This window comes from Endozoicomonas sp. ALC020 (assembly GCF_049275935.1).
Classification (GTDB): domain Bacteria; phylum Pseudomonadota; class Gammaproteobacteria; order Pseudomonadales; family Endozoicomonadaceae; genus Endozoicomonas_A.
The window spans coordinates 3,438,014-4,250,000 of record NZ_CP184830.1 but is presented as its reverse complement, the minus strand read 5'-3'; the positions used below and the strand labels follow the sequence as shown (position 1 = coordinate 4,250,000).

Here is an 811,987-nt window from a genome sequence, read left to right as displayed (position 1 = left end):
CGCAGCCAGTTTACTGGCTGCTTACTCCTGAACCTTTAGCTCTGATCACTGAGAAACTGCTGTTCAATAGTTTCCACGGCATGACAAAAGCGGTCTCCCTGCATTTCACCAAGACATTCTTTCTGCAGATAACCCACCATCGCCTCCCCTATCATGGTGATTACCATTTTGCGATTGTAGAGAGGCAGACTGCTTGCATAACCCAGAGCAAACTGCCTGAGCGGATTCACTATGCAGTCATAGGCAACCCCACAATAAAACCCCTTCCTGGTCTGAGCATCAGAGGCCATTTCAGCCAAACTTCCCACCACTTCCTCAAGATCTTCATGCACATAGGCTGGCTCACCAAATTCGCCAATGGTCTCCGCCAGGTCCACCAGGTAGATTCGATCAGATTCCTGGTCATAGATTTCATTATTTCCATTTCGGTCCGGAAGGTGTAACCGAACCATCCGGCTCAACATTTCGGCAATATTTTTGGCGGGCCGTCTTGGATCTAAATGAGCCAGAGCCAATACCTGCCCATAACGGTAAAAAGCTTTTCTCAGCAAAATTTTCTGTTTGGTATTCAGGGCATGATCTGAGGCAAGATACTGCTGATTGAACAGTTGCAGCCATTCCGGGAAGAAATAGGCATAATGTGAAGCAAGATACTGTTGATTGTAAATGTCACTCAAGTTCCTGCCCGGAACCAGAGGATAACTCAGGATGTAATGCTGCTTTTGATTGAGCATGAAAGTAGCAGCACGATCCGGGAGTACCAGTTCAGCATTCACCCTGACCAACCAGGGGTAAAGCGAAAGCTTCTTTTTCAGCAGCCATTCAGACTCAAAGCGTATCAATTCACATCCATAACAATCTTCTCGAAAGATTTTGACAAACCATTCAGTACCATCAAACAAAACGGTGTAAGCCCGATCGAGCTCGCCACCGGCGGTTATGATTTCTTTAAAGTTTTTACCTTTACCCTGAAATAGCTGGTGTATGGCCTCTTCATAGGTTTGCAGTTCAGAGAAGTCCGGCACCTTCGGTAATTCAACAAATTCTGCCCTGGAGGCACGACTGAGGATGAGTAACAGGATCAGAAAGGAAGATCGGAGAGCGGTCATTTGAAAAAAGCCTCTGATAGCTTAATAACCGTTTTATCGACCTTTAGCCCTATCCCTTAATAAATCAGGCAAGCCAGAGTAGCAGAATGACACTACTCAGAATCAGAGCCATACCACAATATTCACGAGGCGAATGTTTTTCCCTGAACAGACGACTGGAGATAATCAGCGTGAAGAAGAATTCAACCTGCCCCAAGGTTTTGACCAGGGCCGGGTTTTGCAGACTGAAAGCTGTAAACCAGCCGATGGACCCCAGCAGACTGAGAAGCCCGACAGCGCCACTTAACTTCCATTGCTGGATGAGCTTTCCCAGAGTCTGAGGCTCTTTTAACCAGATAAAGCCACCCAAAAGCACCGTTTGCATAAGAACTGTGACAGTCAGTGTATAGGCCGAAGCCACGAGCGGATCATCATCCAGCGACAAACTCGCCTGTCTGACCCAAAGGGTGGTCAAAGCCAGAAGGAACCCTGCGCCGAGGCCAAACGCAGCAGATACCGAAAACAGGGATCGCCATCCTTGCTGCCCGGGCGGGTTCAAAAAGATCAACCCAACCGTCCCCAACAAAACACTGATCCAGCCCGCCCAGCTGAGCATCTGGGAAAAAATAATGGCACCCAACACAGCCACCAGAACCGTCTCAGACTTGGAATAAATAACCCCAATCGCAAAGTTTCTCAGGTGAAAGAGCTTGACGATAACAACCGTAGCAGCGATTTGAGCCAATCCGGCGCCGAAACTGTAGAGCAGGAAAGTGGAAGAGATTTCAGGCAGCTCAGAATCCTGCCAGTGCAGTTGCAGATACAAATAAACCCAAACCAGGGGAAGTGAGAAAACATATCGGGAAAATGTGGTCCCCCAGACACTGACTCGCTCAGAAAGTGTTTTTTGACATGCCGTGCGAAATGCCTGAGCAACAGCAGCCATCAAAGTCAGCCAGATCCAGGTAGACACTGTTTCTCCTCCCTGAAAAAGATGAAGCACACCATCTTACCCATTGGACTTGGTGATGTGGGTAGACGACAAACTTGACATGTGTTCCAAAACCCCGGTGTTGAGCAATGAGGTTTCGGAACAGTCAAATAAAATTGCAACAATCGCAAAATCAATTACGCTAGACACAAGATAAATCATTAAAAGGTGAATTTATCTTGTGGGTTTCAGCTACAAAGCTAGCCAAGATTGAAAGCGTAACCAGCCAAACTATAAGGCGCAAGATCGAAAGCGGTCACTACGAAAAAGTGAAGCAAACCAGTGGTGGTCACTTCCGCATATTCATTAGCCAGTAAAGGAAGATATGCTATGCAAGAGTCAGTTCTGGAAAGCAAAAATCCAGCATCGACACGCAAAAGCATATCTTACTCCAAAAACATCCTGACGCAGAATTTATCAGCGATATTGCCAGTGCTTTCAACTTTAAGCGAAAAGGACTGCAAACCATTCTGGAATCAGCGGTGTGCGGAAATCCAACCCATATTGTGGTTGCCACAAAAGATCGCCTTGCCCGATCAGGATTTGAACTTATCAAGTGGCTTGTTGAATTATCGGGAGGACAAATCGAAGTTTTGGATGACCCGGATAACGCCTGTGAGCCATTCGACACCCAAGAGCTTATCGGTTTCATTACCTCATTCTGCAATAGCCACTACGGGAAGCGATCTGCTAAAAGACGCAAAGGACGCGAAGATAGTAGCGTCAAAAAAGATCAGGTTTTACCCAGAGAATAAGCAAGCCTATCACGATGCCCTGATGCTCTATCGCAGGTCGTACAACCTTGCTGTTGAGCGTTTCCGCAACGATGACTATAAAGATGCCAGCGGAAAATTCATCAACATGCGACCTGCCATTAAAGCTCAAGTGAAGCAAGAGCAAAAAGAAAGTGGCAGGGCTTATAACTCGCTTGTTTCTGATAATGGAACACTGGCGGCAGCGGCTACATTCAAAGCGGTCTGCAAGCACAACAAGAAGCTCAAGGGAGCTAAAGAGGGCTTTGCAGAAATCAGTTTCAAAAGCCGCAAAGGTAGCAGGCACTCATTCTCTATTGACCGTTTGCCAAAGGGATTAAATCCCTGCGTAGAGGCTCTTGGCAAGATTCACCTGACAGAAGATCTGCCAACAGAAGCGATTGGCAAGTCTTGTGTCATAACCTACGACAAAGGTCGCTGGTTCATTCAGGTTCAACAACATATTGAGCTAAATCCCGAAATCCAAGGGAAGGTTAGATGCGTTGGAGTTGACCCCGGTGTTCGCACCTTTGCCACTTGCTACAGCGAAAAAGAGGCGTTGATAGCGGGTGATAACGTTGCAAAAACAAAGCTGTTCCCACTGATGAAGCAAGTGGACAGCTTGATCAGTCAAAAGCAAAAAATCCTGAACACTCAGAAGGGCGTTGAGTTCCCCGATATGCCCCAGTGGGCAAGAGATCGGATTATTCATTTCAACAGGGAAATTGACCGGCTGAAATGCAAAAAGGATGACATTGTTCTTGATCTGCATAACCGGCTGGCGTTCGAGTTGGTGTCGAACTACGACATTGTATTTTTGCCAACCTTTGAGACAAGAGGTATGGTCACACGCAAAGATAAGAAGGTTCGCACCATTCGCCGTAACACCTGCCGCCAGATGCTTGACCTCAATCACTACCAATTCAAAAAGCGGCTTAAGTGGTACGCCAAAAAGTATGGAAAGCATGTAGTTGATTGCAACGAAGCCTATACATTCAAGACTCAATCATGGAACGGGACCATTGACGAAAAATTAGGTTCTTCCAAAATTATTAAGGGTGAGGGCTTCACCGTTGATCGTGATATCAACGGTGCCAGAAATGTCTTTCTTAAGTGTTTGACAAGGTAGCTTGAACCTTAGCCATAACAGCGAGTGTTGCGCTCGTTGCAGTTTTAATCAAGAGGATAGACCTCAGTAGCAAAGCTGGTCGAATTGAACCCTTTCTTCCAGCAATTCTGCCAAGGCCTCCAGACCTTTTTGGTCTTCTTCATCAAAACGGGAAGTGATCGGACTGTCGATGTCCAGAACCGCTTTCACCTCACCCCCTTTAGACAACGGAATCACGATCTCGCTCTGACTGGCTGAATCACAGGCAATATGACCAGGAAATGCAGTCACATCAGCCACTAGCTGGGTGGTTTGGTCCCGGGCAGCAGTACCACAGACGCCCCGGCCAAACGGGATGCGAACACAAGCAGGATTACCCATAAACGGCCCCAGTACCAGCTCATTGCCCCGGACGATATAAAACCCGGCCCAATTTACCTCTGCCATGGTCGTAAACAGCAGGCTGGCAACATTGGCGAGATTGGCTAGTGCATCCATTTCACCCTCAGTCAATGCCTTTGCCTGAGCCACCAATATTCGATAAAAGCTGGCTTTATCCTCCGGCATCTCAACAACTTTAAACATACTTGCACTCATTTAGATACAGCTTGATACAGCCCTAAGTTAGTAGCAGTTCGCAGCAGAGTACGTAGCCACTGCCGTTATTATCACCATCAGAGCCAGTTTATATACAAGTTCAGAGACTCCAAGGGGAACTTATGTCTCTAAAGTCACTCTAACTAATTATAAGGCTAACCGTGCACTTTCCCGAAGCCCGTCTAAGCTGGACTAGTGTTAAGAAGGGGGTGTGTGTTCAAAAGCACAATTAACAGAGAGGCTGTAATGTTCAATTTACATCTAATTCTTGAAGAAATGTCGACCACCGGATGGATCATCGTGGCTTTCTGCCTGGTGGCATGGATTGCCGCTACCTACCTGATGGGAGAGATTTCCGACAAACATTGGGGCGACAGGGAATCCGGTGCTTTGGTAGGCTTCTTCGTACCCGGTATTCTCTTTGTAATTGGCCTTTATATGCTCTGACATTTCTGTCTGGTTGATTCAGCCTGCATCAGCCAGACAATTCACTTTCTGGCTGACCGACCTGGACAAACAGACTGATGAAAAGCATTCTGCACATTTAATAATTAAGAAGGGAATCGGTGCCAGGGAAAGGAATTGTATTGCAGCAACGAATGATTGAATTATCTTTTCGATCATCTCAATTTATTCATCACTTCAAAGATAAATGGCATCCCGTAGGGGACTCGAACCCCTGTTACTGCCGTGAAAGGGCAGTGTCCTAGGCCACTAGACGAACGGGACACAATATTTAGCTAACACCAGGAAAGTGTTAAATTGGTGGAGCTAAGCGGGATCGAACCGCTGACCTCAACACTGCCAGTGTTGCGCTCTCCCAGCTGAGCTATAGCCCCAAAATCTGATGAGTATTATGCAGTTATTTTCTCAATGATCAAGTAGTAGATACTACCGAGGTCTGTGACACTCCCCGCCGTGCCGAGGGTTTACGGCGATTTTGTCAAAAAGCAAATTCATTAAGAGCTCAATCGAACTTTATAAAGACATAAAAAAAACAGTCAAATGACTGTTTTTTTTATGAAGCATTATTATGGTGGAGCTAAGCGGGATCGAACCGCTGACCTCAACACTGCCAGTGTTGCGCTCTCCCAGCTGAGCTATAGCCCCAATTGGCATCCCGTAGGGGACTCGAACCCCTGTTACTGCCGTGAAAGGGCAGTGTCCTAGGCCACTAGACGAACGGGACATAATCTTTTGTGTCTATATGCTTGTGCATACAGCCTTTAATTTGGAGCGGGAAACGAGACTCGAACTCGCGACCCCAACCTTGGCAAGGTTGTGCTCTACCAACTGAGCTATTCCCGCATTTTAAATGGCATCCCGTAGGGGACTCGAACCCCTGTTACTGCCGTGAAAGGGCAGTGTCCTAGGCCACTAGACGAACGGGACACAATCTTTTGTGTCTGTATGCTTGTGCATACAGCCTTTAATCTGGAGCGGGAAACGAGACTCGAACTCGCGACCCCAACCTTGGCAAGGTTGTGCTCTACCAACTGAGCTATTCCCGCATTTTAAATGGCATCCCGTAGGGGACTCGAACCCCTGTTACTGCCGTGAAAGGGCAGTGTCCTAGGCCACTAGACGAACGGGACACAATCTTTTGTGTCTGTATGCTTGTGCATACAGCCTTTAATCTGGAGCGGGAAACGAGACTCGAACTCGCGACCCCAACCTTGGCAAGGTTGTGCTCTACCAACTGAGCTATTCCCGCAATGAAGATAATTTAGGACTTCTTCAAAGTCCGGAGCAGGAAACGAGACTCACTCTTTAACTCTGAGGCGACCCCAACCTTGGCAAGGTTGTGCTCTACCAACTGAGCTATTCCCGCAATGAAGATAATTTAGGACTTCTTCAAAGTCCGGAGCAGGAAACGAGACTCACTCTTTAACTCTGAGGCGACCCCAACCTTGGCAAGGTTGTGCTCTACCAACTGAGCTATTCCCGCAATGAAGATAATTTAGGACTTCTTCAAAGTCCGGAGCAGGAAACGAGACTCACTCTTTAACTCTGAGGCGACCCCAACCTTGGCAAGGTTGTGCTCTACCAACTGAGCTATTCCCGCAATGAAGATAATTTAGGACTTCTTCAAAGTCCGGAGCAGGAAACGAGACTCACTCTTTAACTCTGAGGCGACCCCAACCTTGGCAAGGTTGTGCTCTACCAACTGAGCTATTCCCGCAATGAAGATAATTTAGGACTTCTTCAAAGTCCGGAGCAGGAAACGAGACTCACTCTTTAACTCTGAGGCGACCCCAACCTTGGCAAGGTTGTGCTCTACCAACTGAGCTATTCCCGCAATGAAGATTATTTCGGACTTCTTCAAAGTCCGGAGCAGGAAACGAGACTCACTCTTTAACTCTGAGGCGACCCCAACCTTGGCAAGGTTGTGCTCTACCAACTGAGCTATTCCCGCTTAATCAGTGCATTCAACAATGAACTGAGCGACGCAGTCTAATGACTTAGCCGGTCAGAACAATCAGTAAAAATACTATTCACCGACTTTGAAAATGGCATCCCGTAGGGGACTCGAACCCCTGTTACTGCCGTGAAAGGGCAGTGTCCTAGGCCACTAGACGAACGGGACACAATTTTTTATTCAAACGCCTATGACGAACAAAACGTCTGGCTTTGAAAATTTGGTGGAGCTAAGCGGGATCGAACCGCTGACCTCAACACTGCCAGTGTTGCGCTCTCCCAGCTGAGCTATAGCCCCAAAATACTCCTTAACACTCCGGCTCACCCTACCCTTCCTGAAAAGATGTTTGGCTGCCCCGAAACGCAGGGCGAATGATATGGATGCCCCCCTGACCTGTCAAGCTCACTTATGAAAAAATGTTTAATTGAAGCAGATAGTTATATAGTTTTTGATCGCTGGACGCTTTACCGCTCAGGCTTTAAACAAAGCTTCAACCCCTGATAAAGAAAAAGCCGGAAAAATCCAGCCTTTTCTATAGTGAGGGATGAGTCAGGTTTACTCAGACCCAGCTCCCAGTACCCTGAACTCTTTTTCAAAACGCTTGGTTTCTTTCTTGGACAATCCACCCAGAACATCGACCGCATGGCGAAGACGGGCACGAGTCATGTCGGCACCGAGAATGGCCATAGAATCCATTACCGACCAGGAGTTCGGTGTCCCGGCAATGGCGATAAAGATTGGAGGATTAAAATCTCCCAGCTTCAATCCCATCTCCCCGGCAAGGGTTTTCACTTCAGCAAAGATATTTTCTTTGTTCCACTGCCTGAGCTGCTCCAGTCTCCAAAGGGTGAACTGCAGCACTTTCTTTACCTCAGCCGGCGCAAGCTTTTTATGTATAAAGTCTTCTTCTGACAGCTCTAACATGCCAGAGAACATAAAGCTGGCCATGGGAGCAAAGTCAGCCAGAGTTTCAACACGCCCCTGGGCGAAAGGCAGAAACTTCATAATGTAGTCGCTGTTGAGCAACCATTTATGAAGACGATCGGCAAACTGCTCGGTGCTCAGATCCTCACGAATCCAACCGGCGTTCAGCCACGACAGTTTTTCCTGGTCAAAAATCGGACCACCCAGGGAAATACGCTGGATGTCAAAGTTTTCAACCATCTCTTCCAGACTAAACTTCTCGCGCTCATCCGGCATCGACCAACCCATACGAGCCAGGTAATTCAGCAGCGCTTCTGGCAGGTAGCCGGCATCCCGATAATAGGTAATACTGGTTGGATTCTTGCGTTTGGATAGCTTGCTCTTGTCCGGATTTCGCAGCAGTGGCATGTGGCAGAGCTTTGGCATTTCCCACTCAAAGTATTGATAAAGCAGCTGGTGCTTGGGTGCAGAACTGATCCACTCTTCACCCCTGATGACATGAGTAATGCCCATCAGGTGATCGTCGACCACATTAGCCAGATGGTAAGTAGGCATACCGTCTGCTTTAACCAGAACCTGCATATCCACCTGAGACCATTCAATTTCGATGGTGCCACGCAACATATCTTCTACTTTGCTACTGCCTTCAGAAGGTACCTTCATGCGAATAACATGGGGCTCGCCTGCAGCCATCTTGCTCTGCACTTCTTCTTCAGACAAATGCAGACAGTGACCATCATAACCTGAGCCCTGTTTGGTTTCAGCCTGCTCTGCTCTCAGGGCATCCAGACGCTCAGCGCTGCAGAAGCAACGAAAAGCATGCCCTTTATCAAGCAGCGCTTGCGCGTGCTCGTCGTAAATTTCACGTCTTTCACTCTGACGATAAGGGCCATGAGGACCGCCCACATCAGGGCCTTCATCCCAGTTCAGCCCCAGCCAGCGCAAAGAGTCGAGAATCTGCTGTTCAGATTCAGCGGTACTTCGCGCCTGATCAGTGTCTTCTATGCGAAGCAGAAACTGCCCACCCTGACTTTTGGCGAAAGCCATATTAAACAGGGCAATATAGGCCGTTCCCACATGGGGATCGCCGGTAGGTGAGGGAGCTACGCGAGTACGAACAGTCATGATCTACTAATGAGTAAAGTTTTAAGTGGCCGCTAGTCTACACCCTGCAGGGCCGCATCGACAACGAATCAACGACCGGTTAATACTTGAGGCCAACAATCCGTTCATTAGCGTAGCTGCTTATTATTGCTTTCACGATGAATCATTAAAAGGGTTATCCCCCCAGCTTTTTCATAGCTTCTCTAACTATGATGTAGTGTTGATTGACACCCAGCTTTCTCATCAGCCAGTTTACTGTAGTGCCCTGAACCAGAAGAGAGAACAAAATCACAGCCAGAGTCATGTCCATAATCAGTTTTTTCTCGGGAATACTGTCAGGAATCGACAGCATCAGTGCAACAGGCACTACACCTCTCAACCCACCCCAAAACATAATGGCTTTGATTTTGTTATCCACCGGACGCCCCACCGGCAGGCGGTTAGATATGGGCAGGAGCAGATAGACGACGACCAAACGACCAATCAAAACAGAAGCAATGGCGATCAACAGGTAAGGGTAATAGTACTGTAAGTGGTCCAGATTTCTGAATAACAGGTTTTCTTTCATCCCCAAAAGCAGGAAAATCAGACTGTTAGCAATAAAGGCCACAAACTCCCAAAAAGGCGTAATAAAGCTGCGCACCTGTTGAGACAATACTTTTCCTGAATTGGATCGAGTAACGATACCCGCAGCAATAGTTGACATAACACCGGATACTCCCAGAACGTGGTCAGCAACGATAAAGCTGCTATACGCCAGGATAGTGGTATGAGCAATCTGCACAAAGGGCTCGTTTCTGCCCAGCTTCAATAGCCAGTCCATACCGATACCCATGACCAAACCAACCAGTATTCCGCCAAAGAAGATTTCGATAAATGACCAGACTCCGTCGAACAGAACACCGACGCCGAGGCCGCCACCGGCCTGAATAACCGCCAGGACAATCCCGAAGATAACAATTGCTGTGGCATCATTAAACAGACTCTCTGCATCCATCAGCATAGACATTCGAGCCGGCGCTCCTACTTCCTTGAACAGGGCAATAACGGCAACGGGGTCCGTTGCAGAAATCAGCGCCCCGAACAGCATAGCTCCAGCGAGACTGAGAGGAGTCAGCACATTCATGATGACCCCAACCACCAGCATAGAAAGGATTACGCCAAATATGGCCAGATTCAACACCGAAGTCATCTCACGAAACAGATATGGAGGCTTTATGTTGATAGCCGCATCAAATATCAACACCGGAAGCAGGATATACATGATCAGATCATGGGACAGTTCGACCTTTAATAAGGGCCCCAATACGTCAGTGTATTGCGCCAGAATTCCCAGAGCCATGCCGATTACTACCAGACCAATGGTATAAGGAAACCGCAATTTTTTTAGTAATATGGCTGAGCTGGTGGCAAGCAGCAGCAGAGCAGCCAGTATCAGGACCTGTGTAGCAAGGCCGGTTTCATGCATATCAAAACCTCTGAAAACGATTCAATGAGACATCAGGATTATGTCGATTCGGGTAGACCAGGAAGAACAATTGCGCCTGAGGTACCAAGGAAAAATAGCATCCCACAGAGGAATTGACAGCTCAACCAGGAGACTGGTGCAGAGCTTACATCAGCCGTTAACTCCATAGGTTACAAAGACGTAAAGGTGAAGACAATCAGACATCTTAAAATTCAGTATTGTGCTCAACCAGTTTAAAATACAAGCGTTACCCTAATCAGAACCTCAACATGCACATCACACTGAAACAGCTCAAGACATTCCGGGCTGTCGCAAGTCTCGGACAGGTTCGCCTGGCTGCCCAACAGCTTAACCTTTCTCAACCCGCTACCAGCATGGCCCTTGCCGAGCTGGAGAATCAGCTGGGCTGCCAGCTTTTTGACCGCACTGGCAACAAGCTCCTGATCAATCACCAGGGCGAGCTACTCATGCCTCTGGCCTCCGAGTTACTGGATCGGACGTCTGAAATAGAAACTCTGTTTAGAGATCTGCAAAACACCGAATCGGGTCATCTTCGAATCGGTGCAAGTACCACAATTGGCAACTATTTGTTACCCGATATTCTGGCCCGGTTCAGTGCAGACTTTCCCAGGATCAGCTTTAACATGGATATCCGTAATACCGAGACCATCATCAAGCGGGTAACCAGTTTTGACCTGGATATTGGCTGTGTAGAGGGTCCCTGCCAGCATGAAGATATTGACGTCATCCCCTGGAAAGAAGATGAACTGCTGGTCATCTGCAGCCCTGACAACCCTATAGCTAAACGGGGGGAAATCTCACTGGAAGAACTCAATCACCAGCAGTGGATTCTCAGGGAACCGGGCTCTGGCACCCGAAATATTTTTGATCAACATCTGAGCCAAAAGCTGACTGACCTGCCTATCAAGATGGAACTAAACCAGTCAGAAGCCATCAAAAAGCTGGTACAGTATGGTCAGGGTATCGGCTGCCTGTCCCGGCTTTGCGTCAGCCATGAACTGGAGCTGGGCGAACTGGTTGCTGTCAAAATCTCCGGAATCACCATGAAAAGAACCCTCTCTCTGTTGCTTCACAGGAAAAAGTATCAGAGCCAGATCATTCAACTGATACTGAAAGCTCTTCGCTGACAGAAACCGGAATATTGACTATTTTAAGTGAGCTACTGATGAACAGCGTACAGGGATATTATTTTGCAGCTCACGGCAAAGCCTTCACACTCAAAACCGCTTTTTACCAGCAAGACCATCTGGAATATTGTTTTTCTGATTCTGGCATTCTGGTTGGCCAAAGCTAATGCCTCCGAGTCTGAAGAGACCGAGCCTGCATCGAAAATAAGCAATGCAGAGCTGGAAAAGCTGGATGTCAATGAACTGAAAATGACTTTGCTTACGGACATCTCCAGCACAATAATCAGTGACGGAGAGCTTGCCAGCACTATCAAGACCAACATCGCAAGCCTGGTCATCAGCCCCCTCTTGCACACACCTGAAGTTCAGGTTGCCGGCAGTGATGAGTTCACACGCCCAATAGCTGTCAGTTTTCAGAAAACCTTTGAGCAGAGCTTGATGAATATGCTTGATGAAGCCCTCCTCAGTCATGCAATAGCGATTATCCACACCCGCAAACCGACCACCCCGCTATGCAATCCTGTGGGCAAAGCACTCAGACAAACCATGTCAGCTTCCATGCAGGATGACCCGCACCGGGTTAAAACCATTCAGGACAGGACTTTCACCCTGCGCAGAATGGCGCAGAAAGGTTCACCTGTGGAGCTTTATGTGGCGTACACCAAAGGCGGTCTGGATAAACGCTCGCCCGAGGAACAGCAGATTTATAAAAAAGAGGTTAATAACACTGCCAATTCCAGTCTCCGTGACAAAGAGATGACCTGCACTGAAATGCCTGATGAAATAGTAGGCGCCTCCTACTTACTGACCACTAAACGAGGAAACACGCTCTTCTTTAGCACTAATGGTACTCAGGCGGCGGATGCTGCTGGCAGTACTGTCTGGAGATTCTGGTTCGGAAGTTTGAAAGATGCTTCCGTCGAAAAGCGTTACAAAGAAGTGATCAAATACCTTAAAGAAGGTGGTCTGGATATTCCTGTTAAGTAATTGTACCTGAATCGGCCAGTCCCCCCCCTCACTACGATGACAAAGCCCTGACAGGTGATTAGAATCCGCAAATTAAAATTGGTAACCCTCCCCAGATAACTTAAGTATTATGCACAAAGTCATTGAAACCCCGGATGCACCACCTGCCATTGGCCCATACTCCCAGGGGATTCAGTTTGGCAACCTGATTTTCATCTCCGGCCAGCTGCCCATTGAGCCTGAGACCGGAGAAATGTCTGAAGACACCAAAGAACAGGCTCATCAGTGTCTGAAAAATCTAAAATCTGTTCTGGAAGCCGCAGGCAGCAGCCTGAATAAGGTCAAGAAAGCGACGGTGTTCGTAAAAGATATGAATGACTTCACTGACATCAATGAAGTTTACAAGCAGTACTTTACCTTCCCTTTCCCTGCTCGCAGTCTGGTAGAAGTGGCTCGCCTGCCCAAAGATGTGAAGGTAGAAATTGAAGTCATTGCCACCACTGAGTAGTCAGTTGCGTCAGTAAGGGGGCCTGAACGCCCCCAGTGCTTCACCACATCAAATCGTCCGGAATTTCATAATCCGCGTACCACTCCTGCTCTTCTTGGGTCAGCTCGCTCTGACTTTCAGACTGAACAACCACAGCAGCAGGTTGACGCTCTTCAATCTTTCTGGCCACTGTTGCGGGAATCACCCGATACTCTTCCTCGTCTGCCTGACTCAGAATACCGATCGCATAAAGCCCCCGACTCAGTCTGTTTTGCATGTCTTCAGAGACATAGATCTTTTTAACCTTGCCATCCACCACAAAGTTATAACCCACATCACCGACTTCCCGGGGAATAGTGTTCATCTCAATGAGCTGACAAACCTGTGCAGCAAACGCCTTTTTCTGACGTTCTTCCTCCAGTTTGCGATTGAGCTCACGATCACGTTCTATCTGGTCGGCTTTCTGCTTTTCCAGTTCAATACGGCGTTTTTCCTGATCGGTCAGCTCACCAGTCTTGGCAGCCTGTTTCTTCTTTTTCTTATTACTGGATTTGGCTTTCAATGCCTGTTGTTTGGTTGCCAGACCAGCGCCCATCAGCTGGTCTCTTAATGATTTACTCATGGATTGCTCAAAATAGATGGATCGAAGATGGATAAAATCTCAGGAGTGATATCTTAGCAGCCGCGTGATTTCGGAGCCAGCCGAACTCTGGTAGATAAGACACATGCCTTCAACAGAGGACTTGCAGTTGAGCATTCAGGTGTTTGAAAATAGGCCACTAAACTCTGGAAAGCAGTCACGGGTGACGCTAACAATGAAAAACAACATCACACTGATCGGTATGCCAGGCGCTGGAAAAAGTACTATTGGTATTATTCTGGCCAAAGATCTGGCCTTTGGCTTTCTGGATACCGATGTACTGATCCAGATCAGCCAACAGAAAACCCTGCAGGATATTATTGACGGATCAGGCTATATGTCTCTTCGAGACATTGAAGAAGCAGAACTGCTCAAAGTTAATCTTAAACGGCACATCATTGCCACCGGGGGCTCAGCCGTTTACAGCGAAGCCGCCATGAAACATCTTGCTAAAGAATCGGTCATCGTCTTTCTGGATCTGGACCTTGAGCAGATTCGTCAGCGCATTCATAACTTTGATACACGGGGTATCGCTCGTGCAGAAGATCAAACCATTGAGGATCTGTTTGAAGAACGGGTGATGCTTTACAAGAAATACGCAGACGTAACTATCGATTGCCGAACCCTCTGTCAGGACTCGCTGGCACTGGAAATCATTGAGCAGGTTAAACCACTTCTTCAAACAGATTGAGTGATCGCAACTACCCGAGGAAAAACAGCAGATAACAAAAAGCCCATGACAGATATTCCGACATGGGCTTTTTTACGCTAACAGACTGTCAATCAGTGAATATCTTTCCAGTATTCGCGCTTGAGCAGCAGAGCTACGATGAAGAGCAGAACCAGGAACAACAAGACATAGATACCCAGCTGCTGACGCTTCTGCTTCACAGGCTCAGCAGAGTATGACAGGAAGTTGGTCAAGTCATACATCGCCTGATCGTATTCAGCCGGAGTCAGGGAGCCTTTGCGCTCAGGATCCACAATCAGACCACAAATCTTCTCACCGGTCAGAGGATCACGCTCGGTCGGGCTTGTGCCCTGACAGCTGTCAATCTGAACACCTTGAAGCTCCATCAGTACATGAGGCATACCCACGTCAGGGAATACCTTGTTATTCACACCCCAAGGACGCTTTGGATCTTCATAAAAAGTACGCAGGTAGGTGTAGACCCAGTCTTCACCACGTACCCGGGTCACCATGGTCAGATCCGGTGGCGCAGCACCAAACCATACCTTGGCTTCATCCTTGCGCATACCGTTCTTCATAAGATCACCGATCTTGGCAGACTTTGGTACCAGATTTTCCATCATCAGATCGTGTGGAATACCGATATCGTCGGCTACACGCTCGTAGCGCTGGAACTGAGTCGCATGACAGCCCGCACAAAAGTTCTGATAATACATGGCACCACGCTGCAGCGATGCCTTGTCAGAGTGATCAGTCTCAATCGGATCCAGAGGATAACCTGAACCACCCGCCGCAAATCCAAGCACTGGGACCAGCGAAAACAACAGGGTAATTATTGTTTTTTTCATTATCCGGTCACCCTCTCCGGTACAGGTTTGGTTTTTTCCCATCGTGTATAAAACGGCATCAACAGGAAGAATGCGAAGTAATACAGGGTGCAAAGCTGTGCAATCAGTGTGTAGGTTACTGTCGCCGGCTGAGTTCCTAACCAGGTCAGCACCGCAAAGACAATGGCAAACAGGAAAATCCCAACCTTGCTGATAATACCCTTGTAGCGCCAGGATCTGACCCGGCTGCGATCCAGCCATGGCAGGACAAACAAAATAGCAATCGCTGCCCCCATCATGATAACACCACCGAGCTTGGAGTCGATCGGACCTATGTCAAAGGTGATCGCACGCAGGATGGAGTAGAAGGCTCCGAAGTACCATACCGGTGCAATATGCGCTGGAGTCTTCAGTGCATCGGCCTGCTCAAAGTTAGCGTACTCAAGGAAGAAGCCACCCATTTCAGGGAAGAAGAACATGACACTACAGAACACAAACAGGAAGACTGCAACCCCTACCAGGTCTTTCACGGTGTAGTATGGGTGAAATGGAATACCATCCAGAGGTACGCCGTCCTTGTCTTTCAGCTTCTTGATATCAACACCGTCAGGGTTGTTGGAACCCACTTCGTGCAGGGCAATGATATGCAAGACCACCAAACCCAGAATAACGATAGGCAGAGCCACAACGTGCAGAGCAAAGAAACGGTTCAGAGTAATACCCGAGATCAGGAAGTCACCCCGGATCCACTGCTGCAGGTCTGGACCAATAACAGGGATAGCACCGAACAGGGAAATGATAACCTGGGCACCCCAGTATGACATCTGACCCCATGGCAGCAGGTAGCCCATAAAGGCTTCAGCCATCAGCGCCAGATAAATGGCCATACCAAAGATCCACACCAACTCCCTTGGAGCTCGGTAAGAGCCGTAGATCAGACCACGGAACATGTGGAGGTAGACAACGATAAAGAAGAAAGATGCGCCGGTAGAGTGCATGTAGCGAATCAGCCAGCCGTATTCCACATCACGCATGATGTATTCAACAGAAGCAAAAGCCTGCTCTGCACTGGGCACGTAACTCATGGTCAGCCAGATACCGGTCAGCAACTGGTTAACCAGAACCAGCAGCGCCAGAGAGCCGAAGAAATACCAGAAGTTAAAATTCTTTGGTGCGTAGTATTTACTGAGATGATCTTCCCAGACCTGGGTGACAGGTAGCCTGGCATTAAGCCAATCCATGAAGTTGCCCATTACGCATTCTCCTCATCTTGGCCGACAATGATGACTGTGTCGCTCTCAAAGGTATAAGGAGGCACTTCCAGATTGGTGGGCGCAGGCACTCCCTTGAATACACGACCAGCCAGATCGAACTTCGAACCATGACATGGGCAGTGGTAACCACCTTTCCATTCAGGGTCAAATTCCATCGGTTTAACTTCAGGCATGTATTTGGGTGAACACCCGAGGTGGGTGCAAAGACCGACCAGAATCAGGTACTCATCCTTCACGGAACGGTACTCATTTGCTGCGTACGCTGGCTGTTCTGATTTCTCGGACCTGGGGTCTCTCAACTTGTCATCCAGAGACCTTATATTATCCAGCATGGCCTGGGTTCGTCTTACCACAAACACAGGCTTACCGCGCCATTCAACTACAATCTGCTGTCCCGGCTCCAACTTGCTGAGGTTCACCTTCACAGGAGCACCAGCAGCCTTTGCTTTGGCACTGGGATTCCATGACTTGATAAAAGGTGTAGCGACCCCAACGGCCCCGGCAGCCCCCACCACCGAAGTCGCAGCCACGAGAAAGCGGCGCCGGCTGTTATTTACGCCGTTGTCACTCATTTAACCTACTCTCCCCATCCAGGCAAATGCCCAAAAACTTCTTTTAATTCACGGGTGGGATATTAGCAGGGAGTACAAGAGTTACGTCTCTTACTAAGAGAAAAATCTTTAAATGACCTTTCTCTCACCCCCTGTCAAAGCCTTGTCTGATTATTTGTCCCACCTAAGCAGCAGAGCGTAATGATACTGGTTTTAGTTTCTATACAAAAGCCTTACATGAAGTTTTCCTTAACCTCTGAATCAAACCCTTACGCCACAGGAACTCCAGCCCCCCCATTGTCCAAGGGCATATTCTATTACATCCAGCCCAGGCCATATTTGTTAAACATCCAACACTGATTAAGTTTGTTTTTTATACAAACAACCTTCGCCAAGGATACAAAACACCAGCGATCGTACCGTTTTCTTTTTTTCAGCCAAAAAAAACGCCCGCATAAAGCGGGCGTTTTCTGCAGCGCCTGAAAACAGGCGCCAGCGACATCAACGCTTGGAGAACTGTGGACGCTTACGCGCTTTGCGCAGACCCACTTTCTTACGTTCAACTTCACGTGCATCACGAGTCACATAGCCAGCTTTACGCAGAGGAGAACGCAGGCTCTCATCGTACTGGATCAGCGCACGAGTGATACCGTGACGGATAGCGCCGGCCTGACCGGAACCACCACCACCGTTAACGGTGATTTTAATGTCGAATTTTTCCAGCAATTCGGTCAGTTCCAGAGGCTGGCGAACAACCATACGAGCAGTCTCACGACCGAAGTATTCGTCCAGGCTACGGCCATTGACAGAAATACTGCCAGAACCAGATTTCAGGAAAACGCGAGCGGTAGAAGACTTACGACGTCCGGTACCGTAGTATTGAGTCACTGACATGGCTACCCCCGATTAAATGTCCAGTTTCTGTGGCTGTTGAGCAGCATGCGGATGCTCAGTACCGGCGTAAACTTTCAGCTTACGGTACATGTCGCGACCCAGAGGGCCTTTTGGCAGCATACCTTTAACAGCTTTTTCAATGACCATTTCTGGCTTGTGCGCAATCAGCTTTTCAAAACTGGCTGAACGCAGGCCACCAGGGAAGCCAGTGTGACGGTAATACATTTTGTCAGACGCTTTACGACCAGTAACATGGACCTTCTCGGCATTAACAACAACGATGTAATCGCCAGTGTCAACGTGAGGAGTGTATTCTGGCTTATGCTTGCCGCGCAGACGGGTTGCAATTTCGGTAGCCAGTCGCCCCAGGGTCTTGCCTTCAGCGTCGACCACGAACCAGTCACGTTTTACGGTTTCTGGCTTTGCACTAAAAGTTTTCATTAAATTCGCCTCAGTAGTATTGCTCTCGCAATACCTGTTCTTACTTGGCCGCCCTTCTCAGGGAACTGATCAGGGATCGAAGCAAGGCTAACAGCTCCGGCAACGACCTGTTCAAACATGGGCGCTCAATTGGGAAACGGGAGCGGTATTATATCGTCTGTTCACAGGAATGAAACCCCCTTCCGACACATTAGAGGATTCCTACGTATCCGCTGATACAAATAATCTGCAAATACCCTTGTGAACATTGTAAATCCGGAGTTATTCTGCCATCAGGCTGAAACCCTTGGAGCTTGATTTCAATGGAATACAGAAAACTGGGGCGCACCGATATTAATGTCAGCGTCCTTTGTCTCGGCACTATGACCTGGGGCGAGCAAAATACCGAACAGGAAGCATTCGCTCAGCTGGATCGAGCTGTGGACTATGGTGTCAATTTCATTGACACTGCAGAAATGTATCCGGTACCGGCCAGGGAAGAAACTTATTCCCTTACAGAATCTATCATTGGCAACTGGATAAAGCAGCGTGGCAAAAGCAATGATCTGGTCATTGCCACCAAGGTCTGCGGCCCCGGCCTGACATATATAGACGGTGGCCGAATGATGACACCGAATCATATCCATAAAGCCATTGACGGCAGCCTGAAACGACTGGGCGTTGAGGCTATTGACCTTTATCAGCTGCACTGGCCTGATCGTAACACCAACTTCTTCGGAAAGCTCGGTTACGCTCACCAGCACGGCTTCGACGGGACGCCGGTAGAAGAAACACTTTCAGCCCTGGATGAACTGGTTAAGGTCGGCAAGATCAAACACTACGGCCTCTCCAACGAAACCCCCTGGGGCGTCATGGAGCACCTCCGTATCAGCAGCGAAAAGCACCTGCCAAGAGCCGTCAGTATTCAAAACCCCTATAATCTGCTGAACCGTTCTTTCGAGGTAGGTCTTGCTGAAATAGCCCACCGTGAGCAGGTCGGTCTTCTGGCATACTCACCATTGGGGTTTGGCGCTCTTTCGGGCAAATACATTGGCGGTGCGCGACCTGAAAACGCTCGATTAACGTTATTCCCTCACTACCAGCGCTATGACTCACCCCAATCTCGCAGGGCCATCGAGGCCTATGTACAGCTGGCAAAAGATTCAGGTCTGGACCCTGCTCAGATGGCACTGGCATTTGTCACATCCCGCCCTTTCCTGACCAGCAACATCATTGGCGCTACCAACCTGGAGCAACTGGAGAGCAACCTCGCTTCCAGTGAATTGCAGCTGTCAGAACCCCTGCTGGAAGAGATTGAAAGCATTCACACCCTGCAGCCGAACCCCGCCCCCTGATTTATTACACCCTTGTTCATCGGGTGTCAGCCTCAATGACACCCAACACCCCTGAAACAACGAGCCTCTTCCAGTGAGCAAAAGGTCAAAACACCGCAAAGCTTCAGGCACTTTCTGAAAGCACGACTCAATCTAGTCAGTCCACCTACTTGAAGGTGAATACTTTTTTGTTAAGAACTGACATCGGCTGGGCAAAAGTCTAAAATCCCCCACATTTCTGATCGGAACTCACCGGAAACCAAAACATGCGTGACTTTATTATCGCCCCCAGCATACTTTCGGCTGACTTTGCCCGTCTTGGAGAAGAGGTGGACAACGTCATTGCTGCCGGAGCTGACTGGGTACACTTTGATGTCATGGATAACCACTACGTACCCAACCTGACCATTGGCCCCATGGTTTGCAAGGCCCTGAGAAAGCATGGCGTTACTGCTCCCATCGATGTCCACCTGATGGTCAACCCGGTAGACCGCATAATCGGAGATTTTATTGAAGCCGGGGCCAGCATGATCACCTTCCACCCTGAAGCCTCTGATCATATTGATCGCAGCCTGCAGATGATTCGTGAAGGTGGCTGTAAAGCCGGTCTGGTATTGAATCCGGCAACCTCTCCCGACGTGATTGAATATGTGATCGACAAACTGGATATGATTCTGCTTATGTCCGTAAACCCGGGCTTTGGTGGCCAGAAATTCATTCCTTCGACTCTGCGCAAACTGCGCCATGCTCGCAAAATGATTGACGACAGTGGGCTGGACATTCGTCTGGAGGTAGACGGCGGCGTCGGTGTACAGAACATTCGCCAGATCGCTGAAGCCGGTGCAGATGCTTTTGTTGCCGGCTCAGCCATCTTCAATGCTGAGGATTATCATGATGTTATCAGCCAAATGCGGACAGAGCTTTCCAAGGCAGAATCCCTCTGAAGCTGTCCTCAGGGAGTAGAGTCGCCTGCTGACTCTGTTCCTTCTAAAACCTCGGCCTCTATTACTTCTTCCCTCTGGATATTTGAAAACAATGAAGTTGTTTGAATTATTGAGCAGTCCCGTTCGATTAATCATGTACGATCTTGATGGCACACTGGTTGATAGTGTTCCCGATCTGGCTATAGCCCTGGATAAAATGCTGACAGAACTCAACCTGCCTGAAGCTGGTGATGAAAAAGCCAGGCTCTGGGTAGGCAATGGTATTCCATCACTGGTCAAAAGGGCTCTGGCTGATGACATGATGGGTGACCAACCCGGTGTTGTTGAAGAAGGCATCTTTACCAAAGCTATGGAACGGTTCAAACACCACTACGCCATTGAAGTTGGCCAGCACAGCGCTCTTTACCCCGGCGTATTCACCTTCCTCAACCAGATCCACAAGGCGGGCGTCAAACAGGCTGTAGTAACCAACAAATCCGAAATCTTCACCGACTCACTGTTAAAGCATATGGGCATTGACCACTTCTTTGAACTCAGCATAGGTGGTGACAGCCTGAACGAGCAAAAGCCCCACCCGCTGCCCCTTCAGCACACCATGAAGCACTTTGGCTGTACTACGCAGAACAGCCTCATGATCGGGGACTCCAGCAGTGACGTAAAAGCGGCCAGAGCTGCAGATGTAAAAGTGGTGGGCCTTCGCTACGGCTATAACCATGGAGAGCCGATTGAGTCTGCACACCCGGACCTTGTTATCGATAGTCTGACGGATTTGCTATGAAATCTGACCCTGAGCCTGACAGACTGCCAAACTGCAAAGACTCAGGGGAGAGGCAATAAACTACACAATTCAGTAGTCCCAGTGTTTGCATTAACCCTTGCAGTCATATAGTCTTCAACTCTTACTCATACAACTGCGCCCAGAATAATTGCGGAGCCAGCAGTGATAGCAAGTCATTCAGAGACATACATCAATATAAGAGCCACTGAACGGTCAGTGAGACCTTCCACCCCTACCTCAAAGCTTTCCTCCCGGCGATGGCATGGCTGGCCCTGCGCCTGATTAAAAAGCCCCAACTCAGCCAAAACCCTGCGTTTTTTAGTACTTTTTAAACAGCCTGATAATAAAGAGGCCAGTATGACGCCTGAAGCTTTTTCTCGTCTGGCCCGCGAAGGATATAACCGTATTCCTGTAACGCGGGAAATCCTGGCGGATCTGGACACACCCTTGACCACTTACCTGAAGCTGGCCAATGGTCGCTACTCATACCTGCTTGAGTCCGTGGAAGGCGGAGAAAAGTGGGGACGCTACTCAATGATTGGACTACCGTGCAGAACCATACTCCGGGTGTCAGGCTACAACCCCGACTGCAAGGTCACACTGGAAACCGATGGCCAGATTGTTGAAGAGCATAACCCGGAAGATCCTCTGACCTTTATTAAGCAGTTTCAACAGGGCTACAAAGTGGCCGAGCTGCCTGATCTGCCTCGCTTTACCGGCGGACTGGTAGGCTACTTTGCTTACGACACGATCCGTCATATTGAAGAACGGCTGAAACGAACAGCGCCAAAAGATGAGCTAAACAACCCGGACATCATGTTGATGGTTTCTGACGAACTGGTGGTATTTGACAACCTCAGTGGCAAGTTGATTATGGTGACCCATGCTGACCCGGCAGAATCTGCTGCCCTGGAAAAAGCAGAGTTTCGACTGGATGACCTGGTGCGGAGACTGCAAACGACCAATCTACTGCCACCGGCACAGGCTTCACTGAACCCTGCCCGGGAAAATGATTTCAAATCCGGTTTCGGTCAGGATGCCTTTGAAGCTGCAGTAGAAACCATCAAAGAATACATTCTGGCCGGAGACGCTATGCAGGTGGTTCCATCCCAGCGCATGACCATTCCTTTTGACAGCTCACCCCTTAACCTTTACCGGGCTCTGCGCACTACTAACCCATCCCCCTATATGTATTACATGGATCTGGGTGATTTTCATGTCGTAGGCTCATCACCTGAGATTCTTGCCCGTCTTGAAGACGGTGAAGTCACCGTCAGACCTATTGCAGGTACTCGCAAACGCGGTGCCACCGAAGAGCGGGATAAGGCACTGGAACAAGAACTGCTGAATGACCCCAAAGAACTGGCAGAACACCTGATGCTCATCGACCTGGGAAGAAACGACGTTGGGCGTGTAGCTAAAACAGGCAGTGTCAGCCTGACCGACAAGATGATCATTGAACGTTACTCTCACGTTATGCATATCGTATCGAATGTCACCTGTCGTTTAAAAGACGGTATGGATGCCATGGACGTGCTCAAAGCGACACTACCAGCAGGTACACTCAGTGGCGCACCGAAAGTACGTGCCATGGAAATTATTGATGAACTGGAACCTGTCAAGCGCGGGGTTTACGGCGGAGCAGTGGGTTATCTGGCATGGAACGGCAACATGGATACTGCCATTGCCATTCGCACTGCCGTGATCAAAGACCGCAAACTCCACGTTCAGGCTGGTGCGGGCATTGTCGCCGACTCAGTTCCCGAAATGGAATGGAAAGAAACCATGAATAAGGGGCGAGCCCTTTTCAAAGCCGTTGCCATGGCTCAGACAGGTTTGTCTGCTGCTTCCAGCAGCCAGAAGCAGACAGGGGAGCGAAACTAAGATGCTTTTAATGATCGACAACTACGATTCGTTCACCTGGAATCTGGTTCAGTACTTTGGCGAACTGGGTCAGGAAGTGGCAGTGCATCGTAACGACCACATAACTCTGGAACAGATCCAAACCCTAAACCCGGAACGTATAATTATTTCACCCGGCCCCTGCACACCCAATGAGGCCGGTATCTCCATGAAAGCTATTGCTCACTTCAGTGGCAAAAAGCCTATTCTTGGTGTCTGTCTGGGACACCAGAGCATAGGCCAGGTCTTTGGTGGCAAAGTAGTCCGGGCCCGGCAAGTCATGCATGGAAAGGTCTCACCTGTTTATCATAAGGGGCTGGGGGTGTTCACAGGCCTTCCCAACCCGGTCACAACGACCCGCTACCACTCACTGGTTGTTGAAAAAGAGAGCTTGCCAGACTGTTTTGAAATTACCGCCTGGACCCAGCACGAAGATGGCAGCATGGATGAGATCATGGGGATTCGCCACAAGACTCTACCCCTGGAAGGTGTCCAGTTCCATCCGGAATCCATCATGACCGAACGAGGCCACGACATGCTGGAAAATTTTCTGAAGCAATCCTGAAGCAATAAAGCCTTTGGTGACAGAAGCCAGGCCATAGACAACAGACATTCAGACGAACGATTGAGAACACCGACTGGAGCCAGATTACATGAATATTAAAGAGGGCATTTCCCGCGCTGTCAGCCATCTTGACCTGAGCCGTGACGAGATGATGAGCATCATGCGCGACATCATGACAGGCCAGTGCACCAATACCCAGATCGGCTCATTCCTGACCGCCATGCGCATGAAAAGCGAAAGCATTGAAGAAATTACCGGGGCTACCCAGGTACTCAGAGAAATGGTTACTGCGGTTGAAGTTAACGCTGACCACCTGGTGGATATTGTCGGCACCGGTGGAGATGGTGCACACCTGTTCAATGTATCAACAGCTTCCTCGTTTGTCGCCGCCGCCGCCGGTGCCTCTGTTGCCAAGCACGGCAACCGGGGAGTATCCAGTTCCAGCGGCAGTGCTGACCTGCTGGAAAGAGCAGGCATTCAGTTGGACATCAGTCCTGAACAGGTAGCACGCTGTATTGAACATGTGGGCGTAGGCTTCATGTTTGCTCCGGCTCACCACTGTGCCATGAAAAACGTTGTCGGTGTCCGCAGAGAGCTTGGCATAAGAACCTTCTTCAACATCCTGGGACCTATGTCCAACCCCGCCAGTGTAAAAAACCTTGTCATCGGTGTGTTTACCCGTGAACTCTGCCGCCCTATGGCCGAGGTTCTGCGCGAGCTGGGCAACAAGCACATCATGGTCGTACACTCTATGGATGGTCTGGACGAAATCAGTATCGCCAGCGAAACTTTTATAGCTGAGCTGAAAGATGGCGAAATTCATGAATACGTGATCAAGCCAGAGAACTTTGGCATTGAATCCCGGAGCCTGATCGGGTTGAGTGTAGAAGGTTCCGGGGACTCACTGGCGCTAATCAGGGATGCCCTGGGTAAACGGGAAGGCGAATACGCCAGCAAAGCGGCAGACATGATCGCGCTGAACGCTGGTGCGGCCATTTATGTTTCCGGTGTCGCCACCAGTCTGCAGGAAGGGATAGCCATGGCACAGGATGCTATTGCCAGCGGGCTGGGCCTGGAAAAAATGCGTGAGCTGGCCAGCTTCACACAAGTGATTGCGGAGGGGTAACAATGTCTATGCCAACCATCCTCAACACAATTGTTGAGAGAAAACGTGAAGAAGTCGCAGAGCGTCAGGCAACACTGTCCATGCAGGAGGTTATTACCAGAGCCCGTCACACTGAAGAGTCCCGTGGCTTTGCCAAAAGCCTGGAAGCCCGGACAGAAGCCCGGCAGGCAGCGATCATTGCCGAAATCAAAAAAGCGTCTCCCAGCAAGGGGGTGATTCGCGAAAATTTTGATCCGGCCAGCATTGCCCGGAGCTATGAAAAAGCGGGCGCCAGCTGCCTGTCCGTATTGACTGACAGGGACTTTTTCCAGGGTGCTGAAAGCTACCTTCAGGAAGCCCGCTCAGCCTGTGCCCTGCCTGTTTTGCGCAAAGACTTTATGATCGATCCATGGCAGATTTATGAATCCCGCATGATTGGTGCAGACTGCATCCTGCTGATCGCTGCCTGTCTCACAGACGGTGAACTTCAGGAGTTCAGCAGTACTGCCCTGGACCTGGGGATGGATGTTCTGGTAGAGGTCCATGGTGCCGATGAGCTGGAACGTGCTTTACCTCTGGAAGGTACATTGCTGGGCATCAATAACCGAAACCTGCATACTTTTGAAGTCACATTGGACAATACGTTCTCTCTGCTTACTGAGATTCCGGAAGGCAGAAAAGTGATTACAGAAAGCGGCATCCATACAACAGAAGACGTTGATAGTATGTTTTCGAAGGGTGTAAACAGCTTCCTGGTCGGTGAAGCATTTATGCGTCAGGAAGATCCGGGTGACGGGTTGAAAAAACTGTTTAGTCAATACCTTTAACGCCTTAGATTGAGGACCAGCAGCCAAGATCAAACTGTTTTCTACCCAGGCATCAGAGGCTGTCGCAATACTGCCTCCAGCCCCCAGGAGCCTGTCGGACTTAAGACTGTCCTACACGGCAACTGCTCCTGCGTTGCTCTAGCTCCTGCATCCATGCAGTCGTGCGGTTGCGATAAATTGGTCTAAAAATCCTTGTTTCTTCGTCAAATAGCTCGCTACTCCCCTCAGAAACAGAAATTTTTATCCTCAATTTCTTGCAATCCTCGCTACGGACGCTTAAGTCCGACAGGCTCCTGGCCCGGGTTTCGTCTGCTCAAGCAGAAGCTCTCAAAGCCCAACGGATAACTACTTGATGACCCCGCAGGCAATCCTTGAATCGGCGCCTTCTGGCGTGTTATTGCCAATGACAGCAGTGCCGGAGTGGATAACCAGCGAGCGCTCTTTCAGATCAGTCAGTTTCAAATTCTTGGCAACCACCGGAACTGTGGCGAAGCCCTTGTCGTCTACATCAAGCATGGGCAGATCATCAAGAGCACCTCCGGCTGCCAGGGCCGCCTGCATCACGTCATTTTTGGAGCCCGGTTCGCAGCTGGGGTTTTCATGAACACGGAAACCATGCTCTCCGGGCGGCAGGTCATAAAGATTGGGTGTCAACTGCACCCCTCCTCCGGAGGCTTCAGAAACAGTCACTGTTCCCAGTTCTGCTCCTACACCGGAAGGAGAAACCTGATTCACCATGACCGTATAGCTTTCATTGGAGGTACAGGCAGAAAGCATAGCTGCCACGACTACTACACCCGATAGCGCACTGACTTTATTGAACATGATTGCCAACTCCAGGAGAAATGGGATTGTAAAACAGCAATATAGCCATGCTTATTCGGGTTTACTTAATACAGTGCCTTAAAAAACAGGCTTTTTATGGTTTTATTCCAAAAAAACTCATTGACATTCCCGACCGTTATTATGTTGCTTCCGACTCACCAGCATCACGTTTCTTATCAGCCAGAGCCGTTATGGCTCCTGCTCACAGAGCGTACATTAACAGGATGGTTAGCCTGACATCCTGCTGCTGAGGTAAGATAGCGGCTTGATACCCATTGGATTTGGATAAAAGACGATGGGGATATTTTTCTGGCTGCTCTTATGAAGCCTCCACCCCAAGCTCCCGACCTTCAAAGCTTGTGGGTTTGAGACTGAGAGCCCTCTTCAAGAAAGGAAAGACGCTGTAATGAAAGCACAAGTCAAATGGGTGGATCAGGAACGTTTTCTGGGACTGACTGACAGTAATAACTCCGTTGTCATGGACGCAGATAGAGCGGTTAAATCCGCACCCAGCCCAATGGAACTGATCCTGATGGGCCTGGGTGGCTGCTCATCTGTTGATGTGATCGGTATTCTGAAAAAAGCTCGCCAGAAGGTCGTTGACTGCCACGTCGATATTCAGGCTGAACGTGCCGACTCTGTACCTGCTGTCTTCACCAAAATTCACCTCAACTTTGTCGTTAAAGGCACCGCAGTAAAAGAATCCCATGTTGAGCGTGCCATAGAGCTGTCTGCAGATAAGTATTGCTCGGTTGCCAAGATGCTGGGTAAGGGTGATGTAGAAATCACCCACAGCTTTGAGATTATTGAAGCCTGAGTCACAGGCATGGCTCGTCAGCCCGGAGGCCAGCTCATCTGACGACCACCAATCAGGTGGAGATGAATGTGGTAAACCGACTGACAGCCATGACTATTACAGTTCATCACCGTTCTGTAGCCGTCTTCGGCAAAACCTTCATCTTTAGCGATCTGACTGGCCACCAGCGCCATTTTCCCCAAAACTGCCTGATCTTCCGGAGTGGCATCGTTAAGTGTTGCGATATGCTTCCTGGGAATGACCTGAACATGAACGGGGCCCTGGGGATTGATATCCCTGAACGCAAGAACATCGTCGTCTTCGTAGACCTTGTCGACGGGGATCTCCCCTTCGACTATCTTGCAGAAAAGACAGCTCATTAATTGACCTCCGGGCCTTTGAGTCGAAAAACTGAATTAAGCCTATCATCAGATTCCTTAGCCCGAAAGGCTCCTGTTGCACTACTCAATCCTGTCTTCCCAAAGCAGCGTCGATCCTACGACAGCAGCTGGCATGACCAGCAAGTTGACAAAAGGAATCAGCATAACCAGAGTGACGGCTGTACCAAAACCCCAGACGTAATTTCGATCCTGCTTCAGACGTTCCAGCATATCATTAAACGACACCCCCCTGTTGTCCGCAGCATAGTCACAGTATTGGATCGACATCATCCAGCTGTTGAACAGAAACCAGAGCACAGGGGTGACGAGGTTCACCACGGGAATAAAGGATAAAATTAACAGAACCACAGCCTTGGGCAGGTAGTAGATGAGTTTTCTGACCTCCCGGCCTACGGCTCTGGGTAACAGGGTCAGCCAGTCTTTCAACTCGTATTCCGGCAGGTCTGACTTGCCATGAAGGTTCTGAACTTTTTCGGCAAGAAGCCCATTGAAGGGTGCCGCGATAAAGTTCCCAACGATGGTAAAAGTAAAAAAGACCACTCCCAGCATGGCCAGGAATAACAGAGGCCAGAGCAGGAATTCAAGGAAAGACAGCCAGTCAGGCAACCAGTTAAGCAGCTGCTCCATCAGCACGCTCATTTGCTGAAGACCGAAATAGATCAGGAATCCAAACACCAGAATATTAACGGTCAGGGGAATCAAGACAAACAGGCGGATGGCCGGATCGGGAAGATAGGATAGACCCTTGAGGAAATAACCGGGTCCACTTCCCGGTGCAGGCGATGGCATGGCAGAGTTCCTTTTATTGATGTTAAGTACCTAACCAGTTGGTTTCGCATATTCTGGACGGCGGCTTTTTCCATCCTTCTGCGTTCCAACTCTAGTTGCGTAGCTATGGCTACGCGCCCGTCGTTGCGCCTTGAAGGATGAAAAAATCCACCGTCCAGAATATGCGAAACCAACTGGCCAGGTACTTACACAACTGCTGACAATTGGCAGTGAAGTTAATGACGAACAAAGGCCAATCGCTGAAGAGATTCTGGTTCTCGTCAGCACAAGCCGTTATTATTCACACAGTTTAACGAATTATGAAGCCTTTACCGTCAGAGATTTTCTTTGTCTCTGACAGTCATTCCTGAACGAGGAGTAAAATGTGAGTGAAGCCAAGCACGTCCAGCTGCTGATTCTGGGTTCCGGTCCTGCAGGATATACAGCTGCGGTTTACGCTGCCAGGGCAAACCTGAAGCCGGTTATGATCACTGGTATGCAACAGGGCGGGCAGTTGACAACCACTACCGACGTGGACAACTGGCCAGGAGGCCCCGAAGGTCTTCAGGGACCCGGCCTGATGGAAGATATGCGCATCCATGCAGAACGCTTTGGTACCGAAATCATCTTTGATCATATCGAAGAAGTCGATCTGAGCAAGAAGCCATACACCCTGAAAGGTAGCGATACCTACACCTGTGATTCCCTGATTATCAGCACGGGTGCCAGCGCCCGCTACCTGGGCCTGGACAGTGAAGAAGCCTTCAAGGGCAGAGGGGTTTCTGCCTGTGCCACCTGTGATGGATTCTTCTACAAAAACAAGGACGTCGTGGTAGTGGGTGGCGGTAATACTGCTGTCGAGGAGGCCCTCTATCTTTCCAACATTGCAAAGAAAGTGACACTCATTCACCGTCGCAAGGGTTTCCGTGCAGAAAAAATTCTGCAGGACAAGATGATCGACCGGGTAGAAAACGGCAACATGGAGCTGGCCCTTGACGCCACATTGGATGAGGTACTGGGAGATAGCATGGGCGTGACAGGCGTTCGCATCAAGGATGTGAATACTGGCGAGACCCGCGAAATCAACGCTGAAGGCTGCTTCATTGCCATCGGCCATACACCGAATACCGGTATTTTTGAAGGCCAGCTGGAAATGAAAGACGGCTACATTAAAGTCAACAGTGGTTCAGAAGGCAACGCAACACTGACTTCCAAAGAAGGCGTATTCGCTGCGGGTGACGTTATGGATCACGTTTACCGTCAGGCTATTACCTCTGCCGGCACTGGCTGTATGGCTGCCCTGGATGCTGAAAAATACCTTGACTCTCTGTCCTGATCACAGTGCCCCGCCATTGAGGCTGTCGTAAAGCTCTGCCATACTCTCAGGCCGTTTGGGTCGCGGCCCGGGAGCGGAGGGTGGAGTCTTGCGTCGGCTTCTGTTGTCGGCTTGCAGGCTTAAGAGAGATCAGGAGGTTTTCTGGCTACTCACCGCCTCTTGAGCTTCAGTTGTTACCATGAAGTCTTCAGACAGGGTGCCTTTCTCATCCGGAGCTGTCGTCTTGGGTGCATAGTCCAGCGGCTGCTCCAGAGGCTTCGCACGTTCGTTATGACGCTTGGGAATCTGACCCGACAACAGAGCTGTGCTGCTGATCAGAGAATCACTGAGCTTGTTCTTGACTCTGTCATCGTTACACAGTGAATCGGCTCCGTTAGCCATATGCTCATAGACATCTTTATAGCTGTCCGTCAGCTTGTTGATCAGGTGAGCCGTTGTGTTGAAATGATCGGCTACGTTATCCTGATACTGCTTGAAATCAGCTTCCAGTTCGATCAGCTGAGCTTCCATTTTGCCTCGATCCGAACGGGGGCCTGCCAACAGATGATACAAAAGTGCGCCACCGGTCATACCCGCCAGAAATGCCAAACTGCCTAAAAACCAAAGTACATTCACATTTTCCACAGCATCGCCTCATTGGGTGGAACATTTCACGTCCTTTATTGCTGTCAAAGTTATAATCTTTTATGCGCAAAGTATAGAGCGGTTGTGTAACATCGGGATGCCAAAACATACCTTGTCCTGCTGAAGCCGGAAGGATACATTGTGCTCCGTTATTCCAGACTGCGGCAATGATGGCAGCTCGACTTATGCCTGCCGATACAGGAATGGGCCGGAACTGTTTCAACAACCCTGGAAATGACACCCGTAAACAACGGACCTGGTGAAATAACAACTGTATGACTAGCATGACCCCGGAATCTCGTTACCAGCAGGACTTAAAGAAAGACAGCTTCAGCTATGACCCGGCTCAGGAAGCAGCGGTTCAGCATCTTCAGCGTCTTTTTGATCAGCTGACCGCTGAAGCTCCCCGCAACTCCCTGCTCAGGCGCATCAACCCTTTTGTCGGCAAAGAATCCCATACTGTTCGTGGACTCTACTTCTGGGGAGGCGTTGGCCGGGGCAAAACCTATCTGATGGACACCTTTTATGACTGCCTCCCGTTCTCCGAGAAAAAACGCATGCACTTTCACCACTTCATGCGCTGGGTTCACGGTGAACTGAAAAAGCTGTCCGGAGAAAAAAACCCCCTGGATAAAGTGGCAGAAATACTGGCTGCCGAAACCCGGGTCATCTGCTTTGACGAGTTCTTTGTCTCAGACATCACCGACGCTATGCTTCTGGGTGGACTCTTTGAGCAACTTTTTCAAAGAGGCATTACACTGGTAGCCACTTCCAACGTGGTACCCGATCAACTCTATAAAGACGGCTTGCAAAGAGCCCGATTCCTGCCAGCCATTGACCAGATAAAAGAGCATACCCTGGTGATCAATGTTGATGGTGGCACCGACTATCGCCTGCGCCTGCTGGAAAAGGCAGACACTTACTTCAGCCCTCTGGGAGCGGAAGCTGATCTGCACTTGCAGAAAACATTCGATGACCTTGCACCAGACATAAGTCACTGCAGGGAAGCCGACGTCATTGAGATAGCGGGCCGAGCCATCAACAGCGAACGCACCTGCGAAGACATAGGCTGGTTTAGTTTCGGGGCACTCTGTGACGGTCCAAGAAGCCAGAACGACTACATAGAGCTGGCCTGCCTTTACCAAACCGTCATTCTCGAAAATGTACCCCAGATGGGCGAGAAGAAAGACGATCAGGCCAGACGTTTCATCAACATGGTGGACGAATTCTATGACCGCAACGTCAAGCTCATTCTGACCGCTGCAACGCCCTTGCCTGAACTCTATACCTCCGGCAGGCTGAACTTTGAATTCCAGCGCACCATCAGTCGTCTGCAAGAGATGCAATCCAGAGAATACCTGTCGCAACCGCACGACCCGATTTTGTCATAAAACAGAGTATTGGGCTCAAATGAGCATGCCCTCGAGCCATGCATTTTGAGCCTGAAACCAGTCCGGGCATAGCTGTCATGCATAACTGAATATCCTGTCTATACTCCCCTCCCGGAAAGACATCGAAAAGCCACTGAGGCAACAGATAGCAAGCTGCCATCTATGTTGTCTTCTGTCTGGTTTTGAATGCGATCAGGACAGCCATAACGTGAAGGAATGTATTAATTTAATACGCTAAGTACTCAGCCATACGGAATCGAATATTTCTGGCTTATTGGGCAGGTGCTCTGCAAGGCGCAACGACGGGAACATAGCAAGCTATGTGACCAGAGTTGCAACGCATCACGACTGCATGGATGCAGGAGCTAGAGCAACGCAGGAGCAGTTGCCGCGAGTGCCTGAACAATAAGTCAGAAAATATAATTTCGTATGGATGAGTACTTAAAAGTTTTCTTACAAATCCGGTGTGCTGCTCGGAATGGGTCTGTTTGCATTTGGCGCCTTGCTGTTTTACCCAGCCAGCCAGACTATGCAATATTCCCACTTTCTGGCAGCCCTGTTTGTACTGGCTGGCGGGCTTTCCATTCTGGAGACCAGTGCTAACCCTTACATTATTGCCATGGGGCCACAAGAGACCGCTACCCAGAGATTGAACTTCGCCCAGTCCTTCAACCCTTTAGGTTCAATTGTCGGGGTCCTGATCGGGAAATTCTATATCCTGAGCCAGCTCAACCCGGCTTCAGTCGCAGAGCGGGTAGCAATGCCGGTTGCCCAGCTTGAGGCCATCCAGTCCCGGGAATTAATGGCTGTTATGGAGCCATACATAGTGACGGCTGCCATCATTCTGGGAGGCTGTCTGTCTATAGCGCTCTGCAAAATGCCAAAAGCGGCAGATGCTTCCGAAGCATACAGCTATTCAAAATCCTTTAGCCGTCTCTTTAAAAAGAAAATATTTATCCGTGGAGTACTGGGGCAGTTTCTTTACATGGGGGCGCAAATTGGCTGCTGGTCATGGACAATTCGTTATGTCATGAATAATGTCGGAGGCACCGAGGCAGAAGCATCAACCTATTACCTCTATTCAATCCTGTTATTCAGTGGAAGTCGCTTCCTTTGTACCTCTCTGATGCGCTATATCGAACCTGCCAATTTACTGGGGGGGCTTGCCACTGTTGCGGCAGTTATGACTATCGTTGTAATGATGAGAGCTGGCTATGCTGGCATTTACGCTCTGGTGGTTATCTCCGGATGCATGTCACTGATGTTTCCTACCATTTACGGCCTCTCTGTAGCTGGGCTGGGTAAGGACACTCAGCTAGGAGCCTGACCGAGAATAGGCTTATCTGTTATGATAAGCCTTAAACCAACTCTGATTATGCCAAATGTCACCACCACCAAAGTTTAAGGACAGTCCTGTTGAGTTTGATCAGCATCTGCTGTTCCCAACCAACGTTTTCGATTTGCTTCCCAAAGATCATGATTGTTTTATTTATGAAAGCATTTTTCAGAACATTAATACGTCTGAAGTCGAAAAAAAATATCACCACCTTGGTCAGCACGCATACCCTCCAAAGCTCATTGTCGCTATTCTGATCTACGCATACAGCCATGGTGTTTTCAGTTCCCGTGAGATTGAGCGACGGTGTCGACAAGACTTGGCGTTCATGTATATCTCACAAATGAACTGCCCGAATTTCAGGGTTCTTGGTGACTTTCGTAAGGATAATCTGTCGTTTTTCCATGACTGCTTCAAACAGTCAGTCAAACTGGCCATTGAACTCAAAATGGCATCACTGGGTCATATCAGCCTGGACGGCTCCAAGTTCAAAGCCAACAGCTCAAAACACAAGGCCATGAGCTACGGGAGGCTCAAAGCGAAAGAGGCAGAACTCAGTGCCGAAGTGGATGAGCTGATCAAAAAAGCCAGTCAGTGTGATCAGGAAGAAGATGACGCCTACAAAGCAACCAATGGTTACAGCATTCCTGAAGACCTCCAGTTTAAAGAAGAGCGCCTGAAAAAAATCAAAGAGGCCAAGAAAGCACTTGAAGAACGTGAAAAAGCTTTAAATCCAGACAAACCAATAGACGACAAAAAGCAGATCAGTTTTGCAGATCACGATGCCCGCGTGATGAGCAAGAAGGGGTATTGTGAGTACAGCTACAATGCTCAAATTACAGTTGATTCCGATAACCAGATCATTGTTGGCCAGCATGTCAGCCAACACGCCAACGATGTACAGGAAGTGGAGCCGGCGCTGAGGGCATTATCAGGAGCCACTGATGGCGCGGCTGTAGATAAGTGGAGTATGGATAATGGTTACTTTTCAGGGTCAAACTTACATACAGTCGAGCGACATGAGATTGATGCCTATATCGCAACCGACAAGGCGGAGAAGCCTGCCGCTGACGACCTTGAAAGCTCTGACAGGAAGTTTGTCAAAGCGGATTTTGCGTATGATTCCGAAGCTGATGTATTTATCTGTCCGGCAGGGGAAAAGCTGGTAACGAACCCGGCCAGCAAAAGCAAAAGAAAAAGCTACCGGGCAAACAAGACGGTATGCAGGGAATGCCCTTATCGTCGGAATTGCAGTGATTCAAAGAAAGAGGCTGGCAGGGTTATCCGTACCGATAAGTTTGAAAAAGCACGTCAGGCTATGAATAAGAAAATGGAGACAGCCGGTGCGAAAGCCATATATGAGCGTCGTAAAGTTATTGCGGAGCCACCATTTGGACAGATAAAAGAATCTGGTTTCCGAGGGTTCAGTCTCCGCGGCAAAGAAAAAGTTTCAGCGGAATTTTCACTGGTATGCACTGCGCATAATATCAAAAAATTTGTAAAAGCGGCTTCCACGAGGTCAATCCGTCTTGAAGATTTGAAAGAGGCTAAAAAGGCAGCATAGAGGCTGTGAGAAGGCATAAATATGCAAAAATGAGCAAAATCCCACTAATAATTGGATATTTTTTGCTCATTTTAAGATTTGGGAAAACTTCTGTTGGTCTGGTTGCGCTATTCTCGGTCAGGCTCCTAGGAGCCTGACCGAGAATAGACTGCCCTACTGCGGCGGCAGCAAATTGGTCTGAAAATCCGCTTTTGTTCGTCAAATAGCTCGCTATTCTCCTTACAAAACCGAATTTTCATCCTCAATTTTCTGCCGTCCTCGCTACGGGCGCTATTCTCGGTCAGGCTCCTAGGTGGCAGCTGCCTGATTATGGCCATTCTTGGTGGCGCGGTGCTCACCGCGATAATGGGGCGGATTTCAGATATGGCGGGGATTGGCTGGGCCTTTATTATTCCGCTGATCGGATTTACTTACCTCACATGGTTTGGTCTCAAAGGGAGCAAAGCCTGATTTCATGGTGAAAAGTTTCTGGCAGGTTGCAATGGCTGCACCTGCCAGTTTGCTGAAGCTTAGCTCAGAGTGACTCTTCGATCCCATATGGTTTTTGCAAAAGGTTCATAAATCAGACAGCGAATATACCTCACAGAACTCCGTACTTGCTTTACCCGTTTGAGCGGATAAAAGCAGTAGCCTTCATTACGCTCTCTTTTCAAAACAACCCGGGTCGTGGATGGAATGTGCCAGTACATGAATCGTTGTCTGACAATATTCATGGAAGAATCTCCTGAGAGAGAGAAGGCGTCCCTTCCAATGCAACAGGCATTCCGTGTTCTGCGTTTGAAAGAAACATTAGTCTTCTTCTCCCTATTGGGAAAGTTCCTGACAAAATGCTCCCGAATTATTTACTTTTCCGGTGCTCTCGAATCTTCGAGTAGAGCTTACAAGGCAGTCAAAAGGTATCTCATAATATTTCCAAGTTTCTTATCCTGACTTTATACAAAACGGCGCCGGACACCTGAAGTCTGTCGCCGGGGTTTGACCCGCTGCCAACTTATGAAGAAGCGGTTCCAGGTCTTCTCGAAGACTGCGGTATTTTTTTAATAACCTGCTCAGTGAGCGTTCGAATTCTGGTGTGTATTGAAGCTTTATCAATGCTCAAGACCCTGCCACAGGTCCTCTATGGGCTTGAGGTCGTTTTCAGTAATTTCTTTCCAGCCTTTTTCAAACGAATTTTCTGCACTATCGAAGGCAACACTCTCACGGAAACTATGAACAATAGTCAACAGTGCCGGTAGGAATTCAGGAGGTACTTGCTTTATCTCACTCAGCAACCTCCTTTGCACATCAGTTTCATTTTTACTTTCTTTCATGTTTGATCAACTCAGTAATAAGAACGACATACATTACATAAATGGAAGAATCTCCTGAGAGAGATGGCGTCCCTTCCAGGACTACAGGCAATCCATGCTCTGCACTTGAGAGAAACATCAGCCCTCTCCCTCTTAAGGAAGTTCCCTACAAAAATACACCAGAATTACTTACTTTTCCGGTGCTCTCGAATCTGGTCGTAAGCCGCCTGGATTTCCTGGGTTTTCTGCTTGGCGACTTCCATCATCTCTTCGGGCAGACCTTTGGCCACCAGTTTATCAGGATGGTGCTGACTCATCAGCTTACGGTAGGCTCTTTTCACTTCACTGTCTGTTGCAGAAGACTCAACCCCCAGCACTTCATAGGCTTTGGAGAGACTTTTCCCACTGTCTGGACGTGCCCAGCCGCCACCCTGATGCCCCCCGGCATGATAATAAGCTCTCTGAGCCTGAAACCTTTTGTGAAGCAACTCAAAACTGATCTTGCTGACACCCAGTTGATCACATACCTGTTTGAAAACAACCCGCTCAGCCTGAGTCAGGCTGCCATCAGCGTATGCAGCCTGCAGCTGAATTTCAAGAAACAGAGGAAGCAGGGTACTTGAACCTGCGACTCTGCGAAACTCAGCCAGGGCGGCACTGATATCTGCCGAAGGCTGCTTACCCTGGTTAAAAAGATTGATTGCAGCCTCACGCTGATCCGGTGAGAGACGCATCTGATTCATAATGGCCGATGCCATTTCAATCTCATGCTCACTGACTCGCCCGTCAGCCTTGGCCAACTTGCCCATCACCAGAAAAGTGGCCTGAAAAAACGCACTCTGGGCACGCTGACGATTAAAATGCCCCCCGGGACCGCCACCCTGGCGTTGATTGGGATTAATATAATTACGGTTCAACCAGGCGCCCACCAAGCCACCCAAAAACGCCCCGAAAGGTCCTCCAAACACAAAACCGATGAATACACCGATCAGAATTGCCGTCATGTTGCCCTGCTCTGATTTAAATGTCCTTCCAGACTCTGCAAGCGTTCCACTGTGCCGACATCAGTCCAGAGTCCGTGATAATGTTCTCCCGCCACTTTGCCCGAGGCCATTGCATCAATCAACAGGGGTGCGAGTTTAAAGACGCCGGATTTACAATGTGCAAAGAGTTCGGGTGACAATACACTCAGCCCACTGAAAGTCAGCTTGTTCTTACCATCCTTATGAACCCGTCCAAGACTGTCCAGGGCAAAATCACCGACTTTCTTGAAGTCAGGATTATCCACCAACACCAGGTGAGCTAACCCCTTGGGTGTATCTGGTAAAGACTGGAAATCAAAGTCTGTATAAACATCGCCGTTGACCAGCAGGAAAGGATCATCCCCCAGCAACGGTAAAGCCTTGAACACGCCACCACCTGTTTCCAGAGGCTCAGACTCCGCTGAATATTCAATATTCAAGCCCCAGTGGCTGCCTTTGCCCAAAGCCGCAACCAGTTTTTCACCGAGCCAGGCATGATTGATTACTATGTCTGTGAAGCCAGTCTCCGAGAGCTTTTCCAGATGATGTACTATCAGCGGTTTACCACCCACTTCTACCAGTGGCTTGGGTTTTTCCAAAGTCAGTGGCCTGAGTCTTTTTCCCAGGCCGGCAGCCAGAATCATTGCTTTCACTGTTCAGTCTCTTTCCGTGTAGCTGTAATACAATCGTTAAGAATGGGTGCCACAGATTGCCTGAGCCATTTGGCATGAAAATCCAGCTCCTGATAACGTTCACAAACATCCATGACATAAGCGAAGGTTGCTGGTATCTCTGGCAGGTACTGAGGCTTGTTATCCCGGAACCAGAGTCGGGAGAATATTCCGAGACACTTGAGGTGTCGCTGCAATCCAATCCAGTCAAACCATTTAAGGCTGGTTTCAAAATTCACATCTTTCAACTGAGGGTGAGACTTGATAAACATCTTTAACCAACTCTCCACCTTGTCTCTGGGCCAGCTGATATAACAATCTTTCAGCAAAGAAACAGCGTCATACAACACGGGACCATGAAGGGCACCCTGAAAATCAATGACCCCCAGGTTCCCTTGCGAGAGCACCATCAGGTTTCTGGAATGAAAGTCACGGTGAACGACCCCTTTGGGTTGTTGCAAAGCTGTCTCGGTAAGCAGTTCAAACAGCTGGTTGAGTTGCCTGCCGGTAGTGCCTTCAATATCCAACCCCAGCAATTCTTTCAGAAACCATTGGGGATAGATTTCCAGCTCTGTCATCAACAGTTCACGGCTATAAGGGGGGAGTGTGTCAGGCTTACACGTCTGGATTTGCAAAATAATATCCAGCGCTTTTCCATAAAACTCGTCAGCACTGCTATCATTGAGGGCCTGAAGCAACAGGGTGTCGCCAAAGTCATCCACCAGCATAAAGCCTGACTGATAATCAACCGAGTGTACATCTGGCACAGAGACTCCCTGAGCCTTGAGCAAACCCGCAACGGCAACAAAAGCACGGGAGTCTTCAGTCTCTGGTGGAGCGTCTACTGCCAGCAATGAGCCTTCAGGGAGTTGCAATCGATAATAATTTCTGAAGCCGGCATCACCACCCACAGGAATCATTTGGGCAGCCCGGTCGAGTGTAGCCTGGACCGGCGTTAAAGCCTTGTACGCCCAATGCTTTAATTGCTGCAGACGATCGTTTGGAGAGGGTGTCACTTGCTTTACATGTCCTGTGTTGATTGAGAGGCCACCTACAGATTCAGAGGCTCCATTGCTTATGCCTCTTTTACTCTTGAATGTCTATGCAATATTCGGACTGAACAACTGAAGGTTTAACATCAAGGTGTTGAAATGTATTGCACTGAAAGACAGAGTAACACAGACTAGTAATAGTGATATAACTGACCCTACTGATTGTTTACTGCATGAGCAATCGGGCTCAGTCATAAATTGTCAACAAGCCATGGAATGCAAAGTCTTCGGGCAAAATCACTGTCCGCCTGAAACACTCAGCCGGACAATAGCTCATGGTAAAAAGCAGATGTTCGCTCTACGATTTCCAGAGGTCTGCCAGCAATTGACAGAGACTGACCTGAACTTTCATGTTTTCAGAACAGCTGGCGATCATGATAACCACACACAAGACCCGAAACACTGCTTTACAGATGCCCTTATTAATAGGAAATGCTGCTTCCGGCAGCAGGTTGAGTAACAAGGTTCTCTGTACGCATGACAGAGCAGATTTAAACCGCCATCAACCATGGCACGCCGTTTTGTCTCGCTCCGACATAAACCGGAGTTGTGCAAAAAACCTTCAAACCATGGTAACAAGAACGGCACGGGAAAGTTGAGCTCATGGAGAAATACCCTCTACCTTTCAAACCGGCAACATTAACTCTGGCGATTGCTTCCGTGCTGCTTGCCAGCCAACCGACTGTCAGGGTTTATGCCGAATCCACACTATCAGCAGATGATCATTGGAGCTGTAAAGCCAGCCCGGATGGGTCCGGCTGGCACTGTTCTGCCGAGCCGATGGAGCCTGGTGTTATGAATCGGGCGTCTCGCCCCATTGCGCCGGCTGTGACCCAATCCGCTCGAAAGAAAGCCAGCAGTGAAACAGCGACTGTCGTAACCGGCAACAGCCACGCCAACCTCAGGGAAACGCTAGACTGGGTGCCTAAATCCCGGCTCAGCGAGAATGAACGAAAAGCATTGGATCAGGCAACGCCCTGGTGCACAGGTGACTATTCAGAGCCTGCCCGTCCTGGTAAAAACTTCGCGGGCAACTCTGATACAGCACCCATCATTGCCGAATCAGATGAATCCTCTTTTGGTCAAAATGACATAGGAACTCTTACCGGCAACGTCTCTATCAGACAGGGCAATCGTCAGATCCAGAGTGATACGGCCAGAATGAATCGCGCTACCAACTATGCCGAGTTCGAAGGCAACGTGGTCTACCGTGAACCTGGCACCCTGCTGGTAGGTGATTACGCTGATATGCTGCTCGATAGTGGCCGGGCTACCATCAAGAATGCCAGTTACGCCATGCATGGAGCCCATGCCAGAGGGAACTCCGAACAAATCATTCGCAACGAAGACTCTACACTGGTGCTCGAAGATGCCTCTTACACCACCTGCCGCCCCGGTGATGAAAGCTGGCTGCTAACTGGCAGTAATGTCACTCTTGACCCCAATACCGGTTTTGGTTCAGCGCGAAATGCTGTTATTCGGGTCGAAGGGCTACCCATTTTCTATGCCCCCTACATGTACTTCCCCATTGATGATCGTCGTCAATCCGGCTTTCTGTACCCGACAATAGGCTCAGACAGTGAAAACGGCATCGACTTTACCCTGCCCTATTACTGGAATATTGCCCCGAATTACGATGCCACCATCACGCCTCGCATTTTGTCCAGGCGCGGTCTGCTGCTGGAAAACCAATTCCGCTATATGAATGCAAGCGGAGAAGGTGAAGCAGGTATTGCCGGGCTAACCAGTAAGGACAAGCTGGAAAAAGAAAACCCCTATTACGATCAGGAACGCTGGCTGGCCAATGTGCGTTATAAACAGCGTTTTTCTGAGCGTTGGACGGCAGAGCTCGACTATGCCGACGCCAGTGACAAAAATTATATTGAAGACTTTGGTACCAATCTAAACCTGTCCAGTTCTGGTCCGTTGAATCAGAAGATAGGCACCCAATACCTGGGCGGCAGTACTTACAATAACTGGACCTTCAGTCTCAATGCTCACCAGTTCAAGAACATGAGTCAGACGGCTGATGACCCCTATAACAAACTTCCACAGCTGGTCTTCAGTGGTAACTGGCAAGCAGGAGAAACATTGCAGGTCAATTACCTGGCGGATTACACCCAGTTCAGTCGGGATAAAGACTGGCGCTTCGTCAGAGAGATTCAGCATCCGGACTTTGGTGATCCGGATATCAGAGAAAGTGTTTACGACGAAGGCTACGGTATCAAAAAAGCCGAAGGGGGTCGGGCCTTCGGTCAGGCAGGTGTCAGCTACCCAATGAAGACCATTTGGGGCTTCCTGACACCTGAAGTAAAGGTTCGAAGTGTTAACTACAGCCTCAGCAATCTGGTGGCAAGTGAAGTGATCAACGACCTTCAGGGAGCCTATGGTCAATCTGTCATCGACCCGAATGATTTTACCAAATCTCCGAATACCACAGCGGCTTCCTTCAGCCTGGATAGTGGCCTCTACTTTGAGCGTTTTACCAACCTGTTCGGTACTGACTTCACAAACACTCTGGAGCCCAGGGCCAAGTACCTTTATGTGCCTTATGTCGAGAATCAGGAATACAACCCGATTTTCGACACCGCCGCCATGGGCTTCACCTACGGTTCTCTTTGGCTCGATAACCGCTTCAGTGGCTATGATCGTATTGGCGATGCCAACCAGCTCTCTCTGGGCGTTACCACCCGCCTGATTGAAGACGATGGTTTTGAACGGATGCGTTTTGGTATTGGCCAGATTGTCTATTTCCAGGATCGCAAAGTCTACATAGCCAACAATTTAGGCTACGAGAAAGTTCCGGCTGAGGACATTGATGAAAACTTTGTCGCCATGGATGAAAGACTCAAAAGTGAACTGACCGATCCAACCTCTCCCCTGGCATCGGAATTCATCTACAATTTCAATCGCACAATGAGTGTGAGACAGGATTTCTCCTGGAATACCAACGAAAATCGTCTGGACAACTATGGTCTCTACTATCGTTGGCAGCCTGAACAGCGCAAGACTCTGAACCTCGGTTTCCGTTTCAGGGATCAGGTTGATCGCTATGTTCAAGACAAAGATGGACAAAATATTCAGATCGGCACCGACCAGAATGGCAATCCAATCTTTGAAACTGCTGATAACAACGTGAAGCAGACCGACCTGTCCTTTGCCTGGCCGATCCCCGCAACCACTAGTTGGGTTGGTCTGGGTCGCTGGCAATATGATTTAACCAACAAAAGGAACCTGGAGAGCCTTGCGGGCGTCGAATACAACAGTTGCTGTTATCAGGTTCGATTTTTCTGGCGTTCATGGATCGAAACAGACGATAATATCGACCACCCTGATCCGAAGAGCGGTGTTTTCTTCCAGTTCATCTTGCGTGGACTGGGTAATATCACTGGCAGCTCCGGAACGGAATACTTGCAAGGTATCCAAGGTTACGAGATTCACGAGAAGTAATGATGACGGGATTGAAGAGTCTATTCTTTGTCGCCTGCTGCACCCTTGCAGTAGTCGGCGGTACGGCTAACGCCAAGTCGCTACCATTGGATCGCATTGTTGCCGTCGTCGACAAAGACGTGGTGATGGAAAGCGAGCTAAACAACCGTATCGAAGCTGTTCAGCGTCAGTTGAACAGTCGGGATATTCCCATGCCTCCTGACAACATCCTCAAGAAGCAGGTGCTCGACCAGCTGATTCTTGAAAACCTGCAACTGCAGATGGGTCAGCGCGGCGGAATCCGAATTGATGACTGGGCTTTGAATGACGCCATCAGTAAAATCGCCAAGCGAAACGGTATGTCTGTTGAAGCCTTCAAGAAAAATCTTGAATCAGGCGGCCTGTCTTACGCCGCTGCCCGGGAAGAAATTCGTCGCGAGATGATCATCAACCGGGTGCGTCAACGCCAGATTGCCGAGCGCATCCAGATCAGCGAGCAGGAAGTGGACAACTTCCTCAAGTCGCCGGAAGGACAGGCCAGCATGCAAGTTGAATATCGTCTGGGCCATATTCTCATTGCCACACCAGACAATCCGACACCTGATCAGGTTCGGGAAGCTGAAAAGAAAGCCAACAATATTGCTATTCAGCTTGACAGGGGTGCCAACTTTTCCGAAATGGCGCTCAGCTACTCCGGCGGCCAGAACGCCTTAAATGGTGGCGATCTGGGCTGGCGCTCTGCTGATCAGCTGCCAACTCTTTTTGCTGAACAGGCGTTGAAGATGACAGACGGAGAAGTATCTGCACCGATTCGCAGCCCTGGTGGCTTTCATATCTTCAAACTGATCGACACTCGTGGTAACGAGAAGCATATGGAACATCAGATACACGTTCGTCATATTCTGATCAAGCCCAACGAAATTCGCAGCGATCTTGAAGCGCAGATGCTCGCCAAGAGCCTCTATGACCGAATTGAGAAAGGTGAAGATTTTTCTGAGCTGGCCAAGGCTTATTCTGACGACACTGGCTCAGCTCTCAATGGCGGAGACCTGAACTGGGTTTCTCCCAAGACTCTGGTTCCGGAATTCCAGAAAGCCATGAAAGAAACGCCTGAAAAAGTAGTCAGCGACCCCTTCAAGAGTTCATACGGCTGGCACGTTCTGCAGGTATTGGGTAAACGTAATTCAGACATCAGCGACAAGGTCCGCAGAAACAAAGTGCGTGAAATTCTGGGCAACCGCAAGTTTGAAGAAGAGCTTCAGGTGTGGCTACGTGAAATCAGAGATCAGAGTTACATAGACATACGACTCTGAGACATCCCGAGAAGAATAACGCCCCGGTTTTCCGGGGCGTTGTTTTTTTTGTAGACTCTCTTTTGTGGCACACACTCTATTTTTCATGGCTCATGGCTGACTTATGACACGCAACACACTGCCCAGACTGATCATTACCTCCGGCGAGCCTGCAGGCATCGGACCCGACCTCTGCCTGCAACTGGCTTACCAGAATTTGCCGGTGCAAACAGTGGTCGCTGCCGATCCTGAGCTTCTGGCGCAGCGTGCAGACACTCTGGGAATGGATATAACCTTTGAATTATTCAACCCTGATGAAAAAGAACCTGCCAGAGAAGGAACTCTTCTGGTTGCCCCTGTCTCCCTGACCAAACCCTGCTCAGCCGGACAGCTTAATGAAGCCAACAGCCCCTACGTTCTGGAAATGCTGAGCTATGCCATTGAAGGCTGTCAAAATGGTTTGTTCGATGCCATGGTCACCGCTCCTGTCAGCAAGGAAGTGATCAATAACGCAGGTGTTCCTTTCAGTGGCCATACCGAATTTCTAGCCGAAAAAACCAACACTCAAAAAGTCGTTATGATGCTGGCAACCGAAGGCCTCAGGGTCGCTCTGGCCACCACCCACCTGCCACTTAAGGATGTCTCGTCTGCTATCACACAATCTTCTCTGGAAGAAGTCATCAGAATTCTTCACAGGGATATGGTGACAAAATTTACCATCGAGAACCCCAGAATTCTGGTCTGCGGTCTTAACCCTCACGCTGGAGAAGGGGGTCACCTTGGCATGGAAGAAATAGAAACCATTATTCCGGTACTGAATCAGTTAAACCATGAAGGTATGAATCTGGTAGGTCCTCTGCCAGCCGACACGCTCTTTAACCCGAAATATCTTGAAAATGCTGACGCTGTTCTGGCGATGTACCATGATCAGGGTTTGCCGGTTCTGAAATACAAAGGCTTTGGTAATGCCGTCAATATTACCCTGGGGCTTCCCGTTATTCGTACCTCTGTCGATCACGGCACGGCTCTGGATCTGGCCGGGACTGGAAAAGCCGATTCGGGCAGCCTGTTTACCGCTATCCGCTATGCTCTCGATATGGTTCAGTAGCCAAATGGCTTATCTGCCGCTATTATAGCGCCCCCTCTGTTGCTGGTTTAGTTTGTCAAAAGCATGGCTGAAATTCCCTACCACAAGGCCCGTAAACGATTTGGTCAGAACTTTCTGCACGATCACGGTGTCATTCAACGGATTATCCGTTCCATACACCCAAAGGCGGGCGACCGAATTGTGGAAATTGGCCCAGGTCAGGGTGCACTGACCGAATTTCTGCTGGACGCTGCCGGGCAACTGGACGTGGTTGAACTGGACAGAGATCTGATCCCGACTCTGAAGCTCAGGTTTGGCCTGAATCCTGAGTTCAGAATTCACGAAGGAGACGCCCTAAAGTTTGATTTCTCCTCTCTTATTAAAGAGGGTCAAACACTTAGACTGGTGGGCAACCTGCCCTACAACATATCCACCCCCCTGATTTTCCACCTGCTTGAGTTCCAGGGGCTGATCAGCGATATGTACTTTATGTTGCAAAAAGAGGTTGTGGAAAGACTGGCAGCGCAGCCCGGTGAAAAGCACTATGGGCGTTTGGGCATCATGGCCCAGTACTACTGCAAGGTAGACAATCTGTTCGTTGTGGGCCCGGGCTGTTTCAAACCAGCCCCCAAAGTTGACTCAGCCATTGTACGACTTGAGCCTTATAATGAGTTACCTTGCCCGGCGGATGACGTAAACCTTTTGGAAAGGGTTGTTCGGGAAGCTTTCCAGCAACGCCGTAAAACCATGCGAAACACTCTGAAAAAGCTGATCTCTGCCGACGCACTCACTGAACTGGGTGTTGACCCAGCGAGTCGCCCTGAAACGGTGACGCTGCCCGAGTTTGTTGCCATCGCCAACTATCTGCATACATCTGCCATGAACGACTGAAACAATTGTTCATCACCCTCGGGGATGAACAATTTTTCACCGTGAAAAGCTGCTATTAAATGCTAAACAGCAAGACAGCTTGCATGCCCGCTGCTCACTGAGTTACTACTATTAGCAGGGAAATGCATATTAGCAGGGAAATACAGTTTTCAGTAGTGTGGAGAAGAACCTCCATCCGGCCAACGAAGAAAAGGATATTTTTTCGAGTCGGTCAGAAGCTTATCCTGAAACAGACACCTGATCAGGAAAAGCCTTTGGGCATTTCCACCAGGCAATCCTCAATTTGATGTTAAAAATCAGCAACCTTTATAAGTCATGTATTGCTGCTCCACATTGAAAGGTTCAGGAGATTATAGTTAATGACCGTTTACGCCGTAGGTGATATCCAGGGATGTTACGAACCTCTCAGACGCCTGCTTGACAAAGTCCGTTTCAAGCCTGGCCGCGATCAATTGTGGGTGGCGGGAGATATGGTAAACCGTGGCCCCGACTCACTGGCCACGCTTCGCTACCTGAAAAGTCTCGGTAGCCATTGTACTGCTGTTCTGGGGAACCATGACCTGCACCTACTAGCTGTTGCTGCACGCGTTCGCCGATCTAAAAGGAAAGACACATTAGCCCCTCTACTCAGCGCCCCTGACCGGGACTCACTGCTTGATTGGTTAAGGTACCGCCCACTGATTCATCATGATAAAAAACGCAAAGTCACCATGGTGCATGCCGGAATTCCTCCGATCTGGACTCTGAAGCAGGCCTGCCTTTATGCAGGCAAGCTGGAAAAAGCGCTTCAGGGAGAAAACTATCAGGAGTTTCTTCAGTTTTTATTCAAATCAGACTCCATCAGCTCTATGGAAGAGGCCTATACCCGTCGAGCTCGTCTCAAACTGACCGCAGCCTACCTGACACGGATGCGTTTTTGTGACCAATACGGTCGGCTTGACCTCGATAACAAGACAGCATCTGCCTCAGAGACATTCGCCCCCTGGTACAGCTTTCCTGACAGCCCGGTCTACAAGGAACGTATTATTTTTGGTCACTGGGCCGCCCTGGAAGGCAACAGTCAGCGAAAAAAAATCCATGCTCTCGATACCGGTTGCGTCTGGGGACGCTGCCTCACTGCCCTGAACCTGGACGACTACACTACCACCTCAGTAGACTGCTGCTATGAGGATGAATGAAATGGCTAAGAGAAGTTTGTTGAACACTTTGGGCCCTTAAGTACTCAACCATACGAAGTCATATTTTCTGACTTTTTGTTCAGGCACTCGCGGCAACTGCTCCTGCGTTGCTCTAGCTCCTGCATCCATGCAGTCGTGATGCGTTGCAACTCTGGTCACATAGCTTGCTATGTTCCCGTCGTTGCGCCTTGCAGAGCACCTGCCCAATAAGCCAAAAATATTCGATTCCGTATGACTGAGTACTTAGCGCCTTCTTTTGAAATTCTGACTTTGCTCGGAACTCCCGGTATTGTGTTCTCTTTTTTGGTGCTTCAAAAGAGCCTCATGATTCATACAGACTACCCCGCATCCACAGGTTACTGGATCGTAGTCGTCTGCCCCCCAGGCATCACCTGTAAAGATTGCCTCTGGATGCAGCGTGCAGCTGTTTGTTGGGTCATCCATCGTAAACGTAAATTTAAATGTATGGGGTTGCTCAAAGGGTTGTGTTTCTGCCATCTCATTATCATAACAAGTATGGGTCGTCGAATTCTCCAGCGGACCCAGCGACCAATCAGCTGACTCGCTAATATCGATTATTTGAGGGAGTTTACAGACACCTGCGCAGGAATCGACAAAACAATTTAAACCCAAAGTATGCTGGGGTTGTCCAGAGCCTTCGTTACCGCCGCCAGAGCCTGAAGACCAAAAGCTGGAAAAAGCTTGGGGGGTTGCGGTTCCTGAGGCTTGCTGACCGGATGATGATGCTTCTGCTGATGGCGCTTTTTGTTGTTGACTGTGACCAGGAAGCATCATAGTGGTGACCGCAAACGGGTCACCCTGAGTTGCCTCCAGTTGACCCAACGGTTTATAGAACGGTGAATCGGCGTTCCAATAGCTTTTCAAAAGCGCGCCTACAGCAGCAAGTGCTTCTGCAGTCAGACGTGAGTATGGTTTAGAGTCAGGGGTGCCATTGGTGGTCAGAACCAGTTCGTAAGCAACCAGCAGATTAGCAGCGTAAATCAGTTGCCAAGAAATCGACTCAATAAAAGACGTTTTCACTCCGTAACCGCCAAGACTGAATGCTTCGTTATCAGGTGGCAAATTCGATCCTGAATCGGCGTCGACACCGTATGACGGCTTGTCAGACAATCCATGCTCGCCAGACATTATGGAAAAGCTCTCGCCCGGGTAAACGCCACTCTGTTCAAACTCGACAACAAAACTTCCTTTCAATGATCTGGCCTGACAAATCACAGACAGAGAGAGCATCAGCAACAGCAGTCCCAAAGAGAGTGGTTTTTTCAAAATTTTTTCCTTACATCTGTTTTGTGTTTTATGTCTTCTGTCTTGTGTTTTTGATTTATTAGATTGGAAAAGTAGACAAAGAAAGTGATAGTTCAAGAAAGCAAGCGTATTTTTCTGTCAAAAACCAAAGGTTTCACTGGTAAAAAAACCGCTGCGGCAAACCCGCTACAGCAGAATAGTCACCGGCTTTTTACAACCGTTCTGAAGACTTCTGTCATCTTTTTGTGATTTTGTTTTCTACTTCCTATAAAGTTTCCCTAAGGTCTCGTACAATACTCGCCGACAAAGCCATTAGCGCTATAATGAACCCCCTATAGCGAACTCCGTTAACAGCGGTTCAGCGCCATTGCATCGCGGTGGCTCAACAAGAATGATAAAAGAAGCTACGGAACTGGCTAGATATGGCACGAAAACCAACAAAAACAGCCACATTCGTCTGGGAAGGTAAGGACAAGAGTGGACGGAAGGTCAAGGGAGAAATCCAGAGTGGTAGTATTGCCCTGGTCAAGGCCGAACTCCGTAAGCAGGGAATCAGCACCACAAAAGTCAGAAAAAAAGGTATGTCACTGGGCACAAAGGGCGGCAAGATCAAGCCCATGGACATTGCCCTGTTTACCCGCCAGCTCGCTACCATGATGAAAGCAGGTGTACCCCTGCTTCAGGCTTTTGATATTACCTCTGACGGCATCGAAAAGCCTGCCATGAAAGATCTCATTGGCAAAATCAAGAATGATGTTGCCGGTGGTTCCACCTTGGCCGACGCTCTGAGAAACCATCCCATTCATTTTGATGACCTCTATTGCAACCTGGTCGCTTCCGGTGAGCAGTCAGGCTCTCTGGAGTCACTGCTGGACAGAATCGCCACCTACAAAGAGAAGACCGAGGCCCTCAAGGCAAAAATCAAAAAAGCAATGAAATACCCCATCGCAGTCGTGGGTGTTGCGATGATCGTAACCGGTATTCTGCTGGTCTATGTAGTGCCTCAGTTTGAGGAAGTATTCCAGGGGTTTGGAGCCGAGTTGCCTGCCTTTACCCAGCTGGTTATCGGTATCTCTGAAGTGGTTCAGAGTTCATGGCATCTGGCGATAGCCGTTCTTGTCGCCTTCGGATTCCTGTTCAAAAAACTGTTGCAGAAGTCCAAAGCAACCAGAGACAAAATGGATCGAATCACCCTCAAGATCCCGGTGATTGGTGTTATTCTTGATAAATCAGCGGTAGCCCGATTTGCCAGGACTTTATCGACGACGTTTGCCGCCGGTGTCCCCCTGGTGGACGCCCTCGATTCGGTTGCCGGTGCTGCAGGTAACGTCGTCTATTTCGATGCTACCCAACGGATCAAGGAAGACGTATCCAGCGGTCAGCAACTCCAATTTGCCATGAGAAACTCCGGCATATTCCCTGCAATGGCCGTTCAGATGGTGTCGATTGGTGAAGAATCTGGCGCTCTGGATGAAATGCTCGATAAGGTCGCTACCTTTTACGAAGACGAAGTCGACAACATGGTAGATGGACTGACCAGTTTGATGGAACCTTTGATCATGTCGGTTCTTGGTGTGCTGGTTGGTGGTCTTATTATTGCCATGTACTTGCCTATCTTCCAGTTGGGGTCTGTTGTGTAGAAACATTTTGATGATGACCTGAAAAAAGCACTGGAGGCTGGTGATTTAGTGGAGATTAGCTATGAGTGATTTACTGGACGCAATGCATGAAACCTCCAAGGGCTTGTATGACGCTGGCATTATGAATACCACGACCATGCACAAGTTCGATGCACTATGTTTACCACCAGTAAAGGCGTTGGCTCCAACGCAGATTAAGCATTTGCACCCTAAATGCAAAGTCAGCCAGTCTGTCTTTGCAGCATTTTTGAATGTTAGCCCGTCCACCGCCGTGCAGAAATGAGAAACGGTCAGCAGCACACGAGGCCGGAATTCTGTCCAATTGGGCTTCAAATGACTCGGGTGACATGATTGGGCGAGGTGTTACGGCGTTTTTGCTAGGAGCCTGACCGAGAATAGCGCCCGTAGCGAGGACGGCAGAAAATTGAGGATGAAAATTCGGTTTAGTGAGGAGAATAGCGAGCTATTTGACGAACAAAAGCGGATTTTCAGACCAATTTGCTGCCGCCGCAGTAGGGCAGACTATTCTCGGTCAGGCTCCTAGCGTGCTGGCTAATTCTATACATGTTTCGATGAGCAGCCACATATCAAGTTTTGTTTCATCTTCTGGATAGGCTAGACAAAAACCATATTGTTCATAAAATGAAACAACGGTTGCCATCATTGGATCAACAAATAATCCGATAGTTGAAATCTGGTCTGCAACAAGTACCGTTCGATAAATAGCATCAATTAGTAACATTTCCCCTAATCTCTGCCCTTGATATGAGGTAGCTACGGCGAGTCTTGCAAGCTTTACGGCACTCAGAGGATGCGGGTACTTCTGGTAATATTGATGTGCCGGAGGAACTGTTACTGAATATCCAGTCAGAGTGTAATAACCGGTGATAGTCTTTGATGACGATTCCTGGCAAGCCACATAGGTTTTTGAAATGTGTTTTACACTCTTTTGTCGAGCCTGCTGTTGTAAAAATCTATTTAATTCTTCAATACCGCAATCAAAGATCTTGCGATCATGATTGCGTGTGATTTCCTCAATGATTAGTGACATTCACAGTGTCCTTATAATTCCTGGCTGCTTCCAATAATTTCCCATTTGCTTTAGGAGGATTTTCCAGGGCTTCAAATAGTGCATCAGCCCCCTTCATGGAAAGTTGTAATGATTCAGTTTGTGTTATCACAGTGCGAGCCTTCTCCATTGCAGAATCAATTAGAAACTGAGAAAGAGATGCACCGGAATAATCAGCAGCTCGTTGGATAATGTCCTGAATATCCTTGGATGTTCGTGCTACAAGCCGTGTTTCTTTACGATCTGGAATTGAGGCCATAAATCACCTATTAGTTAATTATCGAATAGATGTGTGTCATTATGGCATACAGGAAGATCATTAACCAATAAATTAATTGCCTCACCACATGGTATTCGGCCTGCAAAATTGCTTTCACCCGGTGGCTTATGGATTCGTTCCCGAGCTCCTGTGGTTGCTTCATCTTTGCTCTGGCAGGTCTGAAGCCAATTTCTGCCAGCCTGGTTCTGTTCAACAAGAGAACCAACGGTTAATTCACACAGGTCAATACTGGACCTCGCAGGTTCCTGAGAAATCCATCCTGTACCTCTGCACCGGTCACAGATCCCGGCCAGGCTGAAACTGCCTCACCAATTCGGCAGTTCTGTGCTGACACCATTCCCAACAAAATGAAGTCCCAAGCGAACACATGATATCGAGACTCAATCCTGCGGCTGTAGTACCTTCTGTCTTCGCTTCACAACCAGCGTTATCTCTGGCTGTGCAAGACGCACTTCCGGTCCTGCCCAATTTGGAACGCACTGCGTTCCAGTTTGCAAAAGCCAGATAAAAAGCGCATGTAAAGCAGGTCGCGACATTCGCCTATGCGTAGCCGCTGTGCGAGGAGTTAGCTGTCATCGTCAGCATTTTGGATACGGGGGTAGTTACCTGAAATTTCAAAGAGTGAGTGAGCTATAAGTGCAAGCCTATAAAGAGAAGCCATGCCAGTGTGATGAATATATGCATCATTAATAAGTGCAGCTATGGCTCTTTCATTTTCTGTATCTGAATTGTAATTTGCCTGGCTACCATTGTAAAAATGGTTAAATCTTTTAAATGTATTAAAATCCCAATCTCTAGTCCTGTTTCTAATAAATTTGATAACTGAAGATCCTCGACCGAAATTTCTTTTAAGCTTAGCTAAGGCTTCTTGTTCGTGGAGCGTATATTCTTGAGTGTTTTTTCCCAAATCCGGGTCATCTCCATAATTAAGCCATTGCCCTACAATATCAGAGCAATAACTTGTATTCTTAACCATAATAATGCCTGTATTCGGTAAATGACCACCATCTAAGAAATCTGACTCTTCATAGTACCAGTAGTCCCGAGAAGTTATAATGCAAACTTTCTCATCAACTGAATCTATTATTTTATCAAGATGGCTTTGATCATTCTTGAAATCATTGATCACAATATCATCATCAATCCAGGCAATCCATTTCCCAGGTTTTACCCGACCCTCTTTCAGGAATTTCTTAATTAAAAATATTTTCCCCCAATAAGGCTGCATACCTTGCATCCAATTCATCAAATCTACTGAGTCATCATCCTGACTATTCTGGCTAAACAATACAAACTTATAGTTAGTGCGTCTTGCTTTTGAAAATGCCAAATGATTTTTTGCAACGGCCAGTGAATAGGGTTTCCAGGTTCCTCCCGATAGAATAAAGTCTATATTTTTCAATCCATGTATTGCATTGCCATCAATTTCAGAGGCATTTGGAACAGAAGAAAGAGCTGCTTTAAGAATATTTGGCTTGTTGAAATTTGTCTTGGAATATCTAGAATAATTATCTCGATATGATTTAGATTGTCCTTCAAAATCAGCTTTATTACTGATTTCTAATTCAAGGTTATTTTTAACATTCACATATAAATAACTCTCTTTAGAAAGCTCTGTATAAATATATTTATTTAAATTATGCTTTTTATCCTCATTTTCTATTTCAGTGATACTTTGCTCATATGGGCTTTTCCAGAATCTATTATCACCATCGCTTGGAATTGTGCTGTCAGCTGAAAGCCATAAAGGGATTAATGATAGAGAAATGTATCTATATTTTTTCATAACGCTTAGAATTCCATTTAATATTCATATATTTTCGGCATCATCATGATATTTTAAACAGGATGGGATGCAACTAACAAAACCTCTTAAGGTAGACATTAAGCCCCACCCACAGCACAAAGACCTAATCTTGTACGCCCTGAACAACCATCTCGTGCAGGGTGTTCACGTTTCGCATTATCTGCCCAGAAGTTGAGCAGCTTCCTTGTATGTGAGAGTAGAGACTTTCCTGCATTCATAAGGGATAAAATGACATTACCAAACAGCCGGGTTCCACTTTTCATCGCCTTATGCGTCGAGATTTCTTCAATGGCTCCACTTTCATAGAGGTTCGCCTGCGCAGCATGGGCAAGATACCTTTTCAACGTCACAACCACGAAGGACATCAGAATCAGGCTAAACACCAGTGTTGCTGATTTAGTGTTGAAACGATGCCACCCTGAATAGGACTTGATCTCTTTGAAGATAAGCTCTATTTGCCATCGTAGACGATAGGCCTGAAGTACTTCACTCAGGGTGAACTCAACCCGGTTAAGGTTGCTTACAACGAATACCCATTTCAGTCTCCTGTCATTCCAGCGGACAACCAAACGATATGGCCAGGCTTTGAATCCTGGCCATTCTACATCCAGGTCGAGGCATTGATCTTTAGGGAAGCCAGACAACACCTCCTTAAGTTTTTTCCCTTTGTAGCGATTGAGATTTTTGCCATCCTCTCGTACTGCGCTGAGTATCGTCGGGTTGATACTCTGAGGTGCCTTGCAGATAAAAGACCCCTCCCGATCATCAATGGCAGCAAAGCGTTCCAACTCAAAATAACCGGCATCGATCAGCATCAGGATATTAGCCATGGAGGTTGGCAGTGGTGGCAGACAGTCTCTTTCTGAACGGGTATCTTCAGTGAGCTGCACGCGCACCAGATTGTTGGTAAGAAGATCCATTGTCGTATGAAGTTCTACAGCAGCAGGACTGACCGTTGAGAACCTGCCGGGAAATGTTTCCTTTAGGGCATCGTAGACAGCCTGCGATGAGCCGTCATGAATCAGAATGTGCTCAAACTCTGAAAATGGACTGTCCTCATCAAACGCCATGACTTTGCGGGTAAAGACTTCCAGACACTGCACCCATAGCCAGAGGACAAGAGCAGGCATCGAGTCTTTTTTAGCTTGATTTGCCCAGGAACGATAGGAGACATTCAGCCCCGTCAACTCATTAAATTTACGGTGGAGATCGGCTTGAGTATCGCAGTTTCCGTCACCAGCGAGGGCATCAATCAGTGAAAGGATAAAGTCCAAGGGGCTGATATCTCGCTGTCGTATAGTAAAACCAAGCTGTTCCGCCATGTTGAGGAGTTCAGACCGGTCGAAACACGTCAGCAGTTTTTTTCAACTAGTCTACTATTTGCAGTACTCATCTTGTTCAGCTCTGATAATTTTTTCGAAGCTTTATTGTGGCTGTTCAAGGTGAGTTCTGCCGCTAGAAATGAATCTTTTTTGAGCTTAATGTCTACCCTAAGAACAAAACCTTCCAACCGACGCACCTCAGGCGTGCGGTTGAAGGCGGACCCGCTGTGTCATGATTATTGTCCCGGTTATTAATTAATCTACTAATAAAACCGTCGGCGGTAGACAGTTTATCGTTCCTCGTTATTCTGAAGAACGGAAAGCCGCTATAAGTACCTGGCCAGTTGGTTTCGCATATTCTGGCGAGTGGATTTTTTCATCCTTCAAGGCGCAACGACGGGCGCGTAGCCATAGCTACGCAACCAGAGTTGGAACGCAGAAGGGTGGAAAAAGCCGCCGTCCAGAATATGCGAAACCAACTGGTTAGGTACTTATTATTGAAAAAGCTTTTACCATCCGTTAATCGCTCTGTTCCCTAGCAGCCTGTCGGACTTAAGACTGTCCTACTGCGGTTGCAATAAATTGGTCTAAAAATCTCTGTTTCTTCGTCAAATAGCTCGCTATTCTCCTCAGAAACAGAGATTTTTATCCTCAATTTCTTGCAATCCTCGCTACGGACGCTTAAGTCCGACAGGCTGCTAGGTTGACTAAAAAGAAGGCATTAGTGAGCGACTGGCAGCATTTGAAGCGATTGCTGCAGAACTCTAGACAAATCCACACTGACTATATTGGGTGCCTTGGCTGGTAACAGTTTCCGGCACCTGTCAGTATTTTTAATACATTGTCATTATGGTCTGAGTCGCTGGCAGGCCATAAAGACTTTCAAAGGATAACCCGACAACTCAATTGAGACTGCACCCAAGAATGCACTGACGCCAAAAATCAAGTAGAGTAACCCCAGAAACAGCCATGAGCCATAGTGTCGCTGCTATCGAATTATAATGCGTCTCTGAACCTGAACGAGTGGCACTTTAATACTAAGAAAACCGGATTTATTGACTAATGGCACTCATAGAATTACTGCAATCTTCGCCCACTTACTTCTACCTGACCCTGACTCTGGTCGGCCTTCTGGTCGGTAGTTTTCTCAATGTTGTTATTTTGCGCCTGCCGGTGATGATGGAACGTCAGTGGAAGCTGGATTGTCTGGAAACACTTCATCCGGACAAGGTGCCCACTGAGATGGAGCCTTATAACCTGATCAAGCCCGACTCCACCTGTCCAGGCTGTGGTCACAAGATTCGGGCCTGGGAAAATATTCCGGTTATCAGCTACCTGTTTTTGAAAGGTCGTTGTTCTTCCTGCAAAGCCTCTATTTCTGCCCGCTATCCGATCATTGAGATGATCTCTGCCCTGCTGACCGTTGCTGTTGGTATCTACTTTGGCGCCACTCTCCAGACAGTTTTACTTTGCTTTTTAGTCTGGTCCCTGCTGGCATTGACCATGATTGACCTGGACACCCAACTGCTGCCAGACAGCATTACCCTGCCCTTACTCTGGCTGGGCTTACTGACCAACAGCTTTGAATTATTTATTCCGTTGCAGGACGCAGTGCTGGGTGCTGCTGCCGGTTATCTTTCGCTCTGGTCTGTTTACTGGTTATTCAAACTGCTGACGGGCAAAGAAGGTATGGGCTATGGTGACTTTAAACTACTCGCTGCGCTCGGTGCCTGGATAGGTTGGCAAATGCTGCCACTGATTATTCTGCTGTCTTCACTGGTAGGAACCATTGTCTCAGTGGTACTGATCATTCTCAAAAAACAGGAACGGAGCAAACCTGTTCCTTTTGGACCTTATCTGGCCGCTGCCGGTTTTATTGCCCTGCTTTGGGGGGAAACACTGGTTCAATCTTATCTGCAGATTATGGGGCTGTGAGCTGAGCATGAGTAAGTTGGTTATTGGCGTAACGGGCGGCATCGGCAGTGGTAAAACAGCCGTTACCGACTACTTTTCCAGTCTCGGTATTACCGTGGTGGACGCAGACCAGGCTTCAAGAGAAGTGGTGGAACCCGGTCGGCCAGCTCTGCAAAAAATTGCAGAACGACATGGTCAGGATATTCTTACTGATGAAGGTACACTGGATCGAAGAAAACTCAGGGATATTATTTTCAATGACGACAGCGAACGTGTATGGCTGGAACAGCTGCTGCACCCTTTGATCCGTCATCAAATTATTCAGGAACTGGCAGCGTCTGAGTCTCCTTACACCATCATCGTTTCACCGCTTCTGGTGGAAACCGATCAACATGTGCTCACCGATCGCATTCTGGTTGTCGATGTCCCTGAAGACATTCAGCTTTCAAGAACCATGAGTCGGGACGGCATGGGCAAAGAACAAACCCGGGCCATTATGGCCAGGCAAGCCTCCCGGCAACAGAGGCTGGAGAAAGCCAGCGACGTAGTTGATAACAGCGGCTCTCTGGAGCAGCTGTTTCAACAGCTGGATGAGGTTCACAAGACTTACATGGCTTTGGCAAACGCATGAGCCCTGTTGGGGAAGCCTGGTTTTGCCCGGACCCTCAAATGCCCGGACGCCATCCGTTGGTAATCGGGTATCGGCGGTCTCGCCCAAAACCACGGGGAGTAATGCGAACCCCGACCACCGCCTGCCGACGTTTGAACTCATTAACATCAATCAGGCGCAGTACCCGATAGACAGTATCCCGGTCAAAACCGGATTCGATAATGGCTTCCGCGCTTTTATCTTCTTCCACATACATTTCGATGATTCGATCCAGTTCATCGTAGGGAGGCAGGCTGTCTTCATCCACCTGATCCGGTGCCAGTTCGGCGGAAGGCGGGCGATCGATCACTCGTTGCGGAATCACATAGCCCAAAGAATTTCGGTACTCGGACAATTCAAAAACAAGCGTTTTTGGCACATCTTTCAGGGCATTGTAACCACCGCACATATCACCATAGAGCGTGGCATAGCCTACCGCCATTTCACTCTTGTTACCGGTAGTGAGGACCATGTAACCTTTTTTGTTGGAAATAGCCATCAGCATAACGCCCCGGCAACGGGACTGAAGGTTTTCTTCTGTAGTGTCCTTTTGGGTATTCTCAAACTGGGCACTCAGCGTTTCCATAAACGCATCAAACATCGGTGCAATGGGCATGACGGAGTAATCGACACCCAGAATATCGGCTTCTTCACGGGCATCTTCCAGACTAATGTTTGAGGTATAACGGAATGGCATCATAACCGCCTGCACCCGCTCAGCGCCCAGGGCGTCAGAGGCAATGGCCAGAGTCAGAGCGGAATCAATACCACCAGATAAACCTAAAACAACGCCTTTGAAGCCATTTTTATTCACATAATCACGAACACCTGTAACCAGAGCTTTGTAAACCCTTTCATGAAGGCCTGGCAGCTCTGCGACGTCTTCCTGGTCAAAAGCCTTGTCTACTATGTCGAAACGGGTTGTGTAGAGACCTTCAGCAAAGTAATCGGCCCTGACAGCAACCTGCCCATTGCCGTTCATAGCAAAAGAGCCACCGTCAAACACCAGTTCATCCTGACCACCCAGCAGGTTGACATAAAGCACAGGAAGACCCGTTTCCAGACAACGGCTGCGGATGGTTTGGTAACGGATAGATTGCTTATCTTTGTGAAAGGGAGACGCATTGAGACTCAAAATCAGCTCGGCCCCGGCATCCGCAGCCTGCTGGGCTGAAGAGGGATACCATAGATCTTCACAGACAGTCAGTGCCAGCGTTACCCCTTTACACTCAAAGACACAGGGTTTCTGTCCCGGCATGAAATAGCGTTTTTCATCGAAAACCTGGTAATTCGGCAGATGTTGTTTGGCGTATCGGGCCACCACCTGACCGTCTCTCAACACCACGGCCTGATTTTCCAAACCATGAGCCCCCATGGCGGGCAGTCCAATCACCAGGTCAACGCCTTTAATCACACTGAGCTTGCTGATGGCCTGCTCAATTCTTAACACCATACTGGGCCTGAGTAACAGATCTTCAGGGGGATACCCACAAAGTGTCAATTCAGGAAAAACCACCAGATCGGCCTGATGCTGATCACGGGCTTCTTCAGCCGATTCGATCACCTGTTGGGTGTTGCCGTCGATGTCGCCCACCTTGAGGTTAAGCTGAGCCATGACGATATTGAGCTTTGCTGACATTGAAAAGCCTGATGTCTTAATCTTGAATCTGAGAGCAGGCTATTTTCGACGATGTTGCAGTCGGTGTAAAACTCAAAATGATCCATGATTATGGGGAGGCTAGAAATCACCCTCAAAATCAAAGTCCATATGTTCTGCAGGCTCCTGAAGAAAGTCGCCCTGGATGAAATCAACACCGGTATGCCACAGTGGTGCCATTTCAACAGCACTCTGAACCTGGGGAACAATCACTTTCTGACCTTTTTCCGACAGCGCCTGAACCATTTTCTTGAGCTCTTCGCCCTGATTTTCGCTGGTCAGATCTTTGGTGAAAGACGGATCGACCTTTATATAGTCCAGAGTCATTGAGGCAATGGTTTCCATAGGGTTCAAACTACAGCCAAACTCACTCACTCCAGTACTGCAACCCAACTCCTTGACCGCCTTGAAAAAGTCCGGTGCCTGTCTATTGAAGCGGACAATATTCTGCTCACTGACTTCCACAACCACGGATGAAGCAGGAATACCTGCTGCCTTAAGTGCAACGCCCATCCAGGGCAGGAACTCCTTCTCAAGTATGGCGTTACCGCCGAGGTGCATAAAGAGTCGGATTTTATCCTTTGTGCGGGTTTGGTTCAGAAGCGCTTTTCCTGCTTCTATGACCTGCCAACGATCGACTTTGCTCCAGAGCGCATTTTTATCGAGCTTGTTTCGGAATGCCACTGAGTCATGTTCACGACCTCTGGCATCCACCATATGCAGCTGAACTTCAAAGTGCTTTTCAGAAGAACCTTTCAGACTGACCACAGGCTGGTACTTCAATTTGAAATTGTCATTTTTCAACGCCTGACTGACCATGCCTGCCAGATGCTTCTCCACAGAACTGACCTTATTAATTTTACGTTTCTGGAAGAAACAAATCTTTCCGCCACCTTCTTTTTGAGCCTGTGTGGCAGCATGACGGGCTCTGACCAGCTGAGTATTTAGATCGCTGCTGGAATCGGTCAGTATGACACTCCCCAGACTCAGCTTGACGGGAAGCTCATTTCTTCCCAGTGTAACTCTCTCGTGTGTAACACCCCTGATAACTTGATCGGCCAGCTCCCGCACTACCTTTTCATCACTGGCCTTAACCAGAGCCATAATACAGTCGCCGCTCCAACTGGCAGCCTGATGTTCTATCAACACCAATCCGAGTCGAGAACTAACTTCCTTGTAGTAAGGCTGGCTGACTCTTTTGCCTCCTTTGGCATGAAGTGCCCGCAGTGAATCGAGAGTAATACAGAGCAAGGCAAATTGGTCTTTACCTGCAACCACTCTCTGCATGGCAACATCCAACTGCTCCTTGAAAGCTTCTTTATCATAGAGGTGGGTTTCACTGTCGGGACGTGCGACTTCAACGTCTTTCTGCCCAATTTCCGAAGTTCCTTCGGATTCCTGGGTTCTCACCAAAACGCTCAGTGTATAACGCCCCTCATAGGAAGTAGGACTGACTATAGCCCTCACAGGCACTTCCTTATCCCGATCAGCCAGCAGTGGACATTGAATGGCTGCCAGTGCCCGACCACTGTCTTCGATACTGTTCAGGAAGTCACCCACTTCCCTGCGATCTCTGCCCGCAACCAGATCAGTAAAGGGTTTACCGACAAGACTGGCGTTGCCATCAACCCCTACCAGCTCATTAAATGCCGGGTTTGAGTATTTAATCTGACCTTCACTGATGTAGATGATGGCATCGACCTGATCATCCAACAGGTGACGCCTCTGCTTCTCTGATTCATTCAGGGCAACACTCATGCGTCGGTAGTGACGGCGGGTATTAAGGTCGGCAATTTCCCGATCGGAAGTCAGCAGAAGCAGTTCATCATTGTCCTGGGTAATGACACTTCTTACTCCCAGCTTAAGCCATTCCAGCTGTTCTTCTTCCTGCTCTTCTTCCTGTTCTTCTGACAACACGATGGCAGGAATATCCCTGCCCTGCTGGTCAACCCGATCAAGCACTGAACTGATTGTTAATCCTTCTGGCAAGCCTGCTGATGAGATAATCAGCAAATCCCATTTCTGATGACCGGACAGGGCTTCTTCCAGACTTTCCATAGCGATGACATGATGAGCACGGGTCGGGTATCCGGCATCCCGATAGACATTCAGCAGTGCCTCGGCTTCTTCAGAAGAAGCATCCACTATCAACAGCCGGACAGTATCCCTTTTTTCCTGCTCCATGGCATTGACCTGATTCAACGAGAGTTTAAGGCTTATCTCATTCTTATAACTGCCATACGCCTGAAATCATTAGCCCCTGCCAAAAAAACACCCTGTTTTTATCCGTCTGGCTTCTTTGTAAATAATTCTACAGGTTCTCTGACCCTATACACAGATCACGAAAACGCACTTCTAAACTAATCAGAGAAGCGCTAAAAACCGGTCAGATGTGATGGAGCAGTCAAACAATGATAAAGCCAGAGCAATAAACAGCCCTGAGCCTGGAGAACAAGGATTTTCATTAATTGAACTGATGATCACTCTGTTGATCGCTGCGATTATTGTTGCCATGGGACTGCCACAACTGAGAGAAATGTCTAACTCCATCCGTTTCTCAAACATTCAGCAAAACCTGCTGTCAAACCTGCTTTACACCCGCAGTGAAGCCGTTAAAACCGGCAACGATACCATCGCCTGTGCATCCACTGACGGAGTCACCTGCGCAGCAGACCCAACCCTCTGGAGTCAAGGCTGGATCATTTTCACCGATGAAAACAGTAACGGCCTATTTGATTCAGGAGTCGATACCTTGAGACGTTCCCAGACAACAGATTCCATCGCCTCAATCACCTGGAGTAACAACACTCCAATCGTGTTTGAGGGAGATGGCACTGTCAATAACACCAGTTCAGGCAATTTTCTCATTTGCGACAATCTGACAACATCCAAGGTTGCCAGGGGCATCACCATTAACCTGTCTGGCCGGGTGCGCTCAACGGACTCGGTGGTCTGTCCATGAGTTCAAAGCGCTCTCAGGCAGGAATGACCCTGGTGGAAGTTCTGATCACAGTGGTCATTCTGGCTTCTGGCCTTTTGGGAATGGCTGCTTTACAAACCCGAAGCATCAGTTACAACAATATTGCCTACTTCAACTCTCTGTCCAACATTCTTGCTTACGACATGCTCGACAGGATCAAAGCCAACCCGGTCTATGGCCTGAATGGGCCCGGTTATTCTGCCAGTGTCGGCAATGTGCCCGCAGCCTATCCCGATGATTGCGACACAGCAGATTGCACACCTGCAGAGCTGGCCCGCTATGACGTAGCACAGTGGAAGTTCATTCTCGACACTCAGCTCCCCGATTCAGATGGCTCAATTGTCAAAACCGATACACCAGAGGGTCGGAACTACACCATCACGATTTTCTTTGATGACAGCAAAGGTCAGCAGCCCCGCCGTCAGGTGATTCTGAGGAGCACGCTATAAAACATGAATAGTTCAAAGCAGAAGGGACTCAGCCTGATTGAACTGATGATTTCGATGTTATTGGGTATTTTCATCATTACTTCGGTCACTCAGGCCTTTCTTAGCAGCAATAACTCCAATCGCTTGAACTTTCAGTTGGGGCTAATGCAGGAAGCGGCCAGAATTGCTGTCAGCTCCATATCCAATGACGTCCGTGTCGCTGGCTACACAGGCTGTAATACCGATGCTGCAATCGGTAATGCTCTGCTTCAAAACAGTGCTCCCCATGAATGGCTCACTGCTGAACAACCGACACAGGGAATGAATCTTTCTGACACGCGGTCAAAGATGGACGCTCAGGCCACTTCGGAAAGCCTGTTGATCTTCAAAGCCAATCCCGACACTGTTTTTGCTATAACCAACCATGACACATCCACATCCACCCTGACACTGGACCGCAACATCGGTTCGACCCTGCCGGCCGGCGGTGCTGCAGTGATAACCCGTCAGGACTGCTCTCAGGTAGCCCTGATAGCCCTGAGTTCCATCGGCGGCAGTACCCTAACCCATACCACCAGCGGTGTCGGCGATTTCAAGAATTGTGTCGCTCAACTCAAGGGCAGTTTTCGCTGCTATGACGGCTCGACGCCTTCCGGCGCTCTGTCATTCAATCCCGGTTATTTGAAGCCTCTGGAATCTGTGGGCTATTTTGTGAAACCGGATAACGGCCTGCCTACCCTGTTCCGAAAAGAAGCAGGCAATGCCTCAGCACTGGCCATAGTGGACGGCATTGAGGATATTCGAATTCATTACGGCCTCGACACAGATAACGACGGGGTCACTAATCGCTATATCAGCGCCGGTGATCGCAGTTTTCGCCATGCTGACTGGCTGCAAACCACCGCCATCCGAATTCATCTGCTGACGCGCAGTGAAACCGAAATCCTCCCTGTTCCAGCACCTCCGCCTGCGCCCCCGAGAACCTATCTTTTCGATGGTCAACAAGTCACTCAGTCGGATCGCTTCTTACGCAAGGAATATGTCATGACCATGGCCCTGAGAAACAGTGGATAATCATGAGTCATATCAGACGACGTCGCGATGAAGACGGAACCGCTCTGCTCTACACCATGATTTTTTTTACACTCATGGTGATGGCGACTCTGACGGCGGTTCAATTCTCAAGCCTTGAGCAAAGAATGTCAGCCAGCTACCGGACTCATCAGACCGCTTTTATCGCTGCCGAAACCGCACTGCTGGAGGCCGAACGCTGTATCAAAAGCCAGAGCAGTTGCAACGATATCAACACGTTCGCCAGCGATTGCAGTAATGGCCTCTGCTTCAATGGCTCTGACCGTAACAGCATTATCAGCTGTCGGGCCGGGAATGCCAGCCCCTGGGAAAGTGCCGCCCTCTGGGCCGATGCCAGCAAAACCATTGTTGCCACCAGTGTGCCTTCAGGAACCTCAGCCCGCTATACAGTGGAATTCCTCTGCTACATTCCAAGAGTCTTGTTTGGGGTCACTCCCAACCCCGCCAACCCTTCCGACTGGTCAAAGCTTTACCGTGTAACCGTGCTTTCTTCGGTCGATAACCTCAATAGTCAGGTCATGTTGCAGTCCACCTACAAACGGTGAACCAGAAGAAAAAGGATTTCACAGTGTTCGTGTTAAAAGGGATCAGTCCGTCTGCGCTTTTTGCAGCCAGAAAACAGCCTTTATCTCTGTTTTCGCTAAAAATCTGTTTATTGACATTCCTGCTCCAGCCCCTTTTCCTGCAACAGGCCATCGCAGCCGCCTCGGACTACGCTGCAAAGCCCAACCAGGGCAGCACCTTTTCATCGCCTCTTGTTATGCTGGCGATGCCGGTGGATCAACAGCTCTTTCAAAGAGCTTATTCAGACTACACCGATCTCGATGACGACGGCCTGATCGATTCAACTTATAAGGACGACTTTGATTACATCGGTTACTTTGACAGTAACTGGTGCTACGCATACAGCAGCTCGGACAAGATGTACCAACCCGTATTGCCAGCAACGGGTAGCAATCAACATTTTTGCCAGGACGCCTCAGCCCCATGGAGTGGTAACTTTATGAACTGGGTGTCCATGTCCAGAATGGAAATACTGAGAGTCATTCTCTACGGTGGACATCGGTCAACGGACTCTGCCACACAGACAGTGCTTAGAAGGTCTTCCCTCTCTACAAACCTCAGTGGTGCTTTTGCCAAAGTTTATTCCGGTGCAGACATTGATAAATACACTCCGTATTCATCACCGGTTTCTTTTTGCAGTCTCTGGGCTGGAGCACCGTCACTGAGAATCGCAGCGGGTCAGTTTCCTCGCTGGGCCACTACAGAAATCAACCAATGTCAGTGGGGAAATGCATTCAGTCCTGCCAGAAGTGCTGAACTGGCGACCCACACTGTCCAGGTAGAAGCTTGTGTCTCGGGCAAAGATGGCAATAATGCCGGGCGTTGCAAACAGTACTCCAGCGGTGTTCCCAAGCCCGTTGGCCTGCTCCAAGGCTATGGCGAAGAAAATCAGATTCAATTTGGTCTTATTACCGGAAGTTATGGCCGCAACAGCTCAGGCGGTCTGTTGCGGCGCAATATCAGACAGTTTGCAGGTAATACCGACCCAAATGATGATGAGATCAATCTATCCAATGGCACCTTTAATACCAGCGTTCAGGGTATTATTCACAATATCGATGCCATTGGTTTGACTGCATGGCGTAACCCGATTTCAGAAATTTATCTTGAGGCCATCAGGTATTTCTCGGGAAGCAACGCAGGTTCTTCTGACTTCAGCACCTCAGATGCCGGACGAGGCATGACCAATGAAGCCTGGGTGACACCTATGAGCCAGGCCAATGACTGCGCCAGCTGTGCCATCATTCTTATATCCAGTGGCACCAACGTGTATGACCTGGATGATTTAGACAATAGCATCTCTGATGTCACAGGTCTGAGTAATATCAATGACCTGATTAACCTAACCGACGATCTCGGTGACATTGAATACAATGGCAACCTCTCGGGTAATTATTATTACGGTGGCAGTAACAACCGTTGCACAGCAAAGTCCCTGTCCAATCTTTCAGATGCCGTCGGTATCTGTCCTGAAGCTCCGGACAAAGAAGGGGGTTACGCAGTTGCGGGTCTGGCTTATCACGCTCAAACAACAGACCTGAGAACCGATCTTGATGGTATCCAGAATATTAAAACCTATACCATTCAACTGGCTGACAGCCTTCCCTCCCTGAGCGCCAATGTCAACAACAAGACGGTCAGCTTCCAACCGATCACTTCCAGCGGCTCTTTCCGTGACCTTGTGGTCGATGAGCAGACGGCAGACGGCAAAAAAGGAAAATACACGTTTATCTGGGAAGATTGTCAGGAAGGCTGTGACAATGATTATGACGCCAGCTCCAGTATTGAATATTGCCTTGGCAATGCCTGCTCACCCGCCATCACCGGCAATCAGATTCAGGTCAGTTCCCGCTTCGAAGGGAAGTTTTCTAACGGAAACTACTCTTTTTCCCACAGTATTTTTGGTACCAATAATGATGGTATAGCGTCACCCTACGCGGCGGGCCCCGGTGGTGGAGCAGCCCAGGGTCCCGGAACGCCAGAGACTCAAACCTATGTGGCAACTGGCACTGCGTCCGGTATTTTGCCCAAACCACTGAGGCTGGCAGCAAAGTATGGGGGCTTCAACGATCTGGATAATGATGGTACACCCAATCATGATGCCAATGGTGATGGAGTGCCTGACAATGATTCCAGAGAGTGGGATATCAGAAATAACGCAACAGGTGAACTGGGCGCCGACAATATTCCCGACAATTTTTTTCTGGCGAGCAATCCATCTTTGTTACGAACCCAGCTGGAGCTGGTTTTTAAGGACATCGCCAGCCGTATATCTTCCGGTGCCAGTGCCGCGTTGGTTTCTAACAGTGCCAGCGGTGCAGGCTCGGTCATTCAGGGGCTATTCCGCCCCAAAATAACGGTCAGGAACATTGAAATCAGTTGGGTCGGACTGCTTCACAGTTTATTTGTTGATACCAAAGGTCACTTCCGGGAAGACTCCAATGGTAACCGGACACTGGATGACTATTCGACTGACCAGGTTGTGACCTTGTCTTTTGACCCCGCCAGTAGTTCTACTGTTATTCAACGTTATACCTCTTCCGATAATGGTGTAACACTGACGCCTGATGGCAGTACCGCCGATTTGACCTCACTGGCACCTGTCTGGGACGCTCGTGAACGCTTGACGGAAATCAACAATATTACCAGTCAAAGAAACTATACGGCGCTGACCAACACTGGCCGTCATATCCTGACCTGGCTGGATGCCAATAATAATGGCCGTGTCGATGCCGGTGAGGAACAGCCTTTTGTCTCTGCCACCTTCACAGGCAGCAACGGTGACTATTTAGGTGTGAACGCAGCAGAATCGGATAAGCTGGTTAAATTCATTCGTGGCGAAGACCAGACGGATTATCGCTCCCGTTCTGTGGACATCGACAATGATGGCGACCTGGAAGTATGGCGACTGGGCGACATCATTCACTCCAATCCCGTCGCCGTGTCCAAACCGGAAGGGTATTACTCTGACAGCAAACCCTTCAACGGCAACGACGCAACCTTTATCGATTTTCAGAAACACTACGAAAACCGCCGCCAGGTCGTGTATCTGGGTGCCAACGATGGCATGATCCATGCCTTCAATGCCGGTTTCTGGGACAAAGACAATCAGCGCTTTGACCTGAATCATGATCCCTCAGAAACTCAGCACCCCCTGGGTGGAGAACTCTGGGCGTACACACCGATGAATTTATTGCCCCATCTTCGCTGGCTGTCAGAACCGGATTATCCCCATGTTTATTACATGGATGGCGAACCTTTGATTTTTGATGCCAATATTTTCACCCCGGATGCGGACCACCCAAAGGGCTGGGGAACAGTGCTGCTCATGGGCATGCGGCTGGGTGGAGGACCCATTGGCGTTTCAGTCAACAGTACAACCCGGACAATGCGTTCTGCCTACGTCATGCTGGATATTACTAACCCGGAAAAGCCTCCGAAACTGCTGGCAGAAATTACTCATCCGGAGTTGGGCTTTACCACGGGCCGACCCGTGGTGGTACAACGGCGAAAACCCAATGCTTCCGGAGACTATAATTTCCCCACCGAAAACAACTGGTACCTGGCCTTTGGCTCAGGTCCGACAGGCACAGGGCCCAGCGGTATACGACAAGCTCTGGGCGATGCTACCAGTGACCAGAATATGAAAGTGTTTGTCTATGATCTAAAGAGCAAAAACTTTCTCAGCGCTTTTAACCCAATGGACAGTGGTATCGCACAGGCTTATGCCGGCAACATGGCCACCGTGGACTGGGATCAGGACTACTATGACGATGCCATCTACTTTGGCAGTGTAGAAACCGCAGGCAATCTCAGTGGCGAACTGCTAAGGATCAACCTGGCAGACCCTCTGGCTGCAAACTGGACACTGGGCACCTTAACCCGCCCACAGCGCCCTGTTAGCGCCCGTCCCACGGCAGTGACCAACAGCGATAATGAGCGCTGGGTCTTTGTCGGTACTGGTCGTGAGTTGACCCGGGCAGACAGTCAGAATACTCAGCAGGAGTTCTTTTTTGGTGTTAAAGAACCCAAGCTCAGTGGTGTGTTCTCTTATGGCACGCTGCCCTTCAGCAGCCTGATTGATACGACGGATATTCAAGTGGAAGCCGATGGTGACCTGAAATCCGGCTTTACCGTATCGCCGGGCACGACAGTGAGTAACTTTGAGTCCCTGCGCAACAGCCTGACCACCGAAGCCGGTTGGAAAAACCGACTGATCCATGACGGCAAAAATCCCAGCGGTAAAAGTGTTAGCTCACCGGCTAATGCTTTTGCCCTGCTGCTGTTCACCGAATACCAACCACCTGCTGATCAGTGTCTGGTGGATGGCACCAGCTTTCTGAATGCTCTGCACTATCAGACAGGCACGGCAATACCCGCCAGTATCCAGCAAGTGCTGACTGCGGGTGGTTTTACTGACGATACGGTATCGGAAAAGAAAATCAGCCTGGGAGCAGGCCTGGCACCGGCTCCGGTAGTCCACCAGGGCAGTGACGGCAAAACCAGCATTATTATTCAGGGCGGTGCCGGTAATATTTCCAGCACCAATCTGGAATACACACTGACAGATGATGGCCGACAATCCTGGCGACAGATATTTAATATCCCCAAGTAGGAAGGCTATAGCGTAAACGGCCATGTGCCAGAAGAAATAATTCTAAGGAGCTGAGTTATGGATAACGAGCCAGTGCCTACTATAGGCAATGGATTCAGTCTGATCGAGCTGATGATCGTCGTTGCTATCATCGGCATTATTGTCGCGGTTGCCATTCCATCCTATCAGCAATATGTCTTTGAAAGTCGCAGGACAGACGCCCATATCGCCCTGACGACGGCGGCCGCAGAACAGGAGAAATTCTACACCTACGACAATGCTTATACCACTGATATCAACAATCTTGGTGGAGCTACTTCTCCGGACGGGCACTACACCATCGCCGTAACGGCCACCAATACCACCTATACCCTGACAGCCACAGCAAACAGCAGCAGCAACCAATTTGAAGATGCAGACTGTCGAACCATCACCTTAAATCAACTTGGGGTCAAAGCCGGTTTTGACAGTGCCGGGACAGCGTTTTCAGAATGTTGGTGAACCGGAAAGAGCTATTGCCAGGAACCGAGTGGCGTTCGTGTACCACGACTATTGATAGTCAGGTTACCGTCCGGGGCCTGAACACCCTGAGGGGTCGCAGTCAGTAATACACACTGTGAAATAGTCATAGAAGAACACGCAGCTGCACTGATTAAGTAATGACCATTCTCGGACACCACTTCATTGGCACCATTGATGGCGTAGCCCAATTTTGAGAGATCAGTAGTATAAGCCAGTTGTTCGGTAAAATAGCGTTCCTGCTGCTGCATAATCGTCAAAAGGGACGATATGCCTTCGCTGCGTCGGGAATGCATCACATGTTCGTTATACGACGGGACAATGATTGCGGCGAGAATACCGATGATGGCCACCACGATAATAATTTCCAGTAGTGTAAATCCCTTTACCTTTCTCACTGTTTTTCCCTCCAGAACGTTTTGTGGAAAGGTATCGAACCCGCTTCCCTGAGAATATCCTGAAAACACTCCCCACCCACACAGATATCTGCGCCTTGACTGCTACGGTTAAGAATGACGGGCGCTGGCGTCAGGATATCATATCGTAGCTCTCTCTTGCGGTCGCCTTTAACAACCTGACTATTGCCATCAAGATCAACTACTGCACTGGCATTATCAATGTTCAACACATAGAGAAAGCTGCTACCCCCACTACCAGGCGCGTAGGTAGTCAGGGTCAGGACATTATTGAACACAGTGGGCCTGCCCAGCAGCTTTTCTCCAGACACCTCAAAGCGGATATACCAGCCTTTCAAGCTACCCAAAGAACTGCGGGCCGTTGCCCGCTGAACCCCATTCCCCTGCTGTACAAGGTTGGCCGTGGCATCGTAGAGCGCTGATTCATCAATGACTGAACCATTGTTGTAGTTATAACTGGCAGGAGCGTCGTAAATGTTGGGATCCCTGAATACATAAAGCCGATCATTGACCTGAGTCCCCAGAGGTTTCGCCCTGAAACCACTGCCTACGACAATGTTCAAATGATCAACCGATCTTGACAGCGAAACATCCGGCCTTTCATAAAACCGTCGGGCATCGGCACTGGAGCTGCCAGAGAAGTTGGCAATTCGCCCTCCCGTGGCGAAGTTCGAGGCTCCGCTGTTATTCTGGTTAACATCGAATCGCCAGACCTGACCGCCAATGTCCACCGCAAAAAAGTAATCCGTCAGCCCATCGTTGTCGATGTCAATGACCGCAAGATCAGCAGGAATACTGTAATCCATATCCGACAGGTTCAGGTTGGTACCGCTGTTACCGGCAGACCAGAGCTTCTGGCCTGTTTCGGCATCCACCATATAGATGGCCCGGCCGATGTCATTATTGCCGATCGTCGTCTGTTCATCAGTATCCTGATCGTAGCCAGCACCAAATAACAGCACTTGTCTGTCAGAACCATTAAAACGAACCTTTGCCAGCGTTGGGGCTGACCAGGTCTGGCCCAATTCAGGAAAATCAGGGTTATTTGCAATGCTATCTGCCTGATTGTCCCTGTCCTGGTCCCCTCGAATCACCCATTTCAATACCGGACTGTTCCTTTCAGTAACATCAAGAGCGTAGATATTACTGCCGCCGCGCCTCATGGTGAGATAAAGATAGACATGCTCTCCAGAATCGGGACTGCCATTATTAGTCTGAAGCACATCGCCATCACCGTTGGCATCATTTATCCATACCGTCATAGGGCCATCCATGCCGTAGGGCTTGGCCGGCTTAGTCACAGGGGGAGGCGGTATCTGAGGGGTGCTCCTGAGCCTGCAGCTCTTATCAAGGGGGACATCACCAAACTTATAGCGATACTCACAAAACTCAGGCTCTAAACAGGTTCCCGGGGGCACAGAAAGAGAATAATTATAGTAACAGTCACCGTCCGACTTTGGTGTGCTATTTTTAAGACGGCAACTCTGTGTATGATGAAGATCTAAAAATCGATACTGATAACTGCACCAATACTCGGGAATGCATTTACCGGGTATTCGGTAGTCCCAGACACAACCCGCATCGGAAGATGGGCCGCTATAGTGGTCCCCCCCCCCTACCAGATTATCTTTGTAGAGTTTAAGGTTAACGAGCAACTCTTTAGGAATAAATGAGAACTCGGTGCTGCCATTAGCGGTATTTACACCGTGTAAAAAGCCGTCGTTGGTGGTGAAATAGACAGTTCGATCCACCACTGAGCCAACACTGTTCTTATAATAGGTGATCACTTTTGGCTGGGTATGAAGTGGATCACCAATACTGGTTCGATTGTCCGTAATGGAACCGTCCCTGTCTTCGTCGTCAACATCAACCCCTCTGGCCCACTTGAGAACATTGGTGCGGTTCGTTGCCGACCCACTCCCGGACAAAGCCAGAAGCCCGGTGGTAATCCTTGAATTATTCTCACTGACACGATTACCCGAAGCACTCAGGATGAGATTGTTACCAGTGATAATATTGGAAACCACCAGCCGATTTTGACTCAGATGGGCAGCCATCCCCCCTTCACTAACAGAGCCACCATCATAAGTATTTCCCCAAAAGCTTTTGGAAACGCCGCCAAAAAATCCGGTGGATGAATTGATAGCCAAATTACCATTGGCATCATAAACCTGATTATCCGAACCCAACCGGTAACGCTTGAGGTTGCCGCGCCAGCTGGGGCCATTCTCAGTCCGCAGCACGATATAATAGAGTTCATCAGAGCTTTGGAGAGCGTTTGCAGCATCACTGACCGATCCGGGTGCCGCAAACCCCAGGGTATCGGTCTGGCCATTATTGTATGCATTGGTCAGAAGATCTGTGTCGTCGGACTTTACCTTTGACAGCCAAAACAGACTGAGAAGCAATGTAAGAAGTAGATGATGCATCAAAGGGGAAATCCTCCGTCACGCGCTCTTACTTCTCCATCGGCAGCAAAGCCTTCAGATTGATTCAAAGTGTGGTCACATAGATAAAGCCCAGGGTCTGACTGGATTGTGCGCCTGCCTTGAGCAAAGTAGCGACACTATCAATTTCGAACATCAGCCCCATGTATTTGCCCAGGCTGTAGCCCGGAGGCGGTGGTACCTCACCGATATATCGGAGAGTGGCAGTCTGGCAGATTTGAGTCGAGTTAGGGCAACCTGTCTGGTCCTGTACAATGGTCAGGCTGACATTACTGGCCTTGGCATCCAGTAAAACACTGGGGTTGTCGATAAGGTATTTATATTGTCCATCCAACTCACTGTACGCTACCTGATAGACCTGTAATCCTTTCTGTTCATTGCTGACCGCCATTTCTTCAAAAATAGCCATTTCCATGACAAACAAACTCGAAAATAGCAGCACCAGCATAATGATCATGGTCATAAGCATGATCGCACCCTGTTGCCTGGCTCTGTGAATAGATCTCATACTAGAATCCGGCGTTGTTAAGTTTATAGGCTGTGGTAAAGACATATCGGGGGCGTCCATCGTTAAAGGTCAAAGTATTACTGTCCAGAATGTTGTACGTCCGCGTTCGCTGTTCAAATGAGCGAGCCTGCTGACCAGAATTCACAAGTATGCCCAATCTGATACTTCTGACATCCCGCCAGTCACTGACCGTACTGGCCGACAGATACTGATGTACATTATTCGTATTGTTATGGGTAACGCCATAAAGAGCCTGGAGACGTTCAACACCACTGATCACAGCCCTGGCTGCACCTCTGGCTATAGAGTTTGCCGGGTTGTAGCCCCGGCAGAACAGAGTATCAATATTGTTATTAGCCGGATCAGGAGCCACATAGTAAACATTGGCCGTCAGCTCATTCGCCGGAACGGTGTTACCCGCACAATCTTCACCGTTCTGAGGTAGAAACTGGACAGCCACCTGATCGCTGTTGTTACCGCCACCATCAAATGTACATTGTGCCGCGCTGCCACATCTGCCAGTAAAGAATGGCAGCACCAGACTATTCACTTCATCGCTGTAGCCTGCCTGTCTTAGAGCACGACCCAGCAGATACAGTGTATGCCGCCCATTTTCCTGGGCCAGGGCAAGATCTTCCTGGAAATAGGTAGAACGACTGCTGTTCAACATCAGTTTTAAAAAGGTGCTGCTGACTAACAAACCGATCACAAGCGCCAGCATCAGTTCAATCAGCGACAACCCTTGCTGTCGGAATAAGGATTTTCTGATCATTACCGTAGATATTTCAGAGTCAGTGATTTCTGAGCCAGAAACAAACTACCAATGCCGCCTCTGGCTTCCCATTCAAGGGTTATCGACACCGTTGCACCAGAATTACAGGGGCTGGCTGAACAGCTGACAGTCATCTGCTGGTCGGATAGTCTGGCATTTCGGCACATGAGATCATGAACATCAAAATCAGCCATTTCATCAGCCGTGCAGGTGTTGGCAAGGCATTGTCTGGGAGCAGGCCCGGCACAATAGGATGAGAGATTACTGCTGGCGGTCTGGGCTCTACTCTGGTAACGGCCTGACTGCACCCCCTGAACATTCACCTTCATACGTTCAGACATCTCATTCGCCAGCCAGAGCGCCTGAGAACGTTGCAGGCTGTCTTGAGTTGCTCTGGTGGCCTGAGCCTGCATTCCCGCCATCCCAAGAATGCCTACCATAAAAATCACCACACTTATCAACACTTCTATGAGACCAAAGCCTTTCTCTTTGCTCTGTGGAACCTTTCTGTACGTCTTTGTATGTGCTTTTAAGTGTGCTTCCATCAACAATTACCTGTGGAAGAAGATTTTCGAATTTGTCCAGTCGTTGTGACCGATACGGTTTTAATTGGAGTGCCCAATCCTCCCGTGGGACAAACTCTGATAGTTCGCACCACTGAAGGGCTGCCCCTGGGGGTAAATGTCAATGTGTTACCGGCATTCAGATTAATCGTGACATCACTGTCAATTTCTCCGTATACCCTGATAACGTCCTCACCCGTATCAACCGAACTGTTATTGTTGGGATTAGTGAAAACCATCCAGCCTGCTTTCCAGTTGCTGCCTGAAGTATCGCAACTTGTGCCGTTTTTGCTTCGACAGAGACTGATATTCACGCCTCTTTTTATCGCCTCACTGCGAGCCACCACCACACTACTGAAAATACGTTGATTGTAAAAATCCAATCGAAACGATTGCACAAGCGAATCCAGGGACACCGTTATGGAACTAATGATGCCGACCAAAAGAATGGTGATCATCATCTCGATAAGGGTCAGCCCTTTCACAAGCCCGGGCCGGGTAATTGCGAAGCGATGCCTGAACACAACCTGCTTCCTTTGCTGAATGACACTCCAACTTTAGGAAAAAAAGCAAGACCAGAGATTCAGGGAATGACAGGCGGCTTATCCAGGTGTGAGCCGGATAGCACCTGATAAAAAGGCTTCAAAGAATTGACACGAATCGGGAGATTAAGGGCTTCCCCGGGGAATGCCAAAGATCTGTCGTCATGACATTCTGCCCGAGGTTTGTGAATTCAGTTCGTGATTGCTGATACCGCCTCCGGCTTCCTGATGGATAACGAAAGACGATGTAACCCAGCTCCAGTTTGACTCTTTTTATGAAAAGGTCACGTCCCGGCTTAGAAAGCAGCCGAATACGTCAAACTGACCAGCTCAGAGCCATCACCCTGACCGCTATAGTTATAATTCAGCCCCAACTTGCCATTGCCCAATTCCATAACGGCGCCCAGATTAGCCGTAGCAAAGCCACCTTCATCCACATAAGCTCCAGGCAGGTTGTACTGCCCAAAATTCAGATTGGTATTGGTGACGTTAATGCTCTCAAAGCCACCTTCCTGCTCATCGGTATGATACATCTCGGCGTTGAAGGCAATAGTCTCCGTGAGCTGCATACTACCCATAAAACCGGCACGCAGCTGCATGCTTTCTGTGGATTGATTCCCCCATTTGTAATTGGAAATTTCTCCGCCACTCTCGGTATAACCGTTAACAGAAGCATGAATGGCTTGTAATCCGAGAACGGGACCAAAAACAAACTGAGACGATTCATCGAGCAGGTTATAGCCAGCCAGAAGATCCAGACCAACAGCATGGCCTTCGGTATCCCCTTTGGCAGTATAAGACTGCGAACCTATATTGAAATCACGCGCAAGATCTGCATAGTCCATATTGGTATAACCCAGTGCACCTTCTAAAAACCAGGCACCTTCACGATAACCATAAAGAATATTCAGACCATAATTGTTTGCCTCAAACGATGAACCATCGACGTCCAGCTCATTCTGTCCCAGAGTAACAGCAATACCCAAAAAATGGTTGTCATCCAGGCCTTTGATCAATCCCACAGTGGATGAATAACGATCATCGTCGGGACTTAAGCCGCCATCCAGCTCATTGGCCCCCGAAGCGCCACTGATAAACCAGCCACTTTTTACATCCTTCCAGCGGGACTGACGCATTTCATTGGTAACTGCACTGAATTGACTGCGAGCTGCACTCAAGCCCATCTGCGGTAACAACCCCACTTTTCTGGGGGCTATAATGATATCCGCCATGTAATCTGCAGCCAGAGCATGGGTTTTGCCGGTGGGGTGCAAAAAATCATTAAAAATCAGGCTGTCAGGGTCCGGAGCAGTGCCATCAACCCCATAGACCGGATGCTCGAAGCATGTGCTTGAAGCACCAGTACCCGCCTCACCATTGTCATAACAGGTATACACCTGATCGATTGGAGCGACGGTGACAGCTGCATCGACGCCTGAGGCAAAACCAAATTGATCAGCGTCCCTGATAATAAGATCAATAAAACCCTGAAAATCTACCGGTATGACATTGGCACCGGTTTGGTTGACAAAAATTTCAAGCGCCTGGTTGTAACCAGCAGCAGCAGTACTTGCCCCAGTGGCCTGATTCGGATCAGCCAGAGCAGCCAGTTGAGTAAGGGGAATCCGCCCCATATCAGGCAAATTTGCCAACATAATATAGTTGGCACCAGCAGCACTCAGAGCACCCACCGCTGTAGCCATATTCTGGGCTGATGCCTGAATCGCAGCCGCTTGATCGGGCGCGCTCGACCATGTTCCCCGTAAATCATTCCCCCCACCATCGAGCAAGTAAAGTGCATTTCCAGAGGCCGAAGGGTTATCAATCAAGTAAGAATTAAAATTGCTTCCTCCACTGACCGTAACAGTATTTGCATCATCCTGAAGGGCAACCCCACCAACAATAGAATCCAGAACATCGGCGGTTTGATAGCCCCCGACTGCATAGTTATTACCGCCATTGGCAAGAGTATCAATATCCAATCCCAGGGCCTTAGCCAGCAATTCAGTCGCTATGACTCCGCCATCATTTGTCGCATAAGACAGGTTGCCTGTATCCAGCAAGCTGTCACCAAACACGTAAAAGTCACTGAAGGGCTGCTCGGCCTGAGCACCAAAAGATACGACTGCAGCCACAGCCGCAGATAGAATTTTCCGCTTCATCTTCTTTCCTTATTATTATTGTGATGATTTTTATATGCAGTATTGTGAGGCTATTTTTATCACTGCGACCAGAATTTAGCAATCAGTCATTAATAATCGGCATATGCCGCCGACTCACTTTTCCTGATTTTCTCAAGCAGCTAGCTCATCAGTCTTTATTGTCTTTCTTTGAACTTTTTTTGGATTTAAAGGTCAAAATATACTCAAGGAACACAATACTTCAGGGATTAAGTATATGAATATATCGCAGTCTGGAGCCTTCAATGGCCCCACCATCGGAAATGAGCCCTACTCGCTACAGGACAGCGTTGCCAGACTGCCTGGCAGCAACAACGCGGCAGAGGTTTATTTACCAGCTAATCGCGAACATCACTACACGGGTTCAGAGCAACCTGTTGTACAGCGCAAGGTTTCTAACCTTGCCCTCTTTGACGGGCCTGGCCCAGTATCCGCTTCAGGTCATGATATTCACCTGACGCCACTGTCCACAGCTGTACATCTTCGGGAAACGCTGCAGAACCTTATCAAAACATTGCATTATCAAAAAATAACCATCGAAAAGTCTGACGTTAAAGAACCGGAAAACCAGATTGAAGAAACGAAGGAGGATGATAAAACCGATGAGGCACTCAATATTTTTATCGGTTTTATATTATACAAGGAGGGCCTCCAGGAAGACCGTGGTTTTTTTGCAAGAGAACAAAATCGATATTTGCCAGACCAGACAATCGAAGCCAGACGGGTTACTGAGATCTGTGATGTCCTGAAGAAAATATTTCAAGAGCATTCAGAAGGAGTAAAATCTAACGAGAACTATTTTAAACATGAAGGTCTTAATTATGATCTCTCTGAAATGCTGATTGATTATCTTGCGGAAACCGGTTATATCCCAGTCTGGAAGAATTGCGATAGTATACCCTGGGCTCTTCGCAGGGAACTGTTTGAATTTTTTGAAACTATCCTGTCGCATTACGGCAAGTTTTCCGAGCTAATCGCTATATTTGGTTTTATTTACAAACATGAATCCCATTTTATTGAGATTGCCAAAGCTTCTGCTGACAGTCTCAATAATAATTTGTTGTCGTGTGTTTTACGCATCGATGATGACCTGCGCGAAACATTCAACAAATCGATAATGAAAGAAATATTTGAACGACGCTATATACATGTTATTGACAACCTGTTTGCCAAAAAGTCTGAATTCGTGGGGAGCAGCGAGTACCCATTGATGAGTCCATGCCTTAAATTTGGAGAAGAGTTCGAATACTATATTAACACTTTATCGGGCTCAAAAAGTGAAGCGAGGCGTAAAGCCCTGTATCCTCTTGGAGAGCACCTTGAAGAGCAGGGCTTTAAGTTCCTTGGTTGGATTGAACCATACAAGAGGCGGTATACCCTGAACAGTGATTTTGAGATTACCTCGTTTGTGGATACAGTTGAGTGTCTTGAGATAAACTGCAAGCCATACCACTTAGATGATAAACAAGCCCATGACTGCTTTAAAAAGGTGATTAGTGCGATTAACTTCATGCGCAACAATAGGGTTATCAGTTATAGCTCCGGGCACAAACATGTTGATGTGTTGAGTGCAACGGGCGGTGATCCCGCAATTATCATGGCAATCGAATGTGAATTACAAAACAACCCCTATTTACTCAGATTTTTCGGTAATGAAAAACGGATTGTCTCAGATAGCGAGGCGCAATGGCATAAAACATTCAGTGATTTTGAGAAGCTGAAGGATATCGCGATAGTCAGGATGAATCAAATGATTGCCCATTACAATACGAGACTAATGGATGGGGATTATTGCAGCAGCAATTTGCAAGGAGCAACCGATGAAGAAAAAATGGAAAACCTGAAACAGTTTACTGGTTTTTACAGTCGATTTGTTCAGATGACCGACTTTCAGCATATGACCGGGAAATGGAGGTGTATGCCATGTGAAGAAAATGATGCACTCGCAGGCGCTGCAGAAAAGTACATGGCGATCTCGTTATTACATATCAACGGAACAGCTGCCATCAATGCGCTTCCAACAATGGAATTCCGTTTTTTCCGCTGTCCGAAAACAGCTGAAGAGGTACAACTGGTCAATGAATTCTTGCAGGCCTGGTTTCAATATATCCACCAGTGTCGGCGTGACAATATACCTCTGGAACCCGTTCCTGCTGACATCAAGGCATCCAAAGATTATTCCCCTGAAGAAGTGCGGAGCTGCAGTCTTGCCTATCTCGAGAAAATAGGTCTGGATTCACGACGTTATCTGGTCTTTATGGATGCAGAATAATGGCTTTATCCAATCGAAAAGAAAGGCAAGACCAGAGATCCATGGAATCATTCGCTTCCCCAGGGAATGCTCAAGATCTGTCGCCATGACATTCTGCCAGAAGTCTGGAAACGGTAATTCAGTTCGTGACTACTGATACTGCCCCCGGCGCCCTGGGTTACCGCAGATCGACTGCCACCAGCCCCCTGATGGATAACGGGAGACGATGCATAGCCCAACCCCAGATTGACTCTTTTTATGGAAAGATCAGCGCTGGCTTGATCGCCCTGGTCCTGCTCACCCAGAACGGGGTCGGGTGATGCTGTCCCCGTCTGGTAATGCAAGCCGACCAGAGTACTGGAACCATCCACACGACAACTGTCTGCTGATGGCTTGTATTCAGTGAACAGAATCAGAGAAAACAATCGGGAAGCCGAGGTGATTGACCGCCCGGCGGGAATAACACCATCACCCTCTAAATCAAGCATCCAGCCACTCTTGGCCGCAATCACTGTCTGAAGCGCAGTAAAGCTGCTGACGGTTGAGGAGTCCACTGTAAAGGCCACATTGCCACTGTTGGTTTTTTTATTGACAGTACCATTGGTGTAGACCTGAACATCCGTCGTATTGACCAGACCTGATAAAGACACCGCATTGTAGTTTAAAGCACCGCTGCTATTTTTTGGCTCCTTGAAACCATAAAAAGACTGTGTTTGTGTGGTGCGATTGTCATTATACGTCAGTAGCCTTCCACTCCCTACATAAAGCCAATGATGACGCTTGTCTGAGGCCACAACAGGGGCGGCTGAAATCGGCTTCCCGGTATCAAGAAGTGTTGCCAGTGTTGAGTCGGCCATAGTGTTTTGCAGACGCAATCTCATAAGTTTGCCATCCAAAGTCGAAGCACCTGTTGCAACTGCTCCGAGATAAACGGCATCGTCTTTATAATCCCGATCCCAATCCACAGCTGTAATATTACCTCCGTATGCCTGAGAAACCCCTGAATCCATCGGCGCCATGCCCGACACAAAAGCTTTACTTTTCAGATCATAGACAAAGAGTTTCAGATTCTGATTACTCGACCCGTCATCCAGTGCCGTTCGTATGCCAGACTCCCCTGTACCGATGGGTCCTGATGCAAAAACCAGATACCATTCATTCGTCGTAGGTGTTTGACTCCAATCATCTTCACCCTGGCTGTCTTTGGCAGCCACACGACGTTTTACCAGAGCAGGGCGAGAAGTGGTAAAGCCCAGTTCCGGATGGGTTATTTCCGCCAGCAGTTTAGGGGGCTCCTCTGGATTAGTGATATCCAGCACTACATAGGCAGAGCGAAGTGTTTTGTTATTCCCACCCAAAGTCACCTCGTAATCACCGCCACCAAGACGCATACCCATCACCAGCACGGTTCCCCAGCCGCCGGGATAATCACTGTCATTACTGTCAAAAATGTTGGCATCGAAAGTTACAGGCTCTGCATCCATGTAGTAAACATGGGGATAGTCCGGCTCTCTCAACCACTGCAGATGAGGCAACAGATTCATGGGCGTATAAGCCCAAAGTTCAGAACCCAGTGGATGGCTGACTTCGCTGTTATCCCCCGTTGTGTTATAGCCGTATTGACTGTCATCCCAGAAGCCACCGTTAAAAGCGTGGATCATGCCGTCATTAGCCCCTACGTAAAGCATGTGCCGACGGTTTTTGTATTGGTTGTAGAAGGAGGTATAGGTGGTATCGGAATAGAGGGCATCAAACCGACTTTCCGGAGAAGACACCAGCTGTGGTGTTGAATGAATAATATCACCCAGTCGCCAGACATCATCGTCTCCGTCTTCATCGTAGTCAATGGTTCTAGGACGGGTTCCGGAGATCTCCTCACCGCGAACATAGTTGATGACATTGGCAACCTCAGAAGCTGAAACCCCCAGATAACCCTCGCTTGTGCTGAATGTATCAGGCGTCAGTGGCAGAGTTTCACCGATATCAACAACACCATCATTATCTTCATCCAGCCAGGTCAGAATATGGCGGCCACCTGAAGCGAGGGAACTGAAGGTACGCTGACTGGTGACGTTGGAGAGACTGGATAATTGATCTCTGGCATCCCAGATTGCATCCAGCTGATTCAGGGACTGAAGAGCGCCGTCGGGCGTCAGTGTTACCCCTGAATCTGAAGTGGAATATCTCTGAAGCAGCGTCTGGTTGGAGTTGGGGTCAAAAATCAACTTCACGACTTTATCGACCGTATAATCATCAAGCTTGTCATTACCATTGCTGTCTTCGCGAAGTAAACCCTTACTGTCGACAAAGAGCGCGTGAAGCATACCACCCCAGGAAATGGTCTTACCGTTGTACTCCATAACGGGTTGAAACAGCGCCTGATAGAGAACACCTGCGCCAGTCTGACTGTTCGAAAAAAGTGCCGCGTTGGTGGCGGAGGACACCCTGCTGACGATATCCTGCAACACTTGCCCCAGCTGAGCTTCTAACTGGCTGGGGTTACGAGCGAAATAATAATTGTCAGGTAAACCATCTGCGCCTATTGAGCCTGTAGTATTATTCCGGCTATCCCACTCCCGGTCGTCATCTGAAATCCCATCGCCATTTTCGTCATACCTGGGCGTACCATCGCCATCAAGATCAACAAAGCCACCGTACTTGGCCGCAAACCAGAGCGGTTTTTCAAGTAGACCTGCTGAGTTGCCGCTGGCCGTAAAGTTATTCACTTCATAATCCGTCTGCCCTTTGTAGACAAAATCGTTTTGTAATCCATCGTCGTAAGTACCAGTCATTGTGTAACTGAACCTCAGGTTCAATCCGGCATAAACACCATCTACTTGGACAGCCATTCGCACCTGGTCACTGCCAAAACTACCCACACGCAGGGTTGAATCTGAAGTGGCTGAGCACTGGGCTCCAACACAAAACTTAATGCGTGAGGAAGCGTCATAATCAAAATCATTACCCCAGAGAGAGTCCTCCCAGGTAAACAGCAAGCTGCCTTCCACGACCTCACCATCAGAGTTCAGTACTGTATTCTCTACCACTACATCAGTGAGTGTGCAGTCACTACCACTGCCAGAGAAATTCGTTCCGGAACCAAAGTTGGAGCTGGTATGACAAACCGGTTGGAAAGTGACAGGCTTACCACCCGCATTCAGGGTAAAGCTAGGCATACTCTCTGCCAATTGAACGGCATAGGTTTTGACTTTCTGCACACCATCAAGAGTAGTGTTCAAATCGGTCTGGTTGCCATAGAACGCCAATCCGGACGCCTGATAACTCCCCTCCAGCTGAGGCAACTCAGGACACAGGCCTTTGGCTTCTGACAACCCATTAAGATACTTAGCTGTACACTGTCGTGTGCTACCTGTACCTCCAACCAGATAGTTACCAGCAAAGTTATTGTTATATTCAAGCTCACCCACTTCATCGGTTTTGCTATTCACACTGGCAGTACCCGACAAGCCAGGCAAATCGGCACTACTGGAGAGTTCGTCGGAATCAAAAGAGTTCAGTCCGCTGGACAACAGGATAATTGAACAGTTGGCACAGGCGTTGGCTGAAGTGACGGGGGCAATCCAGGACTCGGTCGACAGTCCTGACACAAATTGATCATCAACACTGGTATCAAAAGCACTGCTGGGTGATGACTGACCGGCAAAGTATCTTAGAGCCTCCAGATACATTTCAGCCAGTGGATTCCCCCAGTTGCTGCAATGACGATTTGAATAAGTTGAACGCCCTGATTTAAAGGTATCAATGGAAATGCCATAAGTGCTGCAGTCGGTATATTTATTCTGACTGTAGCTGTACCTGGCAATTCTGAAGCTGTTGATGTGCTGTATGATGCCATTGACAGAGCCGTTAAAAATACCGGTAGATACATTGACCTCATCATCAGAAGACGACGAGTTACCACCAATTTTGGAGATATTTCTTCGCAGCAAGCCACCAGAAATATTCTTGTCGTAACTGCCGCTGATCAAGCCAAACCGGAGACTGCCATCTTCACCATAGCGTTGCAGCAATCCCACCGGTTTGGCGTTGCCATTAGAATACTCTCTGCAACGAACCGACGTTGATGCATCTTTACCTGCTACACAGGATTCAACCCGAACCGTTTTTTCTGCTAACTCATAGCTGCTGGAAGGACTGTTAGACGCACCCCACTGGCACTGAATCACTTCAGTAGACGCCCAGCGTGGCCATTGACCACTGGCAATACGAACCTTTGGTTCACCAAGTTCACTGGTCGCCAGATTACAAAAACTCACAGAACCACTGTAAGGAGTCAGACTGGCAAGATCACTGCCATTGTATACTTTGACAAAAGCATGAATATCTCTGGGCAAATAGGCTCTTTCCAGAACGGTCAGAGATGAGCTATCAGAAGACCGCTTACCTCCAAAGAGCACCCTTCTCAAAACATCCATTCGACTCATGGTCGCCCAATTCAGAAAATTACCACTCCATGGTGCACTTGCTGTATCACAGAAGTGACTATGGGTACCGGTTGCCAGTGCAACCGGTGAAAATCGCCCATTCGACGAACTGTACGAATAGCACCACTGACTGTCGAAGTACCCCATGTATTCGAAGTTGTCTTTATAGGTCACATCCAACTGACCATCACCATCCAGATCCGAGTAATCCGGGTAGGCTTTTTTAAACAGCTCGTGATCAACCGACATCACCAACATAACCAGAGGTTCCGAGCTTCGACTTAACAGAGGTGGCACCGATGAATAGAGATTCGATGAGGGATCTGCTGATACCAGAGTGGACCAGACTGACAAAACAGACAGGCTGTTTATCAGTATTTGCTTCATCTTCATGGCTGCACTCCTTGAGCTATAGCCTCTGCTAGTCATTTTTTTTATAAGTAGTCTGCAGCATGACCCGGGCATCTGTAGAACCACCCGTTGCCAATACGGTAATCCGGTAAAACTGCGCCCAGTCAGTAAAACTGCCCGGGTCGGGGACAGGGCCATCACTTTCCTTGGGTAGATAGCACCGGAACTCAACGATGTATTTAGCCTGAGCAGATATACCTTCCAGATTAATGACCGTCGTTCGATGTTTTGAAGAGGAAGACCAGACAGACTCATCCTCCCAGGGCCTGTCACTGCCATTTTCACAGGTTCCTGCATCGGTAATTTCAGCGCCACTGAAACAAAGCCCATTGCTGCAGCCTGAATTAAAACTGGAAAGGGAAAAAACGGTATTGGCAATGTAATTTTCAGCTTCGAGCACTGCCACTTCGGCAGAGTGAAAGGCTAATTGTTCATTTCGAAAGTTACCGGTCATTTTCTCTTCCAGACTGGTCATCCTGATCGAAGTAATACCGGCTACTGTGAGAATCAATAGCAGCACCAGACTGACCATTAAAACGCTTCCCTGTTGAGACTTCATTGTGCTTTTCATTGAGCGATCCTCACTGCGGAATTCGATTCCGCAACTCCATAGTGATCACAAAAGATCGACGTAAAAAATTATCCGAGGGTGTTATGCGGTTTCCGGCAAAAAAATAGGACTGAGGGGTGTCTGTCACCTCCTGAAAACTTCTAAACAGCATCTCCATACGCACACTGGTGACATTTTGCCAATCAAGACTGAACAACCCTATCTCTGAAGCGGTTCGATATTGATTGGCAATGCCATCGTCATCGCTGTCATAGCCATAAAGCAGACTTAAACCTTCTACACCTTCAAGAAGCGCTTCAGCTGAATTAATCGCTCCAGAGGAAGTTTCTCCGGCAAACCTGCGATAGAGATTCGGGACACCGTTACTGTCCCGGAGGTAGTAAACGACAGAAGACAGAGGAAAAACCTGTGAACCGGTATGACTCTCAGCTTTGGCGTCCGCAGCGGATGTCAGACAGTTATAGCTTCCACCCAATTGGCTGGTGCAGTTATACAAGTTGCCACTGGAAGCTGATTCGTGAGAGACCATTGAGCCACTGGTATTGGCTCCGGCACGAAAAACGGAGACCCCCTGACAGTCAGAGCGAACCGCAACCAGAAGATCTCCTGAATTAAAACTATGAGGAGCCGACAGCGTCATTCTGGCCGTTCCGGTATTGTGGCTGATGACACTCAACGCGCTTTCCTGATCAACCTTGTGAATGACAACACTCTCTGAAATAGCATTGCTGTCGACTCTGGAATTATTGGCCTGGGGAACACCCAGAATGCCCTTATCAAAGTGTGCCATCCAGATGCGGTCATCCGTGCTGGTAAATAAAGCATTGGCAAGATCCGAAGAGGGAGGGCAACCTGTAGAGCCAGCCATACGAATATCCCGCGCGATCAAATCAATGGCAAAGCGCGCATTTTCCTGAATGCGGGAGAGTTCATCCTGTAACATGTAAGTGCGATTGGCACTCAAAAAAAGGTGCCCAATACCCGCGATAAGAATCAACCCCAACAGCAGGGCGACCATCATCTCTACCAGTGATAACCCTGCCTGCTTCACCCCCTCTCTATTCATAGTGCACTCCTCAACACCACTTCACGTGCTGCCTGGGCACTATGGGAATCATTGAATTTCAGAGTGATGACATAGACACGGCCTGAGGAAGTATCTTCTATGGCAATAGAGCCTGTAGCATCGGGTAGCTGACAGGCCAGCTGGAATTTCCATTGCTGCACATCATAGGTTGCTAACTGTGACTCACTGCAGGTTGCAGATTCACAGCTATTAATAAATTCCTGAGTCGTACAGGCAGCGGCAACATGCTCTGTTTCCAAAGTGATGTAATCACTGCCCGTAGCTGCGACTGTTTTATTCGCACGAATACGATCCATCATATCGTTGACAACAATGACAGCCTGGGAGCGGAGATAAGCCAACTGGTTATGCTGGAGGCTTTTGGTTTGCAGGCCAGCCATGCCCAACACACCGACGGAGATCACCAGCAGAGCCACCATGACCTCGATCAGGCCAATACCCTTCTGATACAGCTGGTTGATCAGGTTGCGTGTACTTCCTTTCATACGCACCTCAGTAGATTTCACAGTCTATTCAGTTGCAGGTTCCCGACTCTGACACCCTTGCTCTCCCGGTGAGACTCAGAACTATCTGCCTGACTTCAAAGCCACTCGAATTGGCTTCGCACAGAGTAAATGTGCCTGCCAGCCGGGCTTGTCCATGAGGGTTAAAACCCAGCGTGTTGCCATTATTCCACTGCATGGAAATCAGATTATCCGTATCTCCAAAGACTCTGATTAACTGATCTTCCGAGTCGAGAGCACCATCAGCATCTTCATCTGCAAACACCAGCCACCCTGAGCTCCAGTTCATCAGTGAGTTATCACACCCAGACCCATTACTGGACTTGCAAATCGAAACAGGACTTCGTCGTTTAATCGCCTCACTTCGGGCCAGCAACATACTGCCGAACAGTGTCTGGGTATTAGCAGCAACACGACGATCTGCCAGTACATCTTTCATTGAGGGAGCTGCAACAGTGATAAGAATCGCAAAAACAGACAGTGTGACCAGCATTTCAGGAAGCGTCATCCCTGCCCCGCTTTTCCATTTTTGGCCCGATCCGAACACCATAATCAGTTCTCTGTTTCGATACTTTGGGAAGAAGGTTTCTCATCGTTTAACTGCACTTTAGTTGTCTCTGATCTCAAACCGTAGAAGCACTGTAAGAAACTCGGATAGCAAGATCGCTTCAACCGACCAATGGCAAAAACCGCTTGGTTTTCAGGGATAAAAGATTTCGGCAGGGGGCAAAGTGGCAGGTACTTATAACAGCTCATCCAGATGAAATACCGCTTATCGGTATCTACTGCCAACCACAAAAACATTGTGTTCAACTCGGCCATGCAGGGATCGGTACACTGCCTGCGGCTTGCGAAAAGAAGAAAAATAAATACAAGAAGAAATGCTTTTTCATGGATGTTCAGAATCCCATCAAATATTCCGGCTTTACATTAATAGAGCTGATGATCACTGTGGCAATACTGGCCATCCTTGCCAGTATTGCCTACCCCAGTTTTGATGCATCCATTCAGGACAGCAGGATTACATCTCAGACGAACCGTATTTTGGGTGCACTTCACTTGGCACGAAGTGAAGCATCTGCAAGAAATATGGCCATAACTGTCTGTGGCTCCAATGATCAAGCTACCTGCAATGACAATGATTGGTCTGATGGTTTTATTGTCCTTGAGGGAGCGAACCTTCTGCAAACCTTCACCCCTCTTGAAGGCGGAAATCAGGTCAACGTCGCCCGAGTTGACTTCGACCAGAACGGGCAACTTATCGCACCTATTCAACTGACTGTATGTGATGCCAGAGGTGCTGCCTTCTGTGGAACGATTCAGCTAAATGGTTCCGGACAAGCGAGGATACAATGACCGGGAATAAACTCACCTCAGAAATGGTACAGGGGTTCACGCTCATTGAAATTCTTGTAGCCGTTTTAGTCTTGTCTATAGGTCTTCTGGGAATGGCCAGCCTTCAATTATTGGGCAGCCAATCATCTCAGGGGGCCGCTTCCAGAACACAAGCTGCTCTTCTGGCCTATGACCTGGCAGAGAGAATGAGAAATAACAGAGACGCTGCTCTCAATGGCAGCTACGGTAATGGTCAGCTCGCCGCACCTAATGACCCTGCTTGTATCTTTCAAGGAGGAGGATGCAATCCAGACCAGCTTGCCGCACACGACATCAGAGAATGGCTGGATCACATTGTTGATGTGAACAATATAGGGCTTGATGGCAATAACTGGCAACCAACAATTGCTGGTGCCACAGCATCTCTGGCCCAGAACAATAATCAATTTACTCTAACAATCAACTGGCAGGAAACTGATAGCGGATCACAACAACTTTTACAGCGAAGCTACGAAATGGGTTTTGAAATATGAAGTCGTACAACTCAAAACAACTCGGTCTTAGCCTTGTAGAACTCATGGTGGCTATTGCCCTCAGTGCCTTATTAATGCTGGGCGTAACCCGGATGTTTGCTGACTCAGTTACCTCCAATGCAACAGAAACTGCACTTTCTCAAATCAGGGAGAGTGCTCGAATAGCTATGGATATGATTAAGCGCGACATTAGAATGGCTGGATATCAGGGAGACTGTGCCCCATCCACTATGACCTCGATGAATAACTCTGTGCTTAATTTTGCAAATCAGGCATTAGGTGGCACTGAAGGAAATGGCACAAACAATGATACTTTAATGATGTTTACAGCATCAGAAGAGTTTTCCGATACCGATGTCAGCAGTTTTTTTTCTGCAGGTAGTATTACTCTGGAGAACTCTGTGACATACGATGCCAATGATATCTTCCTTGTTTCAGACTGCCAGAACGTTGCCATATTTACTCCTAATGCTGGTGCTGCAAACACTACTCAAATTACACCACAACAAAATATCGATACTAGTGACATGGTTCTCCTGTCCACGTGCACTCCTGATAGCACGTGCAATCAGAGTCATCCATTATTCAGAGTAGGGAGTATGGTTGCAGGTGTGCCCCAAGGTCTCATATACGACATCAACGGAACGACACTTCGCCGTGATGGCGTCAATATGGTTGACGGCATCGAGAACATGCAAGTTCTATATGGCGTCATAGATAATGGTGGCCTGAGATACTGTGATATAAGCGACTTTGGTAACACAGCGGGTGACTGCCAATGGCAAAACCTCAGAAAGGTTAGAATCAGTCTAATTGCCGTCTCAAGAGCAGCTGTACTTCCTCAGGCAACTCAACAAACTTTCCCTATTCTGAACACGGCTGCCGCAAACAATCAATTTGTTGCTAATGACCGTTTCCTCAGGAGAGTTTTTACAACAACAATCAACTTAAGAAATCGGGGATAATCAGAAATGAAAACAAGGGCCCCCTATAAATCTGAAAGAGGTGCAATTCTATTCATCTCTTTGATAATTTTGCTATTGGTTACCGTAATTGCAATCGGATCAGTACGTTACTCCACTCTGGATCAGCGCATCTCTCTGACTGTTCAACAAAAAAACTCAACGTTTCAAGCTGCTGAAAGTAGCTTAAGCCAGAATGAAAACGATATGGATCTCAAATTTGCCGTTGATCAGGCTGGAGAAGGTGGATACACACAAACCTTCATATTTACTGACGCCTCTGGCTCCCAGGTTGCAGCTCAGGCAACCACCACCCGGGTAGGTATCGTTCAGGGACAAGGCTTACGTTCTGATGGTCTTAAGCTCTACCGCTTTCGAACTGTCAGCAATGCAAACATGAATAATGCGAATACAGTCACAGAACTTGAGGCTGGTTTTATTAAAGCGATATTGGAGTAACAGGAACAGCCTCCATGAAATTGAAGTCCATTAATATAACTTTACTCACTTCCCTTTTACTCACCACCAGTACTGCAACATGGAGTGACGATACAGACATATTCCTGAGCAATCCAAACTATGATAGTTCAATCAAGCCTAATGTACTTTTTATCCTTGATAACTCAGGTTCGATGGATTGGTCACTCACAGATAACTATGATGCAGGCTATGGAGAAGACTCTCGCCTTGATGTTCTTAAGCAGTCATTTGGTGACATTATGGCAAATGCATCTGACATCAATGCTGGTTTAATGAAACTTCACGCCCGATCAGGAGAGTCAAGCCGACTCACTTTTCCTGTTACGGATATTGATGCCCTTTATGGCTCAGATATTATTCTGGCTGGAACACCTGAGCTTTTAGAATCAACCGATGATGCTACTGAAGATCTCACGACGGGCGCGGTAACTACATCTTCCAACACTCTCACACTAGGTGTTGTGAGCAGTTCAGCTATAAATAGTCAAGAGCGAACTTATCAGCTTCAAAACTATTATGACAGTCCTGAAGGGCTCAGTTCAGATGGTTCAATTTGGTATAACACATCATACTATTCATTTTATAGCACTCAGTTGAATGGGCTGTATTTCAGAAATCTCGAAATACCCTTTAATGCCATTATCGAAGAGGCTCATATTAAATTTCGCAGCACGTATGATACCGATGAGTTTGTGGAAATTAAAATTGATGCAGAGCTGGCGAAAAACCCGCAATCAATGGGACCGGATCAAAGTAATTTTGGAAATAGGCCTCGAACTTCTGCCAGCCATGTTTGGGAACCTGATGACTGGTTAAGTAACACCAACGGAGTAACTGACGATATATCAAGTGTTATACAATCGATTCTGAACGATGCATCGCTCAATTGGACGGCTGGTGAGAAGCTGAACAATCTGGCTCTTTTCATGGAAGTTATTGGTGGAACACCCAATGATCGTCATATATTCAAAGAACAATCCGATGGGAGCTATAAAAGCTACGCCCCCAAACTGTTCATAAAATACTCTGTACCGGAAAGTACTGTTGAAAAATTAACAGGAGTTCGCTTCCAGTCAGTAGGGATCCCCAGCGGCTCAACAATAAACAGTGCAAAAATAGAGTTTACATCCACTGAAAACAGTTCTGAGCCTATATCTTTTAATGTCTTCGCAGGAAAACCAACAGGCAACCACAATAATTCATTTTCTCAAAATAATCAGAACCTCAGCAGCAGGGAAAAATACGGACCTATAACCTGGACTCCCGGAAGCTGGTCCGCAGGAACTTCCGAAGATCCAAGTGTTCATGAGGTTGATGTAGCAAGCCTACTTCAAGAGGTTGTTAATGATAGTAACTGGTGTGGAAATGACAGCAGCACCTTCTATATTAGCAAGGGTTCTGGAAGTGGTAACCGAACTGCCTACAGCATTGACAGGAACAATGCTAAAAAGCCTCGCCTCGTTGTTCAATACACTCCACCCGCAAACGGATCGGGTTGCATAACCTCTATCATTAACACGCGCATTAATGGTTCAGATCAGGATGCTTATGAGTGGAACTCTGATGGAGGTATCTATTTATATAACAATGAGATTCGCATGGGTGGTAATTCAAGCACCTATTCTACAGGCGGTCTTCATTACCCAAGATTACCCCTGAAGAAAAATGCCACCATTTTAGAAGCCTATCTTGAATTGACCTCACATAATAATAATTCAGGGAACATGTCAATCCGTATTCAGGCAGAGGATCGGGATACTTCGTCAGCATTTGTCAGTGGCTACAGAAATATCAGCTATCGCAGCGGCTTAACCTCTGCATCTGTTGACTGGTCAATTCAGGAAAACTGGATTACTGGCATCACTTATCGCTCACCGGACATAAAAGATGTTATCACTGAAGTCATCAGCAGAAATGGCTGGCAGGCTGGCAATAATCTGACACTGATCCTCAAGGCCACCGGGGGTGAGCGTTATGCAAAGAGTTACGATAATAGTCCATCATCTTCCCCTCGACTGATAGTTAAAGTCGCAGACGGTGGTATCGACACAAGTGCAGGCTATAGAGTTAAAGATCATCTCGTATCTCTTGTTGACAATATGTCGGCTGGTGGAGGCACCCCCATTGTTCCGAGTATGTACAATGCAGCCAATTACTACACAAGCATTTTTCGAGGAAACCAAACTCCCATAGTTAACTCTTGCCAATCCAACCATCTTGTATTGTTGACTGATGGACAAGCGAACAGCAATACCTCTACAGCAATAGATGGCATTGCCAGCTTGATCGGCCAGACCTGTTCAGGAGATGCCTACAATGATGGTGAAAAGTGTGGCAGATCCCTTGCAAACTGGATGGCTACAAACGACCTGGTTGATACCGTTGAGTCTGTCAATACAGTAACCACCCACACAATCGCTTTTGCAACACAAGCTGATCAGAATGCCAAACAGTTCATGCAGAATTTGGCCTATCAGGGAAGAGACAGAACGAAGCCCGATAGCGAAGTAGGCTACTATGAGGCAAAAAACGCTCAGGATCTGGCAAATGCTTTCAACGATATTGTTAACGGCATTCTTGACAAGGAAAGTACTTTTGCAGCGCCTGGTGTTGCTGCAAACTCATTCAACCAATCCCGGCACCTGAACAAGATTTTCTACAGCGTCTTCAAGCCCTCTCTCACCGATCGCTGGATAGGAAACCTTAAAAAGTACCAGTTGCTCACTGACAATAATGACTCCACAGAAATTTATGACGGTAGCACCCCCCCTCTACCGGCTATAGATCAGGAAACAGGTTTCTTTAATGATGCCTCCAAGAGTTTTTGGAGTGCCACGCAGGATGGCAAAAATGTTGATGAAGGTGGTGCAGCCAGTCGCTTCAATGGTGCAGACAACCGTAAGATATTTACCTACATTGGTCAAAACCCAGCGGGCAGTTCTGTATCTATTGCGGCTGATAATCAACAATTGAAAATTACAAACTCAAATCTGACACCTGACCTCTTTGGCCTGGATAATGCTGATGTTGCCAGGAAGAATGAATTAATAAATTGGGTAAGAAATCCTAACACCTGGATGGGAGATCCCCTCCACTCTACACCAGCATTAGCAAACTACCGGTGTCGTAACCAAACCGTAGACAACCTCTACAGTTGTAGTGAAGATAACCTGGAGCTTGCCCTGTTTATTGGCAGCAATGATGGAATGTTCCATGCATTCAACACCACCCCTACATCCGGCCAAGAGCAAAACATGGAATACTTCTCGTTTATTCCACAAGAATTATTGCCAATCCTGGACACTCTCGAAGAAAACAACACAACAAGCCGTATACCAGGACAGCAGGGCCGCCCCTATGGTTTGGATGGTGACATTACCTTATGGACCAACGATGTAAATGGTAATGGTGTGATCTATGGTGGTGCAGACACTATGGACTACGACAATGACAGCGATACCCTGTTAATACCCAGTGACACTCTAAACCCGAATGAGTTCGTATATGCCTATGTAGGCATGCGTCGCGGAGGACGAAACTATTATGCATTGGATGTCACAGATTTAAGCACTCCTGAAATGCTTTGGTTCATTCGTGGAGGTGAAGGTAATTTCAGTCGACTTGGACAAACCTGGTCGAAGCCAATTAAAGCAAAAATAAGAATAGGTAAGTCGGTCGACAGCTCAATAGATAACAAAGTAAGCAGCAACCTTACTGAAGCCATTGATGTACTTGTCTTTTCAGGAGGCTACGACAACAGTCAGGATGCCTCTTCAATATACAGGACAGACACCATGGGTAATGCAATATATATTGTTGATGCAAGTACTGGAGAACTCCTTTGGCACGCAAGCCCAGATAATACTGCCTCACTTAAGCTGAATAAGATGCAATACAGCATCCCTGGCGGAGTCAGCCTGGCCGATCTCCAAGGTGATGGATTCCCGGATCAGATTCTGTTCGGAGATACCGGAGGCCAGCTTTGGCGATTATACCTGAATCAGTGTATACCCATTTCAAACGCTAACGGAGAGTACAGCAACGATCACTGTGCTGTTACTTCAAGAAGTGAATTGGGTAATCTAGTCTGGCCAAGTGACTCGGATGGTAATGGAACCTGGGATTCCGACGACGGGGTTATGGCTTACATCGGTTATCCAACAGCTCAAAATACTTCTCAGAGCACACAAGCAGAGAACGCGCGCAAATTCTATACCCGTCCCGACATTACAACCTTCGGAAAAAACGGACGCCTTAATATAGGCATTGCCATAGGTAGTGGAAAACGCTCTGACCCTTTGGGAAGAATTAACCAGCACACCGAAGATCGCTTTTTCTTCATTACCAGTGAGGAGTTATACAACCCAAGTTTTAGCTCTGACAGCAGCGACGACAACTATAAGTCCAAGCGATCCGTACCGAAGCATACAATGTATAACGTGAACAATAACGACCTGATAGAAATCAGTTATTCACAAAACAGTGACGGTGATTACGTAACATCAGTACCAACAGGCTCTGATACCCTTCAGAAAGGCTGGTATCTCAGTATGTCGACGATTCCTGGCTTGCATGAAAAAGTTCTGAGTGATCCGACTATTTATAACAGTGAAATTTATTTCAGCAGTTTTACACCAGAGGCGGATGCAACCAACACTTGTTCAGCAGTTACTGGTCGGAGCTGGGCATGGAAAACAAGCCTGGACGGGCAGGTTATTGATCGCGATCGGATTAATACCAATGGTATTGTCGATGCCAGCGTGTTCATTCGGCTTGCAAAAGACGAGGGTTCTGATTCAGAACCTTCACCTCAGCCGGATGGAGGAACTCCTCCGCCCGGAGGTGGTACAAATCCAACTCCAGATGGCGAAAACCCATCTCCAGATGGCGAAACCCCAGATCCAGATGGTGAAGAAAACCCATCTTCAGGAAACGACTCTACATGCTTGATGTTTAATGGTACAGATGGAGAAGAAGTAGCTTGTCCAAACTTTGAAGGCAGTAGCTACTGGAGACAGGTTCGATAGCCATGAAAGATATAAGAACAACAGAAAAAGGCTTTACACTGATAGAGATGATGATTGTTATAGCAATCATTGGAATACTGGCTGCTGTAGCAATTCCTGCCTATAACCAACAGGTACAGGATACGGCTACAGCGGATGCACGTGCCTCACTCACGGGATTGGCGAATGCGATGGAAAGGCAAAGAGCTCAAACAGGTTCTTATTTAGGAGCTTCTGCAGCTGATGGCGATGGCGATAATGACAACGGTGCACCAAGCATTTTTGCCACCCAAAGCCCGGAAACCGGCAACCCGAACTTCAACCTTACCATTGCTGTTCCAGCGGGTGGAGTGACTTACACTTTAACTGCAACGGCTACCGGTGCTTCAGGTATAACTGCAGGAGATACTATAACCCTGACCTCGCTAGGACAGCGAGGAGGGACAGGTACACTCGTAAACGTCTGGAACTAGCCTCGAACAAGCCCTCTAAACCTGAGGGCTCCATTCCAAAAAAACCAATCACCCCACAAAAATCTCAGCCACCATAACATGACTCCCCCCCGGTTCCAGCCCAACAGAAACCTGGGGCAACGTTATCGTTTCCACACAAACCATAGACTTATAATCAAAAGTAGGCACATCATGCATTTTTTCTGCCCGAACAGGTCCCGGGTTCCAGACGACTGTGCCGTTGCTGCCGGATTTTTTGATGGTGATTTTTCTTCCCAAACCAGGATCGTGAAGGATGCAGGCTTCGCTATCATCAATATAGGTTCTGTCGACTTCACCCTGAATGATCACATCCCCTTCCTGAATGCAGGCTCTGCTGTCGTCGGTCTCATCCAGGTAACGCTTGCCATCCAGTCCTTCAATCCAGATCAGGTCCGTGTTTGATACGGTGAAATAAGTATGCAACGCCTGACTGATTTCAACTTTTCCTGCTCCGGTGTTTCTCGAGGTCAGACTGATTCTTAGTGTTTTGCCAACAATAATCTCTATAGTCAGGCCTGCTTTACCATCCCATTCCGGGATACTGTCAATCGGTAATGACAAAACAACTCGAGTCTCGCCAGTCTCCAGCGTGTCAGTCAACTCAAATTTCCAAAGCTCTGTACGGGCAAAACCGTGATTGGGGCCTCCTTCCTGTCGAGGACCAAACCATGGCCAGCAAATGGGCACGCCACCACGAATCGCTTTTCCCTCAACTATATCCGCTAGCGGGCTCATCCAGAGGACCTTCTCCTGACCTTTTGGCTGATAACTTAAAACCTGCCCTCCCTGCAGGGAGATCATGGCTTTGGCAAAAGGATTGTCGATTTCAAGAACAGGCACAGCGCCTATCATTCTGGGTTTGAAAGCAGAATTCGTTTGAAAAGTCATAGCGAAACTTCCTGAGTTGTAACATCAGAATAACAGACCCACATTTCTGTGACATGATCAGGCACCTCATCGACACATGCATTTACATCTATACCTGCAGATACACTGATAGCAGGGTATGCGGTCAGTCTGGACTTATTGTGGCAACCAAAAATTTACAAGACTATGAAAGAGTATCAAAACTTCAGATAGAGAATTGGGTAAGTAGACGATAAATATCGTATTTTGGACATCCGCTAAGCCGGATTGAATATGGGATCAATAACTATTTTATGAAAGGGAAGCTCAGGCTTCCCTTTTCGTTGTTATCAGAAACTTAAACCCACCCACAACCAGAGTTTATCGGTATCTACCTTACCAGCAGCATCATCGCCTGCAGTATAGGTAGCATATTTCACACCCGCGTTATAGTGCTTCCCAAACTTCTTGCTGTAGACCAGGTCGATCTCTTTACCCAGATCTTCAATAGTGGAGGTCTCTTCATCAGCACTAAAATCGTGATAGGTGACCGACCACTTACCACCAAAAAGCTTGCCACCAACTGTGGCATAAAGATCTTTAAGACCCTGAGCAGGAGTGCTCAGGAACTGATCCGCCCAACCATTGAACTTATGAGCAGTAGCAAGCGGCGTCGAGAAGCCATAATTGCCATCATCGGAGCCCAGTACTTCATAACCCACTTTGGTGGTAATACCGAATATCGCTACTCCACCCTCGACAAAGTAGAAATTGGCGTCGTATTTATCTGAGCCTGATTCGGACTCCTGAGTGGCAAACTCTCCGGTGTAGAGGAGTTTCAGGTCACTGACATCTGCGGAACCTGAGAGTCGCACGCCGTAGGTATCCAGACTGTTGTCGGTATCATCATCCAACTCAAGCAAGTATGCATAGCCGGTCAGTTTTCCTAAGGGTGTGGCATAAGAAGCGTTGAGCAAATGATCCTTGGATCTCAGATCCTTTTCTTCCGCAAAAATCCGGTTGCGTTTGTTGATGTAGGCGTATTTCAGTGACAGTCCTTCAACCGGCATATAATCAGCGCTGAATGCATTAAAGGTTTGTCGATCCTGTCGCCAGCCCACATGCCCAACAAAACGTTGATTATCATAAGCGATAACCTGTCTTCCGAGCTTGGCTGTCAGCCCTTCCATTTTATATTGAATAAATGCCTGATCGACTTCGGTCACTTCCGGATCAGCAATCACGGAATAGTCAGCACCATTGCCAACCGCATCATTGTAATCATCGATACCCGCTATAGACCTTGAATCTTCAAATTCCAAAAGGCCAGAGAAACCGTAGTAATCCCCTGTCTTGTATCCCAGTCGAGAGCGAAGGGTCAGTGCTTTGCCATCTTTCAGGGTATTGTCCTGATCAACCGTTTCGTATCTGAGCCTGAAGTCACCATACGCCTCTCCGCCGGTAAGCGCTTCTATAAATTCGTCAGCCTGAACCTGAGTTGTTGAGACAGCAGCTGCCCCCGCAATAGCCGCTGCCAGTAATGTTACCTTTGTGTGTTTCAAGGACTTAAACTCCGTTTTTTTGTTGTGAAAAGCCTTTTATCGCATGGACGACAAAAAATTATTTTTCTCGCTCATTGCTGATTTATTGTTGTTATTGTTGATTGAGCTGCGTTATATCCCCCCGGATACTACGCGGCCTGAAAGCTTTCCTTACTGCTGGAAGCTTCTTTTTTCTTTTTATGCTTGCTGATGTTTTCCACCTTGCGCTGTTTCTCATAGAGGAACTTCAATACTTCAGAGCGCAGGCGGGTATACTCAAGGTCTTCTGCCAGAGCCAGACGATCTCTGGGACGTTCCAGATTGATGTCAAGAATTTCGCCAATAGTGGCTTCTGGCCCATTGGTCATCATGACGATGCGATCCGAGAGCAGTACGGCTTCATCCACATCATGGGTAATCATGATGACGGTGTTATTCAGCTCCTGCTGGATCTCCATCAAAGAGTCCTGCATATGAGCCCGGGTCAGAGCATCAAGAGCACCGAAAGGTTCATCCATCAACAAAATTTCCGGCTGCATGGAGAGTGCCCTGGCAATGCCGACACGCTGCTTCATACCTCCGGAAATTTCATCAGGTCGCTTGTGCATGGCATGCTCCATGTGCACCAATTCCAGGTTGTGCTCTATCCATTCTTTTGTTTCAGACTTGCTTTTTGAGCGTCCAAATACCTGCTTAACCGCCAGCTCAACGTTCTGATAGGCTGTCAGCCAGGGCAGCAGAGAATGATTCTGGAACACCACGGCTCTTTCCGGTCCCGGTTCCCTGACCTCCTTACCGTTAAGGACTACACCCCCGGTAGTGGCCTGGTAAAGCCCGGCAACAATGTTCAATACGGTTGACTTACCACACCCCGAATGACCAATCAGCGAAACAAATTCTCCTTTACTGATCTTCAGGTCCACGCCTTTGAGTGCCGTGAAAGGTCCTTTTGGTGTATCAAACACCATGTCGATGTGGCTTATATCTAATAGAGTGCCCGCTGCTTTTTGAGAGTTCATGTCCGTCACCTCCGTGAATTAACTGACTATGCCGGCCTTGTCCCAGGAGACAAAGCGCTGCAGCTGAAGCATGGTGCGATCCAGCAGAAAACCGATAAACCCGATGACGATAACGGCCACCATAATCCGGGCCAGAGAGTTGGAGCTGCCATTCTGGAACTCATCCCAGACGAACTTTCCAAGACCGGGGTTCTGAGCCAGCATTTCCGCAGCGATCAGAACCATCCAGGCAACCCCTAACGACAATCTCATGCCGGTGAAAATCATCGGTATGGAAGCGGGCAGAACAATTTTCTGCACATGCTTCAGGGCTGGCAGTCTCAGCACACGGCTGACATTCACCAGATCCTTCTCAATAGAAGAAACGCCCACTGAAGTGTTGATTACCATGGGCCACAGACAACAGAGCGTGACGGTAATCATGGAATTTAAAAAGGACTTGGCTACCAAAGGGTCAGGACTGACATACACAGCACTGACGACCATGGTCACCAAAGGTAGCCAAGCCAGGGGAGAAACCGGTTTAAAAATCTGAATAACAGGATTCACTGCCGCATTCAGGGTTTTATTCAGTCCTATGGCAATCCCCAGGGGTATGGCGATGACTGCTGCCAGGACAAATCCACTCAGCACAGTGATAAGGCTGGTGAAGATCTGGTCCAGAAACGTTTCTTTACCGGTGTAGGCACGAATTTTGGGTACGTAATCCGGGTCCTTGGCCAGTCTGGCTTCGATACGCTTCTCTTGTCGCTCATAGAAGGCCTGCTCTTTGAATCGTTCGGCGCTGTGTTCTTCATAGAGCGACCCCATTTGCTCCCAGACTGCCGAGGGTCCGGGAAATTGGCCCAGTGATGTATCAATTTTGCTGGCGACCCCTGACCAAATCATCAGAAAGACCAGGATGCCGGCAAAAGGAATCAACAGGGTTTTAAAGGTTATTATTATTGTTGTTTTAAGATTTTCAGAAATAATTGGCTTGTTAGTATTGTTATTGGCCAACGCAGTTTCAGTTGTCATGTTGGTTCTCTCCCCCAAACAGCCTTGAGCGGAAAATTCAGCCCATCCCAGAACATAAAACAGTGCACAAATCGTGATGAGGCTGTATTTTCAAAATCATCAGCCCGAGCTTGAATGGATCAACCACAAGGCTGATCCATTCACAACAAAATCAAATCTTGTCGCCCTGCTTCAGACCAATACTGAACTTGTTGATGTACTCATTAGGCTTCTTGCCGTTGTAGACGATGCCGTCAATAAAGTGGGTCTGTGGATTTCTGAACCCGTCTTCTTCTGCAAAGTTCGGGAAGTCGCTAACCTTGGCCAATTTGTCTTCGATCAGGGACCTGGCAGCTGCTTCATAGATATCCGGGCGATAAACTTTCTTGGCAATGTCGACGTACCAGGAATCGGGTTTATCTTCAGAAATCTGTCCCCAGCGACGCATCTGGGTCAGATACCAGATCGCATCAGAGTAGTAGGGATAAGTAGCGTTATAACGGAAGAAGACGTTGAAATCAGGTACTTCACGTTTGTCACCTTTCTCATATTCGAAAGTACCGGTCATGCTGTTGGCAATCACGTCGTAGTCAGCACCTACATAATTGGACTGGGAAAGTATTTTCACAGCCTCAGGACGGTTGGCGTTGTTGTTTTCATCCAGCCATTTGGCAGCACGGATCAGTGCGCGAGTCAGACGAATAGTGGTGTTGGGATATTTTTCGGCAAAGGCTTTGGTAATACCGAACACTTTCTCCGGATTGTCTTTCCAGATCTCGTAATCCGTAACAACAGGAACACCGATGTTTTTGAAGACAGCCTGCTGGTTCCAGGGCTCACCTACACAGTAACCATAGATAGTACCCGCCTCCATAGTGGCTGGCATCTGAGGTGGCGGAGTCACCGATAGCAGTGCGTCAGCATTAATCTGACCTGAGGTATCCCCCTTGTGCGGAGCATAATATCCGGGGTGAATGCCACCCGCTGCCAACCAATATCTTAGTTCATAGTTGTGTGTGGAGACCGGGAAGACCATACCCATGTTGAATGGTTTGCCGTCGTCTTTGTACTTTTCAACAACGGGTTTCAGAGCATCCGCCTTGATGGGATGCTGAGGCTTGCCGTCTGCCCGTTTGGGAATATTCGGTTTCATCTGTTTCCAGATTTCATTGGAAACAGTGATACCGTTACCGTTCAGATCCATGGAAAACGGAGTGATGATTTCCGCTTTTGTACCATAACCCATGGTCGCAGCAATAGGCTGACCGGCCAGCATGTGCGCGCCATCGAGCCGTCCATCGATGACACCATCGAGCAATACTTTCCAGTTTGCCTGAGCTTCTATGGTGACGTACAAGCCTTCATCTTCGAAGTAGCCTTTTTCGTACGCAATGGCTATTGGTGCCATGTCCGTCAGTTTGATAAAACCAAACCTCAGTTCTTCTTTTTCTGGATAACCCAACTCGGCATTTGCCTGCATTGACACAAGACCACTGACGCTAATCAAGGCACTCATTGCCACCGACTTAAAGGGTCTGAACCACTTCATTTGTCACTCCAAATATCTCTACTGATAGCTCACTGCCCTGCTACCTAAAGATTTATTATTCTGCACCGCCCCCTGAAATGCCTTTTCGGCTCTGGCTCATACATCGCTCCATCACCTTGTCATCACGCATTTCAGGGGTTCGGTACATCCATGTAAAAAAAAAGGCGCCCACCGCTACCTGGAAATTTTTCCGGATAGCGATGAGCGCCTTTGCTCTCTTTCACAACGTCTTTGTTGCGAATGCCTGCTCCTGCCGCCCTTGGCAGGAACATTTTTTATTGTTGTAGCTGAGTTAAAGCATTCTTCGTGCCAACTAATTTTGGCCTCTAACTCTGATCTTTTTTCAATTTTGTTTCATTTTTATTTCGGTTTGGTGCATGACACTGAAATTGCGCACCAACAACGAGCAATCTTCCGATCATGACGCTTTTTCTTCCAGCATGTTGAAAACATCAATAACATTTCTGGCCACATCTGCCAGAGTTTTACCGTTATCCATAGCCATCTTTCTTAACTTTTTATAAGCCCGGTCTTCACTGATCCCCTGTCTGGACATCAGCAACCCCTTGGCCTTGTCCAGTAACTTTCGATCTTCCAGACGACTCCGGGTCCGCTCCAGCTCATCTTTCAATGACTGGTATTCCTGAAAACGGGCAACGGCCACATCAATAATGGTTTTGAGGCGCTGAGGCTGCAGATCAGCCACAATATAGGCATTAACGCCGGATCGTGTGGCTTGCTGGACGATGTTGTCAGTGGTTTGCTCTACAAACATTACGACAGGGAGTGGAGAGGTCTTGTTGATCAGAGCCAGCTTTTCCAGAAGTGAGGGGGCAGGCTTATCCAGACCAATCACCAGAATATCGGGCGAGAGGTCGGGCACAAGGGTCAGCAGGTCCTCATTCTGCCCCTGTCGCTTAATGACTTGGTAGCCAAACTCATTCAGTGCCTGGTTTAAAACAGACAGTCGAGCCGAACGGTCTCCAATCAACAACACTGAATCCATAGCCTGTAACACTCTATATCCCTGAAAAGATAACTATTCACAGGCTATTTTTAAGCAAGGGCTGTACCAGAGCAATGAGGAACGGGTTTAGCATTCAGAATCAGCCAGCTGTTCCGGAAACGAAATCGATGCAAATGCCTGATGCCTGGCCAATTGGATGTGTCAGACTTCTACCATCCGGAGCTCTTTGGGCATGCTAAAAACAATATTCTCTTGTTCCCCTTCCAGTTCTTCGGGCTCTTCGGCGCCTAATTCAATCAACCGATTGATGACACCTTTTACCAGCACTTCAGGGGCTGAAGCGCCTGCGGTAATGCCCAGACTCTGTCTGCCTTCCAACCATTCAGGCTGAATATCCTGGGCTCCGTCAACAAGATAAGCTGATGCGCCTGTTCTTTCGGCTAATTCTCTAAGGCGGTTGGAGTTAGAACTGTTCACCGAACCTACCACAAAGACTGCATCGCATTCAGATGCCAGAGCCCTCACGGCATCTTGACGATTTTGAGTGGCGTAGCAGATATCGTCTTTGCGCGGCCCATTAATTTCAGGGAACTTGACCCTCAGTGCATCAATCACCCTGGCGGTATCATCCATAGACAGTGTCGTCTGTGTAACATAAGCAAGATGTTTCGGATCTTTCACTGTCAGTTTCCGAACATCGTCTTCTGTTTCGACGAGGTACATCTTCCCGCCTTTAGAGTCGTCGTACTGGCCCATGGTACCTTCCACCTCAGGGTGACCATCGTGACCAATCAGAATACACTCCATACTATCCCGAGAGTAACGCACAACTTCCATATGGACTTTTTTGACCAGAGGACAAGAGGCATCAAAGACTTTCAAACCACGACGGGCAGCCTCTGCTTCGACTGCTTTGGAAACACCGTGAGCACTGAAAATAACAATAGAATCATCCGGTATCTGATGGAGCTCCTCGACAAATATGGCACCACGCTGTTTGAGGTTTTCTACCACAAACTTGTTGTGAACGACTTCGTGACGCACATAAATAGGAGGCTCAAAAACATCCAGAGCCCGGTTTACGATGTCGATAGCCCGGTCAACGCCTGCACAGAATCCCCGGGGATTTGCCAGCCTGATTTTCATGCCTTTGCGCTCTTGTCTGGTGTATGAGTTTCTGGTGTATGAATCGCTTGAGTGATATTCAGAACCTTCACTTCAAACAACAGTTCTTTACCCGCCAGTGGATGATTAAAGTCCACTTCAACATGGCTCTCTGTCAAACCGGTAATGACGCCAGCCAGCTCAGAGTTGGCGGCATCAGCAAAAGAAACGACTAAACCTACCTGCAACTCCATATCATCAGAGAATGTGTCTCTGGTAAACTCCCTGATGTTCTCGGGATTAGGCATACCAAAAGCACCGACGGGTGGGATTCTGAAGCTGCCCTGGTCACCCTCGGACAAGCCATAAATCACCTGCTCAAAACCCTGAGGCAGGTTCCCATCCCCCACGACAAATGTAGCAGGCTGGCCATCAAAATTACTGTCTACCACCTGCCCGTCTTCCAGTTTCAGGGCAAAGTGCAGTGTTACCTGCCTTCCCGGTCCTACCACAACATCAGACATTGTTTTTCTATACCCGCTTTCGAAAAATCCATTCATACACAGACAACGATTGCCGCCATCTTAAAGACTCCAGGTGCCCCATAGTCCAGCATAATTTCAGCTATGACTGTTATGCTGAGGCCGGAAGATATCCAGAACCAACATGGCTGCACCGGAGGTTATGGCCATATCCGCCAGGTTGAAGGACGGGAAATACCAACCGTCATGATACACCAGCAGAAAATCCACGACGTAACCATTCATGATCCGATCATAAAGATTGCCCAGTGCACCTCCCAGTATCAGAGCCATTGAGCAGGCCTGCCAACTTTCTTCTCTCTTCATTCGGGCAAGCCAGATGACCAACATCAGGCTGACGACGGATGCTACCCCCACAAAAAGCCACCGTTGCCAGCCACCCTGATCACTCAGAAAACTGAATGCGGCGCCAGTATTATAGGCCAGAGTCAGCGAGAAAAAGGAAGGAATGACAGGCACCTGCTCATAAAGGTATAAGCTGTCCACAATGCGATGCTTGACCACCTGATCCAGAATCAGAACCACTCCACTTATCCACAACCAGTGGAGCATTCCCCAGGATTTTTTTCTCATACTGTTGAGGCCCTTTTAATCTGTTTTAGTGAGTCCCAGTTAAATCTTATGCCGAGTCGTATAAATGTCGATATGGTTACAAACCGAAATAGAAGATAAAGCTCTATGTCTATAACCGGAGAAGGTGACTTTTCCTTGTCCGTCTGACTGTTCATGCAGTCAAAAAATAGAGCAACAGTGAATGAAAAAAATGCCCGAACGCTATCGGGCATCTCTGATTCATGACGATCAATCAGGCAAACCTTCTGACCTCACCTTCACCGTCAACATTTTCAACACAACGCCCGCAGAGTGAAGTGTGTGCTTCAATAGTTCCAACGTCTTCACGACGGTGCCAGCAACGATCACACTTCTCATGCACTGACTTGCGAACAGCAACCTTCAAACCCTCAACTTCGGTATCCACAGCCTTCACAGCTTCAGGCAGAGGCTTGAGTTCAGCCTTGGAAGTAATCAGGACAAAGCGCAGTTCATCGCCTAGTTTGCCCAGCTTTTCCAACAGCTCATCACTGGCAAACAAGGTCACTTCTGCTTCCAATCCGCCACCGATCACACTTTCTTTACGAGCATCTTCAAGCGCCTTATTGACGGCGTGTTTTACGGCCATGACAGAGTTCCAGTAATCTGCACCCAATTCATCACCTTCCAGGCTTTTCAGGTCTTCATACCAGGTTTCCAGCAGAACAGACTTGCTGCGCGAGCCAGGAATGGACTGCCAGATCTCATCGGCCGTAAAGCTGGTGATGGGAGCAATCCACCGGGCAAAGGCTTCAACAATATGGAACATAGCCGTCTGACAGCTGCGACGCGCCAGACTATCTGACCGGGTTGTATACTGACGATCCTTGATGATGTCCAGATAGAAACCACCCAAATCCAGAGAGCAGAAATTATGAACTTTCTGGTAAACATTAAGGAAGTTATAGCTGTCATAGGCGTCAATGACTTCCTTCTGCAGACCCATGGCACGGTCAACGGCCCAGCGATCAAGAGACAGCATATCATCCCAGGCTACACTGTCGGTTTCAGGGTTGAAGCCGTTTAGGTTAGACAGCAGGAAACGAGCCGTATTACGAATACGACGATAGCTGTCTGCCGTGCGCTTGAGGATTTCATCAGACACGGTCATTTCTGCGGTGTAGTCTGTTGCAGACACCCAGAGACGTAAAATATCTGCACCCAGTGACTTGAATACCTTCTGGGGGGCGATAACATTGCCCAAAGACTTGGACATCTTGCGACCATTGGCATCCACCGTGAAGCCATGGGTCAGAAGCTGCTTGTAGGGTGGCACACCTTTAGTAGCAATGCCGGTCTTCAGGGAAGACTGAAACCAGCCACGGTGCTGGTCAGATCCTTCTACATAGATATCTGCAGGGGACTGCAAACCTTCGCGACGATCCAACACAGAGTAGTGGGTGACACCGGAGTCAAACCATACATCCAGAGTGTCTGTCACCTTCACATAGTGCTCAGCATCTTCTGCTGATAACAGATCAGCAGGCTCCAGATCAAACCAGGCATCCATACCTTTCTGCTCGACTTTCAAGGCCACTTTTTCAATGAGTGCAGAGGTATCAGGATGCAGCTCTTCGGTTTCCTTGTGAATAAACAGAGCAATGGGCACACCCCAGGTACGCTGACGAGAGATACACCAGTCAGGGCTCTGGCCCAGCATGGACTCCATACGGTTACGACCCCAGTCTGGAGTGAACCTGACATTATCCAGAGATTTCATGGCTGTGTTTAGCAGGCCTTCTTTTTCCATACTGATAAACCATTGCGGTGTAGCACGGAAAATCAGGGGCGTTTTGGTTCTCCAGCAGTGTGGATAGCTGTGCACCATTTTGGCCTGAGCCAAAAGACGACCATTTTCTTCTAACGTTTCAACAACCTTTGGATCAACCTTGTAAACATGCTCTCCGGCAAAACGTTCAACATGACTGCGATAGAGACCGGCATCATCCAGATAGTTCAGTGTGCCAATGCCGTACTTTTTACCAACGTTAAAGTCATCGACACCATGGTCAGGTGCAGTATGTACAGAGCCGGTACCGGCGTCGGTGGTGACATGATCACCCAGAATCAGGGGGATTTCACGATGATAGAATGGATGGGCTACTTTTTTGCCTTCAAGCCGGGCTCCCAGACTACGGGCAATGATAGTGTAGTCTTCAATACCGTAGCGTTGCATGGCAGACTCAACCAACTGTTCGCCCAGAATCAGTCGTGCAGGCTGACCGTTGACCTGACACTGAATCAGTGCATAACCCAATTCTGCACCCAGTGTTACTGCCTGGGAGGATGGCAGAGTCCATGGCGTTGTGGTCCAGATAACAACGGCTACTTCGCCTTCACCCTGCTCATTACCTTTGCCATCATTGTCAAAATCAAAAGCAGACAGTAGATCAGCTTCGTCCAGAGCGGCGTAACGCACATCAACCTGGGTAGAGGTTTTTTCCTGGTATTCCACTTCAGCCTCAGCCAATGCAGACCCCCCAACCACACTCCAATAAACAGGCTTATAACCTTTCACCAGATGACCGTTGTCGGCTATTTTACCCAAGGCCCGGATAATGTCGGCTTCGGTCTGGAAGTCCATGGTCAGGTAAGGCTTATCCCAGCTACCCAGGATGCCCATGCGTTTGAAATCTTCACGCTGACCATTGACCTGCTTGGCGGCATACTCCCGGCACTTGGCACGGAAGGTTTTAAAATCAACCTTATCGCCCGCCTTGCCCAACATGCCTTCCACTTTATGTTCAATCGGCAGGCCGTGGCAGTCCCAGCCCGGCACGTAGGGAGCATCAAAACCGCTCAGGGTTTTGGACTTGATGATCATGTCCTTAATGATTTTATTGACCGCGTGACCGATATGGATGTCGCCATTGGCATAAGGAGGGCCATCATGCAGAATGAACTTGTCACGACCTTCGGACACCTTGCGAATCTCTTCGTAAAGCGCTTCGTCGTACCAGCGCTTGAGCATTTCAGGCTCACGCTTGGCCAGATTTCCACGCATTGGGAAATCAGTCTCCGGCAAGTTCAATGTATGCTTATAGTCGGTCATAGTTGGATCTCATCATCACACGTCTTGCGGGCCAGACAAACAGGCCCAAAGCTCGTCATCCCAAACTGTTTCAAGAAACCCGCCCGGAAGTTCCAGACGATGTTTCTCAGCAATCTTCTCACAAGCTGTTTTTCTGAGTATTCGTGAAACAGCTTTTTTGAATCCGGCTCATTGATGAAAGAAGCTTCTTGCGGCTTCCACATCATCAGCAATCGCTGCCTTGAGAGCATCCAGCGATTCAAACTTTTTCTCACTGCGGATCTTCTTGATAAATTCTACCCGCAGGGTGTGGCCATACAGGTCACCCTGATAGTCCAGAAGGTGCACTTCCAGCATGGCACGGGTGGCATTCACGGTTGGCCTGACACCCAGGTTAGCCACCGCATCATAGCTTCGGCCATCGAACCATGCCCTGACTGCAAACACTCCCTGTATAGGCAGTGTCCGCCTGCAGACACGTATATTCGCAGTTGGAAAGCCCAACTGCCTGCCCAACTGCTGGCCTTTTGTAACACGCCCCATCATGGTGAAGGGACGTCCTAACAATTTCTCTGCCGCATCCAGACTCACACTCGCCAACTGCTCACGAATCCGGGTACTGCTGATACGGTCCATATCCATAGATACCGTTCGGGTGTCGCACACCTCGAACCCGAATTGATCGCCCATCTTTCTCAGGTGCGCAAAATTTCCCTGCCGCTTCAATCCATAACGGAAATCATCTCCCACTATCAGATAGCGTATATCCAGTCCATCCACCAGCACCTTCATAACAAAATCATCCGGTGTCAGGTTTTGCAGTTTCTGATTGAAAGGCAGGCACAGTACCTGATCTACACCGGCTTCTTCCAGAAGTGTCAGTTTCTCTCTCAGGTTAGTCAGTCTTGCCGGTGCCTGATCGCCCTGAAAATATTCCCGGGGCTGAGGTTCAAAAGTGATCACACAAATCCTGACATCCAACTCGAAAGCTTGCTGCCGCAGTGTCTCCAGGATAGTCCGGTGTCCAAGATGAACACCATCAAAATTACCAATAGTCGCAACACAGGCGCGATGCTCCGGTCTGATATTGTGCATTCCGCGAATCAACTGCATTAGGCGGTCTATTCTCTGTTAGGCTGGCAAAGGCAGGGATTATATCTCAGGAGCGTTTTGTACTTAAGAGCCATGTTCATCAAATCACCGCTCTTTTTTCCCGGGTTGAATCTGTCGCCCGGAAAAGTACTGAAAGGAAGCCTGACAGACAGTAAAAAACTGCCCGCCAGACACTGCTCATTAATGCCTGAAGTGAACAGGGCGCAAACCGACAACCAGTAAGGCCGTTGCGTAAACAGCAAGCCCGGCAGCAACCACTTTCGCCATTTCAAACACTCGCTGCCAGAGCGTTGCATCCAGCCACCAGGCAGCGTCACCCGCCATCCAGAGCAGTAGCACCGCCATTGCGAGATTGGCAAAGATCAGTCGCCCGCAGAACAACCACCACCCCGATTCAGGAGTGAATACACCGGAACGCTTTAACCCCCAGAACAATAGTCCGGCATTCAGGAAAGCAGACAGGGTAGTAGCCAGGGCCAGACCCGCATGTTTAAGCCAGAAAACCAACATCAGATTAAAAGCCATATTGGCCACCATCGCAATGATGGCAATCTTGACCGGAGTTTTGGTGTCCTGACGGGCAAAGTAGCCGGGTGCAAGCACCTTGATCAGCATAAAAGCAATCAATCCCAGGGAATAAGCCCGAAGACTCATACCCGCCATAATAACGTCCCGGTTCTGCATCTCACCGTAGTCGAACAATGTTGCCAACAGAGGCTCTGACAGAATGAACAGCGCAATGCCCGCCGGAACGCCAATCAACAGGACAAGACGAATTGCCCAGTCCAGGGTTTTGGAAAACTGATCTCCGTGGTCATCAGCATGCTTGCGAGAGAGGCTTGGAAGAATCACTGTGGCAATAGCAATACCGAAAACACCCAGCGGCAGTTCAGACAAACGGTCTGAGTAATAAAGCCAGGAGACACTCCCGGTTTCCAGAAAAGACGCCAGCACCGTATCCAGTAATAAGTTGACCTGACTGACAGACACCCCAAACAACGCTGGAATCATCAGTTTCATGATACGCCTTACACCCTCATGCTTATGTCCCCACCCGGGAGCTGGCAGCAAGCGAATCTGCAATAAAAAAGGAATTTGCAATAACAACTGTGACACGCCGGCAATCACCACACCCCAGGCCAGAGCCATGACAGGCTCATCAAACCATTGCGACAGCAATACAGTAGAGCCAATCATGCTGAGATTCAGCAGAACCGGGGTAAACGCAGGTACTGCAAAGCGGTTGTAACTATTCAGAATGGAGCCCGCCAGAGCCGTCAGCGAGATCAACAGAAGATAGGGAAAGGTAATCCTCAACATCTCCTGAGCCAACAACAGTTTTTCGGGATAATCCATAAAACCCGGAGCAAACAGGCGGATTAACAGGGGAGAGGCCAACATGCAGACCAGGGTCACCAACAGCAGCAAACCTGCCAGAGTGCCACTGACCCGACTGATCAGATAGCGCACCTCATCAAAGCTGCGTTTAGTACGATACTCTGACAACACCGGCACAAATGCCTGGGAGAAAGCCCCCTCAGCAAACAGTCGACGAAGAAAATTTGGAATCTTGAAGGCAACAAAAAACGCATCTGCTGACGATGTGGAACCAAAATACCCAGCAATAACCACATCTCTGGCCAACCCCAAAATCCGGGAAAGCATGGTCATTATGCCCACGACCAGGCTCGACCTCAGCAAACTGGGTGATTTATCCTCAGCTTCACTCTTCTGAGGACTGTCTGATAAGTTTTCTGTGGACATTCAGGTCGCTCAAACGATCAAAAACCGATAATAGTACTGAGTTGTCAAAGTTATTAACAGCCTCACCATTCGGGTTTGCACGCCATAGCGCCAGGAAGCCTTATTGACAACCCTTGTCCAAATAGGCATGATTCCGCGACTTGACTGTATGGGTATGGCACTGGTGAGACCCTTGCTCGGGGGATTCATTGGTGACGCGGCAAACACCATACTCCCAACAGGGTGCCCGAAGCAGCCCTGTTTAAAAACAGTGCAAATGGTTAATTAAGATTCTTAGGAGCACCACAAATGGCTAACTCTCCATCCGCCAAGAAGCGCGCCCGTCAGGCTGAGAAGCGTCGTACTCACAATGCTTCCCTGCGCTCCATGGTTCGCACTTCCATCAAAAAAGTAGTTCGCGCCATCGAAGCCAAAGACGTTGAACTGGCTAAAACTGAATACACTGCGGCTGTTCCAGTGATCGACCGCATGGCCGACAAAGGCATCATCCACAAAAACAAGGCTGCTCGCCACAAGAGCCGCCTGAATGCACAGATCAAAGCTCTGTCTGCATAATTGCCAGCCCTTGCATAGCAAGGGCATAACAAAAAGGCCGGTTTTCACCGGCTTTTTTTATGCCTTTACAAATTGAAACTTAAAATTCACAACTATACTTCCGCATTATTTCTTCCTACCCCCTCTCAACGAGGACCTTAACCATGCGGCATTTTTATTCGTTAATCTTACTCGCTTTCACCAGTCTGGCAGCAACGTTCTCTTACGCGACGCCAGCCCTACCTCCGGAAATCACTCTGGTGCTCTGTGCCCCCAAAGGCACAACGACCGATTTAATTACCGAGATGGGGATAGCCAGATTTGACTACAAAATAAATCCCGTCAAGGCTGCCGCACTCGTGCAAAAGACGATATCCGACCACCCTTTGCATCCCAAGGTCGTTTGCACCGGCGAAATTTCAAAAATCATGGAGAAAGTCAAAATTGGCAGCCAGCCTGCTGCAAACGACAACGATCAGGAAGCCTTCCGGAAGATCGCGGACGCTGTTGCGAAGACTGAAAAGTCGTCCAACTTGTTCCGCAAAGGGGATCATGAGTTTTATTACCGCACCGTCTCCCCGGAGAATTCAAAAGAGATCCTGATGGAACCCGGAAAGGCTCAGGCTCTCTATCAAAAAGATTCCGGCATACCTAACGCTGGAATCAGTGATTATATGAACAGAAATAGCGGCACGCTTCTCCTGCTTCCACCTCTGGTATTCGCCGCAAGTGGTGCTTCTGAATACACCATTTACTACATCCTGGCACTCGGCCTGGGAATTTCGTTCCAGCAAACAGGCATCTGGAATTCACTCACCATTCTGGCGCTGAATACCGCCGGCATTGCCGCCCAGGCAGGTCTGCTCTTTCAACAAAACAAAGGGGGCGAGTTTCAAGATGAGTGGGACACCAATGGTTATTCCGCAGAGGCAGTTAAAGAAGAGTATGAGAAGCTACGTGCTTCGGAGGCAGATTATAACACGGTGGCAACAACCTCATGGGCTATTCTGACCCAGCAGGTTGCAGCCACTGCATTTACATTCAGCGCTATCAAATTGGCAGCGGCCAAATATCTGAGCATGGGCACAACACAGGCACTGGGCGTTTCATTTGGTCAGGCAGCGTTTAACATCATCTTCGAAAGCATAACAGGCTACCCGCTGGAAGATTGCATCCCTATTTTCAAATACGATAAAAATTACAGCGCCATCAGCGCCAGAAACTGGCCTTACTACGGCAAGAAATTTGTCGCCACTAATTTTTTCATGATTCACTGGGCCGCCAAACATTCAGGATTTATTGCTCGAAAAACCGCTTGGCTTGGTGGGCATCTGGGAAGAGCAGCATCCTTTTTGTGGAAAAAGAAACAGGATTGACAATAATTATACCGGTGTCCATGAAACCGGGATCAGATCATAAAGACGAATACCTCAATGAGTTGCGATCTGATCCCATACCTGACTCAATGCCCAGCAAGCACCATATTATCTCGATGCAAAAGCTCGGGCTCACCTGAATAACCTAACAACTCACCAATCTGGTGACTGGGTTTGCCCATGATCTTCCGGGCATCATCAGCCCCGTAATTGATCAAGCCACGGGCCACTTCCTGACCCGACTCATCAATGCAGGCCACCATCTCGCCCCGAAGGAAGTGACCTTCTACAGCCTTTACCCCCACGGCAAGAAGACTTTTGCCCTGGTTTTTAAGCACATTAACGGCACCCGCATCCAGAACCAGCTTTCCTGAAGTTTGCATGTGCCCCTGCAACCACTGCTTGCGAGCAGCCAATCGCTCATGATCCGGAGTGAGCAAGGTCCCCAAAGCTTCCTGTTCAAAAAGGCGAGTGATGACACTCTCAATCTTGCCGCCCACAATAACCGTTGCCGCACCAGATGCCGCCGCCTGACGAGCCGCCCGAAGCTTGGTTTGCATACCACCGCGCCCCAAACGACCACTGCCACCACCTGCCATAACATCCAGGAACGAATCAAAGGCCCTGGCCTCACTCACCAGTCTCGCCCTGGGGTCTTTACGAGGATCGGCAGTATACAAACCTTCCTGATCCGTCAGAATCACCAGGATATCGGCCTCCACCAGGTTGGCCACCAGAGCACCGAGAGTATCGTTATCACCAAAGCGAATCTCATCGGTCACAACGGTATCGTTCTCATTAACGACGGGAACCACATCCATATCAAGCAGTGTTCTCAAGGCGCTGCGAGCATTCAGATAGCGTTGACGATTGCTGTGGTCCGCATGGGTCAGTAACACCTGAGCCGGCTGGATACCATGCCTCTGAAAGCTGCTCTCCCAGGTTTGAACGAGTCGCGTTTGCCCCACGGCAGCCGCAGCCTGAAGCTCGTTCAGAGCGGTCGGTCGCTCCTTTTGTCCAAGCTTTTCCATGCCAGCCGCGACAGCTCCGGATGACACCAGAACCAGCTCAACACCTTGCTTACGCAGTTCGCACAACTCATCGACCCAACCATCTATCTGATCAATAGCCAGACCACGCCCTTCATCCGTTAACAGGGCGCTACCTATTTTGACCACCCAGCGTCGGGCTGTTTTCAGCCTGCTACGCTCACTCATGTTGCCCTCCTGCACTTTCTCCTGCACTCGCTCCTGAACCTGAGAAGGCTGTCGTGCAGTGCTTCGCTAATACTGAGTTATAAAGTGGTTCAGCTTTGCTCGCCAGTTTTGCCACAGCCTCTAAGGTGCGTAGAAGACTTCAACATCATCATCGTCGTCATGATCATCATCGTCCCGAGCCGCTTTTTCAGCTTTTCTGGCAAGACGCTGCTGCCTCCTCTCTTCCGCCAGCTCACGCATACGCCCTCTGGCTTCGTGCTCCAGCTTCTGACGGGCCTCTGCTTCCTGAGCAGCCAGTTCAGCATCTTCGCTCTCCTGAAGATTACGCTCTTCAATGTAAGACATCAGATCCTGGGCCAACTTTTCTGTACCCCGGGAAGAGATTGCGGAAATCTTGTAAACAGGTCCTTCCCAGCCCAGCTCTGCAATCACCCGATCACAGATCTCCTGCTGTTGCTCTTCGGGCAACAAATCCAGCTTGTTCAGCACCAGCCAGCGCTCACGTTCAGCCAGAGCCGGACTGAAACTTTTCAACTCATCGACAATGGCATTTGCCACATGCACAGGATCGCTCTCGTCGAAGGGAGCCACATCGACCAAATGCAGGAGTACACGACAACGTGAAAGATGCTTAAGGAATCGAATTCCCAGACCCGCACCATCGGCAGCCCCCTCAATCAGACCGGGAATATCAGCGATAACAAAACTGCGATGCTTCTCCACACTCACCACACCGAGATTAGGAACCAGCGTGGTAAAGGGATAGTCTGCTACTTTCGGCCTGGCATGAGAGACTGAGCGAATAAAGGTAGACTTACCCGCATTGGGCATACCCAGAAGCCCCACGTCAGCGATAACCTTGAGCTCCAGTCTGAGCGAACGCTCTTCACCCAGAGAACCCTTGGTTGTCTGCCTCGGAGCACGGTTGACGCTGGATTTAAAGCGGGTGTTACCCAGACCATGCCAGCCACCCTGGGCCACCAGTAATTTCTGACCCTCGTGTGTCAGATCACCAATCACTTCTTCTGTTTCATCATCCACAACCGTAGTACCCACAGGCACTGGCAATTCCAGATCCTGACCCTTGGCACCGGAGCAATTGCGACCACGACCCGACTCACCATTTTCTGCCTGATAGCTGCGCTGATAGCGATAATCCACCAGCGTGTTCAGGTCGTTCCCGGCAACCACATAGATGCTGCCTCCGTCACCACCATCGCCACCGTCCGGCCCCCCTTTGGCAACATACTTTTCTCGCCTGAAACTCAGGCAGCCATTGCCACCTTTGCCAGCCTGAACCCTGATGGTGGCTTCATCGACAAACTTCATTCAAAACCTCCCGCAGCAATGACTTCAGACGGCCAATGCCTGCAGATAAATACTCACCCAAATGCCTGCAGCAAAAGAAAAGCATTGACCTCCAGACACTCAACTTCAGGAGTCTACACCACTCAAATCACTTTACGCATATACAAGAAAGCCCCGCCAAAAAGCAGGGCTTTCCCGTGGCGCCACCCTCAACAGGGGGTAAACACCAGAAAAGTACTGTTACGCAGCTTCGATGCGAACGTACTTACGCTTCTGAGGACCTTTAACCTCAAAAACAACCTTACCGTCAGCCTTGGCAAACAGGGTATGATCCCTGCCAATACCGACGTTTTCACCCGCGTGGAACTTGGTGCCACGTTGACGAACCAGGATATTACCTGCGTTGACTACCTGACCGCCGAAACGCTTAACGCCAAGGCGTTTACTTTCTGAATCGCGACCGTTACGAGTAGAACCACCTGCTTTTTTGTGAGCCATGCTGCTCTCCTTTTAGCCCGGTCAAACAGCCGGCTACCACACCAGATGCAGACCTTGGAAGTATTTAACGAACTGTTTCCAGTCCATCAGCCATGCCCTTTTAATCAGCCTTGAGCGGCTTCAGCAATTAAAAGGCCTGATTATTAGCCAGCAATGCCGGTAATTTTCAGCTCAGTGAACCACTGACGGTGGCCCATCTGCTTGCGGTGATGCTTACGACGCTTGAACTTTATGATCTTGATCTTTGGACCACGACCATGAGCTACAACTTCAGCAGTCACCTTGGCACCTTCAACAACAGGAGCGCCGATCTTGACTTCTTCACCATTAGCTACCAGCAGAACGTCGTTAATATCCAGGCTTTCACCTGCAGCTACGTCCAGTTTTTCAACCTTCAGGGTTGTGCCTTCAGCAACACGGTACTGTTTGCCGCCAGTTTTGATAACTGCGTACATATTTATCTCCGAAAATCCTTAATAGCCTCTTTGTCAAAGGCATCCGGCGAGATCCAGGCTTTGGTTCAAGAAAACAAGACCAGGGTACTCAGACCGGAATTTTCAATGCCATCTACGTCTATCTGATCATCACTTCAAGGTGGGCTGCGCCGCATAAACTTCTGATCAACTCTGAAAACAGAGCTCAAAAGCATGACAAAATGGACCGCCGCCCGGATTCTCAGTCAGATTGTAAGACAGGGGCGCAAATTCTAAGGAATTGCAATCCGACTGGCAACCCCGATTTATCCTTTATGACCCCTGGGGGTGATACCCATGAAATAAGCACCAAAGTCATACAGCTATTGACAGCCGGGTGGTCTCTACCTACGATGCTCGATTTCCCTATCTCTGCAGCAGCCTTATGCCTGAACGCAACAAGCACTCCTTTCAAACCGTTGTCAGCGAAGATTTTGCTCTGGTTAACCAGTACATCGCCGAACAACTGCACTCGGATGTTGTCATGGTCAGCAAAATTGGCCAGTACATAATCCAGTCCGGAGGCAAACGGCTCAGACCCCTTCTGGTTCTGCTGACCGCAGGCGCCACAGGCTTCCGGGGACAGGACCATATCCCACTGGCGGCTATCATCGAGTTTCTCCATACCGCAACGCTGCTGCACGATGATGTCGTGGACCAGTCGGACCTCCGCCGGGGTCGCGATACGGTCAACGCGCTCTGGGGTAATGCTCCCAGTGTTCTGGTGGGCGACTTTCTCTATTCCCGAGCCTTTCAGATGATGGTCAGTCTGGACAACATGAAGCTGCTCAAGATTCTCTCTGATGCCACTAATATCATTGCTGAGGGTGAAGTCATGCAGTTGATGAATATCAACGATGCCAGCGTGACAGAAGAACAGTATATGGATGTTATCCGATGTAAGACCGCCATGCTCTTTGAAGCCTCTACTCATACTGCGGCGATCCTGTCTAATGTGGACAGCAGGGTTGAACAATCCCTGAGAGATTATGGCAATCATCTGGGCATGGCATTCCAGCTGGTAGACGACCTGCTGGACTATGAGGGCAACAGCGAAGACATGGGAAAAAACCTTGGCGATGACCTGGCAGAAGGCAAACCCACTTTGCCCTTGATATTCACTCTCTCCCAGGGCACCCCGGAGCAGAAAGCACTGGTCAGGGAAGCTATTGAACAAGGTGGTCTGGATAAGATTGATCAAATTGTTGAGGCGGTTCGCACCTGTGGAGCGCTGAATTACACATCCCGCATAGCCAGAGAACAGTCTGAGAAGGCCATTGCCTGCCTGCAGGCCTTGCCTGACAGCGAGTATCGTGACGCTATGGAAGACCTGGCACGTTTTGCTGTGGCCAGAACATTCTGAACACTACCGAACAGCTTCTCTCTTCAGGTGGATGCTATCCACCTGCAAGGCACTGAACCTTTATTTCACTCTAAACCATCGGGTGTGAGCAGCTGACAAGCAGATTCACCTTCTGTTGGTTAGCCACCCAAACTCTTATGGGATCAAGCTGCACCTCAGAACCCATCAGCTTGATAAGCCCTTCATTTTATTCATCTATCAGATTTTGATCTACGACTTCTATCATCCGAATCGGAAGGGGGCAAAACACATAATGAGAAAATAACAGAAAAATGTAGGGAACATTTTCATGAAATCACAGTCTAAACCTTCATTATGGTCAGAAATACTGGAAAACAACTGAGAAACCACTTAGCAAGAATTGATTAATCGGCTTATCTCAGCGTCTGTGTCTAACTGACCACTCATGCTCAAATTGGAGATTGCTATGATACATGATTTTTCCTTAACAAAGACTGATACGAGATGGCAATCATCCCAGAATCATGGAGAACAAACCGCTTCTTCAGTATTGCCCCTTGTGAACATCGATTCATCGGTTGTGAACATCGATTCATTGCCCTTAACACCTGAACCACAAAGTACCGGGCTGCAAAGACGCTCCAGAATTGAAGCAATTAATCAATCATGCCTTCGATGCCTGCTACCCAAATTACCCGAATCTTTTCGGTTGGATTTTGACCTTAGTGAAATTGAACGCCAGATTGATAGCTATCGGAATAGCTTTCAAGCTTATGCCGATAAGGATAAGCCTTTGGAAGCTTATGAGCGCAACAAATTGGCATTGAGAACACTGGAGTCTAATATAGATGAGAATCTCAGGTGGCCCGTACGCAGACACGATAACAGAAGATACGTCAGGCTACAGAATAGACTTGATGAACAAATACAGAATGTAGATACACTCTTGAAAGCTAATTTGAAGCGTGCCACCCAATCATTTTCCAGTATCAGCCCCCTACTGAACCTCGTCTACTCAGAGCTACCTGAGTTCATTGAATTCCCCGATACGATCTGTCCGCTAAAGGACTCATTAAAGAGGTTATTTGACGAGGACCAGGCTCAGCACCCTCACTCTGGTAATGCCGAGACGCTCCAGTTGATATACAAGGTTTCTTGTTTGGTCGATCAAAAGATAGAGGAAGAGCAAAAAAGCCTGGATCATTTTCGCATTAAACTGCAGATGAGGAGGCAAGAAAGAACACAAAGAGACTTAGAGCTTCTTAAAAATCTGAATGCAACCCTGCATGACATGGCCGTTGCTAATATGTGCCGTCACCTTGATTCACTCAACACTATGGAGTCGTTAATAGAATTCGTTGAAAATCATGGCGGAAATATAAGAACCCTGTCAGATTCAAACCATAACTCTCTTATTCAGCGTATGATAAAAACAATAGAGCATTTACCTGAAAAGGTATCCGCTGAACCACTGTTTTTACTTGATAAGAAGATGGAAGCTATTCGTGAAGACAGTAAAAAAATAATTCTCAAAAAGGCATCTTCTTTACTAACCAACGAGATCGACTCATTAGATGCCGGGATAAAGGCTTTTATCAGAGCAAGTCTTACTGGACTGGGTGGATTTAGAAAAGATGAGGTTGCCGAGGCATTATTCTATAAGATGTGTACATTTATTAAAGACTTTGATGATGCACTTCTTACATTTGATAAAGTCACTGCCTTAAATCCACATACCTCAAAAAAACATTCTGATATCTTGTATAAAAAAGTGGTATCCCAGGCAGTCAGTTTCGAGCACTTTTACCGGCTCACCAATCATACAGCTTTTGATAAAGACAAGAGCACCCTTTTCCTGAAAGCTTTTGTTGCTCTCTCTGAATGATTGAAACAAATGTACACTTAATTTACAGCTATTATGGAAACACCTTTTCATAGTAGTAACCTGTCATGTCTGCTTCTATTATTGCCCGCCGAGAGAAAACTATTGTCCAGCAGATTGTGGTGCCTATTGATTCTGGGAACATGCTGAATCTTGAAGATGGTTTGCAGAGAGCACTGAATGAAGCAGGGCAACTCGGAACTCAAGAGTTACTGAAGCTATTTGAGCCCCCTAATAAAGAACCTATCGTCGTTAACCAGCAGAAGTGGAGCAGCTATAAGGGAAAAGTGCTGAAGCACTACGAAACCTTATACGGGCGCGTACCCATGGAACGTTCTGTTTATCAGGGGGTCAGGGGTGGAAGTACTTTGGCACCGATTGATCTTCGCACTGGGATTGTTGGCTCTGCTACACCCAAATTTGCCAAAACTCTTGCCTGGAAATACAGTCAGATGCCTGCTCCTGCTGTAAAAGAAGATTTTGAAACCAATCATCAAAGAGTACTGTCAAACTCGTACATCAAGCATTTATCCTACAGATTAGGTGCGTTAGTCGAAGACCAGAAAGACACTCGCTACGACTTGCCATCACTTACCGAGTCCGTGGAAACAATCGCTATCGGTCTGGATGGCACCTGCATGCTGCTGCGAGTATCGTGACGCTACGGAAGACCTGGCACGTTTTGCTGTGGCCAGAACATTCTGAACACTAGGAGCCTGCCGAACAGCTTCTCTCTTCAGGTGGATGCTATCCACCTGCAAGGCACTGAACCTTTATTTCAACCTAAACCATTAAGTGTGAGCAGCTGGCAAGCAGATTCACCTTCTGTTGGTCAGCCACCCAACCTCTTATTGGATCAAGCTGCACCTCAGAACCCATCGGTTTGATAATTACCTGACCTGAATCCACCGTCGCAGGATGTCAGGAGCAGTTTATGCCTTTTTTGAGTGAAGCAACGATGGCTGGATCAGAGGTTGGAAGGACAGTCTTCATCAGCAATGCAGCAAAGATTTCACGTAATGAGAAAATAACAGAAAAATGTATGGAACATTTTCATGAAATCACAGTCTAACCCGCCATTATGGTCAGAAATACTCGAAAACAACTGAGGAACCACTTAGCAAGAATTGATTAATCGGCTTTTCTCAGCGTCTGTTTCTAACTGACTACTCAGGCTCAAATTGGAGATTACTATGATACATGATTTTTCCTTAACAAAAACTGATACGAGATGGCAATCATCCCAGAATCATGGAGAACAAACTACTTCAGTATTGCCCCTTGTGAACATCGATTCATCGGCCTTAACAAGTGGACCACAAAGTACCGGACTACAAAGACGCTCCAGAATTGCAGCACTTGATCAATCATGTTTTCGATGCCTGCTACCCAATTTTGTTTGGTTGCGTTTAGGCCTCAGTGAAATTGAACGCCAGATTGATAGCTATCGGAGTAGCTTTCAAGCTTATGCAAATAAGGATAAGCCTTTGGAAGATTATGAGCGCAACAAATTGGCGTTGGAAACACTGAAATCTAATATAGATGAGAATCTTAAGTGGCCCGTACACAGATACGATAACAGAAGATACGTCAGACTACAGAATAGACTTGATGAACAAATACAGAATATATATACGCTCCTGGAAGATAATCTGAAGCGTGCCACCCAATCATTTTCCAGTATCAGCCCCCTACTGAATCTCGTCTACTCAGAGCTATCTGAGTTCATTGCATTTCCCGATACGCTCTGTCCGCTAAAGGACTCATTAAAGACGTTATTTGACGAGGACCAGGCTCAACACCCTGACTCCGGTAATGCCGAGACTCTCCAGTTGATATACAGGGTTTCTTGTTTGGTCGATGAAAAGATACAGAAAGAGCAAAAAAGTCTGGATCATCTTCGCATTAATCTGCAGACGTGGGGGCAAGAAAGAGTACAAAGAAACTTAGAGCTTCTTAAAAATTTGAATGCAACACTGCATAACATAGCCGTTGCTAATATGTGCCGTCACCTTGATTCACTCAACACTATGGAGTCGTTAATAGAATTCGTTGAAAATCATGAAGGAAATATAAGAACCCTGTCAGATTTAAAGCATAATTTTCTTATTCAGCATATGATAAAAACAATAGAGCATTTACCTGAAGAGGTATCCACTGAATCACTGTTTTTACTTGATAAGAAGATGAAAGCTATTCGTGAAGACAGTAAAAAAATAATTCTCAAAAAGGCATCTTCTTTACTAACCAACGAGGTCGACTCATTAGCTTCCGGGATAAGGGCTTTTATCAGAGTAAGTCTTGCTGGACTGGGCGAATTTACTAGAGATGAGGTTGCCGACAGATTATTCAATAAGATGTGTACATTTATTAAAAACTTTGATGATGCACTCCTTACATTTGATAAAGTCACTGCCTTAAATCCACATTCCTCAAAACAGTTTGATATCTTGTATAAAAAAGTGGTATCCCAGGCAGTCAGTTTCGAGCACTTTTACCGGCTCACCAAACATGCAGGTTTTGATAAAGACAAGAGCACCTTTTGCCTGAAAGCTTTAGCAATAAATCCAGACCATGTTGACCTCAGGAAACTTCATAAAAAAATCATTGAACAGAAAATTAATCAACAGTTTTATAAAACCGTAGACGCATCAAGAAAAGTTTTTATTAAAAACAGTCAGTCACAGATTGAAAAGATTATTGGCTCACACAAAACTAATTATCAAAATCAAATTAGCACTCTAATTAGAGAACCAAGTATTCTCACACGCTACAATGAAAAAATTAAAGAAGCTACCAAGAAATTTAAAAAAGCGGATCTTAGTTTTCGCCACATTAGAAGTCGTCTTGACACAGATAGATTAAAAATACCTTTAAAAGAGGCTATTACGCTTTCCTTGGAAGCTATGATACTAGCACCCACAGACAAAATGAGAAAAAGCGCTGAAGAACTAATCGACAAATTTTTTAATGAAACACATATGAACCCACGGACTTACCAAAAAAAAATACCGAGACCAAAAATAATAAATAAAGAGATTAAAAAGATCAAAGCTTATCCAACCACAGAAAACAAATGTCAGAATTTAAAAGAAACTGCCATCGCTAATCTCAAGCGCAAGCTTGACGCTCAGGTTTTAATTAAATCCCATGAGTTCGATAAACTTGTGAGCCAGAAAAAGCAAGAATTAGACAACTCATTGTCGTTGCACCATCAGAAGCTTGGCAGTTATTACCATAGCTTGGCTCAAATGAGTCCCACTGCCTGGTTTTTTCCAATAGATGGGTTTTTGATGCCCTATGTGTATGCTGCCCTATTAAGCCCTGAATATCCCGTCAATATGGGTAGCAGATATTCATCTGATACCGGTGATGTGCGCGGAGATCTTTCTCCGTCTACTGTCACAGGAAATTTATCAATTTCAGATTCAGTCATTGGAGATGTTCTTGATCAAGGCAGTCTCGATTTAAGCGGTATCGGTGACAGCATCGATTTAAGCGGTCTGGGTAACAGTCTCGACTTAGGCAGTCTCGATTTAGGCAACCTCGAGCTAGGCAACCTCGAGCTAGGTAACCTCGAGCTAGGCAACCTCGAACTAGGCAACCTCGAACTAGGCAACCTCGAGCTAGGCAACCTCGAGATAGGCAACATCGAGCTAGGCAACATCGAGATAGGCAACATCGATTTTAGCGGTCCAGATAACAGTTTCGATTTAGGTTTCTAGTAAAACAACAGACAGCCATGTTCGTAGACAGAGGGTTATTTGCAGACGTCAGAAAAGGACTAATCAACCTATAAGCCTCGTAAGACAGATCCAAAATACTTTCTGTCTATGTCAGACTTGAGGAAGCTTTGAAACCTGGCTTAGCAGTTGGAGGCTCTCATGCTGTTTAGCACCGGGAAAAACAAGGCGGGCAGAGTTCACACCCGCAAGATTTTCGGTGGTTATTTCACTTTAAACCGGGCTTTATGAGCAAGCTTATGAGCAAATTCACCCAGACGCTTTTTGTTCAACTTAGTCTTGAACCCGGGGATGTTGATGTTCATTTGCTGCAATTCAAGATTACCTGAACCAAACTGGAAAGCCTGACTGAGGTTACGATCCTCCCGGCTAACGGGTTTGCGGGGATCCGGGACATAGCCTCTGGCCTCCACTTCGGCAGCAAAGCGCTTGATAGAGGCGTCGGCTTCTCCGGTTCGATCCTTGCCACTTTTACAATTGATATGACCCACTGCGCCTATCTTGAATGCCAGCAACTGAATTCGCTCAACCATCTTATAGGCATCTTCGCCTTCTGTTTGATAGTCGCCTGAAACATGAAGATCCCTGATCTGTTCAACCAGCATACGAACAATCTGCTTGGATTGCTCCGGGGCCGAGCCTGCCAGATAGTCGCCAACCCAACCGCCAACAGGATCGAACTGGTCTAAAGAGCCCATCAGTTCAATAAGTCCCTCATTATTAACCCGCTTGGCCTCACCCCAGGGACGGACAACCGACTTCAGACCACCCAATGACAGTGAATTGACACCATAATTAGTGTTGGCCAGCTTCATATTGACTCTGAGTTGATATTTTTCGCCTTTGGCATCAGAAATAACCAATGGCTTACCATCGTTGAGTTCTTTCTGAACTTCCTTGAGGGCGGCGACCTGCTCTCTCTGCATCTTCAGTTCATCATCATGAATATGCAGATAGTGCCTCAGTTTGTCGGCACTGAGCATAGACGTGGAGAGCATTTTCAAAGGAACAGGCTGCCCCGATGTCAGATAGTCTGGATTATCATCCAGAAACTGTTTTACAGCTGCCGTCACCAACTCCCTGGCCCGGTTTTTGGCTGCGGCAAGTCGAGGCTCTTTTTCTTTTATCCCGTAGGCCGAGAGGGTTCCGGAACGCAACCCTTTGAACAGAACTTTCTTGTTCCCCATTTCTGCAGTGGACAGCTCAGATTGTGCCATATTGACGGCATGAACGCGTTCTCTGGTTTCAGTCGAAGGCCTGCCCATACCCTCATAAGAATGCTCAAAGATATCTTTTGCTCCTTCTCCCCACTTCATTTGCGAAGCAGGGGTCAGCTGACTCTCATAATGCCGGCTTCGCCCCTCAATCCTCACATCCAGATGGGTAGTGATTTTTTCCCATTGAACTGTTGAGAGCACCTCACTGCGTGATTCTTTCAGTTTCTTGCTGGCATTATCCAGACCCACCTCTCCCAGCCGCTTCAATATACAGGCGGTATAAGCCTTTGCATCAACCACGGGAAGAGCGTCAGCCCGGGAAGCTCTTCTGGTTAGCTTCGCTCTGGCTGGAGGAAGATCATTGTCTGTTCCTTCCTGAATACGGTCAAAATGGTCACTCCACGTCTGGTGCAATGCCTCCAGCTTTGCCAGCTTGCTGGTTTTCTTTCTGCTGAGTAGACCTTTCTTACCTGAGTTGTTGATGAGTGCACTTTCATGCTCAATTTCATTCTTGAGAACATTAATTGCGGAAATCAGTTCCTGACCTTTAAACTTTTTCCACTGCTGCGGCCCCAGTGGATTCTCCTGGTCACTGACCTCCAGCTGATCGATAAAATCCAACACACCATCGAGCTGCCCCACCAGATCATGGATTAGAGCCTGCTGCAATTGGGCAGGCAAATTTTGTGAATGCCGTTCCAGTGCATCCAGCGTCTTGATAAGTTGCTTGGCAAGCTCTCTGGCCTCTTCAGCCTGTTCGGCATAACTGGTGTTCTGCAGACGCTCCAATGGGGAACCGGAAAGAAGCCCAGAAACACGGTTGGTGTAATACTCGGCATTACCTATCAGCTCCATCTCGTATTGGCTGATATAGAGATCATCACCTTCTATCGGAGTTCCCGGGACTTTGTCCCTATCAAAGTGCTCTTCGGCCCAGAGCCTGAGCTGACCGGGAAAAAGAGTATGTCCCTCCTCTGTTTCCCCGGTGAGAAAGCGGGCCGTTTCGGGAATATTGGCTGAGAAGATGGATTCATGCTGAGCGACCACTTTTACCGCAAGCTCAAGAGCCTTTGATTGACTCAGATAATCGGTATGACCAGAGAGCTGAAACTGAACGACTTCCTTAAGATGCTCCTGCTCATGTGGAGGAAGAGATCGCCACTTAAAAGGTGTCGCAGTCTCAAAGGCTTTTGCCACCATATCGGAATCCAGCCAGAGCTCTATACTGCTGCAATTCAGCTTTCTGACATCCCTTAGCAGGTCTGTGGCCCGTGTTTCCAGCTTTTTAATGTTTCTTTGGTTCAGCGGCTTGCTTTTGAGATCATTGTGAAGCTGATTTTCCACAAAACTGCCGTACTTGAAAACAAATGCCGTAGTACCTTCACTGGCACTGAGTTTTTCACCTTCCCTCAGCTCTCTGACAGGAAGCGGCAGCAACTCGGCCTCCCGGCCTCGCCACTTGCCTCTGACAGAAATGTCACTGGATTCATCCTGCCCTCTGTCCAGCAGGGGTTGCAAGCATTGCAAAGTCCGTTGCGATGGATTCAAAACACTCACTTCCTTATCATCAATCTCCTCGCAACTTTATCGACCGGTTTCGCCAAAAGTCCTGTGTTATCAAGCACAACATCCGATTTCAATCTTTTATGATGATTCTGGCTTTGCGCAACAGAGCGGATATAATGTCGCCATTTTTTCAAGCTCTGGAATCAGGCAAAACATCAATGAGTGGATTATCCCCCGAAGTGGCAAAGCGTCGAACCTTTGCGATAATCAGTCACCCGGACGCCGGTAAAACCACCATCACAGAAAAGCTGCTGCTTCTGGGTGGTGCTATCCAGATGGCCGGCACTGTAAAAGGTCGTAAAAGCGGTCGTATGGCTACTTCTGACTGGATGAAAATGGAACAGGAAAGAGGTATCTCGATCACCACCTCGGTTATGCAGTTCCCTTACAAAGGTTGCACTGTCAACCTGCTGGACACTCCCGGACACGAAGACTTCTCGGAAGACACCTACCGAACCCTGACAGCAGTGGATAGCTGCCTGATGGTGATTGACGGCGCCAAGGGTGTCGAAGACCGGACCATTAAACTGATGGAGGTCTGTCGTCTGAGAGACACTCCAATCTTTACCTTTGTTAATAAGATGGACCGTGAAGTCCGGGACCAGATTGAAGTGCTGGACGAAGTGGAAAGCATCCTGAAAATTCAGTGTGCTCCCATTACCTGGCCGATCAGCATGGGCAAGAATTTCAAGGGGGTTTATAACCTCTACACCGATACTATTCACGTCTTCACCCCCGGCCAGGGACATACTATACCCGACGATATTCGTATCAAGGGTCTTGAGTCGGACGAAGCCAAAGAGCTGCTGGGTGATATTCATGAAGACTTTGTCGATGAGGTGGAACTGGTTCGCGGCGGCAGTCATGAGTTTGACCTGGAAGCCTATCATGCTGGCAAGATGACGCCTGTTTTCTTTGGTACTGCCCTAGCCAACTTTGGCGTCCGTGAAATGCTGGACGACTTTGCCGAGTGGGCTCCAGCGCCTCTGGCTCGTATAACGGATCAGAGGGCAGTGGAGCCGGACGAAGCCAAATTTTCTGGCTTTGTATTCAAGATCCAGGCCAATATGGACCCTAAACATCGTGACCGCATTGCCTTCCTGCGCATCTGTTCCGGAAAATACACCCGTAATATGAAAATGAAGCATGTGCGAATCGGCAAAGATGTAAAAATTGCCGACGCTGTCACTTTTCTTGCAGGTGATCGCTCCCATGTCGAGGAAGCTATCTCCGGTGACATTATCGGTCTGCACAACCACGGCACTATCCAGATTGGCGATACTTTCAGCCAGGGCGAAGAGATCCGCTTTACCGGGATTCCACACTTCGCCCCCGAACTTTTCAAGCGCGTTCGCCTGAGAGACCCTCTGAAGCTCAAGCAGCTCCAGAAAGGCTTGCAACAACTTTCAGAAGAAGGCGCAACCCAGTTGTTCATGCCTCTGAACAATAATGACCTGATCCTGGGTGCGGTCGGCGTACTCCAGTTTGATGTCGTTATGCGCCGCCTTAAGGATGAGTACAAGGTGGAGGCTATGTACGAGCCGGTCAATGTCAATACTGCCCGCTGGGTGGATTGTACGGACGAACGTAAATTGGAGGAATTCAAGCGCAAATGCGCTGACAATCTGGCGATTGATGGTGGTGGCTACCTGACTTACCTGGCTCCTACCCGTGTCAATCTCTCTCTGGCAGAGGAACGCTACCCGGATATTAGCTTCAGGACCACCCGCGAGCACTGAGCTCTCCTGAATCCTGCCACTTCGCTTTAAAGTGAAGTGACAGGATCAGGCCACGATGACTTCTGAATCAGTGATCCATGGTACTGTGATCCACTGAGCCGTGATCCATCTCGCCATGCTTCGTGGCACTGCCATGGGCCATATCTTTGGTTTCGTGACTAAGATCCTTTACCGGCACTTTTACATCCACAGCGTCCCCGTCAGAGAAATGCAGGGTGACATCAACCTCACTACCGGCTTTCAATGGCCTCTTCAAACCCATCAGCATGATATGATTGCCACCACTTTTGAGATATTCAGTTTTACCTGCCGGTATATCAATATCTTTCAACTCGAACATTTTCATCATATTCCCTTCATGCCTGTGACCGTGCAGCTCAACATGAACCGCGCTATCACTGTCGGCAGAGACCAGCTTGATATCTTCTTTACCTTTGTTGGTAATAGTCAGAAAAGCCGCAGAGTTTGTGGAAACAGCCGGTACCGCTCTTGCGAACTGATCCTTTATCTCAACATCTGCCGCCTGAAGGGCTATAGGTGACATGCCTGCGAAAATGGCCAACGTAGCCATTGCCAATAGCTTCATAATTCAAGTCTCCAGTTCAAAAACAACTGTTGTCACTTCGGAACCTGATTCAATCACCAGTCTGGCCAGCCAGGTCATATCTTTATCAACCGTGCAAAAAGTCAGGTTACCTACGCCACTGAATACCGAAGGCCCAAAAAAAGAGGACTGCTTGTAGAGTGGAAAAGGAGCTAACCCCATCGGCATATCCCGGCCAAAAAACTCCATGGTAACCCTGTCTGCTGACAGGCCTCTCAGGAGAACTTCAACATCCAGCGGCTCCAGCTTCGGCAGACCTGACGGCTTTATTCTCAGCTCAATCTCGCTGTCTGCTGTTGTCAGTCGACAGCCTTCAGCCACCAGACATCTCTTGTGGAAGCTCTGCCCGATCAGCCCTGTTTCAGATTCCGACTTGAAGTAGCGAGGTATAAAAACCAGTACTGCAATCAGCACCAGCGAAACACCCAACCCTATGTACTGCTTTATTTTCATCGGGGTAACATAACAGACTGAAGCCCGATGACCAACTTTATGAACATTATGTCCCCTATACCAGAATTGTTTGACAGCCATTGTCACCTGGACTTTCCCGAGTTCGACCAGGACCGGGATGAAACCCTTGAACAATGCTGGCTCGCAGGTGTCCGCTCAATCTGCATCCCGGCAACGGAAGCGCGTTACTGGCCCAGAGTTCTGAAACAAGTGAATGATTTGCCCGATTCTGTGCGACGCTTTGTCTCACTCGGACTACATCCTTATTTTCTGAAAAGCCACAGACCTCAACACCTTGATGAATTGAAAGTATTCCTGGAACGTCATTCCGAGACGGTTTGTGCTGTGGGTGAGATAGGCCTGGACTACTCGCTGACCAACTCGGACCGTCAGCAACAGCACTACTATTTTATCAGGCAGCTTGAGCTTGCCGATCAATTTAAGCTACCTGTCATTCTGCACTGCAGGAAAGCACACGATGAAATCCTTAAAGAAATCCGGCAAATTAAACCGGAGAAAGGTGGCATCGTACATGCTTTTTCTGGCAGTGAACAACAGGCCCGACAGTATATTGAACTGGGCTTCAAACTGGGGTTTGGCGGTACAATTACCTACCAGAGGGCCAGAAAAACACGCCAGCTGGCCACCTCGTTACCCCTGAGTAGTATTGTTCTGGAAACCGATGCCCCGGACATGCCGATGTCAGGCTATCAGGGTCAAAGGAACACTCCCACCCTATTACCTGTTGTCCTTGAGCATCTGGCACAATTACGTTCCAGCTCTACAAAAGAGATCGCACAGGCTACTACCGAGAATGCATTATCAATCCTGGCGAAATAATATAACTGGACAACGGCTCAGGCTCAGGTTCGGTTAAATTACCCTCAATCACCATGTCATCAATCTGGCGGATAGGACCGCCCGATGAGCTCAAGAGTGATGACAGGGAAGAAGATGAACTGGAACTGGAACTGGAAGAAGAATAGAAGCCTGAGTCATCGTCATGACCTCCATCATCATTAAAAGTAACACCATCAGTGGAGAGCGTCGTTGGAAGCACACCGGGCACATTATTCAGGATATTCTGTTCGGACGTTGCAAACATCCAGCGATTAACACCATCGTAGATCAGCACCGGCTCAACTTCAGGAACAGCATCCAATTCACTGATGGTGCCGTCCAGATTAAGGCTCCAGACCTGTATAACACCGCCCAACCGGATCATAAGATACAAAGGTTTATCAGGTGGATGATCCGACCCCAGCAGGGCTGCCCAGGTCATCAAAATAGTAGGAAGTCCGCCCAGATTCCCTTCTGAGAGAAAATCAGCTTCAGCTTCAATATCTGCAGCAATCCAGCTTAAAAGCCTTCTCTGGGCATCAGTCAGATTATTCTGCTCCCAGGTTTTCCATAACTGTCTCAACAGGACAATGACACGCTCCCGATTCAAATAATCGTTTGGCAGAATAGCGTTCAGTGAAACAAATAAACACTCATTGCCATGATGGACCTCGTGAAGAGTCAGCCTTAATGGTTCCAACAACATTCTAGCAAACGAAAGAAAGCTTTCATGTTCCATCGCCACAAGACTTCTACTGGACATGAAAGGTTGGAAGTGATGACGCATACGACTGCTTAATACTTCCGAATCTAATGAATTCTGTTGAAAAAGACGTGTCAGGGCATAGCCTGAGTTAAAATGATGAAGTCGCAACTGTCGAGCCAGATCTGGCAGCTCTGAATCAATAGTTTCTTCTGTCAGTTCAGGAACTTCGTTATTCGTATGCCAATAAAAATGAATGTCCGATAGGTCAGCATTTCTTCTTCTCCAGGTTTTAAACTGCTCAAACAAAACCTGCAAGATTGCAAATAATTCTTTTTTCGTTCGATTACCCAGAAGATAGTTCCGTTTCCACATATTCCAGGTAATTAAATTATCATCACTGTCGAGAAACAGGGCGTGATCAATGGAAGCCCGAGCCCCCGGATCATTCACATGAGTACCTTCGATAATAAGAATATCGCAGGTGATACGCCGGGCTTCTTCAGGACCCAGCTGACCTTCCAGATGGCGACAATAAGGGGCATACCGAAAAGAATCCCCCCGGGCTATCGCTGCCAGACAGCTATCTCTAAGCTCTGCCCGATACTCCTCACCATTGTTGTTCCCTGACGCGCCATCGCCCAGATGGCTGAACATTTCACGTCGGTCGGCACGGGAATGAAGAAAGGTATCAATCCCCAGTGTCTCCAGACTGCAGACCCTGCCTGACAGCTCCGAATGTGATCGTTGATAAAGTGCCGAAGAAGTTCGAAGCTCCTGAGTAAATTGATCAAGAAAAGTAGACTTACCGGCTCCGGAAGGCCCATCCAGACCAATAGTAAAAGGTCTGGAAGAATCATTTTCTCCTTCCAGATTACCCTGTTGCAGATTATAGAGATAATCAAGAAAAGCGTTTATCGCCAGAGCTTGAACAATCAAGCCGTTTGATCCTTCAGCAGTAGTCCAGGGGATAGAAACAATAAAAGCTATAAATAATGAACGACGTCCCGTTCGAGCAAACTCCTTTATTTTTTTAATGAGCAAAACAGTAACTCCAAGCCAATAAACACGACCTTATCTAAAGTAGACTAAAGCGATTCATTCTGCCGAAAGGAAGTTGCTTTTAGTTTATTAATAAATGCACTCTGAAATGAACAAGGCTCGGTTTACTATGAAAACACTTCTATTTTCCAGCCTACAAACCTTCTATAGGATCAAGAGTCAAAAACATGTTGGATTCAAATCTGTCTGCGGCCTTATTTATTACCTCTTTCATGCTTCTTCAGCGCCTTACGTGCTCTTTGACGTACCATTTTTTGCTTCAGAGCCGAGAGTTTGTCAATAAATAATACACCGTCCAGATGGTCGATTTCATGCTGAAAAGCTTCTGAAAGGATACCCTCACCTTCCATCTCGAAAAATTCACCATGACGATCCTGAGCCCTGACTTTGACCCAGCCTGCCCGCTTAACTGCTGCCCAGCAGCCCGGCAGTGAAAGACAGCCCATCTCCATTTTCTGTTCACCCGACTTTTCAATAATCTCAGGATTTACAATGACCAGAGGCTGACTTTTATCACGCGTGACATCAATTACCGCCACTCTCATCCCCAGACCAACTTGTGTAGCAGCCAGCCCGGCACCGTTAACGGCATACATAGTTTCGAACATATCATCCACGATTTTCTGAAAACCCGGACCAAAGTCAGTAACAGGGGTAGTGGGAGTTCTTAAAGCAGGATTGGATTCCGGAACCAGTTTTAAAATCGCCATGGAGTTTCTTCTGTGAATATTTTGTTGGTTGTTACACAACAACTATAGACAGAAAAAAAGGAGGAAAAAATGGTCGGGGTAGAGAGATTCGAACTCCCGACATCCTGCTCCCAAAGCAGGCGCGCTACCAGACTGCGCTATACCCCGATGCGTTTTGACCAGAAACCGTGAAATTTCTGCAAGAATTTGGTCGGGGTAGAGAGATTCGAACTCCCGACATCCTGCTCCCAAAGCAGGCGCGCTACCAGACTGCGCTATACCCCGTGTTCTGTCCAGAAGTCAGGTTACTTCTGCAAGAAACTGGTCGGGGTAGAGAGATTCGAACTCCCGACATCCTGCTCCCAAAGCAGGCGCGCTACCAGACTGCGCTATACCCCGTCTCTATCTCGTGACAGGCTTTTGAGGCCTCGCCACGGAACGGCGGCTAATCTACCAAAATGATTCGCCTTTGACAAAAGTATTTGCCACAAAACTTCAACCAGCTAAAAAACAGACAACCAAGAACTTGCACAGGAAGGACCTTTTTTTAATGTAAAATGTTTTTTCGCTCATGGTTATTTTTTTAGTCAGACTGGGAAAATTTCCTTCCGAAGCATAGATGCCCTGTAAAGATATTATCAACTCCAATTCCTCAGTGCTGAGTTGAGCAGTAACAATGCCATTCACTACCCCCTCGAAGGATCCTGTCCAACTGCATCATCGTGGTCATCTTTCACGCAGTTTTCGACAGTCTTTCAGAGTGTCGGAAATCATGAAAGCAAGTTCCAGCGCCTGATCAGCATTCAGTCTTGGATCACAGTGAGTATGATAGCGATTACCCAGAGAGTCTTCGGTTACGGCACGGGAACCACCAATGCACTCGGTTACCTTCTGACCGGTCATTTCAAAGTGAACACCACCCGCATAGGTTCCTTCTGCCTGGTGAACCGCAAAGAACTGTTTCACCTCACGCAGAATTCGGCTGACCTCACGCGTCTTATAACCGTTGGAGGCCTTGAATGTGTTGCCGTGCATCGGATCACAGCTCCACAACACCTGACGCCCTTCCCTCTCGACAGCACGAATCAGTTCTGGCAGGTGTTTTTCAACATTGTCTGCGCCCATGCGCACAATCACATTCAGGCGACCAGCTTCGTTGTCCGGGCTGATCAGATCAATCAGGCGAATCAGATCTTCAGGAGGCATGGTTGGACCCGCCTTCAGACCAATCGGGTTGCTAATACCCCGAACGAATTCAACGTGTCCCCCCTCAACCTGACGAGTTCTGTCGCCTACCCAGAGCATGTGTGCCGAGCAGTCGTACCAGTGACCGGAAAGACTGTCCTGACGGGTCATGGCCTGCTCATAAGGCAGCAAAAGAGCTTCATGGGAGGTGTAGAAGTCCGTTTCACTGATCACCCTGGAATGCTCGGAAGAAATACCGCAGGCCCTCATGAAATCAAGTGCTTCATCAATTCGATCAGCCAGATGACTGTACTGCTCAGACTGTGGACTGCTGGCGACAAAATCCAGATTCCAGGCGTGAACCTGCTCCAGAGACGCAAGCCCGCCCTGGGCAAAAGCCCTGAGCAGGTTCAGAGTCGATGACGCCTGATGATAGGCCTTAAGCATTCTCTCGGGGTCAGGAATTCTGGATTCTACTGTGGCGTCCATAGCATTAATGATGTCGCCGCGATAAATCGGCAGCTCAACACCTTCTATGACTTCGGTACCAGACGAACGGGGCTTGGCAAATTGGCCAGCCATCCTGCCTACCTTGATGACAGGACAACTGGCGCCAAATGTCAGCGCGACGGCCATCTGCATCAGGACCTTGAAGGTATCCCGAATATTATCTGCTGAGAACTCCAGAAAGCTCTCGGCACAGTCACCACCCTGCAATAGAAACGCTTTGCCCTCGGTAGCAGCTGTCAACTTCTGTCGCAACGCTCTTACCTCACCGGCAAAGACCAGCGGCGGCATGCGGTGTAACTGTTGCTCCACCTGTTTAAGATGATCTTGATCGGGGTATTCCGGCAGCTGGATGACAGGCATTTCTCTCCAGCTATCAACTTGCCATTGTTTCATTTGCTCCTCTCGGGGCGTCGTATTTCTTCATGAACATAACAGGCCATTTTACATGAAATCACTGGACAAAGCCCAATCTCTATCGAACTTGTATCAAAAAGAATAGCCTGTTTTTTACTTTCAGCCTTTCAACAAAAAGCCTTTACACACAATTGAAAAATTTGGTATACAGTGCACTGAAATTTAGCCTGGTGCATTAGCGACCATGAATTCCACACGATCCATGACCAAAACCATTATGAAACGCGGCATTATTATGTGTCGCGGGGTCTGTCGTGGATAGCTTAAAAGCAGAAAACACAGCCCCCGCACCAAGAGAAGGTCCGGGGGCTTTTTTTTTGCCACTGCGAAATAAAGCGTCACGAAAAAAAGGAGAAGACAGTGAGCGAACTCAAACTCAGACTGGTCACGACAGGTAGCCTCGACAGCCTTGAGAAAGTATTGAACTCCAGTGCAGAAGAGGGCCTCAAGATCAGCAACTTTTCTGCTGAACTGGTTCCGGAGCGAGGCCACTACGAAGTCAAAATGTCTGTCTCAGGCTTTACCAGCCAGAACCAGGTCGTCAGTAAGCTGGCTATGGAAAAAGACATTCGCGAGCTGACGCCGCTGCGCCGGTGATCCTGTAGCCTGTCAATCTGAAGCTGTCTTGAAGCTTGTTTGCGGTTGATGTTTCCTGCCGTCATTGCCTGCTGCAGGAAACGCAGGCTCATAGTCAGAGCTGACCCATTACATAATTGAGACTGCCGACAATAGCCGCCACCTGGGCATCATTGCACTCTTCGTCAGTTACTTTTGGGCTGTCCGGATAAACTTCAGTCGTGGTGCCAAACCTGCAGTCTGTTATACCACCACAAAGACCCAGCTTTTTCATAGGATAGTGGATCACACCTTCCTGAATCACCGGGGAGCCAATAATTTTTCCCTGATCGTCTGCGGGTGCAATGTGCGTCACCTGTCTGACGGAATCAATCACCGCCTTCTGGAATTCGGGAACAGGGTTTTCGGTATCAGCCACTGTGTAGAAACCATCCGGTATTCCCTCTTCCACATAGCCTTTGCCATCCCTTGCTGCCAGAGCAGGACGAAATTCAGTTTCATCCGTATCCGTAGTTTCATGCAGATCAATATGAACCAATACTTCCTGCTCCAAACCTGCCAACAGTTTCATCAAGTTGGTGGACTCTTCTGCCGGGCTGTCTTTGTAGAAGGAACGATTAGGATCAATGGCATTGGGATTCCAGCGATTGATGGTTTCATAACCCCAGGGGCTGATGCAGGGCGCCACCAGGATATTGAAGTGGCTTACAAAGTTTTTAGCCTCAACTTCCAGAAATTTTAACGCACCGTGAACACCACTGGTTTCATAGCCGTGGACTCCACCGGTCACCAGAACAACGGGCTTGTCAGTGTTCCAGTTTCGACTCCTGATGGCATACAAAGGAAAACGCTCAACATCGTAGGAGAGGGCACCATACTGCTCAACATCATAATGCTCTTTCAAAGCCATTATTTTGGGCACGACTTCCCTTTGGTATTCACGCTTGATGGTGGTTTGTTCATACCAGACTTTACGTTCTTCCTTGCCCCATACTTGACCAGGCGTGCCAATCGGGAATCTATAACTGCTGCCCATCTCTCTGCCCTTAACGCATTCACTGAAAAGAGCAGAGTATACAGAGTTCAGTCAATAGCCGCTTGTGATGATAACATCCAGTCCAAAAGACACAGGGTTCAACGCAAACCGGTTGCTACCGGCCTGCTGTCATCAGTAATCCACTCACTCCATGAACCCGGAAAGAGTTTGGCAGCTGGCATACCAGCGTATTCCATAGCCAGAAGGTTATGACAGGCAGTAACACCCGAGCCACAGTAAAACACGGGCTCCAGTCCATCGACCATCAGAACTCCCAACTGTTTTCGTAACTGTTCTATGGAAAGAAAAGAACCTGAATTATCCATATTGGAAGTGAATGGATAACAGATCGCCCCGGGAATATGACCTGCTTTACTGTCAAGAGGCTCTGATTCTCCGGCAAAACGCTCAGGAGCACGGGCATCTATTAAACGAAAAACCGGACTTTGCAACTGCTCCATAACCTCACTGGCAGAGACTGTCATGCCGTGATTAACATCAGCCATAAAGTCAGAGGGGGTGATAGCAGGCGTTTCAGTCGTTACAGGATAACAGCCAGCAGACCATCTTTTGAAACCACCATGCAAAACCTGAACAGGTTCCACGCCAACCCAGCGCAATTGCCACCATGCTCGGGCAGCCATAGCATGATTACCGTCATCATAAACAACCACATGGGTGGTTTTGCTGATACCCAGGGTTCTCAAATGTTCAGCAAACACCTCAGGCTCCGGCAGGGGATGCCTGCCGGTTTTCCCGGGAACCAATGGAGCAGACAGATCTTTCTCGAGATCGATGTATCGAGAACCGGGGAGATGTCCTTGACGGTAAAGAGTCTGTCCCAGTTTGGGGTCGGCAAGACTGAAGCGAGCATCAAGCACGACAACCCCGGGGGCGGTTAGCAGGGCTGCCAGGGTTTCGGGTTCTATGAAGGGTGACATTCTATAAATCCATCCCAACTTTCAGGGAGATGCTCAAACATCTCGGTAAGAAGACTTCACTGAGGTTCTGGATTATTGCTGATCAATTCAGAGGCAGGGGCTGGGTAAAAACCCTGAGGGGAGACTCAGGGTTACTACCCGACTGTCCATGATGGGTTCACATCCGTGTGAATTTGCTGTCCATGCACCTTCAACATATCAAGCTGCTGAAGGGCAGAATGCAGGAAGAAAGCACCAGACTTTGTAAGACATTTCCCACAATCTTGTAATCAATCAATAAGCCTCGGTAAATAATCGTTATATCTCAGTGATCCAGCTCATCCAGTTCGCTCTGGTCTACCACTTCGTCATTGATCAGAACCTTTTCAGACAAAATGTCACCGATATCCCCAGCCTCATCATCAATAATAATCCGTGTTACATCACCATTATTGGACAACGGGAAATCATCGTCGTCTTCAGCTGCCCTGGTTTCTGCCTCAGGCTCAGAGGGAATCTCAACAAGCACATTGTTACTATCTACCTGCCCAGGTTCATCAGCGGGTTGCATCAGATAAAGCCCTGCGGCAACGGCCAGAATCCCAAAGCCAAATACCAGGGCAATCAGATGTTCCTTTCTCATAGCTACTCCGTCACAGGGTCTGTTTATGATCTCAAAATCCGGACTATACCGTATCAGACGACAGGACATTGGTCATGCTTCTGTGCCCCGAACTGACAGAATGCCCCAGCTAAAAGATTCTTCTAATGAGGGCAAGGATTCACGCAATCCTGAGTCAGTCCTTTAAAACTCTGACCGCAACTTGCTTTTTCAGAGACACCATACCACTATGGTGTAGAACTTTGCTCAATTTTTGGTCACAAGCGCGAGTCAGGAATGCTCTGTCAACACCAAGAAAAAAAGCATTTTACTGATGAATAACCTTGTTCTTTTCCTGCAGCTTAGTGAATTGAGCCTCACTGTAAAGAGTGCCAAGCCGATAAATAATAACAATTAAATGTAGCCATGAGTACGATATATCGCTCCCTGTTCAAGGATGGAAAGCGAAACTCATGACCCTATAAATTATCGAGCCGGAGACAAAATGCCCTCTAACAACTTCTTACTTAGCTGTGTGGTGCCGGTTTTCAATGAAAGCCAGGTCATTGGTCGGTTCATGGAAGCACTGATTAAACAGCTTGAAGAGATCACCGAGCATCTTGAAATTATTGTGGTGGATGATGGCAGTACCGACAAAACGGTCGAACTGGTCGAATCCTTCTGTAATGACGAGAGGATCAAGCTGATTGAGTTATCCAGAAACTTCGGCAAGGAGACTGCGCTGACTGCCGGAATTGATGCCACTTCCGGTGACGCTGTGATTTTGATCGACGCAGACTTTCAGCACCCTCTGGAAATGATCCCTGTTTTTGTTGATTACTGGCAACAGGGTTACCAGATGGTCTACGGCGTCCGTCAGGACAGGGAAAATGAATCTTTCCTGAAAAAGAAAGGCGCACAATTTTTCTACCGAATCATGCACTCCAGCACAGGCATTGATGTACCAGCTCACGCAGGCGACTTCCGGCTACTGGACAAGGTAGTGGTCGATGCCCTCAGAGCCATGCCTGAGCGCAGTCGCTTTATGAAAGGTATCTATGCCTGGGTAGGTTACAAGAGCATCGGCCTTCCCTTTCAGGTTAGAAACCGGCTGGCAGGGCAATCCGGCTGGGGCTATGGCAAACTGACCAGCCTGGCTCTTTCGGGCATTACAGCATTCACTACTTTGCCACTCAGGATTGTCGGTGGGCTTGGACTGATTATTTCTTTCATCTCAGTGTTTTACGCACTCTTTATCATCTTTCGAACTCTTGTTCTTGGCGCCCCCTTGCCGGGCTGGCCCACGGTCATTGTCGCCATCACCTTTATTGGCGGCATACAGCTATTGTCTCTCTGGTTACTGGGTGAGTACATTGCCGGTATTTTCTGTGAAGTAAAAAAACGCCCCAGATACTTGATACAGCGACAACTGGGATTCAAGAATCAGAAGGATAGCAATGCAGCCGATTAAGTTTATTATAACTGGCAGTACTGCTGCAGCTGTTCACCTTTTTGTACTCTGGCTTCTGGTAGACCTGACTCAAGTAAACCCGCTACTGGCAAACCCTGCCGCTTTTATTCTGGCCTTTGTCGTCAGTTACCTGGGTCATTCATTGTGGACTTTTAATCACAAGCAACATGTACTTCGCAATACTCTGCTGAAATTCCTGTTGGTTCAATTGCTCTGCAGCTTTGTGCTCAATCAGGGGCTTTATACCCTGCTGTTAACCTACACCGGTTTGAATTATCTAATGGCCAGCTTTATCGTCCTGGCAACGATTCCCCTGGTCACTTATACCCTGAGCAAATACTGGGCCTTTAAATGAAAAGAATAACACTGTGCGCAGATGATTACGGGATTCACCCAGGGGTATCGGAAGCTATTCTGGAGCTGGCCATTCTCGGCAGAATTCAGGCCACCAGTTGTCTGGTCACTGGTCCGGACTGGATAAAGCAGGCAAGCCACCTGACGACCATTCAGGAAAAGGTTGATATTGGCCTGCATCTTAATTTAACTGAAGGCAATGGCCTCAGTTCCGCCTATGTAGACGGGCTCCCCAGCCTGAATGAGGTTTTAATCAAGAGCCATCTTCACTTATTGGACCGGACCGCCCTGCTGGAAGAAGTCACGGCACAATATCAGTATTTTATCGACGCTACCGGCAGAGCCCCCGACTTTGTTGATGGCCATCAGCACGTACACCACCTGCCCATGGTACGTGAAACCCTGTTATCGGTAATACGCACCTTTAGGCCCGAACCTTCTTTCTGGGTGAGAAGCGTTACACCCATCATCCGTCATGGTGGTGGCCTGAAAAGCTACATTATTGAAGGTTCTGGCAGTAAGAGCCTAAACTGCGAATTGCTCAACCAGAGTATCAATACCAATACTTCCTTTGCTGGCGTCTATTCACTGAAACCGCAAGAAAACTATTCCACCCTAATGAAAGCATGGCTCTCTGATTCATACGACAAAGGGCTGATTATGTGTCACCCGGGTAAAACTGCCGACCACATCAATCTGGATCACCCTCAAGCCAGACAGTTAGAGTTTGATTATTTATCGAGCCAACAATTTCTAGCCGACTGTCAACAAACAGGAGTTGATCTGTGCAGAATGAAGCAATGATTGCCGAGTCTTCACCCTCTTCCATGGTCATTAAGCACCCTTTTCGCTGGCTCGGTCTGATCTGCCTTTTTCAGCTGTTTTTCTGGACCCTGGGCCCCTGGTTGGTCAGGAACACGCTGCACTCTGACACACTTGAAGGCATCGCCTGGGGTAATCTCTGGCAGTGGGGGTATGAAAAACACCCACCTCTGGCAGCCTGGACTGCCGCTTTTTTTTCAAACTTAAGTGATACCAGCGACTGGCCTGTCTATCTCTTTGCCCAGGTTACTGTGGTGATTGCTTTTGTTGCTGTCTGGCGTCTGGCCAGAGAATATTTGACCGAGGCTGGTGCCCTGCTGGCAGTCTTTTTGTTACAAGGCATTCTCTTCTACAGTAACCGGGTAGAAAGACTGACACCGGACACGCTTCAGCATCCAATTTGGGCCTTACTTGCCCTGACTTTTTATTTTGCAGTGACTCGTCAATCCCTGGCTTATTGGCTGCTGACCGGAGTCATGTCAGGGCTGGCCATTCTGACTAAATATCAGGTGGCCGTTTTGTTTGCGCCCCTGTTTATTGTTCTTTTAATTACCCACGAAGGCAGACTCGCACTTTCCTCCGTTGGCCCATGGTTGGGTGGGCTTCTCGCACTGGCTATCGCCTCCCCCCATCTTTACTGGCTATGGGACAACAACTTTGCAGCAGTGAGCTATCTGGGAGAAAACTACGTTGAAAGTGAGCGTTATGGAACCGGTACACACTGGGATCATCTGATATTTCCTCTGAACTTTATCAAGAATAATCTGGGCAATGTCCTGGTATTCTTTCTTTTGATGATCCCCCTTTTCAGAGCTCCCAGGCTCCCTATCCTTTATGATCGTTTCAAAAAAGTTTTTCTAATCGCCATAGCGACAGGTCCATTTGCCTGTACACTCTTGTTTGGACTGGTAACCGGCGAGAAGCTCGTACCCCGCTGGGCTACCCCCTACTTTGTCTGGCTGCCGCTGCTGGTGCTGGTCTGGACTCGTCCATTGATCGATTACCCGCGTTTCAAGAAAGTGGTGTTCTGGTGTTTATTCACCGGGGTATTGTTTGTTTTATTGAGATGCAGCTACTTGCTGTTCAAACCTGTCTTTGATGAAGATTACTCGGATTCAGTGGAGTTCGTGCCTCTCAGGGCCCAAATGCTAAAAGCTGAAGAGTTGTGGGCATTTCACCAGGAAGATCGCCCTGAAAACGAAGGTTATATCCCTTATCTGGGCGGGCTTCACTACCACGTTGCTGAGCTGCTGGCGTATAGCCAGAATCACAAAACCATTCCATTTTTTGGTCTTAATCCGACAGAAAGCCTCTGGATGAAAGAAGAAGATTTCCGCAAAAAAGGCGGAATCATTGTCATGACGGATGGCAAGCGATATTCAAAGGAAGTCAGACAAAGGCTTGAAAAGAACTATCCTCAGGCTGAATTTCTAGGGCTCTTTGAATTCGAGCCCGTGACTAAAGTGAATGTGGATAATAAGCCTAAACTGTTTGTGGAGTATTACCTCTTAAGACCGCAAATGACCCCAGGTAATCTGGCGGAGGGCATTGATTAAGCCGATCCGCCTTTTTCTCACTGAACCTTGACAACCCGGCTGGCAGTGCCCTGGGTAAGGATTTTTACTTTATCGCCCGCAGCAAAGCTAACGGCCGGATCAGCCTGTTGAACAACAGAAACATAAGAGCCGTCATCCAGTCTGACTGTTAGTTCAACACCCTGCTTGGAGGTAATTTTCTTCTCGGCCATATTGCCCAAAACGCCACCGGCAACAGCTCCAGCCACTGCTGCAATAGCACTTTCGCGCTGACCACCAATACTGGAAGCTGCGATACCACCCACCGCTGCCCCTGCCAGAGTGCCGACCTCACCCTGGCTGCCTTCGAGTTTGACCAGCCTGGATTCAGCAACGGTGCCAAACCGGACTGTCTGCATTTGACGAGCTTCAGAAGCAGAATAAGTAGTCCCTGTCTGATCGGTCGTACAGCCAACCACAGAGAGAGAAAGCAGCAAGACGGTCCCTGCCTGTTTGATCCTATTGTTCATAAATATGCCTCCTGTTAGGTTTAATTCCAGTTTCCTGTCCAGTTTAGACTGTGCTACGGCGACAAAATTCCCCACTAATCCACTGATTTGGAAAGCCCTCTGATTTCTTCGCGAATGGCAAGATCACCCACTCTCTCGTTGATCGAATCGACCCATTCTGTTTTATAACCGCGAACACCCACGTTCTGCTCCTGGACTTCCAGATTTCCGCTCTCCTGAAGAATCTTCTGGAATAAGGCTCTGTCAGCAGGATCCACAATAGGTCCCGGTTCGGGTACCTCTCCGGTTTCCGGGTTGATCCTGGCCGCCAGAAACTTGATTTCGGCATCCAGCATTCCGGTTCTGTCTTTGCCGCTATTGCAATTGGATAATGGCACAGCACCCACCATGTGAGTCAACAGGGCCACTCTGGTAGCCAGCTTATAGGCATCATGATGATGGTGATAATGGCTACCTTTTTCATAGATTGCTTTAATCTGAGTGGTAAGATCCTTTACTGATCGATCATCCCTGTTTAACTGGTCCAGCCGGGCATTCAGTTCAGACACTTTTTCCCCGTTGCCTACTTCTTCGGCGTCCCTGATCTGCGCCCTGATTTCCTCACATTTCTTTGAAGTGCCATTGAGAAATTCAGCAGCCATACCGCCGGGGATGTCGGCCTTGCCCAGCTTGCCTACCAGCATTTCCATAGCCGGATCGTTCATTTTTTTCTGGAAAGATCTTCCACCTGTTACCAGAGAGGCGCTTCCAACCCCTCCCCAGTTCACAGGAATATTAAAGCGTGCCTGTTTGAAATTAAGTTTGATGGTCCGGGTCTGTCCGTCAGCTCCCGGAAGTTCCATCGTGACAGGCTGTTTAGCAGGGTCAGTAAAGTATTTGAAAGCTTCATTCTGAGCTTTCTGCATTTTTCTCTCTTTTCCGGAACCCAGGCCTGTCGTGACCATGGAAGTGGATGTCATAGCAAGTGTTGGGACTGGCCCTCCCTGTGACGCTATCAGAGCTTGCTCAAAAATATCAGGCCGGGTTGCCAGAGCCGAAAGTAAGATTTCTCTGGCCTTGACTTTTCCACCTTCAGCCTTTAGATCGGGATCCCAGTCAACACCATAAGGATCGGCAATGCCATGTCTTATGCCTGTGTAGACATTACTGTTATTAATAGAAAAATCACTGCGACTCAGGTTAGTAGCATGATACGTGTTGGTCGAATCGATACCGCTGACTCCATACCCTGCATAGTCAGTTTCATAGAGACGGGAAACCTCTCCCCTTAAGGACTCTGGCACTTTGATTTCAGCCGCAGGTTGCTGTCTGGAAGCAAACTCAACTCCAGCCTGAGAGAAAGATTTTTCTATCGTTTTCCAGGGACGAAAATTTAACTGATCGATAAAAGCCTCTTCGAAATCTCTGGCCACAGTTTGCTTATCGACGCCAGCCGAAACCAGGGCGTCCTGCAGAATTTTCGGATATGATTCTTTGGCCTTGCGCATCTCTTCCCTGTTGACAGGTTCATCGCCCTTAAGCTGAACGGTTTGCTGGAGTCTTCTCAACTCATTCAATAGCTGACGATCTAGCTTGGTCAGGCGTTCAACATCCTCTGTACGTCCCTCTCTCTGAGCCGAATGTGATTCATTCTTCAGAACTTCTCTGGCTGAATCAAACTGCAGCTTCTGTAACTTGAACAACTCTTTGTGATCGTGAGTACTTCCGGGAACGACCACTTCAGCATCTGATAGAGGTATCTGGTTGTGATCTGAGACGGTCTGGGACTCCCTGCTTTCATTCAGATGCACCTCTAACACTTCTCTGGCAACCTCCCTGTCTACATTCCTCAGAGATAATTCATTGAGGAGCTTACCTGGAAGTCCCCGCAGATTTTCTACCATCTTTTCTGTCACGGGTTCATAGTCCTGATGAATCTTTTTCTCATGCTGCTCGATGAACTCTTTCATTGCCAGAATAAGCTCACCACCATCAGACTGAAGCCTGGCTTCAATGAGAACATCTTTGGCTACGGAAATAGCTGCATTTTCGAATTGGTTTCTGGCCTGCTGATAGGCCTTCTGAACTTCAGGACTGTCACCCTGCCCCATTTTTACCTTGGCAAAGACATCTTCAACCTCTCTGAAAATATCGTTTGCCTGAGCCTGAGATCGAATATTGCCAGACATCATCTTCGGCACAGGCTGACTGAATGCAGTGATTTGTCTCTGCTTTATGGGGATATTGCGAAGTGCACGGTTACCTCGTCCCGGCAACTTTTTCAGAACATTCTTAATGGCTTTGATGAACCTGTTCTGGCGGCTGCTGTGCCTCGCCTCCTGCATTTCCCCGATATCCGGAGTTGCCGCTTGAGGGCTAACCGATGTGGGCTGGAAGCCCGCTGGAAGTTTGCTGCCATCCATAGCTATGATTCCTCAGTCAGTGATAAATTCCGGGAAGTGAAGAAAGAATCAGTAAATCCCTGAGCACCGCCACAGGGGTTGTCTGATCATATCGGGAGCGAATCTGTGTCCATTCATGTCTGGGGTTAGAGAACAGACCTGGAATTTGATTTAGTAGCATTAACAATAAGCCTTTGACATCCTATTAGAAGAATAGCCAAAGGCAGAACCTGTAACCTGTCATCGGTAGCTATTCACACCCTGAATGATGACATTTGTAATAGTTTGATAGGTAGAATTTCATATTGCCGGAAGCTCTAAGCAGGAACAGACTAACCCTGATATTTTGAGGTGGCACTTAACCAGACTCCCCATCTCTTGTTGCCGATATTCCTTATTAGTGGTGATACATCAATGGCACTGGATAATACTGATCTGAACGAATACCGCATCGAGCATGATCTGCTGGGTGAAGCCCCTGTACCCCAAGAGGCTTACTATGGCATCCAGACTCAGCGAGCCCTGGAAAACTTCAACATTTCCGGTGTCACACTGAACCACTTCTCAAACATTCCGAAAGCCCTGGCCATGGTCAAGAAAGCCTGTGCACTGGCTAACCGCGATCTGGGAATGCTGGATACAGCCAAGGCCGATGCCATTGCAGACGCCTGTGACGAAATTATTGCCGGAAAACTACATGACCAGTTCACCGTTGACATGATTCAGGGCGGGGCCGGAACCTCCACCAATATGAATGCCAACGAAGTGATTGCCAACCGCGCACTGGAGCTGATGGGTTACCGTCGTGGTCAATATGAGCACCTGCACCCAAACACACACGTTAACATGGCACAGTCTACCAATGACGTTTATCCAACGGCTATGCGTCTGTCCATGGTGTTGAAACACAACGAACTGGTTGTAGCCGCCAAGAGCCTGAAGAATGCCTGTGATGTTAAAGCTGAAGAGTTCAAAGACGTACTGAAAATGGGTCGTACCCAGCTGCAGGATGCTGTACCTATGACTCTGGGTCAGGAATTCCGTGCTTTCTCAACCACCATTGGTGAAGACATCGACCGTATCAAGGATATGGCCAAGCTACTGTGCGAAGTCAACCTGGGCGGTACTGCCATCGGAACGGGTATCACTGCAGACAGCCGTTACGCACCCCTGGCGGTTAAATACCTGTCTGAAATTTCCGGCCAGAATATGATCCTGGCGGGTGACCTGGTGGAAGCCACCTCCGACATGGGCGCTTTTGTTATCTTCTCCAGCGCCCTGAAACGAATGGCCGTCAAGCTGTCCAAGATGAGTAATGACCTGCGTCTGCTCTCTTCCGGTCCTCTGTGTGGCTTTAATGACATCAATCTGCCTGAAATGCAGCCAGGTTCCTCCATCATGCCGGGCAAAGTTAACCCGGTTATTCCTGAGGCCATGAGCCAGATCGCTTTCCACGTTATCGGAAACGATCTGGTCGTTACCATGGCTTCAGAAGCAGCCCAGCTGCAGCTTAACTACGCTGAGCCGGTACTGGTTTACAAGATTCTGGAATCCATCCAGCAGCTCACCAACGGTATGTTCATGCTGTCTGATCGCTGCGTTAAAGGCATTACAGCTAACAGGGACGTCTGTATGGATTATGTCTACAACTCTGTTGGCCTGGTAACCGCTCTGAACCCATACCTGGGTTACGAAAATTCCAGCCGCATTGCCAAAACTGCCTTGAAGACCGGTCGTCGTGTAGTAGATCTGGTTAAGGAAGAAGGCTTGCTGACGGACGAGCAACTGGCGGAAATTCTCAAGCCAGAAAACATGATCGCGCCACTGGACCTGAGCAATAAGGTACACTGATCGTTAAAATCAGTCGTATATAGTGACATCCGGTGTATGAAGAACCGCGCTATTGCAGGTGCGGTTCCTTTATCAGCCCTTTGTCCCCGGAATCCGTTGAAAAATCAAGACCAACAAGGATTTTACCGCCCAAAACCTGCCCTTCTGCTTACTTACCCACATTTAATAAACATTTACAGTAGTTATACCACTTGGAATGTATAATTTTTTCATTAACATTGCGCATTCCGTTAGGCGACCAGTAGAAAGCGAAATTATCTGGACCATTCAAACGTAATTACGACTTGGAAATATCGGACATCGAATAACCAAGCTCAGTATACTGGGTTGTAGTTTGCAAAAAGCTGTCCAGCAAAATCCAGGCAGAACAGCCCACTCAGTGTAAGTTGTAAAAGAGACAACAGGCGTTACAAGAAACAGCCTGCGCGGAGCATAGCTACTTCGAGGTGTTGTTACTTCAGTGCATTGTTACAAACCTCTGCTACACTGAGATCGAATTCCACAGCCGTTAAGCATGTAAAAAAATGAATGACGTGGTTCTACCTTCGCAAATTTTCTCCGGCCTGACGGCGTTTGATTATTAAATCCGTTTACGGCAACTTTTATACAGTTACAGTGGAGTCGTTATGCAGCAACAGGATATGAAGCAGGAGCCCACCGTTTTCATCATCGACGATGACGAGGCTGTTCGTGATTCGCTGAAAATGCTGATGAAATCTGTTGGACAGACAGTAGAAGCTTTCTTTTCCCCAGCCGAATTTCTGGAAGTCTACGATGAAAACCGTCCGGGATGTATCGTACTGGACATTCGTATGCCGGGAATGAGTGGGCTTGAGCTACAGAGCAAACTCAACGAAATGCACTGCATTCTGCCTATCATTTTTATTACCGGACACGGCGATGTACCTATGGCCGTTCAGGCTATCAAGGATGGTGCAATGAACTTTATCCAGAAACCGTTCCGCGATCAGGAGCTTCTGGACCTGATTAATGACGCCTTGAAACTTGATGCGCAACAACGTCGTGAGCTGCTCGAGCACAAAGAAATCCTTCGTCGTCTTTCTACGCTGACTGACCGTGAGCGTGAAGTTCTACACCATGTCGTTGAAGGTAAGGCGAACAAGGTGATCGCTGCTGACATCAATCTGAGCCAGAGAACGGTAGAAATCCATCGCTCTCGTGTGATGGAAAAAATGGGCACCAAATCCCTGGCCCATCTGGTTCGCCAGGTTATGCAGGTTAAAGAGCACCTGGAAGGTGAATTTTACTTCAAGGTCTGATCTCTATCCGGGGTGCCTTTATGAATGACGCCCCGGTTCATTAATCTCTCCCTGGTAGTGGTCAGCACACAGTCTTGTCAGTCCATAACACGCCAGCCCTGCTCCTCACAATTATCTCTGGATTCCCTGCGAAGCCTTGCGCCACCTTTTAAGTAGTCCCCGTACAACGTCTAGTACATCCCTCCATTCAGCAATTCTGAGACTAATCCTAAACTCCTAATACGCTATGAGAGAGCTGAGGGCAGAAGTCGATTTTTCTTAAATGAACGAGACTATTTTTGGGACTATTTTTGGCTACCAAGCGGTAACTGAATACTTTATTAATAAAAAAATCGATCATTTCAGAAAAATCATCTACTTTATTGCAACTAAAGTTTTTCTTTCATTGCAGATAACGCTCTGCTGGATGTAGATGCCCTGTGTTAAGAGAGCAGGTCATTCTTTCAGAGCATGAGTACAACAGAGTTCCCATTTTCTGGCAGGATACCCGATTACCCTGCAGAGGCTGGCGGCTCGGCAAAAGACACAAGTATTGTTATTGAATTGACCATCAAGGCTGCCCCTATGAGCTTGGCAACAAAAGCTACTGTGTATCTTCTGGAACAGGATACAAATGTTACCGACACCATCCGCAGCCTGTGTGATGAGAAGTCTATGCTACTCGAATGTTTCAGCAACAGCAGTGAACTGTTGATGGCGATGCAGGCCATAAAGCCTGACTGCATCATTGCTGAGAATGAAAAAGAAAGTAAAGAAGCTATACAGCTGTTGGAGACCCTGAACGAAGCTGAATATGATATTCCTGTGATCGTTCTTGGACACCATAACGATGTCCACACTGCCGTCGCGGCCATCAAGGCAGGCGCAGTCGACTACATCGAAAAGCCCGTTATTTATGGCCGACTGGCTGAACACTTTAACCAGGTGATCGGCGGAGGGGGTGCTGCTGCGGTTTGATTCATTTCAACTCACAGATGATTCCAGCCCCCTGACGTAACCGGCCAGCTCATCAAGCAGAGCCTGCTGTGCGACGGAAGCCATCCCCTGTGCTTCATCCATAGCCTGCCAGAATGAGCCAAAGCCGAGAATCCGGTCGTCACCCTCAGACAGTCTCAGCTTTCGATAAGATTCCCAGGTTTCCAACTCCTCGACATCCAGTGTCTCTGGATAATGTCGTGCCCGGTAACGAAACAACATATCATCCAATCGCGCATCATCGAAAGAAAAGCCCAGTCTGGCCAGAGAATAGGGCTCTGAAGATCTGATCACCTGCATTCGCTCTTTATCTTCATCAGAGAAAAAACCACCGGTATAGAGCATCTGATCCGGATCGCTGGAAGTGTTTTCTGGCGCAGAGTCAAATACCTGCTGAACCTTCTGCATCACTTGTGGATGTTGCAGCAGCCATTCCCTGTTCCTTGAGCACGCATTCAGATCTATCCCCAGTCGCTGCTGGTCCTCTGGCCTGAGTACCTTCAAGGGAGCTACCACCGGGCATTTATTGATATGCACCACTTTCAGAGCAATCCTTTCCTGCCCTTCTCTGGCAGGTGAGAATAATCGCGCCTGTAACTCTTCCACCGACAGGTCCATCAGAACTTCAGGGTCAACAGACAAGTCGTAAACGACCACCCCATTGCGATTAACGGGATGTATGGCAACAGGCATCACGATAGCAAGACAGTGCCTCTGAGCACCAAACATACCTGAGACATGGACAACAGCCTCTTTTTTCATCAGATTCAACTGCCGGGAAACGTCTCTCTTATTGCGAAGGTTCAAGATAAAGTTGAAGACTCGAGGTTGTCGGTCACGTATCAGACGTGCCATCGCTATGGTGGCTCTCACATCAGACAAAGCATCATGAGCATCGCCATGATCAATCCCGTTTGCCTGGGTCAGTTCTTCCAGCCTGTAACTGTTAAAACCATCTTCTCTTTTGGGCCAGACAATACCTTCGGGCCTCAGAGCAGCGGTCAGCCTCACCAGATCAATGAGATCCCAGCGACTGTTTCCGTTCTGCCACTCCCTGGCATAGGGATCATAAAAGTTTCGATAAAGGCTGTTACGAGTCACTTCATCATCAAAGCGAATCGAGTTGTAACCTGCGGCACAGGTTCCGGGCTCCACCAGCTCGGCATGAATCCGACGAATAAACTCCGGCTCAGCCACCCCTCTTTCGTTGACAACCTGAGGTGTCAAACCGGTGACCAGACAGGCCATGGGATGAGCCAGATGATCTGGGGGTAGCTTGCAGAAGATATTGAGAGGCTCCCCGATTTCATTCAACTCGGCATCAGTTCTGATACCCGCGAACTGGCAAGGCCAATCCGTCGCGGGATCGGTGCCAAAGGTTTCGTAATCGTGCCAGTAGAAACTTCTCAGCATGTTCACTCCTGCCAATTTAATGCAATCTTCCCCTTCAGGGATTCAGTAATTCTGGAAGCAAAGTCCATCCGGTTCGCTTCAGGCAATTCAACCTGGATAACAACCTGGTCGGTATAGTCACAATCAATGATCTGTCCTGACAAAGATTCGAGCCAGTGTCGAAAAGCCTGTTCGCTGGCATAATCCAGCACTGCGGTTCCCCGAACCATGGGAACGCATTCAACCACAGGTAACTGTTCGACGGCGGCCTGAACTGATGAGCCATAAGCCCGAACCAATCCTCCGGCTCCCAACCTGGTACCACCAAAGTAGCGTACCACGACGGCAGCGACTTCTCCGATTTGACGATGCTGCAAAACATTTAGCATGGGCTTGCCAGCCGTGCCACCGGGCTCACCGTCATCATCAAATCCCATGACGGTATTCCCCTCGGGAGGGCCCGCTATAAAAGCCAGACAATGATGGGAGGCGTCAGGAAACTGTTTTCTCAGAGATTGCTGGAAGGAGAGTGCTTCGGCTCTTGAGGCCACTCTGGACAGGAAAGTAATAAAACGGCTTCGCTTGACTTCCGTTTCCCGCTCAAAAGAGGTTTCGGGTAAGAGGTCTGGCACCCGATAGCGGCCGGAGGGCTGGCTGGACATTCAATTCTCTTGTTGCAGTCAGGGCGATGTGAATGCACAAGACAAAGCAGATAACAATCAACCCAGTGATCGTTGACCTTATTTTCCGCTAAATCTATGGGCACTCAGTGAAAGAAAAGTACTCCTTGAGCACTTCAACCAGATCAATAATATCATGCCCTGCACTGACAATACTGTAGCCAGAATCAAAAAACTCCGGACCCACGTCGGGCTTGCACCAGTGACACCGGGCATCAAAGTCAATATAATTTTTCTCTTCATCCGGACCAGGCAGCTTAATTCTCATGCTGTAAACCGCACCAATGAGAACCGGTACCGTACTGATGAGCATCAGACCATTGCTGCTGATATTGCCAATACTTCCCATTTCCTTGAGCGTATTCCTGTTGTAAATGGTCAAATAATCATTCAACTGGTGACGCTTGATGCTGCGACGCTCCTTGCCGCGTGGGACCATAGACATAATCTGTATTCCTTTACTGCCCAACCTGTAAAAATTTAAACCAGAACCTTGTACAACTTGCTCTGCCTTAACTCACTCTGTTTCAGCATTAACTCCTGCTCTCGCTCTGTGATCTTTTTCTGTTCCCTGGTAAAAGCATCAAACTGCTGCATTAATGCTCTTTCCACTTCATCCACACAGCCCCTGAACTCGTTTTTGACCGGGTGCTGGCACAACTTGACGGCACGATCCAGCTCAGCCTGCCGCTCACTAAGGGAAGCAGCCTGGGTCTGCAAGCGGTTCAACTGAGCTTTGTTGGAGATATAACCGTCTTTAATCTCGAAATGACCTTCGGCCTTATCGCAATCCATAACGTTCTGACTGCTATTCCCAATCAGCGTCCACTGACCTTGCGGCCCCTTCCTCCGCCACCTGAACTTTTGAGGGTTGGCAGCGAACTCTTTAAGTCGACCGAAACCCATCGCTTTGATTACGTCAGGACCAATGGGATTCCTGTACAGAGACAGCCGCAGGTTGTGATCAAGATCAACACATTGAGTGATCACGTCCATCATCCGCTTTTCTAATGCTTCAAGATCTGCTGGTTTAATTTGATAAACTATGACTTTCATGACAGCCTTCATCATATCGCTGTACGCTCTCCGAATGGTGGCCTCCGTTTGCATCGCCTCCCGCGCCCCCCCTGCACCACTCAGCTTTCGCCTGCTGGCCTGAAGGGAAGCCATAATGTCCTCGAAAAGCTTAGCGCCCAGAGCTTTGTCATTGAAACTCTTCACTACATTGTGAAGTTCAGTGACTCTTGTAAGAGCCTCTTCTAAAGCGACATCGCTCTCACGGATCAATTTTTTATTGGTCTCACTCACCATATCTTTGCCATCAAGCTTAATGCCTTCGCTCTTTAACTCCTTGAAGTAACCACTAAGGCATTCACGTGTGGGTTTTGCATCCGCTGTTTCGACCAGATCCTCCTGATAGGTTCCCGGCAGAACAAAACGCCTCTCAATGGATTTGAGAAAGTCTGTAACTTCTGACTTGAGGTTGCTGGTCACAACAGGAATGGCTTCCGTGGGAATTCCCATCGCCTTCATATCCAGTCCATTCACCAAACTGACCGCTTCATCATTCAACCAGTGATGCTCCGCAGCATACACTTTATCCAGATGACTGTTGGTTCTGGCCTGCATCAACTCTTTCTCGCAATTGAGGGTATGATGACTTTTCTCACGACTGGCAATATCCACAGCCACAAGTTCAAGCCATGCATTCTTACAGACCCACTGGCGGACTTTCAGTTCAATCAGCTCCTGAAATGCTGCCTCAGAAAGACCCAGCTCTGCCCACTCTTTTTTAGCCATCTCAGCCAGTTGGGCTCTTATTTGTGGAAGGTTCTGCAAATAACCACTCTCGCCTTCTTCTGTTTTTTGAACAGGGAGGGTAACTGTTTGCTCAACCACTTTTTTCAATGCGGGAGAGGCGTTATCAATGCCCTCAGGAAACAGATTTTCTTCAGCCTGCATGGACTCATCCAACGCGTTCAAAGCCTGAATAAATGCCTCTTTCTGTACGTCGGCACCTTTGATGTCTTTAACCGCATCCAGATCCACCGCCATGAACACCCTTTGAGCCTTGTGCAAGTCCTTGCTGTCACGGGTAAGACGGCCAAGTTGCTGAACCAGATAGTTCTCATTGGCTTCACCACCGGCCTGACCCACCAGCCCATGAAAAATACCTACACTATCATTCCCCTGGGGCATGTCAGTGCCCACAGACTGGGCTTTACTCAAGTAACCATCGGTACTCTGTCCACCCAAACGGCTGAGCTGGGTAATGGTTTCCCGGGAAGCTGAAGCCCCCTGTCCATAGACCGGATCATCCTGATACTGCATCTGCAGATTCTTGTCATGGTCATAGTAAATAACAGACTTCTGAACGCCCCCCATGGCCAGTCGTTCCAGATTCAAAGTCCGACTCATCTGGTGCGCTTTTGTCGTACATTCATCACCCGACTCAGCGCCATCAAAGAAAATAATCTGGGGCTCCGGGCCTACCCTGTGCAAAACATCCGTCAGCATCTTGTTCCTGCCCTCAGGGTCGGAAGAGCTGAAAAACACCGGTTCTGCCAGAGAAATAAAGTGCCAGAAACGCTGATTGGTGGTCACCGGGTCTGTTCTTGCTTTGTGACGCACTTCTTCAGCACTGCCTGAAGCACTGGCCAAAGCTGCACAGTACAAGGTGCCCAGAGTTGCTGAGAGTAAATGCCGGGCTTTACATCCAAACAGAAATTCAGAATGTTTCAGATTGATACTTCGGGGCCCTACTTCAAAGGCATAGCCAAGCCCTCTGATCACCGCTTGCACAGTCTGAGCCACTGATATCGACTCAGCTTCGGTATGAGGCACCATCTCACTGTCAAACTCGTCGGCAAACACCATAGAGTTTTTGAGCAAGTCCAGACAGTCATCCAATTTTGCCAGTATCGCCTGCTTGTCCTGAATGAAACCTTCAGCGTCCAGCAAGGCCTGCTTCAGATGCATCAGAATCTGCACATCTGTGATTGAGGCGCCCACGGGCACTCGCCCCTGAGCCAGCAGGGATTCTCTGTCATTAATCGAAGTTCCGGCAGGTAACCCCAGCAGGGTATTCTCAACTTCTACCAACCGGGCGACGGATAACTCACAGGGAGGTGCAAAGCAGGTTTCAAGATCCAATCGGCGATAGTCCTGCCCCTTGCGGGCGTAGTACTCACGCAAGCCTTTATCCAGTTCTGCCTGATTGGTCTTTGGAGCCATGACAATAATCGAACGGTCCGTATCAGCACCTAACTGGGCCGAAGCGTGATCCGTCAGCGCCAGCAGCAGTGTACTTTTACCGTAGCCAGTGCCTTTATGAGACATCATGGCAACTTCATGGCCATTGGCCCATTGGCTGACACCGGCCAGTGTAACAGCCAGTTCGTCGGCCTGATCGGGTGACAAGACAATGTGATGCCTTCTTTCAAACGACAAAAGGGCCAGGTTTTTAGTATCCAGCAAGGTATTCTCGTAACTGCTGATTCGGTTATTCAGATTGCTCTGTCTGGATGCCAGCAGAGCCATATCCAGATTCCATTCCTGACAACGCCTGATGTATTCGTGGGGCTCACTCACCTGCTCAAAGGCGGCAAAGTCCAGATCCACCAGCTCACTTTTAAGCGCCTCAAGGCGCTGACCTATCAGGCTGCTCTGCTCAAGGTCAATATCCACCAGCATCAGCTGCGACATGCGTTTGATAAACCCGTCAACATCATTACCACCCGGAGCCAGTCCCTTCTCAAAGTTACGAATGGCATGATCCAGAAGCTCGCCATCAGAAAAACCCTGCACATCATTTTCAGAAGCATTACGAATGTAGCTGACCAGACCTTTTTCCAGAGCTTTTTTTAACTGAAGTGTACGAACACAGTGCTTTCTGTTGTTGACGATGACCTTTTCAAAATGGCTCAAAACCGACTGCCTGTTGGTTTTTAGCGTTTTCGGATCAGGTATCCCACGGGGTCCCTGGGTTTGCAACTCGCAACCAGAGTAGACTGACAGGTTTTTAAATACCTGTTCCTGAAACGCTTTTTGTTCTCCTTCAAGCGTTCTAATAACACTTTCAGTGACACTTTTAGTGACACTATGAGCACTATCAACCAGCAACTCCCTCCTGGCTTTCAGAAACGCTTCACTGACATGGCCGAAACTGGCATTGACGGTAAAGGGCGAAAACTGTTCTGGATGAAACGTTTCCTGATGGGCACCGGTTTCCGGCTTCCTTGATTTTTCCTGAGCCACTTTTCTCACCACCGGAAGCTCAACAGGCAGGCTTCTGACACGTCCATCACAAGGTGTGCAGGTAAAAGGCGGTTTCAGTAATTGATGATCCACTTCCTTAACAACTTTCTTGTAACATTCATCAATTTGCTTGAGGGAAGCACTCGGTAGCCAGGTATTTTTCAGCGATTCAAGCTCAAGGACTTCAGGCGGATAATCTTTGCGTGATCTTGATGGTGAAGTACTGTCTGGCTTCAGTAAGCAAGCTTTACTCAGTAAGTTCGCTTTAATCAGCTCGCTTCTGGGGTTTTCCCCCCGGATTGGCACCGGGATCAGTTGATCATTGGAACCCAGTTCATACATAAAGCACTGCTGATCTGAAGGTGTTTTCTGAGCGACCAGCAGGACGGTTTGCCCCGAAGCACTTTTCAGGGGAATCCAGTCCCGCTTTTTTTCTCTTCCTGCAGTGCTGACCTGAAAGGGAACTTCGAAATTGGGATGCTCATGAAGAAAAGCAGGATCCAGAGACCAGGTTCGTCCATCCAGCTGAATCTGCCAGTGCTGACCCTCTTTGGAGTGAAACACCAGTGAAGGTCGGCATTGAGCACCTTCAGACAATTCAATGTATCGGTCACCGGTAACAAGGCTGGTTTTATGAAGAGCAACCTTATTAAAACCATTCATGAAACTGTTTATCAGACAGTCAGGGTTCTGGGTAAGAGCGCTCACCCTGAAGCCAGCCTGAGTCTGAACATGACCTGAAGCTTCTGCCAGGGGTACCGGTGAATCTGGCTGAAAGCAGGCAATTTCGGCTTGATGAGGATGTTCAACAGCTTGGGTAAAGTCATCATCATGAGTAAGGCCCCTGAACTTCTGCTTCGGCTCGAGCCTGGTTTCCTGAGCCAGCAACTCTGTGCACTGTCTTTCCAGCTTGAGCCTGCGCGTCTCTCGCTCTTTTCGGGTTTCGTAATTCTCTTTGTGCTGCCTGACAGCCATGGTGAGAACCAGTGAGCCGGGTCTTTTCAGCTCCTTTTGAAGGGTTCTGAGCACCTTTGTCATGGTCGGAGTCGCGGGTAATCCAAATTCATCCCTGATCTGACTGAGCCCCACCAAGGAGGCATCGGCATAGCTGAAGTCAACCCATTGCGTTGCCCCTGCTGCTAAATTTGCGGACCCGGGTTGTTTAACAATCCCTTCATGCTGCTCCTGTAAACTGGACAGCAGAGTTAAGAGTCTGTCACAGATCTGCGGATCCCTGACCATTTGCTCTTCCAGAGAATGGCCCGCCTGCGGCTTGAGAGCGACTCCCAGCTGTTGATCCAGTCTGGCTTCAAACTCCGCCTTTTGATATTCAACCAGCTTCGATAAAAATACCCGTCCATGTTCGGGCACACTGCGTCTCAAACGGGGTGGCAGATGCTCTGAAGCCAATCGCTGAAGCGAGTATTCATACTGTTTTAAAAGCCGATGCCCTTCGTCTGGCCCCTCAATCGTTGCAATTTTTTTCTTCCAGGATTCATTCAGACGCTTTGAAGCTGATCTGGCAAGGGCGCACAAGGCATGTGTATAGAACTCCCTGTCCGGATCCCCCGAGCTTTTTGCCAACAGGGTACTCATATTGGTCAGTTCAAAATCGACTATGGCTTCAGGATCTTCCGGGCCAGCCAGAGCATCAGGCTTTAAGGCTTCAAGAGTGGCTTCGAATCTGTCGAGCTGAGTCTGAAAATCATCCTGCTCCCCGGCCATTACTTGTATATTGCCCCGGGTCAGGGATACAGTCCGGTCAATCTGACGGGTAAACTCATCCACTAAAGGGCGATCCGGGGTCGCACCCGGGGCTTTTTGATAGGTCTGATCAATGGACTCCAGCTCCATCAGGAATTGCTCATGGAGTGACATCACTTCCTTTCGGGAGCCGCTCCTGCCCGGAAAATCATCCGGACCGGTGAAATGATAAATTTCCCGTTCTTTTTCTATCACTTCCAGTCTGGAAGCCAGCTCAGACCAGGCTGAACTCATTTTTTGAATCAGGCCCGAAATAACAAAAGTTCCTGGGCCAAGAGAAGCAAACTCTTTGCTTTTGATCTCTGAAACGACTGTCCCCAAATCTGTCCACTGGGGCAATGGAGATTCCTGAGTGAGATCCAAACCTTCATCAGCAGATGAATCGAACCGATCAGGTAACGGATCAGAAGAAGCCTTTGAAGTATAAGACTCCGCCTCGGAAAAGCCGTCCTCGGAAAGAGAATCTGACTCATAACCGGAGTCAACCTGATGACTGTCAACCTGATGACTGTCAGCCTGAAGCGTTAATTGATTGAACCGCTCAGATTCGCGCTCAAGGCTTTCCTTAGCTTCAACTAATTCTTGGTTTTTTAATATCAGGGCGCTCTCTTTCTCAAGAACTTGAGCTTCCAGATTACTTTTCGTTTCAGAGAGTGTTTCAACCCGTTCCCGCTCAACTTCTAACTGGCTTTGTAGAGAGGCCTTGGCCTTAAGAGCTTCTTCTGATTGCTGCTCGACTTCTCTCTTTTTCTCTCTAATCTTGTTCAACTCTTCCTGAGTTATATGCAGTTGGTCTTTTAAATGAATAACTTCAGTGGCAAGCGTCTGGTTTTCAATACCCACAGCCTGAAACTCAGTCAGTTTCGATTGCAAACCCTTTCGCTCCTGCTCCAGGTCACTGACAGCCTTTTCCAGCTTTATCTTTTCCTGATCTCGCTGGCGCTTTTCCTGCTCAAGACTCTCGGCTAATTTTTGATGAGCAAGTTCTTTCTCTTTCAATGCAAGCGTATGATTTGACGCTGCTTCTCTGGATTGACCACTCAGGCTCCTTAATTCAGCTTTCAGGCTTTCAGCCTCGCTCTGAAGACGACTGACTTCTTCTTTTCTCTCCTCAAGGCCCAGAGATTTTTGCTGCAACTCAAGATCTTTCGTCTTACCTTCCAGTTCAAGCTTTGAAACCCGGTTATCAACATCATTTTTCAGATGCTGGAGTTTTTGCAACTGCTCTTTAAGATCAACGACGATCTCTTTGTGCGAGCTGGTAAGACGCTGCCTTTCTTCTTCCCAACCCGAAGCTTCATGCTTATGCCTGCTTTCCTGAAAAGCCAGATCTTTTTCAAGCTGACTGCTGTAAACTTGAGCCTCTTTCAACGCCCTTTCCTGTTTGACACCCAGATCATCAACCATACCCTTTAAGCTGTGAGCCTCTTTTTGGCTATCCCTCAACAGGGCTTCCAGTTCGCTAACCCTTGTATCCTTTATTTTTCTTTGTTCTTCCGCTGTCTCGGAAAGCGATTTAAAGTGGTCCCTGTTTTCTTTAGCCAGACGAATCTCTCTTTTAAGATCAGCAAACTCCAGTGACTTCTCACTTTGCTCATCGTTAAGCTGCTTTTTCAGAGACTCCAGGGTGGTTTCTGCCTCTTCAAGACTGCCTCGCAGAAGGCACAGCTCCTCATTCTGCTTTAAGGAAGCGCTATGAGCCTGATCCCTCTCTTGCGTCAATCTTTTTACTTCCAGCTCCAACCTTCCATATTGTGTGCCCAGTTCGGTAGCCTCACCCTCCAGAGACAACACCCTGGTTTGACTTTCCTCAAGACTGTTTTTCAACGTAATCAACTGGTTATTTACACGCTCAATGTTTTGTTCTTTCTGTTCGAGAGTGGCGTCTTTATGGGATAGCTCAAGCTTTGTCTTCCTGACCTCCTCCTGAGACGCAAGAAGTTGCTGATCAAGTCGTTTTTTTGTTTCAACCAGCTGGTCATGCTGGTTTTTCAAATCAGCAAACAGTTTTTTCCTGGCCTCCTCAATTCTGACTTTTTCTTTATCCCAGTCAGCTGAAGCAACTTCTGCCTTTTGCTCCAGTGCCTCGACCTTTAGCTTAAACTCATCTCGCTCCCGGATGAGCCTTTCCATCTCAAGGGAATGCTGACTTTTCAGACTTTCTGCATTGAGCTGAAGCTCCTGAAGCTGCTTCTTCACCTGATCTCTATCATGAGCAAGAGCATCTGACTCTGATTGAAAGTGGTCTCTTTTCTTTTCGGTCTCTTTAAGACGACTTTCCAGATCAGACACTCTGGATCTTGAATCCCTGAGCTGGTTTTCCCATTGAGCTTTCTCAATCTCTGCGGCATCACTACCGCTTCGTAAATTTTTCTCAGCTTTCAGAAGCATTTGCTTTGCTTCATCTCGCTCCCGGGCAATTAACTGAACTCTCTCTTCCAACTCAATGACTTTATTGTCACTCAATTCTTTCTCAGGGAGCAGTTGTTGAACTCTGTGCGTGAGCTTTTCAATAGCACGAACTTGATCATCGACATTCTGGCTAAGCGCAACCACTTTCTGTTGCTTTTCCTGCGTTCTTTGATTGGCTTTTTCAATCTCGCTCCTGAATTCAACCTCAGCTTCTTCAAGTTCCCGAATCCTGTCGTCCTTTGCCAGGATCGAAGATGACAGCGAGTTTTCCCTGATTTTGGCTTCGGCAAGTTCATCTTCTTTGCCGGTTAGCAGATCTTTTAGTCGATTCACTTCCTGCTGGCTTAACTGAAGCTCTCTGTGATAACGCTCTGACGTCTCCTGCAATTTAGGGATAGACTCGTCAGCTATTGCAGAGCGCTCTCTTGCCTCTCTTTCCTTGCTTTTTGCTTCATCAAGTTTGCTTTGCAGCTTTTCTGCGATGTTTTCAGCAGCTTGAAGCTGTCTTATATATTCGGTGACCTCCTCTTTCGAGGACCGGGTAGCCCTTTGAGCCGTCTCAAGTTCTCCGCGAAGGGCTGCCAGCGATGACTCGAGTTTATCTTTCTCTTCCTCAAGCCCATCGCTCTTAACCGTTAGCTCCTGAACTTTTCTCCTCTCAATCACTAACGCCTGATCTCTCTGTGAAAGATCCTCCTCTTTTGAGCGAAGATCATTCTCAAGACTGACTATTTTTTCCCTGAGTTCACGCTCAGTGCTCTGCAACCTTGACTGCAACTCATTCAGCTCTCTCTCTTTGTCTGTGAGCTGAATCTGTACCTGCTGTTCAGATATTCTGGCGCTTTCGACCTCTGACTCTAAATCAGCTTTTTCTTTTTGATGCTTTTGTTCAGCAACTCTTAACTGCTCTGCAATCTGAGCCATCTCAGCCTCGTGAGATTGACTCTCCTGCGAACCGTTACTCTGTTCAAGCCGGAGACTCTGCAGCTGCTCTTTCAGGGAGGTGATCTCAGCTCTGGCTATATCCAGCTGCTCATTCAGCGCTTCCAGACCTTTTAAGTCCTGCTCATATTCGACTTGCAAGTCTTCCAGTTCGGCCTGTTTAGTCAATAGCGACGCTTCAAGCTTCGCTTTTTCTTCCTGAGCCTGATCCTTATGCTCAACAAGGGTTTGTTGCAGGTCTTTGATTTCATCGTCGTATTTCTGTCGTTCCAGATGAATCTCTTTTAATGATCGGGCTTTTTCCTCAAACTCAGACTGCTGCTGCTCGAGTTCTTCGACCTTTTCTCGCAGTTCTCTTTTGGTATCCGTTAATGCTTTTTTGAGATCTTCTTCACGGGCAAGCACCCCTTTATGATCACCTTCAAGGACAAAAAGTGATTGCTCTGCTGAATGAGCCCTGCTGTCTGCTTCTTCAAATTTTCTTTGCAGCTGATCCAGCTTTTGCTTATGGTTTTCTTCAATAAGATTCAGCTGCTCTTCCAGTTGCTTCGCCTTTTCTTCAACTTGCCTTTTCTTGCCAGTGATATCGACATGGTCCAGAACCCAACGATCACGATACTTGGTAAGCTCTTTCACCTGGGATTCAAGCTGCGCCACTCCTGCAGAATCCGCTTGCTTTTGTGCTTCAAGGTCCTTATTGAGTGCCTTGATATCAAGCTGCAGTAACCCATTTTGCCTGAATAAATCAGCCACTCGCTCTTGAGCATTTTGATAACTCTGCTGAAGCTCTGCCAGCCTGGCTCTTTCCTGATTCAGCTCATTTTCAACGGATTGATAGCTCTCCAGGTACTCCTGCCGCAGTCGCAGTACCAGCTGATCCTTTTGTTCCAGAGCTGAAACAGCCTCCTGACCCATCTGCTGATGGTTCAGATGGGCTGCCTGAAGTTGACTTTGCAGCGCGTCTATTTTTTGACCAGAGTCAACCACCTGTTTCTGGAGTTCTGACAGAGTAACGCCATTGTCAGCCAGCATTCGGGTTTGCTCTTTCATTCGAGCTTGAAGCTGACTGTTCAATGCTTCCAGCTCATCCAGCCTGTCGTCAGAATCGAAGGTTTCTGCACTCAATAATTCGCTGCTGCCAATGGGAGATCCATGGGTACTGACTATCCGATACTGCTCCTCACGTAACTGACGATCCCTCTCGCTGAGTTCGTCTTTTAGTTCGGATTGTTCTTTCTCAAGCTCACTCAGCCTTTCTGAAAAACCTTCAGGCACTCTCTTTTCTTTCTGCTTGAGGACTTCTACTGCTTCCTTCAGTTCAGTCAACTGATTGCGGGTCTGTTGCAGCTCGTTGCCTAATTCTTCTTTCTCTTCTCTGAGACATCTCAGTTCCTGTTGCGCCCTGGATAGTTCAAAACTCCGGGTGGAAAGAACAGGACCATCAGGCGGTCTGGGAGTTGCAAGTGTAGGCACCAACGGTGGCGTGCCGAGACTATTCTCTGCAAAGATGTGACCAAGAAACGGATCATTCTCTGAAGGGCTGGAAATCTCTTCAGGGTTTGTTAGCTCGGGGGAATGCCGACAATAGAACTCAGCGAGCGCCAGAACCTCGCGATTCATTTTATCCAGCTCATACCGTTTCAGCAGTCCCCATGCCCATGCTTCCTTCGATTGACCACTGGCTGTGATTGCATCAGCAACACCGGTCTGCAGAACCTCTATCTGATGAAGCATGGATTGGGCCATGGCCAATGTCATCAAAGGCCCGTTGTTGCCATTGAGGCCAGTTTCCAGCTGTTGGCGGTTAGCTGGCATTTTAAAGCGCCAGCCCAACACATCATGGACCCTGCCCAGCCGTTCAGCCATCTGTAGTCTGGTTTTCCTGTCAGCAGTTTTTACTGTCTCAGACCTTATGCTTTCTCTGAGTCTGAAAAGAGTATGATCAGCAACCTGACTGACAGGACGGGCATAAGCCCTGCAAATCATGTTGTGAGGTTTTGGAATTGAGGGTGTGCCCACATCGACATGGGAGATATCCCTGTCTCCAATGGGGGTTGTAATTGGACGATCGCCTTGTAGAAGCTTATTTGGCAGTTGAACTGAACCCACACCATGACTTGTCTGTTCCTCAGAAGTCTGGGAACCATGCACTGATGTACTGTTCAGGTGTTGGCTATGGGGTATGCCAATGCCACTGCTTCTATGGTCCATGCGGTCTACAACATCCGTTGAAAAACTACACAACTGCCAAGAAACAGCTTACATTCCGGCACCTAAGACGCTAAATTCATACCTGTCGGATGAATTCACAATTTAAGATTAGCAGTGGGTTGCCGAGGAGTTTTGCATTCCGGTGGCTTGAAAGCACAGCTCGTCAAAACGCCAGAGTACTCATCTGGACGGCCTTGAGATGGCTTTGGTCGCGTCGCTCATAAACTCAATAAAATAGGGAAGCAGAACCTGATTGACCTCAACCAGTGACGTCGTTTCTATCCAGCCCGGGCCATGTAAACCTCTCTGTTTCTCAAGCTCTTGCCAGTTCAATGTGCAGGAACCCAGGCTAATAAAAGGTCTTTGCTCGCCATTACCCGGAACGGCCCAGTCAAAACGTACCTTGCCAAGGTAGGGTCTGATGCTTTTTTCTCTCACAGAAATGGGCTGTTCGGAAATCAATCTGGAATTGGCAGAATAACGAGCACTCAGGAGAGCGTCAGAATTAAACAGTTCACTGGAGCCCATGATCAGGTATTTAACAGACGAATGAGATTGGTACCAGCGCTTGAGACGATCTTCATCATAAACAGTGTTTTCTTCCCCTAATCCGGTAAAAGACATCCATTTTTTAAACTGGCAGCTGTCGATCTCCCGGGTCATGTTGGCAGGACAGGTATGTTCAACGCTGGATAACAGGGTCTGATAAAATTCCAGGCTGTCACCTGCCCCAGCCAACGGGAATTGAGATCTGAGTATCTGGTAAAGTCTCACGCTGTTTTCAAAATCTGGCGACAATGTCAGATCACTGGTCACCTTGATGACAGGAACCAGCAAACCCTTTGGTTTTGATTCCAGCAGAGTCAGCATATCGGCAGAAAATGAGCACTGACCTGTCAGGGTCATGTATTCGCCAGGTACCAGAGACTTAAGAGAGGGATTAGTATTCTTGACCTGCCATTGATGATTGAAAGTCCAGCCTGATGGCTTTTTTAGAACTGTATTTGCGGATTGGGAAGAGTCTGGTTTAGTCTCAAACCAGTCAAATAGTGAGCAGGAAGAGGTCATGACTGCCATCGCAACCACCAGACATATGCGCACTGTCATGGGAAAAGAGCCCATCATCGACCCACATCTCCGGAAAAAGTTATTAATTTAAATGTAGCCAGTTTAAAACGGAATCTCGCTTTTCATTAAATGAAAGGTGGTTTTCAGAAGCTGTCGAGATCTTGTTTAGCACTCGGCAGCGCCTGAAACCAATTACGCTATGGGGATTGGATTATTCCAGCCCCAGACCTTCCCTGGGGGGTTGCGTCAGTTCCCTGACAGTATCTTCCAGTTGCTGAAGTTTGCGGTTAACCTGCACCCGGAATGAATCAACCGCTTTAACTGCCTGCTGCTGATCTTCCACTTTCCTGGTGAGCTCAGCCTGAAGTTTTTTCTGATCAGCCACCAGCTTTTTCATTTCAGCAACCTGTTTGTCAAACTTCGCAAGGCTCTCCGTCATCATACCCTGGGCAGCCACCTGTTCAGTGCTAATGGCCTTCATCAACTGATCCATTTCACGAATACGCTTCTGCAAAGCACTCAGCTGGCCAGAAGCTTTGTCCACTGTTTTGCCTGCTTTATCTGCTTCCTTGAGAGCTTTGGCAACATTATCCTTATTGATCAGGATCCACTGACGGTTTCGCTTATTCGAAACATCCCAGAGCTTGCGAATTTCAGAATTCACTACCTCCAGCTCAGATCGCAGCGCTGAGCCGCTCTGATCAAGGTTTTCACCAGTAGCAGTGATCTCTCCGGTCACGGTACTCAGCTTTTCCTGGGTGACCTTCAAGGCCTGGCGGGTATCAGCCAACTCCTTTTGTATCAATTTGAATTGCCAGACGCCACCCGCCCCAAGCACAACAATCATGACCAGTATGAGCCAGGTCAGGCCATTTCCACCTTTAGCCGAAGCAGTCCGCCCCGAGCCCCCTTTCTTGAGAGGAGGCGTTCCTCCGGAAGCCACAGCTTTCCTGCGCCCCGGACGCTCGTCCGCTGCAATTGAGAAATCCGGTATATCATTGATCGCCTTTTTCTCTTCTCTCATGGGTTTCTCATCTGTCTCTTAATCCGCTACGGGCATCTGTTCCGCCATGGGCAGTTGAGGGGCAATACTACTATGAAATAGAGACTGGAATAAGGGCAACAGACTTTATGATCAGCGCCGTAACAGAGAAAATCAGCGGAATTGCCTATCACAGTCTGGAAATATCCGGTTCATGACACTGTTTCAGGTTTTTTCTGTCACCCGGGGGTTGAAGAGATATCGCGCGCCCCCAAACTATCCACCACATAGATTCGTAATCAAACCGATGTTAATATCGTCGCGCGAGACGAATTCAGGTCAAACAAGATCAACCCCCCAAGTGGAGAACGACAACATGGCTTTTGAACTTCCTGCACTGCCCTACGCACGCGATGCACTGGCTCCTCACATTTCTGAAGAAACTCTGGATTACCACTACGGCAAGCATCACAAGACCTACGTTGACAAACTGAACGGTCTGGTTGCGGGTACCGAGCTGGAGAGCAAGAGCCTGGAAGAAATCATCAAGACTTCTGAAGGCGGCATCTTCAACAACGCTGCTCAAATCTGGAACCACACGTTCTACTGGAACTGCCTGAGCCCTAATGGTGGTGGTGCTCCTGCCGGTGAACTGGCTGAAGCTATCAATAATGCTTTCGGTTCTTTTGACGATTTCGTTGCTGCATTCAACGACAAAGCGGTTAACAACTTTGGCTCTTCCTGGACCTGGCTGGTTAAAAACAGCGATGGTTCTGTAGAAATCGTAAACACCAGCAATGCAGGCACTCCTTTGACGACCAATCAGAAACCACTGTTGACCTGCGACCTGTGGGAGCATGCCTACTACATCGACTATCGCAATGTGCGTCCAGAGTATCTGAAACATTTCTGGGCACTGGTTAACTGGGACTTTGCTGCGGCTAATTACGATGGTTAAGATTCTGATTTGATAGATACACAATTAAGTTGGAAATCAGCACAATTTGTTGGAAATTCTAACATTTAAGTTAGCAAACAGGCTTAATTTTTGACCTTCACTGTCTGGCATATAAATGTCAGACGGTGTTTTTCTTTATGCCTTTAAAGAATATAAATGAAGTGGTCTAATGACACCGGACACCTCGTTAAGCACAATAGTGCAACCAGTAACGAGGTTCATAATGGCAACGCGAAAACATTATTCTCAGGAATTCAAACTCAAAGCTGTAAAACTGGTTACTGAACAAGCTCAGTCGCCTACAGCAGTCGCCAGAAGTCTAGGAGCCTGACCGAGAATAGACTGCCCTACTGCGGCGGCAGCAAATTGGTCTGAAAATCCGCTTTTGTTCGTCAAATAGCTCGCTATTCTCCTCACAAAACCGAATTTTCATCCTCAATTTTCTGCCGTCCTCGCTACGGGCGCTATTCTCGGTCAGGCTCCTAGGAATTTGTGCGACTAACCTCCGTCGTTGGGTTCGACTCAGTGAAGAGAAGAAAGAGCTGGCTTTCCCCGGCAAAGGCCATCAGGCCCTGACGACTGAACAGCAGAGAATCAAAGAGCTTGAAGCTGAAAACAAACAGCTGAAAATGGAACAGGAAATCTTAAAAAAAGCCATGGCCTTCTTTGCGAAAGACCAGCTGTAAGATACGCCTTCATACAGCGGGAGAGGAAGGCCTATCCTGTCGTAACGCTATGCAAAGCACTAAAAGTTAGTCGCAGCAGCTTCTACTAATGGAATAAACAACAGGCAAAAAATCAACAGATTGACCCGGAGATGTTTCGCCTGGAGATGGTGTGATGCACCATTCAGATCGTGGCAGCCAGTACGCGTCTCTGGAGTATCAGAATCAACTCAGGGAGTATGGGATGGTCTGTAGTATGGGTCGCAAGGGTAATTGCTGGGATAACTCTGTGATGGAGCAGTTCTTTGGCAGCCTGAAAAGGGAAAGAACGGATCATTATATTTATGATACTCGGGCAGAAGTAGAGGCACATGTTATTGATTACATTTTGTTCTACAACAATAAAAGATTGCATTCCTATCTGGACTATATGAGTCCAGTAGACTTCGAGAAGCAAAAATTGAAAAAAGCAGCTTAATCAGGTGTCCGTTTTTACTTGACCACTACAGATAAACGATTGACCCAGCGGCTGCTGGCGGGATGAATAACGCTGAATCACAAGAGTGCCTGATACATAATTAACAGCTGATCATATTGCTTACACGCCATTAACGCCAGCATGCTTTCAATATGCTAGCATATAAAATGGTAGCGCAATGACTTAGCAAAATGGAGGCCCCCTATGGCAACACTGACCATTAGAAATCTACCCGATGAACTGGTTGAGCGCCTTAAACTGAAAGCCAAAGCAGCCAATCGTTCCATGGAGCAGGAGTTGCGGGAACTGCTGGAAGCCAGCTACCCCAGGAAGCAGGATACAATTGACCGTATCAGAAGCCGCTGGAACCAGCTCCCGGAAACCCATCATGAAGAAATGGACGAGTGGCGCAACGAAGGGCGTCCATGATGGCAAATAAGGGCATAAAAGCAGCTGTCATCGATACCATGGTATTTGCCTATGGCCTTCTTAACGAAACGGACTTTGCAGAAGATTCACTCACAACCATCGCTCGTACAGAAACTATTCACGTACCCGACTCCATCAGGGCCGAGCTGACCAATGTGCTATGGCAGTGGATTACCCAAAAAAGCATTTCCGTGCAAACCGGCCTGGATGTGCTTCAGGATGCCAGCACCCTGTTCAGCCGTGTTCATCCGACCGAACATTACTGGCGGGAGGCCTTGATTCTGGCCTGTGAAGACAAGCACCCTGCTTATGACACCCTTTTCATTGCTGTGGCGAAAGGCCAGAGTATCCCCCTGGTGACTTACGATAAAAAGCTGCTGAAAACATATCCTGACATAGCCATCAGTCCCGATGTGTATATTCGAACCCTCTGAATACAAAGAACCTGCAACCCTGGCCACTCGCTACATATTAGAATGGGCACCGTTGCAGGCCTGTGACTCAATTGATAGCAGCTGAAGCAGGAAACGCAAGCTGCTCGAAAACCGGTAGGTCGTTCAAACCATTTCGCTTTTCACCCTCACTGGCACCATGCCAACAACCAGACTCATCCTGCAGCTCTTTCGCTTTCAGCCCACTGCTCAGGCTTCACTGAAACAACCCTGATAGCGGGCTTTGAGTATGCGCACCAACTGATCCTCAGCCTGATATCCAGCCTCTGTGTTTTGATAGCCAACAGCATTCACAACCGCTGTGACAAACTCATCAGATGCACTGGCAAGGCTCTCAAGCTCATGTCTGAGATAAGTCACCTAGGCGTCTTTCAAGTAACGGCGGTAAGAGGAAAAAAAGAAAGGAAAAAAAAGGAAAAAAGGACATCCAATAAAGGGAACGGAAAAAAAGGACATCCAATTAAGAAAAACGGAAGGAAAAAAAGTACATCCAAGGAAGGAAAAAAAGGACATCCAATTAAAGCAGGAAAAAAAAGACATCCAATTAAAAGAAAAAAATTATCCATTTAAAAGAAAAAAATTAAAGAAAAAACAAGATATCCACGGAAAAAAAACGGAAAAAAAGGACATCCAATTAAGGAACGGAAAAAAAGGACATCCAATTAAAAAAAACGGAAGGAAAAAAAGGAAGGAAAAAAAGGACATCCAATTAAAAGAAAAAAATTATCCATTTAAAAGAAAAAAATTAAAGAAAAAACAAGATATCCACATCAAATATAAAATACAGCCCACAAACTGGGAGCCTGGCAACCCATCAAACCCTGACAGCCACTCAAAATCATCGCTTATCATAACAAACGACAAGCGGATCACTCAAAAAAGGAAAAAGTCAGAAATAGCTAGACGCCCCATATGACAGGAGCAACAAATAACAACGAAAAAGTCGGGCAATCAGCTTAAGCCATGAAATAAACGACTACAGATAAACAACCCCTTCACCCAATGCTGTCCCATTTCCCGAGCAAAAGTTTTCATGGCTTCCAGCCTGCCCACTGCACGATAGAAGCGGTTATTCCATCTCATGGTTTTGAGCCATTCATTTGAATCAATTTCCAGTCGGGTCAGAATGGGTGGAATATCTGAAGGGTTTGAACCTTTCTTATCAGATCGCACTGCACGCCCACTCCAGTCAACCAACTCAAGATAATCATGAAGAATATAAGGCAACGCCTTATCCGGATTTTGCCCCTGTGATCGAAAAGGCATAAGGGTGGCTGGCTGCTTTCGGGTATCAGAACCTGCCAAATTTTCAATTCGTTCCTGGATCGACGTGTAGTCTGATCCTTCTGGAGTTTCCGCCATTTCGGCACGGAGCGGATTCAGGTCAACATAGGCCATGCAGGTCAACAACGCTGCCTCATCCAACAACGCCTGACTTTTAAACCGCCCTTCCCAGAAGCGACCTTTGCAGCCATCTTCCTGGTTAGCCTCACGGGCAAGATATTCGTTGAGGCAACGCATGAACCAGCTGATACTCGTTAGACGATTTCGATACTCTTCAACAAATTCGTCCACGCGAGCCAGTTCCGAATGACTCAGCCGGTCAGCAGCAAGATACTTCTGAACCAGAAGCGGCCCTGTGAAAAGCCTTGTCCATCGACTCAAAACTTCGTCTCTTGTCCACTCTCTGGCAGGTTTTTGATTAATATGCAAAACCACATGATAGTGATTCGACATGACAGCATAGGCGCAGACCTCTATAGAAAAGATTGAAACCATTTCCCTGAGCTTGTCAACAATCCACTGCCGGCGGTGCTCGTAGTTTTTGCCCGTTAAATGATCCTCTCCACACAAATATGCTCTGCGTACGCATCGAGCTATACAGTGATAATATGGCGTGGAGCCTGGGTCGATCAGAGAACTTCGTGCACGGGTCATAATCTCTCCTGCCGGAACTAAATATCAGCAACAGGGAAAAATTAGACGAGCTGGCTTGTTTGTCAAATATAAGGGTGTCCTATTATTTGCCGATGCACTCCTTAATAGTCAAAGTAGCCAGGGAAAAATCCGTGGATATTCCAGGAAAGAAGCGAGGGCCTGCCATTAATGTCTCTAATGTCCCTGAGCAGGCGCAGCCAGAACAGAAGGAACAGGGTAATTGGCAGGGTAAGAAAGTTCAGTCAAATGATGTGCCGGTCGACGATCTGAGGCACAGCTCTTCAAGCTCAGGCTCAGACTCAGACTCAGCTTTTGCTGAAATATCTGACTTGTCTGACTTTTCGGTTTCTTCCCACCCCCCAAGCCCGGGAGAATTCAGTGAAACTGAACTCTTTCCTGAAGATGATGTTTTTACTTATCCCTCTCCTTTGAATGAAACGGCCCATCTGGCAAAAAAACAGTTGGGTAGAGGGCGCTTTGCAACGGTACACCGGGTTATTCAGGAAAAAAGCGGAGGCAAGCAAGAACATTTTGCATTAAAACAGACGCATTTGGGTGACCAGGGAGCAGGTGAAGACAGGATATTAAAGAAATTGGGAGAGCATCCAAATATTGTCAGCAGTTATGGTCTGGTCGAAGTCGACGGGGTCAGAGGGCTCCTGACAGAGTTGATTGAAGGCCCCTCTCAGGATAGCGTGATGATGCTTCTTATTGAGCTTTATGGAAATGGCAGGCTCAGCAGTCAGGCGTTTTTCAATGTTCTGGCGTTTATGGAATACGAGAAGTTCCGGGCACTTGATCACCTGCACAAGAAAGGCATTGTCCACAACGATCTGAAACCCAATAACGTCATGATTGATCTTAAAAGCGGCCGCTTGAAACTGATTGATTTTGGTGGTGCCAAAGAAGAGGGTCAAAAAGCCAGTTACAGTCATGAAGACTACGCTTCTCCGGAATTGTACCGATCGGAGTTAATTAAGAAAGAAGAAGTTAAAGCCAGCTATGCAACGGATGCCTTTGCTCAGGGGCAACATCTCTACCGTTTTTTGAACAGTCCGGATCAACCCCATATTCATTCCTTTACCAATGGCGCGGATCCATGGGGCAAATATACGCCCAATCAACGATCTGAAGCGGCTTTTGAGGTACTTAAGGCATTTCTTGATTATCAGAAGCCCAATTTTGATGGCAGTTACAAACAAGCAATGAAGCCAGTAAGTCCTGAATTAACAGAGGACGATCTGAAGACTGAATCTGAGCGTATGAAGCTGCAAGAATTTAATCTGGATAGTCTGCTGACCTCCAGTGATGAAATTAGCAGCATTATAAAGTTGCTGGATGGGGATTTGAGCGCCAATGATGTAGAAAGAATCAAAAAAATGCTGCATGGAAAATTAAACGCCAAGGACAGCGAGACAGCGCAAAGACTGCTGGACGGGCCGCTCACATTTCATGATATCAAGGCAATCAAACGATTGCTCTATAGCAAGTTAACGACACCTGAAAAAGAGACGGTGGCCGATCTCGGACACCTGATAGCCTCTGCAGAAGAGATGAAGAGAAGTAAAAGTCAGCTGATTAATATGATTAACCGCCTGCTGCACCCGTCGCCCGAGCAGAGAATGACACCAGAGCAAGCTTTGCAGCACACCTGGTTTACTGAGCGTACGATAGACAAAGAGCAGGCCTTAAGAACTCTTCAGATGGCTGCTGATGCCCTGAAGGGAGGTGATGAAGGTGGTGAAAATAAGCGTTTTGTGTGAGTGACTGAGCCCACCTCGGAGCGCCTTTTAAACCCTTCACTTTCTTCTCCCGGATAATAGGCTCCCGTTAATTACCTCTCATTCCTGCCGATTCACTCATTAATAATTAAAGTAGCCGGGAAAAATCCGTGGATATTCCAGGAAAGAAGTCAGAGCCAGCCAATGCTGCATCGCTCCCCGCTGAGCAGGCGCAGCCGGAACCGGAGAAGCAGGGGAAATGGCAGAGTAAGAAAGTTCAGCTCGAAGCGCCGGTGAAAAATTTAGAGCAACACTCTTCGGGCTCAGGCTCTGATTTCAGTGGTATCTCCACTTCTTCGATTTCTTCTTACCCGTCAAGCCCCGGAGTCGTCAGTGATAGCGAAGTATTTCCTGAAGATGATGTTTTCACGCATTCCTCACCATTGAATGAATCGGCCCACCTGGCTAAGAAGCAATTGGGTAGAGGACGCTTTGCATCGGTACATCGTGTTATCCAGGAAAAAAGTAAAGGCGTTAAAGAACATTTTGCATTAAAACATACTCATTTGGGTGACAAGGGAGAACGGGAAGCCAGGTTATTAAAGAAGTTGGGAGAGCACCCAAATATTGTCAGAAGTTATGGAATGGCCGAAGTCGACGGTGTCAGGGGGCTCCTGACGGAGTTGATTGAAGGCCCCTCTCAGGATAGCGTAATGATGCATCTGATTGAGCTCTACGGCAATGGCAGGATCAGCAGTCCGGCGTTTTTCAATGTTCTGGCGTTTATGGAGTACGAGAAGTTCAAGGCGCTTGATCACCTGCATAAAAAAGGCGTTGTCCATAATGATCTGAAACCCAACAACGTCATGATTGATCTTAAAAGCGGCCGCTTGAAACTGATTGACTTTGGTTGTGCCAGAGAAGAAGGCAACAGAGCCAGTTATAGTCATGAAGACTACGCTTCTCCGGAACTATACCGATCAGAGTTTAAAAAAGAATTAGTCAGAGCCAGTTATGCGACGGATGCTTTTGCTCAGGGGCAACATCTGTACCGTTTTTTGAACAGTCCGGGCCAGCTCCATATTCGCTCTTTTACCAATGGTGCAGAGCCATGGGGTAAATATACCCCCGACCAACGATCTGAAGCAGCTTTTGAGGTCCTCAAGGCATTTCTTGAGTATCAGAAGCCCAATCCTGATGGCAGTTACAAAAAGGCAATGAAGCCAGTAAGTCCTGAATTAACAGAGGATGATCTGGAAGCCGAGTCTGAGCGTATGAAGCTGCAAGAATTTAATCTGGACAGCCTGCTGACCTCCAGTGGTGAAATTGGTGTCATCACAAAGATGCTGGATGGAGAGTTGAACGCCAGAGACATAGAAAGAATCAAAAAAATGCTGCATGGAAAATTGAATGCCCGAGACAGTGATACCGCTCTGGCACTGTTGGATGGACCACTTTCATTGGATGATATCCAGGCCATCAAACGACTGCTCTACGGCAAGTTAACGACACCCGAAAGAGAGACGGTAGCCGATCTGGGAAAACTGATAGAGTCTGCAGAAGAGATGAAGAAAAGTAAAAGCCAGCTGACTGACATGATTAACAGTTTGCTGCACCCGGAGCCCCTGGAGAGATTAACGCCAGAGAAAGCTTTGCAGCATCCCTGGTTTACTGATCGGACAATAGACAAAGAGCAAGCCCTGAGAACACTTAACAGGGTTGCTGATGTCCTTAAAAGAGATGAAGGCGATGCAAATAAGAGTTTTGTATGATGGTCTCTGTCCTCTTTGTACGAAAGAGGTCGCACGCTGGCAAAATGCCCGTTTTCGCTGTGAAGTAGAGTGGTTTGATATCACCGGTCAGGAAAAGGTGCTGGAAACCTGGGGGGTTGATCCCGGTAAGGCTCTGCTTGAATTGCACACCATAACCCATGATGGACAGGTTTATACCAGTATTGACAGCTACGCTCTCTTGCTCAATCAGCTACCCGGTTGGGCCTGGCTGGGTTGGCTCATGAGTCTGCCCGGTCTGAAACAGGTCCTGAAATGGACCTACGACTGGATGACCAAAGTCCGCCTGAAAAAAGAGGGACGCTGGCCGGGTCAGTGCAACACAAAACAATGTAAATAGCCTTGCACTTGTTCATTACACATCATCATCCGTGTACTTGGTGTGCGAACGCAAAAATATTGCCGACAAGCAGTGTAAGTCCCTTGACCAGACTGACCAGAGGAAAGACAGCGTTGTTGGCTCCCAGATTGAGTTCGTCATTGACATTATGGAAATCTCTGGGGAATTTTTTTTGCATGTCGAAGATACTCAAACCTTCTGGATACAGTGTGCTATCCAGATTTCCAGTCTCCTTTATATGTTTCGAGAAACACTCAACATAACGATCAAATGTGGCCTCATCAGGTTGCCTGGCCGTCCAGTAAATAATTTCCCGGGCTGTTCGATTCAGCCATGAACGGTATGTGTCTTCGTCTAGCCCCATAAGTTCTTGCAGTCTTGACTTGGACGGCGACTCTTTTTCTTTTGCTAACAGGCCTGACAGGTATTCGTTCAGTAGTTGCTCAATAAAGTTTTCTGTCTCTTCCACTGCCCGTTGATTTTGATAATGATAATCCGGCGAGTCGCGGCGCAGACGTGATCTCAACAACACGGCTGCCAGCAGGTTTTCGCAGAGGGCATTGGCAAAACTTAACCGCTGCATAACTTCTGGCGTATAGCCCGAAGTTTTTGAGTCTCTGGCAGTGAGGCCGCTTTTCATGCTGCCATAGAACTCAACATCGCCCCAATCCCGTAGACCATCCCAGCCAAAATCAGGGCGTTCAATGGCTTTGATCCAACCTCCAAATGTTCCGGGTAATGGCAAGGCATAAAGCATGGATCCCAACAAAGGGGTGAGGAACACCCAGCGACGTCCGGTATCGTGAAACGCCGGGATAGTTGACGTGGGCATAACACCAAAGTTGCCATTAAGTACTCCAATATCATGGATGCCTTTCAATAGACCTCTCTCGGCGACCGCGAAGGGGGCATTGGTTAGATCAGGAGTGTGAGCGTATTGACCATAGTGTTTTGTGGCCTTGAAGAAGTAAACCCTGACAGCTCTTTCACCATCAACATTAATCACTTGTAAGCGATCAGTGAAACCTCGGGTACTCTCGGGAAGATCCTTTTCCAGCACCGTAAGGTATTGGCCAAAAAGGGGTTTCTGGCTTTTGAAGCGGTCACTTTTGGCTATAAGTTGATGCATAACGCCTTCTTGCGCCAGGGTAGTCACGGGCTCCCCGACCCGCTGGAACTTATAGTAATCAACCTCTTCACCGTTGGTTATTGCCAGTGTACGGCCACCAACAATGGTTCCTTCTTTTTCAAACAGTGACAGCCGGTGCTGACCAGGATAAACCGATGGAAATTCTGTTTCACCAGCACGAGCAAATTCTGACTGTAACTGACGACTGGCGTCTTTATTCGCAAACTCAAAACTATATGCGTGGAGAGACGCCAGCAACTTGAATGCCACAGTATTTGGCTGTTGAAATTTGAGCGGGTTAACCGGCTCTGTTAATGCAACAGAGGAGTCCAGTCTGGAGAAAAGCCCAGGATCATTGAGATAAGCCAGAGTATCATCCAGTAACTTTCTGGGTAAGCGATCCTTCCAGAACCTCAACAACAGCGGTTTGTTAGCAAGGATCCTGGCAGCCAGAACATGAACAAGCCTCTGCTGAAGTGCCGGGTCATTGCAACACTGCTCCAGATACCCTGCATCATTAAACTTATGCAAAAAATCCAGATGGAGTTCAATGTAGCTTACTATGAGGTCGCCTTTGTCGGGCCGTAAACCTCTCTTAATAATATGAGTCGCTCCAGACCAAAAGGGTTCAGAGTTTAAAACGATATCGTCTTGTTTCGTCAGTAATTCATCGGAAAACGAATCGAAATATTTTATAGGGAAATACTGACAGACAGTACCCATCACCTGGTTTTTAAAATCATCACCTGCATTAATTTTTTCAAAAAACTTATCAAGAAGACTAAGGGAGAAATTTTCACTTTTCTCAGGTCTGTTGATTAATATTTTCAATAAAGACCATTTTGCTTTTTCGATTAATCCCTGAAGCAACCTATCATCTGTATTTTTAATTGATACAACAATAAAAGGATTGGCAATTACCAGCTTATTTAACAACAAAGCAAGTTTATCTCGATCAGTCTTATATCTTTCTATACAAAGATGATAAATATCAGGTAAGGGCGTGGTATACGAACGAGCGAAATCTCTGTTACCCAGAATGGCTGAAGCAGTTTTGAAAAGGACTTCTTCAAAGAAATCATCATCATTTATCAGCACCTTATATTCATGATTGCCGTTGAAAATTTCGCTAAAATTATCACACAAATTTTCACCGTCAAGGGAGTCCAAAATCGACTTTTTTGTTATGAACCGATCCGGAACCTCTGATAATTGACACCGTCCCTTCGATAATTGTAAAAGGCAGTAGTCTTTTTTTCTGTTAATAATGTGTTGTGGCAGATCTTTAAGTTCTATCCTTCCTGAATTGATAAGCTCATCATACAATTCATCATCTTTAAAGCTGTGTGGAAGAACGCTCAGAGATCTTATTTTTGCTGCGATGTCCAGATAACCATAAATCAGTTGTGCCTGTTTCGGTGGTGTTCCCTTCGGAAGACCATTCACGTTTGAGTACTCTATCAAAAAATCAATATCAGATTTTAATTCTTCAGAAAAGTCTTTGTAGTGAGCGGTTAGGGCCAGGTTCCTGATATCATTTAAAAATATTTTTTTTGTTCGATCAGCTGTTGATAACAATACATCTCTGATTTTATCACCTTCCGTCATTGAAAAAGCACACCAAAGACGGTTCCTTACTATCTCTTCAAGAAGGGTTTCCGATTTGAAATAATCTTCAGGCAAATATTTTTCAGGCGCATAAGGAAGAAAGTCGGCAACATCGATAAACTCATCTTTTGTGAGCCGATCGCTTCTACCATCAATGAGTCCTTGAATAAGCTCGACTTGTCTGTCGCTGATGATCGCACTATTCGCACTCTGAATGGCTTTAAGCTTTCTTAAAGGTCTGGGTGATAATGCTTCGGGCTTCACAACTCTGTCATCAGTAAAGTCCAGTTTTCGTTTGCTTATAGTGGCTTCACGAGTATCTACCTCTAAAGCAACAGCTCTGGAGGAAATTCCGATTTCTTTCTGATCTTGTTGCCCTGTTGCGGGATCTGGTATGAAAACTGTGCGATTGACTCCAAATGGCTCACCGCTGACAGAGCTGAAGGTTCTGCCGGAGACCTTGCCATGATCCGCTGTCTCTTTAATATCCGCTGTAGCACCGCAGGTAGAGGGATTAAATGAGTGTTGAGATAATCGATCCATTGTTTATTTCTGCCTTTAACTGTCCTTAATCTTGACGAGGGTCAAGCCAAAAAATGATTAAAAATTTTGACCCATGAAATAAAGAAAAGTTCCAAAATCGGGTGGGGACGGGCTTTTACTCAACATCCGGCAGCCAACCTTCAGTCATCACTTCCTCATATGTCCATGGGCATTCCCTGGGGAAATCACTGGGTTTACACATCATTTCTCTAGCTACTTGATTTCGAGCTGATTGATAAGCTTTTGGTAAAATCTCGTCCAATTTATTGTTGAGAGAAGGGTTTTCTTCCAATTCTTCTTGTACAGCGTCCCTCTGTTTTCCAATACTGATCAACCAGCTTGTGTGCCATTCTTTAAAGTCGTGCATATCATCTTTTTTAGACTGCATCTGCCATTTAAGCGCATGTAAAAAAAGCCCTTTTAGACAACTTTTTACTGTACGATAACGAGCTTTGCCCATGTCCTCAACTTCCTCGATCAGGTTGTCCAAATCCAGCTCGCTATAACGACCTTGCCTAATCAGCTCGGCTTGCTGAAAAGACCAACTGTAGAAGTCGGTATCGTATAAATCACTCATTGTTAAACCTCTTGTGAAACAATGCAGTATGTACCAATGAACAATGACCATTACCAGTGAACCGTTACGATCCGTGACCTCTTGACAATTATAAAACATGCCTTCACGCACCAAAAAAGAGCCTGTGCAGAGGCAATAAAGAAGGATCGTAGAGCTGCAAAAAAGGCCAATGGCCAAGCCAGTGCCACATCAAACAATGTAAATAGTCTTAAATACTGGCTGCGCTGGGGGAATACGAACCTCATTCCCTATTTTCTTCCTCGGTGTATTGACCTGCGTACGCAAAAATATTGCCAGCTAACAACGTAAGCCCCTTGACCAGGGCGACCAGGGGAAAGACGGCGTTATTGGCTCCCAGATTGAGCTCATCATTGACATTATGGAAGTCTTTGGGGAATTTTTTATGCATGTCGAAGGTTTGCAAACCTTCCGGGTACAATGTGGCATCCAGGTTTCCGGTTTCCTTTATATGTTTTGAGAAACACTCAATAGAAGGATCAAGTGCACTGTCACCTTTCGCCTCATAGGGTTGTTTGGCTGTCCAGTACAAAATTTCCTCGGCTGTTCGCTTCAGCCAGGAGCGGTATGTGGTATCGTCAAGCCCCATCAATTCTTGCAGTCTTGGTCTGGGCGGCGATTCTTTTTCTTTTGCCAACAGGCCAGACAGGTATTCATCCAGTAGTTGCTCAATAAAGTTTTCTGTCTCTTCCACTGCCTGTTGATTTTGATAGTGATAATCCGAAGAGTCCCGGCGCAGGCGAGCTCTTAACAACACTGCTGCCAGCAGGTTTTCGCAGAGGGAGTTGACAAAACTTAATCGCTGAAGAAGCTCGGGAGTATAACCCGACGTTTTTGAGTCTCTGGCAGTGAGGCCGCTTTTCATAGAGCCATAAAACTCAACATCGCCCCAATCCCGCAAACCATCCCAACCAAAATCAGGGCGTTCAATGGCTTTAACCCAGCCCCCAAAGGTTCCCGGTAATGGCCAAGCATAAAAATCAGAGTTACCCAACAATGCGCTAAGGAACACCCAACGACGGCCGGTAGCATGAAACGCCGGGATCGTTGACGTGGGCATAACGCCAACGCTGCCATTAAGTACGCCAATGTCGTGAATGCCATTCAACAAGCCTCGCTCGGCGATCGCGTAAGGGTTGTCGGTTGCATCCGGAGTATGGGCGTATTTAGCGTAATTTTCTGTCGCTTTGAAATGGTAGACCCGGAAGGCTCTTTCACCATTAATTTCGCTCACTTGTAAACGATCAGTGAAACCCGGGATACTTTCGGGAAGATCCTTTTCCAGTACCATGATGTACTCTCCAAAACGGGGTTTCTGGCTTTTAAAGCGGCCACTTTTGGCAATAAATTGATGCATAATGCCTTCCTGTGCCAGAGTGGCTTCGGACTCTCCAATTCGCTGGAATTTATAGAAATCAACTTGCTCACCATTCTGTACTGCCAATGTACGGCCACCGACGATGGTTCCCTCTCCTTCAAATAGCGACAATGAATGTTGATGTTGACCAGGATAAACCAGTTTAAAATTTGTGTGATCCGCACGGTCAAATTCTGATTGCAACTGACAACTTGCGTCTTTATCGGCAATCTGAAGGCTATTTCCCTTAAGAGACGCCACCTGCCTGAGTGCCAAAGTGTTGGGTTGTTGGAGTTTGAGAGGATTCACCGGTTTTGTTAATGCTCTGGAGACATCCAGTTCGGATAAAAGGGCAGGATTATTGAGATAAGCCAGAGTATCATCAATCAAATGCCGGGGGAGATAACGTGGCCACTCCGTCACTAACTGCTGCTTGTTGGCAATGACCTTGTTAGCCAGGACATGAATAAGCCTTTGCCGGATTGCCGGGTCGGCGCAACGCTCCTCAAAATATCCTTTGTCATTGAAGTGGCTCAAAAAAAGTGGATAGGATTCAATGTAGTCTATTATGATGTCGGCTTTGGCGGGCCGTAATTTTCTGGAGATAATGTGAATCGCTCCAGCTTTAAAGGGCTCAGAACCCAGAACCAGAGCGTCTTGCTTACGCTTTATGTCTTCTGAAAAAGGTTCTGAGCAAGTGACAGGAAAATACGGATAAACAACATTTATAACTTGGTTTTTAAAATCATTACTTGCATTAACTTTATTGAAGAAACGAGTAATCATAGGCATAAAAAAAAGGTGACTTACTTCAGGCATACTATCCAATATTTCCAACAATGATTCTTTTGCTTCCTCAATCAACTCCTGAAACAGCTGATCACCGACATCTTTAACAAGTAAAATAAAAAAAGGATTAGTTCTTATCAATCTTTTCAGCAACAAAGCAAGTTTTTCTCTATCATCACTGTATTTTTCAATACAACATTGATAAACCTTGGACAAGGTATTGATTTGTGCAGTGTAGAAATTATATCTTGCTTCCAACACCGATGAAGTCATTTTTAGCAGGAATTCTTCAAAGAAGTCAGGATCATTCTTCAGCGTCTCAAATTCACTATCACTTCTGAGGATATTGATAAAATCAGCATGCAAACTGTCACTATTAAGCGAATCCAGAACAACCTTTTTTGTTATAAACTGAGCCGGAACCTGTGATAACCGGCACAGACCTTTTGATAACTGCAAAAGGCAGTACTCTCTGTTTTTGTCCCGGATTTTGAATGGCAGCTTACTTATCTCTATTCTTCCTGAACGGATAAGCTCATCATAAAAATCATCATCTTTAAAGCTTTCAGGCAGAATATTTATAGACTTTATTTTGGCTGCGATATCCAGTCGCTCATAAATCTGCACAGCCAGTTGCGGCGGTGTAAAACAGGGAATACCGTGAAAACTTGAGCATTCAGTCAGAAAATCTATATCCTTTTTTAATTCTTCAGGAAAGCTGCTGTAGTCAGGCCTGATGCCTTCTTTCCTGATACGGGTCAAACACAACTCTTTTTCCCTTTCAGGTGTTGATGCTAATACCTCCCAAAATTCATCACTCCCCTCCATTGCGAAACGCTTCCAAAGCTGATTTCTTATAATCCCTGACACAAGGGTGGGTGATTTGAAAAAATCTTCAGGCAATTTTTCTTCAGCGTAATAATCAAGAAAGTCGATAACCTCTATAAACTCTTCTATTGTGAATCTACCTTTTTCTTCATCCAGGAGTCTTTGTATCAGCTGGAATTGTTTGTCGCTGAGGATAGCAGTAGATGTCCCCGGAATAGCTTTAAACTTTTTAAATTTTGGTTTTTTTTTAGCGGCTACAAGACTATCTATCTCTAAAGCAGCGACTCTGGAGGCAATCCCCACGTCTTTTCGTTTTTTTCTTGTAATGGGATCTGGCCTGAAATCTGTGGGATTGACACCAAATAGATCATCACCGGCAAGGCTGACGGATCTGCCGAAGACCCTGGCTGCATTTTTTTTATCATCAGCTGTAGCAATGCAGGTAGAAGGGTTTAGCCTTGAATTACATGAGGGTTGATTTAATTGATCCATCATTTTTATCCTTTCTCTGATTGTCCTTAATCTTGACGGAATTCAGCCCGATCAAGGAGTACTTATATATTTTGACTCTTAAATTAGACGAAAGTTCCAAAAAAGAATGATCGCAGAATTGAAGAAAAGGCCGCTGGCTCAGCCAGTGCCAAACCTCTAAATAGCCTGAGATATCGGAGTCAGCGGGGGAATACCCATGTCATTCCCTATTTTCATCTTCAGTGTACTGATTGGCGAACGCAAAAATATTGCCGACTAACAACGTAAGCCCCTTGACCAGACTGACCAGAGGAAAGACGGCGTTATTGGCTCCCAGGTTGAGTTCGTCATTCACATTATGGAAGTCTTTGGGGAATTTTAAATGCTTATCGAAGGGACGCAAACCTTCTGGGTACAATGTGGCATCCAGATTTCCAGTAGCCTTTATATGTTTTGAGAAACACTCGACAGAAGGATCAAGTGGACTACGGTCTTTGGCCTCACTGGGCTGCTTTGCCGTCCAGTACAGGATTTCCTCGGCTGTCCGCTTCAGCCATGAACGGTATGTGTTATAGTCGAGACCAATAAATTCTTGCAGTCTTGGCTTGGGCGGACACTCTTTTTCTTTTGCCAACAAGCCTGACAGGTATTCGTCCAGTAGTTGCTCAATAAAGTTTTCTGTCTCTTCCACTGCCAGTTGATTTTGATAATGATAATCCGCAGAGTCGCGGCGCAGGCGTGCTCTTAACAACACGGCTGCCAGCAGGTTTTCACAGAGGGAATTGACAAAACTTAACCGCTGCAGAACCTCGGGAGTATATCCCGAAGTTTTTGAGTCTCTGGCAGAGAGGCCGCTGCTCATGGAGCCAAAAAACTCAACATCGCCCCAGTCCCGTAAACCATCCCAACCAAAGTCAGGGCGTTCAATGGCTTTAACCCAGCCTCCAAAGGTTCCGGGTAATGGCAAGGCAAAACAAATGGAGTTACCCAACAATGGAGTAAGGAACACCCAACGTCGTCCGGTATCATGAAATGCCGGGATCGTTGAAGTAGGCATAACGCCGAACTTGCCATTAAGTACGCCAATGTCGTGAATGGCGGCAAACAGGCCTCGCTCGGCGTTTGCGTATGGGCTGCTGGTTGTATCGGGAGTATGAGCGTATTTAGCGTAGTTTTTTGTCGCTTTGAAGTGGTAGACCCGGAAGGCTCTTCTCCCATTAATATTGATCACCTGTAAACGGTCACTGAAACCTCGAATACTCTTGGGGAGATCCTTTTCCATTACGATAAGGTACTGACCAAAACGGGGTAGCTGGCTTTTAAAGCGGTTATTGGTCACCCTGGCAATAAATTGATGCATAATACCTTCTTGTGCCAGGGTGGCTACGGACTCTCCAAGTCTCTGGAATTTATAGTAATCAACGTCCTCACCATTCTCTACTGCCAGTGTACGACCACCCACGATGGCTCCCTCGCCTTCAAATAGTGATAATGGATGTTCAATACTATCAACCCACAGCCCAAGCCTTTTCATCGGAAAATACAATGGATGCAGACTGCAATAAACCGGTTCAAAATAAGTGCGATCTGCACGGTCAAATTCTGATTGCAACTGACGACTGGCGTCTTTTTCGTCAAACTCAAAGCTATATGCGTGGAGAGACACCAGCAGCTTAAATGCCGACGTATTGGGTTGTTGAAATTTGAGTGGATTCACCGGCTCTGTTAATGTGCCTGAGACATCCAGTTCTGAGAAAAGGGCAGGATTATTGAGATAAGCCAGAGTATCGTCAATTAATTTTCGGGGTACACAACCTCTCCACTCCGACATGAACAGCTGCTTGTCTGCAATGATTCTGTTAGCCAGAACATGAATAAGTTTTTGCCGGATTGTTGCATCCGTACAACACTTCTCCAAATATTTTTTGCTATTAAAACGACGTAAAAAAGATTGATAATACTCAATGTAATCTATTATGAGTTCGGCTTTATCAGGTTTTATACGTCTATCTAAAATATGCGTTTTTCCAGCATCAAAAGGTTCAGAAGCCAGAACAATAGCATCTTGCTTTAGTAATATATCTTCCGGAAAACTACGGGAATAATCTTCAGGAAAATACGGAAAAACAACATTCATAACATCGCTTTTAAAATTATCGTCTGCTTTAACTTTCTTAAAGAACAAAGATAGAACTTTCGTATCAAAACCCTGACTTATTACAGGTCTAATGCTTAACATCTCTAACAGTGATTCTTTTCCTGTTTTAATCAATCCCTCAAGCAACCTGTCATCCTGACTTTCAACGTTTATAACAAAAAAAGGATTAGCCTTTACCAGTTTTCTTAACAATAAAGCAAGTTTCCCCCTGTCATCCCTGAACCTATCTGTACAACATTGATAAACAGAAGACAATGGATAGGCTCTTGAATCTTCGAATTTCATTTCTCTTTCCAACGCTGTTAAAGCAAACTTGAGAACGACTTCTTCAAAGAAGTCAGAATCATTGCTCAGCATCTTATACTTGGTATCATCTTTAAAAATATTGATAAAATCAACATGCAAACTGTCACTATTGATCGAATCCAAAATAGCCTTCTTTGTTATAAACTGATCCGGAACCTCTGATAACCTGCAGAGACCTTTTGATAATTGCAAAAGGCAGTACTCTTTGTTTTTGTCTCTGATGTAGAATGGCAGATATTTAAGTTCGATTCTTCCTGAATGGACAAGCTCATCATAAAAGCCTTCATCTGTAAAACTGGGCGGCAGAACATTGATAGAATTTATTTTAGCTCCTATGTCCAGGTGCTCATAGATCGACACAGCCAGTTTCGGCGGTGTATCAGGAGGAATACCCTGCAAACTTGAGTATTCAGTCAGAAAGTCCATATCGTTTTTTAGTTCTTCAGGAAGGCTTATGTAGCGAAACCTTAACCCCGTTTTCCTGACATCAGTCAATAATATCTGTTTTTTCCTTTCGGGTGTTGATTGTAATACTTCCCTCATTTTATCACTTCTGTCCAGTTTGAAAACATCCCAAAGATGACTTCTTATTATCCCTGACAAAAGAGTGGGTGATTTGTAATAATCTTCAGGTAATTTTTTTTCAGGACAAAAATCAAGAAAGTCGATAACAGCTATAAATTCATCGACTGTGAATCTACCTTCTTCACCATTCATGAGACTTTTAATCAGCTTGATTTGTTGGTCGCTTATGAGAGCAGTGTTTGCATCCTGAATGACTTTAGGCTTTTCTGAAGGTCCGGGTAATTGTGCTTCGGACTTTATATCTCTGGCATCGGTAAAGTCCATTTTTGATGTGCGTTTAGTGGCTTCACGGTTATCTCCATCTAAAGCAACGGCTCTGGAATAAATTCCGATCTCTTTTTGATCTTTTTGTCCTGTTACTGCCGTGAAATCTGCGTGTTTGATTCCCACCAGCTCAACGCTGACAGGGCTGACGCTTCTGCCGAAAGCATTGCCATCATTTGCTTTATTCTTTTTCGGAACATCGGCTGCAGCAATGTAAGTAGAAGTAGCTGGTCCTTCATTATGTGGGAGTTGAAATAATCGTTCCATCGTTTTTTTCCCTGCCTTTAATTGTCCTTAATCTTGACGAGGATGAGATTTCCCAAAGAATGCTTAGAATTTAGACCCGTTAATTAAACGAAAGTTCCAAGAAAGAAGAATCGCAGAGTTGAAAAAAAATTCGATAAAATTCAAACGTTAATCCGCCTGAAAGAGTGGTTGTGTTATTGCAATTCTTCCAATTGGCTCTCAAGATTTTTAATGCGATTATATGCAGCCCGATTTTCAAGCACGCAGTAACATGGGTCATTGCAAACAGAAACACAATCGGCTTTTAACGGGCCATAATGACAATAATCTATATAGGTAACGATTTCCTCCCAGTCAGGATAGTCTTGGCAATTTGTCAGTTCGATGTTCAACCACTCTTCAATAATCACCCGTTCGTCCTCACTCCAGCCATTACGCAGAGGTAGGCAGTCCTTGAGCAAGAGTTTTTTTAATTCACTGTACTTTTCGTCCGGATTGAACGTCGGGTATTCCGTACCTTTTTCTTCATAAAAAACCCCTTTCAAATAATCGTATTTACCAAAAAAAATAAATGCACCGTGGAACTTCACCAAAGCTTGATACTCCTCGGGGGCAAAACTGTCTCTACCAGACCAGTCTTTATTCAGAAACTCATATAACGCTGTCGGCAACCTCGTTAATATTGAATCTGCCAGTGACTTCACTTCATCCTTGGCAGGCCAATCGTCTCTACGGTTATGATCATAAAGAAAAACCAATCTATCATGGACATGCGATGTAAGAGCATCTTTAAGTTTTCCCGGATTGACATGCAAATCAAAACCGGAGGGGCTGACAGAATTTTGTGGGTAGAGCAGTATTATGTCATTTTCCTGAAACTTTGCCGGTGATTTTTCAGCACCTGTTTTTACAACACCGGGTACTGGCGCAGTCATTTGATGCTCATCCAGCGATTGCTCCGGATGCTCACGGGAAACAGGAAGCCGGGTTACTGGCATCAATGTTTCATCCACTGGCTGCAAAGGTGCAACGAATTTATGGTGTGCGGGTTCTGTAGGCCTGGCAGGATCAAATTCTGGTTTGTTTGTAGCGACAGTGTCTACAGTCAAAGCTACGACTCTGGAGGAAATTCCGATCTCTTTTTGATCTTTTGGTCCGGTTATGTGATCTGCTGTCAAATCGGGGCAATTGGCTCCCACTGGCTCACTGCTGACAGGGCTGACGGTTCTGCCGGAGAGTTTGCCCTGATTCGCTGGAGCATTTTCTACTTTATCATCTGTTCCAACAGTAGAAGCAGAGGGAGTTACCCCATAATCAAATGAGGGTTGTAGTAATCGATCCATTGTTTTATTCCTTACTTTAATTGTCTTTAATCTTGTCGAGGGAGAGCCCATCTAAAGAATGCATACGTATTCTAGACCCGTTTATTTAACAAAAGTTCCAAAAAAAGAAAGATCATAGAGCTGAAAAAAGACCTCTGGCCGGGCCAGTGTCGCAAAAAACAATGTGAATAGCCTGAGGTACAGGATGAACTGTGGATATCCAGGTCATTCCATACTTTCATCTTCAGCGTATTGACCTGCGTAGGCAAAAATATTGCTGACCAACCGCGTAAGCCCCCTGGTCAGAGCGACCAGTGGAAAAACAGCGTTAATGGCTCCAAGGTTGAGCTGACCATTCGCTCTGCAGAAGTCTCTGGGAAATTTTTTCTGTATTTCCAGGGGATGCAGAGGTTTCGGGTACAATGTTTCATCAAGACAGCCCTTCTGCTTTAAGTGTTCCGAGTAACACTCACCAGAGAGGGGAGAGGCACAAGGGTCCGTCACCTCACAGGGTTGCAAGGCAGTCCAGTAAAGGATCTCCTGAGCTGTGCGAGTCAACCATGAACGGTATTTGGAATCGTCTATTAATTCGAGTGCCGAAGTATTGCGCAGCTGAAAGTTAAGAGGATTAACGGGTTCTGACAATTTGTCAGAAGCATCCAGTTTCGAGAAAAGTGCCGGGTCTTTGAGAAAATCCAGAGTATCATCCAATAATTGTCGGGGGAGACAAAATTGCCAAACATACAATACATCTTCTTTATTAGTAACTAACCTTTCTGCAAGTATTGGAATGAGCCTTTTCCGGACTATTGGATCATTGCAAGACTTCTCCAAATATTCTTTATTGTTAAAAAGCCTCAAAAATTCCCGATTCCGTTCAATATAGTCAATTACAGTGCGAGGGTCAGCGGGCAATAACTTTCTGTTCAGAATGTGATGACATCCCATATCAAAGGCTTCAGATTTGAGCACTATTCGATCCAGCTCATTCTGAATTTCATCTGGAAGATACTCGATCCCATGATCAGGAAAATAAGGATAAACAACATTCAAAACATGGGTTTTAAAAGCGCTGTCTGCATTAACTATTTCAAAGAAACCATAAAGAGCCAAAATACTAAAACCTTGGCTTACTTCAGGCCTACTACTTAATATGTCCAATAATGAATACTTTGCTATATCGATTAACTCCTGAAACTGCTCACCCTTAAAACCCCCAATAGAATTCAATACAAAAGGATTAACTTTCACCAGTTTTTTTAATAAAAGACCAAATTTTTTTTTGTCATTTTCATACAGTTTCGAAGCAAGAGAATATACCCTGAACAGGGACCTTCGATAGGCATCATCGACAAGATTATTTGTTTCCAATTCAGCAGTTACCACCTTGAGCATGATTTCTTCAAAAAAGACAGAATCCTTGGTGAACAGGTTGCATTTCTGGTAGTAAATACTCTCAAAATTATGATACCAATTACAGCTACTGAGCGAATCCAAAATAACTTCTTTTGTCAAAAACTGAGCCGGAACCTCTGGCAAATCACACAAACCCTTTGATAGTTGTGACAGACAATAAGCTTCGTTTTTACTTTTAATATATTCTGGAAGGTCTTTAAGCCTTATCATTCCTGAGCGAATAAGTTCATCATAAAAATCATCATCTTTGAAACTGACTGGAAGATTTTCCAGCGATTTCATTTTCGCTGTGGTATTCAAGTGGCTATAAATAAAAACGGCCAGACTGAATGGTGTATCTTGGGGAATACCATACAGATTCGAATACTCAATAAGAAAATTAATATCACATTTCAATTCATCGGTTAGATCATCGAGGCCACATCGGAAAGGTATATACATAGGCTGGGCCAATAGTATACCCTTGGTTAGCTTATTTTTTGGTAGTTCTTGAATCGCAAAAATACCATGTCTTACAAACTCTTTCATAAGAATTGGCGATTGATGATAAGCTCGAGGCAAAAATCGGCTAAGGTCTTGTCGTCTTATAAAGCTGATAATTTTAGTGAATTGACCTTCTGTGAGTTCATGGCCTCGACCATCAATAAGCTTTTGAATCAGCTCGACTTGTTCTTCCGTAAAGATAGCATTGCTCGTGCCCGGGCTCGCTTTAAGCTTTTTTAAAGTTCCGGGTGTTGATGCTTCGGACTTTATCGAAAGACCAATATCTACAGCATCGTTAAAGTTCAGCTTTGTTTTGCGTACACTGGCTTCACAGGTATCTATATCTAAAACAACCACTCTGGAGGACATTCCGGTCTCTTTTTGATCTTTTGTGGGTTCTGATTCGAAATCTTCTCGATTGAAGCCCAACGTTCCATCGCTGACAGGTCTGACGACTCTGCCGGAGATATTGCCCTGATTTTCTCTAGCATTTTCTGGAACATCGGCTTTAGCTCTGTCAGAAGTTCCAAAAAAACACAGAGTCGGAAAAAGACCCCAGCCCGGGCCAGGACGGCACAAAATAATCTAAATAACCCTGGATGCAGGATGCAATGGCGGATATCCACGCTATTCCCAATCAGCACCCTCGGTATATTGGTCTTCGTAGGCAAAAATATTACTGACAAACAGGGTAAGCCCCTTAACCAGACTGATCAGGGGAAAAACAGAGCGCCTGGCCCCAAGAATGGACTGACCAGTAGCCAGGCGGAAATCTCTGGGAAATTTTTTATGCTCATCCAGGGGGTGTAAATGTTTCGGGTACAGTGTTTTATCCAGGCGTCCACTGCGTTTCAGATGTTCTGAATAGCACTCGCCAGAAGGGGTAAAAGCACAAGGGTCTGTGACCTCATCAGGTTGCAGGGCAGTCCAGTATAGAATCTCCTGGGCTGTACGAGTCAACCATGGACGATATTTAGCATCGTCAAGTCGCATCAATTTCTGCAATCTTGACTTGGGCTGTAATTCTTTTTCTTTTGCAAACAAACCCGAAAGGTATTCGTTCAGTAGCTGTTCAATAAAGTTTTCTGTCTCTTTCACTGCCTGTAGATTTTGATAATGATAATCCGGGGAGTTGCGACGCAGGCGCGATCTCAACAACACGGCTGACAGCAATTTTTCGCAAATAGCATTGGCAAAGCTTAGCCGTTGCAAAACCTCCGGAGAATAATCCGTAGTTTTTAAGTCTCTCTTAGTCAGGCCACTTTTCACAGCGCCATAAGACTCCATATTGCCCCAATCCCTTAAACCATTCCAGCCGAATTCAGGACGTTCAATAGCTTCGATCCAGCCCGTAAACTCTCTGGGTAAGGGGAAGACAGAATAAAGTGACTCGTCCAACAACGGACTCAGGAACACCCAGGGACGTTGGCTAGCGTGATAGGACGGTAACCTGGACTTAGGCATAATGCCAAACTGGCCATTAAGTACGCCAATATCATGAATGCCCTTCAGTAGACCCTGCTCAGCTGTCGCATAAGGGGTTCCGGTTACATCAGGAGTGTGAGCGTATTTAGCAAAGTTGTTTGTCGCCTTGAAGTGATAAACCAGACTGGCTCTTTTACCATCAAAATCGCTCGCTTGTAAGCAATCAGTGAAACCTTGGGTACCCTTGGGAAGATCCTTTTCCAGCACCAGAAGGTACTGGCCAAAACGGGGTTTCTGACTTTTAAAGCGGTCACTTTTGGCAGCAAATTGATGCATAATGCCTTCTTTCGCCAGGGCCGTCTTCAACTCTCCGACCCGATGGAATTTATAGTAATCAACCTCTTCACCATTGGCTATTGCCAGTGTACGTCCACCAACGATGGTACCTTCTTTCTCAAACAGTGTTATCGGATGTTGACCAGGATAAACCGGTTGAAACTCTGTTTCAGCGGCACGAACGAACTCTGACTTTAATTGTCGAGTGGAATCTTGATCCGCAAAATGAACACCAAATGCGTGAAGAGCCACCAGTAATTCGAATGCCGAAGTATTGGGCAGTTGAAATTCCAGAGGATTAACGGGTTCTGTGAGTTTTTCAGAAGAATCCAGTTTGAAAAAAAGTGCCGGATCTTTGAGAAAATCAAGAGTATCATCCAGCAATTGTCGGGGCAGATTATCCTTATAATCATGCAATAAATCATGTTTATTGGCAACAAGCCTTTGTGCAAATGTATATATGAGTCTTTGCCGGAGTATCGGGTCAGTGCAGCAACTTTCGAGATATTCTTTGTCTTTAAAAAAGTACACAAACTCCCTGTGTCGTTCAATGTATTCTACTACAATGCTACGATCGACAGGCCGTAACTTTCTGAACAGAAGATGCTCTTTTCCCTTGTGAAAGGGCCTGGATTTGAGCACCATTTTATCTTGCTCCTTGAGGATTTGCTCTGGAAAACGAATACGGGGTTTGAAAGACTCCCCAATATGAGCAAGAACATAAGGAGAAACAATATTCAGGACACGGACTTTAAAACTTTCATCTGCATTCACTTTGTCAAAGAAACCATCAATTAGTCCAGGGTATAAGCCATGACTTACTTTAGGTCTCCTGCTTAATATGTCTAATAATGACTCCTTTGCTATGCCGATTAATTGCTGAAGCAAGGCAGCATCCAGATTTACAGTGTAAAGCAAAATAAAAGGATTTGCTTTTGTCAGTTTTTTTAATAATAAACCAAATTTTTCCCCATCTGCCTCATATCTTTTTAATGCAGAATTATGCACCTCACACAAGCAGGAATCGTTTAAATCAGAGTATAATACAGAATCGAACTTATCCAACATTCCCAATTCGACTGTGACGAACTTGACCAGTAGTTCTTCATAAAAAACAGGATCACTGGTGAACATTTTGTATTCATCGGAACAAATTCTACGAAAATTACGAAGCAAATGTTTACCATTATTAATCGAACTCAGGATGGATTCTTTTGTCATAAAATGAATCGGAACGTCTGATAATTCACAAAAGCCATTTGCCAATTGTGAAAGGCAGAAGGCTTTGTTTTTATTTTTAATGCGTTCTGGAAGGTAATCAAGCTCGATCATTCCTGAACGAATGAGCTCGTCGTATAAGTAGTCACTTTTAAAACTGGCTGGAAGACGATGCAAGGACCCTATTTTTTCCACGGTGTCCAAGTGACAATAAATAAAAATTGCCAATTTTGCTGGTGTGCTGTAGGGAATGCCATAACGCCCTGAAAATTCAATAAGAAAATCAAGATCTTTTTTCAATTCATCAGGTAATTTATCATAGCGGGTAAGGGTACGAATACCATCGCTCTGAGCTAAAAGTATATCTTTAGTTAGTTTATCTACTGGTATTTCGTCAGCGCATAAAACACCATTCCTCACAAAGTCTTTCATAAGGCTGGGTGATTCTAGATAAGCATCAGGTACATATTGCCTGGAATTTATTATTGAAAAATAGTCGATAACGTTCACGAACTCATCTTCTGTGATTTCACTGGCTTTGCCATCAAGGACCTTTTGAATCAACTCGACTTGTTTCCCGGTAAGAAGAGCGGTGTTCACACCCGGACTAACCTTAAACCTTTTTAAAGGTCCGGATGATGAGACTTCGGGCTTTACCATAAAACTTCTAAATAACGCAGGATGCAGCACCCACAGCACCGGTGGAACGTCGGAGAGCTTTCCTGATTTCCAGATACCACCTTCCGGCATCAACGTTTTAACCACTGGCTGCAACGCTTTAGCAAGCTTATCGTGAGGGGGGGTTATGATCGTTTTAAGGCTTCTTTCGTTATGTTGAGAGGAGGCCTGAAAATAAGGCTTGCCAGTATTCTCTGGCTCCTGATTGTTTTGCTGAAAAGAGGCTATGAAAAAGTGTAGAACCGCCTTTTCCAGCAGTTGCAGAATCAGCTCAGCGCGGTTGGCATTCGCCAGCTGTTTAATGGTCGCGTCAACGCTGGTTTTGATGTCCTGCTGCCCCTGCAAAGTCATACCAAAATGCGGGTATGGAAACAGTTTATAGGTCAATTGCAGATGGCTGTTGCATTCGGGTTGCTGCTCGCCACAAAGTGAGAGCTGACCGCTATGACCATCCGCCTCAAATTCAACGTTGCCAGCGACCTGTGACACAGGGAGGCTGGTTGAGGCCGAATCCGGATTTTGGATCAAAGCTATGGTGTTTTTAATGACCGCATCGCTTAGCAGGCTAGCAATGGAAAAACCATTGGCAAAATCTTTCGCCTCATTATGCAACAACGACTCAATACTCACCGGTAAACTTTCTGAGTTTCCAGTGTTGGTCAGGGTGACTAAAGTTGACTCCCTGCTTTTGTCTGAATAGTCAATATCAATGCGAATGGCATTTGCCGCCATGGGTGAAACCCATGAGAGATCAATATGGACGACACCGTGTTGCGAACTGGCCTCGTACAGCTCCAGCCAGGGGGAGTAACCCTCAGCTAATGGAGTCTCGGCCAACCAGGGGCTGATGGATGGGTTCAACGGGAATGGCGTTATTCGCAAAGTCTGCTGGTGACTTTGCTGCTGGTAAATCAGCTCCAGGTAAAATCGCTTGCGAATGTGAGGAGGGTCCACCTGAATTTGTTCTGATCCCAAACGAGTCCCGGTATACCAAGTGTACAAGGCACTTTTTACACCGGGCAAAATGGCCATGGACAAGACTTGAGCGGTGTGCAGCATCAAAGGGTTTTCTGTCCAGCGGCTCAGTACGGAGGCTGTAGTTTTACTCACCATCCAGTAAATCATGGCGTTAAACGCCAGCGTGGGCAGTGTGCGCAAACCGTTCAGTGATAAATAATCGCCATAACGTCGATAAGTAAAATCATCTCCAAGACGGAAAAAGAAGCCCAATGGCGACACACTGTGAAACTCAAAATCAAAAGGTGAAAGTGTATTTAACCCGCTTTCAGCTTCACGATAACCGTGATTATCCGTATCTGAATTGCTGATGCTTGCCCAGGACAACTGCAGGGTAAAAATAAAAAATAATGCGTATCTTCTCATGAGATTGTTTAAATCCAATCATTGATGAACGCACGAAAACAAATAATGGTCTTTATTGTTTTTACCATTGAAACAGGCATCAACAACTCATGGTGACCGCTATCAGTGCAAGAGCCTAGTCAATATTTTTGATTCCGGCAAAAAAATCATACGAATTTCACGCCCTTTCCGGTCTCGGGTCAAGGCTTCACGACAGTTACCCGGTGGTTCATCCAGGATTAGCACAGAATCCAGCTGATCCAGCTTTCTTGCGGCGATTTGCCAAAACGACTGTGGACAGACTTTGCGGGCCAGGCGGGAAGCCTTATCGTTAAAAATATCTGCTGTTGCCTTGTCTTTGGATGAAGCGATCATGGATTGCATGGTAGCACGGATACCATGCCACCATCGGATGAATATTCAGTTCGGCTTATAGCTCTCCGGCGAAGGCTTTTTGGCTGAGGGCATTGAACAGAGCATCAGTCTCAAAGGATGCACTTTGGGCACGAGCTCTAGATTCAGCATCAGTCTGGTTCCCATGTTCCTGCGTTGGAACCCATAGGCTCTCTTCATTTACTGTGCCTGACTTGTTGGGGAGGTGTGCATTCCCACGGTGGACCGTGGGAACGAGTCAAAAAATATCGCTGATTATATCCATTACTGGCTGGCAGAACCCGAATTTTCTACCAGAACCCGGCTGGAAAAAGTTTACACCTGTGTTAACCTATGACCATTCGTGTAATCAGTTTCTATACAACGGAAGACGGCAAAACGCCTGTTGCTGATTTTCTGAATACCCTGAGCAGCCAGCAGGCTCGAAAAGTTACCTGGGTTCTGAAGCTGGTTCAGGAGCAGGAGAAAGTACCAAGCAGTTATTTTAAAAATTTGGTTAGCACTGAGGAAATCTGGGAGGTTAGGGTTCAATCTGGAAGTGATATATTTCGTCTGCTGGGTTTCTTTGACGGAAGCAGCCTGATCGTATTAAATCACGCTTTTCAAAAAAAGACACAGAAGACACCGTCAAAAGCCATCAGGCTGGCAGAAAAGCGTCGCAGGGATTATCTGAACAGGAGGATACCATGAGTGATCTGGATCAATACATTCAAGATAGGAAAGCCCGAGACCCGGAATTTTCCGACGGTTATGATGAGGACTATGAGTCGTTCAAGTTTGGAGTATTGCTCAAGGAGGCCAGAAAAGAAGCAGGGTTGACCCAGCTCCAGCTGGCACAAAAGCTTCAAACCCATAAAAGCGCGATATCCCGTATCGAAAACAATTCTGAGGATGTAAAACTCTCCACACTTGAGCGCTTTGCTGCTGCCCTGGGTAAAAAGCTGGAAATTCGGCTAGTATAACCTGCATCTGGACTTTTATTTCACCCATCAGGGCTGTGGCTTCTTGCGGCGTTTCTAACACTGCTTCAAGTATGAACAGTAACCAGCTTTCCCAGTCTCCTTTTGCTCTCTCAATGCTTGTAATCGTGAGTAATACTGAGCCTTGTTTCGAATGATGCCCTGCCCCCGGATATCCAGCCATTGCATTAGAGGGCCTGTTTCATCCTGAAGTTGCTGCCGGGTTTGTGGTGCGAACTAATTGCCTGGCGATGGTTTTCAGGCTGCCCTGTTCAAACTTTTTCTGAGCGGCTTTGCCCAGTTCAATCCAGGCTTCAAGACGTTTTTGGGCCAATGATTTGCTTTGGCTGACTTCGCCTTCTCCGGGGTCTTCTTCAAAGTATTCAAAGTTGCCCCAGTGGTCGAAGATCCGGAACTTTTCTTTATGCTTACCCAGACCATACAGGTTTTCACAGAACCGGGTTCCCCGCCCAATCATCTGCCAGAATTTCACTTTGGATTTGATGGGTTTGGCAAAGACCAGGTTCACTATTTCCGGTACATCAATTCCGGTATCCAGCATATCCACCGTGATCGCTATGGTCAGCTTATCATTGGTGGACTGATCCCCCCCTTTGAAATCATCAATCAGTTGCTCGGCACGGGAAACATTCTTCAGGGTATCCAGTCATATTCCCATCTGCTGTAGAAAGGTCCTGGTAAATCACCATTTGCTTATCTACAACTTAGACCAGGCCAAATTATCATCCTCGGAGTATTGATCTGAGAATGCAAAAATATTGGCGGCCAACAGCGTAAGCCCCTTGGTCAGACTGACCAGAGGAAAAACACCGTTAACGGCTCCGAGATTGGGCTGACCATTGGCTTTGTAAAAGTCTCCGGGGAATTTTTTCTGCGTGTCCACAGGATGCAATTTCGAGTACAACATTTCATCAAGATGTCCATTTTTCTTTAAGTGTTCCGAGTAACACTCATCAGAAAAGGGAAATGCACTGGGGTCTTTGACCTCATGAGGTTGCAGGGCCGTCCAGTACAGGATCTCCTGAGCTGTCCGAGTCAGCCATGAACGGTATTTGGTATCGTTTAACTGCATGAACTCTTGCAATCTTGCCTTGGGCTGTAATTCTTTTTCTTTTGCAAACAGGCCCGACAGGTATTCGTTCAGTAGCTGTTCAATAAAGTTTTCTGTCTCTTTCAATGCCGATTGTTTTTGATAATGATAATCCGGGGAGTTCCGACGCAAGCGTGATCTTAATAACACAGCCGCCAGCAGGTTTTCGCACAGGGCATTGGCGAAGCTTAATCGTTGCATAACTTCTGGAGTATAACCCGCCGATTTAGAGTCTGCGGCGGCCAGGCCACTTTTCATAGAGCCATAAAACTCCACATCACCCCAATCCCGCAGACCAGCCCAGCCAAAATCAGGACGTTCAATAGCTTCGATCCAGCTTTCAAATTTTCCGGGTAATGGGAGGGCAAAATATTTCGAGTTCCCCAACAACGGACTCAGAAACACCCAACGACGTCCGGTATCGTGAAATGAGGGTATCGTTGACGAAGGCATAATGCCAAACTGGCCATTCAGTAAGCCAATATCATGAATGCCATTCAATAGACCTCGCTCAGCAGTCACATAAGGAGTGTTTTTTTCATCAGGAGTGTAAGCGTATACACCATAGTCGTTTGTCGCTTTGAAGTGATAGACCAGTACGGCTCTTTCACCATCAACATTGATGACTTGCAAGCGGTCAGTGAAACCTCGTGTCTTCTCAGGGAGATCCTTTTCCAGTACAGCAAGATACTGGCCAAAACGGGGTTTCTGGCTTTTAAAGCGGTCACTTTTGGCAATAAATTTATGCATAATGCCTTCTTCTGCCAAAGTAGACATGCACTCTCCGACCCGATGGAACTTATAGTAATCAACCTCTTCACCATTAGGTATTGCCAGTGTACGACCACCAACAATGGTGCCCTCTTTTTCGAACAGTGATAGCGGATCCTGACCAGAATAAACCCATTGAAAGCCTGTTTCACCGGAATGGGCAAACTCTGACTGTAACTGACGACCGGAGGCTGGATCCGCAGGTTTAAAACCAAATGCGTGAGCAGCTACCAGCAATTCGAATGCCGAAGTATTGGGCAGTTGAAATTTAATTTGCGTCTGACTTATATCTTTTTGAGGCGTAATCATATGCTTGCATCATACATAATTCCCCTGAAGAATATTTCAATGAAGCATTATATTTATCAACACTTTCCAAATCAGCTGTTACAGCCCTGACCAGTACTTCTTCAAAAAATACAGAGTCCTTGATAAAAACCTTGTATTCATCAAAAAAAACTCTACTAAAGTTACGCCCGTAATATATACCCTTGATCGAGTCCAGAATGGATTCTTTCGTCAACAAATGAACCGGAACTTCTGATAATTCACACAGGCCTTTTGATAATTGCGAAAGACAGTATTCTTTGTTTTTGCTCTTGACGTGTTCTGGAAGGTCTTCAAGCGCTATCATTCCTGAATGAATGAGCTCATCGTAAAAATCATCATTTTTATTTTTAAAGCTATCTGGAAGTTTATTGAGAGATTTTATTTTCTCCGTGATGCCCAGATGATCATAAATAAGAACAGCCAGTTCCGGTGGTGTACCAAAGGGAATACCTTTACGGGCTGAATATTCAATAAGGAAATCAAAATCTGTTTTCAATTCGTCTGGTAGTTTATCGAAGTCACAACAACCAATACCAAAACTACTCTTGGACAAGAGTATATCTTTAGTCAGTTTATTCTTTGGTATTTCATAAACTTTCAAAATACCATTCCTTAAAAATTCTTTCATCAAGGCGGGTGATTCTAAATAAGCTCGGGGTACGTAATCTCTAAAATTTTTTCGTGAAAAATAGTCGATAACGTTCTTAAATTCCTCTTCTGAGAGTTCATGGCTTCGACCATCAAAGACTTTTTGAATCAGCTCGACTTGTTTTTGGTTTAAGATAGCCGTGTTGCCACCCGGATTGGCTTTAAACTTTGTTAAAGATCTGGGTAATGATGCTTTAGGTTTTACCCTAAGAGCAATATCTCCGGCATCGGTAAAGAGCCGTTTGTGTTTGCGCTGAGAGGCTTCAGAGGTATTCGGATCTAAAGCAACGGCTCTGGAGGAAATTCCGATCTCTTTTTGATCTTTTTGTCCTGTTACAGAATCGGTTGTGAAATCATCGAGACTGACTCTGAATGGCTTACCGCTGAGAGCGCTAACGGCTCTGCCGGCAACAATGCGCTGCGTTGATGTAGCATCTTCTGTTTCTGTAACACTGGCTTTAGCAATGCTAGTAGAGGAACTTTGTACATTAGTACATGATTTTTGAAATGATGCTTCCATTATTTTTTTCCTGCCTTTAATTGTCCTTAATCTTGACGAGGATGAGCCGACGAAGATGAGCCCAACCAGAGAAGGTTTACTAGTAAGACCCGTTTAGTAGACCAAAGTTCAAAAAAAATCGCCGGATTAAAAAAAGCTTGTTGGCCAGACCTATGTTACATAGAGCAGTGCAAACAAGCTGTCATTGCTACTGATTCTGCGTATTTGATTAGCTGAAGCCTGCCAAAGATAAATAACCCTCTGTCTGATGGTCTATCCTGCTATGCAGCATCGAATTTGTTCTGGATTGGGTGCGCCGGACAACCGATTGGACGAAAAGTATGGGATTGGCAAAACGGACAGTCTATCAACAATAATTTTTATACTTGTTCACACAGACCAGACAATTTATTCCTGACTGGCAGGGTGAATGACGGATTTCAGGGTGGCATGAAAAAAACTTATTATTCACTGGGTGCTTACGGACTTCTTTTTTTCTGTCTTGCGATTCAAGTGGCAACAATACCCCAGGCAGTGGCCGAGAATAGTCTCTCTGAGCCCATGTCATTAAGTTCGCTGTTCCCCTTGCTGGCCACTGTTTACCGGAATATGCCCGAAGCAAAGAGCCCATTGCCTGACCTGAATCCGCCACCGCAGCCATCACATCATCCCGGAAACATTTCATGCTCTTTTGATACCACCGTTTCAGTCGTTGCGCCGCAATACCACCAGATAAAGCTACAAATCGCCCTGGCTGAAGGCCATATCTGGCAATCTTCAGGCAATAATGAACCTTTGGATCTGGAGCCCCGTCATCTGCCCAGTGCGGTAAGATACATTGACCCAACGGGACATTGTCACGAGCACTGGGTTATTCAGGGTGTTACCATACAAGACATTCCACCAGACATCGACCCGGAAGACCCTGAAAACAGCCTGCCACCATCACTGAGGAATAATTCTGATTTACCCACACCCTTTAATTTCACCCATCTTTTTGCAGGTAATGGACTGGATAGATCTGATAGCAATGACCTTGACGCAGTACAAAACCCGTTAACCCATCTCCTGCCTGCCCCCTACCCCCTGTCAATCCGTTATGCTGAATCCGGCCTGTCGGTTTTATTCCAGGATTCAATCTGGCTAAGGCTTAATCAGGAAGAATCGCTGGTTCTTGCGCCTTCGGAGTTTCCTGCCGTGGCCAAAGTCAGCGATATGTCCGATGAAAACTGGCCGCAACTCATTGCGGCTGAGTCTGTTCACAGGAATACCGATGGTGTCAGGTCTGTCTTGAGATGGACTAATAGGCTGATACAGAACGCACTGTCCGATGATCCGTTATTAAGATTTCTGGCATTCATTCACGGGACAGCCTTTCTGGTACAGGACAGTAATGGACAACTTTCATACATCATCCAGCGCAACGGCAAGCTGTTATCCATCAGCAGATTCGAAGCCCACTTAAGGTTAAGTCTTTATAGCCAGAGCTTTCTTGAGTCACTGTATCCGGAGATTTTCGGGCCATCGCTCCCCGCAGGTGGCGGCTGGCATGAATGTAACCGCTGGGTTCGCAAGAAGCCTTTTCATCCCTATGAGAGGTCTGAACGTGATGCCAGTAACGGTTCTGGTGCTCAAAGACCTGTAAATCCTGAAGGTGGGAATAATGAAGGAAATGACAGATCGACTCGATCTGAAGCTCATGCAATGCATTACTCAGAACAAACCCGGGAACCCGGAACAGCGTCTACCGAAAGGGATGGGAGGCAAGCACAGATAAACCGGCAGAAAGTTGACGCTATTTACGATTATCAACCTCCGGAAAACCGCGATGAAACGCCCATTCCTTTATACGCTACCGCTTTTCTTAATGGCAACCAGCAACATTTGTATTGTCCGGTTTGCACTGAGTTCATTACCGGAGAAGCGAAAGCCTGCACTTCGAGTGTTCCTCACAGTGTCTGCATTGACTGTTTTGACGAAATGACTAAAGCAAAAGTGAGAAACATCAAAGAATGCATTACTTGCAGTGAGAAAATGCATAATCATTCATTCAACTATGAAGACGCTGCCGCAGTTGTCATGTTCCAATGTCCGTTAGGCTGTGGGCACAGTTGCCCGCTGGCATTCATAAAGAACCATATCAAAGAGCAGCATACCCCCGGTTCATCCGAAGATCGATCAGTGACTATGAACCAAGAAGAGGAAGAGCAGGCGATGCCTCCGGGGAGCGTGTTATTTTATGGTGTGCCTGTAATGGCAGAAGATAAAGACAGGGTCGAGCAATTTCTTCATATCTGCCGGCAGATTAATGATCCCGAACACCTGCAACTGGCAGGCGCATTTACCCGGGTCTTCGAGGCACTTCAAAACAGGCCCGAACAGTCAGCCAGTGTTCATTCTGGACGGAATAACACAGACGTGACCAGTCATCACCCGTCGTATGCTTTTTTCAATTCCAGAGAGAAAAATCTTGATTCGGCATACTTGCAGTGTGTCAGAAGTACTGATGAACAAAGCGCCAAATGCCGTTTTTGTAACGTACGCATAGGGTTGAATCAAAATGTGATGGATATACGGGAACATTTAAGCAAATGCTCTAAAATCGGTTTCTGCCCTAACAGAGATGATGGCTGTTCTTTTCAACATCAGTCTGCCCTGATGCCGACACACTTGTTAAAATGCCGTTATAACAAAGTTAAGTGCCAAATATGCCACCAACAGGTAGCTTTGACGAAAATGAGCAGGCACAGGAAAAACTGCCTTGCCAGTATACGACTGAATCAGGATGATGCCTTATTTTATGACAGAACTGAGCAGAAGCCTGTTAGGCTCTGGGGTCAAGATAAAGAGGAGGCGATTCCAGTGTTTAAGAAGCCAGGAGAAGCTACCTACTATTGCAAAATTTCAAAGCTTTTTTATGAATCAATAACCAAAAAAGGAAATAAACCGGGAAAACACTCTATAAAGTTTATCGGCGATAATCCTGATGATTCCGATGGTTTTTCTGTAGAGTTCAGATTTGATACCTTTGAAGGTAGTCTGTCTCTCCTTATATTTCCGGAAGCAGAACATCGCCGTATGGCACTACCCGTCATTTTTAACGGAAAAGGTGAAAAGCTGGAAGACATACCCTTTGTGATGCGAGGAGATTCCTCATGTGACCTCTGTGGTTACGAGGTTAATGTTAATACGATGACTCATCCCGATCCGTATCCAATATGCTTGACAGACTTACTTTTTAATACCCTGTATAGTCAGGACAAAGGTCGTCACATCAATGGTTTTCCTGAATGTGTTTACGTTCAGATTAAACTTACCCCGGTTGGCCAGTAGCGCATTATTTCCCTGAACATTACGGGCAAAGAGGACACGCTCTAAATAGTCTTTGATTTTTTCATTACCTGTTATCATCCCCGGTGCATTGATCTGAGTATGCAAAAATATTGTCGGCCAGCAGCTTAAGTCCCCTGACCAGAGCGACCAGAGGTAAAACGGCATTATCGGCCCCGAGATTAAGCTGATCATCGCCTTGATCGAAGTCTCTGGGAAATTTTTTCTCCTCGTCCGCTGGGTGCAAAGTTTCAGGGTAGAGTGTTTTATCCAAATGCCCCGTTTGCTTTAAGTGCTCTGAGTAGAACTCACAATCAGGATCAAATGCAAGATTGTCTCTGACCTCATAAGGATCACTTATTGACATCCTCCCCCGCTGATTCAAAGAAATCAGCAGGGGATTCCTTTACAGGTGCTACTCTCTCACGATTTCACACAGGTTTCTGCTTCATGGGTATGGCACAAAGGACTTACATTACCTCCACAGACTTTACTTTCCCTCTGCCCGAGGGTAGGTCTACAAAATGCTTTTCGACAATGACAGACATAACAAAAGAGAAGAATCATTAAATGAAGTCATCAATCAGTTGTGCAGGCTCTTTGTCCAGACGATCCGGATCAAGACTCCAGCGACAGTTTTTAGAAAACTGGCTGCTGAGATAATCCGCCTGCTCCGGCAAAATCCGGTGGCTATTCACTAAAGCCAGATATTCAGCGGCATTCGGTCGATAGGGTAGCGCCACCAGTGTCATATCCAGTTCATCCAGCAAACGATCACTTTTGAATTGATTGCATCGCTTGCAGGCAGCCACCACATTCATCCAGTCGTCTTGTCCGCCCCTTGAGGTAGGCAGAATATGGTCACGGGTCAAAAACCGGCGTGCCAGGAACTTGCCACAATACATGCACTGGTGATTATCACGTTCAAAAAGAGAAGTGTTAGTTAAGGCTGGATTTGTGCGGGCAGGGAAGAGTCGTTTACCACCACAAGCAATGATGCTGGGTAATTCAATGACCGTCTGGGCGCCAAGCCATCGGTTATAGCCACCTCTTACCCGATAAATGATGTCACCAAGGCTCCAGCGGATCAGGTCTCTCGAGTAGAGACAGACTGTCTCCTGCCAGGTCAGCCACTCCACCGGTTGTCCGGCAGCATTCAGTCGCAGAATATACATAATTCAGCTCCCGTTTTTTCATCCATGACCCTCTTTTATTAACTTATCGAAATGAAATGCACTTGCCAATGCCCTATTCCCGACAACTGTTTGTTAACAATTGAACTTTTGTTCAAAAAACACAGGCAGGAACTGCATTTATTTTAAATCAGAATTGACTCCTATACTGACTTTCTGAAACCACAACCCAACCAGAGTTGGAAACGCAGACACGCCGTAACGGATTCTGATAGTCTTTTTTCAAGGGACGGAGCTTGTCTCCCCTGCAACAGAACGACAGCGAAGTAATAATACTGGCAGTAACCATCCTGGATGTAAAACCGGGCCAGGAGGTCGGGTTTGAACGAGCCTTTGCTCAGGCACAGGACACCATTGCCAGCATAAAGGGTTACTTCTACCATCAGCTACAAAAACGTCTGGAGAAGGATAGCCGTTATCTACTTTTGGTAAACTGGGAAACACTGGAAGATCACACTGAAGGCTTCAGAGGGTCAGAAGAGTATCAGGATCGGAAACGGTTACTGCATCACTTTTATGATCCCTTTCCAGAGGTGGATCACTACACCCAAACTTTAATAAGTAGTTTCCCCCCTGAATAAGCTATGAAGCAAACTTCATAATATACGGTCACCCAGCAAGAAGAATCAGGCCAATGTCATCAAAAAGAGAACCTGTGTTTTATCTGGATCTATTACGTGTTGTGGCCGCAGTAGCTGTGATCATTATCCACGTATTGGGACCCTATCGTGACCTTTACGGGCAAATTCCGATGTCGGACTGGCTCACAGCGGTCACTTTTAACAGTTTTTCCCGCTGGTGTGTTCCTATTTTTATCATGATCACCGGCATGTTGTTTTTATCAGACAAACGCCCTTTTGACCTGGATTACTTCCTCAGACGACGGGTGATGAAAGTTCTGGTGCCCTTCCTTTTCTGGGCCGTGTTTTATTCCTTTCTGGCAGGACTCTCACCCACTTTTGATTACCAGTGGACCAGGGCCATTGATACCCTGAAAGAACTTCCCTATAAAAGCACCTGGTACCACCTTGGCTTCTATTACTATTTTATTCCTCTTTATCTTGTTATTCCTTTTCTAAGGCCTGCCGTTCACATCATGCCCGATGATCTGCTTAAATTTATGGCCGGGGTCTGGTTATGGCTGACATTGAGTTATTTGATCAGGATCGAGACTTTCTGGCATATCAATACTCTCCTGTACGGGGGTTATTTAATCTGGGGTTATTGCCTTGCAAAGTATGATACCCGCAAACATCAACCATTGATTATTCTTGGCGGTATTCTTGGACTGGTGCTTACTTTAGGTGGTGTGCTCTGGCTCAGCACCGCAAAGGGAATGTACAGCTTTGGTCGATTTAACTCCTATAAAACCATTAATACCGTTCTTGTGGCGACCATGGTCTTCTGTCTTGCCAAGCACTATGGCGACAGGATTCAGGGTAGAAGCAAAAACATTATTTCCATGTTCAGCCGTTACAGTCTGGGCATCTATCTGGTACATCCTCTTCTGCTCTGGCCCGTCAGAGCCTACGACCTCTACCCAGCCAGCGCCATTATCATGATTCCTTTCTGGACTGTTGTGACCTTACTGGCCAGTACCGCTTTCGTCTGGCTACTCAGTCGAAGTCGTTTAACCCACTGGATGGTTCCCTGATCTAAAGAATGTCGCAAAAGTAGCGGGCAAGAGACCAGATTCTATTCGATAACGGGGAGGTAAAACTCCCCGCTGAAAAGCTATCTGGCTATCTGGCTTTCAAGCACCTTATAATGCCCTTCTAACTGTCCAAACTGATCAGGTAGCATTATGTCTAAAAGCATGATTTGTGACATTGACGGCGTAATTCTGCATGACAACACCCTGATTCCTGGCGCTGATGATTTCATTCATAGCATGCAGGAGCGGGACATCTCTCTGATCATGCTGACCAACTACCCCTCCCAGACCGAAAAAGATCTGCAAAACCGCTTTGCTTCTGCTGGTATCACTATCCCGGAAAGTTGCTTTTTCACTTCCGCCATGGCCACCGCAGAATTCCTTAAACGACAGGAAGGTCAGAAAGCTTATGTTATTGGCGAAGGTGCCCTGATTCACGAACTGTATAAGGCAGGCTTTACCATTACCGATATCAATCCGGACTTTGTCGTCGTGGGTGAAACCAGGAACTATAACTGGAACATGATCCACACCGGTGCCCGATTTGTCTCTGAAGGGGCACGCTTTATTGCCACAAACCCTGATACCCACGGTCCCAATATGTCTCCGGCCTGCGGCGCACTCTGTGCTCCTATTGAGCGGATTACGGGCAAAAAGCCATTCTACGTAGGTAAACCCAGTGCCTGGATTATCCGTGCCGCCCTGAACAGGATGGGGTCACACTCAGACAACACTGTTATTGTGGGTGACAACCTGCGCACTGATATTCTTGCAGGCTTTCAGGCGGGCCTTGAAACCATTCTGGTTTTATCCGGTGTGTCCCGCCTTGCCGATATCGATCAGGTTCCTTACAAGCCCAACCATATTTTCGATTGTGTAGCGGATATTGATATTATCTGAGCCGGTTTAATCTCAGACAGAATTTGAGTGATCTGAATGCCTGCCTCACAGATAACGATCAGTCTTTCTCTTTTTAGTCCTTTTGACGTTGTATCTAACGCCAGAGCCGGCTACCGACATAGCTCTGGCAATGGACTTCTCCAAGGCAGTTCTGAGTTCTGGAAACGACTCCCACCGGTCAAAGCCGTTAATATAATCTCTGGCAATGCCCGCCATCTCTTCCAATCGTTTTGAAGGATTTTTAACACCAATACCTTTGCCAAATCTCACCAGTTTGTCTTGATCTGAAATATTCATATTTAAATAACTCATCAAGATCATCCCATGTGGGTCTTTCAGCATCTTTAACCGTCAGCTCCAGGCCCAGCAACCCAAGATAATTGTTCAGAGCCCACAAAGCTCCCCGATATCGATCGTTTTCTATGGCTGAGATAACACTTCGGGTGGTTTTAGCCTGTTTAGCAGCCTCGGTCTGATTCCAATCCCTGGCTTTTCGGCGATCTCGACATTGCTGTCCAATAGTATTCATTTTCATCAATTATGAATGCATATACATTCACTATGACATAGGTTCACATTATGAACTTATATACATTCATTTTTAGTTTGAAAAATCCTGTTTAACTTCTGAGGAAGCATCTTTCCAAACGGGAAACTCAGAGCCTTGATTTCGGCTCTCTCTGCAGAGCATCCTGATCCATCCCGCCTGCCAGAAACTCAATGAGGAACCGGGTCTGCTGAACAATATGTTCCGGTGTCCAGGTCTCAGGGTCCAGACGGCACTGCTGATCCCAGCGAGCTACCGTGTGAACGACCATGGAACCCAGGAAAGTGAGCCGGGCATGGCGCTCTTTGACACTCAAGTGTGGCAAGGTGGTAGCAAATGCTTCAGTCATACGAACCAGAGAGCTGCTTCTGGGGGTATCCATGGCAACGATCTGTTGATTGCCACGCTGGAACAGCTGACTGACCAGACTGGTATAGGAGCTATCTTCTCTTGAGCCTGTAAGGTTTTCCATGTAGGGAAGCAATAGAACCTTAACTAAATCTCTGGTTGTTGGAGGTTCCTTGCGGTTAAGGAGTTCATCCAGCATCTCGTGACGTTTTTGGTTGAGAGGGATCATCCGGAAATCCAGAATTGCATTAATCAATCCGGCCCGGTCACCAAAATGGTACTGAACAGCAGAGTTATTCTTCTGTCCTGCAGCTCTGGCTATTTCACGATCCGAAACAGCATCGAGCCCTCTTTCGGCTATCAGCTTTTCCGCTGCTCTTATCAGTGCTTCCTTAGCGTCTGTCAGACGTATAATTGCATTCATAGTGTTGCCACAAAGGTTAAGCTATCTAGCTTAATTACTCACTTTAATATCATTCAAAAAGAACGAGCCAACTCAGTTATAAAGGCTGCCCGCTGTCGTAGACCGCCTACGTTGTCTGGCAGAGAAATGCCGATCATAAAACCCTTTTGCCGTTCTCAATGATGAGACACTGGCAGCACTTCCTGTTCAATGCCGTTTAATAGCAGTATTTAAAGCTTCTTAAATTGAACGCAAGCTTAACACCTGTAGTCTTTGAGGGCGAACCCCAGTGAGAGCTGAAGTCTTAATTCCGCTGCACCGGTTAAAAAATGGCTTCCATTCTCCCTGTCCCGAAGAGGGTGTTCCTTGTCAGCCTGTGTTCTCCTGAATGCTATGGGCAGGGTGAAGGACAGCCAAGCCAGCTCCCTGGTTTGGAAGAGATTATTGTAGATTAGAGGGACTTATTCGCAATTTAGTTAGCTTCACTTACCTTAATGTTATGAACTTTCATTCTAAAACCGTTTCCAACCTTCATTAATCAATTTTGAAAAGCCTCTCAAGGAGAGAATACAAACTGACTGCGGAGTAACCAGACATGTTTTCCCCTGTAGAAAGAAATCCCAGCATTAACGATTCACTCTCACATACACTTAAGCAATCCCGATCAGAGGAAGCGCCAAGGGGTATAAGTGCAGGTAGGAACGTCACTGTGTGTGACAAAAATGAATCTTTATTCCTCAGTTTGCCCCGCATACCAACATTGATGATTATTGGCCATTTAAATTTTCGAGAGGTCACCGGTTTAGCAATGGTATGCAAACATTTTCACACATTTATTAAAACAAATAAGACTGTGGAAAGAGCCTGGTATCGCCGGTTTCCTTCACCACACCAATATCAACTCAATACCATTGCTACGACAAAAAAAGATGAGGAAAAACTCCGTCATTGGCTGCAGCCGTTCGCATATGAGGACACCATCAAGTCACTTATAGAACAACGAAATATGACTCATTTTCCTGCCGACCTTCTTTTCACCAACAGTAAACTGATGTCTCAATGTGAAAAATTTGAATTAGTGGAAAAAAACAAATTTAGCCATAGTAATACAATCTGCAAGGCTACCTTCAGCGCCGATGGCTACCATCTGGTGAGCACCGGTATGGATAAAAAGGCGATAATCTATGGCCAGAAGATCAATGGGTCATGGGTACAAGAAGCCAAAATCCCCCATGACTGCTGGCTCAGATTCGCCATCTTCAGTCACGATAGTCGTCATGTGGTGAGCGCCGGTATTCATGATGGCAAAGCGAAAATCTGTGGTCAGGGTGACGATGGATCATGGCAAGAAATAGTCACTATTCGCCATAAAGGTGTTGTCCTCTCTGCCACCTTCAGCGCCGATGATCACCTTGTAATGACCGCCAGTTCGGATGGAGTGGTGAAAATCAATGGACAGGAGACCTATGGATCCTGGGAACAAAAAGCCACTATTAACCATAATGGTTCGATCGTGTCAGCCAGTTTAAGCTTCGATGGCGGACATCTGTTAGTTATCGATTCAGATAACACCATAACAATCTATGGTCAGGAAGAGGATGGATCATGGAAAGTAAAAACCGCCATTCACCATGAGGATAATGTCCGCTCTGCCACCTTCAGCACGGATGGCCACCATCTGGCAACCGCCAGCGTGGATGGTACGGCAAAAATCTATGACCTGCTGGACGATGGATCATGGAAAGCAATAACCACGATTTCTCATCGTGATAAGGTCTACTCAGCCAACTTCAGTAGCGATAGCAACCGTGTGGTGACTGCCAGCGCTGATCGCAAGGCGAAAATCTATGTCCGGAAGGCGCCCGGATCATGGGAAGAAGAAGCCACCATTGAACAACAGGGGGCAGTCACATCAGCTGACTTCAGCGCCGATGGCCGTCATCTAGTGACCGCCAGTGATGATCACACGGCGACAATCTATGGCCAGAAGGCGCCCGGATCATGGGTAAAAAAAACCACCATTACCCACAAGGGCTGGGTCCGATCAGCCACCTTTAGTGCCGATGGTTGCCATGTATTGACGATCGCCAACAAAGACAAAGAGGCTCAAATTTATGGTCTCGGAGGCGATGGGTCCTGGGTCAAAAAAGCCACTATTCGGCGCAAGTCGAGGATCGTGTTAGCCACCATCAGCAGCGATGGCCGACATGTGTTGACCATCAATGCATCTCATCAGCTGAGAATCACTGAACTGCAAAGGAAAGACCAATTACATGTGCCTTAAGGACATTGCAAGCAAAATGGGTGGACATAAGAACGTCTGCTGGAATGGGCAAAAAATCCGGGTCCCACCTTAATCCCTGTATTCAACTTTCAACAATAAGCATTTACGTTGACTCCAAGAAGTGGAACACTAAGATTATATTCTGAAGTTATTTATCCGATAACTGACGTTTAGATGGATGTACAGAAAGATCTTCGGGACTGTAGCCACAAATTGAAATGCTTTAGCCAATCAATGCCTATAGTCTAAGAACAATTTAAACAAAGATGCTTTCAATGAGTTACCTGACATTCAACTTCAATCTGGGTGAAACCAATGATCTGCTGAGAGAGCAGGTCAGGCAGTTTTGCGATCATGAAATTGCTCCGCTTGCACAGGAAATCGACAGGAGCAACCAGTTCCCCATGAACCTCTGGCAGAAGTTCGGAGAGATGGGTTTGCTCGGTATAACAGCAGAAGAAGAGTTTGGCGGTTCTGGCATGGGTTATCTCGCGCATGTCATCGCTATGGAAGAGATCAGCCGCGCTTCCGCCTCCGTTGCACTCAGTTATGGCGCACACTCCAATCTGTGCGTAAACCAGATCAGTTGCAACGGCAACTTAGAACAGAAGCGGAAATACCTTCCCAAGTTGATTAGTGGTGAGCACATCGGCGCGCTGGCCATGAGCGAGCCCAACGCAGGGTCTGATGTTATCAGTATGAAACTGAAAGCCGAAAAAAAAGGCGACAGATATATTCTGAATGGCAATAAAATGTGGATCACCAATGGCCCTGATGCCCACACCTACATCATTTATGCCAAAACCGAACCCGGAAAAGGCTCCCGGGGAATCACCGCATTCATCGTTGAACGAGACTCCAGGGGTTTCTCTCGCGCTCAAAAACTGGACAAACTGGGCATGAGAGGCTCGAACACCTGTGAGCTGGTGTTTGAAGATTGCGAAGTGCCTGCAGAAAATGTACTGGGCAACGTCAATGAAGGGGTAGCTGTACTCATGAGTGGTCTGGACTATGAAAGGGTCGTTCTGTCCGGTGGCCCGACCGGCATTATGCAAGCCTGTATGGATATCGTGATCCCCTACATCCACGATCGTAAACAGTTTGGCAAATCCATTGGTGAATTTCAGTTGATTCAGAGCAAAGTGGCTGACATGTACAGCCAGATGAATGCCAGTAAAGCTTACCTTTATGCGGTTGCAGCAGCCTGCGATCGTGGTGAAAGTACCCGAAAAGACGCAGCCGGTGTCATTCTTTATTGTGCTGAGCGAGCTACTCAGATGGCACTGGACGCCATTCAGATTCTGGGAGGCAATGGCTACATCAATGAATACCCGACAGGTCGCCTGCTCAGAGACGCCAAACTTTATGAGATAGGTGCTGGTACATCAGAAATCCGTCGTATGCTGATTGGCAGGGAGCTGTTCCAGGAGTCATGCTAACAGCGACACGCAGTATTGCCCCTTCAGGGAACCATGCTGCCATAACAAGAATAATAAGCTCTCAAACAGCCATGGCCTTGGCATGCTGGATGTGATCTGACCTCTATCGCAACGCTGCAAGACTATGTGCAAACGAAACGGCTTCATCAGAGGCGATCAATATGCCCGTATTATCTTCAAAAGTGGCACCCGACAGTCCCGAATTCCACAAGAACCGGCGACATATGCAGGCCCTGGTAGACCAGATCAATACACGCTTTGAGACCATTGCCCGGGGCGGCAGTCAAAGATCCAGAGAAAACCATATTGCCCGAGGTAAACTATTAGCCAGGGATCGTATTGCCCAGTTGCTTGATCCCAATTCTCCCTTTCTTGAAATAGGCCGTTTTGCTGCCACAGACATCTATGATAATGACGCTCCCTGCGCCGGTGTTGTTGCAGGTATAGGTTTTGTTGCTGGCATCGAATGTATGATCCTGGCCAACGATGCTACTGTGAAAGGCGGCAGCTACTTCCCGCTTACAGTAAAAAAGCACCTGCGCGCCCAAACCATAGCTGAACAAAATCATCTTCCCTGCATTTACCTGGTGGATTCCGGAGGGGCCAACCTTCCCTATCAGGATGAAGTATTTCCAGACAGAGAACACTTCGGTCGCATCTTCTTTAACCAGGCCAATATGTCTGCCAAAGGAATCCCCCAGATTGCAGCGGTTATGGGCTCCTGTACGGCGGGAGGAGCCTATGTGCCGGCTATGGCAGACGAAACCATTATCGTCAGAAATCAGGGCACCATTTTTCTGGCAGGACCACCGCTGGTCAAAGCCGCTACCGGTGAAGAGGTCACGGCAGAAGAACTGGGTGGAGCCAGAGTTCATTGTGAACAATCCGGGGTGGCTGACCACATGGCCGAAAATGATGCCCATGCGCTTGAACTTGTGAGACACGCCATTGGCAGATTGAACAAAAAGAAAAAACACTCCGTTGCATTAGAAAAGCCTGTTCCTCCAGTCTATGATCCTGGCGAGCTCTATGGCCTTATCCCTTCTGATCTGAAACAGAATTATGACGTTCGAGAAGTCATTGCCCGAATCGTCGATGGCTCCGAATTTGATGAATTCAAGGCCCGCTATGGCAACACTCTGGTCTGCGGCTTTGCCAGAATTCATGGTCACCCGGTCGGTATTTTGGCTAACAACGGTGTTCTTTTCTCGGAATCAGCCCAAAAAGGGGCTCACTTTATTGAATTATGCTGTCAAAGACGTATACCTTTGATTTTCCTGCAAAACATCACAGGCTTTATGGTGGGTTCAAAATATGAAGCTGGAGGCATAGCGAAAGACGGCGCCAAAATGGTGAATGCAGTAGCCTGTGCAACCGTGCCAAAGCTCACCGTCATCATTGGCGGCAGTTTTGGTGCTGGCAACTACGGTATGTGTGGCCGGGCTTATGATCCAAGATTTCTATGGACCTGGCCCAATGCAAGAATTTCGGTCATGGGCGGTGAACAGGCCGCCGAAGTTCTGGCCCAGGTTAAAAAAGACAGCCTGGCCCGAAAAGGAAAAACTCTTTCTGCTGACGAAGAGGCCGCCATAAAAACACCGGTCATCGAAACCTATGACCAAAAGGGCAACCCGATTTATGCCAGTGCCCGGCTCTGGGACGACGGCATTATTGACCCCGTCAATACCCGTGACATTCTGGGACAGAGCCTTTCTGCAACCCTCAATGCGCCCATTGAAGAGACTCGCTTCGGCGTGTTCAGAATGTGAGCCAGGGAAGTAATACCATGAGCAACTCTCTCATTATCGAAACCAGCGGCAATGGTGTTGCCACCATTACCATGAATCGTCCGGAAGTGGGTAATGCCTTTAATGCCGAACTGATCAGCGAACTGATTGATGCCCTGAAACAGCTGTCTGGCGAAGAGACTCGACTCCTGCAACTGAGGGGCTCCGGCAAACATTTTTCTGCCGGAGGTGACCTTAACTGGATGAAGAACGCCATTCATCTCAGTGAGCAGGAAAACTACGACGACGCACGCACACTATCAGAACTGCTCTACACCCTGAATCACTTTCCTGCACCAACTATGGCGGTGGTTCAGGGTGCTGCATTCGGTGGTGCCATAGGACTGATTTGTGCCTGTGATATCGCAGTTGGCGCTGACAACACCCGATTCAGCCTGAGTGAGGTCAGGATTGGCCTGATTCCAGCCGTCATCAGCGCATACGTTGTCCAGGCCATTGGCACCCGTCAAGCTCGTCGTTACTTCCTCAGTGCGGAAGTCTTTTCCGGAGAAAAAGCACTTGAGTTGGAATTGCTGCATGAACTGGCGCCTGAATCAGAACTTGATGCCAAAGCCGATGAACTGACCCAACAGCTTCTGGGGAATGCTCCGGCAGCGACCCGACTGGCAAAAAGCATGCTGCACAGTGTTCATAACAGGCCCATTGATGATGAATTTGTTGAACTGGCTTGCCGGGAGATAGCCCGGATCAGAGTTTCTCCGGAAGGTCAGGAAGGTCTGGCATCATTCCTTGAAAAACGCAAACCTTCATGGAGACAGCCATGAGCAAGAACACAGCCATGAACTCGGACAACAGTCTCCAGAATGTAAAGCATTTCCATAAAATCCTCATTGCCAACCGGGGTGAAATCGCCTGCAGGGTAATAAGAACCGCCAGAAAACTGGGAGTCAGAACAGTCGCAGTCTACTCTGATGCGGATTACCAGGCCCTTCACAAAACCCTGGCCGATGAGGCTTATTATATTGGCCCTTCACCTGCACAGAAAAGCTACCTGTGCAGCGACAAACTGATTGAAGTAGCAAAACAATCCGGTGCCCAGGCAGTACATCCCGGCTATGGGTTTCTGTCTGAGAATGCCGACTTTGCCCTCGCCTGTCATGACGCCGGTATTCACTTCATTGGACCCGGGCACGAAGCCATCAGAGCAATGGGTTCAAAAAGTGAAGCCAAAACCCTGATGGAAAAAGCCGGTGTTCCTATTTGTCCCGGTTACCACGGTTACGATCAGTCTGATGAAACCCTGAACCTGGAGGCGGAGCGCATCGGTTACCCCCTGATGGTCAAAGCCGCCCTGGGTGGCGGCGGCAAGGGCATGAGAATTATTGAGCATCACGACCAGTTACAGGAAGGCCTTCAGGCGGCCCGAAGAGAGGCCCTGAAAAGTTTTGCCGATGACCACTTACTTCTGGAGTCGTATATCACCCAACCTCGCCATGTAGAAGTTCAGATCTTTTTCGATCATAACAATGAAGGTGTTTATCTCTTCGATCGTGACTGCTCCTTGCAGCGACGTCATCAGAAAGTCATCGAAGAAGCCCCCGCACCTGATCTTTCCGATGCCATGCGAAAAAGTATGGGAGAGGCAGCAGTCTCAGCGGGTAAGGCGATACAGTATCGCGGAGCCGGTACGGTTGAGTTCCTGGTCGACGGTGAACGTTTCTACTTTATGGAAATGAATACACGACTTCAGGTCGAGCATCCGGTCACTGAGGCAATTACCGGACAGGATCTGGTTGAATGGCAACTGGCTATTGCCGCAGGTGCATCCTTACCTCTGACTCAGGATCAGCTGCAATGTCATGGTCATGCCTTTGAAGCTCGCATTTATGCCGAAAGCCCCGATCATGATTTTTTACCCTCTTCAGGGAAAATCATGAACTTGCAATGGCCTCAGGCAGTAGATCACGTCCGCATCGATACAGGTATACGACAGGGAGAATATATTTCCAGTCACTATGATCCGATGCTGGCAAAACTGGTAGTCTGGGCTGAAAATCGTGAATCTGCTATTGATAAAATGTCCCGGGCTTTGTCTGACTATCAACAGGCTGGCTTAAGTGATAACCGTGATTTTCTGCTGCATCTGATCAATGAGCCCGCTTTCAGAGAAGCTGGATTATCCACACATTTTATTGATCAACATCCACCTCAGATAGAGCTGGATCATGATCAACTAAGAATGTCGTTGATTGCAGGAGCCCTTTATCAATTCCATCAATCTCAATACGAGGGGTCGTTACCGGCTGCTTCAGCACCGTCTCTAATGACTCTCTTTCTGAACCAACAACCCTATCTGATTTCACTGGAAAAAGTGTCTGAAGGATTCAGGGTGAGTCTGCCTGATGGCTATTGTCAGGCTGATATCCACTGGTATGAGGCAGAGTCTGGTTGTTTGTCGGGACAACTGTTGATTGGCGATCACACAGAGTTCTCTTCGACACAATTAACATCACAATGTCGTGTGCTTCCCCTACCGGAAGCCAGACTGAAAATATTCTTCCCGCACTTCAGTGTCGAGCTGTGTCTTTCAGGACAATGCCTGACCGCTCACGATGATTCTGAAGCCATGTCAGCACCAATGAACGGAACCGTCAGCTCTGTCATGGTCTCAGAGGGACAGCAGGTCAATGCCGGAGCCCCTTTAATGGTTATGGAAGCCATGAAAATGGAACATACCATTCATGCTCCCTGCGGCGGAATGATTGAGTCGATCTTTTACAAGGAAGGCGACCGAGTGGACGCTGGTTCTTCACTCATGAGTTTTCAGGAAGCCTTGAGCAAGGGTACAAAGGAAAACGAAAATGCTGCCTGAATCTGTCCGCATTGTTGAAGTTGGACCCCGTGACGGGCTGCAGAATCTGCCAACGCCAGCGTCTTCAGAAACCCGGGTAGAACTGGTCAACTTACTGTCTCAGTCTGGTCTTGAGCACATTGAAACCGGCAGTTTCGTTTCCTCCAACTATGTTCCCCAGATGGCGGGCTCGGATCAGGTATTCCAGACCATTAAGCGACAAAGTAACGTTGTTTACACGGCTTTGACCCCCAACCTCAGGGGGATGGAAGATGCCCTGAAGGCAGGAGCGGACGAGGCCGCAGTGTTTGCCTCAGCTTCCGAAGGTTTCAGTCAGAAAAATATTAACTGCTCCATTGCCGAGAGCCTTAAACGTTTTGAACCGGTTATGGAGTTGGCCAGAGAGAATAATATGCTTGTCAGAGGCTATGTTTCTTGCATTATCAGTTGTCCTTATGATGGCGCAACCTCACCCCGGCAAGTGGCTGAAGTGACCAAAGCGCTCTATCAAATGGGATGTTACGAAGTATCCCTTGGAGATACCCTGGGTACAGGAACACCTCTTCGGGTTAAAAGAGTTCTGGAAGCCTGTTGTCGTGAAGTGTCTATCAAACACCTTGCTGCTCACTATCACAATACTTATGGACAGGCATTAGCCAATATTTACGCATCCCTTGAGGAAGGTCTGGCGGTTGTGGATTCGGCGGTTGCAGGTCTGGGCGGCTGCCCCTATGCACCGGGGGCCTCTGGCAATGTTGCGACCGAAGATGTGCTCTATCTAATGGAAGGTCTGAACATCAAAACCGGCGTGCGGATGGACAAGCTTTTGGAGGCCGCTGCCTTCATCTGTCATCAACTGGGTATTCGTTCTCACTCGAACACTGGACTGGCTTTAAAAAAAATAAAACAGGATCGCATATGACGCAGCTCTGGACACCTGACGAGAACCGGATTCAAACATCAAATCTTCATACATTCATTCAGTCTGTCAATGACAGTACCGTTCAGCAGCTGACTGACTACCACTCCCTCTATGACTGGAGTGTCAGTGATCGCTATGCTTTCTGGGAAAACCTGGCAAAATTTGTCGATATTCACTTTCACTCCCCACCCTCTGCCATCTGCAACCATGATCAAATGCCGGGAGCAGAGTGGTTCCCGGACTCGACTCTCAACTATGCAGAACACATGCTGCGACATGGCAAAGATGCTGAGAAGGCTACAAAAGATGCGCTGGTTTTCAGACGCGAAGACAGCCACCGTACCACCTTGAGTTGTGGCGAACTGACTAAAGCGGTCGCGGCAGCTCAGGCAGGACTGAAAGCGGCAGGGGTCAGCAAAGGAGACAGAGTTGCAGCTTTTATGCCCAACTGCCCTGAAACCCTGATCATGATGCTGGCTACTACCGCCCTGGGAGCTATCTGGTCGTCCTGTTCGCCAGACTTCGGTATTCAGGGCGTTCTGGACCGTTTTGGGCAAATCACACCAAAAGTACTGCTCAGTATTGATGGCTATTTTTATAATGGTAAGCCGATTCAGTGTCTGGAAAAGGTTCAATCCCTTCAGGCACAGATCCCTTCTATCGAACAAACCGTCATTGTGCCATTCCTGAGCGGTGATGCCGATATCAGTTCCCGAACCTCATCGGTCTTATACGACGATTTTATTATTCAAGACATTGATACACCTGAGTTTGTAGCGGTGGACTTTAATCATCCTCTGTTCATTATGTACTCTTCAGGCACGACCGGAGCACCAAAGTGCATCGTGCATGGACATGGCGGAACCCTTCTGCAACACCTGAAGGAATTGTCTTTACACACGAATTTAAAACCCGAAGACATTATCTTCTACTTCTCTACTTGCGGCTGGATGATGTGGAACTGGCTGGTTTCCTCTCTTGCTTTGGGTGCCACTGTCGTTCTTTATGATGGTTCCCCTTTCTATCCCGAACCGCGAAGTCTTATAGATATGGCGGAAGAAGAAGGCATCACTGTTTTTGGCACCAGTGCAAAATACATTGCGGCATTGGAAAAAGCCGGGGTTAAGCCTGCTGAATCTCACTCTTTACCAAGGCTGAAGACTATTCTGTCTACGGGCTCTCCTCTGCTTCACGAGAGCTTTGATTACGTATACCGGCACATCAAAAAAGATCTGTGCCTGTCTTCTATTTCTGGTGGCACCGATATCATCTCCTGCTTTGCTCTGGGCTGCCCTGCCTTACCAGTTAATAAAGGGGAGATTCAGTGCCGCGGACTGGGAATGGACGTTCAGTTTGTCAGCCCTGAAGGCAAGCCTCTGTTGGAAGAGAAGGGTGAACTGACCTGTCAGAGCAGTTTTCCATCCATGCCCAATGGATTCTGGAATGATCCCGAAAATAAAAACTATCACAAAGCCTATTTCAGCCAGTTCCCGGGTGTCTGGGCCCATGGAGACTTTGGTGAGCTGACAGAAAATAAGGGGGTGATCATTCACGGTCGGGCAGATGCTGTCCTGAATCCGGGTGGCGTAAGAATCGGGACTGCGGAAATTTACCGACAGGTTGAAAGGGTAGAGCAGGTGCTTGAGAGCATTGCCATTGGTCAGGAGTGGAAAGGCGATATCAGGGTTGTTCTGTTTGTTAAGTTACGAGATGGTGCCACACTGGATGACGAACTTATCCACGAAATTAAAAAGGCCATTCGAGACAATACAACGCCCCGTCATGTGCCTGCGGTTGTACTACAGACACCGGATATTCCCAGGACCATCAATGGCAAGATTGTTGAGCTGGCCGTTAGGGATGTTGTCCATGACAAACCAGTTGCCAATGTCGAAGCCCTGGCGAACCCGGAAGCTTTAGAGTATTTCCGAAAGCGACCAGAACTTCAGGATTAAGGGGTTGTCGCCCTTGAGGCAGCAGTTTGTCAATGCGCTTTGGAAACCTCCCGATCGACAGGAGCGCCCACCACAAACTGATACAGATTTTCGTAGGATTCTCAAGTATGGGTTCCAAAAAGAGGATCTGGAGTCTCTTTCAAAGCCTCACTTACCTGCTTAAGGTCTTCCTCCGTCAGAATCGCTTTTATCGCCGGGATTAAAACCCTGTTTTCTTTCTTTATGTGAGCCCTTTGCAACTCAACGTATTTTTGATATTCCGCCAACAGCTGATTGACCGGGATAACCTGATCCATAGCCAGAGCATTGAAGCGCTCTATCAAACTGGTGGTTAACTGACGTATTTCTTTATGTTCAGCCTCTACTTCTGCCATAAGATTGCGCTGGCTGGCATCAGTCAGTCTCGGACGGAGACGGGATAGCAATCGGGATTTCAGTGGGTGATGGAAGCTGTCCGGATAATTATGCAGGTAATCCAGAACATCGAGGATCAGTCAGACTTTGGGTGTACGCTGACTGTCATCTTTGTATCCGGCGTGATCCAAACAATCGAGCAGCCGCAAAAGGTGCTCATGATCCTTCACAAGTCTATTGATCGGCAGCGACATAGCACACTCCCTCCCTTGTTCTTCTTAATTATGAAATGCCAGCTCTGAAAGAAAACTTAAGGGATCTTCAAGACATTCAGACATTTCAGCCCGGGGCTCGAGAATAGACAGCCCTCTATGGAGTCAAGTGAATAAAAACCCTCTCACATTCTGAAAGCTGGATCTATTCTATTTACAGAATATTTCCGAAGGGTTGCTCCAATGCCTTATTTTGCCACTATTCAAGTCAACCTGCTCAACAACCATTTGAGCAGGTTCGCAGAATAACTGCAGTCAGCCGTAATCCAGAAGTTCTTGAGTCAAAGGAGTTGTTGGAGTTTTTGCGACAGCCTCTTCATACGGAGACTGAATTCCCGTAACCTTAAAAAGGTAATGGTTTCACTCTGAACAATAAAAGTAATGAACTGTAAGGAGCCCTGACATGAGTGCTCAAATCAACCATTTCATCGCCGGCTTGCCCTCTGCACCCAGCGCACGACAGTTACCCGTTTTTAACCCTGCTACCGGACAGCAGGAAGCTTCTGTTTCTCTGGCCAGTGCCATGGAGGTCGAGGTTGCTATAGCCACAGCCAAACAGGCTTTTGAGCAATGGCGAAATGTCACCCCACTAAATCGCGCAAGACTTCTCTTCAAATACAGGGAACTGGTTGAAAGACACCGTAATGAGCTGGCTGAAATGCTGACCAGAGAACATGGAAAAGTTCTGGAAGATGCTCATGGCGATATTACCCGTGGATTGGAAGTCGTAGAATTCGCTTGTGGTATTCCTCACCTGCTGAAAGGGGAATACACAGAAAATGTGGGAACTGATGTGGATGCCTGGTCCGTCAGCCAACCCTTGGGCGTAGTGGCCGGAATCACACCTTTTAACTTCCCGGCCATGGTTCCCATGTGGATGTTCCCCCTGGCCATTGCCTGCGGTAACACGTTTATTCTCAAACCTTCAGAAAAAGACCCCTCAGTTCCTTTCCGTCTGGCCGAGTTGATGAAAGAAGCCGGTCTTCCCGATGGTGTTTTGAATGTGGTCAATGGTGATAAGGAAGCTGTTGATACTATCCTCGCCTCAAGGGATGTTCAGGCCGTCAGTTTTGTTGGCTCTACAGCTGTTGCTGAGTATATCTATCAGAAAGGCTGCCACCACGGAAAGCGCGTTCAGGCTCTGGGTGGAGCCAAAAACCACATGGTTATTATGCCAGATGCTGATCTTGATCAGGCCGTTGATGCACTGATAGGTGCTGCCTATGGTTCTGCGGGCGAACGCTGTATGGCTATTTCTGTTGCAGTTGCTGTGGGTGATGTAGCGGATGCACTGATTGAACGCCTGACTCCGAGAGTGAAAGCCTTGAAGGTGGGTAACGGTCTGATGTCTGGTATTGAACTGGGTCCACTCATCAGCCAGGAGCACCGCAGCAAGGTATCAGGTTATGTGGATGCCGGTATTGCCCAGGGTGCCAAACTGGTCGTGGACGGCAGAAATTTTTCCGTTGAGGGCCACGAAGAGGGTTACTTTCTGGGCGGCTGCCTGTTCGACAATGTTACCACCGATATGTCCATTTACCGGGAAGAGATATTCGGACCGGTACTGTCGATAGTACGAGTGCCTGATTATGAGACAGCGGTCACCCTGATCAATGATCATGAATACGGCAACGGTGCTGCCATATTCACTCGTGATGGCAACAGTGCCCGACAGTTTGCCCATGACATCCAGATCGGCATGGTCGGTATTAATGTACCCATTCCAGTCCCAATGTCATTCCACAGCTTTGGCGGCTGGAAGCGGTCTCTGTTTGGTCCACTGCATATGCACGGCATGGAAGGTGTGAAGTTTTATACACGTCGCAAAGCTATTACTTCTCGTTGGCCAATCGGAATCAGACCAGGCGCAGAGTTTGTCATTCCTACCATGAAATGAATAGCCACTGAACATTAGAAGCTGGCACACAGCAGAATCAGTTGTCAGAGACAACAGGAGCGGCCGGTCATCAAGATCTTCTTAAAAACATAGCAATATGGGGGATACCATCTTCCTCATAGATGTCACCTTCAGCTTTAAAGCCATAAGCGCCATAAAATGTTTGAAGGTGAGCCTGACCACTGAGATAAAGATCATACTCAGGAAAGAGTTCGGTGGCTTTTTCTACCGCTCGTTTCATCAACTCTTTGCCCAACCCGCCACCACGGTAAGAGTATGTAGTGATAACACGACCAATAGCCACAACAGATTCGGGGGAGGATGGGGGTATAATCCTCAGATAGGCCGCAAGATTATTTTCACCTTCCCTCCAGCCTGATAAGTGCAGACACCTTTGATCAACCCCATCCGCATCGTGATAAGGGCAATCCTGCTCAACGATAAAGACATCCTGACGGGCTTTAAGAATGCTATATACTTCCTGCCCGGTAAGTTCTTCAAACCTGGACCATTGCCAATTAATCAAACCCGAATCCAACCCAAAATCAATCAACCTGTGTGTGAATATCTATTCACTGTTAAGTAACGAGCTACCCAACAGAGTATCCTGCTCGCCGGACCATCTCTCAAGAATTAAAAACAAAAAACTCTGGCTTCCAAAAGCAAACCAGAGTTTTCGGTTCAGATAACCTTAAATCAGATTTCAGACAGCATTTCAGCAGCAGATCTGTAGGTCAGGTTTTGTACCTGAGCAACGCTCTCACAGGTCACTATGCCTTTGCAGACGTTAAGACCTTCCAGCAGGTGTGAATTATCCTCAAGAGCTTTACGAGTCCCCTTATTGGCAATGTCCAGAACATATGGCAGCGTTGCATTTGTCAGTGCCACTGTAGAAGTTCTTGCCACGGCACCTGGCATGTTGGCCACACAGTAGTGAACAACACCATCCACGATGAAGGTAGGATCATCATGGGTGGTGGGTCTGGACGTTTCAACACAACCACCCTGATCAATAGCAACATCAACAATAACAGAGCCACGCTTCATTCTGCTGACAAGATCTCTGGTCACCAATTTGGGTGCGGCAGCACCTGGCAGCAGAACTCCGCCTACCAGCAGATCAGCTGTCAGTACATGCTCTTCAATAGAATGATGAGTAGAAAACACGGTTTTAATACGGTTGCCATAGCGGGCGTCAAGCTGTCTGAGAGTGTCCACAGAGCGATCCAGAATAACAGCGTCTGCCCCCATGCCAACAGCCATAGCTGCAGCATTTTGACCAACAACACCGCCACCGATAATGACAACCTTCGCAGGATCTACACCCGGAACACCGCCCATGAGTACGCCACGACCTGACTGGGACTTCTCGAGACAGTGGGCGCCAGCCTGAATAGACATACGACCAGCGACTTCTGACATGGGTGCCAGCAAAGGCAGACGACCATTAGCATCTGTTACAGTCTCATAAGCAATGCAGGTAGCTCCTGATTCAATCAGATCCTGAGTTTGAGGAACGTCTGGCGCCAGATGAAGGTAAGTAAAGAGAGTATGGTGAGGACGCAGCCTTGCTCTTTCAATAGCCTGAGGTTCCTTGACCTTAACAATCAGCTCAGCCTTTTTGAAAACTGCCTCGGCACTTTTAACAACAGTAGCTCCGGCATTCTCATAACAATCATCGGTGAAACCAATACCTGCTCCGGCATTCATTTCAACCATAACTTCATGTCCCTGTGCCACGAGTTCCTTAACTGCAGCGGGTGTCAACCCGACTCGATACTCATGATTTTTTATTTCTTTCGGCACACCTACCAGCATATATTCCCCCAGCCCAAGCTTTATCTACGCTTATAAACTAGTATAAGATCCTCGGTTTAGTGAATTATTTTTATTTGAAATTTTTTTCAGAATATTCAACCAAAAAAACTAACACTACAAATAAAATCACCAACTCCAGAAATTTTCAGGCAATCAACTGCCTCACCGCAAGCGAAGAGGAAAAAGACTCCCAGGGGTTAGTCAATAGAAACAATAAAGAGGCTTTAAAGATTGGAGAAAGCACGTACCAAGTCAAAGAAACGAAACATATTGCTGCTATTCTGGTTTCGAATTTCAGTGAGACCTTTGTTCGACCAGAACCTGGAATGGATGATCTGGATAGTAGAGAGTCACTTTATGGAGCCAATAGTTGGAGGCTAACGTGCCCGACACCATTTTTATGCTTGAATATCTCAACCGGGTTGGCGTAGACATCAAGCAGTTTACTGATCAGAAAGCCCTGGCGGCGGAATACTTCAGAAGAATTTACAGAGTCGACCCCAGAGAAAAGATCATTGACCGTGATGGAAAGCCCATTGGTAAAGCCAGCAATCCAAGACATCTGCACTGATTTCTGGTTTATTACTCAGAAAAACGCCACAACTTGTAAAGAAACGCTTGAGACATAGCTTTTCTATCTTGCTTGGCTATAAAATGCCCCTATGAATATTATCATCTGGATGCTACTTGGAGCAGCTTTTGCCTGGTACTGGGCTGATACAACAAAAGCAAGAGAGATCGCGATCATGCATGGCAGACGTGCCTGCAAGGAAATGAACTTACAGCTTCTTGATGGGACAGTGGTTCGTTATTCTACACGTTTCAAGCGCAGTCCAGACGGTCAGATGCGCCTTGCCAGAGATTTCAGTTTTGAATTTACACCCGATGGGATTCAGCGTTACCCGGGTCATATACGCTTGCTCGGTCAATACTTGCAGGTAGTGAATTTGCAATACACTAACCCTGAAGAACAGCAAACTTCGAATCTGATCATGTCTACAGAGTATTCAGAGGATACTCAGCCCAAGAATAACAACCCATCTGATGCAGTTGATCTGACAAACTACCAGGACACGAAGCCCTAGTACATCGTTTTAGCCCAAACATTCATACCCAATATACAAATGATTAACGAGCCGATGGCAATTTCTGTCCTGTGATAGAGTTTGCCCTCCCCCTTTGAACCGAGGTTAAAATAAATGGCCTATGCCAAAGATCTGAAGAAAGGTCAGATTGTTCAAATAGAAAACCAGTATTGCATCGTCCGACAGCAGGAGACCAAGAGTCCATCCGCTCGCGGTGCCTCAACCCTCTACAAGTTTCGTTTCAGCTCCATTCCCGGTGGCCAGAAGCTGGAGATGACCTGCACAGGTGACGATCAGTTTGCTGATGTCGACTCACTCCGCCGAACAGTTTCACTTCTATATCGTGAAGGTGATGAGTTTACCTTTATGGACAGTGAGGACTACAGCCAATATCTGGTTAACTCAAGCACCATTCAAGAGCAACTTCCCTATATGTCTGATGGCATGGAAGGACTGATCGCGCTCCTGGTCGATGGTCAGTTACTGGCTATTGAACTACCGTCATCTATCGCTCTGGAAATTATCGATACCTCTCCCGCTATTAAAGGTGCTTCTGCAGCTGCTCGAACCAAAACAGCACGATTGACTACCGGTCTTGAAGTTCAGGTTCCAGAATACCTGAGTACCGGAGAAATCATCAAGATTAATACAGAGACAGGCAAATTCATGTCCAGAGCATAAAGTCGGATCATACCTTTTTGGCTCTTCAAACCTTCTGCGATTTAAACCTTCAACAGTGCACTTGAGTGCGCTGTTAAAAACGATCGCCATTGGAGTCAATACATTCGCTCGGTCACCTAATGTCAGGGCATTATGACCAGATAGTATTGGTCATTCACAGCCCAGAGCCTGCAAAAGGGTCAAGATAGCAACCCCGTGGCCGATAAGGTCAGATACCAGAGTTTTCTTGTAGATTTCATAGTTCAAGGAAAAAACCAGTAATAAGTGAAATAAATACGAAGGAATATAACTAACTATATGGTCCCAATACACAACGAATGGATAACGAGGTGTTTTTCTCTTTTTGTACCATTCATCACGGCCATCCTGAGAAATTATTTCACAATATAATAACGAAAAAACATATATATTATGTCGCTATATTGAGCAGGAAATTCAAGGCACTTCAGCCTGAACATGCTTAACTGAATAGTAGGGGTTTTTCTATTGCCAGCATGTCGTATAGACTGGCAATATAATTTGGATGGAAGCGCATTCAGCGCTAACTAAGGGTTAGCACCATGGATGGAAGCAAATCTTTAAACAGCTCTAGTGCATGTTGCAAATGGGGGTCGTGCTTTTTCATGACTTTGTTCCCGGTTGTAGCACTGTCGGACTCGGAAGGTCATTATCTTTCAGGGTCCCCTCATTACAGCACTGTCTACTCTCGTGATGTTTCGATGATTGACCCGTTCTCCACCATAACTACTAAGCGATCAAAAAACGTCAATAGAATGCCTGAGTTGTCTATCCGGGAAAAATCCAAAGTAAACCAGAAAAAAGTCAGCTCTTTTGTATACAAAGCTGTTAGCGATCCCAAAAAGCTGGCCGAACAGGCTGCCGCCAGTGCTGCATTTCTCGGGCTTGACTACATTGGTGTTGCCAGACCCATCAAAGAAGGCATGGACTTCATCAAGGAAAAAACACAGTTCGAATTCGGCGACTGTGGTAAGGTCCAATTCAGCAGTAACGTCAAAGCAGAAACCTGCATGTTCGATAATTCTACAATTGAGCTCAATTCTGATTATGATCTGGATTCTTTCACTGTTAACTTCAAATGGCAGATCTAATTAAAGGGTTATGATTTGTAGCCAAAGCTCTAACTGACTCAGGAACTTCTTCCAAGCAGTGCCTTCCCGGTATAATCCCGTTAGAATCCCTGTCCAGATATTCTGGCCTGAGGTTTCACCTTGAACACACATCGACAATACGCTCAGTTCTTGCGTCAACTGCATAAACTTCCAGCCTGGAAGCTCGTAGCAGTCACAACTGCTGTCTGTGAAAGAAGCTGGCCCAACTTTGCCCTGTTTGCCGAACTGACAGAGTTTGGACTTCCCGAAGACGTTCGACACTCTCTTAATATGCTCTGGGATAACGTCGCAGGCTATCAATCAGCCAAAAACTTTGAGCGTCTTCTGGAGAAGCTTGAGCCGAATATACCCGACCTTGATGAGTGGGAGATGTTTGGCGCCATTCCAGCTTACGACAGTGTTATCAGTACGATATGTGCCGTTAACTGTGCTATGGAACCTGATGCTGGAGAGACAGCCAGTGCCTTGACACTCTCACTGAGCACCATTGGTAAATTCGTTAAGTATACAGAAGCTGAAGAGCTTAAAGGGACTGAACTCCAACAGTATGTTGAGCAGCATGAGCTTTATCAGCAACAGATTGCGTTTATTAAAGAACTGCTGGATCAAATCAGCAGAAGCAAGCAAAGCCCCGATGTTATGAAACAGATCAGGGCTTTGGCCAGGAATGAAGGAATCAGCCACATTGGTATCAGTCTTGAGTGATTTATCATTTCGAATTACTGATGATATCTTTCAGCAATGTATATATTTTACTCTGAGAGTTCGACATCGTATCAAAGTTCTGATTGTAAGTAGTCATCGCACGCTGCAACTGGACAGTCTGCAACTGGTTACTCCCCGTCAGATTTTCTTTTGCCGCGTTCAGTGATGTCTTCAGCGAAGCCCATTCCTCTGGTGTGAGCTGGCCTTTTCCACTGGCGTCAGTGTAATTGATCTTCAGCAGATTACTGAGAACATCACGCTCTTCCTGAGTCAATGCTGGCATACCACCAGTCACTTCATTAGTAAAACTATTCTGGAAGGCAACTTTACGGGCTGCATAGCCACTGAGAGTTTGACTGGAATCGTTCGGGTCCTTACGAGACATCTGGTTGGTATTCACTCCGTCAAACTCCCAGGAATGAAGCCCACCCGCCTCAAGTAGAACATAACCATCGTTACTGGCAGCATCCAGGGCGGTGCCATTGAGATTTGGTGTACCTATAACAGGCTTTGCCGTATTCAAGTCAGTTACTGTAAGCCCCTGATTGCCTCTGGTGATGGTGATTCCGGTGATATCCGCGAGACCTCCTGACAAATTGGAAGGATCAAAGGGAGTTCCGGGAGCAGATGTTTGAAAAGTAATCTCAGTACCATCATCCAACACCATAGTCATATCATTCATAACCGGAATGCCCACCTGTTTGGCATCCGATATGGAGCCCTTGGCAACCGGCACCAGTGCCTGGTTTTGATAATTGAGTTGATTGCCTTCAGCATCCACCAGAGTGAAGGTAGTTTTGCCATTAGCATCCGGCTGAATAGCAATACCATAACCATTATCCAGTACAATGTTATTACCGTTAGTGGTCCAGGTCGTCTGCTTGTATTGACTGGTGCCATACTGGGCTATGTTGGATTTGTTGATCAGAGTATTGACGTTACCCAATAGCTTATTAGAAGTTTCTATCTCACTGAGAAGTCTGCGGACTTCTGAGTCCAGCATGTTCCCGCGCTCAAGGTAGACAGCCGAGACAAAGTCCTGCTGACTGAGCTTGGAAGAATCAACAACATTAACATTATTATTACTGTTAACTCCATTAACGGTAGCCATGAAAAACCGCCCCTGTCATCCACATGAATATTCAGTAAAAAAACACTGTTTTCTGCTCGATCCGGCCGTTCCGTTCGGACCATCAGACAAATCCGGTCCGATGCCTTCTGCCGGAGGATCCTGATTTTGTCTTAGGTTTCAGCAGTCGATTAGCCATTCTGAGTTCTTTTCGTTTCAGTGATGCTTCTTGAGAAAGGTCACTCTTCAGCTCATCATTGAACTTGATCAGCTCCTGACGGGCTTTATGCTTGAAATGGGTGGGCCAGGCATCGCTATTGATAAACTCACGGAGTTTCTTTTTATCCATACCAACAGAATCCATAAAGTCTTTCTGTTGGTTAATGCCTGCTTTGGCGGTCTTTACTGCAGCTTCGGATTCCTGCTGAACAAGCCAGGACGATTTCTTAAGCTTGGTGACATCAATCAATCTGATACGGGAGGCCATAGGGTTCTCTCCTTTTAGCGAAGTAAGCGGCCATTTACTCACCAGTCAATGGCCCATTATCGCTTTGGCACTTTGTATTCTTTCCAGCTCAACCTTACTTTCCGATGACATCAGCCAGTTCTTCTTATTTCAGTGTAGACATAGAATTCACCGGCGATAGAATGAGTAGCCCTATTCGCTGGAGTGAAGTATGGATATAGACAGTTTTGAAAGCCTGATGATGAAAGCCCTCCTGACAGCTCTGGTGTTGTTCATGGGTTTCATTGTTTACGATCTGGCTAAAAAGTCGAAAGCGGGAAAGTTTGGTACATTTATTCTTTTTGGCGCTTTATGCCTGGGTGTACTGGGGTTTGTCCTGAAAGGTGTTTTGATGAAAACGATTGGTGGTTAAGGCCTTTTGCCTGACTCTGCGACGATTGAACACGCACTTACCACTCAAAACAGCGTAATCCTGTCGAACGTTTGCAGAGTCTCGCCCATTATTCAGATTAGACTTCAGGGCTTTTGTTCTGTCTCAATCACTTTATAATATCAGCCAAAGCCAATGAGACTGAGCCCGATGTCAGGTCGCCCCCTCCACCCCCCCGGTTCTCCCGAGAAGAAAACAGAAAAGACTCCCGCTCCCCGACTGATTCTGTTTAACAAGCCTTTCAATGTACTGACTCAATTCACCGATTCAGAAGGGCGCCCTACGCTTAAGGATTACCTGCCCATTCCAGGTGTTTATCCTGCTGGTCGCCTGGACAGGGATAGTGAAGGGCTGGTGCTGCTCACTAACAATGGACAGATTCAACATCAGGTCAGTTCTCCCCTTCACAAGATGGATAAAACCTACTGGGTTCAGGTGGAAGGCATACCCAATGAACGGGCATTGGAGAAACTGAGAAAAGGCATAGAGTTCAAAGACGGCAAGACACTTCCTGCAAAAGCCAGAATCATAGAGGCTCCAGCAGTCTGGCCAAGGACACCGCCCATAAGGGAAAGAAAGTTCATCCCTGACTGCTGGTTGGAGCTGACTATTCGAGAGGGACGAAACAGACAAGTTCGACGCATGACCGCAGCAGTTGGCCACCCTACCCTGAGACTAATACGATACCGTATAGGTGATTGGGCACTGGACGAACTCAAACCGGGAAACTGGTGCGAGATAGAGATACCAGATGCTTTAAAGGTACAATTAAAACAAAACAGTATTACCAGAAATCGTTCCAGCGCCAATAAACTGGCTCGAAAAGGTTTTACAAAACGTCATAGAAAATAAATATCTGATCATTTTCAGGAATCGACAGGAAGGACAGCTTGATAGCATTATTCAAGACTCATTACACAAAACTGGCCCGGACTGCCCTCCTGCTGGCCATGGCATCTATTGTGGTTTTGTCCCTATTGCCAATAGAAAAAGTCCCCCTCAGTGCTGTAAACGATAAGCTTCAACATCTTGCAGCTTTTCTGCTGTTAGCTTTTCTGATGGATGCCAGCTTTCCAAACCAGCCATTCAACTTATGGAAAGTCAGTGGTTTAATGGCCTACGGCTTTCTCATTGAATTGCTGCAATTACAAACGGAATATCGCTTTTTTTCACTGGCTGACCTGATGGCTGACCTGGCCGGAACAGGTCTGTACTTTTTCACTATTCCTGTCTGGAAGCGCATACCGCTGATCAACTGGCGCTGGTCTCTAACGTAAATGCTGAGCGAGGAGTCTTCAGCTTTGCCAGCGCTTCAATTCATTGCGGCGTTCTCCCTGATTTCTGGCAGATGCCGGTCATAACTTGCGCTTATTGTCCAGAGGTATCCTGATCGTTACTTCAAGACCAGGGTGGGCATTTCTGGCGCAGATTGACCCATCGTGATTGGCTATAGCACCCATTGCTATGGCAGTCCCCAGTCCAAATCCATCATTCTCCTTGCCTCGGGTTTCATCCACCCTGAAGAAAGGTTCGAACATGGACTCCAGCACCTCTTCAGGAACACCCGGACCTTTGTCCCGTACTTTGATGATCACATTTCGCCGAAATTGTTCCAGTGTCACTTCAACGTTACTGCCTTGCGGAGTAAATCGGATGGCATTACGAATGATGTTTTCAGCGGCGCTGCTCAGCCAGTCACGCACTCCAACAATCTCAACAGGCTGGCTCTTAATCAGATCAACACCTTTATTCTGCGCCTGAGCTTCAAAATTGCCGTCATCCACCAATTCCTTGATAAGCTGCTCCAGATTGACCTGCTCACAGGCCACTTCACTCAGACCATGCTGAATACGGGAGAAACGAATAATCTCACCAATCAGCTCATCAAGGCGCTCAATTTCCCTCTCTATACGCCCATGTTCTGCCTCAGCTTCTGGCGTTTTTCTTCGAGCCAGCGCCAGAGAAATCTGCAACCGGGTTAACGGGGAACGTAACTCATGAGAGACGTTTCTGAGTAAGATTTCCTTGTTATTGATCAGCGTCTCTAACTGCTCTGCCATGTGATCAAAGTCGCGGGCAAATTCTCCCAGCTCGTCGCCTCTTTGTCGAACAGTGGCTTCCACCCGGGCAGAGAGCTCTCCTTTCGCCAACTTTCTGGAGGTTATCTGCAATCGCCTGATGGGGACTACCAGATAGCGCGCCAGCATGATGCAGAGCAGAAAACTGACCGCCAGAGCAATGATGACCAGATGCCATTGCTGAGAAAGTACTTTGGTCACTCGCCAGTGAACCAGTCTGGGCATTTCCTTGGTCAGAAACAGATCATAAGGCACTCGTCCAATCCAGACTTTCCTGGGGCCTACAACTACCACTCCACTTCTGAAAGTAATGGTAGGCTCAGTGCGATCATGGGTTCGATCATAAGCGGACATCAGTTCGTCCGGAATGGCTCTTCTACCCATCACTTCACCGGCAGGATCAAAAAGGTAAAAATAACTTCCGCTGAACTGAGGGAAAGGAGTGTGGGGAGCCCAACCAGAAGCCATGCGTTCGACTTTTCTGGAAACGATCTCCAGTTCACGAAACAGCTCTCTGCGTTCTGACAGAAAATCCGAGGGATTCACCGTTATGGCCACCGCTATAACCATGGCAGCCATCATCGACAACATGGTAAGCCAGAACCACAGGAACAACTTCCAGAACAGACGCTGAAATGGCCAGACCAACATTCTCCGGACTTGTTTAATCATGGTCGTATATAGAAGTAGCCGGCACCACGGACGGTTTTAATTCTGGGTGAGCCATCCGGTCGTGTGCCAATTTTCTTGCGTACATTGCTCACATGCATATCAATCGCGCGATCATAAAGTGTCAGACGACGGTTCAATGCGATTTGGGTCAGTTCATCTCTGGAGATCAATTCGCCAGCTTTTTCAATCAGTGCCTTGAGAACCATAAACTCAGTGGCCGTCAGCTCAAGCAGTGTTTCACCCATCTTGGCTTCACGGTTTGCCAGATTGAGAGTGATATCATCAATAGAAAGGACTTTATTACCGACCTCGGTCCCCGGTGACCTTCCCCTTCTCAGAATGGCCTTGATCCTGGCTACCAGTTCGCGGTGGTTATAGGGCTTGGGCAGATAATCATCCGCTCCGATTTCCAGCCCAATGATGCGATCTACATCATCGCCACGAGCCGTTAACATCAATACCGGGATATCAGACGTCTGACGGATTTTTTTCAGGACTTCGAAACCGTTCAGTTTTGGCAGGGTAACATCGAGCAATACCAGCTGATACTCGCCAGAGAGGGCAGCATGGGCACCTGACTCACCATCATGAACTGCATTGACAGAGTACCCTTCTGTGGCCAGGTACTCAATCAACAATTCACAGAGTTCAATATCATCATCTATCAACAGAAGCTCTAGATTTTCATTACTCATTGGCAGCTCCTCAATAAAAAAAGACCCCGCAGGGGCAAGGCGGGGTTAAAGGTACAGCACAGGGCACAAAATTTACAGAGAGTCTGTCAGCTGACTTATCCAACACGACCCCGGAAAGCGTCACGAAACAACAAATTGTCTTGTTGCAAACAAACAGAGCTCAACATTCCGGAAGACCTTCGTTTCAATCGCCCCCTTCTTTGTTGAAAAACTTCAGCGTTTAAACAATGGCCACAGTGTATTGAAGCCCGTATATACACTGGGGTTAGAGTCAGTAAGCACTCTGTAAAAAGATTTACTCGCATCTGAAGTAAGCGTCCTGTAAACAAATGCTTTATTTTTAATTTAGTGGTAGGAATCAGCCTTTAGCTGAGTACAATACTCACTACTTTTCCAGCACGAGTATGCTCAGCTCTGCAAAATACTGCGCCAACTATAGAAAAACGGGTGACTTTGAGTATAAACGCTCAATAATTAATGTTTATATTCACCTTCTCCGGCACTCAATGGTGGCGGTTGCACAGAATAAAAGACAGGTGAAAACTAACTGTAATCATGCCTGAATAAACTCTTGTGCAAGCAGCTAAGACTATTTACAGACTAGACTTGCCGGTGTATTGCCTGGCGGAGAGATCTCCTGACCGGCACACTCATACCACAAGACTCTGACCGTGGGCTGGAAATCTGAACTTGAGACTCTTTCTCTCGGAGCCATCGATGAAATCAATCATCAGAAATAGACAACGCCCCCTGCTCCCTTTCGGCTTGCTTGTCGCATCTCTGTTAGCCTTGTCAGGCTGTAATCAAGAGCAGGAACAAAGAAAAATGCCTCCCCCTGCTGTTTCAGTTATCAGTGTTACGGAGCAGCCTGTTGGCGATTACAAAGAATATGTCGCTCGTACAGAAGCTGTTAATACTGTCGACCTGAGAGCGAGAGTAGAAGGCTTTCTCGCAAAGAGAGACTTCATTGAAGGGCAAACCGTCGAGAAAGATCAGCTGCTATTCGTTATAGACCCGAAACCGTATATCGCCAACCTTAAAAAGGCCGAAGCTGATCTGGCCAGTGCTAACGCAGAGTTGAACAAGTCGAAAAAAGACCTTCAACGCAGCAAGGATCTTCATAAAAAAGGCTATATCAGTCAGGCTGATCTGGACACCCAGACCAGCAAAGAAGCTCAGGCAGAAGCCTCTGTTCAAGCTGCTGAAGCGCAGCTGGATACTGCCAAACTGGATCTTAGCTACACCAAAATCATAGCCCCCTTTAAAGGTCAGATCGGCCGCACCAATTACAGCGTGGGTAACCTGGTAGGTCCCAATAGTGAACCTCTGGCAACTCTGAATTCGATTGACCCTATCTATGTCAACTTCCAGGTCGACGAACAACTATTCATCAGCCGCTTGCAGGAAAGTTCTGGCAGCCGGACATCCGAAAAGCAGGACTTTGAAATGAGCCTGCGTTTACCCAATGGCAGCGATTACGATCACAAGGGCACCTTCAATTTCGCAGACACCAGAGTCGATGAAACCACGGGAACCCTAACCCTGCGGGCTGAATTCCCGAATCCTCAGGGCATCATAGTTCCGGGCCTTTACGTCACCCTGATCGTGGAAGGCAAGAACAAAACCGAACATCCGATCATCCCGCAGTCTGCCGTTCAGGAAAACCAATCGGGCCGCTTTGTATTGGTCGTAGATGCTAATAACGCAGTTGAAACCCGTCAGGTAGAACTTGGACGTCGCCTGGGGCCAATGTGGGTTGTAGACTCTGGACTTAAAGCCGGTGAAAAAATCATCGTTGAAGGCCTCCAGAAAGTTCGTCCGGGTGTCAAGGTCACTCCCACCAGCGTCACAATTGATCCAGAGACAGGCGGAATTGAAGCCCAGCCAAAGTCTGATCAAGAGCAGGGCAGCCAGGCTAACAAACAAGGGTAACTGCGATGATCAGTCAGTTTTTTATTCACAGGCCCAAGTTTGCCTTTGTTCTATCGATCGTCATAACCCTGGTGGGTATGATTTCCATGCTGACCCTGCCTGTGGCTCAGTTTCCTGAAATCACCCCTCCCCAGGTTAACATCAGTGCGGTATTCCCGGGAGCCGATGCAGAAACCATAGAAGAAGCCGTCATCCGACCGATTGAAGAACAGGTCAACGGTGTAGAGGACATGATCTATATCAACTCTTCTGCTGGTAACGATGGCAGCGCCAGCATCACCGTGACCTTTGATTCCGGTGTCGATCAGGATATGGCTCTGGTAAACGTCCAGAACCGTGTTGCTGTAGCTGAACCATCACTTCCCGAAGACGTCAGAAGAACGGGGGTGACGGTCAGCAAAAAGTCTTCAAGCATGCTGTTGGGCATCAACCTGGTTTCCAACAAGAGTGAGTACGACGGCGTTTACCTCAATAATTACGCCAACAATTACCTGAAAGAACCCATGGCTCGTATTGACGGGGTCGCTTCCGCCGACATTTTGGGTTCACTGGTTTATAGCATGCGTATCTGGCTTGATCCTGAACGCATGGCATCTCTTGATATCACAACCTCAGACGTATCCAACGCACTGAATGAGCAAAACGTTATTGTTGCAGCCGGTAAGCTGGGTCAGGCGCCAAACCAGCCAGACCAGCAGTTCACTTACACCATAAAAACCCAGGGACGTCTGAGCAACCCTGAGGAATTCGGCAACGTCATTATCAAGGCCGACCCTGATGGCTCCTATGTTCGCATCAAGGATATCGCCCGGGTTGAAATGGGTTCCCAGAGTTACGATGGTGTTGCCAAGTTTAACAATGATGACACGGCTTTCCTGGTTATCTATCAGCAGCCTGATGCCAACGCTATGGATGTGGCGAAAGGTGTAAAAATGACCATGGAAGAGCTGTCTGCCCGTATGCCGGAAGGTATCGAGTATGAAATCAAGTTCGATACAACCCAGTTTATTGATCAGTCCATCAAGGAAGTAATCATCACTTTGCTCCAGGCAGTCGCTCTGGTGGTATTGGTTGTATTCCTGTTCCTGCAAAACTGGCGGGCAACACTGATCCCCGCAATCGCAATACCGGTCTCCCTGATTGGTACCTTCGCTATCATGAAAGCTCTCGGGTTTTCCATTAACACTATTACGCTTTTCGGCCTGGTGTTGGCGATAGGGGTGGTCGTGGACGACGCCATTGTTGTTATTGAAAACGTTGAGCGATTAATCACCAGGGAAGGGATGAGCCCGACTGAAGCCACCAGTCAGGCCATGAAGGAAGTATCGGGTCCTATTGTGGCGACCACCCTGGTATTGCTGGCGGTATTTGTACCTGTAGGCTTTATGCCGGGTATTACCGGTGGACTTTATTCACAGTTTGCGGTCACCATATCGGTAGCCGTTGTAATCTCTTCCATCAACGCTCTGACATTAAGTCCGGCCCTGTGTGCCACTTTGCTGAAAAAAGGCAAGATGGGACACATCAACTGGCTGGTTCCTCTTGATAACTTTATCAAGCGACTGACCGGCGGCTACAAGAGCTGGGTTACCCTGTTGATTAGAAGAAGCATTCTGGGAATTGGACTGTTTGCAATCATGATGGCCTCCACCGGCTTCCTGTTCAACAGCACGCCCTCCGGTTTTGTTCCGGATGAGGATCAGGGATTCTTCGTGGTTGATGTTCAGCTTCCTGACGCAGCGTCCCTGAACAGAACCGAAGCCACTATGGAGAACATCACCAACATCATTCGAACCGAACCCGATGTAGACAGTGTTATCAGTGTTTCCGGCTTCAGCATCATGGGTGGATCCAACTCCAACAACGCCATGGCTATCGTTGTCCTCAACGACTGGAAAGATCGCCCGGACCCTCTACAACACCAGCAGGCGGTACTGAGAAAGATACAGGGCAAGCTCTGGACGTTACCGGAAGCCCAGGTCATGGCGTTTGCCTTCCCGCCCATTCCAGGCCTTGGATCTTCAGGTGGTTTTGACTTCAGGCTTCAGGATACGCTTGGCCGCACCCCTCAGGAGCTTGGTCAGGTGTTGAATGGGCTGATCTATCAGGCAAACCAGCGCCCCGAAATGACTCAGGTATTCAGTACTTTCCGTGCTAATGTGCCTCAATACTTCCTCGAAGTAGATCGCAACAAGGCTAAGGCACAGGGTATTCCGCTGTCTGAAATTTTCATGACCCTGCAAACCCAGCTGGGCTCTCTGTATGTCAATGACTTCAGTAAATTCGGTAGAACCTACCAGGTTAAGCTTCAGGCAGAAAGCGAGTATCGCGCCAATCCTTCAGACCTGAGCAAGTTCTTTGTCAGAAACCTGAATAACCAGATGGTGCCTCTGACTACCGTTGCCTCATTGAAACCGATTCTCGGCCCCAGCAGCATTGACCATTACAACCTGTACCGCTCAGCCAGCATAAGTGGCAAGGCTAATCAGGGTTTTAGTTCCGGTGATGCCATCACAGCCATGGAAGATCTGGCCAAAACATTGCCCGATGGCTACACCTTCGAGTGGTCTGGACAGTCACTGCAGGAAATTGAAGCCGGTAGTCTGGCTCCACTGCTATTTGCCCTGGCATTCCTGTTTGTCTACCTGTTCCTGGTGGCACAGTATGAAAGCTGGACCATGCCGCTGGCAATCATCGTGGCAGTGCCCATAGCGGCTTTCGGTGCCATTGTCGGAATCAACCTGTTCCGGTTATTGATACCCTCGATGGCCAATGATATCTACGCCCAGATAGGTATGGTGCTATTGATTGGTATTGCTGCAAAGACGGCGATTCTTATCGTAGAATTTGCCATGGTTCAAAGACAGTCAGGCAAGAGTATCTTCGATGCTGCCATCAACGCTGCCGAACTGCGCTTTCGCGCCGTATTGATGACAGCCCTGTCTTTCGTACTTGGGGTACTACCTCTGGTATTTGCCAGTGGTGCCGGTGCTGCCAGCCGAAGGATAATTGGTACGACAGTAATGTCTGGAATGATCGCTGCCACCCTGTTCGGCACGATAATGATCCCATTGTTCTATTATCTCCTGCAAAAAATGCGTGAGCATTTTGATTCAGATAAAGCGAACAGCTGATCAACATAAAGCCCCTGTCTAAAGGGGCTTTTTTGTGTCCAGCCTGCCTCTCGCTACCGTGCGCCAGCTTGAGAACCAGAGTTTTTTGCTCCCACTTGCATGAGGTAATCTATCCTTCCTCTCTGAATGCCAGAATGCTAGAACAGAATTATTAAACACTCACTCTTTGTAGCGGCGCTGTGGCTGCTGCTGTCGATGTCTATCGTCTGTCAGGCTCAACCGTTGACAGGTTTTTTTGTTGTCGAGCTTGAACCGAATGCAGTTTTTCCAAACCAGAGCCTTTCTATAAAGCGTAACCGGCACACATGGCCTTGCAGCCCATCATACATTTCCGACACAAACGACTGTACAGAACAAGATTCGCCGCCTGATATCAAACAACACATACCTGACATTTACGGGATGCCCCCTACCCTTATTGAGTTGATAGCGCAGCAATGTTTTTTCACCGCTCCTCTGCTGATTGCCTACCAACTGATCCTGACAACCAAAGATTCTCCTTCAGGCTCGAATCCCTATTCATGGCTCCCCTTAAAAGTGGTTATCACTGTCTGTTGGCTTTTAAAAAGCGATTGGACCCCCGATTCACCTCTGTTTAAACCGATTAAACTACAAGAGGTCAGCCAGAAACATTCGTTTGCGACCATCACTATGATGTTTGGCTCTGGAGATAACCAGCAATCACAACAGTCATCAGAATCATCCATTCAGACAGTATCGGAAGCCAGGACCCTCCCTGCAGGCTCTTTCACTAACCCCGTGAACTCTGACTCTGGCGGCGGTAACGGAGATCCTCAACAACACCTGCACACTTTCGGTTTAAATTGTTTCATCCTTCCCTGTCATGGCGTTTGTCAATTCCGAAGATCACCCGACAGCGGATTGCCCAGTGGATGGCCACTGAAATCGGCAGAAAGTTCAGCAGTCCAGAAGGGAGCAGGACAGAGCACATGCCCCGATCCAGTCAATAAACACAACCATAACCGTATAGATCGCTTTAATTTTCTACAGACTCTATATTCCCAGCAAAACTGGCTTTTCCAAATATTGAGTAATCCTGCCATTCAACTCCAATGTACTTCTGTTCAACCTTCTCAGACACAGTTCGATCAGATGCAACCCCGTGGCCTTAACAACAACCGGGCAAGTAGCTGCAAGCTAGCATACTCCATGAGTTCTGGGTCAACAGACAGTCACTCAACCGGGCCAGTCAGAAATGACGCCCAAGTACTTGAGAAATTTCCTGTCTCCAATGATGACTTGATTGTAATCAACGGGTTACTCAATTTAGGTAATCAAATCCTTCTCGAAAAAATCGGGACCTCTTGTGCCTTTACCGACTTCACATCCTCACTGGGAACTTCAGAAACACCACAAAAAACAACAGAATCACCCCAATGGGTTCAAAGCCCAACTCAGCTTATTCAGATAGGTTCAATAAAGGCGCCGACAGCATCTTGTAAAATTATATTCGCGACATCAAACCAAAAAACCTCTCAAGCTGGCGAACCTGAATTGGCTCGGACTTCACCTTCAGGTTATCTTCCCCCCAATGGTTCCACCCGTTGTCAACAAGACTGGCCTAATCCCATAAGGAGAAACGGTGGCGGGCAACAAATCTGCGCAGTGACTTTGGTCGGGAAGGATGGCCAGACACGGCCATGTGGGGTGATCTTCAAGAATGCCCGATCTCTATCCTCGCACAAGAGCAGATACCACAGCGGGCAAAAAACCTGTGACCTGACAGAAGTCGGAAAGGATGGCCAGCTGCTGCCATGCGAAAAGGTCTTTAATCATTCTCAAGCCCTGGCGGCTCACAAAGCCAGAGCCCACATCAGACAACAAACCTGTGGCGTAACCTTAGTCAGAGAAGATGGCCAGCTGCAAAGATGCGGAACAGTCTGCGAGGATGCCAGAGCCCTGATATCTCACAAAAGAAGCGCTCACAAAGGACAACAAAAAATCTGCGATAAGACAGTCATCGGAGAGGATGGCCAGCCGCGACCATGCGGAAAAGTCTGTAATAATTCAATGGCCCTGTCGTATCACAAAAGAAAATACCACACCGGGCTACGAACCTGTGACGTGACCGTGATCGGCGAGGATGGCCGACAGCAGTCATGCGGGAAAGTCTGCAGAAGTACTCAAGACCTGATTGAGCACAAAAACAAAGAACACACCGGCCAACAAATCTGCTACGTGCGCCTGATCGGGGAAGATGGTCAACTGCAGCAATGCGGAAAGGTCTTCAGGAATATTCCATCGCTATCAGTTCATAAAAGCAAAATCCACAGCAAACAAAAAACTTGTGATGAAACCGTGATCACAGAGGATGGTCGGTCCTGGCCATGCAGGGTGATCTGCAAGAATGATCAAATCCTGATGGATCACAAAAGAGGACATCGTAAGCGCAAATCTGTTGATGTGGAGCAAAACAATGACCTCACTCCTGAAAAAGCTAAACGAAGTTTTCAAAGCCATTAAGCTGGTGTAATAATTGACAGATTGATCCGGAAGTTTCTTAAAGCCTCAAGCTCCTCAATCAAGTCAAAACGGCTTTATGATCAATGATCGCAAAGACTCAACGTATTTCACGAAACCGGAACTGCGGGAGCTTCTCTGGAAGAAAGGGAATGCTCCTGGTAAAGAGAACAAGGAGCTTCAGGTTTGAAAAGATCTGATCATTCCAGAACATCTCTTCCCATCGCAGCATGGATACTCCCATCCATTCTGTTGGCTGGCTGTGCCAATCCTCTGGAATCAATCAGCTGTTACTACCAGCCTGTCAGGGGAACGATGCTGATTAATGAAGTGAAGGGAGACCTTGCTGAACTGGACTTCTTTCCCGATACAAAGCAGGATCTGGTATGGTTCAGGAAGCACGATATTGAACCTGAAGGTCTTGTGATGCCTATCAGCAATGTTGGGCGAGCGCCAAAACCTTCTAGCCGTCACAAGGCGATTGTTAATATCCTTACTTCAGGCAGCTGCTCACCCTATATTGTTTATCAGGGAGAACCTGTTCTGGCGCAATGAGAACAGGAATTATCCCCTGCCTTTCACTTCAACCGTTCACCAGGAAGTGGGTTGCAATACTGGCGGCATATCCCAGGGCAATGGCCCAGCTCCACTTCAAATGGCCCAGGAAGGTATATTGGCCTTTGGCCGTTCCCATCAGACCGACGCCGGCAGCGGAGCCTATTGACAGTAAACTGCCGCCTACCCCTGCGGTCAGGGTAATCAGCAGCCACTGGAATGTATCCATTTCAGGGTTCATTCCCAGAATGGCAAACATGACTGGAATGTTATCCAGAATCGCAGAGAAGACTCCGGCTGCAATGTTCGTCCAGGTGGCACCTATACCGGTGTACATGCTTTCGGAAATCAGCTCCAGGTAACCCAGATAACGCAAGCCCCCTACAGAGAAAATGACACCAAAAAAGAACAGCAGGGTGTCCCACTCGGCGTGGGCAATCCGTTTGAAAATATCCAGATCTTCTTTTTTCTCGTCGTCCATCGAAGGCATAATCTGACTGGCGGTCAGCCCTTTCAATCGCAGGAAATAGGTATAGAACATCAACAGCGAAAGTCCGGTCATCATGCCCATAAAAGGGGGCAGTCCGAAGAAGCTCTCAAAACAAACGGCCAGTACAATCGTGATCAGGAACAGCACACAGATAGCCCACCCACCCCGGCGAATACCTGAATGGTCTTCGAGGGCCGCCGGGCGACCATTATCAATAAAGAAATTCATGATGGTCGCCGGGATAATAAAATTCACAACCGAGGGAATAAATAAAGTAAAGAATGTGAAAAACTCAACCTTGTCAGCCTGCCAAACCATCAACGTTGTGATATCACCAAAAGGACTGAAAGCTCCACCGGCATTGGACGCTACAACCACATTGATCATTGCCAGGGTGACAAAAGCAGGGTTTCCCTGTCCGACGGACATAATGACGGCACCCATCAACAGAGCCGTCGTCAGGTTATCGGCAATCGGTGAAATAAAGAAGGCCAGCACTCCGGTTACCCAGAAGAGTTGACGATAACTGAACCCCTTTCGGATCAGCCAACTGCGAAGTGAATCGAATACCTGACGCTCTTCCATGGCATTGATGTAGGTCATCGCCACCAGCAGAAACAAGAACATGGCCGAATATTCTTCCAGGTCATGCATGACCGCTCTGGATAAGCTTTCGTGGGATACTCCCTCTCCGACGGCCAGCCAGGCAATGAGGGCCCAGATGATACCGGCAGCCAGAATGACCGGTTTTGACTTACTGAGATGTAACTTCTCTTCCGCCATCACGGCAATATAAGCCAGAGTAAAAATGACAATACACAACCAGGCGATGGGGTGAGTTGTCATCCTCAACAACTCCTCTGCCGCAAAAGAGTTCTGCGGAAGAGCAAACAAACCTGCCCCGGCAAGCAGGGAAGGCCTTCTCAGTCCAGAGAAATTCACTATGATTTCCTTTAATTTTTAAATGAGTCAGGGTCCAAAAACGCGCAAATGATACTGATTGAATAACGATAAGCCAACCGCCTGTGAGATCCAATTTGAGCCAGCCCAACTCATTTCAGTGGATTCCTGTCTAATAAATCGACACCCTGACTATTTACTTTCGATATAAAATATTTTTTGTGAAATCTGCTCAGACATGCAGGGTATGAAGCGTCGGTTAAAGAGTAGAAACAGATTACAATCGACTTTTATATACAATTTTCATCTTACTATTTAGGCCTGAGGGCACAGCACTCTGAAATAATCCATATACACTTGGGCGTAGTCTCTTTAATTACGACTTTTCTAACCTTCGTGCGGGGACGTGAAGATGAGCATCGCCCGGAAACTGCACATGTTTCTAAACCAACATAATGCGGAATACGAACTTGTTTCCCACCCATACTCAGAAAGAGCGATGAATACGGCACACTCCGCCTGTATTCCAGTCAAGAATATGACGAAAGCTGTCGTTCTCAGGGACAACAGGGGTTATGTCATCGCTGTCATGCCCTCAATGAACAAACTCATGCTGCGCTGGATCAACGCCAAGCTGGATCGACATCTGAATCTGGTTTCAGAACAGGAATTGAAACACCTTTTCCCGGACTGTGAGGATGGTTCGATTCCTGCTATCGGCACTGCTTATGGCATGACCACCTGCTGGGATGACGAATTGAATTCATTACAGGACCTGTATCTGGAGTCTGGTAACCACAGGGAGCTGATTCATATGAACCGTAATCAGTTCAAGGCATTGCTTCAGGGAGAAACCCATGCTGCCATCAGTTGCGACCCAGACGAAATGGAAGCCTATTGCAACTGAAAAAACAGCTGAGGGTCGATAACCGCTGAAGACTCTATAGCCAGTGACGGCTCTCTTCAGCGGGTCATTTTTTTTACAAAAACCACCACAAAGAGTGCCAGCGTGAAGCTGCCAATAAAGGCCTCAATGGCTGCAAACAATCTTGAAAGACCCACGGGAGCCAGATCTCCGTAGCCCAGTGTGGTAAAGGTCACGACACTGAAGTACAGTGCCTCCAGCCAGTTAATCAGATTATTATAAAAAGGCTGGCCCGCCTGGTACTGAACCATTGTCCCACTATCCTCAATACCCAAAAAGAAATAAAAAAGGGAAAAGAAGACAATAAATGACACTGAAAACAGAACCACTCTTTCGGGCTTTTCGCCATAGCCGCTGAGCAGATCGACAATCTTTGAAACCACCCTCTGCCGGGAGATGAGGGGAAACCGGTATCGGTTGAAGGTCCTTTCCCGGTAAAAAAACTCACCAGCATTATGAAACAGTCCCTGCGCTTCACAATGTTTGCGAATATTTCTGGCTACTTCTTCAGCCTCCTCAAATAACTCGCTGGACTGGCGTTTATCGCCTTCCCGGCTGGCCTGATGAGCTTTTTCTTCCTGCAGAAAAGTATCACCAAAATCAACATGCTCAATTCGGGCCGACTTAAAATTAACACCCAGAAGGTTTGCTCCTATTAAACGGGTACGATGTAGATTTGCACCACTTAAGTCCGCTTTCAGTAAATTACAACCGGAAAGGTCTGCTCGATAAAGATGAGCTTTAACAAGGCTGCAACGACTCAAGTCACTACTGATCAAGTGATAGACTTCACCCTCAGGAGAGACAAGATTCAGATTATCGAGATGAGCGCCTTTCAGATAAAACCCCTCCATCATGGTACTTTTATGAGCCCGCTCTTCCAATAATGCTCTGACATCGGCACCGGATTTATCAACGTCCCTGTCATGCCAAAAGCAATAGTCACTGCCTTCTAAAGCCGACTCACTACAGGGGCCGGATCGCTCGCCAATATAACGGCATCGATGGTCATCTTTAATCGGCATGACAAAATAGCCCAACCTTTTTCAATAAGTGCTCCATACTGTGTCGGCAAAATAATCAGAAGTGTTTACCATCTGCTTTTTGAATTTCCTGACCGGCTCATGCAATTCAACACCCAGACGTGTATGCTTAGCCGCTTGAAACTATTACTTGAATATCTTCCATCTCCCGGTGAGACAGAAGATGGTTTTATTGCATACCGCGTACACAGCGGACACACAGGTAGCCTCGTGATCACCCTCTACGGAATCAGCAACTGCGAGCTTTTTATGTGACTTAAACCATATAGATTCTTTTGTATTCTCCGACAGGCTTCTACCTTGTTATAATGGTTTGGTTTAGACAGCTTCTAGAGGGTTTTAGATGATTGCGATTGAAATGTGTGCTGGTGCAGGAGGTCAGGCGCTGGGGTTACATGAAGCAGGCTTTCAACATGCGGCACTTATCGAAATCGATCATCATGCATGTGAAACCTTACGGCTAAATAACAGGCAGCTTGGCCTCGGCTGGGGTGATATTATCCAGGGAGACCTGAAAGATTTTGCCAAATCATCGGCTGAATATGCCAATCGTATCGATCTTGTTGCTGGCGGGGTTCCTTGCCCCCCATTTAGTAAAGCGGGTCAGCAATTAGGCCATGAGGATGAGAGAGACCTGTTTCCCACTGCTTTGCGGGTTGTGAATAAAGTAAAGCCAAGAGCAGTAATGCTTGAGAATGTTCCCGGCTTATTTGAGGAAAAATTCCGCTGGTACCGGGACAAGATATCCGCTGAACTTTCTGCCATGGGATACGAAAGTGAATGGAAGTTACATCAAGCGAGTGATTATGGTGTGCCTCAGCTCAGGCCTAGAGTTATTCTGGTTGCAATGTCTCAGGAAGATTTCAGAAATTTCATCTGGCCTGAGCCAGCAGGAAATACGGCAACTGTCGGTGATACTCTGTATGACCTGATTTCAGAAAGAGGCTGGCAAGGTGCAGCCGAGTGGCGAGAGAGAGCTAATAAGATCGCCCCCACACTGGTTGGAGGTTCCAAAAAGCACGGCGGACCTGATCTCGGCCCTACTCGCGCAAAACGTCAGTGGCGGGAACTGGGAGTTAATGCTCACCGATTGGCCAATGACGACGAAATTCCGGGATTAGACTTCAGGGGTGCAATGAAAAGAGACGGATCTATTCAAGAAGGTTGTGAAAATATGCCTCTTCTCAATGTCAGAATGACTGCACGAATTCAAGGCTTTCCTGATGATTGGAGCTTTTACGGAAGTAAAACACACGCCTATCGACAAGTAGGAAATGCTTTTCCCCCTCCAGTTGCCAAAGCTATCGGGTCTCAGATTATCAAAGCACTACGCGCTGAGCCAAAGGAATGCGCTGCATGAGCATACTATCTGAAGAGAGAACTAATTTTCATCGCTATCTGATTGAGAATGAAATTCTCACTCACGCCCCTTTTTTCAAATTTGATGCCGAATACATATGCAGCAATGCGGATAATGGGCAAAAGCATAGTGTTCTGGTTGCAAATTTGCTTGCCACAAAGGTTGCAAAAAAAGCAGGAGTAATATTAGTTGAGCGCAAAAAGAAAGATGGTCAGACACTTGGCAACGAGTTCGAAGAAGCTTGTGCCCTATATCTGAAGAACACTTTTTTGAGATTAGGAAGCCTCAGGCCGGGAAACTGGGAAGTCCGGAAGATCAGCAGTAGAAAACAATCTGTACTTGGAAAATACGAGCAATACACACATCTTGCTGAGCTGGGACGACTGGCTACTGAGCATTTGGAATTGCGGAACTTTCTGGGCGACGGTTACACCCTTGCACCTGATGTGATTATCTCCCGCATTCCAGAACAAGACGAAGTTATAAACATAAGCTCCAATATCGTAGATAGCGACTCTTGCCATCAGGCAATGCTTAGAGCGACGAACCATAAAAGCGCAATATCTCATATTCTTCACGCAAGCATATCCTGCAAGTTTACTATGCGCTCTGACCGGTCACAGAATACAAGAACTGAAGCCCTGAACCTTATCAGAGCCAGAAAGGGGCGTTCACCACATATTGTATCCCTGACTTCAGAGCCCACGGCCAGCAGAATTGCCTCCCTTGCCCTCGGAACGGGTGATTTAGATTGTGTTTATCACTTCGCTTTATATGAGTTGAGAGAAGCGCTGGTAGAACTTGATGCTGATGATGCGCTTGATCTTCTTGACTCTATGGTTGATGGAAAAAGGCTGAAAGATATCAGCGACCTCCCTCTTGATCTGGCCATTTAATTGACAAGATAAAATAGAATTTTCTTATGATTACTCTTTACGGAATCAACAACTGCGACACCGTTAGAAAGGCCCGTAAGTGGCTTACTGCTGCCGGTATTGAATACCGGTTCCATGACTACCGCAAAGACGGCCTGGACAAGGCTTCTCTGCAAACCTGGTCCAATGAACTAGGCTGGGAAGCACTGCTGAATCGTCGTGGCACAACCTGGCGACAGCTACCAGAGCAGCAAAAAGCGTCTGTCGATGAAGCCTCAGCCATTGAGTTAATGCTGGAGCAACCCGCTATAATCAGGCGACCCTTGCTCGACACAGGCTCCAAAAGAGTTCTGGGCTTTTCAGACAAGCAATATCAAACACTTTTTCAGTGAAACGCCTGACTCTTTTCAAGCAGGCAGAATAACAAAGCCCCTTGCAATCGCTGCAGAGGGCTGTCTCCAATTTGATTTGAATATCAGGGGAAGTAATTTATGAACCAAACTCTTTTCAGTCTTGCGATTGGTGTAGGCAGTAAAAACACGAAAGGCGACTGGCTGGAAGTATTCTATCCTATGCCTCTGCTGAACCCATCGGAAAAGCTGGTTGCAGCGATTATCGAGCTCGTTGATTACACTGGCGGCAACACCTGCGTTGAGCTGGACAGTACAACCTGTCATGCGCTTGAAGAGTCTTTCGTCAATCTGGGTGAGGAAGCTCTGGCGAAAATGATGCTGAGCCTTGAAGAAAGTGATCAGCCCCGTGTCATTACTTTTCTGGAAACGGACGACACCCTGAACAGCACGCCTGAAGCTTACCTGAAGCTGCATCTGCTCTCACATCGTCTGGTTAAGCCCCATGGTGTCAAACTGCAAGGGATCTTCCCTCTGTTGCCCAACGTTGCCTGGACCAGTGAAGGAGCTATCGACCTGACAGAACTGCCTGAGCGCCAGCTGAAAGCTCGTGCTGAAGGCCGCTACATCAGCGTAGACTCAGTGGATAAGTTCCCGAAAATGACCGATTACGTGGTCCCTGCCGGAGTGCGTATCGCCGATGCGGCCAGGGTTCGTCTGGGCGCTTATGTTGGTGAAGGCACCACGATCATGCACGAAGGCTTTATTAACTTTAATGCCGGCACCCAGGGTAAGAGCATGATTGAAGGTCGTATCTCTGCCGGTATTATGATTGGTGAAGGTTCTGACCTGGGCGGTGGTTGCAGCACCATGGGTACCCTCTCGGGTGGTAACGACATCGTCGTTTCCCTGGGCGAAAACTGCCTGATCGGCGCCAATGCAGGAATCAATATTCCACTGGGCGACCGTTGCACCATCGAAGCCGGTCTGTACCTGACGGCTGGCAGCAAAGTCAATGTCCTGGACGATCAGAGAAACGTGGTTGAAACCGTCAAAGCCAGCCAGTTGAGTGGCCAGTCTGACCTGCTGTTCCGTCGCAACTCAATTTCCGGTGCCATTGAATGCCTGACCAATAAGTCGGCTATCGCTCTTAACGAAGACCTGCACGCTCATAATTGATAAGTCAGGGCTTTCAGCGCTCTGAACAATTCGGACTACTAAATGAATAAACCAGTCCATTTCTGGCCAAAGCCTTATAAACTTTATTTGAGGTTCTGGTCAGTCGACTGGTTTCTTCTATCAGGCCTATCGAACGGAATGGCCACTCTGTAAGATAAGCGACTTTGATCGATTAATTTCTACCCCTTATCGGCTAATGACTATCGACAAAATCCGGTAGCTTTCATGACATTTTGAATCTCGAAAAGTGAAACCTCTGAAAAGTGACCACTCTTCCAGCAAATCATCCCTCTGACGCCTCTCTGACGCCAGTTGTTGTCAAAAAAACAGCCTGATCTCAGCCTGCCTCTGACAATAAAACCAAACCACCGGAAAACAGTCATCTGGAGCAGGATTCAACGCTCCCTATAATCAACACAAATGGTCTGCATTCATTCTCTTGCAGACCAGACTCTAAAACCATGGATAGGAGTAGTACCATGTCTGCAAGGATGCTGAGCACGTTAGCTATCGTTTTCCCTCTGCTGTTCACGGCAGGTTGTTCCACCACCTCTTCACAGACTCAACCTCAGAAGCCTCACTGGTCGACCTGTATGGCCCAAGGGGGGGTAGTTATGGGGATCCCCGGAGCGGCTTACAATATGGCAACCGGTGGTGCTGCCCTGGTGGCAGGAGCACTGATCGGTGGCACAGCCTGCGCCATGGCAGACCCTGTTACTGAGCCTGAGGGTCCAATGGTTACTAATGGTGTAGAAGAGATGTCCACCGTTAACTTTGACTTTGACTCTTCCAGACTGAGATCGGGCGATCTGGAAATGCTGAACACGCTGATTGGTCAGCTGGATCATGACAGCCACATCGAAATAGTCGGCCACGCCTGTGAGATAGGTTCCCGCTTATACAACCAGAAGCTTTCTGAAAGAAGAGCTGAGGCCGTTAAAGACTACCTGGTGAGCAAAGGGATTCCAGAAGAAAACATGAACGTCAGAGGCAAAGGTGCAGATCACCCACTACGCGGGAATGATACAGAAGAGATGAGACAGGAAAACCGTCGTGTTGAAATCATGCTGAAATGATACCGGCCTGACAGCTAAAACCCCGGCTTGCCCGGGGTTTACTTTTTTGTCATCAGACCGGGAGCTCTACCTCATTGATCCTCAGCAATTCGACTGGCTACTGCACTCTTCTGTTCCTTGTATTTTGCGTCTTTTCGTTTGTTGTAGGGGCGGTCTGCGGTACCACTCATGGTCTCGAAATTAATGGCTCCTATGCCCATTCCCGGTCTCAAAGCCAGTGGCAGTTTGCCACCGTTGAAAAACTCCAGCACAATCTGACCACTCCAGCCCGGGTCAATCCGGTGAGCGGTGACATGCACCATCAGACCCAGTCTCGCCAGAGAAGATCGACCGTCCAGCCAGCCAACAATATCATCGGGCAAGGTAATGGATTCACGGGTAACTGCCAAAGCCAACTCGCCCGGATGAAGGAAAAAAGCTTCGCCATCATTCAGGGCAATCTCCTTGCTCATGATGGAGTCCAGCACCCGATTAATCTCTTCTCTGGGACCACTGATGTCCACAAAAGGGGCTGCATGATCGTTGAACACCCTGAAACTGTTTCCCAGAGTCAGGTCAACACTGACCCCACTGATCTTGCCAGAGCCGGGACGGGGCTCAATAATGATTTTTCCACTGTCGAGGCAAGCTTCTATATCCCGATCACAAAGTCTCATGGTCTATTTTTCCAGCAGCAAGAAGGGAGTGTCTCAACCACAACCCCCAGGATGTTATTAAACGTCATTATACGTGCCCGACAATCAAAGGCGGTAGCCCTCTCCTCGCTTTCTCTGCTACACCTGTTTTTGTTGCTAAAAGCCTCTAAAATGGCTCTGATTGTTGTCAGCAAATAAGATCAGAATGAATGTTTTAGTCGTTTATGCCCACCCGAACCCGGAAAGCTACAATGGAGCACTGTTCAGAATGACCTGTGAACAGTTGACTCTGGCCGGGCACAATGTACACCCACTGGATCTTTATGAGATTGAATTTGAAGCACGAATGTCCCGTGAAGAGAGACTGAACTACATGACCCGTAACAACACTGACGGGATCGAAAACCAGGTTGCCAAACTGAAATGGGCAGAAGCAGTGGTCTTTATCTACCCCACCTGGTGGATGGGCCCTCCGGCGATTTTAAAGGGCTGGCTTGACCGGGTCTGGCTACCCGGAGTTGTGGCAACCTATGGACCTAAAGGTCTGGAACCGGGCCTGACCCGTATTAAAAAGTTCCTGATCATTACTACCCAGGGGTCATCCCGCTGGCGGATGGCTCTGATAGGCAATCCGCCCAGAAAAATGTTCAGGCTCTCACTGAAAGTGGTATCCCGCTGCAAAGATATAAAGTGGCTGGCGCTTTACGGTATGGACAAAAAAACAGAGGAAGATCGAAAGCAGTTTATGAAAAAAGTCAGTAAGCACCTGCAAGGCTTCTGAAAAACGGGAGAGCAGCCTCTCCCCGTTTTAGTTAGTCGTCACTGAATGAGATGGTTGGCGCTTCGGGCTTCTCAGTATTTTTTAATGCCAGTTCCGCAGCCATCCGTTTAGCCATATCCCTGTAGATCATGGTGATCTGTGAGTCCGGCTCAGAAACCACAGTCGGCTCTCCTGCATCAGACTGTTCACGAATCATCATGGACAAAGGCAGTGCAGCCAGCAGATCAACACCAAACTGGTCAGCAATGCGGGTTCCTCCCCCTTCGCCGAAGAGATGCTCGGTGTGACCGCATTCAGAGCAGACATGCATAGCCATATTTTCAACCACACCCAGCACCGGGATATTGACCTTATTGAACATTTCGATGCCTTTTTTAGCATCGATCAACGCCAGATCCTGCGGTGTAGTCACAATAACACTGCCAGTGACGGGTACTTTCTGAGCCAGTGTCAGCTGGATGTCCCCGGTGCCCGGAGGCATATCGATAAACAGGTAATCAAGATCATTCCACAATGTCTGGGTCAACAGTTGCTGCAGAGCACCACTGACCATGGGACCGCGCCAGACCACCGGAGTATCTTCTGTCACCAGAAACGCCATGGACATGGCCTGAATGCCGTGAGCCTCAATGGGAATAAAGAACTTTTCATTTTTGACTTCCGGACGGGTACCATCAGGCAGGCCCAGCAACATCCCGATACTGGGACCATAAATATCGGCATCCAGAACACCAACTCTGGCACCTTCTGCGGCCATCGCCAATGCCAGATTGACAGTGGTGGTCGACTTACCCACACCGCCTTTTCCGGAAGCCACTGCAATAATGTTTTTGACACCGGACAGAGCTTCCAGCTCACCCTGAACCGGCGCACTGGACACACGCCAGCCGACAGAGACTCTGGCACTTTCAACACCGGGAAGGTTCTCGATCTTGGCAGCCAGTAACTGCTCAATGCCCCCCTTCAAGCCTTCTGCCGGGTAGCCCAGTTCGACCTTCAGGGTGACTTTGCCCGACTCAATGGAAAGCTCTTTGATACAACCTGCCGTGACCAGGTCCTGTTTCAGAAAAGGATCGTGATAGCCTTGAACAGCGGCTTCAACCGCAGCACGATCTGGGACACTCATGGGCGTCAGACTCCAACCGTTTGAATGGCAGATAGACTAATGATTTCGTTGTTATTCTGCCAGTAAAAAACGAATTTACTGACCATTGGACAGCGACTTTTTCAACTTCTCAAAAGCAGAGCGGCCCGAGTCAGGATCAATGCCCTGCTTTGCCATGGTTTTTCGCAGCGCCTGCTCAGCCTGCTCATCGGCAACCCTCACGGCTTCTTTCGAGCGACTGTCTTCAATACCTTTCATGATTGAAGCCTCAAGATCCTCACCATCAAGAACCCGGTTACAGAGTATGTTGTAATTTCGCTCAAAGATGGGAAAGGCGACTCTTTGCTCTTCACTTCGCAGGGTCATCCAGCCCGTTTCCCGTGCTGCCAGATAGACGGCAATGTGAGACCAACGAGAGTCGCGGCTCTGCTCAGGCGCATAGCAGGCTTCGTAATAAGCTTGCAGAGGCTTTTTCAAGCCCATCTCATCATGATGCAGCTTACAATGTTCGCGTATCTCGCTGAGATCAGGAAAAAATTTAGTGGTATCCAGAACTTTTTGACCAGCCCTGACAATCCTGGCAGGCTTGAATTCTCCGAGCCCCTGAATCCAGACTTTCTTCGCTTCTACCAATGAAGCATCGGTTGGGAAGGCTTTTTTAAACTTTAACGGGAAGGCGGCTTCCAGCATGGTAAACAGAGTATTAATGGCATACTTTGTCTGTTGAGCTCTTTGCAAGGTTTCACGACTGGTCGTCTGACTCGTCGAAGTCGAACTGGAGTCCATCTGCCCAGCTGGTGTCTGTAAGTTTTTCGACAGTTGATTTATGAGTTCGTTGCCCTTCTTCACTTTGACCCCGCTTCCACTGGTAGATCACATGGTTCTTGAACTTATTCTGCCAGGCTTTGCGAGCTTCACCGGTCTCCAGCCAGTAGAGCTTGAATTCCGGAAGTTGGGCAAGGGTAAAGTCTGCCGGAATACCGTGGTGCGCCTCAAGAAACTCTATGTAAACTGCATCAGGCGTAAAATCCTCAGGCAGAGGCTGAACCCTGGCGCCCTCCGCAAGCGTCTTCGACTGAGCGGCTGTCGCTCCAGTCGTCTGTCGGGCAAACACAGGATGTTCTTCTCCACGTTCCTGAGCAAAATCCTGAAATGGAGACCTGTCTCCGGAAGCCCACTCTCTTCGCAGTTTTTGCTTCTGGCGTTCTTCGTCAGTCATGAATTTAACAATACCTGCCTTCCCGGCTTCGGTCTACCGGTTGTAATAATGGAACAGCCCTGCGCTGTCAGATAAGGCCAAAGGCGAAGACGCCAGCCAGAGACAGGATCATTCCTCCGTTAAGGAGGCAGAAACCTGTCTTAAGATTTTGTGCTGAGTAAATCCCTTCGGGAGCCTGAAGCCAGGCCGGACAGAACCCATTTACTCCCGGAATTTGTCCCATACCTGTAACGGGAAGCCGGTTATTTTAACGCCAGTAAAGCCGGATTGAATAGCGGTATTTTTACTTTCTTCGGGCGGTTTCACCCAGACCAGACCTGTCATGCGCTGGCGACTTTTCCTTTGTAGCTTTTAAGTGATCTTACTTTTTTCACAGGGACAAAAATTTCATCTGAACACGAGATAAATTTCAGTGGCTATTGATTTAAAGTAAGCTGTGTTGCCAAAATAACCCTCTTCAAGGCCTCTCATAGCAGCACTTTGTTCTGCTTCGCTGAGGTAGCCCCACACATCACCGATTTTTAAATCGGTACCCGATCAAGATTTTTTGGTCGTTCGGTTAACTCCTTGCAAGCACTATTGTCGGTTGCATCGTATGCTACTCGAATTGGAGATAAAAACAGGCACCTATTGACATATCACCCACTAACACCTAGTTTTACCCTAACACGCCCGCCATGCCTCTCGACGAAGCACACTCTGGCGGGTTTTTTTATTGCCAGTTAATAATAGAAAGCACATTTTCGACAATAAAAACAAATGGTTACTTTCAGCAAGCACGCATTAAGCCTCAACGAGCAGATTGAAACTTTGATTGCCAGAGGCTTGGTAGTTGCTGACCCTGTCAGAGCCAAACGCTACTTAAAGAATATTAGTTACTTCCGTTTAAGTGCCTATACCCGCCCGTTCTACATCCCCAGATCGGGTGATGGTCATCAGTTCATTTCAGGCACATCATTTGAAGATGTCCTGGAACTGTATATTTTCGACAGAGAGTTGAGACTTCTCCTTTTAGATGCCATTGAACGAATAGAAGTTGCACTGCGTGCTCAATTAACACAAGTTCTCGCTACACGACACGGTCCTCATGGGTATCTTGACCCAAACATTTTTAATAGCCATTACAATCACCAATGGCTGATTAGTGAACTGAAAAGCAAGTCTGAGAGGAGGAAGATGGAGGTATATCTGGAAAGCTATCAACGGAAGTACCCTGATTCACCAGTACAACCACCGTTATGGATGGCACTGGAACTTTTAAGCTTCAAACAAATTTCAGAACTCTTTGCCAATCTTCGCTCCCCGGAAGATCAGAAGCCTCTTACAAAGCATTTTGGTTTTCAATTTACAGTACTTAAAACCTGGTTTCGTTCACTGTCTGATTTACGTAATCACTGCGCTCATCATTCAAGAATCTGGAATAGAGAGTTTGGTACCAGCCCCGTATGGCCAAGAAAAGCACCAGCAAATTGGATATATATCCCTGAGAAAATTACGGTTCCCTCATCACCTGCACAAACCATTAATCCACGGCGACGGCTTTACTATCAGCTGGTTATTATCGAAACGCTATTGAGCAGAATTAGCCCCGGAAGTGGCTGGGCCACCAGGCTTAACGGGTTGATCTCAAGAAATCCAGCGATTTCAAGAGTACATATGGGGTTTCCGGCTAACTGGGAAAAGGAACCCTTATGGACTCGTGCAGGCATTCAACCTAAGTAAACTTTCAGTAGCTGTTAGTTCGAAGTAAGCTTTGCCGCTGATAAAGGGTTTCCGGGTCGACCAGAATATCTCTGGATATGGAGGAGTTAAAGTACTTCAATAGCGGCCTCTTTACTTAAGTCTTAGCCTTAGCAATAAGAATTATCGTATACTGCCCACCTTTACCCTCTTTCAATTTGCCAGCAACACAGTACTCGAATGAGCCAACGTAAAATACTTGTCACCAGTGCCCTGCCCTATGCCAATGGTCCTCTGCATATGGGACACCTGGTGGAATACATTCAAACCGATATCTGGGTTCGTTTTCAGAAGCTGTTCGGCAACCAATGCACTTACGTCTGCGCCGACGATGCCCATGGCACCGCCATCAGCCTGCATGCTGAAAAGCAGGGCATTTCGCCAGAAGAGTCTGTCGCCCTGATCAACAAAGAGCGCATTCGTGACTTTGGTGATTTCCTGGTGGAGTTTGATAATTACCACTCCACCCACTCTGAAGAAAATCGCAAACTGTCTGAAGCCATTTACCTGAAGCTGAAGGAAAATGGCCATATCGCCAGCTGCAACATCACACAGGCGTATGACCCTGAGAAGCAGATGTTTCTGGCGGATCGTTATATCAAGGGGGAATGTCCAAAGTGCGGGGCAGACGACCAGTACGGTGATAACTGTGAAAAATGTGGCGCCACCTATTCTCCCACCGACCTGAAAAATCCCAGGTCGGCTATTTCCGGTGCGGTTCCGGTAGAAAAAGAGAGTGAGCACTTTTTCTTCAGACTTTCAGATTTTGATGGCTTCCTGAAAGAGTGGACCCGTTCCGGCACCATTTCCGACGAGATTGCCAACAAGTTGGCCGAGTGGCTGGACGCTGGCCTGCAGGACTGGGATATTTCCCGCGACGCGCCTTACTTCGGCTTCGAAATTCCCGGTGAGCCCGGTAAATACTTCTACGTCTGGCTGGACGCTCCCATCGGCTATATGGCGTCTTTCGAGAACCTGTGCCAGAAAAGAGACGACCTGAACTTTGACGATTACTGGAAAAAAGACAGTGACTGTGAAGTGCATCACTTCATCGGCAAGGACATTGTCAACTTCCATTGCCTGTTCTGGCCTGCCATGCTGGAAGGTACGGGTTATCGCACACCGACCTCCGTCAATGTTCATGGTTACCTGACAGTGAACGGCGAAAAAATGTCCAAGTCCCGTGGCACCTTTATTACCGCCCGGACTTATCTGGAGCACCTGGACCCGGAGTATCTGCGTTATTATTACGCCGCCAAACTGTCCAGTCGCATCGATGACCTGGACCTGAACACAGAAGACCTGGTTCAGCGGGTAAACTCTGACCTGGTCGGCAAAGTGGTTAACATTGCCAGTCGTAACGCCGGCTTTATCAAGAAGCGTTTTACTGGAAAATTGTCTACCAACAACATGATCCCGGAGCTGACAGCCGACTTCCAGAAGACCGGAGAGCGCATCGCAGAACTCTATGAAGGCCGTGAATTCGGCAAAGCCATGCGTGAAATCATGGCTCTGGCTGACAAAGCCAATGCCTGGATTGACGAAGTGAAGCCCTGGGTTGTTGCTAAAGAAGAAGGCAAGGATCAGGAACTGCACGACATCTGTTCAGCCGGTATTAACCTGTTCCGTTTGCTGATGATCTACCTGAAGCCGGTTCTGCCTGCTATGGCGACCAGGGCAGAAGCCTTCCTGAACATAGAGCCTCTGCGCTGGACCGACAGCCAGACCCTGCTTCTGGATCACGGGGTGAACAAGTTCAAGCCTCTGATGACCCGTGTCGAGTTGAATAAAGTCGAAGCCATGATTGAAGCCAGCAAAGAGGTACTTGCCAAAATGTCTGAGCAAAAACCTGCTGAAACCTCTGCCTGCAACGAATGGCTGGAAAAAGAGCCTGTGGCTGAGCAGATTACTTTCGATGACTTTGCCAGGGTGGATCTGCGTATTGCCAAAATTGTCAATGCCGAGCTGGTAGAAGGCGCTGGTAAACTACTGCGATTAACTCTGGATATTGGCGAAGCAGAGCCTCGCAACGTATTCGCCGGCATAAAGTCTGCCTATGCCCCGGAAGCCCTGACCGGCAAGTATACGGTTATGGTCGCCAACCTGGCACCTCGTAAAATGAAGTTTGGCGTGAGTGAAGGGATGGTTCTGGCCGCCGGCCCCGGCGGTAAAGATCTCTGGATTCTTGAGCCCCATGAAGGTGCTCAACCCGGAATGCGTGTCATGTAATCCACAATACTCAATCATACCCTGTTAAAACCCTCCCCCTCCCCACCGAGCTGATTCGGTGGGAATTCTCATAAGGAGTATCGCTTGCTTTTTTCTGACCTGGCTCTGCACGAACGGCTGCAAAAAGCCCTGACTGAAAGAAATTTCAGCGAGGCCACCCCCGTCCAGGTGGCAGTGATTCCCAGAGCGCTGGATGGCAAAGATCTGCTGGTCAGCTCCGAAACCGGCAGTGGCAAGACGGCGGCATTCCTGCTGCCTGCCCTGAATCATTTCGAGAACACTCCAGCCCCCCGCTCCAGCACCCGAATGCTGATTCTGGTGCCCACCCGGGAGCTGGCCCGACAGATTCTGAAAGAGACGGAAGCCCTGGCCCGTTTTACCCAGATCAAAGCCGGACTGATTACCGGTGGCGACCCGTTTCGTCACCAGGTCAATACATTGAGAAAGAATCCGGAAATTCTGATCGCCACGCCGGGCCGTCTGCTTGAGCACATGGAGAACAACAATACCGACTTTAATGATCTGGAATACCTGATTCTGGATGAGGCTGACCGCATGCTGGATTTTGGTTTCAGTCCAGACATCCTGAAAATTGCCTCTGAATGTCGTCAGGATCGACAAACCATGCTGTTCTCTGCCACCCTGCAACAAAAAGGGATGGGTGTACTGATTGACTTGGTTTTGCGAGAACCTGAAACCCTGACCTTAAATACGGCCAGAGAAAAGCATGAGAACATCCATCAGCAGGTCGTACTGAGCGATGATCAAAAGCATAAGGAAAAGCTGACTCGCTGGCTGTTGGAAAACGAGCCTTTCGAGAAAGCCATTGTTTTCACCAATACCCGTAACCTGGCTGACCAGCTGTGCGGTTTCCTTCGCTACAGTGACCTGAAAGCCGGTGTTCTGCATGGTGAGATGGATCACCAGGAACGAAAAAAGATGATGGCCATGCTGGCTTCAGGCCAGATCAATATTCTGGTGGCTACCGATGTCGCAGCCAGAGGTCTGGATATCAAAGGGATTGAGCTGGTCATTAATTTCGATATGGCTCGCAATGGCGATGACTATGTTCACCGCGTCGGCCGCACTGGACGAGCCGGTGAAAAAGGTCTGGCCATCTCCCTGATTGGCCCCAACGAATGGAACCTGATGTCAGGCATAGAGCGTTATCTGAAAACACGCTTTGAAAAACGCTCAATCAAGGAGCTGAGAGGCAGCTGGAAAGGCCCTAAAAAGCTGAAGGCTTCGGGAAAAGCCGCCGGCAGCAAGAAAAAGAAGGTCTCCGACAAGACTAATGCTGGAAAAACACGGCAGCGCAACAAAAAGAACCTGGGTAAGCGCCGTAAACCCGCCAGCCAGGACACCACTGAATCGGTTGATGCCGGTTTTGAGCCTTTAAAACGCAAGAAAAACTAATCCTTCCTGAACCGTTATGAGAGCGGGTTTTCTCAGACTTTAGTCTAGAAAAAACCGCTTTAACCTCAACAAATCCCTTCCTACTGAGAACTTAACTGCACATTCCTTGTCCAATAACAATATAAGCCATTAAAAAATTGGAGGAAGGGAATGAAAAATCTAATAAAAATTAAGCTATTCAGCGTGCTTGTTTGCCTGGCCAGCTTCGTCAATGCCGGAAACTTATGTAACCTGCCCTCAGGGAACTACTCGGGCATGTCTAAAGTTACGCTTGATCGCTCGACCGACAAGGTGGAACAGTTTCAAGTGGAACTGAAAATCGGCTCCGACAATAACAGCTTCGGCTATATCAAGCTGTATGAGCTGGATATGGACTCTTCAGGCACACTCCATCATAACCTGATCAAAAATGAGTATTTCACGTTGAGTGGTTGCAGCTCTGGCGCAACTTTCAAGCTGAAAGGCCCTGAGATCGAGGGTTTTCTCAAGGTGATGAACATTAATCAGAGCCTGGGAGAAATCACCATCACAGGGGCTATCAATACTTATGAAGAAGGTCTTTATGGCGTGGCTCAATGGCTCTATGACAGTGCCGGATCAATGATTGGATCCGAAGGTAAGTACGAGATAGATTTTCGCAGACTGCCCTTGCGCCTGCGCAAGCAGATCTGAGTTGCACTCCCGCTCCAGTGAGAGCGGGTAAACCCCAATGCACAACGCCAAAGACTGCTGTACAATCCTCTGCCCATTTCATGTCTTAGAGGTCTGCAGATCAAAATGACTGATTTTTCATCCCTTGGTTTGTGTAAACCTCTCCTTCAGGCAGTCACCGAACAGGGTTATAAAAAAGCCTCCCCGATTCAGGCCAAAGCTATTCCTATGGTTCTGACCGGCCGCGATGTCATGGCATCCGCCCAGACCGGAACGGGCAAAACAGCTGGCTTCACCTTGCCGCTGCTGCACCGTCTGTCAGAAATGCGGACGCTCAAGAACCATCCTGTTCGCGCCCTGATCCTGGTACCTACCCGCGAGCTGGCTATTCAGGTTGGCGAAAGCGTCGTTCGCTATGGTTCAAACCTCTCTCTTCGCTCAGCAGTCGCATACGGCGGTGTTGATATAGAGCCCCAGGTGGCAGCGCTTCAGGCTGGAGTGGATGTGCTGACGGCAACACCGGGGCGACTGCTGGACCTGATCCGAAAACAACATGTGACCCTGGACCACCTGAAAATCCTGGTTCTGGATGAAGCCGACAGAATGTTGGACCTCGGCTTTAAAAATGAGCTGGATCAGATTCTTGAGGTTCTGCCCGCCAAACGTCAGAATCTGCTTTTCTCTGCAACCTTCTCCAAGCAGATCAAGGCGCTGGCCCATGAGTTCCAGCGTCATCCGGTCAAAATTGAAATAGAGAATCCAAACTCTGCTGCCAGCACAGTCAAACAGTCGGTCTATCCTGTGGATCAGCAGGATAAACCGGAAATCCTCAGCTATATCATTGAAGGTGGCAAGTGGGAGCAGGTTCTGGTTTTCGTGCGCACCAAAAAAGCCGCCGAAAAAGTTGCAGACCTGCTCGCTGACGAAGGTATCAGCGCCACGGCACTGCACAGTGACAAGAGCCAGCCTGTTCGCAGCAGAACGCTGGTTGAGTTTCAGGCGGGTGCTTACCGGGTTCTGGTAGCCACTGATGTTGCTTCCAGAGGGCTGGATATGGATCAGTTGCCACTGGTGGTAAACTACGACCTGCCTAAAGTGCCGCAGGATTATGTGCACCGTATTGGTCGAACCGGTCGTGCTGGCAGCCCGGGGCGAGCGATCTCCCTGATGAACCCGGAAGAGAAAAAACTGCTGGAAGCCATTCGTAAGCTCATTAACAAGCCCCTGAACGTTGAGCCAGTGCCTTATTTTGAGGACGGTGTTAAGGTTACTTTGAGTGACGAGGCGCCCTCCAAAAAGTCTGGCAAGCCGCGCTCAACTTCAGCTCATCCGGGAAAAAAGCCTGCTGGTAATAAAAACAGGCCAGCATTCAAATCAGGCTCCGGCAACACTCGAAAAAAACCTTCCCAATCTGGCAGACCGGTCAAAGGTCGCAGATAATCAGGAAAACCGGCTCCATTGAGCCTCATGACAGCCCCTTATCCATGAGGGGCTTTTCTACCGCCACAGCCCCAGTCACAGGTTATCGCTATGGAAGATGTCATTGATGAACTCCGGGAAGGTGCCGTCGAGGTACCTACACCATTGGAGCTTCCTGACGAAGATGAGATTATCGAAGCTGAAGAGCAGCTACTGCTTCCGATTCCTTCCGACTTCCGGGAGTTTCTGCTGCAAGTCAGTGACCTTGTTTTTGGCTCCATGGAACCCGTTACCATTAAAGACCCCTGCTCTCACACCTACCTGCCTGAAGTTGCGGCCATCGCCTGGGACCAGGGAATGCCCAGAGATCTGCTGCCGCTCTGTGAGCATAATGGCGACTTTTATTGCGTGTCTGCGGAAGGTGAAGTAGGCCTTTGGACAGCAGGCGACCTCTCGGAAACCACCTGGCCTTCGGTCTGGCACTGGGCTAAAGATGTCTGGCTGCAAAGCTAGTTTATGTAATAAAACCAGACCAACCAACAGAGTGTGTGTGAGTATTAACTGCACTGGCAGCCGGTGCTTTCTCTTTGCTATCCTTATCGGCTGGTCTGATTCCTGACCAGAAAGTTAGTCGTCTTTCGCCTGAAGGAGGCTGTAACACACCGCACCGGATTTACGCTCCGGCCAGCAACAGGACCCTATATGTCAATCGTCGTTTGTGCGCTCTATAAATTTGTTACTCTGGATAACTTTGAAACCATTAAGCCTGAACTTCTGAAAGTCATGGAGGGCCATGGCGTTCATGGCACTCTGCTGCTTGCCCGGGAAGGTATTAATGGCACCGTTGCCGGTACCCGAAATGCCATAGACCAGCTCCTGGTCTGGCTGAAAAGCGACCCCCGTCTCGCTGAAATTGAGTATAAGTTATCCTACACCGAGGCGATGCCTTTCAAACGAACCAAGGTCAAACTCAAGAAAGAGATCGTCACCATGGGTGTGGAAGGTATTGATCCCAACCATGTTGTCGGAACCTATGTCGATGCCAAGTCATGGAACGATTTGATCAATGATCCGGAGGTTCTGGTGGTTGATACCCGCAACGATTATGAAGTCCAGGTAGGCACCTTCAAAAATGCGATCAATCCCAACACCGAGACCTTCAGGGAGTTTCCTGAATACGTCAGGGATCACCTCAACCCCGGGCAACACAAGAAAATTGCCATGTTCTGCACTGGTGGCATTCGCTGCGAAAAGTCGACGGCCTATCTGAAAGAACAGGGTTTTGAAGAGGTCTACCACCTGAAAGGCGGGATTCTCAAATACCTGGAAGAAATACCCCAGGAAGAATCCACCTGGGAAGGCGAATGCTTTGTTTTTGATGATCGTGTCACCGTCAATCATCAGCTTGAAAAAGGTCAGTACGATCAATGCAACGCTTGTCGTCTTCCTATAACCGTTCAGGACCAGCTCAGCGAACACTTTGAACAGGGCGTCAGTTGCCCTCACTGCTATGACAGGCACACACCGGATCAGAAGCAACGTTTCCGTGAACGTGAACACCAGATTCAGCTGGCAAGACGACGTGGAGAAGCTCACCTCGGAGGTGAGGTCGGCAATACCGTTTTGAATCGAAGAAAAGCCAAACAGGCTTTTCGTGAACAACAACGCGCTCTGGCAGCCACAAAGCAGTAATACCAATCAAACTTTCTAACTCCCAATTGCGCTGAAGATTTGAGCCTTAATCCTGCGTTGGCGATCGTCGCCATAGCCAAGGCTCAAATCTCCATGCTCACAAGAAATACCAGCCACCTCCCAACAGCATCACAAACAGGATGGCCCATCGATCTGCATCATGCCCCTGCGTCAAGGGATGCTCAACGGCCCTTTTAAAAACACACTTATCTTCTTGATCTATCCTTCCTATCGGTAAACCAGAGCAAGGATAGAATTATTAAATACTTACTCTTTACAGCACTGCTATTACTGTCATTGTCTGTCGTCTTTCAGGCCGAGCCGTCGGGAAGAGATTTTATTGTCAGGCCTGCACAGAATACAGATAATCCAAACCCGTGCTTTTCTATAAAACGAGACCGAACGGTCCGGCCAGGCAGCCATTTTTTTTGGGTACCTGACGAAGTGGTTGTCGGATTTGCGATCACTACTGTGCTATTTAACTCTGGGCATGACCCATCACAATACCGGCCATCAACATCATCATCCGGCCAACAAACCTCACCAGCCACCAGCCACTCCGGGGGCTCTTTTACCAGCCCACTGAACACTGATAATGACGACGGTAACGGAAACCCTCAACAACACCTGCATACTTTCGATTTAAACTGTTATACCTCTCCCTGCCATGGCCTTTGTCAACGGCGACCATTACCCGACAGCACCGAGCCAGGGCAATGGCTGCCGAATTTTGAAGAGAGTTGGACAGACCAGACAGAAGCAACACACGAACAAGACTCATACTCCCATTTAGCCGATGACTGTTTTATTTGTATGGGTCATCTTGAGTTTCCAGAGGCCCAACTCCCCCAATACAATGCGCCTATCGAAACACTGGCCGAACCGGGCATTCAGCCCCAGGGTACTTCTGGCCTTTCTGCCACCGCTGATGGTTTTGCTGTCATTAATGACTCGTTCACTGTCCCGGGCCCTCCCGAAGCGGTCGGGATTTCCATTGCTCTTGCCCAGAGAGGCACGTTACAAGCCCGGAAAGAGGATAAAACCAGACAAAAAACCTGCGACGCACCCCTGGTCGGGGCGGATGGCCACACGAAAGCCCTGTCAAATCACAAAAGGAAAGATGACACCGAAGCTCAAACCTGTCCTGAGTGCCAGAAGACCCTGTCAGACGCGAAGGCCCTTTCGAGTCACAAAAGGCAATATCATAGTGGAGAGAAAACCTGTTCTAAGTGTCTAAAGACCTTGCGCAACACTCAAGCCCTGTGGGATCACAGAAAAAAAAATCACAGCGGAGTAAAAACCTGCCCCCAGTGCCAGAAGACCCTGCCAAACACGAAAGCCCTGTGGATTCACAAAAGAAAAGATCACACCGGAGTGCAAACCTGCCCTGACTGCCAGAGGACCCTGTCAAACACTCAATCCCTCGCGGATCACAAAAGTCACTATCACACCGGAGTGCAAACCTGCCCTCTGTGTCAGAAGGCCCTGCCAAACTCGAGAGCCCTGTCGGTTCACAAAAAAAAAGATCACACCGGAGTGCAAACCTGCCCTGAGTGCCAGAAGACTTTGCCAAACGCGAAAGCCCTATCGTACCATAAAAGAAAAGATCACAGCCGAGTGCGAATCTGCCCTGAGTGCCAGAAGCCCCTGCGAAACGCTCAAGCCCTGTTGGATCATAAAAGAAAAGATCACAGCGGAGTGCAAACCTGCCCTGAATGCCAGAAGACCCTGCCAAATGCTCAAGCCTTGTCGTATCACAAAAAATGTCATACTGGAGTGCAAACCTGCCCTGAGTGCCAGAAGACCCTGCCAAATGCAAAAGCCCTGTCGAATCACAAAAGCAAAGTACACACCGGAGTACAAACCTGCCCTGAGTGCCAGAAGACCCTGCCAAACGCGAAAGCTCTGACGTATCACAAAAGTCAACACCGGAAACGAAAGCTTGATGACTCAAAGTCAAGTGATTGATTTGTGCTTGTCATTGGATCACCTAAACACAACCAGAATGACCCATCGGTCTGCATCATGCCCCTGCGTTAAGGTATGCTCAACGGCCTTTTTAAAAACACACTTATCTTCTTGATCTATCCTTCCTATCTGTAAACCAGAGCAAGGATAGAATTATTAAATACTTACTCTTTACAGCACTGCTATTACTGTCATTGTCTGTCTTCTTTCTTGCCGAGCCGTCGGAAAGAGATTTTATTTTCAAGCCTGCACACAATACAGATAATCCAAACCCGTGCTTTTCTATAAAACGAGACCGACCGGCCCGGCCAGGCAGCCATTTTTTTTGGATACCTGTCGAAGTGGTTGTCGGATTTGCGATCACTACTGTGCTATTTAACTCAGGGCATGACCCATCACAATACCGGCCATCAACATCATCATCCGGCCAACAAACCTCATCAGTCACCAGCCACTCCGGGGACTCTTTTACCAGCCCGCTGAACACTGATAATGACGACGGTAACGGAGGCCCTCAACAACACCTGCATACTTTGGATTTAAACTGTTATACCCCTCCCTGCCATGGCCTTTGTCAACTGCGACCATCACCCGACAGCATCGAGCCAGGGCAATGGCTGCTGAATTTTGAAGAGAGTTGGACAGGCAAGACAGAAGCAACACACGAACAAGACTCATACTCCCATTTAGCCGATGGCGACTGTTTTATTTGTATGGGTCATTTTGAGTCTCTGGAGACCCTACTCCCCCAACACAATGTGCCTTTCGAAATACTGGCCGATCCGGGCATTCAGCCCCAGGGTGCTTCTGGCCTGTCTACCACCACTGATGGTTTTGCTGTCATTAATGACTCGTTCACTGTCCCGGGCCCTCCCGAAGCAGTCGGGATTTCCATTGCACTTACCCAGGGAAGCACAGTACAAGCCCGAAAAGACGACAAAACCAGACAAAAAACCTGCAATGCAACCCTGGTCGGAGCGGATGGCCACACGAAACCCCTGTCAAATCACAAAAGGAAAGATGATACCGGAGCTCGAACCTGTCCTGAGAGTCAGAGAGCCCTGTCAGACGCAAAGTCCCTTGCGAGTCACAAAAGGCAATATCATACTGGAGAGAAAACCTGTTCTGAGTGTCTAAAGACCTTGCGCAACAATCAAGCCCTGTGGGATCACAGAAAAAAAAGTCACAGCGGAGTGAAAACCTGCCCCCAGTGCCAGAAGACGCTGCCAAACTCGAAAGCCCTGTCGGATCACAAAAGAAAAGATCACAGCGGAGTGCAAACCTGCCCTGACTGCCAAAGGACCCTGCCAAACGCTCAATCCCTCTCGGAACACAAAAGTCACTATCACACCGGAGTGCAAACCTGCCCTCAGTGTCAGAAGACCCTGCCAAACACGAGAGCCTTGTCGGATCACAAAAGGAAAGATCACACCGGAGTGCAAAGCTGCCCTGAGTGCCAGAAGACCCTGCCAAACACGAAAGCCCTGTCGGATCATAAAAGAAAAGATCACAGCGGTGTGCGAACCTGCCCTAAGTGCCAGAAGACCCTGCGAAACGCTCAAGCCCTGTCGGATCACAAAAGGAAAGATCACAGCGGAGTGCAAACCTGCCCTGAATGCCAGAAGACCTTGCCAAATGCTCAAGCCCTGTCGCATCACAAAAGGCGTTATCACACCGGAGTGCAGACCTGCCCTGAGTGCCAGAAGGCCCTGCCAAATGCAAAAGCCCTGTCGAATCACAAAAGGCGTTATCACACCGGAGTGCAGACCTGCCCTGAGTGCCAGAAGACCCTGCCAAGCTCTCAAGCCCTGTGGGCTGACAAAAGCAAAGATCACACCGGAGTGCAAACCTGCCCTGAGTGCCAGAAGACCCTGCCAAACGCGAAAGCCCTGACGGAACACAAAAGTCAACACCGGAAACGAAAGCTTGGCGACTCAAAGTCAAGCGATTGATTTGTGCTTGTCGTTGGCTCACCCGGGAGGCGAAGTCGGCTGTCTTCAGACAAAATATCGAATCACTATCTCAACATTGAGCCGACCCTTATTATATTGGTGCACCAACAACATACAGAAGGCCAGTGTTATCAACGGAAGAAGCCGCTTTTTCTCTTCACTTAAGAAATACCAGCCACCTCCCAACAGCATCACAGCCAGAATGGCCCAATGGCCAACCTCGTGCTCCTGCGGCATGGTGTGGAACAGCACCACAAAACAACCCACAATATTGAACAGAATCCAGAGTGGCGAGAGCATCCCGATACTGCCCAGTATTGGAAACCTGATCAATGCTCCACCGGTCCATGTTTTTGGCTGGATATCGGACGACAAATGCAGCGCAATCCCCATTGCCAGACCGCCTGCAACGAAGGGCAGATCAAGCATCAAGGGCAATACCGCCAGAAGGCACGAATGAGTAATTCCTGAACGGTGACTCAGCCCTGGTAAAGCCAGATCAATATCCGGCAATCGAATACCGGCAATCAGTCCACTCAGGAACAGCAGTACTGATTCAAACCGGACGATGGCCTGAAAATAATCGGGAAAATAATGCCGCCCTGCCAGAACAGAAGCCGCCAGCAGACAACCCGCTAACGGAGAAGTGATGTGTCGCATACAACCGGAACAACTAAAGATATGAGGGTGAAACCAGTCTAGTACATGATTTCGATGAGTCTCATAGTCAACCCAATGGCAGGTAAGTGGTATTTTTCAGCTTCTCCATAGCAAAGGAAGAGGTCACTTCACTGAGTCCAGTCACACTGTTTACCAGTCGCTTATAGAATACGTCAAAGGCTGCCATATCCCTGACCAGCACTTTCATCATATAGTCGTACTCTCCTGCCATCCGGAAGAACTCAATCACTTCGGCAAAGTCACTGACTTCCGAGACAAAAGCCTCATACCATTCATTGCTGTGATTTTGGGTTTTGATATTCACAAAAGCAGTGAGGTGTAAACCCAGTTTTTCACTGTCCAGCAGCGCCACCCGCTGAGTGATATAGCCCTCTTCTTCCAGCCTTTTCAACCGCTTCCAGCAGGGTGAGACGGTTAACCCTACCCTGTCGGCAATATCAGCCACTGGAATGGATGCATCCCGCTGAAGGCAGTCAAGAATCAGTTTATCCTTTTTATCAAGCATAATAGAGAATTATTTTTCCCAAAACTTTTTAAATCATGACGACTTTGACAACATTTTTCCAGCTTTGTCATTTAAACTTTTCATCATAGGTAATAATTAGCAACAACTGTTTTTCAGCCATTGAACGTATTACGAGGATGTTGGCATGAGCACAAAGACCCGGGTCAGCCTTTTGTTTGTTACTGTCTGCTTCATTTGGGGGACGACATGGCTGGCTATGGAACTGGCTGTTGCTACTATTCCGCCCATTACCGCTACCGGCATTCGTTTTGCTGTTGCAGCACCCCTGATTCTTCTGCTGGCCAGATTGAAAGGCGTTACGATCTGGTTCCCAAAGAATAAAAGTCTGGAGTTTTTCCTGATCAGTCTGTTTTACTTTGCCATCCCCTTTACCCTGATGATTTTTGGCGAACAATATATTTCATCGGGACTGGCGTCTATCATCTTCGCCAATATGCCGGTCGTCGTTCTGATCTTTTCGGTATTACTCCAGCGCCATAAGGTGGCTATGCACCAGCTGGCGGGGCTGGTCATAGCCCTGGGCAGCCTGGTGACTATTATTGGTAACGAAATGTCGGTCAACAGTAACGGCAGCCTGATGGGTGTGATTGCACTGGTCGTTGCCGTGCTCATGCATGCCCTGATTTACACCAGTGTCCAGACTCGTTGTGAGGGTATTCATGTGCTGACCTACAATGCCCTCCCCTGTCTGATGGCAGCGGTATTTCTGATGATTACGGGCTACTTCATGGAAACGCCGGATATAAACAGTTTCTCGGCGCTCTCACTCAGCGCAGTGATCTATCTGGGTTCCGTAGCAGGGATTGGCGGCATTATGGCTTACTTCCAGTTAAACAAACTGGCCAGCCCATTCCAGGCTTCCATCTGTTTTCTGATCTTCCCGGTGATTGCACTCTGTCTGGACAGCCTGTTGAACGGAACAATGCTCAGCCATGAGTCTCTGTTCCTGACTCTGTTCCTGATGCTCGGTGTATTTTTGACCAAATTGCCAGAAAAAACTTTCAGAAAAAACAAGATCTTGTTCAAAAGAAGCTAATGCTTTTTACCGTCATAAAAAAAACCGGGCTATTCACCCGGTTTTTTATGACTGATTCAATGCTCGTGACCACCGGGTCCATGTACATGACCATGATCCAGCTCTTCTTCTGTCGCATCACGAACTTCAACCACCTCAACGGCAAAGTTCAGGTCTTCCCCTGCCAGATGATGGTTGGCATCAATCACAACTTCATCGCCTTCAATGGCCGTAATGGTGACAATGCGTGGGCCGATAGCGGTATCTGCATGGAACTGCATACCTACTTCTACGTCGTGTTCACCAAACTGGGCACGGGGAATGGGCTGCACCAGACTTTCATCGTATTCGCCATAGGCTTGCGCAGCTTCTACAGAGACGTCCAGCTTGTCACCCGCCGTTTTTCCTTCCAGAGCACTTTCCAGACCGGCGATAATATTACCCGCACCGTGCAGATAGGCCAGAGGGTCATGACCTTCGGAACTGTCCAGAACTTCACCCCCGGCATTTTTCAGGGTGTAGTGGATCAGCGCGACTGTTTTGTCGGTAATGTTCATGAATTGAAATTCTCTGGAATGAATGAAAATAAAAGAACAGAATACCTGTCTGTCTGAAAAACGAACAGTTCTTTTTCCGGTTAAAATCACCCTCTATTCAGACATCATCCCGGAACGTGCTGACTCTGCCAACTCAAGGTGAAGCTGTGCCCTGTTTTCTCCCTCTTTGCCTGCCTGTTGCAACAACTCAACCGCTCTGGCCGGATTGGAAACCTTACCTTCAACACCGTAAAGGTAGCGTATACCGAGCTGGTAGAGTTCGTCCGGCCTGACATCGTGTAATCCTTTGTGTTTCATTCGCTTTTCCAGAGCATGAATACTCTTTTCAACCCTGGCAGTAGGATGTATGAAAATCTTCCGACCGTTTTCTATTCTGTTAGCCAGAATAGTTTTTGCTACTCTCCCTTTGACTCCCTCTCCCTGTGCAGCCATTTCCTCAAGCTGGTTCAGGGCTTTGTAGAAGGCAGAAGGTTTATGAACATGGGTCAACAAATCACCTGCTTCAGCCAGCAACGCATAAGGCTCCCGTTCTTCACAGAGTTGCTTCTGAAGCGCTATCGCTGCAGGGTATTTTTTCCTGGCAGCAAGCGATAACCTGCGGGCCGACTCAATACTCCGATGCTCTTTCTCGTCCTCGCTCATCTGATCCGGCCTGATGGCATGGAGCCCGTCTCTTAAAAGGACACTTGCATAGTAATTCAGTCTGGGATCTTCCGGCTTCTTCTTGAGTGCTTCTGCCAACACTTCATAAGCTTCTTTGATCAGCCCTGCCTGCGAAGCGGAAAGAGCCAAAGCTACAGGATCAATCTGTGAGCGGAAGGGCTGTTTCAGTATGGCTTGGGCCAGAGGCGGGGTAACAGGCCACTGAAGGCTCCTGAATAACAGGATGCCCCGACCAGCTGTACCCGGATACTGAAAAAATAATCCAGCTAATGTTTTCAAATAGCTGAAGGACAGTTGATCCCCACCCTTCGACCTCTCTATCCAGGGTTGAAGCTGCAACGTTTTCAGCAGACGCTCAGCCCGATCAGATCCGACCTGTCGACAATAGCTCTCCAGTGTTGAGAGAGCCTGCAGATCGCCCATATTGATCTTATGTATAAAATCTTTGTCGTCTGTTAAAGCATCACCCCAACAGACACCGGTGTAATGATGCAGCAAAACCGGAAGAGAGAGCTTTTCGCCCCGAACAGCCTCTTGCGGTGCTTTCATGATCGGAATGGGGTAACTCAATGGACCAATACCCAGTGAAATACAGAGCTGTTCGTCGGCCACATTCATACCCTTGAACGAAACCCAACCGGCTGCACCGATCAGACCACTTCTGAACCATTGATCCCATGAAGACCATTGTGTCCAGGCGGATTTATCCACATCCTTTTCATCCAGATCGAAAGAGAGAAACTCGGCTGTTTTCAGGTCCACCAGCCCCTTCTCCACCTTTACTTTGACTGACGCCTTCAGCTTTCTGCCCTTAAGAAAACCTGTGGGTATGTTTTGTCGGATAGCTTGGGGAAGCTGCTCGAAATCCTCGATAAGGTCATCACCACTCAAAAAAACATCGTTGAGATAAACGTATCCAGTGCCTTCTTCATCCAGCTTTGTAGTCAGGTTTCCAACCTTGACAGAGCCGGCTCTGACGCCATCGATACTGATATTTCCCGGAGTGACTGCCGTAATCGCTGAAGATTGCCTTAAATCCCCTTCTTTGAACTTCGTATTAGAGACCTCACACTGATCCAAAGCCACATTGCCCCTGACTGGAACAGAAAACTTGCTGGCCTGAGTCTTAACGGTCACCAGCCCCTCACCTGATAAGTGTGTTTTACCGACACTGAACTTGAGTTCAGCATCTCCTTTTTCACTGTCTTTGAGATGAGCAGAGAGCTTCTGTATCTGCCCACCCAGGTTTTGGGGCAGCTCAATGCGGGTATCACGCCAATGAATCGAGGATGGCTGGCCATGGGTATCAACGATCAGCCGGTTTGTTTCAATTTCGGTTTGAACCTGCCCCTGATGCAGAGCCCTTGCAAGCTTTAAATCTTCACCTCTGACATCAGCATGACAATTAACACTGTTACCAGAATCCGCTCCCAGCTTCTGATTGAGCCTCAGCCCGGCTGAAAAGGTTTTTGCACGACCGCTAAAATCTGTTGCACCTCCATCCAGTTTGCCCTCCATATGAACCTTATTCAGATCCAGATGCGCTTGTGCTGCTCCGCTATTTTCCAGCTCCAGATGGCCTGCATCGAGTTCCAGATCGAAATCTCCAGACCCACTTTGAACTTTTTCTTTTGATAACTGCGCCTTCAACTGCAGATTAAGGTCGCTGGCTCTGGCCCTGAGACCGGAGGACTGTTTTTCCAGTTCAGAGACCCAGTCAAAATCTTCCTCTTTATCAGAGGTTATTAAATCCATAGGCTTGAGCTTTTTCTCGCGGGCAATACCATACAGGGCATCCGAAAGCCCTCCTGTATCCACTTCCATGGTTTTCACACTGACGGCCAGCCTTCTCTCCGTCTCACCCTGTGTGCACTCAAAAGGCTTGAGTTCACTAGCCACCTTAAGTCCTTCCATCCTGCTCAGTGGCAGAGGCAGACCTTTTCTGGCTATCTCAAGATCATGAACCATCAGATCAAATGGATGCTCGAGCAGAGAAAACATCTTGCTGATGCTTTCTTTCACCCCGATACTTAACCCCCCTGTAAATGCAAACAGGGCTGCCGGGTCCGGTTCATCCAGAGAAGCCTTTATTTTTCCAATGGTGACCCCTGTCCGGTTAAGCTCGAAGAAGGTGCCTTTCTGCCTGCGAATACGGTGAAGTGCCCTGAAAAAGCCTGCAATGCCCTTTCCACTAATATAGGCATTAATTCCTGCTACCACTCTGCCCTGAATACTGACATCCATATCCTTGATTTTGATATCCATCTTAAGGGGAGGCTGACCGGGCACATCAACATTAACAGAGCCCTTAACATCCAGGGTAATTTTGGGGTAGGTCTGGCCCGTGTCCGAATCCAAGAGCTCCACTTTGTGGACCCTTAACTCAACATGCTTCAAAGTGGCTTTGCCACCTCCCAGTGACAGTTCGTCCAGATGAACAGTATGATCCTTTAACTCTCCTCTATGCATAGCTTTGAAAGATCGCAACAGCCTGAGGTAACTACGAATCTCATTATCCCTGGCCACTCTTGCCTGCTTTTTCTGTTTACGCAACAGCATCTGCTTTTTTTTCAGAATCCGGCGTTCATCAAGCGTTTTCTTTAAAGGCTTGCTGTGTATCGCCTCCCTGACCCTTTTCAACTGTTTGTTCAGTTGTCTGACGACGGCCGCCCTGCGAAAGCTGACTTTTGACCGAACTTTTTTCAAGTCCAGCACCCAGATTATGACCGTAGCCAATAGTCTCTCGAACACGCTTGATCTAATTTTTGGCAGGGCGGGAAAGGCTGCTTCCGAGGTTGCAGGTATATCATCAATCTGAATCAGTGGCTGGGCATCGACCACTCTGGGGTGTCGGGAATCCAGACTTTGAGGAGCAGTGTGCCACCCTTCCTGCGGGAACGTTAATCCTTCCTCTCCATCCGCAACAGAAACATCTCGAAAGCCTGATGAAACGGTGTTTTTTGATGAAGGCTCATCCGGCAAATGAGGAGGTACAGGTGGCAACACAGAACCGGATGATGACACTTTGGATGGCATGACTTCCTTCCATGAAGTTGTTACTGTTTCAGCTTAGCCAAAATCACTGCCAACAGCTCAAGAGTGCCATTGACCTGTTCTCTAATGCTTTACTCTTCACGGCAACCAGTATGGGAGTCATCCTTTTGACAAATCAACGATGTGCCTGGTGCACAGAAGACCCGGACTACATTCGATATCATGATGAAGAGTGGGGCATTCCCTGTCACGACGATCAGAAGCTGTTCGAATTTCTGATTCTGGAAGGGGCCCAGGCTGGTCTCAGCTGGATCACCATACTCAAACGCCGGGAGGGCTACCGCAGAGCCTTTGCAGGCTTTAATCCGACAGCCGTCGCCCAATTCACCGGGCAAGATGTAGAAAGACTGCTCCAGGATGAAGGTATTGTCAGAAACCGGCTGAAAGTAAACAGTGCCATCAACAACGCCCGGGCCTTTCTGAACATTCAGGAAGAGTTTGGCAGCTTTAATCAATATATCTGGTCCTTTGTGAATCACACTCCAATCCGGAACCAGTGGAAAACCATGTCTGAGGTGCCGGTCACCACCCCGGAATCCAATGCCATGAGTAAAGACCTGAAAAAAAGAGGTTTTTCATTCGTAGGCAGCACTATCTGTTATGCCTACATGCAGGCTATGGGGATGGTGAATGATCATTTGGTGGGCTGTCCTTCGTACTCCTCACCACTGTTGGTGTCGGTTGAAGCAAAAGATGCTTCAACCGACAAGAGTGAATATCTGACGTAAGGTTAATATTTCTTTTATAGTCTGCAATTCATTCTTCTGAAATATCCATCATTAAGTACTCAACCATACGAAATCATATTTTCTGACTTATTGTTCAGGCACTCGCGGCAACTGCTCCTGCGTTGCTCTAGCTCCTGCATCCATGCAGTCGTGATGCGTTGCAACTCTGGTCACATAGCTTGCTATGTTCCCGTCGTTGCGCCTTGCAGAGCACCTGCCCAATAAGCCAGAAATATTCGATTCCGTATGGCTGAGTATTTAGTCCCAGTATGAAGAGTTTTTATTTTTTCTTCTGGCAAGGTGACTGAATGGCACCATCCGTTTATGTAATATACCGAACGCGATCAACATACTGTCACGCATGAAATAATAAATCACATGGCTAGCACAGGGAAAACTCAAAACGTTCGTCCCAACCTCCGGCCTCTGTGCGCCGAGAGTAGGACTTTCAGCAAGAAGTTGTATAGTTTTTCGGAGTTCGGAAATGTATTTTTTTGACTGTTCAATTCCCCATTGAGCTATTGTGTAGCGCCGGATTTCGATCAAGTCAGATTGAGCGTCGGGAGTTAAGAGATAGATTGCATCAGTCATGTTGTCCTGATTCCAGCTCATCAAAAAATGCATCTCCATCCGCCAGCTTGCCTGCTGCTATATCAGCTTCAGCCTGAGCTGCCTTTAACTGCAACATTTTCAACTTGAGTTCTTCGATGTCTTTGTAATCATCTGCTGAAATAACCACAGCAACGGGCTTACCATTCTTACTGATTTGGACCGGGCGACTCTGTGCCTTTAGCAACATGTCACCAAAATTTGTTTTCGCTTCATTAGCGGTTAGAGCTTCCATTGTCAATGATTCTCCCAGTTTCGTTCGATTCGTTCAATATAATCGAATCAACCTATTTCCGCAAAAATATGGAAAATTAAATTTCTGCTCGTCATCTTCGAAGGTCAACCCAAAAGCCCGTATCACCTTCGAAAAACCGTAAGCAGAGTCTTGCTTTGGTCGGCTCCATCGGATAAAACAACGTAGTTCATACTGCTGCTTGGGTGTCCCCAGACCTCCACCGGGCATGAATCACACTCCAATCCGGAACCAGTGGAAAACCATGTCTGAGGTGCCTGTCACCACCCCGGAATCCAATGCCATGAGTAAAGACCTGAAAAAAGAGATTTTTCATTCGTAGGCAGCACTATCTGTTATACCTACATGCAAGCTATGGGGATGGTGAATGATCATTTGGTGGGCTGTCCTTCGTACTCCTCATCAGTTTCCTTGTCAGACAAACCATAAAGTGGTTTTTGCGGCAACGGCTCTGCACAAACGGTGACTTTCAAGGATATGCAGGATTAGAGGGATTGCCTGAAACCCGTTCAAATGCCAACTGGTTGATTGCCGCCAGTCGTTTTGTGGCGTTTTTCTTTTGAAAGTCGAGATCGATATCAATCTCCCCAACCAGATCACTGAGCTTCCGAGCAAGCTCCGGGGAAAACGGCTTCAGTGTTCAGGGGTGGTTTTTCATATCCCGCTCAAGAAAATCCAGGAAGCCTGCTATTACAGGGTCTCTTTTGTCACTCTGGCACTTAAAAAGCAGGACGCTGCCATCGGAGCGAATCTCATACTGAAGCTTTTCCTGCTTGTTTAATTCCAGCGCCTTTCTGACCGAGGCCGGAATAATCGTCTGAGAACTATTCAGCTCTGGCATATATTCTGCACATAGCTTTGCAACATAACCTGTTGAACCAAAAACTCATCAGGATGCCCCCGGATAGCGCAGAGAGCGAACAATAACAGTGCAAATTTCCAGAATACTTCCCGACTTCCGCCCACTTTTATTCTGTTATAAATTCCTGGGCTTTATTATGGCGTATTTAATCGCTTACTCAGGAGAAACTTCAGCCGCCCTGAACGATGCCGAAGCGGTCAACACATCCGGTTTGCAACGGATGCTGTCTCAGCGAGTCGCTAAAAGCTACCTGATGATCGGAGCCGACATTAACTCAGAAGACGCCAGAGAGCAGCTCGATAAAAGCATTACGCTGTTTGAAAATAACTTTCAGGCTTTATCAGATTATGCGCCCAACGGTGCAATCAAACATCAGCTGAATGTGGTTGCGAAAGACTGGGAAACTTACAAAAAAATGGCACTGTCAGAACCCGACAGAGAAGCTGCAGCTGACCTCATTCAAAAGGCTCTGAGGGTATTCAACAGCAGCAATGACCTGGTTACATTGATTGAAAAGCACTCTGCCACCAGCAAAGCCAGACTGGTCAATGTTTCAGGTCGACAGCGCGCGCTCAGCCAGAGAATAGCTATGTATTACCAGGCTCTGGCCTGGGGCGTCAGTGGCAGTATCTATGAGAAAGGTTTTGAGGAATCCATGGCTCTGTTTGAAAGCTCACTGAATGAACTCGACCAGTCCCCCGTGAATACCCCTGAAATCAAAAAGCTGCTCTCCAAGGTTAAAGCTCAATGGTTTTTTTCCAAATCAGGGTTTACGCAATATAAACAGGGACGCTATATGCCTACAGCCATCTCTGTGACCACAGAATCCATTCTCAAGAAAATGCAGGTGTTGACCCAAAAGTACGAACAGGTCATGGTCAATGATCAGGGGCTAGCCAGCAGTTAGTCCCCGGCTTCCTCAGCGGTATCACGCTACATACCTGTGAAACGCAAGCTGATCTCGGCAAGACCGTCATTATAAAAACCTCCCCAACTCAACACCGTCCTGGTGGCTGCGGGAGGTTTCTGGCTGCAAGGCTATACCCTCTCGCTTTGTCCTTTTCCTGCTTACAGCACGTGTTTATGAACTTCCCCTGTTTCTTCTTGTCAAATTTAAGTAAGCAATTAACGGAGTGACTTATGATTCCATCTAATTCAACTAAACCACCTTTATTGGTTACTGGTTCTGGCAAACCGACAACAGCGCCGGATCAGCCAGAAACGGCCAGAGCTACGGCTGTTGACGCCCAAAAAACATCTGGCCTTGATAATCCAACATCCCATGGTGCAGCCAGGCCATTGTCTTCATATTCTATTGAGTCTTCAGACGATGAATCTGAAGACAGTGATGAAGATTTTTCAAAACGGCTGGACGAATATCTTGAAGGCAGCAAAAGCGGAATTTTAAAACTGTTTTCGGATGAACGTGAATGGGTTGATATGGACAAAAACGTTCAAGCACTCAGGCTTGTTAATAGTTTATTCCTTGTTCATGTTCCTGATCAGGGTCGGGCCTACAAAGCCTGGTATATTTCCGGGATGGATTTGCATAATATATTCAAGCCAGAGTTACGAGATATACTCGGGGTGAACAGCCGCTTAGAAGCTGAAGCTTCTGACGACAGAGTAAAAACCTGGAAAGAATTCGTGCAAGAAACGCCTGGAACCAGCTATTTGTGTGGCCCTAATGCTGACGATAAAGTACGGAATTTTTTTGATGTTGACCCAGTTAATGTCACTAAAACCAAAAAAGGGCCAGTTACCGTCACATTTGATATTGCTACCAGAAGTTTTCGGTAAATGACATGAAGATCATCGACAATAGAGCCCAGTCAGGGAAAGGCAAAACACCTTTCCCTTCGGCTCTAAGTACTCAGCCATACGGAATCGAATATTTCTGGCTTATTGGGCAGGCGCTCTGCAAGGCGCAACGACGGGAGCATAGTAAGCTATGTGACCAGAGTTGCAACGCATCACGACTGCATGGATGCAGGAGCTAGAGCAACGCAGGAGCAGTTGCCGCGAGTGCCTGAACAATAAGTCAGAAAATATGATTTCGTATGGTTGAGTACTTACATCAGGCTTCAATACCCACAATCAGCCAGGGAGCATCGGGCTCTTTCAAGCTACGTTGCAGATGCCAGATATCGGTAATATCTTCTTCAACACCTTCAACGGTATCGCGATATTTACCGGTGAAGCGCACGCTGATCTCGGCAACAGTGTCGTTGTAATCAGCTCTGCCCAACTCAGCGTCCACAAAGATCACTTCGGTGTGCTGATCGCCACCCAAAGTGGCTCTTTCCGCTTTTAACTGTAAAAACAGTTCAGGGTCCAGATACTCACGTATGATGTCCAGATCGTTTTTATTCCATGCTTCCTGAAGCGTGCGGTAATGGTCTCTGGCACCATTCATGAATGCACTCAGGTTAAAGCCTTCTGGCAGATTCATCGGGACATCACTGGTTCCAAAACCGGTTTGAGGCAAGCTTGTTTGGTCAGCCTGACCGAAGTCATCTTCGCGCTGTTCCCTGTTCTGGCCAAACAGCTGATCTAACGAAGGGGAAGGCTTATTCTGGCCTGACTGTTCCGGGGTGAAGTGAGCATGATTGCCACCATGACCCGCTGCCGTAGCTTTGGCACGGTTCATACTGCGGAACACCTTGAAGAGCACAAAAGCCAGCAAAGCGATAATCAGAATATCCATCATCTGCAGACCAGTGAAAGCACCGCCGAACAGAGAGGCAATCAGCCCACCCGCCAGCAGGCCACCCAACAACCCGCCCAGCATGCCCTTGCGGGAGCCTTGAGCAGCTGTCTGTTTGCTACCCTGCTGAGGTGCTGCAGTCGGCTGTTTGGGAGCGGGAGCCGTGTTATAAGAACGGCCGAAGCTCTTGCCTCCTCCAAACTTTTTAGCATCGGCTACTGGTACGTTGAAGACGAAGCTGAAGGCCATGATGATGGCCATAAAAGAAGCAAATCGTTTTATCATGAATCCGAGAGTCTCTTGTTTCCAATACCCATGGGCCTTAATCCTATGGAGAGCCAGATTTATTGCAAGTCATTCCATAAAAAAACCGCATTAATCAATGAAATAAGTTAGGTACTTAAATCAGGTCTCAATTCATTCAGCCTGAGGAGATCTCTTTGTTTCTCCACAAAGCTCCTCGGAGGACTGTAGAGGGTTCAGTATACCATTGGAGGCACTGATTGTCGGTTTAGTCCGGCGCCCCGTTACCCGAAGGTGGGGGCGCAGATCCATCGGTTGGCGGTATCGGCATCTGGAGTCTCCTGACTCTTTCACTTCCGTTAGCTTTATAGTCCGTGGCAGTGGGACTGTTAATTAATTTTTCTAATAATAACCGAGTTTTGATCACCAGCCCTTGACCTGACCTCTCAGTGCTTTTGTCTGGCCTCGCTGATGCTTTCGATCCATGCGTTTTTTCTGTGAAGAACGGGTGGGTTTGGTGGCCTTTCTTTTTTTAGTCACCGCTGTCGCTTTTTGAATCAGGCCCAGTAACCGATTCAGAGCATCTTCACGATTTTTCTCCTGAGTTCTGAAGGACTGCGCCTTGATAACAATGACGCCCTCAGAAGAAATCCTCTGATCACTGAAAGCCAGCAGCTGTTCTTTATAAAAGTCCGGAAGGGAAGAAGCCCTGATATCAAACCTTAAATGGACCGCCGAAGAGACTTTATTAACGTTCTGCCCCCCAGCCCCCTGAGCACGGATAAAATTAAACTCAATCTCATCCGAAGGAATGGTAACGGCATTGGAAATCTTCAGCATAGAATTCAGTTTCTATCCTGAACAAGCACCCACGGGCGCACAACTACCGCCCATAAATCCGCTTTTTGTTCATGCCAGTTCCTCGCCTGATCATCACTGACCGGTCCCAGTTTCCTGTCATTCAACCAGATTTCTACCGTCGCTTTATCATCAATGGAGATACTGTGAGCGACGGCAACAATATCCAGATCGGGAGCCACCGCCAGCAGGTGGCCGGAAGCAAAGTAGCGCTGGAGATCTTCCCAGGCAATTTTTGCGGTTTCCAGGTTGAGTTTGGCTTTGTTCAGCTCATTGGGGTCTAGAGAGTCACTCATTAACAATCTGTCTGTCTGATAAAGGTTAATAGAGGCAGAGACTAACACATCCATGGTTTTTTCAGCCAGTCAGGTCTCAGGAAGGCTCAAGCCTCTTCAGACCCGAATGTCTAACGATCCGGAGTCTCCCGAACCGGAGATAACTTTCCATTTTTTGAACCAAATCAAACTTTGCTGGTCCATTAATTAAAAGATTTAAAAAAAAATCAGACTATAGATGGAGTAAATCATGTTAACAGGGATAGCCAATACTACCGCCTCAAACTTGTCCAGTTGGACCCTTCCGGAAACAAATGTTTCCGCGCCTGCTTCCACTCCAGATTTGAGCAACACCACAGCCGGGTCTGATGGACCCTCAACTCGCTCTGTACACCTGCGACAGATCACTTCTACTGCTGACCAGCATAGTGAATGGATATCCCATGTTCAGAGTGCAATAAGTAGAATTGATATTCCAATTGATAATAAATTTTTGCGAGAAAAAGTAGAAAATGCCAATCATGATCTTGAAAGGATGAGTCCGATCCATCCCGGGAAGGATGAAAAACTCTATTCGCAGTCATTGCAAGAACTGATCTGCTGCCTTGTCGAGGAGCCTATATATCCTGAAAATATTTCCGTTCTTCAAACGCTGGCTGATTTGGGGCTGGGACTTGAAGGCATGTCGATGAATTGTGAAATAAAGATCCCCCCCCGGTTATTAGAACAGTTCCTGAGTAACACACGCCATAAAGAAGTGCTGAAAATTCTTGACAAACATGCCAGAAAAATAATCTTTATGGCTGATCCGGGCTATATGGAAGTATTGGAAAAATACCTCACCCGCTGGCAGATTCAGGAGACTGCCCGGGAGCTTATGCATCTGCTGGCAAAAAGTTGCAATCTTCTGAGATACATCAATCCATCTCTACGGTTTTCCGATCTTTCAGCAACGTATCTGATAGCAGCTATTTTCGATTCGCTGGGCATCAGGCATGGAAACCCTCAGGCGTCACAGGATTTCTGCCAGAGCATCAACTCTGCACTTGGCTCAGAGTTTTTTATATTTCAGCTTTCTATGCTGGAAGTGAATGTACAAAGGCATGAAAAACTGATCCTGGAAGAACTGAAAAAGCTGGATGATACGGAGCGGGAACAGCTTCTGGTATCCAGCTTTATACTAGGCCAGTGGGAGCTGTTCAGGCGGTTGCTGGCCGACTCTTCTCCGACAATTCTTAATCGGGAGTTTAATAACGGCGGGAATATTCTTCACCTTATGGTGACAGCACTGCAGAGCGTGAACTCTTTCGATGGGATATGCAGCTATTCCTGTCTGGAAGCTTATCCCCCCCGCTATGACCAGTTGTTTCAATATCTGCCCGCCGAGACTCTGGCCAATCAACGGGACAACAGCGGCGCAACTCCGCTGTTGCTTTTATACCGACATCACCGCGAGCAGTTAGCATCAGTGCCCATATCCAAAGTGGAAGACCGACAACTGGCCAAAGCCCGGCGCAGCGCTCTGATCAAGATAACCGCTTCTGCTCACCTCATTGATTGTATGCAGGATCATTTAGACGGAAAATTCCCGTTCAATGTCAACTGGTTTTTTGAGTTCCTGCAACTCTTTAAATCCCTGCCGTCATCTACCTTTAAGGCCGATCGCTTAGGTTCTTCTGACTATTCATACAAAGGACACTTGTTACACAAACCCTTGCCCAGTGCAACCAGGTTACTACAGCCTGTTATCAATTATTTTCACCTTCACCCTGACGTTTTGCGGGATGAGCAGCAGACACTGGAATTAATGAGGTTAATACATCAGAACGGGTTGCCGGTTGAATTTTCTGCGCAGGTGCTCCGGGCTGCCAGCGAGGACATACAAAAAAAACTACTTGAGCACCTGTCAGCAGCACCTGATGATCGCAATTCACTCTTTATTGAACGAAACTACGACGTAGCCCAGAGGAGACGTTTCTACCCATGGCATCTGATTGGCCTTGGGGTTGGCGGCGGGTGTGCGCCTGATCCAGACAGATTTTATTGTCAGGGGTTTCGCCATGCGGTTGCTGAATTTGACAGGGAACACCCAAAAGAGACGGTTCCACGAATTCCCGGGCTTTGGGAAGCAGAGCTACTCAACGTCAACTGCAGGAGTATTATAACTTACGGTCGCAGCCTGGCTTTTCCATCCAAAGAGGTACCTGAGGGGTATCGCCGTTTCAAGTTCCTGAAACAGCAACATTGCTGCACAGAAGACTGGCATGATTTTGTCCGCGAGCAGCCACAGCTGGAATTTTTTCGAACCCATAAGGATAAGCTGGGCCTTGAAAGCGCCCTGCTTAAACCACGGGGCATTTATCGTCTGAACGATGCCCTGGACAAGCTCAAAGCCTGTCGATTAACTGAAGAAACCCTGGCAAGCATTGCCCTGGAGCCCGATGGTTCAGCACTGCTACAGGTCTTTGATGATGAAAAAGATACCTGCCTGTATCACCACTATCCTTATGAAGCTGGAAAGGTGGACGGCCTCTCAGTGCAGGCATCCTTTGATGGCCTGAGACTATTTGCCAGAGATGCGGGTCGTCTCTGGCATCACAATTTTCAGGCACCAGATACACTAACTTCGTTCCATAATACCGCTAATGGCAGACGCTGGGTACCAACACCCTTTTTTGGAACTCAAAGTGTTCCCGGCACGATGGGAGAGTGGAATGCCCAGCATTACCCAAACGTAGCACCTGCCCCGGTGGGGATGAGAGACTGGGCTGATATCCGCTCATTTGCCGAGCAAACCTCCTACAGCTTTGGTTTGCCAAAACTCTACCTTATAACCGATCGTGAGGGGATGGGCGAATTGCGGATCACTGAGCTTGGGAAAGTCTTTTACGGACTGGTGATTAACTGGCTCAGGGTGCGCCATGACACCAACAGTCTCGATTACAAAAACAGGGTGCAGATGAACCAGCTGCAGGATGAGCTGGTGACAATTGCCGCTGACCTGTTTGCTAGTGCTTACCAAATGGACACGGAGGCCATGAAAGCAAGGATATGCCAGAAATTCCCGGCAGAGTCGCTGAGCCGGGCTGCACTTGAGTGTGGTTACTGGTGTGACCCGGAACTCCGCTATGTAAAGGATATCAAATCAGGCCGTTTTCCTGATGAGGTTTATCCGGATCATCCGCGTCAGAGCTTTAGCCCTGGTCGATTAAATCCAGACACAAAGAACCTGACCGATCTGGGAATTCGGCGCTCATCCAGAGCCAAAGGGCCAAATCTGGGTGTTGACACCGGCACCCTGCCAATGCCCCATCTCGACAGTTTGTTCTGGTTTGCACTTTATACGGGGTGGCAACAGCAGGAGCCATCCCGGCAGAGTGTTTCAAGATAACCATCCTGTTGATGGCCTTTTTTATACCCATCGAACATTCCATTTTTTGAACCAAATCAACCTTTGCTGGTCTAAAAATAAAGACGCTACAAAAAATTCAAGTTATTGATGGAGTAAATTATGTTGTCACGGATGACCAACACTACCGCCTCAAACTTGTCCGGTTGGACCGTTCCGGAAACAAATGTTTCTGCCACCGTTTCTGCTGGTTTGAGCAACAAAACAGCGGGGCCTGATGGACCCTCAAGTCGCTCTTTACTCCTGCGACAGATCACTTCTACTGCTGACCAGCGTCGTGAATGGATATCCCGTGTTCAGAGTGCAATAGGCAAAATAGATATTCCAATAGGTAATAAATTATTGCGAGACAAGGTAGAAGATGCCCATCATGATCTTGAGACGATGAGTCCGATTCATCCAGGGGAGGATGAAAAACTCTATCCGCAGTCATTACAAGAACTGATCAACTGCCTTGCCATGGAACCTAAATTTCCTGAAAATATTTCCGTTCTGAAAACGCTGGCGGATTTGGGGTTGGGTCTTGAAGGCATCTCGATGTCTTTTAAAATAAACACCTCCCCCCGATTATTAGAACAACTCCTGAACAACACAGACCATGATGCAGTACTGAAAATTCTTGCCGAAGATGCCAAAAATATAATCTTTATGCCGGATTCGGGCTATATGGAAATATTGGAAAAATACCTGACCCGGACGCAGATAGAGAAGGCTGCCAGAGAGCTTATGCTTAGGCCGAGAATGTTCTGCTTAATAGTCACAAAAATTAATCGATCTCTACAGTTTTCCGATCTTTCAGCAAGCTATCTGATAACAGCTATTTTCGAATCGCTGGGCATCAGGCATGGCAACCCCGGAGCATCAGAGGATTTCTGCCAGAGTATCACCACTGCACTGAATTCAGAGTATTTTATATCTCAGCTTTCTATGCTGGAAGTGAATGTACAAAGGCATGAAAAACTGATCCTGGAAGAACTGAAAAAGCTGGATGATAAGGAGCGGGAACAGCTTCTGGTATCAACCTTTATATTAGGCCAGTGGGAACTGTTCAGGCGATTGCTGGCAGACTCCTCTCCGACAATTCTTATTCGGGAGTTTAATAACGGCGGGAATATTCTTCACCTTATGGTGACAGCACTGCAGAGCGTGGGCTCTTACAAGGAGGTATGCAGATATGACTGTCTGGAAGCTTATCCCCCCCGCTATGACCAGTTGTTTCAATATCTGCCCGCCGAGACTCTGGCCAATCAACGGGACAACAGCGGCGCAACTCCACTGTTGCTTTTATACCGACATCACCGCGAGCAGTTAGCATCAGCGCCCATATCCAAAGCGGAAGACCGTCAACTGGCCAGAGCCCAGCGCAGCGCTCTGATCAAGCTAACTGCTTCTGCTCATCTCATTGGTTGTATGCAGTATCATTTAGACGGAAAATTCCCGTTGAATGTCAACTGGTTTTTTGAGTTCCTGCAACTCTTCAAATCCCTGCCGTCATCTACTTTTAAGGCCGTCCGCTTAAGTTCTTTTAAGTATTCATATAATGGAGAGTTGTCACACAACCCCTTGCCCGGTGCAACCAGGTTACTACAGCCTGTTATCAATTATTTTCAGCATCACCCGGACGTTTTAAGGGATGAGCAGCAGACACTGGAATTAATGAGGTTAATGCATCAGAACGGGTTGCCGGTTGAATTTTCTGCGCAGGTGCTCCGGGCTGCCACTGCGGGCATGCAAAAAAAACTACTTGAGCACCTGTCAGCAACACCTGATGATCGCGATTCACTCTTTATTGAACGAAACTACGACTTAATCCATATAAGGCCACGTTTCTATCCATGGCATCTGATTGGCCTTGGGATTGGTGGCGGGTGTGCACCTGATCCTGACAGATATTATTGTCAGGCTTTTCGCCATGCGGTTGCTGAATTTGACAGGAAACGCCCAAAAGAGACGGTTCCGCGAATACCCGGGCTTTGGGAAGCAGAGTTAGTCAACTGCAGGAGTAGTATTATAACTTACGGTCGCAGTCTGGCTTTTCCATCCAAAGACGTACCTCAGGGGTATCGCCGTTTCAAGTTCCTGAAACAGCAACATTGCTCCACAGAAGACTGGCATGATTTTGTCCGCGAGCAGCCACAGCTGGATTTTTTTCGAACCCATAAAGATAAGCTCGGCCTTGAAAGCGCTCTGCTGAAACCAAGAGGCATCTATCGTCTGTTTGATGCCCTGAATAAGTTCAAAGCCTGTGGATTACGTGAAGAAACCCTGGCAACCATTGCCCTGGAGCCTGATGGTTCGGCACTGCTGCAAGTCTTTGACGATGAAAAAAATACCCAACTGTATCACCACTATCCCTATGAAACCGGAGACGTGACCGGTCTCTCGATGCAGGCATCCTTTGATGGCCTCAGACTCTTTGCCAGAGACGCAGGTCGTCTCTGGCATCACAATTTTCAGGCACCGGATACACTAACTTCATTCCATAATTCTGCTGATGGCAGATGCTGGGTACCAACAGCCTTTTTTGGAGCCCAGGGTGTTCCCGGCACGATGGGAGAGTGGAATGCCCAGCATTACCCAAACGTAGCACCTGCTCCGGTGGGGATGAGGGACTGGGCGGATGTCCGCTCATTTGCTGAGCAAACCTCCTACAATTTTGGTTTGGCAAAGCTCTACTTCATAACTGATCGTGAGAGACAGGGCGAATTGCGGATCACTGAGCTTGGGAAAGCCTTTTACGGGCTGGTGATTAACTGGCTCAGGGTGCGCCATGACACCGACAGTCTGGATTGCAAAAACCCCGTGCAAATGAACCAGTTGCAGGATGAGCTGGTGACCATTGCCGCTGACCTGTTTGCCAGTGCGTACAAAATGGATACGGAGGCCATGAAAGCAAGGATATGCCAGGAATTCCCGGCAGAGTCGCTGAGCCGGGCTGCACTTGAGTGTGGTTACTGGTGTGACCCGAAACTCCGCTATGTAGAGGATATCAAATCAGGCCGTTTTCCTGATGAGGTTTATCCGGATCATCCGGATCAGAGCTTTAACCCAGGCCTATTAGGTCCAAAAACAGAGAACCTGACCGATCTGGGAATTCGGCGCTCATCCAGAGCCAAAGGGCCAAATCTGGGTATTAACAGCGGCACCCTGCCAATGCCCCATCTCGACAGTTTGTTCTGGTTTGCACTTTATACGGGTTGGCAGCAGCAGGAGCCATCCCGGCAGAGTGTTTCAAGATAGTCATCCTGTTAATGGCCTTTTTATATCAATCGAACTTTCTATTTTTTGAACCAAATCAATCTTTGCTGGTCTAGAAACCAAGACGTTACAAAAAAATCAATTTATTGATGGAGTGAATCATGTTGCCACGGGCGACCGATACCACCACCTCAAACTTGTCCAGCTGGACCGTTCCGGGGACAAATACTTCCCCCCCTGTTTTCACTACAGGTTTGAGCAACAAAACAGCCGGGGCTGACGGGCCCTCTTCTGGTCGCTCCATACACTTGCGACAGATCACTTCTACTTCTGGCCAGCGTCATGAATGGGTAACCCATGTTCACAATGCATTAAGAAATATTGATATTCCACTTGATAACAGGTTTTTGCGAGAGCTGGTAGAAAATGCCCAACAGGATTTTGACAGGGTGAGTAAGAACAATTCCACAGAGGATGAAAAATTCTATTCGCCGCACTTGCTAAAACTGATCTTCAACCTTGCTTGCCGACCCACCCTTCCTGAAAATATTTCCGTTCTACAGACGCTGGCTGATTTGGGGTTGGGACTCCCGAATGAGTCGGTGGGTAATGAAATACGGATACCGCCGCAATTATTAAAACAACTCTTTGATAACACACACCGTGAAGCAGTACTGGGAATTCTTGGCGAGCACGCCAAAACAATGATGTTTAGGGCTGATCCGGGCTTTATGGAAATATTGGAACACTACCTGAGCCCGTTACAACTTCGGCGGGCTGCCCGTGAGCTTCTGAATTATCTGGCAAGAGATTGCCATTTTCTGGCGGAACTCAACCAATTTCTTCGACTTTCCGATGGTTCGGCACCGTACCTGATAAAAGCTATTTTCAACTCACCGGGCATCAGGCATGGCAACCCTCAAACGTCGCAGGATTTCTGCCAGACAATCACCACTGCAATGGCTTCAGAGGCTTTTATTTTCCAGCTTTGTTTGCTGGAAGTTAATGCCCAGAGGCATGAAAAACTGATCCTGAAAGCACTGGAAAAGCTGGACGAGAGGGGGCGGGAGCGCATGCTGGCATGTGCTTTTATATTAGGCCAGTGGGAACTGTTCAAGCGCTTGCTGTCGGGCTCATCAGCCGCAATTCTAAACCAGAGGTTTGCTAACGGGAGTAACATTCTACACCTTATGGCGACAGCCATTCCGAGCTTAAAATCTGGCCTCAGCATACGCAGCTATCGCTGTCTGAATACTTATACTCCCCGCTATGACAAGTTGTTTCAATATCTGCCCGCAGAGACTCTGGCCAACCAACTGGACAACAAGGGCGCAACTCCGCTGTTGCTTTTGTACCGTCATCAATGCCCGCAATTAGCGTCGGCGGCCATGTCCGGAGCGGAAGACCGTCAGCTGGCCAGAGCCCGCCGCAGCGCTCTGATCAAGCTAACCCATTCAGGTCATCTCATTGATTGTATGCAGGATCATTTAGACGGAAAATTCCCTTTGAATGTCAACTGGTTTTTTGAGTTCCTTCTGCTTCACAGATACCTGCCAGCATCCACTTATAGGGCAATCAGCTTACGCTCTACTGAGTATTCATTGTACGAACAGCTAATAGACAAACCCCGGCCCCATGCAAGAGAGTTACTTCAGTCAGTTATCAACTATTTTGAACTTCACCCTGACACTTTAAGGGATGAGCAGCAAACACTGGAACTGATAAAGTTAATACACCGGATCGGATTGCCGGTTGAATATTCTGCGCAGGTGCTCCGGTTTACCACTGGGGACATGCAAAAAAAACTCCTTGGGCACCTGTCGGCAACAGCTGATGATCGCAACTCACTGTTTATTGAACGACGCTACGATGTATCTTATAACGGGAAACCTTATTACTATCCATGGCATCTGATTGGCCTTGGTGTGGGTGGTGGGTGTGCACTTGATCCAGACATGTTTTACAGCGAACGTTTCTGCCATGAGGTTGCTGAATTTGGCAGAAAACATCCAAAGGAGTCTGTTCCGGAAATTTCCGGGCTTTGGGAAGCAGAGTTATTAATCAACAGCGGGAATATTGAAACTTACGGTCGCAGTCTGGCTTTTCCTTCTGCAGAGGTACCTCAGGGGTATCGCCGTTTCAAGTTCCTGAAACAACAACCTGGCTCCACAGAAGGCTGGCATGATTTTGTCCGCGAACAGCCGCAACTGGATTTTTTTCGAACCTATAAGGATAAGCTTGGCCTCGAAAGCGCACTGCTGAAACCAAGAGGCATTTATCGTCTGTCCGATGCCCTGAATAAGTTCAAAGCCTGTGGATTACGTGAAGAAACCCTGGCAATCATTGCCCTGGAGCCCGATGGTTCGGCACTGCTACAGGTCTTTGATGATGAAAAAGATACCCACCTGTATCACCACTATCCTTATGAAGCTGGAAGAGTGGACGGCCTCTCAGTGCAGGCATCCTTTGATGGTCTCAGGCTGTTTGCCAGAGACGCGGGTCGTCTCTGGCAACACAATTTTCAGGCACCGGATACATTAAGCTCATTTCATAATGCTGATGATGAAAGATGCTGGACCCCCACACCCTTTTTTGGAAACCAGTGTGTTCCCGGCACTCTGGGAGAGTGGAATGCCCAGGATTACCCGAACATAGCACCTGCCCCGGTGGGGATGAGAGACTGGGCTGATATCCGCTCATTTGCAGAGCAAACCTTCTCCAGCTTTGGTATGAAGAAAATCTATTGTGTCACTGATTGTGAGAGACAGGGCGAATTGCGGATTACTGAGCTTGGGAAAACGTTTTATGGGCTGGTGATCAACTGGCTAAGAGTGCGCCATGACACCGACAATCTGGATTACAAAAACAGCGTGCAGATGAAGCAATTGCAGGGAGAGCTGGTGACGATTGCCGCTGATCTGTTTGGTAGTGCCTATAAGATGAGCACGGAGGCTATGAAAGCAAGGATATCTCAAGAATTCCCGGCAGAATCGCTGCGTCGGGCTGCACATGAGTGTGGTTACTGGTGTGACCCGAAACTCCGCTACGTACAGGATATCAAATCAGGTCGTTTTCCTGTTGAGCTTTACCCGGATCATCCGGATCAAAGCTTTAACCGTGAACATTTGAACCCAGACGAAGAGAACTTTACCGATCAGGGGTTTCTTCGTTCATCCAGAGCCAAAGGACCAAATCTGGGTACTGACTCCGGCACCCTGCCATTGCCCCATCTGGACAGTTTGTTCTGGTTTGCTTTATATACAGGGTGGCGCCTGCAGGAACCATCCCGAGGGAGTGCTTCAAGATAATCACCCTGATAATGGCATTTTGTTGCGAGAGCAGATCAATAAACCGATCCTCTGAGTCTTAAGGCTGCTGACGTGTAGCAGAAACCACAATTTCACGCACACAGACATTTTGAGGCTGGCTGTAAACAAAGTTCACGCAGCTGGCGATGTCTTCTGGATGAATAACGCCACCCATGCTGTCTTTCCAGCTTTCATAACCTTCCCTGATATCACTGGACGTGGTGTGACTCAGCAGCTCGGTCTCTACTGCACCGGGAGCAAGGGTAATCACCCTTACATTGTCGTCTGCAACTTCTTCACGCAGGGTTTCTGACAAGCCATGAACCGCAAATTTGGTGCCACAGTAGGCCATATGATTAGGAAAGCCTTTGATACCAGCAATGGAACTCAGGTTAATAATGGTGCCACCCCTGCGCTTTTTCATTTTGCCAATAACAGCTCCAATACCATTAAGAACACCGTTCACGTTAACGCGGATCATTTGATCCCACTCGGCTGGATCTTGTTCATTCGCATTACCCAGCAACATCACACCTGCATTATTGACCAGACAATCAGTCTCACCGTAAACAGATTCCGCTTCATCCACTGCGGCATAAAAAGCTTCGCGATCAGTCACATCGACTTTTCTGCATAGCGTGTTGGGCAGGCCCAGAGCATCCAGCTTTTCAATTCTTCTTGCCAGCAGTAACAGTGCATGGCCCTGGGCACTGAACTGACGGGCGATGGCTTCACCAATACCGGAACTGGCACCTGTAATTACTACCAATGGTTTTGTCATGGGAGGAATTCCTGTTAATACCAATCGAACTTAAATCGTACCTGGCATGAGTTCGTAACCAATCAGAATTGAGCGATACTCTACCTTCAGACTCACCTCTTGCAGAAATACCTTTTGGTTTGGACATCAATGAGTTTTTATTATCTACAGGCCTACCTGGATGCCCTGCAGCGAATATCAATGCCTGAACAATGTTATGTGAGATCAAAACTTGTAAAAGAGTTTCAATTCCTGGCAAGAACTCCTGTATTATTTTTGTGCCTTGTCCGCCGCCTGAAGAATAGTTTCAGATGACTTAACCTGCCCAGGAACCTCCGTGAACCATAGCAATACACCCATCCTTTATTCTTTTCGTCGATGCCCTTACGCTATGCGTGCCAGACTGGCTCTGACTTACGCAGGTATTACCCTTGAGCACAGAGAGATACTACTGAAAAACAAACCTCAGGCGATGCTTAGTGTCTCACCAAAAGGCACTGTTCCTGTTTTGATACTTCCTGAAGGCAGAGTCATTGATGAAAGTCTGGACATCATGCTCTGGGCGCTGACTGTCAATGATCCACATCACTGGTTACCCGAGAATCCTGATGACAGAGCTGACATCATGGCACTGATCAGCAAAAGTGATGTCTGGTTCAAACCCCGACTGGATCGCTACAAATACGCTGATCGACACCCTGAGCAGCCCATGGAGTTTTACCGTGCTCAGGGTGAAGAGTTTATTCAGCTACTGGACAGCAAACTCAGCAGTCAGAACGGATTAATGGGAGATAAAGTCACCCTCGCGGATATGGCAATTGCTCCTTTTATACGACAATTTGCCCATGTAGACAGAGATTGGTTCTACTCAACGCCTTACCGGCGAGTGCACCAATGGCTGAAGCGCTTTCTTGAATCCGGGCTGTTTTTGCAAATCATGAGCAAACATCCTCCGTGGGAAGATTAACATTCAGAAATCTCCCTCCGAAATCAGAGGCCATCGCAAAACCCCGATTCCCATACCTTTGATACCTGCGTGGGGAACAGGGTTCTGCGACTCCCTCGACTGGGCGAAGGTTTACGGCGGATTTACCAATTATCTGGTAAGTGACTTACAACTCATCTTTATCCTCGGAAGTATCAGTTTTATCCTCGGATGTATCAGTGGCCCGGGCAGCTATAGACTGAAAGGCGTCGCTGAGTTCCTGATATTTTTCCTCTAACTGTTCTGCAGTGGCTTCCGCATTGTCATCAAGCCAGGCAATGGCATCCTGAACGTTATTATCAAGAAGGCTCTTGTCTTCATCAGAGAGTTTACTTACCCAGCCGTTACTGTCATCCGTCAATTGGGCGCGTTGCGAATAAACAATTGATTCCAACTTGTTACGGGCCTCAACTCTTTTTTGTGTCTGCTGATCCTGCTCCGCGAATTTCTCGGCATCCTGAACCATTTTTTCAATTTCCTCTTCGCTCAGTCTGCCAGTATCTTTGTTAATGACGATATTGTTACTGCCACTGGATTTTTCCTCGGCCTTCACCGTCAATATGCTGTTCTCGTCCACAGAGAAAGTCACATCTATTTGAGGAGTGCCCCTGGGAGCAGGTGGAATACCGGTAAGATCAAACTTACCCAACAGGTGATTGTCCTTCGTCATAGGACGCTCCCCCTCGTAGACCTGGATAGTCACTGTGGTCTGGCTATCGCTGGCAGTGCTGAATATCTGGTGTTTCTTGGTGGGGATTACCGTATTGCGGGTCAGTATTTTTGCAAAAACCCCGCCTACTGTCTCAATCCCCAGGGAAAGTGGGATGACATCAAGCAGAAGTATGTCGCTGGTTGACTTATCGCCACTGAGCACCGCTCCCTGAACAGCAGCACCATAGGCGACGGCCTCATCCGGATTGATACTATGATTTAAAACTTTACCTTCAAAGAAATTGCTTAGCAGCTCCCGAACTTTAGGGATTCGGGTGGAGCCACCAACCAGAATAATCTCGTGGATATCCCCGCGCTCAAGTCCGGCATCTTCCAAAGCCTTCTTCACGGAAGTCAGTGTTTTTCGGAACAGGTCAATATTGATCTCTTCAAATTTCGCTCTGGACAGTGGCTCGCTGAAGTCCTTTTCATCTGCCAGTGACTCAACTTCAATCCGGGCCTGATGGGACGCTGACAAAGTGCGCTTGGCCTTCTCCACCTCACGGCGTAATTTTTGCTGAGCGCGTTTGTTATGGGTCAGATCAAGACCGTATTTACGTTTGGCAACTTTACTGAAGTGATTAACCAGTCGCTGGTCAAAGTCCTCCCCCCCAAGGTGAGTGTCGCCAGCAGTAGCCAGTACCTCAAACACACCGCCATCAATCGTCAGTATTGATACATCAAAAGTGCCACCACCAAGGTCAAATACCAGTATGTTTTCTTCACCCTTGAGCCTTGCATCCAAACCATAAGCGAGTGCCGCTGCCGTCGGTTCATTGATGATTCGCTCCACAGTCAACCCTGCTATTGTGCCAGCATCCTTGGTAGCCTGGCGCTGGGCGTCATTGAAATACGCAGGCACTGTGACAACCGCATGGGTGACCTTCTGCCCAAGATATTCTTCCGCAGTTGTTTTCATTTTGCTCAGGACCATCGCACTTAGCTCTTCCGGAGTAAATGAAAAATGTTCCCGCTGGGTTGTCATTTCCACCTTGGGCTGACCATTGACATTGATGACACTGAAAGGGAAGTGCTTGATATCCGCCTGTAATTGCGGGTCATCATAACTTCGACCAATAATGCGCTTGACATCAAACACCGTAAGCTCCGGATTTCTGGAAGCCTGGTTCTTCGCAGCGTCTCCAACAAGACGCTCATTTTCCGGCGTCCATGCGATAAACGATGGCGTTATTCTATTTCCCTGATCATTGGCGATGATTTCCGTTCGCCCATTGCGACGAATACCCACACAGGAGTATGTGGTCCCCAGATCAATACCGATAATAACTCCTTTCTCTTCGCTAGCCTCTGATTGGGCAGAGGCAAAGATTATCAGAGCGCGAAATAGCATAGCCTTAATAAATGACTTTTGAATTAAACCCCACTCCAGCATGATCAGCACCTTTATTAACGGATTTGAAGTTAACAGTTACCCCAGGCAATCAATGGCAGAGCGCTTGCTAATACAAACGCACATCCTAAAAACGCTAATCTGAACTCTATGCCTTCGTCAGAAGAGGAAGGATTGGCAAGCGCAGGCCCCCTTAGACCTCTCATAGTTTCCAAGAGTCGAACGGGAATTACGCTTGAGCATAAAATTCAGTTGCGCAAGTCAAACTTTACACTCAACGTTTTTCAGTCAACTTGCGCTAAAAAGTGAACTGTTTTATCGAATTGACCGGAAAGCTAGGCCATTATTTCTGGATTTTCAACCAATCCACTTACTTTCCAAACAGTCTCTCGAACTGGGTGACTTGGGAAATTTCCACGATGCATCAATGTTCCAATCCCGCTATAATCCCGCAGTTTTCAACATGAAATGTGGTCAGGCGGTGGTGTGAACCGTTTTATATTTATTTCTTTTAGATCTTAAAGTGCATTTAACTGCATTTTTTGGACATATATAATGAGCGGCCGCATTCGGGTATTGACGATGCTGACACCTGGATAAGGCACTCCATGGTCAGCCTGCCCCCAGAACACTCTCGGTAGAGTCAAAATGGAACAGATGAGCGAACTGGTACTGATTATGATCAGTGCCATCCTGGTCAACAACTTTGTACTGGTTCAGTTTCTGGGCCTCTGTCCGTTTATGGGTGTCTCCAACAAGCTGGAGTCAGCCATGGGTATGTCTCTGGCCACCACGTTTGTTCTCACTCTGGCCTCTATCTGCAGCTATCTCACTTATCAGTACCTATTGATTCCCCTGGGTCTGGAATTTCTTAAAACCATTGCTTTCATCCTTGTCATCGCAGTAGTGGTTCAGTTTACCGAGATGGTGGTCAGAAAAGTCAGCCCTCTGCTGCATCGTGTCCTTGGCGTATTCCTGCCTCTGATCACCAGTAACTGTGCTGTTTTGGGTGTGGCTCTGCTGAACAGCAATCGATTAAACAGCTCACTGGTTGATTCTGCGACCTACGGCTTCGGCGCTGCTGCCGGTTTCTCGCTGGTGCTGGTTTTGTTCTCTGCCATGCGCGAACGAATTGCTGCTGCCGATGTCCCAACTCCTTTCAGGGGAGCGGCCATCGGAATGATCAGTGCTGGCCTGATGTCACTGGCCTTTATGGGTTTCACCGGCCTGATCAAACTGTAAGGGAGAGCTGTCAAGGTTTATGGAAATCGTCATTTTCGCCATTATCGCCCTTCTTGCCCTGGCGCTCGTTTTTGGCGCCATACTGGGTTTTGCCAGCGTTCGCTTCAAGGTGGAAGGCAACCCTATTATCGACCAGGTGAATGAACTACTGCCCCAGACCCAGTGCGGTCAATGTGGTTTTCCGGGCTGTCGTCCCTATGCAGAAGCAATTGTCAGCGGTGAATCCATTAATCGTTGCCCTCCCGGTGGTCAGTCCACTATCAATGCACTGGCTGACCTTCTGGATGTAGAGCCAGAGCCACTGGACGAAGAGCACGGCGCCGAAAAACCACCCATGGTCGCTTATATCCGGGAAGATGAGTGTATCGGTTGCACCAAATGTCTACAGGCTTGCCCGGTTGATGCCATTCTCGGCGCTGCCAAGCAGATGCATACGGTTATGAAAGATGAATGCACCGGCTGTGATCTCTGTGTTGAACCCTGTCCTGTTGATTGCATAGACATGGTAACCATCGAAACAACCACCCGTACCTGGAGCTGGAACCTGCCCTCCAGAGCAGAACCCGACCTGATAGCCACTGACATGAGAGGTCAAGCCCTATGAATTTGCCTCTCAGGGATATTACTGAATCCGGGCACTTGTCCAGAGGCAAAGTTTGGCCTCTGACGGGTGGTGTTCATCCTGAAGAAAACAAGCACCAGTCCAACCGCACGCCAATCAGGCCGACTCCCATGCCGGAGAAGTTGATTCTGCCATTGTCACAGCACGCGGGATCTCCTGCCCAACCCATTGTTTCTGTTGGCGACACCGTATTGAAGGGACAGATGATTGCCAAAGCGACCGGCTTTGTCAGTGTGCCCGTTCACGCACCTACCTCAGGCACTGTAACTGCAATAAGTTCGCAAGCTATTCCCCATCCCTCCGGGATGCACGACGAGTGCATTACATTGGTTCCGGATGGAAAAGATCAATGGTGTGAGCTAAAGCCCGTCAACGATTATACTACTGTTGAGCCAGCCACCCTGGTTGAACTTATCCGCCAGTCAGGTATTGCGGGTATGGGCGGAGCAGGCTTCCCAACCGCAGTCAAGCTATCGCCAAGGAGCCCGGTACACACCCTGATCCTGAATGGCTCGGAATGTGAGCCGTATATCACGGCTGATGACATGCTGATGAGAGAACGTGCCGACAGCATTATTGCCGGCGCAGAGATTTTGCAACACCTTCTCAATGCCGAATGCTGCCTGATCGGCATTGAAGACAACAAGCCAGAAGCGATTGAAGCTGTTAAAAAAGCCGTTGCTCTGTGCGACAACGGTCACAGGATGAAAGTGGTCGTCTTCCCAACCAAATACCCTTCCGGTGGTGAAAAGCAGCTGATTCAAATACTGACAGGTCTTGAGATACCCTCCGGGAAACTGCCTTCTGATTTGGGTATTGCTGTTCAGAATATCGGCACGGCGGTGGCTGTCTACGAGGCTGTCCAGTATGGAAAGCCCCTGATTTCCAGAATCACCACCATGACCGGCAAAGCCCTCTCAAGCCCGGGTAATCTCGAAGTTCTTCTGGGCACACCCGCCAGACACCTTCTCTCCTGTGCAGGTATCAATGATCAGGAGCTGGAAACATTGATTATGGGTGGCCCTATGATGGGTTTCACGCTCAATGAGCAGGATGTCCCTGTCACCAAAACCAGCAACTGCCTGATTGCCGGAACCCGGGAAGAATTCCCTCCGGCTATGCCCGCTCAGGCCTGTATTCGCTGCGGTATGTGCGCAGAAGCCTGTCCTTCCTCTTTGCTGCCTCAACAGCTTTACTGGCATGCGAAATCAGAAAATCATGAGCAGCTGAAGCATCATAACCTGTTTGACTGTATCGAATGCGGTGCCTGCTCCTATGTTTGCCCGAGCAGTATTCCACTGGTTCAATATTACCGCGCCTCAAAAGGTGAAATTCGGGCTCAGGAAGCCAGACATGCCAAAGCAGAGCGCTCTAAAGTTCGCTACGAAAATCGCCAGGCCCGTCTGGAAAAAGAGCAGGCTGAAAAAGAAGCCAGGCGTAAGGCTAATGCTGAACGCGCTGCCAGGTTAAAAGCTGAGAAGGCGGCTTCAGGCAATAAAGTTTCATCAGCAGCCCCGGACCCTGTCCAGGCCGCCATTGAAAGGGCCAAAGCCAAAAAAGCAGCCACTGGCACAGCTACCAGCAAGTCGGCAAAAGCGACACTGTCAGGAGATCAGAAAGAGCTCAGGATCCAATTGTCTCTGGCCAACGCCCAGCTGAAGAAAACCCGCAGAGCTCTGATTCAGGCTCAAGAGAAAGCAGAAGGCGACGTTGACAAGCTAAGTGCTGACGTCAGTATGCTGGAGAACCAGGTGGCAAAACTGCAGAAAGATTTTGATGCTGCAGCCGTTTCAGAGCCTTCAGCTATAAAACAGCCTTCAGCTATAAGACAGTCTTCAGCTATAAAACAGCCGCCGAAAACTGAAAAAGCCCTTGATGAAGAAGCCGCCAAAAAGCTGAAAATAGAATCCGCTATGGCTAAAGCGGCCTTGAAAAAAGCAGAAAGAGCTTTGGCCACAGCACTCGAAGAAGGTAGCTCTGAAACAGAAGCCCTCGAGGACACTGTAGAAGAGTGCCGCCAGAAAGCAGAGCGTCTGGCCAAAGAATGTGTTAACGCCGATCTAGAAAAGCCTGCAAAACCCGCAGCGGATGACAAAAAACTGAAAGTTGAGCGTGCAATGGCCAAAGCAGCTTTGAAGAAGGCTGAGCGCGAAATGGCTAAAGCCCGGGAATCGGGCTCCATTGACACAGTACCCCTTCAGGAAAAAATAGACGAATGTCGGCAAAAGCTTGAACAGCTGGAATCTGGAAAAGCATCCGTTGCTGATAGCGAACCGGAGACGACCAGACCATCATCCCCGGCAAAAGTAGAAGCCAGCGACGACCTTAAGAAATTGAAAATTGAGAACGCCATGGCCAGAGCCGCTCTCAAGAAAGCCCAAAGGGCACTGGATAACGCCGAAGGCGATACTCATGCCCTGGAAGCTGCGCTGATGGAAGCACAAGCCAAAGCAGCTGAAGCTGAAAATGCTCTGACCGCAGCAGGTTAAATCTCATTTAATAAACAGTCGGAATTTACGATGACCCTGGTAAGGCAGACATCCCCCCATGCTCGCAGCCCGAACAGCACGCAGCAGGTAATGAAATGGGTCCTACTGGCAGCAATGCCGGGTCTGGCCATGCAGACAGTCTTTTTTGGCTGGGGAACGCTGATCAATCTCGTCTGGTGCGTATTCATTGCACTGGGCTCGGAAGCCTTGGTGCTGAAAATACGACAACGCCCTATCGGCTTTTATCTCTCTGATGGTTCTGCGATTGTCACTGCCGTGCTGCTGGCCCTGGCACTGCCACCTCTGTCTCCATGGTGGCTAACCCTGATAGGGACCTCCTTCGCTATTATCATTGGCAAGCAGCTCTATGGGGGGTTGGGCAACAATCCATTTAACCCGGCCATGTTAGGCTATGTGCTGCTACTGATCTCTTTCCCTCAGGAAATGACACAGTGGTTACCTCCACTGGGTTCAGCAACAGGCGCAGAGGGTCAGGCTGCAGTGAAAAGTTTCAGCGATGCGCTTTTCACCATTTTTCCATTGTTCGGCCAACCCGTTAATGTTGATGCCATCAGTATGGCAACGCCGCTGGATATCGTTCGGGAGAATACATCTCTGACCATGAAAGAACTCTGGTCAGAGAATACAGCCTTGCAATATTTTGCTGGCAGAGGCTGGCTCTGGATCAACCTTGCTTATCTGTTGGGTGGCCTTTTCCTGCTCTACAAAAAAGTTTTCACCTGGCACGCACCAGTGGGAATGCTGGCAGCCCTGCTGGTGATGTCTACCCTGTTCTGGGGTGGCACCGGATCTGGCAGCCACGGCTCACCACTGTTCCATTTATTCAGTGGTGCCACTATGCTCGGCGCCTTTTTCATCATTACCGATCCCGTCAGCAGTGCTACCAGTAACAAGGGCAGGCTGATCTTTGGCGCTGGCATAGGGATTCTTGTTTACGTTATCCGAGTCTGGGGCGGGTATCCTGACGGTGTCGCCTTCGCCACACTGTTAATGAATATGGCTGCACCCATGATTGATTATTACACCCAGCCCAGAACCTATGGTCATAAAAAGCCCAACAAGGGTTTGCCTAAGCAGCCCTGAGTGAATAATGCGAAATGAGTGACTCACGAATACCTGTAGATAAAGAAAGTCAAAATGAGCCAGAGGCGTCTTCTCAACAGAAGACACCTTCTGGCGGTCTGACCAGTAGCATCGTCCACAACAGTCTGACACTGGGTCTGTTCGCCATTCTGACCGTAGGCCTTATCGCTGCGACTTTTGTTTTGACAGAGAAGAAGATTCATGCCCAGGTTCGTGCCTTTGAAGCCAGGGCTCTGAAAGAAATTCTTCCGGGTAAGACACACGACAACAACATTCTGGATGCCCGAATTACCATCCCGGCCAATGATTTGCTGGCAACCTCTACCGAAAAGTATGGCTACGTAGCTTTCAGGAATAACAAGCCTGTGGCAGTTATTCTCCCCGCCGTAGCCCCCGACGGCTATGCCGGAAAAATCGATCTGCTGGTGGGTATTTATACCGACGGAACCCTGGCTGGTGTCAGAGCTACCCAACATAAGGAAACACCCGGACTCGGTGATAAAATAGACACCAAAGTGTCTGACTGGATTTTGCAGTTCCAGGGTAAATCGCTGCTGGACCCTGCCCCTGAAGATTGGGGTGTCAAGAAAGATGGCGGCCAGTTTGACCAGTTCACCGGAGCTACTATAACCCCCAGGGCTGTTGTCGGTTCCGTTTATCGAACCCTGAACTATTTTGACGCTCACAGGCAAGCACTCTTTAAAGAGGGCGAGGCAGCCATGAACGGAGAAACTACTCTAAGCGAAGAGACTGACTTGAAGGGAGAGACAGCCTTGCGCGAAGAAAGAGGTGCAGAAAAATGACCAATGACGTTGCTACTGATTCAGCGCTGCAGAAAAAATCATTATTTGCCGATCAATCTGCCGCCAAGATTGCCTGGGACGGACTCTGGAAAAATAACCCGGCCCTGGTCCAACTGCTGGGTCTTTGCCCCTTGCTGGGTGTATCCAACACTGTAGTTAACGCTCTGGGACTGGGAGTTGCGACCATGCTGGTTGTCATGGGCTCAAACATCGTTGTTTCCCTGATTCGACATCAGGTGACTGACGCAATTCGCCTCCCCGTTTTTGTTATGGTCATCGCCTCCTTTACCACCTGCATAGAGCTTTTGATGCAGGCCTACACCTATGAACTGTACAGGATTCTGGGTATCTTCATTCCCCTGATTGTCACCAACTGCATTATTTTGGGCCGTGCAGATGCCTATGCCTCCAGGCAACCCGTGATTCCTGCCGCTTTTGATGGGTTTATGATGGGAGCAGGCTTTGCTGCCATTCTGGTTCTGCTGGGAGCGCTTCGGGAACTGATCGGTCAGGGAACACTATTCTCAAGTATGGACCTGCTGCTGGGCCCTGTCGCACAAAACTGGACAATTGTCGTTTTTCAGGACTACAAACAGTTTCTGTTCGCCATTCTTCCTCCCGGAGCCTTCGTATTCATGGGCTTTCTTATCGCCATCAAGAATGTCATCGACAAAAAGCTGGAAGAAACCAGAAAGGCTCAGGAACCGTTATCAGAAGTGGGCAGTAAACGTGTTCGAGTAACTGGGAATATCTAATGAATAAGGAAAAAAGGACCCGAATTTTTACCCGGTTACGGGACCAGAACCCTAACCCGACCACAGAACTCAATTACTCCTCATCCTTTGAGCTTTTGATCGCCGTGATTCTTTCAGCTCAGGCAACGGATGTTGGCGTTAATAAAGCAACGGATAAATTATTCCCGGTGGCTAATACACCCCGGGCCATTTTAGATCTGGGTCTTGAAGGTCTGAAGGAGTACATCAAAACCATTGGCCTGTTCAATGCCAAAGCCGAGAATGTCATCAAGACCTGTAGAATGCTGCTCGAACACCATGGCGGCGAAGTCCCAGATACCCGCGAAGCCCTCGAAGCACTCCCCGGTGTGGGTAGAAAAACCGCAAACGTTGTATTAAACACTGCTTTCAGGCAACCTGCCATGGCTGTAGATACTCATATATTCAGGGTTTCCAACCGCACCGGAATCGCTCCGGGCAAGAATGTTCTGGAAGTGGAAAAAAAACTGGTCAGACTGGTTCCCAAAGACTTTCTTCTGGACGCTCACCACTGGCTCATTCTTCATGGTCGCTACGTCTGCAAGGCCAGAAAACCTCAGTGCGGCAGCTGCATTATTGAAGATTTGTGTGAATTCAAGAAAAAGACTTCCTGACCTATTAGTACCTGACCAGGCACCGAGACTCCGTCCGTCCTGAGCTTGTCGAAGAATAATGGCAACACATTTCGACAAGCTCCGGACGAACCTTATGGAGTATAGCGCTTTAGAAACCGCAGTGACCTCTGTTAATCCAGGCGGCAACAGCTGCGGAAGTAACAGCAGACAGAATACCAGCATAAGGAATCGCTGAAAAATAACTGACAGCGGACGAAGTGTTAGCCGGATCGCAAACCTCTTTATAACTTGCAGGGTAGTAACCATGAGTTCCAATATAGGCTTGAGTGGTAGGTGACAGCATAAACGCTGCAAAGGTTTCAGCTGCTTTGATGCTGGTAGAACCCTCTATTATTACCATTTCCTGCCTGAGACGATGAAAATCATTGTCTTTTAACAGGGACACCTCGTCATCTTTGGGATAATTGTGCCTAACATGATGTGAATCCCTGGAGTGATCATCTTCTTCATGAAACACTAATGAGGCCGGGAGCAGAGCAAATAGCTCTGTTTTGTTTATGTTGTTGTTCCAGACATCATGGGTACTGTTTTCGATCTTGATTCTCCTCATTTCATTCAGGGGATAGTACAACCCCGCAGCCTCAAGCAGATCCTCCGCCCTCTTGCCGTAGGGAGAATCCTTAGGATCCGGTATATAGACTGTCTCATTGCGATGCTTGGAGATAAAGTCACCCAACTCCTTCAGTGTTATAGTCTCTTTTCCATGACCGTGACCATGATCTTCGGTCTGGTTACCCATCTTGTGCAAGAACGCAAGCCGACCAAACGCATAGGTTTTCCGTGACTTCGGTTTGGCTTTTTCTAGCCGCACCAGCGTAGCCGGGTGGGTTTCATCTGCACTGAGAAAGACGTCGAAGGGCTCGTCATTAATAATACGATCAAACAAATCATCACTTGCGCCTTTTACCAGCGTAAGCTCAATGTCCGGATGGAGTTTATTAAAGGTTTTTCTCAACTCAACAGCTGTCGGGTAAAAGTTGGATGCAACCGCAATTTTCAGCGTGTCTGATAAAACAACGGGACTGAGGAATATCAGAGCCAGAATAAAACATGCGGATCGATAGACTTTTTTAAAAAAACCATGTCGTGTATTAGACCTGAGAGACTGCCAATACTCTTTGAAACTCCATTTCGGGCAGCTGAATAAAGTCGGCATTAACGTAGTCATAACAACTCTGTGTTTACTGGTAGATAGGGCAAGAAAGTATAGACGGTATTTATGCGATGTATTTTTTTATCGGTTTAGTCTCACTCGTCATTTGGACATTGGTAAGGTCCGCATCTGCTGACGTACATGAAATTAAAGGTATCAATCACCTGTTGTATAGTGATTTCAATGATGCCGGTCCTGGCAGGGCTTCTCTCTGCTGTAGGCTTCGATCTTGCAATATTTAAAGGAATGACGCCCTGCCCTGCAGCCAATGCCTTCGGAAAAGTTTGATTAAGAATAACGGTAATTAGAGACTCTGTCAGGCCTAAGGCGAAACCATAGTCAGGGGAACTGGGATTACTCGCCATGTATTCATATATTACTTTATTTTCTGAAGAAGCAGGTTGAATATGTCTATTAATGGTAAGGAGACTTTCAACCGCATCAGAACGACCATGAGGGTCACGAATATAAACAATCTCTTTTTCTTTGTCATAACCGATCAGACTATAGGCATGCCGGGGTCCGATTCCCTCAAATGGCCTTAGCTTCAAGGGAGCTGACAACACTGAGGTAATAAAAAAAATTGCTGCTTTTTCATCATCCACAAAAGAGTTGAGTAGCATCTTTAAAAGATCCTGAGATTCAAACTGCGGGTTGATGTGCCCGGAAGGTGAATTCATGAGTGCCTCATTGGCTAATGGAGGTTGTACTTGGACCAGCTCAGAATATTGATGATACTCGAATCGCGCCCGATCATTTCGTCCCCGTACATTATAATATTTTTTCGACAGATGCGCATAAGCGGCTTCCAGCATGGCCAGCCAGATACCGCCATCGCGTGTTTCGGCAAAGTGTGAGTAACGCTCAACTTCTCTGAATTGAATCACTTCGCGTTTAGCAATCCCGGGAAAAACAATTTCAAATGTCTGTTCATCGAAGGGATAAAAGTAATTGAATGCGAGCCTTTTTCCCGTTTCTGAGCTGACTATTGAGGCCAGCGTAGCGATCAGAACACAATCTGGAAAATACCCCTGCAGGAGATTATCCGGAGTAATACTCGTCAGACCTTGGGGAAAAAGTCGTCTATAGCCGTCGGCAAATGGTTGCCGCTCAGGTTTTGCAAGCCAAGCTTCCCAGAAGGTGTTGTCCTGCTCGTGGTGATACTTTGCGACTCGCCCCGACAGTTCAGCCAATTCAATGCTTTCTCTGCTTAATGAGGCAGTGACAGGGTTTTGCCATGACTCGAAATTAACAAGATAAAGTCTGATGGTCTGGTAAAGGTCTTTGTTCAGATAGGGTGCATGGTAGCCCTCAATCAGCTCATCGTAGGAGAGCAGGCCATCAAAGTCTTTATCAAGGGCACCTGCCAGCTCAGGGAAGTAGCGGTAGGCCGACGGATAGCCGGGTGAAAATACCCCGCCAAAAACCTGGACAGAAAAAAATAGCAAACTCGTCAGTAATAAAGGGTGTAAGCGGTCCATAGTACTTTTTCTCCAAAAAAACCTTAATCAGCTCGTCAGGTATTGCGATACAACCCTCTATTAATTAGATGACAGAAGGCTCCGAAGAGTTCCTGTATATGGGTTAGTGAAATGGACACTATTGTTAGCAGAATCGCCGTGTGCCTGCTCAGAATCAGCTTGTTTATTCTGCGCTAAAGCGCACCGGATCTGAATTTAAGGCCATAAGGTTCCTGCAACAATTGAAAGAGAAAACAGTGCTGACTCTTTTTTTTGACTCTTCTTTTTGACTCTTCTTTTTGACTGTCTGGAACTAGTTGCACTTTCTGTTGTCCAAATAGATACCGACAATTAAATTTAGAGAGGTAACTTACTATGCAACCATTAAAATCCCCATCATCACTGCCACCAGACAGCTCAATCAGGCAGGAGCAATCTGTCCAGTCAACAGACACCTCAGGAAGGGCTGATAACGGAAGGGCAGTAAACAGCTGGTTTGGCGCTATCTATAACGGTTTCTTCCGCGCTATTGGCTACGGAGAAACCGGTACAGACACTGCTTCAGCTCTTTCCGACAGGACAATCGCTGCTTCTGTCTCCGGCAGCTCTGCACACACAGGCTCCATCCCGGCAGCCGATCCACAACCAGCCACTCCGATGGAACTCACAGAGGTTTTACCTGCTCTGGCAGAGGCCATAAGTGCAAAAGATGCCGCCCGGGTAAAATCACTGCTGGCATCACTGAAACTGACATCCCCGAATCAAGCTGCGCAAGTAGCCGAGGATAACCTTAAAACCATTTTGCAGGATTATTTCCCATCTGCTCGTAAAATACCCCAAAATGATTACATAAAGCTGAAAAAGCTTATCGACTGTTTGCTGGCCAACTGTGGCAATGGTGGTTATGCACTGGCGAATTCAGCTCTGAACCTTTTTGTCGTCCGGGGAGATTTTCCACATGCCCAGTCTGTTAAAGATAAACATCAGGCAATTCTGGAAGCAGATCATCTTCAGGTAGCCCTCGATAAGGATGTCCAGAATTACGCGCCATACGTTAAACATACCGACGACTCTTACCCACGCTTCCTCCATAGCCACAGCAAAGCGCTACTGGCCCTGGTGGATCAGCAAGATCATCAAACCATGGAGATTGCCAGGAAAACGTTCGCTGACGGGCTGGAAAAATGTTTGAGAGACACCCAATGGGTGCGAGGCTTGCCCCCACAAGATTTTACTGAGATAGAGAGGTGTTTTTGGGAATTTTACAAATTCGGCATCAAGGATGAGGAGCTGGCCTACTCCTTCCTGAATCTCTTCTTTATCAGGGGTGATTACGAGTCGGCAAAGAAAGTTGCATCGGACGGTATCCGCATTACCGACGAGGACCTTTGCAAAGCCCTCAGGGATCATTTTCACCAAGATTCTGTCAAGCAACTGTTTGAGCTGGCAAATCCCGGGGCTGCTGGCCAAAAGAGAACTAAAGAAACCGTTCTGGATATTTTGCAACAAGCTCTGGTCGATGTTGATCGCATGCCACCTCATGAGATTGTAAATTTCGAGAGTTTTATCCGGTCTTATATCTGCCTGCTTTCTAAACCGGTCGAAGGCAGATTGTTCTTGCTCAACCCGCTCATTGATTTTTGTGTTCGTGGGGAAAAAATTGAACTGGCACAACGGCTGAAAAGAATTTTTAAGGGGTGTTACCTTGAGCCAAAGGCTTTCGAGAATGCCTGTGAAAAACTGAAGCAGTCTGCAACCGATGAATTAGAGAAATCAGAGACGCTAAAAGCGTTATCGGATCTGACCGAGCCCGCCAAGATCAAGACCGATTAAGCCTTCGGTCTTGATCTTGGGCTGAGTGAATTTCTCATTGCTAGTCGAGGCAACAAGACAGAAAACTCTGGTATTCTGGCGACCTTATTGGCTCGGCTGGCAAGTACATCACGTGGTACAATCACTTTTCAAAGTGAAAAACTGTAAACCATAGAACAGATAAACTGCACATGACCCCTACGATTGAACTTGCCATAGATCTGATTCAGCGTCCCTCAGTCACTCCTGAAGATGAGGGCTGCCAGGACCTGATGATCAGCCGTCTGGAACCCCTGGGCTTCAAAGTAGAGAAACTGCGGTTTGGTGAAGTGGAAAACATCTGGCTTCGCAGGGGAGACTCTGCGCCGGTTCTGGCATTTGCCGGTCATACCGACGTTGTACCCACAGGTCCTGTAGAAAAATGGGATAACCCTCCTTTTTCTCCTTTTGTCGATGAAAACGGTATGCTGCAGGGCCGCGGCGCGGCAGATATGAAAGGCAGTCTGGCTGCCATGGTGACAGCTTGCGAAACCTTTCTGGCCGCGAACCCTGACCATAAAGGCTCCATTGCTTTCCTGATCACCAGCGATGAAGAGGGTCCGGCCCGGCATGGAACCGTTAAAGTCATTGAGCACCTGGAAGCCCGTCACGAAAAGATAGACTGGTGCATCGTAGGCGAGCCATCCAGTACTCACCAGGTAGGCGATATCATCAAGAATGGACGCCGGGGCTCTATGCACGGCCACTTGCTGATTCATGGGATTCAGGGGCACGTCGCCTATCCGCATCTGGCCAGAAATCCGGTTCATGAAGTGGCACTGGCTTTATCAGAGTTGACCGGCGAAGAGTGGGATCAGGGCAATGAGTTCTTCCCACCCACCAGCTTCCAGATCTGGCATATTCATGCCGGAGAAGGTGCCAGCAATGTGATTCCCGGAAACTGCGAAGTCAACTTTAACTTCCGTTTCTCCCCTGAAGTCACTGACAAAGCGCTGCAGGAAAGAGTGCTGGCCATTCTGGATCGACATAACCTTGAATACGATATTGAATGGCATATCAGCGGCCAGCCATTCCTTACCCGCCCTGGTGCGCTGGTCAATGCAGCCCTGGCATCCATCAAGGCTGAAACCGGCATAGATTCAGAGCTGTCGACCTCTGGTGGCACCTCCGATGGCCGGTTTATAGCGCCAACCGGTGCCCAGGTGGTTGAGCTGGGTCCGGTCAACAAAACCATCCATAAAGTGAATGAATGTATCAAAGCCAGCGACCTTGATGATCTGAGCCGGATTTATCAGGGCATCCTGAAGCGACTGTTGACCTAAATTCATCCTCTACTCTCAGACATACAGACCCTATGAACAAGGTTGAAGATCTAGAAATTTATGTCAAAGACCTGAGCCTGGAGATGATCCGGAAATGGCTCACGGTTAATTTTGATAGCGTTGAAGTTCTTAGTAGCGGCAAGAAAGTCCACGACTTTCTGCTGCACAGCGAGAAAGACTCAGCGCCGGTGATGATTGTTGAGTGTGCGGTTGGCAAAGCCTGGACCAGCATCTGGTTCAAAGCCAATAAAACCCCCTGGAGTGATGATATGGCCTGCGCCAGAAGCCTGAACCAGTTTGCCAGGTGCCGGGTGAGGGCCAATGCAGCCCCCTGGTCAGACGGTGAAGATATGGATGAATGGTGGCAGATGACGGAAACAGGCGAAGAAAGCACGGTCTCCTGGCCTAATGCTCTTTGAAAACTTATTGCTGCCAGAGAAGCTATTAAGCGCTTCTGGCTTTTCCCCATTGCTTTTGCTCGCCAGGAAAGAACAAAACCCTTACTGGCGTGCCTTCACTCCGGGAACCTGTTTTCAATCCGGGAAATAGTCACTTTCCTCTTTGCGCCACGGCCTCTATTCAAGCTAGAATCCACCGACAGCCATTCACCCTCTTGATTTCAGGCCGCGACCAATTCCATGCACAAACCCAATACTCTCAGTCGCTTTTTGTTTCATAGCTTGAGAAAGCTGTTATTCATCTGGGTTAGAACAACGGTTCATAACAACACTGCACAAAGCCTTGGGATTCAGCCAGACAAGCCTGTCTGCTACGTACTTCGTAACCGCTCCCTGTCCGATCTGATGGTAGTTGAGCAGGAGTGTCGAAAAGCCGGTCTGCCACGACCCTATGCGTTTATTCACAGTGGTCACAAGAACGGTGATCAGGCCTATTTTTATCTGACTCAGCAGCGAGGCGTTCTGCTTCAAAGAGAGCATCCGGAAACGGCAGATACACTGGCAAATCTTCTCAGGGAAACCGAGGAGCATCCTGACCGCGACGTTCAGCTGGTTCCTGTCAGTATTTTCTGGGGACGGGCCCCGGATAAAGAGCAGTCCGCCCTGAAGCTCCTTTTTGACTGGAACTTCAGCCTGGGAGGACGGTTCAGGAAGTTTATGGCCATTCTGCTCCATGGCAGACAGACCATGGTTCACTTTAATCCAGCCATGTCCCTGAGAGAAATGGTGGATGAAGGCCAGGAACACTGCCGCACTCTCCGAAAGGTGGGTCGTATTCTCAGGGTGCACTTTCGTCAGCTCAGAGAGTCTGTCATTGGTCCTGATCTCTCTCACCGAAGAATACTGGTCAATGGCCTGATCCATACACCACAGATTCGCAAAGCCATAGAAGCTGAAGCCGCTGCCCGGGAAATCACCCTGATCGAGGCCGAGAACAAGGCTCGACAGTACGCCAATGAAATCGCCTCTGACTACTCTTATCCGGTCCTCAGGTTTCTGGACATTGTCTTGACCTGGTTCTGGAACAAGCTCTACGACGGCCTGTCGATCAATAACATCGAACCGATCAAAGCACTTTCCCAGAAGTACAGCGTTGTTTACGTACCCTGTCACCGCAGCCATATTGACTATCTGTTGCTTTCCTATGCTCTTTACAATGAAGGACTGACACCTCCCCATATTGCTGCCGGTATCAACCTGAATATGCCTGTCGTTGGAACCATTCTCCGTAAAGGCGGCGCTTTCTTTATGAGAAGAACCTTCAGAGGCAACCCTCTCTACAGTGCAGTCTTTCATGAATACATGCATACCCTGTCCAGTCGTGGATTCCCCATTGAATATTTTGTTGAGGGTGGCCGCTCCAGAACCGGTCGAACCCTGAACCCGAAAACCGGCATGCTCTCTATCAGCCTGAGAAGCTACCTCAGAGATAACCGACGACCCATACTGTTTGTGCCGGTTTATATCGGTTATGAGAAGTTACTGGAAGTCAGCACTTACATGAGTGAGCTGCGGGGCAAGAGCAAGAAAAAAGAGTCCCCTCTTGACGTTGTGCGCACACTGGCAGCCCTGAGGGATCAGTTTGGCAAAGCCTGGATTAACTTTGGTAACCCGGTCAGCATGGGTGAATTCCTGGATAAGGAAGTACCTCAATGGCAGCAGGATCAGTCTGAAGACTTTAAACAACAGTGGCTAAAGAAAGCTACCAACACACTTGCTTTCAAAATTGCCAGTGGGATTAACTCAGCGGCAGTCATCAACCCGATCAACCTGATTGCCATGGCCCTGCTTTCATCGCCACGTCATGCTCTGGGTGAACAGGAGCTGGTTCTGCTGATTGAGACTTATCAGCAACTCCTCAGGAAATCTCCCTACAGCCAAAAAACAGTTATTACTGATATGGATGGCTATAGCGTTATCCGCTATGCCGAGAAGCTGGATGTACTCAATAAATTCACTGATTCTCTGGGAGATGTTTACAGTCTTGACGAAAAAACGGCGGTAATGATGACTTATTACCGGAATAACGTACTGCATATGTTTGCCGTACCTTCCCTGCTCAGCTGTCTGTTTATCAACAACAATGCCATGACACAAAGAGAAATTCTCCGAGTCTGTTCCATTTTATACCCTTATCTTCAATCCGAGCTCTTTCTCAGATGGAGTAAAAGAGGATTTCTGAAAGTGGTCAACCAGTGGCTGGAAACATTGGCAAGTGAAGGGCTTATCATCAGTGACCATGACGGCTATTACCGCCGACCTGATTACAGCTCAGTGCAGTTTGTCACCCTGACGGTGCTTTCCCGTGCCATTGCCCAGACCCTTGAGCGCTTCTTCATGGTCATCAGCCTGCTGATCAGTAATGACAGCGGCAATATCGAACAGGAAACCCTGGAAAACCAGAGTCGTGTTCTGGCTCAGAGACTGTCCATTATCCACGGGTTGAATGCCCCTGAGTTCTTTGACAAGGCGCTGTTCAAAAACTTTATCGAGCAGTTAAGACTCAATAACGTCGTGGAGATCACCCGGACTAACAAGCTCAACTACGGCGATGAAGTCAAAATGGTCGCGGACGAAGCCTTTAAGGTCCTGACCAGCGAAGTCCGTCATAGCATACTGCAAACCACCAAAACCCAACCTGCTCCTGTCGAAGAGCATTAACTCGCTTTCGGTTCGGGAACCCTCTTTCATCGTCGGATGATTGGATGATGAAAGAGGGAACCGCTAGTCCTGAACCTTTCACTAAAATGCTTTAAGAGCGTGGATATCATACCTGCATGCCTTTCCTTCCAGTTTGTAGGTAGGTGAGGTATTGCCCAACTCCGGTGATAACCGGGGTCTTTTAATCACCACCCGGTATTGGGCCAGTTTCAGGGCAGGCTCAAGCAACTCATCGGCATCGGGATCACCTGATAATAGTGCCTGAAAGATTTTCATTTCCTTTTTGACCTCTGCAGACCTCTCTTTATGCGGAAACATGGGATCGAGATAAACGACATCAAACTGTTTTCCAAGGGACAGACTCGACGCCATAGCATGACGACTGTCTTCTTTGATCAGCTGCATACGTCCGGCAATCTCTGAGACCTCCGGATCTGCTATCGCTCTTCTGATGCCGTCTTCCAACAAAGCGGCGATGACGGGAGAGCGCTCAATGACCGTCACCTTGCAGCCAAGAGAGGCCAGCACGAAGGCATCTCGACCAAGCCCACCTGTGGCATCCAGAACATGAGGTTTGACACCTTTATTCAAACCCACAGCTTTGGCTATGTCCTGACCTTTCCCGCCGCCGAACTTTCTTCTGTGGCCTGCCTTGCCGCCCACAAAATCAACACTGATGGGTTTTTCTTTTCCACAAGCCCGTGTCAGAGAAAGGCGATCATCTTCGAAACCCAGAATAAGTTGATTTTCCCGGCAGCCAGCCGGATTCTCAATGTAAGTGGCTCCATCCATGGAACTCAGCAGCGCCTCAAGATAGGCTTGCTTATCAGGATCCGGATGAATTTGTACTACGACAGAACTGGCCATTCACCTATTGCTCACAACGCGTTTAGTTAGATCGGATTTTATCACCGGAGAGCTGTTTGAAAACCTCGAATCATTTCTAAAGGGGGCCTCCCGGGCTGGTTCCAGACCGCTATTCTGTAACTGTGCACCATAAAAAAACAGCAGACATTTGGCCTGCTGTTTCTGTTAATAGAGGAAGTTTCAGATATTAGTTCGAGCATTAATCAGGCTGAGCAACCACCCTCAGGTAAGGCTTCAGAGTCTTCCAACCCTGCGGGAATTTCTTTTTAGCTTCTTCCTCTGAAACCGCAGGTGGAATAATCACATCCTCACCAGGCTGCCAGTTCACTGGAGTAGCCACGGTGCATCGGCTGGTCAGCTGAATAGAATCCAGAGAACGAAGGATCTCGTCAAAATTCCTGCCGGTGGTCATTGGATAGGTCATCATCAATTTGACCTGTTTGTCAGGGCCGATGATAAATACGGTTCTGACCGTAGCATTGGTGGCAGCTGTTCTCCCTTCTGAGCTATCACCTGCGTCAGCAGGCAGCATGTTATACAGCTTCGCTACGTTGAGGTCCGTGTCACCAATCATGGGGTACAGGGGCAGGTGCCCCTGAGTTTCCTCAATGTCTCTGGCCCAGCGTTCATGATCATCTACAGGGTCCACACTCAAACCAATGAGCTTACAGTTGCGTCGTTCGAACTCTGGTTGCAGCCGGGCCATATAGCCAAGCTCTGTCGTACAGACAGGTGTAAAGTCTTTCGGATGGGAGAATAAAATAGCCCAGGAATCACCTATCCAGTCATGAAACCGAATAGAGCCTTGGGTGGTTTGAGCTGTGAAATCAGGGGCAACGTCATTAATTCTCAGAGTCATGTCAATTCCTCGGGGATCTACCTCGGGTCAAAAGCCAGTATCTCAGTACTATCTATGAAAAACTGTTCTCATTAAGATCAGTCTGAAACAGATAGAGTCTTACCCGACCCGTCCCGAATTACAACCTATGAGAAGTAAAGCCTGTTTATGCAAATGATCAACCGGAATTTACAGTTTGAAGATGAAATTACCCATCCGGACAGGATGGGTAGCGATGCTTTAAGTGTTTACCTGGAACACCATCACAGCGATCAGTAATGCGCCGAGAATAAAGCGATAGATCACAAAAGGCATTAATCCGATTCGATTAATAAACGACAGGAAGAAGTATATGCAAACCCAGGCACTGACGCCTGCCAACAGGGCACCAGAGAAGAGTACGCTCCAGTCCACCGGCTCTGTCGCTTTAACAAGGTCCAGTGTCAGAAGCAGCCCTGCTCCGAGTATGACCGGAATAGAAAGCAAAAACGAAAAGCGGGCTGCTGCCTCCCGGGTCAAACCGAGCATAAGGCCAGCGGTCATGGTTATGCCTGAGCGAGAGGTGCCCGGAATCAAGGCGATAGCCTGGGCAAAACCAATTAACATGGCCTGACGAAAGTTTAACTTTTCGATAGGTTGTATTTTTTTCCCCTTGTAATCTGCCCAACCGAGAAGCGCACCAAATATCATGGTTGTCCCCGCAATGACGGCAATACTGCGCATAGCCTCGTCCAGGCCCAAGGACTTCAGGACAAAACCAAACACAACCGCTGGCAAGGTAGCAAAAATCAGGTACCAACCCAGACGACTGTTGACCGATGAGCCTTTACCCATCAGAGAGCCCAGCCAATCCTGAGTAATTCTGATCAAGTCTTTACGAAAATATCCTACAACCGCGATCAATGTGCCAATATGAACCGCCACATCAAATGCCAGACCCTGATCCTTCCAGCCCAACAATTGCGCAGGCAATATCAAATGAGCAGAACTGGAAATCGGCAGAAACTCTGTCAGGCCCTGAAGCAGAGCAAGAATGATTACCTGAAGGCTATCCACGATAGCTTCCCTCCCCTGATGGATAATATCAGCCCATGCCGACTTCTGTGTCATCTCACAAAGGAAGAAAGCACTTCCCATCAGGCTTTAATTGTTAAAGGAGAAAACGAGTTTTATCGTTCACTTTTCTTGAGAGCCACTTTATCTCTGAGATAGACTGGCCTGGCTTGTTCAGCAGGGACACTGAGTCCTTCGTTGAAATCAGCCGCAGCCAGAATGGCGATATCAGCCGCCCTGGGATACGCCTCGGGAAAACATTTCACCGCTTTTGCTGCCAGCTGATCTTCGAACTGCCAACCCGTCCCCATTCCCAGCCAATTCTCTTTGCCATCGGGCAGGACAACTTTTTCGGGAACGATAACGCGCTCTTCTATCTCTGGCTGCATCAGTCCATTCTCTTCCTTGAAGGCCCCCCAGTAAACTTCTCCCATACGGGCATCAATAGCAGCCAGTACGGCATTTGACTGATGCACTCTGAAGCCTTCCTGCGCCAGTGCTCTAAGAGTTGACACAGCAACAACCGGCTTATCGATGGCAAATGCCAGCCCCTGCACCATGGCAGCCGCTATTCTGAGACCTGTGAAAGCACCTGGCCCGCAACCAAAAGCCAAAGCGTCCAGATCAGACAGGCTGACTGCCTGTTTTTTCAGTAGATTGTCGACCATTCCCAAAAGCTCACGGCTGTGCCTTCTGGGTAACAACTCAAAATGTTCAACAATCTCGCCATCCAGATTCAGTGCCACTGAACAGGCTTCTGTAGCGCTATCTAGAGCCAGAATTTTCATCAGCGTATCTCTAATAGGGGTAACTCATGCGGCTAACGGTGTATTATATCGTTACCAGCTCATGAGAAAGTCTCCTGAAAACGTAAAAAAAGGACGAACAGTCGTCCTTTTTTTACGATCAGCATCATGAGATGCCAGACAGCAGAGCTTATCAGGCAGCCCCAGGCTTCAGGGCACTGATCACTTTAGCCTTGATATCATCAACACTGCCTACACCCTCTACACGGCTATAACGGGTCTGGCCTTCAATAGACTTATAGAAGCTGACCAGAGGGGCCGTCTGGTCATGGTAAACGCCCAGACGCTTGCGAACGGTCTCTTCCGTATCGTCATCACGCTGAATCAGGTCTTCACCCGTCACATCATCTTTACCTTCAATCTTCGGTGGGTTATAGACAACGTGATAGGTTCGGCCACTGTCGGGGTGAACACGTCTTCCTGCCATGCGTTGAACAATCTCTTCATCTTCAACGGCAATTTCGATCACATGGTCAATGTCGACGCCGGCATCACGAAGTGCTTCAGCCTGGGGAATGGTTCTGGGAAAGCCATCAAACAGGAATCCATTGGCGCAGTCATCCCTGGTAATACGTTCTTTAACCAGCTCAATGATGATTTCATCTGAAACCAGGGCGCCGGAATCCATAACCGCTTTGACTTTAAGGCCCAGCTCGGTACCGTCCTTGATCGCTGCGCGCAGCATATCGCCGGTAGAGATCTGGGGGATACCAAACTCTTCCATGATGAACTGGGCTTGCGTACCTTTACCGGCACCCGGGGCACCCAACAGAATCACTCTCATGAACAGGCTCCTGTCTGACAAGACCCAGTGTTTGAGCCTTGCCACGACGATTTTAAAAGGCACAAAGGATATACACAGAGCCACTGGGTTACAAGTTGATACAGGAAAATTCTAACCTCCATGCACCCATCATCAGGGTAAACGAGGTTAACTCACAACGATGAAATTTCTTAATCCCTTGGCCGATAAAGTCTCCAGAACACCCATTCCAGAGAGAAGCAGATATGAGATGGCCATACAATGCAAAAGTACTATCCATAAAGGTACTATCCATAATGGCTGTGTCCCTGATGGCTATGACCCTGCCGGTCACATCTATGGCACTTCCTGACGCTAAAATCATGGGGCATCGCTGGCTACTCTCCGCTATAAAAAGTAACCGCCCCCCTTCTGGCTATCTTGATCTCAACAACTGCAGTATTAGCAAGAACATTGGCGACCTGCCTGCTGACAAGCGCACTTACAGAGTTTCATTTGCCGAAAATTTTTCCTACGATCCCGAAGATGGCAGCATCTCAACCATCATGAACAGGCTTCACCAACAGACCCTTAACCTGGGCGGAACCCCTGTTCTTATCAGTAGACCTGCCACCGTTATCCTGACCAGCAGGCCTCAGAGAGAATCGGTCACTTACCAGATCGTCGTCTCTCACAATGAGAGAACCCTGATGCAGCTCTATGAATGCCCCTGGAGTACAGCAGTCTATTTGTGGAAACCCAGAGGGACACTGTTCAACTAACGATTTAACTGATCATCAGTTTGACAACATCAGCATCGGGCTCCCGGCTTTCACCTGCCTGGTGCAGGTTCTCCAGATAGGCCTCCCAGTACGCTTCCTGGTTGACACAAAGATCGTAGAGATAGCCCCAGTCGTAAATACCACTGTCATGGCCATCACTAAAGTGAATTTTAATGGCATAGTGGCCCACCTTTTCTATATTGGTGACCTGAACCTGCTTTTTCCCAGTTTGCAGCACTGGAGTACCATGTCCCCTGACCTCGGCAGAAGGACTGTGGACACGAAGCATCTCACTGCTGAGCTGATAAGACTCATCGCCGCCGTATTTCAATTCCAGTCGTTGGGATTGCCTGTGGAAGTTCAAAGCTTCGGGGATTTTTTGCTGCATGCTTAAAGTCTCTACTGCATCGTTAAATGACTGGCTCAACGCAGTTTACATCAGAGTGCTGTTTTCTTGTTAGTTACGCTAACGTCAATGTTGTGAACTTTCAATCTGAGAACCACTCTGATTTATTGGAGGACATCGCTGTTGAATGCCCTTCAACCCGATGTCCTTGTAATCAAGGAGAATACTCATTTAATTGAAGGAGCTTAGTATGATTAACTCAAATAACACTACCGGCGCTGTCGGAGGTTCAAACCCAATCACGTCACAACCTGTTCAACCTCAACCGCAAGAGGCTGGAGAAGGTGCTTGTTTCGGTAGGACTGCCAGTACTGCTTTTAGCAGCAAAGGTACGCAATGGGCCGCAGACGAAGCGGATCTGAAAGTCTGGCAAGAAGGCCGTTCAAAGCCACGGAAAATGAAAAAAAAGAAGAAAGGCTCAGGTTCTGCTGACAAGCCTTCTTCAGGCGTTTTTCCCGTTGCATTCCGATACCTTGGCAACCCGAACTACCCTGCCGTTCAGGGTCAGCAGGTCTTGGATCAGGGCCTGGAGTCCCGATATTGCCAGCGCTCAAGCGAGGCCGCCGCATCACCTGATGCGCCTGCCAGGGATGATGAAGCTTCTGGTTTCCAGTTAGCTGCCCGGCCAGAGTCGGGCAAGGTAAATCTGACTCGCCCGAGGTTCAAGCCTCTATACACGACGCCACTGGTTGATATTGGAGCCAATCTCGTTAAAGACTGCTTTGACTTGCCCCAGGTTCTTGCAGAAGCTTCCCGGGCAGGGGTTGGTAGCATCATGATAACGGGCACTTCCATTTCTGCGTCGAAAAAGGCTCAGAAACTGGTAGCTCAATGGCCGAAGCCATCGGCGAAAGCTGCTGAAGCTTGTGGATTTTTAGATTCCTCCCCATGCTCTTTGTACTATACAGTGGGGTGCCATCCACACGATGCCAAGAATTTCCACCGAGAAGGTGGCATACGGGAAATGAGAAAAATACTTAAACAGGGGGATCGTCACTGCATTGCGGTGGGTGAGTGTGGATTGGATTACGATCGCAAATGGTCGTTTCCTGATGTGCAACGAACCGTGTTCACGGAACAATTGGAGCTGGCTGCAGAGCTGAAAAAACCACTGTTTTTGCATGAGCGACTTGCCCATGATGACTTCATCGGCATTCTGAAAGATCACATAAATCAGTTGCCTTCACCAGCCATGGCTTGCGTTCACTGCTTCACGGGTAACAGTGAGCAACTGCAGGCCTATCTTGATCTGGGCTGTTCCATCGGAATTACCGGTTATATCGGCGACAAACGTAACGAAGATCTGGTTAAGGCACTGCGCTCTGTTGGTTGGGAGACTCTGCGTGAGCGCCTGATGGTTGAGACCGATGCACCGTTTTTAGAGCCTTATCTGGTCATGCCAGAGCGGTTAGAAAATCGTCGGGGTGGCAGAAGAAGAAATGATAATGAACCGGCTAATCTGCCCTATGTGGTCCACGCGCTGAGCCAGGTGCTTGGCGTGGATGGCGAAGAGATTGCCGCTGCAACCACCGACAATGCCAGACGTATATTCTCCCTCGGTAACTGACGCAGTACTGTTATCCCACCTGCAATGAATCGGATTATTGACACCCTCCCCGCCGTAAAGAGGGTGTCGCAGATGGCAGCATCTCAACCGGCATGAACAGTCGTTGAGATTGTTTCAGAGTCTCGGGGATTTTTTGCTGCATGCTGAAAGTCTATGCTGCAGTTAAATGACCGACTAAACGCGGTTTACAACAGAGTCCTTTTTTCTTGTTAGTTACGCTTACAACAATGTTATGAACTTTCAGTCTGAAACCCGTTCTAACCCATCGTAGGACATCAATATTGAATGCCCTTCAAACCAAAATCCTTGCAATCAAGGAATACTTATTTAATTCGAGGAACATAATATGAACGTAAATAATGGTAACATTAGCGGCGCTACCGGGTATTCACCCGCGCCACAAGCTCCGGAAAACACACCAGAAGGTACTTGTTTTGGGAAGAGTGTTATTGTCATGGATGCTGAGAGTTTTCATCGCAGTGCGTCAATCTATGATGCTGAAGGTGTAAAACAAGCCACCTTTAGCATGCGTGATCAGATCACTTCAGCCAAGTTAAGTACCGATGACACCCGGGCGGTGGTCAGCACTCGTGATGGAGCGGCGAGTACCTACGTTAAGTCTGCTGATAGCAGCTGGTTCTTTCAGGATCACATCACTCCAGCCGACTTAAGTGCCGATGGCAACCGGGCGGTGATTAACAATCGCGATGGAGTGGCGAAAATCTACATTAAGGACGCTGATGGAGTATGGTTCTTACAGGATTCGATCGCTCCAGCCGACTTAAGGGACGATGGCACCCGAGCGGAGATCACCACTGATGGAGTGGCGAAAACCTACGCTAAGGATGCTGATGGGTTATGGTTCTTACAAGACACTTCTATGGAGAGGTGATCAACTACGCTTCTTCATTGCGGTGACTGCCATCAGTGCACTGCAAGTAGCGACAAAACGTTGAAAATCACTGAACTAAGAAGGGATTGTTCAATAGCCTCCGGCTGAGTCGGAGGCGTATTTTGTCCATAATGGCTGTGACCCTGCAGACGGCAGCATCTCGACCATGATGCAGCTCTTTGGAGCCTTTCGGACTAAAGCCTCCATAGCGAGGATTCATTCAGAGCTTCGGGGGTTATTTGCTGCATACTCAAAATCTCTACTTCAGCAAAATGACAGGCTCAACGCGGTTTATCAGGGTCCTGTTTTCTTGTTAGTCACGCTGCCATCCTTGTTATGAACTTTCAATCTGAAACCCGTTCTAACCTATCATAGGACATCACTATTGAATGTCCTTCAAACCAAAGCCCTTGTAATCAAGGATGATACTTATTTAATTAGAGGAACTTAATATGCATAACGTAAATAATAACACCACTACCGGCGCTTTTGGGTTTGCAGAGTCAACCTCACAACAAGCTCTGCAAAACACACAACAAGGTGCTTTCGGCCCAAGGGCTGTTATCGGTACTGGCATTTATGACAACAGCGTGACAATCTATTGTCCGCGCGCCGATGGATCAGAGGAAGCAAAAGCTACCATTTATCTTAAGGATCGGGTCGTTGCAGCTGCAGTAAAAACCGGTGATAGCGACCACCCGTGGTTAGACACCGATGGCACCCGGGTAAAAGTTGCCACTGCCGATTGGTGGAGAATCTACCTTTTGAGAGACGATGGGACTTGGAGATAGCCGTGACCAACTCTGCTACTTTCAGTGCCGGTGACTGCCATTTGTGCACTGCAAGTAGCCACAAAACGTTGAAAATCGCTTAACTACGAAGGGATTGTTCAATGGCCTACTGGGCAGACGAAATACCCTCGCGACCGGAAGTGCTCACCAGAAAAATTTCGCTACCCATCTTTGAAGCGTCTCGTAACAGCCATTGCGCATTATAAAAACAATCAAATACCGAGCTTTACCTGCAAGTGTCTTTGCCTGATCAACATAAAATCACAGGAGACATTAACCCTTTTATTCTGGATAATGTTGCAGCATTAAATTTACAACGAATAAATACGCTCAAGGATTTTATCCCAGGTATGAATAACCTACAGACCCCAAATCAGTTATACCATGACCCTTATCCTGACGATGAAATTGACCTTTTTGAACTTGCAGAGAAACTGTTTGCCCAGAAATGGCTGATTATAGTGATTACCACGCTGGCAACAGCCATTGCTGTGATTGCTGCCTTTAAGCTTCCTGTAAGCTACACGACCGAGGCTGTCTTAAATGAATCTTCCCCGGCAAATATTGCGGCTTGGAACAGTAACGTTTTCCTGATTGCCTCAAATGGTGAAAGCAAGGACTCCGAGCATCTGACCACTGAAGAAGCCTATCAGCTGTACCTGAAGTATTTAACCAGCCCTGCCGCAAGACGTTACGCATTCCAGAAGTCGTCTCTTGCAAACACTGCTTCCGATAATAGCTCAACGCCTGATCAAAAAATGCTCGCAGCACAATACAAAGCATTTTCTGATAACTTAGCTATCACAACGGGCAAGAATGATAATCGGACGAACATTCGATACAGCTCTTCAAACCCTGAAGAATCAGCATCGATCATTAATGAAGTTCTTTTGCCCTATGCTCAGGAACGGTTCGTAAAGAATATGCATGAGAACTTTCATGCACAGGTTGAAATAACGAAAAAGCAGATAAAAAGTCATATTGATCGTCTGGAATCAAACTTCATCTCTTATAACAGACTGCGCCTGACAGAATTGAAGGAAGCCTTAGCCCAGGCTCAAGCCGCCGGAATTACGGAACTCCAGACCAGTCAAGTGAATGCAACCATTATTGATGGAGCTACTTACTTACTGGGTGAAAAGCTTCTGAAGTCAGGGGTTGATGCGGTCAGCAGCAGAATTGAGAAGTATCGCTTTTACAGCAGGCCCAATGCAGAAGATAGCGCAGAAAAACCCTACATCAGAGGTGTATCCAGTCGTGTTTACCAGCTCGAACAATTAGAAAAACTGGACCCGGACTTTTCTACCATGATTCCTGCCAAAATAGAGCAACCTGCGATCGTGCCAGTTTCACCTTCTAAACCCAATAAAAAGCTTATCGTCGTTTTAGGAGCTATGTTAGGGCTGATGGCTGGCGTCTTTCTTGCCCTGATCAGGATAGCGCTGAAAAACAGAGAAGAGAAAAAGCGAGCTGCCGACCACAACTCTCTGAGCATGGTCGGCTAGAATATCAGAGAATATAGCGACTCAGGTCTTCGTCCTGAACCAGCTCGCCCAGATGCTCGTTAACATAAGCGGCATCGATCAGCAGCGGTGATTCGCTGTGTTTCAGGGAGAGGTCTGCTGCACTGTAGGAGATCTCTTCCAGCAAACGCTCAATCACGGTGTGCAGACGACGGGCACCGATATTTTCGGTGTTCTCGTTGACTGTCCAGGCCACTTCCGCAATACGGGCAATACCATCTTCAGCAAAAGAAATATTGAGTTCTTCTGTTTTCATCAGCGCCTGATATTGCCTCGTCAGGGAAGCATTAGGCTCAGTCAGAATACGAACAAAGTCTTTAGTGGTAAGTGCCTTCAACTCAACACGAATAGGCAGACGACCCTGCAGCTCTGGAATGAGATCAGATGGCTTGGCGAGGTGAAATGCACCGGAAGCCATGAACAGAATGTGATCCGTTTTGATCATGCCGTACTTGGTGGAAACGGTGCAGCCTTCGATCAGTGGCAACAAGTCCCGCTGAACACCTTCACGGGAAACATCCGCGTTAGAGCCGGAAGAACGCCTGGCCACCTTATCAATTTCATCGATGAAGACAATGCCATTCTGTTCAACTGACTCAATCGCTCTGGTTTTCAGTTCGTCTTCATTGACCAGTTTTGCAGCTTCTTCGTCCTGAACCAGTTTCAGAGCGTCCCTGACTTTCAGCTTGCGTTTTTTCTGCTTGCCGGCATTCAGATTCGAGAACATATTCTGCAGTTGGCTGGTCATTTCCTCCATGCCGGGAGGTGCCATTATTTCCACACCCATGGCCGCTTCGCGAACATCGATCTCGATCTCTTTCTCATCCAGCTGGCCTTCACGCAGCTTTTTGCGAAACACCTGACGGGTTGAATTATCCTGAGGCTTTTCGGACTCTTCCGAGAAGGAACGGGGAGGCGGCAGCAGGGCGTCGAGTATCCGCTCTTCTGTGGCATCAAGAGCACGATCTTTTACTCTCTCAACTTCCTGCTCACGCAGCATTTTTATAGCCGCATCCATCAGATCTCTGATGATGGATTCTACGTCACGGCCAACATAACCCACTTCTGTAAACTTGGTTGCCTCAACCTTGATAAAAGGGGCATTAGCCAGTTTGGCCAGACGACGAGCGACTTCAGTCTTACCAACACCGGTAGGACCAATCATCAGAATATTCTTGGGGGTAATTTCATTTCGCAGCTCTTCATCCAGCTGCATGCGACGCCAGCGATTGCGAAGAGCAATGGCTACAGCACGTTTGGCATCATCCTGGCCAATAATATGTTTATTCAGTTCGTGAACGATTTCACGAGGGGTCATATTTGACATGTCACAGACTCTGTTAACGAAAGATCAGTAAATTCACCATTTAAACACTGTCAGCGAGAAGCCGGATTGTAACCGATTTCTGCTTTCGGCCTTCTGGTCAGGACTGCTCAATCTTGATTTCTTCGATAACCCGGTTCTGGTTGGTATAGACGCAGACATCTGCGGCTATTTCCAGACTTTTCTCAACGATATCTTTCGCACCCAGGTCAGTATTCTGGTAGAGCGCTTTGGCAGCAGACTGAGCAAAGAATCCACCCGAGCCAATGGCCAGAATGCCATCGTCAGTGACCATAACGTCACCATTGCCGGTAATGACCAGAGATGCTTTGGCGTCTGCCACAATCAACATGGCCTCCAGACGCTGCAATGTTCTGTCGGTACGCCATTCTTTCGCCAGTTCAACGGCTGCTTTTTCCAGACGCCCATGATGCTTTTCCAACTGGGCTTCAAAACGTTCGAAAAGAGTAAATGCGTCTGCTGTACCACCTGCAAAGCCTGCTATAACCTTGCCTTTGAACAGGCGACGCACCTTATGGGCATTGCCCTTGATGACGGCATTACCCAGTGAAACCTGACCATCACCCCCTACGACCACACTATCGTTTCGACGAACGGACAGAATGGTGGTGCCGCGATACTGTTCCAAGGTGGGCTCCTTTTAGCATTTTGCTTGATTCGTCGATTAATATTGGGGGCGAGACAGAATTATCAAGGGGGCGGCAGGGAAAAACTTTCCATACCGCATAACGCGCTCCTGACCAGTGGGTTATCCGCCTGATTTTTCGCATTAGAAAATTTCGAAATTAACCCCATGGTAACACTTAATAGTGTTTCCGCGCCTGACAGTCCGTTAAGTACTCAGCCATACGGAATCGAATATTTCTGGCTTATTGGGCAGGTGCTCTGCAAGGTGCAACGATGGGAACATAGCAAGCTATGTGACCAGAGTTGCAACGCATCACGACTGTATGGATGCAGGAGCTAGAGCAACGCAGGAGCAGTTGCCGCGAGTGCCTGAACAATGAGTCAGAAAATATGATTTCGTATGGTTGAGTACTTACATCCTATCAAAACATTTCAGGATAAAGGCGTAATCAAATGCAATCTCCTCTATCCATTCGTAACGCTTGCTGGCACCGGCATGACCCGCATGCATTTTCATATTGAGGATCAGGGGGTTATCGTCGGTTTTCAAGGCTCTTAGTTTGGCCACCATTTTGGTGGGTTCCCAATAAGTGACCTGCTCATCGGATATCCCCGAGTTGTAAAGCGTAGGCGGATAGTCCTTTGCTTCTATGTTGTCATAGGGCGAATAACCTGAGATGTAATCAAAGTCTTCTTTGCTGGTGATCGGGTTACCCCACTCTTCCCATTCTGGCGCAGTCAGGGGCAAAGACGCATCACTGATGGTATTGATCACATCGACAAAAGCCACATCGGCAACAACACAACCAAACAGGTCGGGTCTCATATTGGTCACGGCTGCCATCAGCAGACCGCCCGCACTGCCACCATTGATAGCAATATTACCCCGGGCCGTATAGCCACGACGAACCAGGTACTCACAGCAATCAATGAAATCATTAAAGGTATTCATTTTGTGCTGCATTTTGCCATTGAGATACCAGCTATACCCCTTGTCATCCCCGCCCCTGACATGTGCAATGGCATAGACAAAGCCGCGATCAATCAAACTGAATTTAGGCGAAGAAAAACCTGCCGGCATTCCATAGCCATAAGAACCATAGGCATACACCATGGCCTTGTTACTTCCATCCAGCTTCGTTCCTTTTTTGCAGATAATGGTCAGTGGCACCTGTTCACCATCTCGAGCCATGGCAAACTCTCTCTTCACTTCATAAAGCGCGGCATTAAAGTTGGGAACATCCTTGCGATAAACCTCTGTCAAAGCACCATTTTCCAGATTCAACTCAAACACCGTGTTTGGCGATACAGGTGAATCGTAGTCTAACCTGACAACGGTTGCCTGATGATCCCAGTCACCATAAAAATCCAGACAATAAGCCTCATCCGGCATTGAGATGATTGAGAGAGTTCCGGAATCCATATCCATCACAGCCACTTCATCCAGTACTTTCTGGTTATTCTTGCGCTCAACGATCAGAAAGTGGCTATAGAAATGGATACCGCCCAGGCACAGGTTCTTCTGCTCAGGCAGAAACTCCTGCCAGTTTTCCTGGGGCCACATTTCCTGAGCAATCGTCATTTCAGAAGCTGCCGGACACTTCATAACTTTGAAGTCGTTGGCTCCATCCTGATTGGTCAGAATGTAGAAGTCGCCCCTGTAATGTTCCAGAGAGAAAGAGACATCGTTCTCGCCCACAGCAAACTTTTCAAACTGATCTGAATCCCGTCCAGCCAAATACACGACATGCGTCGAACCACTATCCAGATGAATCATGAAATACTCACGATCATTGGTTCGTGATAATGACAAAAACATGCTGTCGTATTCTTCAGGCTTGGAAAAGATTAACTCTTTTTCAGCAACACCTTTATGGATATGGACTTTGTATACATCACGACCACGACCTGACTCATCCCGCTCAACAATGTACAGATGCTCATTGCCGTGCCAGAGAAAAGACCCGGTACTGTTTGCAAACTCCCAATCCAGATCCTGTCCTGTCTCCAGATCTCTAACCCGGATAGTTCTCTCCATTGAACCGGTCAGATTGAAGCTGTAGGCAAAATGAGTCTGCTTAAGGTTGGTGCCTGAAGCACCGAAGATATAAAGCTCTTTACCTTCTGCTTCCCTGTTTATGTCAAAGTAGACTTCTTCAGGCGCTTCTCTTGAGCCCTGCTTGCGACAGAGAATCGAATAATCCTTGCCTTTTTCTTCTCTTGAGTAATAGAAAAAACCACCTTCTTTGACCGGCCAGGATTCATCGTCTTCCCTGATACGGGAAAGAACTTCACCGTAGAGAGTTTCTTCAACATCCTTGTAGCCTTTCATAAACTCATCTTTATAGGCGTTTTCAGACTGGATGTATTCAAGAACCGCCGGATTATCAAAATCCAGATCACCGGCAATAAACTTCTGCCAGTTTTTATCTCTCAGCCAGTGGTAGTCATCAACCCTGCTGGTACCATGTTGAACGATCTCGTGGGCTATTTTTTGGGCTACCGGTGCTTTCATACTTATCACCTGATTCATTTTTCTTCGCTTATGGCACTTTATCATTCGGGAGTATAAGTGGGTGAATCCAGCTATTTCATTCTCAATAACAGACCATCAATGTTGAAATCAGCCAGCACCTGCTTTGCCTGATCAATACTTTCTGATGTATCAAAAGGCCCCAGCTGCACCCTGTGCCACGACTCCCCTGCACCCACGGTTACCTTGACGACCCTGGGTTCCTGACCTGCCAAAAGCAACTGCGCCCTCAGACGATCGGCGTCTTTGGCACTTCGAAATGAACCAGCCTGCAACAAATACTTCACACCGGGCTTAGTAGCTCTTTTCGCTTCAGGCACGGATTTGGAGCCAGTTTTTTCACTGACACTGACTGCAGGTGGCGACTGGCGTTCAATCGGTTCAGGCAGAATCACTTCCTGCTCGGGCAGCACGGTATAAAAATCGAAGACCGGCTCCGGGCGTTCCTTACCCGACTGAGCCGTTTCAGCTGTCTCCATAGAAGCATTAACGGAAACAGGAGCCGGTGTCAGCTTGATCAGGAAAGCCACAAAAAAGCCAGCCGCAAAACCGGTTACCAGCCACATCCAGCCTGGCAGTTTCGACTGTTGATTGGATTTCTTTTTCGAAGCGGCCTTGCTGGCGCCTCTTCTTGTTGGAGTACGGGTGCTCATATGCCTGATGCAAAATCTGTTTCAAGAGAAAAAGCAAGAAACTCATCGTCACTCATGAACCGGATTTTTGCACAATATCCTTTTTAACAAGACGACTTTAACGAACAGGATCATATTACCACGGTTCCCCATAGTTACCACGAAGTCACGACACCTTGTGACTTTACATCCGGTCCTGGTGACCAATCCCGAGCTGAAAAGGGCCATCTCAGACCGGTGATTACATTCCGCCGTAAATCCATGCACTGTACTGTCGCAGAAATGCACTTCATGAACCTCTTTGGTTTCAATCAGTTGTTGTCTTCTATTTCCATCTCCCCAGATTTCTATACGACTGCCTTCCAATTGCCTGGAATGCTCCAAATAGACAGTGCTTTTTGAAGATTGATTGGTTTTGTGTAACTTCAGGTTTTTCAGCATAACCATGTCACCACTGACATGAACACAAGGAATACAAATCAGATAACTCTGGTTTTCCACGCATTGTTTATTTGTTTCTATGACTTAGACGACCACATTTATTCTGTATTTCCTTCTATGTGAGCGGTTGGATACCTTCTCTGAAGGCATTCTGGAACAAAATATTCACTTAACTTGTCCTCCTTATCAGTTTTTTTTGGAAAATAACTGATTTTATCATTGATACACCAAGGAACATTAGAATGAAATATGCCGGTCATTTGTCGGTCAGAAGCGTTATTTTTATAGGTAATGATCGCGTGAACCTCACCATAACGACGTTTTACCCATAATGGGATCTGGATCTCATCAAAAGCGGGGTCATGGGATGCGGATGGTTCAGTTTTTATATTTTCAAAACTCAATTTGGCAGCGAACATTCCGTAATCTTCATAAACGATAAAAATCCCCGGGGTAACTCCAGATTGCCAAGACTGTGAATGTTTAACAGGGTAGGTAAAGTTCGAATACGACACAATACGACTGTTTTCATGCAAAATCAGTGTGCATTCTGATGGGAATCCATGCACAGTACTGTCGCTGAATTGCACTTTAAAAACCTCCCTGGTTGCAACCACTGGATGCTCTTTATTCCCATCATTCCAGATTTCAATCTGGCTGACTTCCAGTTTTTTGGAGTGCTCCACATAAATAGGGCTTTCAATAGACTCACCCGTTTTGTGTAACCTGAGGTTCTTCAGCGTAACCTCGTCACTCTTGGCATGGATAAAGTGATTAAGATTACCGTAAAAATTAGCAAAGCTGCCACCGGCATCCAGTTCAAACCCATCGAGATACAGCAATTGGGTGTCTGAAGCCCGAATAAACTCATCAACACCGTTGGAAAATATTGTCCCCGCTAATGACACAGTTGGATACTTGCCATCAGTGGCAATACCAACAATACCCACATTGACAGCTCTGCCTGACACGGTAATCGGATCATACAGAGCAAAATCACTGGCCACAATATGCAGAGTATTTCGGGATTTCAGATTACCCCTCAGACTTCTGACCGGATTGTCATGGAAAACAACATTAGTAAAAACACCCGGAAATGCTTTTAAAACCTCTTCACAACGAGCCTGAACATCAGCTCTGGGGTGAGTGCAACAATATCCGGCATTTATCCACAAAGCGGACAATATTATTGGAAATCGGTATAACCAGATCTGCAATACTGAAAACATATCTATTTCCGTTAAAAATAGTTAGCATTAGCAAAAGCTGAATCATGTAAGTACCTGGCCAGTTGGTTTCGCATATTCTGGCGAGTGGATTTTTTCATCCTTCAAGGCGCAATGACGGGCGCGTAGCCGTAGCTACGCAACCAGAGTTGGAACGCAGAAGGGTGGAAAAAGCCGCCGTCCAGAATATGTGAAACCAACTGGTTAGGTACTTATAATGGTCAAACAATTCAAAAAATCAATTCAGAAACATTCCGTCAGGTGAACCACCCTCAGGCAAATAAGTCAAATGCTAAGGCGACAAACAGACTTAAATGAAAAATCACAATAAGAGCAGGCATTATCTTAGAGTTCTCGCTCGCTAATATTTAATAGTTTATCTAATGATATTCGCAACTCTATTAATTCTTTATTCCCTTTTATAGAAGCTGATGGATACTTTCTATGAAGGCATTTTGGAACAAAATCTTCTTTTAAAAATGCCTCATATTGAGGTGTTTTCAGGATAGGTATGGCTGCAGCATCTCCCTTCCAATGAACATCAGTAAGAAACATGAGAGTATTTGCCCGGTCAAACGTGTTATTTTTATAGGTAACGCTCGCGTGAACCTGATCAGGACCATTTACCCATAAAGGAACCTGAACCCAGTCAAGATCGGGATCATGATATGAGGGCGGATCGGTTCTTATATTTTCGAAACTCAAATTGGCACTGAATTTTTCAGGATCTTTATAAACGATAGAAATTCCCGGGTAAGCAAACACATACGAAAAACGTTCTTGTTTAATGGGTAAGGCAACATTTAAATACGACACCTGATAACTGTTTTCATGCAAAATCAGTGTGCATTCTGATGGGTAGCCATGCACCGTACTGTCACTCAAGTACACTTCATCAACCTTTCTGGTTTCAAGCAATGGTGGTTCTCTGTACCCATCTGTCCAGATTTCTAAATGGCTGACTTCCAGTATTTTGGAGTGCTCCACATAGATAGCGCTATCAATAGATTCATCAGCTTTGTGTAACTTGAGATTCTTCAGTGTAACTCTATCATTACTGGCATGAATAAAATGGTTAAGATTGCCGTAAAAATTAGCAAAGCTGCCACCGGCATCCAGTTCAAACCCATCGAGATACAATAACCTGAAGTCTGAAACTCGAATGAACGCATCAACGCCATGGGATAACATTGGTCCTGTCAATGACAATGTTGGATATTTGCCATCAGTGGCAACACCAATAATCCCCACATTGACGAAATAACCTGATACGGTAATCGGAGCATCCAGGGCATAATCACTGGTTACAATATGCAGAGTATTTCGGGTTTTCAGAATGCCCCTCAGACTCACAGCCGGATCGTCATGAAAAACAAAACGAGTAAAAATACCCGGATTTGCTTTTAACACCTCTTCACAACGAGCCTGAACTTCAGCTCTGGGGTGAGTACAAGAGTATCCAGAATCTATCCACAAAGCAGCCAATATTACCGGGAATCCGGATAACCAGATCTTCAATACTGAAAACATATCTACTTCCATCAATAATGGTTAATAAGAGCAAGACCTGAGTCAGCTGTAATGTTAGTAGCTCCAGAAATGTCCAGTTGTCAGCCGCTGTGTATGCAACACCCACATAAGTCGCATCAGGATAACGCGCTTTTATCTTATGAACTTCCAATGAAAAACGCTTCATGAACGTTTGCTTGCCACACTCAGGTGCTGCTGCGCAATAAAGATAGCAATTGCAGAACAAGCAAAATATGCTAATTTCGTAAGCAACTTTCATAGATTCAGGAGAGCTGAATCCGTGCATGCAAACAAAAACGCAATCTTAACTCTGTTTTTTTACACCTTTATATTCAAAGATGTTTTTGCCGCATCATTGGATAGAGTTGAACGATATGTGCCATCATCAGTAGTGCCCATTGACACATATCCATGGATTGCCTTCTCATCCTCCCCCTCATCATTATGTACAGCAGTACTAATATCTGACATTCATCTGTTGACTGCAGCCCATTGTGTAAGTTCATTAAGCGAAAATGATAGTCTACGACTTTTTTTCTTTAATAAAGCTCATGCTCCAGTTAGAGAGGCTGTTAGATATATCAAGCACCCTGATTACAGACATCCGAACACAATACACGACATTGCAATCATTGAACTGGAGGATTCAGTGAACATAGCACCTCCAAAAATGCAATTAAATGCAACATGCCCTGATCTCCGGGAAGTTGCGCCCCATCCAATGGCTGCTGGTTATGCAGGTAAAAAAATATTACGATCAGCTTCTTTATATTGGCCCTTTAAATGTCGAACCGACGTCTATCGACTTTGGTATAGGGGTACATCGCAGAATGGCGACTCAGGAGGACCTTTGTTTTATTTTCGGAACAACGAGACTTATGTATTAGGAATACATCATTCTTCTGTCAACATCTCGTTTTTAGCGGGTGCAATCTTTCAGAATAAAGTATCTCTGTCTTTCAATCATGAATTCATCAGTGACTCAATTGCGTTAGAAGAAGTGTATCAGGCGCATTCTGGCACCTGGTTTATTTCTGGTCATTCACTTATTTTAGAAAACTGGAGTAAGTTAGCTACATCCAGTACACCCACTTCATCCAATATATCTACTTCAACCGATACATCTACTTCACCCAATACATCCAGTTCATCCAATACATCGACCAGGTCCACCTCAAATACTTCATCCAGTACATCATCAAACTCACATTTTGTTGCCCTGCCTGCTCTGTTGTATATCGTTCTGCAAGCCCCATAACAAAAAATTCCAGAAGCGCTACCCCCGCTGCCCTCACTCATGTATGCTTCGCAGGTTATACTGAACACCCGTGTTCTTCTCCGCTCTGCAATTAAAAATTTGTACATTTTGCAAATTTTTAATTGCAGAGTTTGAAACCCTTTAAATCCAGATTCTCGCAAAGAGCCATGATGGAAGAGCATTACCAGCCGCACAAGATTGAGACAGAAGCCCAGAAATACTGGGAAGAGAATGACAGTTTTGCTGTCAGTGAAGAGGCCGGCAAGGAAAAGTACTATTGTCTGTCCATGTTCCCTTACCCCAGCGGCCGACTGCATATGGGCCACGTTCGCAACTACACCATTGGCGACGTGGTATCCCGTTATCAACGTATGCAGGGTAAAAACGTCCTGCAACCCATGGGTTGGGACGCCTTCGGCCTACCGGCAGAAAACGCCGCTATCAAACACAAAACCGCTCCAGCCCCATGGACTTACGAAAACATTGACTACATGAAAGGTCAGCTCAAGCGTCTTGGCTTCGGTTATGACTGGAACCGCGAGCTGACCACCTGCAAACCGGACTACTACAAGTGGGAACAGTGGTTCTTCACCCAACTGTACGAAAAGGGTCTGGTCTACAAGAAGATGTCTTCTGTGAACTGGTGCCCTAACGACGCTACCGTACTGGCCAACGAACAGGTAGAAAATGGCCGTTGCTGGCGTTGCGACACTCTGGTGGAGCGTAAAGAGCTGCCCCAGTGGTTTGTGAAAATCACGGCTTACGCTGACGAACTGCTGGCTGATCTGGATCAGCTGGAAGACTGGCCTGATCAGGTTAAAGCCATGCAGCGCAACTGGATTGGTCGCTCCGAAGGTGTTCAGATGACCTTCAAAGTGGCCAATCCCGTTGCCGGATCACCGGAAGCATTCCAGATCTACACCACACGCCCGGACACGCTGATGGGTGTGACTTACGTGGGCGTTGCTACAGAGCATCCTATTGCCAAAGCTGCGGCTGCTAATAATCCGAAACTGGCCGCTTTCATTGCAGAATGTAAGTCCAACGGTGTCACCGAGGCAGAAATGGCCACCATGGAAAAAGTGGGTGTCGATACCGGTATTCGAGCCATTCACCCAATGACGGGTAAAGAAGTACCTGTCTGGGCTGCCAACTTTGTATTGATGGATTACGGCACCGGCGCTGTTATGGCGGTACCCGGTCATGATCAGCGTGACTACGAATTTGCTACCCGCTTTGAACTGGCTATCGAACAAGTCATCGAGCCCGCAAACGGCGAAGAGTGTGACCTGTCCAAAGAAGCGTTCACTGAAAAAGGCAAGCTGATCAACTCCGGGGAATTTGACGGCCTGACTTCTCAGGAAGCATTCAATGCAATTGCCGACAAGCTGATTGCTTTGGGCCAAGGTGAAAAGCAGGTTAACTACCGTCTGCGTGACTGGGGAGTCAGTCGTCAGCGTTACTGGGGAGCTCCGATTCCCATGTGTTATCTGGAAGATGGCACTGAAGTCACAGTCCCTTTGGAAGATCTTCCGGTTCTGCTGCCTGAAAATGTTGAGATGGATGGTGTTCACTCACCCATCAAGGCCGATCCTGAGTGGGCTAAAACCACCCATAACGGCCAGACAGCAACCCGTGAAACCGATACCTTCGATACGTTCATGGAGTCCAGCTGGTACTACGCTCGTTATTGCTCTCCTCAGACTGACGAGCAAATGCTGGACCCGGCGGCTGCCAACTACTGGCTGCCCGTCGATCAATACATTGGTGGTATTGAACATGCCGTTATGCATCTGCTTTACTCCCGCTTTTTCCACAAACTGCTTCGTGATGCCGGCCTGGTTGACAGTGACGAACCCTTTAAAAGGCTGCTCTGTCAGGGCATGGTTCTGGCTGATACCTTCTACAAGCTGGACGATAAGGGCCTGAAGCACTGGATTGCACCAAATGATGTAGACTTTGAACTGGACGACAAAGGTCGATTGATCAAAGCCACCCTGAGGGAAACCGGTGAAACCGTTGAGCATGCGGGCATGAGCAAAATGTCCAAATCCAAAAACAACGGTATTGATCCACAGGAACTGATCGATAAGTATGGTGCCGACACTATCCGTCTGTACACCATGTTTGCTGCACCTCCCGAGCAGACCCTGGAATGGTCCGAAAGCGCTGTTGAAGGCGCTCACCGCTTCCTGCGTCGTTTCTGGAAACAGGTTTCTGAACATCTGGCTTCCGGAGATGTACCTGCTTTGGACAGCAAGGCTTTGAGCAAGGAACAGAAAGACCTGCGTCGTAAAACTCACGAAACCATCAAAAAGGTTTCCGATGATTGCGAACGTCGTCTGACTTTTAACACCGCTATTGCTGCCATCATGGAATTGAACAACGCGATTGCCCGGTTCCGGGACAACAGTGATCAGGCTCGTGCCGTTCTTCGTGAAGCCCTTGAGGCCTCCACTCTGATGTTGGCACCTATTGCTCCTCACGCTATGCACAGCGTCTGGAATGCCCTGGGTCATGCAGAGCCTGTGGTTCAGGCTGGCTGGCCTGCGGTGGATGAGTCCGCCCTGGAGAAAGACGCCATCACCATGGTGGTTCAGGTCAACGGCAAAGTTCGTGCAAAGTTGGAAGTTCCAGCCGACATGGATAAAAGTGCGATTGAAAAGCTGGCGCTTGAGCAGGAAAATGTAACCAAGTTTACTGAAGGAAAGACTGTTCGCAAGGTGATTGTAGTACCCGGCAAACTGGTTAATATCGTTGCCAATTGATCGGTTAACGCCAGCCCCCTGTCAAAAAGGCCAGCATTTTTGCTGGCCTTTTTCCTGAGACGTCATTCAGCCGAGATAATCGACCAGGGTTTGAAATAAATAATCACGCTCAATAGGCTTGGTTAAGTAGTCGTCCATGCCTCTGGATAAGGCTTTATTTTTTAACTCGTCAATAGCATGAGCACTGAGACCAATAATAGTATGCTCTTCTATTCCGGCCTCCTGTTCAAACTCCCGGATTGCTTCGGTGGCAGTGTAACCATCCATGACGGGCATTTCACAGTCCATCAGAATCAGGTCCCAGCTCTCCGGATCACTCTTGCAGTATTCCAGAGCTTCCTGACCGTTTTCTGCGAAAACCGGCTCAATATTGACTTTCTTGAGTAACTTCTTCAGCACCAGTTGATTGGCGGGATTATCTTCAGCCACCAGCACTTTCTTGTTCTCCAGCACACCGGACTCAACGATTTGGTAAACGTCCATGATTTAACCTTCTTATAACAATTGCCCTACTTTCAGATTAGCGGTTAACCCAGAGTTTGCATTAATGCATCTGGTCTTATGCTCTATTAACGAGTCATAATCCCCCACATATATCACGTAAAATTCTTCATTTGTCCCAGGTAATGATATGTCTCAGCCCTTGCAAATCGCCTGCCCCAAATGCAGCACTCCCAACCGGGTCCCTAAAGAGCGCCTGGAAGACGGGGGCTCTTGCGGTAAATGCAGGAACAAACTCTTTTACGGCAAACCCGTAGAACTCAATTCCGGTAATTTCAAACGTTTTCTGGCCCAGACCGATATACCGGTTGTGGTGGATTTCTGGGCTCCCTGGTGCGGTCCCTGTAAAGCCATGGCTCCAGCCTTTTCCGAAGCAGCCCGTGAACTCGAACCCAACATAAGACTGGCAAAACTCGATACTCAAAAGCACCAGCAAATTGCAGCGCAATTGAACATCCGCTCTATCCCAACCCTGATTGTGTTCAAATGCGGGAAAGAAATTGGCCGTATATCCGGTGCCCTGCCCGCCAATCAGCTGAAGAAGTGGATTAAAAATGCGGCCAAAAGCTAATAAAAACCAGAGGCAATAATAAATAGAACAACTAATGCTCTACTATTCTTAAGGAACGGATAGAAAACGGCATACAGGGACAGTATGAGCTTGATCGACAAAACCTCAGGTCAGGGTCCAAAATGGATACAGCCTGAGCAGACCAATCGGGTTTCCAAGGATGGCAAAGTCAAGGCGTTGAGTGATGTCGTCAGCAAGATGCTCTCTCCTGGAGATCAGGTGACTCCTGAAAAAAAGTCCATCTATAAACGGGGCGTCCGGGTTATACCTCCAACGCCTAAAGAAATGTACAAGACATCGTCCCAGCCGCGCAGACAGGCACCGTCGGCGACCGATCTTAAGCCGCAGAAACAACCCTCTGTTGAGCAGAAGACCCGACTCAGACCCAGAAGCCAGGTGCTGACTGAAAGACCCCAGGAAGCTAAATCAGTTGCCAGTCGATCCATTAGCAAGCCTGCGACACCTCCAACGAACACATTGCTTCAGACTGCCGCTATGCAAAAAGCGACCAGCAATCTACTGGACCATCACCTGGCCAAAATATCATGGGCAACGGACAAGCAGGCAGAGTACCGGGAACTGATTGCAACCTTCAAACCCGGCTCCTGTGCTGAGGGAGATGATGCGTTCTCTGACGTACAGGAAGCCCTGAGGGGCGCAGCCCAAAAACTGGGAATCCCGGAACTCGCAGACGATCCCGCTGCGATAAAAGACTTGCAGAAGCATTTTTATCGGCGTCTGGAAACAAAGGGTAAAGAACTTCTGAAGCAAGCTCCCCCGGAAAGAACCGTTAAAAAAGTGCCTCCAAAACCACCAGTCCGCACCAGCTCACTGCCCGATAGTGTAGCTCCGACTGCAAAAAGCAAAGAGCCAGCGAGCATTCAGAAAACGCCTGTCACACCATCAGAGAAGGTTGAGACAGAGCCAGCCGCTCCTATCACTGAAATTTCTCTTCCGGCCAGACGCCAGAGAAAAAGACAAGCGGCACTGGATGCACCGGCAAAATATATGTCCAAAAGTCTCGCTCAGCGCAAGGACACCCCCTGGAAAGAGCAGATGCCGAAATTTTTCACCCGATATCTGAGAGCCATGGCTCTGACGGGGGCATCCGAAAAAGGGGGTGTCGATAAAAAATGGTTCAAGCATGAAGTACCAGGCTCCTCAATCCTCAGTAACAAAAGCAGTGCTTCGGATACCCAGAAAGGACTCAGGAACAGACTGGAAGACATTGCTTTCCAAAAAGGTGAAAGCCTTACCGGCTTCTATCGTTTCTTTGACCAACATCAGCTCGGCAGAAATGTGAGAATGGCGGCAGTCAGTCAGATGATGTTACCCCTGTCCGAGCACGGCCATCTTGACCCCATGAGTCTGCAGGACCTTGAGCCCAACTCGGGTAAAGAAGTATCCCAATGGCTGAATCAACAACTGGACACTATATCCCGGCAGGAATACCAGAATTACACGACGCTGCTGAATGACCTCAAGAACAGGACAGAAGGTAAATACAAAATACGCCTGGATGACACGCCTTTCGGTAAAGTGCCTCTGGAAAGCATTACCGAGAAAACCCATGGTACAGGTGTTTTCAAGGTAGCACGGGTGAACAGTTTTCAATACACCCTCGATCATTGCACACCCTGGCTAAAATCCGCTCACCCCGTCACCGAAAAATTTGCCGAACTGCGCCTGAAGAACACCAAAAAAGATGATGATCAAAATTTAACAGCCGGAGGAAATAAGGGTCAAAATTTAACAGCCGGTCAGCTCGAAGAGCTGAACAACCAAGCAAAAGGACTGTTAAGCGAAATGAGCCAGATAAACATGAACAAGGTCCCAAAGAGTGTTCAGGACATCATGGATACAGAAAAGAAAAGTCTGGAAAATATTGTCACCAAATATAAAGAGCTGTCCAAGCAAAATTAGTGCAGCCAAGAGGTATATTCCATACCACTTGGCTGCACTGGATGGTTGGCCGCCATCAAGCAAGAACAGAGAACTGATCCCGCCATCCTGCTTTCCAGGTAGATCTATTTTATTTGCTGAATACTAATGAAAAATTGACAGGAACGGTGTCAGAAATCGGGATCTGTCCCACTGTTTTTGCCAGTTCTGTCAGATTTTTAGCCGGAATACCAAACTGTGAAGCTCGAACGATAACCGGCTGTGTACTGGCTACCGACAACAGGTTTCCGCTTTTTACCACATTGACGGAAAATTCCAACTCTTGTGTTTGGCCATAGAGGGTTACTTTTGCCGGCACAGTTAGCTGTTGAACCACTGTATCAGGGGCTAATAATGAGTTGGAAATTTGTGCAGAAACCTTAGCACTGGGAAATAAATCCGATTGGAAAAACAGCTTATTCAAGCGCTCATTTCTAATTCCAATGCCAGTGTCAATGCCAGAGATTGGAATATCCAGAGTTAACAGACCGGCTTCATTAATACTGCCCGTTAGAGAGGATATTGAAGCCGACTCAATAACGTACTCTAACTTCACCGTAGCAAATGACACTCTTGATATATCCCGGTTTAGTTCGTATTGCGCCGCTTTACTGAGTCCGCAAGCAGTTAACACTAATAGAAATAAAAGGATTTTTTTCATCTTTTTTCCCTTGGAATTAATCGGGGCAGGTTGAAACCTCATGGCTTCATTCCTCCAACGTAGAGGTATTTACTGGGCGTTTCTGCCAGTTAAGCACTCAATCCAATCAAAAATCAAACCAGACGCACTAACCTCAATGGCACACCGTCTGAAAATGGCAATAATTTTTGATCATAAGTGGCTATTCCAAGATAGTCTGTGACACTCCCTGCCTTGTCAGGCGAGGCTTCTGACTTCACAGGCTACAGCCAGCCTATAGCGACTGGACTTACACAGAAGCCTCCATCAGCAGTAACCGGGTGCCCCTCGGTTATTTATTGGTCTTTTGTTTGATTTGCCGCAGCCTTAACGGGTCACTCAGGTATGGGCTCGTCTGGTTCTTCAAGGGCGGTTGGGCAGTTGTCTCTGCCTTAATTTTTTGTTAACAGTGCTTGGTTTTCGTCACCGTGAGTCTCTGCATAGAGACAGACCGATGGAAAATATAACCAACTACGTACAAATACTCAACCGGAACGCTCTGCGTTCCCGTCTTATATCCCCGCCCGATTGAGGGTGTCGCAAAACTCTCTCCAGCCTGGGAACGAGTTGACTCCCGTCATTCCCGGCTTCATTCTCGTCATTCCCGCGAAGGCGGGAATCCACAATGACTCACCACCAGAACCATACTGCCCGGTGTCCCCCTGGCCTTGTCATCCCCGAGAAGGCAGAGATCCACCGTTGGCGATGGATTCCCGCCTTCGCGGGAATGACGACTTCAGAGCGTGAGAACGAGCTGTTGAAGTTTTACAACACCCTCGATTGGGCGAGGGTTTACGACGATTTTGCTAACCGTTCACCTGCGAGCCTTTTTACTTGGAGGCGGCGACAATAACGATGACGCTGCAGCACGTTTACCTTTTGAATGGGATGTTGGCGCTGCCTCCAGCCCGCAGAGGCGCCAGACTTTAATCCGCTTCCCCTTGCTGCTAATGGTGACGAGATGGCTGCCGTTGGTGCTGAATTCTGATGATTTGAGCGAGTATGGATGGCGGATGAGAGTTTTACGCGACCATTTGCCATCTTTGCCACAGCCAAGGATCTGGGCATCGCCTGAAAAGTCGTTGATGACAACATGGGTACCATCGTGGTTGAACTGACCTGAACAGACCCCGCCCTCTAGCTCAATATTGGCGCCAGGCAGCCACTGCCCTTCGGTACAGAGAGAGTGGATTAAGGCTTTACAATTGTTTTTGGGCTCTGATGTGTCGTTGCTCGATAGTGTCAAAATATGGCGACTATCAGCACTGAACAGGGCAGAATTGATTTTATCTTCATGCATAATGGCCATTTGCTCTGTCCAGCGCCTGTGGTCTGTATCAAACCCGTAAATTTTCGCCGAGTGATCATCACTGCTGGTTATTATCAGCAGACTATTGGGGCTAAAGCTGGCAGAGCTGACCCTCCCTGTATGGTTGATCAGCGCATTTTTCTGCCAGTTGTTGTCGCTATCAAAACTGAAGACGGTACCCGTGTGATCGAGACTGGCCGTCACTGCATGGCAGCTGTCGGGGCTGAAGGTGGCTGAGCAGATCCTGTCGGAGTGGCTAATGTCGGCTTTTTCTGTCCAGCAACCATCAGGGTTAACGCTGTAAATCGTTGCTGTTTGTCCAAACTTACCAGTCTGATTAGTCCAGACAGTGATGATATGCTTGCTATCCGGGCTAAACTCGGCTGAGATGACTTTGTTTTTGTGTTGCAAGGTGGTTATCGGCAACCATTTGCCGTTAGCTGCACGCCTATGGATTTTGGCGGTATGGTCTTCACTGGCGGTCACTAGAAGGCAGCTATCAGGGCTGAAGTTTGCTGAACAAACATCCCCCTCATGGACAATCGTCGCTGTTAATGCCCAGCGGCCATCCTGGTCTACTGAACTGATGTACGCATTTTTATCGCCGCTGACCGTCACCGCATGCCGACTGTCGGGGCTGAAGCTGGCTGATCTGATCTTTTTTTTATGGACAATGCAAAGTTGCTCTGCCCAGCGGTCATCGTCAGAACGGCTGGTGATTTTTACCGTACATTGGGTACAGAAGCTCAGTATATGGCGGTTATCTGCGCTACAGATGACCTGCCTGACCCTGCCAACATGAGGAATGTGGATCTGCTGGCAGTCACTGTTCTTCGCCGCCAGAGCATGAATTTTTGCTCTGCCATCGGCGCCATAACAATCGGTCAACAGGTAGCTGGCATCGTGGCTGAGTATGGCGGTTTCGACTATGTAGGACTTGCACTGAATGTCTGCTACCAGATCCGGCTGCAAAACCGGACTGTCAATCATCAATTGACTCACCTGGTAAAACAGGAGTTGAGGGAACAATGGTATCTTTTCCGGGCTCCGGGCCTCAGAGTTGTCTGTCACCTCCCTGTCTGACTGGCGACAGAGATGATTCACCAGCATTTTATCCCGGGTAAACTGCATCAACCAGGCTCTGACTTGAGGTTCACTGAAATTTTTGGCGATCTGTATGAATATCTGCTGTTGTGATGGCGCGAACTGTTTGAACCATACCCTGCTGCTGGCGATGTTCCTGGCACTCAGAACCGAAGCAGCTATTTCCCTTAAACGCAGACAGCTTTCTTCCATCGCTACTGCATCTCTGTGGGATAAATAACCCAAGATCCGGGATATAACCTCCTCTGGCAGAGCCAGTAATGGAAAGAAGTCCTGATCAGGAACAATGGCAACAGGAGTGCTGGTAACGTTTTCTACCGGATCATTGGTCATGGCAACTGGAGTCGAAGAGCCATGAGCCTTGCCAACAAGATGGGTATCCGGGCTTAAAGGCTTCTGTGGCGTCGCGTAAGAGTGATCCAGGATATGTCCAGGTTTGAGCTCAGGCGCTGGCGTTACATCTTCCGATGTTGAGGGCTGCTGTTTTTCAGGGTGGGCGGCGCTCTCCGGGAGTAATGTTTTATTGTCAACACTGTCAACGGAGGTAGAGCTAATTGTGACAGGAGAATTGTCAGTGCTTGCTGAGTTAGTCTGAGCATCCGGTATAGGAGAAAACAGAGACTTAATATCTGAGACAGGGCGTGCGTGGAACCGTGAGATGCCGTCCTGCGTATGAATGTAACAGGTGTCAGCATTGGAAAAGAAGGCAGAAACCTTTCTGACAGCCTTAACGGATTTGCCAGCAAAGAAGTAATAGCTGTCGTCTTCACGGGCCTGTAACAAAATAACTGGCTTTCTGGACTCATTGCCATAAAACCTCAATTCGAAAGCTGCACCGACAGTATTCTTCGATAGGTTGCGAATGCCCTGCATACTCTTATTCCTTTAAGCTGGTTATTTATCCAGGAGCCTGACCGACATAGCGCCCCCGAAGCGAGACGGACGCTATACCTGGTCAAGCTCATATGGGCTTTGACTGACTTACAAAGAAAAAGTTCATGGGAACAACTGAGATGGCGAATGTTCATAAGCTGGTGCCAAAAACGGCAGGTGGTTATTCTGTCCATGTAAACAGGTCTTGGTACATCACCTGGTTCTGAATGTTTCCAGAGAGCACCTATCCCCCACCTGATTCGTTGGGGCTATTGTGCCGGAGTTCAATAAGAAGAACGTAAACAACACTCAAGCACTTTCAGTAAAAAGCGCTTTTTTGTGCTTTCTCTGCTGGCTATAACCCACGCTTCTTCAGCTCTGTCTCTATCAGCTCCCTGATTTCACCACGACATGCCTCAGGGGCTAAGGCTTCTGAAGATGTTTCAATATCAGCACCTTCTTCAAGAAGACGTTTAACGATTTCAATATGCCCGGCTTTGATCGCAATCTGTATCGGGGTTTCGCCCTCATTCGTTTTGTGATTTATTTGGACATCAGGTCTGACGAGTAACTTTTCCACTATTTCGGCGTGACCATAATGACAGGCACAGTGTAATGGTATTGCACCATCTTGTCTGGGTAGATTGGTACGAATGCCCGGCTGATCTAACAACTTATCCACGACATTTGTATAATTCTGGAGTGCAGCCCAAGTCAGGGCAGTCTGGCCAAAATCATCTTGCTGATTGAAAAAGTCTGGATCTATGTCTGCGACCTCCGTGGCTTTAACCATCACTGTTTCAGCCACTTCACTGGTTCCACATTTAACAGCCAGTAGCAACTGATTGAAATTATGAGGGTTACGATGATTTATGGGTAAAAGCCCGGATTCCGGAATTTCCGCTAACAGGATTTCAAGACGCTTGTACCCTGAGTTGCTGCTGGCTGATGAAAGGTTTGTGAATTCCTTGATGGCAAATACGGTATCCGTTGACTCGTCTGGAATAGCTATGCCTGATGAAAAGATTTGACTGGTGTTTAAAGAGTCGGCCAGGCAGCCAGCGGCAAAGGCGAACAAGTCCCGTTCCTTTTTAAATAACTCCTTATAGTTACGAATATTTTGATCCCTGATTTCAAATCCTTCGGGAGTCAACTTCAGAGATAGGATATGTCTGCCGGTTGCGAGGTGAAAAAGACGGCTTCCCCGGCCTTCCGGAATCGTTTCTGCGATCTCGTTTAATAATAAGCGCAACCCGGATTGGGTAAGCCCAATGGGGTACCAGGGAGTTGAATGTAAGACCGGAGTACTGCCATCAGCCGCTGAGACAATCCATTGTGCAGTCTTCTCTGTATTTTGCACAGGCACTTCTTCCTGCAACGTCGTGGTTGCCGGTGCCTGAAAAGCCAGTAACGATTCACAAAAAGGCCGCAGTTTTAATAAAAAGAGCGTTTGTTGATCCTGCGTGGCAGGATCGGCTTTAAACATCTGCTGGGCATCCAGAATAGCATCCGCCAGATGATCATAGTGGTTATTCCAGAATACCCAGCCCAGTGCCGGATCCTGACTGACAGTGCTCAAAAGTTCATCATATTCCTCTGTACATCCCATCTGCTCGTATAGTACGTAGCTTGAGGCAAGACCATAGCAACAGCCGTCACTGAAATCATAAAGTCTTGCCTTATCTTCATCATCAAACCGGGTTGATAGTGACATCAGATTCATGACCAAAAACGGTAATCTTTGCTGCGGCTCTGATTTCGATTGCTCAATTTTCTGCACTCTGCTTGACAGAAGCTCTCCATGACCAATCAGGTGGAGCAAAGGCAATAATATAATTTGCGTTACCCGACTGAGCAAAGTTGTGGATTGAGTGATTGCTAAAGACAGCGTATGCAGAAAAGTTTGACCGACCGTACTTTTGACTAACCAGTGCTTAAAACGCCCTGAATCCAAGTCCTGTTGCCGAGGCATCTGATCAGATTGAACCTGATCATTCGGCAGGCGTGGTCCTGTTTTCATCGCTATTCCTGAGTCACAATAATGACCGATTTATCGGCTCTGGGTGAAGTAAATCAACAATTTACCCATTCATCAGTTGATTTTTCCGGGTTTATGGGAATACGGCGATGTATATGCATTACACAGAAGTTAGAAAGCACGATGGGTATAAATCACTGAATCAAGAGGCATAAACTGACAAGCTGCTCTCAGATACCGGAAATATGGCCGATATAAGCCACATCGCCTGCAAAACAGAGTGTTTTTTAAGGTGTGACAGACCGGAAGGAACCATGAATAAAGCAGCTGAACCCATTGAAAACGTTATGCCAGAAGAGAGCAACAGCCCTTACCCGGGTCTATCAGAAAAAATGACTCGGGCCGAGCTGAGTCAGAAACTCAAGGATGCCGTTGCCCAGAATCAGATCAAGCTGCTGGAATCTCTTTTCTGTTTCATGCTGGTCAATGAATACTCGCCCGAACAAATTAATCAGGAGTTGGATTATATTCGCGCCAATAATTCGGCCATTCAGGACTCTCTCATTCGCTGGAGTGAGGAGCCCAAAGGGAAAAAGAAGCTAAAGATTGCTGGCAAAGCCGCTTTTATTGCGGTGATGATTCATTATGGTAACGGAAGTTTTGTTCCTGCTATTAAGGCCATAGAGCGTTTCTATGCCCTGGGAGATGCCCCCCATGAATTTACCGAGGCCATTGATGAAATTCAAATAAGCTCCTGGCTGGGCCTGTTGAACCATGAACTTGAAAATCAGGTTCCGCTTAAAAACATCATACGTCAGCTTGAAGCTCTCAGGCTGAAACACATCTGGTCAAAAGATCTGGCTATGTTTGCCATTCCAGTGACCACGGCCTATTTCCGTGAACAAGCCAAAGAAAAACTCCTTGATGGTGATTTTATCGGAACTTATCGTGACCTCGAGCAGGCCCTGAGACTCCCTGAAGAAGACAAGTCAGAGACCTACCAAGCCTACGCTGATTGTATTGTCCGACAGGTAAATGACCCTCTGTTTCGTTCAAGAGCAATCAAACCCGAACTGGAAAAACTAAGCGCCAAGATGGAATACCTGCACGAAGTAGACTTCTGGACACCGGAGCTGGACATCGGACGCTTTCATCTCAAAAATATGCTGGGTGATATTTAGCGTTCTGATTTGAGAAGTCAGAAGGACCCTGAAAAACATTATTTCTTCAGAAACTTGCCTACTGATGTATACCCGCTTAGCATGGCGGTGCCATTTTGATCTGACTTATTCTCAGGGCAGGTAGGGCAGGCTGTGGCTCCGATGGAGGACGGCCAATCGTGATACTTTGCTGACCAATAAAATTTTATTCAGTGTGCCATGTCAGCCAACGCCTGAACATGGTTATCACCGACACCAAAAGCCAATATTCTGCTAAGTTCGGCCAACGATCGACCACTGGTCTCCCTGAGCTGATTGAAGAATAACTGGATGGCTTTCTGGCTTTTCTGACTGGTTGCACTGCCTTCAATGACTTTCATAGCACGAAAATAGCCTTCAACATCCCGTGTCATCAGAAAGGTATCTTTGCCCAATGCCCTCAGGGCATAGGGGCCGGTATTGCCGCCCAGACGACTGCCATGTTTTTTCAGATAGGCCCAAAGCCCAATGATATTATCTTCAGGCCAGAGCGCGACAAACTGTGCAAAGCTACCTTCTCTCTGTCGTACATCATGGATCATCAGGGCATTTTCCCGGATGCTCCAGACCTTCTTGAGATGACGAATAATTTTAGGGTCAGTTGCTTTTCGCTCCAGCATGTCGTCAGGCATCATCAGCAACTTGTCAATATCAAAACCCCAGAATACCTCCTCAAAGTCAGGCCATTTCTGATCCACAACTCTCCAGACAAATCCACTCTGAAAAACCTTGCGGGTAAGTTCTGCAAGATAGCGGTCATCCGGAATACTTCTTAATTGGTCATTGGAAAGGGGTTTTACCAGCAAGGATTCAACGGCTGCTTCTCCCCCCTTGCGTTCACAGGCACGTTCAAAGATGACATCATAGCGTTCTGGCTTCATGGCCACTCCATATTTCTGGCAAAGGTTTGCCGAAAAGTGTATACAGTGCTCAAAAAAAATTGAACATTGATAGTTACTGATAAAATGTGTATTACATACACACCCCTTTGTCATAAACCTGACCAAAAGGTCAACCAACAGCAGAACAAGACATGACCATTCAATCATTTCATCCGCCCAAACGAACACTGATGGGCCCGGGCCCTTCAGATGTATACCCTCGAATTACAGAGGCTCTGTCCCGACCCACTATCGGTCATCTTGATCCTGAGTTTGTCCGTATGATGGATGAGGTCAAGGAGCTGCTTCAGTACGCCTTCAGGACCCGCAATGCCCTGACACTGCCCATCTCCGCACCCGGCTCTGCCGGTATGGAAGCCTGTTTTGTCAACCTGATCGAACCAGGCGACAAGGTAGTGGTATGCATTAACGGCGTCTTTGGTGGCCGTATGAAAGAAAACGTCGAGCGGGCAGGTGGCGAACCCGTTATTGTTCAGGGTGAATGGGGTCGTGCTGTTGATGTGGCTGAAGTTGAAAAAACGCTTCAGGCTCACTCGGACAGCAAAATTCTGGCCTTCGTTCATGCAGAAACCTCTACCGGTGCCTGCTCTGATGCAGAAACACTCTGTCGTCTGGCCAAAGAGCATAACTGCCTTACCATCGTTGATGCGGTCACGTCACTGGGTGGATCTGAGCTGGAAGTAGATGCCTGGGGTATCGATGCTATCTACTCGGGCACACAGAAATGTCTCTCCTGTGTGCCAGGTATATCTCCGGTGAGCTTCAGCGAAAAAGCTGTGGAGAAAATTGCCAGCCGCAAGCACAAAGTCCAGAGCTGGTTCCTGGACATGAATCTGATCATGGGATACTGGGGTAAGGGGGCCAAAAGGGCTTATCACCATACTGCGCCTGTCAACGCCATGTATGCCCTCCACGAAGCTCTGGTTATTTTGCAGGAAGAAGGTATCGAAAACGCCTGGCGCCGCCACAAGCTTCATCATCAGGCCCTGGCAACCGGTCTTGAAGCCATGGGGTTGGAACTGGTTGTTCCTGAAAATGAACGTCTGAGCCAGCTGAATGCGGTCAGGATTCCTGATGGTATCGACGACGCCCGGGTGAGAAGTGAACTCTTATCAAAGTACAACCTGGAAATTGGTGCAGGCCTTGGTGATCTGGCTGGAAAGGTCTGGCGGATAGGGCTGATGGGCTGCAGCGCCGACCAGACCCATGTTCTGTGCTGTCTGGGTGCCCTGCAGGCGGTTCTGGGTTCTGATGAAAACGGAGCGGCCGCTGCACTGGCATTTTATCGCTCACAGAACTAATGCCCTGGGTCTCCTTCATCCGTTGAGGGAGGCCTGAATTTTGTTAAGAGAATTCTCAACAGTACACCGAGCCTGAAAGAATCATTCTGCTAATATCGAAGAAACAGATTCGTTGGGGTAAGAAGTATGTTCAAGCTGCTGGCAATTATTTTACTGACTCTGGTTGCGATCGTCGGCCTCGCACGGAATTTTGAAATGCTCGTTGGACCGGATTATGCCTATGTGAAAGCGGACTATCCCCGCTTTGCCGATAAAGCCTGGTTTGACTTTGAATTCGGTAAAAGAGCCGGACTCGAAGGCGTATACGATGATGTTAAAGAAAAAATAAAGCAGTAATCCTGCGGCATAAATCTATTTGCTGACAGACGGTACTCCAGTTGCGGGCTGCTCGCCTGCCAATGGATTCTAAGTCTGATACCAGCTGATACGGACGGACTCGCTCTATCATACGGCCAGACTGCCAGCGTCGGTGCTGCTTGTCTGAAAAGCAGCTCGGGGACACCCGCTTGTGCGTTTAATGTATCTTCACCAGGTCTTGCAAATATAATTTGTATAAAAGACTGATATTTTTTCCTCCGCATGGAAGCATGAGTATTATGCCGTAGTGTTATCCAACAGACGAGTTATTAACCCAATGATTGCCAGGAAAAAACTGTATGTATTGTTATTTATCGTACTTGGCAATATATCTTTTTCAGAAGCTTCAATATTGAAGTTACATGACAAGATGCTTGTAAACTCCCGGAGATCAGGAATGACACAGCTGGATTTTTGTCAGAACATTAGCAAAGCTTCAGGTTTGATTAAACTCATGGCACACCTAAGATTTTTTCATTCTATATTATTAAGTCGTCGCCAGCCCAATCCCATAACACCAAAAGAATTATTTTTTCGAATTTCACAAAGAACAGCTCCAGCTGAAATGAGTATGGAAATGCAAATTGATATGGCAATTCAAGTTACTGAAATAGCTCACGGTTTTAGTCTCGACTATGCTTTTTCCGAATTTGATGCAATGACTACAAGTGATATAGAAAATGAAGTGAGAACAATACTTATTAAAATACGAACAATAATGAGTGGATACGAACCCTTTTTTAGACGGTGTGAAGAATTAAATTTATCCAAAGAACTACAAGATACAATCGCGCTAATCGACGAGTCTGTTTAAAAACATCCGCACCTCAGCTACCCACCCTGAAGAAAAGGGCTTATAAAGCCTTTGTTGACCAGCCGTTGCTGTCCTCTATGTTTTTACATTGCCTACTGGCTTCGGGGTGGCAAGACTTAAAACAACCGCTATTATTCCCTTACCAGAATTAATATAAGGAATGTATCTAATGACTAACCTGGGACGAGCTGATCCAGAATGTTGGTATAAATCAGTTAATCTTCAATTTTTCATTGCTCAGTGCATGTGCTTTGCAGTCTTTTTCCTGCTCATAATGCCTGCATTTTCTGCTACGCCGACCAATGCAGAGCTGGCATTGCTTGGCACTGCCCTGGGGGATTGCAAGGGGACCGTTCGTTACGGCTATGGAGCAGGGAGGCGTGAGCTATTTACGGATGACACTCACAAAGCGGCTGCAATTTACAAGTTCTTTTTGGATTATTACCGAGGCGCTGATCATGCCAAAAAACAACATCAAAAAAAGGGAAAAGGCGCACAATTTGATGCTGTCAGGCTGGCTAAATGCCAGTGTTTTTTTGCATTTCCCAAAGAGCAGCGTTTTCATTTAAATATGGAAGATTCGATGGATGTCGTGTTAAGCGAATACGGTACTTTTCACTCTCGGTTGTTAAAAACTTTCTTTCAGGGATTCAGAAATGGCACTCTGACAACCAGGGATCAGGTTCTCGACCTTTCCGGTCAGAGTTTTCGTACAAGATCAGGGAAAGCAGAAGGCTCCTCTGGTAATGGCGGCTGTATGGGAATTGCTACGATTGTGGCTATCCTTGATCATGATCCCTATATCAGTGACGAGGATTTTGTCAGCCGCGTTCGACAAACGGTTCAGGTCAGTCATAACCATGAGCAGGCCATGCAGGCTGCTGTCGCTATCGCCCTTGCTGCGAGGGTCATGATTGAAAATCGTGATTCAAGAACTGCGAACAGAGATCTGGCCGAAATCACCTTACAACGCATTTATAGACAGGTAACTGACCCGGAAGTTTTGAAATGCCTGAGGATTATTGAGCAACAAATCCTGCAAAACACGCATGCTCGCAAGCTTGATCATGGGGAGGTTATGGCTGAGTTAAATCTCCTTCTGCCTTCCAGCTCTGGTGCAGAGAGATCCCGAAAAAAGACTGGTGACACAAAGCTTCGAGGAACCTGGGCCCCCAGTTCTGCAGCGGCCGTCCTGTATTTTCTTTTTACCGGTGACAGATCCCAGAATTCATTGCTGCAGCAGGTAGCAAAATTTACCATAGACCAGGATACGATTGGGGCAATGTTAATGGCACTCAGTGCTCTGCGGGAAGGTGGTTTCAGACGAAGCGAGTTTGGTGCAGGGCAGGAGCTGAAACTGTTACAGGAGTTGCTTGACCATTTGCCGGAGTGGGTTGCAATAAACCCCAATGCCTTGGATTATCTGGTCGATGATGATGAGGATGAAGGTGAGGCAGGTGCGAGTAATTGTGCCTGTCGGAGCCAGTCAATGTGAATTAAGAATATTGAGCTAATCGATGAATCAATTAAGTACTTCAGTGCATAAAAACAAAGGCTTATCAGCTTCAATCGCCGTACCTCTATAGCTGGCTATATCTCTCACCCCTTCGCTCCAGAGTCTCAGAGGAAACGGGTTGAGACAGGGAAAAAAGTGTCGAAAAACCGCTAATTACAGAGAGTAAATAAGCATTTTGAGCCACTTGTTAATATCACATCAGCATTTTTCAGCGGCCTCTGAAGCAAGCAAACAAGTCAATGACTGTTATATTTTTACTCAGCAATTAAGTACTCAACCATACGAAATCATATTTTCTGACTTATTGTTCAGGCACTCTAACTGCGTTGCAACTCTGGTCACATAGCTTGCTATGTTCCCGTCGTTGCGCCTTGCAGAGCACCTGCCCAATAAGCCAGAAATATTCGATTCCGTATGGCTGAGTACTTAACGTTAGAATTACTAACTAAAAAGATATTTTTGGAACTTTATAAGACTTAAGAAATCAAACATATTGATAATTTTTTACGATATAAAGTAGACAATATGACTCCACCTCATCCAGATGATCCATTGTACAGAAGTTGGTATTTTGACAAGAAAAACCCTATTCATAAAGGAAATACTGTAAAGTTAAGAATGCGATCTTTTCGATCAATGAAAAGAGCATCCCCTTATCCTCTGAAATTCAAATATATACCTATTCCTGATAAAGCCCAAAGGTCAAAGACTTTAAGACTGGAAAGAGGAAGAAATTTAGTCACACAGAAATTTATAGAAGTACTTTCAGTAGTGAAAGTTAACTGGGCCAGGGCAGTAAAGCTACTGAAAAGTGGTGGAGATCCTTTTGCATATAAAGGGACTGGCTTCACTCCAAATATATTATTTAAGCTTATTGTTGATATTACCAATACTCCAAAAATCGAAGCAAAACACCTTTTAGAGTCAAAAGAACGGGAAGAGTTCATTGCATTACTTCTGGAGAGAGATGAGATTGAATCTGCCCTAATGGAGTTTGACTCGTCACCCTTTCAAAACACACCATTTACCGCAGCCATTGCAGCCAGAGATATAAAGTTATCAAAAGCCCTATTCAATCATCTAACGAAAACAAACCATGAGTTATTAATCACACCAAATCAAAAGACATTAGAAAGGCAATTTGGAAACAATACACCTCTGGTACTGGCCATTAAAACTAACAATGAAGAACTGGCTTTGGATTTAGTACCTTTTTATACCGATGAGTTATTGCGTAAGCGTGTAACCTGGGCAAACAACAACACTCTTGAATTGGCTCATTTAGCGAGATTCAATCATTTACTTCCAATAATGGTGGCAATAGCTCAAGGTCTTACTACAGATGAAGCAACCAAGCTTCAATCATTATATGATGGATGTCCACGTGGGAGTGATATATGGCATGATTTATATGAAACAGATATGTTTCTTAATGACGAAGGAGAATTCATTGAAGATAGAGAAAGAGTCTCAAATCCTGATATTTATCATACCTCAAAATATATTCGAACCAGTGTAATTCCCCTACCCCAAAATCGGTGTTCCCTCCATTAATACATAATAACTGATAGCAGATCGAGAACAGGCTATCGCAAAAGTAGCCTGTAAAACTGACCCAGCTTAACGCTCTATTGGTCAAGCAAAAGACTTTCACAACAGCCGCCTTTTCAGAAAGGAATTACTTCTCAACAAAAGCCCTTTCAATAACATAGTGCCCCGGATTTCCACCACGGGCTTCCTTAAAGCCACGCTCATCCAGAATACGACACAGATCTTTCAACATGGCAGGGCTGCCGCACAGCATGAAGCGATCATTTTCCAGATCGGGCTCAGGAAGATTCAGGTCGGCAAACAGCTTGCCACTTTCCATCAAGTCCGTCAGGCGCCCCTGGTTGCGGAAAGGTTCCCGGGTAACCGTTGGGTAATACTTCAACTGTTTTTTAACCATCTCACCAAAGTATTCATTTTCTGGCAGTTCATTTTCAATCCGGTCCTGATAAGCCAATTCAGAAACATAGCGAACGCCGTGAGTCAGAATTACATTGTCGAACTGCTCATAAATTTCAAAATCCTTGATAATGCTCATAAAAGGAGCCAGACCCGTTCCTGTGCTGAGTAGGTAGAGATTCTTTCCGGGCAGCAGATGATCGGCTACCAGAGTCCCCACAGGCTTGGTGCCCACCAGAATGTCATCTCCCACTTCCAGCTTCTGCAGGTGTTGGGTCAGGGGGCCATCCTGTACCTTGATGGAAAAAAACTCCATCTCTTCTTCATAGTTGGCGCTGGCAATGCTATAGGCTCTCAGCAGAGGTTTGTTATCGATTTCCAGACCGATCATGGTGAAATGGCCGTTCTTGAACCTCAATCCCTGGTTGCGTGTAGTGGTGAAACTGAACAGGGTATCATTCCAGTGATGAACACTGGTCACTGTCTCCCGGATAAGATTACTCATAGTAGGTGTCACTCCTGATGGTCGATTTTTCTTTCTGACACTTTGCTGTACCCTGAAAAGTTACTTATCTTTGTAATAATTCAAAAGGCGGTCAGCTCCCTCGCGATCTTTTCCTGTGACTCGAGCATCCCTGTCAATGAGTTTTCGCAGCGATTCGATGTCCCGAGCTTTGAGAGCGTATTTAAGAAAGCTCCCACCCCGAGAATCTACCGGTGCATTAACATCACCGAAGCCATTGATAGCGGACGGGAGTAACAATTTAATATCTACCGCTCTTTTGGACAGATATCTGATTTTTTTTGAAAGCGTCATTAGCCGAAAGTTCATTTATTCGTACTATTTTTTCTTCCGGGATATCTTAGTCAGGGGTAGGATATTTGTGAAACAGATAATTCTTATAAGATTATTCGATTAAATCGATTACCCCATGAAACTGACTCTCCAACAACTGGAGATTTTCCCGGAGGTTGCCCGCCAGCAGTGCACTGAAAGAACTGTAACAAAAATTCAATACTCAGCGCTTTGATCGCATTGGCAAAAGACTTCAGCTGAATGATCCCGATAAGATTACTCAAGGTTGTTATCACTCCTGATGATCGATGGTTCTGCCTGACACTTTGCTGCATCATGAACAGTCAAATAAAATTGCAACAATCGCAAAATCAATTACGCCAGACACAAGATAAATCGTCAAAAGGTGAATTTATCTTGTGGGGTTCAACTACAAAGCTAGCCAAGATTGAAGGCGTAACCAGCCAAACTATGAGGCGCAAGATCGAAAGCGGTCACTACGAAAAAGTGAAGCAAACCAGTGGTGGTCACTTCCGCATATTCATTAACCAGCAGAGGAAGATATGCTATACAAGAGTGAGTTCTGGAAAGCAAAAATCCAGCATTGACACGCAAAAGCGTATCTTACTCAAAGAGCACCCTGATGCAGAATTTATCAGCGACATTGCCAGTGCTTTCAACTTTAAGCGAAAAGGACTGCAAACCATTCTGGAATCAGCGGTGTGCGGAAATCCAACCTATATTGTGGTTGCCACAAAAGATCGCCTTGCCCGATCAGGGTTTGAACTTATCAAGTGGCTTGTTGAATTATCGGGAGGACACATCGAGGTTTTGGATGACCCGGATAACGCCTGTGAGCCATTCGACACCCAAGAGCTTATCGGTTTCATTACCTCATTCTGCAATAGCCACTACGGGAAGCGATCTGCTAAAAGACGCAAAGGACGCAAAGAGAGTAGCATCAAAAAAGACCAGGTTTTACCCAGAGAATAAGCAAGCCTATCACGATGCCCTGATGCTCTATCGGAGGTCGTACAACCTTGCTGTTGAGCGTTTCCGCAATGATGACTATAAAGATGCCAGCGGAAAATTCATCAACATGCGACCCGCCATTAAAGCTCAAGTGAAGCAAGAGCAAAAAGAAAGTGGCAGGGCTTATAACTCGATTGTTTCTGATAATGGAACACTGGCGGCAGCGACCACATTCAAAGCGGTCTGCAAGCACAACAAGAAGCTCAAGGGAGCTAAAGAGGGCTTTGCAGAAATCAGTTTCAAAAGCCGCAAAGGTAGCAGGCACTCATTCTCTATTGACCGTTTGCCAAAGGGATTAAATCCCTGCGTACAGGCTCTTGGCAAGATTCACCTGACAGAAGACGTGCCAGCAGAAGCGATTGGCAAGTCTTGTGTCGTAACCTACGACAAAGGTCGCTGGTTCATTCAGGTTCAACAACATATTGAGCTAAATCCCGAAATCCAAGGGAAGGTTAGATGCGTTGGAGTTGACCCCGGTGAACACGCGGAAGGGCGTTAAGTTCCCCGACATGCCCCAGTGGGCAAGAGATCGGATTATTCATTTCAACAGGGAAATTGACCGGCTGAAATGCAAAAAGGATGACATTGTTCTTGATCTGCATAACCGGCTGGCGTTCGAGCTGGTGTCGAACTACGACGTTGTATTTTTGCCAACCTTTGAGACAAGAGGTATGGTCACACGCAAAGATAAGAAGGTTCGCACCATTCGCCGTAACACCTGCCGCCAGATGCTTGACCTCAATCACTACCAATTCAAAAAGCGGCTTGAGTGGTACGCAAAAAAGTATGGAAAGCATGTAGTTGATTGCAACGAAGCCTATACATCCAAGACTCAATCATGGAACGGGACCATTGACGAAAAATTAGGTTCTTCCAAAATTATTAAGGGTGAGGGCTTCATCGTTGATCGTGATATCAACGGTGCCAGAAATGTCTTTCTTAAGTGTTTGACAAGGTAGCTTGAAGCTTATCCATAACAGCGAGTGTTGCGCTCGTTGCGGTTTTAATCAAGAGTTACTTATCCTTATGATCATTCAAAATCGAGTCAACTTTGTCCCGGTTGCTGTCTGTGACTTGAGCTCCTCTGTCAATGAGTTGTTGCAATGCTTCCTTGTCCTTGGCAATGAGTGCATATTCAAGAAGGCTGCGACCCGGGTCGTAACCTGAATGACCTGCCGGTGCATTAATATCAGCAAAACCATTGATAGCAGACGAGAGTAACACTTTAATAATTTCCACCCTGTCAGATGAATTTCTTACATAATTGACTCCGTCAAAAGCTGTGTACCCTTGTCCGGTACTAAGCTCAACTTTTGCCCCCGCATTGATCAGCATCCTGACCAGGCCTAAATGGTTTTTCGTTTTAGGGTAATCTTGAGGTAAACCAAATACCATTGCGTAGTGAAGGGCGGTACGTCCATCGCGAGCAGTTGCATTTACATCGGCTCCGTTTTTAATCAGAGTTTCAAGTGCCAACTCATGGCCGGCATCAACAGCTATGTGAATTGCCCTGTGACCGTCGTTATCTGGAATATCGAAACGGACTCCATGCTCCATCAAAAGGGCAAACAAATCAGGACATTCAGGCTTTTCGGCAGCCAGATGCAGAGGTGTTCGGCCACACTCGTCGCGGATGTTCACACCAGCATTGAAGTCCAGTAATGTTCTCACCGTCTCCAGATTATGATTGCTGACTGCGTAGTGTAGTGCTGTTTTGCCCTTTGAGTCCTGAACGTCAATATCTTCGCCAATGTCAAGTTCTTCGGCGACATCAATACCTTCGTCAGGGTCAATATTTTCGTCGATGTCAGGATCCTCGGCCAGTAATCTGGCTATATTTTGATCGCCCTTTATCGCTGCAATGTGGAGGGCTGACATCTTCGCTTCCTGCCATGAGTGTTTCGAGCCCGGGCCTTCATGCTCCATAAGTTCCAGGGCGTGGTCTATCTGGCCAGATACTACAGCATGGGCCACCGATGAAAATTCTAATTCCGGAAGACGGTGATCCTGACAGATAGGGCATATTTTCCGGGAATCAAGACTCTGCTGGTTTTCTTCAAATTCCCTGTGGCAGGAACCATGAAAAAGATGGAGTTTGGGGTTGGTGGACTTAAAAAAATTGTATGTTACGTGTGCAACAACGACGTTGTGAGAGCCAAAAACACCCTTAAAGCAAATGCCACATTCTTGAGAAATATTACCTTCAGTCAAATTGTTGATTTTTCTTGTACTTTCGTCACAGAAACTTCTCGATTCCAGAATCAATTGTTTCAAATTTGCCATTGAGAAGGTGTGTGAACTTATATCCATTAGTCAGTCCCTTATTGTGTTTTTAGATCAATATCGAACCATCATATCAACTGATAGCAGACATTCTTTGGTCGACAACTAGTCGCTCCAAGTGCTGGCACCTGAGCTATCTGAGTGATTGTTTCTTACCCGGAGCGTAAAAAATCCATCACAATCGAACGTTTGAGAGAAAAGTTGGCCAAAAGTTCAATTATTCATACTATTTTTTCTTCCGGAATAGACCAGTCAGGGGTAGGATATTGGCAAAACAGATAATTCTTATAAGATTATTCGATTAAATCGATTAGCTCATGAAACTGACTCTCCGACAACTGGAGGTTTTTCTGGAGGTTGCCCGCCAGCAGAACCTTAGCCGCGCCGCCGAAGCTCTGGTCATGTCCCAGTCTGCCGCCAGCAGTGCACTGAAAGAACTGGAACAAAAGTTCAATACTCAGCTCTTTGATCGCATTGGCAAAAGAATTCAGCTGAATGACCTCGGCCAGCAGATTCGACCGGACGCCGAAGCCCTTCTGGAAAAGGCCCGGCAGCTTGAGCAGAAACTCTTCAGCAAAGCTCTGACAGGACAGATCCGGGTCGGCGCTACTTTGACCATAGGCAATTATCTGGCCGTTAACATCGTAGCCCGAATGATGAGAGACAAACCGGGTACCCATATTGATCTGCAGGTGGCCAATACCGCCAATATTACCGAGAAGGTTCTTAACTTTGATCTGGATATCGGACTGATCGAAGGAGAGTTACACCACCATGACCTGAATGTCATTCCCTGGTGTGATGATGAACTGGTTGCCTTCTGCGCACCGGGCCATGACCTCGAACACAAAACCCAACTGACAGACCAGGATCTTTTGAGTGCTGGCTGGATTCTCCGCGAAGCCGGTTCGGGTACCCGTCAGGCGTTTGATCGAGCTATGCACGGCATTCTGCCCAACCTGAATGTGGTTATTGAGTTGCAACACACTGAAGCCATCAAGCGGGCTGTCGAGGCCGGTCTCGGGATTGGCTGCCTGTCGAGAATTACACTTCAGGATGCTTTCAAAAGGGGCAGTCTGATCCCTTTGTTAATCCCTGACAGAGATTTGAGCCGACAATTCTATTTCATCATGCACCGACAAAAGTACATCAGTCAGGGAACCAGGGAATTAATTGAACTCTGCCGCAGCTGGACCGCCAGCCCTTGAGAACATGAGAGGTCTTTGGGCTTTTAAGTTCTCAGAAAGTTATACAAATCTGAAACCGGGTTTAGTCTTTTAGCCAGTGCAACAGAGGTCTGATTATGATTAAAAGAATCACTATCGTGGGCGGAACCCATGGCAACGAGTTGATTGGGCCTAACCTGATCAGGAAGTTGGAACAGGACGGTAGTTTCAAACAGAGCGTCATTCCAGTAGATTATCTGCTGGCCAATGTTGAAGCCTATAAAGCAGTCAGACGATTTATGGATGCCGATCTGAATCGTTCCTTTACGGATGACATTCTCAACGGCGATGATGATTCGGTCTATGAACACCGCCGAGCCCGGAAAATCAATCAACTGCTCGGCCCCAAAGCCAATAATGACCGTTTTATCATCGATCTGCACAGTACCACCAGCAACATGGGAATGACGCTGATTATCAAAGATCAGGCCGCTTTCAACCTCAAAGCAGCATCCTATGTGCAACAACAGATGCCGGAAGTAAAAATCATTCTGAGTGACCGTGATAACCAATTCAGCCGAACGCTGAATAGCCTTTCCGACTACGCAGTGACCATTGAAGTCGGCCCTATTCCCAACGGCGTTTTGCGACACGATCAGTTTTCAGACACTGAATCAGTGATCCAACATCTGGTCGACTTCACCCAAATGCCAGAAAACGAACGGGACAATATCCTGCCCGCAAGCACCGAAGTTTATAACGTCAGGGATCGTTTTTTTTATCCCAGAGACGACGACGGACAAATATCTGCCATGGTTCACAGTGCTCTGCAGGACAGGGATTTTGAGGAGCTGAAGCCAGGCATGCCGATGTTTCAGAATATGGATGGCACAGTGACTCCCTATCAGGGTGAACCCGGATACCCCATCTTTATCAATGAAGCTGCGTACTATTACGAGAACACGGCTTTTGTCATGACAACCCGGAAAACGGTTGTTCCAGACGGTTAAACTCTTCAAGGCAACGATACACAGGCAGGCATTCCGATGTTAACCTTTAAGGGACGTCATGCTAGCATGCCGTCCCCTGAGATACTGTCCGACTGCTGGCACAATCTCTGGTCGCAGTTCATCAGCCTTGAGCTAAAACAGCCATGAGCTCAATAAAGAGTCCTGAGCCCGGAATGGAGAGATTATGACAAGACGCTTTCATACAGGGGCCATTCTCCCCCTGCTACTGATCACCGGTTTGCTGACAGCCTGCGGCTTTCAGCTGCGAGGCAAGGTCGATATTGCCAGTGAAATTGCCCAGCTGTCTGTCTCAGGAAGTGATCTGCCGTTTGTCAGGGAGTTAAAAAAAGCCCTGACGCTCAATGGTATTGAGATCACAGATAATGCCCACTATCACCTGCAAGTGTTGAGTCTGGAGCGTTCGACAGGCGATGAGATTCAAGCCAGTGTCGGTCAGTACGAACGCCTGCTGACCCTGAAAGCCACCTACCAGCTCAGCACTAATGATGGCCTGAAACTCTTTGACCCCATTGTGCTCTTCAACGAGCGCTACATGTTCCAGGACAAGAACCAGACCAACGCGGCCCTGAGCGAGGAAGCCATCATCTTTGATCAGCTTCGTCAGGAGCTGTTGCTGACCACTGTTCGCAGAGTGGCTGCTATTTCCGGTGAAGTGCTTCGCCAGGAAGAAGTACGAGCCCGCAAAGCCCTCGAAGCCGAGCGAGAGGCGCGTGAAGCGGAACAATGAACATCAGACCCGACCAACTCGGCGCCCAACTCAAGCGACAACTCTGTGCTGTCTACATAGTCAGTGGCGATGAGCCCCTGCAGGTCTCGGAGTGCTGTGACCAAATCCGGCAAGCGGCAAGAAAGCAGGGGTTTACCGAGCGACACGTTTACCATGTCGACAATAACTTTGACTGGGGGGATTTTCTGGAAGCAGCAAACAGTCTCTCACTGTTCGCTGAAAAACAAATTCTTGAAGTCAGGATGCCCAATGGCAAGCCCGGTGATGCAGGCCGAAAAGCTTTTCAGGAATATCTGAAACATCTTTCTCCGGATAACCTGCTACTGATCATTACCGACCGGCTTGATAATGCCAGCCAAAAGGCAAAATGGTTCAAGGCCCTGGAACAGGAAGGACTGTTTATCCCGATCTGGCCTGTTGAACATGACAAGTTGCCGGGCTGGATTGCCCGACGTCTGAAAAGTCAGGGGTTTGAAGCCAGTCAGGATGCTCTTTCGCTACTTTGCGAACGCATTGAAGGAAATCTGCTGGCCGCGTCACAGGAAATTGAAAAGCTGAAGCTCCTGGCGGATGGCAAAAAGATTGAAGTGGAAACCGTCAGGGAAGCGGTTTCTGACAGTGCCCGCTATGACGTTTTCCAACTGGCTGATGCGGCTCTGAATGGTGACCCGAAGTCTGTGGTCAGAATACTCGGCGGTTTGAAAAGCGAAGGCATTGAGCCACCCATTGTGCTCTGGGCTCTGGCCCGTGACGTGCGACTGCTCAGCCACCTCAGCCGATTAAAATCCCGGGGCACACCGCCCAATCTGGCTTATGATCAGGCAGCCAAAACTCACGGCATGTCATCCTTTATTCTCAAGAAGCGTAAAAACCTGCTGGAAAAATGCATGGGTCGTCACAGTGAGCGTGCCTTTCGCCAGATGCTGATTCATACTGGCCATATTGACAAAGGTGTCAAAGGGCTTGAAAAAATCAACTGCTGGGATGAATTATTGACCCTGAGCCTTTTCCTGGCCGGTATGCCTGCTCCTCTTCAAGCCTGAATTTTATACCAATCGGTACGTTTTTAATGACATTAAACAGACAGCTGTGACCGTCAGACCTCTGGCTAAAAATAGTATTCAATCTCAGTCGGTTGACTCATTCTGCCTTTAATTAGTCGCTTATAATTTCCTATTGCACTAAATAAACCCACTTGCTAGACGCATTTGCAACAAGCGAACAACTTCTATAAAGGCTTCTATGGCAGGGCCGATGGTTCGAGAGATCCGAAACCGCGCACAGGAGTGTATGGATATGATTTTTCGAAACCTGCTGGGAGCAGCTGCTGCATTGCTGGTAGCAGGCTGTGCCTTCAACATGTCAAACCATAAAGGGGCCTATAACGAGAAATGGTCCAAAGCCAAGAACCTGACTAATGCAGGCGGCATGCTTGAACAGGTGTATGACCAGCAGTTACCTGCCGGAGCTTACAACAAGGAAGGCAAGCTGGAGGACTACAAACTGGGCAATATTTCTCACCCGGCCTATGGTGCTGCCAGCGGTGTGGTGGGAGTTAATGTCAAACCTTATGGCGCCTTTGAACGCTTTTACTGGGGATGGACGGTACCGGGTGCCAGCCATTATGATCACCACAGGTTATTTGCCTGGATGCCCATCGCCATGGCCGAGGATGAGATCGGAGCCAGGGAAACGATGGAGCTGATGCTGACCCGTTCCGCCCTGACCATCCTCAACGACATGAATTACAAGTACAAGCCGATCAAAACACCTTTCGAGCATAATGGTCTGGCTTTCAAGCAGTGGTACCTGGAACAGACCGGTGCTACCTGCTCTTTTGCCCGAATGAACTGTGTTCTGAGTCTGTATATCCCGGTTCCAACTGCTGTCGACCATGCGCCTTCATTCTCCTATTTCAGTATGGCGGGAGAGCCAGCCTGGTTTTTCTCAGCCCATGATGATAACGCTTTCCCCAGGCTGTCCATCACCCAGGGTGAAGGTTTGGAAAGCATCAGCGAGAATGTCTTTTATCAGAAGCTGAGTGCCCGTCTGCCAGGGTGGGTCTATTTCTACATGGCGCCCAAAGAGGTGGGTATCGGAGACGACAACAAAACCATCGCTTACCCCTATGTACTGGAGAAAGGCAAACCGTTGCTGTTCATTCGCCCCAACAAGTAGGTAAAAACGAAAAGCAAACCTCAAAATCACTGCTATAGTCTTTGGGATTTGCTGTTACAGCGGCGCAGTTGTCGGCCCATAAAGATCAGGCCCGCGCATCAGACAACGAGGAAGCTGTTATCAACAGGCTGTATTAAAAATAAGTCGGCGGACAAACAGTCCCTGAATGGAATGACTGATCAGAGTAAATCCACCTTGCCAGAAATCCAGGCTACACGAGGTCAGTTCAGTAGCAGACTGAGCTTTATTATTGCCGCTGCCGGCTGCGCAGTAGGTGTGGGAAACATCTGGAGCTTTCCAACCCAGACGGCACAAAATGGCGGCGCAGCCTTTGTTCTGGTTTACCTCTGTTTCTCATTCCTTCTTGCCTATCCCACACTGGTGGCCGAACTCACTATCGGCCGATACAGTCAATCCAACTCAGTGACTGCCATGACCGGTCTGGATAACAGGAACTGGGTCAAAAAACTGGGCTTGATCACCAGCATTATGGGATTGGTGACCCTGACTCTGATTTACAGTTTTTACAGCATTATCGGTGGCTGGTTTACTGGTTTCTCTCTGGCCCCGATCTTCGAATTGGGCGGCCTTCACGCGGCGGCCAGCTGGCTGACCGATTTTAATGTCTACTCAACGGCTCTGGTCACCCTGCTTTTCATGGTTCTGACCACGTTGATCGTCATCGGTGGGGTTAAAGAGGGCATAGAGCGCTGGTGTAACAGGCTGATGCCCGCCCTGTTTATTATTTTGTCTGTGCTCATTGCTTTCGCTTTAAGCCGACCCGGTGGTATAGAAGGTTTGAAAGTCTATCTGATTCCGGACTTTTCCAAACTACTGAACCAACAGCTTTTGATTTCAGCCCTGGGGCAGTCTTTCTTCTCTATGTCTCTGGGTGTGGGCTGCATGATGGTTTACGGTTCTTATCTGAGTAAAAAAGCCAACCTTCCACTCACCGCTTTCCAGGTTGCGCTGGTCGACAGCTCAGTGGCGTTCCTGGCTGGTATGCTGATCATTCCCTGTATGTTCGCTGCCATGCAGCAGGGTATCGAGATTTACACCGCTAACGGACAGCTCCACAGTGCTGACACGCTGGTTTTTAACGTACTGCCAACCTTATTTAATCAGCTGGGAATACTCGGGCAGCTGGTTGCGCTGGCTTTCTTCATTCTGCTAACGATTGCCGCGCTGACTTCATCGATTTCTCTGATAGAACCAACCGTAGCCTATATGGTTGAAAAGCTCAGTTTTCGTCGCCATTACGCCAGTTGGTGCATTACGGTGATCTCAGCCTGCCTGTCGGTTTTAATCATTTATCACATTGAGACGCTGCTGGGTCTGGCCGTTAAAGTCGCTACTCAGTATCTGCAACCTGTTTTGTGCTTCATGATTGCCATTTATGGCAGCTGGATCATGCGTCAGAACCGCCTGCTGAAGGAATTGAGTCAGGGCTTTCCTGAAATCCGGAAGAGCCTGTTCTGGAAGATCTGGCCCTGGTATATCAGGACGATTTGCCCGGGCCTGATTCTGATACTCTTCCTGAGCAATCTCTGATCTTCTTTTTAAAAATTTCCCGGAAAGCCTGCTAATAGCAACCGGGCTGAAAGAACAGGAAGAAGATTAAAAATAAACTCCGTCAAAAGCCAAAACTCTCTCTGACGGCATCGATACCCCCGGAATCATAAAGCGCATCCACTCTCTCTATGACGGCCTCGATATTCTCAGAACCACAAAACGTTTCCACTCTCGCTCTGACAGCCTCGATATTCTCAGAACCATAAAGTTCTTCCAGAGAAGAATCAAAGTTAGCATCGAACCATTCAGTGAAATCCTTCAGGTATTTTTCCCGTTTTTCCAGATATTTTATCCTCTCTTCTTCTTTTCTTCTCTCCTTCTCTTTCTCTTCGATGCTAAGCTCTTTTTCTTTATCTCTCTTTTCTGCCTTGTTTTGTATAGCTCCATGAACCTGCTCAGTGACGTTGGTATTAACAGTTGGCGGAAACATCGCCATCACAGCAGTTGACACTGCCACAACATAGTTTATTTGCATTCTGTCAAATATTGTGCCAAGGCTTAACATTGTGCACGTGAATTCACTTCTACCAATAAACGGTTTTTCTAATTGATTTGTTATGAACTTTTCTAAGGCTAGAAGAAATTTTTGAAACAATTCAGGGTTTTCATTTCCAGGGTTTTCATTTGAGGCGTTTAATACCCTTTTGAGTCTTATCTTTAATTCTAATTTTCTGAAAATCGTTACACAATGTTCAACCATGTCTTCATCCGTATCTGATTGGCTAAAACAACTCGGCATATTATCAACATGTGCGCTTACGATTTTTTTAAAGAGAAATTCAAGATTCAGGCTTGTGGCATACAAGAAACTCATGAACTGCATATTCGAGGCAACTGATTCAGGATCTTTCTCACCATATTCTTCTATAAGCATTAACATTTGTTCAGCTGATTCTACACCGTACTGATAAAGCGGTGTTAAATTTTTATTAACTTCAAAATTGAGCAGAGAGTAAGCAGCTAATAACATTGGGTCTGCTGATGCCTCAGAACTTTCAGCTTCTGGGGAACCACCCAATTGTTGCAAAATCTTAAGACGCATTTCTCCCAATAACTTAAGCCCAGAGAAGACGGAAGCAGACTCTTTAACATTTGCTTTTAAAACATCGTGATCGTTTATTGAGGCTAATGTACCTAAAAGGTCACGTTTTCCGGCATGGAGTCTCTCAATACCAGACAAGCCAGTGGCGTGAAACAGGAATGAGTCAAATAAAGCATGAGCCACCTGAGGGAGGCTTTCATTTGAATGGATGATTGTGTAGTAGCTCAACATCAAAATCGCCAGGTTCTGTTGATCTTCTGGCTTAGTCATATCGACAGGAGATTCGGTACCCATGATGTTAGTCAGAACGCCTATCATTGCATTCTGGTTACTGTCAGCCGAAATATGGAGAACTTGTTGTACTTGCTGAATCATGCTTGCAATTGTCAGGCTCTCATCGGGTGGGGTTATCGGGATATAGCTCAACATAGTGTTCAGGGTGTTGTTTTCAATTCCCGTATTCAATCCCAGGATAATGGCAGTAATTTGTGCATGATTCATTGGCGGGAGCGGAATATCCATTAAAGGCTGAGGCTGCTGCGCTCCAGCCCCGTCCGATGCTTCTGAACCCTCAGCTATTATTCCGCCTTGCTCATTTTCATAGTTCAATGCAAAGATAAGATGGGTGCTATTTGGGCTGGGTACAAAAGGAGGGATTTTCCCCGTATAAGCATTATGGTTAATTAAATCGTCCAGGAAGCCAGACCCTTTTGTAGTTTTTCCTCTGACAAATTCCTCCACCACAGGCATTGAAAAAGGACTTCCTGCCAGCAGTTTTGAACAGGGGCAAGCCATTATGATGAGGCCAAGGGAAGCAGCAGTTGGTAATCGAGCCATATAATTACCCATTGTCGTCTTTCTTGCCTAGTTTGAACACTACAGTAACGTAGTCCATCTATTGCAGCAGCGACAGATTTTCTGCACCCGCCAGACTTGACCTGATCACCCTTTTAACTCCGCTTTTAAATAGAAAAGGCGGATAACGAGCTCAACCTCATCTATGAAAATGAAAGTCAGTAAGGATTAGTGCTTGAGCATGGGCTGGAGACCTGAAACTAAAATTCAGTTCCCTGTACGATTTCGAGCACTCGTAGTTTTAAAAGTGGCCAAATTTAAGAACGCTTGTATTAACTTGCTCAGGCGCTATAGTTTATACCTGTGTATGTACTTTTATTCGGAGCCAGTGGCCAGATGATCGTTCAAATTAAAAAATGGGGTAATAGCCTTGCCGTTAGAATACCTGCTAAGGCTCTTTCTATTTCAGGGTTAGGTGAAGGTTCCTGGTTGGAAGTAAATTCTTTAAAGGGTGAAATTCTCCTGAAGGAATCAAAGCCAAAGATGAAATACACCTTGGAGCAAATGTTTGATGGTTATGACGAGAACAGTTTTGAGCCTAATCAGGAAGATAAGAGGCTGGCCCTTTGAGGTCAAAATTGATGGCGGAGATGTTTCAGGAGTTGCCCTTTGTGAACAGATCAAGTCATTGGACTACATTTCGAGAGAACTAGAATTCATAGAGAAAGCTGATCCTGATGCAGTTGAAGAAGCGATAGCCAAAATAGTGGCTATTTTCGACTAAGTCGGCACATCAATGTAAGCTCAGACTCATTGTCCTGGATTTTTTTGTTTGTTTACGACAGATAAAGTACACGACAAGCTCTATATAACATAGAGCTTGTCGTTCATGAGTCACTGTCAATCCAGGAGCGACACATCTCTGACAGCACCTTTATCGGCACTGGTCACCATAGCCGCATAGGCTTTTAATGACGCAGAAACCTTACGAGGCCGCTCTTTCAGAGGTTTCCAGGCTGCCTTGCCTTTCGCTTCCATCCGGGTACGACGCTCGGCCAGCTCTTCATCAGACAACTGTACGTCAATGGTACGATTAGGGATATCAATACGAACGATATCGCCTTTTTCTACCAGAGCAATATTGCCCCCCGCTGCCGCTTCTGGAGAAGCATGACCTATGGAAAGTCCGGAAGTACCACCAGAGAAACGACCATCGGTCAGGAGCGCGCACTCTTTACCCAAACCTTTGGATTTCAGGTAGCTGGTCGGATACAACATCTCCTGCATACCCGGACCACCTTTGGGACCTTCGTAGCGGACGATAACAACATCACCGGCTTCTACCCGACCTTCGAGAATATCACTGACTGCATCTTCCTGACTCTCACAGATATGTGCAGGTCCTTCAAAAACCAGAATACTCTCATCGACACCAGAGGTTTTTACTACGCAACCATCCAGGGCAATATTACCGGTCAGAACCGCGAGACCACCTTCATTGCTGTATGCATGCTCCAGTGTCCGGATACAACCTGATTCACGATCATCGTCCAGCGTTGGCCAGCGAGTTTCCTGACTGAATGCCTGTGTCGTACGTATGCCGGCAGGTCCTGCCTTGAAGAATGTCAGTACCGATTCGTCACTGGTCTGTTTGATATCCCATTTAGCCAGAGCTGCGGCCATGGTTTCACTGTGAACCGTCGGGATCTCATTGTTCAACAACCCTGCCCGATCCAGTTCACCCAGGATGCCAAACACACCACCTGCACGATGGACATCTTCCATATGGTATTTCTGGATGTTAGGTGCCACCTTGCACAGCTGAGGCACCTTGCGAGAAAGGGCATCAATATCTTTCATGGTGAAATCGACACCCGCTTCCTGTGCAGCGGCCAGCAAATGCAGAATGGTATTGGTGGACCCCCCCATGGCTATATCCAGACTCATAGCATTTTCAAAGGCCTTATAGCTGGCAATAGAGCGAGGCAGAACAGACTCGTCATTCTGTTCGTAATAGCGCTTGGTAATATTGACAATCCGTCGACCGGCTTCGAGGAACAGTTGCTCACGATCGGCATGAGTGGCCAGCATGGAACCATTGCCCGGCAGGGACAGACCCAGAGCTTCCGTCAAACAGTTCATGGAGTTGGCGGTAAACATACCGGAGCAGGAGCCACAGGTTGGGCAAGCTGAACGTTCATACTCAGCAACAGTTTCATCGTCGGCATCCGAGGCGGCAATGACCATGGCATCGACCAGGTCCAGTCCATGCTGTGCCAATTTGGTTTTACCGGCCTCCATGGGACCACCGGAGACAAATATCACTGGAATATTCAGTCTCATGGCGGCATTGAGCATTCCGGGAGTAATCTTGTCGCAGTTGGAAATACAGACCAGGGCATCAGCAGTATGGGCATTTACCATGTACTCAACGGAGTCGGCAATGATGTCCCGGCTGGGCAGGGAGTAAAGCATGCCGTCATGGCCCATCGCGATACCATCATCGACGGCGATGGTATTAAACTCTTTGGCTACACCACCATGCTTTTCAATTTCTCTGGCCACCAGCTGTCCCATGTCTTTTAAATGAACATGGCCGGGAACAAACTGGGTAAAAGAGTTGGCTACGGCAATAATAGGCTTTTTGAAGTCATCATCCTTCATACCCGTGGCACGCCAAAGCGAGCGGGCTCCAGCCATATTACGACCGTGGGTCGAGGTTCTTGAACGGTATGCAGGCATGACTCTCTATCCTTTCTCTCTGATTCTTAATCCTGATGTTTGAGAAGCTCTCTGGAAACCAGGCTCTCTGATGTCTTCCATGGCGGATTCGGGATTATAACAGAATGATGGGAGCCTGATAGGCTCCCGACAGCCTCATAATGCAGAAGAATAATTAAGCTGCGTATTCTATCCGGCGACGATTATACTCCTCGACCATACTGTCGACGGCAGGCTGATCATATTCCCGCAGGTTGGCCAGAACCATGGTTTTCTTCCCTTCGCCCACAACTTTGTCACCTTCTTTGAAGACAAAGCCCAGGGTGACATTACCACGTTTGCCATTCACTTCCAGATGAGACGCTGAGGCCTCTATTACGGGGTCTTTCAGATCAATTGTGTCCAGATGCACCGACATGGTTTCGTAGATAACCAGAGGCCGCGCCACATTAATCATGACATTCTTCTCTTTCATCAGTGGCACCAGAACATGTGGGAAGTTTTCACCTGAGAACGCCACATAAGCCTTTACCAGCTTTGCAATCATGTCAGCATTGTTTGTTTGCTTGCCATCATGCTCAACCCGCAGGTATTCCTTCTCACTCTGGTCACAAATAATCTTGTCACCATTGTCGGCATCGGCAATCGACAGGGCAACGCCATCACTGACCATGCCACTGAAACTCACTTTCATATCAGGGTATAGCCCTTCAGAGCAGAGAATTTTGGCAAACAGAAGATCACCCGGAACACAAAACTTCTTGGTGTCGACATCATGCAGCGGGTTGAAGTCATTGGCGATATTCTTGGCAAAATCACTGGACTGCTGACGAGTGAATGAGAACTGGTTATTTTCCAGCTCAGTACAATATTGATCTAAAAACATAATGTTGTTCTGTTGGCCCGGTCTTTCAGATGAGTGACCAGAGCTCAATCCATTTCATATGGACTTGTATTTCCCCAGGGCAGTGAGAATCAAATATTGAAAACGGCCAGAGGGCTCGATCTGTCTCTGGCAACACACAGATATCATACGTCAAATCTGCACAAGACTACTGTTACTAAAACGTAGCCGTTTGTTTCAGCACTTCATATATTAATATAACCAATTGATTAATAAGTCATTTTAATATTAACCCGGAAACTCAATTAAATTTCCGGGTTAGATCATGACTACTGATTGAAAAACTGCATGATCCATTGAGCTATCAGATCACTGTCAGGATCGTCTTTCAGCGAATCCATGCCCTTAAACACTCTGTCCCCGGGAATCGCCTCCCGACGAGAGTTCATCAAGTCCGCAGAGTAAAACTTGCTGAATTCCGGATGTCCCTGAACACTGATAAAAGAATCGCCATATTGCAGCATAAAATTGGGACAGAAATCACTGCGGGCCAGTACTTCAGCCGAAGATGGCAAACCAGTGACCTGATCCCTGTGACTGACCAGTAATTTGAAATCCTCAACCGCAGGCTCCATCCAACGGGTCCTTCGGATGACGTGATTGTACGACATACCAACACCCCAGCCTTTGTCAGCAAGAGCTACTTGCCCGCCAAGACTGTTTGCCATGATCTGATGACCAAAACAGATACCCGCCAACTTGCAACGATCTTCATACAGTCTTCTGATAAAGCCTGCCAATAAAGCTATCCATGGAAAAGGATCATAAGCACTGTGACGACTGCCCGAGATAATCCAGCAATCACACTCATGAGTCGTTTCAGGAATCTCACCATCCACTACCCGGTAGGTGATCATCTGTATATCAGGTTCCTGCTTTCTCAACAGAGCCAGAAACATATCCGGATAATTGTTGTGAACCTTGCGCAGCTCGGGCGAAACATCATCACACAACAGCAAACCGACTTTCATCATAGATTTCCTCGAACCGCATTCTGGCCTATCTGCTGATATTCAGCCGCAGAAAAAGAGATTGGGTTTCCGGCCGCCGAAGGATCGGCAAAGGCCATCCGCCCGACTTTATTCAGCTGGCTTTCGTCGATTCCTATTTCAGCCAGTGTATGGGGGATTTCCAACTGTTCTCTGAGCTCTATCACCCAGTTGAAGAAAGCGTCAAAGCCCGGAGCAGGCAGGTCAAGGTAACGACTGAGGGCCGCCATTTTATGACCGATGGCGGCTCTGTTTGCCTTCAGAACATAGGGCATCAGAATGGCATTCAACAATCCATGATGAGCGTCGTATAAAGCCCCCAGTGGATGCGCCAGAGCATGCATAGCACCCAAACCTTTTTGAAAAGCCGTTGCCCCCATGCTGGAGGCCACCAGCATCTGATGCCGGGCCTCAAGATCACTGCCCTGCGCCACTGCCCTGGGAAGATAGTCTTTTACCAGACGAATGCCTTCCAGTGCGATACCCTGGGCCATAGGATGATGGAAAGGCGAACAATAGGCTTCAAGATTATGGGAGAGTGCATCTATACCAGTCGCTGCGGTGAGTCCGGCAGGTAAACCACAGGTCAGTTCCGCATCAAGAAGCACGATGCCAGGAAGCATACCCGGGTGAAAAATGATCTTTTTCACCTGCTCATCCTGATGGGTGATCACGGAAGAACGCCCCACTTCCGAGCCCGTTCCGGCGGTGGTGGGCACAGCTACAACGGGCAACATTCCCTCTACATTGACTCTCAGGTAGTTATCACCCACATCTTCAAAATCCCAGATTGAACGACTCTGGCCAACCATCAGGGCAATAGCCTTACCCGCATCCAGGGCAGACCCCCCGCCAAAAGCGATCACACCATCATGGTCGCCTTCCTTACAGGCAGCGACGCCGGCTGAGACGTTCTCACCGGTTGGATTACCCTTGATTCCGGAAAACAGTCCACACCCGGTCAGAGCAGAGCTGACCTGTAGCCGGGCTTCCTGAATCATGGGCAACTGTGATAACCCCGGATCGGTAATAATGAGTGGGTTTTTCATCCCCAGTTCAATGCAGGCAGCAGGCAGATCTTTGATGCGGCCAGCGCCCGTTCGGATAGCTGTCGGGAAGTTCCAGTTAGCTGTGTACTGCTCAATGTTCATTAATGTACGTCTCCTTACTGCCTCAGCCGTGCTTGATGTGGAAAGATTTGGGTCGGGTCAGGGCATCAAAACCCAGCACCGACAGGGTGCAGCCCCGACCAGAGTTTTTAATACCTGTCCAGGCCAGAGCAGGGTCAAGATAATCACAGCGATTGACAAAGAAAGTGCCGGTTTGAACCTGACGACCCAACTCAACCGCCCGCTCAATATCCCGTGAGAAAATGGCGGCAGTCAGTCCAAATTCACTGTCGTTCATCAGGCTGAGCGCTTCTTCATCTGAAGAAACTTTTTGAATCCCTAAAACAGGACCGAAACTTTCTTCAGTCATCAGCCGCATAGCGTGATTTACCTGAGTCAGCAGCTGGGGAGCAAGATAGGGAGTGCCAGGCTCATCCTTTGGAAACAGAGCCGGATCGATATGAGCAACTGCACCCTGTGAAACAGCTTCGTCCACCTGCCCCCTGACAAAGTCCGCAGCACTGCTTTTCACCAGAGGACCCAGAGTGGTTTCAGGATCATCAGGTCGCCCGAGACGGTACTGCTGCACCAGAGCGACAGCCTTTTCAACGAATGCATCATAAACATCTTCATGCACGTAGAGCCTTTCTATGCCACAGCAGGATTGACCGGAGTTAAAGAAAGCACCGTCTATCACCGTGTCTGTCGCTGCATCCAGATCAGCATCCGCTCTGATATAGGCAGGATCTTTGCCACCAAGCTCCAGACCCATACCGATGAATCGTCCGGCAGCCGCCTTTTCTACTACGGCTCCCGCAGGAACTGAGCCCGTAAACGCCACATGCTTGATCGCGTCACATTGAATCAGGTACTCAGTGTTCTCATGGGACATGTGCAGATACTGAAAAAGCCCTTCAGGCAGACCCGCTTGAAGAAAGGCTTCGACCATGCGCTCGGCACAGAGCGGGGTTTGAGCAGAATGCTTCAGAAGCACGGCATTACCGGCCAGCAGGGCTGGCATAATGCTGTTGATTGCGGTCAGGTAAGGATAATTCCAGGGCGCTATGACCAACACAACACCCAGAGCTTCCTTGCAGATATAACGGGTAAAGCCTTTTTTTTCAGGAATTGTGACGAGCTTCAGTGCTTCACTTGAAGCTTCAATCATGTAGCGGGCACGCTCTTCAAACCCTGCTACTTCTCCGGCAGAGTATTTGACTGGTCTACCCATCTGCCAGGTAATTTCACTGGCAATGTCGTCTTTCTGAGCGACAAAGTAATCCACAGCTTTGCTGCAGATGTTTTGTCGCTCTTCCAGAGCAGTACTTTGCCACTCAAGCTGAGCTTTCTCAGCCTTTGCCAACGCTTGATTAATGTCTGAAATATCAGACAGTGGACGTTCAGCAACCACCGAACCATCCACTGGTGAAAGGGTAATCTGTGTATTATTCATTGTTTTAAATCCGTTGGAAGTGATCAGATAATTTCGAAATAACGATCCATTTCCCAATCCGTAATATGCTTTCTGAACTCTCGTTCTTCCCACTCTCTGGAAGCAGCGTAGTGTTCGACGAAAGCGCCACCCAACATCGTTCGGGCGGCTTCGGATTGCTTGAATTTTTGGGCTGCATCCCAGAGCGTTGTGGGTAGTGCATATTCAGGTGGGTGCCCCTGGTCGTAGGCATTTCCTTTCACCTGATCCTCGGGCTCCCATTGGTGAATAATGCCCTGAAGACCGGAAGCCAAAGCGGCGGAAAGGGAAAGATAAGGGTTAGCATCTGCAGAGCCCAGCCGGTACTCCACTCTCTGTGACTTCTCTGAACCCGGAATAACACGCAATGCGGTGGTACGGTTTTCAACCCCCCAGGTCGCGTCGGTAGGTGCCCAGAAGCCGGGAATAAGTCGGGTGTAACTATTGACGGTAGGGGCCAGCATCGGCAGGAATTCAGGCATTAATCGCTGCAAACCGGCAATAAAATGCCTCTGTGTCTGACTGATGCTGTGTTTCTGGCTGGGATCAAAGAACGCCGACTGCCCATCCTTTTTGTTGAACAAAGACAAATGAATATGACCGCTCTGCCCCGGATAATCCGGTGACCACTTGGCCATAAAAGTGGCCATCAGCCCATTACGCTGCGCCAGCACTTTCATAAACGTTTTAAACAGTGCGGCTTTATCTGCGGCATTTTCAGCAGAGTCGACAGCAATGGCAGCTTCGACCACGCCAGGCCCGGTTTCTGTATGAATGCCTTCGATGGGAAAATCCATTACTTCGGCCATTTCCAGTATCTGGTGATAAAGATCGGAATGCACTGAGTTTCTTATCATCGAATAACCAAACCAGTCAGGCGTCAATGGTTTGAGGTTTCGAAAACCTTTTTCCCGAACCGATTCCGGTGTCTCCTGGAACATAAAAAATTCATATTCCAGCGCCGCACGGGCATCAAAGCCCATGTCAGCTGCTTTCTCAATTACCCTTCTCAATGTACCCCGGGGACAGAGCGCTTCTGACTGCCCCTTGAATTCGGCAATGAACAACAGCATGCCATTTTCAAATGGGATCTCCCGGCAGGAATGGGGCAGGATTCGTACGGGAGCATCAGGGTATCCGGTATGCCAGCCTGTATATTTTACATTGTCATAAAGCTGGTCTTTACTGTCCCAGCCAAGGATTACATCACAAAAGGCAAAGCCGCTTTCCAGAGCTGAAAAAAACTTGGCCTTGCTCATGTATTTGCCGAGCATGATTCCATCGTTATCGAAAAGACCGACCTTAACGTGAGAGAGTCCCCTCTCTTCAACAATTTTTTTAGCATCTTCAATGGTTTTGACATCTCTGGGGTTGTGCATATTTGATACTCGTTTTTCTTAGGCTTTTCAGGTGTCAGGCACCAGAAAGGTGCCCAAACAATCAGCTCAGCTCAGCTCAGACTCAGCTTCGGCAATGGCTTCGAATTCTTCTTCTGGCGCTTTAGCCACCAGGTGCTGTCGGCTGTATAAACCGAAATAAGCCACCATGACGGCATAGAAAGCCGCAGACCAGAAAGCGGCTTCGCTGCTCACCAGAAAGGTAGAGAGAAAGGCAACAATAGCCAGACCAAAAGCAATGCCTGACGTTATGATGCCACCCGGCGTTTTATAAGGACGTTCCAGCTCTGGCTCTTTAACTCGCAGGATAATATGAGACAGCGTCATCATGGCGTAGGAGAGGGTGGCACCAAAAACGGCCATAGTGATCATCAGATCACCTTCTCCGGTCAATGACAGCAGGAAACCAATGATTCCAGGAATGACCAGGGCCATTGTGGGCACTTTTCGCTCACCGGTTTTTGATAAAAAGCGAGGTAAATAGCCGGCTCTGGACAAGGCGAATACCTGTCGGGAATAAGCGTAAATGATAGAAAAGAAGGACGCGATCAGACCGGCAAGTCCAACAAAGTTTACAAAGGTCGCCATGTAAGAGTCTTTACCATAGACTTCTTGCAGAGCCCCTACCAGTGGAGCAGCATGATCCTTCATGTATTCGGCGCCCACTGCGCCGGGGGCCAGAACCAGTACCAGCCCTCCAAACAACAACAGAACGACCATGGCGGTGATAATCCCTCTGGGCATATCCTTCTTGGGATCGCTGGCTTCTTCAGCCGCCAGGGGAACACCCTCTACCGCCAAAAACAGCCACATGGCAAATGGGATGGCAGCCCAGATACCGACATAACCTTCGGGCAGGAAAGTTGAAGCGCCGGTAGCTTCTGCATTCACGTCGATATCAAACAGGTTGTCGACGTTGAAGACAGGAATCATTCCCAGGATAAACACTACTATGGCTAAACATGCCAGGCCGGTAATCACCATCATGATTTTCAGAGCTTCTCCGGCCCCCAAAAGGTGCAAACCAATAAAGGCAGCATAGAAGGCACCGTAAACCAGGGGTCCGTCCCAACCAAAAAGTTCATTCACATACCCGCCTATAAACACGGCTATCGCTGCAGGCGCGATCGCATATTCAAGAAGTATGGCGGTGCCTGTCAGATACCCTCCCCAGGGACCCATTGCCCGACGGGCGTAGGAGTAGCCGCCACCAGCAGTAGGTAATGAAGAAGACAGCTCAGCCAATGACAACACCATAAAGGTATACATAATAGCCATGACAAGGGTGGCCAGGAGCATGCCACCAAAACCGCCCTGTTCCAGCCCGAAATTCCAACCGGCAAAATCTCCGGAAATCACATAAGAAACCCCGAGTCCAGCCAGAACCAGCCAGCCCGCTGCTCCTTTCTTAAGTTGTCTCTGCTTCAGATAATCATCAGAAACCTGCTCATATTCAACAGAACGGGTTGTTGGAAACGAACTCGTATCGAGCATGTGTAGTACCTTTTTTTAAAGCCATCCTGTTAGCTCATCTATGCTATTAACTCCCCTGATAGCATAGTGAGAAAGTTAAAATATTGTTTAGCAACTATTAAGCCAGAGTTCTTAACGTTTCCCCGGGATGATCCACTTCCTTTTAAAGTCCGTAACAGAGTTATAACTTAAAAATATAACTGAAGGTGCTATTCACACTATGAAAATCCAGCTCAGTCAGAGAGAGTATTTATTTGCCTATTTCGGAGGTGGGCTGGATTTCCAGCCTACATATCTATGAGTCGAACACTGGTCTGGTTCAGAGGCGATCTGAGAGTGAGTGACAACCCTGCTCTATACCACTGCGCAGACAAAAATGAAGTTATAGCTGTTTATTGCCTGTGCCCGGATCAGTGGCAGGAGCACAATGACAGCCCGAACAAGCTCTGGTTCTGGATGCAGAATCTCAAACAACTGGAGCAGTCTCTTAGCAGACTCAACATTCCATTGGTCGTCATCCAGTCTCTCCGGTTTGAACACTGTGCCCAACAACTGTTGCAGATGGCCCGGAAGCTAGAGTGCGATGGCATAAGCTTTAATAACGAACATGGGCTCAATGAAGAAAACAGGGACAAGGCTGTAGAGCAAACATTTATCGGGCAGCAGCTAGAGTGCCAGCGCTTTTCTGACCAGACCCTGATCCCTCCCGGTCAACTGTTGAATGGCAGCGGTGATTATTTCAAAGTCTTCACGCCCTTTAAAAAGGCTCTCTATCGAACCCTTAACCTGCATCAGATTCAGCCACTGCCTGCGCCTGAAAAGCAAAAGCCCTTGAAGTTGCCTGAAGTTGAGACCTTCGACTATCAAAATCTGTTTAAGCCCGTAGAAGGCTTGCAAAAACTCTGGCCCGCTGGTGAGGAGGAAGCAGCAAACCGGCTCAAAGCATTTATTGAGTCTCACGGTGAAGGTTATAAAAAGTTCCGGGATTTTCCGGGTATTGATGCCACCAGCACCCTCTCACCCTACCTGGTTTCAGGAACAGTCTCCCTCAAACAGTGTTTTTATGCTGCCCTTCAAGCCAACAACGGAGAAATGGACTCAGGAAGTGATGGCCTGCAATGCTGGATGAGTGAGTTAATCTGGCGGGAGTTTTACAAACATATTTTGCATGGATTCCCCAGACTCTCCAGAGGCAGAGCATTCATCACGGACACTGAACATCTGCCCTGGAATGATGATAAACAGGCATTCAATGCCTGGTGCAAAGGTGAGACCGGCTTTCCATTAGTCGATGCAGCCATGAAGCAATTGGTGAATACCGGCTGGATGCACAACCGCCTCAGAATGATCACGGCCATGTTCCTGAGCAAAAATCTGATGATTGACTGGCGCCTCGGGGAAACCTTCTTTATGCAGCATCTGATTGATGGTGATCTGTCTGCCAACAACGGTGGCTGGCAGTGGTCTGCCAGCACAGGCACCGATGCGGCCCCCTATTTCAGAATGTTTAACCCTGTCAGTCAGTCCGAGAAATTTGATTCACAAGGTCATTTTATTCGCCACTGGCTACCCCAGCTGGACAAACTCAGTAGTAAGGAGATTCACGCCCCCTGGCAAAAAAATACTCATGAGATTAACTACCCGGCACCGATTGTTGACCTCAAAGCATCCAGAGCAAAAGTACTCTCTGCTTTCAAGGCGCTGAAGCAGTCATAAACAAAATCGGAAGAGCCTGTCTCGCCCCTGAGCCTTCGGAAATGAATTTCAGTGGACGAGGCAGTTTTTTTTGTTGGATTTGTGCGAATGGTTGACCTGTCTGAGCAACCCTTCAGGTCGATTTTGCATCGTAAATCACGCTGTTTATAACGCCTCTGAATTTGCGGGTTATGACGGTCGCCTACTAGACTGGGTGATTATGGTCTTTTGAAGATAATCATGTCTGATGTTAAAACTGCTTCATCCATATTGCCTCTCTGGAAACGTTGCCTGATTGCCCTTGCAGTGATGTTGGTAGCAAGTTTTTTAATCGGTTTATTGTTTCGTAGTATATTCGGTTTTTCTCTGCCCGATTATGTGTCTGGGGCAGTCGGAGGTTTCTCAGCGATATTGATATGGGAGTTTCTCAAGTGAGTGCAACTTGGGCCTTTGTTGTTATCGGTCTTTGTTATTATCAGTGCCGAATCGTTGGACTTATACGTACGCAGTAGTATGTTAGCCTTCCGTGCTGTCGTTTTATTCGGACCTGGCAGGAAGCTTACAAAAGATAAAGATGGCCGCTCTTTCCGGAGCCCGGGTCGAACCTTGGTCCGACAGGCTCCCGGGGGTTTGCCTTAAAATAAGTGACATTGAAAGCAAAGGGATAAGAAAGGAAGAGTTAAATGGCTATCGTCTCGATTCCAGAACCTGAAAAAGACATCAAACTCGGCATCAGCGCCTGCCTGATGGGTCAGAAAGTCCGGTACGATGGTGGGCACAAGCGCTCTTCATTCTGCATGAATACCCTGAGCCAGTACTTCCACTTCGAACCAGTCTGCCCCGAAGTAGCCATCGGACTCGGCACCCCCAGAGAGCCAATTCGTCTGGTTGGGGATATCCAAAAGGTTCGGGTTGTGGGTACAGACCATCCGGATGTCGACGTTACCGATCAGCTAACGGATTATGGCTACAAGAAGGCCAAAGAATTAACCGATATCAGTGGCTACATCCTGATGCAAAAATCCCCCAGCTGCGGTATGGAAAGGGTCAAGGTCTACCATGAAAACGGCTGCCCTTCCGGCGTCAGTTCAGCCGGCGCCTACGCCAAGGCTCTGATGGCAGCACGCCCCTTACTGCCGGTAGAGGAAGAAGGCCGACTCCATGACCCCGTTTTAAGGGAAAATTTCTTCACCCGGGTCTATGCCTATCACCGCTGGAACAACGAAGTGCTGAACAACCCCAGTCATGCCGCTGTGGTTCATTTCCACTCTGCCCACAAATATATGATCATGGCTCACAACCCCAGTGACTACACCGCCTTGGGAAAACTGGTCGCCAAAGGTGGCAAACTGGAACTGGAATCTTTGCTGGCACAATACTTCGAAGAATTCATGAACACCCTGAAAAAAAGGGCTAACCGCAAGTCCCACACCAATACCATGTTGCACATTCTGGGGTATGTAAAAAAAACCGTGGATACCAAAGAGCGAAACCAGTTTCTCAAACTGGTCGAAGAGTACCGTCAGGGTATATTGCCATTAGTGGTTCCAATGACCATGCTACGCCATTTCATTGAAAATCATGGTAACGATTACATTCGGGAACAAACCTATCTAAACCCTCATCCTGATCAATTAGGACTCAGGAATCAGATCTGAATTCTGACGCTCCACACTAAGCGCCGGACACAAGTGTCTGGTGCTGAGCTACAAACTGTGAAACAGAACCTTCTTGAGCGGTCAAGAACCCTCGCCTGATAGAGGGTGTCGCAAAACTCTCTCCAGCGTGAGAACGAGTTTACTCTCGTCATTCACGGCTTCATTCTCGTCATTCCCGCGAAGGCGGGAATCCACACTGACTCACCACCAGAACCATACTGCCCGGTGCCCCCCTTGGCCTTGTCATCCCCGAAAAGGCAGAGACCCAATGTTGGCGCTGGATTCCCGCCTTCGCGGGAATGACGACTTCAGAGCGTGAGAACGAGCTGTTGAAGTTTTGCGACACCCTCAATAGCGCTGACAGTCACAAAGAAAGCGGAATCACTATTCGGATACTTCGCATCTTGCACGCCACACAGCAGTAGCCTCCTTCCAGATAAGCACTTCAAACTACTTCACTGATTATCAGAAAAGAAGGAACTTTTCCGCCCCCCCATACTCTAATATCTAGTCCACTGAAGTGACACACAAAGAAGAATTAAGAAGTAAAAGGAGTTTTGAGTGCGATTTTTTGTATTGGGATTCATTCTGTTATTAATGAATGAAATGGCTTTCTGTTCAGAATTATTACAACCCTCTTATCCTGATCTGGTATCTCACCAGCCTCATCAGATATTGCATAATTCTCAGTGGCTGGTAATGCCTGTCCTGAGCGGTATTGCAGGTGGCATAGCTGCGAGCAATTCGCCTGACCAAACCCCTTATACCGTGAGTGCAGGCGTTATTTCCGGTGTCGCACTATCTGGCCTGGATTTACTTTACAATCACGTCAATACATCTGCCTCCTATTATATGAGTGCCGGTGTCATGGGAGCCGCTACCATGAGCAATACTCCCATGCCCAGCTCTATTAATTACCTTTGTGGTTTTGTCGGTGGCGCACTGATTGCTTCAGGCCAGTTTAACTTTCTTGAAAAGTACCTCAGCGCACCCGCAAAGGGAGCCATCAACGGCGCCATCCTGGGAGGAATGCCGGGAGCGGCTGCAGGAGCGGCTCTCGGTGCAGTCGATGAAGTGATGGCAGCCTGTAATCTTACGGGCACCGAGCCCTTATCCACAACATTATCCGCTGTCACTCAGCTAAAAGTAATGACGCCCTTTTTCTCATCGGCTCTGGGCCGACTGCCACTGATTGGCAGCTCGTACAGCTCTGCGGTGTCTCAACTCAATGTTCCTTATTTAATGGAAAGTGCTGGCACTGTCTGGAGTGGAACCTGCCTGTTTACCTCACTTTCAGAAGACGAGCGCTCCCTTTCTTATCTGTGTATCACTCTGAAACCCTCCAGTCGGGAGAATGACAAATCCAATTTGGAAGTCGTTTCTGAAATGGATCAGATCCTGAATGAAATTATGGATCACCAGACCACCCAGAGACTCTCACACATGCAGGCTCTTGCTATAGCAGGCTCTCAACTGATGAGCTCCAGACTGACCAAAATGCGCTCTTCCCGGGCCCAGTCTCTTCATACAAGTCTGTCAAACTTTAATCCAAGGTTCGGTCTAAAACCTGAAGAGGCTTTATCCGGTTATGTTGAAGCCGGTCTGTCAGTGGGCTATTTCTGCCTGCCATACGTAGGACACTGGTTGATGGATTCGGTGATAGAAAGCTACTACAGAATTCTGATGACGCAAGCTGCAGAAGATGAACTGGAGAGTCTCTTTTTCGATGACCAGAATTTTATAAGACTGAATCTGGATAAAAATCTCGACACCCTGATTGCCGGAATGGATGTCAGTATCCACAACATCGTCAATGCCGGTAGCTCACTGAAGCGTTCGCTGGCCCGCGCTTATATCGGTGGTTTTTATGACCTTTCTTTTATTGTCAAAAGCGGCGCTGCCGATATGCTGGTGTTCATGGATATCTATAGCAAAATGACTGAGTCCGTAACCCTGAGCCTTAACCAGGGAGCCCTGGATCTGGAAACCAAAAGGCATTCCCTGAGCACTAAACTCGACTTGTTGAAAAAAGACTTCAACACCAATGCACGAACCATTGGCAACGGTGCCAAAAAGGATTTTATGGTCGAAAAGTATTCTGAGCTGCTGCTGGCAGTTCGTGAAACAGAAGCCAGCCAGTCTAAAGCAGGGCTGATTTCGGGCAGCTGGAGCATAGCAAAAGGCCTTGTCGACTTCGTCGCCAAAAGCCTTTTTATTGTCAAAAAGATGAGCACTGGGGAAGTTGCATACGACGATTATCAGGCCCTTCTTTTCGCTTCTGACAGTGTTTCCGACGCCTTCTCGTGGCACGCTAATAACGTCGAAAACCTGCTCAGCTTCGATAAAGCACAATATAGCATTTACTCACTGGGAGCAGAAATAAACGATCCCCCGGCGGAACTTTGGAAACAGCCTGACTATCGGGCAAAAAAAGGGGATGAGGTCGCCATTCGTCTGGACGCCTTCTCCATGGGACATCCTGAAGGAGTGCTGATGACCGATCAGGCATTGACCATTCCCAAGGGCTATTATGCGGTTTCCGGTGCTTCTGGCAGCGGCAAGAGCAGCCTGCTTTCAAAGATCAGAAGAGAAGCCGGCAACGGTATCTGGGCAACGGGTAATGTGACCTACACCACTGCCAATGGCGAGTTGCCTGAAGTCTTTCATGCCGAACAGTTAACCTACATTCCTCCGAACACAACCCTGAGAGAACTCGTCACGTTAAGATTGGAAACCGACTCAAACGACCCGCATCCTCAAAAGCCAGAACATAGAGGCGACCTGACAGATAGAGAGTTAATCAACATGTTGCAGGAGATCGATTTCTACCCTGAAGATCAATGGCACCTTCTGGAAGAACAGCTTCGCGACGAACGCAACTGGAAAGATCAGCTCAGTGGTGGCCAGATTAAAAAACTGGCGCTGCTCTCGGTGATTAACCGGCGCCCTGAAGTAGCCATACTGGACGAAATTTTCGCCGGGATGGATCAGGCATCGGTGCAACGGGCACAGGAAATGTTAAAAAGATATCTGCCTGACAGCCTGCTGCTGATCGTCGACCACAATGCAGCCCACAATAACCACCATGGATTTTTTACGGGCAGAATCCACCTTGAAGACAGCCAGGTCAATCTCTGGGAGATGGAAAGTGAACAGTAATGTTCTTTATTTATAAGCAACAATGACCATATCGTATTTTGGAATCGGAATGTCCTCACCGGTCTTTACATCCTTAAGCCACACTTTTCCACGAATCCGGTGCTCTAAAATCCATTCATTATCAAAAAACTTAGCTACATGAACTTTAAAACCAACGTCGTTCAGCATAAAGATAAGTTTGCGGGGATGAATGAATCCGTAATGTTCTTTAATTTCTGCATGCCAGTCTTCCGTATAGTCCTTTCTGAACATGTAATCATAAGCTGATGCCATATCCGTCTCGACGGATTCATAATCTTCGGTACTCTCATACGAACCAATTGGCACATGTCGGCTATGTTGCCAGAAGCCGAGTGCAAATTCAGCGAAACAATGTCGGTCCTTTACATCAGATTTTGCGTGATAAAAACGAACTTGCCTCGTATCATCTTCAGGTCGGGCAAAATCTTTGATAATGATTCTCCCCCCTTTCTTAAGCGTCTGATAGGCAAGCTCTAGAGCATTTTTAACAGCGTCGAGAGAATCTTCGTTGTAGGAATAGATCTCATGAAGGACCGCAGCCATTATCACTGCGTCAGCATTCATGCCATAAGGTTTATTGCCACTGCCCTGCTCAAAATGAAGATTTTCTATTGCGCTGTATCGACTTTGGGCATGGGCTATCATCGGAGGCTGAATATCGATCCCCTGAACCATTAATCCGGGATTTTCCCTGGCAATGGCTGCGGCCACAGCACCAGTGCCAGATCCTACATCAATAATAAATGCCCCGTCGTATAATGGCAGATGGGGTAACAGCCGGGACAGTTTGTGTTGTAAAGCAGCATCCATCTGATTGGTGTAAAGGTCGAAATTACGATGCTCGGCAGCCGCCCCCATTAAACTGGACTCATATTGTCCGGTTAAAAAATTAACTGCCGAAACATTAACTAAAGGTGCTAATGCCAGCCATAGAGTCAGGGCAAAGCAGAAAGTCCTCAAAAACATCGCAAGCTCTCACTGATCTGAAGAATATTCAAGTGTCTGAATTCAAATCCTTATGTTTAGTCGCTTTTTGGAAAAAAGACAGTTATTTTATTTTCCCATTGATGGCGATAAATCCGGTTTATCAGCCTCTGCAGCAGCCGGGGTAGACAAATCAACCAGCTGACCATGGTGATACCCGACTTCACATTTCTCGACAGTGGCAACATTTCTCATGATTGAAGAAGACTGCTATTGTCTCAAAGCCGTTTTATTCGCTATTATTTCCCGCTATGAAATCACTCTCATCAGCCACTTCATCTGCCTCTCAGGCGGCAAGTCCTGAAAGGCTTCAGTCAGCATCTGATATTGCCCTCTGTTGCGGCAACTTTCCGGGCTGCCTGACATTCACATTGCGACGATGCCAAGGCTGAAAGGTTGCTTTTCAGTCACCATCACTTTCGACATCCTGCTTTTTTGCAGAACAAGGCTGCCGCTGACCGGAAAGGTCAACAGGCGCTCTATTAGAGACGCCCAAGCGATAGAAAAATATTTTGAAAAACCATCAACAATGAGACGCAGACAGTGCAAAATATTTTTCCCGATGAGCAGCCAAGAGAGAAAAAAATCATCGCACACAAGTTTCAGACCAAGGAATTTTTTCCATGAATATTCTTAAACTGCTTGAAGACAGAGTCATCAAAGCACTGATCGCCGCCGGAGCCCCGGAAGACACCCCTCCGATGGTTCGTCAGAGCGCACGGGCCAACTTTGGTGACTATCAGTGCAATGCGGTGATGGCAGCAGCCAAGAAAATGGGACTCAAACCTCGAGATCTGGCCCAAAAAGTAGAAGAAAACCTGGATCTGGAAGGCATTGCTGAAAAAACGGAAATTGCCGGACCCGGCTTCATTAATATCTATCTCAAGCCAGAATGGCTCGCTGCCAGACTGAAGGAAGCAGTAAAAGACGATCGTTCCGGTGTAGCCTCTGTCGACAGCCCGAAAACTGTGATTGTCGATTACTCCGCGCCTAATGTTGCCAAAGAAATGCACATTGGCCACATTCGCTCCACCATCATTGGTGATGCCAGCGCTCGCACTCTGGAATTTCTGGGCCACAAGGTCATTCGCCAGAACCACTTGGGAGACTGGGGGACTCAGTTCGGTATGCTGATTGCTCACCTCGAAGAACTGGAGCAAGACAGTCAGGAAGCTCAGGCTATGGAGCTTTCAAATCTGGAAGCCTTCTACAAGGCGGCTAAAAAACGTTTTGACGATGACGAAGTGTTCGCCACAAAAGCCCGTGAATATGTTGTCGAATTACAATCTGGCGATGAGCACTGCCTGAAACTCTGGAAAAAACTGGTTGATATCACTCTGTCTCACAACCAGGAAGTCTACGAGCGATTGAATGTTTCCCTGACGCCATCCGATGTTATGGGTGAGAGCGCCTACAATGACAGCCTGCCTGCCATTATCAATGCACTGGACAGCAGAGGCCTGTTGAGTGAAGACCAGGGGGCAAAAGTGGTCTTTCTGGATGAATTCAAGAACAAAGACGGCGACCCGATGGGTGTCATCGTTGAAAAGTCTGGCGGCGGCTTTCTCTATTCTACAACCGATCTGGCGGCCCTGCGGCACCGGACTCACGCCTTGAACGCCGACCGTGTTCTTTACTATGTTGATGCTCGTCAGGGACAACACTTTGACCAGATCTTCACCATTGCCCGCAAGGCCGGCTTTGTCAATGAAGATACCCGCACAGAACATCATGCATTCGGTATGATGCTGGGCAAGGATGGCAAACCGTTCAAAACCCGTGCCGGTACTACCATCAAACTGGTAGATCTGCTGGACGAAGCTGAAGAGCGTGCAGCCAGACTGATTGCCAGCAAAGCCTCTGATCTCAACGAAGAACAAAAGTTCAAGGTTATCAAAGCCGTTGCCATGGGCTCGGTAAAATACGCTGACCTGTCCAAAAACCGCACCAGCGACTACGTTTTCGACTGGGACACCATGCTGGCCTTCGAAGGCAACACTGCGCCTTACCTGCTCTACGCCTATACCCGTATTAAAAGCATCTTCCGCAGGGCCGGAGTTTCTGAAACCGACCTCACCGGTAACATCCTGATTGAAGAGCCTTCCGAGAGAGACCTGGCTCTGAAGCTTAACCAATTCAGCGAAACCATTGAGCAGGCTGCCCGTGAAGGAACGCCTCACGTACTTTGCGGCTACCTCTACGACTTGTCTGGTGCATTCATGAGCTTCTATGAAAACTGCCCGGTTAACAAAGAAGGCGTCAGCGAACCCGTTAAAAGCAGCCGCCTGCAATTCTGTGCCCTGACTGCCCATATCCTCAAGAAAGGCCTTGACCTGCTGGGCATTGAAACTGTTGAACAGATGTAATCCTGTTTAACCCGGAAAATGCCGACTTTAATGTCGGCGTTTTCTATTTCAGGCGATCAGCCCGGGTAAAAACTCATCAGCCGAAGCCTGGGCCCAGTGGTTGCTGTAGCCAACCATATCATCGCGATTCAACAGGCATCCTGTTTCCAGAACCGGGTATATGGTTGCGTAAGAAGCTTCTGTCTGATCGGCGAGACGTCGGAAGATATGCCTCGCATTCAGCTGTTCCGGGCTGTCCAGCCCCATTGCTCCAACAATATCGAGAAAACTGGCCACCGTCACATGGTGATAATTTGCCACCCTGATCTGTTTTTCAGCAATGTTGACGGCTCTGCCTCTGACCGGGTCCTGAGTGGTCACTCCGGTCGGGCAGTGATTGGTGTTGCACTTCAATGCCTGAATACATCCCACAGCAAACATCATGGCTCTGGCCGAGTTACACAGGTCAGCACCCAAAGCAATCTTTGTCACCATATCAAAACCGGATGCCACCTTGCCGCTGGCAATGATCTTTACCTTCTCTCTCAGACCTGCACCTGTCAGGCAGTTGTGTGCAAAGACCAGTGCTTCGTTCAACGGCATTCCCAGCCGATCCGTATACTCCACCGGGGCTGCACCTGTGCCTCCCTCTGCGCCATCAAGCGTAATAAAGTCCGGAGCCAAACCGGTTTCCAGCATGGCTTTACAGATCCCCATAAACTCCACTTTGTTGCCCAGACAGAGCTTAAAGCCCACCGGCTTAGCGGCAATCCTCCTGAGATGATCAATAAATAAAATCAGCTCTTTAGGCGTTGAAAATGCCGAATGCGCGGGAGGAGAAATGACGGTCTCTCCCTCAGGAACACCTCTGGCTTCAGCAATTTCTTTTGAGACTTTAACGGCGGGTAGCACGCCACCATGGGACGGTTTGGCTCCCTGGGATAATTTGACCTCAACCATCTTCACGGCTTCATGCTTTACTTTTTCAGCAAAACCTTTTTCGTCGAAGCCACCTTCTTGTGTACGACAACCAAAGTAACCTGTGCCGATCTGCCAGACCAGATCCCCTCCTTCTGCCAGATGGTGTCGGCTTAACCCGCCTTCTCCCGTATTGTGAGCAAAGTCACCCCTGCGTGCGCCCGCATTCATTGCTCTAATGGCATTGGCACTCAGGGCGCCAAAGCTCATGCCGGAAATATTCAGCCTTGACGCCAGATAAGGTTGTGAGCAGGAATGTTCACCGATCAGTATTCTTCCATGGCTGGCATCCACCTCTTTGGGGGTCAGGGAATGATTGGCCCGATGGTAGCCGCAATCGGTCAGTTCAAACTGGGTGCCAAAAGGTTGGGTATCAGACACGCCCTTGGCTCTTGAATACACCATATTTCGGATTTCACGATTAAAAGGTTTGCCACTCTGATTTGACTCGATAAAGTATTGATGAATCTCGGGACTGATAAACTCCAGCGCATAGCGCATATGGCCAATGACAGGATAATTTTTCAAAACGTTATGATTGGTGCAGGTCAGATCAAAAATCCCGACCAGAGTGTAAGGCACCAGAAAAACAAACAGCCAAAGTATCCCGGGCCAGAAAAACGACAGAAGCAAGGTGATCAGCATTCCGCCAACGGCAACCCAGAAAAACAGTTTACGAGCCATTTCTCCACCTTTTTCAGCGAGAAAATCCAGATAGCTGGATCTGATGCTCTTGAGTCTTGATGATAAAACGGTCTTTGGCAATGCTCCTTCTTTTGTCCCCCTCCGCAAAGGCATCTAAACCTTGGGAGTTCATTTTGATTCCCTTCTGTTTTTTGCCTACAGTGGTAAGGCAAATGGAGGTATTTTATGGAAAATCTTTACGAAACCGATTACACCCAATGGCTTGGCCAGCAACGGGAACTTCTGGCCCAGGGGCAATTTGATCAGCTTGACGTCCCTAATCTTTTGGAGGCGATAGATATACAGATGGGCAATATTGCCGACGAGTTAGGTTCCCACTTGATCATATTGCTAGTGCATCTTCTCAAATACGACTATCAGAAACAGGTACTGAAAGACCCTTGGGTTAAAGATAAAGTGATCCATACCTGGATGCCAAGTATCAATAATTCAAGAACACAAATTGGACGCCACATACAGAAAAATCCCTGCCTGCAACCCAAAGTTAATGACCTGCTGGCCGAGGTTTATCCGCATGCCAAAAAAGATGCCATCAAACAAATGAACCATTACATTCGCACTGAGGCCAGTCGCCTGAACAAAGACAGCTTCCCCGAACAATGCCCATGGACTTTCGAGCAAATCACCGATGACGACTGGCTGCCGGGAGATTAACCCTTCTGGCGTTTTTCCATCGAATAATACTTCAGACTTCGAGATTGAAAGTAACCGGCCCATCATTCAACAAAGAGACTTTCATGTCGGCACCAAAACGACCCGTTGCGACATCGTGATGAAGAGTTTGGGCACGCTCGACAAAATAATCATACAGCTGTTCACCATGTTCAGGAGAAGCCCCGGAACTGAAGCTGGGACGGAGTCCTTTGCGTGTGTCGGCGACAAGCGTGAACTGTGAGACCACCAGCAACCCACCTCCAGTGTCTTTCAAACCCAGATTCATTTTTCCATCCTGATCACTGAAAACCCTGTATTTGAGCACTTTATCCAGTAACTTATCCGCTTTTGCCTGATCATCGTCCTTTTCTATGCCCAGCAATAGCAAAAGACCTTCTGCAATCTGGCCTACGGTTTCACCGTTCACTTTTACATTGGCAAACTGAACTCGCTGGATTAATCCACGCATGGGTTATCCTACTCCGGAAGTCTGTATAAAAGGTCGCCCAGGCTAGGAGCCTGACCGAGAATAGCGCCCGTAGCGAGGACGGCAGAAAATTGAGGATGAAAATTCGGTTTTGTGAGGAGAATAGCGAGCTATTTGACGAACAAAAGCGGATTTTCAGACCAATTTGCTGCCGCCGCAGTAGGGCAGTCTATTCTCGGTCAGGCTCCTAGTGCCAGGGCTGGGAAGAAAATCACTGGAACCCATGTGAAATTAACCGAATTTTTCCGCCAACTTATCGGTGGCAATCACCAGTGCATCGACAATACCTGGCTCGGAGGACGAATGACCTGCCTCCCTGATCACCTGAAGCTCTGCTTCTGTCCAGTGATCAGCTAACACCTGAGCGTTATCCAAAGGGCAGATCATATCGTATCGACCATGGACAATAATGCCCGGAATCTGGTCAATGTATTTCATGTCACGAATAATCTGATGAGGTTCAATAAAGCTGTCATTCATGAAGTAATGAGCTTCAAGCCGGGATATGGCTTTTGCGTTATGTGGTTCGCTGCAAAATTCTTCAGCATCAGGACAGGGCTTCAATGTGCTGATCCTCCCTTCCCATAATGCCCAGTGCTTGGCGGCATTCATCTGTGCCAGCTCATCATCACCGGTCAGGCGATTGTAATAAGCTTCCAGCATATTACCTCGCTCACTTTCCGGAATAATTTCTTCAAAGTGCTTCCAGTGATCCGGAAACACTCTGCCGGCTCCCTGCTTGGTGTAGAGCCAGTCAAAGTCCTTCTGTCGGGACAGAAAAATCCCCCTGAGCACCATGGCCATAACCCTTTTAGGGTGAGCCTGAGCGTAGAGCAGAGAGAGGGTTGAGCCCCAGGAGCCGCCAAAAAGAAGCCATTTTTCAATACCCAAATGTTTTCGAATCTGCTCCATATCAGCAATCAGATTCTGGGTGGTATTCCCTTCCAGCTCAGCATGGGGCAGCGACCGACCACAGCCTCGCTGATCAAAAAGGATGATTCTATATTTCTCGGGATCAAAGAATCGCCGCGATTTTTCTGAAGTACCCACCCCGGGCCCGCCGTGGACAAACAACACGGGAATACCATCTGGACTCCCGCACTCTTCCACATAAAGTTGATGAACGGTATCTACAGCCAGTTTGAAAACAGAGTATGGCTTTATAGCCGGGTAAAGCGTGCGCATGTTCCTTCCTTCAGAAGTCACTGAATCAAGCGAAGTCAGTCAGCTGAGCAAACAGAGCATCTGATCCACCTCTTGTCTCTGGGACACTGCCGAAAACTTAAATCAGACAGGCTCCCAGCACTCTACAATACTCTTAAAAACCAAGGTTTTCCAAGCATTGTCACGGCTTCTGAGGAACTTTTACGCCTCTTGGCTATCTAAGTTTCATAGCTGATATGAAAGGCAGGGAGTGCCTATGTATAACGTTGAAACAGCGAGCAGTAGTCGATGAACAAGCCATTTTTTCACAGGTCCATTAATCCATTGATCATAGCTTTGGCGTTCTCCACCGCCATGGGTTTTTGCCATGCTGCAGTGGTGGACCCCTTCCCGGTGGATAATTCTGAGGAGCTGAACAGACACCTCTCAAGCCACAATTATCAAATGCCTGAAAAGTGTAACAAAAATGCAGATCAGGGAAGTTGCTGGGCCCGCTCCATCATGAGCCTTCTCAGTGAACAGGAACTTAGCCAACTCTACAGGCAGTCGGCAGAGTACCTTAACTACCCGGACGATCAGTCAATTAATGCGGCTGCCCTGCATCTCTATCTTGAAAGTCACAGCACGGTCATACCTGAAGGTGCGACACCGGGTGTGCCTATCAACCATCTGAACACTCAACTGGCCATTCTTCTTAAGAAAAGAATACTGACAATAACGCCGTTAGCGGATGGATCGATTGCTATTCAATTCTTCTCAGGCTTTGAAGATGGCAGCTATGAAATCGAGGAAAACATCATTTCATTGTCAGAAGAGCCTGAAACTCTTTTCTCAGCCTTAATCACAGCAGATATAAGCCTTTTCCTGAACCCCGGCGTTAATGACACTCCTGGTCATGTGCAGCCCATTGTCTTCAATCTGCAACCCCATCAGACACCCGGGGCAGCTCTTGCTGAAGACTCGCTGAATGCAATGATCAATCGACCTGCCAGAACACTTGAGATCTTCGCTGGTAGCAGCGGTGATATACCACCTTACTTTTTCTCTGCGCTCCAATTTGGCGTCAGAAATGTCCGCCACCAACCCAGTCTGGAGGAGATGGAGCGCGAAATAAAAGAGGCCAGAAAAAGAAAATTCGCCAGAGAAAAAATGAAACAAGATGTCGAGCATTACAGAAACGAAGCCGCAAGCGAATATCGAAAAGGAGCCATGACTCGTTTTTGTGCAAGCTGTGCAAAAGGTGCCTTCAAACTGGGTATTCTTGGTGCTGCCTCTGCAGTCATTTACCAGAAATGGGAAACCATTAACGCTTATTCACAAGACTTCTGGAAAGAAGTTATTGCTCCTAACCTGCCAATGATGGCCCGTCTCGATGGCACAGGGGTGATAGGAAACTCTAAAGATCTGCCTGAGGAACTGGTTGGCTACGTTGATACAATTCCGGAGAAAAGTCGTGAAGCCTGGAAATATCTCACTTTCAAAGTGGACAGCTACCTGAGATCACGTTGGTCTGACTCTCGCTGGACTCATTCTCATTGGTACAACGAGGTCCTGGACCAACCCACCCAGGGCTTTGCAAATCAGGTGCTAACCGCTGTCAATGCTATACGCTCTAAACCGCAGGTCTGTGGCAATACCGTCATGCGTGCAGTCGGACGTTTGCGCTGGAACTACTCTCTTGAAGCAGCGGCCTTCAAACACGCAACGGATATGGCCAATAAAAATTTTATGAGCCATGTAGGTTCAGGTGGCAGTGAAATCAATCAACGAATTGAAGCACAGGGTTATCGCTGGTCAGCTCTTGCCGAAAACGTTGCCGTAGGCCAACACAACCTGGACGCTGTGTTAAAAACCTGGATGAACAGTCCGGGGCATTGTAAAAATATCATGTCGCCTGATGTCACCGAGATGGGAGTCAGCTTTGTAGAGAATCCCTCCGGCCGATCCAGAAAATACTGGGCCCAGGTTTTTGCTTCACCAAAATACTGACCGGGGCGCTGCCCCCGGTCAGAACAGCCACTCAATTATTTACTGCGGCTGGCGCGCTTGCGCTCATGCTCCTTCAGGAATTTCTTGCGCAGACGGATATTGTCAGGTGTAACTTCCACCAGCTCGTCATCGTCGATAAATTCCAGGGCCTGTTCCAGGCTATGTCGGATAGGCGGTGTCAGTTGAATGTTTTCGTCAGAGCCGGAAGCACGAACGTTCGTCAGCTGTTTACCCTTGGTCGGGTTAACCACCAGGTCATTGTCACGATTATGCAGACCAATGATCTGACCTTCATAAACGTCAACGTTCGGGTTCAGGAACAAACGACCACGATCCTGTAAGTTCCAGAGCGCATAGCCCAGCACCTTACCATTCACCATAGAAACCAGAACACCGTTCTTGCGGTGAGTCACTTCGCCATCTTTCACGTCACCGTAGTGATCAAAGACATTGGTCAGAATACCGCTACCAGAAGTCATGGTCAGAAACTGGGAACGAAAACCGATCAGACCACGGGCAGGCATGATGAACTCCAGGCGAATACGGCCCTTGCCGTCTGGTACCATGTTGGTCAGTTCTGCCTTACGGTGTCCCATCTCTTCCATCAGAGAGCCCTGATGTTCTTCCTCAACATCCACAACAACCTGTTCGTAAGGCTCCTGCAAAACGCCGTCAATCTCCTTGATGACAACCTCTGGACGGGAAACCCCCAGCTCAAAACCTTCACGGCGCATGGTTTCGATCAGAACCGACAGATGCAGTTCACCACGACCAGACACCTTGAACTTGTCAGCATCATCACCCTGCTCAACACGCAGCGCTACGTTATGCAGCAGTTCGCGATCCAGACGCTCTTTGATATTACGGGAGGTCACATACTTGCCATCCTGACCTGCAAAAGGAGAATCATTGACCTGGAAGGTCATGCTCACGGTTGGCTCATCCACCGTCAGTGCTGGCAGCGCTTCAACGTGATTTGGATCACACAGGGTGTCTGATATGTTCAGCTTGTCGATACCCGTTACACAAACGATATCGCCAGCACGAGCCTCTTCCACGTCTACACGTTCCAGACCCAGGTGCCCCATAACCTTGAGGATCTTGGCATTGCGCTCATTGCCATCGGCACCAATCAAGCGAATCGGAGTTGAGGGCTTGAGAACACCACGGGTGATACGACCAATACCGATAACTCCCAGAAAGCTGCTGTAGTCCAGGGCAGATATCTGCATCTGGAAAGGCGCATCGACATCCACCTTGGGAGAAGGGACATTATTGACGATCATTTCAAACAGTGGCGTCATATCTTGTGCCATGTTTTCAGGATCATCACCGGCAATACCATTCAGTGCAGAAGCGTAAATAACCGGAAAATCCAGCTGCTCTTCGGTAGCACCGAGACGATCAAACAGATCAAAGACTTCATCCATGACCCAGTCCGGACGAGCACCAGGACGGTCAATCTTGTTGATAACAACGATAGGGCGCAGACCCTGCTCAAAAGCTTTCTGGGTGACAAAGCGGGTCTGAGGCATAGGACCGTCAACCGCATCCACCAGCAGCAGAACCGAATCCACCATGGACATAACACGTTCCACCTCACCACCGAAGTCGGCGTGTCCGGGTGTGTCCACAATATTAATGTGGTAGTCCTGCCAGTTGATGGCGGTGTTCTTGGCCAGGATGGTAATGCCCCGCTCCTTCTCCTGGTCATTGGAATCCATGATCCGTTCGGCACCCTGATCTTTTCGACCCAGAGTTCCGGACTGCTGAAGCAGCTTGTCAACCAGGGTGGTTTTACCATGGTCAACGTGTGCGATGATGGCAATATTGCGTAACTTTTCTATCACTGTCTTTCTCTCTTAAAATCTTTCAGGTGTGCTGCATTACAGCTTCGACCTTGTCCACATCCAAATCCGCCAGCCTGGCGTAGGTGGAACAAAATGTCTGGTCCTTAATCAGATACTGAACATCCTGCTCATAACGAGCCAGATGATGTAAATTCCTCAGCCTTAACGCTTCTTTCAGAGGACTCCGGCTAAAGCGCATATCGGCAATGTCTATCAGCCCAAGAGCACCGTCGGGCAACTTGAGAATATTACCCATGTGCAGGGAGCGAAAATAGACGCCCTGTTTATGCAGCTGCGCAATATATCGGGCTAACTGCTCGGCCAGAACTCGGGTTCCATCTTCATCCAGAGCAGGGAAAACCTGCCTGAGGGTCCGACCCGGCAATGGCCGATAATGGACAGCTGTTTTTTTATATCTTCCAAGACGGTAGCAGCTAATAATATCAACCGTTTGAATGCCACGGGTCACGAGTTCCGAGGCATTTCTGGCGAACCGGACAGAATATGGCTTAAACCACGCCGAGCTGATAGTGCTTTTAACCCGAAACAGTTTGAGAAAAGTCTTATCTTTCAGTTTCAGAACCTTGTCGCCAAAATGGTCCTGCTCTATCACCTCAGCCCCTTCGATCAGGGCCTGATAAGCCGTGGAAGATAATCGCTGCATACCACTCATGTCTGTTGAGTACTCATTATTTCCACAATAAAAAAAGCCGCCAATCATACCCTAGCACGAAACATTCATAAAGCCGCTTTGATCCGGGTAAAGGAGGGCAACGCAAGGTAGAGCTTTACCAAGAACGTCATTTTACGGTAAAAATCATGGTTTTAGAGGCTCTATCCATTGAGCCCACAGCCAGATTCATCCAGAATAGGCCCCTCATTTTTAACTGATTACAGTGGCCATGTCGGAACACGCCAAGTCGGGAAGCCTGCAGATTTACCTGCGCCTTCTCAGCTATGTAAAGCCCTACTCGGGCTTTTTTGCCCTCAGTATACTGGGCTATGTCATGTTTGCGCTCAGCCAGCCAGCTTTTGCCCGTTTGCTGGAATATTTTGTTGAAGCGCTCGAAGGCAGCTTTGCCACTATTGACAGAGACCTTGGGAGTTTTCTTCCTGCTTCTATCATGACTTCGGTGGCCCTGATTCCTATCGTCATGTTGTCTATTGCCATATTCAGGGGGATTGGTTCCTTTCTGGGTAACTACTTCCTGGCCAAGGTGTCCTTATCGGTTGTGCACGACCTGCGCTGCCTGATGTTTAACCGAATGATTCAGTTGCCCAATAACTACTTTGACAACAACAACTCCGGGCACCTGATTGCCAGAATCACCTACAACGTGGGTATGGTGACCTCGGCAGCAACCGATGCCGTCAAGGTTATTGTGCGGGAAGGCCTGACCGTTGTTTTCCTGTTCGGGTATCTGATCCTGACCAACTGGAAGCTTACCCTGGTATTCATCGGCGTTGCTCCCATCATTGCCCTGGTGGTCAGTGCCGCCAGCAAACGTTTCCGTAAGCTGAGTTCGAAGATTCAGACATCCATGGGGGATCTGACCCACGTCAGTTCGGAATCGATCAATGGTTATCGGGTAGTCAGAGGCTTTGGTGGTGAGAGTTATGAAACCAGCCGCTTTTTTGATGCCAGTGATCGCAATACCCGTCAGGGGCTGAAAATGGTCAAGGCTTCCGCTGTCCATACGCCCACCCTGCAATTCCTGGTTAATACAGCCCTCGCTATTCTGTTCTTCCTGGTGCTGTGGCTAAAAGGAGATGCAACCACCGCTTCTCTGGTGAGTTTTGTCACGGCTGCGGCACTGCTGCCAAAGCCTATTCGTCAGCTGAGCGAAGTAAACGCCAACATACAAAAAGGTATTGCCGCAGCAGAGAGCATTTTTGAAATGGCTGACCAGCCTTCCGAACCTGATAACGGCACCTTTGAAAAGGAAACAGTTGCAGGCAAGCTGGAGTTTCGAAACTTGTTTTTCACATATCAGAATACTGACAAACCCGCCCTGAACAATATTAACTTCACTGTTAATCCGGGTGAGACTATTGCTCTGGTGGGCCGCTCGGGATCGGGAAAAACAACACTGGCCAACCTGGTTCCCCGTTTCTACACCTACGGACAGGGTCAAATTCTTCTGGATGATACGCCCATTGATAATTACAGCCTGAAGAACCTTCGCAGTCATATCGCTCTGGTAGATCAGAATGTCACTCTGTTTAATGATACAGTGGCTCGCAACATTGCCTATGGAGACCTGCGCGACAAAGATGATTCTGACATTCACCTGGCTGCTGAAGCCGCCCATGCCAATGAATTCATCAAGAATATGGCTCAGGGCATGAACACGCTGGTTGGTGAAGATGGCGTGCTGCTCTCGGGTGGCCAGCGGCAGCGTTTGGCCATAGCCAGGGCTATTCTGAAGGACGCTCCCATTCTGATTCTTGATGAAGCCACTTCGGCCCTGGATACCGAATCCGAGCGTCATATCCAGGCGGCCCTGGATGAAGTCATGAAGAATCGAACAACGCTGGTCATTGCTCACCGACTTTCCACCATCGAGAATGCTGACCGTATCATTGTGGTGGATAAAGGCGAAATTGTAGAGAGCGGCACTCATTCCGAACTACTGGCCAGAGAAGGTCATTATGCCAAACTGCATCAGATGCAGTTCCAGGAAGAGCAGGAAGAAGTCGTAGAGGTGATACCTTTGGCTTCTTCGCAGCCATTACAACATTGAACGCTTTAAAAAAGCTGAGGTTTTACCATGATTACCCATCAAGACGATTTCGTGGTAAACCTACCGGAAACTGGGCCAACTTACTTGGCAGGCCTCCCAAGATACCGAAGCGGAAGACACTGAATGAAACTGACTCTGCCACGATTTAATGAAGCCAGGGTTCTGGTGATCGGCGATGTCATGCTGGATCGATACTGGCACGGCGGCACCTCCAGAATCTCCCCTGAAGCACCAGTACCTGTTGTTCGCGTCACCAATATAGAAGATCGCCCCGGCGGCGCTGGCAACGTAGCCCTTAACATTGCCTCTCTGGGCGCCCCGACCTGGCTGATAGCTGCTACCGGAGATGATGAAGCAGCCGACTCCCTGCAGACCCGTCTTGAAGCGGCCGGAGTCTATTGCGATTTTGCCCGGCTGAAAGATATGCCTACCATCACCAAACTCAGGGTCATCAGCCAGCATCAGCAACTCATTCGCCTGGATCAGGAAGAACCTTTCTCCGTTCTCAGCAGCGATATTCTCGAAGAAAAAGCAGCCAATTTGCTGAATAACATAGGGGCTGTCATTCTTTCTGATTACAACAAGGGTACCCTGCAGAACCACCAGCAGCTGATCAAACTGGCACGTACAAAAGGCGTTCCGGTCCTTGTTGACCCAAAAGGTACAAACTTTGAGCGTTACCGTGGTGCTACGATCATTACTCCGAACCTGCAAGAATTTGAAGCCGTTGTCGGCCGCTGCGCAGATGAGCAGGAGCTGATCACCAAAGGTCACCAGTTACTGGACGAGCTGGAGCTTGACGCCATGCTGATCACTCGCAGTGAGCACGGCATGACCCTGATTCGCAGAGACGAAAAGGAACTGCACCTGCCAGCCAGAGCCCGTGAAGTCTTTGATGTGACCGGCGCCGGAGACACCGTAATTTCCACTCTGGCCACTGCACTTGCAGCGGGGGCTGAACTGCCCAAAGCAGCCGCTCTGGCCAATATTGCAGCCGGTATTGTGGTTGCCAAGCTGGGGACTGCAACGGTCAGCATGCCAGAGCTGCGCCGTGAGGTGAACAGAGAACTGGGCGCAGAGCGTGGCGTTGTGACCCCGGATCAGCTCAAGATTGCACTGGAAGACTCCCGGGCCCATGGCGAAAAGATCGTCTTCACCAACGGCTGCTTCGACATTGTTCATGCCGGCCACGTGGGTTATCTGGAGCAAGCCCGAAAGCAGGGTGACAGGCTGGTACTGGCTATCAACAGCGATGCTTCTGTAAAAAGATTGAAAGGTGAAGGCCGCCCCATTAACTCGGAAGATCGCAGAATGGCGGTACTGGCAGGCCTTGAAGCTGTGGACTGGGTCGTATGCTTCGAAGAAGATACACCTGAAAACCTGCTCAGAATGGTTAAACCTGACGTTCTGGTAAAAGGCGGTGACTACACCATTGATGAAGTGGTCGGTGCTCCTATCGTCTACGAATACGGCGGCGAGGTGAAGGTTCTGGCGTTCCTGGATAACTGTTCGACAACAGCCATTGTTGAAAAGATCAGGAAGGACAAATCTAAAGAGTCTGCTTGATACTTTTATCACTTGATACTTTTATCATAAAACAACAGTATTGCCGCCAACTTTTCGACAGTTAGCGGCTATCTTCTTCAAAACCCAAGGCTAGCCACTCTCCAGAACTTCGCCCTCTATAATAAGTTGAAAGCACTCAAAGATTCAGGGATAGAGTAATGGGTATTATCAACGGCGGCGAAAAGATTTCTATCAGCCCGACATGGTCTGAACATGCTCAACAGAAAGTTGATAAACCCAGGGGACGCCATAAAGGCTCTTCAGTATATTCCATCGAAAATACCGTCCCTCAAAACGGGAAAGGCAAGAAACTACCGATAAAAAGCCTCTTCTCCCGCTGTGTCAGCAATTCTGATAAAGCCGCAGCGAAAGAAAAGAAAGCCACTGAGAAGAAAGCCGTCAAAGCGTTTATGGTGGCAATGGATGATGTCAAAAAAGCAGTAAACAACAAAAATGGCAGTTCTGAGTCTGTTCAGAAAGTGATTGACAAGCACGCCAAAAACAAGGGTGAATTGGAAGACCTGTTGGCTAACCTGACCAGAAAATCCGGACAAGCAGCCTTGCAACCTCATGTTCAAAAAGCATTCAAGGAGGCCGGTCTTTCTATGATGCTGTCGAAAGCAAGAGATAACGCTCAGCCACTAAAAAATACCACAGATCATGGTCAGTCTTTCAGAGATGCACTGGATAAGTGCATGGCACCGTTAAGGGCTGAGCGGCAAGAACTGAATTACTCCACTTATCCTGACTCTATTCGAGATCAGCTTAAATCTTATCCCGCACTGACTGAATGCCTGGTGGAAGAACTACCCAACTCAAAAGGATATTCTTCTCCCAACAATCGATATTCTGCTATTCAGGCCCAGACTATTCTGACCTGCCAATGCTTTGAACAGGCTCACCAAATTAAGCAAAATCTGAACAGAACTATGAAGAGTCAACAATTACCCCCTGAAACAAAAAGCAAGATCGCGAGTGCTTTAAATGAGGTTCAGGGAATTTTAGAAGCTACGCAAAAAGACCTCAAAAGCCTGCACCGTAACTACGCCATGAAAGGAGAGGGTCATTTCCTGAACACTGAATACCGAGAGAGTATCAAGGAAAGAATTCATTCAGACCCTGTTAGCAAAGATTCATTCAGTAGCAAGCAAACTTCCAGCAAGCGCCAACCGGTCAGTCAATCTATACCGGCTCAGGAAAACAGGGTTCAACCTGAAGCCAAAGCAGCTCATAAGCCACCTGGAAGAGTAGCACCCGCCATTCCTTTCGATGCTTCTCTTGCAGCCCTGAAAAAAGAGAGGCCAGAGCTGTCACGTGAAGCAGGCCTACTAGGTGATTATCTGAAGGAACTGCAGACTTTCTGTAATTCACGAGAGTTAGTTAACCTTCTGGGTAAAGATTTTTCAGCTTACAGAGACGCAGGCTGGAGCTTTGACCAGTACGCATCCCTGTGTCAGCATGCAGCTGGATTCATTGCAGAAAACCGGTCACTGACACCTGCTGAAGCGATGAATGCGGCCTATGAAAACATCACAACCCCGCGCCAATAAAAACCTTTTTTCTCTAACCTGGCCGCCAGAGAATCAGCTCTCAAGAAGTCTGATGACTCTGGCGCACGACTCTGCATTACTCTTGAGGTGTAACGGATTAATAGTGCCAATCACTGCCGCCGAGGTCGCAGGATGTGAGAAAACCAACTCCATGCTTTTCTCCACCGGATCTTCACCTTCCAGACAAACATGCCCACTGGCCAGAGCTTTCTTGATCAGAATGCCCTTATCGTTCCGGAGAGCGTAATCAAGTACCGGTTTCTCAGCCTGCTCCTTCAAGTTATAAGTCACCATGGCGATATCCGACTTTTCCAGCGCCATAATGCCGCCTTCAACAGTTTTGGTAGACATGCCTGACGCCAGAATCTTGCCCTCTTTTTTTAACGCTTCCAGTACTTCCAGACAGCCATATTGCTGAATAATATTGACGTCATCACCATTGGAATGGACCAGCACCATTTCAATCCAATCAGTATTCAGCCGTTTCAGACTTCTCTCGATGCTGAAGCGAATATGTTCCGGTGTGAAATCAAAACGAGACTCACCGTTCTCAAACTCTTCTCCGACTTTACTGCAGATAACCCAGTTGTCTCTCTGACCTTTTAACAAAGACCCCAATCTTTCTTCACTGGTGCCGTAGGCTGGTGCTGTGTCCAGCAGATTAATACCCAGGGTTTGTGCCAGTTTCAGAAGCTCTCTGGCCTCGCTATCATCCGGAATCCTGAATCCGGATGGGTATTTTACGCCCTGATCCCTGCCCAGCTTTACGGTTCCGAAACCGATGGGAGAAACCCGAATATCGGTGCCTGCAATGGTTCTTGTCTCAAGCCTGTAATCAGTCATGATCGATGAATGCCCCACTCCAGAAGGGTTGGCAAATTTCAGGATGCTGAACACCCTCTGGCAAAGCAAAGCCTTCATTGCCAGAGGGTGAGACTTGCTGCTTGTTCAACACTTTAATGACCTCATCAGAAAGGTTGGGTGCCAGCGCCAGCTTGGTCGGCCAGGAAACAATGCCGTTTTCTATCTCATGAATGAATGCGGCATCCGGTCTCAGCAGTCTGCTCTGTCTGGGTTCGGCCCGGTTTACAAACATCGTCGCCCATTGGGCATCGTCCAGATTAACCCATGGCAATAATGCAGTCAGCTCACGCCGGGCCACCCGGATCTGTTGTTCCGGTGTGCGTTCCATCCCGTCTTCCGCAATTTCGCCCCCCAGATACCAGACCCAGCTGCCTTCACCATCCGGATGGCTGGTGACTGTTATTCTTGGAACGGGTTTGGTACCCAGACAATGCGCGAAGAGCGGCTCAGGATGACGATGCCGAACCATAACCATATGAAGCGGCCTTCTCTGCATCTCTGGCCGGGAGAGTCCCCAGAGTTTTATCAGGTCCTCTGTGCCTTCGCCCGCCGTGGTAACAAACTTGCTGGCCCTGATTTGCAGGGTTTTGCCTCCAAAGGTATGCTCGATGAAATCTATTTTTTTGCCTTCAGTGACAATACGGGTGTTTTCAGACCAGTCCACCTTGAGAATCCGATCTTCCAGACCTTTCACCAATGCATCGATGACCGTCCGGATATCCAGCACGATCTCATTGAGCTGATAGACTTTGCCCAGAAACGCTTCATGACGAAAAATATCAGGAAAATCCTCCGGTTTCTTCAACTGCTCCACCCGACCGCGCAAAGCCTTGCTGGCGAAAAACGTAGTAAGCCTGGAACCCACATCACCGGGAGACCATAGATACTGGAACTCAGAGAGTATAACGGCTCCCGACAGATCAACCTCACCTTCCCCCCTGAGAGCCTTGCGCCAGCGGTCTGGCATGCCGACAATACACTCTGCCGCCTTGGTCAGAGTGCCGGTCAAAGTGTACTTGGTCCCGCCATGAACGATCCCCTGGGATTTGATCGTCTGACCACCGCCGAGGGTAGCATTCTCCAGCAGAAGGGCTTTATAGCCTTGCTGATTGAGGGTATTGAACAGCCAGAGACCGGCAATGCCTCCGCCAATTACAACAACATCTGTTTCTATGGTCTGAGTCATATAAAGTGGATCAGAGAGTAAGACAGGGAAAATACAAAACCGGCAGTATACGCCTCATACCCGTCCGAGACCAACATCGCCTTCAGCCTCTGGATGCCAGACGTTCGCATTTGGTAGATTTACTCTCTCCGACGACTAACGCTTGATAACCCAATCCTATGTTAGAATCGGCTGCAGACTTTGAGAATATGACGATAATATGAACCATCCCTGTGAGTGCTTCCCTCTGGGTGACTCAGCTCTAATGCTGTGTTTTGGTGACCGGATCAGTCCCAAAATAAACCTGATCGTTCACACGGCGGCAAAACAAGTTCTCGAAGCGGCATCCCCTGAAATAATTGAGATAGTTCCGGCTTACACAACTTTGACCGTCTATTACGATCCCTGCCAGATTCAATCAGCAACACCTTATGAAGCTTTGAAAGAAAAAATACTCAACCTCCTGCAAACACTCAAGGTGGGTCAGACAAACGTTGGCAATCTTGTTGAAATACCAGTCTGCTACGAAAGCAGCTTTGCTCCGGACCTGGATCGTGTAGCCAAACACTGTCGCTTAAAAACTGAAAAAGTGATTGATCTTCACACTTCAGCGACTTACGACGTTTACTTTCTTGGCTTTGCTCCGGGTTTTCCCTTTCTGGGTGGAATGAATAAAAGACTATCGATACACAGACTTGAAAACCCACGTCTGTCGATACCGGCTGGCTCCGTTGGCATTGCCGGTGAGCAGACAGGTATCTACCCTCTTTCCACTCCCGGAGGCTGGCAGCTGATAGGCCACACCCCTGTTTCTCTGGTGGACTTCAGTAACGACCACCCCACCCTGCTCAAGCCCGGTGACAGAGTAAAATTCACCGCTATTTCCTCCAGAGAGCATCAGGAAATGGAGGCGCAAAGGTGAGCCTGACCGTCAAACAACCCGGAATGCTGACCAGCCTCCAGGATCTGGGCAGGTATGGCCTCCGGAACCTGGGCCTATCAACCTGTGGCGCTATGGACTCCCTGGCAGCCAGAGTCGCTAATCTGATACTGGGTAACCCTGAGAATGCCCCACTGCTGGAATTCACTTTGACAGGACCCACTCTGGAATTTCATAAGTCCACTGTAATCTGTCTTAGTGGAGGAAGTGCCGATGCCACCGTGGATACCCATCCCATCGCCAGCAACTTCGTAACCGCCGTTAAAGCAGGGCAAACACTGAAAATTGCCAGTCTCAGAACAGGCTGCCGGGGCTATCTGGCGATTAAAAACGGCTTTCAGGCTCGGGAAGTGTTGGGAAGTTGCAGTACTTATCTGAGAGCTGGTATCGGTGGCCTTGGCGGCCGGGCACTGAAAGAGAACGACCGGCTTGGCTTTAACAGCTGGGCAGCAAAGAAAAATTTCAAACCTGATATTGCTGTGGGCCACAGGTTTACACAGTATCTTGAGGATCAGAAACATGTTCAGCCTGTTCGTTATATCCGGGGTCCACAAACGTCATGGTTCTCCGGCCCAGGCTTGAATGTTTTCCAGAACCAGAGCTACTCTGTCCGCCCGGATTCTGACCGGATGGGTTATCGTCTCTGTGGTCAAAAGATCAAAAGCAGCTATCCCGGAAATCTGATCACAGAGGGGACAGCCATGGGTTCCATTCAGATCCCTCCGGATGGTCAACCCATTATTCTGATGAGTGATTGTCAGCCCACTGGCGGATATCCCAAAATCGGGAACATCATCTCTGCGGACTTGCCCAGAGTCGCCCAGCTGAAGCCATCGGACACACTGACCTTTCAGGAAGTCACTGTGGAAGAAGCACAACGGGAACTGGTAAAACAGAGAATCGGCCTGAACCGTCTGGCCATAGCGGCTGAATATTATTGGAACCGAAACCAAAATGATTACTGATAAAGCTCTGACACTGGATCTGAACTGCGACATGGGTGAAAGCTTTGGCCAGTACAGGCTGGGAAACGATACTGGAATCATGCCGTATATCAGTTCTGCCAACATTGCCTGCGGCTTTCATGGGGGTGATCCGAATATCATGGCCAACACGGTAAAACTGGCTTTGGAACACAGTGTTGCCGTCGGTGCTCATCCCGGTTTACCAGACCTTCAGGGCTTTGGTCGCAGAAACATGCACATCAGCCCCGAAGATGCCTATAACCTGACACTTTACCAGACAGGCGCATTAAGCGCTTTTGTGACGGCACAAGGCGGTCAACTTCACCATGTCAAACCTCACGGAGCTCTGTACAATATGGCCGCCCGTAACCCGGACCTTGCCAAAGCCATAGCCGAAGCGGTTTATCAATTTAATCCGGAACTGATTCTCTATGGGTTAGCCGGTAGTTGCCTTATATCTCAGGCTGAAGCCATTGGCCTGAAGACCGCCAGCGAAGTCTTTGCCGACCGCAGCTACCAGATTACTGGCCAGCTAACCCCCAGAGATCAGGACGGCGCAATGATTGAAGACCAGCAAAAGTCCCTCGACCAGATCAGAGACATGGTATTACACAAACAAGTGACGTCAGTGGATGGCCGCACAATTGCTATCCAGGCCGAGACCCTGTGCATACATGGCGATGGTCCCCGGGCTCTGGACTTTGTCCGTGGCTGTGAACGATTTCTCCGGGCACAGGGCATCACCATTCAAACGATTCAGGCGCAGTAATGAATATTTCTCCCCAGGCTTCATTGCCCTCTTCAAGATCTCTTTTTGCCACTTCCTGGAGTGGCGGCAAGGATGGTTGCTTTGCTCGATGGATTTCCAGTCAGAGTGGCGCCAAACCCGCCTGTCTGCTCACTATGCTCAGAGAAGGTGAACAGAGAACCAGTGCCCATGGACTGCACCAGGAGGTTCTTCAGACTCAGGCTGATTGTCTGGGAACCCCAATCATTTTTGGCTCTGCCGGGTTTGGAGGTTATGAACAGGGATTAAAAAAGGCACTGGCAACCGCTATCAGTGAGTATTCTGCCAGTCACCTTGCTTTTGGTGATATCGACCTGGATGCCCACAAGGATTGGTACGATCGTATTCTCAAAGATACTTCTATCCAGACCTGTTACCCACTCTGGCACTACAGCCGCAAACAGCTTCTGAAAGATATGTTCTCGGTGGGCCAGGAGGCCCTGATTGTCAGCATCAAGAATGAATCACTGGATCAAAGTTTTCTCGGACGAATACTGACACCCTCACTGGCCGATGAGATAGAAGCCAGAGGCATCTGCCCCACTGGAGAAGAAGGCGACTTTCACACACTGGTGATCAATGGTCCTGACTTTAAAGAACCCTTGTCCGTTAAAAAAGCAGATATCTGGCAGGATGACTGGGGCCACTCTGTGCTTGAGCTCTTACCTGCCTGAGGTTCAGGAGAACGCTTTCTGGCCCTCTCCAACAACGCTCTTTTATGCCGTGGAAACGTCCGGGTCAGGCACAGGTATCTCTTCGTAAGCAACCCTGTTAAATGCCCTGGAGCGTAAAATGCTGGCCATTTTGTCCAGGGCTGGATCGGGGTAACTGTCCTGAAGACGCTCCACAACGTGCATAAGTACAATGCCTGATATGGAATCAAGCTTTGGCTCTGAAGATTCAAGGGCTGCCAGGACATTAATGCGCATCATTGCCATCAGTGCACGGGCAGGGCCAGCAGCCTGACCGACCGCCAGGTTGAGTTCGTCAATCATAATGCTAGTAAGCGGTCTGGCGAGGGTCGGACTACCGGAAGCCAGCTCGGGGGAATCGTAAGGCAGCAGGGTTGACGGACCAGAATCCATAGGGGTAATCAAGTCAACCACATAAACCCAGTCTTTCTTTGTATAGCCTTCTTTTAAACGAAGAATGAGGTTGCAAAAAAAACATTTTTTTCCGTAGTAAAGTTCCTCACCAACTTTGGTCTTAAGCAGCACACATTTCTCAGGCAAGTAACCACCTGCCCGGGCAGCTTCCTCCAGCCGGTTATAGAGTCTCCCTATGATCTCACTGAATTGCTCTTTGTTAAGTACTAAAAGATCTGTATCCCTTGGCGTGACTGAGCGCTCAATAATTTCCCGGGATATTTCGCCCGGTAACAGATCGCTACCGGTTACCCGTTTTAATGCCTGGCTCCCCCAGCGTGACTGAACCTGCGTCTGATAGGCACGGCTTCCCAGATATACCACAGGCTTATTGTTATGATTCAGCGCCTGTACTTCGCTGGCTATTTGCTCATGAAAATAAGCTCTTGTCTCGAGAGTCTCCTGAGTATCTACCCTGAAAAATGTATTCACGACAAAATTTGCCAGAGTATCAGGCTTTTTGCTGGCTTGTTTGTTAAATCGGCCATTTTTAAAATGAACTGGATTCGGTTCATTATTGCCAGTGATTTTCACTAGTGATAGCTCTTTGGAATTATCCAGATCTTTTACGCAACCTGCTATGAAAGCAATATTTTTGTTAATTTTCTTCCTGCAACTGACTGTAGCCTGCTCAAGGTTGGCAATAGTGGGAAATTCACTTTTGAGAATATCGATACGTTTACTGCTAACGGTAACAAGCCCCGTATTCAAATGCTGAAGTTGTCGTAAGCCATGGTATAAAGTAGCTTTGATTGACTCGAACAGGACAATCTTCAGACATTTGTCTTGCCCAGTAATAACTTGCTCTCTGATTTTGTTCAATTGCCTGAAAGCATCTCTGAAACAGGTTTGGATGTTTTGATTGATCTTGTCAAATTGATCAATTTTCTCTTTAATCCCGGAAGCATTTGCTTTGATTTTTTCTTTCCATTTCTCTTTGGTCTCCTTAAGCGAGGACGACGGATCACTTGTTTGAATGCTTGTAATGCAGCCCTCCAGATCACTGAAAATTGAAGCGCATTCACAAATATGCTCAATGAGCATTGCACAGTAATAACTGCAGTGGGAGAACGTCAGGAGCAATTCACTGTGTGGTGATTGGGCAATGTTTGCAAAAATATTGATTAGCCATTCACAGGATTTCCTGTCTAGTTCTGTGATGTTAATGCCTGGATTATAGATATCGCACTCTTTGTTTATGAGCTTTAAAATATCATTATTCTGGATCAGAGTCTGTGCCAACAGGGATTTCAGGGATTCAGGAAGCTGTTGCGGATTGTCATTTGTTATCCCATCCGTGGCGGTACCTTGCACGATAACTTTTTTGACCTCATTAAAGCTATTTCTGATAGCCACCTCGTGATTGTTGGTCAGAGTCTGTATTCTTAGCTTGGCGAGTGATAATCGATGATGGTATTTACAGGATTCCACGGCTTCATTGGTCAATAAGCCAAGCTCCTGCAACTGGGTTGCCCATGGGCTCAGAACATTAAATATGTGTTGCAGCTCTTCTGTCTTCTTTATCTTTATTAATGGTGACTGGTTCTCAGTGACACTCTCCTTGTGAGCAAGCAGGGTACTCAGGTAGATAGAAGAAGCTTCAATCCCAAGTTCGAAATAACGGTTCAGGGGATAGCATCGGGTTTGTGAATATTCATTAAGACCATCATGCCAGCTTTCAATGTTGATTCCTTTCGTATTGTCTTTTTTAAGCCCTTGAATAACTTTTTCCAGTGAATAGTCGTTATGGAAAACGATTCGACTGGTTGTTTCACAAACCTTATTAATAACATCCCATCGTTCTGACATTAACGCTGCATGGAATAGCTCTGCACAGAATAAATGCTGAGCAATCATCTTTTTGTCAACGCAGACGGGTTGGAATTCCTGATCGTACCCTTCATTCCTGTATCGATCAATTGAACTGAAAAGACATCCAGAGGCGATTTTCACGATATCTTGAGAATCTTTCTTGCTCTGGATTTCCAATGTTGCCGAAGCAACGGTAGTGAGCAGATTGCTTATCCCTTCACTGAGTCTGCGAGACTCAGATGCCACAGAGTTAGATCGTTTCCGGGGGGGCGCATGCAAAATTGAGTGGTGCTTCCTGATTTTTGGTTCAACTGGCGCTCGAAGAGCAATATTTCTTCTGAAATCAGCATGTCTTATCATGCTCTCCACAAAACTATAGATACAGGACAAATGGCATACAATAGACTCACTCAGAAAGCTGATTGATTGCTGGCCCGGGGAAGTATCCTTGGGGGACCATAGACATAGCATTTTCCCGAGAACACGATAGTTCTGGACCAGCTGCCGTGTTACGTTACTCATGTCATCGCTCAAAAACAGCTGTTTGGACAATAGGACATATTGGCTTTTGTCAGCCAATTTTATTGTGTTAAACCAATCAACAATTTTGTATGAACTCTCCTTGAGTACCTGATATTTATTAGCGAGACGCTTGAGCAAAGCCAGTCTATTGTAGATTAAGCTATGGAACTGCAGAGCATCTGTATCAAGAAATTTTCTATCAAAAAACTCTTGATCAAGTTTCATTTGAAATTTGAGTAATTCCTGCCTGAAGTTTTGGACATCCTCTATCGTAATTTCTTCAGAAGGTGAGGACGGTGCTTTGTGAAAACAAGGAAGAGTATCCAGAATGATGTCATCAGGCAGAGGCCCCAGGAGAACTTCGAGGGGAGAAAGGCAGGCTGATGACTGCTCCGGCTGGCCTTGGTCAATAGCTGATGTCAAATCAGGTGTATGGTACTTTTGTTCTACTGATCTGATCGCAGCCTGTCTTTCAGATAGTGGAAAACCACTGGGTTTGCAGTATGCCGGATCATTGCTTTGATCACTGCTCTGGAATTGAGACTCTGGATTTATTGCAGTCGTTGAGCCTATGTCCTCCAGTCCTTCTGAGCAGCGCTGAGTGTTGCATTCTTCAGGGTCAGGCTGCGGGTAAAAAGGCGGAGCAGAAGTGTTTTCGATATTTTGCATAATAGATACTTAAACCAAACAATCATTAATTAAATAACCGCATGTAATAATCAGGCACATACTATTTTGACATCATTATGTTGATTTGGTTCCATGGACTTAATTGCACTCGCCCCTCAAGGATTAAAGACTTGCGAGTAAGGTCTGCCACCAACAGGAGCCTGACCAAGAATAGACTGCCCTGCGCGGCAACTGCTCCTGCGTTGCTCTAGCTCCTGCATCCATGCAGTCGGCGGCAACTGCTCCTGCGTTGCTCTAGCTCCTGCATCCATGCAGTCGGCGGCAACTGCTCCTGCGTTGCTCTAGCTCCTGCATCCATGCAGTCGTTCGGTAGCGAATAGTCGTCACATCGCCGCAGCAAACCGGCTGAGCAGAGTTCCGCCTCCCAAAAGCCACTTGCTTTTAAACCCTGAGTCCGGCATGTTGTAGCGCTTTTCTTACCCTCATTAATATAAGTTGCATAAGGGGATATCTATGCGCTCTCTTTTAAACGACTTTTTCAGCCTCTCTGAGCGCTCAAGACTGCATCATCGCACATGGCTAAACAGACTCCTGGCGTCAACTCTTGGCTTTTTCATGGTCGCTTCAGTCTCAGCGGCTGAATCCAGAGCAGAACAGGCCACCCTGCAGATACCGGCCAAATCTGAGTTACTGGTTCTTGACGGCACCAATGTCAAAGACCTCGACTTCAAAGTGGAGGCTAACAAGCCCATTTCTCTTACCAATGTGCGCCATCAGATTGTTTTCCAGTTATCTGATACCGTCACTAACGGCGGGGACCGAACTCGCTTTACTTCCAAACCTTTTGTCCTGACCTTCCATCCAGCAGCTGGCAAGCACTACAGCATTGATGTTCCCGACCTGAGAGACATTCGTCAGGCCGAAGCTATCAACAACAACCCCACCGGCAAGATTTCATTGAAGGATGCCAAGGGCGAAGCCGTTCCCTATGAATTTGCTATTCTGCCCAGCAAGGGTATCCAGTTCGGCCGCAACTATGCAGCAGACGTCCAAAAGTTTAATCGTAGCGACAGCCCTGCAGCGGCCAGCGAATTTTCAGGTATGGGTGTCTTCGCAGAGACAAACACAGGCTTTGCCAATGCGACTCAGAATGAGGAAATCTATGGCTCTGCTGCCAATAAAAGTGACGAGGCCAATATAAGTGCCAGCATGCTGCGTTACTGGTTTGAAAAAGCCGATCCGAAAACCCGGAAGACCTTCGTCAACTGGGCCCGGGAACAGGTCAGCCAGTGAGACTCGACAAATTTCTTTGTGAAAGCACCGAACTGAGCCGCTCAGAAAGCAAAAGGCTTTTGAAAACCGGGTCGGTGACCGTGGAGGGTACCGTCGTCAAAGAGCCTGCCTGCAAGGTTTCTGACGATGCTGAAGTTCTTCTGGATGGAGCACCACTCACTCTGGTGGGATTTCGTTACATTATGCTCTACAAACCGCTGGATACCCTTTGTGCAACGCCCTCAGGAACAAGAGCCGAGATGTATCCATCCGTTATTAATCTGCTGGATGTCATTAAATCCGATCGTCTCAGGATTGCCGGTCGGCTGGATGTCGACACCACTGGGCTGGTACTGATTACAGACGACGGTCAGTGGTCTCACAAAATCACGTCACCGGTTAAAAAGTGCGGAAAACGTTACCGGGTAGAACTGGCCTCGCCTCTGGATCAGTCAGCCATCGAACAGTTTGCGCAGGGTGTCCAGCTGCATGGGGAGAAAAAGCCAACCCGCCCCGCGCAACTCGAATTTATTTCTGATCAGGAAGTACTGCTGACGATACATGAAGGCAAGTACCACCAGGTCAAGCGCATGTTTGCGGCTCTGGGTAATCGTGTAACGGCCCTTCATCGGGAACAGATTGGCTCTATCACGCTCGACCCTGATCTGAAAACGGGTGAGTGGCGCTATCTGACTGAAAACGAAATCCACTCCGTTCAGGAAGCCACCACCTGACCCCGGTTAAAACTGGACGTCGCTGGTGCCATACCCACGGAAGGGTCGATTTTGTTACCTGCTACTTTTGCGATCGTCGCCATCATTGCCAGATGGTGAGTCAGATGACTGCTAGCAAAGACCAGCTCCCTTCCCAGGGTGGATTTTAATCGCACGCTGCTGCTTTCTGACAAAAGTACCTCGGTTTTGATTTCAACATCTAAATCCAGATCCCCTGCTTTCAGCGCCTTTAACCATTGCTGCAAATCTTTTAACTCTGCCAGACCCGCATTCTTTTCATGCTCCAGCAACAGCCCCCGACGTCTGAGATCATAATCTACCGATTTGTCAGAAGAAGAACGGATAGCTTCATACAGATCCAGAACATGACGCAAGTGCTGCCCGACGGTACTTTGGAAAAGATCGGAGTCCCTGAATCGGTAATCATCAGCGCTCAAACCAGAAACAAAACCGATCATCTGTTCAACTGTTTCCTGATTGCCCCGGAGTATCCGCTCAAAATCATTACGCATGATAAAAATATCCTTTTCTCTTAACTGTCTATCGAGTTTTTATCAGAAAATTATTTTTTCCGCTCATGGCTTCTCTATCTACCCTGACAGTTCCGGCCTGCCAGCTATAGCGGAAATAAACCAAAGCTAAAATGGATGAAACAAAGTACACAGCCTGAAGTGCCTCCAGAGCGGCTTTTCCCTGATGCAAGAACAGAGCTGTAACAATAAACAAAACAGCGACACCCAGTTGCGAGCAGTAACTTTTCAGTAAAAGGTAGGTATGGGTATCCGTTTTATCGGAACGATCAAAAAACACTTTGTTGAATGACAAACGGAACAGGCTGGTCAGGAAAGCAATGACGAGAATAAATGCATACTGCTGCTGTGTTGAGAGCGTTTCATCGACCATTCCCCTGAGCAGCCAGCTGAATGCATAAAGAAATATGGCCCACCGGAAAAGACGGATAGCGGACATACGGTCAATAAAAGTCTGTATCAGTTTAAACAGGGCAGCGACTGCGATTGCCAGAATCACCATCATTCCACCCAGCTCAAGCAGACTTTCTCTGTTGATAAAATAGAGTGAGAGAGTCCAGAAATAACTTTCCAGAAAAAGAAACAGTCCATCTACAAAAAACACCCCGCAGGAGCCAAAACTATCACGAAATCGGAGCACTTCAGAGACACGGGCAGCCGGTGCCGAAAACGCTGTGTTGATTGCAACAGCCACCTTCGTTTTGAAAGTTTGAGCAACACCTGCAGTTGAGATCAGTGCGCTGAGTAGAAACAGAATCCAGTAACTCGATTGCTCCAACAGAAATGCACCCGCCACTATGCCGATTTTAAGCATCACTGCTACCAATATCTGGAAGTTGCCAAAGTGCTGACCGGAATTCCGATTATGACTGATGGATTTGAACAGCAGACGTTGAGCCATCCAATAGAAACAGCCATAAATACCATTCAGAATGGCCAGCAGAATAAGTCCTGTGGCTCCGCTGTCTGCTTGTTGTTGAAAGAAAAACAGTCCCGCCACCAGCAGGACCTCAGTCAAAAACGAAGCCCTTACGGCCCAGACGCTGCCTTTTCCAGATCTCAGGTTTTCCCAAACCCACAGGGTAAAAAGATAAGCCAAACCGGACAGGGCAATAAATACAGCTATTTCGGTCAGACTATAACCCTGTTGCCATAACAGAGTGGGCATAAAGAACGGCAACAGACCGACCAGAAATGCGTGAATACCTGAGAACTGAAAAAAGTAATGCACTCCAGTCTCCTCTGTCTCAGAAAATATCAGTCTGAGCGATCTGGAGTTTATTCAGTTCCTCAAACACCCCGGAGATATCTTCTTTTTCTCCATATCTGGGGTAGTCGTGCATTTTCACGTAAGGACGAGAGTTCACCTCCAAAAGGATGCATTTCTGATCTTTATGACTATGCTCTATGCCTTTTTCCATGATGACATCGATACCGAGAATATTGGCATCGAAAGTAGCCAGCACTTTTTCCATCAGTCGTATATTCTCTCTGGCCAGATTAGTGGCCGGAATGGTTTCAATAACACCGCCGGGTGCCAGGGCAATTCGATGGAACAGCTTTACCTGCTCCTGATCAGCCGGAACGGAATTCAGATCAAAGCCCTGTCTCGCTAAATAGTTTCTGGTTTGTTCACTTTTCTGAAGCGGGTACATGCAATCCAGAAGCCCCATCTCCTTTCGAATAGTATTCTCCTGATCGATCAGGGTGCTGATCGAGTCCTCACCATTTCCGATAACAAAAGGAGCATAACGCTGAATCACAGACACCACTTCACCGTTCGCCACCAGAACCCGATAGTTTTTTCCTTCCAGATACTGCTCTACAACACTGGCAGGCCACCAGATTTTGGCCAGCAAAGCCGCTTTCCATAACTCCCGATAGTTGCGAATGGGAAAATAGCTGCCTCGTGAGAAACCGCCGACATTAGGCTTAACCACCAAAGGAAAGCCATGCTGCCTGGCAAAGCGAATAGCCTTCCATGGATTAATGAAAATCTCACCACGGGCATGGGGAATATCATTTTTATTGAATGCCGCTCTTGCCTGAGCTTTTGAACGACAGCTCTTGCGAACTTCCAGAGAGTTGTACTGAGTGCAACCATTCATAAATTTCTGGCTGATGTAGCTGTAAACCGCTTTCCTGATAAATTTCACAGCACCATCTCCTCTTCGGTCTTGGCTGGCAGCTTTTTAAAATTCAGCCGGTTCAGGTAAAACAGCTTCCTGAAGAAAATAGATTTCCGTTTACGGGCTTCTGGAATTTCACCGGTCACCTGCGCCAGTTGACCGGTCAACTGACCTATCAGCCGCAACTTCTCGAAAGCCCCCAGATTCTTGCTTAACAACACCAGAGGCATTGGCAGGAAGAGATTGATTTCAAAAATTTTGAACTCTCCTTCAACCAGCGCTTCGATGCTGTCTGCCCGAATACCATAGCGAGCCATTCTGAACGGCCCGGTCTCACTCAAATGCATAGCCAGCTGATCGGCCTGTTTTCTATCCAGCTCGTGGGTTTTGTCCAGATAAAACGTTTCGCTGTTGTAGATACCATTGACAGGATGTTCATCGTTGCTGGTATTCAGAACCTGGGTTACGGACAGTGTTCTAAGGCACTTTGTGGAATCCGGGGAGCAAATCACAAACACTTCAAACTCTCTTTTCCCCTGGGCACCTTCCTGAATCAGATAGGGCACACTGTCCTGAATGCGATTCGCTCTTGCGGCCTCCAACTGAATTTCATTATCGACCCGTATAACCCCGGCGGAGTTCTGTCCCCATTCAGGTTTCAGAAAAACCGGGTATTGCTCCGGCCTTATACCATCAGTATCCAGGCTCTGTTTCAGGCGCCACCGTCTGGGAATGGACTCATCCATATCAAGTTTCGAGTACAGTCCTTTGGCGTCATTGAAGTAATCGGCATTCAACTGAAAAAACAGCCAGGGCTTTACTCTTTGTCTCAAGGCGTGCCAGATAAATCCCAAAACCAGCAACGTACGAACTATCATAATGATCACTTCCAGATTTAGTGTCTCCGGTGAGTTAAGGGTTAGATCTTGCCAGTTTTTCTTCTTTAACCAAAGAGAAGTTGGCTATCGCCATGATCAGCCCCAACACCAGGATGGATACAGCGGCATAGAACAGGGAGCCGCCGTCACTTTTCCCCTGGTGCAATACCTCTATTCCCAGAGGTGTAGCAAGGTGGAAGAAAACCGCACCCACCATGATACCAGACGCTGCCAGCCCCCCGAGACTGTGTATCAGACTCTGGCTGATTTTGCTTTCATTGCGACTCAACTTATTGTTAATGAACAGTATGACAGGCAGGAACAACAGCAAACTGACGGATAATTCTGCAACTCCAACAACAATAGCACCGTAACTACTGAACCACTCACCCATTGAAACACCAATAACTCCCTGCATCCACTGACCAATAGTTCCAAAGATATGCCGGGTATCCGGATGCCCACTGAACTTGTAGGGCAGGGAGAACAGAAACACCTTGGCTATCCAGAGGACAGTTAACCAACTAAAAACTTGTATCACGCGTTTTTTCATGGGATCAATTCCATTTCTCAAAAATCTAAAAGTCCTTTCACCCGATTTAAAGTGATGTGACTCATCGTACTAATGGGATAGATGAGTAAAGTCTCAGATCGCCAGCGAACCAGACTTTACTCGGAACTTGATAAGCTTTAATTGATCACTTTCGGCCAGTTATCATCAGCTTTATTGATCAGGTTTTTCTTATCCTTGAGCCATTTTTTCTGAACGGAACTATTGTAATTCAGGTAAAGCTTACCATCTTCGATGGTCCATTGCTGAGGATCAGCACTGGCAGTCTTACCTTGAGCCACAGCCCATGCACAATAGCCGCCATACTGAGGGGCGTACTTTTCCGGAGACTCCAGAAACAGCTTTTTATGTTCTTCACTGCTGAAGTACCAGGTAGCCCCTTTATAGCGGGTAGAAAATTTATCGGAACCTTTTACCGGCTTACTATCAGTAAAATAAGCCACCGGGTCGTAGCCACTGACAGCCTTGTCGCTGAAAAGCCCGGTATAAATCTCGTCTTCGGCCATAGCCTGCATCGAAAAAACCAGCGTCAGAGCCATGATCAATCTGGCCCATACGCCTCCAGCTAAAGATAAGTGATTTGCTCTGGTCATTTGCTTTACCTCTTTGATATTCGAAAAAAATCATTGTCCTCTTGGCTGAATATACGCTACGACAAATTAAATAGTTTCAGAACAAAGAAATAAAAATCAAACACATCAAAACTGTCATTCAGTTTTCAGTTATCGATGCATGAATACGTGTTTCAGGGGAGGCAACGAGGTGGGAATTGCGGGGTTCTACAGACTCAGGAAGCCTGTAGAATAGCTCGATAAACCTGTTTGGCAGTGATCATTCGGGTCTGTTCCGGATTCCGCCCGGCGAGAAGTGCGACAGAGGCCCGGGCCTTGCCAAAAGCCTTTATGGCATCCAGCAACGTACACTGTTCTTCCAGGAAAACAACCTGTCTGGCCAACTCTCCAACCGTTTTATCGGCAAGGCCATTAACCAGACAGCTAGTGATATGACGATAGTGTACAATACCCACTACTTCGCCATCGCTCACAACCAGGTAGCGCTTGTAGGAATGCTCGCAAATGAATGCCTGAATGTCCTGCACTCTGGAGTCAGAGGCAAGCCAGACCATAGGACCATCTTCAGTGGTCAGGGCTGCCAGAGTCTTCTGGTTCATTTTCAGGGCCAGCTCTGCCATTTTACGCTCTTCACGTTCTATCACGCCGGACTTATTGAAATGACGAATGATGCCTTTCAGCTCGTCGCGACTGGGCTCCTGAGTATTCTCAATCCTGAACAGTCTGGCCCAGACCAGCGTCATCTTGAGCATTGGCCGAAGCAGAAAACAGATAACTCTTACGAAACGGGCAGAATGATTGAGTACGGGCTCTGCCATCTGAACCGCAAAGAGTTTTGGCAAAATTTTGGCAAATACCAACATGCAGTAGGTCAGAAGAGCAGTGAATATGGCCAAACCGGTGTCATTAAAATGTCTGGCAGCAATAGCTCCTATCATCGAACTTCCGGCAATACTGATCAGCGTGATCAACATGACCATGGAGGACAAATGAGCCTCCTTGTTCTTGATAATGTATTTAATGTCGGCCTTGTTAACAGGCTTGTGTCTGAGAATTGTGGCTAACCTGAGATCATCAACATAAATAATGGCAGATTCAATAACCGAGAGAATAGCAGTAACAGCAACAATCAGGCAGGCAACAGCAACAACAAGAAGCATCCTTGCTCCTCCATTTTTTTAATCTGTGGGAATAAACCTTTATCGGTCACCTAATTGATAAGTTTAAGTTAAAAATCTCATGACGACAGGCTGATTTCACGACTTGCAGACAGCCTTTCTTATTTTGAAATAGAGCGCCTGAACAGCTACAGGCACTTAAACAGCCATGAGCGTAAAAGTAGTGAAAAGAAAGTCCTTTTCTTACCACGGCCTCCAATTTCTTTATTATTCTGAGCCTACTTTCTATCCTAAATCGAACTTTCCTGATTACACAACCTTTTTCCTGGACTCCTGCTTTAACTTTGAGGGTGACTTGGACTTGTAACTCTTGCTCACATACTCAGGTTCCGTGATCCCCAGTCGTCCATTAATCACCACCGTTAATCTGAAAAAGAGATTGCAAAGCATGTTGGCAAAGCGGTGCAGAACATCCGGAACTTCTATGCCTTCAGCATCCACCAGAACCATGGCTCTGATCGCTTTTTTACTGAGCGAACGACAGGAGTGAAGCAACTGAACGGGTCGAGGTCCGCGAGGTAAAACAAAACCTTTTATTCGCCCGACAATCTCTTCCTGATAACGATCAAAATACCCGGCGAGCCATTCTATCTGCTCTTCAAAGATGGCCTGCTTCCCCCGGATAGACGCATTAAGATGAAAAATTTTCGGCTGCAGTTCGCAGAGAAAATCGTAGATATCCCTGAACCTTTCATCTCCTTCCAGCTCATAGATAGCTCCGCCCAGTGTCGTACAAAGCTCATCGGTAATAATTTCGTGATCACACAAAGGTGAATGCTCGTAGATGAAGGGATAGCATAGTTCCCGGACGTCTTTGGATTTTTTAAGTGCCATATTGACTACCTTATAAAAAAGCTCTCACTCCTGGAAAAGAGGGTGAGAGCTTACTTAACATATGACAGACGTTAGTCGTACGAAAATTGACTTACAACTCAGGAGTCCAGGTCAGAGTTACAAACGCCCCCAGAGGCTGCCCCCTGTAGCCATCAACCGGCTGATATTCTTTATCGAAAATGTTCACCACTTTCAATCCGGTCTTCAACTCAGAAGTCAGCTTATAGCTCATGCGCAAATCAACAGTTCCGAAACCTGCAACTTCTGTCGTATTGGCAGCATCTGCATAAGACTTGCCTTGCGCACGGAAAGTAGCACCTAGCCCCAATTTATTGAACTGCTTGTCAAAGTCCAGAGTAAAGAGCTCTTCAGCTCTATTACGTAGAACCTTACCCTTATTCACTCCAGAACGATTTTCCGGATTAAGAAAAGAAACGCTGGAATTGACATCCCAACCCATAGCACGGGTCTTGACTATTAGCTCAATCCCTCTGATGCGAGCCTGATCAATATTAATGGGCGTGTAGGTGCTGTCTAAAGCAATCATATCTTCCATGTTGTTCTGGTATAGAGAGACGGACCAGTCAGCAACAGCCAGAACACCTTTCAGACCCACTTCAAAATTTTCAGACTTCTCAGGTTTCAGATTGGGGTTATCATAGCCCGGGTAGTATAGGTCACCCAGTGTTGGTGCTCTGAAGGCAGTGCCGTAGGAAGCCGTGAAGCGCATTTCATTGGGCAAAGCCAAACCGTAGGAAGCACTACCGGTTGTGTTATACCCATACGCCTCATTCTTGTCTCTTCTCAGAGCTACCTGAACGTCCTGGTTACCTATTGAGGAATGGTTTTGAACAAACACGCCCGCGTTGTATCTAGAATCTTCCACATAAGCAGTACTGCCATCGTATTTCTCATTAGAATAATCAATGCCTGCTGTCAGCAACTGGTTCTCATGCCAGGCAATATCATTCTTCCAACTGGTTGAATAACGCATGGTTTCACTCCAGTAACTGTCTGAAGTTACACCTGTTTTATAGTTTTCTTCCCTTGCCTGGGTATGCTCTTCGGCATAACCAGCCTCCAGTCGTGTACCCCAGATATCATTTATAGTCAGATCAACGAAGGAGCTGATGTTGGTTACCCTGAAAAGATTATAGGGCTGGGTGTCATAAGAATAAGCAGAGTTATTGTCATACTCAGACTTACCCTCTGAGTGCTGAAAGCTAGCCCCTGCTATCAAGTTACCTGAAAATTCGTTAGAAACACTACCAAACACAGATTTGTTTCTGTACGCGTCATTATCACCATCACCATTCGTTTCAGTGAGCGTAAAATCGTACCCACCTGTCTCATACATGTTTGCCCCAAGGTTAAAACGCAAACCTTCTGACTGACCGCTGTAACTCAGACCATACTCACCGGTGTTTCGGCTGCCACCACCCACCTTGACTTTCAGATGAGGCTTTCCATGGCCCTTGCGAGTGAAAATCTGAATTACACCACCTATTGCATCGGCACCATAAAGGCTGGAGCGAGGGCCCCGAACAATCTCAATTCTTTCGATATCTTCCGGGTCCAGATATTGAAGAGGTGACACACCTGAGCTGGCCGAGTTGATCTTCTGTCCGTCGACCAGAACCAGCGCTTGAGCGGTCTTTGTCCCCCTGAGATAAATACTGGACAGGCTGCCTGCACCACCGTTTGTTGCGACCTGCATACCCGGTGTTTTACTGAGCAATTCCGGCACACTGGTAGCCAGACTACGCTCAATTTCTTTCCGCGTAATTACAGTAACCGGAGCCAGAGCCTCATCCACAGACTGAGCAGTTCTGGAGGCTGTCACAACCACTTCCTCCAGCTTGATAATTTCTTCACTGGCCTGAAGCGTGCCAGCCAGACCTGCTGTGGCCAGAGCGACTGCAATACGCAATGTGTGGGACATGGGATTATTCCTTGTGTGTGTTTGCTGGCGTCTTTGAAGCCCTGGCAAGACTTTCTTTTCTGACGCTCTCGAGTTGTTGGCAAAGGGATTCGGCAGCATCCAGAGCCCGGGGTGCTGGCCTGGATATCAAATTGCCCGGCACGGTAATCAGATGGTGCTGTTTCACTGCCTGAAGATCGCTCCATTTCGACCAGCGCTCTTCGATAGCTTTACCGTCTTTAAGATTGCTGGAGCTGACAATAACCTCTGGGTTCTTGCCAAGAAGGGATTCCATGCTGACTTTGGGTACCTGTATTTTTGAGTCGGCATAAATATTTTGGCCACCACAAAGCTCTATCACCTGCCCGATAATCTGGTTCCTGCTGATACTCATCAGCGGTTTGTTCCAGATCTCATAAAAGACAGTGACAGGCTTTTTAAACCGGTATTTTTTCTTGATGGATTGGTAACGAGCCAGAAACCTTTTGGCTTCTTTATCCGCAACCGCAGAGGTACCAAACAGCTTGCCCAGGCGCCTGATGACCGATGCGATCTCAGGAAAGCTTAGCGGATCAATGTAGAAAACCCTGACACCCAGTGACTCCAGCTTTGACGTCACTTTCGGGCTGTTGCCTCCTGCCCAGGCCACCACTAAATCTGGTTTCATAGCAGCAATGGCTTCAACGCTGACATTGGGAAAGCCACCTACTCGGGGTACCTTAGCGACTGCGGGAGGGTAGTCGCTGTGATCATCGACTGCGACAACTTGCTTACCTGCTCCTGCAGCATAGATCAATTCTGTTGAACCGGGAGAAAGGCTGACTATTTTTTTGACGGATTTGGGGGCACAGACTTCCCTTTTCAGGTCGTCTTTTACGCAAACCTGTGCTGCCTGCAACAATGTCGTATGACCAGAAATTACAAAAGCAGCCAGCCAGGTAGCAGACAGAAGATACCCTTCAGCGAAGCGCAGCACTTTTGCGACAGCCTTCCCGAGTGATGAACAACTTCGTTCTCGACTTGTTTGATGCAGATGCCTCATGGAATCCCTGAGATCGATGTTTCTCAGGGCGGCAGACAGTCGGCCAGACACAAAGTTCCAACCGCAGAATTATTCTGACTTGTCTCTCTTGCTCAGAGACTTGTCAGTTTCCGGGGAAGATATGAATTTTCCCAACCGCCAGGTGACCCGCCCGGTTAGAAAGCTCTATAGCTCAGAGCTTCCATGGTTGCTTTACTGAAGGCAGGTCTCCTGGCTCCGGGATCAACATGCTTTTCTCACCTTCCCGGACCTTGAATCCAGTGGTTTAGAAAGCCTCCAGGGGCTTTCTTGAGAACGCATTACTCCGTCACAGTTGCGGGCACAGCCGGGTTTAAAACCCCGTTCCCTATCGTTCGCAAGCGGATAATAGACCGTTTCGCAAACAATCCACAGCGTCTGAACATGTCAGCACTTTTTATGCGCTGCCGTTGCCACCGTGGGACCTTCGTAAAGGTCGGGCATATTACCCGAACTTTCGTGTTAATTCACCCCTCTTGAGAAAGGCGACATTAACCCTGAACTTTTGATTTGGGAGAGGGCTGCCATAGCACCTCTCCTTCGTTCTTTCTGGCACAATGCCTTGAAAGCACATACATCACATCGGACAGCCTGTTGAGAAAGGTAATGAGAGTGGCATTAATGTCGACACCAGATTCACGCAACCGGACCACAGCACGTTCGGCCCTGCGCGAAACCGTTCTTACCATATGACAATGACAGGCGGCAGCCCCGCCACCGGGCAATGTAAAATTTTTCAATGGTGGTAAATCTTCATTCAACTCGTCAATCAATGTCTCCATGACTGTCGTATGCTCTTCCTGAATCAATTGATATCCGGGCATGGCCAACTCTCCACCGACATCAAACAGCCTGTGCTGAATCTCGCTGACCCGACTCAGCTGCGACTCGGTCAAGTCATCAGACTGCCTGAGCACATTTAGCAACATACCCATCCAGCTGTTTGTCTCATCAACGGAGCCAATAGCTTCAATCCGATCATCCGCTTTTGACAGAACATCACCACTGCCAATCCGGGTGGTTCCCTTATCACCAGTACGGGTATAAATTTTGGTCAGCCGATAGCCCTTGCGCTCTTCTGTCATCTTAAATATTCCCTCAGACGTAATTATTTGAAGTAACGAAATATTTTTCACTGATAAACAGCTAACAATTTGTTCAAATCAATATTCTGCTCAACAGCATCCGCCATTCTATTAATACCTTCTTCCCTGAGCGCTTCGTAGTCCACTGCCGCTAATTGCCTGAGACCAGACCAGGTTAAAAAGGCATTACAGGCTGCCGTTGTTTCAAAAATGCCATGCAAATAAGTACCAAATATCTGGCCATCTTCAGACATGACACCGTCCACCCCCTGTTTCAGTTGAATGAGAGGATTATCAAGAGCCGAACCCCGGCTAATGCCCGCATGAATTTCATAACCGGTCACTGGAACCTTTTCCATATCGGGAAGAGAGAGGCAACCAGCCACCTGTCTCAGCTGCTTTTGGGGGGCTATTGTGGTTTCCAGGTTCAGCAACCTCAATCCTTCAGTGCTGCCAGGTTCTCCTTCGATACCCTGAGGGTCATGTACAATATTGCCGAGCATTTGATAGCCTCCGCAGATGCCCATCAGCTTTCCGCCATATCGCAGATGCCTGAGAATATCCTGATCCCATTCATTCTCTCTTAGATAGTCGAGATCAGTCCGGGTATTTTTGGTACCGGGAATAATAATCAGATCCACCGGAGGAATGGGTTCGCCTTTGCCAACAAAGTGAATCTGAACATCAGGTCTCAGCCTAAGGGGATCAAAATCAGTGTGATTACTGGTACGGGTCAGTATAGGCACCGCAATTTGTAAAACTGAATCATTATCATGAGAAACCTGTTGTGACTCAATTGCATCTTCAGCCTCCAGATGCAGGCCATGAAGATAAGGAAGCACACCCAGCACCGGCTTACCCGTTTTTTTCTCGAGCCATTCCAGTCCCGATTCCAGTAGCTTGATATCACCTCTGAAGCGATTGATTACAAAACCGGCTACCCGTCTTTGCTCTGATTCCGACAATAGTGCCAATGTTCCATAAAGATGGGCAAAAACCCCGCCTTTATCGATATCAGCAACAATAATGACCGCACAGTCGGCGGCCTGGGCAAACCCCATGTTGGCAATATCCCTGTCACGCAGATTGATTTCTGCCGGACTTCCCGCCCCTTCAACCAGCACGAAACGGTATTGCTCTGCCAGCCTGCGCCAGGATTCGAGGACGCACTCCAGCAACCTCGGTTTGAATTCATGATAGGTCTGGGCATTCATTTCCCCGATAGAACGTCCATTGACGATCACCTGTGCACCTGTATCGGAGTTAGGCTTCAACAACACCGGATTCATATCCGTATGGGGCTCAAGACCCGCCGCTAATGCCTGCAGCGCCTGGGCTCTGCCAATTTCGCCGCCATCCTCGGTCACCGCACTGTTCAGAGCCATGTTCTGTGGTTTGAAGGGAACCACTGGAATACCCCGCCTGCTGAAAGCTCGACAAAGTCCGGTAACCAGCGCACTTTTCCCCGCATCACTGGTGGTTCCCTGAACCATGAGAGTCCGTCGCCCGGGCGGTATTGAGTGATTCATAAGTTCCAGAATGGCAGTCCTGACAATAAGGTGAGGCAGTTTGATATTGTTCAGTGGATGGATGCAAGCGCTTTCTTGATGCCCAGCATCATTTCTCCATGGGTTACATCAGTGTTCGAAAGCCCCCATCACTGAAAGCCGGACAGATTCGACTCATAAATCTATTTCGGGTCAGGCTCTATCTGTTAACATACTTGGTAGTCCAACTCCTAACGAATCCAGCCCGAGCATGAGTCGATACTTATATTCACTTTTATTGTACCTTTTGGTGCCCGCTGTCCTGATCAAGCTGATTCTGCGCACTAGAAAATCTCCTGCATATGGTCATCGCTGGGGTGAACGCTTTGGTTTTATCAAAAAGTTGCCCAATGACAAACCCGTCATATGGATCCATTCCGTTTCTGTGGGTGAGACCATAGCCAGTGCGCCCATGGTTAAAGCCTTGATGAATCAATACCCCAATTACCGCTTTGTCGTCACCACCATGACACCCACCGGCTCCGAGCGTGTTAAAAAAATATACGGTGACCGTGTTTCTCATGTCTATTGCCCCTACGATTTGCCAGACGTGCAAAACCGTTTTTTAAATCGGACTCACACCAAAATGGCTTTAATCATGGAAACAGAGCTATGGCCCAACACCATTGCCGCCTGTAAAGCCAGAAACATTCCCGTGGTTATCATCAATGCCCGGTTGTCAGAGAAGTCGGCCCGGGGTTATGCAAAATTGAGCTCGCTGACTCGAAATATGATGCAGAACATCCATCAGGTGGCCTGCCAGACCGAGAATGACGGTGAACGATTCAAACAACTGGGCTTGCCTGCTGAACGTCTGGCCATAACCGGCAGCGTCAAGTTTGATATGTCTGTGGATGATGAGATCAACAACAGTGCAGCTTTGCTTAAATCCACATGGGAATCGGGATTGGGCCACAAGACAAAAATACTGATAGCTGCCAGTACCCACGACGGCGAGGACAAGCCGGTTCTGGATGCTTTTCGCAAAGTGCACGAGAAATTATCCGATACTCTGTTGTTGCTTGTTCCCCGACATCCCGAACGCTTTGACCGTGTTTTTGAACTGTCAGAAAGTCTCGGGTTCATCACCATAAGACACAGTCAGGCGACAGAAACATCTGCAGATACCCAAGTAATCATTGGCGACACCATGGGTGAGCTGATGAAGCTGTATGCAACATCAGACATAGCCTTTGTCGGGGGTAGTCTGATTAAGAACGGAGGTCATAATATGCTGGAGCCCGCCGCCCTGGGGATACCTGTTTTATCCGGTCCCAGCGTTTATAACTTCACAGATATCAGCCAACAGCTAGAAGACGCTGGCGGTATGAAAACCATACAGAACTCAGATCAACTGGCAGCAGTCGTATACGATCTGCTGACAGACGATGCAGCCAGAAAAAAGATGGGCGGCCAGGCTCAAAGATTTGTGGAAGGTAATAGAGGTGCATTGCAAAAGCTTTTGAAACAGGTGTCAGAAACCATTGATCATCTTGACTGAGTGGCCACAGAAAGTACACTGATCGCCTGACTGGACATCAGAGCCAACTCACCTGGACAGAGTCGATAAATGTCTCGACTCTGGCTCCTGCGTCGTTCTACCTCATGAATCCATTGACTCGAAGCGCACCTTTTAAATTATCGACCTCCGGTAGAATACGAAGTGGCAATTTAGCCGTAGGACCTGTGTCTATTTTATCGGGGGAGTATCATGGCTCACTGTGTTCGCCACCTTTGCTAAAAGCATTAGCTGCCATGCCAGTTGTCAGCGCTCAAACTGTCTTCCAGCAAACAAAATTCAGAATAACCGGCTTTGCAAATATTTTTTACTATTTCTAAATATTTTGTCTTCAGCATAGCTAGAATAACATTGGAACTGTACATTGGAAGTGAGGATATGTACCCTTGTGTAAAACTATTAAAAGGGATTAACAGACATTCATGATTTCTTCCGCAATTTGCATCGGTGTCCAGCTCATCATAAAGATCAATCATATTTAATAGCCACAACCCTAATTCTTCTTTCACTTTAACTTCTCTTCCAATATATCTATTATCATCCGCTAAATCCAAGATATATATTTTATCTTTATCTTCATGATATTTTTCATTCCTGGTATTTCTATCACTAAGATGTAGCCTTACAGATCTATTTAATATGACATCTATATCGTGACTAGGAGCCTGACCGAGAATAGCGCCCGTAGCGAGGACGGCAGAAAATTGAGGATGAAAATTCGGTTTTGTGAGGAGAATAGCGAGCTATTTGACGAACAAAAGCGGATTTTCAGACCAATTTGCTGCCGCCGCAGTAGGGCAGTCTATTCTCGGTCTAATGGGATGGTCCGCCCCTCCTAAACGGCTTCAAATGAGCCAAAATGGAGTTAACCATTTAAACAGGATTAACCGGAGCGAACCACCCATGACTATTTCAGTACTTGGTATCGATATTGGCAAGAACAACTTTCACCTGTTTGGTGTTGATGACCAGGGTAGCAAAGTCATCAGAAAGAAGTTGTCCAGGAAGAACCTTCTGGAGTACGTGGCAAATCTGGAGCCATGCATTATCGCTATGGAAGCTTGTGGTGGTGCTCACTATTTGGCTCGGTTATTCAAGAACTATGGGCATACTGTCAAGCTGATTTCACCTCAATTTGTCAAGCCTTATGTCAAGACCAACAAAAATGACTACAACGATGCTGAAGCGATTGCAGAAGCAGCTTCACGGCCCAGCATGCGTTTTGTACCTGTTAAAACGTCAGAGCAGCAGGCCTGGCAACTTCTGCACCGCTATCGTCAACAAGCGGTTGATCAGAGAACTGCCCTGGTTAACCAGATCCGGGGGTCACTATTGGAAGAAGGTATTGTGGTTGCCCAGGGTATTGGTAAAGTTCGTGCACAGCTTCCACGAATTCTGGAAGATGCTGAAAATGGACTCCATTCGCTGACTCGTGAGCTGCTACATGGTTTATCAGAAGAGTTGGCCAGTCTTGACAAGCGTATTCAACAGTATGACCAGAAAATTCAGGAGCTGGCTGAAAACGACGACGAATGTCGTCGAATGATGACTATGCCGGGTATCGGAGCCATCACTGCCACAGCATTGAAGGCAGCCGTTGGTGATGCGACGTATTTTAAATCTGGTCGACACCTTGCCGCATGGTTGGGATTAGTTCCAAGACAGCATTCCACAGGCGGTAAGTCAGTCCTGCTGGGCATCAGTAAACGGGGTGATAAATACCTGCGCACATTATTGATACACGGCGCACGTTCGGTACTCCACTGCCTCAAAAATAAGGATGACCGCTGTAAAAAATGGGTTAGCCAACTTAATGAGCGCAGCAATCACAACGTTGCCGCCGTTGGTCTGGCTAATAAAATGGCTCGGATTGTCTGGGTCATCATGACCCGAAATGAAGTTTACAAGGCTGCATAATGAGGTAAAGGCGGCAGCGGCAAAGTAAAGCATAAGCTTAATCAAAGGGGACCCCCCCCGCAGATTGCGATGAGCATGTACAGTTGATGGCAAACAGGTAAAAACCGGCAACCTGAAACCTGATAGGAGCCTTGGCCCTTGAGGCCGTCGGACTGATAAGGCCAGGTTGCGCGGATACCCATCAGGGCCAGAGGGTTAGACCTCATGAATAGGCCGTATATATGATTGCAGTTATCTTTGTTTGCTAATTAACAAAACAGGCTCTTGCAAAACGGGGCGGACCATATAAGGCTCCTAGGCTTTTCAGGGTCAAGATGATTAACTGATAAAACCTGCCCGTAGCGATAAAATGCTTTCTTCAAGGTTTCTTTTCGTTAAAATACTTACTGTAAATATCTGATAATGTTTCACCAGGAACCCAGGCATATCTGGCAACCAAATGTTTTTTATTTTCCAGAATAAAGGTTTCACCTTTTTCAGGAAATACCAGTTCTGCATTTTTTAAACCAAGCCATGAATAATTCTTATATTCTTTCTTTAATTTCCACTCAGTATCAAAATGAGTGTTTTCACATGACTCGCAGTCTTCTCTTGTAATTTTAACAAACCATCTTTTGTTCAGAGATATAACAGAAAAGACTTTTTCAACCTGGCCGCCAGAAGTCTTTATTTCTTCTATATCTTTTAAATGATCATCGAAAAGTATTCTGACGGCATCATAGTATGAGTTAACTTTTCCAAAATCTGGCAATTTTGGAAGCCCTTTAAAATCTGCTTTTAAAGAAAAAGGATAAATCAAGCAGAACAGAAATATTACCAGATGCTTTTTAAACATTTTTTCGACTCAAGTATTTTTATCTGCCTTTCACCACACCGATTGATATTTGCCTAAAATCTGTTGTCAAAGAAATAAACAGACATTCAGGTACACCAACATGTCTCAAGCTCAATACCAGTCTAAGAACCTCAACCACCTTGGCTTGGTTGCCGCTATGTGTCGGGAGTTAAAGATAGCCGAATACATTGATGCCCGTATCACAAATGACTCCGATGTTCGTAATGTCACTATTGGACAAGCTGTAGTTGCAATGATCATCAATGGCTTGGGCTTTACGGGGCAAACTCTATACATGCTCCCTGAGTTTTTTGAGGATAAGCCGATTGACCGCCTTATCGGGGAAGGTATACAGGCTGAACACTTGAACGATAAGGTACTTGGTCGGGCTCTCGACAGTTTGTACGACGCTGGTGTTAGCGACTTGTATCTCAATCTGGCCGTCAAGGTCGTCAATCATCTGAAACTTCCTTGCAAGGCATTAAATCTGGATGGCACCAGCTTTCATGTGGATGGAGTCTATAACAGTCATGACAATCCAGACGACTTGAACTGTATTCATATCTGCCAAGGTTACAGCCGTGACCACCGGCCTGACCTGAACCAGGTAGTCTTACAGTTAATGACTGAAAACCAGGCGGGCATCCCTGTGTTTATGGCCCCTGCCAGCGGTAATGTAAACGACAAAACCTGTTTTCAGGAAATTATCAAAAATCATCTGTCATGTTTTAAGGCTGCTTTGAATAGCCGCTATCTGGTTGCTGATGCTGCCATGTATGTTGCAGAAACCCTTCAGTCGCTTGATGAGCAAAAGCAGCTGTTTATCTCCCGGGTACCCCTGAACATCAAGGAGGCAAAGGAGCTGGTCTGCAAAGCGCCAACCATGTCGCTGGAGCCTGTTGAAGGCTATGAAGATTATTACTCAGCTGAAGTGCCTTCCTGCTACGGAGGGGTTCAACAACGATGGTTCCTGTTTCTCAACAAAAAGCGCGGGCTTAGTGAACGGAAAACACTGACCCGAAAGATGCAAAAACAGTCATTGAAAGAGGCCCGTGATCTGGAGAAGCTGAGCAAAAAGGCCTTTTTGTGCCGGGACGATGCATTGAAGGCTTTTGCCTTGTGGCAGAAACAATCGAAACTTTGCCAAAGCGAAACAGAGCCTGAGGTTATCTGTAAACCCTGCTATTCGGGCAAAGGAAGACCATCGCCGGATAGCAAGCCTGATCACTTCGAGTACTTTGTGCAGGCTGAATGCTTTGTTTCCTGCGAGAAGAGGGAGCATGCAGAGGCCTCACTGGGTTGTTTTATCCTAAGCACCAATGAGCTGGATAAAAATAGTTTGAATGCCTCTGAGCTGTTGTCTATCTATAAGTCGCAACAAAAAGTTGAAGGCGGCTTTCGGTTCCTGAAGAGCCCGGACTTTCTGGTCTCTTCGCTCTATTTGAAGAAAGCGGAACGTATTGAAGCCCTGTTAATGGTGATGACTCTGTGCCTGATGGTCTATGCTGCTATCCAGCACAGAATCAGGCAGGAACTGAAAAAGCAAAGTCGTGTATTTCCAGACCAGAAAAAAAAGCCCTGCCAGAACCCAACAGCAAGATGGGTATTTTTCTGTTTTCAGGGGCTTAGTGTATTAACGGTCAATAATCAGGAGGAACATGTGGTTGGTTTGAAGGAAAGGCAGTGGACGATCATTCAAATTTTGGGCATTTTTTACGAGTCCATGTATTCCTGATAGGGGTGGTGAAAGGCGGTTTTTATTGTTATCGGTATTTCAAAAAATAGCTTTACCACTCAACCTCAAGGCAGCCAAAAAGTGAATTAGATGCTCTTGCCAGGCTTTTATTGTCGACGGTCATCTCATCAATAGGGGAGTCTAAACTACTGACTGCATCATTAAGTGGTGATGTATTAGCATTGTATGAATACAAAATAGAGATAATAAAAGTAATTCGAGTTATTACACTTGCTCTGTGATTTTTAACGCTTTAGATCTATGGACAAAATAATAGCGCTGAAACCAGCGCTATTATTTTGTCATCCAAGCCTGTTTAAACCAAAATGTCTCTGTCAGTTAGCACGACACTGGGCAGGAATGGACATCTCCTCTGAAGACACTATCCAGTTATTCAGCTGGGTAAGGTCTTCCGGATTCAGGGTACCTGCTGTCTGCTTCAGCTTCAATGTGTTCACGATAAAGTCGTAGCGGGCATTCAGGTAATCACGCTGGGCAGCAAACAGTGTCTTCTGGGCATCGAGAACATCGGTAATGTTACGGGTACCAACTTCATAGCCGCTCTCTGTCGCTTTCAACGCACTTTCAGAAGAGACAATACCCTGACAACGGGCTTCTACACGAGCGACATCAGAATTGACGGTGCGGAACAGGTTACGGGTACCGGAGTTAATCTCGCGCAACGCCTTGTCGTAATTCTGCTGAACCGATTCCATCTGGTAAGTTGCCTGGCGAACCTGGGAGCTGGTTGCACCACCGGCAAACAGGGGCAGGTTAAATTTAACGCCTACCACAGTCTGGTCGCCATCACCGGTCCTTATCCCGTTACCTGTAGTGTCTGCTCTGGCAGAGTCTGCATCACTGGAGTTGTAGTTATAGCTGGCGAAAGCATCAACAGTTGGAGCATGGCCTGACTTCTTGGCCTTGATATTGCTCTCTGCGGCTTTCAGGCTTTCACGTGCGGCCTCAAGCTGCAGGTTATTCTTGAGCGCGTTGTTGACCCACTCATCAGAGACAGCAGGTGTGGGAGCAGTAACGGGCATGGTTTTATTGAGCTTGCCAATGTCCTGAATATCCTGATCGACGATTGTACGCAGAGCCTCATAAGACACTGAAAGATTGTTTTCAGCGTCAATCCGGACTACTCGAGCATCGTCGTAGCGTGCTCTGGCTTCGAGAACATCAGTCTCAGCAATAAGACCCACATTATAGCGTTCACGAGCCTGATCCAGCTGCTGTTTGACCGCTTTTTCTTCGGCTATGGCAGTGGTCAGACTGTCTTCAGCTCTCAGCACATTAAAGTAGGCTTCTGAAACCCTGAGAATAAGATTCTGCTGCTCATAGCCAAAAGTAACTTCTGCCTGGGCACTTTGAAACTTGGCAGAATCATAACCAAACCAGCTGGCCATATTGAACAATGGCTGACTTAAAGTAGCTCCCCAGGTATGAGAGTTATAATCGTCTTTAACGTCACTGACGGCTGCCTCGAGAGATGTTTTGTTGTACTGAGTTCCACCCGACAAAGACAAATTGGGCAGCAATAGGGCTCTTGCCTGGGTGCTACCTTCCTGAGTCGCCATCATATCGGCACGTGCAGCGGCCAGCTGGGCATCATTTTTCAACGCCAGATTATATACTTCCAGCAAGTTGTATTCAGTCTCAGCCGCTTGGGCAGACATAATTGAGCTGGCCAGGGCTGCCAGTAAAAAGCCTTTAAGATAAGTTTTTGGCATATCTCCAGTTCCTTGAAAAATGGGCCCGAAAGCCGAACAATAATGTCGGTTTACCCGTTGTTACTCAAGCGCAACTCGCTGAATTTACACTAGTTTACCTGTCGTCAAAAGCAATAAACTCAATGTGAAAAGATTTGAACTGGCTTCTTAATACAGGCGACCATGAATCCAATAATTGTTTGATCAGGAAACCGACACCGAATGGTCATCCATTGTCTTATAGTTAAACAGGTAATATTCCATGCTGAACATGAACTTTCAGGAATCCGTTGTTATTCAAACCGAAAATCAGCAGTGGCAACCAAGCCCCGCCAGTAAAGTGTTCCGTAAGCCACTGGCTCGGGAAGATAAGGAGTCAGGACATGCCACCAGCATCGTTCAGTATATTGCCGGTGCCAGTTTTCCTGCACACCCTCACCCGGATGGTGAGGAAATTCTGGTACTCTCAGGAACTTTTTCCGACGAAACGGGAGATTTTGGTCCAGGTAGCTATCTGCGAAATCCACCAGGCAGCCAGCACGCGCCTTTCAGTAAAGAAGGCTGCGTGATATTCGTGAAGCTATGTCAGTTTGATCCGTCAGACAGGCAAACTGTTCGAGACAATATGTTCGAAGCCCTGGGCCGGAATGATTCAACCGGTGTTGCTGAAGTGTTTCTATATCAGTTTAAAGATGAGAAAGTTTCTACCCTCAGAATTCCTGCAGGGAAAACCCTGTCTCTGCAAGACAGGTCTGGAGGAGTAGAAATACTGGTTATTTCTGGTAAGCTTTCGACGGCTTCAGGAGACTGGCCTGCTGGCACATGGATACGAACCCCACATTTTAATTACGATCTTGAACCGGCAACGGAAGACACTATCGTTATGATCAAGACTGGTCACCTTCCTCTTTAGCACGGCCATGCACTACAATTGAGCATATGGACACTAGGACAGAAAAGGCTCGCTACAAAGCCGACCTCATCAAGCAGCAAAACTTGTGTGAAAGGAATTTTCATAAACTCATGCTTCTGCTGCCCGATCTTGAGCAAAAAGATAACGTTGCTCTCTCATTTTATTTCGCTGGCAAGAAAGGACAGGCATGGTTTCAGGTGCTCGAGCGGGCTCCTTTTACGACCGTTCTGCAAGTCGATCTGGATGCAGCCTGGGGTGAGTGGCTGAGGCTGCCCGAGTTCCGAATCCGAATTTATCTGGATGTCAGAATGGCCGAGATCATCAGTGTCAATAAAGAACGACACTTCAAGGCTATCTATCCTTATCCCAATGAAAAGATGCTCATGCCTGACGAAAAGGAACAGTTGAATCAGCTTTTTTCCGAATGGCTGAACTTCTGTCTGACTCATGGTTTAAGTCAAATCTGATATGAACTGAAGACGTGCGAAGAGTGACTGCTTTATTCTGGCCTCCCTGATAAAATTATGAAGAAGACTCGCTGCACCCATTATGAATTATCAGAGGACCTATGACCGGAATACGCATCATTCAGTTAACGGATACCCATCTGTTCGGCTCTTCTGATCGCAGATTGATGGGAGCAGACACCAATCAGAGTTTTCTCGACGTTTGGGAGAAGATTCAATCCTCGTCCTTTAACCCGGACATTTTCCTTGTCACCGGAGACCTTACCCAGGACGAGAGCCTGGAATCCTACCAATCGTTGAAAACGGTTCTGGATACCAGTGAGAAACCTTATCTCTGGACTTGTGGAAATCATGATGATGCTCAACTGATGCAACAGGTCAGCCCGCAAGCCATGAGTCCTTATCTGGATTCAGGCTCCTGGCAGATCATTATGCTTAATTCCCAGATTCCGGGGCAGGTTCCGGGCTTTTTATCGGACAAAGAGCTCCAGCTTCTGGAAAAACACCTCTCTGAGACCCCGCATAAACACACACTGGTGGCTTTTCACCATCCGGCCTACACCATTGGGAGTCAGTGGTTGGACGCTATCAGCCTGAAGAACGCTGAACAGTTTATGAGCCTGATCCAGTCATACTCCAATGTCCGGGTGGTTATCAATGGTCATATCCATCAGGAACGGGATCAGACCATCAAAAATACCCGGTTTCTTTCTACCCCTTCTACTTGTGTCCAGTTCAAGCCTGAATGCGATAATTTTATGCTGGATGACCGCTGGCCAGGCTATCGAGAGCTTGAGCTAATGCCTGATGGCACCTTACATACACGGGTGGTTCGACTGGAAGGCTACTCTTTAAAACCGGATCTCACTGCTAACGGCTATTGATAACCCCCTTCAATATCAGCATTTTTTATTAGAACCCTGACTGTTTTTTTCTAGATTGATAATTAGGAGTAGTAAAAAAGGAAGTAAGATTATGTCCAGGGTTAGGTCAATGCAGTTCGATGACCAGGATAAGATCTTTTGGGATTCAGGTCAGGAATTCAGAAAGAGACAAACCGCCAAGGAACGCTGCAAGCAGAGAAAGAAGAAATCCATTCGACAAGGCATTGAAGATTATTGGGATAAAAAGTCCCTCCGTCAAAATCTCGCCGATTCCCACGACGATTTAGATGACGATGACGATTACAGTCAATGGGATGACATCGAAGGTGAACAACCCAGGCATTGAAGTTGATACAGTAAAGCCGCCCGTCTGAGGCGGCTTTTCTTGTTACTTCAGGATTCAAGAAAGCGCATCAAAGTACGAGCGACCAATTCTGGCTTTTCGGCATGCAACCAATGTCCTGTACCGGCAATTTCTCTCATGGCTGCTTTTGGAAATCGTTTAAGTACTTCTTCCCGGTGTTCTGCGAGAATGTAATCCGAGTTACCGCCTTTCAGGAATAATACATCACCTTCAAAAGACTCCTTTCCGGAATGACCCGCAGAAATATTCAGGTAGTTATGATGAATCGCTTCCAGGTTCATTCTCCAGCGGTAATTTCCCTCGTCATTGCGATAAAGGTTCTTCAGAAGAAATGTTCGAACAGCCAACTCTTCTACATGCTGGCGCAGAGCATGATCGGCATCGCCACGCTTCTGTATAGTCTCAAGATCAACAGCAAACAAACCTGCAAAAACATCGTCGTGCCGTCGCACCCTGTAATGCACGGGAGCTATATCCATAACAGCCAGCTTGTTTACCCGCTCAGGGTGAGTCAAAGCCACTTCCATAACGACTTTACCGCCCATAGAGTGCCCGAGCAGGTGTGCTTTCTCAATCTGCTGATCATCCAGATACTCAACGACATCGGCAGCCATGACAGGATAATCCATTGCATCATCATGGGGAGAACGACCATGGTTGCGTACATCCAGACCGTGTACCATGAATCTTTCTGCAAGCTGCCGATTGATAGCCCCCAGGTTTTCCTGTGATCCAAATAATCCGTGCACACTAACCAGGTTCTCACCTTCTCCCTGTTGTCTGGCATACAATTTCATGGGTTATTTAATCTCTCCTTCGTCTTGCAGCGATCCACGCAGGATAAGGAATCATACTGGTTGACCACGTGGACATTGTATTTCCTTAAGATACTTTATCAGTATGGTCTTTCTTCAGTAATACGGAAAAAGCCTAAGACACTCCCTCAGACGTAATGCTAGTCTGAACTTTATGACTTCACTATCTGGTAAGGACACCATTATGAAAGGCTCTCAATGGCTCTGCGGCCTCTTAATCTCGGTATTTTGTCTGCCTGCCTGGTCTGCGCCCCCCTTAAAACCCGAACTGCTCTCCGAGCAGGTGCAGGCAGACAAAGAAGGGTGGTGGAAAACTGGTTTCCTGGTTGGCACGGTTTCCTCAAAAGGCTGGGAAGTGGGCTTTATCTGGGAATCCGGAGAGCTGGAAGTTCTGGCTGGGAAAGGCACCCTGAATGGCACAAACTACCCAGCCAAAACCTACGAGGTATCGGTACAACCTGAATTTTATTACCTCTGGGACAAACTGAGAGTTTCCAGGAAACCTTTAGTGATCAGATACCAATATCCATTTTGGTCTAACCCCTTCGCTACTAACAGTGGTTATCGAGTGATTGATGTCCAACCGGTTGAGAGCAGCTTTTCCAAAACGCCTTCATTTACACAATACCCTAATGGCATAGATTTAAATCCGACGATAAAAAATTCAGGAACCTACACTCAGCGGCAAACATTCGGCCTGGTGCTCCATGTAGCCCGTTGGCTACTGAACCACAAATGTACGGTATACCTTCATTTGGGTGGCACCGCCAGGAGTCTGAAAAGCAGGCCGACTTATAAACCGTCTCTTGAATACAATGTCGATAAGCGTGAATATGAACACAGAACGGTTTTAACCTATGAAACTTATGAAGTAGAAGTGCCTAACGTTGTTAAGTTATACACGGACAGCGAAGCCATTTGTCGCTATGCAGAAGATTCCGCTATATCGCAGTCAGAAGTCTATGTTGAATACTATGGAGTAAAAGCCCAGGCTGATACCGCGACGTTCTCAATCCTCAACTCCATCCATGTTGCCCCCCCCTTCGACGAAGAAGAAAATTAATGATTCAATCTGACGTAACAACGGCCTCTGGCCTGATACTTCAGAGCACTTGAAAACCTCGAAAACTGATTAAACCGAAACAGCCGCCCTGATATGAGGATGAGCCTGGTAATCAACCAACTCAAAGTCATCAATAGTAAATTCAAACAGCTCCCTGATGACAGGATTCAACTTCATTGTTGGCAAGGGAAGTGGCTTGCGGGTTAGCTGCTCTTCTGCCTGTTCCAGGTGGTTGGAGTATAGATGGGCATCACCAAAGGTATGAACAAAATCCCCCAGCTCCAGGTCACAGACCTGGGCAATCATCATGGTGAGTAGTGCATAAGAGGCGATATTAAAAGGCACACCCAGGAAAATATCAGCACTGCGCTGGTAGAGCTGGCAGGACAGCTTGCCGTCCAGAACATAGAACTGAAACAGACAATGACAGGGAGGTAAGGCCTGCTTACCCATCGCGGCATTGTCTTTAGGGCTGAACTTTACGTCCGGCAGCACACTGGGATTCCAGGCACTGATGACCAGCCTTCTGGAATCTGGATTGGTTTTTATTTCATCCAGCAGCCACTGTATCTGATCAAACGTTTCTCCGTTTACACCTTCCCAGCTCCGCCACTGCTTGCCATAAACAGGGCCCAGATCACCTTCGTCCGTCGCCCATTCGTCCCAGATTCTGACACCGTTTTCCTTCAGATAGGCGATATTAGTGTCGCCCTTCAGGAACCAGAGCAGCTCATGAATAATGGAGCGCAGGTGGCACTTCTTGGTGGTAACCAAGGGGAAACCTTTCGACAGATCAAAGCGCATTTGATAACCAAAAACACTGTAGGTTCCAGTGCCGGTCCGATCAGATTTGAAAGTTCCTTGCTCTTTTACATGACGCAGGAGATCAAGATACTGTTTCATGACATTGATCCTTTATTTTATTAACGCTCATGGCTGTTATTAACGCTCATGGCTGACTTCCTTAGCGGGCTTGGGTTTATATTTTTTCAACCAGGCCCGGTCATCCTGATTCTGACCATCCACCAGTGGGAACTTTTTATAGGCTACCACCATAAGCGCCACACCCAGAAAAATCATGGGCACTGTCAGCAACTGCCCCATGGTCATCCAGTCAAAAGCAATAAAGCCCAGCTGCTGGTCGGGTTGCCTTACGAATTCTACGCAGAAGCGTCCGATGCCATAGATCAACAAGAATAGTCCCGATACAGCCATACGGGGACGTGGTTTGGCCGAGAACCACCAGAGTGCTCCAAACAGGATGACACCCTCAATAACAAACTGGTAAAGCTGTGATGGATGTCTTGGCATCCGGGAGGGGTCTGTCGGAAATACCATAGCCCATGGAACATCAGTTACCCTTCCCCATAGCTCACCACCTATAAAGTTACCCAGACGGCCCATACCCAACCCCAGTGGAATGAAAGGGGCAATAAAATCCGTCATCTGAAAGAAGTTCTTGTCAATCCTGCGACCAAAGAGGAATACGGCCAGCAGAACCCCCAGCAGACCACCGTGGAAAGACATGCCACCTTCCCAGATACTGAATAGCCAGAGCGGATTTTGCAGAAAATAATCAAAGTTGTAGAACAGCACATAGCCCATGCGCCCACCTACTATGACCCCGACAGCTATGTAGAACAATAAATCCCCGATTTGTTCGGGATTCCATAAGCCGTTTGATTTCCTGGCTCTCTGGACCGCAAGCCACCAGCCTCCGGCAAAACCCACCAGATACATCAGGCCGTACCAGTGGACTTTGAGTGGCCCAAGGCTGATCGCAACGGGATCAATTTGAGGATATGGGATCACAGGAGGATTCCGGATAGTTCTCAAGGTTTGCTATTACACACCCCTCTCTCTCAGTTCGAGTGGAGTGCCATGGATACGAGTTGGACCAGTGTATCAGCTGTACAGAGGAGTGAGCCAGCTGGCCGGACTCTTTTACATTGAGAAAAGAAACTTAAACCCTACTATCACTAGCAGGAGAGCAAAGAGTTTTTGCAGCTTTTCGGAAGGCAGCTTATGGGCTAACTGAGCGCCAAAGCGGGCGAAGAGCATACTGGTCAAGACAATGCCAAGAAATGCCGGCCAATAGACATAGCCAGTGCTCATCGTCGGCAGCAGCTCGTTTTCCCAACCCAGAAACATGTTCGCAGCAGTTCCCACAAGAGCAATCGGTAAACCACATGCAGCAGAAGTCCCCACCGCATCAGTCATTGAGAGATTGCACTTGCGCAAAAAGGGTACCGACAGGCTTCCACCCCCGATGCCAAACATACTGGAAGCCCAACCGATGACACCTCCAGCTGCCACCAGTATTGGTCGTGCCGGTACCTTGCTGCTTTCAGAAAGCTTGAAGCCAAACCACATCTTTGCAGCCACTGCCAGGGCAAATGCCCCAATAAGTTTCTGAAGCATAGAACCTGACATCTGGATCGCTGTGTAAACCCCCAGCCATGAACCCAACAGAATCCCCAGAGCCAAAACGCTGAAAACAGGCCACTGAACAGCACCCTTGGCATTATGAGTCCTAATGGAGCTGACTGAAGTAACAACAATAGTGGCAAGCGAGGTACCCACAGCCAGATGAGTGAGAATATCGGGAGATAATCCTTGCAGTTCGAAACTAAATACCAGCACCGGAACAATTATCAGCCCTCCACCAATCCCGAACAGACCGGCCAGAGTCCCGGCCAGAGCACCGAGCAGCAGGTAGGAAAGAAAAATCATTAAACAACTATCCAGCTAAGCAGCCTCAAATCAGGAATCCTGTTGTGATTACCCATAGCCAAGGCCAACAAATATTATCAGGGCAGCATTCCTTGATGGAATGAAGAGTGACCCTTATTGTAAATAAAATCAACAAGTAAATTAACTAGAAAACAGCGATTTAGCTCATCTCTTTCAAAAACATAACCCGACGGGAAGCTCATTAAGGCTCAACACAATGACCGCATTTAATACAGCATCTAAGCAACTTCCCTGTATGCGGGGCGTTGTGCAACATAAACAACAAAGTACAAATTTTGCCCATCGACTGGTAATAAAGCATTCCTTCACCTAATCTGGTTGTCACAATTTTTTTACATAACAAGAATAAAAATGGCGATACTCTTAAAGTCCGGCTGGAAGGACTCAGTGTTGGATCTCTTAATCGGGCTCTTGTCCCGAACGCCTCAGGTGCTTTATTCTGTCATAGGCCTGATATTTTCTTACGTCTTGCGAGCTAAAAAGGGGCATATTGCCCGAGCGTCACTACAACTAGCTCTATTGCCTGTATCCGAGAAGACGCATAAACAGATCATTCGACAGTCTGCACGTCACACCGTTGATTATATTCTTACCCTGCCTTTTCTTGATAAAGTGCCTTATCTGCTCAACAATCAGGATGTCATTGCCCGCGCCCTTTCAGAAAACAAGGGTGTGGTTGTACTCTCTCTCCACTTGGGCCCTCCTGATTTGGGAACCCTGGCACTCTCACAACGGGGTTTACCGGCAACTACCCTGATTGGTTCAGGAAAGCAGTCGCCTTTGACTCATAAGTTCGGAAAAGCATTTCTTTTGAGGGTCGGCATTGAGCCCATTGTGAAAGGTGACCCCACTGCCCTGCTTCAGGCTCTGAAAAAGAAAAAAGCCGTATTTCTATACAGCGATCTCCGCTCAAAAGAGATGCCTGTAACATTTTTTGGACAGGCAACCCGGGCACCTGCCTGCGGAATCATGACAGCTCATCTTCTAAAAACTCCCGTTCTCTTTCACTACTGCACGTTTGAAAATAATCAATGGCAGTTGCATTTTGAGCCTCTGCCACTGACCCGAACCGGTAACAGAAAACTGGACACCCAGCACGACCTTCAACAACTGATGCACAGAATGGAACAGGTGATCAGGGAAAACCCCCAACTTTGGATATGGCATTACGACCGGTTCAAGTTGAAAAACAAGATTTACGGGAACAAAAGCATTTCATTATCTTCAACCAAGCCGGATGTATCATAAAATCGACTAGTGCGAGTATAGATGGCTCAAGATCAGTCCCCTGAACGACAGCTCTCCTTACGAATTCAACGTTCAATTTTTTTCACTGGTGACTGTCTGACAACGCCCTTTATGACAACTTTCCATGACTGGCAAAAGCCTGTGATAATGGCGAGTTGTTCGATTAAGTTAAAGGTATTCATTGCACTGCTCTCAGTTATTCACTGATGGCGCTTTTCAGGAGATAAAAGTGTTACCAAAATTGCATTTAAGGGTATTGCTCGGGGCCGACTTTTCGTAATCTTTTCGTCATCTCAGCCTACTTCCAAGAACTTTGCTATACTCTCGTTACCGTTTTATCCTGTCACGTCTAATGTCAGTTATCTCTCGTTTCCAGTGATTTGGAACTGCAGCCATGCCTCTTCACTCTATCCATCGAAGTTATAGCAGGGACTATCAAAAGACTGATGACGTCTACGCATCGTCTGATTTGTCCGTCAGTATGCCCAGGTACGAAATGCCGAAAACATCCGAAGATCCTCGGCATGCTTATCAGGTCGTTCATGATGAGCTGATGCTGGACGGTAATTCCCGTCAGAATCTGGCTACCTTTTGCCAGACGTGGGTAGATCCGGAGATTCATGCAATCATGGATGAATGTGTCGACAAAAATATGATCGACAAGGATGAATACCCTCAAACAGCAGAATTGGAAAGACGATGTGTGCATATTTTGGCTGATTTGTGGAATTCACCGGATGCAGCAAACACCTTGGGCTGTTCCACTACTGGCTCAAGCGAAGCTGCCATGCTCGGCGGTATGTCTCTTAAGTGGCGATGGCGTGAGCGGATGAGGCAACAGGGCAAACCTGTTGACAGGCCGAATCTTGTTTGCGGTCCAGTGCAAATCTGCTGGCACAAATTTGCCCGTTATTGGGATATAGAACTTCGTGAGATTCCAATGGAAGGCGACCGTCTTATAATGACTCCGGAAGAAGCCGTTAAGCGCTGCGATGAAAACACGATTGGTGTCATTCCAACACTGGGCGTCACCTTTACCTGCCAGTATGAACCAGTAGAGGCGGTTTGCAAGGCTTTGGATAAACTTGAGGAGGATACTGGTCTCAATATCCCAGTGCATGTCGACGCTGCAAGTGGGGGCTTTCTTGCTCCTTTTTGCCAGCCAGATTTACTTTGGGATTTCAGACTGCCAAGGGTAAAGTCCATCAACGCCTCCGGTCACAAATTTGGTCTGGCGCCTCTAGGCGTTGGCTGGGTCATCTGGAGAGATCATGAAGATTTGCCTGAGGATTTGATTTTCCGGGTCAATTATCTTGGCGGTGATATGCCAACTTTTGCTCTGAACTTTTCCCGTCCCGGAGGTCAGATTGCGGCTCAATACTATATTTTCCTGCGTCTTGGAAAAGAGGGTTATCAACGTATACAGCAAGCCTGTTATGACACAGCTCAATACCTCAGCAAAAAGATCGAAAGCCTGGGTTTGTTCGACGTAATCTACAATGGAAACGGCGGGATCCCGGCCATAAGCTGGTCACTGAAGCAGAACGTTAACCCCGGCTTTAACCTATATGACCTGTCGGATCGCATTCGCATCAGGGGCTGGCAGATTGCAGCCTATTCAATGCCAGCCAACCGTGAGGATCTGGTTATCATGAGGATTCTCGTTCGTCATGGTTTCAGTCGGGATCTGTCAGACTTACTGATTGATGACCTCAGACGTTGCCTTGATTACTTTGAGAATCATCCTGTAGAAAATTCGGGTAACGAAGGGGATTCATCGAGCTATAACCACACTGGCTTCAAGTCCAAATGACTCACCTCTGCTCAGGCTAGCCTGACTCTTTTATCAGACAACTCCCCCCTCCCAGGGTAACAATGTCTGGAATGAGGTAAACACCTTATGGCTGACAATTCCTCTACTGGAGTCAGTGTTAAGAAGTTCACAGTTTTTACACTGGCAATTATGAACATCGTTGCGGTAGTCAGCCTTCGTGGCTTACCCGCAGAGGCTGAATATGGGCTTAGTTCAGTTTTCTACTACATCTTTGCAGCAGTAGTCTTTTTGATACCGGTATCTCTTGTTGCCGCAGAACTTGCTACCGGCTGGCCTGAAAAAGGCGGTGTATTCCGCTGGGTTGGAGAAGCCTTTGGCCCGAGATGGGCTTTTCTGGCCATGTTTATGTTATTTATTGAAGTCAGTGTGTGGTTTCCTACTGCATTAACTTTTGGCGCAGTATCTCTGGCATTTGTTGGACCGGACCAAACCTGGGATCAGGCCCTGTCTTCCAATAAACTATTTGTGCTTGCTGTTGTTCTTGTCATCTACTGGTTGGCCACTTTTATCGCGTTTCGGGGCGTAGACGCATTCTCTAAAGTTTCGAAGTGGGGAGGGATGATTGGTACAATTATTCCAGCCGCTGCTTTGATTGTTTTGGGATTCAGCTACCTGTTCAGTGATCAGCCAATTCATATTGAACTTAAGTGGGATGACATTCTTCCTGACTTCACTAATTTCAGCAACATTGTACTGGCTGCCAGCATTTTTCTCTTTTATGGCGGCATGGAAATGAATGCAATCCATGTAAAAGAGCTGGATAACGCGTCAAAATCTTACCCGATGGCCATCGCCGTAGCCTCCATTGGAACAGTAGCGATATTTGTTTTTGGCACACTGGCTATTGGTTTTATTATTCCTCAGTCAGATATTAATCTGACACAGTCACTTCTGGTGGCGTATCACGATCTATTCAAGTGGGCAGGTCTGGGCTTCCTTGCCCCGATTACGGCCATTTGCCTTGCTATCGGGGTTCTTGCCGGCATTGTCACATGGGTTGCAGGCCCGTCTTCGGGTTTGTTAACTGTTGCAAAGGCAGGTTATCTACCACGGTTCTGGCAGCACACTAATAAGCATGATATGGCAACTCACATCATGTTATTCCAGGCTGGAATAGTCAGTGTTTTGTCCGTGCTCTTTGTGGTAATGCCTTCTGTGCAGGCTGCCTACCAGATTCTCAGCCAACTTACGGTTATTCTTTATCTCGTGATGTACCTTCTTATGTTTGCTGCGGCAATACATCTGCGCTTTACTCAACCCAATCGCCCAAGACCATACAGTGTGCCCGGTGGCAAAGGTGGTATGTATCTGGTTGCAGGCATTGGCCTTTTTGGATCAATGATTGCGTTTATCTTCAGTTTTATTCCGCCAAACCAGATTGCTATAGGAAGTCCAACCACTTTCGTGTTCATTCTGATCGCTCTTACCATCCTCTTTATCATACTTCCTTTTATCATTTATGCCTGTCGGAAGCCGCACTGGAAAGACGAGCATGCCGACTTTGCTCCGTTTACCTGGGAGATTGAGGGTACTCACCCAGGCATCCCCAATGAATCTGATACTCACACCACACACCTGACAAAACAACATTTTCAATGGTTACACAAGAAGAGGGCTGAGAATCAGGTTGAAATTAAAGGAGATCAGGCATGAGCTTCAACACAACTCAGTTACAGGATCTTGCCAATGAAGCCCTGATACTTGGCAAGGCTTGTCTTGATGGGAAAAATGCCGATTATATTCCGTTCCTTGCCAGCGTCCCTCCTGATTTATGTGCCATATCCATATCCTGCTGTGATGGAACAATCATTCATAGTGGTGATTACGATTATGCTTTTGCCCTTGAGTCCATCAGTAAGGTGTGCTCAATGTCACTGGCTATGCAACAAAAAGGCTCCGAAGAGGTTAGAAAAAAAATCGGGGCTGAGCCTACGGGGTTGCCATTTAACTCTGTTCTGGCACTTACAGTACATCAAGACAAGCCGCTGACACCTCTGGTTAATGCCGGTGCTATTTCTACTGTAAGCTTTATTAATGCTCCCGATAAAGAGTCACGCTGGCAGATGATCCTTGATTTCCAGAGGAAAATGATGTCCCAAAACGTTTGTCTCTCAGAGGATGTTAACACTTCCGAGCAAGAGACCAACTTTCATAACCGGGCCATCGCATGGTTATTGTATGCAGCAGACAACTGCTTCAGCGATCCAATGGATGCCTGTGATGTATATACACGTCAATGCTCAACTTTAGTTAGTTGTGATGATCTGGCAACCCTTGGCGGGACACTGGCTAATGGTGGGGTAAATCCGGTCACGAAAGAAAAGGTAATTGACCAGGCACATATCGCGCCTATTCTCGCAGAAATGACGATGGAGGGTATGTATGACTATTCCGGGGACTGGGCATTTCTGGTGGGTTTGCCGGGTAAGAGCGGTGTTGGTGGTGGCGTAGTGGCTGTTGTTCCCGGAATGATGGCCATTGCCGGATTCTCACCACCACTGGACGAGGCTGGCAACAGTGTTCGAGCCATGAAAATGATTAGTCATATTGCCAATAGCCTTGATCTTAGTGTTTACTGCCCATCTTGAGGTAAAGAGTGCTCAAGATCAAACTCCTGAACGACGGCTCTCCTTACAACTTCAACGTTCAAAATTTTTCACTGGTGACTGTCTGAAAACCCCTATAAGATAGATTGGCTAACTCTCTCGAAAATTATATTTTTCCTTTTTTATCAACAAGTTACCCTCCTCTACCCAGACAAGAAAAAGTCCGAAAAGAAGTAGACATTTATACGGATAGTCTCTATAACATTTACTGTGACCAACACACACAGAGCACTTATAAAGTTACAGTGTCGTGTGAATCGCAGTAACAATTCGCGTTCAAATTACAGTGCCCAGACCAACAATAAAATAAGTACGCCTATGATCATGGAGGTCGTGGCGAGGGGGAGCCGGATATGTCTATTTTTTCTCACTATCAGGAAAGGTATGAATCAACTCAGCAAGAGGAGATGAGCCTTCAGGAATACCTCGACCTATGCAAGAGCACCCCTGGTGCTTATGCCAATGCGGCAGAGAGAATGCTGTCAGCCATTGGCGAAGCAGACATTATCGATACGTCTCGTGACCCACGTCTGAGTCGTATTTTTTCCAATAAGTTGATCAAGCGCTATCCTGCTTTTGAAGAGTTCTATGGCATGGAAGAAGCGATCGAACAGATTGTTTCTTACTTTAAACATGCTGCACAGGGTCTGGAAGAGAAGAAACAGATTCTTTATTTGCTGGGTCCGGTAGGTGGCGGTAAGTCCTCTCTTGCTGAGCGTCTCAAAGCTTTGATGGAACTGAAACCATTCTATGCCATCAAGGGCTCGCCCGTATTTGAATCACCACTGGGTCTGTTTAATCCCGACGAAGACGGCAGGATTCTAACCGAAGAATACGGCATTCCCGGCCGCTACCTGAAATACATCATGTCTCCCTGGGCGGTTAAACGCCTGCACGAATTTGGTGGCGATATTTCCAGATTCCGTGTTGTTAAAGTCTACCCTAGTCGTTTAAATCAGGTGGCTATTGCCAAGACTGAGCCAGGTGATGAGAACAACCAGGACATTTCCAGCCTGGTTGGCAAAGTAGATATCCGTCAATTGGAAGAATTCTCTCAGGACGATCCGGATGCCTACAGTTTCTCTGGCGCACTGTGCCGTGCCAACCAGGGTGTGATGGAATTCGTGGAGATGTTCAAGGCACCTGTAAAGGTTCTACACCCACTGTTGACTGCCACTCAGGAAGGTAACTACAACTCTACAGAAGGTATGGGGGGCATTCCTTTTGAAGGTATCTTGCTGGCGCACTCCAACGAATCCGAGTGGCAGACCTTCCGTAACAACAAGACCAACGAAGCATTTATTGATCGTGTCAACATCGTTAAGGTTCCTTACTGCACACGCATCAATGAAGAAGTGGGTATCTACGAAAAGCTGCTTGAACACAGCTCTCTGAAAGATTCGCCCTGTGCACCTGACACTTTGAAAATGCTGGCCCAGTTCTCTGTTCTGTCCCGCATCAAAGAGCCCGAGAACTCTTCCGTTTACTCCAAGATGCGGGTCTATAACGGTGAGAACCTGAAGGACACCGACCCTAACGCCAAGCCTCTGCAGGAGTATAAAGATTCAGCCGGTGTTGACGAAGGCATGGACGGACTCTCTACCCGCTTTGCGTTCAAGATTCTGTCCAAGGTCTTCAACTTTGACTCCACCGAAGTCGCAGCCAACCCTGTGCACCTGATGTACGTTCTGGAACAACAAATTGAACAGCAGCAGTTCCCGGATGAATTGACTGATCGCTACATGCGCTTCATCAAGGAATATCTGACACCCAAATATGTTGAGTTCCTGGGTAAGGAAATTCAGACCGCATACCTGGAGTCCTACTCCGATTATGGGCAGAACATCTTTGATCGCTACATCACTTACGCTGATTTCTGGATTCAGGATCAGGAATTTCGTGATCCCGATACCGGACACATTCTGGACCGCAGCGCCCTGAATGACGAGCTGGAAAAAATCGAGAAGCCTGCTGGCATCGCGAACCCGAAAGACTTCCGTAACGAAGTGGTTAACTTTGTTCTGCGTGCCCGGGCCAACCACGAAGGCAAGAACCCAAGCTGGTTGAGCTACGAGAAAATGCGTGCGGTGATCGAGAAGAAGATGTTCTCCAACACAGAAGATCTGCTGCCAGTGATCTCCTTTAATGCCAAAGGCTCGAACGAAGACCAACGCAAACACGCAGACTTTGTTAAGCGCATGGTTGAGTATGGATATACAGAAAAACAGGTTCGCCTGCTGTCCGAGTGGTACATTCGGGTTCGTAAGTCACAGTAAGTCATGAGCCCATTTGCGGCCCATGGCAGCGTTCTTGATTAATCACCACAGCGCCTTTGCGGGCGCTTGTGCATCTTGTTTAATCAGGAAAAATGGTCATTGTTCAAAGAACGACATGGCCATGGCACCAGGAAAATAGTTCTGGATAGAACAAGCAGCCAGGGCTAAGCACCCAAGGAGAGCGTCCTATGAGCATAATAATTGACCGGCGCCTCAATGCGAAAAAGAAAAGTACGGTCAACCGTCAGCGTTTCCTGAGGCGCTATAAAGGTCTGGTAAAAGAGGCAGTTCAGGATGCTGTCGATCAACGCTCTATTACTGACGTTGACAGCGGCAGTGACATCAGCATTCCCAGAAAAGACGTGTCAGAACCGGTTTTTCATCATGGTCGCGGTGGCCGTGTGGAACAGGTTCATCCGGGCAACAAAGAATTCACTGCCGGCGATCGTTTCCAGCGCCCTCAGGGCGGAGCTGGTCAGGGCAGCGGTGAAGGCGAGGCCAGCAACAGCGGTTCCGGTGAAGACGATTTCATTTTTTCCATTAACCGTGAAGAGTTCCTGGAATATCTCTTTGAAGATCTCGAGCTGCCCAATCTTGTTCGCAAAGAACTCAGGGATTCCACCGACTTTAAACTGAAAAGAGCAGGTTATACGACTGCGGGCTCTCCTGACAGGTTGAACGTAGTTCGCTCCCTGAGAGCAGCTCACGCTCGTCGAATTGCTCTTTCCGGTAAAGAAAGAAAAGAGATTCGTGCCCTGAAACGTCAACTGCGTGAAATGGAAGTAAGCCCGGAAAGCAACGATGAAGTTCTGAGAAAAGAGCTGAAGGATCAGATTGCTGAGCTGAACAAAAAACTCAAGCGTCTGCCCTTTATCGACGAGTTCGATCTTAAGTTCAACAACCTGGTAAAAGTGCCGCAGCCTTCAAGCAAGGCGGTCATGTTCTGTGTTATGGACGTGTCGGGCTCTATGACCCGTGAAATCAAGGACATTGCCAAGCGCTTTTTCCTGCTGCTCTACCTGTTCCTGGAGCGCAATTACGAAAAAATTGAAGTTGTTTTCATTCGTCACCACAGTGAAGCCCGTGAGTGTAACGAGCACGACTTCTTCTATGCCCGGGAAACCGGTGGCACCGTTGTATCCTCAGCACTGACACTGACAGACGAAATAGTGACTGAGAGATATTCCCCCGGTGAGTGGAACATCTATGTAGCCCAGGCGTCTGACGGCGATAACTGGGAAGCAGACTCTGCCAAGTGCCGTAATATTATTGTCGACAAACTGTTGCCGCTGACTCAGTACTACTCCTATGTAGAAATTACTGATCGTCACCACCAGAACCTGTGGCATGAATACAAAACCATCGAAAAGAACCACGAAGGTCATTTTGCCATGCAGCAGATACGACATGCTGGAGAGATCTATCCGGTGTTCCGCAAACTGTTCGAAAAGAAGGAGGGTCAAAATGCCTGACAGGGAACGCTATGAGCAGGACACTGATCCGCATACAGCAGGGCCTTCCTCCGAAGCTGCCAGTGTTCAGAAGCCACCACGTCGTGCAGAGCCTATTTCCACAGGCTCAGAGTGGACTTTTGCACTGCTGGAAGAATACGACAGAGAACTGGCAAAGTTGACAGCACGCTATCAACTGGACACCTACCCCAACCAGATAGAAGTCATCAGTTCCGAACAGATGCTCGATGCTTATGCTTCTGTGGGTATGCCACTCATGTACAACCACTGGAGCTTCGGTAAGCAGTTTCTCAGTAACCAGCAAAACTACCAGCGCGGACAAATGGGTCTGGCCTATGAGATTGTGATCAACTCCAATCCTTGTATTGCCTATCTGATGGAAGAAAACACCATGCCTATGCAGGCACTGGTTATCGCACACGCATGTTACGGACACAATTCTTTCTTCAAGGGTAACTATTTGTTCCGGCAGTGGACAGATGCAGACTCCATTATTGACTACCTGCTGTTCGCTAAAAACTACATTGCAGAGTGCGAAGAAAAGCACGGTGTTGACGCAGTGGAAGAGCTGCTCGATGCCTGTCACGCTCTAATGAATCAGGGTGTCAATCGCTATGAGCGCCCTCGTCCTATTTCACCAGAGGAAGAGAAAGCGCGAATCAAAGAGCGTGAAGAATACATTCAGCGCAACCTGAATGACTTGTGGCGAACCATTCCTCCTCGTGAAGAGAATGAAGTAAAGCAGACTGAGCGCTATCCAAGAGATCCGGAAGAGAACATTCTCTATTTCATAGAGAAAAACGCCCCTCTACTGGATACCTGGCAACGAGAACTCATACGGATCGTTCGCAAGGTGGCTCAATACTTCTATCCTCAGCGTCAGACTCAGGTCATGAACGAAGGTTGGGCAACCTTCTGGCACTACCACCTGATGCACGAAATGTACAACGAGGGTCACATTACAGAAGGCTTCATCATGGAGTTCCTACATTCGCACTCCAGCGTGGTGTTCCAGCCTGATTTTGATGACCCCCGTTACAGTGGCATAAATCCATACGCTCTGGGCTTTGCGATGTTTCAGGACATCCGCCGGATCTGTGAAAACCCGACAGAAGAAGATCGTCGCTGGTTCCCTGATCTGGCCGGTTCGGATTGGCTGGAAGCCGTTCACTTCGCCATGAAGAACTTTAAGGATGAAAGTTTCATCATGCAGTATCTTTCACCCAAGGTGATGAGAGATCTGAAGCTGTTCTGCATCGACGATAATGAAATCAACCCATATCTTGAAGTCAGCGCCATTCATGACGACTCCGGCTACCGAAAGGTGAGGGAATCTCTTGCCGCACAGTACAATCTGGGCAACCGTGAACCCAACATTCAGGTATACAGCGTAAACACCCGCGGTGACCGCTCCATTACCATGCGCCACTTCATGCACCGGGGTCGCCCGGTAGATTCTGACAGTACTCGTGAAATCATCAAACATATCCACAGACTGTGGGGCTTTGATGTGCATGTGGAGTCTGTTGATGAGTGGGGTGGTGTAAAAACCATTTACGGTCTGCCCAGACAGGAAAAAAATGAAGAGACCGAGGCAGCCTGAAAAAGCTCAAACAACCTCTTTATCCATTAGCCGGGTCCTCCAGAGGATCCGGTTTTTTGTTACCCCGATGCTGATACCGGTAAACTGCACCACCAAAGACAATCAACACCGTACCGTATAAAAAAACCATATAGCCAGCCCCACTGAAACCGAGAAGACAGTAACCGGACGCCAGAAGAATGATAATAAACCAGCCTGAAGTAATCCCTCCGGGTTTTCTCCGCTGAATCTGGAAGCAGGAAAGACAGGCACAGAAATAAGTCAGCAACATAATGTAAACCGCAATCAGTACGATAGACTCAAAATGCTTTTGAACTGTAGGCTCCACCGTTAACAGAAGCATTATGGACATCAGAATGGCGGTGATTAACAGGCCTTTCCAAGGTGATCCATAACGATTCAACACCCTGAATGCTTTAGGTAAAAGTCCTTCCGAAGAGGCCGTTATGGCTATCTGGGAATGCATAAGAATCCAGCCATTAAGGCTGCCAAAACAGGCAATAACAGCCATGGCACTGACCAGTTCACCGACCCGGTCACCCAGCAAATAGCTGGCTGTTACGGAGAAAGGTGCAGCACTGCTTTGCAGAATATCGTTAGGTACAATACCCATCATTGCCGTGGTGCTCAGAATATAGAAAAGAGCAGCCAGCAGAGTGCCTAATAATGTCGCACAGGGGACATCCCGCCTCGGATTTTTGGCGTGACATGCAAGGTTACAGGCTGATTCCAGACCTATAAAAGACCAGAGCGTCAACGTGATGGATTCAGACAAGATATGACTGGACGATTGTCCGGTCACATTAAAGGAGTTAATGATGTTTACCGTTTCGAACTGACTCCAGCCCAGAGTACTGACAATAATCACAGGCACCAGCATGCAGGAAGCCGTAATGATCTGGAGACGACCTAAAAGACGAATATCGGTCAAATTGATCACACTGAGGATCCAGATGACAGCAATGGCAGCCAGGGCGGTTTCCCAGGGACCATCGAGCACAGGAAAGAAATAACTGAGATAGGCCACACCACTCAGAGCCACCGCAATGTTGCCAATCCATATGGCAGCCCAGTATCCATAAACAACCTGTGACCCGATATAACGTCCCAGTCCTCCCCTGATATAAGCATAGAGACCGGAACCCTGTTTACAATCTGACCTCAATCGAACAAAAACCAGAGATAGCATTACCGCGCCAATAACCGTAACAATCCACCCCAGAAGAGTGATTGAACCATAGCTGGCCAGAGATGAAGGTAACAGAAAAATACCGGCACCCATCATATTTCCTGTTACCAGCATGGTCAGTGGCAAAAGGGATAATTTTCCAGACACCAGAGACACACCTCCATCATCAACAGCCATGAGCTCAGAGAAGTATTTTGCGTTATTCTTTGCTTGATCCTTTTCCTTTTACTTCACTCTTCACAAGTATCACTGGCATCGCGAACCAGCTTTGTTATTCCATCGGATAGTAGGATATCCATCTCAAACCGCTCATTTATCGCTGCCACGAAGTCATGACAGTTTAGACTATGAAGCATTCCAAAACGTTTTCCGGACGTTTGGAAGTACCCTTTTTTTTAAAGATCCATCCGGACAGCATCGGCAGAAAAAAGTAAAATCATAGTAAGAGCGTTCCTGACGGCAGATAAAGTGGTAAATCCAACAATTGAGAGAGCAGTATGACTAATACCATTAAGCCTACAGTTGTTCTGGCCGGAGGAGGCCATGCCCATGCACTGTTCCTGAAAAGGCTTCAGAAGAAGCAAACGCCTCCCGCTCATTTTATTCTGGTTTCTGCCAGTCGCTATACCCCTTATTCAGGCATGCTTCCTGGTGTCATTTCAGGACAATATAGTGCTGAGCAGTCCCACATTGATCTTGAGTTGCTGGCCCATGAATCAAAATGCAGATTCCTTAAAGCGACTATCTCGGGGGTAGATACCAAAGCGAATGAATTGATTTTTTTGAATGGTGACCGACTGGGGTACGACATACTCTCCATCAATACAGGCTCTACACAAGCTCGTGTCATTGATACAAAAGACAGCATCACTATAAAGCCTATCAGGCCTTTTTTATCCTGGTTAGGACAGCCTTTGCCCGAACATATTAAGCAGAATGAAAGTTTTACTCTGGCCATTATGGGTGCCGGGGCTGCAGGTGTTGAGGTAGCAATGGCCCTTCACCAACGCTTCAAGCATCTTCACTCCCTCAAAATACATATTGTCACAGCTCAGGGTATTCTGAAGGGCTATCCGCCGAAAGTTCAAAAAATGGCCAAAGAGGAAATTGAACGAAAGCCTATTAAAATACACACTCATTTTCGGGTAACCGAAGTCAAAGATAAAACCCTGATCAGTGATCAAAATGACCGCCTGCCATATGATGCCCTGATACTGGCTACATCGGCAGCTCCCGCTCGTTGGCCTTCTGAAAGCTCGCTTGCAACCAGTCCAGAGGGATTTATCCACGTTAATCCCATGCTGCAATCCGTCAGCCATGACAATGTCTTCGCTTGTGGTGATGTCGCAGAATTCACTCACTCTAGACAGGCCAAGTCGGGAGTTTATGCGGTTCGACAGGCTCCGACCCTGTTTCAAAATATTTGTAACATCCTCGAGAAAAAAACGTTGGAACCCTACCGTCCACAGAAACAATTTCTTTCTCTGCTAAGCTGTGCAGATGGTCGAGCCATTGCATCAAGAGGCTGGTTCAGTACCAGAGGGCGTTTAATATGGCTTTGGAAAAACTGGATCGATCAACGATTTATGGCGCAGTTCCCCCTGCCCGCCTCAGGCTCCATGGAGTTCAATGGTTCCGATTGAAGCTAAACCTCACGAGAATTTTATCGGCCCGAAAGAAGCCTATGACTCTTCTGATTTTAGTGTTGTCTGTTGTGATGTCAGTGCCAGTCCATGCAAATGCGGTGCTCAGCCTTGACGACCTGGAGCAAAAGATCCGGCAGGCCAGTAACCTGCTGCTTCTGGATGTACGCCCCAAGTTTCGCTTCCTGCTGGGTCATATTCCCGGTGCTCACAACATCTGGCGCCCGGCTTTTCAGGCTGACGCAGATGATTATCCCTACTCCGGAATGAGAGCCAGCAGAGAGAAACTGTCCGAACTATTAAGCCGACTGGGTGCTACTCCAAAAACGGAGATTGTTCTCTACGATGATCAGCAAGGCATGAATGCAGCCCGTCTCTGGTGGTTACTGAAACTCTATGGTCATGATCAGGTCTCTATCCTTGATGGAGGCCTGTCGGTCTGGGAAAAGCACAAAAAAAAGCTGAATTTCAAATCGCCTCAAACACCTGAACGATCCAATTACCAGTTCACGGGGACACCTCATCCTCAATGGCTTGCTGAGATGGAACAGGTAAAGTCGATTCAAGCAAAAAAAGAGAACGTCGCCCTACTGGTGGATGTCAGAAGTTTGGATGAATTCACCGGTAAAACCATAAAGTCAGGAGCCTATCGCCATGGCCGGATTCCCGGAAGTATCTGGTTTGAATACAAGCAAACTGTCAATGAAAATGGATTCCTCGACAAAGAACGATTAAGACATTTGTTTCTGTCAGCGGGTATCACACCTGATAAAGAGATCGTTGTTTACTGTCAGTCCGGAGTCCGTTCGGCTCATACCCTTTTTGTTCTTTCCGAGATACTGGGATACAGCAGGATAAAAAACTACGACGGTTCCTGGATTGAATGGTCCTGGATGAGAGAGTTACCAGTCGTCCAGGGGCCACCCAAAAAAAACCATATAAAGTTCACAAATCCTCTGCAGCATAATTAATTCTCAAAAATACTGTCTTATCTATTCCTGAATATCAAAATGGGCTGTTATCTCGCGTCAATATGGTCTTATAATAGGTTTAGCTCTATATGGAAATGTAGGCTGTATTCTTGGCATGAAAGCTTTCTAGGAGCCTGACCGAGAATAGCGCCCGTAGCGAGGACGGCAGAAAATTGAGGATGAAAATTCTGTTTTGTGAGGAGAATAGCGAGCTATTTAACGAACAAAAGCGGATTTTCAGACCAATTTGCTGCCGCCGCAGTAGGGCAGTCTATTCTCGGTCAGGCTCCTAGCCGAGGAGACATCACCAAAAAAGAGCTCTGTGATATGGACGACGCAGAATAGACATGTGACTAAAAATAAAACAACAAGGGTTGCTGTTTCCCGGCAGTTCCTTCAATGTTAATAATGTAGGAATCGCGCTGTATGGAAGCGACCAAGAAGGAAATGGAAGCTATGCTGGAAGGTACAGTAAAGTGGTTTAACAATCCTAAGGGATATGGATTCATCCAGGCCCAGGAAGCCACTGAAAATCAAGACGTACTCATACATTACTCCGTTATCGAAATGGACGGCTTCAAGACGCTGAAAGCCGGGCAGCTTGTGCAATTTGAAATTGGTCAGGGACCCAAGGGGCTGATAGCCACTCGTGTCGTTCCTGGTGGTGGAGAAAGCGCAGACCAGAGCACACAGACTTCCCGGGAAGAATCCCTGCCAGCCTGACAGTTGGTGTCAGCCTGGCTCCAGAGTCCAGAGACGATGTCACCCGAAACTTTGCCTCGTCAAAGAGAAAGGGTGACATTAGTCTGACAGGGATTTGTAATAAAATGCACCTGTTCATCAGGTAGCAGATGCCCGGTATTTGGGAAAATGCTCGCTGAGTGCTCTGATGATCAAGGCAGAAAAATACTGTGTGTTTTGAGCTGTGTGTTTTACCCGCTACACGGCTCGCTCAAGAGGAATAAACAGAAATCCTGGACTGCGTCTTTTCTGTTTCCGTCACTTTTTCAAAATGAATTTTTGGCTGATTTTTGTCAAGAATCATGTCCGCTGCTTTTTCAGCGATCATCATTGCAGGCGCATTGGTATTCCCGCTGATCAGAGTTGGCATGATTGAGGCGTCAACCACCCGCAACCCTTCGAGCCCGTGAACTTTCAGACGAGTGTCGACTACAGCCATGTCATCAGCTCCCATTTTGCAAGTACCCACCGGATGATAAATGTGATTGGCATTATTTCTTATATAAGACTCAAGCTCATCATCGTCCTGTACATCCGAGCCTGGCAGATACTCCTCTCCAGCGTAGCGGGACAACTCAGACGACTGAATAATCTGTCTCACTCTTTTGATCCCTCTCACCAGACAGTCCATGTCGGCCTGTTTTTCCAGAAGATTCAGTTCAATCACGGGATTATCCGTGGGGGATGCACTGTTAAGGGATACACGACCTCGGCTATCAGGCCTAAGGATACATACATGAACCGAAAACCCGTACTGCAGATATCTTGAAAGTTTACGACCATGATCTTCCATAGCCGCTGGAATAAAATGCAATTGCAGATCAGGCCTTTCAACTTCCGGAGAGGATTTTATAAATCCGCCCGACTCTGCAAGGCTACTGGTCAGGAAACCTTCTCTTTTATAGATGTATTTCACTGCATCCCTGATAACCCTGCCCATTCCCATCGGCCTGGCAAAAGCCATTGATGATGCAGTCTTGTCATTGGCGACAACCAGAACATCAGGATGCTCCTGAAGGTTTTCACCAACACCTGGCAGTTCATGCAAGCAGTCAATATTGTGGGGAGCCAGTTTATCTACGGCTCCGATGCCTGAAAGCAGCATAATCTGCGGAGAACCATAAGCTCCAGCTGAAAGAATGACTTCTTTTCGAGCAAAGAGTTTCCTTCTGGTAACGCCTCGAACAATTTCAATCCCAATAGCCTTTTTGCCTTCAAGGATAACCCTGGCAGTATGACTTTTGGTCATAACCGTCAAATTGGGTCTATCCATGACAGGGTGCAGATAAGCAGCCGCTGAACTGCATCTTTGACCCTCTTTCTGTGTCACCTGATACCAGCCTACACCTTCCTGATCGGCACCATTAAAGTCCGGATTGTTTTTTTCTCCGACTTCTATCGCACCTTTAATAAAAGCTTCACTCAAGCAGTGTTGACTTCTGGGGTCTGCAACATTCAGCGGGCCACCGATGCCATGAAGTTCAGAAGCACCTCTTTCCTGATTCTGGGATTTTAGAAAATAAGGCAAGACATCATTGAAAGACCAACCTTCATTCCCCAGAGCAGCCCATTGATCGTAATCTTCTTTTTGCCCTCTGATATACAGCATGGCATTGATGGAACTGCTCCCTCCAAGGGTTTTCCCCCGGGGACAGTATATATCCCGGTTATTCATGGTGGACTGAGCCTCGGCATTCAGCTGCCAGTTGTGAAAGCCATGGGGCACAGTAATTGCGGCTCCGGCAGGTATATAAATCAAGGGAGACTTGTCGCTGCCTCCTGCTTCTACCAGGCAGACCTGATGGTCAGGATTCTCAGACAGGCGGTTAGCCAGAACACAGCCTGCAGAGCCACCTCCCACAATGATGTAGTCGAACTCTGTCATATAAGTCACTTTTATTATCAGTCTTTTTCAGCTTATTGCTGCTGAATTCTTTGCCGTAAAAGCTTACTAGCTAGCCTGCCATCGCTTCAAGTTCATTTTACTTCTCTGGCATTTAGCCATAAAAAAGTCCTTGCAACTCTCCTGATATCAGGAATTTATTAATGAACATGATTATTAGATTCCAGATTTCCGAGATCTCCCTCCCGCAGAAGCCCACGGGAAGGGAGTCTGAGAGACTGTCGAAAAACGCCTAGCCGGTAATAAAAACTTCCGAAACCATAGCTTTGGCTTCTTCCTGAATTTGCTTAAGGTGGTCAGGACCGACAAAACTTTCGGTATAGATCTTATAAACTGCTTCAGTGCCAGAAGGTCTGGCAGCAAACCAGCCTTTTTCAGTAACGACCTTAAGACCACCGATGGCGGCGCCGTTTGCAGGAGCATGGGTTATTTTGGCAGTAATGGGATCACCCGCCAAAGTATCAGCTTTAACCCTATCCGGGCTCATGGCTGAGAGTACTTTCTTCTGCTCATCGGAAGCAGGAGCCTGCAGTCGTTCATAAACCGGAGAGCCATAGCGGTCTGTCAGCTCCTGGTAATGTTCACCCGGGTCTTTACCTGTAACGGCAATAATCTCAGCAGCAAGAAGAGCCAGGATAAAACCATCCTTGTCTGTGCACCAGGTGAGCCCATCACGCCGCAGGAAAGCAGCACCGGCACTTTCTTCGCCTCCAAAGGCCAGCTCGCCAGAAGCCAGACCATCGACAAACCACTTGAATCCGACAGGCACTTCCGCCACTTCTCTGCCTAAACCTTTTGCTACATGATCAATCATGGCGCTGGACACCAGAGTCTTGCCAATTTTAGCATTGCCCGACCATTGCTCACGGTGGTTGTACAGGTAATTGATCGCCACCGCCAAATAATGATTGGGGTTCAGCAGACCATGTTCACGAGTCACAATACCATGGCGATCAAAGTCTGGATCGTTACCAACAGCAATATCAAAGCGATCCCTCAATTCAATCAGCCCTGCCATGGAATAGGCTGAAGAACAATCCATACGAATCTTGCCGTCTTTATCAACATGCATAAAGGAGAAAGTAGGATCAACTTTCTTGCTGACCAGCTCAATATCAAGCCCGTAACGCCTGGCAATAGGCTCCCAATAGTGAAGGCCGGAGCCACCCAGTGGATCAACACCTATTTTTACACCCGCCCTGCGAATAGCCTCCATATCAATGACATTTTCCAGATCATCAACATAAGGTGTGACATAGTCGTATTCAGTAATAAAGCCGGATTCCATCGCCTTATTAAGCGACATCTGTTTAACACCTTCCAACCCCTGAGCAATGAGTTGATTGGCTCGATCCTGAACCCAGTTGGTGACTTCAGAACCGGCCGGACCTCCATGGGGAGGATTGTATTTGAAACCACCGTCTTCAGGAGGGTTATGGGAAGGCGTGATGACAACACCGTCCGCCCTGTCCTGATGATCCCGGTTGTAGGAGACGATGGCATGAGAAATGACCGGAGTTGGTGTATAACCTCTGCCTTCCTGGATTCGAGCCTTTATACCGTTGGCTGCCAGCACCTGAATGGCGCTGATCAATGCAGGTTCTGACAGGGCATGGGTATCCATGCCAACAAACATGGGTCCGGTAATATTATGCTCGCGACGGTATTCGCAGATCGCCTGTGTGATAGCAAGGATATGAGTTTCGTTAAAAGAGGCCTTGAAAGAAGTCCCCCTGTGTCCTGAAGTACCAAACTGGACTCGCTGCGTGGGGTTCAATGGATCGGGCTGAATAGTGTAATACTCGCTGACCAGACGGGGAATGTTGGTCAGCATATCATCTGTGGCGATTTTACCGGCTTGAGGATGCATGAAGAATTCCTGAGTGAGTGACACTGAAGCATAAAGCAAAAGCTGCTCCAGGTCAGAACACAATATGGCTTAGGTTACCCGCCCTGACTATATGAAGACAGTATCGGAAATTGCCATTGTACCGTGCCAACGATGACCCAGAAACGTCTTGCAGGCCATTCCACAAAGATTCCCTCATGAAAAGCTTTACAGAGGCTCTGAACTTAACAGAGCCTTGGAGATGTCTTCAAAGAGTTGGGAGCCAGCCACAAGCCTTTAGGTCACTTCAAAAAGGAAGTGATTTTTCTTACCCAGTTTCACCAGGAAGAACCGTCCATACATGGCATTTTCTTCAGCAAAGCACCCAGGCAGGTTCATGTTGTCGGCAGCACCGCGAGCTGCTCCATTGAAGAATACCGCATTACGACCCAGCGCATCCTTTACCTGCTTACCGCTTTTCACCATGCCAACCTCTGCAAACAGCTGGGTCATGGGATTACCTTCCAATTGATCACGTTTGATGGTTGCACTGGGCAGCCCATCCAGCTTCAACTGTTCAAGATCCGTTTCAGATAAATTGCTGATCTCTCCCGAGAACAGAGCTTCCGTAATACGTTCTGCAGCTTGCAGACCCTCTTCACCATGCACCAGAAGAGTGACCTCTCTGGCAAGAACCTGCTGGGCCTGCGGACGACCTTCACGCACTTCGTCTTCTTGCTTGATCGCTTCAATCTCTTCCTGTGACAGGAAGGTAAAAAAGCTCATAAAACGGTAAACGTCAGCGTCCGCAGTATTCATCCAGAACTGATAGAAAGCGTACTGGGAAGTCCTGGAAGGATCCAGCCAGACCGCACCGCCCTCGGTTTTACCAAACTTGGTACCATCGGACTTGGTGATCAGGGGCACAGTCAGGCCAAAGGTTCTGGCTTGATTCTGACGACGAGACAGATCAATGCCACCCACAATGTTACCCCACTGGTCACTGCCACCCACCTGAAGAGTGCAGTCATAACGACGATTCAGCTCAGCGAAGTCCATTCCCTGAAGGAGGGCGTAGGAGAACTCGGTGAAAGAGATACCGGAACCTTCACGATTCAGTCGCTGCTGAACGGATTCTTTGTTGATCATGGCATTGACGGAGAAATGTTTACCTACGTCTCGCAAAAAATCCAGAGCAGTCATCTCACCAGTCCACTCCAGATTGTTGACCACTAAAGCGGCATTCTCACCGCAGTCAAAGTCGATAAACTGGCTGACCTGTTTCTTGATCTTGTCAACCCAGCCTGCCACAACATCAGGTGTATTCAGCTGTCGCTCGGCCGCTTTGAAACTGGGATCTCCTATCAGACCCGTTGCACCACCCACCAACGCAATAGGCCTGTGCCCTGCCATCTGGAAACGTTTCAGGACCAGCAAAGGAACCAGATGTCCCAGATGCAGACTGTCTGCAGTCGGATCGAAGCCGCAATAAAGAACCCTTGGCTGTTCACTCAGATGAGCGTCCAGCTCTTCCACGGCAGTGGTCTGCGCGATAAGCTGGCGGGCCTGCAGATCTTTCAGAAGCGGATTTTGACTCTCAGACATTTACCTATCCTGCTATGAAGTCAACGAGACTGAGCGAAACCATCACGGCTCAGCCTCATGAATTAAACACTGCCGAGGCAGCTGTAGACTCAATTTAGCGGGTAAAAGTACAATAAAACGACTTAAGAACAAAGCCGGAAAAATCGGTTTAATTACATTAATTAACTTAGAGAGCGGTTTAGTTACCTTACTTTAGAAAAAACCACAAACAGAACAGGGCAGATCGGTAGCTTTCAACTAATAATATATAGAGTTTTGGGCCAGAGTCGGTTTCCTGACGCCCGCCAACAAAACATTTACAATTCGTTTATAGCTATATATCAATTCATTATGTAGCGTTTAGATATATAATTCATATATATTCTTCACAAAACTTTAACCAAACAGCTACGAGCTATTTGAAATACTGTCTGATCCGAACCATAAAAGTGGCAGGCACCTGAAACAGTAATTCAACAGTAAATACGTGCAATGACCAAACTTCCCCCCAGAGGTGCCACGCGCAAGCAACCCGGCGGCATCAAGAGTTTTCCTAAAAGACACCTGTTACTGGTAACCGGTGTCGCAGCTACGGTGATGACTGTTATTGGCTTGCTGCCGTCTCCACAAGTTGAGGCCAAACGCTCAGAAACCGAACTGCTTATTGACGAATTTCAATCTTCATCCCCCAAAGAAAAACTAAAGGAATTGGCTCTTGAGGAGAAAGCTGCGCCTGAAGAAACGGTTCCTGAAGAGACGGGAGAGCAACGTGAGGCCAGAGAAAAAGCCGAGCGACTGGCCAAGGAAGAAGCTGCTCTAGGCCCCCGAAGAAGTATCACTATCGAGTCCGGCGATAATCTCTCAACTTTGTTTGATGATATGGGTTTGAGTGCCAAAACTGTCTATGAAGTCTCCAGAACTCCGAAACTGGGCAAAAACCTGACCGATATCCTCCCCGGACAGGCGTTTGAATACCGGGTCAACAGCAAAGGAGTTCTGACCCGGCTGCGCTATGTCCAGAATAAACTTGAAAGCATCCTCTATGAAAGACAGGGGAATGGCTACGTCGGTAAGAAGATAATCCTCGAGCCTGAAGTGCGTATTGCCTTTGCTCAAGCCTCAATCAAAAACTCTCTTTTCCTGGCGAGCCAGAATGCTGGTCTGAGCGAGAAGATGACCATGGAGCTGGCGGGCATATTTGGTTGGGACATTGATTTCGCGCTGGATATTCGCAGCGGTGACAGTTTCAACGTGATGTACGAAGAAAAATATTTGGATAACGAGAAGCTGGGTGATGGCAATATACTCGCAGCAACATTTATTAACCAGGGTGAAGCCTTTACCGCCATTCGTTACACCAGCAGTCATGGTGACAGCAATTACTACTCTCCGGATGGCAAAAGTATGAAAAAGGCATTCCTGCGAACGCCTGTGAACTTCACCCGGATCAGTTCAAGCTTTAATCCTAACCGCCTTCATCCAATTTTCAAAACCAAGCGCCCTCACAACGGGACAGACTATGCAGCGCCCACTGGCACTCCCATCAAGGCAGCGGGTGATGGTAAGATTCAATTTATTGGCTGGAAGAATGGTTTTGGCAATGTTGTCTTTATCCAGCACCCTCATAATATTGTTACCGTTTATGCCCACCAGAGTCGTGTAAATAAAAGATTCAAGAAAGGTAGCCAGGTTAAACAGGGACAGACCATTGGCTATGTGGGCCAGACTGGCTGGGCTACAGGCCCGCACCTTCATTACGAGTTCCGGGTCAATGGTGTTCACAGAAACCCCGTTACCGTCAAGCTGCCTAATGCCTCACCGATCCCCAAAGCCGAGAAGGCACGTTTTATGGCTTTTGCCAATAAAACCATGGCCCAGCTGGAAAAGCACGGTACAACTATGCTGGCCAGAAACGAGAAAGAGTCGAAATAACAACGATAGCCTCCAGGGAGGGCATGATGGATTATCAGAGATATGCCTGAATACTTTATCGGCCTGATGTCAGGCACCAGCCTTGATGCCATTGACGCAGTTCTGGTTGAATTTGAGGACTCGATATCCAGGCACTCACCATCAGGAAACTGTCGACAGCTGCAGGCATTATCCCATCCGCTCCCTGAAAATCTCAGAGAACAGCTTCTTGCCCTGACACTACCTGGTCCTGATGAAATTGAACGAATGGCGCTGGCTGAGCCCGCTTTTGCCCGGGAATCGGCTGATGCCGTCAGGCGACTCCTGGAACAGGCCAATGTTGATTCAAACCAGATTTCTGCCATTGGCAGCCATGGACAAACGATCCGCCACCGCCCGGAAAAAGGTTTCACTCTGCAGATTGGTGACCCTGGTCTGATTGCTGAACTATCAGGGATTACTGTTGTCGCCGACTTCAGACGTCGAGATGTTGCGGCAGGTGGACAGGGAGCTCCCCTTGTTCCTGCCTTCCATCACGCTGTTTTCAGCAACCCTGTATTGGACAGAGTCATATTGAATATTGGCGGTATGTCCAATATCAGCTTGTTACCTGCAGACCATAAGAAAGCTGTCATAGGCTTTGACACCGGTCCGGGTAACGTTCTGATCGATTATTGGTGCCAACAGCACCTCAACCAGAAATTTGATGCCAATGGCCAATGGGCCTCATCAGGAAGCGTGGATGACCAACTGCTGAATGCGATGCTGAATGACAGCTACTTTTCTGAAGTGCCGCCCAAGAGCACTGGCAGGGAACGCTTCAACCCGGGCTGGCTGGAGTCTCACCTGAGAAATTTTTCTGGCCTGCAACCTCAAAACGTGGCGGCCACACTCACTTTACTGACAGCAAAAACCATTGCCCTGGATATCTGCCAATACGCTCCCTCAGCCAAAGAACTTCTGGTTTGTGGTGGGGGTGCCAACAATAAGCAATTGATGAAACTGATTGAAGATGAGCTTGACCCTTTGTCCGTTGCAACCACAACCTCTCTGGGCATAGCACCTGAATGGGTAGAAGCAGTAGCCTTTGCCTGGCTGGCCAGACAGACACTGTCAGGAAAGCCTGGCAACCTTCCTGCCGTGACAGGAGCTGCTGGCGAACGGGTCCTTGGGGCTATATTCCCGGCTTGATAAATACCGCTGACAATGGATAAAATTGTTCGACCAGACTAAGGCTGAAGAAAAATCGTGATTTCTATTAACCTTCCGGAGCTTTCAAGAGTCGTTTTCTGGCTTCTTCAGCACCGTATTCGGCGATTAATGCCGGAGTAAGAATTTTGTTAATTTTATCGACACTACTTCTCAACTTGTCCCTGTCCTGAATAGAGGTTAACCCTTTACTCATTAAAGACCGAATAGACTTTCTAAACTTATCAAAACCATTGCTATACAGTTGCATCAGTGATCGTTCCTGTTTCATGTGAGCAGCCCACTTGAGTAGATTTGACTTCGGGGGTCTCTGACTCTTAAAGGTTTTAATCAGAGAAAACATTTGCTCATCAAGCCAAACAGAATCATTGAACAGTGGTTGAAAGTCGTAAGCATCACCGAGATTCTGAGAGACATCTTCCAACTCCAGCTCTAATTCAAGCATCTCCAGCTCAAACTCTTCATCATTAATCGATTGGTATATATTTTCGCCAGTAGATGGGTCTATGGAATCCGAACGGACTCTTTCCGGATCACTTGCATGCTGGGGTGATGATTTGAAGTTCAAACTTTTGGGGACATCGTAATCTGAAGATACTTTCAGGTCTCTGGGTATATCATAGTCTGTACTTTTCATCCGATTAACAGGCACATCATATTCTGGTTTTGCTTTCAGATTTGCAGGTACATCATATTCAGGGCTTCGCTTGCGATTAGCAGGCACATTATATTCCTGTTTTGTTTTCAGATTACCGGGTACATCATATTCAGTGCTTCTCTTCCGGTTAGCAGGGACATCGTATTCTGGTTCTTTTTTTAGTCTACCGGGTACATCATAGATATTAGCCTGTCCAGGCTTTTCATTTCCGGCAAGTGCCTCTTTGCCCTGGTTACGTGGTTTTGGCTGCGGAGCTCTACTCAGAGAGCCGCTCAAGTCCCCGCTGTTTTTTCTTCTCGTCCGAGGGGTAGGTACTGGCCTTTCTTTCACATCTGGTTGCTCTTGTTGCTTGCTCTGAACAAGCTCATCGGTCGGCTCTTTAACCTGAGGAGGCTGCCTCGGTAATGATTTACTTCTTCTGGGTGCCACTGTTGGCGCCTTCTTATTGCTGCGTCGATTCGATTCAACTTCATTCCCACTCCGCTCCTGTTGGCCGTTCACTGAAGAGGGGCTCTCTGGAGATCCAGGCGTTGGAATGGGGGCCGAAATGGATTGACCCTGCAGAGGGAGTACCTGAATGAAAATCTTGCTTTCAGCTTTCGCTGCCACTCTCGACTTCAGGTCTGTAGGAGGCTTAGGATCTGGTTGCTTACTTTTCGCTTGCTCAGTCTTCAAGGAAGGAAGCCCATAGGGGCCAGCTTTTCTGATTTTTCTCAGTATGCCTCCCAGCAGTGCTTTGACGGTAGTTTTCCAGTTATTCTTAACAGGTGAAGACGAATATAAGGGCCCATCGCTTCCCTGAGGACCTGAGAGATCTGCCATCACACACCATCCATATATGCATTAATATACCTATCAGTATAATAGCCTCTGAATTCAACGCGTTACGACGACTTTCAAGTTACGGACTACTGACGCTTCAGAGAGTACTTGTCTGACAGCATTGCCCTGCTGGCCAAACAAATGGCAGGGCTGAAAGGATGAGGGCATGAGCAGCTACTTAACAGGAATATCCGGGCGCTGGCGCCCGGCAAAAAGAGTATTCAGATAGAAAAAGAAGAACCGCAGCCACACGTGGCGGTTGCATTAGGATTTTTCACCAGGAATCGGGAGCCTTCCAGTCCCTCTTCGTAATCGACCTCAGCACCGACCAGATACTGGTAGCTCAGTGAATCCACGACCATTTCAGCTCCCTGCTTTCTGACCAGGGTATCGTCGTCTGCCAGTTGATCATCAAACTTGAAACCATACTGAAAGCCCGAACATCCACCACCAGTGACATAGACACGAAGCCTCAGGCACTTGTTATCTTCATCTTCCATGAGCCGATTGACTTTCTCAGCGGCATTATCCGTCAGTTCGATCGGGTCCGGCATTACCGTTTCAACTACTGCGCTCATTTATCCTCCCGTGCTACCTGATCGCCACAGGCAAACCCTATCTCTGTATACTCTCAGAGTCCTGCTCTTACGGTCTCTGCACGTATAACTGTATTAATATGCTGCGTCCATTATCCAAGTAACCCAGTAAAGCAGTCAACTACTCAGGCGACTTAACCACTTTCGGTCAGTCCGTTTTTCACATCGCCTTCCAGCTCTTCCTGCCAGTCCAGAATATTGGTCAGGCTTCGCACTGCACCACTTTTGACTTTAATGCTGACCATCACTTTCTCGGGCTTGAACCCGTCGGGAAGCGTCAGATTGATATAGTCACGGTTTTCAGGGAAAGACTGAAAATAACGGAACCCAAGTGCCTGGGACTTTTCCATTCCGGCCAGTTCCATCAGGGACAGAGACTCTTTCTTACCATCTTTCACCCCTTTGACAAAGACATTCAGAGTTCCTTTGAGAAACGGGTTGTCTCTGGCCACCTGAGAGACCACCATTCTGAAGCGATACTGATTTTTCTCCTCACCCTGCAGCAGATCAAATGCATAGAGCCTGATGCCTTCAGCACTGTCTTCCGGAGCAAGAATACTCTTGTAAAATGCTAGATCCTTGCTCAGCAGAGCTTTTTCATCTTCCAGATCCCGTATAACACTACGAATGCTGTTTGCCGCCTCGCGGTCCACCTTACTGGTTCTTTCCAGAATAACCAATTTCTGCCTGAGAGACTCCTCTACCCCCAACAAGTCTTGCAACTGATTCCTTAGATCTAAGCTTTCCTGCCTCAGTCTGGCTGCCTCGGTATCGGAAATCCGTCCCCCAAGATAATAAGAAAGTCCCGTAGCCAGAACAAAGGCCAATACCAGAAAAAGCCTGATTTTGCGCTCTCTGGCGGGATCATCACGCACCACCTTCATACTACCCGGCGGCTTGATAGAAAGAGAATCTGGCATCTCATTTATCCTGATAAAAAAGCGGCATAATGAACTTTCCGGGCAAAATTTATGCTTTCAGGGACAATCCCGGCAAGCTCCCGACAACCTAATGTTAAGTACCTGGCCAGTTGGTTTCGCATATTCTGGCGAGTGGATTTTTTCATCCTTCAAGGCGCAACGACGGGCGCGTAGCCATAGCTACGCAACCAGAGTTGGAACGCAGAAGGATGGAAAAAGCCGCCGTCCAGAATATGCGAAACTAACTGGTTAGGTACTTATATAAGCACCTAATCAGATACTTACAAATAGAATCCGCTGGACTATGCAAAAGCCACTTTCCCGGCTGCTTAAAACAGTAACGTTTCGACTCCTATGGCACGATCAGGGTATGATAACCGGCTGTGACTAAAGACTGCCTGAAACCCTGATGCTTGACCGCTGGACTTCTCTCTGGATCAGATCGCCTCTGAATCTTCTTGCCCGCCCACTGAAAAAAGCAGGTGTCCGGGCTGACCAGATTACTCTGACTGGTTTCCTGGTCGGATTAACAGCCCTGCCATTGCTGGCATTTGAACTCTATTTGCCTGCTCTGGTTGCCATTCTTTGCAATCGTCTGATGGATGGGCTCGACGGTGCTCTGGCAAGAATAACACAAACCTCAGATGCCGGTGGCTATCTGGATATAACCCTGGACTTCATCTTTTATTCGGCCATCGTGCTTGGCTTTGCCTTTGCCGATCCTGAAAAAAATGCCCTGATGGCCAGCCTGCTGATCTTTACTTTCGTCGGAACGGGCTCCAGCTTTCTGGGCTATGCGATTATGGCTCAGAAGAGAGGTCTCTCAGACCCTGACTTTAGCAACAAATCCTTCTATTACCTGAATGGTCTGGCAGAAGGTACAGAGACCATTGCCATTTTTGTGGTCTTCTGCCTGTTTCCCCAGTATTTCCCGATTCTGGCTGCATTTTTTGCTGTAATCTGTATCCTGACAACCATGACCAGAGTCTGGGCAGGTTACCAGACTCTCAGGCGGGCAGACGAGCTCGATACCCATCAGTGAATGATAACCATGGAATTATTGAAGATACTGTTTCTACTCTTTATTGCGCTAGCCGTAGTGGTCATGGCAACACAGCGGTTCGGCAAACCCATGAGTCGGGAGAAACAGTCAAAACTGTCAAAAATAGCCATCATACTGATTTTGATCATGCTGGTAGCCAGAATCATCAAAGAGTTCGTCTAGACGAAAGAAGGCAGCGCAAAGCGCTGCCTTTTTTGTTCACTGCCCGAAGGGTCGTGAAGAGTAATCAGTCGATTACTTCAATGTTCTCAGCCTGAGGGCCTTTGGCGCCCTGAGTCACCTCGAACTTAACACGCTGGCCTTCGACCAGAGTTTTGAAACCGGTACCGACGATAGCTCTGAAGTGAGCAAATACGTCCGGACCAGAGTCCTGGCTGATAAAGCCGTAACCTTTGGACTCGTTGAACCATTTAACTGTTCCGGTAGAAGCAGACATAATCAATTCCTGAAATTGAACAAAAATAGGGTGGTCACACAACATGACCGCTTAGCTGAAAGCGTCGCTACTACTTATGATTTATCAGGAAGATCTACAACTATGGAACTTCGAAACGCAAGACATAAATATAAGGCATAACTTAAAGCTAAGCTAATTGTATCTCAAATAGCTACAGAAGCAATGAGTACAACACGATTAAAGATATCGTGAAAATCAGCAGATACAACCCCGGCAACATTGATATAGAGACAACCTGCATGATTATTTCTCATAACCGTTACCTTGATTCCTTATTCCGCACCAAAACCTGCGACTGGAAGACCGCTATCAGAGGGCATGCAGCCTTGTAAAACAGATACCAAAATTCCCAGACAGACAGTTTTGTTGAACTTTGCTACTTATTCCCACACCCAGGCTCACACCAGCCACCTCGAGAAAAGCACCCAGCCATATAACTTGCATCGAACATTTGGGTAGAGAATACTGCAGTTTTGAAGTTATAGCAGAGAAGTAGTGATCATGAAAATAAAAATACGACATCAGGAAGACAGAGACTTACCCCACATTGCAGAAATGTTTGAATATGAGGATTTGGCAGAAAACACCTCCCAGATCCCCTATAACCACTCCGACCACTGGAAACAGCTGTTCCAATCCCGAAGCAATGAATCCGTTCAACTGATTGCAGAGGTAAATGGCAAGGTTGCAGGTCATCTCGGCATTCTTATGTCCAGCAAGCCACGTAAAAAACACGTCGCTACTTTTGGCATCAGCGTACATCCTGATTTTCAGGGACAGGGAATAGGATCAGAACTGGTTGACGAGATGATACAGCTTTGTGATCACTGGCTGAATATTGTTCGCATTGAACTGGGTGTTTTCACAGAAAACAAACAGGCAATCGCCCTGTATAAAAAGTACGGGTTTGAAATTGAAGGGACGTCGCGCTTTGACTGCTTCCGCAGAGGCCAGTACAGCAGCACCTATAAAATGGCCAGAATAAGACCGGATCTGCTGGAACAACTGTCATAACACCAAGGTCCGGGAATAATCTGCAAATCCAGAACGCTGTCCTGAGCCACCAGTATCACAGCAAGGTCTTCTGGTGCACGCTCCATCAGTCCATACTTCAGGCATTGGACAGGTTAAGAATACAAGAATAGAAAGAATATCAGTCATAGCTGGCTCACCGGAATGAGTCAGCCTGAGAACACGATTAACCTCTGAGTAAGAGAGCGTTAAAGCGAGGTATTAATTTCTTTCTCTTTTCTGTAAAGCAGGAGATCGAGCAGGCCCATAAAGAACGCTGAGGCAACAAAGGTCAGATGTATCAGCGCCGCCCACATCAACTTGTCATTTGGGATATTAACCGTATTCATAAACATTTTGAGCAAGTGGATTGAGGAGATGGCTACAATGGAGGCAGCAACCTTGGCCTTAAGTGAGCTGGTATCCATTTTACCTAACCAGCTGAGCTTCTCAGAACTCTCATCCAGGTCTATTTTAGAAACAAAATTTTCATAACCGGCATACATAACCATAACGATCAGGCCCCCAACCAGAGCTAAATCAACTAGCGTAAGCACCTTGAGTATTACCTGCGTCTCATTCATATTAGAAACGTCGAGCAGCAGGTTAGTAACACTCTGAAAAAACTCAATCAATAAAGCGATCAGGACAAGACTCAAGCCGATGTAAATTGGCGCAAGAAGCCAACGGACAGAATAGAGCAGCTTTTCAAACAGTTTTTCCATGGATATGCCAGATCAGTCGGTAGATCATTAAAGGTCGCAGAATATAGCACAATTATTCTAAGCGAAATTACAAAAGTCGTAATGATTTGCGAACCGAGCAGTGCCGACGCATGAAAGACTTGAAGAAGCCATTACCCAGTATACTTGCTCTTTTGATGTCTACCCCTCAAGCGGAAGTGTCCTTTGACCAAAAATAACGCTCAGTCTATGCAACCTGCCAGGCAAGGATGGAGCATCGACAACCCGAACAGGCTCACAAAAAAATATCAAGGCATCAAAGCAGGCGCATCAAGGCCTGCTGTTTCATTCAGTTCGCACATGATATTCATGTTCTGAATGGCCTGACCTGCCGCCCCCTTCACCAGATTATCTATGACCGACAGAATAACTACGGTATCGCCGTCCAGAGGACGATGAACGGAAATGCGGCACTGATTACAGGATTTGACTGAACGGGTTTCCGGATGACTGCCTGCAGGCAAAACATCAACAAAAGGTTCATGACTGAACTTGTTTTCATACAACGCCTGAAGATCAATGGAGTGATCTTTTACCGAAACATAGGACGTTGCATGAATCCCCCTGATCATGGGGACAAGGTGGGGCACAAAAACCAGCTCGCCCCTGTAACCCTGCCCTCCCATTCTGCCTATTCCCTGTCTGATTTCTGGCAGGTGTCTGTGGCCTGGCACACCGTACGCCTTGAATGACTCCGAAACTTCGCACAACAAACTGGCCACTTTGGCTTCACGACCAGCGCCGCTGACTCCTGACTTGGCATCTATAATAACACTGCCTTCTACCAGAGCATTTTCCATCAATGGCAACAGACCCAGCTGTGCAGCTGTCGGATAACAGCCCGGATTAGCCACCAACTGCGCAGTTTTAATGGACTCCCGATTCATTTCTGGCAAACCATAGACCGCTTCTGCCAGCAGTTCGGGACAGGCATGATCAATACCATACCATTGCTTCCAGTCAGTAGCACTGGCCAGACGAAAATCAGCAGCCAGATCCACGACTTTCACACCTTTGTCCAACAGTTTGGGCACGGAATTCATGGCAATTCCGTTGGGCGTTGCGAAGAACACAAGATCACAGGTGGCCAAGACATCATCGTCTGGCTGTGAATAGACAATATCCATCTTGCCTCTAAGCCCTGGATATAGCTCACTGACGGGCTTGCCTGCCTCTTTTCTTGAAGTAATCACCGTTACTTCAACGTCGGGATGAATCGCCAAAAGACGCAGCAACTCTGCTCCGGTATAGCCGGTACCACCAACAATGCCTACCTTGATCATGGATACAACGCCTTAAAAATAGAATATTTATTTAAAATAATAGAATAAATATTTATAAAAGCTCTTTCAAGACTCGCTTCTGCAAATATTCTTTGTGACACTCCCCGCCTTGTCGAGGGTTTACGGCGATTTTGCTAAAAGATGATGCTATTTGGCCCAAGACTACGATAAATATCCCGCAAGCTCTCACCAGCATGCAAAGACTGTTTAAGACAGCGAGTCACTCTAACAGCAGGGTTTCAACAAAACAACGTTCATAACACAACCTAGCCGGTTTACAATACTCAGGAATTCACTCACCCTTGCACCCGGATATCGAACTCTGGCGTCTTTTCCGCTACTCTCTATCCGCTATCAGTAATCAAAAATCAAGGATCTCGCGCATGCTCTGGGTTAAAGCCTTTCATATTATCGCCATGGTCTGTTGGTTTGCAGCCCTTTTCTACCTGCCAAGACTCTTTGTTTATCACGCCATGAGCGAAGATCAGGTCAGTAATGAACGATTCAAGATCATGGAGCGCAAGCTTTACCGTGGGATTGCCCTGCCGTCCATGATCGCCACTCTGGTGCTGGGTATCTGGTTACTCCGTTTCAACCCGTCCTATTATATGAGCAGTGGCTGGATGCACGCCAAGCTGGCATTGGTGGTTCTGCTGATTGGCTATCACCACATGTGTGGCGCGTTCCTGAAAAAGTTTGCCAATGATGCCAACACTAAGTCAGACAAATTCTACCGTATTTTTAATGAAGTGCCGGTTCTGCTTCTGGTGGCTATTGTAATTCTGGTTGTAGTCCGTCCCTTCTAAGGATTAACAACCTTGCGTTTCCGGCATATCTGCCGATAAGACGCCCTGAGTGGTGACACCCCGAACAGGTGTTTCCAAAGCTCGGGGGATCCAGTTATGAAGCGCAAAGATTATAAAGTCATATTCAAAGGGCAGATTCTTCCTGGCTTTTCCGAAGCTGAAGTCAAAAATAATCTGGCCCGTTTGTTCAATGCCGATGCGCAGCGCATTGACCGCCTTTTTTCAGGCAAGCCCTACGCGGTTCGAAAGCCTGTCACCAGGAAAGAAGCCCGCAAATACGAAGAAGCCATTAGAAAGGCCGGTGGACAATGCCGGATTATGACCCTGGATGGCTCAAAAACATTACCACCCACTGAAGAAAACAGCTCATCTATCTTTGCCGAGACCTCGCTGTCCAGAGCACCCCGACAAAATAGTAATGAGCCATTGCGGCTGATAAGACGCATCGGACGAACCCGCTACCTGGCCATGAGTTGGCTGGTCGTAGCTGTAGAAGCTGTTGCCTTCCTGCTCCCTGATTATCTACCAATGCTGATTGGAGCAGCCCTGACTATTCAGCAGACTGTGTCAATGGTTCTGGGCATTCACAGTCTGGCAATCATGCTTACACTTTATCTGGTCATTACCCGACTTCACGATATGGATCGAAGCGGCTGGCTGTGGCTGTTTCTGGTCATTCCAGTGGTCAATATTCTGCTGCTTTTCTGGCTCAGTATCGGGCCGGGCACAGAAGGAAAAAACAACTATGGGGAGCCGCCGTTACCACCAGCCAATCTGACACGTGCACTGGGCATTTATCTTCCCATCTCATTGATGCTTGTTGGAGTCGCTGGCGCTTATCTCTATCAGGAACAACTGGTGACCTGGATTCAGATGTTGCCTGAAGCGACCAAGAAATGGACGGGGCTTGAGTATCCGGGATAAAAGGCTAAATTACCTTTGTGCCCTGAACAGATTCTAACGATATGATTTTCCTATCTGCGGAATACCTTTCCCCGGACTGTAGAAATTCCGATAGAGGCATTCAAAAATAGTATCTGAATACGCATCTTTACGCAGTCCACTGACCTGCATCAATGGTTATAATCGAAACTTTTATAACGTTGCCCGTATTATGAGCCGATATTCGTCTGGTGAATTGCAAAGCATTTTTATTCATCCCTGGTTTTCGAATATCTGTCCTGCGGGCCACCATGATGCAAACAGTTCCTTCAGTATTGAACTCAGGGTGCTTCGGCACACAGAGTCAAACTACTGTTGACACATACCCCTTCAGAAGGCTGACCGGAGTCAATCGGTCAGCCTCCCATTGCAAGTATTCTGCTAGGTACTATTTCAATGAGCAAAGACAGCATTCTGGTCATCAACTGCGGCAGCTCATCCCTCAAATTCGCAGTGATTAACCCGACAACGGAAGAAGAGAAAATCAACGGCATCGCTGAACGCCTGGACAGCAGCGAAGCGGTTCTGCGCTGGAAGGTCAAGGGCGAGAAAGGCTCTCAGGCGCTCGGACTGGCTGCACACGAAGCAGCTTTGGAAGCACTCATGGGCCTCCTGCGTGAAGAAGGTCTGGTAGAAGGCATCTCCGCCATTGGTCACCGCGTTGTTCACGGTGGAGAGAAGTTCTCCAAGTCCTGTCTGGTCACAGATGAGGTTCTGCAGGCGATTGAAGACGGCACCAAGCTGGCTCCTCTGCATAGCCCAGCCAACCTTGCAGGTATCCGTGCCGCCCAGAAAATTTTCCCGGGCCTGCCCAATGTTGTTGTTTTTGACACTGCATTCCATCAGACCATGCCAGCCGAAGCTTACCTCTACCCGATTCCATACAGCCTGTACAAAGAACACGGTGTTCGTCGTTACGGCTTTCATGGAACCAGCTATCGCTATGTCGGTCAGGCTGCTGCCGACATGCTGGGTCTGGATATCAATGACAGCAATCTCGTGGTAGCTCATCTGGGTAACGGAGCCTCTGCCTGTGCGATCAAGAATGGCAAGTCCATTGATACCACTATGGGCCTGACACCTCTGGAAGGTCTGGTTATGGGCACCCGTTCCGGTGATGTTGACCCCAACCTCTTCAACTTCCTGAACAAAACTCTGGGCTACACCCTGGAAGAAGCCACCGACCTGCTGAATAAGAAGAGCGGTCTACTGGGCCTGTCTGAAATGGACAGCGACTGTCGCGTTATTGAAGACGCTGCAGCTCAAGGCAATGAACGTGCGCAACTGACCCTGGACGTTTTCTGCCATGTTCTGGCTGAAAAAGTAGCGGGTTTTGCTGCCGCCATGGGTAAGATTGATGCCCTGGTATTCACCGGCGGTATCGGAGAGAACTCCAGCGTCATTCGCAAGAACGTTATTGAACGCCTGAGCATTTTCGGCTTCAAGGTAGACAACAAGCTCAATGATGAAACTTTCCGGGGCAGAAGCGGTGTTATTACCGAGGAAGGCTCAACGATTGCAATGGTCGTGACCACCAACGAAGAGCTAATGATTTCCCGTGACACTCAGGCCCTGATCGCCTGATTCAACCTGGGGTCTGCCTGAAGACCCCATGTTTGACTTGCTTGCGAACATTTCTGGAGCTGCATTATGCGTACGTTTTTTCTGGCCCCAACCCGATATGGAGTCGGCCTGACTTCAGTCTCCCTGGGTCTGGTGCGGGCACTCGACACTCTGGGCCTGAGGGTAAAATTCTTTAAGCCCATTGCCCAGTTGCATACGACGGATAAAGGACCTGAGCGTTCTACACGACTGGCTCAGCGTATTATGGACCATGAGCCACCGACACCGATTACCACCCAAAGGGTTGAAAACCTGCTGGGAGACAATAAAGGTGATGAGATTATGGAAGAGATTGTCGCTCTATTCGACGATGCTTCCGAAGGGGCTGAAGTGGTCGTAGTCGAAGGCTTGGTTCCCACCCGTGACATGCCTTATGCCAACCGCCTTAACAGCGATATGGCCAGAACATTGAACGCCGATATTATTCTGGTTTCAGAAAAAGGCAAGGACTCTCTGGAAGATGTTGCAGATAAACTGGAAATTGCTGCCGACAGTTTTGGTGGCATCAAAAACCCCAGTGTCATCGGTTATATCCTGAACAAACTGGATAAAGAGCTGGTTGAGCAACTGACTGAAGATCAACAATTCAGACCCTTGCCCGAGTTTACTCGCAAGAGCTTCTTGCCCCTGGGTTACATCAGCTACGATCCACAGCTGAGTTCACACCGCACTCTGGACATTGCCCGCCATCTGGGTTGTGAAGTCATTAACGAAGGTGACATTGCCCAGCGTCGTGTTAATTCCTACACACTGAGTGCCAGAACTCCCAGTAACATGATCCAATACCTGAAGCCCGGTAATCTGATCATTACTGCCGGTGACCGTGATGATATTGTTCTGGCAACCTCTATGGCAGCCTCCAACGGTGTTCCCCTGCCCGGATTGTTACTCACCAGCGGAATCAGAATGTCCAAGGCTGTTCAGGAGCTCTGTGCCAAAGCATTCTCTACCGGTCTGCCAGTCCTGATGACTGAAGATGACTCTTATACGACCGCTACCCGTCTGGATCGCATGAGTGACGAGCTGCCTCTGGACGACATGGAGCGTATTGAAAAAGTGATGAACACCATCGCCGAGAATCTTAATAACAACTGGTTCAAGCAGCACTGCGGAGGTCTGACAGAGCGTCGTCTTTCGCCTCCGGCATTTCGCTACAGTCTGGTGCAACAGGCAAAAGCAGCTCGCAAACGCATTGTTCTGCCAGAAGGTGATGAGCCAAGAACCATTCAGGCTGCCATCATCTGTCAGGAACGCGGCATTGCCGAGTGTATCCTGCTGGGTAATCGCGAAGTCATTGAACAGGTGGCTCGTGACAACGGTTTTGATCTGCCAGAAGGGCTGATTATTATGGACCCCAGGAGTATCAGTCAGCGTTACATTGAGCCCATGGTCGAACTGCGCAAGCATAAAGGCCTGAATGCTCCTATGGCAGAAGCTCAGCTGGAAGATACCGTTGTTCTGGGTACCATGATGCTGGCCACGGACGAAGTGGATGGCCTGGTTTCCGGCGCTGTCCACACTACGGCCAACACCATCCGTCCGGCTTTCCAGCTGATCAAGCCGAAAAAAGACGCCGGTGGACTGGTATCTTCCATCTTCTTTATGTTGCTGCCTGATCAGGTTCTGGTGTACGGTGACTGCGCCGTTAATCCAAACCCTGACGCAGAAGCTTTGGCTAACATTGCCATTCAGAGTGCCGACTCCGCCAGAGCCTTTGGCATTGAGCCGCGCATCGCGATGATCAGCTACTCTACAGGCTCTTCCGGCATTGGTGCAGACGTTGAGCGTGTTCGCGATGCTACCCAGCTGGTTCGTGAGAAGCGCCCTGATCTGGTGGTTGACGGTCCACTGCAGTACGACGCTGCGTCCGTCGAATCTGTTGCCAAGAGCAAGGCGCCCGACTCAGACGTTGCTGGTCGTGCAACTGTCTTCGTATTCCCGGACCTCAATACGGGCAATACTACCTACAAAGCTGTACAGCGTAGTGCCAATGTCATCAGTGTAGGTCCAATGCTTCAGGGTCTGAACAAGCCGGTCAACGACCTCTCCCGCGGTGCTCTGGTGGACGATATTGTCTACACCATTGCCCTCACCGCTATTCAGGCTGCTGCCGAAAAAGCCTGACTCTGCCTTTTGTTCGGGGGAGACAAAATGTCTCTCCCGTCATTTATGCAAATCAAATATCTCATCTCACTGTCGTTTGTTTATCCTGCTACACATCTTCCTGAACACGACCGCGAATAATCTCTTAATCATTCGAGGCAACACATAATTGTCACACTTCTTGCTTAACATTTATGAACAATCATTCAAGTAAGGAGAAACTGTGTCGACATTGGATTATTACGCCCTGAAGAAAATAACAAAAGCAGAGAAATTGACAATGAAACTTCATCTTAATACCAAGTCAACGGTTACCTGTAACTGCTGCGGCCATTCCGAAACTGAAACCATGCCACTGGATGCTTGCGTTTATCTCTATGAATGCAGAAGCTGTAAAAACCTGATGACTCCCCAGAGAGGGGACTGCTGCATCTTTTGTTCTCGTGGCTCCCATCCCTGCCCCACCAGCCAGAAAGAAAGCAGAAGCTATCGAGTAATACCCAAGCAAGAACAAGCAGCCACGGAAGCCTCACACTATGAGACGAGCCAAACGATGGCAGGATAATCTGTCTGCCAGCCCGTAAAGGAGCCAGTGAGGCCGACGAACGCTTATCTCAGAACAGTTTCGGCACACTGGCTGGCTTTTCAATATTTATTGATGTTTGGGATCCGGTATCAAATTTATCTCTACCCTTCTGTTCAGCGCACGACCCTGCATGGTGTTGTTATTGCCAATAGGATCTGAGGCTCCCGCACCAGAATAGGTAACGCGTGACCCGGAAACCCCTTGATATATCAGATAATCCGCCACACTCCTGGCCCGATCCTCGGAGAGAGGCAGGTTAATCTTGTTAGTCCCGGTGCTGTCGGTATAGCCAACTATGTCAACCAGATTCTTGTCGAACTCCTTGACAACTTTGGCAACAGAACCCAGAACAGGATAGAAACTGGACTTGATCGCTGACTTATTGGTATCAAATGTGATGTTAGAGGGCATGATTAACTTGAGGTTATCTCCATCCCGTTGTACCTGAACACCGGTTCCCAGCAACTCTTTTCTGAGCGCTGCTTCCTGCCTGTCCGTGTAATAACCATAGCCAGCTCCGGCTGCAGCACCAATCGCAGCGCCCTCCAGAGCCCCTTCGCCGCCACCGACCAAACCGCCAATGACAGCACCGGTAACTGCACCAATGCCACCGTATGCAGTGGTTTTACTGACTTCCTTCTCACCAGTGTATGGATTGGTCGTATGACAACCCGCTATGACCGCAGCGGCGGCAACGACCAATGACATTCTTTTCAGCTGCATTAACATGTTCACTTCTCCTAACCGCGAATAATGCTGTTTTCCCGGATTTCTTCGCCAATACAGGTATCCGGACCATGACCTGTAACTACAGTGGTTTCCTCATCCAAAGTGTACAGACGATCACGAATGGACTTCTCTATTGCTTTGAAGTCACCACCCCAAAGATCCGTTCTACCAATTGATCGGCGGAACAGGGTGTCTCCAGCGATCAACAGATTCTCTTTCACAAAGTGGAAACACATGGACCCAGGGGTATGTCCGGGAGTATGCATCGCCACCCCCCCACAGCAAGGAAGCTCCTGATCATCATTCAGCCAGAAGTCAGGATCTGGAACAGGGTTATAGGGCACACCAAACATACGACACTGAGTTTCGAGATTATCCCAGAGGAACTTATCTTCTTTGTGAAGATGAATGGAAGCACCAGTCTTTTTCTTGATTTCACCGCTAGCCAGGAAGTGATCCAAGTGAGCATGAGTATGAATCAACGCTACTGATTTTAGTCCGTGACTCTCCAACTTGGCAAGAATCACATCAGGATCACCACCGGGGTCGATGACGATGGCTTTCCTGGTAATGGGGTCACCAATGATGGTGCAGTTACACTGCAAAGGCCCCACAGGAAATGTTTCTTTGATCAGTGATGGATATTGCTCGGTCATTCTAGGGAACCTGCGAATAAGATTTGATTTCTTCCAACCTTTTTGTTTTCAGCAAAGCCAGATCGATATTCAGAAAAGAGAGTGGCTGTTGAACGGACACTCTTTGACAGGGCTTTGACGCGGAGATTATCACATATCGGGGGATCTTATTCGCCAGCTTACGTTCGAAGTGTCTGGTGTGCCAAACTCCAACTCCAATCTCAGGGAAGTCTTACCAGCACCTTCATTCGCCCACGACCCTGACTCAAAGAAATACTCAACCGCGTATTGACGGGAGCACCTCGCAGATTCAGCCTGACCAATGAATTACAAACGGTCAGCCGCCTCATGACGACTTCTTCTGGCAACCCGCCAAATATCGGGTAGGGATAGCAGGGTTCTGCGTCACAAGAGCCCTGTTCTTCGTCAAAGTCTTCCAGCAGATCAGGCAGATCAAAACGGAGAGCCATAACTAAACCTCCAGCAGCAGCCTTGGGAAGTGCCAGCCCGGAAGCCCGAACGAGGGCCACCGGAACTCTATAACCGACTATCCGAGCCGGATAGCACGTAGAATTGTAGACAACCCCTGCAGAGCCCATGAATCTTTTTTGAGCACTGGCACGCCAATCACCAAATCCCTCAGCGCATCCTGCTCAGCCATTAATTGCGATTCGCACTCTCGCGAGACGGTGCTCGTTAACGGATGGACTCAACAACCGTACAAATGGCTTTGCACAGAGTATCCAGATCTTCATCTGAAATGACATAAGGTGGCATAACATAAACCAGTTTACCGAAAGGTCTGACCCATACCCCCTGTTCTGGGAAACGGGTTTGAATTTCAGACATCACCACCGGCTGTCTCAATTCAACCACACCAATAGCTCCCAGAACCCGTACGTTAGCCACCGCTCCAAGCTCATTACAGGGAGAGAGACCAGCCCATAATTTTTTCTCTATGTTAGCCACCTGATTGACCCACTCACCTGAAGATAAAATATCCATGCTCGCCACACCGGCTGCACAAGCCAGAGGATTAGCCATGAAAGTAGGTCCGTGCATGATCGGACCAGTGTCACAGATGGCCTTACTGACTTCTTCGGTGCACATCACAGCTGATAACGTCATATAGCCACCGGTAAGGGCTTTACCTACACACATGATATCCGGGATAACATCGGCGTGTTCACAGGCAAACATTTTCCCGGTTCGACCAAAACCCGTGGCAATCTCATCATGAATGAGCAAGACTTCATGCTCATCACAGAGTGCTCTGACTTTTCTCAGAAAGTCGGGGGAGTAGAAATGCATTCCACCAGCCCCCTGAACGATAGGCTCAATAATAACGGCGGCCACCTGATGATTCAGGGACTCCAGTTCAGAGCGAAAAGGTTCTATATGATGGTCTTCAAGTGTCTCATCGAAGCCGCAGCCGGGACGGGGCACGAAATGATGTTCAGGCAGAATACCGGTAAACAGATGGTGCATACCATTGTCAGGATCACAGACCGCCATGCCCCCGGTCGTATCGCCGAAGTATCCGCCTTTAAATGTCAGCAACTTGTTCTTGTTAATCTCGCCCCTGCATTGCCAATACTGCATGGCCATCTTGATGGCTACTTCTACAGCGACTGAACCTGAATCCGCAAAAAATACGGTTTTGATCGGTTCGGGTGTCAACTCAACCAGTCTGCGAGACAGTTCAATGGCGGGCTTATGGGTCAACCCACCGAACATGACATGGGACATTGAATCGACCTGATCCTTAATGGCCTGATTCATAAACGGATGATTATAGCCGTGGACCGTACACCACCAGGAGGACATCCCGTCAATCACTTCTCTGCCATCACTCAAGCGGAGCCTGACCCCTGAAGCACTTTCAACGGCAAACAGTTTATACTGGCTGGGTGTTGTCCCATAAGGGTGCCAGATATGCCGGGCATCAAATTCAAGATCAGATTGTGTGATGGTTCGATCCAAAATGGACTCCAAGGTTTTCAGGTGTTCAGGATGCGATGAATAATAAGCTAAATCCCCGCAACAATTCACTGGGCGGCCAAATGAAAATCCATTCCACAGAATTTAGCCGGGCACTGAATCGCCTCGAGAAATGAGTTACAATTGCTCTTTAACTCATTATTTTTCTTCACCCCGTTTTCTTCAATCACAGTAGAACCAGAAACCAATGACCGCACTGTTCGTCAATCAACTCACCACACTTGATTTCAGTTACCTTTCTCCGGAACGCGGGGTTGTAGGGGAAACCTGGCTGGTCGATGTCGTGCTTCGGGGCGACCTGGATGAACAGGGCATGGTCTTTGACTTCGGCCATGTCAAAAAGCAGATCAAGGCTTCTCTGGACATTCTTGCCGACCACCGCCTGCTTGTGCCTGCTTCTCACGGAGCAATAACCGTCAAAACAGAGAGCGAAGAATGCCTTTCTGTCAACATGCAGACCAGTACCGGTGATGTCATCGAATGCAAGGCTCCCGCCCCTGCAATTTTACTGGTCAATGCTCAGGAAATAACCCCTGAAGCTCTGACCCCCTTTCTCGAAAAAACCTTGCTGGATGAACTGCCAGACAATGTCATCGGTGTTGAACTGGATATTTATCCTGAACAGTTTTCTGGTGCTTTCTACCACTACAGCCACGGCCTGAAAAAACATCTGGGCGACTGCCAGCGAATTGCCCATGGCCACCGTTCTCCTATCCACATCTACCTGGACGGAAAGCGCGACCCGACGCTCGAAGCAGACTGGGCCGAAAACTGGAAAGATATCTACATCGCCACCCGTGAAGACCTGCTGGAAAAAGTGACCATAGGCAGGCGGGATCACTTTCGCTTTGGCTATACCTCAGACCAGGGCTACTTCGAGCTGACTCTGGCAGAAGACCGCTGCTACCTGATTGATACTGACAGTACCGTGGAACTTCTGGCAGAACACATTGCAACCACCCTGAAAGCCCGTACCCCGAATCACTCAGTCCGGGTTGTGGCTTTTGAAGGATTTAACAAAGGCGCTGTGGCGGAAAAATAAATACCCCTGATTCAGGAGGCGTCTTTGACGGGTCAGACTTATGCTTTCAAGCCAAAGCTGTCTTAAGTCGGACTAAAATTAGATCTATCGATCAACAGAAACGGATTTCTTATGGCCATCGAAGACGTCAATAATCGCCCCATTTCCCCCTCAAGCCCTCGACAAGATCCTGAATTGGGCCTTTCCGCTGAGCAACAGGTTGAAGAAGAAGTAAAATTCACTTTTCAAGACCTGAAAAGCCACATGGAAGAGATGTTGCAATTCAATTACGCCGTCATCCATGAACTCCTGGGGCAGATTGCCGCTATCAGTCCCTACAGGGCAGACATGGCTCAGGGTAAACAGCCAGAAGTGGCCTTAACAGAAGCTTCTGATGCCGTCAAAGCAACCCCTGTTGCGCCCGTCGGAAAAGCAAGCGCGTCAGCCTACCTGGCTGGCCTTCAGCACATTGAAGGGATGTTGGGAAACCACGACATCAAGCTTCAGGCAATGCTTGATAAGCTGGCGCTGTCGCGCTCTGGCAGAAAAGTCAGTCTGGAGAGTCAGGGGTTGGAGTTTGAACGTCTGAAATCCATCGTCATTCAGGCAGAAGGCAGAATGAACCAGGTATTAAGCCAGATGCCAGAAACCCTGCCTGAACATCCGGGACGCATGTTAAAGGACATGCTGCCTGAGGTCATCGAAAAATTGCAGCAATACGATGGCAGCTTTCGGGAAGCACTCACCGAAGTGCGTGAAGAAATCCTCAGGGTCAGCTCACCCCGGTGAGAACCGATGATCACCTCACTGCTCCTGAGCATTCTCACCTGAGCATAGGTAATCATAACCCTACGGAGCCCGTTTAGCGTCATGGTACAATCATGGTCATTTTCCTGCTGACAGGTCTGAGACATGACGACTTTTTATCTGAAGGCAAAAAAGATCTTCACTGAAGAAGGCATTCTTCAGGACAGTTTTCTAAAAATAACGGACGGCCGTATTGCCGCTATTGACTGTGTGCCTGAAGAAGGCGCGGTGATCACGGATCTGGGAGACAGTCAAATTGTCCCCGGCCTCATTGATCTGCATATTCATGGCAGCGGTGGCTTTGACGTCATGGATGCCAGCCGCGAAGCCATTAACACCATCTCAAAAACCATTGCTGCTAAAGGTGTCGTAGGCTTTCTTGCCACCACCGTTACTGATACCTGGGAAAGAAACCTCGCGGCCCTGAGAAACGTCAAGCACTGTATCGAGCAGGGCGTTGAGGGTGCAGAAGTGCTGGGTTCCTACAGTGAAGCCCTATTTTTTTCCGAACGTTTCAAAGGCGCCCATGAAAGCAGCTACTTCCTGAAGCCCACAAAAGAAAGACTCGACGAGTTGCTGGCAGCATCGGGTGGCACCCTTCGCTCACTGGCTCTGGCCCCTGAAATTGAGGGCGGCATTGAAGCAATTGAATACCTGACCAGCAAGAATGTCCGCGTCATGATTGGACACACAGGCGCTACTTACGATGTCTGCAAGAAAGCCTTTGCAGCGGGAGCCGTGGGCGGCGTTCATATTTTTAACCAGATGCTCGGATTGCATCATCGTCAACCCGGTACCGCCGGTGCTGTTCTGCACCACCGGGATATCTATGCAGAATTGATAGCAGACGGAGTTCATGTTGACCCCATAGTGATGGACCTGGTTTACCGTCTCAAAGGGGCTGATAAAACCGCTTTGATCACCGATTGCATCTGTGCAGGTGGATTGAGCGACGGGGAATACCAGCTGGGACTGTTGACAGTTCATGTCAAAGACGGTGTTGCCAGAACCGAATCGGGTGCTCTGGCAGGAAGCACCCTGACACTGAATCGTGCCGTCGCCAACATGATCGAAAAAGTGGCTGTAGACCCTCTGAGCGCTGTTCACATGGCTTCTCTGACACCAGCGACTTTGCTCGGCCTGCAGGACGAACTGGGCAGCATTAAGGTCGGTAAGCGTGCATCCATAGCGGTTATGAACAAAAATCACGAGGTCCTGATGACTTTTATCGACGGCAGGCAGGTTTTCAGCCTGTATTGATATCTTGCTCCGGTGGTGCGCTGGCTACTGTAGAAGGCTAACTTACGATTGCCGCTCTTCCCTGGGCGTCAGATCAAAATGGTTTTTATACGCCGTGCTGAAATGTGAAGCATTAGAGAAGCCACAAGCAACCCCCACATCCACTACCGGCCTGTCAGTCTCCCTGAGCAGCTTTCTGGCGCACTCAAGCCTGAGCTTCAAGTAGTGCCTGGAAGGCACAGTATCCAGATATTTTCGAAACAGTCGTTCCAACTGTCTACGGGAAATACCCACCAGAGAAGCCAGTTCATCGGCACCCAGTGGCTCTTCTATATTGGCAGCCATCAACTCTGTTGCTTCCTCAATCTGTGGTTGCTGCTTTCTGACGGGGGGCGCGACAAAAGAAGAAGTCCCCAGCCCACCAAGACGATCCCTGACCAATAATTCTGATACACTGGCAGCAAGATAACCCCCCTGCTCCCGGGCGACCAAAGAGAGCGTCATATCCATAGCAGCCATGCCTGCGCCACAGGTCATTCTGTTTCGGTCCAGTTCAAAAGTCGTCTGGCTCAACACCACCCGGGGATAGAGTTCCTGAAGGGCATCAGCGGCCCCTTCCAGTCGAGCACGATAACCATCAAGAAGGCCTGCACTCGCCAACAGGTTGGCGCCTTTGCCAATCCCGCCCAAAACAGATGCCTCGGACAATGCGGCAGAAGGAATCTGAACACCTGTTTTTGAAGCGACCAGAATCACCACATCCATGAATTCCAACGCCGACTGAGAGGGCTCAATGGAAAGACCCAGGTTACTCGTGACCGATGATTCTGCAATGACAGCACTCTCATAAACGCACTGTCCGGTCGCCTGATTAACTGCTCTCAGCACTTCAAGGGCTGAAGACAACCCCAGCAAAGAGAAGTCGGGATATAAAAGAAAACCGACTTTGCAAGGCTTACTCACCCATAGCTCCTTTCTGCGCTGCAATCTCCGGAACCGAAAAAAGAATTATTCTTCATAGGGAAAAAATACTCGTAAAGCGTGCCTGATGATATCTCTATGGACAGAAGCCAGACTCTGAAAAATTCATCATAACAACTAAAGGCATCTTCTTTCAGTACAGAAATAAGCCTTGCAGCTCAGATCAGGACAATGGCCAGTCAATGCCCCAAAATGTAAATACTGAACAAAGGTGAATGAAGCTCGTCCTTCCACGGCATCCCGTCATCTGCCGTCCCCAGAGGCTGACTAAACGCCAGCAGGTTCAAATTCGACAGAGAGAATACTGAGCGGTAGTCCTCATCAGTCCAGAAAAAATCTTCAAAGACCACCCCCGAATCCGCCACAGAGCATTTAACTCGACAGCCACTGGTAAGCTCCCTGTTTTGAGGGAAGTCATTATCGATCGTCAACCAGTTGCCCTTGAACTTTTGCTCTGAACTGACAATCACTATCGCCGCACCATCGGGCTTTAGTACCCTTTTCACTTCGCGGATCACCGCCTCCATTTCAGATAAAGAGTCTATTTCAACCAGAACATAAGACAACATCACCAAATCATAAGACGCATCGGGACGAGGAATAGCTGCGGAATGAATGCGGGTAAATACCGTGTTCTGATGATCCTTTATAGCCTGATGGAGCATACTGTCTGAAATATCCATACCCTCTACATCAAACCCGGCATCTTTTAATAGCGGAATCATCAATCCTGCACCGCAACCATAGTCCAGCGCCCGGGCTCCCACTTTAACGTATTTATCCAGGATTCCAGGCAGGTCTCTGCGGATCATAAATCCGAGGTGGTTTTTCTCTTCGGCATAAGCCCTTGCTATCTCTTCTGAGTACTCCATAACCTCATATCACTGTGATGGGAACCTGAAGATAAAAAATAGCAGAGCTGTTCAGAAAAAAAGTTTCTCAGCAAATGATCCTCAGAGAAAACTTCAGGTCGCCTGGTGTAAACTGTTCGATCCGACTTTGATCTATAGTGGATAGGCAAGCGGCCAAAACAATAAATAAGTTCATGATAAATCAGCCATGATCGGAAGCAGCGCATTTCAGTCTCTACCCTGTTGAAAGACGCTCACTATATAAAAACCATGTACACCGAGGACAAGAAATGAGCGAATACTCCGTTAACAGAGCGACCTTCGATGAAGTCATGGTGCCTAACTATGCACCACAGGCGATGATTCCCGTTCGCGGAAAAGGTTCACGAGTCTGGGATCAGGAAGGCCGAGAATACATCGATTTCGCAGGGGGTATTGCCGTTAATGCTCTTGGCCACTGCCACCCTCGGCTGGTAAAGACTCTCAAGGAACAGAGTGAAAAGCTCTGGCATATGAGTAATGTTTACACCAATGAGCCTGCTCTGGCTCTGGCCCAGCGCCTGACCGAGATCTCCTTTGCCGATAAAGTATTCTTCTGTAACTCGGGCACCGAAGCCAACGAAGCAGCCTTCAAACTGGCCAGAAAGTATTCTTTTGATCATGTTGGCCCTGAAAAGCATGAAATCATATCCTTCAAAAGCTCCTTCCACGGTCGCAGCCTGTTTGCTGTAACAGTGGGAGGCCAGCCAAGTTACTGTGAAGGTTATGCGCCGGTCCCCGCCGGTGTGACTCATCTACCCTACAACGATCTGGAGGCCCTGAAAGCAGCCATTTCAGACAAGACCTGTGCGGTCGTTCTGGAACCGATCCAGGGTGAAGGTGGGGTAATCCCGGCGGACCCAGAGTTCCTGAAGGGCATAAGAGCACTATGTGATGAACACAAAGCTCTGATGGTTTTGGATGAAGTGCAAACCGGTGTAGGCCGTTCCGGTGAGTTTTATGCTTACATGACCACCGGTGTCATTCCAGACATTCTGACCACAGCCAAATCACTAGGCGGTGGCTTCCCCGTAGCTGCCATGCTGACCACCGACGAGGTGGCCAAAAGCTTCGGCTTTGGCAGCCACGGCAGCACCTATGGCGGTAACCCGCTGGCCTGCGCTGTCGCTCTTGAAACCATCAACCTGATCCACAACGATCAGGTTCTGGCCAATGTCAGCAGCAAACACGAACTCTTTCGAAGCGAGCTGGAACGCATTAACAAAGTCTATGGCATCTTCAGCGAAGTTCGTGGCAAAGGTTTGCTGATGGGTGCAGAGCTGACCGAAAACTGGCACGGCAAAGCCAAAGACTTTCTGGCTGCTGCTGCTGAAGAAGGTCTGATGATGCTGGTTGCTGGCCCGAATGTGCTGAGAATGGCCCCCTCACTGATCATCCCGGATGAAGATATCCGTGAAGGTATGGCAGCACTGGAACGGGCAATTGCCAAGGTAGTCAATTCATAATTAACCACTGCACCGGTCTCTTGCTTCTGGCCGGTGCCCCTCTTTAATCAGAAGAGAATGCCGCATTAGTGTGCATTTCAACAAAAAACATCTCTGAAAATGGTGTTTCATGTCCGACCTTCTTGCCCCGCTACAATCCCTGCTAACCCGTCTGGACAGCCTTCAGGCAGAGATGCTTCTACACACCATTGAACTGGCTGAAATCAACTCTGGCAGTCTCAATGCCACGGGCGTTAATCAGGTGATGGAACGCCTCAGACAAATGACTGCACCTCTGGGTGGAAAACAGGAAGTCATTGACCTGGAACCTTATGAAGTAATTAATGACCAGGGGGAAGTGATTCAACACACATTGGGCAAGGCCCTGAGAATCCGTAAGCGCCCCGAGGCGCCCCTGCAGGTTTTCCTGTGCGGCCATATGGACACTGTGTTCCCAAAAGACAGCTCTTTCCAGAAGGTTATTCAACTTGATGAAGATACTATCAATGGTCCGGGTGTCACCGATTTGAAAGGCGGCATCATTGTGATGCTGAATGCACTCAAAATTCTGGAAGCAAGCCCATGGGCAGATCAAATTGGCTGGGAAATTCTCTTTAACCCGGATGAAGAAATAGGTTCACCGGGTTCTGCTGCGTTAATAAAAGACGCCGCCAGCCGTGTAGATCTGGGCATGATTTACGAACCCTGCTTCCCGGATGGCAGCTTCGCGGGTCAACGCAAGGGCAGCGGAAACTTCACTGCTGTCTGCTACGGCAAAGCAGCCCACGCTGGCAGGGAACATCATCTGGGAAGAAATGCTATTCGTGCCCTGTGCGACTTTGTCTCAGCAATGGATGACCTGAACGGAAAGCGGGAAGGCGTCACATTTAATCCCGGCTATATTCACGGTGGTGGCGCAACCAATATTGTTCCGGACCAATGCATAAGTCGTTTCAATATCCGCCTGGAGAGACCGGAAGATGAGCAGTGGTGCCTTAAGGAACTGCAAATGATTGTCAATGAGATCAGCAGTCGCAACGGTATCCGTCTGGAACTTCACGGTGGCTTTAGCAGAAAGCCCAAGGTACTCACTCCGGCCAATCAGCAACTGTTTGAGCTGGCCAGACAGTGTGGTCATGCCCTGGGGCTGACTCTTGATGTAAAGCCAACCGGCGGCTGCTGCGACGGCAACAACCTGGCCTCAGCCGGCATTCCCAATATTGATACTCTGGGTGTTCAGGGTGGGCATATCCACAGTGAACAGGAGTACCTGAAAATCAGCAGCCTGATACCCAGAGCCAAATTGAGTGCAGCCCTGCTACTGACCCTGGCCCGTAATGAAGCCCTGGGTACCGGAAACGCCTGGCTGAAAAACAAAGAGTTCCGACCATGAAAGTCGTCAGACCTGTTGATTATCAAGACCTCAGTGCTCTGGAAACACTGGCCAACAGCGCCAGAGGCTCAATGACCACCCTGCCTGCAAATCGTGATCATCTGGCAGAATTGATCTGCAAAACCCGGGACTCCCTCGGTCAGGACGTTGAAGATGCCGGAGAAGAAAGCTACCACTTTGTTCTGGAAGATCAGGGGACGGGGGAGATTCTTGGCATATCTGGCATTATTGCCACGACAGGTCTTTCGGCGCCTTTCTATAACTTCCGTGTCGACGAAGAAGTTCATGCCTCCGAGACACTGCAAACCATCAACCGGATGACGGTTTTAAAGCTCTGTCAGGACTACACGGGTTACACCAGCCTTTGCACTCTTTTTATCTCTCAACAACACGACAGCTGGTCTAACCTTCAGTTGCTGAGCCGTGCCAGGCTGCTGTTCATAGCTGAACACAGAGACCGTTTTGCTGACCGTGTTCTGGCAGAAATTCAGGGCGTTGTTGATGAAAACAATCACTCAGCGTTCTGGAACAGTCTGGGCGCTCACTTTTTCCCAATGGCGATGTCCAAAGCCAATTATCTGACCGGCCTTGAGGAAAAGAACTTTATTGCTGACCTGATGCCCCGTTATCCGATTTACACACGCCTGCTGCCGAAGCAGGCAAGAGCAGTCATTGGTGAACCCAGACCCGACCGGGAGCCGGTGTTTAACATTCTTGAACGGGAAGGCTTCAGCTATCAGGGGTATGTGGATATTTTTGATGCTGGCCCCACTCTGGAAGCAGGAACCGACCGGCTAACCACTCTCCGTGACAGCCAGATCCATCAACCGGATCTATCCACAACATCGGCTGAACGAGAAACAGTTTATACACAAAACGACGACTATCTTGTAGCCAATACATCGGCCCGATCTTTTCGATGCATCAGCACGGCTTTCAACCCTCAAGCCCCCACCCTGAAACAGAAAGAAACAGACCTGCTGCAACTGAATGACGGAGACCCCGTCAGAGTGGCAGTTAGCTATTAAAAGACCTTGGACTTATAAAGTTAGAGGATACAGGCAATGACAGAAGCCAAAACAAACACGATCAAAACCCTTCTGGAAGCCATGTGGCAGAATTATCTGGAACTGACCCCTGACGCCCGGACAATCCATAACCTCTTTGCTGCTCAAAATGATGGCTTAGTGATCAATGATCACATTGCATTGCGAACGTACAATCTGGACAGGGTTAGCCTCGAAAAAGTAGCACGCCCTTTTCTCGATGCAGGTTATGTTGCCGGCGGCGACTATGAGTTTCCCGGCAGAAAACTGGTAGCCAAACACTTCCAGCATCCCGACGACACCCTGCCAAAAGTATTTATCAGTGAGCTGCTGGTTGAGGCGCTGTCCATTGAAGCTCAGCAAGTTATCCACAGCCTGGTCAACCAGGTCACTGAAACGTCTGTTCTTCAGGATGATTTCTGTTTTTCAGGACGACCCTGGACGGTCAGTCAGCAAGACTATGACCTGCTATTACAGGAAAGTGAATACGCTGCCTGGGTGGCAGCCCTCGGATACCGTCCCAACCACTTCACTGTCTCCATTAATCACCTGCAATCCCATGATGACATCCAGGTTCTGAACCAGATGCTGCAGGACAATGGTTTCATACTGAATGAAAGCGGCGGTCTGGTGAAAGGCTCTCCCGAAGTGCTTCTGGAGCAGTCATCCACTATGGCCGGTAAAGTCAACGTCAGCTTCTCCGATGGTGACCGGGAAATCCCCGGCTGCTTTTATGAGTTTGCCAAGCGCTACCCTCTGCCCGACGGCAAACTCTATCAGGGGTTTGTAGCCGCTTCTGCTGACAAAATTTTTGCAAGTACTGATACCCGGTCAACCCAATAATCTGGAGTTGTTCAGTTATTGAAGAAGGCAAAAGCGGCAGTGCAGATTTTTTCTCAGGCTGCTCTGTTCAGCTCAATATAATCAAAAACAACAACTATTCAGTGACGTTTTCTTATGATGATAATCAGACCCATCACCGAACAGGATCACGACGCACTCTGGCAGATTGCCCAGATAACCGGCGTGGGTTTCTCGTCCCTGCAACCTGACCCTGAGATGGTTCAGAAAAAGCTCGAATGGGCAGTCAACTCCTTCAGGGCTGAAAAACCTCTGGAAGAAGCTTACTACCTGTTCGTCATGGAAGACATGGAAACAGCAGAGGTCGTTGGTGTCTGCGGCATTGAGTCCGCTGTGGGCCTTAAAGATCCCTGGTACAACTATAAGGTCAACACTCAGGTACATGCCTCCAGAGAACTGGATGTCTATACCCGTATCAAGACCCTGACACTTTGTAGTGACTACACAGGTCACTCAGAACTTTGCACTCTGTTCCTGACACCGCAATACCGCAAATCCAGTAATGGACACCTGTTGTCCAAATGCCGCTTTCTTTTCATGGCCGCTCATGAGCCTCGCTTTGACGAAAGCGTCATTGCTGAGCTTCGTGGTTTTTCCGATGAAGAGGGTGAATCTCCTTTTTGGGAAGCCCTGGGCAGACAATTCTTTGCCGTGGACTTTGTCGAGGCTGATCAACAGGTCGCCCGTGGTAAATCCTTTATCGCCGAGCTGATGCCACGCAACCCGATTTATAGCAACCTGTTACCGGCAAAAGCCCAAAGTGTCATTGGCCAGACTCATGAGGATACCGTACCGGCCAGAAAACTACTGGAGGGCGAAGGGTTCCGATACACCGGTTATATCGACATTTTTGATGGTGGCCCGGTGCTGGAAACTCAGGTTAAAGACATCCGGGCAATCAGGGATTCCCGTCGCTACCGGATCAAAGTCCATAACCACCTGGATACCGATGAAACGGTCTGGCTGATGGCCAATAGTCACTTCCGTGACTTTCGCTGCATCGCCGGGCAATTGTCTTTTGAAGGACTGGAGTTCGTCAACATCAGCCAGAAACAAGCTCAGGCACTGAATGTAGGGGACGGCGATGAACTCAGAGTCGTGCCACTTTTCAACCCACAGCGAAGTCATCGCTAAGAAGCAGTTATTGATAAACAGCCCATGGCTCACTAACGGAGTTACATTATGAAAGGTTCTCTATTTATAAAAGGACAATGGCTTCAGGGTGAGGGGCAGACATTTCATTCCCTGAATCCAGCCAGTGGTGAAATCATCTGGAGTGGTTCTGCTGCTCAACCCTCCCAGGTTGATCAGGCCATTTCAGCAGCCCGAAAAGTCCAGCCGGAATGGGCTGCACGCACTCTGGAAGACCGCATTAAACGGGTGCGCAAGTTTGCCGCACAGGTTGAAGAAAATGCTGACTTGCTGGCCAGAACCATTGCCATGGAGACGGGTAAACCCCTCTGGGAATCCAGAACTGAAGCAGCGGCCATGAAAGGCAAGATTGAAATTTCTATCAAAGCCTGTAATGAGCGCACCGGAACGACAGAAAACACCATGCCCGGAGCCCGCGCTTTTATACGACACAAGCCTCATGGTGTCGTCGCGGTTTTTGGCCCCTACAATTTTCCGGGACACTTGCCCAATGGGCACATTGTTCCGGCCCTGCTGGCGGGCAATACGGTTGTCTTCAAACCCAGCGAACTGACCCCGGCTACTGCGGAAGAAACCATCAAACTCTGGCAGCAGGCCGGGCTGCCGGAAGGCGTGTTGAACATGGTTCAGGGCGAAAAAGAAACGGGTATGGCTCTGGCCAGGCACAAAGGCATTGACGGTCTGTTCTTCACCGGCAGCTCCAATACCGGAAGACTGATCCACCAGCAGTTTGGTGGCCAGCCAGGCAAAATTCTGGCTCTTGAGATGGGTGGCAATAATCCATTAATTATTACTGAAGTTAAAGACCACAAAGCAGCGATACACGACGCTATTCAGTCAGCATTTATTACTGCCGGTCAGCGCTGTACTTGCTCCAGGCGCTTGTTCGTTCCTGCCTCAGAATGGGGTAATAGTTTTATTGATCAGCTGGTCGAAGCCGCTGGCAACATCAAAGTGGGTCAATGGAATGATGAAGACCAGCCCTTCATGGGAGCCGTTATTTCAGAAGCGGCGGCGGACGCTATTCTTCAAGCTCAGACACACCTGCAGCAGCTGGGTGGTCAATCACTGCTGACGAGCCAAAAATTGAAGAAAGGCACCGGTTTACTGTCACCCGGCATTATTGATGTTACCGCCATTAAAGAGCTGCCTGATGAAGAATACTTTGGCCCTCTGTTGCAGGTAATTCGTTACGACCAGTTCGACGAAGCCATTGAACAGGCCAATAACACCCGCTATGGACTCTCCGCAGGCATTTTCAGTGACAGTCGTCAAGACTATGAACAGTTCCTGCACCGCTCCCGGGCCGGAATCGTCAACTGGAACAAGCCCATCACCGGAGCCAGCAGTGCTGCGCCATTTGGTGGTATTGGCGACAGTGGTAACCACCGCCCCAGTGCCTACTTTGCCGCTGATTACTGTGCTTACCCGGTAGCCAGTGTGGAAGCTGAGAGCTTGTCACTCCCGGAAAAACTGGCCCCGGGTTTAAAGCTTTAATAACGCTGGCTCCGAGATCGGAATAGAAGAGATATGAATAAAACTGTTGAAGCCAATTTTGATGGCCTGGTAGGTCCAACCCATAACTATGCCGGCCTGTCTCTGGGCAATATCGCCTCAACCCATCATCAGTCAGCGCCTTCCAATCCCAAACAGGCTGCTTTACAGGGTCTGGCGAAAATGAAGGCATTGCACGACATGGGTTTAGTACAGGGAGTGCTGGCACCCCAGGAAAGACCAGACGTTTATACCCTGCGCAAGCTTGGTTTTAGCGGCAGTGATGAACAAGTGCTTGCCGAAGCCTCACGACAGGTGCCCAAAATTCTTGCCGCATGCAGTTCTGCATCCACCATGTGGACCGCTAATGCCGCTACTGTATCACCCAGCGCCGATACAACCTCTGGCACCGTGCACTTTACACCTGCAAACCTGTGCAGCAAGTTTCACCGCTCCATTGAGCATGAGATAACAGGCAGAATTCTAAAAGCCGTTTTCTCCAGCGAGGAACATTTTACGCATCATCCTGCACTTGTCAGTAGCTCTCACTTCGGTGATGAGGGTGCAGCCAACCATACCCGTTTCTGTCAGAACTATGGAGACGAAGGGGTAGAGTTCTTTGTTTATGGCCGTTACAGCTTTGATGACGCCCGGCCAGCTCCGACAAAGTTTCCGGCTCGACAGAGTCTGGAAGCCTCACAGGCTGTTGCCCGCATCCATCAACTCAATACCAGTCGTACTGTATTTGCACAACAAAACCCCGAAGTCATTGATCAGGGAGTTTTCCATAATGATGTTATTGCTGTGGGGAATCGCAACGTCCTGTTCTGTCACGAGAAAGCTTTCCTGAACCAGGCTCAAGTCTATAACGACCTGAAAAATGCCTATGGCCGGGATGACTTCTGCATTATCGAAGTGCCTGAAAGTCAGATCAGAGTGGAAACGGCAGTGAAAAGTTACCTGTTCAACAGTCAGCTGCTCAGCACTTCCGATCGTGATATGACTATTGTTGTTCCCTCTGATTGCCAGAGCGATCGACAGGTTGCAACCTATCTGGAAGGGCTGGTTGCATCCGATAATCCCATCAATAACATCAAAGTGTTCGACCTGCGTCAAAGTATGAATAATGGTGGTGGACCTGCCTGCCTGCGCCTGAGAGTTGTGCTGACTTCTGAGGAACTGGCTGCCACCAACCAGGCCTGCCTGATAAACGACACTCTCTATGTAACACTCTGCCACTGGGTTGAAAAGCATTACCGCGACAGGCTGACTGAAGCCGATCTTGCCGATCCTGAACTTCTGATTGAGTCTCGCACAGCACTGGATGAGTTAACCGGCCTTCTGAAACTGGGGTCTATTTATCAGTTCCAACAGGTGTAAAGGCCCGGAGCTGATTTTATCTCCGCAAGAGATAGAATCAGCTCATCCATTTCATGGGAGAAAAAAATGAGAACAATGTCGCTTGCCATGGTGGCGCTTATTTCCATAGTCCTTACAGGTTGCGTGAGCCTGACAGCTCCTCAGAAAAATCCCCAGGTCGCCCCCCTGTCGATTACTTCTTCGCCTCTGCATCGATTCTCTTTAGCCGATTTTGATGGTCTGATGTTCGAGCCCATTATCCCCGAAGAAGCGGACCCGATGTTCCCCAGCCGCGAGAGTGCTTATCAAACAATAGAATTCGAGATAGCCAAACAGCTGTCAGCGAAAATGACTATCGATCCTGACCAGATCCCTCAGAATTCATTGATTGTTCGCTATGGCATTGCTTCCGATTCCATCGTCTCCGACGCAGAACTGATTCAATTCTTTGGCACAACGCCGGGACTGGTCACTGAGCCGGGTCAGGAAAAACTGACCATAGCCATTGCTCTGATTCGGGCCAATACCGGCGACGCCCTGTGGAAAGGGGTTGCCCAGGGCACAATAGTTCCCGGACTGAGCAATGAAACACGACTGGCCAGAGCCGAAGCGGCCATAGCCAGAATGCTGGGCAATTTGAAGTAACGTCTAGGATATTGGAGAATGAAGGCAAGTAATCAATTATTCATTTTCCGTAGTTCAATAATTTTCACCTTGTTATAGCTGCTTTCATAACTACCGCAGGCGTTGGTAAGCACGTGGCCGCAGTCGGTACTGAAGGTGGCTGATTCGACCCCCCACATCCCATGGGAAATTGTGGCTTTTTCTACCCATAATCCATCAGCACTCAGGCCAATAATTTTCGACGTTGAATCTCTGCTGGCAGTTATCAGATGACAGCCATCGGGACCGAAGGTGGCTGAGTTGACCCTTGCCTTGTGGGAAAAGGTGGCTAATTTTTCCCATACTCCATCATTGTCATGGCCATAAATTTTCACCTTTCCATCGTTACTGGCGGTCACCAGGTAGAGGCCATCGGCGCTAAAGCTGGCTGAATTGACTCCGTCCTTATGGTGAATGGTGGTTTTTTTCTCCCATTTTCCGTCCTCCTCCTGGCCGTAGATTTTCGCCTTGCCATCAACACTGGCGGTCACCAAATGATTGCAATCAGCGCTGAAGGTGGCTGAGTTGACTACTTTCTTATGTAAAATAATGGCTTTTTCTTTCCATGGCCCGTCATCCTCATGGCCATAGATTTTCACCGTACAATTGCTGACGGTCAACAGATGGCTGCTATCAGCGCTGAAGGTAGCTGAATCGACATCATCAACATGGTAAATTTTCGCTTCTTCTTCCCAGGTTCCCCCCTCCTTCTGGCCGTATATTTTTGCCGTGCCATCACAACTTGCGGTCACCACGTGGGTGCTATCGGGGCTGAAGGTAGCTGAGCTGACAGAGTCATCATGATCGATTGTGGCTTTTTCCACCCATAGTCCATCGCCCATCTTGCTGTAGATCTTCACTGTGTGATCGTCACTGGCGGTCACTAAATGAGAGCTATTGGCGCTGAAAGTGGCTGAATTAACGCATCCATCATGAAAAATGGAAGCTTTTGCTTTCCATGATCCATCGTCCTCATAACCATAGATTTTTGCCGTGCCATCATCACTGGCAATGACCAAATAGCAGCCATCGGCACTGAAGGTGGCCGACTCAACGCAGGTATCATGGAAAATGGCAGCCTTCTCTTCCCATGAACCATCGTCATTACGGCTACAGATTTTCACCATGTCATCATTACCGATGGTCACCAGGTGGCGACCATCGTCGCTAAAGGTAGCCGATTCGATGCCTTCATCATGGAGAATGGTAGCTTTTTCTTTCCATGATCCATCGGACTCCATGCCATAGATTTTAGCCGTGTCATCGTCACTGCCAGTCACCACGTGGAGACCATCTTTACTGAAAGTCGCTAGACTGTATAAGGAGTCATGGGAAATAGTGACTTTTTTATCGACATTGAATGTTCTGCACTTCGACATCAAATCAGTGTTGTTGAAAAAGAACAGAGCAGGAAAACATTCCTCTTCTCGACGCCCAACAAGTGACTCGATTAACGCCTGATTATTCGTAAATTGCCCCACCCAACCTCTGAGTTGCTCATCACTTCTTGCCTTGATAACTGTCTTCATCAGAGACTGTTGAGCTGGAGAAAAACGTCGATACCATTCCTTTGCCAGGACATCTTCTTTTTTAATAAGCTCTCGAAAGTGGGTACATGACTGTTTCAAACGGGCAATATCTTTAAGCCACGGACGGCCAATAATATTTAATTGTGTCGAGCGGGAAGCATTGAGTAGAGGAGGTTTACCATTCTCAAAGGCAGTAATTTCCCTACCCTCACTGACACCGGTTTTTGCTCGCTTCGATTCAGGTTCATCAGGTTCTGGTAAATATGAAACGCCGGTGTTTGAGCTGTTATATATTGAGTCCATGCTTGGTCACTCCTTAGTTTAATAGTTTGTGTTTATCTTCAATCAGGAAGAACATCCAAAATTGAAACTAAGGGTTGGATTCTGTTTTAAAGTAAAAGTTCATAACAGGGTGTTAAGTGAAACTAACAACAGTTTCTGCCTTTCAGCACAAGGTAAAGGCAAACAATCAATTATTCATTTATCCGCAGCTCAGTAATTTTCGCCTTGTGATAGCCACCGTTGGCGGCGGTGGTAAGCACATGGCTACAGTCGTCACTGAAGGCGGCTGATGAGACCAGCCCGCCATGGGAAATTGTGGCTTTTTCTTTCCATAATCCATCCGCCCCCAGGCCAATAATTTTCGCCGTTTTATCTTTACTGGCGGTGACGATATGGTAACCATCAGAACTGAATGTGGCCGAATAGGCTCGACTATTATGGCAAATGGTGGTTTTTTCTTTCCATGATCCATCGTCCTCACGGCCATAAATTTTCACCTTGCCATCGTCACTGGCGGTCACCACATAGCGGCCATCGGGACTGAATGTGGCTGAATTGACATCGCCTCCATGGTAAATGGTGGCTTTCTTTTCCCATGACCCATCATCCGCCTTCTTACCATAGATTTTCGCCGTGCCATCATAACTGGCGGTCACCAAATGGCTGCCATCGGCACTGAAGGCGGCTGATTTGACCTTATTTTTATGACGAATACCGGTTTTAAATTCCAACAGCAGTTTGGTGGCCAGCCAGGCAAAATTCTGGCTCTTGAGATGGGTGGCAATAATCCATTAATTATTACTGAAGTTAAAGACCACAAAGCAGCGATACACGACGCTATTCAGTCAGCGTTTATTACTGCCGGTCAGCGCTGTACTTGCTCCAGGCGCTTGTTCGTTCCTGCCTCAGAATGGGGTAATAGTTTTATTGATCAGCTGGTCGAAGCCGCTGGCAACATCAAAGTGGGTCAATGGAATGATGAAGACCAGCCCTTCATGGGAGCCGTTATTTCAGAAGCGGCGGCGGACGCTATTCTTCAAGCTCAGACACACCTGCAGCAGCTGGGTGGTCAATCACTGCTGACGAGCCAAAAATTGAAGAAAGGCACCGGTTTACTGTCACCCGGCATTATTGATGTTACCGCCATTAAAGAGCTGCCTGATGAAGAATACTTTGGCCCTCTGTTGCAGGTAATTCGTTACGACCAGCTCGACGAAGCCATTGAACAGGCCAATAACACCCGCTATGGACTCTCCGCAGGCATTTTCAGTGACAGTCGTCAAGACTATGAACAGTTCCTGCACCGCTCCCGGGCCGGAATCGTCAACTGGAACAAGCCCATCACTGGAGCCAGCAGTGCTGCGCCATTTGGTGGTATTGGCGACAGTGGTAACCACCGCCCCAGTGCCTACTTTGCCGCTGATTACTGTGCTTACCCGGTAGCCAGTGTGGAAGCTGAGAGTCTGTCACTCCCGGAAAAACTGGCCCCGGGTTTAAAGCTTTAATAACGCTGGCTCCGAGATCGGAATAGAAGAGATATGAATAAAACTGTTGAAGCCAATTTTGATGGCCTGGTAGGTCCAACCCATAACTATGCTGGCCTGTCTCTGGGCAATATCGCCTCAACCCATCATCAGTCAGCGCCTTCCAATCCCAAACAGGCTGCTTTACAGGGTCTGGCGAAAATGAAGGCATTGCACGACATGGGTTTAGTACAGGGAGTGCTGGCACCCCAGGAAAGACCAGACGTTTATACCCTGCGCAAGCTTGGTTTTAGCGGCAGTGATGAACAAGTGCTTGCCGAAGCCTAACGACAGGTGCCCAAAATTCTTGCCGCATGCAGTTCTGCATCCACCATGTGGACCGCTAATGCCGCTAGCGTATCACCCAGCGCCGATACAACCTCTGGCACCGTGCACTTTACACCTGCAAACCTGTGCAGCAAGTTTCACCGCTCCATTGAGCATGAGATAACAGGCAGAATTCTAAAAGCCGTTTTCTCCAGCGAGGAACATTTTACGCATCATCCTGCACTTGTCAGTAGCTCTCACTTCGGTGATGAGGGTGCAGCCAACCATACCCGTTTCTGTCAGAACTATGGAGACGAAGGGGTAGAGTTCTTTGTTTATGGCCGTTACAGCTTTGATGACGCCCGGCCAGCTCCGACAAAGTTTCCGGCTCGACAGAGTCTGGAAGCCTCACAGGCTGTTGCCCGCATCCATCAACTCAAGGCAGTGAAAAGTTACCTGTTCAACAGCCAGCTGCTCAGCACTTCCGATCGTGATATGACTATTGTTGTTCCCTCTGATTGCCAGAGCGATCGACAGGTTGCAACCTATCTGGAAGGGCTGGTTGCATCCGATAATCCCATCAATAACATCAAAGTGTTCGACCTGGGTCAAAGTATGAATAATGGTGGTGGACCTGCCTGCCTGCGCCTGAGAGTTGTGCTGACTTCTGAGGAACTGGCTGCCACCAACCAGGCCTGCCTGATAAACGACACTCTCTATGTAACACTCTGCCACTGGGTTGAAAAGCATTACCGCGACAGGCTGACTGAAGCCGATCTTGCCGATCCTGAACTTCTGATTGAGTCTCGCACAGCACTGGATGAGTTAACCGGCCTTCTGAAACTGGGGTCTATTTATCAGTTCCAACAGGTGTAAAGGCCCGGAGCTGATTTTATCTCCGCAAGTGATAGAATCAGCTCATCCATTTCATGGGAGAAAAAAATGAGAACAATGTCGCTTGCCATGGTGGCGCTTATTTCCATAGTCCTTCCAGGTTGCGTAAGCCTGACGGCTCCTCAGAAAAATCCCCAGGTCGCCCCCCTGTCGATTACTTCTTCGCCTCTGCATCGATTCTCTTTAGCCGATTTTGATGGTCTGATGTTCGAGCCCATTATCCCCGAAGAAGCGGACCCGATGTTCCCCAGCCGTGAGAGTGCTTATCAAACAATAGAATTCGAGATAGCCAAACAGCTGTCAGCGAAAATGACTATCGATCCTGACCAGATCTCACAGAATTCATTGATTGTTCGCTATGGCATTGCTTCCGATTCCATCGTCTCCGACGCAGAACTGATTCAATTCTTTGGCACAACGCCGGGACTGGTCACTGAGCCGGGCCAGGAAAAACTGACCATAGCCATTGCCCTGATTCGGGCCAATACCGGCGACGCCCTGTGGAAAGGGGTTGCCCAGGGCACGATTGTTCCCGGACTGAGCAATGAAACACGGCTGGCCAGAGCCGAAGCGGCCATAGCCAGAATGCTGGGCAATTTGAAGTAACGTCGGGGATATTGGAGAATGAAAGCAAGCAATCAATTATTCATTTTCCGTAGTTCAAAGATTTTCACCTTGTTATAGCCACCGGGATAGCCACTGCTGGCGGTGGTAAGCACATGGCCACAGTCGTTACTGAAGGTGGCTGATTCAACCCCCCACCCAAAGGAAATTGTGGCTTTTTCTACCCATGATCCATCAGCCCTCAGGCCAATAATTTTCGACGTTGAATCTCTGCTGACAGTTATCAGATGGCAGCCATCGGGACCGAAGGTGGCTGAGTTGACCCCTGCTTTGTGGGAAAAGGTGGCTAATTTTTCCCATACTCCATCATTGTCATGGCCATAAATTTTCACCTTTCCATCTTCACCGGCGGTCACCAGGTAAAGGCCATCGGCACTAAAGCTGGCTGAATTGACTTCGTTCTTATGGTAAATGGTGGTTTTTTTCTCCCATGTTCCATCCCCATCCTGGCCGAAGATTTTCGCCTTGCCATCAACACTGGCGGTCACCAAATGATTGCAATCAGCGCTGAAGGTCGCTGAGTTGACTACTTCCTTATGTAAAATAATGGCTTTTTCTTTCCATGGCCCGTCATCCTCATGACCATAGATTTTCACCGTACAATTGCTGACGGTCACCAGATGGCTGCTATCAGCGCTGAAGGTAGCTGAATCGACATCATCAACATGGTAAATTTTCGCTTCTTCTTCCCAGGTTCCACCCTCCTTCTGGCCGTATATTTTTGCCGTGCCATCATAACTGGCGGTCACCACATGGGTGCTATCGGGGCTGAAGGTAGCTGAGCTGACCCAGTCATCATGATCAATTGTGGCTTTTTCCACCCATAGTCCATCGCCCATCTTGCTGTAGATCTTCGCTGTGTGATCGCCACTGGCGGTCACTAAATGAGAGCTATTGGCGCTGAAAGTGGCTGAATTAACCCATGCATCATGAAAAATGGTAGCTTTTGCTTTCCATGATCCATCATCCTCATAGCCATAGATTTTTGCCGTGCCATCATCACTGGCAATGACCAAATAGCGACCATCGGCACTGAAGGTGGCTGACTCTACGCAGGAATCATGGGAAATGGTGGCCTTCTTTTCCCATAAACCATCGTCATTCAAGCTACAGATTTTCACCTCTTCATCATCACCGATGGTCACCACGTGACGACCATCATCGCTTAAGCTAGCCGATTCGACGCCATCATCATGGAGAATGACGGCTTTTCCTTTCCATGATCCGTCGGACTCCTTTTGATAGATTTTCGCCATGCCATCGTGACTGGCAGTCACCACGTTGAGACCATCTTTACTGAAAGCCGCTGAACGGATTAAGGCCTCATGGTAAATAGTGACTTTTTTATCGACATTAAATGTTTCACACTGCGACATTAGATCGGCATTGTTGAAAAAGAGCAGAGCAGGAAAACAAGCCTCTTCCCGACGTTTAACAAGTGACTGGATTAGCGCCTGATTATTCGTAAATTGCCCCAGCCAGGCACTGAGTTGCTGATCACTTCTTGCGGCGGTGGTTGTCTTCAGTAGAGACTGGTGTGCTGAAGAAAAACGGTGGTACCATTCCTTTGCCAGAATATCTTCTTGTTTAACAAGCTCTTGAAATTGGCTAGATACCTGTTTCAAACGGGTAACATCTTTAAGTCCCAAATAACCAATAATATTTAATGGTGTGGGGCGAGACAAATTGAGTAGCTGAGGTTCACTGCTCACAGATACAGTGATTTCCCTACCCCCACTGGCACCCGTTGGTGCATGCTCCGATATAGATTGAGGAGGTTTTGGTAAATATGAAAAGGCAGCTTTTGAGTTGTTGCTTATTGATTCCATGCTTGGTCAATCCTTAGTTTAATAGTTTGTGTTTATCTTCAATCAGGAAGAACATCCAAAATTGAAACTAAGGGTTGGATTCTGTTTTAAAGTAAAAGTTCATAACAGGGTGTTAAGTGAAACTAACAACAGTTTCTGCCTTTCAGCACACGGTAAAGGCAAACAATCAATTATTCATTTATCCGCAGCTCAGTAATTTTCGCCTTGTGATAGCCACCGTTGGCGGCGGTGGTAAGCACATGGCTACAGTCGTCACTGAAGGCGGCTGATGAGACCAGCCCGCCATGGGAAATTGTGGCTTTTTCTTTCCATAATCCATCCGCCCCCAAGCCAATAATTTTCACCGTTTTATCTTTACTGGCGGTGACGATATGGTAACCATCAGAACTGAATGTGGCCGAATAGACTCGACTATTATGGCAAATGGTGGTTTTTTCTTTCCATGATCCATCGTCCTCACGGCCATAAATTTTCACCTTGCCATCGTCACTGGCGGTCACCACATAGCGGCCATCGGGACTGAATGTGGCTGAATTGACATCGCCTCCATGGTAAATGGTGGCTTTCTTTTCCCATGACCCATCATCCGCCTTCTTACCATAGATTTTCGCCGTGCCATCATAACTGGCGGTCACCAAATGGCTGCCATCGGCACTGAAGGCGGCTGATTTGACCTTATTTTTATGACGAATACCGGTTTTAAATTCCAATGATCCATCGTCTTCAAGGCCATAGATTCTCACCGTGTAATTGTTGCTGACGGTCACCAGATAGCTGCCATCGGCGTTGAAGGCAACTGAATCAATATCGTCAAAATAGTGCAAGGCGGCTTTTTCTTCCCATATTCCACCTTCCTCCAGACCGTAGATTTTTGCCGTGCCATCATAACTGGCGGTCATCACACGGGTAGCATCGGCGTTGATCTTAACCGAGCTGATAAAGTCATTATGATAAATTATGCCGGTTTCCAGCCATGACCCATCGTTCTCCCTACTGTGGATCTTCACTGTGTGGTCGCCACCGACAGTCACCACATGGCGGCCATCGTTACTGAAGGTGGCTGAGCTGACAAATTCATTATGGGGAATGATAGCTTTTGCTTTCCATGATCCATCCTTCTCATAGCCATAGATTATCGCCGTGCCATCGTCACTGGCAGTTATCAAATAGCGGCCATCGGCGCTGAAGGTGGCTGATTTGACATAGGCATCATGGCAAATAGTGGCCTTTGCTTCCCATGATCCATCATCATTACGGCCATAGATTTTCACCTTGTCATCTTCACCGATGGTCAACACGTGCAGGCCATCGGCGCTGAAGGTGGCTGATATGACCGATTTATCATGGGAAATGGTGGCTTTTTCTTTCCATGACCCGTCGTCCTCCTTGTCGTAGATTTTCGCGGTGCCATCGTCACTGGCAGTCACCACGTGGAGACCGTCTTTACTGAAAGTCGCTGAATTGATAAAGGCTTTATGGGAAATAGTGACTTTTTTATCGACATTGAATGTTCTGCACTTCGACATCAGATCAGTGTTGTTGAAAAAGAGCAGAGCAGGAAAACATTCCTCTTTTCGACGCTTAACAAGTGACTCGATTAACGCCTGATTATTCGTAAATTGCCCCACCCAACCTCTGAGTTGCTCATCACTTCTTGCCTTGATAACTGTCTTCATCAGAGACTGTTGAGCTGGAGAAAAACGTCGATACCATTCCTTTGCCAGGATATCTTCTTGTTTAATAAGCTCTCGAAAGTGGGTACATGACTGTTTCAAACGGGCAATATCTTTAAGCCCCAGACGGCCAATAATATTTAATTGTGTCGGGCGGGAGGCATTGAGTAGAGGAGGTTTACCATTCTCAAAGGCAGTAATTTCCCTACCCTCACTGACACCGGTTTTTGCTCGCTTCGATTCAGGTTCATCAGGATCTGGTAAATATGAAACGGCGGTGATTGAGTAGTACTTGTCTGGCCGCATGCTTTGTCACTCCTTAGTTTGATAGTTTGTATTTATCCTCAATCAAAAAAACATTCGAAATTGATGTTTAGAGTTAGATTCTGTTTTAAAGTAAAAGTTCTTAACATGTTGTTAAGTGGAACTAACAACAGTTTCTGACTTTTAGCACACGCAGAGTAGCGTCACTCAAAAGAAACCTCTTGAATGGATAAGCCCGGATCGCGCACTCATCTTCAGGGTGACAGGATTACTGAAATACGATCAATGTCGCACTGTCGTGGACAATGGAATATGGGAGCGGCTACTCGAGGCTATATTTAACCGCTCTTTGATGAAGAAGCGGTGGACTAGTGAATATAAAGTGAAAGCAAACAATCATGCATCAGTAGTTGTGTAATTTTTACTTTGCGATCGCTACCAACGGTAACCACATGACCACCATCATTGCTGAAGGTGGCTGATGTGACCCAACCCATATGGGAAATAGTGGCTTTTTCCAACCATGATCCATCGGCCTCCTGGCCAATAATTTTCGCCGTGTAATCTTTGCTGGCAGTCACCAAATGGCGGCCATCGGAACTGAAGGTGGCTGAATTGACTTCGTCGGCATGGGAAATAGTGTTTTTTTCTTTCCATGATCCATCGTCCTCACGGGCATAAATTTTCACCTTGCCATCTACACTGGCGGTTACCAGGTGGCTGCCATCGGCGCTGAATGCGGCTGATCTGAGATCATTTTCGTGGGGAATAGCGACTTTTTCTCTCCATACTCCATCCTCAAGAGCAAAGATTGTCACCGTGTTATCGTAACTGGCGGTCAGCAAATAGCGACCATCGGAGCTGAAGGTGGCTGAAACGTCAGACTCAAAATGGCTAGTGGTTACTTTTTCTTCCCATGTTCCATCCTCCTTCAGGCTGCAGATTTTCGCCGTGCAATCATAACTGGTGGTCACAAGGTGGGTACTATCGGCGCTGAAGGTAGCTGAGCAGGCCCAGTTATCATGATAAATTGCGGCTTTCTCTACCCATGACCCATCGTCCTCCTTGCTAAGGATCTTCAGTGTGTAGTCGCTGCTGGCAGTCACTATATGCTGATCATCTGGGCTGAAGCTGGCTGAATGGACCTCTTCAAGATGGGAAATGATCGCTTTTTCTTTCCATGATCCATCGTTCTCATGGCCATAGATTTTCGCTGTGCCATCGTCACCGGTGGTCACGACATGGTGGCTATCGCTGCTGTTGCTGAAGTTGGCCGAATTAACATATTTACCATGGCAAATGATCGCTTTTTCTTTCCATGATCCATCGTCCTCATGGCCATAGATTTTCGCCGTGCCATCGTGGCTGGCGGTCACCAAATAGCGACAATCTGTGCTGAAGGTGGCTGATTCAACACGGGCAACATGGGAAATGATGGCTTTTGCCTGCCATGATCCATCGTCATCACGGCCATAGATTTTCACCTTGTGATCGCAACCGATGGTCATCACGTGGCGGCCATCGGTGCTGAAGGTGGCTGATCTGACCAAGTCATCATGGGAAATGATGGCTTTTTTTTGCCATGATCCATTGTCCTCCTGGTCGTAGATTCTCGCCGTGCCATCATAACTGGCTGTCACCAAGTGGAGGCCATCGGTGCTGAAAGTGGCCGAGTTGACATCGCTTCTATGGGAAATAGTGACTTTAGTCTCTAAATTAAACGTTTTGCGTTGCGACATTAAATCAGTGTTGTTGAAAAAGAGCAGCGCAGGAAAATAAGCATGGTTTCGGCGTTCTACAAGTGACTTGATTAACACCTGATTATTCGTAAACTGCCCCAGCCAACCACTGAGTTGCTGAACATTTTTTGCAGTGACGACTGTCTTTAGCAGGGACTGGTGTGCAGAAGAAAGGCGGCGATACCATGCCTTTGCCAGAATGTCTTCTTCTTTAATAACCTCTCGAAAGTGGGTACACACCTGTTTTAAACGGGCAATATCTTTAAGTTTCAAACAGCCAATAATTTTCAATTGTGCCAAGCTGGGCAAATTGACTAGTGAAAGTTCATCCTCGTCACATACAGTAATTTTCCTGCCTGTATTGACACCCTTTGGTGCTGGCATCGATGTAGATTGATCAGGTCTTGGCGAAAGTGAACCGACAATATTGGAGTTGTTATTGACTCCATTCATGCTCTGTTACTCCTAGTATTTACCCTCAATTAAAAAGAACATTTAAAATTGATGCCACGGGTTAGAATCGGTGATGAAATAAAAGTTCATAACAGGTTGTTAAGTGAAACTAACAAAAGTTTCTGTCTTTCAGCACACGCAGAGCAACGTCACTCAGATGGATAAGCCCGGATCGCACGCTCATCTTCGGGGTGACCGGAGTACCGAGCAAGCAAACAATCAATCGATGAATAGTTTAATGATTTGCACCCTGTCATGGTAGCTGACGGTAACCAGATGGCTAACGTCGTTGCTGAAAGTGGCTGATATTTCCGACTCCCATTGGTAAATCGCGGCTTTTTCTACCCATGATTCATCAGTTTCCTGGCCAATGATTTTCGCCATGTTGTCGTAACTGGTAGTCACCAGATGGCGGCCATCGGCACTGAAGGTAGCTGAGGTGACCGAATCGTCATGTTCAATTTCGGACTTTTTTTTCCACAAACCATCGTCGTCATGGCCATAAATTATCACTCTGCCATCGTAACCGGCAGAAACCATATGACGACTATCGGCGCTGAAGGTGGCTGAATTGACGCAGTCATAGCCGCCATGGTCGATGATGGCTTTTTCTTCCCATAATCCACCCGCACCCGCCTTCTGGCCACAGATTATCGCCGTGCCATCGTCACTGGTGGTCACCAGATGGCAGCCATCGGGGCTGAAAGAGGCTGTATTGACCACATCTCTATGAAAAATAGTGACTTTTTCTTTCCATGTTCCATCGTCCTCATAGCCATGGATTTTCACACTGCAATCGCCACTGACGGTAACCACATGGTATCCATCGGCGCTAATGGTAGCTAAATTGACACCGTCTTCATGGTCAATGGTCGCTTGTTCTTGCCATGTACCACCCGCCTCCTGGCCGTATATTTTCGCAGTGCCATCCCAACTGGCGGTCAGCAAACGGCGACCATCGTCGCTTAAATTAGCCGAGATGACACAGTCATCATGAGTAATTCTGGCTTTTTCTTTCCATGAACCATCATCCTCATAGCCGTAGATTTTCGCCCTGTGGTCGTAACTGGCGGTCACCACGAGACGGCCGTCGGAGCTAAAGACGGCTGAAACGATCTTGTTATCATGGGAAATGATGACTTTTTCTTCCCATAATCCATCCTCATCATGACCATAGATTTTTGCAATGTCGTCGTCACTGGTGATCATCAGATGGCGGCCATCAGGGCTGAAGTTAGCCGAGTTGATGCAGTCATTATGACGAAAGATGGCTTTTTCTTCCCATCTTCCATTAGCCTCCCAACCGAAGATTTTTGTGGTTTTATCGTCACTGGTGGTCACCACGTGGCGGCCATCGTCACTGAAGGTAGCTGATCTGACCGCGCCATAATGGGAAATGATGGCTTTTTCTTGCCATGATCCATTGTCCTCCTGGTCATAGATTCTCGCCGTGCCATCATTACTGGCAGTCACCAAGTGGAGGCCATCGGTGCTGAAAGTGGCCGATCTGATAGGGCGTCTATGGGAAATAGTGGCTTTCGTCTCTAAATTAAACGTTTTGCATTGCGACATTAAATCAGTGTTGTTGAAAAAGACCAGAGCAGGAAAATAAGCATTCTTTCGGCGTTTTATAAGTGATCGGGTTAACACTTGATTATTCGTAAAATGCCCCACCCAACGGCTGAGTTGTTCATCATTTTTTGCGGAGATAACTGTCTTTAGTAACGACTGGTGTGCTGAAGAAAAGCGGTGATACCATGCCTTTGCCAGAAGGTCTTCTTCTTTAATAACCTCTCGAAAGTAAGTACACACCTGTTTTAAACGGGCAATATCTTTAAGTCTCAAACAGCCAATAATTTTCAATTGTACCAAGTTGGGCAACTTGAGTAGCGAAAGTTCACCCTTGTCACATACAGTAATTTTCCTGCCGGTGCTGACACCCGTTGGTTCTGGCATCGATGTAGATTGATCAGGTGTTGGTGAAAGTGAACCAACAATATTTGAATCGTTATTTACTCCATTCATGCTCGCTTACTCAATGGTTAGCATTTACCCTCAATTAAAAAGAACATTTAAAATTGATGCCACGGGTTAGACTCGGAGTTGAAATAAAAGTTCATTACGGGTTTTCAAGTGAAACTGACAATAGTTTCTGTCTTTCAGCAAAAGCAGAATAGCGTCAATTAGAGGAACCCCCTTGAATTGATAACCCAGGATCGCACGCTCATCTTCGGCGTGATTGGAGTAAGGCTTTTCAGCCGGGTAACAATAACGCAGCTCAGCCTTACTTTTTTACCACCGGCAGCAATAATTTTCGCCACTAGTGCAGCCAAGCCTTGATATCCATACAGGCCACTCGTTCCGATACTCTGAGGTCGTCATTCCCGCGAAGGCGGGAATCCAGCGCCAACAGCGGGTCTCTGCCTTCTCGCGGATGAAAAGGCCAGGGGGACACCGGGCAGTATGGTTCTGGTGATGAGTCTGTGTGGATTCCCGCCTTCGCGGGAATGACGGGAGTGAGGCCGGAAATGACGGGAGGGGAACGGGTTTTGCGACACCCTCTGTTGCGTGGGAACGAGGGGTGTATGGATATCAGAGCTTAGCTGCACTAGCCTTCTGATTTTGGATCTTCTAAACAGAAATGGATGACAACTGTTTTCCAGTATCCAACATTATTTTCCGTTTTTTTTGATTAACTCAACAACCTCGCATCTTCCTTCATTCTTTTCTGCAAAGCCGGATGCGCCTTGACCCTATGGAGATAGGCGGCAAAGGCCGGATATTCTGAGGGGTCAGGTTCGAATCCGGCATAACCGGCATTGATAAAACAGGAACCGATGCCAATATCAGCCATCATCAACGATTCACCCAAAAGAAAACCTTGTTCCGGAACAACACTTTCCAGATAGGCCAATGTCCTGGGCATGTTGTCTTTAAGGTTTTGCTGTACTTTGTCTTCGTCCGTTTCCATCCCCATCATTGGCTTCACCACCCGTTCGAAGAACAAACCTTCAGCAATCACTTTCATCAAAACGGTATCAGCGTATTCCTCATACCAGCGGGCTTTGGCTTTGTGGGCCGGATCGGTGGGATACAAAGCAATTTCCGGATAGCGATCTTCCAGATACTCACAGATGATGGAGGAGTCGGCCAGGGTAACTTCACCATCCTGCAGGGCAGGAATTTTTTTCAGTGGACTGATTTTTTCAAAACCCTCCGGGGTATTAAATGGAATGACGAGGTCCAACTCAAAATCCAGTCCCTTCATTTCCAGGGCTGCTATAACCTTTCGGACCATGGGAGAAAGGATTGCTCCGTAAACTTTCATGCTAATTCTCCTTTACTGTGAATCATTTTCATTCCTTAAAGATAAGAAAATGGTTCTATCACTATGACGACTGAGAACCCCTTATCCTACAACCAAGTCTATTAATAAGACCACTTTATGCTAACCTTGCGTCGTTTATTTACATTCCGATGAAATTCAATGAGACAGTCTATTCTGGGTCCCCTCTCTGCAGAGGCTTTCCTGCAGGGCTATTGGCAAAAGAAACCCCTGCTGATTCGCCAGGCCATAGCGGATTTTCAGTCGCCTCTCTCAGCCGATGAGCTGGCAGGTCTGGCTCTGGAAGAAGAAGTTGAGTCCCGCATTGTTCTGGAGAAGGGAGAAACTCCGTGGCAACTGAGACGAGGACCTTTTAGTGAATCTGACTTTACCTGTCTGCCTCCCAGTCACTGGACACTTCTGGTTCAGGCTGTGGATCACTGGGTTCCCGATGTTCACTCGCTGCTGGATTACTTTGACTTTCTGCCCTCCTGGCGCCTTGAAGACATCATGATCAGCTATGCAACCGATGGGGGTTCAGTGGGTCCTCACTACGATCATTTTGATGTTTTCCTGATTCAGGCCGAAGGCAAAAGGCGCTGGCAAGTCGGCCCGGTCTACGATGCCAGCTCACCAAAACTGGAAAACACTGACCTTCATATCCTGTCAGAGTTTGAAGTTCAGGAAGATTATGTCCTTGAACCGGGTGATATGCTCTATCTGCCACCCGGTGTCGGTCATCATGGCGCTGCCGAAGGCGAATGCATGACTATTTCAGTAGGCTTCCGGGCTCCCAGTCATCGCGAAATTCTAATACAGTTTACTGACTTTATCGCCGATCAGCTGTCAGAAAGTCTTCGCTATTCAGACCCCGACCAGACTTTGCCCGAACGCAAAGGCGAGATTGATGAAAAAACCCTGGATCGTCTGCAGACAATCCTGAAAGAGCATATAGAAGATCGTGCAATGCTGGCAGACTGGTTTGGAGAGATGATGACTCAACCCAAACACGAGCAGCCTGTCGAAGAGCCCTGGCAAAATTGGGAAGCCTTTATGGAAGAGGCTGCAGGAGTTGATCTGGTGCTTAATGAGAGCTCAAGGCTCGCTTTCAGGGAAGAGAGAAATTCCCTGACACTGTTTGCTGATGGTGACGCCTACAAATGTCACTCTGAGGAGGCAACAAACCTGGCTCAACAGTTGTGTCAGGACTCACAACTGGCATCCGATCATTGGTGCTCTGTCGTAGATAATGAAACACGGGAGCTAGTGCTCGACTTGATTAACTCAGGCTGTATCTACCCGCTCTTTGAAGAAGATGGTGTGGGCTCATGATCGACATCCTACCCGACCTAAAGAGGGTGTCGCAAAAGCCCAACAACTCGTTTCCACGCTCTGCGAGGGTGTCGCAAAACTTCAACAGCTCGTTCTCACGCTCTGAAGTCGTCATTCCCGCGAAGGCGGGAATCCAGCGCCAACGGTGGATCTCTGCCTTCTCGGGGATGACAAGGCCAGGGGGACACCGGGCAGTATGGTTCTGGTGGAGAGTCAGTGTGGATTCCCGCCTTCGCGGGAATGACGAGAATGAAGCCGGGAATGACGAGAATGAAGCCGGGAATGACGAGACTGAAGCCGGCAATGACGGGAGTCAGCGCGTTCCCGCGCCGGAGATAGTTTTGCGACACCCTCTCTGCGCGGGAATGCATACCTCCCCTGAAAAGCGGACTCTGCAGCTCGAGATAAGTATGGGTTCCCACGCAGGGACCCACAGGGACTAAAAGCATGGGAACCAGAGTTTTGCGACATCCTCTAAAGGACGGGGATTCCTGTTAGTCACCCGACAGGTTCCTGTTTCACAGTTCGTTGCTCAGGGAACAAGCGGGGGCGCCTAGCCCAATGTTCCCCAAGTCTCACACGAACTCCGCAGGCTTAACATTCCTCCAGCCCGGAGGTAGGTCTGCGAGAGACGTAAGGTTTGATAGTTCATGGGCTTGCTCTACGCAAGCCGAAGCCGAGCTTACATCCCCATCCTCAAAGTATGGGGTTTTACGCTTATTCGATAAGAGTGAAAGCAAGCAATCACTCATGCATCTGTAGTTGTGTGATTTTCACTTTGCGATAACCAATTAGTTCTGTTTCTTTGAAAGATTACCCAGACATCTTACGGCCCTAAAATTTCACTGATACAGAATCCCCGCAGAAATTTTAATTACGACTATTCTGGTTAAATTATTTTAAAGAATGCAGATGAAGCAATGACCATACAACATGCCTTTAAGTTATTTTCGTTTTCAATATTTTTGTTTATTTGTCAGCATGGTCTGGCAAACGACACTTACAACCTTGAAGAATTTCGCCAGTATTATATAAAAAACTGGAAGCCCACTTCAAAACAACAACAAGACAAAGATAATTCCATCATAAACCCATTTAAAAATATTCGTATTGGCTTTTTCAGGCTAAATTTAACGACTGACGATGTATATGGAGATGATCGGCTGGAAATTTATAATGACTTTCTGTTTGATGAGCAAGACTTTAGGCATCTTTTAAACTTTTACTCTAATTACGTGAACATAGGGGGTCCTCAATATCGGCATGGGCGCATTCAGAAAATGTTGAGATTGATGTTTCGTATATTCACTATAAATGTGACCACGAAAATCAGGCCGATAGATCGAATGAAAATGAATGCAATGGCGACAAGACTCTTCGAACAATTATTTAAGTCTCCAACCATCAATGGCGGGGCAAACCCTCATTACAACTATTTCAATTTAGGTATAGCACCTATGCTACCTGATTATGACAATATAAATGACGTTTTTGCCCTGATGTTTCTTGCTTTTCTTAGCCCTCATGTTCTTTCCATGCAAGACTTTGATCCGTACTTTGATCAGGTGCTCCTGCACTTTACCCGAAACAGCTATCATCAAGCGGTATCCGATTCTCTGATGTCTGGTAATATCAGCGAATATCAATCTCCGCAAGGCTTTGCCCATCAGCTCAAAGCGGCAAATCTGGACAGTGAAACTGCGCTTTTGATCGCTTTATGCGCAATGGGAAGAGCTTCTCACCATTACATCGAATTAGGACGGGTTTGGCCAAAAACACTGGAAGAAGTGCTGCAAAGATTTTTGCGAAATGACTTTCTGAGCAGAAGCTACCTGTTTATGGCAAACGACGACTACAAAAAAATACTTTCTATGCCCGCAGCCCTGCATAGCCGTGAAAGCATGCAAGAGTTCACACACATAATTCTGGGTATTGACATGGCATCCTTGCCTGTATTGGTGGAGGATGATAGGCCAGATTTCGACTATTACGGGAGTTCAGACAGTGAGGATTCAGATGAAGGAATGGTATCAGACTATAACAGCGAGGTGTCAGAAGGAGCAGTGGGAGGAGCCGCACGAGAAACCCAGGGATGCAGGATTTGCTCAAGACCAACGGATGATAATATTCCATCAGAAAACTGCACACGCTCTGTTGTCTGCAGTGTCTGTATTGAAAGCACTTTGAAGGAATAGAGGAGCAGTCCGGTATGTCGGAACAATAACACAGCGCTGTGATCGCCTGATTACCAGAGGTTCAGCTATGGTGTCGTATCTCATGACTGGCACCCGGTCAATGGTCTTCTGTCATGGACAATAAAACACAGGAATGGCTTCTTGACTTCATTTACTCAGGCACTAACCGTTCTTGGGGAAAAATGCCAAAGACTGATGAACAAGAGTGAAAACAAACAATCAAACGCTCATCACTAGCAGCCTGTCGGATTTAAGCGTCCGTAGCGAGGATTGCAAGAAATTGAGGATAAAAATCTCTGTTTCTGAGGAGAATAGCGAGCTATTTGACGAAGAAACAGAGATTTTTAGACCAATTTATTGCAACCGCAGTAGGACAGTCTTAAGTCCGACAGGCTGCTAGTTTAATGATCTTCCCCCTGCGATCGCAGTCGACGGTAACCAGATGGCTTAAGTCGTTGCTGAAGGTAGCTGATGTAACCGAATCCCAATGGGAAATAGTGGCTTTTTCTACCCATGATCCATCAGTTGCCTGGCCAATAATTTTCGCCGTGTTATCTTTACTGGCAGTCACCACATGACGGCCATCGGCACTGAAGGTGACCGACCTGACCGGAAGCGTATGGTAAATGATGGATTTTTCTTTCCACAATCCACCGTCCTCACGGCCATAAATTATCACTCTGCAATCTTCACAGGCGATAACCACATGACGGCCATCGGCGCTGAAGGTGGCTGAATTGACGTTGTCGTAGCCATGGTGGATGTTGACTTTTTCTTCCCATAATCGACTCGCATCCGCCTTCTGGCCATAAATTATCACCCTGCCATCTATACAAGTGGTGACCACACGGCAGCCATCGGGGCTGAAAGAGGCTGTTATGACCAAATTCCCATGAACAATAGTGGCTTTTTCTTTCCATGTTCCATCGTCCTCATAGCCATGGATTTTCACACTGTAATCATCACTGGCGGAAACCACATGGTGTCCATCGGCGCTGAAGGTGGCTGATCTGACGACTTCATCATGGTAAATGGTGGCTTGTTCCTCCCATTTTCCGCCCGCCTTCTGGGCGTAGATTTTCGCCGTGCCATCGTAACTGGCGGTCACCACATGGCGACCATCGGCGCTAAAAGTAGCCGAGATAACCCAGTCACCATGAGAAATTCTGGCTTTTTCCAGCAATGATCCATCGGACTCCAGACTGCAGATTTTCGCTGTTTTATCGTCGCTGGCGGTGACCACATGGTGGCCATTGGCGCTGAAAGAAGCTGAATTGACACTTTTACCATGGACAATGATGGCTTTTTCTTTCCATAATCCATCGTCCTCATGACCATAGATTTTCGCCATGTTGTTGTCATCGGTAGTCACCAGACGGCGGCTATCAGGGCTGAAGTTAGCCGAGCTGATATAACCATTATGGTGAACGGTGGCTTGTTCTTCCCATGTTCCATTGGCCTTCCAACTGAAGATTTTTGCGGTTTTATCGTCACTGGTGGTCACGACGTGGCGCCCATCGTCGCTGAAGGTGGCTGATCTGACCCAGTCATCATGGGAAATGATGGCTTTTTCTTGCCATGATCCATTGTCCTCCTGGTCATAGATTTTCGCCGTGCAATCATTACTGGCAGTCACCAGGTGGAGGCCATCGGTACTGAAAGTGGCCGATCTGATAGGGCGTCTATGGGAAATAGTGGCTTTCGTCTCTAAACTGAACGTTTTGCATTGCGACATTAAATCAGTGTTGTTGAAAAAGACCAGAGCAGGAAAATAAGCATTCTTTCGGCGTTTTATAAGTGATCGGGTTAACACTTGATTATTCGTAAAATGCCCCACCCAACGGCTGAGTTGTTCATCATTTTTTGCGGAGATAACTGTCTTTAGTAACGACTGGTGTGTTGAAGAAAAGCGGCGATACCACGCCTTTGCCAGAATATCTTCTCCTTTAATAAGCTCACGAAAGTAGCTGCACACCTGCTTTAAACGGGCAATATCTTTAAGTCTCAAACAGCCAATAATTTTCAATTGTGTCAGGCTGGGCAAATTGAGTAGTGAACGTTCATCCTTGTCCGCTACAGTAATTTTCCTGCCTGCACTGACACCCATACCCGTTGGTAATCGCCCAGATATAGATTGTCCAGGCGTTGTTGAGCGAGAAATATCAGGGTTGTTATTGATTCGATCCATGGGTGGTTGCTCCACACCTCGTATTTATCTTCAATTAGAAAGAGTCAATTAGAAAAGACGTTCGGAATTGACGCTGTATGTTCGACGCGTTTTTAAAGTAAAAGTTCATAATATGTTTTTAAGCGCAACTGAACAAAGTTTCTGTCTTCCAACATACTCAGAATGACTGACTTCAATCAGTCAGAGCTCCATGGAGCTGTAAGACTTGGAATTTTCATTTTCCACGTCTCAAATCAAGAAAAGTTGAAGCTGATTTCTTAGGTAGATATGTCCTGTCAAGTACTGGATTTCTGAGTCTTTGACAGATTAACCAGTCATTTTTTGGCCTTCAGGCTTTACTGAAAAAAAGCCCAACGGCAGGCTTGTTAGTTACTATTCTAATGAGGTTGTTTTAACTAATTGAAGGCAAGGTTATGATCCTGGAGCGCTCCTTTATGGTGCTTTTGTTTTCAGTGTTTTTTTTCTTTCAGCAGGGGCTGGCAAAGGATACCTATGACCTTGAAGAGTTTCGCCAGTATTTTAAAAAAAACCGGAATCCACCTTCGAAAGAACAACAAGAGGGCGCAGATAATTCGATCGTGAGTCCCTTTGAAAATATTCGTATTGGCTTTTTCAGACTGAATTTAACGGCTGACGATGTATCTGGAGATGATCGACTGGAAATACATAATGATTTTTTGCTTGATGAGCAAGACTTTAGAAATCTGTCAAGCTTTTACTTTAACTATGTCAACATTGGGGATTCTCAACATCGGCATGGGCGCATTCAGAAAATACTAAGGCTTATATTTCGTATATTCACTGTAAATACGACCACGGAAAACAGCCCGGAAGATCAGGAGCTAATACAGGCAATGGCAAAAAGCCTTTTTGATCCATTGTTTTATAATCAAAGCAACGCTGACGGGATTAACCCCTATTACACTATTTTCAATCCAGATTCACCAGAATTCCTGTCTCATCATATCAATATTGATAACAGTTTAGCCCTGATGTATTTTACTTTTCTTGGTCCTTATGTTCTTACCATGAATACCTTCTTACATCATTCTGATGTTCTGATTAGACGTCTCACCCGAAACAGCTACCATCCGGCATTATCCAATTCACTGCTGTCTGGCAATATCAGCGAATATTATTCTGCGCAAGGCTTTGCCAATCAGCTCAAAGCAGCGAACCTGGACACTGAAACAGCCCTTTTAATCGGGCTATGCACCATGGCAAGAGCTTCTTCAATGTGCACGAATTTACATTGGAGCTGGCCAGAGACGCTGGAAGCACTGTTGAAAAAATTCATGTCCACTGGAATTTTGGGCAACTGCTTCAATGCTATTTCGCTCCTACGCCAAGGACCCTTTGCTTCTGTACCCGAGTTTTCGCATAGCTATCAAGGCATGCGAGAGTTTGCATACAATATTCTGGGTCTTGACATTAACTTCACACCCTCGCGTTTATTAGCTAAAGAAATCTATTCACATTCAGGCATTCCCGGCAATCTGTCGGACCATTCTCTCCAGGATACCGGTTCTTCCCGTAATTTTGACTCTGGCTGGCGTTCAGAAAATCAAGGTTCCAACAATGGAACAACGCTGGAAGCAGGAGCAATTGAGGGAGCCACAGAAGGACGTCAGGAATGTTTGATTTGTTCAGGATCACTGGAAGATAAAACAATATCAGAAAACTTCATACGCTCTGTTTTTTGCACAGCCTGTACTAAGAACATTTTAAAGGACTAGAAAAGAAGGGAAGCCATGCTTCCCTTTAATCTTTCCTGCTGTTCTGACACTCTTTCCGGCCTTTACTGGGCTGACTCAGGCGGACCTTCGGTAATAACTACGGGGCTATTGGAGCGGTTCAAACCTTCAAAAGCCTCCAGTCTCACAGGCTTATGGCGTACTTCCTTCCAATGCTTTTCCCAATCGTTATCGAAATCGTTCTCACCTTCCTGGTAAGTGTTGTCGCCCAGTTTATCAGCGATCACTTTGATACTGTTTTTAATGATTTCCAATTTTTCATTTTCATGTTCAGAATTGTAATTGGCAAAGTTTGCAATCTCATGTTCTGCCAGCACCTTTCTAGCGGTATCCCAAAGTTTATGAAAATCAGCTCGCTCCATAAGCTGGTCGTCCCATGGAATGAGGGTAACGGGCTCCTCACCTGGAAAGGCAATGGTCACTTTGAGATCTTTTGGAGCATTCTTTGGATTATCCAGAGCCCCCTTGGCTCGATTTAATAAGGAAAACTCCTCATAGCGATTGGAGATCGGAGCTGCTTCATTCAGCTTCTCCTTCTGCCTGGCAATGAGTTGATCCTTAGTCATGGTTTCAAGCTCTCTGAACTCCCTGAAGGCTTTTTCTTCGGGAGTCTCGGGTACCGGTGGTGCCGGTGGTACCGGTGGTGCCGGTGGTGCCGGTGGTACCGGTGGTACCGGTGGTGCCGGTGGTGCCGGTGGTACCGGTGGTGCCGGTGGTGCCGGTGGTGCCGGTGGTGCCGGTGGTGCCGGTGGTGCCGGTGGTACCGGTAGTGCCGGTGGTACCGGTGGTGCCGGTGGTACCGGTGGTTCTTCGCCGGGTCTCAGCCCCGGTGTATTTTCGGGGTCTGAAGAATCTATTCTTCTTTCGCTTAAAGGCGTATCAGGCGTCTTTTTTTGCTGAAGCTGGCTTAACTGATGATCAGGGTTCACAGGACCACTGATTTTATGAGTTTTTGAATTCCCGTCATTTGATAAAGGGTCGTTGCCACCTGTACTTCCAGACGGTGTTTGAAGATGACTACCATTCCCTCTGATTTCCATGCCACTGCTCATATGCTGCTCCTTTCCTGTTAATCGCCATGACCAGAGTCATCGGCAAAGTGCATTCCTGATTGAGTTGGAAACTCTCCTCAGAGGGTCAACTTCCTCTGTCCATATAAGGTTTGATTCTGAAAGATCTAAAAGGTTCCTTCACATTCCACTTTTTTTCACTCTCAGATTCGAGCTTAAGAAGCGGTTTGTCAGCAACAATTGAGTCGGCATGAAGTGATCTCTGCAAGCAGATCACCGCAAACGATGGGGAATATGATCATCAAAAAAGGCCACTCCTGAAACAGAAGCAGCCTTTTAGGAGAAGCAGAGCTTCGGGAAGATGACTACATCATGCCACCCATACCGCCCATACCACCCATGCCGCCCATGTCAGGCATAGCAGGAGCAGCAGCGTCAGCGGGCTCATCAGCAACCATGGCTTCAGTAGTGATCATCAGACCTGCAACAGAAGCAGCCGCCTGCAGGGCAGAACGGGTTACTTTAGCAGGGTCCAGAATACCCATTTCGATCATGTCGCCGTACTCGCCGGTAGCAGCATTGTAACCGAAGTTGCCTTCGCCGGATTTAACCTTATCAACAACAACAGAAGCTTCATCACCGGAGTTGGAAGCAATCTGACGGATTGGACCTTCAAGAGCGCGCAGAATCAGCTCAACACCGGCTTTCTGCTCAGCATTCGCCGTTTCAACAGAGATCTTGGAGAGCGCGCGAACTAGAGCAACACCACCACCAGCTACAACGCCTTCTTCCACGGCTGCGCGGGTAGCGTGCAGAGCGTCTTCTACACGAGCCTTTTTCTCTTTCATTTCCACTTCGGTCGCAGCGCCAACCTTGACCACAGCAACACCGCCAGCCAGCTTGGCAACACGCTCTTGCAGTTTTTCCTTGTCGTAGTCGGAGGAGGAGTTTTCGATCTCGGCACGGATCTGCTCAACACGGGAAATGATATCAGCCTGGTTGCCAGCACCATCAACAAGGGTGGTGTCTTCCTTGGTGATGGCTATACGCTTGGCAGAACCCAGGTCTTCCAGAGAAGCGGCTTCCAGAGACAGACCCACCTCTTCAGAAATAACAGTACCACCGGTCAGGATCGCTATGTCCTGCAGCATGGCTTTGCGACGGTCACCGAAGCCAGGCGCTTTAACAGCAGCTACCTTAACAATGCCACGCATGTTATTTACAACCAGAGTGGCCAGAGCTTCGCCTTCAACATCTTCAGCGATGATCAGCAGAGGCTTGCCAGCTTTGGCTACGTTTTCCAGTACTGGCAGCAGATCACGAATGTTGGAGATCTTTTTGTCAACCAGCAGGATGAAAGGATTTTCCAGTTCAGCAGACATGCTTTCCTGGTTGTTGATGAAGTAAGGAGAGAGGTAGCCACGATCGAACTGCATACCTTCTACTACGTCCAGTTCATTTTCCAGACCGGAACCTTCTTCAACGGTGATAACACCTTCCTTGCCTACTTTCTCCATGGCTTCAGCGATGATCTGACCCACCAGCTCATCGGAGTTAGCGGAGATAGTGCCTACCTGAGCGATGGACTTGCTGTCTTCGCAAGGTGTGGCCATAGCTTTCAGTTGTTCAACAACAGCCGCTACCGCCTTGTCGATGCCACGCTTGAGATCCATTGGATTCATGCCGGCAGCTACGTACTTCAGACCTTCGTTCAGAATAGACTGCGCCAGTACAGTTGCAGTGGTCGTACCATCACCCGCCTGGTCGTTGGCCTGGGATGCGACTTCCTTAACCAGCTGAGCACCCATGTTCTGGAATTTGTCAGCCAGCTCGATTTCCTTGGCTACAGATACACCATCTTTAGTGATGGTTGGAGCGCCGAAAGACTTTTCCAGCAGAACGTTACGGCCTTTTGGACCCAAAGTCGCTTTTACAGCGTCGGCCAGAATGTTGACGCCTTCCAGCATTTGTTTGCGAGCTTCGTCGCCGAACTTAACCTGTTTTGCTGCCATGATGGGTAATCCTTTGGAAATTTAAAACAGTTGCTATGAAATCGGGGTTCCGGGATCAGTCTTCCAGAACAGCGTAGATTTCGCTCTCGGATACGATGATCAGCTCTTCACCGTCAATCTTCACGGTGTCAGAACCAGCGTACTTACCAAAAATGACTTTGTCGCCGACGCTCACACCCACAGGACGCTTTTCACCGTTGTCCAGAAATACGCCGTCACCGACAGCCACTACCACACCCTGGTTTGGCTTTTCAGTAGCAGAACCTGGCAACACGATACCGCCAGCAGAGGTAGTGGTTTCTTCTTCACGACGAACGACCACGCGATCACGCAACGGACGGATTTTCATCGATGTATCTCTCCAACTGTTTATGCCGAAAAATCAGCAATCAACTCTTGTAAAACGGTCTGACTTGCATCGCCAGAACCGAACCCAATTATCGGTACTAAGTAGGTAGGGGTGGCTTTTGTCTTTTCAAGGGGGTACTAAGATTTTTTTTCATCTTCGCGCTTGAACTCACCCTCAAGGGTCTGGTGAATCCCCCGGTTAGTGTCGACGTCTTCACGGTAGTATTCACCCTCAAAGGTGTTGGATGACGCCTGCCAGCGACCATTTTTGATCATTCGTCTTACCAGCATACTGCGCACCGGGGGAATGAGCAGAACCAGCCCGATAAAATCGGTGATAAAGCCGGGAACCATCAGCAACACTCCGCCCAGGGCGGTTACAAAACCTTTCAGCAATTCCAGTGCAGGCTTCTCGCCACGATTCATTTTCTCTCGGGCCTTGAGCATGGTACGAAAACCCTGACGACGGATGACCGCCATACCTGCCACCATACCCAGGATAACCAGAGCCAGTGTATTAAGTGCGCCAATATAACTACCTACCTTGATCAGCACGACCAGTTCAAGAGCAGGGAGCAGTAAAAAAATCCAAACGGGGAAGCGCATAGAAGCCTCCAGAGACAATGGTGCTTCTTATATAATGTTAATTGTGCAAACTTCAAGAGTTTAGACGCAAAAAGCCCCGAACACGTCGGGGCTTTTTGCTAAAAGCAAAGCCTGTTATCAGGCCACTTTAGCCATCTCAACCAGAGTCTTGCGTACTGCCATTGGCTCATCCACTTCTTTCGGGAAAGGAATACGAACCAGCCTGTCTTTCAGTAGCAGGTGCATGCCAGTGGCATCAATACCTGCCATCTTTGGCTCAACACCTTCCGGAAGATCAATATCAGCAGCTTTGCAGTACTTCACCATCGCCTCGACATGATCTTCGTTCATATGCTTGACCATGCCCTTTTCTACGCTGCCGTAAAATGGGTTTTCACGAGTCATCAGCTCATTTTTTACCCAGAAAATCTGACCAAAACCACCGATGAAACGAGCACGCTTCAGATGAATTCGGTAGAAGTCAAAACCATGGGTTTTGTGATAGTGGGCAGAAGGTGGGAAGAAAGAGTAGTAACGTTGCTCCAACTCCTTCAGTTCTTCACTGTCCGTTGTAATCTTTTCTGCATCACCCATCCAGGTCAGACGGCCAGCCTTATGGATATCGTCTACACCACTCTGGGTAATAATCAAGGAAACCTTGGGGTTGGCTTCAATGTTTTTGGTGTGCTGGGCGAGGTCACTGATCAGGATGATCGGGCTGCCCTGCCCGTCGAGGCAGTAAGGCATAACAGAACCAAACGGATACCCGGGCACATCATCAGAGTGAGTCGACAAAATACCGTGGTACTCATTCAAAAGTAAGTTGCGTGCGTCGTGCGCCGCCTGAACCTTGGGTTCCATCTGTTTCCCCCTGAATTTTCATATCATAAAACATACCACTTATAACCACTGCCTTTGAAGATTTCCCAAATCCAGCGGGTATATTTCGATATGTAGAATACTGCTGATCAACCTATAGCCGGAATCAACTATCTATAGCTGGAATCAACTATGGCTGAATATTAAGACACCTGTTTCAGGTATTTTTCGGCGATTATATATTAATGAGAGTGATTATCAATAAGATTTTCATGCGCTGTTAGCCGCTAATCACCAGGCAAACATGCAATCATTGAACAATACCGCAGACTGTTAACGTTGGAACTTTGTTCGAGCATTGAGGTCTGAATGCTCAGGATGGCTGGTAACGCACTTAAATCAGCCCATTTACCTCAATTTAACTTACAGGAATTTCGTTATGCAGATCGGTAATCCAATGGCTCAGAGCCTGTCAATGGGACAGCCTGCTTCCACATCAGCCAATGCCTCTGAGGAGGGGGTGTTTAGAAATATCAGGAAAGTTTTTTCCTGGTATGATCCGATGGAGGGAACCAGGACAAAATTATTACCCAGCTTAGCACTCGTGGCGGGGACTGCTTCTGCAGGAGCGGTTTCCCTGGATGCTTTGGTAAAGAACTGGCCCCCTGTCACTGTGCCAACCGGCACAGGTCTGGCCGATCGCGCTGTTGCCGTGCTGGAAGATACCGTTCAGAGACATCCATGGGTCTGCGGTGCCGCCGTCGGAGCAGCAACAGCTTTCGTAGGGTTGAACATGCTTGCCAGTAGTCTGAAGCCATTGGCCAAAGAGTGTATAGAAGCTGCCCGGGACGGGGTGAGGCATGAGCTTCACAGGGACTTTCAAGAAATCACGGTTCTCAAAGAGCTGATTGCTCAACATCAGAAAAAGATGTTGGAACTTAAGCCTCTTCTATCGGAGGAGGAAGCAAGATACAAAAAACATTCACAGGAAGCCTATGAGAATCGCCTGGCCGAGTTCTGGCAAGAAGCTAATAGTATGGCGGGGCATTTGAAAAGTTATGTCGATGGCTTGCTGTCGTCTGGCCGCAGTTATCGGAGAAATGTCCTGCGTGGAGATAACCCGGCTCATCTTTACAGGGCTGGTGTGGAGTTAGAAAGGTTTGTCAGCAGGGAGAATCAGGACTATTCATTCCTTTCCCAACGACAACTGCTTGATGCACTCAGACCTGTCTTAAGTGAGGATGAATTAAAGAGAGTTAAAATCATACTCCGAAACTTTCCTATCAAACCTTTTCTTTTCGTCCATCGCGGGCCAATAGCCAGAGAGTACGCAGAAATTCAGGAACAAAACGCATCAGACCAAAGAGAGGTTGGCGGATTGCAATCCAAAATCAGAAAAGTGCTGGCCCAATACCCGATTTTAAAGCCTGACGCTGCTGGCAATATCCCCAAACCTCCGGCTAAGGAGTTTGGGCGCTATATGCCAGAGTAATTTGATTGATGGTGTCGTCATTGAACTAAGGCCGGTTTGCGGGCCCAGAGTTCCAGAGAGGCTCCTTATCCACAAAAGCGCTTCTGACAGTGAAAGATATCGCTACATCCCTGGCTGATCAGGAAGAGCTCTGACAAAGCAGCTCGTTCTAATGGCTGCTCCGCATAACAGGGCCGTTTATAGAGAATTCGTTGTGTTCCGTTACAATCACTAAGTGGTTTTCAGACGCAGAAGAACAGTAGAATGAATCTTGAACGAAGCAACATCCTGATTACCGGCGCTGCCCGTGGTCTGGGCAGGGCCATGGCGCTGCATCTGGCAAAAAAAGGCGCTGGCCTTGGACTGATAGATCTTGAAGGCGAAGCCCTGGATCAGGCGTTAAAAGAATGCTCTGAGCTGGGAGCAAAAACCATTGCCCTGCCCACCAATGTCGCCAATGAGCAGGAAGTAGAAAACAGTGTCAGGCTTGCCAGCGAGAAACTGGGCCCGCTCAATGGTCTTATCAATAATGCTGGCATCCTGCGTGACGGCTTACTGATCAGGACAAAAGACGGCAAGGTCACTGACAGGCTTTCATTGGCAAAATGGCAGTCAGTCATTGACGTCAATCTCACGGGTGTTTTTCTTTGTGGTCGTGAGGTGGCGGCCAGCATGATTGATTCAGGCAGCAAAGGATTGATTCTGAACATTGCCAGCATTTCCCGCTCAGGCAACTTTGGACAAACCAACTACTCCGCCGCTAAAGCCGGTGTCGTCGCCATGACAGTATCCTGGGCCAGGGAACTGGCTCGTTTTGGCATCAGGAGTGCTGCCATTGCACCGGGCATGATTGAGACTGAAATGACGCTGGGCATGAAGCCTGAAGCCCGCGCCAAAATGACTGCAGGTATTCCGGCTGGACGTATGGGCAAGCCTGAAGAGATTGCGGCAACTGTCGCCTTCATTTTTGAAAACGACTACTTCAATGGTCGTGTATTGGAACTGGATGGAGGTTTACGCCTCTGATTGGTTGCCGCAGAAGCTATTTAGCCTCTGCGGCCAGCCTCCACCCTCTCTACCAGGAATAACCAATGCCCACCTTGATCTGACTGGAGGTTTTGTCAGCACCCTCTGTTGGAATACTGTCGTAATCCAGATAATGCATCAGGTTTAAAGAAAGACTTTCAGATAACCCCACCCTCAAACCATGCTCCCCATCAAACAACCACTGCTGACCTGAGTTCAGACGGTAAAACAGCTTACTGTTAAAGTAATACTCAAGGTTATCAATGAGCTTCTTCCGGTACACCAGCCCAGTTGTCACGGCCAGGTTTTTTTGGTTATCTTCCAGCTGATAATCTTCCCAGAGATGGGTCAGGCCGACAGTGGTAATCAAGGTTTCTTTGACCGTTTCCCTGAAGCGGTAACCTACCGACCCTCCCAGGGTCAGTCTTGATCTCAAATCTTCCGTGGAGTCGTACTCCTGCTCCAGAGAGCCCTGGACAAACCAGTGTTCAGTGAAATAGCGACTGTAAGCATACCCCAGCTCCCACTCTTTGGTGGAAGAGTCTGAGTCTTCTTCTTTCTCTATTTCAATGTCCCACTTAAAACTGTTCTTGTTCCACTCGTCATTGATATCGAGATTGCCACTGAGCGTGAAGGTGGTTTCATTGTCCTCACCCTGATCACTGTCCAACCCAAAGTTGACCTTGCCCGCAATGTCCCAGTTAGAAGCCAGTACGGGTTGTTCACGGCGAATTTCTGCTACTGGCCAGGCGGCCGAGAAGCTCCGCTCAAAACCATCGGGATCCACAACCACCAGTTGGTCGCCATTGCTCTTTAACTGACGCTGCTGAGCCTCTTTCTCACCAATCAAACCAATCCAGACGGGCTGATCGGTTTCAAGAGAACGAACATGACGCCAATTGATGGAAATATCTCCAGCATACCGGGTAGAAACAGTCAGTTTACCCGCTTCCAGCCCCATGATTTTGCCACTGATTACATCTCCATTTTCCATCCATATCTTATCCCCATGGGCCATCGCTGCCATGCAGGAAAGAAGTAGTACCCAGACTTTGCGTAACCCAGGAAAACGGCCAATGCCCCTGAAACACTGGACCCCCATGAATACCCCTCGATGAATCGATGTCTTAATGCTTTATAAGGGGGACAAGAGTTCCAAATTAATGAAAGCTTAACAAGAGGGAAAGCCGCTATAGGCATCAGTTTTGCCTCTACAAACGGGTGCCTGGAACCAACAAAAAGGCAGAATCATCGTTTGTCTTGACAGCTTAGTGTGCTTAGTCGGGGGAAATTAAAAAACTTTTCACGACAAATGGCCAACAGATTAAGATATGCTTGGCAAGTCCGCTGGTAATACCTACCCCTTTCCAATCACTCTGGAGACCAGGCTTGCAAGCACCGTTCAGTCCATCCGATATCTGGCTCATCCTGACCAAAATACCCGAGGGTAAGGTGGTCACTTATGGACAACTGGCCAACATGGTCGGTGCTCCGGGCTATGCCCGGGTAGTGGGTAATATTATGAAGCAACTGCCTTCAGGTTCCGGACTTCCCTGGCACAGGGTCATCAATAGCAAGGGACAGATTTCGTTTCCGGAAACCAGCGCCAAGTATCAGCAACAGCAATCCTTGCTTGAGTCAGAAGGTATTACTTTTCTTAATGGCAAGGTCAATCTGAAGCTATATCAATGGAGTGGAGATTAAAGTTTGAACGATCAGGATCAGCACCCGGAAGACATTGCTCTGGCGATTGAAATTATTCGCCAGTTGGAAAACCTTAACTATCAACCCGAGACCATTCTCCAGGCAATGATGCATATTTGCAGGGATTCTCTCGGCAAGCTCCCCGAACAGGAAAAAGAACAATGGCAGGCAAAACTCATTGCCGAGATCAAACGCTAGGAGCCTGACCGAGAATAGCGCCCGTAGCGAGGACGGCAGAAAATTGAGGATGAAAATTCGGTTTTGTGAGGAGAATAGCGAGCTATTTGACGAACAAAAGCGGATTTTCAGACCAATTTGCTGCCGCCGCAGTAGGGCAGTCTATTCTCGGTCAGGCTGCTAGGAAGCTTATATTGTCCGCCCCTCCTAAACGGCTTCAAGTAAGCCAAAATGGAGTTAACTATTTAAACAGGATTAATCGGAGCGAACCACCCATGACTATATCCCGTTAGGCGTGGAGCAGGGCCAGAAGCCGACTGTCGAGCTCTACCCGAATGGATAAAGCGTTAACGTGTGCTACTTTTAAGAGCTGGCAAACCTTAATTAACGTGCATACAATAATTCTATGAAGTATGAAGTGACTCGAACGCGGGAGTTTGTCCGCTGGCAAACCCGACTGAAGGACCGTCAAGCCCGCAGGGCGGTTACCATGCGCTTGGTCCGTGCCCGTGCTGGCCACCTGGGCGACACCAAACCGTTGGGTGGTGGTGTCAGTGAAATGAGAATTTTTGCAGGCAAGGGTTACCGCCTTTATTTCACGATCCGTGAGGGTCAGCTGATTGTGTTGCTTTGCGCTGGCGACAAGTCCAGCCAGTCCAGAGACATAGAAAAAGCCAGACAGATCCTGAAAGACCTGGAGGAATAAACGATGAGTTTGAAATTGACACCCTTTGATCCTTTTGACCATGCCCTGACCGATGAAGACATTCCATGGTTTCTGACGGAGGCTTACCTTGATGAGGACCCCGCTGTGTTCATCATTGCCCTTGGGGATGTGGTAAAGCACAAAGGCGTGGCCGAGCTGGCCGAGCAGACCGGACTGAATCCCGAAAGCCTTTACAAAGCCTTCAACGGCAAGACTCAGCCCCGCTGGGATACGGTTCACCGCATTCTTAAGGCGCTGGGTGTCCGGTTGCAGGTGGCGGCCTGAGTTGGTTAAACCTTTGTGCCCTTGATAAAAGGGAGATTAAACGTTATGCCGAAGCTTATACCGGGCACTATATGGCCCACTGATGAAGAAGAGGCGGCCATCAATGCAGGCATTGCCGCTGGTCCTGACACATATGAACTTACTGACGAGGAGTTCAAACAATTACGCCCAGTGGGGCGACCCAAGGCCGAAGAGACCAAGGAGCGGATTACTATCCGGCTGTCACCCGAGGTGGTAGAATTTTTCCGCGCCACTGGCAAAGGCTGGCAGACCCGTATCAATGAAGCTTTGCGTGAACATGTGGTCAGGCATTCAGGGTGACAGCTCATGCGGCCTCCCCCTGCTCTGGTTTCACCGGGTCCCCAGCCAGCCGAAACGCCACTTCAGTACTCCCCCCCCCCCGCAGATTGCGATGAGCATGTACAGTTGATGGCAATCAGGTAAAAACCGGCAACCTGAAACCTGATAGGAGACTTGGCCCTTGAGGCCGTCGGACTGATAAGGCCAGGTTGCGCGGATACCCATCAGGGCCAGAAGGTTAGACCTCATGAATAGGCCGTATGTAATTGCAGTTATCTTTGTTTGCAAGTTAAATGACCTCCGTCAGAGCCGGAGGCTTATTAGGTGACGCCCTCAAAGGGCTTTTATTGCGCCCAAGGGCGCGTGTCAAAACCAAGTTTCAGCTGATCTCGTGTTTCATCATTTTTCTCCTGATTTCGGATATATTCCCTAACCACATCTTCATCAAGACCTACTGTGCTGACAAAATACCCTCTTGCCCAGAAATGCTCACCAGAAAAATTCCTCTGCTTACCTTTGAAGTGTCTCGCAATAGCTATTGCGCATTTACCCTCCAAATAGCCAACAACATTTGAAACAGAATGTTTCGGCGGAATGCTAATGCAAATATGAACGTGATCTCGCATCAAATGCCCTTCCACAATTTCACACCCTTTGCGACTGGCAAGATCGTGGAAAATGGCTCCCAGAAATTTTCTCAAGCTCCCATAAATAACCTTTTGCCTCTTTTTGGGAATAAAGACAATGTGATACTTACAATCCCATCGAGTATGAGTCAGACTTTTGTAGTCTGGCATAAGTCAAACCTCTTGGTTCTTGGCGGAACCTTTGAGGTTAGCTACCGAAGCCTCGGTATAACCTATGCGAGTCTCCCCGGCATAGCCGGGGGTTTACCTAATGATTAATTAACAAAACAGGCTCTTGCAAAACGGGGCGGACCATATAAGCCTTCCAGGCGGGCTTTAAGCCCGCCTGGTGTCAATCGCGTGCAGCTTCCTCAGATTGCTCCATAAGCCTCTGCACGTAACTGATTAACAGCAGCACCGGCAAACCAAGAATAGCGGAGCCTGCAAAAAAGACAGGATAGTTCACTGCATCCACCACGCTACCGGAGTACCCCGCCAATAGTTTCGGTACAAGCGACATCAGCGAACTGAAGACTGCGTACTGCATCGCTGTGAATGCACGATTCGTCAAACCGGAGAGGAAAGCAACAAAGGCAGCAGAGGCAATACCTGCACTGAGATTGTCAGTTGCGATGACCACAGCCAGAATCCAGGTTTCAGGTTCCATTTGAGCCAGCAGGGAAAACAGCAGGTTACTGATAGCAGCCAATAGCCCACCGATCCAGAGAATTTTCATCACCCCGTAGCGAAGGGCTAACAATCCCCCCAGAAAACCACCGGCAATGGTCATTAACAGACCAAAGGTTTTGGTAACAGCTGCTATCTGTTCCTTGCTGTAACCCATGTCCTTGTAGAACACATTAGCCACTGCCCCCATAACAATATCGGCAATCCGATAGGTGCCTACCAGCAGCAAAATATAGATCGCCAGTTTTCCGTAACGCGCAAAGAAATCAGCAAAAGGAGCCACATAGGTTTCTCTGACCATCCCCTTGGGCGCTACGTTCAGACTGATCATCAACCAGGCAGCCCCACCACCCAGAGCCACACTGAACAGCAATCGGAAAGATTCAGAAAAGAACCCTGCAACATGAACTGAAACACCGCCATCAACCAACATTGTTTTCAACTGGGAAGAGATCTCGGGAGTTAATGTAAAACCTGCAACAAAAGCCCCTGCCGCTACTACAAACAACCCCAGAAAACGAACATAGTCACTGGTGCCATAATCCTGAGAGAAGGCAGACTGATTGTTTTCAGGCTCTGGAATCAACAAGGTGGTGACAACCCCTACCAGCATGAACGCAGCCATACAGCGATAGACAGAAGCCCAGGCCTGGTAGTGATAAACGGATTCATCACCCCCTGAAAACCAGCTGGCCAGTGCCAGACTGCCAGCCCCGGCCACCAGCATGCCGACTCTGTAGCCCGCAATGTAGGCGGAAGACATCATGGCCTGAAGATCGCTCTCTGCAGCTTCTATCCGGTAGGCATCAATCACTATATCCTGTGTAGCAGATGAGAATCCCAGCATCACAGCCCCCACTGCAACCCAGGTCAATCCATAGACAGGATCATGACTCGCCATAAATAAAAGAGCAGCCATCACCGCGAACTGGGCGAGTAATAGCCAGGCTCTGCGACGCCCGAGACTTTTTGTCAACCATGGCAGAGGGACCCTGTCTACCAGAGGGGCCCAGACAAACTTGAAGGAGTAACCCAGGGCAGCCCAGCTAAAGAAGGTCACCATGCTGCGTTCAACACCCGCCTCCCTGAGCCAGATAGAAAGGCTGCTGAATATGAGTAATATGGGAAGGCCGGCTGAAAAACCAAGAAACAGAACACTGATGACCCTTGGATGCCTGAAGCTTTTCCATGCCTCTCCCCAGGAACGGGAAGAAGAGTCCATTAGTTGCATTCTGCTCCTCCGGGTTTGCTCTTCACAGATGTCAGCGAGTTCTTCGTTGAACTCATAGAAAGGTGCCCTGATAATAACATACCGTTAACGTCTTCCAGTGGTCGAATCTGGCAAATTTATTTTATAGAACTATCGGGAAAGTTTAATAAAAGCACACCCGAACATGCCGGGGAATATTTTTTTGTCTCGATGTTGATTTACAGGATGCCGGTAAACAGGAGAGGCAAGCCCCTCCTGCCAGAATCAGTCTCTGAAGTTGTTGTACTGCAGAGGCATCTCGGTATCCGCTTCTCTCAACAATGCAATAGCGGTCTGAAGATCATCACGCTTCTTACCCGTAACGCGAACCTGCTCACCCTGAATGGCTGGCTGTACCTTGAGCTTGGCATCCTTGATCATCTTGACGATTTTTTTGGCTTGCTCTTTATCCAGCCCCTGACGAACTATGACATCCTGTTTGACCTGTTTGCCAGAACCATAATGATCTTTCACTTCCAGACATTTAACATCAATGCCCCGCTTGACCATTTTGGTTTTCAGCATTTCAACCATTTGCAGCAGCTGGAAGTCAGCATCGGCCGTCATCACAATCTGGTTTTCACCGCTTTTTTCAAAGCTGGCTTCAACCCCTCTGAAATCATAACGGGTGGTCAGCTCACGGTTCGCCTGATCGACCGCATTGGTCAACTCGTGCATATCCACTTCTGAAACAATATCAAATGAAGGCATGAGGGATTCCCCAATCAACAAATTTTAAACGTTGACGACTATTGTATCCGAGAATCCCTGTTGAATGGCAAGCTTAGGTTGAACAGGGTATGGCAATCAGGATGATTGACCACGGTCTTCCAACCTGAAACCAATTCTGACGGTTACCTGAAAGTGTGCAATCTCACCATCCTCAACATGGCCCCGATGCTCCACCACTTCGTACCAGCCCAGGTGATTAAGAGTGACACTGGCAGTGGCAATAGCATTGCGAATAGCGTCATCGCTGCTGACAGTCGAGCTGCCTACCACTTCCAGGATTTTATAGATGTGTGCCATAAATACTCTCCACGACATTGGAACGTCAGGAGAAGTATAGACGTCCATTTAATCACGTTTGCCAAGAACAAACATTTGATAACCGAACTGTCCCAGGAATTTTCTGTAGATTTCCAGCTCAGTCTCAATATTCTTCAGCGCTAATGAGTCAGGCATGGCAGGTGACAAATCATGGATTCGTTTTTTCAGTGGTTCGGAGTAGTTATCCCAGGACTCCCGGCTTAGAGAAAAATGGTCGACTATATCATATCCGACAGCGTCCATTTGCTTGAGACGATTGCTGATCGTCTGCATATCAGGGTAGTCTTGCTGCCAATGGGCCATCGCTTCCTGATCCGGATTATCTGTTAGCCATACCAGGTCGCTTACCACCATGAAGCCACCGGGCCGCAGTAATGACTGCCATTGCGTCAGGGCTTTTTGGACCCCCATGATATAAGCACTGCCTTCCGACCAGATAAGATCAAAGCTTTCACTCTCAAAGGGCAATTCAGTCATGCTCACGCAAACGCTGGAAAGCCGTCCGGAAATATCCTGCTTCTCAAAACGCTCTTTTAATCGAGCCAGTGCTGACGCTTCATTATCTATGGCAGTGATGTGTGCTTCGGTATTGTCTATCAACACTCTGGTTGACAGGCCTTTGCCACAACCAATCTCCAGAATATCAGCAGGAGCTTCGGGCACCAGTGATAATGCTTTCAGCGTGTCTTTTTCACTGCCTGGACCCCAGCGTTCGAGGGTCTCATAAACTTTCATAAAGTCGATCATATAAGTCTCGTGATCATTCATATCTTTCGATAACCACTTCAATCTGAGGGCTTCTTTTTCACTAAAACCCTGTTTTACTAACCAGTTCAGATGAGCATCAGGAGCAACCTTATCGAGGTCTTCATGCCAGGCTCTGAGGTCACCCTCACCCAGCATGGCTGCCAACAGCGCTCGTGACTGCTGCTTCAGTGCAATGTCTTCATCAAGCTGCCTGAGGCGGTTTTTCAACAGGTCCCTGTCTATCTTTTTTTCAAGGCAAACTTTGCACTCTTTCAAAGTCAGCCCTCCCGCCTGCAGTTGCTGAATCAAGCGGACTCTTTGAAGGTCTTTATCACTGTAAAGACGGTAGCCATTTTCAAGTCTTTTACCTGAAATAAGCTGCTGCTTCTCGTAGTAGAGAAGCGCTGTACGTGAAAGCCCTACAGCGGCGGCTAACTCAGAAATCCGGTACACACTGATGCATCCTCAAACCATCAACAGGAAGGAACTTTAAGCTATAAAGCTGTAGACAGGTCAAGAAAAATTGAATGATCGAGAACAAATAGAGACCAACACCCGGAGCCTTAGAGAGGGTGTCACAAAACTCTCTCCGCCGTGAGAACGAGTTGACTCCCGTCATTCCCGGCTTCATTCTCGTCATTCCCGCGAAGGCGGGAATCCACAGTGACTCATCACCAGAACCATACTGCCCGGTGACCCCCTGGCCTTGTCATCCGCGAGAAGGCAGAGATCCACCGTTGGCGCTGGATTCCCGCCTTCGCGGGAATGACGACCTCAGAGCGTGGGAACGAGTAGTTGGAGTTTTGCGACACCCTCTTTGTCGAGGGTGTCACAAAAATACTTACCCATTCAGATCAGGTCTTTATTATTACAACTACTGATTATAGGGTCGCCCGGACGGGCGCTATTCTCTGTCAGGCTCCAATTTGTCCAATAGCGCCTCAAGATACCCTATATACTGACGATATGCAGATAATTGCCACCCAACCCGCATTAGCCTGGGATCGATCGGTCTGATCTGAAAACCGAAACTTTTAGCCAATTTGTCAAAAGGAACACCGACGACTTTGTTCAAGGTCGCTTTGCCAGCCTTCTGCATATCTTGCTCCTCATGCTCCATGGCAAGCCTGATCAAAAATCGCGACAATAGCTCTACAAACGCAGCCTCTGATTGAACAGGCCCCTTCGTATTAGAATCGTCCGAGATGCCTTTTAACCAATGATAAGTCTGACTGCAAACTGCTCCAACGGTAGCTTCTCTCTGAAATTGTTGTAATTCATCAATGGGGGGTATGATGCCCCGTCCAAAGCCGCTACGAAAAGGTTCAATAAATTCTTCTAAAGATTCCAGCATTTCCGGAGATATTGGCGTGTAAACCAGATCCCGGACATCAACTTCGCCGGTTGTATCCGTTGGGCTGGGGGTATTTTGCTCCTCAACCAGACCATTCCCGGTAGCACGGCTATGAAAAAGCAAGAACAGTCCAATAACAAGTGAATAATAAACAGTATCTTTTACTATGCGCAAAATATCGTTATTGGCAGTACTGTTAGCGTGATCAATACAATAAATACTGATACGATCGCTCTCCAGTTTCATCATGAAATTACCCGGTTGGAAATCGGTGTTAAAAAAGTGGGATTCACTGATTGAATCCAAATAAACCGTTAGCACAAGTTTATGAATGCCAACGATAATAGTCTTTATTTCCGTTTCACTTAACCTTCCACCCTCTTTCCAGTCCGGCTGCCATGAAGCGAGCCTCTCCCTTAATGCGTCTGTACGATCGAGAGAACAGCCATCAATATACTCCATCACAAGGGCATCAGGGCTGGATAACGATACAGCCACCTCAGGTACCCTGAACTGAACTGGCACCTGATGGCCTGAACCGGTACTTACGCGGTACTCGTTTGTTTCTGTCAAATTTTTTAATGCCTCAGACGCTTTTTCAGTAAACTTAAGTTCCTGTGATAAATCACACTCATTACTAAAACTCTTGAATGCCTTGGAAAAGTCGTCAAAGTCCTTCTCTGACATAAAACCCCGGTCATAAAAGTCAGAAAACACGTCGGTCATTATCGAAACATCAATGTTAATTTTTTCTGCCAATTCTGGTGATAAATATTTAACAGCAAAATCTTTTCCATCAATATTAAACTGATCGACCTGGCAAATAGTCCCACGCCCAAGTGTTTCAACATGCCGGACAGTTGCTGCTGAAACGGCAGTGTTAGCCATGACCTGGCTACTGCTGTCATTATCAGCTGCGCCTGATCGTTCCTGCATGGCACCTTCAGAAAGCAGCCTGTCAGAACGCAATCCGGCATTAGCCACATTGCGCTCGACAACTTTCCTGATTACCTCAGGATCAACCTTGCCTGCCGAATACTGACTTGCGGATTTCACTATGTCAGTCACATAGTTATAAACCTTTTGATCTGATTTAAAACACTCAGCCGGTGCTTGAGTTGCTGCCAGGTATTGGCCTATTTTGCCGCATAGCCCACCATTTTCATGGTAAAACTGAGCAACTGCTTCAGGAGAACGTAAACAGACTTTCTTCACCACTGCAGCGCCGCAACTGGCAGCCACCCCAAGAACACGTGATGTCCTCTTCAGGGTGCGGGTGACTCCCTGTGTTATTGAGCCAGCCGCCTGAGATATCGTCCTGAAAACCAGGGAGTCACCCGCTCTGGAGTGACCTGCTGCAGGGTGCTCATGGGCGGGTTGCAATTGCTTGTCGGGATTAATGGCGGTGACAGTGCTTTTTGATGATGCACTGGTGGAATAGTTAGCCTCAGACAGCCTATTGTTTGCACCGGTGCTGGTCAGTCCTGCGGTATTATTCGAAACGTCCATATCAACTCCTTGGTTCATCCATATTGTTTACATACAATCTTTGACTTGAATGAATCAAAGAAGTTCATTTTTAATGCTTATTATTTATTTTGAAAGAAATTAAGGGCGCAATCCCGCTTCTTTAGAGGCGGGTCAAGGCCTTGCAAGGCGTTAGCCTTGCTGTGACAATTGCTTAGATATTGTTACTGACTTTTTCCGAGGTAGTGACCAATAAGACTGCAGTCGTCGGCAACTGCTCCTGCGTTGCTCTAGCTCCTGCATCCATGCAGTCGTCGGCAACTGCTCCTGCGTTGCTCTAGCTCCTGCATCCATGCAGTCGTCGGCAACTGCTCCTGCGTTGCTCTAGCTCCTGCATCCATGCAGTCGTAGGTGGCAGTGAATTGGCCTGAAAACCCGCTTTTGTTCGTCAAAAAGCTCGCTATTCTCGATAATACTCCCAGTTATCCATTAGCGACTCCAGTTGCCCTATATACTGGCGATATGCAGACAATTGCCACCCAACCCGCAGTAATATGGGATTGTTCGGACTGATCTGAAAACCCAGACTTTGAGCAAATTTGTCAAAAGGAACAGCGACAACTCTGTGCAAGGCTGTAATGTCAGCCTTCTGCATATCTTGCTCCACATGCTCCATGGCAAGCCGAATCAAAAATCGCGTCAATAGCTCCACAAACGCAGCCTCCGATTGGACAGGCCCCTCCGTATTAGAATCGTCCGAGGTGTCTATTAACCAATGATAAATCTGACTGCAAATTTCTCCAACGCTAGCTTCTCTCTGAAATTGTTGTAATTCATCAATGGGGGGTATGATATCCGGTCCAAAGCCCCTACGATAAGTTTCAATAAATTTTTCTATAGATTCCAGCGCTTCCGGGGATATTGCCGTACAAACCAGAGCCCGGATGTCAACTTCGTCGGTTGTATCCATCGAGCTTGGGATATTTTCCTCTTCAATCAGGCCATTTCCGTTAGCACGGTTATGAAACAACAAGAACAGTCCTGCAAGAAGTGAATAATAAACAGGGTCTTTCATCATGCGCAAAATATCGTTATTGCCAGTACTGTTGGCGTGATCAATACAATAAATACTGATACGATCACTCTCCAGTTTCACCATGAAATTACCCGTTTGGGGGTCAGTATTTAAAAAAAAGGATTCACTGAATAAATCCAGATAAACTTTTAGCACAAGTTTATGAATGCCGACGATAATAGTATTTATTTCCGTTTCACTTAGCCTTCCACCCTCTTTCCAGTCCGGCTGCCATGAAGCGAGCCTCTCCCTTAACGCGTCTGTACGATCAAGAGAACAGCCATCAATATACTCCATCACAAGGGCATCAGGGCTGGATAAGGGTACAGACACCTCAGGTACCCTGAACTGAACCGGCACCTGATGGCCTGAGTCGGTAGCTACATGGTAGCGCTTGGTTTCTGTCAAATTTTTTAAGGCCTCAGACGCTTTTTCGGTAAACTTAAGTTCCCGTGATAAGTCACACTCATTACTAAAACTCTTGAATGCACTGCAAATGTCGTCAAAGTACATCTCTGAGATAAAACCCCAGTCATAAAAGAAAGAAACCAGGCTGTTCACCAACGAAACATCAATATTAATTTTTTCTGCCAACTCTGGTGATAAATATTTAACAGCAAAATCTCGTCCACCAATATTAAACTGATCGACCTGGCAAATACTCCCACGCCCAAGTGTTTTAACATGCCGGACAGGTGCTGCTGAAACAGCACTGTTAGCCATGAACTGGCTAACGCCGTCATTTATGCCTGATCGTTCCGGCATGGCATCTTCAGAAAGCAGTCCGGCATTAGCCACATTGCGCTCGATAACTTTCCTGATTACCTCAGGATCAACCTTGCCAGCCGAGCACTGGCTCGCGACTTTTACCATGTTAGTCGTGTAGTTATAAAGATCTTGATGTGATTTGAAATACTCAGCCGGTGCTTGTTTTGCAGCTACGTATTGGCCTATTTTTCCCCACAGTCCGCCATTTTTATGGAAAAACTGAGCAATTGGTTCAGGAGAACGATAACAGGCAACCTTCGCCAGAGTAGCGCCACCACTGCAAGCCAACCCAATAACACGCGATGTCCTTTTCAGGGTGCTGGTGACTCCTTGTGTAATTGAGCTAGCCGCCTGAGATATCGTCCTGAAAACCAGGGAGCAACCCGCTCTGGAATGGCCTGCTGCAGGGTGTTCATGGGCGGGTTGCAATTGCTTATGGGGATTAACGGCGGTGACAGTGCTTTTTGATGATGTACTGGTGGAAGCAGCGTTAGCCTCAGACACCCTATTGTATGCACCGGTGCTGGTCACTCCTGCGGTATTATTCGAAACGTCCATATCATTCCCCCTGGTTCATAAATATTGTTTACATACAATCTTTGACTTGAATGAATCAAGGAAGTTCATTTTTAATGCTTATTATTTTAAATTTTGAATTGAAAAAACTGTAGATAGGTGGAGAAAAATTGAATGGTCGAGAACAAATAGAGACCAATCTTACACCGCTGGCAGCACTCAATATTCACATATCATCATTGACTGTTTAAACTCGCCCGGATTATCTCAACCAGAGTGAGCCAAGAAGTGACCTGGCATATCATCGGTGCTGGCAGTATGGGCTGCCTGTGGACAGCTCAGTTCCTCAAGGCAGGCATGGAAGCTACCCTGCTTGTTCGGGAACAGAGATTGCGCTCACTCAACGTTACCCAACCTGTTCTGGCCATTGATGAACTGGATGGAGTCAGTCAACACTTCCCTATCAAACTGGATTCTTGCGAATCTCTCACTGACTCGATAACCCATTTATTAGTCTGCACAAAAGCGCAGGATGCTGAAGCGGCTGTTCTTTCACTCACTGATCGCTTATCAGACCAGTGCCAGATACTATTAATCCAGAACGGTATGGGCAGCCAACAAGCAATAGCACAACATTTCAGTTCACAAACCGTATGGGCCGCATCGACAACAGAAGGGGCATGGATGAAAGACGTTCTGCATGTCTGCCATGCCGGTCGTGGATCAACCTGGGTGGGTCCTGTTGCTCAGAAGCCTGAGGATGCTGTTTGGCAAGGATTAAAAGGCGCTCTGGAAAAGCTGCCAGTTGACATTCAGTTTACCCATCAGATTGAAGAGAAGCTCTGGGATAAACTGGCAGTCAATTGTGCCATCAACGGTCTTACGGCCTTGTATGATTGCAAGAATGGAGAACTGCTGGACACTGAAGAGCGTCAACAACGTTTAGCAGCATTGGCTGAAGAAGTGACACAGGTGAGGCAAGTCGCCGGTATTCCCGGATCAGGAAACCTTCTTGAGCTGGTCAGGCAAGTCTGCCGAAATACCGCAATGAACCACTCTTCTACCTGCATGGATGCCCGACAGGGTCGAAAAACCGAGCTGGCATTTATTAATGGTTATCTGATCGAGCAGGCTGAAAAGCTGGGATTGGAAACGCCTGCTAACCGGACACTGATAAGAGAGCTGGCAGAGCTCAACATCCGTTAGCCAAAAAATAACGTCAAGGCGTCAGCGACAGGTCAATTCAAGAGTGAGGTGTGCACCACAACTTAACGGCTGATCCAAATGGACAAGTGAAGTGATCGGTTTTGAGGGTCTCTCCGGTTTTTGCATCCGAGGCAATAAACCAGATATTAAATTCTTTATTATTTTCTCTGGAGAGGGTGTAGGCACTTTGCCACTCTAACCAGGCTGGCCAGTCTATCCAGTCTGCCAGAGGTCTGGCATCCCTGACTTCGGCCATTAAATAGGTGTTCAGTTTATAGCTCGTTAACATCATTATCGAGCCATCTTCATTGATGGTGTTTCGTTTAAAAATAGTGACCTCTTTTCCATGGAAACTCTGTACCGCCTGATGAGAATGATGCTTAAGTCTCTTGAGCTTATGAGTACACTGTCCAAAATCAATCACACCGATAACAGGGACCTCTCCCTGTTCAAGAGCGCTCTTCAGGGCTATGTAGGAATTAATTTGTCTGGTCTCGCCCCATACCTGAGAGCAGGACATGGTCAGGGCAAGAAGAGCACACTTAAAGGGCTTGATAATGTACATATCTTTTGTCTTCTACTGTGTTCTGAATAAGACCCCCGAGTATAGATCATGACAAGCTATTACAGTTGGCAAGAGCAAAGACATGAGACAACGATTTGTTTATAATCCCCGCCAATTCTTCATGATTTCCGGCCATATATTAGTAGAGTCAACATGCAGCCCCGAGACAATCTCGCTTCCGACCTGACCGACACCATCCAGCACAATGTTCGCAATGCCCTGGAAGAAGACATCGGCTCAGGTGATATTACGGCCTCCCTCATTCCTGCCGGGCAAATGGCCAAAGCACGTATCCTCTGTCGTGAAACTGCGGTTATTGCAGGGCGCCCCTGGTTTGATGAAGTATTCAGGCAGATTGACCCATCGGTGACTCTGGACTGGCAGGTTCAGGAAGGTGAACAGGTGGAAGCGGACCAGGTTCTGGTTTTTATGGAAGGTCCTGCCAGAAGCCTGTTGACCGGTGAACGTGCAGCCATGAACTTCCTTCAGACCCTTTCCGGCACTGCTACCCGCTGTTCTTACTACGCCAATCTGGTCAAAGAGACGGGCGTTAAACTGCTGGACACTCGTAAAACCCTGCCCGGTCTTCGCCTCGCCCAAAAGTACGCCGTCATGGCAGGCGGATGTCACAATCACCGGATCGGGCTTTATGATGCCTTCCTGATCAAGGAGAATCATATTGCCGCCTGTGGCGGGATTGAGCAGGCAGTCAGCACCGCCCGGACCATGGCTCCGGGCAAGCCTGTGGAAGTTGAGGTCGAGAACATGGAAGAGTTCCAGCGGGCAAGAAGCGCTGGTGCCGACATCATTATGTTGGACAACTTCCCTCTGGACGCACTGCGTGAAACCGTCGAACTGAACAACTCCCTGCCAGCACCTCAACCCGGGCTGGAAGCTTCCGGGGGTATTACCGATGAGCGCCTGCCGGTAATTGCAGCGACCGGAGTCGACTTTATTTCCATCGGAACACTCACCAAAGACATTCAATCCATTGATCTGTCCATGAGACTGATTGATACCACAGAGATCTGAACAGGAAGCCAAAACCATGAGTAAAATTCTGGTCACAGGAGGTGCAGGCTATATCGGTAGCCATACCTGTCTGGAATTATTAAACGACAACTATGAAATAGTGGTTCTGGATAACCTCAGCAACAGCAGCGAAGAATCTCTGGGCCGTGTTCAGGAGATTACCGGCAAAACACTGGCGTTTGTTAACGGCGACATCCGCGATCGAGCTTTGCTGGACGGCCTCTTTCAGCAGCACGATTTTGAAGCCGTTATTCACTTTGCGGGGTTGAAAGCCGTAGGGGAGTCTTGCGAAATCCCTCTCGATTACTATGAAAACAATGTCTACGGCACCCTTGTACTCTGCCAGGCCATGCAGGCAGCCAATGTAAAACGCATTGTCTTCAGCTCGTCAGCGACCGTTTATGGTGATCCTGCCAGTCTGCCGATCACAGAAGATTTTCCGCTAAGTGCCACTAATCCTTACGGTCGCTCGAAACTGATGGTGGAAGAAGTTCTGGAAGATCTTTTCAAATCGGATACTGACTGGAGCATTGCCCTGCTTCGTTACTTTAATCCGGCAGGTGCTCACGCTTCTGGTCGCATTGGCGAAGATCCTAATGACACCCCGAACAACCTGATGCCTTACGTGACTCAGGTGGCCATTGGCAAGCTGGAAAAATTAAGAGTTTTTGGTAACGACTACCCCACCATCGACGGCACCGGAGTTCGTGATTATATTCACGTCGTGGATCTATCACTGGGTCATGTCAAAGCCATAGAAAAACTTCGTACGACCAAAGGCGTACATACCTGGAACCTCGGCTTAGGTAAAGGCTACAGTGTTCTGGAAATAGTTGCGGCGTTTGAAAAAGCGTCTGGCCAAAATGTACCTTACGAAATCACGGCTCGCCGTTCCGGTGACATTGCTGCCTGCTATGCCAATACCGACAAAGCTCTGGATGAGCTGGGTTGGAAAGCAGAGCGAGGACTGGAAGAAATGGTGACCGACGCCTGGCGCTGGCAGTCCGATAATCCGGATGGATACAACCCTTAGCTTTAATGGGGCTTTAATGCCCCATTTCGATCAGTTTCGTCCTATCTGGCCGATCAATTAAAGACGTCCCCCTCCCCGGAAAACTGATCATGAAACACCTTTTTTCGCTTTTTCTCCTACTCATTCCAATCACTGTATGGAGCGCCTGTCCAAGCTGGACCTCAGAGCAGGCTGAAAAGCAGATCGTTGCTCTGCAAAAAGAGATCAGACATAACGATGACCTTTACTACAACAAACACTCTCCCGTGCTCACCGACCATGAATACGATGCGCTGAAAGCGCAACTGCAATCTCTGATAAAGTGTTTTCCGGAACTGACACTTCCTCCTGTTGCTGAGGAGAATATCGAGGGAGACGTTGACCATCGCGCCTTTATGGGTAGCTTGAAAAAAGCCCGGGACATTGATGATATCAAAAAATTTCTCAAACAAGCCGGTAAGGAAATCATTCTGGTTCAACCCAAGATTGACGGTGTTGCGGTTGAGCTGGTTTATCAGAACGGCAAACTGGTCGCCGCTTCTACCCGGGGCACAGGCGACAGAGGGCAGAATATTCTTGATGCCGTCAAACACATGCCCATAATCCCGAAAGCGCTGATTACGGAATATAACGATATTGTCCTGCACGGAGAACTCTTTGCCCGCCTGAATGAGACCGTCAAAAATTCCGTTTATAGCAGTGCCCGTCATTATGTCTCCGGCCATATCAGTCGCAAAGAACTGGATGTTTCGTCACTGGGCAGTATCGAATTCTTCCCATGGCGCTGGGTCAACAGCCCTTTTGATAGCGACAAGACGGTGATCAATACCCTGTATGGCTATGGTTTTGAGCTACCTGCCGAGCATACCCAACGGGGTAATACTCTGAAAGAGATAGAAAAAATCCGTGATACCTATAATAAACGCAGCGGTATGGAGCCCTTCCTTATGGACGGTATTGTTCTGAAACTGGATAACCTCGAGCTTCGTAAAAAACTGGGCTGGGAGAGCCAGAATCCAGCCTGGGCCATTGCCTGGAAATTCCCTTCCGACAGTGCCATAACCACAGTTAAAGGCGTTGATTTCAGAGTGGGACGTACCGGCCAGATCACCCCGGTACTTCAGCTGGAACCGATAGCGATCGGAGGAGAAACTGTTCGGCAGGTATCACTGGGCAGCATCAAAAACCTGTCTGAGAAGGATATCGCTATTGGTGACCAGATTTCTGTGCAACTGAAAGGCGCTGCTACACCGGTTTTTGATCAGGTTGTTCTGAGGCCGGAGCATCGCACCCGACCAATGTTTCCAGACCCGAAAAGATACAATGCCTTCTCCTGCCTTGAGTTAAAGCCGGGCTGTGAAGAACAGTTTACTGAAAGATTGAAATGGCTGGGGATAAGTCTGGATATTCCCTTTTTGCACGAGCCACTGATAAAAAAGCTGATGGCAAATAAGGCCATTGACCGCTTTCCAGATAGTTTCAAAGTGTCTGAGTCTGACCTGAAACAGGCTGGCTTGAATGAGCATTCATCGAAACAACTGCTATCAGTACTCAATACACTTCATAGGGTTTCTCTAAAGTCCCAGATAAGAGCCCTGAGCATTCCACAGCTGGGAGAAACTCGCTCCAGAAAGCTGGCAAGCCATTTTAAAAGCTGGGACAAAATTCTTGATGCCACGCCAGAGGAAATGGCGGCTGTGGTTTTGATGTCCGTTAAGCAGGCTCAGAGGGCTAAAAGCTATTTGAATACTCCAAGCATCAGGGACTCTATTGAATGGTTCAGACAGCCCTGATTCTTCTTCTGGCCTTCAATCTCAGGTCACCCTCATAGATTTACCAAACAGAAAAAAGGCCGGAATTAAATCCAGCCTTCGAAGAAACTACGTCAGTAAAGTTCTAGGGCGAGTAATCTGGTGTAGTAGTTAAAGAATCATTGCTGCACAATGTACCACCACCATTACATGTAAGAGTCCATACAGTGCCTGTTGCATCAGGAGTGTACGTTAAAGTCTGTGAAGCAAAAGCCCCACCTGGAGTAATTGTGATAACCCCATCCACGACATCGTCTATTGTGTTTCTTGCAGCGGGAATACCATTTGATCCATCATCACAATCAGTGATAGGGTTGGTTTGAGCACAAATACCTACAGCCGTCTTATACTGGCTGGCTTCACTCAATGCAGCGTTTACCGTCGCATTACGGGTGTAATTCTGGTACTGGGGAATCGCCACAGCCGCCAGAATACCAATGATCGCCACTACGATCATCAGCTCTATCAGCGTGAAACCCAGCATCCTGGACATCCATGTTTTCATCTCGTTATCCTCGGTCATTGAATAGCTGCCCTCCGCCAATACACTGGGCCCCACAGGTCAGTCTCTAGCAAGATGTCGGCGCTCATGACCAGAGCTTTAGGACTTACCTTTCGTTTTTAAAACCGCTGATTTCTCGTGATTTTCAGATGTGGCCCGATAAGCCTTATACAGGCTTTTCTTCAGGGGCAGCTGCCATGAAAAATCTCACCCTTTTCGCCAATAAAAGACTCTCTCTTGTTGCCCGGGTCATTACTGTTGTGCTGATACTGACAACCACTGCGATCACCGGCGCTGTTAGTCTTCAACATGTCTACCAAGGTGAAGTGGATCGTTATTTTGAGCAGGGGCAAGACTCAGAGCTGATGCTGATCATTCAATCGGGGTACCACACACTCAAAACCACAGGCGTGGGAAAAGACAATTTCAGACCCTTATTAGGCAGTGAACTGGGAGAATATCAGAATCACACCTTTGTTGGCTGGCACGCAGATTTCAGACAAATGACCCGGGAAGGTGGATTTCCTTTCTTCATGCTCTACGAAGTCAGTTATCAGAAAGGGCGGACTCAGGAGTATTTTTCCTACCAGGGCCTACTGAATCCTCAACTGGTAGCCAGAGAAATCCATATTAATTAACAAGGTGAAAGGCTCCATTCTGCCAGAAACGTGGGGCCATGGATTCAAAGGGAATTGAAACTGGGTAGGTTCCCTGAATAAACTCAACGTAGAAAATGCTAAAGAAGGTAATAGACAACAAGATAAGCATTGAAGCCAACAGCTTTGAAACACTCAGTTCGTAATCCTTAACTTCAGCAATGACCTTCACTCTGTCCTTATCGTGAGCATACAGACAATAGCCTACTACCAGCAACATCATCATCTGACTCACAGGCGTGATAAATACACCACTGATCTGGGCATGAAGCACCGCACTCAGAATAGCCCAAAAGGCCGATATCTGGATATAGGTTTGCTGCCCCGACAATGATCCTCTCTCTAACCTTTTTTTCAGCCGCATCAGGTAAGAAACGCCACCCCAAAGCATGACGATAACAAAGCACAATGTAGCCAGCGTCCCCCACTCAGAAAGCCATTGCAAAACAATATTATGGGGCGATCCCAGTCCATTGTCTGATGAAAGAATAAAATGCTGAGGCCCCACCCCAAACAGGGGATTATCTAATGCCAGTTGCCAGGCAGTGATCCAAAGCTCAACACGATCATAGGTTTTCAATGCCGCTGAGAGTGGTCTGAATCCCTTGACTCCATGCCCCAATAAATAAGGAATGAACCAAATAAAAACCGTATAAGCGATCAACCCAAGCATCAATGCTTTTGTATGAACTCGAATAATGGGTGTTATTACTTTCTGGAAACAAAAGTAAATAGCTATTCCACTCATAACCAAAGACAGAAGGATGCCTCGGCTCTGTGATAAAAAAATGAAAAAATACATAATCATCAAGGGAATCCAGCTTAGCCTCTGAACCAGTGACCCCTTGCTTTTCGACAAAAGGGGCAGTAAAGCCAAAAGTGGAATCAGCCAGTTCTGCGCATGATTCAAAATCCTGGGGTTAGTAAATCCATAAATCGTGTGCATCCAGGACTCAGGCGGATATTGTAAATAAACAGCATAGTGAAACAGGTAGCCAAAACCGTAAAGCCCTAAAGCCATGCCAATAACACTGATAATGCCTGCCAGCTTTCTCTCATCAATACTTTTGGCCAGGAGTAAAGTGCTCATCATCAGTAAACCATAGAGCCCAACCTCCTGAATGCCTTTTAACGGATACTCACTCATTAATGCCGAGCATGATCCAAACCCTAAGCCAAGGAAGATCAAGACTCTGGCCAGAACGGGCAAATAAGCAAAGCCATTCAGGGACTGATAGCAAACCATAAACAACCCAGAGGCAACAGAAAGAAAAACAACTTGAACAACTCGCCTGAAGTTGTAGCTGGACAGTCCGAAATCCCAGATTAGAAGAGCCGACCACATTGCCAGTAGTGTCAGCGTCATTAAAAGAAACACTGCGCTTTTATGGTGAGACTGATGAATGAACGTGAGCATGAGCACTGAATTTATGTGGACATAATCATCGTATATCGGCTATGAGCCGGACAAGAGTAGCCTCGGTAATTTTAAAAAGAGAAGAGAACAAAGAGAGAGAACAAAAAGGACACCCATATATTTGACAGAACAAAAAGGACATCCAAAGAGAGAAGAAAACAAAAAGGATATCCATATATTTGACCAATCGACTGGTTAAGCTATTTTTCTCATGTTTACGATTTTTACCCACCATAGCAATAGGAGATCTCATGACTCAAGCCCGCAGCAACCTGATTGATTCAGGTTCGACACCCTATTACCACTGTGTGTCTCGGTGCGTCCGCAGGGCTTACTTGTGTGGTGAGGATCATCTGACCGGGAATAGTTTTGAGCATCGCAGGCAGTGGGTGGTCGACCGTCTGCGTACATTGACCTCTGTCTTTGCTATCGAAGTCTGTGCTTATGCTGTGATGTCTAATCACTTTCACCTGGTACTACACATCAACATCAATGAGTCTGATAAGTGGAATCGAGATGAAATACTGCGGCGATGGACTACCCTTTTCACAGGTCCATTATTGATCCAACGCCATTTGAGCAATGCAAAGCTCAGCTGCTCGGAGCTCAGCCGTATCGATGAATATGTGGCTGAGTATCGTAGCCGTTTGAAAAGTATCAGCTGGTTTATGCGTTGCTTGAACGAACATCTTGCCCGTGAAGCCAACAGGGAAGATGGTTGTAAGGGCCGATTCTGGGAAGGACGTTTTAAAAGTCAGGCGTTACTGGATGAAGCCGCTTTACTGACCTGTATGGCTTATGTTGACCTTAACCCTATCAGGGCAAAACTTGCCTCAACACCAGAGCAATCCGACTATACCTCTATCCAAAAACGCATTGAAAAAACTACCGAAGCAACAGATAGCAGGCAGCCGTTCATGTTGAAGCCTTTTCAGAACCAGGAGCAAGACCCGAATAAAACATTGCCATACATTCTTCATGATTATCTGGAGCTGGTAGACTGGAGTGGAAGAGCGGTCAGAAAAGATAAGAAAGGTTCTATAGCGGAAAGCTCACCTCCTATCTTGGCAAGACTAGAAATAGATGGTGACGAATGGCTAAAAACCATGAGCAGAAACAATCGATTTTATCGTGCAGTCGGACGACTGAAGGCCATGAAGGCATATGCGATCAGTACAGGTCAACGTTGGCTTCAGGGGTTATATTGTTGTGGCCAGTTATTTCAGCCTGGTTGATTCATCTTTTGCCTTATACGCCACATTCTTACCGAATAGATTTGGTGAGATGGGATTCTGCATATTTTATAAACCTAATAAGTTGTATTTCCTTGTTTTATCGAGTTTAGGGTCATCCCAAGTTTGATCCGATCAGGTATTTTTTATGCGTGACGGGCTATGTATTGGCTTCTGGTCAAGAAATTTTATGGGTGTCTTATTTTTCTATTTTCCTTCTTTTTCTATGGGTGTCCTATTTTCTTTCCTTCTATTTTCCTTCCTTATGTGGGTGTCCTAATTTCTCGTCCTAATGGGTTTCCTATTTTCCTTCTTCTCTAATGGATGTCTTATTTTCCTTCTTTTTCTATGGGTGTCCTATTTTCCTTTCTTCCTATTTTCCTTTCTATTTTCCTTTCTATTTTCCTTTCTATTTTCCTTTCTATTTTCCTTTCTATTTTCCTTTCTATTTTCCTTTCTATTTTCCTTTCTATTTTCCTTTCTATTTTCCTTTCTATTTTCCTTTCTATTTTCCTTTCTATTTTCCTTTCTATTTTCCTTTCTATTTTCCTTTCTATTTTCCTTTCTATTTTCCTTTCTATTTTCCTTTCTATTTTCCTTTCTATTTTCCTTTCTATTTTCCTTTCTATTTTCCTTTCTATTTTCCTTTCTATTTTCCTTTCTATTTTCCTTTCTATTTTCCTTTCTATTTTCCTTATCCTATTTTCCTTATTTTCCTTTTATCTAATTTTCCTTCTATTTCTCTCTAGTTTCCGTTCTTTGAACAAAAATACTAACGAGAGCAAGTACACCAGACCCCACCATCAACAGCGTCGAAACCGCATTGAGCACAGGTGTTGAACCTTCCCTCATACGATCAAACAATGTAATCGTTAAAGGGGAATCACTGCCTGCAAGAATTAAAGTGGTATTAAAATTCTCGAAAGACATCAGAAAGGCCACAACCGCTGAGCCCATCACTGCTGGCTTTAACCAGGGCAGTGTAATAGTTATAAATACCTCAAGACGGCTTGCACCAAGGTTTAAAGCAGCTTCTTCCATTTCACTATCCAGCTTTCTTAGTCGTGCCGAAATGACTAGTGTTGCCATAGTACTGATAAAGGCGAATTGCCCAAGCACAACAAGTGGCAGACCAGGCCTTAAAAACTCCAGATCAAGCCCATAACTGTCTTCTATCGTATTGGCGATGCCGCTGCTGAAAGAAAGAATGGAAATCCCGAGAATGACACCTGGAACCACCAGTGGTAGCAACATCAAGCTGTAGAGAAACTGTTTTCCCCGGAAATCATAACGCTCAAACAACAGTGCATTGGTAATAGCTAAAGTAACTGACAGAATAGCAACAAACAGTGCGATCATTAAGCTGGTGATAATACTCTCCTTTATCACACCGTCATGAAATAAACCAAGTCGCTCTTTGTTACTAGCAAAATACCAGTCCAGAGAAAACCCTTCCCAGGGCAGGGAAGGAAATACACTGTCGTTCATTGAGAATACGGCAACCGTGACAAGCGGAGCCAAAAGAAACAAAAAGAACAAACATACATAAACCGTGTAAGTTTTCTGAAATGCTCTGCTTTGGGGAATACTTTGTATCATGATCTATTTCTCAGGTTTCACTGGCTAATGCCTGTTTGAACGATTGTTTGCTGAGCTTCAGGCCAAGCCAGACAATCAGCGACGACAGACAAAGCAATAAAACCCCAAAGGCTGCTCCCTGTTCCCAGTTAAAGCGAGTAATAAACTGGGTAAAAATCTGCTCGGTAAACCAGAGACTGTCTTTACCACCCAAAAGTGTCGGTGTCAGATAATTGCCAAGGGTCAGCATAAAGACGACGATGCACCCGGATACGATACCTGGTACAGCATATGGGATAATGATTGTGCGAAGCACAGTGAAGTGGCTACCGCCCAGATCATAAGCTGCTTCTACAAGGCTATCATCCATTCCTTCCAGAGTGCTGACCAAAGGCACCACCATAAAGAGCGTGGAAGCATATACGAGGCCGGTCATAACAGTGATGTCGTTGTACAGCATCTCTACCGGCGCATCCGCCAGCCCAACCCATTGCAGTAAGCCACTGACAACACCGCTCTCCCGCAGCAAAATCATCCAGCCGTAGGTTCGCACTAGCTCACTGACCCAGAATGGAATCAGACAGGCAAGAAACATCAGGTTCTTGTTTTTACCCTGAGCAATTTTAGCGATATACCAAGAAACCGGGAAAGAGATCAGTAATGTCAGGCCAGTAGCAAGAATGGACATCACAGCAGTTCGCAAAAATGTATTCCAATAGAGCGGCTCTGTAAAAAACTCCTGATAATGAAGCAGGCTGAACTCATAAACACCGTAACTGACTCGCTCCCTCAAAGAAATGACCAGCATATCCAGCTGTGGTAACAGAATCAACAATACCAGCGTCAGCAAGAGAGGCATTAACAGTAGATAAAAAGAGAGTTTTCTGCCGGTCATGGTCACGGCCCCCTCTTGTTGTTTGATAGTTTCTTATTTGACAAAAAAATATTGTTCTGTCGTATATCCCAGGACAGTGAAACAGCGTCTCCAGCCACCAGATCATGAAACTCTCGAGTCTGCGGCAACGAAACACTCAACTGCTGGGATGAATCAATATCTTTCACCAATATCTGGCTATTACCGCCATCAAAAAGAATATTTTCTACCCGACCATTAATATGGTTTTCAGAAGTTACATTCTGATCTCTTCGGATACGGATAGCTTCCGGACGTATAAACAAATCAACAGAGTCTCCGGAGTTCAGTTCTACTTTTGGAAACGCAGTTTTAAATTGCTGGCCCGCGTTAGATCGAATTATTGCTGTTTCACCAGCAATAGACTCAACGATTCCATCCACCCGATTATTATTACCAACAAAACCAGCGACAAATGACGTTTCTGGCTCATAGTAAAGCGACTGAGGAGAGCCCACCTGTTCTAAACGGCCATGATTCATGACGGCTACCTGGTCTGACATAACCATCGCTTCAGATTGATCATGGGTTATATAAATAAAGGTTGTACCAAACGCCTTTTGTAGTTTTTTTAATTCAACCTTCATTTGTTCCCGAAGCTTCAGGTCAAGAGCGCCAAGAGGCTCGTCCAGTAAGAGAACATCCGGTTCTAGCACAAGGCATCGTGCAATAGCCACCCGCTGTTTCTGACCACCAGAAAGTTGATTGACTGATTTTTTTTCAATACCCGGCAAGCCAATACGTTCCAGAACATCGGCAACTTTTTTATCCCTCTGCAGCTTTGGTACCTTATTGCGCTTAAGCCCGTAAGCAATGTTTTCCCCAATATTCATCATGGGAAAAAGAGCCAGGTGCTGAAATACCATATTTACCGGGCGCTTATTAGGTGGGATACCAGCCATATTCTTCCCTTTTATCAGAATTTCTCCCTGATCTGGTTCAGAAAAACCGGCAAGCATTCTCAGCAGCGTGGTTTTGCCACAGCCAGAGGGGCCAAGTATGGAGAAAAAGGAGCCAGCAGTAATTTCAAGAGAAATGTCTTCTACTGCCTGAAAACTGCCAAAGTGTTTGAAAACATTGCGGCATTCGAGATCTAAAGTCATCGGGTTGTACATCCTGGAAAACCACCAGCCTCTGTCATATAAATCTCACATTAAAAAAACAGGGCTGACGGATACAGCTATAAGTGACTATTGTGCGGCTTTGATACGATCCAGAGTTTTCCCTTCGATGATTTCAAGACCTGCAGGCACTGGCGGATACCACTTGATATTATCGAGACTGCTCTGGTTATAGCTGATCTTGTAGCTGTTGCTGAGCTGATCGTTAACAAACTCTTCAGCACCGGCGGATGCAGTAAAATTACCCGCAGCTTCGGTAATTTTGGCAGCAATTTCGGGCTGCATTACAAAGTTGATCCATTTATAAGCAGCTTCGTCATTCTTGCCTTTAGCGGGAAGGGCGAAAGTATCAATCCAGCCGAGTGCTCCAGACTCTGGTGGTACGAAGTTGATGCTAGTCGTTTCCTTATGCAGCTTCCAACCGCCGGCATCCCAACCCATAGCCAATGTGACTTCGCCACTGCGCAGCAGGTTAAGCAAAGCATCACCGCCTTCCCAGTAAGCTTTAACATTGGCTTTACAGTTGATGAGCTTCTGCTCAACTTTGCTGAGAATTTCAGTGTACTTCTTCTGATCGTCGTAGGCTGCGAATGGGTCTTCACCCATAGCAAAAGCGAAACCAATAAGGGTTGGACGCTTCAGTCGATAGGAGACTTTGCCCTTATAATCATCAGAGCAGAGGTCATTAAAGCTGTAGCTGCTTTTGCTACCTGCAGTATCGACAATCAGACCGCTGGTACCCCAGATATGAGGAACACCATACACATCACCGTTAATCGTGGTGTTGGCTTTGGTAGCAGACAACATGGAAGGAATAAACTGACCGGCATCGAGTTTACTGAGATCAATAGGCTTATAAATTCGATATTCTTTTTGAGCACCGGTAATACGATCCTGACTTGGCTGAACCAGATCATAGCCTGCGCCGCGAGTAGCGCGGAGCTTGGAAATCATATCTTCGTTATTGGATTTGGTAACCTTAACGGCAATACCGGTTTCCTGTTCAAACTGATCAATGACTTCCTGGGGTGCGTAGCCTCCCCAGGTCAAAAGCCTTAGTTCTTCCGCCTGTGCATCGACAGAGAACATGACAGCAGTGGATATGGTCAGCACCAGCAGACCTTTTATCGGTTTCGACATGGAGCGCCCCTAAGAGGTTTGTTGTTGTTCGTTATTGTTATGCAATCTTGTTACAGAAATATTTCACCAATTGACAAGAAGGTCAATAAAGATATTTTCCTGCTATTTAATTATTCCAACTTAGAAAACAGTTTACCTCGGATAAAAGAGGGCACGCCATCAGGCGCGTTAAAACAGACGACGCAAACTCTTTATTGAAATAAGTGAGGAGCACCGGGCTGCAAAGGCTGTTTTCTAGTTAATCTTTAACACAGCGCAGCAAAATCATCAAGACATTTTGTGAGCATCCAAATTCCCTCAGTTTCTCTTTATATTTTCCCCCTATAGACTTCAAGAGTAATCTTATCTTCTTTTTTAACTCCCAAATATCTTCTTGAAGATGAGAACATTCTAAAATATGGTCGGTCATCCGAATTTTTTAAAGCTGAAAACAATGTAGGCACAAACTTCTGGCCAAATATAGATTTAGAACAGGCTTTATTATTTGATGTTTTTATAACTCTACCGAATGACGATTTTATTTTTTCAAATTCCTTGTAGATTCTTTTCATTTTTTTAGCGGATGAAGGGGAAGATTTTTTTTCGCACTGAAATAAACTCAAATCACAATCTTCTTTAAATTCTTTTGCTTGATTGTTTATCATTGAAGAGTCACCAGTAATCCATTGTTCAAGAGTGAATGCTCCAGAAACTGACTGTAGTAAGTGAAATTTTTCAGCTCCCCTAACAATAACAAAATCATGAATACTTTCCTCTTCGCTATCATCCGAAACTTTAAGCTTATGAAAAAACACGTAATCATGCTTTGGGTCATTATTGAGGTAGTTCTTATATCCATCCTGATCATCAGGTGAAAAAATAGTAGATTCTGAATAGCTTTTCAGATCGAAGTTTTTTTGAAGAACTAAAGACGTTACGCTGCTTATCGTTTCTTCTTCCAGTTCACCTAAACTCAATTCTAATGCTAATGAAAATGTGTCGCTTTTTTTTGCAAGAACCCTGTCAGGCATATATTTTTTGTCGACACCCAGTTCTCTTAAAACATCGGATAACAGTCTACTATCTCCCTCACTATAAAGTGAAACAGGCCTTGAAAAAGCACAGGCAGTCTCATCTGAAGTACTTTGAAAAAACGGTGACTTTTCCTGTAGTTCGATTGATTGCCCTGCATAGGGTGCTGAGGGCAAATTGAGACAATGCGGAGAACTTTCATTATATACAGTAACTTCTTTACCCATAATGAAACCAGTGGGTAATTTCCCTCTTCGGGCGCGCTTGGGTGGTGGTGAGTCTGAAAAAACTGTGTCGGAATTTTTATTTATGCCATCCATGTCGGTTATCTCCCTGATAAGTATTTTTCCTCGATTAGCAAGAGCTTACAAAATTACTCCTAATAACTTAGAGGCGTTTTTAGCACAAAAGTTCATAGCAAGCTGTTAAGTGCAACTAACAAAGTTTCTGTCTTTCAATAAGGGCAGGACGGTTTTACACATTGACACCTTGTTTCCAGACTCCACAGACTGACGTAGAACTCTGGCCCCCTTGCTTTTAAACCCTCTGGGTCCCAACGTGGGAGTCCATACGTTATCTCAAGTTACGAAGCTCGGCTTTCGAGGGGGGTGATGTGTTTCTAAACAGGTTGCAAGTACAAGTCGGAAATTTTTTGGATGCCCTGATTTCTTTGGGAACAAGTAAAAAATTTTATGGGTCTCTCTCACACTAATCTATCCTTCTTATCTGTAAACCAGAAGGCAAGGGTAGAATTATTAAACACTCACTCTTTGCAACACTGCTGTTACTGTCGTTGTCTGTCATCTGTCAAGCGAAACCGCTAACAAGGCGTTTTATTATCGAACTTGAACAGAATGTAGATTTTCCAAACCAGAACTTTTCTATAAAGATTGACCAAGGCACATTGTCGGGCAGCCTGCCTGACATTGCCGACATAAATGGCTGCGCAGAAGCGGATTTACCGCCTGATAACAAACGACACAAACCTGGCAGTTACAGGGTAAAAAGGACCCTCGTTGACTCGATTTCCTGGCAATGGCTTTACACCACAAACCTGCTGGTTATCTACGAACTGTTCCTGACCAGCAGAGATATCTCTCTACGTTTAAAGCCTTATTTATGGATACCTGTAGAAGCATTTATAACCGTCGGCTTGCTTTTAAAAAGCAATTGGAACCCGGATTCATTGCTGTTTAACCCGATTGAACAACATGAAACGAGTCAAAGTCACCTGCTTGCGATAACCGCTACGATGCCTGGCTCTGAACACGAACAACAAGGCCGACCATCAGAATCATCCGGCCAGCAGGGCCTACGTACCGACAGCTACCCTAAAGACTATTTCATCAATCTACTGTATTCTGACTCTGGCGAGAATAACGGATTCCCTCAACAACACTCGCACACTTTGGGTCTAAATTGTTTCATTTTTCCCTGCAGTGACGTTTGTCAATTCCGACAATCTTCCGATGCGTCCTACAACGCAGCCCCAGATTCTAGAGAAAGTTCAACAGACCACAAAGAAGCAAGACCCGGACAAATATCATGCCCCCATCGGGCTGATACAACCGGCCCTTCCAGACAAGCAACCTGCAACGTGATAGTGTTCGGGAAGGATGGCCAGCTGCGACAATGCGGAAAGGTCTACAAGAATAAACGAGCACTAAATTCTCATAAAAGCAGATTTCATAGCGGCCAAAAGACCTGTGATTTGATGGTGATTACAGAGGATAAACAGTCGCAGCCATGCGGAAAGGTCTTCCAGAATGCCAGAGGCCTGGAAAATCACAAAAGCATTGTCCACAGCGGGCAAAAAACCTGTGCTGTAACCATAATCGGGAAAGGTGGCCAGCCGCAGCCATGTGGAAAAATCTGCAGCAATGCTCGATCTTTGACGGTGCATAAAAGTCGATACCACACTGGTCAGAAAACCTGTTCCATAACCTATATCGGGGAGGACGGAAATCAGCGGCCATGCGGGAAGGTCTGCAAGAATGCTATAGCCCTGACGGAACACAAAAGCAAATGCCACAGCGGGCAAAAAACCTGTAACGTATCGGTGGCTGGAGAAAACGGCCAGCCAGTGCCGTGCGGGATGGTCTGCCAGAATGCTATAGCCCTGTCGAATCACAAAGGCAGCTACCACAGCAGGCAACAAACCTGTATGAAAAACGTGATCGGGGATGATGGCCAGCTGCGGCAGTGCGGGACAATCTGCAGAAATGTTCCAACTCTGTCGTATCACATAAGAAGAGAGCACTGCGGGCTACAAACCTGTAAAGTAAACATGGTTGGGGAAGATGGTCAGAAACGGCATTGCGGGAAAGTCTGCAAGAACCCTGATGCCTTGTCGAATCACAAAAGAAGAGATCACAGCGGGCAAAAAATCTGTGATAAAACCATAATCGAAGATAATGGCCAGCCGCGACCATGCGCGAAGGTCTGCAATAATGCTAAAGCCCTGTCGGATCACAAAACCAAATACCACGCCGGGCAACAAATCTGTGACGTAGCCGTGATCGGACATGACGGCCAACCGCAGCCGTGCAGGAAGGTCTTCAAAAATTCAAAAAAACTCTTGAATCACAAAAGAATACATCGAAAACGCAAGCCTTTTGATGTGGATCGGGACACTTATCCTATTCCATGAACTGGCACCCGCCCTTGCATAAGGAAAACTCAGAAACACGCTTATTTCTTCAACTCGTTCCCAGGCTCTGAGGCTGTGGCAAAACCTTTAAGTCAGAAATTTTGTGGGTGTCTTGTTTCTTGCCCCCGGATTCATATCCCAATTTACTTATCTACCCATGGGTTATATAGCTTTGCCTGGCTCATACGCATATCGTTTGTATTTCGAGTAACTACAGTACAGTCATGGACTAAGCCAGTGACAGCTATAAGCCCATCAATAACAGGCATGGGGGCACCCTTCTTTTCAGATTCAGAGTGAATTCGCCCCCAAGCCATTGCCACCCCTGAATCTACAGGTAATATTCTATGCTTGAAGCGCTCCATAAGATCAAACTCAAGCCAGGTCCGCAATTTATCCTGCCTTATCGGATCGTGGCACTTTCCTATCCCTTTTTCTATTTCTCCCAAAGTCAAAACACTCAAATAAAGCTTGTTTTCCTCGCAACCATCCATCCATTCAATTACATGCTGATCAGGACTTTTTTTGAATGCTTCTGACAACACACAGGTATCCAGTAAATACTTCACAGATCTATATCCCTCGGGGTTTCTTTACTTCTGTCAAACGCTTCAACATTAGAATCCGAAAAAGGAGATGTTTTGAGAAAGTCACTCAGACTATTCTCTGGTGCACACATCTTTTGATAGTCTTCAAATGAGAGAACAACAGCCGCTTTATGCCCGTGTCGGGTCACAAATTGTGGACCGAACTGACGAGCCCGGTCCACAATATGACTAAACTTGCTTTTCGCCTCTTGTAACTGCCATTGATTTTCCACTTTAACCTCCTGAATCATCACAAACTCTCAATAAAAACTAGTCTGACTAGTCATTTATGTCAACCTCGGCATCTACGCCATCAACTCTATAGACAGGCTGGAGCTGCAATTGCCGAGAATATCTAACTTTATGCAGAGTACGTCGGAGGAAGTTAAGAAGAAACGGATTCATTCAAGCACAATGATTCAAAGACACCCATATTAATGATTCAAGGACACCCATATAAGCACAATGATTCAAGGACACCCATATTAATGTGGATGTTCCCGAATTCCTTCCAACCCTTCCCCTCTGTCGCTTTTCTCACCGGATTCAAAGACACCGGATTCAAAGAGACATCGGATTCAAAGACACCCATATATGACGGATTCAAGGGAATCAAGAACACCCATATAAATTTGGATGTCCTCAAATTTCGTGGGAGAAGTTTATGGGTGTCCTAGATTGCTCGTTCTTGATTAATTTTTTACCTTTATTATCGTCCATCTCTGATATCAATGCTATCATTTACGAATTGAATACATCTGGATGACTCTCATGGCTAACCTGATAGTGCGCAATATTGATGAGGAAATAGTTGATGCCCTCAAAGCTCGGGCAGGAAAACACGGAAGAAGTGCAGAAGCCGAGCATCGAAGAATTCTGGAAGCAGCTCTCCTTCGTCCCAAGAAAAAAAGCTTCACTGAAGCACTGAAAAACATTCCAGATGTCGGCTCAGATACGGACTTCGAACGTATCAATGATAACGGTGATCGTGATGTATTTAATTGATACCAATGTCATCAGTGAATTAAGAAAAAGAAACAGTGCAAATCAGGGCGTTCAGCTTTTTTTCAACACAGCACAAAAAAAATCATTAAAGCTCTACCTTAGTGTTGTCTCCATAGGTGAGCTCCGTAGAGGCGTTGAAAAAATCCGTCATCGAAATGACTCTATTCAGGCAAAGCAGTTAGAGCTATGGCTAAATCATCTGGTAGATGATTATCGAGATCATATTCTTGACTTTGGTAGCACCGAAGCACAGATTTGGGGAAAACTCAGAGTACCCCGCCATGAAAACGCAATTGACAAACAAATTGCAGCAACAGCCCTTGTTTATGGCCTGACAGTAGTCACAAGAAACACCCGGAATTTTGTGGATACAGGAGTTAATTTGCTCAATCCATTTCTGGATTGAACAAAGAGATTATGTCGATGAGGCATAGCAGTCATTGCCAGAAATATTGTGGGTTACCTATTTCTCCCTTGAGGAAACTTGGTAGGCGTCGCATTTCTTGTCTTTCTTCGATTCAAAGACACCCGTATATAAATATGGGTGTCTTTGATTAATTTGGTTAGAGATAAATATGGGTGTCCCAGATTATCTGTGGATGTCTCATTTATTGGTTTCTTGTCAGACATCCCGCAAAGCCCCTGACAAATACTTATGAATAATACTGGACACCAGTGTCTGGTATGGAATCCCTTCCCGCTGGGCCCGTGACTTAATCGCCATCAGGTCATGTTGGGAAATGCGGATATTAATACGCTTATCCTTTTTAAACGTCTCACTGGCCATGGCTTCCAGCGTCGTCTTGCGCTCAGGGGTCATCACAGACTCATACTCACCCTGTTCAAGGGCATTGAGCAACGTTTGCTCCTCGTTATCCAATCTTGTTTTTTTCATGTTCGATCTCCCAAATAGTCACGGGTAAATTTGCGGCTGGGAATCAGTGTTTTCAAAAAGATCTCCTGCTCACTTTCCACGTAGGGCACCAGCCAGACGTAACCCTGTACATTCACCACAAAGATCCGCTGATGCGGATAGGCTTGCGGATTTGGATGGACGATGTCATCCAGCAGGCCACCATTCTCTATGTGGAAAATGACTTCCTCGAAAGACTGATCCCGTTCGCGGATCAGCTGCTGATTCTTCTGAGGGTTCCAGTTAAAGCGTTTCATCAGAGAAGTATAGCGAATGTGTGCCTTTTGTCATCAAATAAAGCAGGCAATAGTGATTCAATAGTTCGGCTTTCTGGGGGATTCAAGGATGGGAGATTCAAGGACACCCATATATAAATGTGGGTGTCTTAGATTACCTTTGTCATCAAATAAAGCAGGCAACAGAGATTCAATAGTTCGACTTTCAGGGGGATTCAATGGGTATTCAAGGACACCCATATATGAATATGGGTGTCCTAAATTACTCTCCCAGTTTATTTTTTTACTCAGTGCAATCTACTGGCTATATAACGATTCAAGCTTACACCTGATTCGGCTGCCTGAATAACTAACAAACGATGCGTTTCTGGAGTAATTCTTAACAATACTTTCCCGCTATAGTCTCTGGTTGAAAAAGGTTGCGGTATCTCTTCATTTGCATTTTTCATTTCATCTACGGTTTCCAGAACTAAATTCTGGATTCCTGATAAAGCACCTACTTGCGTTTCTTCAAGCCAGCTCAAGCCAGGAAATTCAGCACATAAGCCAACATATTCCTGATCCTCTTCAGACCAGGTTACCCGGTATGTATAACGATCAATTTTCCTATCCATTTTTATCACCCTCTATGCGTTCGATCGCCTGTAACACCTGCCTTACCTGGTAAGGTTTAGCTTTGCCCTTGTTATTTTGAATATCCACTCTTGGGTCACCAACCCAAGGTGTTTTATACACCTTATGACTTGATCCTGACTGCCTTGGTGCACCAAAGTATGATTCACAGACTTTGCAAAGGTCTCTGAACCTCACGCCTTTGGGATTACTTCTCATCTGACTGAGAATTTCAGTGATATTAGTCATACAAGGATAGTAGCATTATTGATACTATATTCAAACTGTTAAACACTCCATAGACATGAATAGACCCTTTGGGTCCTGGCGTGGGTGCCCATATTTTTTCTCAAGTTAGTGAGTTCGGCTTTTGAGGGGAGGGGTATGTATTTCCAAACAGCGTGCGGCTACGAGTCAGAAATTTTGTGGGTGTCTTAGATTACTCGTTCTCTATGTGGAAAATGACTTCCTCGAAAGACTGATCCCGTTCGCGGATCAGCTGCTGATTCTTCTGAGGGTTCCAGTTAAAGCGTTTCATCAGAGAAGTATAGCGAATGTGTGCCTTTTGTCATCAAAGAAAGCAGGCAATAGTGATTCAATAGTTCGACTTTCTGGGGGATTCAAGGATGGGGGATTCAAGGGGATTCAAGGACACCCATATATACTAGAGATAAATATGGGTGTCCCAGATTACCTTGGTTCTTGGCGGAACCCTTGAGGTTAGCTACCGAAGCCTCGGTATAACCTATGCGAGTCTCCCCGGCATAGCCGGGGGTTTACCTAATGATTAATTATGAGAAACCCACAAATAAATATGGGTGTCCCAGATTATCCAATAAATGTGGGTGTCCCAGATTACTTTTCTTCCCAGATTATTGGTTCTTCTAGAGATAAATATGGGTGTCCCAGATTATCGTGTTTATATAAATGTGGGTGTCTAAGATTATTGTGGGTGTCTTAGATTACTGGTGTCCTAGTTTATTGTTACAAATGTGGGTGTCCTAGATTACTCGCTCTCCTTCCCAGATTACTACCCACATATAAGTGTGGGTGTCCTGAATTACTTCCTAGAGATAAATATGGGTGTCCCAGATTACCAAGAGAAACCCACATATAAATGTGGGTGTCCCAGATTATTCCCTAGATTACTCGGGAGATAAATGTGGGTGTCCCAGTTCATTGCTCGGTTCTAGAAACCCACAAATAAATGTGGGTGTCCCAGTTTATTCTTAAGTGTGGGTGTCCTGAATTACTCCCAGATTACATAGAAACCCACAAATAAATGTGGGTGTCCCAGTTTATTATTTTGGTGTCCCAGATTATTGTTCAGATTATCCCCATAAATGTGGGTGTCCTAGATTACTTTTGCTCGGTTCTAGAAACCCACAAATAAATGTGGGTGTCCCAGATTACTATCAAATAAATGTGGGTGTCCCAGATTACTAATGTGGGTGTCCCAGATTACTAGGTGTCCTAGATTACTCTGGTACCCTCATAAATGTGGGTGTCTTTATAAATGATCTAATCCAGAGAAACCCACATATAAATGTGGGTGTCCCAGATTACTTCCCAGATTATTCTCTCAGATTATTTCTCTTAGGACGGACACCCATATATAAATGTGGGTGTCCCAGATTATTGTGTTTTCCTTAACAACCTGAAGGTGCAAAAGCCGGCTGCCAGCTAGCAGCAGCGCCAGCAGCTGTCGCACATGTCCAAGCCCCTTGGGCATCACGAGACAACGTTAGTGTAGCTCCATTAAGTGCTGTAGCAGCATTAGCCATTGTGAATACCAGACTACCTGCTCCAGATGCCTGGAAAGTCGCAATGTATGTACCTACAGAACTCTCACTTCCATTTACAGTCATATTTGTAGTACCAGCAACAGCAGCGGTTGCGACTGTACCATCTGGATTTAAAACTTCAGGAACAGGAGCTGTAATACTTGGCTGAGTTCCTCTTAGCAGCATATCTTCGACTTCAACCTTAACAGCTGCTACAGTCGATAAGGCACTTGACATTTGGCTACGTGCAACATAATTCTGATACTGCGGAATAGCCACAGCCGCCAAAATCCCAATAATCGCCACAACGATCATCAATTCAATCAGCGTAAAACCACTTTGTTGTTTTTTCATTATTCTTAGCCCCCTGAGGACATACAATTTTATTATTCATTATTAAGCCACCACAGGCCGCAAGCACCCGCCAAAAACGACACACGGCCACCCTGGCTTGCTCAGTCTACCCACTGCACCCGACAGTGACGCTTCCATAAATACTCTTTCATCCAGTCCATTGTCTGATGGGCAGAATACGATGAAAAAATAACCACTCATGGCTGTAATGTCTTCCTGACTGCTCGCTGAGAGCTTTTTGATGCAAAACTTTCTGTCCTGAGACCCTGTGCGAAAGTGGTACATCAACCTTATCCAACTGCAGAGACCGCACACAGATAAGGGAACATCCTTAGAGCATTACGATATATTCCAGAAAGAAAAAAGCAACCTTTTTCTGGTGTATTTGTGTTGTTTTGGCCAACTTTTTCAGCTTGACAAAAAACACGGTTTCTGACGTTTAGTTGCCTGACAAAAGACAGCCCCTGAGCCACACAGGATTCTGGCAAAAAGAAGGGTTTCAACTATAGTTCCTCCCACTATCAGTTTAAGGCCAACAAGGAGCCCAGCTGTGCAAAATGCCCTGTTTAAAGAACTCAAAAGAATGGGTATGAACGAAGATATAGCCTTGGAGTTCGTCAGTAGAGAGCTCCCTCAAAACCTCGCCACCAAAGAAGATATTCTGGTGCTTCAGGAAAGCATCCTGCAAGTCAAACTTGATACAGAACGTAGTATTGCCTCATTACGAGAAGAGATGCACGTCGGTGATAAATTACTTTCACATGCCATAGTGCACTGAGCCAATAAGATGTCAAAAAATACCTGTATTACCCTTGGAGAACACTTCGACAACTTTATCTCCAGACAAGTCGATAGTGGTCGTTATAGCTCAGCCAATGAAGTCATCAGGACTGCGTTGCGGCTGCTTGAAAACCAGAACAAAAAGCTGGAAACCCTCCGGCAGCTCTTGATAGATGGCGAAGAAAGTGGACATGCAGACTACCAACCAAGACTGGGGGATGAGGCAGAGAGTTTTGCTGAAGATGTCAGAATGGCTCGTTCTAACGACTCATTACCAGATTCATCATGGGACTGATCGAAGTCGCTTAAATGCTGATTGTCGATCATTCCCCCCCAAATCCTATTAAAAGGGAGGCTATTGTAGAAAGTCTACTGGCCAGAAATCAGCACTCATAGCTTGGTCGTAAGTCCAGGGACAAGTCGAAGGAAACGTCTCAATAGTCAACCCTGTCTCTTTGGTCGCCTCAATCAGTGCATACCGGTAGGCTCTTTCCATGGCTGCCGGGATTCTGGGTTTAAGGCTGGGGTTATCGTTAATGTGATCCGAGAGTTCTGCCCTTTGGCCTATAATCGTATACCGCCAGCTATTCGATTGCAGACCCGGCTGATATTGCCACTTCAGCAAATGCATCAAGAGAATCTTCAAACGACTGACTAGCTCTCGATGCAGGTTTTTCCCCATAGCTTCTATTTCCAGTGCAATATTCTTGATATCGGCTTCATCCAAATTCCCGGACCTGAGCAAATCAAGCTGTTGATTGACCCATCCGTAAAAGTCAGAGTCGTAAAGTGGCTCGCCCATCAGATATCCCTCCTGCCAAAGTAGCTATTATAGTCATTCATTCTGAATTCAGTGCGTCTTAACCTCAAACCACCTCCAACCCCGAAGCCTTAAAATGAGCAAACACCTTCATGCCAATTTTCAGCACCAACCGATCCACCGACTTTCGTGTCACCAGGGCCATTAATCTCTGCTCCCCAAGACACAATGTAATTAACTGGTGCCAGTCGTCTCTTGTTTGTATTGAATCAATCACCACCGGCAAACGATTCAAAACACTGGTGTCGCGAAAATCTTCCAGGACAATACTTACTTCATGGGCAGGGACAATCATTCGCACTCTGGCCCCTAACGCCAAACCTGACTCGTGAACATGCAGCGTATGGCCTTCCGCATTCAGAACAGTAAGCCCATAGTCTTTATCATGATCAACCACTTCTGCTTCCAGCATGGATAACAGCGGCTCATGCTGATCATCTACGGCTAATGCGCTGTTTAACAGAGTCTGACTCTGATCTTTGCCGGTCACAGTGCCCCGGTGCAGTAATAACACCTTGTCTGTCAGGCGAGCCACCTCTTCTCTTGAATGACTAACCATGATGATGGGGATATTAAAATCCCGGTGAATACTTCTTAAGCAGGGCAATATCGTTGCCTTGGAATCCCAATCCAGAGAGGCCAGAGGCTCGTCCATTAACAGCACCTGTGGCGCATTCAACAAAGTACGGGCAATGGCTACACGTTGTTTTTCTCCGCCGGACAAGGTTTCAACGCCGCGACTTAACAAGTGACCAATGCCTGATTGCTCGACGACTTCTGCAAAGGTTAATCCCTGTCGATCAGTGTTTGAGCGCTTCATGGAAAACTGCAGGTTACCCAGAACGCTCAAATGTGGAAATAAACGGGCTTCCTGAAAGATGTAACCTATCCCACGTTGTTCCGGGGGTACAAAAATACCCTGTTCGCTGTCCATCCAGACCTGTTCATTAAACTGAATCCGACCCAGCACCTGTTTTTCCAGACCGGCAATGGCTCTGAGCAGCGAGGTTTTGCCACAGCCCGAAGCACCCATGATGCCCCAGACAGCATTGAGCTTCAGGGAGCTATTGATGGAAAGATCAAATCGATCCCGGGGCAGTTGAATATCCAGTTTCAACATCAATGATTACTCACTCCAGACACCTGTCGCTTGTCAATGCTATAGAGGGCTACCAGCATCACAAGAGCAAAGGTTAACAAACCCGCTGCCATAGCATGCGCCTGATCCAGCTGTTGGGTTTCCACCGCATCGTATAAGGCAATGGACAATACCTGGGTTTCGCCGGGAATATTGCCGCCGATCATGAGCACCACTCCAAACTCGCCCACAGTATGAGCAAACCCCATACAGGCAGCCAGTAATAATGCTCTGAGGGAATTAGGCAGAACCACATTCATAAACCGGTCAAGCCGACTGGCACCCAGCATTGAGGCGGCTTCAAGCAGACCATAATCCAGCTGCTCAAACGCTCTTTGCAGAGGTTGTACGACAAATGGCAACGAATACAGTACAGAAGCAACCACCAGCCCTGAAAAACTGAATGCGAGGGTAGAACCGGTTAGATCAACCCACCACTGGCCCAGAATATTGTCTGGCGAGAAGGCGATTAACAGATAAAAACCGAGTACCGTCGGCGGAAGCACCAGTGGCAAACCCACAAAAGCTTCTATCAATGGCCGAAAACGACTTTTCATATTGGCCAGTTTCCAGGCCAGAGGGACACCCACCAGCATTAATAGCAGCGTCGTCGTCAGAGCCAGTTTAATAGTCAGCAAGATGGCTGTGGTCAGCATTATTTCGCCCTATCCTTGATGGCTGGAAAATAGCCATGCTCAGCAATATATTTCTGGGACGAGACAGACAACACAAACGCCGAAAACGCCTGAGCTATCTTTTTATGCACTGTCCTTTTCAGTATCACCATATCCTGACGAACGGGATCATAAAGCCTGTCCGGCACATAGGTGATTTGCTTCAGCTCTTCACCCGTCAGCTGAGATAAGGCAACCAGTCCCATATCAACATTACCGCTGGCAACAAACTGCCAGGTCTGCTGAATGTTAGCGCCCTGAACCAGCTGCCCCTGATAACTCTGCCATAACCCCAATTTTTCCAGAGATTGTTTTGCCGCCAGTCCGTAGGGAGCGGTTGCGGGGTTGGCAATAGCCAGTCTTCCCTGCCAGTCTTTGAGCTGCTCAATCGAAGAGGGGTTTTTATGTTCTGTTCGATGCCACAGAACCAGACGTCCATAGGCGTATGTTCTGCGACTGTCTGGCAGCACCCTGCCATGGCTTTCCAGCTTCAGGGGTCGGGCTTGATCGGCTGAGAAGAAAAGATCAAAAGGAGCACCGTGCATAATCTGGTGATAGAGCACGCCGGTCGACGCTGAAGAGATACTGACCCTGTGGCCGGTCTGACGCATAAACTGTTCAGCCAGATGTTCCAGCACAGGTTTAAAATTGGCCGATACCGCCACTCGAAGATTGGCGGCGGTTGCGCCTATGCTCAACAACAGTGTCAGCATACCCAGCCAATACTTCACAAGGATTCCTGTCCCCAGCGTTTGGCTGCCTGTTCATCGGACTCTCTGGCATCGACCCAGCGATCACCTTCTGGCGTGGTTTCCTTTTTCCAGAAAGGAGCACGAGTTTTCAGGTAGTCCATAACAAACTCACAGATCTCAAAGGCTGCTTTGCGGTGGGCACTGGCCACACCGACAAAAACAATTCTGTCGCCCGGCTGAAGCTGTCCAACCCGGTGAATTACTTTAATGGCTTGCAGTGGCCAACGTTCTGCGGCTTCATCAATAATTTCCTGGAGCGCCTTCTCGGTCATACCCGGATAATGTTCCAGGTACAGCCCTCCCACATCATCCCCGAGGTTTTCATCCCGCACCAGTCCGGTGAAAGTCACCAGCGCCCCGGTACCGGTGTTGCCACTGAGCTGATCCTGTTCATAGCCCGGATCAAAGTCGTCTTTCTGTATCGAGATCATGATCACCCTCCGGTGACGGGGGGAAAGAAAGCAATTTCGTCGCCTTCTTTTATTTCAAAATCCTTACGGGTCATGGTCTGGTTCAAAGCCACCAGGGTGCGTGAGTCATTGACGACTTCCTGCCAGTCTTGCCCCTTTGCAGAGAGCAGACTTCGGAGTGCAGAAAGATTCTCTGGAATCTCTGCCAGCTCCAGTCTGTCTGTACCCAGCTTTTCCCGGTAGCTGGCAAAAAAAAGAACCTTAATCACCGGATTTACTCTCCTCTGGAAAAAGTCTGCTACTTTGAGAGTTCTACTCAATAACGTTCTACTAAAACAAGGCTGTATCTATGTCACCCATCGAAGCCAGACTCGACATACTGGAAATACAACATAAAAACCTGGACGCCGACGTGCATAGCCTCGCAAAGGTCTGTGCAGAAATCAAAAATATCGCCCTGACCAATCAGAGTGATATCACCGGATTAAAGCTTGATGTCGCAGACGTTATCAACGACATTGCTGATGTTAAAAATGATGTTGGGTCGGTTAAGGAACATGTCAATGCCTTAACCGCTGCAACTCATGCCGGCTTTATGAGAACCGACAAACGCTTTGATGAGATGGACGCCAGATTCACCGAGCGTATGGATCAAACGGATAAAACAATTAATCAAATGAACACTGAGCTCAATGAACGTATGGATCATATGGACTCAAAATTCACCAAGCGCATGGACCAGATGGACTCAAAATTCACAAAACGCATGGACCAGATGGACTCAAAATTCACCGAACGCATGGACCAGATGGATTCAAAGTTCGCCGAACGCATGGAGCAGATGGATGCCAAGTTCACTGAACGCTTTGAACAACTGGAATTATTAATCCGGCAACGACAACCCATTAACTAAAACCCGCAAAACCAGTGGCAGCTTCCTATGTTGCCACAGCCATCTACCCTGCTTTGTAGTGGCCGCCCTTGCCACCGCTTTTCTCAAGCACCCGCACACCTTCGATGCACATATCCTTATCCACCGCCTTGCACATGTCGTAGATCGTCAAAGCCGCCACTGAAGCTGCTGCCAGTGCTTCCATTTCAACACCGGTTTTACCGCTCAGGCGACAGCAGGTCTCAATACGTATGCGGTTTTGTTCTGGCTGAAGTTCAAATTCTACGCCAATGAAGTTAAGCATTAACGGATGACACAGAGGGATCAGGTTGCCACACTGTTTGGCAGCCTGAATACCGGCAATGCGTGCTACCGCCAGAACATCGCCTTTCTTGAGACCATTGTCGGCTACCAGTGCCAACGTTTCCGGCTTCATCACCACGAAACCTTCTGCCCTGGCTTCACGCCGGGTGACATTTTTGTCACCCACGTCCACCATGCTGGCCTTGCCCTCGTCGTTGGTATGGGTGAGCGACATCAGCCTTCAACCTTTTTGAGTTGCTCGACAAAGTTGCAGGGGCGATGACGACGGTCCAACTGCTCTCTGATAATACCTTCCCAGGCAGTCTTGCAAGCGTTGTTAGAACCCGGCATCGCAAAAATGATGGTGCCATTGGCCAAGCCGGCAACGGTTCTCGACTGAATAGTAGAGGTACCCACCTGCTCATAGGAGAGTTGCCGGAACAGCTCGCCATAACCGTCTACCTCCTTGTCAAAAATGGGGAGTAAGGCTTCCGGTGTACTGTCACGGCCCGAAAAACCTGTGCCGCCGGTCACCAGAACGACCTGAACATGATCCGAGGCGATCCAGCGGGATACGACTTCACGAATCTTGTAGATGTCGTCTTTGACAATGGCTTTGTCAGCCAGTTTATGACCGGTGGCGGTCAGATTATCCACCAACAGGTGGCCGGAGGTATCTGTTTCCTCTGTGCGGGTATCAGAAACAGTCAGAACCGCAATATTCAGGGGTACTAATTCAGTTGCTTGCTTATGAGCCATCATGTCTCCGTTAATACCGTTAATCATTTCTCAAGCTTTTCCCCGCTCATGGCTTTCAGGGCACGATGCCACTCATCGGGGGTGTTGGTGTTCTGGAAATGCGCTGCCATTGGGGCAGGAAGCGGGACAGCCACACCCTGCAGACGATCAAACAGCCGTCCAAGTGAATAGTCTTGGTGATCCTGACTGCTCAGCGCACTATTGACGGCACTTCGTAGCTGGCTGTCGACAGGCAGGATAAGTGGCAGGGAAAAGGTTTCAAAGATAACCGCCCTGCCCAGCTCAGCTGCAGATAATACAAGCTTCCAGCAGGCTTCCGGTGGCAATAGAGGCATATCCACTGGTACCACTAAAAGGTTCACACCATCGGGTAGAGTGTCAATGGCCGCATGAACACCGCCAAGAGGTCCCCGGCCAGGTATTTTATCCACCAGCGCCCTGCTGCCAAACTGGTCACCACTGAGCAGTACTTTATCGATACCCGACTCATACAGCAGATTTTGCATATGTTGAAACAGGGGAATGTTCTGCCAGAGCAGACGAGCCTTGTCCTGCCCCATCCGGGAAGACTGGCCACCCGCCAGCACCAGTCCGATAGTTTGGGTCATATTCAGGCACCCTGACTATAAAACGTTTTGCCAGATGAACGGGTTGAGGATTCTACCAGTCTGTCCTGTAGAGGTTAAGGGTGAATGCTCCCCGCCCTGTCGGGCGAGGCTTCTGACTTCTCAGGCAGCAACCGGCAATGTGCCGGATTTACGCTCGCCTCCATCAGCAGAGACGGACAAACCTTCCGCCTTTAACTTCAAAATGCCTTGATGTTTTATGTTGATAGCGGCGTTAATATCTCGATCATGGACAGCACCGCATTCACACGTCCATGAGCGAGTTTTGAGAGGCATTTCCTCTCGCTTGCGACCGCAGCAGGAACAGGTTTTTGATGAGGCAAACCACTGGTCAATTTTCACCAGATATTTACCGGCCTGTTTTGCTTTGTAGTCGAGCTTAGTCACAAGGGAGTGCCAACCTGCATCAGCAATGGATCGGGCAAGGCAATGGTTCTTGAGCATGTTCTTGACCTTCAGCGTCTCCACAACCACCGCTTGGTTATCGTCAATGAGTTGTCTGGACAGTTTGTGCTGGAAGTCGTTACGGGCAAAGGCGACACGCTCATGCGCCTTTGCTACAAGGAGTCTGGCTTTGGCTCTGCCTTTAGAGCCTTTCTTGCATCGTGATAGTTTTTTCTGTTTTCGCTTCAGGTTGCGTTGTGCTTTCTTCAGAAAGCGGGGATTGTCAGTCTTATGGTCGGTACTGATAATGGCAATGTCAGTTAACCCAACATCCACACCGACTATGCAAGAACTTTGCAGATCGGCTATTGGCTTCGCTTCAGACGCACCATCTTCAGCCAGTACAGAAGCGTAGAACTTACCTGTCGGTGTTTTGCTCAGGGTAATCGACTTGATTTGTCCGGTAATTTCCCGGTGTATCCTTGCTTTAATTGGCTCACACTTGGGTACTTTGATCCAGTCATCACCTGCGGCAACAGAAGTGCAATGGTAGCTGCTTTGCTTACCATGCTTTGACTTGAAACGAGGAAAACGAGCTTGCAGCTTCGGATTAAAGAAGTTCTGAAATGCCTTGTCCAGATTGATAATGGACTGCTGCAAGGCAATCGAATCAGCTTCTTTCAACCATGAGTATTTTCGGCTTTTCTTGGCAATTACCAACAAGGGTTTCAAGTCTTTTTTCGGGGCAAGGTTCTGCTCTCGCACCTTGTAGTAATGGTTCTTGACGGCCAGAGCTTTATTCCAAACCTTACGCACAGCACCAAATTGACGGTTTAAAAAATCCGCCTGCTCTGGTGTTGGGTAGATGCGTACTTTAGTGGCTTTCAACATAACTCTTTACAAGTAAGTGCTCATTATTACAATGCCTGAAATAATATACTTGTTGCAGGTTATTTCAAGTGAGTGCGCACAATAAAGATTTGCTGCATGACTATCTTCGCAGGCGTCACAGCGTGACAAAGCTGGTAGCCCATCTAGTGTTTACAACAAAGTACAGACGCAAGTTGTTCGACGGCTACATGATTCAACAATTGAAGGAAGCGTTTGAAAGCTCCTGCGAAAAGCTAGAATGCGATTTACTGGAAGTGGACGGTGAGCAAGATCATGTGCATCTGCTCATTGCCTACCCACCGAAGTTGGCAATCAGTGTCATGGTAAACAATCTGAAAGCCACATCATCCAGACGACTCAGAATCCTTAATACCCATCTGACAACCCAGAGTAAATCGGGTCGATTGTGGTCAAGGTCTTACTTTGCCTGTAGTGCCGGAGGTGCAACTATAGAGACTTTGAAGGAATACGTTAACAGCCAGAGCACACCCGATTGACTGCGTACCAGCTTGCAGGCGGAACGCTCTGCGTTCCCGTCTTATATCCCCGCCCGATTGGGCGAGGGTTTACGACGATTTTGCTAAAAAGTTGCATAGCCCAAACCGGTAACCAAAAATGACTGGTCGTTTAAATCTGCTCTTTACCGAACCGATTCCGTGCCGCTAATTAAATTGATGGATTCCATCCTGCAGACTCCCGGGAGCGAAAAAAGACTTTCCCGGTCAATCAGGGAAGCATCAGAGACTGACATGCCCAGCATAGAAGAACACATAAGCCATCATCTGGGGCTCATCGACCAGGCTACTCAGGAAGGGCGGGCCTGCCGTGTCGCTATGGGCAGGGATGGTCGGCCAGTTGTAGAGACCTCCCCAAAAGAGTTTCTGAAGCAAGGCTCCTGGAAACTGTTACACCGGAGAAACGCAGAGGCTGAAAGAACGCTCAGGGAAATGATCATCGACGTTATTCGCAAGCCTGAGACTAGCTTATCTCTGCGAAAACAGGTCTTTGAAGGCGCCAAAGCCGGTCGATACGTCTTTTTTTCGGAAAGGGAAGCCAAAGTAATAGAAGAAAACGAAGCACTGATGTTACGCCCTGACCGAAAAAAAGAACCCGTTACCAGCAAACCTCTGCCAAAAAGAAAAGTCAAACTGCAGGATGCCATGAACTTCAAAGGACGGATCAGAGAGGTGTCCGGCAACCCGAAGAGGCACCGGTTTCCCGATGCCATGAAAAGCAGTGGCCCTGCCAGAGAGGTTAAAAAAAGGACACCTCCGGAAATCCCTGCTATTCCCTTTACGCCACCGACCATTACTGTTACTCCACCCGCTGAAGAGGCCCAACAGCCGGGTGAATCAACACCGATAGACTTCGAAGCAACGCCTGTGCTTCAGCAGCCGTCAGAAACCACAGACTCTCCACCCATCAACGGCGGCATCCCCTACATACCGACACCGGTGGAAGTGCCGGAAGACCCGCCTGAGGCCCCGGTTTCTCCACTATCAAGACCTATCACTCTGGTCCCAATGGATTCGCTTGAACGCCCGGTGATTTTTCCGAAAGTGCCCCGGCTTATGCTCGAAGAGGCTCGAAAAGAGCTGGAGACAAAGCTGCCTGCAATCAATCTTGCCGACGCAGATCAGTTTCTTTGGTTGTACTACACCTGTGTGTTTCTCGAAGAACACACATCCGACGACTCGGATGAATTAAAAGCGCAGCTGGAGCAAAGCTTTGCCGCTGCCGGTCTGTCTAATCAATACAGAAAACGGCAAACCGAACAAATGTGGCAGGCGGTTCGCATGCTGAAAGCCGACTTGTCGCCCGAAGCGTTCACTGAATGCACAGATGGAATCAGTCAAATCAGCAGCCCCATGCGTTTCAGCCTTACCCAACACCTGGTCAGGGATATCAATCAACTCGGTTTTCGAAAACTGCCCTACCCCAACGGCGATCCGGCTAAAAGAATCGATGCATTTCAGCTGGAGTTTCTCGAGCAGGTTAAAGATACCGACGAATTAATGGAAGAGCTGGGCTTTGAAATCGAAGATCCCGATGAAAGTGACCACCCCCTGGAAGCCAGGGCAAAGCTGGTGGATGTCAGGGCACAGTTAGAGAACGAATTATTAACCTACAGCACCGAGCATGAGTCCTTTGCACAGTTGGTTGACCAGCTGGAAGAGGTTGATCCTGCTGCAATCAGACAGAAAATCGAAGATGAAATAACACTCACCGGGGAAGAATTACAGGCCATTATCGCAGCCAAAAAGCAGAAACTGGAAATAGCGCAGCGGCTGGGAAAAAAGTGGGGAGACTCCCTGCTGCTGGACGGACGTAACTGGCCAGACAGCTATTCCAGGCAAACGTTGTCGAAACTTTATGATCTTGCCAGTCTGGACAGCCCGGCCATTAATGCCACTCTTACTGGCTGGATTCTGGATAAACATCAGCAGGCGGAATACCACCCACAAGTTATCATTGATGGTTCCGGCATCCATGGACTGCTGGCGGCGTTGACACAGGTTGAAGCTGGCGCCAATGTTACCCTGTTATTGAACCCGGAACCCGTCTTTGCTGCCAACGAGACAGTCCGGCTCGACCCGCAATGGATGGAAGCATTACGCTTTCATCTCGGTGCACAGTTTGACCTGCTGTTTACAAGCCTGCCAGACCCTGAACACCATTCTCCACAAAACACTGACAGCAGCTCAGGTCTGCTGCACCCGGACGGTTTTGGAGAAATTTCAGCGGGCACCCTGCATCAGGCTCTCTGGAACCAGGTCCTTGAGATGGCCGGGCCTGATGCGTCGCCCCTTAAAATGGTCGCCAATGCCCGGGTCGTCGATATTGAAGCGCCTGATCAGCAAAATACAAAACATCTTGTTCATCTGGAACATCAGAGCGAACAGGGCAGCCACAGGAACAAAGTCCCTGTGGACCTCCTGATCAATGCCCGGGCAGAGCCTGACGCGCCCAGCGCCGAATATCTGGCAACAAAAACCGTCGATGATAAAGCCCATAAGGCCGAGACTGACGGGCAAGCCAGGCCGCCAAAGCGTTTAGCCTGTCGGTGTGCATTTTCATTGCCCCTGGCTTCCGCTCTCAATGAACCTGCGCTAAGGAGCCCTTTCTACACGACGGTTACCGACTCGTCATTCAGCCAGTCTTTGGCCAAAAACATGCAGGAGAGACTGGGTCATATGGCGCCTGTCCTTCCTGGTATCAGAGAGAACATGCTCAACAGAATCCAGCTCAACCTGATCGAAAGGAAGGAAGATTTCGACAACAACAGCCAATATACAATCACTGGCGAATTGGAAAAGCTCTGCCTCTCACTTAAGAATGAACCGGTACCGTTGAAAATCTTTCACACTGAAAACCGGCACGTCATCCAGATTGACATGGAGCTACCTGCCCAACTGTGCCAGTTTCTTGAAATTGCCGATGCTTACCTGCAACACCATGACGCAACTACCCAAGAGGCAGCAGCCATTCGTCAGCAGATTATGGCGGCCTGGTTTGAAACGGTGGTGGTGCATACAGAATTGCCTGAACGGGGCATCCAACCGGAACACCTGAGACTGGATTCCCTGTCTACTTTTGCACCGAAAAAGACAGCTCTTGATCCCGCCGTTGAGACCCTTGAGGCTGATAACAGCATGCTCACCATAACGGCCATTGGCCCTGCAGCCGTCAAAAACCCAATGTCTCCCGAAGCTAACCAGACCTCGGCCAGAGAACATATCTTCCAGTGTCAGGCGTTGACTGAAAAGCTGTCGGAGCACTACAGCCCGGAGGGTCATCTTAAGGACGCTGAAAACCTGCTGGAAGACGCAGAAGATATGGCACAAAAGTACTTATTACTGCAAAAATTCGTTTTTGAAGACGATTAATCCTGCAAGAACTTCATCCTTTATTAGACTTTAAGGTTCCTCTCCTACGAACACTAATAATTGAATGAGGTTGTATCATGTCCAGCCATCTGGAAAACACTACAGCATTGAAACAATGGACTGCAAGACTGGCTGTTCCCCTGTCGTTCTGTGCACTCCTTCTGGTGATCTCTTTGCCTCTTGAAGGTTTGACCGCTTATGGCCAGATTATGCTGGGCATTCTGGTTTTGGCGGTCATTCTCTGGGTAACAGAAGCTTTGGCTTACCCTATCAGTGCCCTGCTTATTGCTGCACTGGTTACCCTCCTGACAGGCATTGTCCCCAGCAGTGAAACCGGTGCAGTCCTGGGTACCAGTAAAGCACTGGGACTGGCGATGAAAGGCTTTTCATCGCCCAGCATCATTGTTATAGCCGGTGCACTGATCATGGCTGCCGCAATGCAGTCCACAGAGCTGGACAAACGTATCGCCCTGACCATTCTGTCACGCATTCGCCCCAGCCCCGGCGCTATTATTGCCGGCTGCCTTCTGGTCGGCGTGGTGTTTTCGTTTATGATTCCTTCACCCACTGGGCGTACGGCCGTTCAGGTTCCTATTCTGGCAGGGGTGATCGCGACACTGGGTCTTGACCCCAAAAGCCGTCTGGCAGCGGTATTGATTATGGGGGCCGCCCAGGTCAGCACAATATGGAACGTTGGTGTCATGACAGCCACCGGCCATAATGTGGCGGGCCTTGAGTTGATGCATGAACACACGGGCTTCACCATGACCTGGATTCAATGGTTGATCCATGCCGGTCCCTGGTCGGCCCTGATGACGGTAATCCTGTATTTTATTTTGAAAATGGAGGTCAAGGGGCACGCTTTGAAAGACGACATCGGCCAATGCCTGGACACCTCTTCCGACCCCTGGACCTCCCAACAGAAAAAGCTGGCACTTTTTACCGTTCTCCTGATCAGCCTCTGGGTGACCGAGGGCACGTTTCACCACATTACTGTTCCAGCCACCATGTTATTGATGTCCGTTTGTCTGCTGCTGCCCGGAATTGGGGTCTTTGAGAGCTGGAAAGATATTGAGAAGCGCATTCCCTGGGGCGTCATCGTCATGTTTGGCGTCAGCATCAGTCTCGGTCAGCAACTTGTGAGTACAGGCGCTGCTGCCTGGCTGGCAGAACGCTGTTTTTCATCCATGGAAATTCACACCATGTCGTTGGCCCTGCTGGTGTTCGTCATGACATTGTTTACTGTGGTCATGCATTTGGGCTTTGCTTCGGCAATGAGCCTGACCGTAGCATTACTGCCGGTATTCCTGGCTTTTGCCGACACCCTGCCAGACAGCATGATACATAACGCCATGGGGCTGGTGCTCATACAACTGTTTGCCGTGAGCTTTGGTATGATTCTGCCGGTGAACTCACCCCAGAACATGGTGGCCTATTCAACAGGCACCTTCCAGGCAAAAACATTTGCCCGGATCGGTTTGCTGCTGACTCTGGCCAGTCTGTTGACCTTTGTACTCTTCTCAATGACCTGGTGGCAGTGGACCGGACTCTTGTCTCCGACCCATTAACCAAAACAGGATAGAGTGTGAAGCCACCTATATCTTAAGTCGAAGATTTGCGGTAAGTTTCACACTCTCATACCAGCCGATTTCCAGCCTATGTCTTCACCAGCCCAAGAACCTTTCTGGCGCACCAAAAGCCTGAAAGCCATGACCCGTAATGAATGGGAGTCTCTTTGTGACGGCTGCGGGCGCTGTTGTCTGAACAAACTCATTGATGACAACACCGGCGAGATTCATGCCGTCGCGGTTTCCTGTAAATTACTGGATCCCACAACGGGTCGATGTCAAAACTACAAACATCGCCGCAAGTTTGTGCCCGACTGTATTATGCTCACCCCCGGAACCATGCAGGAACATCTCCCATGGCTGCCCGACAGCTGTGCATATCGGTTATTGCATGAGGGCTATGATCTACCTGAATGGCACCCTTTGATTACGGGTGATCCGGACTCAGTTCACAAGGCTGGTTTTTCAGTAAAAGGAAAACCTGTCGCATCCGAAGAAGACGTGCCAGACCCTTCGGATTGGTTTGATTACATTATTCGCACCGGATGACAGATAACTCCTGACTATCAGGCTTTCCCCATAAAGGCACCCATAATCTCGCGAGCCTCGTCCGACTGAAGTCGTTCAGCAAAAAGAGCGCCTTCATCGGTCAGTCTTTTCTCGACATCACTGCGGTAGGACTGTTTAAGCAGTTTTTTGGTGTATCTCAGTGCTTCTTTTGGCTTGGCGGCCAACTCTTCAGCCCTGGCCAGGGCATGTTCAAAGATATGATCAGTATCAACCGCTTCGTTGGCTATACCGTAATCCCGGGCCGTTTCTGCATCAAAAAAGTCCCCCAGCATAAGCAGTTCTGCGGCACGCTGATGACCCATCACCTGAGGCAGCAGAAGGCTGGAAGCCGCCTCCGGGACCAGGGCCAGGTTGACAAACGGTAATCTCAGCTTGGCGTTTTTAGCAATATAAACCAGGTCGCTGTGCAACAGCATCGTAACACCAACACCGACAGCGACACCGCTGACCGCTGCCACCAATGGCTTTTCCAAAGCAACCAGTTGACGAAGGAACGTCATTACAGGGGAGTCGAGACCCAGACCCTGTTTCAGAAAGTCACCCAGATCATTGCCTGCCGTAAAGGCATCGGTGTATCCCTGAATCAGAACAACACGAACAGCATCATTCTTATCTGCATCGGCCAGTGCTTTGGCCATATCGGCATACATAGCACTGGTCAGGGCATTCTTTTTTTCCGGCCTGTTCATGGTCACAATCAAGACCGAACCATTTTGCTCAAGCACTACATTATTTTCAGACAAATTCATCACCTTTGAGAGTTGTTTTCTTATTTTCCTGAGTTCACTAATTTGAACACTAACCGCAGCCAGTCTCGGTAAATTGAGACCCGTATCTCGACCCAATTATTCTTTCCCAAGCTCCGCAAGGGAATGTATACCCCCTGAAAATCCGGGCTCTAAAATCTGTGGTAAGGTATGGGTTCCCACGCTTGGGTCCAGAGAGTTAAAAGCATGGGAGCCAGAGAAACTATAGACCAACGCCTCGACCCATCCTTAATAATGGTAAGGAAAACGAGAAAAGTCCCTGGATCTCTTTTCCAGAAAAGCATCACGTCCTTCCCTGGCTTCTTCCGTGCCATAGGCCAGCCGGGTTGCTTCGCCGGCAAACAGCTGCTGGCCAACCATACCATCATCAGTCATGTTTAAGCCAAATTTCATCATGCGAACAGCTGTTGGTGATTTCTCGCCGATCATGCCTGCCCATTGCAGAGCCACTTCTTCCAGCGTTGCGTGAGGCACTACTTTATTGACCATGCCCATTTCAAAGGCCTCCTGAGCGGAGTAATCCAATCCCAGGAAAAAGATTTCGCGGGCCCGTTTTTGTCCGACCATTTTGGCCAGATAGGCTGAGCCATACCCCGAATCAAAGCTGGCTACATCCAGATCAGTCTGTTTGAAAATGGCGTGTTCTTCCGAAGCCAGTGTCAGGTCGCAGACAACATGCAGGCTGTGTCCACCTCCTGCGGCCCACCCGGGCACTACCGCCATCACCACCTTGGGCATAAACCGGATCAGTCGCTGCACTTCAAGAATGTGCAAACGCCCCAGACGGGCATGATCCTGCGCATCCTGAGGTATTCCCTCATACTTGTAGCCGTCTTTGCCACGCATACGCTGGTCGCCTCCGGAGCAGAAAGCCCAACCTCCATCTTTCGGGGATGGACCGTTGCCCGTCAGAATCACAACGCCTATATTGCTGGAGGTTCTCGCATGTTCGAGCGCCCGGAACATTTCATCCACTGTCCGGGGTCGAAAAGCATTTCGACACTCGGGCCGGTTAAAAGCAATTCTCACGGTTCCCTGATGTCTGGCTCTGTGATAAGTAATGTCTTCAAATTCAAAGCCATCCACTTCCTGCCAATGTTCCGGATTAAAAATTTCAGAAACCATAGGACCTCCCGAGACACACAGACCGTAGCGACAAAAGATTTTAGCGAACAATTGTCGTATAACAGCCAGGCAGTGCCATTAAATAATCCATAAAAAAGCCGTGATTCAGAAGCCTTGCGGATTGACTGAAGCATAGCCCTGTCTAAAAGTTATGAAAAACCTTTACCATGGGTTGGTGTCTGTCAATAAGGCAATATCCAGGAGAGTTTTTCATAAAAATCGGATATGATCTGCGAATATTTCACAATACATAAAAGCCTGACCCACTTAAGAGCCTCAGGATATAACAGAAAAAATACTCATGGAGTTATAACAATGGCCACGGTGCAAGAAATCTTTGATGAAATGCCCAACCGTTTTGATGCCATTGCCGCAGTAGGGCAAAAACTGATTTTTCAGTTTGATATTACGGACGGGGATAGCTATCACATTACCATCAATGACGGCACTTGTCGTGTGGTCAAGGGCGCCAGTAATGACCCCAGTGTCACCTTAATCACAGACACTGAATCTTTTGTCGGTATCATGACCGGTAAACTGGATGGCATGCAGGCCTTCATGGCTGGCAAGGTTCGCACTGAAGGCAATATGATGCTGGCTACCAGGCTCAACGACTTTTTTCGCAACGAATGACCTTCTCCGGAGTTAATGGCCTCTCGACCTGTTGGAAATCAGCAGGTCTCTCCCTCTCTATCGGCACTTCTGTTTGATTGGTATCATAGTACACAATTTCGCATAAGTAGCTATTTTCAATTCCCTAGCAATCGTGAGTGCAGTTTATGAGTGATCAGTCTCTGGTTTCGGACTTTAAACAGGCCATGCAGGAACTGGCAGCCTCCGTCAACGTCATTACTTCACAACATGACGGATCAAGAAACGGTCTTACGGCCACAGCCGTATGCTCTTTATCCATGGAACCGGCTTCCATGCTGGCTTGTATCCATGAAGACGTACAGACACTGGCAGAAATCAGAGCCAGCGGTTATTTCTGTATCAATGTTCTGAGCGCAGACCAGCAAAATGTATCTGATGTATTTGCCGGCAGTTCAGGTGCCAGAGGCGAGCAGCGATTCCTGGAAGCAGGAGACTGGACAACGTCTCAATACGGAGCACCCATGCTGGATGAAGCTTTGGCCAGCGTCGTCTGTGAACTGCAGGAAATCAATAAGTCCGGTACCCATCATATTTGTATTGGCCATGTTCGCGAAGTTCGCCTGAACCGGGGCTCATTGCCACTGGTTTATGCCCGGCAACAATACAGCACTCTGACCGATCTGTCTGAAGCAGAAAGAGCTGCCTGAATATGAGAATTCTCACGATAGCAACGCCATCTATCCTGATAGAAATCCACCCACAAAAACATAAAAGTCCATGAGCCGTATTCAACATACTCTCGCAGCGATTGACAAGCTGCATGAACAAGACCCTGAAACCTTCGAAGGTAAAGCCAAAGAACTGATCTATGCAGAGAATATGTCTGCATGGCTCCATAAGTTAAGCCCGGATGCTTCTGAAGAATTGCAGATTGCTGTTCGCAGCCAGCATCTCTGCCGTTGGGAAATTCCGCGCTCAGAATTCCCGATGGATCGCCCCGGATACCTTAAATGGCGAACCGAACTGGGCAAGCTGCACGCCCGAAAAGCAATAGCGGTCATGCAGGAGAATGGTTACAGTGAAGAGAGTTGCAAGCAGACCGAAAGTATCATTCGCAAACTTGGTATCAAACGCAATGCCGAAGCACAGACCCTTGAAGACTGCGCCTGTCTGGTATTTATTGAAACCGACTTTCTGAACTTTGCCGGGAAGCACCCGGAAGATAAAGTTATTCGAATTGTCCAGAAGACCTGGGCCAAAATGTCAGAACAGGCTCACCGGGAAGCCCTTGCACTGGATCTGCCTGCTGAAGCAGTGAGCCTGATTCAGAAAGCTCTGACTTAGAAAGGATTTCAATGAGCATACGTCTTGGCAAGTTTATTCGGGAAGCCTTCTTCACGCTGCTAATCGGTGTTGCAGTCATGACGGCATACAACGTCTATCTACAAAAAGATATGCCTTCAGGCAAGGCTCCAGAGCTGCGTGCAATCCCCATAAACGGAGAAGCAGTCGACCTTTACACACTGTCTGAGGAAAAGCCCGTCCTGCTTTATTTCTGGGCCAGCTGGTGCCGGGTCTGTCACTGGGTCAGCCCTGCGGTGAGTGATTTGTCAGAAGAGTATCAGGTCGTTAGCGTGGCCCTGGCCTCGGGCAACAATGAGAGAGTAGCGCGATACCTTAATGCTAAAGATTTGCACTTTTCCGTCATTAATGATCCGCAGGGCTCTGTCAGCAGAGCCTGGAATGTCAGCGTGACGCCGTCTATTTTCATCATCAGAAACGGTGAAATCAAAACCATTACAACAGGCTACACCAGCAAGGCAGGAATGCTGGCAAGGCTGTGGATAAATCAATAGCTTATCTAAGCATTTGGTAATTACCTTTGATCCAAAATCACGGTTTCAGGATAATGGCTGTTTAGAATGACTCGTTTCTCAGCCATGAAATACCTACGATACCTGACAATAGGAACCTTGCTCCTCCTGATGTCGGGTTGTACCACGCAGAACAACTTATCGTCACCAGAAGTTTCTCTGCCAGCGGCCTTTTCTCAATCCGGCAATGAAGCCAGGTACAGCCTCTGGTGGCAAAGCTTCAATGACCCCCAGCTCAATACTCTTATTGAAAAAGCACTGACCGATAATTTCAGTCTGAAAGCGGCAACGGACAGGCTTCGTCAGGCTGAAGCCGCTGCCAGACAATCTGGAGCAGCATCACTTCCCAATGTTGATGCGACCTTCGCAGGCAGCCGAACCCGTCAGTCTTCCAATAATATGGAGCAATTTCAGATCGGATTGATGGCCAGTTATGAAATTGATCTCTGGTCACGCCTGACAGCCAATGAAGCCTCTGCAGAATTCGATTTTCTCGCCAGCCGAGAAGCACTGGCCATTGCAACAATAACATTGTCGTCTGAAGTAGCCCGTCACTGGTATGAATTGGTCACCCAGCAAACTCTGATCAAACTCTATCACCAGCAGATTGAAAATCTGACCCGTCAGCTGTCAGTGATTGAACTGCGATTCCGATACGGTCAGACACAGGCAGAAGACCTGCTGCAACAGCAACAGCTTCTGGAAAATCTTAAGGCTAAAAAACTCGCTGCCGGGCATCAGAAGCAACTGACTTCCCGACAGTTGGCGCTTCTGATTGGGACAAGCACTCTGCCCTCAATCGATATTCCGGAAACCCCGGAGCTGAAACCTCTTCCTGCTACCGGCTTGCCAGCTGACCTACTGAGTCGTCGCCCGGATCTGAAACAGGCCTGGTTTAATGTCGAGCGTCAAAACCAGCAATTAATAATGGCCGAAGCCAACCGGCTACCTCAGATCAATCTCACGGCCTCAGTGTTATCCACCAGCTCAAACTTCTCTTCTCTGATGAATGATTGGGCAGCCAATCTGGCGGCCGGACTGATAGGCCCACTCTTTGACGGCGGGATGCGTAAAGCTGAAGTCGATCGTCGACAAGCTGCTTTAAGCGAATCTCTGAACACATACTCTCAAGCAGTTCTCGAAGCCTTTACGGAAGTAGAAACCACACTGACTCACGAACAGTCCGTGCACCAACACCTAGGAGCCTGACCGAGAATAGACTGCCCTACTGCGGTGGCAGCAAATTGGTCTGAAAATCCGCTTTTGTTCGTCAAATAGCTCGCTATTCACCGGGTAGAAGGAGCTACCAATTGTAGCTCCAACCCCCTCAGATCCCGGCGTGCGGATTTCCCGCACCGGGCTCTTCGATATTTGACTCACAGCACAGCCATGGATTTCATTGCCATAAAAGGCAGCATTATCCTCGGTTTCTGTAGCGGCAGAAGCTGCTTGAGGTTATGGTACTTTTCCCATGGAATCTTGCCTTTCCGGCATCGGCTACACAGCATCTTGTACCAGTAGCGGTCAACAAACCGGTAAAGCTTCTCCATACTTCGGAAGTTTCCTCCCAGACCGTAATACGCATAATGCCCTCTCAACCGTCGATTGATCGCTGTCACTTGTTCGTGCAGCGGTTCATGGCGTATTCGTCTCAGCAGTTCCTTCAGTTTGGCTATGCTGCGTCTTAGGCGGGATTTTTCCGTTCTCCTTCCCACCATGAAGTTTCCTTTCAGATTCCTTGTGCAGTAGTGCGTAAAGCCAAGGAAGTAAACCGTTTCCGGTCGTCTTCCCCCACGACTGGCAAAACGTCCGAACCTGACTAACCGGGTTTTATCCCGCTCCAGTTTCAACGCAAACTTCTCCAGTCGCTGTGGCAGCACATTCATGAACCGCTCCGCATCACTGCGATACTGAAAACACACCACAAAGTCATCAATGTACCTGATCAGCCATGCCTCGCCTTTTAGCCGAGGCTTGACCATGCACTCGAACCAGAGGTCAAGTACATAATGCAGGTACAGGTTGCTCAGAACTACGCTGATCGGCCCACCCTGAGGCGTACCTTCTTCACACTCTTGCAACTCCCCGGCCTCCATCACCCCGGCTTTCAACCAGCGCCGTATAAGGTTCAGGATTCTGGGATCACCGACCCGGTGTTCCACAAAACGAAGCAGCCATCCATGGTCAAGACTCCCAAAGAAGTTCTTCAAGTCCGCTTCCAGCACCCAGCTGACCTTTCGGCCTGAAACCACCTCGTTAAAAGTGGACAGGGCATGGTGCGCTCCCAGTCGTGGCCTGCCACCCATGGAACAGGGCAAAAAGTCCTGCTCATAAATAGCATTCAGCACATCAGCAACACTTCGCTGCAAAGCCCGGTCATTGATGCAGGGAACACCCAGAGGGCGCTTTTCCTTTTTTCCCGGCTTGGGTATCCATGCCCTTTTGACCGGCGGTGCCTTGTAGCCTTGCCGATGGATAGACGTCAGTGTCTGTTCCAACCACCGCTTAAAGTCTTTCTTTGTCTCTTCGACAGTCAGCCCATCGACTCCGGGCGATGTGTTGTGTGGAATCTTGTTCAGATTCATACACAGGCTCGCCGGGGTAATATGATGTGCCAGACTTGTAAAGCGAAGTTTCGGATAACTCCGGGCTTTCGCTGCTACCCTCTCCAGTCCCGTTGCCATGGCTGGTTTACCTTCTCACTGCGTAAAAGACCGTAACTCCCTCAGATGTGGAGCCCATGTTTCCCTGGAAAGGCTCAAATACCGCCAGCCGCTTCCCCATGTGACGGGCTCTCCCCGCCTCGGAGTACTATCAGCTGGTCTGACTTCCTGAACGTCATCAAGTCGTTCTTGCTTTACAGGCTCGTCGGACCCTACAGGCTCCGCCTGAACGTTCAGGATCTCCCTTGTTCACGTAAAATCATTCGATAACATGCCGTGGGTACGAACCCCGGAAGCAGTCGGGATGCCTTGTCATTAGCGGAGCTCCCGACTTCCGCTTTCCCCATTGAGAAAGAAGGTCAGCTACTTCAACCACGTTCAATTTCGGGGCTAATTATCCCTTAGCAGACGTTACGGCCTGTTATCACCCTGTCTACGCTTCGCAGTAGTCGTTACCTTCTACCACGCAAGACTCGGTACACGGCTGCCGACCACAGCTTTACCGCGATGACCATTTCAGGTCACAAGATTTTACGCGCTTGCAAGGCGCAATCCTCACAAAACCGAATTTTCATCCTCAATTTTCTGCCGTCCTCGCTACGGGCGCTATTCTCGGTCAGGCTCCTAGAGAGTATTGACAAACAATTGTCGTTAGCTTTGAAGGCAGAACAGTTCAAACTCACCCGATATCAGAATGGTGACAGCACTTTTCTTGAAGTGTTAACCGCACAAAACAGCAGACTGGATCTGGAACAACAGAAACTGATTAGCAAGGGCAATCTTCTGGCCGCGCGAATTCAACTTTACCGAGCTCTGGCAGGTGATCTGAACATAGAAAAGCTCGTCCGGCATGGAAGCATGGCAAGCACTGAACAAGACAAGGCTCTGCTCACACACTGATATGAAAATGAATCCCCCCATCCAACACCTGAAAAAACCTGCTGCTCCTCTATTGATCCTTGTTATCTCGGTTATTGCAGCATGGTTGCTGATGACGACCTCCCCCAAAGCCGGTCGTGCCGAACCCGGGAAAAAAGCCCAAATGGTGGAAACGGTTACCGTTGAACAACAAACCGTCAACATTCGTGTCAGGGGTCTGGGTACCGTTATCCCCAGTCAGCGGGTCACTCTTTATCCTGAGATCAGTGGCAGGGTCGACGGTATCCTTGATGGTCTGGTGCCCGGCTCCCGTGTCAGGAAAGGTGAGCTGCTTGTGGCTCTGGATCAGGATGAATATCAGATTCTTGTTCGGGAACAGGAAGCCGCTGTCGCTCAGGCATGGTCGGAATTGAAGCTGGAGCAGGGACAGCAGAATATCGCCCGGCAGGAGTACGAACTGACAGGCAATACGCTCTCTCCGGAAGAAGAAGCCCTGGTCCTTCGGCAACCTCAACTGGAAGCCGCCAAAGCAGCCTTAAGTCAGGCTCAGGCGAATCTGGATCAGGCAAAACTGAACCTTGGAAGAACACACATAACAGCTCCGTTTGATAGCCAGATCATCAGCAACACTATTCACCCCGGCAGTCAGGTTAACAACAGCACCGCTTTGATGGTGCTGATCTCTACTGACCGCTTCTGGATCGAAATGGAAGTGCCTGCCGGTCAATTGCAATGGCTGAATTTTGCCAACGAAGACCCTGCCGGTAGTGCGGTGAAAATCACCAGCCCGGATTGGGGTACGGAGTCCCGTCAGGGAACACTGATCTCCGTATCTCCGGAACTGAACGACGGTTCTCTGATGGCAAAAGTCATTATTGAGATTGAGGACCCGCTGGCTCAACGAGAAGAGAATAACGATAAACCTCCCGTCATGATTAATGACCTGCTCCGAGCAGAGATCCTGGGCAAAAAAGTGGACAATGCCTTTGTCGTGCCTGAAGCACTGATAAGAAACAGCCATCAGGTCTGGCTGTTAACCCGGGATAACAGTCTTGAGATTCGTACCCTCTCACCTGTATACCGTGATTCCGAAAAAGCGATCCTGCTTTCTGGTCTTGAAGATGGTGACCAACTGGTCAGCTCCTCGCTGATTGCCCCTGTCGATGGCCTGCCCTTGCGAAGAACTGAAAAGCCTTTTGTTGCAGGTAAGCAGCCATGAACGAAAATAAAGGCGCTATCGCGTGGATGGCCCGTGACAAAATCACTCCGAATCTCCTGATGCTCTTTCTGATTATCGGCGGCCTGTTTGTCACCTGGGGCATCAAGAAAGAAATTATGCCGGAATTCAATGTTGATCGGATCGAGGTCGCTGTCAGTTATTCGGGAGCAACACCCGAAGAGATCGATCTGGGTATTGTACTGCCTGTTGAAAATGCCATCCGGGGCATTGAAGGCATTGATGAGATCAACTCAACTTCGGTTTCAGGCTCAGCCTCAATCACCGTCAAAGTAATGGAAGGGTATGATGCCAACCAGATGCTTCAGGAAATTGATCAGGCAGTAAACCGGCTCACCACGCTGCCGGAAGAATCTGAAAAACCAAGGATATCCGTCAAGAGTCGTAAAAGAGAAGTCATGGAAATCATGATCTACGGTGATGTCGACAAGCGGATTTTGCGTACTCTGGCAGAAAACGTTCGCGACCGTTTACTGCAAGACCCCGGACTCACCCAGATTGAGCTGGATATGGAACCAGGGCATGAGATTCAGATCAGTATCGATCAAGATCAGCTTCAACGTTATGAATTGACTCTGGGAGAGGTCTCCGAAGCTATCAGTCAACAGGCATTCGATCAAACTTCCGGAGAAATTAACGCTATCGGGGGCGACATCAGTGTAAGGGTTCAGGAACGTCGTGAACAGGTTGACACTTTTCGTGATGTTCCGATCAAATCAATGACCAGTGGCAGCACCCTGAAACTGGGAGACATTGCCACACTCAGCCATGAATTCGACGATGACGGAATGGAAGCACGTTATAACGGTCAGCTGGCAGCCGGACTGACTGTTTACCGTGTAGGAGAACAAACGCCCATCGGTGTATCGGATACCGTAAGAAATATTCTGCCTGAGATAAGGGCGGAACTGCCTCCCGGAGTGAGCATCGATATCACCGATGATGACTCGGTAAACTTCAAAAACCAGATGAACCTGCTTTTGAAAAATGCATTCCTGGGGCTGCTACTGGTGCTGGTTCTTCTAAGCCTGTTTCTGGAGTACCGCCTGGCCTTCTGGGTCACCATGGGGATTCCGACATCCTTTCTTGGAGCAATGCTATTACTGCCCGGAATGGATGTTTCCATCAACATTATTTCCATGTTTGCCTTTATCATCGCCCTTGGAATTGTGGTGGATGATGCCATTATTGCCGGTGAAAACATCTATCATCGTCGTCAGGAAGGAATGAGTTTTTCCAGAGCAGCTATTCTTGGCGCCAGAGACGTCGCCGTACCACTGACGTTCAGTATCCTGACCAACATGGTAGCCTTTCTCCCGATTCTGACCCTGCCCGGAATGCTGGGTAAGCTACAGCAGGCCACTCCGCTGGTGGTCATCAGCGTATTCGCTATTTCATGGGTCGAGGCCCTTTTTATTCTCCCTGCCCATCTGGGGCAAACGAAAGACAGGCCAAAAGGTAAAGCAGGTCAATGGCTGGACAGCGTTCAACAAAGTGCCAACAAACGTCTAATGTCGTTTATAAACACAAGATACAAGCCAGCACTAAACAGCATTCTTAATCATAAATACCTGTCACTTTCCGTTGCCCTGGCTATTGTAGTGCTGGTTGGAGCATGGCAAGCCAGCGGCAGGCTGGGCTTTTATCTGATGCCCAGAACCGATGCCAGCTTTGTCAGGGTCATCGCGACCCTCCCATACGGTAGTCCAGACAGTAAAATCAGGGAAACTCTGGCAATCATTGAAGCTGGCGCTCAGAAGCTGGCCCGGGAAAATGGCGGCGATAAACTGGTTAGCGGCCTTACAACCATCATTGAGAACGAGGTGATCAGAGTTTCTCTGAACCTGACGGCTCCTGATGTACGTCCAATCAATACGGCTGAAGTTGCCAGACTCTGGAGGAAAGCCAATGGTGAAATGAACGGCCTGCTGAGTATCACTTACACAACGACGGGTCATGGACCGGGAGGTGATCCTGCCCTGACCGTTGAACTGAGCCACAGCGACACTGAAGTTCTTAGTCAGGCCAGTGAATTCCTCTCACGGCAACTGCAACAGTTTAGCGGAGTCACAGATATCTCCAGTAGTTTTGCCAGTGGTAATCCTCAGCTGGATATCCGTATCAGTCAGGAAGGCATGGCAATGGGACTCACTGCTGATGATATTTCAAAGCAATTGCGCAATGCTCTCTTTGGAGTCACTGCTATAAAACAACAGGAAGGAAGAAACGAAGTTTCGGTAAAAGTCATGTTGAACGAAGCACTGAGACAGAGTGAAGCCGACCTTCTCAACATGATGATTCGTACTGACGACGGCAACTATATTCCTCTGACTCGTGTCGCAACCGTAGACCATAGCATTGCACCATCAACTGTCATCCGCAGGGATGGTAACAGAACCGTTGATATTACCGCAGAAGTGAACCCCAGAGGCTCTACACCTCAGATCATCAGCTCTTTGCAAAAAAATGTGTTTGACGAGCTTTTGGCAAAGTATCCGGGACTGCAAATCGACCTGGGAGGAGACCAGAAACGTGCGGCAAAAAGCATGAGCGCACTGCTGAAGTCGAGCCTGCTGGCCATGCTTCTGATCTACGCTCTGCTGGCTATACCTTTTCAGAGCTTTACCCAGCCGCTGCTGGTCATGGCAGCTATTCCCTTTGGACTGGTAGGTGCTTTCCTGGGTCATATGATACTGGGTTACACCCTGAGTATGATCAGTTTTATGGGCGTTATAGCACTCTGTGGTGTTGTAGTGAACGACAGCCTTATTCTACTCACTACTTACAACAAGCACAGAAAAGATGGTAAAGATTGGCGAGAAGCGATTAATAAGGCCGCAACCCGACGATTCCGCCCCATTATCCTGACGACACTGACCACTTTTGGCGGCTTAGCTCCGATGATTTTCGAAACATCCCGTGAAGCTCAAATGCTCATCCCCATGGCGATCTCCCTGGGCTTTGGTATTCTCTTTGCCACATTTATCACTCTGGCCATCATTCCCTGTCTGATTGGCGTTGGGCATGATATCAAAAGCCGGTTTAAGTGGGAGGCAGGGCAAGCTTATTGATGTAAACCGGAACAATGCCTTAGCAGCCTGTCGGACTTAAGCGTCCGTAGCGAGGATTGCAAGAAATTGAGGATAAAAATCTCTGTTTCTGAGGAGAATAGCGAGCTGTTTGACGAAGAAACAGGGATTTTTAGACCAATTTATTGCAACCGCACGACTGCATGGATGCAGGAGCTAGAGCAACGCAGGAGCAGTTGCCGCGTAGGACAGTCTTAAGTCCGACAGGCTGCTTAGGTCTCTGAACCAAAAATCGCCATTTCTTGTGGCTTTCCTGGTCTATCCTTCCTCCCTGTAAACCAGAAGGCAAGGATAGGATGATTAAACATTCACGCTTTGCAACGCTGCTGTTGCTTTCGCTGACTGTCATCGGTCAGGCCGAGGCGTTGACAAGACGTTTTATTGTCGAGCTTCAACCTGACTCAGATTCTCCATACCAGAGCTTTTCTTTGAAGCCAGACCACCACCATACATTGTCAGGCAACCCATCCAATGTTGCTGACGCAAGCCACTTTGCAGGTTCAGACTCGCTCCCTGATGAAAAACGACACTATCCTTATGATTACGGGATAAAAACAACCATCATTGAGTCAATTTCGTGGCAATGGCTTTACGCCACGAAGCTGCTGATTGCTTATGAAATGATCCTGCACACCCAGGACAGTCCTCTATACTCCAACCCTTATTCATGGCCACCTATAGAAGCGTTTATCACTGTCGGCCTGCTTCTGAAAAGCTATTGGAACCCCGATTCACCCTTGTTTAACCCGATGGGACAACAAGAGGCAGCATTGATGTTGACACAGGAGGAGTATCCATTTGTGATCAACACCATGGCCTCTGACTCAGGAGCTGACCAACAACATGACCAAAAACATGGCCAGCCAGCAGCATCATCCGACCAACAAGCTTCAGGGACAACCACCCGGCTTAGAGGCACTATTACCAGTCACCCGCCTTCTGACTCTGGCGACGGTAATGGAGACCCTGAACACCAGCAGCACACTTTCGGTTTAAATTGTTTGGCAGATAGCTGTAATGGCGTTTGTAAATTCCGACAATCAGGAGCAAGACCGAAACAATGGTCAAGGCTCAATGAAGATTCCGATCGACAGAGCGTCCCTTCCAGAAAAGTCAGGCTCTCCTCTTCGCTTACCCGGTTGCCACCCACCTCCCTCCCGGCAACGACAGCACAGGCGCTGCCGGTTTACCAAAACAGAGACAACACCGGGCAACAAACCTGTCACAGAATAGTGGTCGGGCCCAATGGCCGTCTGATGCTGTGCGGGACAATCTGCCAAAATGCTCAAATTCTGATGGATCACAAAAGAAGATTTCACCAAAATACCTGTTACGAAACAATGATCGGGCCGGACGGCCAGCTGCGGCCATGCGGAGCGGTCTTCCAAGATGCCAGAACCATGATGTATCACAAAGCAAGATGTCACTCCGGGCAAAGATTCTGTGACATAACAGTGGTCAGGCAGGATGGTCAGCAGAGGCCATGCGCAAAGCTCTTCCCCAATAGCCAGAGTCTGTCGGTTCACAAAAGCAGATGCCACCGACATACCTGCGAAGTAATAGTGGCCTGGCCCGATAATCAACGGAGGCCATGCGGGCGTCACTTTAGAAGCGCCCAAGACCTGATGACCCACAAAAGAATCCATCAAAGACTCGGGCCTGTAGCCTTAAAAAGGCTAAGAGCCATAAAGCAAGCTTTTTTTATCTTCAGGCAAAAATGACTAAAAAATACTTTCATAAAACAGAGCAATCATGATCTTTGGGAAGCTGTGTCTCAAACAAATTTTGGTATTTCTCACGCAAATGATTATTGCGTTTTGAAAAATGATCCATAACAGTATTGCCTTGGTTGTCTTTGATGTGCATTAGCTTAAAAAATGTTTCAAGACCAAGTTTTTGAATTAAAAGATCACCGATTTTTTTATTGATATATTTACAGGAAAAGAAATTGTGCAGCGGTGTGCAGCCGTTATTGTCTTTAAGCTCAAATAACTCAACCAGCAGGAGAGCATCTGCATTTGGTTGACATAGCCGATTCATAATATGCTCTTGTAATGTTTGTGAATCAATACTATCAAATAGTAATGTTGAATTGTCGGCTGCCAAGAATAGTAAATGTAAAGGAGTTGAGCCATCGTTTTTCATACGGCCTTGCAAAAACAGGCTTAATCCATAGTTTTCATCCAGCCAATTGACGGTATTAATGATATCATTCAGTTCTGTATCTTCAGAATCAATAAGCCTGGGCTCAAACAGAATATGCAATACATTTCCACCGGTCGCAGGATTTATTTGTTCAAGAAAGGCTTTGCCCGAATCACCCAGGGAATAAACTATGTTTTTCAGGATTTCTTTATAGATAAACAGATGTAAAACTTTATAATGACCATCCTGTAAAGAGAAGAAGAACTCCTTTACTTTCTCCTCACTCATCATGCTTACTATTCCCTGGAATATCTGCATATTCAAACAGGCTAGCATTTCCCGCTGTTCACTGCTATCAGGATAGAACTTGAATTCCTTAGGACATTTCCATTTGCGGTAAGCTATGACGTATCGACTCAGGGCTGTGGTTATTGGGCATTGTTCACCTTGCTGTGGACTTGTAGCCCATTTGGAAAAAGTATCTTTATTGACTGCATTCTTCTGCAATGTAATCACGTGAAGAAGGTTTTCCGGCAAGGATTTTTTATTGTAGAAAGTTTGTTCAAGTATATAGATTACAGATTCTGTTAATTGGGATGGAGTTTTCTGACTGAAAAAACGTTCAATATCCGCCTCTGTTTTCCTGGAGATACTCATTAAAAAATATTTGGGATCGTTCGATAGATCTTGTTTTAATTTTGTATCACTTATTTGGCTGAAATAATATTCTGCATCAACAAAACGTTTGGCAGCTAAGGCATGATAGTACAATTCAGCAGCAAATGAATTTTGCAAGGCCTCGTTACTGGTGTTCATGATCCTGTATTTGAAGTAATCCCACTGCTCCCTGACATCAAGCATATGCTGCAACAGGGTTGCCTGATGTCTGGTTTTGTAAAGCAGCAGTTTAATTCTTAATTCTGGATCCGCAATCTGCTTCCAGAGAAATTCAGCCAATTTCATTTTACTTCTGTTCATGGCCTCTACAATCGGAGTTTGCTCTTGCTGCCGTGTGATGTTCTGATGATCAGTACCGTCGATTGTCTGATCCCAAATACGTCGATCACCAGCAATGATCAGAATCCGGTGGTAAGCGATCATATCCTGCAGCATGTACTCTATACCTTTTTCAATTTCTCTATGAGAATCATTAGAGTTGAGAAGCCACTGTTTAAAGAAGGAATGGCCTTCCAATGTGCAGATCGACAGCACCTTAAACCTCAGTGATTGATCGTGGATAGTCATGCAGAGAGAGGCAACTTTATCAAGCTTGTTAAGCTCAAGGCACTTTTGTATCAGTGAATGGCCCGTTTCCGATTGCACGGTACAAAGCCTGGCTTTTTGAACATCATCCAATTCTTCAGTCAGTATCAATACCAATTCATCAGAATGGAGTCGTGTGCCTGTGCAGGCCCATAGTAAAGCAGACTCATTGGATTTTCCGGTAAATTGGATAGCGTCAAAGCGTTCCTGCGGGTTCAGCTTACATAACAGTTGTTGAATACGGTGAAAGTATTTTTCAGTCCTTAGCTGGAGGGCTCCACCGGGCCTTGCTCTGTCATTGCACATGAACTGTAGTATGCTTTGATCAAGGTCGGGACTCCCCTTCAGGAGTTTTACAATCAATTCCCTGTTTTCATCAAAGACGGTGTCAAACAGATGGGTACTTTTATTATAGAGACAGGCAAATGCAAGGGGAGAAGCAAGGTCATTTATGGGTTGGGTGAGCATCTCCAAAAGGGTTTGTCTATCTATTTTCTCTTCCAGCTTCTTGAGTAATGGTTTATCCATAACACAGCATATCAGATGTAAAAACGTTTTGTTGTCATCGTATGGTTCTAACAGTGCATGCTGTAGTTCTTCCGAAGACAGTCGGTCAAATAAAACCTGGAAAAAAATATGGCCTGCCTTTTCGGTAACGACGGCCAATTCAATAAGTGAATTCGTAGGTTCAGATCTTACCCAGTTTTGAGAGGGTCGGGTAACAGTGAATAGACTTTGAATCTGAGCATCACTGAGAGCATTTACCTGGGCTTCGATCTCCTGATCTTTTTCTTGCTCCAGGGATTGATAAATACGCTCGAATTCAGCGCCCCATGGAATCATTTTGCAGGGTTTATCGGCATCTGAGTTGATAAAGGGTTCAAGTGTAGTGACCGATCGAGCATTAATGTTACTTTCAGGGGGGAATGCTGCAACCAGGGTTAAAGATGGCAGCTTGGAGGAGTGCGGATCATCTGGGTCCAAAACATCCAGTTGCCTTTTAAAGCTTTTAGATAAACTGCTCCCTTTGGGTTCAGTGTCTGAATTAACGGGTAGTGGGCTTGGGTTCGGGCGAATATTCATTAAAAATTTACCTCCTGATTGTTACACATACTTTAATCTGGAGATCGTAAACTTAAGTCTCCCTCAGTATCGCTGTGCAGCATGAAATTATAATTTTTCGGTTGATTTGTTAGTAATCTTTTTGCACTTAGACTCTTGACAATGAGAAAGGTTCAATGACAAGAACAAAAAAATATCTCCATAAACGTCTGGGGATTCACTTATCGTTCAACGGATTCTTGTTGGTCGGGCTATCATCAATGTCTTGAACTTTCATGCTAAAACCGAATCTAACTCTCAGAAACAATTTTGGGTATCCCTGCCAACTAAAGTTAAAATTATGGAGAAACGAGCCATGAATTTCATAAGAAGCCTTTCCTGTTTTGGTGGCTCACTGACATCAACTCCGGATCAAACTCGATCAGGTACATCATCTGGTACCACTCTGGGTAGGAACGTTATTCAAGGTAACAAGAACAAGCCTTTAATGTTGCTCGATCTGCCCCCGGACATACAATCCGAAATTTCTACTTATTTGAAGGATTATGACGTTGCCAAATTAACACGGACACATTCCTACATTAACAACACACTCAAAAATGATACAGCAATGGCAAAGGCATGGTATCGCCAGTTTCCTTCATCCCATCAGGCTCTGCTGAAGAGAATCGTCGCTGCAAAAGATAAAAATCAACTTGAGGCTTGGTTGGGGCGCTTTACAAAAGACAAGGCATTAATCAAGTCAGTCATGGATCGCCAGAAGAGTATTTGTTTTCCTGCTGTGTTTTTTTCCACTCTCACTAAACTGATGTCTGAATGTAAAACATTTAAATTAGAGAGAAGAGCCACCCTCCCCGATAGTGCTGGTGTGAAATCGGCCAGTTTCAGCCCCGATGGTCGCCATGTGATCACCTGCAGTAGAGATAACAGGGTGAAAGTTTATGGCCGTAAGGACGATGGCTCATTGGAAAAAAAAGTTACTATCACTCACGAAGACACCGTCAACTCAGCCACCTTCAGCCCCGATAGTCGCCATGTGTTGACCATAAGTGACGATAAAACTGTGAAAATCTGTGGTCAGAAGGACGATGGATCATGGGAAGAAAAAATCACTATTTCCCATGAAGAAAGGGTCAGGTCAGCCAGCTTCAGCCCTGATAGCCGACAGATGGTGACTGCCAGTGATGATTGCAAGGCGATCATTTATGGCCCCAAAGACGATGGCTCATGGGAAGAAAAAGTCATTATTCAACACGATGATAAAGTCTTGTCAGCCAGCTTCAGCCCCGATAGCCGCCACCTGGTGACCCGCAGTGACGATGAGGAGGCGAAAATCTATTACCAGAAGGATGATGGGTCATGGGTAGAAAAATTCACTGTTTCCCACGACAACTATATCTTCTCAGCCAACTTCAGTGCCGATGGCCGCTATTTGGTGACTGCTGGTATCGATGACAGGGTGAAAATCCATGGCCTGGTGGCCGATGGTTCCTGGGAAAAAAAAATCGCCATCCGTAATAAAGGCATCAAATCAGCAACACTGAGCGCAGACAATCGCCATTTGGTGATCAACTGTCACGATGGCAGGGCGATAATCTATGGCCATAAGGAGGATGGATCATGGGAACGAAAAGGCTTCATTGCCCATAAACATGTCAATTCAGTCACCTTCAGCCCCGATAGCCGACATTTGCTGACCTACTGTAAAAATGGTAAGGCGAAAATTTATGGCCAGAAGGACAATGGATCCTGGGAAAAAAAAGCCGTCATTCGCGATAAAGATACTTTCTTCTCAGCCAAATTCAGCGCCGATAGCCGCCATGTAATCACCTGCAGTGAAGATAACACGGTGAAACTCTATGGCCGAAAGGTCAATGGATCGTGGAAAGAAAAAACCACCATTTCCCATGTTGGTCTTGTCACATCAGCAAGCTTTAGCGTCAATGGCCGCCACCTGGTTACTGTCAGTATCAATGGAACGGCGAAGATTTATGGCCAGGGGAACTATGGATCATGGCAAGAAAAAGGCATCATTCACCGTCGTGATCCGATCGGGGCAGCCACCTTCAGCATCGATGGCCATGTGTTGACCGCAAGTGACAGCGTACAAATCACTGAATTACAGATGAATAGCTAAATGTTTGCGAACACTCATTAGCTCAGAGCCACATTATTTTGCTGCAACACATGTTAAATGACACGGCAAAAATCACTGAACTTCAGATGAATAAATGATTGTTTGCTGTCACTGGTAAATTGCTCTATAGGTGACGACCATTATCGATCTCGGTATAAAAATCCATGGCCTGGAAGCCGGTGGAGCATGGGAACAAAAAGCCATCTTTTCCGATATGCATATCCTTTTCCAGGAAGGCGTTTTTATTGAGGCTGTGTTTTTCACTATAACCAGCAAAATCTTTGTTCAGCGTGCCAATCACGTCCCCTTCCTGAGTTAATTTCAGTGTGAGGATATCCCCGGAGTGACTGTCTTCCTCGGTATTTGCGCCCTTGCCTGTGCCTGTTATCTAAATATAGTGTTATATTTAGTCTAAATAATGATTTAATTTTAATCTAAATAAGGTGATTTTATGTTGCAGAGAGTGCTTTGTGGGTTCACGACTTCTATTAGTAAGTTCAAAACCAATCCGGGCAATGCCATAGCGGAAGCCCAGGGAGAGGCAATCGCAGTGACCTCGAATAATGAGGTTCAGTTCTATGCTGTACCGGCTGAGCTGTTTGAGGAAATGACCGCATTTTGCGAGTATGCTCAACATGGCACTTCTGAGTTGAGGAGTGTTCCTGGTCGTTTTACTACAACCGATGAGATGGTTGAGCAGATGACTGAAAAGCTGAGAACCAGGTCAGATGATGACTTGGGGGAATTTGTTGAATGCGAAAACAAAACATAAAAGCCAGCGATAACCAACTGATTTGAAATCCTGGAAGATGATCAGAATCATCGAGGAAAGACAGAAAGAAGGGATGGGAAAGGACGTTTTAATCCCTCCGAGGCTCAATTCGATCGATTGAGTGAAAAAACAAAAAAAAGTACTAACTACCAATAAAAAGTAGGGTTGTAATGGCTAAGTTGGAAAAAATTGCTGAAGGGTTTCGCGAAAAATTTTGAGAGGGAAGAACGACATTTTACAGGCTAGAGATTAAGTACCTGGCCAGTTGGTTTCGCATATTCTGGCAAGTGGATTTTTTCATCCTTCAAGGCGCAACGACGGGCGCGTAGCCATAGCTACGCAACCAGAGTTGGAACGCAGAAGGGTGGAAAAAGCCGCCGCCCAGAATATGCGAAACCAACTGGTTAGGTACTTAATGACTGATTGTTTGCCATCAATCCTGTGATTAGAAGTTGTCCAGAGAGCATGAGAACAATGTGAACTTTCACACTAAAACCGACTCTAAGCTGCAGAATCAATTTTGAATCTCCTTGACAACCAGGGATAAAAAAATAACCACGAAAAACGAATTATGGATTGCATAAATAACCATTCCGGTATTGGTGATAAACTTCCATCAAGACCAGATCAATCTCCACCAGAGACGCCAAGTGGTAGCACTGCGGGTAGGAAAGTCACTGTACACGACAAGAATGAGTTTTCATTATTGCTGTATTTGCCCCCGGGAATACAGTCCAAAATTTTCACCTATTTGCGAGTTCATGATATTACCCAATTAACACGGGCAAATTCACGCATTAACAACAGGCTCAAAAATGATGCAGCAATGGCGAGGGCATGGTATCGCCGGTTTGCTTCATCACACCAGACTCTTTTAAAGACAATCGTCGCTAAAAAAGATAAAGATGAACTCCAGAAATGGTTGCAGCGCTTTACAAAGGATGAGGCATTAGTCAAGTCAGTCACGGATCGCCAAGAAAGTATTTATTTTCCTGCGCTGTTCTTTTTCACTCTCACTAAACTGATGTCTCAATGCAAAACATTTAAATCAGAGACAGCCATCCTCCCCGGTAATAACAAGTTGTGCACGTCTACTATCAGCCCCGATGGCCGCCACGTGGTGACCGCCATTGACAATAAAACGCTAAAAATCTATGGCCAGAAGGACGATGGATCATGGAAAGAAAAAAGCACTGTCTCCCATAATAACAATGTATTCACAGTCACTTTCAGCCCCAATAGTTGCCATGTGGTGACCACCAGTGTTGGTGGTGAGGTGAAAATTTATGGTCAGAATAACGATGGCTCATGGGTAGAAAAAGCCACTGTTTCCCATGACAAATTTGTTTTCTCAGCTATCTTCAGCACCGATGGTCGCCATCTGGTGACCGCCAGTAGTGATAACAAGGCAAAAATTTATAGCCACAAGGACGATGGATCATGGTCAGAAAAAGCCACTATTCGCTACGATGAGCCAGTCATATCAGCCACCTTCAGCAATGATAACTGCCATGTGGTGACCACCAGTTTATTCGGCCAGTGGAAAATCTATAGCCAGCAGAACGATGGATCATGGACAGAAAAAGCCGTTAACCACGATGATTCAGTCAGATCAACCACCTTCAGCGCCGATGGCTGCTATTTGGTGACGACCACTATCCATCACGGTGCAAAAATCCATGGCCTGGAGGCCAATGGAGCATGGAAACAAAAAGCCATCTTTTCCGATATGCATAGGGTCAACTCAGCCATACTCAGCGACGATAGTCGCCATTTGGTGACCTCCAGTTACGATGGCAGGGCGATAATCTACAGCAAGAAAGACGATGGATTATGGAGAAAAAAAGCCATTATTTACCATGATCATCGTGTCGATTCAGCCACCTTCAGCCCCGATAGCCGCCATATGGTGACCGCCAGTTGGGATTGCACAGCGAAAATCTACGGCCTGAAGGGCAATGAATCATGGGAAGAAAAAGCCATCATTTCCCATAACAATTTTGTCTACTCAGCCACCTTCAGCCCCGATAGTCGCCATGTGATTACCCGCAGTCAAGATAACACGGTGAAAATCTATGACCAGAGTATCAATGGTTCCTGGGAAGAAAAAGCTACCATTTCCCATCTCGGGAGAGTCACATCAGCCACCTTTAGCATCGATAGCCGCCTTGTGATCACCGGCAGTGACGATGGCACGACAAAAATTTTTGGCCAGCAGAGTGATGGAACCTGGGAAGAAAAAGCCACCATTTCCCTCAATATTCCCATCGGATCAGCCACCTACAGCATCGATGGCCATGTGTTGACCGTCCATGGCTTTAACACAGTGAAAATCACTGAGCTACAGATGAATGACTCTTGATTAAATCGGCAGCGAGCGCAACACTCGCTGTTATGGACAAGGTTCAAGCTACCTTGTCAATGATAAATTCTGCATCAGGGTGCTCTTTGAGTAAGATACGCTTTTGCGTGTCAATGCTGGATTTTTGCTTTCCAGAACTCACTCTTGTATAGCATATCTTCCTCTGCTGGTTAATGAATATGCGGAAGTGACCACCACTGGTTTGCTTCACTTTTTCGTAGTGACCGCTTTCGATCTTGCGCCTTATAGTTTGGCTGGTTACGCCTTCAATCTTGGCTAGCTTTGTAGTTGAACCCCACAAGATAAATTCACCTTTTGACGATTTATCTTGTGTCTAGGAGCCTGACCGAGAATAGCGCCCGTAGCGAGGACGGCAGAAAATTGAGGATGAAAATTCGGTTTTGTGAGGAGAATAGCGAGCTATTTGACGAACAAAAGCGGATTTTCAGACCAATTTGCTGCCACCGCAGTAGGGCAGTCTATTCTCGGTCAGGCTCCTAGCAGCCTGTCGGACTTAAGACTGTCCTACTGCGGTTGCAATAAATTGGTCTAAAAATCTCTGTTTCTTCGTCAAATAGCTCGCTATTCTCCTCAGAAACAGAGATTTTTATCCTCAATTTCTTGCAATCCTCGCTACGGACACTTAAGTCCGACAGGCTGCTAGCGTAATTGATTTTGCGATTGTTGCAATTTTATTTGACTGTCACTCATTAGCCCAAACCCTCATATTCTTCTGCAACATCTGACCAATAAGCCAGATATATTCGATTCCATATGGCTGAGTACTTATTGATCATTTTTCCCGGATCAAAACCCTGCTTTTTTGTTAGTCAGGCTTACAACAATGTCTTGAACTCTCACAATAAAACCGACTCTAAATTGCACAGTCAATTTTAAATACCAACCCAATTTAAATAATAACTATGGGGAAACGAGCCATGAACTTCATAAAAAGCCTTTCCTGTTTTGGTGGCTCACTTTCATCAACAGCGGATCAGTCTCGATCAGAAAGAAGAAGTGGTACCGCCATGAATAGGAACGTCTTTATTCATAAAAGGAAAAAGCCTTCACCATTGCTCAGATTGCCCGAGGAACTTCAATCCAAAATCTGTACTTATTTGCAGGCTCATGATATTGCCAAATTAGCGCAGGTAAATTCACACATTAACATCACTATCAAAAATGCTGATTTAATAGCAAAGGCATGGTATCGCCAGTTTGCTTTATCACACCAGACGCTACTAAAGACACCCCTCACTTCAAAAGACAAAAATCAACTCGAGGGTTGGTTGAGGCGCTTTACAAAGGATGAGGCATTAATCAAATCAATCATGGATCGCCAAGAGAGCAAGTATTTTCCTGTTTTGTTCGTTTCCACTGTCACTAAACTGATGTCTGAATGTGAAATATTTAAATTAGAGACAAAAGCCACATTCCCCGCTTTTGGTAAATCGGACTTGTTTAAGTTCAGCCCCGATGGCCACCATGTCATAATCCCTATTGACAAAGGAAAAGTGAAAATCTTCGGCAAGAAGGACGGTGGATCATGGGAAGAAAAAATCACTATCTCTCATGATGACTGGGTCAGGTCGGTCACTTTCAGCGCCAATAGCCGCCATGTGGTGACCACAAGTGACGATAAAACCGCAAAAATTTATGACCTGAGTACCGATGGATCATGGGTAGAAAAAGCCACTATTTCCCATGTTAAATCTATCTTTGAAGCCACCTTCAGCCCCGCTGACCGCTATATCGTGACTGCCAGTAAAGATGGCAAGGCGAAAATTTATGGCAAGCAGGACGATGGTTCATGGGTAGAAAAAGCCATCATTTCCCATGACGACTTTGAAAACTCAGCCGAATTCAGCGCCGATGGCCTCTATGTGGTGGCCATTGAACATCGCAGAGCAATAATCTATGGCAAGCAGGACGATGGGTCATGGGTAAAAAAAGCTATTATTTCCCATTACAAACCTGTCAGGTCAGCCAAATTCAGCGCCGATAGCCGCCATCTGGTGACCTGCAGTAACGATGGCACCGTAGCAATCTGTGGCAAGAAGGACGATGGATCATGGCGGATAGAAATCATCTTGACCGTCCATGAAGATAACACGGCAAAAATAACTGAACTTCGTATGAATGAATGACTGATTGTTTGCTGTCACTCATTAGCCCGGGTCCACATTTTTCTTCTGCAATTCCTGCCCGGCAGCTTATACCAATCGTGCTTTCCCGTGTTGAGCGTGGAGATTTGAGCCTTATGACAAGGCGACAATCGCCAACCCAAAGCTGACGGGCGCACAGTATGTGCGTCCCTGTTGAGCGTGTTGTTAGGTGGCGTGGCTATTGGCGCGAGAGTAAGACTTGGAGCATTTCTTTGATAGCGGCAATATCAGAACCTTGCTGGTCAAAACGCTTATCTTGCTGGTCAAATCTCTGGTGCATCTCACCACGGATTTGACCAAGGCCGTCAATTACGTCAGCCAGGGTGTTACGGATATTATTAATCTCTGTCGTCTGAGGTTTGGGTTTGGGTTTGGGTTTCACACTCATCGGTTACTCCTTGATAAAATGTCGAAGAAGATCAGCATAGCAGAGACTGGCACAAAGACACCTAACACAGGATTAAGGCTCAGATCTTCAGCGCACCAGGGAGTTAGAAAGTTCGATTAGTATTAAGCCCCTTTGAGTTATCAGAAGCCGAGACAGCTCCGGGCTCTGAGTCGCCTTTGACTCCCTCTGAGACTTCTCCTGCTTCTTCAACCGGGCAAAGAAAAGCTTTATAGGTGGCCCTCACCATATGTTTGAACAAATCATTGTCAGGCAAATTAACTGGATAAAGCCTACCTCCCTCATTATTCAGGTAGCAGTTGATCACAGAAATAACGTGACTTTCCTGATCACTGGCATAAGCCATCACTTCGCCATCTTGATTCAGAAGAAAAACAAAGATCATATTGTCTTCTTTGATAAGAACAGCAAGGAAACAGCCTCCCTTAGGATTAGGAAGCGTCAGAACGTATTCATTCTTTTCCAAAGTCCGGATACTGTACCGTGGCCAAGTGTACGCTCTCATCCAGCCAAAAAAGATCAACCCTAACACGACATCCTGTCGAATGGCAGACTGTGCCTGAGTTAATAGCTGCCGAAATTTATCTATCCTGCTATCATCTGGATCGTCGGGGACGAACGTGTCCATGTTGCTTTCAAAATAACAGTCATTGAAGGATGTAGTTGTTGTGACTGGTTGCTCGCCGGCAGGTTCGTCAACCACTGAAGTCTGCTGCTGGACAAGGCTAGAATCGTCCTGCTGATTAACCCGTTCACAATCAGACTGATTTCCCCCATCTGGAGCAGGTGCAATAACCACTTCATTAAAAAAGCCACTCGTGGAAGACTCTAACAAAGCCATTTTGCTTGTTGAAGGTCCATCAAAAGCAACAGCCTTTATTCTGGGACCCAGCTTCAGACTGGAAGCCGGTGGTAGCTCTTCACACTGGCAAGTATTCTCAGTGGATAAATACACCATTTTGGGCTTGGGGTCCTTACCTCTGGAACTTGGGGTATTAGCCGCCAGCCCTCTTTTTCTTATTCTTGCCTGGGCGATCTCCCTTTTTTCCCTGAACTGCCTGTGACATCGATAACATCGACAATCACAGTCATCGAGATGACGGTTACACTGCTTACACCTTTGACGACCCGATTCATCCGTTACTATTTTATCTTTCCCGTCGCCGTTACATCCGTGACTGTAGAAGACTCCAGGCAACAAAAATACAAACAACAGCACACTCAAACCCGATCTAAGCATAAACCCTCCTGAACCAAACCGTTCAGGCAGACTAGTTAATTAATTCAGATTCGTCATCTTGAATGCCATTGCTTTTAGCCTTTCTGTAGCCGGAACTGTTCAATAAAGAACCCTGACCCGATTCCCCTCTGAATCACGCTCTGTAATATCTCTGTTGGTCGCTTTCCAGCGTCCTCCCTCATAAGGGAATTTTGTTCCTTTCCACCATCACCAAACTGATGTCTGAATGTAAAACGTTTGAATCAGAGGCAAAAGTCACCCTCCCCCTTAGAGGCTGTCGCAAAAGCCCAACAACTCGTTCCCACGCTCTGCGTGGGAATGCATACCTCTCCTGAAAAGCGGACTCTGCAGCTCGAGATAAGTATGGATTCCCACGCTGGGACCCACAGGGCCTAAAAGCATGGGAACCAGAGTTTTGCGACAGCCTCCTTAATGCTGGGTTAGACTTCTGAGCCTTAAGACAGGGCGACAATCGCCAACGCAGGATTAAGTACCTAACCAGTTGGTTTCGCATATTCTGGACGGCGGCTTTTTCCATCCTTCTGCGTTCCAACTCTGCTTGCGTAGCTATGGCTACGCGCCCGTCGTTGCGCCTTGAAGGATGAAAAAATCCACTCACCAGAATATGCGAAACCAACTGGCCAGGTACTTAAGGCTCAAATTTTCAGCGCACCAGGGAGTTAGAAAGTTCGATGGGTATTAGCCCCGTTGAGTTATCAGAAGCCAAAACAACTCCAGGCTCTGAGTCGCCTTTGACTCCCTCTGAGACTTCTCCTGCTTTTTCATCAATGTAACGAAAAGCTTTAAAGGTGGCCCTCACCATATGTTTGAACAAATCATTGTCAGGCAAATCAACTGGATAAAGCTTACCTCTCTCCTTATTCAGATAGCAGTTGATCGCAAAAATAACGTGACTTTCTTCATTACTGGCATAGCCCATCACTTCGTCATCTTGATTCAGAAGAAAAACAAAGATCATATTGTCTTCTTTGATAAGAACAGCAAGGAAAAAGCCTCCCTGAGGATTAGGAAGCGTCAGAACGTATTCATTCTCTTCCAAAGTCCGGATATTGCGCCGGGGCCAAGTGTACTCTCTCATCCAGCCAAAAAGGATCAACCCTAACACGACATTCTGTCGAATGGCAGACTGTACCTGAGTTAATAGCTGCCGAAATTGATGTACCTTGCTATCTGGATCGTCGAAGACGAACGCTTCCATGCTGCTTTCCAAATAACAGTCATTGAAGGATGAAGTTGTTGTGTCTGGTTGCTCGTTGGCAGGTTCATCAACCAATGAAGTCTGCTGCTGGACAAGGCTAAAATCATACTGCTGATTAACCCATTCATAATCAAACTGATTTCTCCCATCTGGAGCAGGCGCAATAAGCACTTCATTGAAAAAGCCACTCGCGGACGACTCTAACAAAGCCATTTTGCTTGTTGAAGGTCCATCAAAAGCAACAGACTTTATCCTGGGACCCAGCTTCAGACTGGAAGCGGGTGGTAGCTCTTCACACTGGCAAGTATTCTCAGTGGATAAATACACCACTTTGGGCTTGGGGTCCTTACCTCTGGAACTTGGGGTATTAGCCGTCTGCCCTCTTTTTCTTATTCTTGCCTGGGCGATTTCCCTTTTTTCCCTGAACTGCCTGTGACATCGATAACATCGACAATCGCAGTCATCAAGATTACGGTCACACTGCTTACACCTTTGACGACCCGATTCATCCGTTACTATTTTATCTTTCCCGTGGCCGTTACATCCATGACTATAGAAGACTCCAGACAACAAAAATACAAACAACAGCACACTCAAACCCGCTCTGAGCATAAACCCTCCTGAACCAGACCGTTCAGGCAGACTAGTTAATTAACTGAGATTCGTCATGGTGAATTCCATTGCTTTTAGCCTTTCTGTAGCCGGAACTGTTCAATAAAGAACCCCGACCCGATTCCCTCTGAATCACGCTCTGCAACATCTTTGTTGGTCGCATTCCAGCGTCCTCCCTCATAAGGGAATTTTGTTCCTTTCCGCCATCACCAAACTGATGTTTGAATGTAAAACGTTTGAATTAGAGGCAAAAGTCACCCTCCCGCTTGATGCTGGGTTAGACTTCTGTAAATTCAGCCCCGATGACCACCATGTGATGATCCCTGATGACAATATCTGGTTCGTACAAGCCAGATTTACGAGTTTCCAGTTAAACGCTATTTTTTTCGAAACATGAATCAATGAACTCTGAGGTCGTCTAATGAAGAATTATCTCTTTGTAATAATGCTCGGATATGCATGTGTTTTCTCGGACATTGTTCATTCCAATGACCACTCCGATCAGGAGTACTATAGCTATATTTGGGGTTCATATAACGCTGATGGTTTTGTGGCAAATATAATTGCATTGTACGGAACTGGACTTGTAGTTATTGCGATAACCCCAGTCATATGCGTAAGTGCTCTTGCGGGATGTTGTTTTTGCTCTGGTTCACTTCATGTCAGAGCGTTGAAAGGCGCTGCAATACCGGGAGCCCTCGCAGCATTGGTATATTCAGCCTTGGGGGCTGACGCGTGGTATAACTGGCGTATGGGTAATGTAGTCGGGGGGTCTGGGCCGTGAAATTCTATGGCAAGAAGGACGGTGGATTATGGTAAGAAAAAGCCACTATTTGCCATGATAAATACACCCTGGTTCCCATGCTTTCAGGCCCTGTGGGTCCCAGCGTGGGAACGAGTTGATACTGTGCAAATCACTCAACTAAAGATGAAAGACAAAAACCCGCTTGCTACTGATTGATCACTTTCCCGGATCAAAGCCCCGTTTTCTTGTTGGTTACGATTAGATCAATCTTTTGAACTTTCACACTAAAACCGAGTCCAAGCTGCAGAATCAATTTTGAATATCCTTGCCTGCCGGGGATAAATAATAGCAGCGGAAAAACAAACTATGGATTGCATAAATAGCAATGCTCGCACTGGTGGTCCACTTTCATCAACAACAGATGAATCTCGACCAGGAACGCCAAGTGGTATCTCTGCGGGCAGAGACCTCATTGAATGTGACAAGAATGAGTTTTCATTATTGCTCGATTTGCCCGAGAATATACAATCCAAAATTTTCACTTATTTGCAGGTTCGTGATATTACCCAGTTAACACGGGCTAATTCAAACATTAACAACAGGCTCAAAAATGATGATGCCATGGCAAGGGCATGGTATCGCCAGTTTGCTTCATCACACCAGGCTCTGCTGGAGACAATTGTCGCGACAAAAGATAAACAGGAACTCCAGAAATGGTTGCTGCGTTTTACAAAGGATGGGGCTTTAGTCAAGTCAATCATGGATCGCCAAACGAGTGTTTATTTTCCTGCTCTGTTCTTTTTCACTCTCAACAAACTGATGTCTGAATGTAAAACATTTAAATTAGAGACAAAAGCCAGCCTTCCCTGTCATGGCAGGACAAACTCCGCTACCTTCAGTGCCGATGGCCGTCATCTGCTGAGCGTCAGGAATGATAAAAAAACGGTGGATATTTATGGCCACAAGAACGATGGATCATGGGAAACAAAAGGCACTATCTCCCATTATATGAGTGTCGTATCGATCACCTTCAGTGCCAATAGCCACTATGCAGTCACCACTGGAATGGATGGCAAGGCGAAAATTTATGGCAAGAAGGACGAACGATCATGGGAAGAAAAAGCCACTGTTTCCCATGATCAGTGGGTCATATCAGCCACCTTCAGCACCGATAGCCGCCATGTGGCGACCTGTAGTAATGACGGCAGGGCGAAAATCTACGGCAGAAAGGACGAACGATCTTGGGAAGAGAAGGTCACTATTTGCCATGATAAATTCGTCAACTCAGCCACCTTCAGCGTCGATGGTCGCTATGTAGTGACCACCAGTGGAGATCACAGGGCGAAAATCTATGGCCAGAGGGACGATGGGTCATGGGTAGAAAAAGCCACTATTTTCCATGACAACCGAGTCTGCTCAGCCACCTTCAGCCCCGATGGTCGTTATCTGGTGACCACCAGTTTTGATGGCAAAGTGAAAATTTGCGGTCAGGAGGACGATGGGTCATGGCTGGAAAAAACCATTATTTCCTATGACGACTTTGTTGACTCAGCCCCCTTCAGCTCCACCTTCAGCTCCGATAGTCGCCATCTGGTGACCATCGCAGGTAGCAAGGCAAGTATTTATAGCCTGGAGGCCGATGGATCATGGGAAGAAAAAGTCACTATTTCCCATGATAAGTGGATCAACTCAGCCACCTTCAGCTCCGATAGCCGCCATATGGTGATCGCCAGTGATGATGGCAGAGCGATAATCTATGGCCAGAACCAAGAAGGATCATGGGAAGAAAAAGTCACCATTTCCCATAACCTGAGTGTCTGCTCAGCGACATTCAGCGCCAATGGCCGCCATGTGGTGACCGCCAGTTTAGATCGCAAAGCGAAAATCTATGGCCAGAAGGACGATGGATCATGGGAAGAAAAAGCCATCATTTCCCATGACGGTTTTGTCGACTCAGCCATATTCAGCCCCGATAGCCGCCATGTGATCACCCTCGGTCAGGATAACACGGTGAAAATCTATGGTCGGAAGATCGATGGATACTGGGGAGAAAAAGCGACCATATCCCACCTTAGGAAAGTTAATTCAGCAACCTTTAGCATCGATGGCCACCATGTGATCACCGCCAGTGCCGATGGAACCGCGAGAATTTATGGTCGGCAGAGTGATGGTTCCTGGGAACAAAAAGCCATCATTTCCCATCATAGTGCGATCGTGTCAGCCAGCTTCAGCACCGGTGGCCATGTGTTGACCATTCATGGCAACAATACTGTGCAAATCACTCAACTAAAGATGAAAGACACAAACCCATTTTCTACTGATTGATCATTTCCCCGGATCAAAGCCCCGTTTTCCTGGTTGGTTACGATTAGATCAATCTTTTGAACTTTCACACTAAAACCGACTCTAAGCTGCACAATCAATTTTGAATATCCTTGCCTGCCGAGGATAAATAATTGCAGCGGAAAAACAAACTATGTATCGCATAAATAGCAATGCCTGTATGGGTGGTTCATCTTTATCAACAACAGATGAATCTCGACCAGGAACGCCAAGTGGTAACTCTGCAAGCAGAGACGTCATTGAATGTGACAAGAATGAGTTTTCATTATTGCTCCATTTGCCCCCGGGAATAGAATCCAGAATTTTTACCTATTTGCGGGCTCATGATATTACCCAGTTAACACGGGTAAATTTACACATTAACAACGGGCTCAAAAATGATGCTGCAATAGCAAGGGCATGGTATCGCCAGTTTGCCTCATCGCACCAGGCTCTGCTAAAGACAATCGTTACTACAAAAGATAAAGATGAACTCCAGAAATGGTTAAAGCGTTTCACAGAGGATGAGGCATTAATCAAGTCAATCATGGATCGCCAGGCAAGTATTCACTTTCCTGCTTTGTTCTTTTCCACTCTCACCAAACTGATGTCTGAATGTAAAACATTTAAATTAGAGACAAAAGCCAGCCTCCCCTGTAATGGTGGGACCGATTCCTCTACCCTCAGTGCCGATGGCTGCTACCTGGTGAACACCATGTATAAAACGGTGGAAATCTATGGCCGGGAGAGCGATGGATCCTGGGAAGCAAAAGGTACTATTAGCCACTGTGGCCAAGTCATGTCAGTCACCTTCAGTACCGATAGTCGTTATGTGCTGACTGCCACCGATGAGGGCGAGGCGAAAATCTATGGCAGGAAGGACGAACGATCATGGGAAGAAAAAGCCACTATTTCCCATGATGATTGGGTCACATCAGCTACCTTCAGTACCGATGGCCGCTGTGTGGTGACCGCCAGCGCAGATGGCAGGGCGAAAATTTATGGTCAGAGGGATGATGAGACATGGGCAGAAAAAGCCATCATTCGCCACGATTATTTAGTCACTACGGCCACCTTCAGCGCTGATGGTCGCTATGTGGTGACCGCCAGCATGGACAACAAAGCGAAAATCTATGGCATCAAGAATGATGGTTCGTGGGAAGAAAAGGCCATTATTACCCACGAAGACTCTGTTGAATCAGCCATCTTCAGTGCCGATGGTCGCTATGTGGTGACGACCAGTGAAGATCACAAGGTAAAAATCTATGGTCTGGAGGCCGATGGATCATGGGAAGAAAAAGCTATCATTACCCACAATGGAGAGGTCAACTCAGCCACATTCAGCTCCGATAGCCGCTATTTGGTGACCGCCGGAGATGATGGCAGGGCAGTAATCTATGGCCTGAATAAAGACGGATCATGGACAGAAAAAACCACCATTTCTCATGATGGTTGGGTCTACTCAGCCCTCTTCAGCCCCGATAGCCGCCAGGTGGTGACCTGCAGTGAAGATTCCACGGCGAAAATCTATGACTTGAAGGACGATGGATCATGGGAAGAAAAAGCCATCCTTCCCCATGAGGATAAGGTCTACTCAGCCACATTCAGCCCCGATAGCCGCTATGTGGTCACCCACGATGAAGATTACACGGCGAAAATCTATGGCCAGAAGCTCAATGGATCCTGGGAAGAAAAAACCACCATTTCCCATGATGGGAGTATTATGTTAACAACTTTTAGCGTCGATGGCCGCCACGTGATCACCGCCAGTGGAGATGGCACGGCGAGAATTTATGGCCAGACAAGCGATGGGGCATGGCAAGAAAAAGCCATCATTTCCCATAATGCCGGGATCCTGTCAGCCACCTTCAGCGCCGATAATCTGGTGTTGACCATCCATCCCGATGGAATGATGAAAATCACTGAACTGCAGATGAATAATCAACAGCTGTCACTCATTATCCCAGATCCACATTATTCTTCTGCAACTCCTGCCCAGCAGGATAGACCCCTGCTTCAAGTTGGATGTTGCCTCTTTTGATTCATGACGCTCAATAACTGAGAGCATTTAGCAAGAGGCTGTTATGGCTCACTATTCCAAAGAAATGAAAGAGCCCGTTATCCAGAAACGGGAAGATCAGCGTCAATAGGCAGACCGGACAATGCCTGCCAGCCAACTAACCGAAATTGAACAAATATCGTGAACTTTCACACTGAAACCCACTCTAAGCTGCAGAATCAATTTTAAATATCCTTGCCAACCAGGGATAAATAACAACCATGGAAAACGAACTATGGATTGCTCAAATAGCAGCTCCTGCAATATTACCCCACGCTCAACACCACCACGTCAGTCACCATCTGATACACCAAGTGGTACCACTATGGGCAAGAACGTCATTGTACGTCACAAGAATGAGTTTTCATTATTGCTCGATTTGCCAGAGAATATACAATCCAAAATTTTCACTTATTTGCAGGTTCGTGATATTGCCCTGTTAACACGGGCAAATTCAAACATTAACAACAGGCTCAAAAATGATGATGCCATGGCAAGGGCATGGTATCGCCAGTTTGCTTCATCACACCAGGCTCTGCTGGAGACAATTGTCGCGACAAAAGATAAACAGGAACTCCAGAAATGGTTGCTGCGTTTTACAAAGGATGGGGCTTTAGTCAAGTCAATCATGGATCGCCAAACGAGTGTTTATTTTCCTGCTCTGTTCTTTTTCACTCTCAACAAACTGATGTCTGAATGTAAAACATTTAAATTAGAGACAAAAGCCAGCCTTCCCTGTCATGGCAGGACAAACTCCGCTACCTTCAGTGCCGATGGCCGTCATCTGCTGAGCGTCAGGAATGATAAAAAAACGGTGGATATTTATGGCCACAAGAACGATGGATCATGGGAAACAAAAGGCACTATCTCCCATTATATGAGTGTCGTATCGATCACCTTCAGTGCCAATAGCCACTATGCAGTCACCACTGGAATGGATGGCAAGGCGAAAATTTATGGCAAGAAGGACGAACGATCATGGGAAGAAAAAGCCACTGTTTCCCATGATCAGTGGGTCATATCAGCCACCTTCAGCACCGATAGCCGCCATGTGGCGACCTGTAGTAATGACGGCAGGGCGAAAATCTACGGCAGAAAGGACGAACGATCTTGGGAAGAGAAGGCCACTATTTGCCATGATAAATTCGTCAACTCAGCCACCTTCAGCGTCGATGGTCGCTATGTAGTGACCACCAGTGGAGATCACAGGGCGAAAATCTATGGCCAGAGGGACGATGGGTCATGGGTAGAAAAAGCCACTATTTTCCATGACAACCGAGTCTGCTCAGCCACCTTCAGCCCCGATGGTCGTTATCTGGTGACCACCAGTTTTGATGGCAAAGTGAAAATTTGCGATCAGGAGGACGATGGGTCATGGCTGGAAAAAACCATTATTTCCTATGACGACTTTGTTGACTCAGCCCCCTTCAGCTCCACCTTCAGCTCCGATAGTCGCCATCTGGTGACCATCGCAGGTAGCAAGGCAAGTATTTATAGCCTGGAGGCCGATGGATCATGGGAAGAAAAAGTCACTATTTCCCATGATAAGTGGATCAACTCAGCCACCTTCAGCTCCGATAGCCGCCATATGGTAATCGCCAGTGATGATGGCAGAGCGATAATCTATGGCCAGAACCAAGAAGGATCATGGGAAGAAAAAGTCACCATTTCCCATAACCTGAGTGTCTGCTCAGCGACATTCAGCGCCGATGGCCGCCATGTGGTGACCGCCAGTTTAGATCGCAAAGCGAAAATCTATGGCCAGAAGGACGATGGATCATGGGAAGAAAAAGCCATCATTTCCCATGACGGTTTTGTCGACTCAGCCATATTCAGCCCCGATAGCCGCCATGTGATCACCCTCGGTCAGGATAACACGGTGAAAATCTATGGTCGGAAGATCGATGGATGCTGGGGAGAAAAAGCGACCATATCCCACCTTAGGAAAGTTAATTCAGCAACCTTTAGCATCGATGGCCACCATGTGATCACCGCCAGTGCCGATGGAACCGCGAGAATTTATGGTCGGCAGAGTGATGGTTCCTGGGAACAAAAAGCCATCATTTCCCATCATAGTGCGATCGTGTCAGCCAGCTTCAGCACCGGTGGCCATGTGTTGACCATTCATGGCGATAACACGCTGAAAATCACTGAACTGCAGATGAATAAATGACTGATTGCTGTCAACCCTGTGGTGAGAAGTTGTCGTATAATGCCAACAACTCGTTCCCACGCGAAGCGAGGCTGCCGCAAAACTCTGGTTCCTATGCTTTCAGGCCCTGTGGGTCCCTGCGTGGGAACTGAAGTCGTCATTCCCGCGAAGGCGGGAATCCAGCGCCAACGGTGGATCTCTGCCTTCTCGGGGATGACAAGGCCAGGGGGACACCGGGCAGTATGGTTCTGGTGGAGAGTCAGTGTGGATTCCCGCCTTCGCGGGAATGACGAGAATGAAGCCGGGAATGGCGAGAATGAAGCCGGCAATGACGGGAGTCAACGCGTTCCCACGCCGGAGAGAGTTTTGCGACACCCTCAGAGCGTGGGAACGAGTTGTTAAAGGCAGACCCCCCCTTTCTAATTGTTGATCATTTTCCCGAATCGAAGTCTTGTTTTCTTGTTAGTCAGGCTTACATCAATGCCTTGAACTTTCATACTAAATCCGACTCTAAGTAGCACAATCGATTTTAAATACCCCCACAAACCAAATTTAAATAATAACCATGGAGAAACGAGCCATGAATTTCATAAAAAGCCTTTCCTGTTTTTGTGGTTCACTTTCATCAACAGCGAACCCATCCCGATCAGAAAGAGCAAGTGGTACCGCTAAGGGTAGGAAGATCATCGTACGTAACAAGAAAAAGCCTTCACCATTGCTCAGTTTGCCCGAGGAAATGCAATCCGAAATTTTTACTTATTTGAAGGCCCACGATATTGCCAAATTGGCACAGGTAAATTCATACATTAACGACACTCTCAAAAATGATACTGCAATAGCAAGGGCGTGGTTTCGCCGGTTTCCTTCATCACACCAGACGCTATTAAAGACAATCGTCACTGAAAAAAATAAAAATCAACTCGAGGGTTGGTTGACGTGCTTTACCAAGGATAAGGCATTAATCAAGTCAGTCATGGATCGCCAACCGAGTATTTATTTTCCTGCTCTGTTCTTGTGCACTCTCACTAAACTGATGTCTCAATGTAAAAAATTTAACCTGGAAACCAAAGCCACCTTCTCTGGTAGCGATGCCGCCTTCAGCCCCGATGACCACCATATGATGATCGCCATTGACAATGAAACGTTGAAAATCTATCGCCAGGAGGACAATGGATCATGGACAGAAAAAGCCACTGTTTCCCATGATGACGGGGTCAAATCCGCCACCTTCAGCCCCGATGGTCGCTATGCAATAACCGCCAGTAAAGATGGCGCGGCGAAAATTTATGGCCAGCAGGCCGATGGATCATGGGTAGAAAAAGCCACTATTTCCCATGACGACTGTGTCAACTCAGCCACCTTCAGCGCCGATGGCCGCTGTGTCGTGACTGCCAGTAAAGATGGCAAGGCGAAAATTTACAGCAAACAGGACGATGGTTCATGGGTAGAAAAAGCCACTATTTCCCATGACGGCTGTGTCGACTCAGCCACCTTCAGCGCCGATAACCGCCATGTGGTGACCGCCAGCGTAGATGGCAAGGCAAAAATCTATGGCAAGCAGGACGATGGGTCATGGGTAGAAAAAGCCATCATTTCCCATGATAATCGTGTCAAGTCAGCCGACTTCAGCACCGATGGCCACTATGTGCTGACAGTCAGCACTGATCAGGAGCTGAAAATCCATCGCCTGAAGGCCGATGGATCATGGGAACAAATAACGATTATTCATATGAATAATGTCAATTCAGCCCTATTCAGCGACGATAACCGCCACTTGGTGATCTCCAGTGACGATGGTACGGCGACAATCTACGGCAAGAAGGACAATGGATCATGGAGAGTAAGAACCATCATTTCCCATGGTGATAGTGTCAGCTCAGCCACTTTCAGCCCCGATAGCCGCCATCTTGTAACCTGCAGTCGCGATGGCGAAGCGAAAATCTATAGCCAGAAGGCCATCAATGGATCATGGAAAAGAGAAGCCATCATTGCCAATATCGATAAGGCCTTCCCAGTTATATTCAGCCCCGATAGCCGCCATCTAATCATCTGCAGTAGAAATAATGACAGGATGAGAATCTATGGCCAGAAGGTCAATGGATCCTGGGAAGAAAAAGCCATCATTTCCCATAATCAGTATGTTAATTCATTCGGCTTTAGTGACGATGGCCGCCATGTGCTTACCTCCGGTTCTTATGGCAAGGCGAAAATTTATGGCCAGTTAAGCGACGGATCATGGAAAGAAAAAGCCACCATTTCTGATCAAAGTGGGATCGTATCAGCCACCATCAACGCCGATGGCCATGTGCTGACCATCCATGGCAACAATACTGTGCAAATCACTCAACTAAAGATGAAAGACAAAAACCCATTTTCTACTGATTGATCATTTCCCCGGATCAAAGCCCCGTTTTCCTGGTTGGTTACGATTAGATCAATCTTTTGAACTTTCACACTAAAACCGACTCTAAGCTGCACAATCAATTTTGAATATCCTTGCCTGCCGGGGATAAATAATAGCAGCGGAAAAACAAACTATGGATTGCATAAATAGCGATGCCCTTACTGGTGGTCCACTTTCATCAACAACAGATGAATCTCGACCAGGAACGCCAAGTGGTATCTCTGCGGGCAGAGACGTCATTGAATGTGACAAGAATGAGTTTTCATTATTGCTCCATTTGCCCCCGGGAATAGAATCCAGAATTTTTACCTATTTGCGGGCTCATGATATTACCCAGTTAACACGGGTAAATTTACACATTAACAACAGGCTCAAAAATGATGCTGCAATGGCAAGGGCGTGGTATCGCCAGTTTGCTTCATCGCACCAGGCTCTGCTAAAGACAATCGTTACTACAAAAGATAAAGATGAACTCCAGAAATGGTTAAAGCGTTTCACAGAAGATGAGGCATTAATCAAGTCAATCATGGATCGCCAGGCAAGTATTCACTTTCCTGCTTTGTTCTTTTCCACGCTCACCAAACTGATGTCTGAATGTAAAACATTTAAATTAGAGACAAAAGCCAGCCTCCCCTGTAATGGTGGGATCGATTCCTCTACCTTCAGTGCCGATGGCTGCTACCTGGCGAACAACAGGAATTATAAAACGGTGGAAATCTATGGCCGGGAGAGCAATGGATCCTGGGAGGCAAAAGGCACCATCTGCCACTATGATCGTGTCACATCGGTCACCTTCAGTGTTGACGACCGCTTTGTGGTGACCGCCAGCTTCGATGGCAAGGCGAAAATCTACGGCAGGAAGGATGAACAATCATGGGAAGAAAAAGCCACTATTTCCCATGATGAGTGCGTCACATCAGCCACCTTCAGCGCTGATAGTCGCAATGTAGTGACCGCCGGCGTGGACAACAAAGTGAAAATCTATGGCATCAAGAATGATGGTTCGTGGGAAGAAAAGGCCATTATTACCCACGAAGACTCTGTTGAATCAGCCAGCTTCAGTGCCGATGGTCTCTATGTGGTGACGACCAGTGACGATCGCAAGGTAAAAATCTACGGCCTGGAGGCCGATGGATCGTGGGAAGAAAAAGCTGTCATTACCCACAACAAAGAAGTCAACTCAGCCACATTCAGCTCCGATAGCCGCTATTTGGTGACCGCTGGTGATGATGGCAGGGCAGTAATCTATGGCCTGAATAAAGACGGATCATGGACAGAAAAAACCACCATTTCTCATGATGGTTGGGTCTACTCAGCCCTGTTCAGCCCCGATAACCGCCAGGTGGTGACCTGCAGTGAAGATTTCACGGCGAAAATCTATGACTTGAAGGACGATGGATCATGGGAAGAAAAAGCCATCCTTCCCCATGAGAATACAGTCTACTCAGCCACATTCAGCCCCGATAGCCGCTATGTGGTCGCCCACGATGAAGATTACACGGTGAAAATCTATGGCCAGAAGCTCAATGGATCCTGGGAAGAAAAAACCACCATTTCCCATGATGGGAATATTATGTCAACAACTTTTAGCGTCGATGGCCGCCACTTGATCACCGCCAGTGCAGATGGCACGGCGAAGATTTATGGCCAGACAAGCGATGGGTCATGGCAAGAAAAAGCCATCATTTCCCATAATGCCGGGATCCTGTCAGCCGCCTTCAGCGCCGATAATCTGGTGTTGACCATCCATCCCGATGGAATGATGAAAATCACTGAACTAAAGATGAATGAATGAGTCTTTGCTGTCACTCATTAACCGAGATCTGCATTATTCTTCTGCAACACCTGCCCGACAGGATAGCCCCCTGCTTCAAGATAGATGTTGCCTCCTTTGATTCATGACTCTCAATAACTGAGAGCATTTAGCAAGAGGCTGTTATGGCTCACTATTCCAAAGAAATGAAAGAGCCCGTTATCCAGAAACGGGAAGATCAGCGTCAATAGGCAGACCGGACAATGCCTGCCAGCCAACTAACCGAAATTGAACAAATATCGTGAACTTTCACACTGAAACCCACTCTAAGCTGCAGAATCAATTTTAAATATCCTTGCCAACCAGGGATAAATAACAACCATGGAAAACGAACTATGGATTGCTCAAATAGCAGCTCCTGCAATATTACCCCACGCTCAACAACACCACGTCAGTCACCATCTGATACACCAAGTGGTACCACTATGGGCAAGAACGTCATTGTACGTCACAAGAATGAGTTTTCATTATTGCTCGATTTACCCGAGAATCTACAATCCAAAATTTTCACTTATTTGCAGGTTCGTGATATTGCCCTGTTAACACGGGCAAATTCAAACATTAACAACAGGCTCAAAAATGATGATGCCATGGCAAGGGCATGGTATCGCCAGTTTGCTTCATCACACCAAACTCTGCTGGAGACAATTGTCGCAACAAAAGATAAAGAGGAACTCCAGAAATGGTTGCTGCGTTTTACAAAGGATGAGGCATTAGTCAAGTCAATCACGGATCGCCAACCAAGTGTTTATTTTCCTGCTCTGTTCTTTTTCACTCTCAACAAACTGATGTCTCAATGTAAAACATTTAAATTAGAGACAAAAGCCAGCCTCCCCTGTGATGGTAGGTCCAACTCCGCTGCCTTCAGTGCCGATGGCCGCCACCTGCTGAGCTTCAGGAATGATAAAACGATGGATATATATGGCCACAACAGCGATGGATCATGGGAAGCAAAAGGCTCTATCTCCCATTATGACCGTATCAGATTGGTCACCTTCAGTGACGATAGCTGCTATGTAGTTACCGCTGGAGTGGATGGCAAGGCGAAAATTTATGGCATTAAGGACGAACAATCATGGGAAGAAAAAGCCACTGTTTCCCATGATCAGTGGGTCATATCAGCTACCTTCAGCACCGATAGCCTCCATGTGGCGACCTGTAGTAAAGACGGCAAGGCGAAAATCTATGGCAAGAAAGACGATGGATCATGGGAAGAAAAAGCCATTATTTCCCATGATAAATGGGTCAGCTCAGTCACCTTCAGCGTCGATGGTCGCTATCTGGCGACCACCAGTGGAGATTACAGGGCGAAAATCTATGGCCAGAGGGACGATGGGTCATGGGCAGAAAAAGCCATCATTCCCCACGATTTTATAGTCCATTCGGCCACCTTCAGCGCCGATGGTTACTCTCTGGTGACCACCACCCTGAAAGGCAAAGCGATAATTTGCGGCAAGAATAACGATGGATCGTGGGTAGAAAAAGCCATTATTTCCCACGACAAGTTTGTGCACTCAGTCACCTTCAGCATCGATAGCCGCTGTCTGGTGACGACCGGTTACGATAGCAAGGTGAAAATCCATGGTCTGGAGGACGATGGATCATGGGAAGAAAAAGCCATCATTTCCCATGATAAAGAGGTCAAATCAGTTACCTTCAGCTCCGATAGCCGCAATTTGGTGACCGCCAGTGATGATGGCAGAGCGATAATCTATGGCCAGAACGAAGAAAGATCATGGGAAGAAAAAGTCACCATTTTCCATCACCTGGGTGTATGCTCAGCCACATTCAGCGCCGATAACCGCTATGTGGTGACCGCCAGTTTAGATGGCAAAGCGAAAATCTATGGCAAGAAAGACGATGGATCATGGGAAGAAAAAGCCATCATTTCCCATAACGAAAGTGTCGACTCAGCCACATTCAGCCCCGATAGCCGCCATGTGATCACCCTCAGTAATGATAACACCGTGAAAATCTATGGCAGGAAGATCGATGGGTGCTGGGGAGAAAAAGCTATCATATCCCACCTTATGAAAATTAAATCAGCAACCTTTAGCATCGATGGCCACCATGTGATCACCGCCAGTACCGATGGAACGGCGAAAATTTATGGTCGGCAGAGTGATGGATCCTGGGAAGAAAAAGCCATCATTTCCCATCATAGTGCGATCGTGTCAGCCAGATTTAGCACTGATGGCTACCTATTGACCACTCATGGCGATAAAACAGTGAAAATCACTGAACTGCAGATGAATGACTGATTGTTTGCTGTCAACCCTGTGGTGAGAAGTTGTCGCATAATGCCAACAACTCGTTCCTACGCGAAGCGTGGGTGTCGCAAAACTCTGGCATGAAAGTTCATAACATTGATGTCAGTGAAACTAACAGTTCAACAGGACTTTGATTCGGGACAATGTTTCGTCCCCTTGCTTCCACCAAAACCATTTGCCGATTAAGCGTTAATTGAAGCCGGAAGAGTTTGAGAAGTATCAGTCATTCATCCATCCTTAGTTCAGTGATTTTCGCCGACTGATCTTCATGGATGGTTAACACATAGCCATCGACGCTGAAGGTGGCTGACACGATCCCTCTAGGATAGGAAATGGTGGCTTTTTTTTTCCATGACCCATCGCTTACCTGACCGTAAACAATAGCAAGATGAAAATCTAACGGCGCCAATAAACTAAAAAATGTATTTCTAAACTGGTGATAAATAGATTCCGACGCATTATCGTTATTGGCAGTGACCAAATGGCTGCCATCGACGCTGAAGGATGCTGATCTAATATAATAACCACTGGAAATGGTGGTTTTTTCTTCCCAGGATCCATTACCCTTGCGGCCATAGATTTTTACCTTCCTGTCTTCACCGTGGGTCATCACATGACGGCTGTCGGCGCTAAAGGTTGCTGATATGATTGGCATACGATGGGAAATGGTAGCTCTCTCTTCCCATGATCCATTATCGTTCAGGCCGTAGATTTTCGCCTTATTATCTGCACTGCGGGTGATCACACAGCGGTTATCGGGGCTGAAGGTGGTTGAGTAGATCCGATCATCATGAGAAATGGTGGCTTTTTCGTTCCATGATCCGTCTTCCTGACCATAGATTATCGCCCTGCCATCTTGACCGGAGGTTACCATATGACGGCTATCGGCGCTGAATGTGGCAGAGTAGAAACGATCCTCATTGGAAAAGATGGTTTTTTCTTCCCATGTCCCATCGTCCTCCAGGCCACAGATTTTCATCCTGTTACCTTCACAGCAGGTGATTATATGTCGGCTATCGGCGCTGAATTTGGCTGACCAGACTGAATTGTCATGGGAAATGATGGCTTTTACTATCCATGACCCATCGTTCATTTTGCCATAGATTTTCGCTGTGTGATCCAGACTGGTGGTCACCACATAGCGACTATCGTCGCTGAAGGTGGCTGATGTTAAAAAATCGTGGCTAATGATGGCTTTTTCTGCCCATGACTCATCGTCTTCCAGGCCATAGACTTTCGCCTTGCCATCGTGACTGGCGGTCACTAAATAGCGATCGTTGGCGCTGAAGGTGGCTGACATGACAGGTTTATCATGAGAAATGATGGCTTTTTCTTCCCATGATCGTTCGTCCTTCTTGCCATAGATTCTCGCCTTGCAATCTTCACTGGTGGTCACTACATAGTGGCCATCGTTACTGAGCATGAATGATGTGACACGACCATCATGGGTGATAGTACCTTTCGCTTGCCATGAACCATCGGTCTCCCGACCAAAGATTATCACCGTTTTACTATCACTGACGCTCACCAGATAGTGGCCATCGGCACTTAATGTAGCAGAGTTCATCCTGCCGTTATTGAGGAGGGAGGCTTTTGTCTCAAATATAAATGTTTTGCATTCAATCATCAGTTTAGTGAGAGTGAAAGAGAACAGAGCAGGAAAGTCAATACTCCCGTGACGATCCATGACTGACTTGACTAATGCCTTATCCATTGTAAACCGGCTCAACCAATTCCCGAATTGATCCTTATCTTTTTCAGTGACGATTGTTTTTATCAGAGCCTGGCGTGATGAAGCAAACCGGCGATACCATGCCCTTGCCATTGAATTATCATTTTTGAGCGTCTTGTTCATGTATGAATTTGCCCGTATTAAATTGGCAATATCACGGGTCTGCAAATGACTATAAATTTTGGATTGTATTTCAAAGGGCAAATTGAGCAATAATGAAAGCTTATTCTTGTCACGTACAATGACGTCCCTACCCATAGTGGTAGCAATGGGTGTCTCTGATTGAATCTCTGATTGAGAGTGATCGGGGGTTGGTGAGAGTGGCCCACCAAGGCAAGAATGGTTACTTATGCGGTCCATAGTTCGTTTCTTAAAAGTTGTTATTTCCGCTGGTTGCAGTGATATCCAAAATTGATTCTGCAGATTAGAGTCGTTTGTAACATGAAAGTTCATAACATTGATGTCAGTGAAACTAACAGGAAAACAGGACTTTGATTCGGGAAAATGATCAATAAGTAGAAGTCAGTTTTCTGATAAGTACCGCTCAGAGAACTTACCATCATTGCAGATTGCTTAACTCAACTTAAGTTATGCGCCTTGCCAACTGGCCGTGATTACAGGATCGATTTGATTTCGAGTATCCTGTGACAGCTGAGCGTTACCCGCAGGTGGGGCACTGAAACCAGCCATTGCAGTTACAAGGCTGTCAACCTTGTTTGCAAGAAGCACTGCATCATTGGTACGAATCTCATCCTACGCAAAGCGTGGGTGTCGCAAAACTCTGGTTCCCATACTTTTAGCCCCTCTGGGTCACAACGTAGGAACCCATACCCATCTCGCGCTGCAGAGTCTGCTTTTCAGAGGAGGTATGCATTCCCACGCAGAGCGAGGCTGTCGCAAAAGTGCTGTTGGCATCAATGGCCGAATTAACCAGCCCAAAACCACGGCCCCCCCGGCAAAGGCATCTGTGCTCTGGTAATTCATTTTGCTTCCCTTCTGTTATTTGCCTACAGTGGTAGGTCAATGGAGGTATTTTTATGAATAGCTTATATAACACTGATTATCATCAATGGCTGAGTCAGCAAGTAACCCTGTTGAAAACTCAAAACTTTAATCAGTTGGATTTAGAAAACCTGATTGAGGATTTAGAGTTGAGCCTTAAGCAAGACCTTCGCGAGTTGGAGAACCGCCTGTCAACTTTGATAACTCATCTTCTTAAATGTAATTACCAGACCAGTGCACTAAGGGAGTCTACAGCGACAGATAGAGTCCTTAAAGGTTGGATGGAAACCATAGTTAGATCAAGAATTAAGATTAATAAACTGGTGAAAGAGAATCCTAGTTTAACGTCAAGGATCAAAGACTCCCTTAAACAAGCGTATGTTGATGGTAAAAAAGGAGCCATCAAAGAAATGAATATTTATGTCCATAAAAAACTCGACAACAATAGCTTTCCTGACGAATGCCCCTGGAGCTATGAGCAAATAATGACTGAAGACTGGTATCCACTCAACGGTGTCTGAGTGGTAGGGCAATGGAGGTGATTTATGGAAAACTTGTACGACACTGATTACCACCAATGGCTGAGCCAACAGCAGGATCTGCTTGCCAAATGACATTTTGACGGGCTTGACACAGAGAAATTGTTGGGGGAGCTAGAGCTGGGCAATGAACAACCCCGCCAGGGGGCGGGGTATTCTTGGTGCAAACTCAAAACATTGCAAGCTGATGATCTGAGTGAAGTTTGTCGTACTCATTTCCCTGATTCTTCACATAATTCGCTATCATCTGCTCATCACCATGCTTTCCGACAGTGCTTGCAAAGTACCCATCAGTCCAAAATTCGCCGCCCATAATGGTTTTGCAACACCCTCAAAGCGTAGGAACGAGTTGTTAGAGTTTTGCGACACCCTCGAAGCGAGTTGTTATTGTGAACTTTCTCAAGAAATCCGACTCAAAGCTACAGAATCAATTTTGAATATCCCTGCCAGTGAGGGATAAATAATAACTATGGAAAACGAGTTATGGATTGCCTAAAGAGTCATTCCAGTATTGGTGACGCACTTTCATCAACACCCGTTCAATCTCAATCAGGGACACCAAGTGGAATCAGCACGCGCAGGGACGTATTTGTTCGTGACAAGAATGAGCTTTCTTTATTGCTCGATTTACCCTTTGAAATACAATCCAAAATTTATACTTATTTGCAGACTCGTGATATTGCCCGTTTAACACAGGTGAATTCATGCATTTACAACACGCTCAAAAAAGATGCATCAATGATAAAGGCGTGGTATCGCCAGATTGCTCCATCACACCAGGCTCTGATAAAGACAATCGTTATGGCAAAAGATAAAAATCAACTCGAAGGTTGGTTAAGCCGTTTCACAGAGGATAAGGCATTAGTCAAGTCGATCATGGATCGCCAAACGAGTATTTATTTTCCTGCTCTGTTCTATTCCACTCTCACTAAACTGATGTCTCAATGTAAAACATTCGAATTAGAGACAAAAGCCAACCTCCCAGGTAATGGTAAGCTGAACTCAGCCAGCTTCAGCGCCGATGGCCGCTGTATGGCGATCGCCAGTGATAATGATACGCTGGAAATCTATGGCCGGGAGAGCGATGGATCCTGGACAGAAAAAGGCACTGTCCTCCATTATGGCAGTATCATTTCGTCCACCTTCAGCGCCAATGGCCGCTATGTAGTGACCGCCAGTAAGGATGGCGAGGCGAAAATCTATGGCAAGAAGGACGATGGATCATGGGAAGAAAAAGCCACTATTTCCCATAATAACTGGGTCAACTCAGCAACCTTCAGCAACGATAGTCGCTATGTAGTAACCGCCAGTGGCGATGGCAAGGCGAAAATTTACGGCCAGAGGGACGATGGGTCATGGGTAGAAAAAGCCATTATTTTCCATGATCAAGATGTCAAATCAGCCACCTTCAGCCCCGATAGCCGCCATGTGTTGACCCGCAGCAGTGATGGCGAAGCGAAAATCTATAGCCAGAGGGTCGATGGATCATGGGAAGAAAAAGCCATTATTTCCCACGACGACTGGGCCTTCTCAGCTGGCTTCTGCGCTGATAGTCGCCATGTGATCACCCGCGGCGAAAATAACAAGGTAAAAATCTTTAGCATCGAGGCCGACGGGTCATGGCAAGAAAAAGCCACTATTTCCCATGATTGCTGGGTCCTCTCAGCCGCTATCAGCGCCAATGGCCGCTATGTGGTGACCACCCGTCGCGATCACTCTGTGAAAATCCATAGCCTGGAGGACGATGGATCATCGGAAGAAAAAGCCATCTTTTCCCATGAGAATCGTGTCAATTCAGCCTGCTTCAGCCCCGATAGCCGCCATGTGGTGAGCCACAGTTACGATGGCAAGGCGAAAATCTATGGCCAGAAAGACAATGGATCATGGGAAGTAAAAGCCATCATTTCCCATGATGACAGAGTCTGGTTAGCCACATTCAGCGCCGATAGTTGCTATCTAATCACCTGCGGTGAAGATAACAAGGCGAAAATCTATGGCCGGAAGGGCGATGGATCATGGCAAGAAAAAGCCATCATCTCTCATGACAAGGATATAAGATCAGCAACCTTTAGCGTCGATAGCCACCATGTGGTCACCGCCAGTATTGATAAAACGGCGAAAATTTATGGCCAGGTAAGCGATGGATCCTGGCAAGAAAAAGCCACCATTTCCCATCCTAGTAGTATCAGATCAGCTATCTTCAGCGCCGATGGCCTTGTGTTGACCATCCATGGCATTAACACAGCAAAAATCACTGAACTACGGATGGATGTATGACTGATTATTTGCTGTCAATCTTGTGGTTAGAAGTTGTCACATAATTACAACTCGTTCCTACACGAAGCGAGTTGTTATTGTGAACTTTCATACTAAAACCGACTCTAGGAGCCTGACCGAGAATAGCGCAACCAGACCAACAGAAGTTTTCCCAAATCTTAAAATGAGCAAAAAATATCCAATTATTAGTGGGATTTTGCTCATTTTTGCATATTTATGCCTTCTCACAGCCTCTATGCTGCCTTTTTAGCCTCTTTCAAATCTTCAAGACGGATTGACCTCGTGGAAGCCGCTTTTACAAATTTTTTGATATTATGCGCAGTGCATACCAGTGAAAATTCCGCTGAAACTTTTTCTTTGCCGCGGAGACTGAACCCTCGGAAACCAGATTCTTTTATCTGTCCAAATGGTGGCTCCGCAATAACTTTACGACGCTCATATATGGCTTTCGCACCGGCTGTCTCCATTTTCTTATTCATAGCCTGACGTGCTTTTTCAAACTTATCGGTACGGATAACCCTGCCAGCCTCTTTCTTTGAATCACTGCAATTCCGACGATAAGGGCATTCCCTGCATACCGTCTTGTTTGCCCGGTAGCTTTTTCTTTTGCTTTTGCTGGCCGGGTTCGTTACCAGCTTTTCCCCTGCCGGACAGATAAATACATCAGCTTCGGAATCATACGCAAAATCCGCTTTGACAAACTTCCTGTCAGAGCTTTCAAGGTCGTCAGCGGCAGGCTTCTCCGCCTTGTCGGTTGCGATATAGGCATCAATCTCATGTCGCTCGACTGTATGTAAGTTTGACCCTGAAAAGTAACCATTATCCATACTCCACTTATCTACAGCCGCGCCATCAGTGGCTCCTGATAATGCCCTCAGCGCCGGCTCCACTTCCTGTACATCGTTGGCGTGTTGGCTGACATGCTGGCCAACAATGATCTGGTTATCGGAATCAACTGTAATTTGAGCATTGTAGCTGTACTCACAATACCCCTTCTTGCTCATCATGCGGGCATCGTGATCTGCAAAACTGATCTGCTTTTTGTCGTCTATTGGTTTGTCTGGATTTAAAGCTTTTTCACGTTCTTCAAGTGCTTTCTTGGCCTCTTTGATTTTTTTCAGGCGCTCTTCTTTAAACTGGAGGTCTTCAGGAATGCTGTAACCATTGGTTGCTTTGTAGGCGTCATCTTCTTCCTGATCACACTGACTGGCTTTTTTGATCAGCTCATCCACTTCGGTACTGAGTTCTGCCTCTTTCGCTTTGAGCCTCCCGTAGCTCATGGCCTTGTGTTTTGAGCTGTTGGCTTTGAACTTGGAGCCGTCCAGGCTGATATGACCCAGTGATGCCATTTTGAGTTCAATGGCCAGTTTGACTGACTGTTTGAAGCAGTCATGGAAAAACGACAGATTATCCTTACGAAAGTCACCAAGAACCCTGAAATTCGGGCAGTTCATTTGTGAGATATACATGAACGCCAAGTCTTGTCGACACCGTCGCTCAATCTCACGGGAACTGAAAACACCATGGCTGTATGCGTAGATCAGAATAGCGACAATGAGCTTTGGAGGGTATGCGTGCTGACCAAGGTGGTGATATTTTTTTTCGACTTCAGACGTATTAATGTTCTGAAAAATGCTTTCATAAATAAAACAATCATGATCTTTGGGAAGCAAATCGAAAACGTTGGTTGGGAACAGCAGATGCTGATCAAACTCAACAGGACTGTCCTTAAACTTTGGTGGTGGTGACATTTGGCATAATCAGAGTTGGTTTAAGGCTTATCATAACAGATAAGCCTATTCTCGGTCAGGCTCCTAGCAGCCTGTCGGACTTAAGACTGTCCTACACGGCAACTGCTCCTGCGTTGCTCTAGCTCCTGCATCCATGCAGTCGTGCGGTTGCAATAAATTGGTCTAAAAATCTCTGTTTCTTCGTCAAATAGCTCGCTATTCTCCTCAGAAACAGAGATTTTTATCCTCAATTTCTTGCAATCCTCGCTACGGACGCTTAAGTCCGACAGGCTGCTAGGAGCCTGACCGAGAATAGCGCCCGTAGCGAGGACGGCAGAAAATTGAGGATGAAAATTCGGTTTTGTAAGGAGAATAGCGAGCTATTTGACGAACAAAAGCGGATTTTCAGACCAATTTGCTGCCGCCGCAGTAGGGCAGTCTATTCTCGGTCAGGCTCCTAGCAGCCTGTCGGACTTAAGCGTCCGTAGCGAGGATTGCAAGAAATTGAGGATAAAAATCTCTGTTTCTGAGGAGAATAGCGAGCTATTTGACGAAGAAACAGAGATTTTTAGACCAATTTATTGCAACCGCACGACTGCATGGATGCAGGAGCTAGAGCAACGCAGGAGCAGTTGCCGTGTAGGACAGTCTTAAGTCCGACAGGCTGCTAGGAGCCTGACCGAGAATAGCGCAACCAGACCAACAGAAGTTTTCCCAAATCTTAAAATGAGCAAAAAATATCCAATTATTAGTGGGATTTTGCTCATTTTTGCATATTTATGCCTTCTCACAGCCTCTATGCTGCCTTTTTAGCCTCTTTCAAATCTTCAAGACGGATTGACCTCGTGGAAGCCGCTTTTACAAATTTTTTGATATTATGCGCAGTGCATACCAGTGAAAATTCCGCTGAAACTTTTTCTTTGCCGCGGAGACTGAACCCTCGGAAACCAGATTCTTTTATCTGTCCAAATGGTGGCTCCGCAATAACTTTACGACGCTCATATATGGCTTTCGCACCGGCTGTCTCCATTTTCTTATTCATAGCCTGACGTGCTTTTTCAAACTTATCGGTACGGATAACCCTGCCAGCCTCTTTCTTTGAATCACTGCAATTCCGACGATAAGGGCATTCCCTGCATACCGTCTTGTTTGCCCGGTAGCTTTTTCTTTTGCTTTTGCTGGCCGGGTTCGTTACCAGCTTTTCCCCTGCCGGACAGATAAATACATCAGCTTCGGAATCATACGCAAAATCCGCTTTGACAAACTTCCTGTCAGAGCTTTCAAGGTCGTCAGCGGCAGGCTTCTCCGCCTTGTCGGTTGCGATATAGGCATCAATCTCATGTCGCTCGACTGTATGTAAGTTTGACCCTGAAAAGTAACCATTATCCATACTCCACTTATCTACAGCCGCGCCATCAGTGGCTCCTGATAATGCCCTCAGCGCCGGCTCCACTTCCTGTACATCGTTGGCGTGTTGGCTGACATGCTGGCCAACAATGATCTGGTTATCGGAATCAACTGTAATTTGAGCATTGTAGCTGTACTCACAATACCCCTTCTTGCTCATCATGCGGGCATCGTGATCTGCAAAACTGATCTGCTTTTTGTCGTCTATTGGTTTGTCTGGATTTAAAGCTTTTTCACGTTCTTCAAGTGCTTTCTTGGCCTCTTTGATTTTTTTCAGGCGCTCTTCTTTAAACTGGAGGTCTTCAGGAATGCTGTAACCATTGGTTGCTTTGTAGGCGTCATCTTCTTCCTGATCACACTGACTGGCTTTTTTGATCAGCTCATCCACTTCGGTACTGAGTTCTGCCTCTTTCGCTTTGAGCCTCCCGTAGCTCATGGCCTTGTGTTTTGAGCTGTTGGCTTTGAACTTGGAGCCGTCCAGGCTGATATGACCCAGTGATGCCATTTTGAGTTCAATGGCCAGTTTGACTGACTGTTTGAAGCAGTCATGGAAAAACGACAGATTATCCTTACGAAAGTCACCAAGAACCCTGAAATTCGGGCAGTTCATTTGTGAGATATACATGAACGCCAAGTCTTGTCGACACCGTCGCTCAATCTCACGGGAACTGAAAACACCATGGCTGTATGCGTAGATCAGAATAGCGACAATGAGCTTTGGAGGGTATGCGTGCTGACCAAGGTGGTGATATTTTTTTTCGACTTCAGACGTATTAATGTTCTGAAAAATGCTTTCATAAATAAAACAATCATGATCTTTGGGAAGCAAATCGAAAACGTTGGTTGGGAACAGCAGATGCTGATCAAACTCAACAGGACTGTCCTTAAACTTTGGTGGTGGTGACATTTGGCATAATCAGAGTTGGTTTAAGGCTTATCATAACAGATAAGCCTATTCTCGGTCAGGCTCCTAGGAGCCTGACCGAGAATAGCGCAACCAGACCAACAGAAGTTTTCCCAAATCTTAAAATGAGCAAAAAATATCCAATTATTAGTGGGATTTTGCTCATTTTTGCATATTTATGCCTTCTCACAGCCTCTATGCTGCCTTTTTAGCCTCTTTCAAATCTTCAAGACGGATTGACCTCGTGGAAGCCGCTTTTACAAATTTTTTGATATTATGCGCAGTGCATACCAGTGAAAATTCCGCTGAAACTTTTTCTTTGCCGCGGAGACTGAACCCTCGGAAACCAGATTCTTTTATCTGTCCAAATGGTGGCTCCGCAATAACTTTACGACGCTCATATATGGCTTTCGCACCGGCTGTCTCCATTTTCTTATTCATAGCCTGACGTGCTTTTTCAAACTTATCGGTACGGATAACCCTGCCAGCCTCTTTCTTTGAATCACTGCAATTCCGACGATAAGGGCATTCCCTGCATACCGTCTTGTTTGCCCGGTAGCTTTTTCTTTTGCTTTTGCTGGCCGGGTTCGTTACCAGCTTTTCCCCTGCCGGACAGATAAATACATCAGCTTCGGAATCATACGCAAAATCCGCTTTGACAAACTTCCTGTCAGAGCTTTCAAGGTCGTCAGCGGCAGGCTTCTCCGCCTTGTCGGTTGCGATATAGGCATCAATCTCATGTCGCTCGACTGTATGTAAGTTTGACCCTGAAAAGTAACCATTATCCATACTCCACTTATCTACAGCCGCGCCATCAGTGGCTCCTGATAATGCCCTCAGCGCCGGCTCCACTTCCTGTACATCGTTGGCGTGTTGGCTGACATGCTGGCCAACAATGATCTGGTTATCGGAATCAACTGTAATTTGAGCATTGTAGCTGTACTCACAATACCCCTTCTTGCTCATCATGCGGGCATCGTGATCTGCAAAACTGATCTGCTTTTTGTCGTCTATTGGTTTGTCTGGATTTAAAGCTTTTTCACGTTCTTCAAGTGCTTTCTTGGCCTCTTTGATTTTTTTCAGGCGCTCTTCTTTAAACTGGAGGTCTTCAGGAATGCTGTAACCATTGGTTGCTTTGTAGGCGTCATCTTCTTCCTGATCACACTGACTGGCTTTTTTGATCAGCTCATCCACTTCGGCACTGAGTTCTGCCTCTTTCGCTTTGAGCCTCCCGTAGCTCATGGCCTTGTGTTTTGAGCTGTTGGCTTTGAACTTGGAGCCGTCCAGGCTGATATGACCCAGTGATGCCATTTTGAGTTCAATGGCCAGTTTGACTGACTGTTTGAAGCAGTCATGGAAAAACGACAGATTATCCTTACGAAAGTCACCAAGAACCCTGAAATTCGGGCAGTTCATTTGTGAGATATACATGAACGCCAAGTCTTGTCGACACCGTCGCTCAATCTCACGGGAACTGAAAACACCATGGCTGTATGCGTAGATCAGAATAGCGACAATGAGCTTTGGAGGGTATGCGTGCTGACCAAGGTGGTGATATTTTTTTTCGACTTCAGACGTATTAATGTTCTGAAAAATGCTTTCATAAATAAAACAATCATGATCTTTGGGAAGCAAATCGAAAACGTTGGTTGGGAACAGCAGATGCTGATCAAACTCAACAGGACTGTCCTTAAACTTTGGTGGTGGTGACATTTGGCATAATCAGAGTTGGTTTAAGGCTTATCATAACAGATAAGCCTATTCTCGGTCAGGCTGCTAGGAGGCTGACCGAGAATAGCGCCCGTAGCGAGGACGGCAGAAAATTGAGGATGAAAATTCGGTTTTGTGAGGAGAATAGCGAGCTATTTGACGAACAAAAGCGGATTTTCAGACCAATTTGCTGCCGCCGCAGTAGGGCAGACTATTCTCGGTCAGCCTCCTAGGCTGCGGAATCAATTTTAAATATCCTTGCGGGATAAACAATAACAATGGAAAACGAGTTATGGATTGCATAAAGAGTAATTCTGGTATTAGTGATGCACTTGCAACAACACCCGTTCAATCTCAATCAGGGACACAAATTGGAATCAGCACGCGCAGGGAGGTATTTGTTCGTGACAAGAATGAGCTCTCATTATTGCTTGATTTACCCATTGAAATACAATCCAAAATTTATAGCTATTTGCAGACTCGTGATATTGCCCGTTTAACACAGGTGAATTCATGCATTTACAACACGCTTAAAAAAGATGCATCAATGATAAGGGCGTGGTATCGCCAGATTGCTTCATCACGCCAGGCCATTACGGGAATAATCCTCACTGCAAAAAATAAAGATCAACTCGAGAATTGGTTGAGCCGATTTACAAAGGATAAGGCATTAATCAAGTCAATCATGGATCGTCAGGCGTGTTTTTATTTTCCTGCTTTGTTCTTTTCCAATCTCACTAAACTGATGTGTCAATGTAAAGCATTTAAATTAGAGACTAAAGCCACCATCCCCTGCCATAGTTCAGAGGACTTAGCTTCCTTCAGCGCCGATGGACGCCACCTGGTGATCGCCTTTGACTCTGAAACCTGTAAAATCTATGGCCAGCAGAGCGATGAATCATGGGTAGCAAAAGGCACTATCTCCCATGATAGGCAAGTCAAATTTGTCACCTTCAGTGCCAATAGCCACTATGTAGTGACCGCTGGCATGGATGGCAAGGCGAAAATTTATGGCAAGAAGGACGAACAATCATGGGAAGAAAAAGCCACTATTTCCCACAGTTACTGGGTCCGCTCAGCCACCTTCAGCCCCGATAGCCGCCATGTGTTGACCTACAGTAACGACGGCAAAGCAAAAATCTACGGCAAGAAGGACGAACGATCATGGGAAGAAAAAGCCACTATTTCCCATGATAATTGGGTCGATTTTGCCACCTTCAGCAAAGATGGTCGCTATGTAGTAACCACCAGTTGGGATCACAGTGCAAAAATCTATGGCCAGAGTGACGATGGGTCATGGGCAGAAAAAGCCGTCATTCCACATGATGACATTTACTCAGCCACCTTTAGCCCCGATAGCCGCTATGTGGTGACTGAAGGCCTGGGCAGCAAAGCGAAAATCTATGATAAGAAGAACGATGGGTCATGGCTGGAAAAAGCCATTATTTCCCATTGTGTCTCAGTCACTTTCAGCTCCGATAGTTGCCATGTGGTGATCACCAGAAGAAATGGCAGTGCAAAAATCTGTAGACTGGATGCCGATGGATCATGGCAAGAAAAAGCCATCATTTCCCACAATGCAGAGGTCAACTCAGTCACATTCAGCCCCGATAGTCGCTGTTTAATAACCTCCAGTGACGATGGCAAGGCGATAATCTCTGGCCAGGATGAAGACGGATCATGGCAAGAAAAAGCCATCATTTCCGATTACCTGAGTGACTGCTCAGCCAAATTCAGCGCCGATAGCCACCATCTGGTGACCGCCAGTCTAGATTTCAAAGCGAAAATCTATGGTAAGAAGGACGATGGATCATGGGAAGAAAAAGCTATCATTTCCCATAACGAAAGTGTCTACTATGCCTCATTCAGCCCCGATTGCCGCCATGCCATCAGCTGCAGTGAAGATTTAACGGTAAAAATCCATGGCCTGGAGATCGATGGATCATGGAGAGAAAAAGCCAACATTTCCTATGATAGGGGCATTACAATAGCAACCTTTAGTGCCGATGGCCGCCATGTGGTCACTGTCAGTCTCGAAGGGACAGTGAACATTTATGGTCAGAACAGCGATGGATCATGGGAAGAAAAAGCCAGTATTTCCCATCCTGGTACTATCCGATCAGCCACCCTTAGCGCCGATGACCATTTGTTGACCATCCATGGCACGGACACGGCGAACATCACTGAACTAAGTATGAATGATTGCCGTTACTAGCCCAGCCATACCAATCGAACTTTCTAACTCCCTGTTGCGCTAAAGATTATTGTGAACTTTCCTACTAAAACCGACTCTAAGCTGCAGAATCAATTTTGAATATCCTTGTCAGCCAGAGATAAATAACAACAATGGAATAACAAACAATGGATTGCATAAATAACAATTCCTGTATTGATGATCGACTTTCATCAAAACCAGAGCAATCTCAAACAGAGCCGCCAAGTGCTACCTATGCAGGTAGGGAAGTCATTGAACGTGACAAGAATGAGTTTTCATTATTGCTCGATTTACCCGAGGATATACAATCCAGAATTTTTACTTATTTGCAGGTTCGTGATATTGCCCAGTTAACACAGGTAAATTCATCCATTAACAACAGGCTCAAAAATGATGATGCAATGCCAAGGGCATGGTATCGCCGGTTGGCTTCATCACACCAGACTCTTCTAAAGACAATTGTCGCTACAAAAGATAAAGATGAACTCCGGAAATGGTTGCAGCGTTTTACAAAGGATGAGGCATTAATCAAGTCAATCATGAACCGCCAGGCAAGTATTCACTTTCCTGCTTTGTTCTTTTCCACTCTCACTAAACGGATGTATCAATGTAAAGCATTTAAATTAGAGACTAAAGCCACCATCCCCTGTGAAAGTTCAAAGCACTATGCTGCCTTCAGCGCCGATGGACGCCACCTGGTGATCTCCCGTGTCCCCAAAACCTGTACAATCTATGGCCAGGAGAGCGATGGATCATGGGTAGCAAAAGGCACTATCTCCCATAATAACTATGTCAGATCAGTCACCTTCAGTGCCAATAGCCACTATGTAGTGACCGCTGGTATGGATGGCGAGGCGAAAATTTATGGCAAGAAAGACAATCGATCATGGGAAGAAAAAGCCACTATTTCCCATAATCGCTGGGTCCGCTCAGCCACCTTCAGCCCCGATAGCCGCCATGTGTTGACCTGCAGTAACGACGCCAAGGCGAAAATCTATGGCCTGACGGACGATGGTTCATGGGAAGTAGAAGCCATCATTTCCCATAACGAAGAGATCTACTTAGCCACCTTCAGCATCGATAGTCACTATGTAGTAACCGCCAGTGCAGACGGCAAGTCGAAGATCTATGGCAGGAAAGACGAACGATCATGGCAAGAAGAAGCCACTATTTCCCACGATGACTGGGCCAAATCAGCCAACTTCAGCACCGATGGCCGCTATGTGGTATCCGTCTGTGGAAATGACACTGCGAAAATTTATGGCAAGAAGGACGATGGATCATGGGAAGAAAAAGCCATTATTTCCCATTTTGTCTCAGCCATCTTCAGCTCCGATAATCGCCATTTGGTGACCACCAGAAGAAATGGCAGTGCAAAAATCCATAGACTTGATGCCGATGGATCATGGAAAGAAAAAGCCATCATTTCCCACAATGGAGAGGTCAACTCAGCCACATTCAGCCCCGATAGTCGCTATTTAATGACCACCAGTGACGATGGCAAGGCGATAATCTATGGCCAGGATAAAGACGGATCATGGAAAGAAAAGGCTACTATTTCCCATTACCTAAGTGTCTGTTCAGCCAAATTCAGCGCCGATAGCCGACATGTGATGACCGCCAGTTTAGATGGCATAGCGAAAATCTATGGCAAAAAGGACGATGGACCATGGGAAGAGAAAGCCAGCATTTCCCATAAAGAAAGTGTCTACTCTGCCACATTCAGCCCCGATAGCCGTCATCTCATCACCTGCAGTCCTGATTACACGGTGAAAATCCATGGCTTGGAGATTGATGGATCATGGAGAGAAAAAGCCATCATCTCCCATCGAAGGGTTATTACATTAGCAACCTTCACTGTCGATGGCCGCCATGTGGTCACTGTCAGTTACGTTGGAACAGTGAAAATTTTTGGCCAGAACAGCGATGGATCATGGAAAGAAAAAGCTACCATTTCCCATCTTGGTGTTATCCAATCAGCCACCCTCAGCACTGATGACCATTTGTTGACCATCCACAACGACACGGCGAGCATCACTGAACTAAGTTTGAATGAATGATTGCTGTTACTAGCCCAGCCTCACATTATTATTCTGCAACACCTGCCAGGCATGATAGTTCGAACGCACCGGAAAACCGGCCACGACTTCAACAATTTCCTGAATCAAAGTCCTGTTTTTAGCACCTAACCAGTTACTTATTATTGGTTACGCTTACATCAATATTGTGAACTTTCCTACTAAAACCGACTCTAAGCTGCAGAATCAATTTTCAATATCCTTGCCAACCAGAGATAAATATTAACTAAGGAAAAAGAACAATGGATTGCATAAATAACAACTCCTGTATTGATGATCGACTTTCATCAAAACCAGAGCAATCTCAAACAGAGCCGCCAAGTAGTACCTATGCAGGCCGGGAAGTCATTGAACGTGACAAGAATGAGTTTTCATTATTGCTCGATTTACCCGAGGATATACAATCCAGAATTTTTACTTATTTGCAGGCTCGTGATATTGCCCATTTAACACGGGCAAATTCATCCATTAACAACAGACTCAAAAATGATGATGCCATGGCAAGGGCGTGTTATCGCCAGTTGGCTTCATCACACCAGACTCTTCTAAAAACAATTGTCGCTACAAAAGATAAAGATGAACTCCGGAAATGGTTGCAGCGTTTTACAAAAGATGAGGCATTAATCAAGTCCATCATGGATCGCCAGGCAAGTATTCACTTTCCTGCTTTGTTCTTTTCTACTCTCACTAAGCTGATGTGTCAATGTAAAGCGTTTAAATTAGAGACTAAAGCCAGCATCCCCTGTAGCAGTTCAAAGGACTTAGCTGCCTTCAGCGCCGATGGCCGCCACCTGGTGATCGCCTGTGACTCCAAAATCTTTAAAATCTATGGTCGGGAGAGCGATGGAACATGGCAAGCAAAAGGCACTATCTGCCATGATTCCGCTGTCGAATCGATCACCTTTAGTGCCGATGACCGTTACGTAGTGACAACCAGTAGAAAGTGCAAGACGAAAATTTATGGTAAGAAGGACGAACGATCATGGGAAGAAGCGACTATTTCCCGAGACAACTCCTTATACTCAGCCAAGATCAGCGCCGATGGCTGCCATGTATTGAACCGCAGTACCAATAACAAGGTGAAAATCTATGGCCTGGAGGCCGGTGGTTCATGGGAAGAAAAAGCCACTCTCTGTCATAATGATTGGGTCCGGTCAGCCACCTTCAGCCCCGATAGCTGCCATGTGGTGACCTGCAGTGAAGATTGTAAGACGAAAATCTATGGTCTGGAGGCCGATGGATCATGGAAAGAAAAAGCCAGCAAATACCATGGGTATAGCATCAGATCAGCCACCTTCAGCCCCGATAGCCGACGTATGATGACCTGCACCTGTGATGGCAGGGTGAAAATCTATGGCCAGAAGGACGATGGATCGTGGAAAAGACAAGCCACCACTTCTAATGATGATCAGTTCAATTCAGCTACCTTCAGCCCCGATAGCCGCCATCTAATCACCTCCTGTTTCCCTGGCAAAGCGAAAATCTATAGCCAGAAGGACGATGTATCATGGAAACAAAAAAAGACCATTTCCCACTATTTGGAAATTAGATCAACAGCCTTTAGTGTCGATAGCCGCCATGTGATGACCTGCAGTTATGATAGAAAGGTGAAAATCAACGGCCTGAAGGACGATGGATCATGGCAAGAAAAAACGGCCATTTCCCACGGTTTGGGAATCAGATCAGCAGTCTTTAGCTTCGATGGCCGCCATGTGGTCACTGCCAGTGACGAAAAAACATCGGAAATTTATGGTCAGGTAAGTGATGGATCATGGCAAAAAAAAGCCACCATTTCCCATGGTTGCAGGATCAGGTCAGCCATCTTCAGCGCCGATGGCCATGTGTTGACCATCCATACCGATAACACGGCGAAAATCACGGAACTAAAGATGGATGGATGGATGGGTGGATGAATGAATGAATGAATGAATATTTCGCGGATCAAAGCCCTGTTTTCTTATTGGTTACGCATACATCAATAGTGTGAACTTTCAGACTAAAACCAACTCTAAGCTGCAGAATCAATTTTGAATATCCTCGCCAACCAGGGATAAATAACAACCATGGAAAAGGAACTATGGATTGCTCAAATAGCAGCTTCTGCAACATTACTCCACGCTCATCAACAGTAGACCAACCTCCATCAGATACTCCAATTGGTACCATTATGGGCAAGAACGTCATTGAACGTGACAAGAATGAGTTTTCATTATTGCTCGATTTACCCGAGGATATACAATCCAAAATTTTTACTTATTTGCAGGCTCGTGATATTGCCCATTTAAGACAGGTAAATTCATCCATTAACAACAGGCTCGAAAATGATGATGCCATGGCAAGGGCGTGGTATCGCCAGTTGGCTCCATCACACCGGACTCGTCTAGAGACAATTGTCGCTACAAAAGATAAAGATGAACTCCAGAAATGGTTAAAGCGTTTTACAAAGGATGAAGCATTAATCAAGTCAATCATGGACCGCCAGGAAAGTATTCACTTTCCTGCTTTGTTCTTTTCCACTCTCACTAAACTGACGTGTCAATGTAAAACATTTAAATTAGAGACTAAAGCCAGCATCCCCTGTAACACTTTAGAGGACTTAGCTGCCTTCAGCGCCGATGGACGCCACCTGGTGATCGCCTGTGACTCCAGAACCTGTAAAATCTATGGCAAGGAGAGCGATGAATCGTGGGTAGCAAAAGGCACTATCTCCCATGACAGACAAGTCAGATTTGTCACCTTCAGTGCCAATAGCCGCTATGTAGTGACCGCTGGCATGGATGGCAAGGCGAAAATTTATGGCAAGAAGGACGAACGATCATGGGAAGAAAAAGCCACTATTTGCCACAGTCACTGGGTCCGCTCAGCCACCTTCAGCCCCGATAGCCGCCATGTGTTGACCTACAGTGACGACGGCAAAGCGAGAATCTATGGCAAGAAGGACGAACGTTCATGGGAAGAAAAAGCCACTATTTCCCATAATGATGAGGTCCATTTTGCCACCTTCAGCAAAGATGGTCGCTGTGTAGTAACCACCAGTTGCGATCACAGGGCAAAAATCTATGGCCAGAGTGACGATGGGTCATGGGCAGAGAAAGCCATCATTCCACATGATGACACTGTCTACACAGCCACCTTCAGCCCCGATAGCCACTATGTGATAACCACCAGCCTGGATAGCAAAGCGAAAATCTATGGCAAGAAGAACAACGGGGCATGGCTGGAAAAAGCCATTATTCCCCATTTTGTCTCAGTCCAATTCAGCTCCGATAGTCGCCATGTGGTGATCACCAGAAGAAATGGCAGTGCAAAAATCTATAGACTTGATGCTGATGGATCATGGCAAGAAAAAGCCATCATTTCCCACAATGCAGAGGTCAACTCAGTCAAATTCAGCCTCGATAATCGCTGTTTAATAACCTCCAGTGACGATGGCAAGGTGATAATCTCTGGCCAGGATAAAGACGGATCATGGCAAGAAAAAGCCAGCATCTCCGATTACCTGAGTGACTGCTCAGCCAAATTCAGCGCCGATAGCCGCCATCTGGTGATCGCCAGTTTAAATTACAAAGCGAAAATCTATGGCAAGAAGGACGATGGATCATGGGAAGAAAAAGCCATCATTTCCCATAGCAAAAGTGTCTACTTTGCCGAATTCAGCCCGGATTGCCGTCATGTCATCACCTGCAGTGAAGATTTAACGGTGAAAATCCATGGCCTGAAGATTGATGGATCATGGAGAGAAAAAGCCATCATCTCCCATGATAAGGGTATTAGCTTAGCAACCTTTAGTGCCGATGGCCGCTATGTGGTCACTGTCGGTTACGATGGAACAGTGAACATTTATGGTCAAAATAGCGATGGATCATGGGAAGAAAAAGCCACCAGTTCCCATCCTGGTTTTGTCGGATCAGCCATCCTCTGCACCGATGACCGTTTGTTGACCACCCATAGCGCGTGCACGGCGATAATCACTGAACTAGGAATGAATGAATACTCCCTGTTTCAGGCTATTATGTGTCGCCTCTTTTGATTCATGACTCTCAATAACTTATTGTGAACTTTCCTACTAAAACAGACTCTAAGCTGCAGACTCAATTTTGAATATCCTTGCTAACCAGGGATAAATATCAACCATGGAAAACGAACTATGCATTGCTCAAATAGCAGCTCCTGCAATATTACTCCACGCTCATCAACAACAGACCAACCTCCATCAGATACACCAAGTGGAACCAACGCAGGCAGGGAAGTCATTGCGCATGACAAGAAAGAGTTTTCATTATTGCTCGATTTACCCGAGGATATACAATCCAAAATTTTTACTTATTTGCAGGCTCGTGATATTGCCCATTTAAGACGGGTAAATTCATCCATTAACAACAGGCTCGAAAATGATGATGCAATGGCAAGGGCGTGGTATCGCCAGTTGGCTCCATCACACCGGACTCGTCTAGAGACAATTGTCGCTACAAAAGATAAAGATGAACTCCAGAAATGGTTAAAGCGTTTTACAAAGGATGAAGCATTAATCAAGTCAATCATGGACCGCCAGGAAAGTATTCACTTTCCTGCTTTATTCTTTTCCACTCTCACTAAACTGATGTGTCAATGTAAAGCATTTCAATTAGAGACTAAAGCCACCATCCCCTGTAATACTTTAAAGGACTTAGCTTCCTTCAGCGCCGATGGACGCCACCTGGTGATCGCCTGTGACTCTAAAACCTGTAAAATCTATGATCAGGAGAGCAATGAATCATGGCTGCCAAAAGGCACTATCTCCCATGATGAGAAAGTCAGATCAGTCACCTTCAGCGCCAATAGCCGCTATATAGTGACCGCTGGCATGGATGGCAAGGCGAAAATTTATGGCAAGAAGGACGAACAATCATGGGAAGAAAAAGCCACTATTTCCCATGATCAGCGGGTCAAATCAGCCACCTTCAGCCCCGATAGCCGCCATGTGTTGACCTACAGTGACGACGGCAAAGCGAAAATCTATGGCAAGAAGGACGAACGATCATGGGAAGAAAAAGCCACTATTTCCCATGATGATAAGGTCCATTTTGCCACCTTCAGCAAAGATGGTCGCTGTGTAGTAACCACCGGTCGCGATCACAGGGCAAAAATCTATGGCCAGAGTGACGATGGGTCATGGGCAGAGAAAGCCATCATTCCACATGATGACACTGTCTACACAGCCACCTTCAGCCCCGATAGCCACTATGTGATAACCACCAGCCTGGATAGCAAAGCGAAAATCTATGGCAAGAAGAACAACGGGGCATGGCTGGAAAAAGCCATTATTCCCCATTTTGTCTCAGTCCAATTCAGCTCCGATAGTAGCCATGTGTTGATCACCAGAAAAAATGGCAGTGCAAAAATCTATAGACTGGATGCCGATGGATCATGGGAAGAAAAAGCCATCATTCCCCACAATGGAAAGGTTAACTTAGACAAATTCAGCCCCGATAGTCGCTATTTAATGATCTTCACTGACAATGTCAAGGTGATAATCTCTGGCCAGGATAAAGACGGATCATGGAAAGAAAAAGCCGTCATTACCCATGACAATAGCATCTGGTCAGCCAAATTCAGCGCCGATAGCCGCCATGTGGTGACCGCCAGTTTAGATGGCAAAGCGAAAATCTATGGCGAGAAGGACGATGGATCATGGGAAGAAAAAGCCATCATTTCCCATAACATGGGTGTTTACTATGCCACATTCAGCCCCGATAGCCGTCATGTCATCACCTGCGGTATAGATAACACGGTGAAAATCCATGGCCTGACGATCAATGGATCATGGAAAGAAAAAGCCATCATCTCCAATGATGACGATATTAGATTAGCCACCTTTAGTCTCGATGGCCGCCATGTGGTCACTGCCAGTTTCGATAGAACAGTGAAAATTTATGGTCAGAACAGCGATGGATCATGGGGAGAAAAAGCCACCAGCTCCCATCCTGGTGGACTCGTATCAGCCACCTTCAGCATCAATGGCCATGTGTTGACCATCCATGGCGATAACACAGCGAAAATCACTGAACTACGGATGGATGACTGATTGTTTGCTGTCAATCCTGTGGTTAGAAGTTGTCGCATAATTACAACTCGTTCCTAAACGAAGCGTGTTGTTAAGTACCTGGCCAGTTGGTTTCGCATATTCTGGCGAGTGGATTTTTTCATCCTTCAAGGCGCAACGACGGGCGCGTAGCCATAGCTACGCAACCAGAGTTGGAACGCAGAAGGGTGGAAAAAGCCGCCGTCCAGAATATGCGAAACCAACTGGTTAGGTACTTATTGTGAACTTTCCTACTAAAACCGACTCTAAGCTGCAGAATCAATTTTGAATATCCGTGCCAACCAAGGATAAATAACAACCATGGAAAAGGAACTATGGATTGCTCAAATAGCAGCTCCTGCAATATTACTCCACGCCCATCAACACCTGTTCAATCATCATCAGATACACCAAGTGGTAACACTATGGGCAAGAACGTCATTGAACGTGACAAGCATGAGTTTTCATTATTGCTCTATTTACCCGAGGATATTCAATCCAAAATTTTTACTTATTTGCAGGCTCGTGATATTGCCCATTTAAGACGGGTAAATTCATCCATTAACAACAGGCTCGAAAATGATGATGCCATGGCAAGGGCATGGTATCGTCGGCTGCCTTCATCACACCAGACTCGTCTAAAGAGAATCGTCGCTACAAAAGATAAAGATGAACTCCAGAAATGGTTAAAGCGTTTTACAAAGGATGAAGCATTAATCAAGTCAATCATGGACCGCCAGGAAAGTATTCACTTTCCCGCTTTGTTCTTTTCCACTCTCACTAAACTGACGTGTCAATGTAAAACATTTAAATTAGAGACTAAAGCCAGCATCCCCTGTAACACTTTAGAGGACTTAGCTGCCTTCAGCGCCGATGGACGCCACCTGGTGATCGCCTGTGACTCCAGAACCTGTAAAATCTATGGCAAGGAGAGCGATGAATCGTGGGTAGCAAAAGGCACTATCTCCCATGACAGACAAGTCAGATTTGTCACCTTCAGTGCCAATAGCCGCTATGTAGTGACCGCTGGCATGGATGGCAAGGCGAAAATTTATGGCAAGAAGGACGAACGATCATGGGAAGAAAAAGCCACTATTTGCCACAGATACTGGGTCTGCTCAGCCACCTTCAGCCCCGATAGCTGCCATGTGTTGACCTACGGTAATAGCGACGGCAAAGCGAAAATCTATGGCAAGAAGGACGAACGATCATGGGAAGAAAAAGCCACTATTTCTCATGATGATGAGGTCCATTTTGCCACCTTCAGCAAAGATGGTCGCTATGTTCTGACCGCCAGTGAAGATCACAGGGCGAAAATCTATGGCCAAATGGACGATGGGTCATGGGCAGAAAAAGCCATCATTCAACATGATGGCATTCTCTGTACAGCCAAATTCAGCCCCGATAGCCGCCATGTGGTGACCACCAGCATGCGTGGAAAAGCGAAAATCTATGGTAAGAAGAACGACGGGTCATGGCTGGAAAGAGCCATTATTTCCCATTTTGACTTAGTCACCTTCAGCTCCGATAGTCGCCATATGGTGATGACCAGAAGCACCAGAAGAAATGGCAGTGCAAAAATCTATAGCCTGGATGCCGATGGATCATGGGAGGAAACAGCCATCATTCCCCACACCGCAGAGGTCAACTCAGCCACATTCAGCCCCGATAGTTGCTGTTTAATAACCTCCAGTGACGATGGCGAGGCGATAATCTCTGGCCAGGATAAAGACGGATCATGGCAAGAAAAAGCCATCATTTCCGATTACCTGAGTGAATGCTCAGCCAAATTCAGCGCCGATAGCCGCCATCTGGTGATCGCCAGTTTAAATTACAAAGCGAAAATCTATGGCAAGAAGGACGATGGATCATGGGAAGAAGAAGCCATCATTTCCCATAGCAAAATTGTCTACTATGCCACATTCAGCCCCGATTGCCGTCATGCCATCACCTGCAGTGAAGATTTAACGGTGAAAATCCATGGCCTGAAGATCGATGGATCATGGCAAGAAAAAGCCATCATCTCCCATGATAAGGGTATTAGCTTAGCAACCTTTAGTGTTGATGGCCGCTATGTGGTCACTGTCGGTCGCGATGGAACAGTGAACATTTATGGTCAGAACAGCGATGGATCATGGGAAGAAAAAGCCACCAGTTCACATTCTGGTCATATCGAATCAGCCATCCTCAGCGCCGATGACCGTTTGTTGACCACCCATGACACGGACAAGGCGAGAATCACTGAACTAAATATGAATGAATGATTGATTGATTGCTGTTACTGGTCCAGCCGTACCAATCGAACTTTCTAACTCCCTGTTGCGCTAAAGATTATTGTGAACTTTCTTACTAAAACCGACTCTAAGCTGCAGAATCAATTATGAATATCCTTGCCAACCAGGGATAAATAACAACCATGGAAAAGGAACTATGGATTGCTCAAATAGCAGCTCCTGCAATATTACTCCACGCTCATCTGCACCGGGTCAATCACCATCAGATACACCAAGTGGAACCACTATGGGCAAGAACGTCATTGAACGTGACAAGCATGAGTTTTCATTATTGCTCGATTTACACGAGGATATACAATCCAAAATTTTTACTTATTTGCAGGCTCGTGATATTGCCCAGTTAACACGGGCAAATTCATCCATTAACAACAGGCTCAAAAATGATGATGCCATGGCAAGGGCGTGGTATCGCCAGTTGGCTTCATCACACCAGACTCGTCTAGAGACAATTGTCGTTACAAAAGATAAAGATGAACTCCTGAAATGGTTGCAGCGTTTTACAAAGGATGAGGCATTAATCAAGTCCATCATGGACCGCCAGGAAAGTATTCACTTTCCTGCTTTGTTCTTTTCCACTCTCACTAAACTGATGTGTCAATGTAAAGCATTTAAATTAGAGACTAAAGCCAGCATCCCCTGTATTACCAGAGATCACTTAGCTGCCTTCAGTGCCGATGGACGCCACCTGGTGATCGAATGTGACTATGAGACCTGTAAAATCTATGGTCAGGAGAGCGATGGAACATGGCAAGCAAAAGGCACTATCTCCCATAATCAGATTGTCAGATCAGTCACCTTCAGTGCCAATAGCTGCTACGTAGTGACCACTAGTACGGATGGCAAGGCGAAAGTTTATGGCAAGAAGAACGAACGATCATGGGAAGAAAAAGCCACTATTTCCCATGATAAATGGGTCAAGTCAGCCACCTTCAGCCCCGATAGCCGCCATGTGTTGACCTACAGTAACGACGGCAAAGCGAAAATCTATGGCAAGAAGGACGAACGATCATGGGAAGAAAAAGCTACTATTTCTCATGATGATGAGGTCAATTTTGCCACCTTCAGCAAAGATGGTCGCCATGTAGTAACTACCAGTCTGGATCAAAGGGCAAAAATCTATGGCCAGAGTGACGATGGGTCATGGGCAGAAAAAGCCATCATTCCCCATGATGACAATGTCTACACAGCCACCTTCAGCCCCGATAGCCGTTATGTGGTGACCGCCAGTCTGGATAGGAAAGCGAAAATCTATGGCCAGACAGACGATGGGTCATGGCTGGAAAAGGCCATTGTTTCCCATTTTGCCTCAGTCACCTTCAGCTCCGATAGTGGCCATGTGGTGATCACCAGAGATAATGGCAGTGCAAAGATCTATAGACTGGATGCCGATGGATCATGGGAAGAAGAAGCCATCATTTCCCATAATGGAAAGGTCAAGTCAGTCAAATTCAGTCCCGATAGTCGCTGTTTAATGACCTCCAGTGACGATGACAAGGCGATAATCTCTGGCCAGGATAAAAACGGATCATGGAAAGAAAAAGCCACCATTTCCGATTACCTGAGTAACTGCTCAGCGGGTACATCAGCCTGGGAGTTTCTTAAATCAATTTCCGGTTACCTAAGAGAGTGCTCAGCCAAATTCAGCGCCGATAGCCGCCATCTGGTGACCGCCAATTTAGATCACAAAGCGAAAATCTATGGCGAGAAGGACGATGGATCATGGGAAGAAAAAGCCATCATTTCCCATAACAGAAATGTCTACTTTGCCAAATTCAGCCCCGATAGCCGTCATGTCATCACCTGCAGTAATGATCTCATGATGAAAATCTATGGCCTGAAGATCGATGGATCATGGAGAGTAAAAGCCATCATCTCCCATGATAGTTTTATTACATTAGCAACCTTTAGTGTCGATGGCCGCCATTTGGTCACTGTCAGTTTCGCTGGAACAGTGAAAATTTTTGGTCAGAACAGCGATGGATCATGGGAAGAAAAAGCCAGCATTTCCGATCCTGATATTATCCGATCAGCCACCCTCAGCGCCGATGACCATTTGTTGACCATCCATGGCATGGGCAAGGCGAGAATCACTGAACTAAGTATGAATGAATGATTGCTGTTACTGGCCCAGCCATACCAATCGAACTTTCTAACTCCCTATTGCGCTAAAGATTATTGTGAACTTTTCTACTAAAACCGACTCTAAGCTGCAGAATCAATTTTGAATATCCTTGCCAACCAGGGATAAACAATAACTATGGAAAACGAACAATGGATTGCATAAATAACAATTCCTGTATTGATGATCGACTTTCATCAAAACCAGATCAATCTCAAACAGGGCCGCCAAGTGGTACCTATGCAGGTAGAGAAGTCATTGAACGCGACAAGAAAGAGTTTTCATTATTGCTCGATTTACCCGAGGATATACAATCCAAAATTTTTACTTATTTGCAGGCTCGTGATATTGCCCATTTAAGACGGGTAAATTCATGCATTAACAACAGGCTCGAAAATGATGATGCCATGGCAAGGGCGTGGTATCGTCGGCTGGCTTCATCACAACAGACTCGTCTACAGAGAATCGTCACTACAAAAGATAAAGATGAACTCCGGAAATGGTTGCAGCGTTTTACAAAAGATGAGGCATTAATCAAGTCCATCATGGATCGCCAGGCAAGTATTCACTTCCCTGCTTTGTTCTTTTCCACTCTCACTAAACTGATGTGTCAATGTAAAGCATTTAAATTAGAGACTAAAGCCACCATCCCCTGTAATAGTTCACGGGACTTAGCTTCCTTCAGCGCGGATGGACGCCACCTGGTGATCGCCTGTGACTCCAGAACCTATAAAATCTATGACAAGCAGAGCGATGAATCATGGGTAGCAAAAAGCACTATCTCCCATGATAGGTTTGTCAGATCAGCCACCTTCAGTGCAGATAGCCGCCATGTGTTGACCTACAGTGACGACGGCAAAGCGAAAATCTATGGCAAGAAGGACGAACGATCATGGGAAGAAAAAGCCACTATTTCCCATGATAATTCGGTCAAGTTTGCCACTTTCAGCAAAGATGGTCGCTATGTAGTAACCACCGGTCTCGATTGCAGGGTAAAAATCTATGGCCAGAGTGACGATGGGTCATGGGCAGAAAAAGCCATCATTCCACATAATGAAGCTCTCTACCCAGCCACCTTCAGCCCCGATAGCCGCTGTGTAGTGACCGCCACTATGAATTGCAAAGCGAAAATCTATAGCAGGAAGAACGATGGTTCATGGCTGGAAAAGGCGATTATTTCCCATTTTGTCTCAGTCAAATTCAGCTCCGATAGTCGCCATGTGGTGATCGCCAGAAAAAATGGCAGTGCAAAAATCTATAAACTGAATGCCGATGGATCATGGCAAGAAAAAACCATCATTTCCCACAATGGAGAGATCATCTCAGCCGAATTCAGCCCCGATAGTCGCTGTTTAATGACCTCCAGTAACGATGGCAAGGCGATAATCTGTGGTCAGGATAAAGACGGATCATGGAAAGAAAAAGCCACTCTTTCCCATTACCTGGGTGTCTTCTCAGCCAAATTCAGCGCCGATAGCCGCCATCTGGTGACCGCCAGTTTAGATAGCAAAGCGAAAATCTATGGCAAGAAAGACGATGGATCATGGGAAGAAAAAGCCATCATTTCCCATAACATAGGTGTCTACTTTGCCACATTCAGCCCCGATAGCCGTCATGTCATCACCTGCGGTATAGATAACACGGTGAAAATCCGTGGCCTGACGATCAATGGATCATGGAAAGAAAAAGCCATCATCTCCCATGATAGAGGTATTAGCTTAGCAACCTTTAGTGTTGATGGCCGCTATGTGGTCACTGTCGGTCGCGATGGAACAGTGAACATTTATGGTCAGAACAGCGATGGATCATGGGAAGAAAAAGCCACCAGTTCACATTCTGGTCGTATCGAATCAGCCATCCTCAGCGCCGATGACCGTTTGTTGACCACCCATGACACGGGCAAGGCGAGAATCACTGAACTAAGTATGAATGAATGATTGCTGTTACTGGCCCAGACCCACATTATACCAATCAAACTTTCTAACTCCCTGTTGCGCTAAAGATTATTGTGAACTTTCCCACTAAAACCGACTCTAAGCTGCAGACTCAATTTTGAATATCCTTGCCAACCAGGGATAAATAACAACCATGGAAAACGAACTATGGATTGCTCAATTAGCAGCTCCTGCAATATTACTCCACGCCCATCTGCACCAGGTCAATCACCATCAGATACTCCAAGTGGTACCGCTATGGGCAAGAACGTCATTGAACGCGACAAGAAAGAGTTTTCATTATTGCTCGATTTACCCGATGATATACAATCCAAAATTTTTACTTATTTGCAAGCTCGTGATATTGCCCATTTAAGACGGGTAAATTCATCCATTAACAACAGGCTCAAAAATGATGATGGAATGGCAATAGCGTGGTATCGCCAGTTGGCTTAATCATACCAGACTTGTCTAAAGACAATCGTCGCTACAAAAGATAAAGATGAACTCCAGAAATGGTTGCAGCGTTTTACAAAGGATGAGGTATTAATCAAGTCCATCATGGATCGTCAGGAAAGTATTCACTTTCCTGCTTTGTTCTTTTCCACTCTTAATAAACTAACGTGTCAATTTAAAACATTTAAATTAGAGTCTAAAACCACCATCCCCTACACTTCAGAGGACTTAGCTTCCTTCAGCGCCGATGGACGCCACCTGGTGATCGCCTGTGACTCTAAAACCTGTAAAATCTATGATCAGGAGAGCAATGAATCATGGCTGCCAAAAGGCACTATCTCCCATGATGAGAAAGTCAGATCAGTCACCTTCAGCGCCAATAGCCGCTATATAGTGACCGCTGGCATGGATGGCAAGGCGAAAATTTATGGCAAGAAGGACGAACAATCATGGGAAGAAAAAGCCACTATTTCCCATGATCAGTGGGTCAAATCAGCCACCTTCAGCCCTGATAGCCGCCATGTGTTGACCTACAGTGACGACGGCAAAGCGAAAATCTATGGCAAGAAGGACGAACGATCATGGGAAGAAAAAGCCACTATTTCCCGTGACTATAGAGTCAGTTTTGCCACCTTCAGCAAAGATGGTCGCTATGTAGTAACCACCAGTTGGGATGAAATGGCAAAAATCTATGGCCAGAGTGACGATGGGTCATGGGCAGAAAAAGCCATCATTCCTCATGATGACAATGTCTGCACAGCCACCTTCAGCCCCGATAGCCGCTATGTGGTGACCGCCAGCCTGGACAGGAAAGCGAAAATCTATGGCCAGATAGACGATGGGTCATGGCTGGAAAAGGCCATTGTTTCCCATTTTGTCTCAGTTACCTTCAGCTCCGATAGTCGCCATATGGTGATCACCAGAGATAATGGCAGTGCAAGGATCTATAGACTGGATACCGATGGATCATGGGAAGAAGAAGCCATCATTTCCCATAATGGAAAGGTCAAGTCAGTCAAATTCAGTCCCGATAGTGGCTGTTTAATGACCTCCAGTGACGATAACAAGGCGATAATCTCTGGCCAGGATAAAAACGGATCATGGCAAGAAAAAGCCATCATTTCCGATTACCTGAGTCACTGCTCAACTGGTACAACAGCCTGGGAGTTTCTTGAATCAATTTCCGGTTACCTAAGGGAGTGCTCAGCCAAATTCAGCGCCGATAGCCGCCATCTGGTGACCGCCACTTTAGATGACAAAGCGAAAATCTATGGTAAGAAGGACGATGGATCATGGGAAGAAAAAGCCATCATTTCCCATAACAAAAATGTCTACTTTGCCAAATTCAGCCCCGATAGCCGTCATGTCATCACCTGCAGTAATGATCTCATGATGAAAATCTATGGCCTGAAGATCGATGGATCATGGGGAGAAAAAGCCATCATCTCCCATGATGAGCTTATTAGATTAGCAACCTTTAGTGTCGATGGCCGCCATGTAGTCACTGTCAGTTTCGCTGGGACAGTGAAAATTGTTGGTCAGAACAGCCATGGATCATGGGAAGAAAAAGCCAGCATTTCCCTTCCTGATGTTATCCGATCAGCCACCCTCAGTGCCGATGACCATTTGTTGACCATCCATAGCAAGAACACGGCGAGCATCACTGAACTAAGTATGAATCCGCCTTTCACCACCCCTATCAGGAATACATGGACTCGTAAAAAATGCCCAAAATTTGAATGATCGTCCACTGCCTTTCCTTCAAGCCAATCACATGTTCCTCCTGATTATTGACCGTTAATACACTAAGCCCCTGGAAACAGAAAAATACCCACCTTGCTGTTGGGTTCTGGCAGGGCTTTTTTTTCTGGTCTGGAAATACACGACTTTGCTTTTTCAGTTCCTGCCTGATTCTTTGCTGGATAGCAGCATAGACCATCAGGCATAGAGTCATCACCATTAACAGGGCTTCAATACGTTCCGCTTTCTTCAGATAGAGCGAAGAGACTAGAAAGTCCGGGCTCTTCAGGAACCGAAAGCCGCCTTCAACTTTTTGTTGCGACTTATAAGTAGACAGCAGCTCAGAGGCATTCAAACTATTTTTATCCAGTTCATTGGTGCTTAGGATAAAACAACCCAGTGAGGCTTCTGCATGCTCCCTTTTCTCGCAGGAAACAAAGCATTCAGCCTGCACAAAGTACTCGAAGTGATCAGGCTTGCTATCCGGCGATGGTCTTCCTTTGCCCGAATAGCAGGGTTTACGGATAACCTCTGGCTCTGTTTCGCTTTGGCAAAGTTTCGATTGTTTCTGCCACAAGGCAAAAGCCTTCAATGCATCGTCCCGGCACAAAAAGGCCTTTTTGCTCAGCTTCTCCAGATCACGGGCCTCTTTCAGTGACTGCTTTTGCATCTTTCGGGTCAATGTTTTCCGTTCACTAAGCCCGCGCTTTTTGTTGAGAAACAGGAACCATCGTTGCTGAACCCCTCCGTAGCAGGAAGGCACTTCAGCTGAGTAGTAATCTTCATAGCCTTCAACAGGCACCAGCGACATGGTTGGCGCTTTGCAGACCAGCTCCTTTGCCTCCTTGATGTTCAGGGGCACCCGGGAGATAAACAGCTGCTTTTGCTCATCAAGCAACTGAAGGGTTTCTGCAACATACATGGCAGCATCAGCAACCAGATAGCGGCTATTCAAAGCGGCCTTAAAACATGACAGATGATTTTTGATAATTTCCTGAAAACAGGTTTTGTCGTTTACATTACCGCTGGCAGGGGCCATAAACACAGGGATGCCCGCCTGATTTTCAGTCATTAACTGCAAGACTACCTGATTCAGGTCAGGCCGGTGGTCACGGCTGTAACCTTGGCAGATATGAATACAATTTAAGTCGTCTGGATTGTCATGACTGTTATAGACTCCATCCACATGAAAGCTGGTGCCATCCAGATTTAATGCCTTGCAAGGAAGTTTCAGATGATTGACGACCTTGACGGCCAGATTGAGATACAAGTCGCTAACACCAGCGTCGTACAAACTGTCGAGAGCCCGACCAAGTACCTTGTCGTTCAAGTGTTCAGCCTGAATACCTTCCCCGATAAGGCGGTCAATCGGCTTATCCTCAAAAAACTCAGGGAGCATGTACAGAGTTTGCCCCGTAAAGCCCAAGCCATTGATGATCATTGCAACTACAGCTTGTCCAATAGTGACATTACGAACATCGGAGTCATTTGTGATACGGGCATCAATGTATTCGGCTATCTTTAACTCCCGACACATAGCGGCAACCAAGCCAAGGTGGTTGAGGTTCTTAGACTGGTATTGAGCTTGAGGCATGTTGGTGCACCTGAATGTCTGTTTATTTCTTTGACAACAGATTTTAGGCAAATATCAATCGGGGTGGTGAAAGGCAGATTGAACGTGAGAAAATATGATTTCGTATGGTTGAGTACTTAATAGCTGTTATCTGCTAAGAGGAGTGTCGTCTATTATAAATGACGACTAAGTACATAATAAAGTTTAAAGTAACATGGGATGCTGTAGCGCTTAGTAAACCATAATCTTTAGTAAGTTGTCCTCTTCTGTATGAGTTTATCGTTGATATCACAGCTTGTGCCATTAATGGGTTCGGGTTGGTAAGATGTAAAAGTCCAAATGATGTGGATTTGATAATGTTACTTAAAATAAATATTTTTTCATCATGACTGTTGCTACTATTAGTTGCGAATTCTATAGAGTAATTGATTAGACGGAGCAAGAGGCCATTAAATATCACCTCTTCAATGGCAGCTCCTGTAATAGCCTCTTCGAATGTTATTTTTCCATTGTATGGGTCATGAATTAATGATAGAGGACGTAAAACGAAAATAGCCACAATTTGAACTTGTGTAAAATGTATTACACCTGATAATAAACCATAATAAAGTTGATTATTAACATCAAACTTCTTTAAAAGAGCGACTATTCTGTAGGATTCTTTATCTTTAATATTCACTGATTCTAATTCTGATTCTGAATTTGTGAGCGTCATATTTATGATTGTATGCAAAGAGTTAAACTCATCCTCTGTTTTTGGTAGAGGTGTATCTGAATTTATAAGAATGATCTTCTTGTTAGGTTCTTCATCTTCAATATTCACTGAATCTGAATCTGTGAGGGTCATGTTTATTACTGTTTGCAAAGAGTTAAATTGATCCTCTGTTTTTATGAGAGGAGCAGACTTTGCATGTTGAGTTACTAATGAAAAACATATTACGATTATTAAAGTATATTTTTTCACTGTACTTCCCCCCTAAAAAAACAAGCATGGTAGCTGCTAAACGATTTCAGTCTGTTCCGAGACTTCGTCTATCGATAATTCTCGCCGTCAGTAGTTGGCTGAAGCAGGCTTTATGAAGTTCGATTAATGTGTTCAACTGTCTTAAAATTATCCGTGTTTAAAAGTAACCCTTTTCCATATCATTGCATTCAGGGTTTTGTATAACGCTACTGTCTTTAAAAGTGAGTTCATTGATACCAGGTGTTTCTCTGAGTGCCTTGTGTTTGCATTTTGTTCTCCTTAAGAATCGATTTGATCTTTTATTATTTGACTATGCTGTTGCCAAAAAGTTCTATGAATAGAAACGACTGTGTTAGGAATGCTAACTATTCGAGACCAGTACAAAATAAAAATACCAGCAGGGTGATAGAAGTGCTTACCGCTTCTCTCTGTTGAGACAACTGTTTAAGTATCGCATAAAATGTCATGCAAAGGGCATGGAACCAGGTTGTATTCAATACTGCTCCAAAGACTCAAAGAATGTGGATTCGTATAGCGATAGGTGGGATTCTTAGGGTAGACATTAAGCTCAAAAAAGATTCATTTCTAGCGGCAGAACTCACCTTGAACAGCCACAACAAAGCTTCGAAAAAATTATCAAGGCTGAACAAGATGAGTACTGCAAATAGTAGACTAGTTGAAAAAAACTGCTGACGTGTTTCGACCGGTCTGAATTCCTCAGTATGGCTGACTACTTACAAGGAAGCTGCTCAACTTCTGGGCAGATAATGCGAAACGTGAACACCCTGCACGAGATGGTTGTTCAGGGCGTACAAGATTAGGTCTTTGTGCTGTGGGTGGGGCTTAATGTCTACCCTAAGATAAGTACCTAACTAATCGAACTTTCTAACTCTCTATCGCGCTAAAGATTATTTTGAACTTTCCCACTAAAACCGACTCTAAGCTGCAGACTCAATTTTGAATATCCTTGCCAACCAGGGATAAATAACAACCATGGAAAACGAACTATGGATTGCTCAATTAGCAGCTCCTGCAGTATTACTCCACGCCCATCTGCACCAGGTCAATCACCGTCAGATACTCCAAGTGGTACCGCTATGGGCAAGAACGTCATTGAACGCGACAAGAAAGAGTTTTCATTATTGCTCGATTTACCCGATGATATACAATCCAAAATTTTTACTTATTTGCAGGCTCGTGATATTGCCCATTTAAGACGGGTAAATTCATCCATTAACAACAGGCTCAAAAATGATGATGGAATGGCAATAGCGTGGTATCGCCAGTTGGCTTCATCATACCAGACTTGTCTAAAGACAATCGTCGCTACAAAAGATAAAGATGAACTCCAGAAATGGTTGCAGCGTTTTACAAAGGATGAGGCATTAATCGAGTCAATCATGGATCGCCAGGCAAGTATTCACTTTCCTGCTTTGTTCTTTTCCACTCTTAATAAACTAACGTGTCAATGTAAAACATTTAAATTAGAGTCTAAAACCACCATCCCCTACACTTCAGAGGACTTAGCTTCCTTCAGCGCCGATGGACGCCACCTGGTGACCGCCTGTGACTCCAAAACCTGTAAAATCTATGGCAAGGAGAGCGATGAATCATGGGTAGCAAAAGGCACTATCTCCCATGACAGGGAAGTCAGATCAGTCACCTTCAGTGCCAATAGCCGCTATGTAGTGACCGCTAGCATGGATGGCAAGGCGAAAATTTATGGCAAGAAGGACGAACAATCATGGGAAGAAAAAGCCACTATTTCCCACAGATACTGGGTCCGCTCAGCCACCTTCAGCCCCGATAGCTGCCATGTGTTGACCTACAGTAACGACGGCAAAGCGAAAATCTATGGCAAGAAGGACGAACGATCATGGGAAGAAAAAGCCACTATTTCCCATGATGGTAGAGTCAATTTTGCCACTTTCAGCAAAGATAGTCGCTATGTAGTAACCATCAGTTGGGATCACAGGGCAAAAATCTACGGCCAGAGTGACGATGGGTCTTGGGCAGAAAAAGCCATCATTCCCCATAATGACATTCTCTACACAGCCAGATTCAGCCCCGATAGCCGCTACGTGGTAAGCGCCAGCCTGGATAGCAAAGCGAAAATCTATGGCAGGAAGAACGATGGGTCATGGCTGGAAATAGCCATTATTCCCCATTTTGCCTCAGCCACCTTCAGCTCCGATAGCCGCCATGTGGTGATCACCAGAAAAAATGGCAGTACAAAAATCCATAGACTGGATGCCGATGGATCATGGGAAGAAACAGCCATCATTTCCCACAATGCAAAGGTCAAGACAGTCACATTCAGCCCCGATAGTCGCTGTTTAATAACCTCCAGTAAAGATAGCAAGGCGATAATCTCTGGCCAGAATAAAGACGGACCATGGCAAGAAAAAGCCACCATTTCCCATATAAAAAGCGGCTTCTTACCCAAATTCAGCGCCGATAACCGCCATCTGGTGATCGCCAGTTTGGATAACAAAGCGAAAATCTATGGCAAGAAGGACGATGGATCATGGGAAGAAAAGGCCATCATTTCCCATAGCGAAAGTGTCTACTATGCCGCATTCAGCCCCGATTGCCGTCATGTCATCACCTGCAGCGAAGATTTAACGGTGAAAATCCATGGCCTGGAGATCGATGGATCATGGAGAGAAAAAGCCATCATCTCCCATGATAGGGGTATCAAATTAACAGCCTTTAGTGCCGATGGCCGCTATATGGTCACTGTCGGTTACGATGGAACAGTGAACATTTATGGTCATAACAGCGATGGATCATGGGAAGAAAAAGCCAGCATTTCCGATCCTGGTATTATCCTATCAGCCACCCTCAACGCCGATGACCGTTTGTTGTTCATCCATAGCGCGGGCAACTCAAGAGTCAATGAATACTCTCTGTTTCACACTAAATGTCGCCTCTTTTGATTCATGATTCTCAATAACTGAGAGCATTGGGTCATTAAGTAACGATTTGGTCTGTAATGCCTTAAATTCAGTTTTTGCAGATTGATAACCGGGGGCACCAGGAGCATAATAGAGTTCATCAAATAAGGGTGTGGTTCCAGTAGCCAGAGACCAACTTGCACCAGAAAAGCCATCATCTCGATTATCTTTAAGAGTATTGGTAACAGAAAATAGCACCTCACCCTCATAACTAACATGATAATAAGAATTAAATAGTTGAGAACGGCACGTCCCATCATTAATTTTTTGACTTTTTGAAATATTGCGAGGTTCAAGATATCCAAGTAATTGGATGACATTCTCAAGTACTTGGATATCCTGAGCAGTAGCTGTATTTCTCCTACACCTATCTTTATTAATTAGATATTCTTGTTTCAAATTATCTAAGTAATTTATGATTTTTTTCACAGTTTCCCGGGCTTTTTTGTTTGCTGCGTCTATTTCGGTGCTCTCCTGGCTAGACACTATTCTCTGTTCAAGTGATTTGCTGGTGCTGGCAACCGCTCCCAACCTCTGACTTGAGTGATCAGGATCACCTCCGTTGACGGCACGCCTCGATGAAGAATCAATTTTTCCAGATGCCGTTGTAGTTCTTCCGAAGCAGACAGCCTCTGATGATTCCTTCTCAGGCTTTGGTGAAAATAAAGCAACAATGCCGGAATTGTTATCTACATTATCCATTTTTAATATCTCTTTAGTTAGCTTCGTTCTCACCTAGGAGCCTGACCGAGAATAGCGCCCGTAGCGAGGACGGCAGAAAATTGAGGATGAAAATTCGGTTTTGTGAGGAGAATAGCGAGCTATTTGACGAACAAAAGCGGATTTTCAGACCAATTTGCTGCCGCCGCAGTAGGGCAGTCTATTCTCGGTCAGGCTCCTAGCAGCCTGTCGGACTTAAGCGTCCGTAGCGAGGATTGCAAGAAATTGAGGATAAAAATCTCTGTTTCTGAGGAGAATAGCGAGCTATTTGACGAAGAAACAGAGATTTTTAGACCAATTTATTGCAACCGCAGTAGGACAGTCTTAAGTCCGACAGGCTGCTAGCAAGAATATTTAAAATTGATTCAATAGTTTTGAGTCGGTTTTGGAAAGTAAGTTCATAACATTGAAGTCAGTGCGATTAACAAACCTGTGAACAAGACGGGAACATAGCAAGCTATGTGACCAGAGTTGCAACGCATCACGACTGCATGGATGCAGGAGCTAGAGCAACGCAGGAGCAGTTGCCGCGAGTGCCTGAACAAGAAGTCAGAAAATATGATTTCGTATGGTTGAGTACTTATGTGAACTTTCCTACTAAAACCAACTCTAACCTGCAGAATCAATTTTGAATACCCTTGCCAACCAGGGATAAATAACAACTATGGAAAACGAACAATGGATCACATAGATAAAAAATCCCTTGGAAGCACGCCAACCTCATCGACACTTGAACAACCTCCATCAGTTGCACCAATGGGTACCATTATGGGCAAGAACGTCATTGAACGTGACAAGAATGAGTTTTCATTATTGCTCGATCTACCTGAGGATATGCAATCCAAAATTTTTACTTATTTGCAGGCTCGTGATATTGCCCATTTAACACGGGCAAATTCATGCATTAACAACAGGCTCAAAAATGATGCTGCAATGGCAAGGGCGTGGTATCGCCGGTTTGCCTCATCACACCAGACTCTACTAAAAACAATCGTCACCACAAAAGATAAAGATGAACTCCAGAAATGGTTAAAGCGTTTTACAAAGGATGAAGCATTGGTAGAGTCAGTCATGGATCGCCAAGCCAGTATTCACTTTCCCGCTCTGTTCTTTTTCAGTCTCACTAATCTGATGTCTCAATGTAAAACATTTAAATTAGAGACAAAAGCCAGCCTCCTTAGTCATGGGATGAACTCAGCTGCCTTCAGCCCCGATGGCGACCATCTGGTGATAAGAGAAGTTGAGAAGAGCACTTTGAGAATCTTCGGCCAAAAGGACGATGGTTCATGGCAACGAAAAAGCACTATCTCCCATGATGACCATATCCGATCCTTCACCTTCAGCGCTGATAGCCGCTTCATGGTGACCGCCGGTAAAGATGGCGAGGCGAAAATCTATGGCAAGAAGGACGATGGATCATGGGAAGAAAAAGCGACTATTACCCATGATAACTGGGTCAACTCAGCCACCTTCAGTGCCGACAATCGCTACGTAGTGACCGCCAGTTTCGATCATAAGGCGAAAATTTATGGCCTGATTGACGATGGATCATGGGTAGAAAAAGCCATCATTCATCACGATTGTCACGTCGATTCGGCAACCTTCAGCGCCGATAGCCGCTATGTAGTGACTGCCAGTAAAGATGGCAAGGCGAAAATTTATGGCCGGGAGGACGATGGGTCATGGACAGAAAAAACCATTATTTCCCATGACGACCGAGTCCTCTCGGTTACCTTCAGCGCAAGTGGCCGCTATGTGTTCACCAACGGCAGAGATAAAAAGCTGAAAATCTATGGCCTGAAGGCCGATGGGTTATGGGAAGAAAAAGCCACTATTTTCCATGATTGCCACTTCCGCTCAGCAGCCATCAGCGCCAATGACCGCTATATATTGACTGCCAGTTGCGATCACAAGGTCAGAATCCATGACCTGACTGACAATGGATCATGGGAAGTAAAAGCAACTATTTCCCATGATTACCGGGTCAACTCAGCCACCTTCAGCCCGGATAGCCGTCATGTGTTGACTGGCAGTCACGATGGCAAGGCGAAAATCTATGGCCAGAAAGACAATGGATCATGGGAAGAAAAAACCATCATTTCTCATGAACACTGGATCGTATCAGCTAACTTCAGCGCTGATAGCCGCCATGTGATCACCCTCAGTGAAGATAACAAGGTGAAAATCTACGGCCTGAAGAACGATGGATCATGGCAAGAAAAAGCCATCATCTCCCATGGCAGGGATATCAGATCAGCAACCTTTAGCATCGATGGCCGCCATGTGGTCACTGCCAGTTTCGATCAAAAGGCGAAAGTTTATGGTCAGAACTGCGATGGATCATGGCAAGAAAAAGCCACCATTTCCCATCAAAGTACTGTCCAATCAGCCACCTTCAGCGCCGATGGACTTGTCTTAACCATCGATTTCAAGACTAACATCACTGAACTGAGTATGAATGATTGATGGTTTGCTATAAGTACCTAACCAGTTGGTTTCGCATATTCTGGACGGCGGCTTTTTCCACCCTTCTGCGTTCCAACTCTGATTGCGTAGCTTCGGCTACGCGCCCGTCGTTGCGCCTTGAAGGATGAAAAAATCCACTCGCCAGAATATGCGAAACCAACTGGCCAGGTACTTACGATTAGATCAATTGTGTGAACTTTCCTGCTAAAACCGACTCTAAGCTGCAGAATCAATCTTGAATACCCTTGCCAATCAGGGATAAATAACAACTATGGAAAACACACAATGGATCGCATAGATAACAAATCCTTTAGAAGTGCGCCATCCTCATCAACACCTGAACAACCGCCATCAGTGACCCCAATGGGTACCATTATGGGCAAGGACGTCATTGTACGTGATGACAATGAGTTTTCATTATTGCTCGATTTACCCGAGCATATGCAATCCAAAATTTTTACTTATTTACAGGCTCGTGATATTGCCCATTTAACACAGACAAATTCATCCATTAACAACAGGCTCAAAAATGATGCCACAATGGCAAGGGCGTGGTATCGCCGGTTTGCTTCATCACACCAGGCTCTACTAAAGACAATCGTCACTGCAAAAGATAAAGATGAACTCCAGAAATGGTTGCAGCGCTTTACAAAGGATGAGGCATTAGTGAAGTCAATCATGGATCGCCAGGCGAGTATTCATTTTCCTGCTCTGTTCTTTTTCAGCCTCACTAATCTGATGTCTCAATGTAAAACATTTAAATTAGAGACAAAAGCCAGCCTCATCTGTAATGGTGGGTTAAAATCAGCTGTCATCAGCGCCGATGGCCGCCATGTATTGGCTCATACTGAAGACACATGGATGAAAATCTTCAGCCGAAAGGACGATGGGTCATGGCAACCAAAAGGCACTATCTCCTATGATGACTACGTCATATCGTCCACCTTCAGCGCCAATAGCCGCTACCTGTTGACCGTCAATGACGATTACAAGGCGATAATCTGTGGCAAGAATGACGATGGATTATGGGAAGAAAAAACGACTATTAACCATCATCGCTTTATCAACTCAGCCGTCTTCAGCGCCGACGATCGCTATGTAGTGACCGCCAGTTACGATAAGAAGGCGAAAATTTATGGCCAGAAGGACGATGGATCATGGGAAGAAAAAGCTATTATTCACCACGATTATTGGGTCAATTCGGCAACCTTTAGCGCTGATAGCCGCTATCTAGTGACGGCCAGTGAAGATGGCAAGGCGAAAATCTATGGTCTGAGGGACGATGGGTCATGGGCAGAAGAAGTCATTATTTCTCACGATGACCAGGTCCACTCTGCTAACTTCAGCGCAAGTGGCCGCTACGTGTTCACCCGCTCCGGAGATAAAAAGGTGAAAATCTATGGCCTGGATGATGGGTCATGGAAAGAAAAAGCCACTATTTTCCATAATAGCTGGTTCTACTCAGCAGCCTTCAGCGCCAATGACGGCTTCATATTGACTGCCAGTAGCGATCACAAGGTGAGAATCCATGGCCTGACTGACAATGGATCATGGGAAGTAAAAGCCACTATTTCCCATGATAAATGGGTCAACTCAGCCACCTTCAGCCCGGATAGCCGCCATGTGTTGACTGGCAGTTTCGATGGCAAAGCGAAAATCTATAGCCAGAAAGACAATGATTCATGGGAAGAAGAAGCCATCATTTCTCATGAAAACCGGATCGTATCAGCTAACTTCAGCGCTGATAGCCGCCATGTGATCACCCGCAGTGAAGATCACAAGTTGAAAATCTACGGTCTGAAGTACGATGGAACATGGCAACAAAAAGCCATCATCTCCCATGGCAATAGTATTAGATCAGCCACTTTTAGCGTCGATGGCCGCCATGTGGTTACTGCCTGTTTCGATGGCAAGGCGAAAATTTATGGTCAGAACAGCGATGGATCATGGGTAGAAAAAGCCACCCTTTCCCATCAAGGTACTGTCCTAATATCCACTTTTAGCAACGATGGTCTGGTATTGACCATCGACCGAAAATCCACCCCCAGCGTCAATAATGCCCTGATGGTGATCTACGATCGTGCGGCGAATATCACTGAACTAAGTATGAATGAATGAATGATGGTTCGCTGTTCCATTCAGCCGTGTACCGAAGGTGCATCAGCTGGAAGATTTCGTTGACCATACCAAAATTTCTGATTAGCTTCGATCTTGCTTTGTGCGGCTAATGCCTGCTGATATCATTAGAAAAACTCACATTTCAGTAGTCCCGATTTTTAAATCAAACTTCACATTGCATGTTCAGAGATAGATAGTGAACTTTAATACTAAAACCGAGTCAAAATCACAGAATCAATATTAAATATCCTTGCTATTCAAGGTTAAACACTATCTACGGAGAAAGAGAAACGAACAATGGATTGCATAAATAAAAATTCCTGTGATGTTACTCTACCCTCATCAGCATCAGGTCAACCTCCGTCAGATACATCAAGTGGTACCATTATGGGCAAGAACGTCATTGTACGTGACAAGAGTGAGTTTTCATTATTGCTCGATTTGCCCCCGGGAATACAATCCAGAATTTTCACCTATTTGCGCGCTCATGATATTACCCAATTAACACGGGCAAATTCACAAACTAACAACGGGCTCAAAAATGATGCTGCAATGGCAAAGGCATGGTATCGCCATTTTGCTTCATCACACCAGACTCTACTAAAGACAATTGTCGCTGCAAAAGATAAAGATGAACTCCAGAAATGGTTAAAGCGTTTTACAAAGGATGAGGCATTAGTGAAGTCAATCATGGATCACCAGGCGAGTATTCACTTTCCTGTCCTGCTCTATTTCACTCTCACAAAACTGATGACTCAATGTAAAACATTTGCATTAGAGACAAAAGCCACACTCCCCTGTGATGGCGAGACCGGCTCAGCTACCTTCAGTGCCGATGGTCGCCATCTGGTGAGCGTCAATTGTAAAACAGTGGAAATCTATGGCCAGAAGAGCGATGGATCATGGGAAGCAAAAGGCACTATCTGCCATGATAACCGTGTCTGTACGGTCACCTTCAGTGCCAATGGCCGCTATGTAGTGACCGCTGCTGACGATTTCAAGACGAAAATTTATGGCCAGAAGGACGAACAATTATGGGAAGAAAAAGCCACTATTTCCCATGATAACTGGATCAATTCAGCCACCTTCAGCGCCGATAGCCGCCATCTGGTGAGCTGGAGTAAAGACGGCAAGGCGAAAATCTATGGCAAGAATGACGAAGGATCATGGGAAAAAAAAGCCACTATTTACCATGATGAATGGGTCTGCTCAGCCACCTTCAGCGTCGATAGTTGCTATGTAGTGACCGCCGACGGAGACGGCAAGGCGAAAATCTATGGCAAGACAGACGAAGGATCATGGGAAGAAAAAGCCATTATTTCCCATAATAAATGGGTCAAATCAGCCACCTTCAGCACCGATGGCCGCTATGTGGTGACCGCCAGTGGAGATGGCACGGCGAAAATTTATGGCCAGGGGGAAGATGGCTTGTGGACAGAAAAAGCCGTCATTACCCACGATATGTTAGTAGCATCGGCCACCTTCAGCACCGATGGCCGCCATGTGGTGACCGCCAGTTTTGATGGCAATGCGAAAATCTATGGCAGGAATAACGATGGGTCGTGGATAGAGAAAGCTATTATTCCCCATGACGATTGTGTCAGGTCAGCCACCTTCAGCCCCGATGGTCGCTATGTGAGGACGATCAGTGACGATCACATTGTGACAATCTATGGCCTGGAGGACGATGGTTCATGGGAAGAAAAAGCCATCTTTTCCCATGATGAAGAGGTCAACTCAGCCACCTTCAGCCCCGATAGCCGCTATTTGGTGACCTCCAGTGACGATGGCATAGCGATAATTTACGGCAAGAAGGACGATGGAACATGGGAAGAAAAAGATGCTATTTGCCATGATGATTGGGTCTTCTCAGCCACCTTCAGCCCCGATAGCCAACATGTGATCACCGCCAGTAGAGATGGCACTGCGATAATTTATGGCCGACAGAGTGATGGGACCTGGGAACAAAAAGCCATCATTTCCCATCATAGTTCCATCGAATCAGCCACCTTCAGCACGGACGGCCATGTGTTGACCATCCATGGTGATGGAACGTTGAAAATCACTGAACTACAGATGAACGACTAATTGTTTGCTGTCACTCATTAGCCAAGATCCGCATTATTCTTCTGCAACACCAGCTCAGCACGATAACTTGAGCGCAAAAGGGTACCCGCAACGAATTCTACAAACCCTCTTTCCAGACCCCGCTGAGGATTAGATCAATAAGCGCTCAGCCATACGGAATCGAATATTTCTGGCTTATTGGGCAGGTGCTCTGCAAGGCGCAACGACGGGAACATAGCAAGCTATGTGACCAGAGTTGCAACGCATCACGACTGCATGGATGCAGGAGCTAGAGCAACGCAGGAGCAGTTGCCGCGAGTGCCTGAACAATAAGTCAGAAAATATGATTTCGTATGGTTGAGTACTTAGTGTGAACTTTCCTGCTAAAACCGACTCTAAGCTGCAGAATCAATTTTGAATGTCCTTGCCAATCAGGGATAAATAATGGAAAACAAACTATGGATTGCCTGAATAACAATTCCGGTAGAAGTACTCCACCCTCATCAAGACCAGGTCAACCACCATCAGATACACCAAGTGGTAACACTATGGGCAGGAACGTCTTTGTACGTGACAAGAATGAGTTTTCATTATTGCTCGATTTGCCCCCGGGAATACAATCCAGAATTTTCACCTGTTTGCGGGCTCATGACATTACCCAATTAACACGGGCAAATTCAGACATTAACAACAGACTCAAAAATGATGCTGCAATGGCAAGAGCATGGTATCGCCGGTTGGCTTCATCACACCAGACTCTATTAAAGACAATTGTCGCTGCAAAAGATAAAGATGAACTCCAGAAATGGTTAAAGCGTTTTACAAAAGATGAGGCATTAGTTAAGTCAATCATGGATCGCCAGGCGAGTATTTATTTTCCTGCTCTGTTTTTTTCCACTCTCACTAAACTGATGTGTCAATGTAAGACATTTAAATTAGAGACTAAAGCCAACATCCGCTGTAGTAGTCAACAGAACTCAGCTATCTTCAGTGACGATGGCCGCCACTTAGTGATCACCTGTGACTTTAAAACATGGAAAATCTATGGTCAGGAGAGCAATGGATCATGGGAAGCAAAAGGCACTATCTCCCATGATGACGATGTAAGATCTGCCACCTTCAGTGCCGATGGCCGCTATGTAGTGACCACCACTATATTTGGCAAGGCGAAAATTTATGGCAAGAAGAACGAACAATCATGGGAAGAAGAAACTATTTCCAACGACGATTCGTTACGCTTAGCCACCTTCAGCGCCGATGGTCACTATGCAGTGACCGCCAGTAAAGATGGCAAGGCAACAATTTATGGCCGGTTAACCGATGGGTCATGGGTAGAAAAAGCCATCATTCGCCACAATAATTTTTTAAGCTCAATCACCTTCAGCGCCGATGGCAGCCACGTGGTGACAGCCAGTTTTGATGGCAGAGCGAAAATCTATGGCAAGCAGAATGATGGGTCATGGGCAGAAAAAGCCATTATTTTCCATGATAACCGGGTCGACTCAGCCACCTTCAGCGCCGATGGCCGCCATGTGGTGACACGCAGTGCCGATAACAAGGTGAAAATCTATGGCCTGGAGGCCGATGGTTCATGGGAAGAAAAAGCCATCATTTATCATGATGATGGAGTCTGTTCAGCCAGCTTCAGCCCCAATAGCCGCTGTGTGGTCACCGCCAGTAAGGATGGCAGGGCGATCATCTTTGGCAAGAAGGACGATGGATCATGGGAAGAAAAAGCCACTATTAACCATGATGATTGTGTCTGGTCAGCCACCTTCAGCCCTGATAGCCGCTCTGTGGTCACCCACAGTAAAGATGAAAAGGCGAAAATCTATGGTCTGAAAGACGATGGCTTATGGGAAGAAAAAACGACAATCCCCCATTATTTGTATATTTGTTCAGCAACCTTTACCTTCGATAGCCGCCATGTGATCACCCGCGGTGGAGATAGCAAAGTGAAAATCTATGGCCATCAGGACAATGGCTCCTGGGCAGAAAAAGCTATCATTACCCACGATGATGTCATATCAGCAAACTTGAGCGTCGATGGCCGCCATTTGGTCACTGCCGGTAGCGATAAAATGGCGAACATTTATGGCCAGGTAAGCGATGGACCATGGCAAAAAAAAGCCACCATTTATCATCGCAGAGGGATCAGACGAGCCATCTTTAGCGCCGAAGGTCATGTGTTGACCATCCATGGCAATAACATGGCGAAAATCAGTGAGCTATGGATGGATGAATGACTGATCATTTTCCCAAAACAAAGTCCTGTTTTCTTATTGGTAACGATTAGATCAATCCTGTGAACTTTCCTACTAAAACCGACTCTAAGCTGCAGAATCAATTGTGAATATCCTCGCCAATCAGGGATAAATAACAACGATGGAAAACAAACTATGGATTGCCTGAATAACAATTACGTTAGAATTACTCCACCCTCATCAAAACCAGGTCAACCACCATCAGATAGACCAGGTTGTACCACTATGGGCAGGAACGTCATTGCACGTGACAAGAATGAGTTTTCATTATTGCTCGATTTACCCGAGGATATACAATCCAAAATTTTTACTTATTTGCAGGCTCGTGATATTGCCCTGTTAACACGGGTAAATTCATCCATTAACAACAGGCTCAAAAATGATGATGCAATGGCAAGGGCATGTTATCGCCGGTTGGCTTCATCACACCAGGCTCGACTAAAGAAAATTGTCACTACAAAAGATAAAGATGAACTCCAGAAATGGTTGCAGCGTTTTACAAAGGATGAGGCATTAGTTAAGTCAATCATGGATCGCCAGGCGAGTATTTATTTTCCTGCTCTGTTTTTTTCCACTCTCACTAAACTGATGTGTCAATGTAAGGCATTTAAATTAGAGACTAAAGCGAGCATCCCCTGTAGCAGTCGAGAGAACTCAGCTACCTTCAGCGACGATGGACGCCACCTGGTGATCGCCTGTGACTTCGGAACATGGAAAATTTATGGCCAGGAGAGCGATGGATCATGGGAAGAAAAAGGCACTATCTTCCATGAATACTGTTTCAAATCGGTCACCTTCAGTGCCGATGGCCGCTATGTGGTGGCTGTCTATAGAGATGACAAGGCGATAATTTATGGCCAGAAGGACGAACGATCATGGGAAGAAGTGACTATTTCCCACGACGACTCGCTCTGCTCAGCCAGCTTCAGCACCGATGGCCGCTTTGTAGTGATCACCACTAAAAATAACAAGGCGAAAATTTGTGGCAAGAAGGACGATGGCTCATGGGTAAAAGAAGTCACTATTTCCCATGATAAATCGCTCCAATCAGCCACCTTCAGCACCGATGGCAGCCATATTGTGACCGCCAGTTTTGATGGCAAGGCGAAAATCTATAGCAAGAAGAACGACGGTTCATGGATAGAAAAAGCCATTATTTCCCATGATAAATGGGTCCAATCCGCCGCCTTCAGCGACGATGATCGCCATGTGGTGACCCGCAGTATCGATCACAAGGTGAAAATCTATGGCCTCAAGGCCGATGGTTCGTGGGAAGAAAAAGCCATCATTTCCCATAATAAAGACATCAACTCAGCGACATTCAGCGCCGATAATCGCCACTTGGTGACCTCCAGTGACGATCGCAGAGCGATAATCTACGGCAAGAAGGGCGATGGATCATGGGAAGAAAAAGCCACTATTTACCACGATGATTGGGTCTTCTCAGCCACCTTCAACTCCGATAGCCGCTCTGTGGTCACCCGCAGTGTAGACAGAGTGGCAAAAATCTATGGCCAGAAGGACGATGGATCGTGGGAAGAAAAAATGATCATCTCCCACTATTTGAAAATTATATCAGCAACCTTTAGCGTCGATGGCCGCCATGTGATCACCAGAGGTGAAGATAGCAAGGTAAAAATATATGGCCATAAGGACAATGGATCCTGGGAAGAAAAAGCCATTATTTCACATGCCTATGGTGATGTCATATTAGCAACCTTTAGCCTCGATGACCGCCATCTGGTCGCTGCCGGTAACCATAAAACGGTGAAAATTTGTGGCCTGGTAAGCGATGGATCATGGAAAATAAAAGCCGCCATTTCTCATCTCGAAGGGATCAGGACAGCCATCTTCAGCGCCGATGGCCATGTGTTGACCATCCATGACGATGACACGGCGAAAATCACTGAACTATCAATGAAGGACTGATCGTTTACTGTCACTCATTAGCCCAGACCTACATTATTCTTCAACAACGCTTTTTCCAGACCCCGCTGATGCTGCTTCCCAAACGCTTGGGGAGTCTCATGCAAGGTTCAGCAGGTAAATGTTTTTTGGTGGGTTACAGGTGCTGACCCAGAGTGCCATTCTGCATGTTCTGAAAGATAGAAACCCGCTTTCTGGTTATTGATCATTTTCCCGGATCAAAGCCCTGTTTTCTTGTTCGTTACGATTAGATCCATATTGTGAACTTTCCTACTAAAACCGACTCTAAGCTGCAGAATGAATTTTGAATATCCTTGCCAATCAGGGATAAATAACAACGATGGAAAACGAACTATGGATTGCCTGAATAACAATTCCGGTAGAAGTATTCCACCCTCATCAAAACCAGGTCAACCACCATCAGATACACCAGGTTGTACCACTATGGGCAGGAACGTCATTGTACGTGACAAGAATGAGTTTTCATTATTGCTCGATTTGCCCCCGGGAGTTCAATCCAAAATTTTCACCTATTTGCGGGCTCATGACATTATTCAATTAACACGGGCAAATTCAGACATTAATAAGAGGCTCAAAAATGATGCTGCATTGGCAAGGGCGTGGTATCGCCGGTTGGCTTCATCACACCAGACTTTACTAAAGACAATTGTCGCTACAAAAGATAAAGATGAACTCCAGAAATGGTTGCAGCGTTTTACAAAGGATGAGGCATTAGTTAAGTCAATTATGGATCGCCAGGCGAGTATTTATTTTCCTGCTCTGTTCTTTTCCACTCTGACTAAACTGATGTCTCAATGTAAAACATTTAAATTAGAGACTAAAGCCAGCATCCTCTGCGATAGTTCAGAGCACTTAGCTGCCTTCAGCGGCGATGGCAGCAACTTGGTGATCGCCTGTGACTCTAAAACATGGAAAATCTATGGCCAGGAGAGCGATGGATCCTGGGAAGCAAAAGGCACTATCCCCAATAACTACTGTGTCAAATCGGTCACCTTCAGTGTCGATGGCCGCTATTTAGTGGCTACCAGTATAGGTGGCAGGGCGAAAATTTATGGCAAGAAGGACGACCGATCCTGGGAAGAAGCAACGATTCCCCATGACGACTCTGTCCACTCAGCCACCTTCAGTGCCGATAGTCACTATGCAGTGACCGCCAGTAGAGATGGCAAGGCAAAAATTTATGCTAAGGTGGCCGATGGGTCATGGGTAGAGAAAGCCATCATTCGCCACAATAATTTTTTACGCTCAGTCACCTTCAGCGCCGATGGCCGATATGTGGTGACCGCCAGTTTTGATGGCAAAGCGAAAATCTATGGCAGGAAGAACGATGGGTCATGGGCAGAAAAAGCCATTATTTCCCATGATAACGGGCTCAACTCAGGCACCTTCAGCGCCGATGGTCGCCATGTGATAATCCGCAGTGCAGATAACAAAGTGAAAATCTATGGCCTGGAGGCCGATGGTTCATGGGAAGAAAAAGCCATCATTTCTCATGATGATGGAGTCTGGTCAGCCACCTTCAGCCTCAATAGCCGCTGTGTGGTGACCGCCAGTATGGACGGCAGGGCGATCATCTTCGGCAAGAACTACGATGGCTCATGGGAAAAAAAAGCTATCATTACCCACGATGATTGGGTCTTCTCAGCCACCTTCAGCTCCGATAGCCGCTGTGTGGTCACCCACGGTATAGATAAAGTGGCGAAAATCTATGGCCAGAAGGACGATGGATCATGGGAAGAAAAAATGATCATTTCCCATAACCTTAAGATCCGCTCAGCCAAATTCAGCGCCGATAGCCGCCATGTGATCACCTGCAGTGAGGATCACACGGTGAAAGTCTATAGCCGGAAGGACAATGGATCCTGGGAGAAGAAAGCTACCATTTCCCATGATATTAGTGTCGGACCGGCAACCTTCAGCATCGGTGGCAACCATGTGGTCACCTGCAGTACCGAGGGTAAGGCGATAATTTACGGCCTGGGGAGCGATGGATTATGGAAAGAAAAAGCAGTCATTTGCGATAATACTGAGATCAAATCGGCCATCTTCAGCTTGGATGGTCATGTGTTGACTATACATGGAGGTAACAGGGCGAAAATCACAAAACTATGCATGATTGACCGATCGTTTACTGTTACTCATTAACCCAAACCCTCATTATACTTCTGCAACACCTCTTTCCAGACCCAGCTGATGCTACTTCCCAAACGCTTGGGGAATCTCATGTAAGGTTCAACGTTACGCTTGCATCAATCTCAAAAACTTTCGTGCTAGAGCTGACTCTAACTTACTGAATTAACGTTTGAATATCCCTGTCAACCGCAGGTAAATAACAGCTTGTCACAGGATAAGTCATAAAATTTGGTGAACTTTTCTCCCGGTTTTTTATCTAATCATTAACCAATCAACAAAAATGGAGTTTATTTTATGAAGATGAATGTTACGGATGTATGTCAAATCTGTTTCGGGACTTTTAATGAAAATGATCATGAAAATCTTCGATGTCATGATAAAGTATTTCTCTCGTGTCATGAGACTCATGTCTTTGGAAGAAAATGCATTGCTCAATGGTTTGACCAATCTAAGAAATGTCCTATTTGTAGATTTGAAGAGCCGTCATTTATTCTTGAGAATATGCCTCCTGCTCGTCCATTGCATGAACGGGTAATCAGAAAAATTTCTCAAATTGCTAATTATACTTTTATTAGTGCTGCTAGCTCTGCTCTTACTGCAGCAACCTTTATTGGTGCCTTCGGCGCTATTAGCCTCGGCACTGGTTTGGCTGGGACTGTTGCTGTTGACTCTGCTTTGGCTGCTGGTGTAAGTACAGCTATTGTAACTGGATCTGCTTTTGGAGCGGGAAATAGCTTGGCTGACTTACGACCTTTCGGGTTGGCAGGTGCGGCTATTGGCTTTGCCTGTTGTCCTGTAGCTTTTGGAAGTTATAGCTACCTTGCTGCTTCTCATTTTGCTGGTTTTACTGTTGGTGCACTCGTTGGCGGAACTTGGCCCTTAACTAATCTACACCCATAAAGAAACGCGAAGACTGGTCACACCCAACAAAGTCGTCATGACTTTTATAACCGCTGATGAAGTGGAGGTCAGGCTCCTGGAAGGACGAATTGACTGTCAGGCAGATTGATTAGTTAAAGTAGAATTGACCCTCGAAGTTGGTCAGTCCACTTAAAGCACTGGATGTGGAATTCTCGATGGGTGTCCAGATATTTGAACAGAGATGGAGTTTATTTTCGATGAATGTTGCGGATGTATGTCAAATCTGTTTCGAGTCTTTTAATGAAAATGATAATGAAGATCTTCGATGTGATGATAAAGTAGTTCTCCCGTGTCATGAGACTCATGTCTTTGGAAGAAAATGCATTGCTCAATGGTTTGACCGATCTAAGAAATGTCCTATTTGTAGGTCTGAAGTGCCGTCATTTATCCTTGAGAGTATGCCTCTTACTCGTTCATTGCGTGAACGGGTAATCAGAAAAGTTTCTCAAATTGCTACTGATGTTTTTATTTGTGCTGCTAGCTCTGCTATCACTTCGGCAATCTTTATTGGTGCCTCCGGCATTATTGACCTTGAGACTGGTGATGTTGAGTCTGCCCTGGCTGCTGGTGTAAGTACAGCCATTGCAACTGGATCTGTTTTTGGAGCGGCAAATAGCCTGGCTGACTTAAAACTTTTCGCGTTTACGGGTGCGGTTATTGGCGTTGCCGGTTGTCCTATAGCTTTTGCAATTTATGGCTACCTTTCTGCTTCTCATTTTGCTGGTTTTGCTACTGGTGCATACGTTTGCGGAGTTTGGTCCAGTATTAGTTCTCATCTGGATCCATAAGGCTCCTGGAATATTGATTTTCAATTCACGCAAACCCCTCACCAGGCTGAGCTTGTTGCAAAAGTAGCGAGAAAAGCACAGCACTTTTTCGACAGCCTTTTTACGTCGGAGGTATGTTCAGGTACAGGCTCAAAATCAGGGTCAGACTGGTCATGACATCCAACACAGTACTCGTGACTTTGGTACCCTCTGATGAAATCGAGGACTGGTTAAAAGGAGCAACAGCGGACGAATCGACTGTCAGGTCGGTCATAGCACCCAACATAGTTGTCATGACTTTTGTACCTGCTGATGAAGTGGATGTATTGTCAAAAGGAGAAACAGAGGACGAATTGACTGTCAGACTGGTCATGGCATCCAACAAAGTCGTCATGACACCTGCTGATGAAGTGGAGGCCTGCCCAGAAGGAGTAACAGAGGACGAATAGACTGTCGGGCAGGCTGATGAGTTAAAGTAGAATTGACCCTCGAAGTTGGCCATTCCAATTAAAGCAGTGGCTGTGGAATTCTCGATGGGTGTCGGGAAATACAGGCAGTCTGATGAGTTAAAGAAGAATTGACCCTCGTAGTTGGTCAGTCCACTTAAAGCACTGGTTGTGGAATTCTCGATGGGTGTCCAGGTATTCAATGCGATATTCACATGCTGGGAAAATGTAAGTGGGCCGGTAGTTGCATTGCCTGGATTCACGAAGCTTTCGCAATTATATGCCCAAACCAGTGGATCTGTGCTTTTAATGCTGTATTCATGCTGCTCTTGTCGCCAGAGTTTGACTGCCTGAAAGTGGTTGCAAGTGAGGGCTAGGTCAACGATTCCTTTGATATCTAAAGCTGTATTTTTTACCCGGATCTGATTGCCCACGAGTACATAAAAAGGAGGTTCTTCATTGGTATCCGAATGACCGACAAGAGAGAAACCAAACTGTTCTTTTTTATATCCCGGCGACACAGTTTCGAACACAATTTCACCTGCATTGTCAATGTCGATCTCGTTTCCAGAGATATCGATACTGCTTCCCGGTCCAATATGTAACTCAGCCACCCACCCCATCTTGCCCTGGAATTTGTTCCCATAAACACCGATCGCCATGAACCGTTTATTGATGGCGGGAAGTTTAACAAATAGCCCTCCATTGGGAATACAGTCGCGGCGCCATGATTCGATGGTATCACCAGTCACCATGTTATTGGCAAAAATCAGGCTCGGACCCTGGTGCCTAAAATCGACAGATGCATCCAGAGGAAGTCTGCAATCAATTCTAACTCCGTTCTGGCAATTGAGATTGAATACGTTGTCTTCTACAAACAGTCTCCGGTTAATACAACGTACTGTAATAATGCCAATTGGATTGCGGCCATTAGGTGCAGTTGGCTGGAAAGTAATGTGTCTTATACGGCTGTCCATTGTTTCATCGAAACTAAAGTACTTAAGGGACCCGAACGTGATCATATATGAATCTGTATAACTTTCATCAGGCGAGATGACGATTTCGCAACCTTCATTTGGAGCCCCGATGATGTCCTGACCATCCTTCAAAACTATTTCACTGTCAATTAGATACACAACCGGAATTTTACCTGATGAGGGGGTAATAACGGATGGAGAAAGCGTTGCGCCAGAAGCAGTTTCGGAAGAGAGCAATATAACGGTGTTCTTTGGAACCTCATTTATAAACTTACCTAAATTCTCTGAAGAGTTGGTACTGAGAACGATACACTGTCGTCCGCTAACAAGGTCTTTATAATCGTTTAGCCGCTGATGAACCCCTGTCGTCTGACCTTTAAGAGAATCGCATGGTACCCTTAGAGGAGGGCTTGCAGGAGAATAGGTTGTAGGAACATCGGTTGTAGGAGCAGCAGTTGTAGGAACATCGGTTGCAGGAACAGCGGTTGTAGGAACAGCGGTTATAGGAACATCGGTTGTAGGAACAGCGGTTGTAGGAGCAGCGGTTATAGAAACAGCGGTTGTAGGAACATCGGTTATAGGAACAGCGGTTGTAGGAGCAGCGGTTGTAGGAGCAGCGGTTGTAGGAACAGCGGTTGTAGGAACAGCGGTTGTAGGAACATCGGTTGAGGCAACAGCGGTTGAAGGAACATCGGTTGTAGGAGCACCGGTTGTAGGAACAGCGGTTGTAGGAACAGCGGTTATAGGAACATCGGTTGTAGGAGCAGCGGTTGTAGGAACATCGGTTGTAGGAACAGCGGTTATAGGAACATCGGTTGAAGGAACATCGGTTGAAGGAACATCGGTTGTAGGAGCACCGGTTGTAGGAACAGCGGTTGAAGGAACATCGGTTGTAGGAACAGCGGTTGTAGGAACAGCGGTTGTAGGAACAGCGGTTGCAGGAGCAGCGGTTGTAGGAACAGCGGTTATAGGAGCAGCGGTTGTAGGAACATCGGTTGTAGGAGCAGCGGTTGTAGGAGTAGGAACATCGGTTGTAGGAACAGCGGTTGTAGCAACATCGGTTGTAGGAACAGCGGTTATAGGAACATCGGTTGTAGGAGCACCGGTTGTAGGCAGACTGGTCATGACATCCAACACAGTGCTCGTGACTTTGGTACCCTCTGATGAAGTCGAGGACTGGTAAAAAGGAGTAACAGAGGACGAATTGACGGTCAGGTTGGTCATAACACCCAACATAGTTGTCATGACTTTTGTACCTGCTGATGAAGTGGAGGCATTGTTAAAAGGAGAAACAGAGGACGAATTGACTGTCAGACTGGTCATAGCATCCAACAAAGTCGTCATGACACCTGCAGATGAAGTGGAGCCCTGCCCAGAAGGAGTAACAGAGGACAAATCGACTGTCAGACTGGTCATGGCACCCAACAGAGTCGTCATGACTTTTGTATCTGCTGATGAAGTGGAGGCCTGCCCGGAAGGAGTAACAGGGGACAAATTGACTGTCAGGCAGACTGATGAGTTAAAGTAGAATTGACCCTCGAGGTTGGTGAGTCCACTTAAAGCACTGGCTGTGGAATTCTCGATGGGTGTCCAGATATTCACAATCTCGGAAAGTGTGGTTGGGCCGACAGTTGCCATGCTTGAATTCGTGAATCTTTCGCAATTACCCACCAATGATAATGGATCTGTGGTTTTAATGCTGTATTCATGCTGCTCTTGTCGCCAGAGTTTGACCGCTTGAAAGTGGTTGCAAGCGAGGGCCAGCTGAACGATTCCTTTGATATCTAAAGCTGTATTTTTTACCCTGATCTGATTGCCCACAAGATTATAAACAGGAGGTTCTTCATTGGTATCCGAATGACCGACAAGAGAGAAACCAAATTTTTCTTTTTTAAATACCGGCGACACAATTTCCCACAAAATCTCACCAGCATTGTCAATGTCAACCATGTTTCTAAAGATATCGATACTGCTTCCCGGTCCAATATGTAACTCAGCCACCCACCCCATATTGCCCTGGAATGTGTTCCCGTTAACAGCAATCCTTTTTGACTGGTTTTTGATGGCGGGAAGTTTAATAAATAGCCCTCCATCGGGAATATAGTCGCCGCCCCATGATTCGATGGTATCAGCAGTAACCCTGTTATTGGTGAACATCAGGGCCGGACCCTGGTGCAAATCATTAACAGATGCATTCAGAGGAAGTCTGCAATCAATTCTAACTCCGGTCTGGCAATTAAGATTGAATACGTTGTTTTCTACAATCAGTCTCCGGTTAATACAACGTGCTGTAATAATAGGACCAATTGGTTTGCGGCCATTAGGTGCAGTTGGCTGGAAAGTAATGTGTCTTATATGGCTGTCTTTTGTTTCATTGAAACTAAAGTAGTTAAAGGACCCAAACTTGATCATATATAAATCTGTATAAGTTGCATCAGGCGAGATGACGATTTCGTAACCTTCATTTGGAGCCCCGATAATGTCCTGACCATCCTTCAAAACTATTTCACTGTCAATTAGATACACAACCGGGATTTTACCTGATGAGGGGGTAATAACGGATGGAGAAAGCGTTGCGCCAGAAGCAGTTTCGGAAGAGAGCAATATAACGGTGTTCTTTGGAACCTCATTTAGCAACTTACTTAAATTCTCTGAAGAGTTGGTACTGAGAACAATGCACTGTCGTCCCCTAACAAGGTTTGAATATTGGTTTAGCCGTTGATAAACCCCTGTCGTCTGACCTTTAAGAGAATCGCATGGTACCCTTAGAGGAGGGCTTGCAGGAGAATAGGTTGTAGGAACATCGGTTGTAGGAACATCGGTTGTAGGAGCACCGGTTGTAGGAGCAGCGGTTGTAGGAACAGCGGTTATAGGAACATCGGTTGTAGGAACATCGGTTGTGGGAACAGCGGTTGAAGGAACATCGGTTGAAGGAACATCGGTTGTGGGAACAGCGGTTGAAGGAACATCGGTTTTAGGAACAGCGGTTGTAGGAACATCGGTTGTAGGAACATCGGTTGCGGGAACAGCGGTTGTAGGAACATCGGTTGTAGGAACATCGGTTGTAGGAACATCGGTTGTAGGAACATCGGTTGTGGGAACAGCGGTTGAAGGAACATCGGTTGTAGGAACAGCGGTTATAGGAACATCGGTTGAAGGAACAGCGGTTGAAGGAACATCGGTTGTAGGAACATCGGTTGAAGGAACATCGGTTGTAGGAACATCGGTTGTAGGAACATCGGTTGTAGGAACATCGGTTGAAGGAACATCGGTTGTAGGAACATCGGTTGTAGGAGCAGCGGTTGTAGCAACAGCGGTTATAGGAACAGCGGTTGTAGGAACAGCGGTTGTAGGAACATCGGTTGTAGGAGCATCGGTTGTAGGAGCATCGGTTGTAGGAGCATCGGTTGTAGGAACATCGGTTGTAGGAACAGCGGTTATAGGAACAGCGGTTGTAGATTGAGTGGTGATCTGAGCTTGCAGGCTAAGAGTCTTTAAGAGAAATAGAGGAGGGATTAAAAAAGCAAAACAGCGCTGAAAATCAATCATTTCCATGGTTCCTTATAAGACGTCTATAGGGAACCTAGTGTAGTGCATCATTGTGTTTTGAGATTAATCGAAATCGACGGTTCACACGAACCACATTATCCAATGAAACGGAAGAATACCCATCTTGGGGTTTTACGCTCATTCGATAACGTGTTGACCATCCGTGGCGATAGCACGTTGAAAATCACTGAACCAGGAAATGAATAAGTGATTATTTGCTGTCACTCATGAGCCCAGACCCACATTATTCTTCTGCAACACCTGCTCAGCACGATAGCTCGAACGCACCAGGGCACCGGCTACGACTTCAACAAAACCTCTTTCCAGGCCCCACTGACGATACTTCTCAAACTCTTGAGGAGTCACGTAACGCTCAATAGGTAAATGGTTTTTGGTAGGCTGAAGATACTGCCCCAGGGTCAGGATATCGCAATCAATGGCCCTGAGATCATCCATGGTCTCAATTATCTCTTCCTCGGTTTCACCCAGACCCAGCATCAGACTGGTTTTAGTGAGTACGTCTGGACGATATTTTTTGGAGTGGGCCAGAACATTGAGCGTCTGCTCGTAGCTGGCACGCGGGTCACGAACAGGATGTGTCAGTCGTTTAACGGTTTCAACATTTTGAGCAAAAACGGCAATACCACTGTCGACCACTGTTTCCACATCCGCCAGGATACCGAGAAAATCCGGTGTCAGTGCTTCAACGTCGGTTTCAGGATTGACTTCCTTTACGCGTTTTACGACGGCGGCATAGTGACCGGCACCGCCATCTTCCAGATCATCACGGTTAACAGAGGTCAGAACCAGGTATTTCAGGTTCATTAATTTTACGCTGTTGGCCGTATGGTCTGGCTCATCTTTATCCAGCCAGCCTTTGGGGTTACCAGTATTCACCGCACAGAAGCGACAGGCACGGGTACAAACATCACCCATCAGCATGATAGTAGCGGTACCGGAACTCCAGCATTCATTAATGTTGGGGCACATGGCTTCTTCACAAACGGTACTCAGCTTGTGCTCATGTACCGTCCCCTGGACTTCTTTGAACTTACTGCCGTAACTGGGCTTGATTCTCAACCACTCCGGCTTGCGCATAAAAGGCTGAACTGCTTCATCAGAGCGATTGCTGGCTTTGATGCCATTCTTGATGGCGGTAATGCCTTTTTCATTGACGAACTTCTCGCCACTCTGAATAGTAACAGCCGGAATCTGGACGGTTGGAATCAGGTTGCTATCGGTCATAGAGTCCCAGTCATGTTGGTCGGTTGTACCGGTTTGTGAAGCCGTTCGTTCACTCACTCGAATTTGAAGAGAGATTGCTCAGGCCTCCTGAACCAGATCAAACTCTGTTGCTTCCTTTACTGTCTGAGCCTCATTATACCCAAGTTCCTCCATAAGGCACTCAAGTAAGCGATTGCTCACTTCATTCCATTGCACAGGATTTTGAAATTCCCTGAGCTGGGCGACCTGCAGATCCTTGTAACCGCAGGGGTTGATACGGGTAAAGGGTTCCAGATCCATATCCAGATTGAAACTCAGTCCATGATAACTTTTCATCTGTCTGAATCGCAGCCCCAGGGCGGCAATTTTTGCTCCATCAATGTAAACGCCGGGAGCGTCAGGTCTGGCACAGGATTCAATACCATAGCTTGACAGTACTTTGATGATGGCACTCTCAATAGCTGACACCACCTGCCTGGGACCACTGCCTGAGCGGCGAACATCCATCAGCAGGTAGACCACCAGCTGACCCGGACCGTGATAAGTGACCTGACCTCCACGGTCCACCTGGACCACAGGAATATCTCCGGGTGCCAGGACATGTTCAGGCTTGCCGGCCTGACCCTGAGTAAAGACAGGGTCGTGCTCGACAAACCAGAACTCATCATCCGTCTGCTCATCTCTGCGTTCGGTGAATGCTTTCATGGCCTCAAAAACAGGCTCATAAGGCTGCCTGCCCAAGTAGCGGATGTTCAGTTTCATCAAAGTACCATTTGCACCCGGCCGGTCGCTTTCAAATCTTCGAAGATCGCTTTCAGCTGAGATTCTCCGGTGGCCCGAATAGTCACCATAACCGAGGTGTATTTGCCAGTTCGACTCTCTTTCAGCCGGAAGTTGCCATCGTAATCCGGTGCATGCTGCTTGACGATAGCGCAGACAACCTTCTGAAAATCGACAGCGGCATTACCCACAATACGGATCTCGTAATCGCAGGGAAATTCAATTTTTGGCGCTTCTTGATCGGTCATTTTTTACACTGATGATAAATGAAATACCTTCAGATTCTGCGAGCCTGAAGGTATGGGCATTTCACTCACTGCTGCCACTGAATGTTCAGGACAGTCCTTTAAAGAACAGCACGATACTATCCCACAGACGTTTGAAGAAGCCACCACGCTCTATCGCAGTCTCTGCTCTGAGAGGGACTTCTTTGATAATTTCATCATCGATAGTCACTTTCAGTGTACCCAGCTGCTGGCCAGCTTCAACAGGGGCTTCAACAATTGGATCAATATTCAGAGTCGCTTTCAGCTTCTTACCCGTATGCCTGGGCACTGTGACAATCAGATCCTTGTCGATGGCAACGTCTACCTGATCTTGTGTGCCTTTCCAGACCTTCACAGTTTCAAGCGTTACGCCACCTTTTTTAACATCAACATTTTCGAAGAAACGGAAACCATAGGTCAGCAGTTTCTGTGCCTCCGCAGCACGCTGCTTCTCACCTCTGGCACCCAGAATAACAGTAATCAGACGACGCCCATCGCGCTTTGCGGTAGCTGCCAGACCAAAACCACTGGCCTCAATGTGCCCTGTTTTCAGACCATCAACATTAGGGTTAGTCCATAACAGACGGTTTCGGTTGGGCTGACGACGCAGTGGCTTACCGGTTTTTTTGTTGGTACCGTATTGATAATACTTCTGAGCATAAAGCTCGTAATACTCAGGGTAATCCTTGACGATATGGCGAGACAGTATCGCAAGATCCCTTGCAGAGGAATAGTGATCAGGCGCAGGCCAGCCCGATGCATTGACAAAATTGGAGTTAATCATCCCCAGTCGCTCGGCCGTACTGTTCATCAGCTCGGCAAAGGCGTCTTCACTGCCGGCAATATGTTCAGCGATGGCGACACTGGCGTCGTTGCCGGAGACGATAATAATACCTTTCAACAGCTCCTGTACCGGAACCCGCTCACCCACTTCAATAAACATGGTTGAGCCGCCCATTTTCCAGGCTTTTTCGCTAATCAGCACCTCATCATCACGATGAATATTACCAGACGCCAGCTCAACCTCGGCAATGTAAGCGGTCATCATTTTGGTCAGGCTGGCAGGGTGAAAAGGGTCATCTGCATTTTCGGAGGCCAGAACCTCTCCGCTGTCGGCATCCATCAATATAAAACTGTCGGCAGCAATCTTGGGTGCAGCAGGAATCAGGGCAGCGGCTTCAGCATAAACTGCGCCAGTTGCCAGAATAAATAGCATGGACACCCATCCGGCTAACCTTTTCAATCGCACATGGTTGGCCCGGACAGGATTTAATCGTTTGATCATTATAGAAACTAGCTCTGAAATTCACTGTTGCTGGCCATTATAATGTTACCGACTAAGGAGTTTAAGAGAAGCATTGAAAATAGAATGTAATATGCTCATTGCCTGATCAGTGAAAGTCTGTCAGGCCACACTGGAATATCGGTCTGGCCGACTAAAAAGACTGACTCAAACTACTTCCCGGAAGCCTCAGTAACCTCTTCGTAAATCAGGTAAGGCACGTCAAAATCGCCTTCATCCAGCTTCTCAAGGAGTTCTTCAAGATGCTCAATCGTTTGCACCGGCCCAATCCTGACTCGGTAAAAAGGATCAGGCTCCTCTTCCCCTTTCACCACTCTGATATCACTGCCTATGGTCTCAGCCACCTGCCGACGCAATATCTGGGCATAGTGATAATTCTTCAGCGCAGCTAGTTGTACAAACAGCAGCTGATTATTACCGCCCCCGGTAAGCGCTTCGCCTTTGGCGGCAGCAAGAGACCTGACATCTATCCCCTCTACCAACACATCAGTCACTCCTTTCTTAGCGAACCCCAGCTTAACGGCAGCAGCATAAGAGAGGTCTATAATCCGATCGCCGTGGAATGGTCCGCGATCATTGACCCGAAGTACAACCGACTTGCCATTGTGACTGTTAGTGACCTTGACATAGGAAGGCAGGGGCAAAGTCTTGTGTGCCGCAGTCATACCGTAGAGATCGTAAACTTCACCGTTAGCCGTCTGCTTGCCATGAAACTTGGTGCCATACCATGAGGCCTTGCCCTTTTCCTGATAGCCTTTGGCACTCTTCATAGGGGTATAGGTCACATCATTGAGTTCATAGGGAGAATCCTTGAACTGACCATCATGGGTGACAGGAATAGCATCAGGAATCTGACTGACATCCCTTTTCTCAGTGGGAGGCCCGTCCTCAACGGTGACACAACCGTTCAAGAGGAAAAAGGTCAGTCCCACAAGGCTTCCTGCTATAGATCTTGCTCTGATTATCGATTTCATAGGATATGGTGCTTTAACGTTATTCTGCCTGAGATCGGGAGCCTGAAGGAATACCCGCGAGACAAAGAAGAAAACCGCTTTTATGACTCAGGCATAAAAACGGTACCTTCACTGATGAACCGGGAGGCTCAGACTATTCAGACTGCTTTCCTGCTAATGTCTTCGCAGACTTTGACGCTGATGTTATATAGCCTGTTTTTACATCACTTGCTAGCTGATAAACCGCCATTGCATAAAGCTTGCTGCGGTTATAAGTCGTGATGACATAAAAATTATGCATCCCCAGCCAGTACTCCGGCCCCTTGTCACCTTCAAGCTTGATAGCAGCAGCCTTGGCGGTCTCTGGTAAAAGAGCTTCAGGATGCCAGCCAGAACCTTCAAGCTGCTTTAGAGTTTTTTGCGGTCTGACCGAATCAGACACAGCTTTCTCATATTTGGTTCCGGTAACCTTAGCTTTACTGACAATAGGCTTGCCAACTTTCCAGCCGTTTTCCCGGAGATAGTTAGCAACGCTGGCAATTGCATCTTCTTCATGCTTCCAGATGTTGGACTGACCATCACCGGTATAATCTACTGCATAAGCCCTGTAACTGGAGGGCATAAACTGGGGTATACCCATGGCTCCGGCATAAGAGCCGGTCAGGTCTGAAGCATCCAGCTCCTGCTCACGGGTCAGAATCAGAAACTCCTTCAGCTGCTGAGTGAAGAATTTGCTGCGCGGAGGGTAATCAAAACTCAGGGTAGACAACGCATCGAGAACCTTAAACCCACCGGTCTGTCGACCATAGTATGTCTCTACTCCGATAATGGCGACTATAACATCTGCAGGCACACCATACTCTTTTTCAACTCTTGAGAGTGTTTTCTCGTGAGCCTCCCAGAAGTCCACGCCAAGGTCTACCCGCTCCGGGGTCATGAAAATTTTCCGGTAGTCTTTCCACTCCAGACGTTTCTCGGCAGGTCTGCTGATCAACTCAAGCACTCTTTCAGACTTGTTTGCCTTACCCAGAATGTCTTGCAGTTCCTTACGGGAAAACTGTTCGTTCTTCACCAGATCATCAATGAACGCCTTCACCTCCGGTTGAAGTGCATAGTCAGGCTGATTATCGACCACCTTTTCAGCACCGGCCGTTACCGATCCTGAAAGAAGACAGCCGCTGAATAATATGCCCGCCGTCATGAGTCGAAATGTCGGCAGTCCTAAAAATTCTTTTACCATTCTTAAGGCCATAAACCCTCCCTGCTACTACTCAAGTGAATGTCGTTAGCTGATATAACTTCATACGGGATAATGTCTACTCTACAGCAGTCATGAAGAGACAACTAGCATACCGGCGCAGTTTAAGTTAAATGTCGTTTTCTCAGTGCAGGAAAACCGATCTAAGGAACTCTCCCGTGAGATTGAAAGGATCTTAAGATATCGCTCCCTGCGGCAGGGACTCACCGGAGAGTCTTCCTGCCTGTCAGAGTCTGATAAGGGAGAAAGAGTTTTGTGAAGGACATTGACCTGACCGGCAATAGTCGTTGCCCGCAGGATGCCCTTAGACTGAAGTGGTCGCATGACGAACATTCCAGACCCTACAAAAAACGGGTCGATTCTCATTATAGCTCATGCAAACAGCATCTAACGTAAAACAGAGCCAGCAAGCCTGCATAATAATCTCCATGCTCATCACGGGAGTTAGAAAGCACAACTGGCATAACTTATGGAAAAAAGCTTTCTCTGTGATTATCGACTTTGCCCCAGAAACGTTTTATGAGTGTGTATCGACATCAACAGACCAAAGCCAGCCATCAGAGTAGCCAGCGAGGTCCCTCCCCGGCTGACCAGAGGCAGAGGTACCCCGACCACGGGGAGCAGGCCGCTCACCATACCAATATTAACGAAGATGTAGACAAAAAACGTCAGTGTAATACTACCTGCGAGCAGTCTGCCAAACAGAGTCTGAGCCTTGAGCGTTATAAACAGGCCTCGACCAATAATCAGTGCGTATAATGCCAGAAGAACCAGACACCCCATCAGGCCGAACTCTTCTGCCAGCACTGCAATAATAAAATCAGTATGACTTTCCGGCAGAAAATCCAGATGCGACTGAGTTCCCAAAAGCCAGCCCTTGCCGTATAGCCCACCCGATCCTATGGCAATTTTTGACTGGATAATATTCCAGCCCGCACCCCAGGGATCACTCTGGGGATTGAGAAAGGTTAATACCCGCTGCTTCTGATAATTGAGCATGACAAAGTGCCAGAAGCCCCAAACAGAAGGAACAGCCAGCATAATGGCAGAAAAAATCAGCCGTTTCCTCAACCCGGCCAGCAATAATATAAACAGACCTGAAGCACCAATCAGCAGGGAGGTCCCCAGGTCGGGCTGCCTGGCAATCAACACGACCGGAATACCAATCAGAATCAGTACCAACGCAATATCTTTTAGAGAAGGTGGCAACTGTCGTTTCGAAAGATAACTCGCCACCACAATCGGCATAATCAGCTTGATGATTTCTGAGGGCTGAAACCGTATGAAAGGCAATTGAATCCAACGCTGTGCGCCCTTGGAATGAATGCCCAGAAACAGCACAGCGACCAAGAGAATGACACCGCCAACATATATCCATGGTGACAACCGCATCAGCAGTCGGGGTGAAACCTGGGCAATGATGATCATTCCAACAAAACCAATGAGCATATAGACGGCCTGTCGAATAACAATGCTCATATCCTGTCCACTGGCACTGTATAGAACGAACAGACCGGCTCCACAAACAATGACCACAAACCCTGTCAGCATAAAGTCGATATGCAGACGCTCTGACCAGTCCGGTGCCCTGTGAAAGCCCTGTCCTTCATTCAGCTGACGAACAAAATCCTGGCCGGTCATTGTGCGGTCCCCTTGTTTTCAGCACTGGTTTTCTCCTGTTCGGCCCTGGCGAGTTTGGGAAGGAGATAAAAGTCCATCACCTCCCGGGCTATGTTGGCAGCACCATTATTGTTCTCCAATACCACAGCCATCGCTATCTGGGGATCTTCAACAGGCGCAAAGGCCACAAAAAGACTATGGTCCCGCTCGAATTCCTTGAGTTTCTCAGCATCATATTCTTCACCCTGAGGAATACTGACCACTTGGGCAGTACCTGTTTTTCCTGCCATTCGATACTTCAGGCCACGACCAATTCGCCAGTAAGCCGTGCCCCGATTGTAACTGACCACTTTTTCCATAGCATTGATGACCAACCCCCAATGCTGGTCATCCAGCTCAATGTCGTCCCCCCATTCGGGGCTTTGCAATTCCGGAATGTCTTCTTTCACCAGACGAGGCTCAACATGTTTCCCCCGGTTGGCAATCAGGGTAACCAGTTCTGCTAATTGCATGGGAGTCGTCAGCATGTAGCCCTGGCCAATGATGGCAATCACCGTTTCCCCGGGATACCAGGGTTGACCATAAGCGCCTTGTTTCCACTCTGTTGAAGGCAGCAAACCTGCTCTTTCTTCATGAATGTCAATACCGCTCCTGCGCCCCATCCCGAACTGGCTGAGAAAATCATGGAGACGGTCAATCCCCATTTTTTCAGCCACCTTGTAGAAAAAAGTATCGTTGGAACGCAGGATTGCCCGATTCAGATCAATCCAGCCGTCACCCTTACGGTTCCAGTTACGGAAACGGTGCTCACTGCCCGGAAGTTGGAACCAACCTTTGTCATAGATTTTGTCATTCTTATCCACCACGTTATTGTCCAGCAGACCCAGAGCTACCAGAGGCTTGATCGTGGAAGCCGGCGGGTACTCACCCAATGTCGCACGATTATAGAGCGGCTTTTCGATGTCCGTATTCAGATCATTGAAAGTAGCGTAATCGATTCCGGTCACAAACAGATTGGGATCGAACGCCGGATTACTGACCATAGCCATGACACCACCAGTTTTGGGATCCAGAGCCACCACGGACCCCCTTCTTCCCTGCATTGCCTGAATAGCTGCATTTTGCAGATCGGTATCAATAAACAGCTGCAAATCTTTGCCAGGGATGGGATTAACCCGGTTCAGAACCCTGGTCACCCGACCACGGGCATTGACTTCAACTTCCTGGTAGCCCGGCTTACCTAAGAGTACAGGCTCATAAAAACGTTCCAGACCGATCTTACCGACAGTGTATGTGCCGTTATAAAGAGCCGGATCGAGGTTTTTTAACTCACGCTCGTTGATTCGCCCCACATAACCGACACTATGGGCGAAAGCGTCGCTTTCAGGGTATTCACGAACCAGTTCGGCATTAATCTCGACACCCGGCAGGCGAAACTGGTTTACAGCAATCAGCGCAACCTGCTCGTCGTTCAGCCGAAACTTGAGGGGGACCGATTCAAAAGGCCTGCGTCGTTTTATCTGCTGCAGGAAACGATTGCGCTCAGTCTCGGTAACAGTAATTAACCGGGCAATCTCGTCGAGCAGCTGATCAAGATCTTCTACGCGCTCCCGAACAATAGCCAGTGTCTGACTGGAGCGGTTGGTTGCCAGCAATCGGTTATTTCGGTCATAGATCAGTCCCCGAACCGGAGGCACTGTCTGCAAAAGAACACGGTTTTCTTCCGACTGGGTGGCCAGTTCATCGTATTGAACCACCTGCAGATAGAAAAGTCTGGAAATCAGCACCATGACTAAAAGGATCGTGAAGACCAGTGCTAACCAGACTCGAATGCTGACAATCCGTTGCTCTGCTTTGTGGTCCTTTAAGGTATTCACCGGCATCTGTATAACTGTCTATTTATGATAGGGGTGATTCTTGAGGATACTCCAGGCACGATAGACCTGTTCAGCAACAACGACCCTGACCAGGGGGTGAGGTAACGTCAATGGCGATAACGACCATCTGAGATCGGCCCGGGCCATCACACTGGGATGAAGCCCTTCTGGCCCTCCGACCATGAGGCTGACATTACGGCCAGAATGCATCCACCCTCCCATATTGTCTGCCAGTTTATCCGTCGACCAGGGCTTCCCTGTGATTTCCATGGTCACTATCAGGTCACCCTGGCCGACTGTACTCAGCATGTGTCCAGCTTCTTTTTCCTGCAGGCGACTGATGTCAGCACCCTTGCCGCGCCGGTTCAACGGAATCTCAATCAGATCCAGTTTGAGGTCAGAACCCAGGCGACGACTGTATTCCCTGTAGCCCTCATCAACCCAGGGTGGCATTTTCGAGCCAACGGAGATCAGACGAACACGCATCAGGACTGCTCTGTAGCCCGCTGCTCCTCGCTGGCCTCCCAGAGGCGTTCAAGATCATAGAATGCACGGGTAGCTGGCATCATAACATGCACTACAACGTCACCCATGTCGACCAAAACCCATTCGGATTTCTCCTGACCTTCTGTACCCAGTGGACGAACACCATTTTGCTTGCACTTATCGATTACATTGTCTGCTACAGACTTCACATGACGGTTGGAAGTACCGCTGGCGATAATCATGTAATCGGTCACGCTGGTCAGCCCGGAAACATCAAGAGAGGTAATGTCGTTACCTTTCATTTCTTCAATAGCATCAATGACCAGTTGCTTCAGTTGTTCAGATTGCATATATCTCTTTAGAACTCGATAAAAAACCAAAAGCCTGACCATGAATTGTACAGGCTTTTGTCATAATTGTTTGCTGATTAAGTACCTAAGTACCTAACCAGTGATTATTATGTACCATAATTAACCGCCACCTTGAGTGATGGCAATTCGTTATTTCCGGATATGACCATCGCCTAATACTACATATTTCCGGGATGTCAGCCCCTCCAGCCCCACAGGACCACGGGCATGAATTTTGTCCGTTGAAATACCAATCTCAGCACCCAGCCCATACTCAAAGCCGTCCGCAAACCGGGTAGAGGCATTGATCATAACAGAGCTGGAGTCTACTTCTCTCAGGAAGTCCCGGCCCCGGGTATAACTCTCGGTGATGATCGCATCGGTATGATGAGAGCCATAGCGATTAATATGCTCGATAGCTTCATTCATATCAGCGACCAACTTAATGGATAGCACCGGTGCCAGATACTCTGTCTGCCAGTCTTCTTCGGTGGCGGCCAAAGCATCCGGAACCTCGTCACAAACCTCTGCACAGCCTCTGAGCTCAACCCCCAATTTCCGCAAGCGCTGAGCCAGTTCCGACAGTATATCGGCTGCAACAGCCCTGTTTATCAGCAGGGTCTCCATGGCATTGCATACACCATAGCGGTGGGTTTTGGCATTCACAGCAATGGCCAGTGCTTTCTCCCGATCTGCCAGATCATCAATATAAACATGGCAAATGCCATCCAGGTGCTTGATAACAGGCACCCTGGCATCACGACTGATACGTTCGATCAGACCTTTGCCACCCCTTGGAACGATGACATCTACATATTCGGGCATACTGATCAGAGTTCCCACTGCTTCACGGTCAGTGGTCTCTACCACCTGAACCGCTGCTTCTGGCAAGCCAGCCGATACCAGGCCCTTCTGAATGCATTGGGCAATCGCCTTGTTAGAAGCAATTGACTCACTGCCTCCACGCAGAATCACAGCATTACCGGATTTCAGACAGAGACTGGCAGCCTCAATGGTTACGTTGGGTCGAGACTCATAGATAATGCCTATAACCCCCAAAGGGACTCGCATTTTACCCACCTGAATACCACTGGGTACATATTTGAGGTCATCAATCGTACCCACTGGATCAGGCAACGAAGCCACCTGATTCAGGTTCTCGATCATGGTATCAATGCGGGCATCTGTCAGTTCCAGGCGATCCAGCAATGCTGCATCCAGCCCTCGCCCCCGCCCGTTTTCCAGGTCCACAGCGTTAGCTTCACGCAGTAGCGGTCGAGTTGCTTCCAGCTCAGTGGCGATCGCCAGCAGAGCTCTGTTTTTCAGGCCAGTATCCGCTTTGGCTACTTGTGCACTGGCTTCCCGGGCCTTTTTGCCCAGTTCATGCATGTACTCTGTTACCTGTTCAGTCACTGCGTGCTCCTTGTTCAGCCGGGCATTATAACCTGCCGACGGTTATACAGGAATGCTGCTATGCCTGCATAGTTCCTCTGGACAGCAAAGTACCTCTGGACAGCAAAGTACCCCTGGACAGCAAACTTTCTGAATTTTACCCAGCGTCGCCCGATAGCATAGCCTTTGCTGCTAAGTGCGATCGAAGCAGCTTTAATCCTGAATGCAAATTGATTGGAATCAGGATGCTACGTGATCCCATAGCCTGAGGTGTGGGAAAAGCAGAGTTGTGAAGCTCTCCCAACGAGTTGTCGCAGTGCAAATGTCTGCTATCTTGATGGCTTCAGACAGAGGGAGTATGAAGTATCAAAACTATTCTCATATTATTTGCACTATTTATACAGCCTGCTTTACCAGATACAGTCTTATGTGAACTGAGGGTCTTTCATCAAGTGAGGGAAAAACACTATATCCTTCGACATATTCAGAAAGAAACGGGTAAATATCTATGGACCCGGTCATATCCCGATGGCCGACACTATTGCATACCATCGTATGTTTCCCCCTTGATCGGAGGTTATATTTTTGTATGTTTCGATGATAACTGCATTTATTATGAAGTCCTCTCGCATAATTGCCCGACCGAAGGCTCATATTCTCCTCCTGCTCACCCATCATTTGGTTGCCATTTAAGAGATGGAGCGAGGGGAGTCAGGCAATCGGCATTGTAAACTCAAAAATAGTGCCGCCCTCAGGGTGACGATTGAACGTCAGTCGTCCACCATGTGATTGAATAATGGAGTGGCAAACGGTCAGACCGATCCCCATACCATCTGACTTGGTGGTGTAGAAAGGCGTGAACAGTTTTTCTTCTGCATCAGCAGCCAGTCCATAACCCCGGTCAATGACGGATACCTTGACGAACCGATCATCGATCTGCTCTGCCTTAACCCAGACACCTATGTCCCGGGTGTCCTGATCTCTCATGGCTTCCATACCATTGCGAATCAGGTTCAAAGCCACCTGCTGAATCTGCACCGGGTCCACTTTCACCTCTGGCAGGTTCTGAGCCACCTCAGTATGAATTTCCATACTGTTATTTCGAGCATCCACCTCAGCCAGCTTGACGGTATCGCTAATCAGCTTGATCGGATCGACACAACCCAGAACGTGATCAGGCTTTTTAACAAATGAGCGAATGCGGGCAATGATCTCACCGGCACGACGGGCCTGAATATTAATTTTGTCCATAGCCTCATAAAGCGAATCGTAAACATCGTCGTCTTTATGTTCCAGCCTGACCATCATGCGCTTGGCTACCTGAGCGTAGTTGGAAATTGCGGTCAGAGGCTGGTTCACTTCATGGGCAAAACCTGCGGCCATCTCTCCCATGATACTCAAACGGGAAACATGGGTCAGTTTTTCCTTCTGGGTCTCCAGTTCGTCCAGAGCCTTCTGCAACGCTGCCTGTCCACGCTTTTTGCTGCTGATGTCAGTAAAGACCACCACTGCACCGCTGGGCTGTCCCTCTTCCATAATGGGAGTGCATGAATAACTGACCGGGAATGATGAGCCCTCTTTATGCCAGAAGAGTGCATCGTCCACCCTTATGCTGACCCCTTTACTCAATGCCTCCTGAATAGGAGCCAGATGCAGACTGCGTGCTTCCTCTCCGGCTTCATCCAGCATCAGTTCAATCAGGCTACGACCGATGAGGGTGTCCATGGGCCAGCCCGTCATAATGGAAGCGGCTGCATTGGCAAAGGTGATTCGCCCCCTGCTGTCCAGCCCAAAGATACCTTCGTTCATGCTTTCCAGAATACGGGCCTTGTCAGCTTCAAGCTGTCGATTGCGGGCAGAAAGCGCCTGCTCCAGTCGATGTATCTTGAGCTGGGTTTCTACCCGGGCAATCACTTCTTCGGCCTGAAAAGGTTTGGAGATAAAGTCAACGGCACCGGTTTCCAAACCTCGAACCTTGTCCTTGGTGTCATCAAGGGCTGATAGAAAAATCACGGTAATATTGCTGGTAGCCGGATCTTCTTTCAGCTGACGGCACACTTCATAGCCGTCCATGCCTGGCATCATGATATCCAGCAAAACCAGCGCTGGCTTGGCCTTGTGAGCAATCCTCACAGCACTTTCACCGTTTTTCGCAATAAGAAGCTTGTAGCCTCGTCCACTGAGGGTCTGCAGCAGCACCTGCAAGTTGGTAGGGTTGTCATCCACCAGGAGAATGCGTTCTACATCATCAACCGTTTCCGGAGGAGTGTCTGCCACGTACATAGTTTTCGCCAATTCGTTAGTCACAGCTGGAAAAAGCATAGTCGAAGAAGTGCGCCATTCTGACAGAATTTGCCCTGCAGGGCATGGGATCTTTACATACTTAACGATGTGTTTTTTTGCGTTTTTACGGCGCTCAACCAAGAGACCGACAGAGAATAGCGCCCGTCTAGGCGACCCCGTAGCGAGGACGGCAGAAAATTGAGGATGAAAATTCGGTTTTGTGAGGAGAATAGCAAGCTATTTGACGAACAAAAGCGGATTTACAGACCAATTTGCTGCCGCCGCACGACTGCATGGATGCAGGAGCTAGAGCAACGCAGGAGCAGTTGCCGCGTAGGGCAGTCTATTCTCGGTCAGGCTCCTAGCGAGGACGCCTAAGTTCAATAAGCCCCCGGGGCCTTGATAGGTATCAGTCCGTCAGCTTCTCCTGATAATCACATTTATTCACTTTATCTGCTGCAGGAATGAGTTCACCATCCTCGTCGAGATCAGCAGGCTTGCGTTTTCGATCTCTTCTGTTGTGATCCGACAGGTCTTGAGGTTTTTTGCAGACTATCACGGACGCTCGTTGCTGGCCATCCTCGATTACGCCTGGGTTAGGGTCTTGTTGCTTCTTGTGGGCACTTCTTTTGTGAGACCACAGGCTTTGAGCATTCTTATAGACTTTCCCGCATGGTTGCTGCTGACCATCAGCGCAGACCACAGTCACGTCACAGCTTTTCTGTCCGGTGTGGCATTTATTTTTGTGACTCGTCAGGGCTATCGCACTCTTAAAGACCTTCCTGCATGACTGCTGCCGGCCATCCTCCCCGGTCACGGTTGAGTCACAGATTTTTTCGCCGCTGTGGCATGTGCTTTTGTGTATCGACAGAGCTTTAGCATTCTTGCTGAGCTGCCCGCATAGCCGCTGCTGACCATCCTCTCCGACCAGGATCAATGCACAGATTCGCTGCTCGCTGTGGCATTTGCTTTTGTGATATATAAGGGCCCTGTGATTCTTGCAGAACGTCCCGCATGGCCGCAGCTGACCATCCTCCCCGAACACAATCACCTCACAGACTTGCCCGCTGTGGTAGTTTCTTTTATGGTCTGACAGAGCTCCGGCACTCTTACAGACCTTCCCGCATCGTCGCTGCCCGTCATCCTCCTCAAACATGATTATCTCACAAGTTTTTTGCCCGGAGTGTTTTCCTCTTTTATGGTTCACCAAGGCTCTGGCATTGTTGCAGAGCTTCCCGCATGGCCGCTGCCGACCATCCTCCCCGACCACGAGCACTTCACAGGTTTGTTGCCCGCTGTGGTAACTTCTTTTGTGCTTTGACACGGCTACAGCATTCTTGCAGTGATTGCTGCATGGCCGCAACTGACCCTCCTCCCCGACCACGACCACTTTACAGGCTCGTTTTCTGGAGTGTTCTTGTCTTTTGTGATACTTCAGTTTTTTTGTATTTGTGAAGAGCCTCCCACATGACCGCTGCTGGCCGTCCTCCGCAACCACAACCACATCACAGGTTCGTTCCCCGGAGTGTTCTTCTCTTTTGTGATATTCCAGGCAGTTAGTATTCATGAAGAGCTTCCCGCATGGCCGCTGCTGACCGTCCTCCCCGAATACGATCACTTCACAGGTTTTTTGCCCTTTGTGGTATTTACTTTTGTGATCCGACAGGGCGCCAGCATTCTTGCAAATCTTTCCGCATCGCCGCTGCTGGCCGTCCTCCCCGACTTCGATCTGATCACAGGTTTTTTGCCCGGTGTGGAATGTGCGTTTGTGATTCACCAGGGATCCAGCATTCTTGTAGACCATCCCGCATGGCCCCTGCTGGCCGTCCTCCCTCATTACGGTCAAGTCACAGACTTTTGGCCCGGTGTGGCATCGTCTTTTGTGACTCGACAGGCTTATGGCATTCTTAAAGACCTTACCACATGGCTGCTGCTCGCCGCCCTTCAGGACCACGGTCAACTCACAGATTTTTTGACCACTGTCGGCTTTAGCTTGTAGTGCGCCTGTCAGGGAAAGATGAGCTTGACTTTGATCCAACTGGGATGACTTAAAGGTGGTTTGCTGTGTTTCTGAAGAATTAAGCGTAAAGGCAAGTTCGTGTTCTCCAAGAAGACGCTGCAGATCAAGTGACCCATTAGTGGCCGTTAAATCATCGGCAATGGAAGACAAATACCCGAGCATTTGCACATCATCATCGAGTGACTCAGTAGCGTCAATGGCATTCTGGATTAAGTCTGCAAAATGACCATCAATGTCATCAAATTGTGGATCAGAATCGAATGGAAACTGAATGTCAGAAAAATCATTGAATGTTCTGAAAAGAGGGTTTTGACGGGACTCCATAGCTTTTGCAGGATCAAAATGCCCCATGCAACCTGAGCAGTGTCCGGTAGCCAAGTGAGGGCATGAGCTTTTCAGGGTATTCAGGGGCCATTCAGCAGGCTCACTGCTACCAGATAAGGGGTGCAATTGACAAAAGCCATAACAGGGATGGACGAAACAATTTAAACCCAAGGTGTGCAGGTGTTGCTGGTCGCCTCCGTTTCCGCCGTTATAGTCATTATTCAGAGGGCTGATAAAAGAGCTCATAAGTGGCAGAGTGGCTTTTGGGGCTGGCTGGCTGGATGATTCTGACGACTGATATTGCGGTGAGTTCTCTCCGGAGCCAAACGCTGCAGTGATGGTTGCAAACCGGTGATCACCCTCTGTCATTACAGATGTCACCTGTTGTTCAATCATGCCAAACAGTCGTGTATCGGGATTCCAATAGTTTTTTAAAAACCAGGCAACAGCGACAAGCACTTCTGAAGGAAGCGATAAATAAGGAGTGGTGATTCTGGTTGCCACTTTTGTGGTCACGCTCATTTCGTAAGCAATAAGCAGATTTGTAGCGTAAAGCCATTGCCACGAAATCGACTCAATGATGGTTTTTTCTATTCCACAACCAGGTGACCTATTTCGCTTTTTACAAGGCGGCAAATATGATTGTCCGTAGTCGTTTATATGGGCAATATCTGATGGGTTGCCCGACAACGTATGCCAGTCAGATTTTATAGAAAAGTTTTGTTTTGGGGAACCTGCATTCTGTTCAAGCTCGACAATAAAACGTCTTGTCAACGATCCGGCCTGACAGATGACAGACAACGACAGCAGCAGTAACAGCAGTGCCACAAAGAGTGAGTGTTTAATAATTCTATCCTTGCATTCCGGTTTACAGAGAGGAAGGATAGATCAAGAAAACAAGCCTGTTTTCTGTCAAAACGCTCAAAAATCATACTCCTGGCGGCAGAAGGTAAAACTGATAATGCCACTCGTTGGAGTACTCGTTCCATGACTGCTGTCAGCGATGGCGGTGAAGCCAGCGTTCGACCAATCTGGAAGGCAAATGACCTCTTGAAGAGACGTTCAAAGTCTCTTTCTTACCTGATCAACTTGTCAGGTCGCTGATAACCTGACCAAAAAGGCGGCTGCCAGGACGTTGAAAGGTATTAGTCCGCCAGCTTCTCCTGGTAATCACACTTATTCACTTTATTTCCCGGAGGACTGAGTTCCTCGTCCAGATCAGCAGGCTTGCGTTTTCGATCTCTTCTTTTGTGATCCGACAGGGCTTTAGCGTTCTTGCAGACTTTCCTGCATGGCCGCTGCTGACTATCCGCCCCTAACACAGTCACTTCACAGGTTTGTTGCCCTCTGTGGTTTTTACTTTTGTGATTCGACAGGGCTTTAGCATTCTTGCAGACCTTCCCGCATGGTCGCTGCTGGCCATCCTCAGCAAACATGATCACTGTACAGGTTTGTTGCCCTCTGTGGTATTTACTTTTGTGATCCGACAGGGCTTTAGCACTCTTGACGAGCTTCCCGCATGACCGCTGCTGGCCATCCTCGCCGATCAGGATCACTCCACAGGTTCGTTGCCCGGAGTGTTCTCTACTTTTGTGATTCGATAAGGCTCCAGGACTCTTGAAGACCTTCTCGCATGGCCGCTGCTGGCCGTCCTCCCCGACCACTCTCAGGTAACAGGTTTTTTGACCGCGGTGGTATTTGCTTTTGTGATTCGACAGGGCTCTGGCACTCTTAAAGACCTTCTCGCATGGCCGCTGCTGGCCTTCCTCCCCGACCACGGTCAACTGACAGACTTTTTGCCCGGTGTGGCATTTGCTTTTGTGATTCGCCAGGGATCTGGCGTTCTTGTAGACTGTCCCACACGGTCGTTGCTGGCCGTTCTGCCCGACCACGGTCAACTCACAGGTTTTTTGACTAGTGTCGGTTTTAGCTTGTACTGCGCCTGTTCGGGAAAGATGAGGTTGGCGATCCAATTGGGATGATCTGGAGATGCTTTGCTCTGTCTCTGAAGGGTTAAGCGTAAAGGTAGGCTCGTCTTCTTTGAGAAGACGCTGTAGATCAAATGACCCATTAACGACCGAAAAATCATCAGCAATAGAAAACAGATGCCCGGGCATTGGCACATCATCATTGAGTGACCGGTTAGCGTCAATGGCATTCTGGATCAAGTCTATAAGGTGACCATCAATGCCATCAAAGGGTAGCTCAGACTCGAACGGGAACTGAATGTCAGAAAGATCATGCAATGTATTGAAAAAAGGGTTTTGATGGGACTCCAAAGCATATGCAGGATCAAAATGCCTCATGCAACTTGAGCAGTGTCCGGTAGCCAGGTGAACGCATGAGCTTGCCAGAGTATTCAGGGGCCATTCAGCGGGCTCACTGCTCTCGGACAAGGGGAGCAATTGACAAAATCCATGACAAGGATGAATGAAACAATTTAAACCCAAAGTGTGCAGGTGTTGCTGATCGCCTCCGTTGCCACCGCTGTAGTCATTATTCAGGGGTCTAATAAAAGAGCTTATAGACGGCAGGGTGGCTTTTGAGGCTGGCTGGCCGGATGGTTCTGACGACTGATATTGCGGTGAGCTCTCTCCGGAGCCAAACACTGCAGTGATGGTTACAAACGGATGATCCCCCACTGTCATTATAGATGTCACTTGTTGTTCAATCTTGCTAAACAGCCGTGTATCGGGCTTGCAATAGTTTTTTAAAAACCAGGCAACAGCGACAAGTACTTCTAAAGGAAGCCATAAATAAGGAGTTGCGATCTTGGGTCCCACTTTTGTGGTCACGAACAGTTCGTAAGCAATCAGCAGATTCGAAGCGTAAAGCCACTGCCACGAAATTGACTCGATGATGGTCTTTTCTATTCCATAATCAGGTGATCTATGTCGTTTTTTATCAGGTAGCAAATCTGGTTGTTCATAGTCGTTTATGTGGGCAATATCTGATGGGTTGCCCAACAACGTATGCCCGCCAGGTTTTATAGAAAAGTTTTGTTTTGGTGAACCTCCATCCTGTTCAAGCTCGACAATAAAACGTCTTGTCAACGATCCTGCCGGACAGATGACAGACAACGACAGTAGCAGTAACAGCAATGCCGCAAAGAGTAAGTGTTTAATAATTCTATCTCTGCATTACGGTTTACAGAGAGGAAGAATAGATCAGGAAAATAAACCTGGTTTCTGCATAAACGCTCAGACATCATACTCCTGTGCCCATTGGAAATCTTACTCGGAATAGCGCGTCTAGGCGACCCCGTCTAGGCGACCCCGTCTAGGCGACCCCGTCTAGGCGACCCCGTCCAGGCGACCCCGTCCAGGCCGACCCCGCATAGGTGACGCTTAAAGCTGATAAGCTCCCGGGGCGCTGACAGGTATCAGTCCGTCAGCTTCCTCTGGTAATCACACTTATTCACTTTATCTACAGAAGGACTGAGATCATCGTCCTAGTCCAGATCAGCAGACTTGCGTTTTCGACCTCTCCTTTTGTAATCCGACAGACATCGTGGATAGTAGCAGACCGTCGCGTATGGTCGTTGCTGGCCAACAGTTACTTTAGGGTTTTGTTGCTCGCTCTGGTCGTTTCTTTTGTGATTCAACAGAGCTTTAGCATTCTTGCAGTCTCTCCCCCATGGCTGCTGCTAACCATCCGCCCCGACTACGATCACATTGCTGGTTCGTTGTCGGCTGTGGTATGTTTTTTTGTGATATATCAGGGCCTTAGCATTCTTGCAGAGCTTCCCGCATGGCCGCCTCTGACCATCCACCCCGAACACGATCACTTTACAGGTTTGTTGCCCGCTGTGGTATTTACTTTTGTGGTCCGAGAGGGCGTTAATACTCTTAAGGACCTTACCGCATGGTCGCTGCTGGCCACCCTTCGCAAACAAGATCACTTCACAGGTTTGTTGCCCGGTGTGTTGGCCTCTTCTATGAGTCACCAGGGCTTTAGCATTCTTGCAGAGCTTCCCGCATGGCCGTTGCTGACCATCCTCCCCGACCACCATCACTTTGCAGGCTTGTTGCCCGCTGTGGTATTTGCTTTTGTGATCCGACAGGGCAGCAGCGCTCTTGAAGACCCTTCCGCATGGCCGCTGCTGACCACCCTCCCCACCCACGATCACTGTACAGGTTCGTTGCCCGGAGTGTTCTCTTCTTTTGTGATTTGCCAGGATTATAGCATTCTTGCAGATTTTCCCGCATGGCCCCTGCCGACCATCCTTCCCGAACACAATCACTTCACAGGTTTGTTGCCCTCTGTGGTATTTACTTTTGTGATCTATCAGGGCTTTAGCATTCTTGCAAAGCTTTCCGCATGGCCGCTGCTGACTGCCCTCCCCGAAAACGATCTCTTCACAGGTTCGTTGCCCAGTGTGGTATTTACTTTTGTGATCCGTCAGGGCTTTAGCATTCTTGCAAAGCTTTCCGCATGGCCGCTGCTGGCCGCCCTCCCCGACTTCGGTCAGGTCACAGACTTTTTGCCCGGTGTGGTATGAGCTTTTGTGATTTGCCAGGGCTCCAGTACTCTTCAAGACCTTCCCGCATGGCCGCTGCTGGCCGTCCTCCCCGACCACGGTCAGGCTACAGATTCTTTGACTGGTGTGGTATTTGCGTTTGTGATCCGACAGAGCTCTGGCACTCTTAAAGCCCCTCCGGCATGGCCGCTGTTGGCCGTCCTTACCGACCACGACCACCTCACAGGTTTCTTGACCGCTGTCGGCTTTAGCTTCTGCTGTACCTGTCCGGAAAAGATGAAATGGTTTCTGATTCAATAGGGACGACTTAGAGGTGGTTTGTTGTGTTTCTGAAGGGCTAAGCGTAAAGGCAACCTCGTCTTCTTTGAGAAAACGCTGTAGATCGAGTGACTTATTAATGACCGCAAAATCATCAGCAATAGAAGACAAGTGCCCGACCATTGGCACATCACCATTGAGTGACCCGGTAGCGTCAATGGTATTCTGGATTAAGCCTGTAAGTTGACCATCAAATAGTGGATCAGAATCGAATGGGAGCTGAATGTCAGAAAGATCATTCAATGTTTTGAAAAGAGGGTTTTGACTGGAATCCCCAGCATATGCTTTATCAAAATGCCTCATGCAACTTGAACAGTATCCAATAGCGACGTGAACGCATGCGCTTTCCAGGGTATTACGGGGCCATTCAGCAGGCTCACTGCTACCGGATACGGTGTACAATTGACAAAAGCCATGACAGGGATAGACGAAACAATTTAAACCCAAAGTGTGCAGCTGTTGCTGATGGCCTCCGTTTCCCCCGTTATAGTCATTATTCAGGGGGCTAATAAAAGAGCTCATAAGCGACAGGGTGGCTTTTGAGGCTGGCTGACTGGATGATTCTGACGACTGGTATCCTGGTGAGTTCTCTGTGGAGCCAAACACTGCGGTGATGGTTGCAAAGCGGTGATCCACCCGTGTCATCATAGATGTTGCCTGTTGTTCGATCGGGCCAGACAGCCGCATATCAGGCCTCCAATAGTTTTTTAAAAGCCAGGCAACCGCGACAAGCGCTTCCAAAGGCAGCCATAAATAAGGGTCGGTGTTCATGGGAGCCACTTTTGTGGTAACGAACAGTTCGTAAGCAATCAGCAGATTCGAAGCATAAAGCCATTGCCAGGAAATCGACTCAATGATGGTCTTTTCTGTTCCATAACCAGATGAACTATGTCGTTTTTTATCGGGTGGCAAATCTGCTTCTGCATAGTCGTTTGTGTGGGCAATATCTGATGGGTTGGCCGACAACGTATGCCAGTCGGGTTTTATAGAAAAGTTTTGTTTTGGAGAGCCTGCATCTCGTTCAAACTCGACAATAAAGCGTCTTGTCAACGAACCGGCCTGACAGATAACAGACAACGACAGTAGCAGTGACAGCAGTGCTGCAAAGAGTGAGGGCTTAATAATTCTATCTCTGTATTCCTGTTTACAGAGAGCAAGCATAGATCAAGAAAATAAACCTGTTTTCTGCTGAAACGCTCAAAAAATCATACTCCTGTGCCCCCCGGGAGTCTGACTGGGAATAGTGCATCCAGGCAACCCCATCCAGGCGACCACAGAGGACGCTTAAGCCCGATAAGCTCCAGGGGCGTTCAGGTATCAATCCGTCAGCTTCCCCTGATAATCACGCTTACTCACTTTACCTCCCGGAGGACTGAGTTCAGCGTCCTCGCCCAAAGCAGGCTGGCGTTTTCGATCTCTTCTTTTGTGATACGACAGGGTTTGAGGTTTTTTGCAGGCGGACCCGGACGACCGTTGCTGGCCATCCTCGATTAAGGTCAGGTTACGGTTTTGTTTCTCTTTGTGGGCCTTTCTTTTGTGATGCCACATGACTCTGGCATTCTTGCAGAGTTTCCCGCATGGCTGCTGCTGACCATCCGCACCGACCACGATCACTTTACAGCTTCGTTGCCCGCTGTGGTATTTGCTTTTGTGCTCTGACAAGGCTAGAGCACTCTTATAGACCTTCCCGCATGATCGCTGCTGGCCATCCTCCCCGAATACCATCACTTTGCAGCTTTGTTGCCCGCTGTGGTATTTTCTTTTGTGATCCGACAGGGCTCCAGCGCTCTTGAAGACCTTCCCGCATGGTCGCTGCTGACCATCCTCAGCAAACATGATCACTTCACAGGTTTGTTGCCCTCTGTGGTATTTACTTTTGTGATCCGACAGGGCTTTAGCATTCTTGTAGAGCTTCCCGCATGGCCGCTGTTGACCATCCTCCCCGAACACGATCACTTTACAAGTTTGTTGCCCGGAGTGTTTTCCTCTTCTGTGGTTTGCCAGGACTATAGAATTCTTGCAGAGTTTCCCGCATGGCTGCAGCTGACCATCCTCCCCGGCCACCATCACCTCACAGGTTTGTAGCACGGAGTGTTCTTCTCTTTTGTGATCTATCAGGGTTCTGGCATTCTCGAAGAGCTCACCGCACGGCCGCTGCTGACCATCCTCTCCGAACACGATCACTTCGCAGGTTCGTTGCCCTCTGTGGTATTTATTTTTGTGATCCGACAGAGCTCTAAAACTCTTGGCGGGCTTCCCGCATGGCCGCTGCTGGCCATCCTCCCCGACCAGGATCACTTCACAGATTCGTTGCCCTGAGTGTTCTCCACTTTTTTTGTGATTCGATAAGGCTCCTGCGTTCTTGAAGATCTTCCCGCATGGCCGCTGCTGGCCGTCCTCCCCGACCACTTCCAGGTAACAGTTTTTTTGACCGCGGTGGTATTTGCTTTTGTGATTCGACAGGGCTCCGGCACTCTTAAAGACCTTCCTGCATGGCCGCTGCTGGCCGTCCTCCCCAACCAGGGTCAGCTCACAGACTTTTTGCCCGGTGTGGCATTTGCTTTTGTGATTCGCCAGGTATCTGGCATTCTTGTAGACCATGCCACACGGCCGTTGCAGGCCGTCCTGTCCGACCACGGTCAACTCACAGGTTTTTTGACTAGTGTCGGCTTTGGCTTGTACTGCACCTGTTCGGGAAAGATGAGGTTGGCGATCCAATTGGGACGACTTGGAGGTGGTTTGTTGTGTCTCTAAAGGGTTAAGCGTAAAGGCAACCTCGTCTTCTTTCAGAAGACGCTGTTGATCGAGCGACCTATTAATGACCGCAAAATCATCAGCAATAGAAGACAAGTGCCCGACCATTGGCACATCATCATTGAGTGACCCGGTAGCGTCAATGGTATTCTGGATTAAGCCTGTAAGGTGACCATCAAATAGTGGATCAGAATCGAATGGGAGCTGAATGTCAGAAAGATCATTCAATGTTTTGAAAAGAGGGTTTTGACGGGACTCCCCAGCATATGCTGGATCAAAATGCCTCATGCAACTTGAACAGTATCCAATAGCCACGTGAACGCATGCGCTTTCCAGGGTATTCCGGGGCCATTCAGCAGGCTCACTGCTACCGGATACGGTGTACAATCGACAAAAGCCATGACAGGGATGGACGAAACAATTTAAACCCAAAGTGTGCAGCTGTTGCTGATGGCCTCCGTTTCCCCCGTTATAGTCATTATTCAGGGGGCTAATAAAAGAGTTCATAAGCGACAGTGTGGCTTTTGGGGCTGGCTGACTGGATGATTCTGACGACTGGTATCCTGGTGAGTTCTCTGTGGAGCCAAACACTGCGGTGATGGTTGCAAACCGGTGATCCCCCCGTGTCAACATAGATGTCGCCTGTTGTTCAATTGGGCTAAACAGCTGTGTATCGGGCTTCCAATAGTTTTTTAAAAGCCAGCCAACAGCGAAGGGCACTTCCGAAGGCAGCCATAAATAAGGCTCGCCACTCATGGGGGTCACTTTTGTGGTAACAAACAGTTCGTAAGCAATCAGCAGATTCGAAGCGTAAAGCCATTGCCACGAAATCGACTCAATGATGGTCTTTTCTATTCCATAACCAGATGAACTATGTCGTTTTTTATCAGGTGGCAAATCTGGTTCTGCATTGTCGGTTATGTGGGCAATATCTGATGGGGTGGCCGAAAACGTACGCCAGTCACGTGTTATAGAAAAGTTTTGTTTTGGGGAGTCAGCACCCCATTCAAGCTCGACAATAAAAAGTCTTGTCAATGATCCGGCCTGACAGATGACAGATATTGACAATAGCAGTAAGAGCAGTGCCGCAAAGGGTGAGTGCTTAATAATTCTATCTCTGCATTCCGGTTTACAGAAAGGAAGGATAGATCAAGAAAATAAACATGTTTTCTGCCAAAACGCTCAAAAATCATACTCCTGTGCCCCCTGGGAGTATGACTGGGAATAGCGCATCTAGGCGACCCCATCCAGGCGACCACAGAGGACGCTTAAGCCCGATAAGCTCCAGAGGCGTTCAGGTATCAGTCCGTCATCTTCCCCTGATAATCACGCTTATTCACTTTACCTCCCGGAGGACTGAGTTCATCGTCCTCGCCCAAAGCAGGCTTGCGTTTTCGATCTCTTCTTTTGTTGTAGGAAAGGGTTTGAGGTTTTTTGCAGGCCGTCCCAGACGACAGCTGCTGGCCATCCTCCCCGAACACGATCACTTCACAGGTTCGTTGCCCGGAGTGTTCTCTTCTTTTGTGATATAACAGGCTGTTAGCATTCATGAAGGGTTTCCCGCATTGTCGCCGCTGACCATCCTCCCCGACCACGATCATTGCACAAGCTTTTTGCCCTCTGTGGTATTTACCTTTGTGATCCGCCAGGGCTTTAGCATTCTGGCAAAGCTTTCCACATGGCCGCTGCTGGCCGTCCTTCGCGACTTTGGTCAGATCACAGACTTTTTGCCCGGTGTGGCATTTGATTTTGTGATTCGCCAGGGCGCCAGCATTCTTGTTAACCATCCCGCACGGCCGCTGCTGGCCGTCCTCCCCGACAACGGTCAGGTCACAGGTTTTTTGCCCCGTGTGGTATCTGCTTTTGTGATTCTCCAGTGATCCAGCATTCTTGAAGACCATCCCGCATGGCCTCTGTTGGCCGTCCTTGCGGACTTCGATCAGATCACAGACTTTTTGCCCGGTGTGGCATTTGCTTTTGTGACTCCACAGGGCTCGAGCATTCTTATAGACCTTCTCGCATGGCCGCTGCTGGCCGTCCTCCCCGAACACGGTCAGGTCACAGGTTTTTTGCCCCGTGTGGTATCTGCTTTTGTGATTCTCCAGTGATCCAACATTCTTGAAGACCATCCCGCATGGCCGCTGCTCACAGTCTTTCCCGACCACGCTCAGACCGCAGACTTTTTGCCCTGTGTGGCACTTGCTTTTGTGATTCCCCAGAGCTCGAACACTCTTAAAGACCTTCCCGCATGGCCGCTGCTGGCCGTCCTTCCCTGACACGATCACTTCACAGGTTTTCTGGGCGCTGTCAGCTTTAGCTTGCGCTGCGTCTGTCCGGGAAAGATGAGGTAGGCTCTGATCCAATCGGGATGACTTAGAGGTGGTTTGTTGTGTTTCTGAATGTTTAAGCTTAAAGGCAGGCTCATCTTCTTTAGGAAGACGCTGTAGATCGAGTGACCTATTAATGATCGCAAAATCATCAGCACTGGAAGACAGATGCCCGGGCGCTGGCACATCATCATTGAGTAACCCGTTAGCGTCAATGGTATTCTGGACTAAGCCTGTAAGGTGATCATCAATGCCTTCAAATGTTGGCTCAAACTCGAACGGGAGGTGAATATCAGAAAGATCATGCAATGTATTGAAAAAAGGATTTTGACAGGACTCCTCAACATATGCAGGATCAAAATGCTTCATGCAACCTGGGCAGTGTCCAGTAGCCAGGTGGACGCATGAGCTTTTCAGGGTATTCAGGGGCCATTCAGCGGGCTTACCGAAGGATAAGGGTTGCAATTGACAAAAGCCATAACAGGGATGAATGAAACAATTTAAACCCAAAGTGTGCAGGTGTTGCTGATCGCCTCCGTTTCCGCCGCTATAGTCATCATTCAGAGGGTTAATAAAAGAGCTTATAAGCGTTAGGGTGGCTTTTGGGGCTTGCTGACTGGATGATTCTGACGACTGGTATTGTAGTGAGTTCTCTCCAGAGCCAAACACTGCGGTGATGGTTGCAAACCGGTACTCCCAACGTGTCAGCATAATAGATGCCGTCTGTTGTTCAATCGGGCTAAACAGCCGTATATCGCGCCTCCAATAGTTTTTTAAAAGCCAGGCAACAGCGACAGACACTTCCAAAGACAGCCATAAATAAAGGGCGGCGCTCATGGGAGTCACCTTTGTGGTAACGAACAGTTCGTAAGCAATCAACAGATTCGAAGCGTAAAGCCATTGCCACGAAATCGACTCAATGATGGTCTTTTCTATGACATAACCATATAAACTGTGTCGTTTTTTAACAGATGGCAAATCTGGTTCTGAATAGTCGTTTATGAGGGCAACATCTGGTGGGTTGCCCGACAACGTACGCCAGTCACGTTTTATAGAAAAGTTTTGTTTCGGCGAGTCTGCATCCCGTTCCAGCTCGACAATTAAGCGTCTTGTCAACGATCCGGCCTGACAGATGACAGACAACGACAGTAGCAGTGCCAACAGTGCCGCAAAGGGTGAGTGTTTAATAATTCTATCTCTGCATTCCGGTTTACAGAGAGGAAGGATAGATCAAGAAAATAAATATGTTTTCTGTCAAAAGCCTCAAAAATCCTGCTCCTATGCTTACTGGCAGTCTGACAAAAAATAGCGCATCCAGGCGACCCCGTCTAGGCGACCCCGTCTAGGCGACCCCGTCTAGGCGACCCCGTCTAGGCGACCCCGTCTAGGCGACCCCGTCCAGGCGACCCCGTCCAGGCGACCCCGTCTAGGCGACCCCGTGCAGAGGACACTTAAGTCCGATAAGCTCCCGGAGCGTTGATAGATATCAGTCCGTCAGCTTCCCCTGGTAACCACAATTATTCACTTTATCTGCAGGAGGACTGAGTTCATCGTCCTCGCCCACAGCATGCTTGCGTTTTCGATCTCTTCTTTTGCGATTTGATAGAACTTGAGGTTTTTTGCAGACCGTCTGTCGACCATCCTCGATTACGGTTAGCTGGCAGTGTTGTTGCTTGCTGTGGACTTTTGTTTTGTGATTCGACAGGGCTTTAGCATTCTTGCAGACTTTCCTGCATGGTCGCTGCTGGCCATCCTTCCCTATCACGGTTGAGTCACAGGTTTGTTCCCCGGTGTGGCATATGCTTTTGTGTATCGACAGGGCATGAGCATTGATGCAGAGCTGCCCGCATGGTCGCTGCTGACCATCCTCCCTGAACACGTTCACCGTACAGGATTCTTGCCTGCTGTGGTGTTTAATTTTGTGATATCTCAGTGCTCTGGCATTCTTGCAGAGCCGCCCGCATGGCCGCTGCTGACCATCATCCCCGAGCAGGTTCACTTTACAGGCTTCTTGCCCGCTGTGGTAATTACTTTTGTGGTCTAACAGGGCTACGGTATTCTTACAGACCTTCCCGCATGGTCGCTGCTGACCATCCTCCCCGACCATAATCAAGACACAGGTTTTTTGCCCGGTGTGCCATGTGTTTTTGTGATTCGACAGGGTCTTAACATTCTTGCAGAGCTTCCCGCATGGCCGCTGTTGACCATCCTCCCCGACCACGGTCACTTTACAGATTTGTTGCCCTCTGTGGTATTCACTTTTATGGCTCGACAGGACTCCAGCATTCTTACAGACCTTCCCGCATGGTCGCTGCTGACCATCCTCCCCGACTACAGTCACTTCACAGGTTTGTTGCACGCTGTGGTATTTAGTTTTGTGATAAGTCAGTGCACTGGCATTCTTGCAGAGCCACCCGCATGGCCGCTGCTGACCACCCTCCACGAACACGATCACTTTACAGGTTTGTTGCCCGCTGTGGCATTTACTTTTGTGGCCCCAGAGGGCTTTAATGTTCTTAAGGACCTTACCGCATGGTCGCTGCTGGCCATCCTCCCCGACCACGCTCTGACCACAGACTTTTTGCCCGGTATGGTATTTGCTCTTGTGATTCGCCAGGGCTCCATCACTCTTAAAGAACTTCCCGCATGGCCGCTGCTGGCCGTCCTCCCCGACCACGGTCAACTCACAGGCTTTTTGAGCTCTTTCGGCTTTAGCCTTTACTGCGCCTGTCCGGGAAAGATGAGGTTGGCTTTGCGCCAATTGGGATGACTCAGCGGTGGTTTGTTGTATTTCTGAAGGGCTAAGCGTAAAGGCCTGCTCATCTTCTTTGAAAAGATGCTCTAGATCGAGTGACCCATTAATGACCGCAATATCATCGGCAATGGAAGACAGATGCCCGAGCATTGGCACATCATCATTGAGTGACCCGGGAGCGTCAATGGCATCATGGATTAAGTCTGTGAGGTTACCATCACTGCCACCAAATAGTGGATCAGAATCCAATAGGAGCTGAATGTCAGAAAGTTCATGCAATGTATTGATAAGAGGGTTTTGACGGAACTCCGCAGCATATTCAGGATCAAAATGCCTCATACAACTTGAGCAGTGTCCAGTAGTCTGGTGAACGCATGAGCTTTCCATGGTATTCAGGGGCCATTCAGCGGGCCTGCTGCTACCGGACAAGGGCTGCAATTGACAAAAGCCATGACAGGGATGAATAAAACAATTTAAACCCAGGGTGTGCTGGTGTTGCTGATTGCCTCCGTTTCCGCCGCTATAGTCATTATTCAGGGGTCCATTAAAAGAGCTTATAGGCGACAGGGTGGCTTTTGGGGCTGGCTGGCTGGATGATTCTGACGACTGGTATTGAGGTGAGTTCCCTGTAGAGCCAAACACTGCGGTGATGGTTGCAAACAGGTGATCCTCTCGTATCAACATAGATGTCGCCTGTTGCTCAATTTGGCTAAACAGCTGTGTATTGGGCTTCCAATAGATTTTTAAAAGCCAGGCAACAGCGAAAGGCACTTCCAAAGGCAGCCATAAATAAGGCTCGTCACTCATGAGGGTCACTTTTGTGATAACAAACAGTTCATAAGCAATCAGCAGATTCGAAGCGTAAAGCCATTGCCACGAAATCGACTCAATGATGGTCTTTTCTATTCCATAACCAGATGAACTATGTCGTTTTTTATCAGGTGACAAATCGGGTTCTGCATAGTCGTTTATGTGGACAATATCTGATGGGTTACCTGGCAACGTATGCCAGTCACGTTTTATAGAAAAGTTTTGTTCTGGGGAGCCTGCATCCCGTTCAAGCTCAACAACAAAACGTCTTGTCAACGATCCGGCCTGACAGATAACAGACAACGACAGTAGCAGTGACAGCAGTGTCGCAAAGGGTGAGTGTTTAATAATTCTATCCCTGCATTCCGGTTTACAGAGAGGAAGGATAGATCAGGAAAACAAACATGTTTTCTGACAAAACACTCAAACGCCTGTGCCCCTGGACAGCTATTCGTGCTTCAATAGCCTTTTAATCATTAAGCCTGTGATATTGGAATCCAAGTATGAAAGTACTGGTCATCGGTCAAACCGGTCAGGTCGGCCATGAAGTCTGCAAAAGACTGACAGAGAAAGGTATTCCCTGGCACGCGCCGGACAGAACGGAACTGGACTTATCCAGGCCCGATCAGATTCAGAGCTGTCTCAACCACCACCAGCCAGATCTGGTCATCAATGCTGCGGCCTATAACAATCCGGTCAAGGCCGAGAATGAGCCTTCCCGCTGTTTCAGTATCAACAGAGACGCCGTTGCAGAATTGGCAGACTGCTGCCAGCGTCAAGGCATTATTCTGTTTCAGCTGTCAAGTTACAGGGTATTTGACGGTACCAAGCAGGAACCTTATAACGAAAAAGATCCTACCAACCCCATCGGTGTTCTCGGTAACAGCAGGCTTCAGGCGGAGCAACAAATCCGTGAACGCTGTGAGCGGCATATCATTCTGCGTCTGTCGTGGATCATCAGTGCGCGTCGTCCCAACATGCTTAGAAGACTGGCGGAACAGATGCTGGTTAACAAGGAAGTCTATGTAACTCCGGACCAGCTGGGTTGCCCGACACCGGCTGACGATGCTGCCCGGATTATTATCGCCATGGTTCAACAACTCGATTGTGGCGCCCAGACCTGGGGCACTTACCACTACTCCACCACAGAGTCGGTTTCTGAAAGCAACTTCGCCGAAATTCTTATTGCTGAGGCTTCCCAGCATCGCGACCTGAGCGTCCGAAAGCTGATCATGGCCAACATCGAATCCAGGGAAGGCATCAAACCTCCCGCCAATGGCACCCTATCTTCCAATAAGGTGCTGAACACTTTTGGCGTACATGCCCGCCCATGGAGAAGTGCTGTGGCCCGTATTGTCCGTGAAGTATGTGAGCTGACATCTTATCCACCGTAAACGACGGGGGATTGAAAAATAGCACAAGAGGCTTGCCCTGCAAGCCGGGCTTGCTGGTTTCAAAGTTGTTAGGTCGTTAAAGGTAATCGGGCCTTTCATTCTTTTCCATTTTTTCATCATCGCCTTTACCTTATCATCAAACCCGACGTTTTCAGCATCAATATCTCTTAGCTGTTTTTCACTAAGAACACCGGTATTTTTGGCAAATTTTTGTCAATCAATGCCTGGCTTAGAACCAATACTCAGGAGTTCATCCTCTGCAACGGTAGAATCCAAAGTTAGATGTGCGGTGGCGTATGCAACGGCTTGGGTTGACGGAACAGTTTCGGGATCTGATAGCTCATTAGATAGTTCTCTGGGAACCATACCAAAGATCAAAAACATACTATGTATAAATTTGTCTTTTTTTTCTGGCTCAGCAGCTTCCAGAAGCTTAACAAGCTGTTCGTTGGCTTTAATGCTAAAGTTTTCTAAAAGCTCAAGTTGCTCACTGGGTACACCTTCAGCAAAACTGACATGCTCAGGAAACATATCTCTTAAACGCTGTCCGTGCATTGATCTTATAAGAACCATTGCAGTATACATAGCTTCAACATCTATAAAATCATCATTTTCATCGCTAGTAACTCTTAACCCCGTAAAATGAAGTGTTTCACTGGCATGTCTACCTAAATATTTCCTGTTATATCGAGTAATAAAAGAATATCGTCCAAAACTCGCACAGCCCCACATAATAATTCCTGATAAGTTCTCATAATCCATATCCGTATCCGGAAGACCAAAACCATACTTGGCATAAACATCTCTAGCTAATTTATTTAGCATTGCTATTGTTACAAACCTTGATGGGACTTTTTCATCGTTTAGCCACAAACTCGCTTCAGAAAATATTTCAAAGATAAAATTAATTAATTCTGATTTCTCTCTCTGATCTAATCCGGAATAAAAAACTTTGCCCGGGTCATCAGAAGCCAAAAGATTATTAGTCGTCAAGTAGTCCAGCAATTCGTTTCTGAATTGTTTCCAACTGGTTTCGTTCTCAAACACATCCCTGTGAATAGCAAGTGCTTTGACAATTCTTGTCACCTCTACATAATCTTCAATTCCCTGGGATTTTGCCAATTCACCGACTTCTGAAACAAGGTGGTAAAGACACATACTGCCATTTAAAAATTTAACCCATTTCGAATGAAATTTACTTAGCGCATTTTTATCTGATACAAAACTTTGCGTTAAAAGTCTATAAAGTTCCGGGAGCTTATAGTTATCATTAATGCGAAAACAATCATCTCTCTGCCTTCCATCTGAATCCAACGTTTTGAACCATTCAAATACGTGGATTGCTGAAGGATCAGCCTCTTCTGTGCCTGACACAGGTTCTTCACTGTCTTGTCCTGTTGCAGCAGACAGCTCTTCCGTCGATTCCTGCTCAGCGAAAATGTTTCCTGACCCAGGTACTTCCTTATCCTGCCCTGTTGCAGGGAGCTGTTCTTTAGTCGGTTCCTGCTCAAGTTCACTGGATTCACGATCCAGACATTCTTTGCATTTATCGAAGGCAAGTACAGGTTTATTACAAATCAGGCATAAACCATTGTCTGATGACCCACCTGACCCATCATCTCCATCACTCTCACTGCCACTGCGGCTGCCTCGATTTTGACGACCATACTCTCGTTGATACTGGGCGTAAGAGGGTGGTCCAACGTTGGCCGTTTGCTTTCCAGCCTGAGTGGTTCCTCCAGAATGGCCGATCCCTGTAGGGACGTAGCCCGGAAAAACGGACACGCTGAGTAATTGTTTGGGACTGAAAATGAACTCTTGCTGCGCATAACGACGGTAGTCTGCTGTTTGTAACGGTTGTGACAGGTTACTGTTCTGGTAATGATCAAATACGGCCTCCGGATTATCGGGATTTCTGGACAATGCCAGAAAAAGCCCTGAACTCCTTTCAAGATTTGCACCTCTTATTTTATCCCAAAGTTCCTGCGAAATAATGATTGCCTGCTCATTCCAACCCTGCTTTATTTTGAGCACAATCCGGGTATCCCAAATCTGTTTTTTTACGGTCTGGCCGTCAGTGCCCGGTATCAGGGTCATTCTGCTGACATGCTCACTGGTCCATTCAAAGGAGTAAAGAGGGCCCATCCCACTGCCCGGCCTTTTTTTGAATAAATCGTCTAAATCATCGTTGCCGCCAACACCGCCACCACCAGAGCTTGTATAGGGTTTGCTGTTATCGGCAGTATCAGCGGCTCCGGGTATACCACTGAAACGGCTGCTGACGTCAGAATGACCAGGCCCATTTTTTACAGCTTGTTTATTGCGGTAAAAAATATCGACAAATGATGTTTTTTTGTTAGCTGACGTATTAATGCCTGATGACGAAGGTAAAGCAGCGCTTTCTGAAAAAAGACCGCTGCATTGCGGTTCTATAACCCATCCATTCTCGTTATCTTCAATGGTCAAAACCAACGATTGATGACCAGCCGGTAAACGCCATCTGACCGAGTACTCATGCTGCCAGCGAACACTGTCAGGTGTCGATGCAACCCGTATCACGCTCCCATTTTGTATATCTGGCATACCCTGACCCGTTACAGGCTTTTTAATGACCGGCGGGGTGGGATAATTTCCTGTCGACAATACGGGGGGCGTCCTGAAACAAAAATTAAATTGATCGCCCGGTTGACTATCAAGGATGACATAAAGCTGATTGTTCGCCAATTCAGAAACTGTTTTAGCGTTCTCGTCAACCGCCTTGCGATCATAAGTAAGAAGGAGGGGCGGTTTGTTATCTCTAAACGATAGTTTATTAATCTCCCCCGATGTGTCAGTGACTTTGGAGAAGCTTCCCCAATCCGACCAGCTCAACAGGCTGGTATAAAAAGCACAGTGACCAGAAAGCGGCAAAATGACAGACAAGATGAACAAAAAAAACAGGCGAACCATAGTCAGAGGCCCTGCATTTTTCATGATCGGATTTTCCTGAAGATTTGTGATTGATAAGGCATAAAAGTAGACCTTAAATTTGAAAATTTTTTATTTATTTCTGAAGCTCTGATGTGTGATGAGGCTAATCTGTATTTGCCTCGTGGAGAGGTGAATCCTGTTGAAAAGTCACTCTCAGGGCATTAACCTTGACGAGGGTACTCCCTTTTGCGCCGGGAAAGAGTTTGAACCTTATGAAGCTGTTTCTTCAAGAAACAAAAACTTTCATTTGATATTAAAACATTAATGGAAATCCCCGAGACAGATTAATGAGTTCCTATTTAATACGCTCAAGGAGTTCGAAATGCCACGCCCACTCTATCCAGCAACCCTGACAGCCAAACACCAGCTCAGTCAGAACTCCGTACAACTGGACTTCAGGTTAGAGGCCGGTTTTGACTATCAGCCCGGACAATTTGTGCAGTTGCACTTCTCCTTCCAGGGACAGGACTACAAAAGAAGTTACAGCATTGCCAATTCACCCGAGTCTTTCCAAAACTCTCAACAGCTTGAGATAGCCATTAGCTTTGTTAAAGGGGGGGTTGCCTCTTCTCTGTTCAGTGAAGCAGAAGCGGGTCTGGAACTGTCCATCGGCGGGCCTTTCGGTGTGCTCACCGTACCGAAACAACACGACGGACGCATCATACTGGCAGGTACCGGAACAGGTCTTGCACCTTACCGGGCCATGGTACCTGAACTGAAAAAACTGGCCAGTGAAGGTACTCGGATTCTTGTTTTGATGGGTGTAAGAGACAGGGCCGATATGATTTACGAGCAGGATTTTCGAGACCTTGCAGCTTTATCCGAATCCATAGAATACAGGGCCTGTTATAGCAGGGAAAAGTCACTGAACTCCTCCGCCAACGAATACCCTGGTTACCTTCAGAATCAGTTTCCACAACTGAATCTTTCACCCGAAAAAGACCTGGTTTACCTGTGTGGCAACCCTGCCATGATTGACGATGCTTCCGCAGAACTGAAAGAGCTGGGCTTTGGACCAAGGCAGGTCAAGCGGGAAAAGTATGTCTTTTCCAGTTAATCCTTCTTGCGACTGAAACCATAGGCGCCCATTGCAGTTTTTAGATAGCACCAATAAGTTAATACACACCCACTTAAAACCTGTGTATGATGAGTTACACCCCGTTGAAACGAAACGGTAATCGTCGAGATTCAATTGCGGGTGAAAAAAATATAAAAACAACAAAAAACAATATAAAAATAATAAAAAAGGTAACTCCATGTCGAAACGGCTACTCAAGCTGCTGGTTCTTCACCTGGCATTGTCTCTCTTCCCTCTCCATTCCTTCGCATCCATACAGCCACTGTTTCAGTTCGCTGCCGGATTGCTGAACAATGGACAGTTTCCAGAGTCTGATCGCTATACAACCGATGATGATATTGTCATTCTGACCAATGATGGCGTAGAACTGACCGCTAATATCTTTGTACCCACCCAACTCACCGGGTCTGCACCCGCTGTCGTTTTTATTAACAGTTGGGGGATGAATGAGTACCAGTACCTGCAACAGGCTGCAGCTCTGGCTGAACGAGGATATGTTGTTCTTAGCTATTCTACCCGGGGCTTTGGCGAGTCTACCGGACAAATTGACACGGCTGGTCCTAAAGACATTGCCGACTACAGTCAGGTCATTGACTTTCTACTGAATAACTACCCTGTAAACCCCAATGCGGTTGGTACTGCGGGTATCTCTTATGGCTCAGGTATCAGCCTGATCGGAGCTGCTCAGGATGAACGGGTCAAAGCCGTTGCCGCCATGAGCAGCTGGGGAAGCTTGCTGGACGCACTCTACGGCAATCAAACCCCCAGACTGGCCTGGGGAGAATTACTGATTTTGTTATCTGACCTCCAAGGCAGTCCCGATCCGATCATTGCTGAAAACTGGAACATCATTAAAAACCAGAAGCTGGATCAGTTACCTGCCGTTATCGAGTGGGCAGATGAAAGGTCTCCGATCAGCTACGTCGAGCAACTGAATCAGAATAATACTGCCGTCTATTTTGCCAAAGCTTATGGCGATAACCTTTTCCAGGCAAACTCTCTGCTTGAGATGTACAGTCAGCTGAGTACCCCCAAATATATAGATCTGCTGACCGGAACCCATGCAACGGCAGAGCTGTTGCCTCCGCTGTTGGGCATTGGTGAAGACAGAATCTGGAACAATGTCTACCAATGGTTCGACATTCACCTGAAGGGTGAAAGTAACGAACTGAGTCAGGCCAGTCCGTTTCAGATGAAAGTAAAGTTCCAGGACCGGTATGAAGGGTTCGACGGTTTTCCAATAAAAGAAGCTGCAGAGCAGAAGTACTATCTTCATCCAAGGTCTGCATTTGATAACGGCGATTTGGAAACCTTTCCCTATGAACCACCGTTCTGGATGTCAAAAGACAACACTATCAACTCCTGGACGGGTAGTTTATTCAGTACCCAGATTCCTGTTCTTTCACAACTTCTGGAACAGCTTGAAGTCCCGGTCGTCACTAACATTTACGCCGCATCCGATTTCAGAGGCATTTATTTCAACACCGATAAGCTGCAGAACGTCATGAAAATAAGGGGTAATCCGACCGTTAACCTTGTCGTACAACCACACTATGACAAGGCACAACTGGTGGGCTATCTCTATGACATGGACAGTTTGGGTAATGCAAGATTGATCACCCACGGTGTATCAACCTTGCCTCAGGCCGAACCCGGACAAAAAATTGAAATGTCCTTCGAGCTGGTCACCACAGCTTACGATGTACCGGAAGGGCACCGGGTTGTGTTGGCTATAGATACTAAGGACCCTCAGTATAAGAGACCTACAAGCGACAATTACTTTATTGATTTCGAGTTCAGTCGCCAGAAGCAATCAACATTCACGATTCCAACCCTTCAGGCAAACTGAGCCTACACAGTTTCTTCTTCTGAACATCACCGCCCGGAACCATTCCGGGCGGTTTCTATCAGGATATTCGGGGCTTGGGGATTTTCTCGTTAAAGTAAACTCTCTCTGCAGTCACCGCCACACTGAACCAGATACTTCCTAACAGCAAACCTGCCAGAACATCTCCAAACCAGTGGGCTTCAAGCACAAGTCTCGAGAGTGCCACCATCAGGGCAATCATCATGGCACAACTGTAGGCACTGAACTTAACAACGCCTCTCTTGGCGGCCACCAGGTATAAGGTCACCAGCAGCCAGACAAAGGTAGCCTGAGTGGTATGCCCGGAAGGGAAAGAAAACTGATCCAGACCATCAAAGTCAGCTGGTCTGGGTTTATCAATCCCCCATTTCATCAACCAGAGAGTTGCCTCCATACCCGCCAGGCAAGTCGACATAATCAACAATTTTTTATAGCGCCTGCACCAGAGAAAGTAGACAGCAAACAACACCAGGGGTAACCAGAGAATAAGGGCACTTCCCAGCCAGGTCACCAGACCGGACAGGTACTCAACTATCGGTACAGAAATACTGGCAATAAACGAGTGCATTCTGGGATTGTGGTCATCAAACTGACCACTGACGTCCATCACTGTCAGAAGTAACAGGCTGATATGCGCTATCACAATGAAGCTGACCGGTAACAGCAGCATCAACTTTTTCCTGTAGAACCTGCGATCCAGAATCAGCCCCAGATAAGCAATCAACAACGAAACAACGGTCAAACCGGTTAAAAGATAGTAAAAGGATTGCGGCACATCCAGCTTCAGGGCAGCACCGGTCAGATAGCCCGGCATGGTGTAGGCTATCGCCCAGGGCGCCGTGGAGAGCAGGTTGATAATATAAAAACGCAGGGGAGGCATATCCATCATCCCGGCAACGGCTGGAATCACCGGACGGATAGGGCCTATAAAACGCCCCAGGGCAACACTGAAGCCACCGTACCGTTCAAAAAAGCGTTCGCCTTTTTCCAGCCAACCGGGATGCCTTGAAAATGGCCAGCAGTTGCGAATTCGACCATGTAAATGATAACCCACCTGAAAGCTGACACCATCTCCCAGGGCCGCGCCCACAAAAGCCCAGGCCAACATGGGTAAGGGTTCCATCAACCCACTGCCAGCCAGAGCCCCAAGAGCAAACAGCAGTGCAACACCAGGAATGAGAAAACCGATGGCCACCAGCGACTCCACAAAAGCAGCCAATGCTATAATCGGGCCCAGCCAGTACCCGTGATGTTGAAGCCATTCATGCACTGCAACAAAGCTATCCGATTCCACAAAAAGCCTCTTTCAGAGTCATCATTTTTGGCCAGAAGCCAGTGTTCTCCTGCAAAGCAAGAAGGCTTATAACCCTGGGTGAATTCATTGATGTAAAATACTCCTATCATACCTACGAGAAATGCCACGCAATACAATATTGAGAGCAGAGCCATGACACCGGAACGTTACAAGAAATTTAAACACCTTCTGGATCGACGCCAGCCCGACCTGACGGTAATCACCGATCAGGTTCATAAACCCCATAACCTTTCAGCTATTATCCGAACCTGCGATGCAGTAGGCATTCCCGATATTCATCTCAGCCAGCCAAAGATGGGCTATCGAAATTTCCGCGGCAGGACTGTTGGCAGCCACAAATATGTCAATGTTCATCATCACAGCAGTGTAGAGGAAGGTATATCACAACTGAAAGCCAGCGGCTTTAAAGTTTATGCTGCGCATTTTTCCAACACTGCAATCCCCTATTCAGAAGTTGATTACACTTCACCTGTAGCCGTAATGATGGGCGCTGAGAAAAAAGGGATCAGCACCGAGGCAGCAGAGCTTGCTGACCAGCACATTATTATTCCCATGCAAGGTATTGTGGCTTCTTTCAACGTCTCGGTAGCAGCAGCGGTCATCCTGGTTGAAGCTCAAAGACAGCGTCTGTTAAAGGGAATGTATGATAAACCAAGCCTGCCTCCCGAGATCTACCCCCCAACCCTGTTTCGCTGGGGATACCCCGAACTGGCTCGGTATTGTGACCAGCGGGGGCTGAAATACCCGCAAATGGATGACAACGGGCAGCTTATAGACCCATCTTCCTGGTATGCCCAGGTCCGGACTGATACCTGAGTCCTATGGCAGTTTCTGCTCATTGAAGCCAGTCCCTTGTCATGAGCTGACATTGCTTGCCAAACATACCGTAAATGTCTTAGTTTCAAACATTGAAACTCTTCATAAGCAGTCCTTGTACTCATTACTCACTCTTACTTTAAAAACAGAGGCTACATGATCCCCCGTATAGTATCCCGCATCAGGCAACTCAACCGCACTGCCTCTTTGCCCTTGAGAGGATTACTGGCTGCAGCTGCATTCATACCTTCACTGGCTATGGCAGCAGATAGCGCGGTTTTCCTGCAATATCATCATGTCAGTGACAAGACCCCGGCTATCACCAGTATTACGCCAGAGATGTTCAGGCAACATCTGGATTACCTGGATAAGAATGACTTTAACGTAGCGCCCATAGAGGCCATCACCAAAGCCATACAAAATGGCGACTCGGTGCCTGATAAAACGGTAGTGATCACTTTCGATGATGCTTATAAGAACATCTACGAGAATGCTTTCCCAATGCTGAAAGAAAAGGGCTGGCCCTTTACCATTTTTGTCAGCACTCAGCCAGTAGACAGTGGCTTTGGCAACTTCCTGACCTGGCAGCAGATTCAGGAGATGACCCGCTCAGGCGCGACCATCGCCAACCACACCCTCAACCACCCTCATATGCCGGAAAAGCAACCCGGAGAATCCAATCAGGCCTGGCTCGAGCGTTCCAGAAAAGAGATCACCGAAACCGAACAACGCATCAGGAAAGAAACCGGTCAGAATGTGAAAATGCTGGCCTGGCCTTTCGGTGAGACAGCCCCGGAACTGAGAAAGATGATCAAAGAGATGGGCTATATTGGATTTGGACAGCAGTCTGGTGCCGTTGGCCCATTATCAGACTTTACCCGTCTGCCCCGCTTCCCTATGTCCGGAAGTTATTCCGATATGAGTGGTTTCAGAACCAAAGTTAACAGCAGACCCCTGCCAGTGATGCAGCAGGAACCCGATACCGCCATCATCGATCCAAAAAACCTGACACCCTCTTTAACCCTTACTCTGGCCGATGGCAGCTATCAGAAACAGCAACTCAATTGTTATGTCTCCGGACAGGGCAAAGTTGAAGTGAAATGGTTCGATAAAGAGAAAACCCGATTCACAACTCAGGCAAAATCGCCACTGCCAGTTGGTCGCAGTCGCTATAACTGCACGGCCCCTTCGATGGATGGACGTCATTATTACTGGTTTTCTCACCAATGGCTTCGCCTTACGGAAGATGGAAAAGCCATTGATTAGAGTCACCTGACCAGGGCTTGCTGTCTTTTGACAGAGAGTGATACAAACGCTTAATCCGTTTCAGCCACTCTGATTTAACTGAATGGCTGAAACAGGATTAAATGAATATTAAAGTGAGTCTCTTGGCAATAGCAGTCTTTGAGGTGTTTTTTCTAAAAACTCGTAATGTACTCTATATTTCATCATTCAAAGAAATGAATGACTAGTTTATATAGGATAGTGTGAGAAACTCTGAAACAAGTGTTTTTTGAAGCTTACACTGGCGAATAATCTCTTGAATTTCTTTTTGCTTACCACTAATTATTTCACATAAGATACTCATCACAATTCTTGAAATATCAGATGTCGAGCTTATACAAGAAACAATTAAAAGTCGCATATCCTGGGAAATTTTACATCCATTGAAAAGACATATTGCATCGTAAAGATCCAAATTTTTAATAAGCTCCAGCCACGACGGAGCTAATAGAATTGTACCTTCTGTGTCGTAAGTTGTTGAGTCAACAACCCCTCCCTCAATAAAAAACACAACTCCATCTTTCCTTTGACCTGCAATAGACCACTGTTCTCCTACCCATGATTTAATTTCACAATCATAAAGTACTACAGACTGAACAAGTTTTACTTCAAATTTATCAATTGGAGAATATGAAAGCAAACCAGGCAATGGTACCCCCTTTATAGTAAAACTTTGGTCATCGAGGCGAATTATATCTTCCTGCAAACAATTTTTTAACCCATTGACCCAGATTGTTTCTGAAACAAAAGAAAAATCAATATGGCTAACTTTATCGGCCACATCATTAGTTACCAGCACTATAGCTCTTTCCATACCCTCTACATCTTGAATTGCCTCAATAAGGTTTACTTCTTCTGGACAGCTTAAATAGTTTAAAATAATTAAAAGCGGCACGTCATATTTGAAAACATCTTTTAAGTTAATTGCTACAGCACCTTGCACGTTTAAAAGAAAAGTAGCTATTACCGCAACCAATATTTTTTCAATTAAGTTCATAGCATGACACTTATACAAATATCTTAATTTTAAGACTGCCCAGACTATCACATGTCATATTCTCAATAATATCTATATGAGGCCTTACATTGATCCTCATTCCACTGGTAATGGTTCAGGTAAATAATCTGTGCATTCCCGGTAGTATCAAAGCAGCTATTTTATTCAGCACCTAACTCTTCAAAAGTTTTCAAAAATTTCCATTTTGAGGCCACAGGTATAGCAGATTAGGTATGACACATCTCCTTATTTAAAAATTATTTACATTTCATTCGTAAAAGGAGTGGCACCCATGGAGAAGTGGCGAATAAGCAAAAAAAGCTGGAACCCATGATTGCCAACCTGTTGACGATTTTTGGAGGTCGCTCAGCCTGCGGTGCAGCAACTGAAATCAGCATTATGCTTTCCCAGAAATTTCAACTATACATACTGCAGAACCACCACTCGGTTGGACGACAATGATGAAGATCATAAGGTGTTTGTTGGTTTTAATAGCTACATGTTCCGTAGAGCTTCATGCTGACCTACTATCTGAAACGAAAAAAGTATTGGATTTTTTTGATCGGGGCATGGAGAAAACTCTTCCATCAAACTCAGAGGAGTTTGGAAAACATGAAGACTTAAAAAGTTCTTCAGGGCTTAGCATTACTCTTGATGAACTCAGGGCATGTTTTTCAGTGCTTCACTCTAAACTGGAAGTTTCTGCAACATCTGCCAAAGACGTGTTTGTGCAGAATCTTCAAAAATCAATGAGCCAAGTCTTCCATAAGCATATACCTCAGGAGTTTGCTACAAAGGCGGCAGAGTTCGGTACAACCACTCTGCATGGTGTAAGCTTGAGTGATTTCCTGCGTCCGTATGAATCAATGGGGGTAGGAGATTTGAAAGCAAGAACCAAATTTTTACTGGAACAAATATTAAGTACTTTTCTCAATAACCAAGGTTTTCATGACTTTTACAAGTTTATTGGAATCGACACCAATTTCTATGAAACCATAGTCTTGTTACAGTCTATTTCATCTGAAAAGTAATTTATCCACCTTAACAACAAACATAACAATTGATCAGGTTCGTTCCGAGGCGTCGCCCTGCGATGCGCAGCTGAAGCAGGCGATAGCCGTACAAAACAAGATCAAAACCACTCAGAAATTTTGGTGTAGATTCTCATTCCTTTGTGTAATGCAAAAAATCGACATTTAATACTCCTCCTTTTTAAAGTTTTGTGAATTAGACAAAAATGTAAGTTCATTGTTTAATGTTTTGTCATACAGATTCACATTCTTGTCATTAATACTAACGTCATCGCAAGGCACGGCTAAACCGGGTAGCCGGAGGTCTCTAACCTTCAACACACACCGCCTCAGCTAGGAGCCTGACCCATTAGAGAGGTATCTTGGGGAACATTATGAACATTAAGCCCTGGCTGCCCATCAGCCTCTTCTCTGCGGTCCTGCTGGCCGGATGCGACCTGTCCGGGCACAAAAGCTCTGAATTTCGTCCGGTTGAAATGACTCCGAGACTGGAAGCTGCGAAAAATAAGGCCCTGGTTCTGTGTTCCGGATGCCATGGCCCCGACGGCATAGGCACTGCTGACATTAATCCTAATCTGGCCTGTCAGAAGAAAGTCTATATGGTGAAGCAGCTGAATGATTATCGGAATGGACTGCGAGGCAACCATATCCCCATGGTCAATATCGCCAGGATGCTGACCGGGGAAGAGATAGACGCCATCAGTGAATGGTACTCACTGCAAAGGTGTCCCATTGATACTTTTTAGGGAGCCTCTGAGAGCCTGATGTTAGCCACACTGACCGAACCGTCAGTGACCTCTCTTTTCACCCCATGTCATACTGCCTGTCGTGAAAAAACCAACCCGCTCATGGATTATCAAGGAGGTATGCCATGGCTTACGGAACAGAAGCAACGCATTCAACGCCAGTGTTTCAGGATCATAAGATCATTAATGGGACGCATGATCAGCTGGCGATAGACACTGCTAATACTCTGGTTAGAGCTGGAGGTAGAGCTCTTGAGCAATTGGGCGCCAGAGCCAAAAGAACCTTTATGGGGCTGTCTGTGGACAGTATCAAAGTACCGACCTTTATAAAGGACAAGATCAAATCCATTGGAACGTCCAGAGCCTGGAAAAGCATCAAGCAGTATTGTGTACGCATCAATGAAGCCTGGGGAACCTTCGCCCGATGGGGAATGGGTGGTGCATTGGCGGGAGGCTTCCTCTTTGGATCAACGGTAGGTGCTGCTTTCAGCATGGGCCTGGGTGGTGCGGTCGGGCTTTATTACGCCACCAGCACCTGGTCAAACGTTGCCAGACAACAGGAACAGACCAACCAGGATGCCGCCAAACTGCAAAGGTATCAAGATCTGTATGGAGATATTAAACCTGATGAGCCTTATAAGTTGACAGCAGAAAATTTTCATAATTAAGTATCAATAAACTGCTTTTGGTATAGCGTGGCATTTTGCCAATGCCACGCTTTGTGCTTCAAGAGTGAGGTCTCAAAAGGCAATCATGAGGTTTTTCCCCATTGACTTTCAAAACCATAAATTCAATTACCCGATCTATAAGAACCCGCTTTACTTTGACCGAATTCAACCGATCTACACTGAAGATAGGAAAACACACAAGCTGAGGAAGTCCCATGAATGATGATACCGTCAAAAAACTGGCCCTGATGATTGCTGCTAACTGTACCTGCAACTCTGTTCTGGAGGAGGCTGAAAAAACCAGGGCTATCTCAGAAGAACAGATGACACAGTTTAATCATCAGATGTCCAACCGCATCTATACCTTTCTGACCTACCTTCTTAATAAACCGGCAGAAGAATACTCGATCATGATTGCAGAACTCTCAAAAAACTACCCTGAAGCCTGGGCGCTCCCCGATCTGGATCAGAGCCTGATTAATGCGGTAGCGAAATCTTCTTTGCCATCTTTACCACATTGAATCAAAAACTGATCTATGCTGAGGTGTTTTAACCGGGTCCATCAATGGTCATGAACTTCAGCTCCTATCAACGCTATAAGCTCCAGCTATCAGGGCTTTTACTGACGCTCTTCCTGACAGCCAAGACTCTGGCTGCTGATCCTGCATTAAGCCAGCAGCAACTTGATACACTGTCAGCACTGCTCTCTGAAACGGGCACTCCTCACAAGAAAGATTTTAACTCCATGGTCGAAGCAACTCAGCAGTGGCGGAGAAAACCCGGCCAGGAGCGCTGGGAAGTGGCAGACCTGAATTTTTCTGCCAAACAGAAAAAAAAGGTGAGGAAGTATCTGGCAGCCCTGGGCTTAATCAATCAACAGAAACCCAATAAGAAACAGTTTGATTACGCTCTGGTGCTAGGTGCAACAGCACCACGGATGAAAAGTCGTTTTCAGCATCTGGTCACACTCTGGAAGGAAGGCGTTCGCTTCGACCGGATCATTTTTTTATCCGGAGAGCGCCCCATTCACGACGACATCGACATGACAGAATTACTGGTTTCTGACGTGATTGGTAAAGAGGCTTCCAGGGATAAAAAACAAAAGGCACGCCCTGCAACAGAAAAAGAAGCCGCCAGGATGGTCTATATGTCCACTGAAATGCCTGATGACATGCAAAATATTCCTGTTGAACTCTTCTCATCGAGCCGAACCTGGCTGGTCGATCGATGGCAACGGGGCAACACAAGAGACAGTTTCAAAAGCTGGGTAAAGAGCAACCCCAAACCCGGCTCTGCCCTGATCGTATCAAACCAGCCGCATCTTCTTTATCAGCAAGAGGTCATCCGGCAGGAATTACCCCAAGGCTTCATCACCGAGGGAACGGCCCAGCAAGCAGATCCTGACAGTCAAATCATCATGATCCTCGATGCTTTGGCCCTCTGGCTTCACAACCTGCAGATCAGAATCGCTCAGAAAGCAGGCCAGGAGGCTGACAGGCAATAGTCTAAATCACTCTTCTGCCCGGCCGAAAAATTCTATTACGGCTTTAGTAAGTACCTGGCCAGTTGGTTTTGCATATTCTGGCGAGTGGATTTTTTCATCCTTCAAGGCGCAACGACGGGCGCGTAGCCATAGCTACGCAACCAGAGTTGGAACGCAGAAGGATGGAAAAAGCCGCCGTCCAGAATATGCGAAACCAACTGGTTAGGTACTTAATGTTTTAACACCTGCCTTTTCCCATTCTGACTGATTCCATGGAAGGACTCTATGCACCGACATGCCCCCGCCTCTGACAGCTCGATTCTGGACCACAGCACAGTCATTAACCCTCTGAAACTGTCGGGCTTAGCCACTTTAATGGACGAAGTCGGTATCTCTCACACAAACTCCCTCGACTCTCTGATCATTGCTTCTCAACAGTGGCGCAGACAACCCGGTCAGGAGCGCTGGGAGATGAAGGATCTGCCCCTGACACCGGACCAACATCTGGCGGTTATGGGTCACCTTAAGGCGCTCAACTTCGTTCAGGAGTTACTCCCATCCTCTACAAACTATGAGTACTCCTTAGTCCTAGGGGCAACGGTTCCCGGAATGGAGCGAAGACTTAACCACCTCGCCAAACTCTGGCAGGAGGGTGTCCGGTTTAACAAAATTGTTTTTCTGGTAGGACAACGTCCACTGAAAGAGGGTATCGATAATATTGACAGTCTTGTTGCCAACAGTATTGGTGAACAGGCCCGGGGAAAGGGCGCCAGAACTGCCCGCCCCATCACAGAGACAGAAGGTGCCATGCAACTGTTTGCCACCATGAAACTTCCCGGGGAGATGAAAAAGCTGCCGACAGAGTTTGTTGACTCTCCCAGAGTCTGGAAACAGAATCACTGGCAGAGAGCCAACACGCGGGACACCCTGATTCAGTGGATGAAAGCAGCACCGACTCCCGGCAGAACACTGGTAATTTCTGACCAACCCCATGCCCACTATCAACTGGAAGTGGTGAAACAGGAGCTTCCTGACGCTTTCCAGCCTGAAGTAACCGCTCAGACTGCGGATGAAGGGACCCGGATAATACTTTATCTGGACGCACTGGCTCTCTGGCTTCACAACCTGCAGTCGCAAATTAACTAATTAACGTACGACTGCCCCCACCCGGGCATCAGTGTCTGCTCGATGTCCAGCTGGCTTAATATCCTGGCCACCACAAAATCCACCAGATCTTCCATGGTTTCAGGTTTGTTATAAAATCCGGGTGAGGCAGGCAAAATCACTGCCCCCATTCGGGTCAACTTGAGCATATTCTCAAGGTGAATCTCCGAATATGGTGCTTCTCTGGGCACCAGAACCAGCTTTCTGCGCTCTTTTAAAGCCACATCCGCAGCTCTCTCAATCAGATTATTACTGGCTCCATAGGTTATAGACGACAATGTGCCCGAACTGCAGGGACAGACGACCATCTTACTGGCAGCACCACTGCCAGAGGCAACGGGCGACATCCATTCTTCATGGCCCAATAGTTTGATCTGCCCGGCTCTGGCTTTGCAGTAATCAATCAAGACAGCCTCTGCTTCCCGGTCGCCGTCAGGCAGATGAAGAGACGTTTCCGTTTCAATCACCACTTTTGCGGCTCTTGAAATCATGCAAAAAATCTCTGCCCCCGAAGCGACAAGACACTGCATCAACCTGAGTCCATACTGGGCCCCGGAAGCCCCGGTAATAGCAAGAGTAATTCTCTCAGCCAATGTATTAACCTTTTTCTGACGCTGCCGCGTTATTAAGTTTCACCAGCAGACGCTGATGAATTCCCTCAAAGCCACCATTACTCATAATGACCAGATGATCACCCTTCTCAGAAGTTTCAATCAGGTAATCGATGATCTCTTCAGTAGACGACATTACACGGGTAGGAACGGGGCTTTTGTCAATAAACTCACCCTGTAACCACTCAATATTTGTGGGCTGAAACCAGATGACTTCAGACGCATTCCTGACACAACCCGACAAAGCATCACCATGAACGCCCATTTTCATGGTATTGGAGCGCGGCTCGATAACAGCCCGAATACGGTCATTCTGATGTCGGGCACGTAAGCCATTCAAAGTGGTTTCAATCGCCGTCGGATGATGGGCGAAGTCATCATACACTTTGATGCCACCTATATCAGCCAGCAATTCCATTCTGCGTTTGACCCCCTTGAAGAGGCTGAGTGCTTCACAAGCCAGAGCAGGCAACACCCCGACGTGCCGGGCAGCGGCTATAGCCGCCAGGCCGTTGGCAACGTTGTGATCACCCGTATGCGACCAGTTGACCTGGCCAACCACCTTGCCCTGATAGATGACATCAAAACCACTGCCATCCGTTGCAGTCAGGTGGGTCGTCCACTCAACTCCCAACTGCTCCTGTTCCGACCAGCACCCCATCGCCAGAACCTGGTTCAGGGCTTCGCAGTTCGCCGGAGATATAATTCGGCCATCACCCGGTATTGTTCTGACCAGATGGTGAAACTGCTTCTGGATAGCGGCAAGATTTTCGAAGATATCCGCGTGATCAAATTCAAGATTATTCAGTATGGCTGTACGGGGATGGTAGTGAACAAACTTAGAACGTTTATCGAAGAAGGCGGTATCGTACTCATCCGCTTCGACCACAAAAAACGGAGTCTTCCCCATTCTAGCCGAAATACCAAAGTTAGCCGGGATGCCACCAATCAGAAAACCCGGCGACATGCCTGCATATTCCAGAATCCACGCCAACATGCTGCCGGTTGTGGTTTTGCCATGAGTACCAGCGGCGGCCATCACCCATTTGTCTTTCAGAATGTGCTCGGCAAAAAACTGGGGACCCGAGGTATAAGCAAGTCCCTTGTTCAGGACGTGCTCTACAATCGGGTTCCCCCGGCTCATGGCATTCCCTATCACGACCAGATCAGGCTCATGGTCAAGATGTTCGATATGATAGCCCTGCATCAGCTGAATACCTTCAGCTTCCAGCTGTGTGCTCATGGGCGGATAGACATGTTCATCGGAACCACTGACCCTGATGCCAATATCCCTGGCCAGAAGGGCGAGGCTTCCCATAAATGTGCCGCAGATTCCCAGAATATGTATGCGCATACCATCCTTACTCATCGTCAGTCGCTGGCGGCTCTTCAAGGGCCGCAAACGGTTCTGAAAACATATGGCCAATGCGAAGTCGTTCTGGCCGTGGATTTAAGACTCTTTCCTTACCTTTTTACAGAAAAAATTCCGCTAAATAAACGGACAAACAGGCTTGTTTTAAGTATTATGCGGATCGAAACCCGCTAAACCATAGAACAACAGAAACATTCAAAGCCAAGATTACTATTCAGCGAGAGCCACTCAGGATGTCAATCAAACATGCATTTTATGCACAGTCAGGGGGCGTAACAGCAGTTATCAATGCCAGTGCCTGCGCCGTTATCGAGACCGCACGTCGCTATCCGGACCAAATTGGTAAGGTCTATGCGGGTTATAACGGTATTCTGGGAGCGCTCAGAGAAGAACTGATTGACACCAGTCAGGAATCCCATGAAACCATCGGAGCACTTCACCGAACCCCCGGAGGCGCATTTGGATCATGCCGTTACAAGCTCAAATCCTTCGAAGAGAGTGAAGCAGAATACCGCCGACTGATCGAAGTGTTTCAGACACACAATATCGGCTACTTCTTCTACAACGGCGGTAACGATTCCATGGATACGGCGCTGAAGGTGTCTCAGCTCAGTGAAAAAATGGGCTACCCCATCACCTGCATTGGTATTCCCAAAACCATCGATAATGATCTGGCGGTAACCGACAACTGCCCCGGGTTTGGTTCAGCCGCCAAATACCTTGCCGTTTCCACCAAAGAGGCCAGCCACGATATTGCCTCCATGTGCGATACCTCTACGAAGGTGTTTGTCATGGAAGTGATGGGCCGCCATGCCGGCTGGCTGGCAGCGGCCGCCGGACTGGCAGCCCGTCAGAATGGAGACCCTCCTCATATTATTGTGTTCCCGGAAACGCCCCTGAATAAAGAAAAGTTTCTGGCCAAGGTCAAGAAAACCGTGGATGAAGAAGGTTACTGTGTCATTGTCGCCTCTGAAGGCGCCAAATATGCCGATGGCAGTTTTGTATCTGCTTCAACCACGGTCATCGACTCTTTTGGTCATCAGCAGCTCGGTGGTGTGGCACCGGCACTGTGCACCATGATCAAGCGGGAACACGGCTTCAAATACCACTATGCGGTGGCAGACTACCTGCAGCGTTCAGCCAGACATATTGCCTCCAGAGTGGATGTTGAACAGGCTTATGCCGTGGGTAAAGCAGCAGTTGAACTGGCGGTCACTGGCAAAAATGCCGTAATGCCCTGTATCACCCGTGAGTCCAATGCGCCCTATCGCTGGTCTATCGGTGAAGTGCAGTTGGAAGAAGTGGCCAACTTCGAAAAGAAAATGCCCATGGAGTTCATTGATGAGGAAGGCTTTGGCATTACTCCGGTCTGCCGGGAATACCTTGAGCCGCTGATTGAAGGTGAAGAATACCCGCCTTATCTCAATGGTCTGCCAAGATTCGCCAAGCTGAGAAAAGTGATGGTTGAGAAAAAACTCAACAACACTTTTGATAGCTGAATCGAACACGCCCGGACAGGAAATCATGCTATGTAGTGACCTCTTCCGGGCGTGCTTTATTAAAAAAACACTCTTACTTTCCTGATCTAAACTCAGTCTCGCAAGATTACTTGCAGAAACTTTAAATCAGGATGTAAGAATAAATGTTCAAACACTCACTCCTTGCGGCACTGCTGTTGTTGCTGTCGTCATCTGTCACCTGCCAGGCTCAATGGTTGACAGAGCGTTATATTGTCGAGCTGCAACAAAATGTGGATTCTTCTGAAAAAATCTTTTCTATCAAGCGGCATGACCGGCATACATTGCCGGATAACCCTTCAATCACTGGCAAAACAAACAGCTATGCATTATTAGACTCCCCGACAAATAACCTGGCATTCGGACCCGACGGTTACTGGCTAAAAAAGACCATTATTGAGTCGATTTCCTGGAATTTGCTTTTCGCTACTCATCTGCTGGTTGCCTTCGAACTGATCCTGACCACTCATGACACTTCTCCAGACGCCAAAACCTATTCTCAACTACCCCTTGCATTTATCGCTGTCGGCTCTCTTTTAAGCAGCTATTGGATCAGCGACTTACCGATGTTTAACCCGATAGGACAACCAGAGGCGAGTAAGGACCACCCGTTTGCAATCAACACTATGATGCTCAGCCCCGAAGATAATTCTCAACAAGGCCAGCTATCAACAGCATCCACCCAGCAAGCCTCAGGAACAACCATACGACTGAGAGGCACTATCACCAGCCACCCGCATTCTGACTCTGGCGAAGGTAACGGAGACCCTGAACAACAGCAACACACTTTCGATCTAAACTGTCACGCAGATAACTGTAATGGCGTTTGTAAATTCAGAAAATCAGAAGCAACAACGGAACAAGGCTCAGGGCTCGATGGGGAATTCGATCCACAAAGCCCTTCTTCAGAAGCCGTTGGGTTCTCACTTTCGCTTGCCCAGTCACCGTCAACCTCCATAGCTGAGACTCCAGAAACACAGCCAATAAAAACAGAATCGAGGGAGTTATCATATTTGCGTCAGACCCAACATGCGACTCTTGCCCAAATAGCCACTGCAAGAGACCCGGAGGTTTTCCGAAACGGGTACATTTACCTACTCTGTGAAGAGGCAGTTTGTGGCGAACGCGTGAAAAGCCCGAATGGCACGCTGCAACCATGCGGGACGATCTGCGGGAGTCGTCAAGCCCTGGTGGATCACTTTGACAAGTTTCACAACGGCTGGGAAAAACAGCAGGGAGCCGGAACGGGTCTGAAGGACAATCTATCGAAGTTTTGGCAAAGGTTCTGTGCTGCGTTGAGTCGGAGCCAACCCACCCCTGAAGCCCCATCGGGTAACCAAAACAGACACGACCTGCTAGTCTGTGGCATTGAGGTTGAGGGCCCGGGGTGGCCGTGGTGCACGCGGATTTGCATGAATCCTCAGCGTCTGATGCAGCACAGAATGATGTATCATGGTCGTAGGCCTGCCAGTGTGAACCAGCATAACCCAGCCTCAGAAAAGCAAAAAGAAGTCAGTAGCGATTAAATCTGACGCTCGCCTTTTGCTCTCAACTCGTTCCCGCTTTGCCCTCGTTCTCACGCTTTCAGGCCCTGTGGGTCAAAGCGTGGGAATGCATAAGCCCCTTCAGTAAAAGACAATAATCGTTTTGATAGGTACACAAAGCTACCCATCCACCACCGAATGGCTCGTGATTACCCTCTTCGGCCTCGCCAAAGGATACCGCAGCGCTTCAAAGAATTTTCCTGGGCTACACTTGGCCTCGCAAGATTGATTGCAGAATATTTAAATCAGGATGCAAGAATAAATGATCAAACACCCACTCCCCGCAGTGCTGCTGTTGCTGCTATCATTACCGGTCACCTGCCAGGCTCAAATGCTGACAAAACGTTATATTGTCGAGCTGCGACAGAATACAGGTTCTCCAGACAAAAGCTTTCCTATCGAACAGCATTATCCACATACATTGCCTGACGACCCTACAATCATTGCCAAAACAAACGACTATGCAGAGTCAAATTACCCGGCAAATAACATACCATTTGGGCCCGACGGTTACGGGCTAAAAACAACCATTATTGAGTCGATTTCGTGGCATGTGCTTTATGCTACCCGTCTGCTGGTTGCCTTTGAACTTACCCTGACGACCAAAGACGCCTATATAAATTCCAACACCTATTCATGGCTAGCGTTTATCGTTGTCGGATCACTTTTAAACAGCTATTGGAATCCCGATTCACCCATGTTTGGCACGATTGGACAACAAGAATTGAGTCAGGATTATCCGTTTGCGATCAACACCATGACGCCCAGCCCCGGTGATAACCCACAACAAGGCCAGCCACCAGCATCATCCGGACAGCAGGCCACAGCAGTAACAACCACCCAACCGACAGGCTCTCCCACCAGCTCTCTGGATTCCGGCGCTGGCGATGGTAACGGAGACCCTGAACAACACCAGCATACTTACGGTTTAAATTGTTTCGTCGATTCCTGTAATGGTGTTTGTCGATTTCGACCACCATCCGATAGCAGTGAGCGAGCTGAAGCAGATGAGGAGTGTCCTATATGCTATGAAAAGTTTAGCAACACAATGATTACTCCCTGTTGTTCGCAGAAAATTGATAACCACTGTTTAAAAAGGACGTTTCAGAATGCTCCACGACGGTCAATGAAAACCTGCCCACTTTGCAGAGCAGACATGAATTTGTTAGCACAATCACCGGATTTTGCAGTAAGCGAAGAGGGACAGCAGGACCGACCAAATCCTTATAACGAACCCTGGGGTTTTCGTTTGGCCCCTTTCGTTTTCACCGGGAGAGCAGACAGTCTGACATGTGACAATGTCATAATCGGCCAGGATCGCCAGCCACGGCCATGCGGGAGGCACTGCAGGAATAGAAGAGCCTTGGCAGCACACGTAACACAGTACCACTCTGGGCAACAAACCTGTGAACTGACCGTGATCGGCGAGAATGGCCAGCAAAGGCCATGCAGCAGGATCTTCCGGAATGCCAGAACCCTGAGTTTTCACAAGATGATGCACCACCGACGGCAATGAACCTGTGACATGACCACGCCCCGGGGGCTCAGCAGCCAGCGATAGAGTTTTTTTAACAAATGATCTTTGATAGAAAACACACCTGTTTTTCTGGTCTACACTTCTTCGCTTTAAATCAAAATGTAAGAAAAAAGTGATTGTAAACCCAATTTTTACGGCCCTGCTGTTACTCTTGTTATTATCCGTCACCTGCCGGGCTCAAGCATTAACAGAACGTTATATTGTCGAGCTTCAACAAAATACAGACTCTCCAGACAAAAGCTTTTCTATCCAACAGCACTACCCGCGTACATTGCCGAAAAACCCTTCAATCATTACCAAAATAAACAACCATGAAGGATCAAATTCCCCGGCAAATAACATACCACCCGGACCCCGCAGATACGGACTAAACACGGCCATCATTGAGTCGATTTCGTGGCATGTGCTCTACGCTACCCATGCACTGGTTGCCTACGATCTGACCCTGACGACCAAAGACGTCTATATAAATTCCAACAGCTATTCATGGCTACCGTTTATCGTTGTCGGGTCGCTGTTAAGTAGCTATTGGAATCCCGATTCCCCCATGTTTAATCGGATTGGACAACATGAATTGAGTCAGGATTATCCGTTTGTAATCACCACCATGGCGCCCAGCCCCGGAGATAACCCACAACAAAGCCAGCTATCCGCATCATCCGGTCAGCAGGCATCAGGAACAGCCACCCAATTAACAAGTTCTTTCACCAGCCCTCTGGATTCAGGTTATGGCGACGGTAACGGAGACCCTGAACAACATCAACATACTTACGGTTTGGATTGTTACGTCGATTCCTGTAATGGCGTTTGTCGATTCCGATCACCATCCGATAGCCAAGAGCTGGCTGAAGCAGGTGAGAATTGCCCTATATGCTTTGATAAATTTAGCAATGCAATGGTCACTCCCTGTTGTTCGCAGAAAATTGACACATACTGTTTGCGAAGGGTGTTTCTGACCGCTCCTCGATGGACCACGAAAACCTGCCCATTTTGCAGAGCAGACATGGATTTTTTAGCACGATCGCCGGATTTAGCATTAAGCGCAGAGACACAGCAAGGCCCACCAGGTCGTTATAACGAACCCCGGGGCCGTTTCCCACGAACAGCCTTTTTCGCTCTCTCTGAGAGAGTATTCGGGCCAAGAACCTGTAACGAGGCCTTAATCGGCGAGGATGGCCAGCAACGGCGATGCGGGAAGGTCTGCAAGAATATCCGAGCCCTGTTAGAGCACAAAAGCAAACACCACAGCAAGCCACAAACCTGTAATCTGACCGTGATGTCGCGGCCATGCTTGAAGGTATGCAAAAATGTCCAAGCTCTGGCATACCACAAAGTCAAGTGCCACAGCAGACAGAAAACCCGTGACGTAACCGATGTCGGGAAGGATGGACAGCAACGTCCACGCGGGAAGGTCTGCAGAAATACCAGAGCCCCGGTGGAACACAAAAGAGAACATCGAAATCGCTAGCCTGATCAACGCGTTCCCTCGCTTTTAGGCCTTTTGGGTCACAGCGTGGGAATGCACTGGCCCTTTCACTAAAAGACATTAATCGTCTAAAAAGATGCACGAAGCCAACCATCTATCACAGAATGGCTCGTAATTTCACCCTCCGGGATCGCCAAAGAATATCGCATTGCTTCAGTGAATTTTTCTGGTCTACACTTGGTCTCGCAAAATTACTTGCAGAACATTTAAACCAGGATGTAAGAATAAATGACCAAACAGTCAATCTATGTACCACTGCTGTTACTGCTGTCTTTGTCTGCCACCTGCCATGCTCAACGATCGACACAACATTTTGTTGTCGAACTTGAACAGAATACAGATTTCCCTGAAACCCAGAGCTTCTCTATCACGCAGCATGACCTGCGCACATTGCCGAACAACCCTTCAAGCATTGCCAAAACAAACAACTTTATGGGGTCAGATTCCCAGTCACCCGGACCCGGCAGTGACGGGCTAAAAACAGGCATTAGTGAGTCGATTTCGTGGCATCTGCTCTACGCTACCCATTTGCTGGTTGCCTGCAAACTGACCCTGACTACCAAAGACGCCCATCTAAACTCCAACATTTATTCATGGCTACCGTTTATTGTTGCCGACTCGTTGTTAAACACCTATTGGAGCCCGGATTCACCCATGTTTGGTACGATCGGACAACAAGAATTGAGCCAGTATTATCCGTTTGTGATCAATACAATGATGCTTAGCCCCGAAGATAACCCACAACAAAGCCAGCCATCAGAATCATCCGGTCAGCAGGTCTCAGGAACAACCACCCAACTTACAGGTTCTTTCACCAGCTCACTGGACTCAGGCTCTGGCGAAGGTAACGGAAACCCTGAACAACACCAGCACACTTACGGTTTGGATTGTTACGTCGATTCCTGTAATGGCGTCTGTCGATTCCGACCACCATCCGATAGCCAAGAGCTGGCTGAAGCAGGTGAGAACTGCCCTATATGTTTTGATAAATTTAACAATGCAATGGTTACTCCCTGTTGTTCACAGAAAATTGACACACACTGTTTACGAAGGGTGTTTCTGAACGCTCCGCGACGGTCAATGAAAACCTGCCCACTTTGCAGAGCAGATATGAATTTATTAGCACAATCACCTGATTTTGCAGTAACCGAAGAGGCACAACAGAACTTACCAGGTACTCATAACGAGCCCCGGGATTTCCGTTCGTTGCCTTTCGTTTTCACAAGGAGAACAGACAATCTGACATGTCTCATACCCTTTGTCGACGAGGATGGCCTGCTGCGGTCATGCCAGAGAACCTGCTTAAATAGACGAGCCTTGGCAGAGCACAAACGCCGCTGCCACAGAGGGCGATGAGTCTGTGAGGTCTAAATCAGCGAATATGGCCAATAGCGTCGATGTGGAAAGGTCTTCAAGACTGCCAATCCCTGAGTTTTCACAAAATGAGAAGCCACAGACGACAATGAACCTGTGACGTGACCACAGCCCGGGGGCTCAGCAGCCAGCGATAGAGTTTTTTTAACAAATGATCTTTGATAGAAAACACACCTGTTTTTCTGGTCTACACTTCTTCGCTTTAAATCAAAATGTAAGAAAAAAGTGATTGTAAACCCAATTTTTACGGCCCTGCTGTTACTCTTGTTATTATCCGTCACCTGCCAGGCTCAAGCATTAACAGAACGTTATATTGTCGAGCTTCAACAAAATACAGACTCTCCAGACAAAAGCTTTTCTATCCAACAGCACTACCCGCATACATTGCCGAAAAACCCTTCAATCATTACCAAAATAAACAACTATGAAGGATCAGATTCCCCGGCAAATAACATACCACCCGGACCCCGCAGATACGGACTACATACGGCCATCATTGAGTCGATTTCGTGGCATCTGCTCTACGCTACCCATGCACTGGTTGCCTACGATCTGACCCTGACGACCAAAGACGTCTATATAAATTCCAACACCTATTCATGGCTACCGTTTATCGTTGTCGGCTTGCTGTTAAGCAGCTATTGGAATCCCGATTCCCCCATGTTTAATCCGGTTGGACAACAAGAATTGAGTCAGGATTATCCGTTTGTGATCAATACAATGATGCTTAGCCCCGGAGATAACCAACAACAAGGCCAACTGTCAGAATCATCCACCCAGCAAGCCTCAGGGACAACGACACGGCTTAGAGGCATTATCAGCAGCCGCCAGCATTCTGACTCTGGTGGCGGTGACGGAGAACCTCAACAAAACCAGCATACTCTGGGTTTAAATTGTTTCGCGGATAACTGTAATGGCGTTTGTAAATTCCGACAATCTGGAGCAAGACCGAAAACAAGGTCAAGGCTCTACAGGAACTCAGAGCCACAGAGCTTACCTTCTGAAAAAGTCGGGTTCTCCTTTTCGCTAACCCAGACACTTTCACCATCCCCGGGAGCGTCTTCAGAAACACAACCAATAACAACACAAACGACGGAATTATCCCAACTGGATCACAGCCGCAGGGAAAGCCCGCAGGAAGCCCGAGCCAGTATAACGCCCCCTCCCGTATCGAGGCTGTGGAAAAGATTCTGCGCTGCTTTGGGTCGGAACCAACCTGACTTTTCCCAAACGGGCACCGTAAAAGCTGCGTCGGGTAACCAGAAAAGATACAGGACCGAACCGGAAACCTGTGACTTGCCCGTAGATCAACGCCCGAGGCCATGCAGACGTCTTTGCAAGAATGCTCGTCAGCTGAGCAAGCAAACAAGAATAGTGCATCTTCGAATACCTGTTGGTGCAAACCGGGGACTTAGGCCTCCTGATGTAAATCAAAATCATCCAACCCCAAAAAGAGCAAGAGGATAAGTTTTGCAACACCCTCTTTCATGAGGGTAATATGTTTTGCTTGGCAGTCCGGAAACACCAAGGGACACAAGACTTCTAACTAAGTGACCGAAGTCATCCATCTAACCATCGAATGGCTCATGATCACACTCTCAGGGCCCAGCAATCGATACAGCTGCATTTTAATGAGTTTTTAGCAATTTTTTTTGTCAGAAAACACGCTTATTTTCTTGGTCTATACTTCTTCCCTTCAAACCAGGATGTAAGAATAAAGTGATTAAGAACCCTCTATTTGCGGCACTGCTGTTGCTGTCTGTCACCTGCCGGGCTCAGGTATTAACAGAACGTTATATTGTCGAGATTAAACAAAATACTGGCTCTCCAGACGGAAGTTTTTCTATCAAACAGCATGACCTGCACAAATTACCGCTCCCCCCTTCAACCACTACTAACATCAACGTTCATCCAGTCCGGGACTCTCAGGCAAATGACACAGCATTCGGGCTCAGCGTTTACGGGCTGAAAACGGTTATTATTGAGTCGATTTCGTGGCATTTGCTTTACACCACTCCTCTGCTGGTTGCTTACGAACTGTTCCTGACCACCCGTGACGCCCCTCAAAGCCCCAAAACTTATTCGCGACTACCTGTGGAAGCGTTTATCGCTGTCGGCTGGCTTTTAAACAGTTATTCGAACTTCGACTCACCGATGTTTAACACGATTGGACAACAGCAGGCGAGTCAGGATTACCCGTTCGTGATCAACACTATGATGCTCAGCCCGACAGATAACCAACAGCATGACCAGCGGTCAAAATCATCCAGCCAGCCAGCTTCAGGAACAAGCACCCGGCTTATGGGCACTTTCTCCAGTCACGAGCATTATGTCTCTAGCGGCCGCAAAAGAGACCCTGAACTGGACCAACACACTTTTGGTTTAAATTGTTTCGCAAATGACTGTAATGGCGTTTGTCAATTCCGACAAGCAGAAGCAAGACCGGGAAAAAGGTCAAGGCTCAATGAGGACTTCGATCGACAGTCCACCCCTTGCAATGAGTTAACGCCCCCCTTCCCGCCAGGAACTTCAGAAACACAACAAATAACAACAGATACTACAAAATCATCCCCATTGGGTCAGAGCCAACCTCATTTTTCCAAAACAGGCACAATACAAACCCTGTCAGAAGACGAAGGTCTAGCGGATGACGATCCTCTGTCCGATGACAACCCCATTTCGGATGACGATCCTCTGTCCAATGACGATCACCTTTCGGATGACGGTCCACTTTCAGATGAAGAACCTCTGTCGGATGATGAATCCCTGTTGGATGATGAATCCCTGTCGGAAGACGAGAGCGATTACTACTTTGATCCACCAACCTGTGGGATATTGGTGCGCAGGGACGGCCAGTTGGAGATATGCGGGAAGGTCTGCATGCCTTTTGAATCCCTGTCGGAACACAAAAGTACTCACCGAAGACGTTAGCCTTTTGATATGGACGCGTAGGATAGCCTCGGTCCTAATCTGACCCCACTCTGTCGAGAATGTCGCAAAAGTACTGCGCTGATGCCGGTTAAAAAGGTAGCCCAGGCTTGCTCGCTTATCTTTTGCGACTTTCTTCAGCCTGGGAACCTATAGTCTATCTGAAGTTGTAGAGCGAGATTTTCTTAGGGGTATGCATTCCTACTCGGAATAAGTGAACGAGATGCTGGAGTTTTAGGATACCCTCTTTTTTTCATAAGGTGGTCTAACCTTCTTCTCTATAGACAGGAATGCAAGTACAGAATCATTAACCAGTCACTCGTTACAGCACAGCTATTGCTGCTACTGTTGTCTGTAATCTGTCAGCCCGAACTGTGGACAGGATGTTTTACCGTTGAGCCTGAACAGAATGAAAACTTTCCAAACCACAGCTTTTCTATAAAGTGTGATCAGCCTGCAGTGCCTGGAAAGCGATCAGGCATTGCCAGTGCAGACACCTGTTCGGGATCAGCTTCACCGTCTAATGACAAGCGGCACAGACATGACGGTAACGAAGCAACAATGATCCTTATCGATTCGATTTCGTCGCAAAGATTTTATTCTACTAACCTGCTGGTTGCTTACGAACTGACCCTGGCCTCTGAGGACGCCGCTCTGAGTGCCAGCCCCTATTCATGGCTACCTTTAGAAGTGGTTGTCGCTGTCGGCTGGCTTTTAAAAAGTTATTGGAGCCCCGGTTCACCCCTGTTAAACACGATGGAACAACAGGGGGCATCTATGTTGTCACAGGTAGATCACGCTTTTTCAGTCATTACTGTGATGTTTAACTCTGGACATAACCAACAAGAAGGCCAACCATCAGAATCATCCTGCCAACAAGCCCCTGAAGCCAACAACCGGCCTACTGGCTCTCTCGCCAAGCCACTGCATTCTGACTTTGGTGACGGTAGCCAGAGCCCTGGACAAAACCAGCATACTTTAAGCCTGAATTGTTTCGTTCATCCCTGTTATGGCGTTTGTAAATTCCGACAAGCATCCGAAAACGCAGAGGCTGCTGAATGGCTGCTGGACATCGAAGAAAATTTGACAAACTACACTGAAAAAACACCCAAACAAAGCTCATGCACTCATTTAGCCGATGGATACTGCTTTAGTTGCATGGATTATTTTGATCCTGTAGAACCGGGACAAACCATGCCTTTAAAAACATTTAATAATCTCGCTGACATCCAATTCCAATGCAACTCTGGTCAACTGTTTCAAACGTCTGGCTCTGATAGCAACCCAGACAATAGCTGCAATCCTATAGAATCAATGAATACAGTAGCACCTGAGAACACTCTATCCGGAATAACACATTGCCATCAAGCCCTCTCCTGTGACGTCAAAGTGGTCGGGGAAGATGGGATGCAGTCGTGCGGGAAGATTTTCAAGAATGTTCGAACCCTTTCAATTCACAAAAAGAGATACCACACCGGACAAAAACGCTGTAATACAATTGTCGTCAGTAAAGATGGCCTGCAGCAGCCATGCGGGAGGCTATTGAAGAATGTTCAAGCTCTGTCAACTCACAAACAGAGATACCATACCGGACAAAAAAACTGTAATAGAACTGTCGTCGGGAATGATGGCCATCAAAAGCCATGCGGGATAGCTTTCAAGAATGCTCAAGCCCTGGCAGATCACAAAAGAAAAGTACATACCGGACAACAAATCTGTAACTTAATCGTGGTCAGGGAGGATGGCCTGCAGCAGCCATGCGGAAGGGTCTGCAAGAGTTCCAGAGCCCTGTCGGATCACAGAAGCATGCACCACACCAGCCACAGAACATGTAGTGTCATTGTGTTCAGGGAAGATGGCCTTCAGCGGCCATGCGGAAAGATCTGCAGGAGTAAAAAATCTCTGTCAGATCACAAAAGAAGTGTCCATAGCGGGCAAAAAACCTGTGACGTGATAGAAGTCGGAGAAGATGAACGTTCGTCGCCATGCGGAAAAATTTGCAGGAGTACCATAACCCTGGAGCATCATAAAAGAAAACATCGAAAACGCCAGCCTGCCAGTGTGGTCCGGAACAAACCTGAGCCCTCAAAAAGTCACATTGAATAAGTAAAAATCTAATCTGTCTCCCGCCGTTACCGGGCTGTCACAAAACTCTGGTTCCCATGCTCAGGAGGGTGGTCTACTCTTCCTCTCTGTACACCAGAAAGCAAGGATAGAATTATTACACACTCACTCTTTGCGACACCTCTGCTACTTATGCTGATGTTGCCTGTCGTCTGCCAGGCCGAAGCGTTAACAAGACGTTTCATTTTTGAGCTTGCACAGGATGCAAGCTCTTCAAACGCGATTTTTTCTATACAGCGTGACCTGCCTGTATTACCAGTCAAAACGTTAGACATTGTCGACACAAATGACTACGCAGGGTCAGATTCACCATCGAATAAAAAACGACAGGGACTACTCTTTACGACACTGATGTTGGCGCTGTTGTTGTCTGTTACCTGTCAGGCAGATGCGTTGGCAAGACGTTTTGTTGTCAAACCCGGACAGGTTGCAGGCTTGCCAAATAAGAGCTTTTCTATAAATCCTGACCGACAGACATTGTCCGACAACCCGACAGAGATCGATCTTGAAAACGGCTATGCAGCCTCAGATTCTCCACCTGATGACAAACGACACAGAGCTGATGGTTACAGAGTAAAAACGCCCCTTATTGAGTTGATTTCGTGGCAATTGCCTGACCTCAGGCATCTTCTGGTTGCTTACGAACTGATCCTGACAATTAACACCACAACTCTCAGAACCAAACATTATTCCGGACTACCTGTCGAAGTGGGTGTCGCTCTCGGCTGGCTTTTCAAAAGCTATTGGAACCCCGATTCACTACTTTTTAATCCTATCAGACAACATTTTTTATCTATATTGAAACGGGGGGAAAACCTGTTCCAGATCATCACTGTGATGTATGGCTCTGGATATGACCCAGCAAAAAACCCGTCATCAGGATCATCCAGACAGCAAACCCTGAAAACCCATACCCACACCACAGGCACTTTCACTAGCCTCTTGAATCATGGGTATAGTGACGGTGACGAAGGCCCTGAACAAGACCAACATACATTGGGTTTAAATTGTTTCATCTACCCCTGCCATGGCGTTTGTAGATTCAGACCATCATTTGATAGCAGAGAGCCCGCTGAAAAGGCTTTGAATCCCGAAGAAAGATCGACAGACTACAAAGGAGAAACACCCAGACAAAGCTCATGCTCTCATTTAGCCAATGGATACTGTTTTAGTTGTCTGGATCACACTAATTCTCTAAACATTTCATGTTCACAACAAAACACATTTCCAGAAACAAGGGATTATTTCCCTGGCATTCAAAGCCAATACACTTCCAGCCAGCTATCAGAGCCAGTGACCCATGACATTGATAACAACTGTTCAAACGATGTCGCTATAGGCGAGGCCGACTTTACTTTGATCAGTGCAGTAGCCGACTTTAAAAATGTCGCTAACGAGCCACTCGGTGACGAAGTATCAATGCTCAGTAATTTGTCTTTCACCACTTATAATTTTGCGGTCATGAATGAGTCAGTCAGTTTTGAAAGTCGTCTCGAAGAAATCGGGATTTCCTTTACACAAACCCAGACGGGCACAGTACAAACTTCTTCAGTATCTGACAATGTCCAGATAGAAACGGCATATTCTCAAGAAACTCAGTCGGTTCAAAAAAGCAAATACCACAACGGGCTAGTCTGTGACTACAAAATAGCTGGAGAGGATGGCCAGCCGCGACTCTGCGGAAGAGTCTACAAGAATACCAAGGCCCTGACGTGTCACAGAAGCAAATACCACAGCGGGAAAAAATTCTGTGACATGATCGTGGTCGGGGAAGATGGCCAGCAAAGACCATGCTGGAAAGCCTTTATGAATGCTCAAGCTCTGTCGAATCACAAGAACAGAGAGCACACCGGACCACAAATCTGTGACGTGACTGTCGTCGGCGAGGATGGCCAGCTGCGGCCATGCGGGAAGGCCAGTAAGAATATTCATGCCCTGTCGAGTCACAAAAACGAATACCACAACGGCCAGCAACAAATCTGTGACATTATCGTGGTCGGGGAGGATGGCCAGCAGAGGCCATGCAGGAAAGCCTGCAAGAATGCTAAAGCCCTGTCGAGTCACAGGAACAGATACCACACCGGACCACAAATCTGTGAGGTGACTATCGTCGGGGAGGATGGCCAGCAGCGGCAATGCGGGAAGGCCTGCAAGAATATTCTTGCCCTGTTGACGCACAAAAGCGGATACCATACCGGCCAGCAAACCTGCGATGTATCCGTGTTCGGTGAAGATGGCCAGCGACAGCCATGCGGGAAGGTCTGCAATAGTGCTGTGGCCCTGACACGCCACAAAAACAAATGCCACACCAGGACAAGAACCTGTGACATGCCCGTGATCGGGGAAGATGGCCAACAAAGGCCATGCGGAAAGTTCTGTGTGAATAATCTTGTATTTGCGTATCACAAAACCGCATACCACTCCGGGCAGTCAACCTGTGAAGAAATCGTAATCGGGGAAGATAGACAGCAGCGGCCATGCGGGAAGGTCTTTAGCAATGTTAAATGCCTGTCATCTCACAAAATCAGATATCACGGCAGGGAACAAACCTGTGATGTGGTAGTCGTCTCAGAGGCTGGTCAGACGCAACGCTGTGGGAAGGTCTGCCCCCATCCTATAGCCCTGCGGTATCACAAACAAAATCACGGCAAACAAAAAAGCTGTAACCTGACCGTGATCGGGAAAGATGGCCAGCAGCGGCCATGCGGGAAGGTCTGTAAGAATGCTAAATGTCTGTCATCTCACAAAAGCAGATACCACAAAGGGGAAAAAACCTGTGACGTGCCAGTCGTCTCAAAGGATGGCCAGGCGCAGCCGTGTGGGAGGGTCTGCATCAATAATCAAGCTCTGAAGAATCACAAAAGAAGAGACCACGGAGAGAAACAAACCTGTTACCTGACATTGGTCGGGGAAGATGGCCAGAAAAGGCCATGCGGTGTGGTCTGCAAGAATGCTTCATCCATGTATGAACACATGAGAAGGCATCGAAAACGCAAACATGTTGATGTGGACCAGAACAATGAACTCCGTCCCTGAACTGACAACCACCCTTTCATGAAGTGATCTATCATTCATTCTTTAAACCATCAGGCAAGGATAGAATTATTAAACATTCACTCTTTGCGGTAACGCTTCTACTGCTACTGTCATTATCTGTCTTCAGTCAGACCGAGCCTGGAACAGGACGTTTTATTGTCAGGATCGAACGGACAGCAGGTTATCAAAAACAAAACTTTTCTATAAAGCCTGACCGTCGCGCATTGTCGGGCACACCGTCAGACATTGCCGACACAATCAGCTTCGCAGGATCAGATTCGCTGCTTGATGACAAAGGAGACAGATTGGGTACTCACGGAGTAAAAACGCCCCATATCGAATCAATTTCCTGGCAACTGCTTTACGTCACGAATCTGCTGGCTTCTTTCGAGCCGATCCAGACCACCAAAGACGTCCTTCAAAGTCCTTATTCTCATCTATGTCTACCTGTAGAAATAGTTATCGCTGTCAGCTGGCTTTTAAAAGGCTGTTGGCCCCCTGATTCATCATTGTTTAACCCGATTGAACCACTGATCGAACAACAAGAAGCGAGTCAAAACCAGCCGTTTATGATCACCACTGTGATGATTGGCCCCGAACATCAGCAACAACAAAGTCAGCCATCAGATTCAACCCGCCAACAGTCTTCGGGTACGACCATTCCTTATAAAGGCTCTTTCACTCCTCCCATGAATTCTGGCTCTGGTGATGGTGAAGAAAATCCTCAACAACACTCACATACTTTCGGTTTCAATTGTTTCACCAATCCCTGTCATGGTATTTGTCTATTCCGACCATCATCCGATAATGGAGAACCCGATGAATGGCTAGTGAATTCCATAGCAAAATCATGCCCCCATTTGGCTGGTGGAAATTGCTTTAGTTGCATAGATCATTTTCATTCTCAAAACACCAAAGACTCCCGGGAAAGTTCGCATTTCGGAACACTGGATGATCTTTTTGACATTCAGCGTCATTACGACTTTGATCTGCTATTTGAGCTACCTACTCATGACACTGGCAGCAACTTTGCCAATAGCTGCAACCCTGAACAATCAGCAATTGCAGGGGACAATCATACAACGGCCCCTGACAGGCAAAAAATCTGCGACGCGATCGTGACTGGGAAAGATGGTCGGCAGCAGCCATGCCAGAAGGTCTGCAAGAATGCTCGAATTCTGTCATCTCACAAAGCCAGGGCGCACAATGGGCAAAGAACCTGCGAGGTAACAGTGTTCGGGAAAGATGGCCAGCCGCAGCCATGCGGGAAGGTCCTCAAAAATACTCAATCTCTTTCATCCCACAAAAACAGATACCACTCAGGGCAGAAGACCTGTGACGTATACGTGATCGGCGAGGATGGCCAGAAGCGGCCATGCGGGACGAACTGCAAGAACGCTCAAGTCCTGACGATTCACAAAAAACAACATCACACCGGACAACAAACCTGTAGCGTGTTGGTGGAGGGGATGAATAAGCAGCTGCAACAATGCGGGACGATCTGCTTGAATGCTCAGGCCCTGCAGATGCACAAAAGCAATCATCACTCCGAGCAAAAAACATGTAGGGTATTCATGGTTGGGGAGGACGGTCAGACGCGGTCATGCGGTAAGATCTTCAAGAATAATCGAGACCTGTGTAATCACAAAAAAAAAGATCACTCCAAGCAACAAACCTGTGACTTGACAGTGCAAGGGAAGAATGGCCAGCCGCAGCCATGCGGAAAAGTCTGTAAGAATGCCAAAGCCCTGACGGATCACAAAAGCAGAGGCCACAGCGGGCAACAAACCTGTGCCACAAAAGTGATCGGGAAAGATGGTCAAGCTCATCCATGTGGGAAGATCTGCAAGAATGCTCGTGTCCTCAGATATCACAAATTAAGCGCCCACACCAGCCAACAAACCTGTGAAGTAAAGGTAGTTGGGGAGAATGGTGAGCCGCAGCCATGCGGAAAAGTCTGCAAAAATGCCAAAGCTCTGACGGATCACAAAAGAAGACACCGTAAACGCAAACGTGCTGATGTCGATCAGGAGGATAAACTCGATCCCCGAACTGATACCCATATTTTCGTAAAATGATTTATCCTCTCTGTCTAATGAGTCGATTTCTCGGCAGTTGTTTTAAACCCTCTGTACTCTGGCTCTGGTGGCAGTAATGGAGGTCCTCAGGAACTCCTGCATGCAATGGGTTTATTGCTAATGTCCGGGAGTTTGCTCTCCAGCATAGATGATTTTGCAGACGTTAATCAGCTGCACGATTTAAATAGTCTTCTTGAAGAAATCTGGATTTCCATTACGCTTAACCATTCAGAAGCACAACCGAATCGTCACATTTGGGTCAGAGCCAACCTCATCTTTCTTGGGCTGACGCATTAAAGGTTTCGATAGGTGACAGTAATTGGAGAGGATGGCAGGCTGCGGCCATGGGGGACGATCGGTAAGAACCCTCGTGGTCCGGGGTGGTAGCTTTAATCCCTGGTCTGACCACCGCACCTTCATGAGGAAGACACAAAAAAATACTTATTTTCCTGACCTATCCTTCCTCTCTTTAAACCAGAAGACAAGGACGGAGTTATCAGACACTCACTCTCTGCGGCGCCGATTTTGCTGCTAATGTTGTCTGTCACTTCCCAGACCGAAATGTTGACAGACCGTTATAGTGTTGAACTTCAACAGCATGCAAGTTCTCCAAATCAGGGCTTTTCTATAAACTCTGTTACTAGTACACTGTCGTATTATATGTCAGACTTAGTCGATTTCAACGGCTATTCAACCTCAAGTTCGCCACCTGATGAAAAACGACACATATACACCACAAACCTGCTGGCTGCATGCAAACTGATCCTGACCATCAAAGAAGCTCCACAATACTCACCCTCTTATTCACGGTTTTCTGTAGAAGTGATTGTCGCTGTCGATTGGCTTTTAAAAAGCTATTGGAACTCCGACTCATCACTGTTTAAACCGATTGAGCACATGGCGTCTTTGACAATCATCACTGCAATGTTTGGCTCTGGACATAACACACCGCAATACCAGCCATCAGGATCATCTGGCCAGAGAGCCTCAAAGGCTGCTCGCCAGGACACAGATTATTCCACAAGTCTCTTATATTCTGGCTCTGGCAGCGGTAACGGCGGCCCTCAACAACACCTGCATACCATGGGTTTAAATTGTTACGTTTATCCTTGTCATGGTGTTTGTAGCTACCGACTCTCTGCTGATAGCAGAGAGTCAATTGAATGGCTGCCGAATTCTGATGTAAGTGCGACAGGCCACATGTGGGCAACTCCCCGACAGAGCTCATGTCCTCATTTGCCCAGTGGCTACTGCCATCACTGTGTAAGCCATTTTAACCCTGTTAACGCTAAAGATTCCGCACAAAGATCGCTTATCGAACTATGGAATGATTTTTCTGACGTTCAACCCACCCTCTATTCTGGCCAACCATATGAGTCTAATTCGCATGGCATTGGTTTCAACCCAGACGGGTCACTGAATAATGAAGTACCAATGCACAGGAATTTGCTCTCCAGCGTTGATAATTATGCGGCCATTGACAGACTTCCCGAGACAGATAGTTTTCTTGAAGAAGTCGGAATGTCCATTACGCTTAACCATTCGGCAACAGAACAAAAAAACACCGTATCACCCCAATTGAGTCAGAACCAACCTCACCTTTCTCAGACAGATGCATTACGAGTCCAGGTAGCAGAGAACGACTGCACTGGGCAGACAACTTGTGACGAGATCGTGTTCGAGGAGGATGGCCAGCAGCGACTATGCGGGAGGGCCTACAAGAATTACAAGTCTCTGGCATCTCACAAAAGCAGAATCCACACCGGGCAAAAAAACTGTTACATGGCCGTGGTCAATAAAGATGGCCAAACACAACCATGTGGGAAGGTCTTTAAGAATGCCGGCGCCCTGGCATGTCACAAAAACAGATACCACAACACGAAGCAAACCAGTATTGTTACTGTGATCGGGGAGGATGGCCAGCACCAGCTATGCGGCAAGCTCTACCCAACTGCCCACGCCATTTCGATTCACAAAAGAAGAGTCGAAAGGAAAAGAAATACCTGTAATGTGGCCCTGGTTTCAGAAGATGGCCTGCAGCGGCCGTGCGGGATGCTCTTCAAGAATGTTCAATCTCTGTCGGTTCACAAAAATAGATACCATACCGGGCAACAAGCCTGTGACGTGATCGTGGTCGGAGAGGGTGGCCTGCAGCGGCCATGCGGGATAGTCTGCAAAAATACTCTATCCCTGTCAGTTCACAAAAGTAGATACCACACCGGGCAAAAAACCTGTGACGTGACCATGATTGGAAAGAATGGCCTACAGCAACCGTGTGGGATGATCTTCAAGAATGCTCAATCTCTGTCGTCTCATAAAGGCAGAGCCCACAGTAAGCAAAAAAAAATTTGTGACGCGACCCTGGTCGGGGAAAATGGACTGCAACGACAATGCGGGTTAGTCTGCAAAAATGCTCCATCTCTATCAGTACACAAAAGCAAATATCATCGCAGACAACAAACCTGTAACGAAATCGTGGTCGGGAAAAATGGCCAGCTGCGACCATACGGGAAATTCTGCAAGAATGCTGGTGTCCTCCGGGATCACAAAAAAACACATCGAAAGCGCCAGTCTGTTGATGCGAATCAGGACAATGACTCTGATTCTCAAGAAGGCAAAGTAAACAAAGCAAAATGAATTAAATAACGATCTGATACTCATCCTCTCAAACACATTTATTTTCTTGATCTATCCTTCATCTCTGTGAACCATAATACAATGATAGAATTATTAAACACTCACTCTTTAAAACACTGCTGTTGTTACTTTCGCTATCTATCGTCTGTCAGGCAAAACCGTTGACAAGACGTACTGTTGTCGAGCTTGGACAAGATGCAGACTTTCCAAACCAGAGCTTTTCTATAAAGCTTAAGCTGAACACGTTGCCGGGTAGCCCTTCAGTCATTGCTGACAATAACAGCTATGAAAGACCAGATTCGCCGCCTGATAATAATCGACAAGAATCGTTCGGTTACGAAATAAAAACGGCCATCATTAACTTGAGTTCCTGGCAGTTGCTTTACGCTACTCACCTTCTGGTTGCGTTCGAACCGATCCTTACCACCAAAGACGCCCCTCCATGCGCCACCCCTTATTCATGGCTACTTGTAGAAGTGGTCATCACTGTCAACTGGCTTCTAAAGAACTATTGGAATCGCGACTTATTGCAGTTTAAGCCGATTAAACACCCAGCGACGTCTGCAGCCATCACTGCGATGTTTAGCCCAGGACACAATCCATCACAAACTCAACAATCAGAATCGTCCTGCCGGAAGCCCTCAAAGGCAGCTACCCACGCCAAAGGCTATTTCAATAGACTGCTATATTTTGGCTCTGCCGACGGTAACGGAGACCCAAAACAACAACTGCATACTATGGCTTTCAGTTGCTACGTCTATCCTTGTCATGGTGTTTGTAAATACAATCCATCTTACGCAACGACACTCGAACAAAGCTCATGCCCTCATCTGACCAGTGAATACTGCTATAGTTGCGTAAGTCATGTTAAACCTGTTAACGCTACAAATATCGAACAAGAATCGCTTTTCGAACTATGGAATGATCATTCTTACATTCAGCCCCTATTCGATTTTGACCAACTATCCGAGCCAAATCTGCATGACATTGATGTCAACCCGACCGAACCACCCGACCACGAATTACCAATGCCCGGGAGTCTGCTCTCCGGCATCGATAATTTCGCAAACAATAATCGGCCATTCTGTGTAAATAGTTTTCTCAAAGGTATAAGTATTCCCGTTAGGGTTAACCATTCAGAAACACAACAAAAAACCACCGAATCATCCCAATCGGATCAGAACCATCCTCATCTTTCTCAGACAGACGCAATCCAGTTGCAGCCAGCAATTAACGACCACACCAGGCAGATAGCTTGTAACGTGACCGTGGTTGAGGAGGGTAACCAGCCGCGACCATGCGGTGTAGTCTGCAAGAATGTCAAAGCTCTGAGATGTCACAAAAGCAAGTACCACACCGGGCAAAAAACCTGTGACATAACAGAGGTTGGGCAGGATGGCCTGAAGCGGCATTGCGGGACGGTCTGCAAGAATGCTCAATCCTTGTCGTCTCATAAAAGGAGAGCCCACAACCAGCAAAAACAAACCTGTGAAATGGGCGTGATTGGGGAGGATGGTCTGACACGGCCATGCGGGAGAGTCTGCAAAAATGCGCCGTCTCTGGCGGTTCACAAAAGCAGATACCATACCGGGCAACAAATTTGTGATGCAGCCGTGGTCGGGGGGGATGGCCAACAGTGGCCATGCGCGATGATCTGCAAGAATGCTCAAACCCTGTCGGATCACAAAAGAAGAGACCATAGCAGGCAAAAAGCCTGTGGCATAATAATGGTTGGGGACAATGGCCAGTGGAATATATGCGGCAAAATCTACAACAATCCTTATGCTCTGTCGGCTCACAAAAGAAAATATCACCCCAGGCAAAAAACCTGTTACGTGAAAGTATTCGGGCAGGATGGCCTGTCGCAGAGATGCGGGTTGGTCTGCAGCAGTGCTCTGGCCCTGTCATATCACAAAAAAACACATCGAAAACGCAGCACTTTTAATATCAGTGACGACAAGTAACTCAGCCCCTGATCTGACACTCCCCATTCCATAAAGTTGTGCCCCTTACAGCCTTAGTTTTTTAATAGAGTTTTTTAACATAAGGTCTTTGACAGATAAACACTCTTATTTTCTTGATCTATCCTTCCTCTCTGTAACCCGTAACACTAGGATAAAATTATTAAACACGCATCCCTTGTAACCCTGCACTTGCTGGTATTTTTCTTATCTGTCTTCTGTCAGGCTGAAACATTGACAAGACGTTTTATTGCCTTGCCTGAACAGGATACAGGTTTTCCAAATCAGAACTTTTCTATGAAAAATAACCGGCGTACTTTGTCAGGCAGCCCATCAGACATTGACGACACACCCAGCTACGCAGGATCTGATTCGCCGCAAGATCAAAAACGACACGAACCTGGCGGTTATAGAGTAAAAACGATAATCATTGAGTCGACTTCGTGGCAATGGTATTACGTCACTCATCTGCTGGTTGCTTTCGAACTGATCCAGACCAACAGAAACATCCCTCTAAGCTCTCACAGTTATTCATGGGTACCTGTAGAAGCGTTTTTCACGGTTGGTTGGCTTTTAAAAAGCTATTGGAACCACGGTTCACCGCTATTTAAACCAATTGAACAACAGGAGGCGACATCTGTGCTGACACAGGGGGATCAGTCGTTTGCGATCACCACCATGATGTCTGGCTCTGGACATCAACAACAAGGCCAGCCATCAGAATCATCTGTCCAGCAAGCTTCACATTTCTCCACCCTGCCTACAGACTATTTCACAGGTCTCATGTATTTTGACTCAAGCGGAGGCAGGGGGGGCTCTGGACTATACTCACACACCTTTGATCTAAATTGTTTCGTCCATCCATGTCGTGGCGTTTGTCACTTGCGATCATTACCCTTTCACCACTTATATTCTTTATACGGTTTTTTCGGTTTATCCGATTCATCTGACTCATCTGACTCATCTGACTCATCTGACTCATCTGACTCATCTGACTCATCTGACTCATCTGACTCATCCGATTCATCTGACTCATCTGACTCATCCGATTCATCTGACTTATCCGATAGCGAAGAGCTGAATTCCGAAGAAAGTTCGACAGGGCACGCAGAATATAATTGCAACTATATGGACGGGGTCGCATCACAGTCAGTAGATGCAGAGAAGAACGATAGAATTGGCCCTGCCGGGCAGGTCATCTGCAACCTGATAGTGGTTGGGGAGGACGGCCGACAGAAGCTATGCAGGAAAGTCTGTGAGAATACTCGATCCCTGTCGTCTCACAAAAGCATATACCACTCCGGGAATAAAATCTGTAACTTTACAGTGACCGGGAAGGATGGTCAGAAGCAGCCATGCGGGTCAGTCTTCAAGAATGCTAAATCTTTATCATCACACAAAAGCAGATATCACTCCGGACAGAAAATCTGTAAAGCGATCATTGTCGGGAAGGACAGTCAGAAGCGGCCATGCGGGGTTGTCCTAAAAAATGCTCAATCACTGTCTGTACACAAAAGCAGATACCACAGCGGCCAAAAAATCTGTAGGTTCACCGTGTTTGAGGCGAACAAGCAGCCGCGACCCTGTGGAAAACTCTGCAAGAATGCTAAGGCCCTCTGGGATCACAAAGGAAAATACCACTCCGGGCAAAAAACCTGTAACTCTAAATTGATCGGGGAGGATGGTCAGCAGAAACTGTGCCTGATGACCTTCAGAAATTCCAGAGTCCTGTTGGATCACAAAAACAGATACCACTCAGAGCAAAAAAGCTGTGACTTCACTGTGTTCGCAGAGGATGGCCAGCCACAGCCATGCGGGAAGATCTGCAAGAATACCAGAGTCCTGCTTGATCACAAAAGAAAAGAGCACACTGGACAAAAAACCTGCGACTTGACATGGGTCGGGGAGGATGGCCAGCCGCGTTCATGCGGGAAGCTATGCAAGAATGCTAAAGCCCTGTCGGATCACAAAAGCAAACAACACAGCAGGCAAAAAATCTGTGGCGTAACCATTTTCCCAGAGCACAGCCGACCTCGGGCATGCGGGAAGATCTGCAAGAGTTCTCAGGCCCTGTCAGCTCACAAAACCAGAGCCCACAGCGGGCAACGAACCTGTGACCGGACCGTGATCGGTGAAGATGCTCGTCCACGCCCGTGCGGAGAGGTCTGCAAGAGTTCCAGAGCCCTGTCAGATCACAAAAGAGACAAGCACACAGGGCAACAAACCTGTTACGCGACCGTGGTCGGAGAGGATGGTCGGCAGCGACCATGCGGGAAGGTATTCAAGAATGCTCGAACCCTTTCGAATCACAAAAGAATACACCGTAAACGCATGCCTGTTAATGTGAACCTGGACAATGACCTCATTCCTTGAACTGATAACCCCCCTCTTAGAGGGAAAGACAAAACAATAAACTTATTTCTTGATCTATCCTTCCTCTCTGTAAATCAGAAGACAGGGATAGAATTATTAAACACTCACTTTTTTTGGTACTGCTATTGCTGTCGTTGTCTGTCATCTGCCAGGCTAAGCCGTTAACAAGGTGCTTTGTTATCGAACTTGAACAGAATGCAGATTTTTCAAACCAGAACTTTTTTATAAAGCTTGACCGACGAACATTGTCAGACAACCCGTCTGACATTGCCGAGACTAATGGCTGTATAGAACCCGGTTCACCGCCTGATAAAAAACGACACAAACCTGACATTTACGGTATAAAGACGCCCCTGATTGAGTCGATTTCCTGGCAATGGCTATACGCTACGAATCTGCTGGTTGTTTATGAACTGATCCTGAACACCAAAGACACCTTTCAATGCCCAACCCTGTATTCATCGCTACCTCTGGAAGCGGCCATCACTGTCGGCTGGCTTTTAAAAAACTATTGGAACCTCGACTCACTGCGGTTTAACCCAATTGAACAACAAGAGGCGAATCAAAATCACCCGTTTGCCATTACCACTATGATGGCTGGCTCTAAACAGAATCAACCTCAATATCAGCCATCACAATTATCCGGTCAGCATACCCCAAAGGCCAGTACTCATATTACAGGCTATTTCACCAGCCTTCTGTATTCTGACTCTGGCAGTGGTAATGAAGACCCTCAACAATACCTGCACACTCTGGGTTTAAATTGTTTTATCTATCCCTGTAACGGTGTTTGTCGATTCCGACAATCTTCCGATCCGTCCAATAGCGTAAACGGGGTCGCCTCAGAATCAATGGTTGCAGGCGCAGCCGATACAACTCCCCCCGTCAGAAAGACAACCTGCAATGTGATCCTGATCGGAAACGATGGCCAGTTGCGACAATGTGGGAAGTTTTTAAAGAATAAAAAATCACTTTGGACTCACAAAAAAAAATGCCATACCGGGCAAGAAACCTGTGACGTAACATTATCAGGAGAAGATGACCAGCCGCGCCCCTGTGGAATGGTCTGCAGTAATGCCAAAAAATTGGCATCTCACAAAAAGAGATTCCATAGTGGGCAACAAACCTGTAACTTGACCGTGCTCGGGGAGAATGACCAGCTGCAGCCTTGCGGGAGGGTCTTCAAGAATACACAAACACTCTTATCTCACAGAAGGAACATCCATTCCGGGCGACAAACTTGTGAAATAACCATGGTCGGGGAGGATGGCCAGCCACAGCCTTGCGGGAAAGTCTACAAGAATATTCAAGCCCTGTCGTATCATAAAAGAAGCATACACAGCGGGCAACACATCTGTAATGAAAAGGTTGTCGGGAAGGATGGCCAGCCATGGCCGTGCGGGGAGATCTGCAAGAGTGCTCAAGCCCTGTCGAATCACAAAGCCAGATCCCACACCGGGCAAAAAACCTGTAACGTGGCCGTGGTCGGGGTGAATGGCCAGCTACAGCCTTGCGGGAAGGTCTTCAAGAATGGACGATCACTGTCATGTCACAGAAGGTGCATCCACAGCGGGCAAAAAACCTGTGACTTGACCGTGCCCGGGGAAAATGACCGACCACAACCATGCGGGACGCCCTGCAAGAATGCTCAGGCCCTTCGGGATCACAAAAGAAAAGCTCACACCGGACAACAAACCTGTAACTTGACCGTGCTCGGGGAGAATGACCAGCTGCAGCTTTGCGGGAAGGTCTTCAAGAATACACAATCACTGTCATCTCACAGAAGATGCCACCATTCCGGGCGACAAACTTGTGGAATAACCATGGTCGGGGATGATGGCAAGCCACGGCCTTGCGGGAAAGTCTACAAGAATATTCAAGCCCTGTCGTATCACAAAAGAAGCATGCACAGCGGGCAACTCATCTGTAATAAAAGCGTTGTCGGGGAGGATCGCCAGCCATGGCCGTGCGGGAAGACCTGCAAGAGTGCTCAAGCTCTGTCGGATCACAAAGCCAGATACCACACCGGGCAAAAAACCTGTAATGAGGCCGTGATCGGGGTGGATGGCCAAACATGGTCGTGCGGGAAAATCTGCAAGAGCGTCAGAGCACTGTCGGATCACAAAAGAATACATCGAAAACGCAAGCCCGTTGCTAATTACCGGAACAATGACCCCACTCATTGAACTGCCCCCTCTTTGATGAGGAAATCAACACACTTATTTTCTTGATCTATCCTTCCTCTCTGTAAATCAGAAGACAGGGATAGAATTATTAAACGTTCACTCTTTTCGGTATTGCTGTTGCTGTTGCTGTTGTTGTCTGTCATCTGCCATGCTAAGCCGTTAACAAGGTGCTTTGTTATCGAGCTTGAGCAGAATGCAGATTTTTCAAACCAGAACTTTTGTATAAAACTTGACCGACGAGCATTGTCAGACAACCCGTCTGACAATGCCGTTACTAGTGGCTGTATAGAACCCGGTTCACCGCCTGATAAAAAACGACAAAAACCTGACATTTACGGTATAAAAACGGTCCTGATTGAGCCGATTTCCTGGCAATGGCTATACGCTATGAATCTGCTGGTTGCTTATGAACTGATCTTGATCACCAAAGACACCTTTCAATGCCCAACCCTTTATTCATTGCTACCTCTGGAAGCGGCCGTCACCGTCGGCTGGCTTTTAACAAGCTATAGGATCGGCTCATCGCTGTTTAACCCAATTGAACAACAAGAGGCGAATCAAAATCACCCGGTTGCGATCACCACTATCATGGCTGGCGCTGAACATAATCAACCTCAATTTCAGCCATCACAATCATCCAGTCAGCATACCCCACAGGCCAGTACTCATATTACAGGCTATTTCACCAGCCTTCTGTATTCTGACTCTGGCGGCGGTAATGAAGACCCTCGACAATACCAGCATACTCTGGGTTTAAATTGTTTTATCTATCCCTGTAACGGTGTTTGTCGATTGCGACAATCTTCCGATCCGTCCAATAGCGTAAACGGGGTCGCCTCAGACGAGGTCGCCTCAGACGGGGTCGCCTCAGACGAGGTCGCCTCAGACTCGATGGCTGCAGGGGCAGTCAATACGACTCCCCTGGTCGGACAAACAACCTGCAACATAATCCTGATCGGAGATGATGGCCAGCTGCGACAATGTGGAAAGTTATTAAAGAATAAAAAAGTACTTTGGTCTCACAGAAGCAAATACCATACTGGGCAAAAAACCTGTGACCTAACATTATTCGGTGAAGATGGCCAGCCGCGCCGCTGCGGGAAGGTCTACAAAAGTGCTCAAGCCTTTTCTGAACATAAAAGCAGAATCCACAGTGGAAAAAAAACCTGTGATGTGACAGAAGTGTCGAAGGATGGTCAGCATCGACCATGCGGTAAGGTCTGCAAAAATTCCACAGCCCTGTCGAATCACAAAAGAATAGCTCACTCGGGACAACAAACCTGTGATGCCAACCTGGTTGGGGAGGATGGCCAGCTATACCCATGCGGGAAGCTCTGCAAGAATGCTAAAACCCTGTCGAATCACAGAAACCAATATCACACCGGGCAAAAAACCTGTGACGTAAAAGTCGTCGGAGACGATGGTCAGCCTCAGCCATGTGGAATGGTCTGTCAGAATGCTAAAGTTCTGTCGGATCACAAAAACAACTTCCACACCAGTCAACAAAGTTGTGATGCGAGCGTGGTTGGGGACGACGGCCAGCAACGGCTCTGCGGGAGGGTCTACGGGAGTGTTCGATCTCTGTCGGTTCATAAAAGCAACAGCCACACCGGACAAAAAACCTGTGCCGTAACAGTAATTGGTGAGGATGGCCAGCCAGGGCCGTGCGGATTGGTCTGCAAGAATCTTAAAGCCCTGTCGAATCACAAAGCCAGATATCACAGCAAGGAAAAAACCTGCAAGGAGACCGTGTTCGGGTTAGATAGTCAACCGCGGCCGTGCGGGAAAGCCTGCAAGAATGTCAAAGCCCTGTCGGACCACAAAAGACAACACCGTAAACGCAAGCCTGTTAGAGTGAACCGGGACAATGACCTCAGTCCTTGAACTGATAACCGCCCCCTTAATGGGAAAGACAAACAAACACACTTATTTTCTTGATCTATCCTTCCTCTCTGTAAACCAGAAGACAGAGACAGAATTATTAAACACTCACTCTTTGCGGCACTTCTGTTACTGTCGTTGTCTGTCATCTGCCAGGCTAAACCGTTAACAAGGTGCTTTGTTATCGAGCTTGAACAGAATGCAGATGTTTCAAACCAGAACTTTTTTATAAAGATTGACCGAGGGACATTGTCAGGCAACCCGTCTGACATTACCGATACAAACGGCTTTAAAGAACCCGGTTCACCACCTGATAAAAAACGACACAAACTTTACATTTACGGTATGAAAACGACCCTGATTGAGTCGATTTCGTGGCAATGGCTACAGGCTACGATTATGCTGATTGCTCATGAACTGACCCTGACCACCAAAGACACCTTTCAATGCCCAACCCTTTGTTCATGGCTACCTCTGGAAGCGGTTATCGCTGTTGGCTGGCTTTTAAAAAACTATTGGAACCCCGACTCACCGCTGTTTAACTCAATTGAACAACAAGAGGAGAATCAAAATCACCCGTTTGCCATTGCCACTATGATGCCTGGCTCTGAACAGAACCAACCCCAATATCGGCCATCACAATCATTGGATCAGCATACCCCACAGGCGACTGCTCACATTACAGGCTATTTCACCAGCCTCCTGTATTCTGACTCTGGCAGCGGTAATGAAGACCCTGAACAACACCTGCACACTTTGGGTTTATATTGTTTTATCTATCCTTGTAACGGTGTTTGTCGATTTCGACAATCTTCTGATCCATCCAATAGCGTAAACGGGGTCGCCTCACACGGGGTCGCCTCAGACCCAATGGTTGCATGGGCAGCCGATACAACTCCCCCTGTCGGACAAGTAACCTGCAACGTGATCCTGATCGGAGATGATGGTCAGCCGCGCCAATGTGGGAAGGTGGTAAAGAATAAAAAAGTATTTTGGTCTCACAAATACAAATACCATACCGGGCAAAAAACCTGTGGTTTAACATTATTAGGAGAAGATGACCAGCCGCGCCGCTGTGGGAAAGTCTGCAAAAGTGCTCAAGCCTTGTCTGAACATAAAAGCAAAGTCCACAGTGGGAAAAAAACCTGTGACTTAATAGAAGTAGCGGAGGATGGCCAGCTGCGACCATGCGGCAAGATCTACAAAAGTGCACAACTCCTCTCGACTCACAAAACCAAATACCACACCGGGCAAAAAGCCTGTGACGTGGCAGTAGTCGGCGAGGATGACCAGGTGCGGCCATGCGGGGTGGTCTGCAGTAATGCCAAAAAATTGGCCTCTCACAAAAAGAGAGTCCATATCGTGCAACAGATTTGTAATGCGACAGTGGTCAGAAAGGATGGCCAGCCGCGACCATGTGGGAGAATCTGCAAAAATCCTAAAGCCATGTCGGAGCACAAAAGCAAATTCCACAGTGGGCAACGAACCTGTACTGCGACCGTTATCGGGGAAGATGGCCAGCAACGACCGTGTGGGGAGATCTGCAAGAGTGCGCGGAGCCTGTCGTATCACAGAAGCAAATACCACACCGGGCAAAAAACCTGTGACCTGACAATAATCAGTGAGGATGGCCAGCTAAGGCTATGCGGATTGGTTTGCAAGAATATTCAAACCCTCTGGACTCACAAAAGGTATGTCCATAACACACAGAAAACCTGTGATGCCATGGTGGTTGGGAAGGATGGCCAGCTGCAGCCTTGCGGAAAGATCTTCAAGAACGCAGATTCACTGCCATCTCATAAAAGCGCCTACCATTCCGGGCAACGAACCTGTGAAATAACCATGATCGGAGAGGATGGCCAGCCAAGGCCATGCGGGAAAGTCTGCAAGAATATTCCAGCCCTGTCGTATCACAAAAGAAGCGTGCACAGCGAACAACAAGTCTGTAATGAAACCGTGGTCGGCGAGGGCGGCCAACTGCGGCCATGCGGGAAGGTCTTCAAGAATGCAAATTCACTGTCATCTCACAGAAGCGCGATCCATAACGGGCAAAGAACCTGTGAAATAACCATGATCAGAGAGGATGGCCAGCCACGGCCATGCGGGAAAGTCTGCAAGAATATTCCAGCCCTGTCGTATCACAGAAGAAGCGTGCACAGCGAGCATCAAGCCTGTAATGAGACCGTGGTCGACGAGGGCAGCCAGCCGCGGCCCTGCGGGAAGACCTGCAAGAATGCTCAAGCCCTGTCGAATCACAAAAACCAATATCATACCGGGCAAAAAACCTGTGATGTAAGAGTCGTCGGGGAGGATGGCCAGCCACGGCCATGTGGAGTGTTCTGTCAGAATGCTAAAACTCTGTCGAATCACAAAGCCAGATACCACAGCGAGGAAAAAACCTGCAAGGAGACCGTGGTCGGGTTAGATGGTCAACTGCGGTCGTGCGGGCAGATCTGCAAGAGTGGCAGAGCCCTGTCGGACCACAAAAGAAAACACCGAAAACGCAAGCCTGTTAATGTGAACCGGGACAATGACCTCACTCCTTGAACTGATAACCGCCCTCTCAGTGAGAAAAGCAAAAAATACAGTTATTTCTTGATCTATCCTTCCTCTCTGTAAATCAGAAGACAGGGATAGAATCATTAAACACTCACTCTTTGCGGCACTGCTGTTACTGTCGTTGTCTGTCGTCTGCCAGGCTAAACCGTTAACGAGACGCTTTGTTATTGAACTTGAACAGAATGCAGATTTTTCAAACCAGAACTTTTTTATACAGCTTGACCGAATAACATTGTCAGGCAACCCGTCTGATATTGCCGATACAAACAGCTATGCGGAACCTGATTCAGCGCCTGATAAAAAACGACACAAACCTGACAATGACGGGATGAAAACCACCTTTCAATACCCAACCCTTTATTCATGGCTACCTCTGGAAGCGGCCATCACTGTCAGCTGGCTTTTAAACAGCTACTGGAGCCTCGAATCACCGCTGTTTGACCCAATTGAACAACAAGAGGCGAATCAAGATTACCCGTTTGCCATTACCACTATGATGCCTGGCTCTGAACAGAGCCAACCTCAATATCAGCCATCACAATCATCGGGGCAGCATACCTCACAGGCCACTCATCCTATTACAGGCTATTACACCAGGCTTCTGCATTCTAACTCTGGCAGAAGAGATGAAGACCCTGAACCAGACCTGCATACTTTGGGTTTAAATTGTTTTATCTATCCCTGTAACGGTGTTTGTCGATTTCGACAATTTTCCGATCCATCCGATAACGTGAACGGGGTCGCCTCAGACGGGGTCGCCTCAGAGTCAATGGTCACAGGGGCAGCCTATACAACTCCCCCTGTCGGACAGGTAATCTGTAACGTGATCCTGATCGGAGATGATGGCCAGCTGCGACAATGTGGGAAAGCTTTAAAGAATAAAAAAATACTTAGGTCTCACAAAAGCAAATACCACACTGGGCAAAAAACCTGTGACGTGACATTATCAGGAGAAGATGACCAGCGACGCCCCTGTGGGAAGGTCTACAAAAGTGCTCAGGCTTTGTCTGAACATAAAAGCAAAGTCCACGCCAGAAAAAAAACCTGTGACTTAACAGAAGTAGGGGAGGATGGCCAGCCGCGAACATGCGGGAAGACCTACAACGGTGCACAAGCCCTCTCAATTCACCAAACCAAATACCACACCGGGCAAAAAACCTGTGAAGTAACCGTGGTCGGGAAAGATGGCCAGCCGCGAACATGTGGGAAAATCTGCAAGAGTCCTAAAGCCCTGTCAGAGCACAAAAGCAAGTTCCACAGTGGACAAAGAACCTGTAACGTGACAGAGACAGGAGAAGATGGCCAGTCACGACCCTGCGGAATGGTCTGCCCGAATGCTATAACCCTCTTGAGACACAAAAAAAGAACCCACGGTGGGCAACGAACCTGTGCTGCGACCGTTACCGGGGAAGATGGCGAGCAGCGACCGTGTGGGAAAATCTACAAGAGTGCGCAGAGCCTGTTAAATCACAAAGGCAAATGCCACACAGGGCAAAAAACCTGTGTCTTTAAAGTCGTCGGGGAGGATGGCCAGTTATGGCCATGTGGATTGGTCTGCAAGAATGCTCAAGCCCTTTGGACTCACAGAAGGTATGTCCACACCAGAGAGCAAACCTGTGATGCCAACGTAGTTGGGGAGGATGGCCAGCTGCACCGATGCGGAAGGGTCTGCAAGAGTGTGCAGAGCCTGTCGAATCACAAAAACGCATACCACACCGGGCAAAAAACCTGTAACGTAAAAGTCATCGGGGAAGACGGCCAGCCACGGCCATGTGGAATGGTTTGTCAGAATGCTAAAGTCCTGTCGAATCACAAAGGCAACTTCCACACCAGTCAACGAATTTGTGAAGCGAGCGTGTTTGGAGAGGACGGCAAGCAGCGGCGATGCGGGAAGGTCTTCAGAAGTGCTCAATCTCTGTCGGTTCATAAAAGCAACAACCACACCGGGCAAAAAACCTGCCACTTAACCGTGCTCGGGGAAGATGGACTGCCACAACCATGCGGGGCTCTCTGTAAGACTGCTCAGGTCCTGTTGAAGCACAAAAAAATGGCTCACACTAGCCAACAAACCTGTGACCTGGCTATGCCGGGGAAGAATGGCCAGCTGCAGTCTTGTGGGAAGGTCTTCAAGAATGCACAATCACTGTCATCTCACAGAATCACCATCCATTCCGGGCGAAAAACCTGTGAAATAACCATGATCAGTGAGGATGGTCAGTCAAGGCTATGCGGGAAAGTCTGCAAGAATATTCAAGCCCTGTCGTATCACAGAAGAAGCGTGCACAGCAAGCAACAAGTCTGTAATGAAACCGCAGTCGCCGAGGACGGCCAGCCGCAGCACTGCGGGGAGGTCTGCAAAGATGTCAAAGCCCTGTCGGACCACAAAAGAAAACACCGTAAACGCAAGCCTGTTAATGTGAACCGGGACAATGACCTCGCTCCTTGAACTGATAACCGCCCTCTCAGTGAGAAAAGCAAAAAATACAGTTATTTCTTGATCTATCCTTCCTCTCTGTAAATCAGAAGACAGGGATAGAATCATTAAACACTCACTCTTTGCGGCACTGCTGTTACTGTCGTTGTCTGTCGTCTGCCAGGCTAAACCGTTAACGAGACGCTTTGTTATCGAGTTTGAACAGAATGCAGATTTTTCAAACCAGAACTTTTTTATAAAGCCTGACCGACAAATATTGTCAGACAACCCCTCTGACTTTGACAATACAAACGGCTATACAAAATCCGGTTCACCGCCTCATAACAAACGCCACAAAACTGACATATACGGGATCAAAACAACCCTGATTGAGTCTATTTCCCGGCAATGGCTAGACATTACCAATCTGCTGGTTGCTTATGAGCTGATCCTGACCACCAAAGACACCTTTCAATGCCCAACCCTTTATTCATGGCTACCTCTGGAAGCGGTTATCACTGTCGGCTGGCTTTTAAAAAACTATTGGAACCCCTTCTCACCGTTGTTTAATCCAATTGAACACCAGGAGGCGAATCAAAATCACCCGTTTGCAATCACCACTCTGATGCCCGGCTCTGAACAGAACCAACCTCAATATCAGCCAACACAATCATCGGGTCAGCATGCCCCACAGGCCACTACCTGTGTTACAGGCTATTACACTAGCCCTCTGCATCCCGACTCTGGCAGCGGTAATCAAGACCCTGAACAAGACCTGCATACTTTGAATTTAAATTGTTTTGTCCATCCCTGTAACGGTGTCTGTCGATTTCGACAATCTTCCGATCCATCCAATGAGGTAAATGAGGTCGCCTCAGAACCAATGGCTGCAGGGGCAGCCAATACAACTCCCCCGGTCGGACAAGCAACCTGTAACGTGATCCTGATCGCAGATGATGGCCAGCTGCGACAATGTGGAAAGGTCTTCAAGAATAAAAAAGTACTTTGGTCTCACAAAAGCAAATACCATACCGGGCAAAAAACCTGCGACATAACATTAGTCATCAAGAATGGCCAGCCGCGCCTCTGTGGGAAGGTCTGCGAGAACGCTCAAGCCCTGTCGAATCACAAAATCTCTTGCCACTCCGGGCAAAAAACCTGTGTCGTGATTGTGTTCGGGGAGGATGGTCAGTCAAGGCCATGCGGAATGGTCTTCATGAATGCCGCAGCCCTGTCGAGTCATAAAAGGAGCGTCCACTGCAGCTTAAAAACCTGCGATGCCAACCTGGTTGGTGAGGATGACCAGCTTTACCCATGTGGGAAGGTCTGCAAGAGTGCACAAGCCCTGTCGTGTCACAAATACAGATACCACAGCGGGCAAAAAACCTGTCGCGTAAGAGTCTTCGGGGAGGATGGTCAGCCAAGGCCATGCGGATTGCTCTGCAAGAATTCCGGAGCCCTGCTCAATCACAAAAACAGCGTTCATGCTGAGCATAAAACCTGTGATGCGGCGGTGATCGGCGAGGATGGTCAGCTAAAGCCTTGCGGGAAGGTCTTCAAGAATCCACAATCACTGTCATCTCACAGAAGGTGTATCCACAGCGGGCAAAAAACCTGTGACTTGACCGTATTTGGGGAGGATGAGCAACCACAACCATGCGGGACGCTCTGCAAGAATGCTCAGGCCCTTCGGGATCACAAAAGGCTCGTTCACACCAGACCACAAACCTGTTATGCCAACGTGGTTGGGGAAGATGGCCAGCTGTACCCATGCGGGAAGCTCTGCAAGAATACTCAAGCCCTGTCGACTCACAGAAACCAATACCACAGCGGGCAAAAAACTTGTAACGTGACAATCGTCGGGGAGGATGGACAGCTGCGGCCATGTGGAGTGGTCTGCAATAACGCCAAAAAATTGTCCTCTCATAAAAGCAGAGTCCACAGCGGGCAACAAATCTGTTATACGACCATGGTAGGAGAAGATGGCGAGCTGCGTTCATGCAGGAAGGTCTGCAAAAGCACTCAAGACCTGTACGTGCACAAAAGCACAGTTCACACCGGACAGAAAATCTGTAACCTGACACTAGTCGGGGAGGATCGACAGCCACGGCCATGCGGAGTGGTCTGCCAGAATGCCAGGGCCCTTTCGAATCACAAAAGAATACATCGAAAACGCAAGCCTGTTGATTGGGACCGGAACGGTGACCTCACTCCTTGAACTGCCCCCCTTTCATGAGGAAGCCACAAAAGCACACTTATTTTCTTGATCTATCCTTCCTCTCTGTAAATCAGAAGACAGGGATAGAATTATTAAACACTCACTCTTTGCGGCACTTCTGTTACTATCGTTGTCTGTCATCTGCCAAGCTAAACCCTTGACAAGATGCTTTGTTATCGAGCTTGAACAGAATGCAGATTTTTCAAACCAGAACTTTTTTATAAAGCTTGACCAAGGAACATTGTCAGGCAACCCGTCTGACATTTCCGGTACAAACGGCTATAAGGAACCCGATTTACCTCCGGATAAAATACGACATATACCTGACAATTACGGGATGAAAACCACCTTTCAATACCCAACCCCTTATTCATGGCTACCTCTGGAAGCAGTTCTCACTGTCAGCTGGCTTTTAAAAAACTATCGCAACACCTACTCACAGTTATTTAATCCCGGTAAACAACAAGAGGCGAATCCTGACCACCCGTTTGCCATCACCTCTCTGAGGCCCGGCTCTGAACAGGACCAAACGCAATATCAGCCAACACAATACCAGCCAACACAATCATCGGGTCAGCTTCCCCCGCAGGCTACTACTCATGTTACAGGCTATTTCACCAGCCTCCTGTATTCTGACTCTGGCAGCGGTAATGAAGACCCTGAACAACAACTGCATACTTTGAATTTAAATTGTTTTATCCATCCCTGTAACGGTGTCTGTCGATTTCGACAATCTTCAGATTCATCCAATAGCGGAACGCCTGTTTGTGAAAAAAGTTCAACAGACAACACTGGATCACCCCCCGTATCAGACTCATACCCTCATTGGGCCGATACAACGGCCCCTACCGGAGAGGCAACCTGCAGCGTGATCCAGGTCGGAGATGATGGTCAGGTGCGGCAATGCAGCAAGGTATTTCAGAATAAACACAAGCTGTCGCTTCACAAAGGCAAATACCATACCGGGCAAAAAACCTGTGTCGAAACATTATTCGGAAAAGATGGCCAGCTACGACCCTGTGGTAAGGTCTTCAAAAGCGGTCAAGCCTTGTCTGGACATAAAAGCAAAGTCCACAGTGGAAAAAAAACCTGTGATGTAACAAAAATCGGTGAGGATTGCCAGCCTGGGCCATGCGGATTGGTCTTCAAAAATTCCAGAGCCCTGTCAAGTCACAAAAGGTGCGCTCACACCAGGCAAAAAACCTGTGATGCCAACCTGATTGGGGAGTATGGCCTGCTGCATCCATGCGGGAAGGTCTGCAAGAATGCTCAAGCCCTGTCGAGTCACAAATACAAATACCACAGCGGGCAAAAAATCTGTAACCTGAGAGTCGTCGGGGAGTATGGCCAGCCACGGCCATGCGGGATGATTTGCCAGAATGCCGGAGTCCTGTCGACTCACAAAAGCAACTTCCACAAGGGGCAACGTAGTAGCTGTGATGTGAACGTGCCTGGGCAGGACGGCCAGCTGCGACCATGTGGGAAGGTCTTCAGGAATGTTCAATCTCTGTCGGCCCATAAAAGCAGCATCCACAGCGGGCAAAAAACCTGTCACTTGACCGTACCCGGGGAGGACGAGAAACCACAACCATGCGGGACGATCTGCAAGAATGCCCAGGCCCTGTCGGATCACAAAAGAAGAGCTCACACCGGACAACAAAGCTGTGACTTGCCCATGCTCTGTGAGGATGGCCAGCTGAGGCCGTGCGGGAAGAGCTACAAGAGTGCAAAAAGCCTCCTGGATCACAAACACAAGTATCACAGCGGGCAAAAAATCTGTATGGAAATCGTGATCGGGGTGGATGGACAGCCATGCCAGTGCGGGAAGGCCTGCAAGAATGCTAGAGCCCTGTCTGATCACAAAGCCCAATGCCACTCCGGGAAAAAAACCTGTAAGGAGGCCTTGGTCGGGATGGATGGCCAACTGCGGTCGTGCGGGAAGATCTGCAAGAGTCTCAAAGCCCTGACGGATCACAAAAGAATGCATCGAAAACGCAAACCTGCTAATGCGAATCAGGACAATGACCCCACTCCTTGAGCTGATAACCACCTCTGGTGTCAGAGACAAAAAAACACACTTATTTTCTTGATCTATCCTTCCTCTCTGTAAACCAGAAAGCAAGGATAGATTTATTAAACACTCACTTTTTGTGGCACTCTTTTTGCTGTCGCTGTCTGTCGTCTGCCTGGCTAAACCCTTGACAAGATGCTTTCTTATCGAGCTTGAACAGAATGCAGATTTTTCAAACCAGAATTTTTTTATACAGCTTGACCGACGAACATTGTCAGGCACCCCGTCTGACATTGCCGATACAAACGGTCATACGGAACCTGATTCACCACCTGATAAAAAACGACACAAACCATCCAATTACGGGATGAAAACCACCCTTATTGAGTCGATTTTCTGGCACTGCCTATACGCTACGAATCTGCTCGTTGCTTATGAACTGATCCTGACTACCAAAAACATCTCTCTGTGCCCAACCCTTTATTCATGGTTACCTCTGGAAACGGTTATCACTGTCGGCTGGATTTTAAAAAATCACCCGTTTTCCATTACCACTATAATGAACGGTTCTGAACAGAACCAGCCTCAATATCAGCCATCACAATCATCGGGTCAGCATACCCCACAGGCCGCTACTCATATTACAAGCTATTACACCAGCCCTCTGTATTCTGACTCTGGCAGCGGTAATGAAGACCCTCAAGAACACCTGCATACTTTGGGTTTAAATTGTTTTATCTATCCCTGTAAAGGTGTTTGTCGATTTCGACAATCTTCCGACCCTTCCAATAGGGTAGACGGGGTCGCCTCAGACGGAGTCGCCTTAGACTCAATGGTTGCATGGGCAGCCGATACAACTCCCCCGGTCGGACAAGCAACCTGTAACGTGATCCTGATCGCAGATGATGGCCAGCTGCGACAATGTGGGAAGATCTTCAGGAATGCTGAATCTCTCTCGGTTCATAAAAGCAGCACCCACAATGAGCGAAAAACCTGTAAAATGGTCGTACTCTGGGAGGATGAACAGCCACAACCATGGGGGATTCACTGCAAGAGTGCTCAGGCCCCGCGAGATCACAAAAGAATAGCTCACACGAGACAAAAAACCTGTGACTTGACTGTGCTCGGGGCGAATAGCCAGCTGCAGCCTTGCGGGAAGGTCTTCAAGAATGCACGATCACTGTCATCTCACAGAAGCGGCACCCATACCGGGCAACAAGCCTGTGATATAAACGTGCTTGGGGAGGATGGCCAGCTGCATCCATGCGGGAAGGTCTGCAAGAATACTCATTCCCTGTCGAATCACAAAAGCCAATATCATACCGGGCAAAAAGCCTGTGACGTAAGAGTCGTCGGGGAGGATGGCCAGTCACGGCCATGCGGGACAGTCTGCAAGAATATTCCAGCCCTGTCGTATCACAAAGGCAAATACCACACCAGACAACAAAGCTGTGACTTGACCATACTCTGTGAGGATGGCCAGCCGCAGCCGTGCGGGATGACCTTCAAGAGTGCAAAAGCCCTCTTGGATCACAAAAGCAGATATCACAGCGGGCAACAAAACTGTCCCGTGACAGAAGTCGGGGAGAATGGACAGCCACGAACCTGCGGAATGATATGCAAGAATGCTAAAGCCCTATGGGATCACAAAAGCAGAGTGCACTCCGGGCAAAAAAACTGTGAAGAAAATGTGGTCGGAAAGGATGGTAAGCCGCAACCATGCGGGAAGCTCTTCAAGCATGCTATGGCCCTCTCGAATCATAAAAGAAGCGCCCACACCGAACAAAAAGCCTGTGAATTTACAGTGATTGGAGATAATGGCCAGTCGCGGCCATGCGGAGTAGTCTGCAATAATGCCAAAGCTCTGTCGAATCACAAAGGCAATTACCATACCGGGAAAAAAACCTGTGGCATCACTGTGCTCGGAGAGGGTGGTCAGCTGCGAAGATGCGGGAAGGTCTTCAAAAATGTATCATCACTGTCGTCTCACAAAAGCAGCGTCCACACCGAGCAGCAAACTTGCGAAGCTACTGTGATTGGGAAGAATGGCCAGCCTCTGCCATGCGGGACAGTCTGCAAGAATGCCAAAGCCCTGTCGAATCACAAAAGCAATCATCACACCGGGCAACAAACCTGTGAATTCATCACAGTCGGGGAGGATAACCAGCAGCGGCCGTGCGGTAGGATCTTCCGCAGTATTGCGTCTCTGTCGGCTCACAAAAGCAAATATCACACCAGACAAGAAACCTGTGACTTAAACGTGCTCGACAAAAATGGTCTGTTGCGACCATGCGAGAAGGGCTGCAAGAATACTCAAGCCCTGTCGAAGCACAAAAGAACACATCGAAAACGCAAGTCTCTTGATGCGGACCGGAACGATTACCTGACACTTTGAACTGAAACCGGCCCTTTCATTGGGAAAACACAAAAACATACTTACTTGCTTGCTTGATCTATCCTTGCTCTCTGTAGACTTGAATACAAGAATAGAATCATTAAATACTCACTCTTTGCAGCACTGCTGATACTGTCGCTGTCTGTCACCTGCCAGGCTAAACCTTTGACAAGACGTTATATTGTCGGGCTTGAACAGAATGCAAATTTTCCAAACCAGAACTTTTTTATAAAGCTTGACCGAAGGGTATTGCCAGGCAACACAACGGACATTGTCGACACAAACGGCTATGCAGAACCCTATTCACAGCTTGATGACAAACGACACAGACCTGACAGCTACAGGTTGAAAACGTTCTTCATTCAGTCAATTTCGTGGCAGTGGTTTTATGCTACGAATCTGCTGGTTGCTTATGGACTGTTTCTGACCACCAATGACATCCCTTTAAGCTCAAGCCCTTATTCATGGATACCTGAAGAAACAGTTATCGCTGTGGGTTGGCTTTTAAAAAGCGATTGGAATCCCTATTCATCCCTGTATAACCCGATTGAACCACAAGAAGCGAGTCAGCCCCCCCCGTTTGCAATTTCCGCTATGATGGCTGGCTCTGAACATGCTCCGCAACAAGGCCAACCATCAGAATCACCCGGCCAACAGCCCCCCGCTCATATTAAAGGCTATTTCTACAGCCTCCTTTATTCTGACTCTAACGACGGTAACGAAGACCCTGAACAACACTCGCATACTTTAGGTTTAAACTGTTATATCTATCCCTGTCATGGCATTTGTCAATTCCGACAATCTTCCAATCCATACAATAGCGGTGCGTTGGCTTTTGAAGAAAGTTCGACAGACCACACAGAGACAAACCCAGAACCAGACTCATGTCCCTATTCGGCAAATACACACTACTATCTTTATAAATTTGAAGACGGGGTCGCCTCAGACGGGGTTTTCCTTAACCTAATGGGAGCAGGATCAGCTGATCCAACTCACCTTGCAGGGCAAACAAAGTGCAATGAAATAGTATCAGGGGAGGATGGCCAGCAGCGACAATGCGGGAAAGTCTGCAAAAATGCCAGAGCTCTGTCATCTCACAGAAGCAAGTACCATAGCGGAAAAAAAGCCTGTGACTATACGGTAACCGGCGAGGATGGCCGACCTCAGCCATGCGGATTGCTCTGCCAGAATAACAGAGCCCTGTACAATCACAAAAACACCGATCATATCGGACAAAAAACCTGTGGTGTGACTGTGGTCGGGGAGGATGGCCAGCAGCGACCATGCGGGAAAGTCAGCAAGAATGCTCAAGCCCTGTCATCTCACAAAAGCGCATACCATACCGGGCAAAAAATCTGTAATTTGACCGTGCTCAGGAAAGATGGCCAGCTGCGACTATGCGGTCAGGTTTTCAAGACTTCACGATCACTGTCGTTTCACAAAAACAGCGCTCACAGCGAGAAAAAAATCTGCGAATTTACAGTGATTGGAGATAATGGCCAGCCGCGACCATGCGGAACTGTGTGCAAGAATGCTGAAGCCCACTGGAGTCACAAAAACAGTTACCACAGCGGGAAAAAAACCTGTGGCATGACTGTCCTCGGGGAGGATGGCCAGCAGCGGGCATGCGGGAGGGTCTTCAAAAATTTAGCATTACTGTCGTCTCACAAAAGAGGCACCCACACCGGGCAAAAAACCTGTGAACTGAACCTGATTGATCAGGATGGCCAGCCGCAACCATGTGGAAAAGTCTGCAATAGTGCCAAAGCCCTCTCATCTCACAAAAGCAACTGCCACTCACGGCAAAAAGCCTGTGAACTGACTCTGGTTGATAAGGATGGTCAGCAGCGGGCATGCGGAAAGGTCTTCAAAAATTTAGCATCACTGTCGTCTCACAAAAGCAATTACCACTCAGGCCAAAAAACCTGTGAACTGCCCCTGATTGATAAGGATGGCCAGACGCAACCATGCGGAAAGGTCTGCAAAAATGCTCAAGCCTTCTCGGACCACAAAAAAACACATCGGAAACGCAAATCTGTTAATATGAATCTGAACGGCCTCCCTTGATCTGACTCCCGCCCTTTCATACGAAAGACACAAAAACACTCTTATTTTCTTGATCTATCCTTCCTCTCTGTAAGCCAGAAGACAGGGATAGAATTATTAAACACTCACTCTTTGCTGTACTGCTGTTACTGTCGTTGTCTGTCACCTGTCAGGCTAACCCCTTGACAAAATGCTTTGTTATCGAGCCTGAACAAAGTGCAGATTCTTCAAACCAGTATTTTTTTATAAAGCTTGACCGAAGAACTTTGTCAGACAGCCCGTCTGATATTGCCAACACAAACGGTTATACAGAACCCGATTCACCGCCTGATGAAAAACGACACAAACTTTACAATAACGAGATGAAAACGACCCTGATTGAGTCGATTTCCTGGCTACCTCTGGAAGCAGTTATCACTGTCGGCTGGCTTTTAAAAAATTATTGGAACCCGGGCTCACAGTTGTTTTATCCCATCAAACAACAAGAGGCGAGTCCTAATCACCCGTTTGCCATCACCACTCTGATGCCTGGCTCTGAACAGGACCAACCACAATTTCAGCCATCACAATCATCGGGTCAGCATACCCCACATGCGGCTAGTTATATTACAGGCTATTACACCAGCCTTCTGTATTCAGACTCTGGCAGCGGTAATGAAGACCCTGGACAATACCTGCATACTTTGGGTTTAAATTGTTTTATCTATCCATGCAACGGTGTTTGTCGATTTCGACAATCTTACGACCCATCCAATAGCGGAGCGCTGGTTTGTGAAAAAAGTTCGACAGACAACACTGGATCACCCCCTGTATCAGACTCATACCCCCATTTCGCTGATACACACTGCTTTGGTTGTACGTCTGTAGACGGTGTCGCGTCAAACTCTATGATTGCAGGGGCAGCCGAGTCAAGGCTCCCTGCCGGACAGGCAACTTGTAGCGTGATCCAGGTCGGAGATGATGGTCAGGTGCGGCAATGCAAGAAAGTATTCAAGAATAAAAAATATCTGTTGTTTCACAGAAGCAGATACCATACCGGGCAAAAAGCCTGTGTCCTGACATCAGTCGGAGAGGATGGCCGGCCAAGACCCTGTGGGAAGGTCTGCAAAAATACTCAAGCCCTGTCGAGTCACAAACACAGATACCATAGCGGGCAAAAAACCTGCAACTTGATCGTAATCGGGGAAGATGGCCAGAAACGGCCGTGCGGGAAGGTCTTCAAGAATGCTGTCGATCTGTCAATTCATAAAATCAGCACTCACTACGGGCAAAAAACCTGTTATGAGCCCGTTGTCAGGGAGAATGGCCAGACACAGCCATGCGGAAGGGTCTGCCAGAATCCTAAAGCCTTGTCTAATCACAAAAGAAATTTCCACAGCAAGCAACAAACCTGTGATGCGATCGTTGTCGGGGAGGATGGCCAGCTGCGGCCATGCGGAACGGTATGTCAGAGTGCTAAAGCTTTGTCGAATCACAAAAACAATTACCACACCGGGCAAAAAACCTGTGAAATAACCGTGGTCGGCAAGGATGGCCAGCTGCGGCCGTGCGGGAAGGTTTTAGGGAGTGCTCAATCTCTGTCTGCTCATAAAAGCAGCATCCACACCAGGCAACAAACCTGTGACCTATCAGTAATCGGTGCGGATAGCCAACCACGGCCATGCGGAACGGTCTGCCGGAATGCTAAAGCCTTGTTGAATCACAAAAGTAATTTCCACACCGGTCAACAAACCTGTGATATGACCGTTATCGAGGAGGATGGCCAGCTGCGGCCGTGCGGAACGATCTGCAAGAATGCTAAAGCCTTGTCGAATCACAAAAACAATCACCACACCGGGCAACAAACCTGTGAAGTAACCGTGATCAGGGAGGATGGCCAGCAGCGGCCATGCGGGAAGGTTTTTAGGAGTGCTCAATCTCTATCGTGTCATAAAAGCAGCATCCACAGAGGGCGACTAACCTGCGACCTATCAATAATTGGTGCGGATAGCCAACCACAGCCATGCGGAAAGGTCTGCCAGAATGCTAAAGCCTTGTCGAATCACAAAAGAAGAGACCACAGTGAGCCACAAACCTGCACTATGACAGTGGTTGGAAAGAATGGCCTGCAGCAGCCGTGTGGAAAGGCCTTCAGAAACGATCAATATCTGTCGGCTCATAAAAGCAGCGTCCACACTAGGCAACAAACCTGTGGCATAACCCTGGTCGGGGACGACGGTCTGCTGTGGCAATGCAGGAAGGTCTGCGAGAATGCTCATGCCCTCTCGGAGCACAAAAAAAGACATCGAAAACGCAAGCCTGTTTATGTGAACCAGCTCAATAACCTCACTCCTTGAGCTGATACCCGCACTTTAAGGGAGTGTCGCAAAACTCCAAAAACCCGCACCTTCGCTCTGCGTGGGAATACATAACTCTCCAGAAAAATTTTCTTGATCTATCATTTCCTCTTTAAACCAGAAGGCAGAGATATAATTATTAAACACTCACTCTTTCCAGCACTGCTGTTACTGTCTTTGTCTGTCGCCTGTCAGGCTGAACCCTTGACAATATGCTTTGTTATCAAGCCTGAACAGAATGCAGACTGTTCAAACCATAATTTTTTTATAAAGCTCGACCAACAAACCTTGTCAGATAAACCGCCTGACATTGCCGACACAAACGGCCACACGGAACCCTATTCATCACCTGACAAGATACGACGTAAGACTTACAACTACGGGGTAAAAAAGCCCCTCATTAAGTCGATTTCCTGGCATTGGCTATACGCTACGAATCTGCTGGTTACTTATAATTTGATCCTGACCACCAAAGACACCTCTCAATCCCCAACCCCTTATTCATTGCTGCCTCTGGAAGTGATTATCACTCTTGGCTGGCTTTTAAAAAACTATTGGAACCCCGACTCACTGCTGTTCAACCCAATTGAACAACAAGAGGCGAGTCAACATCACCCGTTTGCCATCACCACTATGATGGCTGGCTCTGAACAGGACCGACCACAATATCAGTCATCACAATCATCAGCGCAGCATCCCCCGCAAGTCAATACTCACTTTAAAGGCTATTACACCAGCCACCTGTATTCTGACTCTGGCGGCGGTAATGAAGACCCTGAACAGTACCTGCATACTTTGGGTTTAAATTGTTTTATCTATCCCTGTAACGGTGTTTGTCGATTTCGACAATCTTCCGATCCGTCTAATAGCGTAAACGGGGTTGCCTCAGACGGGGTCATCCTCAACTCAATAGCAGAAGTGGCAGCCGATAGCACCAGCCCCGCCGGGCAAATTACTTGCAACGTGATAGTGTTAGGGAAGGATGGCCTGCTGCAACAATGCGGAAGGGCCTTCAAGAATGCAAAAGTCCTGTCGGTTCATAAAAGCACATATCACACTGGACAAAAAACCTGTGACGCAACGGTAGTCGGGGAGGACTATCAGGAGCGGCTATGCGGGAGGGTCTACAAAAACACTAGAAGCCTTACATATCATAAATACAAATACCACTCCAGGCAAAAGCCTTGTGACGTAGTCGTGGTTGATGAGGATGGCCAGCGGCGACCATGTGGGACGATCTGCATAGGTTATTTTGCCCTGAAACAGCACAAATCACGAAAGCACGCTGCTCAAGAAACCTGTAACGTAACCGTGATCGGCGAAGATGGCCAACCGCAGTCATGCGGGAAGGTTTACAAGAATGCCCTATCCCTGTCATGTCACAAAAGCAACTTCCACTCAGGGCGACAATCCTGTAACGTGAACGTGGTCGGGGAAAATGGCAAACTACGTCCATGCGGAAAGGTTTGCAGGAATGCTCAAGCCTTGTCGTATCACAAGAGATCCTTCCACACCGTGCAACAAACCTGTCATGTAACCGTGGTCGGGAAAGGCGGCCACGCGCGAGAGTGCGGGAAAGTCTTAAATAATGCTCAGTCTCTTTCAGTTCATAAATATACATACCACACCGGGCAACAAACCTGTGATGTGACCGTGGTTGGTGGGGATGGCCAACAGCGGCCATGCAGGAAGGTCTACAAAAATGCTCAAGCCCTTTCGCATCACAAAAGCAGTGTCCACACTGGGCAACAAACCTGTGACGTGGTAATAGTCGGCAAGAATGGTCAGCAGCGGCCATGCGGGACGGTCTGTATGAATGCTCTAGCCCTGAGGTATCACAAAAAAAAAGTCCACTCAGGACAACAAATCTGTGATATGACAGTGGTCGCAGAGGATAGTCAGCAGAGACCATGCAGGAGGGTCTGCAAGAGTAATCAAGACCTGTCGAATCACAAGAGAAGACATCGAAAACGAAAGTCTGTTGATTCGGACCAGGGCGATGACCTCACTCCCTGAACTGACACCCGGCCTTTATGAGTAAGACACAAAAACACACTTATTTTCTTGATCTATCCTTTCTCTCTGTAATCCAGAAGGCAAGGATAGAATTATTAAACACTCAGTCTTTGCGGCACTTCTTCTGACGCTTTTATTACCTGTCGTTTATCAGGCCGAAGCATGTACAAGTCATTTTATTGTCGAGCCTGAACAAAATACAGGCTCTTCAAACGGGAATTTTTCTATAAATGGTGACCGCTACACATTGCCAAAAAAATCCTCAGAGATTGCCGACACAAATGGCCACGCAGAACACGAATTGCCAACGGATAAAAAACGACAGAGTTTTTATATTTACGGAGAAAAAATGCCTCTCACTGAGTTAATTTCGTGGGAATGCCTTTACACTGCGAATCTGCTGATTGCTAACGAACTGGCTCTAGCCACCAGAGACGCCCCTCTTCGCTCAAACCGCTATTCATGGATACCTTTGGAAGCGGTTACCACTGCCGGTTGGCTTCTAAAAAATTATTGGAATCGCTATTTACCTCTGTTTAACCCGATTGAACAACAAGAGGCGAGTCAAAATCGCCCGTTTGTAATCAACACTATGATGCCTGGTTCTGAGCAGGATCAACCTCAATATCAGCCATCAGAACCATCTGGCCAGCGTGCCCTGCAAGCCACCACTCACATTAGAGGCTATCACACCAGCCTCCTGTATTCAGATTCTGACGAAGGTAACGAAGACCCTGAAGGACAACTGCATACTTTGGGTTTAAATTGTTATATCTCTCCCTGTAATGGTGTTTGTCGATTCCGACAATGTTTAGATCCATCCAGTAGCGCAGGGTTGGTTTGTGAAGAAAGTTCAACAGGCTACGCAGAAGTAACATCCGGACAAAGCTCATGCCCCCAACTGGCCAGTAATGCCACCGGCCCTGCCCAGCAGGCAACTTGTAATGTGATAATGTTCGGGAAGGATGGCCAGCTCCGACAATGCGGGAAGGTTTACAAGAATAAAAAAATTCTTTTGTCTCACATAAGCGGATACCACACCGGGCAAAAAGCCTGTGACGCAATAGTGACTGGGGAGGATAACGAGCCGCAGCTATGCGGAGCGTCCTACCAGAATGCCAAAACTCTGTGGTATCACAAAAGCGTTGTCCACAGTGGGCAACAGACCTGTGTCGTAAACATAATCGGGGAAGATGGCCAACAGCGACCATGTGGAAAAATCTGTGAGAGTATTCGATCTCTGACGGTTCATAGAAGCAGATACCACACCGGGCAAAAAACCTGTTACGTAAACGTTATCTGTGAGGATGGCCAAGAGCGGCCATGCGCAAAGGTATGCATCAATAATGCTGCCCTGATGCACCACAAATCAAAAGATCACTGCACACAACAAACCTGCGGCATAACCGTGATCGGGGATGATGGCCAGCCGCAGCCGTGCGGAAAAGTATGCAAGAGTTATCGATCACTGTCATCTCACAAAAACTACTTCCACACCGGGCAAAAAAACTGTGACGTGATAGTGGTTGCTGAGAATGGCCAGCAGCGAGCATGCGGAAAAATCTGCAAGAATTCTCATGCCCTCTCGGAGCACAAAAGCAGCAACCACTGCGAGCGGAAAACCTGTAACGTGACCGTGGCTGGAGGGGATGGTCAGCAGTGGGCATGCGAGAAGGTCTGCAACAACGCCAGAGCCCTCCGGGAACACAAAAGAATATTCCACACCGGGCGACAAATCTGCGACATGCCAGTAATGGGAAAGGATGGTCGGTCGCGGCCGTGTGGGAAGGCCTTCAAAAATGCCAAAGCCATAATGGATCACAAAGGAAGAATCCACACCGGGAAAAAAAACTGTGACTTAATAGTACTCAAAGAGGATGGTCAGCTGCAGCAATGCGGTAAGATCTGCAAGAATGCTCATGCTCTCTCGGAGCACAAAAGAAGACATCGAAAACGCAAGCCTCTTGATGTGGGCCAGCAAGATGACCTCAGTCCTTGAACTGACACCCGCTCTTTTATGAGTAAGGCACAAAAACACACTTACTTCCCTGGTCTATCCTTCCCCTTGGTAAATCAGAAGGCAAGGATAGAATTATTAAACTCTCATGCTTTGCAGCACTGCTGTTGCTGATACTGTCATTATCTGTCTTCTGTCAGGCCGAGCCGTTGACAGAGCCTTTTATTGTCGGATCAAACGACCATACAGTGTCTGATTTGCCATTGGATGACAAACGACACAGAAATGACAATTACAGAATAAAAATAAACTTCATTGACTCGATTTCATGGCAATGGCTTTACGCCGCGAACCTTCTGGTTACTCTTCAACTGATCCTGTCTGGCAAAGACGCCTCTTTAAGCTCCAATCTTTATCCATGGCTATCTGTAGAAACGATTATCGTTGTTGGTTGGCTTTTAAAAAGCAATCGGTCCCCTGATTCAGCGTTGTTTATGCCTCTTGAACAACAAGCGAGATTTATGTTGACAGAGGTGGATCTCTCGTTTGCGATCAACACTATGATGCCTGGCTCAGAACCTAATCAAGCACAGGCCCAGCCCTCAGAATCATCCATCCAACAAGCCCCACAAATCACAACCTACCCTATAGGCTATTTCACCAGTCTACTGTATTCTGACTTTGATGACGGTAACGAAGCCCCTCAACAACACTCACATACTTTGGGTTTAAATTGTTTCGTCCATCCCTGTAATGATGTTTGTCAATTCCGAAAATCTTCAGATTCATCCGATAGCGGAGCGCTGGAATGTCGAGAAAGTTCGGCAGACCACACAGGCGCAACACTCGAACAAAGCTCAACCCCCCATCAAACTAATACACAATTTGATAGCTTCGACTCTACAGACGGAGTCGCCTTAGACGGGGTCGCCTTAGACGGGGTCGCCTTAGACGGGATCGCCCTGAACTCAAAGGTTACTCTTCTGGCCGATACAACTAATCCCCCGCAGCAAACAATCTGCAGAGAGTTATTAGTCGGAAAGGATGGCCAACTGCAGCAATGCGGGAAGGTCGCCAAGAATGAAAGAGCACTTTCATCTCACAAAAGCAGTTACCATACCGGGCAAAAAACCTGTGAGCTAACCGTGGCCGGGGAGAACGGACAACGGCGGCCATGCAAGATGACCTGCCAGAATGCTCAAGCCCTCTACGCTCACAAAAAAATCGTCCACAGCGGGCAAAAAACCTGTGACTTTACTGTGGTCAGGGAGGATGGCCGAAAGCGGGTATGTGCCATGGTTTGCAAGAATGCTCAATCTCTTTGGAATCACAAAAGCAAAAACCACGGCGGGGAACAAACCTGTAGAGCGACCCTGGTCACAGAGGATGGCCTGCAGCAACCATGCGGGAAGATCTACAAGAATTTTCAGGCTCTGTTTTATCACAGAAGAAAAGAGCACACCGGGATACAAACCTGTAACACAACCGTGGTTGGTGAGGATGGCCAGTCGCGGCCATGCGGTATGACCTGCAAGAATCTCGTAGCCATTGGGATTCACAGGAGCATCTTCCATTCCGGGCAACAAACCTGTGACGAGGCATTAGTCGGGAAGGATGGCCAGCAGAGGCCATGCGGGACGGTCTGTAAGAATGCTTCAATCCTCTCGGTTCACAAAAGCAAAGTTCACAGCGGGCAAAAAACCTGTGATGTGGCAGTGGTCGAGAAAGATGGTCAGCAGCGACCATGTGGGAGGGTTTGTAAGAGTGCCCATGCCCTGTGGGATCACAAAAGCAAAATCCACAGCGGGCAAAAAACCTGTGACGCAACGGTGGTCGTTGAGGATGGACAGCAACGACCATGCGGAAAGGTTTGCAAGAATGCCAGAACCCTGACGAATCACTATAGAAGAGACCACAGCGGGCCAAAAGCCTGTGAAGTGACAGTGATCGGGGAGGATGGTCAGCAGCGGCCGTGCGGGAAGGTCTGTGAAAATCTCCAAGCCCTGTCGAATCACAAAAGAATTCATCGAAAACGCAAGCCTTTTGATGTGAATTTAGACAATGACCTTAATCCTTGAATGGACAACTTCCTTTTCATGAGAAAGTTACAAAAACACACTTATTTTCTTGATCTATCCTTCCTCTCTGTGTAACAGGAGGCAAGGACAGAATTATTAAATACTCACTCTTTGTAGCACTGATGTTGCTGTCGTTGTCTGTCATCTGCCAGGCCAATCCATTGACGAGACGATTTATTGTCGAGCTTGAACACAATACAGATTCTCCAAACCAGAACTTTTCTGTAAAGCCTGACGGGCATATTTTGTCAGACAACCTGCCAGACATTGCCGGAAAAAACGACTATGCAGAGACCGTTCTGTCATCAGATGACAAACGACAAAGACCTGAAGAATACGGGGTAAAACGCTCCTTATTGGATCGATTTCACAGCAATGGCTTTACGCAACAAATCTCCTGGTTGCATACGAACTCATCCCGATCACAAGAAACACCCGTGAAAGCTCCCACCATTGTTCATGGGTACCTGTAGAAGCGGCTATCGCTGTCGATCAGCTTTTAACAAACTATTGGAACTCGTATTCACTGCTGTTTAATCCGATTGAACCAAGAGAGGCGAGTGAAAACCACACGTTTGCAATCACCACTATGATGCATGATTCTATAGATGACCAACAATAAGGCCAGTCATCAGAATCATCCGGCCAGCAAGCCCCACAAGTAACTAACCATTGTGCAGGCTCTTTCAATCATTTCCTTTATTCTGACTCTGGTGAAGGGAACCAAAGCCCTCAACAACACTCACATACCCTGGGTTTGAATTGTTTCGTCCATCCCTGCAACGGCCTTTGTCAATTTCTACAACCTCCCGATTCATCCGATAGCAGAGCAATCAAATCAGTAGAAATCTCGAAAGACTGCACAGGAGCCACACCCAAACCGGGATCATGCCCCCATTTAGGCAATAGACGACTGTAGTTGTAACTCTGTAAGTGGGGTCGCCTCAAATCCGATGGCTGCAGGATCAGCCAATACAGCTCCCCCAGCCGGGCTGGCAATCTGCAACGTGATAGTGTTCAGGGAAGATGGCCAGCTAATGCAATGTGGGAAGATCTACAAGAGTAAAAAATCACTGTCCTCTCACAAAAGCAACCACCACACCGGGCAACAAATCTGTGACGTAACCCTGCTTAGAGAGGATGGCCTGTCTCACCAATGCGGGGCGATCCGCAAAAGCGCTAAAGCCATGTCGGATCACAAAAGCAAATACCACAGCGGACAGAGAACCTGTGAAGTAAAAATGGTCGGAGAGGATGGCATTCAGCGACTATGCGGGATGGTTTGCAAGAGTACTCAGAGCCTGTTGGATCACAAAAGAAGAAACCACAGCGGGCAAAAAACCTGTAGCGTGGTCATAAACGGGAAGGATGGCCAACAACGTCCATGCGGGCTGATCTGCAAGAATGCTTCAGTCCTTTGGAATCATAAAAGAAGAAACCACTCCGGGCAACAAACCTGTAGCCTGCTCGTGATCGGGGAAGATGGCCAGCAACAACCCTGTGGAAAGGTCTGCAAAAATGCCATGGAGCTGAGGAATCACAAAAGAACACATCGAAAACGCAAGCCTGTTGATGTGAATTGGGGCAGTGGCCTTAATCCTTGAACAGACACTCGCCTTTCCATGAGCAATATACAAAAACACACTTATTTTCTTGATCTATCCTTCCTCTCTGTACACCAGAAGGCAGAGATAGAATTATTAAACACTCTCTCTTTGCAGCGCTGCTCTTGCTGTCGTTGTCCGTCATTTGCCAGGCCAAGCCATTGGTAAGACGTTTTATTGTCGAGCTTGAACAGAATGCTGATTTTCCCAAACAGCACTTTGCTATAAAACACGACTTGCGTATATTGTCGGGCCCTCCGTCAGGCATTGTCGACGAACACGGCTATGCAGAGCCCGGGTTGCCATCCCATAACAAACGACATAAACCTGACAGTTACGGAGTGAAAACCACCTTCATTGACTCGATTTCGTGGCAATGGCTCTGCACCACTAACCTACTGATTGCTTATGAACTGATCCTGACCAGCAAAGACAGCTCTCTATGGCGAAACGCTTATTCATGGCTGCCATCAGAAGCGGCTATCACTGTCAGTTGGCTCTTAAAAAGCTATTGGAACCCCAATTCAACGCTGTTTAGCCCGATTGAACAAAAAAAGGCGATTCAGGATCATCCGTTTGCGATCACCACTGTGATGGCTGGCTCTGAACATGTCTCACAACAAACCACACCATCAGAATCATCCGGCCAGCCAGTCCGACAGACCATCACCTTCCCTAAAAGCTATTTCACTCAACTTCTTTATTATGATTCTGCCGACGGTAACGAAAACCCTCAACAGCACTCACATACTTTGGGTCTGAATTGTTTCGTCCATCCCTGTATTGACATTTGCCAATTCCGACAATCTTTGGATTCATCCAAAAGTTCAACAGACCACACAGGATCAACACCCGGACAGAGCTCATGCTCTCATTTGGCCAATGCACACTGTTATCGTTGCAACTTTAAAAATGGCGTCGCCTCAGACTCAGAGAATACAGGGGTAGCCCATACAACTGGCAATGCCGGGCAATTAATCTGCAACATGATAGTGTTCGGGAAGAATGAGCAACAGTCGTCATGCGGGAAGGTCTGCAAGAATGCTCGCGCCCTGGCGGTCCACAAAAGATCACTCCACTGCGGGCAACAAACCTGTAACCTGCCCCTGGTCGGGAAGGATGGCCAACTGCAGCTATGTGGAAAGGTTTACAAGGGTAAATACGCCTTGTCGGATCACAAAAGAAAAGCTCACACCGGGCAACGAACCTGTAACCTTACCGTGATCGGGGAGGATGGCCAGCGGCGGCCATGCGGAGTGCTCAGCAAGAATCTACAGGCCCTGATGTCACACAAAAGAAGATACCACTGCGGACAAAAAACCTGTGACGAGATTGTGACCGGGAAGGATGACCGGCAACGGCCATGCGAAAAGGTCTTCAAAAATGCTTTAGACTTGTTTAATCACAAAAACAGGGACCACGCCGGACAAGAAACCTGTAACGAGATCATGATCAGGAAAGATGGCCAGCAAGAGCCATGCGGGAAGCTCTTCAGGAGCGCTAAAGCTCTGTCATCCCACAAAAGAACCCATACCGGGCAAAAAACCTGCGAGATGACCGTAGCCGGGAAAGATGGTCAGCGATGGCAATGCGGAAAGGTCTGCAAGAATAAAAAAGTACTTTCAACTCACAAAAGCCAATACCATACCGGACAAAAAACCTGTGTCGTAACAGTAGTCAGGGAGGATGGCGAAAAGCAGCCATGCGGAACAGTCTGCGAGAATGCTTATGCCCTGATGAATCACAAAAAAATACTCCACTGCGAACAACAAACCTGCAACCAGACCGTGGCCGGAAAAAATGGCCAGCTGCGGCCATGCGGGAAAGTCCGCAAAAATGCCAAGGCCCTGTTGTATCACAAAAGAGTAGCTCACAGCGGGCAACAAATCTGTGACCTAACCTGGCTTGGGAAGGGCAACCAGCGAGAGCTATGTGGGAAGGTCTTCAAGAATTTACAATCACTGTCGTCTCACAAAAGCAGCGCCCACAGCGGTCAAAAAACCTGTGCCGTAAAAGTGCTCACAGAGGATGGCATTGAGCAACTATGCGGTTCGGTCTGCAGAAGTGCTCAAGCCCTTCTGGATCACAAAAGCAGAGTCCACAGCGGACAACAAACCTGTGACAGTATCGTGGTGGGAGAAGATGGCCAGCAGCAGGCATGCGGCAAGGTCTTCGGTAATAGTAACTCTCTGTCATCTCACAAAACCAGATACCACAGCGGGCAAAAAACCTGTAGCCTGGCCATTGCCGGGAATAATGGCCAGCAACGGCCATGCGGAATGGTCTGCAAAAATACTCAGGCCCTGTCGGACCATAAAAGAAGAGACCACACCGAGCAAAAAACCTGTAACCTGTCCGTGATCGGAGAAAATGGCCAACAGCGACTTTGTGGGAAGGTCTGCACAAGTGCCTCAGAGCTGTCGAGTCACAAAAGAATACATCGGAAACGCAAGCCTGTTGATCTGAATTGAGGCAATGACGGGAGTGAAGCCGGGAACGACGGAAGTGTTCCCGATGCTCCCAGTAACGTGATTGTTGCCTCAAGACTCGTGCTGACTGTCCTGTGAGGTTTGTGCTACGCGAGCTTATTGAAGATCTGGATTAGCATGTCTTCAATCTTGTCAAAACGACGGTCATGATCCTCTAAATAGTTTTCAATCTTGTCAAAACGCTGGTCAACCTTCTTAAAACGTTGATTAACCTCCTTAAAACGTTGGTCAATCTTGTCAAATTTCCGATCATGTATTTTCAGGTGAATCTCTAATTGCTGATATGACCGAAGCATAAACGATAAGCTATCGCTTAAGCTTGCGGTCACTTTCTCCCATTTGTCTTGTTGTTCTTCCAGTACCGTGACTCTTGACTCAAGGCCCATACTGCCAGTCCCATGTGGTTTTTTGTTTGAAAATTGAGAATAGCAGAAACTCCCCCTTCCTCGAGGAAGATACAAAAACACACTTATTTTCTTGATCTATCCTTCCTCTCTGTAGACCAGAAGGCAGAGATAGAATTATTAAACACTCTCTCTTTGCAACACTGCTGTTGCTGTCGTTGTCGGTCATTTGCCAGGCCAAGCCATTGGTAAGACGTTTTATTGTCGAGCTTGAACAGAATGCTGATTTTCCTGAACAGCACTTTTCGATAAAAAACGAATTGCATATATTGCCAGGCCCCCTGTCAGACATTGCCGACAAAAACGGTAGTATTGAACCCAGTTTGTCATCAGATAAAAAACGACAGAAAACTTGCAGTTACGGGCTGAAAACGCCCCTTATTGAATCGATTTCATGGCAATGGCTTTATGCCGCAAATCTGCTGGTTGTTTTTGAACTTATCCTGACCACCAAAGACGCCCCGACGGGGTTCAACCTTTATTCATCATTACCCCTGGAAGCGGTCGTAGCTGTCGGATGGCTTTTAAACAACTATCGGAACCCTGTGTCATCCTTATTCAATCCTTATGAACAACAGGAGGCGAGTATAAATGACCCGCTTTCGATCATCACTATGACGCCTGGTTCTGAACGCAACCCATCACAATATCAGACATCACAATATCAACCTTCACAAGCATCTGGCCAACAGGCTCCGAGAACCACCCCCTATCCCGAAGGGTCTTTTACCAGCCCCTGGCATTCTGGCTTCGGTGACGATAACGAGGACCCTCAATCACATCGACATACTTTGGGTTTAAATTGTTTCGTCTATCCCTGTAACGGTGTTTGTCGATTCCGACCATCATTCGATAATGCACATTCATTGAGTGCAGTGGCCGCCTGTACTGTAAAAACCCGACCACTGACGATGTTTTGGCATTTACCCGTCACCACCGATGATTTGCTCATAATCAATGGGTTACTCAATCTGGGTAGTCATGGTCTTGCCGAAAAAAACCCGTTTTCCATTTCGCTAATCCATTGCACTCCCCCGGCAGAAACTTTGGAAGCACAACAAACAACAGCATCAACCCAATGGAATCAAAACCTGATTCATCCTTCCCGGACAGCCCAGGCAGCAGCTGATAAGATTATATTCACGACATCAGACAATAAAGACTCTCAGACGGACGACATTGAATCGGCAGAGACTTCATCTTCGGGTTGTCTCCCTTACACAGGCGCTAACCATTGCCAACAAGGCCTTTTGGATCAAAAAAAAAGAGACCACTCCGGGCAACATATCTGTGTCGACAAACTGCTTGGGGAAGATGGTCAGCAACGACTATGTGGAAGAGTCTGCAGCAGTATCAAAGCCCTGTCAGATCACAAAAGAAGACACCACTCGGGGCCTCGAACCTGTTGCGAGACGGTGCTCGGCGAGGATGGCCAACCGCAACTCTGTGGAAAAGTCTGTAAAAGCATCAAAAACCTGTCAGATCACAAAAGAAGACATCACACCGGACAACAAACCTGTGCCCAGACAGTGCTCGGGAAGGATGGCCAACCGCAACTCTGTGGAAAGGTCTGCAACAATATTAAAGCCCTCTCAGATCACAAAAGAAGACACCACTCCGGGCAAAAAATCTGTGGCGAGACAGTGCTCGGGGAGGATGGCCAACCTTGTCAATGCGGAAAGGTCTGCAAAAGTAGTCAAATCCTGGCGGAACACAAAAGAATAAGTCACAGCGGGCAAAAAACCTGTGACGCAACCCTAATCGGGAAAGATGGCCAACTGCAGCCGTGCAGGCGGGTCTTCAAGAATGCTCATGCCCTTTCGGCTCATAGAAGCTTTATCCACAGCGGGCAAAGAACCTGTTCCGTAACCGTGGTCACAAAAAGTGGCCAGAAACGACCATGCCGGATGCTCTGCAAGAATGCTCAGAGCCTGGCGGATCACAAAAGAAGAAACCACACAAGGCAACAAACCTGTGACATGCTCGTGGTCGGGGAAGATGGCATGCAGCAGCCATGCGGGAAGCCCTGCAAGAGTGCCAAAGTCATGTCGGACCACAAAAGAAGAAAACACGGTGGGCAACAAACCTGTAACTTGACCCTGGTTGGGGAGGATGGAATGCAGAGGCCATGCAAGACAATCTGCAAGAATCCCGCTGCTCTGTCGACTCACAAAAGCAGTGTCCACAGCGGACAAAAAACCTGTGACTTGAACATGGTCGGGAAGGATGGTCGACAGCGATTGTGCAGGAAGATCTGCAAGAATGCTCAAGCTCTGCGGGATCACAAAAGAACACATCGAAAACGCAACCCTGTTAATGACAGCCGGGACGATGACTTCAGTCCTTGAACAGAGACCTGCCCTTTCATGAGAAAGACAAAAGAACACGCCTGTTTACTTGATCTATTCTTCCTCTCTGTATACCAGAAGGCAGGCACAGAATTATTAAACACTCAATCTTTGCAGCGCTGCTATTGCTGTTACTGTCATTGTTTGTCATCTGTCAGGCCAGATCGTTGACAAGACATTTTATTATCGAGCTTGAACAGAACACAGATTTTCCAAACCAGAACTTCTCTATAAAGCCTGTCCGGCAAACATCGTCGGGCAACCCGTCAGACATTGCCGACACATACGGCTATGCAGACCCTGTTTTGCCATCAGATGACAAACGACACAGACCTGACAGTTACGGGATGAAAATGCCACTCATTGAGTCGACTTCGTGGCAATGGCTCTACGCCACGAAGTTGCTGGCTGCTTACGAAATGATTCTGACTAGCAAAGACGCTCCTCAGTACTCCACTCCTTATTCATGGCTACCTGCAGGAGCAGTTGTCGCTGCTGCCTGGCTTTTAAAAAGCTATTGGAACTCTGATTCACTGCTGTTTAAGCCAATTAAACAAAAACAGGCGAGTCAAAATCACAGACTTGCGATCATCACTATGATGTCCGGTTCTGAACACAACCCATCACAATATCAGCGCTCACAATCATCCGGCCAACAAACCACAGAAGCCGCCAGCCAGCTCACAGGAGCTTATAATAATCCCCTGCATTCTGACTCTGGCGACGGTAACGAAGACTCTCAACCACATCGACATACTTTGGGGTTAAATTGTTTCGTCAATTCCTGTCATGGCACTTGTCGACTCCGACACTCATCCGATAGCAGAGAGTCCGCTGAATGGCCGCCAAAGCCGGAAGAAAGCCTACCTATAGACGAGGTAGCTTATATAAATGACTTTGCCGGGTCATTCAGAAATGATTTGACATACCCGGGGAGCATGCCCTGGAACACCAGTGATTTTGGCGACATTAATGCACTGTTCGACCCACAATATCTTCTCGAAGAAGAAGGGATTTTCGTTAAACTTAATCATTCAGAAGCACAACCAACAACCATTGAATCATACCCACTTGATCTGAACCAACATACTCTTTGCGAGACTCCTTTTATCGAGACAGCCACAGCACAAGTCACAACCAACAGCGAGCAAAAAGTCTGTGAAACAATAGTAATCAGAGAAGATGGTCAGCCGCAGCCCTGCGGGGCAGTCTGCAAGAATAGTTATGTCCTGTCGAACCACCGTAGAAGAATCCACAGCGGTCAAAAAGTCTGTCAAGTCACTGTGATCGGCGAAGATGGTCAGCAACAGCCATGCGGGACAGTCTGCAAGAATGCCCAAGCCCTGACGGACCACAAAAGAAAAAGTCACACCGGGCAACAAAGCTGCCAGATAACTGTGGTCGGGGAAAATGGTCGGCAACAGCCATGCGGGAAGGTCTGCAGCAGCACCAGAGCGCTATCGGATCACAAAAGAAATGCCCACACCGAAAAAAAAACCTGCGACCAGCCAGTCTATATGGAGGATGGTCAGCCTCAGCTATGCGGAAAGGTCTGCAAGAGTGCCGTTATGCTGTCGGACCACAAAAGAAGAAAGCACACTGGGCAACAAACCTGTACCTTGACCGTAGTCGGAGAAGATGGTCAACAGCGGCCGTGCGGGAGGATCTTCAAGAATCTTGCGGTTCTGAGCAATCACAAAAGGGGCCTCCACTCCGGTCCAAAAACCTGTGAAGAGACCATTATCGGAGAGGATGGTCAGTCGCAGCCTTGCGGGAAAGGCTGCAAGAATCTTCAAGCCCTGACATCTCACAGAAGCAGATACCACAGCGGCCAACAAACCTGTACCGCAACTCTGGTCAGCGAAGATAATCAACTGCGACCATGCGGATTGGTCTTTAGCAGTGTCAGAACCTTGTCGGACCACAAAAAAAAAGTTCACAGCGGGCAAAAAACCTGTAGCCTGACCCTGGTCGGGGAGGATGGTATGCTGCGGTCGTGCGGAACAGTCTACAATAGCTATCAAGCCCTGTCATATCACAAAAGCAGTTACCACAATGGGCAACACACCTGTAGTGTGATCGCGTTCGATGGAGATGATCAGCTGCGGCAATGCGGTAAGACCTTCAATAGTTCTCGAAATCTGGCGCAACACAGAAGAAAAGTCCACAGCGAACAAAAAACCTGTGGCATGGCCATAATCAGAGACAATGGCCTGCACCGGACATGCGGCAAGACCTTCAATAATGCTCAAGCCCTGACGAATCACAAAAGAAAAATCCACAGCGGACAAAAAACCTGTCGCGTGACCGTAATCGGAGAAGATGGCCAGCAACGACCATGCGGGAAAACCTGCAGGAGTGTCCAAGACCTTTCGGATCACAGAAGAAGAGACCACACAGGGCAAAAAACCTGTGACCTGACCGTTGTCGGGGAAGATGGTCGGCAATGGCGATGCGGAAAGGTCTGCAAGAATGCGGTAGCCCTGATCGGTCACAGAAGAATAAACCACAGCGGAAAACAAACCTGTAACCTAACTGTTATCGGGGTGGATGGTCAGCAGCGGCGATGCGGGACAACCTGCAACAATGCTGCAATTCTTTCCTATCACAAAAGCAATCTCCACAGCGGGCCAAAAACCTGTGACGTAACCGTGATCAGGGAAGATGGTCAGCAGCGACAATGCGGAAAAATCTTCAAGAATGCCAGAGTCCTTTACAATCACAGAAGAACACATCGAAAACGCAAGGCCGTCGATGTTGAACCAGACGATGGTATCACTCCTTGAACGGACAACCGCCCTTCAATGAGCAAAACATAAAAACACACTTATTTTCTTGATCTATCCTTCCTCTCTTTAAACCAAAAGGCAGAGATAGAATTATTAAACATTCTCTCTTGGCAACACTGCTGTTGCTGTCGTTGTCTGTCATTTCCCAGGCCAAAACGTTGACAAGACACCTTATTGTCGAGCTTGAACAAAATGCAGATTTTCCAAACCTGAACTTTTCTATAAGCCCAGACTGGCCTGCATCGTCGAGCAAACCATCAGACATTGCCGACACAAACAGCTACCCTGAACACGATTTGCCATTGGATGACAAACGACATAGACCAGACAGTTACGAGGTAAAAACGACCCTCATTGAGTCAATTTCGTGGCAATGGCTTTATACGACAAATCTACTGGTTACTCACGAAGTGATCCTCACCACCAGAGACATACAACAAAGTTCAAGCCATTATTCATGGCTGCCATTTGAAGTGGTTATCGCTGTTGGTTGGCTTTTAAAAAACTATTGGAATCCGGATTCACTGCTGTTCAACCCGACAGAACAACAAGATGTGAGTCAAAATCATCCCTTTGCGATCACCACCATGATGACTGCCTCTGAACATAACCCACCACAATATCAGCCAACAGAATCACCCGTCCGGCAAGCTCCAGGAGCCAACAGCCAACTTTCAGGCTCTTTCATCAACCCCGTGCATTCTGACTCTGGAGACGGTAAAGAAGATCCTCAACCACATCGACATACTTTGGATTTAAATTGTTTCGTCTATCCGTGTCACGGCATTTGTAGATTCCGGTCATCATCCGATAATGCACATTCAATAAGTGCAGAGGCCAACTGTACTGAGTCTGCCCGGAAACTGAATGATGATCTGACAATGCCCGGGCATTCGCCTGTCAAGTCTGACGATTGGGTCATAATTAATTGGCTGATCAATCTGGGTAATCATGGCCTTGTCGAAGCACCCGGTAAGGTTGTATTAACGAGATCAAATCCTGAAACCTCTAAAACGGACGAAGTTAAATGGTCAGGGGCTTCACCTTCGGGCTACCTTCCTTTTGGTGGGGCTTGCCATTATGAAAAAGCCAGCTCGAATCAAGAAAGAGAAGACTGCACCGGGCAAATAACCTGTGACGAGACAGTGATCCTGGAAGATGGCCAGCAACGATTATGTTGGAAGCTCTGCAAGAATGCTCGGACTCTGGCGGATCACAAAAGCAGAAACCATACTGGTCAAAAAACCTGTGACGTGTCTGTGGTCGACAAGGATAACAAGCAGCGGAAATGCGGATTGATCTGCAAGAGTGTTCAAGGCCTCGCATATCACAAAAGGAGAGACCACACCGGACAAAAAACTTGTGATATGACCGTGATCGCGGAGGATGGACAGTTGCGGCCATGCGGGATGGTTTTGAAGAATGCTCCACTTCTGTCAGCTCACAAAAACGGATATCACACGAGACAAAAAGTCTGTGCCGAAACAGTGGTCTCGCAGGATGGCGAGCAGCGGCCATGCGGGAAGCTCTGCAAGAATACTAAAGCCCTGGCGGAACACAAAAGAAGAGAACACAGTGGAAAAAAAACCTGTTATATAACCGTGGTCGGGAAGGATGGTCAACAACGTCAATGCGGGAAAATCTGCAAAAATGCTGCCGCTATGTCGACTCACAAAAGCAGTATCCACAGCGGGCAAAAAACCTGTTACGAGACTCTGATCGGGAAAGGTGGCCAGCAGCGGCAATGTGGGAAAGTCTTTAGTAATGCCGGAGGCCTTTATGAACACAAAAGAGTACATCGAAAACGCAAGCCTGTTAATCTGGACCAGAACGATGATCTCAGCCCTTGAACTGAAATAATACCCGCTCTCAGATGTGGTGATCTATCCTTCCTCTGCGTAAACCAGAAAGCAAGTATTGATTATTAAACATTACCTCTTTGTAGCATTGCTGTTACTGTCATTGTCTGTCATCTGTCATGCAAAAACGTTGACACGACTTTTTATTGTCGAGTTTGAGCAGAATACAGACTTTCCAAACCAGAACTTTTTTGTAAAACCTGACCAGCTTACATTGTCGGGAAACCCATCAGACATTGCCGACAAAAACGGCTATGCGAAACCTCATTTCCCATCGGATAAAAAACGACACAGACCTTTCAGTTACGGGTTTAAAACATCCCTCATTGGGTCGATTTCGTGGCAATGGCTTTACGCCAAAAATCTGCTGGTTGCTTTCGAACTGATTCTGACTACCAGAGAGCCCCCTCTATCCTGTTTATGGGTACCTGTAGAAGCTGTTATCGCTGCCGGTTGGCTTTTAAAAAGCTATTGGAACCCCGAATCACCCATGTTTGAGCCGATTGAACGACAAGAGACGAGTCAAAGTGACCCGTTTATGATCACCACTATGATGCCTGGCCCTGGACAACATACAACACACTATCAGTCATCAGAATTATCTGGCCAGCAGGCAGCAAATGCTATCACCCAACGAACAGGCTCTTTCACCAGCCCGCTGCATTCTGGCTCTGCTGACGGTAACGAAGACCCTAAGCCAAACCGACATACTTTGGGTTTAAATTGTTTCGTCTATCCCTGTCATGGCATTTGTCGACTCCGACCATCGTCTGAAAATGCCTATCCACCGAGTGCAGAGGCCAGTTATACTGATCCTGCCCAGCCACTCAATCATTATGTGTCAATGCATGGGCATTTAATCGAAGACAGTGACGATTTGGTCATAATCAATGGGTTACTCAATCTGGGTAGTCATAGCCTTGTGGAAAAAACCGGGATTGCCTCTGCCCTTTCCCACTTCACAGCATCAAACCATAACACCTTTCAAACGGGCACAACTGAATGGACAGGGGCTTCACCTTCGGGCTGCCTTCCTTTCGGGGGGGCGACCCATTACCGACAAGTCAGGTCGACTAAGGAAAAAAGAAACCATACCGTGAAACGAACCTGTCTCGTGAGAGTACTCGGGGTGGATGGTCAGCAACGGCCATGCGGGATGGTCTGCAAAAATTCTCAGGCTCTGGCGAGTCACAAAAGAAGAAACCACACTGGAGAACAAATCTGTGATTTGATCGTGGACGGGAAGGATGGCCAGTCACTGCCATGCGGGACTGTCTGCAAGAATGCTCAAACTCTGTTGGGTCACAAAAGGAGAAACCACACCGGGCAACAAATCTGTGACGTAATCGAGATCGGAGAAGGTGGTCTCAAGCGGCCATGCGGGACACCCTGCAAGAGTACCAAAGCACTGTCGGATCACAAAAAAAGAGACCACACCGGGCAACAAACCTGTGTCGTGACCGTGGTCGGGAAGGATGGTCGTCAGCGGCCATGCGGAAAGATCTGCAAAAATGCTCAATCTTTATGCACCCACAAAAGTCAATACCACAGCGGGCAGCAGATCTGTGACTTCATCCTGATCGGGGAAGATGGCCAGCAACGACTATGCGGGAAGGTCTGCAGGCACTCTCGAAACCTGACTGACCATAAAAAAAGGAACCACAGTCGGCAACAAACCTGTGAATTTAAAGTGCTTGGAAAAGATCGCCAGCTGCGGCCATGCGGGGTAATCTGCAAGAACGCTGCAGTTCTCTCGACTCATAAAAGCAGTATTCACAGCGGGCAAAGAATCTGTGGCCTGACCGTGTTCGGGGAGGATGGTCAGGAGCGGCTATGCGGGACAACCTGCAGGAATTCTGCGTCTCTCTGGAATCACAAAAGCACTATCCACGGCGGACAAAAAATCTGTAACCTGACCATGGTCGGAGAGGATGGTCAGCAGCGTCGATGCGGGAGAACCTACAAGAATGCCGGCGCTCTTTCGAGTCACAAAAGCATTGCCCACAGTGGGAAAAAAACCTGTAGCATGACCGTGGTCGGGCATGATGGTCATCAGCAACAATGCGCAAAAATCTTCAAAAATGCTAAAGCCCTGTCTAAGCACAAAAGATTGCATCGAAAACACAAGCCTCTTGAAGCCGACCAGGATTAACAGAAGCTCTTTGATAGAAAGGCACACTTATTTTCTTGATCTATCCTTCCTCACTGTATATCAGAATCCAAGGATAGAATTATTAAACACTTATTCTTTGCAACAACGCTGTTGATGCTTTCGTTTTCTGTCTTCTGTCAGACTGAACCGTTGAAAAGTGGATTTATTGTCGAGCTTGAACAGAATGAAAGTTTTCCAAAAAAGCGCTTTTCTATAATTCAGTCGATCTCGTGGCAGTGGATTTACACCACTAATCTGATGACTGCGTACGAACTGATCCTCACCACCAAAGAAGTGTCTCCAGACAGCAGCCCTCATTCATGGCCACCTGTCGAAGTGGTTTTCACTGTCGGTTGGCTTCTAAAAAGCTATTGGAAACCAGTCTCAGCGTTGTTTAACCCAATTGAACTACAAGCGCCATCTATCTTGCCACAGGAGGATCAGCCGTTTGCGATTATCATTACCCTGTTTGGCTCTGGACATGACCAACAACAGGTCCAGCCTTCAGAATCATCCGTTCAGCAAGCCCCAAAAGCTACCATCCAGAATACAGGCTATTTCACTCATCGCCCCTACTCTGACTCTGACGACGGTGACGGAAACCCACCACAGTATTCACACACTATGGGTTTAAATTGTTTCGTCCATCCCTGTCACGGTGTTTGTCGATTCCAACCATCATCCGAAAGCAGAGAAGCTGCTGAATGGCTGCTGAATTTAAAAGAAAGTTCGAAAGGCTGCATAAAAATGACATTCGGGCAAAGCCCGCGCCCTCCTTATGGCATTAATGACAAACCGACAAATAACTGTAACCCGAAACAATCAGGGCATGCAGAAGCAGCACATGCGGACCCTGCCGACTCAGTCAATCATGATGTGCCAATGCACAGGCATTTACCTCTCACAGCTGAAGATTGGGTGATAGTCAATGGATTACTCAATCTTGGTTGTCACAGTTTTCGCGTAAAAACAGGAATTTCCTTTATGCGTGACCATTTCAACCCCCCAATGGAGACTTCAGAAACACAACAAACAACAGAGGGATCAACCCATTTCAGTCATAAGCCACTTCATTTTTCCCAGAAAGACACAGTGCAAGCCAAAAACAACATAAGGCAAAAAATCTGTAAAGCAACGGTGGTCGGGAAGAATGGCCAGCAGCGATTGTGCGGAAAGGTCTGCTGGAGTGCCGCAGCTTTATCGGTTCACAAAAGCAGTTACCACAGTGGGGTAAAAATCTGCCTTAAGACCGTGATCGGAGAGGATGGTCAGCTACGACAATGCGGCAAGGTCTGCAAGCATAATAATGCCTTGTCAGATCACAGGAGAAGAGACCACACCGGTCAAAAAACCTGTGAAGTCACCGTGATTGGGGAAGATGGCCAGCAGCAGCCATGTGGAAAAGTCTGCAAAAATGCTCAAGCCCTGACGGATCACAAAAGCGGATACCACTCCGGACAAAGAACCTGCAACGCTACCATGGTTGGGGAGGATGGCCAGCCTAAGCTATGCGGGAAGATCCTCAAGAATACTATTGCCCTGATGCATCATAAAGAACACTTTCACAGCAGAAAAAAAACCTGTGACGTAACCGTGATCGGTGAGGATGGCCTGCTTCGGCCATGCGGAATGGTCCTCACTAATGCTCGATACCTGAAGAATCACAAAAAAAGGGTCCACACCGGACGACAAACCTGCGACGAACCCTTGATCGGAGAGGATGGTCAGCAGCGACCATGCGGAAAAGCCTGCAAGAATGTTGAAGCCTTGCGACTGCACAAAAGAAAACATCGAAAACGCAAGCCTGTTGATACGAATCTGGATTAACAAGAGCTCTTTAGCAGAAAAACAAACTTATTTTCTTGATCTATCCTTCCTCTTTGTAAACCAGAATCCAAGGATAGAATTATTAAATACTCACTCTTCTCGACACCGTTGTTTCTACTATCTATTTCCGTCGCCTGTCAGGCCGAGCCGTTGACAAGCCGTTTTATTGTCGAGTTTGAACAGAATGGAGGTTTTCCAGACCAGAGCTTTTCTATAACGCCTTACACCCCTTCAGATATTCCTGACACAAACAGCTACACAGGATCAGCTTCGCTGCCTGATGGAAAACGACACAGATCAGGCTTTTACGGGGTAAAGCCAAACCCCATTGAGTCTATTTCGTGGCAATGGGTTTACACCACTAACCTGCTGATTGCTTACGAATTGATCCTCACCACTAGAGGCACTCCTCTGAGAGCTAACCCCTATTCATGGCTACCTGTAGAAGCCGCTTTCGCTGTCGGTTTGCTTTTAAAAAACTACTGGAACCCCAACTCACCGTTATTTAACCCGATTGAGCAACAGACGGCATCTATGTTGAGACAGTGGGATCAGCCGTTTGCGAGTATGATTACAATGTTTGGCTCTGGACATAACCAACAACAAGGCCAGCCTTTAGAATCATCCAGCCAGCAAGCCTCACAGGCCGCCACTCAGCCTGAGCGCTATTTCATTAATCACCTGTATTCTGACTCTGGCGAAGGTAAAAGAAACCCTCAGCAAGACTCTCACACTTTAGGTCTGAATTGCTTCGTAAATTCCTGTCGTGGCATTTGTCAATTCCGACCATCAGCGAGCAGCAGAAGGCCTGCTGAATCACCACTGAATGTCGAAAAAAGCTCAACAGGTCCTACAGGAGCAATACCCGGACAAAGCTCATGTCCTCCTTTGATAATTAAACACGGTCTCAGTTGCACAGGCTACTATGATTCTGTAAACACTACAGACTCACAAAAAAAACCGCCTGTAAAAGTATTCAATGATCGCTTTTCCTTTCAATTCCAATGCACTCCTGGTGAAACCTTTCTGCCTCAGACGCATCAAGCTCAGCCCCATGACGTTAATGACAACCTGACAAACAGCTGCAACCATACCCTCTCGATGAATGCAGGGAAAGCACAGTCTAACTCTGGCCAGCCACTCCATGATAATGCGCCAAGGCATAAGTATTTGTCTGTCACTGATGATGATTTGGTTATAGTCAATGGTTTACTCAATCTGCGTGATCATAGTCTTCTCAAAAAAATCAGGAATTCCTATGTCCGCAAACCTTTCAGACTTCCAGCGGGGGCGTCAAAAACACAACAAATAACAGGATCACCCCAATTGGGTCATAACCCACTTCATCTTTCCCGGACAGGCAGAGAACAAGCCACAAACCTCAGCGGGCAGAAAATTTGTAACGCAACAGTGGTCACAAAGAATGGCCTGCAGCAACCATGCTGTAAGGTTTGCATGAATACTACTGCCCTTTCGATTCACAAAAGCAAATACCACACCGGGCAAAAAACCTGTATCGAGACCGTAATCGGAGTGGATGGTCAACTGCAGCCATGCGGAAGAGTCTGCAAGCATGCTAATGCTCTTTCAGATCACAAAAGAAGAGAGCACACTAAGCAAAGAACCTGCGGTGTGGTAGTGGCTGGAGAAGATGGCCAACCGCAGTTATGCGGGAAGGTCTTCAAAAATACTTATGCCCTGACGCATCACAAAAGAACTCTCCACAGCGGGCAAAAGACCTGTCCCGTGCCAGTGACTGGAGAAGATGGCCAGCCGCGACCATGCGGGAAAATCTTCAAGAACGCTGAATCTCTGTCATCTCATAAATGCAAATACCACACCGGGCAAAAGACCTGTGACGTGACTGTGCGCGGGAAGGATAACCAACAGCAGCCGTGCGGATCCGTTTTTAACAGTTTTCAGGCCCTGTTGGATCACAGAAGAAAGAACCACAGTAGCAAAAAAATCTGTGAGGAAACCATAATCGGGAGGGATGGCACGCGACAGAAATGCTGGACGATCTGCCAGAATGCTAAAGCCTTCTCGGATCATAAAAGAAAACATCGAAAACGCAAACCTGTTGATGCGGATCAGAATTAATTTTCTATAAAGCGAAACCTGAGCGTATTGTCAGATATCTCCACAGTCATTACCGATACCAAAGACTATTCAGAACCCGATTTGCCATCGGATAAGAAACGACATAGACATCAAAGACATAGGGTAAAAACGATCAACATTAAGTCGATTTCCTGGCAATGGCTTTATGCGACGAATCTGCTGGTTGCTTATGAAGTGATCCTGATCACCAGAACACCCTCTCTGAGTGCAGACACTTATTCACAGATACCTGAAGAAGCAAACTTATCTTCATAACCTATCCTTCCTCTCTGTATAGCAGAGTACAAGGATAGAGTTATTAAACACTCACTTTTTGCAGCATCACTATTGCTGCTCGTTTCATTTCCTGTCGTCTGTCAGGCTGAAGAGTCAACAAGGTGCTTTGTTGTCGAGCTTGGGCAGAATGCAACTTTTCCAAACCGAAGCTTTTCTATAAAGTGTGCAAGACAGGCAGTGTCAGAAAAACCATCAAACGTTGTCGACACAAGCGACAATGCAGGATCAGATTTGCCGCCTAATGGCAAACGACAGAAACCTGGCAATTACGGAGTCAAAACAACTTTTCCTGAATCGATCTCGTGGCAATGGCTCCACACTGCCAAGCTGCTTGTTGCCTACGAACTGATCTTCACCACCAAGGGTCCCGCCCTCGGTGCCATGACTTCTTCATGGCTGCTCATAGAAGTGGTTGTTGCTGTTGCCTGGCTTCTAAAAAACTATTGGCGCCTCGATTCATCGATGTTTAACCTCATTGAACAACAGGCGAGTCAGAGACATTCGTGCGCCGCCATCACTGTGGTGTTTGGCTCTGGAGATGACCAACAACAATACCAGCCATCAGAATCTTCCTGCCAGAAAGCTCAAAAGACAACTACCCACTATAGAGGCTCTTCCGCTGCTGGCCACCTGAACAATGATAATGAAGACGGTGACGAAGGTCTTCAGCCAAACCTGCATACTTTGGGTTTAAATTGTTTCGTCTCTACCTGTCGCGGCATTTGTCGATTCAGATCATCATTCGATAGCAGAGAGTCAAATGAATGGCCGCTCAATTCCATAGAAAGTTGGATAAACCACAGAAGGGCAGCCCCCTTTCTGGGCGCGTGCCATCATTTGGCCAATGGACACTGTTTCAGTTGCTTAGGTCGATTTAATCCTGAAGACACTGAAGATTTTCAACAAAACTCATCTTTCGAAGATTTGAATGGTATCCTTGATACTCAACTCTTATGCAATTTTGGCCAACCGCTTCATTCACTGTCATACCAGCCACAGACTCGTGACATTGATGGCAACCCAATCAACAGCTGCAACTATGCAGATTGGGTCGACTCAGACGGGGTCGCCTCAGACGGGGTCGCCTCAGACGGGGTCGCATGCACAATAAGTTCAGAGGCAGCCGATGCAACTGAACCTGCCAGACAAGCAATCTGTAACCTGACAGTGATCGGAAAAAATGGTCAACAGCTGTCATGCGGGAAGGTTTACCGGAATGCTAAAGCCCTGATTAATCACAAAAAAAATACCCACACCGGGCGAAGAAACTGTTACCTGACGGTGGTTGGGAAGGATGGTCAGCAACAACCATGCGGGAGAGCCTTCAAAAATACTCAATCTCTGTGGTCTCACAAAAGCAGGGTCCACAACAGACAACAAACCTGTAAGGTGACCGTGGTCGGGAAGAATGGCAAGCCGCAACCGTGCGGAAAGGTCTGCAGTAATAATCGTGCCCTCAGGGATCACAAAAGAACTGCTCACACCGGTCAACAAACCTGTAACCTGGATGTCATCGGAAAGAATGGCCAGCGGCAGACATGTGGAAAAGTCTGCAAGAATGCTCAAGCCCTGGCGGTTCATAAAAGCTGCTACCACAGCGGGCAAAAAACCTGTCACCTGCTTGTAATCGGGAAGGATGGTCTGCAACGTCCATGTGGAAGTATCTGCAAGAATGCCAAAGCCCTGCAGATTCACAAATGCAAGTATCACACCGGGCAAAAAACCTGTAACTTGATCATAGTCGGGGAGAATGACCAACAGCGGTCATGTGGAACCATCTGCAAGGATTCTCAAGCCCTGTTTCATCACAAGAAAAGACATCACACAGGGCAACAAACCTGTCAAAAGACTGTGTTCGGGGAAGATGGCCAGCCGCAGCAATGTGGGAAAATCTGCAAGAATGCTCTGGCTCTGCTTAATCACAAAAACAAAGTCCACAGCGGGCAAAAAACCTGTAACGAAACAGTGTTTACGGAGAATGGTCAGCAGCAGCCATGCGGAGTGGTCTGCCCCAATACCAGAGCCATAGAGAATCACAAAAGGCAATACCACAGCATACAAAAAACCTGTAGCGAAACCTTGGTCGGGGAGGATGGTCAGCCGCGACCATGCGGAAAGATCTGCATGAATGACGTGGCCCTGACGAATCACAAAAGAAGAAAGCACACCGGGCAACAAACCTGTGACGTGACCGTTCCCGGACAGAATGGTCGGCTGCGGCCATGCGGGGCAATCTTCAAAAATGCCGGATCTCTGGCGTCTCACAAAAACAGCGTCCACTCCGCTCAAAAGACCTGTCGCTTGACATTGGTCACAGAGAATGGCCAGCCGCAGTCCTGCGGGAAGGTCTGCAAGACTGCTAAAGCCGTGTCGGTTCATAAAAGAACACACAGAAAACGCAAACCAACTGAAGGAGTACAAGACGATGCCCCGGCCCTCAAAAGGTAAAGATAACAATCTGAGATCAGCACTTTTATTCAGTTTTGCCATTAAACCGTTGGTTTATTGCAGAAGATCTGCGATTGAAAAACATGCTTATTTCATGATCTATCCTTTCCCATCTGTAACCCGCAAAGCAAGGATAGAATTATTAAACATTCACCCTTTGCAGCACCGCTGTTCTTACTATTGTTGTTTTCTGTCGTCTGTAAAGCCGAACCTTTGAAAGGACGTTTTATTGTCGCGCTTGAGGAGAATACAGGTTCTCAAAATCAGATCTTTTCTGTAAAGCCTGACCAGCTCAGGTTACCGGGCCCGTCAGAGTTGATTTCGTGGCCAGGGCTTTATGCCACGAACCTTCTGATTGCTTATGAACTGATCCTGACCACCAGGGCCACCACTGCGGGTGAAACCCCTTATTCATCGCTACCTGCCGAAGGAGCTATCGCTGTCGGTTGGCATTTAAAAAACTATTGGAACCCGGACTCATGGCTGTTTAACCCGATTAAGCAACAAGAGATAAATCAGGATTACCCGTTTGTCATCACCACTATGATGCACGGCTCGGGACATGACCAGCAACAACGTCAGCCAACAGAATCATCCCGCCATCAAGCCCCAAAAGCCACCAACCGTCCTTCAGGCTATGTCACCAGACTACAGGATTCTGAATCTGGCGACGGTAACGGAGACCCAGAACAACACTCACATACTTTGGGCTTAAATTGTTTCGTCTATCCCTGTCATGGCGCCTGTAGATTACGATCATCATCCGATTCATCCGATAGCAAAACGTCGGATCGTGAGGCAGTCCACACGAGAGAAATGGCCGAACAAAGCTCATGCCCCCATTTGGTCAATAGACACTGCTATCGTTGCCGGTTAGTGATCGGGGCCCCTTCAGAGTCAGTGGGTGCTGGTACAGCCAATAAAACTCAGCTCAACGTGACAAACTGTAACGTTATAGAGATCGATGAAAATGGCCAGCTGCGCCAGTGTGGGAAGCTCTACAAGGATGTCCGAACACTGTCGACTCACAGAAGAAGATACCACACCGGACAACAGGCCTGTGAAACGACTGTGGTCGGGCAGAATGGCCAGCCGCAGCCATGCGGGGCAGTCTGCAAGAATGCTGGAGCCCTGATGGTTCACAAAAGCAGCGTCCACACTGGACAACAAACCTGTTACTTAACATTGGTCGGGGAGGATGGCAAGCTGCGCCAATGCGGAAAGCTCTGCAAGAATAGCGGAGCCCTGTCGACTCACAAAAGAAGACATCATAGCGGGCAACAAACCTGCGACATAACATTGGTTGGAGAGGATGGCCAGCAGCTCCCATGCGGAGTGGTCTGCCGCAATGCTCACATCCTGACGTTTCACAAAAGAAGATACCACTCCGGACAAAAAGTCTGCGATGTAAGAGTGGTCACAGGGGATGGCCAACAGCGGTCATGTGGGACGGTCTGCAAGAGTGCTCATGACCTCTCGATGCACAAAAGATGTACTCACACCGGTCAACAAGTCTGCGATGCAACTGTGGTCACAGAGGATGGCCAGCAGCAGCCATGCGAAAAGGTCTGCAAGAATGCTAAAACCTTGTCAGAGCACAAAAGCAATTACCACACCGGGCAGAAAACCTGTGACGTATACATTGAAGGGGAGGATGGCCAGCAGCAGCCATGCGGAAAGGTCTTCAAGAGCGCTCGAGCCCTCTCGTCGCACAAAAGCAGATTCCACACAAGTCAAAAAACGTGTGACGCGACAGTGGTCGGGGAGGGTGGTCAGCAGCAGCCATGCAAGAGGGTCTGCAAGAGCGCTCCAGCCCTGTCGGATCACAAAAGAAGACATCATAGCGGGCAACAAACCTGCGACATAACATTGGTTGGGAAGGATGGCCAGCATCGGACATGCAGGAAGGTCTGCAAGAATGCCAAGGCTATGGATAATCACAAAAGAATACACAGAAAACGCAAACCAGCTGCAGGAGAACAGGACGATGCCCCAGCCCTCAAAAGGTAAAGTGAATAAATAACAATCTGAGATCAGCACTTTTATTCAGTTTTGCCAGTAAATCTCTGGTTTATTGCAGAAGATCTTCAATTGCAAAAAATGCTCATTTCATGATCTATCCTTTCCCATCTGTAACCCGCAAAGCAAGGATAGAATGATTAAATATTCACCCTTTGCAGCACCGCTGTTCTTACTATTGTTGTTTGCTGCAGTGTGTATGGCCGAACCTTTGACAGGACGTTTTATTGTCGCGTTTGAGGAGAATACAGGTTCTCAAAAGCAGATCTTTTCTGTAAAGCCTGACCAGCTGAGGTTACCGGGCCCGTCAGAGTTGATTTCGTGGCCAGGGCTTTATGCCACGAACCTTCTGATTGTTTATGAACTGATCCTGACTGCCGGGGCCACCACTATAATGCACGGCTCGGGACATGAGCAGCAACAACGTCAGCCAACAGAATCATCCCGCCATCAAGTCCCAAAAACCACCACCCGTGCTACAGGCTTCGTCTCCAGTCTCCTGAATTCTGAATCTGCTGACGGTAACGGAGACCCACAACAACACACACATACTTTGGGCTTAAATTGTTTCGTCTATCCCTGTCATGGCGCCTGTAGATTAAGATCAGATAAAACCCGGCCCACCGGGCAAGTAATCTGTAACCTGATAGAAGTCGATGAAGATGGCCAGCTGCGCCAATGTGGGAAGTTCTACAAGAATGCCAAGGCCCTCTGGACTCACAAAAAAAGATACCACACCGAACAACAAAGCTGTGACGCGACTGTGACCGGGCAGAATGAGCAACCGCAGCCTTGCCGGGTGGTCTGCAAGAATGCTGGAGCCCTGGCGTCTCACAAAAGCAGCTTCCACACTGGACAAAAAACCTGTCAATTAACATCGGTCGGCACTGATGGCCAGCAGCTGCCATGCGAGAAAGTCTGCAAGACTGCTAAAGCCCTGACGGATCACAGAATAAGACACCACTCCGGGCAAAAAACCTGTAACCTGACGTTGGTCAGGAAGGATGGTCAGCAGCGGACATGCGGAATGGTCTGCAAGAGTAATAAAGCCTTCTCGGATCACAAAAGAAGATACCACACCGGACAACAAACCTGTGAAGTAACCGTGATTGGGCAGGATGGTCAGCCCCAGCCATGCAGGAAAGTCTGCAAGAATGCTATAGCCCTTTCGACTCACAAGAGAAGATACCACAGCAGGCAAAAAACCTGTGACTCAATGATGTTCCGGGAGGATGGCCAACAGCGGCCATGTGGAACCATCTGCAAAAATGCTCAGGCCCGGGTGCATCGCAGGGGCAGAGACCTCAACGGGCAACAAACCTGTCAAATGACTGTGATCGGGAAGGATGGCCAGCAGCGGACATGCGGAAAGGTCTGCAAAAACGCTCAAACCTTCTCAGAGCACAAAAGCAATTACCATACCGGACAAAAAACCTGTGACCTAACCGTGATTGGGGAGGATGGCCAGCAGCGGCCATGCGGGATAATCTGCAAGAATGCTAAATCCTTGTCGGATCACAAAAGAAGATGCCACACCGGGCAACAAACCTGTGACGCGACCCTGGTCGGTCAGGATGGCCAACCGCGATCGTGCGGAACGGTCTGCCAAAATGCCAGAGCCTTTTCGGATCACAAAAGAAGATACCACACCGAACAACAAAACTGTGACGCCACTGTGATCGGGCAGAATGGCCAGCCACAGCCTTGCGGGGCAGTCTGCAAGAATGCGGTAGCCCTAACAAGCCACAAAAGCAGCTTCCACACTGGACAACGAACCTGTCACTTAACATGGGTCGGGGAGAATGGCCAACAGCGGCCATGCGGATTGGTTTGCATTAATGCCAGAGCCCTGGCTAACCACAAAAGAACGCATCGTAAGCGCAAGTCTGTTTATGTGGATCAGGATGATGATCCTCAGCCCTCGAAAAAGTAAAGCAAGAAAGCAATGATCTCTAACAGAAACTATTTGACAGAAAAACACTCTTATTTTCTTGATCTATCCTTCCTCTCTGTAAACCGGAATGCAAGGATAGAATTATTGAACACTCACTTTTTGCGGCACTGCTGTTGCTGCTAATGTTGTTGTCTTTCACCTGTCAGGCGGAACCGTTGACGAGGCGTTTTATTGTCGAACTTCAACAGGATGCAGGTTTCCGAAACCAGAGCTTTTCAATAAAGACAGACCGGCGTCTATTGTCCGGTAGCCCGTCAGTCATTGTCTACTTAAACGGCGATGCAGGACCAGATTTACCTACCTATTATAAACGACGTAAGCGTGTCAGTTACGAGATAATAACAACCCTCATTGAGTCGATTTACTGGCAGTTACTTTACGCCACGAATCTGCTGGTTGCCTTCGAGCTGATCCTGACCACCAGAGACACCTCTCTCAGCCCCGCTCCTTATTCATGGCTACCGGAAGAAACGGTTGTTGCTGTCGGTTGGATTTTAAAAAGCTATTGGAACCCGGATTCATTGCTGCTTAATCTGATTCGACAACAAGAGATAAGTCAGGATCACCCGTTTGTGATTACCACTATGATGCCTGGCTCTGGAAATAACCAACAACAAGGCCAGCCTTCAGGATCATCGGGTCTGCAGGCCCCCGCAGCAGCCCCCAGCCATCCGATAGGCTATTTCACCAGCCTTCTGTATTCCGACTCTGGCGAAGATAACGAGAACCCTCAACAACAGCAACATACTCTTGGTTTAGATTGTTTCGTCCATCCCTGTTATGGCGTTTGTAAATTTCGATCGCCTGTTGAAGGCTTGACAAACCTTACAAAAGCAACACCCAAACAAAATTCATCTACCTATTTGGCCAATAGACACTACTATCTTTGCATCAGTCATTCTGATCCTGTAAAAGAAACATCGAATGATTCCCCTGACATTCGACTCCAATGTTTTTCTGGCGAACTATCTCAGGCACTTCACATTGATGGCAACCCGGCCAATAGCTGCAACCTTGAAGGAGTCGCCCCGGACTCAACGGGTGCAGGCACGACCGATATAAGGGCTCCAGCCGAGCAAGCAACCTGCAACGCGGTAGTGGTCGCGGAAGATGACCATCTGCGGCAATTCGGGAAAGCCTTTCAAAGTACTCAAGCACTGTCGAATCAGAAAAGAAGAATCCATACAAGGCAAAAAAACTGTGAGGTGACTGCGGTCGGGGAGAGTGGCGAACAACAACCATGCGGGGTGGTTTGCAAAAACGACAAATCTCCGACGTCTCATAAAAGCAAATACCATTGTGGGCCAAAAACCTGTAACGTCGCTGTGGTTGGAAATGATGGTCAGCAGCGGCCATGCGGGAAAGTCTGCAGGAACCCTGTTTTCCTGTCGGATCACAAAGGCAGATGCCACACCGGACGAAAAACCTGTGATGAAATAGAGGTCACGGAAGATGGTCAGCAGCGGCCATGCGGGGCAGTTTGCCAGAATTTTAGAGCCCTTTCGACTCATAAATCCAGATACCACACCGGGGAAAAAACCTGTGGCGCAACAGTGATTGGGAAAGATGGCCGACAACAGCCATGCGGGAGAGTCTGCAAAAATGCTTTAGCCCTTTCGAGTCACAAAATAAGGAATCATAGCGGGCAAAAAACCTGTAACCTAACAGTGGTCGGAGAGAATGGTCAGCAACGGCCATGTGGGAAGATCTGCAATAGTGCTGGAACCCTGTCGGATCACAAAAAAAGAAGCCACAGCCTACAAAGAACCTGTGACGTGAAGATTGTTGGAGAACATGGCCAGCCTCAGCCATGCGGGATGGTCTGCAAGAATTCTTATACCATCTGGGCTCACAAAAACAGAGTCCACGGTGGGAAGCAAACCTGCGACGTGATCATGGCTGAAAAAGACGCCCAGCAGAGGCCATGCGGAAAGGTCTTTAAGAATAATCTGACCCTTTATGATCACAAAAGAAGATATCATCTAAAACGCAAATCTGTCGATGTGGACCAGGATGATGACCTCAGTCCTCCAAATGGTAAAGTGAGTAAGTAACGATCTTTAACAGGACGGTAACCTCAGCCTTCCAGAAGCTAGAATTAATTAGCGATCTTAAAGAGAAGATTTTTGAAAGAAAAACACACTTATTATTTTGATCTATCCTTCTTTTCTGTAAACCAGAATGCAGGGATAGAATTATTAAACACTCAATCTTTGCGGGGCTGCTGTTGCTGCTCTCTGACGTCTGCCAGGCCGAAGCGTTGACATTGGGTTTTATTGTCGAGCTTCAACAGGATACAAGTTTTTCAAACCAGAGCTTTTCGATAACAACACACCGGCGCACATTGCCGGATGATCTGCCAGACATTGCAGATAAAACCAACCATTCAGAAAAGAAACTGCCACCTGAAGTCAAACGACACAAACCTTACAGTTACGGTATTAGAGCAGCAATTATTGAGTCGATATCCTGGCAGTTGCTCTACGCTGCGAACCTGCTGGCTGCCCATGAACTGACCCTGACCACCAAAGGCATGCCTGTGGACGCCACCTCCCATTCATGGCTGCCGGTAGAAGCGGTTGTCGTTGTCGGTTGGCTTTTAAAAAGTTATTGGAACCCCGATTCACCGATGTTTAATCAGATTGAACAACAAGAGATGACATCTATGTTGGCACGGTGGGATCAGCCGATTGTGATCACCACTATGATGCAAGGCTCTGGAAACAACCAACCGCAGGGCCAGCTATCAGAGTCATCTGGCCAACAAGCCTCTCAAGCCACCAGTCAACCTGCAAGCTCTTTTTTCGACCCTCAATATTCTGGCTATGGCAACGGCTCCGGAGACCCTCAACAATACTTACACACTCTGGGTTTAGATTGTTTCGTCCATCCCTGTCATGGCGTTTGCGAATTTCGGCCATTTTATGAAAACGTGAACCCCGTTCAAAGGTCGCTGAATGTTGAAGAAAGTCTGGTAAACCATGCTGGAGCAACACACTGGGAAAACTCATGCCCCCATTTGGCCAATAGTCACTGCTATCGTTGCATCAGACATTCTGATAATGCAAAAGAAACATCGAATGATCCTCCTGACATTCAACTCCAATGGGCTTTTGGCCAACTATTTCAACCAAATGGCATTGATAGCAATTTTGCATATAGCTGTAATCTGATAGTGGTCGGGCGTGGTGGCCAGTCGCGACTTTGCGGAAAAGTCTTCAGAAGTACACAAGCCTTGTTGGGACACGCAGGCAGAGTCCATTCCGGGAAAAAAATCTGTGACTTAACCCTAATCGGGGAGGATGGCCAAAAGCAACCGTGCGGGAAGGTCTTCAAGAATGCCAAAACTCTGTCGGAGCACAAAAGAGGCATTCACAGCAAGCAAATGACCTGTAACAAGACAGTAACCGGGGAGGATAACCAGCCACGGACATGCGGGAAAGTCTGTAAGAATACTAAAGCCCTGTCCAATCACAAAAGACAGGACCACTCCGGGCAACAAACCTGTAACGTTATGATGGTCGGGGAGGATGGCCAACAACGGCCATGCAGACATATTTGCAAGAATAGCCGAGCCCTTTGCGATCACAAAAGAAGCACCCACACCGGGCAACAAACCTGCGACTTTATAATACTCAGAGAGGACAGCCAACCACGACTATGTGGAACGATCTGCAGGAGTGCCGAAAGCCTGTCGGAACACAAAAGAAATGAGCACACCGTGCAACAAACCTGTGACGTCGTAATGGTAACAGAGGATGGCCAGCGGCGGCCATGCGGGAAGGTCTACAAGAATAAACGGATCCTCTGGCATCACAAAAAATACTCCCACACCGGGCAACAAATCTGTGACTTCATGGTGGTCGGGGAGGATGGTCAAACACACCCATGCGGAAAAGTCTGCTGGAATGCTAAAATCCTGCACGACCACAAAAGAAACGCCCACAGGCAAAAAATCTGTGACCTTATGGTGGTCGGGCAGGACGGCCAACAGCGGCCATGCGCGACTCTCTTCGAGAATAATAAAGCTTTGTTGTGCCACAAAAGAAACGTCCACAACGTGAAACAAAACTGTGACGTAACCGTGGTCGGAATGAATGGCCAACCCCGGCCATGCGGAAAGGTCTGCAAGAGTATTCAAGCCCTGTCATGTCACAAAAGCAGATACCATAGCGGACAACAAACCTGCAACGCTATATTGGTCGGCGAGGATGGCCAACAGCAGCCATGTGGAAAGGTTTACAAGAATGTCAGAGCTCTGTCTGAGCACAAAAGAATACATCGAAAACGCAAACCTGTTGATGCGGACCACAAAGACGGTCTCAGCCCTCCGTAAGGTAATGTGAATAAGTAACGACCTTTAGCAGAAGGTTTTTTGACAGAAAAACACGCTTGCTTTCTTGATCTATCCTTCCTCTCTGTATATTTAGAGACAAGGATAAAATCATTAAATACTCACTCTTTGCAACACCCCTGCTGCTACTTTCGCTGACTGTCGCCTGACAGGCCGAAGCGTTGACCAGACGTTTTATTGTCGAGCTTCAACAGGATGCAGTTTTTTTCAAACCAGAGTTTTTCTATAAAAACAGACCAGCGTTCGTTGTCGTATAATCAGTCAGACATTGCCGACAAAAATGGCTTTATAACTATCAACAAGCTTATCATGCTGACCGGTCATATCCTGACATGTGGTCAGTAAATGGTTGTACTTGCAGCCTCAAAGTCATTTTTTTCACAAGTAGTCGAGTTCACATATTTGGCATGATGATTCACGGTATCATCTTAAAGCGGGTGAGTAGGGTTTAAACTCTTCGTCATCAAAAAGTTTACACTGTGGTTTTGTATCTTCTGTCTTCACTGTCAGTGTGCACATCAGCTGATAGTACAAAGGCGCATCGTCATTAACCCGGTTGACTGCAAGTGTGAGATCAGCTCTCTGACCGATCAATTGATGAATGGCCTTCGCCAGATATCGTGGGCAGTAACCAACAATCTCGGGTGTCTCGCTGGTGCGAATAGCGATCGCCTGGTGATCTGCCGGGTTCTGAATATCCTGCATCAGTAGAAGCGGATCGCCGGATTGCAGGGTTTTGATACGGGCTCGGGCGGAGTCCGTAACGTAGCGTACGCCGTGAACAAAAAAGTCGAATTCAAAGGAGCCCGATGTATCCTGCTGCACTTCAGGAAAGACCTGCAAATTATCAGTACTTTTAGTACCACCGGTTTTGGCCAGGATAAGCAGTGGGCAATTTTGTCCCTCCAGGCCCAGCCAGGATAATAAAAGCTTATATTCAGGCCGACGTTCTGATAACAGGCGATTGGCAAACAGGGGGAACAACCGTTCAGACCGATAAACCTTGGTTAAATCCTCCATGCCGGTAAACGGTGTAAACCGTTCACTATAGCCAGCTCCCCGAGTGTATTGAAACTGGTAATGATCGCCATTCCGAGTCAACTTGCCCACCGGGTGCCACTCTCTTTTTAACGGGTCCTGCCAGGCTAAAAATACGCTGTTTAACGATGTGTGCATAGTAGACTCCTTCTATTTTCTAAAATCATTTGTTCAGCAAATTGAATGGCTATGGGGGTTGTTACCTCCTCTGGTATCCGCTGTAGTAGCTGACCTATTTCAGCCTCGGACAGCAAGCTGAGTTTTTTCAGCCAGAAGCCTGCAGCCCGGGGCTGCATTTCTTTGGCAATAATAAAAGCATCCATGGTTTTCAATGGTTTGTTGTCGGCTTTGGACCTATAGAGCGCACAACTGGCTTTCCTGACGTATGCCGCAACGGAAAACCCCCGGTCCTTTGTGGACAGGCGTTTCTGCCGGGTATCATCCCGCTCTGTGCAGCCAAGGCTGGAAGCGTGATCATAAGTTGGGCAAAGGTACTTTTTACCGCTGGCATCGTCCAGTAAAACCGCCCAGTTTTCATGGTGCCGATCCTGATTGCTGATCAGTGCATCCAGCATAAGGTAGCCGGTAAACACGCCAGCAGCATCCATAAACTCGGGGAATTTCTCCTTAAAGGGCGGAAGAATACCACTTTTTGCGGTTTCAAGAATACCCATTACCCGTGCCACCGTATGTTCTCTGACCCGGACAAACCGTTGTTGTTCATCGCCGGGGTAGGTGTTATCAGTGGACATTAACAGCTGGTTACCCAAAGTCATCCGCCAACGGGTACGATCAGTAATAATGCTTGGGCTGGTGACACCAATATTGCCCTGAAAGCGGGCCATCTCATAGGTGGCGTGGGGAATACCCAACTGCACGCAAAGTTGCTCTGCCACCTTTTCCGACCAGTGCTCCCCGGTTAACGGGCGTGACTTTTTAAACAGCCATTTCTGTTTCTGCCAGGTATACCAGGATTTCTCCTTGGTGCCGAGATCCTCCGGCGAGTCCATCTCCTCCCTGATATCGATGATTTTATAGGGTGTTGTCATGCCGGGGTTCCTGGCTTTCTTGGGTTATTTAACGGTGACCTGGCCGTTCATTAGCATGGGAAGTAGCCACTCCGGGCACCAAACCTGCAAGGTTATAATACTCGGGAAGGACAGCCAACCACGACCATGCGGAATAGTCTGCAAGAATGTTCGAGCCCTGTTATGCCACAAAAGCAAATACCACACCGGGCAACAAACTTGTGATGTGACCCTGGTCCGGGAGGATGGACAGCCGCAGCAATGTGGAAAGGTTTGCAAGAATGCAATTACCCTGTCCAGGCACAAAAAAACACATCAAAAACGCAAGCCCGTTGATACAAACCAGAAAGACGGTCTCAGCCCTCCATAAGGTAATGTGAATAAGTAACGACCCTTGGCAGAAGGTTTTTGAAAGATAATCACGCTTGCTTTCTTGATCTATCCTTCCTCTCTGTACAACCGGAGGCAAGGATAAAATCATTAAATACTCACTCTCTGCGACAACTCTGCTGCTACTTTTTCTGGCTGTCGCCTGTCAGGCCGAAACCTTGACCAGACGTTATGTTGTTGAGCTTCAACAGAATACAGCTTTTTCAAACCAGAGTTTTTCTATAAAGCCAGACCAGCGTTCACTGTCGGATAACCCGTCAGATATTGACGGCAAAAACGGCTTTAAAAGACCAGATTTACCCTCTGATAATAAACGACAAAGATTTCTCAATTACGAAGTAAAAACAACCCTCATTGAATCGATTTCCTGGCAGTTGCTTTACGCCACGAATTTGCTGCTTGCTTTCGAACTGATCATGACCAGCAAAGCCCCCCCTCTGGGTGCTACTTATTCATGGCTCCCCGCAGAAGGCATTGTCACTGTCGGCTGGCTTTTGAAAAGCTATTGGAACCCCGACTCACTGCTGTTTAAACCGATTGAACAATCAGAAATGAGGTTGTCACAAGGGAATCAGCCTTTTGCAATCACTACTATGATGCACGGCTCCGGCTATGACCAACAACAACCACAACAACAAAGCCAGCTATCAGAATCATCTGGCCAACGGGCCCCGCAAGCCACCAGCCAACAAACAGGCGCTTTCACCAGCCCTCTGTTTTCTGGCACCGGTGACGGCTACGGAGACCCTCAACAAGACACACATACTTTAGGTTTAGATTGTTTCGTATACCCCTGTTATGGCGTTTGTGAATTCCGACCATCTTTCGAAAACACAGAGCCAGATGAAAGCTGGCTGAATTTTGAAGAAAGTCTGGCAAGCTATACAGAAGTAACACCCGGACAAAACCCATGCCCCCATGACTGTCTCTGCTTTCGTTGCATATGGCATTTTGATCCTGAAAATGAAAGATCAAATGATCCCTTTGCCATTGAACTCAAATGCACTTCTGGCCAACTATTTCAGTTAGATGGCATTGATGACAACCCGGTCAATACAACCGCCCCTGCAGAGCAAGTCACCTGTGACCTGACAATAGTCGGTAAGGATGGCCAGCTACGGAATTGCGAGAAAGTCTACAGGAGTATCAAAACCCTTTTGAATCACAAAGGAAAAGTCCACTCCGGTAAAAAAACCTGTCTCGTGCCGGTAGTCGGGAAGGATGGCCGACTGCGACCATGCGGGGAGGTCTCGAAAAATGCCGGTGCCCTGTCGAATCACAAAAGAAGGGCCCACAGTGGGCAGCAAACCTGTGAAGTCATAATGGTCACAGAGGATGGTCAGGAACGGCCATGCGGAAAGGTCTGCATGAATGCCAGCGCCCTGTCGAATCACAAAAAATGCGCCCACACCGGACAAAGAACCTGTGATATGACCGTGGTCGGGGAGGATGGTCAGCCGCAGACATGTGGGAAACTCTGCAAGAGTGCTCAATCCCTCTCGTGTCATAAATTCAGTCACCACACCGGGCAAAAAACCTGTGACGTAATCCTGATCGGAAAGGATGGCCAGCAGCGACCTTGCGGAAAGGTATACAAGAATGTCAGTGCTCTAAGGTATCACAAAAAAAACACTCACACCGGGCAAAAAACCTGTGATGTGATCGTGGCCGACGAGGATGGCCAACAGCAGCCATGTGGAAAAGTTTACAAGAATGCCAAAACACTGGCTATTCACAAAAGAACACATCGCAAACGCAAGCCTGTTGATACCAACCAGAAAGACGGTCACAGCCCTCCATAAGGTAAGTAACGCCCCTTAGCAGAAGGTTTTTTAACAGAAAAACACGCCTGCTTTCTTGATCTATCCTTCCTCTCTGTATATCCGGAAGCAAGGATAAAATCATTAAATACTTACTCTTTGCGACAGCTCTGCTGCTACTTCTGCTGACTGTCGCCTGTCAGGCCGAAACCTTAACCAGACGCTATGTCGTCGAGCTTCAACAGGATGCAGCTTTTTCAAAGCAGAGTTTTTCCATAAATCAAGACCAACGTGCATTGTCGGATAACCCGTCAGATATTACCGATAAAAATGGCTTTAAAAGATCAGATTTACCCTCTGATTATAAACGACAAAGTTTTTTCAGTTACGAAGTAAAAGCAACCCTCATTGAGTCGATTTCCCGGCAGTTGCTTTACGCCACGAATTTGTTGCTTGTCTTCGAACTGATCATGACCAGCAAAGCCTCTTCTGTGGGTGCCCGTGCTTATTCATGGCCACCAATAGAAGGGATTGTCACTGTCGGCTGGCTTTTGGAAAGCTATTGGAACCCCGACCCGGCACTGTTTAAACCGATTGAACAATCAGAAATGAGGTTGACACAGGGGAATCAGCCTTTTGCAATCACCACTATGATGCACGGCTCCGGATATGACCAACAACAATCACAACAACAAAGCCAGCTATCAGAGTCATCTGGCCAACAAACCCCGCAAGCCACCAGCCAACAAACAGGCTCTTTCACCGACCCTCTGTCTTCTGGCTCCGGTGACGGCTACGCAGACCCTCAACAACACGCACATACTTTGGGTTTAGATTGTTTCGTCCACCCCTGTCATGGCATTTGTAAATTCCGACCATCTTTCGAAAACATGGGGCCAGATGAAAGGTCGCTGAATTTTGAAGAAAGTCTGGCAAGCCTATCAGGAGCAGTACCTGGGCAAAACTCATGCCCCCATAATTGTCTCTGCTATCGTTGCATCTGGCATTCTGATCCTGCAAATGAAACATCAAATGACCCCTTTGCTATTCAACTCCAATGGGCTTCTGACCAACTATTTCAGGTATATGGTATTGATGACAACCCGGTCAATACAACCGCCCCTGCAGAGCAAGTCAGCTGTAACCGGACAATGGTCGATGAGGATCGCCAGTTACGGTGTTGCGAGAGAGTCTACAAGAGTGTTCAATCCCTTTTGAATCACCAAAGAAAAATCCACACTGGCAAAAAAACCTGTCTCGCACCCGTGTTCGGAGAGGATGGCCGACTGCGACCATGCGGGGAGGTCTGGAAAAATGCCAGTGCCCTGTCGGGCCACAAAAGAAAAATGCACACTGGGCAGCAAATCTGTGAAGTAATCGTGGTCGGAGAGGATGGCATAACGCAACCATGCGGGAGAGTCTGCAAGAATGCCATTATCCTCTCAGATCATAAAAAAAGAAAGCACATGGGGCAAAGAATCTGCACTATGATCCTTGCCGATGAGGATAGCCAGCAGCGGCTATGCGGGAAGGTGTGCATGAATGTCCACGCTCTACGGTATCACGAAAGAAGCGCTCACACCGGGCAACAAACCTGTAACGTTATGATGCTCGGAGAGGATGGCCAGCAAAGGCCATGCACGCTGATCTGCAAGAATGTTGGAGCCCTGACGAATCACAGAAACAGATACCACTCCGGGCAACAAACCTGTAAAGTAACCGAGACAGGAGAAGATGGCCAACCTCGAGCATGCGGCAAGGTCTTCAAAAATGTCAGCGCCCTGGGGTATCACAAAAAAAGCGCCCACACCGGGCAACAAACCTGTGACGTTATGATGGTTGGGGAGGATGGTGAGCGACGGCCATGCGCAAAGGTTTGCAAGAATACCATAGCCCTTTATGATCACAAAAGAGGTACCCACACCGGGCAACAAACCTGTGACGTTATGATGGTTGGGAAGGATGGCGAGCGAAGGCCATGCGGAAAGGTTTGCAAAAATATCCAAGCTCTTGGTGATCATAAAAGAAGCGAGCACACCGGGCAAAAAACCTGTGATGTGATAGTAGCCGATGAGGATGGCCAGCAACGACCGTGCGGGAAGGTCTACAAGAATAGACATGTCCTCTGGGATCACAAAAAAAACGCCCACACCGGGCAAAAAACCTGTGATGTGACCGTGGCCGATGAGGAAGGCCAAGAGCGCCTGTGTGGAAAGGTTTACAAGAATGCCAAAACACTGTCTGTGCACAAAAGAACACATCGCAAACGCAAGCCTGTTGATACGAACCAGAAAGACGGCCTCAGCCCTCCATAAGGTAATGTGAATAAGCAACGACCTTAAGCAGAAGGTTTTTTCTTGATCTATCCTTCCTCTCTGTATAGAAGGTGTCACGAAACTCCAACAAATCGTTCCCACGCTGCGACCCACAGGGCCTGAGAGCATGGAAACCAGAGTTTTGCGACCCGCTCTATATCCGGAGGCAAGGATAAGATCATTAAATACTCACTCTTCGCGGCACCTCTGTTGCTACTTTTGCTGACTGTCGCCTGTCGGGCCGAAACCTTGACCGGACGCTATATTGTCGAGCTTCAACAGGATGCAGCTTTTTCAAACCAGAGTTTTTCTTTAAAGCAAGACCAACGTGCATTGTCGGATAACCCGTCAGATATTACCGAAAAAAACGGCTTTAAAAGACCAGATTTACCCTCTGATGATAAACGACAAAGATTTTTCAGTTACGAAGTAAAAACAACCTTCATTGAATCGATCTCATGGCAGTTGCTTTATGCCACGAATTTACTGGTTACCTTCGAACTGATCATGACCAGCAAAACCCACCCTCCGGGTTCTACCTCTTATTCATGCTCACCAGTAGAAGGGATTGTCACTGTCGGCTGGCTTTTGAAAAACTATTGGAACCCCGACTCATCGTTTTTTAAACCGATTAAACAATCAGGAGTGAGGTTGGCACGGGGGAATGAGCCCATTGCAATCACTACTATGATGCACGGCTCCGGATATAACCAACAACAACCACAACAACAAAGCCAGCTATCAGAGTCATCTGGCCAACAAGCACCACAAGCCATCAGCCAACAAACAGGCTCTTTCACCAGCCCTCTGTATTCTGGCTTTGGTGACGGCTTCGGAGACCCTCAACAACAAGCACATACTTTAGGTTTAGATTGTTTCGTCCACCCCTGTTATGGCATTTGTATATTCCGATCATCTTTCGAAAACATGGGGCCAGATGAAAGGTCACTGAATTCTGAAGAAAGTCTGGCAAGACTTACAGAAGCAAAACCCGGACAAAACTCATGCCCCCATAATTGTCTCTGCTATGGTTGCATCTGGAATTTTGATCCTGCAAATGAAACATCAAGTGATCCCTCTATCATTGAACTCCAATGGGCTTCTGGCGACCAATTTCAGGTACATGGCATTGATGACAAACCGGTCAATACAACCGCCGCTTTGGAACAAGTCAGCTGTCACCTGACAATGGTCGATGAGGATGGCGAGCTTCGCAATTGCGAGAAAGTCTACAAGAGTGTTGCATCCCTTTTGAATCACCAAAGAAAAATCCACACCGGCAAAAAAACCTGTCTCGCGACCGTAGTCGAGAAGGATGGTCGGCTGCGACCATGCGGGGAAGTCTGCAAAAATGCCAGTAACCTGTCGAATCACAGAAGAAGGGTCCACAGCGGGCAACAAACCTGCAACTTTACAGTGGTCGAAGAGGACGGCCAGCAGCGACCTTGCGGAACGGTCTGGAAAAATGCCGGTGCCCTGTCGAATCACAAGATAAGGACCCACACCGGGCAACAAACCTGTGACGTGACAGTGGTCGAAAAGGATGGCCAGCAGCGACCTTGCGGAACGGTCTGCAAGAGCACCAGAGCCTTGTCGTTTCACAAGCGTGGATACCACAGCGGGCAAAAAACCTGTGAAGTGATCGTGGTCGGCAAAGATGATAAACCGCAACCATGCGGGAGGGTATGCAAGAATTCCATCACCCTGTCGCATCACAAAAGAAACGCCCACACCGCTCAAAGAACCTGTGACCTGATCGTGGTCGGGAAAGATGGTCAGCCGCGGCCATGCGGAAAACTCTGCAAGAGTGCTCAATCTTTCTCGTGTCATAAATTTAACCAGCACACCGGGAAAAAAACCTGTAACCTGACCGTGGTCGAAGAGAATGACCAGCAGCGACCTTGCGGAACGGTCTGCAAGAACGCCAAAGCTTTATGGATTCACAAACTTGGATACCACAGCGAGCAAAAAACCTGTGATGTGATCGTGGTCGATGAGTATGGCCTGCAGCGGCCATGCGGGAAGGTCTACAAGAATGTCAGCGCTCTATGTGATCACAAAAGAAGGCCTCACACCGGGCTACAAGCCTGTGACGTTATGACGGTCGGGGAGGATGGCAAGCAATGGCCATGTGGAAGGGTTTACAAGAATGCCAAAGCCCTGTCTGTGCACAAAAGAATACACCGAAAGCGCAAGCCTGTTGCTGCGAACCAGAAAGACGCTGTCAGCCCTCCATAAGGTAAAGTGAATAAGCAAAAACCTTTAGCAGAAGGTTTTTGAAAGAAAAACACGCTTGCTTTCTTGATCTATCCTTCCTCTCTGTACACCCCGAGGCAAGGATAAAATCATTAAATACTCACTCTTAGCGGCTCCTCTGCTGCCACTTTTGCTGACTGTCGCCTGCCAGGCCGAAACCTTGACCAGACGCTTTATTGTCGAGATTCAACAGGATGCAATTTTTTCAAAACAGAGCTTTTCTATAAAGTCAAATAAACGCTTAATGTCGTATATTATATCGAATATCTCCGAAAGAAACTGTTTTAAGACACCAGATTTACCCTGTGATGATAAACGACAAAAATTTTTCAGTTACGAAATAAAAACAACCCTCATTGAGTCGATTTCCCGGCAGTTACTTTACGCCACGAATTTGCTGGTTGCCTTCGAGCTGATCATGACCAGCAAAGCCCCTCCTCTGAGTGCTACCTCTTATTCGTGGCTACCGATAGAAGGGGTTGTCACTGTCGGCTGGCTTTTGAAAAGCTATTGGAACCCCGACTCACCGCTGTTTCAACCGTTTGAACAATCAGAAATGAGGTTGACACAGGGGAATCAGCCCTTTGCGATCACTATTATGATGCACGGCTCCGGCTATAACCAACAACAACCACATCAACAAAGCCAGCTACCAGAATCATCTGGCCAACAAGCCCCACAAGCCAACAGCCGACCAACAAGTGCTTTCACCAACCCTCTGTCTTCTGGCTCCGGTGACGGCTTCGAAGACCCTCAACAACACGCACATACTTTGGGTATAGATTGTTTCGTTCACCCCTGTCATGGCGTTTGTAACTTCCGACCATCTTCCGAAAGCATAGGGTCAACTGAAAGGGTGCTGAATACAACCGCTCCAGTGCCAGTCCCCTGTAACCTGACAATACTTGATGAGGATGGTCAGCTACGAAATTGCGAGAAAGTCTACAAGAGCGCTTTTTCCCTTTTGAATCACAAAAGAGCATACCACTCAGGTAAAAAAACCTGTCTCGCGCTCGTGGTCGGGAAGGATGGTCAGCTGCGACCATGCGGGAAGGTCTGCAAGAATGCCAGCACCCTTGGGTATCACAAAAGAAAGACGCACACCGGGCAACAAACCTGTGACGTCATAGTGGTCGAAGAGGATGGTCAGGAACGGCCATGCAGAAAGGTCTGCAAGAATGCCGACGCCCTGTCGAATCACAAAAAAAACGCCCACTCCGGGCAAAGAACCTGTGATGTAACCGTGGTCGATGAGAATGGTCAGCTGCGGCCTTGCGGGAAGGTCTTAAAGAATGCCGGTCTCCTGTCGAGTCACAAAAGAGACGCCCACACCGAGCAAGAAACTTGTGACGTGATCGTGGTCGGAGAGGGTCACCAGCAGCGACCATGCGGAAGGGTCTGCAAGAACGCCAAAGCCCTTTCATCTCACAAGACTGGATGCCACAGCGGGCAAAAAACCTGTGCAGTACTCGTGATCAGCAAGGATGGTAAACCACAATTGTGTGGGAGGGTCTTCAAGAATGCCTATATCCTGTCAGATCACAAACAAAGAAAGCACAGTGGGCAAAAAACCTGTGATGTGACCCTGGTCGGAAAGGATGGTCAGCCCCGGCCATGTGGAAAGGTTTTCAAGAATGCCAAAACCCTGTCTGTGCACAAAAGAATGCATCGAAAACGCAAGCCTGTTGATACAAACCAGAAAGACAGTCTCAGCCCTCCATAAGATAATGGGAAGTAACGACCTTTAACAGAAGGTTTCTGACAAAAAAACAGGCTTACTTTCTTGATCTATCCTTCCTCTCTGTATATCTGGAGGCAAGGATAAAATCATTAAATACTCACTCTTTGCGGCACCTTTGCTGCTACTTTCCCTGACTGTAGCCTGTCAGACCGAAACGTTGACAAGACGTTATATTGTCGAAATACAGCAGGATGCAACTTTTTCAAAACAGAGTTTTTCTGTAAAACCAAACCAGCATGTACTGTCGTATGATACGTCAGATATTGCCGACAAAAACGGTTTTATAACACCAAATTTACTCTCTGATTATAAACGACGATGCTTTTTCGGTTACGAAGTAAAAAAAAACCTGATTGAGTCGATTTCCTGGCAATTGCTTTACGCCACTAATTTGCTGGTTGCCTTCGAACTGATCATGACCAGCAAAGCCCACCCTCCGGGCGCTACCTCTTATTCATGGCCACCGGTAGAAAGGATTGTCACTGTCGGCTGGCTTTTGAAAAGCTATTGGAACCCCGACTCACCGATGTTTAAACCGATTGAACAATCAGAAATGAGGTTGACCCAGGGGAACCAGCCTTTTGCAATCACGACTATGATACACGGCTCTGGATATGTCCAACAACCACAAAGCCAGCTACCAGAGTCATCTGGCCAACAAGCCCCACAAACAACCCGCCAGCCAACAAACGCTTTCACCAACCCTCTGTCTTCTGGCTCCGGTGACGGCTTCGAAGACCCTCAACAACACGTACATACTTTGGGTATAGATTGTTTCGTTCACCCCTGTCGTGGCGTTTGTAACTTCCGACCATCTTCCGAAAGCATAGGGTCAACTGAAAGGGTGCTGAAATCTGAAGAAAGTCTGGCGAGCCTTACAGCAGCAACACCCGAACAAAACCCATGCCCCCATGATTGCCTCTGCTATTGTTGCATCAGGCATTCTGCTTCTGCGTATGAAACATCAAATAATCTCTTTACCATTCAACTCCAATGCGCTTCTGGCCAACTTTTTCAGGGATATGACATGGATGACAACCCGGCCAATACAACCCCCCCTCCAGAGCCAGTCCCCTGTAACCTGACAACGCTTGATGAGGATGGTCAGCTACGAAATTGCGAGAAAGTCTACAAAAGCGTTCAATCCCTTTTTGATCACCAGAGAAAAGTCCACTCCGGTAAAAAAACCTGTCTCGCACCCGTGGTCGGTGAGGATGGCCGTTTGCGACCATGCGGGGAAGTCTGGAAAAATGCCGTTGCCCTGTCGAATCACAGAAGAAGTGCCCACACCGGGCAACAAACCTGTAACGTCATAATAGTCACAGAGGATGGTCGGGAACGACCATGCGGAAGGGTCTGCAAGAATGCCAGTGCCCTGTCGAGCCACAGAGGAAGGACACACACCGGGCAGCAAACCTGTCAAATCACAATGGTCACAGAGGATGGTCAGGAACGTCTATGCGGAAAGGTCTGCATGAATGTCTTCGCCCTGTGGAGTCACAGAACAAGTGTCCACTCCGGGCCAAGAACCTGTAATGTAACCGTGGTCGGTGAGGCTGGTCAGCTGCGGCCTTGCGGGAAGGTCTGCAAGAATGCCAGCGCCTTTTCCGATCACAAAAGATACGCCCACACCGGGCAACAAACCTGTGACGTGACCCTGATCGCAGAGAATGGCCAGCAGCGGCCTTGCGGAAAGGTCTTCAAAAGCGCCAGAGCCTTGTCGTCTCACAAGTTTGGATGTCACAGTGGGCAAAAAACCTGTGAAGTAATCGTGCTCGGCAAGGATGATAAACCGCAACCATGCGGGAAGGTCTGCATGAATTCCGGCGCCCTGTCGAGCCACAAAAAAAGCGCTCACACCGGGCAAAGAACCTGTGATGTGACCGTGGTTGGGGAGGATGGTCAGCTGCGGCCATGCGGGAAACTCTGCAATAGTGCAGATTCTCTCTCGTCTCATAAATTCAAACAACACACCGGGAAAAAAACCTGTCAGGTAACCGTGGTCGCAGAGGATGGTCAGCCGCGACCCTGCGGAACGGTCTGCAAGAATGTCAGCGCTCTAAGGTATCACAAAATAAGCACCCACACCGGGCAACAAACCTGTGATGTGACCGTGCTCGGGGAGAATGGTCAGCTGCGACCATGCGGAAAGGTTTACCAGAATGCAATGGCCCTGTCTGCGCATAAAAGGACCCATCGAAAACGCAAGCCTGTTGATGCGAACCGGAAAGACGGTCTCAGCCCTCCGCAAGGTAATGTGAATAAGTAACGACCTTTAGCAGAAGTTTTTTGACAGAAAAACACGCTCACTTTCTTGATCTATCCTTCCTCTTTGTATATCAGGAGGCAAGGATAAAATCATTAAATACTCACTCTTTGCGGCACCTTTGCTGCTACTTTTGCTGACTGTCGCCTGTCAGGCCGAAACGTTGACAAGACGTTATATTGTTGAGCTACAACAGGATGCAGATTTTTCAAACCAAAGTTTTTCTATAAAGCCAAACCAAGGTGCACTGTCGGATGATCCGTCAGATATTACCGACAAAAACGGTTTTGTAACACCAGATTTACTCTCTGATCCTAAACGACGATGCTTTTTCAATTGCGAAATAAAAACCACCCTCATTGAGTCGATTTCCTGGCAGTTGCTTTACGCCACGAATTTGCTGGTTGCCTTCGAACTGATCATGACCAGCAAAGCCCCCCCTCCGGGTGCTACCTCTTATTCATGGCTACCGGTAGAAGGGATTATCACTGTCGGCTGGCTTTTGAAAAGCTATTGGAACCGCGACTCACCGCTGTTTAAACCGATTGAACAATCAGAAATGAGGTTGACACAGGGGAATCAGCCCTTTGCGATCACTACTATGATGCACGGCTCCGGATATGACCAACAACAACCACAACAACAAAGCCAGCTACTAGAGTCATCTGGCCAACAAGCCCCACAAACACCCCCCCAGCCAACAAGCGCTTTCACCAACCCTCTGTCTTCTGGCTCCGGTGACGGCTGCGGAGACCCTCAACAACAGGCACATACTTTGGATTTAGATTGTTTCGTTCACCCCTGTCATGGCGTTTGTAAATTCCGACCATCTTCCGAATTCACCTGCAACCTGACAATGATCGATAAGGATGGCCAGCTACGGAATTGCAAGAAAGTCTACAAGACTACTCAATCCCTTTTGAACCACAGAAAAGGATACCACACCGGTAAAAGAACCTGTCTCGTGCCCGTAGTCGGGAAGGATGGTCGGCTGCGACCATGCGGAGAGGTCTGGAAAAATGCCACTGCCCTGTCGAATCACAGACTAAAGGCCCACACCGGGCAACAAACCTGTAACGTCATAATGGTCACAGAGGATGGTCGGGAACGGCCATGCGCAGAGGTCTGCAAGAATGCCAGTGCCCTGTCGGGCCATAAAAGAAGGAAGCACACCGGGCAGCAAACCTGTGAAATCATAATGGTCACAGAGGATGGTCAGGAACGTCAATGCGGAAAGGTCTGCAAGAATGCCAGCGCCCTGTCGTGTCACAAAACAAGCGCCCACACCGGGCAAAGAACCTGTGATGTGACCGTGGTCGATGAGGATGGTCAGCCACGGCCTTGCGGGAAGGTCTTCAAGAATGCCGGTTCCTTGTCGGGTCACAAAAGAGACGCCCACACCGGGCAACAAATCTGTGACGTGATCGTGGTCGGAGAGGGTGGTCAGCAGCAACCATGCGGAACGGTCTGCAAGAGCGCCAAAACCCTTTCATCTCACAAGGTTGGATGCCACAGCGGGCAAAAAACCTGTGCGGTACTCGTGGTCAGCAAGGATGGTAAGCCACAACTGTGTGGGAGGGTCTTCAAGAACGCCTATATCCTGTCAGATCACAAAAAAAGAAAGCACAGTGGGCAAAAAACCTGTGCTGTGACCGTGGTCGGAAAGGATGGTCAGCCGCAGCCATGTGGAAAGGTTTACAAGAATGCCAAAACCCTGTCTGTGCACAAAAGAATGCATCGAAAACGCAAGCCTGTTGATGCGAACCAGAAAGACGGTCTCAGCCCTCCATAAGGTAATCTGAAGTAAGCAACAACCTTTAACAGAAAGATTCTGACAGAAAAACAGGCTTACTTTCTTGATCTATCCTTCCTCTCTGTATACTTGGAGACAAGGATAAAATCATTAAATACTCACTCTTTGCGGCACCTTTGCTGCTACTTTTGCTGACTGTCGCCTGTCAGGCCGAAACGTTGACAAGACGTTATATTGTTGAGCTACAACAGGATGCAGATTTTTCAAACCAAAGTTTTTCTATAAAGCCAAACCAAGGTGCACTGTCGGATGATCCGTCAGATATTGCCGACAAAAACGGTTTTGTAACACCAGATTTACTCTCTGATTATAAACGACGATGCTTTTTCAATTGCGAAATAAAAACCACCCTCATTGAGTCGATTTCCTGGCAGTTGCTTTACGCCACGAATTTGCTGGTTGCCTTCGAACTGATCATGACCAGCAAAGCCCCTCCTCTGGGTGCTACCTCTTATTCATGGCCACCGGTAGAAGGGATTGTCACTGTCGGCTGGCTTTTGAAAAGCTTTTGGAACCCCGACTCACCGATGTTTAAACCGATTGAACAATCAGAAATGAGGTTGACACAGGGGAATCAGCCTTTTGCAATCACGACTATGATGCACGGCTCCGGATATGACCAACAACCACAACAACAAAGCCAGCTACCAGAGTCATCTGGCCAACAAGCCCCACAAACAACCCCCCAGCCAACAAGCGCTTTCACCAACCCTCTGTCTTCTGGCTCCGGTGACGGCTACGAAGACCCTCAACAACACGCACATACTTTGGGTTTAGATTGTTTCGTTCACCCCTGTCATGGCGTTTGTAAATTCCGACCATCTTCCGAATTCACCTGCAACCTGACAATGGTCGATAAGGATGGCCAGCTACGGAATTGCAAGAAAGTCTACAAGACTACTCAATCCCTTTTGAAACACAGAAAAGGATACCACACCGGTAAAAAAACCTGTCTCGTGCCCGTTGTCGGGAAGGATGGTCGGCTGCGACCATGCGGAGAGGTCTGGAAAAATGCCGGTGCCCTGTCGAATCACAGAATAAAGGCCCACACCGGGCAACAAACCTGTAACGTCATAATGGTCACAGAGGATGGTCGGGAACGGCCATGCGGAGAGGTCTGCAAGAATGCCGGTGCCCTGTCGGGCCACAAAAGAAGGATGCACACCGGGCAGCAAACCTGTGAAATCATAATGGTCACAGAGGATGGTCAGGAACGTCAATGCGGAAAGGTCTGCAGCAATGCCAGCGCCCTGTCGAGTCACAAAACAAGCACCCACTCCGGGCAAAGAACCTGTGATGTGACCGTGGTCGATGAGGATGGTCAGCCGCAGCCTTGTGGGATGGTCTTCAAGAATGCCGGTCCCCTGTCGGATCACAAAAGAGACGCCCACACCGGGCAAAAAGCCTGTGACGTGACCCTGGTCGGAGAAAATGGACGCCAGTGGCCTTGCGGAAAGGTCTGCAAAAGCGCCAGAGCCTTGTCGTCTCATAAGTTTGGATGTCACAGTGGGCAAAAAACCTGTCAAGTAATCGTAGTCGGCAAGGATGATAAACCGCAACCATGCGGGAGGGTCTGCATGAATAGCAGCGCCCTGTCGAGACACAAAAAAAGCGCTCACACCGGGCAAAGAACCTGTGATTTGACCGTGGTCGGGGAGGACGGACAGTCGCGGCCATGCGGGAAACTCTATAGTAGTGCTGATTCTCTCGCGTGTCATAAATTCAAACAACACACCGGGAAAAAAACCTGTGACGTTATGATGGTTGTGAAGGATGGTGAGCGACGGCCATGCGGAACAGTTTGCAAGAATCGCCAAGCCCTTTGTAACCACAAAAGAAATGCCCACACCGAACAAAAAACCTGTGACGTTATGATAGTCGGTGAGGATGGCCAACAGCGACCATGCAGAAAGGTTTACAAGAATGCCAAAACCCTGTCTGTGCACAAAAGAATACACCGAAAGCGCAAGCCTGTTGCTGCGAACCAGAAAGACGGCCTCAGCCCTCCATAAGGTAAAGTGAATAAGTAAGAACCTTTAGCAGAAGGTTTTTGACAGAAAAACAGGCTTACTTTCTTGATCTATCCTTCCTCTCTGTATATCTGGAGGCAAGGATAAAATCATTAAATACTCACTCTTTGCGGCACCTTTGCTGCTACTTTTGCTGACTGTCGCCTGTCAGGCCGAAACGTTGACAAGACGTTATATTGTTGAGCTACAACAGGATGCAGATTTTTCAAACCAAAGTTTTTCTATAAAGCCAAACCAAGGTGCACTGTCGGATGATCCGTCAGATATTGCCGACAAAAACGGTTTTGTAACACCAGATTTACTCTCTGATTATAAACGACGATGCTTTTTCAATTGCGAAATAAAAACCACCCTCATTGAGTCGATTTCCTGGCAGTTGCTTTACGCCACGAATTTGCTGGTTGCCTTCGAACTGATCATGACCAGCAAAGCCCCCCCTCCGGGTGCTACCTCTTATTCATGGCTACCGGTAGAAGGGATTATCACTGTCGGCTGGCTTTTAAAAAGCTATTGGAACACCGACTCAGCAGTGTTTAAGCCGATTGAACAAACAGAAATGAGGTTGACACAGGGGAATCAGCTCTTTGCAATCACTACTATGATGCAAGGCTCCGGCTATGAGCAGCAACAACCACAACAACAACAAAGCCAGCTACCAGAGTCATCTGGCCAACAAGCCACACGCCAACCAACAAGCGCTTTCACCAGCCCTCTGTCTTCTGGCTCCGGTGACGGCTTCGGAGACCCTCAACAACACGCACATACTTTGGGTTTAGATTGTTTCGTTCACCCCTGTCATGGCGTTTGTAAGTTCCGGGCATCTTCCGAAAACATGGGGCCAACTGAAAGGGCGCTGAATTCTGAAGAAAGTCTGGCGAGCTCTACAGGAGTAACACCCGGACAAAACCCATGCCCCCATAATTGTCTCTGCCATCGTTGCAGCAGGCATTCTGATTCTGCAAATGAAACATCAAATGATCGCTTTGCCATTCAACTCCAATGCACTTCTGGCCAACTGTTTCAGGGACATGGCATTGATGACAACCCGTTCAATACAAGCGCTCCTGTGCCAGTCCCCTGTAACCTGAGAATACTTGATGAGGATGGTCAGCTACGAAATTGTGAAAAAGTTTTCAAGAGTGTTCAATCCCTTTTGAATCACACAAAACAAGTCCACAGCGGTAAAAAAATCTGTCTCGCGCCCGTGGTCGGGAAGGATGGTCGGCTGCGACCATGCGGGGAGGTCTGGAAAAATACCAATGCCCTGTCGAGCCACAAAAGAAGGATGCACACCGGGCAGAAAACCTGTGATGTTATAATGGTCACAAAGGATGGTCAGGAACGGCCATGCGGAAAGATCTGCAAGAGTAGCGGTGCCCTGTCGGACCACAAAAGAAGGACGCACACCGGGCAGCAAACCTGTGAACTCATAAGGGTCACAGAGGATGGTCAGGAACGTCAATGCGGAAAGGTCTGCATGAACGCCAGCAGCCTGTCGAGTCATAAAAAAAGAGCCCACGACATGCGAAGAACCTGTGATGTGACCGTGATCGGGGAGGATGGTCAGCCGCAGCCATGCGGGACACTCTGCAAGAGTTCCAGGTCTCTCGCGAGTCATAAATTCAGACGCCACACCGGGCAAAAAACCTGTGACGTAATCCTGGTCGGAGAGGATGGCCAGCAGCGACCTTGCGGAACGCTCTGCAAGAATGTCGACACTTTACGGTATCACAAAGATAGCACTCACGCCGGGCAAAAAACCTGTAACGTTATGATGGTTGGGGAGAATGGCCAGCAACGACCATGCGGAAAGGTTTGCAAGAATGTCTATAAACTGTCAGATCACAAACAAAGACAGCACAGTGAGCAAAAAGCCTGTGCTCTGATCGTGACCGATGAGGATGGCCGGGAACGACCTTGCGGAACGGTCTGGAAGAATGTCAGCGCTCTACGGTATCACAAAAAAAGCACCCACACCGGGCAACAAACCTGTGACGTTATGATTGTCGGGGAGGATAGCCAGCGACGACCATGCGGAAAGGTTTGCAAGAATGTCTTTACCCTGTCTGAACACAAAAAAAGAAATCACAGCGAGCAAAAAACCTGTGATGTGATCGTGACCTATGAGGATGGCCAGGAGAGGCCATGCGGGAAGACCTGCAAGAGTGCCTGCGTTCTACAGGAGCACAAAAGAAACACTCACTCCGGGCAACAAACCTGTGACTTTATGATGGTCGGGGAGCATGGTGAGCAACGGCCATGCGGAACAATTTGCAAGAATAACCTTGCCCTTTGTTATCACAAAAGAAGTACCCACTCCGGGCAACAAACCTGTGACGCCATAATGGTCACAGAGGATGGCCAGAAACGGCCATGCGGGAAGGTCTACAAGAATAAAAATGTCTTGTGGCGTCACAAAAAATACGCCCACACCGGGCAACAAACCTGTGATGTAACAGTGGTCGGAGAGAATGGTCAGCGACGGCCATGCGGAAAGCTTTACAAGAATGCATTGACCCTGTCTAATCACAAAAGAACCCATCGAAAACGCCAGCCTGTTGATGCGGACCAGAAAGGCGGTCTCAGCCCTCCATAAGGTAGAGTGAATAAGAAAGAACCTTTAGCAGAAGGTTTTTGACAGAAAATCACGCTTGCTTTCTTCATCTATCCTTCCTCTCTGTATATCTGGAGGCAAGGATAAAATCATTAAATACTCACTCTTAGCGGCTCCTCTGCTACTACTTTTTCTAACTGTCGCCTGTCAGGCCGAAACCTTGACCAGACGTTATATTGTCGAGCTTCAACAGGATGCAGCTTTTTCAAACCAGAGTTTTTCTATAAAGCCAGACCAACGTTTACTGTCGGATAATCCGTCAGATATTGCCGACAAAAACAATTTTATAACACCAGATTTAGCCTCTGATTATAAACGACAGAGTTTTTTCAGTTACAAAGTAAAAACAACTCTCATTGAGTCGATTTCCTGGCAGTTGCTTTACGCCACGAATTTGCTGGTTGCCTTCGAACTGATCATGACCAGCAAAGCCCCTCCTCTGGGTGCTACCTCTTATTCATGGCTACCGATAGAAGAGATTGCCACTGTCGGCTGGCTTTTGAAAAACTATTGGAACCCCTACTCAGCACTGTTTAAACTGATTGAACAATCAGAAATCAGGTTGACACAGGGGAATCAGCCCTTTGCAATCACTACTATGATGCACGGCTCCGGCTATGAGCAACAACAACCACAAAGCCAGCTACCAGAGTCATCTGACCAACAAGCCCCACAAACCACACGCCAGCCAACAAGCGCCTTCACCAACCCTCTGTCATCTGGCTCAGGTGACGGCTTCAGAGACCCTAAGCAACACGCACATACTTTAGGGTTAGATTGTTTCGTTCACCCCTGTCATGGCGTTTGTAAATTCCGATCATCTTCCGAAAACATGGGGCCAGCTGAAAGGTCGCTGAAATCTGAAGAAAGTCTGGCAAGCCATTCAGGAACAACACCAGAACAAAACTCTTGCCCTCACAATTGTCTCTGCTATCGTTGCGTTCGACATTCTGATCCCGCAAATGAAACATCGAATAATCCCATTGCCATACAACTGCAATGGGCTTTTGGCCAACCATTTCAGGTACATGACATTGATGACAACCCGGCCAATACAACCCCCTCTCCAGTGCCAGTCCCCTGTAACCTGACAATACTTGAAGAGGATGGTCAGCTACGGAATTGCGAGAAAGTCTACAAGAGTGTTCAATCCCTTTTGAATCACAAAAGACAAGTCCACACCGGCCAAAAAACCTGTCTCACTCCCGTGGTCGGGGAGGATGGCCTTCTGCGACCATGCGGGAAGGTCTGCAAAAATTTAGTTGCCCTGTCGAATCACAGAAGAAGTACCCACACCGGGCAGCAAACCTGTAACGTGATAATGGTCACAGAGGATGGTAGGGAACGGCTATGCGGAAAGGTCTGCAAGAGTGGTGGCGCCATGTCGAGTCACAAAAAAAACGTCCACAGCAGGCAAAGAACCTGTGGTGAGACCGTGGTCGGGGAGGATGGTCAGCTGCGGCCATGCGGGAAACTCTTCAGAAGTACTCAATCTCTCTCCACTCATAAGTACAGTCGACACACCGGGCAAAAAACCTGCGACATGCCCCTGGTCAGAGAGGATGGTCGGCAGTGGCCATGCGGAACGGTCTGCAAGAGCAACAAAGCCTTGTCAGATCACAAGCGTGGATACCACAGCGGACAAAAAATCTGTGAAGTAATCGTGATCGGCGAGGATGGTAAACAGCAACCATGCGGGAGGGTCTGCAAAAATGCCTATATCCTGTCGAGTCACAAACAAAGACACCACAGCGAGCAAAAAACCTGCGATGTGATCGTGGCCGATGAGGATCGCCAGCAGCGGCCATGCGGAAAAGTCTGCAAGAGTGTTCAAGACCTGTCATGTCACAAAAGCAGATACCACTGCGGACAACAAACCTGCAACGCTATATTGGTCAGCGAGGATGGCCAGCAACGACCTTGCGGAACCGTCTGCAAGAATAAACGAACTCTGTCGGGTCACAGAAGGAGCGCCCACACCGGGCAACAAACCTGTGATGTGACCATGGTCGGAGAGGATGGTCAGCCGCAGCCTTGTGGAAAGGTTTACAAGAATGTAAACACCTTTTCTAAGCACAAAAGAACCCATCGAAAACGCAAGCCTGTTGATACAAACCAGAAAGACACTCTCAGCACTCCATAAGGTAATGTGATTAAGTAAACAACTTTAGCAGAAGGTTTTTAACAGAAAAACACGCTTACTTTCTTGATCTATCCTTCCTTTCTGTATATCTGGAGGCAAGGATAAAATCATTAAATACTCACTCTTTGCGGCACCTCTGCTGCTACTTTCGCTGACTGTCGCCTGTCAGGCTGAAACCTTGACCAGACATTATATTGTCGAGCTTCAGCAGGATGCAGCTTTTTCAAACCAGAGTTATTCTATCAAGCCAGACCAACGTTCACTGTCGGATAATTCGTCAGATATTGCGAACAAAAACGGCTTTAAAACACCAGATTTAGACCCTGATTATAAACGACAGAATTTTTTTAGTTACGAAGTAAAAACAACCCTCATTGAGTCGATTTCCTGGCATTTGCTTTACGCCACGAATTTGCAGGTTGCCTTCGAACTGATCATGACCAGCAAAGCCCCTCCTCTGAGTGCTACCTCTTATTCATGGCTACCGATAGAAGGGATTGTTACTGTCGGCTGGCTTTTGAAAAGCTATTGGAACCCCGACTCAGCAGTGTTTAAACCGATTGAACAATCAGAAATCAGGTTGACACAGGGGAATCAGCCCTTTGCGATCACTACTATGATGCACGGCTCCGGCTATGACCAACAGCAACCACAAAGCCACCTACCAGAGTCATCTGGCCAACAAGCCCCACAAGCCAACTGCCAGCCAACAAGCGCTTTTACCAGCCCTCTTTCTTCTGGCTTCGGTGACGGCTTCGGAGACCCTCAACAAAACGCACATACTTTGGGTTTAGATTGTTTCGTCCACCCCTGTCATGGTGTTTGTAAACTCCGACCATCTTCCGAAAAAATGGAGCCAACTGAGAGGTCGCTGAATTCTGAAGAAAGTCTGACAAGCCTCACAGTAGCAACACCCGGACAAAACCCGTGCCCCCATAATTGTCTCTGCTATCGTTGCACCAGGCATTCTGATCCTGCAAATGAAACATCAAAGGATCCCTTTGCTATTCAACTCCAATGCGCTTCTGGCCAACTATTCCAGGTACATGACATTGATGATAACCCGGATAATACAACCGCCCCTGCAGAGCAATTCGCCTGTAACCTGACAATGGTCGATGAGGAAGACCACTTACGAAATTGCGAGAAAGTCTACAAGAGTGCTCAATCCCTTTTGAATCACAAAAAACAAGTTCACAGCGGTAAAAAAACCTGTCTCGCGCCCGTGGTCGGGCAGGATGGTCGGCTGCGACCATGCGGGAAGGTCTGGAAAAATGCCGGTGCCCTGTCGAGCCACAAAAGAAGAACGCACACCGGGCAGAAAACCTGTGAAGTCATAATGGTCACAAAGGATGGTCAGGAACGGCCATGCGGAAGGGTCTGCATGAGCGCCAACTCCCTGACGAATCACAAAAAGAGAGCTCACGACATGCAAAGAACCTGTGATGTGACCGTAGTCGGAGAGAGTGGCCAACAGAGGCCTTGCGGAACGGTCTGCAAGAGCGCCAAAGCCTTGTCAGATCACAAGCTTGGATACCACAGCGGGCAAAAAACCTGTGCAGTCATTGTGGTCGGCAAAGAGGGTAAACCGCAACCATGCGGGAAGTTCTGCAAGAATGCCAGCGCTCTGTCGAGTCACAAAAACAGCGCCCACACCGGGCAAAGAACCTGTGATGTAACCGTGGTCGGTGAGGATGGTCAGCTGCGGCCATGCGGGAAACTCTGCAACAGCAATCACTCTCTCTCTTCTCATAAGTTCAATCAACACAGCGGGCAAAAAACCTGTGACTCAACCCTGGTCGGAGAGGATGGCCAGCAGCGACCTTGCGGAACGATCTGCAAGAGCGCCAAAGCCTTGTCGTCTCATAAGCTTGGATATCATAGCGGGCAAAAAACCTGTGAAGTCATTGTGGTCGGCAAGGATGATAAACCACAACCATGCGGGACGGTCTGCATAAATGCCTACGCCCTGTCGGCTCACAAAAAAAACGCCCACAGCGGGCAACAAATCTGTGAAGTTATGATAGTCGGGAACGATGGTCAACCGCAGCCATGTGGGACACTCTGCAAGACTGCTCAAATTCTCTCGTGT

629 protein-coding genes, 20 tRNA genes, 6 pseudogenes and 1 riboswitch (1 of these 656 only partly in view) are annotated in these 811,987 nt (G+C 47.6%); of the genes and pseudogenes, 345 read left to right on the top strand and 310 right to left on the bottom strand.

Annotated features, from left to right (window positions below; genetic code table 11):
• Nucleotides 1-35: 35 nt before the first annotated feature.
• The 3 genes from ACOJUO_RS16080 to ACOJUO_RS16070 form a co-directional block, all read right to left on the bottom strand.
• Nucleotides 36-1,109, bottom strand: coding sequence for a hypothetical protein (locus ACOJUO_RS16080; protein WP_422137478.1), 1,074 nt, complete (start codon nt 1,107-1,109; stop codon nt 36-38).
• 64 nt (nt 1,110-1,173) lie between these two features.
• Nucleotides 1,174-2,061, bottom strand: a complete 888-nt coding sequence (locus ACOJUO_RS16075; protein ID WP_422133010.1) for a DMT family transporter — start codon at nt 2,059-2,061, stop codon at nt 1,174-1,176.
• Nucleotides 2,062-2,279: 218 nt separating this feature from the next.
• Complete coding sequence (locus ACOJUO_RS16070) at nt 2,280-2,462, bottom strand: hypothetical protein (RefSeq protein WP_422137477.1); 183 nt, start codon at nt 2,460-2,462, stop codon at nt 2,280-2,282.
• On the opposite strand from ACOJUO_RS16070, the gene ACOJUO_RS16065 reads away from it, so the two are divergent.
• Together ACOJUO_RS16065 and ACOJUO_RS16060 are read left to right on the top strand one after the other, a co-directional pair.
• The gene (locus ACOJUO_RS16065; protein ID WP_422140076.1) at nt 2,403-2,834 is read left to right on the top strand and encodes an IS607 family transposase; all 432 of its coding nucleotides are present in this window, start codon (nt 2,403-2,405) and stop codon (nt 2,832-2,834) included. The genes ACOJUO_RS16070 and ACOJUO_RS16065 overlap by 60 nt on opposite strands.
• Complete coding sequence (locus ACOJUO_RS16060) at nt 2,746-3,960, top strand: RNA-guided endonuclease InsQ/TnpB family protein (protein ID WP_422140075.1); 1,215 nt, start codon at nt 2,746-2,748, stop codon at nt 3,958-3,960. Before ACOJUO_RS16065 ends, ACOJUO_RS16060 begins: the two co-directional genes overlap by 89 nt.
• 63 nt (nt 3,961-4,023) lie before the next feature.
• Here the strand turns inward: ACOJUO_RS16060 and ACOJUO_RS16055 are convergent, their stop codons facing one another.
• The gene (locus ACOJUO_RS16055) at nt 4,024-4,524 is read right to left on the bottom strand and encodes a GAF domain-containing protein (protein ID WP_422133008.1); all 501 of its coding nucleotides are present in this window, start codon (nt 4,522-4,524) and stop codon (nt 4,024-4,026) included.
• A gap of 258 nt (nt 4,525-4,782) precedes the next feature.
• Between ACOJUO_RS16055 and ACOJUO_RS16050 the strand changes: the two genes are divergently transcribed.
• Entirely contained in the window at nt 4,783-4,983 is a 201-nt protein-coding gene (locus ACOJUO_RS16050; protein ID WP_422137476.1) for a hypothetical protein, read from the top strand.
• A gap of 206 nt (nt 4,984-5,189) precedes the next feature.
• Here ACOJUO_RS16050 and ACOJUO_RS16045 read toward each other — a convergent pair.
• The 19 genes from ACOJUO_RS16045 to ACOJUO_RS15955 form a co-directional block, all read right to left on the bottom strand.
• A tRNA-Glu gene (locus ACOJUO_RS16045) sits at nt 5,190-5,265 on the bottom strand.
• A 34-nt stretch (nt 5,266-5,299) separates the two neighbouring features.
• Nucleotides 5,300-5,375: transfer RNA gene (locus ACOJUO_RS16040), tRNA-Ala, on the bottom strand.
• A gap of 195 nt (nt 5,376-5,570) precedes the next feature.
• Nucleotides 5,571-5,646, bottom strand: a tRNA-Ala gene (locus ACOJUO_RS16035).
• A 3-nt stretch (nt 5,647-5,649) separates the two neighbouring features.
• Nucleotides 5,650-5,725: transfer RNA gene (locus tag ACOJUO_RS16030), tRNA-Glu, on the bottom strand.
• A gap of 43 nt (nt 5,726-5,768) precedes the next feature.
• A tRNA-Gly gene (locus tag ACOJUO_RS16025) sits at nt 5,769-5,844 on the bottom strand.
• 8 nt (nt 5,845-5,852) lie between these two features.
• Nucleotides 5,853-5,928 (bottom strand) — tRNA-Glu (locus ACOJUO_RS16020).
• Nucleotides 5,929-5,971: 43 nt separating this feature from the next.
• A tRNA-Gly gene (locus ACOJUO_RS16015) sits at nt 5,972-6,047 on the bottom strand.
• An 8-nt stretch (nt 6,048-6,055) separates the two neighbouring features.
• Nucleotides 6,056-6,131 (bottom strand) — tRNA-Glu (locus tag ACOJUO_RS16010).
• A 43-nt stretch (nt 6,132-6,174) separates the two neighbouring features.
• A tRNA-Gly gene (locus ACOJUO_RS16005) sits at nt 6,175-6,250 on the bottom strand.
• A 34-nt stretch (nt 6,251-6,284) separates the two neighbouring features.
• Nucleotides 6,285-6,367, bottom strand: a tRNA-Gly gene (locus ACOJUO_RS16000).
• Nucleotides 6,368-6,401: 34 nt separating this feature from the next.
• A tRNA-Gly gene (locus tag ACOJUO_RS15995) sits at nt 6,402-6,484 on the bottom strand.
• Nucleotides 6,485-6,518: 34 nt separating this feature from the next.
• Nucleotides 6,519-6,601: transfer RNA gene (locus ACOJUO_RS15990), tRNA-Gly, on the bottom strand.
• A gap of 34 nt (nt 6,602-6,635) precedes the next feature.
• A tRNA-Gly gene (locus tag ACOJUO_RS15985) sits at nt 6,636-6,718 on the bottom strand.
• 34 nt (nt 6,719-6,752) lie between these two features.
• A tRNA-Gly gene (locus ACOJUO_RS15980) sits at nt 6,753-6,835 on the bottom strand.
• Between the two features lie 34 nt (nt 6,836-6,869).
• Nucleotides 6,870-6,952: transfer RNA gene (locus ACOJUO_RS15975), tRNA-Gly, on the bottom strand.
• A gap of 95 nt (nt 6,953-7,047) precedes the next feature.
• A tRNA-Glu gene (locus tag ACOJUO_RS15970) sits at nt 7,048-7,123 on the bottom strand.
• A gap of 53 nt (nt 7,124-7,176) precedes the next feature.
• Nucleotides 7,177-7,252: transfer RNA gene (locus ACOJUO_RS15965), tRNA-Ala, on the bottom strand.
• A 258-nt stretch (nt 7,253-7,510) separates the two neighbouring features.
• Nucleotides 7,511-9,004, bottom strand: coding sequence for a glutamate--tRNA ligase (gene gltX / locus ACOJUO_RS15960; RefSeq protein ID WP_422137475.1), 1,494 nt, complete (start codon nt 9,002-9,004; stop codon nt 7,511-7,513).
• A 154-nt stretch (nt 9,005-9,158) separates the two neighbouring features.
• Entirely contained in the window at nt 9,159-10,451 is a 1,293-nt protein-coding gene (locus ACOJUO_RS15955) for a cation:proton antiporter (RefSeq protein ID WP_422133005.1), read from the bottom strand.
• A gap of 269 nt (nt 10,452-10,720) precedes the next feature.
• On the opposite strand from ACOJUO_RS15955, the gene ACOJUO_RS15950 reads away from it, so the two are divergent.
• The 3 genes from ACOJUO_RS15950 (at nt 10,721) to ACOJUO_RS15940 (ending at nt 13,073) form a co-directional block, all read left to right on the top strand.
• Nucleotides 10,721-11,599 (top strand): LysR family transcriptional regulator, encoded by an 879-nt coding sequence (locus ACOJUO_RS15950; protein WP_422133004.1) that lies wholly within the window; start codon nt 10,721-10,723, stop codon nt 11,597-11,599.
• A 63-nt stretch (nt 11,600-11,662) separates the two neighbouring features.
• Nucleotides 11,663-12,586, top strand: coding sequence for a hypothetical protein (locus ACOJUO_RS15945; RefSeq protein ID WP_422137474.1), 924 nt, complete (start codon nt 11,663-11,665; stop codon nt 12,584-12,586).
• A gap of 109 nt (nt 12,587-12,695) precedes the next feature.
• Entirely contained in the window at nt 12,696-13,073 is a 378-nt protein-coding gene (locus tag ACOJUO_RS15940; protein WP_422137473.1) for a RidA family protein, read from the top strand.
• A 40-nt stretch (nt 13,074-13,113) separates the two neighbouring features.
• Here the strand turns inward: ACOJUO_RS15940 and ACOJUO_RS15935 are convergent, their stop codons facing one another.
• The gene (locus ACOJUO_RS15935) at nt 13,114-13,674 is read right to left on the bottom strand and encodes a DUF2058 domain-containing protein (RefSeq protein ID WP_422133001.1); all 561 of its coding nucleotides are present in this window, start codon (nt 13,672-13,674) and stop codon (nt 13,114-13,116) included.
• 193 nt (nt 13,675-13,867) lie between these two features.
• Between ACOJUO_RS15935 and ACOJUO_RS15930 the strand changes: the two genes are divergently transcribed.
• Nucleotides 13,868-14,383, top strand: a complete 516-nt coding sequence (locus ACOJUO_RS15930) for a shikimate kinase (protein WP_422137472.1) — start codon at nt 13,868-13,870, stop codon at nt 14,381-14,383.
• Nucleotides 14,384-14,475: 92 nt separating this feature from the next.
• On the opposite strand, the gene ACOJUO_RS15925 is transcribed toward ACOJUO_RS15930, so the two are convergent.
• The 5 genes from ACOJUO_RS15925 to rplM form a co-directional block, all read right to left on the bottom strand.
• Nucleotides 14,476-15,231 (bottom strand): cytochrome c1, encoded by a 756-nt coding sequence (locus ACOJUO_RS15925; RefSeq protein WP_422137471.1) that lies wholly within the window; start codon nt 15,229-15,231, stop codon nt 14,476-14,478.
• Nucleotides 15,231-16,463, bottom strand: a complete 1,233-nt coding sequence (locus ACOJUO_RS15920) for a cytochrome b (protein WP_317142580.1) — start codon at nt 16,461-16,463, stop codon at nt 15,231-15,233. The genes ACOJUO_RS15925 and ACOJUO_RS15920 overlap by 1 nt, the downstream gene beginning before the upstream one ends.
• Nucleotides 16,463-17,056 carry a ubiquinol-cytochrome c reductase iron-sulfur subunit gene (gene petA, locus ACOJUO_RS15915; RefSeq protein ID WP_422132998.1) on the bottom strand — a complete coding sequence of 198 codons (594 nt, stop codon included), beginning with the start codon at nt 17,054-17,056 and terminating at the stop codon, nt 16,463-16,465. The genes ACOJUO_RS15920 and petA overlap by 1 nt, the downstream gene beginning before the upstream one ends.
• 480 nt (nt 17,057-17,536) lie before the next feature.
• Nucleotides 17,537-17,929 carry a 30S ribosomal protein S9 gene (gene rpsI / locus ACOJUO_RS15910; RefSeq protein WP_252176279.1) on the bottom strand — a complete coding sequence of 131 codons (393 nt, stop codon included), beginning with the start codon at nt 17,927-17,929 and terminating at the stop codon, nt 17,537-17,539.
• A 12-nt stretch (nt 17,930-17,941) separates the two neighbouring features.
• Entirely contained in the window at nt 17,942-18,370 is a 429-nt protein-coding gene (gene rplM, locus ACOJUO_RS15905; RefSeq protein ID WP_252176280.1) for a 50S ribosomal protein L13, read from the bottom strand.
• A gap of 302 nt (nt 18,371-18,672) precedes the next feature.
• Here rplM and ACOJUO_RS15900 point away from each other — a divergent pair, with 302 nt between their 5' ends.
• The 7 genes from ACOJUO_RS15900 to trpC all read left to right on the top strand — a co-directional run bounded on the left by ACOJUO_RS15900 (nt 18,673) and on the right by trpC (nt 25,804).
• Entirely contained in the window at nt 18,673-19,704 is a 1,032-nt protein-coding gene (locus ACOJUO_RS15900) for an NADP(H)-dependent aldo-keto reductase (protein WP_422132997.1), read from the top strand.
• 245 nt (nt 19,705-19,949) lie between these two features.
• Nucleotides 19,950-20,627: a ribulose-phosphate 3-epimerase gene (gene rpe, locus ACOJUO_RS15895; protein WP_422132996.1), complete on the top strand. Its 678-nt coding sequence runs from the start codon at nt 19,950-19,952 to the stop codon at nt 20,625-20,627.
• A gap of 91 nt (nt 20,628-20,718) precedes the next feature.
• Nucleotides 20,719-21,405 (top strand): phosphoglycolate phosphatase, encoded by a 687-nt coding sequence (locus tag ACOJUO_RS15890; protein ID WP_422132995.1) that lies wholly within the window; start codon nt 20,719-20,721, stop codon nt 21,403-21,405.
• Between the two features lie 357 nt (nt 21,406-21,762).
• Complete coding sequence (gene trpE / locus ACOJUO_RS15885) at nt 21,763-23,289, top strand: anthranilate synthase component I (RefSeq protein WP_422132994.1); 1,527 nt, start codon at nt 21,763-21,765, stop codon at nt 23,287-23,289.
• 1 nt (nt 23,290) lies between these two features.
• A complete protein-coding gene (locus tag ACOJUO_RS15880) occupies nt 23,291-23,872 on the top strand; it encodes an aminodeoxychorismate/anthranilate synthase component II (protein WP_422132993.1) in 582 nt (193 codons plus the stop codon).
• Between the two features lie 88 nt (nt 23,873-23,960).
• Nucleotides 23,961-24,998 carry an anthranilate phosphoribosyltransferase gene (gene trpD, locus ACOJUO_RS15875; protein ID WP_422132992.1) on the top strand — a complete coding sequence of 346 codons (1,038 nt, stop codon included), beginning with the start codon at nt 23,961-23,963 and terminating at the stop codon, nt 24,996-24,998.
• 2 nt (nt 24,999-25,000) lie between these two features.
• Complete coding sequence (gene trpC / locus ACOJUO_RS15870; protein ID WP_422132991.1) at nt 25,001-25,804, top strand: indole-3-glycerol phosphate synthase TrpC; 804 nt, start codon at nt 25,001-25,003, stop codon at nt 25,802-25,804.
• 345 nt (nt 25,805-26,149) lie between these two features.
• On the opposite strand, the gene ACOJUO_RS15865 is transcribed toward trpC, so the two are convergent.
• Nucleotides 26,150-26,629, bottom strand: a complete 480-nt coding sequence (locus ACOJUO_RS15865) for a superoxide dismutase family protein (RefSeq protein ID WP_422132990.1) — start codon at nt 26,627-26,629, stop codon at nt 26,150-26,152.
• Nucleotides 26,630-27,035: 406 nt separating this feature from the next.
• Between ACOJUO_RS15865 and ACOJUO_RS15860 the strand changes: the two genes are divergently transcribed.
• Entirely contained in the window at nt 27,036-27,446 is a 411-nt protein-coding gene (locus ACOJUO_RS15860) for an OsmC family protein (protein ID WP_422132989.1), read from the top strand.
• A 17-nt stretch (nt 27,447-27,463) separates the two neighbouring features.
• Here the strand turns inward: ACOJUO_RS15860 and ACOJUO_RS15855 are convergent, their stop codons facing one another.
• Nucleotides 27,464-27,805, bottom strand: coding sequence for a histidine triad nucleotide-binding protein (locus ACOJUO_RS15855; RefSeq protein WP_422132988.1), 342 nt, complete (start codon nt 27,803-27,805; stop codon nt 27,464-27,466).
• 81 nt (nt 27,806-27,886) lie between these two features.
• Complete coding sequence (cysZ, locus tag ACOJUO_RS15850) at nt 27,887-28,615, bottom strand: sulfate transporter CysZ (protein WP_422132987.1); 729 nt, start codon at nt 28,613-28,615, stop codon at nt 27,887-27,889.
• A 364-nt stretch (nt 28,616-28,979) separates the two neighbouring features.
• Between cysZ and trxB the strand changes: the two genes are divergently transcribed.
• Entirely contained in the window at nt 28,980-29,930 is a 951-nt protein-coding gene (trxB, locus tag ACOJUO_RS15845) for a thioredoxin-disulfide reductase (protein ID WP_422132986.1), read from the top strand.
• Between the two features lie 129 nt (nt 29,931-30,059).
• Here the strand turns inward: trxB and ACOJUO_RS15840 are convergent, their stop codons facing one another.
• Nucleotides 30,060-30,554: a YhcB family protein gene (locus tag ACOJUO_RS15840; RefSeq protein ID WP_422137470.1), complete on the bottom strand. Its 495-nt coding sequence runs from the start codon at nt 30,552-30,554 to the stop codon at nt 30,060-30,062.
• Nucleotides 30,555-30,838: 284 nt separating this feature from the next.
• Here ACOJUO_RS15840 and zapE point away from each other — a divergent pair, with 284 nt between their 5' ends.
• The 4 genes and pseudogenes from zapE to ACOJUO_RS15820 all read left to right on the top strand — a co-directional run bounded on the left by zapE (nt 30,839) and on the right by ACOJUO_RS15820 (nt 35,295).
• A complete protein-coding gene (gene zapE, locus ACOJUO_RS15835; RefSeq protein WP_422137083.1) occupies nt 30,839-31,945 on the top strand; it encodes a cell division protein ZapE in 1,107 nt (368 codons plus the stop codon).
• A 457-nt stretch (nt 31,946-32,402) separates the two neighbouring features.
• Nucleotides 32,403-33,272 (top strand): annotated as a pseudogene (gene fucP / locus ACOJUO_RS15830) (L-fucose:H+ symporter permease); the annotation flags it as partial.
• A 55-nt stretch (nt 33,273-33,327) separates the two neighbouring features.
• Nucleotides 33,328-34,845 (top strand): IS1182 family transposase, encoded by a 1,518-nt coding sequence (locus ACOJUO_RS15825; protein ID WP_422132798.1) that lies wholly within the window; start codon nt 33,328-33,330, stop codon nt 34,843-34,845.
• Between the two features lie 309 nt (nt 34,846-35,154).
• Nucleotides 35,155-35,295, top strand: coding sequence for a hypothetical protein (locus ACOJUO_RS15820; RefSeq protein WP_422137469.1), 141 nt, complete (start codon nt 35,155-35,157; stop codon nt 35,293-35,295).
• Nucleotides 35,296-35,354: 59 nt separating this feature from the next.
• Here ACOJUO_RS15820 and ACOJUO_RS15815 read toward each other — a convergent pair whose 3' ends face one another.
• The 5 genes from ACOJUO_RS15815 to ACOJUO_RS15795 all read right to left on the bottom strand — a co-directional run bounded on the left by ACOJUO_RS15815 (nt 35,355) and on the right by ACOJUO_RS15795 (nt 38,843).
• A complete protein-coding gene (locus ACOJUO_RS15815) occupies nt 35,355-35,558 on the bottom strand; it encodes a hypothetical protein (RefSeq protein ID WP_422132983.1) in 204 nt (67 codons plus the stop codon).
• Nucleotides 35,559-35,933: 375 nt separating this feature from the next.
• Nucleotides 35,934-36,155 (bottom strand): hypothetical protein, encoded by a 222-nt coding sequence (locus tag ACOJUO_RS15810; protein WP_422137468.1) that lies wholly within the window; start codon nt 36,153-36,155, stop codon nt 35,934-35,936.
• 164 nt (nt 36,156-36,319) lie between these two features.
• Nucleotides 36,320-37,138 carry a co-chaperone DjlA gene (gene djlA, locus ACOJUO_RS15805; protein WP_422132982.1) on the bottom strand — a complete coding sequence of 273 codons (819 nt, stop codon included), beginning with the start codon at nt 37,136-37,138 and terminating at the stop codon, nt 36,320-36,322.
• Nucleotides 37,135-37,800, bottom strand: a complete 666-nt coding sequence (murU, locus tag ACOJUO_RS15800) for an N-acetylmuramate alpha-1-phosphate uridylyltransferase MurU (protein WP_422137082.1) — start codon at nt 37,798-37,800, stop codon at nt 37,135-37,137. Before murU ends, djlA begins: the two co-directional genes overlap by 4 nt.
• Nucleotides 37,801-37,805: 5 nt before the next feature.
• Entirely contained in the window at nt 37,806-38,843 is a 1,038-nt protein-coding gene (locus tag ACOJUO_RS15795; protein WP_422137467.1) for an aminoglycoside phosphotransferase family protein, read from the bottom strand.
• Nucleotides 38,844-39,482: 639 nt separating this feature from the next.
• Between ACOJUO_RS15795 and ACOJUO_RS15790 the strand changes: the two genes are divergently transcribed.
• From ACOJUO_RS15790 to ACOJUO_RS15770, 5 genes are all read left to right on the top strand, one after another.
• A complete protein-coding gene (locus ACOJUO_RS15790; protein ID WP_422137466.1) occupies nt 39,483-42,329 on the top strand; it encodes an LPS-assembly protein LptD in 2,847 nt (948 codons plus the stop codon).
• Complete coding sequence (locus tag ACOJUO_RS15785; protein ID WP_422132979.1) at nt 42,329-43,621, top strand: peptidylprolyl isomerase; 1,293 nt, start codon at nt 42,329-42,331, stop codon at nt 43,619-43,621. The genes ACOJUO_RS15790 and ACOJUO_RS15785 overlap by 1 nt, the downstream gene beginning before the upstream one ends.
• A 103-nt stretch (nt 43,622-43,724) precedes the next feature.
• Nucleotides 43,725-44,708 carry a 4-hydroxythreonine-4-phosphate dehydrogenase PdxA gene (gene pdxA / locus ACOJUO_RS15780; RefSeq protein WP_422132978.1) on the top strand — a complete coding sequence of 328 codons (984 nt, stop codon included), beginning with the start codon at nt 43,725-43,727 and terminating at the stop codon, nt 44,706-44,708.
• A gap of 63 nt (nt 44,709-44,771) precedes the next feature.
• Complete coding sequence (rsmA, locus tag ACOJUO_RS15775; RefSeq protein WP_422132977.1) at nt 44,772-45,578, top strand: 16S rRNA (adenine(1518)-N(6)/adenine(1519)-N(6))-dimethyltransferase RsmA; 807 nt, start codon at nt 44,772-44,774, stop codon at nt 45,576-45,578.
• 359 nt (nt 45,579-45,937) lie between these two features.
• Complete coding sequence (locus ACOJUO_RS15770) at nt 45,938-46,756, top strand: symmetrical bis(5'-nucleosyl)-tetraphosphatase (RefSeq protein ID WP_422132976.1); 819 nt, start codon at nt 45,938-45,940, stop codon at nt 46,754-46,756.
• Between the two features lie 243 nt (nt 46,757-46,999).
• Here the strand turns inward: ACOJUO_RS15770 and ACOJUO_RS15765 are convergent, their stop codons facing one another.
• A complete protein-coding gene (locus ACOJUO_RS15765; RefSeq protein WP_422137465.1) occupies nt 47,000-48,043 on the bottom strand; it encodes a hypothetical protein in 1,044 nt (347 codons plus the stop codon).
• A 401-nt stretch (nt 48,044-48,444) separates the two neighbouring features.
• On the opposite strand from ACOJUO_RS15765, the gene ACOJUO_RS15760 reads away from it, so the two are divergent.
• Together ACOJUO_RS15760 and ACOJUO_RS15755 are read left to right on the top strand one after the other, a co-directional pair.
• Nucleotides 48,445-49,662: a type II secretion system F family protein gene (locus ACOJUO_RS15760; protein ID WP_422132974.1), complete on the top strand. Its 1,218-nt coding sequence runs from the start codon at nt 48,445-48,447 to the stop codon at nt 49,660-49,662.
• A gap of 61 nt (nt 49,663-49,723) precedes the next feature.
• Nucleotides 49,724-49,945: a transcriptional regulator gene (locus ACOJUO_RS15755; protein ID WP_422132973.1), complete on the top strand. Its 222-nt coding sequence runs from the start codon at nt 49,724-49,726 to the stop codon at nt 49,943-49,945.
• Between the two features lie 249 nt (nt 49,946-50,194).
• On the opposite strand, the gene ACOJUO_RS15750 is transcribed toward ACOJUO_RS15755, so the two are convergent.
• The 4 genes from ACOJUO_RS15750 to ACOJUO_RS15735 all read right to left on the bottom strand — a co-directional run bounded on the left by ACOJUO_RS15750 (nt 50,195) and on the right by ACOJUO_RS15735 (nt 54,173).
• Complete coding sequence (locus tag ACOJUO_RS15750) at nt 50,195-50,713, bottom strand: hypothetical protein (protein WP_422137464.1); 519 nt, start codon at nt 50,711-50,713, stop codon at nt 50,195-50,197.
• Nucleotides 50,697-50,990, bottom strand: coding sequence for a DUF1778 domain-containing protein (locus ACOJUO_RS15745; RefSeq protein ID WP_422132971.1), 294 nt, complete (start codon nt 50,988-50,990; stop codon nt 50,697-50,699). The genes ACOJUO_RS15750 and ACOJUO_RS15745 overlap by 17 nt, the downstream gene beginning before the upstream one ends.
• A gap of 586 nt (nt 50,991-51,576) precedes the next feature.
• Nucleotides 51,577-52,797: a hypothetical protein gene (locus tag ACOJUO_RS15740; protein ID WP_422132970.1), complete on the bottom strand. Its 1,221-nt coding sequence runs from the start codon at nt 52,795-52,797 to the stop codon at nt 51,577-51,579.
• Between the two features lie 98 nt (nt 52,798-52,895).
• Nucleotides 52,896-54,173 (bottom strand): IS4 family transposase, encoded by a 1,278-nt coding sequence (locus tag ACOJUO_RS15735; protein WP_422140074.1) that lies wholly within the window; start codon nt 54,171-54,173, stop codon nt 52,896-52,898.
• 1,029 nt (nt 54,174-55,202) lie between these two features.
• Between ACOJUO_RS15735 and ACOJUO_RS15730 the strand changes: the two genes are divergently transcribed.
• On the top strand, nt 55,203-56,075 hold the full coding sequence (locus ACOJUO_RS15730; protein WP_422132969.1) for a prepilin peptidase: 873 nt from the start codon (nt 55,203-55,205) through the stop codon (nt 56,073-56,075).
• Nucleotides 56,076-56,082: 7 nt separating this feature from the next.
• Entirely contained in the window at nt 56,083-56,685 is a 603-nt protein-coding gene (gene coaE, locus ACOJUO_RS15725) for a dephospho-CoA kinase (protein ID WP_422132968.1), read from the top strand.
• Nucleotides 56,686-56,719: 34 nt separating this feature from the next.
• Here the strand turns inward: coaE and ACOJUO_RS15720 are convergent, their stop codons facing one another.
• Together ACOJUO_RS15720 and ACOJUO_RS15715 are read right to left on the bottom strand one after the other, a co-directional pair.
• Nucleotides 56,720-58,342, bottom strand: a complete 1,623-nt coding sequence (locus ACOJUO_RS15720) for an NAD+ synthase (protein ID WP_422137463.1) — start codon at nt 58,340-58,342, stop codon at nt 56,720-56,722.
• Nucleotides 58,343-58,441: 99 nt separating this feature from the next.
• Entirely contained in the window at nt 58,442-60,544 is a 2,103-nt protein-coding gene (locus tag ACOJUO_RS15715) for an EAL domain-containing protein (RefSeq protein ID WP_422137462.1), read from the bottom strand.
• Between the two features lie 211 nt (nt 60,545-60,755).
• Between ACOJUO_RS15715 and ACOJUO_RS15710 the strand changes: the two genes are divergently transcribed.
• The 6 genes from ACOJUO_RS15710 to ACOJUO_RS15685 are packed head-to-tail and all read left to right on the top strand — an operon-like array spanning nt 60,756 to nt 68,519.
• Entirely contained in the window at nt 60,756-61,322 is a 567-nt protein-coding gene (locus ACOJUO_RS15710; RefSeq protein ID WP_422132965.1) for a GspH/FimT family pseudopilin, read from the top strand.
• On the top strand, nt 61,319-61,789 hold the full coding sequence (gene pilV, locus ACOJUO_RS15705) for a type IV pilus modification protein PilV (RefSeq protein WP_422132964.1): 471 nt from the start codon (nt 61,319-61,321) through the stop codon (nt 61,787-61,789). The genes ACOJUO_RS15710 and pilV (ACOJUO_RS15705) overlap by 4 nt, the downstream gene beginning before the upstream one ends.
• A 3-nt stretch (nt 61,790-61,792) precedes the next feature.
• Entirely contained in the window at nt 61,793-62,842 is a 1,050-nt protein-coding gene (locus tag ACOJUO_RS15700) for a PilW family protein (RefSeq protein WP_422137461.1), read from the top strand.
• Between the two features lie 2 nt (nt 62,843-62,844).
• Nucleotides 62,845-63,405: a pilus assembly PilX family protein gene (locus tag ACOJUO_RS15695; RefSeq protein WP_422132962.1), complete on the top strand. Its 561-nt coding sequence runs from the start codon at nt 62,845-62,847 to the stop codon at nt 63,403-63,405.
• A gap of 23 nt (nt 63,406-63,428) precedes the next feature.
• Entirely contained in the window at nt 63,429-68,039 is a 4,611-nt protein-coding gene (locus ACOJUO_RS15690) for a pilus assembly protein (RefSeq protein WP_422137460.1), read from the top strand.
• A gap of 57 nt (nt 68,040-68,096) precedes the next feature.
• Nucleotides 68,097-68,519 (top strand): type IV pilin protein, encoded by a 423-nt coding sequence (locus tag ACOJUO_RS15685; protein ID WP_422132960.1) that lies wholly within the window; start codon nt 68,097-68,099, stop codon nt 68,517-68,519.
• An 11-nt stretch (nt 68,520-68,530) separates the two neighbouring features.
• On the opposite strand, the gene ACOJUO_RS15680 is transcribed toward ACOJUO_RS15685, so the two are convergent.
• The 7 genes from ACOJUO_RS15680 to ACOJUO_RS15650 form a co-directional block, all read right to left on the bottom strand.
• Nucleotides 68,531-68,935 (bottom strand): type IV pilin protein, encoded by a 405-nt coding sequence (locus ACOJUO_RS15680; protein ID WP_422132959.1) that lies wholly within the window; start codon nt 68,933-68,935, stop codon nt 68,531-68,533.
• The gene (locus ACOJUO_RS15675; protein ID WP_422137459.1) at nt 68,932-71,382 is read right to left on the bottom strand and encodes a pilus assembly protein; all 2,451 of its coding nucleotides are present in this window, start codon (nt 71,380-71,382) and stop codon (nt 68,932-68,934) included. Before ACOJUO_RS15675 ends, ACOJUO_RS15680 begins: the two co-directional genes overlap by 4 nt.
• 64 nt (nt 71,383-71,446) lie before the next feature.
• Nucleotides 71,447-71,908: a hypothetical protein gene (locus ACOJUO_RS15670; protein WP_422132957.1), complete on the bottom strand. Its 462-nt coding sequence runs from the start codon at nt 71,906-71,908 to the stop codon at nt 71,447-71,449.
• A gap of 1 nt (nt 71,909) precedes the next feature.
• A complete protein-coding gene (locus ACOJUO_RS15665) occupies nt 71,910-72,680 on the bottom strand; it encodes a PilW family protein (RefSeq protein WP_422137458.1) in 771 nt (256 codons plus the stop codon).
• Nucleotides 72,680-73,225 (bottom strand): type IV pilus modification protein PilV, encoded by a 546-nt coding sequence (gene pilV / locus ACOJUO_RS15660; RefSeq protein ID WP_422132955.1) that lies wholly within the window; start codon nt 73,223-73,225, stop codon nt 72,680-72,682. The genes ACOJUO_RS15665 and pilV (ACOJUO_RS15660) overlap by 1 nt, the downstream gene beginning before the upstream one ends.
• On the bottom strand, nt 73,225-73,767 hold the full coding sequence (locus tag ACOJUO_RS15655; protein WP_422132954.1) for a GspH/FimT family pseudopilin: 543 nt from the start codon (nt 73,765-73,767) through the stop codon (nt 73,225-73,227). The genes pilV (ACOJUO_RS15660) and ACOJUO_RS15655 overlap by 1 nt, the downstream gene beginning before the upstream one ends.
• A gap of 314 nt (nt 73,768-74,081) precedes the next feature.
• A complete protein-coding gene (locus ACOJUO_RS15650; RefSeq protein ID WP_422137457.1) occupies nt 74,082-75,947 on the bottom strand; it encodes an autotransporter domain-containing protein in 1,866 nt (621 codons plus the stop codon).
• A gap of 235 nt (nt 75,948-76,182) precedes the next feature.
• On the opposite strand from ACOJUO_RS15650, the gene ACOJUO_RS15645 reads away from it, so the two are divergent.
• Nucleotides 76,183-78,237: a hypothetical protein gene (locus ACOJUO_RS15645; protein WP_422137456.1), complete on the top strand. Its 2,055-nt coding sequence runs from the start codon at nt 76,183-76,185 to the stop codon at nt 78,235-78,237.
• A 47-nt stretch (nt 78,238-78,284) separates the two neighbouring features.
• Here ACOJUO_RS15645 and ACOJUO_RS15640 read toward each other — a convergent pair whose 3' ends face one another.
• From ACOJUO_RS15640 to ACOJUO_RS15620, 5 genes are read right to left on the bottom strand one after another with little or no spacing between them, the layout of a single operon-like run.
• Nucleotides 78,285-83,054: a pilus assembly protein gene (locus ACOJUO_RS15640; RefSeq protein ID WP_422137455.1), complete on the bottom strand. Its 4,770-nt coding sequence runs from the start codon at nt 83,052-83,054 to the stop codon at nt 78,285-78,287.
• A gap of 28 nt (nt 83,055-83,082) precedes the next feature.
• Nucleotides 83,083-83,643: a pilus assembly PilX family protein gene (locus ACOJUO_RS15635; protein WP_422132950.1), complete on the bottom strand. Its 561-nt coding sequence runs from the start codon at nt 83,641-83,643 to the stop codon at nt 83,083-83,085.
• A 10-nt stretch (nt 83,644-83,653) separates the two neighbouring features.
• A complete protein-coding gene (locus tag ACOJUO_RS15630) occupies nt 83,654-84,709 on the bottom strand; it encodes a PilW family protein (RefSeq protein WP_422132949.1) in 1,056 nt (351 codons plus the stop codon).
• Nucleotides 84,706-85,215 (bottom strand): type IV pilus modification protein PilV, encoded by a 510-nt coding sequence (gene pilV / locus ACOJUO_RS15625; RefSeq protein ID WP_422132948.1) that lies wholly within the window; start codon nt 85,213-85,215, stop codon nt 84,706-84,708. Before pilV (ACOJUO_RS15625) ends, ACOJUO_RS15630 begins: the two co-directional genes overlap by 4 nt.
• A 28-nt stretch (nt 85,216-85,243) precedes the next feature.
• Complete coding sequence (locus ACOJUO_RS15620; RefSeq protein ID WP_422132947.1) at nt 85,244-85,783, bottom strand: GspH/FimT family pseudopilin; 540 nt, start codon at nt 85,781-85,783, stop codon at nt 85,244-85,246.
• A gap of 341 nt (nt 85,784-86,124) precedes the next feature.
• Here ACOJUO_RS15620 and ACOJUO_RS15615 point away from each other — a divergent pair, with 341 nt between their 5' ends.
• The 7 genes and pseudogenes from ACOJUO_RS15615 to ACOJUO_RS15585 all read left to right on the top strand — a co-directional run bounded on the left by ACOJUO_RS15615 (nt 86,125) and on the right by ACOJUO_RS15585 (nt 94,022).
• The gene (locus ACOJUO_RS15615) at nt 86,125-86,589 is read left to right on the top strand and encodes a GspH/FimT family pseudopilin (RefSeq protein WP_422137454.1); all 465 of its coding nucleotides are present in this window, start codon (nt 86,125-86,127) and stop codon (nt 86,587-86,589) included.
• Complete coding sequence (pilV, locus tag ACOJUO_RS15610) at nt 86,586-87,101, top strand: type IV pilus modification protein PilV (RefSeq protein ID WP_422137453.1); 516 nt, start codon at nt 86,586-86,588, stop codon at nt 87,099-87,101. Before ACOJUO_RS15615 ends, pilV (ACOJUO_RS15610) begins: the two co-directional genes overlap by 4 nt.
• A complete protein-coding gene (locus tag ACOJUO_RS15605; protein ID WP_422137452.1) occupies nt 87,098-88,066 on the top strand; it encodes a PilW family protein in 969 nt (322 codons plus the stop codon). The genes pilV (ACOJUO_RS15610) and ACOJUO_RS15605 overlap by 4 nt, the downstream gene beginning before the upstream one ends.
• A gap of 6 nt (nt 88,067-88,072) precedes the next feature.
• Nucleotides 88,073-88,240, top strand: a pseudogene (locus ACOJUO_RS15600) (PilX N-terminal domain-containing pilus assembly protein); the annotation flags it as partial.
• 30 nt (nt 88,241-88,270) lie between these two features.
• Nucleotides 88,271-88,522, top strand: coding sequence for a hypothetical protein (locus tag ACOJUO_RS15595; RefSeq protein WP_422140105.1), 252 nt, complete (start codon nt 88,271-88,273; stop codon nt 88,520-88,522).
• Between the two features lie 14 nt (nt 88,523-88,536).
• A complete protein-coding gene (locus ACOJUO_RS15590) occupies nt 88,537-93,570 on the top strand; it encodes a pilus assembly protein (protein ID WP_422137451.1) in 5,034 nt (1,677 codons plus the stop codon).
• A 2-nt stretch (nt 93,571-93,572) separates the two neighbouring features.
• Entirely contained in the window at nt 93,573-94,022 is a 450-nt protein-coding gene (locus ACOJUO_RS15585) for a type IV pilin protein (protein WP_422137450.1), read from the top strand.
• A gap of 48 nt (nt 94,023-94,070) precedes the next feature.
• Here ACOJUO_RS15585 and ACOJUO_RS15580 read toward each other — a convergent pair whose 3' ends face one another.
• The 12 genes from ACOJUO_RS15580 to murJ all read right to left on the bottom strand — a co-directional run bounded on the left by ACOJUO_RS15580 (nt 94,071) and on the right by murJ (nt 109,106).
• Nucleotides 94,071-94,931: a D-hexose-6-phosphate mutarotase gene (locus tag ACOJUO_RS15580; protein ID WP_422137449.1), complete on the bottom strand. Its 861-nt coding sequence runs from the start codon at nt 94,929-94,931 to the stop codon at nt 94,071-94,073.
• A 308-nt stretch (nt 94,932-95,239) separates the two neighbouring features.
• Nucleotides 95,240-96,451: an alginate export family protein gene (locus tag ACOJUO_RS15575; RefSeq protein ID WP_422132939.1), complete on the bottom strand. Its 1,212-nt coding sequence runs from the start codon at nt 96,449-96,451 to the stop codon at nt 95,240-95,242.
• A 128-nt stretch (nt 96,452-96,579) separates the two neighbouring features.
• A complete protein-coding gene (locus ACOJUO_RS15570) occupies nt 96,580-97,449 on the bottom strand; it encodes an ABC transporter ATP-binding protein (protein WP_422132938.1) in 870 nt (289 codons plus the stop codon).
• An 18-nt stretch (nt 97,450-97,467) separates the two neighbouring features.
• On the bottom strand, nt 97,468-98,466 hold the full coding sequence (locus ACOJUO_RS15565) for an ABC transporter permease (RefSeq protein WP_422132937.1): 999 nt from the start codon (nt 98,464-98,466) through the stop codon (nt 97,468-97,470).
• A 151-nt stretch (nt 98,467-98,617) separates the two neighbouring features.
• Nucleotides 98,618-99,961 (bottom strand): CmpA/NrtA family ABC transporter substrate-binding protein, encoded by a 1,344-nt coding sequence (locus ACOJUO_RS15560; RefSeq protein WP_422137081.1) that lies wholly within the window; start codon nt 99,959-99,961, stop codon nt 98,618-98,620.
• A 451-nt stretch (nt 99,962-100,412) separates the two neighbouring features.
• Nucleotides 100,413-101,000: an ANTAR domain-containing response regulator gene (locus tag ACOJUO_RS15555; RefSeq protein WP_422137448.1), complete on the bottom strand. Its 588-nt coding sequence runs from the start codon at nt 100,998-101,000 to the stop codon at nt 100,413-100,415.
• Between the two features lie 162 nt (nt 101,001-101,162).
• On the bottom strand, nt 101,163-102,107 hold the full coding sequence (ispH, locus tag ACOJUO_RS15550) for a 4-hydroxy-3-methylbut-2-enyl diphosphate reductase (protein ID WP_422137447.1): 945 nt from the start codon (nt 102,105-102,107) through the stop codon (nt 101,163-101,165).
• Complete coding sequence (locus tag ACOJUO_RS15545; protein WP_422137446.1) at nt 102,104-102,589, bottom strand: FKBP-type peptidyl-prolyl cis-trans isomerase; 486 nt, start codon at nt 102,587-102,589, stop codon at nt 102,104-102,106. The genes ispH and ACOJUO_RS15545 overlap by 4 nt, the downstream gene beginning before the upstream one ends.
• Nucleotides 102,590-102,685: 96 nt before the next feature.
• A complete protein-coding gene (gene lspA, locus ACOJUO_RS15540; protein WP_422132933.1) occupies nt 102,686-103,180 on the bottom strand; it encodes a signal peptidase II in 495 nt (164 codons plus the stop codon).
• Between the two features lie 232 nt (nt 103,181-103,412).
• A complete protein-coding gene (ileS, locus tag ACOJUO_RS15535; protein WP_422137445.1) occupies nt 103,413-106,250 on the bottom strand; it encodes an isoleucine--tRNA ligase in 2,838 nt (945 codons plus the stop codon).
• 168 nt (nt 106,251-106,418) lie between these two features.
• Nucleotides 106,419-107,342, bottom strand: coding sequence for a bifunctional riboflavin kinase/FAD synthetase (gene ribF, locus ACOJUO_RS15530; RefSeq protein WP_422132931.1), 924 nt, complete (start codon nt 107,340-107,342; stop codon nt 106,419-106,421).
• A 180-nt stretch (nt 107,343-107,522) separates the two neighbouring features.
• Nucleotides 107,523-109,106: a murein biosynthesis integral membrane protein MurJ gene (murJ, locus tag ACOJUO_RS15525; RefSeq protein ID WP_422132930.1), complete on the bottom strand. Its 1,584-nt coding sequence runs from the start codon at nt 109,104-109,106 to the stop codon at nt 107,523-107,525.
• Between the two features lie 288 nt (nt 109,107-109,394).
• Between murJ and rpsT the strand changes: the two genes are divergently transcribed.
• Together rpsT and ACOJUO_RS15515 are read left to right on the top strand one after the other, a co-directional pair.
• Nucleotides 109,395-109,661, top strand: a complete 267-nt coding sequence (gene rpsT, locus ACOJUO_RS15520) for a 30S ribosomal protein S20 (RefSeq protein WP_317142656.1) — start codon at nt 109,395-109,397, stop codon at nt 109,659-109,661.
• Between the two features lie 143 nt (nt 109,662-109,804).
• Entirely contained in the window at nt 109,805-111,016 is a 1,212-nt protein-coding gene (locus tag ACOJUO_RS15515; RefSeq protein WP_422132929.1) for a hypothetical protein, read from the top strand.
• An 86-nt stretch (nt 111,017-111,102) separates the two neighbouring features.
• On the opposite strand, the gene proB is transcribed toward ACOJUO_RS15515, so the two are convergent.
• The 4 genes from proB to rplU form a co-directional block, all read right to left on the bottom strand.
• Nucleotides 111,103-112,233, bottom strand: coding sequence for a glutamate 5-kinase (proB, locus tag ACOJUO_RS15510; RefSeq protein WP_422137444.1), 1,131 nt, complete (start codon nt 112,231-112,233; stop codon nt 111,103-111,105).
• Nucleotides 112,234-112,353: 120 nt separating this feature from the next.
• Entirely contained in the window at nt 112,354-113,562 is a 1,209-nt protein-coding gene (gene cgtA / locus ACOJUO_RS15505) for an Obg family GTPase CgtA (RefSeq protein ID WP_422137443.1), read from the bottom strand.
• Between the two features lie 219 nt (nt 113,563-113,781).
• The gene (gene rpmA / locus ACOJUO_RS15500) at nt 113,782-114,039 is read right to left on the bottom strand and encodes a 50S ribosomal protein L27 (RefSeq protein WP_422132926.1); all 258 of its coding nucleotides are present in this window, start codon (nt 114,037-114,039) and stop codon (nt 113,782-113,784) included.
• A gap of 143 nt (nt 114,040-114,182) precedes the next feature.
• Nucleotides 114,183-114,494: a 50S ribosomal protein L21 gene (gene rplU, locus ACOJUO_RS15495; protein ID WP_422132925.1), complete on the bottom strand. Its 312-nt coding sequence runs from the start codon at nt 114,492-114,494 to the stop codon at nt 114,183-114,185.
• 403 nt (nt 114,495-114,897) lie between these two features.
• Here rplU and ispB point away from each other — a divergent pair, with 403 nt between their 5' ends.
• The 4 genes from ispB (at nt 114,898) to ACOJUO_RS15475 (ending at nt 121,443) form a co-directional block, all read left to right on the top strand.
• Nucleotides 114,898-115,875 (top strand): octaprenyl diphosphate synthase, encoded by a 978-nt coding sequence (gene ispB / locus ACOJUO_RS15490; protein WP_422132924.1) that lies wholly within the window; start codon nt 114,898-114,900, stop codon nt 115,873-115,875.
• Between the two features lie 670 nt (nt 115,876-116,545).
• Nucleotides 116,546-117,721 (top strand): hypothetical protein, encoded by a 1,176-nt coding sequence (locus tag ACOJUO_RS15485; RefSeq protein ID WP_422137442.1) that lies wholly within the window; start codon nt 116,546-116,548, stop codon nt 117,719-117,721.
• A 65-nt stretch (nt 117,722-117,786) separates the two neighbouring features.
• Nucleotides 117,787-118,377, top strand: a complete 591-nt coding sequence (locus tag ACOJUO_RS15480) for a hypothetical protein (RefSeq protein WP_422132922.1) — start codon at nt 117,787-117,789, stop codon at nt 118,375-118,377.
• Nucleotides 118,378-118,911: 534 nt separating this feature from the next.
• On the top strand, nt 118,912-121,443 hold the full coding sequence (locus ACOJUO_RS15475; protein ID WP_422137441.1) for a hypothetical protein: 2,532 nt from the start codon (nt 118,912-118,914) through the stop codon (nt 121,441-121,443).
• A 221-nt stretch (nt 121,444-121,664) separates the two neighbouring features.
• Here ACOJUO_RS15475 and ACOJUO_RS15470 read toward each other — a convergent pair whose 3' ends face one another.
• On the bottom strand, nt 121,665-124,226 hold the full coding sequence (locus tag ACOJUO_RS15470; protein WP_422137440.1) for an inositol phosphate phosphatase SopB: 2,562 nt from the start codon (nt 124,224-124,226) through the stop codon (nt 121,665-121,667).
• A 176-nt stretch (nt 124,227-124,402) separates the two neighbouring features.
• On the opposite strand from ACOJUO_RS15470, the gene ACOJUO_RS15465 reads away from it, so the two are divergent.
• On the top strand, nt 124,403-125,983 hold the full coding sequence (locus ACOJUO_RS15465; protein ID WP_422137439.1) for a peptide chain release factor 3: 1,581 nt from the start codon (nt 124,403-124,405) through the stop codon (nt 125,981-125,983).
• 67 nt (nt 125,984-126,050) lie between these two features.
• Here ACOJUO_RS15465 and ACOJUO_RS15460 read toward each other — a convergent pair whose 3' ends face one another.
• Both ACOJUO_RS15460 and ACOJUO_RS15455 read right to left on the bottom strand, forming a co-directional pair.
• Nucleotides 126,051-126,569 carry a copper chaperone PCu(A)C gene (locus ACOJUO_RS15460; protein WP_422137438.1) on the bottom strand — a complete coding sequence of 173 codons (519 nt, stop codon included), beginning with the start codon at nt 126,567-126,569 and terminating at the stop codon, nt 126,051-126,053.
• Nucleotides 126,570-126,572: 3 nt separating this feature from the next.
• Nucleotides 126,573-127,040, bottom strand: a complete 468-nt coding sequence (locus tag ACOJUO_RS15455) for a hypothetical protein (protein WP_422137437.1) — start codon at nt 127,038-127,040, stop codon at nt 126,573-126,575.
• Between the two features lie 48 nt (nt 127,041-127,088).
• On the opposite strand from ACOJUO_RS15455, the gene ACOJUO_RS15450 reads away from it, so the two are divergent.
• Nucleotides 127,089-127,880 carry a TatD family hydrolase gene (locus ACOJUO_RS15450; RefSeq protein ID WP_422132915.1) on the top strand — a complete coding sequence of 264 codons (792 nt, stop codon included), beginning with the start codon at nt 127,089-127,091 and terminating at the stop codon, nt 127,878-127,880.
• Here ACOJUO_RS15450 and ACOJUO_RS15445 read toward each other — a convergent pair.
• The 6 genes from ACOJUO_RS15445 to ACOJUO_RS15420 form a co-directional block, all read right to left on the bottom strand.
• Entirely contained in the window at nt 127,846-129,627 is a 1,782-nt protein-coding gene (locus ACOJUO_RS15445) for a hypothetical protein (protein ID WP_422137436.1), read from the bottom strand. The two genes, ACOJUO_RS15450 and ACOJUO_RS15445, sit on opposite strands and share 35 nt — an antisense overlap.
• 212 nt (nt 129,628-129,839) lie before the next feature.
• Nucleotides 129,840-130,355, bottom strand: a complete 516-nt coding sequence (gene def / locus ACOJUO_RS15440; RefSeq protein ID WP_422137435.1) for a peptide deformylase — start codon at nt 130,353-130,355, stop codon at nt 129,840-129,842.
• Between the two features lie 70 nt (nt 130,356-130,425).
• Nucleotides 130,426-130,502, bottom strand: a tRNA-Pro gene (locus ACOJUO_RS15435).
• A gap of 40 nt (nt 130,503-130,542) precedes the next feature.
• Nucleotides 130,543-130,619 (bottom strand) — tRNA-Pro (locus ACOJUO_RS15430).
• Nucleotides 130,620-130,656: 37 nt separating this feature from the next.
• Nucleotides 130,657-130,733: transfer RNA gene (locus ACOJUO_RS15425), tRNA-Pro, on the bottom strand.
• Between the two features lie 327 nt (nt 130,734-131,060).
• Nucleotides 131,061-132,422 carry a class II 3-deoxy-7-phosphoheptulonate synthase gene (locus tag ACOJUO_RS15420; RefSeq protein ID WP_422137434.1) on the bottom strand — a complete coding sequence of 454 codons (1,362 nt, stop codon included), beginning with the start codon at nt 132,420-132,422 and terminating at the stop codon, nt 131,061-131,063.
• 381 nt (nt 132,423-132,803) lie between these two features.
• Here ACOJUO_RS15420 and ACOJUO_RS15415 point away from each other — a divergent pair, with 381 nt between their 5' ends.
• Nucleotides 132,804-133,040, top strand: a complete 237-nt coding sequence (locus ACOJUO_RS15415; RefSeq protein ID WP_422132911.1) for a hypothetical protein — start codon at nt 132,804-132,806, stop codon at nt 133,038-133,040.
• A gap of 94 nt (nt 133,041-133,134) precedes the next feature.
• Here ACOJUO_RS15415 and ACOJUO_RS15410 read toward each other — a convergent pair whose 3' ends face one another.
• From ACOJUO_RS15410 to ACOJUO_RS15400, 3 genes are all read right to left on the bottom strand, one after another.
• A complete protein-coding gene (locus ACOJUO_RS15410) occupies nt 133,135-134,055 on the bottom strand; it encodes a M14 family metallopeptidase (protein WP_422132910.1) in 921 nt (306 codons plus the stop codon).
• A gap of 98 nt (nt 134,056-134,153) precedes the next feature.
• Nucleotides 134,154-134,996: a sulfurtransferase gene (locus ACOJUO_RS15405; RefSeq protein ID WP_422132909.1), complete on the bottom strand. Its 843-nt coding sequence runs from the start codon at nt 134,994-134,996 to the stop codon at nt 134,154-134,156.
• A gap of 304 nt (nt 134,997-135,300) precedes the next feature.
• Complete coding sequence (locus tag ACOJUO_RS15400; RefSeq protein WP_422137433.1) at nt 135,301-135,618, bottom strand: hypothetical protein; 318 nt, start codon at nt 135,616-135,618, stop codon at nt 135,301-135,303.
• 463 nt (nt 135,619-136,081) lie between these two features.
• On the opposite strand from ACOJUO_RS15400, the gene ACOJUO_RS15395 reads away from it, so the two are divergent.
• The 4 genes from ACOJUO_RS15395 to ACOJUO_RS15380 are packed head-to-tail and all read left to right on the top strand — an operon-like array spanning nt 136,082 to nt 139,779.
• Nucleotides 136,082-137,047, top strand: coding sequence for a glycosyltransferase family 2 protein (locus ACOJUO_RS15395; RefSeq protein WP_422137432.1), 966 nt, complete (start codon nt 136,082-136,084; stop codon nt 137,045-137,047).
• A complete protein-coding gene (locus ACOJUO_RS15390; RefSeq protein ID WP_422132906.1) occupies nt 137,034-137,402 on the top strand; it encodes a GtrA family protein in 369 nt (122 codons plus the stop codon). The genes ACOJUO_RS15395 and ACOJUO_RS15390 overlap by 14 nt, the downstream gene beginning before the upstream one ends.
• Nucleotides 137,399-138,205 carry a ChbG/HpnK family deacetylase gene (locus ACOJUO_RS15385; RefSeq protein WP_422132905.1) on the top strand — a complete coding sequence of 269 codons (807 nt, stop codon included), beginning with the start codon at nt 137,399-137,401 and terminating at the stop codon, nt 138,203-138,205. Before ACOJUO_RS15390 ends, ACOJUO_RS15385 begins: the two co-directional genes overlap by 4 nt.
• Nucleotides 138,187-139,779: a glycosyltransferase family 39 protein gene (locus tag ACOJUO_RS15380; protein ID WP_422137431.1), complete on the top strand. Its 1,593-nt coding sequence runs from the start codon at nt 138,187-138,189 to the stop codon at nt 139,777-139,779. The genes ACOJUO_RS15385 and ACOJUO_RS15380 overlap by 19 nt, the downstream gene beginning before the upstream one ends.
• A gap of 17 nt (nt 139,780-139,796) precedes the next feature.
• Here the strand turns inward: ACOJUO_RS15380 and ACOJUO_RS15375 are convergent, their stop codons facing one another.
• Together ACOJUO_RS15375 and ACOJUO_RS15370 are read right to left on the bottom strand one after the other, a co-directional pair.
• Entirely contained in the window at nt 139,797-140,267 is a 471-nt protein-coding gene (locus ACOJUO_RS15375; protein ID WP_422132903.1) for a glycine zipper 2TM domain-containing protein, read from the bottom strand.
• 74 nt (nt 140,268-140,341) lie between these two features.
• Nucleotides 140,342-142,669: an inositol phosphate phosphatase SopB gene (locus ACOJUO_RS15370; RefSeq protein ID WP_422137430.1), complete on the bottom strand. Its 2,328-nt coding sequence runs from the start codon at nt 142,667-142,669 to the stop codon at nt 140,342-140,344.
• 393 nt (nt 142,670-143,062) lie between these two features.
• Between ACOJUO_RS15370 and aspA the strand changes: the two genes are divergently transcribed.
• The 3 genes from aspA to ACOJUO_RS15355 all read left to right on the top strand — a co-directional run bounded on the left by aspA (nt 143,063) and on the right by ACOJUO_RS15355 (nt 146,736).
• Nucleotides 143,063-144,499: an aspartate ammonia-lyase gene (gene aspA, locus ACOJUO_RS15365; protein ID WP_422132901.1), complete on the top strand. Its 1,437-nt coding sequence runs from the start codon at nt 143,063-143,065 to the stop codon at nt 144,497-144,499.
• Between the two features lie 626 nt (nt 144,500-145,125).
• Nucleotides 145,126-145,779: a response regulator transcription factor gene (locus tag ACOJUO_RS15360; RefSeq protein WP_317142683.1), complete on the top strand. Its 654-nt coding sequence runs from the start codon at nt 145,126-145,128 to the stop codon at nt 145,777-145,779.
• A 450-nt stretch (nt 145,780-146,229) separates the two neighbouring features.
• Nucleotides 146,230-146,736, top strand: coding sequence for a response regulator (locus ACOJUO_RS15355; protein WP_422132900.1), 507 nt, complete (start codon nt 146,230-146,232; stop codon nt 146,734-146,736).
• Nucleotides 146,737-146,742: 6 nt separating this feature from the next.
• Here ACOJUO_RS15355 and sbcB read toward each other — a convergent pair whose 3' ends face one another.
• The 6 genes from sbcB to ACOJUO_RS15325 form a co-directional block, all read right to left on the bottom strand.
• Nucleotides 146,743-148,167, bottom strand: a complete 1,425-nt coding sequence (sbcB, locus tag ACOJUO_RS15350) for an exodeoxyribonuclease I (protein WP_422132899.1) — start codon at nt 148,165-148,167, stop codon at nt 146,743-146,745.
• A gap of 2 nt (nt 148,168-148,169) precedes the next feature.
• The gene (locus ACOJUO_RS15345; RefSeq protein ID WP_422132898.1) at nt 148,170-148,808 is read right to left on the bottom strand and encodes a YigZ family protein; all 639 of its coding nucleotides are present in this window, start codon (nt 148,806-148,808) and stop codon (nt 148,170-148,172) included.
• 94 nt (nt 148,809-148,902) lie between these two features.
• Nucleotides 148,903-149,271, bottom strand: a complete 369-nt coding sequence (locus ACOJUO_RS15340; protein WP_422132897.1) for a PilZ domain-containing protein — start codon at nt 149,269-149,271, stop codon at nt 148,903-148,905.
• 35 nt (nt 149,272-149,306) lie between these two features.
• Nucleotides 149,307-160,412, bottom strand: coding sequence for a hypothetical protein (locus tag ACOJUO_RS15335; RefSeq protein WP_422137429.1), 11,106 nt, complete (start codon nt 160,410-160,412; stop codon nt 149,307-149,309).
• Nucleotides 160,413-160,592: 180 nt separating this feature from the next.
• Entirely contained in the window at nt 160,593-161,537 is a 945-nt protein-coding gene (locus ACOJUO_RS15330) for a hypothetical protein (RefSeq protein ID WP_422137428.1), read from the bottom strand.
• 154 nt (nt 161,538-161,691) lie between these two features.
• Nucleotides 161,692-162,504, bottom strand: coding sequence for a hypothetical protein (locus ACOJUO_RS15325; RefSeq protein WP_422132894.1), 813 nt, complete (start codon nt 162,502-162,504; stop codon nt 161,692-161,694).
• Nucleotides 162,505-162,838: 334 nt separating this feature from the next.
• On the opposite strand from ACOJUO_RS15325, the gene sodB reads away from it, so the two are divergent.
• From sodB to ACOJUO_RS15300, 5 genes are all read left to right on the top strand, one after another.
• Entirely contained in the window at nt 162,839-163,420 is a 582-nt protein-coding gene (gene sodB, locus ACOJUO_RS15320) for a superoxide dismutase [Fe] (RefSeq protein WP_422132893.1), read from the top strand.
• A 169-nt stretch (nt 163,421-163,589) separates the two neighbouring features.
• Nucleotides 163,590-163,751, top strand: coding sequence for a transposase (locus ACOJUO_RS15315; protein WP_422137427.1), 162 nt, complete (start codon nt 163,590-163,592; stop codon nt 163,749-163,751).
• A gap of 509 nt (nt 163,752-164,260) precedes the next feature.
• Entirely contained in the window at nt 164,261-164,563 is a 303-nt protein-coding gene (locus tag ACOJUO_RS15310; RefSeq protein WP_422137426.1) for an IS3 family transposase, read from the top strand.
• A gap of 204 nt (nt 164,564-164,767) precedes the next feature.
• The gene (locus tag ACOJUO_RS15305) at nt 164,768-164,992 is read left to right on the top strand and encodes a FitA-like ribbon-helix-helix domain-containing protein (RefSeq protein ID WP_422132892.1); all 225 of its coding nucleotides are present in this window, start codon (nt 164,768-164,770) and stop codon (nt 164,990-164,992) included.
• Entirely contained in the window at nt 164,989-165,426 is a 438-nt protein-coding gene (locus ACOJUO_RS15300) for a type II toxin-antitoxin system VapC family toxin (protein WP_422132891.1), read from the top strand. The genes ACOJUO_RS15305 and ACOJUO_RS15300 overlap by 4 nt, the downstream gene beginning before the upstream one ends.
• A gap of 207 nt (nt 165,427-165,633) precedes the next feature.
• Here ACOJUO_RS15300 and ACOJUO_RS15295 read toward each other — a convergent pair whose 3' ends face one another.
• Nucleotides 165,634-165,804 carry a hypothetical protein gene (locus ACOJUO_RS15295; RefSeq protein WP_422132890.1) on the bottom strand — a complete coding sequence of 57 codons (171 nt, stop codon included), beginning with the start codon at nt 165,802-165,804 and terminating at the stop codon, nt 165,634-165,636.
• On the opposite strand from ACOJUO_RS15295, the gene ACOJUO_RS15290 reads away from it, so the two are divergent.
• The gene (locus ACOJUO_RS15290) at nt 165,787-166,014 is read left to right on the top strand and encodes a hypothetical protein (RefSeq protein WP_422137425.1); all 228 of its coding nucleotides are present in this window, start codon (nt 165,787-165,789) and stop codon (nt 166,012-166,014) included. The two genes, ACOJUO_RS15295 and ACOJUO_RS15290, sit on opposite strands and share 18 nt — an antisense overlap.
• Before the next feature lie 381 nt (nt 166,015-166,395).
• On the opposite strand, the gene ACOJUO_RS15285 is transcribed toward ACOJUO_RS15290, so the two are convergent.
• Nucleotides 166,396-167,382, bottom strand: coding sequence for a transposase (locus tag ACOJUO_RS15285; RefSeq protein ID WP_422137424.1), 987 nt, complete (start codon nt 167,380-167,382; stop codon nt 166,396-166,398).
• Between the two features lie 131 nt (nt 167,383-167,513).
• Between ACOJUO_RS15285 and ACOJUO_RS15280 the strand changes: the two genes are divergently transcribed.
• From ACOJUO_RS15280 to ACOJUO_RS15270, 3 genes are all read left to right on the top strand, one after another.
• Nucleotides 167,514-169,145 carry a serine/threonine-protein kinase gene (locus ACOJUO_RS15280; RefSeq protein ID WP_422137423.1) on the top strand — a complete coding sequence of 544 codons (1,632 nt, stop codon included), beginning with the start codon at nt 167,514-167,516 and terminating at the stop codon, nt 169,143-169,145.
• A gap of 128 nt (nt 169,146-169,273) precedes the next feature.
• Nucleotides 169,274-170,875, top strand: coding sequence for a serine/threonine-protein kinase (locus ACOJUO_RS15275; protein WP_422137422.1), 1,602 nt, complete (start codon nt 169,274-169,276; stop codon nt 170,873-170,875).
• Complete coding sequence (locus tag ACOJUO_RS15270; protein WP_422137421.1) at nt 170,853-171,233, top strand: thiol-disulfide oxidoreductase DCC family protein; 381 nt, start codon at nt 170,853-170,855, stop codon at nt 171,231-171,233. The genes ACOJUO_RS15275 and ACOJUO_RS15270 overlap by 23 nt, the downstream gene beginning before the upstream one ends.
• 25 nt (nt 171,234-171,258) lie before the next feature.
• On the opposite strand, the gene ACOJUO_RS15265 is transcribed toward ACOJUO_RS15270, so the two are convergent.
• The 8 genes from ACOJUO_RS15265 to ACOJUO_RS15230 form a co-directional block, all read right to left on the bottom strand.
• Complete coding sequence (locus ACOJUO_RS15265) at nt 171,259-174,513, bottom strand: hypothetical protein (RefSeq protein WP_422137420.1); 3,255 nt, start codon at nt 174,511-174,513, stop codon at nt 171,259-171,261.
• Nucleotides 174,514-174,628: 115 nt separating this feature from the next.
• Complete coding sequence (locus tag ACOJUO_RS15260; protein WP_422137419.1) at nt 174,629-175,090, bottom strand: DUF29 domain-containing protein; 462 nt, start codon at nt 175,088-175,090, stop codon at nt 174,629-174,631.
• Nucleotides 175,091-175,331: 241 nt separating this feature from the next.
• A complete protein-coding gene (locus ACOJUO_RS15255; RefSeq protein ID WP_422137418.1) occupies nt 175,332-178,577 on the bottom strand; it encodes a hypothetical protein in 3,246 nt (1,081 codons plus the stop codon).
• 196 nt (nt 178,578-178,773) lie between these two features.
• Nucleotides 178,774-182,133, bottom strand: a complete 3,360-nt coding sequence (locus tag ACOJUO_RS15250) for a hypothetical protein (RefSeq protein ID WP_422137417.1) — start codon at nt 182,131-182,133, stop codon at nt 178,774-178,776.
• A 173-nt stretch (nt 182,134-182,306) separates the two neighbouring features.
• The gene (locus ACOJUO_RS15245) at nt 182,307-183,455 is read right to left on the bottom strand and encodes a hypothetical protein (protein ID WP_422137416.1); all 1,149 of its coding nucleotides are present in this window, start codon (nt 183,453-183,455) and stop codon (nt 182,307-182,309) included.
• 204 nt (nt 183,456-183,659) lie between these two features.
• Complete coding sequence (locus tag ACOJUO_RS15240; RefSeq protein ID WP_422132880.1) at nt 183,660-185,912, bottom strand: hypothetical protein; 2,253 nt, start codon at nt 185,910-185,912, stop codon at nt 183,660-183,662.
• A 48-nt stretch (nt 185,913-185,960) separates the two neighbouring features.
• The gene (locus ACOJUO_RS15235; RefSeq protein WP_422137415.1) at nt 185,961-190,373 is read right to left on the bottom strand and encodes a hypothetical protein; all 4,413 of its coding nucleotides are present in this window, start codon (nt 190,371-190,373) and stop codon (nt 185,961-185,963) included.
• A gap of 102 nt (nt 190,374-190,475) precedes the next feature.
• Nucleotides 190,476-190,736, bottom strand: coding sequence for a hypothetical protein (locus tag ACOJUO_RS15230; protein ID WP_422137414.1), 261 nt, complete (start codon nt 190,734-190,736; stop codon nt 190,476-190,478).
• Nucleotides 190,737-191,078: 342 nt separating this feature from the next.
• On the opposite strand from ACOJUO_RS15230, the gene ACOJUO_RS15225 reads away from it, so the two are divergent.
• Nucleotides 191,079-191,435 (top strand): type II toxin-antitoxin system RelE/ParE family toxin, encoded by a 357-nt coding sequence (locus ACOJUO_RS15225; protein ID WP_422132876.1) that lies wholly within the window; start codon nt 191,079-191,081, stop codon nt 191,433-191,435.
• A complete protein-coding gene (locus ACOJUO_RS15220; protein ID WP_422132875.1) occupies nt 191,432-191,707 on the top strand; it encodes a helix-turn-helix domain-containing protein in 276 nt (91 codons plus the stop codon). The genes ACOJUO_RS15225 and ACOJUO_RS15220 overlap by 4 nt, the downstream gene beginning before the upstream one ends.
• Before the next feature lie 199 nt (nt 191,708-191,906).
• Here the strand turns inward: ACOJUO_RS15220 and ACOJUO_RS15215 are convergent, their stop codons facing one another.
• From ACOJUO_RS15215 to ACOJUO_RS15205, 3 genes are all read right to left on the bottom strand, one after another.
• A complete protein-coding gene (locus tag ACOJUO_RS15215; protein WP_422140073.1) occupies nt 191,907-192,290 on the bottom strand; it encodes a hypothetical protein in 384 nt (127 codons plus the stop codon).
• A gap of 132 nt (nt 192,291-192,422) precedes the next feature.
• Nucleotides 192,423-193,895: a hypothetical protein gene (locus tag ACOJUO_RS15210; protein WP_422137413.1), complete on the bottom strand. Its 1,473-nt coding sequence runs from the start codon at nt 193,893-193,895 to the stop codon at nt 192,423-192,425.
• Nucleotides 193,855-195,084 carry a hypothetical protein gene (locus tag ACOJUO_RS15205; RefSeq protein WP_422137412.1) on the bottom strand — a complete coding sequence of 410 codons (1,230 nt, stop codon included), beginning with the start codon at nt 195,082-195,084 and terminating at the stop codon, nt 193,855-193,857. The genes ACOJUO_RS15210 and ACOJUO_RS15205 overlap by 41 nt, the downstream gene beginning before the upstream one ends.
• A 429-nt stretch (nt 195,085-195,513) precedes the next feature.
• On the opposite strand from ACOJUO_RS15205, the gene ACOJUO_RS15200 reads away from it, so the two are divergent.
• Nucleotides 195,514-198,396: a hypothetical protein gene (locus ACOJUO_RS15200; protein WP_422137411.1), complete on the top strand. Its 2,883-nt coding sequence runs from the start codon at nt 195,514-195,516 to the stop codon at nt 198,394-198,396.
• 64 nt (nt 198,397-198,460) lie between these two features.
• On the opposite strand, the gene ACOJUO_RS15195 is transcribed toward ACOJUO_RS15200, so the two are convergent.
• Both ACOJUO_RS15195 and ACOJUO_RS15190 read right to left on the bottom strand, forming a co-directional pair.
• Complete coding sequence (locus ACOJUO_RS15195; protein WP_422137410.1) at nt 198,461-198,760, bottom strand: hypothetical protein; 300 nt, start codon at nt 198,758-198,760, stop codon at nt 198,461-198,463.
• A gap of 199 nt (nt 198,761-198,959) precedes the next feature.
• Nucleotides 198,960-199,568: an HNH endonuclease gene (locus tag ACOJUO_RS15190; RefSeq protein ID WP_422132869.1), complete on the bottom strand. Its 609-nt coding sequence runs from the start codon at nt 199,566-199,568 to the stop codon at nt 198,960-198,962.
• A gap of 254 nt (nt 199,569-199,822) precedes the next feature.
• On the opposite strand from ACOJUO_RS15190, the gene ACOJUO_RS15185 reads away from it, so the two are divergent.
• The 3 genes from ACOJUO_RS15185 (at nt 199,823) to ACOJUO_RS15175 (ending at nt 202,140) form a co-directional block, all read left to right on the top strand.
• Nucleotides 199,823-200,167 carry an antibiotic biosynthesis monooxygenase family protein gene (locus ACOJUO_RS15185; RefSeq protein WP_422137409.1) on the top strand — a complete coding sequence of 115 codons (345 nt, stop codon included), beginning with the start codon at nt 199,823-199,825 and terminating at the stop codon, nt 200,165-200,167.
• 53 nt (nt 200,168-200,220) lie between these two features.
• Complete coding sequence (locus ACOJUO_RS15180) at nt 200,221-201,240, top strand: acyltransferase (RefSeq protein WP_422137408.1); 1,020 nt, start codon at nt 200,221-200,223, stop codon at nt 201,238-201,240.
• A gap of 150 nt (nt 201,241-201,390) precedes the next feature.
• The gene (locus ACOJUO_RS15175) at nt 201,391-202,140 is read left to right on the top strand and encodes an HAD-IIA family hydrolase (protein ID WP_422137407.1); all 750 of its coding nucleotides are present in this window, start codon (nt 201,391-201,393) and stop codon (nt 202,138-202,140) included.
• 45 nt (nt 202,141-202,185) lie between these two features.
• On the opposite strand, the gene ACOJUO_RS15170 is transcribed toward ACOJUO_RS15175, so the two are convergent.
• The 3 genes from ACOJUO_RS15170 to ACOJUO_RS15160 form a co-directional block, all read right to left on the bottom strand.
• Nucleotides 202,186-202,452, bottom strand: coding sequence for a hypothetical protein (locus ACOJUO_RS15170; protein WP_422137144.1), 267 nt, complete (start codon nt 202,450-202,452; stop codon nt 202,186-202,188).
• Nucleotides 202,382-202,669 carry a helix-turn-helix domain-containing protein gene (locus ACOJUO_RS15165; RefSeq protein WP_422137080.1) on the bottom strand — a complete coding sequence of 96 codons (288 nt, stop codon included), beginning with the start codon at nt 202,667-202,669 and terminating at the stop codon, nt 202,382-202,384. The genes ACOJUO_RS15170 and ACOJUO_RS15165 overlap by 71 nt, the downstream gene beginning before the upstream one ends.
• A 127-nt stretch (nt 202,670-202,796) precedes the next feature.
• Nucleotides 202,797-203,459 (bottom strand): TetR family transcriptional regulator, encoded by a 663-nt coding sequence (locus tag ACOJUO_RS15160; RefSeq protein WP_422132865.1) that lies wholly within the window; start codon nt 203,457-203,459, stop codon nt 202,797-202,799.
• A 688-nt stretch (nt 203,460-204,147) separates the two neighbouring features.
• Between ACOJUO_RS15160 and ACOJUO_RS15155 the strand changes: the two genes are divergently transcribed.
• From ACOJUO_RS15155 to ACOJUO_RS15125, 7 genes are all read left to right on the top strand, one after another.
• The gene (locus ACOJUO_RS15155; RefSeq protein ID WP_422137406.1) at nt 204,148-205,722 is read left to right on the top strand and encodes an F-box/WD repeat-containing protein; all 1,575 of its coding nucleotides are present in this window, start codon (nt 204,148-204,150) and stop codon (nt 205,720-205,722) included.
• Nucleotides 205,723-205,997: 275 nt separating this feature from the next.
• Nucleotides 205,998-207,161 (top strand): isovaleryl-CoA dehydrogenase, encoded by a 1,164-nt coding sequence (locus ACOJUO_RS15150; protein WP_422137405.1) that lies wholly within the window; start codon nt 205,998-206,000, stop codon nt 207,159-207,161.
• A 161-nt stretch (nt 207,162-207,322) separates the two neighbouring features.
• Nucleotides 207,323-208,930, top strand: a complete 1,608-nt coding sequence (locus tag ACOJUO_RS15145) for a carboxyl transferase domain-containing protein (protein WP_422132862.1) — start codon at nt 207,323-207,325, stop codon at nt 208,928-208,930.
• Between the two features lie 17 nt (nt 208,931-208,947).
• A complete protein-coding gene (locus tag ACOJUO_RS15140; protein ID WP_422137404.1) occupies nt 208,948-209,733 on the top strand; it encodes an enoyl-CoA hydratase-related protein in 786 nt (261 codons plus the stop codon).
• Nucleotides 209,730-211,781: an acetyl/propionyl/methylcrotonyl-CoA carboxylase subunit alpha gene (locus ACOJUO_RS15135; protein ID WP_422137403.1), complete on the top strand. Its 2,052-nt coding sequence runs from the start codon at nt 209,730-209,732 to the stop codon at nt 211,779-211,781. Before ACOJUO_RS15140 ends, ACOJUO_RS15135 begins: the two co-directional genes overlap by 4 nt.
• Nucleotides 211,771-212,682 (top strand): hydroxymethylglutaryl-CoA lyase, encoded by a 912-nt coding sequence (locus tag ACOJUO_RS15130; RefSeq protein WP_422137402.1) that lies wholly within the window; start codon nt 211,771-211,773, stop codon nt 212,680-212,682. Before ACOJUO_RS15135 ends, ACOJUO_RS15130 begins: the two co-directional genes overlap by 11 nt.
• Complete coding sequence (locus ACOJUO_RS15125) at nt 212,679-214,637, top strand: acetoacetate--CoA ligase (RefSeq protein WP_422137401.1); 1,959 nt, start codon at nt 212,679-212,681, stop codon at nt 214,635-214,637. Before ACOJUO_RS15130 ends, ACOJUO_RS15125 begins: the two co-directional genes overlap by 4 nt.
• Before the next feature lie 101 nt (nt 214,638-214,738).
• Here the strand turns inward: ACOJUO_RS15125 and ACOJUO_RS15120 are convergent, their stop codons facing one another.
• Complete coding sequence (locus ACOJUO_RS15120) at nt 214,739-215,116, bottom strand: hemerythrin domain-containing protein (RefSeq protein ID WP_422140072.1); 378 nt, start codon at nt 215,114-215,116, stop codon at nt 214,739-214,741.
• Between the two features lie 550 nt (nt 215,117-215,666).
• Here ACOJUO_RS15120 and ACOJUO_RS15115 point away from each other — a divergent pair.
• Complete coding sequence (locus ACOJUO_RS15115; RefSeq protein ID WP_422132857.1) at nt 215,667-217,160, top strand: CoA-acylating methylmalonate-semialdehyde dehydrogenase; 1,494 nt, start codon at nt 215,667-215,669, stop codon at nt 217,158-217,160.
• 70 nt (nt 217,161-217,230) lie between these two features.
• Here ACOJUO_RS15115 and ACOJUO_RS15110 read toward each other — a convergent pair whose 3' ends face one another.
• On the bottom strand, nt 217,231-217,686 hold the full coding sequence (locus ACOJUO_RS15110) for a GNAT family N-acetyltransferase (protein ID WP_422132856.1): 456 nt from the start codon (nt 217,684-217,686) through the stop codon (nt 217,231-217,233).
• Nucleotides 217,687-217,856: 170 nt separating this feature from the next.
• On the bottom strand, nt 217,857-218,978 hold the full coding sequence (gene ald, locus ACOJUO_RS15105; protein ID WP_422137400.1) for an alanine dehydrogenase: 1,122 nt from the start codon (nt 218,976-218,978) through the stop codon (nt 217,857-217,859).
• A 382-nt stretch (nt 218,979-219,360) separates the two neighbouring features.
• Between ald and ACOJUO_RS15100 the strand changes: the two genes are divergently transcribed.
• From ACOJUO_RS15100 to ACOJUO_RS15080, 5 genes are all read left to right on the top strand, one after another.
• Nucleotides 219,361-219,549 (top strand): hypothetical protein, encoded by a 189-nt coding sequence (locus ACOJUO_RS15100; RefSeq protein ID WP_422137399.1) that lies wholly within the window; start codon nt 219,361-219,363, stop codon nt 219,547-219,549.
• A gap of 91 nt (nt 219,550-219,640) precedes the next feature.
• Nucleotides 219,641-220,063, top strand: coding sequence for a DUF3301 domain-containing protein (locus ACOJUO_RS15095; RefSeq protein ID WP_422132853.1), 423 nt, complete (start codon nt 219,641-219,643; stop codon nt 220,061-220,063).
• A 114-nt stretch (nt 220,064-220,177) separates the two neighbouring features.
• Nucleotides 220,178-220,744: an elongation factor P-like protein YeiP gene (yeiP, locus tag ACOJUO_RS15090; RefSeq protein WP_422137398.1), complete on the top strand. Its 567-nt coding sequence runs from the start codon at nt 220,178-220,180 to the stop codon at nt 220,742-220,744.
• Between the two features lie 623 nt (nt 220,745-221,367).
• Nucleotides 221,368-221,853 carry a hypothetical protein gene (locus ACOJUO_RS15085; RefSeq protein WP_422132851.1) on the top strand — a complete coding sequence of 162 codons (486 nt, stop codon included), beginning with the start codon at nt 221,368-221,370 and terminating at the stop codon, nt 221,851-221,853.
• Between the two features lie 120 nt (nt 221,854-221,973).
• Nucleotides 221,974-222,579, top strand: coding sequence for a DUF416 family protein (locus ACOJUO_RS15080; RefSeq protein WP_422137397.1), 606 nt, complete (start codon nt 221,974-221,976; stop codon nt 222,577-222,579).
• 4 nt (nt 222,580-222,583) lie between these two features.
• Here the strand turns inward: ACOJUO_RS15080 and ACOJUO_RS15075 are convergent, their stop codons facing one another.
• Complete coding sequence (locus ACOJUO_RS15075; RefSeq protein ID WP_422132849.1) at nt 222,584-223,690, bottom strand: hypothetical protein; 1,107 nt, start codon at nt 223,688-223,690, stop codon at nt 222,584-222,586.
• A gap of 82 nt (nt 223,691-223,772) precedes the next feature.
• Entirely contained in the window at nt 223,773-224,135 is a 363-nt protein-coding gene (locus tag ACOJUO_RS15070; protein ID WP_422132848.1) for a hypothetical protein, read from the bottom strand.
• A 190-nt stretch (nt 224,136-224,325) separates the two neighbouring features.
• Here ACOJUO_RS15070 and ACOJUO_RS15065 point away from each other — a divergent pair, with 190 nt between their 5' ends.
• From ACOJUO_RS15065 to ACOJUO_RS15055, 3 genes are all read left to right on the top strand, one after another.
• The gene (locus ACOJUO_RS15065; RefSeq protein WP_422132847.1) at nt 224,326-224,526 is read left to right on the top strand and encodes a DUF2788 domain-containing protein; all 201 of its coding nucleotides are present in this window, start codon (nt 224,326-224,328) and stop codon (nt 224,524-224,526) included.
• A gap of 168 nt (nt 224,527-224,694) precedes the next feature.
• On the top strand, nt 224,695-225,396 hold the full coding sequence (locus ACOJUO_RS15060; protein WP_422132846.1) for a pseudouridine synthase: 702 nt from the start codon (nt 224,695-224,697) through the stop codon (nt 225,394-225,396).
• 38 nt (nt 225,397-225,434) lie between these two features.
• Nucleotides 225,435-225,821, top strand: a complete 387-nt coding sequence (locus ACOJUO_RS15055; protein WP_422132845.1) for a VanZ family protein — start codon at nt 225,435-225,437, stop codon at nt 225,819-225,821.
• Nucleotides 225,822-225,899: 78 nt separating this feature from the next.
• On the opposite strand, the gene ACOJUO_RS15050 is transcribed toward ACOJUO_RS15055, so the two are convergent.
• Together ACOJUO_RS15050 and ACOJUO_RS15045 are read right to left on the bottom strand one after the other, a co-directional pair.
• Nucleotides 225,900-227,273, bottom strand: coding sequence for an ATP-binding protein (locus tag ACOJUO_RS15050; RefSeq protein WP_422132844.1), 1,374 nt, complete (start codon nt 227,271-227,273; stop codon nt 225,900-225,902).
• 17 nt (nt 227,274-227,290) lie between these two features.
• The gene (locus ACOJUO_RS15045; protein ID WP_422132843.1) at nt 227,291-227,989 is read right to left on the bottom strand and encodes a response regulator; all 699 of its coding nucleotides are present in this window, start codon (nt 227,987-227,989) and stop codon (nt 227,291-227,293) included.
• 717 nt (nt 227,990-228,706) lie between these two features.
• On the opposite strand from ACOJUO_RS15045, the gene ACOJUO_RS15040 reads away from it, so the two are divergent.
• The 4 genes from ACOJUO_RS15040 (at nt 228,707) to ACOJUO_RS15025 (ending at nt 236,091) form a co-directional block, all read left to right on the top strand.
• On the top strand, nt 228,707-229,921 hold the full coding sequence (locus tag ACOJUO_RS15040) for an efflux RND transporter periplasmic adaptor subunit (RefSeq protein WP_422132842.1): 1,215 nt from the start codon (nt 228,707-228,709) through the stop codon (nt 229,919-229,921).
• 5 nt (nt 229,922-229,926) lie between these two features.
• Nucleotides 229,927-233,055: an efflux RND transporter permease subunit gene (locus ACOJUO_RS15035; RefSeq protein ID WP_422132841.1), complete on the top strand. Its 3,129-nt coding sequence runs from the start codon at nt 229,927-229,929 to the stop codon at nt 233,053-233,055.
• Between the two features lie 195 nt (nt 233,056-233,250).
• Nucleotides 233,251-235,539, top strand: coding sequence for a hypothetical protein (locus ACOJUO_RS15030; RefSeq protein ID WP_422137396.1), 2,289 nt, complete (start codon nt 233,251-233,253; stop codon nt 235,537-235,539).
• A gap of 183 nt (nt 235,540-235,722) precedes the next feature.
• Nucleotides 235,723-236,091, top strand: coding sequence for a hypothetical protein (locus ACOJUO_RS15025; protein ID WP_422132839.1), 369 nt, complete (start codon nt 235,723-235,725; stop codon nt 236,089-236,091).
• A 28-nt stretch (nt 236,092-236,119) separates the two neighbouring features.
• On the opposite strand, the gene nhaD is transcribed toward ACOJUO_RS15025, so the two are convergent.
• Nucleotides 236,120-237,427, bottom strand: a complete 1,308-nt coding sequence (gene nhaD, locus ACOJUO_RS15020; protein ID WP_422132838.1) for a sodium:proton antiporter NhaD — start codon at nt 237,425-237,427, stop codon at nt 236,120-236,122.
• Nucleotides 237,428-237,917: 490 nt separating this feature from the next.
• On the opposite strand from nhaD, the gene ACOJUO_RS15015 reads away from it, so the two are divergent.
• Nucleotides 237,918-238,388 (top strand): aminoacyl-tRNA deacylase, encoded by a 471-nt coding sequence (locus tag ACOJUO_RS15015; RefSeq protein WP_422132837.1) that lies wholly within the window; start codon nt 237,918-237,920, stop codon nt 238,386-238,388.
• Between the two features lie 56 nt (nt 238,389-238,444).
• On the opposite strand, the gene ACOJUO_RS15010 is transcribed toward ACOJUO_RS15015, so the two are convergent.
• Entirely contained in the window at nt 238,445-239,431 is a 987-nt protein-coding gene (locus tag ACOJUO_RS15010; protein ID WP_422137395.1) for a pentapeptide repeat-containing protein, read from the bottom strand.
• Between the two features lie 361 nt (nt 239,432-239,792).
• Between ACOJUO_RS15010 and ACOJUO_RS15005 the strand changes: the two genes are divergently transcribed.
• From ACOJUO_RS15005 to ACOJUO_RS14985, 5 genes are all read left to right on the top strand, one after another.
• Nucleotides 239,793-240,809: a DNA cytosine methyltransferase gene (locus ACOJUO_RS15005; protein WP_422137394.1), complete on the top strand. Its 1,017-nt coding sequence runs from the start codon at nt 239,793-239,795 to the stop codon at nt 240,807-240,809.
• Nucleotides 240,806-241,705, top strand: coding sequence for an NgoMIV family type II restriction endonuclease (locus ACOJUO_RS15000; RefSeq protein ID WP_422137393.1), 900 nt, complete (start codon nt 240,806-240,808; stop codon nt 241,703-241,705). Before ACOJUO_RS15005 ends, ACOJUO_RS15000 begins: the two co-directional genes overlap by 4 nt.
• 26 nt (nt 241,706-241,731) lie before the next feature.
• Nucleotides 241,732-242,076, top strand: coding sequence for an ArsC family reductase (locus ACOJUO_RS14995; protein WP_422137392.1), 345 nt, complete (start codon nt 241,732-241,734; stop codon nt 242,074-242,076).
• 99 nt (nt 242,077-242,175) lie between these two features.
• On the top strand, nt 242,176-243,213 hold the full coding sequence (dapD, locus tag ACOJUO_RS14990; RefSeq protein WP_422132831.1) for a 2,3,4,5-tetrahydropyridine-2,6-dicarboxylate N-succinyltransferase: 1,038 nt from the start codon (nt 242,176-242,178) through the stop codon (nt 243,211-243,213).
• Nucleotides 243,214-243,692: 479 nt separating this feature from the next.
• The gene (locus ACOJUO_RS14985) at nt 243,693-244,289 is read left to right on the top strand and encodes an OmpA family protein (RefSeq protein WP_422137391.1); all 597 of its coding nucleotides are present in this window, start codon (nt 243,693-243,695) and stop codon (nt 244,287-244,289) included.
• Nucleotides 244,290-244,360: 71 nt separating this feature from the next.
• Here the strand turns inward: ACOJUO_RS14985 and dcd are convergent, their stop codons facing one another.
• Nucleotides 244,361-244,945 (bottom strand): dCTP deaminase, encoded by a 585-nt coding sequence (gene dcd, locus ACOJUO_RS14980; RefSeq protein ID WP_422137390.1) that lies wholly within the window; start codon nt 244,943-244,945, stop codon nt 244,361-244,363.
• Nucleotides 244,946-245,129: 184 nt separating this feature from the next.
• Between dcd and ACOJUO_RS14975 the strand changes: the two genes are divergently transcribed.
• The gene (locus tag ACOJUO_RS14975; RefSeq protein WP_422132828.1) at nt 245,130-245,705 is read left to right on the top strand and encodes an NAD(P)H-dependent oxidoreductase; all 576 of its coding nucleotides are present in this window, start codon (nt 245,130-245,132) and stop codon (nt 245,703-245,705) included.
• Between the two features lie 31 nt (nt 245,706-245,736).
• Here ACOJUO_RS14975 and apbC read toward each other — a convergent pair whose 3' ends face one another.
• The 4 genes from apbC to ACOJUO_RS14955 form a co-directional block, all read right to left on the bottom strand.
• A complete protein-coding gene (apbC, locus tag ACOJUO_RS14970; RefSeq protein WP_422137389.1) occupies nt 245,737-246,831 on the bottom strand; it encodes an iron-sulfur cluster carrier protein ApbC in 1,095 nt (364 codons plus the stop codon).
• A gap of 75 nt (nt 246,832-246,906) precedes the next feature.
• Nucleotides 246,907-247,596, bottom strand: coding sequence for a replication protein P (locus tag ACOJUO_RS14965; protein WP_422132826.1), 690 nt, complete (start codon nt 247,594-247,596; stop codon nt 246,907-246,909).
• Nucleotides 247,553-248,029 carry a DnaT-like ssDNA-binding domain-containing protein gene (locus ACOJUO_RS14960; protein ID WP_422132825.1) on the bottom strand — a complete coding sequence of 159 codons (477 nt, stop codon included), beginning with the start codon at nt 248,027-248,029 and terminating at the stop codon, nt 247,553-247,555. The genes ACOJUO_RS14965 and ACOJUO_RS14960 overlap by 44 nt, the downstream gene beginning before the upstream one ends.
• 201 nt (nt 248,030-248,230) lie before the next feature.
• Entirely contained in the window at nt 248,231-248,353 is a 123-nt protein-coding gene (locus ACOJUO_RS14955; RefSeq protein ID WP_422132824.1) for a hypothetical protein, read from the bottom strand.
• 435 nt (nt 248,354-248,788) lie between these two features.
• On the opposite strand from ACOJUO_RS14955, the gene ACOJUO_RS14950 reads away from it, so the two are divergent.
• The 9 genes from ACOJUO_RS14950 (at nt 248,789) to ACOJUO_RS14910 (ending at nt 261,096) form a co-directional block, all read left to right on the top strand.
• Nucleotides 248,789-249,751, top strand: a complete 963-nt coding sequence (locus tag ACOJUO_RS14950) for an Abi family protein (protein ID WP_422137388.1) — start codon at nt 248,789-248,791, stop codon at nt 249,749-249,751.
• A gap of 198 nt (nt 249,752-249,949) precedes the next feature.
• Complete coding sequence (metG, locus tag ACOJUO_RS14945; protein WP_422137387.1) at nt 249,950-251,998, top strand: methionine--tRNA ligase; 2,049 nt, start codon at nt 249,950-249,952, stop codon at nt 251,996-251,998.
• Nucleotides 251,999-252,082: 84 nt separating this feature from the next.
• On the top strand, nt 252,083-253,414 hold the full coding sequence (locus ACOJUO_RS14940) for a DEAD/DEAH box helicase (RefSeq protein ID WP_422132823.1): 1,332 nt from the start codon (nt 252,083-252,085) through the stop codon (nt 253,412-253,414).
• 150 nt (nt 253,415-253,564) lie between these two features.
• The gene (locus ACOJUO_RS14935) at nt 253,565-254,086 is read left to right on the top strand and encodes a hypothetical protein (protein ID WP_422132822.1); all 522 of its coding nucleotides are present in this window, start codon (nt 253,565-253,567) and stop codon (nt 254,084-254,086) included.
• Nucleotides 254,087-254,191: 105 nt separating this feature from the next.
• Entirely contained in the window at nt 254,192-255,505 is a 1,314-nt protein-coding gene (locus ACOJUO_RS14930) for a DEAD/DEAH box helicase (protein WP_422132821.1), read from the top strand.
• A gap of 90 nt (nt 255,506-255,595) precedes the next feature.
• The gene (locus tag ACOJUO_RS14925; protein WP_422132820.1) at nt 255,596-255,997 is read left to right on the top strand and encodes an SMI1/KNR4 family protein; all 402 of its coding nucleotides are present in this window, start codon (nt 255,596-255,598) and stop codon (nt 255,995-255,997) included.
• A gap of 189 nt (nt 255,998-256,186) precedes the next feature.
• Nucleotides 256,187-257,176 carry a rhodanese-related sulfurtransferase gene (locus tag ACOJUO_RS14920; RefSeq protein WP_422132819.1) on the top strand — a complete coding sequence of 330 codons (990 nt, stop codon included), beginning with the start codon at nt 256,187-256,189 and terminating at the stop codon, nt 257,174-257,176.
• A 297-nt stretch (nt 257,177-257,473) separates the two neighbouring features.
• On the top strand, nt 257,474-259,144 hold the full coding sequence (locus ACOJUO_RS14915) for a C2H2-type zinc finger protein (protein ID WP_422137386.1): 1,671 nt from the start codon (nt 257,474-257,476) through the stop codon (nt 259,142-259,144).
• 341 nt (nt 259,145-259,485) lie between these two features.
• Entirely contained in the window at nt 259,486-261,096 is a 1,611-nt protein-coding gene (locus ACOJUO_RS14910) for a C2H2-type zinc finger protein (protein ID WP_422137385.1), read from the top strand.
• A 45-nt stretch (nt 261,097-261,141) separates the two neighbouring features.
• Here ACOJUO_RS14910 and ACOJUO_RS14905 read toward each other — a convergent pair whose 3' ends face one another.
• Complete coding sequence (locus ACOJUO_RS14905) at nt 261,142-261,756, bottom strand: hypothetical protein (protein WP_422137384.1); 615 nt, start codon at nt 261,754-261,756, stop codon at nt 261,142-261,144.
• A gap of 67 nt (nt 261,757-261,823) precedes the next feature.
• The gene (locus ACOJUO_RS14900) at nt 261,824-262,282 is read right to left on the bottom strand and encodes an Lrp/AsnC family transcriptional regulator (protein ID WP_422132815.1); all 459 of its coding nucleotides are present in this window, start codon (nt 262,280-262,282) and stop codon (nt 261,824-261,826) included.
• A gap of 145 nt (nt 262,283-262,427) precedes the next feature.
• Here ACOJUO_RS14900 and ACOJUO_RS14895 point away from each other — a divergent pair, with 145 nt between their 5' ends.
• On the top strand, nt 262,428-263,339 hold the full coding sequence (locus ACOJUO_RS14895) for a DMT family transporter (protein ID WP_422132814.1): 912 nt from the start codon (nt 262,428-262,430) through the stop codon (nt 263,337-263,339).
• A gap of 56 nt (nt 263,340-263,395) precedes the next feature.
• Here ACOJUO_RS14895 and ACOJUO_RS14890 read toward each other — a convergent pair whose 3' ends face one another.
• Both ACOJUO_RS14890 and ACOJUO_RS14885 read right to left on the bottom strand, forming a co-directional pair.
• Nucleotides 263,396-263,875 (bottom strand): FKBP-type peptidyl-prolyl cis-trans isomerase, encoded by a 480-nt coding sequence (locus ACOJUO_RS14890; RefSeq protein ID WP_422132813.1) that lies wholly within the window; start codon nt 263,873-263,875, stop codon nt 263,396-263,398.
• Between the two features lie 93 nt (nt 263,876-263,968).
• Complete coding sequence (locus ACOJUO_RS14885; RefSeq protein ID WP_422137383.1) at nt 263,969-267,574, bottom strand: hypothetical protein; 3,606 nt, start codon at nt 267,572-267,574, stop codon at nt 263,969-263,971.
• Nucleotides 267,575-267,585: 11 nt separating this feature from the next.
• Between ACOJUO_RS14885 and ACOJUO_RS14880 the strand changes: the two genes are divergently transcribed.
• Nucleotides 267,586-268,320 carry a DNA-3-methyladenine glycosylase I gene (locus ACOJUO_RS14880; protein WP_422137382.1) on the top strand — a complete coding sequence of 245 codons (735 nt, stop codon included), beginning with the start codon at nt 267,586-267,588 and terminating at the stop codon, nt 268,318-268,320.
• Between the two features lie 258 nt (nt 268,321-268,578).
• Here the strand turns inward: ACOJUO_RS14880 and ACOJUO_RS14875 are convergent, their stop codons facing one another.
• Together ACOJUO_RS14875 and ACOJUO_RS14870 are read right to left on the bottom strand one after the other, a co-directional pair.
• Complete coding sequence (locus ACOJUO_RS14875; RefSeq protein ID WP_422137381.1) at nt 268,579-268,911, bottom strand: type II toxin-antitoxin system RelE/ParE family toxin; 333 nt, start codon at nt 268,909-268,911, stop codon at nt 268,579-268,581.
• On the bottom strand, nt 268,904-269,164 hold the full coding sequence (locus ACOJUO_RS14870) for a type II toxin-antitoxin system Phd/YefM family antitoxin (protein WP_422137380.1): 261 nt from the start codon (nt 269,162-269,164) through the stop codon (nt 268,904-268,906). Before ACOJUO_RS14870 ends, ACOJUO_RS14875 begins: the two co-directional genes overlap by 8 nt.
• Before the next feature lie 226 nt (nt 269,165-269,390).
• Between ACOJUO_RS14870 and ACOJUO_RS14865 the strand changes: the two are divergent.
• Nucleotides 269,391-269,611 (top strand): annotated as a pseudogene (locus ACOJUO_RS14865) (DNA-3-methyladenine glycosylase I).
• A 211-nt stretch (nt 269,612-269,822) separates the two neighbouring features.
• Here ACOJUO_RS14865 and ACOJUO_RS14860 read toward each other — a convergent pair.
• Nucleotides 269,823-270,023, bottom strand: coding sequence for a type II toxin-antitoxin system PrlF family antitoxin (locus tag ACOJUO_RS14860; protein ID WP_422132784.1), 201 nt, complete (start codon nt 270,021-270,023; stop codon nt 269,823-269,825).
• 157 nt (nt 270,024-270,180) lie between these two features.
• On the opposite strand from ACOJUO_RS14860, the gene ACOJUO_RS14855 reads away from it, so the two are divergent.
• Both ACOJUO_RS14855 and ACOJUO_RS14850 read left to right on the top strand, forming a co-directional pair.
• Complete coding sequence (locus ACOJUO_RS14855; protein ID WP_422132783.1) at nt 270,181-270,951, top strand: type IV pili methyl-accepting chemotaxis transducer N-terminal domain-containing protein; 771 nt, start codon at nt 270,181-270,183, stop codon at nt 270,949-270,951.
• A gap of 233 nt (nt 270,952-271,184) precedes the next feature.
• A complete protein-coding gene (locus ACOJUO_RS14850; RefSeq protein ID WP_422137379.1) occupies nt 271,185-271,844 on the top strand; it encodes a hypothetical protein in 660 nt (219 codons plus the stop codon).
• Between the two features lie 277 nt (nt 271,845-272,121).
• Here ACOJUO_RS14850 and ACOJUO_RS14845 read toward each other — a convergent pair whose 3' ends face one another.
• From ACOJUO_RS14845 to ACOJUO_RS14835, 3 genes are all read right to left on the bottom strand, one after another.
• Nucleotides 272,122-273,036, bottom strand: coding sequence for a Tim44 domain-containing protein (locus tag ACOJUO_RS14845; RefSeq protein ID WP_422137378.1), 915 nt, complete (start codon nt 273,034-273,036; stop codon nt 272,122-272,124).
• Nucleotides 273,037-273,417: 381 nt separating this feature from the next.
• Nucleotides 273,418-273,834 (bottom strand): alternative ribosome rescue aminoacyl-tRNA hydrolase ArfB, encoded by a 417-nt coding sequence (arfB, locus tag ACOJUO_RS14840; RefSeq protein ID WP_422132780.1) that lies wholly within the window; start codon nt 273,832-273,834, stop codon nt 273,418-273,420.
• 5 nt (nt 273,835-273,839) lie between these two features.
• Nucleotides 273,840-274,202: a DUF2288 domain-containing protein gene (locus tag ACOJUO_RS14835; RefSeq protein WP_422132779.1), complete on the bottom strand. Its 363-nt coding sequence runs from the start codon at nt 274,200-274,202 to the stop codon at nt 273,840-273,842.
• 175 nt (nt 274,203-274,377) lie between these two features.
• On the opposite strand from ACOJUO_RS14835, the gene ACOJUO_RS14830 reads away from it, so the two are divergent.
• From ACOJUO_RS14830 to ACOJUO_RS14820, 3 genes are all read left to right on the top strand, one after another.
• Nucleotides 274,378-277,518: a hypothetical protein gene (locus tag ACOJUO_RS14830; RefSeq protein ID WP_422137377.1), complete on the top strand. Its 3,141-nt coding sequence runs from the start codon at nt 274,378-274,380 to the stop codon at nt 277,516-277,518.
• A 120-nt stretch (nt 277,519-277,638) separates the two neighbouring features.
• Nucleotides 277,639-280,776: a hypothetical protein gene (locus tag ACOJUO_RS14825; RefSeq protein WP_422137376.1), complete on the top strand. Its 3,138-nt coding sequence runs from the start codon at nt 277,639-277,641 to the stop codon at nt 280,774-280,776.
• A 119-nt stretch (nt 280,777-280,895) separates the two neighbouring features.
• Entirely contained in the window at nt 280,896-284,042 is a 3,147-nt protein-coding gene (locus ACOJUO_RS14820; protein ID WP_422137375.1) for a hypothetical protein, read from the top strand.
• Between the two features lie 58 nt (nt 284,043-284,100).
• Here the strand turns inward: ACOJUO_RS14820 and ACOJUO_RS14815 are convergent, their stop codons facing one another.
• On the bottom strand, nt 284,101-284,823 hold the full coding sequence (locus ACOJUO_RS14815) for an SDR family oxidoreductase (RefSeq protein ID WP_422137374.1): 723 nt from the start codon (nt 284,821-284,823) through the stop codon (nt 284,101-284,103).
• Nucleotides 284,824-285,139: 316 nt separating this feature from the next.
• Between ACOJUO_RS14815 and ACOJUO_RS14810 the strand changes: the two genes are divergently transcribed.
• A complete protein-coding gene (locus ACOJUO_RS14810; RefSeq protein ID WP_422137373.1) occupies nt 285,140-285,769 on the top strand; it encodes a glutathione S-transferase in 630 nt (209 codons plus the stop codon).
• 145 nt (nt 285,770-285,914) lie between these two features.
• Here the strand turns inward: ACOJUO_RS14810 and dnaK are convergent, their stop codons facing one another.
• A complete protein-coding gene (gene dnaK, locus ACOJUO_RS14805; protein ID WP_422137372.1) occupies nt 285,915-287,891 on the bottom strand; it encodes a molecular chaperone DnaK in 1,977 nt (658 codons plus the stop codon).
• A gap of 615 nt (nt 287,892-288,506) precedes the next feature.
• Between dnaK and rsxA the strand changes: the two genes are divergently transcribed.
• From rsxA to nth, 7 genes are read left to right on the top strand one after another with little or no spacing between them, the layout of a single operon-like run.
• Nucleotides 288,507-289,091, top strand: a complete 585-nt coding sequence (rsxA, locus tag ACOJUO_RS14800; RefSeq protein WP_034834307.1) for an electron transport complex subunit RsxA — start codon at nt 288,507-288,509, stop codon at nt 289,089-289,091.
• A 19-nt stretch (nt 289,092-289,110) separates the two neighbouring features.
• Complete coding sequence (gene rsxB / locus ACOJUO_RS14795) at nt 289,111-289,695, top strand: electron transport complex subunit RsxB (RefSeq protein ID WP_422137371.1); 585 nt, start codon at nt 289,111-289,113, stop codon at nt 289,693-289,695.
• Nucleotides 289,692-292,202, top strand: coding sequence for an electron transport complex subunit RsxC (gene rsxC, locus ACOJUO_RS14790; RefSeq protein ID WP_422137370.1), 2,511 nt, complete (start codon nt 289,692-289,694; stop codon nt 292,200-292,202). The genes rsxB and rsxC overlap by 4 nt, the downstream gene beginning before the upstream one ends.
• Nucleotides 292,203-292,232: 30 nt before the next feature.
• A complete protein-coding gene (gene rsxD / locus ACOJUO_RS14785; RefSeq protein ID WP_422132770.1) occupies nt 292,233-293,306 on the top strand; it encodes an electron transport complex subunit RsxD in 1,074 nt (357 codons plus the stop codon).
• 14 nt (nt 293,307-293,320) lie between these two features.
• Complete coding sequence (gene rsxG / locus ACOJUO_RS14780; protein ID WP_422137369.1) at nt 293,321-294,109, top strand: electron transport complex subunit RsxG; 789 nt, start codon at nt 293,321-293,323, stop codon at nt 294,107-294,109.
• Nucleotides 294,106-294,864: an electron transport complex subunit E gene (locus ACOJUO_RS14775; RefSeq protein WP_422132768.1), complete on the top strand. Its 759-nt coding sequence runs from the start codon at nt 294,106-294,108 to the stop codon at nt 294,862-294,864. Before rsxG ends, ACOJUO_RS14775 begins: the two co-directional genes overlap by 4 nt.
• Nucleotides 294,864-295,496, top strand: coding sequence for an endonuclease III (gene nth / locus ACOJUO_RS14770; protein ID WP_422137368.1), 633 nt, complete (start codon nt 294,864-294,866; stop codon nt 295,494-295,496). Before ACOJUO_RS14775 ends, nth begins: the two co-directional genes overlap by 1 nt.
• A gap of 109 nt (nt 295,497-295,605) precedes the next feature.
• Here the strand turns inward: nth and ACOJUO_RS14765 are convergent, their stop codons facing one another.
• Complete coding sequence (locus ACOJUO_RS14765; protein ID WP_422137367.1) at nt 295,606-296,685, bottom strand: substrate-binding domain-containing protein; 1,080 nt, start codon at nt 296,683-296,685, stop codon at nt 295,606-295,608.
• Nucleotides 296,686-296,765: 80 nt separating this feature from the next.
• A complete protein-coding gene (locus tag ACOJUO_RS14760; RefSeq protein ID WP_422137366.1) occupies nt 296,766-298,151 on the bottom strand; it encodes a hypothetical protein in 1,386 nt (461 codons plus the stop codon).
• A gap of 354 nt (nt 298,152-298,505) precedes the next feature.
• On the opposite strand from ACOJUO_RS14760, the gene ACOJUO_RS14755 reads away from it, so the two are divergent.
• The 4 genes from ACOJUO_RS14755 to plsB all read left to right on the top strand — a co-directional run bounded on the left by ACOJUO_RS14755 (nt 298,506) and on the right by plsB (nt 304,383).
• Entirely contained in the window at nt 298,506-299,963 is a 1,458-nt protein-coding gene (locus ACOJUO_RS14755) for a hypothetical protein (RefSeq protein ID WP_422137365.1), read from the top strand.
• Between the two features lie 170 nt (nt 299,964-300,133).
• Entirely contained in the window at nt 300,134-301,264 is a 1,131-nt protein-coding gene (dapE, locus tag ACOJUO_RS14750) for a succinyl-diaminopimelate desuccinylase (protein ID WP_422137364.1), read from the top strand.
• A gap of 32 nt (nt 301,265-301,296) precedes the next feature.
• Nucleotides 301,297-301,683 (top strand): hypothetical protein, encoded by a 387-nt coding sequence (locus ACOJUO_RS14745; RefSeq protein ID WP_422132762.1) that lies wholly within the window; start codon nt 301,297-301,299, stop codon nt 301,681-301,683.
• 219 nt (nt 301,684-301,902) lie between these two features.
• Nucleotides 301,903-304,383: a glycerol-3-phosphate 1-O-acyltransferase PlsB gene (gene plsB / locus ACOJUO_RS14740; RefSeq protein WP_422132761.1), complete on the top strand. Its 2,481-nt coding sequence runs from the start codon at nt 301,903-301,905 to the stop codon at nt 304,381-304,383.
• Nucleotides 304,384-304,464: 81 nt separating this feature from the next.
• On the opposite strand, the gene ACOJUO_RS14735 is transcribed toward plsB, so the two are convergent.
• The 5 genes from ACOJUO_RS14735 to adk form a co-directional block, all read right to left on the bottom strand.
• The gene (locus ACOJUO_RS14735) at nt 304,465-305,250 is read right to left on the bottom strand and encodes a class I SAM-dependent methyltransferase (protein WP_422137363.1); all 786 of its coding nucleotides are present in this window, start codon (nt 305,248-305,250) and stop codon (nt 304,465-304,467) included.
• Between the two features lie 199 nt (nt 305,251-305,449).
• Nucleotides 305,450-306,109, bottom strand: a complete 660-nt coding sequence (locus ACOJUO_RS14730; protein ID WP_422132759.1) for a peroxiredoxin — start codon at nt 306,107-306,109, stop codon at nt 305,450-305,452.
• A 219-nt stretch (nt 306,110-306,328) separates the two neighbouring features.
• Nucleotides 306,329-307,144 carry an undecaprenyl-diphosphate phosphatase gene (locus tag ACOJUO_RS14725; RefSeq protein ID WP_422137362.1) on the bottom strand — a complete coding sequence of 272 codons (816 nt, stop codon included), beginning with the start codon at nt 307,142-307,144 and terminating at the stop codon, nt 306,329-306,331.
• Nucleotides 307,145-307,257: 113 nt separating this feature from the next.
• Nucleotides 307,258-307,929, bottom strand: coding sequence for a tRNA (adenosine(37)-N6)-threonylcarbamoyltransferase complex dimerization subunit type 1 TsaB (gene tsaB / locus ACOJUO_RS14720; protein WP_422137361.1), 672 nt, complete (start codon nt 307,927-307,929; stop codon nt 307,258-307,260).
• 151 nt (nt 307,930-308,080) lie between these two features.
• A complete protein-coding gene (gene adk / locus ACOJUO_RS14715; RefSeq protein ID WP_422137360.1) occupies nt 308,081-308,731 on the bottom strand; it encodes an adenylate kinase in 651 nt (216 codons plus the stop codon).
• Between the two features lie 275 nt (nt 308,732-309,006).
• Here adk and ACOJUO_RS14710 point away from each other — a divergent pair, with 275 nt between their 5' ends.
• Complete coding sequence (locus tag ACOJUO_RS14710) at nt 309,007-309,471, top strand: hypothetical protein (RefSeq protein ID WP_422137359.1); 465 nt, start codon at nt 309,007-309,009, stop codon at nt 309,469-309,471.
• Between the two features lie 4 nt (nt 309,472-309,475).
• On the opposite strand, the gene ACOJUO_RS14705 is transcribed toward ACOJUO_RS14710, so the two are convergent.
• Nucleotides 309,476-309,859, bottom strand: a complete 384-nt coding sequence (locus tag ACOJUO_RS14705) for a gamma-butyrobetaine hydroxylase-like domain-containing protein (RefSeq protein WP_422132754.1) — start codon at nt 309,857-309,859, stop codon at nt 309,476-309,478.
• A 208-nt stretch (nt 309,860-310,067) separates the two neighbouring features.
• Between ACOJUO_RS14705 and ACOJUO_RS14700 the strand changes: the two genes are divergently transcribed.
• The 4 genes from ACOJUO_RS14700 to ACOJUO_RS14685 all read left to right on the top strand — a co-directional run bounded on the left by ACOJUO_RS14700 (nt 310,068) and on the right by ACOJUO_RS14685 (nt 314,632).
• Complete coding sequence (locus ACOJUO_RS14700) at nt 310,068-311,444, top strand: TatD family hydrolase (protein WP_422137358.1); 1,377 nt, start codon at nt 310,068-310,070, stop codon at nt 311,442-311,444.
• Between the two features lie 346 nt (nt 311,445-311,790).
• Complete coding sequence (locus ACOJUO_RS14695) at nt 311,791-312,336, top strand: hypothetical protein (protein ID WP_422137357.1); 546 nt, start codon at nt 311,791-311,793, stop codon at nt 312,334-312,336.
• Nucleotides 312,337-312,788: 452 nt separating this feature from the next.
• Nucleotides 312,789-313,127 carry a hypothetical protein gene (locus ACOJUO_RS14690; protein ID WP_422137356.1) on the top strand — a complete coding sequence of 113 codons (339 nt, stop codon included), beginning with the start codon at nt 312,789-312,791 and terminating at the stop codon, nt 313,125-313,127.
• Between the two features lie 350 nt (nt 313,128-313,477).
• Nucleotides 313,478-314,632 carry an LPS O-antigen chain length determinant protein WzzB gene (locus ACOJUO_RS14685; RefSeq protein WP_422137355.1) on the top strand — a complete coding sequence of 385 codons (1,155 nt, stop codon included), beginning with the start codon at nt 313,478-313,480 and terminating at the stop codon, nt 314,630-314,632.
• 4 nt (nt 314,633-314,636) lie between these two features.
• Here ACOJUO_RS14685 and hslU read toward each other — a convergent pair whose 3' ends face one another.
• The 8 genes from hslU to ACOJUO_RS14645 form a co-directional block, all read right to left on the bottom strand.
• Complete coding sequence (gene hslU / locus ACOJUO_RS14680) at nt 314,637-315,977, bottom strand: HslU--HslV peptidase ATPase subunit (RefSeq protein ID WP_422137354.1); 1,341 nt, start codon at nt 315,975-315,977, stop codon at nt 314,637-314,639.
• Between the two features lie 97 nt (nt 315,978-316,074).
• The gene (gene hslV / locus ACOJUO_RS14675) at nt 316,075-316,623 is read right to left on the bottom strand and encodes an ATP-dependent protease subunit HslV (protein WP_257255452.1); all 549 of its coding nucleotides are present in this window, start codon (nt 316,621-316,623) and stop codon (nt 316,075-316,077) included.
• A 411-nt stretch (nt 316,624-317,034) separates the two neighbouring features.
• On the bottom strand, nt 317,035-319,137 hold the full coding sequence (locus ACOJUO_RS14670) for a S9 family peptidase (protein WP_422137353.1): 2,103 nt from the start codon (nt 319,135-319,137) through the stop codon (nt 317,035-317,037).
• A 71-nt stretch (nt 319,138-319,208) separates the two neighbouring features.
• A complete protein-coding gene (locus ACOJUO_RS14665) occupies nt 319,209-319,808 on the bottom strand; it encodes an SPOR domain-containing protein (protein WP_422137352.1) in 600 nt (199 codons plus the stop codon).
• 48 nt (nt 319,809-319,856) lie between these two features.
• Nucleotides 319,857-320,228: a hypothetical protein gene (locus tag ACOJUO_RS14660; RefSeq protein ID WP_422137351.1), complete on the bottom strand. Its 372-nt coding sequence runs from the start codon at nt 320,226-320,228 to the stop codon at nt 319,857-319,859.
• A 98-nt stretch (nt 320,229-320,326) separates the two neighbouring features.
• Nucleotides 320,327-321,457 carry a hypothetical protein gene (locus ACOJUO_RS14655; protein ID WP_422137349.1) on the bottom strand — a complete coding sequence of 377 codons (1,131 nt, stop codon included), beginning with the start codon at nt 321,455-321,457 and terminating at the stop codon, nt 320,327-320,329.
• A gap of 342 nt (nt 321,458-321,799) precedes the next feature.
• Nucleotides 321,800-322,864, bottom strand: coding sequence for a hypothetical protein (locus ACOJUO_RS14650; RefSeq protein WP_422137348.1), 1,065 nt, complete (start codon nt 322,862-322,864; stop codon nt 321,800-321,802).
• A 22-nt stretch (nt 322,865-322,886) separates the two neighbouring features.
• Entirely contained in the window at nt 322,887-323,150 is a 264-nt protein-coding gene (locus tag ACOJUO_RS14645; protein ID WP_422132743.1) for a hypothetical protein, read from the bottom strand.
• A 114-nt stretch (nt 323,151-323,264) separates the two neighbouring features.
• Here ACOJUO_RS14645 and ACOJUO_RS14640 point away from each other — a divergent pair.
• Nucleotides 323,265-323,831: pseudogene (locus ACOJUO_RS14640) on the top strand (trypsin-like serine protease); the annotation flags it as partial.
• Nucleotides 323,832-324,022: 191 nt separating this feature from the next.
• Here ACOJUO_RS14640 and ACOJUO_RS14635 read toward each other — a convergent pair.
• Nucleotides 324,023-324,424, bottom strand: a complete 402-nt coding sequence (locus tag ACOJUO_RS14635; protein ID WP_422140104.1) for a hypothetical protein — start codon at nt 324,422-324,424, stop codon at nt 324,023-324,025.
• Here ACOJUO_RS14635 and leuS point away from each other — a divergent pair.
• The gene (leuS, locus tag ACOJUO_RS14630; RefSeq protein ID WP_422140071.1) at nt 324,413-327,010 is read left to right on the top strand and encodes a leucine--tRNA ligase; all 2,598 of its coding nucleotides are present in this window, start codon (nt 324,413-324,415) and stop codon (nt 327,008-327,010) included. The two genes, ACOJUO_RS14635 and leuS, sit on opposite strands and share 12 nt — an antisense overlap.
• Before the next feature lie 66 nt (nt 327,011-327,076).
• On the opposite strand, the gene ACOJUO_RS14625 is transcribed toward leuS, so the two are convergent.
• On the bottom strand, nt 327,077-327,493 hold the full coding sequence (locus ACOJUO_RS14625; RefSeq protein WP_422132742.1) for a response regulator: 417 nt from the start codon (nt 327,491-327,493) through the stop codon (nt 327,077-327,079).
• A gap of 148 nt (nt 327,494-327,641) precedes the next feature.
• Here ACOJUO_RS14625 and trxC point away from each other — a divergent pair, with 148 nt between their 5' ends.
• On the top strand, nt 327,642-328,082 hold the full coding sequence (trxC, locus tag ACOJUO_RS14620; RefSeq protein ID WP_422132741.1) for a thioredoxin TrxC: 441 nt from the start codon (nt 327,642-327,644) through the stop codon (nt 328,080-328,082).
• 84 nt (nt 328,083-328,166) lie between these two features.
• On the top strand, nt 328,167-330,005 hold the full coding sequence (locus tag ACOJUO_RS14615; RefSeq protein WP_422137347.1) for a hypothetical protein: 1,839 nt from the start codon (nt 328,167-328,169) through the stop codon (nt 330,003-330,005).
• 109 nt (nt 330,006-330,114) lie between these two features.
• Here the strand turns inward: ACOJUO_RS14615 and ACOJUO_RS14610 are convergent, their stop codons facing one another.
• Nucleotides 330,115-330,726 carry a YceI family protein gene (locus ACOJUO_RS14610; protein ID WP_422137346.1) on the bottom strand — a complete coding sequence of 204 codons (612 nt, stop codon included), beginning with the start codon at nt 330,724-330,726 and terminating at the stop codon, nt 330,115-330,117.
• Between the two features lie 543 nt (nt 330,727-331,269).
• Here ACOJUO_RS14610 and ACOJUO_RS14605 point away from each other — a divergent pair.
• A complete protein-coding gene (locus tag ACOJUO_RS14605; RefSeq protein WP_422132738.1) occupies nt 331,270-331,449 on the top strand; it encodes a hypothetical protein in 180 nt (59 codons plus the stop codon).
• A 67-nt stretch (nt 331,450-331,516) separates the two neighbouring features.
• Here the strand turns inward: ACOJUO_RS14605 and ACOJUO_RS14600 are convergent, their stop codons facing one another.
• A complete protein-coding gene (locus tag ACOJUO_RS14600; RefSeq protein WP_422137345.1) occupies nt 331,517-333,988 on the bottom strand; it encodes an F-box/WD repeat-containing protein in 2,472 nt (823 codons plus the stop codon).
• A 355-nt stretch (nt 333,989-334,343) separates the two neighbouring features.
• A complete protein-coding gene (locus tag ACOJUO_RS14595; protein ID WP_422137344.1) occupies nt 334,344-336,008 on the bottom strand; it encodes an ankyrin repeat domain-containing protein in 1,665 nt (554 codons plus the stop codon).
• A 272-nt stretch (nt 336,009-336,280) separates the two neighbouring features.
• Here ACOJUO_RS14595 and ACOJUO_RS14590 point away from each other — a divergent pair, with 272 nt between their 5' ends.
• Nucleotides 336,281-337,147: a hypothetical protein gene (locus ACOJUO_RS14590; RefSeq protein WP_422137343.1), complete on the top strand. Its 867-nt coding sequence runs from the start codon at nt 336,281-336,283 to the stop codon at nt 337,145-337,147.
• Nucleotides 337,148-337,335: 188 nt separating this feature from the next.
• On the opposite strand, the gene ACOJUO_RS14585 is transcribed toward ACOJUO_RS14590, so the two are convergent.
• Nucleotides 337,336-338,046, bottom strand: a complete 711-nt coding sequence (locus tag ACOJUO_RS14585; RefSeq protein ID WP_422132734.1) for a DNA-3-methyladenine glycosylase I — start codon at nt 338,044-338,046, stop codon at nt 337,336-337,338.
• 152 nt (nt 338,047-338,198) lie between these two features.
• Between ACOJUO_RS14585 and ACOJUO_RS14580 the strand changes: the two genes are divergently transcribed.
• The 5 genes from ACOJUO_RS14580 (at nt 338,199) to ACOJUO_RS14560 (ending at nt 343,609) form a co-directional block, all read left to right on the top strand.
• On the top strand, nt 338,199-339,368 hold the full coding sequence (locus ACOJUO_RS14580; RefSeq protein WP_422132733.1) for a pyridoxal-phosphate-dependent aminotransferase family protein: 1,170 nt from the start codon (nt 338,199-338,201) through the stop codon (nt 339,366-339,368).
• A 126-nt stretch (nt 339,369-339,494) separates the two neighbouring features.
• Entirely contained in the window at nt 339,495-339,704 is a 210-nt protein-coding gene (locus ACOJUO_RS14575) for a hypothetical protein (protein WP_422132732.1), read from the top strand.
• Between the two features lie 418 nt (nt 339,705-340,122).
• The gene (locus ACOJUO_RS14570) at nt 340,123-340,539 is read left to right on the top strand and encodes a hypothetical protein (protein ID WP_422137342.1); all 417 of its coding nucleotides are present in this window, start codon (nt 340,123-340,125) and stop codon (nt 340,537-340,539) included.
• Nucleotides 340,540-340,708: 169 nt separating this feature from the next.
• The gene (locus ACOJUO_RS14565) at nt 340,709-342,034 is read left to right on the top strand and encodes an ADP-ribosylglycohydrolase family protein (protein ID WP_422137341.1); all 1,326 of its coding nucleotides are present in this window, start codon (nt 340,709-340,711) and stop codon (nt 342,032-342,034) included.
• A gap of 546 nt (nt 342,035-342,580) precedes the next feature.
• Nucleotides 342,581-343,609, top strand: coding sequence for a hypothetical protein (locus ACOJUO_RS14560; protein WP_422132729.1), 1,029 nt, complete (start codon nt 342,581-342,583; stop codon nt 343,607-343,609).
• 124 nt (nt 343,610-343,733) lie between these two features.
• On the opposite strand, the gene ACOJUO_RS14555 is transcribed toward ACOJUO_RS14560, so the two are convergent.
• Both ACOJUO_RS14555 and ACOJUO_RS14550 read right to left on the bottom strand, forming a co-directional pair.
• Nucleotides 343,734-344,507, bottom strand: coding sequence for a ferredoxin--NADP reductase (locus ACOJUO_RS14555; protein ID WP_317142846.1), 774 nt, complete (start codon nt 344,505-344,507; stop codon nt 343,734-343,736).
• A 60-nt stretch (nt 344,508-344,567) separates the two neighbouring features.
• Nucleotides 344,568-344,819, bottom strand: coding sequence for a hypothetical protein (locus tag ACOJUO_RS14550; RefSeq protein WP_422132728.1), 252 nt, complete (start codon nt 344,817-344,819; stop codon nt 344,568-344,570).
• A 315-nt stretch (nt 344,820-345,134) separates the two neighbouring features.
• On the opposite strand from ACOJUO_RS14550, the gene ACOJUO_RS14545 reads away from it, so the two are divergent.
• The 3 genes from ACOJUO_RS14545 to ACOJUO_RS14535 are packed head-to-tail and all read left to right on the top strand — an operon-like array spanning nt 345,135 to nt 346,789.
• Nucleotides 345,135-345,791, top strand: a complete 657-nt coding sequence (locus ACOJUO_RS14545; protein WP_422137340.1) for an IS607 family transposase — start codon at nt 345,135-345,137, stop codon at nt 345,789-345,791.
• A 22-nt stretch (nt 345,792-345,813) separates the two neighbouring features.
• Nucleotides 345,814-346,329, top strand: coding sequence for a hypothetical protein (locus ACOJUO_RS14540; protein WP_422137339.1), 516 nt, complete (start codon nt 345,814-345,816; stop codon nt 346,327-346,329).
• Nucleotides 346,307-346,789, top strand: a complete 483-nt coding sequence (locus ACOJUO_RS14535; protein WP_422137338.1) for a zinc ribbon domain-containing protein — start codon at nt 346,307-346,309, stop codon at nt 346,787-346,789. The genes ACOJUO_RS14540 and ACOJUO_RS14535 overlap by 23 nt, the downstream gene beginning before the upstream one ends.
• 55 nt (nt 346,790-346,844) lie before the next feature.
• Here the strand turns inward: ACOJUO_RS14535 and ACOJUO_RS14530 are convergent, their stop codons facing one another.
• On the bottom strand, nt 346,845-348,140 hold the full coding sequence (locus ACOJUO_RS14530; protein ID WP_422137337.1) for an ankyrin repeat domain-containing protein: 1,296 nt from the start codon (nt 348,138-348,140) through the stop codon (nt 346,845-346,847).
• A gap of 290 nt (nt 348,141-348,430) precedes the next feature.
• Here ACOJUO_RS14530 and ACOJUO_RS14525 point away from each other — a divergent pair, with 290 nt between their 5' ends.
• The 6 genes from ACOJUO_RS14525 (at nt 348,431) to ACOJUO_RS14500 (ending at nt 354,766) form a co-directional block, all read left to right on the top strand.
• The gene (locus ACOJUO_RS14525; protein ID WP_422137336.1) at nt 348,431-349,321 is read left to right on the top strand and encodes a LysR family transcriptional regulator; all 891 of its coding nucleotides are present in this window, start codon (nt 348,431-348,433) and stop codon (nt 349,319-349,321) included.
• A 95-nt stretch (nt 349,322-349,416) separates the two neighbouring features.
• On the top strand, nt 349,417-350,289 hold the full coding sequence (locus ACOJUO_RS14520) for an aspartoacylase (protein WP_422132723.1): 873 nt from the start codon (nt 349,417-349,419) through the stop codon (nt 350,287-350,289).
• 184 nt (nt 350,290-350,473) lie between these two features.
• Nucleotides 350,474-351,037: a hypothetical protein gene (locus ACOJUO_RS14515; RefSeq protein WP_422132722.1), complete on the top strand. Its 564-nt coding sequence runs from the start codon at nt 350,474-350,476 to the stop codon at nt 351,035-351,037.
• Nucleotides 351,034-352,080 (top strand): DNA polymerase III subunit delta, encoded by a 1,047-nt coding sequence (holA, locus tag ACOJUO_RS14510; RefSeq protein WP_422132721.1) that lies wholly within the window; start codon nt 351,034-351,036, stop codon nt 352,078-352,080. The genes ACOJUO_RS14515 and holA overlap by 4 nt, the downstream gene beginning before the upstream one ends.
• 253 nt (nt 352,081-352,333) lie before the next feature.
• Nucleotides 352,334-353,215 carry a hypothetical protein gene (locus tag ACOJUO_RS14505; RefSeq protein ID WP_422132720.1) on the top strand — a complete coding sequence of 294 codons (882 nt, stop codon included), beginning with the start codon at nt 352,334-352,336 and terminating at the stop codon, nt 353,213-353,215.
• Nucleotides 353,216-353,386: 171 nt separating this feature from the next.
• Nucleotides 353,387-354,766: a sodium-dependent transporter gene (locus ACOJUO_RS14500; RefSeq protein WP_422137335.1), complete on the top strand. Its 1,380-nt coding sequence runs from the start codon at nt 353,387-353,389 to the stop codon at nt 354,764-354,766.
• Between the two features lie 82 nt (nt 354,767-354,848).
• Here the strand turns inward: ACOJUO_RS14500 and ACOJUO_RS14495 are convergent, their stop codons facing one another.
• Nucleotides 354,849-356,666, bottom strand: coding sequence for a hypothetical protein (locus ACOJUO_RS14495; protein ID WP_422137334.1), 1,818 nt, complete (start codon nt 356,664-356,666; stop codon nt 354,849-354,851).
• A 354-nt stretch (nt 356,667-357,020) separates the two neighbouring features.
• Here ACOJUO_RS14495 and ACOJUO_RS14490 point away from each other — a divergent pair, with 354 nt between their 5' ends.
• The gene (locus tag ACOJUO_RS14490; RefSeq protein WP_422137333.1) at nt 357,021-357,254 is read left to right on the top strand and encodes an AbrB/MazE/SpoVT family DNA-binding domain-containing protein; all 234 of its coding nucleotides are present in this window, start codon (nt 357,021-357,023) and stop codon (nt 357,252-357,254) included.
• Nucleotides 357,196-357,408, top strand: a complete 213-nt coding sequence (locus ACOJUO_RS14485; protein WP_422137332.1) for a type II toxin-antitoxin system PemK/MazF family toxin — start codon at nt 357,196-357,198, stop codon at nt 357,406-357,408. Before ACOJUO_RS14490 ends, ACOJUO_RS14485 begins: the two co-directional genes overlap by 59 nt.
• A gap of 116 nt (nt 357,409-357,524) precedes the next feature.
• Here the strand turns inward: ACOJUO_RS14485 and ilvD are convergent, their stop codons facing one another.
• The 7 genes from ilvD to eat all read right to left on the bottom strand — a co-directional run bounded on the left by ilvD (nt 357,525) and on the right by eat (nt 366,709).
• Nucleotides 357,525-359,366, bottom strand: coding sequence for a dihydroxy-acid dehydratase (gene ilvD / locus ACOJUO_RS14480; protein ID WP_422137331.1), 1,842 nt, complete (start codon nt 359,364-359,366; stop codon nt 357,525-357,527).
• 154 nt (nt 359,367-359,520) lie between these two features.
• Nucleotides 359,521-360,231 carry a DUF3581 family protein gene (locus tag ACOJUO_RS14475; RefSeq protein ID WP_422132714.1) on the bottom strand — a complete coding sequence of 237 codons (711 nt, stop codon included), beginning with the start codon at nt 360,229-360,231 and terminating at the stop codon, nt 359,521-359,523.
• Between the two features lie 287 nt (nt 360,232-360,518).
• Entirely contained in the window at nt 360,519-361,223 is a 705-nt protein-coding gene (locus ACOJUO_RS14470) for a glutamine amidotransferase-related protein (protein WP_422137330.1), read from the bottom strand.
• Nucleotides 361,220-362,389 (bottom strand): iron-containing alcohol dehydrogenase, encoded by a 1,170-nt coding sequence (locus tag ACOJUO_RS14465; RefSeq protein WP_422137329.1) that lies wholly within the window; start codon nt 362,387-362,389, stop codon nt 361,220-361,222. The genes ACOJUO_RS14470 and ACOJUO_RS14465 overlap by 4 nt, the downstream gene beginning before the upstream one ends.
• Before the next feature lie 22 nt (nt 362,390-362,411).
• The gene (locus ACOJUO_RS14460) at nt 362,412-363,800 is read right to left on the bottom strand and encodes an aldehyde dehydrogenase family protein (RefSeq protein ID WP_422137328.1); all 1,389 of its coding nucleotides are present in this window, start codon (nt 363,798-363,800) and stop codon (nt 362,412-362,414) included.
• A 23-nt stretch (nt 363,801-363,823) separates the two neighbouring features.
• A complete protein-coding gene (locus ACOJUO_RS14455) occupies nt 363,824-365,197 on the bottom strand; it encodes a glutamine synthetase family protein (RefSeq protein ID WP_422137327.1) in 1,374 nt (457 codons plus the stop codon).
• Nucleotides 365,198-365,263: 66 nt separating this feature from the next.
• Nucleotides 365,264-366,709 carry an ethanolamine permease gene (gene eat / locus ACOJUO_RS14450; RefSeq protein ID WP_422137326.1) on the bottom strand — a complete coding sequence of 482 codons (1,446 nt, stop codon included), beginning with the start codon at nt 366,707-366,709 and terminating at the stop codon, nt 365,264-365,266.
• A gap of 276 nt (nt 366,710-366,985) precedes the next feature.
• Between eat and phrB the strand changes: the two genes are divergently transcribed.
• From phrB to ACOJUO_RS14430, 4 genes are all read left to right on the top strand, one after another.
• Nucleotides 366,986-368,404 carry a deoxyribodipyrimidine photo-lyase gene (gene phrB, locus ACOJUO_RS14445; RefSeq protein WP_422137325.1) on the top strand — a complete coding sequence of 473 codons (1,419 nt, stop codon included), beginning with the start codon at nt 366,986-366,988 and terminating at the stop codon, nt 368,402-368,404.
• Between the two features lie 662 nt (nt 368,405-369,066).
• A complete protein-coding gene (locus ACOJUO_RS14440) occupies nt 369,067-370,041 on the top strand; it encodes a YbgA family protein (protein ID WP_422137324.1) in 975 nt (324 codons plus the stop codon).
• A 105-nt stretch (nt 370,042-370,146) separates the two neighbouring features.
• Complete coding sequence (locus ACOJUO_RS14435; protein ID WP_422137323.1) at nt 370,147-370,344, top strand: hypothetical protein; 198 nt, start codon at nt 370,147-370,149, stop codon at nt 370,342-370,344.
• 258 nt (nt 370,345-370,602) lie between these two features.
• Complete coding sequence (locus ACOJUO_RS14430; protein ID WP_422137322.1) at nt 370,603-373,200, top strand: ATP-binding cassette domain-containing protein; 2,598 nt, start codon at nt 370,603-370,605, stop codon at nt 373,198-373,200.
• A 6-nt stretch (nt 373,201-373,206) separates the two neighbouring features.
• Here ACOJUO_RS14430 and ACOJUO_RS14425 read toward each other — a convergent pair whose 3' ends face one another.
• From ACOJUO_RS14425 to ACOJUO_RS14415, 3 genes are all read right to left on the bottom strand, one after another.
• Entirely contained in the window at nt 373,207-374,079 is an 873-nt protein-coding gene (locus tag ACOJUO_RS14425; protein ID WP_422137321.1) for a class I SAM-dependent methyltransferase, read from the bottom strand.
• Between the two features lie 195 nt (nt 374,080-374,274).
• Entirely contained in the window at nt 374,275-374,400 is a 126-nt protein-coding gene (locus ACOJUO_RS14420) for a hypothetical protein (RefSeq protein ID WP_422137320.1), read from the bottom strand.
• A 171-nt stretch (nt 374,401-374,571) separates the two neighbouring features.
• Complete coding sequence (locus ACOJUO_RS14415; RefSeq protein WP_422132702.1) at nt 374,572-374,802, bottom strand: hypothetical protein; 231 nt, start codon at nt 374,800-374,802, stop codon at nt 374,572-374,574.
• Between the two features lie 26 nt (nt 374,803-374,828).
• Between ACOJUO_RS14415 and argS the strand changes: the two genes are divergently transcribed.
• On the top strand, nt 374,829-376,571 hold the full coding sequence (gene argS / locus ACOJUO_RS14410; protein ID WP_422137319.1) for an arginine--tRNA ligase: 1,743 nt from the start codon (nt 374,829-374,831) through the stop codon (nt 376,569-376,571).
• Between the two features lie 48 nt (nt 376,572-376,619).
• Here argS and ACOJUO_RS14405 read toward each other — a convergent pair whose 3' ends face one another.
• Nucleotides 376,620-378,212, bottom strand: coding sequence for an FMN-binding glutamate synthase family protein (locus ACOJUO_RS14405; RefSeq protein WP_422137318.1), 1,593 nt, complete (start codon nt 378,210-378,212; stop codon nt 376,620-376,622).
• A 186-nt stretch (nt 378,213-378,398) separates the two neighbouring features.
• On the opposite strand from ACOJUO_RS14405, the gene ACOJUO_RS14400 reads away from it, so the two are divergent.
• Nucleotides 378,399-378,887, top strand: a complete 489-nt coding sequence (locus tag ACOJUO_RS14400; RefSeq protein WP_422132699.1) for a DUF29 domain-containing protein — start codon at nt 378,399-378,401, stop codon at nt 378,885-378,887.
• A 31-nt stretch (nt 378,888-378,918) separates the two neighbouring features.
• On the opposite strand, the gene dtd is transcribed toward ACOJUO_RS14400, so the two are convergent.
• Together dtd and pip are read right to left on the bottom strand one after the other, a co-directional pair.
• Complete coding sequence (gene dtd, locus ACOJUO_RS14395) at nt 378,919-379,356, bottom strand: D-aminoacyl-tRNA deacylase (RefSeq protein WP_422132698.1); 438 nt, start codon at nt 379,354-379,356, stop codon at nt 378,919-378,921.
• Between the two features lie 249 nt (nt 379,357-379,605).
• Nucleotides 379,606-380,559, bottom strand: a complete 954-nt coding sequence (pip, locus tag ACOJUO_RS14390; protein ID WP_422137317.1) for a prolyl aminopeptidase — start codon at nt 380,557-380,559, stop codon at nt 379,606-379,608.
• 267 nt (nt 380,560-380,826) lie between these two features.
• Here pip and ACOJUO_RS14385 point away from each other — a divergent pair, with 267 nt between their 5' ends.
• Entirely contained in the window at nt 380,827-382,527 is a 1,701-nt protein-coding gene (locus ACOJUO_RS14385) for a CAP domain-containing protein (protein WP_422137316.1), read from the top strand.
• Between the two features lie 35 nt (nt 382,528-382,562).
• Here ACOJUO_RS14385 and typA read toward each other — a convergent pair whose 3' ends face one another.
• Together typA and ACOJUO_RS14375 are read right to left on the bottom strand one after the other, a co-directional pair.
• Nucleotides 382,563-384,377, bottom strand: coding sequence for a translational GTPase TypA (gene typA / locus ACOJUO_RS14380; RefSeq protein WP_422132695.1), 1,815 nt, complete (start codon nt 384,375-384,377; stop codon nt 382,563-382,565).
• Nucleotides 384,378-384,399: 22 nt separating this feature from the next.
• Complete coding sequence (locus tag ACOJUO_RS14375) at nt 384,400-385,041, bottom strand: hypothetical protein (protein ID WP_422137315.1); 642 nt, start codon at nt 385,039-385,041, stop codon at nt 384,400-384,402.
• Nucleotides 385,042-385,279: 238 nt separating this feature from the next.
• Here ACOJUO_RS14375 and msbA point away from each other — a divergent pair, with 238 nt between their 5' ends.
• The 3 genes from msbA to ACOJUO_RS14360 all read left to right on the top strand — a co-directional run bounded on the left by msbA (nt 385,280) and on the right by ACOJUO_RS14360 (nt 390,237).
• Complete coding sequence (msbA, locus tag ACOJUO_RS14370) at nt 385,280-387,121, top strand: lipid A export permease/ATP-binding protein MsbA (RefSeq protein WP_422137314.1); 1,842 nt, start codon at nt 385,280-385,282, stop codon at nt 387,119-387,121.
• A 123-nt stretch (nt 387,122-387,244) separates the two neighbouring features.
• Nucleotides 387,245-388,687, top strand: a complete 1,443-nt coding sequence (hldE, locus tag ACOJUO_RS14365; RefSeq protein ID WP_422132692.1) for a bifunctional D-glycero-beta-D-manno-heptose-7-phosphate kinase/D-glycero-beta-D-manno-heptose 1-phosphate adenylyltransferase HldE — start codon at nt 387,245-387,247, stop codon at nt 388,685-388,687.
• A gap of 158 nt (nt 388,688-388,845) precedes the next feature.
• Nucleotides 388,846-390,237, top strand: coding sequence for a hypothetical protein (locus ACOJUO_RS14360; protein ID WP_422137313.1), 1,392 nt, complete (start codon nt 388,846-388,848; stop codon nt 390,235-390,237).
• A gap of 33 nt (nt 390,238-390,270) precedes the next feature.
• Here ACOJUO_RS14360 and ACOJUO_RS14355 read toward each other — a convergent pair whose 3' ends face one another.
• Nucleotides 390,271-391,080 carry an aldo/keto reductase gene (locus ACOJUO_RS14355; RefSeq protein WP_422137312.1) on the bottom strand — a complete coding sequence of 270 codons (810 nt, stop codon included), beginning with the start codon at nt 391,078-391,080 and terminating at the stop codon, nt 390,271-390,273.
• Nucleotides 391,073-392,287, bottom strand: coding sequence for an FAD-dependent oxidoreductase (locus tag ACOJUO_RS14350; protein ID WP_422137311.1), 1,215 nt, complete (start codon nt 392,285-392,287; stop codon nt 391,073-391,075). Before ACOJUO_RS14350 ends, ACOJUO_RS14355 begins: the two co-directional genes overlap by 8 nt.
• 199 nt (nt 392,288-392,486) lie before the next feature.
• On the opposite strand from ACOJUO_RS14350, the gene pxpB reads away from it, so the two are divergent.
• Genes pxpB through ACOJUO_RS14330 form a run of 4 tightly spaced genes read left to right on the top strand, consistent with a single transcriptional unit; the run spans nt 392,487 to nt 395,632 of the window.
• A complete protein-coding gene (pxpB, locus tag ACOJUO_RS14345) occupies nt 392,487-393,188 on the top strand; it encodes a 5-oxoprolinase subunit PxpB (RefSeq protein ID WP_422132688.1) in 702 nt (233 codons plus the stop codon).
• Nucleotides 393,185-394,171 carry a biotin-dependent carboxyltransferase family protein gene (locus ACOJUO_RS14340; RefSeq protein WP_422132687.1) on the top strand — a complete coding sequence of 329 codons (987 nt, stop codon included), beginning with the start codon at nt 393,185-393,187 and terminating at the stop codon, nt 394,169-394,171. The genes pxpB and ACOJUO_RS14340 overlap by 4 nt, the downstream gene beginning before the upstream one ends.
• Nucleotides 394,161-394,940 carry a LamB/YcsF family protein gene (locus ACOJUO_RS14335; protein ID WP_422137310.1) on the top strand — a complete coding sequence of 260 codons (780 nt, stop codon included), beginning with the start codon at nt 394,161-394,163 and terminating at the stop codon, nt 394,938-394,940. Before ACOJUO_RS14340 ends, ACOJUO_RS14335 begins: the two co-directional genes overlap by 11 nt.
• Complete coding sequence (locus ACOJUO_RS14330; protein WP_422137309.1) at nt 394,940-395,632, top strand: hypothetical protein; 693 nt, start codon at nt 394,940-394,942, stop codon at nt 395,630-395,632. The genes ACOJUO_RS14335 and ACOJUO_RS14330 overlap by 1 nt, the downstream gene beginning before the upstream one ends.
• A gap of 42 nt (nt 395,633-395,674) precedes the next feature.
• Here ACOJUO_RS14330 and ACOJUO_RS14325 read toward each other — a convergent pair whose 3' ends face one another.
• The gene (locus ACOJUO_RS14325; protein ID WP_422137308.1) at nt 395,675-399,106 is read right to left on the bottom strand and encodes a hypothetical protein; all 3,432 of its coding nucleotides are present in this window, start codon (nt 399,104-399,106) and stop codon (nt 395,675-395,677) included.
• A gap of 474 nt (nt 399,107-399,580) precedes the next feature.
• Between ACOJUO_RS14325 and ACOJUO_RS14320 the strand changes: the two genes are divergently transcribed.
• Both ACOJUO_RS14320 and rsuA read left to right on the top strand, forming a co-directional pair.
• Nucleotides 399,581-400,360, top strand: a complete 780-nt coding sequence (locus ACOJUO_RS14320) for a DUF2057 family protein (RefSeq protein WP_422132683.1) — start codon at nt 399,581-399,583, stop codon at nt 400,358-400,360.
• On the top strand, nt 400,357-401,073 hold the full coding sequence (gene rsuA / locus ACOJUO_RS14315) for a 16S rRNA pseudouridine(516) synthase RsuA (protein ID WP_422137307.1): 717 nt from the start codon (nt 400,357-400,359) through the stop codon (nt 401,071-401,073). The genes ACOJUO_RS14320 and rsuA overlap by 4 nt, the downstream gene beginning before the upstream one ends.
• Here rsuA and ACOJUO_RS14310 read toward each other — a convergent pair.
• The 12 genes from ACOJUO_RS14310 to ACOJUO_RS14255 form a co-directional block, all read right to left on the bottom strand.
• The gene (locus ACOJUO_RS14310; RefSeq protein WP_422132681.1) at nt 401,055-401,585 is read right to left on the bottom strand and encodes a DinB family protein; all 531 of its coding nucleotides are present in this window, start codon (nt 401,583-401,585) and stop codon (nt 401,055-401,057) included. The two genes, rsuA and ACOJUO_RS14310, sit on opposite strands and share 19 nt — an antisense overlap.
• A gap of 28 nt (nt 401,586-401,613) precedes the next feature.
• Complete coding sequence (locus ACOJUO_RS14305; protein ID WP_422137306.1) at nt 401,614-402,834, bottom strand: hypothetical protein; 1,221 nt, start codon at nt 402,832-402,834, stop codon at nt 401,614-401,616.
• Nucleotides 402,835-402,850: 16 nt separating this feature from the next.
• On the bottom strand, nt 402,851-403,759 hold the full coding sequence (locus ACOJUO_RS14300) for a cyanophycin synthetase (RefSeq protein ID WP_422137305.1): 909 nt from the start codon (nt 403,757-403,759) through the stop codon (nt 402,851-402,853).
• Nucleotides 403,756-404,610 carry a hypothetical protein gene (locus ACOJUO_RS14295; protein WP_422132678.1) on the bottom strand — a complete coding sequence of 285 codons (855 nt, stop codon included), beginning with the start codon at nt 404,608-404,610 and terminating at the stop codon, nt 403,756-403,758. The genes ACOJUO_RS14300 and ACOJUO_RS14295 overlap by 4 nt, the downstream gene beginning before the upstream one ends.
• Before the next feature lie 34 nt (nt 404,611-404,644).
• Nucleotides 404,645-405,163 carry a hypothetical protein gene (locus ACOJUO_RS14290; protein WP_422132677.1) on the bottom strand — a complete coding sequence of 173 codons (519 nt, stop codon included), beginning with the start codon at nt 405,161-405,163 and terminating at the stop codon, nt 404,645-404,647.
• Nucleotides 405,164-405,300: 137 nt separating this feature from the next.
• Entirely contained in the window at nt 405,301-405,774 is a 474-nt protein-coding gene (locus tag ACOJUO_RS14285) for a YHS domain-containing (seleno)protein (protein WP_422132676.1), read from the bottom strand.
• 194 nt (nt 405,775-405,968) lie between these two features.
• Complete coding sequence (locus ACOJUO_RS14280) at nt 405,969-406,913, bottom strand: CNNM domain-containing protein (protein ID WP_422132675.1); 945 nt, start codon at nt 406,911-406,913, stop codon at nt 405,969-405,971.
• A gap of 267 nt (nt 406,914-407,180) precedes the next feature.
• On the bottom strand, nt 407,181-407,765 hold the full coding sequence (locus ACOJUO_RS14275) for a cobalamin adenosyltransferase (protein ID WP_422132674.1): 585 nt from the start codon (nt 407,763-407,765) through the stop codon (nt 407,181-407,183).
• Between the two features lie 91 nt (nt 407,766-407,856).
• The gene (locus ACOJUO_RS14270; protein WP_422132673.1) at nt 407,857-409,707 is read right to left on the bottom strand and encodes a TonB-dependent receptor domain-containing protein; all 1,851 of its coding nucleotides are present in this window, start codon (nt 409,705-409,707) and stop codon (nt 407,857-407,859) included.
• A gap of 4 nt (nt 409,708-409,711) precedes the next feature.
• Nucleotides 409,712-410,779, bottom strand: coding sequence for a cobalamin-binding protein (locus ACOJUO_RS14265; RefSeq protein WP_422137304.1), 1,068 nt, complete (start codon nt 410,777-410,779; stop codon nt 409,712-409,714).
• 132 nt (nt 410,780-410,911) lie between these two features.
• Nucleotides 410,912-411,120: riboswitch (cobalamin riboswitch) on the bottom strand.
• A gap of 117 nt (nt 411,121-411,237) precedes the next feature.
• On the bottom strand, nt 411,238-411,831 hold the full coding sequence (locus ACOJUO_RS14260) for a cob(I)yrinic acid a,c-diamide adenosyltransferase (RefSeq protein WP_422137303.1): 594 nt from the start codon (nt 411,829-411,831) through the stop codon (nt 411,238-411,240).
• 47 nt (nt 411,832-411,878) lie between these two features.
• Nucleotides 411,879-413,360 carry a cobyric acid synthase gene (locus tag ACOJUO_RS14255; RefSeq protein WP_422137302.1) on the bottom strand — a complete coding sequence of 494 codons (1,482 nt, stop codon included), beginning with the start codon at nt 413,358-413,360 and terminating at the stop codon, nt 411,879-411,881.
• A gap of 229 nt (nt 413,361-413,589) precedes the next feature.
• On the opposite strand from ACOJUO_RS14255, the gene waaA reads away from it, so the two are divergent.
• Nucleotides 413,590-414,879, top strand: a complete 1,290-nt coding sequence (gene waaA, locus ACOJUO_RS14250) for a lipid IV(A) 3-deoxy-D-manno-octulosonic acid transferase (RefSeq protein WP_422132669.1) — start codon at nt 413,590-413,592, stop codon at nt 414,877-414,879.
• 245 nt (nt 414,880-415,124) lie between these two features.
• On the opposite strand, the gene ACOJUO_RS14245 is transcribed toward waaA, so the two are convergent.
• Entirely contained in the window at nt 415,125-415,451 is a 327-nt protein-coding gene (locus ACOJUO_RS14245) for a hypothetical protein (protein ID WP_422137301.1), read from the bottom strand.
• A gap of 349 nt (nt 415,452-415,800) precedes the next feature.
• Between ACOJUO_RS14245 and ACOJUO_RS14240 the strand changes: the two genes are divergently transcribed.
• Nucleotides 415,801-416,814 (top strand): IS110 family transposase, encoded by a 1,014-nt coding sequence (locus tag ACOJUO_RS14240; protein ID WP_422132667.1) that lies wholly within the window; start codon nt 415,801-415,803, stop codon nt 416,812-416,814.
• A 358-nt stretch (nt 416,815-417,172) separates the two neighbouring features.
• Here ACOJUO_RS14240 and ACOJUO_RS14235 read toward each other — a convergent pair whose 3' ends face one another.
• Nucleotides 417,173-417,649: a hypothetical protein gene (locus ACOJUO_RS14235; RefSeq protein WP_422137300.1), complete on the bottom strand. Its 477-nt coding sequence runs from the start codon at nt 417,647-417,649 to the stop codon at nt 417,173-417,175.
• 100 nt (nt 417,650-417,749) lie between these two features.
• On the opposite strand from ACOJUO_RS14235, the gene ACOJUO_RS14230 reads away from it, so the two are divergent.
• Nucleotides 417,750-419,384: an IS1634 family transposase gene (locus ACOJUO_RS14230; protein ID WP_422137299.1), complete on the top strand. Its 1,635-nt coding sequence runs from the start codon at nt 417,750-417,752 to the stop codon at nt 419,382-419,384.
• A 335-nt stretch (nt 419,385-419,719) separates the two neighbouring features.
• On the opposite strand, the gene ACOJUO_RS14225 is transcribed toward ACOJUO_RS14230, so the two are convergent.
• Nucleotides 419,720-421,117 (bottom strand): TolC family outer membrane protein, encoded by a 1,398-nt coding sequence (locus ACOJUO_RS14225; RefSeq protein WP_422132665.1) that lies wholly within the window; start codon nt 421,115-421,117, stop codon nt 419,720-419,722.
• Nucleotides 421,118-421,358: 241 nt separating this feature from the next.
• Between ACOJUO_RS14225 and ACOJUO_RS14220 the strand changes: the two genes are divergently transcribed.
• The 4 genes from ACOJUO_RS14220 (at nt 421,359) to ACOJUO_RS14205 (ending at nt 423,706) form a co-directional block, all read left to right on the top strand.
• Nucleotides 421,359-422,009 carry a cupin domain-containing protein gene (locus ACOJUO_RS14220; RefSeq protein ID WP_422137298.1) on the top strand — a complete coding sequence of 217 codons (651 nt, stop codon included), beginning with the start codon at nt 421,359-421,361 and terminating at the stop codon, nt 422,007-422,009.
• A 26-nt stretch (nt 422,010-422,035) separates the two neighbouring features.
• Entirely contained in the window at nt 422,036-422,476 is a 441-nt protein-coding gene (locus ACOJUO_RS14215; RefSeq protein WP_422132663.1) for a DUF1249 domain-containing protein, read from the top strand.
• A 101-nt stretch (nt 422,477-422,577) separates the two neighbouring features.
• Nucleotides 422,578-423,360 carry a 3',5'-cyclic-AMP phosphodiesterase gene (cpdA, locus tag ACOJUO_RS14210; protein ID WP_422137297.1) on the top strand — a complete coding sequence of 261 codons (783 nt, stop codon included), beginning with the start codon at nt 422,578-422,580 and terminating at the stop codon, nt 423,358-423,360.
• Between the two features lie 91 nt (nt 423,361-423,451).
• On the top strand, nt 423,452-423,706 hold the full coding sequence (locus tag ACOJUO_RS14205) for a hypothetical protein (protein WP_422132661.1): 255 nt from the start codon (nt 423,452-423,454) through the stop codon (nt 423,704-423,706).
• Nucleotides 423,707-423,753: 47 nt separating this feature from the next.
• Here the strand turns inward: ACOJUO_RS14205 and ACOJUO_RS14200 are convergent, their stop codons facing one another.
• Nucleotides 423,754-424,521, bottom strand: a complete 768-nt coding sequence (locus tag ACOJUO_RS14200; RefSeq protein WP_422137296.1) for an alpha/beta fold hydrolase — start codon at nt 424,519-424,521, stop codon at nt 423,754-423,756.
• Nucleotides 424,522-424,693: 172 nt separating this feature from the next.
• On the opposite strand from ACOJUO_RS14200, the gene ACOJUO_RS14195 reads away from it, so the two are divergent.
• Nucleotides 424,694-425,602, top strand: coding sequence for a hypothetical protein (locus ACOJUO_RS14195; protein ID WP_422132659.1), 909 nt, complete (start codon nt 424,694-424,696; stop codon nt 425,600-425,602).
• Between the two features lie 69 nt (nt 425,603-425,671).
• Here the strand turns inward: ACOJUO_RS14195 and ACOJUO_RS14190 are convergent, their stop codons facing one another.
• The 3 genes from ACOJUO_RS14190 to ACOJUO_RS14180 form a co-directional block, all read right to left on the bottom strand.
• On the bottom strand, nt 425,672-426,505 hold the full coding sequence (locus ACOJUO_RS14190) for a thymidylate synthase (RefSeq protein WP_422132658.1): 834 nt from the start codon (nt 426,503-426,505) through the stop codon (nt 425,672-425,674).
• A gap of 39 nt (nt 426,506-426,544) precedes the next feature.
• Entirely contained in the window at nt 426,545-427,414 is an 870-nt protein-coding gene (gene lgt / locus ACOJUO_RS14185; protein WP_422132657.1) for a prolipoprotein diacylglyceryl transferase, read from the bottom strand.
• Between the two features lie 132 nt (nt 427,415-427,546).
• Complete coding sequence (locus tag ACOJUO_RS14180; RefSeq protein ID WP_422132656.1) at nt 427,547-428,335, bottom strand: sulfite exporter TauE/SafE family protein; 789 nt, start codon at nt 428,333-428,335, stop codon at nt 427,547-427,549.
• A 372-nt stretch (nt 428,336-428,707) separates the two neighbouring features.
• Here ACOJUO_RS14180 and ACOJUO_RS14175 point away from each other — a divergent pair, with 372 nt between their 5' ends.
• The 7 genes from ACOJUO_RS14175 (at nt 428,708) to ACOJUO_RS14145 (ending at nt 439,395) form a co-directional block, all read left to right on the top strand.
• On the top strand, nt 428,708-429,604 hold the full coding sequence (locus ACOJUO_RS14175) for a lysophospholipid acyltransferase family protein (RefSeq protein WP_422132655.1): 897 nt from the start codon (nt 428,708-428,710) through the stop codon (nt 429,602-429,604).
• A gap of 394 nt (nt 429,605-429,998) precedes the next feature.
• Entirely contained in the window at nt 429,999-431,417 is a 1,419-nt protein-coding gene (locus tag ACOJUO_RS14170; protein ID WP_422132654.1) for a glutamate decarboxylase, read from the top strand.
• Between the two features lie 87 nt (nt 431,418-431,504).
• Nucleotides 431,505-433,091: a putative glutamine/gamma-aminobutyrate antiporter GadC gene (gadC, locus tag ACOJUO_RS14165; protein ID WP_422137295.1), complete on the top strand. Its 1,587-nt coding sequence runs from the start codon at nt 431,505-431,507 to the stop codon at nt 433,089-433,091.
• Entirely contained in the window at nt 433,088-434,026 is a 939-nt protein-coding gene (gene glsA, locus ACOJUO_RS14160; protein ID WP_422132652.1) for a glutaminase A, read from the top strand. The genes gadC and glsA overlap by 4 nt, the downstream gene beginning before the upstream one ends.
• Nucleotides 434,027-434,397: 371 nt before the next feature.
• Nucleotides 434,398-436,320 (top strand): PrkA family serine protein kinase, encoded by a 1,923-nt coding sequence (locus tag ACOJUO_RS14155; RefSeq protein WP_422137294.1) that lies wholly within the window; start codon nt 434,398-434,400, stop codon nt 436,318-436,320.
• A gap of 188 nt (nt 436,321-436,508) precedes the next feature.
• The gene (locus ACOJUO_RS14150; RefSeq protein ID WP_422132650.1) at nt 436,509-437,792 is read left to right on the top strand and encodes a YeaH/YhbH family protein; all 1,284 of its coding nucleotides are present in this window, start codon (nt 436,509-436,511) and stop codon (nt 437,790-437,792) included.
• Nucleotides 437,785-439,395, top strand: coding sequence for a SpoVR family protein (locus ACOJUO_RS14145; RefSeq protein ID WP_422137293.1), 1,611 nt, complete (start codon nt 437,785-437,787; stop codon nt 439,393-439,395). The genes ACOJUO_RS14150 and ACOJUO_RS14145 overlap by 8 nt, the downstream gene beginning before the upstream one ends.
• Nucleotides 439,396-439,414: 19 nt before the next feature.
• Here ACOJUO_RS14145 and ACOJUO_RS14140 read toward each other — a convergent pair whose 3' ends face one another.
• The gene (locus tag ACOJUO_RS14140) at nt 439,415-440,731 is read right to left on the bottom strand and encodes an amino acid permease (RefSeq protein ID WP_422132648.1); all 1,317 of its coding nucleotides are present in this window, start codon (nt 440,729-440,731) and stop codon (nt 439,415-439,417) included.
• 350 nt (nt 440,732-441,081) lie between these two features.
• Here ACOJUO_RS14140 and ACOJUO_RS14135 point away from each other — a divergent pair, with 350 nt between their 5' ends.
• The 3 genes from ACOJUO_RS14135 to ACOJUO_RS14125 all read left to right on the top strand — a co-directional run bounded on the left by ACOJUO_RS14135 (nt 441,082) and on the right by ACOJUO_RS14125 (nt 443,921).
• A complete protein-coding gene (locus ACOJUO_RS14135) occupies nt 441,082-442,227 on the top strand; it encodes an FAD-dependent oxidoreductase (protein ID WP_422132647.1) in 1,146 nt (381 codons plus the stop codon).
• Nucleotides 442,228-442,268: 41 nt separating this feature from the next.
• Nucleotides 442,269-443,198: a sulfurtransferase gene (locus ACOJUO_RS14130; protein ID WP_422132646.1), complete on the top strand. Its 930-nt coding sequence runs from the start codon at nt 442,269-442,271 to the stop codon at nt 443,196-443,198.
• A 426-nt stretch (nt 443,199-443,624) separates the two neighbouring features.
• Nucleotides 443,625-443,921, top strand: a complete 297-nt coding sequence (locus ACOJUO_RS14125) for a cold shock domain-containing protein (RefSeq protein WP_422132645.1) — start codon at nt 443,625-443,627, stop codon at nt 443,919-443,921.
• A gap of 229 nt (nt 443,922-444,150) precedes the next feature.
• Here the strand turns inward: ACOJUO_RS14125 and ACOJUO_RS14120 are convergent, their stop codons facing one another.
• The 3 genes from ACOJUO_RS14120 to tyrS all read right to left on the bottom strand — a co-directional run bounded on the left by ACOJUO_RS14120 (nt 444,151) and on the right by tyrS (nt 449,275).
• On the bottom strand, nt 444,151-445,824 hold the full coding sequence (locus tag ACOJUO_RS14120; RefSeq protein WP_422137292.1) for a GMC family oxidoreductase: 1,674 nt from the start codon (nt 445,822-445,824) through the stop codon (nt 444,151-444,153).
• Between the two features lie 250 nt (nt 445,825-446,074).
• Complete coding sequence (pgm, locus tag ACOJUO_RS14115; RefSeq protein ID WP_422137291.1) at nt 446,075-447,712, bottom strand: phosphoglucomutase (alpha-D-glucose-1,6-bisphosphate-dependent); 1,638 nt, start codon at nt 447,710-447,712, stop codon at nt 446,075-446,077.
• A gap of 255 nt (nt 447,713-447,967) precedes the next feature.
• Nucleotides 447,968-449,275, bottom strand: a complete 1,308-nt coding sequence (gene tyrS / locus ACOJUO_RS14110; protein WP_422137290.1) for a tyrosine--tRNA ligase — start codon at nt 449,273-449,275, stop codon at nt 447,968-447,970.
• Between the two features lie 471 nt (nt 449,276-449,746).
• On the opposite strand from tyrS, the gene ACOJUO_RS14105 reads away from it, so the two are divergent.
• Entirely contained in the window at nt 449,747-451,186 is a 1,440-nt protein-coding gene (locus tag ACOJUO_RS14105; RefSeq protein ID WP_422132641.1) for an OapA family protein, read from the top strand.
• 42 nt (nt 451,187-451,228) lie between these two features.
• Complete coding sequence (locus tag ACOJUO_RS14100) at nt 451,229-452,356, top strand: anhydro-N-acetylmuramic acid kinase (RefSeq protein ID WP_422132640.1); 1,128 nt, start codon at nt 451,229-451,231, stop codon at nt 452,354-452,356.
• Between the two features lie 67 nt (nt 452,357-452,423).
• On the opposite strand, the gene ACOJUO_RS14095 is transcribed toward ACOJUO_RS14100, so the two are convergent.
• The 3 genes from ACOJUO_RS14095 to ACOJUO_RS14085 all read right to left on the bottom strand — a co-directional run bounded on the left by ACOJUO_RS14095 (nt 452,424) and on the right by ACOJUO_RS14085 (nt 455,370).
• Nucleotides 452,424-453,854: a hypothetical protein gene (locus tag ACOJUO_RS14095; protein WP_422137289.1), complete on the bottom strand. Its 1,431-nt coding sequence runs from the start codon at nt 453,852-453,854 to the stop codon at nt 452,424-452,426.
• Between the two features lie 221 nt (nt 453,855-454,075).
• Nucleotides 454,076-454,432, bottom strand: coding sequence for an iron-sulfur cluster insertion protein ErpA (erpA, locus tag ACOJUO_RS14090; protein WP_422132638.1), 357 nt, complete (start codon nt 454,430-454,432; stop codon nt 454,076-454,078).
• A gap of 152 nt (nt 454,433-454,584) precedes the next feature.
• A complete protein-coding gene (locus tag ACOJUO_RS14085; RefSeq protein WP_422132637.1) occupies nt 454,585-455,370 on the bottom strand; it encodes a DUF6776 family protein in 786 nt (261 codons plus the stop codon).
• 409 nt (nt 455,371-455,779) lie between these two features.
• On the opposite strand from ACOJUO_RS14085, the gene ACOJUO_RS14080 reads away from it, so the two are divergent.
• Nucleotides 455,780-456,412, top strand: coding sequence for a CDP-alcohol phosphatidyltransferase family protein (locus ACOJUO_RS14080; protein WP_422137288.1), 633 nt, complete (start codon nt 455,780-455,782; stop codon nt 456,410-456,412).
• 9 nt (nt 456,413-456,421) lie between these two features.
• Nucleotides 456,422-456,595: a hypothetical protein gene (locus tag ACOJUO_RS14075; protein ID WP_422132635.1), complete on the top strand. Its 174-nt coding sequence runs from the start codon at nt 456,422-456,424 to the stop codon at nt 456,593-456,595.
• Nucleotides 456,596-456,659: 64 nt separating this feature from the next.
• On the opposite strand, the gene ACOJUO_RS14070 is transcribed toward ACOJUO_RS14075, so the two are convergent.
• Nucleotides 456,660-456,869 carry a cold-shock protein gene (locus ACOJUO_RS14070; protein WP_034832746.1) on the bottom strand — a complete coding sequence of 70 codons (210 nt, stop codon included), beginning with the start codon at nt 456,867-456,869 and terminating at the stop codon, nt 456,660-456,662.
• A gap of 522 nt (nt 456,870-457,391) precedes the next feature.
• Here ACOJUO_RS14070 and ACOJUO_RS14065 point away from each other — a divergent pair.
• On the top strand, nt 457,392-457,904 hold the full coding sequence (locus ACOJUO_RS14065) for a GNAT family N-acetyltransferase (protein ID WP_422132634.1): 513 nt from the start codon (nt 457,392-457,394) through the stop codon (nt 457,902-457,904).
• 206 nt (nt 457,905-458,110) lie between these two features.
• Here the strand turns inward: ACOJUO_RS14065 and ACOJUO_RS14060 are convergent, their stop codons facing one another.
• Both ACOJUO_RS14060 and argC read right to left on the bottom strand, forming a co-directional pair.
• The gene (locus tag ACOJUO_RS14060; RefSeq protein WP_422132633.1) at nt 458,111-458,626 is read right to left on the bottom strand and encodes a TIGR00645 family protein; all 516 of its coding nucleotides are present in this window, start codon (nt 458,624-458,626) and stop codon (nt 458,111-458,113) included.
• A gap of 266 nt (nt 458,627-458,892) precedes the next feature.
• Nucleotides 458,893-459,927, bottom strand: a complete 1,035-nt coding sequence (gene argC, locus ACOJUO_RS14055; RefSeq protein ID WP_422137287.1) for an N-acetyl-gamma-glutamyl-phosphate reductase — start codon at nt 459,925-459,927, stop codon at nt 458,893-458,895.
• 383 nt (nt 459,928-460,310) lie between these two features.
• On the opposite strand from argC, the gene hemJ reads away from it, so the two are divergent.
• The 5 genes from hemJ (at nt 460,311) to ACOJUO_RS14030 (ending at nt 465,966) form a co-directional block, all read left to right on the top strand.
• Nucleotides 460,311-460,733 (top strand): protoporphyrinogen oxidase HemJ, encoded by a 423-nt coding sequence (gene hemJ / locus ACOJUO_RS14050; protein WP_422132631.1) that lies wholly within the window; start codon nt 460,311-460,313, stop codon nt 460,731-460,733.
• A gap of 96 nt (nt 460,734-460,829) precedes the next feature.
• The gene (locus tag ACOJUO_RS14045; protein WP_422137286.1) at nt 460,830-461,657 is read left to right on the top strand and encodes a DUF805 domain-containing protein; all 828 of its coding nucleotides are present in this window, start codon (nt 460,830-460,832) and stop codon (nt 461,655-461,657) included.
• Nucleotides 461,658-462,071: 414 nt separating this feature from the next.
• Nucleotides 462,072-463,259 carry an acetate kinase gene (locus ACOJUO_RS14040; RefSeq protein ID WP_422132629.1) on the top strand — a complete coding sequence of 396 codons (1,188 nt, stop codon included), beginning with the start codon at nt 462,072-462,074 and terminating at the stop codon, nt 463,257-463,259.
• Between the two features lie 66 nt (nt 463,260-463,325).
• Nucleotides 463,326-465,422, top strand: a complete 2,097-nt coding sequence (pta, locus tag ACOJUO_RS14035) for a phosphate acetyltransferase (RefSeq protein WP_422132628.1) — start codon at nt 463,326-463,328, stop codon at nt 465,420-465,422.
• A 259-nt stretch (nt 465,423-465,681) separates the two neighbouring features.
• Nucleotides 465,682-465,966: a GDCCVxC domain-containing (seleno)protein gene (locus tag ACOJUO_RS14030; protein WP_422137076.1), complete on the top strand. Its 285-nt coding sequence runs from the start codon at nt 465,682-465,684 to the stop codon at nt 465,964-465,966.
• Between the two features lie 87 nt (nt 465,967-466,053).
• Here the strand turns inward: ACOJUO_RS14030 and ACOJUO_RS14025 are convergent, their stop codons facing one another.
• The 4 genes from ACOJUO_RS14025 to bioA form a co-directional block, all read right to left on the bottom strand.
• Nucleotides 466,054-466,716 (bottom strand): OmpA family protein, encoded by a 663-nt coding sequence (locus ACOJUO_RS14025; protein WP_422132627.1) that lies wholly within the window; start codon nt 466,714-466,716, stop codon nt 466,054-466,056.
• Between the two features lie 11 nt (nt 466,717-466,727).
• A complete protein-coding gene (locus ACOJUO_RS14020) occupies nt 466,728-467,372 on the bottom strand; it encodes an MBL fold metallo-hydrolase (RefSeq protein ID WP_422132626.1) in 645 nt (214 codons plus the stop codon).
• Nucleotides 467,373-467,572: 200 nt separating this feature from the next.
• Nucleotides 467,573-467,821, bottom strand: coding sequence for a hypothetical protein (locus ACOJUO_RS14015; RefSeq protein WP_422132625.1), 249 nt, complete (start codon nt 467,819-467,821; stop codon nt 467,573-467,575).
• Nucleotides 467,822-468,047: 226 nt separating this feature from the next.
• The gene (gene bioA / locus ACOJUO_RS14010) at nt 468,048-469,334 is read right to left on the bottom strand and encodes an adenosylmethionine--8-amino-7-oxononanoate transaminase (protein WP_422137285.1); all 1,287 of its coding nucleotides are present in this window, start codon (nt 469,332-469,334) and stop codon (nt 468,048-468,050) included.
• Between the two features lie 205 nt (nt 469,335-469,539).
• Here bioA and ACOJUO_RS14005 point away from each other — a divergent pair, with 205 nt between their 5' ends.
• The 3 genes from ACOJUO_RS14005 to nagA all read left to right on the top strand — a co-directional run bounded on the left by ACOJUO_RS14005 (nt 469,540) and on the right by nagA (nt 472,440).
• Complete coding sequence (locus tag ACOJUO_RS14005; protein WP_422137284.1) at nt 469,540-470,394, top strand: 6-carboxytetrahydropterin synthase; 855 nt, start codon at nt 469,540-469,542, stop codon at nt 470,392-470,394.
• Nucleotides 470,395-470,505: 111 nt separating this feature from the next.
• Nucleotides 470,506-471,162, top strand: coding sequence for a hypothetical protein (locus tag ACOJUO_RS14000; RefSeq protein WP_422137283.1), 657 nt, complete (start codon nt 470,506-470,508; stop codon nt 471,160-471,162).
• A 123-nt stretch (nt 471,163-471,285) separates the two neighbouring features.
• Nucleotides 471,286-472,440 (top strand): N-acetylglucosamine-6-phosphate deacetylase, encoded by a 1,155-nt coding sequence (nagA, locus tag ACOJUO_RS13995; protein ID WP_422137282.1) that lies wholly within the window; start codon nt 471,286-471,288, stop codon nt 472,438-472,440.
• Between the two features lie 42 nt (nt 472,441-472,482).
• Here the strand turns inward: nagA and ACOJUO_RS13990 are convergent, their stop codons facing one another.
• Nucleotides 472,483-473,382, bottom strand: coding sequence for a GlxA family transcriptional regulator (locus tag ACOJUO_RS13990; RefSeq protein WP_422137281.1), 900 nt, complete (start codon nt 473,380-473,382; stop codon nt 472,483-472,485).
• A 197-nt stretch (nt 473,383-473,579) separates the two neighbouring features.
• Complete coding sequence (locus tag ACOJUO_RS13985) at nt 473,580-474,272, bottom strand: class I SAM-dependent methyltransferase (RefSeq protein ID WP_422132619.1); 693 nt, start codon at nt 474,270-474,272, stop codon at nt 473,580-473,582.
• A 269-nt stretch (nt 474,273-474,541) separates the two neighbouring features.
• Between ACOJUO_RS13985 and ACOJUO_RS13980 the strand changes: the two genes are divergently transcribed.
• From ACOJUO_RS13980 to ACOJUO_RS13945, 8 genes are all read left to right on the top strand, one after another.
• Nucleotides 474,542-475,756 (top strand): aspartate aminotransferase family protein, encoded by a 1,215-nt coding sequence (locus tag ACOJUO_RS13980; protein ID WP_422132618.1) that lies wholly within the window; start codon nt 474,542-474,544, stop codon nt 475,754-475,756.
• 109 nt (nt 475,757-475,865) lie between these two features.
• Nucleotides 475,866-477,128, top strand: coding sequence for a hydrolase (locus tag ACOJUO_RS13975; protein WP_422137280.1), 1,263 nt, complete (start codon nt 475,866-475,868; stop codon nt 477,126-477,128).
• Nucleotides 477,125-478,156 (top strand): arginine N-succinyltransferase, encoded by a 1,032-nt coding sequence (locus ACOJUO_RS13970; RefSeq protein ID WP_422137279.1) that lies wholly within the window; start codon nt 477,125-477,127, stop codon nt 478,154-478,156. The genes ACOJUO_RS13975 and ACOJUO_RS13970 overlap by 4 nt, the downstream gene beginning before the upstream one ends.
• 36 nt (nt 478,157-478,192) lie before the next feature.
• Entirely contained in the window at nt 478,193-479,017 is an 825-nt protein-coding gene (locus ACOJUO_RS13965) for a DUF1338 domain-containing protein (RefSeq protein WP_422132615.1), read from the top strand.
• Between the two features lie 114 nt (nt 479,018-479,131).
• A complete protein-coding gene (gene astA, locus ACOJUO_RS13960; protein ID WP_422132614.1) occupies nt 479,132-480,169 on the top strand; it encodes an arginine N-succinyltransferase in 1,038 nt (345 codons plus the stop codon).
• Nucleotides 480,170-480,217: 48 nt separating this feature from the next.
• Complete coding sequence (gene astD / locus ACOJUO_RS13955) at nt 480,218-481,684, top strand: succinylglutamate-semialdehyde dehydrogenase (protein ID WP_422137278.1); 1,467 nt, start codon at nt 480,218-480,220, stop codon at nt 481,682-481,684.
• A 33-nt stretch (nt 481,685-481,717) separates the two neighbouring features.
• Nucleotides 481,718-483,061: an N-succinylarginine dihydrolase gene (astB, locus tag ACOJUO_RS13950; RefSeq protein ID WP_422137277.1), complete on the top strand. Its 1,344-nt coding sequence runs from the start codon at nt 481,718-481,720 to the stop codon at nt 483,059-483,061.
• Nucleotides 483,062-483,127: 66 nt separating this feature from the next.
• Nucleotides 483,128-483,685 (top strand): hypothetical protein, encoded by a 558-nt coding sequence (locus ACOJUO_RS13945; RefSeq protein WP_422132608.1) that lies wholly within the window; start codon nt 483,128-483,130, stop codon nt 483,683-483,685.
• Between the two features lie 32 nt (nt 483,686-483,717).
• Here the strand turns inward: ACOJUO_RS13945 and ACOJUO_RS13940 are convergent, their stop codons facing one another.
• Together ACOJUO_RS13940 and ACOJUO_RS13935 are read right to left on the bottom strand one after the other, a co-directional pair.
• Nucleotides 483,718-485,535 carry a WD40 repeat domain-containing protein gene (locus ACOJUO_RS13940; RefSeq protein WP_422137276.1) on the bottom strand — a complete coding sequence of 606 codons (1,818 nt, stop codon included), beginning with the start codon at nt 485,533-485,535 and terminating at the stop codon, nt 483,718-483,720.
• A gap of 170 nt (nt 485,536-485,705) precedes the next feature.
• Nucleotides 485,706-486,245, bottom strand: coding sequence for a WD40 repeat domain-containing protein (locus tag ACOJUO_RS13935; RefSeq protein ID WP_422137275.1), 540 nt, complete (start codon nt 486,243-486,245; stop codon nt 485,706-485,708).
• Here ACOJUO_RS13935 and ACOJUO_RS13930 point away from each other — a divergent pair.
• From ACOJUO_RS13930 to ACOJUO_RS13920, 3 genes and pseudogenes are all read left to right on the top strand, one after another.
• Nucleotides 486,219-487,019 carry an aldehyde dehydrogenase family protein gene (locus ACOJUO_RS13930; protein ID WP_422137274.1) on the top strand — a complete coding sequence of 267 codons (801 nt, stop codon included), beginning with the start codon at nt 486,219-486,221 and terminating at the stop codon, nt 487,017-487,019. The two genes, ACOJUO_RS13935 and ACOJUO_RS13930, sit on opposite strands and share 27 nt — an antisense overlap.
• Nucleotides 487,020-487,052: 33 nt before the next feature.
• Nucleotides 487,053-488,180, top strand: a pseudogene (locus ACOJUO_RS13925) (N-succinylarginine dihydrolase).
• A 66-nt stretch (nt 488,181-488,246) separates the two neighbouring features.
• Entirely contained in the window at nt 488,247-488,804 is a 558-nt protein-coding gene (locus ACOJUO_RS13920; protein WP_422137273.1) for a hypothetical protein, read from the top strand.
• Between the two features lie 32 nt (nt 488,805-488,836).
• Here the strand turns inward: ACOJUO_RS13920 and ACOJUO_RS13915 are convergent, their stop codons facing one another.
• The 6 genes from ACOJUO_RS13915 to ACOJUO_RS13890 form a co-directional block, all read right to left on the bottom strand.
• Nucleotides 488,837-490,534 (bottom strand): F-box/WD repeat-containing protein, encoded by a 1,698-nt coding sequence (locus ACOJUO_RS13915; RefSeq protein WP_422137272.1) that lies wholly within the window; start codon nt 490,532-490,534, stop codon nt 488,837-488,839.
• Between the two features lie 287 nt (nt 490,535-490,821).
• Nucleotides 490,822-492,630: an F-box/WD repeat-containing protein gene (locus ACOJUO_RS13910; protein WP_422137271.1), complete on the bottom strand. Its 1,809-nt coding sequence runs from the start codon at nt 492,628-492,630 to the stop codon at nt 490,822-490,824.
• A gap of 326 nt (nt 492,631-492,956) precedes the next feature.
• Nucleotides 492,957-494,780, bottom strand: a complete 1,824-nt coding sequence (locus ACOJUO_RS13905) for an F-box/WD repeat-containing protein (RefSeq protein WP_422137270.1) — start codon at nt 494,778-494,780, stop codon at nt 492,957-492,959.
• A gap of 219 nt (nt 494,781-494,999) precedes the next feature.
• Complete coding sequence (locus ACOJUO_RS13900) at nt 495,000-496,805, bottom strand: F-box/WD repeat-containing protein (protein WP_422137269.1); 1,806 nt, start codon at nt 496,803-496,805, stop codon at nt 495,000-495,002.
• A gap of 295 nt (nt 496,806-497,100) precedes the next feature.
• Entirely contained in the window at nt 497,101-497,235 is a 135-nt protein-coding gene (locus ACOJUO_RS13895) for a hypothetical protein (RefSeq protein ID WP_422132603.1), read from the bottom strand.
• A 237-nt stretch (nt 497,236-497,472) separates the two neighbouring features.
• Entirely contained in the window at nt 497,473-498,108 is a 636-nt protein-coding gene (locus tag ACOJUO_RS13890; protein ID WP_422137268.1) for a glutathione S-transferase family protein, read from the bottom strand.
• Nucleotides 498,109-498,267: 159 nt separating this feature from the next.
• Here ACOJUO_RS13890 and ACOJUO_RS13885 point away from each other — a divergent pair, with 159 nt between their 5' ends.
• Nucleotides 498,268-499,437, top strand: coding sequence for a JmjC domain-containing protein (locus ACOJUO_RS13885; RefSeq protein WP_422137267.1), 1,170 nt, complete (start codon nt 498,268-498,270; stop codon nt 499,435-499,437).
• A 95-nt stretch (nt 499,438-499,532) separates the two neighbouring features.
• On the opposite strand, the gene ACOJUO_RS13880 is transcribed toward ACOJUO_RS13885, so the two are convergent.
• A complete protein-coding gene (locus ACOJUO_RS13880; protein ID WP_422137266.1) occupies nt 499,533-499,808 on the bottom strand; it encodes a hypothetical protein in 276 nt (91 codons plus the stop codon).
• Between the two features lie 549 nt (nt 499,809-500,357).
• Between ACOJUO_RS13880 and ACOJUO_RS13875 the strand changes: the two genes are divergently transcribed.
• The gene (locus tag ACOJUO_RS13875) at nt 500,358-501,632 is read left to right on the top strand and encodes a hypothetical protein (RefSeq protein ID WP_422137265.1); all 1,275 of its coding nucleotides are present in this window, start codon (nt 500,358-500,360) and stop codon (nt 501,630-501,632) included.
• A 379-nt stretch (nt 501,633-502,011) separates the two neighbouring features.
• Here ACOJUO_RS13875 and ACOJUO_RS13870 read toward each other — a convergent pair whose 3' ends face one another.
• The gene (locus tag ACOJUO_RS13870; RefSeq protein WP_422137264.1) at nt 502,012-503,820 is read right to left on the bottom strand and encodes an F-box/WD repeat-containing protein; all 1,809 of its coding nucleotides are present in this window, start codon (nt 503,818-503,820) and stop codon (nt 502,012-502,014) included.
• A gap of 854 nt (nt 503,821-504,674) precedes the next feature.
• On the opposite strand from ACOJUO_RS13870, the gene ACOJUO_RS13865 reads away from it, so the two are divergent.
• Nucleotides 504,675-505,556 (top strand): hypothetical protein, encoded by an 882-nt coding sequence (locus tag ACOJUO_RS13865; RefSeq protein ID WP_422132597.1) that lies wholly within the window; start codon nt 504,675-504,677, stop codon nt 505,554-505,556.
• Nucleotides 505,557-505,618: 62 nt separating this feature from the next.
• On the opposite strand, the gene ACOJUO_RS13860 is transcribed toward ACOJUO_RS13865, so the two are convergent.
• Nucleotides 505,619-506,140: a hypothetical protein gene (locus ACOJUO_RS13860; protein WP_422132596.1), complete on the bottom strand. Its 522-nt coding sequence runs from the start codon at nt 506,138-506,140 to the stop codon at nt 505,619-505,621.
• On the opposite strand from ACOJUO_RS13860, the gene ACOJUO_RS13855 reads away from it, so the two are divergent.
• Nucleotides 506,139-506,474 (top strand): hypothetical protein, encoded by a 336-nt coding sequence (locus ACOJUO_RS13855; protein WP_422137263.1) that lies wholly within the window; start codon nt 506,139-506,141, stop codon nt 506,472-506,474. The genes ACOJUO_RS13860 and ACOJUO_RS13855 overlap by 2 nt on opposite strands.
• Before the next feature lie 475 nt (nt 506,475-506,949).
• Here the strand turns inward: ACOJUO_RS13855 and groL are convergent, their stop codons facing one another.
• The 4 genes from groL to ACOJUO_RS13835 form a co-directional block, all read right to left on the bottom strand.
• Nucleotides 506,950-508,596 carry a chaperonin GroEL gene (groL, locus tag ACOJUO_RS13850; RefSeq protein WP_422132594.1) on the bottom strand — a complete coding sequence of 549 codons (1,647 nt, stop codon included), beginning with the start codon at nt 508,594-508,596 and terminating at the stop codon, nt 506,950-506,952.
• A 55-nt stretch (nt 508,597-508,651) separates the two neighbouring features.
• A complete protein-coding gene (locus tag ACOJUO_RS13845; protein WP_257252343.1) occupies nt 508,652-508,945 on the bottom strand; it encodes a co-chaperone GroES in 294 nt (97 codons plus the stop codon).
• A gap of 137 nt (nt 508,946-509,082) precedes the next feature.
• On the bottom strand, nt 509,083-509,550 hold the full coding sequence (locus ACOJUO_RS13840; protein ID WP_422132593.1) for an FxsA family protein: 468 nt from the start codon (nt 509,548-509,550) through the stop codon (nt 509,083-509,085).
• 117 nt (nt 509,551-509,667) lie between these two features.
• Nucleotides 509,668-510,390, bottom strand: coding sequence for a HugZ family protein (locus ACOJUO_RS13835; RefSeq protein WP_422137262.1), 723 nt, complete (start codon nt 510,388-510,390; stop codon nt 509,668-509,670).
• A gap of 397 nt (nt 510,391-510,787) precedes the next feature.
• On the opposite strand from ACOJUO_RS13835, the gene ACOJUO_RS13830 reads away from it, so the two are divergent.
• The gene (locus ACOJUO_RS13830; protein ID WP_422137261.1) at nt 510,788-511,840 is read left to right on the top strand and encodes a hypothetical protein; all 1,053 of its coding nucleotides are present in this window, start codon (nt 510,788-510,790) and stop codon (nt 511,838-511,840) included.
• Between the two features lie 243 nt (nt 511,841-512,083).
• The gene (locus tag ACOJUO_RS13825; protein WP_422137260.1) at nt 512,084-512,845 is read left to right on the top strand and encodes an SDR family oxidoreductase; all 762 of its coding nucleotides are present in this window, start codon (nt 512,084-512,086) and stop codon (nt 512,843-512,845) included.
• A 49-nt stretch (nt 512,846-512,894) separates the two neighbouring features.
• Here the strand turns inward: ACOJUO_RS13825 and ACOJUO_RS13820 are convergent, their stop codons facing one another.
• Complete coding sequence (locus ACOJUO_RS13820) at nt 512,895-513,839, bottom strand: DUF481 domain-containing protein (RefSeq protein ID WP_422137259.1); 945 nt, start codon at nt 513,837-513,839, stop codon at nt 512,895-512,897.
• A gap of 395 nt (nt 513,840-514,234) precedes the next feature.
• Between ACOJUO_RS13820 and ACOJUO_RS13815 the strand changes: the two genes are divergently transcribed.
• From ACOJUO_RS13815 to ACOJUO_RS13795, 5 genes are all read left to right on the top strand, one after another.
• Nucleotides 514,235-514,549 carry an MGMT family protein gene (locus ACOJUO_RS13815; RefSeq protein ID WP_422132588.1) on the top strand — a complete coding sequence of 105 codons (315 nt, stop codon included), beginning with the start codon at nt 514,235-514,237 and terminating at the stop codon, nt 514,547-514,549.
• 3 nt (nt 514,550-514,552) lie between these two features.
• Complete coding sequence (locus tag ACOJUO_RS13810) at nt 514,553-514,747, top strand: hypothetical protein (protein ID WP_422132587.1); 195 nt, start codon at nt 514,553-514,555, stop codon at nt 514,745-514,747.
• A gap of 397 nt (nt 514,748-515,144) precedes the next feature.
• Nucleotides 515,145-515,432: a type II toxin-antitoxin system RelE/ParE family toxin gene (locus tag ACOJUO_RS13805; protein WP_422137258.1), complete on the top strand. Its 288-nt coding sequence runs from the start codon at nt 515,145-515,147 to the stop codon at nt 515,430-515,432.
• Nucleotides 515,433-515,435: 3 nt separating this feature from the next.
• Nucleotides 515,436-515,717 carry an addiction module antidote protein gene (locus ACOJUO_RS13800; protein WP_422132585.1) on the top strand — a complete coding sequence of 94 codons (282 nt, stop codon included), beginning with the start codon at nt 515,436-515,438 and terminating at the stop codon, nt 515,715-515,717.
• 45 nt (nt 515,718-515,762) lie between these two features.
• Nucleotides 515,763-516,038, top strand: coding sequence for a BrnA antitoxin family protein (locus ACOJUO_RS13795; RefSeq protein WP_422132584.1), 276 nt, complete (start codon nt 515,763-515,765; stop codon nt 516,036-516,038).
• 30 nt (nt 516,039-516,068) lie between these two features.
• Here the strand turns inward: ACOJUO_RS13795 and ACOJUO_RS13790 are convergent, their stop codons facing one another.
• The 6 genes from ACOJUO_RS13790 to ACOJUO_RS13765 form a co-directional block, all read right to left on the bottom strand.
• The gene (locus ACOJUO_RS13790) at nt 516,069-516,266 is read right to left on the bottom strand and encodes a hypothetical protein (protein ID WP_422137257.1); all 198 of its coding nucleotides are present in this window, start codon (nt 516,264-516,266) and stop codon (nt 516,069-516,071) included.
• Between the two features lie 95 nt (nt 516,267-516,361).
• Nucleotides 516,362-516,814 carry an IS200/IS605 family transposase gene (gene tnpA / locus ACOJUO_RS13785; RefSeq protein WP_422132583.1) on the bottom strand — a complete coding sequence of 151 codons (453 nt, stop codon included), beginning with the start codon at nt 516,812-516,814 and terminating at the stop codon, nt 516,362-516,364.
• A 181-nt stretch (nt 516,815-516,995) separates the two neighbouring features.
• Complete coding sequence (locus ACOJUO_RS13780) at nt 516,996-518,561, bottom strand: AmpG family muropeptide MFS transporter (protein ID WP_422132582.1); 1,566 nt, start codon at nt 518,559-518,561, stop codon at nt 516,996-516,998.
• 243 nt (nt 518,562-518,804) lie between these two features.
• Nucleotides 518,805-519,290: a YajQ family cyclic di-GMP-binding protein gene (locus ACOJUO_RS13775; RefSeq protein WP_422132581.1), complete on the bottom strand. Its 486-nt coding sequence runs from the start codon at nt 519,288-519,290 to the stop codon at nt 518,805-518,807.
• 96 nt (nt 519,291-519,386) lie between these two features.
• Nucleotides 519,387-519,608 (bottom strand): dodecin, encoded by a 222-nt coding sequence (locus ACOJUO_RS13770; protein ID WP_317142992.1) that lies wholly within the window; start codon nt 519,606-519,608, stop codon nt 519,387-519,389.
• Nucleotides 519,609-519,656: 48 nt separating this feature from the next.
• Nucleotides 519,657-520,829 carry a MerR family transcriptional regulator gene (locus ACOJUO_RS13765; RefSeq protein ID WP_422137256.1) on the bottom strand — a complete coding sequence of 391 codons (1,173 nt, stop codon included), beginning with the start codon at nt 520,827-520,829 and terminating at the stop codon, nt 519,657-519,659.
• A gap of 152 nt (nt 520,830-520,981) precedes the next feature.
• On the opposite strand from ACOJUO_RS13765, the gene ACOJUO_RS13760 reads away from it, so the two are divergent.
• Nucleotides 520,982-521,257 (top strand): hypothetical protein, encoded by a 276-nt coding sequence (locus ACOJUO_RS13760; RefSeq protein WP_422137255.1) that lies wholly within the window; start codon nt 520,982-520,984, stop codon nt 521,255-521,257.
• A gap of 23 nt (nt 521,258-521,280) precedes the next feature.
• Here the strand turns inward: ACOJUO_RS13760 and ACOJUO_RS13755 are convergent, their stop codons facing one another.
• Together ACOJUO_RS13755 and ACOJUO_RS13750 are read right to left on the bottom strand one after the other, a co-directional pair.
• Nucleotides 521,281-523,239 carry an AarF/UbiB family protein gene (locus ACOJUO_RS13755; RefSeq protein WP_422137254.1) on the bottom strand — a complete coding sequence of 653 codons (1,959 nt, stop codon included), beginning with the start codon at nt 523,237-523,239 and terminating at the stop codon, nt 521,281-521,283.
• Nucleotides 523,240-523,657: 418 nt separating this feature from the next.
• Nucleotides 523,658-525,598, bottom strand: a complete 1,941-nt coding sequence (locus ACOJUO_RS13750) for an AarF/UbiB family protein (protein ID WP_422137253.1) — start codon at nt 525,596-525,598, stop codon at nt 523,658-523,660.
• A gap of 234 nt (nt 525,599-525,832) precedes the next feature.
• On the opposite strand from ACOJUO_RS13750, the gene ACOJUO_RS13745 reads away from it, so the two are divergent.
• Nucleotides 525,833-526,762: a ketopantoate reductase family protein gene (locus tag ACOJUO_RS13745; protein ID WP_422137252.1), complete on the top strand. Its 930-nt coding sequence runs from the start codon at nt 525,833-525,835 to the stop codon at nt 526,760-526,762.
• Nucleotides 526,763-526,799: 37 nt separating this feature from the next.
• Here the strand turns inward: ACOJUO_RS13745 and ACOJUO_RS13740 are convergent, their stop codons facing one another.
• The gene (locus tag ACOJUO_RS13740; RefSeq protein WP_422137251.1) at nt 526,800-527,327 is read right to left on the bottom strand and encodes a hypothetical protein; all 528 of its coding nucleotides are present in this window, start codon (nt 527,325-527,327) and stop codon (nt 526,800-526,802) included.
• Between the two features lie 153 nt (nt 527,328-527,480).
• On the opposite strand from ACOJUO_RS13740, the gene nadC reads away from it, so the two are divergent.
• The 3 genes from nadC (at nt 527,481) to ACOJUO_RS13725 (ending at nt 531,164) form a co-directional block, all read left to right on the top strand.
• Nucleotides 527,481-528,359 (top strand): carboxylating nicotinate-nucleotide diphosphorylase, encoded by an 879-nt coding sequence (gene nadC, locus ACOJUO_RS13735; RefSeq protein ID WP_422137250.1) that lies wholly within the window; start codon nt 527,481-527,483, stop codon nt 528,357-528,359.
• A gap of 16 nt (nt 528,360-528,375) precedes the next feature.
• On the top strand, nt 528,376-529,392 hold the full coding sequence (galE, locus tag ACOJUO_RS13730) for a UDP-glucose 4-epimerase GalE (RefSeq protein WP_422137249.1): 1,017 nt from the start codon (nt 528,376-528,378) through the stop codon (nt 529,390-529,392).
• 89 nt (nt 529,393-529,481) lie between these two features.
• Nucleotides 529,482-531,164, top strand: a complete 1,683-nt coding sequence (locus tag ACOJUO_RS13725; protein WP_422137248.1) for a helix-hairpin-helix domain-containing protein — start codon at nt 529,482-529,484, stop codon at nt 531,162-531,164.
• A 103-nt stretch (nt 531,165-531,267) separates the two neighbouring features.
• On the opposite strand, the gene ACOJUO_RS13720 is transcribed toward ACOJUO_RS13725, so the two are convergent.
• Nucleotides 531,268-531,741 (bottom strand): pilin, encoded by a 474-nt coding sequence (locus ACOJUO_RS13720; protein WP_422132571.1) that lies wholly within the window; start codon nt 531,739-531,741, stop codon nt 531,268-531,270.
• A gap of 140 nt (nt 531,742-531,881) precedes the next feature.
• Between ACOJUO_RS13720 and ACOJUO_RS13715 the strand changes: the two genes are divergently transcribed.
• On the top strand, nt 531,882-532,322 hold the full coding sequence (locus ACOJUO_RS13715) for a hypothetical protein (protein ID WP_422132570.1): 441 nt from the start codon (nt 531,882-531,884) through the stop codon (nt 532,320-532,322).
• Here the strand turns inward: ACOJUO_RS13715 and ACOJUO_RS13710 are convergent.
• The gene (locus ACOJUO_RS13710; RefSeq protein WP_422132569.1) at nt 532,315-533,586 is read right to left on the bottom strand and encodes an O-antigen ligase family protein; all 1,272 of its coding nucleotides are present in this window, start codon (nt 533,584-533,586) and stop codon (nt 532,315-532,317) included. The two genes, ACOJUO_RS13715 and ACOJUO_RS13710, sit on opposite strands and share 8 nt — an antisense overlap.
• Nucleotides 533,587-534,008: 422 nt before the next feature.
• Between ACOJUO_RS13710 and ACOJUO_RS13705 the strand changes: the two genes are divergently transcribed.
• Entirely contained in the window at nt 534,009-534,992 is a 984-nt protein-coding gene (locus ACOJUO_RS13705) for a transposase (protein ID WP_422132568.1), read from the top strand.
• Nucleotides 534,993-535,724: 732 nt separating this feature from the next.
• On the opposite strand, the gene ACOJUO_RS13700 is transcribed toward ACOJUO_RS13705, so the two are convergent.
• The 5 genes from ACOJUO_RS13700 to ACOJUO_RS13680 all read right to left on the bottom strand — a co-directional run bounded on the left by ACOJUO_RS13700 (nt 535,725) and on the right by ACOJUO_RS13680 (nt 541,072).
• A complete protein-coding gene (locus ACOJUO_RS13700; protein ID WP_422132566.1) occupies nt 535,725-536,588 on the bottom strand; it encodes an ABC transporter permease in 864 nt (287 codons plus the stop codon).
• Between the two features lie 10 nt (nt 536,589-536,598).
• Nucleotides 536,599-537,462, bottom strand: a complete 864-nt coding sequence (locus ACOJUO_RS13695) for an ABC transporter permease (protein ID WP_422137247.1) — start codon at nt 537,460-537,462, stop codon at nt 536,599-536,601.
• 2 nt (nt 537,463-537,464) lie between these two features.
• Nucleotides 537,465-538,583 carry an ABC transporter ATP-binding protein gene (locus tag ACOJUO_RS13690; RefSeq protein ID WP_422137246.1) on the bottom strand — a complete coding sequence of 373 codons (1,119 nt, stop codon included), beginning with the start codon at nt 538,581-538,583 and terminating at the stop codon, nt 537,465-537,467.
• An 87-nt stretch (nt 538,584-538,670) separates the two neighbouring features.
• Nucleotides 538,671-539,741, bottom strand: a complete 1,071-nt coding sequence (locus tag ACOJUO_RS13685; RefSeq protein ID WP_422132563.1) for an extracellular solute-binding protein — start codon at nt 539,739-539,741, stop codon at nt 538,671-538,673.
• A gap of 308 nt (nt 539,742-540,049) precedes the next feature.
• Nucleotides 540,050-541,072, bottom strand: a complete 1,023-nt coding sequence (locus tag ACOJUO_RS13680) for a hypothetical protein (protein WP_422137245.1) — start codon at nt 541,070-541,072, stop codon at nt 540,050-540,052.
• Between the two features lie 473 nt (nt 541,073-541,545).
• On the opposite strand from ACOJUO_RS13680, the gene ACOJUO_RS13675 reads away from it, so the two are divergent.
• Nucleotides 541,546-543,402: a hypothetical protein gene (locus ACOJUO_RS13675; RefSeq protein ID WP_422137244.1), complete on the top strand. Its 1,857-nt coding sequence runs from the start codon at nt 541,546-541,548 to the stop codon at nt 543,400-543,402.
• A gap of 143 nt (nt 543,403-543,545) precedes the next feature.
• Here ACOJUO_RS13675 and ACOJUO_RS13670 read toward each other — a convergent pair whose 3' ends face one another.
• Together ACOJUO_RS13670 and ACOJUO_RS13665 are read right to left on the bottom strand one after the other, a co-directional pair.
• A complete protein-coding gene (locus tag ACOJUO_RS13670) occupies nt 543,546-543,971 on the bottom strand; it encodes a type II toxin-antitoxin system VapC family toxin (RefSeq protein ID WP_422137243.1) in 426 nt (141 codons plus the stop codon).
• Nucleotides 543,968-544,222 (bottom strand): type II toxin-antitoxin system Phd/YefM family antitoxin, encoded by a 255-nt coding sequence (locus ACOJUO_RS13665; protein WP_422137242.1) that lies wholly within the window; start codon nt 544,220-544,222, stop codon nt 543,968-543,970. Before ACOJUO_RS13665 ends, ACOJUO_RS13670 begins: the two co-directional genes overlap by 4 nt.
• A gap of 538 nt (nt 544,223-544,760) precedes the next feature.
• Here ACOJUO_RS13665 and ACOJUO_RS13660 point away from each other — a divergent pair.
• On the top strand, nt 544,761-544,994 hold the full coding sequence (locus ACOJUO_RS13660) for a FitA-like ribbon-helix-helix domain-containing protein (protein WP_422132560.1): 234 nt from the start codon (nt 544,761-544,763) through the stop codon (nt 544,992-544,994).
• Entirely contained in the window at nt 544,981-545,400 is a 420-nt protein-coding gene (locus tag ACOJUO_RS13655; protein ID WP_422137241.1) for a type II toxin-antitoxin system VapC family toxin, read from the top strand. The genes ACOJUO_RS13660 and ACOJUO_RS13655 overlap by 14 nt, the downstream gene beginning before the upstream one ends.
• Before the next feature lie 216 nt (nt 545,401-545,616).
• On the opposite strand, the gene ACOJUO_RS13650 is transcribed toward ACOJUO_RS13655, so the two are convergent.
• From ACOJUO_RS13650 to ACOJUO_RS13630, 5 genes are all read right to left on the bottom strand, one after another.
• Nucleotides 545,617-545,889, bottom strand: a complete 273-nt coding sequence (locus ACOJUO_RS13650) for a CopG family antitoxin (RefSeq protein WP_422132557.1) — start codon at nt 545,887-545,889, stop codon at nt 545,617-545,619.
• The gene (locus ACOJUO_RS13645) at nt 545,886-546,164 is read right to left on the bottom strand and encodes a hypothetical protein (RefSeq protein ID WP_422137240.1); all 279 of its coding nucleotides are present in this window, start codon (nt 546,162-546,164) and stop codon (nt 545,886-545,888) included. Before ACOJUO_RS13645 ends, ACOJUO_RS13650 begins: the two co-directional genes overlap by 4 nt.
• A 266-nt stretch (nt 546,165-546,430) precedes the next feature.
• Entirely contained in the window at nt 546,431-546,757 is a 327-nt protein-coding gene (locus ACOJUO_RS13640; RefSeq protein ID WP_422137239.1) for a type II toxin-antitoxin system HicB family antitoxin, read from the bottom strand.
• A 1,647-nt stretch (nt 546,758-548,404) separates the two neighbouring features.
• A complete protein-coding gene (locus tag ACOJUO_RS13635) occupies nt 548,405-548,893 on the bottom strand; it encodes a pilin (protein WP_422137238.1) in 489 nt (162 codons plus the stop codon).
• Nucleotides 548,894-548,935: 42 nt separating this feature from the next.
• Entirely contained in the window at nt 548,936-549,178 is a 243-nt protein-coding gene (locus ACOJUO_RS13630) for a hypothetical protein (protein WP_422132553.1), read from the bottom strand.
• Between the two features lie 265 nt (nt 549,179-549,443).
• Between ACOJUO_RS13630 and ACOJUO_RS13625 the strand changes: the two genes are divergently transcribed.
• Both ACOJUO_RS13625 and ACOJUO_RS13620 read left to right on the top strand, forming a co-directional pair.
• A complete protein-coding gene (locus tag ACOJUO_RS13625; protein WP_422137237.1) occupies nt 549,444-549,671 on the top strand; it encodes a hypothetical protein in 228 nt (75 codons plus the stop codon).
• Nucleotides 549,672-549,680: 9 nt separating this feature from the next.
• Nucleotides 549,681-549,968 carry a type II toxin-antitoxin system ParD family antitoxin gene (locus ACOJUO_RS13620; RefSeq protein ID WP_422137236.1) on the top strand — a complete coding sequence of 96 codons (288 nt, stop codon included), beginning with the start codon at nt 549,681-549,683 and terminating at the stop codon, nt 549,966-549,968.
• A 60-nt stretch (nt 549,969-550,028) separates the two neighbouring features.
• Here ACOJUO_RS13620 and ACOJUO_RS13615 read toward each other — a convergent pair whose 3' ends face one another.
• The 6 genes from ACOJUO_RS13615 to moaD all read right to left on the bottom strand — a co-directional run bounded on the left by ACOJUO_RS13615 (nt 550,029) and on the right by moaD (nt 553,736).
• The gene (locus tag ACOJUO_RS13615; protein WP_422137235.1) at nt 550,029-550,475 is read right to left on the bottom strand and encodes a DUF29 domain-containing protein; all 447 of its coding nucleotides are present in this window, start codon (nt 550,473-550,475) and stop codon (nt 550,029-550,031) included.
• A gap of 64 nt (nt 550,476-550,539) precedes the next feature.
• Entirely contained in the window at nt 550,540-551,613 is a 1,074-nt protein-coding gene (gene modC / locus ACOJUO_RS13610) for a molybdenum ABC transporter ATP-binding protein (protein WP_422132551.1), read from the bottom strand.
• On the bottom strand, nt 551,613-552,287 hold the full coding sequence (gene modB / locus ACOJUO_RS13605) for a molybdate ABC transporter permease subunit (protein ID WP_422137234.1): 675 nt from the start codon (nt 552,285-552,287) through the stop codon (nt 551,613-551,615). Before modB ends, modC begins: the two co-directional genes overlap by 1 nt.
• Nucleotides 552,287-553,036, bottom strand: coding sequence for a molybdate ABC transporter substrate-binding protein (gene modA, locus ACOJUO_RS13600; protein ID WP_422137233.1), 750 nt, complete (start codon nt 553,034-553,036; stop codon nt 552,287-552,289). Before modA ends, modB begins: the two co-directional genes overlap by 1 nt.
• Nucleotides 553,033-553,488, bottom strand: a complete 456-nt coding sequence (gene moaE, locus ACOJUO_RS13595; protein ID WP_422132548.1) for a molybdopterin synthase catalytic subunit MoaE — start codon at nt 553,486-553,488, stop codon at nt 553,033-553,035. Before moaE ends, modA begins: the two co-directional genes overlap by 4 nt.
• A gap of 2 nt (nt 553,489-553,490) precedes the next feature.
• Nucleotides 553,491-553,736: a molybdopterin converting factor subunit 1 gene (gene moaD / locus ACOJUO_RS13590; protein WP_422132547.1), complete on the bottom strand. Its 246-nt coding sequence runs from the start codon at nt 553,734-553,736 to the stop codon at nt 553,491-553,493.
• A gap of 80 nt (nt 553,737-553,816) precedes the next feature.
• Here moaD and ACOJUO_RS13585 point away from each other — a divergent pair, with 80 nt between their 5' ends.
• On the top strand, nt 553,817-554,380 hold the full coding sequence (locus ACOJUO_RS13585; RefSeq protein ID WP_422137232.1) for an MYG1 family protein: 564 nt from the start codon (nt 553,817-553,819) through the stop codon (nt 554,378-554,380).
• A gap of 43 nt (nt 554,381-554,423) precedes the next feature.
• Here ACOJUO_RS13585 and moaC read toward each other — a convergent pair whose 3' ends face one another.
• The 4 genes from moaC to ACOJUO_RS13565 form a co-directional block, all read right to left on the bottom strand.
• Nucleotides 554,424-554,900 carry a cyclic pyranopterin monophosphate synthase MoaC gene (gene moaC, locus ACOJUO_RS13580; protein WP_422140070.1) on the bottom strand — a complete coding sequence of 159 codons (477 nt, stop codon included), beginning with the start codon at nt 554,898-554,900 and terminating at the stop codon, nt 554,424-554,426.
• Nucleotides 554,897-555,421 carry a molybdenum cofactor biosynthesis protein B gene (gene moaB, locus ACOJUO_RS13575; RefSeq protein WP_422140069.1) on the bottom strand — a complete coding sequence of 175 codons (525 nt, stop codon included), beginning with the start codon at nt 555,419-555,421 and terminating at the stop codon, nt 554,897-554,899. Before moaB ends, moaC begins: the two co-directional genes overlap by 4 nt.
• A gap of 23 nt (nt 555,422-555,444) precedes the next feature.
• Entirely contained in the window at nt 555,445-556,029 is a 585-nt protein-coding gene (gene mobA / locus ACOJUO_RS13570) for a molybdenum cofactor guanylyltransferase (protein ID WP_422137231.1), read from the bottom strand.
• Nucleotides 556,030-556,149: 120 nt separating this feature from the next.
• The gene (locus ACOJUO_RS13565; protein ID WP_422137230.1) at nt 556,150-557,322 is read right to left on the bottom strand and encodes an RNA-guided endonuclease TnpB family protein; all 1,173 of its coding nucleotides are present in this window, start codon (nt 557,320-557,322) and stop codon (nt 556,150-556,152) included.
• 68 nt (nt 557,323-557,390) lie between these two features.
• Here ACOJUO_RS13565 and tnpA (ACOJUO_RS13560) point away from each other — a divergent pair, with 68 nt between their 5' ends.
• The 4 genes from tnpA (ACOJUO_RS13560) to ACOJUO_RS13545 all read left to right on the top strand — a co-directional run bounded on the left by tnpA (ACOJUO_RS13560) (nt 557,391) and on the right by ACOJUO_RS13545 (nt 563,326).
• Nucleotides 557,391-557,819 (top strand): IS200/IS605 family transposase, encoded by a 429-nt coding sequence (gene tnpA / locus ACOJUO_RS13560; RefSeq protein ID WP_422137229.1) that lies wholly within the window; start codon nt 557,391-557,393, stop codon nt 557,817-557,819.
• 177 nt (nt 557,820-557,996) lie between these two features.
• A complete protein-coding gene (locus ACOJUO_RS13555) occupies nt 557,997-561,209 on the top strand; it encodes a hypothetical protein (protein WP_422137228.1) in 3,213 nt (1,070 codons plus the stop codon).
• Between the two features lie 77 nt (nt 561,210-561,286).
• Nucleotides 561,287-562,777 (top strand): SLC13 family permease, encoded by a 1,491-nt coding sequence (locus tag ACOJUO_RS13550; protein WP_422132543.1) that lies wholly within the window; start codon nt 561,287-561,289, stop codon nt 562,775-562,777.
• A 90-nt stretch (nt 562,778-562,867) separates the two neighbouring features.
• Nucleotides 562,868-563,326 (top strand): YcgN family cysteine cluster protein, encoded by a 459-nt coding sequence (locus ACOJUO_RS13545; RefSeq protein ID WP_422137227.1) that lies wholly within the window; start codon nt 562,868-562,870, stop codon nt 563,324-563,326.
• 17 nt (nt 563,327-563,343) lie between these two features.
• Here ACOJUO_RS13545 and ACOJUO_RS13540 read toward each other — a convergent pair whose 3' ends face one another.
• A complete protein-coding gene (locus ACOJUO_RS13540; RefSeq protein ID WP_422137226.1) occupies nt 563,344-564,090 on the bottom strand; it encodes an enoyl-CoA hydratase-related protein in 747 nt (248 codons plus the stop codon).
• A gap of 252 nt (nt 564,091-564,342) precedes the next feature.
• On the bottom strand, nt 564,343-565,239 hold the full coding sequence (locus ACOJUO_RS13535) for a 1,4-dihydroxy-2-naphthoyl-CoA synthase (RefSeq protein WP_422137225.1): 897 nt from the start codon (nt 565,237-565,239) through the stop codon (nt 564,343-564,345).
• Between the two features lie 225 nt (nt 565,240-565,464).
• On the opposite strand from ACOJUO_RS13535, the gene ACOJUO_RS13530 reads away from it, so the two are divergent.
• From ACOJUO_RS13530 to ACOJUO_RS13510, 5 genes are all read left to right on the top strand, one after another.
• Nucleotides 565,465-565,872 (top strand): SCP2 sterol-binding domain-containing protein, encoded by a 408-nt coding sequence (locus ACOJUO_RS13530; protein WP_422137224.1) that lies wholly within the window; start codon nt 565,465-565,467, stop codon nt 565,870-565,872.
• Between the two features lie 146 nt (nt 565,873-566,018).
• Nucleotides 566,019-566,540, top strand: coding sequence for a flavin reductase family protein (locus ACOJUO_RS13525; RefSeq protein ID WP_422137223.1), 522 nt, complete (start codon nt 566,019-566,021; stop codon nt 566,538-566,540).
• A 70-nt stretch (nt 566,541-566,610) separates the two neighbouring features.
• Nucleotides 566,611-567,177, top strand: a complete 567-nt coding sequence (locus tag ACOJUO_RS13520; RefSeq protein WP_422137222.1) for a DUF4202 domain-containing protein — start codon at nt 566,611-566,613, stop codon at nt 567,175-567,177.
• An 11-nt stretch (nt 567,178-567,188) separates the two neighbouring features.
• Entirely contained in the window at nt 567,189-567,689 is a 501-nt protein-coding gene (locus tag ACOJUO_RS13515; RefSeq protein WP_422132536.1) for a protein disulfide oxidoreductase, read from the top strand.
• A gap of 66 nt (nt 567,690-567,755) precedes the next feature.
• A complete protein-coding gene (locus ACOJUO_RS13510) occupies nt 567,756-568,916 on the top strand; it encodes an efflux transporter outer membrane subunit (protein WP_422137221.1) in 1,161 nt (386 codons plus the stop codon).
• 167 nt (nt 568,917-569,083) lie between these two features.
• Here ACOJUO_RS13510 and ltrA read toward each other — a convergent pair whose 3' ends face one another.
• Complete coding sequence (ltrA, locus tag ACOJUO_RS13505; protein ID WP_422132384.1) at nt 569,084-570,391, bottom strand: group II intron reverse transcriptase/maturase; 1,308 nt, start codon at nt 570,389-570,391, stop codon at nt 569,084-569,086.
• Between the two features lie 486 nt (nt 570,392-570,877).
• Here ltrA and ACOJUO_RS13500 point away from each other — a divergent pair, with 486 nt between their 5' ends.
• From ACOJUO_RS13500 to ACOJUO_RS13485, 4 genes are all read left to right on the top strand, one after another.
• Nucleotides 570,878-571,270, top strand: coding sequence for a TolC family protein (locus tag ACOJUO_RS13500; RefSeq protein WP_422137220.1), 393 nt, complete (start codon nt 570,878-570,880; stop codon nt 571,268-571,270).
• A gap of 7 nt (nt 571,271-571,277) precedes the next feature.
• Nucleotides 571,278-572,468 (top strand): efflux RND transporter periplasmic adaptor subunit, encoded by a 1,191-nt coding sequence (locus ACOJUO_RS13495; RefSeq protein ID WP_422137219.1) that lies wholly within the window; start codon nt 571,278-571,280, stop codon nt 572,466-572,468.
• Entirely contained in the window at nt 572,465-575,557 is a 3,093-nt protein-coding gene (locus ACOJUO_RS13490) for an efflux RND transporter permease subunit (RefSeq protein WP_422137218.1), read from the top strand. Before ACOJUO_RS13495 ends, ACOJUO_RS13490 begins: the two co-directional genes overlap by 4 nt.
• Before the next feature lie 314 nt (nt 575,558-575,871).
• Nucleotides 575,872-577,296, top strand: coding sequence for a hypothetical protein (locus tag ACOJUO_RS13485; RefSeq protein ID WP_422137217.1), 1,425 nt, complete (start codon nt 575,872-575,874; stop codon nt 577,294-577,296).
• A gap of 13 nt (nt 577,297-577,309) precedes the next feature.
• On the opposite strand, the gene ACOJUO_RS13480 is transcribed toward ACOJUO_RS13485, so the two are convergent.
• On the bottom strand, nt 577,310-580,066 hold the full coding sequence (locus ACOJUO_RS13480; protein ID WP_422137216.1) for a hypothetical protein: 2,757 nt from the start codon (nt 580,064-580,066) through the stop codon (nt 577,310-577,312).
• 334 nt (nt 580,067-580,400) lie between these two features.
• Between ACOJUO_RS13480 and ACOJUO_RS13475 the strand changes: the two genes are divergently transcribed.
• A complete protein-coding gene (locus tag ACOJUO_RS13475; protein WP_422137215.1) occupies nt 580,401-582,182 on the top strand; it encodes a WD40 repeat domain-containing protein in 1,782 nt (593 codons plus the stop codon).
• A 124-nt stretch (nt 582,183-582,306) separates the two neighbouring features.
• On the opposite strand, the gene ACOJUO_RS13470 is transcribed toward ACOJUO_RS13475, so the two are convergent.
• Nucleotides 582,307-582,483 carry a hypothetical protein gene (locus ACOJUO_RS13470; protein WP_422137214.1) on the bottom strand — a complete coding sequence of 59 codons (177 nt, stop codon included), beginning with the start codon at nt 582,481-582,483 and terminating at the stop codon, nt 582,307-582,309.
• 150 nt (nt 582,484-582,633) lie between these two features.
• On the opposite strand from ACOJUO_RS13470, the gene ACOJUO_RS13465 reads away from it, so the two are divergent.
• Both ACOJUO_RS13465 and ACOJUO_RS13460 read left to right on the top strand, forming a co-directional pair.
• Nucleotides 582,634-582,954: a hypothetical protein gene (locus ACOJUO_RS13465; protein WP_422132528.1), complete on the top strand. Its 321-nt coding sequence runs from the start codon at nt 582,634-582,636 to the stop codon at nt 582,952-582,954.
• Between the two features lie 571 nt (nt 582,955-583,525).
• Nucleotides 583,526-585,316 carry a WD40 repeat domain-containing protein gene (locus tag ACOJUO_RS13460; RefSeq protein WP_422137213.1) on the top strand — a complete coding sequence of 597 codons (1,791 nt, stop codon included), beginning with the start codon at nt 583,526-583,528 and terminating at the stop codon, nt 585,314-585,316.
• Between the two features lie 43 nt (nt 585,317-585,359).
• On the opposite strand, the gene ACOJUO_RS13455 is transcribed toward ACOJUO_RS13460, so the two are convergent.
• Nucleotides 585,360-585,617 carry a hypothetical protein gene (locus ACOJUO_RS13455; RefSeq protein WP_422137212.1) on the bottom strand — a complete coding sequence of 86 codons (258 nt, stop codon included), beginning with the start codon at nt 585,615-585,617 and terminating at the stop codon, nt 585,360-585,362.
• Between the two features lie 637 nt (nt 585,618-586,254).
• On the opposite strand from ACOJUO_RS13455, the gene ACOJUO_RS13450 reads away from it, so the two are divergent.
• Nucleotides 586,255-587,463 carry an F-box/WD repeat-containing protein gene (locus ACOJUO_RS13450; protein WP_422137211.1) on the top strand — a complete coding sequence of 403 codons (1,209 nt, stop codon included), beginning with the start codon at nt 586,255-586,257 and terminating at the stop codon, nt 587,461-587,463.
• Nucleotides 587,464-587,659: 196 nt separating this feature from the next.
• On the opposite strand, the gene ACOJUO_RS13445 is transcribed toward ACOJUO_RS13450, so the two are convergent.
• The 3 genes from ACOJUO_RS13445 to ACOJUO_RS13435 all read right to left on the bottom strand — a co-directional run bounded on the left by ACOJUO_RS13445 (nt 587,660) and on the right by ACOJUO_RS13435 (nt 590,958).
• Nucleotides 587,660-587,869 carry a hypothetical protein gene (locus ACOJUO_RS13445; protein WP_422137210.1) on the bottom strand — a complete coding sequence of 70 codons (210 nt, stop codon included), beginning with the start codon at nt 587,867-587,869 and terminating at the stop codon, nt 587,660-587,662.
• A gap of 103 nt (nt 587,870-587,972) precedes the next feature.
• Nucleotides 587,973-589,127 carry a hypothetical protein gene (locus ACOJUO_RS13440; RefSeq protein ID WP_422132524.1) on the bottom strand — a complete coding sequence of 385 codons (1,155 nt, stop codon included), beginning with the start codon at nt 589,125-589,127 and terminating at the stop codon, nt 587,973-587,975.
• A 664-nt stretch (nt 589,128-589,791) separates the two neighbouring features.
• Nucleotides 589,792-590,958: a hypothetical protein gene (locus ACOJUO_RS13435; RefSeq protein WP_422137209.1), complete on the bottom strand. Its 1,167-nt coding sequence runs from the start codon at nt 590,956-590,958 to the stop codon at nt 589,792-589,794.
• Between the two features lie 1,111 nt (nt 590,959-592,069).
• On the opposite strand from ACOJUO_RS13435, the gene ACOJUO_RS13430 reads away from it, so the two are divergent.
• The 3 genes from ACOJUO_RS13430 (at nt 592,070) to ACOJUO_RS13420 (ending at nt 598,257) form a co-directional block, all read left to right on the top strand.
• Nucleotides 592,070-594,028 (top strand): WD40 repeat domain-containing protein, encoded by a 1,959-nt coding sequence (locus tag ACOJUO_RS13430; protein WP_422137208.1) that lies wholly within the window; start codon nt 592,070-592,072, stop codon nt 594,026-594,028.
• Between the two features lie 151 nt (nt 594,029-594,179).
• Entirely contained in the window at nt 594,180-596,066 is a 1,887-nt protein-coding gene (locus ACOJUO_RS13425; protein ID WP_422137207.1) for a WD40 repeat domain-containing protein, read from the top strand.
• A gap of 253 nt (nt 596,067-596,319) precedes the next feature.
• Nucleotides 596,320-598,257, top strand: a complete 1,938-nt coding sequence (locus ACOJUO_RS13420) for a WD40 repeat domain-containing protein (RefSeq protein ID WP_422137206.1) — start codon at nt 596,320-596,322, stop codon at nt 598,255-598,257.
• A 99-nt stretch (nt 598,258-598,356) separates the two neighbouring features.
• Here ACOJUO_RS13420 and ACOJUO_RS13415 read toward each other — a convergent pair whose 3' ends face one another.
• On the bottom strand, nt 598,357-598,578 hold the full coding sequence (locus tag ACOJUO_RS13415) for a hypothetical protein (RefSeq protein WP_422137205.1): 222 nt from the start codon (nt 598,576-598,578) through the stop codon (nt 598,357-598,359).
• A 238-nt stretch (nt 598,579-598,816) separates the two neighbouring features.
• On the opposite strand from ACOJUO_RS13415, the gene ACOJUO_RS13410 reads away from it, so the two are divergent.
• The 3 genes from ACOJUO_RS13410 to ACOJUO_RS13400 all read left to right on the top strand — a co-directional run bounded on the left by ACOJUO_RS13410 (nt 598,817) and on the right by ACOJUO_RS13400 (nt 604,714).
• Nucleotides 598,817-600,622, top strand: coding sequence for an F-box/WD repeat-containing protein (locus ACOJUO_RS13410; RefSeq protein ID WP_422137204.1), 1,806 nt, complete (start codon nt 598,817-598,819; stop codon nt 600,620-600,622).
• Nucleotides 600,623-600,773: 151 nt separating this feature from the next.
• The gene (locus tag ACOJUO_RS13405) at nt 600,774-602,435 is read left to right on the top strand and encodes a WD40 repeat domain-containing protein (RefSeq protein WP_422137203.1); all 1,662 of its coding nucleotides are present in this window, start codon (nt 600,774-600,776) and stop codon (nt 602,433-602,435) included.
• 353 nt (nt 602,436-602,788) lie between these two features.
• Nucleotides 602,789-604,714 (top strand): WD40 repeat domain-containing protein, encoded by a 1,926-nt coding sequence (locus tag ACOJUO_RS13400; protein WP_422137202.1) that lies wholly within the window; start codon nt 602,789-602,791, stop codon nt 604,712-604,714.
• Nucleotides 604,715-604,946: 232 nt separating this feature from the next.
• Here ACOJUO_RS13400 and ACOJUO_RS13395 read toward each other — a convergent pair whose 3' ends face one another.
• Nucleotides 604,947-606,815, bottom strand: coding sequence for a WD40 repeat domain-containing protein (locus ACOJUO_RS13395; RefSeq protein ID WP_422137201.1), 1,869 nt, complete (start codon nt 606,813-606,815; stop codon nt 604,947-604,949).
• 677 nt (nt 606,816-607,492) lie between these two features.
• Between ACOJUO_RS13395 and ACOJUO_RS13390 the strand changes: the two genes are divergently transcribed.
• Nucleotides 607,493-607,978: a DUF29 domain-containing protein gene (locus tag ACOJUO_RS13390; RefSeq protein ID WP_422132512.1), complete on the top strand. Its 486-nt coding sequence runs from the start codon at nt 607,493-607,495 to the stop codon at nt 607,976-607,978.
• 187 nt (nt 607,979-608,165) lie between these two features.
• Here ACOJUO_RS13390 and ACOJUO_RS13385 read toward each other — a convergent pair.
• Nucleotides 608,166-608,318, bottom strand: a pseudogene (locus ACOJUO_RS13385) (transposase); the annotation flags it as partial.
• A 161-nt stretch (nt 608,319-608,479) separates the two neighbouring features.
• On the opposite strand from ACOJUO_RS13385, the gene ACOJUO_RS13380 reads away from it, so the two are divergent.
• On the top strand, nt 608,480-610,273 hold the full coding sequence (locus ACOJUO_RS13380; protein WP_422137200.1) for an F-box/WD repeat-containing protein: 1,794 nt from the start codon (nt 608,480-608,482) through the stop codon (nt 610,271-610,273).
• A 233-nt stretch (nt 610,274-610,506) separates the two neighbouring features.
• Here ACOJUO_RS13380 and ACOJUO_RS13375 read toward each other — a convergent pair whose 3' ends face one another.
• The 3 genes from ACOJUO_RS13375 to ACOJUO_RS13365 form a co-directional block, all read right to left on the bottom strand.
• Nucleotides 610,507-612,024 carry an IS1182 family transposase gene (locus tag ACOJUO_RS13375; protein WP_422137199.1) on the bottom strand — a complete coding sequence of 506 codons (1,518 nt, stop codon included), beginning with the start codon at nt 612,022-612,024 and terminating at the stop codon, nt 610,507-610,509.
• Between the two features lie 775 nt (nt 612,025-612,799).
• Nucleotides 612,800-614,317, bottom strand: a complete 1,518-nt coding sequence (locus ACOJUO_RS13370) for an IS1182 family transposase (protein ID WP_422137199.1) — start codon at nt 614,315-614,317, stop codon at nt 612,800-612,802.
• A gap of 192 nt (nt 614,318-614,509) precedes the next feature.
• Nucleotides 614,510-616,027, bottom strand: a complete 1,518-nt coding sequence (locus ACOJUO_RS13365; RefSeq protein WP_422137198.1) for an IS1182 family transposase — start codon at nt 616,025-616,027, stop codon at nt 614,510-614,512.
• A gap of 289 nt (nt 616,028-616,316) precedes the next feature.
• On the opposite strand from ACOJUO_RS13365, the gene ACOJUO_RS13360 reads away from it, so the two are divergent.
• The 10 genes from ACOJUO_RS13360 to ACOJUO_RS13315 all read left to right on the top strand — a co-directional run bounded on the left by ACOJUO_RS13360 (nt 616,317) and on the right by ACOJUO_RS13315 (nt 634,924).
• Complete coding sequence (locus tag ACOJUO_RS13360) at nt 616,317-618,239, top strand: hypothetical protein (RefSeq protein ID WP_422137197.1); 1,923 nt, start codon at nt 616,317-616,319, stop codon at nt 618,237-618,239.
• A gap of 146 nt (nt 618,240-618,385) precedes the next feature.
• Nucleotides 618,386-620,299: an F-box/WD repeat-containing protein gene (locus ACOJUO_RS13355; RefSeq protein WP_422137196.1), complete on the top strand. Its 1,914-nt coding sequence runs from the start codon at nt 618,386-618,388 to the stop codon at nt 620,297-620,299.
• Nucleotides 620,300-620,559: 260 nt separating this feature from the next.
• Nucleotides 620,560-622,230 carry an F-box/WD repeat-containing protein gene (locus ACOJUO_RS13350; protein WP_422137195.1) on the top strand — a complete coding sequence of 557 codons (1,671 nt, stop codon included), beginning with the start codon at nt 620,560-620,562 and terminating at the stop codon, nt 622,228-622,230.
• A 164-nt stretch (nt 622,231-622,394) separates the two neighbouring features.
• The gene (locus ACOJUO_RS13345; protein WP_422137194.1) at nt 622,395-624,347 is read left to right on the top strand and encodes an F-box/WD repeat-containing protein; all 1,953 of its coding nucleotides are present in this window, start codon (nt 622,395-622,397) and stop codon (nt 624,345-624,347) included.
• A gap of 117 nt (nt 624,348-624,464) precedes the next feature.
• Nucleotides 624,465-626,381, top strand: a complete 1,917-nt coding sequence (locus ACOJUO_RS13340) for an F-box/WD repeat-containing protein (RefSeq protein WP_422137193.1) — start codon at nt 624,465-624,467, stop codon at nt 626,379-626,381.
• A 332-nt stretch (nt 626,382-626,713) separates the two neighbouring features.
• Nucleotides 626,714-628,642 carry an F-box/WD repeat-containing protein gene (locus tag ACOJUO_RS13335; RefSeq protein ID WP_422137192.1) on the top strand — a complete coding sequence of 643 codons (1,929 nt, stop codon included), beginning with the start codon at nt 626,714-626,716 and terminating at the stop codon, nt 628,640-628,642.
• Nucleotides 628,643-628,808: 166 nt separating this feature from the next.
• Nucleotides 628,809-630,785, top strand: coding sequence for a WD40 repeat domain-containing protein (locus ACOJUO_RS13330; protein ID WP_422137191.1), 1,977 nt, complete (start codon nt 628,809-628,811; stop codon nt 630,783-630,785).
• 158 nt (nt 630,786-630,943) lie between these two features.
• On the top strand, nt 630,944-632,728 hold the full coding sequence (locus tag ACOJUO_RS13325; protein WP_422137190.1) for an F-box/WD repeat-containing protein: 1,785 nt from the start codon (nt 630,944-630,946) through the stop codon (nt 632,726-632,728).
• 165 nt (nt 632,729-632,893) lie between these two features.
• Nucleotides 632,894-633,181 carry an F-box protein gene (locus ACOJUO_RS13320; protein WP_422137189.1) on the top strand — a complete coding sequence of 96 codons (288 nt, stop codon included), beginning with the start codon at nt 632,894-632,896 and terminating at the stop codon, nt 633,179-633,181.
• 63 nt (nt 633,182-633,244) lie between these two features.
• The gene (locus ACOJUO_RS13315) at nt 633,245-634,924 is read left to right on the top strand and encodes a WD40 repeat domain-containing protein (RefSeq protein WP_422137188.1); all 1,680 of its coding nucleotides are present in this window, start codon (nt 633,245-633,247) and stop codon (nt 634,922-634,924) included.
• On the opposite strand, the gene ACOJUO_RS13310 is transcribed toward ACOJUO_RS13315, so the two are convergent.
• Both ACOJUO_RS13310 and ACOJUO_RS13305 read right to left on the bottom strand, forming a co-directional pair.
• On the bottom strand, nt 634,881-636,515 hold the full coding sequence (locus tag ACOJUO_RS13310; protein WP_422137187.1) for an IS1634 family transposase: 1,635 nt from the start codon (nt 636,513-636,515) through the stop codon (nt 634,881-634,883). The two genes, ACOJUO_RS13315 and ACOJUO_RS13310, sit on opposite strands and share 44 nt — an antisense overlap.
• Nucleotides 636,516-636,648: 133 nt before the next feature.
• Complete coding sequence (locus ACOJUO_RS13305) at nt 636,649-637,458, bottom strand: type II CAAX prenyl endopeptidase Rce1 family protein (RefSeq protein ID WP_422132500.1); 810 nt, start codon at nt 637,456-637,458, stop codon at nt 636,649-636,651.
• A gap of 1,007 nt (nt 637,459-638,465) precedes the next feature.
• Between ACOJUO_RS13305 and ACOJUO_RS13300 the strand changes: the two genes are divergently transcribed.
• Nucleotides 638,466-640,397 carry an F-box/WD repeat-containing protein gene (locus ACOJUO_RS13300; RefSeq protein ID WP_422137186.1) on the top strand — a complete coding sequence of 644 codons (1,932 nt, stop codon included), beginning with the start codon at nt 638,466-638,468 and terminating at the stop codon, nt 640,395-640,397.
• Here ACOJUO_RS13300 and ACOJUO_RS13295 read toward each other — a convergent pair.
• Nucleotides 640,347-641,117 carry a hypothetical protein gene (locus tag ACOJUO_RS13295; protein WP_422137185.1) on the bottom strand — a complete coding sequence of 257 codons (771 nt, stop codon included), beginning with the start codon at nt 641,115-641,117 and terminating at the stop codon, nt 640,347-640,349. The two genes, ACOJUO_RS13300 and ACOJUO_RS13295, sit on opposite strands and share 51 nt — an antisense overlap.
• Before the next feature lie 696 nt (nt 641,118-641,813).
• Here ACOJUO_RS13295 and ACOJUO_RS13290 point away from each other — a divergent pair.
• From ACOJUO_RS13290 to ACOJUO_RS13255, 8 genes are all read left to right on the top strand, one after another.
• Nucleotides 641,814-643,601 carry a WD40 repeat domain-containing protein gene (locus tag ACOJUO_RS13290; RefSeq protein ID WP_422137184.1) on the top strand — a complete coding sequence of 596 codons (1,788 nt, stop codon included), beginning with the start codon at nt 641,814-641,816 and terminating at the stop codon, nt 643,599-643,601.
• Nucleotides 643,602-643,886: 285 nt separating this feature from the next.
• The gene (locus tag ACOJUO_RS13285; RefSeq protein WP_422132496.1) at nt 643,887-645,719 is read left to right on the top strand and encodes an F-box/WD repeat-containing protein; all 1,833 of its coding nucleotides are present in this window, start codon (nt 643,887-643,889) and stop codon (nt 645,717-645,719) included.
• 297 nt (nt 645,720-646,016) lie between these two features.
• The gene (locus ACOJUO_RS13280) at nt 646,017-647,807 is read left to right on the top strand and encodes a WD40 repeat domain-containing protein (protein WP_422137183.1); all 1,791 of its coding nucleotides are present in this window, start codon (nt 646,017-646,019) and stop codon (nt 647,805-647,807) included.
• 437 nt (nt 647,808-648,244) lie between these two features.
• Nucleotides 648,245-650,032 carry a WD40 repeat domain-containing protein gene (locus ACOJUO_RS13275; protein ID WP_422137182.1) on the top strand — a complete coding sequence of 596 codons (1,788 nt, stop codon included), beginning with the start codon at nt 648,245-648,247 and terminating at the stop codon, nt 650,030-650,032.
• A gap of 153 nt (nt 650,033-650,185) precedes the next feature.
• Nucleotides 650,186-651,979, top strand: a complete 1,794-nt coding sequence (locus ACOJUO_RS13270) for an F-box/WD repeat-containing protein (RefSeq protein WP_422137181.1) — start codon at nt 650,186-650,188, stop codon at nt 651,977-651,979.
• A gap of 351 nt (nt 651,980-652,330) precedes the next feature.
• Nucleotides 652,331-654,142 carry a WD40 repeat domain-containing protein gene (locus ACOJUO_RS13265; RefSeq protein ID WP_422132492.1) on the top strand — a complete coding sequence of 604 codons (1,812 nt, stop codon included), beginning with the start codon at nt 652,331-652,333 and terminating at the stop codon, nt 654,140-654,142.
• A gap of 282 nt (nt 654,143-654,424) precedes the next feature.
• On the top strand, nt 654,425-655,030 hold the full coding sequence (locus ACOJUO_RS13260; protein WP_422132491.1) for an RING finger domain-containing protein: 606 nt from the start codon (nt 654,425-654,427) through the stop codon (nt 655,028-655,030).
• Nucleotides 655,031-655,248: 218 nt separating this feature from the next.
• On the top strand, nt 655,249-655,839 hold the full coding sequence (locus ACOJUO_RS13255) for an RING finger domain-containing protein (protein ID WP_422132490.1): 591 nt from the start codon (nt 655,249-655,251) through the stop codon (nt 655,837-655,839).
• 100 nt (nt 655,840-655,939) lie between these two features.
• On the opposite strand, the gene ACOJUO_RS13250 is transcribed toward ACOJUO_RS13255, so the two are convergent.
• From ACOJUO_RS13250 to ACOJUO_RS13160, 19 genes are all read right to left on the bottom strand, one after another.
• A complete protein-coding gene (locus ACOJUO_RS13250) occupies nt 655,940-660,790 on the bottom strand; it encodes a hypothetical protein (RefSeq protein WP_422137180.1) in 4,851 nt (1,616 codons plus the stop codon).
• Between the two features lie 225 nt (nt 660,791-661,015).
• Nucleotides 661,016-662,035: a lipoyl synthase gene (gene lipA / locus ACOJUO_RS13245; RefSeq protein ID WP_422140068.1), complete on the bottom strand. Its 1,020-nt coding sequence runs from the start codon at nt 662,033-662,035 to the stop codon at nt 661,016-661,018.
• Between the two features lie 78 nt (nt 662,036-662,113).
• Nucleotides 662,114-662,776, bottom strand: a complete 663-nt coding sequence (lipB, locus tag ACOJUO_RS13240; RefSeq protein ID WP_422132488.1) for a lipoyl(octanoyl) transferase LipB — start codon at nt 662,774-662,776, stop codon at nt 662,114-662,116.
• The gene (locus ACOJUO_RS13235; RefSeq protein ID WP_422132487.1) at nt 662,776-663,042 is read right to left on the bottom strand and encodes a YbeD family protein; all 267 of its coding nucleotides are present in this window, start codon (nt 663,040-663,042) and stop codon (nt 662,776-662,778) included. Before ACOJUO_RS13235 ends, lipB begins: the two co-directional genes overlap by 1 nt.
• Nucleotides 663,043-663,127: 85 nt before the next feature.
• On the bottom strand, nt 663,128-664,345 hold the full coding sequence (locus ACOJUO_RS13230; RefSeq protein WP_422137179.1) for a D-alanyl-D-alanine carboxypeptidase family protein: 1,218 nt from the start codon (nt 664,343-664,345) through the stop codon (nt 663,128-663,130).
• A gap of 170 nt (nt 664,346-664,515) precedes the next feature.
• Nucleotides 664,516-665,295: a septal ring lytic transglycosylase RlpA family protein gene (locus ACOJUO_RS13225; protein ID WP_422137178.1), complete on the bottom strand. Its 780-nt coding sequence runs from the start codon at nt 665,293-665,295 to the stop codon at nt 664,516-664,518.
• A 175-nt stretch (nt 665,296-665,470) separates the two neighbouring features.
• Nucleotides 665,471-666,568, bottom strand: a complete 1,098-nt coding sequence (gene mltB, locus ACOJUO_RS13220; RefSeq protein ID WP_422132484.1) for a lytic murein transglycosylase B — start codon at nt 666,566-666,568, stop codon at nt 665,471-665,473.
• A gap of 498 nt (nt 666,569-667,066) precedes the next feature.
• Nucleotides 667,067-668,215 (bottom strand): rod shape-determining protein RodA, encoded by a 1,149-nt coding sequence (rodA, locus tag ACOJUO_RS13215; protein WP_422132483.1) that lies wholly within the window; start codon nt 668,213-668,215, stop codon nt 667,067-667,069.
• Nucleotides 668,212-670,077, bottom strand: coding sequence for a penicillin-binding protein 2 (gene mrdA, locus ACOJUO_RS13210; RefSeq protein WP_422137177.1), 1,866 nt, complete (start codon nt 670,075-670,077; stop codon nt 668,212-668,214). The genes rodA and mrdA overlap by 4 nt, the downstream gene beginning before the upstream one ends.
• 12 nt (nt 670,078-670,089) lie before the next feature.
• Nucleotides 670,090-670,557, bottom strand: a complete 468-nt coding sequence (rlmH, locus tag ACOJUO_RS13205) for a 23S rRNA (pseudouridine(1915)-N(3))-methyltransferase RlmH (protein ID WP_422137176.1) — start codon at nt 670,555-670,557, stop codon at nt 670,090-670,092.
• Nucleotides 670,557-670,907, bottom strand: coding sequence for a ribosome silencing factor (rsfS, locus tag ACOJUO_RS13200; protein ID WP_422137175.1), 351 nt, complete (start codon nt 670,905-670,907; stop codon nt 670,557-670,559). The genes rlmH and rsfS overlap by 1 nt, the downstream gene beginning before the upstream one ends.
• Nucleotides 670,908-671,057: 150 nt before the next feature.
• Nucleotides 671,058-672,320: a glutamate-5-semialdehyde dehydrogenase gene (locus tag ACOJUO_RS13195; RefSeq protein ID WP_422132479.1), complete on the bottom strand. Its 1,263-nt coding sequence runs from the start codon at nt 672,318-672,320 to the stop codon at nt 671,058-671,060.
• Between the two features lie 690 nt (nt 672,321-673,010).
• Entirely contained in the window at nt 673,011-674,582 is a 1,572-nt protein-coding gene (locus ACOJUO_RS13190; RefSeq protein WP_422137174.1) for a response regulator, read from the bottom strand.
• A gap of 409 nt (nt 674,583-674,991) precedes the next feature.
• On the bottom strand, nt 674,992-677,754 hold the full coding sequence (locus tag ACOJUO_RS13185) for a hypothetical protein (protein ID WP_422137173.1): 2,763 nt from the start codon (nt 677,752-677,754) through the stop codon (nt 674,992-674,994).
• Between the two features lie 317 nt (nt 677,755-678,071).
• Entirely contained in the window at nt 678,072-679,979 is a 1,908-nt protein-coding gene (locus ACOJUO_RS13180) for a hypothetical protein (protein ID WP_422137172.1), read from the bottom strand.
• Between the two features lie 593 nt (nt 679,980-680,572).
• Nucleotides 680,573-682,885, bottom strand: a complete 2,313-nt coding sequence (locus ACOJUO_RS13175; RefSeq protein WP_422137171.1) for a hypothetical protein — start codon at nt 682,883-682,885, stop codon at nt 680,573-680,575.
• Nucleotides 682,886-683,041: 156 nt separating this feature from the next.
• On the bottom strand, nt 683,042-685,513 hold the full coding sequence (locus ACOJUO_RS13170; protein WP_422137170.1) for a hypothetical protein: 2,472 nt from the start codon (nt 685,511-685,513) through the stop codon (nt 683,042-683,044).
• A 266-nt stretch (nt 685,514-685,779) separates the two neighbouring features.
• Nucleotides 685,780-687,921, bottom strand: a complete 2,142-nt coding sequence (locus ACOJUO_RS13165) for a hypothetical protein (protein ID WP_422137169.1) — start codon at nt 687,919-687,921, stop codon at nt 685,780-685,782.
• Between the two features lie 370 nt (nt 687,922-688,291).
• Nucleotides 688,292-690,646 (bottom strand): hypothetical protein, encoded by a 2,355-nt coding sequence (locus ACOJUO_RS13160; protein WP_422137168.1) that lies wholly within the window; start codon nt 690,644-690,646, stop codon nt 688,292-688,294.
• A 227-nt stretch (nt 690,647-690,873) separates the two neighbouring features.
• Between ACOJUO_RS13160 and ACOJUO_RS13155 the strand changes: the two genes are divergently transcribed.
• Nucleotides 690,874-691,764 (top strand): SDR family oxidoreductase, encoded by an 891-nt coding sequence (locus ACOJUO_RS13155; protein WP_422132471.1) that lies wholly within the window; start codon nt 690,874-690,876, stop codon nt 691,762-691,764.
• 213 nt (nt 691,765-691,977) lie between these two features.
• Here ACOJUO_RS13155 and ACOJUO_RS13150 read toward each other — a convergent pair whose 3' ends face one another.
• The gene (locus ACOJUO_RS13150) at nt 691,978-694,737 is read right to left on the bottom strand and encodes a hypothetical protein (RefSeq protein WP_422137167.1); all 2,760 of its coding nucleotides are present in this window, start codon (nt 694,735-694,737) and stop codon (nt 691,978-691,980) included.
• Between the two features lie 319 nt (nt 694,738-695,056).
• Between ACOJUO_RS13150 and ACOJUO_RS13145 the strand changes: the two genes are divergently transcribed.
• Together ACOJUO_RS13145 and ACOJUO_RS13140 are read left to right on the top strand one after the other, a co-directional pair.
• Entirely contained in the window at nt 695,057-695,791 is a 735-nt protein-coding gene (locus ACOJUO_RS13145; RefSeq protein WP_422132469.1) for an FAD-binding oxidoreductase, read from the top strand.
• Between the two features lie 199 nt (nt 695,792-695,990).
• Complete coding sequence (locus ACOJUO_RS13140; RefSeq protein WP_422132468.1) at nt 695,991-697,661, top strand: alpha/beta fold hydrolase; 1,671 nt, start codon at nt 695,991-695,993, stop codon at nt 697,659-697,661.
• Nucleotides 697,662-697,719: 58 nt separating this feature from the next.
• Here the strand turns inward: ACOJUO_RS13140 and ACOJUO_RS13135 are convergent, their stop codons facing one another.
• On the bottom strand, nt 697,720-698,973 hold the full coding sequence (locus ACOJUO_RS13135) for a bifunctional DedA family/phosphatase PAP2 family protein (protein WP_422137166.1): 1,254 nt from the start codon (nt 698,971-698,973) through the stop codon (nt 697,720-697,722).
• A 153-nt stretch (nt 698,974-699,126) separates the two neighbouring features.
• Here ACOJUO_RS13135 and trmH point away from each other — a divergent pair, with 153 nt between their 5' ends.
• Both trmH and ACOJUO_RS13125 read left to right on the top strand, forming a co-directional pair.
• Entirely contained in the window at nt 699,127-699,810 is a 684-nt protein-coding gene (trmH, locus tag ACOJUO_RS13130; RefSeq protein WP_422132466.1) for a tRNA (guanosine(18)-2'-O)-methyltransferase TrmH, read from the top strand.
• 156 nt (nt 699,811-699,966) lie between these two features.
• Nucleotides 699,967-701,076, top strand: coding sequence for a polysaccharide deacetylase family protein (locus ACOJUO_RS13125; protein ID WP_422132465.1), 1,110 nt, complete (start codon nt 699,967-699,969; stop codon nt 701,074-701,076).
• Nucleotides 701,077-701,278: 202 nt separating this feature from the next.
• On the opposite strand, the gene ACOJUO_RS13120 is transcribed toward ACOJUO_RS13125, so the two are convergent.
• Nucleotides 701,279-702,091, bottom strand: a complete 813-nt coding sequence (locus ACOJUO_RS13120; protein WP_422137165.1) for a hypothetical protein — start codon at nt 702,089-702,091, stop codon at nt 701,279-701,281.
• A gap of 458 nt (nt 702,092-702,549) precedes the next feature.
• Between ACOJUO_RS13120 and ACOJUO_RS13115 the strand changes: the two genes are divergently transcribed.
• The 6 genes from ACOJUO_RS13115 to ACOJUO_RS13090 all read left to right on the top strand — a co-directional run bounded on the left by ACOJUO_RS13115 (nt 702,550) and on the right by ACOJUO_RS13090 (nt 707,165).
• Nucleotides 702,550-703,122, top strand: a complete 573-nt coding sequence (locus ACOJUO_RS13115) for a hypothetical protein (protein WP_422132463.1) — start codon at nt 702,550-702,552, stop codon at nt 703,120-703,122.
• A gap of 374 nt (nt 703,123-703,496) precedes the next feature.
• On the top strand, nt 703,497-703,868 hold the full coding sequence (locus ACOJUO_RS13110) for a c-type cytochrome (protein ID WP_422132462.1): 372 nt from the start codon (nt 703,497-703,499) through the stop codon (nt 703,866-703,868).
• Between the two features lie 125 nt (nt 703,869-703,993).
• Nucleotides 703,994-704,536 (top strand): hypothetical protein, encoded by a 543-nt coding sequence (locus tag ACOJUO_RS13105; RefSeq protein WP_422132461.1) that lies wholly within the window; start codon nt 703,994-703,996, stop codon nt 704,534-704,536.
• 215 nt (nt 704,537-704,751) lie between these two features.
• Nucleotides 704,752-705,057 carry a hypothetical protein gene (locus tag ACOJUO_RS13100; protein WP_422137164.1) on the top strand — a complete coding sequence of 102 codons (306 nt, stop codon included), beginning with the start codon at nt 704,752-704,754 and terminating at the stop codon, nt 705,055-705,057.
• Between the two features lie 50 nt (nt 705,058-705,107).
• Nucleotides 705,108-706,040 carry a hypothetical protein gene (locus tag ACOJUO_RS13095; RefSeq protein WP_422132459.1) on the top strand — a complete coding sequence of 311 codons (933 nt, stop codon included), beginning with the start codon at nt 705,108-705,110 and terminating at the stop codon, nt 706,038-706,040.
• A gap of 264 nt (nt 706,041-706,304) precedes the next feature.
• Nucleotides 706,305-707,165 carry a hypothetical protein gene (locus ACOJUO_RS13090; RefSeq protein WP_422132458.1) on the top strand — a complete coding sequence of 287 codons (861 nt, stop codon included), beginning with the start codon at nt 706,305-706,307 and terminating at the stop codon, nt 707,163-707,165.
• Here the strand turns inward: ACOJUO_RS13090 and ACOJUO_RS13085 are convergent.
• The gene (locus tag ACOJUO_RS13085; protein WP_422137072.1) at nt 707,162-707,713 is read right to left on the bottom strand and encodes a flavin prenyltransferase UbiX; all 552 of its coding nucleotides are present in this window, start codon (nt 707,711-707,713) and stop codon (nt 707,162-707,164) included. The genes ACOJUO_RS13090 and ACOJUO_RS13085 overlap by 4 nt on opposite strands.
• 67 nt (nt 707,714-707,780) lie before the next feature.
• Nucleotides 707,781-709,148: a UDP-N-acetylmuramate:L-alanyl-gamma-D-glutamyl-meso-diaminopimelate ligase gene (gene mpl, locus ACOJUO_RS13080; protein WP_422132457.1), complete on the bottom strand. Its 1,368-nt coding sequence runs from the start codon at nt 709,146-709,148 to the stop codon at nt 707,781-707,783.
• 251 nt (nt 709,149-709,399) lie between these two features.
• Between mpl and ACOJUO_RS13075 the strand changes: the two genes are divergently transcribed.
• The 28 genes from ACOJUO_RS13075 (at nt 709,400) to ACOJUO_RS12940 (ending at nt 763,932) form a co-directional block, all read left to right on the top strand.
• A complete protein-coding gene (locus tag ACOJUO_RS13075) occupies nt 709,400-710,665 on the top strand; it encodes a 6-phosphofructokinase (protein WP_422132456.1) in 1,266 nt (421 codons plus the stop codon).
• Nucleotides 710,666-710,808: 143 nt separating this feature from the next.
• Nucleotides 710,809-712,209 (top strand): hypothetical protein, encoded by a 1,401-nt coding sequence (locus ACOJUO_RS13070; RefSeq protein WP_422137163.1) that lies wholly within the window; start codon nt 710,809-710,811, stop codon nt 712,207-712,209.
• A gap of 280 nt (nt 712,210-712,489) precedes the next feature.
• Nucleotides 712,490-713,743, top strand: a complete 1,254-nt coding sequence (locus ACOJUO_RS13065; protein WP_422137162.1) for a hypothetical protein — start codon at nt 712,490-712,492, stop codon at nt 713,741-713,743.
• A 133-nt stretch (nt 713,744-713,876) separates the two neighbouring features.
• Entirely contained in the window at nt 713,877-715,232 is a 1,356-nt protein-coding gene (locus tag ACOJUO_RS13060; protein WP_422137161.1) for a hypothetical protein, read from the top strand.
• Between the two features lie 246 nt (nt 715,233-715,478).
• Entirely contained in the window at nt 715,479-716,606 is a 1,128-nt protein-coding gene (locus ACOJUO_RS13055) for a hypothetical protein (protein ID WP_422137160.1), read from the top strand.
• A 243-nt stretch (nt 716,607-716,849) separates the two neighbouring features.
• Nucleotides 716,850-718,091 (top strand): hypothetical protein, encoded by a 1,242-nt coding sequence (locus ACOJUO_RS13050; protein ID WP_422137159.1) that lies wholly within the window; start codon nt 716,850-716,852, stop codon nt 718,089-718,091.
• A 252-nt stretch (nt 718,092-718,343) separates the two neighbouring features.
• Nucleotides 718,344-719,555: a hypothetical protein gene (locus ACOJUO_RS13045; protein ID WP_422137158.1), complete on the top strand. Its 1,212-nt coding sequence runs from the start codon at nt 718,344-718,346 to the stop codon at nt 719,553-719,555.
• A gap of 345 nt (nt 719,556-719,900) precedes the next feature.
• Nucleotides 719,901-721,658, top strand: a complete 1,758-nt coding sequence (locus ACOJUO_RS13040; protein ID WP_422137157.1) for a hypothetical protein — start codon at nt 719,901-719,903, stop codon at nt 721,656-721,658.
• Nucleotides 721,659-721,814: 156 nt separating this feature from the next.
• Nucleotides 721,815-724,712 carry a hypothetical protein gene (locus ACOJUO_RS13035; RefSeq protein ID WP_422137156.1) on the top strand — a complete coding sequence of 966 codons (2,898 nt, stop codon included), beginning with the start codon at nt 721,815-721,817 and terminating at the stop codon, nt 724,710-724,712.
• 23 nt (nt 724,713-724,735) lie between these two features.
• A complete protein-coding gene (locus ACOJUO_RS13030) occupies nt 724,736-726,790 on the top strand; it encodes a hypothetical protein (protein WP_422137155.1) in 2,055 nt (684 codons plus the stop codon).
• A gap of 660 nt (nt 726,791-727,450) precedes the next feature.
• Nucleotides 727,451-729,427 carry a hypothetical protein gene (locus ACOJUO_RS13025; protein ID WP_422137154.1) on the top strand — a complete coding sequence of 659 codons (1,977 nt, stop codon included), beginning with the start codon at nt 727,451-727,453 and terminating at the stop codon, nt 729,425-729,427.
• A 161-nt stretch (nt 729,428-729,588) separates the two neighbouring features.
• Complete coding sequence (locus tag ACOJUO_RS13020; protein ID WP_422132445.1) at nt 729,589-731,391, top strand: hypothetical protein; 1,803 nt, start codon at nt 729,589-729,591, stop codon at nt 731,389-731,391.
• Nucleotides 731,392-731,622: 231 nt separating this feature from the next.
• Nucleotides 731,623-733,761 carry a hypothetical protein gene (locus ACOJUO_RS13015; protein ID WP_422140054.1) on the top strand — a complete coding sequence of 713 codons (2,139 nt, stop codon included), beginning with the start codon at nt 731,623-731,625 and terminating at the stop codon, nt 733,759-733,761.
• 134 nt (nt 733,762-733,895) lie between these two features.
• Nucleotides 733,896-735,947, top strand: coding sequence for a hypothetical protein (locus ACOJUO_RS13010; RefSeq protein WP_422140053.1), 2,052 nt, complete (start codon nt 733,896-733,898; stop codon nt 735,945-735,947).
• Between the two features lie 129 nt (nt 735,948-736,076).
• On the top strand, nt 736,077-737,831 hold the full coding sequence (locus ACOJUO_RS13005) for a hypothetical protein (protein WP_422140052.1): 1,755 nt from the start codon (nt 736,077-736,079) through the stop codon (nt 737,829-737,831).
• Between the two features lie 135 nt (nt 737,832-737,966).
• Entirely contained in the window at nt 737,967-740,375 is a 2,409-nt protein-coding gene (locus ACOJUO_RS13000) for a hypothetical protein (RefSeq protein ID WP_422140051.1), read from the top strand.
• Nucleotides 740,376-740,508: 133 nt separating this feature from the next.
• Nucleotides 740,509-742,833 carry a hypothetical protein gene (locus ACOJUO_RS12995; protein ID WP_422140050.1) on the top strand — a complete coding sequence of 775 codons (2,325 nt, stop codon included), beginning with the start codon at nt 740,509-740,511 and terminating at the stop codon, nt 742,831-742,833.
• A gap of 133 nt (nt 742,834-742,966) precedes the next feature.
• On the top strand, nt 742,967-745,018 hold the full coding sequence (locus tag ACOJUO_RS12990) for a hypothetical protein (protein WP_422140049.1): 2,052 nt from the start codon (nt 742,967-742,969) through the stop codon (nt 745,016-745,018).
• Between the two features lie 157 nt (nt 745,019-745,175).
• Nucleotides 745,176-747,056 (top strand): hypothetical protein, encoded by a 1,881-nt coding sequence (locus ACOJUO_RS12985; RefSeq protein ID WP_422140048.1) that lies wholly within the window; start codon nt 745,176-745,178, stop codon nt 747,054-747,056.
• Between the two features lie 160 nt (nt 747,057-747,216).
• Nucleotides 747,217-749,424: a hypothetical protein gene (locus tag ACOJUO_RS12980; protein WP_422140047.1), complete on the top strand. Its 2,208-nt coding sequence runs from the start codon at nt 747,217-747,219 to the stop codon at nt 749,422-749,424.
• Between the two features lie 165 nt (nt 749,425-749,589).
• Nucleotides 749,590-751,491, top strand: a complete 1,902-nt coding sequence (locus ACOJUO_RS12975; protein ID WP_422140046.1) for a hypothetical protein — start codon at nt 749,590-749,592, stop codon at nt 751,489-751,491.
• A gap of 161 nt (nt 751,492-751,652) precedes the next feature.
• On the top strand, nt 751,653-753,806 hold the full coding sequence (locus ACOJUO_RS12970; RefSeq protein WP_422140045.1) for a hypothetical protein: 2,154 nt from the start codon (nt 751,653-751,655) through the stop codon (nt 753,804-753,806).
• A 93-nt stretch (nt 753,807-753,899) separates the two neighbouring features.
• Nucleotides 753,900-755,822, top strand: a complete 1,923-nt coding sequence (locus ACOJUO_RS12965; protein WP_422140044.1) for a hypothetical protein — start codon at nt 753,900-753,902, stop codon at nt 755,820-755,822.
• A 247-nt stretch (nt 755,823-756,069) separates the two neighbouring features.
• A complete protein-coding gene (locus tag ACOJUO_RS12960) occupies nt 756,070-757,821 on the top strand; it encodes a hypothetical protein (protein ID WP_422140043.1) in 1,752 nt (583 codons plus the stop codon).
• 125 nt (nt 757,822-757,946) lie between these two features.
• Nucleotides 757,947-759,857 (top strand): hypothetical protein, encoded by a 1,911-nt coding sequence (locus ACOJUO_RS12955; protein ID WP_422140042.1) that lies wholly within the window; start codon nt 757,947-757,949, stop codon nt 759,855-759,857.
• A gap of 122 nt (nt 759,858-759,979) precedes the next feature.
• Complete coding sequence (locus tag ACOJUO_RS12950) at nt 759,980-760,330, top strand: hypothetical protein (RefSeq protein ID WP_422140041.1); 351 nt, start codon at nt 759,980-759,982, stop codon at nt 760,328-760,330.
• Between the two features lie 480 nt (nt 760,331-760,810).
• Nucleotides 760,811-761,461: a hypothetical protein gene (locus ACOJUO_RS12945; RefSeq protein ID WP_422132430.1), complete on the top strand. Its 651-nt coding sequence runs from the start codon at nt 760,811-760,813 to the stop codon at nt 761,459-761,461.
• Between the two features lie 125 nt (nt 761,462-761,586).
• Nucleotides 761,587-763,932 carry a hypothetical protein gene (locus tag ACOJUO_RS12940; protein ID WP_422140040.1) on the top strand — a complete coding sequence of 782 codons (2,346 nt, stop codon included), beginning with the start codon at nt 761,587-761,589 and terminating at the stop codon, nt 763,930-763,932.
• Between the two features lie 104 nt (nt 763,933-764,036).
• Here the strand turns inward: ACOJUO_RS12940 and ACOJUO_RS12935 are convergent, their stop codons facing one another.
• Complete coding sequence (locus tag ACOJUO_RS12935; RefSeq protein WP_422140039.1) at nt 764,037-764,336, bottom strand: hypothetical protein; 300 nt, start codon at nt 764,334-764,336, stop codon at nt 764,037-764,039.
• A 176-nt stretch (nt 764,337-764,512) separates the two neighbouring features.
• Here ACOJUO_RS12935 and ACOJUO_RS12930 point away from each other — a divergent pair, with 176 nt between their 5' ends.
• From ACOJUO_RS12930 to ACOJUO_RS12875, 12 genes are all read left to right on the top strand, one after another.
• Nucleotides 764,513-766,702 (top strand): hypothetical protein, encoded by a 2,190-nt coding sequence (locus ACOJUO_RS12930; RefSeq protein ID WP_422140038.1) that lies wholly within the window; start codon nt 764,513-764,515, stop codon nt 766,700-766,702.
• A gap of 167 nt (nt 766,703-766,869) precedes the next feature.
• A complete protein-coding gene (locus ACOJUO_RS12925) occupies nt 766,870-769,488 on the top strand; it encodes a C2H2-type zinc finger protein (protein WP_422140037.1) in 2,619 nt (872 codons plus the stop codon).
• Nucleotides 769,489-769,598: 110 nt separating this feature from the next.
• Nucleotides 769,599-771,341, top strand: a complete 1,743-nt coding sequence (locus ACOJUO_RS12920; RefSeq protein ID WP_422132424.1) for a hypothetical protein — start codon at nt 769,599-769,601, stop codon at nt 771,339-771,341.
• A 67-nt stretch (nt 771,342-771,408) separates the two neighbouring features.
• Nucleotides 771,409-773,502, top strand: coding sequence for a hypothetical protein (locus ACOJUO_RS12915; RefSeq protein ID WP_422140036.1), 2,094 nt, complete (start codon nt 771,409-771,411; stop codon nt 773,500-773,502).
• Between the two features lie 150 nt (nt 773,503-773,652).
• Complete coding sequence (locus ACOJUO_RS12910) at nt 773,653-775,329, top strand: hypothetical protein (RefSeq protein ID WP_422140035.1); 1,677 nt, start codon at nt 773,653-773,655, stop codon at nt 775,327-775,329.
• A gap of 150 nt (nt 775,330-775,479) precedes the next feature.
• The gene (locus ACOJUO_RS12905; RefSeq protein WP_422140034.1) at nt 775,480-777,429 is read left to right on the top strand and encodes a hypothetical protein; all 1,950 of its coding nucleotides are present in this window, start codon (nt 775,480-775,482) and stop codon (nt 777,427-777,429) included.
• A gap of 27 nt (nt 777,430-777,456) precedes the next feature.
• Complete coding sequence (locus ACOJUO_RS12900; RefSeq protein WP_422132420.1) at nt 777,457-777,705, top strand: hypothetical protein; 249 nt, start codon at nt 777,457-777,459, stop codon at nt 777,703-777,705.
• 72 nt (nt 777,706-777,777) lie between these two features.
• Complete coding sequence (locus tag ACOJUO_RS12895) at nt 777,778-780,174, top strand: hypothetical protein (RefSeq protein WP_422140033.1); 2,397 nt, start codon at nt 777,778-777,780, stop codon at nt 780,172-780,174.
• Nucleotides 780,175-780,387: 213 nt separating this feature from the next.
• The gene (locus tag ACOJUO_RS12890; RefSeq protein WP_422140032.1) at nt 780,388-782,184 is read left to right on the top strand and encodes a hypothetical protein; all 1,797 of its coding nucleotides are present in this window, start codon (nt 780,388-780,390) and stop codon (nt 782,182-782,184) included.
• A 145-nt stretch (nt 782,185-782,329) separates the two neighbouring features.
• The gene (locus tag ACOJUO_RS12885) at nt 782,330-784,126 is read left to right on the top strand and encodes a hypothetical protein (RefSeq protein WP_422140031.1); all 1,797 of its coding nucleotides are present in this window, start codon (nt 782,330-782,332) and stop codon (nt 784,124-784,126) included.
• 176 nt (nt 784,127-784,302) lie between these two features.
• Nucleotides 784,303-786,201, top strand: coding sequence for a hypothetical protein (locus tag ACOJUO_RS12880; protein ID WP_422140030.1), 1,899 nt, complete (start codon nt 784,303-784,305; stop codon nt 786,199-786,201).
• A 173-nt stretch (nt 786,202-786,374) separates the two neighbouring features.
• Entirely contained in the window at nt 786,375-788,483 is a 2,109-nt protein-coding gene (locus ACOJUO_RS12875; protein WP_422140029.1) for a hypothetical protein, read from the top strand.
• 441 nt (nt 788,484-788,924) lie between these two features.
• Here ACOJUO_RS12875 and ACOJUO_RS12870 read toward each other — a convergent pair whose 3' ends face one another.
• Both ACOJUO_RS12870 and ACOJUO_RS12865 read right to left on the bottom strand, forming a co-directional pair.
• A complete protein-coding gene (locus ACOJUO_RS12870; protein ID WP_422140028.1) occupies nt 788,925-789,677 on the bottom strand; it encodes an HIRAN domain-containing protein in 753 nt (250 codons plus the stop codon).
• Nucleotides 789,662-790,588, bottom strand: coding sequence for a hypothetical protein (locus ACOJUO_RS12865; RefSeq protein ID WP_422132412.1), 927 nt, complete (start codon nt 790,586-790,588; stop codon nt 789,662-789,664). The genes ACOJUO_RS12870 and ACOJUO_RS12865 overlap by 16 nt, the downstream gene beginning before the upstream one ends.
• On the opposite strand from ACOJUO_RS12865, the gene ACOJUO_RS12860 reads away from it, so the two are divergent.
• The 11 genes from ACOJUO_RS12860 to ACOJUO_RS12810 form a co-directional block, all read left to right on the top strand.
• On the top strand, nt 790,587-790,937 hold the full coding sequence (locus tag ACOJUO_RS12860; protein ID WP_422132411.1) for a hypothetical protein: 351 nt from the start codon (nt 790,587-790,589) through the stop codon (nt 790,935-790,937). The two genes, ACOJUO_RS12865 and ACOJUO_RS12860, sit on opposite strands and share 2 nt — an antisense overlap.
• A 178-nt stretch (nt 790,938-791,115) precedes the next feature.
• Entirely contained in the window at nt 791,116-792,759 is a 1,644-nt protein-coding gene (locus ACOJUO_RS12855; protein ID WP_422140027.1) for a hypothetical protein, read from the top strand.
• A gap of 254 nt (nt 792,760-793,013) precedes the next feature.
• The gene (locus ACOJUO_RS12850; protein ID WP_422140026.1) at nt 793,014-795,032 is read left to right on the top strand and encodes a hypothetical protein; all 2,019 of its coding nucleotides are present in this window, start codon (nt 793,014-793,016) and stop codon (nt 795,030-795,032) included.
• A gap of 210 nt (nt 795,033-795,242) precedes the next feature.
• Nucleotides 795,243-797,270, top strand: a complete 2,028-nt coding sequence (locus ACOJUO_RS12845; protein ID WP_422140025.1) for a hypothetical protein — start codon at nt 795,243-795,245, stop codon at nt 797,268-797,270.
• A 262-nt stretch (nt 797,271-797,532) separates the two neighbouring features.
• Nucleotides 797,533-799,011 carry a hypothetical protein gene (locus ACOJUO_RS12840; protein WP_422140024.1) on the top strand — a complete coding sequence of 493 codons (1,479 nt, stop codon included), beginning with the start codon at nt 797,533-797,535 and terminating at the stop codon, nt 799,009-799,011.
• A 175-nt stretch (nt 799,012-799,186) separates the two neighbouring features.
• Nucleotides 799,187-801,298: a hypothetical protein gene (locus tag ACOJUO_RS12835; RefSeq protein WP_422140023.1), complete on the top strand. Its 2,112-nt coding sequence runs from the start codon at nt 799,187-799,189 to the stop codon at nt 801,296-801,298.
• A gap of 160 nt (nt 801,299-801,458) precedes the next feature.
• The gene (locus tag ACOJUO_RS12830; protein WP_422140022.1) at nt 801,459-803,087 is read left to right on the top strand and encodes a hypothetical protein; all 1,629 of its coding nucleotides are present in this window, start codon (nt 801,459-801,461) and stop codon (nt 803,085-803,087) included.
• A 179-nt stretch (nt 803,088-803,266) separates the two neighbouring features.
• Nucleotides 803,267-805,120: a hypothetical protein gene (locus tag ACOJUO_RS12825; RefSeq protein WP_422140021.1), complete on the top strand. Its 1,854-nt coding sequence runs from the start codon at nt 803,267-803,269 to the stop codon at nt 805,118-805,120.
• A gap of 178 nt (nt 805,121-805,298) precedes the next feature.
• Nucleotides 805,299-807,734: a hypothetical protein gene (locus tag ACOJUO_RS12820; protein ID WP_422140020.1), complete on the top strand. Its 2,436-nt coding sequence runs from the start codon at nt 805,299-805,301 to the stop codon at nt 807,732-807,734.
• A 178-nt stretch (nt 807,735-807,912) separates the two neighbouring features.
• Nucleotides 807,913-809,895, top strand: a complete 1,983-nt coding sequence (locus ACOJUO_RS12815) for a hypothetical protein (RefSeq protein ID WP_422140019.1) — start codon at nt 807,913-807,915, stop codon at nt 809,893-809,895.
• 178 nt (nt 809,896-810,073) lie between these two features.
• Nucleotides 810,074-811,987: the 5' portion of a hypothetical protein gene (locus tag ACOJUO_RS12810; protein WP_422140018.1), read on the top strand. Its footprint extends 864 nt past the window's final position; the window shows 1,914 of its 2,778 coding nt (coding positions 1-1,914); the start codon lies at nt 810,074-810,076; its stop codon lies off the right edge, out of view.

Coding starts and splice junctions, on each gene's coding strand:
- trpE (WP_422132994.1), top strand. CDS start 21,763: ATGACGCCTGAAGCTTTTTCTCGTCTGGCCCGCGAAGGATATAACCGT.
- ACOJUO_RS13370 (WP_422137199.1), bottom strand. CDS start 614,317: ATGTCACCACCACCAAAGTTTAAGGACAGTCCTGTTGAGTTTGATCAG.
- ACOJUO_RS14665 (WP_422137352.1), bottom strand. CDS start 319,808: ATGAGCACCCGTACTCCAACAAGAAGAGGCGCCAGCAAGGCCGCTTCG.
- ACOJUO_RS14645 (WP_422132743.1), bottom strand. CDS start 323,150: ATGAAGCGTTTTTCATTGGAAGTTCATAAGATAAAAGCGCGTTATCCT.
- ACOJUO_RS14985 (WP_422137391.1), top strand. CDS start 243,693: ATGTCTGCAAGGATGCTGAGCACGTTAGCTATCGTTTTCCCTCTGCTG.
- rodA (WP_422132483.1), bottom strand. CDS start 668,215: ATGACCGGCCAGGATTTTGTTCGTCAGCTGAATGAAGGACAGGGCTTT.
- ACOJUO_RS15370 (WP_422137430.1), bottom strand. CDS start 142,669: ATGGATGGCAGCAAACTTCCAGCGGGCTTCCAGCCCACATCGGTTAGC.
- ACOJUO_RS14885 (WP_422137383.1), bottom strand. CDS start 267,574: ATGCCATCCAAAGTGTCATCATCCGGTTCTGTGTTGCCACCTGTACCT.
- ACOJUO_RS13230 (WP_422137179.1), bottom strand. CDS start 664,345: ATGATCAAACGATTAAATCCTGTCCGGGCCAACCATGTGCGATTGAAA.
- ACOJUO_RS15150 (WP_422137405.1), top strand. CDS start 205,998: ATGAGTTACCTGACATTCAACTTCAATCTGGGTGAAACCAATGATCTG.
- ACOJUO_RS13390 (WP_422132512.1), top strand. CDS start 607,493: ATGAATAGCTTATATAACACTGATTATCATCAATGGCTGAGTCAGCAA.
- ACOJUO_RS14570 (WP_422137342.1), top strand. CDS start 340,123: ATGACACAGCTGGATTTTTGTCAGAACATTAGCAAAGCTTCAGGTTTG.
- ACOJUO_RS14520 (WP_422132723.1), top strand. CDS start 349,417: ATGATTAAAAGAATCACTATCGTGGGCGGAACCCATGGCAACGAGTTG.
- ACOJUO_RS15930 (WP_422137472.1), top strand. CDS start 13,868: ATGAAAAACAACATCACACTGATCGGTATGCCAGGCGCTGGAAAAAGT.
- ACOJUO_RS15650 (WP_422137457.1), bottom strand. CDS start 75,947: ATGAAGCGGAAAATTCTATCTGCGGCTGTGGCTGCAGTCGTATCTTTT.
- ACOJUO_RS13150 (WP_422137167.1), bottom strand. CDS start 694,737: ATGAAAAATGCAGGGCCTCTGACTATGGTTCGCCTGTTTTTTTTGTTC.
- galE (WP_422137249.1), top strand. CDS start 528,376: ATGAGTAAAATTCTGGTCACAGGAGGTGCAGGCTATATCGGTAGCCAT.
- ACOJUO_RS13295 (WP_422137185.1), bottom strand. CDS start 641,117: ATGGATAATGTAGATAACAATTCCGGCATTGTTGCTTTATTTTCACCA.
- ACOJUO_RS14240 (WP_422132667.1), top strand. CDS start 415,801: ATGACTATTTCAGTACTTGGTATCGATATTGGCAAGAACAACTTTCAC.
- ACOJUO_RS15065 (WP_422132847.1), top strand. CDS start 224,326: ATGGATATAGACAGTTTTGAAAGCCTGATGATGAAAGCCCTCCTGACA.
- ACOJUO_RS15035 (WP_422132841.1), top strand. CDS start 229,927: ATGATCAGTCAGTTTTTTATTCACAGGCCCAAGTTTGCCTTTGTTCTA.
- ACOJUO_RS13280 (WP_422137183.1), top strand. CDS start 646,017: ATGGATTGCATAAATAAAAATTCCTGTGATGTTACTCTACCCTCATCA.
- ACOJUO_RS14695 (WP_422137357.1), top strand. CDS start 311,791: ATGAACGTAAATAATGGTAACATTAGCGGCGCTACCGGGTATTCACCC.
- ACOJUO_RS15580 (WP_422137449.1), bottom strand. CDS start 94,931: ATGACTTTTCAAACGAATTCTGCTTTCAAACCCAGAATGATAGGCGCT.
- ACOJUO_RS13660 (WP_422132560.1), top strand. CDS start 544,761: ATGGCTAACCTGATAGTGCGCAATATTGATGAGGAAATAGTTGATGCC.
- petA (WP_422132998.1), bottom strand. CDS start 17,056: ATGAGTGACAACGGCGTAAATAACAGCCGGCGCCGCTTTCTCGTGGCT.
- ACOJUO_RS14000 (WP_422137283.1), top strand. CDS start 470,506: ATGGCCATCGAAGACGTCAATAATCGCCCCATTTCCCCCTCAAGCCCT.
- ACOJUO_RS14735 (WP_422137363.1), bottom strand. CDS start 305,250: ATGGCCAGTTCTGTCGTAGTACAAATTCATCCGGATCCTGATAAGCAA.
- ACOJUO_RS14555 (WP_317142846.1), bottom strand. CDS start 344,507: ATGAGTAATCTTATCCGGGAGACAGTGACCAGTGTTCATCACTGGAAT.
- eat (WP_422137326.1), bottom strand. CDS start 366,709: ATGCTCGATACGAGTTCGTTTCCAACAACCCGTTCTGTTGAATATGAG.
- ACOJUO_RS14065 (WP_422132634.1), top strand. CDS start 457,392: ATGAAAATAAAAATACGACATCAGGAAGACAGAGACTTACCCCACATT.
- ACOJUO_RS15085 (WP_422132851.1), top strand. CDS start 221,368: ATGACTTTGTTCCCGGTTGTAGCACTGTCGGACTCGGAAGGTCATTAT.
- ACOJUO_RS14825 (WP_422137376.1), top strand. CDS start 277,639: ATGTTGTCACGGATGACCAACACTACCGCCTCAAACTTGTCCGGTTGG.
- ACOJUO_RS14195 (WP_422132659.1), top strand. CDS start 424,694: ATGACTTCACTATCTGGTAAGGACACCATTATGAAAGGCTCTCAATGG.
- mpl (WP_422132457.1), bottom strand. CDS start 709,148: ATGCGCATACATATTCTGGGAATCTGCGGCACATTTATGGGAAGCCTC.
- ACOJUO_RS15480 (WP_422132922.1), top strand. CDS start 117,787: ATGTCTGCTTCTATTATTGCCCGCCGAGAGAAAACTATTGTCCAGCAG.
- ACOJUO_RS13965 (WP_422132615.1), top strand. CDS start 478,193: ATGACAGAAGCCAAAACAAACACGATCAAAACCCTTCTGGAAGCCATG.
- ACOJUO_RS13900 (WP_422137269.1), bottom strand. CDS start 496,805: ATGAATGGAGTAAATAACGATTCAAATATTGTTGGTTCACTTTCACCA.
- ACOJUO_RS14040 (WP_422132629.1), top strand. CDS start 462,072: ATGAGCAAAGACAGCATTCTGGTCATCAACTGCGGCAGCTCATCCCTC.
- ACOJUO_RS15285 (WP_422137424.1), bottom strand. CDS start 167,382: ATGACCCGTGCACGAAGTTCTCTGATCGACCCAGGCTCCACGCCATAT.
- ACOJUO_RS13355 (WP_422137196.1), top strand. CDS start 618,386: ATGGATTGCATAAATAACAATTCCTGTATTGATGATCGACTTTCATCA.
- aspA (WP_422132901.1), top strand. CDS start 143,063: ATGGCACTGGATAATACTGATCTGAACGAATACCGCATCGAGCATGAT.
- phrB (WP_422137325.1), top strand. CDS start 366,986: ATGAGTCGAACACTGGTCTGGTTCAGAGGCGATCTGAGAGTGAGTGAC.
- ACOJUO_RS14105 (WP_422132641.1), top strand. CDS start 449,747: ATGACCAAACTTCCCCCCAGAGGTGCCACGCGCAAGCAACCCGGCGGC.
- ACOJUO_RS14385 (WP_422137316.1), top strand. CDS start 380,827: ATGAACAAGCCATTTTTTCACAGGTCCATTAATCCATTGATCATAGCT.
- ACOJUO_RS15715 (WP_422137462.1), bottom strand. CDS start 60,544: ATGGAGCAGGAAAAAAGGGATACTGTCCGGCTGTTGATAGTGGATGCT.
- ACOJUO_RS13145 (WP_422132469.1), top strand. CDS start 695,057: ATGCCACGCCCACTCTATCCAGCAACCCTGACAGCCAAACACCAGCTC.
- ACOJUO_RS14085 (WP_422132637.1), bottom strand. CDS start 455,370: ATGCCAGATTCTCTTTCTATCAAGCCGCCGGGTAGTATGAAGGTGGTG.
- ACOJUO_RS13650 (WP_422132557.1), bottom strand. CDS start 545,889: ATGAAAAAAACAAGATTGGATAACGAGGAGCAAACGTTGCTCAATGCC.
- ACOJUO_RS15620 (WP_422132947.1), bottom strand. CDS start 85,783: ATGGTGTTCGGATCGGGCCAAAAATGGAAAAGCGGGGCAGGGATGACG.
- ACOJUO_RS13375 (WP_422137199.1), bottom strand. CDS start 612,024: ATGTCACCACCACCAAAGTTTAAGGACAGTCCTGTTGAGTTTGATCAG.
- arfB (WP_422132780.1), bottom strand. CDS start 273,834: ATGCTGAAGATTTCCAATGCCGTTACCATTCCTTCGGATGAGATTGAG.
- ACOJUO_RS13515 (WP_422132536.1), top strand. CDS start 567,189: ATGAGCATACGTCTTGGCAAGTTTATTCGGGAAGCCTTCTTCACGCTG.
- ACOJUO_RS15160 (WP_422132865.1), bottom strand. CDS start 203,459: ATGAATGCAATTATACGTCTGACAGACGCTAAGGAAGCACTGATAAGA.
- hldE (WP_422132692.1), top strand. CDS start 387,245: ATGAAACTGACTCTGCCACGATTTAATGAAGCCAGGGTTCTGGTGATC.
- ACOJUO_RS14045 (WP_422137286.1), top strand. CDS start 460,830: ATGAAGCGCAAAGATTATAAAGTCATATTCAAAGGGCAGATTCTTCCT.
- ACOJUO_RS14690 (WP_422137356.1), top strand. CDS start 312,789: ATGCATAACGTAAATAATAACACCACTACCGGCGCTTTTGGGTTTGCA.
- ACOJUO_RS12945 (WP_422132430.1), top strand. CDS start 760,811: ATGGCTGCAGGATCAGCCAATACAGCTCCCCCAGCCGGGCTGGCAATC.
- ACOJUO_RS13190 (WP_422137174.1), bottom strand. CDS start 674,582: ATGTACGTGGCAGACACTCCTCCGGAAACGGTTGATGATGTAGAACGC.
- ACOJUO_RS13270 (WP_422137181.1), top strand. CDS start 650,186: ATGGATTGCCTGAATAACAATTACGTTAGAATTACTCCACCCTCATCA.
- ACOJUO_RS15095 (WP_422132853.1), top strand. CDS start 219,641: ATGAATATTATCATCTGGATGCTACTTGGAGCAGCTTTTGCCTGGTAC.
- ACOJUO_RS14530 (WP_422137337.1), bottom strand. CDS start 348,140: ATGGATATAAGTTCACACACCTTCTCAATGGCAAATTTGAAACAATTG.
- ACOJUO_RS13435 (WP_422137209.1), bottom strand. CDS start 590,958: ATGCTCAGAGCGGGTTTGAGTGTGCTGTTGTTTGTATTTTTGTTGTCT.
- ACOJUO_RS13480 (WP_422137216.1), bottom strand. CDS start 580,066: ATGAATATTCGCCCGAACCCAAGCCCACTACCCGTTAATTCAGACACT.
- ACOJUO_RS13885 (WP_422137267.1), top strand. CDS start 498,268: ATGAGACAGTCTATTCTGGGTCCCCTCTCTGCAGAGGCTTTCCTGCAG.
- ACOJUO_RS15820 (WP_422137469.1), top strand. CDS start 35,155: ATGGCCATTCTTGGTGGCGCGGTGCTCACCGCGATAATGGGGCGGATT.
- ACOJUO_RS15465 (WP_422137439.1), top strand. CDS start 124,403: ATGAGTGGATTATCCCCCGAAGTGGCAAAGCGTCGAACCTTTGCGATA.
- ACOJUO_RS13300 (WP_422137186.1), top strand. CDS start 638,466: ATGGATTGCTCAATTAGCAGCTCCTGCAGTATTACTCCACGCCCATCT.
- gadC (WP_422137295.1), top strand. CDS start 431,505: ATGGCTGACAATTCCTCTACTGGAGTCAGTGTTAAGAAGTTCACAGTT.
- ACOJUO_RS15355 (WP_422132900.1), top strand. CDS start 146,230: ATGAGTACAACAGAGTTCCCATTTTCTGGCAGGATACCCGATTACCCT.
- ACOJUO_RS15170 (WP_422137144.1), bottom strand. CDS start 202,452: ATGAGTTATTTAAATATGAATATTTCAGATCAAGACAAACTGGTGAGA.
- ACOJUO_RS13840 (WP_422132593.1), bottom strand. CDS start 509,550: ATGCGCTTCCCCGTTTGGATTTTTTTACTGCTCCCTGCTCTTGAACTG.
- cysZ (WP_422132987.1), bottom strand. CDS start 28,615: ATGCCATCGCCTGCACCGGGAAGTGGACCCGGTTATTTCCTCAAGGGT.
- ACOJUO_RS12840 (WP_422140024.1), top strand. CDS start 797,533: ATGTCGTATATTATATCGAATATCTCCGAAAGAAACTGTTTTAAGACA.
- mobA (WP_422137231.1), bottom strand. CDS start 556,029: ATGACCCAAACTATCGGACTGGTGCTGGCGGGTGGCCAGTCTTCCCGG.
- tsaB (WP_422137361.1), bottom strand. CDS start 307,929: ATGAAAATTCTGGCTCTAGATAGCGCTACAGAAGCCTGTTCAGTGGCA.
- ACOJUO_RS13125 (WP_422132465.1), top strand. CDS start 699,967: ATGATCCCCCGTATAGTATCCCGCATCAGGCAACTCAACCGCACTGCC.
- murU (WP_422137082.1), bottom strand. CDS start 37,800: ATGATTCTGGCTGCCGGCCTGGGAAAAAGACTCAGGCCACTGACTTTG.
- ACOJUO_RS14175 (WP_422132655.1), top strand. CDS start 428,708: ATGGCGATACTCTTAAAGTCCGGCTGGAAGGACTCAGTGTTGGATCTC.
- ACOJUO_RS13255 (WP_422132490.1), top strand. CDS start 655,249: ATGAATGTTGCGGATGTATGTCAAATCTGTTTCGAGTCTTTTAATGAA.
- metG (WP_422137387.1), top strand. CDS start 249,950: ATGAGCCAACGTAAAATACTTGTCACCAGTGCCCTGCCCTATGCCAAT.
- ACOJUO_RS15315 (WP_422137427.1), top strand. CDS start 163,590: ATGACACCGGACACCTCGTTAAGCACAATAGTGCAACCAGTAACGAGG.
- pxpB (WP_422132688.1), top strand. CDS start 392,487: ATGAACCATCCCTGTGAGTGCTTCCCTCTGGGTGACTCAGCTCTAATG.
- ACOJUO_RS15340 (WP_422132897.1), bottom strand. CDS start 149,271: ATGTCTATGGTCCCACGCGGCAAGGAGCGTCGCAGCATCAAGCGTCAC.
- ACOJUO_RS15860 (WP_422132989.1), top strand. CDS start 27,036: ATGAAAGCACAAGTCAAATGGGTGGATCAGGAACGTTTTCTGGGACTG.
- ispB (WP_422132924.1), top strand. CDS start 114,898: ATGCCTGAACGCAACAAGCACTCCTTTCAAACCGTTGTCAGCGAAGAT.
- rlmH (WP_422137176.1), bottom strand. CDS start 670,557: ATGCGTGTTCGTCTGATCTCCGTTGGCTCGAAAATGCCACCCTGGGTT.
- ACOJUO_RS14425 (WP_422137321.1), bottom strand. CDS start 374,079: ATGGGGGCGGCTGCCGAGCATCGTAATTTCGACCTTTACACCAATCAG.
- ACOJUO_RS13905 (WP_422137270.1), bottom strand. CDS start 494,780: ATGAATGGAGTCAATAACAACTCCAATATTGTCGGTTCACTTTCGCCA.
- ACOJUO_RS14870 (WP_422137380.1), bottom strand. CDS start 269,164: ATGGAAGCTCTAACCGCTAATGAAGCGAAAACAAATTTTGGTGACATG.
- ACOJUO_RS14490 (WP_422137333.1), top strand. CDS start 357,021: ATGATCGTTCAAATTAAAAAATGGGGTAATAGCCTTGCCGTTAGAATA.
- ACOJUO_RS15460 (WP_422137438.1), bottom strand. CDS start 126,569: ATGAAGCTATTGGCAATGGCTACGTTGGCCATTTTCGCAGGCATGTCA.
- ACOJUO_RS15050 (WP_422132844.1), bottom strand. CDS start 227,273: ATGTTGGTCTGGCCATTTCAGCGTCTGTTCTGGAAGTTGTTCCTGTGG.
- tyrS (WP_422137290.1), bottom strand. CDS start 449,275: ATGTCTGAGAGTCAAAATCCGCTTCTGAAAGATCTGCAGGCCCGCCAG.
- ACOJUO_RS14440 (WP_422137324.1), top strand. CDS start 369,067: ATGGCTATCGTCTCGATTCCAGAACCTGAAAAAGACATCAAACTCGGC.
- ACOJUO_RS15955 (WP_422133005.1), bottom strand. CDS start 10,451: ATGCATGAAACCGGCCTTGCTACACAGGTCCTGATACTGGCTGCTCTG.
- ACOJUO_RS14260 (WP_422137303.1), bottom strand. CDS start 411,831: ATGACAGAAGAGCGCAAGGGCTATCGGCTGACCAAAATTTATACCCGT.
- ACOJUO_RS14200 (WP_422137296.1), bottom strand. CDS start 424,521: ATGAAATTGTATGCCAGACAACAGGGAGAAGGTGAGAACCTGGTTAGT.
- ACOJUO_RS15310 (WP_422137426.1), top strand. CDS start 164,261: ATGCACCATTCAGATCGTGGCAGCCAGTACGCGTCTCTGGAGTATCAG.
- pgm (WP_422137291.1), bottom strand. CDS start 447,712: ATGCATCCTCAAGCCGGTAAAATCGCCACAGATGATATGCTGACCAAC.
- ACOJUO_RS15220 (WP_422132875.1), top strand. CDS start 191,432: ATGAGTGATCTGGATCAATACATTCAAGATAGGAAAGCCCGAGACCCG.
- rsxB (WP_422137371.1), top strand. CDS start 289,111: ATGGAAATCGTCATTTTCGCCATTATCGCCCTTCTTGCCCTGGCGCTC.
- plsB (WP_422132761.1), top strand. CDS start 301,903: ATGCACAAACCCAATACTCTCAGTCGCTTTTTGTTTCATAGCTTGAGA.
- ACOJUO_RS15950 (WP_422133004.1), top strand. CDS start 10,721: ATGCACATCACACTGAAACAGCTCAAGACATTCCGGGCTGTCGCAAGT.
- ACOJUO_RS14095 (WP_422137289.1), bottom strand. CDS start 453,854: ATGGCAGATCTCTCAGGTCCTCAGGGAAGCGATGGGCCCTTATATTCG.
- ACOJUO_RS13085 (WP_422137072.1), bottom strand. CDS start 707,713: ATGCAGTGTCTTGTCGCTTCGGGGGCAGAGATTTTTTGCATGATTTCA.
- argS (WP_422137319.1), top strand. CDS start 374,829: ATGAATATTCTTAAACTGCTTGAAGACAGAGTCATCAAAGCACTGATC.
- ACOJUO_RS15700 (WP_422137461.1), top strand. CDS start 61,793: ATGAATAGTTCAAAGCAGAAGGGACTCAGCCTGATTGAACTGATGATT.
- ACOJUO_RS13310 (WP_422137187.1), bottom strand. CDS start 636,515: ATGCCTCAAGCTCAATACCAGTCTAAGAACCTCAACCACCTTGGCTTG.
- ACOJUO_RS15245 (WP_422137416.1), bottom strand. CDS start 183,455: ATGGATCGATTACTACAACCCTCATTTGATTATGGGGTAACTCCCTCT.
- ACOJUO_RS13585 (WP_422137232.1), top strand. CDS start 553,817: ATGTCACCCATCGAAGCCAGACTCGACATACTGGAAATACAACATAAA.
- ACOJUO_RS14290 (WP_422132677.1), bottom strand. CDS start 405,163: ATGAAAAAACGCGTGATACAAGTTTTTAGTTGGTTAACTGTCCTCTGG.
- trxC (WP_422132741.1), top strand. CDS start 327,642: ATGTCTCAGCCCTTGCAAATCGCCTGCCCCAAATGCAGCACTCCCAAC.
- ACOJUO_RS15255 (WP_422137418.1), bottom strand. CDS start 178,577: ATGATGGATCAATTAAATCAACCCTCATGTAATTCAAGGCTAAACCCT.
- ACOJUO_RS15130 (WP_422137402.1), top strand. CDS start 211,771: ATGCTGCCTGAATCTGTCCGCATTGTTGAAGTTGGACCCCGTGACGGG.
- ACOJUO_RS14710 (WP_422137359.1), top strand. CDS start 309,007: ATGGCTGTGTCCCTGATGGCTATGACCCTGCCGGTCACATCTATGGCA.
- ACOJUO_RS15730 (WP_422132969.1), top strand. CDS start 55,203: ATGGCACTCATAGAATTACTGCAATCTTCGCCCACTTACTTCTACCTG.
- ACOJUO_RS13535 (WP_422137225.1), bottom strand. CDS start 565,239: ATGGTTTCTGAAATTTTTAATCCGGAACATTGGCAGGAAGTGGATGGC.
- ACOJUO_RS13890 (WP_422137268.1), bottom strand. CDS start 498,108: ATGAAAGTTTACGGAGCAATCCTTTCTCCCATGGTCCGAAAGGTTATA.
- ACOJUO_RS15890 (WP_422132995.1), top strand. CDS start 20,719: ATGAAGTTGTTTGAATTATTGAGCAGTCCCGTTCGATTAATCATGTAC.
- ACOJUO_RS15750 (WP_422137464.1), bottom strand. CDS start 50,713: ATGTCACTAATCATTGAGGAAATCACACGCAATCATGATCGCAAGATC.
- ACOJUO_RS14455 (WP_422137327.1), bottom strand. CDS start 365,197: ATGCACAACCCCAGAGATGTCAAAACCATTGAAGATGCTAAAAAAATT.
- ACOJUO_RS13495 (WP_422137219.1), top strand. CDS start 571,278: ATGAATCCCCCCATCCAACACCTGAAAAAACCTGCTGCTCCTCTATTG.
- dtd (WP_422132698.1), bottom strand. CDS start 379,356: ATGCGTGGATTAATCCAGCGAGTTCAGTTTGCCAATGTAAAAGTGAAC.
- ACOJUO_RS13630 (WP_422132553.1), bottom strand. CDS start 549,178: ATGTACCACTTTCGCACAGGGTCTCAGGACAGAAAGTTTTGCATCAAA.
- ACOJUO_RS15450 (WP_422132915.1), top strand. CDS start 127,089: ATGTCCCCTATACCAGAATTGTTTGACAGCCATTGTCACCTGGACTTT.
- ACOJUO_RS12935 (WP_422140039.1), bottom strand. CDS start 764,336: ATGGGCCTTGAGTCAAGAGTCACGGTACTGGAAGAACAACAAGACAAA.
- ACOJUO_RS13755 (WP_422137254.1), bottom strand. CDS start 523,239: ATGGACGTTTCGAATAATACCGCAGGACTGACCAGCACCGGTGCAAAC.
- ACOJUO_RS13770 (WP_317142992.1), bottom strand. CDS start 519,608: ATGGCACACATCTATAAAATCCTGGAAGTGGTAGGCAGCTCGACTGTC.
- ACOJUO_RS13500 (WP_422137220.1), top strand. CDS start 570,878: ATGACCATTTCAGGTCACAAGATTTTACGCGCTTGCAAGGCGCAATCC.
- ACOJUO_RS13100 (WP_422137164.1), top strand. CDS start 704,752: ATGAATGATGATACCGTCAAAAAACTGGCCCTGATGATTGCTGCTAAC.
- ACOJUO_RS15810 (WP_422137468.1), bottom strand. CDS start 36,155: ATGAAAGAAAGTAAAAATGAAACTGATGTGCAAAGGAGGTTGCTGAGT.
- nagA (WP_422137282.1), top strand. CDS start 471,286: ATGACGACTTTTTATCTGAAGGCAAAAAAGATCTTCACTGAAGAAGGC.
- ACOJUO_RS13635 (WP_422137238.1), bottom strand. CDS start 548,893: ATGAAAAAACAACAAAGTGGTTTTACGCTGATTGAATTGATGATCGTT.
- ACOJUO_RS14595 (WP_422137344.1), bottom strand. CDS start 336,008: ATGAAAACAGGACCACGCCTGCCGAATGATCAGGTTCAATCTGATCAG.
- ACOJUO_RS14515 (WP_422132722.1), top strand. CDS start 350,474: ATGACAAGACGCTTTCATACAGGGGCCATTCTCCCCCTGCTACTGATC.
- ACOJUO_RS15560 (WP_422137081.1), bottom strand. CDS start 99,961: ATGAGTGCCTTGATTAGCGTCAGTGGTCTTGTGTCAATGCAGGCAAAT.
- ACOJUO_RS13095 (WP_422132459.1), top strand. CDS start 705,108: ATGAACTTCAGCTCCTATCAACGCTATAAGCTCCAGCTATCAGGGCTT.
- ACOJUO_RS15740 (WP_422132970.1), bottom strand. CDS start 52,797: ATGAAAAAATATAGATACATTTCTCTATCATTAATCCCTTTATGGCTT.
- ACOJUO_RS13465 (WP_422132528.1), top strand. CDS start 582,634: ATGTTGCAGAGAGTGCTTTGTGGGTTCACGACTTCTATTAGTAAGTTC.
- ribF (WP_422132931.1), bottom strand. CDS start 107,342: ATGCAGTTGATTCGCGGAATGCACAATATCAGACCGGAGCATCGCGCC.
- ACOJUO_RS14350 (WP_422137311.1), bottom strand. CDS start 392,287: ATGACTCAGACCATAGAAACAGATGTTGTTGTAATTGGCGGAGGCATT.
- ald (WP_422137400.1), bottom strand. CDS start 218,978: ATGCTGGTAGGTGTGCCGAAAGAAATAAAAAATCATGAGTATCGAGTC.
- pip (WP_422137317.1), bottom strand. CDS start 380,559: ATGCGCACGCTTTACCCGGCTATAAAGCCATACTCTGTTTTCAAACTG.
- dcd (WP_422137390.1), bottom strand. CDS start 244,945: ATGAGACTTTGTGATCGGGATATAGAAGCTTGCCTCGACAGTGGAAAA.
- ACOJUO_RS15385 (WP_422132905.1), top strand. CDS start 137,399: ATGAAAAGAATAACACTGTGCGCAGATGATTACGGGATTCACCCAGGG.
- ACOJUO_RS15395 (WP_422137432.1), top strand. CDS start 136,082: ATGCCCTCTAACAACTTCTTACTTAGCTGTGTGGTGCCGGTTTTCAAT.
- ACOJUO_RS15880 (WP_422132993.1), top strand. CDS start 23,291: ATGCTTTTAATGATCGACAACTACGATTCGTTCACCTGGAATCTGGTT.
- ACOJUO_RS14730 (WP_422132759.1), bottom strand. CDS start 306,109: ATGACTCTGAGAATTAATGACGTTGCCCCTGATTTCACAGCTCAAACC.
- ACOJUO_RS15670 (WP_422132957.1), bottom strand. CDS start 71,908: ATGAGATCTATTCACAGAGCCAGGCAACAGGGTGCGATCATGCTTATG.
- holA (WP_422132721.1), top strand. CDS start 351,034: ATGAACATCAGACCCGACCAACTCGGCGCCCAACTCAAGCGACAACTC.
- rpe (WP_422132996.1), top strand. CDS start 19,950: ATGCGTGACTTTATTATCGCCCCCAGCATACTTTCGGCTGACTTTGCC.
- ACOJUO_RS14975 (WP_422132828.1), top strand. CDS start 245,130: ATGAATGTTTTAGTCGTTTATGCCCACCCGAACCCGGAAAGCTACAAT.
- ACOJUO_RS14525 (WP_422137336.1), top strand. CDS start 348,431: ATGAAACTGACTCTCCGACAACTGGAGGTTTTTCTGGAGGTTGCCCGC.
- ACOJUO_RS14835 (WP_422132779.1), bottom strand. CDS start 274,202: ATGGATGTGTTAGTCTCTGCCTCTATTAACCTTTATCAGACAGACAGA.
- ACOJUO_RS15925 (WP_422137471.1), bottom strand. CDS start 15,231: ATGAAAAAAACAATAATTACCCTGTTGTTTTCGCTGGTCCCAGTGCTT.
- rsxD (WP_422132770.1), top strand. CDS start 292,233: ATGACCCTGGTAAGGCAGACATCCCCCCATGCTCGCAGCCCGAACAGC.
- ACOJUO_RS14820 (WP_422137375.1), top strand. CDS start 280,896: ATGTTGCCACGGGCGACCGATACCACCACCTCAAACTTGTCCAGCTGG.
- ACOJUO_RS14585 (WP_422132734.1), bottom strand. CDS start 338,046: ATGAAGCCAGAACGCTATGATGTCATCTTTGAACGTGCCTGTGAACGC.
- pdxA (WP_422132978.1), top strand. CDS start 43,725: ATGACACGCAACACACTGCCCAGACTGATCATTACCTCCGGCGAGCCT.
- ACOJUO_RS14590 (WP_422137343.1), top strand. CDS start 336,281: ATGAATAAAGCAGCTGAACCCATTGAAAACGTTATGCCAGAAGAGAGC.
- msbA (WP_422137314.1), top strand. CDS start 385,280: ATGTCGGAACACGCCAAGTCGGGAAGCCTGCAGATTTACCTGCGCCTT.
- ACOJUO_RS14320 (WP_422132683.1), top strand. CDS start 399,581: ATGCGCTCTCTTTTAAACGACTTTTTCAGCCTCTCTGAGCGCTCAAGA.
- ACOJUO_RS13055 (WP_422137160.1), top strand. CDS start 715,479: ATGACCAAACAGTCAATCTATGTACCACTGCTGTTACTGCTGTCTTTG.
- ACOJUO_RS14900 (WP_422132815.1), bottom strand. CDS start 262,282: ATGCTTGATAAAAAGGATAAACTGATTCTTGACTGCCTTCAGCGGGAT.
- ACOJUO_RS13090 (WP_422132458.1), top strand. CDS start 706,305: ATGCACCGACATGCCCCCGCCTCTGACAGCTCGATTCTGGACCACAGC.
- ACOJUO_RS13910 (WP_422137271.1), bottom strand. CDS start 492,630: ATGCGGCCAGACAAGTACTACTCAATCACCGCCGTTTCATATTTACCA.
- trpC (WP_422132991.1), top strand. CDS start 25,001: ATGTCTATGCCAACCATCCTCAACACAATTGTTGAGAGAAAACGTGAA.
- ACOJUO_RS14965 (WP_422132826.1), bottom strand. CDS start 247,596: ATGGACTCCAGTTCGACTTCGACGAGTCAGACGACCAGTCGTGAAACC.
- ACOJUO_RS13655 (WP_422137241.1), top strand. CDS start 544,981: ATGTATTTAATTGATACCAATGTCATCAGTGAATTAAGAAAAAGAAAC.
- ACOJUO_RS15605 (WP_422137452.1), top strand. CDS start 87,098: ATGAAGTCGTACAACTCAAAACAACTCGGTCTTAGCCTTGTAGAACTC.
- ACOJUO_RS13410 (WP_422137204.1), top strand. CDS start 598,817: ATGAATTTCATAAAAAGCCTTTCCTGTTTTTGTGGTTCACTTTCATCA.
- ACOJUO_RS15195 (WP_422137410.1), bottom strand. CDS start 198,760: ATGTCAATAAGTGATCCTTATGAGGTCAGAGACAATCTTGCATTTGAT.
- ACOJUO_RS15125 (WP_422137401.1), top strand. CDS start 212,679: ATGACGCAGCTCTGGACACCTGACGAGAACCGGATTCAAACATCAAAT.
- ACOJUO_RS14655 (WP_422137349.1), bottom strand. CDS start 321,457: ATGTTTTCAGTATTGCAGATCTGGTTATACCGATTTCCAATAATATTG.
- ACOJUO_RS13460 (WP_422137213.1), top strand. CDS start 583,526: ATGGATTGCATAAATAACCATTCCGGTATTGGTGATAAACTTCCATCA.
- ACOJUO_RS14960 (WP_422132825.1), bottom strand. CDS start 248,029: ATGACTGACGAAGAACGCCAGAAGCAAAAACTGCGAAGAGAGTGGGCT.
- ACOJUO_RS14580 (WP_422132733.1), top strand. CDS start 338,199: ATGACCATTCAATCATTTCATCCGCCCAAACGAACACTGATGGGCCCG.
- ACOJUO_RS14295 (WP_422132678.1), bottom strand. CDS start 404,610: ATGATAGTTCGTACGTTGCTGGTTTTGGGATTTATCTGGCACGCCTTG.
- ACOJUO_RS15260 (WP_422137419.1), bottom strand. CDS start 175,090: ATGAGTGATTTATACGATACCGACTTCTACAGTTGGTCTTTTCAGCAA.
- ACOJUO_RS14235 (WP_422137300.1), bottom strand. CDS start 417,649: ATGTTTAAAAAGCATCTGGTAATATTTCTGTTCTGCTTGATTTATCCT.
- sodB (WP_422132893.1), top strand. CDS start 162,839: ATGGCTTTTGAACTTCCTGCACTGCCCTACGCACGCGATGCACTGGCT.
- ACOJUO_RS14005 (WP_422137284.1), top strand. CDS start 469,540: ATGACCGCACTGTTCGTCAATCAACTCACCACACTTGATTTCAGTTAC.
- ACOJUO_RS14310 (WP_422132681.1), bottom strand. CDS start 401,585: ATGCGTAATGATTTTGAGCGGATACTCCGGGGCAATCAGGAAACAGTT.
- ACOJUO_RS15175 (WP_422137407.1), top strand. CDS start 201,391: ATGTCTAAAAGCATGATTTGTGACATTGACGGCGTAATTCTGCATGAC.
- ACOJUO_RS13520 (WP_422137222.1), top strand. CDS start 566,611: ATGAGCCGTATTCAACATACTCTCGCAGCGATTGACAAGCTGCATGAA.
- ACOJUO_RS15590 (WP_422137451.1), top strand. CDS start 88,537: ATGAAATTGAAGTCCATTAATATAACTTTACTCACTTCCCTTTTACTC.
- ACOJUO_RS15200 (WP_422137411.1), top strand. CDS start 195,514: ATGAAAAAAACTTATTATTCACTGGGTGCTTACGGACTTCTTTTTTTC.
- ACOJUO_RS14860 (WP_422132784.1), bottom strand. CDS start 270,023: ATGCCAGAGCTGAATAGTTCTCAGACGATTATTCCGGCCTCGGTCAGA.
- ACOJUO_RS13265 (WP_422132492.1), top strand. CDS start 652,331: ATGGATTGCCTGAATAACAATTCCGGTAGAAGTATTCCACCCTCATCA.
- ACOJUO_RS13350 (WP_422137195.1), top strand. CDS start 620,560: ATGGATTGCATAAATAACAACTCCTGTATTGATGATCGACTTTCATCA.
- ACOJUO_RS13475 (WP_422137215.1), top strand. CDS start 580,401: ATGAATTTCATAAGAAGCCTTTCCTGTTTTGGTGGCTCACTGACATCA.
- ACOJUO_RS15205 (WP_422137412.1), bottom strand. CDS start 195,084: ATGGAAGCATCATTTCAAAAATCATGTACTAATGTACAAAGTTCCTCT.
- ACOJUO_RS15360 (WP_317142683.1), top strand. CDS start 145,126: ATGCAGCAACAGGATATGAAGCAGGAGCCCACCGTTTTCATCATCGAC.
- leuS (WP_422140071.1), top strand. CDS start 324,413: ATGGAAGAGCATTACCAGCCGCACAAGATTGAGACAGAAGCCCAGAAA.
- proB (WP_422137444.1), bottom strand. CDS start 112,233: ATGAGTGAGCGTAGCAGGCTGAAAACAGCCCGACGCTGGGTGGTCAAA.
- ACOJUO_RS13260 (WP_422132491.1), top strand. CDS start 654,425: ATGAAGATGAATGTTACGGATGTATGTCAAATCTGTTTCGGGACTTTT.
- ACOJUO_RS13825 (WP_422137260.1), top strand. CDS start 512,084: ATGAATCTTGAACGAAGCAACATCCTGATTACCGGCGCTGCCCGTGGT.
- ACOJUO_RS14075 (WP_422132635.1), top strand. CDS start 456,422: ATGGAATTATTGAAGATACTGTTTCTACTCTTTATTGCGCTAGCCGTA.
- ACOJUO_RS13525 (WP_422137223.1), top strand. CDS start 566,019: ATGAGTGATCAGTCTCTGGTTTCGGACTTTAAACAGGCCATGCAGGAA.
- ACOJUO_RS15070 (WP_422132848.1), bottom strand. CDS start 224,135: ATGGCCTCCCGTATCAGATTGATTGATGTCACCAAGCTTAAGAAATCG.
- ACOJUO_RS12870 (WP_422140028.1), bottom strand. CDS start 789,677: ATGCACACATCGTTAAACAGCGTATTTTTAGCCTGGCAGGACCCGTTA.
- ACOJUO_RS14935 (WP_422132822.1), top strand. CDS start 253,565: ATGAAAAATCTAATAAAAATTAAGCTATTCAGCGTGCTTGTTTGCCTG.
- ACOJUO_RS13070 (WP_422137163.1), top strand. CDS start 710,809: ATGTTCAAACACTCACTCCTTGCGGCACTGCTGTTGTTGCTGTCGTCA.
- ilvD (WP_422137331.1), bottom strand. CDS start 359,366: ATGCCTGCATACCGTTCAAGAACCTCGACCCACGGTCGTAATATGGCT.
- ACOJUO_RS14890 (WP_422132813.1), bottom strand. CDS start 263,875: ATGAACATTACCGACAAAACAGTCGCGCTGATCCACTACACCCTGAAA.
- erpA (WP_422132638.1), bottom strand. CDS start 454,432: ATGAGCGCAGTAGTTGAAACGGTAATGCCGGACCCGATCGAACTGACG.
- astA (WP_422132614.1), top strand. CDS start 479,132: ATGATGATAATCAGACCCATCACCGAACAGGATCACGACGCACTCTGG.
- ACOJUO_RS15000 (WP_422137393.1), top strand. CDS start 240,806: ATGAGCATACTATCTGAAGAGAGAACTAATTTTCATCGCTATCTGATT.
- ACOJUO_RS15345 (WP_422132898.1), bottom strand. CDS start 148,808: ATGTCCAGCCAGCCCTCCGGCCGCTATCGGGTGCCAGACCTCTTACCC.
- ACOJUO_RS16050 (WP_422137476.1), top strand. CDS start 4,783: ATGTTCAATTTACATCTAATTCTTGAAGAAATGTCGACCACCGGATGG.
- ACOJUO_RS15785 (WP_422132979.1), top strand. CDS start 42,329: ATGATGACGGGATTGAAGAGTCTATTCTTTGTCGCCTGCTGCACCCTT.
- ACOJUO_RS13980 (WP_422132618.1), top strand. CDS start 474,542: ATGAGCGAATACTCCGTTAACAGAGCGACCTTCGATGAAGTCATGGTG.
- ACOJUO_RS13700 (WP_422132566.1), bottom strand. CDS start 536,588: ATGATACAAAGTATTCCCCAAAGCAGAGCATTTCAGAAAACTTACACG.
- ACOJUO_RS14255 (WP_422137302.1), bottom strand. CDS start 413,360: ATGAATCACTCAATACCGCCCGGGCGACGGACTCTCATGGTTCAGGGA.
- ACOJUO_RS15305 (WP_422132892.1), top strand. CDS start 164,768: ATGGCAACACTGACCATTAGAAATCTACCCGATGAACTGGTTGAGCGC.
- ACOJUO_RS14125 (WP_422132645.1), top strand. CDS start 443,625: ATGGAAGCGACCAAGAAGGAAATGGAAGCTATGCTGGAAGGTACAGTA.
- ileS (WP_422137445.1), bottom strand. CDS start 106,250: ATGACCGACTATAAGCATACATTGAACTTGCCGGAGACTGATTTCCCA.
- ACOJUO_RS14355 (WP_422137312.1), bottom strand. CDS start 391,080: ATGACTGATTACAGGCTTGAGACAAGAACCATTGCAGGCACCGATATT.
- ACOJUO_RS14020 (WP_422132626.1), bottom strand. CDS start 467,372: ATGACCGAGCAATATCCATCACTGATCAAAGAAACATTTCCTGTGGGG.
- ACOJUO_RS14275 (WP_422132674.1), bottom strand. CDS start 407,765: ATGGCACTTAAAAAATCCAAAGACGTCCGGGAACTATGCTATCCCTTC.
- ACOJUO_RS13110 (WP_422132462.1), top strand. CDS start 703,497: ATGAACATTAAGCCCTGGCTGCCCATCAGCCTCTTCTCTGCGGTCCTG.
- ACOJUO_RS13705 (WP_422132568.1), top strand. CDS start 534,009: ATGACTCAAGCCCGCAGCAACCTGATTGATTCAGGTTCGACACCCTAT.
- ACOJUO_RS14625 (WP_422132742.1), bottom strand. CDS start 327,493: ATGGACGTTTACCAAATCGTTGAGTCCGGTGTGCTGGAGAACAAGAAA.
- ACOJUO_RS14920 (WP_422132819.1), top strand. CDS start 256,187: ATGTCAATCGTCGTTTGTGCGCTCTATAAATTTGTTACTCTGGATAAC.
- rpmA (WP_422132926.1), bottom strand. CDS start 114,039: ATGGCTCACAAAAAAGCAGGTGGTTCTACTCGTAACGGTCGCGATTCA.
- ACOJUO_RS15710 (WP_422132965.1), top strand. CDS start 60,756: ATGGAGCAGTCAAACAATGATAAAGCCAGAGCAATAAACAGCCCTGAG.
- ACOJUO_RS15165 (WP_422137080.1), bottom strand. CDS start 202,669: ATGAATACTATTGGACAGCAATGTCGAGATCGCCGAAAAGCCAGGGAT.
- ACOJUO_RS14845 (WP_422137378.1), bottom strand. CDS start 273,036: ATGATAAAACGATTTGCTTCTTTTATGGCCATCATCATGGCCTTCAGC.
- ACOJUO_RS14420 (WP_422137320.1), bottom strand. CDS start 374,400: ATGAGAAATGTTGCCACTGTCGAGAAATGTGAAGTCGGGTATCACCAT.
- ACOJUO_RS13365 (WP_422137198.1), bottom strand. CDS start 616,027: ATGTCACCACCACCAAAGTTTAAGGACAGTCCTGTTGAGTTTGATCAG.
- ACOJUO_RS15230 (WP_422137414.1), bottom strand. CDS start 190,736: ATGCAATCCATGATCGCTTCATCCAAAGACAAGGCAACAGCAGATATT.
- ACOJUO_RS15420 (WP_422137434.1), bottom strand. CDS start 132,422: ATGAAACAATGGCAAGTTGATAGCTGGAGAGAAATGCCTGTCATCCAG.
- ACOJUO_RS13930 (WP_422137274.1), top strand. CDS start 486,219: ATGACGAATACCGGTTTTAAATTCCAACAGCAGTTTGGTGGCCAGCCA.
- ACOJUO_RS14565 (WP_422137341.1), top strand. CDS start 340,709: ATGACTAACCTGGGACGAGCTGATCCAGAATGTTGGTATAAATCAGTT.
- ACOJUO_RS14850 (WP_422137379.1), top strand. CDS start 271,185: ATGATTCCATCTAATTCAACTAAACCACCTTTATTGGTTACTGGTTCT.
- ACOJUO_RS13725 (WP_422137248.1), top strand. CDS start 529,482: ATGAAACACCTTTTTTCGCTTTTTCTCCTACTCATTCCAATCACTGTA.
- ACOJUO_RS15010 (WP_422137395.1), bottom strand. CDS start 239,431: ATGCCGATTAAAGATGACCATCGATGCCGTTATATTGGCGAGCGATCC.
- ACOJUO_RS15900 (WP_422132997.1), top strand. CDS start 18,673: ATGGAATACAGAAAACTGGGGCGCACCGATATTAATGTCAGCGTCCTT.
- ACOJUO_RS13285 (WP_422132496.1), top strand. CDS start 643,887: ATGGATCGCATAGATAACAAATCCTTTAGAAGTGCGCCATCCTCATCA.
- coaE (WP_422132968.1), top strand. CDS start 56,083: ATGAGTAAGTTGGTTATTGGCGTAACGGGCGGCATCGGCAGTGGTAAA.
- ACOJUO_RS13330 (WP_422137191.1), top strand. CDS start 628,809: ATGGATTGCTCAAATAGCAGCTCCTGCAATATTACTCCACGCTCATCT.
- ACOJUO_RS15555 (WP_422137448.1), bottom strand. CDS start 101,000: ATGGATTCAGTGTTGTTGATTGGAGACCGTTCGGCTCGACTGTCTGTT.
- pilV (WP_422132964.1), top strand. CDS start 61,319: ATGAGTTCAAAGCGCTCTCAGGCAGGAATGACCCTGGTGGAAGTTCTG.
- ACOJUO_RS13870 (WP_422137264.1), bottom strand. CDS start 503,820: ATGGATCGAATCAATAACAACCCTGATATTTCTCGCTCAACAACGCCT.
- ACOJUO_RS14025 (WP_422132627.1), bottom strand. CDS start 466,716: ATGTTAATGCAGCTGAAAAGAATGTCATTGGTCGTTGCCGCCGCTGCG.
- ACOJUO_RS14830 (WP_422137377.1), top strand. CDS start 274,378: ATGTTAACAGGGATAGCCAATACTACCGCCTCAAACTTGTCCAGTTGG.
- ACOJUO_RS13620 (WP_422137236.1), top strand. CDS start 549,681: ATGTCAAAAAATACCTGTATTACCCTTGGAGAACACTTCGACAACTTT.
- ACOJUO_RS15855 (WP_422132988.1), bottom strand. CDS start 27,805: ATGAGCTGTCTTTTCTGCAAGATAGTCGAAGGGGAGATCCCCGTCGAC.
- ACOJUO_RS14930 (WP_422132821.1), top strand. CDS start 254,192: ATGACTGATTTTTCATCCCTTGGTTTGTGTAAACCTCTCCTTCAGGCA.
- cgtA (WP_422137443.1), bottom strand. CDS start 113,562: ATGAAGTTTGTCGATGAAGCCACCATCAGGGTTCAGGCTGGCAAAGGT.
- ACOJUO_RS13340 (WP_422137193.1), top strand. CDS start 624,465: ATGCATTGCTCAAATAGCAGCTCCTGCAATATTACTCCACGCTCATCA.
- ACOJUO_RS12885 (WP_422140031.1), top strand. CDS start 782,330: ATGATTAAATATTCACCCTTTGCAGCACCGCTGTTCTTACTATTGTTG.
- ACOJUO_RS15815 (WP_422132983.1), bottom strand. CDS start 35,558: ATGAATATTGTCAGACAACGATTCATGTACTGGCACATTCCATCCACG.
- ACOJUO_RS14685 (WP_422137355.1), top strand. CDS start 313,478: ATGAATAACCTACAGACCCCAAATCAGTTATACCATGACCCTTATCCT.
- astD (WP_422137278.1), top strand. CDS start 480,218: ATGAAAGGTTCTCTATTTATAAAAGGACAATGGCTTCAGGGTGAGGGG.
- trmH (WP_422132466.1), top strand. CDS start 699,127: ATGACACCGGAACGTTACAAGAAATTTAAACACCTTCTGGATCGACGC.
- ACOJUO_RS14335 (WP_422137310.1), top strand. CDS start 394,161: ATGATTACTGATAAAGCTCTGACACTGGATCTGAACTGCGACATGGGT.
- ACOJUO_RS14545 (WP_422137340.1), top strand. CDS start 345,135: ATGAACAGTCAAATAAAATTGCAACAATCGCAAAATCAATTACGCCAG.
- ACOJUO_RS13970 (WP_422137279.1), top strand. CDS start 477,125: ATGAAAGTCGTCAGACCTGTTGATTATCAAGACCTCAGTGCTCTGGAA.
- ACOJUO_RS14600 (WP_422137345.1), bottom strand. CDS start 333,988: ATGCAGGGCATTCGCAACCTATCGAAGAATACTGTCGGTGCAGCTTTC.
- ACOJUO_RS13345 (WP_422137194.1), top strand. CDS start 622,395: ATGGATTGCTCAAATAGCAGCTTCTGCAACATTACTCCACGCTCATCA.
- ACOJUO_RS15645 (WP_422137456.1), top strand. CDS start 76,183: ATGAATATATCGCAGTCTGGAGCCTTCAATGGCCCCACCATCGGAAAT.
- ACOJUO_RS14460 (WP_422137328.1), bottom strand. CDS start 363,800: ATGAATAATACACAGATTACCCTTTCACCAGTGGATGGTTCGGTGGTT.
- ACOJUO_RS14030 (WP_422137076.1), top strand. CDS start 465,682: ATGAAACTTCATCTTAATACCAAGTCAACGGTTACCTGTAACTGCTGC.
- ACOJUO_RS15685 (WP_422132960.1), top strand. CDS start 68,097: ATGGATAACGAGCCAGTGCCTACTATAGGCAATGGATTCAGTCTGATC.
- ACOJUO_RS13775 (WP_422132581.1), bottom strand. CDS start 519,290: ATGCCTTCATTTGATATTGTTTCAGAAGTGGATATGCACGAGTTGACC.
- ACOJUO_RS14270 (WP_422132673.1), bottom strand. CDS start 409,707: ATGTCCCACACATTGCGTATTGCAGTCGCTCTGGCCACAGCAGGTCTG.
- ACOJUO_RS14130 (WP_422132646.1), top strand. CDS start 442,269: ATGACTCTTCTGATTTTAGTGTTGTCTGTTGTGATGTCAGTGCCAGTC.
- ACOJUO_RS14560 (WP_422132729.1), top strand. CDS start 342,581: ATGACTCCACCTCATCCAGATGATCCATTGTACAGAAGTTGGTATTTT.
- ACOJUO_RS14550 (WP_422132728.1), bottom strand. CDS start 344,819: ATGACGCTTTCAAAAAAAATCAGATATCTGTCCAAAAGAGCGGTAGAT.
- ACOJUO_RS14145 (WP_422137293.1), top strand. CDS start 437,785: ATGCCTGACAGGGAACGCTATGAGCAGGACACTGATCCGCATACAGCA.
- ACOJUO_RS15565 (WP_422132937.1), bottom strand. CDS start 98,466: ATGACAACTGAAACTGCGTTGGCCAATAACAATACTAACAAGCCAATT.
- ACOJUO_RS14540 (WP_422137339.1), top strand. CDS start 345,814: ATGCTCTATCGGAGGTCGTACAACCTTGCTGTTGAGCGTTTCCGCAAT.
- zapE (WP_422137083.1), top strand. CDS start 30,839: ATGACCCCGGAATCTCGTTACCAGCAGGACTTAAAGAAAGACAGCTTC.
- ACOJUO_RS13875 (WP_422137265.1), top strand. CDS start 500,358: ATGACCATACAACATGCCTTTAAGTTATTTTCGTTTTCAATATTTTTG.
- ACOJUO_RS13715 (WP_422132570.1), top strand. CDS start 531,882: ATGAAAAATCTCACCCTTTTCGCCAATAAAAGACTCTCTCTTGTTGCC.
- ACOJUO_RS15455 (WP_422137437.1), bottom strand. CDS start 127,040: ATGAAAATAAAGCAGTACATAGGGTTGGGTGTTTCGCTGGTGCTGATT.
- ACOJUO_RS13175 (WP_422137171.1), bottom strand. CDS start 682,885: ATGCTTGCTCTCTGTAAACAGGAATACAGAGATAGAATTATTAAGCCC.
- ACOJUO_RS14950 (WP_422137388.1), top strand. CDS start 248,789: ATGGTTACTTTCAGCAAGCACGCATTAAGCCTCAACGAGCAGATTGAA.
- ACOJUO_RS15335 (WP_422137429.1), bottom strand. CDS start 160,412: ATGGACCATAGAAGCAGTGGCATTGGCATACCCCATAGCCAACACCTG.
- mrdA (WP_422137177.1), bottom strand. CDS start 670,077: ATGCCGGTGAATACCTTAAAGGACCACAAAGCAGAGCAACGGATTGTC.
- ACOJUO_RS13550 (WP_422132543.1), top strand. CDS start 561,287: ATGTCCAGCCATCTGGAAAACACTACAGCATTGAAACAATGGACTGCA.
- pilV (WP_422137453.1), top strand. CDS start 86,586: ATGACCGGGAATAAACTCACCTCAGAAATGGTACAGGGGTTCACGCTC.
- rpsI (WP_252176279.1), bottom strand. CDS start 17,929: ATGTCAGTGACTCAATACTACGGTACCGGACGTCGTAAGTCTTCTACC.
- ACOJUO_RS15300 (WP_422132891.1), top strand. CDS start 164,989: ATGATGGCAAATAAGGGCATAAAAGCAGCTGTCATCGATACCATGGTA.
- ACOJUO_RS15225 (WP_422132876.1), top strand. CDS start 191,079: ATGACCATTCGTGTAATCAGTTTCTATACAACGGAAGACGGCAAAACG.
- ACOJUO_RS13405 (WP_422137203.1), top strand. CDS start 600,774: ATGGATTGCATAAATAGCGATGCCCTTACTGGTGGTCCACTTTCATCA.
- ACOJUO_RS13320 (WP_422137189.1), top strand. CDS start 632,894: ATGGATTGCTCAATTAGCAGCTCCTGCAATATTACTCCACGCCCATCT.
- ACOJUO_RS15140 (WP_422137404.1), top strand. CDS start 208,948: ATGAGCAACTCTCTCATTATCGAAACCAGCGGCAATGGTGTTGCCACC.
- ACOJUO_RS15760 (WP_422132974.1), top strand. CDS start 48,445: ATGGCACGAAAACCAACAAAAACAGCCACATTCGTCTGGGAAGGTAAG.
- ACOJUO_RS14470 (WP_422137330.1), bottom strand. CDS start 361,223: ATGATGAAAGTCGGTTTGCTGTTGTGTGATGATGTTTCGCCCGAGCTG.
- pta (WP_422132628.1), top strand. CDS start 463,326: ATGCGTACGTTTTTTCTGGCCCCAACCCGATATGGAGTCGGCCTGACT.
- ACOJUO_RS13945 (WP_422132608.1), top strand. CDS start 483,128: ATGAGAACAATGTCGCTTGCCATGGTGGCGCTTATTTCCATAGTCCTT.
- ACOJUO_RS13075 (WP_422132456.1), top strand. CDS start 709,400: ATGTCAATCAAACATGCATTTTATGCACAGTCAGGGGGCGTAACAGCA.
- ACOJUO_RS15570 (WP_422132938.1), bottom strand. CDS start 97,449: ATGAACTCTCAAAAAGCAGCGGGCACTCTATTAGATATAAGCCACATC.
- ACOJUO_RS13985 (WP_422132619.1), bottom strand. CDS start 474,272: ATGGAGTACTCAGAAGAGATAGCAAGGGCTTATGCCGAAGAGAAAAAC.
- def (WP_422137435.1), bottom strand. CDS start 130,355: ATGGCGATTTTAAAACTGGTTCCGGAATCCAATCCTGCTTTAAGAACT.
- ACOJUO_RS13440 (WP_422132524.1), bottom strand. CDS start 589,127: ATGCTTAGATCGGGTTTGAGTGTGCTGTTGTTTGTATTTTTGTTGCCT.
- ACOJUO_RS13335 (WP_422137192.1), top strand. CDS start 626,714: ATGGATTGCTCAAATAGCAGCTCCTGCAATATTACTCCACGCCCATCA.
- rsxA (WP_034834307.1), top strand. CDS start 288,507: ATGAGCGAACTGGTACTGATTATGATCAGTGCCATCCTGGTCAACAAC.
- glsA (WP_422132652.1), top strand. CDS start 433,088: ATGAGCTTCAACACAACTCAGTTACAGGATCTTGCCAATGAAGCCCTG.
- ACOJUO_RS13865 (WP_422132597.1), top strand. CDS start 504,675: ATGGCAAAAAGCCTTTTTGATCCATTGTTTTATAATCAAAGCAACGCT.
- ACOJUO_RS15115 (WP_422132857.1), top strand. CDS start 215,667: ATGAGTGCTCAAATCAACCATTTCATCGCCGGCTTGCCCTCTGCACCC.
- ACOJUO_RS12865 (WP_422132412.1), bottom strand. CDS start 790,588: ATGACAACACCCTATAAAATCATCGATATCAGGGAGGAGATGGACTCG.
- ACOJUO_RS13920 (WP_422137273.1), top strand. CDS start 488,247: ATGAGAACAATGTCGCTTGCCATGGTGGCGCTTATTTCCATAGTCCTT.
- ACOJUO_RS14120 (WP_422137292.1), bottom strand. CDS start 445,824: ATGACAGAGTTCGACTACATCATTGTGGGAGGTGGCTCTGCAGGCTGT.
- ACOJUO_RS13490 (WP_422137218.1), top strand. CDS start 572,465: ATGAACGAAAATAAAGGCGCTATCGCGTGGATGGCCCGTGACAAAATC.
- ACOJUO_RS15235 (WP_422137415.1), bottom strand. CDS start 190,373: ATGAGAAGATACGCATTATTTTTTATTTTTACCCTGCAGTTGTCCTGG.
- ACOJUO_RS14765 (WP_422137367.1), bottom strand. CDS start 296,685: ATGACTACGTTAATGCCGACTTTATTCAGCTGCCCGAAATGGAGTTTC.
- ACOJUO_RS14325 (WP_422137308.1), bottom strand. CDS start 399,106: ATGCAAAATATCGAAAACACTTCTGCTCCGCCTTTTTACCCGCAGCCT.
- apbC (WP_422137389.1), bottom strand. CDS start 246,831: ATGAGTGTCCCAGATCGTGCTGCGGTTGAAGCCGCTGTTCAAGGCTAT.
- ACOJUO_RS14575 (WP_422132732.1), top strand. CDS start 339,495: ATGTTCAAGCTGCTGGCAATTATTTTACTGACTCTGGTTGCGATCGTC.
- ACOJUO_RS15585 (WP_422137450.1), top strand. CDS start 93,573: ATGAAAGATATAAGAACAACAGAAAAAGGCTTTACACTGATAGAGATG.
- ACOJUO_RS15040 (WP_422132842.1), top strand. CDS start 228,707: ATGAAATCAATCATCAGAAATAGACAACGCCCCCTGCTCCCTTTCGGC.
- rsmA (WP_422132977.1), top strand. CDS start 44,772: ATGGCTGAAATTCCCTACCACAAGGCCCGTAAACGATTTGGTCAGAAC.
- ACOJUO_RS15135 (WP_422137403.1), top strand. CDS start 209,730: ATGAGCAAGAACACAGCCATGAACTCGGACAACAGTCTCCAGAATGTA.
- ACOJUO_RS14360 (WP_422137313.1), top strand. CDS start 388,846: ATGGGTATTATCAACGGCGGCGAAAAGATTTCTATCAGCCCGACATGG.
- ACOJUO_RS14895 (WP_422132814.1), top strand. CDS start 262,428: ATGAGCACAAAGACCCGGGTCAGCCTTTTGTTTGTTACTGTCTGCTTC.
- ACOJUO_RS13445 (WP_422137210.1), bottom strand. CDS start 587,869: ATGAGTGTGAAACCCAAACCCAAACCCAAACCTCAGACGACAGAGATT.
- argC (WP_422137287.1), bottom strand. CDS start 459,927: ATGATCAAGGTAGGCATTGTTGGTGGTACCGGCTATACCGGAGCAGAG.
- ACOJUO_RS13615 (WP_422137235.1), bottom strand. CDS start 550,475: ATGGGCGAGCCACTTTACGACTCTGACTTTTACGGATGGGTCAATCAA.
- ACOJUO_RS15825 (WP_422132798.1), top strand. CDS start 33,328: ATGTCACCACCACCAAAGTTTAAGGACAGTCCTGTTGAGTTTGATCAG.
- ACOJUO_RS15940 (WP_422137473.1), top strand. CDS start 12,696: ATGCACAAAGTCATTGAAACCCCGGATGCACCACCTGCCATTGGCCCA.
- ACOJUO_RS13780 (WP_422132582.1), bottom strand. CDS start 518,561: ATGCAACTAATGGACTCTTCTTCCCGTTCCTGGGGAGAGGCATGGAAA.
- ACOJUO_RS15475 (WP_422137441.1), top strand. CDS start 118,912: ATGATACATGATTTTTCCTTAACAAAAACTGATACGAGATGGCAATCA.
- ACOJUO_RS14815 (WP_422137374.1), bottom strand. CDS start 284,823: ATGACAAAACCATTGGTAGTAATTACAGGTGCCAGTTCCGGTATTGGT.
- djlA (WP_422132982.1), bottom strand. CDS start 37,138: ATGACGGCAATTCTGATCGGTGTATTCATCGGTTTTGTGTTTGGAGGA.
- ACOJUO_RS14215 (WP_422132663.1), top strand. CDS start 422,036: ATGGACACTAGGACAGAAAAGGCTCGCTACAAAGCCGACCTCATCAAG.
- ACOJUO_RS13565 (WP_422137230.1), bottom strand. CDS start 557,322: ATGTTGAAAGCCACTAAAGTACGCATCTACCCAACACCAGAGCAGGCG.
- mltB (WP_422132484.1), bottom strand. CDS start 666,568: ATGGCCTTAAGAATGGTAAAAGAATTTTTAGGACTGCCGACATTTCGA.
- dapE (WP_422137364.1), top strand. CDS start 300,134: ATGACCCCTACGATTGAACTTGCCATAGATCTGATTCAGCGTCCCTCA.
- ACOJUO_RS15595 (WP_422140105.1), top strand. CDS start 88,271: ATGGATCTCAAATTTGCCGTTGATCAGGCTGGAGAAGGTGGATACACA.
- ACOJUO_RS13880 (WP_422137266.1), bottom strand. CDS start 499,808: ATGCATTCCCGCGCAGAGAGGGTGTCGCAAAACTATCTCCGGCGCGGG.
- ACOJUO_RS14755 (WP_422137365.1), top strand. CDS start 298,506: ATGCAACCATTAAAATCCCCATCATCACTGCCACCAGACAGCTCAATC.
- ACOJUO_RS15630 (WP_422132949.1), bottom strand. CDS start 84,709: ATGAATAGAGAGGGGGTGAAGCAGGCAGGGTTATCACTGGTAGAGATG.
- ACOJUO_RS15270 (WP_422137421.1), top strand. CDS start 170,853: ATGCAAATAAGAGTTTTGTATGATGGTCTCTGTCCTCTTTGTACGAAA.
- ACOJUO_RS13830 (WP_422137261.1), top strand. CDS start 510,788: ATGCAGATCGGTAATCCAATGGCTCAGAGCCTGTCAATGGGACAGCCT.
- ACOJUO_RS15400 (WP_422137433.1), bottom strand. CDS start 135,618: ATGAGAAAGGAACATCTGATTGCCCTGGTATTTGGCTTTGGGATTCTG.
- ACOJUO_RS14100 (WP_422132640.1), top strand. CDS start 451,229: ATGCCTGAATACTTTATCGGCCTGATGTCAGGCACCAGCCTTGATGCC.
- ACOJUO_RS14610 (WP_422137346.1), bottom strand. CDS start 330,726: ATGAGGTTTCAACCTGCCCCGATTAATTCCAAGGGAAAAAAGATGAAA.
- ACOJUO_RS14220 (WP_422137298.1), top strand. CDS start 421,359: ATGCTGAACATGAACTTTCAGGAATCCGTTGTTATTCAAACCGAAAAT.
- ACOJUO_RS14280 (WP_422132675.1), bottom strand. CDS start 406,913: ATGCTTCTTGTTGTTGCTGTTGCCTGCCTGATTGTTGCTGTTACTGCT.
- ACOJUO_RS15030 (WP_422137396.1), top strand. CDS start 233,251: ATGTCTATCGTCTGTCAGGCTCAACCGTTGACAGGTTTTTTTGTTGTC.
- ACOJUO_RS14995 (WP_422137392.1), top strand. CDS start 241,732: ATGATTACTCTTTACGGAATCAACAACTGCGACACCGTTAGAAAGGCC.
- ACOJUO_RS14705 (WP_422132754.1), bottom strand. CDS start 309,859: ATGCAGCAAAAAATCCCCGAAGCTTTGAACTTCCACAGGCAATCCCAA.
- ACOJUO_RS15265 (WP_422137420.1), bottom strand. CDS start 174,513: ATGGATCGATTATCTCAACACTCATTTAATCCCTCTACCTGCGGTGCT.
- ACOJUO_RS14060 (WP_422132633.1), bottom strand. CDS start 458,626: ATGGAAAAACTGTTTGAAAAGCTGCTCTATTCTGTCCGTTGGCTTCTT.
- ACOJUO_RS14205 (WP_422132661.1), top strand. CDS start 423,452: ATGTCCAGGGTTAGGTCAATGCAGTTCGATGACCAGGATAAGATCTTT.
- ACOJUO_RS13555 (WP_422137228.1), top strand. CDS start 557,997: ATGGATTCCATCCTGCAGACTCCCGGGAGCGAAAAAAGACTTTCCCGG.
- ACOJUO_RS13710 (WP_422132569.1), bottom strand. CDS start 533,586: ATGGTTTGCTATCAGTCCCTGAATGGCTTTGCTTATTTGCCCGTTCTG.
- ACOJUO_RS15515 (WP_422132929.1), top strand. CDS start 109,805: ATGCGGCATTTTTATTCGTTAATCTTACTCGCTTTCACCAGTCTGGCA.
- ACOJUO_RS14230 (WP_422137299.1), top strand. CDS start 417,750: ATGTCTCAAGCTCAATACCAGTCTAAGAACCTCAACCACCTTGGCTTG.
- trpD (WP_422132992.1), top strand. CDS start 23,961: ATGAATATTAAAGAGGGCATTTCCCGCGCTGTCAGCCATCTTGACCTG.
- ACOJUO_RS15145 (WP_422132862.1), top strand. CDS start 207,323: ATGCCCGTATTATCTTCAAAAGTGGCACCCGACAGTCCCGAATTCCAC.
- ACOJUO_RS13430 (WP_422137208.1), top strand. CDS start 592,070: ATGGATTGCATAAATAGCAATGCTCGCACTGGTGGTCCACTTTCATCA.
- ACOJUO_RS13360 (WP_422137197.1), top strand. CDS start 616,317: ATGGATTGCATAAAGAGTAATTCTGGTATTAGTGATGCACTTGCAACA.
- rplM (WP_252176280.1), bottom strand. CDS start 18,370: ATGAAAACTTTTAGTGCAAAGCCAGAAACCGTAAAACGTGACTGGTTC.
- ACOJUO_RS15015 (WP_422132837.1), top strand. CDS start 237,918: ATGTTTCTAAACCAACATAATGCGGAATACGAACTTGTTTCCCACCCA.
- ACOJUO_RS13695 (WP_422137247.1), bottom strand. CDS start 537,462: ATGACCGGCAGAAAACTCTCTTTTTATCTACTGTTAATGCCTCTCTTG.
- ACOJUO_RS15210 (WP_422137413.1), bottom strand. CDS start 193,895: ATGATTACGCCTCAAAAAGATATAAGTCAGACGCAAATTAAATTTCAA.
- ACOJUO_RS13790 (WP_422137257.1), bottom strand. CDS start 516,266: ATGAGGTCTAACCTTCTGGCCCTGATGGGTATCCGCGCAACCTGGCCT.
- ACOJUO_RS15005 (WP_422137394.1), top strand. CDS start 239,793: ATGATTGCGATTGAAATGTGTGCTGGTGCAGGAGGTCAGGCGCTGGGG.
- ACOJUO_RS13975 (WP_422137280.1), top strand. CDS start 475,866: ATGTCCGACCTTCTTGCCCCGCTACAATCCCTGCTAACCCGTCTGGAC.
- gltX (WP_422137475.1), bottom strand. CDS start 9,004: ATGACTGTTCGTACTCGCGTAGCTCCCTCACCTACCGGCGATCCCCAT.
- ACOJUO_RS14505 (WP_422132720.1), top strand. CDS start 352,334: ATGATTTTTCGAAACCTGCTGGGAGCAGCTGCTGCATTGCTGGTAGCA.
- ACOJUO_RS13035 (WP_422137156.1), top strand. CDS start 721,815: ATGTTGCCTGTCGTCTGCCAGGCCGAAGCGTTAACAAGACGTTTCATT.
- ACOJUO_RS13450 (WP_422137211.1), top strand. CDS start 586,255: ATGAACTTCATAAAAAGCCTTTCCTGTTTTGGTGGCTCACTTTCATCA.
- ACOJUO_RS14135 (WP_422132647.1), top strand. CDS start 441,082: ATGACTAATACCATTAAGCCTACAGTTGTTCTGGCCGGAGGAGGCCAT.
- ACOJUO_RS14375 (WP_422137315.1), bottom strand. CDS start 385,041: ATGCAGCGATTATCTTCCACGGCTTATCAGGCCCTGATCGAAGGGGCT.
- ACOJUO_RS14070 (WP_034832746.1), bottom strand. CDS start 456,869: ATGTCTGCTTCTACCGGAACAGTTAAATGGTTCAACGAGTCCAAAGGT.
- ACOJUO_RS15865 (WP_422132990.1), bottom strand. CDS start 26,629: ATGTTCAATAAAGTCAGTGCGCTATCGGGTGTAGTAGTCGTGGCAGCT.
- ACOJUO_RS14875 (WP_422137381.1), bottom strand. CDS start 268,911: ATGACTGATGCAATCTATCTCTTAACTCCCGACGCTCAATCTGACTTG.
- ACOJUO_RS13140 (WP_422132468.1), top strand. CDS start 695,991: ATGTCGAAACGGCTACTCAAGCTGCTGGTTCTTCACCTGGCATTGTCT.
- ACOJUO_RS13400 (WP_422137202.1), top strand. CDS start 602,789: ATGGATTGCTCAAATAGCAGCTCCTGCAATATTACCCCACGCTCAACA.
- rsfS (WP_422137175.1), bottom strand. CDS start 670,907: ATGCAATCTGAACAACTGAAGCAACTGGTCATTGATGCTATTGAAGAA.
- ACOJUO_RS14015 (WP_422132625.1), bottom strand. CDS start 467,821: ATGGCTCTCCGTTTTGATCTGCCTGATCTGCTGGAAGACTTTGACGAA.
- ACOJUO_RS13845 (WP_257252343.1), bottom strand. CDS start 508,945: ATGAAAATCCGTCCGTTGCGTGATCGCGTGGTCGTTCGTCGTGAAGAA.
- moaE (WP_422132548.1), bottom strand. CDS start 553,488: ATGATCTCGATACAGAAAGACGACTTTGATCCGGGCTATGAACAGGAT.
- lipB (WP_422132488.1), bottom strand. CDS start 662,776: ATGAAACTGAACATCCGCTACTTGGGCAGGCAGCCTTATGAGCCTGTT.
- ACOJUO_RS13530 (WP_422137224.1), top strand. CDS start 565,465: ATGATCTGCGAATATTTCACAATACATAAAAGCCTGACCCACTTAAGA.
- ACOJUO_RS15745 (WP_422132971.1), bottom strand. CDS start 50,990: ATGGCCTCAATTCCAGATCGTAAAGAAACACGGCTTGTAGCACGAACA.
- ACOJUO_RS13855 (WP_422137263.1), top strand. CDS start 506,139: ATGGTTTCAAGCTCTCTGAACTCCCTGAAGGCTTTTTCTTCGGGAGTC.
- rsxC (WP_422137370.1), top strand. CDS start 289,692: ATGAATTTGCCTCTCAGGGATATTACTGAATCCGGGCACTTGTCCAGA.
- ACOJUO_RS15545 (WP_422137446.1), bottom strand. CDS start 102,589: ATGTCTGATGTTGTGGTAGGACCGGGAAGGCAGGTAACACTGCACTTT.
- ACOJUO_RS13065 (WP_422137162.1), top strand. CDS start 712,490: ATGATCAAACACCCACTCCCCGCAGTGCTGCTGTTGCTGCTATCATTA.
- ACOJUO_RS13750 (WP_422137253.1), bottom strand. CDS start 525,598: ATGGACGTTTCGAATAATACCGCAGGAGTGACCAGCACCGGTGCATAC.
- ACOJUO_RS13380 (WP_422137200.1), top strand. CDS start 608,480: ATGGATTGCCTAAAGAGTCATTCCAGTATTGGTGACGCACTTTCATCA.
- ACOJUO_RS15375 (WP_422132903.1), bottom strand. CDS start 140,267: ATGAACAATAGGATCAAACAGGCAGGGACCGTCTTGCTGCTTTCTCTC.
- tnpA (WP_422132583.1), bottom strand. CDS start 516,814: ATGCCAGACTACAAAAGTCTGACTCATACTCGATGGGATTGTAAGTAT.
- murJ (WP_422132930.1), bottom strand. CDS start 109,106: ATGTCCACAGAAAACTTATCAGACAGTCCTCAGAAGAGTGAAGCTGAG.
- ACOJUO_RS14400 (WP_422132699.1), top strand. CDS start 378,399: ATGGAAAATCTTTACGAAACCGATTACACCCAATGGCTTGGCCAGCAA.
- moaB (WP_422140069.1), bottom strand. CDS start 555,421: ATGGCTCATAAGCAAGCAACTGAATTAGTACCCCTGAATATTGCGGTT.
- ACOJUO_RS16070 (WP_422137477.1), bottom strand. CDS start 2,462: ATGCTTTTGCGTGTCGATGCTGGATTTTTGCTTTCCAGAACTGACTCT.
- ACOJUO_RS15770 (WP_422132976.1), top strand. CDS start 45,938: ATGACCGTTTACGCCGTAGGTGATATCCAGGGATGTTACGAACCTCTC.
- ACOJUO_RS15935 (WP_422133001.1), bottom strand. CDS start 13,674: ATGAGTAAATCATTAAGAGACCAGCTGATGGGCGCTGGTCTGGCAACC.
- ACOJUO_RS15675 (WP_422137459.1), bottom strand. CDS start 71,382: ATGCATCATCTACTTCTTACATTGCTTCTCAGTCTGTTTTGGCTGTCA.
- ACOJUO_RS15290 (WP_422137425.1), top strand. CDS start 165,787: ATGTCTGAGATAAGTCACCTAGGCGTCTTTCAAGTAACGGCGGTAAGA.
- ACOJUO_RS13800 (WP_422132585.1), top strand. CDS start 515,436: ATGAGTTTGAAATTGACACCCTTTGATCCTTTTGACCATGCCCTGACC.
- adk (WP_422137360.1), bottom strand. CDS start 308,731: ATGAGAGTGATTCTGTTGGGTGCCCCGGGTGCCGGTAAAGGTACGCAA.
- nhaD (WP_422132838.1), bottom strand. CDS start 237,427: ATGACAACTCACCCCATCGCCTGGTTGTGTATTGTCATTTTTACTCTG.
- ACOJUO_RS14155 (WP_422137294.1), top strand. CDS start 434,398: ATGTCTATTTTTTCTCACTATCAGGAAAGGTATGAATCAACTCAGCAA.
- ACOJUO_RS13485 (WP_422137217.1), top strand. CDS start 575,872: ATGATTAAACATTCACGCTTTGCAACGCTGCTGTTGCTTTCGCTGACT.
- ACOJUO_RS15640 (WP_422137455.1), bottom strand. CDS start 83,054: ATGAAGATGAAGCAAATACTGATAAACAGCCTGTCTGTTTTGTCAGTC.
- ACOJUO_RS13275 (WP_422137182.1), top strand. CDS start 648,245: ATGGATTGCCTGAATAACAATTCCGGTAGAAGTACTCCACCCTCATCA.
- nth (WP_422137368.1), top strand. CDS start 294,864: ATGAATAAGGAAAAAAGGACCCGAATTTTTACCCGGTTACGGGACCAG.
- ACOJUO_RS15250 (WP_422137417.1), bottom strand. CDS start 182,133: ATGGAACGATTATTTCAACTCCCACATAATGAAGGACCAGCTACTTCT.
- ACOJUO_RS13395 (WP_422137201.1), bottom strand. CDS start 606,815: ATGGACCGCATAAGTAACCATTCTTGCCTTGGTGGGCCACTCTCACCA.
- ACOJUO_RS14615 (WP_422137347.1), top strand. CDS start 328,167: ATGAGCTTGATCGACAAAACCTCAGGTCAGGGTCCAAAATGGATACAG.
- ACOJUO_RS13795 (WP_422132584.1), top strand. CDS start 515,763: ATGCCGAAGCTTATACCGGGCACTATATGGCCCACTGATGAAGAAGAG.
- ACOJUO_RS15330 (WP_422137428.1), bottom strand. CDS start 161,537: ATGATGGGCTCTTTTCCCATGACAGTGCGCATATGTCTGGTGGTTGCG.
- ACOJUO_RS14330 (WP_422137309.1), top strand. CDS start 394,940: ATGAATATTTCTCCCCAGGCTTCATTGCCCTCTTCAAGATCTCTTTTT.
- groL (WP_422132594.1), bottom strand. CDS start 508,596: ATGGCAGCAAAACAGGTTAAGTTCGGCGACGAAGCTCGCAAACAAATG.
- ACOJUO_RS15635 (WP_422132950.1), bottom strand. CDS start 83,643: ATGAAAAGCACAATGAAGTCTCAACAGGGAAGCGTTTTAATGGTCAGT.
- ACOJUO_RS13860 (WP_422132596.1), bottom strand. CDS start 506,140: ATGACTAAGGATCAACTCATTGCCAGGCAGAAGGAGAAGCTGAATGAA.
- ACOJUO_RS15390 (WP_422132906.1), top strand. CDS start 137,034: ATGCAGCCGATTAAGTTTATTATAACTGGCAGTACTGCTGCAGCTGTT.
- waaA (WP_422132669.1), top strand. CDS start 413,590: ATGAGTCGATACTTATATTCACTTTTATTGTACCTTTTGGTGCCCGCT.
- ACOJUO_RS14955 (WP_422132824.1), bottom strand. CDS start 248,353: ATGACAGGTCTGGTCTGGGTGAAACCGCCCGAAGAAAGTAAAAATACC.
- dnaK (WP_422137372.1), bottom strand. CDS start 287,891: ATGCTGGAGTGGGGTTTAATTCAAAAGTCATTTATTAAGGCTATGCTA.
- ACOJUO_RS14180 (WP_422132656.1), bottom strand. CDS start 428,335: ATGATTTTTCTTTCCTACCTGCTGCTCGGTGCTCTGGCCGGGACTCTG.
- ACOJUO_RS14285 (WP_422132676.1), bottom strand. CDS start 405,774: ATGACCAGAGCAAATCACTTATCTTTAGCTGGAGGCGTATGGGCCAGA.
- ACOJUO_RS14880 (WP_422137382.1), top strand. CDS start 267,586: ATGAAGTTGTTACTGTTTCAGCTTAGCCAAAATCACTGCCAACAGCTC.
- ACOJUO_RS13425 (WP_422137207.1), top strand. CDS start 594,180: ATGTATCGCATAAATAGCAATGCCTGTATGGGTGGTTCATCTTTATCA.
- ACOJUO_RS14170 (WP_422132654.1), top strand. CDS start 429,999: ATGCCTCTTCACTCTATCCATCGAAGTTATAGCAGGGACTATCAAAAG.
- ACOJUO_RS14660 (WP_422137351.1), bottom strand. CDS start 320,228: ATGCTGAAAAACCTGAAGTTACACAAAACCAATCAATCTTCAAAAAGC.
- ACOJUO_RS14745 (WP_422132762.1), top strand. CDS start 301,297: ATGAACAAGGTTGAAGATCTAGAAATTTATGTCAAAGACCTGAGCCTG.
- ACOJUO_RS13510 (WP_422137221.1), top strand. CDS start 567,756: ATGACTCGTTTCTCAGCCATGAAATACCTACGATACCTGACAATAGGA.
- dapD (WP_422132831.1), top strand. CDS start 242,176: ATGAACCAAACTCTTTTCAGTCTTGCGATTGGTGTAGGCAGTAAAAAC.
- ACOJUO_RS15790 (WP_422137466.1), top strand. CDS start 39,483: ATGGAGAAATACCCTCTACCTTTCAAACCGGCAACATTAACTCTGGCG.
- ACOJUO_RS13250 (WP_422137180.1), bottom strand. CDS start 660,790: ATGATTGATTTTCAGCGCTGTTTTGCTTTTTTAATCCCTCCTCTATTT.
- ACOJUO_RS15075 (WP_422132849.1), bottom strand. CDS start 223,690: ATGGCTACCGTTAATGGAGTTAACAGTAATAATAATGTTAATGTTGTT.
- ACOJUO_RS13740 (WP_422137251.1), bottom strand. CDS start 527,327: ATGTACATTATCAAGCCCTTTAAGTGTGCTCTTCTTGCCCTGACCATG.
- ACOJUO_RS15695 (WP_422132962.1), top strand. CDS start 62,845: ATGAGTCATATCAGACGACGTCGCGATGAAGACGGAACCGCTCTGCTC.
- ACOJUO_RS13120 (WP_422137165.1), bottom strand. CDS start 702,091: ATGAACTTAATTGAAAAAATATTGGTTGCGGTAATAGCTACTTTTCTT.
- ACOJUO_RS13685 (WP_422132563.1), bottom strand. CDS start 539,741: ATGTCGAAACCGATAAAAGGTCTGCTGGTGCTGACCATATCCACTGCT.
- ACOJUO_RS14775 (WP_422132768.1), top strand. CDS start 294,106: ATGACCAATGACGTTGCTACTGATTCAGCGCTGCAGAAAAAATCATTA.
- cpdA (WP_422137297.1), top strand. CDS start 422,578: ATGACCGGAATACGCATCATTCAGTTAACGGATACCCATCTGTTCGGC.
- ltrA (WP_422132384.1), bottom strand. CDS start 570,391: ATGGCAACGGGACTGGAGAGGGTAGCAGCGAAAGCCCGGAGTTATCCG.
- ACOJUO_RS14485 (WP_422137332.1), top strand. CDS start 357,196: ATGGTTATGACGAGAACAGTTTTGAGCCTAATCAGGAAGATAAGAGGC.
- ACOJUO_RS14150 (WP_422132650.1), top strand. CDS start 436,509: ATGAGCATAATAATTGACCGGCGCCTCAATGCGAAAAAGAAAAGTACG.
- ACOJUO_RS13940 (WP_422137276.1), bottom strand. CDS start 485,535: ATGGACTCAATATATAACAGCTCAAACACCGGCGTTTCATATTTACCA.
- astB (WP_422137277.1), top strand. CDS start 481,718: ATGAATAAAACTGTTGAAGCCAATTTTGATGGCCTGGTAGGTCCAACC.
- ACOJUO_RS15755 (WP_422132973.1), top strand. CDS start 49,724: ATGAGTGATTTACTGGACGCAATGCATGAAACCTCCAAGGGCTTGTAT.
- ACOJUO_RS15920 (WP_317142580.1), bottom strand. CDS start 16,463: ATGGGCAACTTCATGGATTGGCTTAATGCCAGGCTACCTGTCACCCAG.
- hemJ (WP_422132631.1), top strand. CDS start 460,311: ATGCTCTGGGTTAAAGCCTTTCATATTATCGCCATGGTCTGTTGGTTT.
- ACOJUO_RS13025 (WP_422137154.1), top strand. CDS start 727,451: ATGTCAGACTTAGTCGATTTCAACGGCTATTCAACCTCAAGTTCGCCA.
- ACOJUO_RS15720 (WP_422137463.1), bottom strand. CDS start 58,342: ATGTCAGCAAAGCTCAATATCGTCATGGCTCAGCTTAACCTCAAGGTG.
- lspA (WP_422132933.1), bottom strand. CDS start 103,180: ATGAGAAAAAAATCCTGGGGAATGCTCCACTGGTTGTGGATAAGTGGA.
- ACOJUO_RS13690 (WP_422137246.1), bottom strand. CDS start 538,583: ATGACTTTAGATCTCGAATGCCGCAATGTTTTCAAACACTTTGGCAGT.
- ACOJUO_RS13290 (WP_422137184.1), top strand. CDS start 641,814: ATGGATCACATAGATAAAAAATCCCTTGGAAGCACGCCAACCTCATCG.
- ACOJUO_RS15325 (WP_422132894.1), bottom strand. CDS start 162,504: ATGAGAGAAGAGAAAAAGGCGATCAATGATATACCGGATTTCTCAATT.
- ACOJUO_RS13115 (WP_422132463.1), top strand. CDS start 702,550: ATGATGAAGATCATAAGGTGTTTGTTGGTTTTAATAGCTACATGTTCC.
- ACOJUO_RS14905 (WP_422137384.1), bottom strand. CDS start 261,756: ATGCGACACATCACTTCTCCGTTAGCGGGTTGTCTGCTGGCGGCTTCT.
- ACOJUO_RS15045 (WP_422132843.1), bottom strand. CDS start 227,989: ATGAGTAATGAAAATCTAGAGCTTCTGTTGATAGATGATGATATTGAA.
- modC (WP_422132551.1), bottom strand. CDS start 551,613: ATGTTGAAACTGGATATTCAACTGCCCCGGGATCGATTTGATCTTTCC.
- modB (WP_422137234.1), bottom strand. CDS start 552,287: ATGCTGACCACAGCCATCTTGCTGACTATTAAACTGGCTCTGACGACG.
- ACOJUO_RS15180 (WP_422137408.1), top strand. CDS start 200,221: ATGTCATCAAAAAGAGAACCTGTGTTTTATCTGGATCTATTACGTGTT.
- ACOJUO_RS13105 (WP_422132461.1), top strand. CDS start 703,994: ATGGCTTACGGAACAGAAGCAACGCATTCAACGCCAGTGTTTCAGGAT.
- ACOJUO_RS15190 (WP_422132869.1), bottom strand. CDS start 199,568: ATGTATATTCTGCGACTGAATGCTGCCGGACAACCGGTGGAGTGGCTG.
- ACOJUO_RS15410 (WP_422132910.1), bottom strand. CDS start 134,055: ATGGGCAGCAGTTATAGATTCCCGATTGGCACGCCTGGTCAAGTATGG.
- ACOJUO_RS13155 (WP_422132471.1), top strand. CDS start 690,874: ATGAAAGTACTGGTCATCGGTCAAACCGGTCAGGTCGGCCATGAAGTC.
- rplU (WP_422132925.1), bottom strand. CDS start 114,494: ATGTACGCAGTTATCAAAACTGGCGGCAAACAGTACCGTGTTGCTGAA.
- ACOJUO_RS14760 (WP_422137366.1), bottom strand. CDS start 298,151: ATGGACCGCTTACACCCTTTATTACTGACGAGTTTGCTATTTTTTTCT.
- lipA (WP_422140068.1), bottom strand. CDS start 662,035: ATGACCGATAGCAACCTGATTCCAACCGTCCAGATTCCGGCTGTTACT.
- ACOJUO_RS14700 (WP_422137358.1), top strand. CDS start 310,068: ATGATTAACTCAAATAACACTACCGGCGCTGTCGGAGGTTCAAACCCA.
- ACOJUO_RS13325 (WP_422137190.1), top strand. CDS start 630,944: ATGGATTGCATAAATAACAATTCCTGTATTGATGATCGACTTTCATCA.
- ACOJUO_RS12950 (WP_422140041.1), top strand. CDS start 759,980: ATGTTGCTGTCGTTGTCTGTCATCTGCCAGGCCAATCCATTGACGAGA.
- ACOJUO_RS14465 (WP_422137329.1), bottom strand. CDS start 362,389: ATGAACATTGAGCAGTACACAGCTAACTGGAACTTCCCGACAGCTATC.
- ACOJUO_RS13420 (WP_422137206.1), top strand. CDS start 596,320: ATGGATTGCTCAAATAGCAGCTCCTGCAATATTACCCCACGCTCAACA.
- pilV (WP_422132948.1), bottom strand. CDS start 85,215: ATGAAAGGAAGTACACGCAACCTGATCAACCAGCTGTATCAGAAGGGT.
- sbcB (WP_422132899.1), bottom strand. CDS start 148,167: ATGCTGAGAAGTTTCTACTGGCACGATTACGAAACCTTTGGCACCGAT.
- rpsT (WP_317142656.1), top strand. CDS start 109,395: ATGGCTAACTCTCCATCCGCCAAGAAGCGCGCCCGTCAGGCTGAGAAG.
- hslU (WP_422137354.1), bottom strand. CDS start 315,977: ATGTCAAATATGACCCCTCGTGAAATCGTTCACGAACTGAATAAACAT.
- ACOJUO_RS14500 (WP_422137335.1), top strand. CDS start 353,387: ATGACTGATCAGAGTAAATCCACCTTGCCAGAAATCCAGGCTACACGA.
- ACOJUO_RS13645 (WP_422137240.1), bottom strand. CDS start 546,164: ATGAAACGCTTTAACTGGAACCCTCAGAAGAATCAGCAGCTGATCCGC.
- ACOJUO_RS15060 (WP_422132846.1), top strand. CDS start 224,695: ATGTCAGGTCGCCCCCTCCACCCCCCCGGTTCTCCCGAGAAGAAAACA.
- ACOJUO_RS15405 (WP_422132909.1), bottom strand. CDS start 134,996: ATGTCACCCTTCATAGAACCCGAAACCCTGGCAGCCCTGCTAACCGCC.
- ACOJUO_RS15615 (WP_422137454.1), top strand. CDS start 86,125: ATGGATGTTCAGAATCCCATCAAATATTCCGGCTTTACATTAATAGAG.
- ispH (WP_422137447.1), bottom strand. CDS start 102,107: ATGAAAATCAGGCTGGCAAATCCCCGGGGATTCTGTGCAGGCGTTGAC.
- ACOJUO_RS13820 (WP_422137259.1), bottom strand. CDS start 513,839: ATGGAAAATGGAGATGTAATCAGTGGCAAAATCATGGGGCTGGAAGCG.
- ACOJUO_RS14080 (WP_422137288.1), top strand. CDS start 455,780: ATGCTTGACCGCTGGACTTCTCTCTGGATCAGATCGCCTCTGAATCTT.
- ACOJUO_RS16055 (WP_422133008.1), bottom strand. CDS start 4,524: ATGTTTAAAGTTGTTGAGATGCCGGAGGATAAAGCCAGCTTTTATCGA.
- ACOJUO_RS13640 (WP_422137239.1), bottom strand. CDS start 546,757: ATGGATAGGAAAATTGATCGTTATACATACCGGGTAACCTGGTCTGAA.
- ACOJUO_RS14495 (WP_422137334.1), bottom strand. CDS start 356,666: ATGGCTCGATTACCAACTGCTGCTTCCCTTGGCCTCATCATAATGGCT.
- ACOJUO_RS12860 (WP_422132411.1), top strand. CDS start 790,587: ATGCCGGGGTTCCTGGCTTTCTTGGGTTATTTAACGGTGACCTGGCCG.
- rsxG (WP_422137369.1), top strand. CDS start 293,321: ATGAGTGACTCACGAATACCTGTAGATAAAGAAAGTCAAAATGAGCCA.
- ACOJUO_RS14405 (WP_422137318.1), bottom strand. CDS start 378,212: ATGGCTCGTAAACTGTTTTTCTGGGTTGCCGTTGGCGGAATGCTGATC.
- ACOJUO_RS13545 (WP_422137227.1), top strand. CDS start 562,868: ATGTCTTCACCAGCCCAAGAACCTTTCTGGCGCACCAAAAGCCTGAAA.
- ACOJUO_RS13680 (WP_422137245.1), bottom strand. CDS start 541,072: ATGGATGGCATAAATAAAAATTCCGACACAGTTTTTTCAGACTCACCA.
- ACOJUO_RS13235 (WP_422132487.1), bottom strand. CDS start 663,042: ATGACCGATCAAGAAGCGCCAAAAATTGAATTTCCCTGCGATTACGAG.
- ACOJUO_RS14855 (WP_422132783.1), top strand. CDS start 270,181: ATGGCGTATTTAATCGCTTACTCAGGAGAAACTTCAGCCGCCCTGAAC.
- ACOJUO_RS14925 (WP_422132820.1), top strand. CDS start 255,596: ATGGAAGATGTCATTGATGAACTCCGGGAAGGTGCCGTCGAGGTACCT.
- ACOJUO_RS15665 (WP_422137458.1), bottom strand. CDS start 72,680: ATGATCAGAAAATCCTTATTCCGACAGCAAGGGTTGTCGCTGATTGAA.
- ACOJUO_RS14190 (WP_422132658.1), bottom strand. CDS start 426,505: ATGAAACAGTATCTTGATCTCCTGCGTCATGTAAAAGAGCAAGGAACT.
- ACOJUO_RS16080 (WP_422137478.1), bottom strand. CDS start 1,109: ATGACCGCTCTCCGATCTTCCTTTCTGATCCTGTTACTCATCCTCAGT.
- ACOJUO_RS14225 (WP_422132665.1), bottom strand. CDS start 421,117: ATGCCAAAAACTTATCTTAAAGGCTTTTTACTGGCAGCCCTGGCCAGC.
- yeiP (WP_422137398.1), top strand. CDS start 220,178: ATGGCCTATGCCAAAGATCTGAAGAAAGGTCAGATTGTTCAAATAGAA.
- ACOJUO_RS14475 (WP_422132714.1), bottom strand. CDS start 360,231: ATGTTTTTAGATCAATATTGTACTGAGCTGGAAAATAACCAGTTCTCA.
- nadC (WP_422137250.1), top strand. CDS start 527,481: ATGCAGCCCCGAGACAATCTCGCTTCCGACCTGACCGACACCATCCAG.
- ACOJUO_RS13835 (WP_422137262.1), bottom strand. CDS start 510,390: ATGGAACCCAAGGTTCAGGCGGCGCACGACGCACGCAACTTACTTTTG.
- pilV (WP_422132955.1), bottom strand. CDS start 73,225: ATGGAAGCACACTTAAAAGCACATACAAAGACGTACAGAAAGGTTCCA.
- ACOJUO_RS14670 (WP_422137353.1), bottom strand. CDS start 319,137: ATGAAAGCACCGGTAGCCCAAAAAATAGCCCACGAGATCGTTCAACAT.
- ACOJUO_RS14635 (WP_422140104.1), bottom strand. CDS start 324,424: ATGCTCTTCCATCATGGCTCTTTGCGAGAATCTGGATTTAAAGGGTTT.